The sequence below is a fragment of the Peptostreptococcus equinus genome (genome assembly GCF_027125355.1).
Lineage (GTDB): Bacteria > Bacillota > Clostridia > Peptostreptococcales > Peptostreptococcaceae > Peptostreptococcus > Peptostreptococcus equinus.
Genome location: NZ_CP114052.1, coordinates 634,387 through 1,557,132, shown reverse-complemented (window position 1 = coordinate 1,557,132; position 922,746 = coordinate 634,387). Strand labels below are relative to the sequence as shown.

The window sequence follows — 922,746 nt, the reverse complement described above, 5'->3', positions numbered from 1 at the left end:
GAAGCTCAAGCTTCAAGACATACTAAGATTAATATAATAGCAAAGAAAAATTCAACAGTAGATATATACTATATAGCTAGATGTCTAGAAGAAGAAAAGACACTAACAGATATTATGGCAGATGTTGAGGAAGGTGCTACTGTAAATCTAATACAAGTAGAAGCTGGAGCAAAGAATACAGTAACAAACTATGTTGCAAATCTAAAAGGAAAGCAATCAAAGACAAATGTAGAAGCTGTATATTTTGCAAATGAATCAAAATCATTAGATATTTTCTATCACATTAAACAAATGGGTATAGAAACAGAATCAAATATTTTAGTAAATGGAGCTCTTAAAGATAAAGCAAGAAAAACTTTTAAGGGAACAATAGATTTTAAAAGAGGGTCTATGGGATCAAAAGGTAGCGAAGAAGAATTTGCTACATTACTTGATGACGACGTAAGATCTATTGCTGTACCAGTACTATTATGTGAAGAAGATGATGTAGAGGGAGTACATGCTGCTAGTGCAGGTAAGATAGATCAAGATATACTATTTTATATAATGAGTAGAGGTTTGGATATAGAAGAAGCTAAAAAGATGATTGTTCAAACTAAACTAGCTCCAACTATTGATAAATTACCAACTGAAGAATTAAGAAATTCTGTGTGGGAACATATTGAGTCAAGAATATAATAATTTATTTGTGAGGTGAACCATATGAATAAAGAAACAATAAACAAAATAAGAGAAGAATTCCCTTACTTAGATAAGGAAAAAATGGGCAGAGATATAGTGTATTTTGATAATGGCGCTACTTCTCAAAAACCTAAATGTGTTATTGATGCGTTGGCTAATTACTACAGTTACGAAAATGCAAATCCACATAGAGGGGCACATTATTTAGGAATTTTAGCTACAGAAAAGTATGAAAATGCTAGAAAGATAACTCAAAAGTTTATCAATGCTAAATCAGAAAACGAAATTATATTCGTTAGAAATACTACTGAAGCATTAAATCTTATAGCTTATTCATATGGCCTTAGTAAGCTAAAAGCAGGAGATGAAATACTTATTTCAATAGCTGAACATCATAGCAATTTGGTTACTTGGCAGTTTGTTGCACAAAAAACAGGTGCGGTTCTAAAATACGTATATCTTAATGACAAGAATGAAATAGACATGGATGAGTATAAAAAAGCTATTAATGAAAATACTAAAGTAGTGTCACTTGCAGGAGCATCAAACACAGTAGGTGGTGTAGTAGATATAAAGGAAGTAGTAAAGGCTGCTCATAAAGTAGGAGCTGTAGTATCAATTGACTGTGCACAGTTGTCACCACATTTAAAAATGGATGTTCAAGATTGGGATGTAGACTTTATATCTTTTTCCGGTCACAAGATGTATGGACCTATGGGTATAGGTGTTCTATATGGTAAATTTGAAATATTAGACTCAATGCCACCATTTATGTTTGGTGGAGATATGATAGAGTATGTTTATGAACAAGAAACAACTTTTGCACCCGTACCTGCTAGATTTGAAGCTGGTACTCAGAATGTTGGTGGAGCAGTAGCTTTAGCAGCAGCAATGGAATTTATGGAAAGAGTAGGAATAGAAAATATTCATGAACATGAGTTAGCACTTACTGACTATGCGTATAAGAAGATGAGTGAACTTGATTTTGTTGAAATATATTCTACAAATTCATATTTAAGGTCACCGCTTGTTGACTTTAATATAAAAGATATACATGCTCATGACGTATCAACAGTACTTGATACTTATGATATAGCTATTAGAACAGGACACCACTGCACAATGCCTCTACATACTTATTTAAAGCAAAATTCTACTTGTAGAGTAAGTTTTGCAGTGTATAATACCTTTGAAGAAATTGACTATTTCATAGATAAGTTAAAAGAAGTAAGAAAGGTGATGGGATATGGATCTTAAGAGTTTATATACAGATATGTTGCTTCAAGAAAGTAACAATAAAGCAAATAGAAGAAACCTGGATTCACCAACATTTAGTGAATTAGGTCATAATCCAAGTTGTGGTGATGAAATTACTCTACAACTTGAAATGGATGGAGAAACAATTAAAGATGCTAGTTTTGTTGGAGAAGGGTGTGCTATATCTAGAGCATCTACTTCAATGATGATAGATCTTATAAAAGGAAAGAACATATACGAAGCTAAAGAATTAACAGAAAAATTTATAGGGATGATAAAAAAGGAAGTTCCTGTAGATGAGGATTTAATGGATCAGCTTGGTGATGCAGTAGTTCTTGAAAATGTGTCTAATATGCCAGCTAGAGTAAAATGTGCTGTACTTGCATGGCATACACTATCTAATATAATTGAAAATAATTATGACTTAGATAAGTAATTAGAATATTTATCATTAAATTTAAATTTAATGATAAATAAATATTATAAATGTTAAGAGGACTTGCAATGCAAGTCCTCTTTTAAAGTACTTATATAAATAATAAATATTATTGAGATTTTTATAAAAATTTTAATTCATATTTTAATAAATCATCATTATGATAATATAAATATAAATCAAATATTTTGGAATCCTCAGCAAGTAGATTTAAAAAAATTTTGTCTCCCTCCCAAAGATTTAGTGTAAAGATATTGTCTTTATCAATCCAATGAAGCTCTCCTTCTAGGCATTCTTGCAAGATTCCATGGAAATTATTACATGTATATAAATAAATTAATTCCTCTGAATGATCATTGTAGAAAAAATGTATGAATCCTCTAAAGTCACAAGAAATTGCAGTATATCCAGTTTCCTCTTTTATCTCCCTTATCATACCATCAATTGGTTTTTCATTTTTTTCAATTTTTCCCCCCACACCTATCCATTTACTTTTATTTATGTCGATTTCTTTTTTTGTTCTATGTAGCATAAGAATTTGGTTATCCTTTTGCATATAGCAAAGAGTCATTTTTTTCATATAACACCTCTATTTTTCTATAACAATTTTTATTTATAGTTATTCTTTTATGTGCATATTTTATTATATTAGATGATATATAGCAAGGTAAAATTAATAATTAAAATATAGTCATAATTATAATTATTTTTTTAATTTTTTGAAAACGATAACTTTAAAATAAATAGTTGACTATGCAACTAAAAAATGTTAAACTAAATATAGTTGATTAGTCAACTATTTATTTTACATAAGTACAAGGAGATGTAAGCATGAGGAAGAGTACAGGTGGATTAATATCTGTTTTATATAGAAAGGGATCTATTTATAAAAATATGTGTTTAAAAGAATTAGATATAACAGCATCAGAACAATCATTTTTATGCACATTATATGAAAATAACGGAGTATCTCAAGATTTTTTATCTAAATATTTAAATATTGATAAAGCTTCAACAGCTAGAGTAATAAAATCACTAATAGATAAAAAAATTGTGAAAAAAATAAAGAATGAAAATGATAAGAGAGAGAATAGGATATTTCTAACAGACAAAGCTAAGGATATTAGAGAAGAAATATTTTCTGTACTAGATAGTTGGAGTACAGTTTTGACACAGGGTATGTCAGAACAGGAGAAAGAACAATCATACTATTATTTGCAAAAAATGGTGGAAAATGTGGAAAAGTATGAATACGATAAACATAGTAAAAAAGAAAGGGAATATGATGGAAAATAAAAGCGAATTAAATGATTTGAATATTGTAAATCAAAAGGAGGTAAGTGAAAACCCATTGGCCTATGAAAATATAAATAGGCTTTTATACAAGTTTTCTATTCCAGCAATTATTGGTATGACAGTAAATGCTTTATATAATGTAGTAGATAGAATGTTTATAGGAAATGCGGATTATTTGGGTGCCAAAGGTCTTGCTGCTATTACAATATCTTTTCCAGCTATGATAATAATGATGTCTATAGGTATATTATTTGGAGTTGGGGGAGCTACTTTATTTTCACTTAGTTTGGGAAGAGGACATGTCAATAAAGCGGAAAAAATATTAGGTAATGTTATAAGTTTATCCTTAATAAGTGGATTAATTATTACTATAATTGGTAGTTTATTTTTAGATGATTTGCTCAAACTATTTGGAGCAAGTCAAAGTATACTACCATATGCAAGAGAATATATGAGGATAATATTTTTGGGTACTGTATTTCAAGTAACTGGTATGGGCTTAAATAATTTATTAAGAGCAGATGGAAAACCTAAGTTATCTATGACTACTATGTTTATAGGGGCTGGTACTAATATTATTTTAGATCCAATATTTATATACATATTAAAAATGGGTATGGCAGGTGCAGCTCTTGCAACTATAATATCTCAATTAATATCTGTAATTTGGGCAATACAGCCTTTCTTGTCAAAATCAGCCAAGCATAGATTAAGGTTAATAAATATGAAATTAAATTCTAACCTTGCAAAAGAGATTATAGTATTAGGTATGCCTGGTTTTATACTACAGCTGGCAAATTCATTATTAAATATGTTGCTAAATAACTCATTAGCTTCATATGGAGGAGATATAGCTGTATCGACAATGGGAATAATAAATAGTGTGCTTACTTTATTAATATTACCTATAATAGGTTTAAACCAAGGATTGCAACCTATAGTAAGTTTTAATTTCGGTGCAAGGCAATATAATAGAGTTAAAGAAGCTGTTAAAAAAGCTATAATAGCAGGTGTTGTATTTTCAAGTTTTGGATTTTTAATAGTACAGATTTTTCCGCAAGTATTAGTGGGAATATTTAATAGAGATCCAGAGTTATTGAGATTTGGCTCACATGCTATAAGAATTTGGTTGATGTGCTTACCAGTAGTTGGTTTTCAGATTATTGGAGCAAACTTTTTTCAAGCAATTGGAGAATCGAAAAAAGCTATGTTTTTAACAACTACAAGACAAGTATTATTCTTAATGCCATCTATAATTATTTTCGCAAAAATATGGGGTCTAAATGGTATATTATTTGCAGCTCCGTTTGCAGATGCATTAGCGGCTAGTATAACATTTGCATTTTTCTATAAATTTATCAAAAAATTAAATGAAGGCGAAGTTATTCCTGAAAAAATTGAATATTAATTATATTAAAATGATATAAATTTGAATTTATGTTGGAATATAAAACAAAACTCCCAGTTTAAACTGGGAGTTTTGTTTTTGTAATTTTATAAAATAAAAAATTTTATTAAAAGTTATCTATTTTTAACCTTTTTCTAATTTTATTATAGTAGAATTCAATAAATTGGCTGTAGATAAAATCGTATATGATAAATACAAAATTATATACTATTATGTATAATATTTTCATATCAAACATTATCAATAATTTTGTAGATATGAAATATAATAATATGAATACTAAGTTTGCATATAGTAATTTTAATACATATTGAAATTTTATATTTTTATTTTTCTCAATTATAGCTTTTATACATCCATAAATACCAAAGCTTAGAGCATACACAAAAAAATACATTTTATTTGTAAGTACTATAAAAGCTAATAATATAGAGGCTAAACTAAAAACAATTGATGTTTTTAAACCAAATTCTATTAATACAATTGCTGAACAAAAAGAAGCTAGTGCCAATAATGCTAGTGTGTTAGTTTCAATTATATTTACTAAAAGTAAAATAATAGTATTGATTGCTAATATTAAACCAGAAAATGCAACTTTAAGAGATTGTGATTTACTTTTATTCATATATTAACAACAACTAATTAAATCGCCACCACAACATTCGCACATTGAATCAGCACACCAAAGAGTACAGCATGTATCACAACAGTTACCACCACAACATCCTGGATTACCTAGGTTGGTTCTACTTCTATTGTAGTAATCAGCTCTTTGATTGTAGTCATTTCTTCTATTTATATACTGATCAAATGCACTAGAGTATATTCTATTATTTGGCTCCATAAATTTAGCTCTCTTTATATAATCTTCGCCTTCTTCATAAAAACCAAGATTCATAGCAGTTATACCTCTCAAGTAAAACCATTCGGCATCTCTTTCTGAAAAATTATTTAGAGTATCATATGCTCTTCTATAATTTCCTTGTGACAATAAATTTTTAACGTATGAATAATCAACACCTATAGTCATAAAACTACCTCCATATAAAATAATATTACTAATTCTATTTATATTACTATTTTTACCTTAAAATACACTTATTAATAATCAGATCTCTCTATATTTTCCATATGTAAAACATCAGCTCGTAAATCATATATTACATCTTTTCTTTCTACTACAATTTGAGCTTTTTTACGTAGTATTTCATCATTATAAAGATGTGTAAGTAATTCCCTAGTGGGATTTATGGCAACAGGATATTTTACTCTTGATAGCATGCTTACATCTCCATTTGTATCACCATATGCATATGAGTTTTCCATGTCTATATCATATTTTTCTATAAACTTGTCCATAGCTTTATTCTTACTTTCTGCATCCCACATAGGTATTACGTCACCTGTGATTCTACCGTTGGCAACTATATATGTACTACCAATATTATCACTTACGTTATACTTATCAGCCATTCTTTGAACTAGGTAATCAGGAGAGCCAGAAATAAATATTACTATATGATTTCTATCTTGATGCCATTTTATCCTAGATCTTGTATACTTATAAACTCTATCCGCTTTTAATTTTATTACTTGGTCACAAGAAAAATTAAGATCATTATAACTAAGACCTTTAATAGCTTCCACATATTGATCAGATATCTCATGAAGATAATCGTCATAATTACCTTGTCTTTTTTCCCAGTTTCTATAGGTAGTCTCTAGATGTTCAGACCATTTTCTCTCATTTATTAAATCATACTTTATTAGCTTTTTGAAATGTTCTATAAGTAAAGAATCTCTATATAATGTCCCATCTATATCAAAAAATGCTGCAATTTTTCCCATAATTCACCGCCTACATATATTTTCTATAATTATAACATATATTATATAATATATTGTTAAATTAGTATAAAAGATAAATTTGTAACAGAATTAATGGTTTTAAAGTGTAAAAAATTTGAAATGTATGTAAAATACTCAACTATAATTAAGAAAAAAATGCACTATACTATTAAAAGTTTCTGAAATATGTTATAATTAATAAGTAGTATCAAATTAAATTATTAACACATATTTTAATTTAGTAAAATTAAAAATGTGCAAAATCTAATAAATTATAGTTAGTTTGATTTATATTAAGGGGGATACTAATCTCAGAGTAAATATGTTTGTAGGAGTATAAAATGAAAAAAAAGATTTTTGTTGCCGACGACGAAAAAAATATTAGAGAACTTTTAAAAACATTTTTGGAAGATGAAGGTTATAAAGTATTTTTATTCGAAAACGGAGATGATTTGTTAAGTGAAATGAAAGTTACTAATCCTGATTTAGTAATTTTGGATATTACAATGCCAGGAACAGACGGTCTGAGTGTATGCTCAATCATTAGAAAGAAAAACGATGTACCGATTATATTACTTACTGCGCGCGGATCAGATGCAGATTATATTACAGGCTTTACTCTAGGATGTGATGACTACTTTACAAAACCTTTTTCACCAGTTAAATTGGTTATGAGAGTAAAGGCTATGATGAAAAGACTTTCACCTCAAAAAAATGAAGTAAAAGATGAATTGGAATTTGGAGATATTACAATATATCCAAAGTTAAAAACTTCTTATTGTAAAGATTCAGTTTTAAAATTGACTAATACTGAATTTATGTTGATGTGTCATATGTTTAAAAATACTGATAGAGCAGTATCTAGAGAAGAACTTTTAAATGTTATTTGGGGTTATGAAAGCGATGTTGAGACGAGAGTTACTGATGATACAATTAAAAGGCTAAGAAAGAAGCTTAATAGTTGTAATAGTAATGTTGAAGTTGAAACTATATGGGGGTATGGATTTAAACTAAATATAAAAAATGAAAACGAAGACTAAATATAATAATGTAATTAGCAGAAAATTTGAATATAGAAGAAAGTTAAAATATAATTTATTTAGAATACCAACCTATATTGTGTTGGCAACTCTATTAATAGTAATAGTCTCATTTTATTATTTTTCAAAGGAATATGTAGATAATAATACAATGACATCTATGGAAAAAAAGTTTTCATTATTTGATGAATATTATAATTCACCAAAACATGAAGTTGACTGGAATACAGAGGAAGACATCTATCAAATGGTGCCAGTTAACAGTATATTAATAGATGAAAGTAAAAATATTATTCACCCAAGTACCAATGATGTTACACAAAGAGAATATGATAGAGTGGAGAAGATAGCAAAAAAATATAATGTTTTTAAAATAAGTAGAAAAGATGATAAGCCTTCCAAAATTTCAATTGACAATAATACATATTATACAAAACTAAGGAAATATGAAGGTGTATATGATGAATCTTTTGTAAGAAAGGCTACAATACAGGAACAAAGAGCAGGAAAAGAAAAAGTGTATATTGTAATTTTATATACTAATATCAGCCCTAGCCAAAATTTCATTGAGCTTATGATTAAGATGCTTATATTATTGATGTTAAATTTTGGATTATTTTCAACATTATTTATTTTCTTAGTTGCTAAGGAAGTAGACGGATCATTTAGAAATTTAAAGAGATATATTATTGGTGTAGGGCAGGGAGAAAAAGTAAATAGATTTAGACATTTTGATTATCTTGAATTTGATGATATTGCAAACTCAGTAGATGATATGGCAGATGCTAAAAATAAATCTGAGGAGAGTAAAAAAATATTTTTTCAAAATGCATCACATGAATTGAGAACACCTTTGATGTCCATACAAGGATATGCAGAAGGTATTGAATCTGGTGTATTTAAAGATAGTAAAAGAGCAGCACAAATCATAATTGAGGAAAGTGAAAAGATGGCAAATCTAGTAAATGAAATACTTTTACTATCAAAAATTGAGTCTAACAATATAGTTTCAAAAAAAGAAGTATTAAACTTCAAAGATATTATACATTCATGTGTATGGGATACTGAAAAAATTGCTAAAACTAAGGATATTCTCATTAATACAGAAATTTCTGATGAAGAAATGCTGGTGTATGGTGATGAGGAAATGCTTGAGAGAGTAGTAAATAATATATTATCTAATGCTCTTAGGTATGCAAAGACTAAAATAGTAGTTACGGTAAGAATAGTAGATGGTTTCGTATTATCAAGTATATATAATGATGGAGAATCAATTGATCCAAATGATATGCCACATATATTTGATAGATTTTATAAAGGTAAGAATGGTAATTCTGGTATTGGTTTATCGCTTGCAAAAGATATAATTACTAAGCATGATGGCTATATAGATGTATATTCAAATGACCAGGGTGTGACATTTGTTATAAAATTAAATTTACATAAATAGATATTAAGTTAAAAAATGAATAAAGGCAAAAAATTATTTGAGAAATATTTTTGCCTTTAATTTGCCAAATATTTAGCATAATAAACCACAGAATTACACTTAATTATGATTACTTTATAATTCTATGTGTTATATAATGTTTTTACAGTCGTTATTAGAGATTTAATAGTACTTTACTAATCTCTTTTTCATTTTTTTATTGCCAGTTGCTTATAGTGACTGGCAATTTTTTGTACAAAAAAATTATGTGAAAGTTTTTATAAATATATAAATGTTTATTTTTACACTTAATGAATATATTTTATATATTAGCCACAATTTACATGTTTAGTGGCTATATTATGCTAATTTAACATAAATTTGCCTATTATTTTCGTGTAAAATTATTTAAAAATAACCATATTTTAGGTAAAATTATTTTTGATAATATATTATAATTAAGTTACAGTCGTTATTAGAGATTCAATAGTACTTTACTAATCTCTTTTTCATTTTTTTATTGCCAGTTACTATATAGTAACTGGCAATTTTTTATGTATTTTTGTAGAAATGCTTATTTTGAAGTATAATTTTAATATAGATTTTATGGATAATATAGAATATTATATATGGATATAAATAGATTAATGATAAAATAATTTAAAACACTTATTTTGTGGTATATAAATAAAAATATAGGTTGGAGGAAGTATGAGATTTATTAAATCTTTTTGTACAAATACAAGGCTAATGGGAACGATGATGATGATGATTGAATGGATAAATCATGATCATGAAATAGTTTCACATGTTTTTATGCTTGATGCAGAGGGACTAGGTATATCAGATTTTTATGAATTAAAGTATTTAACATATGAACAGAGAAATCTTTTTTATAAAAAGAAGTATGGTGGTCTAGGTGGAATCAATATCAATTTAGCATTAAATGAGTCTTTATATTTAGTTAAGCAATATTTAAATAAAAATATAAGTTATAATAAAATTTTGCCAGAAAAAATGAATCACGACATAATCAGTTTTTACAGCAGTTTTAACTTTGTTGAAAAATTTAATAAGGTTAATGTATATTATGAAAGGATGTTAAATTATGAGAATGATGAAAAGAATAAGCACAATAAAGAAAGTAATAAAGATAATAAAATTTGTTCTATATGTGATTACAATAGGAAAAAGCTATTCGCAAGTATCTTCAGGCAAGAAGGTTACTGCGAGAGATTTGAGAGCTCTGAAAGACCTGAAGAATTCAAAAGCAATTTTAGAGATGAAAAATTCAAAAGAATTCAGAGATTTGAAGAAGGAATTTCTATAGAAAGTAAGATACTTGAAATAAATCCACGTTCAATATTTGATAAAATATCAAAAAAATTTGAAAGTCCAGTAGAATTTGTTCAATATATGATTATGAGGTTTGTAGCTAGAGATAGAGAAGCATTATATCATTACTCTAATAGGGAAGAATTATCTAAATCACATATTAGTGAAATTAATGGAACTTTATTATATTCGCAAGTATCAAAAATGATGGAATATGTTTATAAGTCTGAATTTGTATTTGAAGATGAAGATGGATATTATGAAGCTAGTGCAATAGTTAAGTTTTTGAATATTGATGATTTAGATATTGAAAAAAATACGATAAATAAAGATTTTGAGTTTTTAAATGAAGATATATATCAAAATTACAAATTGACATCAATAATTGTTATAGATAAGCATAGAATTAGTGAATGGGATGTTCAAGAAATTATGGAAAAAGAAGAATTTGTTGACATATACAAATTTGAAGAAAATATAACAGAAGAACAAATAAAGGAAGAAATATACCAAAAATTTTTGACTATACAAGAAATAGAGTTTAATAGTTGTAATTTATACACTCAATATTTCTCAGACAATACACATGTAGAAGAGTTTATTTATAGCATAAATTCTGACATTATGTTTAATATATTCATAAGAAATAACACTTTATATTTATTTACGTATGATGAAAATTATAGAAGCTTTACTCATGATTTTTTACAAAGCGTATTCAGTAGAAAAATTCAATATGATAAATATGTGAAATTTGATACGAGTATATTGCTAGATTTTATAGATTCTGATAGTATTGACTTAGATGAATATATAGACGATTATTATAATTTGTAAAACTGGGTATTATTGACTTAGGACGAAATACGCCTTGTCGATAATGCCTTTTTTATATATTAATGTATTTTAAGTAAACGTTATTTTGATTAAAATCAAAAGTGTTAAATTTGCAGATTGCAAGAAAGGATAGTATTATGATTAAGAATTTTGAAGAAGTAATAGAAAAAGTAAAAGCATACCCAGATACTAAGCGTTGTGTTGTGTGTATGGCAGATGAAGCAGCTATAGGCGGCGCTATTGAAGCTGAAAAAATTGGTCTAGCTATACCAATTTTTGTTGGACACGAAAGAGAAATACATGAAGTATTAGAAAAAAATGGTAAAAATACAGATGATTATCAGATAATTGTCGTGGATTCACCGGAACTAGCAGCAGAAAAAGTAGTAGAGTTTATAAGAGATGATAAAGCAGATTTTATATTAAAGGGTCATATAGAAACAGCAGTATTGATGAGAGCTGTAGTAGATAAAGAAAAAGGACTGAGAACAGATAAGCAAATGTCACATATGTCTTTTGAACAAGTGCCAACGTATCACAAAATTATCACTATAACAGATGGTGGTATGAATACATATCCAGATGTGGAGGCAAAACAAAAAATTGTAGAAAATGCTGTAGAAGTATACAGAAAATTAGGCTATGATTGTCCGAAAGTAGCGTGTTTAGCAGCAGTTGAAAAAGTAAATCCAAAGATGCAGTGTACAATCGATGCTGATGAATTAAAGCAAAGACAACAAAGAGGAGAAATCAAAAATTGTTTAATAGAAGGTCCTATTTCATTCGACCTTGCTTATAGTAAAAGAGCGGCTGAAATAAAAGAATATCATTCAGAAGTAGCAGGAGATCCAGATATATTATTAGTACCAGATATACAAGCAGGTAATATATTGGATAAAACATTTAACTTTGCAGCTCAGGGTAAAATGGCAGGATTTATTGTGGGCGCAAAATGTCCGATAGTATTGACATCAAGAAGTGCTTCTGCAGAAGAAAAATACTTATCAATAGCTATGGCAGCTTTAGTTCAGCATGCTAAATAGGAGGTAAATATGAAAATATTAGTAATCAATCCAGGCTCAACATCTACGAAAGTAGGATTATTCGAAGATTTAAATGAATTAGTTGTAGAAAATATTGATATACCAGTAGAAGAATTAAAAAAATTTGAAGATTTGTATGATCAAATTGATATGAGATATAATCAAGTTATGGGATTTTTAAATAAGAACGGGCTTGAAGCTAAAGATTTAGATGTTATCGTGTCAAGAGGAGGAATGTTACCACCACTACACGCAGGTGCGTATTATATAGATGACGAACTATGCGAAATAATGAGATACCATCCAGCTCAATTCCATGCTTCAAATTTAGGAGCATTAGTGTCAAGTAAAATATCTAAACTAGCAGATATACCAGCATATATATATGATGCTGTATCTGTGGATGAGTTAGCAGATGTTGCTAGATTATCAGGTGTAAAGGAATATCCAAAGAGCAGCTTTTCACATGCCTTAAATACCAGAGCTGTTGCAATGGAACATTGTAAATTAAATAATATGGATTATAAAAATTCATCATTTATAGTTGCACATTTAGGTGGAGGTATTTCTATGAATTTCCAAAAAAATGGCAGATTAATAGAAGTTATTTCATCAGATGAAGGACCTTTTTCAACTAATAGAGCAGGAGCAATTCCAGTATATAGCTGCATAAAAATAGCGAAAGATCAAGGTTATATGGGCCTTCAAAGATATGAAGACAGTACAGGTGGACTATATTCATATCTAGGAACTACAGATGCAAGAGAAGTAGAATCTATGATAAATTCTGGAGATAAGGATGCAGAAAATGTATATAAAGCTATGGCTTATCAAATATCAAGATACATTGGTTCGCTATCTGTAGTAGATGATGGTAAAATAGATGGAATATTGTTGACAGGTGGGATGTCACATTCAAAAATGTTGATAAATTGGATAAAAGAAAAAACTTCTTTTATAGCTCCTATTAGTATATATCCAGGAGAATTTGAAATGAAAGCCTTGGCTGCAGGTGGTTATAGAGTTCAAAATGCTCAAGAAGAGGCTGACTATTTAAGACTGTATAAGTAAAGTTTTTTAATATAATTATACAAATTTTAAATAACTTGTTGTATAATTAGTATAATAAAACTTTAGGAGAAGGGAGTGCAATAGTTAATCTATTGAATTATTATGGAAATAGGTACATATAAAGGAAAAGTAAATGACTTTGAAAGTTTTGTAGAATATTTGAATGTAATGGCTATTATTATCTCAGAAATGTTCGGGAATAGATGTGAGGTAGTAATTTCAGATATAGATAATCCAGATCAAGCCATTATGTCGATATATAATGGTCATGTTACAGGTAGAAAAATAGGGGATCCACTTGCAACAAAGTCTGAAGAATTAATTGAGAGAAGTATCGGGGGATACAATGTCAACTACAAAAAAACAAATAAGAAACTAAAAAAAGAAATCAAGTCATCTACAATAGTAACAAATGCCTTTGGTAAGAATATTTCTTTTTGTATTAATTACGATTGTGATGAATTTGTGGAATTACAATCTTCATTAAAAAGATTCTTGTCTATGGGTAGCGAAGGATATCAAGAGTTTGAAACTTATGATAATGGTGAGTTAGTAGAACAAAAACTAATGGCCGAAGTTGAAAAAATGGGCAAGTCAATTGTAAGTATGAACAAAAATGATAGAATAAATTTAATTAGAAATTTAAAAAATGTTGGTGTATTTAAGATACAAAAAAGTGTTCCGTATATAGCCGAACAGCTTGGTGTATCTAGATATACTATATATAATTATTTAAATGAGATAGAAAAAGAAGAAAAATAATAATTTTTTGAGAAAATTTTATAATTTTATGTTTTAAAAAAGTATTAGTGGGCAAATATATAATACAAACATAATAAATTAAAATACTCAATCTCCCCAAACGAGAACCATATCCCCCTATGGTTCTCGTTTATTTTTTATATAAATACAAAACTTTAAATTGAGAGATTTATGATTTTAAAAATTATTTTATTTCAAATATTTTATGTATTTTAGATATTTACTATCATGGTGGGTATAAAGATAAGAATGAAAAATATACGGAAATTTAGGAGGTTATTGATATGGAAAATAATAATTACAGAGTAGGGGATTTAGTTACAATTCTTACAACTGGCGAAAAGGCGAAAATAAAGCAGATACAAATGACTTCTACAAGTTATAAGTACTATTTAGAAGGGATGGAAAATCCTTTTAAAGAAGAGGAAATAGCCAAAGAAGAATAATAAAGTTATAAAATTTAAAAGAAATAAAAAAGGCCTTCATAATATGAAGGCTTTTTTATATGAAAAATATTTATATTATAAATATTAACTATCTTCTTTTTTTGTCTACGAATGAAGGACCGAGATATTTTTTTATGTCTTCTACAGGTGAAAAATCATCAATTAGTATTTCTCTTCCTGTATCTTCAAAGACAACCAATATTTCGCAATCTCCTTGAAGAAAAAACTTTTTAACTGTCTCTTCTTTTATTTCTCTAACTTTAGTAATATTCTTTTTTTCTTTTTCGTAGTCCTTTGTGTAATAAGAACCCATCATATTTATAAATTTTGTATATCTATTCATTATAAACTCCTAATTGTCCAAATTAATATTTATATATATTATACACATTAAAGCAATGAATCTCAAGCCATATAAAAGATTAGGTGAATAATACTTTATTTGTAATAAAAGATTGTATCTTATTTTATAGGTATGTTAAACTAGAATAGTAAGACAAACTTTTTAAATACTACAAAAGATATATATTTAGAATTGTGAAGGTAATAAATGGAATTAATGAATATAAGGAATAATACATATTGGATTAGAGGTGGAACAAATACAGGTTTATATGTATTTGAAGACAATACAGCTCTGATGATTGATGTGGGATTAGGCGGAGATAGGCAGGAAAAAATATTAAAAATACTAAAAGATAATAATATAAGTGTTTCTTATATTATTAATACGCATGAACATGAGGATCACATAGGAGGAAATTATCAAATTAAAAAAGAGTTTCCTAATTTAGAGATATATGCTTCAAAAAGAGCAAAGGTATTTATAGAAAATCCAGACATATACCTAGATTATCTAACTGGTGGTAGAAGGAGTGATATATTAGTAAAAGAGGTAGAAAAATATATACAAAAGAGTGTTACTATTGATCATGTAATAAAGCCTGGAGATATATTAGAGTTAAAAGGACATAAGTTCACTATAGTCGAGTGTTCTGGTCATACAGAAGGTGGAATAGGTGTTTTAACAGATGATAAAGTTGTATTCTTGGCTGATTTGATGGTAACAGAAAATTCATTGAAAAAATTTGATTTTCTTTTTATGTCTGATTTTGCTAGTCAAATATGGTCATTGGATAATTTGAGAAATATTGATTTTGATATTGCTATTTTAGGCCATTCCAGTGGGAAATATTCGAAAAAAGAAACACTAGATATTGCTACCAGTAACTATAAGGCTCTATTTAGGATGCTAGAATTTTTATTAAATTCATTGAATAGAGCTAAGACTTTTGATCAATTAATTAAAGATTTTGTGGATAAGAGATACTTGGTAAAGAATTATATAGCATTTTTAGAATATAGAAATTCTTTAAACGCTGCCTTAGCTTATTTACTTGATTCAGATGTTATTACATATACACTAAATAATAATATGCTTAGGTACAAACTAAGAAATATAGATGATATAAAAAATTAATTACTAATTTATGAAATGAGGAGGATATATATGGATTATGAAGCTTGGAAAAATATTATAAGTCCATACTCATATGCAGTGGAAGAATTAAAAATTAAATTTAAAAATATAAGAAAAGAATATTTAGATAAGGGAGAGCATTCACCAATTGAATTTGTGATGGGAAGAACGAAACAAATTTCTTCTATAATGGCAAAGATGAAAAGGTTGGATGCCGAAAAACTTGAAGATATTGAGGATATAGCTGGTATTAGAATTATGTGTCAGTTTGTGGAAGATATTTATTTAATAAAAGACATCATAAAACAAAGAGAAGACATGAGGGTAATATTAGAAAAAGATTATATTAAAAATGTTAAAGACAGTGGTTATAGAAGCTATCATTTAATAATTATGTATCCAGTGCATACAATAGAGGGACAAATAGAAGTGATGTGCGAAATTCAAATACGTACACTTGCCATGAATTTTTGGGCTACTATAGAGCATTCTTTAAAGTATAAATATGACCATTATATACCAGAAGAATTGGCAAAAAGACTTAAAAGGTCGGCAGATGCAGCGTTTAGCCTAGATCAGGAAATGGGTGTAATTAGAGAAGAAATCATAAAGGCACAAGAACTATTTACAGAAAAGGAGAATGCTATATCAGATGTGTACTCTAGAATATACAAATTAAGGGAATTTGGAGATAATGAAAGGTACTTCCAATACAGGAGTATTTTAAATCAAAGAGCAGCACTTAATGATATAAAGGGATTGATAGATTTAAAATATGAATTGGATAAAATATTAAAAACAAAGAAGTTAAAAACTCTAACAACGGAGGATTAGGATGAAATTATTTGCAATAGGAGATTTACATCTATCAACCTCAATTGATAAACCAATGAATATTTTTGGAGAAAACTGGCATAAACATGAAAAAAAAATATTTTCTGATTGGCAAAATAGAGTATCTGAAGAGGATATTGTTCTTGTAGTGGGAGATATTTCTTGGGCATCAAAGTTAGATGATGCAATGCTTGATTTAAATAAAATATACAAGTTAAATGGAAAAAAATATTTTATTAAAGGCAATCATGATTATTGGTGGACTACAGCTAGTGCATTAAATAAAAAATTTGACGATACTATGATATTTATGAATACTTCTTTTCAGGTTATAGGTTCTTATGCCTTATGTGGAACTAGGGGTTGGACTACACCAAATGATATTAGATTTGAAGAAAATGATCAGAAGATATATAAAAGAGAAGCTAACAGACTAAGGATTTCTTTAGAAAGTGCTAAAAAATCTGGATTTGAAAAAATAATTGTGATAATTCATTATCCACCTAGTAATGAAGAAGGAGATAATACTTTATTCAAAGAAATAATTGATGAATACAAAGTAGAACATGTAATATACGGACATCTTCATGGACAAGAAAGCTTTGAATATGGTATAAAGGGATTACATAAGAATACTAAATATCATTTGGTTTCATGTGATTATTTAGATTTTAAATTAAAAGAAATAGAAGAAATAAAATTAGATTAGAGGTGTTTTTATTAATATAAAAAGCAAGAGAAATATTTGTATAGATATAGATGGTACGATAACAGATCCATATTTTTTCGTGCCATATTTGAACGAATTAACTGGTATTGATTTAAAAATAGAAGAATATGTATCTGTAGATTGGAATGATACATATGGTCCTGAATTCTCAGAAATGTATAAGGCTTTTGATACAGAACATACTGATATATATTTAGAGGCAAAATTAGTGGATGATAGTTTATATGTTATAGAAAAACTCTTAGAAAATGAAGATAAGATCTACTTTGTTACAGCAAGACAAAAATCCATTGAACATATAACTTTAAAATGGTTGGACAAAGTTGGTCTAGGAAAGATAAAAGTATATTCTTTAGATGGTAATGAATCAAAAGTACCTATGGCTAAAAAATTAAAGTGTCAGTATTTTATAGAAGATGATCCGAATAATGCAAAAAATCTTATAAAAGCAGGCATTGAAGTCATACTAATGGATACTAATTATAATAAGAGTGTAATAGGTAGTAAACTTCACAGGGTTAAAAATTGGAAAGAAATTCAAAATATATTATTATAATATATTATATAAAAATAGCGAAGAAAAATCTTCGCTATTTTTATTTTCAAAATATATATTATTTATTTGAGTCTTCTGATCCTAAAACATTTTCTATTTTAGTGATTACTACTTCTTTAATAGCATCTCTACCAACACCTAGATATTTTCTTGGATCAAATTCCCTAGGATTTTCAGCTAAGAACTTTCTAATTGAAGCAGTCATAGCTAATCTAAGGTCAGTATCCATATTTATTTTACAAACTGCCATTGAAGATGCTTTTCTTAGCATATCTACTGGAACACCTTTAGCTCCAGCTATGTCTCCACCATACTGGTTACAAACTTCTATCACAGCTGGATCAACTGCAGAAGCACCGTGAAGAACTATTGGGAAACCAGGTAGTTTGTTCTGTATTTCTTCAAGTATATCAAATCTTAATTTAGCTTCACCTTTGAATTTGAATGCTCCGTGTGAAGTACCAATAGCAATTGCTAATGAATCTACTCCAGTTCTATTTACAAAATCAACAGCCTGATCTGGCTCTGTATATTTATGGACGTCTGATGTTACATCATCTTCAGTACCAGCAAGAACACCTAATTCTGCTTCAACAGATACGTTGTTTTTGTGAGCATATTCCACAACTTCTTTAGTCACAGCTATATTTTCTTCGTAATCTAAGTGAGAACCATCAATCATTACAGAAGTAAATCCTGCATCTATACACATCTTAGCAACTTCAAAGTTTGGACCATGATCTAAGTGTAAGGCACAGTCAACACCTGTTTGTTCTGAAATAGTTTTTACCATTTCAACTAAAGTATTTACACCTGCATATGATATAGCAGACTTTGAAGCCTGAATAATTACAGCAGAATTTTTTTCTTTACAAGCTTCCATTACACCCTGAAGCTGTTCCATATCACTGATGTTGAAAGCTCCTATAGAATATCCGCCTTCATAAGCTTTTTTGAACATTTCTTTAGTATTTATTAATGTCATTTTTCTCCTCCTTGAAACTTTTAATACATACCTTATGAGATATTATACCAAAAAAAAATGATTTGAACACTTTTTTATTTTCATTAATTTTTCCCAGTTTAAAGTTTCATATTAAAAAATTTAAGAAAACTTAAGAAAATATTGAGGTAATACTTAAGGATTTATGGATATAATAAATATAAATAATAAGTTATTGTATATATTTGAAAAAAATGTATAATAAATAAGGTATTGAATAAATTTAGCAAGTTTTTTATAGAAATTATATGAAAAATTTATTTTGAAAATATAAAAGGCGGTGAGAAAATGAAAGTTGTAGTTTTAGCTGCAAAATTTGGTATGGGTCATATGGCAGCAGCAGATTCAATCAGCGAAGATATTTTAAAACTAAATAAAGATGCTCAAGTTGAAGTACTAGACTTTTATGATTACTCTATGCCTGTGCTTTCAAAATGCATGTATGAATTTTTTAGATTGCTTTTGAAGAATGCAAGCGGTATATACTCAAAGTTTTATTTAAAGAGTGATAATGACTATGATAGAAGGGATCTTATAGTGAGGAAGTTGGCTTCATCTTTTTATGAATTAATTGAAGATAAAAAACCAGATTTTATTGTATCTACTTTTCCTATAATATCTCAAGCATTTGGTCTTTACAAGGAACAAACAAATTGCAATATTCCATTAATCACTTGTATCACTGATGTTAGTAGTCATTATGAGTGGATAAATAAAAATACTAATGTATATATGGTTGCTTGTGATGAGGTAAAAAAAGATTTAATTAACAGAGGAGTATCTAGTGAAAAAATTGTGGTATATGGTATACCAGTACTTAGCAAATTTAAAGATACTTATAAACTTAGAAATAAACATATAGTAAATAATGAGTCTAAACTTATAGACCTTATAAAATATAAAAATAATAAAGAATTACTTATAATGGGTGGAGGATTAGGTATGTTACCTATGGATGAAGCCTTTTATGATAGATTAAATTCGGTAAAGGGATTACACACTACAATAGTAACCGGTAACAACAAGGCAATATTTAATTTCTTGAATGGAAAGTATGAAAATATAACAGTTTATGGTTTTAGAAACGATATAGATGTCTTGATGAAACATTCGGATTGTGTGCTTACAAAACCAGGTGGTGTAACATTGTTTGAATCTATTTATTCTCAGACACCATTAATAGCATTTGCTAGTGATTTACCAAACGAACAGAAAAATATAGAATTTATTACAAATAATAACTTAGGTTTAGTATTAAAATCTGATCCGGTATCAAGTATTGAACAGATTTTAGCGTTTGTAAATGATTCTAAAAGACTTAAAAGTGTAAAGAATTCTATGGCAGATATAGTGGAAACAATAGATATGCAATATTTTAGTACATATAGGGGTAAGAGCTTAATAAAATAGTTAGATAGGAGAGTTTTAAATGATTAAATATATTGTAATTATAATAACAATATTAGTTTTAATATTTTTAATTCATTCAATCATACCTACATATTACAATAAGATTTTCAATACAAAAGTAAAAAAACAAACACAAAGTCCAGGAACCATAATGTTAACATTTGATGATGGACCAGATAAAAGATATATTTTTTCGCTTTTAGAAGTACTTGATAGGTATGGTATAAAGGCGATTTTCTTTATGGTAGCTGAAAATATGAACAATAATGAAGACGTAGTTAGATTGATATTAGAAAAAGGACACAAGATTGGACTGCATTCTTGGCAACATAAAAATGCAATGCTTTACTCATACTTTTATACAAAAAAAGACTTTGAAAATTCTTATAAAATAATAAGAAAATTTCAAAAGGAAAAAATATTATACAGACCTCCATGGGGTCATTCTAATATATTTACAAATTATTTTGCTAGAAAATATAATATGGATTTGATATTTTGGAATGTAATGGCAGAAGATTGGAGTCAGAACGAAACAGTAGAGACAATATCAAAAAAATTGCTTGATAGAGTAAAGGAGCACAGTATAATATGTTTGCATGATGCAGGTGAAAATTCAGGTGGATCTGTGGGAGCTCCAGAACGAACTATAAATGCACTGGACATTACAATTCCAAAGTTACAGGAATTAGGATATAGCTTTATAATTGATGAGGTGAACTATTGATGGATGGATTACAAAGTAGAAAAAAACAAATATTTGGTATACTTTTTATTATAGTTTTTATTGGTGTAACTATGGCGTATGTTTTAAAAGATGAGTCTATAGATAGCATAATGGCAGCGATAACAAGTATACATCCAAGCTTTATAGTATTGGCAGTTGTATTAATGTTGTTTTATATAGCATGTGAAGGTATAAATATTTGGATTACTATGAGAGCCTTAAAACAAAAAGCTAGCCTATTATCTTGTCTGGGGTATGGTTTTGTAGGATTCTATTTTAGTGGTATCACACCTTCTGCATCAGGAGGTCAGCCAGCTCAAGTATATTTTATGAAAAGACATGGAATTTCAATAACATCATCATCTCTAAGTTTGATGGTTTTACTTTTTGCACATCAACTAATAATAGTAATACTAGGAATATTTGGTATTTTTGTGAAAACAAATTTTGATGTAAATCTGTACACAGGATTAAAGTTGCTATTGGTATATGGATTTATTTCAAATACAGCTATACTTTTGGGAATATTTCTTATGATATTTAACCCTAAAATTGTATACAAATTTATTAATTTATTTGCTCTATTTCTATTTAAGATAAATATTTTGAAAAACAAAGAAAAGTGGACAAAAAAAATGGAAAAATCTTTAAAAGAATATAGTAGGGGAGCTAAGTATATGAAAGAAAACCCATTGGTAATAATAAAGGTATCATTACTTACTTTCGTGCAGGTGGTGTCACAATTTGCAATTCCATTTGTTATTTTTATTGGATTTAAGATGCATGGTCATACACTTACAGAAGTGATATCTACACAGGCTATATTAAACATTGCTGTATCATCTTTACCAATTCCAGGAGCGGTAGGGGCTACTGAATCGGTTTTCTTACAGATGTTCAGTGCTTTATTTGGAAAAAAATTGGTAATACCTGCTATGCTACTCACAAGATTTGCGAATTTTTATCTTCCACTAATTGTTAGTGCCATAATATCATTATTGGTCTTTATGAAATATAAAAAGGTTGAATAAGACTAAAATTTTAAATATAAAGCAATGTAAAATAAATTTGATTTTTGCATTGCTTTTTTTTGTCTAATGACATAAGATAGAAATTGTTATAGTTAATAATAAACAAAAGAATTTAAGTCATGTGAAATAAATATGATATAATATATTAGAATTATAATGAGGGAGGGACTAAATGTCACTATTTAATAAACTTGAGCAAAATCAAAGTCTAAAATTAAATATTTCGAATAAGTTAGTTCAATCTTTAAAAATATTAAATATGGGAAGACAGGAATTAGAAGATGTGATTGAGTCTGAGTCTATGACCAATCCCGTATTAGAAGTTGAGATACAAAATGATGAAATAAATTGGGAGAATTATTTCAAAAAAGAGCAAAATAATTTGAGAATGGATAAAAATGATATTATCTACAGTGACTCAAGTGAATATGATTTTGAGAATATGACACGTGATGAGGATAGCTTATATGATAGCCTTCATGGTCAAATAAATATTATGAAAATATCTGATGAACATAAGTATATTTGTCATTATTTGATAGATTCTTTAGATAAAGATGGTTATTTGAGGGAAGAAGAATATGAGATATCAGAAAAATTGAAGGTTGGCATAGATAATGTAGAAGCTTGCATAAGGATAGTTCAAAGTCTAGAACCTGCAGGTATATGTGCTAGGTCTTTGCAAGAATGTTTAATAATCCAACTCAGAAGCATGGGTATTTATGATAAGGTTCTAGAAGATATTATAAAAGATGACATAAATCTAATAGCAAATTCAAATTTAACAACAATAGCAGCACACTATAAGATAAAAAAAGAAAAAGTTAAGGAATATATTATGCTAATAAAATCTTTGGAGCCAAAACCAGTTGAGCAATATTCAAAGTCAAGTATAGTATATGCTTATCCAGATGTAATTATCGAAAAGGTAGATGGTAAATCAGTAGCTAAACCTTATCATGAAAAGAAAATACATTTAGGTATAGATAATTATTATAAAGAGTTGTTTATGAATACTGATGATGAATCAGTAAAAAATTATATTAGAGAAAAGCTTAATTCAGCGAAGAAATTGATGAATGATATATCTGAAAGAAATTCAACTGTAGTCAACATATCTAATGCTATAATTGAAATGCAAAGTGATTTTTTTGATCATGGAGGTAAATTAAAACCGATGACTCAATATGATATATCAGAAAAAATCGGTTGCCACATATCTACTGTAAGTAGGGGAATTAACGATAAGTATATGCTGACATCAAAAGGATTATTTGAATTAAAGACATTTTTTTCAAATTCATACGAAACTAATGATGGAGAAGTTATTTCTTCAAAGACTGTTAAAGATGAAATAAAATCAATAATAGATAGTGAAGACAAGACAAGACCACTAAGTGATAAAAAAATAGAAGATATATTAAAAGAAAAAGGTTATGATGTAGCAAGAAGAACGATAGCAAAATATAGAGAAGAATTGGGTTTTTTGAGTTCTTCAAAGCGAAAGAAAATTTTATAGTTATGTATAGTACAGGTATAATAATATCTGTACTTTTTTTATTATATAAAAATTTATATAAAAATATATATAAAAAATAATAAGATTTGATTGATTTTTTTATTTAATGTGTATATAATAAGTATGTGGGACACATAATAAACATACGGGACAATATATAACCAATGTCAAGGAGGTAGTAATGGATAATTTGATAGAAATACAAAGAAAAATAATACCTCAGGCTATTGAATTGATGGAAAAAAGATATGCAATTCTTAGACAAATATCAGTAAGCGAGCCTATAGGAAGAAGAATGCTATCCAGTATATTGGACTTAAGCGAGAGAGCTACTAGAACAGAGGTAGATTTCTTAAAAAGCCAAAATTTAGTAGATATTTCAGTTTCTGGAATGACAATAACTGAAGAGGGTAGAGATGTCCTTGAAAAATTAGATTTAATAATGAGTGAGATTCTTGGAATTACAGAATTAGAACAACAATTAAAGCGTATCTTGGGCATTAAAAATGTGGTTATATCAAAAAATATAAATGAAAAAGATGACGAAATTGTCAGGGGAGTAGCAAAATCAGCTTCGGATTATCTATCAAAGAAGATAAAGCCAAATGATAAGATTGCTATAGCGGGTGGAACCACAATGAGACAGATTGCAAAATCAGTACATGTGGAAAAATCTTACTCTAAAGTGACAATTTTACCTACAAGAGGTAGTGTTGGCAAAGATTTAGATATTCAAGCAAATAGTATAGCTGCCTTATTGGCAAAGAATTTAGGTTCACAAGTAGAGTATTTATATATACCGGACCAGCTAGAAGGAAAAGCTAAAGAAGCTTTGATAGAGATACCAGATATAAAAAATACTTTAATAGACTTGAAAAAAGCAGATAAAGTATTTATAAGTTTTGGAAGAGCTGACGTAATGGCAAGGCGTAGAGGAATGAAAGAAGAAGATATCAAAAAACTTATTGATAAGGGTGCTGTTAGTGAAGCATTTGGATATTATTTTGATATTGATGGAAATGTAGTTATGAAGTTAAATACAGTTGGTATTGACTTGGATATTTATAAGACTACAAAAGATGCAGTAGTAGTTTTTTCAGGTAAGGATAAAATAGATGCGTTTATTTCATTTAATAAAGTAAGCAACAATTATTCTTTAATAACAGATGAAGTGAGTGCAAGAGAAATTCTTGAAAGAATAGGTAATAATTAATAAAAATATAGTGATTATACTTGGTAACAACTAAAGTAAACAAAATTTGGAGGTAATCGTATGATTAAAGTAGCAATTAATGGATTTGGTAGAATAGGTAGATTGGCATTAAGAAAAATGGCAGAAAAGCCTGAAGAATTTGACATAGTAGCAATTAATGATTTAACAGATGCTCAAATGTTAGCTCACCTATTAAAATATGATACTTCACAGGGAAGATTTAATGGAGAAGTAAGGGTTGAAGATGGATCTTTCGTAGTAAATGGAAAGAAAATATTAATAATATCTGAAATGAATCCTGAAAATTTACCATGGAAAGAACTAGCTATAGATGTAGTTCTTGAATGTACTGGCTTATTTACAGCTAAGGAAAAGGCAGAAGCTCATATTAAGGCAGGAGCAAAAAAAGTTCTTATTTCTGCACCAGCAACAGGTGATTTAAAGACAGTAGTATACAATGTAAACTCTGACATAATTGATGGTAGTGAAAAAATCGTGTCAGGAGCTTCTTGTACTACTAATTGTTTAGCTCCAATGGCTAAAGTTTTAAATGATGAATTTGGTATAGTTGAAGGTATAATGACAACAATACATGCGTATACAAATGATCAGAATACATTAGATGGTCCTCATCGTAAGGGTGATTTCAGAAGAGCTAGAGCAGCAGCTGAAAATATTATACCAAATACAACAGGAGCAGCTAAGGCAATCGGTCTTGTAATTCCAGAATTAAAGGGTAAATTAGATGGAGCAGCTCAGAGAGTTCCAGTATCTACTGGATCAATAACTGAATTAGTTGCAGTATTAGAAAAAAATACAAGTGTTGAAGAAATAAATACAGCAATGAAAAAAGCTACTAATGAATCATTTGGTTATACTGAAGATGAAATAGTATCAAGTGATATAGTTGGTATGAGCTATGGTTCATTATTTGATTCTACCTTAACTAAGGTAATGGATGTAAATGGAAACCAGTTAGTTAAAGTAGTTGCATGGTATGATAACGAAATGTCTTATACTTCTCAGTTAGTAAGAACACTTGCTTTACTAGGAAGTAAGATTAAGTAGTCAATAGATAATTTTTAATAAAGATTTTAGACCTCCAAGGTCAAGGATCCGAGGTACTAGTATCTCGGATTTTTTTATAAATGATTTTATATTTATATTTTATCCTATATTATTTAATAAATAATCATATATATGATATAATATTAATGGAATAATGGCTAAAAAAGACTGAATTTATATTTTATATTATATTACAATAAGAAAAATTTAACGAATATAGTCTTTTTAATAAAAATATCAAAAATAAATTTAATATATATTTTATAAAGGAGAAAAATGTATGACAATGCTTAATAAAAAATCTATTGAAGACATTAATGTAAAAGGTAAGAAGTGTTTAGTAAGATGCGATTTCAACGTTCCACTAAAAGATGGCAAAATCACAGATGAAAATAGACTAATAGGAGCGCTTCCAACAATTAAGTATTTAGTAGAAAATGAAGCAAAAGTAATATTGTGCTCACACCTTGGTAAGCCAAAGGGAGAAGCAAAGCCTGAACTATCACTAGCACCGGTAGCTAAGAGATTAAGTGAATTACTAGGTAAAGAAGTAGTATTTGCAGCCGATGATAATGTGGTTGGAGAAAATGCAAAAGCTGCAGTAGAAAAAATGAGCAATTCAGATATAGTATTAATAGAAAATACTAGATATAGAATAGAAGAGACTAAAAATGAAGAAAATTTCTCAAAAGAATTGGCTTTATTGGGAGAAATATTCGTAAATGATGCATTTGGTACAGCTCATAGGGCACATTGCTCAACAGTAGGAGCAGGTCAGTTTATGCAGGAAAGAGTGTGCGGATATTTAATTCAAAAAGAACTAGAATTTTTAGGTTCAGCAGTTGAAGATCCAAAGAGACCATTCCTTGCAATACTTGGTGGAGCTAAAGTAAGTGATAAGTTAGGCGTAATCAACAATCTATTAGAAAAAGTTGATACTTTAATAATAGGTGGTGGAATGGCTTATACATTTATAAAAGCTATGGGTTATGAAATAGGAACATCCTTATTAGAAGAAGATAAGATTGACTATGCTAAGAAAATGATGAAAAAGGCAGAAGAAAAGGGAGTTAAATTATTGCTACCTATAGATGTAACTTATGCCGATAAGTTTGCTGAAGAAGCTACACCTCATATTTCAGAAGATAGAGATGTACCAGCAGATTCAATGGGTCTTGATATAGGGCCAAAGACTATAGAACTATTTAAAGAAGCTGTAAAGGAATCAAAGACTATAGTATGGAATGGACCTATGGGTGTGTTTGAATTTGAAAACTTTGCTAAAGGCACAAAGGCAATTGCAGATGCCATGGCATATACTGAAGCTACTACAATAATAGGTGGTGGTGATTCAGCAGCAGCTGTGAATCAAATGGGATTCGGTGAAAAAATGAGCCATATATCAACAGGTGGTGGTGCATCACTAGAATTTTTAGAAGGTAAGGAACTTCCTGGTATAGCAGCGTTAGACAATAAATAAAAGATTAGGAGATAATTATGAGAAAACCTATAATAGCAGGTAACTGGAAAATGAATAAGACTATTAAAGAAGGTCTTGAATTTATAGAAGCAATAAAAGGAAAAACTGAAGGAGATGTTGAAGTATTAATATGTGCTCCTTTCACATTATTGAAAGATTTAAAAGAAGCTACAAATGGAACAAATATAAAAATTGGTGCACAGAATATGCATTATGAAGAATCAGGTGCATTTACTGGTGAAGTCGCACCAGCAAATCTAGTGGAAATAGGAATGGACTACGTAATAATAGGACACTCTGAAAGAAGAGAATACTATAGTGAAACTGATGAGACTTGCAACAAAAAAGTTTTAAAGGCTATTGAAGTAGGAATTAATCCAATACTTTGCTGTGGTGAAACTCTTGAAGAAAGAGAAGCAAACAAAACTATGGAAAAGGTAAAAGTTCAAATTGAAAAGGGATTGTCAGGTGTTTCTAAGGAAAATATTGCTAAGGTAGTAATTGCATATGAACCAATTTGGGCTATAGGAACAGGTAAGACTGCAACTTCTGAACAAGCTAATGAAGTAATAGCATATATAAGAAATGTAGTAAAAGATATGTTTGGTGATATTTCTCAAGAAGTTAGAATCCAATATGGAGGATCAGTGAAGCCAGCTAACGTAGCAGAGATAATGTCAATGTCAGATATAGATGGAGCTCTAGTAGGTGGAGCATCATTAAAGGCAGATGATTACCTAGGATTATTAAAATTTTAATACACTAGATTATATTTTAAGTGATATGTTTAATAGTTGATTATGAAGTGTAATAAATTATTAAAATGTTTTTTAGTAATTTAAAAAGTAAATGAAAAGGAAGTGTATTATGAAAAAGCCAGTAGTTTTAACTATAATGGATGGTTTTGGTTGTACAGATAATATAGTAGGGAATGCTATAGTTAGTGCTGGCACACCTAATCTTGATGCATTGACTGATAAATATCCACACACGCATATATTTGCAAGTGGATTGGATGTTGGTTTACCAGAGGGACAAATGGGAAATTCAGAAGTTGGTCATACAAATATAGGTGCCGGTAGAATAATATACCAAGATTTGACTAGAATTAGTAAAGCGATAGAAGATGGAGAGTTCTTCGAAAATATAGAATTAAAGCATGCGATGAAAAATGCTAGACATAATAAATTACATATAATGGGATTGTTGTCAGATGGGGGAGTTCACTCACATATAAATCACTTAAAAGCCGTACTTGATATGGCAAAAAGAGAGAGTGTAGAACAGGTATTTGTCCATGCATTTACTGATGGAAGAGATACAGATCCACAAAGTGCAATTGACTTTGTCAAAGATATGCAATCATATATGAATAGAATAGGTGTAGGTAAATTTGCCAGTGTATGTGGCAGATACTATGCAATGGATAGAGATAAGAGATGGGATAGAGTTGAACAAGCATACAATGCTCTTGTAAAAGGAGAAGGTAATCATGCTGAATCTGCTCTATCTTGTGTAGAAGAGTCTTACAAGAAGGGTATAAATGATGAATTTATTGAACCTACAGTTATGGTTGAAAATGATGAAGCTATAGGTAAAATAGAAGAAAATGATTCAGTAATATTTTTTAATTTTAGACCAGATAGAGCAAGGGAAATTACAAGATCTATAGTTGATAAGAATTTTGATGGATTTATAAGAACAAATATGGAAAGTGTATTTGTTTGTATGACTACGTATGACGTGACTATTGAAGAAGTTTCTGTTGCCTTTGGTCCACAGGATATTGAAAATACATTAGGTGAATACCTTTCTAATAATGGTAAAAATCAGTTAAGAGCAGCAGAAACTGAAAAATATGCGCATGTTACATTTTTCTTTAATGGTGGTAAAGAAGAACCATATAAAAATGAAGATAGACTATTAATTCCATCTCCAAAGGTTGCAACTTATGATTTACAGCCAGAAATGTCAGCATATGAATTGTTGGAAAAATTATTAAAGGCTATAGATGAAGATAAATATGACTTTATTGCTGTGAATTTTGCTAATCCTGATATGGTAGGTCATACGGGAAATGTAGAAGCAACAGAAAAAGCTATTAGAACTGTAGATGAATGTGTAGGAAAACTATTTGAAAAAATCTTATCTATAGGAGGAAGTGGTATAATTACTGCTGATCATGGTAATGCCGAGTATATGATAGATTATGATAATGGTAGACCAGTCACATCTCATTCTACAAATCCAGTGCCAATCTTAGTAGTAGGTGAAGAATTTGTAGGTAAAGAACTATTAGAAAATGGAAGACTTTGTGACTTAGCTCCTACAGTACTTTCAATGATGAAGATGGAAAAACCAGTCGAAATGGCTGGTCACTCATTAATAGTAGGATAAGATAAATTTTAATTACAATAAACTTGTTATTTTACATAAGATAAATTACACAAATTTAAAGAATAATTAATTTTACTTTTAAGGCTTTGTGTTATAATATTTATAAATTATAAAAAAATATCCCAGTGGGACGATAAATTTTTATGACGAGAGGAGATATATATGTCAGTTATAGAATTAGTATATGCAAGAGAAGTTTTAGATTCAAGAGGTAATCCAACAGTTGAGGTTGAAGTAGCACTAGAAAGTGGAGCAATGGGTAGAGCGATTGTTCCATCAGGAGCTTCTACAGGTGCTTTTGAAGCTGTTGAACTTAGAGACGGAGACAAGGGCAGATACCTTGGAAAGGGAGTACAGAAAGCTGTAGATAATGTAAATGATATAATAGCTCCAGAAGTAGAAGGCTTAGATGCTTTTGATCAACCAGGAATAGATAATCTAATGATAGAATTAGATGGAACTCCTAATAAAGGTAAGTTAGGTGCAAATGCTATCTTAGGTGTTTCTTTGGCAGTAGCTAGAGCAGCAGCTGACGAACTAGGGTTACCATTATTCCAGTATATAGGTGGAGTTAACGCTAAGCAACTACCTGTACCAATGATGAATATATTAAACGGTGGTGAACATGCTGACAACAATGTAGATGTTCAGGAGTTTATGATATTACCAGTTGGAGCTGAATCTTTTGCTGAAGGTCTTAGAATGGGTGCTGAAGTATTTCATTCATTAAAGAAAGTTTTAGCAGAAAAAGGACTAGCTTGTGGTGTAGGCGACGAAGGTGGTTTTGCTCCAAACCTTGACTCAAATAGAGAAGCACTAGAATTAATAGTAGAAGCTATTAAGGGAGCTGGACTAGAGCCAGGTAAGGACATAATGCTAGGAATGGATGTTGCAGCATCTGAAATGTATAAAGACGGAAAGTATGAATTAAAGGGTGAAGGAAAGACTCTTACTTCAAAAGAAATGATAGACTTATTTGAAGGCTGGGTATCAGAGTTTCCAATTATAACTATAGAAGATGGTCTTAATGAAGAAGACTGGGATGGATGGAAGTCACTTACTGAAAGATTAGGTAAGAAAATACAGTTGGTAGGAGATGACTTATTTGTTACAAATACTGAAAGACTTGAAAGAGGCATTGAAGAAGGTATAGCAAATTCAATATTGATTAAAGTTAACCAAATAGGTACTTTAACTGAAACTCTAGATGCTATAGAAATGGCTAAGAGAGCAGGATATACTGCAGTAATATCTCATAGATCAGGTGAAACTGAAGATACTACAATAGCTGATATAGCTGTAGCGGTAAATGCTGGACAAATAAAGACTGGTGCTCCATCAAGAACTGATAGAGTAGCTAAGTATAATCAGTTATTAAGAATAGAAGAAATAGTAGGAGAATCTTCAAAATATGATCAGTTGAAGTCATTCTACAACTTATCTAAATAATAAATATTATTTATAAACAAAGAAGCGAAGGTATTTTACCTTCGCTTCTTTGTTTATATATAATATTTATAAATAATATTATTTATTTTATCCTTTTGTCTTATTAGACTGTATAATTACATAGGACTTTTCATTTTTATCATATACTAAAGAGTTAAAACTTAGACCATCCGTCTTATAACCTATTCCAGCCCTTCTTTTCTCAACGTTTGTATACTTATAAGCCTGACAGGCACGCCTTATCATATCATAATCAGTTTTTGAAGAAGCTGAATATATATTTAAAGTATTAGTACTGGCATCCACATACTTGACTAAAAATGGTTTTAGATAGAATCTAAGATCTTTTATTTGTCCATTTTGCCATAATTTATATAAAGTTTCACCATTGGCTCTATGCATAAAATGATCATCATATTTGTATGAATGAGTGAAGTGAGTTACACTTTTATATTTGTTTTCCATTTCAATAGCAAATTCTTTCTCTAAGTTAAAATCTGTCTTCCAATCATCTCTTTTTTTGTAAATAAATATAATATTTTCTTTTGGTATTCCTAGACTAAGACATGATGAAATAAATTCTCTATTTCTATATTCTGCTTTTTCTATGTCGCTCATACCTTTGAATTGTTCAGTTTTAAACATCTTATGACCAGTACCAGATGACACTAGTGCAATAAATACATGGCTAGCACCTCTTCTGTTAATAGCATCTCTGATCACACTACCTGCCCAAAGAACTTCATCATCTTGATGCTGAGGATAAAATACTACATAATCTTTGAAAGGTTCATTAAGTCCATTATTATTTATATAATCAGGAGTAAGATCAATGTTGTCAATATCCATACCTTTAGGTGGTGCCTGTATTTTTACAGGTTTTAGCCTATTTGGAACTTGAACCATATCACCAATTGTATAGTAATTGTCTTTATTTTTCTTTGAAATTTTTTTTTGTTTTTTTGTGTTTTTTTCAAAAACCTTCTCGGTGATATCTTTTTTATCTTTTTTGTTATCTACAACAACTCCATCTTTAATAGTTTTTTTGTCTTCTAGTGGATGTTGTATTTCTGCATATTCTTTATTATCTGCATCATTGCTAAAATATCCAGTTTTTAGCAATATTAGTTGTAAAGAAACTATAGTCAAAGCAAGTATCGTAAATATTTTAATATTGAAAATTTTCTTTGGTAATTTCATAGTATATTTCCTTATTATCATTGTATTTGAGTATAATAGAAATTATACCATAAGAAAACGACAAAGGTTATAATAATTCCTATAATTAATAAAAGCTTTAGACTTCATAAGATTTTTTTAAGAAACCCAATAAAAAATTAAGGAATAAAGATAAAAATTAAAAGCTACAAAAATTGCATATTAGCAACTTAGCACTCAACAATTGACAGTGATAATAAAAAGTGTTAAAATTATTTATATAAAATAATATTTTATGGAGGATTTAATATATGAGTTTAGAAAAAGGTAAAGTATCAATACATTCCGAAAACATATTTCCAATAATTAAAAAATGGCTTTATTCAGATAAAGATATTTTTGTAAGAGAATTGGTAAGTAATGCTTGTGATGCAATAGCAAAGCATAAAAGATTGGCTTCTATGGGACAGGCAAATCTTGAAGATAAATATAAGGTAATAGTAGCTGTGGATAGAGATAAAAGAACTATATCATTTGAGGATAATGGTATAGGTATGACTGCTGAAGAAATAAAGAAATATATAAATCAAGTAGCATTTTCTGGGGCAGAAGATTTTGTAAATAAATACAAGGATAAAATGGATGAATCAAATGATATAATAGGTCACTTTGGTCTGGGATTTTATTCAGCTTTCATGGTAGCAGAAAAAGTTCAGATTGACTCCCTATCATTTGAAGAAGGTTCTGAGCCAGTGAAATGGGAATCAGAAGATGGTATGGAATTTGAACTATCACAAGGTGATAGAATAGAGCATGGTACAAAAATAACTTTGACTATAGCGGAAGATAGTGATGAATTTTTATATGAATATAAATTAAGAGAGATATTAAATAAATATTGTTATTTCTTACCAGTAGAAATATTCTTAGAAAATGTTCAGGATAATAGCATTGATATGAGTGAATCAGACTCTGAAGTTACTAGTCAAGAAAATAATAATTCAGATAAAGATGAAATAGAAGAAGTTAAAGCTATAAACAATACTCAGCCATTGTGGATGAAATCTCCAAAAGATTGTAGCGATGAAGATTACAAGAATTTTTATAGAGAAGTATTTAAGACTTATGAAGATCCACTATTTTGGATACATTTAAATGTGGATTTTCCATTTAACTTGAAGGGAATCTTATACTTCCCTAAATTAAAAAATGAATATGAACTAGTGGAAGGACAGGTAAAATTATTTAATAATCAGGTATTTGTTGCAGATAATATCAAAGAAGTAATACCAGAATTTTTATTATTATTAAAGGGTGTGATAGATTGTCCTGATTTACCACTAAATGTGTCTAGATCTTTCCTTCAAAATGATAAAGATGTAAGTAAAATCTCTAAGCATATAGTGAAGAAAGTAGCAGATAAGTTAAAATCATTGTTTAAGAATGAAAGAGAAGTCTTCGAGGGATTCTGGGATGATATCCATATGTTTATAAAGTATGGATGCTTGAAGGATGAATCATTCTATGACAAAATTAAAGAAGTAATACTATATAAAGATATTGACTCTAAACATATTACATTATCAGAGTATCTAAAGGATGCAAAAGAAAATAACTATGAAAATACTGTTTATTATACAACAGATATTAATCAGCAAGCACAATATATAAAGCAATTTAAAACTAATGGACTAAATGCTATAGTAATGGATAATACACTTGATACACCGTTTATGGGATTGATAGAATATAAGGAATCTATGTCAAATAATGGTATAGAAAATACAGAAGAAAATAATTTAGAAAATATGTTAAAATTTGCAAGAATAGATTCAGATATTTCTAAGATAATGTCAAGCACAGAAGAAGAAAATTCAGAAATTGACCAAGAAATAGTAGAGATATTTAAAAATGTTTTGGGTGAAAAACTTTCAGATTATAAGGTAGAAAGTTTTAAGGACAAAAATATGACAGCTATGGTCACTGTAGATGAAGATAGTATTAGAATGGCTCAGATGAAAGAACAGTTCCAAGCTATGGGTATGGCTGGTATGGACTTTGAAGAAAAGCAGAGTTTACTTGTTAATAGAAAATCTCCAGTAATAGTAAAATTATTAGATATGAGTAAAGATCCATCTAATAAAGAAAAAGTTGATTTAATTTGTTCTCAGATTGCAGATTTGGCAATTCTATCAAATAGAGAATTGAATCCTGATCAACTAAATGAATATATAAATAGAAGTAATAAAATTATGATGTTAGTGCTTAATCAATAATGAATTCATGTATTAAAGTAAAAACATAATAAAATTAGCTTTAATAGATAAAACAAAAAAATGAAGTCGTTTTCCTAAACGACTTCATTTTTTAAACTTATTTTTCTAAAAACTTTATATTTTTTCAACTATTATTAGTGATTTAATGTTAAAATCAATATAGAGATTCTACTTGTAATAGTGACTATAATATTTTTATTATAGATAGAAGGAAAGTATATTTTAGTTATGTGATTTATGGAGGGTATGTATAATAAATGAGAAAAATAACTATAAACTTCAATAATTTGAATTCAATACAAGCATTTCACGATTATATTAGCAAGGAACTTGAATTTTCAAAAGACTATAATGGAAATTTAGATAGTTTAAAAAATGAAATATCTAAGTTGGATAAGAATAGAATTAAGTTTGAGGTTATAAAAGGCGGAAGTGTTTTGAATGAAATGCAAGAGCTAATAGAAAGTATTTTAATGAAAAAATAATGATAAATATTATGTTTTCAAATGTATTATAAGATTTTCCTAATAATAAAAAAACTATAGTAAATGACTTGTCCATAACTATAGTTTTTTTATTTAATATTGATTTAAAAAAATAAATAGCTTTAAAGATTTAGATTGTTAAACAAATAAATCCTTCTTTTCTGGATGTTTATCTCTCCAAGACTGTGCATAACTACAGCTTGTCTTTGCATTCCAGCCATTTTTTTCTATTATATCTACTGCATTTTCCATTAATTGTCCAGCAACTCCTTTGCCTCTAAGAACAGAAGATACATATGTATGGTTAATATTTACTAGATTTTCTCCTTCTAAGGGAAAATCAATCTCAGCAATCATATTACCATTATCATCATTTAAATATACTCTGTTTTCTTCACGTATAAAATTTTTATTTTCCATTATTTACCTCCTAAGAAATTATTAATTCTTAATGGCTTTTTTAACTCCTGCATATATTATCAAGGCACTTATAATACCAAATGTCGCTTGAATAGCGTTTGGTCCAATGGCAGCCATTGAAGCCTTCATTCCAAACATGAATATTTCACCTATAAAATATCCACTTACCATTATTATACCCCCAGCAAGAGTACCTAAAATATTTCCTTTTGTTCCAGATATTTTTTGTGATATTAAGCCACAAATATATCCTTCTAATCCTTTAGTTATGAAAGTCAAAGGAGCATAAACAGCATATCCAGATATTATATCTGCAAGGGCAGATCCAAGTCCACCAACAGCTGCACCATGCTTTCTGCCAAGATATAGGGCAGTAAACAAAACAACACTATCACCCATATTTACATATCCACTTGATCCGACCACTGGTATTTGAACAACTATTGTCATAACAGTTGTAAGAGCCATCAATACACCACACATAACTAAATCCCTAGTTGTGAATTTATTTTTATTATTATTCGCTTTCATTTTTACCTCCGTATATAAGTAATTATAATAATAATATATTATATAATAAAGACAAATACAATTATAATGATTAATTATAAATATTGTATGGGTACACTATTTCTTTTTGCCTATATTAGCGCCAATAACACCTAATATAATCAAAATACTTCCTATAATATGAAAATAGTAAAAATTTTCATGTAAGAAAATTATACCTGCCAGTATGGTAATCAAAGTAGATAGATTAGAGAACACTGAAACCTGTGAAGCTTTGATTCTAGATAATGAAAAAGTTGTTAAAATAGATGTTAATGATGTGGATAAAATTCCCAAATATAATATTGAAAATAAATAATATTTATTTGTAAAAGGTAAAAAATAGTTTTTAAAATCACCACTTTTAAAAATTTCTACCAAGGCAATTATTGCAAAGCTTAGAAAAGCTGATAGAGCGATTGCAAAAACTATTGAAATTATATCATACTGATTCAGATATTTTTTTAATAAAATATTATAAATGGATAGAGCAATAGTTGCAATAAGCATTAGAAAAATTCCAAATTCTAGACCTGATCCTAGGCTGATACCAGATTTTATAGATATATATATAACACCAATAACTGAAAGGCATATTGAAAATTTTTGAATTATAGTAGATTTTTCTTTTAGGAATATGCTTGCTAGTATCATAGTAAATATAGGGCTAGTAGCAAGTATTATACCACCTAATGAAGAAGTTATATAAATAAGTGAAAATTGCTGGAATGCAAAAAATAACAGTGGATAAAATAAAGAAAGAGGCAGAATTTTTATATAATCTTTTTTTTGTAGATTAATTTTGATTATACCTAATTTATTAATAAGGCATAAAAATAAAAATGACAACAAAAATCTATGAGATAGAAGGTATAATGGATTTCCAAATTTTAGTGCGGTTTTAAGAAATAGGAAAGAAAAACCGATTATTATAGAATAAGAAAAAACGGCATAGTATGCATATCTTAAGTACGTATTATTATTTTGATTCATAAAAAATACCTCCTATTAATTTATATTTTACTTATATCAATTATAACAAAAAAGAACCGACTAGCGGTCCTTTTTAATAATTTAATAATATATGTGTTAAATCACAGTTGGTATAATTATTTTAGTTTTATTAAATAGCAATTAATTTTTTACTATTTTTTTACTATAACTCTTTCGGCTATTGGCATCAATTCCTTGTCATCAGGTTCGCTTCCTATAGCACCAAATGGCATTTGAGCTACTAATTTCCAAGTTTCAGGAATATTGAATTCTTTCTTAACATCTGCGTCAATTACTGGATTATAGTGCTGTAGACTTGCACCTAAATCTAATTCTCTAAGAGCAACCCAAACATTATATTGTGCCATACCATTAGCCTGTTGAGCCCAGATAGGGAAATTATCAGCATATAATTCAAATTGCTTTTGTAGAGCTTCTACTGTTGGCTCATCTATAAAGTATAGAACGGTTCCATATCCTTTTCTAAATGATTCTATTTTTTCAGCTGGAACCATACCATTAAACGAATTTTCAATTACATCCCATAATCTCTTTTGTTCTTTATCCAAAACTATGACAGCTCTAGAACTCTGCATATTGAAAGCATCTGGAGTAAGCTCTACAGCTTTTTCAATTGTCTTTATTATTTTTTCTGCTTCTATACTAACATTATCATTAATATCGTAATATGTTCTTCTCTTCTTCATTGATTCAAATCTATCCATTTTAATTTCTCCTTTTTAAAATAATAATTAACAATATAATTTATTGTATTTAGCTAATCTCTTATTTTTTGAGATTTTTCCTTAATAAAAGTACCATTTCTTAATTCATCAAAAGCTTTATTTAATTCTTGATCAGTATTCATTACTACTGGTCCGCCCCACGCAACTGGTTCATCTAGCCTTGGTGCCGATAAGAATAATATTTCAGTATTGTCTTCATTAACTTCTATGTCTAATTCGTCACCTTTTGATGTTGATACAGCAGTTTTTTCTTCAAACTCCTTACCAGCTATTTTGGCATTACCCTTTAGTAAGAATACAAAAGCGGAATCATTTTCTTTTGTTGGTATAGTGAACTTACTACCATTTTCTAAGTTAATAGCATAGAAAGTGAGCGGAAGATATAAGCCTTGATGCCCTTCAATATCATTATATTTACCTGCGATAACTCTAAGTTCACCGCCTTCAATTTCTACAACGGGTATGCTTTCTTTTGGAATATCATAATAAGAAGGTTGTGTCATTTTATCTTTTTTTGGAAGATTTAACCACAATTGTATACCTTGCATTAAATCACTTTCAAGTGGCATTTCTTCATGTAATAAACCAGAACCCGCTGTCATCCATTGAACGCCACCATCTTTTATTTGTCCTTTATTTCCCATTGTGTCTCTATGTAGCATACCACCTTTTGAAAGATATGTAACAGTTTCAATACCTCTATGTGGATGCATAGGGAAACCTTTTATATAGTCGTGGTAATCAGTGCTATCAAAACTATCCAACATCAAAAATGGATCAAATTCATCAATAGTTTGATTTCCTAAAACTCTAACTAGGCTAACACCTGCACCATCCTGTGTTCTAAATCCTTTTACTGCCTGTCTACTTTGTCTTTTCACTAATATCCCTCCTAAATGATTGTAATATTTCTAATAAATTTAATTTATCTTTTTCTGATAGAGAATTCATTATAGATTTAATTGAGTTTTTATTTTCAGGAAATACTTTGTACATCAATTTTTTTCCAGACTCCGTAATAGTAAGTATATATTTTCTTCTATCACTTTTATCTCTACATCTAGTAAGATATCCTTTTTTTTCTAGATTACTAATTATAACAGGTATATTTCCACCTGTGGTAAGTACTAAATCTTGCACACATCCTATAGTAAGTGGACCTTTATTGTATAGAACTTCTAATACAGCAAACTGTCCTCTAGTCAAATCATATTTGTAAAATATCTTGTCTGATTCTCTATTTATGTAATTGATGGTTCTACTCATTCCTATAAATATACTCAAATCTAAATCTTTCATAAACTAACTCCTTAAACAATATATCTAATTAGTTATATATATATCCCTAACTAGATATATTAAACAAAAAAATGAAATTTTTTGAAAAAATTTTTGAAGTTATATCAAGTGAAAATTCAGGATTTACTTATTAATATAAATATTGAATTTGGCATAGAAATTTTAAAAGTTAAAAAAGTTATATGTAAAATTGCTCACTAGTAAAACCAATCAAAGTTTACATTGGCTTATAGGTGAGATATTATATAGAATATAATGCAAATATAAAGGATTCTAGGAAAAAGTAGTAAGAAAATGATAGATTTATTTCAATAGTGCTTATTCTAAAATAAAAAGGGTTTTTAACCCTTTTTATTTTATTTGTAGCTCTGAAATAGAGTATAGAGTAGCATTTCCACTCATTACGACTTTATCATCATCTAATTTGCAATAAAGAATACCCGTTCTATTTGAGGCTTGAAAAGCTATTAATTCATTTTTTTCTAACTTCTCTGCCCATATGGGTATAATATGACAATGTCCTGAACCGCATACAGGATCTTCAGTTACATTGCATTTGGGTGCAAAAGATCGAGAAATACAATCATACATTTTTGATTTTGATGTAGAGTGCTGTAATAATCCAGGTAATTTTTCAAGTTCCGATTGTATGGGTTCAAAATTAATTACCTTATCTTCATTATCAAAAACACATACTAAATCTCTACCTATGTATGCTTCTATCGGTTTATTACCAAAAGCTTTTTCCATCTGATTTGTAACTTCTATTTTTTTCATTTCATATTTAGGAAATACAAGAGTATACAAATCATTGTTTTTGTTTACTTGAAGATCACCACTAAGAGTTGTAAAAGTAACACTATCAGTGTTCTTCTCATAATAATTTAGTATCACATAAGCGCTTGCTAAAGTGGCATGTCCACATAAATCAATTTCGCCCCCAGGTGTAAACCAACGTAAGTGATATTTTTCTGATTCCTTGACAGCAAATGCTGTTTCCGAAAGATTATTTTCTTTTGTGATATTCATCATTAACTCATCAGAAATCCATTTGTTTAATATACAAACTGCAGCAGGGTTACCTTTAAAAATCTTATCAGTAAATGCATCTACTATATACTGTTTCATTATATTCCTCCTAATATTATATTATTAGATACAGTATAGTGAAGTAATATAGATAAAGCAAGTAAAAGCTTGATAAAATGTTATAAATATTTAAAAAAATAATATATTAAATAATATTAAAGCAGGGTTAAGTTAATTATTAAATTTAACAGTGATTTTCTTGCATATGCTTAGTAGCATTAGTAAAATAAAATAAATGATATATCAAAAATAGAAACCATGCGCATGAAAATATAGTAAACATAGAATTATTAAATGTATAGGCATTAGCCACTTATTTGTAAAGGAGTGTTTATCTTGTATAAAATGCAGATTGTAAAAAAATCTTATGGATATGTTGTTATTAATAAAGACTTAGATACACATGCACATTTGCCGAATTATAGAGGTTGTATAAGTTTGATAAATCTAATAAAGAAAAATGTGATAATAAGGGATAAATATCTTAGGAATGCTAAATATAGACTAATTCCTCCGAGTAGAAAAGTAGGTTGAGGAAATCAAAATTGTATTTTTAAATATACATTCACTAGTCCTAGACATGACGAAAAAATGTCTTTTTTTATTTTTAAATCTTATTTGATATTGTAATTTTTAGTATTGCAATATATATATTAAATAAAAAACTAAATCTATATTATATAATGGTACTCTTTTTTTATAGTTGATTATTTGCTATAATATAGAGTGCTTATTTAATAATATAGTGGGGTGATTGTTATAAGAAAAAATATATTGCTAATTGCTACTGGTGGAACTATTGCTTCAAAACCTACAGAATTTGGTTTGATGCCAAGTATTACAAGCGAAGAAATATTGAGACATGTTCCACAAATTGCAGAATTTTGTGAGGTTACAACCGTACAGTTAATGAATATAGATAGTAGCCATATGAGTCCAAATAGGTGGATACAAATAGTTGAGTGTGTTAGAGAAAATTATGAAAAATATGATGGTTTTGTAATTACTCATGGTACAGATACTTTAGCTTACTCTGCCTCTGCATTATCATATTTAATTCAAAATTCAACTAAACCAATTGTGATGACAGGATCACAAAAATCTATATATCTTCAAGACACAGATGCCAGAAAAAATTTGAAAGATGCTTTTATATATGCCTGTGATGATAAAGCAAATGGTGTAAAGATAGTATTTGATTCAAAGGTTATATTAGGTACTAGGGCTAGAAAGACTAGAACACATAGTTATAACGCTTTTGATAGTGTTGACTATCCTATTATAGCTATAATATTTAACGATAAAGTAGTCTATTATATTGAGGAAGAGATTAATAATAATGTAATCTTTTATGATAAGCTAAATACTGATGTTAATATAATAAAATTAGTACCAGGTATTCATCCAGAAATTTTTGACTTTATTGGTGAAAAATCTGATGTAATAATTATTGAAGGTTTTGGAGTCGGAGGATTACCTGACTATGACGGGAAAAACACACTTGCTAAAAAGGTAAAAAAATTGATAGATAGTGGCAAAATTATTGTATTTTCAACTTCTGTTCCACATGAAGGAAGCAATATAGAAGTATATGAAGTAGGGAATGTAATAAAATCTAACTTTGGAATACTAGAGAATTATAATATGACTATTGAGTCCACAGTGTGCAAATTGATGTGGATTACAGCTCAATACAAGGATATTAAAAAGGTCAAAGAGGTATTTTATACACCTATTTCACATGATATTGTGTTGTAGTGGAGGAATTATGTATGGAAAAAAGAGTTGCTGTAATTAGTGCTATTATAGAAGAGCCTATAAAAAACCAAGCTATATTTAATAAAATAGTCGCAGATTTTCATGAGATTGTAAAGGGGCGTATGGGCCTTCCATTTCATGAAGAAAATATTGCTGTAGTCAGTATTACAGTAGTAGCCAATATGAATCAAATAAATAGTCTAACTGGTAAGCTAGGAAGTATAAAAAATATAACAGTTAAAACCGCCATTTCAAAGAAGGAAGTAAGATAATATGACGGATAATAAAAATAAAATATATGATTTAATAAATAAATTATATATAGAGCATGATTTGCCAGATGAAGACTTGCTTTTTATTTTAGATAATATAAATGAAAAAGAGAAAGAGTATTTATTTAGTAAATCTTATGAAACAAGAAATAGGTACTATGGTAAGAATGTATATCTAAGAGGTTTAATAGAGTTTACAAACTATTGTAAACGAGAATGCAATTATTGTGGGATTAACGCCTTTAACAAAAAAGCTAATAGATATAGATTAGATAAAGAAGAAATTATTGAGACCTGTAAGATGGGTAAAGAACTTGGATTTTCTACTTTTGTATTACAAGGGGGAGAGGATGTATACTTTACCGATGAAATAATGACAGATATTATAAAAACTATAAAAGAAAAAATACCAGGCTGTGCAGTTACTATATCTATAGGTGAAAAAAGCTTTGAAAGTTATAAAAAGCTTAAAAAAAGTGGTGCAGATAGATATTTGCTTAGACATGAGACAGCAAATCCTGATAAGTATAGGGAACTCCATCCATTATCTGAATCAAGAACTAGAGTTGAATGTCTAAATAATTTAAAAAAAATAGGATTTCAAACAGGAGCTGGATTTATGGTTGGACTTCCAAATTATACTAATTCAGATTATGTAAAAGATCTTAGATTTATAAAAAATTTGCAACCAGAAATGGTTGGCATGGGACCTTTTATTCCCCATAAGGACACTAATATGAGAGACTGTAAGCCAGGAGATATAGATACGACGGTATTACTTCTTTCATTAATTAGACTATTATTACCCAAAGTACTTTTACCAGCCACTACAGCTTTAGCAAGTATTGATGAAAATGGAAGAAAAAAGGGACTTGATGTAGGTGCAAATGTTATAATGCCAAATCTTACTCCTGTGAATAAAAGGGGAAGTTATTCATTATATAATAACAAAAAAAGCAGTGGTAGCGAATCGGCTGAAGCACTGAATTCAATTAAAAAAGAACTTGAATCTTATGGTTATATTTGTAATATGTCCAGAGGTGATAGTAAAATGTGTGAGGAGTTTAATTAAAATTAAACATAAATATATTCTGACAAAAAAGAAAATATCTGATTTGAAAGGTGGACTAAAAATGAATAGGAAAAGATTTGAAAAGAATATGAAGATAGACAAACAATATGTACTATCTTTATTAGAAGGTGCAAAAAACACTACAAGAAATGAAATAGACAGGATTTTAGAAAAAGCTGGAGATAAAAAGGGATTAGAACATTCTGAAATAGCAGCTTTACTAGAAATATCTGATCCTGAGCAAACAAAAAGACTGTTTGAAGTTGCAGGAAAAATAAAGCGTGATGTCTATGGTAATAGGGTAGTATTATTTGCACCTTTATATATTAGTGATTACTGTGTAAATAACTGTGTATACTGTGGATATAAATGTGCTAATAGGTTCAACAGACGTAGATTAACTATGGATGAAATCAGAAAAGAAGTAGAAATATTGGAGGCAATGGGACATAAAAGACTAGCACTTGAAGCGGGTGAAGATCCAGAAAATTGTCCGATAGAATATGTGTTAGAAGCAATAAAGACAATCTATGATACCTATGAAAAGAATGGTGTTATCAGGAGAATAAATGTAAATATAGCTGCTACAACTGTGGAAAACTATCAGAAGTTAAAAGAAGCACAAATAGGTACTTATATATTATTTGAAGAAACATATGATGAAGATGTTTATAAAAAAATGCATCCAAACTGTATAAAAGGAGACTATGATTATCATACTACAGCTTTTGATAGAGCTATGGAAGGTGGAATTGATGATGTTGGAGCAGGTGTATTATTTGGACTTGCAAATCCTAAATTTGAAGTGTTAAGTTTGATGCTTCATAATCAGCACCTAGAAGAAAAATATGGGGTTGGTTTTCATACAATTTCAGTACCAAGACTCCGTCCAGCTGAAGGCGTGACATTAGAAAAATTTCCGCATTTAGTAGATGATGATATGTTTAAGAAAATTGTAGCCATTATTCGTATAGCAGTGCCATATACAGGTATGATTTTATCTACAAGAGAAGATGAAAATATGAGAAAAGAATTATTAGAATATGGTATTTCTCAGGTGAGTGCAGGATCATGTACTGGTGTTGGTGGATATCAAGAATCAATGAATGGAGAAAATGTTAGCCAATTCAAGATGGCAGATGAAAGAACACCTCAGCAAGTTATAGAAGACTTAATGAGCAAAGACTATATACCAAGTTATTGTACAGCATGCTACAGAACAGGTAGAACTGGTGAAAAATTTATGAATATAGCCAAATCAGAAAAGATACATCATATGTGCAAACCAAATGCTCTAACTACTTTGATGGAATATGCTGTAGATTATGGCGATGAAGATTTCATTAAAAGAACTGAAGTATTTATAAAGAAACAAGCAGAATCAATAGATAGAGATGATATAAAGAAATTTACTTTAGATAATATAGATAAATTGAAAAATGGCGAAAGAGATTTATATATCTAATTTGCTAATTGGAGGTAAAAGTGATAAATACACCCATTGCAAATAGGAAGTCTATAATATTAGTAGGCAATAGAAACGTTGGAAAATCTAGTATTTTTAATGCCCTAATAGGACAAAATAAATCAATTGTATCAGATACAGCTGGTACTACAACAGATCCAGTATGGGCAGCAGCAGAAATAATTGGTTTTGGACCAGTAAAAATTGTAGATACCGCAGGTGTAGATGATATAGGTGAATTGGGAAAATTGAGGGTTAAAAAGACAAATGAAGAAATTAGAACTTCTGACTTGATAATTCATGTACTCAATTACCAAGAGCACAAAGAGAATATATTTAATCAGCTAGAAAACTTATATAAAAAATATAAGTCAGATAGAAAAGAGTTTTTATTGGTAGTAAATAAAATTAATAAAGATTGTCTAGAAAATTTACGAGAACGAGAAATAATACAAAACAACTTAGAAGCAAAAAACAGTCAAGAATCTAGGGTAAATCAAAATAATGTTATTAATAAAAACTTATTTAAAAAGTTTGAAGAGAGACTAATATTAATTGAAAAAGATAATATTAATAGAGGGAAAATTGAAGAGCTTTTTTTGAAAATATCAAAAACACTTAAAAATCTTGAAGAAGACAGACCTTTGTTGGATGGTATAGCAAAGGAGGGAGATACTGTTGTATTGGTAACTCCTATTGATAGTGAGGCACCAAAGGGAAGATTGATACTTCCTCAGGTTCAAGTTTTAAGAGAGTGTTTAGATATGGGACTAAAATCTTTGGTAGTAAGAGAAAGTGAATTAGAAGAGGGATTAAAAGAATTAAAAAATGTAGATCTTGTAATTACTGACTCGAAAGTATTTGACTATGTAAATCAGATTTTAGAACCTAGTATTAAACTAACTAGCTTTTCTATATTATTCTCTAGACAAAAAGGAGATATAGATAAGTTTGTAGAAGCTTGCAAATATTTAGAGTCATTGAAAGATGGAGATAAAATTCTAATAGCAGAATCTTGTGTACACACTAGTTCACACGAGGATATAGGCACAGTGCTTATTCCCAAACTTATTAGAGAAAAATTGGATAAGGATATAAAATTTGAATTTTCGCATGGTAAAACAATACCTGATGACTTATCTGGATTTTCTATGATAATACAGTGTGGTGGTTGTATGATGTCTAGGTCAAATATGTTGAACAGGATAAATCAAGCTATAGAGAATAATTTACCAATTACAAATTATGGCGTAGTTTTAGCTTATTTGAAAGCAAATTTAAACAGAATGACGTATTAATATCTCAATTGAAAAAAGAATTAAAATTATCTGTAAATTATTAAATAATAGTATTAATAAATGATAAAAGTATGTTATAATATTATGAATTTAATTATCGGAGGATTATTATGAGTACTTTAATTGCATTGGGAATTGGTACAGGCATATGCTGTGGCATTTGGGCAGCAATTTCGGCCATACCAGGTTTAGGTTTAGTTACTTGGATAGGATTTGCTGGATGTACAGCATATTTTGCTTCAGGTAAGCATGGTGTAGAAGGAATGAAAACGGCTGTTTTTTCTACTTTTTCAGGTTTGATATCTGCAATAGTAGCTATGTTTATTTCAGGACTGGCACCAAATGTAGTAGTTTTATCTTTTTTAATGACAGGAATAATTTCTGCAACTATGTGTTTTCAAGCTAAGGCTAAGGCTCTTTGGTTTATACCAGGTGCTTTCATGGGATGTTTTACTAGTTTTGGTGCAGCATCAATGGGTCTAAATTTATTTGGACCAGATATTATTCGTGTAATAACTTCTTTATTATGTGGAGCTGTATTGGCTTTCTCATGTGATAAGCTTGGGGATTTAATCTTTAAGAAATTTGGTAAGCCTGAAATAGTTTAAAAAATATTAAAGTCTAATATTAGTAAGTACCTAACTGGGTATATAACTAATATTAGACTTATTTTATGTTACATATAAATTTATGAGGAGATTATTATGAACGAAACAATTAACAGACAATTAAATCACAGAAGTATTAGAGAATTTAAGGATGCTGATATCAGCGATGAAATAAGAGAGTTATTATTAAATATAGCTAATAGAACGGCTACAAGCAATGGAATGCAAGCATTTTCTATTATCAGAATTACAGATAAAGAAAAAAAAGCAAAGATAGCTGAAATATGTAAGCAAGACTATGTAAATAGAGTTCCAGAATTTTGGATATTTATTACGGATCAATATAGAAATGCAAAAATAGCATTAGAACAAGATTGTTTTGAGGATACTAGAGGGGATATGGATAGATTTTTGCAAGGATATACAGATGCGGCTATATCTGCACAAAATGTAGTAGTAGCAGCTGAATCATTAGGTTTAGGAACTGTATTTTTTGGAAGTATTTTAAATGACTCAGAAGAAATAGTTAATTTATTGAACCTTCCTATATACACTTTCCCAGTAGTAGGTTTGGGAATGGGATATCCAAATCAGGAACCTCAATTAAAGCCTAGAATGGAACTTTCATTAAAGGTATTTGAAAATGAATATAAGGAATTTGATTCATATTTGGATGCGATAAAGGATTATGACAAAGTTTTATCAAATTATTATGATTTAAGAGATACTAGCAGAAGAGTTGATAGTTTTTCTAAGCAAGTAGTGACTAAATTACAAAATCCAATTGAAAAGAGAAGTAAAATATTTGATGTAGTAAGAAAGCAAGGTTATGATATGATGCTTACTTATTTAATGGAAGATGAAATTAAAAAAATGTATAAAAATGCACCTAAAGACATGAAAGAAGATTTAGATTTTCATGAAAGTGTGTCAGGATTAAAATTAGATACTATGGTAGCAGATTTATTTGAAAAATTTCCTTATGTAGAAGACTATTTATTAATGATAAACCCTAAATTCAATAAGTTGAAAACAGTGGTTTCTGCACAGGAATTACGTAAAATGACATTAGAATCATTAGCGAATTTAGCAGAGATGCCAGCTGATTCACTTATTTACATGATAGAATCTAGAATCAGTGAGGAGTAAATATAGTTATATAAAATTATCTTTAAATCTATAGCCAAATATAATTTTATATTATAAAATAACTTTAGATTATATAAAATTATATTTATAGTGAAAGGATGAGGTTATGGAAGTAAAAGATTGCATTAAATCAAGAAGAAGCTACAGAAAATTTTTAGATAAAAAAGTTGATTTTGAAGTTATTGAAGAACTAATTGAGCTTGGAACATATGCCCCAACAGCACAATATAAGCAACCGTGGTCATTTTTGGTAATTCAAGACAAGGAAGAACTTAGAATAATTTCTGAAATTGCAAAAGAGGATATTGTGAATAGAATAGATGAGTTGCCTCATTTTAAATCTTATGAAAAGTGGTTTTCAGATCCAGAATATAATCTTTTTTATGAAGCGGAGAATGTGATAGTAGTATATGGACAAAGTGACTTTTACTGGTTCAAGGAGGATTGTTGTGCAGCAAGTCAAAATATAATTACAGCAGCCTTAGATAAGGGGATAGGTACTACATGGGTAGGATTTGCTGAGTATGTATTTGATATGCCTGTGATAAAAGAAAAATACAATATTCCGGAAAATTGTAAAACTGTAGCTCCTATTATATTAGGTTATATTGATGAAAAATTAAAAGATCCTAAGAGAAAAAAAGCGACTATTTATAGATAAAACTGATATTATTTTAAGATAAATGCACATAGCTTGCATATGGTTTTTATCAATTAAATATAATCATAACAGTATATAAGTGTGGCTATAAGTGATAAAAAACGTGTAAATAAATTTATTTACACGTTTTTTATTATATTATTTAGTTTTCACAAAAATATATTCAATAAAATTATCTTTCTCAGTAGATAAATCTTGTCTAAATTTAAAATTATCTTCTGTGAAGTCCTTTAGTTTTGTAAATTTGTTTATTCTATTTTTTGTTATAAAACATAACATTTTACCTCTAGCTATTTTTGATGCAGTAGACTCCGTTTTTAACTTACCAGACTTCTCTACTTTAAAAGTACATGTTACAAACTTTATTTGTTTTGTATTATCAATTTTTTTATTATAGGTTTTAATATGTTTTATTATTGTTTTAGAATATTCATCTGAAGAGAGATTTAATAGAGTGTTATCCTTGTTTAAATCTTTTAAAAAACATTTGAAAATAGAATCAGACCAAAATTCATATAGGTTTTTATAACCATGCAGTGATAATTTTGTCATCATCTCAAGTCTATAAGGACTAATACAATCCATTGGTCTTAGATATCCATAAAGTCCACTTAATATTCTTAGATGTTTAGTGATAAAATCTATATCTTTATTATCAAAATCATCTATATTTATATTTTTATATTGAAGACCATTATATGCATAAATTGCAGGCAAAGAGTCATGTTCAAAATTGAAAGAGTCAAACCTTTCTTTATTTAAAATAGCTATTTCATCATTAACTTTCATAAGCGTACTAATATCTTCAGAAGAAAGTTTTTTTAAATTTTTCATGATTTCTTTAGAGTAGTCAAGCATTTGGGGCTTTGATTTAGCTTTAATTTTTGTGTTATTAAATCCTTTTGCAGGAGAAATAAAAGTGATCATTTAAAACCTCCTATATAATTGTTAGATTTTAATTATATAATAAAGAATTTATTTTATAAAGAGTAAGTTAACATAAAAAATAATATGAATAAGAAGAATATTTTTATAGAATATAAAAAATAAGGGATTATATAAATAAAACGAACTATTAAATGAATTAGCATATAGATAATTCGTAAAAATAAGCTTTTTTTTAGAAAAAATACAATTAAGTATTGAAAAAATATGTATATTACGATATTATTTTAGTATAAAGTTCGTATAAATAGAAATTATATGAAGTGAAAAATATAAAAATATACAGTTTTTAGACTGTTTTAATAGAAATATGTATTTTAAAAAGGAGAGTTAAGATGAAAATAGCAGTAGTTATGGGTTCTAAGTCAGATTTACCGAAGTTAGAGAGTGGAATTGAGTTGATAAAAAGTTTTGGTGTAGAGGTAATAGTAAGAGTTCTTTCAGCTCATAGAACTCCTTTAGAACTATCAGAATTTTTATCAGAGATTGAAGATAATACGGATGTAATAATAGCTGCAGCAGGAAAGGCAGCTCATCTTCCAGGAGTAATAGCAGCACAAACTTTGATACCAGTAGTAGGACTTCCTATAAAATCTTCAACAATGGATGGATTAGATTCGCTACTATCTATTGTACAGATGCCAGGGGGTATACCAGTAGCAACAGTTACTATAGATTCTGGAATCAATGCAGGTTTAATGGCAGTTCAGATTGCTAGTGTTAAATATCCAGAATTAAGAACAAAGTTATCTTCATATAGAAAAGAAATGGCTGATAAGGTATTAGATGATGATGCTTCAATAAACTAATTTAGAATGAAAAATAAGTATAAAATTATAAAAAGTAAATTTTAAGGAGAATGAGATGCTTACTTACAAAAGTTCAGGTGTAGATATTGATGAAGGGAATAGAGCAGTAGATTTAATAAAAAATAAAATAAAGGGAACTTATGATTCTAATGTTATAGGGGAGTTAGGAAACTTTAGTGGTCTTTATTCTATAAAGGAATTTATGGGAATGGAAGAACCAGTATTACTTGCTTCAACAGATGGAGTTGGAACAAAGTTAAAAATTGCTCAGTTGATGAATAAACATGATACAGTAGGTATAGACCTAGTAGCTATGTGCGTAAACGACTTGATTTGCCAGGGTGCAAAGCCAATGTTCTTTCTTGATTATATAGCTCTTGGAAAATTAGTTCCAGAGCATATAGAAAAGGTAGTAGGTGGTATAGCTGACGGATGTAAAATGAGTGGTTGTGCATTAATAGGGGGGGAGACAGCTGAGATGCCAGGTATGTATGCAAATGATGATTATGATTTGGCAGGTTTCTCAATTGGTATAGCCGATAAAAAGAAGATTGTAAGTGGAACAGATGTAAAAGATGGAGACGTATTAGTAGGAATTTCATCTTCTGGAGTTCACAGCAATGGATTCTCTTTTGTAAGAAAGATTTTTTTAGAAGAATACAAATATGATTTACAAGAAAATATAGAAGAATTAGGTATGTCTCTAGGAGATGCACTGCTTGCACCAACTAAAATATATGTTAAATTAGCATTAGACGCAATAGCAAATAATGATGTAAAAGCAATAGCTCATATAACAGGTGGTGGTTTAATAGAAAACATAGTAAGAGTAATACCTAAGGGACTAGGACTAGATATAAATACCGACTCTTGGGAAAAGCCAGCTATATTTAAGCTAATAGAAGGTTTAAATGCTGTAGAAAAAAGAGAATTACATAAGAGTTTTAATATGGGTGTGGGTCTTGTAATGATTGTAAAAGAAGCTGACGCACAAAAACTTGTCAATTTTATAAATAATAGACCAAATGATAATGCTGATTATGTTGATGATAAATATAAGGAACTAATGCAGGATAAGGCATATATAATTGGTAAGGTTACATCAAAGCATGAAGGCATAGAATTAATCTAATTTAAGGAGATTAAGAATGAAAAATATAGCTGTTTTGGTATCTGGTGGAGGTACTAATCTGCAATCAATTATAGATGCAGTAGAATCGGGATATATAGACGGTAAGATAAATGTAGTTATTTCAAATAGAGAAGATGCATATGGATTATATAGAGCAAAAAAACATAATATAAAAGCTGTATTTGAAAATGATGAAAATAAAATAATAGAAGAAATAAAAAATCATAATACTGATTTGGTTATATTAGCAGGTTTTTTAAAAATTTTGAGTTCCAAATTTACTAGAACTTTTGAAAATAAGATTATAAATATTCACCCATCTTTAATACCTGCCTTTTGTGGTAAAGGTTATTATGGTCTAAAAGTTCATGAAGGAGCAATAGATTACGGAGTAAAGGTAAGTGGTGCTACAGTTCATTTTGTAGATGAAAATGCAGATACAGGCCCTATAATTGCTCAAGAAACAGTTCCAGTACTACCGACTGATACAGCAGAGGAACTACAAAAAAGGGTATTGGTGATTGAACATAAATTATTAAAAGAAGTAGTAAAAAAATACTGTGAAGATAAGATAAGAGTTGAAAAAAGACGTGTTTTTATAGATTAAGCTATGAAAATAAAAATAAAAAATAATTGAAAATAAAAAGTTTAAATATGTAATACAAGAAGTATTTGAGAGGAGAAAATATGAAAAGAGCATTGATAAGTGTAACAGATAAAACAGGTGTTGTTGAGTTTGGTAAGAAACTTAACGAATTAGGATATGAAATAATTTCTACTGGAAATACTTTCAAAAAATTACAGGAAAATGGAGTTAAGGTAATACAAATAGAAGATGTAACACACTTTCCAGAGATGCTAGATGGTAGAGTAAAAACACTAAACCCCTATGTACATGGAGGAATTTTATATAGAAGAGACGTGCAGTCTCATGTAGATACTGTAAAAGAACATAATATTGGTTCAATAGATATGGTAGTAGTAAGCCTTTATGACTTTGAAGGTGCTGTAAGAAGTGGTAAGAGCCATGAAGATATAGTTGAAAATATAGATATTGGCGGTCCATCAATGATAAGGTCTGCTTCAAAAAACTACAAAGATGTAACTGTAGTTGTTGATATATATGATTATCCAATGATAATAGAAAAATTAGAGAATGGTGGTTTGACAGAAGAAGATAGGAGAAATCTAGCTTATAAGGCATTTGCTACAACAGCTAGATATGATACATTAATATCTTCATATTTTGCTAAAGTTGCTGGAGATAAATTTCCAGAAATGCTTACATTGACATTTGAAAAAGATACTGAATTAAGATATGGAGAAAATGGACATCAGAGAGGATTTTTATATTCTCAACCAAATGCAATAAATCCAGTTCTAAACTTTGAACAATTGAATGGAAAGGAATTATCTTTTAATAATATTAATGATCTATATGGTTGTCTAGAATTTATGAGAGAATTTAAAGATAATGAAGAAGTTTGTGCAGTGGCAATCAAGCATGCTAATGCTTGTGGAGTGGGTCTTGGTAAAGATTCAGCAGATGCTTTCACTAAATGTTTTGAAGCTGATAAGGTTTCAATATTTGGAGGTATAGTTGGTATTACCTCAACAGTTGACCTTAAGACAGCTGAATTATTGAAACCTATATTTTTAGAAATAGTAGTTGCATATGATTTTGAACCAGAAGCACTTGAACTATTACAGACTAAGAAAAATCTTAGAGTACTTAAATTAGCAAAAATAGAAGATAGCAAGCAGGGGCTAGATATGAAATATCTTGATGGTAAATTATTAGTTCAGGATAAGGATATAATAAAGGATGAAGCCTTTGAAATAAAGACAAAAGTTCAGCCAACACAAGAACAGGCCAAGGACATGGAATTTGGAATGAAGATTGTAAAGAATCTGAAATCCAATGCCATAGTAATAGTAAAAGACGGTCAGACTTTAGCTATGGGTTGCGGTCAGACTTCGAGAATATGGGCTTTAAGCAATGCATTAGTAAATAATAAAGAAAAAGATTTTAAGGGAGCAGTTCTAGCTTCAGATGCATTCTTCCCATTTGATGACTGTGTAAAATTGGCAGCAGAGTACGGTATAAACGCAATAGTACAGCCTGGTGGATCAGTTAGAGATGAAGATTCAATAAAGGCATGTGATGAATTAGGAATTTCTATGGTATTTACGGGTGTTAGACACTTTAAGCACTAAAAATAAACATAAATAAATCATATATTCTTATTAATGGAGGTTGAGTATGAAAATCTTAGTAGTAGGTGGTGGCGGTAGAGAACATGCTATTTGCTGGAAATTAAAGGGCGAAAAAGATATAGAAAAAATATACTGTGCTCCTGGTAATGCAGGAATATCAAATGTAGCAGAATGTGTAGATATAAAAGATACGGAAATTGAAAAACTAGCAGATTTTGCTGTAGAAAATCAAATAGATTTAACTATAGTAGGTCCTGAAGTTCCGCTTGTAATGGGTATTACAGATATATTAAGTGAAAGAGGTATGAAAGTATTCGGACCAAATAAGTCTTGCTCAAGATTAGAGGGAAGTAAACTTTTTTCTAAAGAATTTATGGTAAGGCATAATATTCCTACTGCTAAGTACAAGGAATATACGGATATAAACCAGGCTAAAGCTGAAATAGATAGTTTTGGTTATCCAGTAGTTATAAAGGCTGATGGATTGGCAGCTGGAAAGGGAGTTGTAATACCAGAAAATAGAGAAGATGCCATAAATACATTAGATATGATAATGGCAGATAAAAAGTTTGGAGACGCTGGTAATCTAGTAGTAGTAGAAGAATTTCTAAGTGGTGTAGAGACATCGATACTGGCTTTTGTAGATAAGAATACTATAGTGCCTATGGAAAGTGCCAAGGATCATAAAAAAGTTTATGAACTTGAAAAAGGACCTAATACAGGAGGTATGGGAACTTTCTCACCAAGTACAATCTACGATAAAGAATTAGAAAAGAAAGTTTACGATGAAGTCTTATTAAAATCTCTTGAAGGCTTCCAAAAAGATGGTCTAGAATTTAGAGGAATATTATTCGTTGGACTTATGATTACAGAAGACGGAGAAAAAGTTTTAGAATATAACTGTAGATTTGGAGATCCAGAAACACAATCAGTTTTAATGAGACTAGAAACAGATTTGCATGAAATAATGATGGCAATAACAGAAGATAAACTATCAGAAATAGAAATAAAATATAGCGATGATGCAGCAACTTGTGTAATATTAGCATCAGGTGGTTATCCAGAAAGCTATGAAAAAGGAAAAATTATCAACGGTTTAGATAATTTGGATCCTGAAATTCAGGTATTCCATAGTGGAACAAAATTCATCGATGGTAAGGTAGCAACAAATGGTGGAAGAGTATTGGGTGTAACAGCTAAAGGTAAAACAGTAGAAGAGGCGGCCAAGAAAGTGTATGCTAATATACCAAAGATTAGTTTTGAAGGAATGCATTATAGAAAGGATATAGGGGTGAATTATGAGCCAAGTAAATAGAGTATTTGTAGAGAAGAAAGAAGGATTTAATCTAGAAGCTCAGGCAATGAAAAATGATATATTGGAAAGTTTACATATATCAGTGGATGAATTAAGGGTACTTAATAGATATGATGTAGAAGGAATAAGTAAAGATTCATATGAGAAAGTTGCTCAGACTATATTATCCGAACCAAATTTAGATAATGTATATTATGAAGAAATACCAAATCTAGGAAATGAGAGAATGTTTGCTATAGAATATCTGCCAGGTCAGTATGACCAAAGAGCTGAATGGGCAAGTATGTGTGCAGAAATAGTAAATGATGGTATTAGGCCTATGATAAATTCATCTAAAGTCATAATAATGGATTTAGAAATGAATGATTTAGATTTTGAAAAAATAAAAAATTATTTAATCAACGCTGTAGACAGTAGAGAAGCATCATTAGAGAAACCAAATACTTTAAAAGTAACATACGAAATACCAGAGACAGTTGAAACAATAGAAGGATTCGTTGATTTTGGCGAAAAACTTTTAAAGGAATTCTTAAATAAAAGAGGCCTTGCTATGACTTTAGACGATTTAAAATATGTACAAGAATATTTTAAATCTGATGCAAAAAGAAATCCAACTATAACTGAAATAAAAGTACTTGATACTTATTGGTCAGATCACTGTAGACACACTACATTTATGACAAGACTTGGAAATGTTGAAATAGAGGGTGGAAGATTTACAGATATAATTAGTCAGACATATGACAGATATTTGCAAGATAGAAAATTTGTATATGGAGATATAGAAAAAGACATTTGCTTGATGGATATGGCAACTGTTGCAATGAAAAAACTTAAAAAAGAAGGAAAGCTACAAGATTTAGATGAGAGTGAAGAAATAAATGCTTGTAGTATAAATATAGATGTTGAAATAGATGGTAAAAAAGAAGAATATCTTTTAATGTTCAAGAATGAAACACATAACCATCCAACAGAAATAGAACCATTTGGCGGGGCAGCAACTTGTTTAGGTGGTGCAATAAGAGATCCATTATCAGGACGTTCTTATGTATATCAGGCAATGAGAGTTACTGGTTCAGCTGATCCTAGAACTTCTTTAGAAGATACATTACCAGGTAAATTAATGCAAAAGAAAATTACGACTGAAGCTGCCAATGGATATAGTTCGTATGGTAATCAAATAGGATTATCAACTGGACAGGTTGCAGAAGTTTACGATGAAAACTTCGTTGCCAAGAGAATGGAAGTTGGAGCTGTAATAGCTGCTACTCCAAAGGAAAATGTAATAAGAAAAAGACCAGAAGCAGGAGATGTAATTATACTTCTTGGCGGAAAAACTGGTAGAGATGGTTGTGGAGGTGCAACTGGATCTTCAAAGGAACACAGTGAAGAGAGTATTTCAACTTGTTCAGCAGAAGTACAGAAGGGTGATGCACCTAACGAAAGAAAAATACAGAGATTCTTCAGAAATGCAGAAGCTGTTAAAATGATAAAAAGATGTAATGACTTTGGTGCAGGTGGGGTATCTGTTGCTATAGGTGAAATTGCAGATTCATTAGATATAAATCTTGATTTAGTTCCAAAGAAATATGATGGACTTGATGGTACAGAACTAGCCATTTCAGAGTCACAGGAAAGAATGGCTGTAGCAATAGAAAAAGAAAATATGGAAAGATTTATAGATCTTGCTAATGAAGAAAATTTATTGGCTACACATGTTGCCACAGTTACTGATACTGGTTTTATGAGAATGTTCTGGAATGGAAAAGATATAGTAAATATAAAAAGATCATTCCTTGATACGAACGGCTGTAAGCAAGATACAAATATAAAAGTGAATGCAATAGATGAAAACTCTAAATATGTAGATCTTACAGAAGAAACGACTAAATATGATAGTATAAATGACAAGTATATGGTTGCTATGAAAGACTTAAATGTTTGTTCTCAAAGAGGTCTTACAGAAAAATTTGATAATACTATAGGTGGGAATACTATAGTAATGCCTCTAGGAGGTAAGTATCAAGCAACACCAGCAAATGGAATGGTAGCTAAAATTCCAGTATTGGGTGGAGAAACTAACACTTCATCTATAATGACATTTGGATATAATCCAAAGATAGGTAAGTGGTCTACATTCCATGGTGCTTTAAATGCTGTTGTTGAATCAGTAGCAAAATTGGTAGCTTTAGGTGGAGATTACAGCGTAGCCAGACTTACATTCCAGGAATATTTTGAAAAACTTGGAACTAATCCAGAAAAATGGGGTAAACCATTTGCCGCATTATTAGGTGCTTATTATGCACAGTCAGAATTTCAAATACCAGCAATAGGTGGTAAAGATTCTATGAGTGGTACATTCAAAGATATTGATGTACCGCCAACATTAGTATCATTTGCTGTAAATACTGAAGATGCAAAAAATATAGTGACTCAGGAATTTAAAAAAGCTGGAAATAAGGTTGTACTAGTATCAGCACCAAGTAAAGACTATGCATTCCCTGATTTTGATGTTATGAAGAAAAATTTTGATATAATTCATAAAGCAATTTTAGAGGGTAAGGTTATTTCATCATATGCACTAGGATATGGTGGTATAGGTGAAGCTGTTGCTAAGATGGGATTTGGTAACAAGATAGGTATAAAATTTGATGAAAATATTTCTAAAAATTTCAAAAAGGATGATTTATTCAAGCAGGCATATGGTTCAATTATACTTGAAATGTCAGCAAGTGAATTAGATAGTCTAGATGGTGCTAAGTATGTGGTAATCGGGAATACAATTGAAGATGCAATAGTTGAAGTATTTGATGAAAAAGTTTCTTTAGATGAACTTTATAAAGTTTCATCCCAAGTATTAGAAAATATATTCCCAACAGATACAAAGAAGAAATTAGACAAAGAAATAAATACAATATCTTATACAGGAAATAAAATACTTACAAAGTCTTCAACAAGCATTGTAAAACCTAAGGTATTTATACCTGCATTTCCAGGAACAAATTGCGAATATGATTCAAAAAGAGCATTTGAAAGGGCTGGTGCAGAAGCTACTATAGGTGTATTTAAAAATATGTCTTATATAGATATAGAATCTTCAATAGATATGATGGTGGAAGAAATCAACAAGAGTCAAATTATTATGATACCAGGTGGATTCTCAGCAGGAGATGAGCCAGATGGATCAGCTAAGTTTATTGCTACTGTATTTAGAAATCCGAAAATAGAAGAAGCTGTAATGAACCTATTAAATAATAGAGATGGTTTGATGATAGGTATCTGTAATGGATTCCAAGCTCTAATCAAGTTGGGACTAGTACCATATGGTCAAATCAAGACACCAAGTAATGATATGCCTACACTAACTTATAATAATATTGGTCGTCACCAAGCTAAGATAGTGCAAACGAGAGTATCTTCAACAAAATCACCATGGTTAGCTGCAACCGAGGTTGGCGATATTCATTCAATAGCTATATCACATGGTGAAGGAAAATTTGTCGCAAGTGATGAAGTGATGAATTCTCTTATAGAAAATGGACAGATAGCTACTCAATATGTTGACTTTGATGGTAAGGCTACATATGATATCGACTTTAATCCTAATGGATCATATAATGCAGTAGAAGGAATAACTTCATTAGATGGAAGAGTGTTAGGAAAAATGGGACACTCGGAAAGAATTGGAGAATATGTAGTTAAAAACATTATAGGAGAAAAAGATCAAAAGTTATTTGAATCAGGTGTAAAATATTTTAAATAGTGATAATAAATTTTTATAAAAAATATTATTATGGCAAAAGGCGTGAGTTTTCTCACGTCTTTTTATGAAATTGTTGATAAATGTGATATTTAATGTTATAATAGGAGATGGATTTTGTAGAGCGATAAATTAAGGAGGAAGTCATGATTAGAACTATATTAATGGCATTACAATTAGTATTGGGCGTTTTACTTACAATAGTTGTATTACCACAAGAGAGCAAAAAAAATCAGACTCAAGTTTTTATAGAAGATAGCTCTTCTCAAGCATACTTTAAGCCAAAGGGAAAAGAAGCTTTTTTGAAGAGAATGACAATTATAGTATCAGTTTTATTTTTCATAAATGCTATTGCTCTAGTAATAGTAATGAAATAAGGCTTGGCTAGAATTTTTAATAATATTGAATTTCGAAGATGTCCATAGTTTTGGACATCTTTTCTAGTATAGAGGCGTTTTTAATATAAAGTCTAATAAATAAGATTAAGTTTATGTAAATTTAGATATATAAATAATTTTTTAGGATATAATAACTAGAAGAATGTAGATTGTAAAAATATTATATATTTAAACTAGAACTAAAAAAAATTAAATTATAAATTTCAAAAGAATAAACAAGATAAATAAGTGCACAAGGAGGTGTATAGATGAATAAAGATAAATTAAGTGATTTAGAAGAAAGAATACTGGGACTGATTAATGATAAAGAATATAAACCTATGGGTATAGGCAAACTTGCCGCAATATTTTCTAATACAGAAGATGATTTTGAAGATTTTCATCAGATAATTAAGCAATTGGAAGGCAGTGGACAGATATTCATAAATAAAAAAGGTAAGGTAGGAAGCTTAGAGCATTATGGCATGAAAAAGGGTATCTACAGAGGAACTAAAAGTGAATTTGGTTTTGTAGAATTTGAAGATAAAGAGATAAAAGACACATTTATTCACGGTGAAGATAGACTAGGAGCCTTTGATGGAGATACAGTATTAGTAAAAATAACAAAAGAAGAAAATGGATTCAAAAAGCCAGAAGGTGTGATAGTAAGAATACTTAGTAGAAACACGACAGAAGTAGTAGGATTATTTGAAGAAAGTAAGAACTTTGCATTTGTAATCGCTGATAATGCTAAATTTGATAAGGATATATTCATAGCAAAAAAGTATTTTTCAGGAGCTAAAAATAACGATAAAGTATTATGCAGAATCACAAAATGGCCAGATGAAGCGAGAAGGCCAGAAGGAAAAATAATACAGATAATTGGCCAAAAAGGTGATAGATATGTGGAGATAGATTCAATTGTTAAATCACATGGTTTATCCGACAAATTTCCAGTAAAAGTGGAAAAAACTTTAAAAGATATACCAGAATGTGTGGATTCTGAAGATATAAAAGATAGGGTAGATTTAAGATCAAATCAAACATATACAATAGATGGAGATGATTCAAAAGATTTTGATGATGCTATAGAAGTTAAAAAAGTTGGACAAGACTACGAATTAGGAGTACATATAGCAGATGTAACTCATTATGTGAGAGAAAATTCAAAATTGGATAAAGAAGCTCTAAGTAGGGCAACATCAGTATATATGGTGGATAAGGTAGTTCCTATGCTTCCACAAAAATTATCTAATGGAATTTGCTCCTTAAATCCTAATGTAGATAGACTAACACTGTCATGTATTATGAAAATTGATGGAAAATCAGGGAAGGTAAAAGATTACAAGATACAAAAAACAGTTATTAATTCAAAGGCTAGAATGACATATAAAGAAATAAATTCTATACTAGAAAAAGATGACGAAAATATGAAAAAGAAATATTCAGATTTTCTAGTTAGTATATATGATGCTAGAGATTTGGCAGAAGTCCTTAGAAAAAGAAGATTCAAAAGAGGAGCAATTGATTTTGATTTTGTAGAATCAAAAATAAAATTAGATGATACAGGGGTACCAATATCTATAGATCCATACGAAAGAGGATTATCAAACAAGATGATAGAAGAATTTATGTTATTGGCCAATGAAACAGTTGCAGAACATTTTTTCTGGATGAAATTACCTTTTGTATACAGAGTTCACGAAGATCCAGATGATGAAAAAATATTGACGCTTAGAAATTTCGTAAATGAACTAGGTTATAAGATGCCAATATCAAGAGATGGGGTAAAACCTTCAGATTTACAAAGATTGTTAGAGTCTTTGGATACAAAAGAAGCACAAAGATCAATAGGGACAATTATGCTAAGGACTCTAAGACAAGCAAGATATTCACCAGAATGTCTAGGGCACTTTGGTTTAGCAGCAAAATTCTATTGCCATTTTACTTCACCAATTAGAAGATATCCAGATTTACAGATTCATAGAATTATAAAAGACCAGATAGATGGAAAAATGGATGAAAAAAGAATAAATCATTACAATATGATTCTAGATGACGTATCAACTCAATCTTCAAAGCAAGAAAGAGAAGCTGTCCTAGCAGAAAGAGAAGTAGATTCATACTATAAGGCTATATATATGTGTAATTTTATAGGAGAAACTTATCACGCATATATTTCAGGTATTACATCTTTTGGTATATTTGCAGAACTTGAAAATGGAGTAGAAGGATTAATAAGATTACAATTATTAGATGATTACTTTGAATATAATCAGTCGAGTATGACATTGGTAGGTAAAGATACAGGAAAAGTATACAAACTGGGTCAAAAGATTAATATTAGGGTAGAAAATGTAAATATAGATGCTAGAGAAATAGATTTTAAAATTGAAGAAGAAATATAATCAACATGCATGTAAATTATTAAGAATAATAAGGAATATAGAAAAATTGACTAGAGATTCGTAGATAATACTATGAATCTCTAAAAAATATAAGTATATAGATTATTGTTTTATAGCAATGAGAGGAAAAATATGCTATAACTTATAGTAGAGAATAAAAATGTGAGGTGGTATTATGTCAGGAGTAAAAGTACTTGCGACAAATAAAAAAGCAAGACATGATTACTTTATAGATGAGGTTTACGAATGTGGTATAGAGCTAAAAGGAACAGAGGTCAAATCTATAAGACAGGGTAGAGTAAACCTAAAAGAAGGCTATGCTTCAGTAGATAATAGTGAAGTATTCTTGAAACAAGTACATATAAGCCCTTATGAACAAGGAAATATATTCAATGTAGATCCACTAAGAACTAGAAAACTTTTATTACATAAGTATGAAATCAGAAAGTTGATTGGAGCAACAACGATTAAGGGATACTCATTAATACCTATGAGAATGTACTTGAAAAATGGTAGAGTGAAGCTAGAGCTAGGACTAGGAAGAGGTAAAAAACTTTACGATAAGAGACAAGATCTTGCTAAAAAGGATGCTCAAAGAAGAATAGAAAGAGAAATTAGGGATAGATAAACTATTTTCAAATGTATGATATAGGGATAACTATATTGATTTAAATGAAAAATTTTAAAATTATTTACAAAAATATTTAGTCTATAAAAGCTAGGAAATTAAGTTCATTAATTTGCATAAATAATAAAAATAAGGTATAATACATATTATATTATCGGTCGATAAATCACCCATACATCATGGGGGTGTACCGGTTTCGACGTGGGTTTTGAACTTGAGACAGCATGTCGTGTTACTCTGGGTCACGTAAAAACTGGGGAAATTTTAAAATAAACGCAAACGAAAATAATTTAATAGCTGCCTAGTTGCAGCTCGTCCCTTTTAATCCTCCTGCCGATTAAAAGCTGACGCCATTTATGCAGGGTACGATTTAGGAGTTGTCTTGATCCTAAATAAGTATAATTGAGACTTAAGCAGCAAAGGAGCCTGTCATTCGGCGCTATTGCGGCTGAACAATTAAAAGAATAGACTAAACATGTAGACGTAGCAGGGAATGGGTTTACGGACAGGGGTTCGACTCCCCTCATCTCCATCATAAAATTTAAATAAATGATGAATATATTGGAAATACTAGATTACGAGATTTGGTATTTCCTTTTTTAATGCCTTTATGCAATAACTGTGCCATAACTGGGAAAAGCAGGTATATTATTGCACTGAAAAAGAGCCTGTTAAAAGCTCAATGGATATGATATCATAATAATGTTGTCTGCCCTATACTGGATAACCAGGAAGGGGGTGTTCATATGTCCATAATCATTTTTATGTTTTCGGTCGTGGCGAGTGTGGTTGCATACTACATTTGCAAGTGGCTAGACCAAAACATTTTTAAAGACAACTAGCCCATGTAAAAACCCCTATGTACTGGGAATACATAGGGGTTTATTTTGTGTTCAAATGAACCATAATCATTTTTATGCTTATATTATACCACACGCCGTGACGATTAACCATATTAAAAATTAAATATATTGTTAAGTGTGTCTACAGCCTTATATTTTTCATCTTCCATTACTTCCGTATAGATGTTTAATGTTGTCTGAATATCTGCATGACCTAATAATACTTGTACGGTCTTAGGTGGTACCCCATTTTCAAATAGCCTTGTAGCATATGTTTTTCTTAAGCCATGGAATTTTATAGGCTCTATATTCAACCTCTTCAAAATGGTCTTTAAATTGTTATTAGGGCGTTTATTGTCTATTGCATTGCCCATTTCATCAGTGAACACATAATTACTAATGTTGTACGATTGGCCATACTTAAGCTTGTTCTCTAATTGACTTTTTCTTTGTTCCTTAAGCTTTGGAATAAGCGAAGAGGGAAGAGGTATAACCCTTATACCATTTTCTGTTTTAGGTGTTTGTTCAACCTCTTCAAGTCTTTTATTTAAGTTTTCATCATACACATATGTTTTTTGTAATGTGATACTAACAGTTATCGTATTATCATTGAAATTAACATATTCCCATTTAAGCCCTATCAATTCGCCTAATCTCATACCTGTGCTAAGTGCTGTTAAGAAGAATAATTCAAGCTTATGGTCTTTAATAGCCTCGCAAAATCTTTGTTGTTCATCAAGTGTTAATACTTCTCTTTTCTTGATAGTAATAGCCTTTGGCAATTCTACTAATGAACATACGTTTTTAAGTATTATTTCCTCTCTCATAGCAGTACTCAAACAAGCTTTAAATTTGGTATTTATTCTATGTATAGTTTTGGCCGTAGCACCATTATTCATAAGATCTTTATAATGCCTTTTTAAGTACAATTGTGATAGTTTCTTAAGCTTTATATTACCTAGTGGAGTATTATTAATATAGAGTCTGTATATGCCTTCATAGTCCTTGAATGAATTAGGCTTGTATGTGCTTTTCCTATCCATTAACCAGGTATAATAATAGTCTTGTACTGTTATATCATCGTAATCAATACTAGAAGAGTTTAACAATAAATCACGCTTATATTTGTCAAGTTTTTCAGATACTTCCTTTTGAGTTTTTCCATAGAAGGTTTTTACTTTTTTCTTTCCGTTTTCATTGTATCCAATCATAATGTTAGCTCCCCATAGGGTACATTTTCCATTGGAATCTACTTTTTTCTTGTATATACAACCTTGACCGTTTCCGTTCTTGCGTGCCATATTACCACCTCACTTTTATTATTTTTTTTCTACTATCGGTAGTATTTTTACGTAACATATTGTTAATATATAACGCATATGTTATACTAAATGTAACAAAGATAACTTGAGAAGGATTAACGCTGGGTCCCATAATGGGGTATGTATTATTAAATAATACAGAGCATTCCTATGTGCCTGGGGTTATCTTTTTTTGTGCTTTTTTAAGGCTCCCATAAAAGTTATTTGGAGTTTTTTTAATTTCTGAAAATACGAACTCAACAAATTTATCAGAATATGTATAATGGGATGTCTTTCCAATTATATGTACATAACAATACTCTTGATTTTGTTTTATATTATAAAAATCAATAAATAATCCTAAAACATGTGAGTTAAAGCCCTTGTTATAATCAATTTTGATGTTTTTCTTATTTAATCTATCCGAAATGACTTCAACAACATTAGAATAGGTGTATTTATGAGTGTTAGAAGGGTCTTTGTACTGTTTTACTATAGAAACTTTATTGTCGGACCCATCTGAAATACTAACAACAAAATCTGAATCGGATTTCTTTTTCGTTATGTATAAGTTCTGTTTAATATTGATCGTAAATTTATCAGAATTGTATTCTTCACTAAGAACATCAATTTCATTACCCTTTTGAATTAATTTTTCTGCAATTTCAGGCGTATATTTTAAGCGTATTTGTTCATTAGTAAGTGGTTCATAATTGGCCGATACCGTTAAAAAATTTTGAGAAATATAGTTTTCAATGTCTACATTATGGAATCGCTTTATTTCGTTCACATAATTTAGTACACATGCCTGAAATAGGGGAGCATATTTTATTTCGTAATCTTCTGTGATATAATGTGTACTTATATTCCTTAAGTCAATTATTTTTTCCAGGTTCAATCGTATTCTTGTATTTTTGTCGGAGTAAATTTTTTCAATCGTGTTACTTACGCTTAAAGTTCTTTCGTGATCGTCCTTATAGTAGATACTTTGATTTCTATTAAGTAATTCAGCTTTTAACATTAATTCCCATGCATTCACGATAAAGAAAGAAAAGCCCTCAATTCTATATTTTATAGTTGGTTTGTTGTACACTTCTAAGCCTAAAATAAATGCTTCAATACTTTTTTCAATCATCTTTTTTAATATTTCGTCATTAGTCATTTTAATAAACACTCCTTTAAAAAAATATTTTCATACATTACAAATCACTTTTTAATACTAGCCGAGCAAAATATATTGCCCGGTACAAAATTGTGCCTGGCGTAATTAGTACATACCCGAGCGAAAAATTTCCCCCCGGATACCTTTATTCCATTTTTGGAAGAAAGTATTAAATTAGTTACAGACATTTTTGGCCATAACTAAAATTTGTATCTTTATCACATATTTGTGAATAACTGTTTAAATCGATTTTAAGCCTCTTCAATATTGAACATGATAAAAGTATCAAGCATTATTAATCAAGCTTAAATACAAGCAAAGTATTGAGTGTGAAGAGGTTATTTATATATGTTAAATATGTACGCGCTTTTTTTTGAGCATGTACCTTTATATTTATTGATAATTATATTCTTGTTACAATTGCAGTAGGAGAGCAATAAATATTGCTTACCTAATACCCCAAGGAAGTTTTTCCGTCAGGTGTATAATCATTTACGCCATACTACATAAACTTTTTTGTGTATATAGCGATTCCAAATTTGGAATTGCTTATTATTTAGATCTACTGTAACTTTAGTCTTTAATACTTTATTACATTTTTATAAATAAATGAACCTTATCTTTTTTAGGTATGTTGCAAGGTTATCATAATAACGTCAAATAAAACTTCTTAGAATCGAATATAGTTTTATTTAATATGTGATTTAAGAATATTTATCATTTTCAACCCACTCTAAATCAATATCAAATTCGTATTTACTTGGAATACCATCAAAAGATTTTTCTATTGTAGATTTAACATCCTGTTCTAGGTCATAGAAAAATACATCTGGAAGGTCAGATATTGTAGATTTTAATTCTTCTAAATTATCTAAAAAAATTGCGCTCTTTATTGATAATACATCATCAATAAAACTTATGTAACAAATGATGTCAGTTTTACATATACTCATAATTCCATTTTTTACTATCTCAAATTCTAAATGACCATCAACTTGATCATTTCTATATAGTTTATCGAAATCTAAAGCATTGTAATTTATTGAACAGCGTAGACATTTTATTTCAACTGGGTGAAATGCTATTAATTCACCAGGATCTATATTTAAATATGTACATATTCTATTTAATGTATCATACTGAATTCCTTTCGTTGTGTTATTTGATAGCTGAGAAAGAGCTGTTCTAGAAATATTTATTTTTTTCGATAAATTAGTTAAAGACATTTTTCTTTTTGCTAATATTACTGATAGATTACATCTAATCATAAAAAATCACCTCATTATTAATTTAATAAGATTATATCATTTATGTTAAGTATACGCAACAAAATATAAAATTATATAACGTTTTGTGGTTGACACTTAATAAAAAAATGTGTTAATATATGTTAAAACGTTAAGTATAGACGTCAAAATATATAAAAATAGGAGGAAGTATGATTAAAAATAATTTATCTAAAATCATGGGAGAAAAGTTAATGAAGGTATCAGATGTATCAGAAAATACCGGAGTATCAAGACAAACAATAGCAAATATATACAACAGAAGATCTAGTGGTATACAGTTTGATACACTAAATTCTCTTTGTACACATTTAGATTGTGGAATATCTGATATATTTGAGTATGTTCCAGATTCTGATGTCGATTAAAAATAAGGAGGTAATGTTATGACAAGTGTGTTAAATCTAGAAGAAATGAAGGCAACAAAAAAGATACTGGAAGAGGTTATAGAAAAGCAAGAGCAAGAAGAATTTGAACAAAAGGGATATAGGATTGTAGAACAACCAACAAGACAAGATTTACAGCTTATGACAGCCAAAGAGGTAGCAAAGGAATACGGCATAGGTGAAAATCGAATTAGAGAGCTCATAAGAGCCGGTAGAGATGTTAGCCTTGGATTTCCAGTAATAAGAATGGGGCGTAGGGCGTTAATACCTAAAGGACTGTTTGAAGAGTGGTTAATTAATGCTTGTAAAGAAGGTTTAAGATTATAAGAGGTGTTTTGTGGATCTAGTAGGAGCAACTAAATACGCTATATTAATAGTTATTGAGTACATATGTATTTATTTAAGAAGGGAGAATTAAGATGCACAATGAAAATAGTAAGGTAGGTATAGGTAATAAAAAAATTAATCACATAAAGCCTATTGAAGATGTAATAAGTATTAATCCAAGACCAGTAAGCTTAATTTGTCTTGATACAAGGTTAGAGAGTGAGGTTGATATTCAAGATATATTAATATCTCAAAGGATGACAAAGAATGTTAATGTTAATGATTTTTATAGAGTAAATAAGATTATTAATTGTTTGGGCATTGATGAAACAAGAGAATTTAGCGAATTAGACGGAAATTATAATATAATGCTTGCGCTTAATGACATATTGAATTATGGCTATTTATTAGGAGTTAGGAACGAAAGAAAGAAAAAGGCAAAGAAAAAAGCTCCTATTGGCGTAGGAGCTAAAAACCATATCTTATAGTGGATATGCTTGAACATATAAATATTATAGCATATCAGCAGATATTGGTAAAGATAGAGGGGTGAAAAATGCTTGAACTTAGATGAGATAGTAAACAACATACCGGATGAACTAAAAATTCATAATATATGGTGTGTTAGAGATAAAGATAAAAGACCTTATAAGACCAACTTAGTAAATGGAAAATTAGTAGGTGCTAAACCAACGGATAGTAATACCTGGGGTTCATTAAATGAAGCTTTAGCGCTTGTTGGAAATACATATAGTAATTGGCAAGGTAATAACACAAAGATAAATGGATTAGGAGTGTTTGTTAGTACCTCATTTGTGGCTATTGATTTAGATCATGTAATAAATGATAAGGGTGAGCTACTTCCTGAAGCCAGAGAAATTATAGAAAGTATTGATAGCTATGCGGAAATATCTCCTAGTGGTACAGGAATACATATTATAACTAAGTCTAATAAACCTCTTCTTAAAGATGGGAGTAAGGGGATTAAATTAGATAATCTAACAGGGTGGATACAAACAGATGAAAAAGGTCCAGAAATAGAGATATATCAAGCTAAAAGATATTTAACTATAACTGGCAATGTGTTTGGTGGCCAATATGAGTTAAAGGAGAGTACAAAAGCTATTCATGATTTATATGATAAATACTTTGGTCATAGAGATATAACAAAATCTGATACCGTATATACCGATTTTGTATCATATGAAGATGGAGACACCGAAATAGAATCAATGGCCGATAAGGTAATATTAGAAATTGCTCTTAACTATAGGCCCAAAGATGATCCAATGAAATTTAATAGGCTATTCAATGATGGAGATATAGAGGGTTATTTATCTGGTAGCGAAGCAGATATGGGCTTAATAGGTATAATTACAGAATTTACCAAAGATACTAGAGTTATTGACTGTATATATAAAAAATCTAATTTCTATCTATCTGGAGAAAGAACAGCTAAATGGGATAGACCAGATTATAAAAGAGACACGATTTTAAAGGCTCTTAATAGTAAGGATAAGGAAAAATCTAGATTAAAGGTTAATGAAAATGGAACAATATTACATATTATTGAAAATGTGAAAGCTATTTTAGATAGTATGGGATACGTAATGGGTTATGATGTGGTCAAAGGTGAGATGACAACTACTAATATGATTTATGAAAAAGGCTTAGATCATTTAATGACACATATATATTCATATTGCCGGGAGATTGGTTTTAATATAAATGATAAGATATTGGGACTATATGTTTTAAATATAGCTTTAGATAATAAGTTTAACCCTTTTAAAGATTATCTAGAAAAGTGTGAGAGTGTGAGATATAAAGGAGAGATAGATAAACTTATAAAAACATTAGAATATGATATTCCTTTTAGTGAAGTACATGATTATAAAAAAATAGAAGAGTTATATAACACAATGATTAAAAAATGGCTCATAAGTGTGGTAGCTATTAATTACAATGATAATCTAATGGATGATAGTAGTAAGGCTGTAGAGGGGACTCTAGTACTTAAAGGAGAACAAGGTATAGGTAAGACTACATGGCTAAGAAATTTAGTTCCTAAAGGGTTCTTTAAAGAGGGGGGAACTCTTACAGATAGTAAGGATAATAAGATGGAAACCTATAAATATATAATTGTGGAGCTTGGAGAGTTAGAAACAACCACAAGAAAACAAGCTTCTGGATTTCTAAAGAATGAATTAACAAGAACATCAATAGAGTATAGGCCACCCTATGGGAAATCTGTTATCAAATTTGCTAGACATACAATTTTCTGCGGGTCAGTTAATGAGGATAGTTTCTTAAAGGATAGTACCGGCAATCGTAGGTTTTGGGTTGTACCAGTAAAGGACATTAATTTAAATAATGATGTTGATATAGATAAACTATGGAGTGAGGTCGTAGGATTATATAAAGCAGGCAATAAGTGGTTTTTAACTAAAGAGGAAAGAGAGTTACTAGATGAATTAAATAATGAGTATATTGGACTATCTCCAATAGGTATGGAAATTAGAAATACATTTGATTTTAATAAGCCAAAGGATAGTTGGAGATACGTAGAGCCTAGTACCGTATATGAAATAATTAGAGGTGGTTTAGGTGGTAATTATATATCTGATAATGTGATAAGTGATCAACTCAAGATACTTGGGTGTAAAAGAACAGATAAACGTTGGGTGCCAAGTTTGAAGAAACAACAAAGGTTATGGTTAGTACCACCATTAAAGAATAATTTGTGGAGTATGAATAGCCCTAGTAAACCAAAAATATGGAAACTAGAAGAGGGCAAAATGGTTGAATGTGACGATTGGGGTAAATAATTATCCCAACGTTCCAACAACATCCCACCTATAGTTGGGACGTATGAACACAAGATATGGCAATAGATTTATATATAACTCCCAACTATAATAACTTTTATATAAATATATATATATATATATTAATAATAGTAGCGTATATACATACATACGTATAGGGGTTGTAGGTGGGGTTACTTGGGACGTTGGGAGGTTAGTACGTACATATTGCTACCACTGTGTTTTATTAATAACCACTACATTATAGTGCGTGGATGTTGCTTGGATAGTAATTTTAAATTTTATTAAAAAGGAGATAAGTATGGAAAAAATAACACCAATTTTATTTGATTGTAGGAATATATATATAGAACCAAAGGCTTTGGATTTTTTAAGACCCCCGGAATATTTTCCGACTAATGAAAAATATTTTAGGCCAACTCGTACAATCATAAAACTTATTGAAGTAGGGCGTGGTGAAGATGGGGGATTAGTTTATACATGTATTTCATCTTTTGGCGAGACACATTATTTTTCGTCAAATCAAATTTTACATATCAGTCACTCACTCGAAGAACATTGTACAATGATAGATGAATTGTTACACCCTAATCGTAGGGAGGAATATTTTAGAAGACTAGGTCAAGAATAATAAAAAAGTTTGGTGGTGTTAGTATTTGATAGATGTTGATGTAATGAAATATAAAGATATGATCTTTAAAATAATACAAAATTATAATTCAAGGTGGTTAGATGAAGATGACATGTTTCAAGAAGGATGTATAGGGGTTATGTATGCATACAATAGCTACAATGCTAAGTCTGATATGTCCTTTGATACATGGGTCTATAATTGCATTAGATGGCAAATATCAAAAGCTATATACGGCGATAGAAAGGCCAAAGACATCAATATAATATCAACTAATACTCCCATTAATAATGAAACCGAAACAGAGTTAATCGATTTAATAGAGGATAGTAACAATAATGATTTTTATGATATAGAAAACAAATTGATGTACGAGTTTTATATTGATGAATTTTATAGAGTATTAGAAGGTGATTGCTTGAAAGTAATGATATATATGTTTGAAAATGATGAATATAATTGGTCAAAGGCTTTAAAATACAATGGTATTAACACTAATATGCGTACCGACATAAAGATTAAAATACAAAGAAATCTTAGAAAAAGTGCTTATATTAGAAATAGACTAGATTGAATTGAAAAGAGAAAGAAAAACTAAATTACTTAGCGAAAGTTATACTAAGCCAGTAAAACATCTAATTATTAATGATGAATTTAATAGACTACCAAAAAATATTGCTAAAAGTCAAAATAATATAAAACTTGAATATAAAAAATAATGAAAGGAGGAGGATTACATGTGACAAAAGATGACATATACGGCTTAACAAAGGCAGAAACAAGATTATTAGAAGTATTGGTAAATCCTGAAAGCGTAGGTAAATCAGTAAAGTATATATGTGAACAAGCTAAGATAAGCAGAAATACATATTATAAGGTGATGAAAAAAGAAAAGTTTAAACATATTGTTAAAGATTCAGTATTAGAGTCTATGAGGGGAAATGTGGCCAGTATTTTAAATGCTACATATATAAATGCCCTATCACCCAAGGGACACCAAGACAGAAAGCTTTTATTAAGCATGTTAGGTATATATTCAGAGAAACAAGATGTTAATGCTATTAATAATACTGTGACTGTAATACATGATGATATTTTGAGTATAGAGGATGTTATGAAGGTAATGACTACAGAACAGTTAAAGGTATTAGCAGGATATGATGAAGATGATGATATTTAGAAAGGTAAGGTAAGAGATTATGGCATATAAGAAAGAATTAGCAAACAAAATGATAGCATTTTTAAAGATTCATTTAAATGCAAGAAATACATTAGCAGAGGTAATAAATAGTGTTGATTATACTGAACTGTATAAAAACAACTTTGCTTATAATTTATGGGAGGAATTTAGGCCGATACATCAAAAGTACTTGGAAGATATTTCAGAGATATTCAAAAAGTACTATGATGAATATAAGAGCTTAGAGTGGAAAGCTTTTGATAATATGGATAATGACACTGGAAGAAAGCTTGAAAGAATATTAGACATAATAAACACAAAGAGAGAAAAGTTATCTGAGGAAGAGGTTATAAAGTTTATAAACTATTTCCCAAATGATCCTGAGACTACTTCATTAATTTGTGAAAAACTAAAAGGCTTAGGAGTTCATAAAACATTAGTATTAAAAGAGATGGAAAACAGTGTATTAGGTAAGAGAGAAATGGAACTTGCTTATGTTAAAGAGATAGAAGAGTATTCTAAGAATATATATGCAGGAAATGGTAAATTAAGCGTACCATATGATGTTAATGTAAATGATGGATTAGGGGGCTTAGGTAAGTGGGCTATGCTAGATGATGATTTTAAATATATTGGTGGAGAATATCAGTATATTTCACCTGAAGATACAGAGTATGGCTACCTATATTCAGGTAAGTAAATAGGTAATATATAGAGGTATAAGTATATGGCGACCGCACTTGTGCCTCTATTATATTGTGTCTATTAGGACGTTGTTACGCACATCATAGATATGTGTATATCATAATAAAAGCTAACATATCTATATTTATATATAACCCAACAAAACTCAGCATTTTAGATGTATAGAAGTCATGTAATATTGAGTATATAGGTAAATATTAAGAAATAATAAAAAAATAGAAGATTCATGCAAATATAAAGAGATGTATGTTATTATGAAAATAAATGTAGTTAAAAATTTTTAATAAGTTTATTTGTTTAAAAAAGGAGATTATTTATGAAAAAATCAATATTATATTTATATATATTATACTTTGCATTAATCATAGTTTTAATGATTATTCCGTTTGATTTAAGCACAAAAACCGAGGTTACACAAAACACAATAATTATTCAAAATGTAATAGAATATTCCAAGATAGTAATATCTATTATAATGACAGGGATAGGAGTATTGTCAGTAATTAACACATTAAAAAATAAAAAATCATAATAATATATTATACTTATAGAGAATTTAAAAAGAGCACAGTTGCAGTTGTGCTCTTTTTAACATCAGAAACGTATAACGTATAATGAAGATAAAAGCGCAAACATAAATGCAAAAACTCTTTTTAAATCGCATATAGCAATATATAGCGTTATATAATTGAGTTTAGCGTAACATTGTTTATTTTCGTGCTATAAAATGGTATAATGAATAAGCAAAGAAGTAATGACGGTGGTTACTCATCCGAAAGAGAGGTGATGCCTATGAATAAGGTATCTGAATCTTTAGAAAGGAGTAACCTTTTTTGACTGAATTGGAAATTGTTCTTAGTGTGCTTGGAATACTGATTGGTATACCTAGTTGTATTAAGGCAATTAAAGATTTACGCACAAAAAAATAACCGTCTAACTTTGGGAAGTAACGGTTATTTCAAATAACTTTATGTACCACCGTCTTTAACGGCTTTGTGTAGGGAAGAGTTACCGCTCTTCCTTTTTTATTTCTTACCTATTTTATACCACAAATAAACAAAAAAATCAACTTATTTAGTGCCATTTAATGTTATTTAGTGTTATATTATGGTGTTTAATGTTATAATATTCTACAGGATTGCATAGAGTTTTATAAAATTATAAAAACTAATAAAATAAAGTAAATAAGGTGTTATTTTTGTTAATAGAACGTATAAATTAATATATAATCATAATTTAGTTTATTAGTATAGATTTTAGTAAACTTTATGTTGTAAAGTCGGAAGAGGTTAAAAAATACACGTAAGTAATTTCAATGGAAGGGGGCAACTATTCCCATAATGTAGTTTTAGGGAATAGTTATTTATTGTATGAATATAGAGGGAGTTTTTGAAAAAGATATATTTAATGATATAAACAATGGAAAAGAAATAAATGACTTTGAAACTTCAGAAGATATAGAAGTTGGAGAGTTAAAAGGCTTATTTTATGTATTGAAATCTAATGAGATAATTAATAAATATCATCAGGCTAGATTGGTAGTAAAGGAATTTTTTAAAGAAAATATTGAATATATTGAAGAATATAACAATAGAGAAGTTGTTAAAGGTATGATATATGAGCATGCGTTGTTTTTGTATAACGCGGTAATTGATTTATTGTTTTGTACGGTTTATCTATGTACGGAACAATATGTATATAAAAATGGAAAAAAAATAACAAATTATGATGACCTTTTTGATAATACTGATATTGAAAAATTTATCAGAGATTTAGAAAGAAACTCTAAAGCTAACACAGATACAATTGAATATTTTGAAAAGATGGATAATAAATATGGCACAATAAAGAATGAACTTATAAAATTGATGGAAGAACTTGATAAGACTAAAATTAGGTCTAATTTTAACTTCATAAAACACAGAGGTATGATTGACTATGGGGAGCTGAAAAATAACAGCAAAGTTATAGAGGAAATTAATAAATTTTGCTTCTTTAGACCTGAATTCAGGCCATATATTGATATTATAAAGCAGGAAAGAGGTTCAATTTATAGATTTCAAAATAAACAAAATTTGGCTAATTGCATAAGTGAACTGATAAAGTTTGATAATGATTTTTTATTTGGCATAGTAAAAGTTATTTTGGAAGAATTATATATAATTTGCCAGCCTACCAAAATACAAAAAAGTAGCATAATGGATATTTAATGTTTGTGCAATAACTGTGCAATAACTACGCAAATGAAGTGTGCAAAATAGTATACAAATAGGTGATATGTGTGGAATTAAAGGTTGAAATTTAGCCATTTATACCTAAACTTATATTGTGCAATAATTGTACTTTACAATCCCCTCATCTCCATCATAAAATTTAAATAAATGGTGAATGTATTGGAAATACTGGATTATGAGATTTGGTATTTCCTTTTTTAATGCCAAAATAACAGAACTGTAACAGAATTAGACTATATACAGGAATTTTATAGGCATAATAATAGCCCTTATGTGATTGAATACATAGGGGCTTATTTTAATACTAAAAATTAAAAATAGTATCTAGTTTATCAATATCTTTATATTTTTCATCTTCCATGACTTCGGTATAAATATTCATAGTTATTTGAATATCCGCATGGCCTAATAATACTTGTACTGTCTTAGGTGGTACACCATTTTCAAATAGCCTTGTAGCATATGTTTTTCTTAGTCCATGGAATTTTATCGGCTCTATGTCTAACCTCTTCAAAATAGTCTTTAAAGTGGTATTAGGACGTTTATTATCAATGGTCTTGCCTATATCATCAGTAAAAACATAATCACTTTTAATATATGATTTCCCAAGCTTTAATTTATTTTCTGATTGGGTTATTTTAAGTTGTTTTAAATGCTTTTCTAATGATGAAGATAGTGGGATAGTCCTTACACCATTTTCAGTCTTTGGATCTTGTTGTACAGTTGTTAAATGAGGTTTCATATTATCGTCAAATACATATGTTTTCTGTAGTGTTTCTTTAACTGTTATACTCTTATTCTCAAAGTCTACATACTTCCATTTTAAAGGATATATAAAATTTGATATTAAAAATAATGAAATTATACTAGAAAAAACAACATCCTATGACAAATTATTTCCTATGTATTTACATCATGCAAAAAGAGGTTTACAAGAATATATAAAAAACAAAGAGGATAAAAAAGAAAAAATAGTAATGTGGTTTTAAAAGTGCCTTGAAAAAATCAAGGTGCTTTTTTAGTGAAAAAATAGGGGAGTAGTGCTATAATATTTCATATAATTTTATAGATTTATATGAGATTTATAAAATTAAGATTATTAAGTAAAACAAGAAATATTATTGTATTTGATTGTAAATAATTAAAATTAAGTGATAAAAGCTTTATTATATGTTGTTTTGTAAAACTTAATGTAATAAAGTTGTTTATAGGCAAAAAATAGGAGTAAGTTTTATCAATGGTTAAGGGTAACTATGCCGTAAATATGTATTTAGGGAATAGTTGAATGTGGAGGTATATTTTTATGGTGGAAAATGGAAATATTAATTATCATGAATATGCTATTGAGTTAGAAAATATTTACCGTATGTATATTAGTTCTGATGGTAATGATTTAAATTCAAGAAGTATAGCCGGAGAAATAGAAGATGATATTTTTTATATTCTTAAAAAAATGAAAGAAAAATATCCTAATAATAATAAAATAGCTGAATTGTATCATGATCATTATAAATTAAATAGAGTTAAGTTAAATAATATGGATGAAAAACAAATAATAGATTATATAAAGGATATAAAAAATAAACTAAATATAGATAACATGAAATAACAGAACTATAACAGAATTGCTCTGTTATTTTTCAAAAAATCAACAAATATTACTCCTATTTTTATATATAAATGGCTATATACCAACGTTTACAAAGACATGAAAACTTATTCAATATTATATCGCCTTATCCCCTCATCTCCACCAATTAAGAATTAGAAGTGGTGAATATATTGGAAATACTAGATTGGAAGATTTGGTATTTCCTTTTTTAATGTCTATAACCCAACTGTGAGAAAGTAAAAAGAAGAGATATAAACCTATTCAAAAACAGTATTTATTTTTAATTGATATGCATAATAAGGTTGATTAGTGTAACAAAGAGTCTTGTAATACATAAGCAAATTATAAAAACTGAGTTTAAAGGAATTTTTTTAAACTTTAGATTAGTTTCTATGCCACTAACTATATATGAATTAGAATTAATAACAGAATTTGAAGATTTAGGAATAAGAAAACTTAACTTATTAAAATAAAATTTGAACTATAAAAGATCTAAGCATGGGGTTGGTATATTAAAACTATTCATACAATAATTTAGGATAATATTATATTTATACATACTATATTTTGTATTAATCATTGGTTTAATAATTACTCCGCTTAATTTAAGCACAAAAATAGAGGTGACACAAAATACAATAATTATTCAAAATGTAGTAGAATATTACAAGATAATAATATCACTTATAATGATATGTATAGGAATATTATCAATAATAAATATATTGAAAAATAAAAAAGTATAATATTATATTATACTTATAGACAATTTGATAAAATCACTTCTAATATAATGCTTTTTAGTGTGTTTTACATTTAAATGTATATTTATATAAATACTTACCTAACTTATAATTTAGGTATTTAATAAAAATAACATTTGGAGAGTAAAAATGGAAAATTTAAATATTAGAAAAAGAAAAGCATGGGAATTAATAAGTAAAGTTTTAATGTTGTTTATAAGTATATTTTTTACTTGCCGAATTTAAAATTTGGGGGGAGGTAAACTCAATAATAAAGGTAATTTTAGCAATAAATTTATTATTATTTTTTGGAAGTATACCCTTTGTAATTAAAAAGCATAAATTATGAATGTAAATAAAAATATAAGTGTTAATAGTACTCTTAAATCATTATAGCAATAGATAGTTTTATATAATTGAGTTTAGTATTATATTGTCTGATTTTATTTGTACTATGCAAAAAAATAACCTTCTAACTTCGTCGAGTAAAGGTTATTTCAAATAACTTCATTAACCACCGTCTTTGACTGATTTGCATGAGGAAGAGATATCGCTCTTCCTTTTTATTTCTATACTATTTTATACCACAAATTGTGTTATTAGTATATAAACATAAATAGGTTTAATAATATAGATTTTAGTAAATTTTATTTTATAAATTTGTAAGAAGTTTAAAAATACATATAAGTAATTGCAAGGTAAAAAGGGAAGCATTCAGTAAAATATACAGGGTATAGTTAAATTTAAATAATATCTATTTTTGAAAGGAGTATAGAATGAAAAAATGTATTTTAATTCTTATTACATTTTGCTTTTTTGTATTTTTAGTAGGATGTTCAAATAATAAAGTTTATGATAAAGAAAATAATATTGTAGTAATTGAAAGTAAACCTGGGGAATCAAAATCATATTTTTATTTATTGGATAATAAACTAAATATAAAAGAACGTATAGAAACAAAGCATAGTGTTATAGGTACGAATACACAATCTTTAAGCATAAGTAATAATAGCGTATATATAACTAAGCAAAATGATAATGATTTAAAGTATAAAAATGATTCAGATAAATTATTAGTATATTCTTTAGATACTTTCAATGAATCAAATATAAAGTTGATGTCTTCAAATCCAGATTCTATATTAGTTGATAAGAATAACATATATACTAGTTTTAATTGGGATAAGGGAGTTTTTTTATATAAGCAAAATAAAGATGGTAAAATGCCTATCAAAAAAATATTAGATAAAGATCATAACGGTAGAGTAGAAAATATAATTGATATGGGAGAAAAAATTTCACTAGTGTATGAGAATATAAAAGAACGTACAACCTATATACACATACTTTCTAAAAGGACATTAGATACAATAGATATAATACCAATAGGTAAGGAAATTTTCCCGTTTTATAATGACTATGCATATAGCAAAGATTCACTTTACTTAGTTGGAAACGATCAAAACAGTCCATATCAATCTATATTAACAGTTGTAGATGTAAATAATAAAAAAGTAATAAATTATAAATATGCATCAGAAGATTTTGTATCTATATTTAATAATAAAAATAAATTAACCATATTTGCCTGTGATGATATGAGGACTTCTTCTTCCAAGTCTAGTGTATATGAATTTGATAAAGAAAATAAAACTTTATCAAAAAAAGGAAGATATGAATTTCCTATAAGTAAATCTATAAAAGTAAATAATGATTATATAACAATAGGTTTTGACAATATTTGTAAATTATCAAAAGAATATAAAATAAAGAAAAAAGTGAATATTAAGAGTACATATACGAATCAAATATTTATGAGATAATATAAAAAATTAACCATAAGGTGGTATCTGTGGAGATAGTCGATAAGATTAAATCAATCCTATTAGATTACAATATTAATAAATTACGTACAATAATTGTGTAATAACTACATTTTACAATACTATCATCTTCATCAATAAAGAAATAAAAGTATTGAATATATTGGAAATACTAAATTTATATTTTTAGTATTTCTTTTTATTAGAACTGTAGATGGTCATAATGCTATACAAACATTAGAAATAAAGAGGATTACCTTTGCTGTATTTAGGATTTTTTATCTTGGTATTCTGGTAATAGAGTGGGGAATTTATTCTATAGTATGTTTTTTAATTTATATAATTTTACTGGCTTTATATTTAACTCATTCAAAATAGATTTCAAATTGTTATTAAGGGGATATTATATATTGTTATTACCTATTTTATCAGTATACACATATTTATTAGTTGTAATATTAAAAAATTATAACTAGTAGAAATTAAAATAAAATAATGTTATTATTAAATTAATAAATTATCTAAATGTTAAGATAAAATATAATATGAGCTTAAGCCAAGATAACATTTATATACTGATAAAAATTTGTTTAACTAAAAGGAGTCTATAAAATGAAAAAAATTATTATCTTATTGTTGGCATTTTTCTTACCACTAGGAGTAGTTGGATGTAAAAAAGAAGAGAAAAAACAAGCGAAAAAATCTATAACCATGGAAGAAAATCTTAAGGAAGATATTGGAAAAAAATCTGCGAAATTGTACAGCCAAGCTTTAGATAAAGCTAGTGAATATAATTATGGGGACAATAATCAGAACGCAGATAAATATGAGTATTCTATTGTAAAAATGGATGGAGATGAGGTATCTCAATTAGTCATTGTAAAGCTGACAGAATATCATGAAAGGTGGGTAAAAATATTCTCTTATGATAAGAAAGATAATAAATTAATAGAGATAGATGAACCCATACAGTATGGTGCATCAGGAAGTTTAAGAGCTAATCTGAAGACAAAAGATGATGGAGATGGATTGATATATTGGCAAACTGTACCAGGAAATATGGATACTATTATAGAAAAAATCAAAATAAAAGATAATAAATTAAGCCGAGAAAAAATTTGGGAGGGTAAATTTGATGATTCTCCAAAAGATGATAATGCCAAAGATATAAATTTTATAAGTATAGATGATAGAAGTCAAATAGATGAATTAGCAGGTAAAAAAATACAAAAAGAAGAAGTAAATAAGAAACTAAATAGTTCTACCCAAGGAAGTGAACAGGAAGATAAATTAGATGTGATAATTGAGAGAGAAAAAAATGCAGGTAGATTTGTTTTATATGGTAAAATTTCAATAATGAGTCCTGAACAATTGATAAAATATCAACGTATAGCAGAACAAGGAATTCCTAAATCAAACTTGGGAATTGATGAATCGGAATATGCAATATTTATACCATCAAGCTCACAGAAGATATCATTACCAACTTCAGATGGCAGACGTAATAATTCTGCTCCTGAAATAATAGCTACATCTGTAGAAGATGTAAGAGCTTATAATGGTAAAAATGTTGTAGTAAGTCTGGGTCCAAATGATGGTGCATGGCCTTCTGATACTAGATTACCTCTAGGTCAGCCATATGCGAAGATTAAGGTTTTGGGCTTAGGAACAGAGTCCGCTTCAAAATCAATTTCTAAAACACAACAAAAAAATAGTGAATTTGAAGAAAATAATATTAAAAAAAGAGAAGCTCAGGAGGCTGAATATGCAAAAGGAAAAGACTTTGTAATACATGCAAAAAATACAAATATGAGAGCTAGGCCAGATATTAACTCAGCTATAATAAAAACACTCTTATCGGGTACAAAGATTCATGTTATTGATACAAGCATTGATCATCCTACTAGAATTTGGTACAAGGTAACATATGATGGTGTTACGGGATGGATTTCAAATAGGACTATAAATGGAGAGTTGAATTAAAAATATTTAATTCAACTGGAAAAAATAATAAAATTATATTGGAGACATTTTGAAATAAACTACTGTTGTTGTTTTATTATAATCATCATGGTATATTATTTAAGTTAGTATAAAATTGTGCTATATTAAAAAACGATAACAGGAGGAAATATGTTAAACAATGATTGTTCATGAAAAGAAAGATATACGCTGGACTGTGAGTGTTTCACTTATAGCAGCTATAATCATACTTTTGGCAAATACACCTTTAGGTATGATTCAACTGCCAATTATTAAGGCAACAACTGTACATATACCAGTAATTATTGGGGCTATACTATTAGGTCCTCTAGCAGGAGCTATCCTAGGATTTACATTTGGATTTTGCTCTTTAGTAAGCAACACCCTATCACCAACTTTATTATCTTTTGCTTTTTCACCATTTTTAAGTACCAGTGGTTTTAGTGGAGTTTTTAGAGCACTTTGGATTTCAATTGGATGTAGGGTGTTTATAGGTATAATTTGCGGATGGCTATGGATTGCTTTTAAAAAAGTAAATATAAATAAATATATATCACTTGCAACTACAGCCTTTATAGGGTCTATGGTAAATACAATTTTTGTAATGGGTAGTATATATATCTTATTTGCTGGTCAGTATGCACAGGCAAAACAAGTAGCTTTATCTTCAGTGTTTGATCTAATAATGGCAACGGTTGCAGTTTCTGGTATTCCAGAAGCAATTGCAGCAATTATTATAGTTATACCTATAACAAAAGCACTTTTTAAAGTTTATAAATAGAAATTACAATTTAATCTAGAATATTGTATTTTTTCAAAGAACAGTATTCTTAATTAGCTTAAATTTTATTACATCAGGAAGAGTTTGTGCTCTTCCTTTTTAATTTCTGTCTTATTTTACATATTTAATTTCTGTTTTATTTTACATAAAAAGCTAGTAAATAAATCAATTTATTAAATAGCATTTAAAGTTATATTTTATATTTTGGTGTAATATTATGATTTAAAATGTTATAATTATAAATATTATCAATAAAAAAAATAAGAAATCTAATAATAATATAGTTAAAAAAATTAAAAGGAAGGGGAACGACTATAGTGGAAATTATTAGCTTATAGTTGTAAATGTTTACTATTATGCCAAAGAAATATAGAAGAAAAATCAATAGTCAAAAAAATACTAAATATGCAATAGACATCATGAAAGTCTTATTAGTAGTATCATTTATACTTTTCTTTGTCTCTATTATATATTCATTAATATTTAACTATATAGAGTATGGATATAGTATTAGCAATTATAATAAGTGGTTTTCCTATTATGGTTCATATATTGGAAGGGTTCTTACTGTAAGTATTGCAGCATTCACTTTTTTTATACAGATGAAATATAACCATAAAAAGGATAATGTAGCTAATAGAATTGAAAAACTAGAAAAATTTCTAGAAAATATTAATGATTTAAAGGTCGCTAAAGATGAATTTTTTTATGAAATATATCAATGTAAGGCTATTATGCATGAAGTTTTGAAGAATGAGAATATTATGCAATTTGAGGCTTATTACTATATACTTGATCCTTCTAACGTAGAGTATTTAGAAAATATTGGGGAAATAAATTCAGAAAAATGGGGAAATATAAAAGGTAAAATACATCAACATTTATTGAAGTCCATAAAAAAAATGCATATTTTAATGAGCAAAATAGAGTATTTTTCATACTATAGACCTATTTTTACAGGGAATTATTCACAAGAATTTTATGTATTGGAAGATCGTATATTTGAAAAAATATATGATAATATGTTTGCAATTTGCAATAATGAGAAGTATATTAAAGAATATATTAATTCAAGTCTATTTTTAGTAAATTCAATTGTAATTGATGATGCAAATAAGGAGCACAAGATATATTCAGAAGAGGACTATAAGAAAAATAAAAATGATATAAATAATTTAATAAAAATATATGAAACTGAATTAGATAAATATATAGAGGGATTTAAGTTTTATTGTGTTAGTTTAATGCAGGAGCTAAATATAGAGCTAATGGACGAAAAGAAGGATGATTTTAGAAAAAGGTTTGATCTTGAAAAAGGAAAGTATGATTACCTAGCTGATGATACTGAATTAAATTCTACTAGAATAGATAAAGTTTTATACACAAAAAAGTAACCGTTTAATTTTATAATTAGCGGTTACTTTTAAATATTTTTAATTTGTAGCACTGATATTTATTTTTCTTCTTCTAATGCTTTTTTTGCATCTGCCAATCTAGCACTCTCTTCTTTGCTAATCTGAGGATATTCTAAATTCATACCTTTTAGTATGTGAAGGAAAATTTCAGATACAAGTAAACGGGCAAACCATTTTTTGTCAGCTGGTATTATATACCAAGGTGCAATTTCACTTGCTGTAGCACTTATTGCATCTTGATAAGCCTTTTGGTACTCATTCCAATAAGCTCTTTCTTTAACATCTGCTATAGAAAATTTCCAATTTTTGCTAGAATCGTTTAGCCTACTCATAAAACGCTCTTTTTGTTCATCCTTAGACACATTTAAAAAAATTTTTACTGGTATAATTCCATTGTCATAAAGATATTTTTCATAATTTTTAATATGTTCATAACGGTTGTACCAAAACTTATCATTAACCTTGTTGTATGGATATTGGTTCACCTCAATCAGATTATGAACCTTGACTACCAATACATCTTCATAATATGAACGATTAAAAATACCAATACGGCCTCTTTCTGGTAGAGACTTGTTATAACGCCAAAGAAAATCATGATCTAACTCTTCAGCTGAAGGTTGTTTGAAACTGAAAACTTGGGTACCTTGTGGATTGAGACCAGTCATGACATGTTTTATCAATCCGTCCTTACCAGCAGCATCCATAGCTTGAATAATAAGAAGCACAGATTTTTGATTTTGAGCATATAACTTGTCCTGTTCAGATTCAATCTTTTCAATATTCTTATTCATATCACTTAGAGCTTCATCTTTGTTTTTATAACCACCTTTATCATTTGTAGCAAAATCATCAAGAGAAAAATCTTTGCCATCGCTTACCTTGTATTTTTCGATTTTCATATTCATCCCTTCTTTCTTAGCTTATTTTTACCCTAAGTTAATTGTTTTATTCAAAAATAAAGATTAGCGAATTTATTTAGAAATATTGTTTTTTATATATAGAAGAAACAAATGCTATGTAAAAATAATAAAAAAGTAGCGTTACTTAAAAGCGTACCTATTTTTTATTATTTTTATAACTCATTACTTTTAAATTTTTTAAAATAAAAGTATATAAAAATACAGCTTAGAGAAATTATTGTTACAGACATAATAGTACCTTCAACTCCAAAAATTTTGTCAAAAGCAAAACTATTTTTTAAGCTATTCTTATTCATCATAAAAATAGAATATTGGGAAAGTAAACCACTATTTGGAAGTCCAAATATTATATTTTGGCTAAAGTTCCAAGTTGTATGACAAGCCATAGCCATCCAAAGACTGTCAAAATAATACACAAATAAACTAAATAAAATTCCTGTTAAAAATAAATCTAAAAAACCAATGGGTGATATACCATCATTACCTAAATGGATTGCTGCAAAAAATAGTGAATTTGAAATAATAGCTAAAATTTTACTATTATATCTTGATTTTATTCTTTGATACAAGAAACCTCTACATATTAATTCCTCCGCAGATGATTGAACAAATACTGCTTCAAATAATATGAATAATTGAATTGGCTGAAATTTGAAAAAGTATAGTTGGAAGTCTCCGTTTAGGTAGGCAACTAATATGCATAATACATTTAATATTAAACCTAATAAAAATCCAAAAAATAAATTTTTTATATTATTACCTGAAGTATTATATTTTAAAGAATTTAATACAGATAAATTTTTTCTTTTAAAAATAATCAAATATATAATCGTGAAAAACCATATACCCCAAAAATTAATGTAAGCGTTAAAAATTTCGTTAAAATCTTTATCAAAAAAGGGAAGTTTTATTGGACCACAAATATCTGAAATAATTTCTCCGCCAATTAAAAGAAAAAAACCTAAAAACCATATCCATAATAAATTATTTCTTAAAATTTCTTTAATGTGTTTCATTTTTTAAATTTTCCTTTCTAATTATTTTATTATAAGCAATTTAATTATCAGGACATTATAACAAATAAGTATAAAGATTGTATTAAAATAAACTAAATATTAAACAAAAATAATCATGGTGCTTTCTTAATTTAAAGGCAACCATGATTATTTAGTATATTATATAATTTGTATTAGTATTAAATTTTAATATTTAAAAGCAAAGTGAAAATTTATACATTAAAGTAAATGTGCATCTTTTAGCAATTCTTCAATAAAAGTCCCTTTAAGTTTCTTTAAACCTATTTTTTCAATTAAGTTTGGAACAGGGAAATCTATTTCAGTAATTTGCTTTTTATCTGTCAAGTAGTATAGAGCATTTAATAATGCACGTATATCATAGACAGAGCCAAATACTTCAGGAATACCACGCTCTATGTTCAATAGCATATAAACGGCTTCCATAGCTGTTCTAATTGAATACTCTGTAGTAAAAACTGTATCACGAGATGGTGATTCAGCAAAATTTCCTATAAATGCTAAATTAACAGATCCTTGTGGTATAACATCAGGACGATCTCCCTTTACACGTGGCATAAAGTAGCTAGTGATATAAGGCATATATACTGGCACAGTATTTACATAATCTTGTCCAGATAGAGTATGAATCTTTGATTCTGGTACTCCTAAGTGATATAGTAATTCTTCTGTTATTTCACGTCCTGTACAATCTTCTATATTTTTCTTTATATAATTACCTTCCACATTTGAATAAAGTCCATAAATCCAAACCATAGTTTCATTCTCTTTTTGCTCTTTAAAATGAGGTTGACGATGTATAGCAAAACTCATCAACCAATTTGAATCCACAATTGTTATGATACCACCAGTATTGACCTTACCATCATGTAGATCACGGTGAGTTAATTTTTCTATATATGGTTCAAGAGCAGGATCTTTTATTGTAGCTGTTGCAGATACAAACCAACTTTTAGAAGGTAAGTCTTTATAAAATACTTTAGGATGACCAAATACTTCAGATTGTGCAGCTAAATTTTCCCATAAAGTCCATGAGCCACCTAACTCTTTATTTGGCTGAGCAACTGAGTCATGACTACCATAATTAGTACTTTCAGTTATTGAACCATTAGTTACAAACACAAAATCATTAGGTGTAATTTCTAATGTTTTTTCTTGTCCATCTTCTTCTAATAAAAGTGATTTAGCTATTTTTTTATGATCTTTAAATTCAACATTTACATTTAATACCTTAGTGTTATATTGTATATCTACATTATGAGAATCTAGATAAGCAAGTATTGGTTTTACCATTGAGTCATATTGATTATACTTGTTGAATTTTAAAGAAGTAAAATCAGGTAGCCCACCTATATGATGTATAAATCTCATAGCATATCGACGCATTTCAGCAGCTGAGTGCCAAGTTTCAAATGCAAACATAGTAGCCCAGTAGTACCAAAAATTACTTGATAAAAATTCTTTTGAGAATACATCCTCAATTGTTTTATTTCCAAGAGATTCTTCAGAAGTCATCACTAAGCTTGCAAGTTCCTTATGGTATTTTCCTAAAGCAAAATCTCCATCATTATCTAATCTATTTCCTCTTTTATGGATCAAACGACAATTAGAAGAATTGGGATCATCTTTATCTAACCAATAAAATTCATCTAAGTATGATGCACCAGGAATTTCAAGTGATGGAATTGAACGATACATATCCCACATGCACTCAAAATGATTTTCCATTTCGCGACCACCACGAGTTACAAAACCAATATCTGGTTTTTTAATACCATCAAGTGATCCGCCAGCAAGAGGTAACTCCTCTAAAATATGAATTCTTTCACCTTCCATTTATCCGTCACGAATCAAAAATACTGCAGCAGCTAATCCAGCTAATCCTGAACCTATAATATATGCTGATTTTTTATCAACATCTTCAGGCTTTCTTGGTCTTGCAAATGCTTCAAAATTTCCATTAGTATAGTACATAAGAAATCCTCCTTTATTTATTTAAGACAGATGCCTTAATTAGCTTCATTATACTCTCGCAATTTTTAGAATTCAAGGTGCCAAAATAAGAGTAAATTGTAAAAATATTATAGAAATTAGATATAGACTAAATCCCAGCTAATATGAATTTTTCATGAAATTTAGTTAGTAATCTAACTTTATTGCATGTAGTATATTAATTTTAACTATAAATAAATGTATTATAGATTAATAATTTCAATAATGAAAACGTTATTTGCAATTGTATGAGTACAATTGCTTTGTTATAATTTAATTAAATCAATAAATATACTAGGAGGTATTAACGTGAAAAAATTTGCTAGAGTTTTTGCTATTTTATGTGCTTTAACACTTACGCTTACTGCATGTTCAAGTGGTTCTAATGGTGACAAAAAAGATGCCACTGAAGCGACTAATAAGAAAATTGGTACAGCTAAAGATGGGGATGAAATGAAGATTGAAAAAGCTTCAATGAAGTTAGTAAATGCTAAAGAAAAAGGAAAATATAAATTAGTTGGAACTGAAGAACTAAAAAAATGGATTGATGCTAAGGAAGATATGGTTATAGTTGATACAATGCCTGCCAAGAGCTTTAAGGCTAATAGAATACCAGGTGCAGTAAATGCTGAATTGCCTATTACAATGGACAAAGTAACTCCAGAACAAAAAGATGCATATATCAAAGCTCTAGGAGATAAGAAAGATAAGAAAGTAGTAGTTTATTGTGGATTCGTAGGATGCGAAAGATCTGACGTTGGTGCTGTAATAGCTCAAGAAGCTGGATTTAAAAATGTATACAGACAGCCAGGTGGAATTATAGCTTGGATGGATGCAGGGTATGATGTAGAAAAAGATAAATAATAATTTATAAAAAAATAATATTTTGTATGGTCATTAACTTTATACAGAATAAAATTTTGTTATTACAATTTATAATTATAATATTAAAACATAAAAGAGATACTAGGTTTTCTAGTATCTCTTTTGTGTTTTAAAGATTGGAGAACAATCATATTTTTAGGTAAGATAAATTTGACTAGCAATATTTATATATTATATAATATTAAGTAGAATAATTTTTAGGAGAAAACAATGACAGCTAAAAAAGATTTAAAAAGAGCAAAATCTAAGAAAAAAGCAAATAAGTCGGCTAGTAAGTATAAGGCAAGTACTAATTCTAAAACTCAAACTTCAAGTAAAATAATGTCTTATGAAAAAGCAGTTAATAGCAATACTAGAATAAATATATATTCAATATTCCAAACAGTGATGGTGATGCTAGTTACAGCACTTACATTCTTTATAAAACCAGGAAGTAAACATAGAGCTAGTATAATATCTCAAAACAATCTGATTAGAGAAAACATATTAACTAATCCTATACTAATTATAATAGGAATAATATTGATTTTATCAACTGCATATATGTTATATATGGCATATAAAGAAAAAGATATTAAAAAATTCCATTTTACAGGCGCAATTATGATGGGAATTGGAGCAGCAGTATGTTTATTAGACAATATGAAGAAGTATGAAATTTATTCATTTTTTGTACTTACTATAATTGCAATAGGATTTCTACAGATAGCAAAAATGGTGGAGCTTAGAAATGTTAGATCAAGATACAAGAATATGGAAGCATAAAAAAGTAAGTAAAATAAATTAACATAAATTTGAGTGAGGTGAAAAATATGGCAGTAGTAGAATTGACAGTGTGTCCTTTGGGTACTGGAACAACTAGTGCAAGTAAATATGTTGCAGGGGCTCAAGAAATTTTGGCTGGTCAAGATGAAGTCAAATACATGCTAAATCCAATGGGGACAGTAATGGAAGGTGATATTGACGAGATTTTCGCTCTTATTAGAAAAATACAGGAAGATGTATTTGATAAGGGGATTGAGAGAGTTTATTCTATCATAAAAGTTGATGATAGAAGAGATAAACAGGCTAGTATGGAGCAAAAGCTAGCATCAGTAAGAAAAAGGTTGGAAAAATAAGCAATTTAAATAATTATGCTCAGCATAAGAGATTGGGTGGCTGAAATAGTTGAACTTGACTAGTCAGCCACTCTTTAACGTTAATTTTAGTATTTTTTTATTTTTTTAATAGGTTTTACTTAAGTTTTTTGTGTTAATATATTTTAAAATGGGGGAAGATGTATGTTAATAGATGAAAAATATATTAAAGAAATTATAGAAACTAAACCAATTAGATTAGTATTTTCAAATAAATCTAGTGTGGAGTATGAGTTTGATAAGGTTAAAATCAACTTAAAAAAATTAAAAGATGCTTATATTTATCAGATAGAAAAATTTACTAAAAAACAGGTCTTTCACGAAAATATTGAAATAGATGATTTGGCTGCAAAAATCCAATTTTTACTAGGTAATTTTAAGCAAATGTCTTCAATATCTGAAGAGTTTAATATCGATATGAGGATATCTAAAAAAGGAAAGATATTTTTTAAAAAGCATGAACAGAAAAATAAAATAAAATTTGTTCAGAATCATAATAAACAAAAAAACTACATATTGAGTGAAGGAATGGTAGTAGAACCTTTGATTGATTTAGGAGTAATTACCAAAGATGGTAAAATAGTAAATTCTAAATACGACAAATTTAAGCAAATAAACAGATTTGTAGAAATAATAGACCATGAAGTTAAAAACATAGCTCAAGACTATATAGGAGAGGATAAAAAAATATTGAATGTCCTTGATTTTGGCTGTGGTAAATCATATCTTACTTTTATTTTATACTATTATTTGACTGAAATTAAAAAAATGAATGTTAATATAATAGGTTTAGATTTAAAAGAAGATGTGATTAATAGTTGCAACCAAACAGCGCAAAAGTATGGTTATGATAATTTGAAATTTGAGTTGGGTGATATCAATGGTTATAAGTACGAAAATAATGTATATATGGTAATAACTTTACATGCATGTGATACTGCTACTGATTATGCCCTTTATAATGCTATAAAATGGAATGCCAAGATGATATTTTCAGTACCTTGTTGCCAGCATGAGATAAATGCTACAATAAAGCCTAGCACTTTGAAAATAGTGTCAAAGTATGGTCTGATACAAGAGCGAATATCGGCTCTATATACAGATGCAATTAGAGCAAATATATTGGAAACACAAGGGTATAAAACGCAAGTTTTAGAATTTATAGATATGTCACACTCACCTAAAAATATATTGATACGAGCGGTAAAAGCCAATATAAGCAATAAGAAAAAAGAGAGTGCATTAGAAGAGATGAGGGCTATAAAAAAAGAATTTAACTTTGAGCAGACCTTATATAATTTATGTAAGGCTGATGGAATTATAAAATAATATGATAATGAGGATATAGACGACGTGAAAAATGTAAAGAAAATAAAATATATACTACTACCAATAGTTATATCAGTTATATTCACTATTGGATTTAATAAATTTTTAGATGTAGCAAACAATAGTCTTTTAAAGAGCAAGGACTTATATCCAATGTTGCATAATCCAGTCTCTTTAATAAAGGATAAGGGAGTATATGCAAATAATAAGCTAGTGAATGAAGAAGATTATATTTTGATGATGGGTTCATCTGAATTTAGTCATTCTACCTTGCAACATCCTGACTATTACTTTGATACCAACAGAACTACACATGGAGCGATTACAGTAGGTAGAGCTTATACACAATCACTACAGCATTCTACAGTATTAGGAAGTTTGGATAATTTGAATAAAGATAAAAAAGTAGTACTTATCCTATCTATGCAGTGGTTTATGGAAAAAAATGGTGTTACAAAGCATCACTTTGAAACTAGGTTTTCACCAGTGCAGTTTTATAAATACTTAGAAAATCCGAGAATAAGCAAAAAGAATAAGATAGAATATACAAATAGAGTAAAAGACCTTTTATGTAAGTCAAAAGATTTTAAGGCAGAACATATATATGCAAGCATATATAATGATAATTCTCCAAAAGCTAAGGCAATAAAAACTTTATTTTCCCCATATTTCTCGCTTAGAGAATATATGGTTGGGCTAAAGGATAAAGGAATTTTATTTGAGCATTTACTATTGCTTCCAGATAAGAAAGATGATAAAAATATTAAAAAGATAGATTGGGAAAAAGAAAAACAAAATGCAATAAGAGAAGCTGTCCAAAGGGTTGGTAAAGATAAAAAAACACTTGGTAACAGTGATCTTTCTATAGATAAGGGATACTACAATGCCTATATAAAACCAAATAAGAAAAAATTGAAAAATTTCTATGCTTATGTTGATTTTCACCAGTCTCAGGAATATAATGATTTAAAATTATTTATGGATACATGTAAAGACTTAGGTGTGAAACCTACAATAGTTTTAGTTCCAGCTATGGATGGATATTATACATATACAGGTATAGATAAAAATGAAAGACAAGTATTCTTTGATAAGACAAAGTCAATTCTTAAAGACTACAATTATACCTTAGTAGATACAAGTGACAAGGGTGAAACCAAATATTACTTAAGAGATGTTATGCATCTAGGAACTCTTGGTTGGGTGGATGTAAGTAAGAAAATATATGATATATATGAGAGGTAGAATATGAGTGAGAATAAAAAATATATAATATTGTCAATTGTAATGACAATAGCGATAATTATTTGTATACTAGCCTTTGCATTTATGCCATTTAAAGAACTACCATTTATATATAATGAATTTTAGAAGGTGATAATATGATAAATATAGTTGATGGAGTAAAAAAATACGCAAAAACGGATAGACTAGCCGTAATAGAAAGAGAAGACATACTTTCTTACAAAGATTTAGACAAGTTTTCAGACATTATAGCTAACTATATAATTAGAAATTCAAAGACAGTTAATCCTGTAGCCATATATGCAAATAAGGATATTATGATACTTCCGGTGATGATAGGAGCCTTAAAATCAGGTAGAGCATATGTTCCAATGGACGTATCATTTCCTCAGCAAAGGGTGGATGATGTAGTTGAAGCTGTATGTCCAGATATGGTATTTGATTTTACAGATGGTGAATATTTCTTCAATAAAGAAAATAGAGAAGATAAAAAGGAAAATTACAAAAATGTACAAATAATATCTAGACAGGACTTATGTGAAATAGTCGAAGAAAATAAAAATACTGAACTGGCCAAGGAAGTTCCAAATGATCAATGGGTAAAAGGAGATGAAAATTCATATATACTATTTACATCTGGCTCTACCGGAAAACCAAAGGGAGTTCAGATTTCAACATATAATTTAAATAGTTTTATAGAATGGATGTCTCCAATACTTGGTATTGATGGAAGTGAAAAAGTAGTTATGGATCAGCCAGCTTATTCATTTGATTTAAGTGTATCACAGCTTTATCCAGGTATAGCTAATGGTGCGACTTTATATTCATTATCTAAAAAGGTAGTAGCAGATTTTAATTTGATGTTTGAAGAAATGAAAAAATCAAATATGGATGTATGGGTATCAACTCCTACATTTATAGGAATGTGTCTATCTGATGATTCATTTACAGAGGAATTACTACCAAATTTAAGAAAATTATTATTTATTGGTGAAGTATTGCCAGTTGAAACAGCTAGAAAATTAAGGGAAAGATTTCCAAAAGCTGAAGTTATAAATGGATACGGACCAACAGAAGCAACAGTGGGAATAAGCCATGTAATCATCAGTGATGAACATATAAACTCCGGACAAAGCTTACCTGTAGGTGTTCCAATGCCAAATTCAAAGATTAAAATAGTAGATGAGCAAGGAAAAGAAGTTCCAAAAGGCGAAAAAGGAGAAATAATAATTATAGGTCCATCAGTATCAAAGGGATATTATAAAAATGAAGCTAAAAACTTAGAAGCATTTTATGTAGAAGAGATAGATCCATGGACTGAAATAGACGCTGAATATAAAAAAGAATTGGACAAGAGATCTGATGAAGATAAGGAATTTGATAATTTAAGATATAGGGCTTATAGAACTGGAGATTTAGGTTCAATACTTGAAGATGGAAATATTAAATATTCAGGTAGAAAAGACTTCCAAATTAAATTAAATGGATACAGAATAGAAATAGAAGATATAGAAAATAACTTAAGAAAAGTTACTAATGTAAAGAATGCTGTAGTGCTTCCAGTATATAAGAATGAAAAGATAGCTTTCTTAAAAGCTATAGTAGAATTGAAAAAATCTAATGACTTGGGTAATTTGAAAAATGGAATCAAAATAAAGAAAGAGTTATCTAACTTTATGCCAGAATATATGATTCCAAGAAGTGTGGCTATAATTGATTCAATGCCTACAAATACCAATGGAAAGATAGATAGAAAAAAACTGAAAGAAGAATATTTGTAGGAGGATTATATGAATTTATCGCAATATGATGGTTACCTATATATGTATATTCTTTTGCTAAGTTTTATACCTGCGATAGGCTTAGGATTATTTGAGAAAAAAATAAAATATTATGCCTTAATTGCAACAGCAGTGATGATATACATCATTATGGGACCTGGTAAGCAGCTAAATACCTTAGCAATATTTATGGTTTGGGAAGTAGCGCTTATATATATTTACTTCTGGATTAGAAGTAAGACAGACAACAAGTGGATATTTAGATTGGCATTATTAATGTCAACACTACCACTTATTATTAATAAAGTAAGCCCATTGACTAAGATGGGAGTAATAGGATTTATTGGTATTTCATATCTGAGTTTTAGAACTATACAGATAGTGATAGAAACCTATGATGGTACAATCAAAAAAATAAATTTGTTTGATATGATTTACTTTATACTATTTTTTCCAACATTGAGCTCAGGACCTATTGATAGATCTAGAAGATTTGAAGAAGAAATAAATAAAAAAATAGATAGAAGCGACTATGTAGATAATTATTTACTAGTTGGTATTAAAAAGATATTTTTGGGAGTCTTATATAAATTTGCTATAGCAGCTCTTATACATGCAACATTTGTAAGTAAGATACATGCAGATGGATCACTACTTAGTCCGTTTTTATACATGTATGCATATACATTATATCTATTCTTTGACTTTGCTGGATATAGCTTGATAGCTGTTGGTACATCGTATATATTTGGAGTGCATGCACCAGACAACTTCAACAAGCCATTTATTAGTAAAGATATAAAGGAATTCTGGACTAGATGGCATATTTCTCTATCTAGATGGTTTGGAGATTATATTTTCTCTAGATTTGTATTAGATTCAATGAGAAAGAAGAGATTTAAGAAAAGAGCACATGCATCTCATGTTGCACAGATGATTACAATGACAACTATGGGATTTTGGCATGGAATAACTTGGTTTTATATATTATATGGTGTATATCATGGAGTTTTATTAATATTGACAGACATATTTACCAAGAGTAAATTCCATAAAAAATATAAGAAGAAAAAAGCATATCAATATTTACAGATATTTATAACATTTAATCTAGTGTGTTTTGGTATGTTAATATTCTCAGGATTTTTGAACAATTATCCTTTTAAATTTTAAGTAATATTTCATTATTTTTAATAGTCTATATTGACACATAGACAATAATTTGAGATTATTATTAATGAGATATTTTTGCAAAGTCTACAGAAATAGAAAATTTTAGTATAAATCAAATAATTATTGGAGGAAGAAATGGATATTAAAGAAAATGTAATAGAAATATTTGAAGAAGTAATGGATACAGATGAAATAAGGGATAATCTTGATTTAGATGTATTTGAAAACGAGATGTTGGATTCAATGGGAATTATTGAAGTTTTACTTGGAATAGAAGAAAAAATGGGATTATCATTACAGCCTACAGATCTTGAGAGAAAAGATATGGCAACAGCAAATAATTTAATTAGCTTCTTAGAAACTAAAATAGGATAGTAAAAATTTTGTTATAGACTTAGAGAAAATAAATAAGAATGAAATGAATTATGAAGAAAATAAAAAGCTTTGGATGCCTTGTATCTTAAGCTTTTTTTATATAAAAAAAGAGTAACAATTTAGTAAAATTTTACCGATTATAGTCATTTATATGTTAAGATATATATGTGTATTTTAGAAAGGAAAGATATATGTCTAGAATTAGTAGAAAAGAAAAGCTAAAGCAGACAAGAAAAGAAAAATCTGTATTTGGCTTTTTTAATAAAAAAAACAAGCATGAAAAAAATGATGAAGAATCAAATTCTACTATTGAAGATAAGAAATTTAAAGATGATGACTATGAGGAAAAGGTAGAGCAAGAATCTTTAAATGACTATGAAGATAGATATAAAAACATCATAGACAATGATTATAAAAAAATCTATCATGATGAAGTTAACGGTTCTATGAAAACAGCTGACAGGATAATTTCTGTAGAGGATGAAAAAGAATACTATCATAGAAAACTTAACAATAAAAATTATCAGCATAGTACTTCAAATTCATTAATGACAGTTCATGATATAATGCCAGCTGATGGCAAAAAATATATAGAATCAAAAAAAAATAGTAGTTCTATTAATATTATTGATGAAGATAAAATAGATGATATTAATAAGATAAAAAAAATAAATATTGCTCAAGCACCATTTGAGGATGAAGTAAAAGTAGCTGAATCCAAAAAGTTAGCTGAGAAAATAAAAAAAAATAGAGATAAATTAGGGGAGGGTACTGTGTCAGAAAGAAAAAATGAAAGTCTTACAAATACGGTTAATAAGAAGGAAACATTAGCTAGTAAACTTGAAAAAGAGTTGCAAGAAAAAGAAAATTCAAACAAGTCTTCAGAAAACAATAAGCCACAAGGTTTAAAAAAAGCAAGTCTATCTAGCGAAAAAACTAGTTTGGATATAGTAGCAAAAGAGGATTTGAATAAAAAGGACAATATATCAAAAAAAGAAACTTTTGCTGAAAAGGACAAATATTCCCTAGAAAAAACGAGAGTAGTTAAAAAAGCCATAGGAGCTTCAGGTGGGGCTACAATAGCTAAAGAAATTGAAAAAAAAGAAGAAAAGCCTAATGAAAACTCTAAGTCAAGTACAGATAGTGATGCTTTAAAGGCAGAAGTAAATGGAACTAAAAAAGAAGAAACAAAAATAGACGGTAAAGAAATAGATGATAAAGAAGAAACAAAAATAGACGATAAAGAAATAAAAAATAAAGAAGTTTCTGATGGTAAAGTCATAGAAGAGAAAAAATATTCAGGTAAATTTAAAAAAGTTCTATTAGCTATATTAGGAATATTAGTATTAATTTATGTTATTGGTTGTATTGTATTTAATTTCTTGTTCTTCCCAAATACTAAAGTAAATGGTATGGAAGCATCATTCAAAACTCCAGACGCAATAAATAAAATGGCAAAGTCTAGAACTAATAATTACAAGATAGATATAAATGCTAGAAATAATGTTAAGGACTCAATAAAGGGATCAGATATAGACATGAAATTTATCGCTGATCAGAGTGCCAAAAATATTAAAAAACAGCAAGGTTTCCTTGGATGGCCGATAGCATTATTTGAGAATGAAAACATAGATGGTAAGTTAAATGTAAAATTTGACCAGAGTAAATTAGATAAGAAAATTGGACAATTAAATGTCTTAAATAAGAATAATTTCAAAGAACCGATTAGTGCACATCCAAAGTATGATGAAAAGAAGAAAAAGCTTGTAGTCGACCCAGGGTTTGATGGTAGTGTGGCACTTCCAGAAAAGGTTAATGCTTTTGTAAAAGAATCAGTAAAAGCACAAAAGCTAAAGACAAGTGTACCAGATAAGGCATACAAACAAAAGAAAAATAAGGCTGATGATCCAAGGATTAAAACTTCTATAAATAAATTAGACAAATACACTGATATGAAGGTTGTATACGACTTTGGTTATGAAAAGTATACAGTAGGTGGTACAGATATACTTTCAATGTTTGATATAGCTATTGAAGATGATTACAAGACTGAATTAAGTAAGGACAAAGTTAGAGAAGTAGTGAGAAAGATAAGCAGAAAATATTCTACTTTTGGAACTACTAGAGAAATAGTTGGTGCTGAAGGAAATAAAATAAAGGTTGAAGGTGGAGACTATGGATGGTTAATCGATAGAGAAGCTGAAACAGATGAATTATATAAAATTATAGAATCTGGTAAATCTGTAGACAATAGAAAACCAATTTATTCAGTAAAGGCATATGTAGAAGGTAAAGATGATATTGGAAAAGAATTTATAGAAATAGACCTAACAAAACAACATATGTGGTATGTAAAGGATGGTAAAGCTATAGTATCTACTCCAATTGTATCTGGAAACCCTAATACAGGAGCTGCAACTCCAACTGGAATATATGCTCTATCATACAAGACTAGAAATGCTGTACTTAGAGGACCGGGTTATGCATCACCAGTATCATATTGGATGCCTTTTAATGGAGATATAGGTATACATGACGCATATTGGCAACCAGTTTATGGAGGAAGCAGATATACATATGCTGGATCACACGGATGTATAAATACACCATTTAATGCAGTGGCTCAAATATACAAGTTATCTACTGAAAAAATGCCAGTAATAGTACATGACTAAAGATTATTATTTAATATAATAAAATAAATAATTAAATAGAAATTATAATATTGACCTATGAAAATGTTTATTCAAATTCATGGGTCATTTTTTATATTTTAATTATATTTCACATAGTATTCAGAAATATTTTACTTTCTACTTTCAAGAAATTAAATACTATATTTAGTATTTTTAAAAAGAAAAATATGGTAAAATATCAGTATATAGATTTCGGTTGAAAGAAAAAATTGAGTATTTTTTAGGTAATAGGGTATAATATGTAGAGTAGAAAATCACTAGATTTTTATTTTTTTTGTGAAAATAGTGATTTTGAAATTATTAGAATGAAACCATAATAAGTAAAAAATAGTAAATAAAAAATAATTAAGGATATAAGTTATTGGGGGAAGTTATGAATAATACAAGGTATATAGAATTAAATAATGAAGTAATAGTTAGAGATCAGCATGGCAGGTATCCCCTGCACAAAGATAAAGAAGCTCTTCAGGCATACCTAGAAGATTCAATTGAGCAAAGAAAATTTAAATTTAATAGTCCAAAGGAAAAAATGGATTATCTTGTTGCTAACGATTATTACGAAAAAACAATCATAGACAAGTACTCTGATAATTTTATTGAAGAATTATATGCCTATATAAAATCTTTTAATTTTCAATTTCAGTCTTATATGAGTGCTAGCAAGTTCTATGAGAATTATGCTCTAAAGACTGATGATGGAAAACATATATTAGAAGATTATGAAGATAAGATATTAATTTGTTCATTGGCAATAGCTAATGGAGATAAAGATACAGCTAAAAAGGTATCCAAAAGACTAATAAAGCAAGAATTTCAACCAGCTACTCCAACATTTTTAAACCTTGGAAGAAAAAGAGCTGGTGAATTAGTATCATGTTTTTTAATAACTGTTGAGGATTCGTGTGAAGGTATTTCATATGCAGTAGCCTCAGCTAACCACTTATCAAAAATAGGTGGTGGTGTTGCCTTAAATCTTACTAGATTAAGAGCTAGAGGAGAGTCAATAAAAGGAATCGAAGGAGCTAGTGGAGGAGTAGTCGGTGTTGCAAAAATGCTAGAACAATCTTTTTCATACTTTAACCAAATGGGTGCAAGACAAGGTGCAGGTGCTGTTTATTTAAATGTCTTACATGCAGACTTTGATTCATTGATGGATACTAAAAAAATAAATGCAGATGAAAGAGTTAGATTAGCAACGCTTTCTATAGGTGCACTAGTGCCAGATATATTTATGAAAAAGGCAGAAAAGAATGAAATAGCTTATGCATTTTATCCACACTCTATATTTAAAAAATACGGTTTGCATTTAGATGATTTAAACATGGAAGAATGGTATGATAGACTAGTGGCTGACCCGGATATAAGAAAAAAAGAAATAAATCCTAGAAGAATGCTTACAAGAATAGCAGCAACTCAAATGGAAAGTGGATACCCATATATTGTTTATATAGACACAGCAAATAGAGAACATACTTTAAAAGATTTAGGAATGGTAAGAATGTCAAATCTATGCTGTGAAATATTCCAGTATCAGACACCATCAGATATAAAAGGTTTTGGATCAGTTGATAGTCAGTGGGGACAGGATATAAGCTGTAATCTTGGCTCATTAAATATAGCCAATATAATGGAAAATAAAGAAATGGACAAAGCTATAGATACAGCTATAAGATTTTTGACAGATGTAAGTGATAACACTAATATAGAGGAAGTACCAACTGTAAAAAATGGTAATGATAGAAGTCATTCGGTCGGATTGGGTGCCATGAATTTGCATGGATATTTAATGAAGAATAATATACTTTATGCATCAGCTGAAGCTGTAGAATTCTGTAATGTATTTTTTGCTATGATGAGATATCATGCAATCAAGGCTTCCATGGATATTGCAATTGAAAGAGGAAAGACTTTTGAAGGCTTTGAAAAGTCAGAATATGCCAAGGGAATAGATAGTGATGTATTAGGAAAGTATTATAAAGTAGATTTCTTACCTAAATCAGACAAGGTAAAAGTCTTATTTGAGGGAATGAAAATTCCTACAAAAGAAGATTGGGCTAAATTATTAGACCAAGTAAAAGTAAATGGAATATATAATGCATATTTAATGGCGATTGCTCCTACACAGAGTATCAGTTATGTACAAAATGCTACATCTTCTGTAATGCCAATTACAGAGCAGATAGAAGTAAGAATATATGGAGATTCGTCAACTATATATCCTATGCCATTTTTGACAAATGAGAATTTGTTATTCTATAAAAGTGCCTATAATACAGATATGTTGAAGGTAATAGACGTTGTGGCAGCAGTACAGTCACATGTTGATCAGGGAATATCTACTACAATGTTTGTAACTGATGAAAAGACTACAAGAGATATAGCAAGATATTATATATATGCATACAAAAAAGGCCTAAAGAGCCTATATTATACTAGAACTAAAATGCTAAGAGAACTGAATAACGAATGTATTTCGTGTTCTGTATAGGGGGGAATATAAATGGAAAATATTAAAGAAAAAGAGGAATTTGTCGATGTCAGTAAGCAAATACACAAGGCGGTAAACTGGGATACTGAAGATGATGAATTTACACAAGCCTTTTGGGATCAAAATGTTAAGCAATTTTGGCTTCCTGAAGAAGTGCCAATATCAAAGGATATACCCAGTTGGACTGCTTTGACAGACAGTGAGAGGATATTATATAAAAGAGTATTAGCAGGACTTACTTTATTGGACACAAAGCAGGGAAATGATGGTATACCTTCAATGATGTCTTTGACTGATAATTTTCAGAGAAAGGCCGTATTATCTTTTATGGGGACTATGGAAGAAATTCATGCCAAATCTTATTCAAGTATATTTACAACACTTTTAAGTAAGCAAGAGATTGACGATTTGTTTGTTTGGATTGAAGAAGAACCACTACTACAAAATAAGGCAAAAATAGTTCTTAGGCAATACAAAAATACTAATACACCTAGAGGATTATTTATGTCAATGGCCACAAGTGTATTCCTAGAAAGTTTTCTTTTCTATAGTGGATTTTTCTATCCTCTGTTTTTAGCAGGACAGGGAAAAATGATATCAAGTGGAGAAATAATTTCTCTTATTCTTAGAGATGAATCATTACATGGAAAGTATATAGGGCTACTTGCACAAGAAAAGTTCATGGAATTTTCCTACGATGATAAAAATGAATTAAAAGACAAGGTGTATAAGTTATTAAATGAGTTGATGGAAAATGAAGAAAAATACACTAGGCTCTTATACGAAGGTTCGGGGTTAGAAGAACAGGTCTTAAATTTCTTAAAATATAATGCAAATACAGCATTGAATAATATGGGCTTTGAAGATTTTTACAAAGTAGAGCCAGTAAATGCTATAGTATTAAATGGATTGAGTACAGAGACAAAGACTCATGATTTCTTTTCAACCAAGGGTAATGGATATCAAAAGGGTATTTATGAATCTTTAGAGGACTCAGATTTTGAGTTTGATAACCTATAAAAATATATAATAGCAATGTATGGAGATAGATCAAAAAATTGACCTATCTCTTTTTTTATATTCTAATTAGTTGGTTCATTATTTGGTTTTTAAAAGTTTTTAAACTTAGTATACTTGACTTGTAGGTAAGAGATCTCAATAACCTAAATAAAAAAATGGAGGTAATTATGGCAAAAATAGCAAGCAACAAAATAAATTTAAAAGTAGTATTTAATGACAAGGATCAACTGACAGGCAAGATAAAAACAAGAAGTATATTGGTCAAAGATATTAATGCCCAAGCGAATGACGATGATATATATTCAATGGCTGATACATTAGCCAAAATGCAAAAGTATGAGCTAAAAGAAATATTAAAGCTAGAGCATTCAGTATTAGAAGTATAAAACACTAGTATTAAAAAAAGTGCAGCTTATGAGGTGAAACAAGAAAGAATAAGCATAAAAACAAAATATATATTTTAATATTAACCCATAAATATTGAATAAAAAAAGAATGATGGAGGTAATTATGGATAAGGCAAAAAATTTAGTGATGAGATTCAAAAAAGAGGATGGAAAGATTTATACACTAAGTGTTAAAAATCCAAAAGATGAATTAACAGAAGAAGAGATTAAGCAAGCAATGAATTTTATAGTAGAGAAAAATTTAATTCTTCCAAAAGGAATAAAGTTAATTTCTGCTAGCAATGCAAAGATAGTAACTACTGAATCAGAAATTTTGGATTTAGTTATATAAGTAAAATTTAGCCTATGGAAGCAAATATAATAAAAATTATAGAAAATGTAGGTTTTCCAATAGCGATCACAATGTATCTATTGATTAGGATGGAAGGTAAAATAGACCAATTAAGTGATTCTATAAAGGGGTTAACTAAAATAATCTCTTCTAAAATATAGAATTAGGCAAAATTGTTGAAAATTAGGCAAAATACAAGTATAATAGTAGCAAATAGTAGGTTTTCGGCATTTATATGCCGAAAACTTATTATTGTGGGGAGAGCTGTTTATAAATTATTTAATTTGGAGGTATTATGAATCAAGTTAGATCAACAATAATATCGATTATGAGTTTTATGTTTGGAATAGACAAGTCTCAAATCTTTAATAATTTACTTTATCATACATTAAATGAGACTGGGGGCAAGTACAAAGGTTTTAGTAAGAGAAGTAGTGAAGTAATAATAAGAGATATACTAAATGCAGAGCTACTTTTGTCAAATAAAGAAGTATGTCGCAATCAGAAAATGTTGAAAAATGCAAAAAAATACTTTGACAATACTACGATTGCACTATTGATGTCTCTAAGGTCTAGTAAAGACCATGATTTGAAGGAAAATATATCATGCGCAAAACAAGTATTAGATATTTATTCAGGGGATAGGATTTACTTAGAAAATACTAATTCACAAGATATACCTATGAAGTCTGCATGTAGCAGGATACTTAGGGATAATTATTCTATGTCATATGATGAAATATCTCAACACATAGGTAAATCAGAAGGACAGATTAAAAGATATTTAAATGAATATGAGGAAGAAAGCGAATCATTTAGTGGACAAATATTTTATAATATTAGGTCAAACACTAAAAATATTCACAAAAAAATTTTGGAATATCAAGAAAATAAAATATTCATGAGAAAATCTATACGCTCCAAAGATTATATAATGATTGATCTAAATGAGAACATAAAGAGCCCGTTTAGAATGAAGATAGTTAGTGAAAAAGATGTAGATAAGATGTTTAAAGGATTTAATTTAGATTTATTAGACTAAATGGATAAGATATATCTAAATTAAAGTGAATATATATAAATGAATAAAAATATAGATACGTAAAAATAAAAATTGTAAAAAAGATTAGTTTTCCTCAGAAAAAAGCCCCAGTAGCTTACTGGGGCTTTGATTATTAGTCTAAAACATTAAATATATATGGGAAATTTCTGTAAGTATCATTGAAGTCAAATCCATAACCTACTACAAATTTATCTTCTATAGTAAATCCACAGTAATCAGCTTCAAATTCTACTTGTCTCCTTGAAGGTTTGTCTAGAAGTACGCAAGTCTGAAGAGATTTAGGATTTTTTGCTTGTATATGCTTAACTACAAAATCCATAGTATAGGCTGTATCTGAAATATCATCAACTATCAATACATCATAGTCTGAAATATCATCTATAGTAATATCAGATTTAACTTCTACATTACCGCTAGATTCACTAGAAGCCCCATAACTAGAAGTAGTCATGAAATTTATTTTTAAATTAGTAAGGTCTATAGCTCTTACAAGGTCAGCACAGAATATAAAACTTCCTTTTAATAAAGCTACAACCAATAAATTCTTATCCCTATAGTCATCTTCTATTTGTTTTCCTAACTCTTTAACTCTTTTAGAAATTGTTTCGGCATCAAACATTATTTCCCAATTTTTTTCCTTTAAATCCATAATTTCCTCCAAAAAATTTTCGTTATCTATCTATTATATCATAAATTTTTGATAAAAATTATTAGATCTATATTTTAAATAAAATACTTGCATATTTTTTAAAAAGTAATATAATAAAGTGGTAGCGTTAATAATAAAGAAGGAGAACAGAAATGAATTCAGAAGATAAAAAAACAATTCTGAGAAAGAAACATGCTAAAATTTGTAGCAGAGATATATTTGTAGCAAAACAAAAGATAGCTATAGAGAAGTTTGGCGAAATTTTCGAAGATGAAATGTTTTTTGCTTTGGAGCTTACACTAAATAGAGATTTAGAAAAAGAGCTTAATAAAGAATATAACAAAAGAACAAATATGAATTAATAAAAGTACAATAGACAAATCGCATAATATAAAAAAACCCTGCTAAATTTAGCGGGGTTTTACTTTACAAAAACTATTAATTATTGGCAGCCTTATCGACATTCATATCTATCAATAAACCTGCTAAGTGAGCTGCTCTATCAGGGTTCATAGTTGATAAAGGTAGTCTGAAATCACCCATATCATAACCTAGCATATTCATAGCTGTCTTAATTGGTACTGGATTTACTTCTAATTCTAGAGCCTCTATTAGCTTCATATAAAGTGTCTGCAAATCTCTTGCTCTTTCAATTTCCACACCATCAATATAGGCTTGGCCAATTGTCCTAGCTTGAGTTGGCAATATAAGAGCTAAATTAGATATGTATGCATCTAGGCCAAGCGACATGGCGGGAAGTAATACCTTGTCATTTGCCGCTATTATCTGGAAGTTATGTGGAAGACTAGCTTTTATCCTAATCATATTTTCTATATTAGACGAAGAATCAATCATAGCTACTATATTAGGTATTTTTGCAAGCTTTTCTAATATATCCAACTTGTATTCATAGTTAGTGTGATCTGGATCGTTGTGTAAGATACATGGAAGACCACTTACAAGTGCAATAGACTTAAAATGCGACTCAAGCCCATTTTCATTTCCCATATTATAAGATGGATTTGCTAATAATAAAGCATCTACACCTAATTCTTTGGCTTTTATAGAAAGGTCAATAGATCTTCTAGTATCAGAAAAACCAGTCTGTGCAATTATTTTTGCTCTTTTTTCAACTTTTTTTACTACAAATTCTATAAGAGTTAATATTTCATTATTATCCATAGTTTGAAATTCTCCACTAGTTCCTCCCAATATTAAAGCATTAGCGCCAGCCTTTAGAGCATGGTCAACTAATCTTTCCATTCTATCATAATCGATTTCGCTTGTATCCGAAAACGGTGTAATTAAATTAATTCCTAATCCCTCAAAAATCATATATAATTCTCCTTTTAATTTATTTTCTATTTTATTTATATCAATAGTCAGATAATATTATTATACCCTTTGAGAAATAAAATTAGCTAATAATTTATATAAATTATATAATAGATTAAAGTAATATATTATAAAAAGTTGATGTAAATATTCATAAAAATGTAAATAAATACTTAAAGTACTATGAAAATACTGTATACAATGATTTGAATATGTTAAATAGTAAATTATTATCAATTTGATAAAAATATAAATCAATATGATAATAAATATATGAAATAAATATTTCTGGTGATATAATTATTTCAGGATGAAAAACGTTTGATTTTTAACTTAAAAAACGGAGGATAATATGGATACACTTAAAGAATTATACAAAATAGGTTGTGGACCATCAAGTTCACACACAATGGGACCACAGAGAGCTGCTAGAAGATATAGTGCTAAGCACCCAGAAGCGGAAAGCTTTAGATGTACATTATATGGTAGTTTAGCTGCTACTGGTAAAGGTCATTTAACTGATTATATAATAATAGATGCAATAAAGCCAAAGACTGTAGAAATAGTTTGGAATGAAGAAGTAATTCCTGAATTCCATCCAAATGGTATGATGTTTGAAGCAATAGACAAAGATGGAAATGCTTCAGATCCTTGGACTGTATTCTCAGTAGGTGGTGGTACACTAGCTGAAGAAGGTGCTAGAAACCAGACTGATGGAAAAGTTTACTATGAACACAGCAAATTAGATGATATTATTGCATACTGTAAAGAACATGACAAAAACTTTGTAGAATATGTATTAGATAGAGAAGATGATGATTTTCTACTATATATGGAATCAATAGCTGATGCTATGTACACAGCTATAGAAAAGGGAATCGAAAGTAGAGAGATAATCCCAGGTAAGTTATTACTAAAGAGAAGAGCTTCAAGATTCTACAAGAAGTATCTTGCAACTAAGGATTATACTACATTAAATTATTCATTCGCATTAGCTGCATCAGAAGAAAATGCATCAGGTGGAACAATAGTAACAGCTCCAACTTGTGGATCTGCAGGTGTTCTTCCAGGAGTATTCTTCTCACTAATGAAACACAATGGATATTCTAAACAGCACATAATCGAAGGATTAATAGTAGCGGGTCTGATAGGTAACCTAATAAAGACTAATGCTTCAATCTCAGGTGCTGAAGTTGGATGTCAGGGTGAAGTTGGTGCTGCATGTTCAATGGCAGCTGCTGGTTCAGCTTACTTATTCGGTGGAACTCTAGAACAAATAGAATACGCTGCTGAAATAGGCCTTGAACATCATCTAGGAATGACTTGTGACCCTGTATATGGATACGTTCAGATACCATGTATAGAAAGAAATGCAATGGCTGCTGAAAGATCAATAGCTGCGGCTAAATATGCTTTAAATACAGATGGTTCACATACAATATCATTTGACCAGGTAACAGTAACTATGCTTGAAACAGGAATAGATTTAATGGATAAGTATAGAGAAACTGCTAAGGGTGGTCTTGCTAAGTGGTTTGATTGCTAAATAGCACTCAAAATTGAATAAGATAAGATTTTATTGTATAATAGATAGGGTATAATTTTATGCCCTATCTTTTTTTATGGGCATGTTACAATAGATTTGTAGATTTACCTACAAAATGTAATAGTTTTAATAAGGAGAGTTAAATGGCTCAATACGGAAATTTTGCCTATATCTATGATCAACTAATGGATGATGTGGATTATGAAAAATGGGTAGATCATATAGAAAATTTAATAAAATTAAATAATATAAAGGTCAAAAATATTTTAGAACTGGCCTGTGGTACAGGAAATATCACAATACCACTGACAAGAAGAGGGTATGATATAGCAGGCATAGATATATCAGAAGAAATGCTAGATGTTGCCTATAATAAATCAATAGAAGAAAATACAACATTAGTATTATTGGAACAAGATATTGTAGAGCTTGACTTTGATATATATGACCTGGATTGTGTATTATGTGCTTGTGATGGTTTTAATTACATTACTTCAATAGAAGACTTAGATAAAGTATTTACAAAAGTACACCAGCAATTAAAAGATGGAGGTATATTTGTATTTGATATCAGCTCACATTTCAAGCTAAAAAATATATTAGGAAACAATTTTATGGGGCAATCAAGAAAAGATTTATCATATATGTGGACCAACTATTACGATGATCAGATACAATTATTGGAAATGGAATTGGATTTCTTTGTAAAGATAGATGCGGATGATGATGAAGAAGACAATCTTTATGAAAAATATTCAGAAGTACATTTACAAAGAGCACATAAGGAAGAAGAGATAATAAAACTACTAGAAAAAGTAGGTTTTGAAGACATAAAATCTTTTGGAGATTTTGAACTTGAAAATGTTAAAGAAGATTCTCAGAGAGTATTCTTCACAGCAATAAAGTAGGATATAATAATAGAAGAAGTGATTTATGGAGGAAAGAATGAAAGATTATTGTATAAGAGCAACAATTGAAAATAAAGAGGTAAGAGCATTTTTTGCAACAACAAAGAATATGGTGGAGGCGGCTAGAGCCTATCATGGAACTACAAAAGTAGCTACAGCAGCTTTGGGGCGTACACTTACAGCTACATCAATCATGGGACTGATGATGAAAAACATGGGAGATAAGCTAACTGTAATAATAAAGGGTGGTGGTCCAATAGGAGCAATAGTAACTACAGCAGATTCAAAGGGTATGGCAAAAGGATATGTAACTAATCCTGAGGCAGATGCTCCAAATTATGAAAATGGAAAATTAAATGTAGCAGGAGTAGTAGGAAATATAGGCACTATTAAGGTAATAAAAGACCTAGGACTAAAAGAACCATACAATGGAGAATATGAAATAGTAAGTGGAGAAATAGCAAAAGATTTTACATACTATTTTACAGTTTCAGAACAAACTCCATCAGCTGTATCTCTAGGTGTATTAACTAAGATAGACGAAGTAGAACAAGCAGGTGGATTTATAGTTCAGATGATGCCAGATGCTACAGAACAAACTATAGCTAGACTAGAGCAGAATTTAAAAGACCTACCTTCAGTAACTACAATGCTTAGCCAAGGAATGAATCCAGAAGATATAATGGAAAAAGTATTAGAGGGACTAAACCCTCAAATACTAGACAAAAATGAAATTGGATTTGAATGTGACTGCTCAAAAGAAAGAGTTGGAAAAGTATTTGTAGCAATTGGTAGAGATCAGTTAAATGAAATAATAGAAGAAGATAAGGGTGCAGAAGTAGGATGTCAGTTCTGCAATTCAAAATACAACTTTACAGAAGAAGAGTTAAAAGAGATTTTGGAGAATATGTAATGAGAATAGATAAATTGCTTGGAAATCTGGGCTATGGAACTAGGTCAGAAATCAAAAAGTTTTGCAAGCAGGGAATGATTCTAGTAAATGGAGCAGAAACGAAAAGATCAGATACCCATGTAGATCCAGAAAAAGATACAATATATTTTAATGGAAAAGAAGTTATTTATAGAGAATTTATATATTTGATGTTAAATAAGCCATCTGGATATGTATCAGCAACATTCGATAATTTTGATGAGACAGTGTTGGATTTAATAGATGAAGAATATTTAGCCTTTGAACCATTTCCAGTAGGTAGACTAGACAAGGATACAGAAGGACTACTAGTGTTAACAAATGATGGTAAGCTAGCTCATAGAGTCCTATCACCTAAAAAGCATATAATGAAAAAATACTATGCTCAAGTAGATATAGATATAAATAAGGAACATATTAGTGCTTTTGAAAAAGGTGTGGATATAGGAGAAGGATACATTACAAAAACTGCCACTTTAGAAGTATTAGGAAAAGAAAAAGACGAAGAGGGCAATGAATTTACTGAGGTATATGTATCAATTAGTGAAGGAAAGTTTCACCAAGTAAAAAGAATGTTTCATGCAATAGGTGGAGAAGTCCTATATCTAAAGAGAGTATCTATGGGAGGGCTAGGATTAGACCCAGACCTAGAATTAGGTCAATATAGAGAACTGAGTAAAGAAGAAATAGAATCAATGGAAGAAAAATAATCATTAGGGCAAGTAAGTTAATTACTTGCTCTAGTCGGATGTATAGAAAAATTAGTGGAGAAAATTAATGAAGAAAAAAGAAATTATAGAATTTGAAGTTGGTAAAATGGAATTTGGTGGAATATCTAGATCTATTTACCAAGACAAGAGAATTAAAATGAAAGGGGGAATAACGGGTCAGAGGGTTAAAGCTTCCGTAAAAAGATCTAGATCAGACAGTGGAGAAGTGAAAATGATGGAGTTACTAGAGACCTCACCAATGGAAACAGGAGAAATCTGCCAGCATTTTAGACAGTGTGGGGGATGTTCTATACTGTCTATACCATATGAAAAACAATTAGAAATCAAAGAAAGACAAGTAAAAGACCTATTTGACGATGCAGGTTTAGAAGACTATGAATGGATAGGTATACAGGGTAGTCCATCGCAATATTCATATAGAAACAAGATGGAATTTACATTCGGAGATGCATTCAAAGATGGTCCTCTAGAACTAGGAATGCACAAGGTAGGTAGATTTATAGATATAATGACAGTAGAAGACTGCAGGATAATAGACCAAGACTTTGTAAAAGTATTAGTAGCAACAAAAGAATATTTTAGAAAAAAAGAGCTACCATATTATAGAACAAATGACCACAAGGGTTATCTAAGACACTTGGTAGTGAGAAAAGGTGAAAATACTAAGGAATTATTGGTAAATATCGTCACATCATCACAGATAGATTTTGATATGACAGAGTACAAAGATATGCTAAAGGGGTTGGAACTAGAAAATGGGCTAGTAGGCATATTACATACAATAAATGATAGAATGGCAGACGTAGTAAACTGCGATGAACTAAGAATATTAGATGGTAGAGATTATTTCTATGAAGAAGTATTAGGACTAAGATTTAAAGTCTCTCCATTCTCATTTTTCCAGACAAATACAAAGGGAGCAGAAGTATTATACCAGATTGCCAGAGACTTTGCAGGAGATAAGGGAGACGGAAAAGTAGTATTTGATCTATATAGTGGAACAGGTACTATAGGTCAGCTAATGGCTAAAACAGCTAGAAAAGTATACGGTATAGAGATAATAGAAGAGGCAGTAAAAGCTGCAAATCAAAATGCACATCTAAATGGATTAGATAACTGTGAATTTATAGCAGGAGATGTGGTAAAGGTAGTGACAGAACTACCAGAAAAACCAGACCTAATAATAGTAGACCCACCAAGAGCCGGAGTAGTTGGAAATGGAGTAAAGGATATAGCTGAGTTTGGAGCTAATGAGATAGTATATGTGAGTTGTAACCCTAAGAGCTTGGTTGAAAACCTGGTGGAGTTTGAACATAGGGGTTATAAGGTGGAGAAGGTTAAGTTGATGGATATGTTCCCTAATACACCACATGTGGAGTGCATAGCGTTGATACAAAGAGTGAAATCGTGAAAATCCTGCATTTTAAGCAGTTCTACAAGCATTATGTCTTTAATGAAGATGGCGACGGAGGACGAAAAAAAGTCCTAAAAAATTATATTGATGTTTATGTTTGTATTGATATGGTGTGTGGAGATACAAGGAATGATTTGGAAAGCGAGGAATAATAAATGATAAGATGGATAATAAAAATAATCTTATTTCCAATCAGTTTGCTGCTTAGTATCCTCACTGCTTTTCTGACATTTATACTTGGCATAGGAACAACTATTCTGTATTTCTTAATGCTGATGTGTATAGTTGCTGCAATAGGCTCATTTATGCAAAAAGATATACCGCTTGGAATTGAGGCATTGGTATTAGCATTTTTGTTAAGTCCTTATGGAATACCGATGATTGGAGCAGCAGTTATAGCGTTCCTTCAGGGAATCAATGAAGCGATAAAATCAATTTAAAAAATTTCATAAAAATGGTTACCAAAGGCGATAGAGAAAAAACTATCGTCTTTTTCTTTGCCAATTTTTAAGGAGGAGGTGAAAATGTGGACTTTGACTATTTCTATAACAGAGAAGCAGAAAGATTTAATTTCTTAAAAGTTCCTGAGATATTAGTTGATGGAGAAGAATTTAAGGGATTATCGGCAGAATCAATTATCCTATACTCTATGCTTCTGAAACGCACAGGAATGTCTTTTAAAAATAACTGGATAGACAAGGAAGGCAGAGTATTTATCTATTTTACCGTCGAAGAGATTATGAAAAGAAGAAATATCTCAAAGCCGACAGCCATAAAAACATTAGATGAACTCGATATGAAAAAAGGAATCGGACTGATTGAAAGAGTAAGGCTTGGACTTGGTAAGCCGAACATCATTTATGTCAAAGATTTTATGAGCGTATTTCAGGTAAAAGAAAATGACTTTCAGAAGTCAAAAAACTTAACTTCAGAAGTAAAAGATTTTAACCTCAGAAGTAAAGAAAATGAACTTCAGGAAGTTCAAAATGTTGACTCTAACTATATAGAGAATAATAAGAGTAAGTATAGTAAGAGAGAATATAGTTTTAGCGAAAACGGACTTGGAACATTTCAAAATGTATTTTTAACGGCAGAAGATATATCCGATTTACAAATCATAATGAACTCACAGCTTGAAAACTACATTGAACGCTTATCCGCATATATCAAGAGTACCGGAAGTCTAATAAATATCTTGAAGAGTTTGATAGGACGGTATTTGAAAGTATAGTAGACAAAATCATAATAGGCGGGACAAATGATAATGGTGAAATTGATCCGGCAATGATTACTATAATATATAAGACAGGGAAAAAAGACTCTCAAGATGGACGATTATTCAAGAGTAGAAGAAAAAATGCAAAGGTTATTGAGGAAAATGACAGCGATAAATTGTATCCTCAGTCAAGCAACGAGGTTAATAAATTGTGTTCATATCCAACAGACACCACATTGTGAGACAGTGGTGCTACTATCAAGTTATAGCAACAATAGTAAGTAATTAAATAAGCTAAAATAGTGTATTTGTCCTCCGTTTGTCCACCAAAGATTTACGCGTGGACAAAGAGTCTATGAAAAAAACTCTGTAAAATAGTAAGTCCTTCTATGGGAGAGTTTGAAATTGAGCTTTTGAAGACAGACGAAATTAATTTAGATTATATACTAGCTTTAATATTAGAGAAATCAAAAGAGCATGATATTATAGAAAGCTTAGTGGTTCTTTTGTCATATGATCTAGTAGAACATAAGCACCAAAAATATGAAAAACTGTATAAAAAATAAAAAATATACGGGTATAAATATACTATATATTATTTTAAGAAGAAAGGTGATTATATGAATATAGGTTTTATTATTATAGGTATATTAGGCATAGTAATGTTAGTATTTGGATTAAGTAATAATCAAACAATAATAGGCATATTAGGTGGTGCTCTTTTAATGATAACTATAGTATTTGGATTTAAGAACAAAAATAATGATTCCTCCAATAAGAATGAAGAAGATTAAACTGTGAAAATTTAATTATACAACAATAAAAAGCTGGTCTTATGACCAGCTTTTTTAATCTAATTTATTCAATTAATAATAAAAATCAATAAAATACTTGTCATATATTATTAATTGATATATAATATCATTACCGACGTTATCGTCGATATAAGAGGAGGTGAATATATGTGTGCTGCAAAAAGATTAACAGAAACAGAAAGAAAAAAAAAAATAATGAATTCTGCCTCAAAAGTTATTATTGAAAAGGGTCTTGAAAAAACAACGATGGAAGATATTATTGCAGGGACTACCTTATCTAAGGGCGGTGTCTATCATTATTACAAAAGTGTTATAGAAATCTTTAAAGATATAATGCTTTATGGAATTGAATACAGGAATGAAATTATAAAAGAACATTTGTATGAATCTAAAGAGATTGTAACAAATGAGTTTATGGCAAAACAAAGGTTTTAGAAAATGTAAGTTTTACTGCAAAGCAAGGTGAGGTTACAGCACTTGTTGGAACATCTGGTTCTGGTAAGACTTCCATTTTAAGATTAATATCAAGACTTTATGACTATGATAATGGAAGTATTTTAATAGATGGAAAAGATATTAAGAGAATATCTACTGATTCACTATTTAAAGATATTTCTATTGTTTTTCAGGATGTAACTTTATTTAATACAAGTATTTTAGAAAATATTCGTTTTGGTAAGGAAGGTGCAAGTGATCAAGAAGTAGAAAGAGCGGCAAGACTCGCAAACTGTATGGACTTTATTGAAAAACTTCCAGATGGTTTTGATACTTTAATTGGTGAAAATGGAGGTGAATTATCAGGTGGAGAAAGACAGAGATTACAGTACCTTACAAGTGTTATGAGAGGTGAACAAACAGAGCAAATACTTAAAAGTATGGGTGCAGAGTTTGGGCAGGCTATAGTTGATATAGATGTTGGTGCTAAAGATAGGCTTAAAGCGGCAGAAATGTTAGGTAAAACTCATAAGCTATTTACAGACAAGATAGAGAATGCAACAGAGGTGTTGGTGATACAAGATGATATCTAACAAAAAGGTTATTAGCCTAAAAGATGTTGTAATACCTCATTTCTATGGGTTTTGGAGAGATAGAAGAAATACAGATATACTCTACTATGTATTAAAAGGTGGTAGAGGGTCTGGTAAGTCATCAGTTCTTGCACAAGGCTTAGTTATGGATGTGGTAGAACAACCTATTACTGTACTATGTGTCCGAAGAGTTGCTAACACTTTAATGGAATCTTGTTATGAACAGCTTAAAGAGGCTATAGAACAGCTAGGGCTTGAAGATAAGTTCGAATACAGGGTAAGCCCAATGAAGATTACCTATAAGCCTAGAGGTAATTCAATAATATTCAGAGGTGCTGATGACCCTAGCAAGATTAAGTCTATCAAAGTAAGTAAGTATCCTATTACAAGGCTATGGGTAGAAGAACTAGCAGAGTTTAAGACGGAAGATGAAGTTAGTATGATAACTAACTCTATTCTTAGAGCAGAGTTGCCTACTGGACTTCAATATAAAATATTCTTTTCGTATAACCCTCCTAAGATGAGGCAATCATGGGTTAATGTGAAGTATGAAAGTGCAATTTTACCTGCAAATACTAGAGTATATCATTCTACTTATTTAGATAATCATTACATATCTAAACAATTTGTTGAAGAAGCAGAACATATTAAAGCTACTAAGCCACTTAAATACGATTGGGAATATTTGGGCAAAGCGATTGGACTTGGTGTCATACCATTTGATAACCTTGAATTTGAAGAGATAACAAATGAGCAAATAGCTAATTTTGACAACATAAAGCAAGGTTGTGACTTTGGCTATGCAACTGACCCGCTAGCTTTTGTTCGTATGCACTATGATAAGACTAGAAGGAAGTTATATATATTTGATGAATTGTATGGTGTAAAAATATCTAATAGAAAATTAGCAGATATGATTAAAACTAAGAAGTATGATACAACCTTAACATTATTTGATAGTGCAGAGCCTAAGTCAATTGATGAGCTTAGAGGGTATGGAATAAAAGGTAAGAAGTATTGTAGTAGGAAAAAGATATCTACATATACAAGATATTACTGACAATATCATGAGAGACGATATAGGCTATTGGCTTAATTATACTTTCAACTTGTCATATGCAGAACAAGTGTACTTTGATGTACACGATAGAGATACTATGGGAAGTGTTGATGTAGCACTTCTTGAAGAAATAAGAGTGGAAAGAGAGGTATAGAATGGGAATACCAGAACTAAAAATTAGCTTTATGGAAGCTAAAAATAGAGATTTAGAAGGGGCTACTACTGGAGTAGTCCTTTTAATTTTGAAGGAAACTACTTTGTCGGGAATTCATGAATATTTGTCTATTGAAGATGTAAAAGAAGAGTACACACCTACTAATCTTCAATACATAAAAGACGCTTTTATAGGAAATGTTCAAGATATAAAAGTAGGAGTAAACAATTTAGAAGCTAGAGCTTATACACCATCTAAAGTGATTGTATGCATTGTAAATGAAACATTTACGCTTGATAAGGCACTTGAAGAGTGCGAAGGTTACGAATTCAATTATATGTGTATGCCAGACGCTACAGACGAGGTAGAGAACCCTAGCGTTGCTGTAGAAGTAAGTAATCAAAAAACATCAGTATCAACTAAAAAAGGCTGGGTACAAGAAAATGGCAAGTGGTATTACTATATCGACGGAAAGAAAAAGGTAGGCTGGCTTAAATCAGGGACAAAGTGGTTCTACATGAAGCCTGACGAGGGCGAAATGGCTGTTGGTTGGTTGCAGTATAACAAACATTGGTTCTACTTCAACAAGAATGGATATATGCTTACTGGCGAACAGACAATCGATGGTAAAAAATATAAATTTAATAGTGAGGGTTATTTGTTGTAATTAAAAGAGGGTAGCTATATGCTACCCTTATTTTTATTGACATACATATTGAGTTATGTTAATATAGTTATACATCAAAAGCCTTATCAGTTAAGGATACGGTGCATAACGGAGGAAAAAGCCTTATTAGTTAAGGATATCCGAGGGGCATATTCAGCAGGATATGCTCAATTTTTTTAGGGAGAAAGAGTATTTATGGGTATAGAAATTTATGGAGTTTATTTAGTTGACTTTAAACAAAATGTTGGAGGTGAAATTTCTGGGAAACATTATGCTTTAGTTTTAAGTAAAATAGCCTCGAAAGATAAAACATTATTAGTTGCACCTATAACAAGTAAAAAAACGGGCACAAAGTATAGAGGTGGACTGACTATAGATTGTACTAAGTATCAAACTAACCCTACCTATAACAAGGCATTTATTAAAGTACGTAAAATAAGAGAAGTAGATAAAAGTAGAGTTATAAAAAAACAGATATATAAATTGGATAGTGATGATATTAAAAGATTTGAAGAATACTTTAAATATTTTTTTAGATTAGAATAAATGTACATATAATATATACTTTCAAAAACGAAGGACTAGGTAAAACTGGTTCTTTATTTTTTGAATTTTTTTAAAAAGCACTTGACTTATGGCGACCAAAAATATATAATATAATTACAGCAAGGGAAACCAAGCGAGTAACGGGGTAAGACGAGAAAGGAGAGCAAAATGGAAGAAGATATGAACATAGGAGAATTACTGAAAGAAGTAGCAGAAGAAAATCAGACGAGAAAGATTTTGGAAATGGTAGAAGAATCAAAAGACTTAGCAGAAGCCATAGAAAAAATAAAAGCTCTACTAAATAAATAGTAGAGCAAACACAAAAATTTGCTTGGTGGACTTACCGCCACCTTGTGAATTGATTATATCATAGCGGTAAGAGAAAGGTCAACAGGTGATATGGATAAACCTAAAAAGAAAATGGGAAGACCTACGGATAATCCTAAACCTTATAGAACGGCTGTGAGAATGGATGAGGATACCAATAATACATTAAATAGGTATTGTGAACAGGAAAAAATAAGTAAAATGGAAGGGATTAGAAGAGGCATACTAGAATTGAATAAATATATTAAATAAAAAAGATAGTCGGCTAAAGCTGACAACTAACCACCGACTATCTAACGAGTAACCACAAAACTATGGTTACTCCTATTATAACACAAAATTAGGAGGAATGTAATATGAGTAATTTAGTAAAAATTAATAATCAAGAAATAACATTAAAAGAGTGGAAAGGTCAAAGGGTAGTTACATTTGCAGATATTGACTATGTACACGGGAGACCAAAAGGGACAGCTAAAAGAAATTTTAGCGAAAATAAGAAACATTTTATCGAAGGTGAAGATTATATACTTGCAACAGTTGAAAATACTAAAAAGTACGAAATTCGTTCCTTTAAAATTCCACCAAGAGGATTAATTTTATTGACAGAAACAGGATATTTAATGTTGGTAAAATCATTTACTGATGATTTAGCTTGGACAGTACAAAGAGCATTGGTTAATAATTACTTTAAATCTGAAAAACAGATAGTACCAACTAGTAAATCAACAGAATATAAACCTACTGTAAAAAGATATGGTGCTGATTTAGTGTTGGTTACTAAAGACTTAGCAGAAATGTTAGAAACATCTGTGGAAAATATATGTAGTATAGTAAAGAAAAATGATATTTGGTGTTACAGGTTAGAAAATGATTCATTAAAGAAGTTTAAGAGGGATAACCCAAGCGTACCTGGTACAATAAATTATATGTTTGCATTCAACAAAGAAATGACAATAGGGTTATTGAAACATATTAGACACTCTAAAGAATCATTAGAGAAGATAGAGACATATTTTAATGTAACTGGTCTTAGTGACTACGATAAGTTAAAGTTAATAGAATTAGCTAAGGATATACAGAATGTATCAAATAATAGGGGATATAATACACCTTATGCCAACATGCTTAACATAGTAGCAAGTAAAATATATGTCGATTGTGGTTTCTTAAGTGATGTTACGGATGATATAAGTATAAATACATCAGTAGGTACTTGCACGTATCAAAAGTTAATTAATTTCAGAGGTAATTTAAAAAGAAAACTCATTTAAATATTGATAAACGTTTTTTATTTATATATTGATCGTACATATACACTCCATAGAATAATATTACCCAATAAAATAGAATGTCTAGTAATTCGGACATTCTATTTTTTTGGGTAATATGAAAAATTCAATAGGTAAAACTATTACATCTTTATTTAATATCACTTTAAAAAAATAGTCAAGGTTTATTTGTTAATTTACCTCAAAAAAGTGTGTGAAAAAGTGTGTTCGAGTGTGTCAAAATCTGTTATTATTTAAATATATTTTTATTAGAATTATAATTTGTAAGCGTTGTTATAGCTATATTTTGTAGTTATTTGAAATTATTTATAGTTATTTAAATATATTCAATTTATAATATAGTGATTTAAATAATTTTAGAGGTGTCTTATGATTTTAAAAAAGTACAATAAAGAATATGCCAATAAAATACTCAAATGGGCTAATGAAAAAGAAGCTTTTTATAAATGGACAGCAGGGATATTGGGAGATTATCCTATTAATGAAGAAAAATTCAATAAAGTTGATAGTATAATTGCACTTACAGCATACGAAGATAAAAATTTAATAGGTTTTTTCACATTTAGATATCCAAATAAGACAATAAATGAGCTAAGAATGGGATTTATTATAGTCGACCCTAAATATAGAGGCAAAGGATATGGAAAGAAGATGATTGTTGAGGGTCTAAACTATGCTAAGAAGGTATTACATGCTAAAAAAGTAAGTTTAGCAGTATTTGAGAATAATATACCTGCATATTACTGTTATAAATCTGCAGGCTTTGTTGATATAAACATTGAGAAAATAGAAAAGTATAAATTAGATGGAAAAGAATTAAGGTGTAGAAATTTAGAAGTTACCTTGTAAGAAATAATTAAAAGAATTGGAGTAAAGATATCTTTATAAAAGGCTCTTAATCAATTTTATTTGAGAAAGAGCCTTTTTCTTTATTTTAATTTAAAATCCAATATTACAGGATTATGATCAGAGTTTTTGAATTTGAGATTTTTAGTTTCTAATTTGTTAATTTCTATATTTTTCGATATTATAAATCCATCTATTGCATAAAATTGGAATTTTTGAGGGTCCAAGCTTGATAATGGTTTATCAAGACTTCTGCAAGTTGGCTCTTTTGCATCCATTAGGAATTCCCAATTGTTGTCAAATTCTTTTTGTTCAAGCAATGGTGGCTGCCAAACATTTTTCAATTTTTTGAAGTGTGATACGTTGACATCTGAAAATGTTTGATTAAAATCTCCACCAGCTATTACATAATTTCCCTTTTTTATTTCTTTATTTAAATATTCTTTTAGCATGGCAGTCTGTGCTTTTTTTCCTTCTCCAGAATCATAAGCTTCTAGATGTAGATTTATAAGTACTAATTCTTTATCACTGGATTTAATAGGTATTCTATTAATACTTATACATCTCTTTAAATTTGCAAGCCTAGTTGGCCAAGTAAAAGGGTTAGGAAGTTTAACTCGTGTTGCATCTTTAATTTTATATTTACTAAGAGTATTTATACCGCTATTAACCTTGCCTAGTGGTGGCATAGGATAAGGTATGTACTTTACTTTGTAATTATATGCAAAAGTGCTATCATAATCCCAAGTATTAGAATTATTTTTTATCTCCTTTAAATTATCTATGCCATAAGATCTTGAGGAGTTTCTATCAACTTCTTGTAAGAGTGCAAAATCTGGATTAATGTTATTTATTTCTTTTGAAATTCCATAAAGATTTGATTTTACAGAATTTTTACTAATAGCTTTTACATTTTTACCGCCATCCATGAAAAAATCAGTATTTTTATCTAATCCGCCATATCCTATATTCCATGTCATAACTTTTAGATTTTTGTTCATTTCTATGGACTGAATATTATACTTTGAATTTATATCAAGTCTCATTTCTTTGTTAGGTTTAAATTCTGTAAAGTGTAAATATCCAATTAATATTGCAAAACTAATAGCAATAATTGCGACAATACCAACTAGCACAATTAGAGACTTTTGCCACAGCCTTAAACCTCTAAAATTTTTTTTTCTTGTACTCATACTTGCTCCTTTTTCAGTTAATTATATTTTAAATATTATAGCATACAGACAGTATTTAATGGTCATAAAAAAGAAATTTTGGATATAATTACTAGGTATTTAAATTTTGGGTTATTAATATGGGTATAATATATCAATGTAGTTATTTAATAGTTAATATAATTAAGCAAGATTTATAAATTATTTGGGGAGAGGTGCAAAATGAAACATATAATAAATATAGATAAAGCAAGTTGTATATCATGCAAACAGTGTATAAAAGACTGTCCAGAATCAAATATTATATTGAATGCCAATAAAAAAGCAGAATTATTAAGCCAAGAATGCATTAAATGTGGACATTGTAGTGCAATATGTCCAGTAGATGCAATAAGTATCAGCGGATTTTATGAGCCAGCTCATATACTGGAAAATCTTCGTAGAGTTAATCCAGATGAACTATTGGAATCTATAATTTCAAGGAGAACAGTTAGACAGTTTAAGGATGATGCAATTGATAAAAATATAATCGAAAAAATAATTGAGGCAGGAAGATGGTCTCCTACCGCTAAAAACATGGATGATGTACGCTACATAGTACTAGACAAAGAAAAAAGGTATATAGAGGATATTTCTCTATCTGTATTTAAAAAATTACAAAAGTTATTAAAAATTTCGGGCAATAAATATGGAAAAATGGAAATAGATGAAAATTTCTTTTTTAAAAAGGCTCCTATAGTTATTTGTATAGTAGCAAAAAACGAAGTTAATGGAGTAATAGCATCTTCAAATATGGCATTAATCGCAGAAGCAATGGACTTAGGTGTATTGTATAGTGGATTTTTTACTTTTGCAACGCGTGTATCTAAGAAATTGAAAAGAGTGTTAAAACTTGGCAAAAATGAAAAGGTAATGGCTACTTTAGTAATAGGATATCCAGATGTAAAATATAAAAAAAGTGTACAAAAGAAAAAAGCAGATATAAATTATATGTAATTTATATCTTAATGTGCATCATTTTGCAGGAAGAGAGTTAATATTATGGGTAAAGATAAGCTACTCAATCTAGAGGAATTTGAAAATAAAGAAGTTAGAAAAAGATGTCAAAAACTTTGGGCAAGTAATAAATATTTAGTTCTAAGTAAATCGCAAAATATTTATAAAGAAATTAGAGAATATCTTAAAAATGATAATTTAGATATAGAATATTTGAATGTACTAACAGAAAAAGCTATAAATATGGATGAGGATAAGGGGCAAGTGATTAACGCATTTGAGCATATATGGGGCTATTTTAAGAAAGATGCTAAGAAATATGAGTTAGAAAAATTCAGAAATTTAATTACAATGTATAGGTCAGGAAAAATTGATAAAGAGTACATAATATCTTATATTAACGAACTTTTATATAAATATCCTAAAAAATATCTGTTAAATTCCAATTTTCTTATTTACTAATTTTTAAAAGGTGATATAATATTACATGGTGTTAAAATAGAAATTTAATTTTTAAAAATCAATGAGGGAAAAGCTTTTTACACCATATGTTACTATCTATGTTTGATGGAGAAAAGAGGTATTTATGAATAAGTATGATATTATAATTGCGGGTGCAGGAGCAGGTGGAGTTTTCTTAGCATATGAGCTAACAAAAGCAAATGCAGATGCCAAAATTTTGATGATTGATAAGGGTGCACAGCTAGAAAAACGCCTATGTCCAATAAAAGTAGGCAAAACACAAACTTGTGTTAAATGTTCGCCTTGTCATATAATGAATGGTTATGGAGGGGCAGGTACTTTATCTGATGGTAAATATAATATAACAACGCAATTTGGTGGTGACTTACATAAATATGTCGGTGAACCAGAAGCTATGGAATTAATGGAATATGTTGATGAAGTTTTATGTTCTATGGGAGGAGCAGATGCGAAATTATATTCAACAGCCAGTTCTGATTTAAAGACAAAGTGTCTACAAAATGACCTAAAATTATTACAGGCAAAGGTTAGGCATCTGGGAACAGATAGGAATGTTAGAATACTTGGAAAGATATTCGATTATATTTCAAATAAGATAGATATGGAATATTATACTACAGTTGAAGATGTTGAAAAATTGGAAGATGGAACATTTAAAGTAATAACAGATAAGGGCGAATATCAGTGTAATGATTTAGTAATGGCAACAGGTCGTTCAGGATCTAAATGGATGTCTACAATATGTGACAAATTTGATATTCTTCAGACTAAAAATAGAGTGGATATTGGTGTGCGTGTTGAACTTCCAGCAGAAGTATTTAAGCATATAACTGATGATGTATACGAAGGCAAGATTGTTTATCAGACAAAGCAGTATAATGATTTAGTTAGAACTTTTTGTATGAATCCATATGGAGAAGTTGTATCAGAAAATACAAATGGTATTGTGACTGTAAATGGTCACAGCTATTCAGATCCAGCCTTGCACACAGAAAATACAAATTTTGCTCTACTAGTATCGAATCAGTTTACTGAGCCATTTAGAGATAGCAATGAATATGGAGAGTCAATTGCTAGGTTATCTAATATGCTAGGTGGTGGTGTATTAATGCAGCGTTTTGGAGATTTAGTCAAGGGTAGAAGAAGTAGTGAAAGAAGAATGGAAAAATGTTTTACACGTCAAACTTTAAATGCCACTGCAGGTGATTTGAGTTTGGTAATACCAAAGAGACAATTAGATTCTATAATTGAAATGATATACGCTTTGGATAAGATTGCACCGGGTACAGCAAACGAAGATACATTGTTGTATGGAGTTGAAGTTAAATTCTATAATTCCAAAGTACAAGTTGACAAAAATTTAGAGACATCTGTTAAAAATCTATATGCAATAGGAGATGGTTCAGGTGTTACTCATTCATTGTCTCAGGCATCTGCTTCAGGTGTATATGTAGGAAGAATATTAGCAGATAAATATAGTAAATAAGTACAAAAATGTAAATATATTAGAAAATACAAGAGTCCCCTAAGATATGTATCCTAGGGGACATTTATATAATAACTATTATATTAAATTACTATTTTCTTCATTTTTAATAGCTTTTAATCTTTCAACTCTTTCAAATTGGTCAGGAGTTAGAGTTAAATTTTTTTCCTTATTTTTTGGTCTTTTCTTTATGGCTTTTGTAATTTGATTTATCATCTGCTTTCTATTTTTTTCTTTTCTTTTCTGTTTTTTTATTTCCTTTTTTTCCTGTTCCTTTCTTATTCTGTTTATACTTTTTTTCAAATTTTTTATCTTTCTTTTCTTTTTCATTAGATTTATCTTTTTCTTTAGCATATTTACCATCCTCTCTATTACTTATATTATCGTCATCTGGGTTAAATTCTGGCTTTTCATTTTTTGGGCCTCTAGGACCAAAGTTAAATTTTGCGACTTCTGGTCCAAATACTTTTAGTGGCTCTGGAGCATCTTCAGGATGAAGGTGAACTTCTATTAATATACCATTACTTATATCTTGTGCAGCTTCTAGAGCTTTTGCTAATTCCCCCTGTGTATGTACGTTGTATGTTTTCATTTTATTTTTTTCAACTAATACATCAGGAAGTTTTGAATATTTCCATCTTGGGAGTACACTATAATCAGCCTTCATGCCCATTATATATCTTTCTATTGTATATCCATCGTTATTTATAATAAAAATTATAGGATTTAGATTATTGTATAATATTCTAGATAGAGATTGAGCTGTTACTTGGAATGAGCCATCACCAATAAACAATAATTGTCTTCTATTTGGTCTTGCTAATAAACTTCCGAATAAAGCTGGCAATAAATATCCTATAGCACCCCATATTTGTGAAGATATAAAAGTAGCATCTTTTGGCATTAACATTGCACCTAGAGCTTTAAGTGAAGAACCAGTTTCACCATAAATTAAATCTCCTTCTTGTAAGAAAGGATGAACTTGTTTCCAAAAACTTTCTTGATTTAATTTTTTAGATTTTTCTACTTTGAACTCTTCAACTTTTCTATCATTTAAATTTTTCTTATCTGGATTTTTTTCTATTTTTTCTAATAAAACATTTATTATGTCTTTAATATAGACTGCCTCATAACATTGATCACGTACAAATGTATGATTAAGGTCAAGTCTTACTAAACTTTCTAGTGGTAGATTTTGACTATATGTACCAGAATTCCATTCTATGAATCTTGGAGAAACTGTAAGTAAAAAATCTGAATGTTCTATAGCTTCTTGGACACCCTCTTCTGATTCATTTCCCTTGTATATACCTATGTAAAGAGGATGGTTCTCATCAAGTATAGCCTTACCTGTTGACATTGCCGCAAATGGTATCTGTGCATTTTCTATTAATTCTAATATTTTATCTTTAATCTCTAATCTATCAATGTCTAAATCTATTAGTACATGAGGTTTTATAGATTTCTTATATAAAGCTATTATTTGATCTGTAAGAGATTTCAGTCTCTCTGAATCACTAACAGGTTCTTTTATTTTCAATGGACCATCTTCAACTTCAATTTCTAAATATGATATGTTGGAAGGTACTTGAATATTTACAGGTCTTTTATGAACCATAGCGAGTCTTATTAATCTATCTATTTCTTCTTCAGCATTATCGGGAGTAATCATTGAAGAATCAATAGTAAATTCTTCATATGTATGTCTCATATTAGTGAAATTACCATCTCCTAAGCTATGGTGTACTCTAAAATTATGCTCAATTGCATAAAGAGGAGGGGCACCGGAAATAACTATTACTGGAACATGCTCTGCATAAGATCCAGCAACACCTAATATACCGCCTAAATCACCTACACCATACGTTAAAGATAGAGCAGAAATACCGTTTACTCTAGCATATCCATCAGCAGCATAGGCTGCATTTAATTCATTAGATGCACCTACAAATTCTATGGATCCATTTTTTCTTATTTGCTCTAAAAATTGTAGGGTATAATCACCAGGGACACCTATTATATGGTTTATACCGATTTCTTCCAATCTTTTAATTATAAAATCTCCTATTGTAATTTTCATAAAATTCCCCTTTCTATAAATTTTATAATTTACTTTATATAGATAATTAATTATTTAATCAAATATTTTTAATATTATACCCTTAGTATTTTGAAATAAACTCATGCGCTTTATAGACTATACATAAGTTTAATATTTTTATAATAAATCTATATAAAATAGTTAGAAAGTATTGTAATATTATATATAGATGATTTGTATAAGTAGAAAGTAGATTTTTTAGTTAAAATATATATATTATATTTGGAGGTTATACATGAAATTGCATACTGGTTCATTATATTGGCCACAAGTTACAAATGTTAAAAAAATAAAAAGTAAAAATATTATTGATGCAAATAAAAATGATGTTTTGATTGTGGGAGGAGGTATATCGGGAGCAATTTCGGCATATAGACTTTCAAAAGCAGGTTTCAAGGTTACATTAATTGAAAAAAATAAGATTGCTATGGGTTCTTCAGCAGCAAGCACTGGGCTAATACAATATATGAGCGATAAGGGTGTAGTATATTATATTGAGACTTTAGGTTATGAACAAGGTAAGAGGTTTTATGATTTGTCTATGAGGGCAATTCAAACTTTACTTGATTTAGATAATGAAATAGATAATTTAGATCAAGATACTTTTCTAGTAAAAGAAAGTTTAATATTGGCTACCGAAAAGAATAAACTAGAACCAGTAAAAAAAGAGAGTGAAAAGCAAGATGAATTAGGATATGGAGCAAAATTTTACGATAGAGAAATGCTTAAAAAACAGGGGATTGATGCCTATGGCGGGCTTTGTGCTTATCCAGATATAGCACTAAATCCATATGGTTTTGTATATAGATTAATAAGCACTGCAATTGAAAAATATGGACTTCATGTAATGGAAAATACAGAATTTATTGATATAAAAGACTATCAAAGTATAAATGAAAATCAAGATGACCTATACCAATTAGTTAGGATAAAAAATCAAGAAAAAATAATAAAATGCAAATTTAAAAAGATACTGTTTGCAACTGGATATAATCCACCAGAAATATTTAATGATAAGCTTAATAATTTGAATATTAATAAAACATATGTTGCTGTGTCAGAAAAAAATATTAATTTAGAGAAGTCAACCGATTATTTGTTATGGGAAGTAAAAGAACCATATACATATTTTAGACATACTTTTGAAGGATCTCTAATGACAGGTGGACTTGATGAAGAAGATAGTAATATAAAAAATGGTGATGAAAAGAAAAATACCAATAAATTAGTAAGATTAACCAAAGAAATGTTAATAGATAAAGATTTACAAGTAAACATTCAATATCAATACGCAGCTCTTTTTGGCGAAAGTAAAGATAATTTACCCTATATGGGAATAGATCCAGACAATAAAAATATAATGGTTATTTGTGGAGCAGGCGGAAATGGAACAGTTTATTCTACAATAGGATCTGATATTTGTCTTGACTGGGTAAAGGGAGAAAATATCGATGAATATAAAATGTTTTCTTTAGCTAGATAATAAAAAATATTATATAAATTTACTATACAACATACAGAAAAGCTTTTTAGAAGAACAAGAAGATACTATTGATGATTTTGATTATTTAAAAATAGATAAAGAATTAGTAGAAGAATACATAAAAAAACTGTAGTAAACTATAATAAAAAAGGTTGACAACGACTCCTTTACTATTTATACTAATTAGTATAAATAGTAAAGGAGTCGTTTTATGAAAAAAAATAAATTATCAGTAAGAGAAATTACATATATAGGTCTTTTTGCAGCAATAATATGTGTATTATCGCCAATAAGCATTCCTATGCCATATGGTGTGCCAATGACCTTACAAACATTTATTATACCACTAGCGGGAGTAATTTTAGGAGCTAAACAAGGCACTATTGCAAACATAATATATTTATTATTAGGTGCAATTGGTCTACCTGTATTTGCGGGTTTCTCGGGAGGTATGAGTGTTATATTGGGACCCACAGGAGGATTTTTGATTTCATTTCAAATAATGGCATTCCTAGCAGGCTTAGGAGTAAAAGGCAAAAAACACAGTAAATTAATTTTGTTTTTATTATTAGGAGCTGTAGTTAATTTCTTGGCAGGCATGATTGTATTTTCGATTGTTACTTCTAATTCAATTAGTGTTGCATTTACAGCTTGTGTATTGCCATTTATACCTACTACAATAATTAAAATATTACTTATAGATATTATAGGATTAAGAATTAAAACAACTATGCCTAAAATGGGTGTACAAGTATAACAATTAAGAAATAAAAGTCTAGAAGAATTTAAATAATTATTTAAATTCTTCTAGACTTTTTATATTAGTAAAAATTTATATTATAATACTATATACTGATAATTAAGTACTAGCAATAATTACTAATATATGCTAGCTTATAGTATATAAATCAGTAAAAAGGGGGTAAATAGATGAGAATAGATAATTTTTATAAGGTAAAAGGCGAGGGATTTCCTTTAGTATTGTTACATGGAAATGGAGAAAATCATAGATATTTTATACATCAAATTAGATATTTTTCTAAATACTATAAGGTTTACGCTATAGATACTAGAGGCCATGGAAAATCGCCTAGAGGTGATGAGCTGTTAAGTATAGATTTGTTTGCCGAAGATCTATATTACTTTTTTGAAAGAAATAATATAGAAAAAGCAAATATATTAGGATTTTCTGATGGCGGAAATATTGCTCTTAGTTTTGCTATAAAATATCCGTATATGGTTAACAAACTTGTATTAAATGGAGCAAATATGTTCGAAAAAGGAATAATATCTAAGGTTCAAAGAAAAATAAGGAAAGCATATATTGTTGAAAAATATACACATACAGAGGAGGGGTATAAAAGGGCAGAGATACTTAATTTAATGATTAATTCACCTAATATATCCATTGAATCAATAAATAAATTGAAAATTGAAACCCTTATAATTTTAGGTACAAGGGATTTAATAAAAAAAGATCATGTTATGTTGATGCATAGAAAGCTGAAAAATTCAGTGCTCGAATATGTTGAAGGTGATCACTTTGTAGCATATAAAAATTTTAAAATATTTAATGAAAAAGTTAGAAAGTTTTTAGTGTAAATATATTTATATTATTAGTTTATTTTAAATAATACAATAAGTATGTAAAAATTTTGTAAAAGGTGTTGAAATAAAAGTATGTAGTAGTATAATGATATAAAAGACATATGTTTTAAAAACATCAAAAAATTTTATTACTGCTTGTTTTAAAATATAAGATAGAAAAGTTTGTAATACGTTTGTTTTAACCTTTTGGTTAATTGGGGGGAATACAATGAATAAGGTTGCTGTTGCGAGTAGAAATGGTAAAGTTGCTCAAAAGTTAGATAAGTATAGCGAATTTACAATTTTTTATATTGATGACTGTATTCCAGTTAGCAACGAGAAAATTTGTAAAAAGAGTAATAATTATATGTTACTAACCGAGTATTTATTGGATATGGATATTAGCACATTGATAGTAGGCTCAATTAGAGAAGATATTAAATCTCACCTTGTAGCTAATGATATTGATGTGTTTGAATGCAAATTGGAGTCAATAAAAAAAGCTCTTGAAATTTATTTGGATTCTATTGATGGAAATAATTTAAATGTTCAGGAAAATTCAACACCCGATGTAATTTACCAATAAAGATTATAATGGGTTATTATAAAAATGAAATTTATATAGTTAAAGTAAAAGCGTAGCACTTAAGTGCTACGCTTCATTTGTATAATGCTTACTTGCATTAAAGTTTTTATAACATAAATATGTGTTTATTTTCTATTTAATAGCCTTTATCTGAGATACAAGATTATCAGATACTGAATTTGGACCACCTACAATAATGACATTTTTAATCTTGTGCTTTGAAATGTAATTTTTAACATATGTACTTAATACATCTTTTTGTGTTAATAAAATTGGAGCTTCATAAAGTCCAACTAAAGAAGAGGCACCTAATCCATCAGGATAATTTTCACCGCTAGTAAGTATTACGGTATCTGGATTAAGATTTAGTTCATTAGTATATTTTTCTGCAATTTTAACAGATGATTCATACCTGTCTGAACCCTTAGTAATTATCATTGAATTAGTCCCATCTCTAACTACCTTTATATCACCAATTGCTTCACCAAAATCTATATTTTTTTCGTATATAGTTGATGGGGCTAAGCTTAAAAATCCAATTCCCTGATCTGAAGTCATTATTCCGTAATATGGTGCACTGTAAAGAGAGTCATGGAAATTATATGCATTTACACAAGCAAATAGAGTCGGATCTGAAATTTTTTCAAAATCTGCTTCATCCATACCAGCAAGTGTAGCTCTTAGAGCATTTATTTCATCTCCAGTTTGAATTCTATCGTTACCATAAATTCTATCAATAGCTATTCCTGTTTGCTTTTTCAATGATGTTAATACAGTATCTGTTATAGTATTTGGGCCACCTAATAAAAATATGTGATCTGGTTGTAGTCTTTTTAATTCTGAAACCAATCCTGCAGGTACACTTGATTTGTATGTTAGAAGAACAGGAGCACTTTCTTGTGCAGCCAAACTTCCACCTATTAAGGCGTCAGGATATGTTTCACCGCTTGCAACTATAGCAAATGTTACTTTACTAGTATCGGCAAAATAAGTGTTACTTAGTTTTATTGCTGTTTCGTATCTTGAGTTACCAGATACTCTTTTTACGCTACTGACTTGTGCAAAGGCGTTTGCAGATGGGAGTGTTAATGGCAAAATACATGATATTATAAGTGCTTTTTTAAAAATTTTTTTCATAAAAATTCTCCTTTTAGATTATTCTCATATAAGAATAACATTTTTAAATTATTATAATAATAGATAATTTATTACAAAAATAATACAATTTGCAATTATTTGAATATAATATGGGAATATATATTAATATAGCAAAATTTGAGATTTTTTAATTGTTAAAATTTAGATATAGAAAGGATTTTTATGGAAATATACTTAATTATAGTAAGTTTAATAATATTATTTTCTATATTCATAGAAAAGATAAGTGCAAAATTTGGTATACCTGTATTATTTTTATTTCTTATGATGGGAGTTGTATCAGGCAATGCTTCAATATTACATCCTTTAATAGTAAATAAGAAAATTATAGAATATATATGTATAGTGGCATTGATTTTTATAATGTTTTATGGAGGATTTGGAACTAATTTACAAAAAGCAAAAAAAGTTATGAAAGATGCCTTCATACTTGCTTCCTTTGGTGTAATAGTAAACATATTTTTGTTAACAATTTTTTTACACTATGTTTTTAAGTTGGGAATTGGTGAAGCAGCATTATTAGCAAGCATTCTTGGGTCTACAGATGCGGCTTCTTTGTTCAATATATTGAGATATAATAATTTATCATTAAAGTATAATCTAGACTCATTATTGGAGATTGAATCTGGAAGTAATGATCCTTTTGCTTATATATGTACATTGATGGCAATATTATTTTTACAGGGAAATTTTGGTATTTCAAACGGAGTAATCTTTCTAATAAAAGAGATAATAATAGGTATTTTAGTGGCTATGATTATAGCTAAATTAATGTCTATTTATATTAACAAGCAAACGAAATATAATGAAAATTTGAACCAAATTGTATTTATTGCAATAGCACTTCTTTCTTATAATTGTGCCAATGTATTAGGTGGTAATGGATTTTTATCTGTTTATATAGTAGGGATGATATTAGGAAGAGAAAATTTTGACGGAAAACAAGAAATGGTACATTTTTTTGATGGTTTAACATCTTTATTTCAATTAGTATTGTTTTTCTTATTGGGATTATTAGTAAAACCAAGTAATTTATTAGAATTATTTCCAGTTAGCTTGTCTATAGTATTATTTATAATACTGGTATCAAGACCTATATCTATATTGCCATTTTTCTATAAATATAAGGATAAAGGATGGCTGATTGTAACATCAATGGCTGGGATAAGAGGTGCAGCGTCTATAGTTTTTGCAATTAGTGCAATTAATAGCGGTATAGAATTGAATACTGATATTTATAATATAGTCGCTTTGGTAGTGTTAATATCACTGGTACTACAAGGAGGATTTTTACCTATAGTAGTCAAAAAGGCGAGTATGCTTAATGAAAAAGGAAATATACTATCAACGTTCAATGATTATGTATCTGACAAAAACATTGGTTTTATAATTAGCAAGGTTGGAAAAGAAAGTCCATGGCTTAATAGAAAGATAAAAGAATTTACTTTTCCAAAAGATATAAGAATAATATTAGTAAATAGAAACAACAAACCAATACTTCCAGATGGAGAACTGGTTTTAAAAGAAGGAGATAGAATAGTTCTTAGTGCAATAGAATATTCTAGTGACAATTCAAGTATAGATGTAAGAAAAATAGTTATAGATGAAGATCATGAATGGTTTGGAAAAAAGATAACAGATATAAACATACTTGATGATAGGAAAATAATAATGATAGAAAGAAATAGTCAGATTATATTGCCAAATGGGGATGTATGCTTTGAAAATCAAGATGAAGTATTTATTAGTAAATTAAAGCAAAAAAATTATTAAAGGGATAAAATGTGTCAAAATATAATTTATTTCATTAAAATTTATAAAAAAAAAAGTGCATTTTTGAGCTTTTGATAGGTAATATACTTGAAAATAACTTAAAGTGTGGTATAATACTATAAGAAAATTACTAAAAAAATGGAGGGAAAAATGCCGAGGCCTATAAAATGGAGAAATGTTTGCTCTCTTCCCAAAATAAGCACATTCGGACCAATCGATCTAAGGATAGGCGATAATAACACTGTAAACTTAACAATAGACGAGTATGAATCAATTAGATTAATTGACTTTGAAGGGTTTAATCAAGAGCGATGCGCTAAACAAATGAAAGTAGCTAGAACAACTGTACAAGGTATATATAATAATGCAAGAAAGAAAATAGCTAAAGCAATCATAGAAGGCAAATTACTTTTTATTGATGGCGGAGAATATAGAATTTGCGACGGAATTCATGAAAGCTGCGATTTGTATTGTGAGAAAAGAGAAGACAAATTATTAATAGAAGAGGAATCAATTTAATTGATTCCTTTTTTATATAAGCTAGTCATCTGTTAATAAGAGTTGAAAAAATATATATATTTTCATAAAAATACGTACGTTTTTATAAAAATATATACATTTTATATGTGATGGTATAGACAAACAATTATATTTAGTATAGAATAGAACTACACTTACTAAATAATAAATTTACTCATTTATGCTCTGGATATGGCAGGGCGTTTCTACCTATAACCGTAAAAAATAGACAATGAGTTAGATCGCGTTTATATATATTTATAAGACTTTCTGACTACTATAGTTTGAGGTCTTTTTTTATTTTGAGAGTTATTATTATAGTAAAAAATTAAATAGTTTTTTAGGAGGAAAGATGAACGAAGAAATTCAATTAACAACAGAAGATTCATTCGATGAATTACAGTATAAGATTGATGATAAGCCACCTTTTGCTATCACATTAATATTGGCTTTTCAGCATATTTTAGCTGCATTTGCAGGTATAATTGCTGTACCACTTGTTGTGTGTGCAGCACTTAAATTAAATGTTGAACAGACATCAATCATGGTAGGGGCTACAATTTTGGCTTCAGGTTTGACTACAATTCTTCAATCAAAGGGTGTAGGTCCAGTAGGTTCACGAGTATCAGGAATGATGGGAACAGATTTTACATTTGTTAATCCTTCAATTAGTGTCGGAGCAAAGTTTGGAATTGCAGGTATAGTTGCTGCTACAATCACAGGCTCACTTGTTGAAATTATTTTAAGTAGATTTATAAAGCCACTAATGAAGTTTTTCCCACCTCTAATTACAGGTACAGTTGTATCATTAATAGGTATCACTTTGCTTCCTGTAAGTATTGATTGGGCAGCTGGAGGATTTGGTTCTCCTGGATATGGTTCACTTAAAAATCTAAGTGTTGCATTTGTAATAATGTTATTTACTCTATTCTTAAACCACTATGGCAAAGGAATCATGAGTACTGCAGCCGTATTTATAGGTATGGTATTTGGATATATAGTATGTATACCTTTAGGTATGGTAGATTTAACATCAGTGGCCAATGCTGACTGGATTGCAATACCAAATATATTACGTTATGGATTTAAGTTTGACTTAGCATCTACACTGTCATTTGTGCCAGCTTATGTAGTTTCTACAATTGGTACAGTAGGTATAATGAAAGCTATTGGTGAAACTTCAAAAATAGAACTTTCAAGTGATAGAGTAGCGTCAGGAGTTTTATGTGATGGTGTGGGATCAATGATATCAGGTTTATTTGGCGCAGGCCCTAATACTTCATTTTCTCAGAATGTTGGACTAATTACTCTTACAAAAGTTGCTAGTAGACATGTTATGATAGTTGCTGGTATAATACTTACTATCTTAGGATTTTTCCCTAAGTTGAGTGCATTAATAGCTGTAATGCCTTCACCAGTATTGGGTGGTGTAGGTGTAATTATGTTTGGTTTAGTTGCAGCTCAAGGTATCAAAACATTATCAAGCGTTAAACTTGGAGATAGAGAACTACTGATAATTTCAGTTTCTTTTGCTCTAGGTATAGGAGTAACAGTCAAGCCAGATATATTAAATGGACTTCCAGAAGCACTTAAGATGATTTTATCATCAGGTATTTCTACTGGTACTCTTGCAGCTTTAATATTAAATATAGTACTAGTTGACAAAAGAAAGGGAGTTAAATAATGGAATTATTAGAAAATAAGATATTAAGTGAAGGCAGAGTCCTTTCAGGAAACATATTAAAAGTAGATAAGTTTTTAAATCACCAAATTGATCCAAACCTATTTATGGAAATGGGTAAAGATTTTTACGAACATTTTAAAGGTATGGGTATTAATAAGATATTAACTCTTGAAGTATCAGGTATAGCAGTTGCTTTTGCTGCTGCAACATATTTAAATGTTCCAGTTCTTTTTGCTAAAAAATCTGATTCACTTACTTTGTCAGATGATGTTTTTTCTAGCAAGGTAATATCATATACAAAGCATAAAGAATATGATATAAGAGTAGATAAGGCATTTTTGAGTAGTGAAGATAATGTCCTAATTATAGATGACTTCCTAGCAAAGGGACAAGCTCTAAACGGTCTAATGGAACTATGTAAGCAAGCTGACGCTGAAGTAATTGGTGTTGGTATAGCTATAGAAAAAGCATTCCAAGAAGGTGGAAAGCATTATAGATCATTGGGTTATGATGTATATAGCCAAGCTGTAATAGAAAAATTTGAAGATGGAAAAGTTGTTTTCAAAAAAGACTAATAAATATGAAAAAGTGTCGCATTAGTGGCACTTTTTTTGTACAATAATAATAGAAAAATTAAAAGGCAAAGTTACGGACCTTTTTAGGATAACGACTTTGATTGTATGAAAGAGGTGTAGAAATGTATTTTATTTTAGATAACTACGACTCCTTTGTGTATAATATTTATGCATATTTTCAAGAAATCGGAGTGGAAGTTCAAATAAAAAGAATTGATGAGGTTGATTTACAATATATTATTGATTTAAATCCAAAGGGAATAATAATATCACCAGGTCCAGGTCATCCAAAAGATGCAACTTTATCCTTGAAAGCAATTGATTATTTTAAAGAAATTAAGCCTATACTCGGTGTGTGTTTAGGGCATCAGGCCATAGGATATTATTTTGGAGCAAAAATTGAAAAAGGTAAGAAGCCAATTCATGGAAAGATATATAAGATAAATCACAGTGAAGAGAATATTTTTAAAGATATAAAAAATAATATAAATGTTACACGTTATCATTCTTTAATTGTAAATAAAGATAGCGTTAAAAATAATTTTAATATTAATGCAATATCCAGTGATGATGTACTTATGGCTATGTCACATAAACAGTATCCTATATATAGTGTACAGTTTCATCCAGAAGCAGCATTGACAGAATATGGTCATAAAATGTTGAAAAACTTTGTGAATATATGCGAAAGGTGGTATGCAAAAAATGACTAAAATAATTGAACTAGATCAATATCCACCTATTGAAAACATATATACTTATTTTAATAAAGACGAAAATTCTGTTTTTTTAGATTCTTCACTGAAAAATGAATTAGGACGATATTCTATTATTGGACTTAATCCATATTTAAAATTAGTTCAAAAGTATGATGGATTTTATGTAAATGATGAATTAAAAAAAAATACATTAATAGATTTTTTAAGTCAGTATTTAAAGGATAATAAAGAAGATAATAAGACAGATATTCCATTAATTTCAGGTGCTATAGCTTATTTTTCTTATGACTATGGTATGGATATCATGGGTATTAAATCTAGGCATAAAGATCAATTGGAAATAGATAAAGCCAGAGTTTATTTTTATGATAATTTTTTAATAGAAGATTTATACAAGAAAAAATTATACATAATATCCAATGGTAAATTAGAGGAAAAAGAAAAATCTTCCAATAAATTGCTACAGATAATTGAAATAGCTAATAGCAAAAAAAATGAGGCTAAAAATAAAGATAAATCCGAAATTATCAAAGAACAAAACGAAAATTATTCTTTAAGTTCCAATTTTTGCAAAAAAGATTATAAGGAAGCTATTGATAAAATGATTCACTATATAATTGAGGGAGATATTTATATAGTGAATATGACTAGACAAATATGTATAGAGTGTGGTATAGATCCATATGAGTTTTTTACAATATTAAGAAAGAACAATCCATCTCCATTTGGGGCTTATATGAATTATGATGGGTTTAAAATTATTTCAGCTTCACCTGAAAGATTTTTATTAAATAAGAATGGAAACCTACTTACTAGACCTATTAAAGGCACTAGAAAAAGGGGTGAAGATCCTTATGAAGATCAACTTTTAAAAGAAGAATTAAAAAATTCTGACAAGGATAAAAGTGAGTTATTAATGATAGTTGATTTAGAGAGAAATGATCTAAATAAAATTTGTACTCCTGGTTCTGTTATAGTAGAAGATTTATTTGATGTAGAGACATATGCTACAGTATTTCATCTAGTAGCTCAAATAAAAGGAAAATTAAAAGATGAATATAATTTTGCAGATATTTTAAAGGCAAGTTTTCCAGGAGGCTCTATTACAGGATCACCTAAATATAGAGCTATGGAATTGAGTGATCAAGTAGAAGCATCAAGAAGAAATATTTATACCGGTTCAATTGGATATATATCCTTAAATGGAGATTGTGATTTAAATATTGTGATTAGGACAGCCCTATATAAAGATAGAAAATATCATATAGGTGTAGGTGGTGGAATAACTTGTGAGTCAAATTTGGAGTTTGAGTACGAAGAGACTGAACAAAAGGCCAAAGCTCTGTTAAATGCTTTAAATTGTGTAAAAAGAGGTGGACAATGTGGATAAATTTATAAAATTAGACGAAGGATATAAGTTTGGCATTGGTCTATTTGAAACTATTCACGTAAAAAATAGAAAAGCAATTTTTTTGGATAAGCATTTAGAAAGATTAAATAGTTCATTGGAATTTTTTTCAATAAATAAGAAGATAAGTAAAGAAGAGGTGCTAAATTATTTAAATGAAAATATTTTTAATAGAAATATAGAAAGTGAAACTAAAAAAAATGAAGTTATCAATATGATAAATTTTGTATTGAAAATTATGGTATCTTCAGAAAATACTGTTTTTGAGTTAAGAAATTATACTTATAACCAAAAAGATTACGATAAAGGATTTGTTTTGGGTATTAGTAAAATATTAAGATCAAATACCTCTCCATTTGTTTATCATAAAACTTTGAATTATGGAGAATGTATATACGAAAAGAGAAAAGCTCTAGAAGATAATAAAAATGATTTTATATTTTTAAATAGCGATAATGAAATTTGTGAATGTACCTCTTCAAATATATTTTTTGTAAAAGACAACAAAATTTTCACTCCAAAAATCGAATGTGGTCTATTAAATGGAACGGTTAGAGACTTTGTAATTGAAAATTTTGAAGTAAGTCAGGTAATAATTGCTGTTGAACAATTAGAGAATTTTGATGAATGTTTTTTAACAAATTCGCTAATGGGGGTAATGCCTGTAAAAAGCGTAGGTAAGATTATATTCAAAAAACATAATACAGCTAACATTGTAAGAGATAAATACAAGGCTTCTTTGTAATATAATAAGCTTACTTATGCTATAATAATATTATGTATATTCAAAGAATATAATGAGAATAAAAAATTTTATAAGTTATATTGAAAATAGAGCAAATAATATAGTTAAGTAGGTGGGTTAATGGTTGATATAGAAAAGACTCAAGAAGCTGTGAGAATGCTTATTGAAGCGATAGGTGAAGATCCCAATAGAGAGGGATTGGTGGAAACTCCGAAGAGAGTTGCAAAAATGTATGAAGAAATTCTAGCTGGATTTGAGGAAAAGCCATCAGATCATTTAAGCAGAGTGTTTAATTCAGAGGATACGGATTTTGTATTGGAAAAAGATATACAATTTTATTCTATGTGTGAACACCATATGATGCCATTTTTTGGAAAGGTACACATTGCCTATATACCAGATGGTAAGGTGGTAGGTATTAGCAAGCTGGGAAGGTTAGTGGATGTATATGCTAAAAGATTACAGATACAAGAGCAGATGACAGTTCAAATTGCTAATGCAATTGTAGAAGAATTAAATCCAAAGGGTGTAATGGTAATAATTGAAGCAGAACACACATGTATGTCTATGAGGGGTATAAAAAAGGTTGGAGCAAAGACTGTGACACATGCTAGTAGAGGTGTATTTAGGACAGACAATAATCTACAGGCTACAATCAGAGAATTGATTAAATAACTACTTATCGGCAAAGCTATATGGCTTTGTCGATTTAATAGGTAAAAATTTTTAAAATTTATATTTACAAATAGATGTTTGATAAATTTTATTAATTAAGTTTATAAAAGGGATAATATGGAAGATTTTGATATTAAAATACTAGAAGATAAATATAATGAGAAAAGTAAAAGGATAAATGCAATACTTTCAAATCCAGATTTTAAATATTATATAAAAGAAATAGATAGATTAGAAGAGAATAGAATTTTTTGTTTACATAACTTAGAGCATTTATTTAATGTTGCTAGAAGTATGCAATTAATTAATATAGAAGAAAATTTAGGATTGGATAGAAATCATATATATGCTTGTGCATTACTGCACGATTTAGGTAGAGTAGAAGAATATAATGGTGGAAAAAAACATGCTATAGCAAGCTCTGAAATATCTGAAAAAATACTAAAACAAGTAGGATTTTCTAGTGATGAAATAGAAAATATTAAAAATGCTATTATAGGCCATAATAATGTAGAAGTAAATCTTTTGGGAAAATTGCTGAAATTTGCCGATAAAAAGAGTAGAAATTGCTACCTATGTCCTGCAAGTAGCAAGTGTAAATGGTCAGAAGAAAAAAAGAATAAGGGGGTTTTACTATGATAATTGGAAATAAAAATTTTGATACTAAAAACAATGTATATATAATGGGGATATTGAATGTAACGCCTGACTCATTCTCTGATGGTGGAAAGTATAATAGTTTAGATTCTGCTTTATTTCAAGCGGAGTCAATGATAAATAATGGTGCATCCATTATAGATATAGGAGGTGAATCTACAAGACCAGGTTATACTAAAATATCTGATGATGAAGAAGTTGAGAGGGTTCTACCAGTAATAGAAAAAATAAGGGCTAATTTTGACACTACAATCTCATTAGATACTTACAAAAGTGGTGTGATAAAGCAAGTAGGTTCAAAAATTGATTTAGTAAATGATATATGGGGCTTGAAATATGATGGGACTATGGCTGATCAAATTGCAAAATTTGATTTGGCTTGCTGTTTGATGCACAATAGAAAAGAAGCGGATTATAGTGACTTTTGGTCAGATTATATGAATGATATGAGAGAGTGCATCCAAATGGCAAAAGATGCTGGTATAGACAAAAATAAAATAATGCTAGATGGCGGGGTAGGTTTTCAAAAAACATATGAACAAAATCTAATGGTAATAAATAGAACAGAAGAATTATGTTCTTTTGGTTATCCTGTTTTGATAGCTACTTCAAAGAAATCTGTAATCGGTGCGGTAACAGACAGGACTGTAGATCAAAGAACAGCGGGAACTATAGCTACTAGTGTAATTGGAATTTTAAAGGGTGGATCTTTTCTAAGGGTACATGATGTAGCAGAAAATCTTGATGCAATAAAGATTTGTAAGTCAGTATTGGAGGAAAAAAAATGGATACAATCAAAGTAAGCGGTATAGAATTTTTTGCTTATCATGGTGTATTTGAAAGTGAAAAACAGATAGGCCAATTATTTTATATAGATTGTCAATATGACTTAAGAGAAATTGTAGATAAGGATAATATAGAAAATACAGTTAGTTATGCTGATGTTACAAATGAGATAGTAGAGTATTGTACAAATAATCAGTTTGATTTATTGGAAAGTCTAGTGAATAACTTGACTTTACATTTATTAACTACATTTGCAATGATTAAATCCATTGAAATAACTGTTCATAAACCAAATGCACCAATATCGACACCTTTTTCTGATGTAAGTGTTACTAGAAAAAGAATGAGAAATATTGCGTATTTGGGTCTAGGATCAAATTTAGGCGATAAAAAAGCATATTTAGATTTTGCTTGTCAAAACCTGATGGAATCATCATATATTAATGAGATAGCTATTTCAAAGTATATTGAAACAAAACCGTATGGTGTTCTTGATCAGCCTAATTTCATGAATGCTGCTGCAAAAATAGAAACCATATATGATCCTTATGAACTATTATACTTTTGTAAAAGTGTAGAAGAGGCATCTGGAAGAGAAAGAAAAAGACACTGGGGGGAAAGAACCTTGGATATAGATATACTATTGTTTAATAATCAAGTAATCTTTGATGAAAAATTAAAGATTCCCCATCCAGAAATGCATATTAGAGATTTCGTACTTGAGCCTTTAAAGGATATAGAGCCATATTTAATACATCCAATCAAGGGTGAAAATGTATCTGAATTACTTTATAAATTAAAGGCAAACTCTAATAAGTAAAAAACAATAAACTTTAATTATTAAAATATATGGGCTATAATTTAATTTATATACAAATATTTTATGAAGGAGAAAAAAATGAATAGATTTAAGAAATTTTTATCATTACTAATAACTTTTGCAATTGTAATAACAACTTTGAGTGCTTGCTCTAAAGAAGACAAAAATAATGTACAAAAGTCCGATTCGAAAAATATTAAGGCTGATCAACTTGTAAAAGTACAAGCATTAAAAGGACCTACAGGAATGGGTATAGTAAAGCTTATAGATGATCAGAAAAATAAAAAGGATAAAAAATATGATATAAAGATTTCAAATTCTATTGATGAGATCAGTCCATTGATAATAAAGGGCAAAGTAGATATGGCAGCTATACCTTCTAATCTAGCGTCTGTATTGTATAATAAGACAAAGGGTAAGGTTCAGGTAATGGCTATAAATACTTTAGGTGTTTTATATATGGTAGATCAAAGTGGGAATATTAAATCAATACCAGATCTTAGAGGTAAGACAATATATCTAAGTGGAAAGGGTGCAACTCCTGAAATAGTGTTAAATAGTGTATTAAAATCATATAATATAGATCCTCAAATAGATGTAAATATAGAATATAAGCAAGAACATACAGAGTGTCTGGCAGCATTAGAAAAGAATAAAAATGCTGTAGCGATGTTACCAGAGCCTTTTGTAAGTGCGGCAAGACTAAAGAATAAAGATATAAATGTATTTGCAGATATGACAAAGGAATGGTATGTTGCCAATCCTGATACAAAGAATTCTATGATTACTGGAGTAATGGTTGTAAGAACAGATTTTGCTGAAAAACATCCAGATCAAGTGAAATTATTTATGGAGGAATATAAAAAATCTATGGAATATACAAATACTGATATAGAAAAATCGGCTAAGCTAATAGGACAAAATAAAATAGTACCAGAGGCTGTAGCAAAGTTGGCTATACCAAAATCTAATATTAAATATATAGATGGTAAAGAAATGAAAGATTCTATGAAAGCTTATTTGGAAATATTAAACAAAGAAAATAAGGATATGATAGGGGGTAAAATGCCAGGTGAAGATTTCTATTACACAAAATGATAGCAAAAAATATTTTATATGGGCTATTCTATTTTGGATAGTAATCTGGCATATTGCTAGCGTATTGGTAAATGAGGAGATGCTTTTGGCATCTCCTATTTCTACTTTGACTAGATTGATAGAATTAATTAAAGAAGTATGTTATTGGCGATCTTTACTTAATTCATTTATAAAAATATCAGGAGGATTTTTACTAGCGCTAATGTTTTCTAGTTTAATTTCATTTATTTCACACAAAAGTAAGGTGTTTTCAATTTTACTTGAGCCTATTGTAGTTATGGCCCATACTGTACCTGTAGTATCATTTATAATACTTTTGTTAATATGGTTATCTAGTCAATATTTATCATTATTTATAAGTTTTTTAATGGTTTTTCCAATTATTTATAAAAATTTATGCTCAGGTATTAATTCAATATCAAAAGATATGATAGATTTGTCTAAGGTTTATAATATATCAATTTATAATAAGATACGATATATTTATTTAAGCCATTTAATACCTTACATAGAGGCGGGATGTAATACATCACTGGGACTATGTTGGAAAGCGGGCATAGCAGCAGAATTAATAGCAAATCCTCAAGTTTCTATTGGAGAAAACTTGTATAATGCAAAAATATACTTTAATACAGCAGATTTATTTGCGTGGACTATTACCATAGTTTTAATAAGTATAGCATTCAGAAAGTTTTTCATGTGTATACTAAATAATATTTTCATATTTTTATTGAATAATTAGTTGTAAGGTAAGTTACTTAGATGGTGGAGGCGTGTAGTATGAATATTAAGTTTAATAGTGTAAGTAAGTACTATGGAGATAAACTGATACTAGATAATCTCAAATTAAATATTGAAAATAAAAGTATTTTTTTTATACAAGGTAAATCAGGTATAGGTAAAACAACAATTTTCAGATTGATTTTGGGGTTAGAACAAGCTGACAAAGGTGAAATTTTGGGAATAGGTAATAGAAAAATTGGGTCAGTGTTTCAAGATGATTTACTGATAGATAATATTTCAGTATTAGCAAATTTGAGATTAGTAAATAAGGATATAAATAGAGATAGTATTGTTAATTATCTAAAAGATATAGATGTAAATGTAGATTTATTTACAAAAATTAGTCAATTAAGCGGTGGAATGAAAAGAAGAATTAGTATTTTGAGGTCTATTTTATATGACTGTGATACCATTATTATGGATGAACCATTTAAAGGTTTAGATAGGGAAACAAAAGAAAAAATAATGAGTTTTGTATTAAGAAATACAATTGATAAAACTCTTATTGTCATAAGCCATGATAATAGGGAGGTTGATTACTTTAAAGATAATTCAAATAAAAAAATACAAGTGTTAAATTTAGGATAAAATAAAAAAAGCTGGCATTATGCCAGCTTTTTTTATACTAGTATATTTTATTTATTTTTCAAAGTGGTCATAGCCATTTTTTATAAAAAGTGCTTTTGCCTTATCTACATCTTCCTGGGTAGCAGGTCTAATATACTTCAACTCATATTCTTTATTCATCTGTTCCCATTTAGAGACACCCATGATATGATAAGGTAAAAATTCAAACCTTACTACATTATGTAGAGTTTTTACAAAATTAACCATTCTAGTAAGATTTTCCTCACTATCTGTTATATCAGGTATTAGTACATGTCTTATATATACAGGTATATTTACATCATCTAAGTATCTAGCAAGTATCTGCGCTTTTTCAGAAGGTGCTCCTGTAAGCCAAATGGAGTTTTCAGGAATCATATGTTTTAAATCTAATAAGACTAAATCAGTATATTCTAATATTGGTTTTATTCTTTCTACATCTAGATAGCCGTTTGTATCAAGACAGGTATGAACTTCGTGTTTTTTAGCTTGTTTGAAGATATCTCTAACAAAGTCAACTTGTAGGGCAGCTTCACCGCCAGACATAGTAATTCCACCATCTTTATAAAATGATTTATATTTTAACATATCTTCTATTATTTCGTCGGAACTGACTAACTTTCCTGCGTTCATTTCCCATGTATCTCTGTTGTGGCAGAACTTACATTTTAGATTACAACCTTGTGCAAATACAACATATCTTATACCAGGCCCATCTACTGTACCAAATGTTTCTACTGAATGTATTCTTCCCATCACTGCCATTATTATCACTTCACTTTCTATTTATTAAAAGGGGGACAAGCCCCCTTAATAATTATATATTCTTAATTCAACCTCATATTACAATCAAACAAATTTGCTTAAGCCATTTTACCGTGGAATGTTCTATTTATAACATCCATCTGTTGTTCTTTTGTAAGTTTGATGAAGTTTACAGCGTATCCAGATACTCTGATTGTAAGCTGTGGATATTCTTCAGGTCTTTCCATAGCATCAAGTAGAGTAGCCTTGTCAAGAACATTTACGTTTAGATGCTGAGCTTTCTGAATAAAGTATCCATCCATCATTGTTGATAGGTTAGATATTCTCTCGTCCTTATTTTTACCTAAAGCACCAGGTACGATTGAGAATGTATTTGAAATACCATCTTGTGCATCTTCAAATGGAAGTTTTGCTACTGAAGATAATGATGCTAGAGCACCATGAGTATCTCTACCATGCATTGGATTAGCTCCTGGAGCAAATGGTTCTCCAGCCTTTCTACCATCTGGTGTATTACCAGTCTTCTTACCATATACAACATTTGAAGTTATTGTAAGAACTGACTGTGTATGTATAGCATCTCTATAAGTCTTATGCTTTCTCACATTGTTCATAAAAGATTTTACTAAATCAACTGCAATTGAGTCAACTCTGTCGTCATTGTTACCATATTTAGGGAAGTCTCCTTCAACCTCAAAGTCAGTAACTATATTATTTTCATTCCTTATTGCCTTTACCTTAGCATATTTTATTGCTGAAAGAGAGTCAGCCGCTACTGAAAGTCCAGCTATACCACAAGCCATTGTTCTCTTGATTTCCATATCATGTAAAGCCATTTCAAGAGATTCATATGAATACTTGTCATGCATATAGTGAATTACATTTAGTGTATTTACATATAATCCCGCTAGCCAAGCTGAATATGAATCAAATCTTTCTTTTACCTTATCATAATCTAATATTTCGTCAGATAATACATCCATCTTTGGTCCGACTTGTGCACCTGATTTTTCGTCAATACCACCATTGATACTGTAAAGAAGTGTCTTAGCTAAGTTAACTCTTGCCCCGAAGAACTGCATTTGCTTACCGATTCTCATTGGAGATACGCAACACGCTATACCATAATCATCGCCGTTGAATCCTTGCATTAAATCATCATTTTCATACTGGATTGAACTAGTATCGATTGAAACTTTTGAGCAGAAGTTCTTGAAGTTTTGAGGTAACTTTGTTGACCAAAGAACAGTTAGGTTTGGTTCTGGTGATGGTCCGATATTATATAATGTATTTAGTATCCTAAATGAATTTTTAGTTACATAAGTTCTACCATCAGCATTCATACCACCGATTGATTCTGTTACCCAAGTTGGATCTCCTGAAAATAAATCGTTATATTCTGGAGTTCTAAGGAACTTAACTAATCTTAATTTCATAACAAAGTGATCCATCAATTCCTGAGCTTCTTTTTCTGTTATTATCCCATTTTCTAAATCTCTCTGAATGTAGATATCTAAGAATGTAGATGTTCTACCAAGAGACATAGCAGCACCATTCTGATCTTTTATTGCTGCTAGATAAGCGAAGTATAGCCACTGAACAGCTTCTTTTGCATTTGTTGCTGGCTTAGATATATCAAAACCATATGATGTAGCCATATTTTTTAATTTGTTTAAGGCTACCAATTGTTCTGATAATTCTTCACGAAGTCTGATAATATCTTCAGTCATTGGCTTATCAGCTAGTGATAATTTTTCTTCTTTCTTTTTTTCTATAAGTAAATCTACACCATATAAAGCCACGCGTCTATAGTCGCCTATTATTCTACCTCTACCATAAGCATCTGGCAAACCAGTTATTACACCAGCTCTTCTTGCAGCTTTCATTTCATCTGTATAGGCATCAAATACACCTTGATTATGTGTCTTTCTATATTTAGTAAAGATTTTTGTTATTTCTGGATTTAACTTGTAACCATAGGCTTCACAAGAATTTTCTACCATTCTTATACCACCATATGGCATTACAGCACGCTTTAGAGGAGCATCAGTTTGAAGACCAACTATCTGTTCTAAAGCTTTGTCTATGTATCCAGGATCATAGGCATCAATACCAGATATAGTATCAGTATCTACGTCTAATGTGCCTCCGTTTTCTATTTCTTCTTTAAACTTATCGCTAACTTCACTCCATAATTTTGTTGTAGCATCGCTAGGACCTTCTAAAAAAGAATCGTCTCCTTCATAAGGCTTATAGTTTAAATTAATAAAATCATGAACGTCTATATTTTCTGTCCAATTTCCTGTTTTAAAGCTATTCCACGCTGTCATAATAGCACCTCCTAAAATTAATAAATGATTATGTGTATCATCTACAATTTGATGATAACATAATAATAATATATATACAAGAACTTTTTGTATACAAAATGCATAAATAAGATATAAATTAATTTAATTTTACTTTTTCTATAATAGTTTGCATATATAGTATTTATATTTAATGTTAACGTGAATATTATACCATATATAGAAACAAATAAAAAAAGAAATTTATAAATGACTCAAATTGATACAATATATTAAAATTACGGTATTTATAATAAAAAATATTTATTAAAAAAAGAAGAGTTAAACTAGAGATTGATAAAAATTATCAAATGATTTTGAACAAATATTATTTTAAGGATTTAACATTATCGTTTTATTTTGTTGCTATTATATATAGTAGTAATAATCTTTTATTTAATTGCATAATTTTAACAATATATATAATACTTACATTATATAGTTAAATTATATAATTAAATTATGTAACTAAATTATACGGTTTAAAATTTATATTATAGTTTTTAAAAAACTCCATCTTAAAACCCAATATATTTGGCTTAGTGAAAAATATATTGGGTTAATCTTTAAGAGTATTAGATATTTTAATACACTAAGTAAAGTGTAAGCATATAGTATAGTAGAGTGTAAGGATTTAAAAGTCTATCTAAAGTCTTATACAATTAATCATAGGACCTAAAAAAATTAAAAAAATAAAAAAGTTTAAAAAAAGTATTGACACTTATATTTTGAGATGATATAGTATTACTTGTCCTTTAAGAAAAGGAAAACATAATAAAAAGGATTAAGTGAGATTTTAATAAATTTCATTAGAAAAAAATTATGACAACATTTCATTTGAAAGCATTTTTAGTGAAAAACTTAAGAAAAGAAAATAAAAAGTTTTTAAAAAAAGTGTTGACAATAAAAATAAAAAATGTTATTATTAATAAGTCGTCACAAACGACTGAAATGAACTTTGAAAATTGAACAGCAGGTTAATTCAATAAGCTTTAAATAGCAAATTGATTAATCGTTTAAACTTGATAAGACAATAGTTTTTCAAGATTTAAACCACAAACAAACCAAGCCAGATATTTTAGAGATAACAATAGTCTGAGCGCAGAACAAATTTTTTATGAGAGTTTGATCCTGGCTCAGGATGAACGCTGGCGGCGTGCCTAACACATGCAAGTCGAGCGCGACTTATTGATGCTTGCATCTTTAAGTTGAGCGGCGGACGGGTGAGTAACGCGTGGGTAACCTGCCCTATACACATGGATAACATACTGAAAAGTTTACTAATACATGATAATGTACATTTATGGCATCGTAGATGTATCAAAGTGTTAGCGGTATAGGATGGACCCGCGTCTGATTAGCTAGTTGGTGAGATAACAGCCCACCAAGGCAACGATCAGTAGCCGACCTGAGAGGGTGATCGGCCACATTGGAACTGAGACACGGTCCAAACTCCTACGGGAGGCAGCAGTGGGGAATATTGCACAATGGGCGAAAGCCTGATGCAGCAACGCCGCGTGAACGATGAAGGTCTTCGGATCGTAAAGTTCTGTTGCAGGGGAAGATAATGACGGTACCCTGTGAGGAAGCCCCGGCTAACTACGTGCCAGCAGCCGCGGTAATACGTAGGGGGCTAGCGTTATCCGGATTTACTGGGCGTAAAGGGTGCGTAGGTGGTCTTTCAAGTCAGTGGTTAAAGCCTACGGCTCAACCGTAGTCAGCCTCTGAAACTGGAAGACTTGAGTGCAGGAGAGGAAAGTGGAATTCCCAGTGTAGCGGTGAAATGCGTAGATATTGGGAGGAACACCAGTAGCGAAGGCGGCTTTCTGGACTGCAACTGACACTGAGGCACGAAAGCGTGGGTAGCAAACAGGATTAGATACCCTGGTAGTCCACGCCGTAAACGATGAGTACTAGGTGTCGGGGGTTACCCCCCTCGGTGCCGCAGCTAACGCATTAAGTACTCCGCCTGGGGAGTACGCACGCAAGTGTGAAACTCAAAGGAATTGACGGGGACCCGCACAAGTAGCGGAGCATGTGGTTTAATTCGAAGCAACGCGAAGAACCTTACCTAAGCTTGACATCCTTTAGACCGGTGTTTAATCACACCTTCCCTTCGGGGCTAAAGTGACAGGTGGTGCATGGTTGTCGTCAGCTCGTGTCGTGAGATGTTGGGTTAAGTCCCGCAACGAGCGCAACCCTTGTCTTTAGTTGCCAGCATTTAGTTGGGCACTCTAGAGAGACTGCCAGGGATAACCTGGAGGAAGGTGGGGATGACGTCAAATCATCATGCCCCTTATGCTTAGGGCTACACACGTGCTACAATGGGTGGTACAGAGGGTTGCCAAACCGTGAGGTGGAGCTAATCCCTTAAAGCCATTCTCAGTTCGGATTGTAGGCTGAAACTCGCCTACATGAAGCTGGAGTTACTAGTAATCGCAGATCAGAATGCTGCGGTGAATGCGTTCCCGGGTCTTGTACACACCGCCCGTCACACCATGGGAGTCGGAAACACCCGAAGCCGATTATCCAACCGTAAGGAGGAAATCGTCGAAGGTGGAGTCGATAACTGGGGTGAAGTCGTAACAAGGTAGCCGTATCGGAAGGTGCGGCTGGATCACCTCCTTTCTAAGGAGAATTACCTGCTGTTCAATTTTGAAGGTTCATTTAACATGAAAACTTCAAATAAAAATACTTTCAATAAGTATCATAAAGCTCGTGAAATATTTTTGATATAATTTAAGAGACGCACTTAAAAAATAGGATGGAACATACAATTAGTATGTGACTGAGTATTTTATAAGGAGTATCTTAAAGAATACAAAAAGATAAACGAGTATTGTACCTTGAAAACTGAATATATTGTGATATACAATGACATCTAATAAAATGATAGTAATCTATCCAAGAGAAAACTTGTAAAAACACCAATTATTCTTAACAAGACGTAAGTCTTAAATTTAGAAAAATCTCAATAATAACTGGTCAAGTTATTAAGGGTGTAGGGCGGATGCCTTGGCACTAGGAGCCGATGAAAGACGTGATAAGCTGCGATAAGCTTTGGGGAGTGGCACATACACTTTGATCCAAAGATTTCTGAATGAGGAAACTCACTTGAAGTAATGTTCAAGTATCCCTAGATGAATACATAGTCTATGGAGGGGAACTCAGGGAACTGAAACATCTAAGTACCTGAAGGAAGAGAAAGAAATTCGATTCCGTAAGTAGCGGCGAGCGAACGCGGAAGAGCCCAAACCAAGTTAGTTTACTAATTTGGGGTTGCGGACATGTCACAAAGGAGAGGTATTGTGAGTAGAACAGTTCTGGAAAGTTCGACCACAGAGGGTAATAGTCCCGTAAACAAAGCAAGAAGACTCCGACATGATCCAGAGTACCACGAGACACGTGAAACCTTGTGGGAAGCAGGTGGGACCATCCACCAAGGCTAAATACTACCTAGTGACCGATAGTGAATAGTACCGTGAGGGAAAGGTGAAAAGAACCCCGGGAGGGGAGTGAAATAGAACCTGAAACCCTACACTTACAATCTGTGGGAGCGCATTATTCGCGTGACCGCGTACTTTTTGTAGAACGGGCCAACGAGTTACGTTATGTGGCAAGGTTAAGCACTTCAGGTGTGTAGCCGTAGCGAAAGCGAGTCTTAACTGGGCGAATTAGTTACATGACGTAGACCCGAAACCGGGCGACCTACCCATGAGCAGGATGAAACGAAAGTAAAATTTCGCGGAGGTCCGAACCCACGTACGTTGAAAAGTGCGGGGATGACTTGTGGGTAGCGGTGAAATTCCAATCGAGCTCGGAGATAGCTGGTTCTCCTCGAAATAGCTTTAGGGCTAGCCTTGAATGTAGAGATGTGGAGGTAGAGCACTGAATGTCCTAGGGGGTATTGCACTTACCGAAGACTATCAAACTCCGAATGCCATAATCTTTTATTCAGGAGTCAGACTGTGGGTGATAAGGTTCATAGTCGAAAGGGAAAGAGCCCAGACCGTCAGCTAAGGTCCCAAAATGTATGTTAAGTGGTAAAGGATGTGGGATTGCATAGACAACCAGGATGTTGGCTTAGAAGCAGCCATTCATTTAAAGAGTGCGTAATAGCTCACTGGTCGAGTGATCCTGCGCCGAAGATTTCCGGGGCTAAAACATACTACCGAAGCTACGGCATCAAATATGATGGGTAGAGGAGCTTCCCATGCAGGATGAAGCAGTACCGTAAGGAGCTGTGGACAGTATGGGAGAGAGAATGTTGGCATGAGTAGCGAGATGAGGGTGAGAATCCCTCAGGCCGTAAACCCAAGGTTTCCAGGGGAAGGTTCGTCCTCCCTGGGTTAGTCGGGACCTAAGCTCAGGCCGAAAGGCGTAGGCGATGGATAACAGGTTGATATTCCTGTACTACCGATAATCGTTTGAGAGATGGGATGACACAGTAGGATAAGCTGAGCACACTGTTGGTTATGTGTGTCTAAGTATTGAGGCAGATCAAATAGGCAAATCCGTTTGATTAATGCTAGGATACGAATGGGAGCGAAACTAAGTAGCGAAGCAGCTGATTTCACACTGTCGAGAAAAGTCTCTATCGAGATTAAAGGTACCCGTACCGCAAACCGACACAGGTGGGTGAGGAGAGTATCCTAAGGCCAGCGAGAGAACTGTTGTTAAGGAACTCGGCAAAATGACCCCGTAACTTAGGGATAAGGGGTGCCCCAGAAATGGGGCCGCAGAGAATTGGCCCAAGCGACTGTTTACCAAAAACATAGGTTTCTGCTAAGTCGCAAGACGATGTATAGGAGCTGACGCCTGCCCGGTGCTGGAAGGTTAAGGGGATCTGTTAGAGCAATCGAAGCAGTGATCTTAAGCCCCAGTAAACGGCGGCCGTAACTATAACGGTCCTAAGGTAGCGAAATTCCTTGTCGGGTAAGTTCCGACCCGCACGAAAGGCGTAACGATTTGGGCACTGTCTCAACAACAGACTCGGTGAAATTGTAATCCCGGTGAAGATGCCGGGTACCTGCGACAGGACGGAAAGACCCCATGGAGCTTTACTGTAGCTTGACATTGGGTTTCGATACTACATGTACAGGATAGGTGGGAGACTATGAAATCAGGGCGTCAGTTTTGATGGAGTCAGCCTTGGGATACCACCCTTGTAGTATTGGGACTCTAACCATAGGCCATGAATCTGGTCTTGGGACACTGTCTGGTGGGCAGTTTGACTGGGGCGGTCGCCTCCCAAAAGGTAACGGAGGCGCTCAAAGGTTCCCTCAGTACGGTCGGAAATCGTACGAAGAGTGTAAAGGCAAAAGGGAGCTTGATTGCAAGACATACAGGTCGAGCAAGGTAGAAATACGGACTTAGTGATCCGGTGGTTCTGAATGGAAGGGCCATCGCTCAACGGATAAAAGCTACCCTGGGGATAACAGGCTTATCTCCCCCAAGAGTCCACATCGACGGGGAGGTTTGGCACCTCGATGTCGGCTCATCACATCCTGGGGCTGTAGTTGGTCCCAAGGGTTGGGCTGTTCGCCCATTAAAGTGGTACGCGAGCTGGGTTCAGAACGTCGTGAGACAGTTCGGTCCCTATCCGTCGCAGGCGTAGGAAATTTGAGAAGATCTGTCCTTAGTACGAGAGGACCGGGATGGACATACCTCTGGTGTACCAGTTGTTCTGCCAAGGGCATAGCTGGGTAGCTATGTATGGAAAGGATAAGCGCTGAAAGCATCTAAGCGCGAAGCCAACTTCAAGATAAGATTTCCCACCGCAAGGTTAAGATCCCAGGAAGACTACCTGGTTGATAGGTCAGAGGTGTAAGTGCAGCAATGTATATAGCTTACTGATACTAATAGATCGAGGACTTGACCAAAAAAGATGACATAATACATAATATATTCAGTTTTGAAGGTACAAACTTTCAATTAAATATGTGGTTATTACAGCAAAGAGGATACACCTGTTTCCATACCGAACACAGAAGTTAAGCTCTTTAGCGCTGAAGGTACTTGGTGGGAAGCTGCCTGGGAGAATAGGACGTAGCCACGTTAAAAAGACTCTAGATTTTATCTAGAGTTTCTTTATTTATTAAAACTTGCACAGATGATATTTGCAAGTATAATAAGCAAGTGCCCTTAAATAAATATTTAAGGGCACTATAATTTGTAGTAAAGAGTAATAATTGTATAATATGGGTATATTAAATTTAGTAAATCAATGCAAATTTTGGGTGTTGTAAATTGCTTAAAAAATAAATAATGAGGTATTAAATGGACTTATCAAATAGAAAAAGAAATATAATCAGAGCCAGTGTAATAGGAATATTATCTAATATTATATTGGCTATAATAAAAGTAATAATAGGAACTTTATCCAGTTCAATTTCTATTGTGCTAACTGCTGTAAATAATTTTACCGATGCTTTATCATCCATAATAACTATTACAGCAACACGTTATGCTGGAAAAAAGCCAGATAAAAGCCATCCATTTGGATATGGTAGGATAGAATATGTTAGCTCGTTAACTATTTCAATAATAATCACATATGTAGGTATTAGTGCAGTTGTAGAATCAGTACAGGAGTTGTTGAACCCATCAAAGCCAAATTACACATTTACAACTCTATTAATTATGGGTATTACAGGTGCAATAAAAATAGTACTTAGTATATATACACATAGAGTTGGAAAAACTAACGATTCAGATTCGTTAGTTGCTTCAGGATTAGAAGCAAGGATGGATGCTTTTGTGTCATTTTCCATAATTTTAGCAGCTATAATATATTTAAAGTGGAAAATACAATTAGATGCATTTTTAGGTTTAATTATAGCTCTGATGTTAGTCAAATCGAGTATAGAAATTATGAAAGAGACTGTGAGTAAAATTTTGGGACAAAGGGTTAAGTTGGAGTTAGTGAAAGAAATAAAAAATAGTATTTGTCAATTGGAAGATGTTGACAATGTATATGATTTGGTTTTAAATAATTACGGTCCTAGTTCATATGTGGGTTCACTTCACATTGAAGTTCCTGATTATTGGACAGCTGATAGAATTGATGCATTGGAAAGAAAAATTGCTGGCAAAGTATATAAGGAATATGGAATAGTGATATCTGCTATTGGAATTTATTCAGTCAATACTAAGGATGAATTTGCTAATAAAGTAAAAGAACAAATAGAAAATATTGTAAAAAAATATGAAGGTGCATTGCAAATGCACGGTTTTTATTTGAATCGAAAAAATATGTCGATGAGCTTTGATGTAGTAATGGACTTTTCTGTAAAAGATAGAGGAGAGGAATTCAAAAGACTCTGTCAAGAAATTAAGGAAAGATACAATCAATATGAAATTACAATTATAATGGATATAGACGCAAGTTAATATGGTATAATTGTAGCTATCATATTAAATTTAATTAACGAGGAGTAATTCATGAAAAATAAAATTGAACTAGACACAGTTACTGGTGATAATAGAGAGGATATTATAATTAGAACTAGTATAGTGGGTATATTAGCCAATTTATTATTAGTATGTGTAAAATTAGGAGTAGGAATATTTTCTAACTCTATTGCAATAATTTTAGATGCTGTAAATAATGCTAGTGATATGCTATCATCTATAATCACAATAGTGGGAGCCAAGCTTGCTAATATGAAAGCAGATAAAAAACACCCGTTAGGACATGGTAGAATAGAATATTTTGGAGCAATTATAATAGCTGTAATAATACTTTATGCTGGTGTAGCTTCTTCAATAGAATCGATAAAGAAAATAATAAATCCAATACGTCCAAGCTATTCGAATATATCATTGATATTAATAGCCTTGGCTGTATTTATTAAAATATTTTTGGGGAATTATGTAAAAAAAGCTGGTGAGAAAATTAATTCAAATTCATTGATAGCATCAGGTATGGATGCAAAATTAGATGCAGTTGTATCGGCGGTAACACTATTTTCTGCCATTTTTTTTATCAGCACAGGACTTAGTTTGGAGGCATATTTAGGATTATTAATTTCCTTTGTGATTATCAAGGCTGGTATAGATATATTAAAAGATACTAGTAGCCAGTTACTCGGTGAGAGGGTAGATTACGAATTGGTTGAAAAAATAAGAAATACCATTAATCAAGTTGATGGTATTGATGGCGTATATGATTTGATTTTAAGTAACTATGGTCCTAATAGATATTTAGGGTCATTGCATATAGAGGTGCCTGAAAATATGACAATTAAAGAATCTGATGTAATACAAAGAGAGATTTCAAGAAGAGTAATGGAAGAGCATGGAGTTATTATAGCTGCGATAGGAATTTATCCAATAAATGTACATGATCCTGAAGTAGAAAAGATAAAAGAGGATATAGCGACCATAGTAAAAAAACATAAATCAGTAATAAATATGCATGGATTTTATTTGCTTAGAGAAGAAAAATTGATTTACTTTGATGTTATAATAGATTATTCAATAGCAAATAGGGAAGAGGATTTTGATAAATTATGTGAAGAAGTAAAAACTAAATATCCTTTGTATAAATTTGAAATCACTATGGATATAGATGCTACATAAATGAAAAAATATAAAATTAAAAGTCCTGAGAAGGGCTTTTTTTCTATGGTATAATAATACTATAAAGAAAAATATTAAATTAGTAGGTGAATTTATGCTTGAAAATATTAATAGTAAAAATGAAAATTTAATAAGCGATTGTAATTTTATTTATGAAAATAATATTCAAGCATTTGTTGAAAATAATAAGTTTGTAAACTCTATAGAGAGCTTTGCATCAAATGTGAGACATATTTCTTATGAAAATTATATAAAGGAGCAAGTTGATTTGTATAGACCTTTACTTGATATAGATGTAGAGTCTTATTTTATATCAAGGCAAAGTTCAATATTTATATTATATAAGATAGTAAGTGAAAGAAGATTATTTGATGGTTTTTTTAAAAATATAAATGCTAAGAATATTAATTTAGCAACAAATATTTATTCTATAATGATAAAATCTGCTAAATCAAATATTCCTGTTGAGGCAATAGCATATAGAATCTATAGATTTAAAAAAGGTAAAAAAATAAAGTCTATTTATGATGATTTAAAGAATGTAATAATAGAATATAGGTCTATTATGCATAAATATAAATTGTATGATCAGCCTATGTTGATAGAAGTGTTTAATAATAAATTGATTAAAGAGAGAATATTTAATAATAATATAAAGAAAAATAGGAATATATTAATCACGGATAATGTTTTTAAAGAGTTTTTACCTGAGTATAAAAATAAAATATTCACTGATATTAGGGATAACAAAGAAATATTAAAAAATAAATTTTCTCTACTATCAATATCGAATATCATACAAGAGGAAAGTGATACATATTTCTCTATGCTTATAAATTTGGAAGAAATACTAAAAAATTTGATATATGAAAAGAATGTTAACTTAGAGAGGATATGCATATTAAGTCCTAAAAATAATTCTATTAGTCAAAGTAAAATAAAGAATATAGAAGATACTCTAAAAATTAAAATCGGGAGTGTAAAAGAGTCAAAAAAACTATATAGAGACTCTACAATTTCAGTTTTGATGAGTGTTCTGTTTTTATATGAAGATATTGAATTTATGTTGAACATAGATGAGAAAGTTCAGCTTTTGTCAGTAATTTATAAGAATAAAAATAGGGCGGAGCTTAGAGTAAATATAGAGATGTACATGAGGCAAGTCAGAGAAGATTTCAAGAATCATGATATTATCCAAGCTTTGAAGATTAGATACAATATTTCTTCAATGGATAAAAATGAGTTGATTCAATACAATATAAAAAATAATTTTAATGAGTTTTTTGATGATTTGGGAATAGAAAATTCATTATTGGACTCATTGGATTTTGAAGACCAATATAATCCTAATGAAAGTAATAATAATGATATATATTTAAAGCAAATTGACGATGGAAAATTAACTTTAGGCAATGATGAAAGTAATATACATAGAAATGTTGAATTAATAAAAGAATTTTATAGAGAATTTTTAGATATCGATAATGAACATACAAAAATGGTTGATGATTTATGTAAGCTGATAAAAGAAATAAACATACTATCTGCAGATTGTAATATGAATATTAATCCAGAAGATAAGTACTCTTTCATAAAATATTTTATCAATACATATAGTGCCAATAAAATAAAAAAAGAGACTTTTGACTTAGGAAAAATATTATTTTTAAATATAGATGATTATATAAATTATAAAATAGATAGAGATGTACTTATATTGTTTGATGCTAGTTCTAATTCATTTGATCTTAGGATAGAAAACGAATTAGATAGTGATATGGCTTATTTTAAAGATGAAATATTGAGTAACATCAATGAAGAAAATTTTGTCCAATATTATAAAGATTTATTAAATGAAAAAAATAATTCAAATATATATAGCATTTTTTCAGGTAAGAATATAGAATATTTATTTATTTTAAGTAGCGATTTAGGAATAAATGGATATGATCAAGATAATAGTTTTAAAAAGGACTTATTAAAGAATACAAAGAGGTGGTAGCTTGTCTATAAGATATAGAAAAGATCAGGAAAAGATAATGAAATATAAGGGTGGAAGTTTGGGAATACAAGCTGTACCAGGAGCAGGTAAAACTTTTATAATAACGAATCTTGTAGCTGATTTAATTGAAAATATGGAAAAAGAAAATGTAGATTCTAAGATATTGGTATTAACTTATATGAATTCAGCTGTTAAAAACTTTAAAAATCGTATAAAAACAATTTTAGAAGAAAGAAATTGTCCCAAAACAAAATTTGAAGTTATGACAATACATTCACTTGCTATGAAAATTATAAGAGAAAATACAGAATACATTTTTATGAGTGAGGAGACTCAAATACTTGACGATTATAAAAAAGAGATTATTATTCAAAGGTCTATAGATGAATTTGAAGAACTTAGTGAAAATTCAAATAAAATATATAGTTTTATAGATAAATCAAAAAGAGGAGACAAAGATATAAGGGAAAAATGGAAAAGAGAATTTACTTCTATTATATTAAATTCTATAAAGCTATTAAAGTATGAGAATATAGATGAAGACAACTTGAAAAAAATAGTAAATGATGTCTCATATAGAGGAATTATGTCTATAATATCACCCATATACTCGAATTATCAAGAAATATTAAGGCAAAGTTCATATATTGATTATGATGATATTTTGTTATTGGCCTACAACTTACTGGTAGATAACCCTGAAATTAGAGAAAAATATCAAAACGACTATGACTATATATTTGAAGATGAATGTCAAGACTCAAATCTTATACAAGGTAAAATTATAGAATTACTGGCAAAAAATAATAAAAAAACAAAATACAAAAGCAATTTAGTTAGGGTTGGAGATGTAAATCAAAGTATAACAGGGACTTTCACAGGATCTAATCCAAAGTTTTTTGTGGATTTTTGTAAAAATGCAGATTTTAATTATAATATGTATATGGCGGGCAGAAGTTCAAAAGATATAATAGGCTTGGCAAATTATTTAGTGAATTATGTAAGGAATTCTGCTGAATACTTTGATCAATCTCTAGAAGAACTATATATAGAAGAGGTAGAAAAGGGTAAAGGATATAAAGAAAATCCAAAACCAGGTAAATATATGCTTTGGTCAAAAAGTTTAGAAAAGCAAGAAGAACAAATAAATACATTAATAAAAATGATTAAGCATAGTCAAAATAATTTTTCGGATTATTCAATAGGTGTTTTGGCATTCTCTAATTATGAAGTAGATAAGTTGTCAGAAATATTTACGGCTAATGATATAGAGCATGAAAAAATATCATCAAATAATGGACAAAAAACCAAAGTTATTGAAGATTTAAAAAGTGTTATAGATTTTATAATTAAACCTAATGATTCAAATATCTTTGCTGATATGTTTGAAGATGTATTTATAAAACGTTTTAAAGATTTTGAAATAGATGATCAGATATATAAGAAGATACATAAAAATTTAAGAAAAATTAATCCAATAGATTATATTTATGATGACGAATATTTTATAAAAGAGAGTAAAAAAATATATTCAATAGTTGATAATCTTATAGAAGGTTCATTTAAAGGATTTTTGATAAATACCAGAGATGTTTTAAAGAAAATTATTGATTATAAAGAGATGGACCCATCTTTATATTTAGAATATATAGGAGAAAATATAAATTTAGATATTAGTGAGCTAGATGTATTAGAGTACATAATTTTTTATATAAATAATATGGCAAATTATGAGAATATCGACTTAAATAGGCTTTCTATAGCTCTTGACAAAAGGTATTCTAGGATTTTTGATTTTGCTATTTCTGCGATTTATGATATAGGTGAAAAACAAGCTCAGCCTGGAAGTATATATATTTCTACACTTCATAAATCAAAGGGGTTGGAGTGGGATACGGTGATTATTATGGATATAAATTCTACAGACTATCCTAGCAAATTAACTGATTATTATAGGGTGGATAGAAGATATTTGAGAAGAGATTACAAATATCCTGAGGCATTTATAAATAGGGAATTGGATTTAATATCAGGTAAAACAGTAAAGAATATGGAAGACTATGAAAAAGATTTAAAAATAAATTTGATGGCAGAGAGAATAAGGCTTTTATATGTTGGTATAACTAGAGCAAAAAGATCTTTGATTCTATTAAATTCAAGACAAAAATACATAGAATCATTAAATAAAAACTTTACAAAAAAGAACTCAAAGTTTTTTGATGTACTAGATGAATTTATTACAGAAAAAAGAAATACAAAATAAAGAAAATTAATTATAAAAATGAAAAAATTATAGGTGATCAAATGGCGAAAATAAATATAAAGGATAATAATATAAGTAAGGAACAAATAAAATATAGGCTAGACAATTTAATATTTTCGCAAAATATGCTCAATACTTGGAAAATTGATAGGAAAGAATTTTTTAATAAATATATAAGGTCAATATTTTGGTCTGACGATAGCATATTAGATCAAAGATATGAAGAAAATATGGCTTTTGGACGTGATTTTCATCTCAATTGCCAGAGGATATTTATGGATATAGAATTAGGTTATAATTTTAACAGAGACCTTTTAAAAATAATTTCAATAAGAGATAAATATAGAAAAAAATATGGTAAAAATGTAGTATTTAAACCAGAATATCAAATTATATTGTCTTCTAAAGTATCTATAATAGCAGATTTAATTGTAGAGATATATGAAGAGGAAGAATTAAAAAATATACATATTTGGGACTGGAAGACAGAGACAAAGGAGATCACAGAGTTATCTGTTAATCAAAGAATGCAGACCAAGATGTATATGTATACAGTCAAAGAAAGTATTGGTAAAGATTTAAATTATGAAGATATAAATATGTATTATATGCAGGTTAAGATAGATAAGACTCAGATTATTAAATATAGCCAGCAGATGCATGAGAAAAATAAAAAAGAAATATTTAATCTTATAAAGCAGATAAAAGAAGAGGGGGTAGATGCATGTCAGTAGGTTTTATAATAGGTACTAATAAAACAGATAGAACAAATGTGATGTTGGACATGTGTTTACAAGAGGCGAAAAATAAGTCTGATAAGCATATTTTTATTCTAGTGCCCGAAAAATATACTTTTGAAATGGAAAAAAGATTGGCTCATAGATTGGAAACTGATATTGATCCATATTTTAGAATAAGAGTAGTTAGTTTTTCTACTCTAAGTAGAATGGTATTCACTAGAACTGAAGGATTAAATATTAGAAAAATAAGTCAAGGAGCAAGACTTATGATTTTATACAAGACTATCTTATCTCTTAAATCTAAATTAAAATTTTTTACAGCATCCACTATAGATTTGGGCTTAGTAGCGAAGATAATGGACGCTGTTATAGAATTTAAACAATCTAATATGGAACAAAAAGATATAGAGAAAATGGCTCATGAAGCTCAAGATAAAACTTTAAAGTTAAAATTAGAGGATTTAAGTATAATATATGAAAAATACGAAAAGGATATTGAAAATAAGATTGATACAGAAGATTATTTAGAATATTTCCATAGAGTATTAAGAAAAAGTAAGATATTATCTGACTCATATATTTTTATTGATGAGTATACTGGTTTTACGCCATTGCAATATAAACTTATAGAAGAGCTGATATTGCAGACTAATACTATGTATATTTCTCTTTTAACTGATCTTAAAAATTTTAGCACTGCAAAAGGAGCTTTTTCTAAGACTAATATTACGTATTCTGCTATTAGTAGTTTTTGTATAAAAAATAAAGTAGATAGATTAAAAGATATTAATTTATATGAGAATAAAGTTTTTGAAAATAAAGAATTAGAATATCTAGAAAAAGAAATAAATTATTTTAATCCTAGAGTATATAAAGATCAACCAGTTAATCATATACACATAAGTTCCTATGAAAATATTCATTGTGAATTGGAGTCAGTAGCTGATAAAATATTAGAACTTATAAAGGGTGGATATAGGTATGGAGATATCACAATTGCAGCAAGAGACTTAGATAAGTATTCATATTTAGTGAAGGCGATTTTCCCAAATTATAATATTGGTTATTTTTTGGATGAAAAAATTGCATCTAAAAATAATCCAATAGTAGCTTTAATATTATCGATTTTTGATATGAAAGTAGATAATTATTCTTATAAATCAATATTTAAATACTTAAAAAGTGGATTACTTAATATAGAAAATGAAGATATTTCTTTACTTGAAAATTATGTTTTGGAGAATGGAATAAAAGGTAAAAAATGGTTTGAAAAAAAGTGGAATATCCCATTAAACCATGGATTTGAAGACCAAGAAATAGATAAAATATACATGGATAAGATAAATTCTATTAAAGACCAAGCATTTGGACCAGTTTCCTTGTTACACGAAAAGTTAAAAGGAAGAAATAAAGTAGGAGAATTATGTAGATATTTATATGATTTTTGTTTGGATATAGGACTAAATAGAACAATAAGCACTCTTATAGAGAATTATAAAAGTAAAGAAAATTTATATAAAGCTAAAGAATATGCTCAAATATGGAATGTGTTTATAGAGATACTGGATGAAATGGTTGAATTTATAGGTCATGAATCAATAGGACTTGATAAGTTTATTAAGATGCTTGAAGCAGAATTTGAGTCTGCCGAGCTTGGAATTATACCACCATCTAGAGATCAAGTATTTGTAACGAGCATAGATAGAATGAAAAATCCAGATACAAAAGTTTTATTTCTACTTGGTGTAAATGAAGGTGTATTTCCTAAAAATGCTAGTGATGAATCACTTATAAATGATAGTGAGAGAATAGATTTATGTACTAAAGGATATAAATTTGATACAGATGCTATGTCAAAAATATACCAAGAGCAATTTTTGATTTATAAATCTATGTCGACTGCAAAAAATCATATATATATATCTTTTCCTTATTCTGATTATGAGGGAAATAATTTGCAAGCATCTAAGTTAATAGCAAAAATTCTAAGAATATTTCCAACTCTAAAAATACAAAATTCTGCTAATTATTGTAAAGATTTAGCATTTAAATTGGCATATTTTAAGGATAAAAAAGATTTATCTTTTGATAATAAGTCAGAATTATTGGATAAGGTACTAGCGGATAAATTATATGGACGAGGAATTTTTAGTATTTCGAGACTAGAAAAATATGTATCATGTCCTTTTTCATATTTTATGACATACGGAATGAAAGCTAAACCAAGACCTATATATGAATTTAATGATATGGATTTGGGCAATTATTATCATAAAGTTTTAGAAGAGTTTTCAAAATATATATCTGTTAATTCAATCAATTGGGATGAGATAGACAAACCATTTATAGATGAGCAAGTAGAAAATCTTGCCTATAGAATAGTTGGAAGTAGAAAAGAATACATATTAAATAGTAGTGAAAAATATAAAAATTTGTATCAAAGATTAAATCATACTTTAAAAAAATCTATATTTAATATGGGTCAGCAGGTTAGACAAAGTAAAATAAAACCAAAATATTTTGAGTTGGAATTTGGGCCAATGGCAGATATTGAACCTATTAAGTATTATTTAGAATCAAAAAAAGAAATTAATTTAATGGGCAAAATTGATAGGATGGATACTTATATAGATAGTAAAAGCAAAGAAGAAAGATTAAGTATAATAGATTATAAATCATCAAGCAGAAATATAGATTTAAGCCAAGTATATGCTGGTTTACAGTTGCAACTATTTGTATATATGAGTGCTATTACAAAGGAGTACAAGGAGTATAATTATTATCTAAATACTAATATGGGCAAAAGAAATACAAAATTAAATCCAGCAGCTTTATTATATTCAAGAATTGAGGCAAAAGATTTAAAGGTCAATTCTTTAAGAGACTATATTGAGTTAGAAAGTCAAAGTCTAAATAAAAAATTGGAAAAAGAAAATAAATTATCAGGTTATGTTATAAAAGATTTGAATATATTAGAAATTTTAGATAAAAATATTAAAGAAAGTGGAGACTCCTCTTTTTTACCTATAAAACTTACGGGTAAAACAAAGGATAGTATAGGAAAGAATACTGCAGGTTTATATGAAGAAGAATATAAAATTGTAAGTGAATATGTAATAAATAAAACTAAGGGTATATGCGAGGATATATATGATGGCAACACCAATATTTATCCTACAAATTATGATAATAGAAAAGCATGTGAATTTTGTTATTATAAGAGTGTTTGTAAGTTTGATATAAGTAACAAAGAAAATTACTATCACAAAATTATAAAGCATAAGAATAAAGAAGATGGAGTTGTAAAATCTAGATATGGTATTTTTTCATCTTCTAATGTAGATATATTAAATCTTATGGAAAAATATAACGAAAAGAATAGGAGGTCTGGAAATGGCGAATAAGTGGACAGAAAATCAACTGAAAGTGATAAATTCTAGAGGATCTAATCTGCTTGTATCAGCTGCTGCCGGATCTGGTAAAACAGCAGTATTAATAGAAAGAATTATAAAGTTAATTTTAGATGAAGATAAACCTATAGATATCGATAGGCTATTAGTAGTTACATTTACAAATTCTGCTGCTAGTGAAATGAGAGAAAGAGTCGCTATAGCAATAGAAAAGGCCCTGGAAAAAGAACCAGACAATCAAAGGTTACAAGAACAAATACTACTTTTAAATAAATCTGATATAACTACTATAGATTCATTTTGTAAAAAAATAATAAAAAATAATTTCCATTCAATAAATATAGATCCAGCAATTAAAATTGGAGATGATGCAGAAGTTGGGATAATACAAAGTGAAGTTATAGAGAAATTATTTGAAGAACTATACAATGCAAAGGACCAAGAGTTTTTATCTCTAGTTGAGGCATATTCTTCAAAAAGAAATGATGATTCACTAATAAATTTAGTTTTTATGATAAATAATTTTCTGGGATCAACACCTTTTCCAGAAAAATGGTTAGAAGAATCAACAGAGTTTTTTAATAGCAAAGATAAAGATAAGATCTTTTATCAGGAACATTATATAAATAAGTTTTTAAAAGATGCAAAAATATCTTTATTGTTGACAAAAGAAGCTATAGGTGAGGAAGTCGACAATCTATCATTTTATAGTGAATTAGATAGATATAGATTTAATAATTTAGAATTAATAGCTAGTATAGATGAAATTTTAAACGCTATAAATAATGAAGATAAAGAAAAAGAAAATAACGAAATTATAGAATGCTTAGATAAATTTCAAACACTACAAAAATCTTTAACATTCCGTATATCGGCAAAAGCAGAGCCTGAAATAAAGGAAGCTTACAATTCTTCTAAGGATAAAATAAATTCTTCATTAAAAGAGTTGAAGAAGAGTTTAGAAAATTTAATTATAGATATTGACATGTTAAAGGCAGAGAGTGATTTGATATATCCATATATGAGAGCACTTTCGAATCTTACTATAAAATTTAGAAGTGCTTATCAAGACAAAAAAAATAGACTAGGAATTATGGATTTTTCAGATATAGAGCATTTTGCTTTAAAGATTTTATCAAAAGAAGATGAAAATGGAAAAATTGTGCCATCTGATATTGCTATATCATATAAAAATTATTATGAAGAAATATTTACCGATGAATATCAGGATAGTAACTTAGTTCAAGAGACTATTTTGTCACTTATAGCTAGAGAAGATAGGCCAAATAGGTTTATGGTAGGTGATGTAAAGCAGAGTATATATAAATTTAGACAATCTATGCCTGAAATTTTTATGGAAAAATATGATAGATATAAATTATATGATAGTGCTAATAGAACTAATGAAGAAAAAATACTTTTATATAATAATTTTAGAAGTAGGGCAGAAGTTTTGGAGGCATGCAACTACATATTTAGTCAAATAATGAGAGTTTCCACAGGAGAGCTTGATTATACTGATGAGGAAAGACTAAATCCTTCTGCTATATTTTCAAGTGATTATTTGGAAGAAGACTTGTTAGGAGGTCCTGTAGAAGTTTATTTAGTAGATAACAAAGCTGACACAAAAAATATAGATAAGGATAAGACAGATGAAACTCTTATAAATAATAATTTAATACCTTCATCAGATTTTGAAGGTTTATCATTTGAAGATGCAGAAAAATTTGAGCTTGAAAGCATGAAGATAAGTCATATAATTGAGAGCTTGGTATCCTCAGATAAACCGTATTTGGTATTTGATAAAGAAATAAATAGATATAGAAAATGCAAATACAAAGACATTGTAGTTTTATTAAGGGCAGCTAATGGAAAAGGACCTATTTTAGAGGAAGTACTAAAAAGATATTCTATACCAGTGTACTCAAACACGGGTCAGGGATTTTATTCAGCTCTTGAAATAGATTTATTGATTAATTTGTTGAAGATAATAGATAATCCTATACAAGATATAGAAATTTTATCAGTCATGAGATCGCCAATATTTAATTTTACTACTAATGATATGGCTATGATTAGGCTATTAGAAAAAAATGCTAGTATATATCAGATACTTAAATATATATATACAGAAGATAATATGTTAGGTGGGAATGAAGATTCAATAGATAAGGAAATACTTGATGAAATTTTGTTAAAGGGTAATTTAACAAATAAGATTAATTATTTTATGGAAAAAATTAGTCTATATAGAAAAAAATCTATTACTTATACAGTAAGCCAGTTAATTTGGTATATATTAAAAGATACAGCCTATTATATTTATGTTGGAAAACAAGAAATGGGTAGTCAGAAACAAAATAATTTACTTTTATTCTTTGAGAAGGCAAGACAATTTGAAAAATCCTCATATAAAGGTTTATTCTCTTTTATTGACTATATAGAAAGGGTAAAATTAAGAGCAAAAGAGCCACAAGAGGCAAAGACTATTTCAGCTGATGAAGATAACGTAAATATTATGAGTATACATAAGAGCAAGGGTTTGGAATTTCCGATTGTAATAGTTGCTGATTTAGGTAAGGAATTTTATATCAAGTCCAATGATTCAAGGCTTAGCCTTCATCAAACTATGGGATACGGACCGAATGTAATAGATATAGACAAAAGAGTATCATTTCCGAGTATGAGAAAAATAATGATTGAATCAAAATATAGAGAGGAATCATTGGCAGAGGAGATGAGACTTTTGTATGTTGCTATGACCAGAGCAAAAGAAAAGTTGATTTTTACAGCTAATATAAATGACTATGATAAGAAAGAAGAAAAGTGGTTATCACCGCCTAGAAATGAAATGGGATTATTAGAAGATTCCGATATATTATCTTCTAAAAGCTATTTAGATTGGATAATGCCAAATATTTTAAGATTGGATAAAAAAGGAATTTTCATTAATTCAATGAAAGAAGAAAAAAACTATCAAGGTTTTGGACAAAATAGATGGTACATACAAGTAGATAAGAGTAAGAAAATATTTGATGATTATAACAAAAATATACTCTTGAATGAAAATAGTTATGATAATAAAGATAGTTTAATCGATTTTGACGAAGAAAGTTCTATAAATAAAAAATTAGACTTTTTATATCCATTTAACACATCTCTAAATAAACCATCTAGCATTTCTGTATCTGAAATAAAGAAATTAGTAGAAGAATCTGAAGAAGATTATATGCATGAAAATTTATATTCAAAGTTTAGGATTTCAGATTTGAAAACTCCTAAGTTTATACATAGTGGAGATATGAAAGTAGAATTTAATTCAGCAGAAAGGGGTACAATCTTTCATTTATTAATGCAGGTTTTGGATTTTTCATCTTTTGAAAAATATCTAAAAAATCAGCAGTTGACCTTTGATTTATTTGTAGATAACAATATGGATAATCAAATTATTGATGAAATAAAAAGGCAAATAGATGGATTTATAGATAAAGATGTTTTAAGTGTTGAAGAAGCTAATACTATAAATATAAACTGGGTTCTAAGATTTATAAAATCATCTATTTTTATAGATATATTAGATGCACAAAATAAGGGTAAATTATATAAAGAAAGAGCCATAAACTATAATTTAAAAATTAATCAAATATATAGAGATCAAGATATTATTGATTCTGAAAAAATGATGATGGTAGGTATTATTGATTTATTTTTTGAAAATGATAATGGAGATTTAATATTACTTGATTATAAAACAGATTTTGTGAATAAGGAAAATAAAAAAATTGTGATAGATAGATATAAAACACAATTAGATTACTATAGAAAAGCTATTGAAGATATTTCGGGTAAAAAAGTAGTTGGAAGTTTTATTTATCTTATGAGCATAGGGGAATTAGTAGAATATAAGGAGAATTAATGAGGATTTTACATACTTCAGATTGGCATTTAGGAAAAAATTTAGAGGGTTTCTCAAGAATTGAAGAACAGATAAAATTTTGTTCGGACTTTGTGCAATTAGTAAGAAAAGAAAATATAGATTTACTCTTGATTGCTGGTGACGTATTTGATACATCCAATCCATCTGCACAGGCGGAAAAATTATTTTATAAAACTTTGAATGAACTGTGTGACAATGGAAAAAGGTGTGTATTTGTGATTGCAGGAAATCATGATAATCCAGATAGATTAGAGGCTATTAGACCACTTGTAGAAGAGTCGGGAGCAATAATATTGGGGTATCCAAAGTCAAAAGCTAATATAGGAAATTATAGTTCCTTTTCTATAATTGAAGCAAAAGAAGGTTTTACTAAATTAAAATTTGGAACTGAAATAGTAAATATAGCTAGTCTACCATATCCTAGTGAAAAAAGATTGAATGATATTTATTATAATTTTGCTGATGATGTAGATATAAAGAAAACATATTCAGAAAAAATAGGAAAAATATTTGAAATTCTTGAAGAAAATTTTGTAGAAAATCAGATTAATATAGCTTTAAGTCATATTTTTGTAATTGGTAGTGAAATTAGTGATTCTGAGAGAAGAATTGAGCTGGGAGGAAGTCTTTTGGTTGATAAAAAAGACTTACCAAAAAAATCTGACTATACAGCTTTAGGTCATATACATAAAGGACAATGTATGTCAAAAACATATAATGCATATTATTCAGGCTCTCCAATCCAGTACAGTAAAAACGAAAGAAACACGGTAAAATTTGTCAATATAATTGATACTATAAAACACGGTAAATTAAAGATTGATCAATTATATTTAAAAAATTATAAACCAATAATGTTATTTAATTGTGAATCTATTGATCAAGCACTGGATATTTGTAAAGAAAAACAAGATGATGATATCTTTGCATATTTTCGGATAAAAACTCAGGATTTAATAGATGCAGAAGATATTAGGAATATGAAAAAGCTAATGAAAAATATAGTTGAGATTAGACCAATAATTCAAAATGAAAGTTTTGATAGTGATAAACAAATTATAGAGATTAATAAGTCGAATATAAGTAAATACTTTATTGATTTTTATAGAAATACAAATGATGGAGCTAATCCAAATGAAGATATAGTTAAATTATTTAATGAGTTATTAGAAGATATAGAAGAGGAGTAAGTATGAAACCAATTAAATTGACAATTGATGGAATAAATTCATATGCAAAAAAACAAGATATTGATTTTCAAGAACTTACTTCTCGTGGATTGTTTGCCATATTTGGTAAGACTGGCAGCGGTAAATCTACTATTTTGGATGCTATGACACTAGCTTTATATGGAAATATTGCTAGAGGTAGCAAAGAATTTATTAATACTAATTGCAATAAAGCCAGTGTAGAATATACATTTGAAATATCAAATGGTATAGAAAAAATAAGATATATTGTATATAGAAGATTTAAAAAAAAGATAAGTTTGGATAAGGTAAGTTCTGTAAGTGATTCGGTAAGACTTACAAAAATAGATAAAGAAGGTAGTAGTATAATAGCTGATAAAGTTTCTGATGTGAATTCTGCAATAAAGGATATAATAGGGCTTGAAGAAGGAGACTTTTTAAAATCAGTTGTATTGCCACAAGGAAAATTCAGTGAATTTTTGGTATTGAGTGGTAAAGATAGAAGAAATATGTTAGAGAGACTTTTTAATCTTGAAGAATATGGTAGCCAGCTTAATAAAAAAATCTTTAATAGAAGAAGCGAATTGCAACGAGAAAGTGAAGTTCTAGAAGCTAGAATATCTGAGTATGGAGATATTAATATTAATATAAAAAAAGAATTGGAAGAGCAAATTCTAGCCTTGGATAAAAAAGAGAAACTACTAAATAAAGAGATAGAAATATCCAGTGCAAGATTTGAAAAAATGAATCTAGTATATAATCTTAATCAAGATAAAAAAAATAATGAAGATAAATTGACTGATTTGTTAAATCAAGCACCTTATATAAGTGAGCTAATCAAAAAAGTTAATGCATATGATTATGTTCAAAATTTAATAGAAAATAAATTAAAATATAAGAACTATAATAAAGAAGAATTAGAGTACAAAGAGAGAATTCTTACAATTGACAAGAAAAGGATAGAGTTAAAGAAAAAGATTGATAAAAGTCACAAACAATATTCTAAAATAGAGGATGAAATAAAAAGGATAACGATCGATAAAGAATTTAGAGATAAGTTGATTTCTATGGAAATAATAGCGAATCAACGTCAAGATTTATATGAAGAGATAGAAATTCATAATGCAGAAAAAGAAAACGACGAAGAAAAGATAAAAGAAATTGATTTAAATATTGAAAAAATAGTACAAAAGAAAATCAAGCTTGAAGGAGAATTACATACTACAAAATCTGACATGGAATTTCTTGAGAAAATGCCAAGTAAGAATCAAGAAGACTTAGATACAATGTATTTTGAATTGAACGAAATAAAAAATAAAAAATTGTATTTAGTAGAATTAGAAGATTCAATTAGAGATATAAATAGTAAGATTCTCTATATACAAAATAAAAATGAAAAGCTAGAGTTTGAGAAAGAAAAACTAATGGATAGGATAGATAAAATTAGTTTTGAATTAAAATCTCTAGAGGAAGAATCTTCAAAAATGGATATAGATATTCTTGCTAATAAGATAAAAGAAATTTTAATAGAAACTAAAAGAACTCATGGCATATGCCCAGTATGTAATAATAAATATATTGATCTTGAGATTGATAAGTCTATTTTAGATGAAAATAAGATTAGTCAAAGATTAGATCATATTAGACAGGGAATTGAAGATGAGAAAAGAAGTAAAGACTCTATAGAAAGTGAGATTAAATACAATCAAAAAGCAATAGAAGAAAAGTTAAATCAAAAAGAAGAAAATATAAATAAAATTAATAAGATTCTTAGTAGATTTATAAATCATAAGATAGTAGATATAACAGAGTTTAGAGAAAATATATTATCAATTTTAGATAAGAATATAATTGAGAGAGAAGCGTTATATAAAGAATATAGAGAATTTAAGCATCAAAGAGAAGAAAAGTTAAAAACATTAGAAAAAATAAAAATATCTGAAGAAAAAAATGTATACGAGTTAAAAAGTTCTATAGAAGTTCAAAAAAATAATAAGGATAATTTTGAAGAAGCAATTCTTAAGACAAAAAAGCTAATATTTTTAAAAAATGAAAAAATAAAGGAGATTGAAGAAAAAATAAATAAATTTTCTGAAAAAAATAAGATAGAAAATTTAAAGGAAGAAATAGAAAGAGTAAAAGAATTTGATAAAATTGTCAAAGAATTAAATATTCAAAAAGAAAGTTTATTTAAAGAGATTAAGGAATTAATAAGTATCAAGGATGATCTCGATATAAGCTATAATGAAATTAATATAGCTATAGAAAAAATTTCTACTAGTAAAATGTATTTAAATGAAACAATGGATCTAAATAAATTGAAAATAGAAAATGTGTATCCAGATTTTGATTTTAATTTAATTGATATATTGATAATAGAATCTGAAAATTCTCATAAAAAAGTATCTTATATAAAAGAAGATGAATATATACAATATAAGAACAAGATACAAATCCATGAAAAGTCATTGATTGAAGTAAAAAATAATATTAAATTATTAAATTCCAAGCTGTATTCTATTGAATTTGAAGAAAAGGATATAGAGAAAAATATAGTAAATCAAGAAAAAAATAAGCTAGATAAGATTAACAAAGAATATGAAGATTTAAAGATAGAAAAATCTACATGTAAATATAGGTTAAATGAATTGATTGATAGATTAAAGCAACTTGAAGCTATAATATCTATTTTTGAAAAAAACAAAAAGGAATTAGATAATATAAATGTCTTGGAAAAACTTATGAGAGGTAATAGGTTTGTCGAATACCTATCTCAGATTTACCTAAAAAATATAGTATTTGATGCATCTGCACGACTTGAAAATATTACTAATGGAAGATTTTCTCTTGAAATAAATTCTGATTATACTTTTATGGTTAGGGATAATTTCAATGGTGGTAATAGAAGATCAGCAGATACTTTATCAGGTGGCGAGACATTCTTGACATCCCTTTCATTAGCATTAGCCCTATCTACACAGATACAGTTGAAGGGAAATGCACCTCTTGAATTTTTCTTTTTAGATGAAGGATTTGGAACTTTGGATAGAGAATTATTGGATACGGTGATAAATTCTTTAGAAAAATTGCATAGTGACACTATGAGTGTGGGTATAATATCTCATGTAGAGGAATTAAAAAATAGAATTCCTATAAAATTAATAGTAGAATTAGATGAAATTATATCATCGTCTATAGTTAATATTGAGTTGAGTTAATAAAAATAAATTGTAATATAATGAAAATAGTAAGATAGAGAATTTAAATTTTATATATGATATTTATTATATATAAAATTTGAGATATAATAATAGTATTAAATAAATTTAGGAGTGTGGTTTTGTTGGGTTCGAGTAGTACTTGGATAGAAATAGCAGTATTAGTTTTGTTATTAGTTTCTTCAGCCTTTTTCTCGGCGTCTGAAACTGCTTTATTATCAGTCAATAAAGTGAAGATTAGACATTTAAAGGAAGAGGGAGTAAAAGGAGCAAATGTGGCTGAAAGTATAATAGATAAGCCAAAGAAAATGTTGAGTACGATTTTAGTTGGTAATAATGTTGCGAATATAGCAGCTACATCAATTTCAACATCGCTTATGATGCGCTTATTTGGGCAGCAAGGTATCGCACTGGCTACTGCTATAATGACAGTATTGATATTAGTATTTTGTGAAGTTACTCCTAAAACTTTGGGAGCCAATAACAAAGAGATGGTATCTTTATCTGTTTCTAAGATAATGAAGGTATTGATTTTTATACTTGCCCCAATAGTATTTATAATAAATTTAATAACAACAATTATTTTCAAGATATTTAGGATAGAAGATGATGATCCCAATTCACTTATTACAGAAGAAGATTTAAAAGTCATGGTTAATGTAAGTCATGAAGAGGGCGTTTTAGAGCATGAAGAAAGAAAAATAATAAATAATGTATTTGAATTTGGTGATATGAAAGCTGAAGATGCCATGGTTCAAAGAAAGGATATGATTACACTTGCCCTAGATTCTACATATGAAGAAGTATTAGAATGTTATAAGGAAGAAAAGATGAGTAGGGTACCTATATATAATGACGGTGTGGATGATATAGTGGGAGTATTGAACCTAAAAGATATAGTATTCTTGAGCGATTATGAGGAAGAGAATTTTTCAGTAGAAAAATATATGAGACCTCCATATTATACATATGAGTTTAAAAAAATATCCCAGTTATTAGAAGATATGAAATTAGCCAAAACACAGATAGCTATAGTACTTGATGAATATGGAGGCACATCTGGACTCCTAACTGTTGAGGATTTGATAGAGGTTCTAGTAGGTGATATTGAAGATGAATATGATGAGGAAACTGATGAAATAGTAAAGGTCAACGAAAGTGAATATCTAATTGAAGGTAGTGCGAAATTAAGCGATGTAAATGATATATTATCAATTCCTTTGGAATCGGATGAATTTGATTCTTTAGGTGGTTACATTATAGGTTTTATTGATAGGCTACCGGATGTTGGTGAGGAGTTTGAATTAAATGAATCGGTGACATGTAGAATAGTCTCTATTGATAAAAATAGAATAGAAATGGTTAGAGCTTTTGTAAAGCAGATAGAAAAAAGTGATGATGAAATCTCTTTCAAAGAATATATTGAAAAAGAACAAAATAAAGATGATTAGTCGTAAATAGAATAAAAAAAGAATCCATATGGATTCTTTTTTTATTCTATTCTATATATTTTTTGTGCGTGGAAAATTATTTGATATTATTTATGAGATTATCCCTATATATAGTTCTCTTTTCTAACTCTTTATAATCAAAAGTTTTTAAAAACTTCATATAAACTCTATCCCAAAACTCATATCCAGATAGTCTGAGTAATTTAATCTTCTTTTCCGCAAGTCTAGTCTTTATTTCTATGATATTTTCATACTTGAGTTCTTCACCATCTATTACAATTATAATGAAATTATCAGATTTGTATTCAGGCATTACTGAAATTTCACTATTGCGGGCTGGTAATATAATACTAGATGTAAAACTTCTAAAAGCATTTGTGCTGATAGGTGAGATTGGCGTAATTTGCATGATTTGTAGCCTATTATCTACAATACTGCCTCCTGCTGAATAATTGTATGCTGTAGAACCAGTTGAAGTAGATATTATCAAACCATCACCGCTAAAAGTCTCCATATAATCTTTATTTACATATAGATTTAAATGAGCTGTTCTTGATTTATTACCTCTTACAACCAATTCATTTATAGCATAATCAGTTTTAAATTTTCCATCGCCTATAACATCTAACTCCAACAAATCTAGTGAGTTTATTTTATAATCTTTTTTTATATATGATTCTATGAAGAAATCTATTTCTGATTCGTTTGGTAAAACTTCTGCAAAAAAACCTAGATGACCAGTGTTTACACATATAAATGGTATATCTGGGAAATCTAATTCATGAGCAGCTTTTAGAAATGAACCATCTCCACCAATAGATATTACTAATTCAGTATTTTCTTGAATATTATCTGTAACTTGAAAATCTATAGCTTCAAATTTTTCTCTTAAAATATTTTTGATTTTAAGGGAAATATCTAAGTTATTTGACCTAATTGTAATATTTCTTTTCATAATTCATCTCCATTAATAAAATTTGTAAAACAATTATAACATATTAATTATCAATAATAAATAGTCTTATGTTATAATAGGTAAGACGACTTTAGCTTAATAAATTATGGAAGAGGAAATAAGTGTGTTTAAAAAAGAAGAACAAAGATGGGACAAATTTGTAATTCATGCAGATAAAAAAATTAAATTAAAGGACTTATTAGTTGATGATTTAGGATTCTCTATTAGGGCTATTTCAAAGATAAAGAGACAAGAAAATCTATATGTAAATTCAGAAAAAGTAAGACCTAGTCACATTGTGGAAGAAAATGATATAGTAGAAATAATTTTAGATGAGAGACAATCAGATTTTATGAGCCAAGATTTAGGTGTTGAAGTATTGTATGATGATTTTGATATTATGGTAATGGACAAACCTCCATTTATGGTAGTTCATCCCACTAAGAGTCATAATTTAGATACGCTTGCAAATGCTGCATCTTTTGTATTAAATCAAAAAAGACAAGAATGCAAAATAAGATTTATAAATAGATTAGATATGAATACATCTGGACTAGTAATGATTGGTAAAAATGCATATGCCCATCACAGATTATCTAGTGATATGGAGAAAGATTTAATAGATAAGAGATATATTGCAATAGTAAAAGGAAGGGTTAAAGAAGACTTTGGAACAATAGATGAACCAATTTATAGGGAGAACGAGGACACTATAAAGAGGATTGTTGATTCAAGAGGACAAAAATCTATTACACATTACAAAGTTATAAAAAGATTTGATGATGCTAGTGTTTTATCAATTAAATTAGAGACTGGTAGAACTCATCAAATAAGAGTTCATCTATCTCATATAGGTCATGGTATAATCGGCGATGAGCTATATGGATATGTAGATGAAAATATGATTAATAGGCAGGCACTTCATGCTTGTCAGTTAGAATTTAATCAACCGAGGACAGGAAAAAGGATAAATATTAAATCCGATTTACCCAATGATATGAAAAGATTAATAGAAATACTGGAGGAAGTAGATGATAATAAATAAGTTTATATTACATGTGTTAGATAAAAATTCTGATATAGCAGTTTTAAATGGAGTAGAAAACTCTATATCACCAGAAACAGATGCTTTTTATCAGAAAGTAATTAGAAGAATTTTAAGAGATGATGATTTGAGAAAAGCTAGTTTTGAAAATTATGAAGAAAATGAAGTAAGAAAATTATGCGATAATATAATTTATGATGAATCATTATTTATTACAAGTTCACAAGGAATAGCTAGTTTGATGTTCGATTCAATTAAAATAAATGCGGAATTAGATTCTTGTGATTTAGCTATAGTATTGTTTACTCACAAGGATCAAAAGTGTGTAGCGATAATAAAACTTGATTATAAAAAACTTTATACACATGAAATAGGCTATGATGAAGAAAATAATATGGTTATGGTAAAGATGGTTACCAATGATATTGGAATACAGGATTCTCAAAAAATCATACATGCTGGTATTATAGGTGTGAGTGGTGTAAATGATGAGTGGCACTTGCAGGTATTGGATAAAGTGGCAGAAAAAGAAGGTTCAGATTCAAGTTTTGTAAGTGAATTTTTAAATGCCAAAAAAGTAAAAGATGAAAAGTATATGACAAAGTCATTTAGAAATACTACAGATAATTGGATTACCAATGCATTTGCTGATGATATAAAATCAGCAGAAGGACTAAGAAGTTTTTTGAATTATACATTGAAAGAAGAAAATGATATAGATATTGATAAGTTCATTGAAGAATCAAAATTGGATGACCATAAAAAAGAAAGTTTTAAAGAATTAATGGAGGAGAAAGATTTAAATGGTGAATTTGTAGTAGATAAAACTTGGGTTGAAAAGAAGTTAAAAAGAAGAGCAATAAAGACTAATACGGGATTTGATATAAAAGGATTATTAGAAGATTTTGAAGATCCATCGAAGTATTCAATTAAACAAAATGAGGATGGAAGTGTAAATATTACAATCAAAAATATAGAATTTTATGAAGAAAAATAGTATATATAATAATTTAAGACTGGCCAATGGCCAGTCTTAAATTATTTATTTGTTGTTTTCAATGTAGTTAATAATATCACCAATAGTTCTAATATCATCAATTTCTTCGTCATCAACTTTAAGGTCAAATTCTTCTTCAATAGCCATAATAATTTCAACGGCATCAAGTGAGTCTGCATCAAGATCCTCTTGTATATCTGTGTCCATATCAATCATTGAATCATCATCTAATGAAAGTTGTTCAACGATTATTTCTTTTATTTTTTCAAACATTATTTTTCCTCCTGAAATCTTAGCACATAGTTTAATATATATTATCTTATTATATATAAGAGTATATTAATATATAATAGAGTATTTTTCAATAAAAAATTAAAAAATCACTATATTTATTTGAAATGTTAGTATATAATAAAATTGATAAGCTATTTTTATTAGGTTTATTAACAAGTAATCAATTATAAAATATTGTTCGGGAAAATGTTTTTAACTAAAATGAAATGTAAAAATAGACTGTAAGATTATAAAGTAGGAAGGGGAAAAATATGGTAACTAAAAAACCAATTACAATCAAAGATGTTGCGAGAGAAGCAGGGGTTTCTATTTCAACAGTTTCCAGAGTAATCAATGACTCGAAACCTGTTACTAATGAAGTTAAGCAACGTGTTTTAGATATAATAAAAGAGACTGGCTATGTACCAAACCCATTGGCAAGAAGCCTAGTTACTAAGAAAAGCCAGTTAATAGGAGTAATAGTACCTGAAGTTACAGATACATTCTCGGCTGAAATATTAAATGGTATAGAAGAAATATCTAAGATGTATGACTATGATATATTATTAGCCAATACATATTCAGAAAAAGAAGCAGAACTTAAAAATATTAATCTTTTAAGAGCGAAACAAGTAGAAGGTATAGTAATGATTTGCTGGGATATAGATCAAGAAGTTGTAAATGTTCTTGAAAATAGCGGTATACCAGCAGTATTTATCAGTAAAACTTCAAGAGATATAGATATATATAACGTATCTACACAAAATTATCCAGCTGCAAAAGAAATGACAAAGTATCTAATAGATAAGGGCCATAAAAAAATAGCTCTAATGCTAACAGGAAATGAAAATGCAGAACTTGCGGATGAGAGATTAGAAGGGTATAAATCAGCACTTAAAGAGAATAAAATAAAATTTGACTCTTCAATAGTAAAAACGATGAGCGGAACAACTTATGAGGCAGGTTATGCAAGCACTAAAGAACTTTTAAGTGAGTCAAAGGAAATACCACATGCTATTTTTGCAAGCTCTGACGAAGTTGCTATTGGAGTAATAAATGCTTGCTTTGACTTAGGATACAAGGTTCCTGAAGATATATCAGTAGCAGGATTTAATGATGTAAAGTTGGCAAAGATTTATAGACCTAAACTTACTACAGTATATCAACCATTATTTGATATAGGAGCCGTTGCGATTAGGATGATAATTAAAATGGTTAAAGGAGAAGAAATAGAGGATAAGAAAGTTACACTACCATTTAAAATAGTTGAAAGAGAAAGTGTGATTGATAGAAAAACAAAGTAAAATTACATATGCATATGTTAATTATATATGAAATAACTTTAAAAATTTGTAAAACTAGTATATAATATAAGTATGCTAGAACATACGTAAGGCTATATATAAATTCAACCTACATATATAATACGGGAGACTTAGTTCATATATAAGTATGACGTGCCCCTAGGGGGATTTCAGAAAATATAAGGCAGGTCACCCACCTGGGTGAATCTCGGGTGTGAATTTAGTTAGTCAACGGTGTTTTGGAATTTCTGGTGTTGCCCTTTGGCAACACCTTTCTTAATATAAAGGGGAACATATGAAAAATTTCGATTTAGAAAAATATAAGTTTGAATTTCAAGAGAATCAAATTAAATATATACAAATTTATAATAAAATAAAAAAAATGATTAATAATGGCATTATAAAAGAAAATGAGGCATTGGCATCTATTAGAAAGCTATCAGATATCTTAAATGTTAATAAAGACACAGTTATTAAAGCTTATAATTTACTGGAGTCAGAATTATATATTTACAGTATTAAAGGTAAGGGTAATTTTGCTAGATCAAATCAGTTGAAGTCAAAAAAAATAGACCTTAAAGATCAAGATTTTTATAGATTAGATACAGGTAATCCAAGTTCTGAAATTTTTCCCTCAAAAAACTTTGCTAAGGCAGTCCATATGGCTTTAGATGAAAGTACAGAGAATATTTTTGCCTATGATGAAGATTTAGGTATAGAAGAGCTAAAGGAAAAGATGAAGGAATATTTATCTATAAGTTCTTCATATAATAATGATGATGAATTAGTTATAGTATCTGGCGCGCAACAGGGTATAGATGTTATAGCAAAGGGACTTATTAATTATAAGGATAATGTAATAATAGAATCACCAACTTATTCTGGAGCTATAGACATACTAAATAATAGGAATGCAAATATTATTTCTGTTCCTATGCTAGATGATGGTATAGATATAGGTGTACTAAAGCAAAAAATTAAAAAAAATAAACCCAAGCTTTTGTATATAATGACAAATTTTCAAAATCCAACTGGAATAAGTTACAGTGATTATAAAAAGAAAAAGCTTTTAGAATTGGCAAGAGAATACGACTTTTATATATTAGAAGATGATTTTATTAGTGATTTTAAATTCGACATGGATTCGATATCTACATTAAAAAGTATGGATGTAGATTCAAGAGTAATATATATTAAGAGTTTTTCTAAAATATTAATGCCCGGAATAAGAATAGGATTAATGTCAATCCCTAAAGATATATATGAAATGAGATTAGTATCAAAATCTTTACATGATATATCAACATCTACTTTAATTCAAAAGTCTCTATTTTATTATTTTGATAGATTTAATTGGAAAGAACATCTAAAATGTATAGATAAACTATATAGCAATAAATATAGACAGGTTAAAAAATATTTGAATGATAAAAATAAGGGATATTTTGAAATAAAAGAGAATCTAGGAGGGATAAACTTTTTACTTAAGATTAAAGAAGGATATTCCTCAAAAGAGTTTGTAGATATTTTAAGAAATAATAATGTATTTGTAAGAGATGGTTCTATTTTTTATGATAAACAGAACAAAGACCAATTTTTTAGAATAAACATTGCACATGAAGATATAGAAAGATTAAGATTGGCAATTGATATAATATTTGATTGTGCAGATAAATTTTATATGGGTGTGGATAAATAAGTAGTTTTATAGTATAATAATTAACTGGAAAGAGAGGTATTACTATGGATATGATAAATGAATTTGATAAAGATAAACTTGCTAGAATAAATGAATTAGCTAAAATATCAAAAGAAAGAGGTCTTACAAATGAGGAAGCGGATGAACGCCATCAACTTCGTCAAGAATTTTTAGATAATTTTAGAGCAGGATTTAGACAACAGTTGAGTAATATAACAGTTGTAAGTCCAGAAGAACAAGAAGCAATAATAGCTAAGGAATCAGAAAAAATAAAAAATAATAACTAATAACTAATAAGAAAAACCTATCTATAAATAGATAGGTTTTTAAATTTAAGTTTATTTTAAATCATCATCTAGTAAGGTTATTCCATAATATTCTTTAAAAAATTCTAAGAATTTATTTTCTGTAGGTGTAAAAATTTTTTTCTTAGAAAATAGAAAGTAGAAATTTCTCACAAATTTTAAGTCTTTTATATAATAATGGTCTATTTCATTTCTATTTATCATATCTTGTACAGATACTTTTGAAACAAAAGAGCAACCTAATCCAGATTTAACCATTTCTATTATTGCTTCATTACTCTCTACAATAGCTCTAGTGTTTAAGCTATAAATATTTATGCCTACAGACTGTAGTGTTTTTAGAATAAGATTTCTAGTTCCTGAACCCTCTTTTCTCATAATATATATTAAGTCTTTTAATTTAGATTTATCTATAAATCCATCAGTATTTTCAATATTTGTTCCTTTAGGGCATATCAATACCAACTCATCATCTATCAAGTCGTAATAATCAACATGGCTATGTTTTGTTTTAGAACCAACAATTCCAAAAGTAGCTCTTTCACTTAGTATTTCTGGTATTACTAAATTTGAGTCACAATGATTTACAGTAAAGTTAATATTTGGATATTTATAACAAAACTTGTTCAAAAAATCAGGAAGTATAAATGCCTCTGGTATTGAACTACAAACCATATGTATAGAACCTTCTATTTTTCCTGAATATTCTTTTATATCATACAAAGCCTTTTTACAATCATTTAAAATTACTATAGCATGATTATATAATAATTTTCCGGAATCAGTTATAGTAATTGTTTTATTACTTCTATTTAATAGCACTGTGTGTAGTTCCATTTCTAAATTTTGTATATGTGAACTCACAGTAGGTTGTGTAAGAAATAATTCTCTCGCAGCTTTTGAAAAACTTTTATGTTTTGCAACTGCTACAAATACCTCAAGTTGTTTAATGTCCATATTATGGCCCCCCAATAATAAATTATTATAGCATTTATATTATACTACATTTATATAGGAAAATAAAATGATAATAATAGAAAATAGCTATAAATAATTTTAAATATAAGTATTTAAATGTAAAATTTTAATGATTTATAATTAATGTTATAGCATTTATAGCAGAATTAATTTTCGTAATTATATAAATTATTTTTAAAAATAAAAAATATAAAAATAATTGTATAATATTAGAAATTTTGTTATAATGTTCATGTGATTATTAAGTAATAATATTATCACATAAAATTCATATATATTTTGTATTTAATTCTAATTATGATGATATTATTTACTTATATAAAAATGACTTTGTTGTTTTTATAAATATAATTACCCTATTACTGATAGCGAAACTCCCTCACATCCTCGAATTCGCTATCAGGCTATTTTTTCCTATAGGCGCTAGAGCGTCTATAGGTTTTTTGCTGTTTATGCGATGATTTTTAAAACAATTAAAGCAGCTCCTACAAATCTAAGATAGAAAATGTAAGGGCTGCTTTAATTGTTTTTATAGCTGAATTTATTTATTGTATTAAGTCGTAGTAGTATGTTTTTACAATAAAAAAAGCCTTAGAATTATCTAAAGCTAAGTGCCGGATGTGGGACTTGAACCCACACGGTATTGCTACCAACGGATTTTGAGTCCGCCCCGTCTGCCAATTCCAGCAATCCGGCATGTATATCCTTTCAATACATTAAATATTGTAACATAGCTTTACAATAAAAACAAGAAAAATTTTAAGATAATTAAATATATATATAAATGTACTTTAGGAAGTTTATTTAATGAATAGACTTGCTTTCCAATGTGTGAAATAGGGTAAATATATGTTACAATATTATATGAATAAGTAAATTTTGAAAGAGAGTGATACAAATGACAAATAAGATAGATAATAATGAAAAACGATTATTGTTAATTGATGGGAATTCTATAATAAATAGAGCATTTTTTGCTCTTCCACCAATGGATAATGGAGAAGGACTTCATACAAATGCAATTTATGGATTCATGACAATGTTATTTAAGATGATAGAAAACTATAATCCTAGTCATATATCAGTAGCTTTTGACATGAAGGCACCTACCTTTAGACATGAATCATATACTGATTACAAAGCTGGTAGAAAATCTATGGTCAGTGAGCTTGCTATGCAATTAAAACCGTTAAAGAAATTGTTGGATTCATTTGGTATTTATAGACAAGAAATACAAGGTTATGAGGCAGATGATATATTAGGAACTGTTTCATTAGAGGGTGAGAAACAAGGATATAAAGTATTTATAGTAACAGGGGATAGAGATGCTATACAGCTTGCATCAGATGTCACTACAGTACTTATTACAAAAAAAGGTATTGGAGAGGTAGAAGAATATAATACTCAGAGTGTAATTGAAAGATATAATTTAACACCTACACAATTTATAGATTTAAAGGGATTAATGGGTGATAAATCTGATAATATACCTGGAATACCTGGTATTGGAGAGAAGACTGGAATAAAATTGTTAACTGAATATAAGACATTAGAAGGCGTGTTAGAAAACTCAGATAAGCTAAAAGGAGCTCAAAAGAAAAAGGTTGAAGAAAATAAAGAAGCGGCTATTATGAGTAAGGAGTTAGCTACTATTATTAGATCTGTTCCAATTACATATAAATTAGATGATATGAAATTTGGAGATTTTGATGAGCAGGTATTAATAAAAAATCTTCAAGATTTAAAATTTACAAGTCTTATATCTAGAATAACAAGTTTTAGTTCAACAAATAAGGACGATCAAATAATAGATATTAAAAAAATAAATTCAAAGAGTGAGCTAGAAACTTTTGTTTCTAGCGCAAAAAATTATAAAAAATTTGCTATAAAAGTTTTTACAAGAAAAGACAATATATTAAATAAAAATATTTTTAAAGTATATTTAGCGATAAATTCAGAAAATATATATGTCATAGAAGAAGATTTAATAGAAGATTTAAAAAATATACTTGAAGATGAAGAAATAGAAAAAATTGGATATGAAATGAAAGAAGATTACGTAGCTTTTAGACCATATGGAATCAAAATTAAAAATATGGCTTTTGATGTCTCAATAGCTGAATATATAATTGATTCTAAAACATCTACATCTTATGATATAGATTCTATATCTAATAAATATCTATATAAAAAGATAAAAACTAAAGAAGAATTGCTAGGAAAAGGGGCTAAATCTATTGCATTTACTGATGTTAAGGATGAGGATTTAGATGATTATGCAAATGGTATTATAAAAACAGTTTTTGGATGCATTGATATAATGAAGAAAAAAATAAAAGATGATGATATGGAAATGCTATATTATGATGTGGAAATGCCACTAGTAGAAGTCCTAGCAGATATGGAATATGTTGGAATATGTGTAGATGAAGAAATTGTTGATAGGCTAGGTAAGGAATTTGATGAATCGATAAAGTCTACAGCAGAAAAAATACATAAATTAGCAGGTGAAGAGTTTAATATAAATTCTCCAAAACAACTGGGTGTAATATTGTTTGAAAAATTAGAGCTACCTGTAATTAAAAAAACTAAGACAGGATATTCTACAAATGCAGAAGTACTAGAAAAGTTAAGAGAAAAGCATGAAATAATAGCTTTAATAACTGAATATAGAAGTGTAGTAAAATTAAAATCTACATATATTGATGGTATAAAACAATTGATAAATAAAAATGATGGAAGAATACATTCATCATTCCAACAAACAATAGCAACCACTGGTAGAATTTCATCAACGGATCCTAATATGCAAAATATACCAGTTAAAACAGAATTAGGAAGACAGATTAGAAAAGTATTTGTTGCAGATAGGGGAATGAAGCTAGTAGATGCAGACTACTCACAAGTTGAGTTAAGAGTACTTGCTCATATGAGTGGAGATGAAGATATGATTGAGGCATTTGAAAGTGGAGAGGATATTCATAGAAAAACAGCTTCTCAAGTGTTTAATGTAGAATTTGATAAAGTTACTCCTGAGCTAAGAAGTGCGGCAAAGGCTGTAAATTTTGGACTAATATATGGAAAGAGTGATTTTGGTCTAGCAAAAGATTTAAATATTTCTCTTAAAAAATCAAAAGAATATATAGAAAATTATTTTGCAAGATTTCCTAAAATAAAAGTATTTATGGATAAGATTGTGGAAGATGCACAAATAAGTGGATATGCTACAACTATATTTAAAAGAAGAAGATATATACCAGAGATATTATCAAAGAACTTCATTGACAAAAATCGTGGTAAGAGGGCAGCTATGAATGCCCCAATTCAAGGAAGTGCAGCAGACATAATAAAAATTGCTATGGTAAATGTATTTAATAGATTAAAAGAAGAAGAACTAAAATCAAATCTAATATTGCAAGTACATGATGAATTAATTATTGAGACGTACGAGGACGAAATAGACAGGGTAAAGGTATTATTAAAAGAAGAAATGGAAAATGCAGTTAATTTAAAAGTTAATTTAGATGTAGATTTAAATGTGGGTGATTCATGGTTCGAAACTAAATAAGGTGGTGTAAACTAGTGTTAAAAGTTGGATTAACTGGAAACATAGCATGTGGCAAATCTAGTATATCAAATATACTTCAATTAAATGATTATTATATAATTGATGCAGATGTAATATCCAGAGAAATATATGAATATGATGATGTAATGGAAAGGATGAGAATTTACTTTCCTCAGGCAATTATAGAGAATCAAATTGATAGAAAAAAATTGTCTGATATAGTATTCGGCGATAATGATAAATTATTAAAATTAAATAGAATAGTACATGATAAGATAAATTCCGTAATAAATATGCGTATAAATTTATATAAGAAAATGTATGGGGAAGATATAATTGTAATAATTGATGCAGCCTTATTATTTGAATCAAATTTTGATAAGAATATGGATAAAATAGTTGTAGTTTTTTGTCCAGAAGATGAACAATTAATCAGACTAATGGATAGAGAAGGTATTACGGTACCACAAGCATTAAGTAGAATAAATAGTCAAATGGATCAATCTGAAAAAGTAAGTAGGGCTGACTATGTAATTGATAACTCTGGAAACTTAGAGGACTTGGAAAAACAGGTAAATAATCTCATGCAACAAATGCAAACATGGAATAATAATTTTAAATAAAAAAGTGATTAGAAATTTTAAAAAACATAAAAGTTACAAAAAAGAAACAGAAAAATAATATGATAATTTGGAAAAAGTTACAAAAAATATAATAATTGTAACTTTTTTTCTTTGGAAACTAGTTTTTTTCAAAAAAAGTCTTTACAAGTCGTAACATTATGTTGTATTATATGGATGTAGCAAAAAAAACGGAAGAAATTTGTTACAAAATTGTATATATAATTACATAAAGTAACGATAGAATTTATACGGGATATAGCAACATATTATGTCTTGATGATGTCACAGAGTGACAAGTATTTTTGAGGGGTGAGAATTAGATGAAAAAAGCAATAACAGTATTAGGGTTGGGAGCTGCTGCTGCAGCCATATCAGTTACAAACGTAAGTGCGTTAGAACAACAAGATGCTAACAAAATGCTAGCTGATGCAAACCTTAATGAACAGTCAAATGCGACTTCAAATAAGGTCTCAGAATTGAATGCAGATAGTAAACTGACTGTAAAAGATGGACAGGTAAGTGTAACTAATAACCAAACTAATACAAGCAACGATACTTTGGCAAATCAAAAGATAGTTAAAAATGAGATTGGTGTTTTAGTTGAAACACAAGATAATACAAAAATTAATACTGAAAATAAAGCTACTGAGAAAGAACAGACTCCAGTAGCAGAAAATACTGCTGTAGAAACTAAGGTTGAAGAAACAAAGGCTCCAGCTAAGGAAGAAGCACCAGTAGCAGAAACTAAGGTTGAAGAAACAAAGGCTCCAGCTAAGGAAGAAGCACCAGTAGCAGAAACTAAGGTTGAAGAAACAAAAGCTCCAGCTAAGGAAGAAGCACCAGTAGCAGAAACTAAGGTTGAAGAAACAAAAGCTCCAACTAAGGAAGAAGCACCAGTAGCAGAAACTAAGGTTGAAGAAACAAAGGCTCCAGCTAAGGAAGAAGCACCAGTAGCAGAAACTAAGGTTGAAGAAACAAAGGCTCCAGCTAAGGAAGAAGCACCAGTAGCAGAAACTAAGCCTTCTGATGATATAGTTGTAGTTTCAAAGGCTAAATTAACTAAGCAAGCAAAAGAAACTGCTCAGACAGTTGAAGGTAAAATAAATAATGCTTACTACTTAAATGTAAGAAGTGGACCAAGTACATCTTTCTCAATAGAAGATGTTCTATCACAAAAAGATGTATTTAAAATATTATCTAGACATGCAACTGGATGGTATGAAGTACTACTACAGAATGGAACAAAAGGCTGGTCATCTGATAAGTATATTACTGTTTTATCTTCTAATGATAAGGCTAATGTTGTGAATTCAGTGAATGCTAAAGTACAAAAGGCTGCTCCAACAACTTCTAATAAAGGACAATTAAAAAATGCATATGCATTAAACATAAGAAAAGGACCATCAGTATTGGAAAAACTATCAGGAGTTGTTTTCAAAGGTGATGTATTTAACGTAGTATCTCAACATTCAAGTGGGTGGTTAGAAATTATGTTAAAGGATGGTACTAGAGGATGGGCATCTGGTAAATATATAAGTGCGAATCTATCAAATGTTAAGCACAATACAAGTGTAGTTAGTCATTCAAATGCTGCTAATAATAATGCAAGTGTTAGACCAACTACAAATGCTAAACCAGTTGCTAACAAGGTTACAACACCAGCAAAAAATAATAAAGTTACTATAAATGTTAATCAGGCTAGAGTAAATAGTTCTGTTAACGTAAGATCAAGTGCAAGTAGATCAGGATCTGTATTAGGTACATTAACTGGTAATTCAATAGTTAACGTATTAGGTATGGAAAATGGATGGTATAAGGTATTATTAAATAGTGGTCAGATTGGATATGTTGGACCAAGTTTCTTATCTATGACAGGTAAGACAGTTGCAGTTAGTGCTACTACTAATAATGTAACAAATAGAGGAAACTCAGGTATGGCGACTCCAATTGCCAATAGAAATAATGGTAATACAGGAACTGCAAAATTAACTGTAAAAGATGGACCGGTGACAAGAAGTGGACAGGCTATAGCAAATTTAGCTCAGTCATTTATAGGTACTCCATATGTATGGGGTGGATCTAGTCCTAAGGGATTTGATTGTTCAGGTTTGGTTCAGTATGTATATAACAAGGTAGGTATAAAGCTACCTAGAACTTCAGCTCAGCAAGGTGTATCAGGACGTGCATCTTCTTTAGCTAATGCTAAGGTAGGAGATATTTTACATATGCCAGGACATGTAGCTATATACATTGGTGGTGGAAGATTTGTTCATGCACCACAGCCAGGACAGAATGTAAAGATAGGAAAAATAAGTGATGGTTGGGCAAGAATAGATGCCGTTAGAACATTTTTCTAATATATAAAAAAGATAATTAAAATAGCTGTAAGAATATATATTCTTACAGCTATTTTTTATGCTTATTTTAAATAAAGTTCTTATAATTATTTGAAAATCTGTTTACATTTTTACTATAGTCGTGTATCATAAACATATGAATAATTATTCATATGTTTGTATATAGGAGGGTTTATGAACAAAAAAATAATATCCAAAGATATAGAAGTATGTCAAGAATATGAAATTCACGAAGACAAATTAAGTAGAGTTGAGGAAAATAAACCGAGCGAAGATATGGTTATGGATCTATCTGAATTATTTAAGGTACTTGGTGACAAGACAAGGATACAAATATTATATGCACTATTAGAATCAGAGATGTGTGTATGTGATATTGCAGAGTATCTTAATATGACTCAATCAGCTATTTCTCATCAGTTAAGGGTACTTAAGTCAACCAGACTAGTGAAATTTAGAAAAGAAGGTAAAACAGTATATTATTCAATTGATGACGAACATGTAAAAATAATATTTGATTGCGGTTTAGCTCATATAAAAGAATTATATTATTAGGCGGTGAAAGTATGAATAAAATAGATTTAAAATTAGGTGGACTAACTTGTGCTAATTGTGCAGGTCTGATAGATGAAAAAGTGAAACGTCTTGATGAAGTTAACGAATCAAATTTAAATTTTATAAGTAGTAAGCTTACTTTTAAAATTAAAGAGGAATATGATATACAAGAAAGTTTGAATAAGGTTGTAAAAATTGTAGATGATACGGAACCAGGTCTAGTTATAGAACTTTTAAATTCTAGTGATCTTAATCTTAAAATAAGAAATAGAAATCAAAAAAATGAATTAAGTAATTTATCTACAGGTAAAGAAGATTGCCATGAAAACAAAAATAACAGCGACTTTGAAGTATCTGATAAGAAGATATTAATGTCAGCGGTTTTTCTTTATGTATTATTATTTTTAGCAAAAAAAGGCGGCTTATCAGAAACAATATTTAATATAGGCATGATAGTAACTTATTTAATTGCAGGCAGGGAAGTGCTAATTAGTGCTTTTAAAAATCTTTTTAATGGAAAAGTAATGGACGAAAATTTTCTTATGACCATTGCGACTTTAGGTGCTATAGCCATTGGTGAATATCCAGAAGCAGTAGGAGTTATGATATTTTATGGAATTGGCGAATTATTAGAAGATAAAGCTGTAGATAAATCTAGAAAAAATATAAGTTCTCTTATGGATATAAAGGCGAAATTTGCAAATGTGTTAATTGGTGATAAGATTGTACAAAAGAATCCAGAAGATGTAGAAGTAGGCCAGGAAATAGTTGTCAAGCCAGGAGAAAAGGTAGCACTTGATTCAACTATTATAAAGGGAAGCAGTTCATTTGATAATTCTGCAATTACTGGAGAATCTAAATTAGTTAAATTAGGAGAAGGTGATTCAGTATTAGCAGGTACAATTAATAAAGACTCGTTAGTACATATGAAAGTGGATAAGATATTTTCGGACTCTACTGTTGCAAGAATTTTAGATATGGTCGAAAATGCTTCAGTCAAAAAAGCAAAAAAAGAAAATTTCATCAGTATCTTTGCAAGATACTATACACCAATTGTGGTTGTGTTAGCTATCTTGATTGTGATTTTACCTACATTTATATTAGGACAAGATTTTACAAAGTGGTTATATAGAGGATTGATATTTTTGGTAGTATCATGCCCTTGTGCATTGGTATTATCAATACCTTTATCATATTTTTCTGGTATAGGTTTGCTATCAAAGAATGGAGTATTGGTTAAAGGTTCAAATTATATAGATGTACTTAGAAGTCTAAAAACTATAGTTTTTGATAAGACTGGTACACTTACAGAAGGAATCTTTAAAGTAAGAGATATAAAACTTGCTAAAGGTGTAGATGAATATCAATTATTGAAATATGCATATATAGCAGAGATGAACTCAACACATCCGATTGCAAAGTCTGTAATAGCATATGTAAAAGCGATAAACAAAGATGATTTTAATATCAATTTACTAGAATCATATGAAGAAATTCCCGCTATGGGCATAATAGCTAAATATGATGGTCATGAAATATTGGCAGGTAATAGTAGATTGATGGAAAAGTATGATATTAACTATGAAAAAATAAAATCTAATTCTTCAAAGGTTTATCTAGCTTGTGATAATTATTACATGGGATGCATAGAAATATATGACGATTTGAAAATTGGAACTGAGTCAGCTATAAATTCGTTAAGAAAAAGAGGTGTAGAAGAATTTATAATATTAACTGGAGATTCTAAAGAAAACGCACGAGCTTTAGCTGAAGAACTATCTATAGATAAAGTATATGCACAATTGTTACCTGACCAAAAAGTAGAAAAAGTAGAAGAGATAATGTCTAAAAGAGTTGAGAAAGAAAGAGGATTGGCATTCGTGGGAGATGGTATAAATGATGCTCCAGTAATAGCAAGAGCTGATTTAGGTATTTCAATGGGACAAATAGGATCAGATGCAGCTATTGAGGCTTCTGATATAGTTTTGATGAAGGATGATTTAAATACTCTAGCCAGGGCTATTGATATATCTAAATATACAAATAAAATAGTAATACAAAATATAGTTATGGCTATTGGTATTAAAGTTTTGATAATGATATTGAGTATGTTTGGACTTGCTAATATGTGGATGGCAATATTTGCAGATGTAGGTGTGGCATTACTTGCTGTACTTAATTCATTGAGGATATTTAGATTTAAATAAAAAAGACATAACAATATAAAATTTAAGCAAGATATTTAAATATATGTAATAAATATAAAAAGTAAATAAATTAATAAAAAGAGGCAGAATAGTGTATAATTTGCCTCTTTTTATATACAAAAATACCTACAAATTTTATAATGTAAGTAAATAATATATTTTAGATAAAAAGATATAATAAAAAATAAAATTGACTATAAGTATTTGCAAATAATTTTAATAATTTTTAATATTTAACAGCCATTAATATTTTATAATTTAGGAGGTATATTTTAGCCGTATGGAAGAAATAAAAAGTGAGATAACGACATTACTAAATTCTTTCAACTCCAATTATAACAAACAGAGCTTTGATGAAAAAAATAAAAATATACAAGATAAACTTGATAGAGTAGACAGAGCGCTCTTGTGGATGGGGAGAAATGGGTGTAATAAAGCTTTAGATCTTTTTATAATAAGCAAATTGAATCAGGTAAAAACAGTAATTTGTTCCGATAATGAACTATCTTCTTATAAAAATAGAGGATTAGAGGATGAAGATTTATTTCAAACTGGTGTACTGGGAGTTATTTATGCTGCAAAAAAATTTGATTTTAGGGAAAATATTTTAGTGAGAACCTATGTTTCAAACAATGTGAAATTTAGTATTAAAAATGCATATAGACAATATGGTAACCTATATGTATCTAGAGAAGCCGGATCAATATATGCTAAATGTAGTAAAGATGCAGATTTATTAGATGATAAATTGAGCACCAAAAAGCTAAAATTTTTATCTAGAAAAAATAACATTGACTGTAAAAAAATATCGGAAAGTATACTAGCTATTAAAAATAGAACTAATATACTTTCAATAAATAACGATGGAGAAATTGAGGCCGACACGGATTTTTTGGAAAGATATAAAAATAGGTTAGTTTGTGAGTATGAGAAAAAATATAATTTAATTTTTGATTATAGATTTGCTCTGAATAAATTTAATATTTTAACGGATAAAGAAAAATATGTGATTGAATCTATATTTATTAAAGATAGGACACAAAAAGATATATCCAAAGAGTTGGAATGTTCAGTTACAGCTATAGGAAAGATTAAGAAAAAGGCTCTCTCTAAATTAGAAAGTGAGTTTCTTTTGTAATGCAAAAATTTGGCCAAGTTTCAATAAAAAATAATTGAGTAAATATAATGATAATATAAGAAAAGAAGTTGATAATATGGATTTTTCATATTATCAACTTCTTTTCTTATAATAAACCAGCTAGCAACGGAACTGTTGCTATACTGATAATAGTTGTTATAAACACACATTTTGATGAAAACTCAATACTAGTATTATACCTTTCAGCCATTATTGTTGTAAAAGCAGGACTTGGTAGTGCTGCTGTAAAGAATAATATTGCTAGAGGTAAATCTAGGTTTGCCTGTATGTTTAGTACTTTAAATAATATTAATATTAATACTGGAGCTAAGACCATTCTAATAACTGTTAATCTATAAACTTCAAAGTCAGTAAACATTTTTTTGTAGTCATATCTAGAAAGCGATAAACCTACCACCATCATTGAAAGCGGCACAGTTAGATTTGAAACATAAGTAATCAATGTAAGTACAGGTTTTGGCACAGGTATCTGTCCCAAAAATAAAATCATACCTATTAATACGGCAAAATTCTGTCTAGTAAATACCACATCTCTAATTCTAACTTTTTCATCCAAATCATAGTTTAGTGTAATCATTTTTATACCTATAGAGAATATAAATATATTTTGAACTATATTACCTATAGCCATCAAGAATAATCCGTTATTCCCATATAGAGCAAACATAAGTGGATATCCTATAAAGGCATTATTTGAAAATGTTAGAGCGAAAATCCAACTTCCTTGCTTCATCTTGTCAACTTTTAGCAATTTTGAAATATAGTAAGCTACTACTGAAATAACAATTAAGTATGCTGCCATTATTAATGAGACTTTAATAATATCATTTAAAAGAGCCTTTGAAAAAGGTCTAATCATAGATACTATAATAGTACACGGGATACTTACATCTATAAGCATATTTGTAATATCATTAATAGATGTATGCTTTACAACTTTCGAAAGTCCCATCCAGTAACCCAAAAATAATAGCAAGAATAATATCAATACGTTTGTAAAAATTACTTGCAAATTACTATCTCCTTATTTTTTTATAATTTATATTTATATAGTATAGCATAAAAAGTATGTATATAGTTATTGAAAAAGAAAAAACTCTATAATATTTAATTAAGTATAATTAATATTAATTTTACTTAATTAAATATTATAGAGAATAAATAATTTTATATAATTTTGGTTGAGCTTTATACTATTGGATTTTATAGTAGTGAAGCGAAAAATGGAACTGTTATAATACTCAAAATTGTAGTTATAAAAACGCATTTTGAAGCAAATTCTACACTTGTATTATATCTCTCTGCCATAATAGAAGTAAATGCTGGGCTAGGCAAAGCTGCTGTAAAGAATAAAATTGCATAAGGCAAATTATTGTTTGCTTCAATTTTAAATAATTTGTATATTATAATCAAAAAAATAGGTAAAAGAATCATACGTATAAAACTTAGTCTATATACTTCTGGGTCTGTAAACATAGTTTTAGGATTGTATTTTGATAAAGATAGTCCTACTACCATCATTGATAGAGGAACCGTCAAATTAGAAACGTATCTAAGTAAGTTAAAAATTGGTGTTGGAACATGTATCTGTAGTACAAATAAAAACATACCTATTATTACTGCGATATTTTGTCTAGTAAATACTATTTTTTTAATATTAATTTTTTCATCATTTGGATAATTAAGTGTTACCATTTTTATACCTATAGAAAATATAAATACATTTTGAATTACATTACCCATAGCCATAATAAATAGTCCATCATTGCCATATAGTGCATACATCAAGGGATAACCAATAAAACCATTATTTGAAAACACGAGGGCAAACATCCAGCTTCCTTGTTTTTTTTCATCTACATTTAATATCTTTGTTATTACATACGAAAATAATGCAACTGACAAATGAAATATAATCATTAAAAACATTACTTTGATTGTAGCATCTAATAATTTCTGATTGAATGGTCGAATTAAAGACACTACAATAGTACATGGTATAGCGAAATCAATAAGGATATTGGATAAATCGTTTATTGATGAATATTTTATTATTTTATTTTTTCCCATTGAATAGCCTATATACATAAGCATGAATAGAATTAAGACATTTGTAAAGACCACTAGCATTTTATCACCTCATAAACAATTATATCATAGTGAAAGTAGGAATAAATAGCCTTAATAAAAGTTATTATAAAAAACAAAAAAACATTGACTTTTATATATTTTTTATATATAATTATATAGGTAATTGCCGCACGGTAAAGGTGGCCGCACGCTCAGGCAGTGATTGGCAAAAAACTCCAATATAATTTGGATACCTCATCCGGCGAGTTTGAGAACAAGGAGGTGTATATATGTACGCTATAGTTAAGACTGGAGGAAAGCAGTATAAAGTTTCTGAAGGTGATGTTCTTTTCGTTGAAAAGCTAGACGCTAACGAAGGTGATGTTGTTACTTTAAATGAAGTATTAGCTGTAAACAATGGTGAACTTAAGATAGGTTCTCCTGTAGTTGAAGGTGCTTCTGTTGAAGCTAAAGTAGTAGAACAAGGTAAAGGTAAGAAAGTTATCGTTTACAAGTACAAGCCAAAAAAGGACTACAGAAGAAAAAATGGTCATCGTCAGCTATATACTAAGATAGTAGTTGAAAAGATCAACGCTTAATTCACAATGATAAAAGTTGATTTTTATTATAATAGTGAGTTTAAGATTAAGGGATTTGAATTAAGAGGTCATGCGAATTATGAAGAATTTGGATACGACATAGTTTGTGCGTCTGTTACTAGCAATTCTATTGCTGTTATTAATTCATTAGAAAACCTACAAAAAGTTAATTTTGAAAAAGTATTGGCTAATGAAGGTCATATTTTGTGTAAGGTAGCAGATGAAGATTTAGAAAAATCTCAGCTTTTACTTGAACATTTAAAATTAGCATTGGTTGAAATAAGTAGAGAATATCCAAAAAATATAAAAATATTTGAAAAGTAGGGGGTGACTCCAGATGTTAAAAATGAATTTGCAACTTCTTGCATCAAAGAAGGGAGTAGGTTCTTCTAAGAATGGTAGAGATTCTATTTCTAAGAGACTTGGTGTTAAGAGATTTGACGGTCAGGCAGTAACTGCTGGTTCTATCATAGTTAGACAGAGAGGAACAAAAATTCATCCTGGTACAAATGTAGGTAAGGGTGGAGATGATACTCTTTTCGCGCTTGTTGATGGAAAAGTTAAGTTTGAAAGATTAGACAAGAAGAGAAAAAAAGTTAGTATATATCCAGTAGAAATCGCTGAATAGTATATGCTTAGAGCTATCATTTCGATAGCTCTATTTTTATACTGTTGAATATAAAGTGTTGTTTCAAAAAATTCCTATACCAATATATAAAATGCTATTAATTTTTTAATAATATTTTATATATTGAGGTATAGAATATATATATAAATATATAGAAAAGGAGGTAAGATATGTTCATAGATAAGGCTAGAATATTTGTGAAATCTGGTAATGGTGGTAATGGTGCTGTATCATTTAGAAGAGAAAAATATGTTCCAGCAGGTGGCCCAGATGGTGGAGATGGAGGAAGAGGTTCATCTATCATTTTAGAGGCTGATAATGGCTTGAGAACGCTGATGGATTTTAAATATAAAAGAAAATATTCTGCACCAAATGGAGAAGATGGATCAAAGAAAAGAAGAGCGGGAAAAAATGGAGAAGATTTAATTCTTAAAGTGCCAGAAGGAACTATAGTGAGAGATGAAAAAACTAATCTTATTATAGCAGACCTAAAAAAACATGGAGAAAGAGCAGTTGTAGCAAAAGGCGGTTTTGGAGGTAAAGGTAACCAACATTTTGCAAATTCTATTAGACAAGCTCCTGCCTTTGCAAAATCAGGTACAGATGGTGAAGAAAAATGGATAATATTAGAACTAAAAATGATAGCAGATGTAGGGTTATTAGGATTTCCTAATGTTGGAAAATCAACATTTTTATCAGTTGTAACTTCTGCAAAACCAAAGATTGCAAATTATCATTTTACTACGATCACACCTAATTTAGGCGTGGTTAAGACTAGACATGGTGAGAGCTTTGTAATTGCAGATATACCTGGAATTATTGAAGGTGCATCTGAAGGTGTTGGATTAGGTCATGATTTTTTAAGGCATGTTGAAAGAACAAAAGTATTGATTCATATAGTAGATATTTCAGGAATAGAGGGCAGAGATCCATACGAGGATTTTGAAAAAATAAATGAAGAGCTAAAACTTTATAATGAAAGATTATCTACAAGGCCACAGTTAGTAGTAGCTAATAAATCAGATTTATTAATGGATGAAAGTGTATATGAAGATTTCAAGAATAAAATACAAGCAAAAGGATATGAGGTATTTAAGACATCTGTGGCAACAAGAGAAGGTGTACAAGCAGTAATAGATAAGGTTACGCAGATGCTAGGTGAGATTGAAGACTTCGAACTTGTAACAGAAGAAGAGATTTATAGACCAGATCTTGATGAAGAAGAAGATGAAGGTCTAAGAGTAGAAGTTGACGAAAATGGTGTATATGTAGTAAAAGGTAAGGAATTACGTAGAATTATGTATTCTGTTAATTTTGACGATATGGAATCGCTTCAATTCTTCCAAAATCAAATGGAGTCTAGAGGAGTTTTTGATATGCTTAGAGAAATGGGTATCGAAGAAGGGGATACAGTTAAAATTTATGAGTTAGAATTTGAGTTCTATGATTAATAATAAGAAAGAAATGGTGATACTATGTTAAACGGAAAAAAAAGATCATACTTAAAATCAATGGCTAATGGATTGAAGGCTACTTCACAAATTGGTAAAGAAGGTATAAGCCAAGAATTCTTGGAACAGTTAGATGATCAGTTAAAGGCTAGAGAATTAGTTAAGGTTAATATATTAGACAACGCTGGTATTGATGCAAAAGAAGCTGCAAATGCTATATGTGAAAGCATAAGAGCTGAATTTGTACAGGCTATAGGGTCAAAATTTACAATTTATAAAAAAAATAATGAAAATCCTAAGATAATTTTCCCAGGTCATGAACAAGCTAAGGCAAAGGTTAAAGAAAATTTGCCAAAGAAGAGACTTTCAAAAAAAGAAGTTAATGAACTTATTGAAAAAGCTAATAAAAAAAAGAAAAAAATAAAAAAATAGAATAAATATATAATTTTCTATTGAATTTTTTACCCTATAGTATTATTATTTACTATAGGGTAATTAAATATCCTAAAATAACGGAGGGTGTTTGTAGAACTCTTCTAATAAAAAGGAGAAAAATTAAAATGGAAAAAGTTACATTACAAGATGTACAGGAAGCGAAAGAGATAATCGCGGGGGTAGCGTTGAAAACTGATTTGTTGGAAAACGTTAGATTATCTGAAAAGACGGGGGCAAAGGTTTACTATAAGTGTGAGAACTTACAGAGAACTGGTTCATTTAAGTTAAGAGGTGCTTGCAATAAGATAGCTCATTTAACAGATGAGGAAAAGGCTTGCGGTGTTATAGCATCAAGTGCAGGTAACCATGCTCAGGGTGTTGCTTTAGGAGCTAGAAATGCAGGAATAAAGGCTACAATTTGTATGCCAGCTAATGCACCTGTATCAAAGGTTGCTGCAACTAAGAGTTATGGAGCAGAAGTTGTATTACACGGAGCAGTATATGACGATGCATATGAAAAAGCTGTTCAGGTTCAAAAGGAAACTGGAGCAACTTTCCTACATCCTTTCAATGACAAGTATGTAATTGCTGGACAGGGAACAATAGGTCTAGAAATATTTGAACAATTAGATGGAAATGTTGATACTGTATTAGTGCCAATCGGTGGTGGAGGAATCATCGCAGGTATAGCTACAGCATTAAAGGGTTTAAATCCAAACATAAAAGTTGTTGGAGTTCAAACTTGTAATGTACCTTCAATGAAGGCTTCATTCGAAAAAGGTCAGGTTACTACAGCATTTAACGATGTTACAATAGCAGATGGTATAGCAGTTAAAACTCCTGGGGATTTAACTTTTGATATCATAAAGGAAAACGTTGATTCAGTCGTAACAGTTACTGAAGAAGAAATAGCACAAGCCATATTATTCATGATGGAAAATCAAAAACTAGTATCTGAAGGAGCAGGAGCAGTTTCTACAGCGGCTATATTGTCAGGAAAATATAAGCCAGCTAAGGGAGAAAATGTTGTTTGTGTAGTATCAGGTGGAAATATAGATATAAATACACTTTATAGAATTATGAGTGTTGCGCTTAATAGACAGGGAAGAAGAGTGAACATAGTTGCTGAATTGCCAGACGTTCCAGGTTCGTTATCAAAGCTAGTTGAGATAGTGGCTAAGTGTGGTGGAAACGTTCTTACAATAACTCAAGATAAATTATCTACAGGAAAGTACTTGAAATTACAGACAGTAGAAGCTACAATAGAAACTATAGACTTTGAACAAATTGAAAAAATGAAATCAGAGTTTATAGAAAATGGAATTAAAGTAGAATTCCTATAAGATTATGGAGGATAAAGTAATGGGAGAAGTAATTTACACTAAGAATGCTCCAGCGGCAGTTGGACCATATTCACAAGCAATCAAGGCAGGGAACATATTATATTGTTCAGGCCAGATACCACTAGTACCAGAAACAGGTGTTATAGTAGATGGAGATATAAAGGCTCAGGCCACTCAGTCATTAGAAAATGTTAAAGCTGTATTAGCAGAAGCTGGTGCAAACTTTACAAATGTAGTAAAGACTACAGTATATATCGTTGATATGGCAGATTTTGGACCAGTTAATGAAGTATATGCAGAGTACTTTGGAGATCACAAACCAGCTAGATCTTGTGTAGCTGTAAAAGAGTTACCAAAGGGTGCTAAGGTTGAAGTAGAAGTATTAGCTGTTTTATAACAATAATATTTAAAAACAAAAGCTAAAAGGAAGGGTATATGCCCTTCCTTTTTTAATTAGAAATTGACAATTTATTCAGAATGTACTATACTAAATCTAGAAGGGGAGTAGCGATGCATAATTTTGCATCTGTTAGTCGTCAGTACAGTGCGTGGCACTCGGTTAATGGACAAGGTTACCTTGACAGCAAGACCTTCAAAATAAGTGCAGGAGTGTATTTATTTTGGAAGTTTTGTTGTTAAGGTTTTTTTATTCTCAAATATGGAGGTTAGCAATGGATAAAAACAAAGAAATTAACTATTACCTTATGGATTCGAATCAGGTAATAGAAGAATTTAATTCGTCACTTTCTGGTTTATCAGTAGAAGAATCAGAAAAAAGATTAAAAGAATATGGCAAAAATGAGTTAAAGGACAAAAAAGGTGATCCTACTTGGAAAATATTTTTAGAAAGTTTCAAAGATCCTATGGTTATAATCTTGATTATAGCTGCTATATTACAGATAGCTACTGGATCCCTGATGGAATCATTAATTATTTTTCTAGTACTAATTTTAAATGCAGTACTTGGTACTGTTCAAACAAAAAAGGCAGAATCATCAATAAATAGCTTAAAACAGATGTCAGTGCCGAATGCAAAAGTTATTAGATCAAATCAAAAGATAACGATTAAATCCACTGACGTAGTACCTGGTGATATAATTTTGCTTGAAGCCGGAGATTTTGTTCCTGCCGATGGAAGATTATTAGAAGCTGAATCGTTAAAGATAGTGGAAGGTATGTTGACAGGTGAGTCTGAGCCAGCTAGCAAATCAGTAGAAAAAATAGACAAAGAAGTATCTGTAGGCGATAGATCTAACATGGTATACTCTACATCAATGGTAGTAAATGGCAGAGCTACATATGTATGTACAGCTACTGGTATGGACACAGAAATTGGTAAAATTGCGGACTTACTTGAAAATACAAAAGCAAAACAGACTCCTTTACAATCAAATATAGAGTCTTTTTCAAAAAAATTAGGAATAGCAATAGTTGCAATATGTATACTAATTTTTGCTATACAGGTATTTAGAGCAAGTACACATCCTAGTGCAGTACCAATGAAGACAGTAATACTAAATTCTTTTATGTTTGCAGTTGCTATTGCAGTTGCAGCTATTCCAGAAGCTCTGTCATCTATAGTAACCATAGTCCTATCTGTTGGTACTAAGACTATGTCAAAGAAAAATTCTATAATTAGAAAATTACCTGCAGTTGAAACATTAGGTTCCACATCAATAATTTGCACAGATAAAACAGGTACACTTACAATGAATAAGATGACTGCAGTTGAATATTTTAAATATAATGGCGTAGATTCTAAATCAATAGAGGTTCAAGAGGAAGCGAAAAAAGATAATTTAGAAATTGGCTATGACTCAGAGCATATGTTAAATATAGCTGCAGCTCTATGTAATGACTCAATAATAAGCGAAGATGGCAAAGAAATAGGAGACCCTACTGAAGTTGCATTTACTGTATTTGCTGATAAAAAGGGCTATGGAACGCAAAGAGTTAGAGAAACATTTGGAAGATTGCAAGAAGTTCCATTTGATTCAGATAGAAAATTAATGTCTACTACACATAAAATAAATGGAAAAAATATTATGTTTACTAAGGGAGCACCAGATATAGTAATATCTAGATCTATAAAAGTTCTTAAAGGTGACAAAGTAGTAGAAATGACTGATGAAGCTAGACATATAATAAAGGAGCAAAATGAAGCATATTCTAATAGGGCTCTTAGAGTACTAGCATTTGGATACAAAGAAATAGATGATGGCGAAAAAATAGGAGTAGAAAGTGAAAATAACTTTATATTTATTGGTTTAATAGCGATGATTGATCCACCTAGAAAAGAAGTGATAGATGCCGTTATAAAAGCGAAGAGTGCTGGAATTAAGCCTATAATGATTACTGGTGATCACAAAACTACTGCTGTTGCAATAGGTAAGGAAATAGGGATATTTGAAGATGGTGATATATCATTTACGGGACAAGAGTTAGATAGCATAGATGATGATGAGTTAGATAAAAAACTGGAAAAATTAAGCGTATATGCTAGAGTGTCACCTCAAAATAAAATTAGAATAGTAGAAGCTTGGCAAAGAAAGAATAAAGTGACTGCAATGACAGGTGATGGTGTTAATGATGCTCCAGCTCTTAAAAATGCAGATATAGGAATAGCCATGGGAAGTGGTACTGAAGTTGCAAAAGATGCATCAGCTATGGTTTTAGTTGATGATAATTTTGCTAGTATAGTAGCTGCTGTTGAAGTGGGTAGAACAGTTTACAGTAATATCAAAAAATCTATAACCTACTTATTCTCTGGAAATCTAGGTGCTATAATATCTATATTATTTGCTGTTTTCTCAGATTGGACAAATCCATATACAGCATTGCAGCTTATATTTATCAATATGGTAAATGACTCATTGCCAGCCATAGCTCTTGGTATGGAAAAACCTGAAAAAGGTATAATGGACTTACCTCCTAGAGATAAAAACGAAGGGCTATTAGGTGGAGGAACTCTTCAAGCAATACTATCAAGAGGTATATTTGTAGGTATAGCAGCTATAGTTGCTCAATATATAGGCATGAAGTCATCTCCTCAGATGGGTGTAGCAATGGCATTTACAACATTATTGCTTGCTAGAACCCTACAGACATTTGCATGTAGATCAGATTTTAGAAATGCATTTTCACTAGGTTTTTTCTCTAATAAGTATGTAATAATAGCAGTATTAATTTGTTTAGCTTTATTAGGAATGGTATTAAGTGCTCCGATTAGAGGTATATTTGCTATACCAAGTCAATTTACCATAAATGATTTAGGAGTATCGGCATTGATAGCTTTAATTTCTGTGCTATGTATGGAATTAGTAAAATTTGTGAGATTTATAATGATAAAAAATAAAATGAAAAAATAAAAATAATTTTAAGGCCTTCAAAGACATAAACTTTGGAGGTTTTTTCTTATGTAAAGTGGGTATTTTATATTACTGAAATTATAAATATATAAAGGAGAAATAAAAAATGTTAGAATTTAGATATGATACTCAGCTTTTGATTGAAGGTAAAAACTTAGATGAGGAAAAAATAAATGATTATTTTAATAAAAATTTAAAAGGGGATTGTTTATTAGCTGTTGGTGATGAAGAACTCATAAAAATACATTTTCATACAAATGAACCTTGGGATGTTTTAGAATATTGTTCAAGCTTAGGGGAAATATATGATATTGTAATTGAAGATATGGATAGGCAGGCTAGAGGATTACAGGGGTAATTTTATTTGAGAATACAAGGATATTTTCATTTGCGAATATAAATTATATTGATTGGAAATTATTGTGTAGATTATTTGAATATAAAGCGCTTAATTCTCATTAATACCCACTATATATTATAAAAAACATAAAAGTATATTTTTAATAATATAAGCTGTAATCAAGTTGTTAAGCTTATATTATTTTTTTTATATTAATTTGGCTATATTATTTAAAGATATTAAGTTAAGTTGCTTAAATATAATACGAAAAACTTGAACAAATTGTCAATTCTATAGATATTATACTTATAAAATTCAGTAGATTTATAATAATAAATGTTGTATACTAGTATTGTAATTAAAAAATTATTTAGTTAAGAACAGGGGGTAACAGAATGAAACTCTTAACTTTTAAGGGAGGAATACATCCTCCATATGGAAAAGAGTACGCTAATAAAAAACCAATTGAGAAAGCAGCGGCTCCTGCTACTGTTTATATCCCTCTTCAGCAACATATAGGTGCACCAGCCAAGTGTATCGTAGAAGTTGGCGAAGAAGTAAAACTGGGACAAAAAATTGGTGAGGCTCAGGGATTTGTATCTTCTAACATACATTCATCAGTGTCTGGTGTAGTAAAGGCCATAGAAGTATGTGGTGTTCCTGGTGGAAGTTCTACTTGCGTGATTATTGAAAATGATTTCAAAGAAGAACTACATCCAAGTATTCAGCCTCATGGCGAAATCGAAAGCTTAAGCAAAGAAGAAATTATTGATATTGTTAAAGAAGCTGGTATCGTTGGTATGGGTGGGGCAACATTCCCTAACCACGTCAAGATAGCTCCACCACCAGATTCAAATGCAGAATTTGTAATCTTAAATGGTGCAGAATGTGAACCTTATCTAACAGCAGATGATAGACTAATGGTTGAACATCCAGAATTAGTAGTTTACGGACTTAGAGCTTTGATGAAAGCACTAGACGTAAAAAAAGGATTTATAGGAATTGAAGTTAATAAGCCAGAAGCCATAGAAAATATGGTAAAGGCAGCTGAAGCTTATCCAGAAATTGAAGTAGTTAGTTTACAGGTTAAGTATCCAGAAGGTGCTGAAAAACAGTTAATCTACGCTTGCACAGGTAGAGAAGTTCCATCAGGAGCTCTTCCAATTGCAGTTGGGGCTGTAGTTGATAACGTTGCCACAGCGGCAGCAATAGCAAAAGCTATAAAATTCGGTATGCCTCTTGTAGAAAGAATAACTACAGTTACAGGTCCTTGTATAAAAGAACCGAAGAACTTGGTGACAAAAGTTGGGACAAAATTCAATGAGATAATAGAACAATGTGGTGGTATAAAAGAAGGCGTTACAGCTAGTAAGTTAATAGCTGGTGGTCCTATGATGGGACTTGCACAGTGTACAGATGATATATCTACTAATAAAGGATCTTCAGGTATTTTGATTTTAGATGATAAAATGGCTAAGGCTCCTCAACCACAGAACTGTATTAAATGTGGTAGATGTACTGATGTATGTCCAGCATTCCTTCAGCCTTTATTCATTAGTGCTTATTCGCTAAAGAATGATTTTGAACAAGCTGAAAAGCATAGAGCTATGGATTGTATTGAGTGTGGTTCATGTTCGTTTATTTGTCCTGCAAGAAGACTTTTACTTCCTTCAATTAGACAAGCTAAGAGAGAGATTGGTGCTAAGAGAAGAAAAGCTGCTGCAGCTCAAAAGAAATAATAGTTAGGGGGAAAAATGATGAATAATAAATGGATAGTTTCTTCATCTCCACACATTAGGACAAATGAAGATACTTCATATATAATGAAGCAGGTTTTAATTGCACTTTTACCTGCTACAATTGCAGGCCTGTATTACTTTAGAGTAAGGGGTGCTATTACGATAATAGCATGTATTTTAGGTGCTGTTTTATCTGAGTTTTTATATTGTAAAATAACTAAGAAAGAATCTACTATAAATGATTTATCAGCTGTTGTAACAGGTTTACTATTAGCTTTTAACGTTCCTGCTGGTTTACCAATATGGATGTGTGTTTTTGGTGCGATTTTTTCTATTATAGTCGTTAAAATGTTGTTTGGTGGTATAGGATTTAACTTCCTAAACCCTGCTTTAGCTGGTAGAGCATTTTTACTTGCATCTTTTCCAGTAGCTATGACTACTTGGGTTAAACCAGGTGCTAATGCGGATGCTATAACAGCAGCTACACCGCTTAGCTATATGAAGTTAGGTGGAAGTGAAGGTGCTGGAAGTGCAGCAAACGCATTAAATCATTTACATCAAGCGAATATTTCTTTAAGTGATATGTTCTTAGGTAATATTGGTGGAACAATTGGTGAAACTTGTACAGTTTTATTATTAATAGGTGGAGTTTACTTGGTATACAAAGGAATAATTTCATATGTAATGCCAGTAACTTACATTGTATTAGCGACTGTATTAACTTTCTTATTTGGTGGAATGAATTTCGAATTTGCTTTATATCAAGCATGTGCTGGTGGTTTATTCCTTGGTGGTATATTCATGTTAACTGATTATACAACTTCACCAATGACAAAAAAAGGACAAATAATATATGCTTCAATAGCGGCTATATTAGCAGTATGCATTAGATTATTTGGTGGATATCCAGAAGGTGTATCTTACTCAATATTGTTTGCCAACTGTTTAGTTCCACTAATTGACAAATATGTTAATAACAGAGTATTTGGGGAGGTGCGTAAATAATGAATAGTATGGCAAAAATAGGCGGAACTTTACTTGCCTTTTCTGCAGTAGCGGCACTATTGCTAGCTGGAACAAATCAGATGACTGCACCTACAATTGAACAAAGAAATCTTGCAGCAAGTAACCAGGCTAGAATGCAGGTTCTTCCTTCAGCAAAAGAATTTAAGAAGATAGATGCTTCAAAGTATAAATCTGCTGGTGTTAGCACAGTTTCTGAGGTATATCAGGGAGATGATGGCGGATTCACTGTTAAGGCTGCTCCTGGTGGATATGGTGGTCCAGTAGAAATTACTATTGGTATAGCTAAAGATGGAAAAATAACAGGTGTAGCAATAGGAAATAATACTGAAACTCCAGGTCTAGGTGCAAAAGCCGCTGATCCAGTGTTTAATGGTCAATATAAAGGTAAAGCTGCTAAAGAAATTAAGGTTATAAAGAGCGGTACACCAAAAGATAATGAAATCAAAGCTATATCAGGTGCTACTATAACTTCAAAGGCTGTTACAAGCGGAGTAAATGAAGCCATAAAAGTATTTGATGTATTAAAATAAAAAGGAGGGTTAGATATGAGTAGTTTAGGAAAAATATTTAAAAACGGTATTATAGACGAAAACCCTACCTTTGTACAGGTAATAGGTATGTGTCCAACACTTGCCGTTACTAGTTCAGCAATAAACGGTATAGGTATGGGTCTTTCAACAGCAGTTGTTCTTGCATGTTCAAATGTTGCAATTTCATTGCTAAGAAAGGTTGTTCCTGATAAGATAAGAATACCATGTTTCGTAGTTGTTATTGCTACATTCGTTACGATAGTTCAGATGTTATTAAAGGCTTACGTGCCAGCACTTGATGCGGCTCTTGGTCTTTATATACCACTTATAGTTGTTAACTGTTTAATACTTGCTAGAGCTGAAAGTTTTGCTTGCAAAAATAAGCCAGGAGCATCTTTTGTTGATGGTTTTGGTCAAGGTCTAGGATTTACTCTTGCGCTGACAATTTTAGGTTCAGTAAGAGAAATACTTGGAGCAGGAAGTATATTTGGATTTGTTTTCTTACCAGAAACATTCAATACATTGCTGTTTATCTTGCCACCAGGTGCATTCTTAACTTTGGGATTCTTAATGGCAATATTTAATAAAGTAACAAAGAAAAAAGCGTAAAGGGGTGTAGAGATTGAAATTAATATTATTGTTCTTATCTATAGTACTTGTAAATAATGTTATTACATCACAGTTCCTTGGTATTTGTCCTTTCCTAGGAGTTTCTAAGAAAACAGATACTGCAATTGGTATGGGTGTTGCTGTTACATTCGTAATCGCTTTAGCATCAGTAATAACTTATTTTATACAAATGATACTAAATAGTTTTAATATAGGATACTTACAGACAATAGCTTTTATATTGGTTATTGCTTCTATAGTTCAGTTTGTTGAGATGGTAATTAAAAAGACATCACCTTCACTTTATCAGGCTTTGGGTGTTTTCTTACCTCTTATCACAACTAACTGTGCGGTTTTAGGTATAGCTATAGTAAATATTAACAAAGGTTATAATATAATAGAAACATTAATAAACGGCTTAGGTGCCGGAATAGGTTTCACACTTGCAATAGTTATATTTGCAGGTATTAGAGAAAGATTAGAATTAGCAGAAGTCCAGGATGCTTTTGAAGGATTCCCTATTACATTAATATCAGCAAGTTTAATGTCAATAGCCTTCTTAGGATTTACAGGATTAATCAAATTATAAGGGGGTACTAAAGAATGCTAATAGCTTATGCGGTAATTGTACTAGGTGTACTTGGTTTAATCTTTGGTATTATCCTAGATTTTGCTTCAAAGAAATTTGCTGTTGAAGTAGATGAAAAAGAAGCGGCTATTTTAGAAGTTTTACCAGGTGCCAATTGTGGTGGTTGTGGATTTCCAGGTTGTGGTGGTCTAGCAGCGGCTATAGCTGGAGGAAATGCACCAGTTAATGGATGTCCAGTAGGTGGAGCTGCAGTAGCAGCAAAAGTTGCTGAAATTATGGGTGTAGAAGCTGGTAGTGGAGATAAAATAGTAGCTAATGTAAGATGTAAAGGTACTTGTGAAGCTACTAAAACAAAATACGAGTATAGTGGAATTCAAGATTGTAGAGCAGCAGCTTCACTAATAGGTGGACCAAAAGCTTGTTCGTATGGTTGTCTAGGTTTGGGTACTTGTGTTCAGGTTTGTAAATTTGATGCCATACATGTAGTAGATGGTGTTGCTGTAGTTGATGATGAAAAATGTGTTAATTGTGGCAAATGTATAGATATTTGTCCTAAGGGATTAATTGAACGTAAACCTGCAAATAAAGAAGTAACAGTATTATGTAAGTCAAATGACTTTGGAAAGACTGTAAAAGAAAACTGTTCAGTAGGATGTATAGGATGTGGAATATGTTTCAAAGAGTGTCCGTTTGATGCTATAATTTTTGAAAATAAGCTTGCACAAATTGATTATTCTAAATGTAAGCAATGTAATAAGTGTGCTATGAAGTGTCCTACAAAAGTTATAAAACCTAAAGAAAGAAAAGTAGCGGCAAAGCCAGTTGTAGAAAATACAACTGAAAATAAATAAGTTGTAACTGAAAAATAGGCTTTTTATAAATCTTAAAAATTTTTAATAAAAACTGCGTAGATTTTTATCTACGCAGTTTTTGTTTTTACAAAATTTATTTTACGTTTATATGTCAATAAATATTATTTTGACTATAAAAATAATATTTATTGACAATATTAATATTAACAGATATAATAGTTTTATAAAATACTTTGATAATCAAAATAAATGAGGTGTTATATTTGAACAATGTTAAAGAACTTGCAAAGATAATTAAAGAAATGAACCTATCTGAATTGGAATATAAAGACGATAACTTTGAGGTGAAATTCAAAAATAATATTAGTTCGTCAGAGTTAGATTTTAACAGTAAAAAAGATACTCTATATAAAGCTAATATAAATAATGAAGAAAAAGAAGAAATACTTTGTCAATCAAACAAAAATATATATATTGAATCAAATTTGATTGGAACATTTTACTCAAAACCTAGTCCAGAAGAAAATGCTTATGTAAATAAAAATGACATAGTTAAAAAAGGTCAAGTGGTATGTATTATAGAATCTATGAAATTAATGAACGAACTTAAAGCTCCTTATGATTGTAAGATAGTAGACATACTAGTAAATGATGGAGATTTAGTTGAATTTGGAGAAAATATTTTTTTAGTTGAGGAGATTTAATATGTCAACACTTATTAAAAAAGTTCTTATTGCAAATAGAGGAGAAATAGCAGTGAGGATAATAAGGACTTTGAAAGACATGAATATAAAAACAGTGGCGATTTATTCTATTGTAGATAAAGAATCACTTCATACAAAACTAGCGGATGAAGCAATATGTATAGGTCCCAAAGATATACGAAAGAGTTATTTAAATAAAATGCAAATTATAAATGCTGCTTTAGTAACATCTTGCGATGCCATACATCCTGGTTTTGGTTTTTTATCTGAAAATGCTTCTTTTGCCAAATTATGTGAAGTGTACAATATAAAATTTATAGGTCCTACTAGTAAAGTAATAGATCTTATGGGCAATAAAAATCTATCAAAAAGTACGATGGAAAAAGCTGGTTTACCTTTAATTCCTGGATCAAAAGGTATATTAGAGTCTTTAGAAAATGCATATGATATAGCAGAAAAGATTACTTATCCAATTATTTTAAAAGCTAGATCTGGTGGCGGCGGAAAAGGAATGAGAGTAGTCCGTTGCAAAGATGATTTAGAAAAGTCATTTAATACTGCAAAAAAAGAGGCTGAAAATTCATTTGGCGATCCAGAAATATATATGGAAAAATATTTAGCCAAGACAAAACATATAGAAGTTCAAATCCTTGCAGATGAGTTTAATAATATAATTCATTTAGGAGCGAGGGACTGCTCTTTACAGATGAATCATCAAAAATTAGTGGAAGAGGCTCCTGCCTATGCAATATGTGATGATTTATTAAATAAATTATATGAGTATACAAAAAAAGCAGTAAAATATATATCCTACACAAATGCGGGTACGATTGAATATTTAGTTGATATAGAAGAACAAGAAGTTTATTTTATGGAAATGAATACTAGAATTCAAGTCGAGCATCCTGTTAGTGAAATGATAAGTGGTATAGATATTGTTAGAGAGCAGGTTAATATTGCTTCACATAAAAAACTTAACTACAAGCAAAATCAAGTTAATCTATCTGGACATGCTATAGAGTTTAGGATTAATGCATATGATTTCGATAATAATTTTTTACCTAGTGCAGGTAAAATAAATGAATTAAATTTACCTGGTGGATATGGTGTAAGAATTGATAGTGGTATATATCAAGGTTATGAAATTTTACCATTTTATGATTCAATGTTGATGAAAGTAATAGCGTATGCTAGTGATAGAAATAAGGCCATATCTACTATGAAAAGAGCTATGTCCGAGTTGATAATTGGAGGAGTGAAAACTAATAAAAAAATGTATGAAGAAATATTAGAGGACGACAATTATTTAAAAGGAAATATTGATACTTCTTATATGGAAAGTAAATATAAAAAGGGAGTTTAATATATGTTATTTAAAAGTAATAAAAAAATCAAATATACTACAGTGTCCATAAACTTAGATTCTGAGACAGTGACAAAATGTCCAGAGTGCAATTCCATACATAATAAAAATGAATTAAAGAACAATATTAAAATTTGCCCTATTTGTGGATATTATTTTAAAATGACAGCCATGGAGAGAATAGAATCCATAATTGACAAAAAAACTTTTGTAGAATATTTTAGAGAATGGAAAATAAGGGACCCATTAAATTTCCCTAATTATAAAAATATACAAAATAAATTCAAAAGTCAGACGGGTCAAGATGAAGCAGTGAGATGTGGTGTTGGAAAAATAAATGGGAAAAAAGCAGTAATAGCAGTAATGGATGCACATTTTATGATGGGCAGTATGGGAAGCACTGTAGGTGAAAAAATTACAAAATCTATAGAATTATCCTTAAAGAAAAAAATACCTTTGATAATATTTAGTGCATCAGGTGGAGCTAGAATGCAAGAAGGAATGTATTCATTAATGCAAATGGCAAAGACAAGCCAAGCACTAGCGAAACTCGATAAAGCAAAGCAGCTATTTATAAGTGTTTTGACCAATCCTACTACAGGAGGAGTAAGTGCAAGTTTTGCTAGTTTAGGAGATATAATTATAGCTGAAAATAAGGCTTTAATTGGATTTGCAGGTCCTAGAGTTATATCACAGCTGACAGCAACCACATTACCAGAAGGTTTTCAAAAGGCTGAATTTTTGTATACACACGGTTTGGTAGATATGGTGTGCAAAAGAAATGAAATGAAAGAAATATTATCTGATATATTAGAAATACACGATAATATATTAGCAAAAAAAGACAATAAAAAATTTCTAATAAATGGAAAATAACAATTAAAAATAATACAAAATTCGCTGGTAAATTTAAATAAGAACTTGGGGAGGTTTTATGAAAGCAATTCAAAAGGTTTATAAAGCGAGGGAGCCAGATAGGAAAAAAGCAAAGGAATATATAGAATATTTTTGTAATCCTTTTGTTGAGTTACATGGCGATAGACTTTTTTCAGAGGATAATACAATAATATGCGGTATAGGAAAAGTAGATCGGTATTCAGTAATGGTAATTTCTCAAGAAAAAAGTAGAAATTATGGAATGGTTAATCCTGAAGGTTATAGAAAAGTATTGCGTATGTTAAGATATGCTGAAAAATTTTCTCTACCTGTAATTACAATAGTGGATACTCCCGGAGCTGCATGTGGTATAGGGGCTGAAGAAAGAGGTCAAGCAAATGCTATAGCAAATTGTATATATGAGTTTTCAAAATTAAAAGTTCCAACTCTTTCAATAGTAATAGGAGAAGGAGGAAGTGGAGGGGCTTTAGCACTTAGTGTGACTGATCAAATTTGGATGCTTGAAAATAGTGTTTATTCTATATTGTCGCCAGAAGGGTTTGCCAGCATTCTTTGGAAGGATTCAAATTTAAAAGAAAAGGCGGCTGACTTAATGAAATTGACAAGCCAAGATATGTTAGATGCTGGCTTTATAGAAAAAATAATAAAAGAGGATGGAGGTGAGGTGTACAATATAAAAAATGAGATTATAAAATTTCTCGAAAAAAGCTATTCTCAATCTATAGAAAAAATCTTGAAAAAAAGATATGATAAGTATAGACGTATTAATGGAGGATAGCAATGGATAGAGATAAAGACAAAAATGATAAGAAGAATATTGAATATTTTAATATCGATGATAATAATGATAGTAATTTAATATATGGTGAAGAAGAAGTAAAAGACAATAAGACTATTTTTTATACAGAAGGTGATGTAGAAGAAAAAAATGACATTTTATATGGACAATCATGCCCGATAGTATACGATGATGAAAGTAAAAATATAGATGATTATCAAAGTAATATAATTTTTGAAAAAAATAAAGAAAAAAATGATTTAAATGAAATAAATAATACTGATAATAGAGACATTACAAAAAAAATACTTAATTCAATAATTGTAGATTTATTCAAGAATGTTTTAACTATAGAAGAGAAATCTATGAAATTAAGAGGTATTAAAGATCTTTCAATGAGCGAAATTCATGTAATAGATGCTATTGAAAGTGGTGATGGTAAAATGATGTCAGAGATAGCCGACATATTAGAAATCACAATGGGAACACTAACTACATCAATAACTAAATTGGAAAAAAAAGGCTATGTCTTAAGGGAAAAAGATATTTACGATAAAAGAGTAGTAATAGCAAAGCTCACTCGCAAAGGAGAGTTAATAGAAAAAATACATAAGAATTTTCATGATGAAATGATTGAACATTTGATAATTGACTTGAAATTAGATGAGGATAAGGCTCTGCTAAAAGCACTGGTAAATATCAACAACTTTTTCGTTAAAGAATATGGAGGAGATAATGTCTATTAAAATTATATCAACAGCTTCTTATACAGATGATCAAGTACTTACGAATGATGATCTAACTAAGATTGTAGATACAAATGATGAATGGATAAGAGAGAGAACTGGTATAGTTCAAAGGAAAATTTCAAAGAATAAGACTACAGAAAAAATAGCATTTCTAGCATGTAAAAAAGCAATAGAAAAGGGAGGCATTGAACCTAATCAAATAGGATTGATTCTTTTTGCATCAGTTACAAACGATACAAAAGTGCCATCATCATCATTTAATGTTCTTGGAAGATTAGGAATAAAAGAAGCTATATGTATGGATATAAATGCAGCATGTAGTGGGTTTATATATTCTCTAACTGTAGCCAAAGCCATGATGAAAATGCAAAATATAAGATATTGCTTGGTTGTAGGTTCTGAACGATTAAGTAAGGTTACAAATTGGGAAGATAGATCTACATGCATTTTATTTGGAGATGGTTCAGGGGCAGTATTATTAGAAAATGATGCTGCAAATGGAGAAATAAAACTAGATAAAAATAATTGCCAGAAGTTCTACAATATTGATTTTGAAATAAAAGATCAATATATAAAAGGAGAATATGATAAAGATTTCAATTTAATCCTAGATATGAAAAATGATATAGATGATATGTCAAATAATTATATTGAGATGAATGGCAGACAAATATATAAATTTGCAACTAAAATAGGACCTAAACTTATAAATGATTTATTAGATAAAAATAATATAAATCAAAGTGATGTGCATGCGATAATTTGCCACCAAGCAAACTTAAGAATTATAGAAAATTTATCAATAAAGACTGATATTGAAATAGATAAATGGTTTGTAAATATTGAAAAATACGGAAATACATCATCTGCAAGTGTACCTATTGCACTGGATGAATATATAACTTCATTAAAGGAAAATAATGCACATATAGAAAAAGGAAAATATGTAGTGCTATTAGCCTTTGGTGGGGGACTTAGTTATGGAGTTATATTATTAAAAGTAATATAAAAATATCAATAAAGTAAAATACAAGTAAACTATAAAAAATAAATTGAAATGGAATGGAGTAATAAAATGATAGAAAAAATAAAAGAAATATTAGCAGAACAATTAGATATAGAAATAGAAAAAATAGGCGATAATACAAATATTCAAGAAGAGTTGGAAGCTGATTCATTAGATGTTATGGATATAATGACAGAAATAGAAGAAGAATACAATATAGAAGTAGAAGATGATGCGATTGAGAAGTTAACAAGTCCTAAATTGATTGCTGATTATATTGAAAACTTAAATAAATAAAATGATTATAAAGTAGGTAGATTATGAAAATAAAAAATAATATTTGCCAGTTGTTAGGAATAAAATACCCAATATTTCAGGGAGGTATGGCATGGGTGTCTGATGCATATTTAGCTGCAGCTGTATCAAATGCAGGTGGGTTAGGTATAATTGCAGGTGGAAATGCCCCAAAAGAATGGATAGTAGAACAAATCAGATTGGCTAAAAAACTAACTGATAAACCTTTTGCTTTAAATATTATGTTGCTTAGCCCATTTATTGAAGATGTCATAGAGGCTGTAATAGAAGAAAAAGTTGAAATAGTTGTGACAGGAGCAGGTAATCCAGGAAAATATTTTAAAATATTAAATGAAGCAGGAGTCAAGATTATTCCAGTAGTTCCATCTGTTGCACAGGCAATAAGAATGGATAGAAATGATTGTGTATTGGCCATGATAGTCGAAGGAGGAGAGGCTGGTGGACATATAGGACCCAATAATACTATGTCATTATTGCCACAGGTAGTTGATAATGTAAATAAGCCGGTAATAGCGGCAGGTGGTATAGCAGATGGAAGAGGTATGGCTGCAGCTTTTTGTCTAGGAGCTAGTGGAGTACAGTTGGGCACTAGATTTATCGTAGCCGATGAGTGTAGGGCTAGCCAAGAGTATAAGGACAAGATTATACAATCTAAAGATACTTCAACAGTTGTGACAGGTCAAACTACAGGGCATCCAATTAGATGTATAAAAAATAAATTTACTAGAAAATTTTCAAAAATGGAAAAAGAATCTGTCAGCATTGACGAACTGGAGAAATTTGGTTCAGGATCTCTAAGAAAAGCCGTATTGGATGGTGACGTTGAATATGGTTCAGTAATGGCAGGGCAGTGTGCTGGTTTAGTAAACAAAAAAGAATCTTGTAAGAAAATAATTGAATCTTTAAATAATGAGTGCAAAAAAGTCTTAGGTGATTTAAATGAGTAAAATATGTATAATGTTTCCTGGTCAAGGGACACAGTATGATGGTATGGGTAAAGAAATTATTTGCTCTAAATCCTGTGAATTTGCTGAAGGAAAAGAAATATATAATAAGGCAAAGAAAATATTGGATGTAGATACGTTGGAAAAAGTATGCCAGGCAAATAATGACAATCTTGCTATGACTCGATATGGTCAAATTGCCATTTTTTTAAATTCTTTATCACTTTACAAAATTTTTGAAGAAAAACTAAAATTATATAGCGTTAACTATATAAAAAATAATGATATTAATAGTATTTATAATATGGATATAAAAGCTATGATAGGACTTAGTTTAGGTGAGTATACTGCTTTATGTGCATCAAAAAAAATGAATGTTGAAGAGTCTATTTCTTTAGTAGAAAAAAGAGGCCAGATAATGGCAGCTGCGATTAGTGAAAAGTCATCTATGATTGCTGTAATGAAAACAAGTGAGGAAAAAATAAAGGATCTAATAAATATTGTTAAAAAACAAGATTCTTATACAGATAAATCTACGCTTAGTATTTGTAATTACAACACTAAAGGACAGATTGTTATAGGTGGTGATATTAAATCATTAAAAAGTTTTGAAGAATTATCAAGACAATATTCAATAAGAAGGATAGTATATCTAGATGTAGAGGGAGCTTTTCACACTAAATTGATGTTTGATGCTTCAGAAAAATTTGAAAAATATTTGAATGAAATTACTTTTAAATCAAGTGAAATTGATGTATATTCAAATACTAATTCATTTAAATATACTGAAAGAGACGATATAGGATATATGCTTAAAAAACATATGTATTCACCAGTATTATTTGAACAAACTATAAATAATTTATTAAGAGATGGATATGATACATTTATAGAGATTGGACCAGGAAAAAGTTTAACTTCTTTTGTAAAAAAAATTGATAAAAATATTAAAGTATTCAATATAGAAAAAATAAAAGATATAGATTATGTTGTAGAAAATATAAGCCATAAATGTGAAAATATATAAATAATAAAAATTGCTTTAAAATAAGGAGGTCTTATGACTATTGAAAAAAAAGTTGCCTTTGTTACAGGAGGTAGTAGGGGAATAGGAAGAGCTATTGTTGAAAAATTTGCAGAGGAAGGATATGTCGTAGGATTTTCATATATAAATTCTAAAGAAGTAGCAAATGAACTCATAAATGAACTTAAAAATAAAAATATGGAAGTTTTTGCACTGAAATTTGATGTAAGCAATTATGTTGATTGTTGTGAGAAATTTGAGTATATATATGAGAAATATGGGAATATTGATGTATTAGTGAATAATGCAGGTATAACAAAAGACAAATTATTTATAAGAATGTCAGAGGAAGATTTTGACAAGGTAACAAATACTAATTTAAAGGGAGTATTTAACTGTATAAAACAAGTAGCAAAAAAAATGACTAAGAAAAGATCAGGTGCGATTATAAATATGTCATCTCTTGCTGGAATAGTTGGTAATGTAGGGCAGGCAAATTACTCAGCTACAAAAGCTGGAGTGATTGGTATGACTAAAACCCTTGCGGCAGAATTAGGACCATATGGAGTAAGAGTAAATGCTATAGCTCCAGGATTTATAAAAACAGATATGACAGATAAAATACCGGAAAACATTAAAGATAAAATAATTTCTAGTATACCATTAAAGATTATTGGTTATCCAAGTGATATAGCAAATCTTGCATATTTTTTGGCCAGTGATCAAGCAAAATATATAAATGGTCAGACAATAAGTGTAGATGGCGGATTATCATCAATATAAAGGAGTTTTTATGAAGAGAAGAGTAGTTGTTACTGGTGTAGGTGTAATTAGCCCACTGGGAAATGATATAAATATTTTTATAGAAAATATAAAAAAGGCTAAAAATGGTATAAAAAAAATTGAATCATTTGATACAACAAATCACAAGGTTAAATTAGCAGCAGAAATATGTGATTTTGACCCAAAAAAATTTTCTATAAATAATGCTAAGAAGAAAGATAAATTTGTTCAATATGCAATTGCAGCGGCAAAACAAGTAAAAGAAAATTCACAATATCGAATTGATGAAAGTAATGAATTTAGGACAGGTGTAATAATTGGAAGTGGAATTGGTGGATTGGAGACAATAAGTGAGGAAACTAAAAAGTACATTGAAAAAGGACCTAAAAAAGTGTCATCACACTTTATACCAAAATCTATTTCTAATATGGCCTCAGGAAGTGTTTCAATAGAACTAGGAACTAAGGGAGTTTGTTTTTCAACAGTCACAGCTTGTGCTACAGGTACTGATTCTATAGGACAAGCTTATAGGTTAATTAAAGATGGCTATCAAGATGCTATTTTTGCTGGAGGGAGTGAAGCATCTATTTGTCAAATGGGTATTGGTGGATTTGAAGCCATGTCAGCATTATCAGTATCAGAAGATGTTCAAAGAGCTTCTATACCATTTGACAAAGAAAGAGCAGGTTTTGTAATGGGAGAGGGTTCAGGAATTCTACTATTAGAATCATTAGAATCTGCAATAAAGAGAAATGCAAATATAATATGTGAGATTGTAGGATACGGTCAAACTAGTGATTCACATCATATAACTGCTCCAGATCCGACGGCTAATTCAGCATATATAGCTATGAAATTAGCCTGTGAAGATGCAGATATCAAAGCTGAAGATTTAAGTTATATAAATGCTCATGGCACGAGCACTAAATTAAATGATAATATAGAGACGCTTGCAATAAAAAAGTTATATAAAAATCAGATTGAAAATATAGCTCCTATATCATCTACAAAAAGTATGACAGGACATATGCTAGGAGCAGCGGGTGCTATAGAAGCTATAGTTTGCGCTTTTTCAGTAAAAGAGGATTTTATTGCGCCTACTATAAATTATAGAGTCAAAGATGAATTATGTGACTTGGATTATGTTACTGATGGAACTAGATATACTAAAGTTGATTATGCTATGTCAAATTCTTTGGGATTTGGAGGTCATAATTCTAGTATTATTATGAAAAAATATATTAAGTAATTTTAGGTGGTAATATGTTGGAGATAGAAGAAATAGAAAAAATAATACCTCACAGGTATCCATTTTTATTAATTGATAAAGTGATTGAAATGGATATAGGTAAGAATATAAAAGCCGTTAAATGTGTAAGTGCAAATGAAGAATTTTTTAATGGACATTTTCCTAAACATAAGGTAATGCCTGGGGTTTTATTAATAGAATCTATTGCACAAGCAGGTGCGGTTTCCATTTTATCAATGGACGAATACAAGGGAAAAATTGCATTTTTTTCAGGTATTAAGCAAGCAAAATTTAGAAGAGAAGTTAGGCCTGGTGATAAGTTAGATATTGAAGTTGAAATAATAAAACTTAGAAAAAATTACGGAATAGGTAAAGGGAAAATTTTTTGCCAAGAAGAAATATGCGTCGAGGCAGAAATAAGTTTTTTTATAAATTAATATCTTAAAGATTCAAAAATGCAATTAAAATATAATATTATAATTATTTAAAAAGAAAATATAATTATAACATAAATACTATTAAAGAGACTGTACAAAGTGAGGTTAAACTTCAATATTTGTACAGTCTTTTCTCTATTTATGCCTATATTTTCTTGGAGGTAATTATGAAAAATATAAAAATAAAAGAACTATGTGATGATCAAAAACCAGTAGAAAAAATGATGAAATTGGGAATAAAAAGTCTATCTAATTCGGAACTTTTAGCCATATTAATTAGAACAGGAAATAAAAACGACAATGCTATATCTCTAGGAACAAAAATTATAAAAAATTGTGATAAAGGCAATTCCATTAGAGATTTGGCAGATGTTAGTATAGAGGAATTATGTAATATAGTTGGTATTGGCAATACTAAGGCGTGCATAATAAAAGCAGCTATTGAGTTAGGTATAAGAGTTGCTTCTTATATACCTGAAAGATATAAAATAACAAATCCATGGGATATTTATGAGTTTTATATGGAAAAAATGCGTTACAATAAAAAAGAAATATTTAAAGTCATATTGCTAAATACTAAAAATGAGATAATAAAGGATGTTGATGTATCAGTGGGTTGTTTAAATTCATCAATAGTACATCCCAGAGAGGTATTCATAGAAGCAATTAAACATAGTGCAAATGCAATTATATTGATGCACAATCATCCATCAGGTAATCCTAATCCCTCCAAGGAAGATATTAACATTACAAAAAGATTATTTGATTCAGGGAGAATAATAGGTATTGAAGTTCTTGATCATATAATAATTGGTGAGGGAACATATGTAAGTTTGAAGGAAGAAAATATATTTTAAATATTTGTAAAAATAATAAAAAAAATATTAATAATCATTGAAATATCATTAAAACTTCTATAATTAAAAGTCTATATATGTTATACTATACTTTAGAATATTAATAATTAATAAGAATCTAAATGTATAAAAATTATTTAGATATGGGAGGTAAAAATGGGCTTTTTTGATAAGTTTTTTAAATCGAATATTAATACTATAATGACAAATGATATGGGTATTGATTTGGGAACAGTCAATACTTTAGTTTATATAAAAGGGCAAGGAATAGTAGTAGAAGAACCATCAGTTGTAGCAGTTAGAGAAGACAATAGCGAAATTTTGGCTGTTGGTCAAGCTGCAAGAGATATGGTAGGTAGAACTCCTGAAAATATTCTAGCCATCAATCCATTAAAGGAGGGTGTAATTACTGATTTTGAAGCTACACAGGCTATGTTGAGCTATTTTATTCAAAAAGGTTCAAAGGGTATAGTTAGCCCTAGAATAGTGATTTGTGTACCTTATGGAATTACAAAAGTAGAAAGAAAAGCTATTGAAGAAGCGGCTATACAAGCTGGAGGAAGAGAAGTATTCATACTTGATGAACCTATGGCTGCTGCTATTGGCGCAGGACTAAATGTAAATGATCCAGAAGGAAACATGATAGTGGATATAGGTGGAGGCACTTCTGAAATAGCAGTAATATCGTTAGGTGGGGTAGTAGTTGCTAATTCTGTAAGAATAGCAGGAGACGAATTTGATGTTTTTTTAGAAAACTATATCAGAAGAGAATATAATTTAATAGTTGGGCATAGAACAGCGCAAAAAGTAAAACATGCAATAGGCTCAGCATTTCCAAGTCAAGAAGAATTGGAAATGACTGTAAGTGGTAAAGATATACTAACTGGCCTACCAAAGACTATTACTTTAGGGTCTACAGAAGTTAGAGAAGCTTTAAAGTTACCGATTGAAGAAATTATAGAGGCTATAAAGACTACTCTAGAGCAAACACCTCCAGAATTAGCATCAGATATAATGGAAAAAGGAATATTACTAACAGGTGGAGGAGCATTGTTAAAAGGTCTAGATTTATTAATATCATCAGAAACTAATCTAAATGTTACATTAGCAGAAAATCCACTTCAAAGTGTAGTATTAGGTGCTGGAAAATCTATAGAAAATGAAGATATTTTCCACAGTATTGTAATGATGAATTCTGAAAGTTAGTTGGTGAGATAAGTGAAGTTAAGCAAAAATAATAAGACAAAGCTAAGTAGAAAATTGCTTGCGTCTATAAGTATAATTGCGCTAACTATTGCTATAACAGCAGTGTCTTTTTCAAATTCAGGAAGATTAGATTTAGTTGAGTCAAATGTTGCATTTCGTCTATTTTATGGATTTGGTAAGCATTTAAATAATGTTGTAATTGGAGTTGGAGATTTTGCAGGTGATATAGTTCATTTTAAGTCAAATGCAGATAAGTTAGATGAATTAAAACTAGAAAATGAAAAATTAAGGCAAGAAGTAATAAACCTGAAAAGTGATAAAAACAAACTAGATAGTTTAGATAATTTGAAAAAATCATTGAACTATGTTCAAGAGGATCAAAAAAATAAATTAGTGTCAACTAATATAATAGGTAAAAATGATGGGGACTGGTATAAATCATTTATTATAGATGCAGGATCCGACAGTGGAATTGAAAAAAATAGCATTGTAATAAATGGCGATGGTGTAGTAGGTATTGTTTATAGCGTAAATAATAAATATTCTAAGGCAATTTCTTTAGTAGATTCTAGAGCATCTGTTGGATTTAAAATTTCTGGTAAAGAAAATACCAAAGGTGTTATTACAACATCTTCTGCTATTGGTAGCTCTGAAATTACAAGTGTAAAGAAATCACTACAGGCATATCTATTTGATGCAAAAGCACCAGTTAAAGAAGGTGATTTGTTGGTAACTTCAGGAATGGGATTATACCCAGAAAATATACCAATAGGAAAAGTTACTGAAGTAATGTATAACAAAAATAAGTCTATGAAAACAATAAAAATTAAACCACAGGTAGATTTTAAAAATCTAGATACTGTAAGTGTTATACCTCCTAGAAGGGTTGAATAGGTGAGAATATGAAAAATATTATATTATTTTTAATAGGCTTATTATTGATCTTTGTAGAAGTTTTTTTTACTAATTTTATTTTTAGTGGGGTCAGCGTAAATTTATTGTTGATATATATAGTATTTATATCTCTATATATAGATATGAATGATTCAATGATATTGGGTTCTTTACTAGGGCTATTAGGGGATTTATTAGCAGGTGGTATAATTGGTATTAACGCCTGCTTATTTGTTGGTACAGCCTATTTAATTGCAAATGTAGAAAAAACAATATTTAAAGACGATAGAAAGATTGTGTGCTTGCTTGTCGTATTGACAAGTGCTATATTTTCAATAATTAATGCATTGGTGGCAGCTATATTTTTTGTATCGCCACCTTTATTAGTTGGCTTTATAAAGGCTGTACTGATAATTCCTATATTGAATGGAGGAGTTGCATATATAGCATACACTTTATTTAGCGATCGTTTAATTAAGTTAAGGAAAGAGTAGTGGTAAATTGAGTAGAAACTTTATTTTGAAGAAAAGATTAAAAAATATCAATAAAATAATTTTGATAATACTAGCTATAGTTTTTGGGAAGATTTTCTATATGACTACCTTTATGCACGAGCACTATTCTACTTTAGCGGATCAAAAAACCTACAAGCAGATTAAAGTGCAAGCTCCCAGAGGTGAGATTAGAGATAGAAATGGAATACTGTTAGCTGGAAATCAGCCAGAATTCACAGCTCAAATTATAGCAGATTCATTTAATAAAAAGGGAGTGGATAAAAATACATATCAAAACAAAGCGTCTTATTCATTAATAAATATATTAGAAAAGAATAAAGAAAAATATGTTGATGAATTTCCTATTGTAATTAATGGAAATTCTTATGTATATACATTTGATAAAAAGATAAGTGATTTTAAGAGAGAAAATAATATACCTCAAACTTATGAAGCTAAGAAAACTTTTTATTTGATTGTTGATGAACTTATTAAAGATGGACAATTGACAATGTCTGACAGAGATAAGGATCCTACAGAATTGCAAAAGAAGCTTAATTCTTTGGGTTATTATCCACCTATAATGGTAAGTGAGTGGATATTTACAGAACAAAAAAATAAAAATGATTGGCTTGAAGGGTATAAGCTGAAATCTGATGTAAGTGCACAAGAGGCATTTAATTTAATTAGATCTAAGTACTATAAGATAGATTCAGCTATGTCTGATTCTGAAGCTAGAAAAATTATGCTGATTAGAGATATGATAAAATCTAAGGTATATACTCAATATAATCCTGTGACAGTGGCCAAAGGATTAAAAAATGAGACAGTAGTAGAGATAGAAGAGAATTCAATGAACTTATCAGGTGTATCTGTAGCAGTTCAACAAAAAAGAGTATATCCGAATGCAGAAGAGGCAGCTCATATTTTAGGTTATGTAGGAAAAATACCTTCAGAGGGAGCTGAGGATTATGTAAAAAAAGGATATTTTGCTGATGATTCAATTGGTCTCGCTGGTATTGAAAAATCTTATGAAAGCAAATTAAAAGGCGAAAATGGATATAAAGAGGTTAAGGTAGATAGTGTAGGTAGAGTTATTGAAGAGATGAAATCTGTAAGTCCTACAAGCGGAGATACTGTTTATTTGACTATAGATAGTAAAGTACAAAAAACTTCCGATGAATCTTTAAAAAAGGCTATAGAATCAGCAAAATCTGGTTCGGCATTTGAAAGCAAGTTTGGAAGTATAAAAGTTGGTATGAGTGCACCAAATGCAAAATCAGGGGCACTGATAGCAGTTGATGTAAATAATGGAGATGTATTGGCTATGTCAAGTTATCCGTCATATGATCCTAATAAATTTGCAGATGGAATAAGTAAGGATGACTATAATGAATATATTCCAAAAAATCAAAATGATATATTAGCTGCTAATCCATTAATAAATCTGGCCACGCAGGGAGTATTCCAACCAGGTTCTGTATTTAAAATGATTACAGGTGTTGCGGCATTAGAATCAGGGCTTAGCACCTCGTACACAATAAATGATCCAGGCTTTATTAAATTTGGTAATAAAATATTTGCGGATTATGTTTGGCACCATGAAAAGAAAAATCACGGAATAGTGGATATTTATAAAGCATTACAAGAATCTTGTAATATTTTCTTTTTTGTAATTGGTAGTGATAGAAATTGGATGACAGGTCAAGATTTGCATCTAGGTATGGGAGCAAAAAAAATACTAGAGTACGCCAAGAAGTTTGGCTTAGACTCACCGACAGGACTTGAAGATGAAATAGAAGCTAGGAATGGTAGAGTACCTAGTGAGCGACAAAAGATTGAAAGTACTAAAATTCAATTAAAGAATAATCTAGATAAATTAATGAGAACACATTTTTATCAAATAGATTATGAGAGTGATAATTCAAAATTTGAAGAAAAAATAATGAGAATTGTGTCATGGGCTGATGAAGATAAAGCAATAGGCAGAGTTGAAGCTATGAATAGACTAAAAAAATTAGGCGTTAAGGACCAATATATAGAAAAAGACGCAGATAATATAGTATATAGCTATCTGAAATTTGCTAAATGGGGCGTAGGTGATACATTTAATTTAGCTATTGGTCAAGGTGAAAATGCTTATACGCCTGCACAGGTAGTAAGATACACTTCAGCATTAGCAAATGGTGGATACTTGGTAGATTTAAATTTAGTTAACAAATCTGTTGATAATAAAGGTAAAGTAATAGAAGAGTCTAAGAGAAAATTAAAAAAAATAGATTTAAAAGATGATTCTAACTTAGAAAAAATTAAAGTTGGAATGGTTAGAGTATCAACTGATGGTCTTGCAAAAACAGCATTTTCTAATTTCCCAATAAAAGTAGCATCAAAAACAGGTACAGCAGAAAAATCGGGAAAAATACCTACAGAAAATGAATTTGAATATCTAAAAAGTCATTTAGACTCATATAACGTAGATAAAAATCAGGTAATGAAGATATATGAAGAACTAAAGAATAAAAGAGAAGGCCAATTAGTTAAGGAAAAAGAGGAGTCTATTAAAGCAAAGATAAAAAATCCAGACACTGATTCTGATATAAGAAAGAAACTGGAAAAAGAATTGAAAGATGGCATTAAAATTAAGATTGATAAATCTGATAAGGAAACTTCTTCATTGCTTAGAAGAGCAATAAAAGAAGTAAATACAAATATTAGTAATGATGAGATTGATAGATTTAAATCTGATTATGGAGCATTTGGTTGGTTTGTAGCCTATGCACCAGCAGATAATCCTAAGATTGCAGTGGCATGTATGATTCCTCAAGGAGAAACTAGTTCTTATGCAGTATTACCAGTTAGAGAGGTAATTGCAGAATACTTTGGTTTAAAGAAAGATGATATCAAGGTGATGACAGAAGAAGAAACAAAGAATGAATCAAAAAGTAATAGTATAAACAAAGAAAAAAACAAGAATTATCAGAATGAAAATAACAATGATGGAGAAACAGAGGGTTCAATAGGTATAGAATAAATTATGGAAGGCAGGAATATATGAAAAGAATAGATTACAATAAAAAATTTAGATTCCTTAAATCCATAGATTGGAAATTAACTTTAATTGTTAGTTCAATATTTATATATGGCCTGATTGTGCTTAGTAGTGCAACGCATGCTAATGTAACAGGTGATTTTACACAGATATATAAACAGTTGACAGCGTTTATTATAGGCATAATTATAATAGCTGTAATCCTTCTTTTTGACTACAATAATATTGGTAAATATCATAGGACATTGTACATAGTCAGTATTTTACTTTTGGCAGTAGTAATGATACCAGGAGTAGGAAATACACAGTTCGGTGCTAAATCGTGGATTAAGATTGGATCATTTAATTTTCAAACATCTGAACTTGTAAAAACAACATTTACATTATGTTTTGCAAGTGTTGTAGACAAAAATAAAAAAACTATTAATGACCCGAAAACACTTTTAAAACTTATAGGTTATATGGCACCTTTTATAATACTTTTACTGTTACAACCAGATCTTGGAACAGCTATAGTATTTATGTTTATAAGCTTTTTCATGATTTACAGTGCTGGATTAGACAATAAAATACTTAGAAAAATATTAATAGCTTTACTAATATTGACTCCTATAATGTTTTTGTTTATGGCTCCCCATCAAAGAGTGAGAATAACTAACTTCTTTAATCCAGAGTCATCTACAAATTATCAGGTATTACAATCAATGATTGCGATTGGATCAGGTGGTTTATTGGGTAAAGGGCTATATAATGGCTCACAAAATCAAGAAAATTTCCTACCAGTAAGAGATAGTGACTTTATTTTTGCTGTAATAGGTGAGGAGTTAGGTCTAATAGGAATGCTAGTAATGCTGATTCTATTTGCATTATTAATAACAAGATTATTGATGATAGCTAAAAAATCTAAAAACTCATATGGAACATATATAGTAATGGGTATCACAGGTATGTTTGTATATCAAGTAATACAAAACATTGGCATGACAGTTGGACTTATGCCAGTCACTGGTGTAACTCTACCATTTGTAAGTTATGGAGGTAGTTCATTACTGACATCTATGGCTAATATAGGCATAGTACTTAATATTTTTTTAAGAAGAAGGAATACAAATTTATTTAAGTTAAAGTAAGTAATTTGGAGGGAAGCAATTGAAGAGAGTTGATTTAAAAAAAATCCTTAAAAGGGTAGAAAAACCATCTAGATATATTGGTAATGAGTTAAATACAACTCATAAAGATACTAGAAGCGTAGATTTAATCAGGTATGCACATTGCTTTCCTGACTTATATGAAATAGGTATGAGTCACCTTGGAAGTCATATTTTATATAACTCTATAAATTTAGATGAAGATATATTTTGCGAAAGAGTATATGCTCCTGCACTAGATATGGAAGAGCAGATGCGAGAGAATAATATAGGCTTATTTGCATTAGAATCAAGAGAAGAAATTAGATATTTTGATTTTGTAGCCTTTACACTTCAGTATGAAATGTGCTATACAAATATATTAAATATGATGGATTTGGCAGGTATACCAAAGCTTAGAACAGATAGAAAAAATGGAGATCCTTTTATAATGGTAGGAGGATCATGTGCTTATAATTCTGAGCCTTTATCTGACTTTGTAGATATTGTTGTGCTTGGTGAAGGAGAGGAATTAAATTTAGAAGTAATTAATGAGTATAAGAAATGGATAAGAGAAAAGCCTTATGAAAATGGAAAAAATAGAGAAGATTTTTATCAAAGAATTGTAGGGATTGATGGAGTATATATACCATCATATTACGAATTTGAATATTATGAAGATGGTATGATTAAAGAGTTTAATAAAATAAATCCTATCGCTCCAGATAAAGTAAGGAAAAGAATAATAAATGACATGGATAGAGTAGAATATCCGGAAAAGTTAATTGTACCTTATATAGAAACAGTCCACGATAGAATAGTATTGGAACTTTTTAGAGGTTGTACTAGGGGGTGTAGATTTTGCCAGGCAGGAATGATATATAGACCTATCAGAGAAAAATCTTTTGAAAGATTAAAAGAGATAGTAAATAACATGATAGATAATACTGGATATGATGAGATTTCTTTATCATCTTTGAGCACTAGTGACTATTCTGCTATAGATGATATAACTGATTATCTAGTGGATAACTTTGCTGATGAAAATATTGGAGTGTCGTTACCTTCGCTTAGATTGGATAATTTCTCTATGGAACTTGCTGAAAAGGTTCAACAAGTAAGAAAAACAGGACTGACATTTGCACCAGAAGCAGGAACTCAGCGTATGAGAAATGTAATAAACAAAGGGGTACATGAAAATGATCTGTACGATGCTCTATCAAAGGCTTTTTCAATGGGATGGCATAGTGTTAAATTGTATTTTATGATTGGTCTACCAACAGAGACATATGAAGATTTGGATGGAATTAGAGAGTTAGCCTATCAGGCTATAGATGTATATAAGGAAATAAATGGTCCAAGATTGGGTGGTAAATTTAATGTGACAGTAAGTACTTCAACATTTGTGCCAAAACCTTTTACTCCTTTCCAATGGCACGGACAAGATACAAACCAAATGGTAAAAGATAAACAAAACTATTTAAAAGATAGATTAAAACACGGATGTATAAAATATGCTTATCATGACTCTCAAACAAGTTTAATGGAAGCTGTATTTGCAAGAGGTGATAGAAGGCTCGGAAAAGTACTGCTTGATGCCTATAATATGGGAGCGAAATTTGATGGTTGGGGTCAGCATTTCAATTTAGAAATCTGGTTAAAAGCTATGGAGAAGAATAATTTAGATCCAAGCTTTTATGCACATAGACAAAGAGAATATGATGAAAAATTTCCTTGGGATCACGTAGATGTAGGAGTAACGAAGGAGTTTCTTATTAGAGAAAATGAGTTAGCAAAGCAGGCAACTGAAACAAAGGATTGTAGAGGCGGGTGTAATGCTTGTGGTGTAAATACTAATGATATAGGAAGGGGGCTTTGTTAATGTCAAAAACTTTTAGAATAAAGTTTATAAAAGTAGGTGATATGATTTATATATCACATTTGGATTTACAAAGGCTACTTCAAAGAGTGTTTAGAAGAGCCAAAATAAAAATAGAATATTCAAATGGTTATAATCCGCATCCTAAAATAAGTTATGGTAATGCATTAGCTTTGGGAATTGAAAGTTATGGTGAGTATTTGGATATTGAGATAGAAGATGAAGATATTAAAGGTGATGAATTATTAGATAGATTAAATTTAGCACTTCCAAATGGAATTGAATTTTTAAAATGTGTAGAACTTGAACAAGGAGAAAAAGCACTTGCAGCAAATATAGAGTTTGGAGACTATATATTTGTAATTGAAAATATTAATAAATATTCAAAAGAACAAGTTGATAAATATATTGGAGAATTACTGCAAAAAGAAGAAATAAATTTAGAAAAGTTAAATAAAAAGAAAAAGTTGGTACAAGTTGATATTAGACCATTAATAAAAAAACTATACTTATTTGATATTAATCAAGATGAAATAAGTATAGGCGCACTTTTGGCTACTGGTTCAAGACAAAATCTAAATACTAATATTTTTATACCTCTTTTATTAAAATACTTAAATATTGATTTGGATCCTTTAGATGTTCATATAATTAGAAAAGATTTATATTTCTATAGTAATGGGCGCTTAGTGAATCCTTTATAGGTTAAAGATATGAGAGAATTTTATATAGAAAGATTCATAAATTCTTCAAAATTAGCCGTGCTTGAGGATGGAAAAATTGAAGAATTAATAATAGATGATAAAGTATCAAATATTAGTGTCAAGGATGTTTATTCCGGAAAAGTAGTTAAATTATTAAAATCTATGGATGCATGCTTTATTGATATTGGTAATTCTCAACTAGCTTATTTAAAATATCCAAAAAATAAAAAAATTTATGAAAATGATAGGTTGCTTGTTCAAGTAATTAAGCTGGCAAAAGGAGATAAAAAACCAAGTCTTAGTCTAGAAATAAGTTTATCTGGAAGATATCTAGTTTATATACCAGATAATTCTAAACTAGTTTTTTCCAATAAAATTGAAAAAAAAGAAGAGATAGACAGATTAAAAAAAATAATGGAGGAAATATCGCCGAGTAATCAATCTTTTTTGTTGAGAACTAATGCCATAAATGCTAGTAAAAAAGAAATAAAAGAAGATTTGACCATATTGTTAGATAGATATCAAAAAATAGAAAAAAAGTTCAATGAAACAAATGACTTAAGTCTTATTTATTCAGATTCAAATTCAGTAGATAAATATATTCAAGAACATTTAAATAGAGACTTAAATAAGATTGTTTACTATGACTGCTATGAAAATAGGCAAATAAGAAATATAGTTAAATCAATTGATAATTCATATCTTGATAAATTAGAAAAGTCAAATTCAATAGATGTATTCAGAGATTATGGAATTGAAAATAAGATTGAAAAATATTTAAAAAAGACAATTCATTTAAAATCTGGATCATGGTTTACTGTCGAATTTACTGAGGCTATGACGATAATTGATGTCAATTCTGGCAAATATATAGGACATAGCAATTATGAAAATACAATTTTTAGAGTTAATAAAGAGTGTGCTAGGGAAATTGCAAATCAAATAATAGTTAGAAATCTATATGGTATAATTTTAGTCGATTTTATAGATATGAAAGATGAAAAACAGAGACAAGAAGTAATTGATATTATGATTAAATATCTTTCTAAATCATCTATAAAATTTAATATACATGGTTTTACTAAGTTAGGAATAATGGAAATATCAAGAAGACGTGAAGGAAATTCTCTACACTCCTATTACTTTGATTGTAATAAATACGTAAAAGAGGCCGTAACTTATTCAATTAACTATATAGTTGACCATTTAGAAAGAAAGATTATACATGATATTGTACATACTAAAAATAATAATTTAATTGAGCTTAATATAAATAAAGAAGAGTATGATTTCATTATTTCAAACAGACCAATGGTATTTGGCGACTTTGAAAATAAATATAATATAAAAGTTGAAATTAATAAAATATAAGTAATAAAAAAGACTAGGGTGTGATTTTATATGATAATATATAAATCAATGACTAGTCTTTTTATATTATTTATATTCAATAAAATTGGAAATGATTAACTAATCTTCGTATGGTATTTCAATAGTTATTCCGTCATAAGCTATAATAGAATTTTTGAATAAAGATTTAGTAAAATCTTCAAATAATTCTGGTTTACTTACTGAAGGCGAAAAATGTGTTAATAGTAATTTTTTAGAATTGGATTTGTTTGCCAGGTTACATGTTTCTCTAAAAGTCATATGTTTATTTTTTACAGCTTTTCCAATATCCATATCGTCTGAATACATAGCCTCACATATAAAAATTGAGCTATCTTTTGCAAATGTTTCAATTTCTTTTATTGGCCTAGTATCGGTAACGTAAGTTAATTTTATACCCTTTCTCTCCTTATCAAGGACCATATCAGGAGTATATGTTTTATTATTGTAGTAAAAAGTTTGACCTTTTTGAAGATTTTTCCAAAGACTTTTTGGAACATTGTTGAATAGAGCTTTTTTAACAGAAAAAGATCTATTTCTCTTAAAATATAAACTATATCCTAGACATTCAACAGAATGCTCTAATTCCAATACATCAATTTCAATTTCGTTGTAAATAGGCATATTAACAGAAAATTTGCCTATTGGATTTTCTATTACATTCAACCCATAAGGTAGTCCTTCCCATAAAATCATCATAGCTTTTATAGCTCTTTTAATACCTTTTGGTCCTACTATTATCAATGGATCCCTTTTTTCGGCATTTCCCAAAGAGGATAATAGGCCAAGTAGTCCGTTGATATGGTCACCATGAAGGTGTGTAATGAGTACCAAATCAATACCTTTAAAACCAGTCCCTAAATTTTTCATAGAAATTTGGGTACCTTCACCACAATCTATCAATATTTTTTTACCTTTATAATTAATCAGTGAACATGAACAAAATCTACTTGGAGATGGTACATTTCCACCGCAACCTAACATAGTAATGTTTACCATTTTATCACCACCTATCTGAAAACATTAATATTAATTTAATATACAGACTATATTATAATATAAAATCTGTATATTTACCATTATTGCCTATGATATAATGTTTAAGAAAGGACGTGAAATAATGCCAAATATAAGTGCTATAGAGTATCAAAAAAGAAATAAAGACAGGATAAATTTATTTGTAGATGGACAGTATTTTATGTCTATGTATGTTCAAATGGTGTACAAATACTCATTAAAGATAGGTGATGAAATCGATAAGGACAAGATGGGTCAAATAATTAAGGCAGATAATTTAGAAAAAGCTAAAAATATAGCTCTAAATTTTATATCTAGATCTGAAAAGTCTGAATCAAAAATTAGAGAAAAATTGGAAGATAAATTTGATGATGAAATAATACAAGAGGTATTAGAATTTCTAAAAAAATATTCTTTTTTAGATGATAAAAGGTTTGCAAAAAGAATAATGAATAATAGCTTAAATTTTAAGAGAGTAGGAAAAAATAGAATAAAACAAGATCTCTACAATAAAGGTATAAAAAGTTCTGATATTGAAAATATAATTGATCAAGTAGATTATAGTCAGGAATTAGATAATGCAATTTATTTAGCTGAAAAAAAATACAATAAGATTAAAGAAACTGACAAATTTAAAGTTAGAAATAAAATATACCAATATTTAGCATATAGGGGTTTTTCTTATGAGATTATTAATAAAGCCGTAAGACATATAGAAAATCAAAATAATATTTTATAAAAAAACAAATTAGACTTAATCTATTTACTATGGTAAAATAATGATATCATGGGTTTTGAGAGGTAAATAAGAATGATTTCGTTGAATGATAGATTACTCTTGTCACATAAAGTAAATGCAGAGAAAATACAAGCATTTAAAGCCAATAAAAAAAAATCTAAAATAGGCATTATGGGAGGTTCATTTAATCCAATACATAACGCACATTTAGCAACAGCAGAATTTATCAGAGATAAATATGATTTGGATAAGGTGATGTTTGTACCGACAGGAGATCCTCCACATAAAAAACAAATATTAGATAAAAAGCATAGATATAATATGGTAATACTTGCAACACTGAAAAATGAAGATTTTTTTGTATCAAATTATGAAGTTAAATTGGACGGAGAAAAGTCATATACTGTAGATACTCTTAGACATATAAAAGATACATATCCAAACGAAGAATTATACTATATTACTGGATCAGATTCATTGAACACTATTGAAACTTGGAAAGAATTCGAAAAAATATTTGAAAATACTAAGTTTATAGCAGCGATGAGACCAGGTATAAACTTATTAGAAACACAGGAAAATATAGAAAGATTTAGAAAAGAATATAATGCAGATATTGAAATGCTTTATGTTCCGTCTCTAGAGATTTCATCTACTTATATTAGAAGTAGATTAAAAAGTTCTAATTCAATAAAGTATTTAGTTCCGAGTAGGGTTGAAGAATATATATATACTAATAAGCTATATGGAGGTGTAAAAAAATAAATGGATAAATCGGAAATGATAGCCAGATTGGACCAATATCTTCCAGAAAAACGAATACGCCATTCATTAAATGTAGCCAAGTCTGCTATTAAATTAGCTAAATTAAATGATTGCAGTCAAGAAAAAGCTGAAATAGCTGGTATATTGCATGATACTGCAAAATATATAAAGCTTGCTGATGTAGAAGGATTTTGCAAAAAATATAATATATATTTAGACGAAATGGAGAAAAATTCTACAGCTCTGTCTCATAGTGCTTTAGGAGCATACATAGCGATGTATGATTTTGGTATTGAAGATCAGGAAATATTGGGAGCAATCAGATATCATACTACTGGCAGGGCAAATATGACTAAGTTGGAAGAAGTAATATTACTTGCTGATTTAATAGAAGATGAAAGGGATTATCCAGGAGTAGATGAATTAAGGGAATTGTCTTATAAGGGAGAAATTGACCAAGCTATAGCTAAGTCTTTTGACAACACAATTAGCTTATTAATAAAGAAAAAATCATTAATACATCTTAGAACTATAGAAGCAAGAAATTTTTATGTAAAAAAGTTAAAAGAAAAAGCAAAATTATCTAGAAGAGAACTAGAAAATAAATAAGTAAAAGGAATAAGGTGAAAAATGCAAACAGTTGAAGAAATATTAGTATCGATTTATGACTCAATAGAGGATAAATTAGGACAAGATACAGTAATACTGAATATAGGAAAAGTATCAAGTTTATGTGATTATTTTGTAATTAGTTCAGGGGGTTCAAGCAGACAGGTGAAAGCTATAGCAGATAGCATTGAAGATGATTTAGCAGAACTTGGAATTGAGCCAAGAGGTAAAGAAGGAAAAGATACTCAGTCTTGGATATTATTAGATTATGGTGATATATTAGTTCATATTTTTGATGAAGAAAATAGAGGATTCTATAATTTAGAAAAATTATGGAAGGATGCACCTTATATAAATATAGAGGAAATGAGAAAAAATATTTAAGTAATAGTAGTAAATGATGGCTCAAAAGATTTAACTAAAAAAATTGTGATAGATATGAAAAACATGATTATAGGGTGAGCTATATAATCAAAATAATATGGGGTATTATTTACCAATTTCGCTGTATGAAATAATTTGCAGTATGTATTCAAGATAAGAATGTTGACACAAGATTTTTGCTGTGATAATATAGGACTATATTTAATGTAGACGAAGTAGTAAATATTTTTAATAGCTTGCAGAGAGCCACATTAGCTGTGAAGTGGTAGCTATATATATTGAACTTGTCGATTGATTAATCTACATACCGTAGTTGGTTTAAAAACTATACCAAAGAGAGCTATTTTTATAGCTAATTAGGGTGGTACCGCGAGCATTTACTCGTCCCTAAACATTATGTTTAGAGACGAGTTTTTTTATATTATAAAACAAATGGAGGTTATTATGGGAGTTTATAATTTTAGAGAGATAGAAAAAAAATGGCAAGATCATTGGAAACAAGTAGGACAATATAAGATGGATACGAAAGATAATTCAAAGCCAAAATATTACTGCCTTGAAATGTTTCCATATCCATCAGGAAAGATACATATGGGTCATGTAAGAAATTATTCAATAGGAGATGTTATAGCAAGATTTAAAAAAATGGAAGGTTATAATGTTTTACATCCAATGGGATGGGACTCTTTTGGTTTGCCAGCTGAAAATGCAGCTATAAAAAATGGAGTACACCCACATAAATGGACTATGTCTAACATTGAAGATATGAAAGAACAATTTGCCCTTTTAGGTCTTAGTTATGACTGGGATAAGGAAGTTGCTACTTCAACTCCTGAATACTACAAATGGACACAAAAAATATTCCTAAAGTTATTAGAGAATGACTTAGCATACAAGAAAAAATCATATGTGAATTGGTGTCCAAATTGTGAAACGGTATTGGCTAATGAACAGGTTGTACAAGGTGAGTGTGAACGTTGTGGAACAGAAGTGATAAAGAAAGAATTAGAACAGTGGTATTTTAGAACTACAGCATTTTCTGAAGAATTGCTTGAAGAAATAGATACTTTAACTGGTTGGCCAGAAAAAGTAAAATTAATGCAGAAAAACTGGATAGGAAAGAGTCATGGTGCCCATGTAGATTTCAAAGTTAAAGATATGGATAAGGATATAAGAGTTTATACAACTAGACCTGACACAATATTTGGATCAACGTTTATGGTTGTAGCTCCAGAAGCTCAATTGGCTAGAGAATTAGTAAACGGAACTGAGTATGAAGAGATACTAGATGAATTTCTTGGAAAAATGCACAAGATGACACAAATAGAAAGAGAAGCATCAGATTTAGAAAAAGATGGAAAATTTATAGGTAAGTATGTAATTAATCCTCTTACTGGAAAAGAAATGCCTATTTGGATAGCAAATTATGTGTTGGCTGACTATGGAACAGGTGCTGTTATGGGTGTTGCTGCCCATGATGAAAGAGATGGAGATTTTGCAAGAAAATTTGGGCTTGAAATAATACCAGTTATTGACGAAGATGATAAGATGATAAACTCAGGCGAATTTGATGGTATGGATAAAAATCAAGCATTTGATTCAATAATAGAAAAACTGGAGAAAGATGGTAAGGGCAAAAAGACTACAAACTATAGACTTAGAGATTGGTTACTTTCTAGGCAGAGATATTGGGGTTGTCCAATACCAGTAGTATATTGTGATGATTGCGGTATAGTGCCAGTAGATGAATCAGAACTACCTGTATTATTACCAACAGATGTAGAGTTTACGGGTAAAGGTGAGTCTCCTCTACTAACTTCAGATACATTTATGAATCATAAGTGTCCTAAGTGTGGCAAGCCAGCTAGAAGAGAAGCTGATACAATGGATACGTTTGTTGATTCTTCATGGTACTACATGAGATATGTTGATAATAAAAATAATGAAGATATTTTCGATAGCAATTTAGTAGATAGATGGCTACCAGTTGATCAATATATTGGCGGAGTGGAACATGCAATCCTTCATTTACTATATTCTAGATGGCTAACAAAAGCTATGAACAAAATGGGTATGACTAAGCATAAAGAACCATTTAGAAATCTTCTTACACAAGGAATGGTATTAATGGATGGAGCAAAAATGTCTAAATCAAAAGGAAATATAGTTTCTCCACTTGAAATAATAGATAAGTATGGGGCAGATACAGCTAGATTATTTATATTATTTGCTGCTCCACCAGAAAGAGATTTGGATTGGAATGAACAGGGAGTAGAGGGTTGTTTTAAGTTTATAAATAGAGTATATAGAATAGTTGATGAGTTAGCTGAGATCTCAAAAAATACAGAACTTAAGTTTGAAAATCTTACTAAAGAAGACAAAGCTATGAGGTCAAAGACTAATTTGACTCTTAAGAAAGTTACAGAAGATTTAAGTCAAAAGTTTGGTTTTAATACAGCGATTGCAGCGTTAATGGAGCTAATCAATGACTTATACAAATACAAGGAGAATGAAAATATAAATAAAGCAGTAATAAAAGAAGCTGTAGAAACTGTAGTTATAATACTTGCACCTTTTGCACCTCATCTTGGCGAAGAATTATGGTCAATGATAGGAAAAGAAGGAAGTGTATTTGATATAAAATGGCCTGAATATAATGAAGATGCTACAAAATCAGATGAAATTGAAATAGTAGTTCAGGTAAATGGAAAATTAAAGAATAAAATAGTTATGCCAGCAGACGTAAATCAAGAGCAAATGAAAGAAATAGCTTTTGCTGATAAAAAAATAATTGATTCTATATCTTATAAAGATATTGTAAAAGTAATTGCTATACCAAAAAAATTAGTAAATATAGTTGTGAAATAGTTAAAAAATCAAATAGACAATAAAAAATATTTTAAACTAAATGTGTTGTATTATCAATAAATATATGGTAATATAAAATCAATGAAAAGAATATTTTAAATATGATTATAAGGGTTATTGCGTATGCGATGCCCTTTTTCATGTTTATTTTTATAAAAGGAGGATGTTTTATGGATGTACAAAAGAAAAAAGAAACAAAAAGTGCTGCTTTATTATCTATAACAGCATTAATTTGGGGTGTTGCATTTATATTTCAAAGAACTGGAATGGAACACATTGGACCATTTGCCTTTAACTTCTTTAGATGTTTAATATGTACTATATTTTTATTTTTAGTGAGTAGGATAACGGATAGAAGATTTATAAAAGCTGGAGCTAAACCTACGAAATTAATGGATAGAACAGTGATAATAGGTGGGGTAATAATTGGAACAGTTTTATTTTTAGCCATGGGTACACAGCAGGTTGGTATGGTTACGACCACTGCAGCAAAATCTGGTTTTATTACAACTATGTATATAGTATTAGTTCCTTTAATGGGAATATTTTATGGAAGAAAGACTACAGTAAAGACATGGGTTTGTGTTGTTGTTGCTTGTATAGGACTTTATTTATTATCAATAAAAAACGGATTTACCATAGAAAAAGGAGACTTTTTTGTATTTTTATCTGCGATTTTCTTCGGTTTACAGATAGTAGTAGTAGATATATTTGCTCCAAAGACTGATCCAATAAAATTATCCTTAGTAGAGTTTATAACATCTGGCATATTAGCTCTAATTGTTATGTTATTTAAGGAGAATATAACATTGGATGCATTGCAAGCAGCAATACCATCTTTGATATTTACTGGATTATTTTCATCAGGTATTGGATTTACATTCCAGATGATTGCACAGAGAAACATACAGCCGTCGATTGCTTCTTTAATAATGAGTTCGGAATCAGTCATATCAATGATAGCTGGTGTAATGATTCTAGGAGAGTCAATGACAGGAAGAGAGTATTTAGGAAGTTTGTTTATGGTTATAGCAATACTATTGGCACAAATAGAGATTCCAGTTAGATATAAGAAAACAGCATAAATTATTTAAAATAGCATTTTTGAGAAAAATGCTATTTTTATTTGATAAAATCAATCATTTAGAATTATTCTAAAAAAATTGGGTATACTATGCATGTAACAGATTTTCTGTATACAATAAGCAATTTTAAAAGCAAAAAATAAGAGGTGAATAGATGAGGGAATTTTTAGAAAGTCAGGAAATAGATAGTAAATTAATTGAAGAGATATATAAATTTAGGGAATATTACAAACTTGACCAAGAGTTAGAAAATAGAATAGCCAATCCAAAGTATAATTATTATGGAAAGGATGTACTAAATAAATCAATAGCTGCGATATTAGCAGGTAAACATATATTATTGACTGGGCCAAAAGCTAGTGGTAAAAACGTATTGGCAGAAAATTTATCTAAAATGTTTTCAAGACCACTGTGGAATATTTCAATGAATATAAATACAGATAGTGCCTCTTTAATAGGTGGAGATACATTTAGAAATAATGAAGTAGTATTTAGTAAGGGACCTATTTTTAGAGCTGCGGAAAGTGGAGGATTTGCTATATTTGATGAAATAAATATGGCAAAAAATGAATCATTATCAGTAGTTTATTCGGCACTTGACCATAGAAGAGAAATAGACGTTCCTGGATATGACAAGATACACTTGCACGAAGCTACGAGGTTTATAGGTACTATGAATTATGGATATATAGGTACTAAAGAATTAAACGAAGCTTTGGTATCAAGATTTATGGTAATAGATATGCCTACCATAAGTAGAGAAAATCTAGAACAAATTTTAATTAATCAATATAGTCTTACACAAGAATATAGGAATTTATTTATACAGTTATTTATGGATTTACAAAAAAAGTCTTTAAATGCAGAGATATCTTCCAAAGCTGTCGATTTAAGAGGAATGTTTTCTAGTATTGATTTAATGAATATGGGGCTAAATCTCAAGGATGCCTTAGAACTTGGAATAATAAATAAAACATTTGATACATTTGAAAAAGAAATTGTATCAGATGTAATCGATACATTATTTGAAGATAAAGTGGAATATAATCAGATTTTTAAGTAGAGGTTATATATGGAGGAAAAAAAATACAGAAAAGAAAATATTGTTTGGACAGTTTCTGAAGACTATTCCAAGTTGCCTGCTACTAATCTATTTGATTTAAAAGGGCAAGATGAACCATATATATATAAGATGACTTTGTTGGGAAGTGTATATAAATATCTTAATGTAGAAGCTTTATTTGATTTCTTATATCAGCATTTACCCAATACTGAACTTAAAAACGAGTTTCTTAAAATAGTTGAAATTTATTTAGATGATTGTCTTAATAAAAAAATGTTGGAAGATAGACCAGGTATAAAATCTATTAGAGAGAAATACTTTAATTCAAAAATAAACTATTATAAAAATAATAGACCTAAAGATGTAGAAGATGAAATAGAATACGCATATTACAGCAGTTTACTAGGACACTATGCACATTCAAGAGAAGCCGTAGAAAAAGTTGTTAGAGACTTACATTTTAATAATATAAAATTTGATACTAAATATATAATTAAAAACTTAAATGCGGTTTTTCTAAAATACTTTTATGTAAACATACAAGAAGATAAAAATATTGAAGAAGGAAAATTTATTACAAAAGACAAAAAAATAAAAGAAAATGATACTAAGGGTATAAAAGATTCTAAACCAAGGATTGATTTTAATATGTTGAAATCATTAGACTCAAAAAAAAGAGAAATGACAGAAGAATTTTCTTTGAACATCGAATCAGCAGAATTTACAAACCAATTATCTGAATCAGATGTTTTATTTGACGATAAAGATTCGAAATCACAAAATAATGTAAAGTATACAAATGATGAAAAAATTAGAGAAATGGTAGAGGATAGATTTGGTATATCAATGATTAGCTCTTATGTCAGTAAATCTATAGAAAATAAGTTTTGCACTGGTATACACAAAGGAATAAATTTTCTTATGACTGAAGGAGTATTTAATGATAGAGTAAATAGTAAATATTTCAAGAATCAGATTTACGAACAGAGAATAAAAAATTTAAACTATTTCAATGAAAATGAATTAGAGTTTAGAAGAACAATTTCAGAGCTTACAACTTTTTTAAAAAAGAAGATAAATCATGACGAATTGGATACTATTTTGAAAATAAAACAAGGTAAACTTATGTCTTCCCAGGTATGGAGAAGTAATTATTTAAACGATAATAATATATTTTATAATAAAAGGATGGATGAAAATGCAACTATATCTGTAGATATACTACTTGATTCGTCTGCTTCACAATTAGGAAGAGAAGAAAGTATTTCTGCTCAAGCCTATATAATTAGTCAAACAATGAGCAATTTAGATATTGCATGTAGAGTTATAGCATATTCAAATTTTTTCAACTATTTGGTTTTTATAAAGTTTAGGGATTACAAAGAACCTAAATCATTTAATAACAAAATATTTGATTTTAAAGGGGCTGGAAGTAATAGAGATGGCCTAGCTATAAAAATATTAAATAAGAGTATTATAGAAAATTCATATGATAGAAAAATTCTCATAATATTGAGTGATGGAAAACCAAATAATGTAATAGACTTGAAATCAAATTCATTTATAAAACTAGATGCTTTGGATTATGAGGGAGAAGACGCAGTAAGAAATACTCAAGAAGAAGTATTCAACGGAAAGCTAAATGATATACATATATTAGGTATTTTCACTGGAGAAGAAGAAGATTTACCCACTGAAAAAAGAATTTATGGTAAGGATTTTGCATATATTAAAAATATCAAAAGGTTTTCTAAAATAATTGGTTTTTATCTAAGCCAAGTGATTAATTATGATATTTAGTGGTATACATTAAAGTAGTAATTTATTTTGAAATGATAATAATAGTTTTAGAAAAGAGGTAAAAATGAAAGGATTATTTAAAGAGTTTAAGGAATTTGCTATGCAAGGTAATGTGCTTGATTTAGCAGTAGGTGTTGTTCTTGGTGCAGCTTTTGGCGCAATAGTGAAGTCATTAGTTGATGATATTATAATGCCATTAGTAGGAATATTGCTAGGTGGAGTTAATATATCACAATTGTCTGTGAAGGTAGGATCGGCAGTACTTAAATATGGTTCTTTCTTACAGGCTATAATCAATTTTATTATTATTGCTTTCTCAATATTTATTTTTGTAAAGGCTATTAATACAGCTGCTAATAAGTTTAGAAGAAAAGAAGAAGAACAAATAGAAGAGGCTGTGGATGAACATTTAATTTTACTAACAGAAATTAGAGATTTACTAGCAAATAAATAATAAATCTCATAGTGTTAATATGGAAGATTTGAATGCCTAACTCAACTTTATTATTGTGTTAGGCATGTCTATTTATGGTATAATATTTCTTATTAATATAGCGAGGTGATTTACTTGTATTCAGAAGATAGAAGGATGAAAATTATTCAAATCTTAAATAAAACAGATAAAGCATTGTCTGCATCTTATTTAGGAGAAATATTAGGCGTAAGTAGACAAATAATTGTTGGAGATATAGCTCTTTTAAGGGCACAAAATAATGAAATTATATCAACGAACAGAGGATATATATTAAAAAAAGATGAAAATAAAAAATATAAAGAGATTTTTTGGGTAAAACATGATGGTAAGAGAACTAAGGAAGAATTAAATATTATTGTAGATGCTGGAGCTAAGATATTAGATGTGATAGTCGAACATAATATTTATGGATGTATCAAGGCGGATTTGAATCTTTCAAGTAGAAGAGAAGTCGAAAATTTTGTAGAGAAATTAAATAAAAACGATAATAGATCATTATCTTCCCTTACAAATATGGAACATTACCATACTGTAGAAGCTGATAGCAAAGAAATTTTAGAGTTCATAGAAGGTGAACTTAAAAAAAATAGTTTCTTAGTAAATAGCTAAATTAATCGTTTTACCAGTGTTTCGGAGGTAAAAGAATGAAAAAAATATACGACTTTCATACACATATAAGTAAAAAAGCGCTAACTTGTAAGTGTAAGTGCAATGATAACGAAATAGTTAGTTATATTGATCAAGGTATTGTACCAATAATAAACATACAAAATTTAGAAGAATTTAAATACTACAAGACTGCGGAATGTATATATGATAGAGAAGTATTAAATAGTAATAAAGAAAATTTTAACTGTAATATATTAATATATCGTATAGAAGATAGTGTTGAAGCTATAGAAAAATTAGCTGAAGAACACGGGATGAGTGATGCATATTTTAGTGTAGGAGTACATCCATTTCATGCTGATCAAGTTAAGGGATCATTTGCCAATTTATCAGCATTTGAAAGTTTAGTAAAGAATGCCGATTTTGTAGGTGAAATAGGTATGGATAATTGTTGGTCAAAGGCTGATATATTAGTGCAAAAAGATGTATTTGAAAAATGTCTGATCTTAGCTGATAAATACAATAAAAAAGTAATACTACATACGAAAAATATGGAAAAAGAAATTTTAGATGTAATAAAAAAGTATGAACTTACCTATATTGTGCACTGGTATGATTGTGAAGATTATATACAAGAATATCTTGATTTGGGTTCATATTTTACAATAGGACCTGCAGTATTTACAAATGAAAAAATTGTAAAACTTGTTGAAAAATGCCCAATTGATAAATTATTGATAGAAACTGATGGCATTGATGCAATAGAGTGGTTAAAAAATGAAAAAATAGAAGTTACAGATATTAGGGGAATTTTAGAATCTGTAATAGAAAAAATAAGTCAAATAAAAAAAATTGATAAGGATAAAGTTTACGATCAAATTAATGATAATTCAGTAAAATTATTAAAGTTATAATTAATAGAAATTAAATAAAAAAGTTATCTATTTTAGTAGGCTTTATAATATTAAATATTTTAGAATGATAATTAATATTGTAAAAGTCTTTAAAATTGTGTATACTTAATACATAAGAAGTTTGATTTATAAGAAAGGGGAAAATATGGAACATAATATTAAATTAATAAAAATAGCTATGCCTTATTTTAAAAGGTATAGAAAAATATTATTTATTGATCTTGTATGTGCAGGTCTTACCACTGCTTCAGAAATGGTTCTGCCATTAATACTGAGATATATGACCAATTTAGGTCTTAGTGACAGATCTTTATTAACTATGGATATTGTAGCTAGACTATCTATAATATTCTTGTTAATTAAGTGCATTGAGTTAGTGGCTGTATATTATATGGCTTCAATAGGTCATATAATGGGTGCAAAAATAGAAACGGATATGAGATCAGATGTATATACACATTTACAAACACTATCTGATAATTTCTATAATAATACGAAGGTAGGACAAATAATGTCTAGAATGACTAATGACTTGTTTGATATTACGGAATTCTCACATCATTGTCCAGAGGAGTATTTTATCGGATTTATTAAAATCTGTGTGGCATTTGTTATTCTAATAAATATAAATGTGCCTATGACATTAATTATATTTGCAATGATACCAGTAATGTTTTTTGCATCTGGAAGCTTTAAAAATAAGATGAGAAATGCACAGAAGGAACAGAGAGTTCATGTGGGCAATCTGAATTCAAGTATAGAAGACAGTCTACTAGGTGTAAAAGTAGTAAAAAGTTTTGCAAATGAAGATGTAGAAAGAGAAAAATTCCAAAAAGAAAATAATAAATTCTTATCAATTAAATCAGTATTTTATAAATCTATGGCAGGATTTAATACTGTAAATAGAGCTATAGATGGAGCAATGTATTTTATTGTTGTAGTATTTGGGGGAATTCAAATTATTAATGGGAATTTAGATCCAGGTGGTATGATAGCATATATTATGTATGTTACTACTTTACTTGCAACTGTAAAGAGGATAATAGAGTTTACTGAACAGTTTCAAAAGGGTATGACTGGTATTGAAAGATTCTCAGAAATAATGTCAATAAAACCTGAAATATACGATAAAGAAGATGCAATGGACTTAAAGAATGTGAAGGGTGATATAGAATTTGATCATGTAAGCTTTAAATATACACAATCACAAGATAATGTATTAGATGATTTTAATTTGAAGATAAATCATGGTCAAAATGTTGCTCTTGTTGGACCATCTGGTGGTGGAAAGACTACACTGTGTGCTTTAATACCGAGATTTTATGATGTGACTGAAGGCAAGATCACAATTGATGGAAAAAATATTAAAGACTTAACTTTAAATTCCCTAAGAAATAATATAGGTATTGTCCAGCAGGATGTTTACTTATTTTCAGGAACTATTAAAGAGAATATATTATATGGAAAGCCAGAAGCTAATGAAGAAGAAGTAATAAAAGCAGCTAAAATGGCGGGGGCATATGATTTTATTATGGAATTAGAAAAAGGATTCTCAACTTACGTAGGAGAGCGTGGAGTTAAGTTATCAGGTGGTCAAAAGCAAAGAATATCCATAGCTAGAGTATTTTTGAAAAATCCACCAGTATTGATACTAGATGAAGCTACTTCTGCATTAGACAACAATAGTGAAGCTATAGTACAGGAATCGCTTGAGGAACTATCTAAGGGAAGAACTACCATCACAATTGCTCATAGATTAACGACAATTCAAAATGCAGATCAGATTATAGTGTTAAATTCTGATGGTATTATTGAAAAAGGCAATCATGAAGAGTTGATGGATAGAAGAGCTTACTATTATAATCTTTACACAAAGTCTGGAAATAATACTTTGAGTGAAGAGTAATTTTATAATAAAAAACAAGGCATGTTGAGGGGATACCTCATTTTGCCTTGTTTTTTATTATATAGAATTATTATGGTCTTTTTGAACCACAATTTTCACAAAAATTGCCATTATTTACACTGCCACAATTACATGTCCAAGTTGGATTAGGCTTTTTAGTACCACATTGCATACAAAAGTTTCCAGTATTTTCAGTGCCACAATTAGGACATTTCCAAATAGTATTAGCCTGTGAGTTTATATTGACCTGCGATTTATACGTATCTTGATTATTATTTTCTTGATCTGACATTTTAAATAATTCGCTTGCATCTAAATTTTGACTTGCTCTAGCCATATTAAGACCTAAATATCCATTTATCGCACCAGCTTCGTTTTTAGCTGCTGACTTCATAGCTTCTGCTTGTGCATCAACAAGAGTAGCAGCTGCCATAGAGGTATTTCTATATACAGCAGTTTTTTGAAGATTTTTGATCATATCTTCATCTTCTTTATTAGCTGTCATAGAATTAATAGAAATTGATACTATTTCAAGTCCTCTTAATTCGCTCCATTTACTGTTTAAAACTTGATTAAGAGCATTTGACAATTCTTCTGTATGAGCAGGTACTGATGAGTAGCGAATACCCATATCAGATATTTTAGCAAATGCTGGTTGCAAAGCATTTAAAAGTTCTGATTTTAGTTGTTTATCTATCTGATCTCTTTTGAAATCTAAACTTACATTGCCACACACATTTTGATAAAATAAGACTGGATTATTAATCTTATATGAGTATATTCCATTACATCTTATACTTATATCGACATCAAGTCCTATGTTATTATCAACCACTCTAAATGGTATTGGATTTGCTGTACCAAATTTATTGCCATAGATTTCTTTTAGATTAAAATAGTATACTCTTTGGTCGTTACCAGCTTTACCTCCAAATTTAAATCTTTCCCAAACATTTGATATAACTTTTCTTAAACTATCATCTAAATTCTCAACAAATACACTAGGTTCACTATCTGAATTAAAAATAAAAATTCCAGGTTCACTACATATATCAAATACCCTTCCTTGTTCGACAATTAGTGCACACTGACCATCAGCAATTGATATAGCACTACCTTGTGATATTATGTTTGAATTACCTGTGCTGTTTTTATTCTTTCCAACTGCTACTAATGTATCCTCATCTAAAGAGTCACAGTAAAAATATTCTTTCCATTGATCTGCTAAAGTACTTTTTATAGAATCTTTAGCTACTTTAATTAAACCCATAGCAACCTCCAAATTTAATATATAAGAATAATATACCACACATATAATAAAATAAAAAATAAAAAAGATTAAATGAATATTAAAATTAATAAATTAAACGAAAATAATTATCAAATACTATTGACATATGTGTAAAAATTGGTAAAATATAATTAGATGATAATTAATATCAATTAAGGGAGGATGAAGTATGAGTTTATTAGTTATAGGTGGACATGAAAGAATGGAAAGAGATTATTATAAATTAGCTAAAAATAGGGGATATAAGACAAAAATTTATACTACAATGTCAAGTCAGGTAAAAAATTCTATAGGAAGTCCCGATGCTATTGTAATATTTACATCGACAGTATCTCATAAGCTTTCAAAAATAGTAGAAGCACAAGCAAAGAAAAAATCAATTCCAATTATAAGACATAAAAACTCTAGTAAAGTAGCATTTTGTGAATGCTTAGAGGAAGTAGAGGTTTGTCTTGGTAATTGTGAAAAATGTTGTAAAAATAAAAAATGTATGTGTAATTAGAATAATAAAAAAGGAGCTAATTTATAATAAAAATAAATGGCTCCTTTTTTATATAGGTGTCTATATTTAATATAGACATTATTTTTTATCTGGTTTCGATTGAGATTTTAAAATCTTACTTTTTTTCTTGATTTTATCTTTTTTAGTCTTTATTTTTTTCTTATCATCAGAACCAATATTATATATATCATCTTGATAATCTAGTTTTCTATCTTTTCTATCTGCTATAGCATCTTTAATAATTAATACAATTAGTATTAATATTAATAGTAAAATTAACAGTGGTAGACCATAAATTATTATTTTAGGTGGAATACCATTTAAATGAGTGCTAAGAAAGTCTTCTAAAAATTTGTAAAAAGATGTATTTTCAAATTTACCTAGTATGTTTTTATCAGATATTCCATCTTTTATAGAATCTCCAATTGCTAGTACACCTGTTACTGATTCGCTAGCACCATTTTTTATTTGGTCTTTGCCCTGTTGTATTCTTTCTTTGGCACTTTTTTTATCTAACTGGTTATTTTTCTCTTGTTTGGATTTATTTTCATTTACATCTTTTTTCTTATCATTATTAACGAAAGGAAGTTTACTCCATAAATATTGCCCAAAAGATTGTGAAGAGCTTGTAGCTATTAAACCTATGCTTGAAACCATCTTACCTTTTTCGTATACGTTCATTCTGCCAATTATATCGCCTTTTTCTACTGGAAGTTCAATGTTATCAAAGTCTAATTTAGTAGAATAGTCTTTTTTATTAATATTTTTAGCCTTAGTAGAAGTTACACTAAAATCACTTGCAAGCATATAATTTATTTTACCAGGCTTAGCGAATGAAAGATTTTTGCTTCCCTTGAAATTCTCTTTTTTGAAAATAATTTGGTTCTTAAAATTATCAAATCCATAATCTAAAACAAATCTTGAATCATGATAAAGTGAACCAGCAGGAGCAAAGAAAACACCTGAAATCATTCTAACTCCATTTTTTTTACCAGTAGCTAGTAAGCAATTACCAGCATCATCAGTAAAACCTGTTTTCATTCCATCAATTGCATCATATTTGAAAGTTACATCTTTCCCCTTATAATTCATAGTTTCAGTAGAATTTAAGAATTTATTACTATTTATTAAATCTCTTTCTACTTTAACATTGTCAGTTTTAGGAAATTTTGCTTTTTTCATAGATACAATTTTTTGTATTGTAGTATCTGAGTAAGCAACCCTAGCTAATAAGGTCATATCATGAGCTGTCGAGTAGTGATTTGTATCTGGTAATCCATGTGGATTGTTAAAATGCGTATTTTTTGCACCATATTTTTTTGCCTCACTATTCATAAAGTCAATAAAATTTTTTGGATTTCCATCACCATAATATTGTGCTAATAAATAAGATACATCATTTGAAGAGTGAACCAACATAGAAGTTAAAAGTTCTCTAACTGTGAACTTTTCGCCTTTTTCAAGATACATACAAGTACCTTCTATTTCTGGCAAATCTTTGACTTCTATAATTTGATCAAGGTTTTTAGCTTTTTCTAATACACAAAATGCAGTCCATACCTTTGTAGTTGAAGCAGGGTACATTTTATGATTGGCATTTTTTTCATATATTATTTGACCTGAATCATAGTCCATTAGAACTATATATTTGGATTTTAGAGCATCCATGTCTTTTTTATCTTCCGCTAAAGAAGTTTGTAAGGTCGCTGATAGTATCCCGATTATCATCGCTAAGGAAGTGATAATAGATAGTACTTTTTTCATATTAATATTAAGATGTAAACCATCTTCCCCCTTTATTAAATTTTACAAATAATTCTAATTATATTAAATGAAATTAGAATTATTTTTTCTTATATAGCATTTATCTCCTATAAATACATAAATTGCTTAATATAATACCAAGTATAAGTATACCATAAATAATAATCATAATAAAAGGGGGATTTAAAAGTTAATTATTTATAAGATGACTATATATATTTAGATAAACTTATAAAAATACTAAAATATGACAATAGGAGAAATTTGACAATGAAAAATAAAATAATTGAGTATTTGAAGTCTTTAGACAAGAAAAAATTATATATTACTTTAATAATATTTTGCATCTTAATATTTAAAGCTATAAACATACTATTTCTAGAATTTACAGATAAAAAAATACCTCTGGAAGATAAAAAAAATATGAATCAAGAATTTATAAAATCTGAAGAAAACGAAAATATAGATTTTGAAAAAAACAACGATAAAGAAAATCATAAGCAAGAAAAAAAATAAAATAACTGTTTATATAAGTGGTGCAGTTTCAAGTCCCGGTGTTATTTCTGTTTATTCAAATATGTGTCTTGATGAAGTGATAAAAAAATTGGGAGGATTCAGTAAAGATGCCGATATTGAGAGAATAAACTTAGCGATGAAACTTGAAGATGGTCAACATTATATAATTCCTAGAAAAGGTGATCCAATACCAAATCAAGATACTAGTTTGAATGTAAATACAAATTCAAATATGATCAATAATCAAGATAAATCATCCAATAATAGAAAAATCAATATAAATACAGCTTCAAAAGAGGAACTGGATTCCATACCAGGAGTTGGACCATCCACTGCTGATAAAATATTAGAATATAGAAAAGAAAAAGGAAGATTTAATAAAATAGAAGATTTAAAAAATATTTCAGGAATAGGCGATAAAAAATTTGAAAAAATGAAAAATAATGTGAGTGTAAATTAGCTTAATTGGAATAGAATATATTTATATGTTATAATATTAGTTATAGTTATAGTTATAGTTATAGTTATAGTTATAGTTATAGTTATAGTTATAGTTATAGTTATAGTTATAGTTATAGTTTTGTTATATAAGTATATTGAAAAGGAGTTAGCTTATGTTATTATTAAATAGAAAAGATATAGAAAGTATTTTTGCAATGACGGATGCGATTGAAGCTGATAAGAAGGCTTTTTCAATGTTTAGTTTAGATAAATGTAAATCGCCAATAAGAACAAATTTTAAATCAGAAAATGCCGATGGTAGTATATTATATATGCCTGGTTATATTAAAGATTTAGGTATTTCTGGATTAAAAATAGTTTCTGTTTTTCCTGAGAACCATAAATATAATTTACCATCTACACCTGGAACTGTTTTGTTAGTAGATGATAAAAATGGATTAGTAAATTGTATATTGGACGGAACTTATGTAACAGAACTTAGAACTGGAGCGGCTTCTGGAGCAGCTATATCTTTATTAGCTAATAAAGGTTCAAAGATAGGAGCTCTAATAGGATGTGGTGGACAAGCAGAATCACAATTAGATGCAATGCTAACTGGATGTGAAACACTAGAAGAAATAAGAATATACAGTAGAAATAAAGATAAAAGGACAGCTTTTGCAAAAAGAATGCAAGAAAAATATAAGTCAGTAAAAATAATAGCTAGTCCTAATTCTGATGAAGCTATAGATAATGCAGATGTTATAATTATGGTAACTACATCCTCAGTACCAGTAATAAATGGAGATAAGGTAAAAAAAGGAGCTTTAGTGAGCGGTGTTGGATCATATATGCCTAATATGCATGAGTTTGATGAAAAAACATTGATTAAGGCAGATAAAATATATTTTGATTCAAAAGATGCCGTGCTATCTGAAGCTGGTTGTATAATTACACCACTTAAAAAAGGAAAAATAAGCGAAAGTGATTTTACAGGTGACTTAGGAGACTTAATAAATGGTAATATACCATCAAGGGAATCTGAAGATGAGATAATAGTATTTAAGACTGTTGGAATCAGTGTTCAAGATTTAGTTACTGCTAAGATGATTTTTGATAAGGCTGTAGAAAACAATATAGGATATGAATGGAAATAAAAAGAGGATATAGTCCTCTTTTTTGACTATACTGGGTATTTATAGTATTAAATAATAATAAGTATATATAAATACTATAGATTGGATAAATAAAGGAGTAGTATTAAATAAATGGCGAAAGAATATAAAAAATTAACAGAGATGACAAAGGCTGGAGGCTGAGCAGCTAAAATAGGGCCAGAGGATCTGGCTGGAGTACTTTCACAACTGCCTAAAAATGATAATGATAAATTGAAAAATTTGCTTGTTGGACTTGATACATCTGATGATGCGGCAATATACAAGATGACGGATGAAATTGCACTTATACAAACCTTGGATTTCTTTACACCAATGGTTGATGATCCATATACATTTGGACAAATTGCCGCAGCGAACGCTTTATCAGATGTATATGCTATGGGAGGCGAACCCACTGTTGCTATGAACATTGTATGTTTTCCATCATGTCACGATATGAATGTTTTAACAGAAATATTAAAAGGTGGATTTGATAAGGTAAAAGAAAGTGGATGTTTATTAGTAGGAGGTCATACAGTTGATGATCAAGAACCCAAATATGGATTATCTGTATCTGGTATAGTTCATCCAGATAAAGTACTGGCAAATTCTGGAGCAAAAATAGGAGATAAATTAATTCTTACTAAGCCTATTGGAGCTGGAATAATGAATACAGCCATGAAAGTTGACTTAGTTGATGATAATGCATATAAACATGTAATTGATGTAATGACACATCTAAATATGTATGCTGCTAGAAGTTTTAAGAAATTTGATATTAATTCAGCTACGGATGTTACTGGATTTGGAATGATAGGTCATTCAATAGAAATGGCGAAAGCATCTGATGTTACACTTAGACTTGATTCAAAAAAAATACCAATGCTTGACCAAGCAAAAGATTTTGCCGCTATGGGAATTGTTCCTGAGGGTGCCTACAAAAATATGTATTATGCAAAAGGTGATATCAAAGTGAATGATGATATTGAGCAGACGATTATGGACGTATTACATGACCCACAAACATCAGGTGGTTTATTAATATCAGTAGATGCAAAATATGCTGATGAGCTTGCAAAGGATATGCTAGATAATGGGGCAATTTGTGCTGAAATAGTTGGCGAAGTAATTGAGAAAAAAGAAAAATGTGTAGAAATATATTAATAAAAATATAATAATTCGGGGGAATATTATGTCAAAGGAAAATCCAAAAAGAAAATTATTTGCTATGTTACCTTCAGTAGATGAGGTACTCAATGATAAGAAAATTATGGAATTGAGTGAGAAATTACCAAGATCTATAATTGTAGAAGCAATTAGAAATACAATTGAATGCACTAGAAATTTAATAGTTGATTTAAAAGATAATCAAATAGATTCTTTTAAATTAGATTATAATAGCCTAATTGATAATTGTGTAGATTTGGCTCATAATAATTATAATCTTTCCTTAAAAAAAGTAATCAATGCTACGGGTATAGTCGTGCATACAAATTTAGGGAGATCGTTGATAAGTGAAAGCATAAAAGGTGAATTATGGCAGGCAGCATCCAGATATTCTAATCTAGAATATGATATTGAAGAAGGAAAGAGAGGATCAAGGTATTCTCATCTTAAGGATATGATTAAAAGATTAACAGGGGCAGAGGATGTATTAGTAGTAAATAATAATGCGGCAGCTGTTTTATTGGTTCTTAGTACACTTGCAAAAGGTGGACAAGCAATAGTTTCTAGAGGTGAATTAGTGGAAGTGGGTGGAGCATTTAGAATACCTAGCATTATGCAACTTAGTGGTGCTGAACTAGTAGAAGTAGGGGCTACAAATAAGACTCATTATAATGATTACGAAGATGCAATTACAGATAATACAAAGGTACTTATGAAGGTACATACAAGTAATTATAGAATTATGGGATTTTCTGAAGCTGTTTCTTTAGAAGAGATGAGAATATTAGGAGACAAATATGATATTCCTGTAATAGAAGATTTAGGCAGTGGTGTATTTGTAAATTTATCAAAATATGGTATGACATATGAACCAACAATATATGATTCAATCAATAAGGGTGTTGATGTCGTAAGTTTTAGTGGTGATAAAATGCTAGGTGGACCACAGGCAGGTATAATAGTTGGTAAGAAGAAATATATTGAAAAAATGAAAAAAAATCAACTTACAAGAGCACTTAGAGTTGATAAAATGACAATAGCTACACTAGAAGCAACACTTAGGTTATATCTAAATGAAGATGAAGCTATGGAGAAAATACCTACGCTAAAAATGCTTACATATACAAAAGAAGAGCTATTTAAAAAGGCAAAGGGTTTACAAAGAGAAATTAATAATTATACAGAAGTTGCAGATAATATAAATATTGAAATTGAGGAGTGTAAAGGTCAAGTTGGCGGTGGTTCAATGCCTACAGAAGAATTAGATTCCTATGCTGTGACTATATCCTCAAATAATATAAGTGTAAGCCAAATAGAAAAAGCGTTACGTCTATCTGATAAACATATAATTGCTAGAGTTTATGAAGATAAATATATTTTAGATGTTAGAACAATATTTGAAGAAGAATTTAGAGATATAGCAATAGAATTAAAAAAAACCTTTGGAGGTAAGTAAGTGAAACATATAGTAGTTGGAACAGCTGGACATATTGACCATGGAAAAACGACCCTTATAAAAGCTCTTACAGGTAGGGAAACAGATACACTAGACGAAGAAAAGAAAAGGGGAATATCAATAAATCTAGGATTTACTTATTTTGATTTACCAAGTGGAAAATCAGTTGGAATAGTGGATGTTCCAGGACATGAGAAATTTATAAAAAATATGTTGGCTGGAGCAGCAGGTCTAGATATTGTATTACTTGTAGTTGCTGCAGATGAAGGTGTAATGCCACAGACAGTAGAGCATTTAGATATACTATCATACTTAAATATAAAAAATGGTTTAATAGTTATGACAAAGTGTGATATGGTTGATGAAGAATTATTAGAATTAGCTGAAGAGGATATTAGAGAAAGCCTAAGAGGAAGTTTTATGGATGATGCTGATATTATTAAAGTAGATTCTATTTCAAGAAGAGGTATTGATGAATTAATAAATAAACTAGATATCTTATGTGAAAAAGTTGAAGAAAAAGATTCAAACCTACCTTTTAGGATGAATATAGACAGAGTATTTTCCGTAAAAGGATTTGGGACTGTAGTTACAGGTACAATACTGGAAGGAAAAATTAAAAATACAGATACGTTAGAAATTTATCCATCAAAAAAAATTGCTCAAATAAGAAATATACAAGTACATAGTCATAATGTAGATTTTGCTTATGCAGGACAAAGAACAGCAATAAATATATCTAATTTGAAATCTTCACAAATTCAAAGAGGAGATATTTTAGCTGCGACAGACTCGATGCTTGAATCAATGATGATAGATACAAAAATTAGACTCTTAAACCATGATGATATAAAGCTTGAAAATTGGGATAGACTGAAAATTTATCATGGAACTAGGGAGATACTATGCAGAGCAGTGCCACTAGAAAATGAAGTGATGACTAAAGGGCAAGAGGGATTTGTTCAATTAAGATTAGAAGAACCTATAATATGTAAAAAGTTAGATGCTTTTGTACTTAGAACATATTCGCCTATGATCACAGTTGGAGGTGGTATTATTATAGATATATCTGACAAAAAACATGGTATTAATAAAAATACCCCAAAAGTAATTGAGGAGTTGAAAATTAAAGAATTAGGTGATCCAAAGAGGGTTTTAGAAATTTATCTAAAGAATTCATCATCTATTTATCCAAGTATAGAAAATATGATGTCATATACAGGGCAGTCAAAAGAAAGCATACTTTCTATGCTAGAAAATTTAATTAAAGATAATAAAATTTATAATTTCTCAAATAAGTATATTCATGAATCATACTTAGAATTTTTACAAGAAAAGTTATTAAAAATACTTACAGAATATCATGAAGAAAATAAACTTAAGATAGGTATGCCCAAAAAAGAAGCTGGTCATAAGTTAGATTCATCATTAAAGCTTAAAGAATTAGATGCTTTATATCAACTATTAGAATATATGGGGCACATAAAAACTTCAACAAATACAGTTTCAAAAAAAGATTTTGATGTAATACTAAGTGATAAGGATTTGAAAATTAAGAGTTCAATTATAAAAGAAATAGAAAAACTAGGATATTCAGATATTTTAGATTTGGAATATTTTGAAGAAAAAGGAAAAGATTATAAATCAATAGTTGACTCTATGATAGGTAATGAATTGATATTACTTGATGGTAAATTTCTTTTTTCTAAAAAATTGTACGATCAAGCAAAGTCCATTGTAGAGAATATAATAAATAAAAATAAAAAAATGACAATAGCGGATTTTAGAGATGAAGTAGGATCAAGTAGAAAAATTAGTATGCTAATACTTGAAAAATTTGACAAGGATAATTTTACCAAGAGAGTAGAAAATTATAGAGTATTATATACTAAGTAAGGCTAATAATATAAGTTAGAATAAATAATGAATGAAAATGCTGAAATAAAAAGAGTGGACTTAAATAAAAGTCCACTCGTATTTTTTATGTTTATTTTTTCTGTCCATCTTTTAGGTATCTAACTTTTTCTATACCCATAGTTTCTAGTATAGTATCTGTCTGATGATAAACTGGCATCTTCATTTTTGGTGCTACACCCATAACTGTATTTGTACAGTCAGTACAATTTGAAATTAAAACAGTTTCAGCCCCTGCTTTCTTAAGTTTCAGCATTTTTTCTGCTTGTCCAGGACAATGTCCAGGATTTTCACATTTAAGGACGCCACCTTTTCCTTCTACAGCTTGCTTACATCTTTCCACACCAACTACCTCTGAATTCATATAGCCAGCAATTTCTCTAAGTCTAGCTTCATTACCACCACAAGCACAAACTAAAAGACCCATTTTTCTAGTATCTTTTTCGTAAGGCTTAGTAACTAATATACCACCAGTTGCTTTTTTGATTGGAGAATCATATGTAGTGCTAAGACCAGTAAAAGGTCCTCCCATTATAATCTCGCCGTATTCCCCATACTTATAAATTCCTCCAGCTCTTTCAATTAAATCTCCAACCTTTGTTCCTATTGGTACATTGTTGAATATTTCAAGTGAATTAGCTGTATTTAAGTATCCAGCAACTGTTATCTGTTTGTCTATTAATGGTTTTAAATCATCTACAGCATCTACAATCGCACCTAGAGTTTCAGAATTTATTACTACTGCATTAACTTCTGAAGGCAGTTTATCTGTATCTAGAACTACACCAAGACATTCTCTAACTACAGCTCTTTCTTCACCCATTGGATAAAGATCAGGCATAGCTTTTACAGTTATTCTTGGATCGTCTATTGTTTTTTCCAAGGCTTGAATTTCCTTTGGATGTATTTCTTTTAGTGCAAATACACCATGTGCTGCATTACATGCTTCCATACATATTTGCATACCTCTTATCAATTTTTTTGGATTTGCTAAAACCTGGTTCATATTATGACTTAAGATAGGCTCGCATTCAGCGGCATTACATAAAATATAACCAGTTCCTCCTAAATCAGTTCCAAGCTTGATATGTGTTGGGAAACCAGCACCTCCAAGGCCTACTATACCTGCATTTTTAACAGTTTCTTGTATAGTTGAACCTTGCTGAATCTTAACATAATCTTCACTCTGAACATCATTAGCTTCTATTACTATTTCGTCATCGTTAATTTCTATTACTTTTCCGTCTACACTTGAATGAAGATAAGCACCAAGGCCTTCATAGTCACCGATTAATTGACCTCTTTTTACTTCATCTCCAACCTTAACTATTGGAGTATTTTTAGCTCCTATATTTTGCTTTAAAAGCAAATGTACAGTATTAGACATATTTAAACCTCCCTAAAAAATTATATAGTAGTATTTAGTATTTTAAGTAGTATTTTATAAGCAGGTAAGTTTTTTTATTTTATATGTGTATTATATCATATAGTTTTGACTTGACAAGTTAAAATTATAAAAGTTATTTTATTAATTTATAAAATAAGAAAATATTTTCCTTTTATTTATAGCTTAGTTTGGAATATAAAAAACAAAATGTGGTATAATCTATTAATAAGAAAAGGCAGGTGAATTAATGTTGAATATGCAAATCGATAGTAGTACAAAAAGGATGAAATATGATGACTTAGTTCGTATGTATCAAACGCAAAAAATTATTATACAAACTATGAATCAAGGGTTATCTGCTATTGATACAGAAGGAAGATTAATCATTTGGAATAAATTTATGGAAGATAGATATAAAATATCAGCTTCAGAAATTTTAGGAAAAAAAATGAGCGATTTTTTAGTTGATACAATATCAGAGAGAGTATTAAATACTAAAGTTAGCATAAGTGATATATATTATAATAAAGACTTTCAAGAGAATAAAAATCAATATGGAGTAGTTCAAGCATATCCCGTTTATCAAGGTAAAACATTTTTAGGTGTAGTTTGTACTGAAGTAGACATAATAGATGCTAGTAAAATATCAAAAGAACTGGAAGCAACCCAAGAAAAAATTAAGTATTTGGAAAATGAAGTAAGAAATTTATCAGGAAGTTATTTTGATAATATATTAGGAAATTCATATCTGTTAGAAAAAGCTAAAAGTATGGCTAAACAAGTTGCTACTACGAATAGCTCCATAATGATACATGGTGAAAGTGGTACAGGCAAAGAAGTCTTTGCTAGAGCAATACATGATTATAGCCAAAGACAAGGTACCTTTATACCAGTAAACTGTAGTGCAATTCCTCAGGAATTATTTGAAAGTGAATTTTTTGGTTATGAGCCCGGAGCTTTTACAGGTGCAACCAGGACAGGAAAAGCTGGAATATTTGAATTAGCAGATGGTGGAACCATTTTTCTTGATGAAATAGGAGAATTACCACATAATATGCAGGCAAAATTATTGAGGGTGCTTCAAGAAAGAGAATTTATGAGAGTTGGTGGAAGTGATATTATTAAGGTCAATGTAAGAGTAATATCAGCTTCTAATAAAAATTTAAAAGAACTTGTTGAAGAAGGCAAATTTAGAGATGATTTGTTTTATAGATTAAATGTTGTAGAAATAAATTTACCGCCATTAAGAGAAAGAAGCGATGATGTAGGTATATTAATATATCATTTCTTAAATGAGCAGAGTGCAGAAAATAATAAATCATACTTAAAAATAAATAAAGATGCTTTTAAAATACTCTGTAGATATAAATGGAAAGGAAATATCAGAGAATTAAAAAATACTATAGAGAATATGGTGGTACTTTCTACTAAAGAAATTTTAGAGGTTGATGATATCCCTGAATATATAGTAGATTCTGTTGATATGCCAAATGAACCTAATATTTACCCCATGGATTTGAATGAGGCTGTTGAAATGTTGGAAAAAAAGAAAATAACAGAAGCTTTAAAAATGTCGAATAACAATAAAACTAAAGCTGCGAAAATATTAAATATTCCTAGGACTACTTTATATTATAAGATTGAACAACTTGATATAGAAGGATAAACAATTCGAAATAAAAAGAAAATTAAAGCAAATGTCTATTTTTAGTCTATATGACTAAAAATAGACATAAGGATTATGTGTGTTTAAAATTAAAAAGAATCTCTAATAATAGCTAGTTAAGTATCAAACAAATAAAAGTATAAATAAAAAACAAATATATGTGACTAAAATTAGACACCAATATATCTTTTAAATATGAACTATAGATTTTAGCTATTATTATATATACACAAAATTGTTATAATATTTTAATAAAATTAGTTGATAAAAAAAATACAAATAAATTATAAAGAAAAACGATTTTGGCATAGTAATTGCTATTATAATGCTAGTATTTTATGTAGTAGGTATTAATTTATTTAACATCATTGTTTTAAAAATATCATAAAGAAGTTTTTCTGATATAAAAAGAGGAGGTTAATTTATGTCAATTACAAATGAAACAGCACAGTCACATGCTAATGATCCAGCAGTATGTTGTTGTAGATTTGAAGCAGGAACAGTAGTAGAAGCAGCAAATTTAGAAGATCCGGCAATTTTTCCAGATCTTGTAGATTCGGGATTGTTAGAAATTCCAGATAATGTTTTAACTATAGGTCAAGTTTTAGGAGCAAAATTAACTCAAACTCTGGATGCATTATCACCGATGACTCCAGACAATGTAGAGGATTTTAAGGATGATTCATCTAAAGAGGCTGATATTGAGGAAGAAAGTGATGATGCTATAGAAGAAAAAACAAATGTGGATTCATCAAATGCAGTAAATACAAGTCAATCAAATTTGGCTTCGGGAGTAATAAAGATTTATATAGCTGAAGGAAAAGATATTAAACTTGAATTTCCAGTTATTTAGGTAATATTACATTTAATGCAGGATCCCTCAAAATAGCCCACAGGGCTTAACAAAATTTGATTACAAATAGCTATTCATTGAATAGATATTTGCAATATATATAATAAAAATATTTTAAGGAGGTTTTTTGCTATGTCAATAACTAACGAAACAGCAAAGGCACATGCTAATGATCCAGCTGTCTGCTGTTGCAGATTTGAAGCAGGAACAGTAGTAGAGGCTGCTAATCTAGAAGATCCAGCTATATTCCCAGATCTAGTTGATTCAGGATTATTGGAAATTCCAGAAAATGTACTAACAATTGGTCAGGTATTAGGAGCTACATTAACTGAAACTCTTGATGCATTATCACCAATGACTACAGACAATGTAAAAGATTATAATTCAGGAAGTGAAGAAGAGGAAGAGGTTGCTGAAGAAAATGAAGAAGTAGCTCAAGAAGTTGCTCCAGCTCAGGCTCAACCTTTTGCGCCAGTAAATGCTTCTGGTGTATTTAAAATCCATATAGGTGAAGGTAAAGATATAAATCTTGAAATACCAGTTGGTGCTTTAGGTGGCGCAAATGTAGGTGGACAGGCTGTTGCTAGTCAGGTTGCTCCAGTTGGAGAAGTTGCTCAGGCAGAAGTTAAAGAAGAGACTAAGATTCTTAGAACATTAGTTAAGAAACACTACAAAATAGATAAAGTTGTATTTGGAGAAAAGACATCTATTGATGGAACAACTCTTACTATAAGAACTCCAGAAGATATATGTAAAGAAGCAGTTGACACTGAAGAACTTGTATATGATCTAAAGCTTGATATAATAACACCAGATAGATACAATGAATATTCAGAAGCTGTATTAGATTTACAACCTGTAGCTACAAAAGAATCAGGTGACTTAGGTGAAGGTGTTACTAGAGTTCTTGATGGTGTAGTAATGGTACTTACAGGTACTGATGCAAACGGTGTTCAAATAGGTGAATTTGGTTCATCTGAAGGAGCTATGGATACTACAATGATGTGGGGTAGACCAGGTGCTGCAGATTTTGGTGAAATATTCATCAAAGGTCAGGTTACAATTAAAGAAGGTACTAATATGGAAAGACCAGGACCGCTAGCTGCTCATAAAGCATTTGACTATGTAACTCAGGAAATAAGAGAAGCTTTAAAGGCTGTTGAGGATGATTCTTTAATAGTAGATACAGAAGAAATTACTCAATATAGAAGAAGTGGAAAGAAGAAAATTGTTGTTGTTAAGGAAATAATGGGTCAGGGTGCAATGCATGACAACCTAATATTACCAGTAGAGCCAGTCGGAACTCTTGGTGCAAGACCAAATGTTGACTTAGGAAATGTTCCAGTAGTATTATCTCCACTTGAAGTATTAGATGGTGGTATACATGCACTTACTTGTATAGGACCAGCTTCAAAAGAAATGTCAAGACATTATTGGAGAGAACCATTAGTAACTATGGCTATGGAAGATGAAGAGTTCGACTTAGTAGGTGTTGTATTTGTTGGTTCACCACAGGCAAATTCAGAAAAATTCTATGTATCTAAGAGATTAGGTATGCTAGTAGAATCTATGGAAGTTGATGGTGCAGTAGTAACTACAGAAGGATTTGGTAACAATCATATAGATTTTGCTTCACATATAGAACAGATAGGTATGAGAGGTATTCCAGTAGTTGGTGTATCTTATTGTGCAGTACAGGGTGCTCTAGTTGTAGGTAACCAGTACATGACTCATATGGTTGATAATAATAAGTCTAGACAAGGTATTGAAAATGAAATACTTGAAAATAATACATTAGCTCCGGAAGAAGCATACAGAATTATAGCTATGTTAAAGAACGCAATCGAAGGTGTTGAAGTTAAGGCTCCAGAAAGAAAATGGAACAATAACGTTAAACTAAATAACATTGATGCTATAGAAAAAGCTCTAGGTATAGAGATTCCACTAGAAAAGAATGAAACATCATTAAATATGACTAGAAAGAGAAGCGCACTATACGAAAAAGATGATATAGCAGCTGGTATAGTAGAAGATACATATACTCCAGTAGAAGGAGAAAGACACTAATTTTATATTTGTCTAAAAAAAGTAGAATGAGAGGTCAGAAATGCAAGAAGATTTAAGATATATGTCATCTGAGAAATATTACGAAGGTGTAATAACAAAAGTTGAGGGTGGCGCTATAACTATAGACCTCAAAGGTAGACTTGGACAATTTAAAATACCAAATAGAATGCTTATAACTGACTATAACCCACAGGTAGGACAAGAAGTCGGGTTTATGCTAAGCAGCCCAGAGGTATTACGTCCTGAACCTAACGAGGAATATCTAAGAAAATTAGAGGGTCAGAAAAAAATTGAAGCTATAAAAAAAGAAGAGAACTTGACAAGAATTGAAAAGCTTATAAAAGAAAAATCTCAAATACTTGAAGATTTACAAGCAAAGATTAAAAATATCGAGTCAGAGCTCTAAAATAAATTGAAGGGAGAAATACAATGAGTCAGAAGTTAACTACAGTACAAGGACTTCAATCTGAGATTTATGTGCCAATCACACCACCTCCAGTTTGGGCTCCTGTAACAAAGCCATTGAATGAAATGGTAATAGCACTAGCAACTGCTGCCGGTGTACATATGAAATCAGATGAAAGATTTAATCTAGCAGGGGATACAGGATATAGAGCAGTACCTGATACAGCAACTCCAGCTGATTTAATGGTATCACATGGTGGATATGATAACTCAGATGTAAACAGAGACGTAAACTGCATGTTCCCAATCGAAAGATTGCATGAACTTGCTAAGGAAGGTTTCATAAAGGGCGTTGCACCAATGCACTATGCTTTTATGGGTGGTGGAGGAAACCAGGAAGTTTTCACTAATGAAACAGGTCCTGCTATAGCTGCCAAACTAAAAGAAGAAGGTGTAGATGGCGTTGTTATGACAGCAGGCTGAGGTACTTGTCATAGAACTGCCGTGATCGTGCAGAGAGCAATAGAAGAAGCTGGTATTCCAACAATAATAATAGCAGCTCTTCCACCAGTAGTTAGACAAAATGGTACTCCAAGAGCAGTTGCTCCACTAGTACCTATGGGTGCTAACGCTGGAGAACCACATAATGTGGAAATGCAGACAGGAATATTAAAGGCTACTTTAGAGCAGTTAATTGCTATTCCATCTGCTGGAAAGATAGTACCACTACCATTTGAATATCATGCATCTATATAATTTTTGATAGATATATATTCAAATAAATCACTTTGTTAATTTGTTTGTTATAAATAAGTATCCACATCCTCATTTGAGGATGTGGCTATACTTTTAAAAAAGGGATGGTAATTATATGGAAGAAAAGATACTAAGAAAACTTGTAATTAAACCTTTTGCCATTAGTGAGGTCAAATTTGAAGATAGATTTGCTATTAAAGGTGAAGTTCTTGAAATTTGTAAAGATAAAATCCAAGAATTAAAAGATGCAAACGATTTAATAACTGATATAAAATTAGAAATAATAAAGCCTGGTGACTATGATAGGGAAATCAATACTATTATGGATATAATACCAATATCGGCAAAAGTTTTAGGTGGTATGGGTGAAGGAATTACGCATACTATTACAGGTACTTATGTTATGTTAACCGGAGTAGATGAGGATGGACGTCAAATGCATGAATTTGGATCATCTGAAGGTAACCTAAAAGAACAATTAGTTCTTGGGAGATGTGGTACACCTGATGTAAATGATATAATAATTCACATGGATATTACTGTTAAAGGCGGTTTACCTTTTGATAGAAGTTTACCTAATGCTTGTTTCGACACATGTGATAAATTCATTCAAGAAGTTAGAAAACTATTAAAGACTATTGATGGAAGACAATCCTATGGTTCATATGAATATTTAGATAAGATATGCCCAGGCAAGAAAAAAGTAGTACTTGTAAAACAGATAGCTGGACAAGGTGCAATGTATGATAACTTGCTTTTCCCTGAAGAACCAAGTGGTTATGAAGGTGGAACTTCAATTATTGATATGTGTAATATGCCTATGATACTATCCCCTAATGAATATAGGGATGGAATCTTAAGAGCAATGGTTTAGGAGGTGTTTATTTATGGGAATAGGTCCTTCTACAAAAGAGACTTCATTACATATGTTTAGGGATCCATTAGTAAAAATACTCGGTGAAGATACTGATATTGACTTTGCTGGAATAATCGTTGTTGGAACGCCTGACGATAATAAATATAAAAATTTAGTAGGCCAGAGAGCTGCAGCATGGTGTGAAGCAATGAGAGCTGATGGTGTAATTCTAAGTGCAGATGGATGGGGTAATTCACATGTTGATTACGCAAATACATTTGAAGAAATTGGAAAAAGAAATATACCAGCTGTAGGTGTTACTTTTAACGGAACACAAGCTAAGTTTGTTGTTACAAACAAGTATATGGACACAATTATTGATATAAATAAGAGCAAGGAAGGTATCGAGACAGAAGTCGTTGGGGAGAACAATGTCAATGAAGTAGATGCAAGAAAGGCTCTGGTATTTTTGAAAATGAAGATGCGTAAAGTTAAATAATGGTAATTTATGAATAATTTTATTGTTTTTTAATGCTAACATATTTGCATTTTTAAAAACATCTAAATATTAAAATAAAAAATTTTAACTATATTAGTTAAAAAAATAATAATATCTTTAAGGAGGTTGTATTATGAAATTTAGTAGAAGTATTCATGCAGTTGATTCTCACACAGCGGGTGAAGCAACAAGAATAGTTGTCGGTGGTATTCCAAATATCATCGGTGCAAATATGCCTGAGAAAAAACAGTGGTTAGAAGATAATCTTGATTATCTTAGAACTGCAATAATGTTAGAACCAAGAGGACATAATGATATGTTTGGTTCAATCATTACGCAACCTACAAATCCAGAAGCTGACTTTGGAATTATTTTCATGGACGGTGGTGGATACCTTAATATGTGTGGACACGGAACAATAGGCGCAATGACTGTTGCTGTTGAAACAGGAATGGTTGAAGTTAAGGAACCTATTACTAAGGTCGTTCAGGAAGCTCCAGCTGGTATAATCAGAGGAGAAGTTCAGGTTGAAGAAGGAAAAGCTAAAAAAGTTTCTTTCAAGAATGTACCTTCATTCCTATACAAAAAAGATCAGGAAGTTGAATTACCAGGATATGGTAAAATCAAATTTGATATATCTTTCGGTGGTAGTTTCTTTGCAATCGTAAAGGTTGACCAGATTGGTGTAGAAATTAAACCTGAAAATGCTGCTATATTAAATTCAGTTGGTATGCAGTTAAGAGATATAATAAACAATGAAATAGAAATTCAGCATCCAGAATTAGCTCATATTAAGACAGTTGACCTAATTGAATGGTGGTCTGAAACTGATACTCCAGGTGCTACGTTAAAGAACTGTGTTGTATTTGGTCAGGGACAGGTTGATAGATCTCCATGTGGAACTGGAACAAGTGCTAAATTAGCTACTTTACACGCTAAGGGTGAATTCAAAGAAGGAGATAAATTCTACTATGAATCAATCTTAGGAACAATATTTGAAGGTGAAATCGTAGGAAAAGCTAAAGTTGGAGAGTTTGACGCTATAATTCCTCAGATTTCAGGATCAGCGTATATTACTGGATTCAATCATTTCGTTATAGATGAGACTGACCCAGTTAAGCACGGTTTTATTTTAAAATAGGACTTATAATAAGTCTTGAAATTTGATAGGTTATCCTAACAGAATATGTATGTTAGGATACTTATCATCTTATTCATTATGTTTGGGAGGATTTAAAATGATTGTAAAGATATTAATGGCAGTATTTTATTTAGCAGCAGCTGGAACTGCTGGCATTATGGGAATAGATATAGTAAAAAATAAAAATAATATCGGTAATACATCAGCTTCAAACTTAGGTAAAACAGGATTTATAGGATTTTTAACTAATTTTTGCGATACTTTAGGAATTGGATCATTTGGACCTATAGTGGCATTATTCAAACTTTTAAAAGTTGATATAGAAGATAAGGATATACCAGGAACATTAAATGTTTCTTGTGCTCTTCCAGTGTTGTTTGAAGCTATTATATTTACAACTGCTGTAAAAGTAGATCCAATAACATTAATTTCATTAGTAGTAGCAGCAGCTATAGGTTCTTATATAGGTGCTGGTATAATATCAAAGATGGATGAAACAAAAATACAATTAGTAATGGGTATTTGTTTGTTTGCAGCAGCTATGATAATGCTTATAACTCATCCTTACTTTGGATTATTTGCGGCTGGTAAAACAGCTACATCATTAACTGGAGTTAAGCTAATAATAGGTATTGTAGTAAACTTTATACTTGGTGCACTTATGACAGCAGGTGTTGGTCTTTATGCTCCATGTATGGCTATGATATTCTTACTAGGTATGGATGTAAAGGCGGCATTCCCTATAATGATGGGATCTTGTGCTTTATTAATGCCTACTTGTTCAATCAAATTTATTAAAGAAGGTACTTATAACAGAATAGCTTCTCTTATGATAACTATATTTGGTATTATAGGTGTTGCTATAGCAGCATTCTTGGTAAAATCAGCAGATGTAGAAAAACTTAAATTTGTAATCGTAGCGGTTATTTTATACACTGCTTATACTATGTTTACAGCTGGATTAAGAGGAAGAAAGAGAAAACAAGTATCAAGTACAATGTAATTATAAAAATGAGATTGATAAATTGATACACATATTTTATTAAATTTAATATTTATCAAAAATAAACTTTAAATATACAAAAAGGAAATCAAAATAATTTTTGATTTCCTTTTTTGATAACTACATACTCTTTAGTATTAATATATATTGTGTTAAAATATTATTATAATCATAGGAGGTGTGTTATGGGGAATTTTAGCGAAAAAGTAAAAGGCATTGTATTTTGTGTGTTGATTGCAATTCCAGCATATTTTTTAGGTAAGATGGTTCCGATAATTGGAGGACCAGTTTTTTCGATTATAATTGGTATGATTTTAGCTAACCTTATTAAGGGAAAAAGAGAAAATTTAAATCAGGGAATTAACTTTACATCAAAAAAAATACTGCAATACGCGGTTATTTTATTGGGATTTGGATTAAACCTTCAAATGATTATTAAAGTAGGGAAAATATCATTGCCAATTATAATGTCAACGATTTTAACATCTTTAATTGTGTCTTATATGATTTCGAAGGCATTTAATATACCAGCAAAGATAGCTACTTTGATAGGAGTAGGTTCATCAATATGTGGTGGTTCAGCAATTGCAGCTACAGCGCCAGTAATTGATGCTGACAATGCCGAAATAGCTCAAGCAATATCAGTAATATTTTTCTTTAACGTAATAGCGGCAATAATATTTCCATCTATGGGAGATATTATTGGTATGACCAATCAGGGATTTGCTTTGTTTGCAGGAACGGCTGTAAATGATACATCTTCAGTTACTGCAGCGGCTTCATCTTGGGATTCCATTCACAGGACAGGTTCTATGGTGCTGGATTCAGCTACAATAGTTAAATTAACTAGAACGCTTGCTATAATACCTATTACATTTTGTTTATCTATATATTATAAGAGAAAAGAAAGTAAAAATTCAGAAAAGAAATTCAGTGCTAGAGGTATGCTGCCATCATTTATTTTATATTTTATATTATGTTCAATTATAACTACTATTTTTGACTATATGATAGGAGTGGGTATAATTGAAGGATTTCTATCATCGTTTATTGCTGGATTTATTGTAACAATGAAGGCAATTAGCAAATTCTTTATTATTATGGCAATGGGAGCTATAGGGCTTAATACGAATATAGTAAAACTTATTAGAACTGGTCAAAAACCACTATTATTAGGAATGTGTTGTTGGATATCTATTATAGTTGTAAGTATATCTATGCAAAAAATATTAGGAATTTTTTAATGAACAAAATTATTGAAAAATACTCAGTCTACATATATAATAATATGAAACTTACTACTGTAGTATAAAAATATAATTACTTAATTATACTGAATAAAAATGGGAGGCATTAATGGAAAAAATAGGAATTATTGGAGCAATGGAAGAAGAAGTTGAAGCTATAAAAGCGATGATAGAAAATAAAGAAGTTAAACATATAGCAGGTTTGGACTTTTATGAAGGTCATTTAAAAGGGAAAAATATTGTTGTAGTTAAATGTGGTATTGCAAAAGTTAACGCAGCGATGTGTACACAAATTTTGATTAGCGAATTCAAAGTTGATGCATTAATTAACACAGGGGTAGCAGGTGCACTATATGAAAAATTAAATATCAATGATGTGGTTATATCTATAGATGCAATGCAACATGATATAGATGCTTCTGCAGCGGGTGATCCAAAGGGAACTTTACCACTTATGGAAACTTCAATATTTAAAGCAGATCAGAGACTAGTTGATATAGCGTATGAAGTATTTGAAAGTAATGACACCCCATATCATGCATACAAAGGACGAATTGCTACTGGCGATATATTTGTAGCTGATCCTTTTTTAAAGGATGAACTTAGGAATCATTTTGGTGGATACTGCTGTGAAATGGAAGGTGGAGCTATAGGACATGTAGCGTATTGCAATAAAGTTCCATTTGTAGTTATAAGAGCAATATCAGATAAAGCAGATGGAAGTGCTGCTAAAACTTTTGATGAGTTTGTAAAGATAGCTGCAGATACTTCAAAAGATATGGTAGTAGGAATGTTAGAAAGATTATAAGATTTCAAATATTGTATAAATTTTATCCCAGTGATATAATAAAAACATACTTATGGCAAAGAAAAAAATAAATTTGTCAAAATAAATCTAAAGGAGACATATATATAATGGGCGATCGTGAAAAAAAGGTAATATTTAGTGGTGTTCAGCCATCTGGTAAGATGACATTAGGTAATTATTTAGGAGCTCTAAAAAGCTGGACTAAATTGCAGGACGATTACGAATGTTATTACAGTATGGTAAATATGCATGCTATTACAGTGCCTCAAGATCCAGAGGTATTAAGGAGACAGACCACTGAACTATTAGCTCAGTTCTTAGCATGCGGTATTGACCCAGATAAGAATACAATATTTGTACAGTCACATGTACATGAACATGCGGAATTGAATTGGGTATTATGTACGATGACATATATGGGCGAATTGAATAGAATGACACAGTACAAGGATAAATCTAGAAAGAGTGAAGCTAATTTAAATGCTGGTCTATTTACATATCCAGTATTAATGGCGGCTGATATTCTTTTATATCAAGCAGATTTAGTACCAGTTGGAGATGATCAAAAACAGCATATGGAATTAGCTAGAGATTTAGCAAACAGATTCAATGCTAGGTTTTCTGATACTTTTGTAGTACCAGAAGGATACTATCCTAAAGAAACTGCTAGAGTAATGAGTTTGCAAGAACCTGAAAAGAAAATGTCTAAATCTGACTCAAATGAAAAGGCATTTATACTTTTAGCTGAGAGTGCAGAAACAACTGCAAAGAAAATTAAAAGTGCTGTAACAGATTCAGTAGGTATAGTTAAATACTCAGATGAACAACCAGGTATAAAAAATCTTATAAATATATATTCAGCTATGACAGATAAGAGCGTAGAAGAAATAGTATCTATGTACGAAGGCAAGGGATATGGAGCATTCAAGGGAGAAATGGCAGAAGCAGTAGTTGAAACTCTTAGACCTATAAGAGAAAAATATAATTATTTATTAGAGAATCCTGATTATCTTGAAAGCATATATGCAAAAGGTGCTGAAAAGGCACAGATAAGAGCTGCTCAAACTTTAGAAAAGGTATATAATCAAATTGGTTTTATACCTAAAAAAAATAAATAAAAAATAAATTTTCTAGAACTTGGAAAGCTAGTCTTTTTGAGTTCTTTTTTTATGTAAAATAAAAATATTTATAAAGTGAAAGTATTATATATGAATTTATTAAATTGAATAACTATAATAAAAAACTAATGTTTTATAAATAGAATTATAGGGCTTGATTATGATATAATTATATAATAGATATTATATAATTAAAATAAGTGTTGAAATTAATTACTTATAGAAAGGGCAAAATATGTACGAAATACTAATTATAATTCTTCTAATAATAGATCAAGCAAGTAAAATAACTGTAAAAAATACATTAGAAAATACACAAGGAATGAGTATAATTGATGGGGTTTTTCATTTGACATATGTAGAAAATAGTGGAGCTGCTTTTGGTATGCTACAAAATATGCAATATGTTTTTATAATTATAGCGCTTATAGTTTTAATTGCAGGTATATATTTTATTCATAAGGAAGAATCTACTAAATTGGCAAAAATTAGTATAGCGATGATAATTTCTGGTGCTATAGGAAACTTAGTTGATAGGCTGAGGTTAGGATATGTAATAGACTTTTTTGATTTTAAAATAATATGGTCATATGTGTTTAATTTTGCAGATATACTGGTTGTATTAGGAACTATATTATTATGCATATGCCTAATCAGAAGTGGAAAGGATGAAGTTTAATGAATCTTGATATAGGTCAAGAGAAAGATGTGATACAAGATAAAGAGATTTTTGACCAAAGTCAAAATGTAGCGGTTTATTCTGTTGAAGAAGATAATATAGGAGATAGGTTGGATTATTTTTTATCTAAGCAGTATAAGGATATATCAAGATCATACATACAAAAATTAATTAAAGAAGATAGAGTTTTAGTTAATGAAAAAATAGAGAAAGCAAGCTACAAGTTATCTTTATATGATCAAATTCAAATTGCTATGCCTGAGCCTGAATTACTAGAAGTGATTCCACAAGATATACCCTTAGATATAGTGTACGAAGATGATGACATTGTAATAGTTAATAAGGTCCAAGGTATGGTTGTACATCCAGCTCCAGGTAATATGGATAATACTATGGTAAATGCACTGATGTATCACTGTAAGGATAGACTATCTAATATTAATGGAATTATAAGGCCTGGAATAGTTCATAGAATAGATAAAGATACATCGGGACTTTTAGTGGTAGCAAAAAATAATTATGCACATCAAAAATTATCGGAACAATTTAAGATACATTCTATAACTAGAGAATATGAGATGATTTGTATCGGAAATGTAGATTGGGATGAAAAAACAATAGAAACAATAATTGGAAGAAATCCAAAAAATAGATTAAAGATGGCTGTTGTAAAGAAAAATGGCAAAAATGCCATTACACATTTAAAATTAATAAATAATTACAAGGGTTTTTCTCATATAAAAGCGAATCTAGAAACTGGTAGAACACATCAAATAAGAGTGCATACAGCTTCAATTAATAGACCTATATTGGGAGATCCTTTGTATGGTTTTAAAAACAAAAGATTTTCAAAGTTAAGTGGGCAAGTATTACATGCTAGAAAACTTGGATTTATGCATCCTACAAGGAATGAATATATTGAATTTGATTCAGAATTACCAAAGTATTTTATAGAAACATTAAAAATTTTGGAGAAGGAGTAATATGGAAAAAGCAAAAATAATGGACCAAAAGGCTATGACGAGAGCTATAACAAGAATAAGCCATGAAATCATAGAAAAGAATAAAGGTGTAGAAAATATGTGTATTATAGGAATCAAAACAAAGGGAATACCACTTGCCAAGATGATTTCTGAAAAGATAGGAGCAATTGAATCTGCACAAATAGAGTGTGAGTTTATAGATATAACACCTTATAGGGACGATATTACGCATGATAAAATCATGGATACAAAAGATGAGAATTTTAACCTTGATATAGAAGGTAAGACTGTAATTCTAGTAGATGATGTACTATATACAGGAAGAACTATTAGAGCAGCACTAGACTATATAATAGATAATGGTAGACCAAGTCTAATACAGTTAGCTGTATTGATTGATAGAGGCCACAGAGAACTTCCAATAAGGGCGGATTTTGTAGGTAAAAATGTGCCTACTTCAAAAAATGAAAAAGTACAAGTTAGATTTACTGAGTATGATGGTGAGGATTCAGTGATAATTTGTGAGTAAGGAGTAAAAAATGTCTTTAGATGCAATAGTTGTAAGTAATTTAGCTAATGAGCTCAATGATAAATTAGTTGCAAGTAAAATAGATAAGGTATACCAACCGGAAAAAGATGAAATATGCCTCAAGATTAGAGCAGGTAAGGATAATTATAAGTTTGTGATCAGTGCTAGTGCTTCAAACCCAAGATTATATATATCAGATCAATATGATAAAAATAATCCTAAAAAAGCACCTGTTTTTTGTATGACGCTTAGAAAACATATACAATCCGGTGTAATAGATCACATTGAACAAATTGGATTTGAAAGAATAATTAAAATTGCTGTAGATTCATATGACGAACTAAAAGAAAAAACTAGAAAGTTTTTATATATTGAAATAATGGGAAAGCATAGCAATATTATTTTAGTCTCTGAAAAAACTGGTAAAATTATAGATTCTATAAAAAGAGTACCAATAAGTGTCAGTAGATTAAGACAAGTTTTACCAGGTAACGATTATGAATTACCGCCAGTACAAGATAAGATAAATCCAAAAGAAAAAATCGAAGGTGAATTATTTAGGGAGATGATAGTTAGTTTTGACGGACCTATATATAAGGCTATATATATGACTGTATTGGGATTATCTCCACTTATTGCAAGGGAAATTTGCTATAGGATTGGTATAGATCAAAATATTGATTCATCTGATTTAACAGACCAAAATATAAAAGCTATTTTAAAAGAAATTAGGTTGATTTTTGCCAATATAGAACTTGGAAAGATTTATCCTAATATGATAGTAGATAAAAAAATTGACAAGATAGTGGAATTTAGTACTATAAAACTAAATCAGTATGAAGATTTGAATGAAGTAAAATATCCAGATGTATCTTCGTTATTAGAAAATTACTATTTTGAAAAAGATAGTAAAGAAAGAATGAAACAAAAGTCTTCTTCTGTAAAGAAGACTATACAATTAAAACTTGAAAGACTAACAAATAAGATAGAAAAACAAAAAAAAGAACTAAAAGAAGCTAAATCGGCTGATAAATACAAGTTAAAGGGTGAATTATTAACTGCATATATTTATCTGATTAAAAAAGGTATGGAAAATATAGAAGTAGAGAATTTTTATGATAATAATAAAAAGGTTAGTATAGAGTTAAATAAAAATTTAAGCCCTTCAGAAAATGCCCAAAAATATTATAAAAAATATAACAAATTAAAAAATGCTAGAGAAGAAATCACGAATATGATGAAGGATAATCTAGAAGAAAAAGACTACTTAGAAAATATAATATTATCTATAGAAAATTGTCAGAATGAAAAAGAGTTAAAAGAAATAAAGGAAGAATTAATGAGAGAAGGCTATATAAAAGCTTGGAAAATGCCAAAGAAGAATAATAAGCCTACAACAAGTTATATGAAATTTATGTCATCTAAGGGTAAGTTAATATTAGTCGGTAAAAACAATAAGCAAAATGATTATCTAACTTTAAGACTAGCAGATAATGAAGATTTATGGTTTCATACAAAAGATATACCAGGATCTCATGTGTTAATAAAATGTGCGGGAAAAACTGTAGATGATAGCGAAATAATTCAGGCCGCTACATTAGCAGCATATTATAGTAAGGCAAGAATGTCTTCAAATGTGCCAGTCGATTACACTTTCAAAAAATATGTAAAAAAACCTTCCGGTGCAAAGCCAGGAATGGTGATTTATGAAACAAATAAGACTGTATATATTACACCTAGCGATGAGGAAAAAGCAAAGATTAAAATCTTTGAAGATTAGGAGAAATTATGTATTTTACAAATAGTAAAGGTTATAAAATATATTACGAAGACACAAATACAGATCAAAGACCTATTATATTTTTACATGCTTGGGGCAGCTCACATCATGACTTTGATTATTGTTTTAAAAATATGCAGGGATATAGAAAAATAATATATGACCATAGAGGTTTTGGTCTATCAGATAAACCTAATGAAAATATGTCACTAAGACATTTAGCAGAGGATTTAAAAGAACTGATTGAATTTCTAAAACTTGATAATCTAACAATAGTTGGATATTCAATGGGAGGAAGTGTATTGTACAAGTATATAGAAATATATGGGACATATAGACTCAATTCTATCGTACTTTGTGATATAACCCCTAAAATAACAAATGATAATGAGTGGAAACTAGGAATTATGAATGGAAAATTTACAAAGGATGATTTATTAGATTCATTAGCATGGCAATTCGATGATATGAAGGAAGCATATTTAAATATGTACTATGACATAGATCCTAGTTTAAAATATAAATCAGAAAAAGCCTTAAAAAGACTGATAGATATGGATTTAGAAGGAAATTCATACTATTCAATCACATCGATGTGGTTTTCAATATGCTATGAAGACTTTAGACCTATACTAAAAAAAATAGATATTCCAACCGTATTATTTTTTGCAAGTCCAGGATCCATGATGACACCTGATACGGTCGAGTATTTAGAGGAAAAAATAGAGAATACAAGAACATATATTTTTGAAAATTCTACTCATTCTTTTGTAGTTAATAAAGGAAGAACTTTTTCAAAAAAATTAGAAGAATATTTATCTAAGCTTTAAATTTTGAAATAAAAATAAAGAAAACTTATATAAAATGTAAAAATCAGGTTAAAATATGTTATAATTAAATTTACTGAATATATTTATTTAGAATTGGAGATAGATTATGGCTAAAAGTATGACCGGTTTTGGAATCGGTGAATATAAAGATGAAAACTATAGTATTAGCGTGGAGTGCAAGACTATTAACCACAAATATCTTGATATAAATCCTAGAATACCGCGAAAAATATCATTTTTAGAAGATAGATTTAGACAATTGGTAAAAGAATATATATCTAGAGGTAGAATGGATGCATATATCAAATTTGATGTAATAGGAACTAGTGGTTTAAAATTAGACTATGACAAAGATTTAGCTAAGCAATATTATAATATTATTAGCGATATTAGCGAGAATGTGATGAATAATAAAGAATCATTAAATACTATTTCTCCTATAGATATAGCTAGATTTCCTGATGTTATAAAGCAAGAAGAAGCTCAAGAAGATGAAGAAAAGTTATGGTATATGTTTGAAAAAGCAAGTAGAAATGCTCTTGAAAAATTATGTAATATGAGAGTAATTGAAGGAGAGAAGCTAAAAGAAGATATTTTACTAAGATCTAATATTTTAGAAAGTTCTATACAAAAGATAGAGAACTTTTCAGATACAGTAGTAGATGATTATAGACTTAGACTAGAGACTAGATTAAGTGAATTACTAGATGTATCTAATAAAGTAGACGAGTCAAGATTAGCGCAAGAAATTGCAATTTTTGCAGATAAATCTAGTATAACAGAAGAAATAGTTAGGTTTAAAAGCCATATAATTCAAATGAGAGATGCTATAAATATAGAAGATTCTATAGGTAGAAAAATGGACTTTTTGATTCAAGAGATGAATAGGGAAGTTAATACTATCGGATCAAAGTCTTCTGATATTAATATAACTAATTTAGTAATTCAAATTAAATCTGAACTAGAAAAAATAAGAGAGCAGATTCAAAATATAGAATAGTTATAGGAGGATGTAATGTTAAAGAAAAGAGGACTATTGCTAGTTGTTTCAGGGCCAAGTGGTGCAGGAAAAGGTACTGTATGCAAAAAAGTAATCGAAAATAACGATAATATTATGCTTTCTGTTTCAGCAACTACTAGACAACCTAGAACTGGAGAAGTTGAAGGTATAAGCTATTACTACAAAACAAAAGAACAATTTGAGCATATGATAGAAAACGGGCAATTGTTGGAATATGCTAGAGTATATGATAATTATTATGGAACGCCAAAACAAGAAATATACGATCAATTAGAAAATGGCACTGACATAATCTTGGAAATAGAAATGCAGGGGGCTATGCAGGTTAAAAAGAAATTTCCGCAAGCAGTATTTATTTTTATTTTACCGCCAAGTCTAAATGAGCTTAAAAATAGGATAGTTGGTAGAGGAACAGAAACTATAGATCAGATTGAAAAAAGAATGTCGTCTGCTTTTGGTGAAATAAAACTGATAAAGGATTATGATTATTTTATTTTTAATGATAGCATAGAGAAATCTGCTGATCAAGTAATGAGTATAGTAAATGCAGAGAGATCAAAAGTAATAAGATATAAAGAAGAAATTATAAGTATTTTTAAAAAGGAGATTTAAATTATGTTAAAACCATCACTTAATGATATAGTAGAAAAGATAGATAATAGATATTATTTAATCGCAACAGTTTCAAAAAGAGCAAGAGAACTTGTAAATAACAATGAACCTTTAATAGAAGCAGACCCTACAGATAAGCCAGTTGTAGTAGCTAGTGAGGAAATAATTGCAGGTAAGGTTGATTACAGATTATTAACAGAAAATGAAATTTTAGAAAAAGAAATTGCTCACAAGATTGAACAAGAAAGAAAATTGTTAGAACAAGAATAATAAAAATTAATATAAAAGAGTTTGATATAAAGTTTTGGCATTAATTTAGGAGTAGATATTATGTATAATGATAAGACAATTGTAGTTGGAGTGACAGGTGGCATTGCGGCTTACAAATCATGTGATATTGTTAGTAAATTAAAGAAACTAGGTTTTAATATACATGTTATTATGACCAAGTCAGCATGTGAATTTGTACAGCCTATGACATTCCAAACCTTAAGTAATAACTTTGTAATTAACCATATGTTTGAAGAACCAAAGACTTGGGAAGTTGAACACATTGAACTAGCTAAAAAGGCAGATATGTTTTTAATAGTGCCAGCTTCTGCAAACTTTATAGGTAAAATGGCTAACGGTATTGCAGATGATATGCTTACGACCACTGTTATGGCAACAAAATCTCAAGTAGTAATTGCACCAGCTATGAATACGAATATGTATGAAAATTCAATAGTACAAGATAATATTAAAAAACTAAAAGAACACTCATGTTTATTCATAGAACCAGACGAAGGATTGCTAGCCTGTGGGGACATAGGTAAAGGAAAATTAGCTCATGTTGATACAATTGTTAATTATGTTGAAAATTACTTTACAAATAAAAATATAAACAAGGATTTAAAAGATATAAAAGTTTTAATCACTGCAGGTCCTACAATTGAGGCAATAGATCCAGTGAGATATATTACAAACAGATCTAGTGGTAAAATGGGTTATGCCATTGCAAAAAGTGCAATAGAGCGCGGTGCTAAAGTCACTTTGGTGTCTGGAAAAACAAATTTAGAAATACCTAAAGGTGTGGATAAGTTTATTTCAATAGAATCTGCTGAAAATTTATATGATGCAATGACAGAGAAATTTAAGGATGCAAATATAGTGATTCAAAGCGCAGCAGTAGCTGACTACAAGCCTAAAACTTATTGTGATAAAAAGATTAAAAAATCAGATGATGACTTAATAATAGAATTGGACAGAAATAAGGATGTTGCAATGGAACTTGGGAAAATAAAAGAGAATCAAGTTTTAATTGGTTTTGCTGCAGAAACGAACGATGTATTGGAAAATGCTAAAAAGAAAATAAAAAAGAAAAATCTTAATTTTATTGTTGCTAATGATTTAACTAAATCGGGTGCAGGCTTTGGCACAGATACTAATATAGTAAAGATAATTGATGTGCATGGAAATATAGAAGAATTTCCAAAGCTTCTAAAAGAAGAAGTAGGAAATATAATACTTGATAAAGCATTAAAAGAGTTGAATAGATAAAAAAATTTAGGGGGATGATAAAACATTCCCCGTTTTTAGGAGGTGGAGAAATGTATTTACAAGTTATATTAAGAAATAAGGGCAGATACTCTGATATGTTATTTACATATTCTCTGCCTCAACATTTGGAAAATGAATTAAGGATAGGACACAGAGTAAGCCTGCCTTTTGGAAAGTCAAACAAACCTATAGAAGGTTTTGTAGTTAGTATTAGTAAATATATAAATAGTAAAGATAAAATAGAGGCTGACAAGGTAAAAGATATTTTTGATATACTTGACAAGGAACCTATGTTTTCAAAAAATCAAATAAGATTAATATTTTGGATGAGAAATAGGTATATGTGTACTTATAACGATGTTATTTCTCTTTTTTATCCTAAGGGATATAAAAATGAGTCGATAAAAGTATTAGAATTAAAGAATTATACTACTGTAGACTTATCAGAAAAGGAAAGTAAGCTCTTAAAAGAAATCAGGAGTGAAAAACAACTATATTATAACTACTGCTTATCTAATTACGGGTATAGCCTTATAAAAAAATTGTTAGACAAAAATTTAATAGCTGCTAAATGGATATATAAAGAAAAAATAAATCAAATAAAATTATTAAATGTATCTCTCAGTATTCCATATGAAGAATTGCTTAAGTATATTGAAGAAGAAAAATTAAGATTAGGTAAGAAACAAGAAAAATTAATTTATTTGTTATCCTTAAATGAATCAATACTATTAAATGATCTTAGAGATATATTTGAAGTAGGCAGTAGTACAGTAAAATCAATGGTGAAAAAAGGAATTGTAAAAATTGATGAAGTACAAGCATATAGATCAGTCAAACAAAATTACTTCCATCCAGATAAACAAATTGAATTAAATAGTAATCAAAAACATATATTTGAAGAAATAACAAAAAGTTATAAGGATGAAAATATAGAAAATAAGCCCTTTTTACTACATGGCGTAACTGGAAGTGGTAAGACAGAAATATATTTAGAATTAATAAAATATATGCTAGATATAGGACTGGATAGCTTATTTTTGGTTCCAGAAATAGCACTTACGCCTCAGATGATTTCAAGAGTAAGAAGTAGATTTGGATCAATTGTTGGAATATATCATAGCCAATTATCAGAAGGTCAAAAACATGATATGTATAAACAAGTAAAAGATGGCAATATAAGAATAGTCATAGGAACTAGATCGTCTATATTTTTACCATATAATTCACTAGGCTTAATAATTATAGATGAAGAACATGATATGTCCTATAAATCAGAAATGACACCTAAATATGACACACTTGAAGTAGCTAGATATAAATCTATAAAAGAAAATATATGTTTAGTAATGGGATCAGCAACACCATCAATTAGTGATTATTTAAAAGCCACTCAAGGTATATATAATTTACTTAAATTGGATAATAGAGCTAACAATATGTCTATGCCTAACATTGAAATTGTGGATATGAGAAAAGAAGTGGAAATAGGTAATAAATCTGATTTAAGCAAAAAATTAACAAGTGAAATTAGAGAAACATTAAAAAAAGGCGAACAGGTTATTTTATACTTGAATAGAAGAGGTTATGCTAATTTTGTATCTTGTAAGAATTGTGGTCATGTATTTAAATGTAAAAACTGCGATATATCTCTTACTTACCATAAGTATAAAAATAAAGGAGTATGCCACTATTGTGGACATGAAGAGGAAATTCCTAATATATGTCCTGTATGTGGCTCAAATAAAATTTCGAGTATAGGATTTGGTACTCAAAAAATAGAGGAAGAAATAAAAAAAATGTTCCCTGATTATAAAGTACTTAGAATTGATAAGGATACCACTTCTAAAAAGGGTCAATTGGAAAAAATATTAAGTGATTTTAATGAAGGAAAAGCTCAGATATTAATAGGGACTCAAATTTTATCAAAAGGACATGATTTTGATAATGTGACATTGGTAGGAATAGTGTCAGCGGATATGATGTTAAACTATCCGGACTACAGATCATTTGAGCATTCCTTTCAGCAAATAACACAGGTAGCTGGTAGAGCGGGAAGAGCTGACAAAAAAGGAAAGGTAATATTACAAACTTATGATACAGATCATTTTGTAATCAACAAAGCTGCTAGTTATGATTATAAAGCCTTTTATGAGTCAGAAATTAAGTTAAGAGAGGCATTTGCTTACGAACCCTTTAACAATATTTTGAGAATAGTATTTTCGGGTAAAAACTATAATCAGGTAAAAGAGGATTCATATAAATTTTATAAAACTTTTAAGTATTTAATCGAATCTAGTTCAAAGTATTCTCAGCCATTGATTTTAGGGCCAAATGAATGTTCAATAAATAAAATAAAAGATAAATATAGGTGGCAAGTTGTAATAAAAGACACACAAGTGGATATCAAGGACTTGAAAGCTATGGTAAAATATATATGTATAGAAAAGTATGAAGAAATTTTTAATAAAAGCGTAAGTATATCATTGGAATTGAATCCAAACACATTTATATAGGAGGAAAATATGGCAATTAGAAATGTATTAAAAATGGGAGATCCAGTATTAAATAAAAAATCAAAGCCAGTTATAGAGTTTAATGAAAGATTGCACTCTATTTTAAATGATATGGCTGATACTATGTATAGTGAAGATGGAGTAGGTCTTGCAGCTCCACAGGTAGGAATACTTAGAAGAGCTGTAGTAGTTGATATAGGAGAAGGATTAATAGAATTAATAAATCCTGAGATACTTGAAGCTAAGGGGGAACAAACAGATGTAGAAGGTTGCCTTAGCGTTGTGGATTATGTTGGCGAAGTTACTAGACCTAGTTATGTAAAGGTAAAGGCTCAAGATAGAGATGGAAATGATATTTTGGTAGAAGGTGAAGGATTTTTGGCTAGAGCATTTTGCCATGAATTGGATCACTTAGAAGGAATACTATTTGTAGAAAAAGTAAAAGAAGGTGAATAGTATGCGTATAGTTTTCATGGGCACACCAGATATTGCAGTACCATCCCTAGAAAAACTAGTAAATAGTGAGCATGAAGTATGTGCTGTAGTTACTCAGCCAGATAGACCTAAAGGTAGGGGCAAGAAATTAGCATATTCTCCAGTAAAAGAGTTTGCTATAGAAAAAAATATTGAAATATTGCAACCTAATAAGACTACTGAAACTGGTTTTATGAAGAGAATGAAAGAAATTAATCCAGATTTAATAGTAGTTATTGCATTTGGCCAAATTCTAAAAAAAGAACTTCTAGAATTGCCAAAGTTTGGATGTATAAATATTCATGTATCTTTACTTCCTAAATATAGGGGTGCAGCACCTATAAATTGGGCTATTATAAATGGTGAAAAGAAAACTGGTGTAACAATAATGTATATGGATGAAGGGCTTGATACAGGAGATATTATATCTACTAAGGAGTTTGAACTAGATAATGAAATAAATGCTGGTCAGTTACATGATATAATGATGGTACAAGGCGCTGAATTGCTAATAGATACTATAAAGGATATTGAAGCCGGTACAAATAAAAGAATAAAACAAGATGATTCATTATCAAACTATGCACCATTAATGGATAAAGATTTAGGTCATTTAGATTTTAATAAAAAAGCTAACGACTTACATAATCTAATAAGAGGGGTAGTTCCATGGCCTGGAGCATGGTCAATATATAATGACCAAAAGATGAAAATATGGAAATCCTCTGTAGAAAATAAAAATTCAGAACAAGAACCAGGTAAAATTTTATCTGTTGATAAAAATGGTATTAGAATTTCATGCAAAGAGGGTATACTTAATATAAGTGAGATTCAAATGCCAAATAAAAAGAGAATGCAAGTATCTGAATATATAAAAGGCAATAAGATAGAGGTAGGGTCAAGCTTAAATTAATTTTAAACTATTAATATTAATAATAATGTTATTAGGAAAGAAATGAGGTGGATTAATGTATTATCCATATGGTTTTTATGACAGTACTATGCTATTGATGATACCAGCTATTTTGATATCTTTATATGCATCTTTTAAAGTAAAATCAGTTACAAACAAATATTTTAAAGTAAGATCACAAAGAGGAATGACTGGATTTGATGTGGCAAGAAGAATTTTAGATAGTAATGGATTAAGTCATATACCTATATATCCAGTTGGTGGTGTATTGAGTGACCATTATGATCCTAGAAATCAGACAGTTTCATTATCTGAAGAAGTTTATCATGGAAATTCAATAACTTCTATATCTGTGGCAGCTCATGAATGTGGACATGCCCTACAGCACAGCAAGGGTTATTTTCCACTTACTTTTAGGACAGCAATTGTACCAGTAGTACATTTCGCATCATCAGCTTCTTGGATAGTAATTATGGCTGGATTTCTAGTTAGTCCTAGGTTTTTGTACATAGGGATTATGTTGTTTGCTGCAACAGTATTGTTCCAAATTGTAACTTTACCAGTTGAATTTAATGCATCTAGTAGAGCTATAAAGCAACTTGAAGCATTAGGTATATCAAGCGATGATGAAAACAGAGAATGTAGAAGAGTTTTAAGTGCAGCGGCACTTACATATGTGGCAGCAGCTCTTTCATCAATACTTCAGTTACTTAGGTTAGTATTGATAGCAAGAATGGGAAGTGATGATTAATATTTATTATTAATTTAAATATACTTATATTAATAATATAAGTATTAATATAAATATTAGCAATAAGTAATTAAGAGTTATTAGAGATATTAGTGATTTATAATATGACTATATGTTGAACATATAGTCATATTATACGTGTGAGGAGATAATATGACAGCAAGAAAGCTAGCATACAGAGTGTTGATGGATATTGAAATTAATAAAAATTATTCTAATATTTCATTAAACTCTTTTTTGAGGGATAGTAAATTAAATGATTCGGATAGAGGGTTTACCACAGAACTTGTATATGGTGTTTTAGAAAATAAAATTTACTTAGATTATATAATAAATCAATATTCTAAGATAAAGGTCAAAAAGATGGCTCATTCTGTAAAAATAGTTTTAAGAATGGGTGTATATCAGTTGATTTTTTTACAGGGAAGTAAAGATTATGCTTCAATTAATGAGTCAGTAAAAATTATAAAGAAAATTGATTATAAGTCTTCAGGTTTTGTAAATGCTGTGCTTAGAAACATAGCACGAGATAAGGAAAAAATAAGAGTACTTAAAGAGGATTCTATAGAAAATATTTCTATAAAATATTCCTTTGAAAGATGGATAGTAGAAAAATTAGTTGAGCAATATGGTTTCAATGAGGCCATAGATATTGTAAAATCCCTATCTTTAAAACCAAGGATTTACTTAAGAATAAATATGTTGAAAAAAAATGAATTTAATTCCTTTGAAGATTTAAAAAAATATATAATATCTGAACTTGAAAAAGAGAAAATAAGTGTAAGAGAAGTAGAAGATGTTAATGAAGCATTAGAAGTTGAGAATATTAAATCAATAGAAGACAATATACTTTTTAGAAATGGATATATTAGCGTACAAGATCTTAGTTCAATGATGGTAGCTAAGGCTTTAAATCCTAATAAAGATGTAAAAGTACTAGATGTATGTGCAGCACCTGGTGGAAAATCAATGCATATATGTGAAATGCTTGAAAATAGTGGACAAGTAATTTCGTGTGATATATATAAACATAAAATAAAACTTATTAAATCCTATGTTAAAAGATTAGGGGTAAAAAATAATATATGTTCGATTTCGGATGCTTTAAAATTAGATCAGAATAAGTTGGATTCTTTTGATTACATACTATGTGATGTACCTTGTTCAGGTATGGGAATAGTAAGACGTAAGCCAGAAATTAAATATAAGAAGGAAGAAGATCTACAAGAATTACCAAAAATACAGTATAATATATTAGAAAATGCCAGTAAATATTTAAAAAAAGGAGGAGTAATAATATACTCCACTTGTACTATATTCAAAGAAGAAAATATAGATATAATAAATAAGTTTTTAGAAAATAATAAAGAATTTGAATTGGATATAATAAACAATCTGGAATTTATAAATAAATATGAGAATGCATATATAAATATATTACCTAATAAGGTAAAAATGGATGGCTTCTTTATTTGTAGAATGAAAAAAATTTAAAAATTAATAGAGGTGTGGTATAATGTATGGAGAAAAGCTTGTTCTGAAGAATTTAACAGAGCTAGAGTTAGTAGATTTTATTGTTTCTTTAGGTTTGCCAAAATTTAGAGGAAAACAGATTTTCTCTTGGATTTATAGAGATATTAAAGATTTTGACCAAATGAATAATATCCCAAAAAATATAAGACGAAAACTAAGAGAAAACTCAATTATTGGAAACATTGAAATAGAAGAAAAATTTGAATCAAAAGTTGATAATACAAAAAAGTATCTTTTTTTATTAAACGATGGTAACATAATAGAAACTGTTGCTATGGAGTATGAAAATAGATTAACCGTATGTGTTTCAAATCAAGTAGGATGTAGAATGGGGTGTAACTTCTGTGCATCTACAGTCGATGGTTTAATTAGAAATTTAGAAGCTTGGGAAATACTTGATCAAATAATGAAAGTTCAAGAAAATTTAGGTAAAAGAGTTTCAAATATAGTAATGATGGGAAGTGGTGAACCACTTGATAACTATGATAATTCAATAAGATTTTTGAAGTTAGTAAACGAAGAAAATGGATTAAATATAGGAAATAGACATATAACACTCTCAACTTGTGGATTAGTTGATAGAATTGAAAAACTTGCAGATTTACAGATACCTATAAATTTAGCAATATCACTTCACTCTCCTTTTGACGATAAAAGAAGAGAAATAATGCCTGTAGCAAACAAATATAAAATTGAAGATATTATGGGAGTGTGTAGGTATTATATTGAGAAAACTAATAGGAGAATAACATTCGAATATTCTCTTATCAAAGATAAAAATGATTCTGACAAAGAAGCAGCAAGATTGGTTGAATTGCTTAGGGGAATGCTTTGTCATGTGAATTTAATCCCTGTAAACCCTATAGAGGAAAGGGATTATGAAAAACCAAAAATTGAGTATATAAATAGATTTAAAAATTATTTGGAAAAGAATAGGATACCAGTTACTATAAGAAATTCTATGGGATCAGATATAGGTGGTGCTTGTGGTCAGCTTAGAAGAAAATTTAAGTAACTTGTGAGGAGGAACTATATGGATTTTGTGTGTACATCCCACATTGGAATGGTTAGAAAGAATAATGAAGACTATTGCAAAGGGGAAATAATTGAAATATGTGAGGGCAAAGAAGTAGGAGTTTTTGCCATTGCAGATGGTATGGGTGGCCACAACAAAGGGGAGGTAGCCAGTCAGCTAGCAGTAGATAATATTATTGAATTTTTTAATAATAATTTTGATAATAATGAAGAAATAAAAACTGAGTATTTGGATGATTTAATAATTCAGGCTTATAATACGGTAAATAATCTTATATATGATAAAGCACAAGATGATGCGACTTATGATGGTATGGGAACTACATTAACAATGGCTATAGTTTATGAAAATAAAGCATATATAGCTAATGTAGGCGATAGTAGATGTTATTTGTATAAGGGAGCTGGGAAGCTTGAAAAAATTACTGTAGATCATTCAATTGTAGAAGAATATGTAAAAGCTAACATAATAACTGAGGAAGAAGCTAGAATTCATCCTGATAGAAATAAAATAACTAGGGCAGTTGGTACTGAGCCAGTGGTAATAGTCGATGTATTTACAGTAGAATTAGAAGAAGGTAATAAACTTTTATTAGCTACAGATGGACTAACCGGAGCCGTTGAAAAATACAGAATCGAAAATGTGTTATCAATGGATAGTGAGTTAAATGATATTGCAGATAATTTAGTCGAACTTGCAAATGAGCAGTCTGGCAAGGACAATGTTACTGTAATAATAGTTTCAATATAGGAGGTGTTATTATGGGAGCAACCGTATTGGGAAATAGATATGAAATTTTAAGAAAAATTGGCGATGGTGGTATGGCATTTGTATACCAAGCTAAGGATAAACTATTAAATAGAGTAGTGGCTGTCAAAGTATTGAGACCTGAATTCGTCGATGATCAAGAATTTCTTGTAAAGTTTAAAAGGGAAGCAGAAGCCGTTGCATCATTATCACATCCAAATATTGTTAATGTGTATGATGTTGGAGAAGATGGTAAAGTTCATTATATTGTAATGGAATATGTAGATGGGCAAAATTTAAAAGAAATTATTCAAGAAGAAGGCTCATTAGAAGAATATACAGCACTTGATATAGCAAAACAAATAGCTCAGGCACTTAGCGCTGCCCATAGAAATGGTATTATTCATAGAGACATCAAACCCCACAACATACTAATTTCTAAAGATGGTAGACAGGTAAAGGTAGCCGATTTTGGTATAGCAAAGGCAGTTAGTAGTTCAACTATGACTAATATGGGTAGTGTGATTGGTTCGGTACACTATATTTCTCCAGAACAGGCAAAGGGTAAGCATTTGACAAGTAATGCTGATTTATATTCTTTAGGTATAGTTCTATATGAAATGATAGTAGGAAGAGTACCATTCAATGGAGATAGTCCAATATCAATTGCATTAAAGCATATTAATGAGAATGTTGGATTTACAGAAGAAGAAGTAGTAAGAATACCTAAGAGTGTAAGAACAATAATAACAAAGCTAACTGACAAAGATCCAGAGAATAGATATCTTAGAGCAGAAGATTTAATAGAAGATATTGAATATGTAGAGAGAAATATTGATCTTTCTTATATGAAAGATTATGACACTTTTGCAAAAGGAAATATGTCAGATCGTGATTTAAGTTATTTTTATGGAAGAAAGCCAGAGATAAATAATGAAGAAGATGATGATTATTACGATGACGATTATTATGACGATTACGAAGATGATGCATATTATGAAGATGAATATGAAGATGATATAAAAACTAAAAAGTCTAAAAAAGACAAGAAGAAAGCTAAAAAAGAATCTCCAAAGGCAAGAAGAAGGCTAAAAATAATAGCTGTGATACTGATATTAATTTTATTGGGCTATGGTGTTGTAGCAGCTAAATATTTTGGATTTAATCCATTTGGAAATCATCAATCTACTGAGGAAGCTATAGTTCCTAATTTGGTAGAGATGAATGTAGATCAAGCACAAAGTGCACTAGATGAGGCTGGTCTAAAATTAGTAGTTCAGTCAAGGGAATCAAGTTCAAAGATACCAGAAGGTCAAATAATTAGTCAATCACCGAGTCCTAAGACACATTTGAAGAAAGGTGATTCTGTAAATGTTGTAGTAAGTAGTGGAGCTAGCAAGGTTCCAGTACCTAATGTAATAGGATTAAGCCTTTCTCAGGCAGAAAAACTTCTTAATGATAATGGATTACTGTTGGGAAATGTTAAGTATGAATATAATAGTGCTCCAGAGGGTACAGTATTAAAACAGAGTTTAGTTGGTGGATCAAATGAAGAAGGTCAAAAAGTATCTTTAATTGTTAGTAAAGGTAGAGAAAAGAAGGTGGAAGAACCTAGTATTATAGATGATTCAGAAAATAATAATACAGATACAAATAATAGCAACACAAATTCAAACACAAAACCTAATACCAACAATAATAATAACAATAATAATAACACTAATCCAGGAGATCAAATTACCCCAGGTACTGGTACCGGTGGTAATTCAGGTACAACATCGGGAAATACTATCGACAACAATTAATAATAGTGTAATAAAAAAAGAGTTATCATTAGGTAACTCTTTTTTTATAATTTAAAGTAGAATGGAGAGATAATATGGACAAAGTTGCTCTGGTAACAGGAGGATCAAGAGGTATTGGCAGACAAATATGTCTAGATCTTGCCAAAGAAGGTTATAGACTGATAATTAACTATAATAAATCTGAAGATAAAGCTAAGGAATTATTAGATGAATTAGTTTATAAAAAGTATGATGCTCATATATATAAGGCTGACGTATCAAAAGTAGATGAAATAGCATCAATGTTTAAATATATAAATGAAAAATATAAAAGGTTAGATTTATTGATAAATAATGCTGGAATATCATATGAAGGTTTAGTTACTGATATGGATGTAGAAAAATGGGATAATATTATGGATACAAATGTAAAGTCTGTTTTTATATGTTCAAAAGAAGCCTTAAAAATAATGATTAGCCAGCATTCAGGAAAAATAATAAATATAAGTTCTATGTGGGGTATATGTGGAGCTTCATGTGAAGTGGCCTATTCTACATCAAAAGCAGCTGTAAATGGTTTTACAAAAGCACTAGCAAAAGAGGTTGGTCCATGTAATATAAATGTAAATGCCATAGCACCAGGTGTAATAATGACAGATATGATGAATGACTATAAGGCAGAAGATATAGAGTCATTAAAGAATCAAACACCACTCATGAAGCTCGGGAGTGCAAAAGATATATCCAATTTAACTATATTTTTAGCATCTAGTAAGGCAGATTTTATAACTGGTCAAGTATTTAGTAGCAATGGGGGCTTTGTTATATAGAATAAATTATTTATAATACTTTATTTGAAAACTCTATTATGTTATCATATTAATATGATTGACTATTTGGAGGTATAATGTTAGAAGGAATTATAATTAAAGGAATAAGTAGTTTTTATTATGTAAAAGTAGCAGATAAAATTTATGAATGTAAGGCAAGAGGTCTTTTTAGAAAAAATAAAATAACACCTTTGGTTGGTGATAAAGTAAAGATTACGGTTTTAGATACAGTAGAATTAAAGGGAGTAATAGATGAGATTTATCCTAGAACATCTGAACTGGTTAGACCACCAATAGCAAATATAGAAAAAGTTATGATTACCTTTGCAATTAAAGCGCCGAAGCCAAATTTGACTTTGCTTGATAAATTTATAATTTTTTCTGAGATGGAAAATTTAGAAATAATAATAGTTTTAACTAAAACAGATTTAGATGATAATGATATTAGAAAAAATATAGAAGAAGAATTTACAAATATTGGATATAAAGTAATATCAGTAAGTGCACAAACAGGAGAAAATATAAATAAATTATTAAATGAGTTAGAAGATAGTATATCAGTATTTGCAGGTCAATCAGGAGTTGGAAAATCTAGTATTTTAAATGCTATAGAACCAAAATTTAACTTGAAAACTGCAGAAATATCTCAAAAATTAGGAAGAGGTAAGCATACAACAAGACATGCACAACTCTATACTATTGGTAAAAATGCAATTGTAGCAGATACTCCTGGATTTAGTTCTTTAGATATAACGGAAGTGGATCCAGATTTATTAAAGGAATATTTTATAGAATTTAGAAATTTTGATAATTGTAGGTTTGGAAATAAATGTATACATAAAAATGAACCTGAATGTGCAGTAAAAGAGGCTGTAAAAGAAGGAAAAATTTCTAAAAGAAGATATGATAGTTATATACAAATACTTGATGAAATTATTAAATCAAAGGAAAGATACAGGAGGAAATAATATGAAATTAGCACCATCTATATTATCAGCAGATTTTTCTAGGTTATTAGAAGACTGCAAGAAAGTTGAAAAAGCAGGTTGCGAGTATCTGCACTTAGATGTTATGGACGGGCATTTTGTACCTAATATTACTTTTGGACCACAAATTATAAAAAGTATAAGAAAAGATATTAATATGGTATTTGATGCACATCTTATGATTGAAAATCCTGATATGTATATAGGCGATTTAGCTGATGCAGGTGTTGATATTATTACTGTACACCAAGAAGCTTGTAAGCATTTACATAGAACAATACAAAATATTAAGTCGCATAATATTAAGGCAGGAGTAGTATTAAATCCGGCAACACCAGTTGAAACAATCAAACATGTTTTAGAAGATATTGATATGGTTCTACTTATGTCAGTAAATCCAGGGTTTGGAGGGCAGAAGTTTATACCAGAAACATTAAATAAGATAAAAGAATTAAAAAAAATGATAAAAGATAGAAAGCTTGATATTGAGATTCAAGTCGATGGTGGGGTAAATAAAGATAATATTAATATGTTAGTTCAAGCTGGAGCGGATATTTTAGTAGCTGGTTCTGCAATTTTTGGTAAAGAAGATATAAACCAAGCGGTAAGAGGGTTAAGAAATTCAGTAAAGGAAGATTAATTTTTATGGACAGATTTTATACTGCGAAAAAAGCATGTCTTGTGCTTAATGGAGTAATAACAGATTATAATAAAGTTTCTACCATCTTGAATGATATGAAATATGATATTATTATTGGGGTAGATGGTGGATGTAATCATTTGGATAAATTAAATATAGTTCCTAATCATATGGTAGGAGATATGGATTCAATTGATAAGGAAGTTCTAGATAAATTTATCAACTTAGGTGTTAATAAAAAAAAATATCCAGAAAAGAAAAATGAGACTGATACTGAACTTGCAGTATTGTTGGCCTGTGAGGAAGGGGCTGTATTAATTGATATATATGGGGCTCTGGGTGGTAGAATAGATCATGAAATAGCCAATGTACTATTATTGAAATATATAGCTAAACAAAATGCTTATTCAAGAATACTTTCTGAGAACGAAGAAATTTATTTACTTGAAAATGATGAATTGACTATTAGAGGGAAAAAAGGAAATATAGTATCAACTATACCAGTAGGTGGAAATGCAAATGGTGTAACCTTATGTGGGCTTGAATATCCATTGAATGAATTTGACATGGAATACTCTAGACCCAGAGGAATATCAAATACTATGCTAGAGGATGTATGTCACATTAATGTAAGAGACGGTTCTTTACTTATAGTCAAATATGATAAAGATGCTTAATAAAAAGATAAAATTTAGTGAGAGCAATAAAAAGTTAATTAGCTCTAGTCTCATCATTAATCATAAAAAAGTATTAAGAATAAAGATAGTAGCATATATTAATGGTAGATTAGCCATTGAAATGACTGAGATATTTAGTTAAAAAATAAAAATAGTTTATACTTTTGTTAATTGGAGGTTATTTATGAATACGTATAATATTTTAGTAGTTGAGGATGAAAAAGAAATAGCTGAAGCTATAGAGATATATCTAAAAAATCAAGGCTACAATATAATCAAGGCTTCAAACGGACAAGAGGGATTGGAACAAATAGAAAAAAATGAAATTCATTTAGCATTGGTAGATATAATGATGCCTATTATGGATGGTACATCTATGATAATAAAATTAAGAGAAAAATATAATTTTCCTGTAATAATACTATCGGCAAAAAATGAAGAAGTAGATAAGATTATGGGTCTTAATGTAGGAGCCGACGACTATGTAAATAAACCATTCAAGCCGTTAGAATTATTGGCAAGGGTAAATTCTCAACTTAGAAGATATACAAAGTATTTAAATTTTAGTGGTGATGCAGATGATAACAAAGAAGATGCCTATGTAATAGGAGGCCTAGAATTAAATGAAAATACTCGTAGTGTTTCAGTAGATGGAGTTAATATTAAAATAACTCCCATAGAATTTAAGATATTGAATTTACTTATGAAAAATCCAGGTAGAGTATTTTCATCTGAAGAGATATATGAAAAAGTATGGAATGAAACTGCTATCAATACAGATACAGTAATGGTACATATTAGAAATATTAGAGAAAAGATAGAATTGGATTCAAAAAATCCAAGGTACCTAAAGGTGGTGTGGGGCGTTGGATATAAAATTGACAAAGCATAGAAAAAAACTAAAAGGCGAATTATTGGAAAATGACCAAGATAGAAAAAAAGATAATGTTGTAACTGCCGTAGTGGCAGTTATAATACTTTTATTGTCTTTTTTTATGATATATAGGTATCATAATGTAGAAATAAAGTTAAAAGAAAATAACACAAATACATTTGAGAATAGAGATTACGCTTCTGATATCTTCTATTCCAATTATTATTTATATTACAAAAAGTATCAATCAGAGAATAATAAACTGCTTAGACCCTCTGAACTTTATCTAACGAAAGATACAATTGATTCTATGATTGCAAATATCGATGTAGACTATTACTCATCCAAACTAGATTATGAAACAGTAAGGAATTCATTTGATAATGTATTTGATGGTATTAGTAATTTTATTTTGAATTCTGATGGTAATATAAAGTACATGTCTATAAATAAAGATACAGGATATAAAATTACAAACTATGATTTTAAATCTACAATTGATAATATAGACAATTTTAGAAAAGCAGATAAGGATAAAGAAAATTATAATCAAATAAAAAATTCATATGAAGAAACTGATGATTATATAAAAAAGAATTTTATTAATTTTTTAGTGATGGATTATGATGCTAAAGGTCAATATAAATTGGTATATAGTCAAGGATTAGATTTTGAGAAGATGAATAATTATTTTTTGAATTTAGAATCTGATAAAAATTTGGGTGAAATATATGCACTTAGTGATATTGAATACTCGGAAAGTTTTTCTGACTTTAAAGTAGAATCTATAAAAAATACAAGGTTTATATATGCAATACCAAAGTCAATTGACAATTCATTTTATAGTAAAAATGATACGATAAGTTCCTATATAAATAGACACGAAAGAAATTCATATGCCACAATAGAAACATTGGGCAGAAATATTATACTAGCAATAGTAGTTATACTTATACTAACACCATCTAAATTAATAAGCGGATTTAGAGGTATTAAATCAATATTTAAATTGCCATTTGAATTGATTTTAATAATATTTTATTTTGTAGAGAGGTCTCTTATGAGTAATGATGTACCTATAAGAATAGTAAGAGAGACTATTACTGGTAATTTATTAAAATCTATAATTTCTAAAGATATAGGAATTAATCTAGCTAAGCAGATAGTAAATTTTTTAAATATATCATATTGGTTTATTATTTTTATGTCTGTGGTAATACTAACATTGTTATTTAAAAAAATTTTGGAATCTGGTGTGGTAAAATATTTCAAGCAGAGAAGTGCTATAATCTTGATATTATCAATAATTTGTAAAAATACTTGTAAGTTTATATTAGGCATAATAAATGCTGACTTTAAAAATAGAATAAATAGGATGTGTTTAATAGGTGTTATAATCGGAATTATAGGTTCCATTGCCTTGGCAATAACAAGTCCGAATAATTTTATTCCATGGATAATAAGTATAGTTATTTATGTAATTGTAGTTGCATTTTATATTAAAATAGTTATGAAAGAACTTAGTGATAGCAACGATGATTATGAAAAATTAGTTGGTCTTACTAGGGATTTAGCAAATGGTAAATTAGACAAAGATATAATAAATGAAGATGTGGGTGTATATGAAGAACTAAAAAGACAACTTATAAGCTTGCAACTTGCCTATAAAATGTCTGTACAAGAAGAAATAAAGAGTCAGAGAATGAAAAGCGAATTAATTTCAAATGTATCTCATGATTTAAAAACACCACTAACATCAATAATTTCTTATGCTGATTTACTTAGAAATTCAAATGTTGGTGAAGAAAACAAAAAATATATTGATACAATTTATAGAAAATCAGAAAGATTGAAATTACTAATTGATGATATATTTGAAATTTCTAAAGCTCAAACGGGCAATATAAAATTAGAAATGGCCCCTTTGGATATAGTAGAATTGACTAAACAGACAATTGGAGAAATATCTGATAGGTTAAATTCGAAGAATGTTGTATTGATAACAAAATATCCACAACAAAAAGTAATAGTGAATATTGATGGAGAAAGAACATATAGAATTTTTGAAAATTTATTAGTAAATATATCTAAATATGCTATGGAAAATAGTAGAGCATATCTAGATATAATAGAACAAGATAATATAGTAGATATAGTATTTAGAAATATATCTGCTACTGAAATAGACTTTGAAGCAGATGAAGTAATGGAAAGATTTAAAAGAGGAGATAAATCAAGAAATACTGAAGGTTCTGGGCTAGGTATTTCAATAGCAAAATCCTATACTGAAATACAAGGAGGAAAATTCAAAATAAAACTTGATGGTGATTTGTTCAAAGTTATTATTTCATTCCCTAAGGCAGAAATTTAATATAATCTAAACTTTATTTGTATAAAAACCTAGGCTATACTTTAGTATAGCCTAGGTTTTTATACAAATAAAGTTACTATATAGTTTTAATTTTAATAAATAGTTAATATAAAAAAAGTTCAATCTATCTATTTATAGATTGAACCCTTAATTTATTATGCTCTTTCAACTTTTCCTGAACGTAAACATCTTGTACAAACAGAAACCTTCTTTGGTGTTCCATTTTCCACTATTCTAACAGTTCTTAAGTTTGCTGACCAAGTTCTCTTGTTATGCTTGTTTGAGTGAGTTACATTGTTTCCTGAAACTCTGCCTTTTCCGCACACGCTACACACTCTTGACATACTTACACCTCCTTAATAATATGATATTAAGCCTAAAAACATATTTAATAATATCATAGTGCTAAAAAAAAATCAAGTAAAAATTGCAATATTAGAAGTTTTTTTGTATAATATAGTGTATGTACTAGAATTGTGCATATATATTATTAGGAGGTAAGATATGAGCTCAGTATTAAATAATGAATTAGGTAAAATTGAAATCGATAAGCATGTTCTTGCTCAACTTACATATAAGGCAGCAGTTGAAAGCTACGGTCTGGTAGGTTTCTCTTCTAAGTCAAAAGGTATTGTAGAGTTACTAAAAGGAGAAAACGCAACAAAAGGTGTTAATATAATAGAAATTAGTGAAAATCAGATAGATATTGAAATATTTGTAATTTTACAATATGGAACAAATATCACGACTGTTGCAAATAACATCATTGAGAGAATTAAATATACTGTTGAAACTTATTCTGCTATTAAGGTAAACCAAGTTACAGTAAATGTACAGGGAATAAGGGTCAAATAACAGGAGGAAAAGAATGAATAATAGGATTGATGGAAGATTATTTAGAAAGATGTTCATTTCAGGGGCAAATAATCTTCAAAATAATAAGGAAATTATAGACGAACTAAACGTATTTCCTGTTCCTGATGGGGATACAGGAACTAATATGTCTATGACTATTTCATCGGCAATAAAGGAACTTAATAAAGTTCAATCAGATGATATAACTGAAATAGGAAAAGCTCTATCAAAAGGATCGTTAATGGGAGCTAGAGGTAACTCTGGAGTTATCCTATCACAGATAATAAGAGGTATAGCAAAATCAGTTGAAGGAAAGAAGACTCTAAGTATAGGAGATCTTGCCAATGCATTTAAAAGCGGATCAGATACTGCTTATAAAGCTGTAATTAAGCCTATAGAAGGGACAATACTAACAGTTGTAAGAGAATCAAGTGAATTTGCAGTAAAAGATTCAAAAAAGAATGATAACCTACTTAAGTTTATGAATCAGTTTGTTGTAGAAGCAAACAAGTCTTTAGAAAAGACACCAGAGTTGTTAAAGAATTTAAAAGATGCTGGTGTAGTCGATTCAGGTGGTAAGGGATTAGTATGTGTATATGAAGGTATGCTATCTACACTTAGAGGAAAAGACATTGAGCTAATAGAAGTAAATACAAACGGAGAGAGTAAAACAGAAACTAATATAGGAGCTAACTCAATAAATAGTGAGGATATAAAATTTGGATACTGTACTGAATTTATATTGGATTCTGATACAGTAAAAGTAGAGACAATTAGAGATATTATGCTTGAATATGGGGATAGCCTTGCAGTAGTGGGTTATGATGGAGTGATAAAAGTACATGTTCATACCAATAATCCTGGATCTGTATTACAGGAAGCTTTAAAGTATGGTCAGCTTTTGACTACTAAGATAGAAAATATGAGAGTTCAGCATGAAAATCTAATACTTAGCGAAGAAGAAAAAACAAAAGATACTGAAGAAGTTGAACAAGTTTCTAATCCTGAAGAAATATCAAAACAACAAGAAAAGAAAAAATATGGTTTCATTACCACAGCTATGGGAAGAGGGTTGTCTGATATATTTGATGAATTAGGAGTAGATATAGTTATAGAAGGCGGACAGACAATGAACCCTTCCACAGAAGATTTTATGAATGCTATAGAGATGATAAATGCAGATAATATATTTATATTACCTAATAATTCTAATGTTATAATGGCAGCTAATCAAGCTCAAGAATTGTCTGAAAAAAATGTATTAGTTGTACCTACAAAGAATATAGCACAGGGAATAGGATCTCTAATTAATTTTAATCCAGATATAGAGCCTAAGGCAAATTTAGATAATTTCATTACAGCATTGGAATCTATTAAATCTGGTGAAGTAACATATGCTGTAAGAGATACAACTATGGACGGTATAGAAGTTAAACAAGGAGATATCATAGCTATTACTGCAAAGAAGCTTGCATCATCAGGTAAAGATATTTCTGAAGTAACTGAAAGAATGATAGATAAAATGATTGATGAAGATTCAGCTATAATAACTCTTTACTATGGTGAAGATGTAGAAGAAGACAATGCTAGAGCATTCGCTGAAAAGATACAAGAAAAGTTTGATGATGTAGATGTTGAGCTTTATTATGGTGGTCAACCACTTTACTATTACTTAATTTCAGTAGAATAAAATTTAGTTTAGATAAGAGCTACATATGTAGCTCTTTTTTATAATTATCTATTAATATGAAATGTAAAATTGTAGGAGGTATATATGTATAGTATTTTAACTGAAGATATACAATACGTAAAAGGCGTTGGACCAAAAAAAGCACAGAAAATGGCTAAATTAGGCATATACACAATTGAAGATGCTATTTTTAATTTTCCTCGACAATTTGAAGATAGAAGTAGAACGAAAAAAATAATTCAGCTAGTGGATTCCGAAAAAATAAGCGTAGTGGGAAAAATTGATAGAATCAGTAATTTTAGACCTAGGAGAATGGATATTACTGAAATTACTATCTCAGATGATACTGGAACATGCAAAATTGTATTTTTTAATAAAGCATATATAAAAAATACTTTTCGAGTGGGAGACAGGATAAAGATATTCGGAAGCGTTAAAATGGTAAATGATAAAATAGAAATGCATAATTGCGAGATTGAATATGATAGGCTGGATAAAAATATAGGTGTGATTATGCCTGTATATAAGCTTACACAAGGTGTAACAAATAAAGATATAATTGGAATAATAAGAAATATTTTTGATAGTTCAGATATAAAAATAAAGGAATATATGCCAAAGTGGCTTAGAGATAAATACGCCCTATGTGATATAAATTTCGCTGTAAAAAATATGCATTTTCCAGATGTAAAGGAGAATGTCAAAATTGCACTTTTTAGGCTTATATTTGAAGAATTATTGTTTTTACAACTAGGTCTTTTTGCTATAAAAGCAGGCAATAAAATTGAAGAGGGCATTCAATTTAAAAGTAGCGATGATTTAAGTAAGTTTGAAGATAGACTACCTTTTAAACTAACTATGAAACAAAGCAAAGTGCTTGATGAAATATTGGAGGATATGTCATCGAAAAAAGTAATGAATAGATTGATACAAGGTGATGTAGGTAGTGGAAAGACAGTAGTTGCACAGTTGGCATTGGCAAATTGCGTTTTAAATGGATACCAGGGAGCGTATATGGCACCTACAGAAATATTAGTTAATCAGCACTATGAAGGTTTTATAGAATTTTTCTATAACTCTGATGTAAAAATAGAGATGCTCACAAGTAGTCTTACAAAAAAGAGAACAAGTGAAATTTTAGAAAAGTTGGAAAATGGAGATATTGACATTATAATAGGAACACATTCTTTGATAGAAGAAAGGGTAAAATTCAAAAAATTGGGGCTGGTAATTACAGATGAGCAACATCGTTTTGGAGTAAGACAAAGATCTAAGCTAAGTGACAAAGGTAAAAATCCTGATATTTTGGTAATGACTGCTACTCCTATTCCAAGGACACTTGCTTTAATATTATACGGAGATTTGGATATATCCATTATAGATGAATTACCACCAGGTAGAAAACCAATAGAAACTTTAGCTATTGAAAAAAGCAAAAGAGAATGGATGTATTTAAATAATGTAAGAGGACAAATTGAAAAAGGTAGGCAGGTATACGTAGTATGTCCTTTAGTTGAAGAAAGTGAAGTTCTAGATGTTTCATCTGCGCAAGAAGTTTATGAAGAACTACAATATGACTATTTTAAGGATTTGAAGGTAGGCTTACTTCATGGAAAGATGAAATCAAGAGAAAAAGAAGAAGTAATGAATGATTTTAAGGAAGGTAGAATTAATATACTAGTAGCTACTACAGTTATTGAAGTAGGTGTAAATGTACCAAATGCTAGTTTGATGATAATAGAAAATGCAGAGAGATTTGGGCTTGCACAGTTGCACCAGCTTAGAGGAAGAGTTGGAAGAGGAAGTGATAAATCTTACTGTAATCTAATTTATGCATCGAAATCTGAAATATGTAAAAAGAGAATGAATATAATGGAATCCTCAAATGATGGATTTATCATTTCAGAAAAGGATCTTGAAATAAGGGGACCGGGAGATTTCTTTGGCACTAGACAGCATGGATTACCAGAACTAAAAGTGGCAAACCTATTTAAACATATCAAAATACTAAGAATGGCACAGAAAGAAGCGCGATTTATATATGCAGATGATCCAACTTTGGATAATATGGATAATAAGGGAATAAAGCAAAAAGTAGAGCAGATGTTTAGTGAAATTGATGGTAATATTTCTTTATAATATATTTTGTAGGCAAAGGAAAAAAACTAGTTAAAAACTAGCATATATGGTATTATATAGATATAAAAATCTAGGAGGCAATTTAATGAGAGTTATATCTGGAAGTGCAAGAGGACTTAAATTGTCCGCTCCAGCCAATGATAAAGTTAGACCTACAACTGACAGGGTTAAGGAGTCCATGTTCAATATAATATCTTTTGATATATGTGACAGCGTGGTCTTAGACTTATTTTCAGGAAGTGGTTCTTTAGGGATAGAATGTATTTCAAGAGGAGCTAGAAAAGCTTATTTTTGTGATAAAGATAAAGAAAGTATAAAATTAATAAAAGAGAATATAAAAAAATCTAGATTTGAGAATAAATCAGAGATGTTTGAGTGCGATTATAAATTGGCTCTTTCCAAATTACAAGCTAAGGGTGAAAAGATAGATATAATATTTGTTGATCCTCCTTATTATGAAGGTTTGTTTGAAGAGGTTTTAAAAAACATAGAAGTAGCTAATATAATAAAGGACTCTACCATAGTTGTAGTAGAGCATGATGCAAAAACTGAAATTGTAGATGGAACATTACTCAAAAAAAATAAGGAAAAAAAGTATGGTTTAACAAAACTTACTTTTTATTCAGTGGGAGAATAAAATGAATAAAGATATAAGGGCTATTTTTGCAGGTAGCTTTGACCCTATAACAAATGGACACTTGGATATAATTGAAAGAGCCTCAAAATTATTCGCTGAATTAAAAATTGGGCTATTGATTAATCCAAATAAATCGACTCTATTCACAGTAGAAGAAAGGGTTAATCTAATAAAAGAGTCTGTGCAACACTTGGATAATGTAGAAGTTATATTCTTTGATGGATTGTTGATAGATTATTGTAGAAATAATGATATATCAGTTCTTGTAAGAGGAGTAAGATCTTCGGCAGATGTTGATTATGAGTTGCAAATGGCTCATATGAATAAAGAGCTTGAAAATGAAATAGAAACAGTGATTTTACCAACAAATACAAAATATTCATTTATAAGCTCATCTTTAATCAAAGAGGTAATTAAATTCAATGCAAGTATAGATAGATTAGTACCTAATTGCGTTGCTAGAGAACTTAAAAATAAAGATTTTAGTAAATAAAAGTATAATGATTAATATAGACTATATTGGAGGTTAATATGAGCGAACAAATAAAGATTATGGAAATATTAAACGATATGGAGCTGGCTCTTAATGAAGCTACAAGCTTTCCACTATCAAAAAGAGTAGGTGTTGATAAAGATGAGTTTTTAAATTTAATAGATGAGTTGAAGGAAGCCCTACCATATGAATTAGAAAAGGCTATAAAGATAATAGGAGAGCAAGATTCTATATTAGAATCAGCTACAAATGATGCTAATTTTTTATTAGAAGAAGCAAAAAGAGAAAGAGATCAGAAAAACAAGGCTTGCAATGATGAGATAATAATTAAAAATAAACAAGTAGATGCGGAAATTGAAAGTATGATGAAAGAGGCTACAATTAGAGCAGAAGAGTTAGTATCTGAGAGTAGAATAATAAAGGAAGCAAAGCAAAGAGCGGATAGACTTATTAGAGAAGCTACAGAATATTCTAGAGATTTGCAATCAGGGGCTAGGAGTTATTCAGTAGAATTACTTGACAGTGTTGAAGCTACACTTGCAGAAATTCTTGCAGAAGTCAGAAATAATAAGTCACAAATATAGTTTTGGAGAACAAAATGAGAATAGGATCCATTATAGCAGAATATAATCCATTTCATAATGGTCATAAATATCAAATTGATCAATATAAGAAGATAGATAAATGTACTCACTTAGTAGCCATAATGAGTGGCAATTTTGTTCAAAGAGGAGGTCCTGCGTTAATTGATAAATTTACTAGAGCTAAAATAGCTATAGAAAACGGAGTGGATTTGGTTATTGAATTACCATCTATGTACGCAACACAAACAGCGGAATTGTTTGCAAGAGGAGCTGTTTGCTCACTAGATTCTCTAAATTGTATAGATTCATTATGCTATGGATCAGAATTAGGACAAATTGATAAAATAAAGGCTATAGCAGATTTATTAGTAAGAGATAAGGATGTATTTGAAGAAAGATTGAATAAAATACTTGAAGAAGAAAAATCATATGCGAAAGCTAGGGAAAAAGCTCTTATTGAAATATTAAATTATGTAAACAATGAATCTATTATGATAGATGAAGATTTTTTAAGAGCTCCCAATAATATTCTAGCGATAGAATATGAAAAAGAATTGATGAGAATACAATCAAAAATTAATAGTATGACAATTATTAGAAAAGATTCTAACCATAATGATGACAGCATAGGAAATAGTATTTCTTCTGCATCTGCGGTTAGAAATTTTCTATGCAAAGATGTATATAGCTCTTTATTAAGTAACAGTCAAAAAATAGATATTCTAAAAAATAATATTAATATAATATCAAAAAATATTTGCAGTGAAACTTATAACGAAATTGTGAAATTATTGGAAAATGATATAATCCCATTAAATGAAAATGAGTTTTTTGATTATATTTGTTTGAATGTAGTGAGAGAGGAAGATAAACTGGATTCATTTTTTGAAGTTAAAGAAGGTCTGGAAAATTCTATTAGAAAAAATATTATTTACAGCAAGAATATGGAGCAATTATTAGATTCATTGGTCAGCAAAAGATACTCTAGGGCTAAAATTAGAAGATCTTTATTTAACATTTTATTAAATCTTCAAAAAGATGAAATGGAAAAAGTGAAACATATAAAAAAAGTGCCTTATATTAGAATTTTAGCATTTAACGATAGAGGAAGAGAAATACTAAAAAAAATTAAGTATAATTCAGATGTTAAAATAATTATGAGCCTAGCCAAGGCAAAAAAAGTTAAATATTATGAAGAAAATATTGTATACAAAATGCTTCTAGACTTTGATTTAAGGTCTTCAAATATTTATTATCAAAAATATTTTGCTTTAAATAGGGATTGTTTTTGTAAGGGAGAACCTGATTATATTAGTTTAATAAAAAAAATATAATATAATCAAAAACAGTGTTTTCAAGCACTATATTTAAATTTCCTATGTACATTTGATTTAAAAAATGATATATTAAATATGAATTAATGATAAAATTAAACGGAGGTATATGTAGATGAAAGTTTTAGTATTAAACTGTGGTAGTTCTTCATTAAAGTACCAATTAATAGATATGGATAATGAAGCAGTACTTTGTAAAGGATTAGTAGAAAGAATTGGAATAGATGGATCAATCTTAAAACATGAAAAAGATGGTATGGATGGTAAACATATAGTTGAAGAAGCTATGAAAGATCATAAGGATGCTATTAAACATGTATTAGATGCTGTTGCAGACCCTAAGGTTGGAGCAGTAAAAGAAATGTCTGAAATAGATGCAGTGGGACACAGAATAGTACATGGTGGTGAAAAATTTGCTTCTTCAGCAGTTTTAACTGATGAAGTAATTAAGGCAATTGAATACTGTACAGAATTAGCACCACTTCACAATCCAGCTAACTTAATGGGTGTTGAAGCTTGCAAGGCTATACTTCCTGATGTACCAATGGTAGGTGTATTCGATACAGCTTTCCATCAGACAATGCCTGAAAAATCATTCTTATATGGTCTACCATATGAATTATATACTAAGCATGGAGTAAGAAGATATGGATTCCATGGAACAAGTCATATGTATGTTTCACAGAAAGCTGCTGAAATGTTAGATAAGAAGCCAGAAGACTTAAAAATTATAACTTGTCACTTAGGAAATGGTGCATCATTAACAGCTGTTGATGGTGGAAAATCAGTAGATACAACAATGGGACTTACTCCATTAGAAGGATTAATAATGGGAACTAGATGTGGTGATATAGATCCAGCTATAATACCTTTTATAATGAAAAAGGAAAACTTAGATATAGCAGGTGTTGATAAGCTAATGAACAAAGAATCAGGAGTTTTAGGTATGACTGGTATATCTTCAGATTTTAGAGATATAGAAGATGCGGCTACTGAAGGAAACGAATTAGCTCAGACAACTTTAGAAGCTTATGCGCAGAAAGTTAAAAAGTATATTGGTGCTTACGCTGCTGAAATGAATGGTGTAGATGCTATAGTATTTACAGCAGGACTTGGTGAAAACGGAATATCCATGAGAGAAATGATATGTAAAAATATGGATTTCATGGGTGTTAAGCTAGATGCAGAAAAGAATAACGTAAGAGGAAAAGATAGAATAATATCAGCTGACGATTCTAAGGTGAAGATATTATTAATACCAACTAATGAAGAATTAATGATAGCTAAGGATACAGTAAAATTATCTAAATAATTATAATATAAGTAATTTATTATTTTATCTATAAGGCTAAAATGCTTGACAAAGTATTTTAGTATAGGTATAATAATTAGGTAATGTTTTTAGAGGTGATAGCATGATGTTAAATATTGAATCTCTTTTTAATAGAGATAAGGAACAAATTGATTTTGATATGAGTGAAAATGTAGGACATATTAGCTTACATCAAGAAAAATATGAACTATTATCACCTATGCATCTTGTGGGAAAGGTCGTAAGAGCAGGAAAAAACTACATAATAAAGGCTGATGTAGACTTTGTCTACAAGACTAATTGTAGCAGATGTCTTTGCGATGTTGAGGTCCCAATAAATTATAGTCTAGATGCATATTTAATGAGAGAAAACTATGACGAGGCAGACTTTGAGGATTCAGATGTATTTTTATTAGATGGTATGCAAGTTAATTTAACTGATATTGTCAATAGTACTTTGAGTTATAATATACCTCTGAGAGTTCTCTGTAATGATGATTGCAAAGGAATATGTTCGGGCTGTGGTGTAGATCTAAACACTCAAATTTGTATGTGTGAAGATTCCATAGAGGTTGATGACATTGATCCAAGATTTGCTAAACTAAAAGAATTGTTAAAATAGAGTAAGGAGGTGTCTTCATGGCAGTACCAAAGCGTAGAACATCTAAATCTAAAAAGAACATGAGAAGAGCGTCTAATTCAAAGATGGTTCCAGCTGGTTTCGTAGAGTGCCCACAGTGCCACGAACCAAAGTTACCACATAGAGTGTGTCCAACTTGTGGATCTTATGATGGAAAAGAAGTCGTTTCTGTTGACTAATTAGATTTATTGAAGAGAAAAACTTTTTTGCGTGAACAAGTATAACTTGTTCACGCTTTTTAGCGTTTAAAAATATTTTATCAATATAATGTATAATAAAATTTAATATCGTTTGTGGTATAATATACTTATTAGTAAAATGGAGGAAATTATATGAAAATAGTATTAGATGGTATGGGTGGAGACAACGCACCAAGATCAATAGTTGAAGGTGCTTTTATGGCCATAAATGAATATAAAGATATAGAAATAATAATTACTGGAGATAAGGAAAAAATTGAAAAAGAGTTAGATGATTTTAAGTGTGATAAATCAAAAATATCTATAGTTCATACCAGTCAAGTTATAGAAAATGAAGATAAACCTGTTACAGCTATTAGAAGTAAGAAAGATTCTTCAATGGTTGTAGCACTGAATTTGGTTAAAAATAAAGAAGCTGATGTAATAATTTCAGCTGGTAGTACAGGTGCCTTGCTTAGTGGAGGTATATTTATCTTAAAGAGAATAAAAGGTATATCTAGGCCTTGTATTTGTACTTGTATGCCTACAATCACTGGTGGAGTAACGCTTTTGTCTGATACAGGTGCAAATGTGGATTGTAGTGTTGAGAATCTCAAGGACTTTGCTGTAATGACAGATATATATGCAAGAAATGTGCTTAAAATAGAAAATCCTAGAGTTGCCCTTGCTAATAATGGCACAGAAGAAGGTAAAGGAAATTCATTAGTGAAGGATACTTATGAAGAATTAAAAAATATGCCTGCTTTAAATTTCATAGGAAATATGGAACCTAGAGAGGTTCTAAATGGAGTATGTGATATTATAATATGTGATGGTTTTGTAGGTAATATGATATTAAAGACTTTAGAAGGTACGGCAATATCTTTATTTAAAGTATTAAAAGAGGCTATGATGTCATCAACTAAGTCAAAAATAGGTGCACTGATGATGAAAAAAGATTTATATAAGGTGAAAAGTTTATTGGACTATAAGGAAGTTGGAGGTTCACCATTCTTGGGAATAGAAGGTGGAATGATAAAGGCTCACGGTAGCTCAGATGCTAGAGCAATAAAAAATGCAATCAGACAAGGAATCGCACTACAAAAAGGACAAGTTGTAGAAAATATAAAAGCTTATATAGAAAATAAATAAGATAAACATAAAATATAATATATAAAGAAAATTATAAAAAATAAGAAAATTAATGATAATAGATATTAAAAGTGTTGATATAATAGGAGGTTTAAAAGACATGGAGAATTACTCGGTTGAGAATATTAATTCTAAAATGAAATATTTAAAACTATTGGCTACACAATATCCAACAATATCAAAAGCTAGCACGGAAATAATCAATTTAGAAGCAATTTTAAATCTTCCAAAGGGTACAGAACATTTCTTATCAGATATACACGGTGAACATGAATCGTTTATACATGTTCTTAAAAATGGTTCTGGAGTTGTTAGAAGAAAAATAGATGAACTTTTCACAAATACTATGAGAGATTCAGAAAAGAAAACATTGGCAACATTGGTATATTATCCGAAAAGCAAAATAGATTTAGTAAAAAATAGTGATGAAAATATAGAAGATTTTTATAGAATCAATATATATAGACTAGTGGAATTATGTAAATATTGTTCTAGTAAATATACCAGATCAAAGGTTAGAAAATTACTTCCTGAAGACTATGCCTATGTGATAGAAGAACTTTTGCATGAACATAGAAAAAGTGAACATAAAGAAGAGTATTATTGTGCCTTAGTAGAAACTATCATAAACATAGGTCAAGCAGAAAACTTTATTTATGCTATTTCCAAAGCTATACAAACTTTGGTAGTTGATAGATTGCATATAGTAGGAGATATATATGATAGAGGACCTAGACCAGATCTTATTATTGAAAGATTGATGAAACATCATTCAGTGGATATGCAGTGGGGTAATCATGATATATTATGGATGGGTGCAGCAGCAGGTGAGCCTACATGTATAGCTAATGCTATTAGAATATCATCTAGATATGCAAATTTAGATATTATAGAAGATATTTATGGAATAAATCTATTACCACTTGCTACATTTGCAGTAAATGTTTATGCAGATGATCCTTGTAAAAAATTCCAACCGAAAGTTGATTCATGTGAAGTGAATACAAAAGAAACTTCTATGATAGCAAAGATGCATAAGGCTATTAGTATCATACAATTTAAATTGGAAGGAGATATTATTTCTAGACACCCAGAATATGATATGAATCATAGATTATTGCTTGATAAAGTAGACTATGATAAGGGGATTATTAGAATAAAGGGTAAAGACTATACTTTATTAGATAACAATTTCCCAACAATAGATAAAAATAATCCTTTCAAGCTCACAGATGAAGAGAAAGACATAGTAAATAAGCTTGTAAATTCTTTTAAAATGAGCGATAAACTTCAAAAACACGTAAATTTTATGTTCAGTAAAGGAAGTATATATTTAAAACATAATGGTAATCTGCTAATTCATGGAGGTGTTCCTTTAAATGAAGATGGAAGCTTTATGGAGATGAAGCTTAAAAATAATAGATATCAAGGTAAAGAGCTTTTAGATAAGATGGAAAAATTTATCCGTGAAGGTTATTTTGAAGAGGATAAGGAAAAAAGACAATATGGATTGGATCTTTTTTGGTATTTATGGACTGGTAAATGCTCTTCACTATTTGGAAAATATGATATGACAACCTATGAGAGATACTTTATTGAAGATAAAGAAACTCATGTAGAAAAAATGAACCCATATTTTACACTTAGAGAAGATGAAAATATACTAAGAAATATATTTAATGAATTTAAAATGGATTATGATGAAGATCATATAATCAATGGCCATGTTCCAGTGAAATATATAAAGGGTGAAAGTCCTGTAAAGGGAAATGGCAGAGTATTTGTAATTGATGGTGGTTTTTCTAGAGCATATCAAAGTAAAACTGGCATGGCTGGATATACTCTAATTTATAATTCTAGAAGTTTGCAACTAGTCGCTCATGAACCGTTCACATCCAAAGAAGATGCTGTTAAAAATGAAAGTGATATAATATCATCATCAGTACTAGTAGAGCATAAAGCCAGTAGAAAAAGGATTAAAGATACAAATGATGGACAATCACTTCAAGAAAAGGTTGAAGACTTGAAACTTCTACTTTCTGCTTATAGAAGTGGTTTGATTAAGGAAAAATAATTTGCAAAATATACTATATTTTGGTATTATTTAATGTATGGTATAATGTGATGCTTTAGATATATGCATTTACATATATTTAAATAATTTGGTGAATAATTTCTGCTAGGCGGAGATGTACGGAGGTGCAAAATGGAAAATTTAGGACAAGTAAGAATATCTAATGATGTAATACAGACAATAGCAGGTTTTGCGGCATTAGAAATTGACGGAATCGATAAATCAACTTCATTTACAGATAAACTTTTTAGAAATAATGGAATAAAAGTAGAAATAGAAAATAATCAAGCAATAATAGATATGGGAATACAAGTAAACTATGGTGAAGTTATACCAGAAGTGTGTAGAAAAGTCCAGGAAAATATAACTAATGCTGTAGAGAATATGGCTGGTTTAAGTGTTTCTCAAGTAAATATACATGTTGAAAGTATGGGAATAAAGAAAGAAAGAGATAAAAAAGATAATGAATAGGGCAGAAAATTTAATTAATCAAAGACGTGTTTCAAGAGAAATATTTATGAAATACATATATCAAAGAGCTATGTTAAATCAAGGCTGGTCTAATATGTATGAAAATTTAACAGATTTTGTAGATCAAATGGAAGATGATATAATTGAGATCCACAAGCATTATGGTGGACGTGACTTAGATCAAATAGATTCGTATAAGGAAATAACATTTGATAGTTCATATTTGATGGATATATGTCAATCATTTGAAGCACATTCAGATGAGATTGACCCGTTAATCAATAAATATGCTAGAAACTGGACAGTTGATACTATGCCATCTGTAGATGTAGCGATATTAAGGCTTGCTACTACAGAGATAAAATATATGATAGCTATACCAGAAAAAGTTACTTGTAATGAAGTAGTTAACATGGCTAAAAGATACTGTGAAGACGATGCATATAAGTATATCAATGGTATACTTGGCTCAATAATAGAAGATAAATAATTATTAAAGACTAGTAGAGTGAATCTGACTAGTCTTTTTTTGCTTATATTTCTATGAAATTTAATATATCTTTATATACAGTTATATTATCTACTTCGTTTAGTATTTCATGCTTCATATCAGCATATGTTTTTGTATGTATATTTTTATATCCTAAGTGATTTAATATTTTTATAGTTGATTTTATTCCTTTTTTACCGCCTGTTATTGGATCTTCTTGACCAGAAAATATTCCTATAGGTAGTTGAGGATTATTTACTTTATATGCAGTGAAATTTTTGAATTCAGAAACTGATTCCCACACAGTAAGTATAGCTCCAATAGTGTATTTGTACTTGCAAAGTGGATCATTTTTATATTTTTCAAGTGCCATAGGGTTTTTAACAACCCACTTGTCGCCATCTATATCACCAATTTTACTTAGAAACTTATTGTAACTATTTAGGCCATTTTTTTTACCTATTATTCTACCAACGCCCAATACTTGATTGACTCCATTGTGATAATATACTGTTCCTGACATTATAAGTTTTGATATATAATCATCGTGATCTTGTAAATATTTTCTGGCTATGCATGTACCAAAAGAATGGCCAAATAAAATAAGATCCTTATTAGGGTAGATATCTTTAATCATCTGGCTAAGCATAAACTGATCATCTGAAATTTCTTTTATATTTTCCATATGTCCTAAGGGATATTTTTTATTAACAGAATGACCATGTCCTCTGTTATCTGAAAGCAATACTACATATCCACTATCATTAAGAAATTTTGCGAAATTCAGATATCTTCTGTAGTGTTCTTTTGCACCATGTATTATTTGTATAATTCCTTTTGGATTATCGTGGTCAAATACACATACACTCAATAGTAAATCATCTTTTGCACTTACTTCAAATTCTCTCATAATATACCTCCTGATATTTTATAACTTATCTGTTAAATATCTTATAATATATGAAGCTATAGCAAGACCTGCACTTGATGGAACAAAAGATGTACTGCCATTTACTCTTTGAGATTTACCATTTTCTTCTACAAGTATTGTATCGCTAGGTTTTTCTTTTGAATATACAACTGTTAGCTTCTTAATATATCTTTTTTTCATTTCTCTACGCATCACTTTTGCTAATGGGCACATTTCCGTTCTATATATATCTGTTATTTCAATCATTGTTGGGTCTAGCTTATTTCCCATACCCATGCATGAAATTAATTTTAATCCTCTTTTATCGCACTCTTGTGCTAATAATATTTTAGATTTTACCATATCTATTGCATCAACGACATAATCATAATTCTCTGAAAAAATTAAATCACTAGTGGACTCATCATATAAAAGTTTATGTTTTTTAATATTGATATATGGATTAATGTCTAGTATTCTTTTTTCCATAACATCTACCTTTGCCTCACCAATCGTAGAATTTAGCGCTATAATTTGTCTATTTATATTTGTAGGGTCAACAGTATCATAATCAACTATCGTGATATTACCTATGCCAGCTCTTACTAGACCTTCTATTGCGAAACCTCCGACTCCACCTACGCCAAATACCAGTACAGATGCTTTATCTAATTTATTTATATTATCTTCACCTATTACAATTTGTGTTCTTAATTTCCAATTATTACTCATTTTTCACCTCTTATACATATTAATTTAATTATAATATTAGGGCTTTTACTTTGTCAAACCAAGAATGACACTAGTTTGTTTGGTAGGTATCTTTTGCATATATATTTTTTCCATCCAAATAGAATGTCAGATCACCATTAATATCAGTCCTATAAATTATTGTGTTAGTATTTTTTAATCTATTTAAGGTTTCTTTGTGTGGGTGAGAATGTCGATTCATATATCCACATGAAATCACAGATATTTTTGGTTTTATAATATCCAAAAATTCTTTTGATGATGAATTTTTAGAACCGTGATGTCCTACTTTTAAAAATGTACATTTAGGAAGTCTATATTTAGTTATTATTTTGGATTCAATATCCTTACTAGCATCACCAGTAAAAAGTAAAAATTGATTTTTATATTTTATTAGAAGTACTAGCGAGTTGTCGTTGGGTTTTTCTTTTATGGATTCTGGTGAAAGGACAAATATTTTAGTGTCATTATCAATTTGTATTTTATCTCCCTTTTTTATACGATTGATTTTTTTATGTTGATTGCTTGCTTCATAAATAAGTTCTAAATAATCTTTATTATCAGCATTTTCTTTTGGCATAAAAATTTTATTGGTGTTTATTTTTTTTAGAATTTTATCTAAGGATCCGTTGTGATCGCTATCACTATGACTAGAAATCATATAATCTATATGATTGAATTTATTCTTTCTAATATTTACAAGAACTTCTCTATAGTTTTTATCTTCACCACCATCTATTAATATTGTTTTTCCGGAAGGAGTTGCAATAAAGGTAGAGTCACCTTGTCCGACATCTATAACATGCACTAATAAATATTTATTGTGATTATTAAATTTTATTATAAATAATATGGAGCACAGTAGAATTAGGCTAATTAAAAAAAATTTTCTCATGAAAAGCTTATCTCCTTTTAAATTGTATCAAAAATGTTTACATATTGGACTAAAGGGTATAAAATAGACAGAGTAAGTAAGACTATTTTAATAATATAGACTAAAAAGAATTATGTTAAGTCATTAATGAAATAATAAACACTTTTGAATTGGTAATTCATATTATTATATCTATATAATTTGTAAAAACTAAAAGTAATTGTATAAATATAATAGTGTTTATTGATACACTAAGGAGATGTATATTAAATGGATTTTAAAGAGATAAATATTAATGCAAAAGAAACGCTAGATAAATATTTTGATTTAGTAGATTATGAAGCTTGTGAATATTGTTTTAATACTTTATTTATGTGGCAGCATGCTTATAAAACACATTATCATATAGGTGATGGATTTGCAGTACTTGTGGGTGAGCATGAGGGAGAAGTTTTCTCAATTCTGCCGCTTGCACCAAAGGATAAGATACCTGAGGCTATAGAATATGTGATTAATTGGTTTGATACAGATAAGAAAAAAATATATTTTAGAGGTATTGATAACAATGTGGTAGAAATGCTACAAAAAATGTACCCGGATAAATTTGATTACATACCTGAAAGAGACTTATTTGACTATGTATATGATGCAGAAAAAATAAGAACTGTGAAGGGAAGAAAATTAAGTGGTAAAAGAAATCATTTAAATCATTTTAGCAGAGAATACGAAGGAAGAGTAGAAAGAAGACTGCTTACAAAAGAAGATTTTCCTGAATGTTTTGCTCTATTAAGATCATGGGGAGAGGCTAAGGATGGAGATCAAGATTTTGAAGATAGCATAGATGATGAATTTATAGGAATGAAGAAGCTATTTGATAATTATGATGTGTTAGGTGATAAATTAAAAATTTACGGAGTATTTATTGATGGTAAACTGCAAGCATTCTCTATGGGTGAAAAAATAAATGATGAGATGGCTTTAATACATATTGAAAAAGCTAATGCAGATATTAGAGGTTTATATCCATATATAAATAAGATGTTTGTAGTAGATGAATTTCCAGATGTAAAATGGGTTAATAGAGAAGAAGATATGGGGATTGAAGGTCTTAGAAAAGCTAAACTTTCATACTATCCAGAAAGATTTGTAGAAAAGTATACTGTAAGAGAAGTCTAAAATTACAATTACTAGGGAGTGTGTATACACTCCCTTATTTATATTGTATAATTATTATAGATTATGAGCTAAATGTATGTTCAAAAATGCTAAGCATTTTATGTTTAAATAATCGATAAATCATATATGTACTGTAAATAATTTTGTATATATTAAGAAAGGATATTTTTATGGATATAAGAATTTGTAAAGATAATGAAATAGATAGTGTTAGAAAAATTTGGGATTATTGCTTTGATGATGGAGTAGATTATAGTAATTTTTATTTTGAAAATAAATTTAGGGCAAAGGATGCTGTAGTTTTGGAGTATAATAAAGAATTAATATCAGCAATCCATCTAAATCAGCATAAAATAATGCTTTTTGATAAAATATATGAAGTTTCTTATGTGGTGGGTGTATCAACCCTTCCTCAAGCTAGGGGCTTGGGTAAGATGGGACAGCTAATGTCATATTCTTTAAATGAAATGTATAAAAGGGGTCAAGAGTTATCAATTTTGATGCCAATAGATTTTAGATTATATAGTAAATTTGGATATGTTAATACTTATGATATGCTCAATTCAAAGCTAGATATTTTTTCCTTATCAAAATTTAAAATTAAGGGCGAATTTTATCAGGCAGATGAATCAAAAATTGAAGATTTAATAGATATTTATGAAGAATCTTTAAAATATAGAAATGCTTATGCTATTAGAAATAAAAAATATTATAAAGAATTAATTGAAGAAATGAAAATTGAGGAAGGATATATATATATAAATTATATAGATTCAAAGCCTCAAGCATATATAGTTTATTCAATTTCACAAGGTCAATTTATAGTCAGGGAAAGCTATTATAAGAATATCGATGCTTATAAATCGATATTAAAATTTATATTTAACCACAATACACAATGTAAAAAGTTGAATATGACAAGTGTAATTGATGATCCATTAAGACATATATTAGATAATCCAAAAGATCATGAATTTGAAATTAAGCCTTTTATGATGTCTAGAATAATAAATTTGGAGAAATTGATAAAAGGTATTAACATAAATACGGATAAAAATATTGTAGTAAAAGTGATTGATCCATATATATTGGATAATAATGGAGTATTTTTAATTGGAAAGAATAAAGATGATAATAAAACTATTAAAAGGCTAGTCTCAGATGCTAGTTATGATATAGAACTTGGAATTGATAAGTTTACCACTATAATTTTTTCATACTATAGTCCACAAGAATTTGCCTTAATAAATTCAGTAGAAATTGAAATGGTTGAAAAATTATATTCAATTTTATCTATAGAGAAGAAAGTGAACCATATAAATGAATACATATAAAAAATAAAATTAAGCTTACTTTAAATTTCTTATGACTATACTATTAAGGGATGATTATGAGAAGATTTGGAGTAATCTTTTTTATATGTGTGATATTATTTAATCTAGAATTTTATTATGATGAGTACAAAAAAGAAAAGTTATATATTGAAAATATGGATAAAAAAATATATCAAGGATCATTTAAAAATGAAAAACGAGCTACAGATCATGTAGAATTAGAGAACATAAAAATTAAGAATATAATTAAAAAAGAAGAATCAATACAATATATAAGCGATAACATAATTATAAATGACTTCAAAAAAAAGGATACATTTAGAATTGGAGATATAATTAGCCTATCGGGGAAAAAACAAGATTTAGATAATTTGCATATAAAAAAATTTAATTACGGAAGATATTTAAAATCTCAAGACTTTACCGAGTCAATTATATTGGAATATGGTCAAAAAGAATCAACTAGTAATTATTTTGAAATGATTGGAAAGTTTAAAAATGAAATTATAGATATCAATAAAATTATGTTCAAACAAAATTCTGCAATATTAAATTCTATGCTATTAGCAGATAAGTCAGGTCTAACACAAGATGAAAAATATATATTTTCAGATACTGGTACTAGTCATATAATGGCAATATCTGGTCTGCATATAGGAATTATTGTTGGTGTTTTAGTTGCTGTTTTTGGATCGATGAATAGATTTAGAAATATATTTATCATATATACAATTCTGTTTATTTATAATCAAGTAATTGGTGGAGGACCATCAACAATGAGGGCTATATTGATGTGTACAGGAGCAAGTATAAGCTATTACTTAAAGAGGGACTTAGATTTGGTAAATCTAATATTTGTATTGGCTGGTTTTTTAATAGCGATGAACAAATATATAATCTATAATATATCCTTTGATTTAAGCTATTTATCAGTCCTATCTATTGTTGTGTTTAAAAAATATATAAAGGAATATGTATACAGCAATTTTTTAGCTATTTCACTCTCTGTATCTATACTGACTATGCCTTTGGTATTGTATGTTTTCAATAGTATATCTTTGATTACTATACTTGCTAATGCTATTGTCGTACCACTATTAGGTGTAATAATAGTTTTGGATATATTTACAATAATAACATATAAAATATCTTTTATAATATCTTCATTATTTTCCCTAACTGATAATCTGTTATTAAACTTTTTGAAGAAAGTTTTGAGTATTTTAGGTGCAGATGGTTTTAATAATTTTAATTTGACTAATGTTGATATAAAATTAATATTAATATATTATTTTTATATTCTTATGATAAGCATATATTTAGAGAGAAAATATATAAAATTAAATATATATGAAAATTCACAGAATTTAAACTTATAGGCCTCTGTATTTAATAAATATTAAATTTGTGCTATAATAGTTTTATTAATTTAAGGGGAAGTTTGATGAATAGAGTAGATTTACTTAATGATATAGAAGAAAATAAAATTGAAAATATATATTTGTTGTACGGAAGAGAGACATATTTATTAGAGGAATTGGAAAATAAATTTATAGATCTAATAAATCCAGATATGAAAGATTTCAATTTATCAATTATAGATGGCAAGGAAACAGATATTGAAAGTATTAGAACTGCTGTTGAAACATTACCATTTATGGATGAGAGAAGATATGTAATAATAAAAGATTTAGATTTGCTATTGGGAAAGAAAAAGAATTTTACAGAGGCTGATGAGCAAAGTCTAATAAAATTATTGGACAATTTTCCTGACACATCTTGTCTGATTTTTATTGTATATGGTCAAATAGATAGTAGAAAATCAATAGTCAAAAAAATTAAAGAAAAATCTAAAACCCTTGAATTAAAGAAGTTAGAGGATATAGAAATATTAAGATGGTGTCAGGATAAGTTTTCAAATACAGATGTAAGCATTCAAAACTCTGATATTGCATATTTTATAGAATTAAGTGGATACAGGGATAGAATTTCAGAAATGACTCTATCTGATATGGAAAATGAAATAAATAAATTAGTAGCTTTCGTAGGAAAGGGAAATACAATAGATAAGAATGCAATTAATCAAATGTTAAAAAGTAAATCAGAAAATGATATTTTCTTATTGATTGATTATATAGCAAATAAAAATTCAAAACGTGCTTATAAGGTACTGGAAGATTTAATGGAAAATGGAGAATCTGTGTTAGGGATATTGGCTAGACTATCAAAGAACTTTAACCAAGTACTTCAAGTTAAAGATTTAAATTCCAAAAGGTTAACAAATAATTTAATGATTAAGACTATGGGAATTCATCCATTTACACTTAATAAGCTAATTAGACAGTCAAAAAATTATGAATATAATTCTATAATAAGTATTTTAAATTCTATAGCAGAGGCCGATTATAAAATAAAAAATGGTTTAATGAATGATAGATTATGTATAGAAATAATAATTGCTAAATATTGTAAGTAAATTTTATAAACAAATAGAAATTTAAAGTATTAACATAAATATAAGTACATAAAATAAAGGACTTTAATCAATATAGTAGATTAAAGTCCTTTATTTTATGTTAAAGATTTGATATATAGTATAGAAAATAGAGCAAATAAAAAACAGCCAAATGGCTGTTTTTTTATGATTCCGATAGTGTCATATGACACACATAATCATATTCTAGTATTTTCAAACGTTTGACACACAAGAATTTATCTATACATTGCGTAGTCACAATTATCAATGATACCCGTCGATATCATGTAGTTTCTAATTATTAAGCGTTCATAGAGTTTAATCTGTTAGCTAACTTTGAAACCTTTCTATCAGCTGCATTCTTATGGATAGTTCCCTTAGATGCTACCTGATATATCTTCTTCTGAGCTGTCTGGAATTTAGCTACTGCTTCTTCTTTGTTTCCTGCAACAACTGCTTCGTCGAATTTCTTTATAGCTGTCTTTATCTGAGATTTTCTAACTCTGTTAAGAGCAGTCTTCTTATCTATAACACTGATTCTCTTTTTTGCAGATTTAATATTTGCCATCTATTTCACCTCCCCATATGTTTATTATTCATAATCAACATACACCATTTTAACAGAATAAAGTATAAAAATCAAGGTTTTGTTAATTATTTTATTATTTTTTTTTCTACAATCATATTTACCAAAGACAGTATTTAAAGTAAAATATATAATGATACTTTATGTAATGAAATAGATGAGGAGGAAGGCAGTTGACAGATAGACAGAGTAGAACGAGAAATTTTAGTATAATTGCTCATATAGATCACGGAAAATCAACTTTAGCAGATAGATTAATTCAAAATACAGGACTAGTAGCAGAAAGAGAAATGAAGTCTCAGCTATTGGATAATATGGATTTGGAAAGAGAAAGAGGAATTACAATCAAGCTACAGAACGTCAGATTACTTTATAAGGCAAAAGATGGAGAGACTTACCATTTAAATCTAATAGATACACCAGGACATGTAGACTTTAACTACGAGGTATCTAGAAGTTTGGCAGCCTGTGAAGGAGCACTTCTAGTAGTGGATGCTGCACAGGGAGTAGAGGCACAAACTTTGGCAAATGTGTATCTAGCTTTAGAACAAGATTTAGAAATTATACCAGTAATTAATAAGATTGATTTACCAAGTGCAAGACCAGATTATGTGAAAAATGAAATAGAAGATTTAATAGGATTAGATTGTAGTGAGGCGCCTTTGGTGTCAGCAAAAAATAATATAAATACAGAAGATGTATTAGAGGCAATTGTAAAATCAGTTCCTGCTCCAAAAGGAGACTCTAATGAACCACTTAAAGCTTTGATATTTGATTCATACTATGATCCATATAAGGGTGTTGTTGCTTATGTAAGAATTTTTGAAGGAACTGTTAAAAAAGGCATGACGATAGAGATGATGAATAGTAAGAAAAAGTTTGAAGTTACAGAAGTTGGTGTGATGGCACCAAATGCTACAGAACTTGAAGACCTGACTGCAGGGGATGTTGGGTATATTGCAGCAAGTATAAAAGATATCAGAAGTTGTCGTGTAGGTGATACTATTACAGATGCACATAATAGAACCAGTGAAGCTTTGCCAGGATATAAAAAGGCTACTCCTATGGTATATTGTGGTATTTATCCAGGCGAAGGTGAAAAATATGAGAATGTAAGAGATGCTTTAGAAAAATTACAGATAAATGATGCAGCTTTAGAGTTTGAATCAGAATCATCAGCAGCCTTAGGTTTTGGGTTTAGGTGCGGTTTTCTGGGACTTTTACATATGGAAATAATACAAGAAAGACTAGAAAGAGAATTTGATTTAAATATAATTACCACTGCACCATCAGTAATATACAAGGTTACAAAGCTAGATGGAGAACAGTTGATGATACAAAATCCTGCAAACTTACCAGAACCTGCTGAAATAAGTGTTATTGAAGAACCAATAGTAAACAGTGATATTATTGTTCCAAAAGAATATGTAGGTGTAGTGATGGAATTGTGCCAAGAGAGAAGAGGTACAATGAAGGATATGGAATATATAGATGATACAAGAGTAATGCTTCACTATGAATTGCCACTAAATGAAGTAATATATGATTTTTTTGATGCCTTAAAATCTAGAACAAGAGGATATGGATCTATTGATTATGAAATGAAGGGTTATGTACCATCTACTCTAGTAAAGATGGATATATTAATAAACAAAGAGCAGGTGGATGCACTAAGCTTTATAATACATGAATCGAGAGCCTTTGTAAGAGGTAAGGCTATGTGCGAAAAACTTAAGGAAGAGATCCCTAGACATCAGTTTCCTGTGCCAATTCAGGCAGCTGTTGGAAACAAGGTAATAGCTAGAGAAACGGTAGCAGCTTATAGAAAAGACGTTCTTGCTAAATGTTATGGTGGAGATATTTCTAGAAAGAGAAAGTTACTTGAAAAGCAGAAAGAAGGTAAGAAGAGAATGCGTCAGATTGGTAACGTAGAGGTACCACAAAAAGCATTTATGTCAGTTCTTAAATTAGATGATTAATTTTAACTTGAAAGAAGGAAAAATTATGGAAAAGGATCTAAGAGTTTTTGATAAGGAGATATTAGAAAAAAAATTAAAGGATAATATAGATATAAAAGCTGTGTCTATAATCGATAGGCTACATAAACACGGATTTGAAGCTTATATTGTTGGTGGTTGCGTAAGAGATATAATAATGGATAAAAAACCCAACGACTGGGATATTACTACAAATGCTCTACCAGAAGATATAATAGTTATATTTGAAAAGACTGTTCCAACAGGAGTGCAACATGGTACAGTAAGCGTATTAATCGATAGTGACCTATTTGAACTGACTACATATAGAATAGATGGCAAATATTTGGATTATCGTAGACCAGAAAATGTAGAGTTTAGTAATTCTTTGAAGGATGATTTATCCAGAAGAGATTTTACTATAAATGCACTTGCCTACAATAATATTAGTGGTTTAATTGATGAGTTTAATGGAATTGAAGATATAAAAAATAAAATAATTTCATGCGTTGGAAATCCGGATAAGAGATTTAATGAAGATGCATTGAGGATAATAAGAGCCATAAGATTTTCTGCAAAACTAGGATTTACAATCGATGATACAACATTTAAATCAATAGAGAAAAATGCTAAAAACATTAAAAACATATCTATAGAAAGAATAAATTTAGAATTGGAGAAAATAATTGAGTTTGACCCTGAAAAAATAAAGTTATTAAATAGGTATTCTATGTCAGAATTTATTTTTTCAGGATATATACCTAATGATGATTCTATAAATCAATCAAAGAAAATACACGAGATTGCTTTATATTTTATGAATAATATTGATATAAAAGAAAATACACAGAGAACAATAGAATCTTTGGGGCTTAAACAGTTTTTTAAATATAATGCAGATTTGAGTAAATTGGATCAAAAAAATTTTATGGCTATGAAAAGAGCATTGATATTCAAAGGTGTAGAATATGAAAAACTACATGAAATACTAAAAAAACTTAGATATTCTAACAAAAATATAGAAAAAACTGAAAAAATATTTTATATACTTAATAATAAAGAAACTGAATTATTATTAAATGATAATCTGGAAAAAGTTAAATATAAAATGATATTAAAAAAAATACTCAACTATATGCAAGACGTGGACTTAGTAAAATGTGCACTATTTGCAAAATTTATTGAAAAATTTGAAAATCCAACATTCTGTTTTCAAGCAATTAATGATATAATATTAAGAGGAGAATGTTTTTCTGTTTCTCAACTTAGTATAAATGGAAGAGATATAATCGAGAATAATATCGCTCAGGGGGCAGAAATAGGCTATATATTAGATAGTATTTTGGATTATGTTATGGAACATCCTGAATCAAATGAGAAGAAAAAGCTATTGAGTTTATCCAGAAAAATACAAAACAACAATATAAATTGGAGGTATGACCATGAATTATAAGTCATTAATAATGGATGGAAAGTCTGTAAGACATTTTAAGGACACACCAGTTGAAACAAACGCGTTACTTGAACTTGAAAAGTTTATATGTGAATGTAAGAAATTAGTTCCAACAATTGAGATTGAACCAAAATTTTTCCCAGGAAACGACAACTATAAGAGATTATATGGAGTAGCTGGCTATCAGGGTGTAATGATAGAAGCGCCAAATTATTTAGTGTTATTATCAGAAGACAAGCCACATCATATAGAGAATGCTGGTTATGTGGGTGAAAGAACCATACTAAAGGCTAGAGATTTAGGTGTAGATTCATGCTGGATTTCATATAAAGATCAAGCTGCTGTAAAAGAAGCTTTAGGACTAGTAACAGATAAAGAAGTAGTAGCTTTAATAGCTTTAGGATATGCAGAAAATCTAAAAAACATAGAAAATTCAGCTAAAACAGGAGATAACTATTCAAAAACTGATATGAACATAAACAAAGATGGTTCAGCTAGAATATCAGTAGAAGAAATGGTGTATATAGATCATTGGGGAAATGCAGCAACAGTTGATGTATTAGAAGAGAGAGCTCTATTTGAAGCATTTTCATATGCTAGAATGGCACCATCATCATTAAATATGCAACCTTGGAGATTTATTGTAGATGGCGGAAAAGTTATTCTAGCCATAGACAATGAAAATTATAAGGGAAGTTACAACAATAAGATAGATGCTGGTATAGTAATGCTTTACTTTGGTGTAATATTAGATGTAACTATGTTTGATTCTAAGTGGGGATTTGGTGAGTTAGAAAAATCATACGGAATACCAAGCAACTATACAGTAGTAGGATATTGTAATATATAACAAAATAAATATAGGTAAAGCTATTGATATATCAATAGCTTTATTTTTTATGAAAATTGTCAATAGATGGTATAATAAGAATATATTTAGAGAACGAAAACTAAAATTAAAATATATTAAATTATACTAATAAGCAAGGAGAAAAAAATGAAAGATAGAGGTTTATATATACATATACCTTTTTGTGCGAAAAAATGCCATTATTGTGATTTTACATCATATGTTGGAATGGAAAGTGAAATAGATTCATATTTAGAAGCATTAAAAAGAGAGATAGATTTATATTTAGTTGAAAAGAAGCTTGTGAGTTCAATATTTATAGGTGGAGGAACACCAAGTATATTATCAGTGAAACAAATAGAAAAACTTTTAAAAATAATAAACAAAAAGTTTATATTTGATATAAATACGGAATTTACGATAGAATGCAATCCAGGAACTCTTACAATAGAAAAATTGAGAGTCATGAAAGAAATGGGCATAAATAGATTAAGTATAGGTTTACAGTCGACACACGACAAACATTTAGAATTTATGGGAAGAATACATAATCTAAAAGAATTTGAGGAGTCATTCAAAAATGCTAGACAAGTCGGATTCGATAATATAAATGTTGATTTAATATTTGCTTTTGAGGGGCAAACTTTTGATGAGTGGAAAGAAACAGTTAATTATATAATCAATCTAAATCCTGAGCATATATCAGCATACTCTTTAATAATAGAAGAGGGGACAAGATTTTTCTATTTATATGAACAAGGTCAGTTGAAAGAGATTGATGAAGAATTGTATGTAAAAATGTATAGGTATGTTATAGATACTTTTGAAAAAAATGGATATGAGCAATATGAGATATCAAACTATGCAAAAAAAGATAGAAGGTGTAAACATAATATTTTATATTGGGAATGTGAAGAATATTATGGATTCGGACTAGGTGCATCAGGATATATAGAGGGAATCAGATATACCAATACTAAAAATATGACTCAATATATGAAAAAAATAGAAAAAAATAATAAGCCTATTGATTATGAAGAAAAATTGTCCAATATAGATATTTATAATGAAAGAATGATGCTGGGACTTAGAATGATTGAGGGAATAGATATGCTTCAATTAATGTCTTTACTTGATGATGAAAACAAAAAAATAATTGAAAGTAAGATAAGAAAATATATAGAGCAAGGGCACATTAAAAAGTATATAATTAATGGAGATGAGTATATTCACTTTTGCCAACAAGGTATAGAAATATCAAATACTATACTTGTAGACTTGATGATATAACTATTAAATTTAGAGATTAATTGTCCAGTATTGTCACCAAATAATGAGAGAATGGAATCAACATGTGAAATGATTGATAAATATAAGGTAGTTTAAAACTAGCGAATTATTAATACTGCAAAAAATAATGAAAATTATTATTTTTTATGTTATAGAAAAGGATTTCTGGGTAAATTAATAGTGGAAGATTAAGATATAGAAATTAGATAATCTTTATATTAATAAAAAAATAATTAACAAACAAAAAAATGGAGGATTAAAATGAGCAAAATCGTAGTAGTCGGAGCAAACCATGCAGGAACTGCAGCAATCAGAACAATTTTAACTAATTACCCAGAAAATGAAGTAGTTGTATATGATAAAAACAACAACATTTCATTTTTAGGTTGTGGTATGGCACTTTGGATAGGTAATCAAATTTCTAAGCCAAATGGATTATTCTATGCTGATAAGGCATCTTTAGAAGAAATGGGTGCAAAAATTAATATGGAAGCTGAAGTTTACAAGGTAGACTATGATAACAAAAAGGTTTTTGTAAGATTTAAAGATGGAAGAGAAGTTGAAGATACATATGATAAATTGATATTAGCAGCTGGATCTGTTCCTATTATTCCAAACATACCTGGTAAGGATTTAGAAAATGTACAGCAGGTTAAATTATATCAGAACGCAGCTGAAGTAATTGAAAAATTAAATGACCCTGAAATAAAGAATATAACAGTTGTAGGTGCTGGATATATTGGTGTTGAATTGGCAGAAGCTTTCCAAAGACATGGTAAGAATGTAACTATGGTCGATATAGCTGATACTTGTTTACCAGCATACTACGATAAGCCATTCACAGATTTAATGAAAGAAAATCTTTCAAAGAATGGTATTAACCTTGAATTTGGACAGGCAGTTCAGGAAATAAAGGGTACAGATGGAAAGGTATCTTCAGTAGTAACTGATAAGAAAGAAATACCAGCTGATATGGTAATACTTTCAATAGGATTTAGACCAAATAATGCTTTAGGTGAAATGAAATTAGAACAATTCAGAAATGGATCTTTCTTAGTAAACAAAAAGCAAGAAACTAGCGTAAAAGATGTTTATGCAATTGGTGACTGCGCTACAGTATACGATAATGCTATAGATAATACAAACTATATAGCGCTTGCAACAAATGCCGTAAGAAGTGGTATTGTTGCTGCTCATAACGCAGGTGGTGGTTCATTAGAATCAATAGGTGTTCAGGGATCTAATGGTATAAGCATATATGACTTAAAGATGGTATCTACTGGTATTACAGTAGGTAAGGCTGAAAAATTAGGAATAGATGTAAATTATACTGATTATGAAGATACTCAAAAGCCAGGATTTATTGAGACTACTAACCCAGATGTTAAAATAAGAATAGTATATGACAGAAAAACTAGAGTAATATTAGGAGCACAGATGGCTTCAGAATATGATATGTCAATGGGTATACATATGTTCTCACTAGCAATACAGGAAAAGGTAACAATAGATAGATTAGCTTTATTAGACATCTTCTTCTTACCACATTTCAATCAGCCATATAACTATATAACAATGGCAGCGTTAAGTGCTAAATAATAATTTTAGATAACCTAAGGTGCTACATTATATATTAATATATAATGTAGCACCTTTATATTTAAATTATTTAATTAATTTTTAAGATTACTAGATATTGATAAATCTAAAACTATAGTAATTATTTTTTAGTGTTATTAATTGATTTTGACAATTGAATTTTCCAAATTTTATTGAGCATTTCTTTGTACTCATTTAGTTCTATATAACCATCTGTATATATATTATTGTAATTTTCCTTAATATTATAAGAGCAGATTGCTTTTTGTAAAGTATTTAGAGCTTCTTTTACAGGAAGGGCATAATCCTTGTCAAATATATTTTCTTTTGAATTTGCGTAAAGTGGACCAGCGCCAATTCCTAATCCCATTACCCAATTTAGATTACTATTATTTGAAAAAAGTTCCATGCTTAAAAGAGACAGTTCATTTTCTTTGCCATGTTTTAAACCATTATTTGCAACGGCATAAATATTCTTTGATTTTAGATAAGAAATCAATTCTTCATTATTTTTTTGTGAACTATTAATATATATACAACTATTAATGAATGCATTGATTCTATTTATATTTTCTAGGAGATTAGATGGCATATTATCAACATATAAACCATAGCAGAATATTATCGATTTATATCCAAGTAATTCAATAATTTCTTCCACGGAAATACATTTATCAAAAGACCAGTTTATCAAATTAGAATTTTTAATTTTATCTTTTAAATATTTGGCATAAAATTTTGACACAGCATTATTTGCTCTTGGACTTGCATTTATAATCAAAGTTTTTTCTTGAATGCATATAGGATCATTATCAAAAGTATTAGCTAAGAAATTACGGCTTATACTTAAATATTCTTTTATATTATTATAATCATTTAAAAAGAAATTATTGTAGATGAAATTAATATAATTCATTTCATCTAATTCTGAGTTTTTATTAACCACAAAATGTTTGTTTACTTGATTTTTAATATTTAAAAATTCAATCTTATAATCCTTAATATAATAATTTTTACACATAGCTTTTACTTGCTCTTTGGCAATTTGCATTTCTTTATCTTTTACTTGGCCATAAAATATTATATCTAATGAAAAAGAGTGTTCGTATCTTTTCTCGTGTCTAATATCATCTCCAACAATATCCATAAACGTACCTAAATATCCAACACATCTGTCTATCAGCCTTTTAATAGGAAAAGAGAAAGTACCAAATTTTAACTCGCTTACAATGGTAACTTTATCGTATTTGGTCAAATTTGAAGCATAGCTATTTGCTTTGTCATTTAATATACATTTACCTGGAGTTCTAAACCAGCAAGATACGCATCCAGTACATGGTAAAATATTTTCGGCATATATTATGGTTTTATTATTTAGATTTGCATTATTGTAATGCTTTGTAGCTTCTATATTTGCATCAAAATCATATTTAGAATCATAAAGAATAGATTCTTTCAATAAGTCGCAATATAGGTGTTTTTTACATTCGTTTTCTAATATTAGTAGCTCCATAAAACCTCGTTTCTGCAATTTATAATAATTTAAAATGAAAGTATTGTTTTAATTATATAATAATTAACATATTAATTATATCAAATAATATAAATTTTAACGAAAAAAATATATATTTAATAAAATTATATAAAAAGTGTTGACACTAAAATTAAAACGTGATATAAATGTATTAAGAAGTTTTTAGCACTCCTAATAAGTGAGTGATAATAATTAAAGATTAAAGAGGTGAGGCTATGGATTTAACTGAAAGACAATTAAATATTTTAAAAGCCATAGTAAAAGACTATGTCGAGACCGCTGAAGCAGTTGGTTCTAGGACTATTTCAAAAAAATATAATCTAGGTGTTTCAGCTGCGACAATAAGAAATGAAATGTCGGACTTAGAAGACATGGGTTATTTAATTCAACCTCATACATCAGCAGGAAGAATACCTACACAAAAAGGTTATATCTTATATGTAGATTCTTTAATGAGTGGAAAGGAATTAGAAGATTATGAAAAAGAAATATTGAATAAATGTATTTCAAATAATTTTCAAAATGTTGACCAGTTAATTGATGAATTATCAAAGATTCTATCGATGTTGACAAATTATACGACAATAGCTGTTTATGATTCACACAGAGATAGCAGAACCATTAAATACATACAGTTGGTTAACTTATCAGATGATAAAATATTATTAATTGTTGTGGCAGACGATGGAGAAATCAAAAGTCAAGAGTTTACTACAAATGTTGATTTACCACAGGCAAAATTAAATGTAATCTCTACTAGTTTGTCAAATAAATTAGCAGGCAAGAGAATAAAAGATCTGGATGATGAAATGATTTCATTTATAAAATATGAAATAGGAGAGTATTCGGACATAGTAGATGATTTAGTTGATATGTTAAATAATGTATCAGCAGTGGATGATTTTAAAATGGCCATGAATGGTACTACAAATATATTCAACTATCCAGAATTTAACGATATGGTTAAAGCAAAGTCATTTTTGAGTATGCTTGAGGAAAAAGATCAAATTACAAAAATAATTGATGCTAAGGGTATACAAAAAGATAATTTAAATATAGTAATAGGAGATTCAGAGGATGACTTAGGAAGAAACTTAAGTATAATTACAGCAACTTATAACGTAGAAAATAATCTCCAAGGAAAGATAAGTTTTATAGGTCCAACGAGAATGGATTATTCAAAAGTATATTCTATTTTAAATTATATGAGTATATTGCTAGATGGCAATTGATAATAAAAAGTGAGGTGTATGCATTGGCTAATGAAAAAGAAGAGTTAAAAGACAAATTAAATGAAAAAACAGGAGCTGATCAAAGTTCAATAATAGAAGATGAAGAAAAAGTGGATAATGTAGATAATTATGAATCTGAATCAAAAAAAGAAATTGACATTGATTTAGAAGCTGAATCTGATAAGAATAAAGAGGAAGTTCAAGAAAATTCTACAGATGAAGAAGAAAATCAGTCAGAACCAGCGTTCAAAATTAAACAATTAGAAAACAAAATTGCAGAACAGGAAGATTCAATAAAAAGAATAAATGCCGAATATGCAAATTATAGAAGAAGGACAGCAGAGGAAAAATCCTCAATTGGTATTTTTGCCAATGAAAAGATAATGAATGAATTAATTCCAGTAATTGATAATATGCAAAGAGCTTTAGATGCTTGTGATGATAAAGAAAGCCAACTATATAAAGGCATAGAATTAGTATATAAACAGCTAGTAGATTCATTAAAAAAAGCTGGATTAGAAGAAATACCTAGCGAAATTGGAACAGAATTCGATCCAAACATGCATATGGCTGTAATGCAAGAAGCTAGTGAAGAATTTGAAGCAGGCAAAATATTACTGTCACTTCAAAAAGGGTATAAATTAGGAAGTAAGGTGCTAAGAGCCAGCATGGTAAAGGTATCTTGTTAGTAAGCAATTATAGTAAAACTATAATTAGATATAAAATTATAATAATATTAGAGAACATAAGAGTTTATGGAGGTTAAAAGATTATGGGAAAAGTAATAGGAATAGATTTAGGTACAACAAATTCATGTGTAGCAGTACTAGAAGGTGGAGAAGCAACAATAATACCAAATAATGAAGGTATGAGAACTACCCCTTCAGTAGTAGCTTTCACTAAAGATGGAGAAAGGATAGTTGGTGAACCAGCAAAGAGACAGGCAGTAACAAATGCAGATAGAACAATAACATCAATCAAGACTCATATGGGTACTGATTATAAAGTGGATATAGATGGAAAATCATACTCACCACAGGAAATTTCAGCAATAATTTTACAGAAATTAAAATCAGATGCTGAAGCATACCTAGGTGAAAGTGTAAGTGAAGCAGTAATCACTGTTCCAGCATACTTTACAGATGCACAGAGACAAGCAACTAAGGATGCTGGTAAGATAGCAGGACTAGATGTAAAGAGAATAATAAATGAGCCAACAGCTGCATCATTAGCATATGGTATGGATAAGTTGGAAGATGAAAAGAAAATATTAGTATTCGACTTAGGTGGAGGTACTTTTGACGTATCTATACTTGAGATTGGGGATGGTACTTTTGAAGTACTTGCGACAGCTGGTAATAATAAGCTAGGTGGAGATGATTTTGATCAGATAGTAGTAGATTACCTAGCAGAAGAATTTAAGAAGGCTGAAGGAGTAGATCTTAGAAATGATAAGATGTCTTTACAGAGATTAAAAGAAGCAGCTGAAAAGGCTAAGAAGGAACTTTCTTCTACAATGAGTACAAATATTAATTTACCATTTATCACAGCGACTGCTGAAGGTCCAAAGCATTTAAATATGGATTTAACAAGAGCTAAATTTAATGAATTGACTGCTGAATTAGTTAAAAAGACTATGGAGCCAACTAAGCAGGCTATACAGGATGCTGGAATATCAGTAAGTGAAATAGATGATGTTTTATTGGTAGGTGGTTCAACAAGAATACCTGCAGTACAGGATGCAGTAAAGAACTTTATTAGCAAGGATCCACATAAGGGTATAAATCCAGATGAATGTGTTGCAGCTGGTGCTTCAGTGCAGGCAGGTGTATTAACAGGTGAGGTTAATGATATACTACTACTTGATGTTACTCCATTGTCACTAGGTATTGAAACATTAGGTAATGTATTTACAAAAATAATTGAAAGAAATACTACTATACCTACAAAGAAATCTCAAGTATTCTCAACAGCAGCAGATAATCAAACAGCAGTTGATATACATGTGTTACAGGGTGAAAGAGCTATGTCTTATGATAATACAACTCTAGGTAGATTCCAGCTTACAAATATACCACCAGCAAAGAGAGGTGTACCTCAGATCGAAGTTACTTTTGATATAGATGCTAATGGTATTGTAAACGTAACGGCTAAGGATTTAGGAACAGGTAAAGAACAGAAAATAACAATAACTTCAAACACTAATATGTCAGAAGAAGAAATAGACAAGAAAATCAAAGAAGCAGAAGCAAATGCAGAAGCTGATAAGAAGAAAAAGGAAAAGATTGAAGCAGTAAATCATGCTGAATCATTAGCATATCAGACAGAACAGACTCTAGCAGAGGCAGGAGATAAGATCAATGCTAACGATAAGAGTGATATAGAAGCATCTATAGCAAAGGTTAGAGAGGTAAAAGATAACCAAGATGCAAGTGTAGAAGAAATAAATGCAGCTGTAGAAGAATTAATGAATAAATTCCAAAAGATTTCTCAGGAATTATATTCACAGGCCCAAGCTCAAGGACAGCCAGAAGCTGACCAAGCTGATCAGTCTCAGAGTCCAAAAGATGACAATGTAGTTGATGCTGACTTTACAGAAGTTGATGACGATAAATAAATCATCGACAATAAAAATAAGTAAAGGAAGGTGTAGTTTTGGCGAATAAAGACTATTATGCTACTCTGGGTATTTCTAGAGATGCAGATGATAAAGAAATTAAAAAAGCATACAGGAAAATGGCTATGAAATATCATCCGGACAAAAATCCGGATGATAAAGAAGCCGAAGAAAAATTTAAAGAAGTGAATGAAGCTTATGAAATTTTATCTGATGCTGAAAAGAAAAATATATACGACCAATATGGTTCAGATGCAGTAAATGGCCAAGGAGGTTTTGGCGGAGCTGGCGGTTTTGGAGCCGGTGGATTTGAAGATATATTTGATATATTTGGTTCTGCATTTGGCGGAGGCTTTGGTGGATTCGGTGGCGGTAGTGCCAGAAGAAGAGGACCAATGCGTGGTGATGATATAAGACAGAGTATAACAATTGACTTTAAAGATGCTGCATTCGGTAAAAAACTTTCTATTAAGATTAATAGAAATGAAGAGTGTAGTAAGTGTCATGGATCAGGTGCAAAGCCAGGTACATCTAAAAAAACATGTTCAACATGTGGAGGAACAGGTACAGTAAGAGATGTAAAGCAAACACCATTTGGTAATATTGCTTCTACAAGAACTTGTCCAACATGTGGAGGAACAGGAGAAATAATAGAAGAGCCATGTGATAAGTGTCATGGTAAAGGCTATACAAGAAAGACTAAGACGATAGATGTTGATATACCAGCAGGTATAGATGATGGACAGATTATTAGATTAGCTGGACAAGGTGAATATGGTGAATTAGGTGGTCCAAGAGGAGACTTGCTGATCATAGTCAATGTTAGAAATGACGATATATTTGAAAGACAGGGATTTGATGTATATGTAGAAATGCCAATATCTTTTGTACAGGCAGCTCTAGGTGATGATGTACTAGTTCCAACAATAGATGGTAATGTAAAATATTCAATACCAGAAGGAACACAAACAGGAACAGTATTTAGATTAAAAGGTAAGGGTATACAGAGATTAAACTCTACTAGTAGGGGCGATCAATATGTGAAGGTAAATGTAGAGGTTCCTACTAAATTATCAGATAAGCAAAAAGATTTATTGAAAGAATTTGCTAAAGAATCTGGTGGAGAAGTATCAGGCAATAAAAAGAAGTTCTCACAAAAGATAGAAGAATTTTTCACAAAATGAAAACAATCTCTGACATTATCAAGTCAGTGAGCATTATAAGAAAAAAGACAAAATATAGGTAATTCCTATATTTTGTTTTTTTTTTTACTTCATTTACATTGATTATTAATAAATGATATAATAAGTAGATAAGTTAATAGGAGGTTATTATGAGTAGTTCATGGATTGAAATAAAGATAAATACGACAACAGAAGCTGTAGAAGCTATTACAAATATACTTTTTGAAAATGGTGCTCAAGGAGCTATGATTGAGGATCCAAAAGACTTTAAATTCCAAAAGACCCATGATTATGACTGGGATTATGTGGATGAAGATATGCTAAAACATGAGGATGACTCAGTTTATATAAAGACTTATATATCAGAAGAAAGAGATATCTTATCTTTTATAGAAAATATCAAGCTTAGAATTAATGAGCTTACAAGTTTTGGTCTTGATATAGGTAAGGGTAGTATTGAAACTGATAAAGTTAAAGAAGATGATTGGGCTCATAATTGGATGAAATACTATAAACCTACTAAAATAGGAAAAAATATTGTTATAAAGCCTGAATGGGAAGATTATGAGGCTGATGAAAATGATATAATATTAGAAATGAATCCAGGAATGGCTTTTGGGACAGGAAATCATGAAACAACAAGTATGTGTATATCTAATTTGGAAAAATATGTTAAAAAAGATTTTACTGTATATGATATAGGTTGCGGTAGTGGAATATTGGGAATAACTGCTGCAAAATTAGGCGTAAAACAAGTATTTGCAATAGATATAGATGCTATGGCGGTAAAAGTGGCAAAAGAAAATATTGAGAAAAACAATGTTGGTGATATAGTTACTGCAATAGTTGGAAATTTGGCTGATGAAATTGATAAAAACAAAAAAGCTGATATAATTGTAGCAAATATTATAGCCGATATAATAGTATTCCTAGCAAAAGATGTTAAAACATATTTAAAAAATGATGGTATTTTTATATCATCTGGAATAATTCATGCTAAGATAGATGAAGTGGTTCAATCGTTAGAAAAAGCAGGGTTTGAAATATTAGAAGTAGAAAAAAAGGGAGAATGGGCTTGTGTTATAGCCAAATAAATTATGGATAGATTTTTTGTCAAAGAAGAAAATATTGATATAGAAAATAAAAAAATGTTTATTGAAGGTGAAGATGTAAAGCATATATCCAAAGTATTGAGGTATAGTATTGGGGACAAACTCGAAATATGTGATGGAAAAAATAAGGAATATATATGTAGCATAGCTGATATAAGCAAAAATATAATAGAGCTTCAGATAGAAGAAAAAGTTGGTATTAATAGAGAATCTAATATACAAGTAGTCATATACCAAGGCTTGCCAAAGAGTCAAAAGATGGAGTATATTCTTCAAAAACTTACAGAAAGCGGCGTATATGAAATTGTATTGGTCGATACAAAAAGGTCAATAGTTAATTTAGACGATAAAAAAATGGATAAAAAGTTTGAACGTTGGGAAAGAATTGTATATGAAGCTGCCAAACAATGCAAAAGAGGAATTGTACCAAAGATAAGAGGTATATTGACCTTTGATCAAGCAATTGAGGATATGAAAAATAATGATTTCAATATTAGCCCATATGAAGAAGAAAAATCTATGGGGATAAAAAAAATCCTTAAAAGTGATGAATGTAGGCAATCTATGAATAAGGAAAAAGCTAAAATAGGTATTTTTATAGGACCAGAAGGCGGATTTGAATGCCAGGAAAATGAAAAAATAAAAAAATCGGGAGCTAAATCTGTAGCTATGGGACCGAGAATATTTAGAACAGAAACAGCTTGTGTGATTGCTACAGCAATTACTTTATACGAGTTAGGTGATATAGGAGGAAATTAATTTTGAAGAAGGTAGCGTTTTATACCTTGGGATGTAAAGTAAATCAATACGAAACAGAAGCTATGTTAGAGCTTTTTGAAAAAGGTGGATATGAGGGTGTAGAAAGTGAAGAATATGCAGATGTATATGTCATCAATACATGTACCGTAACCCATATGTCAGATAGAAAATCAAGGCAGTATATAAGAAGAGTTAAAAAGAAAAACCCAAATGCTATTATTGCTGTAGTCGGATGTTATTCTCAGGTTTCTCCAGAGGAAATATTAGATATAGAAGATGTAAATCTTGTAATGGGAACAAATGATAGGAAGACAATAGTAGAGAAGGTCAATGAAATAAATTCTGAGTCTAAGTTAAGTACAGTAGATGATATTATGAAAGTCAAGGAATTTGAATCAATAGAAATAAAACAGACAAATGGTAAGACTAGAGCATTTATCAAGATTCAAGATGGTTGTGATAGATTCTGTTCATACTGTATAATACCTTACGCTAGAGGGAGAATTAGATCTCGTAAATTAAGTGAAATTTTAGAAGAAATAAATATGTTGGCACAAAATGGATATAAGGAAGTAGTGCTTACAGGTATACATGTAGCTTCTTACGGCAAAGACCTAAGAGATGAAAAGATAGGTTTATTAGATGTTATAAAAGAGGTTGACAAGGTAGAAGGAATTGAGAGGATTAGGCTTAGTTCAGTAGAACCTATATTATTTACAGACGAATTTGTAAATGAAATATGTAGGATTGAGAAATTGGCTCCACACTACCATTTGTCTTTACAAAGTGGATCAACAGACACATTAAAGAGAATGAATAGAAGATATACAGCAGATGAATATAGAAATATAGTGAATGTTCTAAGAGACAGAATAGATGATGTTGCGATTACTACAGATGTAATAGTTGGTTTTCCAGGTGAAAGCGATGAAGAATTTGAAGAAACTTTGGAATTTTTAAAAGAAATAGAATTAATGCATATGCATGTATTTAAATATTCACCTAGAAAGGGTACACCAGCAGCTACCATGAAGGATCAAATAGATCCACAAGTAAAGCAAAAAAGAAGTGATATTATACTAGAACTATCAATAGAAAATTTTAAGAAATTTGTTAACAATCAAATTGATAAAGAGCATAGAGTCCTTTTTGAAGAAAAAGATAGAGATGGTTATTATGAAGGTCTTACAGACAATTATATTAGAATAAAAGTAAAGTCAGAAAAAGATATACGCGGAAAATTACTAAAAATAAAAATCAAAGAAATATGTGATGATTATTGCATTGGTTATTTAGTTTAATCATAAAAATTTAAATATATTACTAGGAGGCTTTAATATGATAATTACAACAACAGGAAATGTGGATGGAAAACAGGTAGACCAATATGTTGGAATAGTATTTGGCGAAGTTGTATCAGGTGTTAATATGTTCAAAGATCTAGGTGCTGGACTAAGAAACATTTTTGGAGGAAGAAGTGGTAGCTATGAAAATGAGCTATTGATGGCAAGAGAAAACGCATTAAAAGAAATGGAAGAAAGAGCAAGAATTTTGGGCGCAGAAGCTGTTATAGGCGTAAAAATGGATTATGAAGTACTAGGCGCTGATAATGGCATGCTTATGGTTACATGTTCAGGAACAGCTGTAACATTTAGATAAGAAATATATTTTAACTAAATAAAATAAAATTAGTAAAAAGGAGATTTTTTATGGATTGTATTTTTTGTAAAATAGCAAGTGGAGAGATTCCAAGTTCTATGGTATATGAAGATGAAAAAGTTGCAGCATTTAGGGATTTATCACCAGTTGCACCCCAGCATATATTAGTGGTGCCTAAAAAGCATTATGATAGCCTTGAGGATATACCTATGGATGAAATGGATATAATATCTGATATTCATAGAGCAATTAGAAAAATAGCAGAACAAGAAGGTTTTAATGAAGATGGATACAGAATAATTAATAACTGTGGTAAGAACGGTGGCCAAGAGGTACCTCATATACACTATCACTTACTAGCAGGAAAAAAGCTTACAAAATTAGTTGTAGACTAAGTAAAATAATAAAAAAAATAAGTGAAAAGCTCTCTACATGATATAAATATTACTGAAAAGTATTGTAATATAATCGTATATAGAGTATAATGTTATGGTGTTAATATAATTACGGTTATTACACAAATCGCTAATTGTAGGGAGGTGAAACAAATGTCAGAAGTAAGAGTAAGAGAAAACGAATCATTGGATAGTGCGCTTAGAAGATTTAAGAGACAGTGTGCTATGTCTGGCATAATGTCAGAAGTTAGAAAAAGAGAACACTATGATAAGCCAAGTGTTAAGCGTAAGAAAAAAGCAGAAGCAGCTAGAAGAAAAAACGCTAAAAGATAGTAATTAAGAAGAGGTGAAGGGGATGTCCCTTAAAGAAAGACTACAAGAAGATTTAAAAACTTCTATGAAAAACAAAGATAAGATCAAAAAATCTGTTATTACTTTAGTTAGAGCAGCTATTAAGCAGCAAGAAGTTGACAATAGAGTTGAACTTAATGATGAAGAAGTAATGACTATAATTTCAAAACAGTTAAAGCAAAGAAAAGACTCTTTAGTCGAATTTGAAAAAGCTGGAAGAGAAGATTTGGTCGAAGAAACAAAATCTGAAATACAAGTTTTGCAAGATTATCTACCTCAACAATTAAGCGAAGAAGAATTAGAAAAAATAGTAATTGAAACTATTTCTGAAGTAGGTGCTACATCTATGAAGGATATGGGAAAAATTATGGCTGCTATTAAGCCAAAGACTGCAGGTCGTGCTGATGGCAGAAAAATAAATGAACTTGTTAAGAAGAATTTGTAAATATTAGTATTAATTATAAAGAAGTCGTATATTTTATACGGCTTCTTTTATATTAGTTAAATATACGTATACCCGAATGTATTTATGTGATATAATATTAAATTGAAGTAAAATAAAATGATATGAGGTGATTTTATTGAAGAATTTCGTATCTAGGATTCCTTTGCCGATTACAGCTTTGGCATTGGGGTGGGTTATTCTAGGTAATGTATTCATGGATATAATACCATTTCTAGGTGATATATCAATGATAATTAGCATAGTACTCTTATGTGGAGTAATAGTAAAGCTTTTTGCCTCTCCAATAGATTTTTATAGAAAAGTAAAATCTCCAGTTGGACTGTCAGTTTTTTCATGTTTTCCATTGAGTTTAATAATGATATCACCTTGGTTAAAAACTGTAGTAGGTGACATTAATACTTATATATGGGAATTTGGTTTAATAATGCATACAGTTATATTGGTTATATTTACAATAAAATATGTTGTAAACTTTAAATTAAAGCATATATTTCCTTCATGGTTGTTAATTTATTATGGATTGGGCTTTGCTGCAATGACAAGTCCTCAATTTGGAATGATAATATTTGGTGGAGCAATTTATTATTCGCTTGAATTTATTTCTTTTATTATAATACCTTTAGTCTTATTTAGGATGGCTCAAAGACAAGGAACTAGTGCTTCACAACCACTATCATCATTATTGTTGATTCCTAGTTCAGTATTGTTATTGACATATTTAAATATAACTGAAAAAGTTGATTTGAGCAAGGTATGGATATTGTTTATAATCACTCAAATTTTGATAGTTATTACACTAGCTTTAATGATAATTAGAATGTTAGATGGATATTATCCAAGTTGGTCAGCATATGTTATAGCTATTTGTTTGGGCAGCTATGCGACAAAGGGATATTTTACATATTTGAAAATTAATAGTGCATCCTACACTTTTATAAAATATTTACTTTTTGCACAGATAATAATAGCTGCTTTAGTTTCATTTTTTATATTGCTTATATATTTTATTAATACACTGGAAAACCCTGTTAAGCATAATCAAAAAATGGCTAAAAATATGGAAAAATCAATTCAGAGAAAGCAAAAGTTTGAAGAAAAGAAATTAGAAATTACTCAGAAGCTAAACTTAAAGCAATTGTCAAAAGCTAATAAAGAGTATAATAAAAATGATGTTGAAGAAATAGTTACTAATAAAACTATAGAAAAAAAAGAAAAAAATAACCCTGGTAAACCTAGTAGAAAACAAAATAGAAATATTGCAAATAAAGATAATAAAACTTCAAAGAGAAGTGATGGTAATCTTCTAATAGATATAGAAGATATAGAAGATTTGTTAGATTAGTTAGAATATTTCATAAATATCCTACCTTATTATCTTAACATAAAAAATATTATTATAAAAGTCTATTTATTTTAGGTTTTTATGGGTAATATATAAGTAAGTTAAAAAGTATCTTTATTAGATACGGTGAAGGGAGTGGTTTTTATGAAAATCATTATATCTGGAAAACAAATAAAATTAACTGAGGGCATCAAATCTTATATTGAAAAGAAATTTGGGAAACTAGAAAAATTTTTAAGTCCTGAATCAGAAATTCGTGTAACAGTTAGTGCTAACAAGAAAGAAAGACAAAAAGTTGAAGTAACTTTGGACAACATCAATGGTCATATAGTTAGAGCAGAAGATGTACAAGATGATTTGTATTCTGCTATTGATATTGTTTGTGACAAGTTAAATAGACAAATTGTTAAATATAAAAATAAATTTAAGACAAGAGTACCAGGAAAAGATACAATTAGGATGGAATACTTTGATGAATTTATTGATGCTTATGAAGATGAAGAACCATTTTTAGATGATAGCGAAATGACATTTGAGAGAAAGAAAAAATTTTATTTAAGACCTATGAGTCCTGATGAAGCTGTATTACAGATGAATTTACTAGGACATGACTTCTTCTTATTTAAAGATCAAGATACATTTGAGGTATGCTTGGTGTATAGAAGAGGCGATGGTGGATATGGTTTAATAGAGCAAGAATAATTTGAAACTCATAGAGGTTCACATATATGAATACTTTAGTATTCGCACGTAAACACTATATGGTGGAGTTTTACTCCACCATATAGTGTTTTTGGTTAATTGTATATTATAAATACTATGAAATTAATTATATATATTTATTTATGGTATAATATCATATATAAGTGATTAAATAAGTTAATATTTATTTAGGAGGAAAATCTTGATAATACAAAAACAGTTTCAAATTTATGAACCTAGATTCGAGAGGGAAATTTTTGGGAATTTTGATGAAAATGCAAAACTAATTGAAAAAAATTTAAATAGTGATATATTGCTTAGAGAAGGTAATATTGTTTTACTTGGTGAAGAAAAAAATGTGGATATGACAATAAAGTTACTAAGTGAATTACATAAAATGGTTGAATCTGGAAAAACTTTGGATAAACAATCTATATTATATTCAATAGACCTTTTATTCGCTGGTAGTGAAGACAGGATAAAAGAGTTAGAGGGAACCATTGTGGTTACTAAAAAAGGGAATCCAGTTCAGGCTAAGACTTTAGGTCAAAAAGAGTATGTTAATTTGATAGAAAATAATGATATTACTTTTGGTATAGGACCAGCTGGTACTGGTAAAACATATTTAGCTGTTGCTATGGCTGTAAAATCTTTCAAGGCTGACGAAGTTTCTAGAATCATATTGACTAGACCAGCAGTTGAGGCAGGTGAGTCTTTAGGTTTTTTGCCAGGTGATATGAAAGACAAGGTTGATCCATATTTAAGACCACTGTATGATGCATTATTTGATATGTTTGGTCCTGATAAGTTTAATAAATTTTTGGATAGAGGCACAATAGAAGTTGCACCTTTAGCATTTATGAGAGGTAGAACCTTAGATAATGCATTCATAATATTAGACGAAGCACAAAATACAACTCCAGAGCAGATGAAGATGTTTTTAACTAGACTTGGATTTGGATCAAAAGCAGTAGTTACAGGAGATATCACTCAAACTGACTTACCGAGAAATAAAAAAAGTGGACTGATACAAGCAACAAAGATATTGGATGGTGTAAAAGGAATCGGATATAAGGAACTAACTGAAAAAGATGTAGTAAGGCATGAATTAGTTCAAAGGATAATAAAGGCTTATACTAAATTTGAGAATAGAGAATCATATAAAAAGAAAAAATAAGATGAGCATATAAAATATTATATAATTGTGAATTGGAGCGTGACATATATGGAAATAATTTTTGATAACAGGCAGGATTTTTTGAAAGTAGATAAAAAATTATTTGAAAAAATTGAATCTGTGATGGAGGCCTGTTTGATGTATGAAGGTTATGAAGATGATTATGACGTAAGTCTATCTTTTGTAAATAATAATGAAATTAGAGAATTGAATAAAAATTTCAGAGGCATAGACAAGGCTACGGATGTACTATCGTTTCCTTTGTTGACAGAAGATGATTCACATGTAGAATTTGAAGAATATTCTCTTGGAGATATAGTTATCTCTACAGAAAAAGCACAGGAGCAGGCAGAAGAATTTGGTCACTCTTTGGAAAGAGAAATTTGTTTTTTAGTATGTCACAGTATGTTTCATTTATTAGGATATGATCATATGGAAGAAGAAGAAGCAATTGAAATGCATGGAAAAGAGAGAGATTTATTAAACAGGCTGGGTATTACAAGGGATATTTAGATGGAAAAATTCAATAAAACAAAAAATAAATATGAGGAAAATAAACAAAAAGAATTTGATAAAATAAAAAAAGACCAAAATAAGAAACAAAGAGATATTGATAAATTTAATGAACTAAAAGATAAAAAGGAAAAAAACTCTAAACAGAGCTTTATTAGGTCTATGAATGCAGCTGTAGATGGAATTATGTATACTTTTAGAAGTGAAAGAAATATGAAATTTCATTATCTCGCTTCTTTAATAGTATTGGTAGCCAGTCTTTTCTTTGATTTTCAAAAAATGGAGTTTATAACTTTACTTGGAGCAATTACCCTAGTAGTAATTTGTGAAATGATAAATACAGCTGTTGAAAAAACTGTAGACATGGTCACTAGTGAATTTAATCCTCTGGCAAAAATAGCTAAGGATGTAGCGGCTGGTGCTGTTTTGGTATCTGCTATATATGCTGTAGGTGTTGCATATTTATTGTTTTACAATAAACTTAATATGCTGACAGGTAATCTAGCATATAGAATAAGAGAGTCCGAATTACATATAACACTAATTTGTATTGCAGTAGTTTTAATAGTAGTTGTAACAGTGAAAGCAATGACTTATACAGGAACACCTTTAAAGGGAGGTATGCCTAGTGGGCATGCTGCACTTGCTTTTGCATTAGCCACTTCAATTACATTAATGACAGAAAGAGTAGAAGCTTCATCTCTTGCATATTTAATAGCTATACTAGTTGCTCAAAGTAGAATAGAAGGAAAAATACATACTTTTTGGGAAACTCTTGCAGGTGGGTTAGTGGGTACATTAGTTGCTATACTTGTATTCCAACTAGGACTATTTTACTAAACTGTTTTTTGTGGTATAATAAAAAGGATGTATAATAATTTAAATAAAATATAGAATATATTTTTGTAAGTTTTAGGAGAAAAAGATGGAATATAAATCGGGTTTCGTGAGTATAGTTGGTAGGCCAAATGTAGGTAAATCAACACTTATGAACAATATTGTCGGAGAGAAAATAGCTATAATGAGCGATAAACCTCAAACAACTAGAAACACTATTCAAGCTGTTTATACAGATGAAGAAGCTCAGATAGTTTTTATGGATACTCCAGGCATACACAAGCCAAAAAATAGATTAGGAGAAATGATGGTAAAATCTGCAGAAGACGCATTTAAAAATGTTGACTGCATTATTTTCGTAGTTGATAACTCGAAATCTATAGGCAAGGGTGATTCTATGATAATAGAAAATCTAAGGAAAGCAAAAACACCTGTCTTTCTGATACTAAATAAAATAGATAAATTAGAAAGCAAAGAAGAGCTTTTTGATTTAATTAAAATGTATGATGATTTGGAAGTTTTTAAAGATATAATTCCAACATCAGCGCTAAACAACTCAAACTTAGACTCAATTTTAAGTGTAATAAAGAAAAATTTAAAGCCAGGTCCAAAATATTTTCCTGACTATATGATTACTGATCAGCCTGAAAGAGTGCTGGTATCAGAACTGATAAGAGAAAAAGTTTTACATTATACAAATGAGGAAGTGCCTCATGGTGTTGCTATAGAGATAGAAAGAATGAAGGTAAGACCAAATAAAAATATTATGGATATTTCTGCTATAATATACTGTGAAAGAGATTCACATAAAGGTATTATTATAGGTAAAAATGGACGTAAACTGAAAGGTATAGGTAAATCGGCCAGAGAAGAAATAGAGTTTTTGCTAGGAACTCAAGTTAATTTACAATTGTGGGTAAAGGTAAAAGAAAACTGGAGAAATCTTCAGAACTATATAAATGATCTTGGGTTAAATGAAAATAAAGAATATTAATTATTGCTTAAAAAAAGGTGGTTGTAATGGATAAAAAACAGGACTCGGCGCGAGAGTTGTATGATCAAGTCAAAGAAATGATGGATAATAACAAGTTTATTGAATTGAGGGAAACATTAGATGAATATCATACTATGGATATTTACGATGTACTTCAAGATTTAGATGAAGTGGATAGATTAAAACTATTTGAGATACTTCCTCTAGAGAGTGCAGCTTCAATTTTGGAAGAATGTGAAAGTGAATTTTTCCAGAATATAGTTGCTAATATTGATAGGGAACATCTTAGAAATATTTTTGAAGAAATGTCTATGGGCGATTTGGCGGATATTCTTCGTGAACTGGATGAAGGTAGCAGGGAAAAAATACTTGATATTGTTAGTAAAGAAGATGAAGAAGAATTAAGAGAATTGCTTGCATATGTAGATGAAACTTCAGGCTCTACAATGAAAAAAGGTTATGTATCCGTAAATAAGAATTTGAATGTTGAACAGGCAATCAAGCATATTAGAGCAGAAGCTCTAGATGCCGACTCAATATACTATATATATGTTGTAGACAATCTTCAAAAATTAGTAGGAGTTTTATCACTGAGAGATTTATTCTTGTCAAGTGATAATTCAAAAATTGAAGATATAATGGTTGAAAATGTAAAATCTGTTGGGGATAATGATGATAGAGAAGAAGCTGTAAAAATGGTTTCAAAGTATAACTTAGTGGCTGTTCCAGTGACAGATGAAGAAGGAGTCTTAAAGGGCATTATAACAGTAGACGATATCTTAGATGTTATGGAAGAAGAAGCTAGTGAAGATATGTACAAGTTTGCAGGTTCAAGTGAGCATGAAAGAGATGTAGCGGAAAATGAGAAATCTACATTGAAAGAGCAAGTATTATCTTGTGTAAGAGGTAGAATTTCATGGCTATTGTTGACGGCTATTTTGTCTTTTGTGACAGCATTTTTCTTTACAAAATTTAAAGTTATAGTTGATGATAGCCATATAGCATTGATATTTTTTGCTCCTTTAGTTCTTGCAATGGGTGGTAGCGTTGGTATACAATCTTCTGCTGTAACAATAATAAACTTGTTGGATAATGAAAAAGATGTTGACTATCAAACATTTATGAAAGAGTTGATTAGTTCACTAATAAATGCATTCGTAATAGTGGTAATCTCATCTATTATTTTATACTTTGTAACTCAAAATGCACAGATAATCACAGCTATATCACTTACTGTATTTATTAACATGGTATTAGGAGCAACATTTGGAACATTGATACCAATTGTAGTAAATAGATTAGAGTCAGATCCATCTGTTATCACATCACCTATTATTTCTGCAATTATGGATATAATAGGAGTAATAGTTTATTATATTATAATATCAATATTTATTTTATAAAAAAGAGCATGTAAAATACATATGTTATTTTACGAGTATTTAAAGAAAATATAATATGAATTTTAATAAAAGTCTCTTAAAATTTTAGGAGGCTTTTTTATTAAAAACATATTGTGATATTTTATAAGAAGGTGTAAAATGATAGTTATAAACACTCAGGGCGTTGTATTACGCACCATGAAATATAAAGAAAATGATATAATTCTTACACTTCTAACTAGGCAATATGGCAAGGTAACAGCTATAGCTAGAGGTGCTCAAAGACAAAAGAGTAAATTCTTAGCGGGTTCTCAACTCTTTTCTTATAATACATATACTTTAAAAAAACAAAAAGATATGTTTGTAGTATATCAGTGTGAGAATATTAAAAGTTTTTACAATATATCTTCTGACTTTGAAGCATTTTCCTATGCCACATTTATAGTCAAGTTAGTAGAAAATAACTCCATAGAAGGACAAACTAACAATAGGTTATTTGAATTATTAGTTCATACTTTGTTTTTATATTCAGAAAAAGCTGATAATAAAATGTTTCTTTTAGATGCATTTATTTTAAAATTTATCGATTTTATTGGGTATAGACCTAATGTGGACAAATGTAGTATTTGCTCAAGAAATTCTTATGAATACGCCCTTTTTTCTATAGGATCTGGGGGTATAGTTTGCAATCACTGCATAGATAAAGATGATAAATATTTTAATATTGATCAGACAATAGTATCGCTTATGCAGTACATATTAGCCACTGAAATAGTGGATTGTAGTAAGGCTCAAGTAGCTAATGTATTAGTGGAACAGTTGTACAGTCTATTGAAGATGTATTTGATACACTACTTTGACAATACAAGTTTCAAATCCATTGATATGTTCAAAGGAATTAAATAAGATAAGGAGTGAAAAATTATGGCACAAATAACAATCGAAATGGTAGACAAAGTTTTAGAAAGACTTCCATATATTACTTATAAGGAAGCAAAGGAAGCTTTAATGGAAACAGATGGTGATGTATTAGAAGCTATAATACTAATAGAGAATAAACCCTCAGAATTTGCTTCAAAATTTGCTGATGGAGCATCTAAAATTACAGATAATATCACTGGCATAGGAAAGGTAAAATTTGATAAATTCGAAGAAAAATTTACAAAAGATACTGAAAAAGTAAGAATACAATTGGTTGATTTATTTAAAGAAGCTACAGTGGTAAGAGTTGTATTAGAAAAAGAAGGAAAAGTTATGCTAAACCTTCCTCTTACAATTGGATTCGCTGGCGTTGCATTTATGCCTATGCTATCTATTTTAGGAATATCAGCAGCTGTTCTTAGCAAGTATTCAGTAAAAATAGTAGATGAAAATACAAATCAAGAAGTAGATCTTGGAGATTTAAATCCTGAAAAACTTGAGATTTTAAAAGATATAATTTTTAATTCAGTATCAAACATCAAAGATACAGTAAGTAAAAAAGATGGTTCATCAAAAAATGACACAGATCATGATATTACAGATGAATTATTTAGAGAAGATACAGGAAGATCAGAACAAGAAGAATATGTTAGAAAAAATGATGAGTATTCTACATTTGATCAAAGAGCGAAAGAGAATAAACATGTAGATGATAACTCAAAGCCAATTCAAGAGCAATATATAAACAAAGATGGTTTTATCAATCAAGAGGAAAAAAAGAATAGAGAAGATAATTAAATTATACTAATATAGGCTATTTAGGGGGAATAAAATGAATTTTCAAGAAATGATTTTAACATTACAAAAATTCTGGGCAGACAATGGATGCATAATGACACAGCCTTATGATGTTGAAAAAGGAGCGGGAACAATGAATCCCAATACTTTTTTAAAGTCGTTAGGACCAGAACCATGGAGTGTATGCTATGTAGAACCATCTAGAAGGCCAGCTGATGGTAGATATGGAGAAAATCCAAATAGATTATATCAACATCATCAATTTCAAGTAATACTAAAACCATCACCAGATAATATTCAAGACTTATACTTGGAATCTCTTAGAAAAATAGGTATAAATCCTGATGAACACGATATTAGGTTTGTGGAAGATAACTGGGAAGCTGCAACAGTAGGTGCATGGGGACTGGGTTGGGAAGTATGGTTAGATGGAATGGAAATTACTCAGTTTACTTACTTCCAACAAGTGGGTAACATAGAGTGTGAGCTTGAAACAGGTGAAATTACATATGGTCTTGAAAGACTTGCTATGTATATTCAAGATGTAGATAGTGTATATGATTTGATGTGGAATGACAAAATTACATATGGTCAGGTATTTAAGAGACAAGAATATGAAAATACAAAGTATGCATTTGAAGATTGCAATGCAGAAATGTTGTTTAATGTATTTGATTTATTTGAATCTGAAGCTGTTAGACTTGCAGAGATTGGCTTAGTAATACCATGCTATGACTATGTATTAAAGTGTTCTCATATTTTTAATACACTAGAAGCTAGAGGAGCTATAGGTGTAAGTCAAAGGGCTGCATTTATAGGAAAAATAAGAGGTCTTGCTAAAATAGTTGCAGAAAGCTATGTAAAGCAAAGAGAAGAGCTTGGATATCCATTAATGAAGGTAGGTGAAATCAATGAATAATTACTTATTATATGAAATAGGTGTTGAAGAAATGCCTTCAAGGTTCGTTGAATCTACATTAGAACAGTTAAAAACAAATTTGAGCAATTCATTGAAAGATAACAGAATAAATTTTGATTCAATTAAAACATATGCAACTCCTAGAAGATTAGTATTATTAGTAGAAGGCCTTGCAGATAAGCAGTTAGACTTTGAAGAAGAAGCAAAAGGTCCTGCAAGAAAGATAGCTGTTGACGGTTACGGAAATCTTACAAAGGCAGCACTAGGATTTATGAGAGGTAAGGGATTATCTGAAGATGATATATACTTCAAAGAAATAGGTGGCAATGAATACTTATTCGCTACAATTAAAGAGAGTGGAAAAGATACTGATGAAATTCTTTTAGAAGAATTACAAACAATTATCAAATCTGTTGTATTTCCTAAATCAATGCGTTGGGGTGGGAAGAATATGAGATTTGTAAGACCTATTAGATGGCTTTTAGCTTTACATAATGATAATATCCTACCAGTCAATTTAGAAGGAATTATAGCTTCAAATAAAACAGTAGGACATAGATTTTTAGGTAAAAAGTCTATAGAAGTATCAAGTGTAGAAGACTACTTATCAAAACTTGAAGAGAATTTTGTTATATTAGATCAGAACAAGAGGAAAGAATTAATACATCATCAAATAGATGAAGTAGCACAATCAATAGGTGGAACAATAGAATTAGATGAAGAACTATTAGATGAAGTAACTTATATAGTAGAATATCCTACAGCATTTTATGGGGAATTTGACAAGGAGTATATAAGTTTACCAAAAGAAGTAGTAAAAACTCCTATGCAAGCTCATCAAAGGTATTTCCCTGTAGTGGATGCTAATAGAAAATTACTTCCTAACTTTGTAGCTGTTCGTAATGGTAATGATTATATGATTGAAAATGTCAAGAAGGGTAACGAAAAAGTTCTTGAAGCTAGATTAGCGGATGCACTATTCTTCTTTAATGAGGATAGAAAACATAATTTAGAGTATTATAGAGAAAAATTGTCTACGGTAGTATTTCAGGAAAAACTTGGAACATTACTTGATAAGTCAAATAGAATTTATAAGATAGCGAATGAATACCAAACCGATTTAAATATCGATAAAGAAAAACTAGTAGAAGCAGCCTATTTATCAAAAGCTGATTTAGTAACTAATATGGTGTTTGAGTTTGATGAACTTCAAGGTTATATGGGCAAGGAATATGCTAAATTAGAAGGTAAAGATACATTAGTTGCCCAAGCTATTTATGAACATTATATGCCAAGATTCAGTGGTGATCAAATTCCAACTAGTTTAGAAGCATCTTTGTTATCTATATATGACAAAATGGATACTATAGCAGGATTTTTTGCAATTGGAATAAAGCCTACAGGTTCAGCAGATCCATTTGCACTTAGAAGACAATCACTAGGTATACTTACAATTCTCTTAGAAAAAAATATAGAATTTGATATAGCAAATCTTGCTAATATAGCACTAGATCAATTTGATATGGTTGAATTTGACAAAGAAAAAGTAGTTGAAGAAATAGTAGATTTCTTCAACGAAAGAACAAAATATATATTCAAGGATATGGGAATTAGATATGATGTCGTAGATGCTGTTCTTGCAAGTGATGAGAAAAACATATATGACTTATATGAGAGGGCAGAATCTATCAATAAATGGATAGATAGAGAAAGTCTTACTGATATGTTGGTAGCATTTAATAGAGTGGCAACTCTAGCAGAAAAAGCAGAAACTAAAAACATTGATGAAAATTTATTTTCAGAACAAGCAGAAAGAGATTTATATGAGAATTTCCAGATAGTAGATAAAAATATTAATCAATATATGCAAGCTAAAGAATACACAAAATCACTTGATGAATTTGCTAGCCTAAAGCCATATATAGATACATTCTTTGATTCAGTTATGGTTATGGATGAAGATATGCTAGTAAGAAATAATAGACTAGCTTTATTAAACAAAATCTATGAATCAATGTTACAAATTTGTGATCTTTCTAAAATAGTATATAAATAAACATATTTAATATACTAAAAACAAACATTAATATATACTAAATAAAAAAATAATCATTATAATATCATGGCAGGACTTAAAAATAGTAAAATATCCTGCCATGTTTCTTTTAAATATAAAAATAATATCTAAAATATTGAAGAAAAATAAACAATATATTTTAACAAAAAGCCAATAAAACTATTGATTAATCATAAATAACATATTATAATATACTATATAGAAATGGTATATCATAAATATGTATTCATATATGAAAGTAGGTGGTTAAAATCCAACTTAATGACAGGCAATTAAAGATAATTGATATAGTAAAGGCTAATGAACCAATCACAGGTGAGAAGATAGCTGAAAGGCTTAATGTTACAAGAGCTACATTAAGATCTGATTTAGTCGTTTTGACAATGACTAACATATTAGATGCTAGACCTAAGGTTGGATATTTTTATGTTGGTGAAGGCGATTTAGATAATAATGCAGTTGCCATGAAACAGGTAAAAGTATCTGATGTGATGGGAGTTCCCCTTACTGCAAAGCAAAGTGACACTGTTTATGATGTGATAGTTAATATATTTATTGAAGATTCAGGAGGCGTCTTTATTACTGATGAAAAAGATTTTCTTTGTGGAGTAGTCTCAAGAAAAGATTTATTAAAAGCAACAATAGGTGGTACGGATATTAGTAAAATTCCAGTTGGGATGATAATGACTAGAATTCCAAATGTTGCAACAGTATATGAAGATGATTTCATCAATTTAGCGGCATTAAAATTGATGAAAAGAGAAGTCGACTCACTACCAGTGGTTAGATTAATAGACAACGATGAAACACAGATGAAAATCGTAGGCAAAGTTTCAAAAACGTTGATAACGAGACTTTTTGTTGAAATCACAGAGTAATTGAGGAGGTAATATGGAAAAGAATTTAATGATATACATTGTTTCAGATTCATTAGGAGAAACTGCTAGATCAATGGCAACAGCTACAATCTATCAGTTCGAAAATCATGATCAGTGGGAAATTAAAAGATTTCCTTTTGTAAATAACAAAGAGTTATTAAACGAAGTTCTTTATAAGGCAAAAGATAATGATGCAATGGTAATGTATAGTATAGTAAATGAAGAGTTAACTCAGCATGCTAAAGAATTTTGTGAGCAAAATGAAATAGTTTATGATGATTTGCTTTCTTCTATTATAAATAAAATGAGCAAAAAAGCTGGTCTAAAGCCACTTAGAGAACCAGGTTTAATCAGAAAAATGGATAAATCTTATTTCAATAGGGTGGAAGCCATTGAATTTGCAGTTAAGTATGATGATGGTAAAGATCCAAGGGGTGTATTAAAAGCAGACCTAGTATTAGTAGGGATTTCTAGAACTTCGAAAACTCCGCTGAGTATGTACCTTGCTAATAGACATTTAAAAGTTGCAAACGTTCCTTTGGTTCCTGAAGTTCCAATACCAAAAGAGTTGTCAGAAGTTGATCCTAAAAGGATTATAGGACTTACAAACTCACCTGAGACACTTAATAGAATAAGAGTAGAAAGATTAAAATCAATGGGTCTATCTGGAGCGGCGAATTATGCAAAACTAGATAGAATATTAGAAGAGCTTGACTATTCAGAAGAGGTAATGAAAAAATTAAAGTGCCCAGTAATAAATGTAGCAAACAAAGCTATAGAAGAAACAGCAGGTATAATACTTGACATTTTAAAAGAGAATGGAATATCTGTATATAATGATTTTTCAGTATAAAGATTTAGTATAAATAGTATAAATGATGTTTAAATTTTAGAATTTTCTAGGAGGAAAAAATGAGTACAAAATTTGTTTACAGTTTTGATGAAGGCAACAAAGAAATGAGAGGCTTACTTGGAGGTAAGGGAGCTAATTTAGCAGAAATGACTAATATAGGTCTTCCAGTACCTCAAGGTTTTACAATTACTACAGAAGCTTGTAATGATTATTATGACAATGACCACAAAATAGTTGATGAAATAATCAAGCAAATTGATGAAAAGTTGGCTCAATTAGAAAAAGAACAGGGAAAAAAATTAGGGTCTGACTCTAATCCACTATTAGTATCAGTAAGATCTGGTGCAGTATTTTCAATGCCAGGTATGATGGATACAATACTTAACCTTGGACTAAATGACACAAGTGTAAAGGGATTAATTGAAGCTACTAAAAATGAAAGATTTTCTTATGATTCATACAGAAGATTTATTCAAATGTTTTCTGACGTTGCTATGGAAGTGCCAAAATATAAATTTGAAAATGTATTGGATGCTTACAAGGAAAAAAATGGATACAAATTTGATACTGAACTTACAGTAGAAGACCTAAAAGGGATAGTAGAAGATTATAAGGCTATATACAAAGAAGCAGTAGGAGAAGATTTTCCTCAAGACCCTAAAAAACAGTTGATGTTATCAATAGAAGCTGTTTTTAGATCTTGGAACAACCCAAGAGCAATAGTTTATAGAAAATTAAATGACATACCAGGAAACTTAGGTACTGCAGTAAATATACAGTCAATGGTATTCGGTAATATGGGACAGACTAGTGGTACAGGTGTTGCTTTCACAAGAAACCCTTCTACTGGAGAAAACAGACTATTCGGTGAATATCTAATAAATGCACAGGGCGAAGATGTTGTTGCAGGTATTAGAACTCCACAGACAATAGATACATTAAAGAATGAAATGCCTGAAATATATGATGAATTTGTAAAAATAACTCATATATTAGAAGGTCACTATAAAGATATGCAGGATATTGAATTTACTATAGAAAATGGTAGATTATTTATTTTACAGACAAGAAATGGTAAGAGAACAGCTCAGGCTGCTATTAATGTTGTGGTTGATTTGGTAAATGATGGCGTAATAGATAAGGAAGAAGCTGTAATGAGAATAGAGCCAAATCAGTTGGATCAATTATTGCATCCAACATTTGATCCAAAAGCTTTGAAAGGTGCAGATAAGTTAGCTAAAGGATTACCTGCATCGCCAGGTGCCGCTACAGGTAGAGTATACTTCTATGCAGATGATGCAGTTCAACATGCAAATGCAGGAGAAAAAGTATTACTAGTAAGACAAGAAACTTCTCCAGAAGATATAGAAGGTATGGTAAGTGCTGAAGGTATATTGACTGCTAGAGGTGGTATGACATCACATGCAGCAGTTGTCGCAAGAGGAATGGGCAAGTGTTGTGTAGCTGGATGTGGAGAATTAAGAGTAGATGAATCTTCTAGAGAAATAAGAGTGGGCGACCTTGTAATCAAGGAAGGCGAATTTATGTCTATAGATGGTTCTAGTGGATGTGTATACCTTGGACAGATACCTATGACAAGTGTTGAACTAAGTGGTAGCTTTGGAACATTTATGTCTTGGGTGGATGAAATAAGAGATATGATGGTTAGAACAAATGCAGATAATCCTAGAGATGCGAAAAAGGCTATAGAATTTGGAGCAGAGGGTATTGGACTTTGTAGAACTGAGCATATGTTCTTTGAAGAAGATAGAATACCAGCAGTTAGAAAGATGATACTTTCTGAAACTGTAGAAGATAGAGTAAAAGCATTAGAATCTTTATTACCATTCCAAAGAGAAGATTTCCATGGAATCTTCATGGCTATGGAAGGTAGACCATGCAACATAAGATTATTAGACCCACCTCTACATGAATTCTTACCTCATGATGATGCATCAATAGAAGCTTTAGCATCTCAGATGGGGATTAGACCTAGCGAATTAAAGAAAAGAGTAATGGATTTAGATGAATTCAATCCAATGCTAGGACATAGAGGATGTAGATTAGCAGTAACTTATCCAGAAATATGTGAAATGCAGTCTAGAGCAATAGCACAAGGTGCTATTCAGGCAATCAAAGATGGTGTTGATGTTCACCCTGAAATAATGGTTCCTTTAATTGGTACAGTAAATGAATTAAAGATGCTAAGACCGATAATTGAAAGATGCATTAATGAGGAAATAGAAAAATCTGGTGTGAAGTTTGATTATACTGTAGGTACTATGATAGAAATACCTAGAGCTTGCGTTACAGCTGATGAAATTGCTGAAGTAGCAGATTTCTTTAGTTTTGGTACTAATGACCTTACTCAGATGGGATTCGGTTATTCAAGGGATGATGCTGGTAAATTCTTAGGAGAATATGTTGATAAGGGCATACTTGAAAAAGATCCATTCCAAGTCCTAGATCAAAGAGGTATAGGTAGATTAGTTGAAATGGCTGTAAAATTAGGTAGAGGTCAAAAACCTGAACTAAAATTAGGAATATGTGGAGAACATGGTGGAGAGCCTTCTTCAGTAGAATTCTGTTACAAGCAAGGACTAAATTATGTATCTTGCTCACCATTTAGAGTTCCAATTGCTAGGCTTGCAGCAGCACAAGCTACAGTAAAGAAATCAAAAGGAAATCAACATAGAGATAAATAAATATTAATATATTAGGACGGGTATATCTATAAAATGCCACAGATAAAGAAATTTATCTGTGGCATTTTTATGTGTGTAAAAAGTCATTTGAATAATATAGTTGATGAATAATAACTAAAAATATTATAAAATATTAAATTAGTTTGAAACTTTACAATATTAACTATAAAATGCATTAAGTTAAATTAAAATAGTTAGAAATAGAATTAATAGGCATAAAATTTAAAATAATTGAAAAAATAGCTGTTTTTATTTATTTATTTATAGTATAATATTTATGGGTTAAAAAAGAATAATTTGCATATGGAGGTAATTATGAAGAATAAAAAGATTAAAGTTGTGGCTACATCCCTATTAGTAGCCAATATTTTACAGCCCGTAAATTTAATTAATGCTGAGGATGCAGTTAATCGTGAAACTAGCAATCCACCTGCAAAAATTACAGAATCTGTCAAGAAAACAGAATTAGAAAGAGCAATAGAAACGGCTGAGAGAACGTATAATAGGTATAAGGATAATAATAAGTCAGTATCTGATAAATTCTTATCTGAAATTAATCTTGCTAAAAGTAAACTAAATGATAATGAAGAAGCGCAAAAAAATGCAGCTAAAAATTTAGCTAGTAACCAAAAAATTTTTTTCGCGGATTCAAAAGCAGCAATAAAAAATGCAATATCAGATGCAGAAAATAAAGAAGATATATTAAAGATAATAGAAAAAGCTAAGATAGACAACAGAAGAAAAATAGAAAAAGATCAAGAAGAGCTAATCAAGAAGCTAAACGAAATGGATAAGCTAAAGAAGTCATCAATTGATTACATAGAAAGTTTAGAAGGTTTAAGTCCTAAGTCTAAAGAAATAGCTAAAAATCATATAGGTGGTTCTGAAAGTAAAGAAGATATTTTAGATGTTATAGAAAGAGCTACAATAATTAACAGAAGAAAAAAAGAACAAAGTTCTAGTGAAAGTGAACCTAAAAAAGAAGAATTAAATCAAAGTGAACCAAATAAAGAAGAACCAAAACAAGATGAATCTAATAAAGAAGAACCAAAACAAGATGAATCTAATAAAGAAGAATTAAATCAAAATGGGTCTTCAAAAAAAGAACAAGAACACAATGGATCTATAGAGAAAGAATCTGATAATTCTGAATCTAAAAAGAATGGATCAAATAAAAACAATACAAAAATTGAAAACGCAAAAAATAGAAGTAAAGTATTGAATAATTCAGTTAATAAAAAACAGAATGAAAAAAAGAAAGTTTTACCTAATACAGGTGATGGTTTAAATTCAATGATTATAGCAATTATTGGTATTTTTACTAGTATGGTACTAATATTATTAGGCTTAAAATCTAAAAAAATTTCAATAAAAAATAAATAAAAAATTAAAACAGCGAGATAGACGCATTGATGCGTTTGTTCGCTGTTTTTTACTATTATAGCAAAAACATTATAAATATTACTTAAATAAGTTAAATTGTTTATATTCTTATTATTAATATTAAAAAATATTTTTTTAGAGTTAAAAATAAGTAAATTGGGTAAAAATATGGAATTTAATTGTTTTTTCTGATAAAATAAAAGGTAAAGCTAAAATTAAAAAAAAATAAAGATATTATTAAGAAATTTTTAGAAGGGGATAATAATGAAGAATAAGAATAGAACAAAAAAAGAAATAAGCTTTATAGGAATTATATTATTTTTACTTAGCTTAGCTGGTATAGGTTACTTGTTATATGTTGTATTTTCTAATAGCCTATTGGATATAAACTATAGACTTATTTTACTAGGACTTTCAGTAGTTTTTGAGATATTTGTAGGATGGTACCTAATATATAAGAGAAAAAATAAAGCTTTAAAAATATTATTATCAGTTTTAGTATTGATAGTAAGTGCAACAGCGGCTGGCGCTAGTAACTATGTAGATCAAAGTATGAAATCTTTAGATATAATAAGTGGAAAACAAGAAACATACCAATTTTCATTAGTCGTTCCTATTGATAGTAAGATTGAAAGTATATCAGACATAGAAAACAAGGAAGTTTTATCAGCTTTAAAAATTGATGAAGCAAATGTAAATACTTTTAAAACAAAAATGATATATAAAGAAAATAAATCACTTAATTACGTAGATGGCGGTGATTATTTCTCTATGTCGAAGAAAGTAAGCGAAAAAGAGGCGGATGTAATATTATTGAATGAATCGTATAGATCTGCAATTGTGGACCAAATACCTGATTTTGAGAAAAAAACAAAGGTGATTTACTCTACAGATTTCAAGGGAAAGAATAAACTAGCTCACAAAGAAATTAAGAAAAATCAGCCTTTCAATGTATATATAAGCGGAATTGATACATTTGGTAAAATTTCCAACGTATCTAGAAGTGATGTAAATTTACTGGTGACTGTAAACCCTAAAAATAATAAGATATTAATTACTACTGTTCCAAGAGATACATATACAAAGATAGCGGGCGGTGGCAATGATGAATATGACAAGTTTACACATTCAGGTATATACGGAATTAATAGTTCAGTAAAAACAATGGAAAATCTTTTAGATACTGATGTTAATTACTATGTAAGAGTCAATTTCTCTACACTAATTAAGATTGTAGATGTTCTAGGTGGTGTAGATGTTGATAATAAGCAGGCTTTTTCTGTAGGATCATATTATTTTGACGCTGGGAAGATTCATTTAAATGGAAAAGAAGCTCTTGTATACGCTAGAGATAGATATCATCAGGAAAATGGAGATATGGATAGAGGTCGTAATCACGAAAAAATACTTGCAGCTATAATTGATAAAGCTACAAAAGCAAATTCAATGGCAGATTATCAAGAAATGTTGAATGTAGCAACTGAATCTTCAGAAACAAATATGCCTAAAACAAAAATAATAGAACTAATTAATAGACAAATCAATATGAATAAAAATTGGGATTATCAAATGCAAGACTTAAAGGGTCAAGGAACAATGGGCAAACCATCATATGCTATGCCTGGAAGCAGATTATATATGTTTGTACCATATGATGAAAGTATAAGGCTAATTAAAAGTGAAATAGATAAAAACTTACAATAATAAAGTATAAAAATTACTTTGAAAATAACAACACATATATAATTTGGAGGTTAATATGGAACAAGAAATCGATCTGTTGGAAATATGGCAGGCAATTAGAAAGAGAATAATATTTATACTTCTTTCTATGATTATAGTAGGAGGGCTGACTTTTGCTGTTAATAAACTAATTATACCAGCAAAGTATGAAGCAAAAACTACTATGATAATAGGTAAACCAAATGATACATCAGCTAATCAGAATAATATAGAATTTAATGATGTAATGGTAAACCAAAAGTTGGTTACAACTTATAGTGAAATAATAAAATCAAGATCAATAGCTGATCAAGTAATCAAGATACTTGACCTTAAGAATTTTGATATGGCTAGATATCATGGAATGATAAGTGTGAATGCGATTAAAGATACAGAAGTACTATCAGTATCTGTAGTAGATACTATTCCAGCTAGAGCGATGGATATGGCTAATACAACAGCGCAAATATTCCAAAAGGAAGTAAAAGGAATAATGAATATTGACAATGTTAAAATATTGGATGAGGCGACTTTGCCAAAGAAGCCAGTATCACCCAATGTATTAAGAAATACAATTATTGGAGCATTAATAGCAGGAATTACGGCATCTTTTATAGCTGTATTTAGAGAATTAAACAAAGATACTTACTCATCTACTCAGCAATTACAAAATGAATTCGGTATTTCTGTAATTGGTGTTATACCAAATGTCAAGAGAGGTGAAAATTAATGAATAAAAAATTGAAAAATTATTATAGTAATACATCAATGTTAGGAGAAGCTATACGTACTCTTAGAACTAACCTTTCTTTTTCATCTATAGACGGAAATATGAAAGCAATCTTGATTACTTCAGCTGAACCAGCGGATGGTAAATCAACTGTATCTGTAAACTTGGCTAGATCAATGGCAGAAAATGGTTCAAAGGTGTTGCTAATAGATTGTGATTTAAGAAATCCTAGTATAGCCAAAGTATCAGGCAATACCAACCCAAGAGGAATTACAAATTATCTAGTTAGAGAATCTAGATTAGAAGATATTATTATGCATGACAAAAAAATACCTAGCCTTGAATTAATATTATCAGGTACAAAACCACCTAATCCAGCAGAGTTGCTTTCGACAAATAGAATGAAAGATTTCATTGAAGTAGCTAAAAGGAACTATGATATGGTAATATTGGATACACCTCCAGTAGGAATACTTACTGATGCTGCTGTACTATCAAGAATAGTAGATGGAGTGGTAATGGTTGTCAGTCATGAAAAGACTAAAAAATCAAGTATTAATGATGCTATTAAAAATCTCAAAAATGTAGGTGCAAATATTGTTGGTATGGTATTTAATAGAGTTCCAGTAGCTAAAAATAATAAATATGGATACGGGAACGACGGTAAGTAATATTTGAAAGGAGTAAGGAATGAATAAAAAAGTACTTTTTTCTTTTATAGTAGCGAGTTTATTATTTACTGGTTGTGCAAAGGAAGAAAAATATATTTCTCTAGAAGAGAGAGGTATGAAAACAAGCGCAAAAGAAGCAAACAGTAAGGAAGGCAGTATATCAACTTCTAATAAAAGTGAAAATAAGGATAAGAAAGATAGTAATAGCGAGGAAAAACAAAAAAATGCAGTGATATCAGTTGAAACTGCAAATTTTAGAAAAGAAGCGTCAAAAGATGGTGAATTAATTTCATCTCTAAACAAAGATCAAAAAGTAAAATTACTTTCTACTGAAACTGTAGAAGGTACGAAATGGGCTAAAATAGATGTGGATGGACAAGAGGGCTATACACTATATAGTTTTTTGAACATTGAGGAATAAAATATATGGATAGGGAATACAGAGGAATAATCGACACGCACTGTCACTTGTTGCCAGGCGTGGACGATGGTTCTGAGAGCATTGAAGAATCATTAGAAATGATTGATATGTACATCAGTCAAGGATATTGTGGAGCAATACTAACATCACATTATTATGAAAAAAAATATGAAGTATGCGGACAAATATATGATAAATCATTTGATTTACTCCAAAAAGCAATAAAACTAAGAAATATTGATTTTAAACTTTATAGGGGTAATGAAATATTTGTAGATTGTGATGTAATGAAACTCTTAAATAATAAGAAGATTAATACACTTGCAAATAGCGACTATGTATTACTCGAATTACCATTCTTGGGTAGATTTAGAGGCGTCCAAGAACTAGTATATGATTTAAAAAGAAATGGATATATACCAATTATCGCTCACGCAGAAAGATATGTTTACGCACAAGAGGACATAAATTACCTGTATGATTTGCTATCTTATGGTGCATTGATACAGATTAATTTGTCCAGTCTTTCTAAAGATAAAAATAGTGGAGTGCATAGAACAGTAATAAAACTCATTAAATCTAAGATGGTTTCTTTTGTAGGTACAGACGCACATACATCAACTTGGAGAAAACCTATAGTAAGTAAAGAGTTTGAAAAATTAAAGACTTTGTTATCTGAAGAAGATTTTAATGAAATAGTATATATAAACCCAATGAAAATTTTAAATAATGAAAATATCGAGTTTGATATAGATTTAGTTAAAATAAATAATGAAGAAGAAAAAATGAAAAGTAAGAAATCTATTTTTTCAATATTTAGAAAGAGATAGATGAATTGAATAAGGGGAGCCGTTATGAATAAAAATAAGGAATATAATAAAGGGATTGGTAAGGGCGCTTTAATCAATAATAAGGAATCAAATAAAAAAATAAAACATTGGAAAATAATTAGCTTATATTTATTAATATATGACATTCTGGCAATATTGATGTCTTTTTTTCTAGCACTATGGATTAGGTTCGATTGTGAATTTGCAAGAATACCTAGTGGATATATAACTATGTATTTAAAATTCATTCCAATATATATAATATTTTCAATAGTAGTTTTTTATTTATTTAAGCTATACAATAGTGTATGGCAATTTGCTAGCTTTAGTGAACTTAATAGAGTATCACTATCGTCAATTATAACATTTATATTTAATATATTATTTGGTATTATATTTTTTACATACTTAAGTGAATCTAGTTTTAACAGAATGCCTGTATCATATTATATATTTGGATCTATGTTACAGTTTTTCTTTGTGATAGGTGTAAGGTTCTCATATAGATTTATTTTGCTTGAAAAAAGCAGATGGATAAAAAACGATGATAATATTGTAATTAAGTCTATGTTAATAGGAGCAGGAACAGCAGGACAAATGATTCTTAGAGATTTAAACTCCCATAATAATTTAAATGAAAAAATAGTTTGTATTATTGATGATAACTCAAATAAGTGGAATAGATTAATAGATGGGATACCAATAGTTGGGGGAAGAAATTCAATAATTGAGTCAGCCAAGCACTATAATATAAAAAAAATATATTATGCCATACCTAGTTCTAGTGTTGAGACTAAAAGAAATATTTTGAACATATGCAAAGAAACAGGTTGCGAACTTAAGAATTTACCAGGAATGTATCAACTTATGAAAGGTGAAGTAAGTATAAATGCAATGAAAGAAGTTTCAATTGAAGATTTACTTGAAAGGGAAGCGATACTAATAGATAATAAGGGAATTTCTGATTTCATATCAAATAAAACTGTACTTGTGACAGGTGGGGGTGGATCTATAGGTAGTGAGTTGTGTAGACAGGTAGCAACTAATAATCCAAAAACACTTGTTATTTTTGATATTTATGAGAATAATGCATATGAAATTGAACAAGAATTAAAAAGAAAATATGCATATATAAATATAAAGGTTGTGATTGGCTCTGTGAGAGACGGAAACAGACTTTTATCAATATTTAAAAAATATAGACCTAATATAGTTTATCATGCAGCGGCCCATAAACATGTACCGTTAATGGAAGATAGTCCATTAGAAGCAATTAAAAATAATGTATTAGGTACATATAAAACTGCTTTTGCAGCAATGCTTTATGGATGTGAAAAATTTGTATTAATAAGTACTGATAAAGCTGTTAATCCAACAAACATAATGGGAGCAAGTAAGCGAATGTGTGAAATGATTATTCAAACATTTGATAATTATATTAAAAATTATAAGTTAAATGAGTTACCTAATCCTTTTAATTGTGAGATTAGTGAGTTATTGAATAGGAATATAAAAACAAATTTTGTTGCAGTAAGATTTGGGAATGTATTAGGGAGTAATGGATCTGTTATACCTGTATTTAAAAAGCAAATAAAAGAAGGTGGACCAGTAACAGTTACGCATCCAGAAATTATTAGATACTTTATGACCATTCCAGAAGCTGTATCATTGGTTCTTCAAGCAGGAATATATGCAAAAAACGGCGAAATATTTGTATTGGATATGGGAGAACCTGTAAAAATAGATACATTAGCGAGAAATTTAATAAAGTTATCTGGCTACAAACCTGATGTAGACATAAATGTAGTATATACAGGACTAAGACCAGGTGAAAAGCTGTTTGAAGAAAAATTGATGGCAGAAGAAGGCTTGAGAAAAACACCAAATAAATTAATTCATATAGCTTCTCCGATAAAAATAAATACGACTGAATTTATAAATAATGTAAAAGAGTTAATGGATTTAGACGGTGGAATATTAATAGATGACACAAATTTTGATACTTTATACAACAAGCAATTTAAAGTATTAATGAAAGAAATGGTAAATACATACAATGCATAAAAGATAATAAAGGAGACTAGTTAGATGATAAAAAAATGTAGTGAAAAAGAAATAAGAAATATACCCTTTAGTCCTCCTGACATTTCTGACTCAGAAATAGAAGAAGTTATTCAAACTTTAAAATCTGGCTGGATTACAACTGGTCCAAAGACAAAGGAACTCGAAAAAATATTGGCAAATTTTTGTAATACGTCTAAGACTGTTTGCTTAAATTCGGCTACTGCATGTGAAGAATTAAATTTAAAAATATGTGGTATAGGTCCTGGTGACGAAGTAATAGTTCCAGCGTATACTTATACTGCTACTGCCTCAGCTGTTATACATTGTGGTGCAAGAATTATATTTGTTGATAATAAAAAAGATAGTACTGAAATGGACTATAGCAAGTTGGAAGAAGTAATAACGAAAAATACTAAGGCTATAGTAGCGGTTGATATAGGCGGTGTAATTGCTGATTATGATAAAATATATTCAATTGTAGAAAAGAAAAAACATTTGTTCAAAGCTAAAGAAGGCAATAGTTTAGGTGCTAGAATTCAACAGAAACTAAACAGAATATTAGTATTTGCTGATGCGGCACATTCACTTGGAGCTATAAAGGAAGGCAAAAAATCTGGTTCGATTGCAGATTTCACAAGTTTTTCATTTCATGCAGTTAAAAATTTCACTACTGCCGAGGGTGGAGCTTCTACTTGGAAGGATATTGAAGGTATTGACAATGAAGAACTATATAATCAATATCAATTGTATAGTTTACATGGACAATCAAAAGATGCATTAACAAAGACACAAATTGGTGCATGGGAATATGATATAATTGGTGCTTGGTATAAATGTAATATGACAGACATAATGGCATCTCTGGGTATAAGACAGTTTGATAGGTATTCGGAATTATTAGAAAAAAGAAATAACATAATTTCAAAATATGATAATATGTGTGATGAGTTAGGAGTAACGTATTTAAAACACTATACATGTAATAGTCAATCTTCTGGACATTTATATTTAACTCGCATACCAAATATAAATGAAAAACAGAGAAACGAAATTATTATTAAACTTGCTGAAAAAGGTATATCTACTAATGTACATTATAAACCATTACCTATGATGAGTGCATATAAAAATATGGGATGGGATATTAAAAATTTTCCGAATGCTTTTGACTATTATAAGAACTTAGTTAGTTTGCCATTGCACACTAAACTAAGTGATAAAGATATAGAATATGTTATACTTAACTTTAGTGAAATAGTAAAAGAATATCTGTAGTCATGGAGGATAGAATGTATAAATTTTTTTTAAAGAGAGTGATAGATATTTTAATTTCTATTTTAGCTATTCCGTTTATATTTATTACAATAATACTTGTAGGACCAATTATATATATGAATGATAAAGGTCCCATATTTTATAATTCAGAAAGAATAGGTAAAAATGGTAAAACATTTAAGATGTTTAAATTAAGGTCAATGAAAGTTAATGCTCCTGATATAAGAAATAATGATGGATCAACTTTTAATGCTGAAACAGATGAGAGAGTTACAAATGTGGGAAAATTTATTAGAAAAACATCTTTAGACGAATTACCACAGTTTATTAATGTTTTATTGGGAGATATGAGCGTTATAGGACCGAGACCAAACTTGCCTACAGTAAAATATGACAAACTTAGTGAATTAGAAAAAAGAAGGCTAGATGTTAAGCCTGGGATAACAGGATATAATCAGGCTTATTATAGGAATTCAGTTGACACTATAGAAAAATATATTAATGATATTTATTATTTAGAAAATTTAACTTTTTTTATGGACATTAAAATTTTTTTAAAAACTATTTGCTCAGTAGTTAGAAGAAATAATATTAATATTAGTTAGTAGGTGAAATATGGAAAATTTAATTTTTAAAAAGATATCACTAGACTATAAAGGTATAATTTATAATTGGATAAAGGATCCATATCTTAGAAAAATGATAGGAACTAGAAGTTTTCCTAGTCTAGAAGAGCATAGAATTTGGATAGAAAATAAAATAAAGGACACAAAAAACTTATTATTTGTAATTGAAGTTAATAATAAACCCGTAGGAATTATTGGTACAAATACGTTAGATTTGTATAATAAGAATGCAGAAATATATATATATATTGGAGATAGTAAAAAAAAAAATAATGGCATAGGTACACGTTCATTACAGAAATTTATTAAATATTTGAATGAAAAATACGAGTTAAATAAAGTAAACGCTAGAATTTTTTCGTATAACATCCCCTCAATAAAATTATTTGAAAAAAATGGTTTTATACTAGAGGCTAGATTAAAAAAACAAATTTATTTGAGTGATGATGGATTATTTTATGATCTTCTTTGGTATTCTTATTTCTTAAAATGAGGAGTATAAATGAAAAAGAAATTAATGATTTTAGGAGCAAGCATCTTGCAATTGCCAGCAATAATAAATGCTATTGAATTAGGTTTAGATACGATAGTAGTAGATATGAATCCACAAGCAATTGGATTTAAAATTGAGGGTATAAAAAAAGAAATTATAAGTACAAATGATATTCCGGCAATTTTAATGGCTGCTAAAAAACATAAAATAGATGGAATAATGACATTGGCAACAGACTTACCTATGAGATCTGTTGCAAAAGTAACTAAGGAATTAAATTTAATAGGAATTGATGAGAATACAGCCTTAAAAGCTACCAATAAGTATGAAATGAGAAACGCATTAAAAAAACATGGTGTACCTATTCCAATTTTTTATAAAGTATCTACTGAGCAAGAGTATATAGATGTGGTTAAGAATATGACCTTGCCATTTATTGTTAAACCAGTAGATAGCTCCGGAAGTAGGGGTATTTTTAAAATAAGCTCATTTGAAAATATTGATGAACTAAAATATGCATATGAATATAGTAAAAAGTACTCACATGTAGGTGATGTAATGGTTGAAGAATATATGGAAGGATTTGAAGTAAGTGTAGAAACGTTATCTGTGGATGGTGTATGTAATGTTATACAAATAACTGATAAACTTACAACAGGTGCTCCTCACTTTGTTGAGATAGGACACAGCCAACCCACTAAACTTAGTAAAAAAATTGCACAAGATATTGCTAATGTGGCAATTAAAGCTAATAAAGCAATAGGCATAAAAAATGGACCTTCTCATACAGAAATAATTGTCACAGAAGATGGACCCAAAATTGTAGAACTAGGCGCAAGGCTGGGTGGAGATAATATTGCAACTCACCTAGTACCACTATCTACAGGTATAAATATCGTTGAATCCTGTATCAAGATTGCAATTGGAGAAAAACCTGATATAACTTCAAAATTTTATAAGGCATCAGCGATTAGATATTTTAATCAAAAGGCAGGTAAAATTAAAAATATAGAAGGAATTGAGACAGCTAAAAATATAGCTGGGATTAAGCAAATTAATCTAGTATATAATATTGGAGAAGAAATCACTGAAATCAATAGTAGTTCTTCTAGGATGGGATTTGTAATTTCGCAAAATGAAAATATTGATATGGCAATAAATAATTGCATTGAAGCCATAGATAAAATAAAAATAACAATTGAATAAAATGCATAAAAATAGAATAAAAGGTGATAAATATGGCAGGATATGTGTTTATATCAAATAGCACAAAACCAACTGAATTTGAACAAAATAATAGAGAAAGAGTATTGCTTAGTAATGTAAGTAGACCCTGTATTAAAGCAGCTACTGAAATGGGCTATGATGTAATATTCGGCACAAATAGAGCAGAACCTGATAAATTAGAGTGTGAAATGTCAATAGCTATGTATGATTCACATACTTACAGGAATATATTTGCTATTAAGGATAATTTAATTGCTTACAAAAATTTAAAGCAAGTTTTGAAAAATAACAATGTTGAGGTAATTCATTGTAACACTCCTGTTGGAGGAATGATTGGAAGATTAGCAGGGAAAAGATATAAAATAAACAAAGTTATTTATACGGCTCATGGTTTCCATTTTTTTAAAGGAGCACCTATTTTTAATAGAACGATATTAAAATGGGCAGAGCAATTAATGGCTCACTGGACAGACGCTATTATAACGATGAACGAAGAAGATTATAAGAATGCAAAAAAATTCAAATTGAAAAAAGATGGAAAAGTATATAAAGTGCATGGAGTAGGCATAACTCTTGACGATTTTAAAGATATAAAGGTAGATGAAATTTTACTAAGAAAACAATTAGGATTATCGATTGATGATATAATTTGTATTTCTGCAGGTGATCTTGTAAAGGGTAAGAATTATAGAACAGCAATTGATGCAATTTCAAAAACTCAGAATAAGGATATTCACTATTTAATTTGCGGTGTTGGTCCCGAGCGAGAGGAATTAGAAAATTTTGCGCTAAAAAAAAATGTACAAAGTAGAGTTCATTTCTTAGGATTTAGGACTGATGTTAAAGAGTTAATGAAAATATCAAATATTTTTATATTCACAACTATGAGAGAAGGTATGCCACGTTCTTTGATGGAAGCGATGGCAGCTGGATTGCCTTGCATTGTTTCAAAAGTAAGAGGAAATGTTGATTTACTAGAAAATAATATGGGTGGATATTTAATTGACGCTTGTGATACTAATAATCTAGCTATACTAATAGATAAATTGTCTGCAAATCTAGATTTAAGAGTCAAAATGGGAGATTATAACCTTGAATCAATTAAGGAATATGATATTAGAGTAGTTAATAATGAAATAAAAGAAATATATAATGAAGTATTGGGGATGGAAGATGAAAAAGAAAAAAATTATGCATATATTACAAAGCGATAGGTTTTCAGGAGCTGAAAATGTAGTATGCCAAATAATAGACATCTTTAATGATGAATTTGATATGATATATTCTAGTAGAGATGGACAAATAAGGGAGACTCTTGCTGAAAGAAATATTAAATTTTTACCTTTGAAAGAAATTAATAAAAAAGAGATTGAAAAAGCTATAGAAGAAGTAAAACCAGACATCATACATGCACACGACAGGAGTGCAAGTTATTACTCGTCTCTAGCTACAAAAAATATACCAATTGTAGTACATATGCATGTAAATAATAATAATGGTATAAAAACTTATATTAAAAATATGCTATGGACAAGAAAAAGTACGAGATTCTCACATATATTCTGGGTTTCAAAGTCATCATTTGACGGTTTTCAATTTAATAGTAAATTAAAATCAAAAAGCTCAATTTTATATAATGTATTGGATAAAGAATCTATTAATAACAGAATGAATTTAGATATAAATACATATAGTTATGATATAGTATATTGTGGTCGTTTGACAGAACAAAAAAATCCTAAAAGATTGATTGAAGTTTTAAAAATAATATGTGAAGAAGTAGAGAATGTAAAAGTAGCGATTTGTGGTACGGGAGAATATGAAACATACGTTAAAGATTTTGTTGTGGAACATAATCTTAATAATAATATAGATTGCTTAGGATATGTAATGAATCCATTAAAAATCTTAAAAACTTCAAAAGTAATGTTGATGACTTCGAACTTTGAAGGAACTCCTATGGTTGCAATTGAGGCACAAATTTTGGGACTTCCAGTTGTTTCAACACCTGTAGACGGAATGTTAGATGTAATAGTAAATGGCCAAAATGGATATTTAAAGGATACTAATACAGAATTAGCTAATTCTTGTATAAAGTTAGTAAAAGAGGAAAATATGCAAAAAAAATTTTCTCAGAATTCTAAAAAAATGATTAATAAATTTACAGATATAAATAAATATAAAAATGAATTACTAGATGTATATAATGGGAGTTTATAATGAAAAATATAGCTATTATAATTACCAAACTAAACGGTGGTGGAGCTGAAAGATGCGCTTCAAACTTATCGATAGAATTATCAAAATATTATAATGTTTTTATTATGCCTTTTGACAATAATAACATCACATATCCATATGAAGGTGAATTGCTTGATATTAATATTCTACCTGCTAATGGTAGTTTTGCAAAATTATTCAATATTGCTAAAAGAGTTAGAAAAATTTCATATTACAAGAAAAAATATAAAATAGACTGTACTATTAGCCTTTTAGATGGACCAAATATAGTTAATGTACTATCTAAGTCTAATGATAAAACTATAATATCTATAAGAAACTATATTTCAAAAGAGCCAATGTCTAAAATGCGTAGATTTTTTATAGAATATTGCAATAAACATGCTGATTATATAATTGCTTTATCTAATATGGTAAAAAAAGATTTGATTGAAAATTATAAGGCACCAGTTACTAATATTGATACTATATATAATCACTGTGATGCTCATTTATTATCAAATGAAGCTAAGTCAGCTATAAATCCACTAGAGAAAAATAATAAATTTAAATTTGTAACAATGGGAAGACTTAGCAATCAAAAAGGACAATGGCATTTGCTTAGATCGTTCAAGAAAGTAGCGAACAATTGTTCTGATGCTGAATTAATAATATTAGGTGAAGGTGAGCTAGAGAATGAATTAAAAGCTTTGGCTAAAAATTTAGATATAGAAAATAAAGTTAAATTTTTAGGATTTTTAAAAAATCCTCATAATGTAGTTAAATCATGCCAAGTATTTGTATTTCCATCTTTATATGAAGGTTTAGGAAATGTTTTGTTAGAAAGTTTAGCAATGGAGATGCCTATAATATCTTCCGATTGTATAGCTGGACCAAAAGAAGTGCTAGGACCCAATCTTGATTTAAATGAAGTAATTAAAAATAAGAAGTTAGCTCAATATGGTATATTAGTACCGGTATGTGATGGTGAACATTTTAATAGTGAAGATGACTTAACTCATGAAGAAAATGAACTAGCAGATTCAATGATATTAATGTATAATGATGAAGAGCTTAGAAATAAATATATAAATAAGTCTAGGATTAGGATACTTGACTTTGATAAAGACAAAATAATAAGCGAATGGAAAGAAAAAATAGATTTTATGATTAATTAGTTATTAGCTAGTAGGAGAAATAATGTTAAAATTAGTATTTAATAAGTTAAAAGTAATTATGATGAAAAAAGATGATTTTATATGCTTTTTAAGAAAACAAGGTGTAGAAATTGGATATGGATGCGATATTGCTAAAAATTTTGTTATTGGAGATGAGCCATGGCTAGTCAAAATAGGAAACAATGTTAGAATAACGCAAAATGTAAAATTTATTACACATGATGGAAGTATATGGACATTAAGAAAAATGAATTTAATGGATGATAAAAGTGTAAAATATGGTAATATTTCTGTTGGTGATAATACTAATATTGGATGGAATGTCATTGTAATGCCAAATATAAAAATTGGAAAAAATTGTATTATTGCTGCAGGTGCTATTGTAACCAAAGATATACCTGATGGTGAAATTTGGGGTGGTGTGCCTGCAAAGAGAATTAAAAGTGTTTATGAGTTTTATAAAAAAAATAAAGAAGATGTAGTACCTACATTTGGTATGGGAAATAATGAAAAGAGAGAATATTTATTGAAAAATAGATCAGATTTATTTGAGTTTTAATGAGTATATTGTGTAATTAATGAAAAGGATAGTATTTAATGAATAGATTAAAAAAGTTGAAATTAAATTTAATAACTTCTATAATAAATCAATTTGTAAATATAATAAGCGGATTTATATTGCCAGTTCTTTTTTTAAGATATTACGGATCTGAGGTAAATGGTTTAGTAGCTTCTATAAGCCAATTTTTAGCGGTTATAACTTTATGTGAGTGTGGAGTTGGGGCAGTTGTACAAGCAGCTTTATACAAGCCACTGGCAGAAAATAATGTTAAAGACTTGAGTATAATTTATGTAGCTTCTAATAAATTTTTTAAAAAAATATCGTATGCTTTATGTTTATATACATTAGTATTAATTTTTGCTTTTCCAACTATAATTAATGATTCTTTTTCTGTGCTTTTTACTTCCATTATACTAATTGCAATTGCAATTAGTATAATGGCTCAGTATTATTTCGCATTAACTTATAAACTAATATTGAGTTCTGCACAAATGTCATATATACAAATGATTATAGGGACTATTACAGTTATTTTGAACGTATTTATATCAGTTATATTAATTAAATTAGGATTTGGGATTCATATAGTAAAGTTATTTGCTTCTATAGTTTTTTTAATCCAACCATTTATATACAAAAAAATTGTAGATACATATTTTAAAATAGATTACAATATAAAATATAATTTAGATCCATTGAAACAAAAATGGAGTGGATTTTCACAACACATTGCTACAGTAATACTTGAGAATACCGATGTTATTGTTTTAACTATATTTTCAACTTTAACTAATGTATCTATATATGCGATATATCATTTAGTGACAAATGGAATAAAAATATTATTTACAAATTTTATTAACATTTTTAAATCAGTGTTGGGTGATATGTATGCTAGAAATGAAATGAAATTATTAGATGTAACATTTTCATACTTCGAATGGATAGTACATAATTTAGTTGTAATTGTATTCACCATGACAGGAATTTTGATAGTGCCTTTTGTAAGTATTTACACAAAAGGTGTAAATGATGTTAGTTATAATTTGCCTATATTCGGTATACTGATGTCAATTTCTATGGGGATTTATACAATAAGACTACCTTATAGTCACATGATAATGGCCGCAGGTCATTTTAGACAAACACAATTTAGTGCAATGATAGAAGCATTTTTAAATGTTATCTTATCTATAATATTAGTTTCGAAGTTTGGATTGATTGGAGTTGCTATTGGAACAATTATAGCAATAACGTATCGAGCAATTTATTTCATTAGATACCTTTCAAATAATATTCTTCAAAGAAGTATATTATTATTCTTTAAACAGTTTACAATCGATTGTATGCTTGTTATAGTGATGTATTATACAACAAAATTTATTGAACTAGAAAGTATAAATTATGTTGGATTTGTTATAATGGCCTTAAAGGTGGGAATAATCTCTTTGGTTGAAGCTATTATAATAAATTTTATTTTTTTTAAGTCATATCTAATTAAAACATATAACTCGGTATTGAAAAAAAAGTATAGCAGCGATAGTATTTATTAAATTTTATTTTATGTTATAAATATATGAGTATAATGAGAAAATAGTTATTTTCGGATAGGTGGATAAATGGATTTATTGAGTTTTTTATATTGGTCAACAGGAATTATTTTAATTTTTTATGTAGTAAAATCAATTTTATTACATAAAATTAAAACACTATATATTGTAGATTTATTTTATATTTTGGTTTATTATTTTGTGCCAGCCTCTATTTGTAGTTTTATTGCATTAGGTAATAATCCTACTGAAGATTTGGCAATGATAGATTTCAGTAGGTTGGGCATTGAGCAAATTGGAATAATGTACCTATTTGTAACAACAGGTTTTATATTAGTTAATATTGGTTATAACATAAAAATTATAAAAAAAAGAAATAAAAATGTAATACTAAATCAAAATAAAATATTAACTATTTTTGCTGAAAATCCAAATAAAATTAGGTATTCTTCAATATTACTGATGTTATTTGGATGGATATCTCTTATATTATGGACAAGTGCGTATGGTGGTCCTATAGGTATATTACCATATGCAAATTTACTTAGATCTGGATATGACATTGGAATATATAATAAATTTTCGTTTTTTATGAGACTATGTCCTTTTGTACAATTTTCTATGTATTTATTCTTTTCTTTATTTTTATCAAAAAAAAGAGTATTTGATTTAGTATGTTTTATAATATCTAGCATAGGAACGTTATTGTATATTTTAGCAAATAGCAGTAGAATGCATGCAATATTAGTTTTTGTTGTTTTATTTTTCATATATAGATCATATAAAGATATAAAGAAAAAAGATTATTTAATAATGGCTATAATATGTTTGCTATCCCTAATTTTTATGCATTCGGCAGAAGTAATTATGAGTAAATTTCAAATAGCTAGCAAAGAAAAAATAGAATTAAGTTTTGATATATTTTCTATATTGAGAGCAGAATTTGGATATGTTATCTTAAGTTTTCAGACTGCTTTTTCTAAAGTTTATTTATATGGAGAAGTAAAACCCGCTTTCTTTATGGATATAGTTTCTGGGATATTTGCTTGGTTGCCAGCAAGGTTTAAGCCAAATGGTATAATGTCAATTGAAGTATTAAATACAAATTTAATTTATGGTAGCATGATATATGGTGGAGTACCTGCAGATTTCGTTTCTAAATGTATATATGATTTTAATATTTTCGGAATAATAATATTACCCGTTGTATATGGAATGTTTATAAAAGCATTTGATACAGCAGTTAGACCATTGATTTCATGTTATTATTATAAGGTAATTTATATTTTGGGGTCTTTTTATTTTATGAAAGCTGTTGCATATGGAGATTTTTCAAACATAATGAGCAATATAGTTACATTAGTTTTAAGTCATTTATTTATAACTAAAATATGCTTACGTATAAAAAGTTAATAAATCATACACCCAATATAAAAGCGTATTCATATGAATACGCTTTTATATTGGGTGTATGATTTTTAGCGTTGATGGTAATAAAAAATCTATAATCGTCGGAATACGAAAATGTAAAATATTAATATAATCGCTATTATTTGTTAAATAATTGAAAACATGTCAAATCCGTTGTAATATTAAATCGCCAAACAAAATACACAAGGGGATAAGGCATATTTTCAAGTTATAGTATATCAAAGCTTTTAGAAATAGACGACAAAAATTTAAAATTTACAGGTGAAATTTCTTCTAAAACAATTAAAAACGTTAATTATAAAGTTTTCTCTATTCTTCATCAATGTTATTTGACAAAGAGCCTAGATTTTAAAAGTATTAATCTCTATAAAATAAATCTCTAGTATAAACCTTTTTTAATACATCTTCTAAAATAGGATCATATCTATTTGCAATTATACAATCACACATATTTTTAAATTTTTCGAGGTTATTGACAACCTTACTCATAAAGAAAGTTGAATTATCTTCTAAAGTTGGTTCGTATATAACAACAGTGGCTCCTTTTGCTTTTATTCTCTTCATTACTCCTTGTATAGATGATTGTCTAAAATTATCTGAATTAGTTTTCATTGTAAGTCTATAAATTCCAATCACTATTTCTTTTTCTAATTCTAAATTCCATTCAGAATTAGAGTTATATGCTCCAGCTAATTTCAAAACTTTATCAGCAATAAAATCTTTTCTAGTTCTATTTGATTCTACAATTGCAGAAATCATATTTTGAGGTACATCTTCGAAATTTGCTAATAATTGTTTTGTGTCTTTTGGTAGGCAATATCCACCATATCCAAATGAAGGGTTATTGTAATGAGATCCAATTCTAGGGTCTAAACATACTCCATTAATTATTTCTTTTGTATCTAATCCTTTTGATTCAGCATAAGTGTCTAATTCATTGAAATATGACACTCTAAGTGCTAAGTAAGTATTAGCAAATAGTTTTACAGCTTCAGCTTCAGTAAATCCCATAAAAAGAGTTTCTACATCATCTTTTAGTGCGGATTCTTTCAATAATTCAGCAAATATTTTGGCTTTAGATTTAGTAGTTTCGTCACATGATACAATAATTCTTGAAGGATATAGATTGTCGTATAATGCTTTGGATTCTCTCAAAAACTCAGGACTAAAAATAATGTTATTTGACTTATATTTTTTTCTAATTGATTGAGTATAGCCTACAGGAATTGTTGATTTGATAATAATGGTAGCGTTTGGATTTGTGCTTATTGCTTCGGCTATAACAGAGTCTACTGCAGTGCAATCAAAAAAATTATTGTTGCTATCATAATTGGTTGGAGTAGCAACTATAATAAAGTCAGCATTTTTATAAGCTAGTTCAGAATTAATGGTAGCCATCAGCTTAAGTTTTTTTTCTTTAAAGTATTTTTCTATAAATTCATCTTTTATTGGTGAGATTCTATTATTGATAGATTTTACTTTTTGTTCATCTATATCCAAAGCAGTAACTTTGTTATTTTGAGAAAGAAGAGTAGCTATCGATAGCCCTACATATCCTGTTCCTACAATGGTTATGTTAAATTTATTTTGATAATATTTTACTTTTACTTTTTCTTCAACAAAAAGTATACTAATATCAAATTCTAAAACTTCTGCAAGTTTTTCTAACTGTTCTATTGAGGGTGTATAATTGTTATTCTCCAACTTACCAATCATTGATCTATTTATACCAGTAAATTCAGATAATCGCTGTTGAGTAAGAGCATTTTCTTTTCTTAGAGTTAAAATTGTATGTGATAATTTTTCTAAAGACAATTTTTTCATTTTGTTAATCCAATCTATAATTTATTTTATACATATATATGATAACAAAAATAGCATCAAATGTCAAAAAATAGAAGTGTAAATATAGAATAGAATTATTATGCTATAAATAATAACATATAATCTTTTTAGAAATTATAAATAACTTTCAAAAAGAAAAGAAAGCCAATAGTCAGACTTTCTTTTCTTTTTTATTCAGTATTATACTATTTTCTACTGTAAACCATAAATCTATATTTTGGTGCACCATCTTCTTTTACATAAGCAGATGCACTTTCTACTTCCCATATTTCTGGATCAACTTCTGGAAAATATGAATCGGCAATTACAGGTTCTTCTTCATCAATTTCTGTGATATATAGTTTTGACACTACATCCATGAATTGTTTATATACGTTATCACCACCACATATAAATACTTTTTCATCTGGATTATTCTTGGCATATTCTAGTACTTCATCTTTTGAGTGTAGTGTAAATGCACCTTCATAAGAATCAAAACTTCTAGTCAAAATTATATTTTTTCTACCAGGTAATGGTCTTTTGGGAAAAGAAAAGTATGTTTTTCTTCCGCATATTATCGCATGATCCATTGTAGTTTCTTTAAAATATTTTAAATCATCTTTTAGATGGTATAGCATATGTCCATCTATGCCAATTGAATTTGTTTTTTTAGTCATTGCAACTATTGCATATATATTATTCAAATTATAGTCTCCTTTATATTGCTAATTCAAATTTTAGATTAGGTTTTACTGGATTGTAATTTTCCATAGTAAAATCGTCTATTGTAAAATCATAGAAATTAGTTTTTTCTGGATTAAGCACTAATCGTACTTTATCTCCATCAATTTGTTCCTCTCTAGATAATAACTCTTTAATCTGGTCTATATGTCTATCATATATGTGTGCGTTATTGACATAATGACAGAATACTCCAGGTTCTAATCCTACATGTCGTGCTACCATCATTAATAAGGCTACATATTGTATTTTATTTATTGCGTTTGCAACAGGTACATCTGAAGATCTTTGTATCAACGTCATGTCTAAAAATCCATCTCTAACTGACCACTGAGTTTCCATTGCACATGGGTAAAGTCCTTTAGTTTCGTTAAGGTCAGATTCTTGATATAGATTTATTATATGTCTTCTACCATATGGTTGTTCTTTAAGATTTCTTAAAAGATTATCTATTAACTTGTGTCTTTTTACAGTAGCTCCATATCTCTGTCCTATTGTTCTATCTCCAATATCCCATTCATCCCACCAAGTAATTCCATGCTTGTTTTTTAAAAGATCTAGATTGTTACTTTGATCTTGATAAATCCATAAAATCTCTTTTATACCGGATTTCCAAGCGACTTGTCTAAGAGTTAGTATTGGTAATTCACCTTTTGATAAATCATATCTTTCAAATACTTGATTTATAAAATATGTATGTGATGGAGTTCCATCTGCATATTTTGGTCTCACTTTTTCGCCTAGTGTTGAATTATTACTTTCTAATATATCCTTACATAAACTTTTAAAGTTTTTATCTGCTATAGTCATATTTTCCTCCTAAAAAATCTTTTAAGTTACAAATAGTAATTATTTTTTTGATTTAATCAACTTTTTGTAATAACATACATATATTTTACCACATTTTTGTTACTTTCACTCAAAGTATTATTACAATATATTTCAGTAATGGAAAACGTATTGTATAGTTTTAAAAATATAGTATTATAATAAATATAGGAATTATATTAAGAAAAAAATTATTATTAATTGATTGAGGAGATAAGATATGAAAAAACTTACTAAAAAGAGTTTAGCAGTTGCTCTTTCATTATCGATGATTTTGCCTTTTACTAGTGTAATGGCAGAAAGTGTAAATATAAGTAACATTAGTGGCACAGATAGATTTGCTACGGCGATTTCTATATCCCAAAGTGGTTGGAAGGACAAAGCAGATAATGTAATTCTTGTGAATTCACATGCAATAGCAGATTCGCTTTCTATATCGCCACTTGCTAGTAAACTAAACGCACCAGTACTTCTAACAAGTGCAAATACTATTCATGCAGATACTTTCAATGAAATTAAGAGACTAAATCCAAAGCATATTATAATAGTAGGTGGTCAAGGATCTGTATCTACGCAAGTTGAAGATTTTATCAAAAATAATTCATTTGAGGTCAGTAGAATAGAAGGTAAGGATAGAATACAGACATCTATAAATATAGCTAAAGAGTTAAGAAAATTAGAAAGTACGGATTTTAAAGAAGGTTTTTTAGTTAATGGATTTACTGGTCTAGCAGATGCAGCTGGAATAGGATCTGTGGCTGCAAATAAGCATGCACCTATAATTTTTTCTAATAGTGTATCATTTGATTTGTTACAATCAGAGATTAAAGAAATGAACATAGAGAAAACTTTCTTAATTGGTGGAGAAAAGAGTATATCAAAAGACTATGAATCTATTACAAGTCAAAGTGAAAGAATTTCAGGAGCTAATAGACAGGAAACTAATATCAATATGATAGAAAAATTCTATCCTAACTTTGATACTGTATATATAGCTGATGATGGTAGTGCAAATAAGTCTAAGTTGATAGACTCAGTACTAATAAATGCAAGTATTATATCAAGTAATAAAACTAATGACAATGAAACAAAGCCAGTAGATGAAACAAAGCCAGTAGATGAAACAAAGCCAGTAGATGAAACAAAGCCAGTAGATGAAACAAAGCCAGTAGATGAAACAAAGTCAGTAGATGAAACAAAACCAGCGGGTGAAACAAATTCATCAGATGAAGCTCAAGTTATAACATCAACTAATACAAACGGTCAATTGTCTGAGAATAGTTCAAATAATGAATCTAGTGATTTAATAGCAAATGAGGATTCAATTTCAAGTGAAAGTACTGTCAATTTAAATAATAAGGCGATTTTACAACCGGTAAAGAAAGCTGAAAACACATCTACAGATCAAGTGTTTGCAGAAGGTCCAGTTATGCTGGTATCAGAAAATGGTATGACATATAGTCAATTAAGAATCTTAAATGATTCTAGAAGACCTATACATTCTTTAATTCAAGTAAGTGGTGGAAGAAATCATAGTAAAAATATAAACTTTGTTGCTGATTTTATCAAACATAGGGGCGAGACTAAAGCAGATCAAGCTTTTTCTAAAATTTTATCTTATGAAAATGTGTCAATAGAGTACAAAGCTAATGCAAGTACATCAAATTTAAATGGTATAAGAATTTTAAGAATGATAAATTCTGGAGAATTTAATGACTTTAATGTTGAATTTGATCAAGAAAAAGTAAAAGCATTCGTTAACACAATTGACCCAGAAGGTTATAAAGTAGGTTCTAATGAAGCCTATGCATATTGGAAGCGTGGAGATGTAATAATAGCTAAATCAGGATATTCTATGAATGTTGATAAATCTGCTGAAGTAAATAGACTAAATGATATGTTGGGACAAGCTAAATCATTTTATGGAGTAAATCCAAAATATATAAAGTCAGGACAAGTTAATATTCCAAGTGGAGCTACAAAATTAGGAACTAAGTATGTAGAGATAGATTTAGGTTCACAGGACATGCGCTTAATCAATAATGGTAAGACTCAATTATATACACCAGTAGTTACAGGAAACCCAAATAAAGGTATGGCAACACCTCCTGGTATATTTAAAATAAATAAAATGATGAGAAACGTAACTCTAAGAGGCCCAGGATATGCATCACCAGTACAATATTGGATGCCTTTTAATGGAAGCATAGGTATACATGATTCTTACTGGCAAGCTGCATATGGTGGCACTAGATATTTATATTTTGGTTCACATGGTTGTGTAAATACACCATTAAAAAATGTTGCATATTTATATAAAAATATAAGTGTAGGGACACCAGTAATAGTCCATAAATAATAAATTTATAGATTTAATATTAAAAATATACAAAGAGTAGGCGTTATTTGTTTTATAATTGTCTACTCTTTCTTTTTTATAAAGTGCTTATTATCTATCGAGTTTGTGTTATAATAAAGTTATAAAATTATTGTTAAATCTTATTAATGTATAAGCTTTAAAGCATGTATTTATGGGCATTAATTTTTATATAATAAAAATTAGGAGGTTATTATTATGAAATTAACTTATATATATCACAGTTGTTTTTTACTAGAATTTGAAGATAGATATCTTTTGTTTGATTATTACAAAAAAGATTTACCTAAGATGAACCTAAAGAAAAAATTATATGTCTTTAGTTCTCATGTTCATAAAGATCATTTTAATAAGAATATATTTAATATTTTTAATAAGCATATGGATGTAGAGTATATATTATCAGATGATATACAATATAGGGACTATCCTAAATATAAGCGAGTTCATTATGTAAGTCCAAATTCTAAATATAAGATTGGAGATATGGATATGCAAACTCTTACTAGTACTGATGAAGGAGTGGCCTTTTTAATAAATGTAAATGGCAAGAGTATTTATTATGCAGGTGATTTAAATTGGTGGACATGGGATGGATTTGAAAGTGAAAAAGAATATGAGGACATGACAAATAGGTTCAAACATGAAATTGATAAAATAAAAGGTTTAGAATTTGATTTGGCTATGGTTCCCCTAGACCCTAGACAAGGAGATAGATATGATTGGGGTATGAAATACTTTTTGGAAAATACAAAGACAAAGAATATAGCTCCAATGCATTGCTGGGATAAATATGAAGTAATTGATAGGTTTAGAGAAGATAACTCAGAAATAAGTAAAGACATAAATATAATTGATACGAATTTAATAAAAGACGGAATTGATTTATAATATATAAATAATTAAATAATTATTAGAAAAATGGTGAGATAAAAATTAATAGTAATAAATTAAAACATATATTTGAAATCAAATATATGTTTTAAAATTTTTGGATTATAATAGTTTATTAGATCAAAAGATAATAATATATTTAAAATTAAGTAGAAAGGAGGAAGTATGAAAAAATTTGTAGATTTTTTACAATATGAAGAAAATGTAAAATCTTCTTTAACTAATGGTTTTGAAGAGTTAGAAGTTGAAAATATAATACTTGATAAAGAAGCCAATATTTGTAAAATAGATGTAATATCCAAAACTATTGTGTTAAATGAGAGATTTGATAAATTGGTGCTAAGAGTAAAACAAGCAATCTGTCCTCCTTTAAAAGATATAAAAGTGAATTTGAGAATTGTTGGGCTAGAAAAGAAAAAGCCTAAAGATATTATTAAAAAGTACTGGCCTAATATTTTTTATATGATTAAAATGCAATCCCCATTATTATTAGCATATGGTAATGATTTGGAGCATTTATTTATAGACAATAAATTGAAAATAAAAACTCCAGATAATCTTGTATATAATATGTTTTTAGAAAAAGAGATAATAAATAAAGTAAAGGAATTAGTAAAAAAAGAGTTATCCTTAGATATAGAGGTTGAATTAGAAGTAGCTAGAAATGCAGATCATAAAGATTTAGAAATAGAGAAACTAATAGAAAAGAGAACAGGTGATATTCGCAACTTAGTATCAAAAATATATTTTTCAAATTTGGAAGAGGAAGAGTTTGGTGATAAAGAAGAAAAATATGTAGTTAATATTGAAAAAACAATTGATCCTGATATTATTTATGGAGTGACGGTAGAAGCTTTTAACAAAGATATGAAAGACGTTGACGAGTTTTCAAGAACAGTTGCAGTTACAGGTCAGGTCATAAATGTTGACTCTAGAGCTAATAAATATGGAAAAATTAATCATAATTTTCAGATGTCAGATAGGACAGGTGCAATTTCATGCAGAGTAATATTGAATGACTTAAATGCAGAAAAAGTCATAAAAGAAACTAGCGTAGGTAAATATATATGTGTGAGAGGTGATGTGATTCGCAGCAAATATACAGGTGACATTGAACTAAATGTAACGGGGATAAAGATTGCCAAGCCACATATGAGAATGGATTTGTCTGATGAAAAAAGAGTGGAACTACATGCTCATACACAGATGTCATCAATGGATGCAATAATACCAGTAAAAGAATTGATAAAAAGAGCCGAAACTTGGGGTCATAAAGCTATAGCTATTACAGATCATGGTGTGGTTCAGGGATTTCCTGATGCTATGAATGCCTCTAAAGGAAAAGATATAAAGGTAATTTATGGTGTGGAAGCTTATTTAGTTGATGATGATCAAGATCTAATATTGAATGCCAATAAGAAAGACTTAAATCAAAGATTTGTGGTATTTGACCTTGAAACTACTGGATTTTCTCCTACCAATGATAATATTACTGAAATAGGGGCAGTATTGATAGAAAATGGAAAAATAATTGAGGAATTTTCAAGTTTTGTAGATCCTCAAATGGATATATCTTACAAGATACAAGATCTGACTGGTATTACTAATGATATGGTCAAAGATGCCCCTAAAATTGATGAAATACTTCCTAAATTTATGGAATTTTCAAAGGATGCAGTATTCGTGGCTCATAATGCCGACTTTGACACTGGTTTTATATCACAAAAATGCAAGGAAATAGGGCTAGAATATAAGAAAGATAAGGTGGATACCCTATCTTTATCCAGGATACTACTTTCACACATGAAAAAATTTACTCTAGATAAAATATGCAAAGAATTGGGTGTTAGTTTGAGTGGTCATCATAGAGCTGTAAATGATGCTCGTGCTACAGCAGAAGTATATATAAAATTTTTGGATATGTTTAAAAAAAATGGTATCGAAACTTTGGCGCAAATAAATGATTACTATGGTAAAGTAGATTATACCAAGCTGAGACCGACCCATGCAACAATTTATGCTAAAAATTATCAAGGTTTGAAAAACTTGTATAGATTAATTTCTGATTCACATATAGAACATTTTTATAGAAGTCCTAGGATTTTAAAAAGTAAGCTTAAAGAACTAAGAGAGGGATTGATAGTAGGTAGTGCTTGTTCTAGTGGCGAGTTGTATAATGCAGTTCAGAGAAATAAGAGTGATGAAGAAATCAGAGATATATTGGACTTATATGATTTTATAGAAGTGATGCCTTTATCAAATAATTCTTATTTGGTCGATAATGGGGAAGTAAAAGACTATGAAGAATTGATAAATATAAATAAAAAATTAATAGAATTAGGGGATAGATATGAAAAATTGGTAGTGGCTACAGGTGATGTTCATATATTAGAACCAGAAGATGAAATATATAGGAGAATTTTGAAATATTCTCAAGGTTTTTCTAAAGCAGATAAAAAAGAAGAATTATATTTTAGAACAACTGAAGAGATGATGGATGAGTTTTATTATTTAGACCCTATAAAAGCGTATGAGATAGTAATTAAAAATGCCAATAAAATTGCAGATATGATAGATGATATAGTTCCTATACCAAAAGACACGTACCCTCCAGTAATTGAGGGTTCAGAAGAAGAGCTAAGAAGTATGTGTTATACAAAAGCAAAATCCATTTATGGAGATCCACTCCCAGAAGTTGTGCAAAAAAGACTCGATAGAGAATTAAACTCTATTATTGGAAATGGATATGCAGTTATGTATATTATAGCTCACAAACTAGTTGCAAAATCTCTATCAGATGGTTATTTGGTTGGTTCAAGAGGTTCGGTAGGATCTTCTCTTGCCGCGACAATGAGTGATATAACAGAAGTAAATCCACTTCCAGCACATTATGTGTGTCCTAACCCAGAATGTAGACATAGTGAGTTTTTTGAAATTGGTGAAAAGGGCTCTGGTGTTGACCTACCTGACAAAAATTGTCCTAAATGTGGAGAGAAAATGATAAAGGATGGTCATGATATACCTTTTGAAGTTTTCTTGGGATTTGATGGTGATAAGGAACCTGATATTGACCTTAACTTTTCAGGAGTTTATCAGCCAGTAATACATAAATATACTGAAGAATTATTTGGTGAAGGATATACATTTAGAGCAGGTACAATAGGTACTGTAAAGGATAAGACAGCTTATGGATATGTAAAAAAATTCTCTGAAGAAAAGTATATGGATTTGTCTGCTGCCGAAAAAACGAAATTAACACTGGGATGCACGGGTGTTAAAAGAACTTCTGGTCAGCATCCAGGCGGTGTAATGGTTATTCCTAATTATAAGGATGTGCATGATTTTACTCCAATTCAATATCCTGCAAATGATAAAGAGTGTGGGGTTATTACAACTCATTTTGATTACCATTCTATCAGTGGTAGAATTTTAAAATTAGATATACTGGGACATGATGGTCCGACTATCATCAGGATGTTGGAGGACATGACTGGAATAAAAATTACAGATATACCTCTTGATGATCCAGAAACTATGTCTTTGTTTACTTCCACAAAAGCACTTGGAGTAACTGAAGAACAAATTGGAACCCCTGTTGGTAGTCTTGCTATACCAGAATTTGGTACTAAATTCACTAGGCAAATGCTAATAGACACTCAACCTACAACCTTTGCAGAACTTGGAAGAATCTCAGGTCTTTCTCATGGAACAGATGTGTGGGTAAATAACGCCCAAGATTTGGTAAGAGCCAATGTAGTAGGGTTAAAAGAAGTTATTTCTACACGTGATGACATAATGAACTATTTGATATTTTCAGGTCTAGAACCTAAAATGGCATTTACTATAATGGAAAGTGTTAGAAAAGGTAAGGGCTTAAAACCTGAACATGTAGCAGCTATGACTGCAAACAACGTTCCAGAGTGGTATATAAATTCTTGTAAAAAGATTAAATATATGTTCCCCAAAGCACATGCGGTTGCTTATGTTATGACTTCATTTAGAATAGCTTATTGTAAAGTAAATTATCCAGAGGCTTTTTATGCTACATATTTCACTACCAAGGTTGATGATTTCGATGTTGAGTTAGTTACACAAGGTTTGGAGGCTGTAAAGTCAAAGATGAATAGGATTTATGAATTGGGAATGGACGCGACTACAAAAGAACAATCACAATTGACAGTATTAGAGGTGGTAGTTGAAATGCTTTGTAGAGGAATTGAAATCTTAAAGGTAGATATATATAAATCTCACGCTACTGAGTTTAAGTTGGCTGGTGAAAAAAAGATACTACCGCCTATGACTTCTCTCCAAGGTATGGGTGAAAATGCTGCAAAGAACATTGTAAGAGAACGAAAAAATGGAAGATTTTTATCTAAGGAAGATTTAATAAGAAGGACTAAGGTTTCAAAAACTGTAGTAGAAAAATTATCTGAACACGGTAGTTTAGATGGTATGAGTGAGAAAAATCAATTGTCATTTTTATAATTAGGAGGTATAAATGATGAATAATAAAGTGAAAATTAATCTACTGTGTTTTACAACTGTATTGGGTTGGGCTATCGCTTTTCCTTTTTCTAAAGTAGCAATGCAACAATTTTCGCCATTTGCACTAGGTTTTTTAAGAGTGACAATAGCTTCATTGACCTTAATATTAATAGGTATATTCACAGGAAGTAGACTGCCAAAGAAAAAAGACTTGCCAATTTTCTTTTTGGCAGGTGCTTGTGGTTTTGGATTATATCTTTTTGCCTTTAATAAAGGTATAAAGAGTATTTCATCTGCGTCATCAAGTATTATAATAGCTTTGACGCCTGTTATGACTGCTGTTGCAGCTAATAAAATATATAAAGAGAGAATTAATATAGTGGGTTGGATTACGCTTATAACAGCATTTATCGGGGTAATGATAATGATGCTTTGGGATGGAGTGCTATCTTTCAACTTTGGTATGTTATGGACTTTGGGAGCAGCTACATTATTCTGCGGATATAATTTGTTGAATAGAAAACTTTCTATGATGGGTTACAAATCTATAGAAATAGTAACTTACTCAATGATATCAGCTGTGATTATATTATCTCCATTTGCAATGGACGGATTTAATCAGATTCAAATTGCGGATGCATACCATATAGGTGTAGTGGTTGTATTGGGAGTAATAAGTAGTGCTGGATCATATTTTTTATGGAGTGTGGCTATGTCTCTTACAACTAACACGAGCGAAGTTGCAAATTTTAGTTTTCTAACACCTTTTTTCGCTACATTATTGGCATCTTTTGTATTAAAAGAGATTCCAAATATGGGAACAATAATTGGAGGAATAATAATTATTGTAAGTATAATTATTTTTAGCAAGAAAGGCAAAATTTAGCAAAATATAGACAATTCAAGGTCTAAGTGATATAATTAATTGGATAAACATTTTTTTGAAATTTGGAGGAGATAGAATATGGTAACAGCTAGTGATTTTAGAAAGGGTGTAACTTTTGAAAAAGATGGACAGCCTTGTTTAGTTGTAGATTTTCAGCACGTAAAGCCAGGTAAGGGAGCCGCTTTCGTAAGAACTAAATATAAAAACTTGATAACAGGAGCAATCAGAGAAGAAGCTTTCAATCCAAGTGATAAATTCCCTAAGGCTAATATAGAAACAAAGCAGATGCAATACCTATATAACGATGGTGAATTATACTACTTTATGGATGAAGAAACTTATGATCAGATACCTCTTAACTATGAACAAGTTGAAGATGCTATCAAATTCTTAAAGGAAAATGAAGTTGCAACAATTAGATTCTATCAGGGATCTCCATTCCAAGTAGAAGGACCTAACTTTGTTGAACTTGAAATTGTTGATACTGAACCAGGAATCAAGGGTGATACTGCAAGTAACGTTACTAAGGCGGCTACAGTTGAAACAGGAGCAGTGGTACAGGTTCCACTATTTATAAATGTTGGAGACAGAGTAAAGATAGACACAAGAACAAGTGAATATCTATCAAGAGTTAATTAGGACTTTTAGATAAAATACCTGTATCTTACAGGTATTTTTTTCTAATATAAATTTTTTATAATAAGAGGAGAGGATGCATATGCCATCAGTAAAAACTTTAGTTAGAGAAAATGTAGAGATATTTGAAAATCAAATAGGATATACATTTAAAGACAAAGAATACATACAAATAGCGCTTACTCACTCATCTTTTGCCAATGAGCATAAAGAATATAAATACAACGAGAGGTTAGAGTTTTTAGGAGACTCTGTATTAGGCCTCGTAATAAGTGACTATTTATTCAATGAAAGAAAAGATTTACCAGAGGGTAAACTTACAAAATTAAGAGCGAATGTAGTTTGTGAAGAGTCTCTTAGCGTAGTAGCTAGAAAATTAGATTTAGGTAAATTTCTATTCTTAGGTAAGGGAGAAAAGTCTTCTGGAGGAAGAGATAGGGATTCAATTTTAGCTGATGCTACGGAAGCTGTTATAGCCGCTATATACTTAGACGGTGGTTTCGAAAATGCTAAGAAGTTTATATTGCATAATCTAAGAGACGTGATTATCAAAACAGTTGATGGAAATATCTTCAGAGACTATAAGACAATTTTACAGGAAATTATACAAAGTAAAAATGGTAAACTATGCTATAAATTGATAGAAGAAAAAGGACCAGATCACAATAAGGAGTTTGAGATGCAGGTTAAATGTGGAAATAAAGTACTCGGTACTGGTAAGGGGAAAAATAAGAAAGATGCAGAAAAAGATGCAGCTAGAAATGCCTTGGAACAGATGGGTGAATTATAATGAACAAGAAAATCATACCTATATTTGTGCCTCATCAGGGATGTCCGCATGACTGTATATTCTGTAATCAAACCAGGATTACAGGTTTGTCTACAGATATGACTGGCCAAAAAGCTAGGATCATTGTAGAAGAGGCTCTGAAAACTATAGATGATGTAATGGTAGAAATCGCATTTTTTGGAGGTAGTTTTACTGCTATTGATCCTGTATTTCAAGAGGACCTATTAAGTTTAGCCAAGGAATATAAGGATAGGGGCTTGGTACGAGATATTAGATTATCCACTAGACCAGATTGTATAGATGCAGAAAAATTAGATAGGTTAAAAAAATACGGAGTTACAATAATTGAACTGGGAGTTCAATCAATGGATGAAGAGGTATTAGAGAAGAGTATCAGGGGTCATAAAAAGGATGTAGTTTATGAATCTTCAAAGCTCATAAAAGATTATGGTTTTACACTTGGACTTCAAATGATGTTGGGCTTACCAGGTGATTCTAAGGAAAAATGTATATATACAGCCAAAGAGTTTATAAAGATTGGACCATCTTTTGTAAGGATTTATCCTACACTAGTAATTAGAGAAACAGGTCTAGAAATAGAGTATAAAGCAGGTACTTATAAGCCTTTTTCTATAAAAGAAGCCATTGATATTACAAAGAAATTAATGGTATTATATTGGATAAATAATGTGGGCGTAATTAGGGTTGGTTTACAGGCAACTGAAGATATTCAAAATGGAGTAGATGTAATAGCTGGACCTAATCATCCAGCCTTTAGAGAACTTGCCAAAGCTGAAATGATCAAGGATTACCTAATAAGTATTATACCTGAAGAATTTCGTACAATTTGTATTGAAACAGCAAATATAAATATATCTTTTGTAGTTGGGAACAAAAGATCAAACAGAATTTTTATAAATGAAAAATATAAGGCAAGATTTAAAGTATTGGTAAATAATTCTTTAAAAGATTCATTTAAAGTAATAATTGACGATAAGGAAATAAAACATATAAAATTTGAACAAATGTATTTTGAACTAGCTAAGATTTACGATTTATTGTAGTTAGTTTGATGAAAGGAGATAGAATGTATTTAAAAAAGCTGGAATTACGTGGATTTAAGTCATTTCCAACTAAAACTGATATATTCTTTGAAGAAGGGGTTACAGCAGTTGTAGGTCCTAATGGTAGTGGTAAGAGTAATATCTCTGATGCTATTAGATGGGTAATGGGAGAGCAGAGTATAAAAAGTTTAAGAGGGGAAAAGATGGAAGATGTCATTTTCTCTGGAACTGATACAAAAAATCCAATGAATTTTTGTGAAGCATCAATTTGCCTAGATAATGCGCTTGGAGAAATAGATATTGATTCAGATGAATTGATTATAAAGAGAAAAGCCTATAGGAGTGGTGAGTCTGAATTCTCTATAAATGGCAAAATTTGCAGACTAAAAGACATCAAAGAAATTCTAATGGATACAGGTATAGGAAAAGATGGATATTCTATTATTGAACAGGGGAAGGTAGAAGATATTCTGAGTTCAAATCCTGCAAACAGGAGAAAAATATTTGACGAAGCTTGTGGCATAGCTAAATTTAGGTATAAGAAAAATGAATCAGAGAAAAATCTAAAAAAATCTAGTGAAAATCTTGAGAGAATTAATGATATTTATGACGAAATAGAAAAACAAATTAAGCCTTTGGAAAGACAACAGGAAAAGGCAAGGAAATTTATAAAGTATAGAGATGAGCTCAAAATATTGGAAGTAAATGATTTATTGGAGCAAAATGATCATGCCGAAAGACTGATAAAGGACTTTGAATATCAATTAGAAGAAAACAGAAAAGAGATTCAGTTAGATGAAGACGAAAAGAACAATCTAGAAATAGAAATCTCAAAATTGAGAGAAGAAGAAAATAACTTAGAATCACTGATAGAAGAGACAAATGAAGCTATCAATTTGCTAAGTGAAAAATTAAATGAAAACAAGGGTGATTTTAATATTTCTAAGGAAAAAATAAAGTCACAAGAGGCAGAATTACAAAGAAAGAGAAATGAACTAAAGATTTTAGATAAAAAAATAGAAATAGATAATACAGAGCTTGATAAAATCAATAAGGTGGCAGATGATAACTCATTTATTATAGAAAAAATAGAAAATGAGTTAGCCGATATTTTTGAAGAAAAAATTAGTCTTGAAAATAAGCTTGAAAGTATAGAAAAATCTATAGAAGATAATAAGAATAAATCTTTAGATTTACTTCAAAAGAAAGAAAACTTATCAAAAGAATCCATATCTATAAAGATAAAGCTTGAAAATTTAAAAATTAAAGAGCTTGAATTTGCAGATTCTATGAGTGAAAAGATAGCTAATATTGATCAATTAAAATTAGACATTGAAGATAAAAAGAATAATTTAAATGATTTAGAAACAAGTATTAAAGACTTTGAAGTAAATATAGGCAATAAAGCTTTACAGATAAAAAATATAGATGAGCAAATTTCAAAAAATAATAAGGAATATCAAGATTTAAATTATAAGACTGCATCACTAAAATCTAGACAAAAAACTTATATAGAAATGGAAAACCAACACGAAGGTTTTAATAGAGGAGTAAAGGAAGTACTAAATAACAAGGCGATTTCTGGTATTCATGGAGCACTTGGTGAATTGATCAAAGTGCCTATGAAATTTGAAAAAGCTGTTGAAGCCTCTCTAGGAGCAGGGATTCAAAATGTAGTTGTTGATAATGAAAATTCAGCCAAGCAGGCAATAAATTATATAAAATCAAACAACTATGGCAGAGTTACTTTTTTACCGATTAATACTGTTAGGGCTAATAAGATTGAAATTAGGGCTAATGTATCTATAAAACCAATAGGCATAATGTCTGACTTACTAGAATTTGATTCAAAATATAAGGGTGTAGTAGATTACCTTATGGGTAGGGTTGTAGTTATAGATACTATTGATAATGCCATTAAATTTGCAAAAGAGACTTCTCACAAATATAAAATTGTTACGCTAGAAGGAGAAATATTAAATCCAGGTGGAGCTATGACGGGTGGTAGCTTAAAGACTAACTCAAATATTTTATCTAGAAAGAGAATAATAGATGAATTATCAGAACAAATTGGCACAAATGAAAACAATCTTATGGCTATATCAGATAAATCACAAGCCTTAGTTAGCCATAAAGAAGTATTGCTAGATGAACTGAAAGATATGAAAAACTCTAAGTCAGAATTTGATAATCAAATAATATCTATTAATACTCAGATAAAAATGATGGCTAGAGATCTTCAGGTTAAAAATAAAGATATAGATAATAATAAGGCTGAATTGGAAAGTATTAAGGTTCAAATACAAGAAAATAGCAAGGCTTATAGTGAATTTACAATGAATTTAGAATCTTTATCTACACTTACATTTGATAATTCATCTTCTATAAATGTGCTAGCTTTAGAACAAGAATCTTTAAAAGAAAAATTGGAAAGCATAGTTAAAATTTATAATGAGAAGAATCTTGAGCTAGTAAAAATTAAACAGATTTTTGAGTCAAATATTAGTGAAATTGAAAGAATTGAAAAGAATATTCTTGATTCTAATATAGAAATAGATAATATAAAATCTTCAATGGAAGAAAATAATGAATTATTAAATGAATTAGATACTAAAGTTTTTGAACTTACAAAATTAATAGATGATTTGGAAAAAGAATTCAAAGATAAATCAAGTTCACTTATTGAGATTAAGTTATATAGAGATGAACATAAGCAAAAACTAGATGAGATAAGTCAAGAATTTAGAGCAAAAGATAGAAAATTAATGGAATATAAAGAAGAGATATTTAAGCTTGAGTCTAAATTAGAACGCCAGATAGATAAACGTGATAATATTTTAATTTCATTATTTGAAAAATATGAATTGACAGTAGTTCAGGCACTTGAACTTATAGATAAAAGTATAAATATAGATGTTAAGAGAATTGAAAAACTTAGGAAAGCTATTAAAAATCTTGGAAATGTAAACTTAGATTCTATAGAAGAGTACGAAGAGCTAAGTGAGAGATATACTTTCTATAAAGAACAAAAAATAGATCTAGAAAAATCAATCGAATCATTAAAATTTATAATAAGTGATCTAGAAGAAAGAATGGTTGATGAATTTGTAAAGAACTTTAATATAATAAATGAAGAGTTTGTTAAGGTATATAAGATACTATTTGGTGGCGGTAATGCTAATTTAGCTATTTCTGATATGGAAAATATACTATCATGCGATATAGAAATAACGGCTCAACCACCTGGCAAAAAGATGAAAAATTTATCATTGTTATCTGGCGGTGAAAAGGCTCTGACAGCTATTTGTATACTTTTCGCTATACTTGTATCAAAACCTACGCCATTCTGTATATTAGACGAAATAGAAGCACCACTTGATGATGTAAACGTATATAGATTTGGAGAATTTTTGAAAGACTTGAGCAGAGATACTCAGTTTATTGCTGTTACTCATAGAAGAGGTACTATGGAAGTTGCTGATTATATATATGGTGTCACAATGCAAGAAAAAGGTGTATCATCAGTAATAAGCATAAAGTTTGATGAAGCAGAAAAGATGATTGAATCTTAGGAGGTAAGATGTTTAAATTTTGGAAGAAAAAAGACAATGAAGAAAATATAGAAGAAATAATAGAAAAAGATATAAATGAATCAACTCAAAGTACTGAATCTAAGGTTGATGAAATAGTAAGAGATGATAAAAAGTTAGTTGAAGCTGATAAAGAAAATCAAAAAGAAAAAGAAGGCGACAAAGAAGAAAAAAAAGATGAAAAAACCAATGTATTTTCTAGATTAATGCAAGGTATTTCAAAAACTAAGGATAATATAACTGGCAGGGTAGATTCAATATTAAATTCATATACCAAAATAGATGAAGAATTGATGGAAGAATTAGAAGAAATACTAATTACTGCAGATGTTGGACTTAATACTACTATGGAAATTATAGATAGATTAAGAACTATGATAAAAGAAAGAGGAGTAAAAGAGCCACTAAAAGTTAGAGATCTATTAAAAGAAATAATAGGAGATATCCTATCAAAAGATAATAGCAAGATTGAAATAAAAGAACCAGCAACTATAATAGTAATGGTTGGAGTAAATGGTGTAGGAAAGACTACTACTATTGGTAAACTTGCTCAAAGATTCAAAGATGATAAGAAAAAAGTAATGCTAGCAGCTGCAGATACATTTAGAGCGGCTGCGACTGAACAGTTAGATATATGGGCCAATAGAGTGGATGTGGATATAATCAAACATCATGAAGGAGCTGATCCAGGTGCCGTAGTATTTGATGCTATAAAGGCTTGTCAGTCAAGAAAGGCAGATGTATTGATTGTCGATACAGCCGGTAGATTACACAACAAAGTCAATTTAATGAATGAGCTTGGAAAGATATTTAAGATAATTGATAGAGAATATCCTGAGGCACATAGAGAAGTATTGTTGGTTGTAGATGCCACCACAGGGCAAAATGCTGTCAGTCAGGCAAAAACTTTCAAAGAAGTTGCGGATATAACAGGTATTGCACTTACAAAACTAGATGGTACAGCAAAGGGTGGAGTAGTTCTAGCTGTTAAATCAGAAGTTGATGTACCTGTTAAATTAATAGGTGTTGGTGAAAAGGCAGAAGATCTACAAGATTTTGATGCAAAATCTTTCACAAATGCTTTATTTGGTGATATGTAATTAAATATAATAATTTTAAATAAGTGTAAAGTAAAAAAACTTTACACTTATTTAAAAAGTGCTTGACTTATTTATTACTATAGTATAAAATATTCTAGTGTAAGGTTAAAGACCTTTACAAGGAGGTCTAAAATGGATATTGAAAAAATGATTGAAGTTGAGATACTTCTAGCATATTATTCTCAATTATTGACTGAGAAGCAAAGAGAAATTATTTCTATGTATTATGAAGAGGATTATTCTCTTGGAGAAATAAGTTCTATATTAAAGATTTCAAGACAGTCGGTATTTGATAGTTTAAAGAGATCAGAAAAATCTTTAAAAGAATATGAAAATAAATTGAGAATGGTAGAAAAATCAAAAAAAATAAATAAGCAAGTAGACAAACTAGCAAAGCAGATTGAAAGTTTATCTAATATAGATAAGAAAGATCAAAATCAGCTACGTATTTTAATAGAAGAAGTTAGGGAGTTGATATAATGTTATTTGAAGGTTTATCAGATAAGCTACAAAATGCATTCGGTAAGTTAAAATCTAAAGGTAAACTAACAGAAGCCGATGTAAAAGCAGCAATGAGAGAAGTCAAGATGGCTTTGTTGGAAGCCGATGTAAATTATAAAGTAGTAAAAGATTTTGTAAAGGTTGTTCAAGACAGATGCATTGGTGAAGATGTTATGAAAAGTCTAACTCCTGGACAAATGGTAATCAAGATAGTAAATGAAGAGTTGACCAATTTGATGGGAAGTGTAAAATCAGAGATTACTTTCTCACAAAAGCCACCAACAGTAATTATGATGGTTGGTTTGCAAGGTGCTGGTAAGACTACTACTTCTGGTAAGCTGGCAGGTTTGCTAAAGAAAAAAGGCAAAAAGCCATTATTAGTTGCAGGTGACGTATATAGACCAGCTGCTATAAAGCAATTACAGGTTGTAGGTGAAAAGTTAGATATTGAAGTATTTACTATGGGAGATAAAGTTTCTCCAGTAGATATCTCAAAGGCTGCTTTGGAACATGCAAAAAATAATTTAAATGATGTAGTAATTATAGATACAGCAGGTAGACTTCATGTAGATGAAGTACTGATGCAAGAGCTTAAAGATATTAAATCAAATGTAAATCCTCAGGAAATACTTTTGGTAGTAGATTCTATGACAGGTCAGGATGCAGTAAATGTATCAGAGTCATTTAATGAGGCTCTTGGCATAGATGGAGTAGTTCTTACAAAATTAGATGGCGATACAAGAGGTGGTGCAGCACTTTCTATTAGAGCTGTAACAAATAAGCCAATCAAGTTTGTAGGTATGGGAGAAAAGTTAGATAATCTAGAAGTTTTCCATCCAGATAGAATGGCTTCAAGAATTTTAGGTATGGGTGATGTACTTTCTTTAATAGAAAAAGCCCAAGACTCATTGGATATGGAAAAAGTCAAAGAGTTAGAACAAAAAATGAGAAAAAATGAGATGGATTTTGAAGATTTTCTATCTCAGCTAGAACAAATTCAAAACCTAGGTCCACTAGATAAGTTGCTGGATATGGTACCTGGCATGGGTTCTATAAAAGGTCAGATGGGTAATTTTGATGCTAACGGTAAAGAAGTAAACAAAACTAAGGCTATCATTCAATCTATGACTCTATATGAAAGACGTAATCCCGCTGTTCTAAATGCTTCTAGAAAGAAAAGAATAGCAAGGGGTAGTGGCACATCTGTGCAAGATGTAAACAGATTAATAAAGCAATTTAATGAGATGAAGAAAATGATGAAAATGTTCCAATCAGGAAATATGATGGGCAAAATGAAAAAAGGTGGTTTTCCTAAAATGCCTAAATTACCATTTTAACAATTTCAATTAAATTTGATTTACATAAGTAGTTAAATATGATATAATTCATTAGTATTTGCAACAGTGAATATATCTTTTATAAATAATATAATTAATAATGATACATGGAGGTATTTTACAATGGCAGTAAAAATTAGATTAAGAAGAATGGGTACACATAAGAGACCTTTTTACAGAGTAATAGTAGCAGATGCTAGATCACCAAGAAATGGTAGATTTATAGAAGAAATAGGATACTACAACCCACTAACTGAACCAAAGCAGGTTAAAATAGACGAAGAAAAGGCAATCAAGTGGTTAGCAACTGGTGCTCAGCCAACAGAAGTTGTTAAGAAACTTTTCACTACTAACGGTATAACTGAAAAGTTCGAAGCATCTAAAGCATCTAAGTAATCCTTTTTGGAGATGATGATATGAAAGAGCTAATAGAAGGAATAGCAAAGGCTCTTGTTGATAATCCAGACAAAGTAGAAGTAGAAGAAATTGTTGATGGTAGAAATGTCCTTTTAAAGCTTAAAGTAGATGACTCAGAAATGGGTAAGGTTATTGGTAAAAAAGGAAGAATTGCAAAATCAATGAGAACTGTACTTAAGTCGGTTTCAAACAAGAAGAATGTAAATGCAACTTTAGAAATCGTAGAGGATTAGGTATAACCTAATCCTTTTTTCTATAATTTATGTTGAGAGAGGAAGATATGGAAAAAATTCAGTATTTTAGAATAGGTAAAATAGTGTCTACAAGAGGTCTAAAAGGTGAAGTGAAGATTTACTCATACACTGATAATATTGACAGATTTAAAGAATTAAATTTCGTTTATCTGGATAAAAAAGAAGATGAAATATTGGAAATTCAAAAAATGAGTCCAGTATCATCCAATATGGTTGTTTTAAAGTTTGTGGGTTATGATAGTATAGAGTCAGTTCAAAAGTTAATTAATAAGAGTATATATGTGGATAGAGAAAATACATATGAATTAGATGAAGATGAAATTTTAATTAGCGATATGATTGGAATGATAGTAGAAACTGTAGATGGTAAAATAATTGGTAAGCTATCAGATGTATTACAGTATTCTGCAAATGATGTATATGTAGTAAAATCCGAGGATTCAAAAGAGTATCTAATACCAGCAGTATATGAAATTGTACCTGAAATAAATGAAGAAGAAAATAAAATAATAATTAATCCAATTTCAGGTTTATTGGACTAATGAATATATCAGTAATGACTCTTTTTCCTCATATGATTGAATCCTATATGAGTGAGAGTATAATGAAAAGAGCAATAGAAAAAGATATTATTTCAGTAAAAATTTATAATATTAGAGATTTCTCGGAAAATAAGCATAAAAAAGTAGATGACTATCCATTCGGTGGTGGAGCGGGTATGGTAATGACTCCTCAGCCTATTTATTCTACATTTGATAAGGTAATTGAAGATATGGGATTGGATATGTCTACAAAGCCAAAATTGATTTATTTGTCTCCTAAAGGAAGAACATTTGACCAAGAATACGCAAAAGAATTATCCAAAGAAGAAAATCTAGTATTCTTATGTGGACATTATGAGGGTATAGATCAAAGAATAATAGATTCTATTGTAAGTGATGAATTTTCAATAGGTGATTATGTACTAACAGGTGGAGAATTGCCAGCAATGGTTATGATTGACTCTATTTCTAGATTGATACCGGGTGTGCTTGGTACAAATGAGTCATTTGAAGATGAGTCATTTGAGAATGATTTGCTTGAATATCCTCACTATACTAGACCTAGAACATTTAATGGTATGGATGTACCTGATGTAATTATTTCAGGTAACCATAAAAAAATTGATGAGTGGAGATTGAATGAATCAAAGAAAATAACACAAGAAAGGCGCCCTGATTTGTGGAAAAAATATAAAAATAGAGAAAAGTAAAAATTAAAAATTAAAAATGATAAAGGAAGTCCTTTATCATTTTTTTTTATTTATACTATAAGTTTTATCTATAGATTATATAGTGAATTTAAATTGAAAAGAATATGAATTAGATTTAGCTTAAAAGTTAAAACTTAATCAATAAAAGTATTTTTTTGATATTATACTAAAAAAAACTGGTAATTTGAAAGAATTTATTCAATTTACTAGGTTTTTTAATGATTTTAGACAATTATTATGTGATAAATAATCAGTTACTTGCAAAATTTAGATAATTGTTATATAATTAATAATAAGCAGTGATAAAATAGTTATAGATATAACCTATATTGAAAGGATGGTAAACAATATGAATGAACGGAAGAAAGTAAAAGCCATTGGCATAGAGACATTCGTCTTCCTAGTAATATTTATCGGAGGTTTTGCTTGGGTTGGAAGTATCATGGGCGCTGGTAACATGTTCAAGACTATGATGGCTACAGCTCATGACTTACTATTAAACACAGTATTATTGATTATGGCAATGGCAGTTCTAGCTGGAGCGATTAGTGGTCTATTGTCAGAATTTGGAGTAATATCATTGGTTAATAAAATATTTGCACCAATAATGAAACCAATTTGGAATCTACCTGGAGCAAGTATTACAGGAATAGTTGCAACTTATCTTTCAGATAATCCTGCTATTATACCTTTTGCGAAGGATAAAACTTTTACTCAGTATTTCAAGAAGTATCAAGTTCCTGCACTATGTAATATAGGTACAGCTTTCGGAATGGGTCTAATAGTTACAACTTTTATGATAGCTCAAGGGTCAAAATATATTGTACCTGCTTTGATAGGTAATCTAGGGGCTATAATTGGTTCTATAGTAAGTGTTAGAATAATGCTTATGCAAACAAAAAAATATTATGGTGAACATGCTAATGATCCATATGATGAAACGATGTCATCTGATGATTTAGATTCGCCTATAGATCACAGATATGTTAGAGATACTAATATGTTCCAAAGAGTTCTTGATACATTATTAGAAGGCGGAAAAAATGGTGTTGAAATGGGTGTAGCTATAATACCTGGAGTATTGATAGTTTGTACATTCGTTATGATGATTACATTTGGTCCATCAAAAAATGGATCATATACTGGAGCAGCTTATGAAGGAATAAAACTATTACCTTATCTAGGAAGTAAAATACAGGTTGTATTAGAACCATTGTTTGGATTCCATTCTCCAGAAACTATTGCATTCCCAATAACTTCACTAGGTGCTGTAGGAGCAGCAATATCTCTAGTTCCAGAATTTATTAAAAATGGAGTGGCTGGTCCAAATGAAATAGCTGTATTTACTGCTATGGGTATGTGCTGGTCAGGATACTTAAGTACTCATGTTGGTATGATGGATGCACTTGGAACAAGAGAGTTAGCTGGTAAGGCAATATTAGCTCATACATTTGGTGGTTTAGCTGCAGGTATTTCAGCTCACTGGATACTTATGGCTGTTCAAATGTTTTAATGTTAAGTAGAGTTAATAAATTTTTATAATAAGATTATAAATTAATTTAATTGAATAATAGGTATAACTTATAACTATAAAAAAAGATGAGGCTTAGCCTCATCTTTTTTTATATATGCAGAGGCTTATAATGGAAAAATTTATCTTACTCGTGTATATTATTAAAAAAATCACATAATTTACTAATTAAATAAAATTTAACACAAAAATAATACAAAAATAATACAATATTAACTTAAAAACTCTAAAACTATTTAGTTAGAAAAGCTGTTGATATATATCAACAATAATTTTAAAGATTAACGTTGTTAAATAATAATTTTAGCTTGAATGCACATTTAATTGAGAATACAATAATACAAAGATACAAACAGTTTGTTTAAATAGTAAGGTTTTTTATTACATTTTCCAAAGTAAGTTAAATAAAAGGGAATTTTTATGAATATTATCTCGAATGAAAACAAAGTAAAAAATTATATATTTATTACATTATTGTGCTTTATAATGATAAATTTTTTTGTTGGATGTGCAAGTGCTAATGAATTAACAAATAGAAATTATTATGTATTTCCTAATAGTCAAGGATTAGGTTTACTAAATTATATGCCACTTACAAGTCCGCAACTTCAGTTTAGAACCACTGGAGGATACTATAATAGTGCTAGTATTGATTCAAAGGGAGATGGTATATTGATACCATCTGGTAAAATAAACTGCTCAGCCTTTATAACATCTGATGTGAAGTTTGATATAGCGCACAATGATTTTAAAATAGGTTATATTGTTGATTCTACTGGGGGAAGTACTGCCGCACCTAATTATGGAACAGCATTTATAATGCATAATCATCCATTTAATGACTATCAGCCTAATAAAAATAATGATCGTGCACATTTAGCTATATATAAAAATGAATACAGCACACAAATATCAAATTTTATAAATAATGCTATAGCGGTAGAATTGGATAATAGTATGAACCATACTCTTGCATATCAATATTTGGAAGGGAAAGCTGATGGTAGTGTAGAAGATTCAGATACATATGCTCATTTTGCTATTACTAGACCCGATTTCGCTACTTCTACAAATTGTATTCGACATCTTGAGAGAAAAACTATTCCACAGATGGGTGGAGGTACAAGCTGGCAATGGTCTGAGAAAACTAGAATTGTAGTGGAATGGAAACTCACAGACCCAGGAAGTACAGACCAACTTGAAGACAACATATATACAATGACGGTTAGAACATATATGTTAGATTCTAATATGAATCAACTCTATAATAACGGTGTGAGAGTAGAGGGTATGATATCTCATAAATTTACATATGCAGATTTGATATATTACTTTGCATCTAATGAAGTTTATTTGGGTTTTTCTGCATCGTCGGAAGCTTTAAGTGTACCTAGAAAAATAAGCTTAGATTCTGGGACTCCTTATTATTTAAAGCATGAATATATTGATAATACACAAGATTATAAATATATACCAACAAAGGAATATGAAGAAGAAAGATATTATTATGAGGATGAATATTTAAACATTGAACCATATATAGAAAAGTTTGGAGACTATTTGTATAGATGGACATTAGCATTCAAATCATCTGATGGTACGCAAACAAGAGTTGCAGATATTAAGAGATTTCAGGTTGGAGGAGGAAATATACTTCCATATTTGGGAGCAATATATGAATTTAAGCGAATTAGATATGATTGGCAGGTAAAAGAAATAAATCTAGGCAAATCAATACAGGGAAGAAATGACGATCCTGGAATTGAAATAAGATATAGAAATGACTCTGATGGCAAGAATGTAATAGATAGAATTATTTATAAATACGCTATAGGGAGTTCGGATGTTCCTATTAAATCAGATGACATTTTAAAATTATTAAAAGCTCAATCAAATTATCCTATATATTCAAACGATTTAAATGGCATTGAAAAAGAAAAATCATTATTAAACATAGATGGATATAGTTTTGACTCTACTAATAGTTCATACTTTTTCACTAGTTCGATTGGATTAAAACATAGTAATTGCATAATGGATATAGTAGATAAAAATAACTCATATTTAGGAGAAAATACCATATATTTTGCAAATTATCCTAGTGGCGTAAGTAATTTGAATGGTCAATATGATATGACTGGTACAATGAAGGCAAGTGATGGAGATGGGTTAGTCGATTATTCTAAATTTTGCAATATAAATATTAATCCACTAAGCCCAATAGCAGAAAATGATATCAGCCAAGGTCCTGTGATTGATAAAATGGTTGACGGAACACAAGTAAACTGGGAATTATATGCAAGGAGTAAAACTGTAAATAAAATAAGTCTTGATGGAAACCATAATGCGGATTCATTAAAGAATATGATAGGTATTACAGTTGTAGGAGTAGATGTTACAAAACCTACAATTAATTCTACTTTAACTAGAACACAGATGGGAATAAATAATCCTGATTTGATAGATGTCTCAAGAGATGATTTTATTAAATCAATTGACTTAGACGATAAAATAGTTGGTTTTGATAATCACACAAAGTCAAATGAACTTGTGAACAAAAAACTTATTTATAAGGTAGATGGTTTAAATGTTAGCAAGTCTGATTTGAAAGCTAAAATGTGGGATGGAGCATTGCATACATATAGTATTTATGGCTCAATAAGCGATAAAGCTGGGAATATATCAGATGAAACTAAATTGATGACCTATACACCTAAAATTATAGAAAATCCAGATCAGAGTATTATAGAAAATCCAGATTTTGTCACTGTAACATTTGATGCAAACGACTATAATAACGGAAAAGCAGATGAGTTTACAATAGCAAGATTAACGAGCAATATGTCAGGTAGTTCTTTGAAAGATCAAGAAACAATTTCATATGCTATTTCTAAAAATATGACTTGGAAAGACTTTATTTCATATATCAGACCACCTAGTGTTGAAATGAAAAACAATAAATGGGTTCTGCTTTATTCTGATCAACAAGCTTATACAGAAAATCAGTGGAATACTAATAGAGAAAATACTGGCTATAAAATACCTTCTGCTGACGATACTAGAACATTGGAGAACATGGCATCAACTACAAATAATAAATTGTCCTACTATGCTCAATATGAAGTACCACTTCCACTTGGTAAAAAGCTAGAAGAAAAATCTTCTACTATGATATTAATAATTGGTCTTTTAGGAATAATTACAATGATAGTTTATAATTTTATGAATTTAAGAAGGTGAAAATGAATAAAAAAATTAAAATGATTATTGATACAAATAAAGATGAACGTATAGTAGGAAAAGATAAGGAAAATCTATTAGAAACTGATAAGAAAACTATGGAAACAAAAAATATTAAACAAGCTATTATAAAGTTACTAATAAAGATTTTTATAGTTGTATTTTTAGTAGTAGGTATGTTTACTTTTATATTTGGTTTATATAGAGTGAACGACATAGATATGGAGCCAGCTGTTATTCCAGGTGATTTAGCATTATTTTATAGATTAGATAAAAACTGCATTCCAACAGATGTTGTAGTAATTGAATATAAGGGTGCCAAGACATGCTCTAGAGTAGTAGCTGTTGAAGGTGATTATGTAGATATAAACGAGAAAGGCTTATATATTAACGGGAATAAGGTTTACGAGCCCAAAATATACTCAGAAACACTTGCTGTAAAAAAAGGAATTAAATATCCTTTAAGAGTAGGTGAAAATGAAATATTTATATTAGGAGACAACAGAAAGAATTCAGTAGATAGTAGGTTATATGGTCCAGTAGAAAAATCAACCATATATGGTAAGTTGATTAGTCTCTTTAGAAGAAGAGATATTTAAAAAATTAATATTTGAAAAGAAAAGTTTTTTTGGAGGAGTAGAAATGAATAAGAGGTTTAATAAAAAAAGTAAGGCTATAATATTAGTGGCAAGTATGTTTTTTTCAATAGGAACGACCAATTTAAGTTCACATGCAGCAAATAATTATTCAAAAAGTTTATCCGTTAAAGATGTCGTAACTGTTGCTGACACAGGTGTAACTGGACCCAATGAAACTTTTACTTATACGGCTCTAGCACACAGCTATAATGCTGACACTAGCTTGGTTTCTAAATGTCCTAGTTTGTCATCGGCTACCGTAAATGGTCTTGAGACAATAAATACAGATATGGATTCAACTAACTCAGGTAAGCAATTAATAAAAGAAACTAGTGATTTATTAGATAATGTTACTTTTCCTGATGCGGGTCAATACTCCTACACTATAAAACAAAATTCAGGAACAACATCAGGTATGACCTATTCAAAAGCTGAATATCTATTGTCTATAATGGTGGCAAAAGCAAATGATGGAACATTAAGTATAGAAAGCATTCAAATTAAGAAAACTGTTAATGATGATGGATCTACAGCTAATGGAAATAAAACTGAGTATACTCCAGGAACAGGTAGTAATAATGGATTTGAATTTAAAAATGAATATATTAAAAGTGGTGGTGATACTACACCTATTGACAATACTGATACTTTAAACAAAGTTGGTCTAGTGGTTACTAAGGCCGTATCTGGAACTTCTACAAGTAATGATCTAAACTTTGATTTTTCAATTAATTTGACTAAACCAAGTGGAGTAACAGGATCAATATCTGACGCAAAAGCTCAGATAGTAGATGCAAAGGGCTCAATATCTGGAAGTGAAATAAATGTACCTTATGGTTCTGATGTAACTTTTAAATTAAAAGCAGGAGAAAAATTAGTATTTACAAACCTTGCATATGGTTCAACAGTAAAAGTAAAGGAAACAGATAGTAAAGGTTTCATACCTTCAGCAACATATAATAGTGGTAGTGATATAAATGCTATCAGCAACACTGGTGTATTGGTTTCAGATACAGATGGTAATCAGGTAGATTATATCAATACAAAGCAAACGCCAATAGGTATAATAATGAATATATTGCCTTTCCTAATTCTAATAATTGCTTCAATAATAGGTTTTGTTGTATATAAGAGAAATCGTATCAAAGCTCAATATAATTAATATAAGGAGCAATATGTGTGAAAAATAAGAAAATATTAAGAGTTATAAAAAATATTTCTACTACTGTAGATTACTTTATATTATTGATCTCTATTTTAATGTTTGTTATAGGATCATATGCTATATGGGACACATATCAAGTATATAAACTAGCGGATAAAGGAACTTTTGAGCAGTATAAACCTAGCCCAGATAATAAACTATCCTATAGTGAATTTATGAATGAAAATCCAGATGTAATTGGGTGGATCAACATCTATGGTACAGGCATAGATTATCCAATAGTGCAGTCTACTAGCAACGAAAAATATGTAAATACTAGTCCAGATGGTAAATTTTCAACAGCTGGAAGTATATTTTTGGATTATAGAAATAAGAGAGATTTTACTGATTTTAATAGTATTATATATGGTCATCATATGGATAGGGGATTGATGTTTGGTAATATTGATAAATTTGTTTCTAAAAGTTTTTTTGATAGTCATAAGTATGGTCTACTTTATAGTAAAAATCATAGGAGTGGATTAGAGATATATGCTCTTGTTAAGACGACATCTAGTGATTCTATGATATTTACTCCGTCATTTAAAGATGAGAAATCAAAAGAAGATTTTATTAAATATATAAATAGAAGTTCATTAAGAAAGAAAGATTTTAATATTAGTAAAAATGATAGATTGGTCTTATTAAATACATGTACATATACTGGTACGAGTGGTAGATATTCACTGGTGGCTAGAATTACAGACAAGGTAGAAGTTAATAAGTTTAAAAAACTTGAAAGTAATAATTTAGTAGATAAACTAGTAAAGTCTAAAGAATCTAAATTACTATTTTGGATATTATTATTAATAATTTTACTTTTATATTATTTATATAGAAAAAATAAGGATAAAAATAAATAAAAAAGAAATCTCTAATTTTAGAGATTTCTTTTTTATTTATTTTATTTAATTATTGCCTTGTGGAAAGTTTTTTTACCTTTTCTGATAATTACACCTTCCTTTAATTCCTCTTCAGTTATTTGATGGTTAAATTCTCCAATCCTTACATCGTTTACAAATAAACCGCCTTGCTGCACTAATCTTCTAACTTCGCTCTTTGAAGGTAGTAGACCACATGCAAGAACTAAATCTGCAATTAAGATAGAACCATCTGATAGGGTAGAAGGGTCTATAATAGTTGTTGGTATATTTTCATCATTACTTCCACCTGCGAATAAAGCTTTAGAAGCTTCTTCAGCCTTTAGAGCGTCTTCCTCACTATGAACAAGTGCAGTCAATTCATGAGCTAATATTTCCTTGGCCTTATTTAGTTCAGCTCCTTGCCAACTTTCCATTTTTTCAACTTCTTCAAGAGGAAGGAAAGTAAGCTTTTTAATAAAGTTAATTACATCTGCATCATCTACATTTCTCCAGTATTGATAAAATTCAAATGGCGAAGTTTTATTTGGGTCTAGCCAAATAGCTCCGTTTGCACTTTTACCCATTTTCTTTCCATCAGACTTTACAAGAAGAGGTATAGTCATAGCAAATGCATTTTCTCCTAATTTTCTTCTGATAAGTTCAGTACCACCTAGTAGGTTAGACCACTGATCATCACCGCCAAATTGCATATTGCATCCATATTCTTTATATAAATAATAGAAGTCATATGATTGCATAATCATATAGTTAAATTCTAAAAATGATAGCCCTTTTTCTAATCTTTGTTTGTAACATTCAGCTCTTAGCATATTATTAACTGAAAAATGAGGACCGACTTCTCTTAGCATATCCACATAATTTAGTTTCAATAACCAATCGGCATTATTTACCATAATACCTTTATCCTCACCGAACTCAATAAATTTTGAAATTTGTTTTTTAAAACAATCACAGTTGTGTTGAATAACTTCAGGAGTCATCATTTGACGCATGTCAGTTCTTCCTGATGGGTCACCTATATAACCAGTACCGCCTCCAACTAAAACAACAGGTGTGTTGCCAGCCATTTGTAATCTCTTCATTATACTAAGAGTTAGGAAGTGACCTACATGAAGAGAATCTGCTGTTGGATCAAAGCCTATATAGAATTTAGCTTTACCTGCATTAACTAATTTTTTGATATCTTCTTCATCTGTAACCTGTGCAATTAGTCCACGTGCTACTAGTTCTTCGTAAATTCCCATTATTTACACCTCTTTCCTAAAAATTTTCCTTACTTTAATATCTTATCATATATCAAAAAAATATATAAAGCATAAAATAATAAATGCCCTATATATAAGAATCAATACATAATGAAGTATTAAACTATTGATACTCTAAATTATACACTAATTGAAATAAAAGTAAATAAGCATAAATAAAAAAAAGAAAAATAGGCAATTATAGGATGAAATTTGTTGACATTAGATATATTAAAATGTATAATATAATAGTTATTGAAAACGGGCATACCTCTTTTACAAAGGTCAAGTATTTATGTATGTCTATGATTAGGAGGAAAGAAATGAACGAATTAATTAAGGCTATTGAAGCTGAAAACTTGAAAAGTGAAGTTCCTGCATTTGGACCTGGGGACACAGTAAAGGTACACGTTAAGATTATCGAAGGAAAAAGAGAAAGAGTTCAGGTATTCGAAGGTGTTGTACTTAAGAGACAAGGCGGAGGAGTTAGAGAAACTTTCACTGTAAGAAAGATATCTTTCGGTGTAGGAGTTGAAAGAACTTTCCCAATTCATTCACCAAAAATTGAAAAGATTGAAGTTACAAGATTTGGTAAGGTAAGAAGAGCTAAGATAACATACCTAAGAGGTAGAGTTGGAAAAGCTGCTAAGATTAAAGAAGCTAAGGGCAGAAGATAATCTAGCAAATAATAGTGAATTAGGATGTCTTTTGACATCCTTTTTTTGTACAAGCATTGCTTGGAAAGGAAAATATAATGGCATATAATGAAGAATATTTAAAAGATGATAACTTGAATATAAACTGGTATCCTGGCCATATGAAAAAGACTAAAGAGTTAGTTCAAAATAATTTAAAACTAGTAGATTTAGTAATAGAATTAATAGATGCTAGAATACCACTTAGTAGTAGAAATCCAGATATAGATAGATTGGTTGGAGATAAAAGTAGAATACTTTTATTAAACAAGTCTGACTTAGTGAAAAAAAAAGATATAGATTTTTGGATTGAATATTATAAGTCTCAGGGATTGAAGGTAATACCGATAAATTCGATGACAGGTGAGGGGATAAACAAAGTAGTAAACGAATGCAAGGCTCAAACAAAAGATTTGATGGACTCGTATATAGAAAAAGGAAGAATAGCTAGAGCTATTAGACTGATGATAGTAGGAGTTCCAAATGTAGGTAAATCTTCTATAATAAATAAATTATCAGGTAGAAAAAGTACACAGACAGGTGATAGACCAGGTGTCACAAAAGGTAAGCAATGGGTAAAAATAAGAGGAGATATGGAATTATTAGATACTCCAGGTATATTATGGCCGAAGTTTGAAGATCAAGAAGTTGCTTTGAATCTTGCTTTTACTAGGGCAATTAAAGATGAAATTTTAGATGTTGAAACTCTTGGTCTTAGACTGATAGAGAGATTGATAGAAATAGCACCAGAAGATTTGATGGATAGATACAAATTAAATCATTTGAGTGATAATCCACTAGATGTAATGGAAGAAATTGGCAGAAAAAGAGGATTTATATTAAGTGGAAGAGAATTAGACTATACTAGAATAGCTCAAACAGTTTTAAATGAATTTAGAGAAGGTAAAATTGGAAAAATTTGTCTAGAGAAAGTTAAATAGTCAAAAGCTTTCATACAGAAAATATTCTTTATAATTGTAAATATTGTTGAAATATACGAAGTTTTCTTTAAATAAATAAGAGTATATAGGATTTAATTAAGTAAAATCCATTGACATAGTATAAATTATTAAATATAATTTATTTAATAATTTGTTTATATTTTCTGAAAAAGAAAGCGAAGGTGGTACTATGGAGGAAAAATCTTTAGGAAGTACATGGGTAGAGATAGACTTAGATAATATTAAACACAATTTTGAAGGCATAAAAGAAAAAGTAAGTGATAATGTAAAAATGTGCATGGTTTTAAAAGCTGATGCATATGGTCATGGTTCTGTAGAACTGGGTAAATTTTATGAAGAGTTGGGTGCAGATTTTTTTGCAGTTGCTAGAACTTCAGAAGGATTTCAACTGAGAAATAATGGTATAAGATTACCTATATTGAATCTTGGAGTTACAGATCCAGATGATTATAGAGAAGCTATAAGAGAAAATATATCAATGACTATATTTTCTTATGAAACGGCTTATTTTTTAGATAAAATAGCCAAAGAAGAAAATCTAAGTGCTAAAATACATATAAAGTTGGATACTGGTATGTCAAGACTAGGTTTTGTAGTGAAAGATGATAATCTAGATTCTATTATTTCTGAAATAAAAAAGATAAGTCAACTAGAAAATGTGATTATGGAAGGTATGTTTACCCACTTTGCTACAGCTGATATAAAAAATAAAGAATTCAAAGATTTACAGATGTTTAGATTTAATTCAATAGTTAGAGAATTAGAAAATTTAAATATTAGGCCTCAAATAGTTCATTGTTCAAATAGTGCTGAGATTTTGGAATCTATAGAAAGATACGATATGGTTAGACCAGGGATAGTACAATATGGTGTATATCCATCAGACGAGGTAGATCATACAGTAGATGTAAAGCCTGTTATGTCATTTAAGACTAAAGTGACTAATATAAAGAATTTAGAACCAGGTGTATCAATTGGATATGGAAGAACTTATTTTACAACGGTTGATGAAAGAATAGCAACAATAGCAGTAGGGTATGCTGATGGATTTTTAAGAGGAAGAAGACATCCACATGTATACATTAACGGAAATAAATGTCCAGTAGTTGGCAGAATCTGTATGGATCAAACTATGGTCAGAATTCCTATGGATAAAGATATAAAAATAGGTGATGAAGTTCTAATATTTGGAGATCAATATATAAGTGTTGTCCAAGTAGCAAAGGAGTGTGAAACTATAGAACATGAAGTATTATGTGCTGTAGATAAGAGAGTTAAAAGAGCTTATAAATTAAATAATGAGATAGTTAAGATAGTAGATTATTTGAATGGAGAAAAGAATGCTTAAAAGTATAAGTAAAGAAGAAATATCAAAATTCAAAACATATCAAATTAAGGAACTAGCAGATAAAATAAGTCCAGATAAATATCTGGACTTTATCAATTTATTCGGTGCAGATGAGAGAAAATCAGTATTAAGTATCTGTAATAGCCTTAATAAGAGACTTGAAAAAATAAAATTGGAAGAAGAAAGATTAATAAGAATAAATGAATTTGAAGAAATAGCATACGATAAAGGCTATATTTATATAGGAGGAGTGGATGAAGCCGGTAGAGGACCTTTAGCTGGGCCTGTGGTAGCCGCTGTAGTAGTTTTTGATAGAATGACTAAAATACCAGGTGTAGACGATTCTAAAAAAATTAAAGAGTCAAAGAGAGAAGAGCTTTTTGAATATATAATTAAAAATGCTAAAGATTATGGTATTGGTATTGCAGATAATGTAGAAATAGATGAAATCAATATATTAAACGCAACATATCTAGCCATGAAAAGAGCTATAGATATGCTTAAAGAAAAACCAGATTGTTTATTAAATGATGCCGTTACAATACCAGATCTCAATATAGCACAAGTGCCTATAATAAAAGGAGATTCAAAATCTATATCTATAGCAGCAGCTAGTATATTAGCAAAGGTTACAAGAGATAGAATAATGTATGATATGGATAAAAAATATCCTCATTATGGATTTTCTTCTAATAAGGGATATGGAACAAAAGACCATTATAGTGGTATAATGAATTATGGCATTACGCCTATACATAGAAAGAGTTTTTTAAAAAATATCAATTATTAAAGGGGTGTTTTCATGAATTTTCAAGAAGTGGAGAATGAAGCTAGAAAGAAGTTTAAAGGAACATGTAGAGTGTGTAAAGTTTGCGATGGTGTAGCTTGTCGTGGCGAAGTGCCAGGTATGGGTGGCAAAGGTACAGGTAGTGCATTTATGGAAAATATAAAAGCCTTAGAAAAAATAAAACTCAACATGAGGGTCATACATGATGTGAGTGAAGTTGATACAAGTATTGAATTATTTGGGAAAAAGCTTGCATTACCTATAATGGCAGCTCCTATTACAGGTACAACTCTTAATATGGGCGGACAAGTTACTGAAAGAGAATATATAGAACCAGTAGTTGTCGGTTGCAAAAATAAAGATATCTATGCAATGGTAGGAGATACAGCAGTACCACAGTTTTTGATTGAAAATCTTGAAGTGATAAAAGAAAATAATGGTCATGGTATAGTTTTTATAAAACCATGGGAAAATGAAGAAATTATAAGTAAAATTAGAGATGCAGAAAAAGCAGGTGCTATAGCTGTAGGTATAGATATAGATGCATGTGGCTTAATAACACTAAAGTTACACGGAACACCTGTATTTGCAAAAAAAATAGATCAGATAAAAGAGTTGGTTGATTCTACTGAACTTCCATTTATATTAAAGGGTATAATGACACCAGATGAAGCTAAAATGGCTGCAGATGCTGGTGTATATGCTATAGTTGTATCAAATCATGGAGGAAGGGTTCAGGACTATGCTCCTGGTTCAGCAGATGTACTTCCTGAAATAGTAAAAGCAGTCGATGGGAAATGTAAGATACTAGTAGATGGTGGTATAAGAACAGGTGTAGATGTATTAAAAATGCTTGCATTAGGAGCTGATGCCTGTCTAATAGGAAGACCATTTGTAACAGCATCGTTTGGTGGACAGACTGAAGGGGTAGAATTATATATAGATAGACTAAGAGGAGATTTAGAATCTGCTATGGTCTTGACTGGATGTGCAGATTTGAAATCTATAACAGACAGAATAATATATAAGGATGTGAAGTAGAATGAGATTTGAACATTTCAATTTTAATGTATTAGACTTAGAAAAAAGTTTGAAATTTTATGATGATGCTTTGGGATTAAAGCCAGTAAGAGAAAAAAATGCAGAAGACGGATCTTTTAAATTAGTTTATTTAGGAGATGGGCAAACAGACTTTCAGTTAGAATTAACATGGTTAAGAGATAGAAAAGAGCCATATAACCTAGGAGAATGTGAATTCCATTTAGCATTAAATACTGACGATTATGAAGCTACTTATAAAAAGCATAAAGAAATGGGTATAGTAATATTTGAAAATCACTCAATGGGAATTTACTTTATTATAGATCCAGACGGTTATTGGATAGAGATATTACCAAGAGATAGACATACTAAAAAATAATAAATACTATTTTAATGCTGGTCTTATGATCAGCATTTTTTATGTTAATAATTTTATATTACTATATGACAGTATTTGATTTTTTAAACAATAAAAAATATAGGAATATATTGATTGTCAATTATAAAAAAAATATATCTACATGCGTCATTTTATAGAAAAATACAATAGATACATATACGTATATTGATTGTATTAATAGAATTAGAATGCTATATTTATCTATGGTAGATTAAATATTTTATTAAATTATTATGAAGGAAAATTTATGAAAAAAAGAATTTTATTTTTGTTTATGTCATTTATCTTTATTTTTACAACCTGTTTTGTAAACTATTCATGGGCATCAGAAGCTGATGATACTAGCAAGGTAGTATTTGGAGATGAAAATATAAAGAAAGAAGTTGTAAATTGCTTGAAAGATCCAAATAATCTTTTTGACACTAGCAAGGCAATTGATAAGACTTTGGCAACAAGCTATGAACCAACTGTTGGAGATATGAAAAATTTAAAAAAACTAACAGTAGGTCCTTTATTTGATTCTTCATACAATCCTATTAGTGCAAAGAGCATAAAAGGGTTAGAAGAAGCTGTAAATGTTGTAGACCTGCACCTATCGAGTCTACATGCACCTGATATAAATTTGATTTCCAGTTTGACAAATGTAGAAAAGTTATACTTAAAGAGTAATGATTTAAACGATTTAAGTATTATAAGTAATATGCACAATTTAGTAGATTTGAATATAAGTTCAAATAACATAACTAATTTTTCAGGTATTGAGAACTCAATAAAAATAGAAAAACTAACAGCTACAGAAAACAAGATAAGTGACTTGTCAGCTATTAAAAATTTGACAGGTTTAAAGGAATTATATTTAGATAATAATAAAATATCAGAAATTAGTCCTATTGAAAATTTGAAAAACTTAGTAGTTTTAAGATTGAGCGGAAATGTAATTAAATCAATTGATAAGATAGGTTCTAAACCTCAACTAAAAGAGTTACAGATTAATGGTACATATACAGGGCCTTTTGATCCACCTGACCAAAGTGGAAATGTAATTTCAGACATATCAAAGTTATCTATGATGACAAATTTAGAAACTCTTTATATACAAGATACAGTTTTGGTTAAAGATTTAAGCCCACTTAGCAATTTGACAAAATTAAAAACATTAATACTTAGAGGTAATAGTATTACGGACATAAAACCCTTGGCTAATTTAACAAATCTAAGTACTTTATATTTATATAAGAACCATGTAAAGGACATTAGTCCTTTATCAAATATGGTAAATATGAAAGAATTCAATTTTGCTGTAAACAATGTTGAAGACATAAGTGTGCTTAAAAATATGAAAAACTTATCAGATGTTAAGGGATATTTAAACAACATTAGCGAATTTGACTCTCTAAAGACTGTCAACGCAGAAGTAATAAACTTCACACACAATCATTTAATAGACTTGTCCTTCCTAAAGGAAACAGGTAAAAAAGGCACACAAGGTTTTTATGTACTAGATAGACAAGACAAATCTATGAAGGCCGAAATTGTATCTGAAAAATATCAAGATAATAATATTGAATTTATTATTAAAAATCCAGTTCGTCTTGCAGATGGATCTGTTTTACCAATTGATGCTAGCCAAAAACTCGACCAGTCCCTAAAAGATGATTTTGAAATAGGAGATGCAGTAGAAATAAATAATAAAGTAGTAGATTTAAATAATGCTGCAAATATTAAGATAGTTTCTGAGGGTGAAAATTTAAAGATTAGTATACCTAAAACAAGTTATAAAAATGGTATGAAAATAGATGTACCTTTTTCAAAGTTTGGAACTTTGGTGTCAGATGATATGCCGTTTGAACTATATGGAACTTTTAGTGGTGTTGTTCATTTTACTATGCCTGCTGAGTCAATTAATCCAGATAAACCTAAACCTGATAGCAATATTGAAAGAATACCAGGCAAAAAGCCGATTCAAATTGCAACTGAAATAAGTAAGAAATCATATGATAAATCTAACTATGCAATATTGGTAAGCAAGAATAATTATACAGATGCAATACTAGCATCACCATTAGCTAGTATTTATAATGCTCCTATATTAGTTACTGAAGCTGATAGAATAAGTTCAGAAGCAAAAAATGAATTACATAGGTTAGGAGTAAAAAATATAATAATAGTCGGCGGTGAATCGTCTGTATCAAAAAATATATATAATGGCTTAGAAAAAGATAAGTATAAACTTGAAAGAATTCAAGGAGCTAATAGATATTCGACATCAGTAGCTGTGTATAATAAAATAAAAAGTATAAATAAATTTAAAGCTGAAATTATATTGACATCTGGTGAAAATTTTACTGATGGAATACTAGCAAGCTCAATTGCAATAAAAAATCAGAACCCAATACTTTTAACAAGTAAAGAAAAATTGCCTTGGACGGTTAAATTCGCAATAAGGGGTGACATTAAAAATGTTATTGTAATTGGTGGTAACTCGTCAGTGCCAAACAATCAAGTTAAAAATAACTTTAGAAATAAGAACATTAAGAGAATATCAGGAGAAAATAGGTATTCAACTTCAATAGAAGTAGCTAAATATCTATATCCCTCAAGTAAGACATTTGTTGTAAGTTCTGGAGAAGATTTTAGAGATAGTTTGACATCATCTTGCCTGTATTTCAAATACGCTAGTCCAATTATGTTTACCAAGTCAAAAGAATTACCAAAAATAATTAGCGATTATGTAAATTCTTACAGAAAAATTTATGTTGTTGGAAGTGAAAATATAATATCTACTAACGTCATTGAGAAAATACGAAATTTACATAAGAAATAGAAACGGATTATTATTATATATAATGAAAATATAGAGATTTTTATATTGTATTGCCCCAAAAGACCAGCTATATATAGCTGGTCTTTTGTCGTGTATAAAACTATATTATTTAAATTATGTCTATAGAAAAGTAGGAGGTGTGGCAATGAATAGATATGAACTTGGTAAATTAGGTGAAGAGGCTGTTGCGATCTATTTAGAAAAAAGAGGATATCATACATTGAATAGAAATTTTAGAATACGAAATGGTGAAATAGACATTATTTTCACTGAGTCTAATACATTAATTTTTGGTGAGGTAAAAACAAGAACTAATGAAAAATTCGGATTACCATGTCAAGCTGTAGATATAAAAAAAATGAATAAGATAATAAATGTAGCTAGATATTTTATAGCTTGTAACAATATAAAAGATATGAATATAAGATTCGATATATTTGAAGTTTATTATAAGGAAAGAAAAATTAGACATATAAAAAATGCATATGAATTGAGGTAATTATGATATATTTTACAAAATCAGGTATTATTACAGGAATAGGTGGAAATTTTATTCAAGTAGAGGTGGATATAAGTAAGGGTATGCCATATTTTTCAATAGTAGGTCTAGCAGGTGCTCAAGTAAGGGAATCAAAAGAAAGAGTAAAATCAGCTATAATTAACAGTGGTTATGTTTTTCCTTTACATAGGATTGTAGTAAATTTATCCCCTGCAAATATAAAAAAAGATGGATCATATTTGGATTTGGCAATTTGTATAGCAGTATTAAATAGCACAATATCATTTGATAAAGGGATATTAGAAAATTCTATTTTTCTTGGGGAATTATCGCTTAATGGAAGCATAAAAAGAATGGATGGAATATTATCTATAGTATTAGATATAGTCAGTGAAGACGACCAATATTTTTTTATACCAGAAGAAAATTATATAGAATGTATGTCAATAAAAAAAGATAATATAGTACCAGTATCTCATATAAAAGAGTGTATTAAAGTATTAAAAATGGATAATCAGGATAGAGAAAAATACATTAAAGAAAAAATTGAAAAATTAAATCAGCAAATCCTATCAAATAGACTTTTGGATATGGATGACAATATTATAGTAGATTTTGAAAGTATAAAAGGGAATGAACTAGCAAAAAGATGTGCAATAATCTCAGTTGCTGGTGGTCATAATATGTTATTAATCGGACCACCTGGTACTGGCAAAACCATGCTGGCAAAAGCTATGGCATCAATACAAGCAGAGTTGGATAAAGAGCAAAGTATACTTCTAACTAGAATTTATAGTGCGGCAGGTAAGCTTGGTGATAATCTTCCAATTGTGAAATATCCTCCGTTTAGACAACCACATCATACTTCAACAAAAATAGCTATAATAGGTGGAGGACAGAATGCAAAATTAGGTGAAATAACTTTGGCGCACAAGGGAATTCTATTTTTAGATGAGTTTCCAGAATTTAAAAGAGATACAATAGAATCGCTAAGACAGCCTATGGAGGATGGTCTTATAAATATATCTAGGGTTAATGATAGCCATAGATTTCCTGCTGATTTCTTGATGCTAGCCACTATGAACAACGCCACACGCAAATGGATACAATGATATTTTAGGGTGCTTATGTGAAATAGCTGTATTTCAAAGGCTTTGAGTAAGTTTAAGAGACATAAAATAGTTAAGAATCCTGAAACAAAAATAATTACATATAAATTGCATCACCAGAAATTTTTTAGTGGGTGCATAATTTAACGATAGTATTTTAGAAAAGGAGTTGATTATGGAGAAAAATAATCGGACATTGAAAGTATATGGAATGAGCAATAATCGATATAATGATACACCTACCATCATGATGAAAGGGAAATGGTTAGAAAAATTTGGATTTAAGGTAGGGCAGAGATATCATGTTGATTGTCAAAACGGAAAACTGATTATTACTATAAAAAATTGATAAAAACAAAAGGCTCCGTGAATTTTAAAGCGGAGCCTTTATACTACTCATCATCAGATGCATCATCTTCCTGTGGTTCATACTCTATCAAATCATCAGCTTTATTTTTCCTAGTTGGTTTTTTAGCATATAGCTTATCCCAAGTGAGATGAACCTTGGAGCGTTTGTTATAAAAAATGAGGATAGCCTCAGCATAGCCAAGAGAGCCAACACGTCTGTCTTTGGCGGTTTGACTTAGAGTTTTGATGGATACTCTGCCAAGTCTTTCTTTAAAAACGGTATCCTTTATTTGGTCTCCATAGGCTGCTACAAGCCTTGCGACACCATTTAGCATATTTGCACTAAGGGAATTAGGTTCACCCTCCCAAGTGCCAATTAGGAGCCTTAGGACATGGTCTAAGACATGAAAGCCATGTTTATCATATATAGTTTCTAAAGTGGAAATAGCGCAGATGCCACCGGGTATTTTAGCGGATGATAGAGTGAGGTTATAGGATTCAACTAAATCCTGAATGATGAGATGCTTATCACTTCCTGCCTCTATACTTGCCATAAAAGTTTCATAGGGCAGCAGGGGCTTTACATATTTCATTTGATTTGCAAAGATATCAGCTTCTTCGGTATACTCCAGTTCATCATAAATCATGCACCATACAGGTGTTTCTCTAGAGCCTGAAACAAGGGCAATAATCTCAATGGTATGCTGACCATTAAAAACATAGTTTATTCCATCTCTACGGCTTACTTTTACAGGATTTACTTGATATAAGTCGAAGTTAGCAGCTGCTCGTTGAACGTGCCTAGTGGATAAATTCCTTTGATAATTTTGGTTAGAAACCAGGTTCTTTATTGGTATCTGTTCGAAGTGAACATTCGGCACATAATTCAGTAGGTCTTCCATTTGTAGTATCCTCCTTTATAATATCTTCTAATTCCTTTATCGACAATTTAAGTAGTCTAAGCTGGTATAATACTTTTTCTTTAGTATTTTTAGATGCCTTTGAAAAATCTGTATCTATTCTTGCTCGGTCGATAATGCTTCTCCATGAAGGGGAAGTGAAAACAAGACTGGATAGACTTGAGTCTGGATCATATTTAGGCATCTTTTTTATGGCAGCAAGTTTTGAAGGTTCCTGTTTTCTTCTGCGAGTTTCAGATTTTTCCGTATAGGTATATTTCCACTGAAGTGACTGCCTTATTACAGCATAATTTATATGTGCAATACTATTTTCCGTGATGTATTGATTTAGACTTTTTACTTCATGAGCAGGAAGTCTATTAAGTTCTACCATATTTTCATGAGAAACTCGTATTTTACCAGATAGTATATTTTCCGCTAGGTTAAGGTCTTTGTCTCTTAGACTGTTTATTATTTTGGTATAGGTTTCATATTTAAAGACTGTACCAGGTGCTATATGAAATGTATTTCCAATCTTATGAGAGATTTCTTGTTTGTTATAGGCTTTAGGAGGAATAAAGGGATGACTTTTGCTGTCTTTCATTTCATTAGAACGCACATATAAATTGGCGTTCTTTTCAACCTCAGCTTGATAGGCTCTTCCTATGAGATATTTACGCATTTCTCTTGTGAGGTCTTCCCGTTTTAGCTGTTCAGAACATATCTGATAATATACTTCTGCTTTTGTATATACCTGTAATTGTTTTAAGTTAAAGGGTATACCCCATATTTTGCAAATATCATATCTTTTGTGACCGTCGACTATGATTCCATTCCATATAGTGATTGGAGATAGGCAGCCATCATCAACGATACTTTCCTCAAGTTTTGTATAAGCAGATTCTGAGCAAGGCTGTATGAGAAACATGAATTCTTCATCTTTTTCCAGTTTTGGTAAATTCCATTCTACATTATTCATAGGATTATATTTCCTCCGTTGGTATGGAATCTTTTATAGAGAACTGTGCCAAGCATTCTCCTTTGTTATATTTTCCATATATTCTATAAGAGGAGTTTATTTGCCATGAATTATCTATATCCTTTAGAAGTAAAATAAGGTCTCTACATCCGAATTCCACACAGTTTCCATCATCTAATTGGTTACTTCTTATCCGAAGCGCTGATTTGTCTTTAGCAGAGGATTTTTTTATAGCGATAAGTTTCTCTTTAGGATTTACTAAAAGATTTATAAAAGAAGGATCGCCAATCATATGAAGAGTGGTTTTGTGAATTCTGATCCTGTTTTTCTTCAGATCTATACATACAATAGGCTTTTGATTTTCATAAGCATTCATGTTATACCTCGCTTCCTGATGGTGCTTCATTGCTATTTTCTAAAATTCCAAATACAGCAACCCCATCAAATATATTTACTTGTAGATTCTTTTTATGTTCTTCAAATGTAACACCGAATTGATTTTGCCAGCTTGAAGGGTAGGAGGGTGTTCTTGATATAACAGATTTACCATCGTTTCTTGCCTTTGGCTTATATATTTCAGGGTTATTCAAATCAAAGATAAAAAGGTACTCATCATTTGATTTCATTAGTTTTCCAAGTAGCTTATATCTGTTGTCAGGATTCCAACCCATCAGCTCTATAACTTTGGCATAGAAGATTCTGCAGGTTATTTGTTTGGGATTTTTCTTTTCTCCGGAAGAGCACCATTTCACAGAGTCTTTTTCTTCTTCAAGACATGGCCTTACAGCCAGTTTCTTTTCTGCAGAATTAACAAGAATCTGAACATACTCTATATCGGGTAATTTGCGGATGCATGCTTTATTTACAGAAACCTTGCTTTTATTTAGGGTAAATGACGGTTCAAAGACATGAGAAAAAAATTCTCCACGTACTACCTGAAATCCATCATAGTTGAAAGACTCAGTCTCGGTTACTTCTATTTCCGGAAGCTTCTTTTTATTGTCGATATTTTCCGAAAATTTTTGTTCAAGCATCAGTATTAACCTCCATTTCGCTCATGATATTTTTGATTTCTTTATCTAAGGTATTTCTGTCCGTTACCTTTAGTTCCGGTTCTTTATATGGCAAACCTTCTGTAGTAACATCCCATTCTGATAAAGCGTCTTCTTCGATTTCCTTTTCCTTTGCATGGCTATAGTATTTTTTGCCGAAACCTTCGCTCCAGTCTGCAGGATAGGCAAGTACCTTTTGCCCTGTACCGGAAGTAAAAGGTTTCATGGAGGTTTCTTTTGATGGTGTTACGAAAGAACTGGGCATTATTATCTCCGTGTCTTTTAGGTCAAATAGGAGAACTTTCTCATTCTCCTTTTCATGAAGGATACCAAGCATTTTATATTTACATTTTGTTTTCCAGTTTAACAGTCTAAATATGGTAGGGAGAAATGCTTTGCCACGAATAATCTTTGGTAGTGTTTTCCCATTTTTCTTTTTTGACCATATAACAGCTTGATTATTGGCTGGGGTAGAAGCCCTTACAGCAAGTATCATTTTTTCAGGATGTATTAGAAGTTCTACATGAGAAATATCTCCAAATTTTCTTACAGTTTCTGCAGAAAAGCTAATCTCACTTGAAGAAATGTTGATTGCTGCTCGACCACTTGAATTGAAGAACTGGCCATGTGCTATTTCATATCCTCTGAGGTCGAAATCGCCCTCTAGAGCAGTTATCTTGTTATTTTGGATATATTCATCATCTAATCCTTCATAAGCAGATAAACAGGCTTCAGTGTATTCTTCGGGTTTAAATCCTGCCCATCTGGGATTGATAGATACAAATCCGAGAAGTGATCCTTCTTTTACCACATGAAGAGAGGGGAGAATACCCTTGTTTCCATATTTGGAGTTGTTTATGAGATGCTGAACAGCTATGAAGTCATCTCTTGATACGATACTTTCATGATGACCTATCTGCCTATATTGATTTCTGTTCTTTTTATTTTTCTTTGATTTATGGTCTAAGAAGTTTGGTGTATAGGTTTTTCTTGCAAGAACATCACCACAGTGTCTTTCATTTTGAAGAATTTGTAATATACTACCGGAAGACCAACTTGTATTTCCTTTCTTAGTTTTACAGCCGTACTGCGTTAGTGTTTCTGCTATGACTTGACAACTATATCCATATAGGTACATAAAGAAAATGAGACGAACAACTTTAGCTTCATCTTCATTTATAACTAGGTTTCCATCCTCATTATGGTCATAACCAAGCAGTGGGGGAGTTAGGAAAATGCCTCTTTTAAAACGCATTTCTATGGATGAGTTCATGACTTCACTTTTAGTATGACTTTCTTCTTGGGCTATGGTGGCCATGAAGGCAAGGGTCATTTCACTATGAGAGTCCAAAGTATGAAGATTTTCTGACTCAAAGAATATACTTATAGGCGGATTCATATTCTTAAGTTTTCTCACATAATCAATACAATCAACTATATTTCTTGCAAATCTGGATACACTTTTTGTTACGATAAGGTCTATTTTTCCATTATTACAATCATCCATCATTCGCATAAAAGAATCTCGATGCTGAAGAGAAGTACCTGAGATTCCTTCATCAGCATAAATATCTACAAGACTCCAATTTGGATATCTTTTTATCATATCGGTGTAATGATTTTTCTGTAATTCATAGGATGAAGTCTGGTTTGGATCATCTGTAGATACCCTTGCATAAACTGCGACACGCTTAGTTGTAGTTCCGCTGAAGATGTTTTCTACAGGAACAGCAGGGATTACATCAAGTTTATCTGAGTCGATTCCTTTATACCTTTCTCTTATTTTTTGTTTTTTGTCTTCGGTAGTCTTAAGCCTTACTTCATTTTCATTCATTAGCACGATTCCTTTCCTATGAAATTTATATTTATCATATTATTTTCATAATGGAAAAACCATAAACCAAAGGTTAGGGTATTATCCTCCAGTTTATGGTTTCTTGATAAATCGGCTTATCTTTTACTTATATACCACTGATTTTTACGAATGATATGTTTTGTGAATTTTAGGATTTCGTAAAACAAACGCTTTTCATATTTGTCGCAGTCATACATAAGTGCATCGATATCCGTCTGATAATCAGATGGGTGAGATAGTAGATTTCCGGTTAACAGCTCGTCTACTGTAATACCAAGGGCATTCGCTATTTTTACTACAGATTCTAGACTCGGCTTTTTCTTGTTGTTTTCAATGTTTGATATATACACCGGTGATAAATCCGATAGTTCTGCAAGCATCTCCTGTGTGAACTTAGCACTTAACCTTATCTCACGAACCCTCATACCAATGAGTAAGTAATCAATTATCATATGTTTTTACCTCCATTTTTATATTTAGAGTAAAAAATACTCTCTATTATATTTTGGGAGGAAATATGATGATTTTGTAAGAAAATTTTAATTAGGGATTTGTAAATCTTGAAAAAACAATGCCCTTATGGTATAATAACAACAATAAGCGGAGGTGGTTGAATGCACGGTGGAATACGAGAAGGTTCAGGAAGAAAAGTCCTTGAAAATAAAAAGAAAGCAGTAACTATTTATTTAAATGAAAAAGATATAGAAATGGTTGAAAAAGCACCATTACCTGCAAGTACAGCATTTTCCCAAAAATGTAGAGATTTGATAGATTTAGGTCTTATCTATCTCAGAGAAGATTTAAAGGCAGATTCTGATGAAATTAAATATATTGATTTATTCTGTGGTCTTGGAGGAATAAGAATAGGCTTTGAACAGGCTTTAAAAGAAATGGGATTGAAAGGTAAATGTGTATTTTCAAGCGATATAAAGCCAGCAGCAATTACTTCATATAAGAACTATTTTGGTGAAGATGCAAAATGTGATATAACAAAAATAAAACCATCAAGTTTACCAAATTTTGAGTTCTTACTGGCAGGTTTTCCCTGCCAAGCTTTTTCTCAAGCTGGGCTTGGGTTAGGATTTCAGGATACTAGAGGAACTCTTTTCTTTGATATAGCAAAAATTCTTATGGAAAAGAAACCTAAAGGATTTGTCCTTGAAAATGTAGAGGGATTGGTATCTCATGATAAAGGGAAAACCTTCAAAGTAATAAAAAATACATTGAAGGAGTTAGGATACAGCGTTGAAACCAAGGTTTTAAATGGTAAAGATTTTGGATTAGCACAGTCGAGAAATAGAATTTATTTTATAGGTTATAGGGATGGAAAAGTAAAGCCCCTTGATAATTTTAAAGAAATGCATGTGCAATTACGAGATATTATAGACGAAGGAGTACCTCCAGTAGATACAGATTTCACGAGAAAACTTTTATCTCATTATTCAGTTGAAGATTTATATGGAAAGGCAATAAAAGATAAAAGAGGTGGTGAGAACAATGTACATAGTTGGGACATTGGTATTAAAGGAGAAGTTAGTATTGAGCAGAAGGAATTATTAGACATTTTATTAAAACAACGTAGGAATAAAAAATGGGCGGATTTAATAGGTATAGAGTGGATGGATGGAATGCCATTAACGGAAGAAATGATTCACACATTTTACCCCCACCCCAATTTGCATGAAATGCTAGTAGATTTGGTAGAAAAAGGTTATATTGCATATGAATATCCTAAGCAGTTAATTGGTAATAAAAGAGTTCCAGATTCAACATTGGAAAAAGGATATAATATAGTAACTGGTAAGTTATCATTTGAGTTTACTAAGGTTTTATCGCCAGATGAAGTTACCCCTACACTTGTAGCTACAGATGTACAGAAATTAGCTGTACCGGTTGGAAACGGAATACGCTCTTTAACAGTCAAAGAAGGACTAAAGTTATTTGGTTTCCCAGATGATTATTCTCTTGATAAATTGAAGAAAAATGAAGCTTTTGATTTGTTAGGGAATACAGTTTGTATTCCTGTAATAAAAGCTGTTTCATTAAAACTGCTCGAATCATGTGAATAGATAAGATGAAAGAGGTATCGACTAACAATCAATACCTCTTTTAGATTACTTTAATATCTTGAAACTTTATCAAACCATTTATCTGGAGTGAATGGGAGTGCAGGATTTGGGAACATTTCGAATGCTTCCTTAACTGCTTTTATAAAGTCGATTTTTGTTGCAAATGATCCATCTGGATTACGATTAAAATTGTAAGGTCTCATTGCATAAGGCATATTTCTTTTAACTTGAAGCCCTATAGGATATTTTGCAGTTGAAGATGTGATTTCCCATATGTGCTTAAGAAATACTTTTTGAACTGTAAATCCTTGGGAAAATCCATCATCTTCCGGTTTATATCCTAGAATAAAATATTGAGCATTTAATTTTCCAGGAGAGTTATAGGTTGTTTCTACAAAACTCTGGAAATTAGCTAAGTCAAAAGCTGGAGCATTATTTATATTCCAAGCTTTGACTTCCATATCATAGGTTTGTGTTCCAAACTGAGCAACAAAATCAGGAAATACTTGTGTACCTTCTCCAGATTTAATATCAACACCTAAAAATCTAAACCAGTCTGGAAGCCATTCTTGCAGGCAATTTCCGATAACATCATTACCAGTATATACATGGCTTCTGTTGGCAAAAGTTATTGTTATAGTACCATGTTGCCCTTCTAATTTTTCTTTTGAGATTTCAAACAATTCTTGTAATGAGTTAATTTGCATTTTATTTTTCCTCCTTAAAAGTTTCAAATAAGTCTTCAACTTTGCAATCCAAAGCTTCCGCTATTTTCATTAGAACATCCATTCTAACGGGTTCATTTTTTCCAAGTTTTGCTATAGAATTAGCACTTATGCCTGTGACTCTTCTTAGGTCAACCCTTTTCATATTTTTATCAATTAGTAACTTCCAAAGTTTATTATATTGAATTTTCATTATTTGCATCCTTTCGTCCCCATTGACGTCCATACAAAGCTTTTTCTCCGGCATCAAGTTTTAGTACCATGTGTTTTCTTAATAGATTGTTAGTTTCTGTGCCATAATTTTCTTCATGGTCGAAGGCAATAAATATTTGCTTTTCCTTTTCAGCAGCATAAAGCTGTAATAATTTACATATATGTTCATCTGAGATAAACGGAAATAGTAATGAGTCATGTGCCATAGCAGGAAGAGGAGTAAGCCTTAAAATGCTTAAATCATAATAAAGCATTCCCTTATAGTTTGTTCCAGTTCCAGTATCATGTGGTGTTTCAAAATTATAGCTGTTATATTCTTTTATTGCTAAATCCGGGGGATTATCCAATCCGTTTGAAACATATCTACTAATTTCGATTAGTAAAGTATTTATACTGTGCTGAATTTCATGAAGAATAATTCGGGTATGTTCTTTTAAACGTTCACTAGCTTGAGCTTTTTCTCTATCTAAACGACTTTTAGTTGCAAAAGCTTCATTTTCATCTTCTAATTTATGAATTCTTCTGTCTATTTGTGTGTATGCAGATAAAAATTCCTGACTAAAGGCCATAGAAGGTTTGATTACTTCTATTTGTTTCTGAATAGATTCCACTAATTCTTGTAATGGTTTAATTTCTTCTTCAGCTTTAGATTTGGCTTCGGATAATTCATCTTTAAGTATAGTTTGAATTTTGTTATGAAATTTTTCTATATCCATTAGCTTCTTTAGATTTACATCAGGAAAGAATTCGGAAAGACTTTTTAAGTCAGCTTCAGTAGGGTATATGCCTTGACTGATGTTTAAATCAATAAGATGCAAGTCATTTTCCTTTTGTCTAAGAGCTCTGCGAGCATCAGAGAGCATAACCCTTAAAGAATTTGCTTGATTTGCCTTATCTATTTCTTCTTTATTAACTTCTTCATTGTGGGATAGCTCTAAAGAAGCTCTATCTCTCTGAAGAACTGCGATTTCATCAATGTTGGCTTGATATTTCTTCATACCGTCTACAGAAGACGGCACAAATTCAAATTTTCGCGCTGCTCTATAGGCAGATATTTTTTCTTCTGCAAGTTTTTCTTGCTCCTTAAAAGCACGGATTTCTTCATGTTTGTTAAAGAGAGAAATTAGAACATCTAATGCATCCTTCTGTGATTCAGTTCCGCTACGAGTCTGAAGTGGTCTTGTTTCTGAATAATTGGACTTACCATATATTCTAAAAAAACGACTAATGGTATTTCTAAATTTAAGACCCGGAAGATCCATGCCATAGTTACCTGCTAACCATGAAATAAAATTGTCTTTGCTATCTACTTTTAGAATGTTTTTATCTTTATCTAACCAAGCTATATCTCCGGGAATTTCAGTTGATCTAGCAAATCTATAATCGTTGCCATTAAAAGAAAAAGTAAAATATATAGTATGATTTCCTAACTCCTTTACAGCATTACTTCCAGTATAAGTATTACCACCAAATGCAAAATCTATAAGAAGAAGGGTAGTTGATTTACCAATAGAAGTAGTGCCGACTTTGCTTCCTAGAACTACATTAAGTCCTGTATGAAATTTTATAATTCCGTCTGGACGATTTTTTGTTATTAATTGGTCACTGTATATTTCTTTTAGCATATATATAACCTCCCTTCCGTAGTAATATCTATCTTTCCCAAAGCATATAAACAGTCCAAAGCTTCCATAAATTCAATTGGTGTTATAGTAGCATTAATTTCATAGTAAAGCTGTTTTGGAGAAAGTGGGGTAGATAAGTTATTTAATATGACTGGTAGCTTTGAAAGTATGCTGTCGTTATATGAAAATAGTTTATTTGGTAATAGCATGAAACACCTTACAAGATTGTACAAAATATGAAACTACAATATAACAATATCTGATGTCTTGTTTTGTTATACGCTGAATTCCATTGGCTAATTCCTGATATATTTGCTCTTGTACTAGATTTTTACTCTCTAACTTTTTGTAGGATTCTTTTATTTGAGCTCTAACAAAATCATCACTGTATGTATTGTTTTTAGAAAGTGTTTTCATAGTGTTATCAATAAAAGGGTAATAGCGTATCACATTTTGCATTACTTCAGTCATGAGAAAATAGTTTGTATTTTCATCTATTTTTTCAGGGACATTTACAGGATCATAATTAAGTGGAAGAAAATCTTTAGGTTTGGCTTTTGTTAAATTCTCTATCACTAAGGCAATCCCCTTATTTATAGATATTTCATCTAGGGTGTTTCTGGAAATCCTAGAGTCAGACTGTAGTTTCTTAACAGATTTTAGTGCTTTACATTCTTTGGTTGTATGTTTAAGTGTGTATGCCTGAAAACAGTCATGACATACAGCAATCAAATTTTCATATTTAGAGTTTGATTTTTCATCAATTTTTATAATTTCGTAGTTGTTGACACTTTGGTTGAGACCATTTATAGTCTGCAGATACTTTCCGCATAAAGGCATAGAACAAGTGCATTTACAATCGTCAAGAAGACCACTACCGAATGTACCTTTTAGAGAGGCAGATAAAGATGTAGCACTTGCTATTTTTCTATCATTTTCTAGTTCTGGATTTACAACAAACTGCAGTGATTTATGAAATAAATCAAATAGGACTTCGCCAACATTAGATTCATTGACATCATTGTCTGGGCAGAAAGGGGAAATATCACTTGCTAATCCACTAAGAACAATATCGCTTCTGTTAGGGTCATGGATAGAATCAATAAAATTATCCTCTGTAAGTCTTCCTAACATTGCCTTAGCAAGTTTTTTTGATATGCCTCTATTATGATATTTTCTTAAAGACTCATCTCTGTAACTTTTATCAGATGATGGGTCTTTTTTTGTGTACCAATCTTCTTCTGGAATATCACAAAGCATTTGAATGATATTTCTAGTAAAAGAAGGTACATCAGCATCCTTTATTAAATGAGGATGAATTGAATGCATTAGTTCTGTAAATAACATTTTCTGCTCTCCTCAATTTTGTCCTATTTGTCCCAGCTTGTTCCAAAGTGTCCAATTTGAAGAATATCAATTTTATATACTAGATATATATTGCAGGACATACACATATTATATCAGTTTCTGTAAGTTTTTACAATCAAACATTGGCAAACGCCAATTTTTACATTAAAAGATGAATGTTAGACTTGCATTGATTTTATCTTAATGTTCTGTGTATATGTACTTTTATTTTAAACCTAAGGAGGAATCACAATGGACAAATTATGAATGAGAAATGAGGAGGTATATTACTTCGCTATTAGAAGAAAAAAGAGCAAAAGGTAAGCTCTAAAAAAATAACCTTATATATAACTAAGTAGTGACTGATTTACAGTAATCGGCCTACAAACAATTAAATCACAGAGCCTGATTAGCTATAGGGCGACTGGGATACATCATAGAGCACTCATGGATTTTACTGTGAGGTGCTATGTGAAGTACCTCTATTTTCCTATGGCTATTTTTAGGTATATCAAGGTCGGTACTTCATATAGTATCGGCCTATTTTGTATTCCGCCCTATCTGCTAACAGCAGAAAGGACAGGAAATTTTATGACTAGAAAATTTAAAACAGCGGAGAAGAATCGTGTTAACTATGTGTATTACACAGCAGATGGGAAAAAAATTGTAATAAATCCAGGGGAAAATGATGTAACGGAAGAAATGATTACACTCCTTCATACTTATGATGATGAGGAAGTGGATGCAGATCGTAGAGAGGATTACCATGTACCTGTTCGTTTTGAGGGGTATTCAGATGATGAGGGTTCAGAGCTTGAAAGCAGAAACTCATATCTTGCTGACACATCAGCAGATCCGCTTGAAAAACTGATGGATGCTATTAAAGAGGAAGAACTGGAAATAAAGATCAGTAATCTTAAGTCAGCTTTATATACACTTACAGAAAAACAGCAAGAAACAATATATAAAAAATTTTTCAAAAATATGACCAATACTGCTATTGCCATTGAAGATGGAGTATCAGAAGCAGCCATTAGAAATAGGCTGGAAAAAATATATAAAAATCTGCAAAAAAAGATTTAAGAAGAAGGGGTTCGAATCCCTTTCTTTTTTTGCATATACACAGAGGGAGAGAAAAAATCCTTCGGAAAGGAGAAAGCAATATGAAGCATAAGGTATGTATCAAAGTTGCAAAATCAGATGGTATGGCAGAGCCCGTGGTTAGAAGTAAGAGTCTTAGTATTAGAAGAAAAATTTTAGATTTTTTCTTTGGACCTAAGGTAAATGTACTTGTTTTATCCAGTGGCGATTCTGTTCAGACCGTTGAGATTAGAGAACTTAAAAATGGAGGTGAGTAAGATGGACAAAAAATTAATACTTGATGTCGCAGAGCAAATGCGAAAACTTGCAGATTCGATTGAGGCTTTAGCAAATGAAGAAAATATTAAACCGATTGAAAGTGAAGAAAAAGCTATATCACTTGAAGATGTAAGGGCAGTGCTTGCAAAAATCAGTCAACATGGTTTAGCGGGCGAAGTTAAAAAGCTGATTGAAAAATATGATGGCACGAAACTATCAGATGTAGACCCTAAAAATTACCAAAATTTATTAGAAGATGCAAAGGAGATAAAAGTTGAGTAAAGTACATTCTATTTTATCCCCATCGGCTTCACACAGGTGGTTAAACTGTACTCCAAGTGCAATGCTCGAGCAAGAATTTGAAAATAAGACATCCGAGGCAGCAGAAGAAGGAACAGCAGCACACGCTTTTTGTGAACACAAACTTCGTAAATCCTTAAAACTTAGAAGTAAAAGACCTATATCTGATTACGATAGTGATGAAATGCAGGAATGCACCGATGCTTATGTGGATTTTGTAAATGAACAGCTGGAAATTGCAAAACAGCATTGTAAGGATCCTCTTATCCTCGTAGAAGAAAGAGTTGACTTTTCCAGATATGTACCGGACGGTTTTGGAACAGCAGATTGCTTGATAATTTCAGATGATGAACTTCACATAGTTGATTTCAAATACGGACAAGGCATTTTAGTAGATGCATTTGATAATCCTCAGATGAAATGCTATGCACTTGGAGCACTTGAAACTTATGGTAACCTTTATGACATTACAAATGTATGCATGAGCATTTTTCAGCCAAGAAGAGAGAATGTTTCAACATGGAAAACTACAGTAAAGGAACTAAGAGACTGGGCTGAGAATGTATTAAAACCTAAAGCTGAATTAGCTCTTAAAGGGGAAGGTGAATACAGGTGTGGAGAATGGTGCAGATTTTGCAGGGCAGCAGTTCGTTGCAGAGTAAGAGCAGAAGAAAAGCTAAGGCTCGCAGAAGATGAATTTAAGTTGCCACCACTCATAAGTGATGCAGAAATTGAAGAAATCCTAAAGGTGATACCGGATTTAACTAAATGGGCAGCAGACATTCAAAATTATGCTCTCGATATGTCAGTAAATCATGGCAAAGAGTGGTCTGGATTTAAGGTTGTAGAGGGTAGATCGGTTAGAAAGTATAAGGATGAAAATGCTGTTATAGAGAAAGCAAAAGAAAATGGCTATACAGATATTTTCAAATCCAGTCTCATTACTCTAACGGAAATGCAGAAACTGATGGGGAAGAAGAAATTTGAAGAACTTTTGGGTGATTTAATTATAAAGCCAAAAGGAAAGCCGACACTTGTACCTATAGCAGATAAGAGACCGGCTATTAAGCTAGAAGATGTTAAAAATGAATTTAATGAAATAACGGAGGAAAACTAAAATGACAATGAACAAAACAAAGGTAATTACAGGTAAAGATACAAGACTTTCATACTTTAATGGTTGGGAGCCTAAATCAATAAATGGAGGTCCTGAAAGATATAGTGTGTCTGTATTAATTCCAAAGGACGATACAGAAACTTTAGAGCAGATTGAAAAGGCAATTGATGCTGCAATCGAAGAAGGTATTGGTAAATTTGGAGGTAAAAAGCCAAATAAAAAAGCAATTAAGCTTCCACTTAGAGATGGTGATACCGAGCGTGATGATGAGGCATATAAAGGGCATTATTTCATCAATGCTAACAGTGTGACACCACCACAGATTGTTGACAAGGCTGTAAAACCTATTTTGGATCGTAATGAAGTATATTCAGGTTGTTATGCTAGGGTGTCTCTGAACTTTTATGCCTTTAATTCTAATGGAAATAAAGGAGTTGCTTGTGGACTTGGTAACATCCAAAAAATCAGAGATGGTGAGATGCTTGGTGGAAGAACAAATGCAACGGATGATTTTACAAGTCTTGAAGATGATGATTTCTTAGCTTAGGAGGTGCCAGATGACGAAAATAGAAAGTTTAATGCTTGCCATATCTTTTGGAGCGGTTATGGGACAACTCATAGCTAACATAGGTATCTTAATAAAATACTGGAGAGAGGATCGCAAGTTAAAGAAAAAGCTGGAGGATAAGAATTATGAATCTAATTGATTGGTTTGTTGCTATTTTTATCGGTACATGGCTTTTTGATTTTGTAGTAAAGACACTTGTGAGCCTGTATCTAGATATTAGAAATAAGATAAAAAGATAGATAGAAGGAAGGGTGGCACTAATCTGCCACCCATATTTTGTTGGAGGTGAAAAAATTGAAATCTATTAGTATGGATATAGAAACATTTAGCAGTGTGGATTTAAGAAAAGCAGGCGTATATAAATATGCTGAGTCAGATGATTTTGAAATTCTACTGTTTGCTTACAGTGTGGATGGAAACGACATCAAAGTTATAGATTTGGCGAAAGGTGAGAATATACCTAAGGAAATTTTAGCTGCACTCACAGATGATAGCATCACAAAATGGGCATTTAACGCACAATTTGAAAGGATATGTTTATCAAGATATTTAAGATATAAGAGAATAAAACTGGATAATTTTTATGATAATCGTGAATCTAATGACATGTTCTTAAATCCTGTTTCTTGGAAATGTACGATGATTTGGTCTGCCACACTTGGACTTCCACTATCTCTTGAAGGTGTAGGAGCTGTACTTGGGCTTGATAAGCAAAAGTTAAGTGAAGGTAAAAACCTCATCAATTACTTTTGTAAGCCATGCAGTCCGACAAAGACTAACGGCAAAAGAACTAGAAACAGATATTTTCATGATAAAGAAAAGTGGGAAATGTTCAAATCATACAATAAGCGGGATGTTGAAGTAGAGGTGGGAATTCAAGCAAAACTTTCAAAGTTTCCTGTATCAAATGAAGTATGGGACGAGTTTTATCTCGACCAAGAAATCAACGATAGGGGGATAGCTATTGATCCTATGCTTGTCGATTCCGCAATTCAGCTAGACACACAGGTTAAAGAAAATCTTATGGAAAGACTATCTGATATAACTGGACTTGAAAATCCAAACTCTGTACTTCAAATGAAAGGCTGGTTATCTAAAAACGGACTTGAAATGGAATCTCTAGGTAAAAAGGAGGTGGCAAAAGAGATAAAGACAGCACCGGATGAATTAGTCGAGGTTTTACGTTTAAGGCAGCAACTATCTAAGTCATCAGTAAAAAAGTATACAGCTATGAAAAATTCTGCGTGTAATGACAAAAGAGAAAGAGGTATGTTTCGTTTCTATGGGGCAAACCGAACAGGTAGGTTTGCAGGAAGGCTGGTTCAGCTTCAAAATCTGCCACAAAACCATCTACCTGATTTAGCGGAGGCTAGGAGTTTAGTAAAGCAGAAAAATGTTCAGGCTCTTGAAATGCTGTATGAAGATATCCCAGATACTTTATCCCAGCTTATAAGGACAGCCTTTGTTCCACAGGATAATCATAAATTTATAGTAGCAGATTTTTCAGCGATTGAAGCAAGAGTTCTTGCATGGCTTGCAGGTGAAAAATGGAGAATGAAAGTCTTTGAAGATGGGAAAGACATCTATTGCTCATCAGCCAGTCAGATGTTTGGAGTTCCGGTTGAAAAGCATGGGATAAACGGACAGTTAAGGCAGAAAGGGAAAATTGCAGAATTAGCACTTGGATACGGGGGATCAGTTGGAGCATTAAAAGCTATGGGAGCTCTTGAGATGGGGCTAGAAGAAGATGAACTTCAGCCACTTATAGATGCTTGGAGAAACTCTAATCCCATGGTAACTAGCCTTTGGTGGGAGGTAGACAAGGCAGTAAAAAACTGTATTAAAGAAAGGATTACTACTGAAACTAGAGGCATAAAATTTAGTTATAAAAGCGGATTTCTTTTTATTACACTTCCTTCCGGAAGAAAACTTGCCTATGTAAAACCAAGAATAGGTGAGAATATGTTCGGAGGAGAGTCTGTTACCTATGAAGGAGTGGGAAGCACAAAAAAGTGGGAAAGGCTAGAAAGCTATGGTCCAAAGTTTGTGGAAAATATAATTCAAGCTATTTCAAGAGATATATTGGTTTATGCTATGAAAAATTTGAGAACTTACAGGATTGTTGCCCATGTACACGATGAAATTATTATAGAGGCGGGTAAAGATGTAAGCCTTGATTCTATCTGTGAAATTATGGGAAGAACTCCGCCTTGGGCAAAAGGGTTACTTTTAAGGGCGGATGGATACGAATGTGAATTTTATAAAAAAGATTAAAAAAAGGGGTTCGAATTAAGACGAATCTTCGCTTATAGACAGAAGGACATTTTCCTTCTGTCTATATTTTTTTAATTTTTAAAGGAGGATTCGCTATGGACGAATTAATCAGAATCAATTATGACAGAAAAACCCCAACAGTAAACGGACGTGATTTGCACGATGCTTTAAAAATAGGAACACCATATGACAAATGGTTTCCAAGAATGTGTGATTACGGATTTGTTGAGGGCAAAGACTTTTCGACATTTTTGTCGGAAAGTACAGGTGGCAGACCTGCAACCAATCATCAGCTTACTATAGATATGGCAAAACAGCTATGCATGATTCAGCGTACTGATATTGGTAGGAAGTTCCGTCAGTATTTTATTAAGGTGGAGGAAGCATGGAACTCACCGGAAGCTGTGATGGCAAGAGCCTTGCAGTTTGCAAACCATCAGCTAGAAGTTCTAAAACAGCAAAACCTAGAACTCATAGATACGGTTGCTGTACAAAATCAGCAGATTTTGGAGATGAAGCCAAAGGCAAGTTACTATGATGTGGTTCTTAATTGTAAAGATTTGCTTTCTATGAGAGCAATTGCAAAAGACTATGGGAAGTCAGCTCAGTGGATGAACAATTTACTGCATGAGCTTGGAATTCAGTTTAAGCAATCGGACATTTGGCTTTTGTACCAAAGGTATGCAGATAAGGGATATACCAGTACAAAAACACATAACTATCTGGGAAATGATGGAGAGTATCACTCAAGAGTTCATACTTACTGGACACAAAAAGGGAGACTTTTCATTTATGAACTTATGAAACAAAACGGAGTGTATCCACTTATTGAACAGGAGGATTGTAATGGGGAAATCTAATGCAAGAGTGCTAACAGAAAAGGATAAAGCCTTTAAACCACTAGTATATATCTGTGCTCCATTTAGTGGTGATAAAGAAAAAAATATAAAGGCTGCAGTAGGATATGCCAAGTATGCCTATGAAAATAATGCCATTCCTCTTACGCCTCATTTCCTATTTCCATTTATGGATGATGGGGATTTAAAAGAGAGAGAAGACGCACTTTTTATGGATAGTATTCTTCTCGGTAAATGCCAAGAGGTCTGGGTCTTCGGTGACAAGATAACAGATGGAATGGCAACAGAACTTGGAATCGCAAAAAGAAGAAGACAAAAGATTAGGTACTTTAGCGGGGAGGTGAAAGAAAATGCGTAAATTTCATATAAGCACCGCAAACTGCATAGGGGACAGTAGTAACTGTATTTATCCTAATAATACTGAGGTCGCTAACAGGGATAGCTTTATAAAGGCTATCTCTTTTGACCATGTTTGCGGAATTTTTAAAGGGAGTTACAGGAGTAAAGATAATTTCATCTTGTCAGACTGTATCCCAATGGACTGTGATAATGACCATTCCGATGATGAAAAAGATTGGGTAACTCCATTTGATGTAGCTATGGCTTTTCCTAATGTCTGCTTTTATGCTTCGTATAGTAGAAACCATATGAAGGGCAAAGCTGGTAAGTCAGCAAGGCCAAGATTTCATGTGTACTTTCCAATAGAAGAGGTCATGTATGCAGATGAATATGCTGATTACAAGGTGCAAATCCAATCTGAATTTCCATACTTTGATGATAACGCTTTGGATGCTGCAAGGTTTCTTTACGGAACATCAAATCCGGAAGTGGATCTTTATGAAGGAAAGTTTTCTATTATTGACTTTCTACAAGAAGATGCATTTGCAAAACTAGACGATAAGGTCATAGAGAGTGGTAGTAGAAATAATACCATGAGTCATATTGCTGGAAAGCTTATAAAAAGGTTTGGTGCAACCGATGAATCTTATAAAAAGTTTATGGAGCAAGCAGATAGGTGTGATCCACCACTATCAGATGGTGAACTTTCTACGATTTGGAATAGTGCTAAAAAATTTGGGGATAAGGTATCAAATCAAGAAGGCTATATTCCACCAGACAAATATAACCTTGTACTAAGTCTTATGCCGGAAGATTTATCCGACGTAGGTCAGGCAACAGTACTTGCTAGGGAATATGAAGATAAACTTCGCTATTCACCAGCTACTGATTTTCTTGTGTATAACGGTAGTTTTTGGGAGGAGTCTCAACCGAATGCGCAAGCAGTAGCACAGGAGTTAACATCAAGACAACTAGAAGAGGCAGAGATTGAAATTCAGAAAACAATCGTTGAGATGAACAGTAACGGTGCATGGGCATTAATTGTTGCAATGGGTCCAAAGAAAGCAAGTTCTCAGTTTAATAATGAGCAGGCTAGGTCTTTTGAAAAATATGAGCTGGCAGAAATGTATCGTAAGTATGCTATCAAAAGACGTGACACAAAATATATCTCCGCAGCACTTAAGGAAGTTAGACCAATGGTGCAAGTGGAGCAGTCCATGCTTGATGCAAATGAATTCATGTTAAATACGCCAAATGAAACGATAAATCTTGTAACAGGAGAACAATTAGAACATAAGGCAGAAGACTATATTACGAAACAAACAACTGTATCTCCATGTGAAGAAGGCAAGGATATATGGCTTGATGCCCTTAATACATTTTTTGTTGATGATATCGAGCTTATTTCTTATGTTCAAAAGATAGTAGGGCTTGCATCGATCGGAAAAGTCTATGTAGAGGCACTTATTATAGCCTATGGAGAAGGACGAAATGGCAAGTCTACCTTTTGGAATGTAGTATCTAAGGTTCTTGGAACATATAGCGGTAATATGTCTGCAGATATGCTTACAGTTGGTTGTAGGAGAAATGTAAAACCAGAGCTAGCTGAGGCAAAAGGCAAAAGACTTTTAATTGCAGCAGAACTTGAAGAGGGAATGCGTATGAATACATCTAATGTAAAACAGCTTTGTTCCACTGATGAGATTTTTGCTGAAAAGAAGTTCAAGTCCCCTTTTAGCTATGTACCAAGCCATACCCTTGTCTTATATACAAATCATCTACCAAGGGTAGGTGCTGTTGATAAAGGAACCTGGCGTAGGCTCATTGTTATTCCATTTGATGCCAAAATTGAAGGTCAAAATGATATTAAAAATTATACGGAGTACCTATTTGAAAATGCAGGTGGAGCTATTCTTTCTTGGATTATTGAAGGGGCAAAACAGGTAATCAATGATGAGTATCATATTGATCCGCCAAAGAGGGTTCAAGATGCCATTTTAGCCTATAAGGAAAATAACGACTGGATGAAACATTTTCTAGATGATTGCTGTGAAATTGATGCTACCTTTACGGAAAAAAGTGGGGAGCTTTATACGGCTTATCGTGCCTATTGTCTTCGTACGGGCGAGTTTACCAGAAGTGCCGGTGATTTTTATTCTGTTTTAGAAATTGAAAATTTTCAAAAGAAAAAGACTAAAAAAGGCATTATAGTCCATGGATTGCGCCTAAAATCGGAGTTTGAGGATTAAAGGTGCAGGGATATGCAGGGTATTTACCTATATTAATATATATACTTATTTTTTTAGTCCTATAGGCAATAATAGTAAATACCCTTCACCTACCTGCACCTCTTATGAATGGAGGTTGAAATTATGCTAGAAAAAGAAGTAGAAAAGGCTTTAGTTAAAAGGGTTAAAGGACTTGGTGGTATTTGTCTTAAACTAGTAAGCCCAAGTATGGATGGACTTCCAGATAGAATGGTATTTTTACCTGAAAGTCACTTTGCTTTTGTAGAACTTAAAGCAAAAGGTAAAAAGCCAAGACCACTTCAGCTAAAAAGAATGGCTGATTTTAAGAGGTTAGGGTTTAGGTCATTTGTGATTGATGATAAAGAGCAAATTGGAGGTGTTATTGATGAAATACTCTCCACATGATTACCAAAAATATGCTACTAAGTTTATAATGGAACACCCGGTATCTGCAGTTCTGCTTGAAATGGGACTTGGAAAAAGTGTTATCACGCTTACAGCAATTTATGAACTTATGCTAGATTATTTTGATGTTTCAAGGACACTTGTTATTGCACCACTTAGAGTAGCTAACACTACTTGGCCAGAGGAAATAGATAAGTGGGAGCACCTAAAGTACCTTACCTATTCTGTTGTAACAGGAAGTGAGAGAGAAAGACTTGATGCTTTAGGAAAACCTGCTCACATTTATGTGATAAATAGAGAGAATGTAGACTGGCTCATTACAAAAAGTGGAGTGCCTTGGATGTTTGATATGCTGGTTGTTGATGAGCTATCTTCTTTTAAGTCCTATCAAGCTAAAAGGTTTAAGTCTTTAATGAAAGTGAGACCTAAGGTAAAAAGAATTGTAGGGCTTACAGGAACACCATCAAGTAATGGTCTTATGGATTTGTGGGCAGAATTTAGACTTCTTGATATGGGTGAAAGGCTAGGAAGATACATCACGCACTATAGGCAGAATTTCTTTGTACCGGATAAAAGAAATCAGCACATGATATTTTCATATAAGCCGAGACCGGGTGCAGAAGATGCCATATATAGGCTGATATCAGATATTACGATTTCTATGAAGGCAAGAGATTTTCTGAAAATGCCTAAATGCATCATGAATGAAGTTGTGGTTTCTTTGTCGGAAAAAGAACAAAAACTATATAATTCATTGGAAAAAGATATGGTGTTATCCATTGGAGATGATGAGATTGATGCAATAACTGCGGCTACACTTTCAAATAAGCTACTTCAAATGGCAAATGGTGCTGTATATAACAATGAGAAAAAAAGTATTGTCATTCATGATAGAAAGCTAGATGCCCTAGAGGATTTAATAGAAGGTGCTAATGGAAAACCTGTTATTGTAGCTTACTGGTTTAAACATGATTTGGAAAGAATAAAAGCTAGGTTTGATGTTAGAGAAATAAAAACAGTTAAGGATATAGCTGACTGGAATGAAAGAAAGATACCCACTGCAGTTCTCCATCCTGCAAGTGCAGGTCATGGACTGAATCTTCAGGCAGGTGGATCTACCATAATATGGTTTGGTCTTACTTGGAGTTTGGAGCTTTATCAGCAAACTAATGCAAGGTTGTATAGACAAGGGCAAGAGAACACTGTAGTCATTCATCATATTATTACAAAAGGAACGCATGATGAAGATGTTACAAAAGCACTTACCCTAAAAGAAAAAATACAGGATGCACTGATAAATTCAGTGAAAGCAAGATTAAAATAACGAGGAAAAGAGGTTCTATGGAGAACTTACCTCAGATGGAGGTAAGAATGGAGATAAAAGAATATTTAAGTCAAAGCTATAGGTTGAACCAACGGATAGAATCTAACCTACTTGAAATTGAAAGGCTAAAAGAGATGTCTTTAAGTGTTTCAGCCATATGCTATGACAGAGAAGTAGTTCAGACTACAAGAAATACAGAAGCATATTTTGTAAAATGTCTAGCCAAGATTGATGAACTAAGACTTGAGATAGATGAGGAAGTAAAACTTATGGTAGAGCTGAAGAAACAAATTAGAGATACTATAATGGACGTTGGAAATATAGATGAAAAAATGGTTTTAATATATAGATATATCCAAAACCATACATGGGAACAAATCGGGGAAAAGCTAAATGCAGATGCAAGAACTATCAGAAGATGGCATGGTAAAGCTATTAAAAAAGTAGTTTTACCAGAAAAGCCGATAAAAATATAAAAACGCCCGAAATGTCCTAGAATGTCCACCTATACTTTGTGTTATTATATAATCAGCAAAAAGTATAAAGAGTTAAGCCTTGGAGGAAAACCTTCAGGGCTTTTCTTATGCAAAAAAGGAGGTGGAATGGTTGCCAAGAAAACCAAAGCGTCCATGTTCTTATCCGGGATGTCCTAACCTAACTGATGGCAGGTTCTGTGAAAAGCACCAAAGGGAAGAAAATAAACGCTACGAGAAGTATGACAGAGACCCTGCTATACGCCGTAGGTATGGACGAGCATGGAAAAGAGTTAGAGATGCCTATGTTAGAGAGCATCCGTTTTGTGAGCAGTGTTTTAGGAAAGGAATCATTGTACCTGTAGAAGAAGTACATCATATCAAGCCACTAGCAGAAGGTGGAACACATGATAAAAGTAATTTGATATCTTTATGTAAATCCTGTCATGCGAGAATTCATGCAGAAAGAGGAGACCGTTGGAATAAAAAATAATGGGGAGGGGCGGTCAAAATCTCTACTAATCTATCCCTTGGGGAACGGGCGTGGGGTCTCACGCACAAAAAGGGAGGTTCAAACAGGGTATTAAAGAATGAAGTATTTTAAGGAGTGATATTTTGGCTAAAGATGGAACATATAGAGGAGGAAGAAGAGTCAGAGCTGGAGATAAGTCAAAGCCTGTGGCTGAAAAAATACAAGCTGGTGAAATGGTAAAGATACTAGCAAATGATATACCGGACGAATATTACGCAGAACTGGAATCAGTTGATTTGCCTGAGGGTGTAAAACTGGAAGGCGTAGATATGCCAAAGCCAAGCGAGTATCTATCTTCTAAACAAAAGAGTGGAATCCCGCTTGGAGCAGACCGTATATATAAAGAAACATGGCAGTGGCTAAAGGAAAGAAAGTGCGAAAAATTTGTAAATAAGAGACTGATTGAATCCTATTCACAGGCTTTTGCAAGATACATCCAGTGTGAGGAAGCTATCAGTAGATATGGAATGCTTGGAAAACATCCAACAACAGGAGGGGTAATTGCATCTCCATTTATACAGATGTCATCACAGTTTCAAAAGACAGCCAATCTGATTTGGTATGAGATTTATGACATCGTAAAACAAAACTGCACAGAAATTTTCGAAGAAGATAGTGATGATCCTATGGAACGCTTATTAAGAGGAGGAAGATAGAAGATGATAGAAAAAGTAAATCCGAGCCATCCGGATAAAATAGCAGATAGGATAGCAGGTGCTATTGTAGATTTAGCATATAGACTGCATGAGAATCCTAAGATTGCCGTTGAAGTTTTGATAGGACATGAGTATGGACACATTATCATAGAAACAAATGTGGATTTTGATAAAGAAGATATCGCTATGATTTTTGAAAGAATAGCAGGTGGGAAGAAGGAAACCAGATGTGATATTAGAATTTATCCTCAAGATACGCACCTTGCTAAAAATCAGTCAAAGGAATTTAGGTGTGGAGATAATGGTATCTTCAAAGGGATGCCTTTAACAGATGAACAGAAGGAACTATCAAAAATAGCAAGGGAAATTTATAATAAATATCCTTTTGATGGGAAGTATATTTTAGATGAAACAAGGCTGATTATCTGTCAGAGTAATGCAGATACCAAGATACTCAAACAGGAATATCCTTATGCGGAAGTAAATCCACTTGGTGATTGGACTGGTGGAACTGATGTTGATACAGGAGCCACCAACAGAAAACTTGGATCAGATATGGCAGACTCCGTAACTGGTGGAGGACTTCATGGTAAAGATTTATCCAAGGCAGATGTATCTGTAAATATTTATGCTTTCCTAAAAGCACAGGAAACAGGAAAAGAAATTAAACTTTGCTGTGCGATTGGAGATAGAGAAATTGATGGTAAGCCTTATGATGAGATTGTAAGGATAGCTAAAGAATATATTGACTCTGTTGGTGGATTTGAAAAGTTTGCCGAATGGGGTCTTTTTTAGTGGGGGGGTGAGCTTATGGAAAAAGAAATGCAGTATTACCTAGCAAATGTAAGTGACCTCATTCCATATATCAGAAATGCTCGTACACATTCAGAGAGCCAAGTAGCACAGATTGCGGCAAGTATAAAGGAGTTCGGCTTTTTATCTCCTATACTTATAGCTGAAGATAATACAATTTTAGCAGGGCATGGTAGACTTGCGGCTGCTCAAAAACTGGGGCTAAAGCAAGTGCCATGTGTTAAGGAAAGTCATCTAACCGAAACTCAAAGACGGGCATATATCATTGCAGATAATAAACTGTCACTTAATGCAGGCTGGGATGAAGATATGCTTGCTATTGAACTTTCTGAACTTCAAGGAGCAGATTTTGATTTAGACTTACTTGGTTTTGACGAGAGTGAGCTTGCCGGTATCTTTGAAGAAGATAAGGAAGTTAAAGACGATGATTTTGATGTAGAAAAAGAACTGGAAAAGCCGACCTTTTCTAAAACAGGTGATATATGGACACTTGGAAGACATAGGCTCATTTGCGGGGATTCCACAAAAGAGGAAACATATAGGATTTTGATGGAAGGAAAGAAAGCTAATCTTGTAGTAACCGATCCACCTTACAACGTCAACTATGAAGGCAGTGCAGGAAAGATTAAAAATGATAACATGGCTAACGATAAGTTCTATAACTTCCTGTTTGATGCCTTTTCTAATATGGAAAAAGTGATGGCAGATGATGCTTCTATTTATGTTTTTCATGCAGATACGGAAGGACTAAATTTTAGAAAAGCCTTTAATGATGCAGGTTTTTATCTATCCGGATGCTGTATATGGAAAAAGCCATCTCTTGTACTTGGAAGAAGTCCATATCAGTGGCAGCATGAACCTTGTCTATATGGGTGGAAGAAGAAAGGGAAACATCAGTGGTATTCAGGAAGAAAAGAAACAACCATATGGGAGTTTGAAAAAACTAAGAAAAATACTGAACATCCAACTATGAAACCAATTCCCTTACTCGCCTATCCGATTACCAACTCAAGTATGAGTAATACCCTTATACTTGATCCATTTGGAGGAAGTGGAAGTACCCTTATTGCTTGTGAACAAACAGACCGTTCTTGTTACACCATAGAACTTGATGAAAAATTCTGTGATGTTATTGTAAAAAGGTATATTGAACAGGTGGGTTCTGATAAAGAAGTGTATGTTTTAAGGGACGGAAAAGAATATATGTATAGTGAGGTGACTGCCGATGAGTAACAAATTAACTCTTGGCAGTCTTTTTGATGGGAGTGGAGGATTTCCACTTGGCGCAAAGCTAGTAGGCATTAAGCCTATTTGGAGTTCAGAAATTGAACCGTTTCCCATTAGAGTGACCACAAAAAGAATGCCGGAAGTAAAGCACCTAGGTGATGTAACAAGAATTAAAGGGAATGAGATAGAGCCGGTGGACATCATAACTTTTGGAAGTCCATGTCAGGATATGTCCATTGCGGGGAAAAGAGCGGGACTTAACGGTTCACGCTCTAATTTATTTTATGAAGCAATCAGAATTATTAAAGAAATGAGGGAGAAAACAAATGGAACAAAACCAAGATACATTGTCTGGGAAAATGTCCCGGGGGCATTCTCCTCCAACAAAGGGGAGGATTTCTTCTCGGTCCTTAAAGAAATCTGCCAAATTAAAGGATATAAAATTGATGAGGCTGGACCTTATAGATGGCAAAACGCAGGACTTATCATGGCAGATGATTTCAGTCTCGCATGGAGGGTATTTGATGCTCAGTACTGGGGAGTCCCCCAGAGGAGAAGACGCATCTACCTTGTCGCAGATTTTAATGGAAAAAGTGCCGGAAAAATACTATTTGAGTCCGAGGGCTTGTCAGGGGATATTATCAAGAGCCAAAAGTCGTGGAAAGAAATTGCCAGATATATTAGAACAAGCACTTCTGATGCAGTCTGCTTTGGTGTAGATGGATATAATTCAGCTATCAGCGATATAGAATCAACCCTTGGACAAAACTGCGGACAGTCCACAGGAAGAAATGGAGTCATGGTTTTACAAGACCAAGGCGGCCAGAGAATGGATGTTCATGAAGATAGATGTGGAACAATTACTGCAAGTGTAGGAAACCATCCTCCGCTGGTCTTTGAAAATCATGGGCAGGATAGCAGGTTCAGTGGTCCACTTGATGTAAGTAATACACTAGGAGCAAGTCTTGGAAGAGGAGGAAATAATCAGCCGTTTGTGGTAGAGGAAACAAGATGTTTTGATGTAAGGATTACATCAGAAAATACGAAAAATCATAGGGCAAATGTCTATGAAACTGATGTTGCAAGAACTATCAATACCGGGCAAAATTCTCCTGATGCCAATCAAGGCGGACTTGCAGTTGTGTACTCTACCAGTAAGAATTCTCATCATACTGAGGCTTTAAAAGATAAGGCTAATACCTTAGTTGCCAGTGACTATAAGGATCCTCCGGTTGTAAATGATATGGATGGGAAAAGATATATTGTAAGAAGGCTCACTCCAAAAGAATGCGGGAGACTGCAGGGATTTCCTGATTGCTGGTGCGATAATCTTGAAACTGAAAATCCAACAGAAGAAGATATGAAGTTTTGGACAGATGTATTTGAAACATATAGAGAAACTGTAACCAAAGCTACAAAGCCAAGAAGTGAAAAGCAGATAAGAAAGTGGCTTAAAAATCCTCATACAGATTCAGCTGAATACAAGATGTGGGGAAATGGAGTGGCACTTCCTAATGTATGTTTTGTACTTGCAGGAATTTTATATTTTTCATCAAAAAACTTACAGAAATGACTTGCTATTTACAGCCTTTAGAGTGATATATGTACATACCAAAATAAAGGAGGTAAAGAGCATGGAAGTAAAGTTTAATGTAGTAGGCAAAGAAAGAAAAGAACTGGTCAAGGCGATTGAATCGATAGCCGGAGAAAAATCAAAATATCTTGGAATGCCAAGTGCAGCTTATAAAATTGGGAATTTCATGGTGGACAAAGAAGGGACTGTGAAATGCGATGATGATTTTGCCCTTGAAAGACTTATTCATAACCTTATAGCAGATGGGTTTATCCCCAAAGAAGAAGATATAGGCGAACGTGAGACAACACAGGGGCTTACAGTGGCACTCCCAAAGGACAAGGTAGACACCTATAAGCTAGGAAAAATTCTTGAAAATAAGGGGGATTTAATCAAAAAAGCTCTTGGCATTATAAGCCTTGAGATAGAAGAAGGCGAAGAAAAAGTCAGCTTTCCTTGGTTTGATGAGATTGATGAAAACCACGCTATGACATACACAAAATTCATTGCATCCCTTTGCAAAATGAGTATAGATGCGAAACGCATCAATGGTTCCTCAAAAGAGGTGGCAAATGAAAAGTATGCTTTTAGATGTTTTCTTTTAAGACTCGGATTTATTGGAGAAGAATATAAGGCGGATAGAAAAATTCTTCTGGAAAAGCTATCCGGTTCTTCCGCTTTTAGAAATGGAGGTCACAGAGATGAGATTTCCAAGTAGAGAGATTGTTGAAGCAATAAGAAAAAGCTATCCGATTGGAACGAGAGTGGAACTTGTCTTTATGGATGATGTGCAGGCACCTCCTATCGGTACAAAAGGAACGGTAAGAGGAGTTGATGATATAGGCTCTATTATGGTTTCTTGGGATAACGGAAGTAGTCTAAGCCTAGCCTATGGAGTAGATACCTTTAGGAGGTGTGATGATGAATCGTAAGATTAAAGAGCAGATACTAGCAATTAGAAAAACAGGTCTAACAAATATGTTTGATGTAAGAACTGTTCAGAGGATTGCCTATGAAAGGGACTTCTATGAGCTAGTTGATTTTTTGGAAGAAAATCAAAAAGCCTATGTTCATTTTATTATGCATGGAGATGAAGAATAACCCCACTATGAAATTTACATTATTTATGTAATTTCCATAAGTAAAAGGTGAAGTAAAGTACTGAAAAAATACTACACTTTTCTTTAAAAATGACTTGCTATTATATGCTTTTAGAGTGATATATAGTACTACCAAAAGCAAAGGAGAAACGAACATGACAAAACAAGAAATTTTTAAGGAATCAATGGCAAAGCTAAAGAATAAGCAGGATGAACTTTATAAAAGAGAACCGGAAAGAAAACTTTACGATGAAGGCAAAATCACATGGACAGAATACCTTAAAAGAGCAAAGAAAAGAGAAGAAGAACTAAGAAAAAAACACGCAGGAAATGAAGCCTTTGAACTTTACGATGCAGGACTTATTACCCTTGATGAATTCTTAAGCTTGGAGGGAAAGTAAAATGACAAGTTTTGAAAAAGATTACCAAGATGCCAAAGAAGGAAATGGAATAGAGGTTTTAAAGAAAAGAAAAAAGGAACTTCAGGAACTGAATGAAAAACTAGGATCTTGCAGGAATGGATTTAGAGCAAAATGCATTGTACAGGAGATAGAAAGAAAGCAAAAAGAGTACCGAAAAATAGACGATTTATTCTAAAAAAGTTACATTAGAGTTTCAGAGCTTAGGCTCTGTTTCTCGTAGTTTGCTGGACGCATGGTAGCGTCTTTTTTTATTGGAAGGAGGGATGGTGTTGGCAAAGTATAAGACTACAAAATTTAAAGCAAAAGATTCTAAATATAGCAAAGACCATGCAGATTATGCAGTAAACTTCATTGAATGTCTATCCCATACCAAAGGCACATGGGCAGGTAAGCCTTTTAAGTTACTTCCTTGGCAGGAACAAATCATAAGGGATTTATTTGGTGTAATTAAGCCAAACGGATATAGGCAGTTTAATACAGCATATATTGAAATTCCAAAGAAAATGGGGAAATCAGAGCTTGCTGCAGCAGTAGCTCTTCTTCTTTGCTGCGGGGATAATGAAGAAAGGGCTGAAGTATATGGTTGTGCTGCTGATAGACAGCAGGCAACGATTGTATTTGATGTTGCAGCAGATATGGTTCGTATGTGTCCGGCATTAAATAGAAGAGTTAAGATACTGGCATCACAAAAGAGAATCGTATTTCAGCCAACCAATAGTTTTTATCAAGTTCTATCTGCAGAAGCCTATTCTAAACATGGCTTTAATATACATGGCGTAGTCTTTGATGAATTACATACTCAGCCAAATAGAAAACTATTTGATGTAATGACAAAAGGTTCAGGGGACGCCAGAACCCAGCCTTTATATTTTCTTATCACTACAGCAGGTACAGACACTCATTCTATCTGCTATGAAACCCATCAAAAGGCTAAGGATATTTTGGAAGGGAGAAAAATAGACCCTACTTTTTATCCAGTCATCTACGGGGCAGATGAAAGTGATGACTGGACAGATCCTAAAGTTTGGAAAAAGGCGAATCCGTCACTTGGAGTAACTGTAGGAATTGATAAAGTAAAGGCTGCCTGCGAATCCGCAAAACAAAATCCGGGTGAGGAGAATTCCTTTAGACAGCTTAGACTTAATCAGTGGGTGAAGCAAGCAGTAAGATGGATGCCGATGGATAAGTGGGATGCTTGCTCCTTTACAGTATCTGAAGATGACCTAGAAGGGAGAGTTTGCTATGGAGGTCTTGACCTTTCAAGTACCACAGATATTACTGCTTTTGTACTTGTATTTCCACCAATAGATGAAGAAGATAAGTTTGTGGTCCTGCCATACTTTTGGCTACCGGAGGACACTTTGGATTTAAGGGTTAAACGTGACCATGTGCCTTATGATATTTGGGAAAAGCAAGGCTTTATTCAAACGACTGAAGGAAATGTTGTTCACTACGGATATATAGAAAGTTTTATAGAAAAACTTGGAGAAAAGTATAACATCAGAGAAATTGCCTTTGATAGGTGGGGTGCTGTTCAAATGGTTCAAAATTTAGAGAACATGGGCTTTACCGTAGTTCCCTTTGGACAGGGCTTTAAGGATATGAGTCCACCAACTAAGGAACTTATGAAGCTTACTCTTGAGCAAAAACTAGCTCATGGTGGACATCCTGTACTTAGATGGAATATGGATAACATATTTATTAGGACAGACCCTGCAGGAAACATTAAAGCAGATAAGGAAAAGTCCACAGAAAAGATTGACGGGGCTATTGCAACCATTATGGCACTTGATAGGGCGATTAGGTGTGGTAATCAAAATACAGAGAGTGTATATGACAGCAGAGGTATTTTGTTTATGTGAAATTTATCATTCCGTTATAGCAGATAATATTATTCCATATATAAGGTATCGTTCCATAAAGCAGTATTATTCTGATAAATGGTATATGTTGTTCCTATTTCGTTGATATTATTCCGATAAGATGGTATAATATGAAAGAATGGAGGGATGATTTATGTACATTACAGTGAAACAAGCAGCTGAAAAATGGGGCATATCCGACAGAAGAGTAAGAATTTTATGTGCTGAAGGTAAAATACCTGGAGCGTATCAAGAAGGAAGAGCTTGGAAAATACCTTATGATGCAACAAAGCCGACTGATGGAAGATATAAAATTAAGGAATCACTCATTCCAATTATAGAAGATAAATTAGAAGTTCTTAAAAGAAGAAGACCTTTAACAGAAGGAGAACTGGAAAGATTAAATGAGGAATTTCTAACAGAATATACCTATAATTCAAATGCAATCGAAGGCAATACCTTAACTTTGCGAGAGACAGATATGGTTCTTAGAGGGCTTACTATTGATAGGAAATCATTAAAAGAGCATTTGGAGGTCATTGGACATAAAGAAGCCTTTGATTATGTCAGGCAACTTGTTAGTGAAAATGCCCTAATATCTGAAAAAGTAATAAAGGATATTCACTATCTGGTCTTGGCTGATAAGAAAGAAGATAGAGGCATATATAGAAGGGTTCCGGTTAGGATTATGGGAGCTGCACATGAACCTGTACAGCCATATTTGATTATTCCCAAGATGGAAGAACTACTGGAACAATATGAAAACAGCAAAGAAGATATTGTGACTAAGCTTGCCCGTTTTCATATCGAATTTGAAGGCATACATCCTTTTATCGATGGAAACGGAAGAACCGGAAGATTACTGGTTAACTTAGAACTAATGAAAGCGGGGTATCCACCGATAGATATAAAGTTTACCGATCGCTTGAAATACTATGAAGCCTTTGATGAATATCATGTAAAACATAATATATCTGCAATGGCAGATATGTTTGCAAGATATTTAAATCAGAGACTGGATTTGTATTTGTCTATTTTGGATATGTAAGAATAGCAAGTAGTTAAATAAATTAGAATTTGTGAAGGAGATTCAAGAACATGATTCTTTATTTTTCAGCCACAGGCAATTGCAAGTATGTAGCAGAGAGAATTGCCGCAGCATTTGACGATACTGCCGTATCCATCGAGAAGGCGGATACTCATATTTCACTTTCTGAAAATGAGATGCTTGGATTTGTTACACCAGTCAACTGGTGGGAACTTCCGGTTCTTACACGAGAGTTTATGCAGAATTTAACGATAAATGATGCAAATGTGCCGTATTCTTATATCGTGACGACTTATGGAACAACACCGGGATGCACCTTTGCCGATGCAAAGAAGATTCTCAAAGGCAAAGGTATTGAACTGGATGCGGGGTACAGTATCAAGATGCCGGATAACTGGACTCCTATTTTCGACCTGAGTGACACGGAAAAGGTTAGACAGCAGAACGAAGAAGCAGAGCACTATATTGACGAAGTACTTAAACATATCCGTGAGAGAAGCAAGGGAAATCTGATGCAGCACAAAAAGCCTCTTGCAGTAAAGCTGTTGACCGATCCGTTTCTTAATGCTGAGCGAAAAACGAAAAACTTTTATGTTGAAGATAACTGTATTGGCTGTGGTCTTTGTGCAAAAAGGTGTCCTGTTCAAGCAATTGAAATCAGAGACAAAAAACCGGTATGGGTAAAGGAACGCTGTGCGCTTTGCCTGCGATGTCTGCATCACTGTCCGAAGTTTGCAATACAATACGGAAACGGGAAAACAAAACAGCACGGGCAATATCGTAACCCTCATACCAAGGTATAAATTCCAATTTGTAGAACAAAATAGAAATTTAAGTTTAAAGCATCTACTTCAGCAGTAGGTGCTTTTTCTATGTGAAAAATTAGGAGGAACATATGGGAATATTAAGTGGTTTATTTAAAAGTAGAGATAAGCCTACTAACAGAACAAACGGAAGTGCATACAGCTTTTTGATGGGTGGTTCTTCTTCCGGAAGAAGAGTAAATGAACGCTCGGCTATGCAGATGACAGCTGTATATAGCTGTGTCCGAATACTCTCTGAAGCAGTCGCAAGCCTTCCACTTCACGTCTATTTACGGACAGATACAGGAACTGAAAAAGCAATAGACCATCCGCTATATAAGGTGCTTCATGATGAACCAAATCCGGAGATGACAAGTTTCATTTTTAGAGAAACTATGATGACGCACTTACTTTTATGGGGTAATGCCTATGCACAGGTTATCAGAAATGGGAAAGGTGAGGTATTAGGTCTTTATCCTCTTATGCCTGACAGAATGAAGGTGGATAGAGATGATAAAGGTCAAATTTATTATGAATATATGGTAAGTGATTCTGATGCAAGCCTTGGCAAACAGGGAAGTGTGAAACTTACAGCATCAGATATCCTTCATATTCCGGGACTTGGCTTTGATGGACTTGTTGGATATAGTCCAATTGCTATGGCTAAAAATGCTATAGGTATGGCAATTGCCACAGAAGAATACGGAGCAAGTTTCTTTGCTAATGGAGCAACACCTAGTGGGATATTAGAGTATCCGGGAACGGTAAAAGACCCACAGGCAATGAGAGATAGCTGGTCTAAAGGCTTTTCAGGAAGTAACTCACATAAGGTGGCGATACTGGAAGAAGGGATGAAGTATACACCGATTTCCATATCTCCAAATGAAGCACAGTTTTTAGAAACGAGAAAATTTCAAATCAATGAGATATCTAGAATTTTTAGAGTCCCGCCTCATATGGTAGGAGACCTTGAAAAGTCTAGCTTTTCAAATATAGAGCAGCAGTCACTTGAGTTTGTAAAATATACTCTAGATCCTTGGGTAGCAAGGTGGGAGCAGTCTATTGTTCGAAGGCTTTTTACTGAGGAAGAAAAGAAAAAGTACTATGTGAAATTCAATGTAGATGGACTTCTTCGTGGAGATTATCAAAGCCGTATGAATGGATATGCTATCGGCAGACAAAACGGATGGATGTCTGCCAATGATATTAGGAAATTAGAAAACCTTGACCGTATTCCAAGTGAAGATGGCGGTGATTTATATCTCATAAATGGAAATATGCTCCCGCTTTATCGTGCCGGAGCATTTGCAAATGATGATGGAAAGGAGGAAACAGAAAATGAAGAAGTTTTGGAAGTGGAAGAATCAGGTGATAAACCAAAGCGAAGAGGAAGTGACAGAACGCATCCTATTCCTTAATGGAACGATAGCAGAAGAATCGTGGTTTGATGATGATGTAACTCCACAGCTTTTTAAGGATGAGTTAAATGAAGGAAGTGGAAACATTACTGTTTGGATTAACTCTCCGGGAGGTGACTGCGTAGCGGCGGCACAAATATATAACATGCTGATGGAATATAAAGGGGATGTTACAGTAAAAATTGATGGAATAGCAGCAAGTGCAGCATCCGTTATCGCTATGGCAGGAACAAAGGTACTGATGAGTCCGGTATCCATGCTTATGATCCATAATCCTATGACCATAGCTTTTGGAAATAAGGGTGAGATGGAAAAAGCAATCTCAATGCTAGATGAAGTGAAAGAGTCGATTATTAATGCTTATGAAATTAAGACTGGGATGTCTAGAGCAAAGTTATCACACCTTATGGATGCAGAAACATGGATGGACGCAAATAAAGCCGTTGAACTTGGCTTTGCAGATGACATACTAAAAAGAAGTGAAACTACCAATATGGAAGTTCCACAGGTGAGTATGATGTATTCAAAAGCACAGGTGGTTAATTCCTTGATGGATAAGTTAGCTACTAAATGCAAGATAGAAAACAAAGAAACAAATACAGGTGTTAAGGCGGACGATTTACTGAACCGTCTTTTTTTAATGAAAAATTGGAGGTAAAACACTATGAGTAAGATTTTAGAAATGATTGAAAAACGTAATAAGGCTTGGGAAGGTGCTAAGGCTTTTCTTGAAAGTAAAAGAGATAAAGACGGTCTTATTTCTGAAGAAGATGCAAAAGTCTATGATGAAATGGAGAAGAAAGTCCATAATTTCAGCTTGGAAATTGAACGTCTTCAGAAGATGGAAGAAATTGATAAAGAACTATCAAAACCAATGTCTGATGCTATTGTAAGTAGACCAATGAAGGTTGAAGATAAACCAGAGAAGAAAGGTAGAGCAAGAGATGAATACAAGGAATCTATGCTTACTGCACTTAGAACTAATTTCAAGAAAGTAAGCGATATTTTGCAGGAAGGTGTAGATGCTGATGGTGGTTTTCTTGTTCCGGAGGAGTATGATAGCAGACTGATTAAAACACTTGAAGAAGAAAATATCATGCGTGGATTAGCCACAAAAATAACTACAAGTGGTCAGCATAAGATTAATGTAGCTATGTCAGACCCTGCTGCAGCTTGGATTGAAGAAGGTGGTGCGTTAAACTTTGGCGATTCTAAGTTTGCACAGGTACTTCTTGATGCACATAAACTTCATGTTGCAGTAAAGGTAACAGAGGAATTGTTATATGATAATGCCTTTAAGTTAGAGGATCATATTTTAGGTGCCTTTGGTAAGGCTCTTGCAAATGCAGAAGAAGATGCCTTCCTTAATGGTGATGGAAATGGGAAACCGACCGGTATCTTTAACAAGAAAGATGGAGGTACTTTCCTAAAAGAAATTACAGCTATTAAGACCGATGATTTAATCGACCTTGTTCATTCCTTGAAACGTCCATACCGTAAAAAGGCAGCTTTCATTATGAACGATAAGACAATTGCACAGGTGAGAAAGCTTAAGGATAACAATGGTGCATACATTTGGCAGCCTTCTTATCAAGAAGATGAGCCTGATAGAATTCTTGGTTATCCAGTTAAGACTTCAGCATTTGCACCGGAAAATGCCATCGCATTTGGTGACTTTAGCTATTACAACATTGGCGATAGAGGGGCTCGTTCTTTCAAGGAACTTACTGAACTATTTGCCGGTAATGGAATGATTGGTTTTGTGGCAAAAGAAAGAGTTGATGGAAAGCTCGTATTAAAAGAGGCTGTTCAGATCCTTCCAGTTAAGGCTACAGCGTAATTAACATAAAGGGGGTGCTGATTATGGTTGTAAGTCTCGACGAAATGAAAAACTATCTAAGGGTGGATACAAGTGAAGATGATGATTTAATCAGCACCCTTATAAAGTCTTCTGAGAAGATGTGCCTTGCTATAGCAAGAAAAGAGGAAGATGAAATCATAAAAGATAGTTTTGAAGAATATAAGGTGGCAGTTCTATATGGGACGGCCTATCTTTATGAGCATAGGGAAGAAGCTGACCACCATGAACTGACAATTACTCTTAGGTCCATGCTGTTTGGAGTAAGAAAGGCAGGATTCTAATGAAAATAGCCTTACTAAATGAACGCATTACCATAGAAAAAAGCATGGTGGAAGTAGATAAAATCGGAAATCATAAAAATGTATGGAGTAAATATTATTCTTGTTATGCAACCATCAGCAGTGAAAGTCCACAGGAAGAGACTAGTAGTGGTGCTGTTTGGGATGAAAGTAAAATTGATTTTACCATAAGGTATAGCAAAGAGGTATCGGTACTATCTTCTGTAGGATATAGGGTCATTTTTCATAATTCTATATATGAAATTGAGGGTATTGACCATATGAATTACAAGAAGAAAAGCATGAAACTGCACTGCAGGAGAGTAGAAAGATGAGTAAGGTAAAAATAGATAGCCTTTCATCTGAAGTGATGAAAGAACTAGAAAAATATGCTGATGTTACAACTGAAAATGTAAAAAAGGCAGTTCAAAATGCAGGAAAGACAGTGCGTGATGAAATAAAGTCTAGTGCCCCAAGTGATACAGGTAAGTATTCTAAAAGCTGGACTGTAAAAACGATTAGAGAAACATCTAACAGTTTAGAACTTGTCGTTCATTCTAGAAATAGATATCAGCTTGCCCACCTTCTTGAGTTTGGCCATGCAAAGCGTGGTGGAGGTAGAGTATCTGCAAGACCACATATTGCATCTGCTGAGGAAAAAGCTATAAAGACATTTGAAGAGGAGATAAAGGAGGCAATTTCTAATGGATAAGTTACTAGAGATTATAGAAAAAATTGGACTTCCAAGTGCTTATCATCATTTTGCAGAAGGGGAATCACCGAATCCACCTTTTTTAATTTACCTACTGTCAGCAAGTGATAATTTTTCAGCAGATGGAAGAGTATATTTTAAAGCAAATGAAGTTCATATTGAAGTCTATACGGATTACAAGAGTCCGGATATAGAAGAAAAGATAGAAGCTGTGCTCGATGAGCATGGCATTTTTTATAACAAAACAGAGGTTTATATAGAGTCTGAAAAGCTCTATGAAGTTTTATATATTTTTGAAATGGAGGTAAAGACAAATGGGAAATAAGGTAAAGTATAACCTTAAAAATGTTCATGCTGCAAAGCTGAAAAAAGATACAAGTGGTGCATTTACTTATGAAAATCCTAAAGCAATACCGGGGGCTGTAAGTATCAGCCTTGATGCTGAAGGCGAATCTAGTCCTTTTTACGCTGATGGGATTGTCTATTTTAGGTCTACCGCAAATAACGGATATAGTGGTGACCTTGAAATCGCACTGATTCCTGAATGGTTTAGAACAGAAATTCTAAAGGAAGAACTGGATAAAAATGGAGTGCTTGTAGAAAAGGCGAATGTATCTGAAACAGAAAAGTTTGCACTATTATTTGAGTTTGACGGTGATATCAATGCAATTAGGCACGTTCTATATAACTGCTCTGCATCTCGTCCGTCCATTGAATCTGAAACAAAGGAAGATACGATTGAACCTGGAACTGAAACACTATCCCTTACAGCAGATCCAAGAGAAGATGGACTTGTGAAATCAAGAACAGGGGATACCACATCTGCTGATACTTATGCTAATTGGTATAAGGGCGTTTATGTTCCGCAGGCTAAAACGGAAGTAAAACCTAAGTAGGAGGAATAACTATGCTAGAAAAAACAGTAAGAGTAGGAGAAGTTGATGTAAAGTTTCGTTCATCTGCTACTATTCCAAGGCTATATAGAATTAAATTTAAGAGAGATATTTTTAAAGACCTGTCAAAGCTAGAGAAAACATTCAAGGCAAATGAGGGGTCTTTTGAAATAGATGACCTTGAGATATTTGAAAATGTGGCATATATTATGGCATACCATGCGGATAGAAGTATTCCGGACAATATTGATGATTGGCTTGACCAGTTTGAGATGTTTTCTATTTATGAGATTTTGCCTGAAATCCTTGAACTTTGGGGAGCAAATCTTGAGACGGAAGTTCAGTCTAAAAAAAACTTCCGAAAAGTAGCAGGGAGATGACAACTGCCCTATTTCTACTAAGATGCGTGGAAATAGGGATAAGCATTTCTGAACTTGATTTACTTACAATCGGTATGGTTTTAGATATTTGGACTGAAAAATCAAATGATGGAGCAAAATACAGTAAGGTGGCAGGACAAGCTGAATTTGACAGGTTCTAATTTATCGTGAAATATGATATAATAATTAGTTGGATAAATTAGAATTTAGCGAGGTGATCATTTGAACAAGAACAATCTTATGATAGGCAGCCTTTGTGCTTTAGGTTGTGAAGTGCTATATGGAATGAGCTATATATTTACAAAGCAGGCTACTCAGAGTGCAAGTGCATTGTCGCTGCTTGGATGGCGTTTTTTACTTGCATTCATTGTAATGAACGTATTGGCACTCATGGGGATCATTAAAATACGTTTAAAAGGAAAAAATCTGAAGCCGCTTCTTCTGGTGGCGTTGTTCAGCCCAGTGATTTATTTTATCGGTGAGACATTCGGTATTAGCAGTACCACTGCATCAGAAAGCGGTGTATTCCTTGCATGTATTCCCGTCGCTTCGTTGATAACCTCTACTTTGATATTGAAGAAAAAGCCTTCAAAATTGCAGGTGGCAGGAATTCTTATAACACTTGCAGGAGTAATTCTGACTGTCCTTGCTGTAGGTGCTGCTTCCAGTCTTTCTATAACAGGATATACTTTTTTGATGATGGCTGTTATATCCTATGCACTTTACTGTGCGTTTGTAGATAGGGCAGAACAGTATACCGGCGCGGAAATAACATATATGATGCTCGTGGCAGGAGCCATAGTATTTGTGATATTGGCAGTTGCAGAAGGCTTGGTAAAAGGAAATCTAGACCAGGTTGCTGTATTGCCGTTTTATAATACCGGATTTTTGATCGCCGTTTTGTATCAGGGAATCGGCTGCTCTGTGTTGGCGTTTTTCCTGTCGAATGTTGCAATTGCGAAGATAGGTGTTAATCGTACTTCATCCTTTATCGGAGTGGCAACGGTGGTATCCATTATTGCCGGTGCACTTTTGCTAAAGGAGTCCTTTACGCTATGGCAGATTGTGGGTGCGGTGGTCATAATCATTGGGGTCTATGCTGCGAATGCAAAAATGGTATCCGTATAACAAATCCTAGTTTCGTCTAACTGAATATTAAACTGTTTTAAGACACTTACTTAATGGTAGGTGTCTTTTTTATGCCCATTTTTAGGAAAGGAGGGGTTAAAGTGGCAAATAGAATAAAGGGAATTACCGTTGAGATTGGTGGAGATACAACAGGTCTTGATAAAGCCTTAAAAGGAGTAAATTCTACAATAAAAACAACGCAGTCACAGCTTCGTGATGTAAATCGGCTATTAAAACTTGATCCTTCCAATGCTAAACTACTTGCTCAGAAACAACAGCTACTGCAAAAGGAAATTTCTGAAACTAAAAGCAAACTGGATGCTTTAAAAGAAGCAGATAAGCAGGCAAAAGTACAGCTTGAAAATGGGGAGCTTGGTCAAGATAAATATGATGCTCTGCAAAGAGAAATCATTGAAACAGAAAACAACCTAAAGGCTCTTGAGGAAGAAGCAAAAAAAGTACCATCAGCACTATCTGTTTCCATGAAAGAGGCAGGAGATAAAATTAAAGCAGTTGGAGATAAGACTACTGAAGTTGGTAAAGGCCTATCCACTCATGTAACAGCACCTATTGTAGCAATGGGTGCTGCTTCACTTGCTGCCTTTAATGAAGTCGATAAGGGAATGGATATCATCACGCAAAAGACAGGTGCATCCGGCAAAGCCTTAAAGGAAATGCAAGATAGCATGAAAAACCTTGCCACTTCCATTCCTACTGACTTTGAAACAGCAGGGGCAGCTATCGGAGAAGTAAATACCAGATTTGGGTTTACAGGTCAAAAGTTAGAGGAATTATCTGGAAAGTTTATTAAATTTGCTCAGCTTAATAATACGGATGTATCTACTGCTATTGATAATACACAGAAGGTCATATCAGCCTTTGGACTAAAAGCAGAAGATGCAGGAGCCTTACTTGATACCATGAATGCTGTTGGTCAAAGAACCGGCATCAGCATGGACACTCTTGCAAAGAGCATGGTAACTAACAGTGCATCACTTCAGCAACTAGGATTTTCTGCATCGGATGCAGCAAACTTTCTAGGCAATGTTGAAATGTCAGGAGCAGATACCTCACAAGTTATGACAGGTTTATCTAAGGCACTTTCTAATGCAACAGCAAACGGAAAGCCTATGAAAGAAGCATTAAAAGACATCCAAGACAGCATGGTGAATGCAAAATCAGATACAGAGGGACTTGAAGTAGCAATCGGTCTATTTGGTAAAAAAGCAGGTCCTGCAATCTATCAGGCTTGTAAAAATGGTTCGCTTTCCTTTGAAGAACTGGGAACATCCCTAAAAGATAACCTTGGAAATGTAGATAGCACTTTTAATGAAACATTGGATCCAATCGATAAATTTAAGACCTCGATGAACAGTCTAAAGATTGTGGGTGCGGATGTTGGAAATTCTCTAATGACAGTTCTTCAGCCAATGCTTGAGAAATTTGCTAAAAGCATGAAGTCTTTAAGTGAAAAGTGGAATAGACTATCTCCCGGTATGCAGCAGGCTATTGTAAAAATAGCACTTATTGCAGCAACAGTTGGACCGGTACTAGTTGTAATAGGAAAAGTCATCACTGCGGTTGGAACTATTACATCAGCACTTGGAAGTTTAATTGGACTACTTGGTGGAACAGCTACCGCAACTACAGCGGTAGGTGTAGCAGGAGGAGCAAGTGCAGCGGGAACAGCAGCTGCCGGTACTGCAGCAGGAGGGGCGGCAGTCGGTTTTGGTGCTCTTAATGTTTCCTTACTTCCTATTATCGGTATTATTGCAGCTATTATCGCAGCGGTTGTGGCTATCATTGCCATTATTAAAAACTGGGGAGCTATCACTGAGTGGTTTAAGGGTTTATGGGAAACAGTATCGACTGCCATCATGAGTATTTGGCGGAGTATATCAGATTTCTTTAAGGGAATATGGGAAGGCTTGGTTAATATATTTACTACAGTTTGGGAAACTATCAAGAATGTACTAACTGTAGCACTGATGTTTATTGTAGAGCTTATAAAAGGATACTTTGAACTTATCACACTTCCTTTTAGGTTTATTTGGGAAAACTGCAAAGAAACCATTATGACGGTGTGGGAGGGAATTAAGTCTGTAGTAAGCACTGTGATGAATACAATTTCACAGGTTATTACAAGTATAATGAATGCCATAAAAACTGTGATTACCACTGTTTGGAATGCAATAAAAGCCGTAATCACTACGGTAATAAATGCTATTTTATCTGTGATTACTACAATTTTTAATACTATCAAAAATATAGTAACTACGGTATGGAATGCAATCAAATCGGTTATTTCTACTGTGGTTGATGGAATAAAGAGTAAAGTAAGTTCAGTCTTTAATGCAGTATCAAGCACAGTAAGCTCAGTGTTTAATGGAATAAAGAGTGCAGCCACATCTATTTGGAATGGAATCAAAAATGCCATTATAACACCGATTGAAGCTGCTAAAAACAAGGTGAAGTCAGTAGTTGATGCGATTAAAGGATTCTTTGCAGGTATCAAACTTAAATTGCCACATATAAAGTTACCTCACTTTAGTATCAAAGGGAAACTTTCACTTATGCCGCCATCTGTTCCACACTTATCGATTGATTGGTACAAGGAAGGTGGAATCATGAAAAGACCTACCGTATTTGGTATGAATGGTAGTTCTTTGATGGCAGGAGGAGAAGCAGGAGCCGAGGTAATCTTACCACTTAGAGGTTTTTATACTCAGCTTGAAAAGATGCTTGATGAAAAATTAAACACATCTGCTATGGAAAAATACCTATCTATCATAGCTGATAACAGTACGAAAGGAATTTATTTAGAGGATGGAACTTTAGTAGGGCATTTACTTCCTGAAATTGATAAAGGCCTTGGGAAAATGGTACTTAGGAGGGAAAGAGGATGATTAGTATAATTGTTGATGGAATAAATATCTGTGCAAAATATAAAGTTACTCTTGAAAGTTTTGAGATTGGAATGCCAGAACCAAAGCTCGTAACGGTTGAGATACCTGGTCGTGATGGTGAACTTGATATGAGTGAAGCCCTAAGTGGTTATATAAACTACGGAAATAGACAAGTTAATCTGAGTATAGGTATTACAGGGGATGATAAGGTAAGTGAAAGTAAAAAACAACAGGTGCTAGTAGCTGTACTTGGGAAAAGGATAAAACTACAGCTGTCACATCTTGACGGATATTTTTTAGGAAGGTGTATATTTTCTTCCATATCAAGGGAAATGGCACACCATACGCTGAACTTAACATTTAGCTGTGATCCGTATCGGTATTTTATATCAGAAACAGTTCAGACAATTACCTTAACATCTACTGCTAAAGATATTATCTTTTCAAACGCAACAATGCCTGTTTCACCGGTTCTTGAAACAAGTGCTGATGCAACGGTTAAATTTAAGGAAAAAACATATAACTTAAAAAAGGGGACGCATAGACTTGGCTTTGTGTTTATGCCGGGGAATAATGTTTTGAATGTATCCGGCATAGGAACGTTGAAAGTAAGATACAGGAAGGGGGTAATGTAGTGTATAGAATATATAGTGATAATGAGCTTATCTATGATCCACTTCTTCATGAATATATGATTACGGAAGGAAGTTTGAAATTAGAATTAAACACTTCTGGAATACTTACCTTTACCATTCCAAAAGATAATCCTAGTTATGGAAGAATAAAACTAATGAAGTCTATCATCACTTTATATGACGATGATAGACTTCTTTTTAGAGGAAGGGCCTACGCACCAACAATCGATTTGTTTTGTAATGATGAAATTGAGTGTGAAGGAGAACTTGCTTTTTTTAATGATAGCATCCAGCCTCCTTTTAATTATGAAGTTGGTGATGTAAAAACCCTATTTCAAAATGTAATTAAGATTCATAACGCTGAAGTTTCTGAAGATAAAAGATTTATAGTAGGGGATGTGACTGTCACAAATGATACTGCTACAGGAAATATTGTTCGTTCGTCAACTCAGTATTTATCAACTTGGGAAATATTAAGAGAGAAATTTATAAAACTTTTAGGTGGATATTTTAGGCTAAGGCATGAGGGTGGTAAAACATATATTGACTATCTAAAGGATTTGAATTTTATAGGTAATCAAGAAATAACACAGTGTATTAACCTTATTGATGCAAAGAAAGAAGTAAGTTCTGATAACCTTGCTACAGTAATTATTCCACTTGGAGCAAGAGTTAAAAATGAGGATGGTGAAGATACGGATGAGTATCTGACACTAAAAAAGTTAACCGGAAATATAAGGATTGAAGATAAAAATGGGATAGAAACGTACGGTAGGATTACAAAGGTTGTTCATCATGACCATATTACAGATGCAAGTAATCTGCTGAAAGCAGGTCAAAGAGATTTAGCCGATGCTCTTGGAGTCACTACCACTATTACTTTATCAGCAGCAGATTTATCAAAGGCGGGATATAAGGTCTCGCCTTTTTCTTTAGGCACATATATACCTGTAAAAGTATCAAACCTTGGAATCGATAAAAAGATGCTTATTAAATCACTTTCCATAGATTTATTAAATCTAGGCAGTAACAGCATCACTATCGGAAGTTCAGATAGGTCGTTTGCACAAGAGCAGATAAATACAAAAGAAACCTTAAAGACTGTAAACAGTAACTTGCAGGAAAGCATTAAGACTTCAAGTAGCATTGCAACAGTAAGGGCAGTTAGAGAAGCCAATTCAAATATTAACCATTCTGCAGAACAAATAAGAAGCGAAGTATCAGAAGGCTATTACAACAAGGAAAAAGCAGATGAATTACTTGAGTCTATAAGGACTATTATTACCCAGACAGCAAGTGGAATAGAGCTTACCTTTAATCAATATAAGTCAGAGCAGGCAAAGATAAACGGAGATACATCTAATAGGTTTGCAGAAATTACAAAATATATAAGGTTTGTTGACGGAGATATCTTGCTAGGTGAAGAAGGGAATCCTCTTACACTTAGGATAGAAAATGACCGTATCAATTTTATGGAAAATGGAGCAAGTAGTGCTTACTGGCAAAATAGAAAATTTTATGCAGTAGATGGTGAGTTTATTAATAGCTTAAGGCTAGGTAAATTTGCCTTTATTCCAAGAACAACAGGAAACTTAAGCTTTACAAAGGTGGTGGATTAGGATGGCAAGTAGCGGTTCTTTTAGCACAAGCAAATATGAAGTTAGATATCTAACATTTAACTGGAGTGTATCAAGCCAGTCCGTGGATAGCAATAAGACTGTTATTAGCTGGAGCTTAAAAGGGGCTGGGGGAAGTACTACTTCTTGGTATATGGCAGGTAATTTTAAGGTAGTGATTAACGGTTCTACAGTTTACAGTTCATCTACTAGAATAAAACTTTTTAATGGTACGACTGTAGCAAGTGGCTCATTTACAATCAGCCATAATTCAGATGGTTCTAAAAGCTTTAGCGCAAGTGCTGAGGCAGGTATCTATACCTATGCAGTTAATTGTTCAGGTAGTGGTTCTTGGTCACTTCCGACAATCGCAAGGGCAACACAGCCATCTGTAAATAAGACAAGTGTAACATATGGTGATAATGTGGTAATCAGTTTGCCAAGGGCATCAAGCAGCTTTACGCACACTATTCAGGCAGGAGTTGATGGCAAGCTTTCCTTTATGAATATTGCAACAGGAGTAGGAACATCATATACATGGAAAGTTCCAAAAGATTGGGCTAAATATCTTCCTACAAAATCACATAAGATTAGGATACGTGCAATTACCTATTCAGGAAGTACACAGATTGGAACGAAAGAAGCAAGCTCTGTAAGTGTATCTCCGACTTCTGATATGAAGCCTGTAGTCTCAATTACGATTTCTGATGATATGAAATTTAAGGATAAGTATGGAGGATTTGTAAAAGGACAATCAAAAATTAGAGCAAAGGTTACGGAAACACTCTATGCCGGAACATCCGTAAGCTCAAGAACACTATCTCTTAACGGGGTTAACTACCAAACAGCAGAGCAGGTATCAGAAGTGATTGTAAGTACATCACAGACGGTAAGTGCGAGCGTTACCGATGCTAGAGGATTAACAGGTTCTGCAAGCATTAGTCCTACTGTATATGATTGGTTTACTCCCAAAATAGGAACATTTTATGCCGAGAGATGTGATGCAAATGGGAAAACAGATGAAGTAGGAAATTATATTAGGCTTGATTATAGTGTTGAGGTTGCATCTGTAAATAACAAGAACACAAAGACTCTTAAATATGGATATAAAAGGCAGTCTGACTCATCATGGACTACCAAGGAGATATCATTTAGCGGATATTCTAAAACGGGTAATGTAGTGATACCTGCAAGCGGGGAGTATTCATGGAATGTATATATTGAACTTAAGGATGACTTTACAAAAGCAACTCTTTCGCTACAGGTTGGAACGGCCTATGTCCTTATGGATTTTCATAAATCAGGAAGGGGGCTTGCTATAGGAAAGGTTGCAGAAAAAGCAAAAGTAGTAGAAATAGAAAAGGGGTGGTCTGTTCAATATAAGGGAGTTATAGTTGGTGATTTTGTAGAATCGCAAGGGACAACGGGTATCTGGACTTGGAGAAAGTGGCACAGTGGAATCGCTGAATGTTGGGGAGCTACAACACTTCCAACCGTAAATCAAGACCAATATAGAACCAGTAAAGTTAACCTTCCTTTTACGTTTAAGGATGCTAATTATAAAGTGATGGCAACACCTACTCAAACAGGAAATTATGCAGAATATGCCTATGTTGGACATAAAGGAGCCAATGATAAAACAACCACTTCATTCTCAGTTAATATTTGGTGTGCTGAGAAAACAAATTTAACCTTCGGGATGGATTTAATCGTTATTGGCAGATGGAAATAGTTTATAGCAGCTAGAGATAGCTGTTTTTTTATTACAAATTTTAAGGAGGAAATTAATATGAAAGAATTTTGGAGTATGATTCAGATTGCTTTTACAGCAGTTGGAGGATGGCTTGGATATTTTTTAGGAGGGTGTGATGGTCTTATTATCGCTCTTCTTTTATTTGTAGTCATCGATTACATCACAGGAGTGATGTGTGCGGTAGCAGATAAAAAGTTATCTAGCGAGGTAGGCTTTAAGGGGATTTGCAGAAAAGTGCTTATCTTTATGATGGTAGGCATTGCAAATATCCTTGATACAAAGATTATAGGGGGTGGCAGTGTTCTAAGGAGTGCTGTCATTTTCTTTTATCTATCTAATGAAGGCATTAGCCTTTTAGAAAATTCAGGACACTTAGGACTGCCAATTCCTGAAAAGCTAAAAGTAGTTTTAGAGCAGTTACATGATAAGGAAAGAGGAGGAAAAGAAAATGAGTAACAGCAGTTTAGTAAATTATGTAAGACTTAGTCCAAACCATAGCGGAAGGAGAAATCACAAGATTGATACCATTACAATTCACCATATGGCAGGTAATTTGTCTGTAGAAACTTGTGGTTCTGTCTTTGCAGCAAGTTCAAGGGGTGCAAGCTCTAATTATGGTGTAGACTCAAATGGTAGAGTGGGAATGTATGTAGAAGAGTGTAATCGCTCTTGGTGTTCTTCAAGTTCAGCAAATGATAATAGAGCCGTTACTATCGAAGTTGCCAATGACCAGATTGGTGGAAACTGGCATGTCAGTGATAGGGCACTTGCTAAAACCATTGAACTTTGTGTAGATATCTGCAAAAGAAATGGAATCAAAAGATTTAACTATACAGGAGATACCAGAGGAAATCTAACAAAGCACTGTTGGTTTGCAGCTACAAATTGCCCGGGTCCATATCTGGGGAGTAAATTTCCATATATCGCTAGTGAGGTGAATAAACGACTTTCAGGAAGCGGTTCATCTTCCAGCGGAACAAACCCTTCTTATTTATATAGGGTCAGAAAATCATGGGGTGATGCTAAGAGCCAAAAGGGTGCATTTAGAAATTTAGATAATGCAAAGAAGTGTGCCAATGCAAATCCAGGATACTCTGTTTATGATGCAAATGGTAGATCTGTTTATCCGGTGGCAAGTACGCCATCAAAGAGCATTGATGCCTTGGCAAGAGAAGTGATTGCAGGCAACTGGGGAAATGGACAGTATAGAGTAAACCGTCTTAGATCTGCAGGCTATGATTATGACGCTGTTCAAAACAGAGTCAATGAAATCTTATCCGGTAAAAGTAGCAGCCAATCAGGCGGAAAATCCATTGATACCTTGGCAAGAGAAGTCATCAGAGGTGACTGGGGTAATGGTCAGGACAGAAAAAACAGCCTTGAAAGAGCTGGCTATGATTATAACGCTGTGCAAAGAAGAGTAAATGAACTTTTATAACTGAATATCTAAATGTGAGCCTACTGGGGAGAAATCCTTGGTAGGCTTTATTTTTTTGCTTTTTAAGGGTTCGAATCCATCAAATTTCTCGCTTATAGATAGCAAGGAAAATTCCTTGCTGGAAAGGAGCGTAGGAATGAATGAACAGCAAAAATATGAAATATGTAAACTGCGTAATGAAGGACTTGGTTACACTAAAATTGCTAAAGAAGTTGGAATTTCAGTAAACACAGTAAAATCATTCTTTCATAGAAATAGAAATAAGGAACCTATGATTAAAGATAAAGATATAGTAGGCTATTGTGAAAATTGTGGTAAGGCAGTTGTTCAGGTAAAGGGCAGAAAAAAGAAACGATTTTGCTCGGATAAATGTAGAAATGAATGGTGGAATAACCATAAAGACATGGTAAATCATCAGGCTATATATGATTTTACCTGCAAGTATTGTGGGAAGAAATTTTCAGCATATGGAAACTCCAATAGAAAGTTCTGTAGTCATAGTTGCTATATCAAAGATAGGTTTGGTGGCGATGATTATGAATAAGGACTTGGATTTACGAGAAATCACCTACCAAATTATCATGTCAAACGCAAAGAAAATGCTAATAAAGGATCTTATCTCTAGAGATGAATATATGGAATTTGATAGCAAAATGAAGGAGAAATATAAGCCTAAAATAGGACCTATTTATAGCGAAATAGACTTGATATAGTGCGGAAGTTACGGGAATATGTGACTGGGAAAGGAGATGATTTTATGCCTAGAATTACTAGAATTGATGGCAAAAAAACAATAGAAAAATCAAAGAAAAAAGTTGCTGCATATGCCCGTGTGTCTATGGAAACGGATATGCTTCATCACTCACTATCTGCACAAATAAACTATTACAGCACCTTGATTCAAAATAATCCTGATTGGGAATATGCCGGAGTTTATGCTGACGAAGGAATTACTGGAAGAAATACCAAACACAGAGATGAATTTAATAGGCTCATAGAAGACTCTAAAAATGGAAAGATTGATATGATACTTGTGAAAAGTATCAGTAGATTTGCAAGAAATACAGTGGACCTTTTAAATACGGTAAGAGAATTAAAAGCAATTGGTATCAATGTATATTTTGAACGAGAAAACATTAATTCTATTTCAAACGAAGGGGAACTTCTATTAACCTTGCTGGCATCATTTGCACAGGAAGAAAGTAGAAGTACTTCAGAAAATGTAAAGTGGGGAATTAGAAAAAACTTTGAAAAGGGAATAGCAAACTCCACTAAAGCACCTTATGGATATAGGTGGGACGGAGAAAAATTTAGGATTATTAAGGATCAAGCTGAGATAGTAAAAGAGATTTTTAGAAGATATCTTGATGGCGAATCAGCATATTCTATAGCAAAGAACTTAGCTGAACATGGGGTAAGAGGACAGACCGGAAATCCTATAGAACAAACCTCGGTCAAGCTTATTTTAGCCAATCTATCATACACAGGTACAAGATTACTACAAAAATATTATATATCGGAAAATCAAACGAGGAAAAGAAACAAAGGTGAGCTTCCGATGTATCTGGTGGATGATATGTATGAACCCATTATTTCAGAAGAAGTTCATGAAAAGGCACTTGAAATTATGAAAAAACGTGCTGAAAGTATGCCTAATAAAAATCCTAAATTAACTCCAATTTCAGGACTTGTTAAATGTGGAATTTGTGGAGGTGGCATAAGCAGGCGAAAGTCATCAGGAAGATGGATTTGTAATACGAGAGAGCGTAAGGGAAAGACATCATGTGCAAGTAGACCAATACTAGAAAAAGAACTAAAAGAAGCTACTATAAAAATTATGAGAAAATCGAAATTTTCCAGAATAGATTTTACGAAAAAAGTAGAAAAAATTTTAGTATATGGAGATAGAATTGATTTCATATTACTTAGCGGAAAAGTTTCTTCTATTAAAAGAGAGTATTCCGGAGAAAGAGGAAGCAATCCATTTTTCTGCAAAATATACTGTGGTTATTGCGGTGATATTTTTCATAGGACAAATTGGAAAAAACAAGGAAAGGTATGGATTTGTAGTAAGAGAAACGGTAGTTGCAAGGTAAAGAAAATGAGAGAAGATGAGATTATAGAAGCTTCAAAAAGTTTTCTTGGCGAAGATTACGGAGGAAAGGTTGTAGAATATATCGATAAAATTTATATCAAAGATGATTCTGTAACCTTTACCTTTAAAGATGGGACGGTGAAAATATGGCAAAGAAAGTGAGGACGATACCAGCAACCATAAACCGATTTAGCCTTGAACCCATAGTTAGTACAAAGAAAAGAAAAACAGCAGGTTATGCCAGAGTATCAACGGATAGCGAAGAACAAGCTACAAGTTATGAATCACAGATGGCTTATTACAAAAATTATATAGAAAGCAGAAGTGATTGGGAATTTGTAGGTATGTATTCGGATGAAGGCATCAGTGCTACAAACACAAAGCGTAGAGATGGGTTTAAACAGATGATTTCAGATGCTCTTGATGGAAAGGTCGATTTAATTGTTACAAAATCAGTCAGTAGGTTTGCGAGAAATACAGTAGATTCTCTTCAGACCGTAAGAAAACTAAAGGAAAACGGAATAGAGGTTTATTTTGAAAAAGAAAATATCTGGACACTTGATGCAAAGGGGGAGCTTCTTATAACTATAATGAGCTCATTAGCCCAAGAGGAAAGCAGGAGTATATCAGAAAACACCACATGGGGCAAAAGAAAACAATTTGCCGATGGTAAGGGTAGTTTGGGATTTAAGCATTTTCTTGGGTATGATAAAGGTTTTGTTATAAATACGGAAGAAGCAAAGACCGTAAAATTAATTTATAAGCTGTATGCCAGCGGACTTTCCTTTTATGCAGTAGCTAAAGAACTTACAAACAGAGGTATTAAAACACCTTTTGGCAAGAATAAGTGGCACGTAAGCACAGTAAAATCTATACTCACAAATGAAAAATATAAAGGTGATGCCCTATGGCAAAAAGGTTATATATCAGACTTTTTACAGAAAACTAGAAAAGAAAATAAAGGGGAAATACCACAATATTATGTTGAAGAACATCATGAGGCTATCATTCAGCCGGAGCAGTTTGACTTTATTCAAGCAGAAATTGCAAGAAGAGGAAATGATGGCAGGGGTAGTGGGCTTACTATATTTTCAAACAAAATAAAATGTGGTAAATGCGGTGCTTGGTATGGACTCAAAACTTGGCATTCTAATGATGAATATAGAAGAGAAATTTACAGGTGTAATGATAAATATAAGACTAAGGGAAAGCCTTGCAAGTCACCACATCTTACAGAGGATGAGATAAAGGACATATTCATCAAAGCTGTAAATAAGTTTGTGAAAGTAAGAAAAACAGTAGTAAAAGAAATATCTAGTTTTATAGATACTATATGTGTAACTACTGATTTAGAAATAGAAACTACTAAGCTAAAAAAAGACATGGAAAATATAATATCCGAAATGGAGAGTATCATAAGAGAAAATGCTAAAACCATTCAAAATCAGGAAGAATATTTGCAAAGAGAAAATAAAATAAGGCTAAGATACTCAGATTTGAATTCCAAGTTAGCTGAGGTAGAGAATGAAATAAAAATCAAACAAAACAGAAAAACTATGCTTGAAAATTTCATAAAAACATTAGATGGGATAAGTGGAGAAATTACTGAATTTGATGAGGACTTATGGTCAGGATTACTTGACCATATTTTGATAAAGGAAAAAGGGCACTATACGGTAGTCTTCAAAAATGGTACAGAGGTGGATATATAATATGGAAGAAACTGGGAGGATTATTTTTCCCAGTTTTATTATATGGGTGACTATTGTAATCTCTCAACTGTTATGCTATAATAATAACAGTTAAAACATAAAGAACAGCAGGTGGCGAAAAATGAATATACAGATAAATAATTCTAGTGATGATCCAATATATTTGCAAATAAAAAATCAAATTAAAGCACAAATTATTTCTGGAAATTTGAAAGTAGGGGAACAGCTACCCTCTATAAGATTCTTGGCGAAAGAACTAAGGGTAAGTATGCTAACTGCCAAAAGAGCTTTTGATGAATTGGAGTTGGATGGTTTCATAAATTCAGTTCAAGGAAAAGGCAATTTTGTTGCAGCACAGAATAAAGAATTAATCCGTGAAGAATACTTAAAGCGAATTGAATCTAAGTTACAAGAAATAGTTGAACTTTCAGAAATCATAGATATATCCAGTGATGAATTAGTAGAGATGTTAAAGAGTTATGTGGAGGGTGAATATGAGTAAATACGCTATTGAAATTAAAGATTTAGTAAAAACATTTGACAGTTTCAAACTAGGACCGGTAAGTCTCAGTATCCCTAAAGGAACAATAGTTGGTTATATTGGACAGAATGGAGCTGGCAAAAGCACAACCATAAAACTGCTACTAGGTCTTTTAAGAAAAGATTCTGGCGAAATTAGAATCTTAGATGAGGAAAATCCTAACAACGTTGAGATAAAAGATAAATTAGGGGTGGTATTTGATGATTTATTAGTGTCGGAAGAAATGACATTAATCGATGTCGAAAAGTTTTGCTCAAGAGTTTATTCGCAATGGGATAAGAATTTGTTTTATAAATTAATTGAAAAATTTAATTTGCCACAGAAAAAAATTATCAAAAATTATTCTCGTGGTATGAAAATGAAACTTTCAATGGGGATTGCTTTATCTCATAATGCAGAACTACTTATTTTAGATGAGGCAACAAGCGGACTTGATCCTATCGTAAGAGAGGAAATCTTGGATTTGCTATTGGATTTCATGCAAGATGAAAATCATACAATTCTCATGTCTTCTCATATTTTGTCGGATTTAGAGAAAGTTGCAGATTATATTGCATTTATTCACAATGGTAAGATTCTATTTATAGAAACAAAAGATGAGTTAAAGGAAAATTATGGCATCTGTACTTTATCAAATGAGGAAGTAAACAATATCGATGAAGAAGCGATTATAGGGAGAAGAGTACATTTTTTTGGACAAGAATTGCTTGTTAAAAAGAATCTTATACCTGATGGAATCGAGTTACAAAAACCGTCTATTGAGGATATTATGATTTATTTTGTGAAAGGAGCGAGACGATAATGATAGCATTAATTTTGAAAGATATAGCTACTTTAAAAAAGACATTATTATTAACAGTTGCAATCAGTATTGCACTTGCTGTGTATGGAATTTATACAAATGAAATATTTATGGTGCCATTAATATGTGCAATGATTCCACTTATATTGACTGCAATTGCTTTTGGATATGATAACAAATCAAGTTTTGAACAATTTGCATTTTCAATGCCTATAAAAAAGAGTAGTTATGTATTAAGTAAACTTTTCTTTGCATTTAGTTTTGGAATGGTCGGGACAATTTGTATTTTTGTACTATTGATGACAAAAAATCAAATGTCATTGAATAATATCGTCTTTATTTCTTTAATTACACTAATGGCTAGTATACTTATGTCTGCTATTCAATTGCCATTTATTCTTAAATATGGTGCTGAGAAGGGCAGACTTATAATGGTAATTACTTACTTTTTAATATTTGCTTTATCTACATTACTAAAAGAGAAGTCCGATTTTCTTGCGAAATTAATGGAGATGCTTAGTAAAAATTCAATGTCTATGATTTGCTTAGGAATTATAGTCATAAGTGTAATAATCATAGGGATTACAATAAAATTATCAATTATGATTATGGATAAAAAAGAATATTAAGTATAAGTTATTGATTTGTAGTTAGGGGATTGATATGGAAAAACAATTTATTTATATAGCTGCTATTATATTTTTAATATTAGGTTTAGTGGACTTAAGTAGGAGCCTCCTGTTAAAAAGTAATACAGAATATGTAAAAGCAGAGGTAATATCCATATGGCAACCAAATCCTGAAGCTGTGAAAAAAGGAAATTCTAAATGGGCGAATTTCATTTACTCTGTTGATGGTAAACAGTATACATCTAGCAACAGAATACAAGTTTCTATGAGTACAAAAGTCGGAGACATAAAGCAAATAAAATATGATAAAAGAAATCCTGAAAAAATTTATGGCTTTTCAATAAAAAGAGCATGCATTCTTTTTATGGTTGCAATTGTATTTTTTGTAATTGCTAAATTTAAATTGTTTTAGAGGAGGTAATAGATATGCCTAAAATTCCATCACTTGTAGTGTTTTGCATGGTGTGTATTCCAATAATAAGGTTAATTTATTTAGCTATAAAAAAGAAGAAGTGAAAAATATTTGTTGCAGGTGGATAAATTCCACCTTTTTTTGTATGTGAAACTGGAACTTTTAGAGAAGTAAAAAATATGTTAAAATTATATATTGTATCACTTTTGATATGGAAGGAGGGAAATGTATGGAAATTAGATATATAAATGCATCTGATGATAATATGAAAATCAGTGGGATATACGAAGAAAGCTGGAAGTATGCATATAAAAATATAATTCCACAAGAATTTCTCAATTCCATTGAAAGAGGGCGATGGGTATCGGTATTAGATTTACCTAGCTGGAATACTGTTGTATGTATTGAAAATGGTGAGTATATTGGAACTAGCAGTTTCTCTAAATCTCGTTTTCGAGAATATCCGTCTCATGGTGAAATTATTTCTATTTATATGCGTCCAGAATATATGGGTAAGGGATATGGCACTAAATTACTAGAGTATGTCATTAAAGAATTATCCAAACATGGATATAGTAAAGTATTACTCTGGGTTTTAGATGACAATCATTTGGCAAAAGAGTTTTATAAAAGAAATGGATTTATAGAAACGGATAACTATATGAATGATAATATTGGGGGAAAACAACTCCGAGAGGTAATGTTCATATATAACTGCAATTGAATTATAAATATGTTGAGGAGTTTATTAAATTGTTCTGGGAAGAAAAATATGAATTGGAAGGAGGTAATAATAGTGAATGAATTTAACGAACTTGTTAGTGAAGTTTTTTCCAAAGCAGGTGATATTGCCATAAGATCCATGATGGGCGGATATCTTGTATATCTCAATGGTAAACTAATAGGCGATATTTGTAATAATGAACTGTTTCTGAAGAGAACGCCAACAACTGACAAACTTCTTGCAGACTCAGAATTGCGTTACCCCTATGAAGGTTCAAAGACATTGATGCACGTATTCGATAGATTTGAGGATACGGATTTGATTACTGAACTACTGGAAGGTATGTATGCGGAACTGCCCGAAAAGAAGCCCAAGAAAGCTAAATGAGACAGATAAGCTTCAGTTTATAGGGATTGGTAAATTTGAAGTTAGTAATCTATAAATCCCAGTTTGTTGATAAACTTGAAGTTGTGGAGATAAATGATGTTGAGATTAAGACCTTATAATATAAATGATGCAGATATAATTCTCTCCTGGAGTAAAGATGAAATAACTTTTTACAAATGGTCAGCTGGTGTTTTGGGTGAATATCCAATAACAAAAGAAAGGTTTGATTTTGTTAATAAGCTAATGGCTTTTACAGCCATTGAAGATAATGATGTGATAGGTTTCTTTACAATGCGAAGACCTTCGGAAAACTTTGAAGAATTGCGGTTTGGATTCATAGTTATTGATCCCTCAAAGCGTGGCAAAGGGTATGGCAAGCTAATGCTTCAGTTAGGTTTGAAGTTCGCATTTGAAATTTATGGGGCAAAAAAGGTTTCATTAAGTGTTTTTGAAAACAATGAACCGGCATATTTCTGTTATAAATCAGTAGGTTTTGATGATGTAATTCTTGACAAGACAGAAATATATTATGTTTTGGGAGAAGAATGGAAATGTAAAGAATTGATGATTGAAAATCGATAAATGACAGTTTGTTGAATTTAGCAAGTTATAAGTTTCTATGAGATAAAACCTATAAAACTTGTACGAATATTGTAGGGTAGGAAAAAAAATTTTCCTCTATACTAAAATAAACCGAAAGAAAGGGGGAATTGAAGTGAATATTATCAAGTCGTTTAACAATACGATTGATTATCTTGAAACAGTTCTTGATGATGAAATTGATGAAAAGAAAGTAACTCAGTTATCAGGATACTCTTATTCAATGTTCAGTCGCTTGTTTTCTATTCTGACCGAAATAACGCTCTCAGAATATTTAAGAAGCAGAAGATTAACAGAAGCTGCCGTTATTTTAAGAGATACGGATGAAAAGATTATTGATGTTGCTTTCAAATTCGGATATGAGTCATCGGATTCATTTGGAACAGCTTTTAAGAATTTTCATGGATTTACTCCTTCTGAGGTAAGAAATGGGAAACCGTTCAAATTAGTATCACGAGTGCAATTAGCACTCAGTGTAAGAGGAGGAAGAAGCATGAACATTACAATTCAAAAGAAAAAAGCCTTTACAGTTGCAGGGGTAAATGAACAAAGCATCAATTCATCATTATGTCCAAGTGTCTGGGATAAGCTGTATGAAAAATACAGTCATGATGAACTTGCAAGTTTGGGAAGTGGTCAAAGTATGGGCGTTTGCCATGATGTGGAAAATCCAAGTACAATAAACTATATGGCGGGCTATATTGTTAATGATGTAGACGAAGCAAGAAGTATGGGCTTAGATGTTTTGGAAGTTGAAGAAGCAGAGTATGCCATTGTAGAGTTAAAAGGAAGTGTTCCGGATTGCATTCATAACGGATGGAAATATGCGATGGAGGTATTCTTTCCTGAGCATGGCTATGTTCATTCTGGAAAACCTGACTTTGAATATTACTATGAAGGTGATATGAGTAGTCCTGATTATAGAATGGAGTTATGGATTCCAATAGTTAAGGCGTAGCTTAATATCGAACTTGAGGGGGATGGATTAATTCCATCTCTTTTTTATATAATAAGGGTGGGTGCATTTGAAATTTCTATCGTGTAATTGTATCCATTTCATAGTCGCAATGAATCCTTGCCCGTGCGGGTATTATAATACAGATAAAAAATGCATTTGTACTCAAAATGAGATAGATAGATATAGGCATAGGATATCTGGGCCTATATTAGATAGGTTTGATATATTTTGTGAAGTTAATGAGGTTTCATTCAGTATTGAAGATAATAAGTTAAATAATATTGAAGATAATAAGTTAAATAATACATTGATAAAAACAGTGAATATCAGAGAAAAAATCAATAAAGTGAGAAAAATTCAAAGTGATAGATTTAAAAAAGAAAAAATAGAATTAAATAGTAAAATGTCGTACAAGCAGGTGATAGAGTACTGTAAATTTGATGTTGGCGCTGAAGTAGTTTTAAATAAAATATACAATAAGTATAGGTTGAGCAATAGATCTTATCTGAACATTGTAAAGTTATCTAGAACAATAGCAGATCTAGAAGAAAAAGAATTGATCAGCTCAGATAATATATTAGAGGCATTTTCTTTTAGAAGAGCGTTTTATAAATATTTTATGAGTTAGTCCATAAATATATTTACGATATACTTATCAAATTTTTATATTAAAATTATCATTTATGTAAAAATGATATACTTTTAAAAAGTAATTACACTTGGAGGGATCAGTTTGAATAAATTTTACTTATGGGCTTACTATGTATGTAAATTATCTTCTATAGAAATGAAAAATATAAGAAAGACTTCTGCATATGAAAATTTTTTTAATCACTATGTTAATGTTGATATTTTTGATGATATAAATAATAGTGATAATATTATAAATATAAATAGACTAATTAGAGACATAGTTATAGACGAAAATATAAATTGTAAAATAAAAGAGAAAATAAAAGTTAATACATATAATGACAAATTCATCAACCAAATTATTTTTGACCTTAAAAAAAAGAATATATCATATATTTGTATAGAGGATGCTCAATATTCAGATGATCTTAGAGAAATATATGATCCACCATACATACTATTTTATAAGGGAAATATAGAATTAATGAATAAAGATATTTTTGCTGTGGTGGGATCTAGAAAAGCTAGTCAGTATGGAACTAGTGTATGCAAAGTGATTGTTCCAGAGTTAGCAAAAAAATTTGTAATAGTAAGTGGAATGGCTAAAGGTATAGATTCACACGCGCACAGATATGCTATTTTTGAGTCTTCTAATACTATTGCTGTAATGGGGACAGCAATAGATAATATATATCCAAAGTCGAATTTAGCTTTATACAAGGAAATAATAGCTAAATCAGGGCTTGTTATATCTGAGCATGGACCGGGTATGCTTACAAAACCATATCATTTTGCAAGAAGAAATAGGATTATTGCTGGTCTATCAAAAGGTGTTTTAGTGGTTGAAGCGGAAGAGAAGAGTGGTGCACTTACAACAGCATATGCTGCACTAAATGAAAATAGAAATGTATATTCTATACCAGGACAAGTTTTTTCTAGTCTAAGTAGGGGTACTAATAAAATTATTAAAGAAGGTGCAAAATTAGTTGAAAATGCAGATGATATAACTGAGGATTATTTAGATTATTTTGTTGCAAAAAACTTGAATTATGAAAAAAATGATAAGAATTTTAACGAAAATACTAGTCTTAGTGGGGTGTCTTGTGTTAATATAATGCAAGGTGAGTCAAAAGATATTCAATTAACAATATATGAAAATAAAGTGTTAGATATTTTAAGCTCACATGGTGCTCTATCGATTGATGAAATTTGTTATAGAACCTCTTTGGATATTAGCAATATTTTATCAGCGTTAAATAAATTATGTATTTTCGATTTAGTTGTAGAATTAGATCAGAATAAATATGCACCTAAATAAACGTTAATGGAGGTGTAGCTTGTGCCAAAGGCTTTAGTAATTGTTGAGTCTCCTGCAAAAGCAAAAACAATAGAGAAATTTTTAGGTAAGAGTCACTATGTTGTAAAGGCATCAGTGGGTCATATTAGAGACTTGCCTAAGAGTAGATTAGCTGTAGATATAGAGAATGACTTTGAACCTGAGTATATAAATATTAGGGGTAAGGGTGATGTAATTAAAGATATAAAAAAGGAAGCCAAAAAAGCTACTAAAATATACCTTGCAACCGACCCTGATAGAGAAGGAGAAGCTATATCATGGCATCTAACTCACATACTGGATTTAGATCCCGAGTCTGAGTGCAGAATAGAATTTAATGAAATTACAAAGGACACAATAAAAAAATCAATAAAGACACCTAGAAAAATTAATCTAGATTTAGTAGATGCCCAGCAAGCAAGAAGAGTAATTGATAGGCTCTTGGGATACCAGATTAGTCCTATACTATGGCAAAAGGTTAGAAGAGGACTTAGTGCTGGTAGAGTTCAGTCAGTAGCTACTAAAATAGTACTTGACCGTGAAAGAGAAATAGAAGAATTTATACCAGTAGAATATTGGACATTAGATTTAACCTCAAAGATTAAGTCAAAAGAAATAGAATTTTCTTTCTATGGAAAAGATAAAAAGATTGATATTAATGATGAAGAACATGTGAATAAAATAATTGAATCTATAAAAAATAAAGAACTAGAAGTAATTAATATAGATTCGAAAACAAGAAGAAGAAGTCCTGTAAAGCCATTCACTACTTCTATGTTACAGCAAGAGGCTGTGAATAGACTTGGATTTACTACTAAAAAAGCTATGAAAATAGCTCAAGAACTATATGAAGGTGTAGATGTTGGTAAAGAAGGAACTTTGGGATTAATTTCCTATATTAGAACAGATTCACAAAGAATATCTGATGAGGCCAAGAGTGCTGCTAAAAACTTTATAGTCGATAGATTTGGAGAAAATTATTATCAAGAAGGTAAAGTAAAGGACGTAGTAAAGAAGAAAGGGTCACAAGATGCTCATGAGGCAATCAGACCAACTTCTGTATTTAGGACTCCAGATTCTATAGCTCAAAATCTTACAAAAGACCAATATAAGCTTTATAATCTTATTTGGAAGAGATTTGTAGCCAGTCAAATGCAAGATGCTGTATACGAATCTATTTCTATAGAAGCAAAAATTGGAGATTATATATTTAAAGCTACGGGATCAAAACAAATATTTGATGGATATACAAGAGTATATGATTATTTTGATAGAGAAGATAAGATACTTCCAAGTATAAAAGTAGGTGAAAAATTAAAGGTAGAGCAAATTTTACCAGAACAACATTTTACAAAACCACCTGCAAGATACACAGAAGCCAGCTTGGTAAAAACTCTTGAAGAATTAGGTATAGGTAGACCATCTACATATGCACCTACAATTGGAACTATAGTGGCTAGAGGCTATGTTGAAAAAGAAGGTGCCAGCATAAAACCAACGGAACTTGGAAAAATAGTAACTGAAATTCTTGAAGAAAATTTTGAGATGCTTACAGATATAGACTATACTGCTCAATTAGAGGCTAAACTTGATGAGGTAGCTGATGGAGAGATAACATGGAAAAAAGTTATAAAAGATGCTTATACTCCTTTAGAGTCATCTATAAAAGAAGCTATTGAAAATATAGAAAAGATCAATATGGATGAAGAAACAGATGAAATATGTGAATTATGTGGTGATCACATGGTAATAAAACATGGTCGATTTGGTAAATTCATGGCTTGTAAAAACTATCCTGAATGCAAAAATACAAAGCCTATTGTAGAAAAAATAGGTGTAAAATGTCCTAAATGCCATGAAGGTGATATAATTCTTAGAAAATCTAAAAGGGGAAGAGTTTTCTATGGATGTAGTAATTATCCTGAATGTGACTTTGTAGAATGGAATAAACCAACTGATAAGATATGTAATGAGTGTGGATCATATATGATCGAGAAAGCAAGCAAAAAAGAAACAAAATTGATTTGTTCTAACAAAGATTGCATTACAAATACAAAAACTACAATAAAAAATAAAAAGGAAAAAGAATAATAATTATTAAGAAAATATTATAAAATTTATTTTCATATTAAGAGACTTTTCTTTATCTAATAAAAAACAGAATTATAGATAGTATCTATAATTCTATTTTTATTTATAGAAATAACAAATAAAAAATTTCTTTTAGAAAATGTTATAATTATTAGTGAAATTCTAAAAAATTGGAGGTAAGTATGAAGATTAAAAGTAAAGCAAGTATTGTTATGAGTGCACTTATGATTATGTCATCATTAACAGCTTGTACAACAAAACAAGAAACAAAAGATCAATCATCTTCTAATGTTAAAATAGAAGTTGCGAAGACTGTAGATGTAGAAAATGCATTAAAGGATAAAAATTCAATTGTACTAGATGCAAGATCTAATGATGCATACAATGGCTGGAAAGAAGATGGGGTAAAAATAGGTGGACATATAAAAGGAGCTAAGGATTTTTCTGCTAGATGGCTTAAGGCAGACTATGATGAAAAAGAAAATCTAGAAAAATACTCTAGAGATAAAGTACTAAGCGATGCAATAAAGAATAAAGAATTAAGTAAAGATAAATCTATAATCGTTTACGATACAAATGGTAAGGATGCCAAAGAAGTTGCCAATTTCCTAGCTAAAAAGGGTATGGATAAAATAAAAACTTATGATGCTAATGAATGGGTAAACTCAAATAAGCCTATGGAATCATATAAAAATTATGCTTTATTAGTTTCTCCCAATATTGTAAAATCAATAGTTGATGGTAAAACTCCAGAAAGTTTTACAGATATAAAAAATGTTAAAATTGTAGATGTAAGATGGGGAGACAATAAAGAATCTGGATACTTAGATGGTCATATACCTACAGCAATACACATTAATACTGATTCATTTGAACCTCCAAAGAAAAATAAAGATGGCGATGATGAGTGGAAATTAGCAGATGATAAGACTCTAGAAAAACTATTAGTAGATAATGGTATTACAGCAAATGATACCATTATTGCCACTAGTCCAGAACCAATGGCAGCTTCAAGATTTGCTGTTATATGTAAATATATGGGAGTAAAAGATGTTAGAGTAATGAATGGTGGTATAGTAGGATGGACTTCACAAGGTTACAAATTAGATAAGAAAGAAGAAAAAGCGAAAAAGGCTGATTCTTTTAGAATAACTGTACCAGCTAATCCTGATGTAATTGATACATTATCAGAAATAAAATCAATAATGGATAATAAGGTACAACATCCTGATTTCCAGCTAATAGATAATCGTACTATAGGAGAATTTAATGGAGAAGTTACTGGATATTCTTATCATAAGAAAAAGGGTAGAATCCCAGGGGCAATATTTGGGCATGCTGGTATCAAAAATTCAAGTTCAATGTATTATTATAGGAATATAGATAAGACAATGAGAAATCAAGAAGAAATAGAAGCATTATGGAAAAAAGATGGAATAGACTCTAACAAGCATATGTCATTCTTCTGTGGTAGTGGATGGAGAGCTGCTGAAATTTTATGGTATGCTAACGTTATGGGCCATGAAAATGCATCATTATTTAGTGATGGATGGATTGGTTGGTCAAATGCAGGATATAAGATTGAAACTGGAGCACCAAAGAAGTAGAAAGAAAGTGTGGTTAAATAATGCTTGATAAAGCAAAAAAGATATTTTTCTTTATAATATTTATAATTCAGTTATTTATATATGCAGGAGTATTTTACTTAGAAAAATTAACACATTCAAGTGCTGGAGTAAATCACCATTTGTATTATCAAAAAACACAATACATGAATGGAATATTCAAAGATATGAATTTAATGATCTTGTCAGTATTTATTTTAATAATAATAGTCTTACTTATAATACAGATTATTAAAATCAAAAAAGGCAAAAATAAGTACTTGTTAATTTCATCAATAATAGCTTTGTTGTGGTCGGTAAATCTAGAGATAATATTTTTTTCAAAAACAGCTAAAGAAGCTTTAAATTATCCGTATTTGCTGATGGTTTTAATAATAATAGTATTTTTATCAATTATAAACATTATAAATACTAGAACTATAAAAAATATAAAAAATATAAATAATAATATATAAAAATATAATAAAATAAAAAATAAAAAATTTAAAAAATTTAAAGAAATAAAATGTAATCTAAGGCCTAACAGTTTTTAAGTTGTTAGGCTTTTTTATATTATTTTACAAGTATTTTTTAAAATTAAACAATATTTGCAAAAAAAATAAAAATTAAACAAATCATTGCAATTTTTTTGAATTAGTAGTAATATGGATAAGGTTATAAAATATATTGTATACTTGTCAGTAAAATTGTGAAAATTTTAAAAATGGTTAAAAATTGTTGAATTTTTTAAAATAATATGATAATATTTATTATGAAATATTATTTGAATAGAAAATAAATTGTAAAAATTCAAAATATACAGTTAAATTAAGGAGGAAAAAATGACTAGTGAATTACTAAAAAATACTAGACGAATTAATAAAACTCTTCAGTCAACTACGGGCACATCAGTGTCATTTGACCAGCTATCTAGTGTGCTAGGAGAAGTTCTTAACTCTAATGTATACGTTGTAAGAGTGAAGGGGAAAGTATTAGGTTACCATTTAGTAAAACCAGAAGATAGTTCTATAGAAGTAGATGAAGAAAATAAATCAATGAGATTTCCAAAGGAATATACAGAAAATGTATTAATGATTTATGAAACTAAAGAAAATTTAACATCAGATGAAATATTGAAATATTTTCCAAGTGAAAACGAAAGAGCAGATAAATTTACTACTGTAGTTCCAATTTTGGGTAGTGGAGAGAGATTAGGTACACTAGTACTATCAAGATATGACCATGCATTTACTGATGAAGACTTAGTAGTTGCCGAGTATTCTGCTACAGTAATAGGGCTTGAAATTTTAAGAGCTATCAGTGAAGAAATGGAAGAAGAAATGAGAAAAAAAGCTGTAGTACAGATGGCTATAGGAACTCTTTCATATTCAGAATTAGAAGCAATAGAGCATATATTCAATGAACTAGACGGTACCGAAGGTCTATTAGTTGCTAGTAAAATAGCGGATAAGGTTGGAATTACTCGTTCTGTAATTGTAAATGCACTAAGAAAATTTGAAAGTGCAGGTGTAATAGAATCTAGATCCCTAGGTATGAAAGGTACTCATATCAAGATATTAAACGACAAATTGTTAGAAGAGCTAGATAAACAATAATAATTGAGTAATTTTAAGGACTGCTATGCAGTCCTTATTTTTTGAGAGGAGCAGATATGCCATTAGCTGATAAATACAGACCAAAAACAATTGATGATATAGTGGGACAGAGACACTTGATTGGCCAAAATAAAGTATTATCTAATATGATAAATAAAAATTTTTTACCTAATCTTATTTTTTTTGGACCTCCAGGTTTAGGAAAAACAACAGTTGCAGAAATTCTATCAAAGGAATCTAATAAGACTTTTTTTAAAATAAATGCGTCTAATTCATCTACAGAAGAAATTAAAAAAGTGATAAAGCAAATAGGAAAATTAGGAAATGAAAATGGTATATTACTGTATATAGATGAAATTCAGTCTTTTAATAAAAAGCAGCAGCAATCTATACTTGAGTTTATTGAAACTGGAGAAATAACTTTAATAGCAAGTACCACAGAAAATCCATATCATTATATATACAAGGCCATACTAAGTCGTTCTATTGTAATGGAATTTAAACTACTTAGTAAAGATGATATTAAATCAGGTCTAGAAAATATAATAAGGAAATATAATATAGAATCTCTTTCAAAAGTTGTATGTAAGGAAAATGCACTTGATAAGATTTCATTTTCTTCAGGAGGGGATATGAGATCAGCTATAAATACGCTAGAGCTTGCTATAAATTCTTCAAACCTAGATGAAGATGGAAGATTAATAATTGATGATGAACTAATATTAAATTTAAATATATCGACTGCATATAATTTTGATACAGACGGAGATGTACATTATAATTTACTCAGTGCACTTCAGAAATCTATTAGAGGTTCTGATCCTGATGCAGCTGTATATTATTTGGCTATGCTAATAAAAGGAGGAGATTTGATTTCCATTTGTAGGAGGTTATTGATTATAGCTAGCGAAGATATTGGAATGGCGTACCCAAATGCTATTGTAGTGGTAAAGGCATGTGTTGATTCTGCTATGCAAGTTGGTTTTCCTGAAGCTAGAATACCTTTAGCACAAGCTGCTATATTACTTGCGACTTCCCCAAAATCTAATTCATCTTATATGGCTATAGGGTCAGCGCTTAGTGACATAGATAATGACATGGCTGATGATATTCCAGATATATTAAAAGACTCACACTATTCAGGTGCTAAAAAACTTTCACATGGTTTAGGATATCTATATCCACATAACTATGAAAATCATTATATAAAACAGACTTATCTGCCTGAAAATATGAAAAATAAAATATACTATGAACCACAGGACAACAAATTTGAAAGGCAAGTTAAAGAATATTTTAAAAAAATTGGTGCCTATAAAAAATAATATTGACTTTTTTACTAGGATATAATATTATATTTTTAAGGGTTAAATCATAGTATTTTACTAGGAATTAACTTTTTATAGTGAGGTGATTAAATGAAACTATCGACAAAAGGTAAATATGGTCTGAAAGCTATGTTTGAATTGGCTATTAGCTCAGAAAATAAGCCAGTTTCATTAAAACACATAGCAAAACAACAGAATATTTCAGATCAGTATCTAGAACAGATTTTTTCCATGTTGAAAAAAGCCAAGCTTGTAAAAAGTATTAGAGGTGCACAAGGTGGCTATCTTTTAGCAAAAGAAGCATCTAAAATTACTGTAGCTGACATATTGAAAGTATTAGAAGGTAATATGGCCTTTACCGAATGTTTGCTAGATGAAGATTTATGTGAAAATTCTAATGTTTGTTCTACGAAATATGTATGGGCAAGAATAAAAAATGCAATAGAAGAAGTTACAATGTCCATATCATTACAGGATATGGTAGACGATTACGAGTCAAATTTTGAATATAGGGAAGATGACATAAGTAAATTAATGAATAAGGTAAAATAGTTCTCAATTAAATATATATTATCATTACAGGGGAGAGCGAAGAGCTCTTTTTTGTTTTAATAGGAAATATAATGGTTGTTTTAAAAGAAAGTGAAGGTAAAAATGAAAATAGAAAATAATAGAGTGTTATTAGGTATGAGTGGTGGAGTAGATAGTTCAGTAGCTGCGTATCTGTTAAAAAAGCAAGGTTATGATGTAGTTGGTGTACATATGAAACTTTGGGATTCGGGTGACAATAAGCATATTAATGATGCAAAGAAAGTCTGTGATAGTTTAGGAATAGAATTTCATGTAGTTGATTTGCAAAATGAATTTAAGAACAAGGTAATAAAAAATTTTGTTAGAGAGTATGAAATGGGGAGGACTCCAAATCCATGTGTATTCTGCAATAAAAATATTAAATTTGGAGACTTGTTTAAAAAAGCAGATGAATTAAATTGTAAATACATATCAACTGGCCACTATGCTCTATGTCTAAAAAATGAAGAAACAGGTAGATATGAAATTCATAGAGCAGATAATGATCACAAGGATCAAACTTATGTATTATATAATTTGACACAGGATAAATTAGCCAGAACTTTATTTCCAATAGGGCACTATGATAAGCCTAGAATTAGGGAGATTGCCAAAGAAATAGGCCTGGAAGTTCATAATAAGCCAGATAGTCAGGATATTTGTTTTATACCAGATCAAGATTATGAAAGATTTCTAAGAGAGAAAACCAATATAAAATCTGATAAAGGACATTTTGTTGATAGTGAAGGTAATGACTTAGGCGAGCACAAGGGAATAATTTCTTATACCATCGGTCAAAGAAAGGGCTTAGGGGTTACTTTTGGAAAGCCAAAGTATGTAATAGACATAAATGGCAAAGATAATACAATAGTGCTTGGAGATAATGAGGATTTATTCAAAAATGAATTAGAAGCTTCTAATGTAAATTTTATACCTTTTTCAATAGATGAAGTAAAAGATAAAATAGTTTATGATGCAAAAATTAGATATTCTGCAAAACCAGCAAGAGTTACGATTACAAATCTTGGAGATGATAAAATAAATGTAGTATTTGACGAACCGCAAAGAGCTATTACAAAGGGACAGAGTATAGTATTTTATGATGGAGATATACTTGTAGGAGGTGGAATAATAGAGTAATTCTAAATATTTCACTATATTAAGCTTAGTAGAGTCTAAAATATGGTAAAATTAACTTGTATTATTTTTATTATTAATGTAAAATTGTATTATATTTAATAATTATATAAATGTTATGAAGGGAAATAGTAATATGCCAAGGTTGTAAAGAGAGAGATTGATGGTGTGAATATCTCCAATACAGTATATGAAGCAGTCCTGGAACAGCTTTGCTGAAATAAATAGTAGGCTTAGACGTGAATCTGCGTTAAAGACAAATGAGATATGTGATATAAATCATATAATCAGGGTGGTACCGCGAATATTTTGCTCGCCCCTGTATTTTTACAGGAGCGAGTTTTTTTATTACAAAAATGGAGGAATTATATATGGAAAAAATGGGTTTAAATGAAATTAGAAGCAATTTCACTGAATTTTTCAAGTCAAAGGAACATTATATTGCAAAGTCGCACTCACTTGTGCCAAGTAATGATAAGTCACTTTTATTGATAAATTCAGGTATGGCACCTTTAAAAAATTATTTTTCAGGGGTTGAAACACCTCCTAAAAATAGAATGTCAACTGTTCAAAAATGTATTAGAACAGGTGATATAGAAAATGTAGGCGTTACAGCAAGACATGCTACTTTTTTTGAAATGATGGGAAATTTTTCATTTGGAGATTATTTTAAAAAAGAAGCTATAAGTTGGGCGTGGGAATTTATAACTGAATGGTTAAAAATACCTGAAGATAAATTGTGGGTTACTGTATATGAAACTGATGACGAAGCATTCGATTTATGGAAAAATCATATAGGTTTTGATGAAAATAAAATAGTAAGATTAGGAAAAGATGATAATTTCTGGGAAATTGGACTTGGACCTTGTGGACCCTGTTCAGAAATATACTTTGATAAAGGCGAAAAGTATGGTTGCGGATGTGAAGATTGCAAGCCAGGTTGTGATTGTGATAGATTCTTAGAATTTTGGAATCTAGTATTTACTCAATTTGATAAAAAAGAAGATGGATCCTATGGAGATCTTGAAAATAAAAATATAGATACTGGAATGGGTCTTGAACGTATTGCATGTATTATGCAGGATGTTGACACTATATTTGAAGTTGATACTATACATTCAATACTAGAAAAGATAAGCTCAATAGCGGGTAAAACTTATGGACAAAACTCAAAAGATGATAAGTCAATTAGAATAATCACAGACCATATTAGATCAGTAAGTTTTATGGTTGCGGATGGTATATTACCTTCAAATGAAGGTAGAGGATATGTTCTTAGAAGGCTTCTAAGAAGAGCTGCTAGACATGGAAAATTACTTGGTATAAAAGGTGAATTCTTAAATTCTTTAGTAGATGTGGTATTAACAACTAGTGGAGATGCTTACCCTGAACTAAAAGAAAAAGAATCCTATATTAAGAAAGTTATAGGTATAGAAGAAGAAAAATTCTTTGAAACTTTAGAACAAGGGCTTGAAATCTTAAAATCTTATACAAAAGAATTAGAAGGTACTGGAAATAAGACAATAAGTGGAGAACAAGCCTTTAAACTTTATGACACTTATGGTTTCCCTCTAGATTTGACTAAAGAAATACTTGAAGATGAGAATTTAAGTCTTGATGAAGAAGGTTTTGAAAAAGAAATGGAAGCTCAAAAAGAAAGAGCACGATCTGCTAGAGGCAATATGGAAGATGAAGCTTGGAAAGAAGATCCTCTAACATCATTGGAGGATGCAAAGTCTGAATTTGATGGTTATGAAGAACTTTCTAAAAGAGCAAAGATAAAGGCTATAATTTCTGAAGGCCAAATAGTGATGTCAATAGCTGAAGGAAAAGAAGCTGAAATAGTAATGGATAATACTACATTTTATCCAAATGGCGGAGGTCAAGTAGGTGATAAGGGGCAAATAAAATCATTAACAGGTCTATTTAATGTAACAGATACCCTTAAGGGTGCAGGTGGTAGTATCAAGCATAAAGGTATAGTTGTTAGAGGTTCTTTGGCTGTTGGGGAAGATGTGAAAACAAATGTAAATGAAGAACTTAGAATGAGTGCAGCAAGGAATCATTCAGCTACTCACTTACTACATAAAGCTCTAAAAACTGTTTTAGGTGAACATGTAAATCAAGCGGGTTCTTTAGTAGATCCTGACAGGCTAAGATTTGATTTTACACATTTTGAAGCTATTACAAAAGAAGAATTAGCTCAAATAGAATTTTTAGTTAACTCATATGTATTCAAAGCTATGCCTATTACAGCAAGTGTAATGTCAATAAAAGATGCTAAAGAAATGGGTGCTATGGCTCTATTTGGTGAAAAGTATGGAGATCAAGTTAGGGTAATAAAAATGGGAGATACATCTATAGAACTTTGTGGTGGTACTCATCTTACTAATACTTCTCAAGTAGGTTTATTCAAGATAATATCTGAAGGTGGAATAGCTGCAGGTGTACGTAGAATAGAAGCTATAACTGGTATTGCTACATATAAGTATATACTAGATAAAGATAAATTAGTTGAAAATATAGCAGTAGCATTGAAGACAAGAGAAGTTAATCTTGAAAACAGAATTAATACATTGTTGGAAGATACGAAGGCTATAGAAAAAGAGCTACATAATATAAAGACTCAATTATCATTGCAAAATGCTGATTCAGTACTTGATTCTGCAATACAAGTAAAAGGATTAAATCTAATTACAAATAAATACGAAGGTATGGATCTGGATACCCTTAGAGAAACAGCTGATAAGTTAAGAGATAAAAAAGAAAATTCAGTAATAGTGTTGGCAAATGTGATAGATGGAAAGATAAACATAGTAGTAACAGCAAGTAAAGAAGCTATTGATATGGGTGCTCATGCAGGTAATATAGTAAGAGAAGTTGCTAAGATTGCTGGTGGAAAGGGCGGAGGTAGACCAAATATGGCTCAAGCAGGTGCAAGCGATGTTGATAAGTTAGATGATGCATTAAACGAAGCTTCTAAAATATTAGAATCCCAAATAAAATAAGTAAATAAAATTAAGTATATTAAGGGCTCATATGAGCCCTTAACTTTTTTCTAAAAACTTGCGATTTTTGCCTAATTAGGGTAAAATCAATATTAATAGCATATAATTAATATGCTTAATTTTATGCTATTATATTTTATATTTTAATTTATTAATTTAAGGAGGTTTCTTATGAGTAATAAAATGGATAGTACTGTACAATTTGAAGGTATAAATGATGATAAATTGACTGTAGCAGAAACAATATTACATGTTTATTCTGCTATGGAAGAAAAAGGATATAATCCAATAAATCAGTTGATAGGATATTTATTATCTGGGGACTCAAGTTATGTTACAAGTCATAAAAACGCAAGGTCATTAATAAAGAGATTTGAAAGAGATGAAATCTTAGAAGAAGTGATGACAAAATATTTAGATATCAAGGAGTAAGAATGAATGTATAAGAAGTTTACATCAATTTTTATATCATTAATCATGGTATTGACTTTTTCAAGTTCTATTTTTGCACAATCAAAGTCAAAATCTGACTTTACTTATTCAACAGAAATGAACTTGTCCAAAGGTGAAATTGATAAAGAGGCAAAAAATAATACAGCTAGTAATAATGGTAAGATAATCATTATAGATATTAATAGAGTAAATCTAGATAATATGAGGACTATTAACGCTATAAAAAAACGTATGAATAAAGCTTCTATAGCACTTATGAATATTAGAGGTGATAAAGGATACGATGATAGAAGAAATTATGCTAGCATGGGTTCTACTGGTAGAGTTAATATAGATCAGGAAAAACAATTAATAATATCAAATTCAAGTCAAAAAGAAAAAAATATGTACAAACATGCTACTGGTTTAAGAGCTGAAAGTATTAACCTATTAAATATTAATGATATAGATGCTTATAATCAAACAAAGGGAGAATATAAGTCGAAAATAGGAATTTTAGGTGACACATTAAAATCTGCTAATAAGAAAATTTCGGTACTTGGCAATAGTGATTATATAAACGAAGAGGGGCAATTTGTAAAAAATAGAGATTTTGCCCTATCTCTTATGGATAGTAAGGGAAGAATTGAAAATGGCGTATTGGATGATTTAAATATTGAAGATTCTAGATATCCCTACGGCTTTAGGACTGATTATGATAAATTGTTGGAAGGAACAAAAAAATATTATAATAGTTCTGATGTCTTGATGGTAAACTTGGGAGACACATTTAGATATGATGAATATAAAGTTAATTTAAATGAAAAGACAAAACTTAACATGAAACGAATGGTCTACAGCGATGTAAATAAATATTTAGAACAAGTATTTAATATGGCGGGATCAAACGATACAATATATGTAATAGGGTCATTTCCAAGTAAGGTAGATTTTAAAAATAATAAAAGACTAGGCAGTGTAATAAGATTTGATATGTCTGAAAAAACTGCAGGACTTTTAACTTCATCAACTACTAGAAGAAAAGGTCTTATTACTAACACTGACATTGGTGCCGATATTCTAAATAGAATGGGCATAAAAAATTCTGAAATGAACGGTAGGGTAATTAAATCTGTTCCAAAACATAATCATTTTGAATTTTTGAAAAAAGATTACGAAAAAATAGTATCTATTGCTACCATGAGAATGGATATTATAAATATATACGTTGTTATTATTGTCATATCATGGGTATTAGGTGCTTTGGCACTATGGCAAAGACATAAGTTGCCAATAAAGCATAAAAAAACAATAATCATAATCTTAAAGGAAATGATAAAACTTGGATTAATAATGCCTTTAGCCTTCCAAACTGCACCTATATTCAATGCTAGTTCAAAACTTGGAGTATCTATGGCGATTTTATTTGTATCTCTAGTATACTATGTAATTGCGACTATGGCATTTAAAGGAAAAGACATGAGACAACTTGGATTTTATGCTCTGATTATGATAGGTATAATAGTGGTTGATTCTATTTTATCTACACCTTTAATGTCAAGTAATGTAATGAGCTATGATCCGATAATGGGTGCAAGGTATTATGGTATAGGCAATGAATATGAAGGGGTAACTGTTGGTAGTGCTATATTAGGTATCGCTATTCTCCTTGAATATAAAAAAATACCAAAACTATTGTTGATACCTATCATGATATTTATACTATTTACTTCAGCATATCCAGCTATGGGAGCAAATGTTGGTGGTGCAATTTCGGAAACCATAGCATATTTGGTATTTGTGTTACTCGTATTCAATATCAAGATAGATTTTAAGAAAACAATGATGATAGGTATTTCTACATTTGCACTAGTAGCGGTGTTTGCAGTAGCAGATATAGCTTTGGGAATGGGTTCACACCTAGGAAATTTTGTGAAGCAAATAATGAATAATGGTCCAATGGAAATTATATATGTTTTTGCTAGAAAAATTGATATGAATATTCAGTTAGCACAGACTACTGTTTGGGTAAATATATTATTAGTTGGTTTAGCTTTCTTAGCTTTAACTATATTTAGACCAAATAAAGAGTTTGTTGCTATTAAAAAAGAGTATCCAATTATATATAAAGGATTTCTATCAATTATGGTTGGATGTATAATAACATTATTGGTTAATGACTCGGGTATTATAGCAGCAGCAACAGATTCAATTTATCTGTTAATACCGATAATAATCATTTTAATGAATAAAAAGTTAAAATTGGAGGATACTAATGTTATCAGGTAGGATAATGGGATTAGATATAGGTAACAATACCATTGGTGTAGCAGTAAGTGATTTAATGGGTATGACTGCTCAAGGTGTTACTACTATAAAAAGAAAAAGTAAAAAAGAAGATATAGAAGAGCTAAAAAAGATAATCTCGGAAAAGCAGGTAAATTTGATAGTATCAGGTTTACCAAAAAATATGAATGGTAGTGTTGGTCCCCAAGCAGAAAAAGTAATTAAACTTTGTGATTATATAAAAGAGGAAACAGGTTTAGAAATAGAATTTTGGGATGAAAGACTAACAACTGTTTCAGCAGAAAAGATGCTAATAAGTGGAGATGTCAGTAGAAAAAATAGAAAGAAAGTTATCGATAAATTAGCTGCAGTATTAATATTACAAAATTATTTAGACTTCAAAAAGTTCTAATTGCTATACTGAGCTTTATCAAATGAATTTCTAGGTCGGCTTAGCCTATTGACATATTGAGATTTATGATTTATATTATTAATAATATTATTATTATCAATTGAAAAAAGCGAGGGTATAGTATGGAAAATACAATGAAACTATTAAAGGAAAAACTTAAAGCTACTGGCTTTAAAATAACACCTCAGAGAAGAGCTATTATTGAAGTTCTTATCGAAAATGAAAATTCTCATTTAAGTAGTGAAGAAATTTATGATAAAGTTCGTGTTAACTGTCCAGAAATTGGCTTAGCTACTGTTTATAGAACTATGCAGCTACTTGATGATATTAATGGAATTTCTAAATTGAATTTGGATGATGGATGTATTAGATATGAAATAAATGTCGAAGGAGAAGATACACATCACCACCATCACTTGATATGTAAAGAGTGTGGTAAAATAATTGAAGTAAAAGAAGATTTGCTAGATGATATAGAAAGAACAATAGAAAAATCTTACAATTTCAAAATTAAGAATCATGATTTAAAGTTCTATGGAATCTGTGGTGACTGCTTAGACGCAGGTAAAAAATAAAAAATAAAAACATGTATGATTAATCGTACATGTTTTTTTGTGCATTTATATTAAAAAACTTAAAGTAAGTAATACAATTAATATTAATATAAAAATAATTATATTTTCTACACTATTGCATAAAAATGTTCCAACCCTTAATTTACTGATATTGTAATTTTTTTTTGATATTGGGAAAAATAATGGTATTCCCATTTTCGTCATAGAATCACATATCAAATGACTTATATATGCACTCGTGGCCATAATTGATAATCCATATATAGAAAAAGTAATCTCCACATATTTAAGAGCTAAAAATAGCAAAATAACTATAAACAATGAGTGCGAAAGAGTTCTATGGCTAAATAGTGGTAGCAAGGAAAAAACTAGTACCAATAAGGAAATTGGTAAATTTTTTGATATTAAATATATAGAAATTGATAAAATAAAAAGAAATATAAACATCAAAAATGATCTTAAAAAATTGGCTGTAAACTTTTTATTTATAATTCCTACTATAAAAATAGAAAATCCTATACCTATATAAAGTGAATTATCAGTCTTAGAATATAAATAAAAAATTAATATTAATAGAATATATGTTATAATTTTGTGTAAATTTTTTACTTTAGCTTTGTTGACAATTTTATTTAGGACGTTGGAATTTGCCTCATCTATATCTGGAAATGTTGAGAAAAAAATGGCTGAACCTAAACAAATAGCAGTAGAAGTATTGAGTTGTATTTTTGGACTAAGCAATAAATATATTTCTAAAGAGCTTAGTGTTCCTATTATTAGGTGTGATTTTCCTCTCATAATAAAACCTTTCTATCAAAATTTAGTATTAATTAAAACATATTATTTATAATTAAATTAAATTTTAAAAAAACTACTATATTTTAAATTATACTTAATGAAATTACTAAAAATATAATATAAATAAAATGAAGAAAAGTCAATAAAACTTTTAGATTAAATAAAAAAGTTTTAAAATGACTATAATTGTGGTATTATATTAGTAATGTATTTGTGTTCGTGATAGATAAAAGGAGAAAGATTTTGACGAAAAATAATAATGATAAAATAAAAATAATACCACTAGGCGGTCTGAATGAAATTGGTAAAAATATGACTGTTATAGAGTATAGGGACGAAATAATAGTTATAGACGCTGGACTTAGCTTTCCAGAAGATGAGCTATTAGGGATTGATATAGTAATACCAGATGTTACTTATCTACAAAAAAACATTGACAAGGTAAAGGGCATATTTATTACGCACGGTCATGAGGACCATATAGGCGCAATGCCATATATCTTAAAAAAATTAAATGTTCCTGTGTACGGATCTGCTTTAAGTATTGAGTTAATAAGAGTTAAATTGAAGGAACATAGAATTAATAATGCAAAACTTAATATAATCAGTCCAAGAAAACAGATAAAATTAAAGAATATGTCTGTTGAATTCATTAAGGTAACACATTCGATACCTGATGCTTACTCTATAGCTGTTCATACTGATCAAGGTGTAATATATCATACTGGAGATTTTAAGATTGATTTAACACCTATTGATGGACAGATGATGGATATACACAGAATATGTCAAATTAGTGATGAAGAAGGTATATTAGTAATGATGGCAGATAGTACTAATGCAGATAAAGAAGGCAGTACTATGTCTGAAAAAAGAGTAGGTGCTGGACTAGATATGTTATTTAAAAAAGCATCTGATAGTAGGATAATTGTGGCTACATTTGCATCTAATATACATAGATTACAACAGATTACTGAGGTTGCAAAAACTTATGGACGTAAGGTAGCTGTATCTGGAAGATCTATGGTAAATATAGTTGGTGTTGCAAAAGAATTAGGATATATAACTGATGACGAAAATATAATTGATTTAAATGATATACACAAATACAAAGACAATGAATTGGTAATTATCACGACTGGATCACAAGGAGAACCGATGTCAGCTCTTGCAAGGATGGCAAATGCTGAACATAAAAAGGTTGAAATTAAAAAGGGTGACCTAGTAATAATATCAGCACATCCAATACCAGGAAATGAAAAGACAGTTTCTAAGGTGATAAATTTCTTACTTGAAAAGGGAGCCGATGTTGTGTCAAGTGACATTGCAGATATACATGTATCTGGTCATGCGAGAAGGGATGAATTGAAATTAATGCAGGCGTTTGCAAAACCAAAATATTTCTTACCTGTACACGGTGAGTATAAAATGTTAAAAAGACATGCTGAGCTTGCCAAAGAAACAGGTACAAAAGAAGAAAATATATTTATAATATCTAACGGAGAGACATTTGAAGTCAATGCTAATTCTGCTAGAAGGGGTCAAAGAGTTACATCAGGTAGAATATTAGTAGATGGACTTGGTGTAGGAGATGTAGGTAATATAGTTCTAAGAGATAGAAAACATTTATCAGAAGATGGATTGATGACTATTGTTGTAACACTATCTAAAGAAGATGGTAGAATATTAGCAGGTCCAGATATTATTTCTAGAGGATTCGTATATGTCAGAGAGTCTGAAGGATTAATGGATGGAGCTAAAGATATAATCACTAATATATTTGAACGTTGTGAAGATAAAAATATAAAGGAATGGGCTTATATCAAAAATACTATAAAAGAAGAGTTAAGGGATTATTTATATATTAAGACAAAGAGGAACCCTATGATACTACCTATATTAATGGAAGTATAATAAAAGTATATTTGAGTGAGAATTCAAAAATAGAATTCTCACTTTTTTATTAGTAAAAAAGTGAGAAAATAGTGTATAATATAGATTGTTAGTTAAGAAAGGAGCGAGGATGAATTTATCATTTTTAAATAGTATATCTAGTTTTTTAGTGACATTATTGGCTATATTATTTTCATTATCAATACATGAATTTGGTCACGCATTTGTGGCAAATTTAAACGGAGATCCAACTGCTAAAAATTTAGGAAGAATGACTATAAACCCAATAAAACATATTGATGCTATAGGGATGTTAATGATGTTTATAATTAGATTTGGATGGGCTAAACCTGTGCCAGTAAACACATATAATTTTAAAAATTATAAGATTGGTAATATTACAGTTTCTTTGGCTGGTATATTTATGAATTTATTATCTGCAGTGATTTTTGCCAATATTTTGCAACATATAGATAGTCAACTTGCAAATGATATACTAATGAATTTAGTTATATATAATATAGCTTTTGCGAGTTTTAATATACTTCCTTTACCGCCACTTGACGGTTGGAATTTGATAGCAACATTTTTGCCAGCTAGGACAATAGATTTATTAAATCAGTATTCTAGATATGTGTTTATTGTATTTGTAATAATGATGTTTACAAATACATTTTCTCTAATATTAAATCCAATTTATTTCACATTTACCAGACTAGTTGAGTCTTTGATTATTTTTTAGTGTTTGAGGTGTAATTTATGGATTATAGTTTGCAATTGAATAAGTATGAAGGACCTATGGACTTACTATTTGATCTTATAAATAAGAATCAAATAGATATTAAGGATATTTCAATGGTCGAAATAACAGATCAGTATGTAGAGTATGTAAATACCATGAAAAATTTTGATTTGAATTTTGCGAGTGATTTTATAGCTATGGCCTCTAAACTTCTAGAAATTAAGTCTAGGTACATACTTTATATGAAGAATAGGGACTCTGAAAATCAAGTTGAGGATCCACGTCTTGAGCTTGTTCAGAAAATAGAAGAGTATAAAAAATATAGGATGCTTAGTGATTTATTGGAAGAAAAATTATCCTATATGGACCATAGATTCTATAGAGAACAAGAAATAACTTATTTAGAAGATGAAGACAAGGATTTGGATTATGATTTAAGTAAAGTTAATATTGAGGAAATAGAAAATATTTTACCTTACATTTTAAAATCTATGGAAAAGAGTATAAACCAACATTCTAATGTTAAAATTGAGAAAAAACTTGAGGAAATAGTAAAAAATAAAATTATTCCGGTAGAAGGTAAAATTGAAGAAATAAGAAAAAAACTTGCAAAAAATTCTTCATTTACTTTTGATAAATTTGTGAAAAACTCTAGTAAAAATGAAATTATAGCTGAATTTTTAGCCCTGTTAGAATTAATAAAACTTAAAGAAATAATTATTAATCAAGATAAATTTTGTGATGAAATAATAGTTAAAAGAAAGGCGGGATCTATACATGAGGAGAAGTGATATCAAAAATATAATTGAAGCTATTATGTTTTCTTATGCTGAACCAGTATCTATAGAAGAACTTAACTTAGCTATAAATGAAGAGTTATCACCAAAAGAAATTGAATATATGCTAAATCTCTTAATAGAGGAATATAAAGAAAATAATAGAGGGATACAAATTATAAAACTAAACAATAGATATCAAATGACTTCTAATTCTATATATAGTGATTATATTAGAAGAATTGTAAGACCAAATAAGAAGAGACCTCTTAACCAAGCTACTTTTGAATCTTTGGTTATAATAGCTTATAAGCAACCCATTACAAAAAATGACTTGGAAGAAATTAGGGGTGTAAAATGCGATAAAGTACTTAAAACTTTATTAGACAATAATCTTATATTTGAAGCAGGAAGATTAGAAAAAACCGGTAAACCAATAATATATAAAACAACTGATGAATTCTTAAAAATATTAAATATAGAGAGTATTCATCAATTACCAGATTATAAATTGTAAAAAAATATTAAAAATAACTATATTTTTTAAGTAAAATATGATATATTTAATATCTAAGTATTTTGTGTTGGTTTTTTGTTTTTGTAATAGTATAGTGCTGTCTTTTGCTAAGAAATTAAGGAGGCCATTGATGGAGGATAAGGAATTAGCACTTCTTTTACTTGAAAATTTTAACCTATTTGATAATTTAATTAAGAATGTTACTGGATCTGGTATGAAAAAAATACAGAAGCTAACATCTAAGCAATTTTTCACTTTAGAACAGATAAAGAAATATGAAAAGATTGAACTTAAGAATTTAAGTAAAGAACTTTATGTTTCAACATCAAGTCTATGCATATTGCTGAACAAGTTAGTTGATATGGGATTTGTATTTAGAGAAGAAGATCCTAAGGATAGAAGAAATACATTCTATGGAATTACAAAAGAAGGTAATGAAATTCTAGAGGAAGAAGAAGATAGGATATCAGGTATATTAGTATCAAAAATGAACAGCTTTGACGATAAGTTCAAAAAGAATCTTGAAAAGAGTCTTAGTGTACTATTTAAAGCTGCAGAGAAACTTTATTAACATTTGGTTAATAAAAAAAGTGTGTCAATTATAGGGGACACACTTTTTTTATGCAATTTTTGCAAAATAAGATTTATGAAAGATTTTAAAATATATCAACTATACTTTTATGGCAAGTATGTGGAAAAAAAGTTTACAATTTTGTAATCTTTTGTTATAATTTAAATATTATCATGGAAGGATGTGCAAAAATTGAACGCTAAAATATTTTTATCATCTTTAGCTATACTGCCAGCTCTTGGAGCAAGTGCTTTAGCGAGTACACAATATGCAGTTGTTAATTTTGAATATGTAAATGTAAGGACAAATCCCGATATAAATAAAGGTGTAAGTTTTATACTTAAAAAGGGAGATAAAGTCAGAATCCTAGCAGAAAATGAAGGATGGACAAATATTGAATATAATAATAAAAATGGTTGGGTGCAGACTAATACTTTAGTCATAAAGCAAACATCTGATACAAAAACAAACTATACTTTAAATGACAATATAAAAATTGCTTACTATGAAAATGTGAGTTTTAGAAGTGAGCCAGATACTAAATCAAGAGTATTAATCGAACTAAAAAAGGGTCAAAAATTAAGAGTTCTTGAAGAAACAAGTGATTGGACAAAATGCGAATATGAAGGTCAAGTAGGTTATGTATCTTCAAAAATGTTAATTGCTGACAAACAATTAAAAAATAATGAGGAAGTTGCTTTAGAGGATAGCCAAATGGTTAATGGTATTAGCAGAAGTGCTGATATAAATTTGGAAACTTATAAAAAGACAGTGGATTCTTATAATTCTACAGGTATAGAAGAGTATCAGGCTTATTTAGAAAGTGAAGCAAAACAAAATACAATGAACTCTAATTCTTCCCTATCTTTTGAAAATAAGGCACTTGATTTAAAAACTGCTAATGGAACAACTACTAATATTTTAACAGTTAAATCTGATAGATTATATTTAAGGTCAAATCCTACATCATTGAGTAAGTCACTGATTACTCTAAAAAAAGGAGATAAGGTACAATATATTTCTAATACAAATGGATGGTATAAAATAAAATTTAATGGTTTGGAAGGATATGCTTCTTCACATTATCTTGAAGGTAAAATTAATGATTCAAAGAATACTCCAGATGGTAGTGTAAAATATATATCTATGGGTATGTCATTAGATCAGTTTGTGAATATGCAGATGACTAATAGAAGAAGAAATATTAATACAGCAATTAGCTTTCAAACCTATGCAACTAAGGATGATTTAATGAAAATTATGAATCCAAGAAATTTTACTGACTATGCTGGTATGATGCAGTTTGCAAAATTAGATCAGTACACTAATTGTATTACAGCTACAGAGTTAAACAGGTATCTAAGTAGATATTGTCCTCCAGGAAATGTATTCTATAATAAAGGACAAGCTTTTATTGATGCAGCTAGAAATAATAACATAAATGTTTTATATTTAGTTGCACACTCTATGGTGGAAACTGGATATGGTAAGTCAAATTTATCTAGAGGAATAGATTATAAGGGAGTGAAAGTATATAATCTATTTGGTATTGGGGCTGTAGATGGCAATGCTAGACTAGGTGGGGCTGCTACAGCATACAAATATGGATGGACAACAATAGATAAAGGTATTGGTGGAGCTGCTCAATGGATTGCTAATGGATATATCCATAATCAAACTTACAAGCAAAATACACTATATGAAATGAAATGGTGTAAAGATTATATTTGGCATCAATATGCTACAGGTATTGCTTGGCCCTCAATGATTGGGAAGAACATGGCAACAATAGGAACATATTCTAGCTCAATAAAATTGATGAGCTATGAGGTGCCACAATTTAGATAATTACTATAATATTATAAATAAAACCCATAATAATTTATTGTGGGTTTTATTTTAGTTAACTGATAAAAATTTTTGTGCCACTAGCTTACAAGTGATATAATAGCAAGTGTATGTTATGGAGGCGATATGAAAATAAAGATGGATAGCATAGAGCAAGAATACTTTCTTTTCTCTAAAAATATAGAAAATGCAAAAAAACGTTATAAAGATTTTAAATTTTATATAATGAAACTTAAAATAGAAAAAATAAATGATGATAATATACTAATTAAGGCTAGAACAGCAATCGATAATATAGATAATATTACAAGTTTATATGTGAATACAAGAGGTGATTATATTAGTGGTACTTGTACATGCTCACAACACAATCATATGGAGCCATGTTGGCATGTTTGGATGTTGGCAAGGTACATAAAGGATGGTGACTTTGATTATCCATATGAATTTAATGCTATAAGTAGCGAAAATATAGTTGAATTTAATAGGCATATTAAAGAAATAGAAAATTTAAATGAAAATATTTCTAACACAGAAATTTGGTTAGAAAATTTAATAAAGGAAGAAACCACTAAAGTAATTTTAGAAGAAAAAAATTTAAAAGTTAATATTAAAGCCAAATTATCAGTCTATAAGACTCAGACAAATACTAATTCCTATCTAAAGTTTACAATTGGAAATGACAGAGACTATATGATTAAGGATATAATTTCATTTATAAATTCTTATAAAAACAAGCGCATAATAAAGTTTGGAAAAAATCTAAGTGTTTATATGACAGAAGAAAGTTTTGATAAAAAAAGTATAGATTTGATAAAAATTATAGCTAATAATCCTTACAATATTGAAAATGATAGGTTTTATATTGATCATAATAATATTGAAGAACTAAAAAGTGTATTTTCAAAAAATGAATCTAATAATAGTGAAAATTTTTTTATTAAGTCGGGTATTTCACTTAGTTTAAAGCTAGAAAAGATAAATGAAAATTATAAAATAAAATTGGAAGCATCTTTAAGAGATAGGTTAAATAAATATGTATTGTTAAAAGATAATCTTATTATATCAGATCAAAGTATTTATTATATATCTAAAGAAGATAATAGGATAATATATGATAATTTGTCTAATTTCGATGCAAAAATTTCTAGAGATATAATATATAATGAACGTGTTTTTTCTAAGGAGAATTTGGTTGATTTTTCAAATTATATAGATAGGAAATTAAAAAACATAATTGTGCCAAATAGTTTTATATCTCTTAATACTAATAACAACAGTAATATAGAGTTATATTGTGATTTAGCAGATGATGATAGTGTACTTTTACAATTTAAGTCAAATAAATTTTCAAAAAACAAACTAATTTCTATAATTAATGTTTTTCAGGTACTAAACATTGATGGGTATGAAAATTTAAATAAATATTTAGACAAAAATATAAATGTAAATAGAATTAATGAATCTATACTAATAAGTAAAGAAAAAGAAATAGATAAATTTATGGAAGAAGCATTAGCAGTTTTAAGTAATTTCTCTGATATATATCTTAGCGAGAGTATGAAAAATTTTAATAACCCTAAAAAATTAAAGTTTGCTTTTGGTGTGAGACGAAAAAATAATTTCTTGGAATTGGATATTGATGCAGAAAATATAGATAAAGATGAAATATACGGAATTCTAAGTCAATATAGAAAAAAGAAGAAATTTTTTAAGTTAAAAAATGGACAAAGAATTTTGATTGATAAAGATGAGTTAGCAAAATTAGATAATATATTAAGTGACTTTTATATAAAGGATAAAGATTTAAAAAAAGATATAATAAAATTAGATAATTATAGAATTTTTCAAATTGATAATTTAAAGAAAAAATTTGATGTAAATATAGATAAAAATATAGAAGATAAGATTAATGCTAATATTAAATATAAAATAAACCCTAAATTTAAAAATATTTTAAGAAATTATCAAGTCGATGGAGTAAAGTGGCTACTAAAACTTAGATATATGGAATTAAATGGAATACTTGCTGATGATATGGGGCTGGGAAAGAGTTTACAAACCATTGCATATTTGGGATCAGTAAAAAGAACGAAGCCATCTATAATAGTTTGTCCGGCTTCTCTAATATTCAACTGGAAAAATGAATTTGAAAAATTTAACAAAGAAGAAATAATTCTTCCTATTCATGGTTCTAAGGAAGAGAGGGATATAGAAATATCTAGTATTGACAGTCAAATAGTAATAACTTCATATGACTATTTAAAAAGGGATATTGATTTATATGAGAAAATTGAATTTGATACCATTATAATAGATGAAGCTCAATATATAAAAAATCATAATACAAAGGCTTCTCATTCAATTAAAAGATTAAAATCTAAATATAAAATTGCTCTTACAGGAACGCCAATAGAAAATTCATTGTCAGAGTTATGGTCAATTTTTGATTTTATAATGAGAGGTTATCTATTTAAATATGATTATTTCACAAAAAGGTATGAAAGGCCAATAGTATTGGATAAAAATGAAGATTTAAGTAGTAGATTAAAATATATGGTTGAGCCATTTATATTGAGAAGATTAAAATGTCAGGTTTTAAATGAGCTTCCTGAAAAAATTGAAAATAATTTGTATATAGATATGAGTCAAAAAGAAAGAGATTTGTATAAGGCAAATTTATTTCAATTGAGTACGCAAATTGCCAGTAATACCGATAGCAAAGGAAATAAATTGCAGATTTTGAGTATGCTTACAAGATTAAGACAAATTTGTATTGATCCTAGGCTTTTGTATTCAAATATTAATAAGAATTCATCAAAAATACAAGCTTGTATGGAACTGGTTAAACAATGTATAGAAAATAACAAAAAAATAATATTATTTTCAACTTTCACTAGTGTATTAGATCTAATAATAGATGAATGCGAAAAGAAAAATATTGATTATCTACTTTTGACAGGTTCTACTAATAAATCGGATAGAAAGAAAAATGTAGATTTGTTCCAAGAAGGTAATATCCCATTATTTTTAATATCTTTAAAAGCAGGAGGAACTGGATTAAATCTTACAGAGGCTAGTGTAGTAATACATATTGATCCTTGGTGGAATGTATCAGCACAAAATCAAGCAACTGACAGAGCTTATAGAATAGGTCAAAGAAATAAAGTTCAAGTGTATAATTTAATCACAAAAAACACAATAGAAGAAAAAATATTAAAAATGCAAGCGAATAAAAAAGAAATTAGTGATAATTTTATTGAGTCATCTTTTGGAAGTTTTTATAAGATGAATACTGACGAATTGATGGATTTATTTACAATGGAATAAGCTGGATATAGCTAAATAACTATGATATAATATAATATTGTATAGAAATTAAAAATAGTATATAAAAATATAATTATATAAAAACTAATAAATAAGGAGACACTATGAGTAAAGAACTTGCGGAATTATTATTTCCACATATCGATAAAACTTTAGACTACTATGAAGAATTATACCCACAAAGAGAATTGGGAAAAAAATCTAAGGTTACAAGGTTAGGACCTAGTCCTACTGGTTTTATTCACCTAGGAAACCTATATGGCGCCCTAGTAGATGAAAGATTGGCACATTTATCAGATGGAACTATGCTTTTGAGAATTGAAGATACTGATGATAAGCGTAAGGTAGAAGGATCTGAGGAATTAATAATAAATTCTTTGAAATTTTTCGGTATTGAATTTGATGAAGGGGTTACACTTGATGGAGAAGTAGGTAACTACGGACCTTATAGACAAAGTCATAGAAAAGAGATTTATCAAACATCAGCAAAATTTTTAACTGAGAAGGGATATGCTTATCCTTCATTCATCAGTGAAGAAGAAATGGCAGCTCTAAGAGAAAGACAAGAAAAAGAAGGTGTAAATACTGGTTATTATGGTAAGTGGGCTGAAGATAGGAATCTTACTATAGATCAGATAAAAGAAAATTTAGATAAAGATATGCCTTGGACACTTAGATTAAAATCAACTGGTGACCCTGAGATTGCTATGAAGTTTATAGATGGAATTAGAGGGGAAATTACGGTTAGACAAAATAACTTAGATATAGTTATTCTAAAGGCTAATGGTATACCTACTTATCATTTTGCTCATGTTGTAGATGATCATTTTATGAGAATTACAGATGTAGTAAGAGGAGAAGAATGGCTATCGACTCTTCCGATTCATCTAGAACTTTTCTTTTTAATGGGTTGGAGAAGACCAAACTACAATCATACAGCACATCTTATGAAGACTGAAGATGGAAGAAAGAGAAAATTATCTAAGAGAAAAGATCCAGAACTTTCTCTAGAATATTATATGAGAGATGGATATTTCCAACAAGCTGTAACTGAATATTTATTGACTCTTATGAATTCAAATTACGAAGAGTGGAGAATGAAAAATCCAGACACAGATTATAATGAATTTAACTTTAAAACAAAAAATATGAGTTCATCAGGAGCTTTATTTGATTTAAATAAATTAAACGATATTTCAAAAGACGTTTTAGTAAAAATGAGTGAAGAAGAAATATTGAGATTTATGTTAGAATGGTCAGATAAATTTGATAAAGAAGTGAATTCTTTAATTAATAAATATTACAATGAACTATTAAAATTGCTTGCTATAGGAAGAACTGGAAAAAAACCTAGAAAAGATTTAATAAATTGTAAACAAATAATGGAATTTATTGGATATTATTTCGAAGAGTCGTTTGAACATAGGGATAGCTTACCTGAAAGAGTGTCAAAAGAAGATGCTATTATTATTTTAGAACAGTATTTAAATACATACAATCAAGATGATACAAATGAAATATGGTTCGAAAAAGTTAAAGAAATTACTGATTCAAATGGTTTTACGTCAAACAACAAGGAATTTAAAAAGAATCCAGATGATTTTAAGGGAAATATAACAGATGTAAGTACAGCAATAAGAGTCGCTGTGGTAGGTAGACAACAGTCTCCTGATCTATGGTCCATACAACAAATCATGGGTTCAGAAAGGGTAGTAAATAGAGTAAATAAGTACCTTAATAAAATTAAATAATTAAAAACATTGCACAATTTATTTTTGTTAAGCAAAAAAACACGAACTAAAATATAGGTAAATAAGGCATATAATTCGTTATATTCTATTATTTGCCTATTTTTTTATAAAAAAAATAAAAAAAGTACGTAAATTCTATTGCAAAAAAATAAAAATACGAATAAAATATAAACATAGGCAATAAATGTACGAATTATTATTTGGGAAAGAGGTAATATTTTGAAACAAATGGAACAGATGTATGAAGGAAAAGCAAAGAAAGTATATAGAACTGAGGATAAAGATTATGTTATAGTATCATATAAGGACGATGCTACAGCATTTAATGGATTAAAAAAGGGAACAATATTAGGAAAAGGTGAAATAAACAATTTAATGTCAAATCATCTATTCCAATATTTAGAAAAAAACGGAATTAAAACACATTTTGAAAAAGAAATAAATTCAAGAAATACTCTTGTAAAGGCAGTTGAAATAGTTCCTCTTGAAGTAATAGTAAGAAATATTGCGGCAGGAAGTTTTTCAAAGAGGCTAGGTGTTGAAGAAGGAACTGTATTTGAAAACCCTACAGTAGAATTTTCATATAAAAACGATAATCTTGGTGATCCACTAATAAACGATGACTTTGCTTTAGCACTTAAGCTGGCAACAAGAGAAGAAATTAAAGAAATTAAATCAATGGCATTAAAAATAAATGAACTTTTAAAGGCTTATTTTATCGAGTGTAATATCAAACTAGTTGACTTTAAACTAGAATTCGGACGATTCCACAATCAAATTATACTAGCTGATGAAATATCACCAGATACATGCAGATTATGGGATAAATATACGAATGAAAAGTTAGACAAGGACAGATTTAGAAGAGATATGGGCAATGTAGAAGGTGCCTATGCAGAAGTTAGAAAACGTCTTGGATTCTAAATCTTATATTATTAGGGAGAAAATTTTATGACTAAGGAAATATTGACAGGTTTAGGCGAAGAGTGCGGAGTATTTGGAGCTTATGATTTTGACGGAGATGATGTAGCATCATATATATATTATGGACTTTTTGCTTTACAGCATAGAGGACAAGAGAGTGCAGGTATTTCAGTAACTGATACAGATGGAGAAAGCAAAAATGTTATGTATCATAAAGATACTGGACTTGTTAATGAGGTTTTTAATAAAAATACATTAAACTCACTAAAGGGTAATTTAGGTGTTGGGCATGTTAGATATTCTACAGCTGGTGGAGTAGGAAGAGAGAATGCACAACCATTTGTAATACACTACCAAAAAGGTATATTATCAATGGCACATAATGGAAATCTAACTAATGCTAGTCAATTAAAAGAAGAATTATCTCAAACAGGTGCTATATTTCAGACCAACACAGATTCAGAGGTTATAGCATATTTAATTGCAAAAGAAAGACTTACATCAGAAACTGTTGAAGAAGCTGTAAAATCTGCTACGCAAAAACTGGCAGGTGCATTTTCATTGGTTGTTGGAAGTCCTTCAAAATTAATCGGAGCAAGAGATCCATTAGGTTTTAGACCCTTATGCATTGGAAGAAAAGATAATACACTATTCCTAAGTTCAGAATCCGCAGCACTTGATACCATTGGAGCTGAATTTATAAGAGATGTAAAACCTGGAGAGATTGTAACAATAGTTGACAATGAAATATATAGTGACAGAATATGCCCTCCTGTTGCTGAAGCAAGATGTATATTTGAATATATATATTTTGCTAGAACAGATAGTTGTATAGACGGACAAAGCGTATATGTTTCAAGAACAAAGGCTGGAGCTATATTAGCAAAAAATGCACCAGTTGAAGCTGATTTAGTTGTTGGAGTGCCAGAATCGGGTCTAGCAGCTGCTATTGGATATTCAGAAGAGTCAGGTATTCCTTATGGCATGGCTTTTTATAAAAACTCCTACGTAGGAAGAACATTTATTAAACCAAAACAAAATGAAAGAACATCAAGTGTTCAAGCTAAGCTAAATGTAATTAGAGAAGTTGTCAAGGGTAAAAGAATTGTAATGGTTGATGACTCTATAGTTAGAGGTACAACTATAAAAAATATAGTAAAAATGCTTAAAAATGCTGGTGCCTTAGAAGTACATGTTAGAGTCAGTTCACCGCCATTTAAATTCCCTTGTTATTATGGTACAGATGTACCTACTAGCGAAAATTTAGTAGCATGTAATAATTCTATTGAAGAAATAAGACAAGGAATTAATGCTGATTCACTATCATTCTTGGGTCTAGAAGATTTACAAGAATTATGTCCAGGTCTTGAATTTTGTGATGCTTGTTTTACTGGTAATCACAGAGGTGGAGTACCAAAAGAAGAAGTAGATATGAAGGCATGCTCATCGGAAAAGATAGTATTTTAATTTTAAAAATATTGAATATAAAAATATAATGAATATAGTGATAGAAAACCCAGAAATTAAATTTCTGGGTTTTCTTTTATTAATATATAATAAAAGCATATTATAAACTAATGTATGTATTAATATTTTTAATGGCTTAATTTGACTATATTAATGTAAATAGGTTATAATAAAGTTTGATTAATTTATTGAAATGAGGTATAACTATGATTTTAGTCTTAGCTGAAAAACCATCTGTTGCAAAAACCATAGCAACATTTTTAAAAGCTAACAATAGACGCGATGGATATTTTGAAGGTGATAAATATATAATTACATATGCAGTAGGTCATCTAATCTCTCTTTATGATATGAAAGATTATGATAAAGAAAAATATTCAGGATCATGGAAAATGGATAACTATCCATTTATACCAGAGAATAAATTTAAGTTCAAAGTAGATAAAGATAAGCAAAAACAATTTAAAATAGTTGAATCTCTTATTAATAGAGAAGATATAGAATATATTATAAATGCTACAGATAATGATAGAGAAGGAGAATTAATTTCTTTTCTCATTCTTATGATGGCAAAAAATACAAAGAGAGTAAAAAGAATTCTTGTAAATGAGTGGACACCTGAGGATATAACTAGAGGCCTAGAAAACCTTAAAGATGATGAGGAAATGAGAAACCTTCAAGCTGCAGGTTATACTAGACTTTTGACTGATTGGTTAGTAGGGATTAATTTTACATGTGCAGCAACACTAAAATATGGCAACGGTAAATTATTGAATATAGGTAGAGTTATTCTTCCTACTGTAAAATTGATTTATGATAGAGATATGCAGATAAAAAATTTTGTTCCAGAAAAGTATTATGAAATTGAAGGTAAGTTTTTAGCTGAAAATGGAGAGTATACTGGTAAGTATAAGGCAAAAAAAGACAATAAATTCGACAAAGAAGAAGATGCAAAGGCAGTTATAGATGATATTAAGTCAAATATAGCTATAATTAAAGACAAAAAGGTAACACGTTCGAAAGAATATGCTCCTAAACTTTTTTCTCTTACTTCTTTGCAGGGATATATTACATCTAAATACGCTTCATTCACTTCAGATAAGGTTTTAAGCGTATGCCAGTCATTGTATGAAGGAAAAGGTAAAGGTGGATATATTACATATCCTAGAACGGATTCCATTTATTTAGAAGAATCCTTAGTTGATAAGGTAAAGAAAACATTAGATGTGCAAAAAAATGGACATCCTAATGAATCATTGATTAAATTTTCCAAATCAAAAAGAGTTTTCGATTCTTCAAAGGTGGAAAGCCATAGTGCTATAATACCTACCTACATACTTGCACCTGATTCACTAACATCAGATGAAAAGATTGTATATAATGCAATTAAAAATAGGTTTTTAGCGAACTTTATGCCACCAGCTGAATATGAAAATACAGAAATAATAACAAGTGTTGATAAACATGATTTTATTACAAAAGGCAAAGTTTTGGTGTCAAAGGGATATCTAAATTTGTTCGCAAAAGAGAGTAAAAATAATTTACTACCCATAGTGAATAAAGGTGAAGAGGTTAAAGTAATTAGTATTTTACCAGTAGAAAAACTTACTAGTCCACCAAAGCCGTATACAGAAGATACTCTTTTAAAGGCAATGAAAAATTGTGGTAAAAATGTATCTGAAGATGATACAAGTGTTTTATCTGGATATTCTATTGGTACATCTGCAACTAGGGCTGAAGTACTGAAAAAAATTAAGCAGGTTGGATATGTAAATAAAAAAGGAAAAAACTATTATATTACACAATTAGGTATAAATTTGGTGGAGATATTTCCAGTTAAAAATCTTTTTGATGTTGATTTTACAGGAAAATTAGAGAAAAGCCTTTTAGATATTCAAAAAGGGCAATTTAATCGAAAAGAATACTTGAATATGGTATGCAAATTTGTTTATGAAAATGTAAATAAAATAAAAACTGACAGATTTAGACCGATAAACCCTGAAAAGATTGTATATAATCCTAAAACAAAGAAATTTGTAAAAGAATCAAATTTAGGTAAGGAAACTAAATCTGAAAAAAAATCATCTAATAAAGCTGGTGCTGATAAATCAGTTAATAATAAAACTAGAAAAGAAAAAGATATAGACAAAGAAACAGGATTAGAAATAATAGCTCTATGCCCAGAGTGTGGAGGTTCTGTATTAGAGTCAGATAAAGCATGGGCATGTAAAAATTATAAAAAATGTGGATTTACCTTATGGAAAAATGATGATGTACTTAATAAGTATAATAAAAAAGCAAATAAAACATTAGCGAAATCGCTGTGCAAAAACAAGAAAGCTACAATGAGTGGTCTTATAGATGATAAGAATGAAAAATTTAAGGCCAACATAACTTATGATATTGTAGATAATAAGACTATACTAAGAATTTCTAAACGGTAATTAAGGAAAAGAAATCAAATAAAATAAATAGGAAAAAATTTATATTTTTTACATAGATATAATGGAGGCAATAGTGGCAGATAATGGTATTGCGGGTAACGGATGTGAGATATTAGTTCCCGATGAAGATAAAAAGACTTTAAAAGAGATAGAAAAGTCAATTACAAAAAGGTATAGAAAAAAACTGTGGTCTAAATTTATAAAGGCTATAAAGACATATGAATTGGTAGAAGAAGGTGACAAGATAGCAGTAGCTATTTCAGGTGGTAAAGATAGTATATTGATGGCAAAAATGTTTCAAGAGCTAAAAAGGCATTCTCAAGTAAACTTTGAAGTGGTATACTTGGCTATGGATCCAGGCTATCATGATAGCATTAGAAAGTTATTAGAGGATAATATGGAGTATTTAGATGTACCGCTTAACATATTTGATGCAAATATATTTGATGTTGCTGATAAGATAGCTAGTGATTATCCTTGCTATATGTGTGCAAGAATGAGAAGAGGAGCTCTTTATGGCAAAGCTGAAGAATTGGGTTGCAACAAACTTGCGCTAGGACATCATTTTGATGATGTAATAGAAACAACAATGCTAAACGTGTTATGTTCTGGTAACTTCAAAACTATGTTACCAAAGTTAAAATCTACAAATTTCAAAGGATTAGAGTTAATAAGACCTTTATATTATATTAGAGAAGACGATATAATTAAATGGATTAACTATATTGGTATATGGCCACTTAACTGTGCATGTATGGTTGCAGCAAAAAAAACTGGAAACAAGAGATATGAAATAAAGGATTTAATAAGAAACTTATCTAAAAATTTCACTAATGTTGAAAAATCTATTTTTAAGGCTGCAGAAAATGTAAATATAGACTCTGTATTGGGATGGCAGATAGATGGGCACAGACATACGTTTTTAGAAAAGTTTGAAGAGGAGGAGTAATATGGAAAATTACTTTTTGGATGAATATATAGTAGTTGATCTTGAAACCACTGGTTTAAATCCGCAAAACGGTGATGAAATTATAGAAATTGGAGTTACAGAAATTAAAGGTGATGATATTAAGCTTAACTACTCAAGATTAGTAAAACCTAATTCAATTATTACAACATTTATCAGTAATCTAACCAATATCACAAATGAGATGGTAGAGAATGAAAAGAAAATTGAAGAGATACTTCCAAAATTTAGAGAATATATAGGAGATAGAACTGTAATTGCACATAATGCAAAATTCGATGTAGGTTTTTTAAATCATTATTTGAGCATTATGGGTTTAGAGACTATAGAAAACTATATATGTACGGTAGAGATGCTTAAAACAACTAAGAATTACAATGGAAAAAATAAAAAATTAGAAACAGCTTGTAATTTTTATGGTATAGAAAATTCAAATGCACATAGAGCTTATTCAGATACACATGCTACTGCTAAATTATTTTTAAAGATTAGAGAAGATAGACTTTAATCGCGGGGGTAAATATGTCAGATAACAACGAAATTAACAAAATTAGAAGAAAAAAAGTTTCGTCAAAATCCAAAAATAATGCTCCCATAGACCTATCACAAAAGCGTAGGGAAAAATTTAGCTACGAAGATACAAGTCTTTCCAGTAGGATAGAGAGAAGAAATGAAGAATTGAGACGAAATCGTGAAAGAGAGTTTACTAGTAGTAATAGAATAGATGGCTCTAAATACAAGTATAACAAATATCCTATAGATGATAATAGATTACCTAGTGATAGACATATCGATTATAACGAAATCAAAAGGAAAAGATATAAAGATAATTTTGATAAAAATTCTAACAAAATTAGGATAAAAAAAACTCAATCAAGTGGATCTGAATTTAAAAATGAATCTGATTTAAAAAATAATGAAATCAATTATAGGCGAAGTAGATATAAAGACGAAGAAGATATTGTAAGTAGAAAATTTTCTATTAGTAATGTTTTTCGAAATAGATTTATAAGAAATAATAAAGAAGAATATGATTATGATGATTTATATGAAGAATATAGTCATGAGAACGATACAAAAAGAGCAATGGTTTTTAGGATTTTAAAAAGACTTATAATATCATTTTTAATTATATTTATACTTATTAGTTCTGCAGGATTTTTATATTTTAGAAGTGTAGTTGCAGATATGCCAGAACTTACTAAAAGAACAGTAAGAGAATCATATATTAATAAGGATCCAGTCTCTATAAAGAGAATACCTAAAGAATTACAGAATGCTGTTATTTCTATTGAAGATGAAAGATTTTATAAACATGGTGGAGTAGACTATAAATCAATGATGAGATCTCTATTTGTAAATATAAAATATGGTCCTAGTCAAGGTGGAAGTACTATAGATATGCAGGTATCAAAAAATTTACTCACAAGTAATGAGAAATCTTTAAAAAGAAAAGTACAAGATATGTATAATGCATATAGATTAAATAAGATAATGACTAAAGATGAAATATTGGAAGCATATCTAAATAATATATATTTGGGTAAATCATCTTATGGTGTACAAGCAGGATCCCAATTGTACTTTGGGAAGAATGTGTGGGAGTTGACATTTGGTCAGTCAACGATGTTGGCTGGCATTACAAATAATCCAGCATTATATCAAAATTATGAACAAGCAAAGAAGAGACAAGCCTTAGTACTTAAGAAAATGTATAATTTAGGATATATAAAAGAAAATGTATATAAGGCACAACTTTATAGAGACACACCTTTTAAATCAGAAATAGATAGATAAAAAATACCGGATTTTAATCCGGTATTTTTTCATTTTTATTCTTTAAAGAGTATAGCAGCTTATAAATCTAATTTATAATCCCCATACTTGATCAAACCTTTTTTTCTCATTATTTTTACTACAGTTAATGAAATAATAGCCGGTAAAATGAAGTGTAAAATAAGTATTTCTATAAGTAAAATAAGAGAAGATCTTGAACCTGACATTGTTTGCCATGTCATTAATTGACCTACTAAACCAGATGTACCCATACCACCACCAGCAGCATTGTTCTCCATTTTAAATACAATTGTAGAAATTGGTCCCAAAATAGCACTAGAAATAATTGGTGGTAGCCATATAATTGGTTTTCTCATAATGTTAGGCACTTGTAGCATTGAAGTTCCTAAACCTTGTGCCAAAAGCCCATTTATACCGTTCTCTTTATAAGAAATTACTGCAAAACCTATCATTTGTGCTGAACAACCTATAGTTGCAGCACCTGATGCAATACCACCTAAACCTAAAATAATGGATAGTGCAGCTGAACTTATTGGAAGTGTCAATACTATACCCATAACTACTGACACTATTATACCCATAATAAACGGTTGTAGTTCAGTAGAAACTTTAATAAATTGACCTAAGGCTGTCATACCAGCTATTAGATAAGGTCCTATAAAATAAGCAATTATAGAACCTACTAAAATAGTTATAAAGGGTGTTACAATTATATCTACTTTTGTTTTTCCGCTAACTAATCTGCCTATTTCAGCCCCGATTACTACAGCGATAAAGGCTCCTAATGGATCTCCAGAACCAGATACAATAATTTTACCAGCGCTGCTTACTAATTGACCAGAATGTAAGGCAGAACCAAAGGCACCTATAAAACCTGTTACTCCTGAAGCTAAAATTACTAATTTAGGAGATTCAAGAGCATGTGCAACTCCTATACCTATTACTGGTCCAGTTAATGACATAGCAACACTTGCAATAGCGATTAAAAATATGGAAAATGGTCCACTAAAACTTGATCCTATTTGCTTTATAATAAGTCCAATTATCAAAGTACAAAAAAGTCCTAAGGCCATTCCGTTCAGTCCTACTATAAAGTATCGATGAAAGAATGCTTTTAATTTATTGTTTTTCATTTCAAACCCCCTAAAAATATATGTCAAGACATATGTATATTATAATGTTTGTAACTGCAAATATCAAGGTTTATAGTTTTGTAAAATAATATAAAATAAATATGTTATTAAATATACAATAAAATAATACCATATTCATATTAGTTCTTTTATTCTATATCCCATTTAATTATCTTATGGTATTCTATATATGTGAACAATAAAAGAAAGGTAATTAATATGGATTTCAATAAAATAATTTATACTAGACCCGATTATGATACATATAAAGAAAACATTACTCTTTATATAAGTGAATTAAAAAATACTAGAACTTTTGAAGAATTTGATAATTTGTTTAATAAAATAAATAAACTTAGAGATAAAGTACAAACAATGAAAGTATATAGTGAAATACGTTATTCCATAAACACAAAAGACAGTTTTTATGAAAAAGAAAATGTTTATTGGGATGAAAAATCTCCGCTTTATGATTCACTTGATAATATATTCTATAGAGCGGTACTCGGATCAACATATAAGATCAATATAATAGAAAAATACGGACAGCAATATTACAGACTGCTAAATTGTAGATTAAAGAGTTTTTCTGATAAGATAATTTATTTATTACAAAAAGAAAATATATTAATGTCTCAATACACAAGGCTACTTGCATCAGCAAAAATACTTTTTGATAATAAAATATGTAATTTATCAGATTTATCCATTTATATGTCATCTAATGATGAAAAAATTAGAAGAAGTTCAATAAAAGCACATACTAGTTTTTTTGAAGAGAATGAAGATAAATTTGATAGTATTTTTGATCAACTTGTAAAAATTAGACATGAAATGGCAAAAAGAATGGGTTATGAAAACTTTATAGAACTTGCTTATTATAGAATGGACAGAACTGATTATAATCCTAAAATGGTAGATCAACTTAGAAAAAATGTTAGAGAAACATACATTTCGCAAGTAAATAAAATATATAAAAATCAGGCTAAAAGAATAGGTGTTGATAAAATATCATATTACGATGAAAAACTAGATTTTTTAGAAGGTAATGCAAAATTAGTAGGTGATGGCAATTATATTATAGAACAAGGCAAAATTATGTATAGTCAAATGTCAAATGAAAGTAAAGAATTCTATGATTTTCTTACAAATAATAACCTATTTGATGTTGAAGCTAGAGAGTCAAAAGCTATGGGCGGATACTGTACGTTTTTAAATTCATATAGAGAACCTTTTATTTTTGGTAACTTTAATGGAAGTGTGGATGATATTGATGTACTAACCCATGAAGCAGGTCATGCACTACAGATGTATTTATCTAGAGAAATTAAAGTTCCTGAATTATTATTTCCAACCTTGGATACTTGCGAGATACACTCAATGAGTATGGAATTTTTCACATATCCGTGGATGAAATTATTCTTTGGTGAAGATGAGGAAAAATACAAGACTTATCATTATGAATCTGCAATAAAATTTTTACCATATGGGTGTTTGGTCGACCATTTTCAACATGAAATCTATAAAAATCCAAATATGAGCCCAGTTCAAAGAAAAAATAAGTGGAGAGAATTGGAAAAAATATATATGCCAAACAGAGATTATCAAGATTTAGATTTACTTGATAGGGGAGGTTATTGGTTTAGGCAAGGACATATATACAAAGATCCTTTTTACTACATAGATTATGTATTAGCTCAATTATGTGCACTTGAATTATATGAATTGATGCAAGTAGATTATAAAAAAGCTTGGAGTATTTATATAAAAATGTGCAAGGTTGGGGGAGAGTATTCATTTATAGAACTTGTAGAAAACTCAGGGCTTAAAAATCCTTTTAAAGAAATTTAAAATAAACCCATCACATTAATAATTATTGTGATGGGTTTATTTTCATAATACTATTTTAAATTAATTTTTATAGGTTTCTATTATCTTTTAACAATACATCGTGAGCGCCACCTTCGACTATTGAAGTAGAAGATACAACTGTTAATTTTGCTTTTTCTTGTAATTCAGGTATTGTAAGAGCTCCACAATTACACATTGTTGATCTTACCTTAGCTAAAGTCATATTGACATTGTCTTTTAATGAACCTGCATATGGAACATATGAATCAACACCTTCTTCAAAAGATAGCTTTTTATCTCCACCAAGGTCGTATCTCTGCCAGTTTCTTGCTCTTGCAGAACCTTCTCCCCAGTATTCTTTCATGTATGATCCGTTTATATTTACTTTATTAGTTGGAGATTCGTCAAATCTTGAGAAATATCTACCAAGCATTACAAAATCTGAACCCATTGCAAGTGCTAATGTAATATGATGATCATATACTATACCACCGTCTGAACATATTGGAATATATACACCAGTTTCTTCAAAGTATTCATCTCTAGCCTTTGCAACATCGATTACAGATGTGGCTTGACCACGCCCTATACCTTTTTGTTCTCTTGTGATACAAATAGATCCACCACCGATACCTATTTTTATAAAGTCAGCACCAGCTTGTGCAAGGAATCTAAACCCTTCTCTATCTACGACATTACCAGCTCCTATTTTAACTGTTTCGCCATAAGTATCACGAACCCACTTAATTGTTTTGGCTTGCCATTCAGAATATCCTTCAGATGAATCAATACATAATACATCTACTCCAGCTTCAATTAAAGCTGGTATTCTTTCTTCATAGTCTCTTGTATTAATACCAGCACCAACTACATATCTTTTTAGTTTATCATGCAATTCCAAAGGATTTTGTTTATGTGAATCATAGTCTTTTCTAAATACCATGTGCACTAAATTTCCTTTCTCATCTAATACTGGTAAAGAGTTCAATTTATTATCCCATATTATATTATTTGCTTCTTTAAGGGTTACATCCTTAGGAGCAGATACAATTTTCTCTATTGGAGTCATAAAAGTTTTAACTTTTTCACTGCCATCCATTCTTGATACTCTATAATCTCTACTTGCAACAATACCTAATAGTTTACCTGTAGCAGTTCCGTTATCTGTAATAGCAACAGTAGAATGACCAGTTTTTTCTTTTAAATCTAATATATCATTTAAAGTATGTTCTGGTGTAAGATTTGAATCACTTACTACAAAACCAGCCTTGTGTGCTTTTACTCTTGCAACCATAGCTGCTTGATTTTCTATTGTCTGAGAACCAAATATAAAAGAAACACCACCTTCTTTTGATAATGCTACAGCCATTTTATCATCAGAAACGGCCTGCATAACAGCGGAAACTAGTGGTATGTTCATTTTCAATTCAGGTTCTTCACCTTTTTTAAATTTTACAAGTGGTGTTTCTAGGCTTACATTTGCAGGTATACAGTCTGCAGAAGAATAGCCTGGAACTAGTAAATACTCACTGAAAGTTCTAGATGGAGTATCGAAATAGTATGCCATTGATTTTTTCATCTCCTTTTTAATAATTAATTTATTTTTTCCTCATATAACTAAATATTTAAACAATTATTAATTATTTAATAAATAGTATAATAGCAAATTCTATCACTTATTCAATAATTTGTCTAGATTTAATTGATAAATTGTAGAAAAAAGAAAAAGTATAATATATAATAGTTATTATACTACATTATTAAGAAAGGAAAAATCACATGGAAGTATTAAAAAATAGAATTTTGATTGATGGTACAGTAAATCAGAATAATATTTTAAAGGTAGATAATTTTTTAAATCATCAAATTGATGTTGGGCTACTAAATCAAATTGGACTAGAGTTTAAAAAGAGATTTTCTGATATTAATGTAGATAAAATTATCACGATAGAATCATCAGGAATTGCTATAGCAACTATAACTGCTCAATATTTTGATAATATTCCAGTAATTTTCGCAAAAAAGACTAAATCAAGAAATTTGGATGAAGCTTTATATCATACTAAAGTTTATTCTTCTTCAAAAAATCAAGATTATGATTTAATGATATCAAAAAGATATCTTAAAAAGGGTGATAAGGTTATAATTATAGATGATTTTTTAGCCAAAGGCTCAAGTGTTATGGGTTTGATGAATATAATCAAAGAAGCACAGGTAGAACTAATTGGTGTGGGTATAGTAATAGAGAAGTCATACGAATATGCTAGTATGAAATTAAAAGAACAAGATATAAGGGTTGAATCACTTGCTTGTATTGAATCCTTAGAAAATAAAACTATAAGATTTAAATAATGGAGGAAAAGGATGAAATTTTTTATCGACACAGCTAATATTGAAGAAATCAAAGAAGCTAATGAATTAGGAGTTATATGTGGTGTTACTACAAACCCTTCACTAATAGCAAAGGAAGGAAGAGATTTTTCAGAGGTTGTACAAGAGATAACTTCAATAGTAGATGGTCCTATCAGCGCCGAAGTATTAAGTTTAGATAGTAAATCTATGATAAAAGAAGGTAAAAAACTAGCACAGATACATGAAAATATAGTTATTAAAATACCTATGTGTGCTGAGGGTTTAAAGGCAGTAAAAGCTTTGACAGAAGAAGGGATTAGAACTAATGTGACTCTAATATTTTCAGCTAGTCAAGCATTGCTAGCTGCTAGAGCAGGAGCTACGTATGTTAGTCCATTTGTAGGTAGATTAGATGATATATCATTTGATGGACTTCATTTAATAAGTGAAATTACACAGATATTTGAAGTAAACTATATAGCAACAGAGGTAATAGTAGCAAGTGTTAGAAATCCTCTTCATGTAATTGAAGCGGCTAAATTAGGTGCAGATATAGCTACTGTTCCATATAAAGTTATAAATCAAATGATTAAACATCCGCTAACAGATAAGGGAATAGAAGGATTTATTAAGGATGCAGAAAAAGCATCGTTGACAATATAATTATAAGAAGGTGACTATATGAAAGAATTATACTCTCTACAAAATGGTACCGATATTAGAGGAGTAGCATATAAAGACAAAAATAGTGATTTAGAGATTAACTTATCTGAGATTGAGGTATGTATGATTGCGAAATCATTTGCTAAATGGCTTAAGAATAAGAATAAAACAAGTTATATATCAATTGCCTTGGGGATGGATTCAAGAGTTACTGGACCAAAATTTAGAAATATATGTGCACAGGAACTTGTAAAAGTTGGAGTAAATGTGATAGATTGTGGCCTTGCTACTACACCTTCTATGTTTATGTCAACGATATTAGAGGACTATAAAGCTACTGGTGCAATCATGTTTACAGCGAGCCACATGCCATATATATATAATGGTATGAAGATGTTTACTAGAGAAGGTTGCCTAAATAAAGAGGATTTAAAAGAAGTTTTAGATATATGTGTAGAGGCAAATTTAGATGATAAAATAGACGATATAAAGTCCAACATAACTGAAAGAAATTTAATTGATGACTATTCAAACGAATTAAAAGAAATTATAAAAAAGGGTGTGGACTCTAAAGATAACTACAATAAACCATTTGCAGGTATGAAGATTGTAGTAGATGCAGGTAATGGTGCTGGTGGCTTTTTTGCCAATAAAGTACTTGAAGATTTGGGCGCAAATACTAAAGGAAGTCAATTTTTAGAACCTGATGGTCATTTTCCAAATCATATACCAAATCCTGAAAATAAAGAAGCCATGAAAGCTATATCAAAGGCTACGTTAAATGCCAATGCAGATTTAGGTATAATATTTGATACAGATGTTGATAGAGCAGCTGTAGTATCCAAATATGGTAAAGAGATAAATAAGAATGCATTAATAGCTTTGATTTCTTCTATAGTATTAGAAGAAAATCCAGGTTCAACAATAGTAACTGATTCTGTAACTTCTGATGGACTAGGGGAATATATAAAATTATTAGGTGGTGTCCATTATAGATTCAAAAGAGGTTATAAAAATGTAATAAACGAATCTATTAGGCTAAACAATGAGTGTATAAACTCACCTTTGGCTATTGAAACATCTGGTCATGCAGCTATGAAAGAAAATTATTTTTTAGATGATGGCGCTTATTTAGTAGCTAAAATATTAATAAAAGCAGCAAAAATGTTCAAAGAAAATAAAGATGTTTCTGAACTCATCTCTGAATTAAGAGAAGCAAAAGAATCTTTAGAGTGTAGAATTAAAATAAAAAATAATAATTATAAAGAATATGCGGGTTCTATTATAGAAAGTGTAAAAGAAAAAGCCCTAGAAATTGAAGATTGGGAAATAGTAGAGCCAAATTATGAGGGAGTAAGAGTAAAATCAAATAAAAATAATCAACAAGGATGGTTTTTATTAAGATCATCACTTCATGAGCCATTATTGGTGCTAAACATAGAATCGGATGTGGAAAATGGTTCAAAAGCTTTATTTGATAATATTAGTTCTATATTAAAGTCATTTGATTTAGAATTTCCAAAATAAAAATTAGATATTATATAATGTAATAGACCTAGTTATAACTAGGCCTATTTTTTTGTTACAATTTGTAATAATAGTGACAAGATTGTAATGTCAAATAACGATGCTGTAATGAATATTTTTGATTAGTTGTGGTATTATATAAATATAGAAAACATAGTAAATTACATCCAAGAAATTGGATAAAAATATAAATTAAAAGGAGTGGTAGCTATGAAAAAGAAATTATTTGCAACAGGAATATTATTGGCAGGTGTATTAACATTAAGTCCAATAAGTATGGCAATAAGCAATTTAAGCCAAGATAAAAGTAATCAAGATGTAATGTATGCGAGTGTAGAACCAAAGAAAAATACCACTCAAAAAAATATTGCTAGAGAAGAACTACAGAGTGAATATAACTATGATGAAAGTGCAATAGACGATAAAGTCATAAATAAAGATGATACAATAGTTGAAAAGCAAGTAACTTCAAAAAATGTTTATAAACAGGAAAATAAGGATCAAATAGTAGATAATAATCAAATAAGAAATAAAAATAGCAATGTTGTTAAAAATAACAACGCTATAGCTAATAAAAAGCAAGTTGTTGTAAACAATGGGCTAACAAAAGAAGAAGCTGAAAAATTATTAAAAAATAGATATGGTAAGAATACTACTTATGATTATCTAGGAACTGAATCTGATTTTGGCGCAATAAAAGTAAAAGGACATGAAGGATATATGTATTTCCCTAACAAACCAACTGATTATGCGTATTTTGTAGATAAACACACTAACGAAGTATACTACTATCACCCATCTGGTTATTTTGATATAGCTGAATAGTAGATTATAAATATTATAAAATATAAATAACGTTGAAAATATTAATCACATTTTCAACGTTATTTTTTTATTGTTTGTTGAAGTGATTAGTTCATTCTAGTATAATGTAATTAGTCAAAATATAGATTTTTATTATGATTGGAGAATTTTGTGGAAAAAATTGATAGAAAACAATTTAGGAATTCACTCTTATTTGCGCTTGGTGCATGTGGTGTCGACTTATTTATTAAAACAAATAACGGTACTTTTAACAGTCAATTTAACAATAATATTGTAAAATGTATAATATACTATGTACTACTATTTGTAATAGTATTTGTATTATCGAATTTAGCTTACAAAAAATTAAAAAAATATAATGGTTTTAGCTAAATTTAATATTATTTTTGTAAAATATACTTATTGTAAAATATAATTAGGATAATGGAAGGATGTAATAATTTATGTGTGGATTTATAGGTTTCTTTGATAAAAGAGAAAATAAAGAAGAAATAGTTGAAAAGATGATGGACAGAATAGTTCATAGAGGACCGGATATGGGTGGAAAATACATAGATGATTCTTGTGCCTTAGGTTTTAGAAGATTATCTATATTAGATTTATCAGAAGCGGGTGCACAGCCACTATATAGTGAAGATGGAAATAAAATTTTGGTTTTTAATGGTGAAATATACAATTATATGGAAATTAAAGAAGACCTGATTAAAAAAGGATACAAGTTTAAAAGTAATACAGATAGCGAGGTATTAATTCACGGATATATGGAATATGGTGAAGATCTAGTTAACAAATTAAGAGGTATGTTTGCTTTTTGTATATGGGATAAAGTAGAAAAAAAGGCATTTGGTGCTAGAGATAATTTTGGTATAAAGCCATATTATTACTACGAATATGAATACGAGGGACAAAAATCAATGATGATTGCATCTGAAATTAAATCATTTTTAGAGCATCCATCTTTTGTAAAAGAAGTAAATGAGAAGGCACTAAAACCTTATCTTACTTTCCAATATTCATCACAGCCAGATGAAACTTTCTTCAAGGGTGTAAAAAGACTAAGACCAGGTCATTATTTTACATATCAAGATGGTAAAATGGATATAAAGAAATATTGGGAAGTCGATTTTAATGATAAACATAAATCATTAGAAGAAAACATTGAAGATATCAGAGCTATAGTTGAAGACTCTGTTAGAATACATAAGCATTCTGATGTTCCAGTAGGCTCATTTTTATCTGGTGGGATAGATTCCAGTTATATCACTGCCACTTTGATGCCTGATAAGACTTTTTCAATAGGATTCGAGCAAGATAATTTTGATGAATCGACTTTAGCAGCAGATTTATCAAAAATACTTAATATAGAAAATATAAGAAAGACTATTAACGCTGATGACTGTCTAGGAATGCTTTCAACCATTCAATACCACATGGATGAACCTCAGTCAAATCCATCAACTTTACCACTTTATTTTTTATCTAAATTAGTAAAAGATAATGGTGTAACAGTTGTACTTTCAGGTGAGGGTGCAGACGAAATATTTGGTGGCTATGAATGGTATGATATAGATACTGGACAGAAAAAATTAAAAAAATTACCAGGATTTATTTTGAAGCCTGCAGCAGCTATTGCAAAATCTATGCCTAATTTTCATGGAAAAACCACATTATTAAGAGCAGGAAGACCTGTGGAAGAAACATTTATTGGTGAAGCTTTGATATTTGAAGAAGATGAAGCAAAGGATATATTAAATTCTAATTTCCATAATTCTAGATCAGTAAAAGATATTACAAATGAAGTATATGCTCTTGTAAAAGGTAAGGATGATGTTACTAAAAAGCAGTTTTTAGATATTAAACTATTTATGGAAGGTGACATACTACAAAAGGCAGATAAAATGAGCATGGCCCATTCATTAGAGCTTAGAGTACCTTTCCTTGACAAGGAAGTAATGAAGGTTGGAGAGCAAATTGGAAGTGAACAAAAGATTACTAAGGGTACTACTAAATATGTATTAAGAAAAGCTGCAGAAAAGTCTTTACCTGAAGAATGGTTCAAGAGAAAGAAGAAAGGATTCCCAGTTCCAATTAGACTTTGGTTCCAGGAAGAAAAATATTATAATTTTGTCAAGGAATATTTCCAAGCTGATTATGTAGACCAGTTTTTTGATAAAGAAAAGATTAATAAATTATTAGACGATCATTATAATGGAGTTACTAATAATGCAAGAAAAATATATACAATATTAGTCTTTCTTGTATGGTATAAGAGATATTTTATTGATGAAATAGCATAGCTAAAAATATTAGGGGGTTAATATGTCAAATAAGAAATTTATTTCATTACTTACTACACCAGTAGTATTAATAGTTTTATTTTTCGGTTTAAGATTTGGATATATTAACCCCATGATTAAAGCTATTGATATACATATTAATGGCGGAAATTTTATAACAAATACTAACAAATATGTTGTGAAAGTGGGAGATAAGCTCCCAATGTCATTAGGAAATTATGTAGTAGTTCCAGGATTTTCAAAAAAGCCAGATTTATCAATTGTTACATTAAACAATAATGGTGTAGTAAGTATAAAAGATAATGTTTTGATAGCCAATAAAGAAGGCTTGGCAACACTTGGAATATTAAATAAAAACAGAGTTCTTAGAAAAGTAAATATAATGGTTGTAAATCCTAAAATTACAAATATGGAGATAAAATTGAGTAACCAGATAAAATATGTTGGTGATAAGGCTAGTATAAAAAGTTTTGTAGATATAGAAGACTATAAAAAATTATCTGATGGATACAAATTACAATATTCTTCTACTAACCCAGAAATATTAAAAGTTGAAAACAACACTATACAAGCAACTGGTGTTGGAGAGTGTAAATTAATTTCCAAATATGCTAGAAGAGAAATACAGACTTCATTTCTTATTTATCCCAAAGTAGTCTCCTTAAGTGCAAAAGATTCCTACAATTTGGAAGCTGGTCAAGAGACTAATATTGATGTGCAAATAAAGACTTTTCCTATAAATAAAAAAAGTAAAGTAACATATACAGTCGAAGATAAAATAGATGAAAATATTTATGATAAAAATATAGTAAAAAGATATACTGATAGTGGTCTTAGAACTATAAGGGGTGTTGATGTTACGAGTGACGGTAAAATAAAAGCTTATAGACCTGGGAGATATAAACTAAATATCAAGTCTGGTGATAGGAGTTACAATACATCAATATACGTTAATAAACCATCTTTTGAAAATTTAAAAATAGAAAATCTACAATATTTTACTACTAAAAAAGATAATAAAATTTCAATAGAATTAGGATGGGATTATAATGAAAGGGTAGATAATTATAAAGTATACATGAAAAATACTGATGATGATAAATTTAATTTTTATTCAAATATAAACACAAGCTCAGAAAAGTTGCCAAAAGGAAATAGATTATCACAACATATCACTTTAGAAAATAGAGATAAAAAATCTTCTAAATATGAGTTTTATGTTATAGGATATAACAATGAATTAACTACTAAAAAGAGTGATATATTGACAATCGATATGAATGATAAAAATCAATATCAGAAATTAAAAGTAAGTAATGTAAAATATAAAATAAGTCCTGATAATCAAAATATACAACTAAGTTGGGACAAATTGAATAAAGATACATACTCATATAGAGTATATTATGCTAATCATGATTTTAAAGATAAATCATATATAATGTTAGCTAAAAATATAAAAAATAATAAAGTAACTATAAAGAAGCCTGTTTATTTTGATAGCAATGATTTAAATTATGATTTTTATATTGTAGGTATAAGTAAAAAAGGACAAATTTCAGACTTTAGTAATCCACTTGCTTATAAGCGTTAACCATAATGAAATTTTAGAAAGTAGGTGTTAGCTTGAATGAAAATAAAGATTCAAAAATAAGAGTCAAAAAGAATAAGCGTGATAAAAAATTTGATACATTAAGTATTACAAGAGAATTAGAAAAATCTCTTAGTATTGATAAAGAGGTAGAAAAAGAGAGAAATCGTAAAAAAAATGAAAGAAGAAGAAAATTATATAAAAATACCGCAATAGCTTTTTTAATATTTATCATTGTTATTCTTATAGCTTTTATTTATAATATTAATCAAACCTACAAGATTAGCGGCGATATTAGACAATATATGCAATCTAATAATCAAGTTAAAGTTGAAAATGATAAAAAAGATAATTTAATATTTACACCAGCATACTTATCTAAAAAAGATGGAATAGTAATTGTTCCTAGTGAAAAAGTCGAGCCTAAATCATATGCCTACATTGCTAATAAACTTGCAAGAGAAGGCTATAAAGTAGTAGTTGTAAAATTAAATATGAATTATCCTGCATTTTCAAAATCTTCAATAGAAAATATTATTGAAACAAATTTGGATGTGAAAAATTGGTACTGCATTGGCCATTCTCAATCTGGGGATTTAGTTATGTCAGAATCAGCTAAATATGAAAATATTCAGGGAGTTATATTCTTGGGAACATATCCAAAGGGAGATGATTTAAAGTTAATTAATAAACCTACACTTTTTATTTCAGGTACTAAAGATGGCCTAATTAACTATGATAATTATAAAAATACTAAAAGTGGTGAATCAAAGAATACATATTTCTATCAAATAGAAGGAGCAAATAATACAAATTTTGCTAATATAGAGCTTATAAATAATGATAATAAAGCATTAATCACAGAAAAGAAACAAAAGACTAAGACCATAGAAAAAATTATAAATTTTATTGATAATAATTCATCATATATTAATGATTAAATGAATATAAGTATACGGGTATAATAATGAACTTATACTTGTATACTTATTTAAATATTATTTATATTATTCTAAATAAAAGTTAAGGGGGTAGAATAATGACTGATAATAAACATTATGAAAAGGCAGAAAAATATTGGTCAAATCTTTTAAAAGATTATATTACTCTCGCTAGATTTCCTAATGATTTTATAAAGGATGATTCATGTAATTTTTCTATAATACAAAAAACAATAAAAAAAACTAACTATGATAAAATACTAGAATACTGTGATAAAAATCAACTAGATATAGAATCTTTACTAATATCCGTATACGGAATTGTATTGCAGAGGTTTACATACGAAGATGATGTAGTTTTTGCTAAAAACCTTATGATGCTTCCTATAAGAATACATGTTAAGAATCAGAATATCAAGTTTGTGGACTTAGTGAAAAGCGTTATGGATCAAAGTAATGAATCAGATGAATTTGACTATTATATGTACTCATCAAATGCATATAAAAGTAGTATGAATGATAAATTAATAAATACAATGTTTAATTTAGATATATTAAATTCAAATTCTTTTATTGATGAAAAAAATTTAAAAGTGGACTTATTTATGAAAGCTAATATAAAAGATGGAATAAGACTAAAGTTAGTATATAAGTCATGTTTTTATGATAAGAGAACCGCTAGAAGTATAATTTATCTATACAAATATATATTAAATCAAGTTATAAATAATAATGAAATTAGACTAAATAGCATTCAGAATATGAAAGAGGAACATGAAGAAATGTTCACTAATATACTGGATGGAAATAAATTTGATTTTGATCCAAGTATATCATATTTAGATAAATTAAAAAATCAAATAAAAAAAACACCTAATAATATTGCAATATCTGATTCAAGTGAAGATATAACTTATAGAGATATGGATATAATAACTGATAAAATTGCAAGTAAGCTTTTAGAAATGGGTGTAGAAAAAGGAGATACAATTGCTGTAATTCAAGGTAGAAATAAAAATGTTGTATTAGCAGCAATATCAATTATAAAAATAGGAGCTGTTTTTTTTCCTATAGATAGAACAAATCCAAATGAAAGAATAAACTATTTATTAGAAGATGGAAGAGCAAAATTAATACTTACGGCTCAGTATTTTACAGATAGAATTGAAAAAGGATTTCCTGAATATAAATATTTGTGTATAGATAACTTAGGATATTTAGAAAGTATCAAAGAAATTTATACAAAGATTAATCCCAAGGATGAAGCTTATAGAATATCTACATCAGGAACTAGTGGTAGACCAAAATGTATAAGTATAAGGCATGAAAGCCTTATGAATATGTCATATTTTAGCATAGATTATATTAATGCTAATGAAAAAGATATATGTGGTGTATATTTAAGTTTTAGTTTTGATGCCATAATGAAACAAATATTTCCGTATCTTCTAATAGGTGCAAGGGTAGACATATTACCTGAAGCAGCTAGGGAGAATGAATATACTGTCGAAGATTATTGCATAAAAAAGAATGTAACAATTTTGGCACTTCCATCTATATTGGGTAAGTTATTTATGATGAACTGTCCTTGTCCAAACTTACGTATTTTACAAGTTGGAGGAGATAAATTTAAGGGATATATAAAAAGAAATTATGATATTTACAATGAATATGGTCCAGCTGAATTCACGGTATTGTGTACAAAATTTCATGTAGATAAGTATTATGATTTAGTTCCAGTCGGTAGGCCTATTTACAATACAGAAGCATATATTATAGATAAAAATAATAATGTATGTGCAATTGGAGTTCCTGGTGAACTTTGTTTATCTGGAATACAAATTGCAAATGGTTACCTTAATAATGAGGAACAAAATAAAAGATCATTTGTAGATAATCCATTTGCACATGATGAATACACTAAAAAAATGTATAGAACTGGAGATTTAGCAAAGTGGATTGATATTGATGGAACAATAGCAATAATAGGTCGTATGGACTCTCAGATAAAAATCAATGGTATAAGAATAGAAATTTTTGAAATAGAGAATATGATTACTATGATACCAGAAATTAAAAACTGTGTTGTAGTTAAAAAAGAAGATGAGAATGGAGAAAAATATTTGGATGCATTTTATGTACCATATGAGGATTATTATCCAACTGAAAAAGTAAGAGAATTCCTGGAAAATAACTTACCACCTCATATGATTCCAAAAAATATTTCTAGATTATGCGTATTACCTGTAACACCAATAGGTAAGGTTGATAAGAAAGCACTTCCAAATTTATAAAATATTTAAATATTAAAAATGGTTTCAGGTATATATTTATATACCTGAAACCATTTATTTTTTAGAGATTATTAGTTTGCTAGATGATAGTTCTTTTTAGTAATTTTTAGTATATTTTTTATATTCTTAGTAACATAGACTTTTTTGTCCTTTGTAATAAATATTGCATCTACACCATCTAATGAATTAATAAAATTCATACCTTTTTCTAATCCAAGCCCATATGTAGAAGTAGAAAGCGAGTCTCCATCTACTGAATTATCTGAAATTATAGTAACACTACTCAAGTTATTTTCAAATGGATATCCAGTTTTTGGGTCAAGCATATGATGATATATTTTTCCATCTTTCTCTATATATCTTTCATATATACCAGAAGTTACCACAGATTTATTAGTAAGTGTAACTTGACCCATAACTTCTTGATTTGAAGCTGATGGATCCTGTATTCCAACAGTGAAGTTTTTATCCTTTTGATTTTTACCATATACATATATGTTTCCACCGAGATTTATAATAGCATTTTTTACACCTTTGCTTTTTAATTGTCTGGCTAGTTTATCAGCACAGTATCCCTTGGCTATACCACCTAAATCAATTTTCATAGATTTTTTCTTTAAAAAAATTGTATGCTCTTTTTCGTTTAGGACAATATCATTATAATTTAGTAAAGGAAGTACTTTATCGATTTCTTCCTTTGTAGGTACTTTAGGTGATTCTCCTCCGATACCCCACAATAATGTCAATGGTCCTACAGCAGTAGAAAAAGTTCCATCAGTTAGTTTTGAATATTTTATTGATTTATCTATTATATTGTATATATCGTTTGAGACTTTTACTGGCTCTATCCCAGCCTTGTCATTTAACTTATTAATATTGCTTGATGATTGCTGAAGACTCATTTCGTTATGTATATCTCTAATTGTATTATCTACATCAGATAATATTTTAGCTTGATCTTTTTCTTTAACATCTATGATTGTAACCGTATTAACTGTATCTAAATAGTAATTAGTTTTACTAAATGTACCTTTTTTTGTAAATGGATCTTCCTTAATTATATAAAGTCCTGCAAAAAATAACAAAAGTAAAGCTAAAATAATCGTTAATTTTTTTTTCATTTTTCCTCCCTTTTTTATGTTATAATTAAAATTGAATGAACATAATTATTATATCATAAATTTAGGAGAAGTAATGAAAAAGAGAGATATTATTTTAATACTGATAGTAGCAATTTTAATTGGACAATTTATAATTATAAATAAATTTATAAATAAAGATAAAGGTGATAGAGTAGAAATATATTTGAAAAATAAATTATACGGAACTTATTCTTTAGATAAAGAAAAAAAGATATATATTAGTGATGCTGGTAATAAAAACGTTTTAAAAATACATGATAATGGAATAGAGATGATTGAAACAAATTGTCCTGATAAAGTCTGTGTTAAAACAGGATTTATAAGTAAACCAGGTCAAAGTATAGTATGTTTACCGCATAAGCTAAATGTAAAGATAGTAAGTGATGATGAAAGTAAAAAAGAAAATGATGTAATAGCTCAATAAATGATTAAAGGTGGTGTAGAAATGGTTAATTTAGGTAATGACTGGGATGAAATACTAAAGGAAGAATTTAAAAAAGAATATTATTTGAAACTAAGAGAGTTTTTAAAATATGAATATAAGAATTATGAAATTTTTCCAGATATGTTTTCAATTTTTAACGCATTAAAATCTACATCATATTCTAACACCAAAGTTTTGATACTAGGTCAAGATCCATATCATGATATAGGCCAAGCACATGGTCTTGCTTTCTCAGTACAAAAGGGTATAAAGATTCCACCTTCATTATTAAATATGTATAAGGAGATAAAAGAAGAATTTGGATATGAAATTCCAAACAATGGATATTTAGCAAAATGGGCAGATCAAGGAGTCTTGCTCTTAAATACCGCACTAACTGTGAGAGCACATCAAGCAAATTCTCATAAAGGTAAGGGATGGGAATTGTTTACTGACTCTGTAATTAAATATTTGAGTCAAAGAAATGATCCAGTGATTTTTATATTATGGGGAGCAAATGCAAGGAGTAAAAAGTCAATAATTGATACAAGTAAGCATTATATATTGGAAGCTCCACATCCAAGTCCATTGTCAGCACATAGAGGTTTTTTCGGATGTAATCATTTTAAAAAGACTAATGAAATATTAGAAAATATTGGTAAAGATCCTATAGATTGGAAAATTGATAATATATAATTATAGAAAAGTCTTTTGTTTGTTATATGTTTTTTCTATAACGTTATACTATATTATAGTTGAACATTATAGGTAACTATGATAAGATGGTTAAGTACACGGGGGTGAATGGGTGCTGGTGTGCCCTCTAGTCTTCAAAACTAGTATGAGGGGTTAGTAGCCTCTTGGGTGAGTTCGATTCTCACGCATTCCCGCCAATTTTATTGTTTACCAATTCGAGTCATTTATCTACTATGATATAATTAATTCATAGTAGATTTTTTATATTCATTACAGGAGGGTTTTATGGAATTTGTAGCTTCTTTTAGTGGGGGTAAAGATTCAATATTGGCAATAAAAAAATTTATTGAACAGGGAAATAGATTAATAGGGCTAATTGTATCTTCAAAAGAAAATGGAATGTCTTGGTCTCATAATGTAGATAAAGAGTACTATGATAATGTAGCTCAAATATTAAGGTGTGATATATTTTTTACTTATACAGATATAGATACATATGAGAATAATTTTGAAAAAGCTTTAATATATTTTAAAAATATAGGTGCAAAAGCTTGTGTGTTTGGTGATTTCAATATAAATAAACATATAAAATGGAACAATAGTAGATGTATTAATGCTGGCATAGAGGCTATACATCCTATGAAATTTATGGATTCTATAGATGTAATTAATGAATTTTTAAAAACAGATATGCAAGCTAGAATAATAAAAATAAACGAGGATTATTTGCCTAATTTATATATAGGAAAAGTTATAGATAAAAATTTATTAGATGAAATTATATTGCAAAATCCTAACACTGATCCTTGTGGTGAAAATGGAGAATATCATACTTTAGTTGATATAGAGTCTATAAAGAAAGCCTTTGTAAGTGATATATACTTAGATAATGCATCTACATCTTATCCAAAAGCTCCAGGCATTTCTACTAGAATATCTGATTTTATTAATAACGAATCTTTTTCAATAAATAGAGGAACATATATGAAGTCATATAATTTGTCATCCAAAATTATTGATATTAGAGAGAGAATACTTAAATTTGTAGATGCACCTGATTCTTCAGAATGTATTTTTACTGGATCTGCTACTGAATCCTTAAACATAATAATGAATGGTTTATTAGATAAAAGGAATACCATAGTAATAGATGATAGAAACCATAATTCTGTATGGAGGATCGCAAATAATATAAAAAAACAAAATTCAAATAAAGTGATAATATGGAAAGCCAATAATGAAGGAAAATATGAAGTTGAAGAACTTATAAATCAAATAGATAAGAATACAAGATATATTTTACTAAATATTGTAGATAATGTTGGTGGAAGAAATTTGATAGAGTCTACTGATAATTTTAAAACATTAATTGACTATTGTAATAGCAATAATATTTTCTTAATTGGGGATTTTAGTCAAGCAATGTGTGAGTATAAATTTTCTATGAAAGAATTAGGGTTTGATGCCATTATATTTTCAGCTCATATAGGATTGATGGGCTCTGAAGGATTAGGTTTGTTGATTTTGAATTCTTCAATAAAAAATAATGTGAAGCCTCTATTATTTGGAGGTACTGGAAGTAAATCAGCAGATTTTAATATGCCAAATACATTACCTGATAGACTAGAAGCGGGGACATTAAATCATCCTGCAATATTTGGTCTGGATGCTGCATTAGAATACATATCACTGATTGGAATAGACAAAATAATAGACAAAAAGAATAAGCTTTGTAATTTAGCTAAAGATGGCCTTAAAGATATTGACTCAATAAAAGTATGGGGAGAGGGATCATTTTTATGCTTATCAAGTAAAATAATAGACGATTCAGATTTGGCCTTCAATTTAGACTTACAAGATGGGATAATGAATAGAGTAGGAATTCAGTGTTCTAAAATGTCCCATCAAGCAATTGATAATTTTCCAAAGGGATGCATAAGATTTACTTTTGGATACTTTAACAATATCTATGATGTTGAAGATTTGATTAAAGCAATAAAGAAATATCATTAATAATTAAAATTCTAAAAGTATAGAATGTAACAATAAATGTATTGCTAGTATATTGTTATATTCTATACTTTCTTTTTACACTATAATATTTAATTATTATATGATAATATGAACTTGTATTATTTATTTTTTATTATTTGGAGGGTTGAAAATGGCTGATTACAAAGAAATGTGGAAAGACCTAGGTATGGATTTAGAGACACATGATCAATTATGTGAAGTATTACCGCAAGCGTTTACAGACGTATATTTATCACAAGAAAATAGACCTGAAAACATGGCTTACTATGATTTTGTTGTATCTGAAATACATGGTGTAAGACCTGCTGAACTTATTGAAGCACAGAAAAAAGGGAAAAAGGTTTTTGGTTCTTTTTGCATATTTGTACCAGATGAAATAGTATTTGGTGCAGATGCTATAGCAACTGGTTTATGTGGTGGATCACAATTTTGGGTTCCTGGTGGAGAAAAAGTACTTCCTACAAATACATGTCCATTGATTAAAGCTTCGGTTGGAGCAAGATTAGATAAGACATGTCCATTCTTTAGAATAGCTGATATGTATATTGGTGAAACAACATGTGATGGTAAGAAAAAAGCATGGGAAATACTTGGTGAAGATGTTCCTATGTATGTAATGGATTTGCCACAAATGAAGAGAAGAAAAGATTACAAAGCTTGGGCAGAAGAAATAACTGACTTTAAAAATACAGTAGAAGAATTTACGGGAAATAAAGTAACAGCCGATTCTTTAAAAAATTCTATAAAATTAATAAATGATAAAAGAAGAGCTTTACAGAGATTAAGTAATTTTAGAAAAAATATAAATATACCAATTTCAGGTAAGGATGTTCTTTTAATTTCTCAAATAGCTTTTTATGATGATCCTACTAGATTTACTCAAATGACAAATGCACTTTGTGATGAATTAGATAAAAGAGTTGAAGAAGGTGTAAGTGTATTCCCTAAGGGAACAAAGAGAATATTACTTGCAGGAACTCCACTTGCTATACCAAACTGGAAAATTCACAATATTATTGAGACTTCTGGCGGTGCAGTAGTATGTGAAGAGATGTGTACAGGTACTAGGTATTTTGAAAACTTGGTTGATGAATCTAAAGATGGTTTAGAAGATCAAATAGATGTTCTAGCTCAAAGATATATGGGAATAAATTGTGCATGTTTTACACCAAACAATGATAGAATAGAAGATATTAAAAGGTTATGTAAAGAATATAAAATTGATGGTGTAATAGATTTGAACTTAAAGTTCTGTAATCTATATGATACAGAAGGCTTCTTGGTAGAAAGAGAACTTAAAAAAGATGGTATACCAGTTCTCGGCATAGAAACAGACTATACAGATTCAGATGTACAGCAATTAAGAACTAGAATTGGTGCATTCATTGAAATGTTGGACTAATAATTAAATAAAAAATTAGCCTGATTATTTCAGGCTATTTTTTATAAATATTATTGCAATTAATATGGTTGATATAATGAAATTAAGAGGTTTAAAATGAAAAAAAATTTTTATATACTTTTTGATAACCATCAAAATGGATTAAAACTGTATAAACTACTTAGGGATAATAGTTTAAAAGCTACAATTTCTCCAACACCGAGGTCTCTATCTAAATGTTGTGGTATATCATTAATAGTAGCTGAAGAAGAATTAAATCAAGTAGAGAAAGTAATAATAGAAAATGAAATAGATATTATAGGTATTGAATCAATAATAAAGGATATTAATCCTAATAGAGATAGATACTGTTAGGGGGAAAGTATGATATACGTTGGAATTGATATTGGATCAACGGCATCAAAAGTTATAGTCATTGGAGAAATAGAAGGTAAATTTGTTATGCCAACTGGTTGGAGTAGTAAGGAAACTACAAAACTAGTCAAAAATAAGTTAAAGGAAAATGGGATTGATTTATGTGCTGATAATGTTATAGTAGGATCTACTGGATACGGAAGACAAGCTGTAGATTTTTCAAATTATGTAATAACTGAAATTACTTGTCATGGAAAAGGTGGATATTATTTAGCTTCAAGAAATTGCACGGTGATAGATATTGGTGGTCAAGATACAAAAATTATAAAGATAGAAAATGGGTCAGTAAGCGACTTTTTGATGAACGATAAATGCTCTGCAGGAACAGGAAAATTTATAGAAATAATGGCTAATAGATTAGGGGTTGATATTGATGAATTATTTGAACTAGCAGAATTAGGAAAAATACTTCCAATTAGCTCTCTCTGTACAGTATTTGCTGAATCTGAAATTATAAATTATATAGGTGAAGGTAAAAATAGAGAAGATATAGCTGCGGGCGTAATAGACTCTGTAGCTGGTAAAGTAGCTCAATTATTCGCAAAATTTGCTAATTCAGATTATGTGCTATTGACTGGAGGCTTAAGTCATAATGAATTTTTTGCAAATAGTCTTTCTAAAAAAATAAAAACACCAGTTAATACTTGTCAAGATGGTAGATTTGCAGGTGCTCTAGGTGCTGCATTGATTGCTAAGCAAAAATACAAAAAAAATAAATAAAATACTTATAGAAGGAAATCAAAAGATTTTATTTAGCGTATTTTTATGTTGACATAAATTTATTTAGTTGATATAATTCATTTATTGAATAATATAACGTTGAAGAGAAGAGTAGTTACATATCACTTATTAAGCGAATTGGTTATGGTGTGAGTCCAATATAATATATGTAGTGAAGAACATCTCGGAGTTCCTGACCGAACTAATAGTAGGCTCAGGCGGTTTGATACCGTTATAATCAACTAAGATATCTAATATATAATATTTTTAGATAATTAGGGTGGTACCGCGATTATATACACGTCGTCCCTTTGTGGGATTGACGTGTTTTTTATTTAAATTAAAAATCTGGAGGAAATTATGCAAAAAGAATTTATTGAAGTAAAATCGCTTTATAGAGATAGTGAATCTTATATAGGCAAAAGTGTAAGTGTAGCTGGTTGGATTAGAACAACTAGAATATCTAAGAGTTTTGGATTTATTGAGCTAAATGATGGTTCATTTTTCAAAAACTTACAGATAGTTGTAGATGAAAAAGAAGTAGAAAATTTTAAGGAAATAGCTAAGTTATCTATATCTTCTGCAATTTTAGTAGAAGGTGAGTTAGTCAAAGTAGATAATGCAAAAAATCCTATTGAAATACATGCGAAGAAAATAATAGTAGAGGGTGATTCAGATTCATCTTATCCACTACAGAAGAAAAAACATACATTCGAGTATTTAAGAACTATTGCTCATCTTAGACCAAGATCTAATACTTTTTCAGCTGTTTATAGAGTAAGATCAGTAGTTGCATTTGCTCTACATAAGTTCTTTAATGAAAGAAACTTTGTTTATGCTCATACTCCATTAATTACAGGAAGTGATACTGAAGGCGCTGGAGAAATGTTCCAAGTAACGACTTTAGATATGAAAAATCCACCACTTAATGAAGATGGTAGCATAGATTATTCACAGGACTTTTTTGGAAAAGAAACAAACCTTACAGTATCTGGTCAGTTAAATGGTGAAATAATGGCTTTAGCTTTTAGAAATATTTATACATTTGGACCAACATTTAGAGCTGAAAATTCTTATACAGGTAGACATGCATCCGAATTCTGGATGATAGAGCCTGAAATCGTATTTGCTGATTTAGAAGATTTAATGGAATTAGCAGAAGATATGATTAAATATGTTATTGAATATGTTATGGAAAATTGTCCTGAAGAGATGGCATTTTTCAATAGTTTTATCGATAAGGGATTATTTGAAAGATTAAATAAGATAGTAAGTTCAGATTTTGTAAGAATAACTTATACAGAAGCCGTAGATATACTTCTTAAGTCAGGACAAGAATTTGAATATCCAGTTGAATGGGGATGTGATTTACAGACTGAACATGAAAGGTATATTACAGAACAAGTTTACAATGCACCAGTATTTGTAACGGATTATCCAAAGGATATCAAGGCATTTTATATGAGAATGAATGATGATGGTGAAACTGTTAGAGCGATGGACTTATTAGTACCTGGTGTTGGTGAGATAATTGGCGGTTCACAAAGAGAAGAAAGATATGATGTATTATTAAATAAAATACATGAAATGGGATTAAATGAAGAAGAATATTGGTGGTATCTGGAACTTAGAAAGTTTGGTACAGCTACACATTCAGGTTTTGGACTAGGATTTGAAAGAATTATTATGTATCTAACTGGTATGACAAATATTAGAGACGTAATACCATTTCCAAGAACTCCAAAGAATGCAGAATTCTAAATTTAAATATTGTATAATAAAAAGCGCCTTTTTAGGCGCTTTTTATTATACAATATTGGAGACTTTTACTATAAAATAAATAAAGATTCTTCATAAAAATTAATTTATAAAGAATCTTTTGATATGTATAGATTTTTAAATTTTATTTACCTGACTCAATTAGTTTGTCTAATAATTGAGAGTATGATATACCTCTTGCAGCTGCACTCTTAGGGATTAAACTAGTCTCTGTCATACCTGGTAGAGTGTTGATTTCTAATAAATATATATCCTTATCTTCTGTAATGATATAGTCAACTCTTACGTATCCTTTGCAGTTGAAAGCCTTCCAGCAAGTTTCTGAATTAAATTTTAACTTATCAGACATATTTTTTTCAAGTTCAACAACAATTTCTTTTGCACCATTTGTAGTAGAATATTTAGCTTCAAAATCAAAAAATTCTTGATCTGAAGATATTTTTATTGTAGGGAAAACTTCGCCATCCAAGATAAATGATGTGTATTCTTCGCCCTTTACATATTTTTCAATCATTACAATTTCATCATATTTTAACCCGTCTACTACAGCAGCTTCCACATCTTCTTTTTTCTTTATCATATATGTAGCAACGCTTGAGCCACCAGAATTTGGTTTTATAAATACAGGATAGCCCATTTCTTCTATTAAATCATAATCTATATCTTCAACAGACTTAACTATAGTCCAATCAGCTGTTAGTATTCCATTTTGTCTGGCTATGGTTTTAGTAAAATTTTTGTCCATTAATATGCCACTTGTAATTGGATCACATCCACAGTAATCTATTCCCATTGATTCCAATATAGACTGCACACGTCCATCTTCACCAAATTTTCCATGTAGACCTATCAAAGCTTTATCTATACTTCTGTCTATATTAAAAGCATCAGTCATTTTGTCTATTCTACATTCTATAATTTCATACTTACTTCTATCAAGATTTGAAATCATAGCTTTACCGCTTTTTAATGAAACTTCTCTTTCTGAAGATACGCCTCCATATATAACTCCTATTTTTTTCATAAATTTATTATACTAATTTTAATAGTATTCTCCTTTCCGATTGCACATACAAAATAATTAATTCTTAATATATATATTATATACTTATATTATTTATTTTTGCAAGTAAATCGACCAAATTTCCCCTTTTATAACTTAATAAAAAAATGTTAATTAGATTTTGTTTTTATTGATAATTTTTTATTTAATTAAGAAATTGCAATTGCTCTTACTTGTCTAATAGTACTATTTTTGCTATTATTATTGTATATATATTAAGCGATAAAATAGATTCTTATTTTACTTAATTTATTTTTAAGTAAATTTTATTTTATAGGAGGTTATTATGAATATTGAATTAATTTCTGTTGGAACTGAACTATTACTAGGTGATATAGTGAATACAAATGCTCAATATATCTCAAAAGAACTTGCCTTATTAGGCATAAATGTACATAAACAGGTAACAGTTGGCGATAATATGGATAGATTACTTGATTGTTTTTCAAAGGCTTTTGAAAAGTCAGATATAGTGCTTACTACTGGAGGTCTAGGACCAACTGGTGATGATATAACAAAAGAAGCTGCGGCAAAGTTTTTTGACCAGAAAATGCTATTGGATGAAAAGTCATGGGAAAAAATCAAAGAAAGAGTATTAAAATTCACAGGAGATATAAATAAAATACCTAAAAATAATATTAAGCAAGCTATGTTTCCTAAAGAGGCGATGATTATTCCTAATAACAATGGCACTGCTCCTGGTGCTATATTTGAAAAAGATGGAAAAAGAATAATAGTAATGCCTGGACCACCTAAGGAAATGATGGCTATGTTTAATGAAGGTGTACTTCCTTATCTAAAGAAAGAAACAGATTCAGTTTTTGCATCAAAGTATATTAGACTATATGGTATAGGTGAATCTGCACTTGAAATTAAACTATTGGATATTCTAGATAAACAAGATAATCCAACAGTTGCTCTTTATGCAAAAGAAGGAGAAGTTCTAATAAGAGTAACTGCTAAGGCACCAGATAAAGAAGAATGCTTAAAATTAGTTCAAGAGAAAATAAAAGAAATAGAGGAAATATGCGGTGAATATATATATTTAATAGGTGATGAATCTATATCTTCTAGCCAAACAGAATTAGATAATGTTGTTGCAAAATTATTAATTGAAAATAAAAAGACTATAGCGGTTGCAGAATCTTGCACAGGGGGTATGATAGCAGCAAATCTAATCAATTATCCTGGCATTTCAGAGTGTCTATTAGAAGGCTGCGTCACATATTCAAATAATGCTAAAATGAACAGACTGGGTGTAAAAAAGGACACTTTAGATGAACTTGGAGCAGTGAGCTCTCAAACAGCAATAGAAATGGCAATAGGAATTGCAAAAACATCTGGTGCTGATATAGGATTGTCTACTACTGGAGTAGCAGGACCTGATGGAGGAAGTGAAGAAAAGCCAGTAGGACTTGTTTATATTGGTTTATATGTTGATGGACAAGAATTTGTATATAAAAATATTTTTTCAGGAAATAGATTAAAAATAAGAGAAAGAGCTACAAGACAGGCCTTAGATTATGTTAGACAAAAATTAGTATAATTTTAAAATCAATAAAAATAATATGCATATTATTTTTTATTGATTAAAGCTATTATTATTAATTGTGTTTTACAATAAGAATAAATAAAAAGTGAGGAGAGATATAATGATTAAACATATTTTTTGCGATTTAGATGGAACTCTTTTTATCGACAAAATTACTGACGTCGATAAAAATGCCATATTATTAGCAAAAGACTTTGGAATCACATTTAATATAGCAACTGGTAGAGTGCTGGATCATTCAAAGTCAATACTTGAGGAGTGCAACATTGAAGGCTATTTAATAACTGAAAATGGTTCATATGTATATGATAAAAATTTAAACTTGGTATTTAGTCAAGCGATGACTGATGCACAAATAAAAAAAATAATTTCTATTTATAATAGCTTTGATTATATAGATAAAGATCAAGATGTTATATATTTTAAATATGATGGCAGAGTAGTGATGCCAGTTGATGGCTCAAAAGCTGAATACCTTACAAGAGGTTTTGAGATTGACGAAAAAATATGTGAGTATGACGCATATATGTCAAAAGTAGGTAATATTGGAGTATTAACTACCGATAGTAAAAAACTTTCTAAAATGATAGAGTCATTTAAAGAGGAACTATCTAGTGAATTAGATGTTTATGCTTCTAGTAGAACTACAATAAATATAGTACTAAAAGGCGTATCAAAACTTGAGGGTATTAAATGTGTATGCAAAAAAGAGTCTATAAGTTTAAATGAAGTGGCAGCAATTGGTGATTCACCTAATGATATGAGTATGCTTAAAAATATTAATATGAGTTTTGCTATGAGTGATGCATTTGATAGCATAAAAAATGTATCAAAATATGAAACGCCTACTGTTGCAGATGCTATAAAGATGATAATAGACTATAATAGTGAAGCAGATAATTAAATAGGAGGATAGTATATGTTTTTAAACTTTAATATAAATAGCTTGTTTACAAAAAAAAATTCTACAAAGCTAATAATACTAGGAGTAATACTACTTGCTATTGGATCATACTGCACTACTAAAAGAATAGTTGCCATAAATATTTTTTCTTGGGGTATGGCTTTAGCATTTTTATTTGCAGCATTTTTAGCTTTAAAGGAATATAATTCACTAAGGCCATATGCATCAAAGAAAGAAGTAAATAAGTTTAGGAATTTGACTATAACTTTAGTGATTATAGCTTTGATGTTAATTATATTTCCTAAATATATGAATATGTTTATGTCAATGCTAATAGGATCATATATAATTGTAAACCAGTCCATAAAATATTTTAAACAAAGCAAGTATTATAGAAGAATTACTTTAGCCTTTCTGCTAAAAATATTATTGGGTGTACTTTTGATAATATCACCACTATTTTTAGCTAACTTCTTAGTTAGTATTTTATCTACTATATCAATAATATTTGGTGTATATTTTATTGTAACTGGTATAAATATTGCTAATGAAAGGAAATTTTAATGGGTGAATTTAAATATAAAATTGAAAATAAGAACTATCATACTTGGAATTATCATCTTAGACAAAGGTTCAATTCCAAGGTATTCAAGGTTTCTTTAAATGGAGGATTCACCTGCCCCAATTTAGATGGGAAAATTAGTAGAGGCGGATGTACTTATTGTAGCAACAAGGGTTCAGGAGATTTTGCTGGACAAGTGGATGATTCAATCAGTAAACAGTTTGAAAATATTAAAAATATTATGGAAAAAAAGTGGCATAATGCCAAGTATATTGCATATTTTCAGGCTTATACAAATACATATGCTCCAGTTGACTATTTAAAAGATAAGTATGAAGAGGCTTTGAGACAAGAAAATGTAATAGGACTGGCAATTTCTACTAGACCAGATTGTATATCTGAGGAAGTATTAGATTATTTAGATGACATAAACAAAAGAACAAACCTTTGGGTAGAGCTAGGACTTCAAACTATACATGATACTACATCTAAAAAAATTAATAGAGGTCATAATTATCAAGTTTTTTTAGATACTCTAGAAAAATTAAGAGAAAGAAATATTGATGTTGTAGTTCATATAATAAATGGACTTCCTGGAGAAACATATGAAATGATGATGGATACAGTAAAAGAAATCTCTAAACTGGATATACAAGGAATAAAAATTCATCTCTTACATGTTTTGAAAGGTACAGTAATGGAAAAACAATTAATAAGAGGAGATTTTCAATTATTAGATAAAGACTTTTATACAAATCTTATATGTGATCAGTTAGAAATTCTACCTCAGGATTTAATTATTCATAGGCTTACTGGAGATGGTAAAAAAGATGACTTGATAGGTCCTATATGGAGTTTAAAAAAATGGGAGGTATTAAACGCTATTGATGAAGAATTGAAAAGAAGAAATAGCTGGCAAGGAAAATATTATGAAGGTTAATAGTAAGAGAGGTGATATATATGATGATGAAATCACATATCATTATTTCTAAATCCTTACTAGAAAATACAGACAAAAATAAAAAATTCTTTTTGGATGAGAAAAATTTTATTTACGGTAATATTAAACCAGATATAGTATCAAAATATAAATTAAAAAAACATTATATGTTTGAATCTTATGATATGGTGGTGGAAAAGATAAAATTTTTATCTAGTCTTGATTTGGATACACTTGAAAAATACTATACAAAAGCAACTTTTTCTCAAGAGATTGGTGTAATTTGCCATTTCCTTACAGATTTTTTCTGTGTGGCTCATAGTCTTAGATGGGAATTTAAACATAGTATGAAAATACATGTGCAATATGAGAGTAACTTAACTAAAGTAGCTGAAAATTATTCAATAATAAATGATAGAATACAGTATTTAGACAATTTTGATGATTTTTTTCAAAAATTGTATAATGAGTATAGGTCTAATGGAAACTATGAAGAAAATGACCTTAAATATTCTACATATATGTGTAATACAGTCACAAACTATATATTAGATAATATATTAAATAATACAGTAATATCTCATACAGTATCTTAAAGAGGCTATTAACTTAGCCTCTTTTTTGCTATAATAAATGGACAAATTGATAAAAAGGTTATAAAATATAAAAAACAATTTGTTTAAGGATGGAGATGTAAAAAATGCAAATGTTAGTAAATCAACTATTAAATATAATGCATCAAATTATGATATTTGCCCAAGATAATGTACTATTATCCGCACTTGCTGGCTTTTTTTTAGCTTTTATGGAGAGTTTTATACCAATACTTCCACTGATGGCAATTGTTGCAGCTAATGGGGCTTTAAATGGTTTTTGGATAGGATTTATAGTATCGCTATTAGGATCTGCCTGCGGTACGTTTATTGTTTTTTACTTATTTAAACACATATTTAAAAATAAAAAATTCAATAAAAACAACAATCAAAAAGTACAGGCAATTATGGAAAAAATAAATAAAGCAGAATTTACAGTTATTTTTTTATTTTACGCTATATCTATCTTACCAGCCTCTTTGACTACGATAGCTGCTGCATATTGTAAATTTGATTATAAGGATTTTCTCCCACCTATGTTTTTTGGTAAATTATTGATGATGTCAATGTATGCATATGTAGGAAGTGATTATAAAGATTTCTTTACAAATCCATATAAGTTAGTAATTGGTACTTTGATTACTATTGTAATTTATTTTATTGGATCTAAAGTAAATAAATCTATAGATAAAAAAATCAAATAATTATATTAATAAAAGTAGGTATAAAGGCCTACTTTTTATCTGCAACTTATATACAATATCACTGGGATATTTATAACTAGAAAATATATAGTACAGATGTTATTATAGATTATATAATTGATTAAAAGATAATAGGAGAAAATATGAAGAAAAATAAATTTTATGCTGTAAGAAATGGAAAAGTAAATGGAATATATCTCAGTTGGAATGATTGTAAAGAAATGATTAGTGGTTTTTCTAACGCATCATACAAATCATTTGAAGATCCATATGAAGCAATAGATTATTTGTTGGCTAGAGGAAAATATGAAGATATTAAAATAAATTATAAAGAAGATAATAAAATTTTAAATAATTTAACAGAAGGAAATAAAGTTTCTATTGACAAAAGTATGATATATGAAACTAAAACACTACATATAGATGATGGTGCGGATGATAATGACACTTATGAAGCATATGTAGATGGTAGTTTTGAAACGAGTAAAAAAGTTTATGGTTCTGGTGTCGTAATTCTAAAAAACGGAAAAATTATTGAAACTATGTCAAAAAAGGGATCTAATATAAATAATTTATCAATGAGGAATGTGGCTGGAGAGATTGAAGCAGCTATAATCGCTATTGATTACGCAATAAAAAATAATATAGGAACACTTAATATTCACTTTGATTATAATGGTATTGAAAAGTGGTGTACAGGAGAATGGAAGGCTAATAAAGACGGTACAAAATATTATAAGCAATTCTGTGATGAAGCTAAGAAAAAGATAAAGATAAACTTTATAAAAGTAAAGGCTCATACAGGTGTAGAATTTAATGAATTAGCAGATAAACTAGCAAAAGAATCTATATTATAAAATTATCTTCAAAAAAACTTCAAAAACTTTGAAAATACAATTGATAAAAGTGTCATAATTTGTTATTATATTACTAGGATGAATATAATTTATGAAATTTGACATGTATTTTTGGCATTTATAAAAATGATAAACAATAATACTAATCGAAAATCAATGGAAGGGAAGTAGTAATATGAAGGATTTTGCTATAAAAATTAATAGTTTCTTTAGTCGTATAGCAAGATATTTGGTATTTTCCGCATTTGTTGTTGGAGCGATTAGTATTGCATTAATAATTATTAATTTATTTGCTGGTGTCTTTGTTTCGTTAAGCTTTTATATGTTATTTTATGTAGTTGCTACTTTAGCCTTAACTACTTTAATAGCTTTATATAATAGTCATAAATTATTTGCACCAATTAATAAACCATTAATTATGAGATTAGAAAGAGAAAGAATCGAAAGAGCGAGACTTAACAATAGAAATAAAAGAAACAATAAAAAAGTATCATAAAATAAACACAGATTACTGTGTTTATTTTTTTTATAATATATTACTTAATATACTTGAATAAAGTAAGCTATAAAAATATTTTTATAGCTAATTTAACTTTGCCTAAGCATTATAATGAAACGCTATACATTATAACCTTGCCTATTAAAGATAAATTTTGACAATTATCATAATAGTATATAATATCTTCAAAGCATGTATCATATGAATCTGGTCTAAAAATATATCTACGATTCTTTTTATCATTTATAAACCTTTTGACACTATAGTTATATTCATCAGAAAATACAACAATCTCTTCATTGGATATGGAATTAATACTTACATTGGTGGATACAGCTATAAATGAATTGTGTGGTATTACTTTATTCATAGAATCACCATTAACTCTCATTAATATTATATCTTTATGTCCGGAATATTTACCTAAAAGTAAATCGGATAATTCTATTTTATTATTATCTTGTTGACCTTCAATTATATCTGGAATACCAGCAGAAATACCGATATCGAAAAAACTATATAGGGAAGAATTTTCTTCGTTAGGATGAATATTGTTTTTATCGATATCAATATTATCAGATTCACACATTAACCACAGTGGATTAATATTTAAAGCCTTAGCTATTATGTATATCTTATCCTGCTTAGGAAGGTATTTACCTGAAATATAAGAACTTAAAGAACCTTTATTAATTTGAGTCAATCTAGATAATTCATTTTGACTAATTTTAGATTTTTTAAGTACATACTTTAATCTCTCTTTAAATTCTATTTTATCCATATAAAACCTCCTTATATACATATTATACCATGTTGTTCAGAAAACGCAACCCCTTTTAGAAAATATTTATATTAGATAATTTTTTATTTTCTTGTGCTTATTGATAAATATATTCAACATATGATATAATTTTTTTAAATTAAACTAAATCATAGATATTTAAGATTAATTTAATGTGTTTTAGAAATTATAAACGTATTGTTTTTATAATAGCGTATTTGTATAAGGAGAAAGAAATGAGTTTTCTTAGAAAAAATAAAAAAGCAGTAATATCAATTTCTGTTGTGGCAATATTATTAATTGGACTTATAAGTGTACCGAGTATTCAAATGAGTTCAAATAAAATTGCAAATAATGTAATGGTGTCAGATATCAATATTGGTGGTCTGACGAAAAATCAAGCAATTAAAAAATTAGAAAATAATAATAAATTTTCCAACATAAAATTAAAATTTGAAAATAAAAAATGGACAATAAACAAAGATAAATTAGCTTTAAATTATAATATAAAAGAAACTGTAAATCAGGCGTACTTATACAATAGAAAAGGAGGATTTTTCTCTAACATATTTAATACATTAAAATCTGACTTTGGTAGTAAAAATAAGATTGAATTAGTTAAATCTTATGATGTAAATATGTTGAAAGCTGAAATACAAAGTATAAAAAAAGGCTTAGATTCACCGGTAAAAAATGCTACAATGTCATTTGAAAATGACAAGGCTGTGGTGAATGATTCCATACCAGGTAGAGAAGTCAATTTAGACAAATCATTAAAAATGGCGCAAGAATCTATTAAAAATGATACTTTTACTTCAACTTTAGAGGTGAAACTTGAAAAAGCAAAATTTAATAAAGAAGATTTAAAGGGAATAGATGCGAGACTATCAACTTATAAAACAAGATTTGGCGGTATGGAAGGTAGAGATTATAACATAAAAAAATCTACTATAGAGTCTGGTGAGATATTACTAAAACCAGGTGAAGAATATTCATTTAACAAAATAACTGGGGAAAAGACTCTTGAAAGAGGTTATAGAACAGCTCCAGTAATTGAAAGTGGACAACTAGTTCCTGGAATAGGTGGTGGTGTCTGTCAGACAACTTCTACTATTTTTAATACTGCTTTATTATCAGGTATGCAGATTACAGATAGAAGAAGCCATACTATACCTTCAGATTATGTTGACATGGGTAGAGATTCAACTGTATTTGATGGTGATCCAGGTCAAGATTTGAAGTTTAAGAATCCATTTAAACATCCAGTGTATATAAAGAACTTTATTCAAGGTAATTATATAGTTTCAGAAATATATGGTTCAAAAGAAGATATACAAACGATAGATATTGTAACTGAAATGTTAGGTTCATATGGTGGAGGTAATAAAACAATAAAGGACCCATCTTTACCTGCTGGAGCTAAAGTAGTAGAAAAATATTCAAGGCCAGGATACAATATGATGACCTACAGGATATATAAAGATAAAAATGGAAATACAATAAGGACAGAAAAAATTGGACCTAGTCACTATCCAGCACAAACAGGTGTAATTAGAGTAGGAGCTGGAACTACAAAGTCGCCTTCTAAACAAAATCCAGCAGATAAAAGTTCTAATAAAAAGCCAAGTACAAATAGTACACAGATTCAATCACAAAATCAAGTAATGCCAAATAATTAATAATTGCAATCATATAAGTATAAATAATAGAAAACCATTACAACAAAAATTGTGATGGTTTTCTATTATTTAATTCTAAAATTTTAATTTTCTAAAAAAAGAATAAAAAATTCATAAAAATTCTATTTTGCAATTTTTTATAGGATGTAATTTTTTTATTAAAAATCTGTTATAATGTAGTGGATATAAGAATGGAGGAAAATATGAGTCAAGTTAGAGATAGATTTCAAGAACATCCAGGTTTAAGAATGTCTACTGTTATAGTAGGATTGTTTATAATGTCAGTCGGAATTAATGGCTTTTTAAGGCCAGCTCATTTATTGAGTGGTGGAATAGCAGGTCTTGGTACAGCGATAAACTTTCTTACGGGTATCAATGTAGGTATTATTACTTTATTTCTAAATATTCCTATTTTTATTTTGGGTTTTATATATTTAAAAAGAGATTTTTGTATAATTAGTTTGATTAATATGTTTATATTTTCCTTTATGCTTGGTATTACTCAGGATATAGGATCATATGTGCATTTGGGTAATGATATTTTTATACATACTATTTATGGAGGATTCTTAAATGGTTTAGGACTTGGAATAGTTTTTAGAGCAAAAGCCTCTACAGGGGGAACAGATATACTTTGCACTATTATAAAAATAAAAAGCAATATAGAAATTAAAAATTCTAACTTTGCATTTAATGTTGGTGTAGTGTTAGTAGGTATGACATTATTTGGTTTAAAATTAGGTCTATATACATTGATTGGTTTTTATATTAGTTCATTAGCACTTGGATTTATTAAGGATGCTATGAATTATCAAAAATCACTTATAATAATCTCAGATAAACCTGAAGAAATTGCACAAGATATAATGAGAAATCTAGTTAGGGGTGTAACTTTATTACAGGCCGAAGGTGCATATACTAAAAAAGAAAAGAAAATAATATATACAATTGTATCTTCTTCAGAAATACCAAAGATAAAAGATATAAGCTTTAAACACGATCCAAAAGCATTTATTACTATTAATGACATTACTGAAGTAAAGGGCAGAGGCTTTAAAGCAAAAGATATATAAAAAATCATTTAATAGGATTTTGATTGCAAATATAAAATTAATTAAATATTGTATAAGATTTAAAATAGATTATAATTTATAATTTACCCAAATAATATTTATGGATTATTTATAAATTTATAATCTATTTTTTGTTTTAAAAAAAACAAAAGTATTATATAATATATATTAGATTATTATGTTGTAAATATGAATGGAGGAAAATATTTTGACTTTATCAAAGAATTACGTTGAACTCTATAGTAATTATTTTAATGAAATAGATGAAATAAAAAAAAGCTTAAAGATGTTTAAAATAAAAAAGAATAATGCTTTAAAGAAAGGTATCTTTGCACCAGAGAATGAAGTTTTAGAATTAGAGTCTCAGCTAAAAGGTGTAGATATTAATTTAAAGCAATCTGATCAATTAGAAAAAGAAGATCAAGAATATGTTGAATTACAAAAAGAAGAGTTGTCAAAAGATGAAAATTTAGGTGATGTACTTAATTTCTTAGATGATAACGAAGACGATAGAATTCAAGATGCAAAAGATAATGATATGGTTCAAATATATAGATTTACTAATGGAGATATTTATATTGGTAGACTATTAGATGGTAAGATGACGGGTATAGGATCATATATTTTTTCTAATGATGATGAAGATAGAAATATTAATACAGAGTATATAGGTAACTTCATAAACGGAATTAGAGAAGGTAAGGGCTCTTTTACTTTTTCAAATGGCAATGAATATGTTGGTAACTTTAAAAATAACAAAAGTAATGGTATAGGAAGAATGATTTATGCTAATGGTGATGAATATATAGGTAACTGGCTAGATGGAAAAAAAGACGGTTTAGGTATTTACACTTGGAAAAATGGATATATTTATATAGGAGACTTTGTTGATAGTAAAATGGACGGAAATGGTTCATGCTTTAATTCAAAAGGTGAGTTAGTATTTGATGGAGAATGGAAACTAGGTCAGATACATGGTAAGGGAAAATATGTATGGAACAAAAATAAATGGTATGAAGGTAAATTTTTTAATGGTATGAAACATGGAAAAGGAATATTCTATTTGAATAATGAACCCGTTTATAATGGAACGTGGAAAGAGGACAAGCCTTCAATTTTTAATAAATCTATGGATGATATATTAGCAGCCATGATACAGGGATAGATTAATTTGAACTCAGACTTTTAAGATAGCTAAAATAGCTATCTTAAATTTTTTGAAAAAAAATTAAAAATAAAAAGGGTTTTTAAGGTTCAATGTAGAATAATACTAAGCAGGGTATTGACATTGAATTGTTTTTAGGTATAAAATATAACGTTGGAAATAATAAGAAGGTGTAAAAATGGATGACTTTAAAGACATAATTGAAGAAATTAAAGCTAGAAATGATATTTCAGATATTATATCTAGCTATATTCAGCTAAAACCTTCAGGCCGTAATTATAAAGGTCTGTGTCCATTCCATGGAGAAAAAACTCCTTCATTTCACGTAAATACTTCAAAACAAATATATAAGTGTTTTGGTTGTGGCGCTGGTGGAGATGTTATTTCATTTATAATGGACATCGAAAATCTAGATTTTATGGATGCTCTAAAATTTTTAGCTGAAAAATCAGGTATTAGCATAAATCAAAATATTGATGAAAAAACTAGAAAAAAATTGGAAAAAATTAAAAAATTTCAAGAAATAAATATTGAAGCAGCTAGATTTTTTTACTCACAATTGATGAAAAGGGATAATGATGCTTTCAAATACCTGATAAAAAGAGGTTTAGACGAAAAAATAATAAAGAATTTTGGATTGGGCTATGCCCCTGATGCATGGGATCAATTAAAAAATCATCTGTTAAGTAAAAAATATACTATAGAGGAAATATTTGAATGTGGTTTAGTTAGTCAAAATAAAAATCAAACAAATTATTATGATAAATTCAGAAATAGAGTTATGTTTCCTATATTCGATTATAAAGGGAATGTAATAGGATTTGGTGGAAGGGTTATGGATGATTCTTTACCTAAGTACCTAAATTCGCCTGACTCTGAACTCTTCAACAAGAGAATGAACCTCTATGGATTAAATTTTGCAAGAAAGCATATAGGTAACGATGATAAATTAATTTTGGTAGAAGGTTATATGGATTTAATTTCCTTATATCAATTTGGAATTAAAAATGTAGTAGCGACACTTGGTACTGCGCTTACAGAGGATCAAGCAAAATTAATAAAGAGATACGCTAATAATTTAATATTATCATATGATTCGGATCAAGCAGGCATTAACGCTAGCCTAAGAGCTATTGAAATACTTGAAAATGCAGGTTTGAATGCAAGGATATTAAACTTAGGAGAGTATAAAGACCCTGATGAATATATCAGATCCAAAGGAGTAGGAAATGCACTTTCAGCAATAGATAGTGCGGTAGATTCACTGCAATTTAAAATAGATGTATTGTCAAAGAACTATGATTTAGATGATAGAAAAGAGAGTATGAAATTTTTGCAAGAAGCTGTAAAAATAATTAGAGAAATAAAAAGTCCAGTGGAACTTAATTATTACATCGAATACTTGTCGAAAATTACCTATACTAATCCAGATATCATCATGTCGGAATTTGATAAAAAAACAAACTCAAAAATAAATTATAACAATAAAAAAGTAAATACTTTTAAAGAGAAAGAAGTTATAAATATAAAAAAAGTTTCATTAGCTCAAGATGCACAATTATACAGGGAAATAAATTTAATAAAATTTATTATGCTTAGTAGCAAAGCTAGAGCTATTGTACCGTTAAAGATAAGAGAAGAAGACTTTATTTATGAAACGAGTCGCATTATATATAAGACCGTTTTAAATACAGATATTAAGGGAATTATAGATATTAATAAAATTTATAATGAAAAAATGGATAAAGACTATCTAAAAAAACTAGATACAATATCTTTTTCTATAGACTGCAATGATATAAATGAAATTGAGAATATAGTTAATCAATTTCAAAAGTATACTAGCAAATCTAAAATAGAAAAGCTATTAGAAAAACAAAAAAGATTAGAAGATAGAAGAAAAACTATTAAAGAAAAAACTGAAGAAGCGAAAGAGGTAGACTTGGAAATTATGAAAATTGCATTAGATATTATATCAGAAAACAAGAAGTTAAAATCATTATAAGGGAGGAGGTTAATCATGGCAAAAGAAAATAAAAAATTAGTAATAAATAAAGAAGCTCAAAAAAAACTTTTTGAAAAAGGTAAAAAAGAAGGCGCAGTATCACTTATGGATATTATGGAGGCTTTTCAAGACAGCGAAATGAACAAAGAAGTAGCTGAGAATTTATATGAAACCTTAGGTAATTTAGGTATAGAAGTGGTAAATGACAAAGAACTAAAAGCCAGCATAGATTTAACTGAACCCGATGATTTAGATATTAAGTCTATTGATAAAGATATTGATGAGAAAAAAGAAAAAGAAAGTGAGCCAGCGGAAATAAGTGTACCTAAAGGTGTATCAATTGATGATCCAGTGAGAATGTACTTAAAAGAAATAGGTAAGATACCTCTTCTTAAACCACATGAAGAAGTAGATTATGCTAAAAGAATGTCTGAAGGTGATCAATTTGCTAAGCAAAAGTTGGTAGAAGCGAATTTAAGACTTGTTGTAAGTATAGCAAAAAGGTATGTTGGTAGAGGTATGTTGTTCTTAGACTTAATTCAGGAAGGTAATCTTGGTTTAATAAAAGCTGTAGAAAAATTCGACTATAAAAAGGGTTATAAATTTTCAACATATGCTACTTGGTGGATTAGACAGGCTATAACTAGAGCTATAGCTGATCAGGCACGTACAATCAGAATACCTGTTCATATGGTAGAAACTATCAATAAACTTATTAGAGTATCTAGACAGCTATTGCAGGAATTAGGAAGAGATCCTAAACCAGAAGAAATAGCTAAGGAAATGAATATGACTGAAGATAAAGTAAGAGAAATAATGAAAATTGCTCAGGACCCTGTTTCACTTGAAACTCCGATTGGAGAAGAAGAAGATAGTCACTTAGGAGATTTTATACCTGATGAAGATGCTCCTGCACCAGCAGAAGCTGCTGCATATTCTCTTTTAAAGGAACAAATAGAAGAAGTTTTATGTACCTTAAATGAAAGAGAGCAAAAGGTGTTAAAATTAAGATTTGGACTTGAAGATGGTAGAGCGAGAACCCTAGAAGAGGTTGGAAAAGAATTTGATGTTACTAGAGAAAGAATACGTCAAATAGAAGCTAAAGCTCTTAGAAAACTAAGACATCCAAGTAGGTCAAAAAAGCTTAGAGATTATTTAGATTAATATAATTAATGGGGATATACTATGGTGTATATCCCCTAATATATGGAGGTATGTTTTGAGGCTAACACCTAGATTAGAAAAAATAGCATCCTTGGTTGATAATAAAGTAAAACTAGCAGATATAGGAACTGATCATGGTTACATACCTGTGTCATTACTATTAAAAAATACTATTGAATATGCAATTTTATCGGATATAAATAAGGGACCACTTGAAAATGCACGAAAAGAAGTTACTTCACTAAATTTAGATGCTAAAGTCGATTTAAGATTAGGTAGTGGTTTAGAAATCTTAGAGGATGGCGAAGTAGATCAAATAATAATTGCAGGTATGGGCGGAATATTGATATCTGAATTGATTGAAAATAAAAAGGAATTGTGCAAGAAATTAAGTAAAATGATATTACAACCAATGCAAGCACAAGATGAATTAAGGAAATATCTAGAAGAAAATAAATTTAGAATTATTGATGAACATATGGTTTCAGAAGATTTTAGGATATATGAAATATTAGAGGTTGTATATGATCCTGAATATGAGTATCAAAAATTAGATTCAATATATTATGAAGTATCAAAAATTTTATTAGATAAGAAAGAACCTCTTCTTATAAAGTTAATTGAAAAAAAAATATATGAATGTAATTCTATAATAGAAAAACTTACAAATAATGAAAATATCGACTTAGAAAAGATTTCGAATAGATTAGATTTTATTAAAATTAGAAAAAACAAATTAGATAAATTAAAAAAGTTAGTAGCTAATGAATGATTATTTTAATATATCTTCAAATTAGGTTATCTATTATAAGAAAATTTTTAGTTCTAAAAATTAAGGAGGAACTATGAAATTAAAAAATGTTGTAGAAAAAATAGAAAAGACATATCCAGAATTTTTACAATATGATTGGGATAATTCTGGTTTAAACATTGGAGATCCAAATTCAGAAATTAAAAAAGTGTTGGTATGTTTAGATATAAATGAAAACTTGGTGAATGAGGCAATAGAAAAAGAGATTGATCTAATAATATCCCATCATCCATTTTTATTTTCTAAGATTAATTCCATTGTTTTTAATAACAAAAAAACAAAGTCTATACAAAAATTAATAAAAAATGATATATCTGTTTACTGTATGCATACAAATTTTGATGTTGCCAAGAATGGTTTAAATGACTATTTAATTGAATTGTTTGAAAAACAATTACATATCTATTATATAGATATAAATATAAAATCTATATCTATACTAGAAAGCTTGGGATCTAATCCTAATTATTTAAATGGTGAGAATTATGGACTTGGTAGAATTGTAAATTTAGATAAAGAAATGAAAATTGAAGAAATATTAGAGCTCGTTTCAAAAGCACTTGATATTAAATCTTTTAGGCTTATAGGTAATAAAGATTCAAAAGTAGGGTCTTTTTCAGTATTAACTGGATCAGGTGCTGATTATTTTCAAATGTCAAAATCTATGGGTGCTGACTTGATTATTACAGGCGATTCAAAGTACCATATAGCTATGGATTCTTTAGATATAGATATGAATATAGGAGATTTTGGTCACTATGGTACAGAAATCATATTTTCAGACTTAATGAAGAAATTTATCGAAAATAATTTTAGTGGAGACTTAATATGTTTTAAGGCGAAATCTTTAGAAGATCCTTTTACATATTTTAATTTTTAATGTTGACATATAAAATATAATATAGTATTATTGTAATAACTTAATTTTTAGTCCAAAGAAGAGAAATAGTAGTTTTAATATTTTATTTTCAGAGAGCTGGGTTTGGTGTGATTCCAGTAATAAAAGTTTTAATGAATGGGTCTTGGAGGAGTGAATCGAATTTTGATAGTAGACTTCACCGTGTGCTGCACGTTATAGCGGATAGGGAATCATGTGTTCCTGAAAATGAGATATACAAGTTTTTGTTTGTATAATTTAGGTGGCAACGCGAATTGATACTTCGCCCTATATATAGGGCGAAGTTTTTTTATTATATAAAAGGGGGTTAGGAAATGTGAACTTCAAATTGGAAAAATAAATATATATATAATAGAACAATATTAAAAAGGAATAATAATATAATTTAGGTACAGATAGAATTTTCTTTAGTTCTATCTGTATATGGAGGTAAAGAAAATGAGAAAAAGTAATACTAAAAAAATGATAATAAATGCAATACTTTTAGGTGTAGGCCTAATTTTAAATCAAATATTTCCACCAATTGGTGGGGGAATTACACCAGATATAACATTGGTAATGTTATTTTGTATAATGTTGCTTAACAGAGATGATTACAAGACTTGTCTAATTGCTGGAATTGCAACAGGTGTTTTTTCAGCATTAACAACAAAATTTCCAATGGGTCAAGTTCCAAATCTTATAGATAAGGTTGTGACAGTTAATGTTGTATTTTTAATAATGAGAGCAATATATATTAGCCCATTTATGAAAAATTATTCAAAGATAAAGAGTCAAGTTGCTATTGGCATAATGACAGTTATAGGGACATTGATTAGTGGATTCATTTTCTTATTTACTGCCTCTATGTTGGTAGGTTTACCAGGTGGTTTAATGGAAATGCTATTAATTGTAGTAGTTCCGTCAACTTTAATAAACTTAGTCGCATCACTTGTATTATATAACATAATCAGCGTATCATTGGCTAGAGGAAGATTTCAAATTAGCATATAATTAAAGATATTTAAAAAGTCAGTACATTTATGTACTGACTTTTTAGTTGATGTATTTTTTTGATACTCTTTTATCATTTATTAATGTATTAAAAAAGAATTCATTAATTTGTTTGTTATCGGTGAATTTATCTTCATTAATTTCCCTTTAAATATCATTGAAAAAATTACAGGTATGATTGCAAAGATTATAAGCGCAATGTAATCTTTTATAAGATTAGGCATATATACGCCACCAATTGCTTCTCTACATGCATTAATACCATATGTAAAGGGAATAAATTTATTAATAGTTCTAAAAAATGTAGGTGTCATCTGAACAGGGAAAGTACCACCTGATCCTCCTATCTGTATTACTAGTAAAAATACTGCTATACCCTTACCAATTGTTCCAAACAGTATTGCAAGAGAGAATATTAGCAAACAAAATACTATACTGCAAAATACCAGTGTAAAAATAAATAACATCACATGTTTTGCTGTGACACCAAGCAATACTATATCACCTATACCAATTATCAAGGCTTGTCCAACTGCCAAAGTGAGAAATAATGATAACCTACCAAAATATTTGTCAATAGGAGAGTAGACATGACCTCTTGCCTTTGTATTTAACACTGCACAGAGTATTAAAGCTCCTACCCAACAAGATAAAACGCTATAAAAAGGTGCCATTGCAGATCCATAATTTTTAATAGGATAAAGCTTTGTTTCTTTAACATTAACAGGATTTTTCAAAAAATCTACTCTATCATATATGTTTGACTTGATTACCTTATTAAATTGCTTTAAATCTTGGTTATTTTGTATTCTATAAATTAGAGAAATAGAGTTATCTATTTGTAGCTTTATATTAGCTAATATATTTGAATTTATCTTTAATGTAGATGCCATAGTATTATTTATATTTTGTGCATTATCTAGCATATTCTCAATATTAGGGTTAATATTATTCACCGAATCCACTAAAGAACCAACATTAGTATTGGCTGTCTTTGCTGTAGTAGATAAACTATCTAATGGCTGTTTTATCATTGAGTCATAGGAATTTGATATATTACTCGTTAAATTAATTACATCTTGATTCATAGCAGACAAATCGTTTATTAAATTCGAATTTAATTTGCCATCATTTGCTAGCGTGTTACTTGCTTTATCTAGTTTTTTACTATATTCTATCAACTTATTATCTATTTCTTTTAATCTGGAAATAGGCTGATTTAGAGCTGTGCTATCAACTGATGCATTTTGTAAAACTGCAATTATTTGTTCGATATTTGTTCTACTAGTAGAAATAGAAGTTTGCATATTTGAAATAGCATCTTGTAACTGGGTATTTGAATCTGTATTAATATCACCAATATTTGAAAGTACATTGTTGGCACTATTTAAACCATCACTAGCATTATTTAGCATAATCTTTAATTGACCTGAATTACTTTTGGCGTTATTTGCAGCCGAATTAATTGAGCTATTTATACTATTATTAATATCTTTGGCTTGTTGATTCAATTTACTTATATTTTCTAATGTCTTCTTTGAATTAGCTATGCTCTTATTTCCATTTTTTATCAACTCTCCATTAGAGGAATTTAATTTATCTGCATTATCGATTTCCTTTTTCAACTGGGTTAGTGTTTCTTTCATCTTATCTAACTCAGGATTTATTTTTTCAATACCTGTAGATACTCCACCTAGTGCAGTAATTGATGCCTTGCTTACTGTCTCAACTAACATCTTACTTATATTTTCTTTAATCTTATTTGCGCCTTGATCTGTTATTTTAGGTGCTATTGCATTTGTTTTTTCATTTATTTTATAATCTATTTCTGCTTTTTTTACATTTTCTTGTGTTAAAGATAATAAGTTTTTTGTAAAGTCAGGTGGTATAGTAATAATTGCATAATATTCACCAGATTTCAATTTTTTTTCTGCATATTTCTCCGCCACAAATTCCCATTTAAGATTTTCATTTTCTTTTAAATTGTCTACTATTCTATTTCCTAACTGGAAATTTTGATCTCTAAAATTTTCGCCTTTATCTTTGTTGACAATGGCAACTTTTAAATTTTTTGTATTTCCATACGGATCCCAAAATGCTTCAATATTAAACCATGCATATAAAGAGGGGATAAGCGTTAGACCTATAACTATAATTATCAAAATCTTATTAGATATAATTTCTTTCCAGTCATTTCTATATATCTCAGCCACATACTTTCTATTTGGCAAAAAGTCAATATTGAATGTGTTTTTAAACTTTCTTCTCAAAAAATCACTCTCTCTTTCAAATTCTATAATAGTTAGATTTTAAACTACCTATAAGAGTATAATACAATAATAAGCTTAAGTAAATAAAAACTTTATATTTGAAGTTAATAAAAAGCTTGCTTAAGTAAACAAATTACTGTATTATTAAATTAAATAATGACAAATATATTTGTCATTATTTAATTTAGGTATATTTAAAAAAATCTGATATAAGCTAATAAAATTTTTAGGGAAATAGAGAGGAGAAAATATTTGATTAGTGCATTTAATTTAGTGAAAACATTTTATAAGTATGAAGCAGTTAAAAATACTTCAAATCAGAAGTTTAAAATCAAAAATAAAACTATAAAAAAAGAATTCAATGCCGTGGATGGCATTAGTTTTAAAGTGAATAAAGGAGAAATACTTGGAATTTTAGGACCTAATGGAGCAGGAAAAACAACTTTATTAAGAATGTTAGGAGGTATACTTACTCCAACTAATGGGAATATAGAAATAAATGGTATAAAATCCAATAATAATATTAATGAATTTAAATCTCAAATAGGATATTTATCTGGGAATACAAAACTATATGGAAAACTAACACCAAGAGAGTTGTTAAGAATATTTGGTAAGTTATACACTATGAATGAAGTGGAGCTAGAAAAATCAATAGAGAATATTTGCAAACTTTTGGATATGGATACTTTTATAGATCAAAGGATAGCAAATCTTTCTACTGGACAAACTCAAAGAGTGTCTATTGCTAGATGTTTGATACATTCACCACAAATATATATATTCGATGAACCTACTCTTGGACTAGATGTTATCAGTAGCCGCGATATAATTTCTTTTATGAAAAAAGAAAAGGATAATGGCAAAACAGTTCTTTATTCTACACATTATTTAGAAGAAGCTGAAACTTTATGTGACAGGATAATTTTTATACATAATGGAAAAATTATAGCTCAGGGGAGTCCAAAAGAATTAAAAGATAATACATATACAGATAATCTCAGAGACGCTTTTATAAAAATAGCAGATATAGGAGGTGATGTCTTTGAACTTTAGTATAGTAAGGCAAATTGTAAAAAAAGAATTGCTTGAACTTATCAGAGATAAAAAAAATCTATTTATGATGTTGATACTACCCATTTTAATATATCCAATTTTAATGATTGGTATGTCACAAGTTATGATGCTTACAATGAATGATCTGTCTAGTCAAGATATAAATCTAGCAGTTAGTGAAAATGTGCCAGAAGATTTCATTAATTATGTAAAAGCATCTGATATATCAAAAGGTACAGACGAGAATGGGAAAATAGTAATCACAAATGTATCAAGTAAAAATGAAAAGAATCATTTATCAGATGTTAAAAATGAAAAACTTGATGCATATATTAATCTAGAAAATAAAAATTACAAGATATATTTGGATACTACGGAAGATAAAGCATCAGTTACTTCGAAAGCTCTAGAAAAAATATTGGATAGTTATAAGGAGAAATTAGTAGAAAATACTCTAAAAAAGGCAAATCTCAATACTAAATCAACTCTAAATCCTATTACATTCCAAACTAAAACCGTTGCAGAAAAGCAGGAAGAAGCAGGATCAATAATAGGTAGACTGTTGCCTGTAATATTAATAACCAGCATACTAACAGGAGCTATCTATCCTGCTGTTGATATAATAGCAGGTGAGAAGGAAAGAGGTACTTTAGAAACACTTTTTACTCTTCCTATTAAAAATATAGAACTTATTTCTGGGAAATATATAGCGGTTGCAACCACAGCTATCATAACAGCACTTATGAATATAATTTCATTAGGTCTTACTATGCTTTATTCTGTTAAGATGACTTCAGAAATGTCATCCAAAATGATAGATTTTAATCTAGAAAAAATGCTAGTACCTCTTTTACTAACAATGCTAGCAATCATTTTATTCGTTATGGTAGTTACAGCTTTAAGTATGTGTATTTGTTCTTTTTCAAAATCATACAAAGAAGCTCAAAATTCACTTACACCTTTAATGTTAGTAATTATGATACCTTCATATGCTAGTATTATTCCTACCTTGAAATTAAATACAATAAGTGCAATGATACCAGTGGTTAACATTTCCTTATTGATTAAAAGTGTATTTTCTATGGAATCTACATTTAAACTAATATTTATAGTATTGATTAGCACACTTGTATTTATAGGACTTGCTCTTGTAATATTGGGGAAAATATTTAATTCAGAATCGATATTATTCGGTGACGATAAGGGACTATCAATTTTAAATATTAGATCAAATATAAAAAAAGGCAATATGCCTACAAAAGCAGATGGAGTACTAATATTTCTCTTGGAATTAGTAGCACTAGTAATCATTGGTTCATACTTGCAATTAAAATTTGGACATCTAGGTATTGCCCTTAGCCAAATAATATTATTACTAATAGTAATGCTTTATGCATGGTATATAAAGATAGATTATAAGAATGTATTTAAATTAAATAAGTTTAGCTTAAGCGATCTTTTAATTGCATTATTAATCTGGTCTATTTCTTTTGTACTTGTAATAGCTTTGACACAACTTATGATGTATATATTACCAAATTCTCAACAATCAGCTAAAGAGCTAAGTAAATTTATAATAAATAAAGAAATTTGGGTAAACATTTTAGTAGTAGCTTTAATGCCAGCTATATGTGAAGAATTATTATTTAGGGGTTTTATCCTATCTTCATTTTCAAAAGATGGAGAAATTACAAATTCTGCAATAATAATAACAGGTTTATTATTTGGTATATTACACTTATATCTTTTTAAGATTTTGCCAATAGCTGTATTAGGAATGGCTCTATCCTTAATAGTTAAAAAGACTAAATCGATAATTCCATCTATGTCTATGCACTTTTTAAATAATTTAATTTCTGTGTTGGCTTCTATGTTTATTAGTGGTATGTTATTACTATAAAAATAATTAAGATAGCTGTTAATAAGGAGGAATAATATGTATAATTTTACATTTGATGTATCAACAAAAATTTTCTTTGGTAAAGGCCAAATAAAAAATTTATCTGGAGAAATTATAAAATATTCAAACAGAATACTACTGGTATATGGTGGTGGTAGCATAAAGAAAAACGGTATATACAATGCGGTTGTAAGTAATTTAAAAGAAAATAATATAGAATTTATAGAGTTATCAGGAGTTGAACCAAATCCTAGGATAGAATCGGTTAGAAAAGGTGTGGAGCTTTGTAGAGTGAATAATCTAGATGGTGTACTAGCTATTGGAGGTGGAAGTTCAATAGATTGTGCTAAAGTTATAGCTGCTGGAGTAAAATATAATGGAGATGCTTGGGATCTAGTTAAAAATAGAAAATTTATTAAAGATGCTCTTCCTATATTTTCAGTGCTCACAATAGCTGCTACAGGATCTGAAATGGATGTAAATGCAGTAATATCAGATATCTCTAGAAATGAAAAATTAGGAACAGGTGCTCCAAGTACATTGCCAAAAGTATCTATATTAGATCCAGAATATACTTATAGTGTTCCTAAAAAACATACAGCTGCTGGAACTGCAGATATAATGAGCCATACATTTGAAAATTACTTTAATGTTAATAATGATGCGTATTTACAATCTAGAATGGCAGAAGCAATCTTAAAAACTTGTATACACTATGGTCCAATTGCTTGTCAGAATCCAGAAAATTACGAAGCAAGAGCAAATTTAATGTGGTCTTCTTCATGGGCTATCAATGGTCTGTTGGCTAAAGGTGCAACTCAAGATTGGTCAGTACATCCTATAGAGCACGAATTAAGTGCATTCTATGACATAACTCATGGCGATGGGCTAGCTATATTAACACCTCATTGGATGAGATACATTTTATCAGAAGATACAGTAGATAAATTTGTAGAATATGGCGTAAACGTATGGAATATAGATAAGAATTTAGACAAATTTACAATAGCAAATAAAGCAATTGATTTGACTCAAGATTTCTTTACTAACTCCCTTAATATACCTAAAAATCTTAGAGAGTTAGATATAGATGAAGAGTATTTTGACCAAATGTCAGTTAAAGCCACAAAGGGAAATGGTAGAATAAATGGATATGTAACATTAAATCCAGATGATATAAAGAAAATATTAATTAATGCATTATAATAAGTATATAAAATTAGAATTAATAGTAATAAGTTTAATATATTTTTAAAATAAAATTAAATTATTGCTTGAATTAATATTAAAGATGGTATATACTATTATGTAATGATAAAGAAGATAGAGGTGCAGTAACTATCAGTAGCTGAAAAAATGTTTAAAGCGACTACAGTGAAAGGATTTATTGCCGAAGTGTGAAATCAGCTTTAGGGTTTCATTGCTGGGTGTATGCAGAATATGTATGCAACTGTCACAATTTATTTTGTGGTGGGCTATCATTTGAGATAAAGCATATTTATGCCTCGGATGATATTCCGAGGCATTTTTTTTAGCCCCATTTCTTTACTAAAATTTTAGGAGGTTAATATGAACAGAACAAAATTCAGAACTTTAATGATCTCTTTAGCGTTGGTATTTATGACCGTAGTACCAACATTTGCTCAAGATATTGACGCAATTGCTAAAGCAAACGCAAACAAATACGGTATTATAACTATTATTCCACCACTATTAGCAATTATATTAGCATTTATAACAAAAAATGTGGTCGTGTCACTTTTCTTAGGTGTATTTTCAGGATGCTTTATTTTACAGGTAGGGTCAGGTAATAATATCTTACTAAATATAGTATTTTCGTTCCTTGATTTTATAAATAGAGCCCTTACATCACTTGCTGATCCATGGAATGCTGGTATATTACTGCAGGTAATGTGTATAGGTGGTGTTATCAATTTAGTTGGTAAAATGGGTGGAGCAAAAGCTATAGCAGAAGCACTTGCAGACAAAGCAAAGACTTCTAAAAGTGCTCAGCTGATATCATGTCTAATGGGTCTATTAGTATTTTTTGATGACTATGCAAATTCATTGATAGTCGGTCCTATAATGAGACCTGTATTCGATAAAATGAACATTTCTAGACAAAAGTTAGCATTTGTAATAGATGCTACAGCGGCTCCAGTAGCTGGACTTGCAATTATTTCTACATGGATAGGTCTTGAAGTAGGTCTTATACATGATTCATTTAAAAGTATAAACGTTGATGTAGACGCATTTGGTGTATTTCTACAGACTATACCTTATAGATTCTACAATATATTAATAATATTATTTATAGTTGCAAGTGCTATATTAGCTAGAGAATTTGGGCCAATGAGAAAAGCTGAATATATTTCAAGTAGAAAACACTTAATATCATCAGATTATGATGAAAACTTAGAAGAACTTGATGATATGGCACCAAAAGAAGGTGTAGTACTAAATGTTTGGAATGCAATAATTCCTATAGGAGTTTTAATATTGAGTGCTTTGGTAGCTTTCTATTATAGTGGATATTCTGCTATAATGGCTGGCGATGATAAAGAGTTGATAAGATCAGTAAATGCTTCAATGTTTTCATTAATCAGTATTAAAGATTGTTTCTCTGCAGCTGATGCTTCTGTCGCTTTATTCCAGTCAGCTTTATTCGCTTCTATTGTAGCAATGCTTATGGCAAAGATAAAGAAAATTTATACAATATCAGAATCTATTGAAGTTTGGATAGATGGTATGAAGACTTTAATGATTACAGGTGTTATATTGATACTTGCATGGTCGCTAAGTTCAGTAATTAAAGAAGTTGGTACTGCAAAATATATGATTCATTATCTATCAGGATCATTACCGCCATTTTTACTACCTTCAATAATATTTATACTTGGTGCTATTATTTCTTTCTCAACAGGAACTGCATACGGAACTATGGGTATATTAATGCCACTAGCTATACCACTTTCACATTCTATAAATCCTGATATGGCTTATGTAATAGTTGCTACTTCTGCAGTATTAACAGGTGCTATATTTGGTGATCACTGCTCACCAATTTCAGATACAACAATTCTTTCATCAATGGGAGCAGGTTGTAACCACATAGAGCATGTTAACACTCAGATGCCATATTCAATATTTACTGCTGCATTAACGATAGTATTTGGATATATACCAGCAGGTCTAGGAGTTAAATTCTATATCGTATTACCTATAGCAATAGTTGCTTTATTCGTTGGCATTAGATTAATCGGTAAGCGTACTGATGTTGATGATCCAGAATTTGAAGCTAAATTAGCAAAAGAAGGTATTACGTTCTAATTTAAAATAACATATACTTATATATCAACTTATGATATATAAGTATAAAATAATATATAAAAAATTATATAAATACACAAAAATAGCTAGATTATTATAATCTGGCTATTTTTGTGTATTACTCTTATGTTTTGAAAATAGATTGGGCTAAAGCCCGCGATGTTGGGAGACCGCTAATATTTTCTTAAACTATATTGAATTTTTTAGCTTGGGTAGTGCTAAACAATATAGTTTATAATAATCTTACAAAAATATATTTGTTGAAAATACAACAATATTTTTGTAAGATTATTATAACACAAGAATTTAATATTAAAAATATATAATAAAATACACAAAAAATTCAGATAATTTAAAAATGTAAAATTGTCAAATTTAAGTTAAGATAATTGTGTTATAATATTTATAACTTTATTTTGTATAAATGAAATAATAAGTATTACTATATTTCAGTAAAAAATTATTAAAAATACTTATTTAGAATGGAGGATATATGAAAATATTAATAATAGAAGATAATAAAACATTACAAGAGGATATAAACAAGGAACTATCTAAGCATTTTGATACTGAAACCTGTGCTGATGGTGAAGAGGGATTATATTTGATTTCTCAAGGAATTTACGATTTAGTAATACTAGACTTAATGTTGCCAAATATGGATGGTATTACAATATTGAAAGAAGCAAGAAAAAATGGCATTGATACACCTATATTAATTCTTACAGCGAAAGAATCTCTAGATGATAAAATGGAAGCTTTTACTTTAGGAGCAAATGACTATCTAACAAAACCATTTTATATGGATGAGTTGGTCGCTAGAACATTTGCAATTTTAAGAACTAATGGTAGAATAAAAGATAATAAATTTCTAGAATTTAAAGATCTTCAAATAGATTCAGAAAAATCTTGCGTTTATATTAATGGAGAAGAGTTAGAATTACAAAATAAGCAATTTAAATTACTTGAATATTTTGTATTAAATAAAGGTTCTATACTATTAAAAGAGCAAATATACGATAGAATATGGGGAATAGATTCTGATGCTACTATAGAAATAGTAGAAGTATATGTAAGTAATCTTAGAAAAAAATTATCTAAATTTGACTATGATAAATATATAAAGACAAAGAGGAAGGTTGGATACATATTAGATGATAAATAATAATGTATTTGCTAAGACACAAAAAAAGATAATTATAAATATCATGTTTTTGGTTGAATTATTTATGATTATTATGAGTATTTTTATATATTCATATTTTAAAAGTAGCATATTATCTACAATTGATAATTCTCTATTAGATGAATATAGGTTTGTACATTCAGTTTTTACACAAAATTCTATTAGAGATCCCATTGTTCTTCAAGATCCAAAGGACATTGTCTATATTTATGAAGATGATCAAATCAGATATTACACACAGAATAGATATTTTGATCAATCAATACCCAAAAATATACAACCTACAAAAGAAAATTTAGAAACTCTAAATTATAATGGATATAGCTTTAGAACATATACTTTAAAAGAGGGAAAATATACATTCAAGATTATGAGAAATATAGATTCGGAGATGGAAAGCTTAAGCCATCTAATTGTATTGTTGATAATTTCTGATATTATATCATTACTACTAGTATATGTAATTGCTAAATACCTTGCATCAAAAACTTTAAAACCTATAGAACAGTCTTGGAACAAGCAAATAAAATTTGTACAAGATGCTTCACACGAACTGAGAACACCAGTTACAATAATTCAATCAAAACTAGAGAGTTTGCTAAAATCACCTGAGTCCACAGTTGAAGATGAAGCAGAGACCATTGCAACTGCAATGAGAGAAGCTAGACAACTTAAAAAAATGATCAGTGAATTATTATCGCTTTCAAAGGAAGAGTCTATAGTAAAGGTAAATAATGAAAAAATAAATATTAAAGAATTATTTTCCGATATTTTTGAATCTTATAGTGAAATTGCAGAATATCAAAACAAAGGATTTTCCTACTCTGTAAATATGAAAAATAATATAATCGTTAGTGATAGGACTAAACTAACTCAACTACTAAGGATTTTGGTAGATAATGCTTTTAAATATACTGAACCAGGCGATAGTATTACTATACTCGCAAATGAAAAGACAAGAGATAGAATTACTTTAGAAGTTAAAGATACAGGAGTAGGAATAAGTCTAAAAGATCAAAAACATATTTTTGACAGATTTTTCAGAAGTGATGCTGTAAGAGCAAAAGATATAGAAGGTTCTGGAATTGGGCTTTCTATTGCTAAATTGACTGCTGGAATGTTAAAAGCCAATATAAAAGTAAAATCTACGATAAATCAAGGAACCAGCTTTTTTATAGAGATTCCTAGGGGAAGGATTATGAGAAAAAAATAAGATAATTTACCTAATTGTGTTTTAATTTACTCTAATTAGGTATTATATAAATATATTATTAATGAAAATTATAGGAGGTAAAAATCATGGCACAAGTTATAAATGCACAGGATTTTAATTCAAATGTTAAGAATAAAGAAGGAGTAGCTGTAATAGACTTCTTTGCTACATGGTGTGGTCCATGTAATATGTTAGGTCCAGTATTTGCTGACTTAGCAGAAGAAAGAAAGGATGATGCTTATTTTGCTAAAGTTGATATAGATCAATCAATGGAATTAGCCCAAGAATACAAAGTAAGTACAGTACCTACTGTAATCTTCTTTAAGGACGGAAAAGAAGTACATAGAGAAATTGGTTTCATGCCAAAGGAAAAAATTTCATCAAATCTTGATAGTATAAAATAAATAAAGTCAATATAACTTGAATAGAAAACAAAAAAGAGTATGCATTAGCATACTCTTTTTTGTTGAAAATAAAAGTGTACAAAAATTTTATTCAATTTGTATAAAAAAAAGACAAATGGATTATATGCTTTTTAAATTGCAAAATTATTGCCTTTTTTTATTTGATAAGGTATAATATACCTAGAAACGAATAATTTTTATTTTTTGTTGCATTTTTTATTTATAGGAGGGGAAAAATGGAATTTTTCAGTACTTTATATAATGTCGCTATGTCGGTAAGTGACATTCTTTGGTCAAAAATACTGATAGTATTATTAATCGGTGCCGGTTTATACTTTACTATAAGAACTAAATTTGTTCAAATTTCTTATTTTAAAGAACAATTTAGAATACTTTTTGATAAAGAAAATATTGCAGGAGCAAAAGAAAGAGGGGCAATATCTTCTTTTGGTGCATTCTGTATAAGTACCGCTTCAAGAGTTGGTACAGGTAATATAGCAGGTGTTGCTATAGCCGTTGTAGGTGGTGGACCAGGAGCTTTATTCTGGATGTGGTTAATAGCAATTATAGGATCTGCTTCAGCATTCGTGGAAGCTACATTGGCACAGATATTTAAAGTTCCTAATGGAACAGCTTCTAAAGGTGGACCAGCTTATTATATGGAACAAGCACTAGGAGCTAGATGGTTAGGAATTATATTTTCTATCTTAATCACAGTAACTTATGCATTTGTATTTAATGCAGTACAAGCAAATACAATGTCAATAGCATTAAATAATTCATTTGGTGTTGATAGAACTGTGTTTGCAGTTGTAATAGCCATTATTTCTGCTATTGTTATCTTCGGTGGAGTACAGAGAGTATCTAAGGTTGCAGAAGTAATAGTACCTATTCTTGCAGTTCTATACATAGTGATAGCATTATTTATAATTTTTATTAATATTAATAAAATGCCAGGATTATTTAGAGATATATTTGTAGGAGCATTTGAACCTAGACAATTTGTTTCGGGTACAAGCGCAGGTTTATTATCAACATTATTAATGGGTGCTAAAAGAGGTTTATTCTCTAACGAAGCTGGTATGGGTTCCGCACCGAATGCATCCGCAACTGCTGATGTTGAGCATCCAGTAATGCAAGGTCTTATCCAGTCACTAGGTGTATTTACTGATACAATTATAATATGTTCTGCTACAGGATTTATAGTCTTATTATTCTCAGGTTACGCTTCTACTGGCGATCAAGGTATATTAGTTGCACAGGCAGCTTTACATCACCATTTAGGATATTTTGGTAGTATATTCTTGGCTATATCTATATTCTTATTTGCTTATTCTTCAATAATAGGTAACTACTATTATGGAGAATCAAATATACAGTTTATATTTGACAAGACTAAAATTGGTTCTAAAATACCACTTAATATCATAAGAGTTCTAGTATGTGTATTTGTTCTATACGGTTCAATGGTTGAAATGCAAGTTGTATGGAATTTAGCAGATTTATTTATGGCTCTTATGGCACTTTTAAACTTGGTAGTAATTTTAATATTAGGTAAATATGCATATGCTGCTTTAGCTGATTATAGAAAACAGAGAAAAGAAGGAATATTAAAACCAATATTCTATAAAAATACTATTCCTGAATTAAAAGATAAACTTCAAATGTGGAAAAATAAAGAAGATTAAACTTTATATAAATTGAGTATTTATTCAATTGTAAATATACATAAAAAAGGGACATCAAAGGATGTCCTTTTTTATGTATATTTTAGTATTTTCATATTTAAAGTAATATCTTACTATATAAATTATGCTTATTTAGAAATTTACTTCTGTGTCGTAATAACAACATTTTAATAACTCAACCATTTCATCTACTGAAGGTTGTCTAGGATTTGAACCTGTACAAGCATCATCTATGGCATTTACAGCTATGTCATGAACTCTTTCAAGAAATACATCTTCTGGTACAAAGCCTTGTTCTGTTGGGAAAGAATCTGCACCATAATTTTTTATGCAATGTGGTATATTTAATTGATCATTCATGTCACGTAAATATTCAATAAGACTCTTGATCTTATCATCATCAGAATTTCCTTCTAATCCCATAAAATTAGCTATTTCAACATAACGCTTAGCTGTTTCCTTATCTTTTGCATTAAAAGCTATTACCTTAGGTAGATACATTGCATTTGCTGCACCATGTATAATATGTGCACCATCACCAAAATCTTGGAATATAGCTCCTGTTTTATGAGCCATTGAGTGTACAATTCCAAGTAAAGCATTTGAGAAAGCCATACCAGCAAGGCACTGTGCATTATGCATTATATCTCTACTAGCCATGTCTTCATTGTATGATTTTACTAGGTGTTCTTGTATCAATTTTATCGCATGAAGTGCTAATGGATCAGTAAAATCACAGTTAGCTGTTGATACATAAGCTTCTATAGCATGAGTAATTGCATCCATACCAGTATGAGCTACTAATTTTTTTGGCATTGTATGAGCTAAGTCTGGATCTACTATAGCAACATCAGGAGTTATTTCAAAATCAGCTATAGGATATTTTATACCTTTTTCATAATCTGTTATTATTGAGAATGCAGTTACTTCAGTTGCTGTACCTGATGTAGAAGAAATTGCGCAAAAATGTGCTTTATTACGTAATTTAGGTAATCCAAATACCTTACACATATCTTCAAAACCTACTTCAGGGTATTCGTATTTAATCCACATAGCTTTTGCAGCATCTATTGGAGAACCGCCACCAACTGCTACAATCCAATCTGGTTCAAATGCTAACATTTCTTTAGCGCCTCTCATGACAGTGTCAATAGATGGATCTGGCTCAATTCCTTCAAAAATTTTTACTTGCATACCAGCTTCTTCAAGATAAGCCACTATCTTATCCAAGAAACCAAATCTCTTCATTGAACCACCACCAACGCATACTATTGCTTTTTTACCTGGAAACGTTTTTAAAGCTTCTATGGCTCCTTTTCCATGATATAAATCTCTTGGTAAAGTAAATCTTGCCATTGTTCTTACCTCCTAAAAATATATGATTACTGTTATTTTAATACTTTGTAAATTTTTTGTCAATATAATCAATTTCTAACTGAAAAGTTTACTATATCTTTTATTTAAAGTTACATTTCATTTACATATTTCTAATTTAAGTATAAAATAATATATATAATAAAGAGTAAGGAGACTGTTATGAACTACAAAAAAGCATATAATCAATGGTTAGAATCTGATTATTATGATAAAGAAACAAAGGATGAATTATTAAGTATTAAAGATGATGAAAAAGAAATAGAAGATAGATTTTATAAAGATCTTGAATTTGGTACCGCGGGTCTAAGAGGAGTAATAGAGGCTGGTAGAAATAGAATGAATAAATATACGATAAGAAAGACATCGTTTGGACTAGCAAATTATTTTATAAATAATTTTTCTGATGCCAAAGAGCGTGGTATAGTAATAGCTCATGACAATAGAAATATGTCTAGAGAATTTTGTATTGAAGCTGCAAGAACTATAGCTTCAACAGGCATGAAAGTATATTATTTTGAAGATTTAAGAACCACACCTATGCTATCATTTTCAGTAAGAGAATTGAAATGTATTGGTGGTATCGTAATCACTGCAAGCCATAATCCACCTGAATATAATGGTTATAAGGTATATGGCGAAAATGGTTCACAGATAATGCCAGAAATAGCAAAGAGCATTTTGATGGAAGTCGATAAAATAAAAGATATGTATACCATACCAGAATTCAAAAAAGAATTTGAATCCAATATGATATTACTTGATAAAGATATGGATGAGAAATTTATCAAAGCTGTGGAAAAAAATAGCATAAGAAAAGATATGCTAGAAAAGCATGCTAAAGATCTAAATATTGTATATTCACCTCTTTGTGGTACAGGTAGAATACCAGTATCGAGAGTATTAAAAGATATAGGAGTAGGTAAATTAATTATTGTAAAAGAAGAAGAAATGCCAGATCCAAATTTTGCTGGCATAAATAAACCGAATCCAGAAGAAGCAACTGCTCTAAATAGAGGTATAAAGGTTTTAATAGAAAAAGAAGCTGATTTGCTAGTTGCAACTGATCCAGATTGTGATAGAGTAGGGGTGGCTATTAGAGACAAAAATAACCAAATTATACTACTTACTGGAAATCAAATCGGTGGACTATTAACTGAGTATATAATAAAGTCACTTGTAGATTGCAATAAATTGCCAGAAAATCCGCTATTAATAAAAACTATTGTTACATCTGAATTCGGTGCTGATATAGCAAAATCTATGAATGTCGATGTAGAAAACATACTTACTGGTTTTAAATTCCTTGGAGAAAAAGTAACCAATTACGAAAAAAATGGAAAGAAAAATTTTATATTTGGATATGAAGAGAGCTATGGATATCTCTTGGGAAGTCAATGTAAAGACAAAGATGCTGTTGTATCTACAATGATGATAGCGGAGATGGCAACTTACTATAAATCTCAATCAATGGATTTAAATGATGCCTTAGAATCTTTATATAAGAAATATGGATATTATAGAGAAAAAACTACTTCTATATTCTTAGAAGGTAAAGATGGTAGCCAAAAAATCAATAGAATCATGGATATTATTAGAAATAATCCTATAACAAATATTGGGGAGTATAGTGTAGAAGAAATATTAGACTTCCAAAACGGTATTGATGGTTTCCCAAAATCTAATGTGTTGAAATATATTTTAGATGATAATTCTTGGCTGGCACTTAGGCCTTCTGGTACAGAACCAAAGATAAAAATCTATATAGGTACTCATAACCAAGAAGATAGAGTTGCACTTGATAAATTGGATTTAATAGATAACTTTATAAGTGAATTAATAAATAAAATAGACTAGTATGTAACTAATATTACTATTAGGATGGAGGTAATACATGGATAAGGCGATTATTAATTATGAACACAGCCTGGAATTTCCAAAAGAATATGTGGCACTTGACATCGAGGCCACATCTAATGCCAACTATAATTTTTTAATTGAAATAAGTGCCTATAAAGTTAAAAATGGAGATATAATTGATTCACTAAATACTATTGTAAAACCACCAATTCATAGGAGGCTAAAGTATAAAAGATCAAAGGTTTCATCTCATATTCTCCATAATGGAGAAAAAATATATTATGTAGATGCCTTTATTGAAAAACTAACAGGCATAGATAATAATATGATTTATAATGGTTTAGAAGAAAAAAAGGCAATAAAGAAATTAGAGAAATTTATAGGTAATCTAACCATAATAGGTCATGGTGTGAATAACGATCTTGCTATTTTAGACCAAGCATACTTACGAGTACTAAAATATCCCTTGAAAAATAATTTTATAGATACATTTACCTTAGCTCTTTTTTTAGATAATATAGAATATTCTTTAAGTAGGTTATGTGATAAATATTCTATTGTGAATGAAAATGTACATAGAGCTTATTCAGACTCTCTATGTACATATAAATGCTATGAAGAATTAATAAAAGAAATAAACTATAAGTTTCATAATCATAAAGAAAGCCTATTTGCAGAATGGATGCAAGATAGAAAATTAAAATCCATTAAAATTCTTAAGAATAAAACTATGAAAAATATTAACTCAAAAAACTGGAGTAATTTATTGGACTCCTTTTTAGATAAAAGTTTTAAAGAAGATAATTTTTTGAATAAAAATATATACTTTGATATAGAACTAGAACAAAAAAAATTTAAAGATATAAAAAATATATTAAAAAAATACAATTGCACTATTAATAGAAAATTAAATATATCAACAAATTTTTTAATATGCGATTTAGATAGTAAATCATTTTTAGACGATTCAATACAGCAAGTTATAAAAATGAATAAAAGTGGTAAAAATATAAAAATACTTGATATAAGATTACTTAAAAACATATTATTCAATATATTTAATCTGGATACAGATAATTCAAATGAAAGTATAATAAATAATAAAATTCAAATATCTAACCTTAATAATGATAATTACACTTTTACTGAAGATAAAACCAATAATTCAGCCAGTAATAACCAACTTGATAAATTCAATCAAGATGATTTCTTTACAAAAAAAAGAATATATTTTTATAATAAGTTACAAGATGTCTGTACAAAAGAATATATAGAAAAACTAAAAGACTTGGATGCTATCATCTGCAATGAGTTTGATAGACATATTGATTATATTATAGTTGGTGAAAGTAAGGAAAAAAATATATTTATAGAATCTGAAATATGTGACCATTTAATATTTTATTTAAGCTTGGGCTATAATATAAAATTAATAAATGAACAAAATTTCTTAAAGCATTTTATATAAATAATTAAATATTAGAGGCAATATCTAGTTAAAATTATTATGTAAACTTTAAAAAATTAATTAATAAATTTGACATTAATAAATATTACTTGTATATTAATTATATAAGAACTATAAACAAAGTTTTGTTTATATACAAATCGGAGGAAGTTATGTTATTTGAAACATTTGGAGATAAAGATAAACCAGTTGCTTTATTGATACACGGTATCTTTTATCCAGGTAGCACTAGCTACAAAACTTTAATTCCTTTATTAGAAAAGGATTATTATGTTCTAGTTCCGCATCTTGAGGGTATAAACTATCCTGTAAGTAAGTTTATATCGTCAATGGAACAATCAAATGAAATAGTTAAATGGTTGAAAGAAAATAATATTAATAAAATAAGCTTTTTACTTGGTTCATCTTTTGGCACATCAGTGGCATTCGAGCTAATGAAAGAATTATGGTTGCAAATTGATATTGTAGCATTTGATGGTCCTACCTTAAAAAATAGTAAATATAGAGGAACTCTATTCTATATGGAGCTTAATAAATTAGTAGGTGATATCAAAAAGTATGGCATGAAAGCATTTGATAAATGGCCAAGATACAATCATATATCAACAGAGGATAAAATTTATATAAAAAATGTGTTTGAAAATATATCTTCTGAAACTATAAAAAAAATAGCATTTTCGTGTTATCACTATAAATTGCCATCTCAGCTATTTAGGGAGAACACAAAAATTACTTTCTTGATAGGAGATAGGGATAGATCAAAGAAAAATTTACCAGAACTAAAGATTTTGGCAGCAGGCGATATTAAAATAATTAAGGACATGAGTCATTTAGAATTCATGTTCAAAAATCCATTAAAATTCCTAGAAGAATGTGGATTATATTTGGACAATAAATAAGGAGGATACTATGAAAAAATTTTTATTAGGATCAGTTTTTGGTGCTGCAGTAGGAGTTGTTGGACACAAGTTATATAAGGAATATGAATTAGAAATTGACGAGTTCATAGATGAACATATTAGAACTAACAGAATAAAAGAGTTAGAAGATATGGAATTAGATAACTTAGAAGAATTAAGAGAAGAATTAGAAGATTTATTGTTCGAAATCGATGATATAATTGATACAAAAGTTGAAGACTACTTTGAAATGTATGACAACGATGATTATTCATATGAAGAAGAAGATTATGATGATGATGTCTACATTATTCCAAATGAATTAAATGAATAATTAATTTTAAATTATCAAAATAAACTATAAAACACGAGAGATCGTGTTTTATTTTTATACTTATTTTATTTTAAAACTTTATTTTGATATCTAGTATTAGTTTAGGGTTATGTTTAGCAATACTAAATAAAATAAAAATATTAAAAAACTTCGGTATTCTTTTATTAAATAAAAAATTTATATAAATGAACTTTTATTCTATCAAAATCGATTCTACAGTACTTATATACTAGTTTTGAATATTACACTTTAATTTCTGATTTTTTTAATCTAAACTGATATTAAAAACTTAACGAAAATTTGTTTGATTTCATATTCTGAAAATGCTATTGAATAAGAGGAATTTATTGTATATAATAGGTTTAGTTAAGTGATTTATATATGCGCATATACATTATATAAAGTATAAAAGAAAGAAGGTTTAATTATGTACAACCGGTACATGCTAAAAAAAATTACAATAGTAGAGTTAGGAACATTTATAATGGCTTTTGGTATTTACAATTTTTATTATCAGAATGGTATTACTGAAGGCGGAGTTTTAGGTATATTCTTAATACTTAAAAATGTATTTGATATAGAGATATCATTAGCTAATATTATAATAGATGGTTTATTACTATTATTAGGATTTAAATTTTATGGTAAAAAATTCCTGGGATTAACACTTTTATCTACAAGTACTTTTTCAATCTTTACAGCTATATTCGAAAAGATTGGATTTGTTATGACTATAAATAACAATATAATCGCTGCTATTTTAGGTGGTTTATGTGTAGGTATTGGATGCGGTTTAATAATAAATACAGGAGCTGCAGGTGGGGGAGACGATATAGTCGCGTTAATAGTATCTAAATTTTCTAAATTTAGAATATCAACTGTATATCTTATAACAGATATTAGTATACTTTTTTTATCTTTAACTTATTTGCCTATAAATAAAATGATTTACTCCATATTAGCAGTTATAGTAAGTGGACAAATAGTTGGATTTTTATACAAGTTTAACCATTCAGAAACTTCAATTGATTACGATATTAAAAATGAAGAATTGGCAAAAATTGCCGCTTAAAAGTGCTTTTGCACTTTTTTTTTGCATAAAACGTATATAAATATATATTTATATACGTTTTATGATATATCATAAATAGATTATATTGTTAATAATAAGCAAATATCAAAAGATATTTTAGCAAATACTGGGAAAAAGACTTGCATATATTATATAAATAGTATACAATAAATATGAAAGTTACAAATATGTAATACACTATTGCATATTTTACCATATATAATATATAAACTTGGAGGACATGATGAAAATTAAAGTAGGACTTAACGGATTTGGTAGAATAGGAAGATCGGTATTAAGAATATCTGAAAATAATGATGTAAATTATGAAGTAGTTGCAATAAATGCTAGAGCAAACGCTGAAACACTTGCTCATTTATTCCAGTACGATTCAAGCTTTGGTATTTTTGATGGTGATGTTGAAGTTAAAGATAATGATACAATAATAGTAAACGGAAGAGAAATAAAGATAACAAGAATGGCTACTCCTGAAGAAATTCCTTGGAAGGATTTAGGAGTTGATATAGTAGTAGAAAATACAGGCAAATTTAAGGATAGAGAAACTACTATGGGACATATAAATGCAGGTGCAAAAAAAGTTGTAATAACTTGTCCAGCAAAAGGCGAAGATCTTACTATAGTTCTTGGAGTAAATGATGAAAAATATGATAATGAAGTACATAATATAGTTTCTAATGCTTCTTGTACTACAAATTGCTTGGCACCAGTTGCTAAAGTCTTACACGAAAAGTTCACTATAGAAAATGGTATGATGACTACTGTACATGCTTATACAAACGATCAGCAAGTATTAGATAAAACTCATAAAGATTTAAGAAGATCTAGAGCATGTGGTGCTTCAATAATACCTACTACTACAGGTGCTGCTAAAGCCGTTGCTTTAGTTTTACCAGAATTAAAGGGTAAATTAAATGGTTTCTCTTTAAGAGTTCCTACTCAGACCGTTTCAATAGTGGATTTGGTAGTAAATGTTGCAAAGAAAGATGTAACTGTAGAAGAAATTAATCAAGCTTTATTAGAAGCTTCTAAAAACGAAATGAAAGGTATCTTAGGATTCTCAGATAAACCACTAGTATCTATTGACTATAAGGGAGATAAAAGATCTTCTATTGTTGATGGGCTATCAACTATGATTATGGAAGATGGACTAGTGAAAGTACTTTCATGGTATGATAATGAATGGGGTTATGCTAGCAGAACTTCTGACTTAGTTGAATTAATAGCTAGTAAACTAAAATAATAGAGTCCAATTTAAGCTTTAAAATCAAATATATAAAAGAGTTGTAACTTATGTTATGACTCTTTTTATATTCTGACAATATAAAAATATTTTAAAATTAAAATAATAATAAAAAGCTAATAGAATTTCTATTAGCTTTTTATTATTTAAATATGTTATTTATTTTATAAAATATGCGACACCTATACATCCTGGTCCTATATGTGTACCAACTGTACAACCTATAGGTGATACTTGTATATCATTTACATCTTTATCAAAAAACTTAGAGTAATTTGATTTGTATTGATCAAGTAATGAACTATCCTTACCAGTAAAAGCAAAAGAATATGGCATAGAATTATCTATTGGTCCATTTTCTTCAATTATATCAACAAGCATCTGGCATGCTTTTTTATATCCTCTAGCTTTTGCAACTCTTGTTACGAGGCCATCTTTTATAGTCAATATTGGCTTTACAGACAATAAGTTACCTGCCATAGCCTCTAATTTAGACAATCTACCACCTTTATATAAATATTCCAATGTTTCCATTACAAAGAACATTCTTATTTTATTTTTCTTTTCTTCTAGCTTTGTATATATTTCCTTTGCGGATAATCCTTGCTCTACCAAACTTATAGCATATTCTATTAATATTCTAACAGATACAGTAGCATTTAGGCTGTCTACAATAAATATCCTATTTTCATCAAATTCACCTGCAGCTATTACCGCAGAAGAGTATGTACCTGATAATTTAGATGATAGGGTAATGGCTACTACATCATGACCTTCATCAATTAAATTTTTAAATTTTTCTCCAAATTCATATGGAGTAACTTGACTCGTTTTTGGTAAATCATCGTTTTGTTCTAGCAATTCATAAAATTTTTCTGAGCTTAAATCTATACTATCTAAATATTTATCTTCGCCAAAGAATACAGACAAAGGTAAAAATATTAATCCCAATTTATCAGCTTCTTTTTTACTTATATCCGATGCAGAATCAATTACTAACTTTACTGACATATATTTTCCTCCTAAGCAATAAATCAACTATATAATTGCTTTGTAATTTAGTTGATTAAAATCTTCTTTATATATTATACCATGAATAAAACAATAGTAATAGAATAACTTAATAATGTAATGATAGTATTAGATGATTTAATACATAAAAAAGGATTAAATTTAAAATAAGCACTAATAATTAATTAGATTTCTAATTTAATGTGTTTTGACTAATCATATAAGTTATTTAACTACACAACTATTCCCTAAATATACATTTAAGGAATAGTTGTGTATGCTACTCTAGATATTAATAATGTTATAATTGAAAAAAGCAAACCCACAGTCAAAAGTGATACTATTGATATTAAAATACGAAATAATATAATTTGGTACTTCATACCTAGAAACATAAATATTAAATTGATTATATATAATAATATAAAAAAGCTTAATAATCCTGACTTACTATTAGTTAAATCTTCCTTGCTTAAATCCATATGAGTTGTTATAGAATACATAATATAAATGTACATTATATATAAAACATAATTATTCTGTGTAAATGGATTTAAATTAGCAATTATAGCAATTACTATACTAACATATATATTAAAAGAATCTTCAAATCTATTTATATGGTTCATATATTCCATATTTCTATAAAATACTTCTAAAATATTATCATATTTATCTGGTAATAAAATGCTCATAAAAATTATCAATGCACTTATTCCTACAATTACTGGTGCTATTCCAATAAAGAAATTTCCAATCATCTGATACTTGCTGTTTGTGTTGCATTTATGATTCACATATCCCATTACACCGTCATATCGGCTTTTAAATGGCCTTATTAGATTGAATTCTGTAATCTTGTGCCTAAATATTAAACAAAATATAATATGGCTAAATTCATGAACAATTGTACCAACCATGCCAGTGAACAAAATACCATTGAAACCAAATGTATTATATATATAGTAGGTATTTTTCTTTTCCACGTAGGAAAAAATCATTCCAAAAAATCCAATTATAAATAAAAAGCCCAAGGAATATATTAATGATACTAATAGCTTATCACTCAAAAGACTTGCAACCATCTAATTACTCCTCATAACCAATATATGTAGCTTCTAACCTATATATTGGCATACCTAAATCCATAAATTTTTCTTCGTATTCTGTTCTAATATTATCTATAAAATCGCTATTAGCAAGGTCTAAAGATATATTTTTAAGTTTCCAGCTAGAATCTGAAAATTCATTTAGGGAAAACTCGAATAATGATTTATTATCCGTCTTAAAATGTATTTCACCTTTATTATTCATTTTCTTTTTGTATAAGTTCAAAAAAAATTGACTAGTGAGTCTTCTTTTAGCATTTCTTTTCTTTGGCCATGGATCACAGAAATTGATAAATATTCTCGATAATTCCTTATTAGCAAAGTAAAAGTCTAAAAATTCAACATTACCCCATAAAAATGTAACATTATCTAGTTCAAGTTCATCTGCTTTTTGAGCCCCCCTAAGTAATACTTCTTCCTTAACTTCCAGTGCGATATAGTTGATGTTTGGATTAGTTTTTGCTGATTCAATTATAAATTTACATCTTCCAGAACCAACTTCCAAATATATAGGATTATTGTTTTCGAAATATTTTGACCAATTACCCCTATACTCTATCATTTCTCTATATTTTTCATCGTGAACAGGTACTCTGAAATTTCTATCTTGATTTGCAAATGAATAAATGGAGATTTCTCCACTATCCAAAGTATTTTCTGTGGTTTGTTGCGACTTAAGTTTTTCAAGCAATCGAGTATTTGGCTTCATATTAAATAGTCCATTAATTACATACTCTTTATATGAAAGTAGCTTATCCTCTGCTCCACTTCTTCTTCTCCTTCTCATTTAAACCTCCTTTTTACTTTATTCATATATAATATTATACTATGTTTTTCTTAAATAAAAAACTAAAAAGACCAGTCAAATAAGACTAGCCTTTTTCTAGACGTGCATATTTATTGTATAAAAAACAAATTACTATAGCCATTATTATTCCTGCCAGTACATCTATTATACTATGCTGTTTTACTAACATTGTAGATATGCATATTGATATATTTAAAATCCTAACCCCAATTCTTGATAATCTTTTAGAATCATCTTGCATATTGATGCTTTTAGAAAACTGGTAATCAATAATCATAGATGTAGATACATGTATACTAGGACAAACATTATTGGGTGCATCTATAGCTTCTATCTGTTTTAGTAAATATGTGAAGACATCATTTCCACTTAAGTACTCAGGTCTAATTTCTAGAGCTGTAGGACAAAAAATATAGATTATAAGTGAGATAAACATAGCTGAAAACATAGGAACAGCTATGTTCCATAAATCATTATAGGCTTTCTTTTTAAGCAAAAAAATAAATGGTAAGACAAGCATCAAAAACCATGAACAATATATTAATATAGCTGGTTTGTAGAGAGGTATTATATCGTCAATTTTTGAATGTATAATATAATAATCTCGATTTGGCCATTTATCTATCAAAAAGAAAGATACTAAATATATTATATAGACTACAAATAAGAATCTAAACGGTTTTTTATTGTAAGTACTATATAATTTTTTGAAATTATTAACTATCAATTTAAATTCCCCTTTGTACATATTCAATACTTATTATACTAGATAATCTACATCCTATCTATGATAATTTCATAATTAATTTTGTAAAATAATGCAATGAACATAAAAAGAACTGCACAAAAGTACAGCTCTAATAGTATTAATATATTTAATTATTAGTGGCATCCACCTGAGCAACCGCTACAACCACTTTGCATATCTTTCATGCTATCAGGTATTACTCTAAATCCTCCACCGATATCTTGAATTACCATATCTCCGAATTGAGCACTCTCCTGAGCATCCATTATAAATTCTATACCACTTACTTCATAAGACACATCACTTTCTTTCTTATCATCTAATGCAAGTCCGAAAGATGGTCCTGAACAAGCTGCACCAGCAAAATACATTCTAACTGATGTCGGCTGGTCTGATTGTTCTTCCACTATTTCTTTTAGTACATCTATTGCTGTCTGAGCTGCTTCTACTTTCATTATATATTTCTCCTTTTAATTATTATTAATATTAGTGTGATACTTTATCACCTTATTAGTATTATATCACAAGCAAGCATTGTGTAAACATTTTATTGATATTATTAATCAATTAAATATTATACAATCTCTTCATAAAATATAGGCTCTCTAGCTTCTATAGATTTTTTTACATCTAAAACTCTTTGATTTTCTGAACCTCTATATTTTAATTTAATATTTCTTTTAGATATATCAAATGTACCATCTATCAAAACATCTGTATAAGACAATAATTCCAATTTCTTCTTATCATTTAATATATCTTCCAGTATATCTCCAGACCAAATCCATATATCTTTATTTGGATATAATTCTTTAGATTTCTTCAATAAATCTAATAAGCTATTATCCATAGTCTGTTCAAGAGGCTCTCCCCCTAGTAAGTTCATTCCAACTACCACTTCATTTGATAAATAACTTAAAATTTCTTCTTTACTTTCATCAGTCCATAAATCCCCTGATGAAAAATTCTGTAGATCCTTATTAAAACAACCTTCACAATTATGTGTACATCCTGTAACAAATAATGTAACCCTAACACCTGGTCCATTAGCTACATCATATTTTCTTATTTTACTATATCTCATAAAAATCCTCCGATATAATAATATTATCATATAAAAGAGTTTGTTGTCCATCTAGTTAATTGATTAATATTACTTATTCTGCTATATTGTAGATAATAGAGAATTTATTAATATTTATTTAAATAAATATTAAATGATACCAATATATTATTTCATTATAAAGGATGTAAAAATCATGATTAAAAAAATATATTTTCCCATTTTATTTCAAGGAAATTTAAATAAAAAAAATTATTTCGAAGGCTGGTACTATAAGCTAGTAAATAAAGATAAGACAATAAGTCTAAGTTTTATACCCGGAATAAACTTAAATAGTAGCGACTCACATTGCTTTATCCAATATATATTGGTTGAAAAAGAAGCTATTAAGTCAAATACGACTACAGGCTATTGTAAATATGATCTTGGTGACTTTAATACAAATTATGAACCATTTTCAGTAACTGTAAAAAATTCTACGTTTACAGAACATAGTATAGATATAGACTTCCAAGATAATAGTTTATCTCTTAGAGGAAATATTAAATTAAAAAATATTACACCTATCAGCAGCTCTTTTATTATGCCTAATATTATGGGCATTTTTGCCTATATTCCTAATATGGAATGTAATCACGGTGTAATAAGTATGAATCATAATCTTTTGGGAAATATACACATAAATGATAGAAAAATCGACTTTTCTGGCGGCAAAGGCTACCTTGAAAAGGATTGGGGAAGTTCTTTTCCTAAACATTATATTTGGCTACAATGTAATCACTTTGATGACGAATCAATATCTTTATTTTTTTCCATAGCCCATATCCCATTACATAGGCTTGAGTTTGAAGGATTTATTTGTAATATTATTATTAATAATAAAGAATATAGATTTGCTAGTTATAATTTAAGTAAATGTAAAGTCATTGATATATCTCTTAATCACTGTAAAATTATTTTGGAAAATAAAGTATCAAAATTAGAAATCTTTGGAAATATTACTGACCAGGGTAATTTGATCGCTCCTATAAAAGGAAAAATGAATAAAAGCATAAAAGAAGGAATTAGCGGAAGGATTATAATCAATTTCACGGATAAATTATCAAAAAAATCTTACACACATTTTGGAGAAAATGCTGGTATAGAAATTGTAGATTATTAATATATGATACTATATACTAATTAATCTACAATTATTTAGAAGTCATATACCAATTTATGCTCATATACTGCAAAAGAGCATAGATAAATTACTCTATGCTCTTTATTTATTTTTTATTTTTTCCAATATATTCATTTTTTATTTTTTAAGTTTTAATGACTATATTGTTCATTTTTTTCGTTTTTTCGTGAAAAATTTTTTTGTTTTGAAAAAATTTATTATTTTTTACAAATGAAGTACTCTATCGCCTATTTCTTGTGTACGCCCCTTATTCCAGAAGTTAGTACCAATATATCCACAAGTACGTCTCATAACTTGCATTTCATCTCTATCTCTATTACCGCATGATGGGCAATACCATTCCAAATCTTCATCCATAAGCATTTCACCTGTATAACCACAAGCATAGCACACATCTGGTTTAGTATTTATTTCAGCATATTGTATGTTATGATAGATAAAGTTTATAATTTGCTCTACTGCTTCTAAATTCTTTGACATATCTGGTACTTCCACATATGATATACATCCACCTGTAGAAATTTCATGGAATTTAGATTCAAACTGTAGTTTTTCAAATGCATCTATTTCCTCACATACATTTACATGATATGAATTTGTGTAATACATTTTATCTGTTACACCTTTTATCTCACCAAATCTTATTTTATCAATTCTACAGAATCTATATACTAGCGATTCTGCTGGAGTACCATATAGACTGAATCCTAACCCTGTCTCGTTTCTCCATCTATCGCAAGCATCTTTTAAATGATTCATTACATCCAGCGCAAATTTTTCACCTTCAGTCGTAGTATGACTGACTCCCAACATAGCATATACCATCTCATATATACCAACATAACCAAGTGATAATGTAGAATATCCGTCTTCCAATAATTTATCAATCTTTTCTCCCTTGGCTAATCTAGCTATTGCTCCATGTTGCCAGTGTATTGGTGATACATCTGATAAAGTACCTTTTAACATTTTGTGTCTACACAATAATGCATCCTTACAAAGGTCTAGTCTCTGGTCTAATATATTCCAGAACTGTCCCATCTTACCATTAGATATTATTGCAATTTGAGGTAAATTAAGTGATACCACGCCCTGATTAAATCTTCCATACCATTTATATTCTCCATTTTCATCTTTCCAAGGAGATAAGTGAGATCTACACCCCATTGGTGGGAATGTACATCCCTGATAATTTTTCTTCATCATCTTTGCACTCTGATAGTCTGGTACTAATCTCTTTGCTGTACATTCAGCAGCAAGTTTAGTGATATAGTCATACTTTCCGCCTTCCATACAATTATTTTCATCTAGTAAGTATACTAATTTAGGGAATGCCTCTCCTATACTCTGTCCTTTGTAATTCTTCATACCTTCTAATCTCTGTTGTATCATTTCTTCACAAATCAAAGCCATTTCCTTTTCGTACTCATGACCGACTTCTATTTCAAGATATATTGTTGCAAAAGGCGCTTGACCATTTGTTGTCATCAAAGTAGATAATTGATATCTGATTGTCTGAACTCCATCCTTAAGATCTTTAAGCATCATATCATCAGCTATATCACTAGCCATTTCTTCTCCGTATTTATTTATATACATATTATAGAACTTGTCTCTAGAACGTCTTAAATATGGCGCTAAATGCTTTATAGATATAGACTGACCACCATATTGGTTACTTGCTACTTGGGCCATTATCTGAGTAGTAACAGTACATGCAGTTGAAAATGATTTTGGTGATTCTACCATCTTTTCATTTATAACAGTACCATTATCTAGCATATCTTGTATATTTACTAAACAACAATTAAATATAGGTTGTAAAGTATAGTCCATATCATGCCAGTGTATAGCTCCTTCATCATGAGCCTGAACTATATGTGGTGGTATTAGCTTCCTTCTAGCTATATCTTTTGATACTTCTCCAGCTATTAAATCTCTTTGTGTCGAGCAAATTACAGCGTTTTTATTAGAGTTTTCCATCATTACATCTTCATTTGATTTTTTCATCAATTTCAGTATTGAATCGTCTGTAGTATTTATCTGTCTCTTAAATTGTTGTACAGCTCTATAACCTTCATATGCTCTTGCAGTTTCACTGTGATTATAATGTATCAATCTATCATATACAAATCCTTCAATCTTATATATTGTAGGAGTTTCATCTGACTTTTCAAAATGCCTTTCACAATCTCTTGCAACTGCTTCAGCTATATCTGGGTGGTAAAGACCACTTCCATTTTTCATGGCTTTTTCTACAGCAATTCTAATTTTAGACCTATCAAAATCAACTGTGCTTCCATCTCTTTTAATTACATTCATTAAAATTCACTCACTTTCTTATCTTTTAAAATAGAACAAAAAAATAATAGCTAATAAAAATTATTAACTTGCTACATAGCTATTTTTAATAAGTATTAGTTCTATGCTTTTTAGTAATACTTAAAAATTCCAAATAAAATTTATGTGTTTATTATAATTCCATCTAACAACATATTGATGTATATAAAAGTTTTTTTTAATTCACAACACAATATATTGAACTTCTTCTTGTATTAGTATACTTTATAGTAATAGATAAAACAAGTATTTTTTTTATCTAAAAAGGCTTGAAATATTTTAAAACTTTATTATATTTTGTGTATAGCGGTATCATAATAATCAGAATATATATTATTAAGGTTTTAAAACTATATTAAACTTATAATAAATAATAAAAATGACATAAAAAATTATTAACTTATTACTTTATATCTTATACCCACAATATACAGTAATAATTTTAAATTAATAAGTATTTTTATACTATATACAGATTTGTTATTATTTAAGTTTAACCATTAAAATATAAGTAGGAAAATGTATTTTCTATTGCTTAGAGGTCTTTATATTGATATAATTAAATAAAATTAATTGTAGGGGGTTTTTATGGAAATGCTAGATATTGAACAAAAGGTATATGACAAATTAGATGAACTAGGTATAGAATATTCAGTAATAGAACATGAACCACTTTTTACAGCTGATGATTTGAATTCTATAAAAGATAAGACTGAAGGTATTCACTGCAAAAATTTGTTCTTGAGAAACGCAAAGGGTAATAAATACTACCTATATACTTGTAAAGATGATGCACAAGTAGATGTCAAAGGTTTAAAAGATAAATTTGCTTCAACTAGATTATCTTTTGCCTCAGAAGATAGGCTAATGAAAGTACTTGGACTCAAAACTGGATCTGTAAATCCATTTGCTTTAGCAAATGACCAAGAAAAAGTAGTTGAATTCTTTATAGCAAAAGATGTATTAAACGGAGAAAAATTGAATTTTCATCCCAATATTAATACTAAAACTGTTACTATTGGAGAAGAAGATTTTAAGAAGTATTTAGATTCAATCGGAGTAACTATGAATATTGTAACTCCATAATAGACTTGTAATTTGAAAAAGGCTGGATAATCCAGCCTTTTTCTATTTAAATAATAAAATTTTTATTAGCATTTTATTATAGTATTTGCATACTCTCTAATGCTTTTAGGGTTCCCATTTTAGAAGCATCATATGTCAGTCCACCTTGGAAATATACATTATATGGTGGTCTTATTGGACCGTCTGCACTTAGTTCAATAGATGAGCCCTGTACAAAGGCTCCTGCAGCCATAATCACATCATCATCATAGCCAGGCATAGCCCATGGTATAGGACTTACAAAAGAATCTACTGGTGAAGCAGCTTGCACGCCTTGACAGAATTTAATTAATTGTTCTGCATCTTTTAGCTGCACTATTTGTATAATATCACTTCTGTTTTCTTTATATGTAGGCTTTACTTTAAATCCAAGTCTCTCGAATATTCTAGCACAAAATATTGCTCCCTTTACAGCTTGAGATACTACATAAGGAGCCATAAATAATCCTTGTAGTATATTTCTAGTCATACCAAAAGTCAGGCCGCACTCCTTTCCTATACCAGGTGCAGTAAGTCTATAAGAAATCATTTCAATTAAATCTTTTTTACCAACTATATATCCGCCAGCTAAAGCTAGACCGCCACCTGGATTTTTTATTAAAGAACCGGCCATTACATCAACACCTACATCTGTAGGTTCAAGTATATCTAAAAATTCTCCATAACAATTATCTATCATTATTATAACATCTTTTTTAACTGATCTAACAGCCTCAACAGCTTCCTTGATATCAGTAATTGTAAGAGATTTTCTCCAAGCATATCCTTTCGATCTTTGCATAACAACCATCTTGGTTTTATCAGAAATAGCAGTTTTTGCTCCTTCAATATCGATATCTCCATTATCTAAAAATTCGACTTGCTTATAGCTTACTCCAAACTCTCTTAGAGATCCTTTTTCATCTCTAATACCAATTACACCCTGTAGTGTATCATATGGCGATGAAGTAATTGATACTATTTCATCTCCTGGTCTTACAATACCTTGAACAGTAAGTGACAAAGCATGTGTTCCATTTACTATTTGAGGTCTTACTAGTGCATCTTCAGCATGAAATACTTTGGCAAATATTTCTTCTGTCTTTTCCCTGCCTATATCATTATATCCATATCCAGTAGTCCAATTGAAATGACTATCACTAAGACCAGCTTCCTGCATAGCATTTAATACCTTTAATTGATTGTATTCTCTTATTTCATCAATTCTAAAAAACTCTTCCTGGATTTCTTCGTCTACTTCCTCTGATAATTTTACTATCTTTTCATCTATAGAATATTTCTTTAATAATAACTCTTCAGTTTCCTTTAACATTAAACTACCCCATTTATCTTCATTATTTCTGATTTTCTTAAGTATATTTTTAATTTAATAAATATATATTTAAAAAACTATAAATTTAATTTTTCTTCAATAATATTAATTTGCTCATCAATATCCCTTATCTTATCTAAATCTATCCAAGTTGCATTTTCATATCTTTTAAACCATGTTATTTGTCTTTTTGCATATCTTCTAGTGCCCTGCTTAATTTTATCAATTGCTTGTTCCAGAGTAGATTTTCCATCTAAATAGTCGATGACTTCTTTATATCCTATACCTTTCATAGAAGTTAGTTCCTTACCATAACCCATTTCATAAAGTTTCTCTACTTCTTTTATCAGACCTTTTTCCATCATAATATCTACTCTCATATTAATTCTTTCATATAAAACTTGTCGATCTCTATTCAATACTACTATTTTGCAATCAAATTTGTCATTTAATTTCAAGTCAGTAGAAAAATCTCCTATGTGACCGCCTAATTTACAAATTTCTATAGCCCTTATAACTCTTACAACATTATTAGGATGTATTTTGTCAGCAGCTTTTTCTGACATTGATCTAAGCATATTGTGCATATATTCTTTTCCATATTTATTGTATAGTTCTTCTAATTCTTTTCTGATCTTTGAATCAGAATTGACATTGGCAAATCCCATATCATAAATAATTGAATTTAAATATAGACCGGTTCCACCAGTAATTAACGGAAGTTTGCCTCTAGAATATATATCTTCAATTGCTCTCTCAGCACAATCCTTAAATTCTGATACAGAATATTCTTCACTCGGATCTACGAAATCTATCACATGGTGAACCACTCCATCCATCTCTTCTTTTGTAATCTTTGCACTACCTATATCCATGTATTTATATATCTGCATTGAATCTGAGGATATTATCTCTGCATTTAATTTTTTTGCTAACTTAATTGATAGGTCTGTTTTTCCAACAGCTGTTGGGCCCGTCAATATAAGTACTGGAATTTTATTCATTTTATTACCTATAACTTTCTCTTAAACATTTTTTCAACATCATATTTGGTCATTTTTACCATAGTCGGCCTACCATGAGGACAAGTGTATGGATTATCGCATCCTTCTAATTCATATATTAATTCTCTTGCCTCTATTATATTCAACTTATCATTACTTTTTACAGCAGATTTACAAGCTATTTCTGCAATTTCATCATATTTTGTGTCATAAATATTATCTATTTTATCTAGATTATCTAATATTTCATATATAAATCTCTGACTTTCAGGGTTTCCAAATGTATTTGGAACTCCTCTTATACTGATATTTTTATGACCATATTCTTCTATTAGAAATCCATATGTCTCGAAAATATCAGCATTTTTTCTATAGCTTTCCATATCATTAGGATATAATTCCATAATTATTGGATCTATTAACATCTGTATAGAAACATTATTTGCTTTAAATTTTTTCATATACATTTCAAATTTTACTCTTTCATGGGCTGCGTGCTGATCTACTAAGATTACATCCTCTTTTCTAGAAAACATTATATAGGTATCAAAAATTATACCCACAAAATTTAATCCTATGAAATCTTGATTCCTACTAGATTCTTCAAATATATCAAATTTATTTTCTTTAACACTTATCAATTTATTATATGAATTAGAGCTTTCCCTATTTTCAAATTCTTCATAGGTTGATAGTCTAGAAAATCGACCTTTACTATCACCTGTATCTGTATTAAAATTATGCAAATCTTTTTCAACTTCATCTGATTGAATATTATTCAAATCTTTAAGTTTCGAAAATTTATTTCCTGTGTTTTCATTATCTATTATTTCATCATCATCAAATTTAGGTAAATGAGTGTAAAATTTAGTCTGCGTCTCATCTAGTTCCTTTTCTTTTTTAGAAAACTTATTTTTTAGCTTTGACCATTGATCACCAAAAACATCATCTGTATCTAGTTCTTTAGTTTTCATTTCTATATTTGGTTTATATATATTATCAGAATCTAAATTATCTTTTTTAGGATAGTTGCTATCTGGCTTTGTATATGTAAAGCTATCGTAAGTTCCCATAGAATTTGATGAAGATTTATACTTTCCTAATAAACTAGATTTCATCAATTTACCTCTAATAAAATCTCCTATTTCCATCAAAATTTGATCCTCTTTATCAAATTTCACATCCAACTTATTGGGATGTATATTTACATCTACAGTAGCTGGATCCATATCTATATTTATTATATAAATTGGAAATTTATTTATAGGAATTATTGCTTTATAAGAATCATTAATTATATCCATAATATTTTTTGACTTAACATACCTGCCATTTACATATATATGTTGCATATTTCTATTAGAACGATATATATTATTGTTTGATATATATCCTTTAATCTTAAATAAATTAGATTCTGAATTAATTTCTATTAGATTTTCACTTATATCTTTTCCATATATCATTCTAATTACGTGAGATATATTTCCATCACCTAGTGTCTCATATATTCTTTTTTTATTATTTATATACTTGATTCTAACATTTGGATTACCTATAGCTATTTTATTTACCAAATCATTTATGACTTGTGATTCAGAATGGATAGACTTTAAAAACTTTAACCTTGCTGGTGTATTATAAAATAAAGATTTTACGGATATTTGAGTACCTTTGTTAGCACTAGTTGCTTGTTTTGATAAAAACTTTCCTCCATTTACATTGACCTTAGTGCCTACTATATCTTCAGAGGTCTTTGTAATCATTTCTAGCTTTGATACAGCTGCAATTGAAGCAAGGGCCTCACCTCTAAAACCTAATGTATTTAAGTGTGATAGATCTTCTACGGCACTAATTTTACTCGTAGCATGTCTCATAAAGGCTTTATTTACGTCATCATATTCAATACCGCAGCCATTATCCACTACCTTTATTAAATCTTTTCCACCATTTTCTATTTCTATTAAAATAGAACTGGCTCCTGAATCTATTGAGTTTTCAACCAATTCTTTTATAATAGAAGATGGTCTCTCAATTACTTCGCCAGCCGCTATCTTATTGATAGTAGCATCATCTAAAATATTTATTCTTGGCATATTAGCTCCTTTGCTTTTTTCTGTAATTCAAACATTTTATTCATTATATCCATAGGGGTAGAATTCATAAAATCAATATTAGCAACTTCATTCAAAAATTCTTTTTCCTTATCATCATTTTTATGATTTATCATATCAAAAGTCAACTGATTTTCCTGTATGCTGTTTCTATTATTGTCTGCAATAACTTTTTTAATAGAACTTTGGTTTTCTATGTGTTTTTTCTCAAGTTCGGATAAGATTTCATCTGCCCTATTCAGTACATTATCTGGAAGTTGCGCCAACTTGGCTACATAAATACCATAACTTCTATCTGCTGCACATGGCACAATTTTTCTTAAAAATAGAATTTCTTCTTTTTCTTCCTTTACCTCTACAGAATAATTTTTTATACCATCAAATTGATTTTCTAAGTCTGTAAGTTCATGATAATGCGTTGCAAATAAAGTCTTTGCACCTATATTTTTTTGTATGTATTCAACTATTGACCAAGCAAGAGATATTCCATCATATGTACTAGTACCTCTTCCAATTTCATCCAATATTATCAAACTATTTTTACTAGCATTTTTTAAAATTTGGCTAACTTCACTCATCTCAACCATAAAAGTTGACTGACCTTGGGATAAGTCATCACTCGCCCCTACTCTTGTAAATATTCTATCTAAGAGAGGTATATTTGCATATGACGCTGGCACAAAAGAACCTAGATGAGCCATTAAAGCTATTAAAGCTGTCTGTCTCATATACGTAGACTTACCTGACATATTAGGTCCTGTTATGATGCTAATAGTGTTATCTCTATTTATATTAGTATCATTTGAAATAAAGCTTTCTCTTCCCATTATTTGCTCTATAACTGGATGTCTACCATCTTTTACAAGCATTATAGATTCTGTATTTATTTGTGGCTTAACATAAGAATTTTTATCTGCTACTATTGCATTTGATACATAAACATCTAGCTCAGCTATTAAATTAGCCACCCTTTGTATTCTCTCTATATTTTTAAATATGTTATTTCTAATTTCTTTGTATAGTCTATACTCCAGATCCTTAATTTTATCTTCGGCATTTATTATCTTATCTTCAATTTCCTTTAATTCTGGCGTTATAAACCTCTCTGCGTTTACTAAGGTTTGCTTACGTATATATTTATCAGATAAATTGGCTTGCAATAAAGCTACTTTTGTAATCTCTATATAATAACCAAAAACTTTATTGTATCCAATTTTTAAAGTTTTTGCACCAGTATTTTCTTTTTCATTTTTTTCGATTTGAGCTATCATATTAGCCCCATTGTTTGAAATATCTCTCAAATCATACAGCTCATTTGAGTATTGTGACTTAATAATATTTCCATCTTTTATAGTATTAGATGGTGTTTCTAAAATTGACTTATCTATTAAATTAAATAAATCATCTAGTGGATCTATATTGTCTCTAAACTCAGATAATATATTTGCTCTAGATATGTTTAAAGCTTCTATTATTGGTCCTAAAGCACTTATACTATTTTTTAAATTCAATAAATCTTTAGGCATAACTCTATCATATGCAACTTTAGCACATATTCTCTCCAAATCAAAAATGTTAGATAAAGCGCTTTTTAATTCATCTCTTAATATATAATTCGAATATATTTCTTCTGTGATATCTAATCTCCTCTGAATTTTCTCTTTATCAACTAGAGGTTGTTCAATAAACTTTCTAAGCATACGTGAACCCATAGGTGTAGATGTACAATCAAGTACATTTAATAAAGATCCTTTTTTATTTGATCCACGCATCGTCTTTACAAGTTCTAAATTTACCTTTGTAAATAAATCTAAAGTCATAAAATTATCTGGATTATATATATTAATTTTGCTGATATTATTAGATGACTGCATCTGAGTATTTCTAATATAATTCATAACTATTGCTAGGCAAGAGATAATATCCTTATCATCATTAATCTGTAAGTCTTTTAAATATTCTTCTTTAAAAGTCTCTTTTAATATGCTTTCTTCTAACAAATCTTCATTAAAACCAATATTTAAGTAAATATTGGCCATATTAGCCAACGATCTTATATCTTCTATAAAATCTTCATTGTTAGAAATAATTTCACTTGGAGAAACCCTAGCTACCTCTTCTTTAGCCTTATTTGATTTTATTTTTGTTATGTTTAATTCTCCTGTAGATATATCTACATAAGATATAGTAGCATTCTTACCCTGAAAATATACTACCATCAAATAATTATTTTTTGCTTTTTCCAAAGAATCATCTTCTAAAAGAGTTCCTGGTGTAACAACTTTTACTACTTCTCTTTTTACAAGACCTTTTGCTGTAGCTGGATCCTCTACTTGTTCACCTATAGCAACTTTATATCCTGCTTCAATCATCCTTGTAAGGTATTGAGATACACTATGATAAGGTACACCACACATTGGAGCTCTTTCTTCAAGACCACATGCCTTACCTGTAAGAGTTATATCCAATACTTTTGACGCTAATAAAGCATCATCAAAAAACATTTCATAAAAATCACCTAATCTATAAAATAGAATACAATCTGGATATTCTTCTTTAGTTTCTAAATATTTTCTCATCATTGGAGAAAGTTTTTCTTTATCTATATTCATAAACACCTCCGTGTATAAAGTTCATAATTCTTCAATATAATATTATATCACAATAAGTAGTATTATTAATTGAATATGAACTAAAAAAATAGAATATATAGTATTAGTAGAGTTTAAGTAAATAATTTCAAAAATAAAAAAAGAGATGAATTTATTTTTTTCATCACAAAACATCTCCTTTTATTATATATTTTTTATTTTTCATATTCTAAAATATCGCCAGGTTGGCAATTGAGAACTTCACAAATTTTATCTAAAGTAGAAAATCTAACCCCTTTTACTTTTCCAGTTTTTAGATTGGATAGATTTACATTAGAAATACCTACCAGTTCTGATAATTCATTAAGTGACATTTTTCTATCTGCCATAACCCTATCTAGTCTAAGTATAATAGACATAAAAACCTCCAATCTATTATAGTGTTCCATCATTATTTTTTAAAGATTTATAACCAACTTTTAATATTATAGCAAATGTTAAATATAAAAGTCCAGAAATAAATAACCATACATCTAAGTTAAAATTAGGTTTAAGCTGTATTAATTCAAATCCAATTATTGGATAATCTAATGATAAACCACTTATGGGAGAGAGTATAATATTAATTATAGCTAATATATATAGTAAATAGTATATGCTTTGTATAAAGTTACTTTTTAAACTTTTTATAATCAATAGCGTAATTATAAGGCCTGCTATTGTAATATTAAATATTATTTCATGAACTACTTTATAACATCTATGAATATAAAATCCTTGGTTGATTTTATAAATCAAATTTGGTAACGATAGGCTAAGAACCATAATTAACAATAATATTGTCAAAGATACTATTAATTCCTCTATTATATTAAATTTTTTATTATTATCAGTCTCATTATTGTTTTTCTTAGTAAAAATTCTATGGCTATTCAACGCATCCACCTCTAAATGATTTCATCAAATTCTTTCTTTATTATATATGCTTCTTTTAAAATAATAGACAAACAAACACAAAGAACACCAAAAATCATATACTCCCATACAAAACTAATTGGCCCCATTATAAAACAAAATAAAGGTATGTCTAAAGTTGTAGAAATTACAAATGAGGCTATAATGTTAACGATTCCTATTAATCTAATAGATTTGTATATTATACTATCTAATATATTATTACTTAATAAAACTTTCAACAATCCATAAATTATAATAACAAAATTAATCAGAGTATTACCTTCTCTAATTAACATTCCCATCTTAGGTTTTTCATCAAAATTCACTATATTATAAAATTTTATATTTAACATTAACAATATTCTAGCTAAAATCATAAGCAGTATGATAAACATCAGAAATATTATAATGTTTTTGCCTTTTCTTGAAATAGTACTTGTATTTTTTGTACAGTATGGATGTGTATCTATATTTTTAATCCTATTATTGCTATTTAATTCTTCTATTTTATCTTTATCGGATGTATTCTGCATATAATTAATTTCCTTTCAATTTTAATATAAATAACTATTAATACTTTTAAAACAATAATTGTCTAAATTATACTCTTACTATCTTCATTCAAATTAATTGCAACTTCAATTAGATACGGTATAATATTAAAAATTACATAATTATAAACAAAAAAATAAAAAAGCGGACTTTGATTTAATATATCATTTACTGCTCCATCCTTTAACGCTCCATACATAAAGAAGTCATTTATAATACCAAAAATAAAAATTTTAGCTATTTTATCACATATATCTGTATTTGAATTTAAAAAGCTCTTATTCTCTAAGCTAATAATAAATTTCTTAAAATACAGTGCGGCTAAACACATTACTAATATAGCTATTGTAATTCTAATATTTTGAAAAGTTGCATAAAAACCCATACCATTTAATATATCTCTAAATAATTTTGCTATATAGAGAACTAATGTTATGCATAAAAAAATAAATGCAAAAGTAAAAAAAATTTTAATATTCTTAAACCTTTTATTCCAGTATTTTACACTTCTCATATAGTGCACCTCCCTTTTGATATTATTATATCATATTTTTCATAATTTACAATAATTATTTAATGCAATACATTAAATAATTATTGTTTTATTTATATATAATTTAATATTCACTAAGATCATTGAATTATTTATTTCATAAAACTGATTAAATAAAAAGTATCCTCTTTATAAATTTATAAAGAGGATACTTTTTATTTTCTATTATTTTATTATTATATTAGTTTACATAACATATTATATAATTTCTTCTAGTATTTCAACTGCACTAATAACACATCCTGGACAGACTTTTTCTATTGTTCCATCTCCAAATGCTTTTACCAAATTCTCATCACTTTTTATATTTATTCCTAATAAATTTTCACATTTTGTGCTTGATTGCTTTGCTTCAAATTTGTCTATAAACTCAAGCACTTTTTCCTTTAATAATGTTCTTGACTCATTTGTTCCGTTTGAATATTTAAGTCCCAATACCATATAAGCTCCTGAAACAGCTCCACATGTGTCTCCAACAAACATCCCACTCTCAAAGCAAGATGATATTTTTTGAGCCATCAACTCATCCATTCCAAATCTATCTGCAAAACATAACAAAACTGTCTGTGAACAGTTATTACCCTTTTCCATTAATTCAAAAATATTTTCATTATTCATCTAAAGAACCTCCACAACTTGAACCTGCACCTGCAGTACATCCATAGCAAAAATCTGCAAATACTATTTCTCTATTTAAATTATCCAATTCTAATATTTGATCAACATTATTGTAAGAATTACATTCTAATTCTTCCATCTGATTGAAATCGCAATCATAGATTTTACCGTCAAACGATATAGATAATTGGTATCTACACATCAAATTATCTACTGTTGCTTCATTAAAATTTTCTTCTAATAATACTCTATAATCTTCTAATTCCCCAGTATTTTCTAGTTGGTTTTTAAAGCATCCAATAGGTATATTAGTTATAGTTAGTAAGTTTGAAAATTCTAAACCTAATTTTTCTAACTCATTTTTGTAATCTACTTCTAAATCTGATTGAGCAGGAGGTAAAAAAGCCCCTAATGGATTATATACTAAATCAAGTTTTAATTCTTTGCCATATCCGTATTTATTCAATACTTTTATACTAGCTACAATTCTATTGAATGTACCTTCTCCCCTCATAGCATCGACATTTTCCTCAGTGTAACAAGGCATAGATGCTACTATATTCACTTTATTATCTGCTAAAATTTTTATAAAATCTTCTCTATTGTCTAGTCCTACTAGATTTGATCTAAGAATTACATTTTTTGATCTTTGACAGGCTTCCTTTATAAAATATTCTATATCTTTATGCATAGTGGGCTCTCCACCAGTAATATCTATAGTGTCCATAGAAAATTTATCATATATTTTCATACACTTATCAAATATATTTTTACTCATCATTTCATCTCTTTTGGGTCCAGCCATTACATGACAATGTGTACACGATAAATTACATTTTTTACCAATATTTAGCTGTAAAATGTGTATATTTTTAGTTGCATTATCCTTTACTTTTTCATTAAATTTCATTTTATTTTCTCCCCTTAAACTTATATTTTAAAACATTTATAGCATATGAATTAGAAGGTTCTTCATGCACTTCCAATATTTCCGATAGTATATTCATTATGTTTTGTAGGCCATATTTTCTAAAAATTCCTGAACATGATGCACAATATGTATATATAGCTCCATCCCATAGTTCATGCATCCTTTTTTTCTTATCTTCTATTAAATCCATCTCATTTTTCATAGCACCGCCACCTAAACCGCAACAATTTACTTTATCAAACGGACTAGTAAATGATTCTATATAATACGATATATATTTAAACATTTCTCTGTATATTCGATCTGAGCATGGAAAAAATATGGGTATTTGTCCTTCTATTTTTTTTCCTAAATTATGAATGTGTAGAAATTCATAAACACTTATAACATTTATAGACAAGTTTTCTTTTAGTAAATAATAACAATTGGGGCATGTGCATATCAAAGTGTCCGTATTTTTTTCTTTAAATAGATTTTCTAAATATGCAAAATCTGCATTTGCACCTTGCTCTTGAACTGGCTTTTTGCAACAATCAACAGAATAGTCTATTCCCATTTTAGTACATATATCTATCAACTTTTGACAAGTCTTTGGATATGTTCCAGGATAATTACAACCCAAGAATAATAAATAGTTACTCTCTTTTTTTGAGTTATTTCTAAATTTGTATCTATTTTTCATAAATTCTACTTTTTTAGTATTTGATGGGTATTCTTTTCTAAGTTCAATTGCAATATCCTTTCCAGATAAATCTACTGGACATAGCTCATAACACTTATCACATAAAAAACAGCTCAATCTCAAATCTTCCCTACTTGTAAAATCCTTTAGATTAATATTGTACTTTGACAAAAAATCACAATTGTGTGTACATATATTACATTCGATACATTTTTTTCTCGTTTTATCTATCATATTAATATTTGAATCTTTCTTTTTCATTTGAGATCCTTTCTACAACTTATTTATTGTAATCAGAATGAATTTTATATATATCATCCCCTCTTCTAAATCTATATTGTAAAATCTGCATTTTTATCATAGTTTTATAAATACCTTTGTCTAAAAATCTCCTAGCAGAAGTTATTATAGGTAAATTAATCTGTCTTATTTTAATTCCCATTTCGCTTACCCTTATAGATAAGTCATAATCTTCCATTAAAGGAATAGGTTTATAACCATGTAACTGACTAAATATTTCTTTTTTAATAAAGATACCTTGGTCACCAAAGGCAATATTTCTTTTTCTAACTCTTTTGTTAGAATTATATGCTATTATTTTTAGCATAAGTTTTTCACAGTCAAATTTTAGTTTAAAACATCCTATATCAGCTTCAGAAGATTCTATAGCTAATACACTGTTTTCATGTACAATACAATCAGCATGTACAAACCAAATATAGTCTCCTTTAGCATAGTTGTATGCCATATTCATTTGATTGGACCTATAGCTTGTCTCTCTTATTTTTTTTCTAAATTGACCTATTTTGATTAAGTCAAATGTTTTATCTGTACTAAAACCATCTGAAAAAATTACTTCAAAATCACCATTTAATTTATCAATATTTTTCTGTAGTTTTAAAATATTTTCTTCTTCATTATATGTTGGAACTATTATTGTTACCATTGTTCTCTTTTCTCAAATATATTTTTAGTATTATTAGAGATACTAGCGTAAGTATCACCAATAACAATATTGCTATTGCAAATCCTGGGCTTTTTACATTTAGTGACTTATCTCCTGCATTTAAAAATACTACCAAACCCGGTAAAATACCTATCACTGTAGTCATTAAATATCTGTCTAGTCTAATTTTTGTAAAACCAGCCACATAATTTATTAGATTATATGAAACTAGCGGAACTAATCTTAATATAAAAAATACAGATGTTAAAGTCTTTTGATTGTCAGATTGCAATTTTTCTCTGATGTTTCTACTTACTTTTTTATCTAAAAAGTTATTCACAAAATCCCTGCCCAAAAATCTTCCCAAGTAGTACATTAACAATGCATTAAAAAATGATCCTATAAGTGTATAAAATGTACCATATTCTAAGCCAAAAGCTATACCAGCTGCTAAAACTAATATAGGCACTGGAAAGAAAAATATTGGAAGAACTATAAAAAGTAATATATAAATTAAAGGTCCAAGCGAACCATGAGAATTTATTATATCTCTTATATCTGTCAAAGAATATTCTCTGATAAACAAAACTGATATCAGTAATATTGCTATTATTAAAATAATTTTACTTATCTTTTTCCCTTTTTCATTCATTTATCCTACATCAACCCCAGCCTTATTATTTTTTATCAAAAAATTTATAGAAACCTTCATATAGATAATCTAAAAAATCTTTTGATAGAAATTTATTTATCTTTACTAATGTTTCATCATTTTTTAAAGCCCTACTTTCATCTGAATATTCTACCTTTGCCATAGAGCACCAAGTAACACCTCTTAATGTATTAAACATTAAATATTTATTTAATTTCACTGTATCAAAATATCTAAATTTTGAGTATTCGTTTAAAAAGTTCTCTATTTCATCTTTGTCTAGTATTTTTTCTGTCTTCCAATTTGTAGTGGTTGGAACTAAAAAGTGAGCTAAATCTTGTTCACATTCACCAATAATTGGTTTTTCCCAATCAATTATATATGATTTTTCTCCAATTATAAAGTTTCTGTTGTTTAATTCAGTATTAATAATACATTGATTTTCTATATCAGCATCAAGACCTGATTCTTTAGCTATTTGCAAGAATTTTTCTATAGTTTTCTCAACTTTTGTATCTTTCTTATCCCATTGTTGATAATGTGAAAACATGCTAGTAAATTCATTAAACATTGATTTAAATGGTTTATCTGCATGTATGAAAGTATCATTTACTACTTTATGATTGTGTATTTTAGATAATAAATATGCTGCTATATTCATATCTTTATCATAATCAAGAGGTCTTCCTTCAAGATATTGCATTTTTAAACTTCCATATGGCATATATTTTGATTTTAAGCTATATGAACAAACTTTTGGTACAACTTTGGTACCTTCAAGCTCTTTCAATGCTTTATATTCATATTCAATCTGCTTAATTCCCAAGTCCATTTGACTTTTCATATTTATTCTATATACCAAAGGATTCTTATCTTTATCTAAATATTTATAATTTAAATTATACTCGCCAAAACCTAACATCTCAAATTTGTCTGTACCTAATTCTTCTCTAACAATATCTTCTCTAACATCAATATCTCTAAGAATACCTATTGTTTTACAAGTATAACCACTTCTTAAAGCTATATTAATTGTATTTTCTAGAACAAATTCATTGCTATAAGTAATACCTGAAAATACATCTATAGGTTCTTTCATAGCTATAATACCATATCCTCCATCTTCGGTAGGTGATACTACCAAATCATATATATCCAATAACTCGAAGCATTCAGTTATCAATTCCTTACTTAAATTAGTCAAATCTGAACCTACTAATACTACCTTATTTGCTTCTTCTAGCTCTTTACATATCGATGAATACATTTTAGCACCTAGATTTTTGCCAATTTGTTTCTTCATAGGGCAATCAAAAATACCATCAATATCCGCTTGAGTCTCATCTAGATTATCCGCTTGATTATAATAAACGCATATATTATATTTACATTCTTTTAATATTTTATAGTTATTTAATATTAAATTTTTATTTAACTCATACCTCTGTTCTTCGTTTAAAAAATTTTTAAGTCTATTTTTACCATATCCTCTACTTGGTATTCTAGTAAAATATATTATTGTTTCTTTCATTTACACCTCGAAAAAAAGTCACTTGAGAGATTTCTCTCTCAAATGACTATGTGATTTTAATTTTGTTTAAAATATATTATTTCACTAACTCAAACTGAGTGTATTCTTTAGTACCATCTAAAGATGAAGTAGCCTTGTAACCTGCGTCAGATAATTTCTGTGCTATTGCCATAGACTTGTTTCCAGAATAGCAATATACAGCTACTGGCTTATCTTTTGCTATGCTTGACATCTTAGCATCAATATTTTCAACTTCTATATTCATAGCGCCTTTTAAATGACCCATTTTAAAATCTTCAGCTTTTCTAGCATCTATTATAGTGTACTTACCTTCGTTAGCAATTTTCTGCATTTCTGCACCTCTAACATTTGTAACCATAGTCATAGTTTTATATTTGAAGTCCTTTACACCTTGTGCGTTGTATACGTTCATAAATCCTTTTTTAACAAGCATATCAGCAGCTTTTGCACTCTTCTTACCAGTATTGCAAATTGTTACAACATTTTTGTCTTTTTGATCTTCTATATTTTTAATCATAGACTCAAACTGGTCTATAGGCATATTTATAGCATATTTAACATGCCCCTTATCATATTCTTCTTGGCTTCTTACATCTATCACAAGATATTTTTCTTTTTCTTTCTGATCTTCCATTATCTTGTTTAGTTCATCACCCTTCATTTCTTTTACAGCAGCATCTTTTTTCTGTTCTGTCTGAGTAGAAGCTTTCTTTTCTTCTTTCTTTTGATCAGCACACCCAGTTAATCCTGTTACCATAAATCCTGAAGCTAATAATATAGCTATAACCTTATTACATTTCATGTAATACCCTCCTTTAGATGATTTTTCGTTATTATATATTCGCACTATAAATTTAAAGTATATGATAGAATATATCTTTTGATAACGTTTTATCTACATTATACATTATAAGTTGAATTAATGTAATCATTATTTTAATTAGTTTAATAGATTTAATTAATAAATACAGAACATGATGATAGTTAAAAACTATTATCATGTTCTGTCAATTGAAAATTATTTTACTACTGGATTAATTTTTACCCAGTTGTAATATGAACCCTCATAATTTTTTACATAAGAATATCCTGACATTTCTAACCTTAATTGCATAAAAGCAGATCTAATTCCACCTGTACAGTATGTAGCTACTTGATGATCTTTTGTAAGTTTATCATTTTAAATTATTTAATATTTGTTCTTTTAATTTTGAGCAATACTCAATAGAACTTTTATCAAAATTTGTATTCTTTAAATCAAACTCTTTTTTTATTTTAGCTGGCTTTTGTGACAAAACGTAAATCCTATCAGAAAGTTTTATGGCTTCATCAATATCATGGCTAATAAGCAATATACTAGTATTTATATTTTTTCTAACATCTAAAAACCATTCATGTAATTCACTTTTTGTAATATAGTCAAGTGACCCAAAAGGTTCATCTAGTAACATTAATTCATTTGAACATAGAAATGTCCTCAAAAAATTAGCCCTCTGTCTCATACCACCTGATAAATCTTTGGGATACATTTTTTCATATCCTCTTAAACCAAATATAGGAATGTATTCCTCTGCAATTTTATAGGCATTCTTTTTATTCATATTTTTTATTATAAGCGGTAATGTCACATTATCCATTATTGTCTTATATGTTAGCAATAAATCTTTTTGATGCATGTAACTTATCTCAGATTTTATCTCAACTTCTCCTGAATCCACAGATGTTAAATTTGATATTATATTAAATATTGTAGATTTACCGCAGCCACTTGGCCCTATTAATGTTACAAGTTCACCCTCATATAAATCTATACTTATATCATCTAATACCTTATTTTTTCCAAATGCTTTATTTATGTTTTTTAGTCTTACTTTTATTTCCTTATTTTCCATATTGTTTTTATTGTAAGAATTCATTTGTAAAGGCATCATCTACATTTAAATCTTTACTTATTAGCTTATTAGACTTCATAAATTTAGCATAATTTTCCCATACATTCTTATCCATTACACCCCATTTTTTTGCATCCGCTTTATACTGCTTAGATAAAAACTCTTGACTAGCGTATACTAACTTTTTATCAAGTTCAGGAGCACCCTTTAATAACATATCTGCTGATTCTTTAGGATTATCAATTGCATAATTGTATCCATCTGAAGTAGCTTTCATAAATTTCTTTACCATTTCCTTATCATTCTTTATGTTATCATTATTTGTAGCTATTACTGGTGTATAATAATCAAGCGCTGGATCTATATCTTTAATTGGTAAATAGTTTAATTTTTCATTAACAAGTTTTGCGTTTACTACATCCCAACCTTCAAATACCCATGCAAAGTCAATTCTCTTCTTTGTAGCTGTTAAAAAATCATCTTGACCTATATCAACTCTTTTAAGTTTAGAAAAATCTGCTCCATTTTTCTCCATTGCCAATTTAATTATAGCCTCTTCTGATGGTGATCCCCACCCACCATAAATTTTACCTTCAAAATCTTTTGGTGATTTAATATTCTTAGCTATTGGAGAAGCAAAACCAGAAGTATTGTGCTGATTTATTGTAGCTATTGCCTTTATTGGAAGAGGATCTTTTTCCTTTGTAAGTGCATAAGTTACATTTTCCTGATATGATATTGAAAAATCTGCCTTTCCTGTTGCTAGCAAAGTATCAGCATCTCCATCTGAAGGTTGAACAATTTCAACATCCAAACCTTGATTCTTATAAAACCCCTTTTCCTTTGCTACATATATCCCAGTATGATTAGTATTAGGTGTATAATCTAATACTAATTTTACTTTCTGTAATTTATCACTTCCTACATTTTTTTTATCTTCTGTTGAACAACCTGCTAAAGATGATAAAGTTAAAGCAGATACAAGTCCTAAACTCAAAACTTTTTTAAATTTCATAATTACCTCCAAAATATATTTGTCTATTTTATTTGTCTTACCTTGATTTTTACTTTTTCAAATCTTATTTGATTATAATTTTTTTTATAACTGTAAATAAACCTACAAAAAATAAGGAAAATACTATTATCAATAATGTACTAGCAAATACCTTATCTAAGGCATAGGCACTCTTTGCCCTAACCATGTATACTCCTAGACCTGCTGTCCCGCCCAACCATTCTGATACTGTGGCTGCAATAAAAGCATATGTACTAGACATTTTAATCCCACTTAAAAACTTATCCATAGACATTGGAAACTTTAAATGTATAAATGTCTTTAATTTACTTGATTTCATTATTCTAAATAAATTTAAATAATCATTATCAATATTTTCCATGCCATCCATAAAAGTTACTAGTATTGGAAAAAAACATGTAAGTATTACACATAGAACTTTAGAATGTATTCCAAAACCAAACCATATTAACAATAATGGTGCTATTGTAATCGTTGGTATCATCTGAGTCATATACAAAAGCGGATAAAAACATTTTCTTACTATTGGGAAAAAATCCATAATAAAACCTGAAAACATGGCAAAAATCAATGAAATTATTAACCCCAAACCAGCTTCGATTAAAGTAACCTTACTATGCATAAATAAAAGATCCCTATCTTCTATCAATTTTTCAATTATATCTACTGGACTAGGTAGTACATAACCAGGGACCTTAATTTTTACAACTATCACTTGCCATAAAGCAAATAGAGTCAATAAAGTAATGGTTGGATATATATAGTGTTTGTAAAGTTCTTTTTTATTTTCTCTTAATTCGCCGAAATATTTGTCATTAGTTATTTTTTTCTTATCTGTTGTTATTTTTTTCTTATCTGTGGTTTCTAAGTTTTTCATCTATAGATATACCACCCTTTTTCTGGTCAATTCTTACAATTGTTATAACTCTTTCGCATTCTAATTCAAAGGGAAGTAGGTGCATTTTTTTTGTCAATTCCATCACATCGTCTAAATCACCTTCTATAGAAGTGCTATTTGCACCAACCTCAAATTTTAATCCACTATTTTGAGCAAGTTCTATACAAGCATCAACTACCTTATACATTTGTTCTTCGTTAGCATATGGTCTAAGTGGCATTATCGCTACATCTGCTATTACCATAAAATCATCTCCTTATTTTTTATAAAAAAATCCCCACCTTGAGTGAGGGCTTTGTTTTCATTTCTAGCATTACCTAGAATGTCAAAGGGTCGAATTAAATCCTCTCAGCAAGTTGCTCCCCATATTATGTTTTTAAATTAAATATGTATTTATTCAATTAATTTTTCTATAAAATTTCGAATAATATTAGCTGTAAGACCCCATATTACCTTATCTTCGTATATCCAATAAATTACTGGATATTCCTTATAACCCCAATTATATGTCTGATCTATCTTTAAGACATCTAGAGGTAATTCTCCATCCATCTCCATATATACTCTGTTGGTATATTCAATATATTGATTATCTATAAAAAACTGTATAGGAACTAAAAATAGTTCTTCTACTTCATCATTTTTTATGCTCAAATCAATTGAGCTATTAACTTGACCCAAATAACAATCTATTAACCCCATAAGTGGTGCAAAATATGAATCTAACTTACAAATAATCTCTATTTTACTGGAATCAGTTTCCAATTCTTCACAAAATTCCCTAAGAGCGGCATCTTTAGATAGTTCATTTTTGTCAATCCTACCACCAGGTAAAGAGACTTCACCTGGTTGCCTCTTTAATTGTGAAGATCTCAATTCTAAAAGAAAACAGTCCATACCCTCATTATTCTTAATGATTGGCAAAACAACAGAAGAATAAGAAAGCCCTTTTGGTCCTATAATACCTGGTATATAATCCTTAAATTTTTCCTTTAAATTTAACATATAATCCTCCACAAAAAAGAGATGATAATAATAAATTATCTCAATATTTAATATACCATAAATTTATAAAATATACAAAAAAAGAACCGTTAATAACGGTTCAAAATTTATAAATTATAAAATTCCTTTACCAGCATCTTTTTTTGCTCTGATCAATGTACTTTTTGAAATACCTGTAATTTCTTCTACTTTTTTATATGACAGAGTTGATAACATATCTAAGGCTTCTTGTATTTGTTCGTCTGTATATTTTTTAGGCCTTCCTTCTCTAAATCCTTCAGTTTTCTTTGCTTTATTTTTACCAGATTGTATTCTCTCAACCAATAAGGCTTTTTCAAATTGATTAATCGCTGATATTGTATCAAAAAGTATATTACCCAATACTGAATTATCAAATAAACCTATGTTTAAAATATGAACAAATACTCCTTTATTCCTAAGTTCATTAATGGTGTCAAATGCATCAGATATAGATTTTGAGAATCTATCTAAACTAGTAACAACAAATATATCTTCTGACTTTATCTTACTGATTAATTTATTAAATTCTGGCTTAATATTTATATCCAAAGACTCTTCTTTGAAAATATAGCTATTGTAATATCTATCAGTTATAGCAGATTCTTGCTCCTCAAGATATCCACTTTCGATTTGCTTTGATGTTGTAGCTCTACAATATCCGTAAATCAAATGACTCCACCTCCATTCGTGCCCATAACATTTATCTAAAAACAAGTAATTATCAATTTTAGAATTACATATCATACTTTAATCAAAACTATATCATAATCTATTTTTAAAACTATTTCATATCGTATTATTTATTATAACACATGAATATATAAAAAAACAATAACTAATATTCAAAAAAGAAAAAATATTATTGGTTATTATATATGATGTTATATATATATATATATATGAATAAAAATTATGACTTTTGATACTCTCGCATTTTTATCAAAATTTTATATCAAATATAGGTGTCATAAATATATATTTATTTATGAACATAAAAAAGGAATAACTAATAGTTATTCCTTTTTATATTATTTTATAATCTAAATATTCATTTAGTTCTGCACTATTTTCTTCAATAAGTCTTTTATTTCATCACTCTCTATAAATTCATCAAAGTCCATCTTTCTATCTAATATTCCATTTTCTCCTATAAATATTATTCTATTTGCAATTGATGATATAAATTGATGGTCATGTGATGTAAATAATAATACGCCTTTAAAATCTTCTAAACCTTTATTTACTGAAGTAATAGATTCAAGATCTAAATGGTTGGTAGGATCATCAACTATCAATACATTTGAATTAGATAACATCAACTTAGATAATAAACATCTAACCTTTTCTCCTCCACTAAGAACCTTAGCTTGTTTTAGAGCTTCATCTCCACTAAATAACATTCTACCTAAGAAACCTCTTATATAACTCTCACTTTTTTCTTCCGAAAATTGTCTTAACCAATCCACTAATGAATATTCACAACCATCGAAAAATTCATTGTGATTTTTAGGCATATAGTCTTGAGTTGTTGTCACACCCCACTTATATTCACCTTCAAAATCTTCATCCTTACCACTTATTATGTTAAATAAAGCTGTAGCAGCCATATCATTACCCATAAATACTACTTTATCATCTTTATCTAATCTAAATGATATATTATCTAATATTTTTTCACCGTCTATAGTTTTAGATATGTTTTTAACTTCTAATACTTCATTTCCAATTTCTCTTTCAGGTTTGAATGCAACATACGGATATTTTCTTCTTGAGGGCTGTATTTCTTCAACATTTAACTTATCTAGTTGCTTCTTTCTTGAAGTAGCCTGCTTAGCTTTTGAAGCATTTGAACTAAACCTAGCAATAAACTCTTTCAACTGAGCAATTTTTTCTTCATTTTTCTTATTTTGGTCTTTCATTAACTGTAATGCTAATTGAGATGATTCATACCAGAAATCATAGTTACCAGTAAATAACTGTATTTTTCCAAAGTCGACATCTACTATATGAGTACATATAGTATTTAAAAAATGCCTATCATGAGATACAACTATTACTATAGTATCATCAAGTTCCATTATAAAGTCATTCAACCATTTAATTGATGCATAATCTAAGTGGTTAGTGGGTTCATCCAGTAATAATATTTCAGGGTTTCCAAATAATGCCTGGGCAAGTAATACCTTGACCTTTTCTCCACCACTTAATTCGTTCATTAAAGAGTAATGAATTTCTTTGTCTATACCAAGGCCCATTAGTATTTTTTCAGCGTTAGTTTCTGCATCCCATCCGTCTAATTCAGCAAATTCTCCCTCTAATTCAGCAGCTTTGATACCATCTTCGTCACTAAAGTCTTCTTTCATATATAGGGCATCTTTTTCCTTCATTATATTCCATAATCTTTGATGACCCATAATTACAGTATCTAATACACTACACTCATCATATTTAAAGTGATCCTGCTGTAACACTGACATTCTTTCTTTTTCTGTAATTGACACTGAACCAGTATTAGGTTCTATTTCTCCTGATAATATCTTTAGAAATGTAGACTTACCTGCACCATTGGCTCCTATAATACCATAGCAATTTCCCTTTGTGAATTTTAAGTTTACATCTTTGTATAATTCCTTATCTCCAAATCTTAATCCTACATCAGTAACTTGTAACATTATTTATTCCCTTTCTTATATATTAATTTATTATTTTTAGCACACATAAATTTATTATAACATATTCTATACTTTTTTTGTCAGCTATAACTTATAATTATTATTTTTACAATATAAAAGAGACCTTATGGCCTCTTTTAATAATAACCTATTTTATAATAATAAAAGCTTAGCTAAGAACAATATTGCAAGTATAACCATAACCCACGATACGTGTTCTCTTTCTTCTTTCTTTGCAAATATGTTGTAAATTACATTTACTATAACATAAGATAATATTCCAAGTGTCAAACCATCACCTATTGATGCTGTCAATACCATTGATATCATTGTTATAAATGCTGGTAAACCCTCTGTTACATTATGTATATCAATACTATGTATAGAACTAATCATCAAATAACCTACATAAATGAGAGCTGGTGCAGTAGCACACGCTGGTATAGCTACAAATATTGGTGAGAAGAACATTGATATTAGGAATAATATACCAACTGTTATCGCTGTATATCCAGTCTTTCCACCTGCTAATACACCAGTTGATGATTCTACATATGTAGTAACTGTAGAAACACCTAATAATGCGCCAAATGTAGTCGCCAGTGCATCTGCCATTAAAGCTCTGCCAACATTTGGAACATTCCCATCCTCATCAAGCATATTAGCTTGTGAGCAAACTCCGACTAATGTACCCACTGTATCAAAAAAGTCTACGAATAATAATGTACATACTACTACAAAAAAGTTACCAATATTGTTTGGATGAAAAATATAATTAAAATCTACTTTACCTGCTATTGGTGCTATTGATTCATACTTAAATACTCCATTTGGTAAAAATATTCCTAATTTTGCTGCTAACTCTGGATTAAAAGCAGCATATATCCAAGCTAATATAGATGAAATTGCTATACCCGCTAGAATTGATCCTTTTAAACCTTTTTTTTCAAAAATAGCTATTACTATTATACCTACTGTTGCAAATACTACTGTTGGTGAAATATGTCCAAGACTAACCAATGTAGCTTCATTTGCTACAATAAGTCCTGTAGATTTTAGTCCTAAAAAAGCTATAAACATTCCTATACCTGCTGTCACTGCATGCTTCATATTAAGTGGTATTGAATTAACAACAGCTTCACGTACCTTGAATAAAGTTAGAAAAATAAAAATAATACCTTCTACAAATACAGCTGATAATGCTACTTCCCAAGGAACTCCACCCTTTAATACTATTGTGTAGGCAAAAAATGCATTTAGGCCCATGCCTGATGCTAAACCAAAAGGTAAGTTTGCTAAAAGTCCCATTAATAAACAACCTAAAGCTGCAGCTAGACAAGTAGCTGTTACTAGAGCTCCTGCATTCATACCTGTAGCTGATAAAGTAATCGGATTAACAGCTATTATGTATGCCATTGTTAAAAATGTTGTAAGACCTGCAAGTGCCTCCCTCTTAAGGTTTACATCTTTGTTTGAAAGAATAGGAAATAACCTATCTATTGCTTTCATTTCTGAATTCATGAATATCCTCCTCTTTTTATTAATTATAAATGGGATACTATATGTATCCCATTTATATATCATATATTCAATATATTGATATTATACCATAAATTTTTCATTTTTTCTCATTAAATACGATTATTTTTTTATTTTTTTTATTTTTTGTACGTATTTATTTTATAGCAAAAAAGAAGACACTTGAGTCTTCTTTTTTGTATAATAATATTCTAGATACTTAATTAATAATTGATATTTTATAAAAACATAAGTTTTAACAAGAAAAGTATAGCAAGTATTATCATAACCCATGATATATGCTCTCTATCTTCTTTTTTGGCAAATACATTATATACTAAATTTACTATTACATATGCCAATATACCTAATGTTAAACCATCACCTATTGATGCTGTAAGTACCATTGATATCATTGTTATAAACGCTGGTAAACCTTCTGTTACATTGTGTATATCAATTTTATGAATAGAACTTACCATCAAATATCCAACATAGATTAGTGCTGGTGCAGTAGCGCATCCTGGTATAGCTACAAATATCGGTGAAAAGAACATTGCAATCAAAAATAATATACCAACAGTAATTGTAGTATATCCTGTTCTACCACCTGCTAACACGCCCGTTGATGATTCTACATATGCTGTTATAGTCGATACTCCAAAAACACCAGCAAAAGTAGTAGCTATGGCATCTGACATAAGAGCTCTACCTACATTAGGCACATTTCCATCTTCATCAAGCATGTTTGCCTGTGAACAAACTCCTACTAATGTTCCTACTGTATCAAAAAAATCAACGAATAAAAGTGTACATACTACTACGAAGAAATTACCCCAGTTGGCTGAGTTCATCATATAGTTAAAATCAATTTTTCCTGCTATTGGTGCTATTGATTCGAATTTATATATACCATCAGGTAGAAAGATACCCATATTAGTTGCTGCTTGTGGATCATGCAAAGCATATCCCCAAGCAAGTATAGAGGCCATTGCTATACCTGCAAGTATTGAACCCTTTAATTTCTTTTTTTCAAATAACACTATCACTATCAACCCAACTGTTGCAAATAGCACAGTTGGAGACACATGTCCAAGACTTACAAGAGTTGCTTTATTTGCTACGATAAGTCCAGTTGATTGAAGGCCTAAAAATGCTATAAACATTCCTATACCTGCTGTTACAGCATGTTTCATATTCAGCGGTATTGAGTTAACAACAGCCTCACGAACTTTAAACATAGTTAAAAATATAAATATTATACCTTCCATAAATACTGCTGAAAGTGCAACCTGCCAAGAAACTCCGCCTTTTAATACTATTGTATAAGCAAAAAATGCATTTAGACCCATGCCTGATGCTAGTGCAATAGGAGAATTAGCCAAAAATGCCATTAAAAAGCAACCTAAAGCTGCTGCTAGACATGTTCCTGTTACTAATGCTCCTGCATTCATACCTGTAGCTGATAATATACTTGGATTTACTGCTATTATGTATGCCATTGTTAAGAATGTTGTAATACCAGCAATTATTTCAGTTTTGACATCCACATTCTTGTTAGTGAAAAATGGAAATAATTTTTGTATTCCACTTAGTTCTAAATTTGTATTCATTTTTCTCTCCCTTACTTATTATATGCCTCAAAATCTACACTAAATATTGTAGAATTTTCGCCACAGTACATTTTATATTTAAAATTGTACTTAGTCAATATATTACTTACAAAATATAAACCTATACCGGATCCACCAGTCTTTCTATTTCTTGATGTTTCAACTCTATATAGAGGATCAAAAATTTTTAATAATTGTTCTTTTGTAAGCACTACCCCGGTATTCTCTATAGTAAGTTTTATCATATGACCTGTTAGGGTTTTTTTATATTCATATAGATTAATAAAAATATTTTCATATCTAGGAGAATATTTTATTGCATTGCTAATCACATTGCTAAGTACAGTAATTATATCTTGTTTATTTGCATAAATAGTTGAAGAATTTTTTATATGTATTTTTACTTTTTGCTCTTTTCTTTCATATAAAAATCTATGCTTAGCTATTACTTTCTCTACCAACTCATTAATATTTAATTCACTAAGATCTGAATTATCTTCAAAAAGTTCTTTTTTTGATATTTCAAGCATTTGTTCTACTAAGTAACTAAGATCCTGCGCGTCATCATAGCACTTTTTAATATAATAATCTCTATTCTTAAATTTACCTACTCCATACATCATGCCTTCTAACTGACCACTGATGACTGTAATTGGCGTTTTTAGTTCATGAGATATAGCTCCAATAAACTCTTTTTTTCTAGACAATTGGTGTTTCTCTTTCTCAATAATAGCTACTAAAGGTCTAGTAATTAATTCCGAATATATATAAGATCCTATAAAAGATAAAGCAATAACAATAGCTAATATTATAGGAAATAATCCTCTTATAGCATCTGATGTATCTCTGAGTGGATAGTATACAGATGTTATATATAGAGTATATTCTTTGGCATCATTTAAATATAATTTTTTAGTTTTGGACAAATTTTCCTTTGATAAGTTGACCTCTTCATAATTATGCATATTTATAAGGAATTTATTTCTTTCATATACAATATTACCATCATCTGCAACAAGCTTAGCGTACATAATATTATTACTAGTTAGAGACTCTAATCTCACCTTAGCCTCAACCAGTGATCTTCCGTTTAAATCATATGATAATGATGTGACGACACTATCTAAGTTTGTAATTCTTTCTCTTGCATAAAGAGTCGGTAAAAGTATATATACAACAGAAAATATTACTATAGCTAAACTTATTGCTAATATAGATGTAGTAGTAAATAATTTGAACTTTAAATTTAAGTTATTCCATTTTGTTATTAACCTTTTCAAGTGTATAACCTATTCCCTTTACTGTTCTAATGTAAGGTTGCTCAATTTTTTTTCTAATGTTTTTTATATGAGCATCCACGATTCTAGTATCTCCATAATAATCATAACCCCAAATACTATCAAGTAAATTTTCTCTAGTTATTACTTGAGGATATTTTTCTATTAATTCCTTTAAAATATTAAATTCCTTAAGCGTAAGTTCTATATTTCTACCATTTATTACTATTGAATATGTATTTAAATCCAATACCATATCTTCAAACTCAAGTTTACTAACATTTGAAGACTTGTTAGTTCTTTTCAATAAAGCTTCTACTCTTTTTACTAATAAATTAAATGAAAAAGGTTTAGTTATATAATCGTCACATCCCATTTCAAATCCCTTTAACTGATCATTTTCATCAGTCAAAGCAGTTAAAAATATTATCGGCACAGTTGAAGTCTGTCTAATCATCTTACAAGTAGTAAAACCATCCAGATTAGGCATCATAATATCAAGTATAATTAAATCATACTTCTTTTCTTTAAATCTTTTGATTCCATCCACACCATTTGATACAGCATCAACTTTGTAATTTTTAGCAATTAAAAATTCAACCATTAGTTCTTGTATATCTTTGTCATCTTCAATGACTAGAATACTGAATTGGTTCATAATAACTCTCCTTCGTATTATATAATAATATTATACTAAAATTAAAATTTATATATATCTTATGTTTTAAACATATGACATATTATATCATATAAATTTTTGCCTTTCAATTTTGCAAAATATCTATATACCTACACTAAATATAGAACAAAGAAAAAATATATTCAATACGTTTTTAAATATTTTATATTTTTTTAAAAAAATATATGATGAATATAATTTTTTATATATAAGTATAGAAAATTAATATATAATATAAGTAAACTATTAAGAAATTAGGAGGTATCATATGAAACATATTGTATTATTTAAATTCGATCAAAAAATAGATAATGTTGTAGTTGGAAAATTATTTGAGGATACATACAATAATCTAAAAAATACTCATAAGGTAATCAATGATTATTCTTTTAAATTCAATTGCCTTGATAATGAAAATAATATGGATTTAATACTTTTCGTAAGTATTGAAAATCACCAAGGATTGGGTGCTTACTTGATGCATGAAGATCATCAGGATTTATTAAAAAAGGTGAAAAATTTGGGATTAATTGATAAATCAGTAATAGATATAGATAATAGATAATATAGTAAATATAATATTGTAATATAAACAAAAAGGCCAAATTTTCTATATATACATTTAGTAAAAATTAGAAAGTTTGACCTTTATTATTTATTACAATATAATGCTATTTAAATCTATTAAGTCTTAATGCGTTTAAAACGACACTAACAGATGACAATGACATAGCAGCAGCACTAATCATAGGATTTAATAATTGGCCACCAAAAGCATATATAATTCCTGCAGCAAAAGGTATACCTATTATATTATAAATAAATGCCCAAGCTAAATTTTCTTTTATATTTTTTATTGTAGACTTACTAAGTCTTATTGCTTTTGAAACATCATTTATATCATTTTTGATTAGTATTATATCAGCAGATTCAATCGCAACATCTGTACCATTACCTATTGCTATTCCTAAATCTGAAGTAGCAAGTGCTGGTGCATCATTTATACCATCACCCACCATAGCCACTTTTTTACCACTACTTTTTAGTCCTTCAACAATAGAAGCTTTATCAGCAGGTAATATATTAGCATAGTACTTATCAATACCTACTTTTTGAGCGATTGATGAAGCTATCAAATCATTATCACCTGTTATCATTACTACTTCTATGCCTAAATCTTTAAGCTTTCTTACGGCACTAATACTGCTTTTTCTTATTACATCTGCTACAAATATCATAGCTACGCACTTGCCATCAATAGCTATATAAATATAAGATTTACCATCATCTATCCTATCTTTATATTTATTAAATACTTGTTCTACATTTGATACGGAATTTTTATACATCAATTTACTATTTCCTATTAGTATCTCAGTATTATCCAAGCTTGACTTTATACCCATACCTTCAATGTTGATAAATTGGTCTATATCTAAAAATTCTATCCCAAATTTATTTGCATAATCCACAATAGCATCTGCTAGTGGATGCTCAGATTTTTTTTCAATCGATGCTATTAATCCAAGTAAATAATTTTCGCTATAACTTTCATCTTCTACCATAAAGTCAGTTAGCCTTGGATTTCCCTCAGTGATGGTACCGGTTTTGTCAAAGGCTACTGTTTTTATATCCTTTGCTATCTCAAGTGAGTCACCACCCTTTATAAGTATCCCATTTTCAGCACCTTTGCCTGTTCCTACCATTATTGCAGTTGGTGTAGCCAATCCTAATGCACATGGACAAGCTATCACCAGTACAGATACAAATATAGTCAGTGCAAATTCAAAAGTAGATTTCCCTACAAAATACCAAATAAAAGCAGAAATTGTTGCTATTGACATAACTATAGGAACAAAGTATGAAGACACTAAATCTGCCAGATTTGCTATTGGAGCCTTTCTGTTTTGGGCATCTTCTACCAACTTTATAATTTGTGATAATGTCGTATCGTCTCCTACTTTTTGGGCAATCATCCTAATATTACCATTTTTATTTATACTAGCTCCTACTAACTTATCGCCTATACTTTTTTCTATAGCAATTGCTTCTCCAGTAAGCATAGATTCATCAACTGATGTACTACCGTAAATTACTTCACCATCTACAGGTATTTTTTGGCCTGGCTTTATTATCAAAATATCACCAGTCTTTACATTATCTATTTCAACTTCTTTTTCTACACCGTCAATATATAAAATTGCTTTTTTAGCTTTTAAATTTATAAGTGATTTTATGGATTTTGAAGTTTTAGATTTACTCCTTGACTCCAAATGTTTACCTAACATTATCAGTGCAATTATTACGCCACAACTTTCAAAGTATAGGGGTAAATGTGTGTGTGAGTCCATTAACTGTTTTAAATAATCTGGATAAATATACATTTTCACTGTATTATAAAATGAAAATAAAAATGCTGCTGTAGTAGATATAGCTACTAGTGTATCCATATTAGGACTTAGTTTCAATAAGCTTTTATAACCGTTGGTGTAAAATTTATTTCCTGCCATCATAATTGGTATTACTAAAACAATTTGTATAATTGCATAATTTATAGGATTATGATGTGGAGATATTATATTTGGCAAAGTAATACCAATCATAGGACCCATTGATATTATAAATAGCATTGTAGCTAGTATAATGGATACAAGAAACCTATTAAATAAATTATCACCTGTCGAAAAATTTTTACCATCTTCACTTACAAGCTTAAATCCTGCAGATTTTATTGCACTTTTAAAATCTTTTAGACCAGTAATACTAGAATCATACTCTACATAAGCTTTCTCAGTAGCTATATTAACATTAGCTAATGATACACCTTCTGTTTTATTTAGTGCTCTTTCCGCAGCCCTAGCACATGCTGAACAAGACATTCCATCTATCTTAAATGATATTTTACTTGTATTTATTTCTTTATTTGTATTTATTGTAATCTCATTATCATTATATAAATCATCATTAATACTTTGTGTCATTTACCTTACCTCCTTATCTTTTTATTATACCCTTATAGGGTATAATAATTCAAGAAAAAAAGTTTATAATAAAAATAAATAGATATATTTTATATATTTTTTAGTAATTATAATATTTAATATCATATAATCTATATTAAAAAAAGCAGACATAATCTGCTCTTAAATTCTTATTTTAATCTTTTATCCTTTGGCATATAGTTATCATCATTTTCATAAGATTTTACCGCATAAGTAAGTGCCATACCACTAATTAAACCTCCAACTATAAAAGTCGCCGGTACATCAGCCTTGAAGAAAAGCTTTGTAATTAAACCACCAGTGGCTGATATTATTGAGAATAAAGCTATAAATAGTAATATATTTCTAGTCGATTTTTTCATAGTAAATTTCGTATAAACGAACTCCCCTCTAAAGTGTTTTATTCTATACTAATATTTTACCATTTGCCCTTATTTTCATCAATATGCTAATCAAATTTGTGTGACGTACATTTACGAGTTCAATATTTAAATATTAAAAATAAAACTCTTATCTGTATATAATCAATGATAGATTCATTTTATTGTATACAATAGTATTATAATTTGATATAATAGTAGAGTTGGATTATATTAAATCCATTTTTTGTATTTTAAAAAGGAGCGATTTTAGTGAGTAATAAAGATAAAATAATTAATATAGCAGTAATTGCACATGTTGATGCTGGTAAATCTACCCTAGTTGATGCATTTTTAAATCAGAGTGGTGTATTTAGGGAAAATGAAACAGTTAGAGATTGTGTAATGGATAGCAATGATATAGAACAGGAAAGAGGAATAACAATCTATTCAAAGAACTGTTCAATCAGACATGGTGACTACAAAATAAACATAGTGGATACACCTGGACATAGTGACTTCTCTTCTGAAGTTGAAAGAGTTCTAAAGACTGTTGACACAGTCATACTATTAGTTGACGCAACTGAAGGGCCAATGCCTCAAACAAGATTTGTGCTTCAAAAGTCACTTGAACAGGGCCATAGACCTATTTTATTTATAAATAAAATAGATAAGAAAGATCAAAGAGCCGAAGAGGTTGTCAATGAAGTATTCGACTTATTTGTTGAATTAGATGCAAATGATGAACAATGTGACTTCCCTATTATATACGGTATAGCTAAACAAGGTGTAGCATTAAAAGAGTTAGATGATGAGCAAAAAGATTTATCTCCTTTATTTGATACAATAATAAATCATGTAGATGCATATCCTAACTATGATGATGAAGCATTACAGCTACAAATTTCTGCACTAGCTTACGATGATTATATTGGTAGACTAGGTATTGGTAGAGTATTCAAGGGTACTGTAAATTCAAATGAACAAATTTCTATTTGTTCTGAAGGTAATGAGCCTAGAAGAGGTAAAATATCTAAGATGTCAGTATATGAAGGATTAAAACAAGTAGAAACTACACAAGCTATGAGTGGTGAAATGGTTGTTATAGCTGGTATTCCTGATATATCAATCGGTGAAACAATATGTGCTGTTGACAATCCACTACCTATGGGTGAAATATTAATAGAGGAGCCTACTCTATCAATGAATTTTATGGTAAATGATTCACCATTTGTAGGTAGAAGTGGTAAATTCGTTACAACAAGACATATAAGAGATAGATTAGAAAAAGAATTAGAAGTTAATGTTGGTTTAAAAGTTGAACCTTTAGATACAACAGATGGATATAGAGTTAGCGGACGTGGAGAACTTCACCTCTCAATACTAATAGAAAATATGAGACGTGAAGGTTATGAATTAGGAGTTTCAAAACCACAAGTATTAATGCATAAAGATGAAAATAATAATATAGTAGAACCAATAGAAAGAGTTATTGTATCTTGTCCCGACACTTATTCAGGTACAATAATCAATGATCTAAATCTTAGAAAAGGTATGATGGAATCTATGGAAGTTGATGATTCTGGATATGTAAAAATTGAATATATGGTTCCAACAAGAGGATTATTAGGTTACAGAAGTGAATTCATAAATGTAACTAGAGGTGAAGGTACTCTTCTTTCTTCATTCGAAAGATTTGAAGAATACAAAGGCGAAATACCAACTAGATTAAATGGTGTTTTGATTTCACAAACACCTGGTAAGACTATGGGATATGCTCTTAATGCACTCGCTTCAAGAGGTACATTATTTGTTGATCCTGCTGTAGATGTATACGAAGGTATGATTATAGGAATGAATTCTAGAAAAGAAGATATGGTTGTAAACCCTTGTAAAAATAAGAAAATGAGTAATGTCAGAGCTTCTGGATCAGATGATGCAATCAAACTAGCTCCACCAAAAGTATTCTCTCTTGAAGAATCTTTAGAATTTATTGAAGATGATGAACTTGTAGAAGTAACTCCAGATTCAATTAGATTGAGAAAGAAAATTTTAAACGAACAAGATAGAATTAAATATAATAGATCACTACAAAATAAAACAGTATAGTATTATAAGCCCTCTCCGATACATTTGATTGGAGAGGGTCTATAATACAAAAGAGTCTACACATATACATGTAGACTCTATTTTTTATTCTCTTTAAACCTATCAATTCTATAATAACAAGTTTTATCACAGCTAAATTCTATAATGAACTTATCTTCCAAACTTGCTATAGTATCATCCATTCTATATATTGAAATCTTATCTCTTATATTTTTACTACAATCAACATCAATATCTATTAAATGATTAAAAGTAGTCTTTATATCCAAATAATCTAGATACTCTTGACACGGATAATACATCACAATATCAATGGGTCTAGGATGTTCTTCATATGATTTAATTATATTATTTACAACTTTAATAAATATAGATTTAGAAAAAGGATTAAAAAAGAAAAATTTATTTTCAAACTTAGAAACCTCATACTTTTCTGCATAGGTGTTAACAAAAAATAAATTTTGAGCCTTTAAATAATTTTTTGACCTATATTTGTTTAAATTATCAATAGATTTTTTATAAAAATCCTCTATTAATTCTACCCCTGTGCAAGTAGCACCTGTATAATAATTAATAAAAAAAGAAAATCTACCTTTTCCGGAACCGAAATCTACAAAGTGGTCTTCTCTTTTAATTTCATATTTTTTCAATAGTAAATCCAACGCTTGATATGGCGTAGGTTCATATCTATTATAATATTTTATATTATCTTGTCTAGTTTCTATTCTAGATGTTTCAATATTAAGTTTCTTTTCATAAAACGATTCTTTCATAATTACTCCACTATAAATATAAGAAAAAGGCTAATATACATTCTTATCCTATAAAAGCCTTTTTTTAATTAAATATAAAGTTGCTACCAAACAAATTCCACCTGTAATTATTAGGGTCCACCAAAAACCAAATGAATTAGTTGCAAATGGTACTCCTCCTACATTCATTCCCATAAAACCTGATATAATAGTTGGTATTGCCATTATTATGGTTACAATTGTAAGATATGTCATTACATTGTTCTGATTATTACTAATAATAGCACTAAATGCATCCATAATTCGGCTTAGTATATCGCCATAAATATTGGCCATTTGTAATGCCTGCTTGTTTTCAATTATTACATCTTCAAGCAATTCTTCATCTTCTTCATAATGTTTTATAATATTTTGTTTTAATATTCTATCAAGCGTTGCTTCATTAGCTGTTAATGAAGTTGAAAAATATACTAAAGATTTTTCTAATTGCAATAACTGTAGCAATTCCTTATTTCTCATGGATTTATATATCTCTTCCTCTATCATGTTTGTTCTTTTATTAATTCTTCTTAGATATAATAAATAATAGGAAGCATTTCTATATAATATCTGGAGTATAAATCTAGTCCTCATAAAAGTATAAAAATCTTTAACATGACCTACTATAAAATCATTTACAATCCTAGACTGTTTAGAACATATAGTTATTATACTATCCTTTGCTATTACAATCCCTAATGGTACAGTTGTATAATTGGCCGCTTGAATATCTGACATATCAAAAGGTACATCTATAACTACCAACGTATAATCTTCATCATATTCGATTCTTGAACTTTCCTCGTCATCCAATGCAGCTGTTAAAACATCTTTATCAATTTTAAGCATTTCTACCATCTCATCTATTTCATTAGAAGTAGGCTCTGATAGATTTATCCAACAACCAGATTCATAATCATCTAATTGCTCTAGTTTTAAGTCGATTGTTTTATAGTATCTAATCATGGCCTCACTCCTTTCTTATATGTGTATTATTAATTAGTAAAAATATTTAACCTCTTCTATTCAAATATAAATAATTATTAAATCTATATATCAAAATTTTCTACCTTACCTTGATCAACAGCCATTCTAGTTTCTTTTTGATTTAGTAGTGGTGTAATATCTTCTTTTATATTTAAAATATAAAGTGGTTCTACATCTTCTTTCATTATTTCAAATTTAAATGGACTAATATCAAAGTCTGCAACTATTAAATTATCATATATAAAATCCATATATTTATTATCTTTCATTAAATCAGAAGAGTTTTCATAGCTTAGTTTTGCTAGTGATTTAAACATTCTCATTGATTTTTTATAATAAAATGCTGCCAAGAAATATTCGCATCTCTTATTCCCTTTGGATGCACCTAATTTCAAATATTCTTCTGCTTTTTCATACTCGAAAGACCTATAATAAAGTTGTGATAGATTATACATAGCTTCTGTACAACCTAGGGATGATGCTTTATCATAATATTCAATTGCCTTTTTTGTATCTTTAAAAAAGTTATCATATATAATTCCTAATGCATTTAGTGAATATATGTTATTTTGAGATGCTGGACTTTCCAGATATATTTTTGCCTCTTCATAATTTGCTTCCATAAAGAAAAATCTTCCTAAATACAACTTAGCCAATTCATGACCATGTTCTGAAGCAATTTTATAATATCTTATTGCGTTTCTTTTTTCATTTATTTTTTCGTATATTGTAGCCAGCTTAAAGCATGATTCAATATCGCCGCTATCTGCAGCTTTTTTATACCAATCTAACATGTTATCTATGTCATTTTTCTTTTCATACATATTTGCTAGCTTGATCTGACAAGATGGATATGTAGGTAAAAGCTTATAATAACTAATAGCCATATCATAATCCTTTAAAACTCTGCATAAATCGCCCATATTTTCTGAAGAATTATAACATCCTTCTTTGATAGCTTCTTTATAATATTTACCCGCTTCTTTAAAATTCTTATCTTCAAATAATATTCCTGCTAAATTATTTTTTGCTTCGCTTATACCATCTTCAGATGCCATCTTATAATATATTCTAGCGTTGTCTGTATCATTATTTCTATTGTAAAGATTTGCTAATCTGTATTTAGCCATTGTATGATTTTGACTTATAGCTAACTCATAATAATGAATGGCATCAGAATCTTTGTTTCTTCCATCCAATATATAAGCTAACCTATACTGTGCATCTACATTTCCTTCTTCAGCTGCTACTTGGTATGCTTTTTCTGCATCAGTGATATTATCTCCTAATTCACTCAGTACCCCTAAATTTATGCATGCATTGATGTGTTTCTTTTTTACTAGTTTTTTATATAATTCTATTGCTTTTGGATAATTTTCTCTCTCCATCTCAATTACAGCCATATTATATGTAGAGTCATCATCATTTAAAGCTACTCCTCTTTCATACATAGCTTCGGATACTATATTGTTATCTAATTCGTGATTTAATAGACCTAAGTTAAAATATGCCTTAGCAAAACCTTCATTAGCAACATTTTCTAAAATTTTATTTGAATTTTCATAATCTTCTAATATATAGTAAATTACCCCTAAATTGTTTTTTGCTTCTAAGATACCTTTTTCTGCAGCCTTTTCATACCAATACAAAGCTGTATCATAAAGTTCGTTATTATAATACATATTACCTAGGTTAAAAGCTGCATAATCTACTCCATTACCAAAGGCTAATTTATACCAATGCTCAGCCTGTTCAATCTCATTGACGCTGTCATATAATTGACCTAATATCAACTGAGCTCTGTCGTATCCAGCATTTGCTGCTTCTATAAACTTTTCAACTGCAAGTTCAGACTTACCTATTTTTTCATAAAAATTTCCTTTTAGGTAATCAACTTTTGGATTTTGCGACATAAATTACTCTCCTTTAGTTAAAATAAACATAATTTCTCTAATATAATTATATCTGATTTAAAATATAAAGTAAATAACCACTGGAAATATTTTACTATAGGCTATTCTTGTGTTATATTTATTATTAGTAATATAAATATAATTGGGGTGATTTTTTTGGATAATAAAATAAATTTAATCAATTTGTTTAAGATTTTATTTAAAATAAATGCTGTTACTTTTGGCGGTGGTTATACAATACTACCTATAATAAAAGATGAATTCAGCAATAAATTAAATTTGATTGATGAAGACGAGATGTTAGATATAATTGCAATTTCTCAATCTGGACCTGGGCCCATGGCCATTAATACTTCCTTACTTTTAGGTTTTAAATTAAGGGGAATTAAAGGTGCTATTACTTGTTTGATTGCATCTGTACTTCCTTGTTTAATTACTATTAGCTTAGTTTTTTATATATATAAATACCTTATAAACAATTCACTTGCAAAGGCTGTACTAGATACAATGAGTGGCTCTGTAACTGCTATATTATTTATTACAGTATATAGCATGGCAAAAAAAGCACTTTCAAAAAATAAAGGCTACGGTATTATTGTTTTTATAATTTCACTTTTACTTAGTCTCTTTATAAAAGTAAATACAATATATATTATTCTATCAAGTGCAATATCTGGACTCTTATATTTTTCAATCATAGATTTAGGATGTGATAAATATGAATAGTCTATTAGTTTTCGTTACTTTTGTCAAAATAGGTGCTTTTTCATTTGGAGGTGGATATGCTGTACTTCCTCTTATACAAAAGTATATAGTAGAAGTAAATGGTTGGATGAGCATTGATCAAATGACTGATTTAATTTCCTTATCTCAACTAACACCTGGACCAATAGCTATAAATGCCGCAACTTTTGTTGGTACAAAATTAGGTGGTCTACCAGGGGCTATTATAGCTACTTTTGGTGAAGTATTACCTTCATGTATATTGATGCTCTTGTTAGGAAATCTCTTATTTAGAGGTAAAAAAATTAAATTTATGGATTATATACTTAGTGGACTAAAACCAGCTGTAGCAGGTTTAATATTAGTAGCTGCTATATCTATGTTTACATCATCTATTTTGAATGTAGAACTTAAAAATATTACAATTATAATATCTACAAAAGAAATATTCTCTTCTATAAATTATTTAGGATTAATCGGATTCTTTTTTGCAATAATTATGCAAAAGTATAGAAAAAACTCTGTTATAAAGACACTATTACTGTCAGCTTTTTTAGGTTTAATTTTATATTTTATGATATGATTTGCCTATTAAATAAATAAAAAAATAACTGGTAATACCAGTTATTTTTTTATTTATTTCTACTTGTATGAAAACAATGAATAATATATAGATAAAATATCTATAGTCTGAATACTTAAGTCTGTTGACCTTAAATCTCCATTTATTCTTTTATAATATACACATATTTGATCTTTTATAAATTTTCCTTGTCCATACTGTAATTTATATCTCTTTATTTCATTGAGATCTTTTTTTGTATTATCATCAATTTTTGATAACATTTCATTATATGTTACTCTATCTTTTATCTTAGTAGATTCAACAAGTAAATTTAGCATTGACAAATACCCTGAATACTGAACTTCTACATTAGTAGAGTTTGAAGTAGCCAAGAAAGCTGTAAACAAGGCTTCATCCTCTCTAGCAACCCCTCTTTGATATGCCATATACTTAGCCATAATATATGGTTTATAAATTCTAGGAATATTATCATTTATCGATACTTCATTAGTATATATATGATATATCGCATCTAATCCAAAGTTATTAAAAACAGATGAGTAAAGTGACTTTTTAGGACTAGAATATTCCCCTTCTAAATTAGGAAATATATCAGATATTGCATTGTAGCCTACATTCAATTCTTTTGAAAATCCATTTATATCTTTATCTACAAATTTATTTGATTCACTAGAAATTAATTTTTTATTTTCTTTTATTTTATCATTTAAAAAATAAAAAATTTCCATCTTCTTGTCTTTAGTTACATCAATTTTAACGTTAGTTGAATATTTACGATTATATTTATCAACTATTATACTCTGCATTGGTCTAGTATGATAATTTAGAGCATATAGGGCAACAAATAAAAACAAGAATATTGCACTAATATTAATAATTAAAAAAATTGTCTTTGCTATATTTGAAAATATTTTTTTAGGAGAAAAAATTGAAAGTACAAGTCTTACTAGCAATACTATTGTTAGTATAATTAATAATAGCATTAGAATGTCACCTATTGGTATAGAAGTATGACCAAATAGTAGGCTTAATTTTTCTCTAAAAAATTTATTTACTACATTGGTATAAACTAGTTCAATTGCTACATCATACTTCAAAGATAAACTGATGAAAAATATAGATACTAAAATCAAAATAAAAGATCTTAACTTAAATTTTTGCATATTTTCACCTCCACAGTGCGATATATTATATCACATTTTAGTCAACTATTTCTTAATTTTTATTGAAGGCATGATATTTGAATTATAAGAATCAAATAATCCATCTCTTTCAATACTTCCCCTTAATTCACCTGAATAAATTAGTTTTTTATCATTCATAGAATATACCTGAATTAAAATATATTTCTTATCAAATAATTTCTTATTTCCATCTTTCATATTAAAGTACATATTTATACTATCAATTATCACAAGCTTATCCTTTACATTGTATAGACTCGTTTCTTTATATATATATGGATAAAGCTTATTTTTATTCTCTGTTTTGTTATTGAATGACTTTTCAAAACTATTTTTATTATTACTTTGAATAACAAACTCTGAATCATACTCTAAATCATCATCTTTTACCTTATATAAAGCAATATGCTTTAACTTATCCTTATTATTTGTATAGGCAACTGCTAAAGTATTATTTTCTATATTGTAAAACTGATTTTTTATATCATATTCTATATTATCTTGACTTAAGTATTTAAAATTTTGATATTTCTGTTCATAGATGCTATATGAATTTTTATTAGTAATAGCTTTAGAATCTTTACTTGTAATAAATGTATTTATTTTTCCATTTAATGTATAGACAACCATTATTTTATCATTTAAATCATATATACTTGTTCCAAGGTCTGAAGAGGTTAAATTTTTTGTACCTTCAGATTCTACATCAAATGAATTTAATATATCACTTTTTTTATTAACTGTATTAAAATGTAAGATAGACATCTTTGCTCTATACGGACCTTTATGCTTGCTATCACTATTTGAACTCACTACAAGTGCATATTTATCTTCTCCATAACCAATTAAATATGATATATATATATATTAGAAATTTCATCGGTACTTTTATAAGAATCATACAGTATTTTTGAAGGGTCCTTTATAAAATAACTTCCAATATATGTTCTATTTGTATCTGTTTTGATAAAATCAATTTTATTGAGGTTTACATAATCAATATTTGCATTATAGTTACTTTTTTTATCAAGTAATTGGTATTTAGATCCCATAAAATCATAAATCATGCTTCCCTTAACTTGGCTACATTTTATATTATTAGTCTTATCACTTTTAAAAAGCAATAATTTATCACCACTAATCAATATATTTTTTCTTATTTCGTCAAATGATTTACTTGTCCCCTTATTATCATATACCAAGTTTATTTCATCAAGTATTTTTTTATCACCACTAATGGTCTTTATATAAGACTTTTCTCCATTTATTTCTTGAAAAATTGAGAACAAGAGAACAAATCCTATCATCGATAAAAATATTATAATACCTTTTATATAAGCTTTATTCACTATAAACCTCCTCTAATTCTTCTATTGGTTAATTTACAGTCTAAAGTAAATGTTAATAATCCTAATGTTATTATAAGAAAATTCAAGACAGTAAATATATCAAAATTAAATATTGAATACATAACTTTGTAATCATCCAAATAAAAGGCCACTATTATCAATAATATTAAAAACATATACAAAAGTACTGCAATAAAACACATCACTTTTTTTAAATAGTTACCATTTTCTCTACCATTATAGAATATACTCACAAATGATTGTAAAAATATTACACTGGCCAAAATAGTAATAAAAATGAAATGCATATTTGCGCCAAAAGAATCAAAATTAAGAGGGAGTCCAATTGAAATCATATTTGAAAGTGAGGCGTCATAATATTCATTTAAAAAAAGCTTATAAAGAAAATTCAACATAATATAAGAAATTTGCATAATAATCATAGTGAAAAGATAAATAGAAAAGCCTGTAAGTATTTTCGATATTTTATATTTATAAGTCGCTATTGGCAAATTTGCGTATACAAACATACTTTTATTTTTTCTAGAGAAATCATCTACTACTATAAAAATAGATGCAAATATGCTATAAATATAGATAGTTCCAACTACTAAAAGTGATTGGGAATAAATAAAGTCATCAAAGCTATAGTAACTTATATTTTTATTAATTATTATATTTGATATATATGGAGCTATATTGTTTTGTTGACTAAAATCTTTTAATACTTCTTTGATATATGATGGATTAAAGTTTAGAATCATATAAAAGTTTAAAGAAAAATTTATGACTATATAAATTACTGTCAGCAGAGTAAGTATTTTAAAAATATTTTTATTTTCTTTAATGTCATAACAATATAATCTAAATATATCTTTCAAAATATCACCCCTCTTAAATCTCGTATTTGTTATTTAATAAATATGAATTGTACAAAAAAAGTATTATAAGACATATTAAACCTACAAAAATCATCTTAAAACTCATAGAATTATAAAATATATAGTAAAAAACAGTATCCAATAAAAATTCACCTGTAATATTTGATATTACAAGTATTAATAGCAAAATTATCCCATAAAAAATCAAAGTTTTATTTTTATATATCTTATATATAATTACTTGCATAGTACACAAACATATAAATATAGGCCATATAATTAATATTTCAAATAAAAATTTATCCCATCTAGTAGAAAATAACATCACTTTATTTTGAAAGGCCTTATATATTTCATTTGGTGGTATAAAATTTGTCAAAATATTTGTATTTATTACCATTAGTTTCCTGCATATATATTCTTGTAAATATACATTTATATATAAAAATATATTTAATATGAAAATTATACTAATTATTAATAGCATAGATTCAATGTAAAGAGAAAATCTGTGTACTATTTTATTAACTGGTAGTTGATTCATTACGTATGTAGATGCAAAATCATCATAGAGCCTGTGATAAGATATATACATCACAAATAATCCTATACATATTACAATTAACAAAAATGATATTTTAGTGGTTACTTCATACGACGATGATATAAGATCTCTGTAATATATATTAGGGTCACCATTATTTCCTGAATACCTCATCAACCTATTTCTGAAAAATAACAGGTAAATTGCTGACATTAATGAAACAAGAAAAGTTATTGACATTATTATTGCCATACTAAAGCTGAAATTTTGTTTTATATTGTGCCTTAATATCTTTATTAAATCATTCATAAATAGAAACCTCTCTCATTTTATCTACTATTGATTTTCCCTCATTAGTCCTTAAATCTTCAGCAGTAAAATTAGCCATTAATCTTCCATCATTTAATATAAGTACATCATCTACTAAATGTTCTATTTCGCTCAACTCATGAGTAGTAATAATTATAGTTTGATCTTCTTTCATATATTTGCTCATCATACTGACAAACTCTTCCCTTTTAAATATATCAATTCCGTTAAAAGGTTCATCTAAAAGTATATATTTTGTATCTAATGCAAAAGACATAACTAGCTTTATCTTTGCAATATTTCCTTTAGAGAGATAATCTACTACTTCATTTTTATCAATATTGAAAAACTCAAGCATATAATCTGCTTTTCTATCATTCCACTTTGGATAAAAATCTTTATAAAAATTAATCATATCATTTACAGTATAGTTCCTAAAATGAGTGTCAAAATCTGGTACAAAAATTAAATCTTTATAAGTCTTTATAGAAACCCTCTTACCATCTATCAATATAATACCATCATCAAGCCTTACAAAACCTGCTATAGCCTTTAGTAAAGTAGTTTTTCCAGAACCATTTATACCTATTATAGCTATAATTTTGCCATCTTCAATTTTTGCACTTACATTATCAAGGGCAAATTGCATGTATTTTTTTCTTGTATAGGTCCTTTTTTTATATTTTTTAGTAACATTTTTAATTTCTATCATCTGACCCTCCGTACTCTTTTTCATCTTTATCGTAATATATATCAATCAAAGCAAGTATTCTATTCTTGTCTATATTCATTAATTTCATTTGATCTATAAAATTTCTAATAGGTTCCTCCAAAAAATAAGCCTTTAATTTATCAATTTTTTGTTCATCTTCTGTAATAATGCTGAACTTATTTTTTTTAGTCAATATTAATCCTATTTCCTCCATATAAGAATACGATTTTTGTACCGTATTTAAATTTACTCTAAAGCTAGTAGCAATCTCTCTTCTAGAAGGTATAATTTCTCCTGGAGTTAAATTACCTATGAAAACTTGCAGTTGAAAATATTCTGCTATTTGAATATAAATAGGTTTTTTGCTATTTAATTTAATTGCATCCAAAGAATCAACTCCTTTATAAAGAAATATTTTCACTATGTATTATACTACTAGTACACTTTATTTTCAATAAAAAAAGGTCATAAGACCTTTTTTTATTGATATTTTATTGTTACAATCTGATTATATCTAAAATGTCTACACATGAGTTGATTAATAAACTATCATCTCCATAAATCAATTTTTCTTTTTGATTTTTTGATAATTTTTTTATGTAATATTCTAATTTCATAGCAGAGCTTTTTGTGTCAGTTTTAATATACATTTCCAATCTCAAAACACCTTTTGCTCTTGTATACTTTGCTCCTATTTTACTAGCATGTTCTTTGAATCTTCTATCTATATCGCTTGTATAACCACAATAAAGAGACATATCCTTGCATCTAATTATATAAGTATACATTATCTTTCAACAAATTCCTTTAATACTAGCCATGCCTTAACGTCAATATTTTCATCAGACCTTAATAATTCAATAGCTTTTTCTTTATCAACATATATAGCCTGTATATCTTCGCTCTCCTCAAGGTATTCATCTGATATCTTACCATCCACTGTTGCATATACTATTGATAAAGACTCATCTGACATGCCCACAGATGCATAAGAATATTGGCAAGATTTTTCTTTATCAATTTGAACAACATTAAGACCTGTTTCTTCTTTCATTTCTCTTATTGCTGTTTCATATATATCTTCATCATTATCTACTAAACCAGCGGGTAATGAATATATATAATCATTAATAGGTGCTCTAAACTCTTTTATTAATACTATACCTTGCTCATCAATATTTTCACCCACTATAACAACAGCGTCAACTTTTCTACACTCTTCTTTGTTTATAAGTTTCTTATAATCATCTATTTTTTTACGGGAAGCTAATACCCATTTCTTTTCATTTTTAAACTTATCTAGATAAATAACTTCATAAACATTTAAAAAACGTGACGAAAACTTTTGAATTACATCATTTATTCTATTTTCTTTAAGAATTTTTTTCATATTTTTTCATTTCCCCTTTACATTTTTTTCATTTTATATTATAATAATAGCAAGACAAGAAGTTTAATTTTAAACAATTTTAAAGGAAGGTGATTCATATGTTAAATAAAAACAATAAATCTTTTAAGGATTTTGTATCTACTCATCATAATGCATATGTTGAATTAGATTCTTACATTAGCCAAAGAAAGTTATATGGTATAATTTCAGACTATGATGATGATTCTCTAACTATAACACATAATGTAGCTTGTGATACAGATTCTAGATTAGTAAAAGGTGAATCATTCTTCATCCCTATGAGTTCAATAAAATCAATAAGAACAATTTAAATTCACATACTCTTTTATATTAAAAAGGTAGCCTATAGGCTACCTTTTTTTATTATTATACTTCAAAATTTTCAACTTCTCTAGCGATACCATCAAGTATAGACTCTAAATCTTCGCTTAATTCAGTTAATCCATCTTCCGAAATAGAAATTACTTCTTTTGACATAGGTAACTCACCTAATAAGTTAAGCTTATGTTTTGCAAGGAAATCTCCTAGTGATTTATCTGAAAACATTCTTATTTTTTCAGAGCAACTAGGACACTCAATATAAGACATATTTTCTACTATACCTATTACAGGAACATTTAATTGTTCTGCCATATTTACTGCTTTTGATACTATCATGGATACTAGATTTTGCGGTATAGAAACCATAACAATACCCGTAATTGGTATAGATTGCATTACTGTAAGAGCTACATCTCCTGTTCCTGGAGGCATATCAATTAATAAATAATCTAATTCACCCCATAAAACATCAGAATACAACTGTTGCACTACTCCACCAACCATTGGACCCCTCCAAATTACTGGTGCAGTCTCAGAGTCTAATAATAGGTTTAATGATATAACTTTTATACCATCTTCTGTAATAACAGGTAAAATACAATTACCATCGTGATATGCCTGTATACCGTCTAATCTCATAAGTCTAGGTATACTTGGTCCAGTCACATCAGCATCTAATATACCGACATTATATCCTTTCTTGGTAAGTCGCTTTGCGAGTAAAGTGGTTACTGTTGATTTACCAACTCCACCTTTACCACTCATTACTCCTATTATTTTCTTTATATTGTTATTTGGATTATTCTTTACTCCACATGTATCAGCATTTGATGAACATGAATTTTTTGATGGGCAAGATTCACAATTTCCCATAGCCTAACCTCCTTGGTTTATTATTAATAATTTCCCTTCAATCTATTAACTTCATCAACAATATTCTTTGAATGATCAGAAACTCTTTCTAGATTTGAAATTATATCAAGGAAGTATATTCCAGCCTCTACAGAACATTTACCATCATGTAATCTATCCATATGAGATTTTCTAAATTCTTTTTCCAAACCATTAAGTTCTTTTTCTCTTATTGCTACCTTATTTGCAAGATCTAAGTCATTCAATTTAATTGCTGTGATTGAATCATAGAAATTTTTTGAGGCAATGTCAAATAAATTATCCAATTCTCTTATGGCTTCTTCTGAGAATTTAATATTCTTTTCGCTTACAAAATCTGAAATTTCAGCTATATTTTCTGCATGATCTCCTACTCTTTCTATATCATTTACTATATGGAATAGAACATCTGATTTAATTCTCTCATTTTCACTTAAATTCCTAGTAGTTAGTTTAATCAAGAAATTAGTAATATCAAACTGTAATTTATTAATTATCTTTTCGTAGTCAAATGCTTTTTTTCTATTAATTTCACCATCATTCTTCAATGACTCATAAGCATAATTCAGAGATCTAGTAGAACGACTAGCCATTCTAATTATTTCATCGACCGTATTAGAAAGTGCTATAGATGGAGTTTCAAGCATTCTCTCATCCAAGAACTTTGTAGTAGAAGATGTATCATCTTCATCAGCTACAACTGGAACTAGTTTATAGGCTAATTTTACTAAATAACCACTGAAAGGCAATAGTATACATACATTAACCACATTAAATAATGTATGAGCATTGGCAATCTGTCTCGGTACATTTGTTGGGTCAAGATTTTGAACAATCATTATAATCGGTTTGCTCAATATTGTAATAAATAATATTGTACCAATTATATTAAAACACAAATGCATAATTGCAGCTCTTCTAGAATTTCTATTAGCACCTATTGTAGATATTAGTGAAGTAACACAAGTTCCTATATTATCACCATATAATATTGGCAATGCAGCAGTAATAGGTAATAGACCTTGTGAAGCAAGAACTATTAATATACCTATAGATGCCGATGAACTTTGAATTGTACCAGTAATTAAAAACCCTGCTAAAATACCTAAAACTGGATTCTTACTTAAAAACAACATTGCATCATGAACTGACTGCATCTCAGAAACTGGTGCTGCAGCAGCCTTCATAAAGTTCATACCCACAAACAATATACCAAAACCAATTAGTATCTCACTAGTATTTTTTACTGTTCTATTTTTTGAGAATAGCCAAAATACCATACCTACTCCTATTGTAATAGGAGCATACTTTTCTATACTAAATGAAACTAGCTGCGCGGTTACTGTAGTACCAATATTAGCACCCATTATTATACCAACAGCCTGACTTAAATTCATAATTCCAGCGTTAACAAAACCTATAGTCATTACAGTAGTAGCACTTGAACTTTGTATTATTGCAGTTACTAATGTACCGACAAATACGCCCATAATTCTATTTGTTGTAAGAAGCTCGATTATCTTTTTTAGCTTATCACCTGCAGCCTTTTGTAATCCGTCACCCATTACATTCATTCCATAAAGGAACATACCTAATCCTCCGATTAGATAGATTGCGATTTCCATATTTTCACCTCAATTTAGTTATTAACAAACTCATTTATAATCTATTTTTTAAAAGTCCGCATTAATATAATATCATAAGTTGAAATAAATGTAAAAAAAATATTAACTATATTTGAATTTAATATATAGTTAATATTTTAATAGTATAATATAAAACTTTTATATTTAATAATTAATTATCGGTTTATCTTTTGTTATTTCATGTATAATAGCATCCATTTTTTTATCATTATCTAATATTGATTTAATAAAGTATTCATTTTCTTGCAATTGTCCAATATTCATATAACCTCTATTACTTACATTTATTCTTCTTATGTCTTCTTTATATTCTCTATTAGATGAAGTAATAATTCCTATTCTTCCTATTGCACCTTCGACTTTAAAATAGTCGGATATACTTAATTTGTCATTCTCTATTTCATATATACCTTCTGTATTTTTTATTAATTCTTTTAAGTCTATATGTCCCCTATCATATACCTTGCTGTCTATACCATAAGGCAAAAGTTCAATTAATCTTACATCAATTTGCTTGTCCATTGAAAGTTTTATAAAGTCAAAAACTTCATCATCATTAAAATCTTTTATTACTAGAAAATTAATTTTTGTATCTATCTTAGCAGCCATACAAGCATCAATACCTAAAAAAACTTCTTTTAAATTTCCACCGCCTGTTAATGCTTGGTATTTATATTCTTTTAGGGAATCTAATGAAATATTTACATTAGTAAGTCCTAATTTTTGCAATTTTAATACCTTTGTTCCTAGACCAATTCCGTTTGTAGTCAGACCAATTTCTTTTATACCTAATTTTCTTGAGTATTCTATTAATTCTTCTAGACCCTTATATAAAAGAGGATTTCCACCTACAAATCTTATCTTTTTTAGTCCTCTATCTGAAAAATATTTAATTAACTTTTCAAAATCCTCTAGTTTCATAGCCTGCTTATCTTGATCAATAAGGTCAGATTCAAAAGGCGCTTTTGAATACATAGGTATAAATTCACTTTCTTCAGTTAACATTACTCTTAGATATGACAATCGTTCACTCATATCAATCACCCCCAAATTTTTATCAAGCTATCAGTCATTGTCTTGCATATAATTTTTCTTTGCTCCATATAATCATAGTATGTATCGAATTCATAGCATACGTATTCTAAACCTTCTGAAGCTAATTTATTTATTTTGTTCACATTGCTTTCATAAAATATATCTACCTTACCTATATGTAAAATCATTTTATATATACAGTCGTACATATCATTAATTATTACATTACTGTATTCTCCAAATCTATCCACAATATTATAAATGCTCTCCAATGAAAGAATTGATTTTTTATAGAACTTTAAGAAATTCAGAAAATCTTCAGATTCACTATCCGGTTCAAGTTCGAATAGTATTCTAAAAAACAAATTCCAAGGTACTTCAGTATTCATTTTTTCTTGAAATAGAATACTTAATTTATTAATAAAATCATCTTGTAAATTAATTGTGTCTTCAAATATAAATGGTCTATTGAATTCCAAATCTTTTTTTAAAAAGTCACTTATCTTTTTATATTGATCATTCATATATTCATTGGAATTTTTATCGGCTTCTTTAAATTTATGCATCGAAAAATTCAATATTGCCTCACAAGGCTTTTTAAAATCAATTACAAAGGACAATTTATCTTCCATTTGTCTTGTAACTGAATCATATACAAATTTTGCAAATAATTTCCTTAAATCATCCAATCTGCTATCAGTATCAGATTTATTAGATGGCTTAAAATTATTATATATACTTAGTAACTGATCATCAATCATTGTAAGATTATTTTTAATAGATGTCATCATATCTCTTAAAAATTTATCCTCTAATAAAAATGCTGTATTTTTATAAATAATCTTATGCTCTATTTCACTCCAAAAAACGTTAACTAGAGATTTAATCTGTAATTCAAATTTTATTTTTTTATCTAAAAAAATATACTCTCCGTCTACTTTGTATATCTCAAATCCATTTTTTTGCTTGAGAGGTTGTTTTTCAAATAAATATAACCTAATATTTTTGTTAGACCTATTATAAAAAAACTTCCTATTATCAGTTCTGTTAAAAAATTTTTTAATTTGTAAAAATATATCCTCTTCTTCTTTAATAAATTTACATTCTATTCTAAGACCTATCAAGTCTGGTAAATCAGAAATTAAATCATATGGATCATCATAATCTGCTAAATACCTATTTCTAATTATTTTCTCTTTCAAACTACTTTCCGATTTTATTCTAGATGTAACTGACATAAGTTCATTATCTTTAAGTGGCATTTCAGTAAAAAATTTAACCAATTCATTCTCAATGACCTGTAATGCTGGTTTCTTTTCTGTCAAAATAGAAACAGCTAAATCAATAAATTCATATTCTTTGAGACTCATTTGACCCTCCAATACTAATCAAATAAAAGTACGATATTTTGTTCAATATATATTATATCATATTTGGCAAGACAAAATAAAAAAGAATGATAAAAACAATACTGTAATTACCATTCTTTTATATTTTATTCATTTTTATATTTTATTCATTTTTATTTTCTAAATAATTTTCTAAATAAGTTATTTGTTTCTTTCTTATTAATAATATTGTCAGCTTGAGACATTCTCTTTCTATTGGCAAGGCTCATAAAATAATCCTGAGAAGCTACTGAATTATGAATATTAGTTACTAATTCATATTCACCTTTTGAGTTCATTTTTCTGCCCTTTACGCCATCATTTAGTTGCTGCTTAATATAATCTTCTATTCTTTTCTTTATATCTAAATCAAAAATTGGACAAGCTATTTCAACTCTTTGTTCAGTATTTCTAGTCATCAAATCAGCAGAACCTATATATAAATCAGCTTGTTCACCTCTTCCAAATTGAAATACCCTTGCATGTTCTAAAAATCTACCTACTATAGATCTTACTTCTACATTTTCTGTTTTACCTTCTACTCCAGGTAATAAACAGCATATACCTCTTATGATTAATATAACTTGTACATTATTTTGTGATGCTTCAGATAATTTTTTTATAAAGTCCTTATCTGTAAATGAATTCATTTTAAAAAATAAATATCCATCCGAACCCTTTTGTATCTCTCTATCTATTAATTTTAAAAATTTATCTTTTAAAGATGATGGTGATTGAACTAAATATTCATATTTTCCATTTAAATTTCCAACTGACATATAATTAAAAAAATCTGTAGCATCTAGACCTATTTCTCTATTAGCTGTAATTAATGAAAAATCCGAATATATTTTTGAAGTAGATTCGTTATAATTACCTGTACCGATCTGAGTAATATATTTATATTCTCCTCTTCTCCCCCTATAAGTTATTTGACATAATTTTGAATGGACCTTATATTTTTCAAAACCATAAAGTATTTTACAACCTGATTGATATAATAAGTTAGAATAATCAATATTATTTTCTTCATCAAACCTTGCCTTTAACTCTAAAAGTACTGTTACATTTTTTCCATTTTCAGCCGCCCTTATTAGATTTTTAGCAATTTTTGAATTTTTAGCTAGTCTATATATTGTGATTTTAATTGATACTACCCTATCATCATCTGCAGCTTCACTCAACAAATCAATGAATGTTTGCATATCATCATATGGGTAAGAAAGTAGCATATCTTTTTTTTCGATTGCATCAATTAATAACGTCTTTTTTTCATTATTATAATAATATGGTGTAAATTCTGGATATAGTATTTTTTCTTTTTTTGCACTAGGTATTACACTTAATAAATCAAATACAAATTTCATCTTCATAGGAGATGTAGTATAAAAATATGCTTGCTCATTTAATTCAAGTTTACTAAGCAAAAACTTTTTCATATTGTCATTTAATCTTTGATTAGATTCCAATCTTACAACGGCCTGCCTTTTCCTCTTCTTAAGAATCATCTTCATTTTGTCTTTATAGTCATCAAATTCATCCGCAAGCTCGCTATCTGCATCTAAATCGAAATTTCTTGTGACACATATTACGCTCTTATTTATTATTTCAAAATCATTAAATATTTCTTCTACCTTATTGTACACTATTTCCTCAATAAGTATATAATCTATTGCTTCGCCAGGTAATAATATAAAGTCTGGTGCAGAATTGGGTATTTCTACTAGTCCAAAAAAAGTTTTTCCATCTTTTTGAAGTTCTATATATACATATAAGATCAAATTATTTAAAAATGGGAATGGATGTCTTATGTCTACAATCTGAGGCGATAATATTGGCTTTATATTTTCTTCATAATAACTATTTATGTATTTTTCCTGATTTTTGCTTAAATCTATATATTTTAAATCAAATATATTATATTCCTTTTGTTCCTCAACAATTTTGTCATACAATGTATCTTTCCTATTATACATATCTGGCAACATCTTTAATATAGCACTTATTTGCTCCTTAGGTGTCATACCAGTCTTTGAATCTAAAGCTATCTTTTTCATATAAGACATATCATGCAAGCTACCAACTCTAACCATAAAAAACTCATCTAAATTACTAGTAAATATACTTACAAATTTAAATTTTTCATATGTGGCAACATCAGCCTGATCCGCTTCCGATAATACTCTTTCATTAAATCTCAACCAAGAAATTTCCCTATTTTGCATATATAATGAATTTTCTTTAACCTGCACAATAATCCCCCCTACTTATTTGATTTTATCTATTAAATAGCCTTCTCTAATACCAAAATTAGAAACATTTATATCTTTTATCTTAAATGTTTCACATATTTTTTTAAATATCATCAATCCAGTTAAAATGGTATGTATTCTGTCAGGAGAAACTTTTAAAATTGATTTATAAGTTTCTTGATCATTTTTATTAAGCAAGCTAATTAAGTAATATACATCATATACTTTAAAAGCATTTTTATTGTTAGTTACATTTAATTCTTTCAAAATTTTTCCAGTACTTCTTATAGTTCCACCTATACCTACTAACCTATCTATATCTTTAGGTATATCAGAGAATTCTATAAATTTATCATCTATATATTCTGATATTAAATCTAATTCTTCTTTTGTAGGAACTATACCTTTTACAAATTTCTTATGAAGAGATAGACATCCATCATCTAAATTAAATACATCTTCAATTTTTTCATCTTTAAAGTATACTATTTCTGTTGATCCACCACCAATATCTACTGTTATACCAGATTCTAAGTTTTTAACACTTGTAGATATACCTAAAAAACCTAGATTAGCTTCCTGTTTTCCATTTAATAAATCTATTTTTATATCTAATTCTTCTTTAACTTTTTTTATCACTTCTTTTGAATTCCCTACATTTCTAAGTGAAGCCGTAGCAAATATATAATCTTTTTCAGTTCTATAGTAACTTAGTATCTTCTGATACTTTCCCAATACCTTTATTAAGGTATCAATACCAGCTTGGCTCAATTCACCATCTATATTATAATTTGCCAGTCCTGCTGTTTGATTTTTGTTAAATAGTAAAATCGGTTTTTCTTTCTCTATAGCAAAAATACTTAATCTAATTGTATTTGCACCTATATCAATAACGGCATAACTCATAATAATACCCTACGATACTTTCAATCGCCCTTTCTAATTACACTTATTTACTTTTTATTTCTTAAATATTATTATATATTATTTTATACACCAATACTGTTAAAGATATTTAATAAACTTAATATTATTTTAACTTTTTAATAATTTAAATAAATATATGTAAAGTATTATTTTTTCTTATCATAATAAAAATAGCGACTATGATTTTAATCATAATCGCTGTTTTTTATTACTTATTTAGTTTAAAAGAACTTTTTAGTGGAACTATTCTATTGAACACTAATTTATCATCACTACTATATTTATTATCTACACAGTAAAATCCATTTCTAATAAACTGTAATTTATCATTTTTATTAAGATTTTCTGTAGCAGTTTTTTCAACAAAACCATTCTTAATTATTAATGAATTTTCATTTATTTGTTCTAAGAAATGTTTGCCCTTATTTTCCGGATCATTGTCTAAAATTAATGGCTCATATAGTCTAAATTCAGCAGGTCTACAATTATTTGCATCTACCCAATGTATAGTTGCCTTTACCTTACGACCCACAAAACCAGAACCACTTCTAGTCTCTGGATCATATGTACAATTAATCTGTATTACATTTCCATTTTTATCCTTTATTACTTCATTACATTTAACGAAATATCCACCCTTTAGTCTAACTTCATTTCCAGGGAATAATCTAAAATATTTTTTAGCAGGAACTTCCATAAAATCATCTCTTTCAACATATAATTCTCTAGAGAATGAAACCATTCTTGTTCCCATTTCTTCATTTTTTGCATTATTTTCTATTTCTATTTCTTCAGATTCATCCTCTGGATAATTTGTAATTACCAATTTTAAAGGATCAATTACTGCCATAGCAAGTGGAGCTTTTGGCTGCAAATCTTCTCTTAGGAAGAAATCTAACATCTGACTATCTATTGTAGAATCTGCCTTTGATACTCCAATTTCTGAGCAGAAATTTCTTATTGACTCTGGGGTATAACCTCTTCTTCTCAAACCTGATATGGTTGGCATTCTAGGATCATCCCATCCATCAGTTACATTTTCATCAACTAACTGCTTTAGTTTTCTCTTTGACATAACCGTATTTGTCATATTTAATCTTGCAAATTCTATCTGTCTTGGAACTGAATCCATTTCAGTCTCTCTCACTACCCAATCATAAAAAGGTCTTTGATCTTCAAATTCTAGTGTACAAATTGAATGAGTAATGTGTTCAATTGCATCTTCTAGAGGATGAGCGAATGCATACATAGGATATATACACCATTTATTACCTGTATTGTGATGCTCACTATGAGATATTCTATATATTACTGGATCTCTAAAGTTTATATTAGGCGAAGCCATATCAATTTTTGCTCTAAGTACTTTTTCGCCATCAGCGAATTCACCATTTTTCATTCTTTCAAATAAATCTAAATTTTCTTTTACAGATCTATTTCTATATGGGCTTTCTTTACCTGGTTCTGTAAGTGTGCCTCTATACTCTCGTATTTGATCAGCATTTAAATCATCTACATAAGCAAGACCTTTATTTATTAATAATACAGCCCTTTTATGCATTTCTTCAAAGTAATCTGACGCAAAATGAAGTTCATTCCAATCAAAACCTAACCATGATACATCTTCTTTAATTGAATCCACATATTCTACATCTTCTTTTACAGGGTTAGTATCATCAAATCTAAGGTTTACCCTTCCTTCAAACTCCTTTGCTAAACCAAAGTTTAGACATATACTTTTGGCATGTCCTATATGTAAATATCCATTTGGCTCAGGTGGGAATCTTGTAATAATTGAATCATGTTTACCAGTTTTTAAATCATCAATAACTATATTTCTAATAAAGTTAGAATTTTCTCTTTCTCCTGACATTATTTTCCTCCTAATTTTAATCATATTTATATTTTAATCCAATTGTATACAAAAATAAACTACCTTTTTATATTGTTGTCATAAATTCTAATAATTTCCTTTTGGCTTTCCTTCAACTTATTTTGATCACTTTGATCAAAGGTTCCATCTTTTCCTAATTCTAGACCAGATTTTACTAGATTTAATATTTTTTCCATTTGATTTATATTATTTGCAATATTTTTTTTATCCTCTTTTATCCTATTTTTGTAAACTGTATCTTCCTCATTATTTTTTAGATTATGTTTTGCATCTAAGTCAATGGATTTTTTAATATAGTCCTTATTTAGATTTTTGAGCTCATCTAGTTTTGCATCTACTATTTGAATTTGTGCATCTAATTTTGCCTTATCTACCATATAATTATTTACCCTTGATGATTCTACAAAATCTATTATGTATTCAGAGTACCAAGTAAATTGGCTGTCTATCACATCTTTATTATATATTTGATATTCAAGTTTCACCTTTTTTACATCAGCATCTTTAAATTTTTGGTTTTCACGCACCTTTGATCCACAAGCACTTGTAAAAATAGCACTTGTACACAATAATAAGGCAACTATTTTTTTCATTATCTAATCACCTCAACTAATTTTCCATTTAAGGAAAATGATTTTGGATCATCAATTCTTACATTTATTATCTTACCAACCAATGACTCATCTCCACCAGTAAAATTAACAGTCTTATTTTGTCTATTTTTACCAGTCATTATATTTTCATTCTTTTTACTCTTACCCTCAACCAAAACTTCAGTAATCTTACCCATAAACTCTTGGTTTTTTTCACCAGAAATTCTATTTACCACTTCTAATACTCTATTAAATCTTTGATGCTTTAATTCTTCTGGTATCTGATTTTCCATCTTGGCAGCTGGTGTACCTCTTCTTTTAGAATAGATAAAGGTAAATGCTGAATCATATCTTACTTTTTCACAAACATCTATAGTATCATCTACATCCGCTTCAGTTTCACCAGGAAAACCAATCATAATATCTGAAGAGAAAGCGATATTTGGAACTTCCACCTTAGCTTTTTCAATAATTCTTAGATAGTCTTCCTTAGTATAATGTCTATTCATTTTCTTCAATAAAGAAGTACTTCCTGCTTGAAATGGTAAATGTAGGAATTCACAAACCTTATCACAATCTCTAATTGCATATATCACTTCGTCAGAAATATCTTTTGGGTGAGATGACATAAATCTAATTCTTTCTAAGCCTTCGATTTTATTGACTTCTCTCAATAGTTCCGCAAAAGTAATTCTATCTTTTTCATCTAAAGTTTTACCATAGGAATTTACATTTTGTCCTAACAATGTTACCTCTTTGACACCATTAGCCACCAAATCTTTTATTTCATCAATTATTTCAATAGGTCTTCTACTTCTTTCTCTACCTCTAGTATATGGAACTATACAATAAGTACAAAAATTATTACATCCATACATTATATTTACAAAAGACTTAATTTCAAATTTTCTATTACTTCTAAGTCCTTCTACAACTTCTCCATCTACATCCCATACGTCTACTAACATTTTATCCTTGTCAAAAGTACTAAGTAAAAGTTCTGGGAACTTATATAAATTATGTGTACCAAAAATTAAATCGACATGTCTATGTTTTTTCTGTATTTCTTCAACAACATGAGCCTGTTGCATCATACATCCACAAACTACAATTTTCATATCTGGTCTTTGTTTTTTGATATTTTTTAAGTGACCTAGATTACCATATACCTTTAGTTCTGCATTTTCTCTAACCGCACACGTATTATATATTACTATATCTGCATTATCTTCACTTAGAGCTCTAGAATATCCCATAGCTTCTAACATTGACATAAGCATTTCAGAGTCATGCTCATTCATCTGACATCCGAACGTAGAGCAAATACATGATTTTCTTTTTCCTGTTCTATTAAATAAGTCCTCATTCATTCTATGGATTTGTTCTATATATTTTTCTTGCTCCATTATTTTATCTTTTGATATTTCTACTTGCTTTCTTTCTGACACTTTTGTTTCTCCTTAATCACTCTATTTTATTTATTAAAAAAGCACTGTTTATGCAGTGCTTTTAATGTTCACTTATTCTATTTTATCATATTTTCCCTAATAACAAAATTTAAAATTGGACTTAGTTTAAATAAATATGTTGAAACAAAAAATATACTCTTAATATTAAATTTATAAAAAAGTCTGTGGTGAATAATACTTACACTAAGTGATTTATTTTTTTAGATTTCTTAAGATATCTTTTTACTTTTCTTAATTTACAATTGATAATATTTATTATATAATCTTTTTAAATCTTAAAGTTAAAGGAATGCATTGTTAAAAAAATAATAATATATATTTTTTTTATTGAAAAATTAAAAAGGAGAAACTTTATGAAAACTAAACACAAAATTTTAACTTTAGCTTTTGCTAGTTCTATCATATTCTTGTCATGCATAGATATTTTTGCACAAGATAACAATTATTCATTACCTGAATCATATACAGTAAACTATTATTTAGGTAAAATTGTAAGAAAAGACTTTGAAGACAATAATTCTTCAAGAATAACACCAAAAAGTCTTAGATCAGCGAAAACCCTTGATGAAACAACTATTTCTAAAAAAGAATTTGACAATAAGTATGATAAAGTTAATGAAGCCTTAACATCTTTTTATGAATCAAATGCCCAATTCAATTCTCTTTCAGAGAATGATAAGCTTAGAGATATGGAGTCTTTTATAGAATATCAGTTTAATTCTAAGACTACTTTCGAACCAAACTCTTATGATATTAAAATTGCATATAATGCATATAAAACTAATACATTTTTAAAAGAAAACACAGGAAAAAATATACAAGATCCTATAACTAATGTAGATATTGATTTTCTTATCAATAATTATGATAAATTTAGAGAATATATGAATTATTTAAATGACTACGATTTTTGCGATTTACTTTACTCAATTACAACTACATTAAATAATTATGATGAAAAAAGTGATAATACTTGGAAGGATAGATTAATTAAAAAAAATAATATATTTAAATCATTTTTCCCTAATCAAGATGATGTTTTAATAACACCAAGATCTGTCTCATCTTATAATGCAAAAGGTGCTGTTAATTATGCAAAAAAATATTTAAAATCTACAGGACCTGGATATTATAATTTTGAAAATCCAAGTTACAAAGGTTGCTATGATTGTGCAAATTTTGTCTCACAGTGCTTACATGAAGGTGGAGGTATGAGACAAATTAAAATTAATAATGATAAGTGGAACAATTCAAACTGGTACTATAGAGGTTCTGGGCATAATTTCCCTACATCTTACTCTGGATCTTGGACACAGGCAAGTAATTTTAAACATCACTGGGCAAAGAGAGTAGGAATTTCTGTTCATGATATTGCTAGAAATAACAATAATATATATTTTAAAACTGCATATGGAACACCTATATCCATTATAAACAAATCAACTGGCCAAGCTAGACATACCATTATTGTTGGTGGTAAAAAAGGTAGCAATGATTGGTGGTATTACGATCATTCAGGTGGCAATTTTGGAAACTCACTAGTAGCTAGAACAAGAGGAGAGAAAATAGTTCAATTCCCACTAGCATTCTAACATTAATTAATATAACAAGACAAAAAAAGGTAGCTAAGTGCTACTTTTTTTGTTTACTTGTTTTTTTGATAAATTTATCTAATATCTTATAACGAAATATAAAGTCAATTATAACATATCACCAAGACTGTTAGATAGTAAAAGTCAGAGGTAAAAATGCTTGGAAAGATCCGAAAACTGGGTATACAAAGGAAAAAGATACTGCTGGTCATGGTGGTAAAAAATGGAAAATAAAAGATAAGTCTGGTAAAAGGAAAGCTTCTACCGATGGAAACGGAAAAATATTATCTAAATAAAGAGGTTTATTATTTATGAAAAAGGCTAGATATGCAAAAAGACTTTGGGAAAAAATACTAGAATTCGTACAAAATATGACTTTTGATTTATATGAGAATGAAATATTCGTTCCATTTTCATTTGAAGATTGGAATCTCAGAAAAACAGATTTAAACAAGATATACATTTTAAACTTACTACTAAGTTCATTAAACTATAGAAAAAATAATGATTCTAGACTTTCAATAAGCTGGATAAATTTAAACAGAATATCCGATTCATCTATTTTTACATTTGATAATAAAGATGAATATAATACTTTTTTTCTGACAAGTTTAAAGCGAATCATAGAATAGATAATGATGGTTGGTATTTTTACCTTGAAGAAATTATATTTGAAGATTTACCTGGCAATATAAAAAAGGTAATAACTAATAGTAATATTTATGAATATAACTTATCAAATAAGTATTATGTATCGACATCTGGCTATGATGATTCGATAGACAATAGAGAATTCTTTTTAATCACTGAATAAGATTAATTTAATAAATTAAAAATAAGGGTACAGTCAGTAAAGACTTGTACCCTTATTTTATACTTGAGGCTGAATAATTTAATTCACCTAATATCTATTCAATTATATATAGTCTATATTAAAAAATATTAAACCTTTATTTATAATTTTTTATAAAATTTTCTACTAAATCTCTAGTTACTTCTCTATTAGCTCCTTGCAATAATAAAGAATACTTACTTGGTTGTCCACCACCTACATGAATTACACTCTTGTATTGATCTTTTACTTTTTCATAATTTGCTACAGACATTGATGGAATACCACAATCTGTTTGTATCATATTAGCTGCTTGCTCATCTACTTCATTAGAATAAGTAACTAAATCATATTTTACAGGCTCTGCTGGTTTAACAGGTCCCGTTGTTTTTGGTGATGGTTCTGTAGGTTTAGGCTGTTCTCTTGGTATTACCCCTCCAACTAAGCCTGTTGCTATTGCTTCACCTATCTTTTGATAGCCTACATTTTGAGCTATTGAACAGTCACTTCTATTGTCACAGAAAAAAGATTCTATGAGAACTGCTGTTGGATTAGTCTCATTTACCATATATAACTGTGCATTTTTAACACCTCTATTGGTAAATCCAAGACGTTCAAAGTTTTCACATATTCTAGTAACAATACTTTTAGCTCTATTGATTCCATCAATAATCTTATTAACAAATCCCATAAACTTTTGTAATAAACCATTAATATAACCAACTACAGCTGCTTTCATTTGAGCCCAAGCTTGTGGAAAGGATGCTATTATTGATTTACCTTTTTCTACACAGAACCTTATAACTTCTGCAAATATTGCTAATACTTGCATTACAACATTGATAACTTGGATGATAGCAGATATTGTTCCACTAATAACAAAGCCTAATCCTTGGAATATTACAGCTGCAACTGGTGCTAGTACCTGAATGTTTGTAATAAATGATGTAAAACTTTCTTTAAGAGGTCCGATAGCTTCTGTTATCATACCAACTTGGAATCCTTGAGCAATGTTATCAAAAACCCATTTAATACCATTACCTAAAGTTGTTGCAATTCCAAGTATTCCATTGAATACATTCCCTACAGTTTGACCAAATTGCACGAATTTATTCTGTGCTTCCTCATTTCCTAGTAGTTTTTCAATTTTACCGCCTATTTTATCTATTGTAGGTTCGATACCTTTTAAAAAACCTGTACCTATACTTGATTGTGCTGTTTCTAGATTACCTGTTATTGTAGACCATTTACCTGCGGCAGTCTGTGATTGTTTTTGTGCAAGTCCACCAAATGTATCATTAACTGTCTTGCCATCTGTTCCCTTCATTTTGAAGAAATCTCCGCCAGCTTTATCTAAGTCCTCTTTAGTGCCTTTAAAACCGAATTCTTTTACATTATGTTACTAGGTTAAGTCATTTCTGCTTAACTCACTATGTCACCATAGTGTTCGGACTATATCTTCACCTGTTCTAGGTGTCCGTCGTACTATATAAAATCACTTTTATATAGCGGGTTTTATCACCATATCTCTTTAATAAAAAAGAGACTTAGGTTTCCCCTAGTCTCTACACGTTCTACTTATTTATAAGTAGCTTCGCTCGGTATTATCTTTTTTTGTTAATTTCATAAACTTTCGAAGCTATTGAATCAACACTTCTATTAATTTTATTACTCATTTCTTTATATGTCATTTTTCCTTTATTTTCTAATATGAAATCAATCTCTTCTTGAGTATATTTATTTATTCCAATTTTTCTCTTAACTCTTTCTTGAGGTTTAACACCTTGTAGTAAGTGTTGGTATTTTTTGGGTACACTTAACCAGTGATGGCTTTTTTGCTTTGCATGGCAATTATGACATAATGTTATTAGATTGTTTAAATCATTCGCCTTAATATAATCGTTCATAAAAAATCTATATGGTACAATATGATGTACTATCATTTGTTTATGATGATTTTTAAGTTTCTTGCCACATTCTTGACATGTGTTATTATCTCTTTCTCTTGCTAACTTTCGTTGATGATACCAATTAGCACCTTTATATAGATCATATCCACCCTTCCAAAAATTACAATTTTCTCCTTGATGTATACCTTTTTTATGCTCATATTCATATTTACACTTTTTTGAGCATGTCTTTTTGATATTAATTTCATATGGATAAACATAGAATTTCGTATTACAAACAGGACATTTTTTCCATATCCCTTTCCAATTATTTTTATTCTGCTTACCTGTTCTATTTTTTATTTCACATTCTCTTGAACAAAATTTTCTATCTTTACCACCTGTAGTTTTGTAACCTTTGAATTCGTTACCACATTCTTGACATATAAATTTTAACATTTAAAACAAAACTCCTTTTATACTATATACACATATTATAGTATTATAAAGAATCTTGTTCAAGACTTCCACCGAATTTAACGGATTTATTTTCCGGTATATCCCTATACCGTGAAGCTAAAATTAACCTCTCAAATTCGCCCATTTTCAAAATTGTTAACCTATAAGCTTTTTATCTTATAGTTCTATAGGTTGTTGTTCCCTATAGTTCAGCATATCTTTTCACATATGTGTCCCTGCCTCGTGGGTAGATTATATTCTATACTTTTTTGCAATAAAAAATCATAGGTTCACTACCTATGCGTTGCGGCTGTATTTACTTTTAAATATATACTTCACCTCTGATTAGCATTTCAGCTTTCCAGTTTTTTTCAGGGATTTTTTTCTTCTACTTAATAAATTAAATAGTTTCAGACGCCAATATGGGCTTTTGTTCAGCGTCTGCTAATGCCTCGACTGCATCATTTATTGTCTTGTTTGGATCCGCCGCGGCCATATCTTCTGCAAGCGTTAGTAATTTCTTTGCTTGTCCTACATCACCCTGTGCAATTGTGAGAGCTCTTGTACCTGCTCCCATAACCTCATTTGTTGAGTAAGGTGTTGCATTAGCATTCTTTTTAAGGAAACCTACATAGTTACCAGTCATACTTTTAATTTCTTTTTTGGACTTTCCTTGGTTACCAACCCCCATAAAATGTTCCATAGATACATTTTGTTGTTGTAATGTAGCTGCTTTTTCAACTGCACCTTTCATAACAACACCAAAAGCTGTACCTGCTGCTATCAACGCAGTAAGCAACCCTTTTAACCCTTTTAATGGATTGGTTAAGAAATCTTTAATACCAATTTTAGCTGTCCAACTCTTAGCTACACTTTTTAACTTACTACCAACATTGCCTACAGTAGCAGAAGCTTTATCTTTTACATTTAAAGCAAAAGCTTTGAACTTTAAAAGTGACATTTTGCCTTTAATTTTTTGAATAGTCTGCGATGCATTATCCTTAGCTTTTACATCTATAACATTTTTTAAACCTTTCATTTTTCTTAATTTAGCAGTTATTCTATTAATATCTTTACTAGCTTGATCTTTTGCTTCAATTATTGGTTTGACTTTTTCTATATCTTGTTTAGCTTTTTTTGCTTTATTAGCAATATTTTGCATTTTATCACTATATCTATCTTTAAGTTCAAGTATAGCTTCTAATCGGTAAGAATCTTCCATAGTACCCCCTTTCTCTTATTTTTATAAGATTATTCATTATTAACGAGAGAACCCATGAAAGGGCAACCTAAAGAGTTTAATCTATTCTCTTGATCATACTCAAAGAATGCCCTTATAAGTTTGTATTCACCAGCATTATTCCTTTTTATATTATAAAAATAAGACGGCATACATAAACCTTTTTTGTAGCAATCATACATAATTGCAATGTCTATGTCCGTCTTTATTAGTTTTTTATATCTTTAACTGAAGTACTAATGTGCCCAGATAATTCTTTATATCTAGCATACAATTTTTTTCTTTCTCCTGGTAATAACATTTTCTTTACTAGATCTTCATTTGATTGAACATTAAATTTCTTTCTAAGTGATTGCTTTTTGAATAACTGTTCACCTTCAAGTGTATATACAGCTTCTACTAAAGTTAAAGCTATTTGTTTTTCTGAATTAATATCTATTTTAGGATTACCATCCTCATCTAAGTCTAATATATTAGACTTCTTGTCTATATTTTCTTCTGTAGTGTTATTAAGTAATCTTATCTCTACAACAAAAGGTCCACCTAAAGCTTTGGATATTCTAGGTATTTCTGCTTTCTTAGATGGAGTTTTAAACTCTGATAAATCAACTGCAAGAAGAGCATCAATAGCATTAGCAACCGGTTTATCATCTTCTTTTACTATTTCCTCTTCTATTACTTCTTCATCTATATTCTTGTCTATTATTTCATCATTAAATTCTACTGACATTATTTATTCCTCCTAATTATATTAAATCTATTGGTTCATATCTACCAAACACGAACGGACACTCAACTTCTCCTGTTTTCCCTCTTTCCCACTCTGCTATAGTTAAATCAGTGAAATACACATCATCTGGTACATTCCTTGTACCTTGTTCATATGCCTGTATTGAATTAATACTAATGTTCAAGTATTCACTTGCTCTTTCTTGGGTAAGTCCTGAACCCTCTCTTGCTAACTGGTATATATTTTTATTTTTCATTTGCCACCACCTTTATTTGAATATATTTTTAAGTTATAATTGACCTATAATAAAGATTATGGAGGTCAATATGAAGAATACTCTTTTATCCCAACAATATTTAATATCATTAATAATAGGAATTTGTTCATCACTAGCAACTACATATTTTAAAGACTGGCTCGACAGAAAACACTACAAACTCAATAGACTTGAGGAAAGATATTTTGGTTTTTATTTACCATTTATAAATCTTTTCAATGAACACTTTTTTAAAGCTAATGCTTTTTATTATTTAGAGCCAGAAATTCAAAAAGCTTTTTATGATTTAATTGTTAAATGCGAATACAGATTCAAAGATAAAAAAACTCCTAACTTAATATATGAATTTAAATGTGCATATTATATAAAAGATTCTCCTGATTTTCTTCAAATATCTTCTGAAGAACAATACGCAAAAGATCTCAATGAAACATTTATAAATTTATCTGATTATATATTTTCAGCTGCAGATAAAGCACATAGAAAACTTAGTATTTAAATTCATTATTTTTTGTTCTATCATTTTTTTTGTTGTAAAAATAATAATCTTGTAATTCCTCTATACTTTCGAATGTAGGGGAATTTTCTTCTTCCCTCTTATCTTTAATAAGTTGTATTAAAAACCAAACTAGATTAAATAAAACACAACCAATCATTCCATATATAAATTGAATCATTTGCCACCACCTTCTTTTGTAGGATAAATTATGTATATTAGCTGTTTTTTGTGTCTGTTAATTATTCCTTACATCTTTTATAATTAACCTATAAGTTAATTATTACGTAAGTGTAAGAAGTCATCCAAAAAAATTATAGATACGTCCTCTAGTGATAATTCTAAATACTTTGCTAACAATGAGATTTCTCTTCTAGTAAACTCACTAATACCTGTTTCTTTTAAGCTATACTGTTTATTTGATATTCCTAACATTTCTGCTAGCTCTTTTTGGTATATCAATTTTGAAAGCCTAGCTTTTTTTAATTCGTCTGAATTAATTGAACTTCGCATATTATTCCTCCCTTCTCTTTATCTTACGTAAAGTATATCATTTTATTGTGTATCTGTAAATACTTTTGCGTAACTTTTTTGTACTTTTTCGTAATCAATTAGAATTGTTGCGTAAATTATTATATAATGTTGCTATTAGGGGGTGTTATATTGAGCAACTTAGTAAAAAGACTAAATGAGTGTATAGAGGATTATGGAATATCAAGAACTGAATTAAGTAAAAGAACCGGACTAACACAAGCAACAATATCTAGGTATTTGTCAAACAAGATGACACCTACTGGCGAAAATTTAGCTTTATTAGCGGATGTGTTTGATGTTTCTGTTGATTATCTATTGGGCAGAACTGATATAAAAGAGATTAATAGAGGTGATAAAATCGAAACTATAGCTGCTAATAGAGATGGCGGTGTCCTTGATGAAATAACAAACATGGACGATCTAAAAAAGCTTATATTAGAGACTGTAAAAGAAGATAAAAATAAGTAGGTGATTATATGGGATTTCTAAGTAAAATTTTTGCTAAGAAAGAAAGTCAAAATAATTTAGAAAAAAATAATAAATATTCTGCTGTATATTGGAATGATAATATTAATATTCCAAATGAAATTGTCGATTTAATGTGGTTTTATGATGGACCTAGAAAAAATTTATCGTCAAATGAAGAAGTATATAAGAATGAAAATATTTCGTTAATTTTTAGTATCCACGAGCCTTCAGCAATTTCTATCACTCTTCCAATTGGAAATAAAATAAAAGCTTCAAAGCTAGGATACTTCCCTTCTTATGAAAAATTGAATCCAGATGAGCGATACACATATTTAAAGTGGTTAGAAGATATTTCACAACCAATTGATATAGGATATGTATTTATTTTCTATTATGGTCTTGAAAGAAATATTCTAAATAATAGAAATGTTAAAGAATCTGAGGATATGATAATTAAACTTAGAAAATATCATAATAACAGTTCTTTCCAATTCTATTCTAATGATGCATTAATTTTATCATCTGTAATAAGAAAAGATTTTGATTTACTTAATTTTACTATAAATCAAAATAGTGATTTTGCAACGAAATTATCTTTTAAGGCATTTAAAAATAAATTTCTTTCAGCCTATGATATTTACGACATTGGAAAATCTTCTACTAAATATGTAAATAGAAGATATATAAATTCCAATCCTAATGAATTTATATTAGTGATAAAAAATGTTTTAATAAAACTATTCAATGAAGATATTTATGATATTAGTCACATAAATGTAAATGATGTCCCATTAGATATAGATATTGTTATAGCCAACTACTCTATTGAATCAGAGTTGAGAAGCATAAAAATGCCTAATATTTTAGGGAATACTATAATTGATGGTACTATAAAACAAATTTTAGAAAATAGTAATGAAATTGTAAAAATACTTCTAAAAGAATCAAAAAAAATCTCTAATAATGAAGATGTTTTTAACGATAATCATATACGCTCAATTATAGACCTACAAAATATTCAATTAAAACAAATAGAATATAAAATTTCAAATATTTATGTTGGAAGCAAATCAAAGGAAAATCCAAAATTTAGTAGAACAGAAAAAGAAGATAAACTTTCTCATGAATTTTCTTTAAAATATAGTTCTCAAATTTCAAATCAAGAGGATAAAATATATAAGGCTAGTTGGAAGGTTGCAGATTTAGATACCAGGGATAAAAAAATAAATCAGTATAAAAAGTGTCTTGACTTATATGAAAATTTTAAAGATTTTTGTTATAGTAAAGGCGATGGTGGAAAAATATATTTTGATGATATGTGGGAGCATTGTCATAACTCCTCCGACCCGTGTTTTAGTTTTGGTGATAGAGAACGTGATAGGATGAACGAGTTAATAAAAGAAAGAGATATATATTTACCAGGTATTTTAGATACAATAAATAAAAATGATGGAGTTATACAAAAAGATATATATACTCTACTTCCTGACATTCCAAAAAGCACTATACAAAAGCTTATAAGAGAATTAGAATCTGAAGATAAAATAATTAGAATTAAAAAAAGTGGTAGTTATGAATTAAGAGTTAATAAATAAATATTACAACCTTCTTTATTTGGTTTTATCCAATTTATATACAATTATTATTATATTTAGGGGAATTTTTAAAAAATGAAAAAACGTTGTTTATATTTTATTATGTCAATTTTATTAATATTGCCTTTGCTTACTGCATGTTCCAGTCAATCTAAAACAGAAAAGCAATATGCAGATAATGATTATATTAAGGCAATGCAGACAGGACTAGAAGAAAGGCAAAAAATAGTTTCAACAGATAAATATGATTCAGGTTCTACTTCTGAAAGAGATCTAATATTATCTGATGGAATAAAAAAAGAGCAGGAAATTTTAAAACCTTTTAAAGAAAAAGAATTTCAAAGTCCAGAACTAAAAAAAATACGTGACGATTATAATAATGCTTTGCAGGAACAGTTAGATAGTTTACCTAGTGGTGGTGATTTTAATAAAATAGAAGCTTTTGATAAAGCTTATGATAAAAGAAGTCAACTAATTAATATATTAATTGATAAATTTGGACTTAAGTTAAATAGTGAACTTGAAAAAGAATTTAAGCTAAATGCTAATTCAGTAAATAAAAAAGAAGATACAAATAAGAAATTACTTGAAACTTTAAAAAATGCTAAATTTGAAGAAATAGATACTTTCCATTATGGTGCTAAAATTACAAATAATACTGGTAACACTATTAAGGATACTACTCTAATATGTATGAAGAGTTAAAAAAATACCAGGTCACATTCGTATCTAAAAATGAACAGTTTGATACATCTTCGGCCATGGGTGAAGCCATGCTAAAGATAATATTAGTATTCGCTGAATTAGAGCGTAAATTAACATCTGAACGTGTATCTGCTACTATGATGTCAAGGGCTGTAAAAGGCTTATGGAATGGTTCTAATGTTCCTCTAGGTTATGAATGGAATGAGGAAAAGAAATATCCGATACCTAATGAATCTGAAAAGATAACTGTAAAACTTATTTATGATAAATATTTAAAAATAAAATCATGTAATAAACTAGCAAAATATCTTAACGACAATCATATAGCTACAAAACGTGGTGGTGAATGGACATCCAAGACAGTTAATGACATTCTTAGAAATCCATTTTATAAAGGTACATATAGATATAATTATAGAGAATCAGGTAATGGTAAAAAGAAACAAGAAAATGAATGGATAATTATAGAAAATAATCATGAATTTATAATTGACGAATCTATTTGGAAAGCATGTAATGATATTTTAGATATAAATGCAGGCACAAACAATTCCAAGTTTAGATCTAAAATACATACACATATTTTTTCTAAAAAACTTATATGTTTAAAATGCGGTAATACATATATGGCTAGTAAAGATAGAGCTAGATCAGATGGTTTTAGACCATCAACATATAGGTGTTCTGGTAATGTTAGAAAACATATTTGCAAGCTGTTTCATAATTGAATTTATTTTTTTAGTTGTTCAATCTTCAAATTAATCATTTTACTTAATATATCATCTAACATATACCACTCTTTATTAGTCTCTTCAAAGAAAATATTTGCTATATTTTTTCGAATATCTTCTATTTTTAAATTATCTATATTTTTAAAATTTGATAAGAGGAACTTATTGATTGCTTGTTCTTCTTCTGGCTGTATTCTATATCTAATAAGAGCCATTTCATAAGTTTCAACTTCAAGTTTTGAACTTATATAATCAATTGCACTCATAATCCATGATAGCTCTACTAATACTTCTTCTTTAAATTTTTCATTAATTAAACCAGCCATAAATATTTTCCTTTTCATTTTTTATTATCTCTAACTTCATTCATTCTGTGTATTTGCTCTATATATTCTTTTTGTTCTAATATTTTATCTGGTGATCTTTCTACTAACCCTCTGTTCTCTTCTATATTGGCTCCTGGTAATAGCAGTAAATATCTGCACGACTTAACTAAACCAACATTGAATACATTCTTGCATTGGTTACTTTCTCATAATTTGATAGCATACTTGGTATATTGAAATCAACTTTAATGATGTTAGATTCTGTTCACCCAACAACTATTTATTATTTACATTGTCTTCTTTATTATTAAAATCTCTTTTTGCTTTATTTATCTCATTTTTAGCCTTATCACCAATTTCTTCAGCTTTTTTTTGAGCATCATTTAAAGCTTCTTTAGTCTTTCCTTTAGCCTTATCTACAGCACCTTCAACTTTTAAGCTATTATCATTTGTTATTTCACCTGCTACAGTTTTTGCACTTCCTTTTGCCTGATCTAATTTCCCTGAATAATCGTTCATAACATTGCCTCCTTAAAATTTTTATATTACCCTTTATCTACTATAAATAAGCTTTTAAAATAAAAATATAATATACACTGTTGTTTAGTTAATTACTAGAAGTGTGATTAAGTTCGAAGAATCTAATAAATAGAATGTATTTTACCAAGAATTTATTTTATAATAATTTTTATTGGTGAACATTTACCACTATTACACTTACTCTCAGAAACACTACAAGCTGCTATCCCTAATGTAATATCCATAAATGCCTCTAATACTATCTTATCACCTGATTTTGAAAGCGGTTATTCGACAGATATAGTTCCATCTGAATTTATTTTAGTATACATAAATAAATTTACAGGTGTAATGATTGATTTGGTAGATTGAGCGAAAAAATCAACTACTTGGCCTCCTTCAATGTCAATTACAGTTATTTTCTGTCCTTTTTTAACATCAATACTTTTACCAGAACATGCTGGTATAATATATTCATTCATATTAATTACTCCTTATTTAATCTTCTTTAAATTATATTATTATATTTTAAAGAAGTCCACTACATAAACCAGTGGACTTCTATTTGTAATATAAATTTAGTTCTTACCTATATACAGGTTTTTCATAAGACAACTTAGGTGCCTTATTTGTATATCTAGTCATTCCCTGCATTTTATCTCCTATCATTTTTGACCATCTAATATCTGATGCATATTGGTGATATGGGTGTTTATTATCCCACCTCATCTTATATAATGTATCTTGTCTATATGTAGGATTATGTATATAATTTCTTGCTATCCAATTTGCAGATCCATTTAGACCTTTATCGATTGATGTCCATCCGTTTCTATAGGCAGTCTGTTTTCCTCCCATGTATGCATTTCCATCATATGCTCCGATTCCATAGAAATTATAAACTTTCTTACCATTGTAATAACTTCCCTTTGCCAAATTAGAATAACCATATCCTGTTTCAATCATCGAATGTGATACAAAATACAATAGATTGATGTTGTTAGCTTTGGCTGCATTTATAAATGCTTGGCCTTTATTATAAAATACATTATTACTATTAATATAATTATTTAAGTATCTATTTACTTGGTAAGCACTCATATCTGCTGTATATCTATTTAGTTTAGCAAACTGATATTGAGAATTTCTATTTTGCGCACTGTTTGGGTTAGCATATGCTTTTATCTCATTCTTTGTTGCTTTTCTCCATCCACGACCATCAGAAATTGTATTTAATTTCATAGATTGTCTATCAACAAAAGCATTTAAACTAGTAGATTGCTTAGTATATCCTGTAGTTGAAGTGGTATTGTTTGTACTTGTGCTATTTGTAGTATTTGATACATTGGATAGATATTGAGAAGCTACATAACCAATTTTACCATTTATAGAAATCTTCGTCCAAGCACCACTAGTACCAAGAACTTGTATTTTTTGATTTTGACTTAAAGATCCTATTACTCTTGAAGAAATAGAACCATTAGATCTAACATTTAATCTTGGGGCACGCACACTCATATAATTATTTGAAGTCTGAGCTGGTGCTGGTTTTGTAGGTTTTGGTTTACTAATATTTGAATTATTAGAAGATGGTGATTTTGAATTTGATAAGTACTGTGATGCTACATATCCTATTCTTCCATTTACACTTATTTTTGTCCATCCTCCGACTTGACCTATTACTCTAACATTTTGCTTATAACCTAGTCTCCCTAAACTAGGTTTCGATGTAGAAGGGCCTGTCCTAAAATTTAATGAACCTGTATTTACATATGCACCATAATTTTTTGGTGCTACATTAACATTTGTATTTTTACTTATCGAATTATTGCCTTGTTTTCCATTTGAGTTCGTAGAAGTATTTGTTATTTTTTTGAAGCTAACAGCATTTGCTGTCATCCAACCTTTACGTCCATTTATAGAAACTTGATACCATCCATTTTTATATGATAGTATTGCAAGTTTAGTACCCTTGGTAGCTCCGAATTTCACATAACCCTTTGTACTTGGTGTACTTCTAACATTCACATATTGATAAGATACCTGCGCTTGATTGGCTGCCTGTGAAGGAACCGCAAAAAGTGACACAGCCGCCACCGATGTTGCTAATACTTTTAAGTTCATAATCTACTCCTTTACCTATATTTTTAAAATCATCCTAACGATTTTATAAACTCATTTACCCATATTTATGGTAGTATATTAATAATATTGTATCATATATCTTAAACAATAACAACATATACTTTTGACACCGAATTATTATTTTATTGAAGGCTAAAATTTTTTACTATACTGATAAGCTATTCTAGGACTTCCATCATTCACATAAATTATTCCACATTTTTTAAAATCATTATTTATAATTAACTTTTTCATAATCATATTATCCTCATGTGTGTCTATTCTAATATTATCAAATCTTTCTTTAGTAAAATTAACAATTGTATTAAATATTCCTTTTTCTTCACCTGTACTTGCTATTCTATGTATAGTAACATAGGGATTTTCATTAATCCACTCTCCCTCAATACATTCATAAGTAGGATCATCACCTTCGACTAATACAAAATATGCTATAATTCTACCTTCATTACTTATAATTAAATATGCATTATCCATGTTTATATCATTTTTTATTTGTTCTTTACTGGGATATTCTTTAGACCATTGATTCGGATTTCCGTTTTTATTCATAAAGTCTCTTGCTAAAGTAAATATCTCTAATATAATTTCAACATCTTTTATCTCACTTTTTCTTATAATCATTAATTCTCTCGCTCCTATCTATTATACTATAAATTAAATTAATAGTATAATTTTTGACACCCATTATATATTAATTTTATTTAAAATTTATTTATAAATATTATCTTGAACTTCCTTATATTCTACCTTTTCAAATCTATATTCTTGCTCTACATCAGGATATTTATTTCTATCTACTTTAGATACAAACATATCAAACGGTCTTGCAGATATGGTATTATTTCCGTATAAAGCTTGATAAATAACCAACTTTTCATTTGACTCTGTATGTTTAGCAATGCATATTATTTTATAATATTTCTTCTTAAAATGTCTATAATACTGTCCTTTAATAATTTCTCTCATTTTATTTCCTTTCTTTTTTTGAACATGCCACTTATTATTTTATTTCACCAAAATATACAAAAATACGCATTAGTTTTAAAAAAAGACCTACAGTTACTAGATTACAAATCTAGCTTTTGAGGTCAGTGAATTTATATTTCGTTTATAAAAGTATATATTTCTTCATCAAAAAGAATTTTATCATCATCAGTCAATAAGCAGGGTTATTTATAAATTCTTTTTTATCTTTTTTGATTTGTAAACTTTTGATAATTCTAAACTTATTATCAAGCAAATACCAACTAAGAAAAATGAAATACTAAAATTTTCTAAAGATAAAGCTTCTCTAGGAATTTCCATAGTTGTAGGTCCATTCATAATTGCATATACTGACCCTGCAGTCAAACCTATAATAAAATGTAACATTTGTTTTCTATACTTAATAAAAGCTAGTCGTATGATTTTTGTGGAAAATATTAAGCCAAAAAATACACCAATAGAAAAAATTACGATTCCATACAGATATTCAAAATTACCATTCATTATGTTATTTAATGCACTCATTATAGGTAAATATACTCCAAATACCAACAATAAAGTCGATCCAGATACACCTGGCAATACCATTGCTGAAATTGCAATCATTCCTGAAATAAACAAGTATAAATAATCTGATAGTATTAAATTAGTGAAATCTATTACATTACTTTGTATAAATTGACTTCTAATCATTGTAAGGAAAATTACTATACAAAGTCCTACTAGCATATAAGCTAAAAAAGATATTTCATCCTTGTAACTACTTGACAAACTTCCAGCTCTTATTTCACTTCTTATAATATATACTACAGAAGCTATTGTTAATCCTATAAATAAAGAACTCAATTGGTATATATTAGTCTGAAACATCTGATTCAGTAATTTGACTGATATAATCATTCCAATTGTCCACCCCAGAAATAGTTTCACTAAAAAAGTGGCTGATTTTCTTATTTCAATTCTTCTAGATAAATTATTTATAGAATCTAAAAGTGTTTCATAAAATCCAAGTATGAAGGCTACAGTTCCCCCTGATACTCCAGGTACACTGTCAGCCATAGCCATACAAAAACCTCTCAACATATTAATTATCATTAAAATACTTTCTCCTATTTTTATAATCTCTTGCTTTTTTGTTTATCAACTAATTTAAATCTATTTGAAAAAAAATAATGTATAAGAACTGCTAAAAAACCGAAAACTACACCAAATATTAATCCAAAGAATACATCACTTGGATAATGAACATATAGGTACAATCTTGAATAAGATATTAATGCCGCTAAAATCATAGCTATATGTCTTAATTTATCTTTAAATATATACATTACTGTTACTACAGCAAACGAAGATGCCGTATGACCTGATGGAAAAGAAAAATCTTGGGGTGGTTTAATCAATAATCTTACCTGAGTATTTTCCATAAATGGCCTCGGTCTTGCTATACTTGGTTTTATAATCAAAAGACAAATTATTAAAACCAACAAAAGTGATATAATCATAGAAATTGCTTCCTTTTTATCTTTTATAATAAAAAATTTGTATAAGGCAAACAATATCCATACAATACCAGCACTGCCCATATATGTAATTATTGGAAAAATAAAATCTCCAAACTGCGTTCTTAGATTTTCCTGAATAAAATTTAATATAGCCATTGTTTTCTCCTAAAAATCATCAATTTGTTTGAGTGACTTAATATTAATTGTTATATAAATGAAAGCAACCAAACCAGATATAATATCACTTAAGGCATTGGACCAATACACACCCATCACTCCTAAAAATCTAGGTAAGATAAATAATAATGGTATCAATAAACCGCCATATCTTAATATATATAAAATAGATGACTGTTTTGGTTGTTTAGTTGCTTGCAAGAAAGTAGTTGCAATTGAATGTAAAGCAATAAATGGTAATCCCAATAAATATATCTTAATTATATTTGATGTAAGCTTTAACAAATTTTTTTCCTGTGTAAATATACTAATAAATAATTGTGGAAAAACTTCCATAAATATTAGAAATATTAATGAAATTATAAATATAAAAATACTTGTTAATTTTAATGTTTCTATACTTCTTTCAAATTTTTTTGCTCCAAAATTATATCCAATTATAGGTTGCGCGCCTTGTGATATACCATATATTATCATTGTAAAAAATAGAGTTATTGAAGTTATTATTGTAACTGAAGCTAAGTGGTAATCACCACCTAATTCTATTATAAACCTATTTAGTACTATACTTACTATAGTTCCGAAAATCTGCATATAAAAATTCGGAAGTCCATTTAAAAATATTTCCTTTATTGAATTTGATTTTAATTTAACTTTATTTAAGTGAAGTCTAATAGGTACACTATTGTTCTTTAAGAAAAATCTCAATACCTCAATAGTAACGTAAGTCTGAGAAATAACTGTAGCTATTGCTGCACCCTTTACGCCATAATTTAATATAATAACAAATATATAATCAAGCACAATATTTAATAGTGAACTTATCACTACAATATTCATAGATGTCTTAGAACGACCAATACTTCTAACCGTGTTATTAAGGCAATATCCTGTTAAACCTGGTACACCACCTATCAAAATTATAAGTATATAATCTTTTGCTAGTTGATTAACTGACTGGCTTACACCCAATAGTGAAAATATTGGATCAATAAATATTAGACATACAATTGTAAGTATAGTCTCAGTGATTATAATTAATAATAAAGAGTTTGCCAAAAGATTTTCGGCAGACTCAATATCATTTTCTCCATATTTAATGGAAATTAATGTAGCACTTCCCACACCAATTAATAATAAAAATGCCATTTGCAATACTTGTATAGGCATTGTAATACCAATTGCCGTAAGACCAAGAGGGCTTACTCTTCCCACAAAGGCTCTATCAACCATATTGTAAATCGCTGCTACAAGCATACTCGCTATAGCTGGCAAACTTAATTCAAATAATAATTTGGGAATACTATCTCGTCCCAAGTCTTTATTCATATATCCTCCTTTTGAAGATCTTATTTTCTAGAGTCATTCCTTACACTAAAAGTAATGTCAGTTCCTACATTTTTTTTACTGTTTATCTTCATTGAACCTCCATGTAACTTTACAATTTCATCACTAATAGCCAGACCTAGACCACTTCCAGATTTGTGAAAATCTTCTTGAAAAAATTTCTTAGATACATTAGATAGATTTTTTTCTTCAATACCAACACCAGTATCTTTTACTGAAAATTTAGTAGAAAAATCGTCTTGGTCTACCTTAACTACAATTATACCTTGTTCAGGTGTAAATTTAATTGAATTTTGTATTAAATTTATTAGAACTTGTCTGAGTCTATTTTTATCTGCATAGATTATTTTCATATTTTGATTTAAAAATTCAAAACTCAGTCTAATATTTTTATCAACAGCCATAGATCTTAATTGATTTACTACACTTACAACCAAATTTTCTACATTAAGTTCTTCAATATTTAATTTAATTCTATCTGAAGATAATCTAGAAAAATCTAATAATTCTTCTACCAGCTTTATAAGCCTTTGAGCTTCTTCTTGAATTATATTAAGTCCAAGATCTTGCTCCTCTTTTGATATACCATCTAATCTAAGTGTTTCACTCCATCCATTGATAGATGTAAGTGGAGTTCTAAGTTCATGTGAAATTGAAGATATAAATTCATCTTTTAATTTTTCACTTTTCTTAATCTCTTGAGCCATATTTTCAAACGTACGAGCTAAATCTCCTATTTCATCATCAGATATTCTTTCTTTGTTCATCTTGATATTATAGTTACCCTTTGAAAGCATATTGGAAAATATTTTTAATTCAGTAAGCGGACCTATAATACTATCAGCAAATTTCAGACTCAAACCAATACTAGATAACAATATTAATATACCCACCAAAATTAAGTATGCAACCATTTGGAATATTTCCTTGTCGATATATTCCAAAGAAACACTAAATCTAGCAGCTCCCTCCACTATGCCGTTTACCTTTATAGGAACTGCTATACTCATTACTTTTTCATCTGTTACATCTTCTGCGTATGTAAAAGGAATAATTTCACTTGAGTTTTGTAAAGCTTTTTGAACATCTATATAATGCATTGCTTGCTTGATTTTAAAGCCATATTGATCTATTACCGTATTCTTATTTCTATCTATAATATTTATTGCTATTTTAGAATTTTGACTTAAATTTTGGTTTTCTACTATGCTTTGAGCCTTAATGTTGAAATTCACATTCTCATTTGTCTGTGAATTATAAATAGCATTAATATATTGACCTTGGGATATTAGTAATTGTTGTATAGATGTATAATAATATCTTGTAACAAATATACTAAGTAATAATTCAAATGAAATTACCACAAGAGTTATAATGAATATAAAATTTTTTAAAACTTTTTTTCTTAATCCACCAAAGTGTAATTTCATTATACCTCTCTCCTAAATGAGTAACCATAACCCCATACAGTCTGTATAAATTTAGGCTTTGAAGGGTCATCTTCTATTTTATTTCTAATTCTCCTTATATTTACATCAACGATTTTATAATCATATAATTCTGTAGATCCCCACACTTCATCTAGAATCTGATCCCTACTTAGGCTTTGATTGTCATTTACCATCAAATATTTTACAATTGAGAATTCTGTAGGTGTTAAATCAACTTCTACATTATTTTTGAATAATTTTCTCTTATTAGGATCCAATAAAAATGGTGGTGAATCAATTGAATTATTTTTCTTGGTATCATTATCTTTATTTACTCTTCTTATCAAGGCTGCTACTCTAACCAACAATTCCTTAATGCTAAAAGGTTTTATAATATAATCATCAGCACCTGATATAAATCCTTCAATTTTATCCTCTTCCTGAGATTTTGCTGTAAGCATAATTACACCCATATTGTCGTATTTTTCTCTAATAAACTTACATACATCAATACCACTCATATCTGGTAGCATTATATCTAAAAGAGCTAAGGATATGTTTTTTTCAGTTTGAAGTTTTTCTATAGCTTCTGATCCAGTGCCTGCTTCTATTACCTCATAACCTTCTTTTCTCAAGTTAATATTTACAAAACTTCTAATTCCTACTTCATCCTCTAATATTAGTATTTTATCCACTAAAACCACTCCATTCCCTTATTTATTTATCATATCAAAAGAATTTCTAACTCTATTTATATTAATTTTATCATTCACTTTTGAACCATTATCTTTATATACATATATGTAATCTTGATTTTCTGACAGTGTATTTTTTAACTCTTCTTCATGTTTACTTGTGCCAAACTCTTGATTTCTTTTATCAATAATTTCTATTGAAAATAATGGTTTTTTATCAATCTCTCCATTATCTTCAAAGAATGAAACTAATCTTATATTTGACTTATCAATATTATGTACTTTTATTTTTTTGTCATGTAGTTTACTTAAATTAATTTTAAAATTATGTGTGTAGTTATAATAAATAGTTCTTGAAGGAATTAGTTTAGCATCGTTAGCTAATTTTCCATTCCACTTATTCCATGTAATTATACTAGCCTCTTTTACACCACGATTTACTTCTTCGAATTCAATTTTTGGTATTTCTAAAATATTATCCCTATCTATATCATATGATTTATGACTATAAGTGTTCTTTGTTAACTGACTGTTGTCTGGTAATATCTTGGTAAACATACCATTTTCATAAGTCACTAATTGAGAATATGTATATCCATCATCATTTTTATATAATATTACACTTCCCTTATTATTTTTATTTAAATAACCATTTATAATATCTAATCTATCAAATGAATTAACACCATCAATCTTATCCTTACTATTAAATATAATTTTTCTATCTGCATATGACATATTAGCTATTATCATTTGATAAGTATCAATATTATATAATAAAGCAAGACATATTTCCTTGTTATCTCTACCATATTTAAAGTAATTTAACCTTATGGAATATAAGGAGCTATTATACTCTGCCAACTTCTTTATAGAATTTCCATCCTTTTTATAGATATAAATATTCTCTAAACCTCTATTTTGAACCTGCATGACAATTTCTTTCTTTCCATCTGAATCCACATCCACAAAGGTTGCATACTTAATTGCATCACCAGGTATTTTAATTAATTTACTCTTGTCTTCTGATATTGTGTTATTTTCAAAAGGAAATAAGTAAACGTATACAATGCTATCTGCCTGAGAATCTGTCTCTTTTTTCTTAAAAGCTATTATATCTTTTTTTCCGTCTGAATCAAGATCCAATATATTTATTTTTCCGACTTTATCACTACTTTGTGGCATTGTAAAAGTTGTATCCATAGAAGTATAATTTCTGATTTTGTCGTAAATTAGTTTATTATCTTTATCCATAACTGGAACTTCTACTAACTTTTCAGGTGATTTTAAAGAACTTGTTTTACATCCTACCAATAAAAATGAACACATAAATATTAAAGTCAAAGCAAGTATTATTCTTTTTATTTTTAACAAGTTAACATCTCCTTACTTATCTATTCTAGGTGGTCTAGGTCCTAGATATTGGTAATAGTTAGTTTTTAACATTCCATTATATAATTTTCTTTTTCTAGGTGCATCTTGACCAAACTCATACTCGAAATTCTCATATGAAGTAATTAAAAAATAAGACCAATTTTTAAGTTTTCTAAATGTATAGCCTAATTCTTTATACAATATTTTTATTGATTCTTCATCCTCTAAACGTTCTCCATAAGGTGGGTTTGTTATAATTATTCCATATTCTTCATCAGAGTGAAAATCTCTAGCATCTCCAACTTCAAATTTTATGTAGCTTTCAACTCCTGCTATTTCGGCATTTTCTCTAGCTATTTCGACTGCTTGTGGATCTATATCGTATCCATAAATAATAAAATCTTCCTTATCATTTAATAAATCAAATGCCTCTCTTCTTATGTCCCACCATATTTTTTTATCAATAGTTCTCCATTTTTCAGATATAAATTCCCTATTTATTCCAGGTGCCATGTTCACTCCTATCATCGCTGCTTCAATTAATATAGTTCCTGAGCCGCACATAGGATCAACTAACAATCTACCCGGTTTCCATGGTGTAAGGTGCACAAGACCTGCAGCTATAGTTTCTCTAATAGGTGCTTTTACTGAATGCTCTTTATATCCTCTCTTATATAGAGATATACCTGATGTGTCGATTGATACAACTACCTTATCCTTGTGTATAAACACATATATAGGATATTTTTCTTTATCTTCTTTTAGCATTCCACTTTCCATATACTTTTCTTTTAGAGAATCTACAATAGCCTTTTTAACTATAGATTGTATATCGGGTGTAGAAAACAATTTTGATTTTATTGAAGAAGCTTTTGCCACTGGAAATTTCGCTCCATAAGGTATATATATTGACCAGTCAATTCTTCTAACATTATCATACAATTCTTCAAAAGAGCTTGCCTTAAATTCTGCGACTTTTAAGTTTACTCTTTCTGCACATCTAAGCCACATATTAGCTCTTGCTATACCATATTCATCAGTCCTGTATGTAATCCTGCCATCTTCTGTTTTTTCTATTTCAAAACCTAAATTTTTAATTTCATTAGCCAACATTTTTTCCAATCCGAAAAAACAAGGCGATATTAAAGTGTACTTTTTATTCATCAAATCTCCCCATATTTTTATTATCTTTTATCTGTTGCAATTTGCAACATTTTATTTTTTAACTCATCTTCTAAACGTTTAATTTCCATTTCTGCGTCTTTTCTCTTTTGACTGCCTTCTGACTGTATTTTCATCACTTCATCTAGACTTGTGATTAAAGTCTGATTTGTATGTCTAATTGTTTCTATATCTACAATACCTCTTTCGGATTCTTTTGCTGCTTCGATTGAAGCCATTTTTAATGTATCTGCATTAGATTTTAATAATTCATTTGTTATATTAGATACTGCTTGTTGAGTCTTGATTGCTTCATTAGATCTTTGAACTCCTAGTGCTAGCACCATTTGATTTTTCCATAGCGGTATAGTATTTACAATAGTAGATTGTATTTTTTCAATCATTTCTGTATTATTGTTCTGAACCATTCTAATTTGGGGTGCTGTTTGAATAGATATCATCTTTGAAAGTTCAAGATCATGCAATTTCTTTTCAAATCTATTTATCTGAGTGTTTAAGTCATTAAGATTCTGTACATCTTCTGGAGAGTTACTCATATTAGCTTTTGTAGCCAACTGAGGTAAATCATTAGACTTTATTTGCTGTAATTTTTGCTTACCAGCTAAAATATACATAGATATTTCCTTATAATAATTTTTATTCATATCATACATTTGATCAAGCATAGCAACATCTTTCATGAGATTTACCTGTTGTTTTTCAAGAGATCGAACTATATTATTGACATTTGTTTCTGCCTTATCATAGTTAGCCTTTAACATCTGTGCTTTTTTAGGAGCCTTATTTAAAAAAGAAAAAATTCCTTTTTTATCCCCAGTAATACTAAAATCTTTTAATTCAACTACTAAAGAAGAGATTAATGATCCTATTTCTCCCATATCCTTAGTTTTTATAGTTGAAAGTGTCTGATCAGAAAAATTAGACATCTTCTTTTGTACACCAGATCCATACTCTAGTATTTGCTGTGAATTTCTTATATCTATTTGCTGAGAAAAATTATCTACCATTTGTTTTTCTTCTGTTGTTAATGCTACTTGCTCAATCTTTTCTTCTATAAATGGCTGTGCTTGTAAATCATTGATATTTACATCATTAGTTGGATTTGTATCTAAAGTCAATTTTATCTTATTTTCGTCCATATTTTCCGGAAAAACCTTTTAGATTTTTCTTCCTCCTTTATTTTAATAATTTTATTTAATGTATGTTTATAACTATTTTATAACTTTTTCAAACTCTTTATTAGTTTTTAATCCATCCTGAGTTAACATTGTATTTAAAACTGATATATCAGCATTTATATCCATATTATTTATTGAAGTAATTTGTTCAAATAAGTTTTTATATGCTAAGTTTAAAGCTATGAAAGCTGAATGTATATTTTCCTTTGATTCCTTATCTGCTTGTGTCTCTACACCATTATTATCTAACTCATCATATGAAGCCAAAAGTTTTGTAGTAGTTGGCAAATAATAATTTACAAATCTATCTACATACTTAAGAGATTCAGGTTTTAACTTCAAATATTCTTTAATTTTAATAGTATTTTCAGAAAGCATATCCACTTCATTATTTACTTCAACTCTGTCAAACTTTCCTTTGTATTTATTAATATCATTTATTTGCTTTTCACAAGTAGAGATTACATCATATAAATCCCTATTGCTTTTAATCTTTTCTTCCTCTTCCATATTTTTATATTTCAAAGTTTGTGCATGAAGATATTGTTCATATGTATTATTATCTGTAATTAATATTGTGTCATCTTCTACTAAATGTCCTTCAATTAAATTACCATCATTAATCATCTTTTTTAAATCTTTCATCATAACTTTCATATCAATATTAGATTTTCTTCTTAATTCTTTTATTTCAGTAAAACCACTCATATTTAGCTTTGAAATGTACTTATCAAATCTAGATATGTATGCCATTTTTTTTGAAAAATAGATACCTACTAAAAATAGAATAGAAGCTATTGTGATAGATATAATTAAGTTGATACCACTACTTATTCCGACCAATCCAAAAACTAATGATACAAGCATTATTAGAGCTCCTAATGAAAAAGAAGCTATAGTTCCTACTAGAAATTTAACAAATCCACTAGGTCTAATTACATATTTTTCCAATAAAGATTGATTATTCTTTAGTCTTTGATTTTTAAACATAGCTTTAGTCGTAAAATCTTTATACGACATTTTCCAATCTGTATTTTTAGCTTTTTCATATCCATTCCTGACTATATCATTTCTTGTTTTTACAAAATCACTTGCATTCAACATATTTAATATTTTTGAACGCTCTGCCTCTTTGAAAGCAAAATCTATTGTTTTTTGTATTGTCTCATTTAAATCTTTCTGCATTTTATCACCTCGTCTTATTAAACATAATACGCCTATATTAATATTATTATAACATACAATACTTACTGAAATCTAAAAAAATAAGAATGTCATGCTATTATAATCTATGTAAATTCTATTGGCAATTCACTTTATTATGTTTTAAATGTTTTAATTTTTTTAATGCTATTAAAAAACTGAGGTGTATAAAAATCTTTATGAAAGTCCTTTATATGCCTCAGTTTTTATTATTGTTTATAAAATTATATATGCTATATAAAATTTTATTTTATGCATTTTTTTAAAATAGTTAACAAAATTATCTATATCATTATTATCTATATTCATTTAAAAATTCTAAAGCTTGATCAAATTTATATCTATAATGTCCTTTTACATGTGCATCTGAACCCAGAGTATATAAATTGCCACCTAATTCTTTATAAATTGGTAAAATAAATTTATAAACATCTAAATTCCCATAATCAAACATAGATCTAGTATTTAACTCCAAGGCAATATTAGATTTTATTATATTTCTTAGTACCTTTTCAAACTTATCTTTAAATTCCTCCAATAAAAAACTATCATATTCTATAACTCTAAACCCATAATCTATATGTGCTAAAATATCTACATTAGTGAATTTTTCTGTAGCATCTACTAAACATTCCATATACTCATTTACAACATCTCTTGGCTTTTTTTCTTTCATTGATTGATTCATAAAGCAATATCTACCATTTTGATGAACAGATAAAAGTTTATAGTCAAACTTTTTATCTTCTAAATATTTATTAATTTGATTCAAACTTTGTCTGGTATAGCCTATTTCTATACCTTTTAATAATCTACCATCGTTTAATTTATTCAATTCATCCCATTTATTTGTATAAGTATAGTAATCTAGAACATCATCTGCTTTTGAATCATAAAAATCTAAATGTTCGGTAGTAACAACATATCCATCTGTAAGTCTTAAATATTCCTCAACTTTTTCTTTACTATCTGGAGAAAACTCAGTATGACAATGTGTATCTACTAAACCTGGTTCCATTAATTTCATTATTTTTCACCTCTTTGTGTAATTATACCCAAAATTAGTTAAAAGTTATATAAAAATTAGAGGGTGAACCTCACCCTCTAATAAATCTTACTTAACATCTTCTGATACTATTATACCATCTTGTATATTTATTATTTTATCTGCCACTTCCTTTGAAAATGTATAATCGTGAGTTATTATTAATATGGCTAATCCTCTTTGTTTTAGCTTTTTAATTATTGATTGTACATTTTCAATATTGTCTTTATCAAGAGCTGATGTTGGCTCATCAAAACAAAGTACTTTCGGCATTAGAGCACAAGATCTTGCTATTGCTACTCTTTGCTGCTGACCACCTGAAAGTTGATATGGATAATAATTTTTTTTATCCAACATATCAACTGTTTCTAACAAATCAAGTGCAATTTTTTCAGCCTCATCTTTTGTTTTTCCAAATATATTTATCGGTGAAATAGTAATATTCTCCATAACTGTAAGATGTGGAAATAGATTAAAATTTTGGAACACCATACCTATTTGACCTCTATAGTCATTTATACTTGCTCCACTTCTAATCTCTTTTTCATCTATTATTATTTCTCCACTATCAAATTTTTCTAATCCATTTAAACATCTAATTAGTGTAGTCTTACCAGCCCCTGATTTTCCCAGTACTACCCCTATTTGCCCTGACTTAACTTCAAAAGAAATCCCTTTTAAAACCTCTACGCCATTAAAACTTTTTCTTAAATCTACTACTTTTAACATATTAGCCCCCTATCTATAGTATGAATACTTCTTCTCTAAATAAGAGAACAACTGAGTCAATATTGCTGTCATTGCTAAGTAAATAATAGCCGCATATACAAATGGCATTAAACTAGCTTCTCTATTACTAGCTGCTGTAGCAAGTCTCAATAAATCATTCAATCCTAATATATAAACAAGAGAACTATCTTTAACAAGATTAATAAATTCATTTGATATTGGAGGTAATACTCTTTTAATTACCTGAGGTAGTATGATTTTCTTATACATCCTACTTTTATCAAAACCCAATACTTTGGCTGCTTCAAATTGTCCTTTATCAATTGATTCAAGGCCGGATCTGAATATTTCTGCATAATATGCTGCATAGTTTATAGAGAATGCAATAATAGCTATTGGCATCTGTGCAAAAACTAATTTATCGCTTATAAGTGGTAGACCATAATATAAAAACATCATCTGAAGAAGTAAAGGACTCCCCCTCATAATCCATATATATAGGCTTGTTGCGTTTCTAGCTATTTTATTTTTTGATATTCTCAATAAAGCAACTCCCAAGCCTAAGGGTATTGAAAATATTGTTGTTAGAAAAAATATTTCTAATACTATTTTTACTCCTTCAATCATCGTATCCTCCCTATAAGTGATTATTTAAACCACTTCTCTTCTATCTTCTTGAATGTACCATCATCTTTCATTTCTTTTAAAGTCTTATTTAACTTATCCCTTAATTCCTTATCTTCTTTTCTGAAGCCTACGCCATATTGCTCACTTCCAAGATCACCTTCAAGTATTTTATATTTATCTTCTCCTCTTTGCTTTATATAATATTTTAATAATACTTCATCGCCAACTATAGCCTTTACTCTTCCTATTTCTAAATCCCTAAGAGCCTTATCATATGTATCATATGTTGTGGCTTTTTTATCTTTTATCATATCTGTAAAAGCCTTATCAGCTTCAATAGCTTCGAGTCCTGACGAAGCAGCTTGTGTTCCGACTATCTGTCCCTTTAAATCGTCTTTTTTATTAAAAGATTCCTTACTCATAGTAATTATTATCTGCTTATTATCTAAATATGGATCTGTGAAATTAACTTGCTTTTTTCTTTCTTCAGTTATTGAATATCCATTCCATAACACATCAACATTTTTATTTTTTAATGATTGTTCTTTCATTGACCAATCAATATTCTCAAACTTAGGTGTCATGCCCATTCTCTTAAAAGCTTCCTTTGCAAGATCAATATCAAAACCTACTATTTGATTTTTATCGTCTAAAAATCCCATTGGAACAAAAGTATTATCAAATCCAACTACAATTACTTTTCCATTTTTAGAATCTGATTTGTTATCATTTTTTTCAGAACATGCACTTACACCAGCTGCCACTATTAAAGCTACTATCATAAAACTTAATTTTTTTAAAATTCCTTTTTTCATAATTAACCTCCGTCTTAAGTAAAATAAATTTAAATTTTTTAACCTGCTACAAAAATATTTCACGTGAATCTAAGAATAGGTTGATCAGACCTATTTGGTCTAGAGGATAAAAATAAAAAAACTCCCATCCTCTGACACTGTCAGAGGACGAGAGTAAAATAATCTACTTCGTGTTCCCACCTCTATTCATCAATACCTCACGATATTGACCTCATCAGGTACAATTTCTATACCCTAGCACTGTAACGGGTGCACCCGTGGTAGCCTACTTACTTTCGGTACCCAACTCTAAGATGTGTTCAACATTTTCATTATATCAATTTTCACCAAACATCGACTCTCTGAATAAATTCAATGCTTACTATTTCTTTTCTTTGTTTTTATTTATTGCGTTAAAGTTATTTTAAACTAGCACGTCTGCCTTGTCAATAGCTTTTTATAATTTTCTGAACTTTTGTCCATAATTTTTAATGATTTTAATATTATATATATTCACTATTAATTTAAATTAATATATTCAGATAATTATTTATTCTATTTACTCTTTGGATTTATTTTGCTATTCCAAGGTACTAAAGACACATCACCAAAGAAATATGATTCAAATCTGTTAGAATATTCTCCTTTATAGTTAATCATATATAGTAAAATCAATTCTATAAAATTTATACCTATAAGAGTTATATTCCACATATCTTCAAATTCAAATTCCAAATTTCTTTTAGATTTACTAGGATGTACTACAGTATTTCTGAAATATGTAATTAAATCGACTGAATCCTTGTATTTATTTGTAATTGACTTATTTAAATTTAAAACACCTGGAATACTATAATCAATTTTACAAATTTCTAATAACTTCCTTATATTTTGATTAGAAGGGTGCAAATCATACTCTAAATCGCTATAAATGTTTTCATTTTCTACTAATACTATATATGACAACATCTCAAGGGCCGTTTGTATTGTTATAATATTATTTCTTATGTTTAATCCATTTACAGCTTCAATATACCAATCCAATATGCTTGCCACTATATCAAAATAGTATACTTCTTCCAATTTTTTACACATAAGCGTTAGATATTTTTCAAAATTATAGAAATTTGATATTGTACTAGTCCAATTGAATACAAATTTATATTCACTAGTGTCCATAATATACCAAGATCTATATATTTCTTTTTCATTTTCATATCCATACGCATTGGATATTGATACATATCTACCTGCAGCAAATGTAAGAGCAAGAGATGTCCTTTCAAGTATAGAGTCAATCTTTTTAGTTTTAAAAGGCTTATTATCTATTCTGTTTATAATACCTGTATGTGTAATAGCACTAGCAGAATGTCTAATTAATTCCTCTTTTAAATATTTATTAAAATTGTAATTTTTATCTATAGTTATTTTATAATCATTTAATTCAAACTCAATTCTGCCAGCATATAATCCGTTTTTTCCATCCACTAATCTTGCAGGTATTTTATCCATATTCACAATATCAAATTTTATATAATCGACTTGTGTATCCTTTGATTTTATTATCCTATCATTTACATATCCATAAATGATATTATTTCTAATAGACACAATTTGTGCATCTATCATTTTATATCCGACAATTTCTAGTTCCACATTATCATAAAATAGCCCTTCTAATTGTTCAATATTTTGTTCAGCCTCTATTTGACCTGTAAAATAAATGGACATAGGATCTGTTATTTTTTGCATAATAGACCCTGTGCATTTTATTATTGAGTTGGTATAAAGGCAAAACTTACCTTTATATATCAATAAATCTTCATTTATTTTGTAATTATCGTTATTTGATACGATATTCTCCATTTAACTTTCTCCTATAAACCACTTGATTTTGCATTTAAATCTATTGGTTTAAATCTGTCTTGACCAGTAGGACCTATATTAGAATTATTCATTTCAGAAAAAGCTGTTGCCAACATTAGCTTAATTCTATTTAGCTGATTTACAGACGTTGCAGATGCATCATAGTCAATAGGTATAATATTCGCCTTTGGGTATTCTCTTTTAATACCTTTTATTGCTCCTTTACCTATTATATGATTTGGTAAACATCCAAATGGTTGCATACATACTATGTTGTTACATCCAGTTTGGATAAGCTCTAACATTTCTCCTGGTAGTAACCAACCTTCACCTGTTTGATTTCCTAGAGACACAAATCTTTTTGTATATTCTGCTACATCTGAAATCTTATGTGGGACTTCAAATCGTTTACTTTTTCTAAGAGCATCATAATATGACTTTTGATAAGTTTCTACAATCTTTACTATAAATTTACTACTTATTTTAGCCTTTAATCCACCTTCTAATTTTTCATGCTTATAAAGATTATTATAAGCACAGCATAAGAAAAAGTTCATTAGATCTGGTACTACAGCCTCTGCTCCCTCTCTTTCAAGAGTTGAAATTAAATCATTATTAGCTATAGGGCTAAACTTAACAAGTATCTCACCAACCAATCCAACCCTTGGTTTAACTTTATCAGTAATTTCTAGGCTATCGAACTCTTTTACTATTCCATAAATATTTCTATTAAAAGTTCTTATATTGCCACTATTAAGTGACTCTTTACATTCGTTTGTCCATTTCTCATATAACTTATTAGCACTTCCAGGAATCTTTTCATAAGGTCTAACCCTTAAAAGCACTTTCATCAATAAATCTCCATAAATCAGACCCATCATCAATTTATTTAATATCTTTAAGTTTATATGATCAAGGAAGCCATTATCTTCGACACCTTGAGCACTAACTGATACTACTGGAACATTTGAAAAACCTGCTGCCTTTAAAGCTTTTCTTAAAAATGCTATATAATTTGTAGCTCTACATCCTCCACCGGTTTGACTCATTAAGACAGTTGTTTTATCTAAATCATATTCACCAGATTTTAATGCGTATATTATTTGTCCAATAACTATTATAGCAGGATAACATGCATCATTGTTAACATATCTTAAACCTTCATCAATTATTTCAGAAGATTTATTGTTAAGTACTACTGCCCTAAGTCCAGAATCTCTTAATGATTTCTCAATAAATTGAAACTGTACGGGAGCCATTTGTGGTATAAGTAAAGTGTGTGTATCATTTAATCTAGTATTCTTTTCATATTTTATTATTTTATCTTCATGTCTACTTAAATTTTCCGAGTATTGAGCTCTTTCATTAATAGCAGCTTTTAGGGATCTAAGTCTAATTTTAGCTGCACCCAAATTATTTCCCTCATCTATTTTAATTACAGTATGTATCTTTGATTTTTCATTTAATATTTCTTCAACTTGCTCTGTTGTAACAGCATCAAGTCCACATCCAAATGAATTAAGTTGTACCATTTCAAAATTCTGTCTATTCCTACAAAATTCTGCAGCCTTATATAGCCTAGAATGATATACCCACTGATCAACTACTCTTAGAGGATTAACTCTTTGAGCTAAGTGACATACTGAATCCTCTGTTAATACAGCCATGCCTAAGGAATTGATTAATTCAGGTATACCATGATTAATTTCAGGATCTAGATGATAAGGTCTACCTGATAAAATTATTGCTTTTAAATTTTCTTTTTCAACCCTTTTTACTGATTCTTCACCTTTTTTTCTAATTTCCTCTTTAAATAAATTATATTCTTTTGTTGCCAAATCTACAGCTTCATTTACTTCATGTTGCGTTAAATCTTCAAAAAAATATTTCATTGCTGAATATACTCTCTTCTTTAATTTTTCTTTGTTATTCATAGAAATAAAGAAGTTAATATATTTTATATTATTTTCTTCCAAAGAATCCATATTGGATTTTATTACTTCTGGATAGGACGTGACTACTGGACAATTAAAGTGGTTATCTGCATTTTTATCTTCTTTAAATTCATGTGTTATAGATGGATAAAATATTGTATTTATACCCATCTCTATAAGAGATTCAATATGACCATGAACCAACTTTGCTGGATAACATACTGTATCTGAAGCTATAGAACTAATTCCCTTTTCAAAAACCTTTTTGCTAGATTTTCCTGATAATATTACTGAAAATCCTAAATGCGTCAAGAATGGATGCCAGAATGGATAATTTTCATACATATTAAGAACTCTTGGTACTCCAATTACACCTCTTTTAGCATCTTTAGGTTCTAAAGATTTATATTTAAATAACCTTTCATATTTATATTTATATAAATTTATTTTATCATTATCTTTTATTATTTCTTTTTTGGTGTAAATCGCTTCTCCTACCTCACATCTGTTACCGGACACGAATATTTCTGATTCAGAAAATTTATTAATTGTAAGCAAACATTTGTTGGAACATCCCTTGCACCTTGCTACACTAGACTCCACTTTTATATCATTTAATTGTTCTAAAGATATTGTATTTGTTTTAATACCTTTGTATTTTTCTTTTGATATAAGAGCACAACCAAAGGCTCCCATTAAACCTGCTATATCGGGTCTAGTAACTTCCTTATCCGCAAGTATTTCAAATGCTCTAAGTACTAACTCATTATAAAAAGTACCTCCCTGAACTACTACATGCTCTCCCAATTCACTAATATCTCTAAGCTTTACAACCTTGAATAAAGCATTTTTTACTACTGAGAAAGCTAAACCTGCAGAAATATCAGCTACTGTTGCGCCTTCTTTTTGTGCTTGTTTTACTCTAGAATTCATAAAAACGGTACATCTAGAACCTAAGTCTACAGGGTTTTCTGAATCTATGCCTACTTTTGCAAAATCCTTTATATCCATGTGTAATGATTTGGCAAAAGATTCTATAAATGAACCACATCCTGAAGAACATGCCTCATTTAATATAATTTGGTCAATTACTCCATTCTTTATTTTTAGACACTTCATATCCTGACCGCCAATATCCAGTATGAAATCTACTTTTGGATCAAAATATTTAGCAGCTTTATAATGGGCTATCGTTTCAATTTCTCCGTTGTCTATTCTTAAAGCCTTTTTAATTAAATCTTCTCCATATCCAGTAACTGTAGAATTTGCTATATAACAACCCTCTGGCATTATAGCATATATATTTTTCAATATTTTTATAGACATATCAAGGGGACTACCTTCATTACTTCCATAGTGAGTAAATAGTATATCTCCATCTTCACTAATAAGTACAGCTTTTGTAGTAGTAGAACCCGCATCAAGACCTAAAAAGCACTTTCCTATATATGTACTTATATCTCTTTTTTTTACACTATCCTTTGAATGTCTATTTACAAAATTTTTATAATCATCATTTGTTTGAAATAATGGACTTATTTTCTCATCATTTGCATCTTCAAGACTATCTATATCATTTATTTTAACTATTAACTTAGATATTTCCATCATCTGTTCATCTTCAGCAAGCATCGCTGCCCCTAGAGCAACATATAATTGTGCATTTTCTGGAAAAATAACATCTTCTTCTTTTAAATTAAGTACATTCTTAAACTGTTTTCTTAATTCAGATAAGAAAAATAAAGGACCACCTAAAAAACCTACCTTACCTTCAATCTTTCTACCACAAGAAAGTACACTGACAGTCTGTACAACAACAGCATTAAAAATACTCATAGCTATATCTTCTTTTCTTGCTCCATCATTTATTAATGGTTGAATATCTGTCTTTGCAAAAACACCACATCTAGAAGCTATCGGATATATAACTTTATAATCTTTTGCAAGTTCATTAAGACCAGCGGCATCTGTCTTTAATAATGAGGCCATCTGATCAATAAAAGCTCCTGTACCACCTGCACAAATACCATTCATTCTTTGATCGATACCACCACTTAAAAAAGTCACTTTAGCATCTTCACCACCTAGCTCAATTACAACATCAGTGTCAGGATTATATGTATTTATTGCTTTTGTACTAGAAATTACTTCCTGTTCAAATTTAACATTGATTTTTCTTGATAAACCTATTCCCCCTGAACCTGTTATTACAGTCTTCAATTTAATATCTCCAAGTTTTTTATAAACATCTTTTAACTGATTACAAACGGCCTTTTTTACATCAGAAAAGTGTCTTTTGTATTCCTTATATATCAATTCATTTTCATCGGATAGAAGAGCTAATTTTACAGTCGTAGATCCAACATCTATTCCTAATTTATAGACTCCTTTCATAATGTTACCTCCTAAATAATAATCACACTAGCAACGTACAGCATAGTGTACGTACTTATATTATATACCAAAATATACGATTATCTAAGCTGTAATAAAGCTATAGTAATAAAAATCAAGTATAGTTCAAATTAGTTCATATTAAATTCATATATATTAAAATTTAATAAAATTTACATATAAAATAAGAACAGATCAATCGATAAGCTGTTCTTATAATTTCATGCTTTATTTCAAAATTTTTGCTATAACTTTACTCAATCCCATTGGATTGTCCCATGCCATATTATGTCCTGCACCACTCACTACATACATATTTATCCCATGATTTTTTAAGGTAATATAATTGTCATTAGGCAGAGAATATTCGCCATATAAATAAGATTTTTTAATCGGTAAATCATAAAACATTTGTCTCCAAGACATATAGCTTCCCAACTTAGCATTTTGTGATATTCTATATATTGCCTCAGGTAGACATTTGGAAAGTGTAGTTGACCACATAGTATTTCCCTTTTCAAAACTCCTATTAACCATATAATCAAAACCATATTCTACAAAATCTTCCTCTTCATAAGAAGCAACTTTATAACTTGTCATATCTTTAGTGCTTGGGTCTAAATTCCCTTCAGCCAAAATTAACTGGCTTACATTGTTGGTACACATATTCGCAAGTTCAATTGCTACAGCACCTCCAAGACTATGACCAAATATTACAAAATCCTTTAGTTTCAGGTGTTTTACAAAATCTGAAAGATATTTGGCATGTGGTTTCACTTTAAAGTTAAAATGAAGAGGTCCATCGCTATAACCAGCTCCCAATAAATCTACAAATATCAGCCTATAATTTTTCAAATCATTTTCTAATACCATTTGAGGAAAATCAAAAGAACCAGCACATCCAAGACCATGAATAAAAATAATTGCTTTATCTCCTTTTAATGAATCGTGGTATCTCATATGTGCATCTAAGTATTTTATATAATATTCAAACATAGTGACCTCCTAATATCTTCTTTATTAAATATTATACACATTTATTAAAGAATAATTCAAAATTTTCAACTTTTTGTATTTTGTAATATTTTTGTTATTATTTTCAAATAATAAAAGCCTAAAACTAAGTATATACTTAATTTTAGGCTTTGCATGTGCTTTACTTACATATTAGAAATTATATCTAATAATTTTTTTACATTTTCTTTTTCAGTTCCCCATGAAGTACAAAATCTAACTGCATCTGAGTTTTCATCTACCTTTTCCTCAAAATTAAATCCTACATCATTTTTCTTAAAATGTTCTTGCTGTTTTTTATTTAAAATTGGGAACTGTTGGTTTGTATATGAATTTGCTATGAATTTAATACCCTTATCTATGAACGCCTGTCTAATTTGGTGTGCATATTTTACAGCATCTTTTGACTTTTCTATATAATTATTATCTGTAAATAAGTAATCAAATTGTAAACCCAATAATCTACCTTTTGCTAGAACTGCTCCTTGGCGCTTACAAGCAATATTAAATCCTTTATTGTATTTATAATTTGTAAATGCTACTGCTTCTCCGAACATTGAACCACACTTTGTTCCACCAATATAGAATACATCCGTATATTTTGCTAAATCTTCTAATGTAATATCATTTTCATCACATGCTAGTGCATAAGATAGTCTAGCACCATCTACATATAATGGAATATCATACTTTTCACATATTGATTTAATCTTTATTAATTCATCCTTAGTATATAAGGCTCCTCTTTCTGTAGGATGTGATATATATACTCCACCTGGTTGTGCTCTATGCCAGTCACCTAAAGCAAAAAATTCTTCTAAATACTTTTCTATTACGTCTGGGTATATTTTCGCTTCATCATCCTTAATTTTATCATTGTTAGATAATGTTATAACCTTATGTCCTGCACCCTCAATAGCACCAGCTTCATGAACATTTAAATGACCCAATATAGGACAAATTATTCCTTGATATGGTTTAAGTATAGTGTCTATAACTACCATATTTGTCTGTGTACCACCTACCAAGTAATGAACATCTAAGTAATCTACATTGCAAGCTTTTTTTATCTTTTCATTAGCCTGTTCACAATATGGATCTATTCTATATCCACTTGTTTCTTCCATATTTGTATTACCCATTAAATCCAAAATCTCAGGTAAGCACCCCTTTAAATAATCATTTTCAAATCTTAACATACTTTACCTCCGTCTAAATATATAATTATATTAACATAATATTCTTAAAAAATACACCTTTTTTATTAAAAGTTTTTTTATTGTGTTTTATATGCATTTTATATATTTGATTTTCTTATTTTTATTAAAATTAACTATCAATTACATTAACAATTTATTAATACCCCAATTTTGTATTTTTCTTCATAATTTGATATACTTATTAATATATTTTGGAGGTAATTATGGCAATTAAAATAAATAATAAATCATCTAAACCTGATAATATTGTAGTTAAGGAAAATGATACTATTGAAAAATGTATGCAATTAGAAAAAGAATTACCCAATTTTATGAGAGATTATTTTATATATCTTCGAGGTGCTGTGGCAACTTCTTCAAGATATGCATATTTAAATGACATAAAATTTTTTTGTAGCTATTTAATAGAATCAGATTTATATACTCGTGCAGAAAATATCAAAGATATCAGTTTAGAAGAATTTGAAGGAATCAGTTCAAGGGATATAAATTTATTTATCGGAGACTATTGTAATAGATATTACAAACTGAAGGCAAACGACAAAGTTTTATACGAAAATAACAATAAATCACTTTCCAGAAAAAAATCTTCATTATCTACTCTTTTCAAGTTTCTTTTTCGAAATGGACAGATAGAAAATGATATAACTGGAGGATTTAATCCAATAAAACTACCAAAACCTCAACCGGATGCTATTAAAAGACTAGAAATTGACGAAGTTTCTATAATGTTAGAGGCTGTTGAAAATGGAACCGGACTTACAGACAAAGAAAAAGATTACTGGTTAAAGACAAAACTTAGAGATAGAGCCATTTTAATCTTATTTGTGACTTATGGTTTGAGACTCAATGAACTTAGAGAGCTTAATATATCATCTTTTAATTTTTCTAGAGGTGAATTTATGATCTATAGAAAAAGAGGCAAAGAAGTATTGATGCCTATAAATGAAGCCTGCGAAAAAGTTATAAAAGAATATCTTGAATTTGAAAGACCAAAAAAAGATAAAATACAAGAGGAACATCAAGATGCCTTATTCTTATCACTTCAAAAGAAAAGAATGACAGCAAGATCAATTAGAGAATTAGTAAAAAAATATACTTCTATAGGTATGAATACTCCTCGTTCAAAAGGATATAGTCCCCATAAGCTAAGAGCGACTGCTGCTACTTCCCTAATAGAAACAGGTTTTTCTATATATGATGTTCAAAACCTAATGGATCACGATAACGTAACCACTACTCAATTATATGCTGCACACAGAAAAAATTTAAAACGTGATATAGTAGAAAATTTTGATTGGTTAGATGATGATAAGATTTTAGGCAAAAAATAAACATTGTAAGCTAACATTAAAATTAAATTCCTAGCACTTATTGAACGTGTGTTCTGTATATGTTATAATAAGAATAAGAATTTTTTTTGGAGGTAGGAAATGTACGAAGATTTAAAACCAAAGCAATTAGCAGTACTACAATTTTTAAAGGAACACTCAGGAAGATTTGGATATCCACCTTCCGTTAGAGAAATATGTTCACATTTAGATATTAAGTCCACTTCTACTGTTTTTGCTATATTAAATCATTTAGAGAAAAAAACTTATATCAGGAGAGATCCTACAAAGCCAAGGGCGATTGAAATATTGGATCCAAGCTTTTCCAACTCTTCAAACCTTAACTACAATCCAGAAATTATTCAACTTCCTTTAGTGGGTAGAATTGCTGCTGGACAACCAATTCTAGCTGAAGAAAATATAGAAGAATATATGTCACTTCCGTCATCTCATATAAAAGGTAAAGACTGTTTTATGTTAAGAGTTAGTGGTGATAGTATGGTAAATGCAGGTATATTTGATAAGGATTATATAATCGTAGATTCTTCTGTGAAGAATCCATCGAATGGTGATATAGTAGCAGCTTTAGTAGATGAAAACGGAGCAACTGTTAAGACATTCAGAAAAAATAAGAATGATAAAAATAAAATACAACTAATACCAGAAAACGATAATTATGAAATAATGCAATTCCATGCAAGCCAAGTATCAATACTAGGTAGAGTAACTGGAGTATTTAGATTATTATAATGAGAATATTTACATATAAAAAGATAAACTAAGCATAGCTTAGTTTATCTTTTTATATGTAAATATATATTAATTGTAAAAGTTTCTACCATAAATTCAATATATGTTGCATTATTAAAGATACACTACTTATTCCCAACCAACAACAAAATCCCATAAAGAGTGGTTTACCACCAGTTTTTATTAATTTTATAATATTAGTGTTGAAACCTATAGAAAACATAGCCATTACTATAAAAAATTTAGAGAGTTCTTTTAAAGGCATAAACACTTCCATTCCCACTCCAAATTTTAATGATATTGTTGTGATAATACTAGCTAAAATAAAGTACAAAATAAAAGTAGGAAACACACTTCTTATTGATACTTTTTCAATATTATCAATAGTATTTTTTTTAGTTCTAAAATAAGCAATAATTAATATAATTGGAATTATTGCTAATGTTCTTGTCAACTTTACCGTTACGGCCTTATTTAAAGTTTGAGTCCCCAAATTGTAGAGACCATCCCAAGTTGAAGCCGCGGCAGTAACTGAAGATGTATCATTAATTGCTGTTCCTGCAAAAATTCCAAATGCATTTCCAGATGTGGTAGAAAAACCAAGCATATATCCTATAGTTGGAAAAATTAATGCAGCTAACACATTAAAAAAGAAAATTACTGATATGGCTTGTGATACTTCACCTTCACTAGCATCAACTACTGGTGCTGTTGCTGCAATTGCTGATCCGCCACAAATAGAAGAGCCCACTCCTACTAAAATAGATATTTTCTCTGAAATACCAAACTTTTTATATAATATATAGGATATTAACAAAGATGTAGATATTGTCAATATTATTATGGGTAATGACTCTTTCCCTGTTTGCATTACTATATTCAAATCCATACCAAATCCCAATAGAATTACAGCATATTGCAAAATTTTTTTTGATGTAAATTTTATTCCCAACTCGTATGTCTTTTTATCTTTTATAATTACTCCTACTATCATTCCAAGCAATATACCAAGCACTGCACCGCCGATTATTGGAAATATTTTACCCAGAAAATAACATGGTAAAGACATAATAAAACATAGAAAAATACCCTTTAAATTTTTATATATATAATTCATAATAAAGCACCTCATATCCTACAAGCAATTTTACTTGTAATATTTTTAATATTATAGATCACGATATCGTATGTAATTATTATAACACTAATTTATTATAAGTTATTATTATATATATTGATATATGCATAATAATAGCTTATAATAGATTTATTGAAAATTATAAAGGAGTCAAATATGCTAGATTATCGTATACTTACTTTTTTAAAAGTATGTGAACACATGAGTTTTTCCAAAGCTGCTAATGAATTACATCTGTCTCAACCTGCTGTTTCCCAGCATATAAAATATTTAGAAAACGAATATACTTGTGATCTTTTTGTTAGACATAATAAGTCCGTAATATTGACTAAAAGTGGTCAAATGCTATACCAAAATTTACAGACTATGAAAAATGATGAAGAAAAATTGAAGAAGCAATTAAAAACAATAGATAATACCAATAATATTATTAATTTTGGTGTCACACTCACTATTGGTGAATATGCTCTAGTTTCCAAATTAATTTCTTATATAAAATGTGAATCAAAAACTAATTTTAATATCTATTATAAAAATACTAACTTATTATTAAGTTACTTGAAGAATGGAAAAATAGATTTTGCAATAATTGAGGGAAAACTTGATTCAGATTTATATAATACGAGAAAAATTCAAACTGAAAAATATATAGCGGTTTGCTCAAGCACTCATGTTTTTACAAGAAAAGTTAATAGTATATATGATTTACTGGATGAAAAACTAATAGTACGTGAGAATGGCTCTGGTACTTTAGCAATTTTTGAAAGTATACTGTCTATTCAAAACCTATCACTTGATAGTTTCAGTAATAGGATTATGGTGGATAACATGCATATGATTGTAGAATTATTGAAAAATGATTGTGGTATATCATTTTTGTACAAGTCAGCAGTTAAAGAAGAATTAGAAAATGGAGTTCTGAGAGAAATTACTTTGGATAATTTTGAACTTAGCCATGAATTTTCATTTGTATGGAACAAAGGCAGTATATTTAGTGATGATTATCTGAAAATTTATGATAAACTAATAAAATAAAACAATAAAATAGGTGCAAAAAATATTAAAATATTTTCACACCTATTTTTATTATCCTTTAATTAAAATTAAACTAAATCCATACCTACTCTTAGAGCCTTTTTATTTAATTCTACAAATTTTTCTTTTACATTTTCTTCAATTATCTTATCCCAGTTTATATCTTCTAACTTCATACTTTTTATTATTGTACCTAGCAAGATAATATTCATTACTTTCAAATTACCTAATTTTTCAGCTTCTTCACTGGCATTAAATGCATACAATTTTCCTGATCTTTTCTTTATCATTTCAACTGTGTTTTCAGGATATTTGTCTTTTCCGCTCAGCACACCAATAGGATTAAATCTTACTGTATTTAAGACTACTACACCATCTTGTTTTAGATAATCTATATTTCTTAATACTTCCAATTCTTCAAATCCCATTATTATGTCAGCTTCACCTTTTGGTACTACAGGTGAAAAAACTTTATCTCCATATCTTAAATGCGTTAATACTTGACCCTCTCTTTGACTCATACCATGTACTTCACTCATTTTAACATCATAACCTGCACTCATTAGACCAATTGTCAATAGTTTACTAGCAGTTATTGTTCCTTGGCCACCTATTCCAGTTAATAAAACATTTTTAGTCATATTATTTTACCACCTTTCCTATTGCACCTACAGGACATACCTGTGCACATACACTACAACCAACACACTTATTAGGATCTATTGAAGATTTTTTAATTTCTGTCTTAAATGAAATCGCAGGACATCCAGTTTTTGTGCATTTTCTGCAGCCAATACACTTGTCTTCATCTACTTGGAATTTATCCTTGAATGATCCTGGGAAATTCTTTTTATCTTCCTCTGATTGTTTCTTAAGTGCACATGGCCACCAAGTTATTATTACTGAAGGTTCATCTAGTGCCAATGCCCAATCAAATGCTTCATTTACTTCATCTAAATTATTTGGATTTATTCTTCTTACATTTTTTACACCTATTGCTCTTACTAATGCTTCAATATCTACTTCTGTAGATATTTCTCCCTGTGCTGTAAATCCAGTTCCAGGATTTTGTTGTTGTCCTGTCATACCAGTGATTCTGTTGTCTAATATACAAGTTACCGCACTTGAGTTATTATAAACTACATCTATTAAAGATGTTATTCCTGAATGGAAGAATGTTGAATCTCCAAGTACTGATACAACTTTCATATCCTGTTCACATTCATCCATTGAAAATACCTGGGCAGCGCCATGTCCCATACTTACACTTGCACCCATGCAAAGTGTCATATCCATTGCCTTATATGGATCACCAGCAGAAAGTGTATAACATCCAATATCACCAGAAATCATAATATTTTTTCTCTTACCTAAGGTATAGAAAAATCCTCTATGCGGACATCCTGCACAGAAAGTCGGAGCACGATTTATCATAATTTCTTTTACTTCTTCATCAGGTTCAATTTTTTTACCATATACAGCTTCCCTAATTACTTCTGGTATCATTTCACCATATGAAGGGAATATATCTTTGCCGTGACATTCAATACCTAGTGCTTTTATATGTTGCTCCATAATAGGATCATTTTCTTCTATTACATAAATCTTATCAACTTTCTCCGCAAATTCTTTAAATAGTTTATCTGGAAGTGGATTTGAAAAACCTACTTTTAGATATGATGCTTCTTTACCAAACACTTCTTGCGCATATAGGTAACAGTCACCAGATGCTATTACACCTATTTTTGTATCATTATATTCAATAAAGTTCCATTTACAGTTATTTGAGTACTCTTTTAACTCCTCAAATCTCTTAAATATCAGTTGTTTTCTCACCTTTGCATTTGCAGGTACCATTACATATTTTTGTGGGTTCTTTTCCCATTTTTTAATACCTACTTCTTTTCTTTCTCCAATTTCAACTAATCCTTTTGAATGACACACACGTGTAGTCATTCTTATAAGAATTGGTGCATCATATTTTTCACTTAATTCATATGCTTCTTTTACCATTACTCTACAATCTTCACTATCTGATGGCTCAAACATTGGTACAAAAGCTGCTTTTGCCATATTTCTATTATCCTGTTCATTCTGTGAAGAAAATTGTCCTGGCTCATCAGCTGATACTATAACCAATCCACCATTGACACCTGAATAAGCTGCTGTAAAAAATGGATCAGCCGCTACATTTAATCCAACATGTTTCATAGATGCAAAGGATCTTGCTCCAGCAACACTTGCACCTATAGCTGATTCAAGAGCAACCTTTTCATTTGGAGCCCACTCTGCAAATAGATATTTTCTATCTATTTCTAGCAAATTTTCTAAAATTTCAGTACTTGGTGTACCAGGATATGCTGCTGCAAATTTAACTCCAGCCTCAAATACGCCTCTAGCAATTGCTTCATCGCCTGTCATTAATTTTTTCATAACACTACCTCCCTAGTAAAGTTTCTTATTAAACATAAATTTTTTCCAATTATAAAACGTTTGCATGCTTGTTTCAAGTGATTGGTATTTGATAATCATATTATAATTTATTTATAACACCAAGATATTTACATGTCAACATATTGTTTATTTTGTATACATTTTGCACAATTTATCAATTTATTTGTTTTTGTTTTTTTAAATTATTTTTATCTTGTATACAAGTATGTAAGTTAATTTATTTTAGCCTTTTTATTAAAAAAATTATTTTAAAAAAATTCTGATAATTTTGTAACTTTTCTACTATATTTTTTAAATTAGCTTATTATTGTTAATTTTAACTCCAAAATAATATTTTTTATGATATGAAAATTTTACAAAAAAAGATCTATTATATACTTACTAATAGACCTTTTAACTATACTAGTTTTAAAATCAAATTTTATAACTAGGTATTTAATTATTATATCTTTTATCTTTCCAACTTTCCTTCTTTATAGTGTTTTCTACATAATGCTATATATTTATCATTTGCTCCAAGTTCTATTTGTTCACCCTGCCTTACAATACCATTTTCATTATATCTTGCATTACATGTAGCCTTTGCTCCACACCAACAGACAGTTTTTACTTCATGTATTTCATCTGCCAAAGTTATCAATCTCTCTGAACCTTCAAACAGAATATTTCTAAAGTCTGCTCTCAATCCATAACATAAGACTGGTATGGAAAGATTGTCAACTATATCGGATAAAAAATCAATTTCTTCTTTACTAGCAAATTGTATTTCATCCACTATTATACAATCGAAATCTTTTATTCTATCCTTGTCATAATTTATAAAACTTGATAATAGTTCACATTCATGTTCTAACCCTATTCTTGACTTTATACAACTAATACCATCTCTAGTATCCAGATCAGTCTTTACAAGCAAAGCTTTCTTACCTCTTTCATGGTAGTTATAATGTACCATAAGTGCATTTGCAGTTTTAGAACTTCCCATTACTCCATAGTAAAAATATAATTTTGCCATTTAATACTCCTTTTTTATTATGATAGTGCTAACAAAGTCATCAAAACAGTAACTATTACCCAGCATATCGTAATATGCATATCTACGCCAGCCTTATCATTTATAAATTTATGTCTATATTTTACTTCAATATTATTTCCTTGCTTGACTAATTTATCTAAATTTTTGAAATATATACAATTTCCAAAATATCCAAAGTATAAATTAATACCTAATGATAAAACGAATATTCCTATCCACATTGGAGTCATGAATATTTTTGCAAGCATAAGTAATATTAGCTGTATGCCGATTATACCTGCACCAGTCCATATCATTTTTCTATAGATACACCAAAAAGGTGTAAGTATTAAAGCATATAAATTTAGAGATGGATATTTTCCAATTTCTTTATATTTTTTATACTTTTCATAGTAATAATCAGTATTTTTTTCGAATAAATCTTTAATCTCAATCTCTTTTCTGTAACTTTCTAACTTCATAATCGGTCCCCATCCTAAAAATTAGTCTAATTTCATAATTTTAACTATCTTATTCCCTCAAAAAAGCAATCTTTGTTTATTATATTTTCAATATCAGTTTTTGTATATTCGGATATAGTTATTTCATTAATTTTTTCATTATAATAAGATTGTTCCGTTCTTTTTTCTGTTATTTCATATTTGTTATCCAAAATATCCATAAACTCCTCCCCAGTGATTGTCTCATTTTTTAATAAATATTGAGATATCTCGTGAAGTTTTATCTCATTGTCTATTAATATTTTTCTAGCCTTATCGTAAGATGAATTAATCATATCAATTACAGCTTTATCGATTTTTGTAGATGTATCTGGAGAGCATGCAAGAGATGTGTCTCCTCCTAAATATGCATTGTTGACTGTTTCAAGGGCAACCATTCCAAATTCATCATCCATACCATATCTAGTAATCATAGCCCTAGCAAACTTTGTTGCCATCTCTATATCATTTGCTGCACCTGAAGTTTTTGTATTAAATATTAACTCTTCAGCTGCTCTACCACCTGTATATGTCATAATCTTATCAAGTGCTTCATCTTTTGACATTAGTACTTTTTCAACTTCATCAATTTGCATTGTATAACCTAAAGCACCTGAAGTTCTAGGAATGATAGTAATTTTATGGACCGGTGCAGAGTGCTTACCTGCTGCAGCTACTAATGCATGACCTACTTCATGATATGCTATAATTTGTTTTTCTTTTTCACTAATCACAGCACCTTTTCTTTGGTAACCTGCGATTACTGTTTCTACAGACTCTTCTAAATCTTCTTGAGATACCAAATTCCTTCCGTTTCTAACAGCCCTAAGTGCAGCTTCATTTATAATATTAGCAAGCTCAGCACCAGAAGCACCAGAAGTTGCCCTTGCAACCTGATTATAATCTATTTTTCCTTCCATTTTTACATCTTTTGAATGTACCTGTAATATAGATTCTCTACCTTTTAAATCTGGTAACTCTACCGGTATACGTCTATCAAATCTACCAGGTCTTAATAAAGCTTTATCAAGTGATTCCGGCCTATTTGTAGCTGCTAAAACCACTATACCAACATCACTTACAAATCCATCCATTTCACTTAGTAACTGATTAAGAGTTTGTTCTCTTTCATCGTTACCACCTATATTACCATCTCTTTTTTTACCTATAGCATCTATTTCATCAATAAATATTATACAAGGAGCTTTTTCTTTTGCTTGCTTGAATAAATCTCTTACCCTAGATGCACCCATACCTACAAACATCTCTACAAATTCTGAACCAGAAATTGAGAAAAATGGTACACCTGCTTCTCCTGCTACAGCTTTTGCAAGTAATGTTTTACCTGTACCTGGAGGACCCACTAATAATGCTCCTTTTGGCATCTTTGCACCAATAGCTGTATATTTAGTAGGTAAATGTAAAAAGTCTACTATCTCACTCAAGGCTTCTTTGGCTTCATCCTGTCCTGCAACGTCATCAAATCCAATTCCAGTCGATGATACATATAGCTTTGCATTACTTTTTCCTAGAGACATCATGCCTCCGCCCATTTTAGATCCTAGCCCTTTCATTAAGAATCTGCCCAATAAAAGAAATATTGCAAATGGTAACACCCAACTTAAAACAAAGTACATAATTGGAGCAGACTCTGATGGAACTTCCTTGGAATAGTTTGCACCAGACTTTTGTAATTTATTTACTAATTCAGGATCTTCTATCTTACCAGTTACATAAATCTTTTGATCTTTTTTATTCTGGCCTTTTTGAAGCTTATCTGTAAATGTTATCTTATTATCTTTTATTGATACCTCATCTACTTGCTTATTTTCTAACTTCTCAATAAAAGTACCATATCCAACTTCTTTAGATTTATTCATTCCAAGATTAGGAATAAATACTTCATTCAAAGTAAGAGTAATAATCAACAGCGCTACATAAAACCATATATAATTTTTATCTGGTTTTTTATTATCGTTCATTTTTTTCTCCTATAAATTATTCAAATAATCAAGAACCTTTTCTATAATCCAATCCGGGGTAGATGCACCAGCCGTAACCCCTATTGTATCATAATTAGAAAAGTCAAAGTTCTTTAATTCATCAGCAGTTTCGATAGAAAATGTTTCTACTGTTTCCCTACATATAAATACTAATTTTTGAGTGTTAGAACTATGCTTTCCCCCAATAACAACCATTAAATCCACTTTTTTAGCTAAATCTCTAGCTGATTGCTGTCTCACTCTAGTTGCGGAACATATAGTGTTTTCAATCTGTACATTCATATGAGTACCATTTATATGAGAAATTATCTGCTTAAACTCTTCCTCATTCATTGTTGTTTGAGATACAACAAAATATTCTTTTGATAAATCAAAATTGTAGTTCATAAATTCATCAAATGTTTTTATTACTATTGCATCGTCGTTACACCATCCTTTTATACCTTGAACTTCTGGATGTTTTTCATCTCCAAGTATTACTATTGTTTTATCTTCGTCATAACTATTATTTACTAGAAAATGTATTTTTTTGACGAATGGACAGGTAGTATCTACTATTTCTAAGCCTTTTTCCTTTGAATCATCATATATTTTTTTTGAAACTCCATGTGATCTAATAATGACCTTATTATCCTTACCATTTTCTACTTGATCTAATTTATCTACTGAAATTAGTCCCTTTTTTTCATATTTTTCAACGGCTTGCTTATTGTGAATCAACGGACCAAGCGCAAAAATCTTTCCATTTTTATTTCCTTCTAGCTCATCCCATGCTATATTCATTGCTCTTTTCACACCAAAACAAAATCCTGCATCATCAGCTATCATTATTTTCTTCATATTTATTTCTCCTATACTTAAATACTCTCGTAGGTAAATTTTTTATTTTAAAGCTAAATTTTATTTTATTATACCAGATTTGTTTTTTTCATAATTTTTAATTACATGATTCATTAAATCTTGCGCTATACTATCGTATTCAGTTTTTGGCACTTTATTTATATGGTAGTGTTTCAAATTTACAGTCTCCCCAATTACTACTTTAACCTTAGAAAAAGGTTTATATGTTGTAATTATGCTCATTGGCACAACGTTTGACTTGGACTTAATTGCAAACATTGCCACACCAGGTTTTGCTGGCATAAACACCTGCATATTGCTCCTTGTTCCTTCTGGAAATATACCTAATACTCTACCAGATTTTATTTGCCTAAGAATTTCCTTTACTGTGGAAATCCCAGGTTTCTCTCTATCGATAGGAATTACTTCAATTTTTCTCATTAAATACCCCAATACTGGTATTTTAAATAACTCTTTTTTTGCCACTGGTATAATTCTTCTATTTTTAATAGCTACTAACATAAATACTGGGTCTAAAAAAGATTTATGATTAGCTATCAATATAATATTACCTTCATTTGGCAAATTTTCTTGTCCTTGTACTTCAAATCTAAATATAATAGATATTAAAAAGCTAAGTATTGAGCATATAAAATTATAAAATTTCATTTATTTCACCATCAATTCTTTTATTTTTTCTTCCAGGCAATCAACTACCTCTTCAATAGTCATAAAACTTGAGTCTATCTCTATGGCATCTTCTGCCTTAACAAGTGGAGCGAAATCTCGAGAAGAATCTATCAAATCTCTTTTTATAATATCATTAGTAATTTGATACAAATCGACATTCTCTCCTTTATATTTTAACTCCAAAAACCTTCTTTTTCCTCTTTCCTCTGGGCTTGCGTTCAGATAGAATTTATATTTTGTATTTGGAAAAATGTAAGTTCCAACATCTCTTCCATCTAGTATTACACTCTTGTCCTCAGATATAAATCTTTGTTTTTCAACCATAGATAGTCTAACATCCACAATTTTAGCAACATTGGATACATTCTGATTTACTTCTTTGCTAGTAATCAAATGACCTACATTTTCTCCATCTAAATATATTATATTGTTCCTAAAGTCTATATCTGTAATCTTACATAAATCTGCCACAGCTTTTTCATCATTAATATCTATATTATTTCTAAGACATTTTAATGTTAGAGCTCTATACATAGCCCCTGTATTTATATAATTAATATTTAACCTATCAGCTAAAAGTTTTGATATAGTGCTTTTTCCAGCTCCAGCTGGACCATCTATAGCAATTTGCATATTATTCATATTCCTATCTCCTTTCAGCAATTGCAATAAAAATTGCATTGCTATATACATTCTACCACAATCTATCATATATTATAAGAAAGTTATTAATATATCATACTATCACTCTAGCTCTATATTTTATCAATAGCTTGAGCAGCAGACAAGCCAGCCAAATAACCAGTAGAGAATGCTATCTGAAGATTAAAACCACCAGTAATTGCATCAATATCTAATATTTCCCCACATATATAAATATCTTTATCAATTTTAGAATTCATTGTAGATGATTCTATTTGTCTAACATCTACTCCGCCTTGACTAATAGTAGCATACTCTATGGGTGCAAAACCTATATCCTCTATTTCAAATTTTTTTAGATATTTATAAATGATATCAAAATCTTTTTTTGAAAGATTTGCTACTTGTCCATTTTCAAAATCAAATTTGCTTGACTCTATTTTACTTTTTTTGTTAGCTATTTTTATTATAGATTTAGAAAACTTTGCTGGTAAAATATTTTTCATATTATTATATATATTTGACTTTAATCTTTCCTTTACTAATTTATATAATTCATCTTTATCTACATCTGGTAAAAAGTCAATTTCAATAGACTTTTTATTGTATTTTTGTAAATACGAAGAAGCTTTTAATATTGCAGGCCCACCTAAACCTCTATGAGTAAAAATTAAGCCACCACTTAAAATATTATTTTCTATTTCTATATTTACATTATCTATGCTAGTACCTACTATCTCTTTAAATTCATCTATATTGGTATCTATCCTACATAAAGCTGGCTTAAAGTTTTTTATTTCATAGTTTTGCTTATTCAATATATTCAAAATACTTCCATCAGAGCCAGTATTTGGATATGACATTCCTCCACTGGCTATTATTAATTTTTTATATTTGTATGTATTACTTTTCGTATATACAATATTATTTTCCCTATCTATGGAATTAACTTTATTATTGAAATATATTTGTATCCGTAAATCAATAATTTCTTTTCTTAATCGATTGATTAATTCCATAGAATTTCCGCTTTTTAAATATACTTTTTCTTCATTTTTTGATTCTACTATATAATCAATCCCTAATGATTTCACAAATTTCTTCATATCTTCATTTGTAAATGTGTAAAGCGCTGAATATAAAAATTTTTCATTGCTAACTATTTTATCAAAAAAACTGTTTATATCCGCATTATTTGTGAAATTGCACCTAGAGCCACCACATATCCTTAACTTTTTACCAATATCATCCATTGATTCTAATATACAAATTGATGCATTTTCATTTGTTTTTCTAGCTGTAAGAGAAGCCATAATACCACTGGCTCCTCCCCCTATAATAATAATATCAAATTTTTTCATAATCATTCGCTATTCTAAAGCACTTCCAGCTTTGTTATCACCAGAAATATTCTTTGACTCTAAATGAGAAGTATCATTCATTTTAATCACTACTGGTCCATAATCTCTATATTCCACTATATTTAGAGCAGTATTATCTTGTTTAATTCTATACAAGTTCTTTAATGATGATTCTAAAAAGCTAAGTAACATCACTCTAACTGTTACTGAATGAGATACTAATAGTATGTGCTTACCATCATACTCTGTATTAAGTTTTTCAATCAATGCATCTTGTCTATTCTTAATATCTATTAATTTTTCTCCTCCTGGAACTTCTAATATATCTGGTTTATTTCTCCATATTGAGAACATATCAGCATATTCTTTTTCAATTATCTTTAACTTCATACCTTCCCAAATTCCAAATCCCATTTCTCTAAGATTTGCTGTAAGTGTATAATCTATACCTAATTTATTAGCTATTATTTCAGCCGTTTGAACAGCTCTCCCTAAATCGCTGCAGTAAACCGTATCAATGGGATATTTTTTTAATACTTCTGCTAAATTTTCTGCTTGTTTAATTCCAAGCTCTGTAAGATCAGAATTTCCATGACCTTGTGTTCTTCCCTCTGTATTCCAATGTGTTTGTCCATGTCTAACTAAATAGTATGTGTTCATAATCCCTCCAAAAATATAGCTCAATATGTAAACATATCGAGCTAAGTTAATTATTCATATATCTCAAATTTTTCCCAAATATTTTCCAATTCATTAAAATACTCTTTTATATCATTTCTTTCCCTACTTGCTACACCAATCACTAAGGCATTAGCTACACTAAATGCAGGAACTAAGGAATCTATAAAAGATATCATATTGTTTTTAACTGTAAGTATTACATCTGATACCTTCGCAATAGGGGCATTAATACTATCAGTAATTGCTATAACTTTAGCTCCTCTATCCTTGGCAAATTCTACACTAGATAATGTTTTCTTTGAATATCTTGGAAAAGACACTGATATCAATACATCTTCAGATGTCATCTTTATCATCTGTTCTACAGGCTCGCCCATATCCATTCTTAAAATCACTACATTATCCAATATATAATTTAAATAATATCCCAAATATTTTGCGACATATATGGAGCTTCTCATACCCATTATATATACTTTTCTGGCTGATATTATAGTATCTATAGCATTATCATATGATGATTCATACATATAATCCATAGTTTCTTTAATATTTTCTATATCTTCTTTTAATACTTTTTCTAGTATGTTAGCATCCTTATTATAATCACTATTTGACATTTCAACTCTCTGTACAGTAGTCAATTTTGTTTTTATTAATTCCTGTAATGCATCTTGAAATTTTGGGTATCCACTATATCCTAACGCATTAGCAAATCTAACTACAGTAGATTCACTTACACCTACTGTTTCTCCTAATTTAGATGCTGTCATAAATGCAACTTTTTGGTAATTGTTTAAGGTGTATTGTGCAAGCAATTTTTGTCCCTTACTCATACTTTTATATTTGGTTTTTATAATGTCCATCAAGCCATTAGATTTATTATCATCTCTATCTAAGTACATACAATTACCCCTTACTTAATTTAATATTTTTAACACGTCTATTATACATTATGTTTATTATTTTTTCAATTAAATATAGTACGTTTATTCACTTTTATTTTATGTTTTTTAGATATCTCACTTCTTCTTCTGTTAAATATCTATATTGTCCTACTTCCAATTGATTCAAAGATAAACTCCCCATGCTTATTCTTTTCAAATTCATTACAGGATGTCCAATCTTTTCTAACATTTTTCTTACTTGTCTATTATGACCTTCATGTATTGTTACTTTGCAAACTGAATAATTTTTCTTTACATCAGATTTTACTACAGTAATTTTTGCCTTGGCAGATATATAATGATCAATTTCCAGACCATTTCTAAATGACCTTAATTCATCATCAGTAGGTATTCCTCTTACAGATGCTATATATGTTTTGTCTACTTCGTGCTTTGGATGAGTAAGTTTATAAGTTAAATCTCCATCATTTGTAAGTAATAATAGACCACTAGTCTCATAATCTAATCTACCTACTGGATAAATCCTCTTATCTATCTTTACTATATCAAGAACACTTTTTCTATCAAATTGATCTTTTACACTAGCAATATAGCCCTCTGGCTTATTCAATAAAATATATATTTTTTCATCATTTTCTATTTTAATTTCTTTACCATCAAAGAAAACTTTGTCATTTATAGGATCAACATCTATTGATAAATCAAAAATCACTTTATCATTAACCGATATCCTTCCTTCTTTTATTAGATTTTCTGCTTTTCTTCTTGAAGCAACACCACATGATGCTATAAATTTGTTAATTCTCATTTTCTCTCCAATCATTTAAAAAGCTATTCCAAAATTGAAATAGCTTTAAATTACTAAAATGTGTATTATATCGAAATATCATATAAGAATACCTACTCGTCATTTGATGTTGATAATGGTGAATTAGAGGTATACTTACTTTTGTTTTCTTCTGCATTCTTTTTAGCATTCTCTTTTCTTGTAATTATTGCTTTCTTTTGCTTATTTGAGTTTTCTTTAGCTTTATCCAACATTTCTTCAGCTTTACTTCTCACCTTAGCTGAACCACCATCTTCATTAAGCAAATCCTGCAATTCTTTTATTTCAGCATCATAATCTTTCCTATATTCTGCTCTACTTGCTTTTTTTAGCTTTAGTGCTTGATAGTACATACCCCTTGCTTCGGCATTAGCCTCATCTTCATCAATTACTTTGGCTAAGTTACCCATAGCTTTATCATAGTTACCTTCTTCAATAAATTTTCGTGCATCACTCATTAATGAACCTGTTTCATTAATTCCACAACCTGTAATAGATATTGATGCAAGAAGAAAAATAATTGCAATTAATTTTCTATTCATATTAAACCTCCTAAAAGAGACAATTCCATATTAACTATTATAACATAATACTTTAATATATGTCTACTTTTTAGCTTTAAAACGATGTTGAGGGCATTTAGCTAAATATTTATAATTATTATTTTACACATAGTGTTTTATTCTTTACATAAAAAAGCACTACATATTATGCAGTGCTTTAATAGTTTTTTATATTATAATTTTATAAGTATACTTTTAAAGATATTTTTCTCTTAAATACTTATCCATAGCTTCTGCAGCTTTTCTACCCGCACCCATTGCAGATATTACTGTAGCTGCTCCTGTTACTGTATCTCCACCAGCATAAATCCCCTCTATTGATGTTAAACCATCTTCATCCGCGACTATACATCTTCTTTTATTTACTTCTAGTCCTGGAGTAGTTGAAGAAATTAATGGATTTGGTTTTGTACCTAATGACATAATTACCATATCAACATCTATTACAAATTCTGAACCTTCTACTTCTACTGGTCTTCTTCTTCCAGACTCATCAGGTTCACCTAATTCCATTTTGATACATTTCATTCCACATACATCACCATTTTCATCTACAAGTATCTCTTTTGGATTAGTAAGTAGATTAAATATTATTCCTTCTTCTTTGGCATGATGTACTTCTTCTACTCTAGCAGGTAGTTCAGATTCACTTCTTCTATATACTATATGAGAATCAGCACCTAGGCGTAATGCTGTTCTTGCAGCGTCCATAGCAACATTACCACCACCTACAACTGCTACTTTTTTACCAACTCTAATTGGTGTATCATACTCATCAATATAGGCTTTCATAAGGTTAACTCTTGTTAAAAATTCATTGGCTGATAAAACACCATTGGCATTTTCTCCTGGTATTCCCATAAATGAAGGTAAACCAGCACCTGAACCTATAAACACAGCCTTAAAACCTTCTTCTTCAAACATTTCTTCTATAGTAATTGTTCTACCTACTACTACATTGTTTTCAATTTTAACACCTAATTTTTTTATTGAATTAACTTCATAATTAACTACCTTTGACTTTGGTAATCTGAATTCTGGTATACCGTAAGTTAATACTCCACCTGCTTCATGAAAAGCTTCAAAAATTGTAACGTCATATCCTAATTTAGCTAAGTCACCTGCACAAGCAAGGCCAGATGGCCCTGATCCTACAACGGCTACCTTTATTCCATTATTTTCAATATTTCCACTTAAATCTATTTCATTTTCTCTTGACCAATCAGCTACAAATCTTTCTAACTTACCTATAGATACTGGTTCATTTTTAATACCAACTACACACTGCCCTTCACACTGTGATTCCTGCGGACAAACTCTACCACAAACAGCTGGTAAAGAACTTGATTTTGCAATTACTTTCGCTGCATCTTCAAAGTTTCCTGCTTTTACTTCTTGTATAAATGCTGGTATATTAATAGAAACTGGACATCCTTCAACGCATTTTGGTCTCTTACAATTAAGACATCTCAAAGATTCTTCCATAGCCTCTTCTTCATTATATCCATAACAAACTTCCTCAAAGTTAGCTGCTCTAACCTTAGGTTCTTGCTCTCTTACTGGTACTTTTGTCTTCGCTGGCATTAGTGTACACCTCCAATTTTACAATTTGGGCTAGAATGAGTAGCTCCATCAGAGTTTCTAAGAGCTTTTCTACCTTCTTCACTCTTAAACATCTGCTGTCTCTTCATAGCTTCATCAAAATTAACTTTCCAACCATCAAATTCAGGGCCATCAACACAAGCAAACTTGATTTCATCACCTATTCTAACACGACATGCTCCACACATTCCTGTACCATCTACCATAATAGTATTTAAGCTCACTATTGTAGGTATATTTAATTTCTTAGTTGCCATACAGGCAAACTTCATCATTATCATAGGTCCGATCACTACAGCCTCATCATATGATTTTCCTTGCTTAGTTACAAGTTCATCTAACATATTTGTAACATTACCATGGAATCCATATGTACCATCATCTGTACAAATATATAAGTTCTTTGCTACAGATTTCATTTTTTCTTCATATATTAGAATGTCTTTTGATCTAGCACCTATAATTACATCTACATCTACTCCATGTTCGTGTAACCATTTAACTTGCGGATATACAGGAGCTGCTCCTACACCACCTGCTATAAATATCATTTTTTTCTTCTTCAATTCTTCAATATCTTCGTGAATAAATTCACTAGGCTGACCTAGTGGACCTACAAAATCTCTTATTGAATCACCAATATTCAAGTTTCCTAATTTTTTACTTGAATCACCAACAGTTTGGAAAACAATTGTAACTGTTCCCTTTTCCTTATCGTAGTCAGCAATAGTCAAAGGCATTCTCTCGCCTTTTTCATCAATGATTACTATTATAAACTGACCTGGCTTAGCAGATCTAGCAACTCTTGGAGCTTCTATATCCATTAAATAAACAACTTCATTAAGCTGTTGTTTGTCAACTATCTTATAGCTCATCTTGGTTCCCCCTTAAATTCATTTAATTTATGATAGCAATTAGTGCGAATAATTACCACCATATTGTAAACAATTCTTAATTATAAAAAATAATAGCTCATGAACTCATTATACACTATAAAAACATTTATTTGTATATTAGAAACGTTTTTTTAATAATTAATTTAATAAAATGTTATTATAATAAAAGAAAAATTTAATTACTATTCTCATACAAGTGAATTATGCTATAATAAAATTAAATTATCAGATAATTAAGGAGGTAATTATTTTGAATAGACTAATTAATGTTGACGAGTTCTTTAAACTTGTAAAAAGTAATCAAAAAGTTGTAATCTTGGATTGTAGATTTGATTTGATGAACAAAAGTTACGGAGTTGATTCATATGCCAAGGGACACATAGAAGGTGCTTATCTTTTTGATTTAGAAACAGCTCTTGTAGACCCTATATCTGAACATGGCGGAAGGCACCCTTTCAGAAATCATGATGATTTAATAAAGGAATTTAAAAAATATGGAATAGATGATGATACTATAGTAGTCGCTTACGATGATGGAGATATGCAGGGTGCAGGTAGACTAGTATTTCAGTTAAATAATTTAGGACATTATAAATCGTACGCACTAGATGGTGGATTTACAAGTTATAAAAAATATGGTGGAAAAATACAAATTGAAAAAAATATTCCTAATGCATCTGAAAAATCTATATCAACTAAGGCTGATTGGTCTTTTATCGTAGATATGGATTATGTAAAGTCTAAACTTTATGATAAGGATACAACTTTAATAGATTCTCGTTCTAATCCTAGATATTTGGGACTTGAAGAACCTGTAGACAAAGTAGCTGGTCATATACCTAGTGCAGTTAATTACTTTTTTATGGATACAATGGATTTAGAAAACATCGATAAGTCTTCTTTTAAAAGCAAGGAGGAATTACAAAAACATTTCCAAAATCTAGATCCTAAAAAGGAAATTATAGTATATTGTGGTTCAGGCATTTCATTAATGGTAAATGCTTTAGCTCTAGATATTGCAGAAATCCCTTACAAAATTTATCCTGGTAGCTTTTCTGATTGGATAAGTTATAATGATAATCAAATTGCAACAGGCGATGAAAATAACTAAAAATAGTTTCATATATTATAATCATTAATATTTTAGTTTCATATATTATAGTCTCAGAACATCTTTATTTCAAGTGTTTACAAGCAATTGAATTATAAAGATGTTTTTTGTTTTTTTCGCAAATATTTATTATTTATCTTCTATATAAACTTGTATTTTGCTTTTTATTAATATAAAATAAGTATAGATAAAAAATGAGATTGGATTATATTGTAATGATTGTTAATCCTTTTAGATGCGGAGGTTGAAATGTCTTTTAAAGATAAATGTAGACTGTTCATTGACAAAGTAAAAACTGATAGAAAAACTCAAGTAATAATTGGTTGTTTGATAATATCACTTTTTTTAGTTGTTGGAGGTCTAGTTGTATATAATAATTTAAATCAAAAACCGGAGCAAAGTGTACAGACCTACACTGTTCCTGAAAATGAAAAAGTATTTATAAATGGTATTGTAGTGCCTAGAGAAAGTAAATCTATACCTGCACCATCAAATGGTGTAACTCCTGATATTAGAGTTAGCCAAGGTCAGACTGTAAAGAAAGATGATGTATTATATATAGTTAAGGATGAAACTGCTATATCTGAAATAGCAAATGTTAAAAGTCAGATAGATAGCCTAAACAGACAAAGAAATACGCTGAAGAGTGATGATCCAGGACTGATTAGTATTAATGGTCAAATAGCTTCACTCAATAACACTCTTTCTGCTTTAAATGCTAAAGCATATACTAAAATAAAATCCCCAATGGACGGTAAGGTTTATTTAAACAATAACAAAAATACAAGTTCTTTAGGAGAAAAATCAAATTTAATGGCAATACAGACAGTAGACTATGTAATGAATGGAACTTTAGCAGAACAGGATCTATCGAAAATCAAACTTGATATGACAGCGAATGTCACTTTATTATCAACAGGTGAAGTTGTAAAAGGAAGAGTTTCTTATATTTCTGAAAGGCCTACTAGTTCACCAAGCTCTGCAATAGCTGATGCAAGCCAAGCTACAGGTCAAGCTTCTCCTTCGGTATCTTTTTATGATGTAGTTCTATCTTTTGATACTCAAGAAGGAATAGTAGATGGTTATCATACACAAGCTACTATAGAAATAAATACTGATAAACATAAAGTTCCATCTAGTTCAATTATAAAAGATAACAACGAAATATATGTATTTACTGATGTTGATGGTATATTAACTAAAGTGAACATAGAAATAGTAACTGAAGATGAAAATTATGCGACTGTTACAGGAAAGTTAAATCAAAATGACATAGTGATTAAGAACCCTACTAAAAATATGAAAGATGGAGATACGGTCCCAAAAATTCAAAACAATTCTAAAGATGATAAAAAATCAGAATAATAGGTGTTATAATGACTAATATACAAATAGAATTAAAAGATGTACAGAAGTATTATAAAGTAGGGAAAGAAAAACTTCATGTATTAAAAAATATTAATTTAGAAATTCAGTCTGGAGAATTCTTAATGATTATGGGTAAATCTGGTAGCGGTAAGACTACCCTACTAAATATTTTAGGTTTTTTAGACAAGCTTGACGAAGGAAAGTTTATATTTGAATCACAAGATGTAAGCAATCTTAGTGAGAATAAACGTTCTGAATTAAGGGCACATAAAATCGGATATGTATTTCAGCAATTTAATTTAATCGAAACTTTAAATGTCTGGCAAAATATTGAAGTTCCACTTCTTTATAGTGGACATAAAAATAAAAATGAAAGAAAAAAATTAATAGAATCAAGATTATATGATGTTGGCTTGCTGGAAAAAGCTAATAGTTTCCCTAATCACCTATCAGGTGGTCAAAAACAAAGAGTTGCAATCGCAAGAGCTTTGGTAAACAATCCAAGCATTATCTTTGCAGATGAACCAACTGGTGCACTCGATAGTGAAACTGGTGAAGATATCATGAATCTTCTAAGTAAACTAAACAAATCTGGTACAACTATTATTATGGTCACGCATGACCATGATATGACTAAATATGCAAGTAAAGTTGTCACACTTAAAGATGGTGTATTTAATAAAGGAGGTCTTTAATTATGATATTTACATTACTAAAGAACTCCATCTCAAATTTAAAAGGCCATAAGCTGAGACTAATCATCGCCTTTATTTGGCTAATAATTGGTATTACTTCTGTAGTTTTTGTCAGTTCTGTAGGTAATGCAATGAGCAAACTATTTAAAAACACTTTTCAAAATATAGCTCCAAGAACAGCAGTAATTTATTATCAAGAAAAAACAAATGATGGTTACATACAAGAAGATTTAGATTCTAAGCTAGTTCAACCTTTTAATCCTAGTGATTTGCAAGTTTTATCAAATGTAAAGGGTGTAAAAAAAATCACACCTTCAGCTAAGCCTATTCAATTGTTTGCTGGTTTTGATGAAAATATGTACCAAGCTAAGATATCATTTTTTGATAAAGCATCTGCAACTGGTGTTATAGCTCATAACGCTGAAAAAAAATACAAAATTATAGAAGGTAAGTCTATAACTAAGGAAGATGAAAATAGGAATGTTATAGTTATTAATAATAAAGTTAAAAAAGACTTATTCAAAGATAAGTCTCCCCTTGGTAAAGGTGTAAACATTAATAATTTAGTTTATGAAGTGATTGGTGTGTATGATTTAGATATTGTATACGATCGAGCTGAAAAAGAATTTAGAAAAAAAACCAGCTTTGACGCTATTCAACCATCTTGTATAATTCCCAAAAAACCTTATGATATTTTAACAGGTGCTATTTATCAAAAAGGCGAAATAAATAATTTAAAAATTGATGTTGAAGATGATGCAGACGTTGATAAAGTATCTAAAGAAGTATTAAAGCAAGTAAATGCCCTTCATCCTAAAGTTAGTGGAAATTATAATATCCAAAGTCAAAGCACTATACAAGAATCAACTGAAGCTATAACAAAAGGTATAGATAAATTCGTTATGATTATTACTATAGTATCAATGGTAGTCGGTGGTGTTGGTATAATGAATATAATGTATGTTTCTGTAATGGAAAGAAATATAGAAATAGGTATTAGAAGAGCTCTAGGTGCCAAACCTAGAACCATCCTATTCCAATTTTTAATAGAATCAGTATTCATTACTGCTTGTGGAGGTATCTTAGGTTTATTTGTAGGATATGCTGTAACAATACACTCTAGAAATATACTTCCATTTAAGCCCATACCAAGCTTTAATAGTTTCTTATACGCGTTTTTAGCTATCGCACTAACAGGTATAATATTCGGATTAGTGCCTGCTTATAAAGCTTCCAAGTTGGATCCTATCAAAGTTATATATAAATAATATTTAGAGATTGATCTAATAGATCAATCTCTTTTTTAAAAATAAGCAAATAAAAGGAGATCTTTATGAGAAAATTACTAATAAAAAATGGTTTAATTATAAACCCAGCAAATTCATTTGAAGAGATAGCAGATTTACTTATTGAAAATGGTATAGTTTCGTCAATTGCAAAAGAAATAAATGATCCTCATGCACAGATTATAAATGCAAAGGGATATATAGTTTGTCCTGGATTAATTGATATACATGCACATTTTAGAGAACCTGGTCAAACACATAAAGAAGATATAATCTCAGGCTCAAAGGCTGCTGCCGCTGGTGGTTTTACATCTGTTCTTTTGATGGCAAATACTAACCCTAAAACCGATTCTGTTCAGAGATTAAAAAATATTCAAAAAAAAGCAGAGTTAGCTTGTATAAATATATATCAAGAATCAGCACTTACATACGATTTTAAAGATATGCTAGTAGACATGGAGGCTCTTAGTAAAAATGGTGCTATCGGCTTCACAAATGATGGGGTTCCTGTGATGAATACATCTTTACTTAGAAAAGCAATGATTAAAGCCAAGGAACTCGATACTATAATTGCACTTCATGAAGAAGATAATAGTTTAATATCCAACCATGGAATAAACGAATCTGATGTGGCTAAATCTTTATCTCTAATAGGAGCTCCCAGAGTGGCCGAAGATGTTATGGTAGCAAGGGATTGCATGTTAGCTTTGGATACTGGTGCAAAAATAGATATTCAGCATATTTCATCTGGTGTATCAGTAGATTTTGTTAGATACATTAAATCATTGGGAGCAAATGTTATAGCAGAGGCTACTCCTCATCATTTTACACTTACCGAGGATGATGTAAAAAAATATTCAACTCTTGCAAAAATGAATCCCCCTCTTAGAACTCATGAAGATAGAGAAAAAATTATTCAAGGTTTGATAGACGATACTATAGAAATAATAGCTACAGACCATGCCCCACATACAAAAGAAGAAAAAGAAACAGAATTTTCTAAGGCTCCTAGTGGTATAATAGGTTTAGAGACTGCCCTATCACTTTCAGTTGATCAGCTTGTAAATACAGGTAGATTATCTATGTCACATATGCTTTCTAAACTTACTATAAATCCATCAAAACATTATAAACTTGATAGAGGAGATATTAGTCATGGAAAAGTAGCTGATATTTGTATATTCAATCCTAATGAAGAATATGTTGTTACTGACAAATTTTACTCTAAATCATCCAATTCACCTTTTATAAATTGGAAATTACCTGCTAAGATTAAGTACACTATATGCTCAGGTAAAATTGTCTACTCAGATTCAGATTTAAATAAATAAATATGTATACTATATAATAATAAATAGAAAAAGTCCAACGATAAGATTATATCTCAAGGTTAGACTTTTTCTATTTATTCAGCTAAAATATTATTTCATTATATTACTTAATATTTCAGCTTCATTATCATTTCCATCTTCTATTAGCAAATTTATAATTTCTTGATTTTTTAAATTAATTTTATTTAACTGGTTTTTTAACTCTTCCATATTAGCTTCACTATTAAATTCTAAAAATTCACCTAAAAACATAACGAAAACTGAAGATTGTCTAGTAAGTTTTGCCGATATATCCCTAAATTCTTGAGCCATATCGTTTTTACCTTCATTTAAGGCTTGATTATACATAGACCAGACTACAGATGATAGTCTACTTACACTGTCGAGTTGCTTTCTCATCTTCTTCAAGAGTTCTGGATTTGGTGAATCAATCATTTCAAAATACTCATTTTCTTTCTTTATATTCTCCTCATCCATCAAGAAAAAAACTTCAGAATCGTATGCGCATACAGGACATACATCTGGAGCACTATCACCTATATGTATATAACCGCATTCTTTACATTTGTATCTTCTCATACTCACACCTCACAACTTACAAATAAATATTCCCAAATTTTACCATAATAGTATTATACAACAAAATAACTTAATTTAAACAAAAATTAAGATTATCTTTAATATTTTTTACTGTTTTATTTATTTAAATTGTGTATAATAATAGTATAAAGAACGCGAATAATTTTCATAGTATTTTTGCAACAAATAAGGAGGTCAAAAAAAAATGGATAATGATGATAGAATTGTCACACAAGAAGACATTAATAATAGTAAAAATAAAAAAGTAGATTCAGAGGATATTGAACTCACAAGAGAATTTGAACCTTTAGACAATAATGCTATTACAGAAGAATCAATTTCAGATGATGAAATAGTATTAGACCAAGCTAAAGAATCTAATATAATTGATGAAGATATGAACTCTATAAGAAATACCGATATATATGCAAAGCATAACAGAATACAAAAACTTAAAGATAAAAAGAAAAATAAAACTAAAAAAACAATTCTTTTTATAATTATATTATTATCTATTCTTCTATGTGTCGGCATATTTGTAGCATATAAATTAAATCCTAGTTCAGCAGATATTAATGCTGACAATAAGACTAATCTAGAATTTGAAAAAATGTTAGATGAAAAAAATAATAAAAATAAAGCTGTAATTGGTCAGAAAGAAGACGCAAAAAAAATATATGGTGTAGATGCTGCTAAAGTATGGAATTCATTAAATACTTACGATATTGATAATAATGGCAAAAAAGAAGTTTTTTTGACATTTGATGATGGACCTTCAACAACAAATACCCCTAAAGTTTTGAAAATATTGAATGACAACAATGTAAAGGGAACTTTCTTTGTAACTGGTAAAGCACAAACTATTGATGGCGCTCCTCAGATCCTTAGACAGTTGTATGATAATGGTATGGCTATAGGCAATCATTCCTATTCACATGATTACACTTTCTTATATCCGAAGAGAATATACAATGAAAAGAATTTTTTAAGCGATATAAAGAAAAATGAAAAAAAGATTCAAGAATCTCTAGGAATGCCTAATTTTACAACAAGAGTTATAAGATGTCCTGGTGGGCAGATGTCATGGCAAAAAACAGAACCTTTAAATAATTACTTCATTGCAAATGATATGGTATCAATGGATTGGAATAGTTTAAATGGCGATGCAGAACCACCAAAGAAAGATGCTAAAGCATTATATGACTTCGCAGTTAAAGAATCTAAAGGTAAAAATTTAATAGTTCTTTTAATGCATGATACTTATGGAAAAGAAGAAACAGTCAAATACTTAGACAATATTATAAAATACTATAAATCTCAAGGATATGAATTTAAGACTTTAGTGTAATTACAAAAATTAGAATTTAAAATGATTATAATGACAAATAATAAAAAGCTGTAAACAATTGTTTACAGCTTTTTATATGAAATACAATAATTTATCGTATAATACTAATTTATATAATAATTATCTAAATTAGTATTATATTTTTTAGTTCTCGTGATGATTATCATGGTCGTGGTCATGTTCTTCTAGATAATCTGGATGTTCAGCCACATAATCTTTATATTCTTTTTCAGTTGCTTTATACTCTTCTATCATCTTATCATATGTAGGAAGAGCTTCTTCATCCTCTAATTCAGTTCCATTCCAATCTGCATACATCATTTGATCACCGTTTGTAAGAATCATTCTACCAACATGAGTAGTTTCATCAATCAGTTCTAAAAAGTCCATTTGACCCTCTACAACCTGTTCGTCTAAGTCAATATCATCATCTAAACAATGAATTACCATTAAAGGTAATAAACAATCATCTTCATCAAGTGCTACTACTGTGATGTCAAGTGTACCTTCTACACCTTCCTCATATTCTGATAATGGTGTATCTATTTCAATCATATCTTCAGGTACATTAAGCTCTTTAATCAAATATTCTACAACTCTTTCTTTTACTAATTCTTTTGACATATTAATTCTCCTTATCCAATTTATTAAAATTAATCTCTTGCTTAAATTATGCACGAATCAATCATTAAGTTCATTATATCATCTGGGTTTAAATTAGTCCATATCAATATATTAAAGGTATAATTAAGTCTATTAGACTATATTATTTATAGTCGATTAGTTCGATTAAATATATTTTATGGAGGATAAGATAATGAAAATATTAAAAAAACTGTCTTATATCGCCCTTTCAGCCTTGATGACTTTTTCAATAAGTACAGCTTCATTTGCAGACTCAACAAGTTCATCAAAAAATGAAGTGATTACTATTGGTGCAAATCTTAACCAAAAACAAAAAGCAAGTATATTAAATTATTTTGGTGTTGATCAAAATAATCCTAATATAATATATGTAAACAATGCTCAAGAAAGAAAATATCTTGCAGGTATCGCCCCAGAAAAACAGCTAGGACATGTAACTATGTCTTCAGCATATGTAGTACCTACAAATGATGGCGGTATCAATGTCAAAACTTCAAACATTACTTGGGTTACTAGTTCTATGATAGCCACTACCCTATCCACTGCAGGTGTAGAAAATGCAAATGTAGTAGCGGCTGCACCTTTCCCTGTTAGTGGTACAGGAGCCTTAACTGGTATAATCATAGGTTTTGAAAAATCTACTGGTGATAAACTTACAGAAAATAAAAAGAAATTAGCTAATAAAGAGCTAGTCACAACTGGTAAACTTGCTAACCAAGTAGGTCAAGACAAAGCTACTGGTATAGTAAATGATGCAAAAACAAAAGTTATAAAAGATGATATTAAGGATAAAGAAAAAATAGAAAAAATTGTAAAAGACACAGCAAATAATTATAATGTAAATCTTACAACTGGAGACATAAATATTATAGTGAACTTACTAAGCAATATTTCAAATCAAAATTATAACTACAAGGACATGAAAGATACTCTAGCTAATGTAAGTACAAACGTCAGATCAAATCTTAAAGATAAGGGCGAAAATATTGATGTAAATGGCATTATAGGAAAGGCATCAGATTGGTTAAATAACAATAAAGAGGCAAACTCATTCTTTAAACAATTCGATGATAGCAAGCTTTCAAAAGATGCTGTTGTAAATACTACTTCTGATGGATTAACTAATGCTAAGCAAATAGCAGGAGATGTTGCCAATCAAGCAAAAGAAAGTGGTTTAATAGATAAGATAATTAACTTCTTTAAGTCGTTATTTAACTAAATTAGATATTTATAATTACAAAGTAAAAGATGTGGTATATACCACATCTTTTTATTTATATATTTTATTGCTTACAATATACGTATTACTTAAAATGAAGGAATTATAGCTCCCTTATATGTATCATTAATAAATGTTTTAACTTCTGGTGATTGTATTGCCTTTATCAAGGCCTTTGTCTTTTCACTATCTTTATTTTTTGAACTAACAGCTATTATATTTGCATATGGAGAATCTTTTGATTCTGTAGCTATAGCATCTTTTTGAGGATTTAATTTAGCTTCTAAAGCATAATTTGAATTTATTACAGCCAAATCAACATCCTTTAAAACAGTTGGTAGCTGTTCTGCAGCTAATTCTTTTATCTCTATGTTTTTCTTATTTTCTTTGATATCATTCTTATTCAATAGCTCTTTGTCAGCCAGTTTTATTAGACCTTCTTTTTCAAGAATTTTAAGTGCTCTAGTCTCATTAGTTGGATCATTTGGCACAGCAATTACCGCCTTATCTTTAACTCCTGAAATCGACTTCACTTTTTGTGAATATACTCCCATAGGCTCTAAATGAACCTTAGCTACTGATTTAATCTCTGTTTTATTTTTTGTATTATATTCGTTTAAATATGGTTCATGCTGGAAGAAGTTCGCATCTAATGAACCTTCGTCTAAAGCTTTGTTTGGAAGTATGTAGTCATTAAATACCTTCACTTCTAACTTATATCCGTCTTTTTCTAAAAGTGGCTTTACAGCTTTATTTAATATATCAGCATGCGGATTTGCACTTGCCCCTATTACAATTTTTTTATCATCTTTAGCAGATTCTTTTTTATTTGAACCACAAGCTACTAATGATAGAGAAAGTCCTGCTGCTAATGCCAATGTTGCTATCTTTTTAATTTTCATAATATATCCTCCTCTTATTTCAACTTTTTATAAATATTTATTAATTATCCTTAGTTTTCTTACTATTTATCGACGATTTTTATTATTTTAGAAATATTGTTTTTTATTAATTACGAATTTTTATCGCTAATATTTATTAGTTTTTATATTTACTATTTAGCTTATTGTTTATTATTTTTACTTATACATGTATATTTTTATTATTTATTATTAAAACCAAGATTGAGCTCAAATTATCTTAGTTTCTTATATAAAGTATCTCCAATAAATTGGATTAATTGAACTATTATTATTAATGCAATTACTGTAAACAACATCACATTTACATCAAATTGCTGATATCCATACATTAACGCCACATTACCAAGTCCTCCAGCTCCTACTGCTCCAGCCATCGCTGTATAACCTAATATAGATATCATCGATAGACATATGGCTTGAATCATTGATGGAACTGATTCTTTTACCATAACCTTAAAAATTATCTGAGAGTTAGTTGCTCCAAAAGACTTAGCAGCTTCTATTAACCCTGGATCAACTTCATTTAATGAGTTTTCAAGTAACCTTGCTATAAATGGAGCAGCTCCTATTGTAATTGGAACCAAGGCCGCTGTCTCTCCAATACTTGTTCCTACTACCAGTCTTGTAAATGGAATTATTGCAACTATTAATATCATAAAAGGAAAACTTCTAAATATATTTACAATAAGTGATAGTATGCTATTTATTTTTCGATTTGGTTTTAGCCCATCTTTTTTTGTAATCACCAATATAACTGCCATTATAAATCCAAGTATTGTAGCAATTATAGTTGGTACAATAGTCATGTACATAGTCTGCACAAATGCCTGCGGAAATAAATTTTGTATATAATCACTAAAACTCATTGTCTACCTCCTGCCACAACATATTTTTATTATCCAAATATTTTTCTACCTTTTCTAAATAACCATCAGGTATATTAATAATAAGAGAACCTAATACATCTTCTCTAAATTTTTCTAGTTTCCCATATATTATAGATACATCTACATCTAATTCTCTTGCCATAGATGTAATTATTGCTTCGTTCGATCTATCATTTGTAAATAATAGTTTCAAATTATTTCCACTTGGAAGTATTATTTTATCCTCACCCAATAATTTTCTAAGTGCTGGTGGACTATTTAAAAATATTTCTTCAGTATCTCCTAATTCTACTACTTCACCAGCATCCATAATAGCTGTACGAGAACATATTTGCTTTATAACTTCCATTTGATGTGTGACCATTATTATTGTTATTCCAAGTTTCTTGTTTATATCTTGTAGTAAAGATAGAATAGACTTTGTAGTATTTGGGTCGAGTGCTGAGGTTGCCTCATCACATAATAAAACAGATGGTTCCATAGCAAGTGCCCTAGCTATAGCTACTCTTTGTTTTTGACCACCACTCAAATTCCTTGGTCTTTCATATTTTTTATCTGCTATACCTACTAAATCTAATAGCTCATCTACTCTTTTATTTATTTGTTCTTTGCTATATGAAAAACATTCCATAGGCAATGAAATATTATCAAATACTGTCTTTCTTTCTAATAAAGAAAAATGCTGAAATATCATACCTAGATCTTTTCTCAATTCTCTTAAATTCTTATCATTTAGCTTAGATATATCATTATTATTTATTAATATCTCACCATAATCGTAACTTTCAAGTCTGTTAATACATCTTAATAAAGTAGATTTACCTGCACCACTATGTCCTATAATTCCAAAAATTTCACCTTCATTTATATCTAAATTTATGTCTTTTAATACTTGTATATCATCAAAATATTTATTGACACCATTTATACGTATCATTATAGTCTCCTCTCATTTTTCCTATCTATAAAATCATAAAAAATAGCCTAAGTAAAATATATACCTAGACTCGGACCTATTTTACTCATCTTTCAGCTATAGCTGCTGGAATTAGCACCTTAAAATAATTCAGGTTGCCGGGCTTCAAAGGGCCAGTCCCTCCACCACTCTCGATAAGAGATATTAAATTATTAAATATATAATAATATTTATCATATAATTTGTCAACACATTTTTCTAAATATTTTATTATTTTGAAAAATATAAAAAAATACCTTTGAAGGTTATGCTTCAAAGGCCCATAATTACTTATATAACTAACTACAAATTCTAAAAATAAAAATTATGCTATGTTCTATATATAATGCTTTATAATCAAAAATATGTTAAATATAATTATTAGAACAATAATTGCTGTAATAGTATAATCTATATAATTACCAGTTTTAGTCTGTCTGATTTTCTCATTTGGATTTTTGAGAGATTTAATCATTGCATATAACATTACACCTAATCCTAAAATAGCCACCAATTTTTGTGATATAAATATTGCTAAATAATTTGAATAAAATAATATTAAAAAACCAATACTCATTACAAATAATCTGTTTTTAGATAAATCTGATGTTTCTTTTGTATTTTTCGCTTCGATTATTTTTTTATCGTAATAAGCTTTCTCCCTTTTTTTTGAATTTTTCTTAGCCATAAGCTCCCCCCATAGTTTTAATAATTAAATTATATTATAAGTCAAAGTAAAAAACAACATTTTCAAACATTATATAATATGTTATTAAAATGTATTAATTATATTTTAAAAAAATAAAGGCAAGCTATAAGCTTGCCTTTATTTGATTTAATTATTATGCAACATGATTTTTCTTGCTTGGTATAAACTTACCTATTAAGATAAATATTGCAACAGGTACTATCCAATAGAAACCAATTTTAGCTCCTGGCAATGCCGCAAACACACCATTAATTGAATTAGCCCATGATGCTCCTTCAAACATTTTTAATCCTGCAATAGAACTTATTATTCCTATTACTAACGCTGACCACACGCCAAATACGAATAAATTATCATTATGAATTTTATTATTAAATAAACCTAAGATAATATAAACAATTACAGCTGGATATATAGCAAGTAATATTGGGAAAGCAATATTAATAATCTGGTCAACACCAAAGTTAGAGATTATAGCAGAGAATATACATACAACTATAACAACATGTGCATACTTAAGTTTTCCTTTTGAAATTTCTTCGAAATAGTTACCGCAAGCTGAAGATAAACCTATAGCTGTTGTTAAACAAGCAAGTGCAACTATTATTGCTAAGATTATTTTTCCAGGTCCGCCAAGTATTTGTTCTGTAATAGAAACTATAAGCTTTGTTCTTTCAGCATCTAATCCAAACTGAGTGTTAACTGTTGCTCCTAAGTAAGCAAGACCACCATAAACAAAAGCAAGTCCTACTACTGCAACAAATCCAGCATAGATAGTTGCTTTAATCATACTAGCATCCTTATAACCCTTTGCTTTTATAGAGTTAATAACAATACCAGCAAATATACATGCTGCCATTGCATCCATAGTTTGATATCCTTCAGATATACCTCTAGCAGCTACCCCCTCAATTAATACTTTGTCTTGAATTTGTCCTAGAGGTTGTACAACACCCTTTACTATTAATATAGCAAGACAAACTAGTAATGTTGGAGTAAGAACAGCTCCTACTATGTCTATAACCTTTGAAGGTTTTATAGTCAATACTAGTACTATAACAAAGAATATTATAGAGAATAGAATAGGGTTAAAACCACTACCTACTGTAGGTAAAATACCTATTTCATAAGTAGTAGCCGCTGTTCTTGGTATAGCAACAAATGGTCCTATACAAAGAATCATTGCTATGCCTATTGCCACACCGATTGTTTTTCCTGCTCTAGAGAATAAAGCGTCCATATTACCATCAACTTTCGTAAGGGCTATAACACCTAAAAGTGCTAAACCACCATCGGCAAAAAGGAATGTTATAAATGCTATAAACCACTGAGGTCCTGATAATACTCCCAAGTAAGGTGGGAATATTAGGTTTCCTGCTCCGAAGAACATCGCAAATAGCGCGAAACCAACAACAATAATATCTTTAAACTTGATATTCATTTGAACTCCTCCTTTAATAAAATATATTAGTTCAAATATAGTATAACCATTTTTTTTTATATTGTCAAACAATTCTTTATATTCGTTATATTCATTTAGATATTAATGTATCATTACTATTTAAATCAACATTTATTCATTCTAGTCCCAAATTTATAAACAATAATTAAATATTTAGTCAATTTAACTTATTAAATTAAATTAACGTTTTCCAGTTATATAAAAATGTTTTTATATCAGGTATTTTTTTTATTTTGTAATAAAAGACTAATAATACACTTTCAATAAAAAGTTTGCTTTTTTGCTTTTTATAACTTTAAATAAACAGAAATTTAGCTAATTTTTTTATTTTTCATAAAAAAACTCCAAGGCATACTTGGAGTTTTAGGGGAATTCAAATATTATAAATCTTATTAAACTATTTTTTATGAACTAATATATTTAATATATACACAAATTATTAAAATTTAAACATTTTATCTATATTTTTATTTAATTATTATGATTATTTTATACAAATATATTTTCATACTATTTAATGATTATATTGCCATCTTCTAAATCTATCTTTATAGTAGATTTTTCTTCAATTAATCCAGCAATTATAGCCTTGGCAATTTTAGTCTCTATTTCATTATTGATATATCTCTTTAATGGTCTTGCACCATATACAGAATCATAACCAGTATCAGCTATAAAATCTTTCGCTAAATCTGTAAGCTCTAGATTAATATCTCTTTCTTTCAATTTATTTCTCAAAGACTCCATAAATATGTCTATTATTTTCTTTATTTCTTCTTTGGCAAGTGGTTTGAACATGATTATGTCATCTACTCTATTAAGGAATTCTGGCTTAAATCTAAGTTTCATTATATCCATTACTCTTTGATTTATAGCTTCATCAATTTCTCCCTTACTTTCTAATAAAACCTCACTACCAATATTTGAAGTCATTATTATTATAGTATTTTTGAAATCTACTGTTTTACCCTTATTGTCAGTTAATCTACCATCATCTAATATCTGTAAAAACATGTTAAATACATCCTCATGTGCTTTTTCTATTTCATCAAATAATACTACAGAATATGGCTTTCTTCTAACTGCTTCAGTAAGTTGACCTCCTTCTTCGTAACCAACATAACCTGGAGGTGGTCCTACTAATCTAGAAACACTATGCTTCTCCATATATTCAGACATATCTAATCTAATAATATTTTCTTCACTATCAAATAGATTTCTAGCAAGTGTCTTGGCAAGCTCTGTCTTACCTACACCTGTTGGACCAAGGAAAATGAATGAACCTATTGGTTTATTAGGATCACTAAGCCCCGCTCTAGATCTAATTATTGCATCAGATACAGCTTGTACCGCTTCATCCTGTCCGATTACTCTTCTATGTAAATGTTCTTCTAATTTAAGTAATTTTTCTCTTTGACTTTCTACTAATTTTGTAATTGGTATGCCAGTCCAGTTTGAGATAATATGTGCAATTTCATCCTCAGTTACCTCTTGTTTTAATAATGTATTTGCTTCGTTATTATCCTCATTTTCTTCATATTCTTTAATTTGGCTTTCTAACTTTGGTATCTGACCATATTTTACCTCAGCCGCCTTATTAAAGTCATACTCGCGTTCATATTTTTCTACCAAGGATTTAGCATTATCTAATTCCTCCTTTAGATGTTTAACACCCATTATCTTAGTTTTTTCTAACTCATATTTACTAGTTAATTCATCATTTTCTTCTTTTAAATCTGCTAATTCTTTCTCCAACTCTTCAAGTCTTAACTTAGACTTGTCATCTTCTTCTTTTTTTAGCGCTTCTCTTTCAGTTTCTAGCATAAACAACCTTCTTCTTACTGCATCTAACTCTGTTGGTAGAGAATCAATTTCGGTTCTAATCATAGACCCAGCTTCATCTATTAAGTCAATTGCCTTATCTGGTAAAAATCTATCTTGTATATATTTATCAGATAATTTAGCTGCTGCTACTATAGCATTATCATGTATCCTAATTCCATGGTGTATCTCAAATCTTTCCTTTAAACCTCTAAGTATAGATATTGTATCATCTACTGTAGGCTCTTCAACATATACAGGTTGGAATCTTCTTTCCAATGCTTTATCTTTTTCTATATATTTTCTATATTCATCATAGGTAGTAGCACCTATACAGTTCAATTCTCCTCTAGCAAGCATTGGTTTTATTAAATTACCTGCATCCATTGATCCTTCAGTTTTTCCAGCTCCTACTATAGTATGTATCTCATCTATAAATAATATAATTTTACCATCAGAACTTGAAACTTCTTTTAATACAGCTTTTAATCTCTCTTCAAATTCTCCTCTATATTTTGCTCCGGCTATTAACGCACCCATATCAAGCGAATAAACCACTTTATCCTTCAATCCTTCTGGCACATCTCCCTTTACTATCCTCTGAGCTAAACCTTCGATTATAGCCGTTTTACCAACACCAGGCTCACCTATTAATACTGGATTATTTTTTGTTCTTCTAGATAGAATTCTAATCGCTCTTCTAATCTCTTCATCTCTACCTATCACTGGATCAAGTTTATTTTCCATAGCTAACTTTACAAGATTTGTACTATACTTAGCCAATGAATCATACGTACCTTCAGGATCCTGTGTATCTACTCTTTGATTGCCTCTTACCTCATTTAAAGCGTTTAGGAATTTATCTTTGTTTATTCCAAATGCCTTGAATGATGTTTCAATTTTATTATTTTTTTCTATCTCTAATATTGCAAGCATGACGTGTTCAACACTAATATATGAATCCATAAAATCTTTAGATATAGATTCTGCCTTTACTAAAATTTCACTTATCTTTCTAGTTGCTGTCACACCTTGTGAGCTTGCTCCTTGACCTGTAACACTCGGCAAAGATTTAGCTATATCATTGATAGTCGATAAAAAGTTATTTACATTAACTTCCATTTTTTCCAATATATTAGGTATTAGTCCATCTTCTTGTTGAACAAGCGCAATCAATAGATGGATTGAATCAACTTGCTGATTATTATTTTTAACTGCTTCACTAAAAGCATCGTTTAGTGCATTTTGCACTCTTAATGTCATTTTTTCTGCGTCCATAAAATTATTCCTTTCTTTTTCTATTTTTAAAAAGTTCATGTTCAATACTTATATTAATAAGTGAATATACTTTTCTAAATTATATTATAAGATATTAGAATTTTATCAAAGTATTATTATCACAGACTTACGTAAATCTAATAAAGAATCTAACATATCTTCATTTTTATTAGTATCATAATTAAGTATCAAATTAAAAGTATTATCGATATTAACTATGGAAATTTTTTCTTCATTCCAAATTTTTATCATTAAATCTTCATTTAGAAATCTAATTTCTCCTACTTTCATACCAGAGCACTTATCCATAAATTCTTTACTATAGCTCATTACATAAGTGTTTTTATCTTCATTATATCTATATTCCACCACTTCATTATATACATCTTTTATTTTGCTATTTATAAAATCATAAATCTCATCATCGCTATACATAGAAATTTCTTCTATAATATATTCTTTAAAAAATGTATTTACATTTTTCTCTATCTTTAAAACTTTACTTTCTGGTACTGTAAACTCAATTTGCCAATATTTACCATTATTTTTTTCCAATATAAATTTTCTGCTTCTATCAAGCAATCTACTATTTCTTTCAGTTTTACAAAAGAAGTTATCTATTGAAATACTTTCAATGGCTTCTTGAAAAAAACTATCAAACCACTTCATTATTTCTCTATCAAATCTTAGATCCATTTACAGTCCCCTCCTTTCGTCTACCTTTATTATAGCTAGCTAATAATTTATCTCTCTCATATTTAGATCCCTTATAAAATACCAAAGGATTAATCATATATACACCATTTCTAATCTTTATCATAAAATCATACTTTTTATATTCACCAAATAATACTGATAAACCAGTTTTTGGATAAGATAATATTTCTGAAAGTTCATCTAATGTATGATTTATTTTGTTATCTTTATCCATTATATTCACTAGTTGTAATGGTATCATAGATTTTTTACTACTTATATTCTCCATAGATTTTAGGAAGTTCTTAGGTGACACATTCAAAAATTTATTGTTTGTTTTATCACGTACTATATTCCTACTTTCCGTTGAGCTTATATCATCATATTTTTCATTTATATCATTAAATACAAACACGAAACACCCTCCCTTCATCAAACACGTATAACTATTAACTTAATTTAAAAACATCTTCTTTATTTATTGATACCATATTATAATAATTTTTAAGCCAAGTCAAACATATTTGTTTTATTATTTATCATTTAAATAAATTTAATATTATTTAAATGATAAATTTTAGTCATTTTATTTTAAAATAATGAGCATTATATATACTATTTTTTTAGCATTTTTATAAACTTTGTAATAAAATTAATTTATCTGTAGTAAAAAAAATAAATTTTTTTATTCAGTTAATATCTATAACCACAAAAGTAATATAAGATTATTATATAATAATCTTATATTACTTTTGAATTACATAATCAAATTTTACCTATCACAGCTAGTAAACTTAGAAATTCTTTAGTTTTATATGGTATAATTTATATAAATAATTTAAAAACTAAGAGGTGAAATATGAGTTTAAATAAATTAAAAACTATTTCTATATTAGGTTCCACTGGTTCAATAGGTACACAAACTCTTGATGTGGTAAGAAATCATCCAGATATGTTTAAGGTTGAATCTTTATCAGTAAACACTAATATTGATATATTAATAGAACAAATTAAGGAATTTAATCCAAAAACTGTAGTTGTATATAATGAAAAATCTTTTGAACAATTAACTAAGTTAAAAAAACAAGAAAATATCACTTGTCTAAAATCAATAGAAATATTAAAAGGTATGGATGGTTTAATAAAAATATCCTCTTCTAAAACTATTGATATACTAGTGACTGCTGTAGTTGGTATGATAGGTCTTTTGCCAACTATGGAAGCTATAAAAAATTCCACTACTATAGCTCTTGCCAATAAAGAGACATTGGTAACTGCAGGAAAATTAGTAATGGAAGCTGCAATAAAATATAATGCCAAAATTCTTCCAGTAGATAGTGAACACAGCGCAATATTCCAGTGTTTAAATGGAGAAAATTATAAAGAAATTGATAAAATATTATTAACCGCTTCAGGAGGACCATTTAGGGGTAAATCTAAAGGGGATTTACTAAATGCAACAAAAGATTCTGCCCTAAAACATCCTAAGTGGAATATGGGTAAAAAAATATCTATAGACTCTTCCACTTTGATGAATAAGGGACTAGAAGTTATAGAAGCTAAATGGTTATTTGGAGTTGAGGCTGATGATATTATAGTTCATGTACATCCAGAAAGCTTAATCCATTCTATGGTACAGTTTAAAGACTCATCTATAATTGCACAAATAGGATGCCCAGATATGAGAGTTCCTATACAGTATGCCATGACTTACCCTAATAGAATAGAAAGCAATTTTAAGAGATTAGACTTGTTCGAAATTTCAAGCTTGCACTTTGAAAAACCAGATTTAGAGGTTTTCCCTTGCTTAAAACTTGCTTATAAGGCTTTAAAACACGGAGGAACAGATTGTGCTGTGCTTAATGCTGCAAATGAAGTATTAGTAGAAAAATTTTTAGAAGATAGGATAGGTTTTTACGATATACCTAAATTTATAGAATATGCATTAAATGAACATACATTCATAGAAAATCCAAACTTGCAAGAAATTTTAGAGGTAGATTCTTGGACAAGAGATTATATAGAAAAAATAGTTAAGTAGGTGAAAAATGAAAATAATATTAGCTTTAATCGCTTTTGGTTTTATCATATTTATACACGAGTTAGGACATTTTTACTTTGCTAAAAGAGCTGGAGTAACTATACATGAATTCTCTATAGGTATGGGACCAAAGTTATATCAAAAAACAAAAAACGGAACACTTTATGCTTTGAGACTCTTCCCTATAGGTGGATATGTCGCTATGGAAGGTGAAGACGAAGAATCAAATGATCCAAATTCATTTGGCAAGAAAACAATAGGTCAAAGATTATTGAGTATAATAGCAGGACCACTTGCAAATATAATTTTATGTATACTTTTGCTAATACCAGTACATATGCTACTTGGTGTACAGACTACAACTTTTGAGCAAGTATTACCAAATTCTGCTGCTCAATCTGCCGGTTTAAAAAGAAATGATAAAATCCTGGCTATAAATGGAAAAAACATTAATTCTTTTGATCAACTTAGTCAAACAACTACCTTAAATAAGGGAAAGGAAATGACTATAAAGTATCAAAGAAATAGTGAAATTAAAACGACTAAATTAAAACCTAAAATGTTAAATGGTAAATATATGATAGGTATAAAGCCAAAAATGGAAAAATCATATATAAAAGCACCAATAAAAGCAATTGAATCAACTTATAATACTTCAAAAGCTATGTTAGAATTTTTGTGGAAGTTGATAACAGGTCAGATGTCAAAAAGTATAGTCAACAATTTAGCAGGTCCAGTAGGTGTAGTAGGAATGTTTTCTAAAGCCGCTAGTGATGGAATAATATACTTTATGTACCTAACAGCTATAATATCTTTAAATATAGGTATATTTAACCTATTGCCTATACCTGCCCTAGATGGTTGGAGAATACTAATTTTACTAATAGAAGCTATCAGAGGTGGAAAAAAACTACCAGCAAAAATTGAAGGTGCTATAAATGGCGGCGGATTAATGGTGCTACTTGCACTTATGATATTTATAACATATAAGGATATTTTAAGATTATTTAAATAATAAATCAAAAAGTATTTTATTGAAAGGGAAAAAAATGACTTATCAAAGAAAAAAAACTAAGGTGGTTTATGTAGGTAATGTTGCAATAGGTGGTGATAATCCAATACCTGTACAATCAATGACTACTTCAGATACAAGAGATGCACAAGCCACGATTAGACAAATAAATGACTTGGCTCACGTGGGATGTGATATCGTGAGAATTGCTGTACCAGATATGGTAGCAGCCAAAAATATAGAAAAGATAAAAAAAGCTACAAACATACCTATTATAGCAGATATACACTTTGATTATAGGTTAGCGCTAGAATCGGTAAAACAGGGTATAGATGCTATTAGAATTAATCCTGGAAATATTGGGAATGAAGAAAAAACAAGAGCTGTTGTTCAAGCATGCAAAGAAAAAAATATACCAATTAGGATTGGAGTGAATAGTGGCTCACTAAATAGAAAATTGATAGAAAAATATGGAGGGCCAACTCCCGAAGCAATGGTCGAATCTGCTCTTGAACATATTAAAATATTAGAGGATTTAGATTTTTACGACATAGCTATTTCTCTTAAAAATACAAATATTTTAAAAACTGTTGAAGCATATACTCTAATGTCAGAAAAAGTAGACTACCCTCTTCATCTTGGAATTACAGAAGCTGGTGGTATTAAAAAAGGAACTATAAAATCTTCAATAGGTATAGGAAGCTTATTAGTAGCTGGTATTGGTGATACGCTGAGGATATCATTAACTGGAGACCCTAGAGAAGAAGTTAGAGTCGGTAAAGAAATACTTAGAAGTCTTGGACTTTTAAATGATAAAATCAAAATAATATCATGCCCAACTTGTGGTAGATGTAGTATAGATCTCATTAAATTCGCTAATGAAATAGAAGAAAGAATTGAGGATATAGAAAAGGACATTACTGTTGCTATAATGGGATGTGCAGTTAATGGTCCAGGAGAAGCTCGTGAAGCAGATATAGGAGTTGCTGGTGGAAATGGTGTTGGCTTGATCTTTAAAAAGGGAGAAATATTACAGAAAATCCCTCAGGATCAAATTGTAGAAAGATTGATTGATGAAATAAATAAAATGTAAATAAATAATAAAGGTGTAGGATTATCCTACACCTTTATTATTTATTTACATTATAATTTTAATAATAACAAACTATATACCAAATATATATATGGAGCCACTAATAACACACTATCAAATCTATCCAAAATACCACCATGACCTGGTATCAATTTGCCAAAATCTTTTATTCCTACATATCTTTTAATAGATGATGCAGATAAATCTCCCAATTGTGCAACTATACTACCAGTTAGTGAAACAAAAATAGCAATCGGAATAGAAAGTTCGAATAAAATTGCAAATAAGACACAAAATACTATACTTCCCATTATACCACCTATACTGCCCTCTACAGTCTTTTTAGGACTTACTAAGGGTAATAACTTATGCCTGCCAAAGTTTTTACCTGCTAAATAAGCAAATATATCTGTAGCAAAGGAAATAATAAATATAATCCATAATATTTTACCACCCATAGGTATATCTTTTACTGTTAATATTATACAATTAAAAGATATGCAAACATATAGTATTCCAGAAAATGTAATACACACATCTATTACATTATTTTTTTGCATAAGTACATAAATTATCGATACTAGAAAACATAAAAATATAGCGTATATATATGTATCTATACCAAAATTGAAGACATTTGTTATAAATAAATATATTGCAAAAACATAACCTATTATTTCAATAGGTCTGTATTCTATATTATTAAAGGCTCTATAAAATTCTTTTAAACCGATTATCATAATAATTAATCCAGCTAAGTAAAGTGGTATACCTTTAATAAATAAAACCGCTAATAGAGGCAATATCACTAAAGATGACATTAATCTCTCACTCATTAAAATCCCTCCAACACGCCTAACAAAGTAGACTAATATTTTTTTCTATTTTATAGCACCAAATCTTCTATCTCTATTTTGATAGCTGTATATAGCCTTTTGTAACTCTTTTTCATCAAATTCTGGCCAATGAGCATCTGTGAAATAAAACTCAGAATATGCGACTTCCCATAATAAGAAATTACTCAATCTCTGTTCTCCACTAGTTCTAATTACTAAATCTGGATCAACTGATTCATTTGTTGTTAGATACTTTGAAATCATTTCTTCATTTATGTCTTCTATTAAAATTTGTTCATCTTTAACATTTTTGGCAATTAATTTTACAGTATTTAATATGTCTGCTCTACCACCATAATTAAGTGCAAGAGACAAGGTTAAATCTTTATTGTCCTTAGTTTTTTCCTTTGATTTTTCAAGTTCATTTATACATACTTTTGGTAGTGCTGAAATATCTCCTATCGTTAATATTCTTACCCCATTTTTATCTAGTTCAGCTAATTCTTTTTTTAAATAAGAAACCAATAAATTCATCAACGCATCTACTTCTTCTTTCGGTCTTTTCCAATTCTCAGTAGAAAATGCATAAAGAGTGAGATATTTCACACCTAATCTCTTTGATTCTTCTACTATCTTTCTTATTGTTTCTACACCTTTCTTATGACCATAAGTCCTAGGCATCATTTTTGATTTTGCCCATCTACCATTCCCATCCATTATTATCGCTAAATGTTGTGGTACTTTTTCTAAATCTATATCATAATATAATCTTTCCATATTTATTCGCTAAGTTAATAGCTCTCCTTCCTTAAATAAAATCTATTTTGTATAGTATCATATACTATATTATAGCATAGATTTATTGCATAATAAAACCCAATTTAGATAAGACTAAATTGGGTTGATAATCAATTATACTGACATTATATCTGCTTCTTTTTCACTAGTCAAAGCTTCTATAGTCTTGATATATTTATCTGTCATTTTTTGAACTTCATCAGTTGCTTTTTTTGCATCATCTTCTGCAAGTTCTCCTGCTTTTTCCATTTTCTTTATTTTTTCATTAGCATCTCTTCTTTCGTTTCTAATTCTTACTTTAAAACTTTCAGAAGCCTTTGATGCCTTTTTTGCCAATTCTTTTCTTCTTTCTTCTGTTAACTGTGGTACAGTCAGTCTAATCACAGAACCGTCGTTTGTAGGAGCTATTCCAATGTCCGATTCAGATATTGCTTTTTCAATAGCATGTATCACAGACTTGTCCCAAGGAGTGATAGTTAGTATTCTACCCTCTGAAACTGCAACTGCTGCCATCTGATTAACAGGTGTTGGAGTACCATAATAGTCTACTCTCACCTTATCTAACATAGATGCATTAGCTCTACCTGCTCTAATCGTACCAAATTCAAATTTTAACGCTTCTATAGTTTTTTCCATTTGTTCTTCTAATTCAATGTGAAGATCTAATTGCATAATTACCTCCGAATTTTATTTTATTATTTAATACTATTCTACTATAGTTCCTATATTTTCGCCATATACAACTTTAATAATATTTTCAGTAGATAATTCAAATACTTTTATAGTTATCTTATTATCCATGCATAGTGATGTAGCTGTTGAATCCATTACTTTTAATTCTTTATTTATTACTTCCATATAAGATAATTTTTCAAATTTCTTTGCATCTGAACAAGATTTTGGATCCTTGTCATATACCGCATCTACATTTTTAGCTAGAAGAATTACTTCGGCTTCCATTTCAGCTGCTCTTAATGCCGCTGCAGTATCTGTAGAGAAATATGGATTACCTGTTCCTGCACCAAATATTACTACTCTTCCTTTTTCTAAATGTCTTACAGCTCTTCTTCTTATATATGGTTCAGCAACCTTGTTCATTTCAATGCCTGTTTGAACCCTAGTTGGAACCTCTATAGCTTCTAAAGAATCCTGCAAAGCCATTGCATTCATTACAGTTGCAAGCATACCTATATAATCTGCAGTAGTTCTGTCCATCTGTTGATTAGTTCTTCCTCTCCAGAAATTTCCACCACCAACTACTACTGCTACTTCTACACCTACATCATTTAATTCTTTTATTCCTAAAGATATATCATTTAACACTTCATTATTAATACCAAAACCAGTTCCACCTGATAAGGCTTCTCCGCTTATTTTTAATAAAACTCTCTTATATTTAGGCTGATTCATAAACTACCTCTTTCCAATTCAATTACAAAATCAAAAATTTATTTTGCTATAAATTTATAATTTACTTTAAAAAAAGAGAACACAAAAGTGTTCTCTTAAATTATTACTTCATTTGCTTAGCTACTTCTTCTGCAAAGTTTTCTTCTTTCTTTTCTATACCCTCACCAACTTCATATCTAACCATTTTCTTAACAGCGATATCTTGGTTTACTTCTTTAGATACATTAGCTATTAATTTTGATATAGTCAATTCAGAATCTTTAACAAATACTTGATCTAATAGGCAAACTTCTTTTAATTCTTTCTTTAATCTACCTACAACCATCTTTTCAACAATATTAGCTGGCTTTCCTTCGTTTAAAGCTTGCTGAGTTAAAACTTCCTTTTCGTGCGCTAAATATTCCTGATCAACATCAGCTTCAGAAATATATTTTGGATTCATAGCCGCTACTTGCATTGCTATATCTCTTCCTAAATCAATAACTTTCTGATCCTTAGATGTTGTTTCTAATTCAACTAACACACCGATTTTACCGCCACCGTGTATATAACCAGCTATAACACCATTTTCTGTTACAAGTCTTTCAAATCTTCTAACATCAAGTTTTTCACCTATTGTAGCTATTCTATCATTTAATACATCCTGAAGTGATTTGCCTTCGTCATGTTGTAAAGCCAATAATTCAGGTACATTATGAACATCATTTTCTCTAGCCATTACAGCTACATCATTAACAAATTTCTTAAAGTCTTCATTCTTAGCGACAAAATCAGTTTCAGAGTTAACTTCAACTATTGATGCTAAAGCATTATCTGGTCCTATTTCTATATTTACAAGACCTTCTGCAGCTATTCTATCAGCTTTTTTAGCAGCCTTTGAAAGTCCTTTTTCTCTTAGTATATCAACAGCCTTATCCTTATCGCCATCAGCTTCTGTAAGAGCTTTCTTGCAATCCATCATTCCTGCGCCTGTTGCTTCTCTTAATTCTTTTACCATCTGTGCAGTTATTGCCATTTGTAAAATCCTCCTAAATAATTTTATTATAGTTCTTATTTAACAAAATGGTAAGGGCTTTGCCCTTACCATAAGCTTTTTTACGAATGTTTAATTAATTTTCTTCTGTAGTTTCTTCAACAACTTCTTCAGTCTGTGCTTCTTCTACAGCTACATCATCAACACCCTGTCTTGCTTCGATAACAGCATTTGCCATAGCACCAGTTATTAACTTGATAGCTCTGATAGCATCATCATTTGCTGGTATTGGATAATCAATTTCATCTGGATCACAGTTAGTATCAACTGTTCCTATTACAGGTATACCTAGTCTATGAGCTTCCTGAATAGCTATATTTTCTTTTCTTGGATCTATTACGAACATAGCTGCTGGTAGTTCAGGCATATCCTTAATACCACCTAAAAACTTTTCTAGTTTTTCTTGTTCAGCTCTAAGTTTGATAACTTCTTTCTTTGGTAGTACATCAAATGTACCATCAGTTTCCATAGCTTCTAGTTCTCTAAGCTTCTTAATTCTAGTCTTGATTGTCTTATGGTTAGTAAGCATTCCTCCTAGCCATCTTTCGTTTACATAGTACATACCACATCTAAGAGCTTCATCCTTGATAGCTTCTTGAGCCTGTTTCTTAGTACCAACAAATAGTATTGGCTTTCCAGTTTCAGCTATTTCTAGCATAAACTTATAAGCTTCATCAACTTTCTTTACTGTCTTCTGTAAGTCTATGATATATATTCCATTTCTTTCTGTGAATATAAATCTAGCCATTTTAGGGTTCCATCTTCTTGTCTGATGTCCAAAATGTACACCAGCTTCTAACAATTGTTTCATTGAAATTACTGACATTTAATTTTCTCCTCCTGGTTTTTACCTCCAGCACGCTCATCTTCCTAAGAAACCTAAAGGCACCTCTTAAGAATCCCGTTGCTGTGTTTATTTAGTATTATTTTTAAAATAACCTCTATTATTCTAACATTTGTATATGTTTGTGTCAAGCGTTATAGCAAGTTTTTAATAATAATTTAGTATTTTTACTACTATTACAGCTATTACTAAAAATAAAGCTATTATGCCTAGTATCATCATAAATTTTTTAGTATTTTTCTTTCTTGCTTTTTTCTTTTCTATTTTTTTTGGATTTATATTTTCATTGTTGTGTTTTTCCATTGCAAGTTCAATATCTTTTAAGAATATCTGATTAGTCTTATAAAAATCATCTGGATTGACTCTACCAGTTCTGTGTAAGACTGATTCAAGCTCTGGTTTGAGTGCTTCGTTGATATCATTGATTGTAATCTTCTGCGTCTTATACATAAAATGACTAAGTGCTAATATAAGCTGGTTATAATTTTTATAGCATAAATTATCATTTCTCTCCAATAGCTTTTTAATAATATCTATAAAATCTTGATTTTGATCGCTTGTATTAACTCTTGACCATATTACGCCCTTATCAATTGCCTTCATCAACTGTTTTTCTGTACTAGCTTCACTAAATGGAAATTTTTTGAATACAGCTTCATAAAGCATTACTCCTAAGCAATACAAATCTGTCTTAATATCAGTAAAGTCTATAGCTAATTGAGAAGGTGATAGATATTTTAAGTTTCCTGAACATCTTATATTAGTTCCTTTATTAGCCTCTGTTAGACCAAAATCTGCAATTTTTATGATATATTTATCATTAACTAAAATATCATCTGCCTTTAATGAACCATGGCACTTACCAATACTCTGATATGCTTGTAGAGCTTTGGCAATTTGTGTTGAGATTCTAATAAGTGCATCCATATGCAAATATGCACCTTTTGTAAGAGTAGAAAGTGAGACACCATTAAAATCCTCATATACAATATAATAAAGTAAGCTATCCACGGTTCTATGTACACCAACATCGACTATATGCAAAATATAAGGAGTATCTAATTCATTTATTACCATGCTTTCATCTATTAAATTGGGTATAAAATCTGTACTTATATATCTATTATTTTCTATTATTTTTATCTTTACTTTGATATTTTTCTCAGAGTCGTATGCATTGTAAAGCTTATTCTCTTCGATGTAAACAGGTTTATCGGTTATTTCATATCTATTTCCAATAAAAATCATACATAAACTCCTTTTCTAAAAAATTTGCATAAAAATGCTATTACACTATATTTTAACATAATTCAATAATATTTTCTATCAAATTATAGCATTATTTTTCCCAATAAGTCTACTATTTACAGTACTTTAAAAATAAAATGATATATTCAATAATTATATATAACACTTTATTTTTATATATATTTTTCATATTCATATAGTAATTTTATTTTTTTCTTTTTTAACAAATTTAAAATATTGATATATATTAGTTAAATTTAATATTCATCTTTGATATTATAAGCTCATATACATTGACATTTCAACGATTTTTTACTATAATAGTTTTATCATATAGAATGGAGGATTGCTAATGGCCGATAACAAAAATAAAACTATCAACTTTGCTGAAAGAAAAAAAGCTATTAATTCCAAACAGGCTAAAGCAAAAACTCCTGTTCAGGATAATAGAATTATTCAGTACGATATAAATAGAATGCGAGAACAAATAAATCAGCAAACAAAATCTAAAATTAAAAAGAAAGAACAAAGTCATAATTTTAGACTATGGGTAAAAATTGTATACGGTCTTTTGATACTTGCAATAGGTATTCTTTTATCCTTCAAAATTTTTAATTTTAATAGCCTAATAAAGCCAAAGGGATTACCTGATAAATTTGTAGAAATGCCTACAAAACTCAGTACTGAAGATACTATAAAATATGAAGAATTAGCTGAAGATAAGATAAATGAAGTTATAAATGTAAGTGGTAACATAGATGTAATAACTACATCTATACATAAAAATAATAATATAATTTTCTCTAATGGATATTTCACTTACCCTGATGAATCGCAAAAAATATTTTTTGATGCTAAATTTAAAGATGAAAAAATCACTTCATTAATAGTAAACGGATACGAATTACTAAAATAAAATAATAAAAAAGAACCCTTAAAAGAGCCCTTTTATTTATCTAAAATTTAGTTGATATATGACATATATATAGATATTGTCGCAACTATAATGCCAACAATATATATTACCCTCATTTTGCTGTACTTGCTTTTAACATCCCTCTTTGCGATTACAATGCAAGATATAACAGCTAATATAGAAAAAATTCCTAAATATAGACTCTCGGCTATTCCGTATGATGACTTCATAATCGCTAATAAAGAAATAATAAATATATATGTTCCTATAAAGTTCCTTATTATATAATTTTTTACCCCTCTTCCACCTTTAGCAAGTAAACTATATATTGCCAAACCTGAGAAAATTAGTAATATTATTAATCCTAAAATTGACATAACTCCTCCTATTTCCAATATTTATAATAAATATAATTATTAATATTGTCAATGTTTTTTTCATTTTCAAGTATAAATTCAATTTTAAAGCTAGAACCTCCACCCTTTAATTCATATTTATCTTTCATATATTGAAAATCATCTTTAAGTTTTATTTTGTACTTTTGACTAGTATATTTTTCTGTAACTATTAGATAATTGTAAATCTTATTTATCTTGTTAGAAATAATTATCAAAATATCTTCATTCTTTTGAAGTTTGTTTGCTATAGTATAAATAGTATTTTTATCTTCATTCACTAAATTTATCTTCAGTATTTTCAAACCCGATTGAGATTTTTCTATTTCTTTTTCAAATTTATTAATTAATAAATTTGTATATTTATCATTTATATTTTTAAATGATTCTTCTATTCTTTCTTTTTTTTGAACAGTATTAGTTAATGTTTGAATAATTGTATCTTCTCCCGATTTAAATTGATCAAGTATAACTTTTAATTTTCTGTCTCTATTTAATAAGTAGCTTATTACTCTATTCCCTGCTAAATATTCTATTCTTGTATTACTTTTATGTTTATAAAATTTTACGATTTTTATCATAGCAATTTCATTAGTATTTTCTAAATGAACACCACAACATGCATTAATATCCAAATTTTCAATTTCAAGTATTCTTATATCATCTTCGGTTTCTGGTAGTGGTCTTCTTGTAGTAAATGTTGATTTTTGTTCTCTATCAAGCTTATAGTTTTTAATCTCCCTAGATTCTTTTATTATTTCATTTGCCATGTCTTCTATTTCATATATCATTTCTTGAGTAAATTCTCCCTCAATATCTAATTGGCTTATATCGTTACCTATATGAAGTGATTTTGTATTTCTCGAAAATTTTTCATAAAAACATCCTGACAACAAATGTTGACCACTATGTTGCTGCATACCGTCTAATCTATGAGTCCAATCTAAAACTTGTTTAGCTTTTTCTCCTTCACAAAATATTTCTGATTGATTAGTATCAATTACATTTACAGTCTCTCCTTCATTATTGGTATATATATCTATCAATTCATATTTATAAGATTGATTATAATCCTTTATTACATATAATTTGCCTTTGTCTGCATCCTGTCCCCCACCACCAGGAAAAAATATATTTTCTTTCAATATTATACCTGTTCGACCATCTTCTAAATTTTCTATTTTCATTATTTGTGTATCATTTATCTTTTGATATCTATTTAAATAATATTTTTCCATTTTAACACCTCACTTAAAATCATGTTTATTATTATTCTACCACATTGAAAATATTGTACAAATTTTTATATATATTTTTCATTATATTATGTTTAAATAACAACGCTTGCTATTTATGTCATATGCCACAAATTTCTTACACTCAATACAACGCTTATATTTCAACGTTTTATTAAAAAGTATATGATTAATATTATATATTAATTATACAATGTGTTTATTTTAAAATTATATCGGGTAGCTAATTATTAAGATTTAAAATTTTTAAATATTTAATATATTCACATAATATTAAATATTATTTTTTAAATGACATAAATGTTTGTAATAAGTCGCAAATAAATTATATTACTTGTATGAGTGAAAGGAATATGCATTATGAAAAATTTCGAAACTTACAGAACAGAAGCAGAATTATTAAGAAGAGTTGACCAGTTAAAGGCAATGGGTGTTAAAGGAAGTGATATTGAAGTAATATCTAAAAATAAGGTAAACGGTACCAATAGATTAGCATATGGAGATATAGACGCCAAGACAAGTGAAGCTTCTCTGGGAGATAAAATAGCAGCATTTTTTTCAGGTGAAGATGCACAGGTAAAAGCTTTAGACAAATATAATTTTAGTCCTGATACACGTAATCAGGCAATGACAGCGGTAAATAATGGATATTATCTACTACATTTAAAATCTAAAGATATATATAATAAACCAAGCTATTACAACGATAGATTTGATTATTTAGATGAAGATTTAAAATCTAGTGATAATCTTACTCCAGAAGATAAAATACGTATACACGAAGAACGTCTACGCATAGATAAAGATCGAGTTGAGTCAGGATCTATAGAAATAAATAAAGAAGTAGTTAGTGAACGTCAAGAAGTTAAAGTACCAGTTGAAAAAGAAAGAGTTATAGTTGAAAGGCATAAAGTAGATGAAAAATCTTCACACGACTTTGACGAGTTAGGTAAAAATAAAGATACTATAAGAGTACCTATACATGAAGAAAAAATTAATGTATCAAAAGAAAATGTAGTTACTGAAGAATTGGTAATAAAAAAGGAAAAAGTTGTAGAAGACGAAATAGTTTCAGCTGAAATTAGAAAAGAAAAAGTTGATGTTGACGAAAACAACGCAAAAAGAATTAAATAATTCAAAGTAATAAAAATAGACCTTTTAAGGTCTATTTTTATTACTTTGAGTTTAATATATATTTTTTAATCTAAATATTTTTTATATTCTCCATAACCTTCTTCATCCATTTTATCATATGGTATAAACTTCAATGATGCAGAATTTATACAATATCTATTACCACCCAATTCCTTAGGACCATGATTAAACAAATGCCCTAGATGACTATTAGCTTGAGCGCTTCTAACTTCAGTCCTCTCCATTCCGAATGAATAATCGCCTCTATACAAAATATTAGTATCTTTAATTGGCTTTGAAAAAGATGGCCATCCACAAGAGGATTGAAACTTATCATTTGATGAAAAAAGTGGTTCTCCGCTCACTATATCTACATAAATTCCCTTTTCAAACTTATCAAAATATTCATTTTCAAACGGTATCTCTGTCATATCATTTTGTGTTACTTCAAATTGTAAATCAGTTAACTTGTCTTTTAAGATTTCTCTATTCGCATTATTTCTATCCCAATGAGATTTAACATAATTATATCTACCTGAGTTTTTATAATATATATTATAATGTTTACTTGATTTTTTATAATAATCTTGATGGTATTCTTCTGCCTTATAAAATATTTCAATAGGTCTGATTTGAGTGTAAACAGCTTTTCCATTCTTCTCTTCTATGGTTTTTTTGCTTTTTTCAGCTAATTTTTTTTGTTCATCATCATGATAAAATATAGCTGTTAAATACTGACTACCAACATCTGCAAACTGACCAATTGGATCATATGGATTTATCTGTTTCCAATAAATATTCAGTAGTTCATTATATGATATTTTATCATCATCAAAATATATTTGTATAACTTCTAAATGTTTTGTATCACCAGTAGATACTTCTTCATAAGTAGGATTTTCTTTTGTTCCCCCCATATAACCACTTTCTACTTTTATTACTCCCTCATACATAGTATATGGCTTTACCATACACCAAAAACACCCTCCTGCAAAAGTCGCTATCTTATCCATTTCCCCTCCTATAAACCATCTATAATATTTTATTTATAATATACTCTTTACTATAATTTAATAAAAATACCTAATATTTGCATATATTCCCCAAAAATATATTTTAAAACATATTTTTATTATTAATTATGTAATTAATAATAAAAATTTAATAATATACATACTATATTCATGATATAATTTAATCTATAGGAGAGTGATTAATATAATTAAAAAATATATAAAAGATATAATTCAAAACGATATTTTCAAAAAATTTACTGAAGAAGAATTGTATAATTTCTTAAAAAATATTGAAAGCAGCGATATAAAATTAAGCAAAAATGAAATTTTATTTTCTCAAGGGCAAATCTATAGCAACATGTGTATACTTTTAGAGGGAGAGGTTCAGCTTACAAATACAGATGAAAATGGAAACAGAAATGTAATAGATGTTATAAAGCCAGGTAATATATTTGCCGAAGTTTTTTCATTTACTTCAAATAAAATTTCTCCTGTATCAGCTGTTGCCAATAAAAACTCTTTGATTTTTACTATAAATACAGAAAAATTACTAGAAGTAGATTTTGATGTCACATTTAATAAAGATTCTAAAGATTTTTTAATCAAAAAATACTCTATTATATCAAATTTAATGAGTACTTTTGCTGATAAAAATCTTATATTGCTATCTAAAATAGAGGTTTTATCAAGAAGAAATATTAGAGATAAAATTATGTATTATCTTGAAATACAAAATGCTAAAAGTAATAGTAAAATATTTGAAATACCTTTATCTAGAAAAGATATGGCTGATTTTTTAGGTGTAGATAGAAGTGCCTTGTCCAGAGAATTAGGTAATCTACGTGACGAAGGTATTATTGATTTTGAAAAGAATTCTTTTAAGTTATTATATAATTGTTTAAAGTATTGTAAAACATAAAAACCTTAATGTTTATTTTATGAAATCTATCCTTATGAGTTCAGTAAATACCAACATCCTGTGTGTGTTAGTTGGATATGGATGGCAAGACATTAATATCAACTTTGCCTTATCTGGCTCCTTGTTGAATTTAGTCCAATCAGTTGGCTCAATAATTGTTCTGCCAGTTACTTTATATCTATATACATTTTTTCTATCGGTAACTTTTACAATATCTCCATTCTTCAACTGGTCAATTTTTAGAAAAGTATCTTTTCCATTATATCCACCTCTATGACCTGCTAAAACTGATACTGTGTTTAATTGATTTGTTGGCTGTCCTGTTGTCTCAACAATACCTACGCCATCTCTAAGTTCCTTATCACTAGTAGATTTATATATGGGTAGTAATAGTTTTATTTTTTCTATTTCTACAAAACCTAATACACCATTAAAATCTTCATCTTTAAACTTTGAATGTCCTTCATTAGATTGCTTTACCTTTTTAACAAAGTCTTCTTTTTTATGCTGTATTTCATTTGCTCTTTTAATCATTCTTATATGGGTAAAACCCATAAAAGCCAATGATGAAATTAAAATTATTACACCAATTGAAATCAGCAACTTTCCTTTATTTTTCATCTTATCCTCTTTTTCTATTTTTAATTAAATACTTCTATAAATCTTCAAAATTTATACTCTTACAATTACATTTTAAGCTGATCAAACTTATCTAATTCTTTTTCTATATCTTTTATTACTTGTTCAGCATCATTATTTAGAGCCGTATTTCCCTTTAATCTGTACATTAATTCTTTTCCATTTTTGTCTACAAAGAGTAAAGTAGGAGTTGAATCTATACTCTTATTTTTATTCAAAAACTTTTCAGTTAAAAAGTAGTTCTTAAAATTAATATCTAATCTTTTAAGTTTATTAGTAACATCATCGTTATTATCACCAAGACCAATACCTATAAAATTAATATTTTTGTATTTAGATCTAAGCTTTTCTATAGCTTTTAACTCTGGTTCACAAGGACCACACTTGGTCTGCCATATTACCACAGCATTTTTATTCATTATTAGCATCTCTTCTTTACCTACATTTTCATCCGTTTCCAATTCTCTAGCAACAAAATAAATTTCTTCCTTTACTTTTTTATTAGTATCAACAGTTTTATCAGAATTTGAAGATTCCATATTATTTTTAAATAAAAATGCTAAAGCTACAAGAGCAATTATAGATATGATTATTGCTATTTTTTTATTATTATTACTCATAAAATTTTCTCCTTTTAACAATCATTGTTATTATAATATTCTTTTGATACTGGAAGTCCTTTTTTCTTTAATTTATTATTTAAACTATCTGCTACTATAGTATATATTATCGAAAATACAGGCACTCCTATTATCATACCAACGATTCCAAAAAACTTTCCTGCTATCAACAAAGAGAATAAAATCCAAAACGATGATATACCTATTGAATCACCCAGTATTTTAGGTCCAATAACATTACCATCCAACTGTTGTATCAAAAAAATAATAAGAGTAAGCCATAATGCCTTTATAGGATCTATAAATAGTACCAATAAAATTGAAGGAACAGCTCCTATAAATGGACCAAAGAACGGAATTATATTGGTTACACCTATTATAAATGTAAGCAATATTGGATAAGGCATCCCAGTTAATTTCAGTATAATAAAAGTTATAAAAGCAATGATACATGAATCTATAATTTTACCAACTAAAAATTTACCGAATATATCATTGCTTAAATCAGTCACATATAGTATTCTTTGCCCTTTCTCTTGTGAAAAAACTGCTGCAATAAATTTTTTGCAAAGTGCCGAGAAACCTTCTTTGTCAGCTAAAATATATATGGATACTATTATCCCAAGTAATAAATTCCATACTCCTAATACTAAACCTACAAAAGCATTTCCAAAATAAGGCACTAAATTTGTAGCAAAATCCATTGCATCTTTGCCTAACTCTGTTACTTTTTTATTAATAATTTGCTTGTTTGTATGTGATAAATCTATATTAGATATCAATGCATCAGTGTAATCATATATTCTTTCAACAATTCTTGGAAAATCAGATGCAATTCCAACTATACTTTGTGTTACTTGTGGTAATACAAATTTCATAAATAAAGTAATTGTAAGCCCCACACTAACATAAGTCAATAGCATTGATATTGCTCTTTTTAATTTAAAAGGCATCTTTTTTTTAATGAGCTTATCAAATAATTTACGCTCAATAAAAGTAAGTATAAAATTCAATAAGTATGCTAGAGAAAATCCAATAATAAATGGTTTTATTATTGTGATAAATGTAGAAAGCATATTATTTACATTACTAAAATTGCTTATACCTAAATAAAATAACATCGCTGCTAATAATACTAAAAAGGCATAAAAAGATATTGTCGCATATTTTTTATTCCATTCGAATCTCAATTAATTCCCTCCATAAAATAAACTAATTTACTTCCTCTATTTCTTCATATTGTGAATCATATAATTTTTTATAGAATCCATCTTTATTTAGAAGTTCTTCATGACTTCCTTGTTCTATTATATCACCATTATCCATTACTAGTATAGTATCTGCATTTTTTATTGTTGATAGTCTGTGAGCAATTATAAAGCTAGTTCTATCCTTTATTAGATTATCCATAGCCTTTTGTATTAGTTCCTCTGTTCTAGTGTCCACAGAACTTGTAGCTTCATCTAATATAAGTATTTTAGGATCTGATAATATTGCTCTCGCAATTGTTAATAGCTGCTTTTGACCTTGTGATATATTCCTTGAATCTTGATTTAATTCCGTATTATATCCATTTGGTTGGGTCATGATAAACCTATCTGCATACGCTAGTCTTGCAGCTTTAAAAACTTCCTCATCGCTAGCATCCAACTTACCATATCTTAAATTTTCCATTATGGTACCTGTAAATAACCATGTATCCTGTAAAACCATTGCAAAAATATTTCTATAACTTTCGTAATCTATATTATCTATATCTAATCCATCCAATAAAATTTTACCTGAATTTGGCTTATAAAATCTCATTAATAATTTTACGAGCGTAGTTTTACCAGCTCCAGTAGGGCCTACAATAGCTATCTTTTGTCCTGTCTTTACATCAAGATTAAAATCATTAATAATAATTTTATCTTTATCATAGCCAAAGTTTACATGTTTAAATTCTAAATGACCGTCAAACTCTTCTTCTGCTAACACTTTTTTATCAGCCACATCAATCTCTTCTTCATCTAGAAATGAAAATATTCTTTCAGAAGCAGCAACTGTAGATTGAAGTAAATTTAGCATTTGTGCCAGCTGGTTCAATGGTTGAGTAAAAGATCTCATATACTGTACAAAAGCTTGTATATCACCTACTGCTATTTTTCCCTGCATAGTTAAATATCCACCCAGTATAGCAACTACGACATATCCCAGATTACCTACAAACATCATTATCGGCATCATTATACTTGAAAAGAATTGAGATTTCCATCCAGTGTTATATAACTTGTTATTTATTTTTTCAAATTCGGATATTTCATATTTTTCTCCGTTATTTGCTCTAATAACATTTTGTCCAGAAAAAGATTCTTCTATTTTACTGTTTATTTTGCCTAGATAATCCTGCTGTCTATTAAAGTACTTCTGTGATTTTTTAATTACAAATCCCAATAATATCATTGTAAGTGGCAACAAAGTCAAGGCCACTAAGCTCATTACTAAGTTTATAGAAATCATCATTATTAATACACCTATTACAGTTATTACAGATGTAATTGCCTGCATTAGAGATTGATTTAATGTCTGACTCAATGTATCAACATCATTTGTAACTCTAGAAATTATATCCCCTCTTTGATTTTTATCAAAATAAGAGATAGGAAGTTTATTAAACTTTTCAGATATTTCTTTTCTCAAATTATATGAAATTCTTTGAGATATACCACTCATTATATATGCTTGTAAATATGTAAACACAGAACTTAGGGCATACATTATTGCTAATATATATACTATTTTAAATATTTTAGCAAAATTTATTCCTTCTTGAGGATTTCTAATCTTTGCAATAATTCCATTAAATATTTCTGTAGTTGCATTACCCATTATTTTTGGACCTACTATTAGAAATAAAGTTGAAAGTATAGCAAATATAAATACAACAATTAGCTTATATTTGTCTGGCCCCATCATAGATAAAATTCTTTTAATATTTCTATTAAACATTTTCTTGTCTATTTTATTCTTATCTTTATTAGAATTTTTAGCCCTCATATTTTTATTTGGTCCAGAGGATTTTTTTCTTACTTTTTTATCTGACATTTGATAATTCCTCCTCCGTCAATTGTGATTTTGCAATTTCATAATAAACTTGGCAAGTCTTTAATAAATCACTATGTTTACCTTTACCAACCAATTTACCATTATCTAATACCAAAATTTCATCAGCAGAAATTATAGTATTTATTCTTTGTGCTACAATAATTATTGCTTTATCTTGTAAATTTTTCTTTATTTCATTCCTTAATTTTCTATCCGTTGTCGCGTCCAAAGCTGAAAAACTATCATCAAATATAATTATTTCAGAATCTTTAGCTACAGCTCTAGCTATAGCTAATCTTTGCTTTTGCCCTCCCGATAGGTTTGATCCAGATTGTTCTATCTTACTTGAAAAACCATCTTCTTTTCCTTCTACAAAATCCATAGCTTGTGCGATTTCAGCAGCTCTTTTAAGTTCAGATCTACTATAAGCACATTTACCATATTCAATATTAGACTCTATAGTTCCAGAAAAAATAACAGCTTTTTGTGGTACCAGTGCAATCTTATCTCTTAAAACTTTAAATGGTATTTCTTTTATATCTACACCATCTAATGTAATTCTTCCCTTAGTACTTTCTAAAAATCTTGGTATTAAATTTACAATTGTAGACTTTCCTGAACCTGTTGCTCCAATTATGGCTGTAGTCTTACCTTTTTGTGTTTTAAATGAAATATCTTCTATTATATTGTATGAAGCTCCATCGTATTTAAAAGATACATTTTCAAATTCCACTACTCCAGATTTAGTAAAATCTTTAATTCTTCCTTCATCTTTTATTCTAATAGGACTATCTAACACTTCTCCAATTCTATTAGCACTAATCATAGCTCTAGGAACTATTACAGACATCATAGATATAAATAGAAAGGCCATAATTATCATCATAGCATATTGTATGAAAGCCATCATATCTCCTACGAATAGCTGTCCCTTATCAATATTTTTAGCCCCAAACCATACTATTAAAAGAGTTGCTCCATTCATTATAAGCATCATTATTGGCATCATAAACGACATTATCTTGCTTACAAATAAGTTTATTGCTGTCAATTCTGAGTTTACTAGATCAAATCTTTCTTCTTCATGCTTTGACGCATTAAATACTCTATTTACTTCAATACCCGTTATAAATTCAATACTTACTAGATTTAGCTTATCTATCATTGTTTGTATTAGTTTAAATCTAGGCAATGCCAAACTCATTATTATTGCTATTGATACCAAAGTAGCAAAAATTGCTAATATAATTATCCAAATCATAGACATGTTAAGTTTTGATATCTGAATAAATGCACATATAGCCATAATAGGACCATAAAAAACAAATTTTAAAGCTAGTACAGAAGATTGTTGAATTTGTTGTATATCGTTAGTTGTTCTAGAAATCAATGATGCACTAGTGAATTTATTCATTTCGTAATCTGAAAACCTAAGGACCTTATTATATGAATCAGATCTAAGTTTAGTGCATACCTTTGTTGAAATTCTAGAAGCTATATATGATACAGTTACAGATAAAATACCTATTGATAAGGCTATAAGTAGCATCAGAGCTCCTACTTTCCATAGGTAATCTTTCTGCATTTTATCAGTATTTATTCCATTAGATTTATATATTGACTCAGTCGTCTTTATCGCTATCTGTCTTTTCATAAAATCAGGTAGTTTGCTTTGATCTATGTTTGCAAGCATTCTTGATGAGCTTGCCCCTTGTAAGTTCATAGTATATGCAGCAAAAGCAGATAATGATCTTGAAAAAACTTTATCTAATTTATTTAATTTATCTTTTTTAAGATCATTTTTTAATACATAATAATTTTTATTATAATGATTTTTTGATATTAAATTAGTGTTCTCGTTTCTATCTTTTATTTCTTTGTTTTTAAGATTATTATTCTGTGGTGACCAATATTCATATGATTCAGCTATATTTGCTCTGTCTTTATCAGATGACATTGACAATATCATTCCATATTTACTTTCATCTATTATTTGTGGTATAGTCATCTCAATACCACCTTGTTGAATACCTACATTTACAATGTTAGATGTATATTGTGGTAGTCTAAGTTCAAGCCAAACTTGACCTGATAAGATGGCTACCAATAAGATAATATATGGAAGATGACTATTAAAATATCGTAGAACTCTCTTCATTTTTTCTTCCTTTCCAGTTACATTAAAGTAATACCTTTAACTATAAATTATACCATTTTTTAATACCCAAATAAATACAATTCAACTATAAAACTTTTAGACTTAATTTATTTTTATACCAAAAAATACAAGTACTTAAGTACTTGTATTTTTTGGTATAAAAATTATTCACCTTTGTTTATCACTAATATATCTTTATACTTTTCAGTTAATTCATTTAATTTAGACATAAATGCTTCATTCTGCTTATTATAAGAAAGTGCATCGTTTATATCTTTTTGAACTTCATCATAATTTAGCTGACTAGCTTTAGAATGGTTTTCTACCTTTATTAAGTGGTAACCAAATTGTGTCTTAACTGGTTCAGAAACTTCTCCAACCTTTTGTTCAAATGCTGCTTTTTCAAATTCTGGTACCATTTGTCCCTTAGAAAATTCTCCAAGATCTCCACCATTCATGTTTGATGGGCAACTTGAATATTTTTTCGCTGCATCTTCAAATGATATTTCATTATTATTTATTTTTTCAGCAATTTCTTTTGCCTTAGATTCATCATCAACTAGTATATGTTTTGCATGTACTGTTTCTTCTTTCTTAAATTGATCCTGATTTTCTTCATAGTATTTCTTCTTTTCATCTTCTGTAATAGTTATTCCAGCTAGTACCTTATTGATTGCATACTGCTTAATCATATTGATTTTTACTAATTCCATTTCTTTCTTAAAATTTTCTTCTTCATCTAATTTATTTTCTTTAGCATCAAGATAGAATAATTCCTGATTTATTAAGTCATCTAGTATTCTCTTTCTACCTTCTTCGTTTGCAAATTGTTGCTTCTGGTATGGATCCAAACTATTTATTGCAAACTCTACATCCTGAGCTGTGATTTCCTTATCTCCTATTTTTGCTAAATAATTCATTTCTGTCATATTTATTCCTCCGAAAATTTATTTATTACACTGTTATAATAACATTCTTTATTTAAATTATCAAGTTTTGCTATATTAATAAAAATATGTAAAAGTAAGTATAAGAGCTGAAGTAAATATACCTACTATTCCTATATCATTCTTCTCTATTTTCTTTAATTTTATAGAAATATGCATAAGTAAAATACATGTAATAATTTTTGCATATAACAAACTTATCTCTGCAGGGTATATCATAAAATTATACAAAGAGACTATGTAGGTTGCTACCGATATTAATTTAAATAGGAAAAAGTATTTCTTATTTGATTTATATATTATCATATCTATAAAAAGTAAGAAAATAAAAGGACAAGCCAATGAAAAATATATATCAAATAGAATTTGATTATAATTTGCTGTAGTAATCAAAGTCCATTTATACCAGTATAAAGGCCAAAAAAGAACTGTTATTATCCTAAAGTAAAACTCTAATATTTTATTTTTTTCTACTCTAAACATAAAATATACCCACTCAATCCTAAAATTTTAATTTTTTATAGTATTATTATAACATATGATTATTATTTATTAAGTATAATATAGTATTTCTGACTTTTATTTTCACAATATTTGTGATAAAATAGTAAGGTATTTTAATAGTAAAAGAATGGAGGCATTATAATGAGCTTAAGAGATAAATTTGCTAGTCAATATGCAAGACAAAAAACAATGACTGGACCTGAAAAAAAAGCTAATGAACTTATTTCAAAGTTATTGCTTAAAAAAGCATTAATTTTTATCGTCGCAATGATAGTATTATTAATAGTAGGTATTTTCTTTAGATTCCCTTGGTGGGCAACATTTATTGCTGATATAGTAATAGCAATAGCTGCTTACTTCTTCTTGAGAAATGAAGGAAAGAAATTACAAAATTTCCAACCATATGTTGGAACACTTATAAGTGTTGATAAGAAATCTAATAATGAATATCAAGCCTTGATTAAACAAGGTAAGAAACCACTTAAGTTAGATATTAAATATGGTGGTGAAGACTTGTTGAGAGTTAAGAAAAATGCATTAGTTCAGATTTCATATAATCCAGAAGCTAAAATCGCTGTATTAATTAAAAGATAACTTAGATACTTGAAGATATATACATTCTTCCTTAGAAGAACGTATTATAATGAATTTAATACAAATAAATAAAAAGCTGTAGTTTTTATTAAAAACTACAGCTTTTTTCTATAAATTTTCTTCTTTTAATTCTTTACTTATTATATTATAAGCATATTGAAGCGCATCACGTCTTTTAATTATACCTATAAAAATATTGGAATCATCAATCACTGGAACAAAATTTTGATGAATCAATACATTGAATAATTCTTCTACATTTGTGTCAATTTTCGCTGTTTCATTCCTGTAACGCATTGGTACCTGCATAATGTTAGTATTATTTAAAAGGTTATTATCTACATGTCTTGCCTCCAAGAACCACAATAGATCTCCTTCTTTTATTGTACCAACATAATTACCATCATCATTGATAATTGGCACAGAAGTATATTTATGTTTTTTTAATATCTTTAAAACCTGCATTACACTATCTGTATCCTTGACGCTTACTACATCAGATTTTGGTGTAATAAAAAATAATATATTCATATCTTTCCCCTTTATTCAAATACTTTTCCACTTATACATATTATATCACATAATAGCCTTCTTTAAACACAGTTTTGTTAAATAATAGGCAAATGCATTTAAATATCTTTTCTAAAGTCATTTATTAAAAATAGTTTTCATAATATATCTATAATTATATTTTACATTTAGTTTTTATTACAAATTTTTAGGGTATACTTATACTCTGTGAGGGTATTCTCATAAGATTTTTTAAGGGGGTATTATATGATAAGCAATCAATTCTTTACAGGATTCTTGAAAATGAGTCATGTAGCAACATTTGTATCAATTATTTTATTAATTATTGCAATTTTAGCAATGTATTGGACTGGTAGGAAGAAAGTGAACTTCTCTAGTAGAATGCTAATTAGTTTGTTTTTAGGTTTGTCAATTGGTATATTCGTTGAACTTATTTTTGCTAAGAGCGCTAATTATATTAATATTGGTAGAGAAGAAATAAGCCTTTGGTATTCTCTTCTTGGATCAACATTTGTCAGTTTAATTCAGATGATGGCTATACCTGTAGTGTTTTTTTCTATATTTTTTGTAATAGTTGATTTTAAGGGAAATAAATTAGGTGCTTTTACTAGAAAAACATTATTTTTACTTTTAGGTACCACTTCTATTGCTGCTATGGTGGGTATAATAATCACTAACTTATTTGGTCTAAGTCACTCTAGTTTTGCTGGTATTATAGAAAAGGAAACTTCAGATAAAATTCAGGGCTTAACAACTCAAAATTTTCCTACTTTTGCTTTAAACTTAATTCCAAACAATATAACTCTTACTTTTTCTTCAAATAGTGCCATAATTTCTACTGTAATCATAGCTATTTTATTTGCAATAGCTACAAGATTTTTAATTACTCAAAAAAATGAGGGTGTGATAAAATTAGTTGAAATTCTTCATTCAATTAAAGATGTTATAAATACAACCCTACTTTTTATAATTGATTTTATGCCTTATGCAGTAATAGCACTTGTATCTAAAACTATAATTTCAAATGGTTTGGAATCTATAATATCTATGGCTACTTTTATAGGTGCTCTGTATACAGCCGTAATAGTAATGCTTGTAATATATATACCAATTTTATTATTGGCTGGCGTTAATCCGTTTATATTTTACAAAAAAGCATATCCTACTATGGTATTTGCTTTTTCATCTAGATCTAGTGTGGGAACAATGCCTTTTACTATAGAAACTCTAGAGTCGAAAATGGGTGTATCATCAAAAACAGCTAACTTTGTAGCTTCGGTAGGTACTTCTGTTGGAATGAATGGATGTGCAGGAGTATTCCCATCAATGCTTGCAGTAATCGTTGCAGGTGCAGCTGGTGTAAACTTGAATATATCTTTTTATTTCTTGGTTGTAATAGTAGTAACACTAGGTTCAATTGGCATAGCAGGCGTACCCGGAACAGCTACAGTTGCTGCAACAGTCACTCTTAATGGGGTTGGATTAGGCAAATACTTTGATAAAGTTGCCTTGGTATTTGGTATTGATCCGTTGATTGATATGGGAAGAACTATGCTGAATGTAACAGGGTCTATGGTATCAGCCGTAGTTGTTGATAGATTAGAATCCACTATGAATATGGATAAATTCAATAACAAAATAAGTTAATTAAACTTAATATATAAAAAAGCAAGGAGCTTAAACTCCTTGCTTTTACTATTTCCACTAAGTTGTGAAACACTGTAAACATTGAAACAACTACATTTATATTAAATGATAATTATATTCTTGTTACATTTGCAGCCTGAGGTCCTTTTGAACCATCAACGATTTCAAATTCTACCTGCTGACCTTCTTCAAGAGATTTATATCCGTCTCCCTGGATAGCTGAAAAATGCACAAATATATCATTTTCGCCTTCTACTGAAATAAATCCAAATCCCTTTTCATTGTTAAACCACTTTACTACTCCGACTTTCATCAAAAATCCTCCTAAAATTACAAACAAGCCAATATATTTTTTTGCGACCTGTCACTTTCTTAATACTAACATAATTTTTTCTAATAGTCAATTAAATTATAAAATAATAAAAAATTTTGTGTAAATTTTGCTTAAATGCATTAACTGTGTTATAGTATATATGATTCTTAAAGAAATAGATTTCCTGGAGGTTATAATGCAAAAAAAAATTGCTTGTATAAATGATATATCAGGTATAGGTAAATGTTCATTAACTGTTGCCTTGCCAATAATTTCGGCTTTAAAATGTCAATGTTGCCCTCTACCAACATCTGTATTGTCTAGTCAGACTGGATATCCAAAATTCTCGTTTGTAGATTTAACTGATCAAATACCTGAATATATTAGTGTATGGAAGGAATTAGGACAAAATTTCGATGTTATTTATAGTGGATTTTTAGGTTCTACAAAGCAAATAAAAATAGTAGAATCATTCATTAATAATAATCCTAACTCTTTTGTAATAGTCGATCCAGTTCTTGGTGATAATGGAATACTTTTCCCTATATTTGATAATGATGATGTATATGAAATGAAAAAATTAATTTCAATGGCTGATTTAATAACACCAAATATTACAGAAGCAAATTTACTATTAGGTAGAAAAATAGATGATTTTTCCTACGACGATTCTGAGCTGATAAAATTATGTAAAGAATTATCAATATTAGGCCCAAAATATATAATAATCACTGGATATGTAGAAAATGATACTATTAATAATATTTGCTATGATTCATCAAATGGAAATTTTTTAAAAATAGGTAGTGAATTTAACGAAGTTTCCTTTAGTGGCACTGGTGATATTTTTACATCTATAGTTACAGCATTAATTGCTAGAAATTTTAAATTAGATGAAAGTGTCAAAATAGCTACTGATTTTATATATGAAAGTGTTAAATATACATCTTCTATGAATAATTATGATAGGAATGATGGTATATTATTTGAATATTTCTTAAATAAATTAACAAAAATATAAGAGGTTCCGTATGGAACCTCTTATTAAATTAGTAAAGTAATTCTAACCTATTATAATATTAACTCGTTAATTACAAGCAATCTTAGAATATATTTTTTCTATAGTTTACATAAAGTTGCTGGATTTCTTCCATTTTTTTCTTAGCTTCTAGCTGAAGTCTTGAAGCTTCCTCATAATTGCCAACTTCAAATGCATCCTTAATTTTACCATACAAAGATGCTCTCTTTAGAGTATTTTTCATCAAATCATTTTTTAATTTTTCTATTGCATCCCATAGCACTTCATCTATAGCATCCATTTCTTCTGTAGTATGAAGCTTTTTAAATGATCTCAACAACCTAATATTTCTATCTATTATTCTTGTACTTAATTTTTTTTGCCATCTATCCAATGAACCAATTTTAAACGATTCTATTATAGCTTCAGTAAATACATTCCCTTGAGTAAGGACCGATCTTTTATCAACACATTTTTCTAAGTTTTGCATAGTTTCATATACAGTTTCTGGTGGCTTACCAAACAATCTGTTTCTTTCTTCTAAAGTGTAATAATCAAAAACATTATTTTCATCTCTGTAAGCTCTACCCTCTTCTAAATAAAAACCTTTATCTTCAGGTTTTTTAGACAATTCTTTTTCTAAAGCCTTTGTGTCAAATACTTTACTCTGTGCAACAGCTTTAATTCCATCAAGCATAGTTTGATAACAACCCGCTATAGTCAAATACTTATTTGACTGTGGATTTGGAGATCTCAATTCAAATCTTAATGCCTTTGGATTGTGAACATCTCTTATTAAACCTACAAGGACTGATCTGTTTCTTGATGGCAACAAATAATCATGTCCTAATGATGTCACAGTACAAACAGGAGCTTCAAAACCTGGCACTAATCTATTAAATGCATCATTAGTATTTGCTGCTAAAGGTCCTAATACTTCATAATTTTTAAGCAATCCCATTAAAGCACCATATCCAATCGGACTCAGATAATCTTTTTGTAAGTCTTTAGGTGCAAACAAGTTAACCATCTTTCCATTTTTAAGTATAGCTCCTATACCTACATGCACATGCGCTCCACTTCCAGCAACTCCATGTATTGGTTTGGCTTTAAAACTAACTTCTAAACCATGATTTTCAAATATATCTTCTACTAAGTCCCTTACCATCAATTCATTATCCGCTGCCTGTAAAGGAGTACTGAATTTCCAAGAAATTTCCAATTGTTCCATGGCATGATTCGTAGCTCCTTCACTGCTAATTGAACTATGAATTCCACCTACCTCTTTGTGGGCCATTTCAGGCTCAATACCAAATTTTTCAAGTTCTATCAAGCATTTTTCAAGACAAGTTCTAATTATACCTCTTGTTCTCTTCCAATACTGCTCTTTTAAACTCTGTGAAACATATAATTTTTCAAGATCCGCCTTATCCTCTGGTGTATTTACCCAGAATTCTAATTCAGTGGCAGCTGTCAAAGATATACTTTTTATACTATCTGGACTATCTATGTTCGTATTTTCTAATAAACCAGGATTTTCCTTTATAATTTTCATTATTGTTTTCTTGAAGTACTCTTCTGATCTAAGTAATGTCCCTCTTGAGCAAACTATTTTGTCGTCATGAACTAAAAAGGCTGGTATTAAAACTGTACCAACAGGCTTATTAGTTTCTTCATCTATAAAATTTTGATTATAGTCTACATACCAAACTCTTTCAACATCAGGCTTTAGATCAACTTTAGCATTGTTTAAAGTTGCTATATTATATAGCTCAACTGAAGATCCATCAGTTTGTACTGATCCTTCTAAAAATGAATCTATATCATCTAGAAATAAACTAACTGGAATTTTTTCGTCGGTTGCATTTCCTCCAAGGTCTACACCCATCAAAGAAACAAATTTTATATTTTTGTTTTCTTCTAATATTGCTTTTAGACTCTCACTTGAATGTTCGTCTTTTTTTATATTATATAATAGTTTTGACATTTTGCCCCCTTGTTTAGTGAATCATTATTTAAAATAACAAATTATCATTCGTTTTTTAATGTATATATTATATCTCATTAGATTTTATTTTACAAGAAAAATCACCTTAATTTTTTGTATTTTTTTGTATTTTCATATATAATTTTCCTTAATAAATTAATTAATCTATTACTTAAATCTTAATTCATACGCTAAATCCTCTGGATCAATACTGCAAACATACAAATCAGTAGAAAGTTCAAAGCCTCCAAAGTTAAATTTTCTTGGAATTATATGTATATGAGTCCTATAATATTCTAGACTTTCATCGTTGACTGGATTAGTATGTACTATTACATTAAAAGGTATTTTTCCTTGACTTTCTTCCCATTTTTCAAAAAATTTATCATATATATAAGAAAGCTCCTCTATTTGTTCTTCTTTCCAATCTTCAAATCTCACATCATTTTTTGGTATAATTCTAGTTTCGCCACTATATCTGCTTGCGAATGGTATATACATCAAAAAATATTTACCATTATATACTAATCTATGTTCATAGGATACTTCTGAAAAGATTATACTATCATAAAGATTTTCACCAGTATTATCGTAATGTTTTATAGCAACATTTAGTTCTTTTTGTACTTCACTAGGTATTATATTAAAGGAAATTATTTGCGAATGAGTATGATCAAGTGAAGCTCCTGCACTAGAACCAGAATTCTTAAAAATATTTACATACTTAATTCCCTTTTCTTTAGATAAGTCTTTGTACCTTTTTATATACATATATATAATATTTTTAAAATCACACTTTCTCATATTATAATAGTTTGCATCATGATATGGAGATTCTATAATTACTTCATGAACTCCATACAAATTTTTTTGTGTATTATCTATTATAGGAAATTTGTTATCTACAGATCTAAGATGCCATTCACCTTTGCTTTCTATTCTATCTTTTTCGTTATTTTGCCCCTCATTACCCATGCAAAATGGACAATCTTTATCATAAATTCCTTTAAATAGGGAATCTTCTTTTTCTTCCTTTATTTTTTTTTCTTTATCTTTGTCATGAGGTCTATGCTTTCTGGAACTAGAATAAATTACAAGTCCTCCTGTGATTGTATCGCGTCTAATATCTTTCATAAAATACCTCTATTCAACATTTTGAATATACCTTTCTCCCGAACAGACGAGTTTTTCTTTCTACTTTATATTATATACATAATATACCAGTTTTCAATATTTATATTCAATAGTAAGTCTTTTAGATCACACTTTAGTCCTATACTAAATATTTATTTTAAATAGACATATTGCATTTATTTTATTAACCCAGTTTGAATTTTATGTTAATTTTTTAATTTAAGGTATATTTCTTTAATTATGCTCATTTGTTAATTTTTTATATAGTAATTTTAAATTTACAAAATTTTATTTTAAGAAAAACGTTTATTTTTTTTGTAATCTATGGTATATTCTATCTTATAGAGAAATAAGTTTTTCTATCATTTTTCTTTATAAAAAATAAAAATATTTTTTAGTTAAACTAGGAGGTAATTTATGATATTTTCTAACAGAGTAAGTGCAATGCAAGCTTCACCAGTAAGAAAGCTTGTACCTTATGCTACTGCAGCAAAAAAAGATGGTGTTAAGGTTTATCACTTAAACATCGGACAACCAGACATCAAAACTCCAGAAGGCTTTATGAAAGCTGTAAGAGAATTTGACGAAGATGTACTAGCATACGCAGATTCAGTGGGATCAGATGAATTAATAGATGCCATGATCGACTACTACAAAACTTATGACATGGAATTTTCAAAAGATCAATTATTAATCACTAATGGTGGATCAGAAGCATTATTATTCACATTGATGGCTCTTTGTAGTGCTGGTGACAATGTCCTTATACCTGAACCATTCTATACAAATTATAATGGTTTCGCTACTTGTGTAGATGTAAAAATCAATCCAGTTACTACAACTGCAGAAAACGGATTCCATCTTCCATCTAAAGAAGAAATCCTAAAATGCATTGATGACAAGACTAGAGCAATACTTATTTCTAACCCAGGAAATCCAACTGGTGCTATCTATACACTTGAAGAAATGCAAATGTTAGCTGAAATAGCAATTGAAAAAGATTTATGGATAGTTGCAGACGAAGTTTATAGAGAATTTGTATACGATGGTTTAAAATATACAAGCTTCGGTAACTTAAAAAATGTAGAAGATAGAGTTATAATAGTTGATTCTGTATCTAAGAGATACTCAGCTTGCGGAGCTAGAATTGGTTCTTTAGCTTGCAAGAATGAAGAATTTATAGCTCAAGTTTTAAAACTATGCCAGGGAAGACTTTGTGTCCCAACTCTAGAAATGGTAGGAGCAGCTGAACTTTATAAAACTCCAAAATCATATCTTGAAGAAGTAAACAAAGAATACTGTAAGAGAAGAGATACATTATACGAAGAAATAATGAAAATTCCTGGTGTTGTTTGCGAAAAGCCTACAGGCGCTTTTTATGTAGTTGTTAAGCTTCCAGTTGAAAATGCTGAAGATTTTGTAATATTTATGTTAAAAGAATTTAGACATAATGGAGCTACTACTATGGCTACTCCAGCTGAAAACTTCTATGGAACTCCAGGTTTAGGTAAAGACGAAGTTAGACTTGCTTATATACTAAACTGTGACGACTTAAAGGCTGCTGCACAATGCATGAAATTAGGTCTTGAAGCTTACAAAGCTGCTGGTCATAAATAAATATATTTAAATAAAAAGCTGGTTAAATGATTTTATCACCTAACCAGCTTTATTTTTTAGACTATTTAATTTAAATTTTTTCTACTTCTTTAATAATATTTTCCATTGCTAAAATTAAATTACTTTTTCTTTCTTCAGAAATACCATCTATTTTGGATTTTAGATTTTCCTTAAGATTATACATAAAATCTTTAGCAATATTGCCACCTTTATCAGTCAGCTTTATTATATACTTTCTTCTATCATTGATATCTTTTATTCTTGTAACATATCCGTCTTTTTCCAAGTTGTCAATTGTTGTAGTTAGACTTCCTTTTTCTATATTAAGCATATTACATAATAATGTCATACTAACATCTCCGTAATTATACACAAATGTTAAAGCTCTTAACTGAGTCTTATTTATTTCTTTAGTCTTTGCATATTCTTTTACATATTCTAAGTAATATTCATTATATAACTTTGGTATAGTCTTTACAAAAAATGAAATAGTCGTTTCAGCATTCTTATACATATCTAACCTCCTATTATTATTTATAGTATAAATAATTCAGCTGGAAAATTCAATATTTTTATTGATTTCGTAAACTTTTGTATCTTTTTGTAAAACTTACATTAAAAATATATTAAGATTTATATTTTATTGATTTTAACTATAATTTATGATACTATAGATTGGTACTTAATGAGAAAATTATATAGTTAAATTAAGGAGGTAATTTCTTTGGAAATTTTAAAAGCGATAATTCTCGGAATTGTCCAAGGTATAACTGAATGGCTACCTATTAGTAGTACTGGCCATATGATACTCTTTGATCAATTCCTTCATCTTGCAGGTTCAAAAAAGTTTGTAGATACATTTTTAGTTGTAATACAATTTGGTTCAATATTAGCAGTATTAATCCTATACTTTAATAAACTTAATCCATTTTCTAAATCAAAAAGCCCTAGACAAAAAAAAGCGACTTGGGACTTATGGTTTAAGGTTTTAATTGCTGTTTTACCATCAGGTATAATTGGTATATTATTTGAAAAGAAAATTGATGAGATATTTTTTAAACCAGTAGTCGTTGCTATGGCACTTGTTGTTTACGGTATAATAATGATATGGCTTGAAAGTAGAGATAAAGAACCTAAAATCAAAAAATTTAGTGATCTATCTTATAAAACAGCCTTTATGATTGGTATGTTTCAAGTATTAGCCTTAGTACCAGGTACTTCAAGATCAGGCTCCACTATTATAGGTGCTACTTTGATAGGTACATCAAGATTTATTGCCGCAGAATTTTCATTTTTCCTTGCTATACCTACTATGTTTGGAGCTAGTGCCCTAAAGCTATTAAAAGCCGGATTTGCTTTTACAGGTTTTGAATGGTTTATTATGTTAATCGGTTCACTTACTGCATTTGTAGTTTCTATAGTTGTAATTAAGTTCCTTATGGCATATATTAAGAAACATGATTTTAAAGCTTTTGGTATATATAGAATAATTTTAGGTATAATAGTTTTTGCATATTTTACTCTACTTGCATAAATTTAAATATAAAAAAGCATGGTAATAAATACCATGCTTTTTTATATTATCTATAGTATTTAATTATTATATTTACTTTGTATATTTTTCATTTATGATTGTTTACTTGACTCTATTATATTGATAATATCACTCTTTTCACGATCATATGACAATACTATACTTAAATGTTCATACGCCCTAGTCAATGCTGTGTATACCTTATTTAAATCGCCTACAAAATCATTTACTAAGTAATCTTGATCATTTTTTTCAACTTTATGGTTATAAAGCATTTCCAATTCACATACGATTACAGCCTTAAATGAAAGTGATTTTGCTGTGTATATATTTGATATAGTAATACCAATTTTAGGTGTGAGATTAGTAACAGTATCTTCTGCGAATATATATTGTATATTATGATCCTCTAGCGTCTTTCTAAGCATGTACTGAAAATATATTATTTTACCATTTTTTAATTTTTTCTTATTATATGGATAAATTATAGCTATTTCATTATACTTATAACCTAAATCATTCACTAAATGTTCCACTTCCCAAATTGCTGCATTTATCTGGTCATCTATATCTTCAACTCTAATAATATTTACATCATCATTAGTTTTAAAAAGAGCATTTGTATGCGCAAAAACTTGGCTAGAAAGATTTGTTCTCATAGTGGCTATATAAGAATTTGCCTTGTCACAAAATGAATTTGTAAATTCAACAATCTCCTGACTTTGTCTATAATTAGTATTTAAAAATGTCTCATCTTCGTATTCAATTGCTCTTGCTCTACATTTATATATATTTAGGTTATTATTTATATTATAAGCTTTGCATAATGACACATTAAATATATTTTTTGTGCTATACAAAAATTCATGTATCAATACTAGTTCTGACTCATTGAAATTCTCTGCCTCACTAATAAATATTCCCTTGAACATTCTTTTATTTTTTACAGAATTATCTACTTGTTTCATCAAATTATCAAATGATTTATCATAATTATTTTTTAACTTTTGATAATCAATAACTAAATTATTGATTTTAGCAAGCTTAAATATAAATGAACTAAAAGTTAATAATTCAATATTATCAATATCTATATCCATCAAATCTAGTAAATCTTTACAGTAATTGGCTTGCTGTTTCGTATATGTTAAATATAAAAACTTGTGATGGGGATAAATTTTTGCTAATTTTATCATCCTACCTAGCATTAATGTAGTCTTACCAGTATTAGCCCCTCCTATTATGGCATGATTGCCATAATTAGTAGAACATATATCTACTATCTGATTTTCATCCATCATAGATAATTTGTATTCCATATCATCTTTATAATAGTTTATTTTCTTTAAATTTTTATTCGTATTAATTTTCTCGGTAATAGTAAAGTATTCAGAACATATTTTTTGCAAAAATATTGTTCTTATTATCTCATCTACCTGATCTTTCAAATAGTCTTCTAATATATCTGTAGATTTTAAAATAGAATTTGCTTTATCTCCAATAATTACATGCTTATCAATAAAATCATCCATTCCATATTTGTATTCTATTTCTTCAATAAATGGCATCACAAAGACATAGTTATAGGATATTTCCGGAAAATTTTTTTTCATTTTATCAAATAATAAGTCATGCTCTTCTTTCATAATTTCTAATAATTCTTCATCTAAAAGAGTAAATAGTTCTTCTGTCGTATCCATATATTTTATGAACAGAATCCTTCCATCCTTTATATATAGCATGTCCGTATTAATCCCTTTAAATGGTATTACTTTTGGAATTACAAATTCATTATCTTTTTTGTGTGAGTATATTCTTTCTTCAAATTTTTTAGGCTTTAATGCGTCTAAATTTGATTGAATATCAAGGAATTTTTTCAATAGCCATCCCTCCTGTCTAGCACTATTATACCATAAAAAGAAAAATTAATCATTTCTGAATATTTTATATAAAATGATAGTTTATCTAACTAATTTATCCCGTCTGTAAATATACTATATTAAAATGTTATTTTTTATAAAAAAAAAGAGGTATATAAATATACCTCTTTTTAATCTTATTTTGCATAATCTGTGGCTCTAGTTTCTCTGATTATACTTACCTTTATCTGCCCTGGATAATCAAGATCTTCTTCTATTCTCTTTGTCATATCTCTAGCCATTAGGTGCATTTCTTCATCAGTTACCTTTTCAGGTTTAACCATAATTCTTACTTCTCTACCTGCTTGAATTGCAAATGATTTCTCAACACCATCATATGAGTTAGTTATCTCTTCCAACTTCTCAAGTCGTCTAATATATGACTCTAAAGTTTCTCTTCTAGCACCTGGCCTAGCTGCTGATACAGCATCTGCTGCAGTTACTAAAACAGCTTCTACAGTTTGTGGTTCGTAATCTCCATGATGTGTACTCATTGCGTGAATAACATCCTTTGATTCCTTATATTTCTTTAGTAAATCCATACCTATTTCTATATGTGTACCTTCAATTTCATGGTCAACAGCCTTACCTATATCATGAACTAAACCAGCTCTTTTAGCTAGCTTTGGATCTGCACCTAGTTCTTCCGCCATTATACCTGCTAATGTAGATACTTCAATTGAATGCTTTAGTACATTCTGTCCATAACTTGTTCTGTATTTTAATCTACCAAGTAACTTAACTAATTCTGGATGTAGACCGTGAACTCCTGTTTCAAACATAGCCTCCTCACCAGCTTCTTTGATGATATTTTGAACTTCTTTTTTAGCTTTTTCTACCATCTCTTCAATTCTAGCTGGATGAATTCTACCATCGCTAATCAAGTTCTCAAGAGCTATTCTTGCAACTTCTCTTCTAATTGGATCAAATCCAGATAGAATTACTGCTTCTGGTGTGTCATCTATTATTAAGTCTATACCAGTAAGAGTTTCAAGCGTCCTGATATTTCTACCCTCACGACCTATTATTCTACCCTTCATTTCATCATTAGGAAGGTTTACAACAGATACTGTTGTCTCTGCAACATGGTCAGCTGAACATTTCTGTATAGCATAACCTATTATTTCTCTCGCTCTTTTGTCCGCTTCTTCCTTGGCCTTATGCTCTTTTTCTTTAATCATAAGGGACATTTCTCTTCTTACATCTCTTTCTGCGTTGGAAAGTATTATCTCTTTAGCTTCTTCACTGGTTACACCTGATAAGCTTTCAAGTTTTTGATGCTGTTGTTCAATAATTTGTTCAACTTCAACTTCTTTCTTGTTAACATTCTCAAGTTTTTTAGTTAGGTTGCTTTCTTTTTGTTCCAAAGATTGCATTTTTCTATCTATGCTTTCTTCTTTTTGTAATACTCTCTTTTCATATTTCTGTACTTCGTTTCTTCTTTCTTTGTTTTCTTTTTCGCCTTCAGTACGTAATCTATGAATCTCTTCTTTTGCTTCAAGAAGTTTTTCTTTTTTTACAGTTTCAGAATCTCTGTTTGCTTTTTCTACAATCTCTTTAGCAAGAACTTCTGCCTGACCAACCTTAGCTTCAGAAATATTTTTTCTGACAAGATAGCCAATTAACAGTCCAACTAAAGCAGCAATTACGGCAATAATTATATACTGTACTATAATTACGTCCACCTCCTTTAAATATTTTGTTTTCAAGGTTCAATTTTCTATATATAATCTAAAATTTGAATAAGTTTAAATATTGAATTTAAAAATATGTAAATCCACTAGATTTGTAACCTATCTATATTTTATATTTTTTTATATATAATGTCAATATTAGATATAGATTGGTACTTAAGCTTTATACATAAATAGGCTCTTAGATAATGTCTAAGAGCCTAAAATAGCTTGTATAAATATTTATTTTTAAAACGATCCGATAAATTAGTCTATATCTAATTTAATTTCTTCTTTATTATCAGCTTTGATTGGAGCTTCGCTAAATGGAAGACCATAATATTCTCTTACTTTTGATTCAATTTCATGTGCTATATCAGGATTTTCTTCTAAAAAATTCTTAGAATTTTCTCTACCTTGTCCCATTTTTTCGTCATTATAAGAGTACCAAGCTCCAGCTTTCTTTATTACATCTATTCCAACTGCTGCATCTAACAAATCTCCATATCTTGATATTCCAGTTCCATACATTATATCAAACTCAATTTGCTTGAATGGAGGAGCAACCTTGTTCTTTACAACTTTTACTCTAGTTCTAGAACCAAGCATTTTATCTCCTTGCTTTATTGTATCAATTTTTCTTACATCAAGTCTCATACTTGCAAAGAATTTAAGAGCTCTACCTCCTGTAGTTGTCTCAGGATTACCAAACATAACACCAATCTTTTCTCTCAGCTGGTTTATAAAGATGACAACACAGTTTGATTTTTTAATTGAACCTGTTAATTTTCTAAGTGCCTGTGACATAAGCCTAGCCTGAAGACCCATATGAGAATCCCCCATATCTCCTTCAATTTCAGCCTTTGGCACTAGAGCCGCTACAGAGTCAACTACTAATATATCAATAGCACCAGATCTAATTAAAGATTCAGCTATATCCAATGCCTGTTCCCCTGTATCCGGCTGAGAAATTATTAAATTATCTGTGTCTACTCCAAGTGCTCTTGCATATACTGGATCCAAGGCATGTTCAGCATCTATAAATGCTGCTATTCCATTGGCTTTTTGTGCTTCAGCAACGCAATGTAAAGCAACTGTAGTCTTACCTGAAGACTCTGGTCCATATATTTCAATTATTCTTCCTCTTGGCAATCCGCCTACACCAGCCGCTATATCAAGTCCAATTACACCTGTTGATATAGCATCAACTTCTAGTGCACTAGAATCCCCCAACTTCATTACTGAACCCTTACCATAATCTTTCTCTATTTTACTTAGTGCTGCATTTAATGCATCCATTTTATTCTTATCAACTGCCATCTTAAATTCCCTTTCTTGTAAACATACGTTCTTTTTATAAGTATATTATATAATTATTTTTATAAAGTGTCAAGAACAAATGTTCTTATTCATTTTCTTTGCTATTTTATTTCCTCAAAATAATATAGGCAATATCAGATAATAAACACCCTCTAAATAAGAGGATAAGAATATACATACAAAATATCTATATATTCTTATCCCTTATTAATATGATTAAAAAATTATTCTATATATTTATTATTATATAATTTACATATCTGAAAATACACTTTTGTTAGCCCAAAGGTATTCATATCCTGAATATATTGTTAAGACAACAGATATATAGAATAATATACTACCTATCATCAGAACTATATAATGATCCACATATGCACCTAATAATAGGAATATTATTGCAAACATCTGTGTTATTGTCTTTAATTTTCCACTTTTTCCGGCTGCAATAACTGTTCCATTGCTTGCTGCAATAGCTCTTAGTATGCTTACAGCCAATTCTCTAGCTATTATAATAGTTACTCCCCAACCAGGAACTAACCCAGCTTCAATCAAGCAGATTAATGTAGCTATCACCAGTATTTTATCTGCCAAAGGATCCATAAACTTACCAAAATCTGTTACTAAATTACGACTTCTTGCTAAATGACCATCTAGAAAATCTGTTACAGATGCCAATATAAATAAAATTAACGCAACTAAATATTTTTCTGGAAAATCAATATAGGTAATCAATACTAAAATAGGCACTAAGCATATTCTAAATAATGTTAGTTTATTAGGTAAATTCATACTATACTACACTTCCTTTCAAGTCATACTCGTAAGTTTTTTCTATTTTTATGTTTACAAAGTCACCTTCATAATAGTCATCATCTGACTCAAAGTATATTACACTATCTATGTCCTCCGCATCATTTTGACTTCTACCTACATAAAGCGTGTCATCTATTTTATCCTCTACTAAAACCTCAATAACCTTATCAATCTTATCTAGGTTCAAATCTTCAGATATAGATTGTTGAACCATCATAATTCTTTCTAATCTATCTCTTTTGACTTCTTCGTCTAAATGATTATGAAGTTTGTCTGCAGGAGTATCTTCTTCCCTAGAATAGGTAAATGCTCCCATCTTATCAAATTTAATTTCTTCTACAAACTCTAATAGCTCATTAAAATCTGTATCAGTTTCTCCTGGAAAACCTACTATAAATGTCGTTCTTATAGTGGCATTTGGCACACTTTCTCTTATCATATTTACTTTTTCTTTTAATTCTAACTTTGAAGTCTTTCTATTCATAAGTTTTAATATCTTATCACTTGCATGTTGCATAGGTATATCAAAGTATGAGCAAATATTATCATATTTAGCTATAACATCTAATAACTCTTTTGTAATTCCCTCAGGATATAGATATAAAACTCTAATCCATTTAAAATCTAGTTTTGCTAATCTTTCAAGTAGCTCTGCAAGCATAGGTTTATTATATATATCATTTCCATATACGCTCGTGTCCTGAGCTATGACTACTAATTCCTTAACTCCTCTTTCTTTAAGTGACTTAGCCTCTTCTATTAGGATATCCATCTTCCTACTTCTATATTTACCCCTTAATTTAGGGATAATGCAATAAGTACAATTATTGTCACAACCTTCTCCAATTTTTAAATAAGCTAAATGATTTGGTGTAGATATATATCTTGGTAAATCCTCATTAAAAATGAAATTTATGTCAGATATATCTTTTATCCCCTTTTCTTCTTGAAGTTTATCTACTATTTCATTTATATTTTGATATGATCCAGTGCCAACAATCGCATCTATTTCAGGTATTTCACTAGTTAATTCATCTGGATATCTCTGCGCCAAACATCCTGAAACCAGCAAATATTTAAGTTGACCCTCCTTTTTCATATCGGCAAATGTAACTATTGAATCTATAGATTCCTGCTTTGCAGATTCTATAAATCCACATGTATTTACTATTACCATATCTGCATCTTCAGCATCACCAACTAACTGGTGTCCTTGCTTGTTTAATATACCAAGCATTATTTCTGCATCAACTAGATTTTTTGAGCAACCTAGTGATTCTAAAGCTATTTTCAAATTTAATCCTCCATTTTTGCTAAATCTTCTTTTGATATTAATACTTTTCTAGGTTTACTTCCTTCGCTAGCTCCGATAATACCTCTTTCGTACATGTCATCTATTAATCTAGCAGCTCGGTTAAATCCTATTTTATACTTTCTCTGTAACATTGATGCTGAAGCCTGTTCATTTTCTACTACAAATCTAATTGCATCATATAAAAATTCATCTGCATCATCATCTTTTATTGTATTTATATTAGAAATTGATTCTTCTACTTCATCTGAATAGCTAATATCTCCTACTTCTTTCTTTAAGTAATCTATTATCCTATCTGATTCTGCCTCAGATATAAATGCTCCTTGAACTCTCATCGGCTTTGCGGCACCAAGAGGATAAAAAAGCATATCTCCCTTACCTAGTAACTTTTCTGCGCCACCCATATCTATTATCGTTCTTGAATCAGTCTGTGAAGATACTGCAAAAGCAATTCTTGATGGGATATTTGCCTTTATTACACCGGTAATTACGTCAACTGATGGTCTTTGTGTTGCAACTATGAGATGCATTCCCGCAGCTCTTGCCATCTGAGCTAATCTATGTATGCAATCTTCAACATCATTTGCTGATACCATCATAAGGTCTGCAAGCTCATCTATTATTATCACTATTCTTGCTAAAGCATCTCCGGTTTTTTCATTATAACTATTTATATCTTTAACCTGTGCCTCAGCAAATAATTTATATCTTCTATTCATTTCTGTTACTGCCCAAGTAAGAGCATTTGCTGCTTTTTTAGGATCAGTAACAACTGGTATCATCAAATGTGGTATTCCATTATAGTTGGAAAGTTCAACAACTTTTGGATCTATTAATATTAATTTTACTTCATCAGGTTTAGCCTTGTAAATTATCGAAGTAATAAGTGTATTAACGCATACTGACTTACCAGAACCAGTAGAACCAGCTATCAGTAGATGAGGCATTTTTGCTATGTCACCTATTATTATTCTACCCGCAACATCTTTACCTAGACCCATAGCTAATTTTGATGGATAATTATTAAATTCGTTACTTTCCATTACTTCTTTTATACTTACCATCTGAGATTCATCATTTGGAACTTCAATACCTATTGCATTTTTACCTGGTATAGGAGCTTCCATTCTGATACTCTTTGCTGCTAGACTTAGTGCTATATCATCTGTTAAATTAACGATTTTACTAACCTTTACACCTGGTCTAGGTTGTATTTCATATCTTGTAATTGTCGGACCTACAGTTACTTGATTAATAGACGCATCCACACCAAAATCTCTTAGTGTCTGCTCTAACTGTTTGGCATTATCTAATACCTTTCGCTTTGAATTTTTATCGGATTTATTAGTTATTGAGTTTAATAAACTAATAGGTGGCATCTTGTAATTCATGTATTTCATATGCTCATTTTGATCCTCACCCGTTTCTTTATCTATTACTAAGGTATCATCTGAATCCATAGTTTTCATAAATGGAACTGGCTGACGTTTCATATCTTCAATTATTCCACTTCCTACTTGAGATGTTCCTTCTCCTACTAATAAATCTTGGGTATCGCCAAGTTGTAATAATTTATTTCTATCTTGATTTGAAAGCGAGTTATTATCAACCATTCCAGTTACAAAAGGGTGAGAATTAACCTTACCTTCTTCTTGCATTTTTTGAAGTATCTCTAAATCTGATAGTGATTGGGTACCTTCTAATATTTCCAAATAATCATCTTCAGCCTTATTAAAACCTACAATCTTTATAGTCTGATCTATATCATCCACAGACTCTTGCTTTTCATTTGAAAATTTATCTCTTATTTTGCTAAAGAAACTTGTCTTTGATAACATTGTAGTCTTATCATCAACCTCAGAGGTATTATTATATTTTTTCTTCCAAAATTTAAGTTTCGAAGGTATTGAACTTTTATTAATGTCTTTGTTCTTTATTGCTTCTTTCATATCATTTATCGAAATGTTAAATATATGCATTACAGCAATAAATGTAAGGAATAGAGTCAATAGCCATGCTCCCACTAATCCTAATACATGTGTGTAAAAATAAGTAATTATTGAAGGAATAAGTCCTATACCCTCTCTTGTTACGCCCATTTTTATTATATCTTGCATTTCATCTAATTTGAACGGATTTGAACTTGGACTTTGACCATAATTTATTAATCCATAATATACAATTATAAATAGTATAATCACATACATCATTTTTGTTTTTCTAATCTTATCTATTTTTTCATTTCCGTCTACAAAACCTAATATACCTACTGTAATTAATATTATAGGAACTAATATTGCCAAACCGCCAAACATACCCTTGAAAATTAACTGTATGACCTTAGGTACAATTGCTCCTGAACTTGAAGCTAAACCATAAGCTACAAACATACCTAAAAATATTATTATAATATTATGATATTCACTATTTATAGCCATTCCTTTTTTTACTGGTTGTTTTCTACCTCTAGGCGGTGGATTTTTTCTTTTTTTACCATTATATCCTCGTCCTTGATTTCTCGGAGCCAATTATATCACCTCTCTATCCAAACTTCTCATTGCACTTACTGCACTACTCCCCGTTATACCGACAGCCATAGGAGATTTAAATATTCTATCTATGACATCTTTTATATAATCCATATCTATTGAGTCAACTATTTCTACGATTTCTTCCATAGTTTTTACTCTTTTATTATCTATTTCATATTCTCCAATCAGTAACATCCTATCAGATGTATCTTCAGCACTCATTATTACACTTCCCTTATACTGTTCTTTAGAGAAAACTAACTCATCTTCACTTATATAATCCCTACTTATATTAGCAATTTCCTCTAATATAAGATTATATACTTCTAGTATATTTTCATTGGCAACACTAGCATATATACCAAATTCGGCATGATCTGTATAATAGTTGTCTGAAGAATATACGCTATAAGCTAGACCTTTTTCCTCTCTAATATGTTGGAAAAGTCTAGAACTTGGAGATGTTCCTAAAATATTACCAATAAGTTTTACTGAGTAATAGTCCTTATCTACACTATCATCCGGGGACTGAAAAATAAAAGCTAAATTTGCTTGTTCATCATCCCTATCTTCAATAAAAGTCACTGGAGAAAATTTCTCTTTCTGTCTATTAAAAGAAAAATCATATCTATTCCAATTTTTAAAAGCATCTTCTATTTTTTTTATTATCAAATCTGTATCCACATTACCACTTACAACTATTACGGAATTATTAGGTACATAAAAATTATTGAAAAAATTTATAATCTTATCTCTATTAATATTATTAACTGTTTCAATTGAACCTAAAACATTTTTTCCTATTCCCTTATTTTCATAAATTTTATTTAATAATCTCTCATATACATAATCCTCTGATGAGTCTTCATACATCTTAATTTCTTCAATGATAACAGCTTTTTCCTTTTCTATTTCATCTTTTGAAAAAATAGAGTTCAGCATTATATCTGATAGTACTTCAATACCTCTATCTATATGATTGTACGGCATTTTTACATGATAACAAGTATGATCATGTGTCGTAAATGCATTTATATCTCCACCATAATAAAAAATATCTTGAGATATTTTTTTTGATGATCTATTTTTTGTTCCTTTAAAAAGCATATGTTCAATAAAATGTGCTAGGCCTGAATCATTTTCTTTTTCCAGTCTAGAACCTACGTTTATCCAAACTCCTAAAGAAACAGATCTCACATAAGGAACTTCTTCTATCACAAGCCTTAAGCCATTTTTTAAAGTTTTATATATTATAGTTTTCACCCCATTATTCATAAATTCAATACCTTTTATTATATCATATTTTAATATAAGATGCTTGATTTTACTTTAATAAGTGTATTATATGAAAAAAAACTATAATAAAATTTTTAGTATATGATAAAAATAAAATAAGGACTTAAAATAAGCCCCTATTTATATAAAAATCTAATTGTTCATTGCCTTTATAGAAAGGTTTATTCTTCCTTTGTCATCAATTTCAGTTACAAGAACTTCTACCTTGTCACCTATCTTTAATACATCTTCTACCTTTTCTACTCTCTTATTTGATATCTGAGAAATATGTAGTAATCCCTGCTTACCTGGAAGTATTTCAACAAAAGCACCGAATTTTTCAATTCTAGTTACTTCACCTGTATACTTTTTACCTGGTTCTGCTTCTGCCACTATTTCTTCTATCATTGACTTAGCCTTTTCTATCATTTCTGGCTCTACGCCAACTATAAATACTTCACCAGTCTGTTCTATATCAATCTTTATTCCAGTTTCATCGATAATCTTGTTAATCATCTTTCCACCAGGCCCTATTACATCTCTGATCTTATCTGGATTAATTGTCATTCTTTCAATCTTTGGTGCATACTTAGAAAGCTCTGGTCTTGGCTGAGTTATTTCTTTTCTCATTTCCCCAAGTATATGAAGTCTACCTTCCTTAGCTTGTTTTAAAGCTTGTCTAAGAACTGATTCATCTATACCTGCAATCTTTATATCCATTTGTATAGCTGTTATACCATGTTCCGTACCTGCTACTTTGAAGTCCATATCTCCTAAATGATCTTCCATTCCCTGTATATCTGATAATACAGCTACTTTGTCATGATGCTTAATTAATCCCATAGCTATACCAGCAACCATATCTCTAATTGGAACACCAGCATCTAATAATGAAAGTGTAGAAGCACAAACAGATGCCTGTGAAGTTGATCCATTTGAACTAAGAACTTCAGATACTAGTCTTATTGCGTACGGAAAATCTTCTTCTGAAGGAATAACTGGCACTAATGCTCTTTCTGCAAGTGCTCCATGTCCTATTTCTCTTCTTCCAGGTCCTCTTGATGGTCTTGTTTCACCAACTGAATAAGCTGGGAAATTATAGTGATGCATATATCTCTTATTCTCTTCTTCATCTAATCCATCTAATTTCTGAACTTCACCAAGTGCACCTAAAGTAGTTACATTCAATACCTGTGTCTGTCCTCTAGTAAATATAGCTGAACCATGAGTTCTAGGAATCAAACCTGTTTCACACCATATTGGTCTTATTTCATCTAATTTTCTATTGTCTGGTCTTACATTTTCATCGACTATTAAACTTCTAACTTCGTCTTTGATTATATCATGTAATATGTCTTCTATATCACCAGCAAACTCTTCGAAATCTTCATATTTTTCTTCAAAATATGCAAGGGTCTGGGCGCTGACAGCATCCATTTTTTCTGTTCTTTCCATTTTTTCAACAGTCTTAACAGCTTCACTCATTTTTTCTCTTGCAAATTCATCAACCATAGATCTTAGTTCTTCACTTGGTAGATGTAATTTAACTTCACACTTTTCCTTACCAACTTCTTCTACAATTTCTTCTATAAATGTTACTAACTTTTTAATTTCTTCATGAGCAAATAAAATTGCATTTAATACTATTTCATCTTCTACTTCTTCAGCACCAGCTTCAACCATCATTATTGCATCTTTTGTTCCAGATACCACAAGATGTAGACTACTTTTATCTCTTTGTTCTTGATTTGGATTTACTATGAACTCTCCATCAATTAACCCAATTAATACTGATGCAGTTGGTCCATTAAAAGGTATATCAGAAATTGATAATGCTATAGAAGAACCAAGCATAGCGACTATATCTGGTGTACAGTCTTGATCTACTGATAATACAGTTGCCACTACTTGTACATCGTTTCTAAATCCTTCAGGGAATAAAGGCCTTATAGGTCTATCTATTAATCTAGATGTCAATATAGCCTTTTCTGAAGCTTTTCCTTCTCTTTTTAAGAAACCACCAGGTATTTTACCTACTGAATATAGTTTTTCTTCAAAATCTACACTTAAAGGGAAAAAATCAATCCCATCTCTTGGCTGTGCTGATTTCGTTGCATTAACCATTACCATTGTATCACCATAACTAATAATACAATTACCATTTGTCATTTCGCATATTTTTCCAACTTCAACAGAAAGCTTTCTTCCAGCAACTTCTGTCTCAAAAATTCTGTGTTCGAACATTTTTCCTCCTAAATTTTATATAGGGCCTTAGTTTGCACTTTGAAAAGTAAGTCCTATATTACTTACATTTTATTTTAATCTTACTTAGAAAATCCAATAGCTACTATATCTGGACCTGTATGAGCACATATACATGCTCCTCCTTTAAAGAACATAATCCTTTTTACCTTATCCTTTAATTTGGCTTCCACTTCTTCTTTTAACTTTATAAAATCCTCTCTATTACCTGCTTCACCTATTGTTATAGTTAGCTCCGATAATTCCTCTGGATATTTTGAAATTAATGTATCAACTAATTTTGAAAAAGCTTTTTTAGCACCTCTTACCTTTGCTTCTAATTGAATTTCACCGGAATGCATTGAGAAAATAGGTCTGATATTTAGCATATTTCCTATTATAGCTGTCGTAAGTGGAACTCTTCCACTCTTTTTTAAAAAATCAAAGCTTGCTGGTGTAAACAAAATAAATGAAGATTCTCTCACTTCCTTTATTTTTGAAACTACTTCATCAGTAGATAAACCTTCTTCTATAAAGTCACAAGCTCTAATAACTAACTGACCTGATCCTATTGAAAGATTCTCTGAATCTATTATTTCTATCCTGCCTTCAGTGTCATTTTTTGCCAACATAGCACTTTGGTATGTACCACTCTTATTTGATGCACCTGTAATACAAATTACATCCTTGCCATCTGCCAAAGCGCTGTCAAAAGCTTCCTTAAACTGTACATAAGTAGCCTGTGATGTCTTTGGTATATCTTTAGCTTCAAGCATAAATTTATAGAATTCATCCTTAGTCATATCTTCATTATCTACAAATTCTTTACCATCTACTATTAACGTAAGAGGAATTATTTCTAGATATTCTTTTTTTTCTATTTCCTCTGGTATGTCACACATACTATCGCATATCAATTTTATATTCAAGGTAAGCCTCCTCTATCATTATTTATCTAATATAGCTATTTTACCATATATTAGTAATTAAAAATAGTTTTATTTATTATATAAAAAATAGCAGGTATGACTTGAATCATACCTGCCAAATAAAATTATTTTCTTAATCCTAATTTTGCTATCAATGCTCTGTATCCTTCAAGATCATTCTTCTTTAAATAAGCTAAAAGATTTCTTCTTCTACCAACCATCTTTAAAAGACCTCTTCTAGAATGGTGATCCTTCTTGTGTTCTTTTAGATGCTCATTTAAGTAATTAATTCTTGCTGTTAATAAAGCAATCTGTACTTCTGGAGAACCTGTATCTCCTTCTTTTCTACCGTATTCTTTGATTATTTGTTCCTTGTTTATCATATTTCTTCCTCCTAAAATTTTAAAAATCGCCTTTGGCTAAGCATTGAATGGAGTCTCAAAAGCTGAGCTAAGGTTTAACCTTGTATATTGTAACACATAGAAGATAATATTACAAGTTTATTAAGTTATTATTTTTATTTATGCAGACTTTTCTTAAGTGTATTTATATAGTTCTTTCTGACATATTCCTTATCTAAAAAAAGTTGTTCTATTAATTCTTCTTTTGTATCAAATTTTATCTCATCTCTCATTAACTCTAAAAATTCAACTGTCAAATATTCATCATATATATCTCCATCAAAATTTAATATATATGTTTCAATAGTTATAGAGGATCCATTTACTGTTGGATTTGTACCCACACTAGTTGCTCCACAGTATATATTTCCACTTACCTTGGCTAGAGTGGCATATACACCAATTTTTGGTATTATAAGTTTTTTATCATAGTCTATATTTGCAGTTGGAAATCCTAATGTTCTACCAATTTGCCTAGCTCTTATAACGTTTCCACCTATAGAATAATTCCTACCCAATAGTTTTTCAGCTTCTTTCATTTTACCTTCAGATATTAACTGTCTTATATCTGTTGAACTTACCCTTTTTCCATCTACAAGAACTGGAGTAACTATTTCTACACCAAAGTTAAATTTTTCACCTGCTTTTACAAGTGTTTGTGTAGTACCTTCCTTTTTTCTTGCAAAAGAAAAATCATGACCTACAATAATATTTTTAGCTTTTAACTTTCCTAAAAGTATATTTTCTATATATTCCTGAGCAGAAACACTAGTCATATTTTCATCAAATTTTATACCAATATATATGTCAACTCCCAAAGATTCTATCACTCTTTGTTTATCTCGTTCAGACATAATATTTTTTACGTAACCTGGCATAAAATAATTTACTGGATGATTAGTGAATGTAAAAACCACACTCAACAAATTATTTTTTTTAGCATATTCTACTGTTTTGTTTATAAGTCTTTGATGACCTTTATGTACACCATCAAAATTTCCAATGGTAACACAACTTCCCCTATCTATGTCTATATCTTCAATTCTGTTATAAACTATCATAATCTCGTCACCTTTTATATATTAAATAATTTTTCACTTTTTACACTGACAATTTCACCTTGATTAGTCAATAGACCCGTGCCTATAAACTCCTCTTTAGAATATACCCTAACACGTTTAGATTTATCATCATAATTTTTATCTTGGAACCTATGAGATTCTATAGTTCCTCCATTTGAATAATATTTTACTGCATTATCCTTTAATAAAATATATGGTAATTCTTTTAAAACCTCTTCAACACTATAACTATGTTTAATAAGCTCATTTTGATTCTTATAAAATTCTAGTTCGTCTAGTGTAATTGAATTTTCTAATGTAAATATGCCTGTCTTAGTCCTTGTAAGCGCTGACATATGAGCTCCTACACCTAAAATTTCTCCAACATCATGACAAATACTTCTTACATAAGTCCCTTTACTACAAAACACTTCAAATACCACCCTTGGTATATTTATTTCTTTGATTTCAATATCATTTATAGTAATTCTTCTAGATTTCAATTCTATTTGATCTTCTTTTCCACTTCTTACCAAATCGCACATTTTTTTACCATTTACCTTTAGTGCTGAATATTTTGGAGGTAATTGGTCAATTTCACCAACTTGATTTTTTAAAGCTTCAATAATATCTTCTTCGCTAATATGACTATAATCTTTTTCAAATATAGTTTTACCAGAAGAATCATAAGTATCCGTTTCTTTACCTATTGTCATTTCACATAAATATGTCTTATCCTTATTAAGTATCAAATCACTTAATTTTGTAGCTCTACCTACACATATAGGCAAAACTCCTGTAGCATCTGGATCGAGTGTTCCTGTATGCCCTACTTTTTTTATAGAAAGTATTCGCCTAACCTTGTATACCACGTCATGTGATGTCATCCCACTCGGCTTAATTATACTAAAAACTCTATCCATATTTTCTCCTATTTATCTATTACATTCTTGGCAAGATTTTATTTATATAAATTTTCTCGCTTCTTTTATAACCAATTCTTTTACTTGTTCTACTGTTTTATCTAGTACAGTAGCACCAGCAGCTCTTATATGTCCACCTCCACCGAAGACTCTTGAAAGTTGAGTACAATCTACATAGGATTTTGACCTAAAACTTAATTTAACTACTCCTGGTTCTTTTTCTTTTACAAATATTCCTAATTCAACTCCATCAATATCTCTAGTGTAGGGTGTAATGGAATCTATGTCATCATATTTAATATCATAATCTTCTAAATCTTTATTATATACTGTTCCCACAGCAATCTTGTTATCTACTAATTCCATATTATTTAAAACATGTCCTAAAATCCTATAGTATGATATTGAATTTTTTTGGAATACATTTTCAATTATTTCTTCTTTTTTTGCACCTCTATCCAATAAATTAGATGCCATTATAAGAGATGATGCATCTGCATTTGAATACTGAAAATTACCAGTATCTGTCACTAGTCCAGTATAAAGCGGTGTGGCTATTTTTTCACATATAATATCTTCACCAAATCTTTCATCAAACCTTGTAAGTATATTAAAGACCATTTGACAGGTAGATGATTCATTCACATCTACATATGCTAGATCTGCATATTCTGAATTAGTATGATGATGATCTATACAAATTATCTTATTCGCATTTTTTAATATGTTTTCATCTACACATATTCTATTGTAATCTCCTGAATCCAATGCAATCAGTGTATAATTTTTAATCTCTGATTTATTTGATACCAACTTAGAATCATCTCTCAAAAACTCCAAAGAACTTGGATATTCATCATCTAAAACGTATTCCACATTTTTATCAATTTTTTGTAAAAACCTATACATAGCCAAAGATGATCCAATATTGTCACCATCAGGATTTACGTGTGAACTAACCATAAAATTATCTTCCTTAACCAAGTAATCTAAAATTTCGTCTATAACCTCAATAAAAAATTTCATAAATTCACATCCTTTTCACATTTATTTACCATATTAATTATACATTAAATAAAAATATTTGTGAATATAAAAGGCAATGTAAACATTAAAGAATGTTTACATTGCCAATATAATTATTTTTCTTTGTTTACACTTTTGATAAGTTCATCCATATACATACCTCTGTCCAAAGAATCATCAATTTTAAATACTATTTCCGGCACATATCTAAGCTTTGTAGCCTTACCTACTTCTCTTCTTATATACCCCTTTGCACTATTTAAACCTTCTAAAGATTCATCTTTATTACCACCAAGTATACTTATATATACAAATGCATATCTAAGATCATTAGTAACTTCTACATCAGTTACACTTATCATGGAATTGATTCTTGGATCCTTTATACCACTAATCAACATCATGCTTATAGTTTTTTTTACTTCTTCACTTATTCTTTTTATTCTATTTGATGCCATACTTACCTCATTTCTCTGAGTAGTTAGTCTATAGTTCTTTCAACTTCTTTTGTAATATATGCTTCTACAATATCTCCCACTTTTATGTCATTGTAATTTTCAAAGCTTAGACCACATTCGTATCCTTGAGCAACTTCCTTAACATCATCTTTAAATCTTCTTAATGTTGAAAGGTTACCTTCAAAGATTATTATTCCATCTCTTACAATTCTAACCTTTGAATTTCTCAATATCTTACCTGTTAATACGTATGCACCTGCTACAGTACCAACTCCAGAAATCTTATATATTTCTCTTATTTCTACCTTACCTGTATCCTCATCAACATATTCAGGATCTAACATGCCTGACATTGCTGCCTTCATATCTTCTATTGCCTTATATATTATTGTATATGTTCTAATATCAACAGCTTCTTTCTCAGCTACTTGTTCAGAACCAGATACTGGTCTTACATTAAATCCTATTATTATAGCATTTGACGCTGATGCTAATAATACATCAGATTCAGTTATAGCTCCGACACCACCGTGTATAACATTTATTTGAACTTCATCATTAGATAATTTTTCTAAACTCTGTTTAACAGCTTGTACAGACCCCTGTACATCTGCTTTAATTATAATATTAAGATCTTTTACAGTTCCTTCACTCATCTGTTCAAATAATGCGTCAAGAGATATTTTAGATGATGCTTTAAGCATTTCTTCTCTTTGCATTGACTGTCTTTTTTCAGCTATTAATCTTGCTGTTTTGTCGTTCGGTACAACAACAAATTGATCTCCACCCATAGGTACATCAGAAAGACCTAAAATTTCGACTGCTGTAGATGGTCCTGCTTCTTTAACTCTTTTTCCTTTATAATTAATCATCGCTCTAACCTTACCACTTGCAGTACCCGCTACTATTGGGTCACCTACTCTAAGAGTTCCTGCTTGAACAAGTACAGATGCTACTGAACCTCTTCCTTTATCCAATTTAGCTTCTATTACTGTACCAATGGCTCTCTTATTAGGATTAGCTTTTAATTCTTCTACCTCTGCTACTAATAATACCATTTCAAGTAGAGTTTCAATGTTTAGTCTCTTCTTTGCAGAAAGTTCAACAGAAATTACATCTCCACCCCAATCTTCTACCAATAGTCCATGTTCAGAAAGTTCCTGTTTAACCTTATCTGGATTAGCTCCTGGTTTATCTATCTTATTTATAGCTACAATAAGAGGAACACCTGCTGCTTTAGCATGATTTATAGCTTCCACAGTCTGAGGCATTATACCATCATCGGCAGCTACAACTAATATAGCTATGTCTGTAACTTGAGCACCTCTGGCTCTCATTGAAGTAAAAGCTTCATGTCCTGGAGTATCTAAAAATACTATCTTTTCTCCATTGATCTTAACTTCTGATGCACCTATATGCTGAGTAATACCACCTGCTTCACCAGCGATTACATCTGTATCCCTTATAGCATCTAATAATGATGTTTTACCATGATCGACATGTCCCATTACAGTTACAACTGGTGGTCTATGTACCAAATCTTTTTCATCATCTTCTTCTATTTCCATCAATTCTTCTATTTCAAGTTCTTCATTTTCTGAATTATCTTTCTTGACTAATTCGTAACCAAATTCATTACATACCAATGAAGCAATATCAAAACTAATCTCCTGGTTAATTGTTGCCATCGTACCCATTTTCATTAACTTCATGATTACTTCTGAAGAAGATTTGCCCATTTCTTCGGCTATATGCTGTACAGTAATACTTCCTTCTACTTCTACAACCTTCCCCTTCTTTTCTCTTATTTCTTCCTTAATCATTTCGTCTAATAATGCTACATCTTCTTCAGCTAGAGTATTCCCATCTGCTATTTCAATACCAAAGTCATTAATTTTTTTTATAAGTTCTTCTTCACTCATATTATAGTCTTCGGCTATATGTTTTATGTTGTTATTTGACATAAATACACCTCCTTAAATTAGTCCGACAATGCCCCTAATAATTTTTTAATTTGCAAGGCCATATTTTTATCCTTTATACCCAATACAGCTCTCGGACTTTTACCTATTGCACCACCTATTTCAACCTTATTGCCAAAATGGTAGCAATCAATATTTCTAAAACTGCATTTATCTTCGAATAATTTTTTCGTGTTATCTGATGCATCTTCTGCTAAAATAACCAAGTATAAATTCTTTTTCTTAACTTCTTTTATTGTTGTATCATCACCTGATACTAAAAAACCAGCTCTTCTCGCAAGCCCAAACCATGAATATATTTTCTTTATATTTATATCTTCAATATTTTGCATATATTCATCCTCTACTTAATTTCTTCTTTATTTATTTTTCTCAATTCATCAATTAAATGATTGTATATTTCATCTTCAACATTCATTTTAAATGCTCTATTAAGTGCTTTACTTTTTATGGCTTTATTCAAGCATTCTTCGGTAGCGCATACATATGCACCTCTTCCATTAGCTCTACCGCTTGGATCTAAAAATATTTCATTCTCCTTAGTCTTGACTATTCTGACCAAAGATTTTTTATCTCCTCTTTGTTGACATGCTATACATTTTCTTTGAGGTACTTTTTTTACTTTATTCATAACGACACCTCTATGCTTTCTAAACTTCTTCAGTTTCCTCAGCTACAAGATTTTCTTCAGTTTTATTTTCTAATTCTTGACTTGAAGTTTCTGAATCGATATCTTCTTTAACTTCTTTTGTAGAGATTGTTTCTTTTATTTTCTTATTAGTGTTTTCTATAGTTTCTAATAATTCTCTTTCATCTTCTTCTGTAAATGAAGATTCTGGTTTTATGTCAATCTTCCAATTTGTAAGTCTAGCTGCAAGTCTAGCATTTTGACCTTCCTTACCTATAGCTAGAGATAATTGATAATCTGGTACAATTACTACTGCAGATTTTTCAGCTTCATTTATAAATACCTTAGAAACTTTTGATGGGCTAAGTGAAGCTTCTACAAATTCACTTATATCATCACTATACTTAACTATATCAATTTTTTCATCACCAAGTTCATCTACTATGTTTCTAACTCTAATTCCCTGAGTACCTACACATGCACCGATTGGATCTATCTTATCATCTATAGATTTTACAGCCATCTTTGTTCTTGACCCAGCTTCTCTTGAAATTGATTTTATCTGAACTATACCTTGCTGTATTTCAGGTACTTCCATCTCGAATAATCTCTTTACTAAACCAGTATGACTTCTAGAAACCAATATCTGCGGATTTTTACTAGTTTTATTTACATCTACTACATAGAACTTCATAGTATGTCCTATTGTATATTCTTCTCCCTTTATCTGCTCACTCTGTAAAAGTATACCTTCACCCTTACCTATTTGAACAAATACTATCTGTTTACCATCTCTTATAGAAGTTCTTGAGATTTCTCCTGTTATTAATTCATCTTGTTTTTCAACAAACTCATTATAAGTTCTTTCTCTTTCAGCTTCTCTTATTTTTTGAACTACTATTTGTTTTGCTGTCTGAGCAGCTATTCTTCCAAAATCCTTTGGAGTGACTTCATGCTCAATTATATCACCTAATTCATAGTTAGGACTGATCTCTCTTGCATCTGATAGTTCAATTTCAAGAAATGTATCATATAAATCAGATTCATCTACAACTACTCTTTGTGAATAAACTTTGATATCACCAGTTTGTCTGTTTAAATCAACTCTTACATTTTGTGCCGACCCAAAGTTCTTCTTATAAGCTGAAGTCAGTGCCTGTTCTATTGTTTCAAGCAGTACTTCTCTATCGATTCCTCTGTCTCTTACAAGCTCATCTAATGCTTGCATAAATTCATTATTCATATTATTCCTCCAAAATTAAAACTTAACAGCTAATCTAATTTGAGCTATGTCTTTTCTATCAAATATTATTTTCTTATCATTATATTCAAGCTCTACATTTCCTTTTTCATCTAATCCCACTAATGTAGCTTCAAAATGCTTAGTTTTTAATTCTTCATCATTTTTATATAGCTTAACTTCAACTTCTTTTCCTGAATACTTAGAAAATTCCTTTTCTCTTTTTAGTACTCTATCAATTCCTGGCGAGCACACTTCTAGAAAATAATTTTCTACAATAAAGTCATTTTCGTCTAGTATTGGGTTTATTACTCTACTTAGATTTTCACATTCATCTAGTCCAATACCATCTGGACTATCTATTATTACCCTAAGATAGTATACTCCAGCTTCTTTTACATATTCGACATCAACTAATTCGTAAGCTAGCTCATCAACACTTGGCTTGATTAGTTCTTCAACTCTTTGTGCGGTATTTTTTTTCATTTCACACCTCCATATTCAATTGTAATTGTAAAGAGTTATTCATAACTTTTTACATAAAAAATTGTGAGCCAAATTCGCCTCACAATCCACGTTTTATATTGCAATTATTATTATAACATAAATAATTGAACTTTACAAGATTCTATCACTATAAGCAATAAATGAAACTAATGGCTTATATATTCTATTTATATACTCTAAATTTATGTATATATTTTGTATTTTCTAATATCATTACTAGTTTTATATCTAAATATTTATATTCAATATCATCTTCTTTACTCACTATAACTAACATTTTATCTATAAAATTAGCAAGTTGATATTTACCATTGTTTTCTATGTATATATTATTTGATTCACTTTTAATTTCACTATAAACTATACTCTCTCTTTTATTTACAATATGACCAGTATAAACTATAGACTTGCAAGGCCTATAATCTTCTTTATCTTTTTGGCCATAACAAATACATTCTTTTATAGTATCAGCTTTTTGTAATTCATATCTAATCTTATTTTCGCATGATATAGCAATTTCTTGTAATTCAATAGTATTATAGTTTTCTTTAGCAGTTTGCATTGATAAAACTAATAATAGATATATAAATGATATTACAAATATTGCTATACTTAAATATATTATTGTTTGACCTAAAATATATGCATTTTTCTTTATGATATCATCTCCTAATTAATTTTTAAGCAAGAATTTAAGTATAGTATTTCATTTTTATTTTTTTTATAATCAACATCATATGACCTGACTCTACCGCTTCCCAGCATGATTGTTATTTTACTTGCTAATTTATTTTTTTCGTCATAAATATATATGCTTTGTCCATTTTTAGGAGTACCTTTTCTATTGTAATCCCTAAAATCTATATTATTTTTTATACTGGCAAATTTCAACCCCTGTCTAAGCTCATATCTCTTAATTACAATACCTGATTCCACTATTTTATATGAGTTAGAATATATTCTTACATACCTCGTACCACCCATATTTTGACTAATTATTTGATTTTCTCGTATAATAGATTCAAACATTTTAATTTCACTCTGAATCATATATTTTTCTATATGTATTTTGGGATAAGATATTAATAGAAATATTCCAAGAATACTAATGCTAATTACAAGTTCTATAGCAGTAAAGGCACTTTTCATCTATACCTCCAATATCTTTATCAAAGTTTTTATCTTATTACTATCCATATTATTTGTAAATTCTATTTTATATTGATCGTATATACTCTGTTTACTAGTTGTACCTTCTTGACTAATTTCATATGGGTTTATTACTCTTATCACAAATGATTTATTTCTTATATATTTTCCCTCTTTTAAAAAAGAATCCATATAAATATCTATATAATTTTTTTCTTTAATAATTCTATATAGTCCGTCTTCAGTTCTACTAATACCGTAAATAATATTATCATGGTTATAAAATTTTTTATTTATTATTGAATTTATAAATTCACCATTTTTATCTGAACATTCTTTTATAAAATATATTGAATCCTTATTTTCTTTTAATATTTGCTCTAGTGCATAAAATGCATTTATTTGAGCTACTTTTATTATTAGTTTAGATTTATAATCAACATATATAAGCTTTTCTTCTTCCTTATAAAAAGAAAAATTTTGGGCATATATAGATGTGCTAACCATTATAATGCTAATAATGAAAAGCATTATAATTAAACAATTAATTGATAAATTTGCTTTTTCACTTGTGTAAAATAGATTATTAATATTGTGTATTTTATTTTTTTCATCTATATAATTATCTTTTCTATTTCCATAAAACTTATAAATATATTTTTTTATCATATAAAATAATACCTCATATTCTGTACACTTAGAATATTAAACTTTAATTCAATGAATTTCCAACTATTGCATATGATTTAATAGTTTTATTCATTATATATTTGTTTTTTTCGCTACTTTTTATTATTTCTTCAATTTCTACTAATCCGAATTTTTCATCAAGTATTTTTAATCTTCTCCTTATGAAATATTTATCTTCTGATTTTATATTTTTATAATTTGCATCAGTAATAGTGATATTAAATGACTCAATATCTATATGTTTACTGTGTTCAATTAAATTTATGTCTTCCTCTATATGATTTTGTAGAATATAATTCATATCCATGCTAGTATGTAGCCTTGATTTCCATAAATTTATATTAGATATAAATAAAGAAAAAACAAGCAATATTATAGAAAATAAAATTATAGATAAGGTTAAATCCATAGTTAAATACGCTTTTTTGGTTTCCATAAATCATTCCTCCGAAATATTATAGTCAACAAATAAAAAAATACCTCTAAAATTAGTTAGTTTACTAATCTAGAGGTATTTTTTATATTTTATACGTTAGCTTTTTGTTTTTTCTCTTGCTTGTCATTATATATTTTCTTTGCTATACCTATCATTATAGAAAGTGCAAATAAAGTTAACAACCCTACAAACAATTTTTGAGCACCACCTGTAAGTGTTCCACCTACATAGGAATAAACTATTGTAGCTGGTAATTGACCTATACCTGTAGCCACAAAAAATGACCAAAAACTCATACTAGTAAGACCTGCTCCATAGCTCACGAAATCAAATGAAACAAATGGAAGTAATCTACATATTAATATTGTATATTTTCCATATTTTTCAAAAAATACATCAACGCTTTCCATAGCTCCTTTGCTAGTCAATTTCTCTACTACATCCCTACCCAGTGCTCTGGCTATAAAGAAACATAAAGCTGCTCCTGCCATTGCCGATGACCAGGATAGTATTGCTCCTTTTACCCAACCAAATATTGCTGCATTTGATAATGTTATCAAAAATGCTGGTATAGGTGCTGCAATTGATTGTAATACCATAAGTATAAATGATACCACTGCAGCCATTGGTCCATATGACCTTAAATAGGCTATCACTATTTTTGTATCAAGTTTTGATATAGTTGAAAATGCCTCATTTATATTTTTATTTATTGACGGTATTAAATAATATGCTCCTAACAACATAGCTATAAATACAAGTGCTATTATTCTCTGAATTTTTCTTTGTTTTTTTATTTTTGCTATTTCTTCTGGAGTTTTTTCTTCCCTAAGATCCTTTATTTTTACTTCTTTTTCTTTTCTTTCTTTCTTTTCAGCTTTTGTATAATAAGTTTGATATTTTTTCTGAGTTAAAGCAATATAAAGATTTACTATATTAACGAATACTATTATAGCTATCGTAGGTATCAAAATATTAGAAATAGGACCCTGATAATCTATAGTTTCTTTAATTACATAGAATAAGCTTGTTAATTTACCTGTAATTAAACCTAAGGCTATTGTCATTCCCTCTAATATAAAAAATATATATCGGTTTGGTATAGTAGAATAAGCCACTCCTAAAATCAATCCAAAACCTGTAAATATATACATTACTAAAGGATGCCCTACCATCATTTCATAGTTTACATTAAAGAACAAGAGTAAACAGATTAAAAATCCTAATGCTATACCCGTAGTTAAATGATAAAAAAATGCTCTTAATCTCTTCAATTAATCCCCCTTATTCAGCAATACTATATGTTATAGCAACATATGTTCCATCTTCTGGCAAAATATCTTGATTTCCATTAAATTTTACTTCTCCTCTCTTTTCTACAGCACCCATAGTGTATGTAGTATTAGAGATTATACCTACTGGACAAGAATCTAAGCATGCTAGACATCCAGTTTTCTTTGTCTTGGCTCTTTCTAGATTACCACCAAATCTAAAATCGATTTTCTTTCCGTTACTATCTTTTATTACTTCGTTTATATCATAATCTTTTTGTGAACCATTCCATTTAACAGTAGCCTTAATTTTACTTCCTTCTACGTGTGTTTTCATTGCATTATCAGGAGTCATATTATTTCCTGGTTTGCCACCTATTGCTATTAATCCATTATAGAAATCTTCTGGAGTAGCATATGCAGTAAATACTGATTTTGTACCATTACTACCATCTTTTTGTACTGATGCATGTCTTGTATTTTCAGTAAAATATTTTCCATTAACTGAAGATAATACTGTAACAGTCTTGGCTTGCTTATCAACCTTAATTGGATTCTTTAGAGAAACACCACCAACTTCATCAACTGCTTTGTTATCAACTTTTTGTTCAGTTTTCTTTTCATCCTTATTTGATGAGTCTTTTTTATCACTAGCACCGCATGCAGTTAATCCACCAGCTAATGATAAACATAAAATACTAGCTAAAAACTTATTAGATAATTTCATTTTTTTTGCCCCCTATTTTTTAATTTTAATTACTATTTCATTATAACATGTTAAAAGTTATTTATTTCTTAGGATATAAATTTTATTCTAAATATATATTGTATTTTTCTATTTAATATATTTATATTTATTTATTTTTTCTATTATTGTTTTATTATTTAAACACAAAAAGCTTTAAAACACCTTTTCATATGCGTTTTAAAGCTTTTTCGTTTAACATTTAAATATTTATTATTCTTCTATATTCTTACTTTCAATTTCTTTTCTAAGCATAAAGTTTACTCCCACATTATCTGGTAATTTAATCTTTACGATTTGTCTTGGATGAGGAGCTGCCTCAATAGGATTTCCTTCTTCATCCAGCATTTCTTTAATAGTAGCACTCATAGTATCAGTGAATGGTCCGATTATTTCTATATTATCTCCTACTACCATCTTATTTCTCTGCTCTACACTAAAGAATCCATTCTCATCTTTATCTCCAACTACAAGTCCGACAAAATCATAGTTTCTAACATAAGAAGCAGAAGCATAATTTTGGTCATCTTCATCTGGTTTTTCATTGAAAAATCCTGTAGTGAAGTGTCTGTGACTTCCCTTTTTTAATTCTTCCAACCACATTGGATTAAACTTCCAACTCTGTGGATTCTTATAATACTCATCCAATGCCATTCTATATGCTCTTACTACTGTAGCTACATAATAAGCAGTTTTCATTCTACCTTCTATCTTCAAACTAGTAATACCTGCATCAATTATCTGAGGTATGTATTCTATCATACATAAATCTTTTGAATTAAAGAAGAATGTGCCTCTTTCATCTTCATAAACTGGAAAATACTCTCCAGGTCTTTTCTCTTCTACAAGATTATATTTCCATCTACAAGACTGGGCACAAGACCCTCTATTTGCATCTCTACCTGTCATGTAGTTACTAATTAAACATCTACCTGAATAAGATATACACATTGCACCATGCACAAATGCTTCAATATCTGTACCTTCTGGTGCATGCTCTCTAATTTCTTTAACCTCATCAAATGATAGTTCTCTAGCAACTACTACTCTTTTTGCTCCAAGCCTATACCAGAAATTAGCTGTTTGATAATTAGTTGTATTAGCCTGTGTACTTATATGAAGCTCCATGTTTGGCAATGTATCTCTAATTATCTGTATTACTCCTGGATCAGATGCAATAAGTGCATCAACACCAGCCTCATCTAATTCTTTAATGTAATCTTCAAAACCTTCAAAATCATCACTATGAGGTATAATATTTACAGTAACAAATATTCTCTTTCCTCTTTCATGAGCAAACTCTGCACCCTCTTTTATATCCTCTATAGTAAAATTTTTGGCAGCTGTTCTCATACCAAAATTTTCTCCACCTAAATATACCGCATCTGCACCATATTCAAAAGCTATTTTTAGCCTTTCCAAATCTCCAGCAGGTGCTAGTAATTCTACTTTTTCCATTTAATACTCCCTTCTATCTTTCATTTATACCATAACTATATACCCATAAAATTTTTTAATACTATTTTTTTATTGTAATAGCTAGTCCATCACCTATTGGTATAATTGATGTGTCAAACCTATCATCATTAGAAATATAATCTAAATAAGTTCTCATCCTTTTAACTATAGTCTTTTTTCTTCTAACTACTAAAGCATCACTTGCAATCATACCTTTATACAGTATATTATCAGAAATTATAAGACCACCCTTTTCTAATTTATCTATTACCATATCGAAAAATAATTTATATTGACCCTTTGCTGCATCAATAAAAATCATGTCAAATTTTCCTTCTATATCCGCAAGTGTTTCTTCAGCGTTTCCTACCAATATCTTTATCTTATCTTCATAACCAGCTTTTTTAATATTTTCTTCTGCTTTTTCAAGCATAAGAGGATTTCTTTCTGTTGTTATTATATCTACTTGTCCATCAAGTGTATCTTCAAAAAAGATTGATGAATATCCAATTGCACAGCCTATTTCTAATATTCTTTTTGGTTTATGCATTTTGAGTAGTACATAAAGTAATTGAGATACTTCTTTATGTATTATCGGTACTGAATTTTCTTTGGCATATTCCTCCATTTCAGCTATCAAACCATGTCTTTTTTTCATTGTATTTCTTATATATTCTTCTACGGAATCATTTACTATATTGCTCATATCTTCCTCTCTAAAAAGCAGGGGATCTAAGTCCCCCGCCACAAAATTAATTTTCTTTTGACTTTGCTTTGTCCTGATCACCATACATTTCTTGTCTGTATTTATCAGCACTTTGCTTGTGTTCTTTAAAAGTCTTGCTATATGAATTAGTACCATCTTTATTTGTTACAAAATATAGGTAATCTGTTTTCTTTGGATTAGCTGCTGCCTTTAAAGACTTTATTCCTGGACTTGCTACCGGAGTTGGTGGCAAACCATTGTTAAGGTAAAGATTATATGGTGATTTAACTTTTAAATCCTTGAATAATACTCTTCCTTTTCTTTCAGGTAAGCCGTATTGAAGTACTGCATCTGATTGCAATCTCATATTCTTATCTAACCTATTATAGAAAATTCCAGCTATTATATCTCTATCTGAATCATTTACAGCTTCCTTTTCAACAATTGATGCCATTATAACTGTGTCATAAAAATCATACTTATTTTTTTGTGCATCATCTCTTGCATATTTATTGTAATTCTTTTCAAACTCACTAATCATATTTGTAAAGATTTCTTTTTCACTAGCACCCTTTTTTATATAATATGTTTCAGGATACAAAAATCCTTCTAATGTTGTTATCTTAGAATTTTTCAGGAATTTAAATTTAGATGAAAATTCATCAGGACTTTTAAATAATTTTGTGAATTTATCTCTATCTCCTAAATTGTTTTTTACTAATATATCTACTATCTCGCTTGATAAACTTCCTTCTGGTATAGTCACCTTTTTCCCATCTTGATAAATTTTCCCATTTACAAGCTTATCCGCTATAGTTTTATTATCCATGTTCTGAGATAATTTATATTTACCTGCTAATATTTTTTCTGCCTTGCCAGTGTTCTCTACTTGATTTACAAAAACTCTCTTATTTCTAATTAAATTTTTATCCTTTAATATTTTTGCTATTGATTTGGCTGAAGATCCATCTGGTATTTCTACTATTATATCTTGTTTTGAATTAGGATTAACAGCTCTTACTGCCATATTATTATAAAGCTTGCCTGCACCTGCAATTAAAGCAATTATTACAACTAAAACAATTAACACTCTACCAATTCTTAGCCTTACTCTTTTTTTTCTTTTCGGTCTTGGATTTTTATATTGTCTCATCATTCGCATCACCATCCTATATTAAAATTCTTATATTTTGAGTACTATTTCTTCAACTAATTTTGATAAATTATTTTTTACTCTATTAGTAGTTTCTATTACTTCTTTATGATTCAATACCATATCAGATATACCTGCAGCTAAATTACTAATACATGATATAGCTATTACATCCATATCGCAGTAATTTGCTACTATAGCTTCAGGAACAGTAGACATTCCTACTGCATCTGCCCCCATTAAACTAGCCATTCGTATTTCTGCTGGAGTTTCATAACTTGGTCCAGAAAAATACATATATACGCCTTCTTTAACTTCTATATTATTTTCAACAGCACATTTTTTAACTAGTTCTCTATATTTCTTTTTATAAATATTTGACATATCTGGAAATCTAGGTCCTAAATCATCATCATTGGGTCCTATCAGTGGATTTTTTCCACTAAAATTTATGTGATCATTTATTATCATTATATCTCCTGCTGAAAATGAATGGTTACACCCACCAGCAGCATTGGTCAATAATATTTTTTCTATTCCCAATTTCTTAAATATCTTTATTGGATAAGTAATCTCTTCTTGAGTAAAACCTTCATAATAGTGTATTCTACCTTGCATAGCTAGAACTTTTTTACCAAATAAATCACCTATAATAAGCCTATTTCGATGAGATTGTACGCTTGATATTTTAAAATGAGGTATATCTGAATAATTTATGATTATAGGATTTTCAATTTTATCTCCTATAAAACCCAAGCCTGATCCTAAAATCATCCCAATTTCTACTCTTCCAGAATAGATTTCTTGAATATAGGATAAAGTCTCATTTATTTTTTCCTTCATAAGACCTCCATTATTTACTTATAAAATATGCAACTACTGAAGCAGCCTCAAAAAATTCTTGATCTTCTTCAAATTTTCTTCCCATAGTACTTACTTTTAGACTATACTTGTCTAAATCATTTTTTGTATCTACATATTCTTCAAAATAAATTTCATGTTTTTTATCTATAAAATTAATTTTTATCTGATTCTTTATTATATCTAATTTTTCCTTTTCATACAAGGAATTAAATACAATCTTAGTTTTTCTATTGGCTATTTGCCCTAATATTGTAAGACTGTGATGTGAAATCCCCTGATGTCTTTGTCTAGCATCAGCAAAACTAATTCTTGGTATAAAAAAAGATTGTCCACCTAAAATATCTACTGCATCAATTATTGTAGCTTGGTCTATACCGCTAAATCCATATTTTGTACCCGTTCCAGCTATACCAGGTCCCATGGCAACAAGTACACAGTCTGCCTTACATATTTCCTTTGCAGTTATCAATGCCGTATATATATTTATGCATTCATAATCTCCTCCAAAGGCACTACCATAAGTTATTGTATTATCTATAAGTCCTATTTTTTTGAGATTTTCAACATTTTTACTAAATGAAATTGGAAGTGCCGCACTATCAGTCATTATGTATACTAATTTTTTATCGGGATTAATTTTTTTATAAGTGGCTGAAAAAGGTTGAAGTATGCTGTGTAGTGCTCCAATTGCTACCGGCATACCATCAAGTGTTTCAAATTTATTTATGATATCATGATAAGGACTACCTTGTTCCTCTACAGCATCAACTTTTATCTGAATTGGAGTATACCTCATTTTCATAATGTGACCACCATCGTGATATTTTGAGGTTTTGTTATCTTCATTCAGAATCACAAAATGTGATCCACCTGTTCCAAGACTTAGTTCTACAGCAGTAGTATTTAAAATTAAGTTATCCCCTATCTTAGCTAGGCCGGTTAAGCCAATATAGTTATAAGCACGGTATTCTTTTCCTTCTACTTCAACTATGAGATCTTGAATTTGATCATTTTCACTTTTTATCCTAATAACCTTACCTGGTTTTTTACTTAGCATAACTAATTCCTTCCTAATTTATCTATAAAATTTAAAAACTTATTACTTTCTATTATTTTAGTTAGAGAATATTTTTCTGTTAGTATATGCAATGCAACTAATATTATTAAATACATTAATTGTATTTTAAAATCATATGAAATTAATATCAATACACCTAAAAAAACTCCCAGTACATTTGAACCAGTATCCCCCATCATAGCAAGCGCTCTTAAATCAAAATAAAAATAAGCAACAACAGCTGGTATTAAAATCATTGAAAGCGCTCTATTAAATCCACTATTAAAAATCAATAATAACAAAGATATAAATAAAAAAACTTTTATTGCTCTTCCTGGCCTCAAATCTAATAAATTCATTAAATTCGTAGATAATGCGACTAAGACAGCGCCTAATAAAATTTCAGGTATTGACTTTGTTAATGCTACAGACACTAAAATTCCTACAAACCCACCTGTAAGTGCTTTAAACCCACCAGTAGTAAGTTTTCCTTTAAATAAAGATATAAAATGTCCTTTTAGTCCACTTATATCTCTATTACCTAGACAATCATCCAATAATCCAGTCAAACACATTGTAATCATTGCTGAAATAAGAATAAATGCCAATAAAATTTGTGGCTTTGTTGGAGATAAAAAAGCTAATATAGCTCCATTTATTATTATATTAGGTATAAAACATAAACCCATACCCACTGGTATATTTATCCTTTTATAATTTGGCCTAATTAAACCAGAATCAATTAACATATTTTTTACTAGGTAAATAGATAGACTGGAAACTATAATTCCAAAAATAAATAAAGCTAATGCTAAAATATTATTGCTCATTATTTATTCCCCCACTCTTTTTCTTTAGCCTTTGCGATTTTTCTAATATGTAAGTATTGCTTACCTCTATGTATAAAACCACTTAAATCTCTTCCTGTTTCATTATGAGTCATATCTACTATTACTTCTTTAATTCTATAACCCCATTTTAATATATCAATTGTCATTCCAACTTCTACACCGTATCCATCTGGTATTGATTCAAACTTTTCAATTACTTGTCTTTTAAATGCCCTTTGACCTGAAATAGTAGCATTTAATATAACTCCCGTTTGTTTATAAACAGAATCTCTAGCAAGCCTTTTTACAAATCCCATTCCACCTTTTTTACTAGCTGGTCTGAATTGAGCTATACATACATCGCACTCACCATTTATCACTGGTTCAATTATCTTTATGACTTCTACAGATGTTGAACCTAAATCGCCATCTAAGAATACTACTATTTCCGCTCTACTATCCAACATTTTTAGACCTATCTCAAGAGCTCTCCCCTTGCCTTTATTTAGATTCTGTATATGAAATTTTAATTTCTCGCAATTATAGCTTTCTAATACTTTTTTTGTATTATCACTAGATCCATCATCAACTACTATAATTTCATCGATTTTTTCAATATCTTTTATACCATCCAAAGTAGACTTTATTCTTGACTCTTCATTGTAGGCTGGTATTATTACACTTGTGAACATACTACCTCCTATTTAACTTTCGGTACTAGTATTGTATCCTTATTTATATTACCAAAAGCTCCATTTTCATCTTCATTTAGTAATATTTGAACTAAAGCAACTCTTCCACTAGATTCATCTATATTATTTACAGTTGCTACTTTTAACTTATTAAATTTCTGTATATTTTCAATGCTTGATGCACTAGTCTGTACAACAACCATTCTTTTTTCATCTCTTAAATTATTTACAATTGGTTTTTCAATATTATCAAATTTATTTTTAACTTTTGCATTCGAATTAGTAAATAATACTATATTATTAATAGCATTAAAGTCACCTGTAGATTTATCTATCTTTACATATTCTAATTCTTCTAATTTTTTTAGCGTACCTATCTTACTAGGATTTCTTATTGCATCAGCTATAAAGTTAATAAGTTCATTATTATTTTTTAAATTAGTTCCTAATTTTTGGTTAACTTTTGTTAAAGTATCCTTTCCTAATAAAGCATCTTTTAAAGTGATATTCATAGATACTTCTGCACCTGATTCTACAAGTGATTTCTGTATAGTATCTACACTTTCTTTTTCATTTAAAGAAATCAGTGCTATTCTTTTATCCTTTAAGCGTCCGGAATTTAATGTTGATTCATTTTGATCAATATATGACTTTAGATTATCAATACTTGTATTATATGCTTTATTTTCAGCAACAATAGCCTCATTTTGCTCTTTTTGTGAGCTTATCTGTTTATCTATATCTTTTATGATGGATTCATTTTGTTTTTGTATATTTTCATTCGATCCTAGATTAGATCCAACAAAAATACCTATACCCAAAGCTAAAAATATAGCACTTATAGATACTATAAAATATTTAAAATTAATATGCATTTTATTTACCTTCCTTTATATATTTAGTAGTAACTTTAATTTCAATTGTAATAATTGCATAAATGTTTGAGCCTTTGGAGAAAGGCTAGCAATTATCAACACTGGGAAAAGTGCTGTCAATATTAAAGCTATTATGTATTTGAATTTTAATCTACTCTTGTAAAGTGTAGATACTCCCTTTGCATCAACTAATTTAGCACCTATTTTTAATCTTACCAAGAAAGTTGAAGCCATACCTTTTCTTCCCTTTTCAAGAAAGTCAATCATATTTGAATGTGTTCCAAGAGCAACTATTAATTTTGCATTATATTCATATGCAATAAGCATAGCAATATCCTCACTAGTACCTGGTGATGGCATTACTACTGATTTTAGTCCAAGATTTTCTACGCGTCCAAGACCTGGTGCTCTTCCGTCCACATAAGCATGAACTACTATCTCTTTTGCAGCTTTTAGAGCTTCATCACTCACGCTATCCATATCTCCTACCACTACATCAGGCGTATATCCAAATTCCATTAGAGCATCTGCACCACCATCAACTCCTACCAATATTGGCTTTACCTCTTCAATATAAGATAGCATCATCTGTAAATCTGATTTATAATTATGTCCTCTTACAACGACTAATACATGTCTCTCATCATAGACTGTAGACATTTTAGGTATTGGCACATCTCCTAATATCAAACCTTTTTCTTTTTTTGCATATTCAATTGTATTGTCTATAAATCTATCTAATTCCTCACCTATATTGTCGTAAGCATCTTTTATTTTTTGAACAACGACTTCCTTATCCATTAAAAGACCACTAGCTACTTGCAATCCATTTTTAAAGATTTTTCCATCTTCTACTAAAATAGTATCGTTCTCTTCCAAAAGATCAAAAGCTTCCTTACCAATATTATCAATAATTAATATGCCATTATCTACTAAAATTTCTGGTCCTGCATTTGGATATCTCCCACTTATACTTTCATCTGCATTTATAACTAACCTAACTTTGGCTTCTACTAAAGATCTAGCTGCCACTTCATCAAGGTCAATATGATTTATTACTGCTATTTGACCAGCTTCTATTCTTTTAGCGAGTTTTTTTGTCTTTCTATCTTTTCTCATTTTTGCTTCTACTCGCATTTATTTACCCCCAAACTTTTTTATTTCATTTGCTAGTTTTATCATTTCATCAGCATGTTCTAGTGTTTTTTTACTAATAATCTTTCCTGAAATAAGTCTAGCAATTTCTTGTTTTCTATCTTCAATTACACTAACATTTGTGTATGTTCTTTTATTCTCCACATTTTTTTCTATATAATAGTGCTGGTCTGCAAATGATGCAATTTGTGGCAGATGAGTTATACATATTATCTGTTTTTCTCTCGCTATTGCTGATAATTTCTCACCAACAATCTGTGCTGCCCTTCCACTAATACCAATATCAATTTCATCAAATACCATTGTCTCAATTTTATCGACATCAGATAATATTTTCTTAAAAGCCAATACAAATCGAGACATTTCACCACCTGATGCCACCTTATTAAGTGGATTTAAATTCTCTCCAATATTGAATGATACGAAAAACTCCACATCATCTTGACCTTGATCATTATATACTATTTTATTAAACATTACCTTAAATCTGGTATTTTTCATATTTAAACTTATTAATTCTTCTTTTAAAGAGTTTTCCAATAAAACAGCCATTTCTTGTCTTTTGACAGTCAATTGATCCGCCACTTTTGAAAGTCTTTTTTCTTGTTCTATTAATTCTTTGTTTAATTTTTCATTTTTTTCTGTTCTATTTTCTATATCACTTAATCTATTTTTAATTTTATCTAAGTATTTAAAAATTTCTTCAATTGTATCACCGTATTTTCTTCTCAGGTTATTTACAACATCCAATGATTCCTGTATTTCTTCTAACATATATGGTTCAAAATTTAAAGATTCCATATAATTCCTAATTTGGTATGATAATTCCTGAGAATCTATCATTACTCTTTCGCTTAATTCATATATTTGCCCTAAGTTATCATCAAAGTTAGCAACTCTCTGTGTTGAGTTGCTAACCGTACCTAACAAATCTATTGCATTAGATTCTTTTTCGTGTAGAATTTCAAAGCAATATGCCAGTTCCTTATAAATCTTCTCACTATTTTCAAATATATCTTTTTTCTTTAATAAATCTTGGTAATTATCCTCATTCAAATTTGCAGCTTCTATTTCCTCAATTTGAAATTTTAATAAATCAATCTCTCTCTGAAGCTCTTGTTCTGACTTATTATCATTTAAACTTTTAATTTGTCCTTTTATATCAAGATACCTATCATATTCTTTTGAATATTTTTCAATAGAAACTTTTATTTTATCCTTTGAAAATAAATCTAAAAATTCGATATGCTTTTCTTTATTATATAGCACCTGATTTTGATTTTGACCATGCATATCTACAATATGAGACATTAAATTTTTTAAATCATTTATTCTTATATTTTTTCCATTAACTTTGGCTACTGTCTTACCATCCTCATATAGTTTTCTATTTACTATAACCTGCCCACTCTCATCAATATCAATATTTAAATCTGATAGTGCTTTAATAAAGGACTTATTTTTTGTAAATAGCATTAGCTCTACTTGGCCTTCACTACATGATTTTCTTATAAATGACCTATCATACTTGCCACCCAAACACAAATTCAAAGCCCCAAGCACTATCGACTTACCAGATCCAGTCTCACCAGTGAGTATATTAAGTTTATTCTCAAAGTTTACTCTCGCTTCTTCAATAAGTGCACAATTTTTGATATACAATTCGTAAATCATTTTTCCTCCTACTTATCAAGTGTATGTGATCGCTCTACTAATGATATAATTACTTTCTTTAAAGTATCTATATTTGATTCATATTTTTTAAGCATTGATTTATCTTCTATATATTCCTGTAATCTTTCTTCTTGATTAGCATCTAGTATTGAATCTACTTTTTCTAAATATATTAGATATTCTATATTTCCTTCTGGGCCCTTTATAGGTGAATAATCCAAATCCAGTATATCAAATCCAAGCATACATGCTTGATTACAAACTCTTTCTATTACTTCTATATGAGTTTTTGGATCTCTTACGACGCCTTTTTTCCCAACTTTATCCTTACCAGCTTCAAACTGTGGTTTTATTAAAGCTACTATTCTACCGGAATCTGTCAATATTTCCCACGCCTTTGGTAATACAAGCTTAAGTGATATAAAAGAAACATCTATAGATGCAAAATTGGGCCTAGGGTCTATAGTTTCAATATCCAAATGTCTAATATTTTGTCTTTCCATACAAATTACTCTTGAATCTTGCCTTAATTTCCATGCCAATTGTCCATATCCTACGTCAACAGAATATACCTTTACAGCACCATTTTGAAGCATACAGTCAGTAAAACCTCCTGTAGACGCTCCTATATCCATACATACAGCACCATGTAAATCCAGATCAAAATTATTTAAAGCTTTTTCTAACTTTAATCCTCCTCTACTTACATATGGCATTTTCTTGCCTTTTATTTCAATTTTGGCATCTTCATTTATATTTGTTCCTGCCTTATCAACCCTTTGGCTGTCTACAAAAACATCTCCTGCCATTATAGTCCTTCTAGCCTGTTCCCTACTTTCAAAAATTTTTTTCTCAACTAGAAGAACATCTAATCTCTTCTTCATAAATCATCGTCCCATCTCAATATCTTAGATATTGCTTTTAATTCCACTAATAGCTTTTTCTATTGCCCTTGAAGATAAACCTATTTCTTCTTTTAACTCATCCACAGATCCATGTGCAACAAAAGCATCCGGTATTGCTATTTTAATTAATTCTTTATATACATTGTTTTCTGACATTATTTTTTCAATATTACTTGAAAAACCACCAGTTTTGACATTATCTTCAACACTAATTACAATATCAGCATCTTGAATAGCATTTATATAAATCTCTTCATCCATAGGTTTTAGATATCTTGCATTATATATTTTAAATGAATAATCATCACTTGTTTTCAATATATTAGCTACTGCTTGACAGACATCATCCAACATATTTCCTATAGAAAATATACATACTCTCTTTGTAGAATCGATGAATACGTCATAGATTTTCTCTGGTTTACCTATTGTATAATAACTTAATTCCTCTGATTCATACTCGTCAATAAATTCATACTTGCTGGCTTCAAATTTATATTCGTTGCCTCTTGGATACCTAATAGCTACAGTTGAATCTATTCTCTCAGATAACTTTATCATATTTATCAATTCTTCAGTATCTTTAGGTGCCATTACAGTAATATTAGGTATTGGATTTAGATATGATAAGTCAAATTGACCATGATGAGTCTCTCCATCATTACCTACCAAACCAGCCCTATCTATCAAAAAAGTTACTGGTCTTGAGTTAATAGATACATCATGTATTAGCTGATCATAAGCTCTTTGTAAAAATGTTGAATAAACAGCAAAATAAGGCTTCATTCCCATTTTAGATAGCCCCGCAGCAAAAGTTACCGCATGTTGTTCTGCTATTCCTACATCAAAATATCTATTAGGATGTCTTTCTTCAAAATAATTTAATCCTGTGCCTGATGGCATAGCAGCAGTAATGGCTACTATTTTATCATTATAGCCTGCCATCTGGCTTAAAGTTTGACCAACTACCGCAGATATAGATCTTTTAGAAGATGATTCTACACCTACCTTGTAATCAAATTTGCCAACACCATGATATTTCTCTGGTGTTAGTTCTGCATATTTATATCCCTTACCCTTTACAGTCTTTATATGAACGAATTTTGGACCATCTATATATTTTAGACACTCAAAAGTTTCTATTAACTCACTCAAATCATGTCCATCAATAGGTCCTATATACCTAATTCCCATAGCATCTATCAAACCACACTCCTGCGGTGATATTGAAGATATTAATGTCTCTGTAAGTTTATTTGCCTTTTGAGATATTTTACCACCTACCTGCGTCATGTTCATTATCTTATCAATTCTATCTTTAAAAGACAAGGTATCAGTATTGTGTATTATTTTAGACATATATGCGGAAAAAGCACCTGTATTTTTATCTATAGACATTTCATTGTCATTAAATACAACTACCATATTTTTTTTCAAAAATCCCAAATTATTCATAGCTTCCATGGCCATTCCGCCAGTAAAAGCTCCATCGCCTATAATAGAAATAACATCATAGTCTTCATTTTTAATATCTCTTGCAACAGCCATTCCTAAGCCTGCAGATACAGATGTTGAGCTATGACCAGTATCAAACATATCATACTCACTTTCACATTCTTTTGGAAATCCTGATAGTCCTTTATACTGTCTAAGTGTTGAAAAGTTTCTTTTTCTCCCAGTAATAATTTTGTGTACATATGTTTGATGACCAACATCCCACACAAACTTATCTTTTGGACACTCAAAAACCTTATGTAAAGCCAAAGTCAACTCAACTACTCCTAAATTTGAAGCTAAATGCCCCCCTGTATTAGATACATTCTTTACTAAAAATTTTCTAATATCCTTTGCCAGTATTTCTAATTCTTTAATATTAAGTTTTTTTATATCATTAGGCGAATTAACGCCATCTAAAAAATTATACATAAAATCACCTTTTTAAAATATAAGGCCAATTGCAATTCCTAAAATTGCCCCCGCAAAAACTTGCTTTTGCGTATGACCTATTAATTCTTTTAATTTCTCATGCTCGATTGGTTTTTTTTGTTGCCAATCTTCAACCAGTCTATTTATTATAGCTGCCTGTTTACCAACCGCCTGTCTAACACCTGAGGCATCATACATTATAATACATGAAAATACAGCTGATATAGCAAATATATCCGATGCAAATCCATATTTCATACCAACCATGGTAGACATACAAGTAACCAAAGAACTATGTGAGCTAGGCATACCTCCTGATATTACTATCCTACCTACATCTACTTTCCTTACACCACCTGTAAACATCTTTAAAAATTGAGCCATAAAACATGAAAATATGCTGACCCAAAGAATTCTATTAGTAAATATATCTACTAAATTTTCCATTGTTACCCCCGTATTATTTATCTCTTGCTATTATATAATCTGCTAGATTAGTCAAGAACTCTGCATTTTCACCAAATATTTCAAGTTCTGACTTAGCATTTTCAATAAGTTTTTTAGCAATTTTTTTAGACTCTTCCATTCCAATTATTGAAGGGTAAGTAGATTTTTCATTGTCTATATCACTACCTATATGCTTACCTAATATTTTTTCATCTCCCTCTATATCCAAAATATCATCTATAATCTGAAATGCTAATCCTATATTATTTGCATAGTTACTTAATGCCTCTAGTTTCTCTTCACTGCTATCTGCTAAAATTGCTCCTGATCTTATTGATCCTACAATCATAGCAGCAGTCTTATTTAAATGGATAAAATCTAATTTATCCTTGTCAATTTTTTTGTTTTCACTTTCAACATCTACAACCTGTCCACCAATCATTCCATAGATACCAGCACCCTTTGATATTTCATAAGCAGCCCTTAAAGAGTTTTCTGGCTTATCATATTTTAAGCTTCCTTCCAGCATTATTTGAAATGCATGATTTAATAATGCATCTCCAGCCAGTATTGCCATAGCTTCTCCATATACCTTATGATTAGTTGGCTTTCCCCTTCTTAAATCATCATTATCTAGTGCTGGCAAATCATCATGCACTAACGAATAAGTATGAATCATTTCTATAGCTATTGAATATGGTAAAAATCTATCGTCTTTACCACCACATAATCTATATGTTTCCATAATTAATATTGGTCTTAATCTTTTCCCACCTGCCATCAAACTATAATTCATTGCTTCTATAACTGATTTTTGATAACCTTCTTCTTTTGGTGCAAAAATTCTTATTTTTTCCTCTATATATTTACTCTTTTCGCTTAAACTAGCTTTAAAATCCATATTACACCTCTACTTCTTCTTGCATTTCATTAAATTTACTTATCTTAAGCTCTGCCTGATTAAGCATTTTTGTACAGTGTTTGTATAGATGTATTCCCTCTTCATATAGCGATAAGGATTCATCTAACTTTATATTTCCATCTTCTAATTTTTTTAGAATTTCTTCCATTTTATTGTACGCCTCTTCATATGATAAATTTTCAATTTCCATATTAGCTCCTCTTTATCTTATCTATAACCTTACAATTTAAGTTGCCGTCTTTTAAGACTATATCAATTAAATCATTTTTTTCTACATCACTTATCGTTTGTATTGTTCTACCATTTTTTTCTGCTACTGAGTACCCCCTATCCATTACAGAGAATGGATTCAAATTTCCTAGACCCATAGCTATTAAATTAATTTTTTCCTTATTCAACTTAATAAACATATCTATGTTATTAGTTAATTTCTCCTTTATCTTATCTAGATCTATATTTCTTTCATAAATTTCATATCTTTCTATATGATTTGATATATTTTTTATATTTGTCTTTAGAAGTTGCCTTTCAAAAATAATATTTTTTTCTATTTTTGAAGAAATAGAATTGATACTTGATTTTAGTAACTGCCTTTCATATTTTGCTTTTTGACTTACATTATTAGATATTCTCTGCATTAAAATATTTTGTTTATTTATCAATGTTTTAATATCTGGTGTAGCAATCTCTGCTGCTGCTGAAGGTGTAGGAGCTCTCATATCAGACACAAAATCACATATAGTGAAATCAGTTTCATGTCCTACTGCTGAAATTACTGGTTTATTACATTCAAATATCTTTCTAGCAAGCTCTTCATCATTAAATGACCACAACTCTTCTAAGGAGCCTCCACCTCTTCCTATTATAATAGTATCAATTTCTTCTCTTTTGTCCATAAATTCTAGGGCTTCAATTAATGATTTTGCAGAATTTTGCCCCTGAACTAATACTGGATATAACTTTATATTTACCTTAGGATATCTTCTAGTTATAACATTTATTATATCTCTGATTACAGCACCTGTTGGAGATGTAATCACACCTATATTTTGTGGAAATTTAGGTATTTGTTTCTTATGGCTATGACTGAACAGACCTTCTTTTTCAAGTTTAGCTTTTAGTTTAAGAAACTCAATGTATAAATTTCCCATTCCCTCTACTTCTATCTTATTAATATATAATTGATAGGCACCATCTCTTTCATATACATTTATACTGCCACTTGCAATTATCTTTTGTCCATTTTCAAGTTTTATATCTTTATCATAATATCTTTTAAGTATAACGCAATTTACCTTAGTTTTTTCATCTTTTAAAGACAAATATACATTTCCAGAGGAATGAACTTTTAAATTTGATATTTCTCCAGAAACTTTGACATTAGATAAAATAGGATCATCATTTAAAAGTTTTTTCATGTAATTGTTTAATTCCCATACTTCTAATGGCCTAATTTTCATACTTCACCTCAAATTTACATAAAACTTCTAACTTATATTATAACATATAAGTTTTATTTTATCTCATTTTTGAATATCAAGATTTTCTAAATTTTAATTTATTTAAATTGTAAATTTAATGATATTCTAGTAATATAAGAATTAATAATTTAAATTTGACCTTTATAATATCATTTACTATAATTATATAAATAATTATTAGGAGGTTTGTATGTATAAAATACTTTTTGTTTGCCATGGAAATATTTGTAGATCACCAATGGCAGAAGCCCTATTTAAGGATATAATAAAGAAAAACAAAATAGAAAATGACTTTTACGTTGATTCTGCAGCTACTTCTTATGAAGCAATTGGAGAATCCGTTCATCATGGAACTAGAGATAAGCTTGCTGACTATGGCATTTCAGTAGATGGAATGTACTCAAGAAAATTAAAGAAAATCGATTTTGATGACTTCGATTATATTTTGACTATGGATAAAAATAATATGAATAATATAAAAAGAGAATTTGGTTCATATGATAAGACAAAGGTTATTCAATTTTTATCATTTGCAGGCAATAATAGAGATATAGCTGATCCTTGGTATACTGGCAATTTTAATCAAACCTATGATGATATTTTAGAATCTTGTTTAAGTTTTTTAAAATACCTAGGTTATAATATTAAATACTAATTTATACAAAAAAAGTCCCACACATATGTGTGGGACTTTTTTTGTATAAGCTACTCAAAAGTTTCTATTTTAATTATACTTTTAAATAGAAATTTACAAAATTAAACTCTTACAACTTTTATTCCAGTTTCATGGTCATTTAATTTTTGCTTTTCTAAATCATCTTCTACTTTTTCAATCTTTACAGCAAGTGTTTCTGACTTGATATATTCTTCAAAAGTATTTATTGCTTCACCTACTTCTTGATCTCCATTATAGTAGATATTGATATTATCTAGCACTTCAAATTCACTTGATTTTCTAAGTTGCTGAATCTTAGATATAAATTCTCTAGCTAGACCTTCCTTTACTAACTCATCACTTAATGTAGTATCTAGGATTACAAACATGTTATTTTCCATTGCTACATTAAATCCTTCCTTAGAATTTATTTGAACAATAACATGTTCCTTGTTAAAAGTAAAGTCTTGACCGGCTACTTCTACTGTAATTTCCTGACCTGATTCAAGTGCATTTACAGTTTCATGAGCTTCTAGCCCTGCCAATACCTTACCAAATGCATTTACATTTTTACCAAGTACAGGTCCCAATACCTTAAAGTTTGGCTTTAATGTGAAGTTCATATACTGACCTAAATCTTTAACAAAGTGAACATTTTTTACATTTAGTTCTTCTTTGATTAGACCAACAAGGTCACCCATTGTAGATTCAAACTTACCATCTATCAATACTTCAGCTATTGGCTGTCTTACTTTTATCTTTGAATTTTCTCTAGCAGCTCTTCCAAGAGTTACAAGATTCTTTGTAAGATCCATCTTAGTTTCTAGCTCTTCATCTATCAATTCAGAATTACATTTTGGATAATCAGCACAATGAACTGAATATTCACCAGTCAAGTTTCTATATATTTCTTCAGATAGATACGGTGCAAATGGTGCTATCATTTTTGAGAAATCAACTAGTATTTCGTAAGTTGTATTGTATACTGATTTCTTGTCTTGATCTAATTCAGTTCCCCAGAATCTTCTTCTAGATCTTCTGATATACCAATTTGATAAATCATCATTTAAGAATTCAGTTATTCTTCTAATAGTCTTATTTATTTCGAATATTTCAAGATTCTCTTCTACTTCTTTTTTCAAGTTGTTGAATTTTGAAAGTATCCATCTATCTAATTCTGGTCTATCCTTGTACTCAACAAAGAAGTCATTTGGATGTATACCATCTGTGTTTGCATATAAAGTGAAGAATGTGTAAGTATTTTTATATGTTCCTACAAACTTAGACATAATTTCCTTTAAACCATCTTCATCAAATCTAATCGGAGTCCATGGTGGAGATACATATAATAGATACCACCTTAGAGCATCTACACCATATTTATCAAACATTTCAAATGGATTAATAGTATTACCCTTTGACTTAGACATTTTCTTACCATCTTTATCAAGTACCAAATCAGTTACAAGAACATTTTTGTAAGGAGCTTTTCCTGTTATATATGATGATACAGCTAATAATGAATAAAACCATCCTCTTGTCTGATCTATACCTTCGCATATATAATCTGCTGGGAATAGTTTATAAAAATCTTCCTTGTGTTCAAATGGGAAGTGCCATTGTGCGAAAGGCATTGATCCAGAATCAAACCAGCAATCTGCAACTTCAGGTATTCTTGTCATTGAGCCACCACATTTTTCACATCTTAGATGTACATTATCTATATGAGGTCTATGAAGCTCTATAGTCTTTGGATCAACCTCTTCTATTGCTAAATCTGCTAATTCTTGTCTTGAGCCTACAGATACCTGATGATCACACTCTTCATTATCACATTTCCATACTGGAAGTGGAGTTCCCCAATATCTAGTTCTAGATATTGCCCAATCCTTTAATTCTTCTAACCAATTTCCAAATCTTCCTTCACCAACAAATTCTGGATACCAATTAACTGTCTTATTATTTGCTATTAATTTATCCTTTAACTTTGTCATTTCTATATACCAACCTGGATTAGCATAGTAAATTAATGGAGTTCCGCATCTCCAACAATGTGGATAATTATGTTCCATTTTTATTTTTGAGAATAATTTATTTTCAGAAGCTAGATATTTTATTATTTCAACATCTAAGCCTTCTTCCATTACAAATCTACCTTTCCATGGCGTAGCAGTGAATTTTCCTTCTGAATCAACTGGCTTTACAAATGGCATACCATATTTCCTACCTGTATTGTAGTCATCTTCACCAAATGCTGGTGCAGAGTGAACTATTCCAGTACCATCTGAAGTTGTAACATAGTCTGCACAGTTTACGAAAAATGCCTTTTTGTCTACCTCTACAAATGGCATTAACTGTTCGTATTCCATGTATTCAAGGTCTTTTCCCTTTAGGGTTTCAAGTATTTCATATTCACCTTCGCCTAAATGTTTGTCAGCTAATTCTTTAGCTATATAGTATATTTCATCATCTTTTTTAGCTCTTATATAATCAACTTCTGGATTAACTGTAAGAGCAACATTTGATGGTAGTGTCCAAGGAGTTGTCGTCCAAGCTAGGAAATATTCATTTTCTGTCCCTTTTTTCTTGAATTTTGCTACAAGTGTATTAGTCTTAACTTCCTTGTAACCTTGAGCTACTTCGTGTGAAGCAAGCCCTGTTCCACACCTTGGACAATATGGTAAAATTTTATGCCCTTCATATAATAAACCATCTTTATTAAATTTATCTAATATCCACCATAGTGTTTCTATATAATCATTGTCTAGAGTGATATATGGATTATCTAAATCAACAGCATATGCCATTCTTTCAGTCATATCTCTCCACTGCTTTTCATATGTGAACACAGAATCTCTACATCTGTCGCAAAATTCTTCAATACCGTAGTTTTCTATTTCTTTTTTATCCGACAGACCTAATTCTTTTTCAACTTGCAATTCAACTGGTAAACCATGTGTATCCCACCCTGCTTTTCTTGGTACTCTATAACCATTCATAGTTTTGTATCTACATACCCAGTCTTTTAATGTTCTAGATATTACGTGGTGTATACCAGGATTTCCATTTGCTGTTGGAGGACCTTCAAAGAATACATATGTAGGATCATTTTTTCCTTTTTCTAATACTCTTTCAAGAATATTATCTTCCTTCCATCTCTTTAATGTTTTTTCTTCTGACTGTGCTATACCACTGTCATCTAATTTTCTGAAGACTTCTTTATTTTCCATATAATTCTCCTTCCTATTCTTTTCTTAAATAATAATTTGTATAATTTCTAATATATTTTTATATAAAAAAACTCGTCACCTTGCATGCAAGGGACGAGAGAAATCGCGTTACCACCCTAGTTCCTGAAAATTTTCAGACACTTGATAGTCTATATCGGGACCAACCGGTCAGCTTAATAAAATTCAGCTTTCTGCTCAGAAGTGATTTTCACATATAACATCATATATCGGCTCACACCATACCCGATTCGCTTGATACTATTTATAAGTTACTGTCTTCATCAATGCTTTAATTTATATAATTATATCTTGTTACTGATTATATTTCATTTAAATAGATTCGTCAAGCATTTTTATAATTAATTAATATTTTTTACTCCAGCTTAATCTTTTTAACATAAAAAATAACTTATTTAATATTAAATATATCTTCTGGAGATCCTACTTCATTGTCATCTGGTTCACTTATTTCATTGAAATCTTCTTCTATGTCTAAGTTCATTGATTTTTCTTCTTCATCTTGAACTTCTTCTAAAGCTTGCATTCTCATTGTTCCACCAGCTTCTAACTGTGCAGATATATCAGCTTTTTCAAAATCTTTTTCTGCATCAACATCTCTAAATATATCATCTATATTCTGTAGCTCATCTTCTAACAATGATTTAAATTTAATTCTAAATACCTTGAACTCTTTCATTAAAGATTCATATTCATTTCTTATTTCAACTACTCTATTATTAGCTTTATCTACAATCTGTCTAGCTTGTAATTCGGCTTCTTGAACTATTATTCTAGCTTTCTTATTTGCAGCATTAGTAGTATCTTCAGCAGCACTTTGTGCTGTTATTAATGTTTCCTTTAATGTTTCTTCAATAGAAGAGTACTTACTTACTTGATCCTTATACATAGCAAGCTTTTCTTTTAATGACTCATTTTCTTTGAAGATTGCTTCATAATCTACACTTAACTCCGCTAGAAAAATGTCTACCTCAGATTCACTATATCCTCTAAAACCCTTTTTAAAATCTTTTGCTGCCACTACATCTGGTGTTATCATTTTAAATCACTTCCTATCTATAAATTTTATACATTAGCGAATTTATTTAAATATCTTAATTCTAACTCTTATCTTACCTTTTTTACTAAGTCCATCACCTATATTATCTATAATAAATTTGCCTTTTTTTCTAACAGAAATAAGGGAACTTTCTGAAATAATTTTAGACGGACTATCAATTTTCTCATAGTCAACAAACACATACTCCGATGTAATATATTTTAATGCATCTGACCTAGATAAGTCAAATGCACCTGCAATTATATTATCTATTCGTAATGAGCTAACTGAAAACTGTTTATCAATGTATTCTTGTTTTGGAATAAGTATGTCATTTTCTCTAATCTTACTCAATTTTATTCTATTATGTGAGACTCTGTCAAAATTGTATATCAAAAAATCTTCTATATCAGAATCAACTATCATTTGACAAAAATCACTATGAACTAGTAAATCACCAATTTTTTCTCTTTTTATTCCTAAAGACATCAAAGATCCTAAATATGACCTGTGACTAAGCGTTGAAAATTTAAAATTACCATCTGCTCTTAAAAATGATAGTGGCAATTTCTGATCTTCTGGTTCTAAATAGTATGGATATACATATATAATTGCTCTTTGAGCATTCTCATATCCGCCTAATATCTTGTAGGACAAATCTCTATCTGAATTTACTATGGCTATAGCATTTTTTATTTCAAATGGATTTAAAAACTCACTGTGTTTTGGTATATGAGTTTTTAAAACGTTGTTACATATATCAACGATTTTGTACATTTTTATTTTTAATTCATCATCTCTTATATGTCTTGTTAATATATCTTTTCGCATAGTATTCCTATAAAAATCTAGCTATTAAGTTGCTGATAATCACGAGTACAAATATTGCTATCATAGGCGAAAAATCAAGAGGTCCACTTGAATATTTACCCATTATACGCCTTATTGGCGTCTCTATAGGACTAGTAAACTCATCTAATATTTCATACGCCTTTGAGTACATTGCACCTGGAAACCATGACATCAAAGATTTAATTATAATTGCCCAAATAATAATCTGTATTAAATAGTGCAATGCTACTTTTATTACATACATTTGTCTACCTCATTATTTACTGTTCTGCCAAGGAAAAATCGCTTTACTTTCTAATTCCTTTTTTATATTTGCATCTATATCAACATTTTTAGGAGCTAAAATAAATATTGATTTTGAAACTCTCTGTATATCTCCATCCAATACATATACAGCACCATTCATAAAGTCAAATATAGATTTCTTTGTGTTTTGCTGTGTCATGCTTTCTAAATTAACTATTACAGTTTTTCTAAGTCTAAGATGATCTGCTATAGTAGCTGCATCATCATATACCTTAGGCTCAACTATAACTACTTTCATCTGATTATGACTTTGGTATTCTGGTACTCTGTTAGAAGAAATACCTGAATATGCTAAGTTATTTAAATCATCATCAAACTCATCGTAATCATTTTCATAATCTTCTACTTCATCATATTCATCATACGCTTCGTATTCTTCTTCTGAATGGTCCTCATCAATTACCATCCAATTCTTTATTTTTCCCATTTTTTCCTTAATACCTGCCATATTATACCTCCTAAATACCATGCTTTTATATTAGACATTGTAATTTCTTTTTCCAAATAGTGATGTACCTATTCTAACAATAGTTGCACCCTCTTCAATGGCAATTTTATAATCGCCACTCATACCCATTGATAACTCAGTCATATCAATATTGTGTATTTTCTCATTTTCTATTTTTATAGATAGATTTTTTAATCCTCTAAATATTTTTCTGATTTCATCTTCCTCAACATCATAAGGTGCCATAGTCATTAGGCCCTTTATTTTAATGTTTTTATAATTTTTAGAACACTTTTTAATAAATTCTACGGCTTCATCAGGATCTAGACCATGCTTTGATTCTTCACCTGAAATATTTACTTGAACCAAACAATTTATGGTTCTGCCAATATTTTTAGCCCTTGCATCAATTTCTTCAGCTAAGGATACCCTATCTAAAGAATGTATAAGTTCAACTTTATCAATAATATACTTGACCTTATTTGACTGTAGGCTTCCTATTTGATGCCACTTTACTTTATCTCCAAGTATTTCATATTTTCTTTTTAACTCTTGTGGCTTATTCTCGCCAACTTGTGTAATACCATAGTTAATAGCATCTTCTATAATATCTACATCCACCGTTTTAGTAACAGCTAAAAGCATGACATCATCAGGATTTCTTCCTGACTTTTGACAGACTTCTACTATAGATTTTCTTATATTTTCAATGCTTTCTTTGATATTAGTCATTTATACACCTACTCTCATTGTAGACTGAGCACAATTTTACATAATAATATTATAACATAGTATCTAGTTTTTTGTACAGAATTCCTTATTTAATTAATAAATAATTATTATAATACTAATTTATTTTCATTTTCATGTTTTTTTGCTCTACCCATCAATTCCTTTATAGATTCATTCGGATCTAGTCCCATATGTATCGTTTTATATATTGCATTTGTAATTGGCATATCTATATTTAAATCTTGGGCCATATTATATACCGCCTCTGTTGCAGTTATTCCCTCTACAACCATTTTTATTTCTTTTTTAGTTTCTTCAAGGGATTTTCCCTTTCCAATTAATATTCCAGCTCTTCTATTTCTTGAATGCATACTAGTACATGTGACTACTAAATCGCCAACTCCAGTAAGTCCTAAAAAAGTACTTACATCAGCTCCCATTTCCTTACCGAATCTACATATTTCATTTATACCCCTCGTAATTAGAGCGGCCTTTGAGTTATCTCCATAACCCATTCCATCTAAAATACCTGCACCAAAAGCAATTATATTTTTTGTAGCACCGCCCAATTCAACTCCTATTAAATCAGTATTAGTGTATACTCTCAAGTATTCATTCATAAAATAATCCTGTACTATTCTTGATATTACAATATCTTTTGAAGCTGATACTAGTGCTGTTGGCATATTAACAGATACTTCTTCCGCGTGAGATGGACCAGAAAGCATACAGTACGGATTATTTGGCAATTCTTCTTCACAAATTTGTGATATTCTTTTGCCTGTATCGTATTCTATACCTTTTGCTACATTTATAAGTATTTGTTTTTCATTTACTATATCTTTTATCTCTTTGCATAGGAATCTTATTTTTTGTGATGGTAAAGCCAAAACAATTAGTTCAGAATCAACAACGGCTTTTTTTATATCACATGTTGCCTTTATCTTACCCGAAAGTTTTATTTTTGGTAAATAACTTTCATTAGTGTGCTCATTATTTATCTCATCTGCCTGTTCTTGTCTTCTTGTCCAAATAAAAACATCATTATTATTTGAAGCCAATACCATAGCTAAAGCACTTCCCCAGCTTCCAGCTCCCAATACACAAACTTTATTCATAATTTCCTCCTATTTATTTTTTTTCAGACTAAATCTACTTTCATTTCCATTAATCAACCTTTTTATATTCTGTCTATGCTTATATAATACGGACAATGTAAGAAGTGTACATACCCACACACCACCGTAATCTCCCCTTATGGCCATAAGAATAACAAATAAAGTCACCCCTAACATAGACCCTAAAGATACATATTTTGTAACTGCAACTACAACTATAAAAAATATCATGCTTGTAACAGTTACAAGTGGCGATATAGCCATAAGTGCACCATATGTAGTAGCAACACCCTTCCCACCTTTAAAATTTAAAGTGAACGGCCAGTTATGCCCACATACCACAGCCAAAGCTGATATATACTTTGCCATATAAATATCTCCATTTAAAGTCTTAGCTATAAAAATTGATACCAATACAGCAACTGTTCCTTTAAAAAAATCTCCTAAAAAAGCTATTAATCCAGCTTTTAACCCAAGTGTTCTAAGAGTATTAGTAGCACCAGGATTTTTAGATCCCTTTGTTCTTATATCTATACCAAAATATTTGCCTACTAATACCGAACTTGGTATATTACCGAATAAATAAGAAATTATAAGTATCAATAAAAATATTAACATATACTAACTCCCTGTATAAAAAATTATCTTCTTTTCTCTTTATAATCAATTCTAATAGATGTACCTTCAAACCCAAAATTTTCTCTAAATCTATTTTCCATATATCTAGTATATGAGAAATGTGTAAGCTCTTTATCATTTATAAACAATGTAAATGTTGGAGGCTTTACACCTGTCTGAGTTCCATAGTAAATCTTCAATCTCTTGCCTTTATCAGAAGGTGGTTGATTTAGCATTACAGCTTCACCAATCACTTGATTTAATTGAGATGTAGATATTCTCTTGTTTTGCTCATTAGATACCATAAGAACTGTATCCAAAATTTTATTAATTCTCTGATTTGTAACAGCAGATACAAACTCTATTGGAGCATATGCCATAAATGGAAACTTTTGACGAATGTCCATCTTATAATTGCCCATTGTCTTATTATCTTTTTCTATCAAATCCCATTTATTTACTACAAATATACATGCCTTACCTTCATCATGTGCTATACCTGCTATTTTTGTATCCTGCTCTGTAACACCTTCGGTAGCATCAATTACAATAAGAACTACATCTGCTCTATCCACGGCACTCATAGATCTTATAACTGAAAATCTTTCAACATTTTCATATACTTTACTTTTCCTTCTAATACCTGCAGTATCAATTAAAAGAAATTTATTTTCACCCTTTTCAAAGTATGTATCTATTGCATCTCTAGTAGTGCCTGCTATTGGTGATACAATTACTCTTTCTTCTCCAAGTATATTATTAAGAATAGAACTCTTACCCGCATTTGGTTTACCCGTTATAGCAACTCTAATTACATCTTCATCATACTCTGTATTAAGCCCTCCAGGCATCTGCTCTAATATTTCATCTAGTAAATCACCTAATCCAATGCCATTCGCTCCTGAGATTGGCATTGGATTTCCAATTCCTAATTCATAAAAATCATATAAATTATTCATCTGGCTTTTTGAATCTATTTTATTTACTACTAAAATAACTGGTTTTTTTGTTCTTCTCAATATATCAGCTACTTCCTTATCTGCTGCTGTAAGTCCACCTTTGCCATCTACTACAAATAATATAACATGTGCCATATCCACAGCTAGCATAGCCTGATTTCTCATCTGAGATATAATGATATCATCAGATTCAGGTTCTAATCCACCTGTATCAATTATCGTAAAGTAGTTATTCAACCACTCTACCTCTCCAAATATTCTATCCCTAGTAACCCCAGGAGTGTCCTCCACTATAGATATTTTTGTTCCTGTTAATTTGTTAAATATAGTAGACTTACCTACATTTGGTCGTCCTACAACTGCCACTATTGGTCTATTATCTTTACTCAAAATATCACTTCCATTCTTCCTAAATTTCTAAGCTATAAATTTATCCACAATTATTGTTATCGCTTTTATATAATTTTTCAATAACCTATATTATAACATAAATCGTACTTTAAATGTACTATAATCACTATTTCCTAGCTATTATCACTTTTATAAACCTTTGGTAGTTTAACCGTGAATTTTGAACCTTCTCCTAATTTTGATTCTACTTCTATTTTTCCATTTAGCGATATTATAATATGCTTTATTATTGCAAGCCCCAATCCTGTACCCTCTATTTCTTTATTTCTGGATTTGCTGACTCTATAAAATCTTTCAAATATCCTATGCATATCTTCTTCAGCTATACCTATGCCATTATCTTCTACACTAATATAAAGAAAACTTCTATCATCATAATACGTTACTTTTACATAACCGCCTGGCTTATTATATTTAATTCCATTACTTATTAAATTAATAAGAAGTTCTTTAAAATACTGAGAATAGGTATAAAACATTTCATTTTCATTCAGATATTCAACAAATAGTTTAATTTCATTTTCATTTTTCTTACATTTTAACAAGGCAAAAATCTCTTCATTAATATCTTCAATATTAATCCACTCTTTTTTAATATCTTTGCCACCTTCGATCGAAGAAAGTAGCAATATATCATTAATCAAAATTTTTAACCTGCTAGACTCACTATCGATAATATTTAAAAATCTTTTTCTCATTTCCGGGCTGATATTATCATCATTTTCCTTTAAGGTTTCAATAAAACCTTGTATTGAAGTTAATGGTGTCTTTAATTCATGACTTACATTTGCAGCAAAATCTTTTCTCATGCTTTCAAGTTTCATTTTTTCTGTTATATCTTCAATATTTATAACAGATGATACTGTGACTTCATTTTTACTATTATTTTTTATTGGATCTATCTTTATTTTAAGTATTTTGCCATCACGCATTCTTAGGTCTCTAGATACACTTTCTTTAGAGTCTGAATTAAATTCTATAAAATCTAATATTTCTTTATTTTTTATTATATTGGAAAATACTTTTCCCTCTACTTTTTGATCAAATGGTATATCTAGTATTTTCTTAGCTGGTTTATTTATTATAAAAATTCTGTTACTAATATCAACCACTAATATACCATTAGTCACAGATCTTATTATGGTATTTAATTGCCTATTTTTATCTTCGACTTGTTCAAATGTCCTATCTAACATATCAATCATTTCGTTATAATTTTCAGCAAATCTATTATTATCAATATTTTGAGTCATAGCCATTCTAGTATCAAAGTTCATACTTTTAACCTTAGTTGATACATTCATCAAGTCTCTCACAAATATATTTAGTTCTTTTTTTTGCTTGTATAACATCAATGAAATAATCCAAGATAAAATCATAAAAACCATTATTAAATAAAGCGTCATATTCATAACTCCTCCACTAAAAATAAGGGATAATAAGCAATGCTTAGTATCCCTATGAATTTATTTCATTTTATATCCTACACCTCTAATTGTTTCAATAATTTTTTCATTTAATCCATTTTCTTCTAATTTTTTTCTTAAATATCTTATATGGACATCTACAGTTCTTGTTTCTCCAAAATATTCATAACCCCAAATTTTGTCTAATAAGTAATCTCTAGTTAATACTTTTCCTCTATTTTTCATAAGCAATTTAAGCAGTTCAAATTCTTTTAAAGTTAATTCTATTTTATTATCACCAACACATACTTCATACTTTTCGAGATTAAGACTAATATCTCCTACTTTTAATATTGAATCATCAATATTCGACCTATATCTTCTAAGTACTGTTTTTATTCTTGCCATTAATTCCTTGACGCTAAATGGTTTTGTAATATAATCATCAGCACCTATATTTAGACCTTCGATCTTATCTTCTTCCATATTTTTTGCTGTAAGCATTATTACAGGAATTTCAGATAAATCTTTATCGGATCTTATTTTTTTCAACAAATCAATACCACTAACGTTTGGTAACATCCAATCTAAAAGTATAAGATTTGGCTTTTCATTTTTTGCCATCATAAAGGCTTCAAAGCCATCCATAGAAGACAATACTTCATATCCCTCAACCTCTAAGTTAAATCTCAATAGCTCAATAATGTGCTGTTCATCATCTATAACTAAAATTCTTTCCACTTAAATTCCTCCTCAGTTAAAATATCTGAACTATGCTTCCTATTCTCTTATCTGTCTTATCATCTACCCTATATGAATAAAATGTATCATTTAAACAAGATGTACATAGGTCATAATTAAAAATATTATCTCTCTTAACTCCAATACTCTCAAGTAAATATATGTTAATAATATTTAAATTTAGGTAAATTTTTTCATTTCTAATTTCATATATATTACTTATTTTTTCTTCTTTAATATTATTTTTTTTGAGCATAGCAGTAAATTTATATACCAAGTCCTCTTTTACTTCATAACAGCATTTTCCAATAGCTGGGCCAATATATACTTTTACATCTTCAAATTTTGTACCATAAGACTTTTTCATCAATTCTAATGTTTTTATTGAGATTAAACCATATGTACCTTTCCACCCGGCATGAGCGTTTCCTATAGCTTTATTTTCTTCATCAAGAAAAATTATTGGAAGACAATCTGCAGTAAATATCAATAGTGGTACATCTTTTAAGTTACTTACAAGAGCATCAGCCTCTTGCATGGTTCCAATATTATTCTTATCTATTTTTCTAACTACGGCAGAATGTATCTGAATATTGGATGTAATATTGTTATATGCAAATTTTTTTGTTTTTAAAAACTCTATCATTTGCTCTTTATTTTTGCTATCAATATTTCTAAATGTATTAATAATACCAAAACTATCATCTATTATTTCAATACAGTCATTATTCTTTACTTGGTTAAGTAGAAATTCTTTATTTATTTTCAATTTCATCATCTTTATTTTCTCCTTTTTCATGAATTATACTTTCTAACTCATTTACAAAGGTATTCAAGTCTTTGAATTGCCTATAAACGGAAGCGAATCTCACATAAGCAACCTCATCAACTTCCTTTAGCTTATCCATAAGCATAAGACCAATTTTACTTGTTTCTATTTCATCGACAAACATTTTATTTATTTCACTTTCAACAGAATCTACTATTTCATCTATTTTAGCTACTGATATAGGTCTTTTCTCACAAGATCTAACTAGCCCAAACTTAATTTTATCTCTATCAAATGATTCTCTACGGCCATCTTTTTTAATCACCATTACCGGTATCATTTCAATCTTTTCATATGTTGTAAATCTTTTTTTACAACGTTCGCATTCTCTTCTTCTTCTAATTGAAGATGAATCAATATGTCTTGAGTCCAAGACTTTAGATTCCTTATATTCACAATAAGGGCAAAGCATTTATTTTCACCTCACTTCATTTATAATAAATATGGCTCAAGCATATGCTGAGCCATATTATTGCAGAAATGCAACAAGTTGCTATCTACACATATCTTATTATTTTTTTCTTCTCAAGAATGTTGGTATTACCATGTCGTCATCACTAGCTGTGCTACTTTCTTCAAAATTGCTAGTAAAGTTCTGTTTTTCTTGTACCGGAGCTGGCTCTGGCTTTACTTCCTGTTCTGTAGCTCTGGGAATTTCGTTATATTTAACTTGACTCTGTGATACAGTTGATCTCCTTAACTGTGGAGTATTGAATATATCTTCGCTTCCATCCTGTAACCCTGTTGCTACTACAGTTATTACTATTTCATCACCGAAATCTTCTCTTGTGGCTGCACCAAATATAATCATTGCGTCTGGATCACACTTCTGTCTTATTATTTCTGTTGCTTCACTAACTTCTAATAAACCAAGATCTGTACCACCAGTTACATTTATAAGTACACCCTTAGCTCCATCGATAGTTGTTTCTAGTAACGGAGATTCTATAGCCTGCTTTGCAGCAGCAATGGCTCTATCTTCACCAGAAGCAGTACCCATACCCATATGAGCTAGTCCTTGATCCTTCATTACCGCTTCAACATCAGCAAAATCCAAGTTGATTAATGCAGCTTCTGAGATTAATCCAGAAATTGATTGTATACCTTGCTTTAATATATCATCTGCCTTTGATAAGGCATCTGTAATGCTTGTTCTCTTTTCAATTATTTGAAGAATCTTATCATTAGGAATAGTTATTAACGTATCAACATTTTTTCTAAGTTCTGTGATACCTTCATCTGCCTTATTCATTCTCACTCTACCTTCAAAAGAAAAAGGTTTAGTTACAACTGCAACTGTAAGTGCACCTGCATCTTTTGCAATCTGAGCAACTACTGGTGCTGCACCTGTACCTGTTCCACCGCCCATACCAGCAGTGATAAATACCATATCTGCACCTTCAATAGCCTTTGCTATTTCATCAGCTGATTCTTCAGCTGCTTTTTTACCTTTGTCAGGATTAGCTCCTGCACCTAGTCCTTTTGTAAGTTTTTCACCTATTTGTAATATATGTTCTGCCTTAGAAGATTCTAAAGCCTGTTTATCAGTATTTAAAGCTAGGTATTCAACACCCTTAACGCCTGAACTAATCATCACGTTAATAGCATTATTACCACCACCGCCGACACCAATAACTTTTATCTTAGCAGAGCCAGCCTGCTCTTCCACAAAGTTTAACATTTATAAACCCCCATTCATTCAAAGTATTCTATCGATTAATAAACTCTTGTCATATTCATAATCAAAATTATTGATATTTCATCTATTATATAATATATTAAAAAGCACTCAAATTGCAAGGCTTTTTTAATATTTTTTCACATTATACAGACATTTCCTTACTTATTTTATCACAAATTTTTTCTATTGCGTCCGGCTTACCAAACTTTAAACTTGACTCTGACATTTTCTTTAGTTTAGTGGAGTTATTTATCAAATCAAAAATTACATTCTCCATTTTTTGTTCACAAAGTTCTCTTTCAAGTAAGCATATGGAACCACCTGCACTCTCAAGAGATTTAGCATTATACTCTTGATGATTTTCTGCTGTATAAGCCTTTGGAACTAAGATTGACGGTAGACCTATCGCTGTTATTTCAGCCATAGATATTGCCCCTGCACTGCCTATATAAAGATCTGCTGCTGCCAAATTATTTGCCATATCTTCTAAGTAAGGAACAATTCTTTGATATTCTTTTAATTCCTTACCATCTACTAATTTTATAAATTTCTCATAGTAAATTTTACCTGTAGCAATAGTAAATGCCATGTTTTCTTCTATCATTCTGTAAAGTGAAGACTTAAAAACATCATTTATCTCTTCAGATCCTCCGCTACCACCGGCTAATAATATCATTTTTTTGTCCATTGGTATATTTAGTATCTCTCTTGCTTGGCTCTTAGTCGTATTTAATATATCGTCTCTTACTGGGTTTCCTGTAAGATATAATTTATTTTGACAGGCTTGTGAAAATCTTTTGTGAGAATCTTCAAAACTAGTCATTACAAAATCAACATTTTTGGCTAACATCTTATTTGTTATTCCTGGAAATGAGTTTTGTTCATGTATACATGTTTTTATACCCATTTTGCTGGCTTTTAGAACTACTGATCCACTGACATATCCGCCTGTACCTATTACAAGATCTGGTTTAAATTTCTTTATAATCTTTTTTGAGTCACTCAAAGATTTAACAAATAGGGCCAATCTTTTGACATTATCAAAATTAATCTTTCGTCTAAATCCCTTCACTTCTATAAATTCTATATTATATCCATTATTTGGTACTATTTCTGATTCTATACCAGCCTTTGTACCTACAAATAAAATTTGAGAATCTGGATATTTTTCTTTTATTTTGTTAGCTATGGCAATGGCTGGATATACATGACCGCCAGTACCGCCTCCTGATAAAATTACTCTCATATTGTTTCCTTCTTCTTTTTTTGACACTTAGTCTTTTTTCTATTTATTATTAGATTTTAAAGAATTTACACATTCTTTAAAATCATTTCCTCTTTCTTCATAGTTATTATACATCCCCCAACTAGCACATGCAGGAGAAAGTAGTACTATATCTCCTTCATTTGCAATCTCACTTGACTTTTCTACTGCTTGTTTAATACTATCTACCTCTATTATTTCATCTATACCATGGCATTTTGCGGTTTTTCCTATTAATTCAGATGTTTGACCCAATGTAATTATAGTTCTTACATTCTTATTTGCTATTTCAAATAATTCATTGAAATCACTTCCCTTATCATAACCACCTGCTATTAGTATAATTGGCTCTTTATAAGATTGTACAGCCTTTATAGTTGAATCTGGATTAGTGCCTTTTGAATCATTTACATATTTTACATTGTTTACGTTTTTAACAAATTCTAGTCTATGTTCAACAGCTTTAAAATTCTTTAATACATCTACTATTATTTCTTTGTCGATTTCTAAAGCAATAGACATTGCAATAGCCGCCATACAATTTTCTAAATTATGACCGCCCGGGAGCGAAAGTTCATCTACTTTCATTATTGTTTCTATTTCCCCATTGCTATCAACAACTATTGAATCATTATCTAAAAAAATTCCATTCTCAGGTTTTTCTAGTCTAGAGAAAAATATTGTCTTTGCTTTAGAAGCAGCAGCCATATTTCTAGTATATTCATCATCATAATTTAATACACAAGTGTCATTTTCATCTTGATTTTCAAATATTCTAGCTTTTGCCTTAGCATAATTTTCCATAGTATGATGTCTATTCATATGATCTTCAGTTAGATTAAGTACAGAAGACACATATGGCTTAAATCCTAAGACACTTTCTAGTTGAAAGCTTGATAATTCTGTTACAAAAACAGACCCTAGACCTGCTTTTTCTACTTGTTCAATAGCTGGATAACCAATATTTCCAACTATATAGGTTTCTAGTTCTGCAGCTTTACATATTTCTCCCATTATACTTGTAGTTGTAGTCTTTCCATTTGTTCCCGTTATGCCAACAAATTTTATCTGCTTCTCTCTACTTGCTTCATAAGCTAATTCTATTTCACTTATTACTGGTTTAGATAATTTTTTCAATTCTATTACATATTCCAAATCAAGTGGCACACCAGGAGATAAAACAGCAAAGTCAACACCAACTATCTCTTCTTTGTTTGGATTTCTTCCTAATATCTTCTTTACTTTTCCATATTGCTCTATATCACTTATTATTTCTCTTAATTCTTCTTCAGTTTTAGAATCATTAATTATTAAACTAGCTCCGTTCTTTAATAGAAATTTAGCTGAACTTATTCCTGAACGAGCCATTCCTACTACTAGTACTTTGTTTCCTTCAAACAAAAATTTCACCTCTATTCAGCCCAAGTAGGCATTTTAATCTTTACTCTTAATTATAACATATATATGCAAGCTATTAAAAGTTGTATGATTTTTAAATAATTTTTAAAAGCAAATAATAATTTGATTAAAAGAATACTAATAAATTACCCTCTTTACTACCTAGGTAGTAAAGAGGGTAATAATTCCTTGTATATTTTATTTATTAAAACAGAGTATAGTAATTAAATTTTATTTCACTTTTTAAATTCTCAAATTAGAACATCGCTATTAATCCAAGTAGAGTTAGTATTAGTGTCACTATCCAGAATATAAATACTACTTTAGTTTCTGGCCAACCACATTGTTCATAATGATGATGAAGTGGTGCCATTTTAAATATTCTTTCCTTTGTCCTCTTATAATGTCCAACCTGGATAATTACTGAAAGAGCTTCGGCCAAATATATTCCTCCTACAATCGGTATAATTAATACTGAATTAGTGAATACAGCAAAAGCTACTACAGCGCCACCTAGAGCCATAGAACCAGTATCTCCCATAAAAACTTTAGCTGGATTAATATTAAACCACAAAAATCCAATGCATGCACCAAATGTAGCCGCTGCCATATGAGTTACTAACACATTATTTAACATAACAAAAGCAAATACAGCAAAGAATGCTGATACTATTGCAGTTATACCACTTGCTAATCCATCCAAACCATCGGTTAGATTGACAGCATTAACAGTACCTATAATTACCATCATCATAAATGGTATATATATCCAACCAATATTTAACTGACCATGTGTAAATGGAATAATAAACTGTGCTCCATCACCTATCATCTTAAATTTATAAAATGATATACCAAATGCCAAAACGACCTGTAAAATTATCTTCTGAATTGGAGTCAATCCCAAAGATCTTGTCATTTTAATTTTAACTATATCATCTGCAAAACCGACAAACCCAAATCCTATCATACATATCAAGGCTACGAAAGTATCTGAATTCAAATTAGTTCTAAAAAGTGTTGTAAGCAATATTGCTATTACCAACATAATGCCACCCATTGTAGGTGTTCCATTTTTTGCTAAATGTGATTGAGGACCGTCGTCCCTCACTGTTTGTCCAAATTTCATATTATGAAGTACTGGAATAAGAAATGGCCCCATGACCATTACCATTACCATAGCTATTAACGAAGTAATGGCTAAGTATCTAAAACCTAACATTATTTACCTCCTTCTAGGTAAGTTACTATTTTTTCAAAATGCATACCCCTAGATGCCTTCACTAGAATAACATCATCTTTTTTTAAAATACTGGGTAAATCATTTATAAGCTCTTCTTTTGTGTCGAAGTGATAAATATTACTTAAGTCAAATCCATGTTCTTGCGCTTCTATACCTATATACTTCGAAGCTTCACCAGCAGTAATTATTAAATCCGCCTTTTTTATTGACTGAATCCCTACTTTTCTATGACCTTCTTCTGCATAATCCCCCATCTCTAGGCAATCGCCTAATATAGCTATCTTTCTTTTTTCCTTATACATTGATAAAACTTTTAATGAAGCTATCATAGAATCCGGGCTAGCATTATATACATCATTTATAATAATATATTTATCAGTACTTATTATATCTTGTCTATTTTCTGTAGCTTGAAAATTTAGCAGACCATCTTGTATTTGACTAATTGTCATATCCAACGACAACCCAACTATTATAGCTGCCATTGCATTATATATATTGTGTTCACCAATTGTTGGAATAGTAAATTTATAATCTTCTGATTTAATTGACACAATAAAATCTGTAAATTTATTTTCCATACTTTGATTTGATTTTAATACTAAATCATTATATAAGTTCTTTCCAAAGCTATAAAGCTTATACTCTATTTCATCTGCTTCTTTTTTCTTTAATATTGTAGATAATAATTGATCATCTCCATTTATTATAAGTCTAGAATTTTTATCGAAATCACTTGTTATTTCCATTTTTGCCTTAAATATGCCTTCTTGCGACCCAAGAAGTTCTATATGAGACATTCCAATATTGGAAATTACACCAATGTCTGGTTTAACAATATCGACTAAATATTTAATTTCTCCAAATCCACACATACCCATTTCAATTACAGCACACTCATACGATTCGTCTAAATTAAATAATGTCAATGGAACACCAAATTGATTATTAAAATTCTTTTCATTTTTTAAAGTCTTATATTTTTCAGATATAACAGCATAAACCATATCTCTCGTAGTTGTTTTCCCCACACTACCAGTTATTCCTACTACTTTTAAATCAAATTTATTCCTGTAGTATTTGGCTATCATACCCATAGCTATCTCCGTATTTTCTACTAAAATTATATTAGCATCATTTATATTAGAAATATCTATTTTTTCGTCAGACAAAAGAAAATTTCTACATCCATTTTCATAAGCAAGCCCTATATAATTATGACCGTCATTATTTTCTCCGATAATGGCAATAAATAGTGACTTGTCATCAGCTTGTCTATTATCAATTACTATTTTTGATATTTGAGCATCACTTTCACCAGAAACCAGTTTGCCCGTTGTTGATTTTATTATTTCTTCAACTCTTAAACTGTTCATTTTTACCTCCTATAAAGCATAACCATATACTATAATATCAGTTTTACTTTTTTTCCGCTACCCTTAATTTTGCACTTCTAGATCTAGGATTGGCCTCAATCTCTATTTGGCTAGGGATTATAGGCTTTCTAGTGATAATTTTTACCTGACTTTTTTTGCCGCACTGACAGAAAGGTAATTCAGGTGGACAAATACAATCTAAACTTAGGTATTTGTATTCATTTTTTACAATTCTATCTTCTAAAGAATGGAATGTTATTATACAAATTCTGCCCTCTTTATTCATCATCGATATAGAATCGTCAATCATCTTTTTTATTACGCCAAGCTCATTATTTACTTCTATTCTGATAGCTTGAAACGTTCTTTTTGCAGGATGTGGTCCATTTATCCTAGCTTTTTTAGGTATAGCTTTTTTTATTACTTCCACTAGTTCAAAAGTAGTATCTATAGTTTTATCTATTCTTTCTTTAACAATAAATTCAGCTATCCTCTTTGACCAGTTATCTTCCCCGTATTCTTTTATTATTCTATAAAGTTCTTCTTCTGGGTAGTTATTTACTACATCCCATGCTGAAATGGAATTTCTGTTGTCCATTCTCATATCAAGTTTGGCATCATTCATATAAGAAAATCCTCTATATGATTCATCAAGTTGGTGTGAAGATACACCTAAATCTGCCAATACTCCATCAATCGCTTTAATATCGTGAGCTAATAACTGCTCTTTAATGTTTTCAAAATTATCTCTGATCAAAATTACTCTATCACCAAATTCAGTTAATCTTTCCTTTGCTGTATTAATAGCATTAATATCTTGATCAAAACAAATTAATTTCCCATCTTTTCCTAATTTTTTTGCAATTTCTTTACTATGTCCTGCTCCACCCATCGTACAATCTACATACACTCCATTTGGCTTTATATTTAGATTGTCTATGCATTCGTGAAGTAAAACTGATACATGATTAAATTCCATTATTTTTCCTCTTCAATAATATGATGTGTATAATAATTCCCAAACATATACCCAGTATACTTATAAATTGTGCCATTTTTATAGGTCCAAACATTAAAGAATCTGTCCTAAGAGCTTCTACAAAAAATCTCACAATTGAATATAGCACCATATATACAACCATCAATTGACCATCATATTTTTTATTCTTACTTAATTTAAATAATAATATAAAAATCAACACATTAGATATTGATTCATATAAAAAGGTTGGATGAACTTTTTGACCATCTACCATTATTCCCCAAGGAAGATTGGTTGGTCCACCATGAGCTTCTCCATTTATAAAATTCCCCCATCTTCCTATTGACTGTGCAAGAGGCAAGCCTAGTACCACCACATCCGTCAATTTAAAAAAATCTATTTTTTTTATTTTTGAATATATAAATATAGTTAGGAGCCCGAATAATATACCACCGTGAATGGCTAGACCCCCTCCTCTAATATTTATCATTTCCATTATATTGCCAGAATATGCACTCCAATTAAAAATAACATAATATACTCTTGCACCAATTACACCAATAGGTATTAACGCTATGCACAAGTCTATTACAAGATTTTCATCATATCCTAATTTTTTTGCATATTTTGATGATATCAAAACAGCTAAAATCATACCAATCGCTATTAATATACCATACCACATGACATCTATACCAAATATTGTAAATGCTATTCTATCCACGCTACCTCCTTATTTTTTTGGACTAACAATAGATATTACGCTTTTTTCTTTTAAAAAGAAATTATCTAGCCTATCTTCTATATCACTTAGCTCAATATTCTTTAATACTTGAAGATAATCCAGGAAGTTAATTCCTCTAAACATATATCTAAGGAAGTTATTTGCAATAAAGCTAATTGAATCAAAAGATTTTAAAAATCCACCGATCTTCTTTTTCTTATTAATCTCAAAATCACTCTTTTTTATTCCATTTCTTCTAAGTTCATCTATGTATTGATCTATTTTTTCTTTTACCAAATCTGGTTGATTTGAACTACCCGATGCCAAAGCATATGAATAATCTTTTTGTGATAAATAGCCTCCATAAATGCTACCGGTTATAAGACCTGAATCGTACAACTGGCTATGCAAATCTCCACTTTCAGAAAATATTATATCAAATAATATATCTGTTGATATTTCTTTTTTTAACCTATCAAGTGTTTTTTCACTATCTTTAGGATTATCTTTATAACCTATATAAAATAGTGGCATAGATACAGCAAATTTTTCCTCTATTCTATAAGTGTTTATTCCATCTTGTTCAGATGGCATAAATCTTTTTATTTCTTTTTCAAAATCTCTTTCCAAATTATTATTTTCTCTTACGCAATTAAATAATTCATCCTCATCTAAATCTCCAACCACAAACAACTTCATGTTTGCTGGATTATAAAATGTATTATAGCACTTGTATAATTCCTCTGGAGTAATTTTATTTATTGACTCTACACTACCAGCTATATCAATACTCGTATGATGTGAAGCATACATAGCTTTTAGACAATTCATATACACATTCCATTCAGGGTCATCTCTATACATATTAATTTCTTGGGCAATTATGCCTTTTTCTTTATTTACATTCTCTTCTGTATAATATGGTGTCTGCACATAGTTTATCAAATGTCTTAAAGACGGATAAAAATTTTCTGTCGCTGAAAATAAATATGCTGTCATGGTAAAAGAAGTGAATGCATTAGCACTCGCTCCAAATTTTGAAAATTCATCAAATGCATTACTTTCATCTGGTTGTTCAAACATTTTATGTTCCAAAAAGTGAGCAATCCCATCACTTACCCTTATTTTTTCTTTTTCATTAATAGGTATAAACTCTAAATCATTAGAACCAAAATCAACACCCAGTACAGCATACTTACTTTCAAAACCTCTTTTTGGCATAAAGTATAACTCTAGTCCATTTTCAAATGTATCATAGTACAAAATCTCATTTATTGTTTCATTAAATATTTTTTTCATGATTCACCTCCCAGTATTATTTTAAGAAATAAACTGTATCCTCTTCTAATTTTTTGACAGAATCTACAATGCTTTCTTTGTCTACTGATTCTATGAATCCTAAAATTTCGTCTAGACTTAAATTAGTCCCGCTAATATACTGATTAAATACAAATTCTGATTCACCAGATACAGAATCATATGAAGATTTTAAGGCATTTATAATGCTACTTTTTGCATTGTCTATTTCAATTTCTGATATATTACCTGTCTTTAAATCATCTACTTCTTTTCTAATAAGCTCTAATGCTCTATCATAGCTATCTATTTCTATACCAGAATTTATTAAAAGTATTCCCTTACACTTTTCAAGACTTGTAGAAGCATAATAGCACATACTTTCTTTTTCTCTTACATTATTAAAAAGCTTAGAGTGAGGTCCTCCTCCTAAAATACTGTTGGCTACTAATAAACTATAATATCTACAATAATCTTCATATGCTACATTATTTCTATAGCCTATTACTAATTTACCTTGTATATTTCCCATATCTTCTTTTATATACTTAATTTTTTCAATTTCCTTCTTATATTCTTCTCTCTTTATCTCTACAATATTACCTCTTTGGAATACAAATCTATCTTTGCATATTTGCTCAACTCTATTGCTATCAAAATCACCTTCAATAAAGATAAATATCTTTGACGTCTTTATAAATTCCAAATAAAATTCATACATTTCTTCTGAGCTAATATACTCTAAATCTTCAATATATCCTAAATGGTTCACTGAGTAATTTTCATTTTCACACATATTGTTTACACACTGAATATTAGCATAAGATCTCTTATCATTTATTAAAGATTCAATCTCAACTTTCAAATTTTCTTTTTCTAAATCTAGCTTCTTAGGATTTAACCCATTGTCTACAATCAATGGATTGCCAATCAAATCATAAATAAAGTCTATGCTATCCTCAAATACATTGCTATCCACATATTTATCTGCAATTGATAAAAACTTAAAATACATAAGTGACTTTTCACCATGTTTTGAAACACCAACATTCATAGTCATTCCATACAAATCATCCAATTTAATTGAAATATCCTTCATACTTGGATATTTTTCTGAACCTATAGATAGTAGATTTGATAAAAGAGATATTTTAGTCGCCTCTTCTTTTTTTATATTTCTTTCAAAGTAAATAGAAATTAAATTCGATTTAAACTTTTTGTTTTTAATCAATCCCAACATTACACCTTTGTCTAGATTAATCAAATTTATTTTCGTCATAATTAACCATCCTAACCTTATTTTTTTACAAATCTAATGTGACGTAATGGTAATTTGAATTCAATATTATTTCCCTTAATATTTATACTATCAATGTTAGCTATATCGTTTAAAGCTCTTACATCTTCAATATTATTATATGCTATATTTAATGACTCTAATCTTCTAAGAGGCTCTAATGGCCAAATATTAGAGACATTATTTTTATGAAAATCTAAGATTTCCAGCTTAGTACATTGACTTAGCGGCTCTAAATTTTCTATTTCATTATTTCCCATATATAAAAGTCTAAGATTTTTCGCATGCTCTATACCGTCTATAGACTTTATACCATAGCCATCCATATCTAATAAGTCAAATTTCTCCATCATTTCAGTATCAACTTCATCATAAGTAAAATTTTTATCAATTTTACTTACATAATTATCAATTATAGCTTTTTTGAAATTCTCACATTTAAATTCTATAAACATATTAATAACCCTCTCCAAATTTAGTAAATACTTTCAATTATTTTAAACTCTTATCTCTTATTATACCATAATTGACCTTAATAAAAAAATAAAAAGACATGGCAACTCTGATACACCTTTCAAAGTTAAAATTTTTTAGATAGGTACATTCAAAGCGAAATGTCTTTTAGTTTTTATTCTTGCTCAATTAATATTAATTTTTTATTATTAAACGTTGAATTTAAATAGGATAACATCTCCATCTTTAACAACGTATTCTTTACCTTCTAATCTTACAAGTCCTTTTTCTTTTGCTGCAGACATAGTTCTATGTTCTACTAAATCTTCATATGCTATTGTTTCAGCCTTAATAAATCCTCTTTCTATATCTGAATGTATCTTACCGCCTGCTTGAGGTGCCTTTGAACCTTTTTTTACTGTCCAAGCTCTAACTTCCTGAGGACCCGCCGTTAAGAAAGATATTAACCCTAACAAATGATATGATGATCTTATCAACTTATCCAAACCTGATTCAGATAGGCCAAGAGTCTCAAGAAATTCTATCTTCTCTTCATCAGTTTCAAGCTCAGAAATTTCTGCTTCTATTTGTGCACATATTACAACTACTTCTGAGTTTTCAGTTGCCGCAAATTCTCTTACAGCCTTAACCAGCTCATTATCAGATCCATCATTGGCTAAATCATCTTCACAAACATTAGCAACATATATAACTGGTTTAGAAGTTAAAAGATCAAGTGTATTTACAAATGCCCACTCCTCTTCATTTAAATCCATTGTTCTAATAGATTTTCCATCTTCCAATGTTTCCATCAACTTATTTAATATGTCTAATTCAGATTGCAGCTTTTTATCAGCTTTTAATGCCTTTATAGTTTTTGCTATTCTTCTTCCTAAAATATCCATATCAGAGAAAATTAATTCTAAGTTTATAGTTTCTATATCTCTTAGTGAGTTTATACTTCCATCAACATGTACAACATTTGAATCTTCAAAACATCTTACAACATGTACAATTGCATCCACTTCTCTTATATTTGAAAGGAATTTATTTCCTAAACCTTCTCCTTTTGATGCACCCTTTACTAATCCTGCAATATCGACAAACTCTATAGCTGTTTGAACAATTTTTTTAGATTCATATAATTCTTTTAAAACATCTAATCTCTTATCTGGTACGGATACCACACCTACATTTGGATCTATTGTACAGAATGGGTAATTTGCTGATTCAGCACCAGCCTGTGTTATTGCATTAAAAAGTGTACTTTTACCAACATTTGGTAATCCCACTATTCCTAATTTCATATTATTCCTCCGATTATTTATTTCTTTCTTCTAATACTTTCTTCGCAGCGTTGATAACTTCTGCTTTTTCATCATAAAAAACTCTTTGACCATTTATATATTGGTATTTTTCATGACCTTTTCCAGCAATAACTATCATGTCACCTTTTTGAGCCATTTTTAATGCCTCATATATAGCATTACCTCTATCTTCTATCTTCATTACTTTACACTTTGAATCGATAAATGATTCTGCTATATCATTTATTATCTGCATCGGATCTTCATCATCCGGATTATCTGTAGTTAATATAGAAACATCGCATAATTTAGCAGCGACATCGCCTAATTCTCTTCTCCTGATGGCAGTTCTACCACCAACAGATCCAAAAAGACAAATCATTCTATTAGGCTTATATTTTAATAATGTTTGCAATACATTTTCAAGGCTCATACCATTGTGAGCGTAGTCAACTACTACCGTTGCATATGGCAATACAGGTAATACTTCCACCCTTCCATCCACCTTAGCTTTACTTAAAGCTTCAAGCATAGCTTTTTTGTCTATATCAAAATACTTGCAAGTCGCTATTACAGCAAGTGCATTATAAATGCTAAATCTGCCTGGAGAACATATGTGAGTATTAGTAGCTTTTTTTCCTTTTTCTATAAAATCAAAATTTACGCCTAAGCTATCTTCGCCTCTTGTAAGAACAATATTTTCTGCTTTGAAGTCACTTTCTTTATCTATAGAAAAAGTCGAAATATCACAACTTGCATTTTCAATAATATATTGTGCATTCTCATCATCTATATTAATAATTCCATGCTTACATAATTTAAATAATTTAGCTTTTGAATCTCTATAATGTTCAAAACTTGGATGTTCCTTTGGCCCTATATGATCTGGTGATAAGTTTGTATATACGCCTATATCAAAACTAATATCATCAACTCTTTGCATCATTAACCCACCTGAACTAACTTCCATAGCTACACATTTCACACCAGCATCAACCATCTTCCTGATACTTTTTTCTATTTCATAGCTTTCAGGTGTAGTATTAACTGTTTTTTCTACTATATCATTATAAAAAACACCATTAGTTCCTATTACACCTGTATTTAATCCACATTCAGTGAGAACTGTCTTTATATAGTTTGTAATTGTTGTTTTTCCCTTTGTACCTGTTACACCTATTACCTTGATCTGACTAGTTGGATCAAGGAAGAAATTTTTTGACATCTTTGACAAAGTAGCTCTAGAATCTTCTACAATAAACTGTATACATTCTTTATCTAATTCTAAAGTCTTATTTAATACAAAAGCCCTACATCCATTTTCATAGGCATTTCTTACATAATCATGCCCATCCACTGTCTCACCTTTCACAGCCACAAATATAGTATTTTTTTTTGCTTTTCTAGAATCATAAACTATATCTTCTATTTCTATTATATCCAAATCATTATTAGTGACACCAACTCTATATTCTATGCCATCCATAATATTTGAGAGCTTCATTTTTCCACCTTCTTTATTTTATTTTCGCACCAGATTTTTCAATTGTAAGTTCTGCCAATACTTTTGAGGAATCTACATAAAAATCATCTGGCAGATTTTTATCTTTCTTGATTATTGATAATTCAGTGCAACCCAATATCACGCAATCGCATCCCTTTTTTAATAGACTATCTACTATTTTGTTGAATTTATACATATTGGCTGGTTTTCCTGCCTTTACATCTTCATAAATTATCTTCATCAATTCTTTTTGATTTTCTTCATCTGGTATAGAAAAATCTATACCTTTTTTCTTGCACATATTTTGATATAAAGAAGTTTTGATATTACCACTTGTGGCCATAATACCAATTTTCTCATGTCCATCGTTTATTGCTCTTTGTACCGTTTCTTCAATCATATTATATAAGTGAATATCTACACTATCATTTATCTTTTCGTAAAAATAGTGGGCAGTATTGCAAGTCAACACAAGAAAATCACAACCTGCTTTTTCCAATCTTTGAGCATCTTTTATTATAAATTCTAATGGATTATCATTTGAATCACCTAAAATATACGCCGTTCTATCAGGTGTACTAGCTCTATTAACTATTATCATATCTACATGTTCTTGGTCAGTTTTTGCCTCAGTCATCTCCACAACCATGTCATAAAAATATACTGTAGCCATGGGTCCTAAACCACCTAAAACACCTACTGTCTTATTTTCTTTCATAAATGCACCACTCTTTAATATTTTTTACAATATCTCTTAAATTTCTTCTTTTGATTTAGTCCAAATAAAAATATGTAAAGACTTCTTTTAAAATTTCCTTTCAAATCATAAGAATAACCATATCCTGATCCACTCTTACCATTAGCAACTAGTTCCTTACATCTCTTTACCAATTCTTTGTCTTTTACATAGTCATATACAACAGAATTAGGTATAACATGCCAGTAAAAATTGTCTTTTTGTATTTTTAAATCCATTTCCTTATTTAAAACTCTATCTTCTACTACATATTTTGCTATGTTATTTCCGGATGCTGTAACATAGTTATTACTTCTTCCCTGTCTTAGGTTGATTTCAAATACCTTAAATTTTCCATCTCTATCATCGTACTTAATATCAAAATTAGAAAAACCTACATAATTAATTTCTTCTAAAAAAGTTTTATACTTGTACATCAACTCCTCTTCGTATTCAGTTATTATTGCAGCATGATTCCCTATACCTTTTGGCGTATGCTCTTCTAGTAAAACATGTCCTAGACACATCATTTTAACCTTAGCATTCATATCTGAATAGCAAGTTAATACTCTCATATGATCATCTTCGCCAGGTATTAAATCCTGTATAATCATTGACTTTTCATATCCATGAGAATAAACATCTGTAATTATTTTATTAAATTCTTCTTCTGAATGAGCTATATAAGCCTTATTCATTCCTTCAAAAGGGTTCTGAAAGAAAGAGATACTATCTGACGCCTTTACGATAATTGGATAGTTAAAACCAAAATCTCTACATTCATCTCCTTTATTGTAGATATAAGTTTTTGGATAATCTAATCCATACTTTTCACAAACTTCATAAAATGATTCTTTTTCTACCAACTTATTTTTTAATTCTGAATCAATATATGGAGTAATAAACTTTTGGCTTAAAATTTCTCTATTATCTATAATTAATTCAGCATACTCATCTGTACATCCCATTAATATTAATTTGACATCTTCTGGATGTTTACTAGCTTCTTCCATTAAAATGTCTACAAATTTTGATTCATCTGTTATATGCTCATTTACTCTAAAATCAATAAATTTAGAATTTTTGGTAGCTCCAAGATAATATCTACCAAAGGCTATCGAAGTTACTCCATACTCTTCATGAAAAGCTCTAGCCACACTATAACAGTTTAAGTCTCCTCCACATAAAATAGGTTGTATTTTCATATTTTCCATATATCCACCTCTTATATCTTATTAAGAAACCATTATATCTATTATACTTTTAATAAAATATTCAAAAATAGACATAATTAGTCATTATATTTATTCCATAGTATCTATGATACAGTAAATTACCCATATTTGCAACTATAGGTCTCTTTTTTTATTCAACTCCCAGATAGCCTTTACATATTTCCTTTCTTTTAAATTAGGAAAAGCCCTAAGACTGAATATATCAACATAGGACACTTCAACTATCCAACCTATCAAAAAATATATTAGAAAATATGCTATGTATTTTACTATTTCTTGATTAATGTTCATTCCCATTATCTCCTCTTCTAGTGTTCCTTATACTATTATATAGCATAAAAAATCTTATATACACCACATAAAAAGACATCCACAATGTGGATGCCTTTATTTCAAAATATAAAGTTTATTTTGTAGGCCTATTTTTCTGCCAATTTTTTATATCCTTCATATCTTTCTTTTGCATTCTGTTCAGCCATAGCAAATAATTCTTCACTCTGTTCTGGGAACATCTTAGCAATTGAAGCGTATCTATTCTGTCCTAAGATAAACTCTCTGAATGATTCAGTTGGTTCCTTAGAATCTAATGAGAATGGATTCTTTCCTTCTGCCTTTAATTCTGGGTTATATCTGTATAAATGCCAGTATCCAGCCTTAACTGCATCTGCTTCATTTTCAACTGATTTACCCATACCCTTTTTAATTCCGTGGTTGATACATGGAGCATAAGCTATGATTAATGATGGTCCATTGTGCTTTTCAGCTTCAAGAACAGCCTTTAAGAAATGATTCTTATCAGCACCAATAGCTACCTGAGCAACATATACGTTTCCGTAAGTAGCAGCTATCATACCAAGATCTTTCTTCTTAGATCTCTTACCTGATGCAGCAAACTTAGCCATTGCAGCAGCAGGAGTAGCCTTAGAAGACTGACCACCTGTATTTGAATAAACTTCTGTATCAAATACCAATACATTTACATCTTCACCTGATGCAAGAACATGGTCTAATCCACCAAATCCGATATCATATGCCCAACCGTCTCCACCAAGAATCCAGTTTGATCTCTTGACGAAGTAGTCTTTTAAGTCAACTAACTGAGGAACTACATCTATAAACTTAGATTCAGAAGCATATTTATCAACTAACTTTGTAAAAGCTTCGCTTGTTTCAATAGTCTTATCTCCATTAAACATATTATCTAAGTAATTGTTTATAACTTCTTTATCAGCTTCTGGAGCTACTGCTAGTAATTCCTTAGCTAAATCTTTTACTCTATCTCTTAACTGAGATACAGCTAGATACATACCATATCCGTATTCAGCATTATCTTCGAATAATGAATTTGCCCAAGATGGACCCTTACCTTCATGGTTAACTGTGTAAGGAGTTGCTGGCGCAGATGCTCCCCAAATTGATGAACAACCTGTAGCATTAGCAACCATCATTCTTGGTCCAAATAACTGAGTAACCATCTTCATGTATGCAGTTTCACCACATCCAGCACAAGCACCTGAGAATTCAAGTAATGGCTGTCTGAACTGTGATCCCTTAATAGTTGTAGCTGGCATAGCATTTGGCTTAGCAGATACCTTAGAGAAGTCAGTTGCAAAGTACCAGTTTTCTTCCTGTACTTCTAACTGTTCTTCCATTGGCTTCATAACAAGAGCCTTAGTCTTAGCTGGACAAACATCAGCACAGTTACCACAACCTGTACAATCCATAGCTGAAACCTGAATTCTATACTGTAATCCTTCTAATCCCTTACCTACGGCAGACTTAGTATTGAAGTTTTCTGGAGCATTCTTAGCTTCTTCTTCTGTTAATAAGAATGGTCTTATAGCAGCATGAGGACATACTAGAGAACACTGGTTACACTGTATACAGTTTTCTATTTGCCATTCAGGAACATCAACAGCTATACATCTCTTTTCGTAAGCAGCAGTTCCTTGTGGGAAATGTCCATCTTCACGACCATTAAATGCAGATACTGGTAATGAGTTACCTTCAACAGCGTTCATTGGTCTCAATATATCTCTAATGAATGCTGGTTCTTTACTTTCAACTGTTTTTTCATCAGCAGCATCAGCCCAAGAAGCTGGTACATCTATCTTAACTAAAGCATCTATACCCTTTTCAACTGCTTCATAGTTCATATTAACTATCTTGTCACCCTTCTTACCGTATGACTTCTTAATTGAGTCCTTTAAGTATTTAACAGCATCTTCTACTGGTATTATATCAGCTAGTTTGAAGAATGCAGACTGACAAATCATATTTATTCTATTTCCTAATCCTATTTCCTTTGCTATATTAACTGCATCTAAAGTATAGAATTGAATATCATTTCTTGCTATATATCTCTTTAATTTAGCTGGTAAGTTAGCATCTAATTCTTCAGGAGTCCAAATAGTGTTAAGTACGAATACTCCACCCTTTCTTAATCCCTTGATTACATCATACTGATATACATATGATTGCTTGTGACATGCAATGTAATCAGCTTCATCTAATAAGTAGCTAGATTTGATTCTGTTATCACCAAATCTTAAGTGTGACATTGTAACACCACCAGACTTCTTAGAGTCATAGTCAAAATATGCCTGAACATACTTGTCAGTATTGTCACCTATAATCTTTATAGCCTGCTTATTAGCACCAACAGTACCATCTGATCCTAATCCCCAGAACTTACATCTTACTGTTCCTGGAGTAGCTATTCTTATTTCTTCTGGTATTTCTAATGAATGGTTAGTTACATCATCAACTATACCAACTACAAATCTATCTTTTGGCTTATCAGATACTAAGTTAGCAAATACTGCGTTTAAGTCAGTTGGTGTAACATCCTTTGATCCTAATCCATATCTACCACCAATTATAACTGGAGCATTTTCAGTTCCATAGAACATATCTTTAACTTCTAGATATAGTGGTTCTCCAGTTGCTCCTGGTTCCTTAGTTCTATCCATAACAACAATTCTTTCGACAGTCTTAGGCATTTTATCCATAAAATGCTTAACTGAGAAAGGTCTGTATAGATGTATATTGATAAGACCGTATTTTCCACCCTTAGCATTTAACATATCTACTACTTCTTCAGCAGCTTCTGTAACTGATCCCATAGCTACCATTACATATTTAGCATCTTCTGCTCCATAGTAATCAAATAGTTCATGCTTTCTGCCTGTTAATTCAGACATTTTATTCATATATTTTTCTACAATTCCTATCATATTATCATAGAATTTATTTGAAGCTTCTCTAGCCTGGAAGTATATATCAGGATTCTGAGCTGTACCTCTAGTTACAGGATGATTTGGAGATAACGAAGCATCTCTAAATGCCTGAACAGCTTCAAAGTTTAATAACTTAGCGTAGTCTTCATTTTCCATTAACTCAACCTTCTGAATTTCATGAGAAGTTCTGAATCCGTCAAAGAAATGGATGAATGGTAATCTACCTTCGATTGCTGCTAAATGAGCTACTGGAGCAATATCTGCAACTTCCTGAACTGAACCAGATGCTAATAAACAACATCCAGACATTCTAGCTGCCATAACGTCCTGATGATCACCAAATATTGAAAGTGCCTGAGATGCAAGAGCACGTGCTGAAACGTGGAATACACCTGGTAATAATTCACCAGCACACTTATACATATTAGGTAACATTAGTAATAGACCCTGAGATGCAGTGTATGTAGAAGTTAATGCACCACCTGCTAATGAACCGTGGAATGCACCTGCTGCACCACCTTCAGATTGCATTTCTACTACTTTAACAACCTGTCCAAATATATTCTTTCTTCCTTGAGAAGCCCATTCATCAACTACTTCTGCCATTGTTGATGAAGGAGTGATTGGATATATTGCTGCTACATCTGTAAACGCATATGATACGTGGGCAGCGGCAGTATTACCATCGACAGTTTTCAAAAATTTTGCCATTTATTAATTCCTCCTTAAGATAATAAAATCAAGTATTGTTTCTTGTATACAATATTAAATAAACTAAAAAACACAAAATTTTTTGCATATATAAAATATACTTGCAAAAATTTAGTAAATTAGTTTAATGTAAATAAGAAAATATCGGTTGAATCCCTCACTTTTAGTATTAATATCAACCGTATATTCCAATTATACTAAAGATAAATTAAAAATGCAATGTAATTGATAAATAAATTTTATTTATTATTTAACGTTTTTAACTAAATAAAAATGTATTAAATTTACACTCATTTTAATTCAATTTGTTCTTACGCTTTATTTTTAGATACAATAGTATTTTTAAATTTATAAAGTTTTTACAATAAAAAAAATGTATATTTGAATTTCTCTATTAAAACACAAATATACATTTTAATTTTATTTTTTAATTTTTATTTTATTTAATGTTATTTTATGAAAGTTACCAATATATCATCTCTACTTTCTACATCTTGACTAAACATATCAATTTCTTTTTTTATATTATTTATTATCTGATCTTTATCAAGATTGACATTTTCTTTTAAGAAATTTTTTAATCTCTCTGAACCATACTCCTCGTCTTTTTCATTCTTTAATTCTATTATTCCATCAGTAAATATACACATCATAGACATATCTGCCAAATTTAATTCATATTCAGTATATACTGTATCTTCCATTATTCCTACAGGTATTTCTCTATTGTCAAAATCGAACTCTACAATATTTTTATCTTTATCAAGTATTATAGGATAATAATGACCTGCATTTGCCATTTCTAGCTTCATATTCTTTTTATCTATAAATCCAACCAATACAGTAGCGAACGCTCCCATATGATCAAATTCCTCAAATAATCTACAATTAAGTTTTGTCAACAACTCTTGGGCTGAAAAAGTCTTATGAGTTAGTATATCAAATGCACCTTTTATCAACGCAACCATATAATTGGCAACTATACCATGTCCCATTACATCTGCAACTATAAATACAATTTTTTCACCTACATCTTTTGAATGATAAAAATCTCCACCTACATCATTTGATGGTGACACATGATAGAAAATCTCCTTGTCATTAAATCTTTTTATAGTTACATTCTCCATTATAAGCTGTTGCTGTCTTTTTAGCATTGTAAGCCCATTTTCAATTCCCTTATGTTTTTCAACATTTGATTCATTTTCAAAATTCTGCAAACTATTAGCCATTTGTTTAGCCATTATAGATATAGTGCTTTTATCATCATAATTGTAGACCTTGTTGCCTACACAAAGTATAATCATCATCGTGTCAGAATCAATAAATTGTTTATAATAAATACAATTATTTATTTTTTCTCCATTTATAAATTCAATATTTAAGTTATTCATAAATTCAGACATCTTGTGAGATGCGATTATAGGCTTCATCATTGAATTTAAATCATCTAATCTACTATATTTTTGGCATATGCTTAACTTTTGTCCAACAATATCTCCATTCTCAGATATTTTATATATATTTATCATAGAATATAAACTATCTGTGGTTTCTGAAAGAACTGCCGACATCTTCTTAAGATAGTAAAACATATCCTTTGAAGAATACAATCTTCTTGATGCTTTATTTATATTAGTTATTGAATTTCTAAGTTTTGTTATTAAGTCTTGTATACCCTTATTTTTATTAGTTATAGAAATTGAAAGTGCCATTAGAGATGCAACTTGTGATATAAAGTCTATAGAGTCACTATCTAATACATCATCTTGCATCAGATAACAAGTCATAAAGCCTACACACTTATCATTAATCACAAATGGGAATACAGCTCTTCCTACATATCCTTCATTTTCAGCCAATGACAATTCTACTACTGCTCTAGGATCTTTTCTTACATCCTCTACAATTATATTTTCTTTCTTTCTTACTGCCTCATGAATATACTCTGGGTACAAATCAAAATCTATCTTAGTTCCAAACTCCTCATTTTTAGGAAATATCTTAGGTATATAGAATAAGGTAGACGAACAGACTAAATGGGCATAATTGAATTTAGCATCATAAAACAAATTCACACATGCTTTTGTAGGTTGTACAGCTTCAAGCATATTACTTACTATTATGTCTTTTATTTCAAAAAAGTTATCAGATTCAGTCACAATTTTTGTGATTTCTACCAAGCTTTTCATTCTTTTAACATAACTCATACTCTACCTCTTTTCACACAACTTTACCTTAAAATTCCGATCTCATATTCTATGAAATCCCCCCTATTCTAATAATACTACATTTATTTTTCAATGTACACAATTTTTGTATAAATTAAGAAAATAAGTAACATATGTTTTAATTTATGTAAATATATGTTTTATGTATAGCAATTATCAAAGAAATGTTGTAGAATGAAATTAGAGGTGATCGGATGGAAATATTGCAATTAGATTTGAACACCCGTTATACAATATACGCTCAAACAAAAAAAGTTTTGAGAAAATATCAAAAAGGAATAGTATCAGGTAAACTAACTTCAGAACAATTTGTTATTAGCATGTTAAAAGATAAGACTATGATTTCTATATTAGATAATTTAAATATCGATAATAGCGAATTTAGAGAAACTTACAAATCGTATGTGGACACTTTAATAAGTATGCAAAATGACAGCTTATTAAAAAGTAAAGAAAATACTAATGCCTATATGAGAAAGGCTGAGTGCTCAAGCATTTTTAAATTAAATAAATTATTAAAATTAAGCGGATTCAATCTTACTATTCCTGATAAGTATTTAACTCAAAAAGATATCGAATGTATTGAGAAATATGTAAAAACAGGTGATATCGACTTGGGAAACGAAAAGATTTTTAATTATGTCACTAAGCAATTTTAGTGTACGTGGGAACTTACCAAAACTAGTACTTTGTAGAATAAAAGAAAGTTAATCAAAAGATTAACTTTCTTTTATTCTTCACTCGCATTTGTTCCTGCTAGATAAGCTGTAGAATATGCTATTTGAAGATTAAAACCACCTGTATATGCATGTACATCTATTATTTCACCTGCGAAATATAAATTGTTTACTTTTTTTGATTCCATTGTATGTGGATCAATGTCTTTTACATCTATTCCCCCTGAGGTTACGATAGCTTCATCAATTTTTCTGAAATCATCTATATTATATGTAAATGAACTTATAGCTTCAATTAATTTCTTTCTTTCCATTTTATTTATTTGGCTTATTGGCTTTTCTGAATTTATTCCTGTTCTCTCAACAATTGTATTTATCATTGATCTATGTAATAAACCTTTTAACCCTTCTTTAAAATTAGATTTTGAATATTTTTCAAAATCTCTTTGTATCCTCTTGTCCAATTTTTCTTTACTAAGAGCTGGTTTTAAATTTACTATTATCTTACAATTTTTTGGATTTTTAATATGACATGATGCCGATTTTATAGTGGGACCATCTATTCCATACTCCCTATATTCTAGTTCTCCAAAATCCGAATAGACTTTTCTATCATTTTCATATAAATCAATACTTATATTTTTCAAAATTAAACCAATCTGATTTTTTTCTATTTTTTCCTTTGTTTCAAGTCCTATCAAAGCTGGCTTTGGTTTAATAATACTATGACCAAGCTTTTTTGCAATTTCATATCCATCTCCTGTTGAACCAGTTTTAGGGTATGATCTTCCACCTGTTGCTAGTATTAATGAATCACATTGGATAGTAGATTTATCTTTTAATTTAATAGCTTTTATATTTTTATCACTATCTATTATTATTTCCTTTACACTTGAGTTGAATTTTATTTTAACCTTAAAGTCTTTTAACATATCTTCTAATACTTTTATAAAATCAATTGCTTTATCAGATCTTGGAAAAATTCTTTTACCTCTTTCCTCTTTATAATCCAATCCATATTTTTTAAATAATTCTAATGCATTATCATTTGTAAATGAATAAAATGAACTATACATAAAAGAATTATTTACACACATGTTATTAATAAAATCTTCTATATCACATGCATTAGTGATATTACACCTTCCTTTACCAGTAATTCTTAATTTTTTACCCAATCTATCATTTTTTTCTAATAAAATTACTTCATTGCCCTCTTTAGAAGCAAAATAAGCCGCCAATATTCCAGCAGGACCGCCTCCTACTACTATTATTCTTTTCATAACTTCTCCTATATCCACCCAAAATGTTTACATGCATACTCGATCCCATCATCATCAGCATCTTTAGTAACAAAATCTGCTATTTCTTTTAGTTTTGGGTGAGCGTTACCCATTGCTATACTAGTCCACTCTGGCCTGAACATTTTTATATCATTTGTATTATCACCAAATACAACTACATCCTCATCTTTAATATTTAATTTTTCCATTATCTTTCTTATGCCTTTTGACTTATCATCAGGCTCTATTATAATATAATCTGCTCCATATCTAGTATAAGGCGAATTTTTCAATGCATTTATTTTGTATTCTTCTGATTCAGGCAAATAAGCAAAAGCTTTATAAATTTTATCACTATCATTAATATTTAAGTTATCAACTATTTTAGTTTCCATATAGCCTTTTAATTTAATTATTTTGTTCATTGCATTTGGGAATCTTTCGTCCTTTGTATGCCAAAGCCTTTCATTTGCTAAGGATATTGCCCAAGGTATATCTTTTTCTTCAAACTCGTTAATAAGTTTCTTTACCATATCTTGTTCCAATGGAAGTATTTCAACCTTTCCATCTAATACTATACCATTACCTCCATCTGTAACTAAGTTTTCTATTCCTAGTTCTTCACAGAATTCAGTAGTCATAATGTGCATTCTGCCAGTAGCTAAACTTACAAAATGACCATTTTCTTTCAATTTTTTTAAGGTTTTAGCAGTTGATTCTGGTATTATACGAGGTACACCAACTGCTATCGTTCCATCTATATCAAAGAAAAAATATTTTTTCTTACCCATTTTCAATCCTCCTTTTATAAAAAAGAGCTGTTAGTTTAAATAACAGCCCCCTAAATTTAATATTATAATAGGTGAATACTAGCTTTTTTGCATTCTTCTATCATTCTTTTTGGCCAGATTCCAACTTGTACTTCTCCTATATGTGCTTTCCTTAAGAAAAACATACATATTCTAGATTGACCTATACCTCCACCTATTGTATATGGTAGATTGCCATCTAATAATTCTCTATGATAATCCAATGCCTTTCTATCTTCAGCTCCAGCAAGAATTAACTGTTCTTCCAATACATCTTCATCGACTCTAATACCCATTGATGAAAGTTCTATCACATCATCAAGTACTGGATTATAAAATAAAAAATCTCCATTTAAATTCCAATCGTCATAGTCTGGTGAACGACCGTCATGTTTTTCTCCAGATTCTAGAGATTTACCAATACCAGTTAAAAATACAGCTTTATGTCTTTTAACTATTTCTCTTTCTCTTTGCTTTGGAGTAAGATTTGGCCATTCATCTTCTAGTTCCTGACTAGTTATAAATACTATTTCTTCTGGTAGTAAAGGCTTTAAATTAGGATATTTTTCAACTACAAAATCATCTGTTTTCTTAAACACTTTATAAATCTTCTTTACAATCCACTCTAATTTTTCATTACTTCTATCAGATTTATTTATTCTATACTCCCAGTCCCACTGATCTACATAAAGTGAATGAACATTATCCAATTCTTCATCTTTTCTAATAGCATTCATATCGGCATATATACCTTGCCCAACTTCTATTCCATATTTTTTGATAGCTACTCTTTTCCATTTTGCTAAAGACTGGACTATTTCAGCCTTCTTATTTAAAAATGGGACATCAAATGAAACTGGTTTTTCTATGCCATTTAAATTGTCATTAGTTCCCGATTCTGGAAGTACAAATAAAGGTGAAGATACTCTAATTAAATTAAGTTCTTCACTTAGTGACGTTTGAAAAAAGTCTTTAAGCTCCTTTATAGCCTTTTGAGTCTCTAAAACTCCAAGTTCACATTTATAATCTTTTGGAATTATCATTACCATTTTAAAATCTCCTTTTATTTTTATTTGTTAATACCCCTTAATATACTATATTATCAAATTTAATTATATAATTATTTTTATATTTGTCATTTACTCTATCAATAGCTAATGAAAGGTTTGATCTTACATTTGCCACCTCTTCTAGATATTCTCTATTATAAGCAACCCTTAAAGGTTTTTGTTTTGTACTCATAGCTATGGAAAGCTCACTTGGATATCTTACTAAACAATACTCATTACTTGTCGGTCTTGCATAAACTTTAGAGTTTGTTTCATTATCCTTGTAAAAATTGCTAATTTTAGCATTTAAAATATTATAAGAATTAGTATGAATACTTAAATTCCTTATACCATATAAATCTACGGCTTCCTTTGTAATATTATAATTTGAAAAACCTGCTATGAAAAATTTTTCGTTTGTAACCATACTAAGCAATACTTCATTCATATTAGAATCACTAGGATATATTGCAATATTATTTGAATACTTATCTAGTAAATAATTGATTTTATATACAAGATTTGCCTGCATATCAACTTTATCATTAGCTGTGTCAATCTTAATATCTTCAAAAGGAAGTTCTATTTTTTTACAGTTTTCTTCTATCGCTTTTTTTATTGAACCATCATTATTACTATCTGAGGATAAATATATAAATCTATCAATTCCATAACTTTTTATGGTTTGAACACCATTTTTAAAATAATTATCATATGATACATTAAAATTTAAATCAAATGTTTTAGATAATACTTCTTCTTTATCTTCAATTCCGCTTGAAATAGTAAGTATATCTCTTCTCTTTTCCTTTATAGATCTTGCAATTTCTTTTACATCATATTTATTGTCTACAAATATTACTGACTTAATTTTATTATCATTTATTATCTTATTGAAGTTTTCCTTACCTATAGTATTGGAATCTATAATAATATTTTCAATATCGAATTTAATATCCTTATTCTCTTCCTTATATTTTTTTATTTCTTTTTCATAATCCTTAATATTATCATTTATATTTATATCATTCTTATCACTTATTAATACGATTTTAGAATAAATATCTGCTTTCGAATTTGCTACGCTCTCCTCTTTATCCTTGTCTTTTTTAGAGCAAGCACTCAATCCTAGGGAACATATAAGGACAAGTGAACAAAGTTTTTTAATTATTTTATTATGCAACTTATACCTCCTTAATATATTCTAGGCAATATTTTTATTGTCTTATTTATTGTTATAGAAGGATTAATTTTATAAATTTTAGACATATATCCATATTCTTCTTGAAGTCTATTTGATAAATTTATATTTGAAAAAGATTCTTCTAATTCAAATCTATTCTTATACATATATTGATGAGACTTAATTACTAATCCAATCAATATATTGCTTTTTCCTTCAGGTATCAACCCTAGTCTATCTTTTAGTCCCATAGATTCAATCTTTTTTTGTAAATCATTTGAATATGATTTTGAATTATTTAATTCATATGATTTTTCCAAATTAAATTTTTTAGACAAAAGTAGCCCATCATTATTAGAGTTTAAATTAGGCACTATATACTTATATCTAATAGCATTATCGAATACAAGTTCAGATAATTCAGGACTTGCAGGAAATACAGCTAATTCTTTTCCTTTAGAAAAAATATTATTTATATTTTCATTAATTTTTCCATTCATAGCATTAGATTCAATTTTAGCATTTGTAAATTTCATACCATTTAATTTACAAAAATTTTCTACTTCTTCAATATCTTCATATTCAAATGGTCGAGGTGAATTATTAAGAGAAAGATACAAAAACTCCTTCGCCCCCATAGATTTTGCGAACTTTGCCGCATTAAGACCACCTGTATTTTCTTGTGATGATAGTGATATTTCAACACTTTTATTTTTTTTAGATGATAAATTTTTATTATTATCTAATTCTGGAAGGTCAATTGCTACTGTAACTAATCCAGGAATTTTTTCTTTTATTTTTTCAAATGCCTTTAAGAGTCCCGGTGAATTTGAACTAATTATCAATACTCTTACATTTTTATCCACATTGTTAACAATCTTATCTACATCATCATTTCCATATTTATCTTTTTTTTCTAGATAATTTATAGCGACTTCTTTATCCTTAATAATTCTATTATCCAATATACTATCCTTTGGCATATATACTGTGTATTTTGCTTTTTTGCTTATTTGAGTATTCTTATTATCTTTATTACTAAATTTAGAACATGCCGTATTTGTAAAACACATAATAAATACTAGAAATAAATACAGCAATTTTTTATACATAAATTTATTCCTTTCGTTCTACTATATATTATATATTATACCCATTAGGATTTTTACTTTGCCAATTCCAAGAATCTCTACACATATCATCCAAACTGTATTCAACCTGCCAATTTAATATATCTTTAGCCTTACTAGGATCTGCATAAATAATGGCTGCATCCCCTGGTCTTCTATCTACTATTTTATATTCTATTTGCTTGCCATACGCTCTTGAAAAGGCGTGAATCAATTCTAATACACTAAAGCCTTTGCCAGCACCTAAATTAAAATACTCTATTCCTATCCTATTATTCAATAATCTTTCAAGGGCCTTTACATGACCCTTTGCAAGGTCAACTACATGTATATAATCCCTTACACCTGTACCATCTATAGTATCATAATCATTACCAAATATATTTAAATATGGCAATTCTCCTATAGCAACTTTTGTAATATATGGCATTACATTTGCAGGAATACCTATAGCCTCTTCTCCAATTTTTCCTGACTCATGAGCACCTATTGGATTAAAATATCTGAGTACTATACAGTTAAAATCTGGATCTGATATTGAACAATCTTGTAGAATTTGTTCTCCCATTAACTTAGTGCTCCCATATGGATTAGTAGTAGAAGTTGGATGATTTTCATTTATTGGAAGTTCATCTGCTTTTACCTCTCCATAAACTGTTGCAGATGATGAAAATACAAAGTTATTTACTGAGTATTTTTTCATTAGTAACAACATATTCATTTGTGATATCAAATTATTATTGTAATATTTCAATGGATTTTTTACTGAATCTCCAACAGCTTTATATGCAGCCAAATCTATTACAGCATCAATTTTATTTTCTTTAAACACCTTTTCAAGCTCGTTAGATCTAGTGTCAATTTCATAAAACTTTACATCTTTACCAGTTATATCCTTTATCCTATCTAATACTTTGGGATTAGAATTTGAAAAATTATCCACAACTATTACCTTATATTTATTATCTCTATTCAATAATTCAACACATATATGACTTCCTATATATCCAGCACCTCCTGCTAAAAGTATGCTTTTAGTGTCTCTCATAATATTCTCCTTAATTCTCTTCTATTTCATTTTCCTCTAATAACATATCTAAGTCAACTTCTTTATAAATAACGCTTTTCGGTCTTTCTTCAAAATCACAAAATTTATAATCTTTATTTAATATATCATTTACTAACATATTTGCCTACTTTCTATAACCACCTGAAAAATAATATTCACTTTCTAATTTCATATTAGAGAATTTCATCAATGAATATAAATCATCAATAATTTTTTTTCTTATTATGCTATCTTTTGTCTCAGTAGAAAATTGCTTGTATACATAGTTTATTCTCAATCTCTCTAGCAACTCTTTTTTAAGTTCTAAACCATCTATATCGGAATAATTTTTATATAAGTCTCTATAGCTTATAAATACTTGTCTTAAAATTCTTCCTATATAATGAGGTAGCATATCATAATAAAAATGCTCTAATTTATTTGCAATTGTATCTATTTCATCAAATATTATCTTTTCATTATCATCTTCATATGTTTTTAATAAACCTTGATTGGCAGTAAACACACCTATAAAGTTTCTTGAATTTGCTATAATATTTACCATCTGTGTTAAATCAAGACCTATATCATTCCTAATATCAAAAAAAGTTCTTTCTAACTCATTTATCAAATTAAGATCCGGATCCTTACCTATTGATTTAAAATAATTTATCTCATTTTTTCTCAAAACCTCTGATAAATAAATAGTTGTCTTATCCAACTCAACTAATTCATTATTTACTCTCTTATATATTGAATTTAATAATTCAACCTTTTTATGATCGTCAAAGACCCGAAAATCTGTTCCTATAATATTGGACATCATTAGATATATATCTGAGAAATAATTAAAAATAACCATATCGGCTACTGACTTAGTCCAATTTTCATATATATCTTCCAAACTTGCATCATTTAATATCGTATTATGATAATGCTCAAACGATTGAATCAATATTGTTTCAGCAAAAGCTTTTTTCACATAGAATTTAACTAATTTATCTGAATATATAACTTCTATCAAAAAATAATCTAAATGACATAATAGTTTAGAATGATAAATTTTAATATCAGAAATAGTATTTTTATCTATAGAAAGTAATTTAACGCCATCTATACTTGAAATATTTAACTCTTCGTCTTTTGATTCAATAAATATTGGATTTTGCTTAAGAGTAAAAGCCAACTTTTTCTCATTTATGTTTTTAAGTAAACTAAATTTCAAATTGTCTGCTTGATCGGAATCAATATTAAGGCTAATAAAATTTTTACCATCAAATATAAGGTATTTTTTTTCATTTAACATAATTTTAGACAAGCTATTTTTATTCATTTCCCAAATACTAGATTTACTTTCTTTATCAAAAATCAGATATTTATCACCCTTTAAGAATATATATACTTTTTTAGATTTATATCTTTTAGATTCAATTTTAGCGTCTATTTCAGTATATACAAGTACATCATAATATAATTCATTTAAAATTTTCTTATTGTTATTAGTTTTACTAGCTATTTGTCTCTTAAAATCTGAATCAAAAGCTCCTATAACATCTATCTTTTTAACTATATTTTTATTATTTTTAAAGCAGAAAAATCCTCCTAATTTCATTAAATTTCTATTGAAATTAAAATCGCTTATCTCTGTATATTCCACTTCAAATTTATTATCATCATTAAATAAATTTAATATTCTATCCTTTAATTCTATATAACCTACATAGTAATCTTCACCATCTAAAATAAAAAGACTCTTACCTTCGTTAAATATAAAAATAAATTCATCTATATTGTCTTTTATTTGAATAAATTCCTCAATATCCAAAACAATAATCAAATTAAGATTTATATTAAAAACTCTACCGTTATCATGTATTTCAAATGGCATATTTGAACTCACTACATTGACATTATTTTCATCTAATTCAGAATATAATTTTTTTCTATGTTCTTCATAATTGTACATAATAAAGTATGAAACTTCATCTAAAGAATCAACCTTGGAAACATAAATGTTTCCAAGGTTTGTAAATTGTAAGCACATATTTTCTAAATTGAATTGTTCTAATCCAATCAAATTATATCCAGACTCCATTTCGAAAATTATCTTTTCATTTTCTTTCAACAAGGTAATACCCCCTCTATTGTTTTTCTTTTAAAGCTTTTTCGTAAATCTCATCTAAATTCTTAACATATCCTGCATTTTTACCTGTAGATAATAATTGATTTTTTATATCGTCATAATCAGTTTTTAACTGTTCAGCACTTAAAGTTGGTATCCTTGTTTCAAATGCCTGAATTTTCAAGTCGTAATACTTATCCATTGCAACCACATAATTTTGAATACCTTTATTTGTTAATTTCACAGAGTCAGCATTAGCTTTATTATAATCCAAATAGTCACCGCTCTTTAGCATATAATATCCACTATTCCTAATTATTTTTGCATTTATACCCTTATTTGCAAAATTATTTTGTTCACTTTCTGCCGAATCTTTATTATTCGTAGCACCAATAAAGACTACATAATACTTACCTTTTCCATTTTTATATTGCTCTGCTTTTCTATCAAGCGAAGATGCTTTTTTCTCAGCAGAATTATTTTCTTTTTCTGAAGTAGTTTTTTCAGAAATTTTTGATGGATTTTCTATTTGTGAGTCAGTATTTTTGCCAATTGTTTTTGAATGTTTAACTTTATTATTAGTCTCCTCTACGCTTGGTAAATTAAAACTACTAATTATTTTTATATAAGCAAAGAATATTAGCACTAATATAAGCAATATTATTATTAAGTCTCTAGCAAGCTTTTTCTTTGATAAATTGCTATCTTTCAAATATCCTTCTTCTTTTTTTATTCTAGTTCTTAAACTTTTATTTCTATTCATTAGTGGAAGTGACTTTTTAGACTTGTTTAATTTTAATTTTTTATCTTTAGGTTTATAAGAGTTATCCACTTTTGTCATTTTCGACAATAACTCATTAGCCTTAGAATTCTCAGCATAATCTACATCTGTTTTATATTTAATTTCTTTATCATTTAAATAATCTTCATCATTTTCTTCAACTTCATTAAATGCATGAGAGTCATCTCCATTTGAAAGTGATTCGTTTACTTCTTCTCTATCAACAAAAAAACTAAATAACTTATTTTTCAATCCTGATTTATTATTTGTTTCTTTATACTCTTCATTATCAATATCTAAGTTATCAATAAATTGATCATTATCAATTTTTTTATCTTCTAAGTATGATTTAGAAAACTCATAATCAGTCTTTTTTGAGTTGAGTTCTTCAATCATTGCCTTATCCACAACCATTGTTTTTGTAGTTGATAACTTGACATCATCAATTTTTGTAGTCATATCCTTTTCGATTTTAGCAATATCAGCAACTGGAGGTGTAATATTATATACATCATTCGCTTTCATAGATTTCAATAATTCTAATTCTTCAAAAGAATTTTCCTTCAGATACTTATCCTGTTCCTCTGAATCAGATATTTTTTCTTCCTCACTTGTTTTATGTGATTGATTCTTATCTAATACTCGCTCATTTTTATTTCTAGTATTAGACTCTAAATCAATATCATTATTTATCTCTTTATTATTATAATTTTCCTTATTAGAACTATCTTCTAATTCCACTTTATAATCTACTGAATTTTGTGGTGTAATTATTGGAGTTACCCCTGTTTCACCATCTATTTTAAAATCAGAACGTATATTGATACTATCAGTATTGTCAATATTATTTTTTTTGTCATCTTTGTTAATATGATCATCTAGAGGATTTTGCACTATACTTTTGTTGTCATTCTCGTAATTTATGCGGATATTATCAGTTGATGAATTATTCTTTTTATTTTTTAAACCGTGATTTTTAATAGCCTCTAAATTTAACCTTTGAGTTCTACCTAATATAGGTTTAAACATATCATTTTCGCTATCAATTTGGTCCATTTCATTTTCTATTTTTTCTATGTCAGTAATTTTATTTTCTTCACCTATATATGAATCAACTGGACTTTCTAGATTTTCCAATTCAAATATTGAAATTTGTCCCTCAATTGTATCATCAAATAAATCGCTCTCTCTTTGAGACATACTTGAGCGTTTAACATAAGCATAGTCTTCTTCACTATATTCTAATTCTGGATTATCCTTAAAAGCTGACATACCATGTTTAGATATTTTTTCAGCTAGAGCACGCTCTTTTTTCAAAGAACTAATTTCACGCCTAAGATTTTCAATTTCCTGCTTTCTACTCTGTTCTCTGAGCTTTAGTATCGCAATAGCATTCTCATCTTGAATAGCATTATCACCAGTTTTTATATTTTTAATTAAAGTATTTTCAAATTCTTTATACGAATCAAATTTTTCGTCATCATCATATTCTTCAAATTCATCATAGTCATCATCTTCATAATCATCTTTATCTTTATTTAACTTGAAAAATCCACTCAATTTACTGGCCACTCCTGACTTTCTGCTATCATAGTCATAATCATCATCTTCATAATCGTTATTTTCATAACTTTCATAAGACTCATCATCAGGTGTTCTAAACTTATCAGTGAAACCAGTAAATTTACTTAATACGCTTTTTCCAAATTTATGATTTTCTTGATTATCTATATCTCTTTCTTTATTTTTTTCAAATAAAGACTTAATTGGGCTATCGCTTTCATTCGTTTCTACAATATTCAAACTCTGAGTTACATTCAAATCCTCAGTACTATCTTCTAAATATCTTTGCCCAAAAAACTTGCTATTCTCCATATTAAAAGCTGCATTTACTACTCTTTGAGAATTAACCCAAGTTGATTTATCTATAAATGTATGATTTCTAATTAACCTTTCAATTAAAGCCTCAAATTGATTTGGACTTATCAATCCTACAACATACATTCTAAATGCATTCATAAACATCTTTTTCTTACTAGGAGTAATGTAATCCATTAGCAAAGCAACGCAAGAAATATATTCCTTTCTCGGTTCTGGAAATTTATATGCAGCATCTTCTTCTATTTCTTCTATTTTTGTACAATCTCTAAAAACATCATTTATTTTTACTGAAATTTCTGGTGCAGAAATCATTGCCACATATTTTAAAAAGCTATTGCATTTTTCTTCATCAACCAAGCTATCAAGTTGCATATTTTCATCATCAACCAAAGCCTGATCCTTAAATTCAACTGTTGGAGATTCTGTAGTAAATAAAATCTCATTTATTTTTTTAAATATCTCATTCATAACATCTATTTTAGCTGATTCTGTACTCATTTCCAAAATCGGACTAAATTTCAGTACATCAGATGATATAACGCTGATAACCATGGCCAATATGTCTTTATAAAGATTTAATATTTTATAATCATTTTCAATCTTTTCAATTCTTTTTAAACCGCTAGTCCTATCATAAGACAAAAATATTTTTTTATCTTTATCATTCAAATACTCATTGCCATTTTTCATAGCCTTATTAACATACTCTCTTGATGAGTTTGTTATATTATTTATATTCTTTTCTATAGACTCAGTATTAAAAATAACATCATTTTGAATCCACAAATCCAAAATTGACTCTAATTTCTTGATAATTGATTTATAAAAAATTATATTGTATCTTAATATTTCAATATACTTTTCCTCATCTTTACCTACTCTTTCATATTTAACCTTTAAACCCTTATTTAATTCTGAATTTATTTCGTATTTTCTATTTATATATTTTTCATCCGCTTCACTTACAGCAAGTGAAATTAATTCTCTACCAATTTTATTGTTCAAATCTTTCACTCCTTTAATCGAGTTTTAATTTTCTTCAGAAAATCATTATTTTATCACATTTTATTATATCATATATTATACTTTTAATACCATTATTTACAAATAAACTTACTTATTAATTTATAAAATAATAGATCAATTTATTTACTCAATAAAAAAGTCAACTCGATTTTTCAAGTTGACTAAATTTCCAAATGGGAGCATAGCTATAAGCGGAGTTCTGTATTAGATAATCATCTTTCTAGATTTATTGTCACCAATAAATTCAAGCGGCCTACCTACCGGGAAGTGCGAGCAACACTCCTTATTCCTACTTTGGCCTTGCTCCAGGTGGGGTTTACATAGCCACATAGTCACCTATGTGCTGGTGAGCTCTTACCTCGCCTTTCCATCCTTACCAAAATGGCGGTTTATTTCTGTTGCACTATCCTTAAGATCGCTCTCACTAGGCGTTACCTAGCACCCTGCTCTATGGAGCTCCGACTTTCCTCACGTATTTCTACCTGCGATTATCTGCTATACTCTTTTATTATTCTATCATATTTCTTCTTATTTTAATATAAAAATTTATCTATCAAAAAAACTTCTACCTACTACTTTTTTATCAATTTCATATAGTTTATATTTCTCTATTGCATCTATCAATTTTTCTGCATATATTTTTTCACCTTTTACATTCTTAGTCGTAGCATATCCACCATCTTCTAAAGCTTGAGCCTGCACTTTATAATCCTTACTTTTAAAAATACCCGCATTTTTATATCTTTTATTGTTCAACAAGAAATTAGTATGATCTTCAATGCTTTCTTCCCATGAATTATACTTTCTAAATTTTGCATTAATTACATCATTATAATTCTCTCCTGTGCTAAATATTACATAGCCACCTCTCCAATTATTTGAATATTTAATACCAAAAAGATTATTTGCTTTTTGGGTTAATTTTGACTGTCCCCAGTTAGACTCAATTATTGCCTGTGAAATAGTAATTGAAGGTAATATTCCACTTCTCCTATATTCTGAAATAGAAATTTCTTCTATATTTTTTATAAATTCTTCTTTTGTCATATTCTTTTGATTTATTTGATTACTTTCTTTATATTCATTGTCAATATTTCTGAATACAGAAAATACAATCAATAAAATTACTGATAGGAATATAATGAAAAAAAGTATTTTTGCTTTACTAGTTTTTTTCCTATATTTTTTCTTCTTATATTTAGTTTTTTTTATTTTATTGTCATTATAAGTATAAGAATTTCTTTTCTTATTTTTGACTGAATTACTAGTTTTTGTATTATATTGCCGACCATAGGTCTTTTTAATATTTTTCTTTACGATAACATTCACCACTCTTACTTTTTAAATTATTATAAAACACCAACCTTAATTTATTTTAAGTATAATTTTACATATATTAAAGAAATTCCCCTATACATTTCCAAGTATTTGATGTATTATGTTCTTATCCAATTCAAGCATTCATAAATCTATTATGTTTTACATAATAAATATATGAATTCTTTTTTTGCAATAAATAAAATGGAGGTAATAATTTTGAATGTCAACAGATTAGATGACAAAGATTACAAGATTCAAACGCTAAAATTAGCACTTTTTCTTGGCGAACTCTTAATTAAAAATGGAGCTGAAACTTATAGAGTTGAAGATAGTGTACTTAGAATTTGTAAATCAAGAGGATATACACACATAAACTGTTTTACAACACCAACTGTTATTATTCTTTCTGATGATAAGTTTGATGGTTTATGTTTTATGAAAACTATAGATATCAGGGGTATTAATCTAGCTAAATTATCACTTTTAAATAGTTTTTCTAGAGATTTCGTAAACAAAGTGGATCCAGATATGAACGAAGAAATTGAGGAATTGCATAGAATAGATAAATTAAAGGGCTATTCTTCAAAAGTAATTTACATTTCGACTGGATTAGCTTCAGCACTTTTTGCCGCTATGATTGGTGGGAATGAAATAAATATATTTATTCTTACAATATTCACGTCTATGTTGAGTGCATATATATATGATCAGATTATGAAGTATAGCAATATTATAATTTTCTCTCATTTAATAGCTTCAATCGTAATTACTTCATCTGGTTTTATACTTCATAATTTAGAACTAATTCATTCTCCAACTACATTGATAGTTGGTTCAATAATGCCTTTACTGCCAGGAGTTGCTTTTGTTAAATCCCTACGTGATTTAATTTCTGGTAATTTGGTATCTGGTACTGCTAGATTTTTTGAAGTTATTATGATATTGATTGCCATAGCTTCTGGCGTGGCTCTAGTACTCGGAATAGGAGGTGTATAAAATGACAACTATGCCATTATGGCAACATTTCGTATTTGCAGCTTTAGCGACAGCTGGATTTTCGATTTTTTTCAATACTCCTAAAAAGTTACTTAAATATGTTGCAGCTGTAGGAGGTCTAAGCTGGATGGTATATTTATTCGGCGTTAAATATATAGAAAATCCTGCTCTTTATTCATTTTTATCAGCTTGCGTAGTAAGTATATGTTCCGAGGTCTTAGCAAGAAAATTAAAGCAACCGGCAATAATAATAATAATACCTGGCATACTACCATTAATACCTGGTATAGGTCTATATAAAATGGTCTATAACATTATGATTAAGGATTATTCTACCGCCGCTACAGTTGGTTCAATCGCATTTGTTAATGCTATTGGTATAACTTTGGCTATTGTTTTTATTACTTCTATGGCCAAAGTATTTAATCTATATAAATTAAAGAAAGCCTTCACAGAAAATGATGCTCTAAAGTATGTAAATTGGGTAAATTTAGGTAAAAATAGAACTAATACAAGATATGTATTAAATAGAAAAGAATTAAATGATAATCTTAATTCACTAAACATTGATGTTGAAAAGAAATATGTTAATGAAGATGACATCAATAGAATGGAAAGATCTATAACTGAAGATTATGTAGAGGATTATGACAGCGAAAAAAATTTTAGATAATATAAAAGCCATAAATGTAAATTACATTTATGGCTTTTATTAATCAATAATTAATTATGTAAACTTTGACAAGCAGTAATTATACTTAATTTGTATACATCTTCTTCACTGCAACCTCTCGATAAATCAGTGATTGGCTTATTCAAGCCTTGAAGTATTGGACCTAAAGCTTCAAATCCACCTAATCTCTGAGCAATCTTGTATCCTATATTACCAGCTTCTAATGATGGGAATACAAATACATTTGCATGTCCAGCAACTTCTGAACCTGGAGCTTTTTGCTGACCAACTGATTCAACTATAGCTGCATCAAATTGGATTTCACCTTCTATAGGAAGGCTTGGGTCTAATTCTTTAGCCATCTTTGTAGCCTCTTCAACCTTTGTAGCTAAATCGTGCTTAGCTGATCCTTTAGTAGAAAATGATAGCATAGCAACCTTAGGATCCACTCCAAACATTTTCGCAGTCTTTGCACTTTCCACAGCAACTCCTGCCAAACCTTCTGCATCTAATTCAATGTTAATTGCACAATCAGAGAATATATATCTAATATCACCCTTAATCATTACAAATGCACCACTCGTTCTGCTTACACCTGGCTTAGTCTTTACTATCTGTAAAGCTGGTCTAACTGTATCACCTGTAGAATGTACAGCTCCACTGACCATACCATCAACCAATCCCATATAAGTCAACATAGTACCAAAATAATTTTCATCTTGAAGTAATTTTCTTGCATCTTCTTGACTAACTTTTCCTTTTCTTCTTTCAACAAATGATTCTACCATCTTGTCAAAGTCGGTATATTCCTTAGGATCTATCACTTCAATTCCCTCAATTTCAAAAGCTTTTTCTTTTGCTATTCTAGCAATTTCACCTTTGTTACCAATTAATACTGGTACTAAAATTCCCTCTTTGTGTAATTTAGTCGCTGCTCCTATTATTCTAGGTTCAGTTCCTTCTGGCAAAACTATTCTAATATTTTTACCATTAATTTGTGACTTCAATCCTTCGATTAATTCCATTTTTACCTCCAATTTGCTATTATTTTATAGCATTTAAATCTATTAAAATTCTTGATACTACTGGCATATACCTTCTACTCTCTCTAAATTTAGAATCTTTAGATTTAATAATTATATACGATATAATTGTGAGAATTATACCTATAGCAAAGCTAAGAATTTCTAAAATATTTTTTTCTAGCTGGTTTTTTAACAAAAAGTACGAACCAACTGTACCAATTATAAGAGAAAAAAGTGGTATACCATATACTATCCCTATTGCACCTAATACATTCATATCGTCCATATTGACTTCTACTGTATCTCCTACTTTAGCTCCTATATTGTTCACTACTTCTACCATTATCTCTTGACTCTCACTAGTTGTAGAACCTATACATTTACCACAACTAGCACATGCAGATAATCTCTCCATTTTAAATAATGCCGTATCTTTATCAATTATTTCTACTATATGTCCTTTTTGATCCATTTTTCTCCTCCTTTTATCTGGAGTACTTGTTCAACATATCAATTAACTCTTTTATCATTTTATCTTTATCAGCTTCATTATTTTCTATTGCATCAGAAACGCAACCGCTAATATGATTAGATAATATAATATTACCAACTGAGCTCATGGCAGATTTAACTGCAGATATTTGATTTAAAATATCAATGCAATATCTTTCTTCTTCTACCATATTTTGAATGCCTTTTATCTGACCTTCTATTTTTTTTAATCTTCTTATCAGTGCCCGTCTATCATTATTTGGGTTTAATTTTCTTACTATTAACTCTTCTTTCAAATCTTCACCCATGATCTCACCCCTCAATATAAAAAGTAAACTTAATCTTTCTGTATATCAACCTTGATACTTAATTCTTTTAGCTGAGCATCTTCTGCTATTGAGGGTGCGTTAGTCATAGGACAAACTGCATTTTGATTTTTAGGAAATGCTATTACTTCTCTAATATTATCTGCTCCAGCAAGTAGCATAACTAATCTATCCATACCAAATGCTATACCACCATGAGGAGGTGTACCAAACTTAAATGCATCAATTAAGAACCCAAATTTATTATACGCTTCTTCATCAGAAAAACCTAGTGCCTTGAACATTTTTTTCTGTACTTCTGCATCTGAAATTCTAATAGAACCACCACCTATTTCATAACCATTTAATACAATATCATAAGCCTTGGCTCTTAGGGATAATTTATCCTCTCCATTTATTTTGTCCAAATCTTCATCCATCGGTGAAGTAAACGGATGGTGTTTTGCTACAAATCTACCATTTTCTTCATCTTCCTCAAATATCGGAAATTCAGTCACCCATAACAAATTAAATTTATTTGCATCAGCAAGTCCAAGTTTTTCTGCAACAGCTATTCTCACTTGACCTAATGAATCAAATACCACAGAGTCCTTATCGGCAACAAATAATAGTAAGTCTCCTGGTTTTGCATTCATTTCTTTAACTATTGAGTTTAATTCATCCTCACTAAAGAATTTTGCTATAGGTGAAGTTACTCCCTCTTCAGAAATCTTCATCCAAGCCAATCCCTTTGCTTTATAAGTTTTCGCATGATCTTCTAAATGACTTATAGCTTTTCTAGTAAAAGCTTCTGCTCCATCAACTACATTTATACCTCTTACTGAGTAGCCTGGCTTTGTAGCATCGGAAAATACTTTAAATCCACAATTTGCTACCAATCTACTAATATTTACAAATTCTAAACCATATCTAGTATCTGGTTTATCTGATCCATATTTATTCATAGCGTCTGCATAAGTCATTCTAGGAAGTGGCAAATCAATGTCTTTATCTAAAGTTTCCTTAAAGACTTTTTTAATTAGACCTTCCATAATAGACATTACATCATCTTCTTCAACAAATGACATTTCACAGTCTATCTGAGTAAATTCAGGTTGTCTATCAGCTCTTAAATCTTCATCTCTAAAACATTTAACTATTTGGAAATATCTATCCATACCACTAACCATCAACAGCTGTTTGTATAGCTGTGGTGACTGTGGTAAAGCATAAAAACGACCTTCATTTACCCTTGAAGGTACAAGATAATCTCTAGCTCCTTCCGGTGTAGGTTTAACCAAAAATGGAGTTTCTATTTCACAAAAATTATTTTCTGATAAATAGTTTCTAACTATACTTGCAACCTTATGTCTCATCATAAGATTTTTCTGCATTTTTGGTTTTCTAAGATCTAAATATCTATATTTCAATCTTAAGGCTTCACTTACTTCATCATCGTCTTTTATATATATCGGTGGTGTCTGTGAAGAGTTCAATACTCTTAACTCTTCGACGAATACTTCAACATCACCAGTAGACATATTAGGATTTTTTGATTGTCTTTCAAAAACCTTACCCTTTATGGCTATTACATATTCACTACCTAATTTTTCAGCTTTTTCAAAAGCTTCCTTGTTGACATCAGCATCAAATACTATTTGAGCCATTCCTTCTCTATCTCTTAAATCAACGAACACTAGGCCACCAAGATTTCTCTTTTTCTGAACCCAACCCATTAATATTACTTCTTCTCCTATATGAGAATCTTTTAAGTCACCTGCATAGCAAGTTCTTTTAAAACCTTTTAAATTATCCAAGTTTATACCCCCTATAGTAAAGACTTTAATTCATCAACAAGTTGGCTTAATTTTATAGTCTTTTGTTGAGAGTCTTCCATATTTTTTAAATTTACTTCATCGTTATTTATTTCATCATCACCAATCACTACAGTATATTTTGATTTTATCTTATTAGCATACTTAAATTGAGCTTTCAGACTTCTATCCAAGTGGTCCTTATCAGCTGAAATATGATTTTCCCTAAGTTCTTTTAATATAGAAAATGACTTAGTTTTAGCTAATTCTCCTATAGTAACAACATATATATCTATTTTATTGTCATTTTCTATTTCTATGTCATTAGCTTCAAGTGTTAACAGAAGTCTTTCAGCTCCTATTGCAAAACCTACGCCACTATACCCCTTAGGCCCACCTATCTGTTCGACAAGTCCATCATATCTTCCACCACCACAAACTGTTGACTGTGCACCCAAGTCATTTGATATTATCTCAAAAGCCGTTCTTTTGTAATAATCTAGACCTCTAACTATTTTTTTATCTACAGTATATTTTATTTCCATTTCATCAAGATATTTCTTTAAATTATCAAAATGTTCCTGACAATCTGGACATAAGTGATCTGCAATTAGAGGTATATCTTTTATGTTTTCCTGGCATGTTTCAACCTTACAATCTATAACTCTCATAGGATTTTTTTCACGTCTTTCATTACATAAATCACACAATAAGTCAGATTTTGATTCAAGATATTCTTTTAGCAATTTATTGTATGGTTCTCTACATACTGGACAACCTACCGAATTTATAGATACCGACAAATCTTTTAGACCAAGTTCATTTAAAAACTGCATTGCCAATGAAATTGCTTCTGCGTCTAAAGAAGGACTATCACTTCCTATTGCTTCCACTCCAAATTGATGAAATTGTCTTTGTCTGCCTGACTGAGGTCTTTCATATCTAAAACAAGGTGTAATATAAAATAACTTTGTAGGCTGAGCATCTGCGAACATTTTATGTTCTATAAAAGCTCTTACTACACCTGCTGTGCCCTCAGGCTTCAGAGTTAGATTTCTTTCACCTCTATCAGTAAAAGTATACATTTCCTTTTGTACTATATCAGTAGTATCGCCTACACCCCTTTGAAATAATTCAGTATTTTCAAATATAGGAGTTCTTATCTCTTCATAACCATATAATTTGCATAATTCCTTAAATTTATTTTCAACATAATTCCATTTATAAGAATCAGAAGAAGTTATGTCCTTTGTTCCTCTAGGAGCATTAATCGCCATTCTTCCTTACCTCCCTAATTTTTTTATTTATCATATCATCTACTCTTTCTAGATAAATTTCTAAGTTCTTTACATCATCTACTCTTTCTAATCTGTCTTCATCCAAATATACAAATTTTGATACAGCTCCTGCACCAAATGCCATATTTGTCTGTCTTTCTTCCATAATCTGCATATTATACAGACATTCAAAGCCTTTTTTAGAATAACCAATATTTTCTAAATTACCTAGCATATGTTTCTGCCTATACATATAATATGGATTATATCCATTTTTTGACAGCTCTTCTTTACATATAGAAATCATATCTACCATATTATTGTAGTCAGTAAATCCCTCTCTATACTTTTCTATATTCATAGAAATTTCTGATGTTCTTTTTAAAGCTAGAGTATGAACTGTAATATTTTCCGGATTTAACTCTAATATTTCTTTTATAGTGTTTTTAACCATATTTGGATCTTCACCAGGAAGTCCAAGTATCAAATCCATATTTATATTATCGAATCCCATTTTTCTAGCCAATTTAAATACGCTTTTTATATCATCAACACTGTGTTTTCTTCCTATTTTGAGCAATGTATCTTCATTCATAGATTGAGGATTAATGCTGATTCTAGATACCTTATGATTTTTTAAAACTAAAAGTTTTTCTTCATCAATTGTATCAGGTCTACCAGCTTCTACTGTAAATTCTTTTATATTAGTAAAATCTAATATATTCTTTAATCCAGACATTAATCTATCCAATTGCTTGGCTTCAAGTGATGTAGGAGTTCCTCCACCAATATAAAGAGTCTCTATTTCTTTCTTACCTTCCATTATCTGCCTGTGAGTTCCTTCAATTTCCCACAATAGTTTTTCTATATACTTATCCCTTACATCTCCAAATTCACTTAGGGTATTTGATGGAAATGAACAATATACACACCTACTTGGACAAAATGGTATACTCACATACATTGAAATTTTATTTTCTGATAATGGATAAATAAATTTCCTTTCTCTTTTTGCTATATTTAATATAAGCTCCAATTTTTCCTCACTTATAAGATATTTATCAATCATAAATTTGCCAATTTCTTCATAATCCATACCTTCATCTAGCAATGAATGAATTTTTTTAACAGGTCTAATCCCTGTCAGTATTCCCCACGGTAAATCAATTTTATATTTATCTACAAAATATGGGTACATAGATTTTTGAATTACTCTTTTAGACATAGTCTTAACTATATTATCTATTTTTTTATTGTTTTTTGCAAATTTTTTTTCTTCTAATAAATATTCTTCTTCTATAGAATTATTAAATAATATCTCTCCATCTGAAATCACTTGACTAGTTGCACTTACTCTTATCTTTTGGTCTGTCTTTCCAATATAAAGCTGACTCATTAAAATATCAACTTGGTTTATAACGTCAAAATCTTCTGAGCCATCTATAAAAGAAAACTCAGAAGTAAAAAGTTTCAAGAACTCAGCAATTTCATATTTATAATCATGTCCTTGTAATAAAATTTTTATCATTATACCACCAATTTCATATAATAATTTGATTTCTTTTCTTCACCTAGTGTAGAAGATGGTCCATGACCTGGATGTATTCTAATTTGATCTTCCATCCTACTAAGTTTTTTAAGAGACTTAAGCATCTGATTATAGTCTCCTCCATATAAGTCTGTTCTACCTATTGATCCATTAAATAATGTATCACCTGTAAACATATCATTTTCACATCTTATACACATACCGCCTGGAGTATGTCCTGGTGTAAAGAAAAATGAAAAAGTATGTTCACCCATTTTCAATTTATCTCTATCATTTACATATTCGTCTGCATCAAATTCTATTTTTTCCTGATAAAATTCAGTACTTAAATTCTTGCTTGCATCATTTAATAATTCTTTTTCATTTATAGATGCCACTATCTTTGCACCTGTGATTTTCTTTAATTCTAGAACGTCACCTATATGATCTGCATGTCCATGAGTCAGCAAAATATAATTAACTTTTAAATTGTTTTTATTAATACATTCTAACTCTTCTTTTATATTTAAAGATGGATCAATTACAGCTGCCTCTTTAGTTTGTTCATCATATATTATAAAAGTATTCTGCTGCATCATTCTATCAGCAATAGCTTGTATTTTCATATAATACCTCCTAAAAATTTTTATTTGAATCTATTAGTAAAGTTACTGGTCCATCATTTATTAGTTCAACCATCATATGAGTTCTAAATTTTCCAGTCTCAACGTGTATACCATTATTTCTTGCTTTTTCCACAAATTTCATATATAAATCATCAGCCATTTCTGGTCTAGCAGCATCAGAAAACCCTGGTCTTCTTCCTTTTCTACAATCTCCAAATAAAGTAAATTGACTAACCACCAATAATTGTCCACTTACATCCTTTAATGATAGATTCATCTTGTCATTTTCATCTTCAAAAATTCTTAGATTTATAATCTTGTCAACCATATAATCTACGTCTTTTATTGTATCTTCTTGGCCAACTCCTAATAATACCATTATTCCTTTTTTTATTTGCCCAGTCAATTGACCATCTACTTTAACATTTGATGATACTACTCTTTGAACAACTGCTCTCATAATTCACTCCTATTTTTATTTTCCATGAACTCTATATGCATCTTCAATACCAGGAACATTCATCATCTTTCTAATCAAAGTATTCAACTGTTCAATACCATTTACTTCTACTATTAAATCAATAATTATTCCTATACTTTGTCCCCTTCTTGCATATATACCTACCAAAGCCACCTTTTCATTTGAAATAACATGTGTAACTTCGTTTACAATACCTCTTCTATCATTTGCTTTTAATTGTATTTCAGCTTCAAATCTAGAATCATTATCCTCTATCCATGAAACATTTATCATTTTATCTTTATTCTTTTCTTTATCTCTTAATATATTTTCACAATCTGACCTATGAACTGTCACACCTCTACCCCTAGTAATATATCCGACTATTTCGTCTCCAGGAAGTGGATTACAACATTTAGCAAATCTAACATAAATTCCTTCCAGACCATCCACCTGTACACCAGTATGTCTTTTTTCTGTCTTTTTATGTTTATTTTTATTTTTTTCTACCTTAGTATGTGCTTCAACATTTTCTTCTTGGCTTGCTTTTTGCTCTTTTTCAAGTCTTCTTGCATCTTTCAAAAGCATGTCTTTTACTTTATTGGCTACCTGGGTACCAATGATACCACCGTAACCTATTGTTGCAATAAAATCTTCATAGTTTGGCTGATTAAATTTAACACCTACTTCTTTTAATGCATTTATAACATCTTGATCATTTTTGTCTAATTTATTTCTCTTTAGCTCTCTATCTAAAATTGCCAAGCCTCTTTCATAGTTCTCTTCTTTTCTTTCCTTTTTAAAGAATTGTCTAATTTTATTTCTCGCATTTGAAGTTTTTACAAGTCCTATCCAGTCTCTACTTGGACCTGGAGAATTAGCTGATGTCAATATCTCTACTATAGTACCATTTTGTAATTTTGAATCCAAAGGGACTATTCTTCCATTAACTTTTGCTCCTACACATTTATTACCTACCTTGGAGTGTATTCTATATGCAAAGTCAATTGGAGTAGATCCATTAGGTAATTCAATTACCTCACCCTGTGGCGTAAATACATACACTTGATAATTTAATACATCATCTTTCAATGCATCTAAGAACTCATGTGGATCTGTTACATCTTTTTCCCATTCCATCATTAATCTTAGCCACTGCAATCTTTCATCTATACTAGAAGGATCTTTACCTGTTATACCTTCCTTGTACTTCCAGTGAGCAGCTATACCATATTCAGCTATATTATGCATTTCATGGGTTCTAATTTGTATTTCTACTGGCTCTCCATCTGGACCAATAACTGTCGTATGAAGAGACTGATACATATTAGGTTTTGGCATAGCTATATAATCCTTAAATCTTCCTGGCATCGGCTTCCATAAAGTATGTACTACACCAAGAACAGAATAACAATCCTTTACAGAATCTACTATTACTCTTACAGCTGTCAAATCATATATTTCATCAAAACTCTTACCTTTATTCTTCATTTTTCTATAAATAGAATAAAAATGCTTTGGCCTTCCATAAACTTCACATGGAATTTCCAGTTCTTTAAAAGTCTTTTTAATAATTTCTACTATAGATTCAATGTATGCAAGTCTTTGTTCTCTTTTCATGTTCACTTTGTGAACTAAATCATAATAACCATCTGGATCTAAAAATCTTAAAGACAAGTCCTCTAACTCCCATTTGATTTTAGATATACCTAGCCTATGAGCTATACCTGCATAAATGTCTAGGGTCTCTTGTGCCTTATATTTTGCTTTTGAAGAATCCATGTACTCTAATGTTCTCATATTGTGTAATCTATCAGATAGTTTTATTAGTATTACTCTCATATCTTTAGCCATTGCTAAAAACATTTTTCTAAGATTTTCTGATTGAGATTCTTCTTTAGTCATATAATGAATCTTACCTAATTTTGTAACACCATCAACTAAAACAGCTACATCTTTACCAAACCATTCTTCTACCTGTTCTAATGTATAATCCGTATCCTCTACTACATCGTGCAATATGCCAGCACATATTGTATCTATGTCAAGTTGCATATCTGCTAAAATATTAGCTACTGCAATTGGATGAATAATATAAGGCTCACCTGATTTTCTATACTGTTCTTCATGTGCTTTTTTGGCAAGATCGTAAACTCTAGCTACCTTTTCGATATCAGCATTAGGCGCATAACTTTTAATTTTATCTATTAATTTTTGTAAATCTGTATCATACATAATGTCACCTCTTCTCTTATCAAAATAGCTAATAATTGATTCTTATTCAGCAGAATATGAAACTAATGAATTTACATTATATTGCTGTAATTTTTCTCTACCATTTAAAAATTCTAATTCTATAACAAACTCAAGTATTACCACTTCTCCACCTAATTTTTCAATTAGCTCAGTTGCAGCTTTTGTAGTTCCACCTGTAGCAAGTAAATCATCGACTATGGCTACTTTCATTCCTGGTTTTATTGCATCTTTATGAATTTCTAATATATCAGTACCGTATTCTAAATCATACTCATATGATTCCACTTCTGAAGGAAGCTTTCCTGGCTTTCTAATTGGCACAAAACCTACTCCTAATCCATACGCAACTGGCGTACCAAAAATAAAACCTCTTGCCTCTGGTCCAACTACAATATCAACATCATAAGCTTTAATATCATTAACCATTTTGTCTATAGTATATTTAAAAGCTTCTCCATCGCCAATCAGTGTAGTAATATCCTTAAAACCTATACCTGGCTTTGGAAAATCCTGTATATTTCTTATTTTTTTTTCTAAATTCATAAATTCCTCCATTTAGTTACCATATGTAACATTGTATTTTTTTATAATGTTTTTTAATTTAATTACGACTGAATTTTCTTCTAAGGATAATTTCTTAGCAGGTTTTGGCAAAAAATTAAAACAAAGTATATCATTCTCGTAGTTAATTTTATAATTTAATATTTGGGCATTTTTAAAGGTTTCCAATATTATCATAATCTTCAGCGGACTAAATTTTTGAGATTTAATAAATTTAGAATATGTAATTTTATCTTCATTAATACCCATAAGATGCTTGTAAATAACTACAAATTCATCCCTATCAAACTCCATATTTCTTATACTTTTATTCAGATATATAAAATCTTGATTCCCAAAATTCATTATAACTTCCGTATCCTTATTTTTTTTGCAATAAATAAATAAAAGTTCGTCTAAATCATAAAAATAGTCATAAATAATAATTTTATTATATACTTTAATATCATATTTATCAATATTAGATAAATAAGCTAATTCAACATTTTCAAACTCCAATAAAGATGAATCTGACTTCGACCTACAATATCCCTCTATAGTATTATATAAAACCAAGGTGTTTTCTTGATATTGACTTAATATATTTTCTTCTCTTTTGATTTTTCTAGATAATATCTCTTTTTTTTGATCAAAAAACTTATTTTCTTTAATTTCATTACACATATCCATATTTTTAATCAAATATTCATCATTTTTTTCACTGTTTATTTTGTTCAATAGCATATAATAAATTTTTTCATTTAAATATATGTTATTTTTCATGTTACAAGGCTTATTAAGTTTAATATCCTTTATCATAAGTTGTAGCTTTGTGTTACCCATATATGTATTTTTATTAATTGTAAATACTATATCTATTAAATCTCCAACTTCAAAATCATTCAATAAATGAGCTAGTCCAAATCCTACACAGTCAAATTCTTTTCCATTTTCAATTATAAGTTTTATATGTTTTTTATCTTTGCCCATATAATAAACGGCTTTTACAAGACATTCCTGCATCATAAAATATGGTGTTGGATTTCTAATACCAAATGGCTCTAATATATGCAGTTCTTCCTCGAGGTCCAACGTTAAATCGTCAGCTTTTATCATGTATTCAATACCAATATTTTCTATCAGATCTTGTTCTTCTAATCTATAATCTGCTATTTCATTAATGATTTTTCTAAGTTCTTCAACTTTTGTCTCTTCCATTGTCATACCTGCAGCTTGCTCATGACCACCAAATTTCATCATTAAATCAGAACACTTACACAATGCTGAAAAAATATCGAATCCTTTTATTGACCTGGCAGAACCAACAGCTATACCATCTTCATCAGAACATAATAATATTGTGGGTTTATAATACTTTTCAGTTATTTTTGATGCTACAATACCTATTATACCATGATGCCATCCTCTTCCAGATAGAACCAATACTTTATCTTTTGAGTAAGATTTATCAGATCTAATCCGATCTTCTACTTGATTGTATATATAAGATTCTATATCTTGCCTTTCTTGATTCTTCAAATTCATTAGTTCTGCAATTTCAAAAGCTTTATCAGAATCATTCTCTATAAATAATTCAACTCCTAACCTAGAAAAGCCCAATCTACCTGAAGCATTTATTCTTGGACCTATAGCAAACCCAAGATGCGAACTTCTCAGCTTTTCTTTATCTATTGCACATACTTTTATAAGAGCTTCCATACCCTTGTTAGCTCCCTTGCCCATTATTTCCATACCATTTTTAACTATAATTCTATTCTCATCTAAAACTGGCATGACATCACAAATAGTAGCAAGCGCAACTATTTCTAAATATAAATTTATATTGGCAAAAAAATCTTCATCTCCACTCAATGCATGTATAAGTTTAAATGCTACACCACACCCACAAATTCCTTTAAATGGATATTTACAATCTTCTCTTTTAGGGTCGATTACTGCAACAGCTCTTGGTAATTCTTCTTGTGGCTCATGATGGTCGCTAATTATTACATCTATAGATTTTTCTTTTGCATATTCTACTTCTTCAACAGATGTAATACCACAATCAACAGTTATAATTAAATTAGCTCCCATTTCTTTTATATGGTCAATAGCCTCAATATTTAGCCCATAACCCTCTTCTAATCTATTTGGTATATAAAAATCTACAGGATAGTTAACATGATTGAAATATATAAGCAAAATTGATGTAGATGAAACTCCATCTACATCATAATCTCCATAAATTACAATTTTTTCTTTTCTGCTTATTGCATCTTTTATTCTGGATACCGCCTTATCCATATCTTTTAACAAAAATGGATTCCTTAAACTTTCAATTTTAGGATTAATATACATATCCAGTTTTTCTTTTTCATCAATGTTTCTATTTATTAAAATTTGCCCTATAGAATCACTTATTTTCATTTCTTTTATCAAATCATTTGATTGTGGACTTGATAAAGTTTTTAGATTCCATTTTTTCAAATATATTCCTCTTTTCTACTATTTAAAAATATCGTTTCAAATATATTTATTATTCAATACTATTTTTTACCTCTATAATTATTTTTTAATATCATAAATACCAATGTAATACCAATTATAAAAGATAGTATGAATCCACTTATGCCCATATATTTTATGAGTCTATATTTTTGTATATTATTAGAAGACAATATCAATGACGATCCTACTATACAAGCCGCAAGCATTATACTCATTGAAACTTGAGTAGTAAATTTCTTAATGTTATCTTCTAGCTTGGGAGATCTCATTTCTCCAATATCTAATTTCAAGTTATTTTTTTCTAATATAGTTAATATACTCTTTAGCTGATTTGGAACGGATATTAATTCAAAATAATATTCATCAATATTAGACTTAGCTTTTGCAAAGTTCTTTCTAATGTCTAATTTCTCTTCTTTATAATATTTCAAATATGCACTTGCTATTTCTTCTACACTAAAATTCTTGTATAGTCCCCTAGATGTACCTTCTAATGTTATGACTGTTTTACCTAAAGTGACTAACTGTCTAGGTAACTTTACCTTATGTGTTCTCATAAATCTAAATACTTCATTAATTATTTCAGATATGCTTAATTCTTCAAAAGGCAAGTCATAATAATAATGCATCAAGTATAAAATATCTCTTTTTAGAGCCTCCTTATTCACTTCTGTGCCAATGGCATCCATTTCAACTAGTATCCTTACTATTTTATCTATATTTTTATCTGTTGAAGCTATAATAAGTTGATTCAAAATCGTTAGAGTTTTTGAATCAATTATACCTATCATACCAAAATCTATAAATGCTAGTTTGAGTCCATTTTCTCTTACTATAAACAAATTCCCTGGATGTGGATCAGCATGAAAAAAGCCACAAGTCATAACCTGCTTAAAAAATGCTTGTACACCGATATCAACTATTGTTTTTTTATCGGATTCATCAACAAAAGTATTATCAATATCTGATAAACATATACCCTCTATCTTTTCCATTACAATTATTTTTTTACTAGTATATTGATCATATATGTAAGGTATTATAACATTTTTTTCATTTTTAAATATATTTTTAAGTTTGTTACCATTTACACTTTCAAATTTGAAATCTAGTTCTCTTAATAACTGTACTTCTATTTCAGAAATCAAATCTTCAGCATTAATATTGAGCTCATCATTAAAATTTGCAAGTCCGCTGGCAAGCCTTTTTAATATGGTAATATCTGCTTTTATAATATTTTCTATACCGGGTCTTTGTATTTTAATTACTACTTTTTTACCATCTAATAGCTCTGCTTCATATACTTGAGCTATTGATGCAGCAGCTATTGGATTCGGACTTATATATTTAAATATATCTTCTTTTGGGCATTCTAATTCATTTTCCAAAATATTCATAGCGACTTCATTGGGAAATCTCTCCACATTGTCTCTTAATTTAGAGAGTTCAATAATCATATCATCGTCCAATATATCTTTTCGAGTGCTTAGAATCTGACCTATTTTTATATATGTAGGGCCTAATTCCTCAAATGCCATTCTAAGCCTTTGAGCAGATGATAATTTTTTTATATCATTTTTAGGACTATGAGTCATCATCTTAGTCGCTACAGAATCTTTATTAAATTTTTCAACTATGTATCCAAATCCATAAGACATCATTACTGATGCTATTTCTTTGTACCTGCCAAGATATTTATAACTAATCCTCATTTTATCACCTTTAGTAGTTTACAATTATTGTCCTTGAGTCATTAATTTTGCCTGTATCATTATTGCACATTCTGTTCTTTTTTTCTGCATCTGGCATCCAAGGTCATATGGTTGTTTGATATCTCCATTAAAGTTTATTGCATTAGCATGGCATCCTCCAGAACAGTAGAATTTATTCCAACATTTCTGACAAGCTTCTTTGTTATATACATGAGCTTCTCTAAACATTGATTTTATTTCTTCAGGAATCTCAATTTCTTCATCATTCAAGTTTCCTAATATATATTCATCCTTGCCAACAAATTGATGACATGGATATATATCTCCATTTGGTGTAATTGACACATATTCATTTCCTGCACCACAACCTGTAATTCTCTTTATTACACATGGACCTTGATTTAAATCTATTGTAAAGTGGAAAAACTTATTTTTTTCTCCCTTTAATTGTCTTTCAGCTAATTCAATAGCATAATCCTCATATTCTTTAAAAATCATTGGTAAATCCGAATCTCTAAGAGCAAAGGGGTTTGATTCATCGTCAACTACTGGCTCTATAGAAGTAAGTTCAAATCCTAAGTCATAAAAATGATTTACATCCTTCGAAAAATCAAGATTATCTCTTGTAAATGTACCTCTTACATAATAATATTTGTCCTTAGGTCTTTGAGACACTAATTTTCGAAACTTCGGTACTACTATATCATAGCTTCCCTTATCATTTACTGTTGGCCTCATTCCATCGTGTACATCTTTTCTACCATCTAAAGATAATACAGCATTATGCATATTTTCATTTATAAAGTTTATCTTTTCATCATCTAAAAGAACCCCATTTGTAGTGATTGTAAATCTAATGTTTTTTCCAGCAGGTTTTTCTTTTTCCCTACCATACTTCACTAATTCTTTTACAACTTCCCAATTCATAAGCGGTTCACCACCAAAAAAGTCTACTTCAAGATTTCTTCTATTCCCACTTCTTTCTATTAGAAAATCAATGGCTTTCTTACCTATATCAAGTGGCATTAGTTCTGCTCTTCCACCGAAATCTCCCTGCTTTGCAAAACAATACTTACATTTCAAATTACAGTCATGTGCCACATTTAGACATAAAGCTTTTACAACTGGCTGTCTATTCACAAAACTTGGATGGTCTTTATACTCATCTATGCTGAAAAGTAATCCTTCATTTTCAAGTTCCTTTAATTCATTATAAGCATCTATAACTTTATCCTTTTCATATTCATTAGCTAATAGCTCAATTATCTTAGTTAAAGTTTTTTCTTCATAAAAATCTAATATTCTATATGATATATCATCAACAAGATGAACAGCTCCACCATTTACATCCATTACTATGTTAAAACCATTCATTTGATATTTATGTATTAATTTCATATATTACCCTCCAAGTCTATTGCATTTTTTATAAATAAAATTATACCATTCTATATTATATCATACTCCTGTCAAGTATAATAAATAAAGTTTATATTTTTATTTTTTTACATTTGTGTTATAATGTGCATATATATTAACATGGAGGTGAAGATATTGAATATATTGAAAAAATCAATGTTAGGTATCTTAGCAACTAGTTTAGCACTATCTACAGCTGCTTGTACTAGCCAAAAAAAAGATACTACTAACAACACTACAACTACAAGTAAAACTGAGTATATAACTGATATTAATAAGGATAATGTGGACAAAATTATTGTTGAATACAAACAGACTTTATCATACTATAATGATTTAAAATCTAACTTAAAGACTATTTCAGATGTAAATAAAAACTCAAATCTTGAAAGTGATTTAGCAAGTGCTAAAGAATCAATTACTACTAATGCAGGATTGGTAAAAGATGCAAAGGTAACATACAAACCACTTGCAGATGCGAAACAAAATCTTAGCGACATGTATGATTTATCATCAAAGATGGCTGATACAGTTATAAAGGATAAAAATTCATACGAAAAGAACGTAAGCGAATATAACGTTAAATTTAAAGAGTTCAAAAAACAGATGGATCAAATTAGACAGGATATAGAAAAGGTAAGAGGTAAAAACTCTACCGATACTGAAGATACAACAAAAGAAGACAAAAACAATGAGTCAAACAACAAAAATGACTCTAGTAACAAATCAAATTCAGATAAGGAATCTTCTACTAGCAAAAAAGAAAGATCTACTGATATCGAATCAAAGAAAAACCAAGCTACTGCTAAGGAAAGTGGCAGTACAGTCATACCTTTTGTAAGTAGTCTAAATACCAGCTTAAAAAATGATATAGCTAGTGCTGGAGCTAGAGAAGGTGAACAATTTAAAAATGCAGGTGGATCAAAAGCAGAAGCTAGAGCTAAAGCTTCAGAACTATTTGACGGATTTGAAAATGACTCACCAATACAATCAAGTGAAAGAAGTGAGGCAAAACAAATATTTATAGAAGCCTTTATGAATGCATATAGTAAATAATAAATTTAAGCTACGGATAAATTCCGTAGCTTTTTACTCTTTACTTATTTTTTGATTTAATTTTAATAAATCTATTCTTTTACTAATATACATTAAATTAAAATGTAATATAAAATAAAAATAAGCAGGTTTTACCCTGCTTATTTTTATAGTGATTATGGTAGTGTTTTGTAAACAAAACGTAAAAGCTAACTTACAAGAGCCAACTTTAGCTCTTCATTTCTTGATTTTATATCCGTGTTATCAGTAGCATCCATTACTAAGGAATATCTTTGTCCTTCTACGTAAAATACTATTATCTTCTGATTATTATAATTGTATTCTCTATATTTATCCATTTTCTTTAAATATACATCCATATCAGTTGCTAACGATGAAGCTTGCATATTTAATTTATATTTTGGTTCTGATTTTAATAAAAGATTTACAACATTTCTAATCTCTCCATCAGTATATTCCTTATACTTATCCAGTATCTTTGTAAGCTGATCAGAATTAACATATAAGTCAATATAATCTTGATTTATATTACCATATTCATCTTGAGCCTTTAATGAGCTTATTTCATCCTTATTTACAAGCATGACCTTATCAAAACGAACATATTGATCTAATTCTTTAAAACCTTCATTTCTTATTTCAACAAATCCTTCAATCTTACCTAAGCAAAATGATTCTATGGAGTCTTTGCAAAAAGTATTGGTAATCGGCAATATTTTTACTTGACCATCTTCTTCATTTACATCAATAACAACTGCATGATCCAAAGAATAAGTTTCTTTATCTACATTTTCTATCGCAAAAAAATTATATCTAACAACATTACCTAACATAACTATTACCTCCATATTTTTGGGAAATCAATTTCCTTAAATATATATTAGCACAATTAATTATATAAGTCTAGACTTTCAAGTATATTTTTTATTTGTAATATACTATTTCTTTTTATTATGCTATACTAATCCTTTTTAAATATCTAAATTCATTGAAATATTAAAAATATGATAATGTGAAATAATAAAAGGACCGTAAAACGGCCCCTTAATATATTATATATGCTTATATTATTTTCTACTAGCAATGAAATCATCCATATATTTTTCTACTTCTTCAGCACTTTCTAAATCCAGCACTTCTTCTGCCAATTCTATCATATCTTCTTCGTTTAAAGACTTTATTAATCTTCTAGCTCTTAAAATTGATATTGGAGACATTGAGAATTCATCAAGACCAAACCCTAATAAAATTGGTATCATTTTCTCATCTCCAGCTGATTCTCCACACATACCTACCCACTTTCCCTCTTGGTGTGCATTATTAATTACTAGATTTATAAGTCTTAATACAGCAGGATTAAATTGGTTGTATAAATAAGAAATTTTTTGGTTCATTCTATCAACTGCACATGTGTATTGTACTAAATCATTTGTTCCTATTGAAAAGAAATCTACATGCTTTGCAAGTATATCAGATATAATTGCTGCAGATGGAACTTCTATCATCATACCAATTTCAACATCTTTAGAATATAAAATAGATTCTGAACTCAATTCTTCCTTTACTTCTTCACAAATATCCTTAGCTTTTAATAATTCCTCTAAAGAAGATATCATCGGGAACATTATTCTCAACTTTCCATGCACAGAAGCCCTAAATAAAGCTCTTAGTTGAGTCTTGAAAATTTCAGTTTTGTCTAAGCAAAGTCTAATAGCTCTATATCCTAAAAACGGATTCATTTCTTCATCCATATGAAAATAGCTTAGCTTTTTATCTCCACCTATATCAAGTGTTCTAATTACTACTGGCTTATCCTTCATTCCTTCTAAAACTTTTTTATATGCCTGATATTGTGTTTCTTCATCAGGGAATTTATCACTATCCATGTATAAAAATTCAGTTCTATAAAGACCTACACCTTCTGCATCATTATTAATAAGACCTTCTAAGTCATTCGGTGTTCCAATATTTCCAGCCAACTCAACTTTTCTACCATCAGCTGTAAGTGATTCTTGGCCTATTAATTTTTCCAACTCAAGCTTATCTGCTTCAAAAACTTTTTTCTTTTCTTTGTATTCATTGATAATAGATTTTTCAGGATTCACTATTAGCACTCCATTATCTCCATCAAATACTAGTATATCTCCATCCTTAATACTAGTAGTAGCATTATCTATACCTACTATTGCTGGTATTTCTAAGGTTCTAGACATTATAGCTGTATGAGATGTTCTTCCACCAATATCAGTTAAAAAACCTTGCACTTTTTCTTTATCCATTGAAGCCGTATCAGATGGTGTTAAATCATGGGCTACCAAAATCACCTCTTCATCTAATGAAGATAAATCAACCACTTTTATACCTAATATATGTCTTATGACTCTATTAGTTACATCCTTAATATCTGTTGCTCTTTCTCTCATATATTCATTATCCATTGATTCGAATATACTAACAAACATTTCTTTTGTTTCATTTAGAGCAAAATCAGCATTTACAGTTTCGTTTTTTATCTTATTTTCAGTCTCACCTATTAACTCAGGATCTTCTAATACTAAAAGATGTGCTCCAAATATTTCAGCTTCTTCTTCACCTACTTCATGAGCCACTTTATTTTTTATCTGTTCTAATTCTCTTTTAGATAATACAATTGCATCTCTAAGCTTTTTTATCTCTGCCTGAATATCTACATTTGTTTTCTTATCAATTTTTATTTCTTCATTTTTTATTACTAAAGCCTTACCTATAGCAATACCAGGTGAAGCTCCTATTCCCTTTAATTCCATATGAATTCCTCCACAGTCCGATAAAAATCATAAATAATATATACAAAAAAAGTTAAGAGGATAAGCCTCCTAACTTTTTGATAGCTATTTTTCGCCAAATCCACTCTCAACTAATTCTACTATAGAATTAAGTGCTAGCTCTTCATCTTCACCATGTGTTTCTATAGTTACCTCAGTTCCCTTCGCTAAACCTAATTTCATTATACCCATGATAGATTTCGCATTTACTTTTTCTCCATTATGAATAAGTTCTACAGAAGACTTAAATTTATTTGCCTGCTGTACAAACATACTAGCTGGTCTAGCATGTAGCCCTGTTTCATTGATTATTGTTACTTTCTTTTCCATAATTTTCCTCCATATACAATCATAAAAGAGTTTTTGTCCCTATATGGTCTATTAAGGTCCCTCTTTCATTACAATTTATATTATATTTACTATTTTACTCTATTTTCCAAAAAATAACCATATTTTTTGAAGTTTTTTGAAATTTTTTTCATTTTCAAATTATTATAATATTCTTTGTTACCTATAGTTTATTCTATCCTTAAATATTTCACCTCTATAATTATCTATAAATAAAAGAGTTCCCTCACTTATACCATTTGCTATATCACTTCTATGCTTATTATTTTCAAGTTTTTCAGCATCAGCTTTGTTAGAAATAAATCCACAGTGCATAACAATCGCAGGCATTTTTACATAAGATAATATATCTATATCATTCTTAACCACACCTCTATCTTTCATATCTATAAAAGACAATGTAGTCGTTTGAACTGAACTTGCCAAATATTTAGATAGCGGTTTTCTATCATCTTTATTTTTTGTGCTATCACCATCATATTCACTATCTGCCTTAGAATCTGAATCTTGTTTATTGCTGTTTTTTAAGTCTTTATTTGTATTCTTAGCCTCTACATTTGATATGTTACTATTTTTTTTAACTTCTGATTTCACATTTTCAGAATTATAATACGTATCTATTCCACTAGCTTCATCACTTGAACTTTGTCCATTTAACCTAACTGATATTAAAATATCTGTTTTATTTTCATTAATTATCTTTTTTCTGTCTTCTAGAGAAAGATCGTCATCGTATGCTCTAGTCAACTTGACATTTACATCTGAATGCTTTTCTAAATTGTTTTTTATCAATTTTGCTATTTCAAGATTAATATCCTTCTCATACATACCGCCATCTTTAGTGGCTAACCCCTTATTCTTTCCACCTTTGGCTGGATCAATTGTAATATTGATTTTTCTTTCTTCTTCATTCTCTATTTCTTGAGCTGTTTTTACCTTTTCTTTAGTTTGATTATTATCAGGCTTTATTAAAGAAAAGGCAAAAGTAAAGATCTTAAATATTAATGCCAATATAATAGCAAATACTATTATCACTAAAAATAATTTTTTCTTATTTAATTTTCTTCTTTTCTTCTTTTTTAGCAAATAATCACCTACTTGATATTAAATTCCTTTTTTAGAACTTGTATTACACCAAAATCATTATTTGATGGTGCGATAAAATTAGCTTTTTCTTTTATGGCTTCTACAGCATTCTCCATTGCATAACTATATTTTGCATTTTCTATCATCTCTATATCATTCATTTGATCGCCAAATGCCATTGTTTCTTCTGTGCTAACATTTAATTTTTTTTGTATTAATTTAAGTGCATTACCTTTGCTTGCATCTTTCCTAATAATATCAATCCATTCAAATCCAGAAGCACATAATTTTACTCTATCAGAAAAAATCTTTTCTATTTCTGCACAGTCCTCATCATATCCATTTCTTGAATAAATTGATATTTTTACAGGATCATCTTCCACTTGTTCAAAATTGTCAACTACTGTATGTACTGGGAAGTAAGTTTGAGCATTTTTTTTTGACTCTTCATCATAATCATCAATATAAGACATATCTTTTGTACAGTATACTAATTTCTTATCACTATAATCTTTTTTTAGCTTTTTTATAATTTCATGTCTTACTTTATTGTCTATAGGCTGATGCAAAATTATCTCATTATCAAACTCTACTACAGAACCATTTTCTGCAATGAAAATCACATAATCTTCTATACCTTTAAATTCTCTTTTTATACTACCCATTTGTCTGCCACTGGCAACACAAAATTGTACTCCTTTTTTACTTAATTCTTTTATCACTTTTACGTATTCAGGACTTTTTTGTTTCTTATCATCTAAAAAAGTTCCATCCATATCTACTACCACTAACTTAATCATCAATACCTCCTTTTTATATCTTATATATTATAACATAATGTGTAATTTTTATATAAGTGTTGTGTTAACTTTTTTATTAATTACTTCAATTTTACTATTTACTATTTATTACAAATTTTATATAATATAAGAGCTATGTAATTTTATAATAAAATAAAGAAGGTGATAATTTGTCCAAGTTAAAGAAACTTGTGATTTTTTTATTGGTTTTAGTAATTGCATTCCCTACTATATTCGCTGGGGTTATATATACTAAATTAAAAACTATGCACAACACTGATGAATTTGATATGCTAAAAACAAATAAATATAAATTTGACAACAGTATTACAAATATACTACTCTTGGGTAGTGATGCTAGACCAGGTGAAGAAGTATCAAGATCTGATTCAATGATGATTCTCACAGTTGATACAAAGCACAAAAAACTAAAAATAACTTCCTTAGGTAGAGATACTTATGTAAAAATACCTGGACATGGTTATGAAAAATTAACCCATGCATATGCATATGGTAAAGAAAAACTTACAATCCAGACAATTGAGGATAACTTTAAATTAGATCTTCAATATTATGCAAAAGTTGACTTTTTCTCATTTATAGATACCATAGATGCTTTAGGTGGTGTGGAAGTAGATGTTAAAGAAGGCGAAATTAATGAGTTGAATAAATTTGTTGAAGAATGTTACGATTGGGATAAGAAAGATAATAAACCCCCATTTGAAAAGTTCACAAAAACTGGAGTTCAAAATTTAAAAGGATATCAAGCTTTGGCATTTTCTAGAATTAGAAAAAATGATGGTACAATGCAAAGAGACGATAGACAAAGACAAGTAATAGAAGCCATAGTCAAAAAACTAGAAAAAACATCTTTTACAAAATATCCTAAGATTTTAAACGCTGTAAAGCCTTATGTAAAAACTAATATGTCTCCTGGTGAAATGATGGCATTAGGTATGGATGTAATGGATATGGACAATCTACATATTACTACACAGCAGTTTCCACTTCATCCAGAGAATGAAATAAGACTTCCTCACGCAGGATATGTAATACCATTTGAACAATATGAAGTTGATTTACTTCATAAATTTATATTTGATGATAAAAAACCTACTGAAGAAGACATCAAAAAAGCCACACTAGAATGGCAAGAATCAGGTAAAATATCTCAATATTCAAGAGATCCAGAATATAGAAATTCCGGCTTACCAATAGGTGGTAATTCTTCAGATAGTGATGAATTTTCTAATGAGCAAAATAATAATCAATCTAAATTTGATTCATCTAGTAATGAATTTAATTCTGACTCAAATAATGAAAATTTCTAAAAATAAATAAATTTTTATAAAAAAGCAGTAAAACTGCTTTTTTATTTTGTATAGTTATGGATAATTTAATATAATAAGTGTAAAATTACTTTGAAAGGCGGTGCTAAAATGTCCAAATTAAAAAGATTTGTTGTGTTTTTATTTGTATTAGTAATAGTAATACCATTAGCCTCTTTAGCAATGACATCATTGTTGTTTGGGGATATGCACGATAAAAATATTGATACAAGTGAACTAGAAGACTATTCACATACTCACAAAGATGGTATAAAGAATATTTTAATAATGGGTACAGATGCTAGACCAGGAGAAAAAGTTTCAAGATCTGACTCTATGATGATGCTAACAATAGATACTATACATAATGATATAAAGATAACATCATTTGCTAGAGATTCTTTTGTGAAGATACCTGGATATGGAATGTCTAAATTAACTCATGCTTACGCATATGGTAAAGAAGGATTACTTATTAAGACTATTGAAAATAATTTTGATATTGATATAGATGACTTTGTATTGATAAACTTTGATTCTTTTATAGCAATAATAGACTCACTTGATGGCGTTACTGTAAATGTAAACAAAGGTGAAATGAAAGAGATGAATAAATTTATACCTGAAACTTATGAATGGAGTAAAAATCAAGATAAAGGTCCTATGAAACTTGTGGAAAACACTGGAGAACAAAAATTAAATGGATATCAAGCACTTGCTTTTGCTAGAATAAGACATAATGACAGTGCATTTGGTAGAGATAATAGACAAAGAATGATTGTATCAAGCATTATGAAGGAAGTAAAAAATTCATCTAAGTTAAAATACCCTGCTCTTTTGAAAGCTGCCACACCTTATATAAAAACAAATATGTCTTCAAAAGATATTCTAGGATACGGACTAAATGTAATGGGATTGGATACTTCAGAGGTTAAGCAACTTGAATTTCCTTTAGTTGACAATCCGAAATATGCACAAGGTGGCATATATGGAAACCATGGATGGGTCGTAAGATTTGAAAAATCATCTATAAAAATACTTCACGATTTTGTATTTGATGATATAAGTTATAAGGAATAAAAAATACCTCAATTTGATATGTACCCTTACTGGACAAACCATAAGGGATTCTATGAAAAAACTCTGTAAAATAGTAAGTCCTTCTATGGTAAAATTAAATTATCATAGAAGGACTTTTATTATGGGAGGAAGAAAAAGAGAGCTTATAAAGAAAAGACAAAAAAAATTCGCTTCAGATCTTAAATCAATCTATTTATCAGGTAGTGAACAACAAGCTATGCAAAATTTGGATGGTGTGTATTCTCTCGAAAAAGCGTTGTTTCTCTCTGTTGAGAAAATAAGTAAAAAATGGACTTATCCTATTAGAAACTGGGGTTCTATTTTTCGAGAGCTATCAGTTATGTTCGAAGAATGCATAAACTATTAGATTGAAAACTGACTATTCTTCAGTTTTTATTGACGTATAAAAAATTAACTATATTATAAAAATAGGAGAGTTGGATTTTCTCCAAACTCTCCATAATCAATTATCTAATTTTAAATATTGCCTAATCGGCAGATTAGCCATAGAAGGCTAATTTACAGAAAAAATTCTATAGACTCATTTTTATCTATTTCACTTCTTTAAATCCATCTTTTTTCATTTGTTCATCTGTTTTTTCTAAACTAATACTTTTTGTATCATCTGCTCCATCTATTTTAGTTATTTCATTAGAATTTAATTCTTTAATATCAGCTTTAGTGTAATCTATATCAGCAGTTAATGTTATACCATCGTTATTGCTTTCTAAATTAGCTTTTACACCTTTAAATTTATTAATCTTTTCAATATCTTTATTCATCTCATTTTTTACGGCATCTTTTTGTTCCTGATCCTGTGCACCAATATCAGCATATTTGATGCTTACTTTTTCTACTGACTTAGTTATATTATCTCCCTTAGCAGTATACATTGCTTCTATTTTTATCTTGTCTTTTGTTCCTTCATATTTCTTAGTTACTACTTTTTCTTCACATCCAATAAGCGAAAATGCTATAAATGACGCCATTACTAAACTTAAAATTTTTTCATAATAATTCTCCTAAATTAATATTTTATTTTAATAGTTTAACAATTTTACTATATCTAATCAATATAATAGTAAGAAAATTTATTATTTTAATTTAAATTTTCTTTTTTTTTATTTTTTCTTTATTAATACTTAATTTTTATCTCTATATATTATGAGTATATTGCAAATTAAAAGATCTTGATAATATCAAGATCTTTTAATTTATATTATTTTTTTACTTCTTTTAAACCACTATTCTTCTGTGCTTCCGCTGTTTTACTCATACTCAATCCCTTTGAAAGATCACCATCTGCTTGTATAACTTTCTTTTCCTTTAATTCTTTTAAATCAGCTTTAGTATAATCTATTTCTATATTTTCTACTAATTCAGTATCACTAATCTTTAATTCGTCCTTTACACCCTTAAGCTTGTTATTTTCATCAATTTTTTGCTTAATCATTGCATTAATTTTTTCTTTATCTTCCTTTTTTGTAATATTCAAATCAGCATATTTAATTACATTTTTTGATACCTGCTTAATAATTTTGTCGTCTTTAGCTGTATAAGTATTTTCTATCTTTATACCATTTACAGTCCCTTCAAATTTCTTTGTTTCCTCTTTAGAACCACAAGCAACCAAAGATAATCCCAAAGCAGTTGCCATAATTAAATTTAAAATCTTTTTCATACGATTTCTCCTATCATAAAATTATTATTATATATAGTCTATCAATGAATTTAGGATAATGTCAAGATAAAAAATTAGACTAGCCACTAAAAATCTTAATTGTTTAAATTATATATCTATTAACAGATTATTAGTAAAAACACAGATTATTCTGTTTTTTCAAACATCCATCTACTGGCAGCACATTTAGGACATGTCCAATCTTCCGGTAAATCTTCAAAGTTTATACCTGGATTAATACCATATTCCGGCACACCGACTTGTGGATCATATACATATCCACACGGTCTACACTTGTACTTTACAACTTTTTCGCTCATTTTATACACTCCTTATCAAAATAAAATTACTCTAATATACTAAACTAGCACTTATCTCAAATTCTTTCATTTACAAGATGCTCGGTTTATTTTAAAATTTAATCTAGTAAAAATTTCTTTATTTTTATTTTTATCTCTACTAGCAAAAATATATTTTTTCTTATCCTTGGTTTGAACTAATATATGAGGTCCAACATTTGGATCTAAGCAAACTTCTACTTCACCCTCTTTTGAATCTCTAAATGTGCCGCTATAAACATTATCATCACCATATCCAACTATTTTTGACATTTTTTCATTATCTATGTCCTTTATAAGTTTTATTTTTTCTATATCTTTCAATTTTAAATTATATGAATCATGATACCTATTTACTGTTAACTCATTTTTTGTCACATTTATTTCTATTGGAGATTTTGAATCAATTGCTGTTTCTATACCTATTATAGGCATAGAAAGTATAATTATTAAAGTAATAAAACTTATAATCTTTCCAGCTGGTTTTGCCATATTTATGGATGAATTTATACCTACTCTATTATTTACTATTAATTTTGAATCATTTTTATTATAATAAAATAAACCGCCTATCCAATAATCATCCTCATCTATATAAAAATTATCTGCTATTCCTCTTGTCAATATCTCCTGCATTTGCCTTACCTTAAATTCTATAATAACACATGAAATTAGTATTACTATAATAGTTAATATAAATATCAATATTCCTACATTTATATTTTTTGTAAATAAATACGTTGAAAATGCAAGTAAAATATTTGCATAGGCATTTATTACCCATATTTTTGCCCAATTATATTTTCTGATTTGTGTAAGTACAAAAGTTAATTTCGTATTATCATTTACCATCTCAGCCTTATTTCTATACAGATACTTGTAAGACAAAGCATATATAAATGATAATACTCCAAATGTCAGATATCCAATCATAAAATCTTTATCTAAAAATAAGAATATAAAAGGTAATATAATTGCTGGTAAAAAAACATACATAGATAGGTAATTATAATCTTGAATAGACTTTATATCCCTTATAATTATATCTTTTTTATTGAATTTCCACCCATTTTTTATTTTTATTGATTTTAACTTAATGTTGTATTTATAGTAAAATATATATGGTATTATAATCAAAAGTAAAATCCAAATCATAAAATACAAAATTAAATATGCAGAATCGATTACCAAAATTCCAAATATTGTAATAGTGAAAAATATTGCCAAGAATATAATTATTGATTTAAATGAGTTTAATAAAGCTACAACTTCTTTATTTTCATGCTCAGAACTTGGTATTGTTACACCTATTGCTATATTTTTCTTAAATTTAGTTTCATTAAACAAAAAATAAAAAATCATAGGTATCATTATTATTGCTGATATTAACATTATAAAATTTCCCATGATTAAACCTCCTCATAAATCTTTTTCAATAAATCTATTAATTCCTCATAACTTACTCCAGATATTTTTAACTCAGCTATTTTGAGCTTTAAGTCTTCTAATGTCTCTTTGCTGTATTTAGTATTTTCTTTTTTATAACTAACGCTTGCACCACTTCTCCTATCAGTTATTATATATCCCTCACTTTTTAAAAGTTGGTAAGCCTTACTTACAGTCATCATATTTATACCTATCTCATCAGCAAGGGATCTAATAGTAGGCAATTTTTCTCCATTTTCTAATTCTCCATTTGCTATTGCTAGTACGATTTTATTTCTAATTTGCATATATATTGGTATAGAAGAAGAAAAGTCTAAATCCAAAAGCATAAAATAACCCCCTTTATATTATTATTTATTTAAAAATATATATTGCATTCTTTGTATTATTTATTATAATGCAAAGAATGCAATAATGCAATCAAAATTTATATATCACACTGAGTTTATTATAATATTAAATATAAATAAAGGCTATCAAATAAGATAGCCTTTATTTATTATTCATAATAATCTTCTTTTTCTATATGTGTAAAGTACACTTCACACTCACTATAACCAAATTCTTTTACATTCTCTTGTATCTTGCTTGCCATTTGGCTTTCAACTTCCTGCCCCCTATCAAACTGAATAACTTCTATCAGTGGATACATATCAAAAATTTCTCCTCCAAAGAAATATTCAGTATCTGGTCTTTCAATTGTAAAATAGTCAACTGGCGTATCAGATATTTTACCTAATTCTTTTGGCAAATTTTTGCTTATTTTTTTTACTTCATCTCTTTTTACACCTTTAAAAATAATCTGTGGCATAGACCCTCCTAATTGTTTTTTGTTTATTATATCATATGATTTATGACAAAGGCTAATTCAAAAATAGTCTTTTGATTATTTCTTTTAACTAATATTTTTATATTATGTTTGTCTGCAATTTCTTTCGCTATTGCAAGACCAAGACCAAATCCCTTTTTATCTGTCTTTTTATCTCTATAAAATGGTTCGAATATATGATCTATATCACTTTTTTCAATAGATTGCCCTATATTATCAACAGATATGACAGCAATATTTGAATTAATTGTTTCTTTAATATTAATGTTAGATCCTTCATTAGAATACTTAATGGCATTATTGATTATAGTGATAAATAATTGCCTGATCCTAGTATAGTCACCATTAAACATCAATATAGAATCTTTATACTCTTTTTCTATTACAATATTTTTTTCTCTTGCCAATAATGACTGACTTCTGATTGAATCATTTAAAACTTCTAATATATTTATTTCCTCTTTATTCATTTGAAATTTATTATTTTTAAGTATATTCAGCTCCATCAAATCATTAATTAATTTTTCCAAAAATCCTATTTCATTAAACAATATATGGTGATATTCATCAACTTGACCAGGATCACTTATTATACCAGAATTTAGGGCTTCCAAGGAAGCCTTTAGAACAGTCACTGGCGTCTTTAGTTCATGTGACATACTTGAAATAAAATCATCTTTCATCTGCGATATAGATTCAGACTGTATTCTAGCCTCTTCTAATCTTTGTGCTAAATTATCCAGTTTAGAGGCAAGATTACCTATTTCATCATCTTGATCTATATTACTAGTAACCTTATAATTTCCTTTGATTAACTCATCTGTAGTCTTATCAAGTTTTTTAAGTGGACTGATAAATCTATTAGCAAATATTATAGCTAATAGTGCTACTAAAATAGCACCTACAATGCTTGCCATAACAAAAATTTTACTTGCTGTCTCTAAAAATTCATGTGTTAATGAGTTTTTTTCATCTATTAGTATTACGCTAATTATTTTCCCATTATTTCTTACAGGTGCTGCTAATGTTAAATCTATTGAATTATCCCAGATAGAAGATTTATTTACATGCGATATTTTACCTTCAAATGCATTATTTACTATTTTTTTATCATCTTTATTTAAAGATTCATAATAAATTGCTTTTTTTCCAGTAGCTACCTCTATTGACTTGTCTGACTTACTAACTATTTTAATATCAGTTTCCAATAATTCATTAACCCATTTTAAATATTTATTTCCCAATGATTTTCTAGGTCTATATTCTCTATTATTGCCATTTGATGATTTTGATTTATTCTGATTTAATCTATTGCTCTCTTCTATCGAATTTTCTTCCATTATATTTGAAATAAATAAAGCTATTCTTTTTCCTCTGTCCTCCAAGTATTTTGTAGAAGATTCTTCGATGCTCTTTTTCCCTAATAGAAAAAATAATACTCCACTAACTAAGGAAAATAATAATAATATAGTCAAAAAATATAGGACTAATTTTCTTGTAATTTTGCTATTCATATTATACCTCAAACTTATATCCTACTCCTCTAACAGTAGAAATGCGCCACTTATTTTTCTCAGAGTTCAACTTTGCCCTTAGTCTTTTTATATGTGTATCTACTGTTCTTGTATCTCCAAAATACTCCATTCCCCATAGACTATCTAAAATATTATCTCTTATAAAGACTTTATCCTTATTTTCTGCCAACATCCACAATATTTCAAATTCTCTTTTTGTCAATTGTATTTCTTTATTATCTAACTTACATGAATATTCATCTAGATTAAGATAAAGATTATCCACTTTGACTACTTTTATAGAATTAGTGTCTATGTCTATTCTTCTAAGGATAGCTCTTATTCTAGCCATAACCTCTGCTACTGAAAATGGTTTTACTATATAATCATCAGCCCCATAATCTAAACCCATAATCCTCTCGTAATCCTCTCCTTTTGCAGTTATTAAAATTACTGGTACCATAGATATTTTTCTAATTTTTTTTAGGAGTTCATAGCCATCCATTTTTGGCATCATAATATCAAGCAATAAAATATCATACTTATTATCTTGAAACTTATTCCATGCTTCTTCACCATCATAAGCTAAATCTACTTGTATTCCTTCTTTGAGCGCAAAACTCTTTAAAACTTCCGTTATTTGTTTATTATCATCAACTATCAAAGCTTTTATCATAATACACCTCTTTGACAAATTATAAAAAGTACAAGCATAACTTATACTTGTACTTTAATTTTATAAAATATAAAGTTTTTATGCAAGAATTAATCAAATCTATATAAATAAATTTAACTAATTTATTTAAAAATTGTCATTTATTAATACTCTAATAAGTATTTTTTCCATAGTTTTATCTAACTTAAGAAACCTGCTTTAAAGATAATTTATCTTGACCATTTTTCATAGAATATTTCAATATTATTGGCGTTATTACTGTTGTAACAATAATCATAATTACAATAGGTGAGAACATATCCTTATCTACTATATTTAAATTAAATCCTTTTTGAGCTATTATTAGGGCAACCTCTCCTCTTGACACCATACCCACTCCTATATTTAAAGCTTCAGCGTTTGTATATTTACAAAGTTTTGCTCCTAGTCCCGCACCAAACATTTTAGTGAATATAGCTACTAAAGTAAGAAGAATAGTAAATACTAACATATGCCTATCAAAAGATTCTATATTTGTTTTTAAACCTATACTGGCAAAGAATATAGGTGAAAAGAATAAAAATGATAATGTGCTCATCCTATCCACCAACTCATTTCTAATACTATAACGACAAAAAACTATACCAGTTAAATAAGCACCTGTAATATCGGCAATCCCTGCATATTCTTCTGTCAAATAAGATACTATTAATACTAGAGCAAATACATATATCGCTCTTAACTTTTCCTCTACTCTAATATCTATTTTGCTAGCTATTATCGCTACTAAAATTCCAAATACACTTATTATCACAAAATAAAGTCCTATTTTTATGAGTACAGAACTTATACTAATATGTGAATCTTTAAAACTTGTAACAATAGTAAGTATTACAATTCCTATAATATCATCCAAAATTGCTGCCCCTAATATTGAATTTCCTATCTTACCTTTTAGAGTTCCCAATTCTCTGAGAGCTTCTACTGTTATAGATACAGATGTAGCAGTTAGTATAACTCCTACAAATAATGCTTTTAAAAGTTCTTGACTTGAACTCAAATTAACTCCGAAATATAGGAAATATGTTATAAATCCTCCTATCAAAGGTATTAATACACCAAAAATAGCAATTATTAAATAGGATACTCCTCTTCTTTTTAATTGATTAATATCTGTATCCAGACCAGCCATAAACATTAAAATTATTACACCAATCTCTGCTACTTGATTGATAAAGCTCGTATCGTCTACTATCCCTAAAAATGATGGGCCTATTAATACACCTGCAACTAGTGCTCCTACTACCTGTGGAAGTCTTATTTTTTCTGTTATGCCTCCCAAAATTTTTGTAGATAATAAAATAATTGAAATACTAATTAAATAATTGTAACCCATAATACCATAAACACCTCTTCATATTTTTTTCATTTACAGTTCACTATAACTTCTATTATATGCTTATTATTATACCCCAAATCCACATAAATTTGGGGTATTTTTAACATATTTTATGGTATTAATCTATTTTATATGATTTATATTTTTCATTTCAAATTCATATAAATTTTATATTAAATAAATATTTTTACAATAAAATTTTCTATTTATTTTCTTTATTTTCTATATGTCCATTATTTTGTTTTTCTTTATCCATATGCTTATTTTCATTTGTTTTTCCATGTTTTTCTTTATGATCCTTCATGTTTGAATTTTCGTGTTCTTTTTTATGATTATGATTTTTTTTATTTTCACCATTACCGCAGTTTTTGTTTTCCTTATTATCTTTACCATGTTTTTTTTGCCCATGATGTCCTTTATTATTTTTTGCACCATTTGAATTTGCGCTTGTATTGCCATCCACTTTTTCATCACAATTTTTAACTTCGCAGTTAGATTTCTGTATTGTAGTTGTTTTGCTTGAAACCTGACTTATATTATTTTCTGAAGCAAATGCACTTGTTCCCATCATTAATGCTACTGACATCATCACAGCACCACTTAATTTTAATTTCATATTTCTCTTCATTTTATCTCTCCTTTTTAAAATACATCAGTTAATTTATTTTAACTGTAAACATAGTATATAATCATTTAATGTACTTAAATCAACAAAAATATGTCTTTTTGATGAAGTTCTTATTTTTTAAATTCATAATTTTTTCTATTTTATATCTAATTAAATTATATGAATATTCCTACTTATGTTATATAATTATATTAATTAATTAAAATGGAGGGTTTAATATGTATACAGCGGAATATAGGCAAGTTAGTAACGAAGAATTAAATAAACTAATACATAGCGAAGATAAATTAGAATTTTTAGAAACAATTGATTTAAACGACCTTAATAGTGAAAATATTGAAACGCTTTGGGATGGATTGCATTTTTTATTTACTAAAAAACCTGCCAATAGTATTATAAAGAACAATCCTTTAAGTGTTGCAATTTTGGGACAGAATATAATTGGAGATGAATACATTAGCTATATTGATAATTACAGTGTTAGTTTAATATACAAAAACTTAAAGCACTATGATATAGAGAATGCTTTGAAAAACGTAGATTTTGAAGATTTTATAGTAAATGAAATATATCCAAATACATGGACTCAAGATAGAGAAAAAATGGCTGAGGACATCAAATATTATTTTTATAAATTAAAAGATTTTTATAAATCATCTTATGAGAAAAACAACAATGTGGTTGTATCTATTATATAATTATTAATTTTAGATAAAATTTATTTATACAAATAACGTCTTATAAATAATATATTGACCAATAATTTACAATTTATTGGTCAATTTCTATTTATAATTATTTCATTTTAACATATCCTTTATAACATTCTCTATTATAATTTCAGATTGGGCACCAGCTAAAATCACATCTCCATTTATTATAAGAGTTGGCACTACGTTTATATTGTATTTGTCAGATAATTCCATATCTTTTAGTACATCCCTTTCAGTGCTAGGAGACTTATAGAATTTTATCCATTTATCTTTATCAATACCAGCATTTATTATTGCTTCTTCAAGAACTTTATCTGATTCAATATTTTTACTTTCTACAAATAATTTATTTTGTATCGAATCAAAAGCATTCCAATAAGCTATTTCTCCACCTACTTTTCTAGCTGATTCGCAAGCTATAAGTGCCGACCTAGACAATGGAAAATTAAAATCGGCATCTTTCATTTGTTCTATATTCATTCTATGCTCATCATCGTTTTCATTAGCCAAGTGCCAATGACTTACTACTTTATCTTTTACTGCCTCTCTAGAGCCAAATTGCCTTATATAATCTTCATCTTTCCAAGCAAGCGCAAATGATCTATGTATAATTTCAATATTTTCATATCTTTCAGCTATTTTTCTCATTCTAGCAGACATAGGAAAACAATAACTACATATCACATCGTGAAAAAATTCTATTTTCATAACTACTTCTCCTTTCTTTATCCATATTATAACTATACCCTATCATATATATCTAAAAAATTAGAGGTCAAATATTGACCCCTAATTTTTTAATATTATGTATTCCAAAATTGTTTTTATTTTTAAATCTAATAAAATTTATTAATTATAATAAATATTTTAAAATTTTATTCTATATTTTTTAAATAAATAAAATATTTTTTAAGCAAATAAAACATTTTTATTTTTTTGCTCAAAATAATTTAAATATTTTATTTTATCTAAATTAAAAACTTATCTAAATAAGAATATCTAATTTTTTTATATACCACTACTATTATCATTCCTACTACTGAATTTATTACTATTGCTCCTCCTGGTTTTAAATCAAAATGATAAGATATAACAATACCCATCATAGTGTATAAAACTCCTAATATTATTGATAATAACATAGTCTGTTTATAACTTCTAGCTATTATTAAACTCGTAGCAACTGGCAATACTATTAGAGATGCTACAAGCAAAGCTCCGACAATTTTACAAGCCATAGCCACAGTAATTGCAGCTAAAAAAGTAATCATAGAATTTATTCTTTTTACCTTTACTCCTGCAATTCTTGCCAAATTAACATCAATAGATATATCAAGTAATGCACCATAATATACTAGAGAAATAAAAAATACTAGTAATGCTACTATAGATACATTTATTAAATCTTGATTTGTAACAGATGATATACTACCAAAAAGATAAGATTCAAAATTATTACCACCTGGTGCAAAATCTGATAAAATTGCTGCCAAACCTAAACCCGTACTCATTATAACAGCTGTTGCCATATCACCATATTGTGGAAACTTCTTTCTAATAGCCTCAATAGCAAAGGCAGATACTATACATATTATTATTGCACCCATTACTGGATCAAATCCTAATATTAGTCCCATACCAACTCCTGCAAGTGATGTATGCGATAAAGCATCTCCTAGCATAGATGTTTTTCTATTTACTAAAACCACTCCTATTAATGGAATCATTATAGAAAGTAAAAAACCTGCCACTAAAGCTCTTCTCATAAAATCAAATTGTAGCATCGATTAATTTACCCCCTTCCATTTTATAACAATTGTCAATCCTCAAATGCTCTTTCAATAAAGTCAGTTCATGACTAACAATAAGAATAGTAGTATTATTTTTTTCATTAATTTGCTCTATTAACTTCAAAAATTCAATCTTACTTTTTTGATCAACACCTGAAGTAGGTTCGTCCAATATTAATAGCTTAGGATCTTGCATTAAAGCTCTTGCAATCATAGTTCTTTGTTTTAATCCACCAGACAATTCATTATAAGGTGTATGAATATATTTTTCTAATCCTAATTTTTTTAATACTTCTATAGCCTTATTCTTGTGACTTTTTGATGCTATTTTAATGAATCCAAAATCTCTATAAAGGTTTAATACCACTATCTCCAATACTGTGATGGGAAATGATATTTGATTGAAATTTTGAAGCTGTGGTACATATGCTATATCCTCATATGTTGCTAAATCCTGTATATTTATATTTTCAAATATTATTTTTCCACTCTCAGCTTTTAATTCACCCAATATTAGTTTCAGCAAAGTAGATTTTCCTGATCCATTTTCTCCTACTATGGTAGCTATTTTACCTTTTCTCAAAGAAAAATTTAAATTATCTATTATCTTTTCATATGTATATCCAAAAGTAAGATCTACTACTTCAATTTGATTCATCATTCCTCCTTTAATGATTTATATAAAACTTCTAAATTATACTTCATTATATCTTGATAATGTCCATTATTTTTATTCATCTGATCAGTTTCATACTCCATAGATGTAAGTCCAATCGCCTGTCCATGAATTTCTTCAGCCAAAGATACTGCACTTTTGGGATCATCTCCATACTCATAAAAAACAGTATTTATCTTTTTATAATTTGCAAAGTCTATGGCTTTTTTAATTGTTTTTAAACTAGGTGCCTCAGTTGAAACCAAACCTTGAAGTGGAAATTGTCTAAGTGAAAAATCTCTAGCTAAATATTCATAAGCATAATGAGTTACTACAAAATCTTTTCTATCCAATCTTGAAAATTTATCCTTGTATTCTAATTCTAAATCTGTTAGCTTGTCTACTAATCTGACCTTATTTTTATTGTACTGCCTTGAATTATCAGGATATAAATGTGATAATGTGTTCTTTATAGAATTCAAATATGATTTTGCATTTACTAGAGACAACCAAGAGTGTGGATCATATGTTATTTTATCCGCTCCAGAAGTAGAATTTTCTAATAACTTTTGAACTTTTAAATCTTCGTTTTTTTCTCTATCTTGCAAAGTATACGGTAATAATGGTTCTGAAATTCTATCAGATATAAATACCCAATTCCCACTCTTTGGTAGTTGATAGTATACTTCACCATGCTCATGCCCCATTTCTATTGCATATACTGTTCCATCTTTTACATCTATATTGTGTTTTTGATGGACAATTTCCCCCTTTCTATCCATCATTTTTTTACCTTTTTTAATTAATTCTTCTCTTGACATATTTTTAGAATTATCAATAAAGCCAACCCTTAAAATATCTTCATGAGTATGTCCAAAGTCTATCTTATATTTCTTATCTTTATCTGCTATTTGTTGGGCCATGTACTGAAAATCACCCATAACAGCGGCTCCTTTATATGAAATGAGTTTGATAGAATCAGATAATCTTACAATTTTTAAATCTGGCAAATTCTTATGAACTTGGTCCACCCAATGCTCCATATTAGCACCATTCACAAAAAGTGCATCCGCATCTTTTAACCTTTGTAAATCTTTTGGCGTTGGTTCCCAAAGATGTGGATTCTTATCTAAAGGCATGAAATTTCTTACCTCGATTGTATCTCCAGCTACTTGACTGACCAAGTCATGTATTGGGTAAAAGGAAGTATAAACAACTGGTTTATTTATCTTATTATCACTACTGTTACTACAAGCACTTACAAATGATATAGATATTATTAATAGTACTAATGAAAATATCAATCTCAACTTTTTTTTCATTTTCTATCTTACTCTTTTATTTCATCTATCAATTGCTGGCTTGTAGTCGATGGCTTAACATATGTTGGGAACCATTTATCCTGTTTCAATAGTTCATCTATATTTTTGCCATATCTCATATGGAAATGAGTTAAACTTTCTTCACCATGGATTGGCATCATTATTATAATTGGATATTTTGCATTTTTATCTGTAGCTTCAAATTGATCCCATTCTAAAGTTTCGTTTCCATGTTTAGTTTCAAATGATTTTATAAATTTATATTCTGAGGAAAATACCTCTTTTCCACCCTTATCTTTAAATTTGTCTAAGAAAGTAACCTTATTTCCTTGAATAACTATTCCTCCAAATTCATTTTTTCGTCTATTTTTTAATTCCCTCTTTACTTCTTCTGGCTTTTTATTATCTCTTTTTGCTACTTCAGCATATGCACTTTGTAAATCTTGGTTATCTAAATAAGCACTCATATCGTTCCATGTACCCTGCCAATCAGATATAGAAACGTCTTGATTTTTTTTTGATTTATCCGTATCTTTCTTTCCATTATTTGAATCAACCTTTTGCTCCATTTTTGTATTATTTTTTGAGTCCTTACTGTCTTTTACATTATTGTTTGCTCCACAAGCTGTAAGTGTAAGTAAACTTGCTGCAAACAGCATTGCTATTCTCTTATTCATAAAATCCTCCTAATTATTCAGTCGTTGTTATCGATAACTTTAATTGAATATTATCACTACTGATAATCATTGTCAATAGCATTTTGCAAAAATTATATATTCTTTAGAAATTAAATTTAAATATACAACAACACCCAAGAAAACTTGGGTGTTGTTAAGCAATTATTTAGTTATGTTATAAAATCGAAAATCCTAAAGCTTCAATTTATTTTCAATAACTTAATTGAGTAAATTATTTACATCATAGGAGCAAATAATTTTAATACTCTTCCTGATAACCTATAAATAAAATTCAATTCTCTATATTTTTCTATAGTCATTTGATTACATTTTTCTTGAGTATTTAAGAAATCTTCCTTTAATTTCAGTGCAAAATCTTCATCGTATACTAATACAGCATTTTCATAGTGTAGATGTAATGACCTAAAATCAAGATTTATTGTACCTGCTACTGAAGTCATATCATCAGATACAAAAGATTTTGCGTGTAAAAATCCTGGACTATATTCGTATATTTTTACACCATTTTTAATTAAATGCTCATAATACGATCTACCCATATTATAAGCGATTTTCTTATCAGGTATACCTGGCATCATAATTCTAACATCCACACATCTTTTAGCAGCAAACTTTATTGCATTTATAACTTTATCACTTAAAATCAAATAAGGTGTCATGATATATACATAATCCTTTGCCTGATTCAATACATCTACATACACGTTTTCACCCACTGTTTCTTGATCATTTGGAGCGTCATCAAATGGTTGTACATATGCTTGAGATTGTGTGAGTAATTCATGGCTTAAATATCTATTTAAGTTATATTCATTACCGCTAGATAAGTCCCATAGATTAAAGAACATCACAGTGAAATTCTTTACGGCTTGACCTTCCAATCTAATTCCATTATCTTTCCAATGACCAAATTTTTCAACAGCGTTTATATATTCATCAGATAAATTCACTCCACCTGTATATGCTATTTCATTATCTATTACCACTATTTTTCTATGATTACGATTGTTGTGATAAGTAGATAAAATAGGTTTTACAGCACCAAATACAAGTGTATCTATTCCCAAACTTTCTAAATAATTCTTGTAGCTACTTGGCAGATGGTATGCATTCATTCCGTCATACATAAACTTGACATCTACACCCTCTTTTACCTTGTCAGACAAAATATCTACTATAGTATCTAACATGATACCTGGTTTTATAATAAAAAATTCCATCAATATAAAATCTTTTGCATTTCTTAAGTCTACAATTAATTTTTCAAAATATTCTTCACCCTGTGTATAATATTGTAAATCAGTATTTTTATGCATTGGATAATCAATAATATTATCCAAATATCTATCTAAACCATAATCTACTCTTGGGTCATGTTCCATCTCAGAAGGTATATTTTTATTTGCTGTAAGAAGTTTCGTGTTTTTAATTTTTATTTTTTCCAAACGCCTACTTAGCATTCTAGGTCCAGGCAATATTTCCAAAAACAAATACAGCATTATACCAAATACAGGCAAAGAAGCTATTGGTATAATCCAAGCGACTCTATAATCAATTGGCTTATCCAAATTTATAATATGAATTATTAAAATAAACCTTATAACAATCCAAATCCAATTTATCCAATGAACCTTTTGAATAAAGATAGTATAGATGAATATAAATAAAAAAATTTGTAATAAAATCAATATAGTAACTAAAAATATGGGTTTTACTAAATGTTTCTTCTCTTTTAATTCTCTTTTTTCTTCATTAAATTTATCTTTTATCTTATGCTTATCCATAAAACTCCCCTTAAAAATGTTATTATTTCATTCTAACATATGTAATCACTATTTACAATTTAACTAATTCTAATACAAAAAAACTGACATTTATATAATAAAGTCAGTTTTGATTTTAGTTTTATTATATTTTATCCATTAAAATATCCATAACAAAATCACATATAAATAATTAAATAGAAAAGTCTACTTTGCCCGTTTCAATATCGTACACTCCACCCACAATTTCCAATCTATCTGTCAAATATAGTTTTTCTCTCAATTTATTTATACTGTGCTCTACATTCTTAAAAGATGCTTTTTTATCGTCGGTTTCATCATCTATTCCTTCTTTTATCTCATCCAATACATATGCTAGATGTCCACAACTTTCACCATTTATAGCGGAATTTACTGCACCACAATGTGTATGACCCATTACCATTAAAAGCTTTGTTCCCAAGACATTAGCCGCGTATTCGATAGAAGCTATTTCACTAGGACCTACTATATTGCCAGCTACACGTATTACAAACAAATCTCCTAATCCTGCTGAAAATATAGCCTCTGATGTAATTCTTGAATCAGAACAAGTTAATATTATCGCGTATGGATTTTGTCCATTTTTAAGCTCTTTTCTTTTATCTAGAGATATATCGCCAATAAATTTATTAGTTTCTAGAAACATAGAGTTTCCTATCATTAATCTACTTATTAATCCTTCACTATTCATCTTTTTCACCTCTTACTTAATCTTATAAATATATTATTACCCAATAATATATTTGTGAAAATTCTATATTTGACTAATAAGAGTATTAATTGTATAATATTGCAAAATATATATTAGATTTTATAGGAGGTAAATATGCCATTTAAAATATTAAAAACTGATATAACTAAATTAAAAGTTGATGCGATTGTAAATGCAGCCAATTCTTCTCTACTAGGTGGTGGTGGTGTAGATGGTGCAATTCACAGAGTTGCTGGACCAAAACTATTAGAAGAATGTAAATCTCTAAATGGTTGTCAAACAGGACATGCTAAAATAACTAAAGCTTATAATCTCCCAGCAAAATTTGTAATTCACACAGTTGGCCCAGTATATAAAGATGGTAATCATGGAGAAAAAAATTTATTAGAATCCGCCTATGAAAATTCATTGAAACTTGCTAAGGAGAATAATTTAAAATCCGTAGCATTCCCACTAATATCTTCCGGAGTCTATGGATATCCCCAAGATAAAGCCATTGAAGTAGCAATAAATCAGATAAAAAAATTCTTACTCAATAATGATATGAATGTTATGCTAATATTGTTTAGCGAAGAGTTGTTTAAAATGAGTAATGAGATTTGTAAAAATATAGAGTATTAGCCATGCATATTGCATGGCTATAAATTTATCCAGAAAAATCCTATACTTTCTACTTAATAATTTTTATTCTTTTCTTATTTATTATAACAGTGATTTTCTATTATAATCTGTGATATCACTACCCAGCCTTATATACAAATCCTTTACATTACAATAATCATTTAATGATGTCAATTCATCATCTGTCACTCCTACTAACTCTAGAAATTCTACTTTTCCATAATCTGTATCTAGTGTTCTTATACTAGAATCTGGTACACATATAAATCCAGTAATCTTTGATTGATGTTTTGCATCTACTCCTTGATTTTTTGAATATTCAATAAATTCATATGGCTTATATACTTCATCATTTAGAAATACTTGTCTTGCAATATTTTGCATTATACCACATATATTTCTTATCTCGTATTCTTCATCTACATAATCATCTTTTTTCAATTTAAACGTTAGTTCATATCCATATCCACTATTTTCTAAATTCTGCGACTCCTTTTCATATAACTCAGTCATACCATAAGATACAAAGTGCCAGAAATCCCCACCATCATATATACTTATTCCGTCTAGTGGGTTATTTCCTCCAAACATCCATTTTACAAATGTCCCAAAATGTTTAGGATTATCCTGCCCTGGATATATTCTATCAAATTCTTGCGTAATTGCATCCCATCCAGGAGCTTCTAAATCATTTACTTCATCAGAAAGATCCAATCTTAGAGTCTTTTCAAACTCTTTATTTGATGCACTTTTTGATTCTTTTTCTATCCCATTTTTATTATCTTTATTCTTTTTAAAAATATCAAAAATTCCCAAAAAAGCTCCCTCCTTTTTCTAAAAAAAAGATAATGCTTTCGCATCATCTTTTACTATTTTATCATATGTTCTGCTATTAGACAAATTTACAAATTATTACTTTTCTTACCAGCCAATTTCAGATAGCCTAATTCCTTTTTTATAATTATTTATTGCTATTTTATTGTGTTCTCCCAACAATTCTGGAAGTTTATCTAAATCAAACCATTTAAGTTCTTCTATTTTATTTTCTTCATTAACTCTTATGTGATAATCTTTATTTTCTTCAATTTCCATTACAAAATAAAAGAAATAATATAAGTCATTATACATAGATGTATGTATAACTGTAAATAATTCTATGTCTTCCTTTGTAATATCTAAATTGCATTCCTCTTTTGCCTCTCTAATCATTGCATCAGTTATTGATTCATATTCTTCAATATGACCACTCACTGTCAAATCATAATATCCATCGTAAAAACCTGTATTCATTCTTTTTTGCATCAAAATTTTATCATTCATTTTTAACAATAAAAATACAGCACTTTTAGTCTTAAATCTTTCTTTCACTGTTTTCACCTCGCTAATTTGCTATCGATTTACTATTTAAATTAATTTTCATAAAAATAAGCACGATACAATCGTGCTCATTTAGCTTGTTCTCTAATTGTAAATTCAAATTTATTTTTTTATAATACAAATGGATCTTTCATTGGTTCAATAAAAGATTTTGGATCATAGTCTGTCTTTATTTCTTTCCAATCTTTTGCTCCCATATCTTTACTTGGTACATTTAATTCTGGATGGGCATTATTTGCATCATAATTACCTTTTCTTGAATCTCTATTCGGTAAATTAAGATCTACATCTTCAATATTGATTTCAAGTGCTTTAGCTACTCCTTTACCATAATCTGGATCTGCCTGATAACAATTGTTTATATGTCTGTGTTTAATTTGAAGTGTAGAATCTCCTAGATTTCTAGCTGTATTGGCAAACAACACTTCTTTTTGATCTTCAGTCAAAGCTCTAAACAGCATACCTGGCTGAGTATAGTAATCGTCATCGTCTAATCTATAATCATATCTATCTACCTGGCCACCATCTTGACTTGGCATATATCCTCTAGGATTTTCTTGCCAGTTTCCATATGAATTTGGTTCATAGTGATTTTCTGAGCCCATGTTGCCATCTATTCTCATCTGTCCATCTCTATGCCATGGATGATAATCTCCATCTTTCATTCCTCTTGGTCTATTCACTGGAATTTGGTGATTGTTGACACCTAATCTGTATCTCTGAGCATCACCATACATCATAATTCTTGCTTGTAACATTTTATCTGGTGAGAATCCAATTCCTGGTACATTATGTGCCGGATTAAATGCAGCCTGCTCTACATCTTGAAAATAATTTTCTGGATTTCTATTTAATTCAAATTCTCCTACCTCTATAAATGGAAAGTCTTTCTTTAGCCACATTTTAGTCAGATCAAATGGATTATTCTTCATATTTCTAGCTTGTTCTTCTGTCATTACCTGAATATACATTTTCCATTTTGGATACATTCCCTTCTCGATTGATGTATATAGATCTCTTTGACTAGCTTCTCTATCTTTTGCCACTACCATCTCAGCCTCTTGGTCTGTAAAGTTTTGTATCCCCTGCTGAGATCTAAAATGGAATTTTACCCACACTCTTTCATTATCAGCATTTATTAATGAATATGTATGTGATCCAAATCCATGCATATATCTAAATGAAGATGGAATACCTCTATCTGTCATTATTATTGTTACTTGTAAAAGTGATTCCGGAAGCGATGACCAAAAATCCCAGTTATTATTAGGACTCCTCATATTAGTTCTAGGATCTCTTTTCACAGCATGATTAAGATCAATAAATTTCATAGGATCCCTAAAAAAGAATACTGGAGTATTATTACCAACCAAATCCCAGTTACCTTCTTCTGTATAAAACTTTAAAGCAAATCCACGAATATCTCTTTCTGTATCAGCAGCACCTCTTTCACCTGCAACAGTAGAAAATCTCGCAAACATCTCAGTTTCTTTTCCTACTTCAGAGAAAATCTTAGCTTTTGTATACTTTGTGATATCATTTGTTACTTTAAAAGTTCCAAATGCTCCTGAACCTTTGGCATGCATTCTCCTTTCAGGTATTACCTCTCTATTAAAGTGTGCATGTTTTTCAAATAACCAAGTATCTTCCATTACACCAGGTCCTCTGATACCTGCTGTCATCATATCTTGGTTATTTTCTACTGGACTTCCTTGAGCTCTAGATATATAAGGATTATCTCCTTTTACATCATTCTTACTTGACAAAGGGTCGCCTAAACCATTTTTATCCATTGGATTTATACTCTTTTTTTCTTTATTATCTGCCATGTTATCCTCCTTTAATCTTTAAAAAAACTAATACTGTATTTTAAAATTATTAATTGTATAACTTAATTAAATTGATACCCATAAGAGATAATAAAAAACTTTTGTCATCAATAGCAATTAGAATATTTTCTACATGTTTATTATATCTAATACTTGTTTTAAATTATTAATTGTATAACTTATTTTAATGTCATCTGCAATTTTAGTGTTATAAGGATTGTACCAACAAGTCTGAATCCCTGCATTAATTCCACCTTGAATATCACTCGTTAATGAATCTCCTATTATTAAATATTTGTCGCAGTTTCTGTCATTTGTATATTCAAATATCTTGTCAAAAAAACCTATAAAAGGCTTTGCATAACCTATCTTTTCTGAAATAAATACAAAATCTAAAATTTTATCTAGACCAGAATTTTTTAACTTGGCTATTTGTGCTGTTGCAGTTCCATTTGTAACTGCAAATTGTTTATATTTTCCTTTTAAGTATCTTACTACTTCCAATGCATTTTCATTGAATATTGGAGTAAGTCCTAGGCATTCTTGATAGTATGAATTAAATTTTTTTACTATTGATTTGTCTATATTATATAAAGAAAAAAATTCTTCAAAACGTCCATATAAGACTCCCTCTTTGCTAATTTTACCTTGTTCTAAAAGATCCCAATATTTTTTATTTATGATTTTATATTCATCTAATTGTTTATCACTACAATTCCCTAAGTTAAACTTTTCAAATGCCATTTTTAGAGATTTATCTTCTGATAAATCGAAATTCAATAGGGTTCTATCTATATCCCATAAAATATATCTAAACATATTTAAACCACTTTTTTCCTTTTCATATTTTTATATTACTTTAATGATAAGTATCATAATGTATAGATTTATATAATTTTTAATTATTGTCTACTGCATTACACCATACAATAGCTCATATATTTTGTTATAAGTATAAGTATTTATTCCTCCTCCCACTTTATATAATAGGCTTACACTTCTAGGATAAAGAACATCATTTTGAAGACTATTTATACTTTTACCCGCTAGTATAGTTGGTGAGTCTGTTCTTTGTGCAAAAACACTTATAGTAACAGCATCAATAAGTGCATCTGCTCTTGTTACAAATGCTTCTTTTGTAAAAAGTTTTGTATAAAATTTTCTCACTACTAATGAATTTGTATCAATTCTGTTGGCACCTGCTATTCTACTATTAGTTAAGTCTTTTGATAGCACATTAGATATTTGTTTTATTATATTATTAGAAATAATCATATCTCCACCTACAAAATAAACATTTTCAGGGTTATTATTTTTTATGTAATTTGTTACAATAATAGGGTTTCTTTCATATGATGCTTTGGATGCTATAGAAATAGCGTCTGCTAATCCATTTTCTCCTACTACATATACATTATTAACAGGCTTATTCTGGCTGATATTCTCTGCTATTTTATTTGATACCTCATATATGTCTTTTCCATATATTTTTTCATAACTTAATCCACTTATAGCTGTATTTAATTTATCTAATTGAGATTTATCTATAGAATTTTCATCACCTATTAATATTATTTTTTTTGCACCCAATCTTTTTATTTCGTTTATAGTAGGTTCGCTTATATATGATTTACTTGATAACAAGATTGGTGCATTTCTTAATGATGCTAGTGGTGAAGAAATTACTCCCACGTATGGTTCATACCCATTCACTAATACCACAGTTCCTGTTCCATTTGGCCAAGATTTTTTGCTTATTTCTACAGCTGTATCAGACCTATTGGCGCCCATCATGGAATTTTGGTAAGGATATCTTGCTAAGTAAAGTGATTTTAAATCATTTGTTACTTGAGATGAATTTACTATATCACTAGCAGAAAAATACATACTACCCTTGATATTAGGGTATTTCCTATTTAATAATATTTGATTTTTTATCTCAATGGCTACATTTTCACCATACACATCATCTTGACCATGCTTGTATATACCTTGACCAATATATAGCTTTACATTTGAACCCACCATCTGGTCTGACCACCACTTTATTAAAGTTGCATAGTCAGCTCTTGTATTCCCAATTTTCCAATACACTTGAGGAACCACATAATCTATTAAATTATTTTTTATCCAATATCTTGTATCCGCATATTGTACGGCGTATGATTCGCTACCACTTGTGTTTGAACCGTTTGAATCACTTGAAGAATTTCTCCAAATCCCTGAAGGACTTACACCAAATACAAGACCTGGTTTTATTGACTTAATTCCTGTATTTACTTTTTTTAACATATTATTTATGTTATTTCTTCTCCAGTCATCAATATTTCCTGACCCATATTTTTTATATGTATTATAATCTGGAAAATTAGAATCCGGATAAAAATAATCATCAAAGTGTATGCCATCTATATTATAATTTCTAACAACTTCATTAACTGTATTTACTATATAATTTGTAACCTCAGGCTTACCTGGATCATAAAACCATTTATTATTATATTTTATGACCCAATCCGGATGTAAGTTCATCGGATTTGTAGGTGTTGAACCTGATTTATCTGGATTCATCCAAGCTCTATATGGATTAAACCAAGCATGTACTTTGATACCTCTTTTGTGACTTTCATCAATTACAAACTGCAAAGGATCATAACCTGGATATTTACCTTGAGTTCCTGTCAAAAACCTAGACCAAGGATTAATATTAGATTTATATAGAGCATCTGATTCTGGCCTAACTTGAAATATCACTGTATTTATACCTGTGCTTTTCAAATGATCTAATAATTTAATATATTCAGCTTTCTGAGCGCTTGGATTATAATATGATGTCTTTGGCCAATCCATATTATAAACACTGGCAACCCAAGCCCCTCTCATTTCTTCTTCAGCGTTTACATCTTCAATATTGTAAATAGCAAATATTCCACTTAAAAATAGTATAAACAAACTAATAACAAATTTTTTATTTCTCATTCTTTCACCTCATAAATAATCAAAGCATTCGATTTATTTTAAAATTAAATAAATACGATTTTTGTTTATAAAAAAATAAAACGAGTTAACCTCGTTTTATTTAATATTATTATTTTAATACTCTTCTAGCAGTTGTATATTCACCTAATTTTGCTTTTTCTACAGATGTTCCTGGATATGGTGCGTGTATATATTCTCCATTACCAACATATAAACCAACATGATGTACTGGTTCACCCCAGAATACCATATCTCCAGGTTTAAGATCTGATCTAGATACATATGATCCTACTTTTGCTTGATCAGCTGACACTCTAGGCAAACTAACTCCCGCAGACGAAAATGCATATTGCATAAGGCCAGAACAATCAAAAGAACTAGGACCTGTAGCTCCCCATACATACGGACTACCTATTTTAGACTGAGCTGATGAAATTACTTTCGATGCAGACTTTGAATCTATATTATTTGAGTTTTTATTTGTTTCAGTTTTATTAGTTTCATTTTTATTTGATTCGGTCTTCTTATCTCTTTTCACATCATTTTTTTGATTTTTATCAGCATTAGCATTTCCTAAATTATTAATATTTACATTTGCATCAGTAGATTTCTTTGCATAGCCATTAGAGATTACCGTATTATATGTAATGCCTCTATCATACTTATCTTTAGCTGCATCCAATATATCTTCACCTAAATTATAAAGCCTTTCTTGTTCTGATGTTACTCTAAAATCAGTCTTTCTATCTGGCTTTATAGAACGGCCATTTGAATCGAATTGATAAATCTCGCCGCCAAGTTTAACCTTTTGATTTTTTACCATAATACCATTTCTATCAAAATAGTAATAATATCCATCTATTTTTTCAAAAGTGCTTTGTGGCAAACTATAATCATCTCTTATATAATAATTTACTCCCTTATAAGTTATCCAACCATTTTTTTGCATACCATTTTCCAAGTATATCCATCTATTTCCCATCTTATAAAAACCTGTAGCATACAGAGATACAGATGATTTCATAGAAATATTTTTACTTTCTCTTCTGTAGTTAGTTGAACTTTTTACTGAATCACCAACTACTTCCATTTGACTAGCAGTATCTGCATCTGAAAGTAATCCTCCACCTATTGCAGAAAACATGCATGCAATTAATGCTGTTGCAATAACTTTTTTACTTGTCTTTTCTAAATATCGCATTACTGCCTCCTTACTTATATTAACCCATATAATAATATAATTTTATCATAGAACACTATCTCATGCAAGAATTATATATTACAATCTGTTACTTTTATAATGCTCTACATAAAAATTTTAAATATATGAATTGCAGTTCTAATTGCATAATTAATTTATATAAATTATTTTTTTATTAATTTTATTTTTGAATCAAAACCAGTTTTAAACAAATTCAATAACATATTATATTCATCTACTTTCATAAAATACATCACTACACCATACATTGCCATACCAAATAAAATTGATATACCCAAAGTTATAACTTTCATTATTAAATTTGCAAACAATATAGGTTTTAAGAAATTAAATACTAACAATACCACTACAGACATTAATACAGATGCTATTAGTGATTTTACAAAAACTTCTATATTATCTCGTACAGAAAATTTATTTACTTTCTTTTTCAAACTTATAAAAAATAAAAATAAACCTATATATGATGATATTGCAGTTGCAAGAGCTAAACCTCTATAGCCAAGTGGTTTAATAAATAGTAAATTCAATCCTATATTAAATACTATAGCTATAATACTATTTATCATAGGAGTTTTACTATCTTCCATTGAATAAAATCCTCTAGATATTACATCTCTTAAAGAAAATGCTAGTATGCCTGTTACATATATAATTAATATATTTGCTGTCATTATAGTATCTTTTGACGTAAATGCATTTCTTTGGAATAATATTTCTACAATTGGTCCGGCAAGCACCCCACATCCAATAATAACAGGTACTAATACAACTATTATAATATTCATTGTTTTCTTCAAACTATCAACAAATATATTTATTTGCTTAGATACAGCTAAACTTGCAAGTTTAGGATATATTACCGATAAAATTGAAGTAATAAGTAATGCTTGCACAAATTCATATAGTCTAACAGCATAATTAAACGAAGCAACTACATTTGTTCCAAGCAAAGATGCCAACGATTTATCTACAATAGAGTTAATTTGATTTGCACCTACACCAATCACTACTGGTATAATCAACACCATCATATCTTTCATTACTGGATCCTTTAAATCCAATTTATATGAATATTTATATCCTTCTTTATATACAAAAGGCATTTGAAATATTGCTTTTGACATTATTGCTATAAATGTACCAATCACTAAAATAATCGGGTCTGTATGAGCACTTATCAAAATTGATATTATAACTATTATACTATAAGGCATACCAATAAATCCTGGTACTACATATCTCTTCTTTATCTGTAAGTATGCAGTATAAATATTAGCTAATGCAACAAAAATTATACTCGGTAGCAAAATCCTAGTATATTGTACACATAATTGAAATATATCACCTTTGTAACCTGGTGCAAATATTTTTACTATTGGTCCCGCAAATATTATTCCTACTATAGATAATACTATACACACTAATATTACTATATTTATTACTGTATTTAAAAATCCTAGAGCTCTTTGCTCTGAATCTTCTACTCTAAGTTTATTATAAAGTGGTATTAGACTAGTTGCTAGTGCTGAACCAATCACAGCAAAAAGCACAATTGGTATATTATTTGCTGTGGAATAAACAGCAGCATATTTTCCAGTTCCATATGCTGATGCAAGTACACTATCTCTAGCTAAACCAATAAATTTAGAAAAAATTGTAACTATCATCAACAAGATGGTAGCTTTAGCTGCTTTTGACATTTTTAACTCCTAACTATCCTACTTTTCTATTTTTCATTTTTAACCCTTCTTTTAAAAGCATTGAATGCATAAAAAATAAATACATATATTGCTTTTAAAAGTGGAAGTTTTTCTATATTTCTATATGTGTACCACGTTCTCCTTAATGCCTGAGATTTATTGCTTGAAAGGGAACCATTTGCAACTCTATAGTATACTAAATCATCGTATATTCCATATGCGTAGGGAACTTGTCTAAGTAATTTTAACCAAGTAGCTGTGTCTTGACCTTTTCTCACTTCAGGCATCTTGAAATCTCCAATAATTTCTCTATCTATCATCACACTTGAACATCCTATCAAAGTATTTTTAAGTAAACCTTCATAATCTATTTTTTCTGGTGCTCTTGCCACTTTTGAAGTTATATTATCTGCATCATAAAAATATCTATATGAAGTAAAACAAAAAGCTACATTATTTTCATCTAAAAGTTCTATCTGTTTTTTGAGTTTATTTTCTTTCCATAGATCATCACTATCTAAAAAGGCTACATATCTACCCTTTGCTTTTGATAATCCAATATTTCTGGCAACAGCAGCCCCTGAATTTTGTTTCAATTTAATATATTTAATCCTATTATCTTTTTCTATTAATCTACCAATTATTTCAGAAGACTTATCAGTAGAGCAATCATCTATCAACAATAACTCAAAATTTGTATATGTTTGTTTTAATACTGAAGCAACTGTCTCTTCTATATGTTTATCAGCATTATATATTGGTGTTATTATCGATATTAACCCATCTATCATAAAATCCTCCTGAAGTTAATTTCTATTTTTTGCTTTTAATCTTGAAATGCTTAAATTACTATAATTTAATATATCAAGATTTTGAACCATAAGTATTAATCCTATATTTGTAGATATATCTAATAATATGCTTTCTGCAAAACAGTATACCAATATACTTACAAGTAGAAGTAACTCTGATTTTTTATTTTTTTTGCATAGTGAGTACATTGAAATTGCTATCCCTATCACTAAAGCTGAGAATGCCATAATTCCCTGACTATATAAGCCCCACATATAGCCACTATCCATAGGCGTTCTTGTAGTAAATAAATATTCCCTTATATTGGCTGCATAACCAAATAGATTTAAACCAAAAGTTGGATGCATAATATATGCATTCCAATAAAGTGGTCTACTAGATAAAATACTATTTATAAAGTAATTATCATAAACAAATACAGCTAGTATTATACTTGTTAATGCACCTATAATCGGAATAATAGAAATTAATGTGGCTATTTTTTTATTACTTATATCAACTTTTTTCAATATAAAATAGAATATTATTGTAGCAATAGCTGCAAGTAATCCCGTTCTAGTTTCAGTTTGAACATAAGTTACGAATATAAGCAAAAATAATAAAATATAGTCTAACTTTTTACCTTTTTCATTTATTATATAGAAAAATGATGACCAAATTAAAAACATACAAATAAATGCTGAATTTGGGTTTCCAAAGCCAAAATCATTGCGACCTTCTAGATATTGTGTTGGATAAATTCCAACTAAATTCAATAAAAGATATATGGCAAATAGTATGCAATTTGCAACAATAAATACTTTAGCAATCATTTTAAAGTCTATATCAATAAATGCCATACATAAATAAATTGTATAAAACATAGTTATATTTTTTGCAATTAAAAATTGTGCTAAAGAAATAAGTATAATACTCATATGTAAAATATTATACGATTTTCTACTATCCAATATCAATAAACTTGCAAGCCCTAGAGATATCAACATAATAATTTTAGAAAATGATTCAAAGGCAAAAAAAACACTATAAAACTTAAGTATAGCTAGAATTAATATTAAAATTGCAAATATATTCTTAATTTTAGTCTTATTCATATATAACCTGCCTTTATTTTTTTAACTCAAGTATTTTTTCATAAATTCTTTGACAGTTATTTGTGTCCCTAATATCAAAACACTTATCAACCCTCTCTAAATATTTATCTTCCATCTTGAATTCATTTTTTATATTCTTTTCTACTTGGCTAACTACAGTATTCTCATCAAAAATCTGAGGACCAAATCCATCTTTACTATAGTCAAAATAACCCTCTATATATTTATCATCTTTTATCTTTTGATAATATATTAATGGTTTTTTCATATACGCAAAATCAAATGCTACAGAAGAATAATCTGTAATCATCATCATTGAAGATTTGAGTAATTCTTGTACACTATACTCATCCTTGTCAGCCATAATTATATTATTCGAATTTATCTTAAAATTCCCCTTATATGGTTGCATTTCAAAATGCGGATAGAATATTAGTTCAATATCATTTTCTTCTAATAATTCTATAAATCTTTTATTATTTATTAATGAATTGAGTGTCTTAAAATATGCCGACTCAACAAATAAACTTTGATCATCGTTACCTACTTTTGTGTAAGAAGGATTGATAATGTTCTTTCTCCATGTTGGCATTAATAGTATTTGTCTTTTCAAATTGAAATCGCTTAAATTATCATATCTTGCCAGCCCTGTCCTTGCTACTACACCATCTTTAAATCCATAATTCTCTTGTATCAAAGATTTATATTCTCTTTTTGTAGTAGTAATAAAAAGATCTATGTACATTTTTCCATTAACATACTCACTAAGATCACTTAAAATTATACCATGTTGTAAAAACACAAAAAATTTCTCATTTTTTCTATCTATCAACAATTTATAAAGTTTATAACTCCAAGGTTCAAGGTAACCAGAATGACTCGATATTGCATATTTACACAATAAAAATGCAATTTTATGTTCTAGACTCCCATATTCTATTATATTTCCCAAAACCTTAACTCTTTTGTAATCCTCAACACACGAAGAATCAATCACATAATGAGCATTGATTTCCGGATGATTTTCTCTTAAGTATTTAAAAAAAGCATAACCATTGTCTTTTGCTTCTACGCCTCGTTCTGATATAAGCCACATATCCTTATATTTATCAAGGTTTTTATACTTATGAGATTTTCTATTATAAATAAGCATATCAACAGCTTGCTTTGATAGTCTATTAAATTTTTCTAACTTATTCATAGCTACTCCATATCTATAACTTAAATTTTATGTGCTCTTTTAATGCCTTTATAAATATACTTAAAAATTTCCCATTATTATTTTCTTTAAGTTCTTTTCTTTTTTTGAAAGAAAAAAGAATAAAGATAAAAAAACCCGCAAACGGACCAAATAATCGTTTGAATAGAGGCCCTTTACCTAAAAATGATTTCTCATCTATATAATTGACCGCCTTGTATGGATGATATGCTGTAATAACGGGAAAATAGTAAATTCTTTTACATCCTAAATTATAGGCATCCATAATAAAAATATTTTCTTCTCCAGAATTATATTGAGTTCCTATTCCAAACCTCTCATCAAATTTATTTTTATGTGGATCAATTGACTTAGAATTAAACCACATATCTAATGTAGCTTGTTTTAATAATTTTCTCTTGCCAATACCCAAAATAGGATTATCTGGATAATTAATCGTTGATTTTTTTAATTTTGGATCGTAATGCTGAAAACTTGCTATATCTGGATCATATTTATCAAAATATGACTTTACAATTTCAAGAGTATCATCTTTATACCAACAATCATCATCAGTAAAGGTATATACATCACCACTAGCTAAATCCATGGTTGCATTTCTGCTATTTGAGCACCCTATTCCGCCAGCATGTACGTGTTTGTATGAAAAACTATGTTTCTTTAATAAATTCTCTATTTTATCAAAATTAGTCTGTGAACCTACTATTAATTCAAATTTCTTATATGTTTGTCTATCTAAACTTGCAAACAAAAAATCAAGATCGTCTAATCTTGATCCATAAGTTCCAAGTAATAAGCTAAATTTCATATTACACCTTACCTATCTTTTTATGAAATGCTTGATTACATTTACAGAAGCGTAAACAGTAAAATAAGCACTGGCTCTTACAATATTTAAATGCTCCACATTTCTTAATATATTCCAAGTCCATTTAGCAGCCTTCAATTTATTTCCAGATAGAGAATCGCCACTACTTCTGTAAAGAGCTAAATCTTCATCTAAACCATAAGCATTTGTGCCATCTCTCATAATATTTAACCAAGTGGCATAATCTTCATGCCTTATTTTAGGCATATTGATTTTATCCACCTTATATCTATCTATGACTACAGTTAAACATGATATTCTGTTATGTACTAACATTTGTTTATAACTAACTTCCTTTTTTGCTTTAACTTTTTTATTTAATATTTTACTATTTTCATTTATAAAGCTATATGTAGTGAAAGTAAATGCATAATCATTTTCTTTCATAAAATTTATTTGTTTTTCTATTTTTTCTTCTTTCCATTTATCGTCACTGTCTAAAAATGCTATATATCTTCCATTTGCGTTCTCTATTCCCACATTTCTAGCAGTAGCAACTCCGGAATTTTCCTCTAGATGTATAGGTATTATATTTTTATATTTACTAGATAAGCTATCTATCAATTTTCCTGAATTATCAGTTGATTTATCATCTATGCAAATAATTTCTATTTCATTATATGTTTGCTTTAGTACGGAATCAACGGTTTCTTCTAAAAACTTTTCTGAATTATATACAGGTATAATTACAGATACCAATCCATCTATATAGTTTTTTTCATTAAAAGCTACCATACTATCTTGCGCCCTCTCCTGTAAATATGACTCCTACAGTCATAAATACAATTTTTATATCCATCCATATACTTCTATTTCTTATATAATAAATATCATGCTCTAATTTTTCTTTTGGATCCATTTCATATCCGCCATTTACTTGAGCCCAACCAGTAAGGCCTGGCTTTATGGCCAATCTATTTACAAATCCATCATACTTCTCTTCAAATTCTTTTACAAAAATTGGTCTTTCTGGTCTAGGTCCAATAATCCCCATATCGCCTATAAAAATATTCCACAATTGTGGTATTTCATCTATTCTAGTATTTCTTATGAATTTTCCTATTTTCGTAACTCTAGGATCATCTTTTTCAGCCCATTGTGCACCAAACTTTTCTGCATCAGTTTTCATAGATCTAAGTTTATATACGAAAAACTCACGCCCATTTTTTCCTAATCTTTCCTGTTTATAAAAAACAGGACCTCCATCCTCAATTTTAATCAGTAAAGCAAAAATTGCTAGTATTGGCAGTGATGGTATTAAGGCAATTAGTGATAGTACTATATCAAATACCCTTTGATATGCATCAAAAATTTTGCCTTTATTTATTTGGGAATAATTTATTTTATCGATATAAGATCTCAAAATATTGTCATTCCCCTTATATTTATTCAAGGACATATATTCCTCCTCATATTATATTTCTTTATATTTAACTACAATATTATACTAAATAATACATATATTTACAAGTTATGGTCTTTTTTAGAAAGTGTTCTATATATTACAAACATTGAAATTATGACCAATAATATAGTAGTTGGCTTTGCAAAACGCTCAATGTCAAATATTTTTCTTCTTTTTATTTTAAAACCCATTTCATTTATAGTCTTATACTTACCCCTACTAATTATATTAATTTCATCTTTATTGGGAATTTCTTTTTCTAAAAATAAAATCGGAGAATTAGATTCTGCTGCCAATGGCAATGCACTCATGGCATTTGTTAGTTGTCCATAGTCCAAATATCTCCTATGCATAATCTTACCAGCTTGCGATACATATATCTGTTCAGATTTATTTGCATAAAATTTATTAATTATATTTTTATTTACTTCAAATCTATCTTTTCCATTAATAATAACACCCTTACCTAAACTAGAGATTAAATTTTCATTAATACCTTTGTTATTTGATATATAATAAATATTTTCTATTTTATTTTCTTCTATTATTTTCTTTATATTAATAATATCTTCTAATGTTTGATCAGTCGTAACTATAGCTATATTTTTATTCAATGCATATGGAGCAAATGATATAGCATTTGGTAAATCAAAATTAGATCTACTTACAATTGCTATTCCATTTATCCTTTTATATTTATTTGTGAGTTCAAATGCCTTTTTAGACATTTCTACCCCTGATTTATAAATTATTCTTTCCGTTTTTATATCATTAATATTTAAGTTTCTTTCCACTGAGTTTGATATACTTGAGTCACTGCCAATAATAGTAATCTTTTTCACACCTAGTTTCTTGATAATTTTTTCTGTTTTTTCGTCTAATTCCGTTTTATCTGAATAGATTATTGGTATATTTTTTTGATAGGCATAGTTAGAAAAACTTACAGCATCATCTATATATGAAACATTAATCAGCAAAGCTTCATCACTTTTCTTATATTTTTTTAAAATGGTGCTATATAATGTGTCATATCTAGTATCTCCTGTATATTGAACACGATTATAATTTTTTAGATACATTTTATTTAATATCATTCCACTTCCTTTATATATAATTACCAATGCTAAAAACATTAATATATATTTAAATATTTTCTTCATTTTTAACTCCTAATTTTTAATCATTACTATTTATTATACCAAATATACTTATAAAATTAAATTAATTTATCAGATTTTAAATAATAAAAATAGAGGGACATTAATGTCCCTCTATTTTTATTATTTAAAATGATTACTTATTAACTTATCTAAAAGTTTCTATTATACCCTTTGCAATCTGAATTCCCATCGTTTTTTGGGCACTTTCATATTTTAGTATGTCTACATCATGTCTATTTGACATAAATCCCCCTTCAACTAAAATAGCAGGTGCAGTTGTATTGTTTATTACATAATAACCTGGGTTTTCCTTGACTCCTTCTGCCCTTTGAGATAAATCAAATGCCCCTAGTATGTTATTTAAAACATTTGTTGCAGCTCTTGATGCTAAATTACCTTCACCCTTATATACTTCTACTCCATTTGCATAAGATGATTCTGCAGAATTATAATGTATAGAACAGAATAATACTGTCGGATTTGTATTACTTATATCTGCTCTTTCTTGAAGACTTGGATAATAATCATTTGTTCTAGTCAGTACTACATCAGCACCTGCATCACGTAAATACTGCGCACATGATAATGCTGTTACTAAATTCCAATCTTTTTCTTCTTGACCATCCAAACCAGATGCACCCGAATCTTTACCTCCATGTCCTGGATCTATAACTATTACTTTTCCATCTACAGGGCTCTTATAGTTCAATATTGAAAGCCTGTTTACTATTGTCTCAATAATTGAAGCACTGATTCCACCACCTATTTGGTAAACAATATTTGCAGTTCTGACATTTATTAAGTCTTTAGTATATTTACTGATATAACTAGAATTTGTTATTAATATAGGTGCTTTGATCAAAGATGCATATGGTCCTGCAGATACTGTATCAATTAAACCAGCATTATCTGATCTTGTAACAACTACTTTATCCATCTTAACATTAGGATAAAATTTATCTATTACCTTAACATTTGTAGCATGTCTATCTACACCGAATATACGATTTAATCTAGAACCATTATTTACATATGGAGAAATTTTATCTATTATTGAGTTTGACATAGAACTTTCTCCACCAATATAATAAACATTTTGCATGCTTCTAGCAAATTGCAATGCCTTATCACTTATAAAAATATTATCAGTTATTAATATAGGATTTTTTGTTTCACCAGCTTTTGATGCTATAGATAAAGCATCAGCCATGCCATTATATTCACTCACTACATAAGATGTACTTACACTATGATTTTTTCTTATAATTTCAGCAACTGTAGCTGATAATTCACTTGACCCACCAGCAGATATCCTATTTATGCTTGCACCAGTAATAGATTTTATTGAATCTGCTACTGTTTGAGGTATACTAGATATATTACCAATCAAATATATCTTACTTGGTTTTAATCTTTTTAATTCTGTCATTGTATACGAACTAATACCATTATTGTTACTCAATAATATAGGTGAATTGAAAGTTGATGCCAAAGGTGTTGCTAATAGACCATTTATTGTATTATTTCCATTTACTATTACAACTGTTGATGAGCCATTTGGCCAACCTTGCTTACTCACCTTTGCAGCAGTTTCATATCTATCCATCCCATATATTTTTTGAGATAAATATGCTGTCTTTTGACTATAATTACTCGTCATATCATTTACTTTAAGATTGCTAGTTTTTATATCATTTACGCTATTTAAGTTATTATCTTGGTTATTTAAATCAATATTTGATTTATCTATAACTAAATCTTTTGAATTCTGTGTATTTGAACTAGTATTTACTTTACCTACACCAAGCTCTACATTCACTTGACCAGAGTTATCATTTATCACTAAGTTTTCCACTTGTTTTGCATCTATTGTAACATCATTAACAGCTTTATTGTCTTGTGCAAAAGATGTAGATAACATACTAGTAGAAATCAATAAAGAAATAATTAAACTTTTTAATTTTATGTTGCATTTTTTCATTTTTAACCTACCTTTCTTTACCTGTATAATTATATCATATTTAGTTACAATTTGTAATAAATTTATTGTATATAAAATTTTATTTGTAACTATTTTTTTACTTTTTATTAAGATACTCTCTTATAAATTATAGTCATATAAAAAAGACGATAAACCAATTTATGTTTATCATCTTTTTTATTTTACTTTATTTAAATTTATTATATAAACTATATCTAATTTATTCCTTCAATTTCTTGTATGTTGGCATTATTATTTGCTGTATCATTAGATGGGGTTGTATTTTTTTTATTATCTACCTCTTTCATTATATTACCTTCTTTATCCCTATTAATTTTTTGTGTTGGTAAGAAATCTGTATATACACCTCTAATAAATGGATATTTGAAATTAGATATTTCTTGTTCATTGTTATAGTTGAACATATATATTCCCATTCCTGTATTATTAATCTTATCTTGTAAATCTTTAGAAATATTAGCATTATTTATTGATAGAATCTTTATACCATGTTCAAAAGAAAAATCTATAGCTTTGCTTATTTCTTTTTCATTTTTATCATAAATAGTATAAATCATTGATTTAAAGTTATAAATATTCATTATAGGTTTATACATATGAGAATTATTTATTTGTGGTATAATTCTTTTCAAAATTTCAGTATCAACATTTTTTCCCACTCTTAATAATTCTTTATAACTTTTATTGACATTTGATGTAGAATTATCCTTTAAATCTACTACAAAATATACATCTTTATGTTCTTTCATATAATTAGCTATATCTTCAAAACTCAATGTAGTATACTTACCTTTTATTTTTTCAGATAAGAATTTTTTCTGTGTAGGCTTTTCACTAGACCAATTCTCAGGAAGCTTATATGCTTTTAAATATTCTTTAGAAAATGAATGACATAGTACTAGCTTACCATCAGATGTCATTGTCAAATCTCCCTCTAAGACTCTTATTCCCTTGTTATATGAACTTTCCATCGCCTCTTTTGTATTAGTGTATTTAAATCCATCTACACCACCAAGAGCATGAGCAATAAATTTATTTTGTTTTATCCAATCATAGTTAAACTTATACGGATAGTTATTCATATACACAGTACCATTGCTAGCTTTTTCTACATTGACATCTAATACTTTATATATAAAATCTATTGGCATATATAAGGTATCTTCCATATAAACTACTGGTCCATCAATTGTAACTTTATTAGCTCTATTAGAATATTCTACAATATTTGATCCTCTCTTTAGATGATATATACTTTTTTTGTATTTTAAATCTATTCCACCATATGGCTTAAAAGTATATGACGTATCTGCTCCGAAATTCTCACATAATTCTATAATTGGAACATAAACAGTCTCTCCCTTTATCTTATAAGGTTTATTCAATTTTACTTTTTTATTATTAATTACTAGGTTCTCTCTAATATGCGTATTCTTAAACTGCGATATTAAATTCTTTTGGCTATTATGATATAAGAATAATTTAAATAGGGATATCATTATTAAAAATGCTATAAAAATTATTAGGCTTTTATTTAAAAGCGAACCAAGTCTTTTTTTATCAAATTTTTCCATAATTCCCCCTATAGATTTATTTTTATGTCCTTATAAATAAGGATCCATGAGATGCCTACACAAACTAAAGTCGCAATTATCGAATATAAAAATGATGCATTATATAAACCTGATATAGGCACTATAAAATCCGTACATATCCAATTATTAAGAGGTAGCCATGTATCCGTATAAATAGATTTTATATGGATTAAATTAATCAACTTGTATAATATTATAGATAATACAGTCACAAGAATAGAGTTCATTCCTATTCTTCTAATTAATCTACCTATTCTTCTATATTTTGCTATATCAAATAAAGCATATAATACCATCATAATAAAATACATATATGAACCTATTCTTGTAATGAAACTTATAGAAAATACATTTCTATTTACAGGAATCCATATAGAAATAATGTTTGAAAATAACAAAAATAAAATTGTTAATATAAGCAAATCAACAAGTTTTTTTACCTGATCATTTATCCTATAATAGTTACTTAAAATTGCCTTTATTGATCTTGGATTTAACCAACTTTTAATATCGTGCCATAGGCTACTTCTATTAAATCCATTTCTTTTTATACTTGAATTTCTAATATATTTTATATATTTTTTGTCACTTACATGTTTTTTGTTGAATATACAACCAATAGATACACCTAACATAGATAAGGAAAGAGAAGAAAAAGAAGCTAATATACCTTCTGGATTTATTCCGCTCGTTGTCATAAACATTGACAATAATCTTCTGTCAACTGTTACAAATGTGTTATTGCTAATATTAAAACCATTTATATAAGCTATTATTGTAAATATCATAGACCATATTAATGCCATAAATACCATGAGTAAGCCTAAATTATTATTTTTAATTTTTAACCTTACAAGTCCCAAATAAATAAATGTAATTATTACATAGTTGATGGCTATTAATTGTAGAGGTCCTGTTATTCTAATACCTTGATTAAAATAATATATTAGATTAATAAAAATACCTATTATAAATAAAAATAGGAATTTAATGAATATTTTCTCCATAATAATAGAAAAGGAATCATATATTCTCAAATATTTTTTAATAAAAAATGGAACTGACATCCCCATTGTAATCAGCAACATAGGAACTATTAAATCAGCAAAAGTAATTCCATTCCATTGTGAAATTTTAAAAGTATTTGAAATATTATTTTCAAGTCCTTGGTTTATTATAATTAATGAAAATATCACCAATATACCTCTTATAAAGTCAATAGAAGCAATCCTAGTGTTAGAAAACTCCTTATCTAGTGCTCTCTTCTCTCTATATCTAAATATATATTCTTTATAAATTTCATAAATTTTATCTTTATTCGCCATTATTTTATCCTTAAATTTATTTATTTGATTAATAATTATATTAATCTTGTTCCTTCTTCATCTTGAACAATTAATTTATTTTTCATCATAGTGCCAAGTGTTCTTTTAAAATTTTTTTTACTTGTATTAAATACTATCCTCAATTCTTCAGGATCTGATTTGTCATTAAACCTCATAAAACCATCATTTCCTTCTAAATAAGAAATTATTCTCTTTTCTAGGTTATCTATTTCATATCTTCTCTCAGATCTAGTAGTTAGCCCAACTCTTCCATCTTCGTATATTTTTATAACCCTTAGATTTTCTAACTTGTCTCCTTCTTTTATCCTTGTGTAATATTCCTCTTTTAAAATTATACCTAAGTAAGCACCCTCAATACAAATAAGAGCTGTTCCATTTGTTTGGAAGCCTATTACATATCCACTACAAATATCACCTTGTTGCAGATTACTATCTAATGATAAATGTGGCTCCACATCTGTAGTAGCAGCCAGTCTACCCGTTTTATCTATATATACATAAAATGGATAATATTGGTCTATAAAAACTGGATATTTCTTTTCTCTAAATGGTACTAGTACATCTCTTTCCAGACCAATATCAATAAAACACCCTATATCTGTATTATCACACACTCTTAAAATAGCGACCTCATCTTCACACGCTAATGGCATTTTCTCACTAGCAACTAATCTTTTTTGTGAATCTCTATATACAAATACCTCTATTTCATCTCCAATTTTAATATCCTTACTAATAATATTTTTTTTATGCAAAAATATATCATCATTTGTATTTCCTGTTTGTCCATCTAAAAATAGACCATATTCTTTTTCTCTAAGAACTTTTAATTTATTTGCTCTACCAAAATTAACCAATTTACACCTCTACCACCTACATACATTTGTATCTTTTGCTGCTTTTTTGACTGCTTCTGCTACTGCTTTTGAAATACCTTCTTCAAAAGCTAGAGGAAGAATATATTCTCGGTTTAACTTTGCATTATCTACAAAATTTGCTATTGCATACGCCGCTGCCAATTTCATCTCCTCGTTAATCTGTCTTGCACCACACTCTAATGCACCTTTAAATATACCAGGAAAAGCCAACACATTGTTTACTTGGTTAGGAAAATCACTTCTTCCTGTACCTACTATAAATGCTCCTGCTTCTCTAGCTTCTTCAGGTAAAATTTCAGGGTCTGGATTAGCCATAGCAAAAATAATAGATTTATCTGCCATTGTCTTTACCATTTCTCCCGTCAACATTTTAGGTTTTGATACACCTATAAATACATCCTTCCCCTTTAGTGCATCTGCTAGTGTTCCACTTTCATTATTCTTATTAGTATATTTAAGCATTTCTTTTTGAACTTTATTTAAATTTTCACTTTTAAGATTTAATATACCTTTTCTATCACATAGTAATATATTCTTTACATTTAAACTTAAAAGCATTTTACATATTGCTATACCAGCGGAACCTGGTCCATTTATTACTATTTCGAGATCTTCTAGCTTCTTTTCTGCAAGCTTTGCAGCATTTATTATACCTGCACTAACTATAATGGCTGTTCCGTGTTGATCATCATGAAATACTGGTATATCTAATTCTTCTTTCAATTTTTCTTCTATTTCAAAGCACCTTGGCGCTGATATATCTTCAAGATTTATACCTCCAAATACCGGTTCAATCATTTTTACAGAATTTATTATCTCATTTACATCTTGAGTTGCTAGGCAAATTGGAAAAGCGTCAACTCCTGCAAATTCTTTGAATAATATGGCCTTACCTTCCATTACTGGTAGTGCAGCCTCTGGACCTATGTTTCCTAATCCTAATACTGCAGATCCATCACTCACTACTGCAACCATATTGCCCTTGCATGTATATTTATATACATCATCTTTTCTCTTATTTATTTGTAGACAAGGCTCAGCTACACCTGGTGTGTAAGCAATAGATAAATCTTCTTTATTTGTAACCTCTACCTTGCTTTTTATACTTACTTTCCCCTTATTTTGCTCATGCATTTTTAGGGATTTTTCTCCATAATTCATTATTATCACCACTTTCATAAATTACTTTATATTTAATAATTTTATCTTATATTAGATAAATTTTCCATCCCTAGAGTCTAAAATTTATTTATTTGCATGAAATATCATATAAATTATTGCCATTAGAATCTATACAAACTGTCAAAATCATATTTTCCACTTCTAGCTTTCTTACAGCTTCAGCGCCCAATTCATCATATGCAATTATCTGACATTTTTTAATTGAGTTTGAAATATAAGCCCCTGCTCCGCCTATAGCAACTAAATAGGCAGATCCATACTCTTTCATTGCATCAATAACCTTTTGTCCCCTTTTACCTTTTCCTATCATAATCCTCAATCCTCTTTTCAAAAGAGGTATAGTCAAATCATCCATTCTATAACTTGTAGTCGGTCCAGCCGATCCTATAACTGAGTTTGGTTTTGTAGGTGATGGACCAACATAATATATAGCCTTCCCATCTAGATCAAATGGTAATTCCTTTTTATCTACAATAGCCTGACACATTTTTTTATGTGCTGCATCTCTTGCTGTATAAAGAGTACCGCTAATACTTACTATATCTCCTGCTTTTAATTTTCTTACTTCTTCTTCGCTTAATGGTAATCTTAAGTTTATCATTATAATCCCCTTATAATATTACTTTTTTATGCCTTGATGAATGACAATTTATATTGACTACTACAGGTAGACCTGCTATATGAGTCGGAAAAGTTTCAATATTTACAGCTAATGCAGTAGTCTTGCCACCTAGACCCTGTGGACCTATCCCTATCTCATTGACCTTCTCCAACATTTCAATTTCCAAATCTTTTATAAACTGATTTTCATTATGCTCCCCTATTTCTCTGAATAAGGATTTTTTTGATATTTGTGCACATTTGTCCACAGTTCCTCCGATTCCTACGCCTACAATAATAGGTGGACACGGATTAGGTCCAGCTTCTTTTACAACTTTTAGAATAAATTCTTTTATCCCTTCTATTCCATCAGATGGTTTTAACATCTTCATCTGACTCATATTTTCACTCCCAAATCCTTTGGCTGCATATTCTATTTCTAGTTTATTGCCTTTTACCATTTCATAGTGAATAATGGCTGGTGTATTATCTTTTGTATTTATTCTTTGTATAGGACTTACTACTGATTTTCTTAGATAACCATCCACATATGCCCTTGATACACCCTTATTTATTGCATCAGTGATTGTATCTCCTTCTATATGAATGTCCTGACCCATTTTTACAAAAAATACAGCCATACCAGTATCTTGGCATAGTGGGATTTGATTTTCTTTTGCTATTTTTGCATTATCTATTAAAACACCTAAAATGTTTTTTGCAACTTCACTTTCTTCTTTATCTCTATTCTCCTTGAATGAATTAATTACGCTTTCATCCAAATTAATACATCCATCAATACACATTTTTTTCACCTGTTCTTCTATTTCTAAAGAATTAATTATTCTCATAAAACCTCCATCTATATTGTTAATTCTTCAAAAGATGCGTCCAAAATTTTAATAAGTTTTTCAGCTGATAGCTCTATTTGGTATCCAATTTTTCCAGCGCTAACAATTATCTTATCCTGATCTTTGGCACTTTTGTCTATAAAAGTTTTATAAACTTTCTTCATAGCTAATGGAGAACAACCTCCTCTAATATATCCTGTAACTTTAGTTATATCTTTTACATGAATCATCTCAACCTTTTTTTCTTTACTTACTTTTGCAGCTTTTTTTAGGTCAAGATTTTCTCCAACAGGAATTACGAATACATAATATTCTTTACTATTTGCCTGAGTTACTAAAGTCTTAAATACGCTTTTAGGATCTTTACCGATTGCTTTAGCTGCTGTTACACCATCCACATGTTCTTTCTCCACACTATATGTATAAAAATTATAATCTATATTTTCACTTTCCAATAATCTCATTGCGTTTGTTTTTATATTTTTCTTTGACATAATATCACCTCATTTATATTAATATATATGAATTTTATCTTAGAACTATTGAGTTTACTCTATAGTATTTTGATAGTGCAACATTTAAGTAATATTTTGGATTTGCACTACAATCATTCATCTCATAGGCTGCATTATATTCATTAGCCGTATAAATAGGTGGTATTTGTACATTATTAATATTTCCACTATTTTTGCTATCTCTAATCAATATCTCTCTCGCATTATATTTTTGATAATAAGATTTAGAATCTTTTATAGCCAATGTGTATGTATCTAGATTATAATATGCAGTTGACAAAAACATAATTATTACTAAAACATAAGCTATAATCTCTTTTTTATCTTTAATTCTATATATTGAAATAGACATAGATAATAATAAAATAATAATAGGAAATAAGATGGCTTTTATATTAATATCTTTGTTAATACCTAGGCTATATGCACATAATATTGATGATATATAGTATATTTCTGCTTCCCAGGATTTATTTTTACTTAAAAATCTTGATAATACAATCAAAAGTAATCCAACTAACAATAGTATCTTTAGGTATTCATCTATTACTAAATTTAATTTACTGACATTTGAAATTAAATTATTAATAGTACTTATGTATATATTATCCATCCCCTTTGAATTTGACGGTGCTGTAATCAACACTATAAACCCAATCAACTGATTGAAAAACATAAAGATGATATATATGATTTCTTTTCTCTTATCAATATACATAAGTGCAAAATAATAAAATGTCAATATCAACATGATAAATACAATATATCCATTGGTCAAGCCCATAAAAAATGAAAAAAATACATACAAGAATTTTTTTCTAATTGATATCTTACCATCCATTGAATACGAAAGCTTTCTTAAATAATTTAAATACAATACAAATAAAAAAGAAATCCACAAATATTGAGCTGTACCACTCAACCAAAGAAATACATGTCCAAAATAAGGTACAAAATACCAAATATAAAAATATATACTTAAAATATATATTATAGAAAATGTATTAAAAAACACTCTCGCTTGTTTTTTTTCTATATATTCAAGCCCTACATCACTTACTATTAACTCTTTTTCTACATTTTTAGCCAAAAAATTAAAAATATTATATACCAATAGCATAAATACTATTCCATTAATAAAGCCACTTAAATCCTTGTCTATATTTAATAATATCTGACCTATAAAATTTGTTAAAAATGAACCATTTATATTGTTATACAATATCTTTTGAACTTCAAAAAAAGATTCTATACTGTCAATTTTTTTAGTGGATAGTACATACATATTTGTAAAATCATTTGCTACAAAAGGAGTGTATAAATTAAGTATCAACATGAATATAAACACTAAAAATAGAGCAGTAATAATTGCAAAATCAATTCTAAGTCTTTCTTGACCCAGTAAATATTCTACTTTTTCTATTAATAAATTAAAACTATAATATATTTTTTTAGGTATATAATTTATGTATTTATTTTCTTTGACTTTTTCAAAAAGTTGCTCATAGTATTCTCTATTTGTGAGATTTTCACTTATATGAGCTGGAATTTTTTCTTTTAAATACGATTTAATATCTTTCATCATCCATTCACCTTTAGTTTAATGATATTATTGAAATAAAAAGAGGGGATATAATCCCCCCTCCAATATCCTATATTAAATAGTCTTATAATTCTATTTTATCTTTTAATGCTTCACCAATTGTTCCAAGAGTTTCTTCTCCAGTTGACATAAACTGACTAAGGTCTTCTTCTGGCTCTCTTGATAATTCCTTTATAGAAAGCATCATTCTCTTGTTAGCTGGATTAAATTTAATTACAACAGCCTTTATTTCGTCTCCAACATTTATTACATCTTCAACCTTGTTTACTCTACCTTCACTTAATTCACCTATTGGTAAATAAGCTTCAATACCAGACTTAACTTCTACAAATGCACCCTTATCAATTATTCTAAGAACTTTTGCTTTTACTACAGAACCAACTGATACTTCATCAGCGATTAATTTCCATGGGTCCTGATCTGGATCTTTTAATGCTAGCGAAATTCTTTTAGTTTCTGGATCAACACTTTCAACGAACACAGTTACTTCATCACCAACTGAAACTACTGATTCTACTGACTCTACTCTTGTCCATGAAAGATTATTAATATGAGCAAGACCTTCAATTCCACCTAAGTCGATAAATGCACCATAAGGCATAATATTTGTAACCTTACCAGTTCTCTTTTCACCTTCTACAAGTGACTCAAATATCTCTTCTCTCTTTTTCTTAGCTTCTTCTCTTTCAGCCTTTATTCTAGCTCTTTCAGCTTCTCTTTCGGCTTTTATCTTTTCTTTCTTTTCTTTTCTTTCTACATCAAGAACTTCCTGAGCAACTTCTCTATGAGATACTATTATTCTATTTTTTCTTGGATTTACTTCCTTAACATAACATTCTAAATCAAGTCCTACATATTCATTTGTATCCTTTACAAACTTAGTATCTATCTGAGATATAGGCATAAACATGTTATGTGATTTATATCTAGCATACAAACCTCTCTCTAAAGCTTTAGTTGTATGTACTGTTATTGTCTTATGTTCTTCCATAGCGTCTATTAATTCTTTTAAATCCGCTTGTTGTTCTAACTTTAATCTAGAGATTTTTATAGTTGCATCCTTATAACTAATATTAGTTATAATACCAGTAATTTCCTGTCCAACTTCATAAACATCTTCTAAAGACTTACCCTTAGATAGGTTCAATTCATTAGCTGGTATTACACCATCAAAACCAACTTCTAAACTTAAAATAAGCTCATCATGGTTAATTTGTGCAACCTTACCTGTAATTTCCTCTCCTACATTTATCTTACTTAGCTCCTGCTCTTGCATGTCAAGTAGCTCTTGCATTGTCATATTGTTTTCCATTATAATAACTTCCTTTCGTCGCATAATATCCTTAATTATTATTATATCATATAGTAACTAATATTAAACAGTATTATTTTAATATTTTTACAATATATGTAAATATTTTTCAGAATATAATTAATCTTTATCCTTCGTAAAGATTTGTTGACTGAAATTCCGGATCACAAGTGACATCAATTCCTAGTTTTCTAAATATTTGTTCATCTACATTTGATAAAATTACTGTTGAATGGGCTTGTGACCCTTTCAATAGAGGTAACTTATCCATAGCATACTTCGCAATTGGGTTTGTAACTGCACTAATGCTCAAAGCCATTAGAACCTCTTCTGAGTTTAGTGATATATTTCTACTCTTTAAAGTATTTTTCTTTAAATTAATAATTGGTTCTAATACTATTTGTGGTATTAAATGTATTTCATCTGATATTTCAGCTAAATGTTTTACTGAATTTAATATAACAGCTGCAGGTCCGTTTAATAAATCCGAAAACTTTCCTACTAATACATCGCCTTCATCTAATTCTAATGCTACAGATTGGCATACATGGCCATCATCTATACAGCAATGCTTCTCATTATATTCTCTTGCTATGTTTACAACTTTTCTATCTTCGCCCTTTAAACCAACCGATTCCATAATCATCTTCATTCTTGATACAGCATCCTTATCTAAAGAACCCTTTTTATATTCACATAACGTTTTAAAGTATCTTCTTATTATTTCTTGTCTTGAAGCTTCACTCACAATCTCATCATCAAAAATTCCAAAAGCTACCTGATTAACTCCCATATCAGTAGGTGATTGAAATACACTTTCTTTGCCTGTTATTTTTTCAATTATCTTTTTCAATACAGGAAATAGTTCTATATCTCTATTGTAATTTACTGTCGTTTCACCATATTTTTCTAAATGGAATGAATCAATCATATTTACATCATTTAAATCTACTGTTGCAGCCTCATAAGCAATATTTACAGGATGCTTTAATGGCAAGTTCCATACTGGAAAAGTTTCATATTTTGAATATCCTGCTGACTTACCTCTTTTATTTTCATGATATAACTGACTTAAGCACGTACCTAATTTACCGCTATTTGGACCAGGTGCAGTCACTACAACTATCGGCTTTGTAGTTTCAATATATGGATTAGCTCCAAAACCTTCTTCACTAACTATAGTATCCACATCGGTTGGGTATCCTTTAGTATTTCCATGTCTATAAACCTTTATTCCTCTACGTTCTAATTTATTAATTAAAATAGTAGCTGCAGGCTGACCTTCATATCTAGTAATTACCACTGAATTCACATCCAAATTATAACCTCTTAGATCGTCAATCAATCTCATAACTTCCATATCATAAGTGATTCCTAAATCACCTCTGACTTTATTTCTTTCAATATCGCCCGCATATACACAGATAATAATTTCTACCTTATCTTTCATATGACTTAATACTTTAATTTTTGCGTTTTCATCAAAACCTGGTAATACTCTTTTTGCATGTAAGTCACCTATAAGTTTTCCACCAAACTCAATATAAAGCTTATCATAATTATTTACTCTTTCTAGTATGTATTTAGTCTGTTCTTCTAAATACTTATTGTGGTCAAAACCAATTTTCATATATTTCTCCTCTAAATTATAAATATTTTCCAAGAAAACTATTGACACCTTATCAATAATGTAATAAAATAGAGTTCCATCACAAATTCAATAATATTACAAATTGCACATAGCCCAACTATGTGTTTTTTTCTTGAAATAAACTAAGTACTTATTATATCATTATTTTCATAAACTAATCAAGTATAAATTTTATTTTTTCTTAGCAAATAATTTATATTACAATATCTCCTAATATTTCCTTTACATCTTCAATTCCAGAAAATATCTCTTCTCTAGTGAAATTCATCTTTTCTAACTCATCTTCAGGCATCTCTAATAACATAGTATAAAATTCCCCAGCTATATAAACAGAATTAGGGCTTTTTATTTTTGATATATTCTCAAATAAAGTATCTTCAGCATGATTAATCTTACCTTCCATCACCAATCTTTTTATAGTTATTAATAATATTTCTTCCATCGGATTATATACAAAATCCAAATCACTTAAAGAACTGTATTTTCTTCCCAAAAGCTCTTTAAATACTTTTTCTCTCTTTTCACTTTGTAATCTATCTACTAAAGCCATATTTCCTCCTAAATTATATAGTCCCCAGAAAACTGGGGACTTTGAATAAAATATAGTATTTGAACTAATGTAATCTTATTAGTATTTTATAACTCTTTATGTGATATTTTATAAAATAATTTATAATTATCATAAATAACTTATATTTATTGTTTATCAGTGTTTTCTAACTTGATTTCTTCAGGTTTTTCAAGTAATTTCTTGTCTATAGCGTTTATATCTATATCTATATTTGTATCGTTCTTTTTCTTATCATCTGACATTACTTCTTTTATACCTTTAAAAGTTCCTAAGAAATTTACTGCATCTGATGGTAATACTAACTTAGATGATTCACTCTGTCCTAATTTCTCAAGAGCTTCCATAGATTTAAGCGCTAATATATTGTCATCAATATCAGCTTCTTTCATTGCACTAAATACCATTCTAATACCATCTGCCTCTGCCTTTTTAGTCTCACGAATTACTGCTGCTTCACCTTCTGCCCTAGCTGTATATGTATTTCTAATAGCCTCTGCTTCACCTTCTGCTTCAAGTATCTTTAACTGTCTCTCACCTTCTGCTTCTCTAATCATAGCTTCTTTTCTAGCTTCTGCCTTAAGGATTGCAGACTGTTTTTCACCTTCTGCTATTAGTATTTTAGACTGCTTTCCACCTTCTGCCTGTAGTATAGCTTCTCTTCTTTCTCTCTCTGCACGCATCTGTTTTTCCATTGCGTTTTGTATATCTTTTGGAGGTAAAATATTCTTAAGTTCTACTCTGTTTACCTTGATGCCCCAAATATCCGTTGCTTCATCTAATATAGTTCTCATCTTGACATTGATTATATCTCTTGAAGTAAGAGTTTCATCCAAATCCAAATCACCTATAATATTTCTAAGCGTAGTCGCTGTAAGATTTTCTATAGCAGAAATCGGATTAGCTATTTCAAATACATAGCTTTTTGGGTCAGTAACCTTATAGTAAACTACCGTATCTATTTGCATAGTTACATTATCTTTAGTGATAACTGGCTGTGGTGGAAAATCTACAACCATTTCTCTAAGATCTATCATATATGCCATTCTATCCAAAAATGGTACTAAAAAATGAATACCTGTTTTTGCTTCTGCATGAAATTTACCCAATCTTGTTATTATACCAACTCTAGCTTGCTTTACAATTCTTATGCATCTAAAAGCTAGTATTATTAATAGTACAACTATGATAATTAAAAAAATTAAACCCATATTTTTCCTCCTAAACTATACTTTCTCTACAATAAGTTTTACACCTTGTATTCCTCTAACTATAATTTCTTGATCACTTTCAATTGTTTGCTCTTGGTCAAGTGATACTGCTGTCCATTCTTCACCCTTTACTTTTACAATACCGAACTCTTTTGGAGATATAGTTTTAACTACATAACCTTTTTTCCCAATAAAGGCATCAGCATTTGTATCAATGCCTGCCCAATGTGTATTGTTTTTATCTCTATCGATCTTGATGAGCTTTTTTGTTGCAAAATACAAAAAAACACCTGATACAATAGCAAAAACAAATAGTTGAATTAAAATATTATCAGTAAAGTATGAAGTTATTATTGCTGCTACAGCTCCAATACTAAACCAAATCATTGTAAGGCTTAATGTAGCTGCTTCAATTATTCCAAAAGCAATAGCAATTATTATCCATATAATCCTCATGCTTAGTCCGAACAAAGTATATCCTCCTTTTATATTTTTATTTCTTGACATCATTATATATCATTTTCATGATTTTGGGTATAACTTTATTCAAATCATTAGCATTGACTGTAAAATTATCTTCGTAAATATAATCACCGCACAATCCATGTAAATATACTCCAAAAATTGCAGCTTTAAAAATATCATAGCCTTGTCCACAAAGAGAAGTAATCATACCTGTTAGTGTATCTCCCATTCCTCCATTAGCCATACCTGGATTTCCTGTTGTATTGATATATACATCTTCACCATTAGTTATAATAGTATTTTTACCTTTTAATACTATTATACATGAAGCTTTTTTTGCAAATTCTTTTGAGTATTTAACTCTATTGGATTTTATTTCTTCTACACCTACACCTATTAATCTAGAAAATTCGCCTAAATGAGGCGTCAATATTGTTCTTTTATTTATATCTATAAAATTTCTATCTAATACATTTATTCCATCTGCATCTATTACTAAGGGACCCTTATATTTATTTAATAAGTTTTCTAATTTGTTCTTTGTTGCTGGAGTATTTCCCATTCCTGGTCCAAAAGCAACTGCATCAGCATTTCTTAATAATTTATTTACTCTAACACTTTCCTCTATGCTACAAGTCATTTCCTCAATTAACCTTATAGCATTTACCTTTTGGACATCATGATCACATATTAGACTTACAAGTCCAGAACCAGTTCTTGTAGCAGCTCGTGTTGTTAGATATGCTGCTCCATAATATCCTCTTGAACCAGCATAAACCAAAACCTTTCCACAGTCAGATTTATTACAATCGTCTTTTCTAATCTTGAATATTTCTAATATGTATTTTCTATCAACATACTTTTCCATAATATGCCTCCTCTACTAGAATACTTAATTGATTTATAGTTTGATTAATTTTTCTTTAAAATTTAATCAATTTCCTTATATAAATGTCCACTATTATAGATTTTATTATACTTAGTCGTAAGTTTTTTTAGCTGAATATCAATATTTAATTTATTATACTTATCATTATTTATTACCTTTTTGCTATTTTTCAATTCATCATCTATAAAATTTTTATACAAAGCTAATATATCATATGATTCATTATAGCTTTCAAAGGAAAGAGATATTTCATAATTAGATATTCCCATATTATTTAAATATTTTATATCCTCAATAAGATTTACACATTCTTGGGCGTATATTGTTGTTCTACAATTCTCATCTTGTTTTAATCTAAATTTTTGACCATCTTCAGATTCAAGTGAATAAATACTTTTATTACATTTAGAATCTCTCTTATCCTTTTTACACAACTTTGTTAATACTCCCATTGGACAATATTCACTTATCATCATTTCAGTATTACCGTATACAATGTACTCTAGCTTATCTTTATCTTTTAGCATAGAAATCTGATTAGCTGAAGCTTCTTGAGATATACAAATATTTTTTGCTCCTAATTCCTTATAAAAGGCAATAGATTCACTATTGAGAATATTAAGCCATGAGCTAATATATAAATTCTTTCCTCTAAAATTATCCTTAAAATATTTAATTTGCCCGTAGTTAGAAACTCTAAATCCATCAATTAAATCCATATACTCGTATCTTAAGTTATCCAACAAACTATATACATATGTATTTTCATTTCTAACTATTCTTGGTAAATATATTATAAATTTACTGTGAATTTTGTTTTTCTCTTTGTATACTTTAAATAAATTCAAAGCCTGTATTAATAAAGAAGGTTCTCTAAAATATATATTATCTAGATCTAAATCAAGACTTGCTTTTAACTGGTCGATTGTCCAACAGGATACAGATAATATATTTTCTTTATTATCTTCCTTGCAAATTACTATATTTTTATTATCTATAAGTTCTCTATTTAAATCATTTTTGTATTCAATGAACTTATCATATACATGCTTTCTTTTAATTTTTATTTTTTCTTTATAAAGTTCTTCAATAGCTACCCTTCTCATCTCATTTATTTGACTAATTGGCATAGAAACCCCCTTGTCTAATTCAATATTGATATTATCAATTTCAAAAGGAGTATTTCCTAACTTACTTATTTGACTAAGTAATTTTTCTGAACTAAGCTCTACCTTTATAGCTTTTTCTACTACAGATTTACTAATTGCTTGTCCAATATTTTCATTATCCCTAAATATAAGCTTTGCTTTTTTATTTAAGTTTACATCTATTTTTGCATCTAAAGGTATTTTTATCAGCTCTTTACCTTCCTGATAGGTTTTTCTAGCTTCATTTAATAACTCGCTATCATTAGTCTTATAGATATCCGTTCCAGATTTTATATATCTTGGAAAATCTATTTCTATAGTTTGACCAGCTCTAGCACTTGTCTTTATATTTTTACCATCAATAATCCTTCCTACATCACCACCGCCTATATTCAATCCATCACCTTTATTCAGATCTTTTTCAAGTTTAATCTTTAATCTTTTTCTTTTATTATCGTAAATCAAAGCCTTACCAATATATAAGCCTCTATTATTAGGCTTATCTGCATTCATTATATCAGCTCCACATTTATTGAATAAATAACCTTGAGTAAATTTTCTGTTAAATATAGAAAATAAGTCATCTATATCTTTTTGTACAATAGGATAATTTGAATTATTTATACTTGAATCCATTGCCTTTCTATATCTATTGACTACAGTAGCTACATATTCTGGTTTTTTCATTCTACCTTCTATTTTAAATGAGTATATTCCAGATTTAATCAGTTCCTCTACATTTTCAATAGAGTTTAAATCCCTTGGACTGAGCAAATATTCACCCTTGGTATTAATATATTCTTTCTCTTCTGAATCATATAGTTTATATTTTTTTCTACATGGTTGTGCACATCTTCCCCTGTTACCTGATCTAGTACCTATACTAGTACTCATAAGGCATTGTCCAGAATATCCTACACATAATGCACCGTGCACAAACACTTCTATATCAACATTTGTATTTTTAACTATATATGATATTTCTTCTATATTTAATTCTCTTGCTAGCACTACCCTAGAAAACCCCATATCCTCTAAAAATTTAGCATCCTTTAGTGAATGAGCAACCATTTGCGTACTAGCATGTATTTCAAAATTTGGCCATCTCTCTCTTATGGACTTAGCCATACCTATATCTTGTAAAATAAGTGCATCTACATTCGCTTCATATAAAAACTTTATATACTCTACAAATTCTTCTTTTTCACTCTCTTTTATCAAAGTGTTAACAGTAACAAAAACTTTGCAATTTCTTATATGGGAGTACTTAACCGCTTCTATAAGATTTTCTTTATCAAAATTTGCAGCACTTGCTCTAGCACTAAAAATTGTACCTCCTAAATATACAGCATTTGCACCATTTTGTACTGCAGCCTTCAATGATTCAAAACTACCCACAGGAGCCAACAATTCCACCTTTTTTTTCATATTTCCTCCAACTTCTAAAAAAGACTACCTGCATATGCTTGTAGTCTTTTGATAAAACTTTTATAAATCTATATTTAATACTTATTTATTAATAGAGTTTTTTAAGGCTTCATAATTTAATTGAATATTATATGCCTTATTTTGAAATTCACTAGCCATAGCCTCCGCTACAGCAACTTTACTTTCCATTTCTTTAATTTTGTTTTCTAGATTTGATATTTTCTTTCTGCTATTTTCTTCCAGTCCTTGACCATCTGTGGACTCTTCAGCCAACATATGATCTTTTTCAATTAGTTGTTTTCTTAAATCAAGAATCTCTTGGTTTAGCTTGTTGTTTGAAGCATCAGACTCTGCTAATTTAGCTAATACTTTATCAAACTCTTTTTCTATACTTTCATCCTTATTCGTGCTTGTATTTTTCATTTCTTCAATTTTATTATTTAGTTCTTCGATCTTTTCTTTGGCATCAAAAAGCTGATCTGCTATATTAACTGAAGTTAAAATAGCTGCATTAATCTTACTAAGTGAAGGTGCAGCTTTATTTATCTTAATCAATTCACCATCTATAAATTTTGCTACCTTTACTATTTCAGCCTCGTTTTTTTCGCCTGCAACCGTATATTCAACACCATCTATCTTAACCGTTACTTTATTCATGATTTCACCTCATCTTATGCATAGTAATTTTCCTATATACTATATATTATACAGCAATCTCCCTTTTAAAGCTATATATAAATAAAAAGTAAGGTAGTTATATTAACTAATCCTTACTTTTTATTAAAAACAACTTTTATATATCTTAAAAATTCAATTTTTAATTATTAATCTCTAAGTTTTGCATCTAGTTTTTCTTCTAAGGCTTTTAAAATAGATGAATGTACTTGTGCAATATCATCATCAGTTAAAGTCTTTTCCAATGATCTATATACTATAGAATACGCTACGGATTTTTTACCTTCTTCTATTTGAGCACCCTTATATACATCAAATAAATTACATGCTTCTACTAATTCATTTGCTTTTTCCATAATCACTTCTTCTATTTGACCTACTTGGATTTTTTCGTCTAGTAATAGAGCTATATCTCTAGTAATTGATGGATATTTAGGTAACTGACTAAATACTATGCTTAAATCAGAAAGTTCAAACATAATATCTACATTTACTTCTGACAGATATACTCTCTTAGAAATATTATAATTATCACAAACCTGAGGGTGAGCTTCACCTAATGTAGCTATGTGCCTTCCATCTACAAATACATCCGCACATCTACCTGGATGATATGAAGTATTTTCCTTTTGAGCTACAAACTTAGGATTTTTAATTCCATTTCTCTGGAATATTTTTTCTAATACACCCTTTAGCGTATAGAAATCTACATTATCTCCATACATGCCTAAACACAATCTTGTTTCTTCCACTCCAGCCATATCATCTGGAGTAAATATGTGGCCACATTCAAAAATATTAGCTTTTTCCACATTATGTGAGTTATTTGTTGACAATACATCCATCATATTTGCAAGCATAGTGCTTCTCATAATAGAAGTATCTTCACCTAGTGGATTGATCAATTTGACTACATCTCTCAATTTTGAATCTTCTGGAATCTTTACTCTATCTAATCCCTTTGGACTGACAAATGAATATGTAATCGTTTCATATAAGCCGCAAGCAATTGCTGTATTCTTAATGTTATCCACATATTTTTGCTTATCTGTCTTTACACCAGCTGTAGAATTTCCTTGAAGTTGAACAGATGGTATGTTTTCAAATCCATATATTCTTGCTATTTCCTCGAAAATATCTGCTTCTTCTACAATATCTAATCTAAAATATGGCACTTCTAATTCTAATTCATTGCTAGTTTTAAGGTTACATTTAAATTCTAATGATTCTAATATAGAACAGAATTTATCCATAGGAATATCTATACCTATTCTCTTATTTATTCTGATTGGATCTATAGTAAGCTTTTGTACTTGTTTAGGATTTGGATAAGTATCTACTAACCCTTTTACAACCTTACCAGCTCCCAATAATTCAACTAGTTGGGCTGCTCTTTCTATTGCAAGCTTTGCATTTTCTTCAGACACACCTTTTTCAAATCTTGAAGATGCTTCAGTCCTAAGACCTAATCTCTTAGACGATTTTCTGATATTTTCTTTGTTGAAAACAGCTGATTCAAATAAGATTTCTTTTGTATCTTCTTTCACTTCAGAGTCAAGTCCACCCATTATACCTGCTAATCCTAAATTTTTATCAGCATCACATATCATAAGTGTATCTTCATCAATCTGTCTTTCCTGCCCATCCAATGTAGTAAATATTTCTTCCTTATCAGGTGTTTTTACTACAATTTTATCTCCATTTATTTGTCTCATATCAAAGGCATGCATAGGTTGCCCCATTTCAATCATTACAAAATTTGTAATGTCCACTATATTATTTATAGGTCTAATACCTGATTCAATAAGTCTTCTTTGCATCCAGTACGGAGATCTCTCTATTTTGATGTCTGTAACTTTTCTAGCCAAATATCTTGTACATAAATCATTATCTTTTATCTCAACACTTATATTCATATCTTTGTCAGATTCTTCTTTTACTATTATGTTAGGAAATTTCAATTTATTATCAAGCGTTACAGCAGCTTCTCTAGCTATACCTATCATTGATTTACAATCTGGCCTATTTGATGTAAGTTCAAAATCAATTATAGCATCATCTAAACCCAATACATCCTTTATATCCTTACCTAATTTATAAGAATCTTCCATGTCTAAAATAAATATTCCATTCTTTTTGTAGTCTTCAACAAATTTTTCATCTATTCCTAATTCTTTTGCTGAACACATCATCCCATTAGATTCTATTCCTCTTAGCTTTGATTTTTTTATTTTTATACCACCAGGTAAATTTGAACCATGAGTTGCAAGAGGTATAATGTCTCCAACTTTTATATTTTTAGCTCCAGTAACAATTTGAATATTCTCTTTTTTTCCGATATCTACTTGTGTCACTACAAGTTTTTCAGCATCTGGATGTGGTTGTATATCCACTATTTTTGCTACTACTACTCCTGATATTTCATCACCAAGATTTTCTATTGTCTCAGTTTTTGTACCAGTCATAGTCATTTTATCACCGAATGTTTTCGGATCCACGTCTATATCAACATAATCTCTTAACCATTTTAATGAAACTAACATATTAACCTCCTTAGAACTGATCTAAGAATCTAATGTCATTTTCGAACATTAGTCTTATATCATCAATACCATACTTTAACATACCCAGTCTTTCAACTCCCATACCTGCAGCAAAACCACTGTATTCATTTGGGTCTATTCCACAATTTCTAAGTACATTTGGATGAACCATACCAGCTCCTAATATTTCAATCCAACCTTCGCCCTTGCATACTGGACACCCTTTGCCACCACATTTAAAACAAGTTACATCTATTTCTGCACTTGGCTCTGTAAATGGGAAATTATGGGGTCTAAATTTTGTCTTTGTATCAGGTCCGAAAAGCTTTTGTACAAATCTTTCCATAGTTCCCTTGAATTCAGTAAATGTAATATCTTTTCCTACCACTAATACTTCTATTTGATGGAACATTGGTGAATGTGTAGCATCAGGACTATCACTTCTAAAGCATCTACCTGGAACAATAATTTTTAGAGGGAGATCATTATTATTTACAGCTTCTTTCATTGTTCTAATCTGCACTGGAGAAGTCTGCGTTCTAAGAAGTATATCCTCTGTAATATAGAAAGTATCTGACATATCCCTTGATGGGTGATCTTTAGGTGCATTTAATGAGTCAAAGTTATTCTCTACAGTTTCAATTTCTGGACCATCTGCTATAGAAAATCCCATCCCCATAAATATTTCTGTTACTTCATCTATCATTTTACTAATTATATGTTTTTTTCCTATTTCAAATGATTTACCTGGCATAGTTATATCAATTGTTTCAGACTTAATTTTTTCTTCTTGCATTTTTTCTTGAATCGATATTTTCTTTTCGTTTATTTTTTCAGTTATAGCTTCTCTAACTTCATTTCCAAGCTTTCCTATTACTGGTCTCTCTTCATTGGATAGTTTTCCCATTCCTTTTAGTATTACAGTCAAATCTCCTTTTTTACCTAGTAGGTTGACTCTTAATTTTTCGATTTCGTCAAAAGTTTCTGCTTTTTCAATAAATCCTAGCGCTTCTTCTCTAAGCTTCGTAAGTTTCTCTTTCATAACAATATCCTTTCACTATAAATTTTTATACATAAAAAGACCTTTCATCCATAGGGACGAAAGGTCTATAATCGCGGTACCACCCTAATAGTTGTAATATCATTTTTAAATGACAAACAACCACCTCAAAAATTTAACGCATTTAACGTCTTTATCTACTATATATTTCAACAAAGCTGCTCCAGAGTGAACTTCCAAATAGCTCATATATAATCTTACACCCACCGATTACTCTCTATAATACTGGCCAAAAGTACTTTTCTCTTTCAAAGCATTTATATTATTCATATTATGTGCTTTATTCTACCAAATAAATTATAAAAAATCAACTAGTAATTAATTAAATTTATTTATTAGCATTAATAACATACATTAATATAGCGGATGATATTGCTACATTTAAAGATTCTGCTTTTCCGTACATAGGTATCTTTACCAATACATCTGATCTTTCTTTCCAAAATTCACTAATTCCATTAGCCTCATTTCCTACAACTAATGCAACTTTTTCTTTAAAATTTATTTTATCATAATAATTTTCTGTATCTAGCGAAGAGGATACTATTTGCATATTATCTTCTTTTAGCAGTTTTTCAATTTGAATATCCTCTAAAAATGCCATATCCATATAAAACATAGAACCCATAGCAGATCTTACTACTTTGGGATTATAAACATCTACACATCCCTTGTTAAAAATCAATAAATCAAAACCTGCAGCATCAGCTGTTCTAACTATTGTTCCTACATTTCCAGGATCTTGTACTCTATCTAAAACAAGAATTTTTTTTAAATCTCTTTCTTTTATTTCATCAATACTAAGACTATTCATCCTCATAACAGATAAAACTCCTTGAGTATTTTCTGTTGTTGATAAACTTTGAAATAAATCATTCGCCAAAATATATAAATCCGCATATTTATCAAACTTACTTATATTTTTTTTATTTAAGTCATTTTTTGCAAAGTTTTGGCTAATAAAAATAAATTCAATATCTGCCTTATATTGTATAGCTAATTCAACAGTTCTTAGTCCTTCTGCTAAATATTTTTTTTCTTTATTTCTATTTTTTGTTTTTAATAATGATTTAGCAAGTTTAAATTTACTATTATCCTTGCTATTAATATATATCACTATCTCTTCCACTCCTCTTCAGACACTAATAAGGCAATTTCTTCAATAACCTTAGACTTTCCAGCTATTACTATTATATCTCCATCTGTGAATTTTCTATTAGGATCAGCTGGTACTTCAAATTTACCTAATTCATCACATCCAGATTTAACTCCTACTATATTTATATTATATTTCTTACGTGCACTCAAATCTATTAGATTTTTACCTATCCAATCTGTCGGTACAGTAACTTCAAATATTGAATGTTCTTCATCAAGCTTCATGTAATCCACTACATTATCAAACATCAAAGATTTAGCAATTTTTTCTCCCATATCTACTTCAGGAAATACAACTTTATCTGCCCCGATTCGTTTTAATACTTCTGCCTGCAATTTATCTTTTGCCTTACTGACAACAAGAGGTACACCTAGTTCCTTAGCTATCAAAGTTGCCATAATTGATGCTCTTAAATCAGTGCCAATAGCCACTATAGCAACATCAAAGTTACCTAGCCCTACGTTCTTTAATGCATGTTCGTCAGTTACATCAACTATTGCTACATTTTCTATGTCTTCTGATATTTGTTGTATTACATCCTCATTTCCATCTATAAGCATTACTTCCTGCCCCATATTAATAAGGGTTTCAGCTACTGATTTTCCAAATCTACCAGCACCAATAATCATATATTGCTTCATTTAAATTTCCTCCAAATATACTAACCTACTATTACCTTATCTTCTGCATACCTAATCTTTTTCTTACTATCAGCTCTTACAAATAACGAAACTAAAGTAAGAGACCCTACTCTACCTGCAAACATCAATATAATTATTAATATTTTTCCAAATAAATTTAGATTGAAACTTCCTGCTAATGACAAACCAACTGTAGCGAAAGCAGATGATACTTCAAATGCACTTGAAAGCAAACTAAATTTATTTGATTGGGTTACATTTAATAAATAAGTTGAAGTAACAACTACTGTCAAAGCAACTATTAATACACCCATGGCTTTTCTAAATGTGTAAACATTTATTCTCCTTCTATAAGCAGTTATTTCGTTTTCATTTTTTAAAAAGGCTCTAAGTCCCATAAATATAACTGCTAAAGTAGTAGTCTTTATACCACCACCCGTAGATGCAGGAGAAGCACCAATAAACATTAATATTATCATGATAAACAAGGTACTCTCTTTAAATTTAGTAAGATCTGCAGTTGCAAAGCCTGCTGTTCTAGTAGTTACAGATTGAAAATATGATAATTGAAATTTATCCCATAAACTTAAATTTCCCATTGATGCTTTATTATTAAATTCTCCAAACATAATAAGCACTGTACCAGCTATTATTAAAATCAAAGTAGTAGTCAATACTAATTTTGTAGTAAGAGTAATTCTGCAAACTCTCTTTCTTTGAAATATATTGGCCATTACTAAAAATCCCAAACCACCCAATATAATAAGACTTGTAATTGTAAATACTATTATAGGATTATTATAGTAGGATACAATAGATGAATATTGACCTGTTAGAGGACCCATCAAATCAAATCCAGCGTTGCAAAAAGCTGATATAGAGTGGAATACACTAAAACCTGCCCCCTTTAATAACCCAAACTGAGGTATAAATACTGTTGATAAAATTAAGGCTCCTAAAGTTTCCGTAATAAATGTAAATTTAAGAACATTTATTACTAGCTTTATGGCTCCTGATATTTCATTTTGATTTAAAGATTCTTTAATTAATATTCTTTGTTTTAAATTAACTTTTCTTCCTAAAACTAATACTATTGATGTACTGATTGACATGAATCCTATACCACCAATTTGTATCAACATTATTATTATTATCTTACCAAATATACTCCAATGTATTCCAGTATCAACAACTACTAAGCCTGTAACACAAACAGCAGATGTAGCTGTAAATAAACAATCTATAAAACTTGTTATGTCACCAGACTTAGATGCTAATGGTGTCATAAGAAGTAATGCTCCAATAAATATAACTGTAGCAAAACCTAAAACCATCATCGCAGCTGGACTAATTTTATGCAAAAAAGACGGATATTTTAATGATCTATTTTTCATAATATAATTTGTTAAACTAGCATTAACTTCCTTTCACTTAAATTTCCTTGCAAAGTGTATAATAGTACAAAAAAATCTATTTTGCAATAAAAATTATGTGAAGTTTATGTGATTTACCTGAAATTCACATATTTAGAATTAGTTTTGTACATAATATTACCATCACTATCTTTTTGTGCTAAGTATATTTTCACTTTTTTATTTTCTATCTCTCCGTCTATTTTCAAGTTATTTTTATCTAGATATATAGTTTTTACTTCCTTGTCATCAATAAATACATTAGTGTACTGATTAAAAGATGTTCCGCTCACTATATATGACTTATTAACGGTTTTTATATCGTCAAAAGTTAATTTTCCATCACCTAATTTCATATTAGATTTTTTTTCTATTTTTTTCTGATTGAAATAATAGTTTTTACCAAACAATAAATCATACTCCAAAAGCTTTAAATTTTCTTGATAGTTTTTATCATTTGATGAATAATTATGAATCATGTTTATTGGTCCATATTTTATACCAGCTATTTTTTCTACATATCCAGATAGTTGATATGAATCAATTAGCTTAGGTACATCTACTTTATTCTCTCTAAAGTTGTTTGCAATTATATATTTTGTTTTATAAAGATTATCAACAGACTTATTTTTATAAAACAACTTTAAATTAGGCATGTGATCACCATAAAATACCAATATAGTAGGTTCCTTGCTTTCATTTATTTTCTGTATTAATTCTCCTACCATCTGATCAGTTTCTTTTAGCCTATTTACATAATATAAAATTTGATTTTTATCATTATCACTTACTTTTGATTCAACACTGACCTTAATTTTTTGTCCACTATTTAAATAATAATTAGGATAATTATTATACCCTTTCAGACTCGCCGCAAATATAAAATCATTAGATTCATGTGTTTTATTAACTTCTTGCATTATATACTCACTTAACATCTTATCTTTGTAAAATCCATTTTCATCTTTCTCAATATTTGTCATAGTTTCTATAGGTATATATCTATCAAATCCCATATTTTGATAAACTATACTTCTATTATGAAAATTTCTATCAAAATTATTGATAGCAGTGCTCACATATGCTTGCTCAGATAAATCTCTCAACATTGATAAAGAGGATTTCTTGGATAAAAAAGTCTTATACGCAATCTCACCCTGTCCAGTATAATTGCTATTGAATCCTGTCAACACTTCAAATTCAGTACTTAACGTTGAATCTCCTGTGACTGGAACCTTTAAGTCACCAGAAGTGTACTTATACATCAACTTTCTCATGTTTGGAATAGGATCCTCACTATATTTGACATAAGGTATTTGTGAGGGATCTATAAATCCTTCTATTTGTACCATGATTATATTTGCTTTTAATGACTTATCTTTATTAATATTTCTATTTTCTTTTTTATTATAATAGCTCTTTAATTTATCAATTTCATCAGCATTATAATTATCAGGTTTTTGACCATTAAATTTAAATACTTCATCTATAAAGGAGTATATAAATCCATTTTTTTTATAGTTAAGATAAATATCTGAACCTTTTTTGTCCATGAATCCAGCTTTTTTTATTAAAGGTATTTGCATTATAAATAAAAACATCATCAATAAAATAAATATTATTTTGCTAATTTTAATATTAGCTTTACTTTTATCTTTTAATATAAAAATTATAGCTATACTTATAAATACAATTAACGATATAGATAAAATTAATATATTATATTTGTTTATATAATTTCCCATTATGTAAATGACATCTTTGAAACTAATTATATCAAATGGAGATAAAGGCATACCTCTATTTTCATAGACAAATCTAGAAATAAAAGCCAAAACAAAAAATAAATATTCAATGATTAAATAATATAAATTTTTTTTTATTAAAAAAAATCCAATAGATAAAAATATCAATTGTATACCATAGTTAACAAAAAATTCTAATGGCGATGAAATTATAAAGCTCAAAGCATCCATTATGTTAAACCTTGATATAGACTCTACAATAAATGTTCCCAACAAAGCTAAAATAGATACAGTCGCTATTTCAAATATAGAACTACTCCTAAAAAAGGAAGTAGTTCTATATTTATCAGTCTCTTTTATATTAAATTTTTGTTTTTTGTATTTACTATTTAATTTATTAACTTTAATATTCATAGACTTTTCTTTCATTATTAATTAGTAGCTTTTGCTACAGAGTTTAATATCCCTTGGTCAACATTTCCAAAACTAGTTATATTTTTTGCAACTTTAAATATTGATTTATTGCTATTTTGTGAAACAAATACTATTGGCCTAGAATTCTTCCCTGCTAATGGACCTCCTGTAAGAGAGTCTACTAATTTGTATGCATCGCTTATATAAAATCCTGTCTGATTAGGATAAAATTTCTTTACAACATTAGCGTTTGTAGAAAATCTATCATTACCACTAACTCTCTCTGCTTTTATCTTATTCATAAGCGTATTTTCAACTATATTAGTACCACCTATAACATATCTTTTTCCTATTGTAGAAATCACTTTATTAGAATCTTTATCCAAAACCTTACCATTTGTCAAAATTATAGGCTCTCCATTTTTAGCGGCAAGTGGTGATATACTCAAAGCATCAATCTGTCCAGTGTATCCATTTGCTATATAAACTCTATTTATATTTGGTTTAAAAGTTTTTATTTCATTTGCTATTTTAACACTTGTATCAAATCTATTAATACCACCTAATCTTTTTACCTGAAATTCTCCAACATTTCTTAACTGTGTTTCTAAGTTCTTGCTTATTGTACCTTCATTTCCTATAAGATATATTTTTTTAGCAACATCTAATCTCAATTGTGTTTCATTAGGTATAGTATCCTTATGAGTAAGCAGTATAGGAGACTTTGTAACTCCAGCTAATCCACTTGCACTTAATCCATCTGCAAAATTATTATTATCTGCATTTACTAAAATTACTGTATCATAATTACCATATTCGCCAGCTATTTCAGACGCTGTAGAATATCTATTATCACCATATAATTTCTTGATATTTGAAACTGTAAGAGCATTTGTAGCACCTACATTAGAAAGCATAATAGCTGTAGTCATTATTAAAGTCAGTATTTTTTTTGATTTGCTCATAAATCCCTCCAATTATTTTTCGTTAAAATAAAAACAGCCATGATAGGCTGCTTTTCCGGTACTATCTTTCGCACTCCTGATTAGCTACAGTACAAGATGTTTTACAAGCTGACTGGCAAGAAGTCTGACATTCACCACATCCACCTTTTGCTGCACTTTGCTTTAGAGTTGCACTAGAAAGAGTTTTTACATGTTTCTTTTCCATGAGTATACCCTCCATTCATATTATTTTACACCTTATTATAGCATAAATATATTCAAAAAAATAGTATTTATCTATTTGTAAAAAGATAAAGTTAGTCCATTTTTTCTTCTACTTCAATTATTTCTTTTGTTTGAGTTTTTTCTATTATTCTACCTATAGCCCATCTTTCAAACGGAACTTTAGTTCTATTTGGTCCAAGCTCTAATATAACTTTTTCTTCTTCAACTTTTGAAACTTTTGCAATTATTCCCCCAACTGTAACTACTGTATCCCCTTTTTCTAGAGAATTTCTCATTTCAGTCAATTTTTTTTCTTTCTTTTTTTGTGGTCTTACAAGCAGTAGATAAAATATAACGAATATTAATACCCACATACCTAGAGCCATTATCATCTGGTTATTTTGCATATTTTCCTCCTAAATATTATTCATATTTTAATATTATATCATAATCTTTTAATCATTATAATGCTTATATATAATTTTTATTTCTTGCCATAGTATTTTTCAAAAAATTCATTTCTAAAGTCCATAAGCCTATCATCCATTATTGCCTGTCTAACATCTTTCATTAGTTTTAACAAGAAACGTAAATTATGATTTGTAATTAGTCTAGCACCTAATATTTCATTAGTTTTTACTAAATGTCTTATATATGCCTTTGTATAATTTTGACATGTATAACAATCACATTCTGGATCAAGTTTAGTAAAATCTTCAGCATATGATGCATTTCTAACTACTATCTTGCCTTGACTAGTCATAGCAGTACCATTTCTAGCTATTCTAGTAGGCAGGACACAATCAAACATATCTATACCTCTTAATACACCTTCTATCAAGTCATCCGGTGAACCTACACCCATTAAATATCTAGGTTTATCTTCTGGTAATAGAGGTACCGTATAATCTAGGACTTCATACATCATCTCTTTTGGTTCACCAACACTAAGTCCACCAATGGCATAACCCGGTAAATCTATATTTGTTATTTCCTTTGCTGATTGTTCCCTCAAATCCCTATACATTCCACCTTGTACTATACCAAATAGCGCCTGCTTTTCTGTATTTTTATGTGCTTCTTTACAACGCTCTAACCATCTAGTCGTTCTTTCAAGAGAATCTTTTACATATTTTCTATCTGCTGGATATGGAGCACATTCATCAAATGCCATCATAATATCTGAACCTAAGGAATTCTGTATTTCCATCGCTTTTTCAGGGCTTAAAAAGTGTTTTGAGCCATCATGATGTGATCTAAATTCTACACCTTCTTCTGTAATTTTTCTTAGTGGACCTAAACTAAATACTTGAAATCCACCGCTATCTGTCAAAATTGGTCTGTCCCAATGCATAAATTCATGTAAACCACCTGCTTTTTTTATCAGCTCATGCCCCGGTCTAAGATATAGGTGATATGTGTTGCTCAAAATAATTTGAGAACCTATTTCCTTCAACTCTTCAGGTGTCATTGATTTTACTGTAGCCTGAGTGCCAACTGGCATAAATATAGGAGTATCTATTACGCCATGTGGAGTATGTAATTTACCTAACCTAGCACCTGTTTGTTTACAAGTTTTTATTAATTCATATTTTACTGCGTACATTAATTACCTCTCTAAAATTTATTTTATAAACATTGCATCTCCAAAACTAAAAAATCTATATCTATTTTTAACAGCTTCTTCATATGCATTAAGTATATTTTTTCTATTTGATAGTGAACTCACTAACATTATAAGTGTTGATTCTGGCAGGTGAAAATTTGTAATTAAATTATCCACTACCTTAAACTTATATCCTGGATAAATAAAAATATCTGTCCATCCATTTTTTTCAGCTATATGACCATTTTCATCAGCTACAGATTCTAAAGTTCTACAGCTAGTTGTCCCTACACAAATAACCCTTTTATTATTTATTTTAGCTTTATTTATTTTCTCAGCTGCTTTTTTACTTACGCTGTAATACTCAGAATGCATCTTATGATTATCGACATCATCCACTTTTACAGGTCTAAACGTTCCAAGACCAACATGCAATGTTACAAAAGCTAAATTAATGCCCTTGTTTTTAATTTGTTGCAAAAGTTCTTTTGTAAAATGCAAACCAGCTGTAGGGGCTGCGGCTGAACCT

858 protein-coding genes, 2 tRNA genes, 3 rRNA genes, 3 other RNA genes, 7 pseudogenes, 3 riboswitches and 7 other annotated features (2 of these 883 cut by a window edge) are annotated in these 922,746 nt (G+C 29.4%); of the genes and pseudogenes, 512 read left to right on the top strand and 361 right to left on the bottom strand.

Annotation, left to right across the window (positions count from 1 at the left end; translation table 11 throughout):
- The 3 genes in view from O0R46_RS07700 to sufU are tightly spaced (at most 24 nt apart) and all read left to right on the top strand, a layout consistent with a single transcriptional unit that may run on beyond the window.
- Positions 1 to 678 carry the 3' portion of a SufB/SufD family protein gene (locus O0R46_RS07700; RefSeq protein ID WP_269311158.1) on the top strand. The gene continues 156 nt to the left of window position 1, outside the view, so only the last 678 of its 834 coding nucleotides appear in the window; its start codon lies beyond the left edge, outside the window; the stop codon is at positions 676 to 678.
- Positions 679 to 702: 24 nt separating this feature from the next.
- The gene (locus O0R46_RS07695; RefSeq protein ID WP_269311156.1) at positions 703 to 1,938 is read left to right on the top strand and encodes an aminotransferase class V-fold PLP-dependent enzyme; all 1,236 of its coding nucleotides are present in this window, start codon (positions 703 to 705) and stop codon (positions 1,936 to 1,938) included.
- Entirely contained in the window at positions 1,928 to 2,374 is a 447-nt protein-coding gene (gene sufU / locus O0R46_RS07690) for a Fe-S cluster assembly sulfur transfer protein SufU (protein WP_269311155.1), read from the top strand. Before O0R46_RS07695 ends, sufU begins: the two co-directional genes overlap by 11 nt.
- A gap of 121 nt (positions 2,375 to 2,495) precedes the next feature.
- Here sufU and O0R46_RS07685 read toward each other — a convergent pair whose 3' ends face one another.
- Positions 2,496 to 2,954, bottom strand: a complete 459-nt coding sequence (locus O0R46_RS07685) for an NUDIX hydrolase (protein WP_269311153.1) — start codon at positions 2,952 to 2,954, stop codon at positions 2,496 to 2,498.
- Between the two features lie 251 nt (positions 2,955 to 3,205).
- On the opposite strand from O0R46_RS07685, the gene O0R46_RS07680 reads away from it, so the two are divergent.
- Positions 3,206 to 3,670, top strand: a complete 465-nt coding sequence (locus O0R46_RS07680) for a MarR family winged helix-turn-helix transcriptional regulator (protein ID WP_269311152.1) — start codon at positions 3,206 to 3,208, stop codon at positions 3,668 to 3,670.
- Positions 3,621 to 5,078 carry an MATE family efflux transporter gene (locus tag O0R46_RS07675; RefSeq protein ID WP_269311151.1) on the top strand — a complete coding sequence of 486 codons (1,458 nt, stop codon included), beginning with the start codon at positions 3,621 to 3,623 and terminating at the stop codon, positions 5,076 to 5,078. Before O0R46_RS07680 ends, O0R46_RS07675 begins: the two co-directional genes overlap by 50 nt.
- A 106-nt stretch (positions 5,079 to 5,184) precedes the next feature.
- Here O0R46_RS07675 and O0R46_RS07670 read toward each other — a convergent pair whose 3' ends face one another.
- From O0R46_RS07670 to O0R46_RS07660, 3 genes are all read right to left on the bottom strand, one after another.
- Positions 5,185 to 5,703, bottom strand: a complete 519-nt coding sequence (locus O0R46_RS07670; protein ID WP_269311150.1) for a hypothetical protein — start codon at positions 5,701 to 5,703, stop codon at positions 5,185 to 5,187.
- Positions 5,704 to 5,706: 3 nt separating this feature from the next.
- Positions 5,707 to 6,108: a tetratricopeptide repeat protein gene (locus tag O0R46_RS07665; RefSeq protein ID WP_269311149.1), complete on the bottom strand. Its 402-nt coding sequence runs from the start codon at positions 6,106 to 6,108 to the stop codon at positions 5,707 to 5,709.
- Positions 6,109 to 6,179: 71 nt separating this feature from the next.
- Positions 6,180 to 6,926: an HAD family hydrolase gene (locus O0R46_RS07660; protein ID WP_269311148.1), complete on the bottom strand. Its 747-nt coding sequence runs from the start codon at positions 6,924 to 6,926 to the stop codon at positions 6,180 to 6,182.
- Between the two features lie 341 nt (positions 6,927 to 7,267).
- Here O0R46_RS07660 and O0R46_RS07655 point away from each other — a divergent pair, with 341 nt between their 5' ends.
- The 7 genes from O0R46_RS07655 (at position 7,268) to O0R46_RS07625 (ending at position 14,889) form a co-directional block, all read left to right on the top strand.
- A complete protein-coding gene (locus tag O0R46_RS07655; protein WP_269311147.1) occupies positions 7,268 to 7,966 on the top strand; it encodes a response regulator transcription factor in 699 nt (232 codons plus the stop codon).
- Positions 7,950 to 9,416, top strand: a complete 1,467-nt coding sequence (locus O0R46_RS07650) for a sensor histidine kinase (protein WP_269311146.1) — start codon at positions 7,950 to 7,952, stop codon at positions 9,414 to 9,416. The genes O0R46_RS07655 and O0R46_RS07650 overlap by 17 nt, the downstream gene beginning before the upstream one ends.
- A gap of 690 nt (positions 9,417 to 10,106) precedes the next feature.
- Positions 10,107 to 11,567: a hypothetical protein gene (locus O0R46_RS07645; RefSeq protein ID WP_269311145.1), complete on the top strand. Its 1,461-nt coding sequence runs from the start codon at positions 10,107 to 10,109 to the stop codon at positions 11,565 to 11,567.
- A 137-nt stretch (positions 11,568 to 11,704) separates the two neighbouring features.
- Entirely contained in the window at positions 11,705 to 12,610 is a 906-nt protein-coding gene (locus O0R46_RS07640; protein ID WP_269311144.1) for a bifunctional enoyl-CoA hydratase/phosphate acetyltransferase, read from the top strand.
- 9 nt (positions 12,611 to 12,619) lie between these two features.
- Positions 12,620 to 13,681 (top strand): butyrate kinase, encoded by a 1,062-nt coding sequence (gene buk / locus O0R46_RS07635; RefSeq protein ID WP_269311143.1) that lies wholly within the window; start codon positions 12,620 to 12,622, stop codon positions 13,679 to 13,681.
- Between the two features lie 102 nt (positions 13,682 to 13,783).
- On the top strand, positions 13,784 to 14,443 hold the full coding sequence (locus O0R46_RS07630) for a helix-turn-helix transcriptional regulator (protein ID WP_269311142.1): 660 nt from the start codon (positions 13,784 to 13,786) through the stop codon (positions 14,441 to 14,443).
- 284 nt (positions 14,444 to 14,727) lie between these two features.
- On the top strand, positions 14,728 to 14,889 hold the full coding sequence (locus tag O0R46_RS07625; protein ID WP_269311141.1) for a hypothetical protein: 162 nt from the start codon (positions 14,728 to 14,730) through the stop codon (positions 14,887 to 14,889).
- 88 nt (positions 14,890 to 14,977) lie between these two features.
- Here O0R46_RS07625 and O0R46_RS07620 read toward each other — a convergent pair whose 3' ends face one another.
- On the bottom strand, positions 14,978 to 15,232 hold the full coding sequence (locus tag O0R46_RS07620; RefSeq protein WP_269311140.1) for a hypothetical protein: 255 nt from the start codon (positions 15,230 to 15,232) through the stop codon (positions 14,978 to 14,980).
- A 207-nt stretch (positions 15,233 to 15,439) separates the two neighbouring features.
- On the opposite strand from O0R46_RS07620, the gene O0R46_RS07615 reads away from it, so the two are divergent.
- The 4 genes from O0R46_RS07615 (at position 15,440) to O0R46_RS07600 (ending at position 18,489) form a co-directional block, all read left to right on the top strand.
- Entirely contained in the window at positions 15,440 to 16,369 is a 930-nt protein-coding gene (locus O0R46_RS07615) for an MBL fold metallo-hydrolase (RefSeq protein ID WP_269311139.1), read from the top strand.
- 30 nt (positions 16,370 to 16,399) lie between these two features.
- Positions 16,400 to 17,203, top strand: coding sequence for a GTP pyrophosphokinase (locus O0R46_RS07610; RefSeq protein ID WP_269311138.1), 804 nt, complete (start codon positions 16,400 to 16,402; stop codon positions 17,201 to 17,203).
- Between the two features lies 1 nt (position 17,204).
- Entirely contained in the window at positions 17,205 to 17,912 is a 708-nt protein-coding gene (locus tag O0R46_RS07605; protein ID WP_269311137.1) for a metallophosphoesterase, read from the top strand.
- A gap of 79 nt (positions 17,913 to 17,991) precedes the next feature.
- Entirely contained in the window at positions 17,992 to 18,489 is a 498-nt protein-coding gene (locus O0R46_RS07600) for a 5' nucleotidase, NT5C type (RefSeq protein ID WP_269311136.1), read from the top strand.
- Between the two features lie 58 nt (positions 18,490 to 18,547).
- Here O0R46_RS07600 and fba read toward each other — a convergent pair whose 3' ends face one another.
- A complete protein-coding gene (gene fba / locus O0R46_RS07595; protein ID WP_269311135.1) occupies positions 18,548 to 19,474 on the bottom strand; it encodes a class II fructose-1,6-bisphosphate aldolase in 927 nt (308 codons plus the stop codon).
- Between the two features lie 306 nt (positions 19,475 to 19,780).
- Between fba and O0R46_RS07590 the strand changes: the two genes are divergently transcribed.
- From O0R46_RS07590 to eno, 10 genes are all read left to right on the top strand, one after another.
- On the top strand, positions 19,781 to 20,902 hold the full coding sequence (locus O0R46_RS07590) for an MGDG synthase family glycosyltransferase (protein ID WP_269311134.1): 1,122 nt from the start codon (positions 19,781 to 19,783) through the stop codon (positions 20,900 to 20,902).
- 19 nt (positions 20,903 to 20,921) lie between these two features.
- A complete protein-coding gene (locus tag O0R46_RS07585) occupies positions 20,922 to 21,629 on the top strand; it encodes a polysaccharide deacetylase family protein (RefSeq protein WP_269311133.1) in 708 nt (235 codons plus the stop codon).
- Positions 21,629 to 22,660, top strand: a complete 1,032-nt coding sequence (locus O0R46_RS07580) for a lysylphosphatidylglycerol synthase transmembrane domain-containing protein (RefSeq protein WP_269311132.1) — start codon at positions 21,629 to 21,631, stop codon at positions 22,658 to 22,660. Before O0R46_RS07585 ends, O0R46_RS07580 begins: the two co-directional genes overlap by 1 nt.
- 172 nt (positions 22,661 to 22,832) lie before the next feature.
- On the top strand, positions 22,833 to 24,179 hold the full coding sequence (gene rpoN / locus O0R46_RS07575) for an RNA polymerase factor sigma-54 (RefSeq protein ID WP_269311131.1): 1,347 nt from the start codon (positions 22,833 to 22,835) through the stop codon (positions 24,177 to 24,179).
- A gap of 181 nt (positions 24,180 to 24,360) precedes the next feature.
- Entirely contained in the window at positions 24,361 to 25,392 is a 1,032-nt protein-coding gene (locus O0R46_RS07570; RefSeq protein WP_269311130.1) for a sugar-binding transcriptional regulator, read from the top strand.
- 60 nt (positions 25,393 to 25,452) lie between these two features.
- Positions 25,453 to 26,460, top strand: a complete 1,008-nt coding sequence (gene gap / locus O0R46_RS07565; protein WP_269311128.1) for a type I glyceraldehyde-3-phosphate dehydrogenase — start codon at positions 25,453 to 25,455, stop codon at positions 26,458 to 26,460.
- Positions 26,461 to 26,740: 280 nt separating this feature from the next.
- The gene (locus O0R46_RS07560; protein WP_269311127.1) at positions 26,741 to 27,940 is read left to right on the top strand and encodes a phosphoglycerate kinase; all 1,200 of its coding nucleotides are present in this window, start codon (positions 26,741 to 26,743) and stop codon (positions 27,938 to 27,940) included.
- 17 nt (positions 27,941 to 27,957) lie between these two features.
- Positions 27,958 to 28,698 (top strand): triose-phosphate isomerase, encoded by a 741-nt coding sequence (gene tpiA / locus O0R46_RS07555; protein WP_269311126.1) that lies wholly within the window; start codon positions 27,958 to 27,960, stop codon positions 28,696 to 28,698.
- 109 nt (positions 28,699 to 28,807) lie between these two features.
- Positions 28,808 to 30,337, top strand: coding sequence for a 2,3-bisphosphoglycerate-independent phosphoglycerate mutase (gene gpmI, locus O0R46_RS07550; protein ID WP_331275581.1), 1,530 nt, complete (start codon positions 28,808 to 28,810; stop codon positions 30,335 to 30,337).
- A 162-nt stretch (positions 30,338 to 30,499) separates the two neighbouring features.
- Positions 30,500 to 31,786 (top strand): phosphopyruvate hydratase, encoded by a 1,287-nt coding sequence (eno, locus tag O0R46_RS07545; RefSeq protein WP_269311124.1) that lies wholly within the window; start codon positions 30,500 to 30,502, stop codon positions 31,784 to 31,786.
- 87 nt (positions 31,787 to 31,873) lie between these two features.
- Here eno and O0R46_RS07540 read toward each other — a convergent pair whose 3' ends face one another.
- Positions 31,874 to 32,986, bottom strand: a complete 1,113-nt coding sequence (locus tag O0R46_RS07540; RefSeq protein WP_269311123.1) for a PIG-L family deacetylase — start codon at positions 32,984 to 32,986, stop codon at positions 31,874 to 31,876.
- Between the two features lie 269 nt (positions 32,987 to 33,255).
- Between O0R46_RS07540 and htpG the strand changes: the two genes are divergently transcribed.
- Positions 33,256 to 35,220, top strand: a complete 1,965-nt coding sequence (htpG, locus tag O0R46_RS07535) for a molecular chaperone HtpG (RefSeq protein ID WP_269311122.1) — start codon at positions 33,256 to 33,258, stop codon at positions 35,218 to 35,220.
- A gap of 257 nt (positions 35,221 to 35,477) precedes the next feature.
- The gene (locus tag O0R46_RS07530) at positions 35,478 to 35,705 is read left to right on the top strand and encodes a barstar family protein (protein ID WP_269311121.1); all 228 of its coding nucleotides are present in this window, start codon (positions 35,478 to 35,480) and stop codon (positions 35,703 to 35,705) included.
- Positions 35,706 to 35,843: 138 nt separating this feature from the next.
- On the opposite strand, the gene O0R46_RS07525 is transcribed toward O0R46_RS07530, so the two are convergent.
- From O0R46_RS07525 to O0R46_RS07495, 7 genes are all read right to left on the bottom strand, one after another.
- Positions 35,844 to 36,125 (bottom strand): GNAT family N-acetyltransferase, encoded by a 282-nt coding sequence (locus O0R46_RS07525; protein WP_269311120.1) that lies wholly within the window; start codon positions 36,123 to 36,125, stop codon positions 35,844 to 35,846.
- A gap of 21 nt (positions 36,126 to 36,146) precedes the next feature.
- Positions 36,147 to 36,656 carry an ECF transporter S component gene (locus O0R46_RS07520; protein ID WP_269311119.1) on the bottom strand — a complete coding sequence of 170 codons (510 nt, stop codon included), beginning with the start codon at positions 36,654 to 36,656 and terminating at the stop codon, positions 36,147 to 36,149.
- A gap of 96 nt (positions 36,657 to 36,752) precedes the next feature.
- Positions 36,753 to 37,667, bottom strand: a complete 915-nt coding sequence (locus O0R46_RS07515) for a DMT family transporter (protein ID WP_269311118.1) — start codon at positions 37,665 to 37,667, stop codon at positions 36,753 to 36,755.
- 152 nt (positions 37,668 to 37,819) lie between these two features.
- Positions 37,820 to 38,392 (bottom strand): nitroreductase family protein, encoded by a 573-nt coding sequence (locus tag O0R46_RS07510; RefSeq protein WP_269311117.1) that lies wholly within the window; start codon positions 38,390 to 38,392, stop codon positions 37,820 to 37,822.
- 53 nt (positions 38,393 to 38,445) lie between these two features.
- Complete coding sequence (locus tag O0R46_RS07505) at positions 38,446 to 39,294, bottom strand: pirin family protein (protein WP_269311116.1); 849 nt, start codon at positions 39,292 to 39,294, stop codon at positions 38,446 to 38,448.
- The gene (locus O0R46_RS07500) at positions 39,278 to 39,712 is read right to left on the bottom strand and encodes a MarR family winged helix-turn-helix transcriptional regulator (protein WP_269311115.1); all 435 of its coding nucleotides are present in this window, start codon (positions 39,710 to 39,712) and stop codon (positions 39,278 to 39,280) included. Before O0R46_RS07500 ends, O0R46_RS07505 begins: the two co-directional genes overlap by 17 nt.
- A gap of 351 nt (positions 39,713 to 40,063) precedes the next feature.
- Positions 40,064 to 40,840 carry a PhzF family phenazine biosynthesis protein gene (locus O0R46_RS07495; RefSeq protein WP_269311114.1) on the bottom strand — a complete coding sequence of 259 codons (777 nt, stop codon included), beginning with the start codon at positions 40,838 to 40,840 and terminating at the stop codon, positions 40,064 to 40,066.
- 297 nt (positions 40,841 to 41,137) lie between these two features.
- On the opposite strand from O0R46_RS07495, the gene O0R46_RS07490 reads away from it, so the two are divergent.
- From O0R46_RS07490 to O0R46_RS07450, 9 genes are all read left to right on the top strand, one after another.
- Positions 41,138 to 41,335 carry a hypothetical protein gene (locus O0R46_RS07490; protein ID WP_269311113.1) on the top strand — a complete coding sequence of 66 codons (198 nt, stop codon included), beginning with the start codon at positions 41,138 to 41,140 and terminating at the stop codon, positions 41,333 to 41,335.
- Between the two features lie 216 nt (positions 41,336 to 41,551).
- A complete protein-coding gene (locus tag O0R46_RS07485; protein WP_269311112.1) occupies positions 41,552 to 42,559 on the top strand; it encodes an asparaginase in 1,008 nt (335 codons plus the stop codon).
- Between the two features lie 14 nt (positions 42,560 to 42,573).
- Positions 42,574 to 42,831: a TM1266 family iron-only hydrogenase system putative regulator gene (locus tag O0R46_RS07480; protein WP_269311111.1), complete on the top strand. Its 258-nt coding sequence runs from the start codon at positions 42,574 to 42,576 to the stop codon at positions 42,829 to 42,831.
- A gap of 1 nt (position 42,832) precedes the next feature.
- On the top strand, positions 42,833 to 43,903 hold the full coding sequence (gene hydE, locus O0R46_RS07475) for a [FeFe] hydrogenase H-cluster radical SAM maturase HydE (protein WP_331275580.1): 1,071 nt from the start codon (positions 42,833 to 42,835) through the stop codon (positions 43,901 to 43,903).
- Between the two features lie 61 nt (positions 43,904 to 43,964).
- Positions 43,965 to 45,368, top strand: a complete 1,404-nt coding sequence (gene hydG, locus O0R46_RS07470) for a [FeFe] hydrogenase H-cluster radical SAM maturase HydG (protein ID WP_331275579.1) — start codon at positions 43,965 to 43,967, stop codon at positions 45,366 to 45,368.
- Positions 45,369 to 45,388: 20 nt separating this feature from the next.
- Entirely contained in the window at positions 45,389 to 46,666 is a 1,278-nt protein-coding gene (locus O0R46_RS07465) for a GTPase (RefSeq protein WP_269311110.1), read from the top strand.
- A 110-nt stretch (positions 46,667 to 46,776) separates the two neighbouring features.
- Complete coding sequence (locus O0R46_RS07460; protein ID WP_269311109.1) at positions 46,777 to 47,274, top strand: DUF1097 domain-containing protein; 498 nt, start codon at positions 46,777 to 46,779, stop codon at positions 47,272 to 47,274.
- Positions 47,275 to 47,370: 96 nt separating this feature from the next.
- Positions 47,371 to 48,423, top strand: a complete 1,053-nt coding sequence (locus O0R46_RS07455) for an NADPH-dependent oxidoreductase (RefSeq protein ID WP_269311107.1) — start codon at positions 47,371 to 47,373, stop codon at positions 48,421 to 48,423.
- 106 nt (positions 48,424 to 48,529) lie between these two features.
- Positions 48,530 to 49,084 carry a nitroreductase family protein gene (locus tag O0R46_RS07450; RefSeq protein ID WP_269311106.1) on the top strand — a complete coding sequence of 185 codons (555 nt, stop codon included), beginning with the start codon at positions 48,530 to 48,532 and terminating at the stop codon, positions 49,082 to 49,084.
- A gap of 138 nt (positions 49,085 to 49,222) precedes the next feature.
- On the opposite strand, the gene yaaA is transcribed toward O0R46_RS07450, so the two are convergent.
- The gene (gene yaaA / locus O0R46_RS07445; RefSeq protein ID WP_269311105.1) at positions 49,223 to 50,011 is read right to left on the bottom strand and encodes a peroxide stress protein YaaA; all 789 of its coding nucleotides are present in this window, start codon (positions 50,009 to 50,011) and stop codon (positions 49,223 to 49,225) included.
- 353 nt (positions 50,012 to 50,364) lie between these two features.
- On the opposite strand from yaaA, the gene purE reads away from it, so the two are divergent.
- The 10 genes from purE (at position 50,365) to ssrA (ending at position 63,210) form a co-directional block, all read left to right on the top strand.
- Positions 50,365 to 50,838 (top strand): 5-(carboxyamino)imidazole ribonucleotide mutase, encoded by a 474-nt coding sequence (gene purE / locus O0R46_RS07440; RefSeq protein ID WP_269311104.1) that lies wholly within the window; start codon positions 50,365 to 50,367, stop codon positions 50,836 to 50,838.
- A gap of 55 nt (positions 50,839 to 50,893) precedes the next feature.
- Positions 50,894 to 51,970 carry a phosphoribosylformylglycinamidine cyclo-ligase gene (purM, locus tag O0R46_RS07435; protein WP_269311103.1) on the top strand — a complete coding sequence of 359 codons (1,077 nt, stop codon included), beginning with the start codon at positions 50,894 to 50,896 and terminating at the stop codon, positions 51,968 to 51,970.
- Positions 51,971 to 51,986: 16 nt separating this feature from the next.
- Positions 51,987 to 52,577, top strand: a complete 591-nt coding sequence (gene purN, locus O0R46_RS07430) for a phosphoribosylglycinamide formyltransferase (RefSeq protein ID WP_269311101.1) — start codon at positions 51,987 to 51,989, stop codon at positions 52,575 to 52,577.
- A gap of 80 nt (positions 52,578 to 52,657) precedes the next feature.
- Positions 52,658 to 54,187, top strand: a complete 1,530-nt coding sequence (purH, locus tag O0R46_RS07425; RefSeq protein ID WP_269311100.1) for a bifunctional phosphoribosylaminoimidazolecarboxamide formyltransferase/IMP cyclohydrolase — start codon at positions 52,658 to 52,660, stop codon at positions 54,185 to 54,187.
- Positions 54,188 to 54,233: 46 nt separating this feature from the next.
- Complete coding sequence (gene purD, locus O0R46_RS07420) at positions 54,234 to 55,502, top strand: phosphoribosylamine--glycine ligase (protein ID WP_269311099.1); 1,269 nt, start codon at positions 54,234 to 54,236, stop codon at positions 55,500 to 55,502.
- Positions 55,486 to 59,265 carry a phosphoribosylformylglycinamidine synthase gene (locus tag O0R46_RS07415; RefSeq protein ID WP_269311098.1) on the top strand — a complete coding sequence of 1,260 codons (3,780 nt, stop codon included), beginning with the start codon at positions 55,486 to 55,488 and terminating at the stop codon, positions 59,263 to 59,265. Before purD ends, O0R46_RS07415 begins: the two co-directional genes overlap by 17 nt.
- A gap of 143 nt (positions 59,266 to 59,408) precedes the next feature.
- Complete coding sequence (gene secG / locus O0R46_RS07410; RefSeq protein WP_269311097.1) at positions 59,409 to 59,639, top strand: preprotein translocase subunit SecG; 231 nt, start codon at positions 59,409 to 59,411, stop codon at positions 59,637 to 59,639.
- Positions 59,640 to 59,908: 269 nt separating this feature from the next.
- A complete protein-coding gene (gene rnr, locus O0R46_RS07405) occupies positions 59,909 to 62,047 on the top strand; it encodes a ribonuclease R (RefSeq protein WP_269311096.1) in 2,139 nt (712 codons plus the stop codon).
- 175 nt (positions 62,048 to 62,222) lie between these two features.
- On the top strand, positions 62,223 to 62,675 hold the full coding sequence (gene smpB / locus O0R46_RS07400; protein ID WP_269311095.1) for an SsrA-binding protein SmpB: 453 nt from the start codon (positions 62,223 to 62,225) through the stop codon (positions 62,673 to 62,675).
- 181 nt (positions 62,676 to 62,856) lie between these two features.
- Positions 62,857 to 63,210: a transfer-messenger RNA gene (ssrA, locus tag O0R46_RS07395) on the top strand.
- Between the two features lie 420 nt (positions 63,211 to 63,630).
- Here the strand turns inward: ssrA and O0R46_RS07390 are convergent.
- The 3 genes from O0R46_RS07390 to O0R46_RS07380 all read right to left on the bottom strand — a co-directional run bounded on the left by O0R46_RS07390 (position 63,631) and on the right by O0R46_RS07380 (position 67,248).
- Positions 63,631 to 64,818: a tyrosine-type recombinase/integrase gene (locus O0R46_RS07390; protein ID WP_269311094.1), complete on the bottom strand. Its 1,188-nt coding sequence runs from the start codon at positions 64,816 to 64,818 to the stop codon at positions 63,631 to 63,633.
- Between the two features lie 169 nt (positions 64,819 to 64,987).
- Positions 64,988 to 65,980, bottom strand: a complete 993-nt coding sequence (locus tag O0R46_RS07385; RefSeq protein ID WP_269311093.1) for a DUF3644 domain-containing protein — start codon at positions 65,978 to 65,980, stop codon at positions 64,988 to 64,990.
- Positions 65,981 to 66,684: 704 nt separating this feature from the next.
- Positions 66,685 to 67,248, bottom strand: coding sequence for a helix-turn-helix domain-containing protein (locus O0R46_RS07380; RefSeq protein ID WP_269311092.1), 564 nt, complete (start codon positions 67,246 to 67,248; stop codon positions 66,685 to 66,687).
- Between the two features lie 170 nt (positions 67,249 to 67,418).
- On the opposite strand from O0R46_RS07380, the gene O0R46_RS07375 reads away from it, so the two are divergent.
- From O0R46_RS07375 to O0R46_RS07325, 11 genes are all read left to right on the top strand, one after another.
- Positions 67,419 to 67,634 (top strand): helix-turn-helix domain-containing protein, encoded by a 216-nt coding sequence (locus O0R46_RS07375; protein WP_269311091.1) that lies wholly within the window; start codon positions 67,419 to 67,421, stop codon positions 67,632 to 67,634.
- Positions 67,635 to 67,652: 18 nt separating this feature from the next.
- A complete protein-coding gene (locus tag O0R46_RS07370; protein ID WP_269311090.1) occupies positions 67,653 to 67,979 on the top strand; it encodes a helix-turn-helix domain-containing protein in 327 nt (108 codons plus the stop codon).
- A 92-nt stretch (positions 67,980 to 68,071) separates the two neighbouring features.
- Complete coding sequence (locus O0R46_RS07365; protein ID WP_269311089.1) at positions 68,072 to 68,467, top strand: hypothetical protein; 396 nt, start codon at positions 68,072 to 68,074, stop codon at positions 68,465 to 68,467.
- 72 nt (positions 68,468 to 68,539) lie between these two features.
- Positions 68,540 to 70,807 carry a VapE domain-containing protein gene (locus O0R46_RS07360; protein ID WP_269311088.1) on the top strand — a complete coding sequence of 756 codons (2,268 nt, stop codon included), beginning with the start codon at positions 68,540 to 68,542 and terminating at the stop codon, positions 70,805 to 70,807.
- A gap of 301 nt (positions 70,808 to 71,108) precedes the next feature.
- A complete protein-coding gene (locus O0R46_RS07355) occupies positions 71,109 to 71,438 on the top strand; it encodes a hypothetical protein (protein WP_269311087.1) in 330 nt (109 codons plus the stop codon).
- 25 nt (positions 71,439 to 71,463) lie between these two features.
- A complete protein-coding gene (locus O0R46_RS07350; protein ID WP_269311086.1) occupies positions 71,464 to 72,012 on the top strand; it encodes a sigma factor in 549 nt (182 codons plus the stop codon).
- A gap of 1 nt (position 72,013) precedes the next feature.
- A complete protein-coding gene (locus O0R46_RS07345; protein ID WP_269311085.1) occupies positions 72,014 to 72,157 on the top strand; it encodes a hypothetical protein in 144 nt (47 codons plus the stop codon).
- A gap of 20 nt (positions 72,158 to 72,177) precedes the next feature.
- Positions 72,178 to 72,618 (top strand): phBC6A51 family helix-turn-helix protein, encoded by a 441-nt coding sequence (locus tag O0R46_RS07340; RefSeq protein WP_269311084.1) that lies wholly within the window; start codon positions 72,178 to 72,180, stop codon positions 72,616 to 72,618.
- Positions 72,619 to 72,637: 19 nt separating this feature from the next.
- On the top strand, positions 72,638 to 73,318 hold the full coding sequence (locus O0R46_RS07335) for a hypothetical protein (RefSeq protein ID WP_269311083.1): 681 nt from the start codon (positions 72,638 to 72,640) through the stop codon (positions 73,316 to 73,318).
- A gap of 321 nt (positions 73,319 to 73,639) precedes the next feature.
- A complete protein-coding gene (locus O0R46_RS07330) occupies positions 73,640 to 73,855 on the top strand; it encodes a hypothetical protein (protein WP_269311082.1) in 216 nt (71 codons plus the stop codon).
- An 838-nt stretch (positions 73,856 to 74,693) separates the two neighbouring features.
- Positions 74,694 to 75,533 (top strand): hypothetical protein, encoded by an 840-nt coding sequence (locus O0R46_RS07325; RefSeq protein ID WP_269311081.1) that lies wholly within the window; start codon positions 74,694 to 74,696, stop codon positions 75,531 to 75,533.
- A gap of 328 nt (positions 75,534 to 75,861) precedes the next feature.
- Here O0R46_RS07325 and O0R46_RS07320 read toward each other — a convergent pair whose 3' ends face one another.
- A complete protein-coding gene (locus O0R46_RS07320) occupies positions 75,862 to 76,347 on the bottom strand; it encodes a tyrosine-type recombinase/integrase (protein ID WP_269312546.1) in 486 nt (161 codons plus the stop codon).
- A 513-nt stretch (positions 76,348 to 76,860) separates the two neighbouring features.
- Here O0R46_RS07320 and O0R46_RS07315 point away from each other — a divergent pair.
- The 6 genes from O0R46_RS07315 (at position 76,861) to O0R46_RS07295 (ending at position 83,893) form a co-directional block, all read left to right on the top strand.
- Entirely contained in the window at positions 76,861 to 77,166 is a 306-nt protein-coding gene (locus tag O0R46_RS07315; RefSeq protein WP_269311080.1) for a hypothetical protein, read from the top strand.
- Between the two features lie 1,522 nt (positions 77,167 to 78,688).
- On the top strand, positions 78,689 to 79,735 hold the full coding sequence (locus O0R46_RS07310; RefSeq protein WP_269311079.1) for a hypothetical protein: 1,047 nt from the start codon (positions 78,689 to 78,691) through the stop codon (positions 79,733 to 79,735).
- Between the two features lie 153 nt (positions 79,736 to 79,888).
- Positions 79,889 to 80,113, top strand: coding sequence for a DUF3923 family protein (locus O0R46_RS10225; RefSeq protein WP_422763630.1), 225 nt, complete (start codon positions 79,889 to 79,891; stop codon positions 80,111 to 80,113).
- A 234-nt stretch (positions 80,114 to 80,347) separates the two neighbouring features.
- The gene (locus tag O0R46_RS07305; protein ID WP_269311078.1) at positions 80,348 to 81,718 is read left to right on the top strand and encodes an SH3 domain-containing protein; all 1,371 of its coding nucleotides are present in this window, start codon (positions 80,348 to 80,350) and stop codon (positions 81,716 to 81,718) included.
- A 160-nt stretch (positions 81,719 to 81,878) separates the two neighbouring features.
- Positions 81,879 to 82,499 carry an ECF transporter S component gene (locus tag O0R46_RS07300; RefSeq protein WP_331275578.1) on the top strand — a complete coding sequence of 207 codons (621 nt, stop codon included), beginning with the start codon at positions 81,879 to 81,881 and terminating at the stop codon, positions 82,497 to 82,499.
- Between the two features lie 356 nt (positions 82,500 to 82,855).
- Positions 82,856 to 83,893 carry a hypothetical protein gene (locus O0R46_RS07295; RefSeq protein WP_269311077.1) on the top strand — a complete coding sequence of 346 codons (1,038 nt, stop codon included), beginning with the start codon at positions 82,856 to 82,858 and terminating at the stop codon, positions 83,891 to 83,893.
- Positions 83,894 to 83,952: 59 nt separating this feature from the next.
- Here the strand turns inward: O0R46_RS07295 and O0R46_RS07290 are convergent, their stop codons facing one another.
- The 3 genes and pseudogenes from O0R46_RS07290 to O0R46_RS07280 all read right to left on the bottom strand — a co-directional run bounded on the left by O0R46_RS07290 (position 83,953) and on the right by O0R46_RS07280 (position 87,845).
- A complete protein-coding gene (locus O0R46_RS07290) occupies positions 83,953 to 84,816 on the bottom strand; it encodes a polyphosphate kinase 2 family protein (RefSeq protein ID WP_269311076.1) in 864 nt (287 codons plus the stop codon).
- Positions 84,817 to 84,989: 173 nt separating this feature from the next.
- On the bottom strand, positions 84,990 to 85,853 hold the full coding sequence (locus O0R46_RS07285; protein ID WP_269311075.1) for a CPBP family intramembrane glutamic endopeptidase: 864 nt from the start codon (positions 85,851 to 85,853) through the stop codon (positions 84,990 to 84,992).
- A 219-nt stretch (positions 85,854 to 86,072) separates the two neighbouring features.
- Positions 86,073 to 87,845: pseudogene (locus O0R46_RS07280) on the bottom strand (oleate hydratase).
- Positions 87,846 to 88,172: 327 nt separating this feature from the next.
- Here O0R46_RS07280 and O0R46_RS07275 point away from each other — a divergent pair.
- From O0R46_RS07275 to O0R46_RS07200, 16 genes are all read left to right on the top strand, one after another.
- On the top strand, positions 88,173 to 88,727 hold the full coding sequence (locus O0R46_RS07275; protein ID WP_269311074.1) for a rhodanese-like domain-containing protein: 555 nt from the start codon (positions 88,173 to 88,175) through the stop codon (positions 88,725 to 88,727).
- 231 nt (positions 88,728 to 88,958) lie between these two features.
- The gene (locus tag O0R46_RS07270) at positions 88,959 to 89,513 is read left to right on the top strand and encodes a hypothetical protein (protein WP_269311073.1); all 555 of its coding nucleotides are present in this window, start codon (positions 88,959 to 88,961) and stop codon (positions 89,511 to 89,513) included.
- Positions 89,514 to 89,560: 47 nt separating this feature from the next.
- Entirely contained in the window at positions 89,561 to 89,866 is a 306-nt protein-coding gene (locus O0R46_RS07265; protein WP_269311072.1) for an MTH1187 family thiamine-binding protein, read from the top strand.
- 162 nt (positions 89,867 to 90,028) lie between these two features.
- Positions 90,029 to 91,213: a class I SAM-dependent methyltransferase gene (locus O0R46_RS07260; protein WP_269311071.1), complete on the top strand. Its 1,185-nt coding sequence runs from the start codon at positions 90,029 to 90,031 to the stop codon at positions 91,211 to 91,213.
- A 24-nt stretch (positions 91,214 to 91,237) separates the two neighbouring features.
- A complete protein-coding gene (gene dltD, locus O0R46_RS07255) occupies positions 91,238 to 92,458 on the top strand; it encodes a D-alanyl-lipoteichoic acid biosynthesis protein DltD (protein ID WP_269311070.1) in 1,221 nt (406 codons plus the stop codon).
- Between the two features lie 3 nt (positions 92,459 to 92,461).
- The gene (locus tag O0R46_RS07250) at positions 92,462 to 92,584 is read left to right on the top strand and encodes a hypothetical protein (RefSeq protein ID WP_269311069.1); all 123 of its coding nucleotides are present in this window, start codon (positions 92,462 to 92,464) and stop codon (positions 92,582 to 92,584) included.
- A gap of 11 nt (positions 92,585 to 92,595) precedes the next feature.
- Entirely contained in the window at positions 92,596 to 94,239 is a 1,644-nt protein-coding gene (gene dltA / locus O0R46_RS07245) for a D-alanine--poly(phosphoribitol) ligase subunit DltA (protein WP_331275577.1), read from the top strand.
- Positions 94,240 to 94,248: 9 nt separating this feature from the next.
- A complete protein-coding gene (dltB, locus tag O0R46_RS07240; RefSeq protein WP_269311068.1) occupies positions 94,249 to 95,412 on the top strand; it encodes a D-alanyl-lipoteichoic acid biosynthesis protein DltB in 1,164 nt (387 codons plus the stop codon).
- Positions 95,413 to 95,547: 135 nt separating this feature from the next.
- Positions 95,548 to 95,787 carry a D-alanine--poly(phosphoribitol) ligase subunit DltC gene (gene dltC, locus O0R46_RS07235; RefSeq protein ID WP_331275576.1) on the top strand — a complete coding sequence of 80 codons (240 nt, stop codon included), beginning with the start codon at positions 95,548 to 95,550 and terminating at the stop codon, positions 95,785 to 95,787.
- 191 nt (positions 95,788 to 95,978) lie between these two features.
- A complete protein-coding gene (locus tag O0R46_RS07230) occupies positions 95,979 to 98,462 on the top strand; it encodes a L,D-transpeptidase (RefSeq protein ID WP_269311067.1) in 2,484 nt (827 codons plus the stop codon).
- Positions 98,463 to 98,856: 394 nt separating this feature from the next.
- Entirely contained in the window at positions 98,857 to 100,971 is a 2,115-nt protein-coding gene (gene nrdE, locus O0R46_RS07225; RefSeq protein WP_269311066.1) for a class 1b ribonucleoside-diphosphate reductase subunit alpha, read from the top strand.
- A 12-nt stretch (positions 100,972 to 100,983) separates the two neighbouring features.
- A complete protein-coding gene (nrdF, locus tag O0R46_RS07220; protein WP_269311064.1) occupies positions 100,984 to 101,991 on the top strand; it encodes a class 1b ribonucleoside-diphosphate reductase subunit beta in 1,008 nt (335 codons plus the stop codon).
- Positions 101,992 to 102,158: 167 nt separating this feature from the next.
- Entirely contained in the window at positions 102,159 to 102,377 is a 219-nt protein-coding gene (locus O0R46_RS07215) for a DUF1659 domain-containing protein (RefSeq protein WP_269311063.1), read from the top strand.
- Between the two features lie 124 nt (positions 102,378 to 102,501).
- Complete coding sequence (locus tag O0R46_RS07210) at positions 102,502 to 102,729, top strand: DUF2922 domain-containing protein (RefSeq protein WP_269311062.1); 228 nt, start codon at positions 102,502 to 102,504, stop codon at positions 102,727 to 102,729.
- A 14-nt stretch (positions 102,730 to 102,743) separates the two neighbouring features.
- Positions 102,744 to 102,890, top strand: coding sequence for a YvrJ family protein (locus O0R46_RS07205; protein WP_269311061.1), 147 nt, complete (start codon positions 102,744 to 102,746; stop codon positions 102,888 to 102,890).
- A 134-nt stretch (positions 102,891 to 103,024) separates the two neighbouring features.
- Positions 103,025 to 103,771 carry a hypothetical protein gene (locus tag O0R46_RS07200; RefSeq protein WP_269311059.1) on the top strand — a complete coding sequence of 249 codons (747 nt, stop codon included), beginning with the start codon at positions 103,025 to 103,027 and terminating at the stop codon, positions 103,769 to 103,771.
- A gap of 133 nt (positions 103,772 to 103,904) precedes the next feature.
- Here O0R46_RS07200 and hpt read toward each other — a convergent pair whose 3' ends face one another.
- Entirely contained in the window at positions 103,905 to 104,441 is a 537-nt protein-coding gene (gene hpt, locus O0R46_RS07195; protein ID WP_269311057.1) for a hypoxanthine phosphoribosyltransferase, read from the bottom strand.
- A 152-nt stretch (positions 104,442 to 104,593) separates the two neighbouring features.
- Here hpt and O0R46_RS07190 point away from each other — a divergent pair, with 152 nt between their 5' ends.
- Entirely contained in the window at positions 104,594 to 104,803 is a 210-nt protein-coding gene (locus O0R46_RS07190; protein WP_269311055.1) for a hypothetical protein, read from the top strand.
- A 76-nt stretch (positions 104,804 to 104,879) separates the two neighbouring features.
- Here O0R46_RS07190 and dapA read toward each other — a convergent pair whose 3' ends face one another.
- Positions 104,880 to 105,776 (bottom strand): 4-hydroxy-tetrahydrodipicolinate synthase, encoded by an 897-nt coding sequence (gene dapA, locus O0R46_RS07185; protein ID WP_269311054.1) that lies wholly within the window; start codon positions 105,774 to 105,776, stop codon positions 104,880 to 104,882.
- 352 nt (positions 105,777 to 106,128) lie between these two features.
- Here dapA and O0R46_RS07180 point away from each other — a divergent pair, with 352 nt between their 5' ends.
- From O0R46_RS07180 to O0R46_RS07080, 21 genes and pseudogenes are all read left to right on the top strand, one after another.
- Positions 106,129 to 107,322 carry an L-serine ammonia-lyase, iron-sulfur-dependent, subunit alpha gene (locus tag O0R46_RS07180; RefSeq protein ID WP_269311053.1) on the top strand — a complete coding sequence of 398 codons (1,194 nt, stop codon included), beginning with the start codon at positions 106,129 to 106,131 and terminating at the stop codon, positions 107,320 to 107,322.
- Between the two features lie 143 nt (positions 107,323 to 107,465).
- On the top strand, positions 107,466 to 108,230 hold the full coding sequence (locus O0R46_RS07175) for a class I SAM-dependent DNA methyltransferase (protein ID WP_269311052.1): 765 nt from the start codon (positions 107,466 to 107,468) through the stop codon (positions 108,228 to 108,230).
- A gap of 37 nt (positions 108,231 to 108,267) precedes the next feature.
- The gene (gene hslO / locus O0R46_RS07170) at positions 108,268 to 109,143 is read left to right on the top strand and encodes an Hsp33 family molecular chaperone HslO (RefSeq protein ID WP_269311051.1); all 876 of its coding nucleotides are present in this window, start codon (positions 108,268 to 108,270) and stop codon (positions 109,141 to 109,143) included.
- Positions 109,143 to 109,871, top strand: coding sequence for a pseudouridine synthase (locus tag O0R46_RS07165; protein ID WP_269311050.1), 729 nt, complete (start codon positions 109,143 to 109,145; stop codon positions 109,869 to 109,871). The genes hslO and O0R46_RS07165 overlap by 1 nt, the downstream gene beginning before the upstream one ends.
- A 67-nt stretch (positions 109,872 to 109,938) precedes the next feature.
- Positions 109,939 to 111,303, top strand: coding sequence for a 23S rRNA (uracil(1939)-C(5))-methyltransferase RlmD (rlmD, locus tag O0R46_RS07160; RefSeq protein ID WP_269311049.1), 1,365 nt, complete (start codon positions 109,939 to 109,941; stop codon positions 111,301 to 111,303).
- Positions 111,300 to 111,458, top strand: a complete 159-nt coding sequence (locus O0R46_RS07155; protein ID WP_269311048.1) for a hypothetical protein — start codon at positions 111,300 to 111,302, stop codon at positions 111,456 to 111,458. The genes rlmD and O0R46_RS07155 overlap by 4 nt, the downstream gene beginning before the upstream one ends.
- 6 nt (positions 111,459 to 111,464) lie before the next feature.
- Positions 111,465 to 111,746 (top strand): CD1845 family protein, encoded by a 282-nt coding sequence (locus tag O0R46_RS07150; RefSeq protein ID WP_269312542.1) that lies wholly within the window; start codon positions 111,465 to 111,467, stop codon positions 111,744 to 111,746.
- 86 nt (positions 111,747 to 111,832) lie between these two features.
- Positions 111,833 to 112,516 (top strand): annotated as a pseudogene (locus O0R46_RS07145) (replication initiator protein A); the annotation flags it as partial.
- Positions 112,486 to 112,764, top strand: a pseudogene (locus O0R46_RS10185) (recombinase family protein); the annotation flags it as partial. The pseudogenes O0R46_RS07145 and O0R46_RS10185, both read left to right, overlap by 31 nt.
- A 147-nt stretch (positions 112,765 to 112,911) precedes the next feature.
- On the top strand, positions 112,912 to 113,088 hold the full coding sequence (locus tag O0R46_RS07135; RefSeq protein ID WP_269311046.1) for a type I restriction endonuclease subunit R, EcoR124 family: 177 nt from the start codon (positions 112,912 to 112,914) through the stop codon (positions 113,086 to 113,088).
- Between the two features lie 54 nt (positions 113,089 to 113,142).
- On the top strand, positions 113,143 to 113,316 hold the full coding sequence (locus tag O0R46_RS07130; RefSeq protein WP_269311045.1) for a hypothetical protein: 174 nt from the start codon (positions 113,143 to 113,145) through the stop codon (positions 113,314 to 113,316).
- A gap of 168 nt (positions 113,317 to 113,484) precedes the next feature.
- Positions 113,485 to 113,772: a TetR/AcrR family transcriptional regulator gene (locus tag O0R46_RS07125; protein ID WP_269311044.1), complete on the top strand. Its 288-nt coding sequence runs from the start codon at positions 113,485 to 113,487 to the stop codon at positions 113,770 to 113,772.
- 56 nt (positions 113,773 to 113,828) lie between these two features.
- Positions 113,829 to 114,365 (top strand): annotated as a pseudogene (locus O0R46_RS10255) (ATP-binding cassette domain-containing protein); the annotation flags it as partial.
- Positions 114,355 to 115,425: a PBSX family phage terminase large subunit gene (locus O0R46_RS07115; RefSeq protein WP_269311043.1), complete on the top strand. Its 1,071-nt coding sequence runs from the start codon at positions 114,355 to 114,357 to the stop codon at positions 115,423 to 115,425. The pseudogene O0R46_RS10255 and the gene O0R46_RS07115, both read left to right, overlap by 11 nt.
- 7 nt (positions 115,426 to 115,432) lie before the next feature.
- Positions 115,433 to 115,579, top strand: coding sequence for a hypothetical protein (locus tag O0R46_RS07110; protein ID WP_269311042.1), 147 nt, complete (start codon positions 115,433 to 115,435; stop codon positions 115,577 to 115,579).
- A gap of 1 nt (position 115,580) precedes the next feature.
- Positions 115,581 to 116,246, top strand: coding sequence for a hypothetical protein (locus tag O0R46_RS07105; RefSeq protein ID WP_269311041.1), 666 nt, complete (start codon positions 115,581 to 115,583; stop codon positions 116,244 to 116,246).
- A 195-nt stretch (positions 116,247 to 116,441) separates the two neighbouring features.
- Positions 116,442 to 116,792, top strand: a complete 351-nt coding sequence (locus O0R46_RS07100) for a type II toxin-antitoxin system PemK/MazF family toxin (RefSeq protein ID WP_269311040.1) — start codon at positions 116,442 to 116,444, stop codon at positions 116,790 to 116,792.
- A 168-nt stretch (positions 116,793 to 116,960) separates the two neighbouring features.
- The gene (locus O0R46_RS07095; protein ID WP_269311039.1) at positions 116,961 to 117,101 is read left to right on the top strand and encodes a protein phosphatase; all 141 of its coding nucleotides are present in this window, start codon (positions 116,961 to 116,963) and stop codon (positions 117,099 to 117,101) included.
- A 90-nt stretch (positions 117,102 to 117,191) separates the two neighbouring features.
- A complete protein-coding gene (locus tag O0R46_RS07090) occupies positions 117,192 to 117,371 on the top strand; it encodes a hypothetical protein (protein ID WP_269311038.1) in 180 nt (59 codons plus the stop codon).
- 104 nt (positions 117,372 to 117,475) lie between these two features.
- Positions 117,476 to 118,390: an ORF6N domain-containing protein gene (locus O0R46_RS07085; protein ID WP_269311037.1), complete on the top strand. Its 915-nt coding sequence runs from the start codon at positions 117,476 to 117,478 to the stop codon at positions 118,388 to 118,390.
- A 387-nt stretch (positions 118,391 to 118,777) separates the two neighbouring features.
- Positions 118,778 to 119,257 (top strand): GNAT family N-acetyltransferase, encoded by a 480-nt coding sequence (locus O0R46_RS07080; protein WP_269311036.1) that lies wholly within the window; start codon positions 118,778 to 118,780, stop codon positions 119,255 to 119,257.
- Between the two features lie 80 nt (positions 119,258 to 119,337).
- On the opposite strand, the gene O0R46_RS07075 is transcribed toward O0R46_RS07080, so the two are convergent.
- The gene (locus O0R46_RS07075) at positions 119,338 to 120,447 is read right to left on the bottom strand and encodes an endonuclease/exonuclease/phosphatase family protein (protein WP_269311035.1); all 1,110 of its coding nucleotides are present in this window, start codon (positions 120,445 to 120,447) and stop codon (positions 119,338 to 119,340) included.
- Between the two features lie 201 nt (positions 120,448 to 120,648).
- On the opposite strand from O0R46_RS07075, the gene O0R46_RS07070 reads away from it, so the two are divergent.
- From O0R46_RS07070 to O0R46_RS07060, 3 genes are all read left to right on the top strand, one after another.
- Positions 120,649 to 121,422 carry a nitroreductase family protein gene (locus tag O0R46_RS07070; protein ID WP_269311034.1) on the top strand — a complete coding sequence of 258 codons (774 nt, stop codon included), beginning with the start codon at positions 120,649 to 120,651 and terminating at the stop codon, positions 121,420 to 121,422.
- A 45-nt stretch (positions 121,423 to 121,467) separates the two neighbouring features.
- Entirely contained in the window at positions 121,468 to 121,884 is a 417-nt protein-coding gene (locus O0R46_RS07065) for a YbgA family protein (protein WP_269311032.1), read from the top strand.
- Positions 121,885 to 122,008: 124 nt separating this feature from the next.
- A complete protein-coding gene (locus tag O0R46_RS07060; protein WP_269311031.1) occupies positions 122,009 to 123,391 on the top strand; it encodes an NAD(P)/FAD-dependent oxidoreductase in 1,383 nt (460 codons plus the stop codon).
- A 78-nt stretch (positions 123,392 to 123,469) separates the two neighbouring features.
- On the opposite strand, the gene O0R46_RS07055 is transcribed toward O0R46_RS07060, so the two are convergent.
- Positions 123,470 to 123,607: a hypothetical protein gene (locus tag O0R46_RS07055; RefSeq protein WP_269311030.1), complete on the bottom strand. Its 138-nt coding sequence runs from the start codon at positions 123,605 to 123,607 to the stop codon at positions 123,470 to 123,472.
- A gap of 7 nt (positions 123,608 to 123,614) precedes the next feature.
- Positions 123,615 to 125,471 (bottom strand): alpha-keto acid decarboxylase family protein, encoded by a 1,857-nt coding sequence (locus tag O0R46_RS07050; RefSeq protein WP_269311029.1) that lies wholly within the window; start codon positions 125,469 to 125,471, stop codon positions 123,615 to 123,617.
- Positions 125,472 to 125,727: 256 nt separating this feature from the next.
- Here O0R46_RS07050 and O0R46_RS07045 point away from each other — a divergent pair, with 256 nt between their 5' ends.
- The 4 genes from O0R46_RS07045 to O0R46_RS07030 all read left to right on the top strand — a co-directional run bounded on the left by O0R46_RS07045 (position 125,728) and on the right by O0R46_RS07030 (position 129,148).
- The gene (locus O0R46_RS07045) at positions 125,728 to 126,975 is read left to right on the top strand and encodes an NAD(P)/FAD-dependent oxidoreductase (RefSeq protein WP_269311028.1); all 1,248 of its coding nucleotides are present in this window, start codon (positions 125,728 to 125,730) and stop codon (positions 126,973 to 126,975) included.
- A 211-nt stretch (positions 126,976 to 127,186) separates the two neighbouring features.
- The gene (locus O0R46_RS07040) at positions 127,187 to 127,732 is read left to right on the top strand and encodes a biotin transporter BioY (RefSeq protein ID WP_269311027.1); all 546 of its coding nucleotides are present in this window, start codon (positions 127,187 to 127,189) and stop codon (positions 127,730 to 127,732) included.
- Between the two features lie 173 nt (positions 127,733 to 127,905).
- Positions 127,906 to 128,577 carry an alpha/beta fold hydrolase gene (locus O0R46_RS07035; protein WP_269311026.1) on the top strand — a complete coding sequence of 224 codons (672 nt, stop codon included), beginning with the start codon at positions 127,906 to 127,908 and terminating at the stop codon, positions 128,575 to 128,577.
- 214 nt (positions 128,578 to 128,791) lie between these two features.
- Positions 128,792 to 129,148: a NifB/NifX family molybdenum-iron cluster-binding protein gene (locus O0R46_RS07030; protein WP_269311025.1), complete on the top strand. Its 357-nt coding sequence runs from the start codon at positions 128,792 to 128,794 to the stop codon at positions 129,146 to 129,148.
- A 132-nt stretch (positions 129,149 to 129,280) separates the two neighbouring features.
- On the opposite strand, the gene O0R46_RS07025 is transcribed toward O0R46_RS07030, so the two are convergent.
- Entirely contained in the window at positions 129,281 to 130,285 is a 1,005-nt protein-coding gene (locus O0R46_RS07025) for a cell wall-binding repeat-containing protein (protein WP_269311023.1), read from the bottom strand.
- Between the two features lie 183 nt (positions 130,286 to 130,468).
- On the opposite strand from O0R46_RS07025, the gene O0R46_RS07020 reads away from it, so the two are divergent.
- The 14 genes from O0R46_RS07020 to O0R46_RS06955 all read left to right on the top strand — a co-directional run bounded on the left by O0R46_RS07020 (position 130,469) and on the right by O0R46_RS06955 (position 143,136).
- A complete protein-coding gene (locus O0R46_RS07020; RefSeq protein WP_269311022.1) occupies positions 130,469 to 132,079 on the top strand; it encodes a potassium/proton antiporter in 1,611 nt (536 codons plus the stop codon).
- A gap of 150 nt (positions 132,080 to 132,229) precedes the next feature.
- A complete protein-coding gene (locus tag O0R46_RS07015; RefSeq protein ID WP_331275574.1) occupies positions 132,230 to 132,598 on the top strand; it encodes a DUF134 domain-containing protein in 369 nt (122 codons plus the stop codon).
- 155 nt (positions 132,599 to 132,753) lie between these two features.
- A riboswitch (purine riboswitch) is annotated at positions 132,754 to 132,851 on the top strand.
- Positions 132,852 to 132,950: 99 nt separating this feature from the next.
- Positions 132,951 to 134,282 (top strand): uracil-xanthine permease family protein, encoded by a 1,332-nt coding sequence (locus tag O0R46_RS07010; protein WP_269311021.1) that lies wholly within the window; start codon positions 132,951 to 132,953, stop codon positions 134,280 to 134,282.
- On the top strand, positions 134,282 to 134,857 hold the full coding sequence (locus tag O0R46_RS07005) for a xanthine phosphoribosyltransferase (protein ID WP_269311020.1): 576 nt from the start codon (positions 134,282 to 134,284) through the stop codon (positions 134,855 to 134,857). Before O0R46_RS07010 ends, O0R46_RS07005 begins: the two co-directional genes overlap by 1 nt.
- Positions 134,858 to 134,979: 122 nt before the next feature.
- Complete coding sequence (locus tag O0R46_RS07000) at positions 134,980 to 135,570, top strand: anthranilate synthase component II (RefSeq protein WP_269311019.1); 591 nt, start codon at positions 134,980 to 134,982, stop codon at positions 135,568 to 135,570.
- Positions 135,563 to 136,966 carry an aminodeoxychorismate synthase component I gene (gene pabB / locus O0R46_RS06995; protein ID WP_331275573.1) on the top strand — a complete coding sequence of 468 codons (1,404 nt, stop codon included), beginning with the start codon at positions 135,563 to 135,565 and terminating at the stop codon, positions 136,964 to 136,966. The genes O0R46_RS07000 and pabB overlap by 8 nt, the downstream gene beginning before the upstream one ends.
- Positions 136,959 to 137,729, top strand: coding sequence for an aminotransferase class IV (locus tag O0R46_RS06990; RefSeq protein WP_269311017.1), 771 nt, complete (start codon positions 136,959 to 136,961; stop codon positions 137,727 to 137,729). Before pabB ends, O0R46_RS06990 begins: the two co-directional genes overlap by 8 nt.
- A gap of 120 nt (positions 137,730 to 137,849) precedes the next feature.
- Entirely contained in the window at positions 137,850 to 138,404 is a 555-nt protein-coding gene (gene folE, locus O0R46_RS06985) for a GTP cyclohydrolase I FolE (protein WP_269311016.1), read from the top strand.
- A gap of 117 nt (positions 138,405 to 138,521) precedes the next feature.
- A complete protein-coding gene (locus O0R46_RS06980; protein WP_269311015.1) occupies positions 138,522 to 139,043 on the top strand; it encodes an HD domain-containing protein in 522 nt (173 codons plus the stop codon).
- Complete coding sequence (gene folP, locus O0R46_RS06975) at positions 139,040 to 139,864, top strand: dihydropteroate synthase (protein ID WP_269311014.1); 825 nt, start codon at positions 139,040 to 139,042, stop codon at positions 139,862 to 139,864. The genes O0R46_RS06980 and folP overlap by 4 nt, the downstream gene beginning before the upstream one ends.
- A complete protein-coding gene (gene folK / locus O0R46_RS06970) occupies positions 139,846 to 140,667 on the top strand; it encodes a 2-amino-4-hydroxy-6-hydroxymethyldihydropteridine diphosphokinase (RefSeq protein ID WP_269311013.1) in 822 nt (273 codons plus the stop codon). The genes folP and folK overlap by 19 nt, the downstream gene beginning before the upstream one ends.
- A 78-nt stretch (positions 140,668 to 140,745) precedes the next feature.
- Positions 140,746 to 141,765 carry an ABC transporter substrate-binding protein gene (locus O0R46_RS06965; protein ID WP_269311012.1) on the top strand — a complete coding sequence of 340 codons (1,020 nt, stop codon included), beginning with the start codon at positions 140,746 to 140,748 and terminating at the stop codon, positions 141,763 to 141,765.
- Complete coding sequence (locus tag O0R46_RS06960; protein ID WP_269311011.1) at positions 141,740 to 142,507, top strand: ABC transporter permease; 768 nt, start codon at positions 141,740 to 141,742, stop codon at positions 142,505 to 142,507. The genes O0R46_RS06965 and O0R46_RS06960 overlap by 26 nt, the downstream gene beginning before the upstream one ends.
- A 38-nt stretch (positions 142,508 to 142,545) precedes the next feature.
- Positions 142,546 to 143,136, top strand: coding sequence for an ATP-binding cassette domain-containing protein (locus O0R46_RS06955; protein ID WP_269311010.1), 591 nt, complete (start codon positions 142,546 to 142,548; stop codon positions 143,134 to 143,136).
- Positions 143,137 to 143,187: 51 nt separating this feature from the next.
- Here the strand turns inward: O0R46_RS06955 and pflA are convergent, their stop codons facing one another.
- Positions 143,188 to 143,919: a pyruvate formate-lyase-activating protein gene (gene pflA, locus O0R46_RS06950; RefSeq protein WP_269311009.1), complete on the bottom strand. Its 732-nt coding sequence runs from the start codon at positions 143,917 to 143,919 to the stop codon at positions 143,188 to 143,190.
- A gap of 98 nt (positions 143,920 to 144,017) precedes the next feature.
- Positions 144,018 to 146,249, bottom strand: coding sequence for a formate C-acetyltransferase (pflB, locus tag O0R46_RS06945; protein WP_269311008.1), 2,232 nt, complete (start codon positions 146,247 to 146,249; stop codon positions 144,018 to 144,020).
- Between the two features lie 1,131 nt (positions 146,250 to 147,380).
- On the opposite strand from pflB, the gene O0R46_RS06940 reads away from it, so the two are divergent.
- The 13 genes from O0R46_RS06940 to O0R46_RS06880 all read left to right on the top strand — a co-directional run bounded on the left by O0R46_RS06940 (position 147,381) and on the right by O0R46_RS06880 (position 173,061).
- Positions 147,381 to 148,895 (top strand): 16S ribosomal RNA (locus O0R46_RS06940).
- A 355-nt stretch (positions 148,896 to 149,250) separates the two neighbouring features.
- A 23S ribosomal RNA gene (locus O0R46_RS06935) occupies positions 149,251 to 152,149 on the top strand.
- 59 nt (positions 152,150 to 152,208) lie between these two features.
- Positions 152,209 to 152,325 (top strand): 5S ribosomal RNA (gene rrf / locus O0R46_RS06930).
- The 16S, 23S and 5S rRNA genes sit together here, the layout of an rRNA operon.
- Positions 152,326 to 152,546: 221 nt before the next feature.
- Complete coding sequence (locus tag O0R46_RS06925; RefSeq protein WP_269311007.1) at positions 152,547 to 153,659, top strand: cation diffusion facilitator family transporter; 1,113 nt, start codon at positions 152,547 to 152,549, stop codon at positions 153,657 to 153,659.
- A gap of 51 nt (positions 153,660 to 153,710) precedes the next feature.
- The gene (locus O0R46_RS06920; protein ID WP_269311006.1) at positions 153,711 to 154,850 is read left to right on the top strand and encodes a cation diffusion facilitator family transporter; all 1,140 of its coding nucleotides are present in this window, start codon (positions 153,711 to 153,713) and stop codon (positions 154,848 to 154,850) included.
- A gap of 94 nt (positions 154,851 to 154,944) precedes the next feature.
- Entirely contained in the window at positions 154,945 to 156,852 is a 1,908-nt protein-coding gene (locus O0R46_RS06915; RefSeq protein WP_269311005.1) for a hypothetical protein, read from the top strand.
- A 1-nt stretch (position 156,853) separates the two neighbouring features.
- Positions 156,854 to 159,115 (top strand): ATP-dependent helicase, encoded by a 2,262-nt coding sequence (locus tag O0R46_RS06910; RefSeq protein ID WP_269311004.1) that lies wholly within the window; start codon positions 156,854 to 156,856, stop codon positions 159,113 to 159,115.
- A 41-nt stretch (positions 159,116 to 159,156) separates the two neighbouring features.
- Positions 159,157 to 159,849 carry a PD-(D/E)XK nuclease family protein gene (locus tag O0R46_RS06905; RefSeq protein WP_269311003.1) on the top strand — a complete coding sequence of 231 codons (693 nt, stop codon included), beginning with the start codon at positions 159,157 to 159,159 and terminating at the stop codon, positions 159,847 to 159,849.
- Positions 159,840 to 163,259 carry a PD-(D/E)XK nuclease family protein gene (locus O0R46_RS06900; RefSeq protein WP_269311002.1) on the top strand — a complete coding sequence of 1,140 codons (3,420 nt, stop codon included), beginning with the start codon at positions 159,840 to 159,842 and terminating at the stop codon, positions 163,257 to 163,259. Before O0R46_RS06905 ends, O0R46_RS06900 begins: the two co-directional genes overlap by 10 nt.
- Entirely contained in the window at positions 163,249 to 167,181 is a 3,933-nt protein-coding gene (gene addA, locus O0R46_RS06895) for a helicase-exonuclease AddAB subunit AddA (RefSeq protein ID WP_269311001.1), read from the top strand. Before O0R46_RS06900 ends, addA begins: the two co-directional genes overlap by 11 nt.
- On the top strand, positions 167,181 to 168,392 hold the full coding sequence (locus O0R46_RS06890; RefSeq protein WP_269311000.1) for a metallophosphoesterase family protein: 1,212 nt from the start codon (positions 167,181 to 167,183) through the stop codon (positions 168,390 to 168,392). Before addA ends, O0R46_RS06890 begins: the two co-directional genes overlap by 1 nt.
- Before the next feature lie 2 nt (positions 168,393 to 168,394).
- Positions 168,395 to 171,610 (top strand): AAA family ATPase, encoded by a 3,216-nt coding sequence (locus O0R46_RS06885; RefSeq protein WP_269310999.1) that lies wholly within the window; start codon positions 168,395 to 168,397, stop codon positions 171,608 to 171,610.
- A gap of 116 nt (positions 171,611 to 171,726) precedes the next feature.
- Entirely contained in the window at positions 171,727 to 173,061 is a 1,335-nt protein-coding gene (locus tag O0R46_RS06880; protein WP_479691741.1) for an HlyC/CorC family transporter, read from the top strand.
- Between the two features lie 76 nt (positions 173,062 to 173,137).
- On the opposite strand, the gene O0R46_RS06875 is transcribed toward O0R46_RS06880, so the two are convergent.
- Entirely contained in the window at positions 173,138 to 174,016 is an 879-nt protein-coding gene (locus O0R46_RS06875; RefSeq protein ID WP_269310998.1) for an NAD(+)/NADH kinase, read from the bottom strand.
- A 106-nt stretch (positions 174,017 to 174,122) separates the two neighbouring features.
- Between O0R46_RS06875 and O0R46_RS06870 the strand changes: the two genes are divergently transcribed.
- Together O0R46_RS06870 and O0R46_RS06865 are read left to right on the top strand one after the other, a co-directional pair.
- Positions 174,123 to 175,061 carry an RluA family pseudouridine synthase gene (locus O0R46_RS06870; protein ID WP_331275571.1) on the top strand — a complete coding sequence of 313 codons (939 nt, stop codon included), beginning with the start codon at positions 174,123 to 174,125 and terminating at the stop codon, positions 175,059 to 175,061.
- A complete protein-coding gene (locus O0R46_RS06865; RefSeq protein ID WP_269310996.1) occupies positions 175,048 to 176,058 on the top strand; it encodes a nucleoid-associated protein in 1,011 nt (336 codons plus the stop codon). The genes O0R46_RS06870 and O0R46_RS06865 overlap by 14 nt, the downstream gene beginning before the upstream one ends.
- 45 nt (positions 176,059 to 176,103) lie before the next feature.
- Here the strand turns inward: O0R46_RS06865 and acpP are convergent, their stop codons facing one another.
- A complete protein-coding gene (acpP, locus tag O0R46_RS06860; protein WP_269310995.1) occupies positions 176,104 to 176,331 on the bottom strand; it encodes an acyl carrier protein in 228 nt (75 codons plus the stop codon).
- A gap of 272 nt (positions 176,332 to 176,603) precedes the next feature.
- Here acpP and O0R46_RS06855 point away from each other — a divergent pair, with 272 nt between their 5' ends.
- The 4 genes from O0R46_RS06855 to O0R46_RS06840 all read left to right on the top strand — a co-directional run bounded on the left by O0R46_RS06855 (position 176,604) and on the right by O0R46_RS06840 (position 179,621).
- A complete protein-coding gene (locus O0R46_RS06855) occupies positions 176,604 to 177,635 on the top strand; it encodes a LacI family DNA-binding transcriptional regulator (RefSeq protein ID WP_269310994.1) in 1,032 nt (343 codons plus the stop codon).
- A gap of 69 nt (positions 177,636 to 177,704) precedes the next feature.
- A non-coding RNA gene (ssrS, locus tag O0R46_RS06850) (6S RNA) lies at positions 177,705 to 177,885 on the top strand.
- A 45-nt stretch (positions 177,886 to 177,930) separates the two neighbouring features.
- On the top strand, positions 177,931 to 179,334 hold the full coding sequence (gene pdxR / locus O0R46_RS06845) for a MocR-like pyridoxine biosynthesis transcription factor PdxR (protein WP_269310993.1): 1,404 nt from the start codon (positions 177,931 to 177,933) through the stop codon (positions 179,332 to 179,334).
- A 44-nt stretch (positions 179,335 to 179,378) separates the two neighbouring features.
- On the top strand, positions 179,379 to 179,621 hold the full coding sequence (locus O0R46_RS06840) for a DUF896 domain-containing protein (protein ID WP_269310992.1): 243 nt from the start codon (positions 179,379 to 179,381) through the stop codon (positions 179,619 to 179,621).
- A 51-nt stretch (positions 179,622 to 179,672) separates the two neighbouring features.
- On the opposite strand, the gene O0R46_RS06835 is transcribed toward O0R46_RS06840, so the two are convergent.
- Together O0R46_RS06835 and O0R46_RS06830 are read right to left on the bottom strand one after the other, a co-directional pair.
- The gene (locus O0R46_RS06835; protein WP_269310991.1) at positions 179,673 to 180,596 is read right to left on the bottom strand and encodes a selenium metabolism-associated LysR family transcriptional regulator; all 924 of its coding nucleotides are present in this window, start codon (positions 180,594 to 180,596) and stop codon (positions 179,673 to 179,675) included.
- Positions 180,597 to 181,229: 633 nt separating this feature from the next.
- A tRNA-Leu gene (locus O0R46_RS06830) sits at positions 181,230 to 181,313 on the bottom strand.
- 202 nt (positions 181,314 to 181,515) lie between these two features.
- Between O0R46_RS06830 and polA the strand changes: the two genes are divergently transcribed.
- From polA to O0R46_RS06800, 6 genes are all read left to right on the top strand, one after another.
- Positions 181,516 to 184,185, top strand: coding sequence for a DNA polymerase I (polA, locus tag O0R46_RS06825; RefSeq protein ID WP_269310990.1), 2,670 nt, complete (start codon positions 181,516 to 181,518; stop codon positions 184,183 to 184,185).
- Positions 184,186 to 184,199: 14 nt separating this feature from the next.
- Positions 184,200 to 184,808, top strand: a complete 609-nt coding sequence (coaE, locus tag O0R46_RS06820; RefSeq protein ID WP_269310989.1) for a dephospho-CoA kinase — start codon at positions 184,200 to 184,202, stop codon at positions 184,806 to 184,808.
- A gap of 320 nt (positions 184,809 to 185,128) precedes the next feature.
- Entirely contained in the window at positions 185,129 to 187,165 is a 2,037-nt protein-coding gene (locus tag O0R46_RS06815; RefSeq protein WP_269310988.1) for a C40 family peptidase, read from the top strand.
- 174 nt (positions 187,166 to 187,339) lie between these two features.
- The gene (locus tag O0R46_RS06810; protein WP_269310987.1) at positions 187,340 to 187,720 is read left to right on the top strand and encodes an ArsR/SmtB family transcription factor; all 381 of its coding nucleotides are present in this window, start codon (positions 187,340 to 187,342) and stop codon (positions 187,718 to 187,720) included.
- An 11-nt stretch (positions 187,721 to 187,731) separates the two neighbouring features.
- On the top strand, positions 187,732 to 189,927 hold the full coding sequence (locus tag O0R46_RS06805) for a heavy metal translocating P-type ATPase (RefSeq protein ID WP_269310986.1): 2,196 nt from the start codon (positions 187,732 to 187,734) through the stop codon (positions 189,925 to 189,927).
- A 280-nt stretch (positions 189,928 to 190,207) separates the two neighbouring features.
- The gene (locus O0R46_RS06800; protein WP_269310984.1) at positions 190,208 to 191,065 is read left to right on the top strand and encodes a sigma-70 family RNA polymerase sigma factor; all 858 of its coding nucleotides are present in this window, start codon (positions 190,208 to 190,210) and stop codon (positions 191,063 to 191,065) included.
- A 106-nt stretch (positions 191,066 to 191,171) separates the two neighbouring features.
- Here O0R46_RS06800 and O0R46_RS06795 read toward each other — a convergent pair whose 3' ends face one another.
- Both O0R46_RS06795 and O0R46_RS06790 read right to left on the bottom strand, forming a co-directional pair.
- On the bottom strand, positions 191,172 to 192,098 hold the full coding sequence (locus O0R46_RS06795) for an AEC family transporter (RefSeq protein WP_269310983.1): 927 nt from the start codon (positions 192,096 to 192,098) through the stop codon (positions 191,172 to 191,174).
- Between the two features lie 191 nt (positions 192,099 to 192,289).
- Positions 192,290 to 193,216 (bottom strand): AEC family transporter, encoded by a 927-nt coding sequence (locus O0R46_RS06790; protein WP_269310982.1) that lies wholly within the window; start codon positions 193,214 to 193,216, stop codon positions 192,290 to 192,292.
- A 230-nt stretch (positions 193,217 to 193,446) separates the two neighbouring features.
- Between O0R46_RS06790 and rplU the strand changes: the two genes are divergently transcribed.
- From rplU to O0R46_RS06610, 36 genes are all read left to right on the top strand, one after another.
- Positions 193,447 to 193,755 carry a 50S ribosomal protein L21 gene (rplU, locus tag O0R46_RS06785; protein WP_269310981.1) on the top strand — a complete coding sequence of 103 codons (309 nt, stop codon included), beginning with the start codon at positions 193,447 to 193,449 and terminating at the stop codon, positions 193,753 to 193,755.
- Between the two features lie 6 nt (positions 193,756 to 193,761).
- Complete coding sequence (locus O0R46_RS06780) at positions 193,762 to 194,079, top strand: ribosomal-processing cysteine protease Prp (RefSeq protein WP_269310980.1); 318 nt, start codon at positions 193,762 to 193,764, stop codon at positions 194,077 to 194,079.
- A gap of 13 nt (positions 194,080 to 194,092) precedes the next feature.
- On the top strand, positions 194,093 to 194,383 hold the full coding sequence (gene rpmA / locus O0R46_RS06775; RefSeq protein WP_269310979.1) for a 50S ribosomal protein L27: 291 nt from the start codon (positions 194,093 to 194,095) through the stop codon (positions 194,381 to 194,383).
- 170 nt (positions 194,384 to 194,553) lie between these two features.
- On the top strand, positions 194,554 to 195,834 hold the full coding sequence (gene obgE, locus O0R46_RS06770) for a GTPase ObgE (RefSeq protein ID WP_269310978.1): 1,281 nt from the start codon (positions 194,554 to 194,556) through the stop codon (positions 195,832 to 195,834).
- A 24-nt stretch (positions 195,835 to 195,858) separates the two neighbouring features.
- On the top strand, positions 195,859 to 196,266 hold the full coding sequence (locus tag O0R46_RS06765; RefSeq protein WP_269310977.1) for a YhbY family RNA-binding protein: 408 nt from the start codon (positions 195,859 to 195,861) through the stop codon (positions 196,264 to 196,266).
- A 128-nt stretch (positions 196,267 to 196,394) separates the two neighbouring features.
- Complete coding sequence (gene ilvA / locus O0R46_RS06760; RefSeq protein ID WP_269310976.1) at positions 196,395 to 197,612, top strand: threonine ammonia-lyase; 1,218 nt, start codon at positions 196,395 to 196,397, stop codon at positions 197,610 to 197,612.
- A 19-nt stretch (positions 197,613 to 197,631) separates the two neighbouring features.
- Positions 197,632 to 198,009, top strand: coding sequence for a RidA family protein (locus O0R46_RS06755; RefSeq protein ID WP_269310975.1), 378 nt, complete (start codon positions 197,632 to 197,634; stop codon positions 198,007 to 198,009).
- Positions 198,010 to 198,316: 307 nt separating this feature from the next.
- The gene (locus O0R46_RS06750) at positions 198,317 to 200,980 is read left to right on the top strand and encodes a cation-translocating P-type ATPase (RefSeq protein WP_422763629.1); all 2,664 of its coding nucleotides are present in this window, start codon (positions 198,317 to 198,319) and stop codon (positions 200,978 to 200,980) included.
- Between the two features lie 106 nt (positions 200,981 to 201,086).
- Positions 201,087 to 201,338 carry a kinase to dihydroxyacetone kinase gene (locus O0R46_RS06745; protein WP_269310971.1) on the top strand — a complete coding sequence of 84 codons (252 nt, stop codon included), beginning with the start codon at positions 201,087 to 201,089 and terminating at the stop codon, positions 201,336 to 201,338.
- 377 nt (positions 201,339 to 201,715) lie between these two features.
- A complete protein-coding gene (rsxC, locus tag O0R46_RS06740) occupies positions 201,716 to 203,059 on the top strand; it encodes an electron transport complex subunit RsxC (protein WP_269310970.1) in 1,344 nt (447 codons plus the stop codon).
- 18 nt (positions 203,060 to 203,077) lie between these two features.
- Complete coding sequence (locus O0R46_RS06735) at positions 203,078 to 204,064, top strand: RnfABCDGE type electron transport complex subunit D (RefSeq protein WP_269310969.1); 987 nt, start codon at positions 203,078 to 203,080, stop codon at positions 204,062 to 204,064.
- Entirely contained in the window at positions 204,064 to 204,615 is a 552-nt protein-coding gene (locus tag O0R46_RS06730; RefSeq protein WP_269310968.1) for an RnfABCDGE type electron transport complex subunit G, read from the top strand. The genes O0R46_RS06735 and O0R46_RS06730 overlap by 1 nt, the downstream gene beginning before the upstream one ends.
- Before the next feature lie 15 nt (positions 204,616 to 204,630).
- Entirely contained in the window at positions 204,631 to 205,224 is a 594-nt protein-coding gene (rsxE, locus tag O0R46_RS06725) for an electron transport complex subunit RsxE (protein ID WP_269310967.1), read from the top strand.
- 13 nt (positions 205,225 to 205,237) lie between these two features.
- A complete protein-coding gene (gene rsxA / locus O0R46_RS06720) occupies positions 205,238 to 205,813 on the top strand; it encodes an electron transport complex subunit RsxA (protein ID WP_269310966.1) in 576 nt (191 codons plus the stop codon).
- Between the two features lie 14 nt (positions 205,814 to 205,827).
- The gene (gene rnfB, locus O0R46_RS06715; RefSeq protein WP_269310965.1) at positions 205,828 to 206,664 is read left to right on the top strand and encodes an RnfABCDGE type electron transport complex subunit B; all 837 of its coding nucleotides are present in this window, start codon (positions 205,828 to 205,830) and stop codon (positions 206,662 to 206,664) included.
- Between the two features lie 224 nt (positions 206,665 to 206,888).
- On the top strand, positions 206,889 to 207,329 hold the full coding sequence (locus tag O0R46_RS06710; RefSeq protein ID WP_269310964.1) for an acetyl-CoA carboxylase biotin carboxyl carrier protein: 441 nt from the start codon (positions 206,889 to 206,891) through the stop codon (positions 207,327 to 207,329).
- A 1-nt stretch (position 207,330) separates the two neighbouring features.
- Positions 207,331 to 208,692 (top strand): acetyl-CoA carboxylase biotin carboxylase subunit, encoded by a 1,362-nt coding sequence (locus tag O0R46_RS06705; RefSeq protein WP_269310963.1) that lies wholly within the window; start codon positions 207,331 to 207,333, stop codon positions 208,690 to 208,692.
- A gap of 3 nt (positions 208,693 to 208,695) precedes the next feature.
- Positions 208,696 to 209,568 carry an acetyl-CoA carboxylase, carboxyltransferase subunit beta gene (accD, locus tag O0R46_RS06700; protein WP_269310962.1) on the top strand — a complete coding sequence of 291 codons (873 nt, stop codon included), beginning with the start codon at positions 208,696 to 208,698 and terminating at the stop codon, positions 209,566 to 209,568.
- 58 nt (positions 209,569 to 209,626) lie between these two features.
- A complete protein-coding gene (locus tag O0R46_RS06695; protein WP_269310961.1) occupies positions 209,627 to 210,367 on the top strand; it encodes a carboxyl transferase domain-containing protein in 741 nt (246 codons plus the stop codon).
- A gap of 2 nt (positions 210,368 to 210,369) precedes the next feature.
- Complete coding sequence (locus O0R46_RS06690) at positions 210,370 to 211,113, top strand: MarR family winged helix-turn-helix transcriptional regulator (protein WP_269310960.1); 744 nt, start codon at positions 210,370 to 210,372, stop codon at positions 211,111 to 211,113.
- The gene (locus O0R46_RS06685) at positions 211,103 to 212,125 is read left to right on the top strand and encodes a beta-ketoacyl-ACP synthase 3 (protein WP_269310959.1); all 1,023 of its coding nucleotides are present in this window, start codon (positions 211,103 to 211,105) and stop codon (positions 212,123 to 212,125) included. The genes O0R46_RS06690 and O0R46_RS06685 overlap by 11 nt, the downstream gene beginning before the upstream one ends.
- A gap of 66 nt (positions 212,126 to 212,191) precedes the next feature.
- Positions 212,192 to 212,419, top strand: coding sequence for an acyl carrier protein (locus O0R46_RS06680; RefSeq protein WP_269310958.1), 228 nt, complete (start codon positions 212,192 to 212,194; stop codon positions 212,417 to 212,419).
- Positions 212,420 to 212,442: 23 nt separating this feature from the next.
- On the top strand, positions 212,443 to 213,384 hold the full coding sequence (gene fabK / locus O0R46_RS06675; RefSeq protein ID WP_269310957.1) for an enoyl-[acyl-carrier-protein] reductase FabK: 942 nt from the start codon (positions 212,443 to 212,445) through the stop codon (positions 213,382 to 213,384).
- Positions 213,377 to 214,408 (top strand): ACP S-malonyltransferase, encoded by a 1,032-nt coding sequence (locus O0R46_RS06670; protein ID WP_269310956.1) that lies wholly within the window; start codon positions 213,377 to 213,379, stop codon positions 214,406 to 214,408. Before fabK ends, O0R46_RS06670 begins: the two co-directional genes overlap by 8 nt.
- 33 nt (positions 214,409 to 214,441) lie before the next feature.
- Entirely contained in the window at positions 214,442 to 215,188 is a 747-nt protein-coding gene (fabG, locus tag O0R46_RS06665) for a 3-oxoacyl-[acyl-carrier-protein] reductase (protein ID WP_269310955.1), read from the top strand.
- A 10-nt stretch (positions 215,189 to 215,198) separates the two neighbouring features.
- Positions 215,199 to 216,437, top strand: coding sequence for a beta-ketoacyl-ACP synthase II (fabF, locus tag O0R46_RS06660; protein ID WP_269310954.1), 1,239 nt, complete (start codon positions 215,199 to 215,201; stop codon positions 216,435 to 216,437).
- A gap of 14 nt (positions 216,438 to 216,451) precedes the next feature.
- Complete coding sequence (fabZ, locus tag O0R46_RS06655; protein ID WP_269310953.1) at positions 216,452 to 216,874, top strand: 3-hydroxyacyl-ACP dehydratase FabZ; 423 nt, start codon at positions 216,452 to 216,454, stop codon at positions 216,872 to 216,874.
- Between the two features lie 167 nt (positions 216,875 to 217,041).
- Positions 217,042 to 217,731 carry a RadC family protein gene (gene radC / locus O0R46_RS06650; protein WP_269310952.1) on the top strand — a complete coding sequence of 230 codons (690 nt, stop codon included), beginning with the start codon at positions 217,042 to 217,044 and terminating at the stop codon, positions 217,729 to 217,731.
- Positions 217,732 to 217,887: 156 nt separating this feature from the next.
- Positions 217,888 to 218,937, top strand: coding sequence for a rod shape-determining protein (gene mreB / locus O0R46_RS06645; RefSeq protein ID WP_269310951.1), 1,050 nt, complete (start codon positions 217,888 to 217,890; stop codon positions 218,935 to 218,937).
- A gap of 12 nt (positions 218,938 to 218,949) precedes the next feature.
- A complete protein-coding gene (gene mreC / locus O0R46_RS06640; RefSeq protein WP_269310950.1) occupies positions 218,950 to 219,831 on the top strand; it encodes a rod shape-determining protein MreC in 882 nt (293 codons plus the stop codon).
- 8 nt (positions 219,832 to 219,839) lie between these two features.
- Positions 219,840 to 220,325, top strand: a complete 486-nt coding sequence (gene mreD, locus O0R46_RS06635; protein WP_269310948.1) for a rod shape-determining protein MreD — start codon at positions 219,840 to 219,842, stop codon at positions 220,323 to 220,325.
- Positions 220,326 to 220,350: 25 nt separating this feature from the next.
- Positions 220,351 to 223,356, top strand: a complete 3,006-nt coding sequence (locus tag O0R46_RS06630) for a penicillin-binding transpeptidase domain-containing protein (RefSeq protein WP_269310946.1) — start codon at positions 220,351 to 220,353, stop codon at positions 223,354 to 223,356.
- Between the two features lie 20 nt (positions 223,357 to 223,376).
- Positions 223,377 to 224,504 carry a rod shape-determining protein RodA gene (rodA, locus tag O0R46_RS06625; protein ID WP_269310945.1) on the top strand — a complete coding sequence of 376 codons (1,128 nt, stop codon included), beginning with the start codon at positions 223,377 to 223,379 and terminating at the stop codon, positions 224,502 to 224,504.
- A gap of 19 nt (positions 224,505 to 224,523) precedes the next feature.
- The gene (locus tag O0R46_RS06620) at positions 224,524 to 226,383 is read left to right on the top strand and encodes a TIGR03960 family B12-binding radical SAM protein (protein WP_269310944.1); all 1,860 of its coding nucleotides are present in this window, start codon (positions 224,524 to 224,526) and stop codon (positions 226,381 to 226,383) included.
- On the top strand, positions 226,383 to 227,084 hold the full coding sequence (locus tag O0R46_RS06615; RefSeq protein ID WP_269310943.1) for a TIGR03936 family radical SAM-associated protein: 702 nt from the start codon (positions 226,383 to 226,385) through the stop codon (positions 227,082 to 227,084). Before O0R46_RS06620 ends, O0R46_RS06615 begins: the two co-directional genes overlap by 1 nt.
- 9 nt (positions 227,085 to 227,093) lie before the next feature.
- Positions 227,094 to 228,455 carry a ribonuclease E/G gene (locus tag O0R46_RS06610; RefSeq protein ID WP_269310942.1) on the top strand — a complete coding sequence of 454 codons (1,362 nt, stop codon included), beginning with the start codon at positions 227,094 to 227,096 and terminating at the stop codon, positions 228,453 to 228,455.
- Between the two features lie 99 nt (positions 228,456 to 228,554).
- Here O0R46_RS06610 and O0R46_RS06605 read toward each other — a convergent pair whose 3' ends face one another.
- On the bottom strand, positions 228,555 to 229,472 hold the full coding sequence (locus tag O0R46_RS06605; protein ID WP_269310941.1) for a ribonuclease Z: 918 nt from the start codon (positions 229,470 to 229,472) through the stop codon (positions 228,555 to 228,557).
- A 121-nt stretch (positions 229,473 to 229,593) separates the two neighbouring features.
- Here O0R46_RS06605 and recX point away from each other — a divergent pair, with 121 nt between their 5' ends.
- From recX to O0R46_RS06545, 12 genes are all read left to right on the top strand, one after another.
- Positions 229,594 to 230,229, top strand: a complete 636-nt coding sequence (gene recX / locus O0R46_RS06600; RefSeq protein WP_269310940.1) for a recombination regulator RecX — start codon at positions 229,594 to 229,596, stop codon at positions 230,227 to 230,229.
- Between the two features lie 72 nt (positions 230,230 to 230,301).
- On the top strand, positions 230,302 to 230,994 hold the full coding sequence (gene nadD / locus O0R46_RS06595; RefSeq protein ID WP_269310939.1) for a nicotinate-nucleotide adenylyltransferase: 693 nt from the start codon (positions 230,302 to 230,304) through the stop codon (positions 230,992 to 230,994).
- Positions 230,995 to 231,603 carry a bis(5'-nucleosyl)-tetraphosphatase (symmetrical) YqeK gene (gene yqeK / locus O0R46_RS06590; RefSeq protein WP_269310937.1) on the top strand — a complete coding sequence of 203 codons (609 nt, stop codon included), beginning with the start codon at positions 230,995 to 230,997 and terminating at the stop codon, positions 231,601 to 231,603.
- A 21-nt stretch (positions 231,604 to 231,624) separates the two neighbouring features.
- The gene (gene rsfS, locus O0R46_RS06585; protein ID WP_269310936.1) at positions 231,625 to 231,987 is read left to right on the top strand and encodes a ribosome silencing factor; all 363 of its coding nucleotides are present in this window, start codon (positions 231,625 to 231,627) and stop codon (positions 231,985 to 231,987) included.
- 197 nt (positions 231,988 to 232,184) lie between these two features.
- Positions 232,185 to 232,379 (top strand) — a binding site (T-box leader).
- Positions 232,380 to 232,431: 52 nt separating this feature from the next.
- The gene (leuS, locus tag O0R46_RS06580; RefSeq protein WP_269310935.1) at positions 232,432 to 234,855 is read left to right on the top strand and encodes a leucine--tRNA ligase; all 2,424 of its coding nucleotides are present in this window, start codon (positions 232,432 to 232,434) and stop codon (positions 234,853 to 234,855) included.
- Between the two features lie 170 nt (positions 234,856 to 235,025).
- Positions 235,026 to 235,940, top strand: coding sequence for a DMT family transporter (locus O0R46_RS06575; protein WP_269310934.1), 915 nt, complete (start codon positions 235,026 to 235,028; stop codon positions 235,938 to 235,940).
- A gap of 154 nt (positions 235,941 to 236,094) precedes the next feature.
- Positions 236,095 to 237,003 carry an AAA family ATPase gene (locus O0R46_RS06570; protein WP_269310933.1) on the top strand — a complete coding sequence of 303 codons (909 nt, stop codon included), beginning with the start codon at positions 236,095 to 236,097 and terminating at the stop codon, positions 237,001 to 237,003.
- Between the two features lie 9 nt (positions 237,004 to 237,012).
- The gene (locus tag O0R46_RS06565) at positions 237,013 to 238,803 is read left to right on the top strand and encodes a vWA domain-containing protein (RefSeq protein WP_269310932.1); all 1,791 of its coding nucleotides are present in this window, start codon (positions 237,013 to 237,015) and stop codon (positions 238,801 to 238,803) included.
- Between the two features lie 64 nt (positions 238,804 to 238,867).
- A complete protein-coding gene (gene mscL, locus O0R46_RS06560; RefSeq protein WP_269310931.1) occupies positions 238,868 to 239,257 on the top strand; it encodes a large conductance mechanosensitive channel protein MscL in 390 nt (129 codons plus the stop codon).
- A gap of 114 nt (positions 239,258 to 239,371) precedes the next feature.
- Complete coding sequence (locus O0R46_RS06555) at positions 239,372 to 239,887, top strand: transcription repressor NadR (protein ID WP_269310930.1); 516 nt, start codon at positions 239,372 to 239,374, stop codon at positions 239,885 to 239,887.
- Between the two features lie 35 nt (positions 239,888 to 239,922).
- Positions 239,923 to 240,801, top strand: a complete 879-nt coding sequence (locus tag O0R46_RS06550; protein ID WP_269310929.1) for a TatD family hydrolase — start codon at positions 239,923 to 239,925, stop codon at positions 240,799 to 240,801.
- Between the two features lie 145 nt (positions 240,802 to 240,946).
- A complete protein-coding gene (locus O0R46_RS06545) occupies positions 240,947 to 242,707 on the top strand; it encodes an ABC transporter ATP-binding protein (RefSeq protein ID WP_269310928.1) in 1,761 nt (586 codons plus the stop codon).
- Positions 242,708 to 242,777: 70 nt separating this feature from the next.
- Here O0R46_RS06545 and O0R46_RS06540 read toward each other — a convergent pair whose 3' ends face one another.
- The gene (locus tag O0R46_RS06540; RefSeq protein ID WP_269310927.1) at positions 242,778 to 243,977 is read right to left on the bottom strand and encodes an SPFH domain-containing protein; all 1,200 of its coding nucleotides are present in this window, start codon (positions 243,975 to 243,977) and stop codon (positions 242,778 to 242,780) included.
- 190 nt (positions 243,978 to 244,167) lie between these two features.
- On the opposite strand from O0R46_RS06540, the gene O0R46_RS06535 reads away from it, so the two are divergent.
- The gene (locus tag O0R46_RS06535; RefSeq protein ID WP_269310926.1) at positions 244,168 to 244,500 is read left to right on the top strand and encodes a DUF2325 domain-containing protein; all 333 of its coding nucleotides are present in this window, start codon (positions 244,168 to 244,170) and stop codon (positions 244,498 to 244,500) included.
- A gap of 78 nt (positions 244,501 to 244,578) precedes the next feature.
- On the opposite strand, the gene O0R46_RS06530 is transcribed toward O0R46_RS06535, so the two are convergent.
- Positions 244,579 to 246,264, bottom strand: a complete 1,686-nt coding sequence (locus O0R46_RS06530; RefSeq protein ID WP_269310925.1) for a D-alanyl-D-alanine carboxypeptidase family protein — start codon at positions 246,262 to 246,264, stop codon at positions 244,579 to 244,581.
- A gap of 270 nt (positions 246,265 to 246,534) precedes the next feature.
- On the opposite strand from O0R46_RS06530, the gene O0R46_RS06525 reads away from it, so the two are divergent.
- From O0R46_RS06525 to selB, 6 genes are all read left to right on the top strand, one after another.
- A complete protein-coding gene (locus tag O0R46_RS06525; RefSeq protein WP_269310924.1) occupies positions 246,535 to 246,780 on the top strand; it encodes a hypothetical protein in 246 nt (81 codons plus the stop codon).
- A complete protein-coding gene (locus O0R46_RS06520; protein WP_269310923.1) occupies positions 246,734 to 247,240 on the top strand; it encodes a helix-hairpin-helix domain-containing protein in 507 nt (168 codons plus the stop codon). Before O0R46_RS06525 ends, O0R46_RS06520 begins: the two co-directional genes overlap by 47 nt.
- A 154-nt stretch (positions 247,241 to 247,394) precedes the next feature.
- Positions 247,395 to 248,378: an NAD(P)-binding domain-containing protein gene (locus tag O0R46_RS06515; protein WP_269310922.1), complete on the top strand. Its 984-nt coding sequence runs from the start codon at positions 247,395 to 247,397 to the stop codon at positions 248,376 to 248,378.
- Between the two features lie 111 nt (positions 248,379 to 248,489).
- Positions 248,490 to 249,542: a selenide, water dikinase SelD gene (selD, locus tag O0R46_RS06510; protein WP_269310921.1), complete on the top strand. Its 1,053-nt coding sequence runs from the start codon at positions 248,490 to 248,492 to the stop codon at positions 249,540 to 249,542.
- A gap of 28 nt (positions 249,543 to 249,570) precedes the next feature.
- On the top strand, positions 249,571 to 251,001 hold the full coding sequence (gene selA, locus O0R46_RS06505) for an L-seryl-tRNA(Sec) selenium transferase (protein ID WP_269310920.1): 1,431 nt from the start codon (positions 249,571 to 249,573) through the stop codon (positions 250,999 to 251,001).
- Positions 251,002 to 252,897: a selenocysteine-specific translation elongation factor gene (selB, locus tag O0R46_RS06500; protein WP_269310919.1), complete on the top strand. Its 1,896-nt coding sequence runs from the start codon at positions 251,002 to 251,004 to the stop codon at positions 252,895 to 252,897.
- Between the two features lie 91 nt (positions 252,898 to 252,988).
- Here the strand turns inward: selB and prdC are convergent, their stop codons facing one another.
- Positions 252,989 to 254,302, bottom strand: coding sequence for a proline reductase-associated electron transfer protein PrdC (gene prdC / locus O0R46_RS06495; protein WP_269310918.1), 1,314 nt, complete (start codon positions 254,300 to 254,302; stop codon positions 252,989 to 252,991).
- Between the two features lie 247 nt (positions 254,303 to 254,549).
- Between prdC and O0R46_RS06490 the strand changes: the two genes are divergently transcribed.
- From O0R46_RS06490 to O0R46_RS06320, 35 genes are all read left to right on the top strand, one after another.
- A complete protein-coding gene (locus O0R46_RS06490) occupies positions 254,550 to 255,968 on the top strand; it encodes a sigma 54-interacting transcriptional regulator (protein WP_269310917.1) in 1,419 nt (472 codons plus the stop codon).
- A 424-nt stretch (positions 255,969 to 256,392) separates the two neighbouring features.
- Positions 256,393 to 256,821, top strand: coding sequence for a sugar transporter (locus tag O0R46_RS06485; protein WP_269310916.1), 429 nt, complete (start codon positions 256,393 to 256,395; stop codon positions 256,819 to 256,821).
- Between the two features lie 132 nt (positions 256,822 to 256,953).
- Complete coding sequence (prdA, locus tag O0R46_RS06480; protein WP_269310915.1) at positions 256,954 to 258,888, top strand: D-proline reductase (dithiol) proprotein PrdA; 1,935 nt, start codon at positions 256,954 to 256,956, stop codon at positions 258,886 to 258,888.
- A 40-nt stretch (positions 258,889 to 258,928) separates the two neighbouring features.
- The gene (locus O0R46_RS06475; RefSeq protein ID WP_269310914.1) at positions 258,929 to 259,294 is read left to right on the top strand and encodes a CBO2463/CBO2479 domain-containing protein; all 366 of its coding nucleotides are present in this window, start codon (positions 258,929 to 258,931) and stop codon (positions 259,292 to 259,294) included.
- A 23-nt stretch (positions 259,295 to 259,317) separates the two neighbouring features.
- On the top strand, positions 259,318 to 260,049 hold the full coding sequence (gene prdB, locus O0R46_RS06470; RefSeq protein WP_269310913.1) for a D-proline reductase (dithiol) protein PrdB: 732 nt from the start codon (positions 259,318 to 259,320) through the stop codon (positions 260,047 to 260,049).
- A 115-nt stretch (positions 260,050 to 260,164) separates the two neighbouring features.
- Positions 260,165 to 260,923 (top strand): proline reductase cluster protein PrdD, encoded by a 759-nt coding sequence (prdD, locus tag O0R46_RS06465; protein ID WP_269310912.1) that lies wholly within the window; start codon positions 260,165 to 260,167, stop codon positions 260,921 to 260,923.
- Positions 260,924 to 260,936: 13 nt separating this feature from the next.
- Entirely contained in the window at positions 260,937 to 261,404 is a 468-nt protein-coding gene (locus O0R46_RS06460; RefSeq protein WP_269310911.1) for a glycine/sarcosine/betaine reductase component B subunit, read from the top strand.
- Between the two features lie 133 nt (positions 261,405 to 261,537).
- Complete coding sequence (locus O0R46_RS06455) at positions 261,538 to 262,545, top strand: proline racemase (RefSeq protein ID WP_269310910.1); 1,008 nt, start codon at positions 261,538 to 261,540, stop codon at positions 262,543 to 262,545.
- A gap of 97 nt (positions 262,546 to 262,642) precedes the next feature.
- Positions 262,643 to 263,548 (top strand): sulfite exporter TauE/SafE family protein, encoded by a 906-nt coding sequence (locus O0R46_RS06450; RefSeq protein WP_269310909.1) that lies wholly within the window; start codon positions 262,643 to 262,645, stop codon positions 263,546 to 263,548.
- A 185-nt stretch (positions 263,549 to 263,733) separates the two neighbouring features.
- Entirely contained in the window at positions 263,734 to 264,792 is a 1,059-nt protein-coding gene (locus O0R46_RS06445) for a YeiH family protein (protein WP_269310908.1), read from the top strand.
- Positions 264,793 to 264,904: 112 nt separating this feature from the next.
- Entirely contained in the window at positions 264,905 to 265,603 is a 699-nt protein-coding gene (locus O0R46_RS06440; protein ID WP_269310907.1) for a 5'-methylthioadenosine/adenosylhomocysteine nucleosidase, read from the top strand.
- A 107-nt stretch (positions 265,604 to 265,710) separates the two neighbouring features.
- On the top strand, positions 265,711 to 266,721 hold the full coding sequence (gene trpS, locus O0R46_RS06435) for a tryptophan--tRNA ligase (protein WP_269310906.1): 1,011 nt from the start codon (positions 265,711 to 265,713) through the stop codon (positions 266,719 to 266,721).
- Positions 266,722 to 266,956: 235 nt separating this feature from the next.
- Positions 266,957 to 267,400 carry a signal peptidase II gene (gene lspA / locus O0R46_RS06430; RefSeq protein ID WP_269310905.1) on the top strand — a complete coding sequence of 148 codons (444 nt, stop codon included), beginning with the start codon at positions 266,957 to 266,959 and terminating at the stop codon, positions 267,398 to 267,400.
- Positions 267,400 to 268,383: an RluA family pseudouridine synthase gene (locus O0R46_RS06425; protein ID WP_269310904.1), complete on the top strand. Its 984-nt coding sequence runs from the start codon at positions 267,400 to 267,402 to the stop codon at positions 268,381 to 268,383. The genes lspA and O0R46_RS06425 overlap by 1 nt, the downstream gene beginning before the upstream one ends.
- Before the next feature lies 1 nt (position 268,384).
- Positions 268,385 to 268,912, top strand: a complete 528-nt coding sequence (gene pyrR, locus O0R46_RS06420) for a bifunctional pyr operon transcriptional regulator/uracil phosphoribosyltransferase PyrR (RefSeq protein ID WP_269310903.1) — start codon at positions 268,385 to 268,387, stop codon at positions 268,910 to 268,912.
- Between the two features lie 10 nt (positions 268,913 to 268,922).
- On the top strand, positions 268,923 to 270,692 hold the full coding sequence (locus O0R46_RS06415) for an Rqc2 family fibronectin-binding protein (protein WP_269310902.1): 1,770 nt from the start codon (positions 268,923 to 268,925) through the stop codon (positions 270,690 to 270,692).
- An 8-nt stretch (positions 270,693 to 270,700) separates the two neighbouring features.
- Positions 270,701 to 271,522, top strand: coding sequence for an alpha/beta fold hydrolase (locus O0R46_RS06410; protein ID WP_269310901.1), 822 nt, complete (start codon positions 270,701 to 270,703; stop codon positions 271,520 to 271,522).
- Positions 271,523 to 271,628: 106 nt separating this feature from the next.
- Positions 271,629 to 272,522, top strand: coding sequence for a YicC/YloC family endoribonuclease (locus O0R46_RS06405; RefSeq protein WP_269310900.1), 894 nt, complete (start codon positions 271,629 to 271,631; stop codon positions 272,520 to 272,522).
- Between the two features lie 15 nt (positions 272,523 to 272,537).
- Complete coding sequence (gene gmk, locus O0R46_RS06400) at positions 272,538 to 273,155, top strand: guanylate kinase (protein ID WP_269310899.1); 618 nt, start codon at positions 272,538 to 272,540, stop codon at positions 273,153 to 273,155.
- A gap of 3 nt (positions 273,156 to 273,158) precedes the next feature.
- The gene (gene rpoZ, locus O0R46_RS06395; RefSeq protein ID WP_269310898.1) at positions 273,159 to 273,425 is read left to right on the top strand and encodes a DNA-directed RNA polymerase subunit omega; all 267 of its coding nucleotides are present in this window, start codon (positions 273,159 to 273,161) and stop codon (positions 273,423 to 273,425) included.
- A gap of 60 nt (positions 273,426 to 273,485) precedes the next feature.
- A complete protein-coding gene (gene coaBC, locus O0R46_RS06390) occupies positions 273,486 to 274,694 on the top strand; it encodes a bifunctional phosphopantothenoylcysteine decarboxylase/phosphopantothenate--cysteine ligase CoaBC (RefSeq protein WP_269310897.1) in 1,209 nt (402 codons plus the stop codon).
- Positions 274,695 to 274,744: 50 nt separating this feature from the next.
- Complete coding sequence (gene priA, locus O0R46_RS06385) at positions 274,745 to 277,210, top strand: primosomal protein N' (protein ID WP_269310896.1); 2,466 nt, start codon at positions 274,745 to 274,747, stop codon at positions 277,208 to 277,210.
- A gap of 9 nt (positions 277,211 to 277,219) precedes the next feature.
- Positions 277,220 to 277,666, top strand: a complete 447-nt coding sequence (gene def / locus O0R46_RS06380; RefSeq protein WP_269310895.1) for a peptide deformylase — start codon at positions 277,220 to 277,222, stop codon at positions 277,664 to 277,666.
- Position 277,667: 1 nt separating this feature from the next.
- Complete coding sequence (gene fmt, locus O0R46_RS06375; protein ID WP_269310894.1) at positions 277,668 to 278,597, top strand: methionyl-tRNA formyltransferase; 930 nt, start codon at positions 277,668 to 277,670, stop codon at positions 278,595 to 278,597.
- A 55-nt stretch (positions 278,598 to 278,652) separates the two neighbouring features.
- Positions 278,653 to 279,348: a zinc metallopeptidase gene (locus tag O0R46_RS06370; protein WP_269310893.1), complete on the top strand. Its 696-nt coding sequence runs from the start codon at positions 278,653 to 278,655 to the stop codon at positions 279,346 to 279,348.
- A 153-nt stretch (positions 279,349 to 279,501) separates the two neighbouring features.
- A complete protein-coding gene (rsmB, locus tag O0R46_RS06365) occupies positions 279,502 to 280,842 on the top strand; it encodes a 16S rRNA (cytosine(967)-C(5))-methyltransferase RsmB (protein WP_269310892.1) in 1,341 nt (446 codons plus the stop codon).
- 22 nt (positions 280,843 to 280,864) lie between these two features.
- Positions 280,865 to 281,896: a dual-specificity RNA methyltransferase RlmN gene (rlmN, locus tag O0R46_RS06360; protein ID WP_269310891.1), complete on the top strand. Its 1,032-nt coding sequence runs from the start codon at positions 280,865 to 280,867 to the stop codon at positions 281,894 to 281,896.
- Positions 281,897 to 281,914: 18 nt separating this feature from the next.
- Positions 281,915 to 282,667, top strand: coding sequence for a Stp1/IreP family PP2C-type Ser/Thr phosphatase (locus O0R46_RS06355; protein ID WP_269310890.1), 753 nt, complete (start codon positions 281,915 to 281,917; stop codon positions 282,665 to 282,667).
- Positions 282,668 to 282,678: 11 nt separating this feature from the next.
- Positions 282,679 to 284,469, top strand: coding sequence for a Stk1 family PASTA domain-containing Ser/Thr kinase (pknB, locus tag O0R46_RS06350; protein WP_269310889.1), 1,791 nt, complete (start codon positions 282,679 to 282,681; stop codon positions 284,467 to 284,469).
- Positions 284,470 to 284,543: 74 nt separating this feature from the next.
- A complete protein-coding gene (gene ymfI / locus O0R46_RS06345) occupies positions 284,544 to 285,278 on the top strand; it encodes an elongation factor P 5-aminopentanone reductase (protein WP_269310888.1) in 735 nt (244 codons plus the stop codon).
- Positions 285,279 to 285,355: 77 nt separating this feature from the next.
- Positions 285,356 to 286,246: a ribosome small subunit-dependent GTPase A gene (gene rsgA, locus O0R46_RS06340; protein WP_269310887.1), complete on the top strand. Its 891-nt coding sequence runs from the start codon at positions 285,356 to 285,358 to the stop codon at positions 286,244 to 286,246.
- 1 nt (position 286,247) lies between these two features.
- The gene (rpe, locus tag O0R46_RS06335; RefSeq protein ID WP_269310886.1) at positions 286,248 to 286,904 is read left to right on the top strand and encodes a ribulose-phosphate 3-epimerase; all 657 of its coding nucleotides are present in this window, start codon (positions 286,248 to 286,250) and stop codon (positions 286,902 to 286,904) included.
- A 5-nt stretch (positions 286,905 to 286,909) separates the two neighbouring features.
- The gene (locus O0R46_RS06330) at positions 286,910 to 287,581 is read left to right on the top strand and encodes a thiamine diphosphokinase (protein ID WP_269310885.1); all 672 of its coding nucleotides are present in this window, start codon (positions 286,910 to 286,912) and stop codon (positions 287,579 to 287,581) included.
- A gap of 184 nt (positions 287,582 to 287,765) precedes the next feature.
- Entirely contained in the window at positions 287,766 to 288,473 is a 708-nt protein-coding gene (locus O0R46_RS06325) for a response regulator transcription factor (RefSeq protein WP_269310884.1), read from the top strand.
- Entirely contained in the window at positions 288,448 to 290,826 is a 2,379-nt protein-coding gene (locus O0R46_RS06320; protein ID WP_269310883.1) for a sensor histidine kinase, read from the top strand. The genes O0R46_RS06325 and O0R46_RS06320 overlap by 26 nt, the downstream gene beginning before the upstream one ends.
- A 155-nt stretch (positions 290,827 to 290,981) precedes the next feature.
- Here O0R46_RS06320 and rpmB read toward each other — a convergent pair whose 3' ends face one another.
- On the bottom strand, positions 290,982 to 291,170 hold the full coding sequence (gene rpmB / locus O0R46_RS06315) for a 50S ribosomal protein L28 (RefSeq protein ID WP_269310882.1): 189 nt from the start codon (positions 291,168 to 291,170) through the stop codon (positions 290,982 to 290,984).
- A gap of 160 nt (positions 291,171 to 291,330) precedes the next feature.
- Between rpmB and O0R46_RS06310 the strand changes: the two genes are divergently transcribed.
- The 14 genes from O0R46_RS06310 (at position 291,331) to nusB (ending at position 304,876) form a co-directional block, all read left to right on the top strand.
- Positions 291,331 to 291,681, top strand: coding sequence for an Asp23/Gls24 family envelope stress response protein (locus O0R46_RS06310; RefSeq protein ID WP_269310881.1), 351 nt, complete (start codon positions 291,331 to 291,333; stop codon positions 291,679 to 291,681).
- A gap of 13 nt (positions 291,682 to 291,694) precedes the next feature.
- The gene (locus O0R46_RS06305) at positions 291,695 to 293,371 is read left to right on the top strand and encodes a DAK2 domain-containing protein (protein WP_269310880.1); all 1,677 of its coding nucleotides are present in this window, start codon (positions 291,695 to 291,697) and stop codon (positions 293,369 to 293,371) included.
- Between the two features lie 84 nt (positions 293,372 to 293,455).
- Positions 293,456 to 295,510, top strand: a complete 2,055-nt coding sequence (recG, locus tag O0R46_RS06300) for an ATP-dependent DNA helicase RecG (RefSeq protein WP_269310879.1) — start codon at positions 293,456 to 293,458, stop codon at positions 295,508 to 295,510.
- Between the two features lie 85 nt (positions 295,511 to 295,595).
- The gene (gene rsmD, locus O0R46_RS06295) at positions 295,596 to 296,147 is read left to right on the top strand and encodes a 16S rRNA (guanine(966)-N(2))-methyltransferase RsmD (RefSeq protein WP_269310878.1); all 552 of its coding nucleotides are present in this window, start codon (positions 295,596 to 295,598) and stop codon (positions 296,145 to 296,147) included.
- 1 nt (position 296,148) lies between these two features.
- A complete protein-coding gene (gene coaD / locus O0R46_RS06290) occupies positions 296,149 to 296,640 on the top strand; it encodes a pantetheine-phosphate adenylyltransferase (protein ID WP_269310877.1) in 492 nt (163 codons plus the stop codon).
- 38 nt (positions 296,641 to 296,678) lie between these two features.
- A complete protein-coding gene (locus O0R46_RS06285; protein WP_269310876.1) occupies positions 296,679 to 297,224 on the top strand; it encodes a permease in 546 nt (181 codons plus the stop codon).
- Between the two features lie 14 nt (positions 297,225 to 297,238).
- Positions 297,239 to 298,558, top strand: coding sequence for a nucleotidyltransferase (locus O0R46_RS06280; protein ID WP_269310875.1), 1,320 nt, complete (start codon positions 297,239 to 297,241; stop codon positions 298,556 to 298,558).
- A gap of 115 nt (positions 298,559 to 298,673) precedes the next feature.
- A complete protein-coding gene (locus O0R46_RS06275) occupies positions 298,674 to 299,870 on the top strand; it encodes an acetate/propionate family kinase (RefSeq protein WP_269310874.1) in 1,197 nt (398 codons plus the stop codon).
- A gap of 106 nt (positions 299,871 to 299,976) precedes the next feature.
- On the top strand, positions 299,977 to 300,492 hold the full coding sequence (locus O0R46_RS06270) for a YceD family protein (RefSeq protein WP_269310873.1): 516 nt from the start codon (positions 299,977 to 299,979) through the stop codon (positions 300,490 to 300,492).
- Positions 300,493 to 300,509: 17 nt separating this feature from the next.
- Positions 300,510 to 300,689 (top strand): 50S ribosomal protein L32, encoded by a 180-nt coding sequence (rpmF, locus tag O0R46_RS06265; protein WP_002842672.1) that lies wholly within the window; start codon positions 300,510 to 300,512, stop codon positions 300,687 to 300,689.
- A 153-nt stretch (positions 300,690 to 300,842) separates the two neighbouring features.
- Positions 300,843 to 301,841: a phosphate acyltransferase PlsX gene (gene plsX, locus O0R46_RS06260; RefSeq protein ID WP_269310872.1), complete on the top strand. Its 999-nt coding sequence runs from the start codon at positions 300,843 to 300,845 to the stop codon at positions 301,839 to 301,841.
- Positions 301,842 to 301,941: 100 nt separating this feature from the next.
- Entirely contained in the window at positions 301,942 to 303,915 is a 1,974-nt protein-coding gene (locus O0R46_RS06255; protein ID WP_269310871.1) for a fructose-1,6-bisphosphatase, read from the top strand.
- Between the two features lie 132 nt (positions 303,916 to 304,047).
- Complete coding sequence (locus O0R46_RS06250; protein ID WP_269310870.1) at positions 304,048 to 304,386, top strand: Asp23/Gls24 family envelope stress response protein; 339 nt, start codon at positions 304,048 to 304,050, stop codon at positions 304,384 to 304,386.
- Positions 304,379 to 304,876, top strand: a complete 498-nt coding sequence (gene nusB, locus O0R46_RS06245) for a transcription antitermination factor NusB (protein WP_269310869.1) — start codon at positions 304,379 to 304,381, stop codon at positions 304,874 to 304,876. The genes O0R46_RS06250 and nusB overlap by 8 nt, the downstream gene beginning before the upstream one ends.
- Before the next feature lie 43 nt (positions 304,877 to 304,919).
- Here nusB and O0R46_RS06240 read toward each other — a convergent pair whose 3' ends face one another.
- The 3 genes from O0R46_RS06240 to O0R46_RS06230 all read right to left on the bottom strand — a co-directional run bounded on the left by O0R46_RS06240 (position 304,920) and on the right by O0R46_RS06230 (position 307,431).
- Positions 304,920 to 305,786, bottom strand: coding sequence for an alpha/beta fold hydrolase (locus tag O0R46_RS06240; protein WP_269310868.1), 867 nt, complete (start codon positions 305,784 to 305,786; stop codon positions 304,920 to 304,922).
- Positions 305,787 to 305,804: 18 nt separating this feature from the next.
- The gene (locus O0R46_RS06235) at positions 305,805 to 306,518 is read right to left on the bottom strand and encodes a tRNA threonylcarbamoyladenosine dehydratase (RefSeq protein WP_269310867.1); all 714 of its coding nucleotides are present in this window, start codon (positions 306,516 to 306,518) and stop codon (positions 305,805 to 305,807) included.
- A gap of 70 nt (positions 306,519 to 306,588) precedes the next feature.
- Positions 306,589 to 307,431, bottom strand: coding sequence for a ComEC/Rec2 family competence protein (locus O0R46_RS06230; RefSeq protein WP_269310866.1), 843 nt, complete (start codon positions 307,429 to 307,431; stop codon positions 306,589 to 306,591).
- A gap of 249 nt (positions 307,432 to 307,680) precedes the next feature.
- Between O0R46_RS06230 and O0R46_RS06225 the strand changes: the two genes are divergently transcribed.
- The 4 genes from O0R46_RS06225 to holA all read left to right on the top strand — a co-directional run bounded on the left by O0R46_RS06225 (position 307,681) and on the right by holA (position 312,396).
- The gene (locus O0R46_RS06225) at positions 307,681 to 308,586 is read left to right on the top strand and encodes a DUF2156 domain-containing protein (protein WP_269310865.1); all 906 of its coding nucleotides are present in this window, start codon (positions 307,681 to 307,683) and stop codon (positions 308,584 to 308,586) included.
- Positions 308,587 to 308,756: 170 nt separating this feature from the next.
- Positions 308,757 to 309,920: a GNAT family N-acetyltransferase gene (locus tag O0R46_RS06220; protein ID WP_269310864.1), complete on the top strand. Its 1,164-nt coding sequence runs from the start codon at positions 308,757 to 308,759 to the stop codon at positions 309,918 to 309,920.
- A 56-nt stretch (positions 309,921 to 309,976) separates the two neighbouring features.
- Positions 309,977 to 311,299, top strand: a complete 1,323-nt coding sequence (locus O0R46_RS06215; protein ID WP_269310863.1) for a ComEC/Rec2 family competence protein — start codon at positions 309,977 to 309,979, stop codon at positions 311,297 to 311,299.
- Between the two features lie 65 nt (positions 311,300 to 311,364).
- Positions 311,365 to 312,396, top strand: coding sequence for a DNA polymerase III subunit delta (gene holA, locus O0R46_RS06210; protein ID WP_269310862.1), 1,032 nt, complete (start codon positions 311,365 to 311,367; stop codon positions 312,394 to 312,396).
- A gap of 301 nt (positions 312,397 to 312,697) precedes the next feature.
- Here the strand turns inward: holA and rpsT are convergent, their stop codons facing one another.
- Positions 312,698 to 312,964 (bottom strand): 30S ribosomal protein S20, encoded by a 267-nt coding sequence (rpsT, locus tag O0R46_RS06205; RefSeq protein WP_269310861.1) that lies wholly within the window; start codon positions 312,962 to 312,964, stop codon positions 312,698 to 312,700.
- A gap of 191 nt (positions 312,965 to 313,155) precedes the next feature.
- On the opposite strand from rpsT, the gene lepA reads away from it, so the two are divergent.
- The 5 genes from lepA to nox all read left to right on the top strand — a co-directional run bounded on the left by lepA (position 313,156) and on the right by nox (position 320,150).
- On the top strand, positions 313,156 to 314,961 hold the full coding sequence (gene lepA / locus O0R46_RS06200) for a translation elongation factor 4 (RefSeq protein ID WP_269310860.1): 1,806 nt from the start codon (positions 313,156 to 313,158) through the stop codon (positions 314,959 to 314,961).
- 25 nt (positions 314,962 to 314,986) lie between these two features.
- A complete protein-coding gene (locus O0R46_RS06195; RefSeq protein ID WP_269310859.1) occupies positions 314,987 to 316,411 on the top strand; it encodes a CCA tRNA nucleotidyltransferase in 1,425 nt (474 codons plus the stop codon).
- Entirely contained in the window at positions 316,401 to 317,261 is an 861-nt protein-coding gene (locus O0R46_RS06190) for a nitroreductase family protein (protein WP_269310858.1), read from the top strand. The genes O0R46_RS06195 and O0R46_RS06190 overlap by 11 nt, the downstream gene beginning before the upstream one ends.
- A 147-nt stretch (positions 317,262 to 317,408) precedes the next feature.
- Positions 317,409 to 318,551 carry a radical SAM family heme chaperone HemW gene (hemW, locus tag O0R46_RS06185; protein WP_269310857.1) on the top strand — a complete coding sequence of 381 codons (1,143 nt, stop codon included), beginning with the start codon at positions 317,409 to 317,411 and terminating at the stop codon, positions 318,549 to 318,551.
- Between the two features lie 261 nt (positions 318,552 to 318,812).
- Complete coding sequence (nox, locus tag O0R46_RS06180) at positions 318,813 to 320,150, top strand: H2O-forming NADH oxidase (protein WP_269310856.1); 1,338 nt, start codon at positions 318,813 to 318,815, stop codon at positions 320,148 to 320,150.
- Positions 320,151 to 320,271: 121 nt separating this feature from the next.
- On the opposite strand, the gene O0R46_RS06175 is transcribed toward nox, so the two are convergent.
- A complete protein-coding gene (locus O0R46_RS06175) occupies positions 320,272 to 321,663 on the bottom strand; it encodes a hypothetical protein (RefSeq protein WP_269310855.1) in 1,392 nt (463 codons plus the stop codon).
- 236 nt (positions 321,664 to 321,899) lie between these two features.
- On the opposite strand from O0R46_RS06175, the gene hrcA reads away from it, so the two are divergent.
- From hrcA to O0R46_RS05965, 42 genes are all read left to right on the top strand, one after another.
- The gene (gene hrcA / locus O0R46_RS06170) at positions 321,900 to 322,916 is read left to right on the top strand and encodes a heat-inducible transcriptional repressor HrcA (protein ID WP_269310854.1); all 1,017 of its coding nucleotides are present in this window, start codon (positions 321,900 to 321,902) and stop codon (positions 322,914 to 322,916) included.
- A gap of 23 nt (positions 322,917 to 322,939) precedes the next feature.
- Positions 322,940 to 323,605: a nucleotide exchange factor GrpE gene (grpE, locus tag O0R46_RS06165; protein ID WP_269310853.1), complete on the top strand. Its 666-nt coding sequence runs from the start codon at positions 322,940 to 322,942 to the stop codon at positions 323,603 to 323,605.
- 83 nt (positions 323,606 to 323,688) lie between these two features.
- Positions 323,689 to 325,533: a molecular chaperone DnaK gene (gene dnaK, locus O0R46_RS06160; protein ID WP_269310852.1), complete on the top strand. Its 1,845-nt coding sequence runs from the start codon at positions 323,689 to 323,691 to the stop codon at positions 325,531 to 325,533.
- 38 nt (positions 325,534 to 325,571) lie between these two features.
- The gene (gene dnaJ / locus O0R46_RS06155; protein WP_269310851.1) at positions 325,572 to 326,717 is read left to right on the top strand and encodes a molecular chaperone DnaJ; all 1,146 of its coding nucleotides are present in this window, start codon (positions 325,572 to 325,574) and stop codon (positions 326,715 to 326,717) included.
- Between the two features lie 149 nt (positions 326,718 to 326,866).
- The gene (gene prmA, locus O0R46_RS06150) at positions 326,867 to 327,811 is read left to right on the top strand and encodes a 50S ribosomal protein L11 methyltransferase (protein WP_269310850.1); all 945 of its coding nucleotides are present in this window, start codon (positions 326,867 to 326,869) and stop codon (positions 327,809 to 327,811) included.
- 3 nt (positions 327,812 to 327,814) lie between these two features.
- Positions 327,815 to 328,588 (top strand): 16S rRNA (uracil(1498)-N(3))-methyltransferase, encoded by a 774-nt coding sequence (locus tag O0R46_RS06145; protein ID WP_269310849.1) that lies wholly within the window; start codon positions 327,815 to 327,817, stop codon positions 328,586 to 328,588.
- A gap of 2 nt (positions 328,589 to 328,590) precedes the next feature.
- Complete coding sequence (gene mtaB / locus O0R46_RS06140) at positions 328,591 to 329,889, top strand: tRNA (N(6)-L-threonylcarbamoyladenosine(37)-C(2))-methylthiotransferase MtaB (RefSeq protein WP_269310848.1); 1,299 nt, start codon at positions 328,591 to 328,593, stop codon at positions 329,887 to 329,889.
- Between the two features lie 37 nt (positions 329,890 to 329,926).
- Entirely contained in the window at positions 329,927 to 330,247 is a 321-nt protein-coding gene (locus O0R46_RS06135) for a putative heavy metal-binding protein (protein WP_269310847.1), read from the top strand.
- Positions 330,248 to 330,297: 50 nt separating this feature from the next.
- The gene (locus O0R46_RS06130) at positions 330,298 to 330,642 is read left to right on the top strand and encodes a histidine triad nucleotide-binding protein (RefSeq protein ID WP_269310846.1); all 345 of its coding nucleotides are present in this window, start codon (positions 330,298 to 330,300) and stop codon (positions 330,640 to 330,642) included.
- 153 nt (positions 330,643 to 330,795) lie between these two features.
- A complete protein-coding gene (rpsU, locus tag O0R46_RS06125; protein ID WP_002844447.1) occupies positions 330,796 to 330,975 on the top strand; it encodes a 30S ribosomal protein S21 in 180 nt (59 codons plus the stop codon).
- A gap of 22 nt (positions 330,976 to 330,997) precedes the next feature.
- Complete coding sequence (locus tag O0R46_RS06120) at positions 330,998 to 331,438, top strand: GatB/YqeY domain-containing protein (protein ID WP_269310845.1); 441 nt, start codon at positions 330,998 to 331,000, stop codon at positions 331,436 to 331,438.
- Positions 331,439 to 331,574: 136 nt separating this feature from the next.
- Positions 331,575 to 332,801, top strand: a complete 1,227-nt coding sequence (locus O0R46_RS06115) for a TDT family transporter (protein ID WP_269310844.1) — start codon at positions 331,575 to 331,577, stop codon at positions 332,799 to 332,801.
- A gap of 144 nt (positions 332,802 to 332,945) precedes the next feature.
- Positions 332,946 to 333,503 carry a ribosome hibernation-promoting factor, HPF/YfiA family gene (gene hpf / locus O0R46_RS06110; RefSeq protein WP_269310843.1) on the top strand — a complete coding sequence of 186 codons (558 nt, stop codon included), beginning with the start codon at positions 332,946 to 332,948 and terminating at the stop codon, positions 333,501 to 333,503.
- 202 nt (positions 333,504 to 333,705) lie between these two features.
- A complete protein-coding gene (locus O0R46_RS06105; RefSeq protein ID WP_269310842.1) occupies positions 333,706 to 334,680 on the top strand; it encodes a PhoH family protein in 975 nt (324 codons plus the stop codon).
- A 48-nt stretch (positions 334,681 to 334,728) separates the two neighbouring features.
- Positions 334,729 to 335,193: an rRNA maturation RNase YbeY gene (gene ybeY, locus O0R46_RS06100; RefSeq protein WP_269310841.1), complete on the top strand. Its 465-nt coding sequence runs from the start codon at positions 334,729 to 334,731 to the stop codon at positions 335,191 to 335,193.
- 162 nt (positions 335,194 to 335,355) lie between these two features.
- Positions 335,356 to 336,033, top strand: coding sequence for a diacylglycerol kinase (locus tag O0R46_RS06095; protein WP_334307490.1), 678 nt, complete (start codon positions 335,356 to 335,358; stop codon positions 336,031 to 336,033).
- 85 nt (positions 336,034 to 336,118) lie between these two features.
- Positions 336,119 to 337,024, top strand: a complete 906-nt coding sequence (era, locus tag O0R46_RS06090; RefSeq protein ID WP_269310839.1) for a GTPase Era — start codon at positions 336,119 to 336,121, stop codon at positions 337,022 to 337,024.
- Positions 337,025 to 337,050: 26 nt separating this feature from the next.
- Complete coding sequence (gene mgtE, locus O0R46_RS06085; RefSeq protein WP_269310838.1) at positions 337,051 to 338,427, top strand: magnesium transporter; 1,377 nt, start codon at positions 337,051 to 337,053, stop codon at positions 338,425 to 338,427.
- A gap of 138 nt (positions 338,428 to 338,565) precedes the next feature.
- Positions 338,566 to 339,312, top strand: coding sequence for a DNA repair protein RecO (gene recO / locus O0R46_RS06080; RefSeq protein WP_269310837.1), 747 nt, complete (start codon positions 338,566 to 338,568; stop codon positions 339,310 to 339,312).
- An 18-nt stretch (positions 339,313 to 339,330) separates the two neighbouring features.
- Positions 339,331 to 340,125 (top strand): DUF4342 domain-containing protein, encoded by a 795-nt coding sequence (locus tag O0R46_RS06075; protein ID WP_269310836.1) that lies wholly within the window; start codon positions 339,331 to 339,333, stop codon positions 340,123 to 340,125.
- 34 nt (positions 340,126 to 340,159) lie between these two features.
- Complete coding sequence (gene glyQ, locus O0R46_RS06070) at positions 340,160 to 341,044, top strand: glycine--tRNA ligase subunit alpha (protein WP_269310835.1); 885 nt, start codon at positions 340,160 to 340,162, stop codon at positions 341,042 to 341,044.
- Positions 341,037 to 343,100 carry a glycine--tRNA ligase subunit beta gene (gene glyS, locus O0R46_RS06065; RefSeq protein ID WP_269310834.1) on the top strand — a complete coding sequence of 688 codons (2,064 nt, stop codon included), beginning with the start codon at positions 341,037 to 341,039 and terminating at the stop codon, positions 343,098 to 343,100. The genes glyQ and glyS overlap by 8 nt, the downstream gene beginning before the upstream one ends.
- Before the next feature lie 263 nt (positions 343,101 to 343,363).
- Positions 343,364 to 343,999, top strand: a complete 636-nt coding sequence (gene ccpN / locus O0R46_RS06060; protein WP_269310833.1) for a transcriptional regulator CcpN — start codon at positions 343,364 to 343,366, stop codon at positions 343,997 to 343,999.
- Positions 344,000 to 344,012: 13 nt separating this feature from the next.
- Positions 344,013 to 344,852: a pyruvate, water dikinase regulatory protein gene (locus O0R46_RS06055; protein WP_269310832.1), complete on the top strand. Its 840-nt coding sequence runs from the start codon at positions 344,013 to 344,015 to the stop codon at positions 344,850 to 344,852.
- 59 nt (positions 344,853 to 344,911) lie between these two features.
- A complete protein-coding gene (ppdK, locus tag O0R46_RS06050; protein ID WP_269310831.1) occupies positions 344,912 to 347,557 on the top strand; it encodes a pyruvate, phosphate dikinase in 2,646 nt (881 codons plus the stop codon).
- Positions 347,558 to 347,872: 315 nt separating this feature from the next.
- Positions 347,873 to 348,940 carry an LPXTG cell wall anchor domain-containing protein gene (locus O0R46_RS06045; protein ID WP_269310830.1) on the top strand — a complete coding sequence of 356 codons (1,068 nt, stop codon included), beginning with the start codon at positions 347,873 to 347,875 and terminating at the stop codon, positions 348,938 to 348,940.
- A gap of 264 nt (positions 348,941 to 349,204) precedes the next feature.
- Positions 349,205 to 350,644, top strand: a complete 1,440-nt coding sequence (locus O0R46_RS06040) for an LCP family glycopolymer transferase (protein WP_269310829.1) — start codon at positions 349,205 to 349,207, stop codon at positions 350,642 to 350,644.
- A gap of 55 nt (positions 350,645 to 350,699) precedes the next feature.
- Positions 350,700 to 351,392 carry a YveK family protein gene (locus O0R46_RS06035; RefSeq protein WP_269310828.1) on the top strand — a complete coding sequence of 231 codons (693 nt, stop codon included), beginning with the start codon at positions 350,700 to 350,702 and terminating at the stop codon, positions 351,390 to 351,392.
- Positions 351,392 to 352,063, top strand: coding sequence for a CpsD/CapB family tyrosine-protein kinase (locus tag O0R46_RS06030; protein WP_269310827.1), 672 nt, complete (start codon positions 351,392 to 351,394; stop codon positions 352,061 to 352,063). The genes O0R46_RS06035 and O0R46_RS06030 overlap by 1 nt, the downstream gene beginning before the upstream one ends.
- Positions 352,064 to 352,082: 19 nt before the next feature.
- Positions 352,083 to 352,484 carry an SH3 domain-containing protein gene (locus tag O0R46_RS06025; protein WP_269310826.1) on the top strand — a complete coding sequence of 134 codons (402 nt, stop codon included), beginning with the start codon at positions 352,083 to 352,085 and terminating at the stop codon, positions 352,482 to 352,484.
- Positions 352,485 to 352,489: 5 nt separating this feature from the next.
- Positions 352,490 to 353,314, top strand: coding sequence for a tyrosine-protein phosphatase (locus tag O0R46_RS06020; RefSeq protein ID WP_269310825.1), 825 nt, complete (start codon positions 352,490 to 352,492; stop codon positions 353,312 to 353,314).
- Between the two features lie 24 nt (positions 353,315 to 353,338).
- Entirely contained in the window at positions 353,339 to 355,378 is a 2,040-nt protein-coding gene (locus O0R46_RS06015; protein ID WP_269310824.1) for a nucleoside-diphosphate sugar epimerase/dehydratase, read from the top strand.
- Between the two features lie 24 nt (positions 355,379 to 355,402).
- Positions 355,403 to 356,653, top strand: coding sequence for a DegT/DnrJ/EryC1/StrS family aminotransferase (locus O0R46_RS06010; protein ID WP_269310823.1), 1,251 nt, complete (start codon positions 355,403 to 355,405; stop codon positions 356,651 to 356,653).
- A gap of 14 nt (positions 356,654 to 356,667) precedes the next feature.
- Positions 356,668 to 357,258, top strand: coding sequence for a sugar transferase (locus O0R46_RS06005; RefSeq protein WP_269310822.1), 591 nt, complete (start codon positions 356,668 to 356,670; stop codon positions 357,256 to 357,258).
- Between the two features lie 10 nt (positions 357,259 to 357,268).
- Positions 357,269 to 357,772 carry a GNAT family N-acetyltransferase gene (locus O0R46_RS06000; protein WP_269310821.1) on the top strand — a complete coding sequence of 168 codons (504 nt, stop codon included), beginning with the start codon at positions 357,269 to 357,271 and terminating at the stop codon, positions 357,770 to 357,772.
- Positions 357,773 to 357,781: 9 nt separating this feature from the next.
- Positions 357,782 to 358,978: an ATP-grasp domain-containing protein gene (locus O0R46_RS05995; RefSeq protein WP_269310820.1), complete on the top strand. Its 1,197-nt coding sequence runs from the start codon at positions 357,782 to 357,784 to the stop codon at positions 358,976 to 358,978.
- 32 nt (positions 358,979 to 359,010) lie between these two features.
- Positions 359,011 to 360,213 carry a glycosyltransferase gene (locus tag O0R46_RS05990; protein WP_269310819.1) on the top strand — a complete coding sequence of 401 codons (1,203 nt, stop codon included), beginning with the start codon at positions 359,011 to 359,013 and terminating at the stop codon, positions 360,211 to 360,213.
- Complete coding sequence (locus tag O0R46_RS05985) at positions 360,173 to 361,219, top strand: glycosyltransferase (protein ID WP_269310818.1); 1,047 nt, start codon at positions 360,173 to 360,175, stop codon at positions 361,217 to 361,219. The genes O0R46_RS05990 and O0R46_RS05985 overlap by 41 nt, the downstream gene beginning before the upstream one ends.
- Positions 361,219 to 362,397, top strand: coding sequence for a glycosyltransferase (locus tag O0R46_RS05980; RefSeq protein WP_269310817.1), 1,179 nt, complete (start codon positions 361,219 to 361,221; stop codon positions 362,395 to 362,397). Before O0R46_RS05985 ends, O0R46_RS05980 begins: the two co-directional genes overlap by 1 nt.
- A gap of 22 nt (positions 362,398 to 362,419) precedes the next feature.
- Positions 362,420 to 362,956, top strand: coding sequence for an acyltransferase (locus O0R46_RS05975; protein ID WP_269310816.1), 537 nt, complete (start codon positions 362,420 to 362,422; stop codon positions 362,954 to 362,956).
- Between the two features lie 38 nt (positions 362,957 to 362,994).
- On the top strand, positions 362,995 to 364,512 hold the full coding sequence (locus tag O0R46_RS05970) for a lipopolysaccharide biosynthesis protein (RefSeq protein WP_269310815.1): 1,518 nt from the start codon (positions 362,995 to 362,997) through the stop codon (positions 364,510 to 364,512).
- Between the two features lie 66 nt (positions 364,513 to 364,578).
- Positions 364,579 to 365,922 carry an O-antigen polymerase gene (locus O0R46_RS05965; RefSeq protein ID WP_269310814.1) on the top strand — a complete coding sequence of 448 codons (1,344 nt, stop codon included), beginning with the start codon at positions 364,579 to 364,581 and terminating at the stop codon, positions 365,920 to 365,922.
- Positions 365,923 to 366,297: 375 nt separating this feature from the next.
- On the opposite strand, the gene O0R46_RS05960 is transcribed toward O0R46_RS05965, so the two are convergent.
- From O0R46_RS05960 to O0R46_RS05950, 3 genes are all read right to left on the bottom strand, one after another.
- Positions 366,298 to 367,764, bottom strand: coding sequence for a nucleotide sugar dehydrogenase (locus O0R46_RS05960; RefSeq protein WP_269310813.1), 1,467 nt, complete (start codon positions 367,762 to 367,764; stop codon positions 366,298 to 366,300).
- A gap of 206 nt (positions 367,765 to 367,970) precedes the next feature.
- A complete protein-coding gene (locus O0R46_RS05955; protein ID WP_269310812.1) occupies positions 367,971 to 368,471 on the bottom strand; it encodes a dihydrofolate reductase in 501 nt (166 codons plus the stop codon).
- Positions 368,472 to 368,484: 13 nt separating this feature from the next.
- Positions 368,485 to 369,318 carry a thymidylate synthase gene (locus tag O0R46_RS05950; protein ID WP_269310811.1) on the bottom strand — a complete coding sequence of 278 codons (834 nt, stop codon included), beginning with the start codon at positions 369,316 to 369,318 and terminating at the stop codon, positions 368,485 to 368,487.
- A gap of 238 nt (positions 369,319 to 369,556) precedes the next feature.
- Here O0R46_RS05950 and O0R46_RS05945 point away from each other — a divergent pair, with 238 nt between their 5' ends.
- From O0R46_RS05945 to srtB, 20 genes are all read left to right on the top strand, one after another.
- The gene (locus O0R46_RS05945; RefSeq protein WP_269310810.1) at positions 369,557 to 371,695 is read left to right on the top strand and encodes a cell wall-binding repeat-containing protein; all 2,139 of its coding nucleotides are present in this window, start codon (positions 369,557 to 369,559) and stop codon (positions 371,693 to 371,695) included.
- Between the two features lie 216 nt (positions 371,696 to 371,911).
- Positions 371,912 to 372,604, top strand: coding sequence for an MBL fold metallo-hydrolase (locus tag O0R46_RS05940; RefSeq protein WP_269310809.1), 693 nt, complete (start codon positions 371,912 to 371,914; stop codon positions 372,602 to 372,604).
- A 168-nt stretch (positions 372,605 to 372,772) separates the two neighbouring features.
- Complete coding sequence (locus O0R46_RS05935) at positions 372,773 to 377,092, top strand: PolC-type DNA polymerase III (protein ID WP_269310808.1); 4,320 nt, start codon at positions 372,773 to 372,775, stop codon at positions 377,090 to 377,092.
- Between the two features lie 16 nt (positions 377,093 to 377,108).
- Positions 377,109 to 377,978 carry a DMT family transporter gene (locus O0R46_RS05930; RefSeq protein ID WP_269310807.1) on the top strand — a complete coding sequence of 290 codons (870 nt, stop codon included), beginning with the start codon at positions 377,109 to 377,111 and terminating at the stop codon, positions 377,976 to 377,978.
- 78 nt (positions 377,979 to 378,056) lie between these two features.
- Positions 378,057 to 378,617: an elongation factor P gene (gene efp / locus O0R46_RS05925; protein ID WP_269310806.1), complete on the top strand. Its 561-nt coding sequence runs from the start codon at positions 378,057 to 378,059 to the stop codon at positions 378,615 to 378,617.
- A 79-nt stretch (positions 378,618 to 378,696) separates the two neighbouring features.
- A complete protein-coding gene (gene rnc, locus O0R46_RS05920) occupies positions 378,697 to 379,404 on the top strand; it encodes a ribonuclease III (RefSeq protein ID WP_269310805.1) in 708 nt (235 codons plus the stop codon).
- The gene (locus tag O0R46_RS05915; protein ID WP_269310804.1) at positions 379,404 to 380,468 is read left to right on the top strand and encodes an elongator complex protein 3; all 1,065 of its coding nucleotides are present in this window, start codon (positions 379,404 to 379,406) and stop codon (positions 380,466 to 380,468) included. The genes rnc and O0R46_RS05915 overlap by 1 nt, the downstream gene beginning before the upstream one ends.
- A 23-nt stretch (positions 380,469 to 380,491) precedes the next feature.
- Positions 380,492 to 384,040 (top strand): chromosome segregation protein SMC, encoded by a 3,549-nt coding sequence (smc, locus tag O0R46_RS05910; protein ID WP_269310803.1) that lies wholly within the window; start codon positions 380,492 to 380,494, stop codon positions 384,038 to 384,040.
- Positions 384,041 to 384,048: 8 nt separating this feature from the next.
- A complete protein-coding gene (gene ftsY, locus O0R46_RS05905; RefSeq protein ID WP_269310802.1) occupies positions 384,049 to 385,158 on the top strand; it encodes a signal recognition particle-docking protein FtsY in 1,110 nt (369 codons plus the stop codon).
- 132 nt (positions 385,159 to 385,290) lie between these two features.
- Positions 385,291 to 385,638: a YlxM family DNA-binding protein gene (gene ylxM / locus O0R46_RS05900; RefSeq protein WP_269310801.1), complete on the top strand. Its 348-nt coding sequence runs from the start codon at positions 385,291 to 385,293 to the stop codon at positions 385,636 to 385,638.
- Positions 385,638 to 386,996, top strand: a complete 1,359-nt coding sequence (gene ffh / locus O0R46_RS05895) for a signal recognition particle protein (RefSeq protein WP_269310800.1) — start codon at positions 385,638 to 385,640, stop codon at positions 386,994 to 386,996. The genes ylxM and ffh overlap by 1 nt, the downstream gene beginning before the upstream one ends.
- A gap of 123 nt (positions 386,997 to 387,119) precedes the next feature.
- Entirely contained in the window at positions 387,120 to 387,392 is a 273-nt protein-coding gene (gene rpsP, locus O0R46_RS05890) for a 30S ribosomal protein S16 (RefSeq protein WP_269310799.1), read from the top strand.
- A 20-nt stretch (positions 387,393 to 387,412) separates the two neighbouring features.
- The gene (locus O0R46_RS05885; protein WP_269310798.1) at positions 387,413 to 387,646 is read left to right on the top strand and encodes a KH domain-containing protein; all 234 of its coding nucleotides are present in this window, start codon (positions 387,413 to 387,415) and stop codon (positions 387,644 to 387,646) included.
- Positions 387,647 to 387,675: 29 nt separating this feature from the next.
- Positions 387,676 to 388,209: a ribosome maturation factor RimM gene (rimM, locus tag O0R46_RS05880; protein ID WP_269310797.1), complete on the top strand. Its 534-nt coding sequence runs from the start codon at positions 387,676 to 387,678 to the stop codon at positions 388,207 to 388,209.
- The gene (gene trmD / locus O0R46_RS05875; RefSeq protein ID WP_269310796.1) at positions 388,209 to 388,919 is read left to right on the top strand and encodes a tRNA (guanosine(37)-N1)-methyltransferase TrmD; all 711 of its coding nucleotides are present in this window, start codon (positions 388,209 to 388,211) and stop codon (positions 388,917 to 388,919) included. Before rimM ends, trmD begins: the two co-directional genes overlap by 1 nt.
- 349 nt (positions 388,920 to 389,268) lie before the next feature.
- Positions 389,269 to 390,432 carry a CD0519/CD1768 family membrane protein gene (locus tag O0R46_RS05870; protein WP_269310795.1) on the top strand — a complete coding sequence of 388 codons (1,164 nt, stop codon included), beginning with the start codon at positions 389,269 to 389,271 and terminating at the stop codon, positions 390,430 to 390,432.
- Between the two features lie 504 nt (positions 390,433 to 390,936).
- Complete coding sequence (locus tag O0R46_RS05865) at positions 390,937 to 393,690, top strand: hypothetical protein (RefSeq protein ID WP_269310794.1); 2,754 nt, start codon at positions 390,937 to 390,939, stop codon at positions 393,688 to 393,690.
- A 2-nt stretch (positions 393,691 to 393,692) separates the two neighbouring features.
- On the top strand, positions 393,693 to 394,289 hold the full coding sequence (gene lepB / locus O0R46_RS05860) for a signal peptidase I (protein WP_269310793.1): 597 nt from the start codon (positions 393,693 to 393,695) through the stop codon (positions 394,287 to 394,289).
- Between the two features lie 43 nt (positions 394,290 to 394,332).
- Positions 394,333 to 395,490, top strand: a complete 1,158-nt coding sequence (locus O0R46_RS05855; RefSeq protein ID WP_269310791.1) for a DUF7601 domain-containing protein — start codon at positions 394,333 to 394,335, stop codon at positions 395,488 to 395,490.
- 17 nt (positions 395,491 to 395,507) lie between these two features.
- A complete protein-coding gene (srtB, locus tag O0R46_RS05850) occupies positions 395,508 to 396,395 on the top strand; it encodes a class B sortase (protein WP_269310790.1) in 888 nt (295 codons plus the stop codon).
- A gap of 41 nt (positions 396,396 to 396,436) precedes the next feature.
- On the opposite strand, the gene tyrS is transcribed toward srtB, so the two are convergent.
- Positions 396,437 to 397,660: a tyrosine--tRNA ligase gene (gene tyrS, locus O0R46_RS05845; RefSeq protein WP_269310789.1), complete on the bottom strand. Its 1,224-nt coding sequence runs from the start codon at positions 397,658 to 397,660 to the stop codon at positions 396,437 to 396,439.
- 323 nt (positions 397,661 to 397,983) lie between these two features.
- On the opposite strand from tyrS, the gene rplS reads away from it, so the two are divergent.
- The 10 genes from rplS (at position 397,984) to O0R46_RS05795 (ending at position 407,674) form a co-directional block, all read left to right on the top strand.
- The gene (gene rplS, locus O0R46_RS05840; RefSeq protein WP_269310788.1) at positions 397,984 to 398,337 is read left to right on the top strand and encodes a 50S ribosomal protein L19; all 354 of its coding nucleotides are present in this window, start codon (positions 397,984 to 397,986) and stop codon (positions 398,335 to 398,337) included.
- Between the two features lie 77 nt (positions 398,338 to 398,414).
- Positions 398,415 to 399,296 carry a ribosome biogenesis GTPase YlqF gene (gene ylqF / locus O0R46_RS05835; RefSeq protein ID WP_269310787.1) on the top strand — a complete coding sequence of 294 codons (882 nt, stop codon included), beginning with the start codon at positions 398,415 to 398,417 and terminating at the stop codon, positions 399,294 to 399,296.
- 190 nt (positions 399,297 to 399,486) lie between these two features.
- Positions 399,487 to 400,665 carry an alanine racemase gene (gene alr, locus O0R46_RS05830; protein WP_269310786.1) on the top strand — a complete coding sequence of 393 codons (1,179 nt, stop codon included), beginning with the start codon at positions 399,487 to 399,489 and terminating at the stop codon, positions 400,663 to 400,665.
- A complete protein-coding gene (locus tag O0R46_RS05825) occupies positions 400,658 to 401,455 on the top strand; it encodes a ribonuclease HII (RefSeq protein WP_269310785.1) in 798 nt (265 codons plus the stop codon). The genes alr and O0R46_RS05825 overlap by 8 nt, the downstream gene beginning before the upstream one ends.
- 12 nt (positions 401,456 to 401,467) lie before the next feature.
- On the top strand, positions 401,468 to 402,493 hold the full coding sequence (locus tag O0R46_RS05820; protein ID WP_269310784.1) for an alpha-hydroxy-acid oxidizing protein: 1,026 nt from the start codon (positions 401,468 to 401,470) through the stop codon (positions 402,491 to 402,493).
- A 1-nt stretch (position 402,494) separates the two neighbouring features.
- Positions 402,495 to 402,872, top strand: coding sequence for a VOC family protein (locus O0R46_RS05815; RefSeq protein ID WP_269310783.1), 378 nt, complete (start codon positions 402,495 to 402,497; stop codon positions 402,870 to 402,872).
- A 268-nt stretch (positions 402,873 to 403,140) separates the two neighbouring features.
- Positions 403,141 to 405,717 (top strand): cell wall-binding repeat-containing protein, encoded by a 2,577-nt coding sequence (locus O0R46_RS05810; protein WP_269310782.1) that lies wholly within the window; start codon positions 403,141 to 403,143, stop codon positions 405,715 to 405,717.
- A 145-nt stretch (positions 405,718 to 405,862) separates the two neighbouring features.
- Entirely contained in the window at positions 405,863 to 406,216 is a 354-nt protein-coding gene (locus O0R46_RS05805; protein ID WP_269310781.1) for a YraN family protein, read from the top strand.
- Positions 406,217 to 406,218: 2 nt separating this feature from the next.
- Positions 406,219 to 407,328, top strand: a complete 1,110-nt coding sequence (locus tag O0R46_RS05800) for a YifB family Mg chelatase-like AAA ATPase (RefSeq protein ID WP_269310780.1) — start codon at positions 406,219 to 406,221, stop codon at positions 407,326 to 407,328.
- Between the two features lie 208 nt (positions 407,329 to 407,536).
- A complete protein-coding gene (locus tag O0R46_RS05795) occupies positions 407,537 to 407,674 on the top strand; it encodes a SymE family type I addiction module toxin (RefSeq protein WP_269310779.1) in 138 nt (45 codons plus the stop codon).
- Between the two features lie 43 nt (positions 407,675 to 407,717).
- On the opposite strand, the gene O0R46_RS05790 is transcribed toward O0R46_RS05795, so the two are convergent.
- The 6 genes from O0R46_RS05790 to O0R46_RS05765 all read right to left on the bottom strand — a co-directional run bounded on the left by O0R46_RS05790 (position 407,718) and on the right by O0R46_RS05765 (position 412,910).
- A complete protein-coding gene (locus O0R46_RS05790; RefSeq protein WP_269310778.1) occupies positions 407,718 to 408,575 on the bottom strand; it encodes a DUF6551 family protein in 858 nt (285 codons plus the stop codon).
- Complete coding sequence (locus tag O0R46_RS05785) at positions 408,505 to 409,551, bottom strand: ParB N-terminal domain-containing protein (protein WP_269310777.1); 1,047 nt, start codon at positions 409,549 to 409,551, stop codon at positions 408,505 to 408,507. The genes O0R46_RS05790 and O0R46_RS05785 overlap by 71 nt, the downstream gene beginning before the upstream one ends.
- Positions 409,552 to 409,555: 4 nt before the next feature.
- Positions 409,556 to 409,927, bottom strand: a complete 372-nt coding sequence (locus O0R46_RS05780) for a hypothetical protein (RefSeq protein ID WP_269310776.1) — start codon at positions 409,925 to 409,927, stop codon at positions 409,556 to 409,558.
- A 1-nt stretch (position 409,928) separates the two neighbouring features.
- Positions 409,929 to 410,585: an integrase gene (locus O0R46_RS05775; protein ID WP_269310775.1), complete on the bottom strand. Its 657-nt coding sequence runs from the start codon at positions 410,583 to 410,585 to the stop codon at positions 409,929 to 409,931.
- Positions 410,578 to 412,437 carry a recombinase family protein gene (locus tag O0R46_RS05770; RefSeq protein ID WP_269310774.1) on the bottom strand — a complete coding sequence of 620 codons (1,860 nt, stop codon included), beginning with the start codon at positions 412,435 to 412,437 and terminating at the stop codon, positions 410,578 to 410,580. Before O0R46_RS05770 ends, O0R46_RS05775 begins: the two co-directional genes overlap by 8 nt.
- 116 nt (positions 412,438 to 412,553) lie before the next feature.
- On the bottom strand, positions 412,554 to 412,910 hold the full coding sequence (locus O0R46_RS05765) for a helix-turn-helix domain-containing protein (protein WP_269310773.1): 357 nt from the start codon (positions 412,908 to 412,910) through the stop codon (positions 412,554 to 412,556).
- Between the two features lie 162 nt (positions 412,911 to 413,072).
- On the opposite strand from O0R46_RS05765, the gene dcm reads away from it, so the two are divergent.
- Positions 413,073 to 414,527, top strand: a complete 1,455-nt coding sequence (dcm, locus tag O0R46_RS05760; RefSeq protein WP_269310772.1) for a DNA (cytosine-5-)-methyltransferase — start codon at positions 413,073 to 413,075, stop codon at positions 414,525 to 414,527.
- 50 nt (positions 414,528 to 414,577) lie between these two features.
- On the opposite strand, the gene O0R46_RS05755 is transcribed toward dcm, so the two are convergent.
- Genes O0R46_RS05755 through O0R46_RS05735 form a run of 5 tightly spaced genes read right to left on the bottom strand, consistent with a single transcriptional unit; the run spans position 414,578 to position 418,437 of the window.
- Positions 414,578 to 415,234 (bottom strand): NgoBV family restriction endonuclease, encoded by a 657-nt coding sequence (locus O0R46_RS05755; protein WP_269310771.1) that lies wholly within the window; start codon positions 415,232 to 415,234, stop codon positions 414,578 to 414,580.
- Between the two features lies 1 nt (position 415,235).
- Positions 415,236 to 415,445, bottom strand: a complete 210-nt coding sequence (locus O0R46_RS05750; RefSeq protein WP_269310770.1) for a helix-turn-helix domain-containing protein — start codon at positions 415,443 to 415,445, stop codon at positions 415,236 to 415,238.
- On the bottom strand, positions 415,429 to 417,090 hold the full coding sequence (locus O0R46_RS05745) for a DUF2326 domain-containing protein (RefSeq protein WP_269310769.1): 1,662 nt from the start codon (positions 417,088 to 417,090) through the stop codon (positions 415,429 to 415,431). The genes O0R46_RS05750 and O0R46_RS05745 overlap by 17 nt, the downstream gene beginning before the upstream one ends.
- Positions 417,084 to 417,299, bottom strand: coding sequence for an ABC-three component system middle component 7 (locus tag O0R46_RS05740; RefSeq protein WP_269310768.1), 216 nt, complete (start codon positions 417,297 to 417,299; stop codon positions 417,084 to 417,086). The genes O0R46_RS05745 and O0R46_RS05740 overlap by 7 nt, the downstream gene beginning before the upstream one ends.
- On the bottom strand, positions 417,283 to 418,437 hold the full coding sequence (locus tag O0R46_RS05735; protein WP_269310767.1) for an ABC-three component system protein: 1,155 nt from the start codon (positions 418,435 to 418,437) through the stop codon (positions 417,283 to 417,285). Before O0R46_RS05735 ends, O0R46_RS05740 begins: the two co-directional genes overlap by 17 nt.
- 591 nt (positions 418,438 to 419,028) lie before the next feature.
- On the opposite strand from O0R46_RS05735, the gene O0R46_RS05730 reads away from it, so the two are divergent.
- From O0R46_RS05730 to O0R46_RS05390, 70 genes and pseudogenes are all read left to right on the top strand, one after another.
- Positions 419,029 to 419,520: a sigma-70 RNA polymerase sigma factor region 4 domain-containing protein gene (locus tag O0R46_RS05730; RefSeq protein ID WP_269310766.1), complete on the top strand. Its 492-nt coding sequence runs from the start codon at positions 419,029 to 419,031 to the stop codon at positions 419,518 to 419,520.
- Between the two features lie 80 nt (positions 419,521 to 419,600).
- Complete coding sequence (locus O0R46_RS05725) at positions 419,601 to 419,795, top strand: hypothetical protein (RefSeq protein WP_269310765.1); 195 nt, start codon at positions 419,601 to 419,603, stop codon at positions 419,793 to 419,795.
- 1 nt (position 419,796) lies between these two features.
- Positions 419,797 to 420,078: an rRNA biogenesis protein rrp5 gene (locus O0R46_RS05720; protein WP_269310764.1), complete on the top strand. Its 282-nt coding sequence runs from the start codon at positions 419,797 to 419,799 to the stop codon at positions 420,076 to 420,078.
- Positions 420,079 to 420,139: 61 nt separating this feature from the next.
- Complete coding sequence (locus O0R46_RS05715) at positions 420,140 to 421,213, top strand: DUF2800 domain-containing protein (protein ID WP_269310763.1); 1,074 nt, start codon at positions 420,140 to 420,142, stop codon at positions 421,211 to 421,213.
- A 1-nt stretch (position 421,214) separates the two neighbouring features.
- Positions 421,215 to 421,760 (top strand): DUF2815 family protein, encoded by a 546-nt coding sequence (locus tag O0R46_RS05710; protein ID WP_269310762.1) that lies wholly within the window; start codon positions 421,215 to 421,217, stop codon positions 421,758 to 421,760.
- Positions 421,761 to 421,770: 10 nt separating this feature from the next.
- The gene (locus O0R46_RS05705) at positions 421,771 to 421,920 is read left to right on the top strand and encodes a hypothetical protein (protein WP_269310761.1); all 150 of its coding nucleotides are present in this window, start codon (positions 421,771 to 421,773) and stop codon (positions 421,918 to 421,920) included.
- Positions 421,921 to 422,066: 146 nt separating this feature from the next.
- Entirely contained in the window at positions 422,067 to 424,055 is a 1,989-nt protein-coding gene (locus O0R46_RS05700) for a DNA polymerase (RefSeq protein WP_334307489.1), read from the top strand.
- A 95-nt stretch (positions 424,056 to 424,150) separates the two neighbouring features.
- Positions 424,151 to 424,915, top strand: a complete 765-nt coding sequence (locus O0R46_RS05695) for a phage antirepressor KilAC domain-containing protein (RefSeq protein ID WP_269310759.1) — start codon at positions 424,151 to 424,153, stop codon at positions 424,913 to 424,915.
- A complete protein-coding gene (locus O0R46_RS05690; RefSeq protein ID WP_269310758.1) occupies positions 424,902 to 425,270 on the top strand; it encodes a DUF7768 domain-containing protein in 369 nt (122 codons plus the stop codon). Before O0R46_RS05695 ends, O0R46_RS05690 begins: the two co-directional genes overlap by 14 nt.
- Positions 425,263 to 427,500: a phage/plasmid primase, P4 family gene (locus O0R46_RS05685; protein WP_269310757.1), complete on the top strand. Its 2,238-nt coding sequence runs from the start codon at positions 425,263 to 425,265 to the stop codon at positions 427,498 to 427,500. The genes O0R46_RS05690 and O0R46_RS05685 overlap by 8 nt, the downstream gene beginning before the upstream one ends.
- A gap of 123 nt (positions 427,501 to 427,623) precedes the next feature.
- Positions 427,624 to 427,905: a VRR-NUC domain-containing protein gene (locus O0R46_RS05680; protein WP_269310756.1), complete on the top strand. Its 282-nt coding sequence runs from the start codon at positions 427,624 to 427,626 to the stop codon at positions 427,903 to 427,905.
- Entirely contained in the window at positions 427,886 to 429,229 is a 1,344-nt protein-coding gene (locus O0R46_RS05675; protein WP_269310755.1) for a DEAD/DEAH box helicase, read from the top strand. The genes O0R46_RS05680 and O0R46_RS05675 overlap by 20 nt, the downstream gene beginning before the upstream one ends.
- A 17-nt stretch (positions 429,230 to 429,246) precedes the next feature.
- Positions 429,247 to 429,705, top strand: coding sequence for a sigma factor-like helix-turn-helix DNA-binding protein (locus O0R46_RS05670; RefSeq protein WP_269310754.1), 459 nt, complete (start codon positions 429,247 to 429,249; stop codon positions 429,703 to 429,705).
- Between the two features lie 130 nt (positions 429,706 to 429,835).
- Positions 429,836 to 430,195: an HNH endonuclease gene (locus tag O0R46_RS05665; protein WP_269310753.1), complete on the top strand. Its 360-nt coding sequence runs from the start codon at positions 429,836 to 429,838 to the stop codon at positions 430,193 to 430,195.
- A 122-nt stretch (positions 430,196 to 430,317) separates the two neighbouring features.
- On the top strand, positions 430,318 to 430,890 hold the full coding sequence (locus O0R46_RS05660; RefSeq protein ID WP_269310752.1) for a P27 family phage terminase small subunit: 573 nt from the start codon (positions 430,318 to 430,320) through the stop codon (positions 430,888 to 430,890).
- A gap of 3 nt (positions 430,891 to 430,893) precedes the next feature.
- The gene (locus O0R46_RS05655) at positions 430,894 to 431,685 is read left to right on the top strand and encodes an S-adenosylmethionine synthetase N-terminal domain-containing protein (RefSeq protein ID WP_269310751.1); all 792 of its coding nucleotides are present in this window, start codon (positions 430,894 to 430,896) and stop codon (positions 431,683 to 431,685) included.
- A gap of 15 nt (positions 431,686 to 431,700) precedes the next feature.
- Positions 431,701 to 432,936 (top strand): site-specific DNA-methyltransferase, encoded by a 1,236-nt coding sequence (locus tag O0R46_RS05650; RefSeq protein WP_269310750.1) that lies wholly within the window; start codon positions 431,701 to 431,703, stop codon positions 432,934 to 432,936.
- Positions 432,929 to 433,462, top strand: a pseudogene (locus O0R46_RS10140) (DNA cytosine methyltransferase); the annotation flags it as partial. The gene O0R46_RS05650 and the pseudogene O0R46_RS10140, both read left to right, overlap by 8 nt.
- Before the next feature lie 93 nt (positions 433,463 to 433,555).
- Complete coding sequence (locus O0R46_RS10135) at positions 433,556 to 434,503, top strand: DNA cytosine methyltransferase (protein ID WP_331275633.1); 948 nt, start codon at positions 433,556 to 433,558, stop codon at positions 434,501 to 434,503.
- A gap of 61 nt (positions 434,504 to 434,564) precedes the next feature.
- Positions 434,565 to 435,221, top strand: coding sequence for a virulence protein (locus tag O0R46_RS05640; protein WP_269310748.1), 657 nt, complete (start codon positions 434,565 to 434,567; stop codon positions 435,219 to 435,221).
- A complete protein-coding gene (locus tag O0R46_RS05635) occupies positions 435,190 to 435,435 on the top strand; it encodes a DUF4314 domain-containing protein (RefSeq protein ID WP_479691740.1) in 246 nt (81 codons plus the stop codon). Before O0R46_RS05640 ends, O0R46_RS05635 begins: the two co-directional genes overlap by 32 nt.
- Positions 435,425 to 435,604: a DUF5049 domain-containing protein gene (locus tag O0R46_RS05630; RefSeq protein ID WP_269310747.1), complete on the top strand. Its 180-nt coding sequence runs from the start codon at positions 435,425 to 435,427 to the stop codon at positions 435,602 to 435,604. Before O0R46_RS05635 ends, O0R46_RS05630 begins: the two co-directional genes overlap by 11 nt.
- A 154-nt stretch (positions 435,605 to 435,758) precedes the next feature.
- Positions 435,759 to 436,004, top strand: a complete 246-nt coding sequence (locus tag O0R46_RS05625) for a hypothetical protein (RefSeq protein ID WP_269310746.1) — start codon at positions 435,759 to 435,761, stop codon at positions 436,002 to 436,004.
- Between the two features lies 1 nt (position 436,005).
- Positions 436,006 to 436,200, top strand: coding sequence for a hypothetical protein (locus tag O0R46_RS05620; protein WP_269310745.1), 195 nt, complete (start codon positions 436,006 to 436,008; stop codon positions 436,198 to 436,200).
- Positions 436,201 to 436,294: 94 nt separating this feature from the next.
- A complete protein-coding gene (locus O0R46_RS05615) occupies positions 436,295 to 437,887 on the top strand; it encodes a terminase large subunit (RefSeq protein ID WP_422763471.1) in 1,593 nt (530 codons plus the stop codon).
- Between the two features lie 154 nt (positions 437,888 to 438,041).
- Positions 438,042 to 438,935, top strand: a complete 894-nt coding sequence (locus tag O0R46_RS10220; RefSeq protein ID WP_269310743.1) for a Fic family protein — start codon at positions 438,042 to 438,044, stop codon at positions 438,933 to 438,935.
- 50 nt (positions 438,936 to 438,985) lie between these two features.
- Positions 438,986 to 439,738 carry an EFR1 family ferrodoxin gene (locus O0R46_RS05605; RefSeq protein WP_269310742.1) on the top strand — a complete coding sequence of 251 codons (753 nt, stop codon included), beginning with the start codon at positions 438,986 to 438,988 and terminating at the stop codon, positions 439,736 to 439,738.
- A gap of 92 nt (positions 439,739 to 439,830) precedes the next feature.
- Complete coding sequence (locus O0R46_RS05600) at positions 439,831 to 441,156, top strand: phage portal protein (protein ID WP_269310741.1); 1,326 nt, start codon at positions 439,831 to 439,833, stop codon at positions 441,154 to 441,156.
- Positions 441,131 to 441,814, top strand: a complete 684-nt coding sequence (locus O0R46_RS05595; protein WP_479691739.1) for a head maturation protease, ClpP-related — start codon at positions 441,131 to 441,133, stop codon at positions 441,812 to 441,814. The genes O0R46_RS05600 and O0R46_RS05595 overlap by 26 nt, the downstream gene beginning before the upstream one ends.
- Before the next feature lie 6 nt (positions 441,815 to 441,820).
- Complete coding sequence (locus O0R46_RS05590) at positions 441,821 to 442,996, top strand: phage major capsid protein (RefSeq protein WP_269310739.1); 1,176 nt, start codon at positions 441,821 to 441,823, stop codon at positions 442,994 to 442,996.
- 23 nt (positions 442,997 to 443,019) lie between these two features.
- Positions 443,020 to 443,298, top strand: a complete 279-nt coding sequence (locus O0R46_RS05585) for a head-tail connector protein (RefSeq protein ID WP_156667736.1) — start codon at positions 443,020 to 443,022, stop codon at positions 443,296 to 443,298.
- Entirely contained in the window at positions 443,298 to 443,630 is a 333-nt protein-coding gene (locus O0R46_RS05580; RefSeq protein WP_269310738.1) for a phage head closure protein, read from the top strand. Before O0R46_RS05585 ends, O0R46_RS05580 begins: the two co-directional genes overlap by 1 nt.
- Positions 443,627 to 444,007, top strand: coding sequence for an HK97-gp10 family putative phage morphogenesis protein (locus O0R46_RS05575; protein WP_269310737.1), 381 nt, complete (start codon positions 443,627 to 443,629; stop codon positions 444,005 to 444,007). Before O0R46_RS05580 ends, O0R46_RS05575 begins: the two co-directional genes overlap by 4 nt.
- On the top strand, positions 444,000 to 444,332 hold the full coding sequence (locus O0R46_RS05570; protein WP_269310736.1) for a hypothetical protein: 333 nt from the start codon (positions 444,000 to 444,002) through the stop codon (positions 444,330 to 444,332). The genes O0R46_RS05575 and O0R46_RS05570 overlap by 8 nt, the downstream gene beginning before the upstream one ends.
- Complete coding sequence (locus O0R46_RS05565) at positions 444,322 to 444,903, top strand: major tail protein (protein ID WP_269310735.1); 582 nt, start codon at positions 444,322 to 444,324, stop codon at positions 444,901 to 444,903. Before O0R46_RS05570 ends, O0R46_RS05565 begins: the two co-directional genes overlap by 11 nt.
- A gap of 11 nt (positions 444,904 to 444,914) precedes the next feature.
- On the top strand, positions 444,915 to 445,280 hold the full coding sequence (locus O0R46_RS05560; RefSeq protein ID WP_269310734.1) for a hypothetical protein: 366 nt from the start codon (positions 444,915 to 444,917) through the stop codon (positions 445,278 to 445,280).
- A 26-nt stretch (positions 445,281 to 445,306) separates the two neighbouring features.
- Positions 445,307 to 445,441 carry a hypothetical protein gene (locus O0R46_RS05555; protein WP_269312563.1) on the top strand — a complete coding sequence of 45 codons (135 nt, stop codon included), beginning with the start codon at positions 445,307 to 445,309 and terminating at the stop codon, positions 445,439 to 445,441.
- Positions 445,442 to 445,502: 61 nt separating this feature from the next.
- Positions 445,503 to 446,408: a DMT family transporter gene (locus tag O0R46_RS05550; RefSeq protein ID WP_269310733.1), complete on the top strand. Its 906-nt coding sequence runs from the start codon at positions 445,503 to 445,505 to the stop codon at positions 446,406 to 446,408.
- Positions 446,409 to 446,509: 101 nt separating this feature from the next.
- Positions 446,510 to 449,314, top strand: a complete 2,805-nt coding sequence (locus O0R46_RS05545; RefSeq protein ID WP_269310732.1) for a phage tail tape measure protein — start codon at positions 446,510 to 446,512, stop codon at positions 449,312 to 449,314.
- Positions 449,311 to 449,949 (top strand): hypothetical protein, encoded by a 639-nt coding sequence (locus O0R46_RS05540; protein ID WP_269310731.1) that lies wholly within the window; start codon positions 449,311 to 449,313, stop codon positions 449,947 to 449,949. The genes O0R46_RS05545 and O0R46_RS05540 overlap by 4 nt, the downstream gene beginning before the upstream one ends.
- On the top strand, positions 449,949 to 451,568 hold the full coding sequence (locus O0R46_RS05535) for a phage tail protein (protein WP_269310730.1): 1,620 nt from the start codon (positions 449,949 to 449,951) through the stop codon (positions 451,566 to 451,568). The genes O0R46_RS05540 and O0R46_RS05535 overlap by 1 nt, the downstream gene beginning before the upstream one ends.
- A gap of 1 nt (position 451,569) precedes the next feature.
- Positions 451,570 to 453,297, top strand: coding sequence for a DUF859 family phage minor structural protein (locus O0R46_RS05530; protein WP_269310729.1), 1,728 nt, complete (start codon positions 451,570 to 451,572; stop codon positions 453,295 to 453,297).
- A 57-nt stretch (positions 453,298 to 453,354) separates the two neighbouring features.
- Complete coding sequence (locus O0R46_RS05525; protein ID WP_269310728.1) at positions 453,355 to 453,774, top strand: phage holin family protein; 420 nt, start codon at positions 453,355 to 453,357, stop codon at positions 453,772 to 453,774.
- The gene (locus O0R46_RS05520) at positions 453,767 to 454,756 is read left to right on the top strand and encodes an N-acetylmuramoyl-L-alanine amidase (protein WP_269310727.1); all 990 of its coding nucleotides are present in this window, start codon (positions 453,767 to 453,769) and stop codon (positions 454,754 to 454,756) included. The genes O0R46_RS05525 and O0R46_RS05520 overlap by 8 nt, the downstream gene beginning before the upstream one ends.
- A gap of 55 nt (positions 454,757 to 454,811) precedes the next feature.
- Complete coding sequence (locus tag O0R46_RS05515; RefSeq protein ID WP_331275566.1) at positions 454,812 to 455,300, top strand: DUF2116 family Zn-ribbon domain-containing protein; 489 nt, start codon at positions 454,812 to 454,814, stop codon at positions 455,298 to 455,300.
- The gene (locus tag O0R46_RS05510; RefSeq protein WP_269310726.1) at positions 455,293 to 455,469 is read left to right on the top strand and encodes an SHOCT domain-containing protein; all 177 of its coding nucleotides are present in this window, start codon (positions 455,293 to 455,295) and stop codon (positions 455,467 to 455,469) included. Before O0R46_RS05515 ends, O0R46_RS05510 begins: the two co-directional genes overlap by 8 nt.
- Positions 455,470 to 455,513: 44 nt before the next feature.
- Positions 455,514 to 457,013: a recombinase family protein gene (locus tag O0R46_RS05505; RefSeq protein WP_269310725.1), complete on the top strand. Its 1,500-nt coding sequence runs from the start codon at positions 455,514 to 455,516 to the stop codon at positions 457,011 to 457,013.
- On the top strand, positions 456,998 to 458,563 hold the full coding sequence (locus O0R46_RS05500) for a recombinase family protein (protein ID WP_269310724.1): 1,566 nt from the start codon (positions 456,998 to 457,000) through the stop codon (positions 458,561 to 458,563). The genes O0R46_RS05505 and O0R46_RS05500 overlap by 16 nt, the downstream gene beginning before the upstream one ends.
- A gap of 121 nt (positions 458,564 to 458,684) precedes the next feature.
- Entirely contained in the window at positions 458,685 to 459,065 is a 381-nt protein-coding gene (locus tag O0R46_RS05495) for a GntR family transcriptional regulator (protein ID WP_269310723.1), read from the top strand.
- Entirely contained in the window at positions 459,058 to 459,906 is an 849-nt protein-coding gene (locus tag O0R46_RS05490) for an ABC transporter ATP-binding protein (RefSeq protein ID WP_269310722.1), read from the top strand. The genes O0R46_RS05495 and O0R46_RS05490 overlap by 8 nt, the downstream gene beginning before the upstream one ends.
- On the top strand, positions 459,906 to 460,535 hold the full coding sequence (locus tag O0R46_RS05485) for an ABC-2 transporter permease (RefSeq protein ID WP_269310721.1): 630 nt from the start codon (positions 459,906 to 459,908) through the stop codon (positions 460,533 to 460,535). Before O0R46_RS05490 ends, O0R46_RS05485 begins: the two co-directional genes overlap by 1 nt.
- Positions 460,536 to 460,569: 34 nt before the next feature.
- Positions 460,570 to 460,947 carry a hypothetical protein gene (locus O0R46_RS05480; protein WP_269310720.1) on the top strand — a complete coding sequence of 126 codons (378 nt, stop codon included), beginning with the start codon at positions 460,570 to 460,572 and terminating at the stop codon, positions 460,945 to 460,947.
- Between the two features lie 229 nt (positions 460,948 to 461,176).
- Positions 461,177 to 461,671, top strand: coding sequence for a GNAT family N-acetyltransferase (locus O0R46_RS05475; RefSeq protein ID WP_269310719.1), 495 nt, complete (start codon positions 461,177 to 461,179; stop codon positions 461,669 to 461,671).
- 72 nt (positions 461,672 to 461,743) lie between these two features.
- Positions 461,744 to 462,058 carry a TfoX/Sxy family protein gene (locus tag O0R46_RS05470; RefSeq protein WP_269310718.1) on the top strand — a complete coding sequence of 105 codons (315 nt, stop codon included), beginning with the start codon at positions 461,744 to 461,746 and terminating at the stop codon, positions 462,056 to 462,058.
- Positions 462,059 to 462,154: 96 nt separating this feature from the next.
- Entirely contained in the window at positions 462,155 to 462,640 is a 486-nt protein-coding gene (locus tag O0R46_RS05465; RefSeq protein ID WP_269310717.1) for a GNAT family N-acetyltransferase, read from the top strand.
- Positions 462,641 to 462,773: 133 nt separating this feature from the next.
- Positions 462,774 to 463,616 carry an AraC family transcriptional regulator gene (locus O0R46_RS10175; RefSeq protein ID WP_269310716.1) on the top strand — a complete coding sequence of 281 codons (843 nt, stop codon included), beginning with the start codon at positions 462,774 to 462,776 and terminating at the stop codon, positions 463,614 to 463,616.
- Between the two features lie 67 nt (positions 463,617 to 463,683).
- Entirely contained in the window at positions 463,684 to 464,244 is a 561-nt protein-coding gene (locus O0R46_RS05455) for a magnesium chelatase subunit ChlI family protein (RefSeq protein ID WP_269310715.1), read from the top strand.
- A gap of 105 nt (positions 464,245 to 464,349) precedes the next feature.
- On the top strand, positions 464,350 to 465,567 hold the full coding sequence (dprA, locus tag O0R46_RS05450; RefSeq protein ID WP_269310714.1) for a DNA-processing protein DprA: 1,218 nt from the start codon (positions 464,350 to 464,352) through the stop codon (positions 465,565 to 465,567).
- Positions 465,568 to 465,588: 21 nt separating this feature from the next.
- Complete coding sequence (gene topA, locus O0R46_RS05445; protein ID WP_269310713.1) at positions 465,589 to 467,676, top strand: type I DNA topoisomerase; 2,088 nt, start codon at positions 465,589 to 465,591, stop codon at positions 467,674 to 467,676.
- Between the two features lie 182 nt (positions 467,677 to 467,858).
- A complete protein-coding gene (locus tag O0R46_RS05440; protein WP_269310712.1) occupies positions 467,859 to 469,283 on the top strand; it encodes a sulfurtransferase in 1,425 nt (474 codons plus the stop codon).
- 20 nt (positions 469,284 to 469,303) lie between these two features.
- Entirely contained in the window at positions 469,304 to 469,756 is a 453-nt protein-coding gene (locus O0R46_RS05435) for a hypothetical protein (RefSeq protein ID WP_269310711.1), read from the top strand.
- A 366-nt stretch (positions 469,757 to 470,122) separates the two neighbouring features.
- The gene (gene codY, locus O0R46_RS05430) at positions 470,123 to 470,896 is read left to right on the top strand and encodes a GTP-sensing pleiotropic transcriptional regulator CodY (protein WP_269310710.1); all 774 of its coding nucleotides are present in this window, start codon (positions 470,123 to 470,125) and stop codon (positions 470,894 to 470,896) included.
- A 56-nt stretch (positions 470,897 to 470,952) separates the two neighbouring features.
- Positions 470,953 to 472,221: a replication-associated recombination protein A gene (locus O0R46_RS05425; protein ID WP_269310709.1), complete on the top strand. Its 1,269-nt coding sequence runs from the start codon at positions 470,953 to 470,955 to the stop codon at positions 472,219 to 472,221.
- Positions 472,222 to 472,314: 93 nt separating this feature from the next.
- On the top strand, positions 472,315 to 472,776 hold the full coding sequence (locus O0R46_RS05420) for an RrF2 family transcriptional regulator (protein ID WP_269310708.1): 462 nt from the start codon (positions 472,315 to 472,317) through the stop codon (positions 472,774 to 472,776).
- Positions 472,777 to 472,878: 102 nt separating this feature from the next.
- Complete coding sequence (mnmA, locus tag O0R46_RS05415) at positions 472,879 to 473,934, top strand: tRNA 2-thiouridine(34) synthase MnmA (RefSeq protein WP_269310707.1); 1,056 nt, start codon at positions 472,879 to 472,881, stop codon at positions 473,932 to 473,934.
- A gap of 106 nt (positions 473,935 to 474,040) precedes the next feature.
- Positions 474,041 to 474,255: a binding site (T-box leader), on the top strand.
- Between the two features lie 47 nt (positions 474,256 to 474,302).
- Entirely contained in the window at positions 474,303 to 476,939 is a 2,637-nt protein-coding gene (alaS, locus tag O0R46_RS05410) for an alanine--tRNA ligase (protein ID WP_269310706.1), read from the top strand.
- Between the two features lie 171 nt (positions 476,940 to 477,110).
- Positions 477,111 to 477,371: an IreB family regulatory phosphoprotein gene (locus O0R46_RS05405; protein WP_269310705.1), complete on the top strand. Its 261-nt coding sequence runs from the start codon at positions 477,111 to 477,113 to the stop codon at positions 477,369 to 477,371.
- A 6-nt stretch (positions 477,372 to 477,377) separates the two neighbouring features.
- Positions 477,378 to 479,660 carry a hypothetical protein gene (locus O0R46_RS05400; RefSeq protein WP_269310704.1) on the top strand — a complete coding sequence of 761 codons (2,283 nt, stop codon included), beginning with the start codon at positions 477,378 to 477,380 and terminating at the stop codon, positions 479,658 to 479,660.
- Positions 479,647 to 480,069 carry a Holliday junction resolvase RuvX gene (gene ruvX, locus O0R46_RS05395; RefSeq protein WP_269310703.1) on the top strand — a complete coding sequence of 141 codons (423 nt, stop codon included), beginning with the start codon at positions 479,647 to 479,649 and terminating at the stop codon, positions 480,067 to 480,069. Before O0R46_RS05400 ends, ruvX begins: the two co-directional genes overlap by 14 nt.
- 122 nt (positions 480,070 to 480,191) lie before the next feature.
- Positions 480,192 to 480,644, top strand: a complete 453-nt coding sequence (locus tag O0R46_RS05390) for a Fur family transcriptional regulator (protein WP_269310702.1) — start codon at positions 480,192 to 480,194, stop codon at positions 480,642 to 480,644.
- Positions 480,645 to 480,689: 45 nt separating this feature from the next.
- Here O0R46_RS05390 and O0R46_RS10215 read toward each other — a convergent pair whose 3' ends face one another.
- Complete coding sequence (locus O0R46_RS10215) at positions 480,690 to 481,442, bottom strand: metal-dependent hydrolase (RefSeq protein WP_422763453.1); 753 nt, start codon at positions 481,440 to 481,442, stop codon at positions 480,690 to 480,692.
- A 243-nt stretch (positions 481,443 to 481,685) separates the two neighbouring features.
- Here O0R46_RS10215 and O0R46_RS05380 point away from each other — a divergent pair, with 243 nt between their 5' ends.
- The 14 genes from O0R46_RS05380 to O0R46_RS05315 all read left to right on the top strand — a co-directional run bounded on the left by O0R46_RS05380 (position 481,686) and on the right by O0R46_RS05315 (position 500,469).
- Positions 481,686 to 483,356 carry a ribonuclease J gene (locus tag O0R46_RS05380; RefSeq protein ID WP_269310700.1) on the top strand — a complete coding sequence of 557 codons (1,671 nt, stop codon included), beginning with the start codon at positions 481,686 to 481,688 and terminating at the stop codon, positions 483,354 to 483,356.
- A gap of 109 nt (positions 483,357 to 483,465) precedes the next feature.
- Positions 483,466 to 484,077 (top strand): site-2 protease family protein, encoded by a 612-nt coding sequence (locus O0R46_RS05375; RefSeq protein WP_269310699.1) that lies wholly within the window; start codon positions 483,466 to 483,468, stop codon positions 484,075 to 484,077.
- 17 nt (positions 484,078 to 484,094) lie between these two features.
- Positions 484,095 to 484,868 (top strand): segregation and condensation protein A, encoded by a 774-nt coding sequence (locus tag O0R46_RS05370; protein WP_269310698.1) that lies wholly within the window; start codon positions 484,095 to 484,097, stop codon positions 484,866 to 484,868.
- Positions 484,855 to 485,370 (top strand): SMC-Scp complex subunit ScpB, encoded by a 516-nt coding sequence (gene scpB, locus O0R46_RS05365; RefSeq protein ID WP_269310697.1) that lies wholly within the window; start codon positions 484,855 to 484,857, stop codon positions 485,368 to 485,370. Before O0R46_RS05370 ends, scpB begins: the two co-directional genes overlap by 14 nt.
- Before the next feature lie 130 nt (positions 485,371 to 485,500).
- Entirely contained in the window at positions 485,501 to 485,941 is a 441-nt protein-coding gene (locus tag O0R46_RS05360; protein WP_269310696.1) for a MarR family winged helix-turn-helix transcriptional regulator, read from the top strand.
- Between the two features lie 192 nt (positions 485,942 to 486,133).
- Complete coding sequence (locus tag O0R46_RS05355; protein ID WP_269310695.1) at positions 486,134 to 487,789, top strand: SH3 domain-containing protein; 1,656 nt, start codon at positions 486,134 to 486,136, stop codon at positions 487,787 to 487,789.
- A 126-nt stretch (positions 487,790 to 487,915) separates the two neighbouring features.
- Positions 487,916 to 491,119, top strand: coding sequence for a DEAD/DEAH box helicase (locus O0R46_RS05350; protein ID WP_269310694.1), 3,204 nt, complete (start codon positions 487,916 to 487,918; stop codon positions 491,117 to 491,119).
- Between the two features lie 104 nt (positions 491,120 to 491,223).
- Positions 491,224 to 492,870 (top strand): glutamate--tRNA ligase, encoded by a 1,647-nt coding sequence (gene gltX / locus O0R46_RS05345; RefSeq protein ID WP_269310693.1) that lies wholly within the window; start codon positions 491,224 to 491,226, stop codon positions 492,868 to 492,870.
- Positions 492,871 to 493,098: 228 nt separating this feature from the next.
- A complete protein-coding gene (gene purC, locus O0R46_RS05340) occupies positions 493,099 to 493,794 on the top strand; it encodes a phosphoribosylaminoimidazolesuccinocarboxamide synthase (RefSeq protein ID WP_331275630.1) in 696 nt (231 codons plus the stop codon).
- A 27-nt stretch (positions 493,795 to 493,821) separates the two neighbouring features.
- Complete coding sequence (gene purF / locus O0R46_RS05335) at positions 493,822 to 495,261, top strand: amidophosphoribosyltransferase (RefSeq protein WP_269310691.1); 1,440 nt, start codon at positions 493,822 to 493,824, stop codon at positions 495,259 to 495,261.
- A gap of 206 nt (positions 495,262 to 495,467) precedes the next feature.
- Entirely contained in the window at positions 495,468 to 497,705 is a 2,238-nt protein-coding gene (locus tag O0R46_RS05330) for a type IA DNA topoisomerase (RefSeq protein WP_269310690.1), read from the top strand.
- 61 nt (positions 497,706 to 497,766) lie between these two features.
- Positions 497,767 to 498,654, top strand: a complete 888-nt coding sequence (locus O0R46_RS05325; protein WP_269310689.1) for a tRNA 2-thiocytidine biosynthesis TtcA family protein — start codon at positions 497,767 to 497,769, stop codon at positions 498,652 to 498,654.
- Between the two features lies 1 nt (position 498,655).
- Positions 498,656 to 499,180, top strand: a complete 525-nt coding sequence (locus O0R46_RS05320; protein ID WP_269310688.1) for a 3'-5' exonuclease — start codon at positions 498,656 to 498,658, stop codon at positions 499,178 to 499,180.
- Between the two features lie 14 nt (positions 499,181 to 499,194).
- Entirely contained in the window at positions 499,195 to 500,469 is a 1,275-nt protein-coding gene (locus O0R46_RS05315; RefSeq protein WP_269310687.1) for a biosynthetic peptidoglycan transglycosylase, read from the top strand.
- A 59-nt stretch (positions 500,470 to 500,528) separates the two neighbouring features.
- On the opposite strand, the gene O0R46_RS05310 is transcribed toward O0R46_RS05315, so the two are convergent.
- The gene (locus O0R46_RS05310) at positions 500,529 to 501,602 is read right to left on the bottom strand and encodes a PTS sugar transporter subunit IIC (RefSeq protein WP_269310686.1); all 1,074 of its coding nucleotides are present in this window, start codon (positions 501,600 to 501,602) and stop codon (positions 500,529 to 500,531) included.
- Between the two features lie 219 nt (positions 501,603 to 501,821).
- Here O0R46_RS05310 and O0R46_RS05305 point away from each other — a divergent pair, with 219 nt between their 5' ends.
- On the top strand, positions 501,822 to 503,453 hold the full coding sequence (locus O0R46_RS05305; RefSeq protein ID WP_269310685.1) for a M3 family oligoendopeptidase: 1,632 nt from the start codon (positions 501,822 to 501,824) through the stop codon (positions 503,451 to 503,453).
- A gap of 67 nt (positions 503,454 to 503,520) precedes the next feature.
- Here the strand turns inward: O0R46_RS05305 and O0R46_RS05300 are convergent, their stop codons facing one another.
- Positions 503,521 to 505,020, bottom strand: coding sequence for an IMP dehydrogenase (locus tag O0R46_RS05300; protein WP_269312537.1), 1,500 nt, complete (start codon positions 505,018 to 505,020; stop codon positions 503,521 to 503,523).
- Between the two features lie 212 nt (positions 505,021 to 505,232).
- Between O0R46_RS05300 and O0R46_RS05295 the strand changes: the two genes are divergently transcribed.
- The 9 genes from O0R46_RS05295 (at position 505,233) to O0R46_RS05255 (ending at position 515,943) form a co-directional block, all read left to right on the top strand.
- Positions 505,233 to 505,805, top strand: coding sequence for a xanthine phosphoribosyltransferase (locus tag O0R46_RS05295; protein ID WP_269310684.1), 573 nt, complete (start codon positions 505,233 to 505,235; stop codon positions 505,803 to 505,805).
- A 12-nt stretch (positions 505,806 to 505,817) separates the two neighbouring features.
- The gene (fsa, locus tag O0R46_RS05290; protein ID WP_269310683.1) at positions 505,818 to 506,468 is read left to right on the top strand and encodes a fructose-6-phosphate aldolase; all 651 of its coding nucleotides are present in this window, start codon (positions 505,818 to 505,820) and stop codon (positions 506,466 to 506,468) included.
- 18 nt (positions 506,469 to 506,486) lie between these two features.
- Positions 506,487 to 507,995: a phosphohexomutase domain-containing protein gene (locus tag O0R46_RS05285; RefSeq protein ID WP_269310682.1), complete on the top strand. Its 1,509-nt coding sequence runs from the start codon at positions 506,487 to 506,489 to the stop codon at positions 507,993 to 507,995.
- A gap of 210 nt (positions 507,996 to 508,205) precedes the next feature.
- Positions 508,206 to 508,820 (top strand): hypothetical protein, encoded by a 615-nt coding sequence (locus O0R46_RS05280; RefSeq protein ID WP_269310681.1) that lies wholly within the window; start codon positions 508,206 to 508,208, stop codon positions 508,818 to 508,820.
- A 150-nt stretch (positions 508,821 to 508,970) separates the two neighbouring features.
- On the top strand, positions 508,971 to 509,192 hold the full coding sequence (locus O0R46_RS05275) for a hypothetical protein (RefSeq protein ID WP_269310680.1): 222 nt from the start codon (positions 508,971 to 508,973) through the stop codon (positions 509,190 to 509,192).
- Positions 509,193 to 509,263: 71 nt separating this feature from the next.
- On the top strand, positions 509,264 to 511,117 hold the full coding sequence (asnB, locus tag O0R46_RS05270; RefSeq protein ID WP_269310679.1) for an asparagine synthase (glutamine-hydrolyzing): 1,854 nt from the start codon (positions 509,264 to 509,266) through the stop codon (positions 511,115 to 511,117).
- Positions 511,118 to 511,139: 22 nt separating this feature from the next.
- Positions 511,140 to 512,711 (top strand): fibronectin type III domain-containing protein, encoded by a 1,572-nt coding sequence (locus O0R46_RS05265; protein WP_269310678.1) that lies wholly within the window; start codon positions 511,140 to 511,142, stop codon positions 512,709 to 512,711.
- Positions 512,712 to 512,743: 32 nt separating this feature from the next.
- The gene (locus tag O0R46_RS05260; protein ID WP_269310677.1) at positions 512,744 to 513,649 is read left to right on the top strand and encodes an alpha/beta hydrolase; all 906 of its coding nucleotides are present in this window, start codon (positions 512,744 to 512,746) and stop codon (positions 513,647 to 513,649) included.
- 98 nt (positions 513,650 to 513,747) lie between these two features.
- Positions 513,748 to 515,943, top strand: coding sequence for an AMP-binding protein (locus O0R46_RS05255; RefSeq protein WP_269310676.1), 2,196 nt, complete (start codon positions 513,748 to 513,750; stop codon positions 515,941 to 515,943).
- Between the two features lie 71 nt (positions 515,944 to 516,014).
- Here the strand turns inward: O0R46_RS05255 and O0R46_RS05250 are convergent, their stop codons facing one another.
- Positions 516,015 to 517,064, bottom strand: a complete 1,050-nt coding sequence (locus O0R46_RS05250) for an FAD:protein FMN transferase (protein ID WP_269310675.1) — start codon at positions 517,062 to 517,064, stop codon at positions 516,015 to 516,017.
- Positions 517,065 to 517,137: 73 nt separating this feature from the next.
- On the opposite strand from O0R46_RS05250, the gene O0R46_RS05245 reads away from it, so the two are divergent.
- The 8 genes from O0R46_RS05245 (at position 517,138) to asnS (ending at position 524,536) form a co-directional block, all read left to right on the top strand.
- Complete coding sequence (locus O0R46_RS05245; protein ID WP_269310674.1) at positions 517,138 to 517,509, top strand: NusG domain II-containing protein; 372 nt, start codon at positions 517,138 to 517,140, stop codon at positions 517,507 to 517,509.
- A 21-nt stretch (positions 517,510 to 517,530) separates the two neighbouring features.
- Positions 517,531 to 518,205: a uracil-DNA glycosylase gene (locus O0R46_RS05240; protein WP_269310673.1), complete on the top strand. Its 675-nt coding sequence runs from the start codon at positions 517,531 to 517,533 to the stop codon at positions 518,203 to 518,205.
- A 100-nt stretch (positions 518,206 to 518,305) separates the two neighbouring features.
- Positions 518,306 to 518,402, top strand: a tRNA-Sec gene (locus tag O0R46_RS05235).
- An 88-nt stretch (positions 518,403 to 518,490) separates the two neighbouring features.
- Entirely contained in the window at positions 518,491 to 520,218 is a 1,728-nt protein-coding gene (locus tag O0R46_RS05230; protein WP_269310672.1) for an aminotransferase class V-fold PLP-dependent enzyme, read from the top strand.
- Positions 520,219 to 520,369: 151 nt separating this feature from the next.
- On the top strand, positions 520,370 to 521,641 hold the full coding sequence (locus O0R46_RS05225; protein WP_269310671.1) for a double-cubane-cluster-containing anaerobic reductase: 1,272 nt from the start codon (positions 520,370 to 520,372) through the stop codon (positions 521,639 to 521,641).
- A gap of 96 nt (positions 521,642 to 521,737) precedes the next feature.
- The gene (locus O0R46_RS05220) at positions 521,738 to 521,995 is read left to right on the top strand and encodes a putative Se/S carrier protein (RefSeq protein ID WP_269310670.1); all 258 of its coding nucleotides are present in this window, start codon (positions 521,738 to 521,740) and stop codon (positions 521,993 to 521,995) included.
- Between the two features lie 9 nt (positions 521,996 to 522,004).
- Positions 522,005 to 522,775: an acyl-CoA dehydratase activase gene (locus O0R46_RS05215; RefSeq protein WP_269310669.1), complete on the top strand. Its 771-nt coding sequence runs from the start codon at positions 522,005 to 522,007 to the stop codon at positions 522,773 to 522,775.
- A 90-nt stretch (positions 522,776 to 522,865) separates the two neighbouring features.
- Positions 522,866 to 523,089 (top strand) — a binding site (T-box leader).
- Positions 523,090 to 523,135: 46 nt separating this feature from the next.
- Positions 523,136 to 524,536, top strand: a complete 1,401-nt coding sequence (asnS, locus tag O0R46_RS05210) for an asparagine--tRNA ligase (protein ID WP_269310668.1) — start codon at positions 523,136 to 523,138, stop codon at positions 524,534 to 524,536.
- Between the two features lie 142 nt (positions 524,537 to 524,678).
- Here asnS and O0R46_RS05205 read toward each other — a convergent pair whose 3' ends face one another.
- Positions 524,679 to 525,578 (bottom strand): D-alanine--D-alanine ligase, encoded by a 900-nt coding sequence (locus tag O0R46_RS05205; RefSeq protein WP_269310667.1) that lies wholly within the window; start codon positions 525,576 to 525,578, stop codon positions 524,679 to 524,681.
- A gap of 325 nt (positions 525,579 to 525,903) precedes the next feature.
- Here O0R46_RS05205 and O0R46_RS05200 point away from each other — a divergent pair, with 325 nt between their 5' ends.
- From O0R46_RS05200 to O0R46_RS05165, 8 genes and pseudogenes are all read left to right on the top strand, one after another.
- The gene (locus O0R46_RS05200; protein ID WP_269310666.1) at positions 525,904 to 527,163 is read left to right on the top strand and encodes a competence/damage-inducible protein A; all 1,260 of its coding nucleotides are present in this window, start codon (positions 525,904 to 525,906) and stop codon (positions 527,161 to 527,163) included.
- 106 nt (positions 527,164 to 527,269) lie between these two features.
- On the top strand, positions 527,270 to 528,073 hold the full coding sequence (locus O0R46_RS05195) for an HAD-IIB family hydrolase (protein ID WP_269310665.1): 804 nt from the start codon (positions 527,270 to 527,272) through the stop codon (positions 528,071 to 528,073).
- 15 nt (positions 528,074 to 528,088) lie between these two features.
- Positions 528,089 to 528,637 carry a DUF308 domain-containing protein gene (locus tag O0R46_RS05190; protein ID WP_269310664.1) on the top strand — a complete coding sequence of 183 codons (549 nt, stop codon included), beginning with the start codon at positions 528,089 to 528,091 and terminating at the stop codon, positions 528,635 to 528,637.
- Positions 528,637 to 529,627 (top strand): annotated as a pseudogene (gene mnmL / locus O0R46_RS05185) (tRNA modification radical SAM protein MnmL/YtqA). Before O0R46_RS05190 ends, mnmL begins: the two are co-directional and overlap by 1 nt.
- A complete protein-coding gene (locus tag O0R46_RS05180; protein ID WP_269310662.1) occupies positions 529,596 to 530,171 on the top strand; it encodes a zinc dependent phospholipase C family protein in 576 nt (191 codons plus the stop codon). The pseudogene mnmL and the gene O0R46_RS05180 overlap by 32 nt, the downstream one beginning before the upstream one ends.
- Positions 530,172 to 530,275: 104 nt before the next feature.
- Positions 530,276 to 530,872, top strand: a complete 597-nt coding sequence (locus O0R46_RS05175; RefSeq protein ID WP_269310661.1) for a TVP38/TMEM64 family protein — start codon at positions 530,276 to 530,278, stop codon at positions 530,870 to 530,872.
- A gap of 143 nt (positions 530,873 to 531,015) precedes the next feature.
- Positions 531,016 to 531,729: a ribonuclease H family protein gene (locus O0R46_RS05170; RefSeq protein ID WP_269310660.1), complete on the top strand. Its 714-nt coding sequence runs from the start codon at positions 531,016 to 531,018 to the stop codon at positions 531,727 to 531,729.
- Between the two features lie 175 nt (positions 531,730 to 531,904).
- Complete coding sequence (locus O0R46_RS05165) at positions 531,905 to 532,225, top strand: hypothetical protein (RefSeq protein WP_269310659.1); 321 nt, start codon at positions 531,905 to 531,907, stop codon at positions 532,223 to 532,225.
- Positions 532,226 to 532,334: 109 nt separating this feature from the next.
- Here O0R46_RS05165 and O0R46_RS05160 read toward each other — a convergent pair whose 3' ends face one another.
- Complete coding sequence (locus tag O0R46_RS05160; protein WP_269310658.1) at positions 532,335 to 533,009, bottom strand: LexA family transcriptional regulator; 675 nt, start codon at positions 533,007 to 533,009, stop codon at positions 532,335 to 532,337.
- 236 nt (positions 533,010 to 533,245) lie between these two features.
- On the opposite strand from O0R46_RS05160, the gene O0R46_RS05155 reads away from it, so the two are divergent.
- The 8 genes from O0R46_RS05155 to O0R46_RS05120 all read left to right on the top strand — a co-directional run bounded on the left by O0R46_RS05155 (position 533,246) and on the right by O0R46_RS05120 (position 542,797).
- Positions 533,246 to 534,688 (top strand): VanW family protein, encoded by a 1,443-nt coding sequence (locus tag O0R46_RS05155; protein WP_269310657.1) that lies wholly within the window; start codon positions 533,246 to 533,248, stop codon positions 534,686 to 534,688.
- Positions 534,689 to 534,891: 203 nt separating this feature from the next.
- Complete coding sequence (locus tag O0R46_RS05150; RefSeq protein WP_269310656.1) at positions 534,892 to 535,761, top strand: YitT family protein; 870 nt, start codon at positions 534,892 to 534,894, stop codon at positions 535,759 to 535,761.
- Between the two features lie 208 nt (positions 535,762 to 535,969).
- The gene (locus tag O0R46_RS05145; RefSeq protein WP_269310655.1) at positions 535,970 to 536,926 is read left to right on the top strand and encodes an MORN repeat-containing protein; all 957 of its coding nucleotides are present in this window, start codon (positions 535,970 to 535,972) and stop codon (positions 536,924 to 536,926) included.
- A gap of 178 nt (positions 536,927 to 537,104) precedes the next feature.
- Positions 537,105 to 538,931, top strand: a complete 1,827-nt coding sequence (gene dnaG / locus O0R46_RS05140; RefSeq protein ID WP_269310654.1) for a DNA primase — start codon at positions 537,105 to 537,107, stop codon at positions 538,929 to 538,931.
- Positions 538,932 to 538,946: 15 nt separating this feature from the next.
- Positions 538,947 to 540,095: an RNA polymerase sigma factor RpoD gene (gene rpoD / locus O0R46_RS05135; RefSeq protein ID WP_269310653.1), complete on the top strand. Its 1,149-nt coding sequence runs from the start codon at positions 538,947 to 538,949 to the stop codon at positions 540,093 to 540,095.
- A 55-nt stretch (positions 540,096 to 540,150) separates the two neighbouring features.
- A complete protein-coding gene (locus O0R46_RS05130; protein ID WP_269310652.1) occupies positions 540,151 to 540,867 on the top strand; it encodes a tRNA (adenine(22)-N(1))-methyltransferase in 717 nt (238 codons plus the stop codon).
- 73 nt (positions 540,868 to 540,940) lie between these two features.
- Entirely contained in the window at positions 540,941 to 541,786 is an 846-nt protein-coding gene (locus O0R46_RS05125; protein ID WP_269310651.1) for a Nif3-like dinuclear metal center hexameric protein, read from the top strand.
- Positions 541,787 to 541,832: 46 nt separating this feature from the next.
- Positions 541,833 to 542,077: a binding site (T-box leader), on the top strand.
- 165 nt (positions 542,078 to 542,242) lie between these two features.
- Positions 542,243 to 542,797, top strand: a complete 555-nt coding sequence (locus O0R46_RS05120) for a tryptophan transporter (protein ID WP_269310650.1) — start codon at positions 542,243 to 542,245, stop codon at positions 542,795 to 542,797.
- Between the two features lie 80 nt (positions 542,798 to 542,877).
- Here O0R46_RS05120 and O0R46_RS05115 read toward each other — a convergent pair whose 3' ends face one another.
- Positions 542,878 to 545,067: a YhgE/Pip domain-containing protein gene (locus tag O0R46_RS05115; RefSeq protein ID WP_269310649.1), complete on the bottom strand. Its 2,190-nt coding sequence runs from the start codon at positions 545,065 to 545,067 to the stop codon at positions 542,878 to 542,880.
- Between the two features lie 252 nt (positions 545,068 to 545,319).
- Here O0R46_RS05115 and O0R46_RS05110 point away from each other — a divergent pair, with 252 nt between their 5' ends.
- From O0R46_RS05110 to O0R46_RS05075, 8 genes are all read left to right on the top strand, one after another.
- Complete coding sequence (locus O0R46_RS05110) at positions 545,320 to 546,123, top strand: ABC transporter ATP-binding protein (RefSeq protein WP_331275562.1); 804 nt, start codon at positions 545,320 to 545,322, stop codon at positions 546,121 to 546,123.
- Positions 546,113 to 548,023, top strand: coding sequence for an ABC transporter permease subunit/CPBP intramembrane protease (locus O0R46_RS05105; RefSeq protein WP_269310648.1), 1,911 nt, complete (start codon positions 546,113 to 546,115; stop codon positions 548,021 to 548,023). The genes O0R46_RS05110 and O0R46_RS05105 overlap by 11 nt, the downstream gene beginning before the upstream one ends.
- A gap of 36 nt (positions 548,024 to 548,059) precedes the next feature.
- Positions 548,060 to 549,229 carry an iron-containing alcohol dehydrogenase gene (locus O0R46_RS05100; RefSeq protein ID WP_269310647.1) on the top strand — a complete coding sequence of 390 codons (1,170 nt, stop codon included), beginning with the start codon at positions 548,060 to 548,062 and terminating at the stop codon, positions 549,227 to 549,229.
- A gap of 110 nt (positions 549,230 to 549,339) precedes the next feature.
- A riboswitch (Lysine riboswitch) is annotated at positions 549,340 to 549,509 on the top strand.
- 83 nt (positions 549,510 to 549,592) lie between these two features.
- Positions 549,593 to 551,353, top strand: coding sequence for a Na+/H+ antiporter NhaC family protein (locus O0R46_RS05095; RefSeq protein ID WP_269310646.1), 1,761 nt, complete (start codon positions 549,593 to 549,595; stop codon positions 551,351 to 551,353).
- A 493-nt stretch (positions 551,354 to 551,846) separates the two neighbouring features.
- Positions 551,847 to 552,518: a response regulator transcription factor gene (locus O0R46_RS05090; protein ID WP_269310645.1), complete on the top strand. Its 672-nt coding sequence runs from the start codon at positions 551,847 to 551,849 to the stop codon at positions 552,516 to 552,518.
- The gene (locus O0R46_RS05085; RefSeq protein WP_269310644.1) at positions 552,508 to 553,752 is read left to right on the top strand and encodes a sensor histidine kinase; all 1,245 of its coding nucleotides are present in this window, start codon (positions 552,508 to 552,510) and stop codon (positions 553,750 to 553,752) included. Before O0R46_RS05090 ends, O0R46_RS05085 begins: the two co-directional genes overlap by 11 nt.
- A gap of 86 nt (positions 553,753 to 553,838) precedes the next feature.
- Positions 553,839 to 554,156 carry a thioredoxin gene (gene trxA, locus O0R46_RS05080; RefSeq protein ID WP_269310643.1) on the top strand — a complete coding sequence of 106 codons (318 nt, stop codon included), beginning with the start codon at positions 553,839 to 553,841 and terminating at the stop codon, positions 554,154 to 554,156.
- Positions 554,157 to 554,392: 236 nt separating this feature from the next.
- Positions 554,393 to 555,844, top strand: coding sequence for an alanine/glycine:cation symporter family protein (locus O0R46_RS05075; RefSeq protein WP_269310642.1), 1,452 nt, complete (start codon positions 554,393 to 554,395; stop codon positions 555,842 to 555,844).
- 132 nt (positions 555,845 to 555,976) lie between these two features.
- On the opposite strand, the gene O0R46_RS05070 is transcribed toward O0R46_RS05075, so the two are convergent.
- Positions 555,977 to 557,200, bottom strand: a complete 1,224-nt coding sequence (locus tag O0R46_RS05070) for an iron-containing alcohol dehydrogenase (RefSeq protein ID WP_269310641.1) — start codon at positions 557,198 to 557,200, stop codon at positions 555,977 to 555,979.
- A gap of 180 nt (positions 557,201 to 557,380) precedes the next feature.
- On the opposite strand from O0R46_RS05070, the gene O0R46_RS05065 reads away from it, so the two are divergent.
- The 6 genes from O0R46_RS05065 (at position 557,381) to gap (O0R46_RS05040) (ending at position 564,112) form a co-directional block, all read left to right on the top strand.
- Positions 557,381 to 559,075, top strand: coding sequence for a phospho-sugar mutase (locus tag O0R46_RS05065; RefSeq protein ID WP_269310640.1), 1,695 nt, complete (start codon positions 557,381 to 557,383; stop codon positions 559,073 to 559,075).
- Between the two features lie 37 nt (positions 559,076 to 559,112).
- Positions 559,113 to 560,546 (top strand): 3'-5' exonuclease, encoded by a 1,434-nt coding sequence (locus O0R46_RS05060; protein WP_269312507.1) that lies wholly within the window; start codon positions 559,113 to 559,115, stop codon positions 560,544 to 560,546.
- A gap of 152 nt (positions 560,547 to 560,698) precedes the next feature.
- Positions 560,699 to 561,445 carry an alpha/beta fold hydrolase gene (locus tag O0R46_RS05055; RefSeq protein ID WP_269312506.1) on the top strand — a complete coding sequence of 249 codons (747 nt, stop codon included), beginning with the start codon at positions 560,699 to 560,701 and terminating at the stop codon, positions 561,443 to 561,445.
- A gap of 10 nt (positions 561,446 to 561,455) precedes the next feature.
- Positions 561,456 to 561,779, top strand: coding sequence for a hypothetical protein (locus O0R46_RS05050; protein WP_269312505.1), 324 nt, complete (start codon positions 561,456 to 561,458; stop codon positions 561,777 to 561,779).
- A 442-nt stretch (positions 561,780 to 562,221) separates the two neighbouring features.
- Positions 562,222 to 562,851, top strand: a complete 630-nt coding sequence (locus tag O0R46_RS05045; RefSeq protein WP_269312504.1) for a YitT family protein — start codon at positions 562,222 to 562,224, stop codon at positions 562,849 to 562,851.
- A gap of 244 nt (positions 562,852 to 563,095) precedes the next feature.
- Complete coding sequence (gene gap / locus O0R46_RS05040; RefSeq protein ID WP_269312503.1) at positions 563,096 to 564,112, top strand: type I glyceraldehyde-3-phosphate dehydrogenase; 1,017 nt, start codon at positions 563,096 to 563,098, stop codon at positions 564,110 to 564,112.
- Between the two features lie 159 nt (positions 564,113 to 564,271).
- Here gap (O0R46_RS05040) and O0R46_RS05035 read toward each other — a convergent pair whose 3' ends face one another.
- The 6 genes from O0R46_RS05035 to nrdG all read right to left on the bottom strand — a co-directional run bounded on the left by O0R46_RS05035 (position 564,272) and on the right by nrdG (position 568,872).
- A complete protein-coding gene (locus O0R46_RS05035; RefSeq protein WP_269312502.1) occupies positions 564,272 to 565,123 on the bottom strand; it encodes a DegV family protein in 852 nt (283 codons plus the stop codon).
- Between the two features lie 260 nt (positions 565,124 to 565,383).
- Positions 565,384 to 566,208: a hypothetical protein gene (locus O0R46_RS05030; protein ID WP_269312501.1), complete on the bottom strand. Its 825-nt coding sequence runs from the start codon at positions 566,206 to 566,208 to the stop codon at positions 565,384 to 565,386.
- 4 nt (positions 566,209 to 566,212) lie between these two features.
- Positions 566,213 to 567,019 carry a tRNA (guanosine(46)-N7)-methyltransferase TrmB gene (gene trmB / locus O0R46_RS05025; RefSeq protein ID WP_269312500.1) on the bottom strand — a complete coding sequence of 269 codons (807 nt, stop codon included), beginning with the start codon at positions 567,017 to 567,019 and terminating at the stop codon, positions 566,213 to 566,215.
- Between the two features lie 85 nt (positions 567,020 to 567,104).
- Positions 567,105 to 567,767 (bottom strand): phosphatase PAP2 family protein, encoded by a 663-nt coding sequence (locus O0R46_RS05020; protein ID WP_269312499.1) that lies wholly within the window; start codon positions 567,765 to 567,767, stop codon positions 567,105 to 567,107.
- A gap of 155 nt (positions 567,768 to 567,922) precedes the next feature.
- Positions 567,923 to 568,243, bottom strand: a complete 321-nt coding sequence (locus O0R46_RS05015) for a Fe-S cluster assembly protein HesB (protein ID WP_269312498.1) — start codon at positions 568,241 to 568,243, stop codon at positions 567,923 to 567,925.
- A gap of 119 nt (positions 568,244 to 568,362) precedes the next feature.
- Positions 568,363 to 568,872, bottom strand: coding sequence for an anaerobic ribonucleoside-triphosphate reductase activating protein (gene nrdG, locus O0R46_RS05010; protein WP_269312497.1), 510 nt, complete (start codon positions 568,870 to 568,872; stop codon positions 568,363 to 568,365).
- A 175-nt stretch (positions 568,873 to 569,047) separates the two neighbouring features.
- Between nrdG and O0R46_RS05005 the strand changes: the two genes are divergently transcribed.
- Entirely contained in the window at positions 569,048 to 570,013 is a 966-nt protein-coding gene (locus O0R46_RS05005; protein WP_269312496.1) for a tocopherol cyclase family protein, read from the top strand.
- Between the two features lie 225 nt (positions 570,014 to 570,238).
- Here O0R46_RS05005 and nrdD read toward each other — a convergent pair whose 3' ends face one another.
- Complete coding sequence (gene nrdD / locus O0R46_RS05000; protein WP_269312495.1) at positions 570,239 to 572,356, bottom strand: anaerobic ribonucleoside-triphosphate reductase; 2,118 nt, start codon at positions 572,354 to 572,356, stop codon at positions 570,239 to 570,241.
- A gap of 606 nt (positions 572,357 to 572,962) precedes the next feature.
- Here nrdD and O0R46_RS04995 point away from each other — a divergent pair.
- Positions 572,963 to 573,460 (top strand): prolyl-tRNA synthetase associated domain-containing protein, encoded by a 498-nt coding sequence (locus O0R46_RS04995; protein ID WP_269312494.1) that lies wholly within the window; start codon positions 572,963 to 572,965, stop codon positions 573,458 to 573,460.
- A gap of 76 nt (positions 573,461 to 573,536) precedes the next feature.
- On the opposite strand, the gene O0R46_RS04990 is transcribed toward O0R46_RS04995, so the two are convergent.
- From O0R46_RS04990 to O0R46_RS04865, 27 genes are all read right to left on the bottom strand, one after another.
- Entirely contained in the window at positions 573,537 to 574,811 is a 1,275-nt protein-coding gene (locus tag O0R46_RS04990) for a methionine gamma-lyase family protein (protein ID WP_269312493.1), read from the bottom strand.
- A gap of 77 nt (positions 574,812 to 574,888) precedes the next feature.
- Positions 574,889 to 575,815 (bottom strand): tRNA (adenosine(37)-N6)-dimethylallyltransferase MiaA, encoded by a 927-nt coding sequence (gene miaA / locus O0R46_RS04985; RefSeq protein ID WP_269312492.1) that lies wholly within the window; start codon positions 575,813 to 575,815, stop codon positions 574,889 to 574,891.
- Between the two features lie 8 nt (positions 575,816 to 575,823).
- Positions 575,824 to 577,911 carry a DNA mismatch repair endonuclease MutL gene (mutL, locus tag O0R46_RS04980; protein ID WP_269312491.1) on the bottom strand — a complete coding sequence of 696 codons (2,088 nt, stop codon included), beginning with the start codon at positions 577,909 to 577,911 and terminating at the stop codon, positions 575,824 to 575,826.
- Positions 577,899 to 580,541, bottom strand: a complete 2,643-nt coding sequence (gene mutS, locus O0R46_RS04975; RefSeq protein ID WP_269312490.1) for a DNA mismatch repair protein MutS — start codon at positions 580,539 to 580,541, stop codon at positions 577,899 to 577,901. The genes mutL and mutS overlap by 13 nt, the downstream gene beginning before the upstream one ends.
- 194 nt (positions 580,542 to 580,735) lie before the next feature.
- On the bottom strand, positions 580,736 to 580,939 hold the full coding sequence (locus tag O0R46_RS04970) for a helix-turn-helix domain-containing protein (RefSeq protein ID WP_269312489.1): 204 nt from the start codon (positions 580,937 to 580,939) through the stop codon (positions 580,736 to 580,738).
- A gap of 16 nt (positions 580,940 to 580,955) precedes the next feature.
- Positions 580,956 to 581,456, bottom strand: coding sequence for a hypothetical protein (locus O0R46_RS04965; RefSeq protein WP_269312488.1), 501 nt, complete (start codon positions 581,454 to 581,456; stop codon positions 580,956 to 580,958).
- Positions 581,457 to 581,467: 11 nt separating this feature from the next.
- Positions 581,468 to 582,010 carry a hypothetical protein gene (locus O0R46_RS04960; protein WP_269312487.1) on the bottom strand — a complete coding sequence of 181 codons (543 nt, stop codon included), beginning with the start codon at positions 582,008 to 582,010 and terminating at the stop codon, positions 581,468 to 581,470.
- Between the two features lie 62 nt (positions 582,011 to 582,072).
- On the bottom strand, positions 582,073 to 582,543 hold the full coding sequence (locus tag O0R46_RS04955; RefSeq protein WP_269312486.1) for a hypothetical protein: 471 nt from the start codon (positions 582,541 to 582,543) through the stop codon (positions 582,073 to 582,075).
- A 237-nt stretch (positions 582,544 to 582,780) separates the two neighbouring features.
- Positions 582,781 to 583,200 (bottom strand): C-GCAxxG-C-C family protein, encoded by a 420-nt coding sequence (locus O0R46_RS04950; protein ID WP_269312485.1) that lies wholly within the window; start codon positions 583,198 to 583,200, stop codon positions 582,781 to 582,783.
- On the bottom strand, positions 583,193 to 584,110 hold the full coding sequence (arsS, locus tag O0R46_RS04945) for an arsenosugar biosynthesis radical SAM (seleno)protein ArsS (RefSeq protein WP_269312484.1): 918 nt from the start codon (positions 584,108 to 584,110) through the stop codon (positions 583,193 to 583,195). Before arsS ends, O0R46_RS04950 begins: the two co-directional genes overlap by 8 nt.
- A gap of 1 nt (position 584,111) precedes the next feature.
- Positions 584,112 to 585,074 carry a (Fe-S)-binding protein gene (locus O0R46_RS04940; protein WP_269312483.1) on the bottom strand — a complete coding sequence of 321 codons (963 nt, stop codon included), beginning with the start codon at positions 585,072 to 585,074 and terminating at the stop codon, positions 584,112 to 584,114.
- Positions 585,075 to 585,093: 19 nt separating this feature from the next.
- A complete protein-coding gene (locus tag O0R46_RS04935; RefSeq protein ID WP_269312482.1) occupies positions 585,094 to 585,759 on the bottom strand; it encodes a TIGR04283 family arsenosugar biosynthesis glycosyltransferase in 666 nt (221 codons plus the stop codon).
- Entirely contained in the window at positions 585,731 to 586,411 is a 681-nt protein-coding gene (locus O0R46_RS04930) for a TVP38/TMEM64 family protein (protein ID WP_269312481.1), read from the bottom strand. The genes O0R46_RS04935 and O0R46_RS04930 overlap by 29 nt, the downstream gene beginning before the upstream one ends.
- Before the next feature lie 25 nt (positions 586,412 to 586,436).
- Entirely contained in the window at positions 586,437 to 587,942 is a 1,506-nt protein-coding gene (locus tag O0R46_RS04925; protein ID WP_269312480.1) for a DUF2064 domain-containing protein, read from the bottom strand.
- Positions 587,943 to 588,018: 76 nt separating this feature from the next.
- Positions 588,019 to 588,765 (bottom strand): rhodanese-like domain-containing protein, encoded by a 747-nt coding sequence (locus tag O0R46_RS04920; protein WP_269312479.1) that lies wholly within the window; start codon positions 588,763 to 588,765, stop codon positions 588,019 to 588,021.
- A gap of 216 nt (positions 588,766 to 588,981) precedes the next feature.
- A complete protein-coding gene (locus tag O0R46_RS10110) occupies positions 588,982 to 589,077 on the bottom strand; it encodes a hypothetical protein (protein ID WP_331275625.1) in 96 nt (31 codons plus the stop codon).
- Positions 589,078 to 589,138: 61 nt separating this feature from the next.
- Entirely contained in the window at positions 589,139 to 589,879 is a 741-nt protein-coding gene (locus tag O0R46_RS04915) for an ABC transporter ATP-binding protein (RefSeq protein WP_269312478.1), read from the bottom strand.
- Complete coding sequence (locus O0R46_RS04910) at positions 589,863 to 590,870, bottom strand: ABC transporter substrate-binding protein (protein ID WP_269312477.1); 1,008 nt, start codon at positions 590,868 to 590,870, stop codon at positions 589,863 to 589,865. The genes O0R46_RS04915 and O0R46_RS04910 overlap by 17 nt, the downstream gene beginning before the upstream one ends.
- Before the next feature lie 64 nt (positions 590,871 to 590,934).
- Entirely contained in the window at positions 590,935 to 591,768 is an 834-nt protein-coding gene (locus O0R46_RS04905; protein WP_269312476.1) for an ABC transporter permease, read from the bottom strand.
- Positions 591,743 to 592,033, bottom strand: a complete 291-nt coding sequence (locus O0R46_RS04900) for a thiamine-binding protein (protein WP_269312475.1) — start codon at positions 592,031 to 592,033, stop codon at positions 591,743 to 591,745. Before O0R46_RS04900 ends, O0R46_RS04905 begins: the two co-directional genes overlap by 26 nt.
- A 149-nt stretch (positions 592,034 to 592,182) precedes the next feature.
- Positions 592,183 to 592,794, bottom strand: coding sequence for an NUDIX hydrolase (locus tag O0R46_RS04895; protein ID WP_269312474.1), 612 nt, complete (start codon positions 592,792 to 592,794; stop codon positions 592,183 to 592,185).
- A gap of 114 nt (positions 592,795 to 592,908) precedes the next feature.
- A complete protein-coding gene (locus O0R46_RS04890; RefSeq protein ID WP_269312473.1) occupies positions 592,909 to 593,484 on the bottom strand; it encodes a recombinase family protein in 576 nt (191 codons plus the stop codon).
- A gap of 383 nt (positions 593,485 to 593,867) precedes the next feature.
- Complete coding sequence (locus O0R46_RS04885; RefSeq protein ID WP_269312472.1) at positions 593,868 to 595,487, bottom strand: ABC-F family ATP-binding cassette domain-containing protein; 1,620 nt, start codon at positions 595,485 to 595,487, stop codon at positions 593,868 to 593,870.
- A 153-nt stretch (positions 595,488 to 595,640) separates the two neighbouring features.
- On the bottom strand, positions 595,641 to 597,008 hold the full coding sequence (locus tag O0R46_RS04880) for an NCS2 family permease (protein WP_269312471.1): 1,368 nt from the start codon (positions 597,006 to 597,008) through the stop codon (positions 595,641 to 595,643).
- Positions 597,009 to 597,244: 236 nt separating this feature from the next.
- On the bottom strand, positions 597,245 to 598,618 hold the full coding sequence (locus tag O0R46_RS04875; RefSeq protein ID WP_269312470.1) for an NCS2 family permease: 1,374 nt from the start codon (positions 598,616 to 598,618) through the stop codon (positions 597,245 to 597,247).
- 11 nt (positions 598,619 to 598,629) lie between these two features.
- Complete coding sequence (locus O0R46_RS04870; RefSeq protein ID WP_269312469.1) at positions 598,630 to 599,898, bottom strand: sensor histidine kinase; 1,269 nt, start codon at positions 599,896 to 599,898, stop codon at positions 598,630 to 598,632.
- Complete coding sequence (locus O0R46_RS04865; RefSeq protein WP_269312468.1) at positions 599,870 to 600,553, bottom strand: response regulator transcription factor; 684 nt, start codon at positions 600,551 to 600,553, stop codon at positions 599,870 to 599,872. The genes O0R46_RS04870 and O0R46_RS04865 overlap by 29 nt, the downstream gene beginning before the upstream one ends.
- Before the next feature lie 289 nt (positions 600,554 to 600,842).
- Between O0R46_RS04865 and O0R46_RS04860 the strand changes: the two genes are divergently transcribed.
- Positions 600,843 to 601,139: a Dabb family protein gene (locus tag O0R46_RS04860; protein WP_269312467.1), complete on the top strand. Its 297-nt coding sequence runs from the start codon at positions 600,843 to 600,845 to the stop codon at positions 601,137 to 601,139.
- 106 nt (positions 601,140 to 601,245) lie between these two features.
- Here the strand turns inward: O0R46_RS04860 and O0R46_RS04855 are convergent, their stop codons facing one another.
- On the bottom strand, positions 601,246 to 603,555 hold the full coding sequence (locus O0R46_RS04855; RefSeq protein WP_269312466.1) for a heavy metal translocating P-type ATPase: 2,310 nt from the start codon (positions 603,553 to 603,555) through the stop codon (positions 601,246 to 601,248).
- 170 nt (positions 603,556 to 603,725) lie between these two features.
- Complete coding sequence (locus O0R46_RS04850) at positions 603,726 to 603,938, bottom strand: hypothetical protein (RefSeq protein WP_269312465.1); 213 nt, start codon at positions 603,936 to 603,938, stop codon at positions 603,726 to 603,728.
- Between the two features lie 270 nt (positions 603,939 to 604,208).
- Here O0R46_RS04850 and typA point away from each other — a divergent pair, with 270 nt between their 5' ends.
- Positions 604,209 to 606,044 carry a translational GTPase TypA gene (typA, locus tag O0R46_RS04845; RefSeq protein ID WP_269312464.1) on the top strand — a complete coding sequence of 612 codons (1,836 nt, stop codon included), beginning with the start codon at positions 604,209 to 604,211 and terminating at the stop codon, positions 606,042 to 606,044.
- A 77-nt stretch (positions 606,045 to 606,121) separates the two neighbouring features.
- On the opposite strand, the gene O0R46_RS04840 is transcribed toward typA, so the two are convergent.
- The 3 genes from O0R46_RS04840 to O0R46_RS04830 all read right to left on the bottom strand — a co-directional run bounded on the left by O0R46_RS04840 (position 606,122) and on the right by O0R46_RS04830 (position 609,735).
- A complete protein-coding gene (locus O0R46_RS04840; RefSeq protein ID WP_269312463.1) occupies positions 606,122 to 606,817 on the bottom strand; it encodes a class I SAM-dependent methyltransferase in 696 nt (231 codons plus the stop codon).
- A gap of 48 nt (positions 606,818 to 606,865) precedes the next feature.
- On the bottom strand, positions 606,866 to 607,801 hold the full coding sequence (locus tag O0R46_RS04835; RefSeq protein WP_269312461.1) for a magnesium transporter CorA family protein: 936 nt from the start codon (positions 607,799 to 607,801) through the stop codon (positions 606,866 to 606,868).
- A gap of 83 nt (positions 607,802 to 607,884) precedes the next feature.
- Positions 607,885 to 609,735 carry a tetratricopeptide repeat protein gene (locus O0R46_RS04830; RefSeq protein WP_269312460.1) on the bottom strand — a complete coding sequence of 617 codons (1,851 nt, stop codon included), beginning with the start codon at positions 609,733 to 609,735 and terminating at the stop codon, positions 607,885 to 607,887.
- A 156-nt stretch (positions 609,736 to 609,891) separates the two neighbouring features.
- Between O0R46_RS04830 and O0R46_RS04825 the strand changes: the two genes are divergently transcribed.
- Complete coding sequence (locus O0R46_RS04825) at positions 609,892 to 610,461, top strand: chromate transporter (protein WP_269312459.1); 570 nt, start codon at positions 609,892 to 609,894, stop codon at positions 610,459 to 610,461.
- Positions 610,454 to 611,041, top strand: coding sequence for a chromate transporter (locus O0R46_RS04820; protein WP_269312458.1), 588 nt, complete (start codon positions 610,454 to 610,456; stop codon positions 611,039 to 611,041). Before O0R46_RS04825 ends, O0R46_RS04820 begins: the two co-directional genes overlap by 8 nt.
- 59 nt (positions 611,042 to 611,100) lie before the next feature.
- Here the strand turns inward: O0R46_RS04820 and O0R46_RS04815 are convergent, their stop codons facing one another.
- The 8 genes from O0R46_RS04815 to O0R46_RS04780 form a co-directional block, all read right to left on the bottom strand.
- Positions 611,101 to 612,207: a DUF3810 family protein gene (locus O0R46_RS04815; protein ID WP_269312457.1), complete on the bottom strand. Its 1,107-nt coding sequence runs from the start codon at positions 612,205 to 612,207 to the stop codon at positions 611,101 to 611,103.
- Positions 612,208 to 612,252: 45 nt separating this feature from the next.
- Entirely contained in the window at positions 612,253 to 613,041 is a 789-nt protein-coding gene (locus O0R46_RS04810; protein WP_269312456.1) for a hypothetical protein, read from the bottom strand.
- A 32-nt stretch (positions 613,042 to 613,073) separates the two neighbouring features.
- Complete coding sequence (locus O0R46_RS04805; RefSeq protein WP_269312455.1) at positions 613,074 to 613,577, bottom strand: hypothetical protein; 504 nt, start codon at positions 613,575 to 613,577, stop codon at positions 613,074 to 613,076.
- Complete coding sequence (locus O0R46_RS04800) at positions 613,577 to 614,458, bottom strand: hypothetical protein (RefSeq protein ID WP_269312454.1); 882 nt, start codon at positions 614,456 to 614,458, stop codon at positions 613,577 to 613,579. The genes O0R46_RS04805 and O0R46_RS04800 overlap by 1 nt, the downstream gene beginning before the upstream one ends.
- Before the next feature lie 845 nt (positions 614,459 to 615,303).
- Complete coding sequence (locus tag O0R46_RS04795) at positions 615,304 to 616,023, bottom strand: ABC transporter ATP-binding protein (RefSeq protein ID WP_269312453.1); 720 nt, start codon at positions 616,021 to 616,023, stop codon at positions 615,304 to 615,306.
- Entirely contained in the window at positions 616,010 to 616,411 is a 402-nt protein-coding gene (locus O0R46_RS04790; RefSeq protein ID WP_269312452.1) for a GntR family transcriptional regulator, read from the bottom strand. Before O0R46_RS04790 ends, O0R46_RS04795 begins: the two co-directional genes overlap by 14 nt.
- A 109-nt stretch (positions 616,412 to 616,520) precedes the next feature.
- Positions 616,521 to 616,811, bottom strand: coding sequence for a GIY-YIG nuclease family protein (locus O0R46_RS04785; protein ID WP_331275624.1), 291 nt, complete (start codon positions 616,809 to 616,811; stop codon positions 616,521 to 616,523).
- Positions 616,811 to 617,413 (bottom strand): NUDIX hydrolase, encoded by a 603-nt coding sequence (locus O0R46_RS04780; RefSeq protein WP_269312451.1) that lies wholly within the window; start codon positions 617,411 to 617,413, stop codon positions 616,811 to 616,813. The genes O0R46_RS04785 and O0R46_RS04780 overlap by 1 nt, the downstream gene beginning before the upstream one ends.
- A 98-nt stretch (positions 617,414 to 617,511) precedes the next feature.
- On the opposite strand from O0R46_RS04780, the gene O0R46_RS04775 reads away from it, so the two are divergent.
- Positions 617,512 to 617,745, top strand: coding sequence for an LSm family protein (locus tag O0R46_RS04775; RefSeq protein WP_269312450.1), 234 nt, complete (start codon positions 617,512 to 617,514; stop codon positions 617,743 to 617,745).
- 55 nt (positions 617,746 to 617,800) lie between these two features.
- Here O0R46_RS04775 and O0R46_RS04770 read toward each other — a convergent pair whose 3' ends face one another.
- The 9 genes from O0R46_RS04770 to miaB form a co-directional block, all read right to left on the bottom strand.
- A complete protein-coding gene (locus O0R46_RS04770; RefSeq protein ID WP_269312449.1) occupies positions 617,801 to 618,628 on the bottom strand; it encodes an Mrp/NBP35 family ATP-binding protein in 828 nt (275 codons plus the stop codon).
- 23 nt (positions 618,629 to 618,651) lie between these two features.
- Complete coding sequence (locus O0R46_RS04765) at positions 618,652 to 620,271, bottom strand: Na/Pi cotransporter family protein (RefSeq protein ID WP_269312448.1); 1,620 nt, start codon at positions 620,269 to 620,271, stop codon at positions 618,652 to 618,654.
- A 165-nt stretch (positions 620,272 to 620,436) separates the two neighbouring features.
- Positions 620,437 to 621,327, bottom strand: coding sequence for a radical SAM protein (locus O0R46_RS04760; RefSeq protein ID WP_269312447.1), 891 nt, complete (start codon positions 621,325 to 621,327; stop codon positions 620,437 to 620,439).
- A 5-nt stretch (positions 621,328 to 621,332) separates the two neighbouring features.
- Entirely contained in the window at positions 621,333 to 622,697 is a 1,365-nt protein-coding gene (locus tag O0R46_RS04755) for a GTP pyrophosphokinase (protein ID WP_269312446.1), read from the bottom strand.
- Between the two features lie 152 nt (positions 622,698 to 622,849).
- On the bottom strand, positions 622,850 to 624,967 hold the full coding sequence (gene ppk1, locus O0R46_RS04750; protein ID WP_269312445.1) for a polyphosphate kinase 1: 2,118 nt from the start codon (positions 624,965 to 624,967) through the stop codon (positions 622,850 to 622,852).
- A 15-nt stretch (positions 624,968 to 624,982) separates the two neighbouring features.
- Positions 624,983 to 625,873, bottom strand: a complete 891-nt coding sequence (locus tag O0R46_RS04745; RefSeq protein ID WP_269312444.1) for a Ppx/GppA phosphatase family protein — start codon at positions 625,871 to 625,873, stop codon at positions 624,983 to 624,985.
- A gap of 229 nt (positions 625,874 to 626,102) precedes the next feature.
- Complete coding sequence (locus O0R46_RS04740; protein WP_269312443.1) at positions 626,103 to 627,767, bottom strand: glutamine--tRNA ligase/YqeY domain fusion protein; 1,665 nt, start codon at positions 627,765 to 627,767, stop codon at positions 626,103 to 626,105.
- Between the two features lie 59 nt (positions 627,768 to 627,826).
- Entirely contained in the window at positions 627,827 to 628,381 is a 555-nt protein-coding gene (locus O0R46_RS04735; protein WP_269312442.1) for a hypothetical protein, read from the bottom strand.
- Entirely contained in the window at positions 628,381 to 629,829 is a 1,449-nt protein-coding gene (gene miaB, locus O0R46_RS04730; RefSeq protein ID WP_269312440.1) for a tRNA (N6-isopentenyl adenosine(37)-C2)-methylthiotransferase MiaB, read from the bottom strand. Before miaB ends, O0R46_RS04735 begins: the two co-directional genes overlap by 1 nt.
- A gap of 374 nt (positions 629,830 to 630,203) precedes the next feature.
- Between miaB and O0R46_RS04725 the strand changes: the two genes are divergently transcribed.
- Positions 630,204 to 631,442 carry an amidase domain-containing protein gene (locus O0R46_RS04725; RefSeq protein WP_269312439.1) on the top strand — a complete coding sequence of 413 codons (1,239 nt, stop codon included), beginning with the start codon at positions 630,204 to 630,206 and terminating at the stop codon, positions 631,440 to 631,442.
- Between the two features lie 311 nt (positions 631,443 to 631,753).
- Positions 631,754 to 632,074, top strand: a complete 321-nt coding sequence (locus O0R46_RS04720) for a hypothetical protein (protein WP_269312438.1) — start codon at positions 631,754 to 631,756, stop codon at positions 632,072 to 632,074.
- A gap of 318 nt (positions 632,075 to 632,392) precedes the next feature.
- Here the strand turns inward: O0R46_RS04720 and O0R46_RS04715 are convergent, their stop codons facing one another.
- The 5 genes from O0R46_RS04715 to O0R46_RS04695 form a co-directional block, all read right to left on the bottom strand.
- A complete protein-coding gene (locus O0R46_RS04715; protein ID WP_269312437.1) occupies positions 632,393 to 633,601 on the bottom strand; it encodes an N-acetylmuramoyl-L-alanine amidase in 1,209 nt (402 codons plus the stop codon).
- Positions 633,602 to 633,878: 277 nt separating this feature from the next.
- On the bottom strand, positions 633,879 to 634,622 hold the full coding sequence (locus O0R46_RS04710; RefSeq protein ID WP_269312436.1) for an HNH endonuclease: 744 nt from the start codon (positions 634,620 to 634,622) through the stop codon (positions 633,879 to 633,881).
- A 400-nt stretch (positions 634,623 to 635,022) separates the two neighbouring features.
- Positions 635,023 to 635,844, bottom strand: coding sequence for a hypothetical protein (locus tag O0R46_RS04705; protein ID WP_269312435.1), 822 nt, complete (start codon positions 635,842 to 635,844; stop codon positions 635,023 to 635,025).
- 226 nt (positions 635,845 to 636,070) lie between these two features.
- Positions 636,071 to 636,592: a phage tail assembly chaperone gene (locus O0R46_RS04700; protein WP_269312434.1), complete on the bottom strand. Its 522-nt coding sequence runs from the start codon at positions 636,590 to 636,592 to the stop codon at positions 636,071 to 636,073.
- A 16-nt stretch (positions 636,593 to 636,608) separates the two neighbouring features.
- Positions 636,609 to 636,848, bottom strand: coding sequence for a helix-turn-helix domain-containing protein (locus tag O0R46_RS04695; protein WP_269312433.1), 240 nt, complete (start codon positions 636,846 to 636,848; stop codon positions 636,609 to 636,611).
- A 70-nt stretch (positions 636,849 to 636,918) separates the two neighbouring features.
- On the opposite strand from O0R46_RS04695, the gene O0R46_RS04690 reads away from it, so the two are divergent.
- On the top strand, positions 636,919 to 637,368 hold the full coding sequence (locus tag O0R46_RS04690; protein ID WP_269312432.1) for a hypothetical protein: 450 nt from the start codon (positions 636,919 to 636,921) through the stop codon (positions 637,366 to 637,368).
- Here the strand turns inward: O0R46_RS04690 and O0R46_RS04685 are convergent.
- Together O0R46_RS04685 and O0R46_RS04680 are read right to left on the bottom strand one after the other, a co-directional pair.
- A complete protein-coding gene (locus O0R46_RS04685; RefSeq protein WP_269312431.1) occupies positions 637,358 to 637,546 on the bottom strand; it encodes a hypothetical protein in 189 nt (62 codons plus the stop codon). The two genes, O0R46_RS04690 and O0R46_RS04685, sit on opposite strands and share 11 nt — an antisense overlap.
- Positions 637,547 to 637,641: 95 nt before the next feature.
- Complete coding sequence (locus O0R46_RS04680) at positions 637,642 to 637,878, bottom strand: helix-turn-helix transcriptional regulator (RefSeq protein ID WP_269312430.1); 237 nt, start codon at positions 637,876 to 637,878, stop codon at positions 637,642 to 637,644.
- 150 nt (positions 637,879 to 638,028) lie between these two features.
- Here O0R46_RS04680 and O0R46_RS04675 point away from each other — a divergent pair, with 150 nt between their 5' ends.
- The 4 genes from O0R46_RS04675 (at position 638,029) to O0R46_RS04660 (ending at position 641,395) form a co-directional block, all read left to right on the top strand.
- Positions 638,029 to 638,367 (top strand): helix-turn-helix domain-containing protein, encoded by a 339-nt coding sequence (locus O0R46_RS04675; protein ID WP_269312429.1) that lies wholly within the window; start codon positions 638,029 to 638,031, stop codon positions 638,365 to 638,367.
- 8 nt (positions 638,368 to 638,375) lie between these two features.
- On the top strand, positions 638,376 to 639,962 hold the full coding sequence (locus O0R46_RS04670; protein WP_269312428.1) for a TerB N-terminal domain-containing protein: 1,587 nt from the start codon (positions 638,376 to 638,378) through the stop codon (positions 639,960 to 639,962).
- Positions 639,963 to 640,064: 102 nt separating this feature from the next.
- Entirely contained in the window at positions 640,065 to 640,667 is a 603-nt protein-coding gene (locus O0R46_RS04665) for a hypothetical protein (protein ID WP_269312427.1), read from the top strand.
- Positions 640,652 to 641,395, top strand: coding sequence for a recombinase family protein (locus O0R46_RS04660; RefSeq protein WP_269312426.1), 744 nt, complete (start codon positions 640,652 to 640,654; stop codon positions 641,393 to 641,395). The genes O0R46_RS04665 and O0R46_RS04660 overlap by 16 nt, the downstream gene beginning before the upstream one ends.
- A 2-nt stretch (positions 641,396 to 641,397) precedes the next feature.
- Here the strand turns inward: O0R46_RS04660 and O0R46_RS04655 are convergent, their stop codons facing one another.
- The 23 genes from O0R46_RS04655 to O0R46_RS04545 form a co-directional block, all read right to left on the bottom strand.
- The gene (locus O0R46_RS04655; protein WP_269312425.1) at positions 641,398 to 641,742 is read right to left on the bottom strand and encodes a hypothetical protein; all 345 of its coding nucleotides are present in this window, start codon (positions 641,740 to 641,742) and stop codon (positions 641,398 to 641,400) included.
- Between the two features lie 258 nt (positions 641,743 to 642,000).
- On the bottom strand, positions 642,001 to 642,243 hold the full coding sequence (locus tag O0R46_RS04650; protein ID WP_269312424.1) for a CsbD family protein: 243 nt from the start codon (positions 642,241 to 642,243) through the stop codon (positions 642,001 to 642,003).
- Between the two features lie 287 nt (positions 642,244 to 642,530).
- On the bottom strand, positions 642,531 to 642,725 hold the full coding sequence (locus O0R46_RS10105) for a DUF1989 domain-containing protein (protein ID WP_331275623.1): 195 nt from the start codon (positions 642,723 to 642,725) through the stop codon (positions 642,531 to 642,533).
- 103 nt (positions 642,726 to 642,828) lie between these two features.
- Entirely contained in the window at positions 642,829 to 644,367 is a 1,539-nt protein-coding gene (locus O0R46_RS04640; RefSeq protein ID WP_269312423.1) for an SH3 domain-containing protein, read from the bottom strand.
- Between the two features lie 153 nt (positions 644,368 to 644,520).
- A complete protein-coding gene (locus O0R46_RS04635) occupies positions 644,521 to 645,012 on the bottom strand; it encodes an N-acetyltransferase (RefSeq protein ID WP_269312422.1) in 492 nt (163 codons plus the stop codon).
- A gap of 87 nt (positions 645,013 to 645,099) precedes the next feature.
- The gene (locus tag O0R46_RS04630; protein WP_269312421.1) at positions 645,100 to 645,357 is read right to left on the bottom strand and encodes a DUF1653 domain-containing protein; all 258 of its coding nucleotides are present in this window, start codon (positions 645,355 to 645,357) and stop codon (positions 645,100 to 645,102) included.
- Positions 645,358 to 645,564: 207 nt separating this feature from the next.
- A complete protein-coding gene (locus tag O0R46_RS04625; protein ID WP_269312420.1) occupies positions 645,565 to 646,458 on the bottom strand; it encodes a DUF368 domain-containing protein in 894 nt (297 codons plus the stop codon).
- Positions 646,459 to 646,490: 32 nt separating this feature from the next.
- Positions 646,491 to 647,033 (bottom strand): phosphatase PAP2 family protein, encoded by a 543-nt coding sequence (locus tag O0R46_RS04620; protein ID WP_269312419.1) that lies wholly within the window; start codon positions 647,031 to 647,033, stop codon positions 646,491 to 646,493.
- A 9-nt stretch (positions 647,034 to 647,042) separates the two neighbouring features.
- Positions 647,043 to 648,383 carry an MATE family efflux transporter gene (locus tag O0R46_RS04615; RefSeq protein WP_269312418.1) on the bottom strand — a complete coding sequence of 447 codons (1,341 nt, stop codon included), beginning with the start codon at positions 648,381 to 648,383 and terminating at the stop codon, positions 647,043 to 647,045.
- Positions 648,384 to 648,403: 20 nt separating this feature from the next.
- The gene (locus tag O0R46_RS04610; protein WP_269312417.1) at positions 648,404 to 649,831 is read right to left on the bottom strand and encodes a sensor histidine kinase; all 1,428 of its coding nucleotides are present in this window, start codon (positions 649,829 to 649,831) and stop codon (positions 648,404 to 648,406) included.
- A complete protein-coding gene (gene walR, locus O0R46_RS04605; RefSeq protein ID WP_269312416.1) occupies positions 649,831 to 650,526 on the bottom strand; it encodes a cell wall metabolism DNA-binding response regulator WalR in 696 nt (231 codons plus the stop codon). Before walR ends, O0R46_RS04610 begins: the two co-directional genes overlap by 1 nt.
- An 18-nt stretch (positions 650,527 to 650,544) precedes the next feature.
- The gene (locus O0R46_RS04600; protein WP_269312415.1) at positions 650,545 to 651,900 is read right to left on the bottom strand and encodes a hypothetical protein; all 1,356 of its coding nucleotides are present in this window, start codon (positions 651,898 to 651,900) and stop codon (positions 650,545 to 650,547) included.
- Between the two features lie 12 nt (positions 651,901 to 651,912).
- Entirely contained in the window at positions 651,913 to 653,064 is a 1,152-nt protein-coding gene (locus O0R46_RS04595) for a THUMP domain-containing class I SAM-dependent RNA methyltransferase (protein WP_269312414.1), read from the bottom strand.
- Positions 653,065 to 653,084: 20 nt separating this feature from the next.
- Positions 653,085 to 654,221: a toxic anion resistance protein gene (locus O0R46_RS04590; RefSeq protein ID WP_269312413.1), complete on the bottom strand. Its 1,137-nt coding sequence runs from the start codon at positions 654,219 to 654,221 to the stop codon at positions 653,085 to 653,087.
- A gap of 72 nt (positions 654,222 to 654,293) precedes the next feature.
- Positions 654,294 to 655,445: a 5-bromo-4-chloroindolyl phosphate hydrolysis family protein gene (locus O0R46_RS04585; protein ID WP_269312412.1), complete on the bottom strand. Its 1,152-nt coding sequence runs from the start codon at positions 655,443 to 655,445 to the stop codon at positions 654,294 to 654,296.
- A 313-nt stretch (positions 655,446 to 655,758) separates the two neighbouring features.
- Complete coding sequence (locus tag O0R46_RS04580) at positions 655,759 to 656,490, bottom strand: PHP domain-containing protein (RefSeq protein ID WP_269312411.1); 732 nt, start codon at positions 656,488 to 656,490, stop codon at positions 655,759 to 655,761.
- Positions 656,491 to 656,577: 87 nt separating this feature from the next.
- Positions 656,578 to 657,237, bottom strand: a complete 660-nt coding sequence (locus tag O0R46_RS04575) for an amino acid ABC transporter ATP-binding protein (RefSeq protein ID WP_269312410.1) — start codon at positions 657,235 to 657,237, stop codon at positions 656,578 to 656,580.
- Between the two features lie 9 nt (positions 657,238 to 657,246).
- On the bottom strand, positions 657,247 to 657,864 hold the full coding sequence (locus O0R46_RS04570; protein WP_269312409.1) for an amino acid ABC transporter permease: 618 nt from the start codon (positions 657,862 to 657,864) through the stop codon (positions 657,247 to 657,249).
- Between the two features lie 20 nt (positions 657,865 to 657,884).
- Positions 657,885 to 658,679: an amino acid ABC transporter substrate-binding protein gene (locus O0R46_RS04565; RefSeq protein ID WP_269312408.1), complete on the bottom strand. Its 795-nt coding sequence runs from the start codon at positions 658,677 to 658,679 to the stop codon at positions 657,885 to 657,887.
- Between the two features lie 140 nt (positions 658,680 to 658,819).
- Positions 658,820 to 659,063, bottom strand: a binding site (T-box leader).
- A 150-nt stretch (positions 659,064 to 659,213) separates the two neighbouring features.
- Entirely contained in the window at positions 659,214 to 660,524 is a 1,311-nt protein-coding gene (locus O0R46_RS04560) for a YopA family protein (RefSeq protein WP_269312406.1), read from the bottom strand.
- An 11-nt stretch (positions 660,525 to 660,535) separates the two neighbouring features.
- Positions 660,536 to 664,852 (bottom strand): 2-hydroxyacyl-CoA dehydratase, encoded by a 4,317-nt coding sequence (locus O0R46_RS04555; RefSeq protein WP_269312405.1) that lies wholly within the window; start codon positions 664,850 to 664,852, stop codon positions 660,536 to 660,538.
- 228 nt (positions 664,853 to 665,080) lie between these two features.
- Positions 665,081 to 665,848, bottom strand: coding sequence for an alpha/beta hydrolase (locus O0R46_RS04550; protein ID WP_269312404.1), 768 nt, complete (start codon positions 665,846 to 665,848; stop codon positions 665,081 to 665,083).
- Positions 665,849 to 666,012: 164 nt separating this feature from the next.
- Positions 666,013 to 667,065: a threonine aldolase family protein gene (locus O0R46_RS04545; RefSeq protein ID WP_269312403.1), complete on the bottom strand. Its 1,053-nt coding sequence runs from the start codon at positions 667,063 to 667,065 to the stop codon at positions 666,013 to 666,015.
- A gap of 224 nt (positions 667,066 to 667,289) precedes the next feature.
- Between O0R46_RS04545 and O0R46_RS04540 the strand changes: the two genes are divergently transcribed.
- Positions 667,290 to 668,420, top strand: coding sequence for a tyrosine-type recombinase/integrase (locus O0R46_RS04540; RefSeq protein ID WP_269312402.1), 1,131 nt, complete (start codon positions 667,290 to 667,292; stop codon positions 668,418 to 668,420).
- A gap of 99 nt (positions 668,421 to 668,519) precedes the next feature.
- On the top strand, positions 668,520 to 669,167 hold the full coding sequence (lexA, locus tag O0R46_RS04535; protein ID WP_269312401.1) for a transcriptional repressor LexA: 648 nt from the start codon (positions 668,520 to 668,522) through the stop codon (positions 669,165 to 669,167).
- An 85-nt stretch (positions 669,168 to 669,252) separates the two neighbouring features.
- Here the strand turns inward: lexA and O0R46_RS04530 are convergent, their stop codons facing one another.
- Positions 669,253 to 670,284 (bottom strand): YeiH family protein, encoded by a 1,032-nt coding sequence (locus tag O0R46_RS04530; protein ID WP_269312400.1) that lies wholly within the window; start codon positions 670,282 to 670,284, stop codon positions 669,253 to 669,255.
- Positions 670,285 to 670,461: 177 nt separating this feature from the next.
- Between O0R46_RS04530 and O0R46_RS04525 the strand changes: the two genes are divergently transcribed.
- Positions 670,462 to 671,340 carry a LysR family transcriptional regulator gene (locus O0R46_RS04525; RefSeq protein ID WP_269312399.1) on the top strand — a complete coding sequence of 293 codons (879 nt, stop codon included), beginning with the start codon at positions 670,462 to 670,464 and terminating at the stop codon, positions 671,338 to 671,340.
- Between the two features lie 68 nt (positions 671,341 to 671,408).
- Here O0R46_RS04525 and O0R46_RS04520 read toward each other — a convergent pair whose 3' ends face one another.
- From O0R46_RS04520 to O0R46_RS04450, 15 genes are all read right to left on the bottom strand, one after another.
- Positions 671,409 to 671,981, bottom strand: coding sequence for an indolepyruvate oxidoreductase subunit beta (locus tag O0R46_RS04520; protein ID WP_269312398.1), 573 nt, complete (start codon positions 671,979 to 671,981; stop codon positions 671,409 to 671,411).
- 1 nt (position 671,982) lies between these two features.
- A complete protein-coding gene (iorA, locus tag O0R46_RS04515; protein ID WP_269312397.1) occupies positions 671,983 to 673,773 on the bottom strand; it encodes an indolepyruvate ferredoxin oxidoreductase subunit alpha in 1,791 nt (596 codons plus the stop codon).
- 472 nt (positions 673,774 to 674,245) lie between these two features.
- A complete protein-coding gene (locus tag O0R46_RS04510; RefSeq protein WP_269312396.1) occupies positions 674,246 to 674,809 on the bottom strand; it encodes a thymidine kinase in 564 nt (187 codons plus the stop codon).
- Positions 674,810 to 674,826: 17 nt separating this feature from the next.
- Entirely contained in the window at positions 674,827 to 675,291 is a 465-nt protein-coding gene (locus O0R46_RS04505) for a DUF2628 domain-containing protein (protein ID WP_269312395.1), read from the bottom strand.
- A gap of 44 nt (positions 675,292 to 675,335) precedes the next feature.
- Positions 675,336 to 677,291 carry an ATP-dependent zinc metalloprotease FtsH gene (gene ftsH, locus O0R46_RS04500; protein WP_269312394.1) on the bottom strand — a complete coding sequence of 652 codons (1,956 nt, stop codon included), beginning with the start codon at positions 677,289 to 677,291 and terminating at the stop codon, positions 675,336 to 675,338.
- Between the two features lie 9 nt (positions 677,292 to 677,300).
- Complete coding sequence (locus tag O0R46_RS04495) at positions 677,301 to 678,152, bottom strand: 4-hydroxy-3-methylbut-2-enyl diphosphate reductase (protein WP_269312393.1); 852 nt, start codon at positions 678,150 to 678,152, stop codon at positions 677,301 to 677,303.
- Between the two features lie 60 nt (positions 678,153 to 678,212).
- Positions 678,213 to 678,821, bottom strand: coding sequence for a lysophospholipid acyltransferase family protein (locus O0R46_RS04490; RefSeq protein ID WP_269312392.1), 609 nt, complete (start codon positions 678,819 to 678,821; stop codon positions 678,213 to 678,215).
- Positions 678,822 to 679,484: a (d)CMP kinase gene (cmk, locus tag O0R46_RS04485; RefSeq protein WP_269312391.1), complete on the bottom strand. Its 663-nt coding sequence runs from the start codon at positions 679,482 to 679,484 to the stop codon at positions 678,822 to 678,824.
- Positions 679,485 to 679,597: 113 nt separating this feature from the next.
- Positions 679,598 to 680,845: a BaiN/RdsA family NAD(P)/FAD-dependent oxidoreductase gene (locus O0R46_RS04480; protein ID WP_269312390.1), complete on the bottom strand. Its 1,248-nt coding sequence runs from the start codon at positions 680,843 to 680,845 to the stop codon at positions 679,598 to 679,600.
- 9 nt (positions 680,846 to 680,854) lie between these two features.
- Positions 680,855 to 681,505: a histidine phosphatase family protein gene (locus tag O0R46_RS04475; RefSeq protein ID WP_269312389.1), complete on the bottom strand. Its 651-nt coding sequence runs from the start codon at positions 681,503 to 681,505 to the stop codon at positions 680,855 to 680,857.
- Positions 681,506 to 681,555: 50 nt separating this feature from the next.
- Positions 681,556 to 682,431 (bottom strand): MurR/RpiR family transcriptional regulator, encoded by an 876-nt coding sequence (locus O0R46_RS04470; protein ID WP_269312388.1) that lies wholly within the window; start codon positions 682,429 to 682,431, stop codon positions 681,556 to 681,558.
- A gap of 94 nt (positions 682,432 to 682,525) precedes the next feature.
- Positions 682,526 to 683,242 carry a pseudouridine synthase gene (locus tag O0R46_RS04465; protein WP_269312387.1) on the bottom strand — a complete coding sequence of 239 codons (717 nt, stop codon included), beginning with the start codon at positions 683,240 to 683,242 and terminating at the stop codon, positions 682,526 to 682,528.
- 92 nt (positions 683,243 to 683,334) lie between these two features.
- The gene (locus tag O0R46_RS04460; protein WP_269312386.1) at positions 683,335 to 683,802 is read right to left on the bottom strand and encodes a hypothetical protein; all 468 of its coding nucleotides are present in this window, start codon (positions 683,800 to 683,802) and stop codon (positions 683,335 to 683,337) included.
- 216 nt (positions 683,803 to 684,018) lie between these two features.
- On the bottom strand, positions 684,019 to 685,407 hold the full coding sequence (gene gltA, locus O0R46_RS04455; protein WP_269312385.1) for an NADPH-dependent glutamate synthase: 1,389 nt from the start codon (positions 685,405 to 685,407) through the stop codon (positions 684,019 to 684,021).
- The gene (locus O0R46_RS04450; RefSeq protein ID WP_269312384.1) at positions 685,407 to 686,300 is read right to left on the bottom strand and encodes a sulfide/dihydroorotate dehydrogenase-like FAD/NAD-binding protein; all 894 of its coding nucleotides are present in this window, start codon (positions 686,298 to 686,300) and stop codon (positions 685,407 to 685,409) included. The genes gltA and O0R46_RS04450 overlap by 1 nt, the downstream gene beginning before the upstream one ends.
- Positions 686,301 to 686,571: 271 nt before the next feature.
- Here O0R46_RS04450 and O0R46_RS04445 point away from each other — a divergent pair, with 271 nt between their 5' ends.
- The 5 genes from O0R46_RS04445 (at position 686,572) to O0R46_RS04425 (ending at position 692,112) form a co-directional block, all read left to right on the top strand.
- Positions 686,572 to 687,432 (top strand): sulfurtransferase, encoded by an 861-nt coding sequence (locus O0R46_RS04445; protein ID WP_269312383.1) that lies wholly within the window; start codon positions 686,572 to 686,574, stop codon positions 687,430 to 687,432.
- Between the two features lie 249 nt (positions 687,433 to 687,681).
- A complete protein-coding gene (locus O0R46_RS04440; RefSeq protein ID WP_269312382.1) occupies positions 687,682 to 688,797 on the top strand; it encodes an efflux RND transporter periplasmic adaptor subunit in 1,116 nt (371 codons plus the stop codon).
- Between the two features lie 20 nt (positions 688,798 to 688,817).
- Positions 688,818 to 689,495 (top strand): ABC transporter ATP-binding protein, encoded by a 678-nt coding sequence (locus O0R46_RS04435; protein ID WP_334307488.1) that lies wholly within the window; start codon positions 688,818 to 688,820, stop codon positions 689,493 to 689,495.
- 2 nt (positions 689,496 to 689,497) lie between these two features.
- Positions 689,498 to 690,763, top strand: a complete 1,266-nt coding sequence (locus O0R46_RS04430) for an ABC transporter permease (RefSeq protein ID WP_269312380.1) — start codon at positions 689,498 to 689,500, stop codon at positions 690,761 to 690,763.
- A 65-nt stretch (positions 690,764 to 690,828) separates the two neighbouring features.
- Positions 690,829 to 692,112, top strand: coding sequence for a dihydroorotase (locus O0R46_RS04425; protein ID WP_269312379.1), 1,284 nt, complete (start codon positions 690,829 to 690,831; stop codon positions 692,110 to 692,112).
- 90 nt (positions 692,113 to 692,202) lie between these two features.
- On the opposite strand, the gene O0R46_RS04420 is transcribed toward O0R46_RS04425, so the two are convergent.
- Positions 692,203 to 692,691, bottom strand: coding sequence for a rubredoxin-like domain-containing protein (locus tag O0R46_RS04420; protein ID WP_269312378.1), 489 nt, complete (start codon positions 692,689 to 692,691; stop codon positions 692,203 to 692,205).
- A 205-nt stretch (positions 692,692 to 692,896) separates the two neighbouring features.
- On the opposite strand from O0R46_RS04420, the gene O0R46_RS04415 reads away from it, so the two are divergent.
- Positions 692,897 to 694,039 carry a polysaccharide deacetylase family protein gene (locus O0R46_RS04415; protein ID WP_269312377.1) on the top strand — a complete coding sequence of 381 codons (1,143 nt, stop codon included), beginning with the start codon at positions 692,897 to 692,899 and terminating at the stop codon, positions 694,037 to 694,039.
- A 144-nt stretch (positions 694,040 to 694,183) separates the two neighbouring features.
- On the opposite strand, the gene O0R46_RS04410 is transcribed toward O0R46_RS04415, so the two are convergent.
- On the bottom strand, positions 694,184 to 694,663 hold the full coding sequence (locus O0R46_RS04410; protein WP_269312376.1) for a type I restriction enzyme HsdR N-terminal domain-containing protein: 480 nt from the start codon (positions 694,661 to 694,663) through the stop codon (positions 694,184 to 694,186).
- A gap of 193 nt (positions 694,664 to 694,856) precedes the next feature.
- Between O0R46_RS04410 and O0R46_RS04405 the strand changes: the two genes are divergently transcribed.
- Positions 694,857 to 695,903, top strand: a complete 1,047-nt coding sequence (locus O0R46_RS04405) for a DUF1002 domain-containing protein (RefSeq protein WP_269312375.1) — start codon at positions 694,857 to 694,859, stop codon at positions 695,901 to 695,903.
- 89 nt (positions 695,904 to 695,992) lie between these two features.
- Here O0R46_RS04405 and O0R46_RS04400 read toward each other — a convergent pair whose 3' ends face one another.
- The 8 genes from O0R46_RS04400 to O0R46_RS04365 all read right to left on the bottom strand — a co-directional run bounded on the left by O0R46_RS04400 (position 695,993) and on the right by O0R46_RS04365 (position 705,049).
- Positions 695,993 to 696,805, bottom strand: coding sequence for a MetQ/NlpA family ABC transporter substrate-binding protein (locus O0R46_RS04400; protein WP_269312374.1), 813 nt, complete (start codon positions 696,803 to 696,805; stop codon positions 695,993 to 695,995).
- A 233-nt stretch (positions 696,806 to 697,038) separates the two neighbouring features.
- Entirely contained in the window at positions 697,039 to 697,692 is a 654-nt protein-coding gene (locus O0R46_RS04395; protein ID WP_269312373.1) for a methionine ABC transporter permease, read from the bottom strand.
- A complete protein-coding gene (locus O0R46_RS04390; RefSeq protein WP_269312372.1) occupies positions 697,682 to 698,650 on the bottom strand; it encodes a methionine ABC transporter ATP-binding protein in 969 nt (322 codons plus the stop codon). Before O0R46_RS04390 ends, O0R46_RS04395 begins: the two co-directional genes overlap by 11 nt.
- Positions 698,651 to 698,732: 82 nt before the next feature.
- Positions 698,733 to 698,830: riboswitch (SAM riboswitch) on the bottom strand.
- Positions 698,831 to 699,005: 175 nt separating this feature from the next.
- Entirely contained in the window at positions 699,006 to 699,356 is a 351-nt protein-coding gene (locus O0R46_RS04385) for a hypothetical protein (RefSeq protein ID WP_269312371.1), read from the bottom strand.
- Positions 699,357 to 699,510: 154 nt separating this feature from the next.
- Entirely contained in the window at positions 699,511 to 700,818 is a 1,308-nt protein-coding gene (gene brnQ / locus O0R46_RS04380; RefSeq protein WP_269312370.1) for a branched-chain amino acid transport system II carrier protein, read from the bottom strand.
- Between the two features lie 531 nt (positions 700,819 to 701,349).
- A complete protein-coding gene (gene clpB / locus O0R46_RS04375; RefSeq protein WP_269312369.1) occupies positions 701,350 to 703,938 on the bottom strand; it encodes an ATP-dependent chaperone ClpB in 2,589 nt (862 codons plus the stop codon).
- Positions 703,939 to 704,043: 105 nt separating this feature from the next.
- Positions 704,044 to 704,634, bottom strand: coding sequence for a hypothetical protein (locus O0R46_RS04370; protein ID WP_269312368.1), 591 nt, complete (start codon positions 704,632 to 704,634; stop codon positions 704,044 to 704,046).
- A complete protein-coding gene (locus tag O0R46_RS04365) occupies positions 704,618 to 705,049 on the bottom strand; it encodes a replication/maintenance protein RepL (protein WP_269312367.1) in 432 nt (143 codons plus the stop codon). Before O0R46_RS04365 ends, O0R46_RS04370 begins: the two co-directional genes overlap by 17 nt.
- 444 nt (positions 705,050 to 705,493) lie before the next feature.
- Between O0R46_RS04365 and O0R46_RS04360 the strand changes: the two genes are divergently transcribed.
- The 3 genes from O0R46_RS04360 to ispG are packed head-to-tail and all read left to right on the top strand — an operon-like array spanning position 705,494 to position 708,780.
- Complete coding sequence (locus tag O0R46_RS04360; protein ID WP_269312366.1) at positions 705,494 to 706,675, top strand: 1-deoxy-D-xylulose-5-phosphate reductoisomerase; 1,182 nt, start codon at positions 705,494 to 705,496, stop codon at positions 706,673 to 706,675.
- Positions 706,676 to 706,682: 7 nt separating this feature from the next.
- Complete coding sequence (gene rseP / locus O0R46_RS04355; RefSeq protein ID WP_269312364.1) at positions 706,683 to 707,690, top strand: RIP metalloprotease RseP; 1,008 nt, start codon at positions 706,683 to 706,685, stop codon at positions 707,688 to 707,690.
- A 34-nt stretch (positions 707,691 to 707,724) separates the two neighbouring features.
- The gene (gene ispG, locus O0R46_RS04350) at positions 707,725 to 708,780 is read left to right on the top strand and encodes a flavodoxin-dependent (E)-4-hydroxy-3-methylbut-2-enyl-diphosphate synthase (protein ID WP_269312363.1); all 1,056 of its coding nucleotides are present in this window, start codon (positions 707,725 to 707,727) and stop codon (positions 708,778 to 708,780) included.
- A gap of 50 nt (positions 708,781 to 708,830) precedes the next feature.
- Here ispG and O0R46_RS04345 read toward each other — a convergent pair whose 3' ends face one another.
- From O0R46_RS04345 to O0R46_RS04315, 7 genes are all read right to left on the bottom strand, one after another.
- Positions 708,831 to 709,616: a phosphatidate cytidylyltransferase gene (locus O0R46_RS04345; protein ID WP_269312362.1), complete on the bottom strand. Its 786-nt coding sequence runs from the start codon at positions 709,614 to 709,616 to the stop codon at positions 708,831 to 708,833.
- Between the two features lie 45 nt (positions 709,617 to 709,661).
- Complete coding sequence (locus O0R46_RS04340; RefSeq protein WP_269312361.1) at positions 709,662 to 710,393, bottom strand: isoprenyl transferase; 732 nt, start codon at positions 710,391 to 710,393, stop codon at positions 709,662 to 709,664.
- 135 nt (positions 710,394 to 710,528) lie between these two features.
- The gene (gene frr, locus O0R46_RS04335) at positions 710,529 to 711,086 is read right to left on the bottom strand and encodes a ribosome recycling factor (protein WP_269312360.1); all 558 of its coding nucleotides are present in this window, start codon (positions 711,084 to 711,086) and stop codon (positions 710,529 to 710,531) included.
- A gap of 33 nt (positions 711,087 to 711,119) precedes the next feature.
- Positions 711,120 to 711,824 carry a UMP kinase gene (pyrH, locus tag O0R46_RS04330; protein ID WP_269312359.1) on the bottom strand — a complete coding sequence of 235 codons (705 nt, stop codon included), beginning with the start codon at positions 711,822 to 711,824 and terminating at the stop codon, positions 711,120 to 711,122.
- 103 nt (positions 711,825 to 711,927) lie between these two features.
- Complete coding sequence (gene tsf / locus O0R46_RS04325) at positions 711,928 to 712,839, bottom strand: translation elongation factor Ts (protein WP_269312358.1); 912 nt, start codon at positions 712,837 to 712,839, stop codon at positions 711,928 to 711,930.
- A gap of 94 nt (positions 712,840 to 712,933) precedes the next feature.
- Positions 712,934 to 713,683, bottom strand: a complete 750-nt coding sequence (rpsB, locus tag O0R46_RS04320) for a 30S ribosomal protein S2 (RefSeq protein WP_269312357.1) — start codon at positions 713,681 to 713,683, stop codon at positions 712,934 to 712,936.
- A gap of 165 nt (positions 713,684 to 713,848) precedes the next feature.
- Complete coding sequence (locus O0R46_RS04315; protein ID WP_269312356.1) at positions 713,849 to 714,949, bottom strand: protein kinase domain-containing protein; 1,101 nt, start codon at positions 714,947 to 714,949, stop codon at positions 713,849 to 713,851.
- Positions 714,950 to 715,301: 352 nt separating this feature from the next.
- On the opposite strand from O0R46_RS04315, the gene O0R46_RS04310 reads away from it, so the two are divergent.
- The gene (locus tag O0R46_RS04310) at positions 715,302 to 715,865 is read left to right on the top strand and encodes a hypothetical protein (RefSeq protein WP_269312355.1); all 564 of its coding nucleotides are present in this window, start codon (positions 715,302 to 715,304) and stop codon (positions 715,863 to 715,865) included.
- Positions 715,866 to 715,912: 47 nt separating this feature from the next.
- Here the strand turns inward: O0R46_RS04310 and O0R46_RS04305 are convergent, their stop codons facing one another.
- Both O0R46_RS04305 and O0R46_RS04300 read right to left on the bottom strand, forming a co-directional pair.
- The gene (locus tag O0R46_RS04305) at positions 715,913 to 716,242 is read right to left on the bottom strand and encodes a hypothetical protein (RefSeq protein ID WP_269312354.1); all 330 of its coding nucleotides are present in this window, start codon (positions 716,240 to 716,242) and stop codon (positions 715,913 to 715,915) included.
- A gap of 8 nt (positions 716,243 to 716,250) precedes the next feature.
- Positions 716,251 to 717,498: an alanyl-tRNA editing protein gene (locus O0R46_RS04300; protein ID WP_269312353.1), complete on the bottom strand. Its 1,248-nt coding sequence runs from the start codon at positions 717,496 to 717,498 to the stop codon at positions 716,251 to 716,253.
- A 378-nt stretch (positions 717,499 to 717,876) separates the two neighbouring features.
- On the opposite strand from O0R46_RS04300, the gene O0R46_RS04295 reads away from it, so the two are divergent.
- Positions 717,877 to 718,650 (top strand): DUF2382 domain-containing protein, encoded by a 774-nt coding sequence (locus tag O0R46_RS04295; protein ID WP_269312352.1) that lies wholly within the window; start codon positions 717,877 to 717,879, stop codon positions 718,648 to 718,650.
- Positions 718,651 to 718,715: 65 nt separating this feature from the next.
- Here O0R46_RS04295 and msrB read toward each other — a convergent pair whose 3' ends face one another.
- Complete coding sequence (msrB, locus tag O0R46_RS04290; protein WP_269312351.1) at positions 718,716 to 719,663, bottom strand: peptide-methionine (R)-S-oxide reductase MsrB; 948 nt, start codon at positions 719,661 to 719,663, stop codon at positions 718,716 to 718,718.
- A 196-nt stretch (positions 719,664 to 719,859) separates the two neighbouring features.
- Between msrB and O0R46_RS04285 the strand changes: the two genes are divergently transcribed.
- Positions 719,860 to 720,585 carry a Crp/Fnr family transcriptional regulator gene (locus O0R46_RS04285; RefSeq protein WP_269312350.1) on the top strand — a complete coding sequence of 242 codons (726 nt, stop codon included), beginning with the start codon at positions 719,860 to 719,862 and terminating at the stop codon, positions 720,583 to 720,585.
- 12 nt (positions 720,586 to 720,597) lie between these two features.
- Here O0R46_RS04285 and O0R46_RS04280 read toward each other — a convergent pair whose 3' ends face one another.
- From O0R46_RS04280 to O0R46_RS04250, 7 genes are all read right to left on the bottom strand, one after another.
- Entirely contained in the window at positions 720,598 to 721,206 is a 609-nt protein-coding gene (locus O0R46_RS04280) for a class C sortase (protein ID WP_269312349.1), read from the bottom strand.
- Between the two features lie 65 nt (positions 721,207 to 721,271).
- Entirely contained in the window at positions 721,272 to 721,844 is a 573-nt protein-coding gene (locus O0R46_RS04275; RefSeq protein ID WP_269312348.1) for a TlpA family protein disulfide reductase, read from the bottom strand.
- 14 nt (positions 721,845 to 721,858) lie between these two features.
- On the bottom strand, positions 721,859 to 723,034 hold the full coding sequence (locus O0R46_RS04270) for an AI-2E family transporter (RefSeq protein ID WP_269312347.1): 1,176 nt from the start codon (positions 723,032 to 723,034) through the stop codon (positions 721,859 to 721,861).
- 22 nt (positions 723,035 to 723,056) lie between these two features.
- Positions 723,057 to 724,928 (bottom strand): ABC transporter ATP-binding protein, encoded by a 1,872-nt coding sequence (locus O0R46_RS04265; RefSeq protein ID WP_269312346.1) that lies wholly within the window; start codon positions 724,926 to 724,928, stop codon positions 723,057 to 723,059.
- A complete protein-coding gene (locus O0R46_RS04260) occupies positions 724,918 to 727,086 on the bottom strand; it encodes an ABC transporter ATP-binding protein (protein ID WP_269312345.1) in 2,169 nt (722 codons plus the stop codon). Before O0R46_RS04260 ends, O0R46_RS04265 begins: the two co-directional genes overlap by 11 nt.
- A gap of 164 nt (positions 727,087 to 727,250) precedes the next feature.
- Positions 727,251 to 728,015 carry a peptidylprolyl isomerase gene (locus tag O0R46_RS04255; protein WP_269312344.1) on the bottom strand — a complete coding sequence of 255 codons (765 nt, stop codon included), beginning with the start codon at positions 728,013 to 728,015 and terminating at the stop codon, positions 727,251 to 727,253.
- Between the two features lie 75 nt (positions 728,016 to 728,090).
- Complete coding sequence (locus tag O0R46_RS04250) at positions 728,091 to 728,516, bottom strand: hypothetical protein (protein ID WP_269312343.1); 426 nt, start codon at positions 728,514 to 728,516, stop codon at positions 728,091 to 728,093.
- 162 nt (positions 728,517 to 728,678) lie between these two features.
- Between O0R46_RS04250 and O0R46_RS04245 the strand changes: the two genes are divergently transcribed.
- Positions 728,679 to 729,131 (top strand): hypothetical protein, encoded by a 453-nt coding sequence (locus O0R46_RS04245; RefSeq protein WP_269312342.1) that lies wholly within the window; start codon positions 728,679 to 728,681, stop codon positions 729,129 to 729,131.
- Positions 729,132 to 729,239: 108 nt separating this feature from the next.
- Here O0R46_RS04245 and O0R46_RS04240 read toward each other — a convergent pair whose 3' ends face one another.
- Complete coding sequence (locus O0R46_RS04240; RefSeq protein ID WP_269312341.1) at positions 729,240 to 729,662, bottom strand: CBS domain-containing protein; 423 nt, start codon at positions 729,660 to 729,662, stop codon at positions 729,240 to 729,242.
- 246 nt (positions 729,663 to 729,908) lie between these two features.
- Between O0R46_RS04240 and O0R46_RS04235 the strand changes: the two genes are divergently transcribed.
- A complete protein-coding gene (locus tag O0R46_RS04235) occupies positions 729,909 to 731,309 on the top strand; it encodes a cation:dicarboxylate symporter family transporter (RefSeq protein ID WP_269312340.1) in 1,401 nt (466 codons plus the stop codon).
- Positions 731,310 to 731,421: 112 nt separating this feature from the next.
- Here O0R46_RS04235 and O0R46_RS04230 read toward each other — a convergent pair whose 3' ends face one another.
- Positions 731,422 to 731,622 carry a cold-shock protein gene (locus tag O0R46_RS04230; RefSeq protein WP_269312339.1) on the bottom strand — a complete coding sequence of 67 codons (201 nt, stop codon included), beginning with the start codon at positions 731,620 to 731,622 and terminating at the stop codon, positions 731,422 to 731,424.
- A 196-nt stretch (positions 731,623 to 731,818) separates the two neighbouring features.
- On the opposite strand from O0R46_RS04230, the gene O0R46_RS04225 reads away from it, so the two are divergent.
- Positions 731,819 to 732,643: a pyridoxamine kinase gene (locus O0R46_RS04225; RefSeq protein WP_269312338.1), complete on the top strand. Its 825-nt coding sequence runs from the start codon at positions 731,819 to 731,821 to the stop codon at positions 732,641 to 732,643.
- 82 nt (positions 732,644 to 732,725) lie between these two features.
- Here O0R46_RS04225 and O0R46_RS04220 read toward each other — a convergent pair whose 3' ends face one another.
- Positions 732,726 to 734,627, bottom strand: coding sequence for a type I glutamate--ammonia ligase (locus O0R46_RS04220; RefSeq protein ID WP_269312337.1), 1,902 nt, complete (start codon positions 734,625 to 734,627; stop codon positions 732,726 to 732,728).
- Between the two features lie 168 nt (positions 734,628 to 734,795).
- Positions 734,796 to 735,761, bottom strand: coding sequence for a galactose-1-phosphate uridylyltransferase (locus O0R46_RS04215; protein WP_269312336.1), 966 nt, complete (start codon positions 735,759 to 735,761; stop codon positions 734,796 to 734,798).
- Between the two features lie 417 nt (positions 735,762 to 736,178).
- On the opposite strand from O0R46_RS04215, the gene O0R46_RS04210 reads away from it, so the two are divergent.
- On the top strand, positions 736,179 to 737,378 hold the full coding sequence (locus O0R46_RS04210; RefSeq protein WP_269312335.1) for a pyridoxal phosphate-dependent aminotransferase: 1,200 nt from the start codon (positions 736,179 to 736,181) through the stop codon (positions 737,376 to 737,378).
- Between the two features lie 70 nt (positions 737,379 to 737,448).
- On the opposite strand, the gene O0R46_RS04205 is transcribed toward O0R46_RS04210, so the two are convergent.
- Complete coding sequence (locus O0R46_RS04205) at positions 737,449 to 737,892, bottom strand: MarR family winged helix-turn-helix transcriptional regulator (RefSeq protein WP_269312334.1); 444 nt, start codon at positions 737,890 to 737,892, stop codon at positions 737,449 to 737,451.
- Between the two features lie 210 nt (positions 737,893 to 738,102).
- Between O0R46_RS04205 and O0R46_RS04200 the strand changes: the two genes are divergently transcribed.
- Complete coding sequence (locus tag O0R46_RS04200) at positions 738,103 to 738,912, top strand: undecaprenyl-diphosphate phosphatase (RefSeq protein WP_269312333.1); 810 nt, start codon at positions 738,103 to 738,105, stop codon at positions 738,910 to 738,912.
- A 92-nt stretch (positions 738,913 to 739,004) separates the two neighbouring features.
- On the opposite strand, the gene O0R46_RS04195 is transcribed toward O0R46_RS04200, so the two are convergent.
- The 41 genes from O0R46_RS04195 to xseA form a co-directional block, all read right to left on the bottom strand.
- On the bottom strand, positions 739,005 to 740,792 hold the full coding sequence (locus tag O0R46_RS04195; RefSeq protein ID WP_269312332.1) for a DEAD/DEAH box helicase: 1,788 nt from the start codon (positions 740,790 to 740,792) through the stop codon (positions 739,005 to 739,007).
- A gap of 176 nt (positions 740,793 to 740,968) precedes the next feature.
- Positions 740,969 to 742,516 carry a ribonuclease Y gene (gene rny, locus O0R46_RS04190; protein WP_269312331.1) on the bottom strand — a complete coding sequence of 516 codons (1,548 nt, stop codon included), beginning with the start codon at positions 742,514 to 742,516 and terminating at the stop codon, positions 740,969 to 740,971.
- A gap of 255 nt (positions 742,517 to 742,771) precedes the next feature.
- Entirely contained in the window at positions 742,772 to 743,824 is a 1,053-nt protein-coding gene (gene recA / locus O0R46_RS04185; protein WP_269312330.1) for a recombinase RecA, read from the bottom strand.
- A gap of 252 nt (positions 743,825 to 744,076) precedes the next feature.
- Entirely contained in the window at positions 744,077 to 744,616 is a 540-nt protein-coding gene (gene pgsA, locus O0R46_RS04180; protein WP_269312329.1) for a CDP-diacylglycerol--glycerol-3-phosphate 3-phosphatidyltransferase, read from the bottom strand.
- 1 nt (position 744,617) lies between these two features.
- A complete protein-coding gene (rimO, locus tag O0R46_RS04175) occupies positions 744,618 to 745,934 on the bottom strand; it encodes a 30S ribosomal protein S12 methylthiotransferase RimO (RefSeq protein WP_269312328.1) in 1,317 nt (438 codons plus the stop codon).
- Between the two features lie 2 nt (positions 745,935 to 745,936).
- Positions 745,937 to 748,393 carry a DNA translocase FtsK gene (locus O0R46_RS04170; protein WP_269312533.1) on the bottom strand — a complete coding sequence of 819 codons (2,457 nt, stop codon included), beginning with the start codon at positions 748,391 to 748,393 and terminating at the stop codon, positions 745,937 to 745,939.
- A gap of 90 nt (positions 748,394 to 748,483) precedes the next feature.
- Complete coding sequence (locus O0R46_RS04165; RefSeq protein WP_269312327.1) at positions 748,484 to 749,761, bottom strand: M16 family metallopeptidase; 1,278 nt, start codon at positions 749,759 to 749,761, stop codon at positions 748,484 to 748,486.
- Between the two features lie 153 nt (positions 749,762 to 749,914).
- A complete protein-coding gene (gene pnp / locus O0R46_RS04160) occupies positions 749,915 to 752,005 on the bottom strand; it encodes a polyribonucleotide nucleotidyltransferase (RefSeq protein ID WP_269312326.1) in 2,091 nt (696 codons plus the stop codon).
- Between the two features lie 80 nt (positions 752,006 to 752,085).
- Positions 752,086 to 752,931, bottom strand: a complete 846-nt coding sequence (locus O0R46_RS04155; protein WP_269312325.1) for a DegV family protein — start codon at positions 752,929 to 752,931, stop codon at positions 752,086 to 752,088.
- A gap of 125 nt (positions 752,932 to 753,056) precedes the next feature.
- Positions 753,057 to 753,314 (bottom strand): 30S ribosomal protein S15, encoded by a 258-nt coding sequence (gene rpsO / locus O0R46_RS04150; protein ID WP_269312324.1) that lies wholly within the window; start codon positions 753,312 to 753,314, stop codon positions 753,057 to 753,059.
- A gap of 134 nt (positions 753,315 to 753,448) precedes the next feature.
- Positions 753,449 to 754,393 carry a bifunctional riboflavin kinase/FAD synthetase gene (locus O0R46_RS04145; RefSeq protein WP_269312323.1) on the bottom strand — a complete coding sequence of 315 codons (945 nt, stop codon included), beginning with the start codon at positions 754,391 to 754,393 and terminating at the stop codon, positions 753,449 to 753,451.
- A gap of 14 nt (positions 754,394 to 754,407) precedes the next feature.
- Entirely contained in the window at positions 754,408 to 755,316 is a 909-nt protein-coding gene (gene truB, locus O0R46_RS04140; protein WP_269312322.1) for a tRNA pseudouridine(55) synthase TruB, read from the bottom strand.
- A gap of 42 nt (positions 755,317 to 755,358) precedes the next feature.
- Positions 755,359 to 756,342 (bottom strand): DHH family phosphoesterase, encoded by a 984-nt coding sequence (locus tag O0R46_RS04135; RefSeq protein WP_269312320.1) that lies wholly within the window; start codon positions 756,340 to 756,342, stop codon positions 755,359 to 755,361.
- A gap of 113 nt (positions 756,343 to 756,455) precedes the next feature.
- Positions 756,456 to 756,800 (bottom strand): 30S ribosome-binding factor RbfA, encoded by a 345-nt coding sequence (gene rbfA, locus O0R46_RS04130; RefSeq protein ID WP_269312319.1) that lies wholly within the window; start codon positions 756,798 to 756,800, stop codon positions 756,456 to 756,458.
- Between the two features lie 23 nt (positions 756,801 to 756,823).
- Positions 756,824 to 758,764, bottom strand: a complete 1,941-nt coding sequence (infB, locus tag O0R46_RS04125) for a translation initiation factor IF-2 (protein ID WP_269312318.1) — start codon at positions 758,762 to 758,764, stop codon at positions 756,824 to 756,826.
- Positions 758,765 to 758,781: 17 nt separating this feature from the next.
- Complete coding sequence (locus O0R46_RS04120) at positions 758,782 to 759,114, bottom strand: L7Ae/L30e/S12e/Gadd45 family ribosomal protein (RefSeq protein WP_269312317.1); 333 nt, start codon at positions 759,112 to 759,114, stop codon at positions 758,782 to 758,784.
- An 11-nt stretch (positions 759,115 to 759,125) separates the two neighbouring features.
- Entirely contained in the window at positions 759,126 to 759,413 is a 288-nt protein-coding gene (gene rnpM / locus O0R46_RS04115; RefSeq protein ID WP_269312316.1) for an RNase P modulator RnpM, read from the bottom strand.
- Between the two features lie 19 nt (positions 759,414 to 759,432).
- Positions 759,433 to 760,653, bottom strand: a complete 1,221-nt coding sequence (gene nusA / locus O0R46_RS04110) for a transcription termination factor NusA (protein WP_269312315.1) — start codon at positions 760,651 to 760,653, stop codon at positions 759,433 to 759,435.
- A gap of 15 nt (positions 760,654 to 760,668) precedes the next feature.
- Complete coding sequence (locus O0R46_RS04105) at positions 760,669 to 761,136, bottom strand: ribosome maturation factor RimP (RefSeq protein WP_269312314.1); 468 nt, start codon at positions 761,134 to 761,136, stop codon at positions 760,669 to 760,671.
- A 184-nt stretch (positions 761,137 to 761,320) separates the two neighbouring features.
- Entirely contained in the window at positions 761,321 to 761,719 is a 399-nt protein-coding gene (locus O0R46_RS04100) for a hypothetical protein (RefSeq protein WP_269312313.1), read from the bottom strand.
- Between the two features lie 107 nt (positions 761,720 to 761,826).
- A complete protein-coding gene (locus tag O0R46_RS04095; RefSeq protein WP_269312312.1) occupies positions 761,827 to 762,306 on the bottom strand; it encodes a prepilin-type N-terminal cleavage/methylation domain-containing protein in 480 nt (159 codons plus the stop codon).
- Positions 762,307 to 762,975 (bottom strand): hypothetical protein, encoded by a 669-nt coding sequence (locus O0R46_RS04090; protein ID WP_269312311.1) that lies wholly within the window; start codon positions 762,973 to 762,975, stop codon positions 762,307 to 762,309. It abuts the gene before it with no gap.
- Positions 762,976 to 763,018: 43 nt separating this feature from the next.
- The gene (locus O0R46_RS04085) at positions 763,019 to 763,432 is read right to left on the bottom strand and encodes a hypothetical protein (protein ID WP_269312310.1); all 414 of its coding nucleotides are present in this window, start codon (positions 763,430 to 763,432) and stop codon (positions 763,019 to 763,021) included.
- 89 nt (positions 763,433 to 763,521) lie between these two features.
- Complete coding sequence (locus O0R46_RS10100; protein ID WP_331275621.1) at positions 763,522 to 764,706, bottom strand: TVP38/TMEM64 family protein; 1,185 nt, start codon at positions 764,704 to 764,706, stop codon at positions 763,522 to 763,524.
- A 10-nt stretch (positions 764,707 to 764,716) separates the two neighbouring features.
- Positions 764,717 to 765,430 (bottom strand): YdjY domain-containing protein, encoded by a 714-nt coding sequence (locus O0R46_RS04075; RefSeq protein WP_269312309.1) that lies wholly within the window; start codon positions 765,428 to 765,430, stop codon positions 764,717 to 764,719.
- A gap of 231 nt (positions 765,431 to 765,661) precedes the next feature.
- Complete coding sequence (locus tag O0R46_RS04070; protein ID WP_269312308.1) at positions 765,662 to 766,906, bottom strand: peptidase U32 family protein; 1,245 nt, start codon at positions 766,904 to 766,906, stop codon at positions 765,662 to 765,664.
- 61 nt (positions 766,907 to 766,967) lie between these two features.
- On the bottom strand, positions 766,968 to 767,612 hold the full coding sequence (locus O0R46_RS04065; RefSeq protein WP_269312307.1) for an O-methyltransferase: 645 nt from the start codon (positions 767,610 to 767,612) through the stop codon (positions 766,968 to 766,970).
- Between the two features lie 46 nt (positions 767,613 to 767,658).
- On the bottom strand, positions 767,659 to 768,765 hold the full coding sequence (mltG, locus tag O0R46_RS04060; RefSeq protein ID WP_269312306.1) for an endolytic transglycosylase MltG: 1,107 nt from the start codon (positions 768,763 to 768,765) through the stop codon (positions 767,659 to 767,661).
- A 30-nt stretch (positions 768,766 to 768,795) separates the two neighbouring features.
- The gene (locus O0R46_RS04055) at positions 768,796 to 769,608 is read right to left on the bottom strand and encodes a purine-nucleoside phosphorylase (RefSeq protein WP_269312304.1); all 813 of its coding nucleotides are present in this window, start codon (positions 769,606 to 769,608) and stop codon (positions 768,796 to 768,798) included.
- A 10-nt stretch (positions 769,609 to 769,618) separates the two neighbouring features.
- Positions 769,619 to 770,686 carry a DUF3866 family protein gene (locus O0R46_RS04050; protein WP_269312303.1) on the bottom strand — a complete coding sequence of 356 codons (1,068 nt, stop codon included), beginning with the start codon at positions 770,684 to 770,686 and terminating at the stop codon, positions 769,619 to 769,621.
- 2 nt (positions 770,687 to 770,688) lie between these two features.
- On the bottom strand, positions 770,689 to 771,516 hold the full coding sequence (locus tag O0R46_RS04045) for a glycosyl transferase (protein ID WP_269312302.1): 828 nt from the start codon (positions 771,514 to 771,516) through the stop codon (positions 770,689 to 770,691).
- Positions 771,516 to 772,208 carry a glycosyltransferase family 2 protein gene (locus O0R46_RS04040; RefSeq protein WP_269312301.1) on the bottom strand — a complete coding sequence of 231 codons (693 nt, stop codon included), beginning with the start codon at positions 772,206 to 772,208 and terminating at the stop codon, positions 771,516 to 771,518. Before O0R46_RS04040 ends, O0R46_RS04045 begins: the two co-directional genes overlap by 1 nt.
- Positions 772,209 to 772,216: 8 nt before the next feature.
- On the bottom strand, positions 772,217 to 773,083 hold the full coding sequence (locus O0R46_RS04035; RefSeq protein ID WP_269312300.1) for a copper transporter: 867 nt from the start codon (positions 773,081 to 773,083) through the stop codon (positions 772,217 to 772,219).
- A 15-nt stretch (positions 773,084 to 773,098) separates the two neighbouring features.
- Positions 773,099 to 774,220, bottom strand: a complete 1,122-nt coding sequence (gene steA, locus O0R46_RS04030) for a putative cytokinetic ring protein SteA (RefSeq protein ID WP_269312299.1) — start codon at positions 774,218 to 774,220, stop codon at positions 773,099 to 773,101.
- Positions 774,221 to 775,912 carry a DNA repair protein RecN gene (gene recN, locus O0R46_RS04025; RefSeq protein WP_269312298.1) on the bottom strand — a complete coding sequence of 564 codons (1,692 nt, stop codon included), beginning with the start codon at positions 775,910 to 775,912 and terminating at the stop codon, positions 774,221 to 774,223.
- An 8-nt stretch (positions 775,913 to 775,920) separates the two neighbouring features.
- Complete coding sequence (locus tag O0R46_RS04020) at positions 775,921 to 776,796, bottom strand: TlyA family RNA methyltransferase (RefSeq protein WP_269312297.1); 876 nt, start codon at positions 776,794 to 776,796, stop codon at positions 775,921 to 775,923.
- Positions 776,797 to 776,820: 24 nt separating this feature from the next.
- Positions 776,821 to 778,743: a 1-deoxy-D-xylulose-5-phosphate synthase gene (gene dxs, locus O0R46_RS04015; RefSeq protein ID WP_269312296.1), complete on the bottom strand. Its 1,923-nt coding sequence runs from the start codon at positions 778,741 to 778,743 to the stop codon at positions 776,821 to 776,823.
- A gap of 12 nt (positions 778,744 to 778,755) precedes the next feature.
- Positions 778,756 to 779,190: a divergent PAP2 family protein gene (locus O0R46_RS04010; protein WP_269312295.1), complete on the bottom strand. Its 435-nt coding sequence runs from the start codon at positions 779,188 to 779,190 to the stop codon at positions 778,756 to 778,758.
- Positions 779,191 to 779,203: 13 nt separating this feature from the next.
- Complete coding sequence (locus O0R46_RS04005; protein WP_269312294.1) at positions 779,204 to 780,091, bottom strand: polyprenyl synthetase family protein; 888 nt, start codon at positions 780,089 to 780,091, stop codon at positions 779,204 to 779,206.
- A 1-nt stretch (position 780,092) separates the two neighbouring features.
- Entirely contained in the window at positions 780,093 to 780,302 is a 210-nt protein-coding gene (gene xseB / locus O0R46_RS04000) for an exodeoxyribonuclease VII small subunit (protein ID WP_269312293.1), read from the bottom strand.
- Between the two features lies 1 nt (position 780,303).
- Positions 780,304 to 781,572, bottom strand: a complete 1,269-nt coding sequence (gene xseA, locus O0R46_RS03995) for an exodeoxyribonuclease VII large subunit (protein WP_269312292.1) — start codon at positions 781,570 to 781,572, stop codon at positions 780,304 to 780,306.
- Between the two features lie 211 nt (positions 781,573 to 781,783).
- Here xseA and O0R46_RS03990 point away from each other — a divergent pair, with 211 nt between their 5' ends.
- Positions 781,784 to 782,248, top strand: a complete 465-nt coding sequence (locus tag O0R46_RS03990; protein WP_269312291.1) for a low molecular weight protein-tyrosine-phosphatase — start codon at positions 781,784 to 781,786, stop codon at positions 782,246 to 782,248.
- A gap of 101 nt (positions 782,249 to 782,349) precedes the next feature.
- On the opposite strand, the gene ileS is transcribed toward O0R46_RS03990, so the two are convergent.
- The 27 genes from ileS to O0R46_RS03855 all read right to left on the bottom strand — a co-directional run bounded on the left by ileS (position 782,350) and on the right by O0R46_RS03855 (position 811,430).
- The gene (gene ileS, locus O0R46_RS03985) at positions 782,350 to 785,478 is read right to left on the bottom strand and encodes an isoleucine--tRNA ligase (protein WP_269312290.1); all 3,129 of its coding nucleotides are present in this window, start codon (positions 785,476 to 785,478) and stop codon (positions 782,350 to 782,352) included.
- A gap of 86 nt (positions 785,479 to 785,564) precedes the next feature.
- Positions 785,565 to 785,772, bottom strand: a binding site (T-box leader).
- Positions 785,773 to 785,887: 115 nt separating this feature from the next.
- Positions 785,888 to 786,535 carry a DivIVA domain-containing protein gene (locus O0R46_RS03980; protein WP_269312289.1) on the bottom strand — a complete coding sequence of 216 codons (648 nt, stop codon included), beginning with the start codon at positions 786,533 to 786,535 and terminating at the stop codon, positions 785,888 to 785,890.
- Between the two features lie 42 nt (positions 786,536 to 786,577).
- Complete coding sequence (locus tag O0R46_RS03975; RefSeq protein WP_269312288.1) at positions 786,578 to 787,366, bottom strand: YlmH family RNA-binding protein; 789 nt, start codon at positions 787,364 to 787,366, stop codon at positions 786,578 to 786,580.
- 7 nt (positions 787,367 to 787,373) lie between these two features.
- Complete coding sequence (locus tag O0R46_RS03970) at positions 787,374 to 787,631, bottom strand: YggT family protein (RefSeq protein WP_269312287.1); 258 nt, start codon at positions 787,629 to 787,631, stop codon at positions 787,374 to 787,376.
- A gap of 12 nt (positions 787,632 to 787,643) precedes the next feature.
- The gene (locus tag O0R46_RS03965; RefSeq protein WP_269312286.1) at positions 787,644 to 788,141 is read right to left on the bottom strand and encodes a cell division protein SepF; all 498 of its coding nucleotides are present in this window, start codon (positions 788,139 to 788,141) and stop codon (positions 787,644 to 787,646) included.
- 30 nt (positions 788,142 to 788,171) lie between these two features.
- Complete coding sequence (locus O0R46_RS03960) at positions 788,172 to 788,873, bottom strand: YggS family pyridoxal phosphate-dependent enzyme (RefSeq protein WP_269312285.1); 702 nt, start codon at positions 788,871 to 788,873, stop codon at positions 788,172 to 788,174.
- Between the two features lie 107 nt (positions 788,874 to 788,980).
- Positions 788,981 to 789,991 carry an NAD(P)H-dependent glycerol-3-phosphate dehydrogenase gene (locus O0R46_RS03955; RefSeq protein ID WP_269312284.1) on the bottom strand — a complete coding sequence of 337 codons (1,011 nt, stop codon included), beginning with the start codon at positions 789,989 to 789,991 and terminating at the stop codon, positions 788,981 to 788,983.
- 9 nt (positions 789,992 to 790,000) lie between these two features.
- Entirely contained in the window at positions 790,001 to 790,609 is a 609-nt protein-coding gene (gene plsY / locus O0R46_RS03950) for a glycerol-3-phosphate 1-O-acyltransferase PlsY (protein ID WP_269312283.1), read from the bottom strand.
- Positions 790,610 to 790,632: 23 nt separating this feature from the next.
- Positions 790,633 to 791,958 carry a ribosome biogenesis GTPase Der gene (gene der, locus O0R46_RS03945; protein ID WP_269312282.1) on the bottom strand — a complete coding sequence of 442 codons (1,326 nt, stop codon included), beginning with the start codon at positions 791,956 to 791,958 and terminating at the stop codon, positions 790,633 to 790,635.
- 134 nt (positions 791,959 to 792,092) lie between these two features.
- Positions 792,093 to 793,391, bottom strand: coding sequence for a sensor histidine kinase (locus O0R46_RS03940; protein ID WP_269312281.1), 1,299 nt, complete (start codon positions 793,389 to 793,391; stop codon positions 792,093 to 792,095).
- A gap of 54 nt (positions 793,392 to 793,445) precedes the next feature.
- Positions 793,446 to 794,126 (bottom strand): response regulator, encoded by a 681-nt coding sequence (locus O0R46_RS03935; RefSeq protein WP_269312280.1) that lies wholly within the window; start codon positions 794,124 to 794,126, stop codon positions 793,446 to 793,448.
- A gap of 16 nt (positions 794,127 to 794,142) precedes the next feature.
- A complete protein-coding gene (gene pgeF, locus O0R46_RS03930) occupies positions 794,143 to 794,904 on the bottom strand; it encodes a peptidoglycan editing factor PgeF (RefSeq protein WP_269312279.1) in 762 nt (253 codons plus the stop codon).
- Positions 794,882 to 795,367, bottom strand: a complete 486-nt coding sequence (nrdR, locus tag O0R46_RS03925) for a transcriptional regulator NrdR (RefSeq protein ID WP_269312278.1) — start codon at positions 795,365 to 795,367, stop codon at positions 794,882 to 794,884. Before nrdR ends, pgeF begins: the two co-directional genes overlap by 23 nt.
- Before the next feature lie 99 nt (positions 795,368 to 795,466).
- Complete coding sequence (ftsZ, locus tag O0R46_RS03920; RefSeq protein WP_269312277.1) at positions 795,467 to 796,636, bottom strand: cell division protein FtsZ; 1,170 nt, start codon at positions 796,634 to 796,636, stop codon at positions 795,467 to 795,469.
- 142 nt (positions 796,637 to 796,778) lie between these two features.
- Positions 796,779 to 797,909, bottom strand: coding sequence for an undecaprenyldiphospho-muramoylpentapeptide beta-N-acetylglucosaminyltransferase (gene murG, locus O0R46_RS03915; protein ID WP_269312276.1), 1,131 nt, complete (start codon positions 797,907 to 797,909; stop codon positions 796,779 to 796,781).
- A gap of 12 nt (positions 797,910 to 797,921) precedes the next feature.
- Positions 797,922 to 799,301 (bottom strand): UDP-N-acetylmuramoyl-L-alanine--D-glutamate ligase, encoded by a 1,380-nt coding sequence (gene murD / locus O0R46_RS03910; protein ID WP_269312275.1) that lies wholly within the window; start codon positions 799,299 to 799,301, stop codon positions 797,922 to 797,924.
- Positions 799,302 to 799,554: 253 nt separating this feature from the next.
- Positions 799,555 to 800,520, bottom strand: coding sequence for a phospho-N-acetylmuramoyl-pentapeptide-transferase (mraY, locus tag O0R46_RS03905; protein WP_269312274.1), 966 nt, complete (start codon positions 800,518 to 800,520; stop codon positions 799,555 to 799,557).
- A complete protein-coding gene (locus O0R46_RS03900) occupies positions 800,520 to 801,917 on the bottom strand; it encodes a UDP-N-acetylmuramoyl-tripeptide--D-alanyl-D-alanine ligase (protein WP_269312273.1) in 1,398 nt (465 codons plus the stop codon). Before O0R46_RS03900 ends, mraY begins: the two co-directional genes overlap by 1 nt.
- A 43-nt stretch (positions 801,918 to 801,960) precedes the next feature.
- The gene (rsmH, locus tag O0R46_RS03895) at positions 801,961 to 802,896 is read right to left on the bottom strand and encodes a 16S rRNA (cytosine(1402)-N(4))-methyltransferase RsmH (protein WP_269312272.1); all 936 of its coding nucleotides are present in this window, start codon (positions 802,894 to 802,896) and stop codon (positions 801,961 to 801,963) included.
- Entirely contained in the window at positions 802,886 to 803,623 is a 738-nt protein-coding gene (gene lgt / locus O0R46_RS03890; RefSeq protein ID WP_269312271.1) for a prolipoprotein diacylglyceryl transferase, read from the bottom strand. The genes rsmH and lgt overlap by 11 nt, the downstream gene beginning before the upstream one ends.
- A 9-nt stretch (positions 803,624 to 803,632) precedes the next feature.
- Complete coding sequence (gene yfmH / locus O0R46_RS03885) at positions 803,633 to 804,922, bottom strand: EF-P 5-aminopentanol modification-associated protein YfmH (RefSeq protein ID WP_269312270.1); 1,290 nt, start codon at positions 804,920 to 804,922, stop codon at positions 803,633 to 803,635.
- A 16-nt stretch (positions 804,923 to 804,938) separates the two neighbouring features.
- The gene (gene yfmF / locus O0R46_RS03880) at positions 804,939 to 806,198 is read right to left on the bottom strand and encodes an EF-P 5-aminopentanol modification-associated protein YfmF (protein ID WP_269312269.1); all 1,260 of its coding nucleotides are present in this window, start codon (positions 806,196 to 806,198) and stop codon (positions 804,939 to 804,941) included.
- A gap of 17 nt (positions 806,199 to 806,215) precedes the next feature.
- Positions 806,216 to 806,671, bottom strand: coding sequence for a leucine-rich repeat domain-containing protein (locus O0R46_RS03875; RefSeq protein WP_269312268.1), 456 nt, complete (start codon positions 806,669 to 806,671; stop codon positions 806,216 to 806,218).
- 207 nt (positions 806,672 to 806,878) lie between these two features.
- The gene (gene ychF, locus O0R46_RS03870; protein ID WP_269312267.1) at positions 806,879 to 807,976 is read right to left on the bottom strand and encodes a redox-regulated ATPase YchF; all 1,098 of its coding nucleotides are present in this window, start codon (positions 807,974 to 807,976) and stop codon (positions 806,879 to 806,881) included.
- A gap of 13 nt (positions 807,977 to 807,989) precedes the next feature.
- Positions 807,990 to 809,480 carry a UDP-N-acetylmuramoyl-L-alanyl-D-glutamate--2,6-diaminopimelate ligase gene (locus O0R46_RS03865; RefSeq protein ID WP_269312266.1) on the bottom strand — a complete coding sequence of 497 codons (1,491 nt, stop codon included), beginning with the start codon at positions 809,478 to 809,480 and terminating at the stop codon, positions 807,990 to 807,992.
- Between the two features lie 13 nt (positions 809,481 to 809,493).
- Positions 809,494 to 810,198, bottom strand: a complete 705-nt coding sequence (gene cuyB, locus O0R46_RS03860; protein WP_269312264.1) for a cysteate racemase — start codon at positions 810,196 to 810,198, stop codon at positions 809,494 to 809,496.
- Between the two features lie 14 nt (positions 810,199 to 810,212).
- Positions 810,213 to 811,430, bottom strand: coding sequence for a carboxylate--amine ligase (locus O0R46_RS03855; RefSeq protein ID WP_269312263.1), 1,218 nt, complete (start codon positions 811,428 to 811,430; stop codon positions 810,213 to 810,215).
- Positions 811,431 to 811,555: 125 nt separating this feature from the next.
- Here O0R46_RS03855 and O0R46_RS10250 point away from each other — a divergent pair, with 125 nt between their 5' ends.
- Complete coding sequence (locus O0R46_RS10250; protein WP_479691742.1) at positions 811,556 to 811,600, top strand: hypothetical protein; 45 nt, start codon at positions 811,556 to 811,558, stop codon at positions 811,598 to 811,600.
- 270 nt (positions 811,601 to 811,870) lie between these two features.
- On the opposite strand, the gene nifJ is transcribed toward O0R46_RS10250, so the two are convergent.
- The gene (gene nifJ / locus O0R46_RS03845) at positions 811,871 to 815,401 is read right to left on the bottom strand and encodes a pyruvate:ferredoxin (flavodoxin) oxidoreductase (RefSeq protein ID WP_269312261.1); all 3,531 of its coding nucleotides are present in this window, start codon (positions 815,399 to 815,401) and stop codon (positions 811,871 to 811,873) included.
- Between the two features lie 449 nt (positions 815,402 to 815,850).
- The gene (locus O0R46_RS03840) at positions 815,851 to 817,611 is read right to left on the bottom strand and encodes a GAF domain-containing SpoIIE family protein phosphatase (protein ID WP_269312260.1); all 1,761 of its coding nucleotides are present in this window, start codon (positions 817,609 to 817,611) and stop codon (positions 815,851 to 815,853) included.
- Positions 817,612 to 817,826: 215 nt separating this feature from the next.
- Here O0R46_RS03840 and O0R46_RS03835 point away from each other — a divergent pair, with 215 nt between their 5' ends.
- Positions 817,827 to 818,291, top strand: a complete 465-nt coding sequence (locus O0R46_RS03835; RefSeq protein WP_269312259.1) for a hypothetical protein — start codon at positions 817,827 to 817,829, stop codon at positions 818,289 to 818,291.
- A 71-nt stretch (positions 818,292 to 818,362) separates the two neighbouring features.
- Here the strand turns inward: O0R46_RS03835 and O0R46_RS03830 are convergent, their stop codons facing one another.
- The 11 genes from O0R46_RS03830 to O0R46_RS03780 all read right to left on the bottom strand — a co-directional run bounded on the left by O0R46_RS03830 (position 818,363) and on the right by O0R46_RS03780 (position 831,953).
- A complete protein-coding gene (locus O0R46_RS03830) occupies positions 818,363 to 819,592 on the bottom strand; it encodes a BaiN/RdsA family NAD(P)/FAD-dependent oxidoreductase (RefSeq protein WP_269312258.1) in 1,230 nt (409 codons plus the stop codon).
- Between the two features lie 8 nt (positions 819,593 to 819,600).
- Complete coding sequence (locus O0R46_RS03825) at positions 819,601 to 820,383, bottom strand: HAD-IIB family hydrolase (protein ID WP_269312257.1); 783 nt, start codon at positions 820,381 to 820,383, stop codon at positions 819,601 to 819,603.
- Positions 820,384 to 820,445: 62 nt separating this feature from the next.
- Positions 820,446 to 821,450 (bottom strand): aspartate--ammonia ligase, encoded by a 1,005-nt coding sequence (gene asnA, locus O0R46_RS03820; protein ID WP_269312256.1) that lies wholly within the window; start codon positions 821,448 to 821,450, stop codon positions 820,446 to 820,448.
- Positions 821,451 to 821,487: 37 nt separating this feature from the next.
- The gene (locus O0R46_RS03815) at positions 821,488 to 822,633 is read right to left on the bottom strand and encodes a DUF3798 domain-containing protein (RefSeq protein ID WP_269312255.1); all 1,146 of its coding nucleotides are present in this window, start codon (positions 822,631 to 822,633) and stop codon (positions 821,488 to 821,490) included.
- 11 nt (positions 822,634 to 822,644) lie between these two features.
- Positions 822,645 to 823,706 (bottom strand): DUF3798 domain-containing protein, encoded by a 1,062-nt coding sequence (locus O0R46_RS03810; RefSeq protein WP_269312254.1) that lies wholly within the window; start codon positions 823,704 to 823,706, stop codon positions 822,645 to 822,647.
- Positions 823,707 to 823,773: 67 nt separating this feature from the next.
- Positions 823,774 to 824,811: a UDP-glucose 4-epimerase GalE gene (gene galE, locus O0R46_RS03805; RefSeq protein ID WP_269312253.1), complete on the bottom strand. Its 1,038-nt coding sequence runs from the start codon at positions 824,809 to 824,811 to the stop codon at positions 823,774 to 823,776.
- 10 nt (positions 824,812 to 824,821) lie between these two features.
- Entirely contained in the window at positions 824,822 to 824,950 is a 129-nt protein-coding gene (locus O0R46_RS03800) for a hypothetical protein (protein ID WP_269312252.1), read from the bottom strand.
- Between the two features lie 6 nt (positions 824,951 to 824,956).
- Entirely contained in the window at positions 824,957 to 826,936 is a 1,980-nt protein-coding gene (locus O0R46_RS03795; RefSeq protein WP_269312251.1) for a hypothetical protein, read from the bottom strand.
- 16 nt (positions 826,937 to 826,952) lie between these two features.
- Complete coding sequence (locus tag O0R46_RS03790) at positions 826,953 to 830,600, bottom strand: SPOR domain-containing protein (protein WP_269312250.1); 3,648 nt, start codon at positions 830,598 to 830,600, stop codon at positions 826,953 to 826,955.
- Between the two features lie 193 nt (positions 830,601 to 830,793).
- Positions 830,794 to 831,125, bottom strand: an RNA gene (rnpB, locus tag O0R46_RS03785) — RNase P RNA component class A.
- Between the two features lie 42 nt (positions 831,126 to 831,167).
- Positions 831,168 to 831,953: a glycoside hydrolase family 73 protein gene (locus tag O0R46_RS03780; RefSeq protein WP_269312249.1), complete on the bottom strand. Its 786-nt coding sequence runs from the start codon at positions 831,951 to 831,953 to the stop codon at positions 831,168 to 831,170.
- A gap of 204 nt (positions 831,954 to 832,157) precedes the next feature.
- Here O0R46_RS03780 and O0R46_RS03775 point away from each other — a divergent pair, with 204 nt between their 5' ends.
- Both O0R46_RS03775 and O0R46_RS03770 read left to right on the top strand, forming a co-directional pair.
- Positions 832,158 to 832,937, top strand: a complete 780-nt coding sequence (locus O0R46_RS03775) for a threonine/serine exporter family protein (RefSeq protein WP_269312248.1) — start codon at positions 832,158 to 832,160, stop codon at positions 832,935 to 832,937.
- A 1-nt stretch (position 832,938) separates the two neighbouring features.
- On the top strand, positions 832,939 to 833,610 hold the full coding sequence (locus O0R46_RS03770; RefSeq protein WP_269312247.1) for a threonine/serine exporter family protein: 672 nt from the start codon (positions 832,939 to 832,941) through the stop codon (positions 833,608 to 833,610).
- Between the two features lie 50 nt (positions 833,611 to 833,660).
- Here O0R46_RS03770 and pta read toward each other — a convergent pair whose 3' ends face one another.
- Genes pta through scfB form a run of 13 tightly spaced genes read right to left on the bottom strand, consistent with a single transcriptional unit; the run spans position 833,661 to position 849,551 of the window.
- A complete protein-coding gene (gene pta / locus O0R46_RS03765; RefSeq protein ID WP_269312246.1) occupies positions 833,661 to 834,635 on the bottom strand; it encodes a phosphate acetyltransferase in 975 nt (324 codons plus the stop codon).
- 19 nt (positions 834,636 to 834,654) lie between these two features.
- Positions 834,655 to 835,107, bottom strand: coding sequence for a SoxR reducing system RseC family protein (locus O0R46_RS03760; protein ID WP_269312245.1), 453 nt, complete (start codon positions 835,105 to 835,107; stop codon positions 834,655 to 834,657).
- Between the two features lie 13 nt (positions 835,108 to 835,120).
- Entirely contained in the window at positions 835,121 to 835,435 is a 315-nt protein-coding gene (locus O0R46_RS03755) for a metal-sensitive transcriptional regulator (protein ID WP_269312244.1), read from the bottom strand.
- A 29-nt stretch (positions 835,436 to 835,464) separates the two neighbouring features.
- Positions 835,465 to 837,249 carry an aspartate--tRNA ligase gene (gene aspS / locus O0R46_RS03750; protein WP_269312243.1) on the bottom strand — a complete coding sequence of 595 codons (1,785 nt, stop codon included), beginning with the start codon at positions 837,247 to 837,249 and terminating at the stop codon, positions 835,465 to 835,467.
- Between the two features lie 11 nt (positions 837,250 to 837,260).
- Positions 837,261 to 838,523, bottom strand: coding sequence for a histidine--tRNA ligase (hisS, locus tag O0R46_RS03745; protein ID WP_269312242.1), 1,263 nt, complete (start codon positions 838,521 to 838,523; stop codon positions 837,261 to 837,263).
- Positions 838,513 to 840,051 carry a coproporphyrinogen dehydrogenase HemZ gene (hemZ, locus tag O0R46_RS03740; RefSeq protein WP_269312241.1) on the bottom strand — a complete coding sequence of 513 codons (1,539 nt, stop codon included), beginning with the start codon at positions 840,049 to 840,051 and terminating at the stop codon, positions 838,513 to 838,515. The genes hisS and hemZ overlap by 11 nt, the downstream gene beginning before the upstream one ends.
- The gene (locus tag O0R46_RS03735; protein WP_269312240.1) at positions 840,051 to 840,677 is read right to left on the bottom strand and encodes an MBL fold metallo-hydrolase; all 627 of its coding nucleotides are present in this window, start codon (positions 840,675 to 840,677) and stop codon (positions 840,051 to 840,053) included. The genes hemZ and O0R46_RS03735 overlap by 1 nt, the downstream gene beginning before the upstream one ends.
- Before the next feature lie 10 nt (positions 840,678 to 840,687).
- Positions 840,688 to 841,137 carry a D-aminoacyl-tRNA deacylase gene (gene dtd / locus O0R46_RS03730; protein ID WP_269312239.1) on the bottom strand — a complete coding sequence of 150 codons (450 nt, stop codon included), beginning with the start codon at positions 841,135 to 841,137 and terminating at the stop codon, positions 840,688 to 840,690.
- A 15-nt stretch (positions 841,138 to 841,152) separates the two neighbouring features.
- Positions 841,153 to 843,372 (bottom strand): RelA/SpoT family protein, encoded by a 2,220-nt coding sequence (locus tag O0R46_RS03725; RefSeq protein ID WP_269312238.1) that lies wholly within the window; start codon positions 843,370 to 843,372, stop codon positions 841,153 to 841,155.
- Positions 843,373 to 843,414: 42 nt separating this feature from the next.
- On the bottom strand, positions 843,415 to 843,936 hold the full coding sequence (locus O0R46_RS03720) for an adenine phosphoribosyltransferase (RefSeq protein ID WP_269312237.1): 522 nt from the start codon (positions 843,934 to 843,936) through the stop codon (positions 843,415 to 843,417).
- 12 nt (positions 843,937 to 843,948) lie between these two features.
- The gene (gene recJ / locus O0R46_RS03715) at positions 843,949 to 846,420 is read right to left on the bottom strand and encodes a single-stranded-DNA-specific exonuclease RecJ (RefSeq protein ID WP_269312236.1); all 2,472 of its coding nucleotides are present in this window, start codon (positions 846,418 to 846,420) and stop codon (positions 843,949 to 843,951) included.
- A 59-nt stretch (positions 846,421 to 846,479) separates the two neighbouring features.
- Positions 846,480 to 848,153 carry an ABC1 kinase family protein gene (locus O0R46_RS03710; protein WP_269312235.1) on the bottom strand — a complete coding sequence of 558 codons (1,674 nt, stop codon included), beginning with the start codon at positions 848,151 to 848,153 and terminating at the stop codon, positions 846,480 to 846,482.
- 24 nt (positions 848,154 to 848,177) lie between these two features.
- A complete protein-coding gene (gene scfB, locus O0R46_RS03705) occupies positions 848,178 to 849,551 on the bottom strand; it encodes a thioether cross-link-forming SCIFF peptide maturase (RefSeq protein ID WP_269312234.1) in 1,374 nt (457 codons plus the stop codon).
- Between the two features lie 156 nt (positions 849,552 to 849,707).
- Here scfB and O0R46_RS03700 point away from each other — a divergent pair, with 156 nt between their 5' ends.
- Entirely contained in the window at positions 849,708 to 850,628 is a 921-nt protein-coding gene (locus O0R46_RS03700) for a hypothetical protein (RefSeq protein WP_269312233.1), read from the top strand.
- A gap of 188 nt (positions 850,629 to 850,816) precedes the next feature.
- Here the strand turns inward: O0R46_RS03700 and O0R46_RS03695 are convergent, their stop codons facing one another.
- From O0R46_RS03695 to O0R46_RS03675, 5 genes are all read right to left on the bottom strand, one after another.
- Entirely contained in the window at positions 850,817 to 851,461 is a 645-nt protein-coding gene (locus O0R46_RS03695) for a hypothetical protein (RefSeq protein ID WP_269312232.1), read from the bottom strand.
- Positions 851,462 to 851,695: 234 nt separating this feature from the next.
- Complete coding sequence (gene ptsP, locus O0R46_RS03690) at positions 851,696 to 853,414, bottom strand: phosphoenolpyruvate--protein phosphotransferase (protein WP_269312231.1); 1,719 nt, start codon at positions 853,412 to 853,414, stop codon at positions 851,696 to 851,698.
- Positions 853,415 to 853,498: 84 nt separating this feature from the next.
- On the bottom strand, positions 853,499 to 853,762 hold the full coding sequence (locus O0R46_RS03685) for an HPr family phosphocarrier protein (protein WP_269312230.1): 264 nt from the start codon (positions 853,760 to 853,762) through the stop codon (positions 853,499 to 853,501).
- 177 nt (positions 853,763 to 853,939) lie between these two features.
- Positions 853,940 to 854,866 carry an N-acetylmuramoyl-L-alanine amidase family protein gene (locus tag O0R46_RS03680; RefSeq protein WP_269312229.1) on the bottom strand — a complete coding sequence of 309 codons (927 nt, stop codon included), beginning with the start codon at positions 854,864 to 854,866 and terminating at the stop codon, positions 853,940 to 853,942.
- Between the two features lie 8 nt (positions 854,867 to 854,874).
- Entirely contained in the window at positions 854,875 to 855,666 is a 792-nt protein-coding gene (locus tag O0R46_RS03675) for an HAD family hydrolase (RefSeq protein ID WP_269312228.1), read from the bottom strand.
- Positions 855,667 to 855,857: 191 nt separating this feature from the next.
- Here O0R46_RS03675 and O0R46_RS03670 point away from each other — a divergent pair, with 191 nt between their 5' ends.
- The 3 genes and pseudogenes from O0R46_RS03670 to O0R46_RS03660 all read left to right on the top strand — a co-directional run.
- Entirely contained in the window at positions 855,858 to 856,997 is a 1,140-nt protein-coding gene (locus tag O0R46_RS03670; RefSeq protein WP_269312227.1) for an LCP family protein, read from the top strand.
- Positions 856,998 to 857,105: 108 nt separating this feature from the next.
- Positions 857,106 to 858,074, top strand: a complete 969-nt coding sequence (locus tag O0R46_RS03665; RefSeq protein WP_269312226.1) for an LCP family protein — start codon at positions 857,106 to 857,108, stop codon at positions 858,072 to 858,074.
- 151 nt (positions 858,075 to 858,225) lie between these two features.
- A pseudogene (locus O0R46_RS03660) lies at positions 858,226 to 858,441 on the top strand (hypothetical protein); the annotation flags it as partial.
- 184 nt (positions 858,442 to 858,625) lie between these two features.
- Here O0R46_RS03660 and O0R46_RS03655 read toward each other — a convergent pair.
- The 10 genes from O0R46_RS03655 to O0R46_RS03610 form a co-directional block, all read right to left on the bottom strand.
- A complete protein-coding gene (locus O0R46_RS03655) occupies positions 858,626 to 859,063 on the bottom strand; it encodes a DUF1307 domain-containing protein (RefSeq protein WP_269312224.1) in 438 nt (145 codons plus the stop codon).
- A 230-nt stretch (positions 859,064 to 859,293) separates the two neighbouring features.
- Positions 859,294 to 859,755: a DUF1307 domain-containing protein gene (locus tag O0R46_RS03650; protein ID WP_269312223.1), complete on the bottom strand. Its 462-nt coding sequence runs from the start codon at positions 859,753 to 859,755 to the stop codon at positions 859,294 to 859,296.
- A 146-nt stretch (positions 859,756 to 859,901) separates the two neighbouring features.
- Positions 859,902 to 860,075, bottom strand: coding sequence for a rubredoxin (locus tag O0R46_RS03645; RefSeq protein ID WP_269312222.1), 174 nt, complete (start codon positions 860,073 to 860,075; stop codon positions 859,902 to 859,904).
- A 66-nt stretch (positions 860,076 to 860,141) separates the two neighbouring features.
- Positions 860,142 to 861,500, bottom strand: a complete 1,359-nt coding sequence (locus O0R46_RS03640; RefSeq protein WP_269312221.1) for a hypothetical protein — start codon at positions 861,498 to 861,500, stop codon at positions 860,142 to 860,144.
- A 2-nt stretch (positions 861,501 to 861,502) separates the two neighbouring features.
- Positions 861,503 to 861,868: a GntR family transcriptional regulator gene (locus O0R46_RS03635; RefSeq protein WP_269312220.1), complete on the bottom strand. Its 366-nt coding sequence runs from the start codon at positions 861,866 to 861,868 to the stop codon at positions 861,503 to 861,505.
- 170 nt (positions 861,869 to 862,038) lie between these two features.
- Positions 862,039 to 862,350, bottom strand: a complete 312-nt coding sequence (locus O0R46_RS03630) for a DUF1904 family protein (RefSeq protein ID WP_269312219.1) — start codon at positions 862,348 to 862,350, stop codon at positions 862,039 to 862,041.
- 26 nt (positions 862,351 to 862,376) lie between these two features.
- Positions 862,377 to 863,882, bottom strand: coding sequence for a sensor histidine kinase (locus O0R46_RS03625; protein ID WP_269312217.1), 1,506 nt, complete (start codon positions 863,880 to 863,882; stop codon positions 862,377 to 862,379).
- Between the two features lies 1 nt (position 863,883).
- Positions 863,884 to 864,558 (bottom strand): response regulator transcription factor, encoded by a 675-nt coding sequence (locus tag O0R46_RS03620; RefSeq protein WP_269312216.1) that lies wholly within the window; start codon positions 864,556 to 864,558, stop codon positions 863,884 to 863,886.
- Between the two features lie 184 nt (positions 864,559 to 864,742).
- The gene (locus tag O0R46_RS03615) at positions 864,743 to 865,933 is read right to left on the bottom strand and encodes a cation:proton antiporter (protein ID WP_269312215.1); all 1,191 of its coding nucleotides are present in this window, start codon (positions 865,931 to 865,933) and stop codon (positions 864,743 to 864,745) included.
- A gap of 205 nt (positions 865,934 to 866,138) precedes the next feature.
- Positions 866,139 to 866,564 (bottom strand): hypothetical protein, encoded by a 426-nt coding sequence (locus O0R46_RS03610; protein ID WP_269312214.1) that lies wholly within the window; start codon positions 866,562 to 866,564, stop codon positions 866,139 to 866,141.
- Between the two features lie 218 nt (positions 866,565 to 866,782).
- Between O0R46_RS03610 and O0R46_RS03605 the strand changes: the two genes are divergently transcribed.
- Positions 866,783 to 867,262 carry a DUF1877 family protein gene (locus tag O0R46_RS03605; protein WP_269312213.1) on the top strand — a complete coding sequence of 160 codons (480 nt, stop codon included), beginning with the start codon at positions 866,783 to 866,785 and terminating at the stop codon, positions 867,260 to 867,262.
- A 102-nt stretch (positions 867,263 to 867,364) separates the two neighbouring features.
- Here the strand turns inward: O0R46_RS03605 and O0R46_RS03600 are convergent, their stop codons facing one another.
- From O0R46_RS03600 to O0R46_RS03570, 7 genes are all read right to left on the bottom strand, one after another.
- The gene (locus tag O0R46_RS03600) at positions 867,365 to 867,985 is read right to left on the bottom strand and encodes a DsbA family oxidoreductase (RefSeq protein ID WP_269312212.1); all 621 of its coding nucleotides are present in this window, start codon (positions 867,983 to 867,985) and stop codon (positions 867,365 to 867,367) included.
- 260 nt (positions 867,986 to 868,245) lie between these two features.
- Positions 868,246 to 869,061: a metal ABC transporter permease gene (locus O0R46_RS03595; protein WP_269312211.1), complete on the bottom strand. Its 816-nt coding sequence runs from the start codon at positions 869,059 to 869,061 to the stop codon at positions 868,246 to 868,248.
- Entirely contained in the window at positions 869,048 to 869,725 is a 678-nt protein-coding gene (locus tag O0R46_RS03590) for a metal ABC transporter ATP-binding protein (RefSeq protein WP_269312210.1), read from the bottom strand. The genes O0R46_RS03595 and O0R46_RS03590 overlap by 14 nt, the downstream gene beginning before the upstream one ends.
- On the bottom strand, positions 869,725 to 871,044 hold the full coding sequence (locus O0R46_RS03585; protein WP_269312209.1) for a metal ABC transporter substrate-binding protein: 1,320 nt from the start codon (positions 871,042 to 871,044) through the stop codon (positions 869,725 to 869,727). The genes O0R46_RS03590 and O0R46_RS03585 overlap by 1 nt, the downstream gene beginning before the upstream one ends.
- 8 nt (positions 871,045 to 871,052) lie before the next feature.
- Positions 871,053 to 871,721: a ZinT/AdcA family metal-binding protein gene (locus O0R46_RS03580; RefSeq protein ID WP_269312208.1), complete on the bottom strand. Its 669-nt coding sequence runs from the start codon at positions 871,719 to 871,721 to the stop codon at positions 871,053 to 871,055.
- Between the two features lie 236 nt (positions 871,722 to 871,957).
- Positions 871,958 to 873,526, bottom strand: a complete 1,569-nt coding sequence (gene cls / locus O0R46_RS03575) for a cardiolipin synthase (RefSeq protein ID WP_269312207.1) — start codon at positions 873,524 to 873,526, stop codon at positions 871,958 to 871,960.
- 172 nt (positions 873,527 to 873,698) lie between these two features.
- On the bottom strand, positions 873,699 to 874,238 hold the full coding sequence (locus O0R46_RS03570) for a carbonic anhydrase (RefSeq protein WP_269312206.1): 540 nt from the start codon (positions 874,236 to 874,238) through the stop codon (positions 873,699 to 873,701).
- Between the two features lie 135 nt (positions 874,239 to 874,373).
- Between O0R46_RS03570 and O0R46_RS03565 the strand changes: the two genes are divergently transcribed.
- Positions 874,374 to 874,880, top strand: a complete 507-nt coding sequence (locus O0R46_RS03565; protein ID WP_331275620.1) for an O-acetyl-ADP-ribose deacetylase — start codon at positions 874,374 to 874,376, stop codon at positions 874,878 to 874,880.
- 81 nt (positions 874,881 to 874,961) lie between these two features.
- Here the strand turns inward: O0R46_RS03565 and O0R46_RS03560 are convergent, their stop codons facing one another.
- The 42 genes from O0R46_RS03560 to queA form a co-directional block, all read right to left on the bottom strand.
- Complete coding sequence (locus O0R46_RS03560) at positions 874,962 to 875,696, bottom strand: suppressor of fused domain protein (RefSeq protein ID WP_269312205.1); 735 nt, start codon at positions 875,694 to 875,696, stop codon at positions 874,962 to 874,964.
- Between the two features lie 105 nt (positions 875,697 to 875,801).
- On the bottom strand, positions 875,802 to 876,248 hold the full coding sequence (locus tag O0R46_RS03555; RefSeq protein WP_269312204.1) for an NUDIX domain-containing protein: 447 nt from the start codon (positions 876,246 to 876,248) through the stop codon (positions 875,802 to 875,804).
- Between the two features lie 119 nt (positions 876,249 to 876,367).
- Positions 876,368 to 878,086 (bottom strand): catalase, encoded by a 1,719-nt coding sequence (locus O0R46_RS03550; RefSeq protein ID WP_331275619.1) that lies wholly within the window; start codon positions 878,084 to 878,086, stop codon positions 876,368 to 876,370.
- Positions 878,087 to 878,215: 129 nt separating this feature from the next.
- Positions 878,216 to 878,905 (bottom strand): YjjG family noncanonical pyrimidine nucleotidase, encoded by a 690-nt coding sequence (locus tag O0R46_RS03545; RefSeq protein ID WP_269312203.1) that lies wholly within the window; start codon positions 878,903 to 878,905, stop codon positions 878,216 to 878,218.
- A 90-nt stretch (positions 878,906 to 878,995) separates the two neighbouring features.
- Positions 878,996 to 881,065 (bottom strand): family 10 glycosylhydrolase, encoded by a 2,070-nt coding sequence (locus tag O0R46_RS03540; RefSeq protein ID WP_269312202.1) that lies wholly within the window; start codon positions 881,063 to 881,065, stop codon positions 878,996 to 878,998.
- 109 nt (positions 881,066 to 881,174) lie between these two features.
- Positions 881,175 to 882,266, bottom strand: coding sequence for a C40 family peptidase (locus O0R46_RS03535; RefSeq protein WP_269312201.1), 1,092 nt, complete (start codon positions 882,264 to 882,266; stop codon positions 881,175 to 881,177).
- Between the two features lie 164 nt (positions 882,267 to 882,430).
- Positions 882,431 to 883,990 carry a murein biosynthesis integral membrane protein MurJ gene (murJ, locus tag O0R46_RS03530; RefSeq protein WP_269312200.1) on the bottom strand — a complete coding sequence of 520 codons (1,560 nt, stop codon included), beginning with the start codon at positions 883,988 to 883,990 and terminating at the stop codon, positions 882,431 to 882,433.
- A 26-nt stretch (positions 883,991 to 884,016) separates the two neighbouring features.
- Positions 884,017 to 884,781, bottom strand: a complete 765-nt coding sequence (locus tag O0R46_RS03525) for a glycosyltransferase family 2 protein (RefSeq protein WP_269312199.1) — start codon at positions 884,779 to 884,781, stop codon at positions 884,017 to 884,019.
- 15 nt (positions 884,782 to 884,796) lie between these two features.
- Complete coding sequence (locus tag O0R46_RS03520) at positions 884,797 to 885,897, bottom strand: O-antigen polymerase (RefSeq protein ID WP_269312198.1); 1,101 nt, start codon at positions 885,895 to 885,897, stop codon at positions 884,797 to 884,799.
- A 13-nt stretch (positions 885,898 to 885,910) separates the two neighbouring features.
- Positions 885,911 to 887,098: a CDP-glycerol glycerophosphotransferase family protein gene (locus tag O0R46_RS03515; RefSeq protein ID WP_269312197.1), complete on the bottom strand. Its 1,188-nt coding sequence runs from the start codon at positions 887,096 to 887,098 to the stop codon at positions 885,911 to 885,913.
- Between the two features lie 13 nt (positions 887,099 to 887,111).
- Positions 887,112 to 887,924: a glycosyltransferase family A protein gene (locus O0R46_RS03510; protein ID WP_269312196.1), complete on the bottom strand. Its 813-nt coding sequence runs from the start codon at positions 887,922 to 887,924 to the stop codon at positions 887,112 to 887,114.
- A 12-nt stretch (positions 887,925 to 887,936) separates the two neighbouring features.
- Entirely contained in the window at positions 887,937 to 888,719 is a 783-nt protein-coding gene (locus tag O0R46_RS03505; protein WP_269312195.1) for a glycosyltransferase family 2 protein, read from the bottom strand.
- 1 nt (position 888,720) lies between these two features.
- Positions 888,721 to 889,383, bottom strand: a complete 663-nt coding sequence (locus O0R46_RS03500) for a sugar transferase (RefSeq protein ID WP_269312194.1) — start codon at positions 889,381 to 889,383, stop codon at positions 888,721 to 888,723.
- A 65-nt stretch (positions 889,384 to 889,448) separates the two neighbouring features.
- Entirely contained in the window at positions 889,449 to 890,549 is a 1,101-nt protein-coding gene (locus tag O0R46_RS03495) for a cell wall-binding repeat-containing protein (RefSeq protein WP_269312193.1), read from the bottom strand.
- Positions 890,550 to 890,694: 145 nt separating this feature from the next.
- Entirely contained in the window at positions 890,695 to 892,530 is a 1,836-nt protein-coding gene (locus O0R46_RS03490) for an N-acetylmuramoyl-L-alanine amidase (RefSeq protein ID WP_269312192.1), read from the bottom strand.
- A 215-nt stretch (positions 892,531 to 892,745) separates the two neighbouring features.
- Complete coding sequence (locus tag O0R46_RS03485) at positions 892,746 to 894,125, bottom strand: stalk domain-containing protein (RefSeq protein WP_269312191.1); 1,380 nt, start codon at positions 894,123 to 894,125, stop codon at positions 892,746 to 892,748.
- An 8-nt stretch (positions 894,126 to 894,133) separates the two neighbouring features.
- Entirely contained in the window at positions 894,134 to 895,471 is a 1,338-nt protein-coding gene (locus O0R46_RS03480; protein ID WP_269312190.1) for a hypothetical protein, read from the bottom strand.
- Positions 895,472 to 895,506: 35 nt separating this feature from the next.
- The gene (locus O0R46_RS03475) at positions 895,507 to 896,349 is read right to left on the bottom strand and encodes a CvfB family protein (RefSeq protein WP_269312189.1); all 843 of its coding nucleotides are present in this window, start codon (positions 896,347 to 896,349) and stop codon (positions 895,507 to 895,509) included.
- A 9-nt stretch (positions 896,350 to 896,358) separates the two neighbouring features.
- Complete coding sequence (locus O0R46_RS03470; protein WP_269312529.1) at positions 896,359 to 897,531, bottom strand: NAD(P)-dependent malic enzyme; 1,173 nt, start codon at positions 897,529 to 897,531, stop codon at positions 896,359 to 896,361.
- 88 nt (positions 897,532 to 897,619) lie between these two features.
- Positions 897,620 to 898,153, bottom strand: coding sequence for a Fe-S-containing hydro-lyase (locus tag O0R46_RS03465; RefSeq protein WP_269312188.1), 534 nt, complete (start codon positions 898,151 to 898,153; stop codon positions 897,620 to 897,622).
- A gap of 10 nt (positions 898,154 to 898,163) precedes the next feature.
- A complete protein-coding gene (locus tag O0R46_RS03460; RefSeq protein WP_269312187.1) occupies positions 898,164 to 899,003 on the bottom strand; it encodes a fumarate hydratase in 840 nt (279 codons plus the stop codon).
- A gap of 11 nt (positions 899,004 to 899,014) precedes the next feature.
- Positions 899,015 to 899,497, bottom strand: a complete 483-nt coding sequence (ybaK, locus tag O0R46_RS03455; protein ID WP_269312185.1) for a Cys-tRNA(Pro) deacylase — start codon at positions 899,495 to 899,497, stop codon at positions 899,015 to 899,017.
- Between the two features lie 34 nt (positions 899,498 to 899,531).
- On the bottom strand, positions 899,532 to 901,100 hold the full coding sequence (locus tag O0R46_RS03450) for a DUF6056 family protein (protein WP_269312184.1): 1,569 nt from the start codon (positions 901,098 to 901,100) through the stop codon (positions 899,532 to 899,534).
- 85 nt (positions 901,101 to 901,185) lie between these two features.
- Positions 901,186 to 902,433 (bottom strand): 30S ribosomal protein S1, encoded by a 1,248-nt coding sequence (locus O0R46_RS03445; RefSeq protein ID WP_269312182.1) that lies wholly within the window; start codon positions 902,431 to 902,433, stop codon positions 901,186 to 901,188.
- Positions 902,434 to 902,560: 127 nt separating this feature from the next.
- A complete protein-coding gene (locus O0R46_RS03440; RefSeq protein ID WP_269312181.1) occupies positions 902,561 to 904,063 on the bottom strand; it encodes a DUF1846 domain-containing protein in 1,503 nt (500 codons plus the stop codon).
- 214 nt (positions 904,064 to 904,277) lie between these two features.
- On the bottom strand, positions 904,278 to 904,634 hold the full coding sequence (locus O0R46_RS03435) for a DUF6483 family protein (protein WP_269312180.1): 357 nt from the start codon (positions 904,632 to 904,634) through the stop codon (positions 904,278 to 904,280).
- Positions 904,635 to 904,780: 146 nt separating this feature from the next.
- The gene (locus tag O0R46_RS03430; protein ID WP_269312179.1) at positions 904,781 to 905,863 is read right to left on the bottom strand and encodes an SPFH domain-containing protein; all 1,083 of its coding nucleotides are present in this window, start codon (positions 905,861 to 905,863) and stop codon (positions 904,781 to 904,783) included.
- A 15-nt stretch (positions 905,864 to 905,878) separates the two neighbouring features.
- Positions 905,879 to 906,334: an NfeD family protein gene (locus O0R46_RS03425; protein ID WP_269312178.1), complete on the bottom strand. Its 456-nt coding sequence runs from the start codon at positions 906,332 to 906,334 to the stop codon at positions 905,879 to 905,881.
- A 22-nt stretch (positions 906,335 to 906,356) separates the two neighbouring features.
- Positions 906,357 to 907,196, bottom strand: coding sequence for an NAD(P)H-hydrate dehydratase (locus O0R46_RS03420; RefSeq protein WP_269312177.1), 840 nt, complete (start codon positions 907,194 to 907,196; stop codon positions 906,357 to 906,359).
- A gap of 62 nt (positions 907,197 to 907,258) precedes the next feature.
- A complete protein-coding gene (locus tag O0R46_RS03415; RefSeq protein ID WP_269312176.1) occupies positions 907,259 to 909,793 on the bottom strand; it encodes a U32 family peptidase in 2,535 nt (844 codons plus the stop codon).
- Between the two features lie 81 nt (positions 909,794 to 909,874).
- Complete coding sequence (locus tag O0R46_RS03410) at positions 909,875 to 910,450, bottom strand: cell division protein ZapA (RefSeq protein ID WP_269312175.1); 576 nt, start codon at positions 910,448 to 910,450, stop codon at positions 909,875 to 909,877.
- A gap of 167 nt (positions 910,451 to 910,617) precedes the next feature.
- Complete coding sequence (gene pheT, locus O0R46_RS03405; protein WP_269312174.1) at positions 910,618 to 913,011, bottom strand: phenylalanine--tRNA ligase subunit beta; 2,394 nt, start codon at positions 913,009 to 913,011, stop codon at positions 910,618 to 910,620.
- Between the two features lie 10 nt (positions 913,012 to 913,021).
- The gene (pheS, locus tag O0R46_RS03400; protein WP_269312173.1) at positions 913,022 to 914,053 is read right to left on the bottom strand and encodes a phenylalanine--tRNA ligase subunit alpha; all 1,032 of its coding nucleotides are present in this window, start codon (positions 914,051 to 914,053) and stop codon (positions 913,022 to 913,024) included.
- Positions 914,054 to 914,102: 49 nt separating this feature from the next.
- Positions 914,103 to 914,332: a binding site (T-box leader), on the bottom strand.
- Between the two features lie 67 nt (positions 914,333 to 914,399).
- A complete protein-coding gene (locus O0R46_RS03395) occupies positions 914,400 to 915,200 on the bottom strand; it encodes a TrmH family RNA methyltransferase (protein WP_331275617.1) in 801 nt (266 codons plus the stop codon).
- Entirely contained in the window at positions 915,188 to 915,871 is a 684-nt protein-coding gene (locus tag O0R46_RS03390; RefSeq protein ID WP_269312172.1) for a potassium channel family protein, read from the bottom strand. Before O0R46_RS03390 ends, O0R46_RS03395 begins: the two co-directional genes overlap by 13 nt.
- A gap of 20 nt (positions 915,872 to 915,891) precedes the next feature.
- Positions 915,892 to 917,265: a TrkH family potassium uptake protein gene (locus tag O0R46_RS03385; protein ID WP_269312171.1), complete on the bottom strand. Its 1,374-nt coding sequence runs from the start codon at positions 917,263 to 917,265 to the stop codon at positions 915,892 to 915,894.
- A 113-nt stretch (positions 917,266 to 917,378) separates the two neighbouring features.
- Complete coding sequence (locus O0R46_RS03380) at positions 917,379 to 919,442, bottom strand: LTA synthase family protein (RefSeq protein ID WP_269312170.1); 2,064 nt, start codon at positions 919,440 to 919,442, stop codon at positions 917,379 to 917,381.
- 17 nt (positions 919,443 to 919,459) lie between these two features.
- Positions 919,460 to 920,407: a cell wall-binding repeat-containing protein gene (locus O0R46_RS03375; protein WP_269312169.1), complete on the bottom strand. Its 948-nt coding sequence runs from the start codon at positions 920,405 to 920,407 to the stop codon at positions 919,460 to 919,462.
- Between the two features lie 61 nt (positions 920,408 to 920,468).
- A complete protein-coding gene (gene scfA, locus O0R46_RS03370) occupies positions 920,469 to 920,612 on the bottom strand; it encodes a six-cysteine ranthipeptide SCIFF (protein WP_269312168.1) in 144 nt (47 codons plus the stop codon).
- Between the two features lie 91 nt (positions 920,613 to 920,703).
- Complete coding sequence (yajC, locus tag O0R46_RS03365) at positions 920,704 to 921,018, bottom strand: preprotein translocase subunit YajC (protein ID WP_269312167.1); 315 nt, start codon at positions 921,016 to 921,018, stop codon at positions 920,704 to 920,706.
- Positions 921,019 to 921,095: 77 nt separating this feature from the next.
- A complete protein-coding gene (gene tgt, locus O0R46_RS03360) occupies positions 921,096 to 922,217 on the bottom strand; it encodes a tRNA guanosine(34) transglycosylase Tgt (RefSeq protein WP_269312166.1) in 1,122 nt (373 codons plus the stop codon).
- A gap of 18 nt (positions 922,218 to 922,235) precedes the next feature.
- Positions 922,236 to 922,746: the final stretch of a tRNA preQ1(34) S-adenosylmethionine ribosyltransferase-isomerase QueA gene (queA, locus tag O0R46_RS03355; protein WP_269312165.1), read on the bottom strand. It continues 515 nt past the right edge of the window; only the last 511 of its 1,026 coding nucleotides appear in the window; its start codon lies off the right edge, out of view — the gene reads right to left on this strand; it ends in the stop codon at positions 922,236 to 922,238.

Bases quoted from the DNA above. Each gene is read 5' to 3' on its own strand.
- O0R46_RS07655 (WP_269311147.1), top strand. From the start codon at position 7,268: ATGAAAAAAAAGATTTTTGTTGCCGACGACGAAAAAAATATTAGAGAA.
- O0R46_RS03770 (WP_269312247.1), top strand. From the start codon at position 832,939: ATGACAACTATGCCATTATGGCAACATTTCGTATTTGCAGCTTTAGCG.
- O0R46_RS06615 (WP_269310943.1), top strand. From the start codon at position 226,383: ATGTCAAAAACTTTTAGAATAAAGTTTATAAAAGTAGGTGATATGATT.
- O0R46_RS06685 (WP_269310959.1), top strand. From the start codon at position 211,103: ATGTCTATTAAAATTATATCAACAGCTTCTTATACAGATGATCAAGTA.
- O0R46_RS07680 (WP_269311152.1), top strand. From the start codon at position 3,206: ATGAGGAAGAGTACAGGTGGATTAATATCTGTTTTATATAGAAAGGGA.
- era (WP_269310839.1), top strand. From the start codon at position 336,119: ATGGAATATAAATCGGGTTTCGTGAGTATAGTTGGTAGGCCAAATGTA.
- O0R46_RS06230 (WP_269310866.1), bottom strand. From the start codon at position 307,431: ATGAGAAAATTTTTTTTAATTAGCCTAATTCTACTGTGCTCCATATTA.
- O0R46_RS07610 (WP_269311138.1), top strand. From the start codon at position 16,400: ATGGATTATGAAGCTTGGAAAAATATTATAAGTCCATACTCATATGCA.
- O0R46_RS04400 (WP_269312374.1), bottom strand. From the start codon at position 696,805: ATGAAAATTAAAAAGATAGCAACATTGGCATTAGCAGCAGGACTTTCT.
- O0R46_RS03650 (WP_269312223.1), bottom strand. From the start codon at position 859,755: ATGAAAAAGATTTTAAATTTAATTATGGCAACTGCTTTGGGATTATCT.
- O0R46_RS05215 (WP_269310669.1), top strand. From the start codon at position 522,005: ATGATATACGTTGGAATTGATATTGGATCAACGGCATCAAAAGTTATA.
- O0R46_RS05180 (WP_269310662.1), top strand. From the start codon at position 529,596: ATGATGATGAAATCACATATCATTATTTCTAAATCCTTACTAGAAAAT.
- O0R46_RS05855 (WP_269310791.1), top strand. From the start codon at position 394,333: ATGAATAAGAGGTTTAATAAAAAAAGTAAGGCTATAATATTAGTGGCA.
- O0R46_RS04960 (WP_269312487.1), bottom strand. From the start codon at position 582,010: ATGCAGAATACATCCGATAAAGATAAAATAGAAGAATTAAATAGCAAT.
- O0R46_RS04785 (WP_331275624.1), bottom strand. From the start codon at position 616,811: ATGTATACTTATATAATTAGATGCAAGGATATGTCTCTTTATTGTGGT.
- O0R46_RS04450 (WP_269312384.1), bottom strand. From the start codon at position 686,300: ATGAGCTATAAGATAGTTGACAAACAACAGCTTAATGAAGTTGTTTAT.
- O0R46_RS05755 (WP_269310771.1), bottom strand. From the start codon at position 415,234: ATGCAAATTAACTCATTACAAGAATTGTTTGAAATCTCAAAAGAAAAA.
- O0R46_RS05815 (WP_269310783.1), top strand. From the start codon at position 402,495: ATGAGATTTGAACATTTCAATTTTAATGTATTAGACTTAGAAAAAAGT.
- pgeF (WP_269312279.1), bottom strand. From the start codon at position 794,904: ATGATGAAATTGAAAATAAATAAAGAATTTCTACTTAACCAAGTAAAG.
- recA (WP_269312330.1), bottom strand. From the start codon at position 743,824: ATGGCAGTTGATAAGAATAAAATGGATGCATTAAATGCAGCACTAAGT.
- O0R46_RS04930 (WP_269312481.1), bottom strand. From the start codon at position 586,411: ATGAATGAAAAAGGGAAAAAGATAAGTAAAATTATTTTAATAATAGCA.
- O0R46_RS05575 (WP_269310737.1), top strand. From the start codon at position 443,627: ATGAGTAAGGTAAAAATAGATAGCCTTTCATCTGAAGTGATGAAAGAA.
- rpmF (WP_002842672.1), top strand. From the start codon at position 300,510: ATGGCAGTACCAAAGCGTAGAACATCTAAATCTAAAAAGAACATGAGA.
- mreB (WP_269310951.1), top strand. From the start codon at position 217,888: ATGGGCTTTTTTGATAAGTTTTTTAAATCGAATATTAATACTATAATG.
- selA (WP_269310920.1), top strand. From the start codon at position 249,571: ATGTCAAAGGAAAATCCAAAAAGAAAATTATTTGCTATGTTACCTTCA.
- O0R46_RS04540 (WP_269312402.1), top strand. From the start codon at position 667,290: ATGGCAATTAAAATAAATAATAAATCATCTAAACCTGATAATATTGTA.
- O0R46_RS07625 (WP_269311141.1), top strand. From the start codon at position 14,728: ATGGAAAATAATAATTACAGAGTAGGGGATTTAGTTACAATTCTTACA.
- O0R46_RS03430 (WP_269312179.1), bottom strand. From the start codon at position 905,863: ATGGGTTTAATTTTTTTAATTATCATAGTTGTACTATTAATAATACTA.
- O0R46_RS06575 (WP_269310934.1), top strand. From the start codon at position 235,026: ATGGATGTACAAAAGAAAAAAGAAACAAAAAGTGCTGCTTTATTATCT.
- O0R46_RS03970 (WP_269312287.1), bottom strand. From the start codon at position 787,631: ATGTATGTAATAAAAGTAGCATTGCACTATTTAATACAGATTATTATT.
- O0R46_RS06570 (WP_269310933.1), top strand. From the start codon at position 236,095: ATGAGGGAATTTTTAGAAAGTCAGGAAATAGATAGTAAATTAATTGAA.
- O0R46_RS03550 (WP_331275619.1), bottom strand. From the start codon at position 878,086: ATGGCAGATAATAAAGAAAAAAAGAGTATAAATCCAATGGATAAAAAT.
- O0R46_RS03440 (WP_269312181.1), bottom strand. From the start codon at position 904,063: ATGAAAATTGGTTTTGACCACAATAAGTATTTAGAAGAACAGACTAAA.
- O0R46_RS03960 (WP_269312285.1), bottom strand. From the start codon at position 788,873: ATGACTAATATCAAAGAAAGCATTGAAAATATAAGAAAATCTATAGTA.
- O0R46_RS04565 (WP_269312408.1), bottom strand. From the start codon at position 658,679: ATGAAAAAAGGAATTTTAAAAAAATTAAGTTTTATGATAGTAGCTTTA.
- O0R46_RS06275 (WP_269310874.1), top strand. From the start codon at position 298,674: ATGAAAGTTTTAGTATTAAACTGTGGTAGTTCTTCATTAAAGTACCAA.
- O0R46_RS05165 (WP_269310659.1), top strand. From the start codon at position 531,905: ATGAAGGATTTTGCTATAAAAATTAATAGTTTCTTTAGTCGTATAGCA.
- O0R46_RS06735 (WP_269310969.1), top strand. From the start codon at position 203,078: ATGAATAATAAATGGATAGTTTCTTCATCTCCACACATTAGGACAAAT.
- O0R46_RS07605 (WP_269311137.1), top strand. From the start codon at position 17,205: ATGAAATTATTTGCAATAGGAGATTTACATCTATCAACCTCAATTGAT.
- O0R46_RS03390 (WP_269312172.1), bottom strand. From the start codon at position 915,871: ATGAAGCAATATATGATTATTGGTGCTGGTAGATTTGGAAAATCAGTA.
- alaS (WP_269310706.1), top strand. From the start codon at position 474,303: ATGGAAAAAATGGGTTTAAATGAAATTAGAAGCAATTTCACTGAATTT.
- O0R46_RS05250 (WP_269310675.1), bottom strand. From the start codon at position 517,064: ATGAAAAAAAAATTAACGATTATTTTAGCTTTACTTTTGTTATTTTTT.
- O0R46_RS06805 (WP_269310986.1), top strand. From the start codon at position 187,732: ATGAATAAAATAGATTTAAAATTAGGTGGACTAACTTGTGCTAATTGT.
- O0R46_RS05540 (WP_269310731.1), top strand. From the start codon at position 449,311: ATGATTAGTATAATTGTTGATGGAATAAATATCTGTGCAAAATATAAA.
- addA (WP_269311001.1), top strand. From the start codon at position 163,249: ATGGCGAATAAGTGGACAGAAAATCAACTGAAAGTGATAAATTCTAGA.
- O0R46_RS04345 (WP_269312362.1), bottom strand. From the start codon at position 709,616: ATGAGTGAGAGATTAATGTCATCTTTAGTGATATTGCCTCTATTAGCG.
- hpt (WP_269311057.1), bottom strand. From the start codon at position 104,441: ATGGATTTAAAGGAAAAAAATTGGGAAATAATGTTTGATGCCGAAACA.
- O0R46_RS05745 (WP_269310769.1), bottom strand. From the start codon at position 417,090: ATGCTAAAAGAAATATACAGTGACCAATTAATAACAAAAAATCGTCCA.
- dltA (WP_331275577.1), top strand. From the start codon at position 92,596: ATGATAAATATAGTTGATGGAGTAAAAAAATACGCAAAAACGGATAGA.
- O0R46_RS03470 (WP_269312529.1), bottom strand. From the start codon at position 897,531: ATGAATTATGGAGAAAAATCCCTAAAAATGCATGAGCAAAATAAGGGG.
- ftsZ (WP_269312277.1), bottom strand. From the start codon at position 796,636: ATGTTAAACTTTGTGGAAGAGCAGGCTGGCTCTGCTAAGATAAAAGTT.
- O0R46_RS04255 (WP_269312344.1), bottom strand. From the start codon at position 728,015: ATGACAGAAATGAATTATTTAGCAAAAATAGGAGATAAGGAAATCACA.
- O0R46_RS05360 (WP_269310696.1), top strand. From the start codon at position 485,501: ATGGAGGATAAGGAATTAGCACTTCTTTTACTTGAAAATTTTAACCTA.
- O0R46_RS04310 (WP_269312355.1), top strand. From the start codon at position 715,302: ATGGCCGATAACAAAAATAAAACTATCAACTTTGCTGAAAGAAAAAAA.
- O0R46_RS04585 (WP_269312412.1), bottom strand. From the start codon at position 655,445: ATGCAGAAAGATTTAAATGAGACAATACAAAAAACAATAGATTTTGCT.
- O0R46_RS05005 (WP_269312496.1), top strand. From the start codon at position 569,048: ATGATTAAAAAAATATATTTTCCCATTTTATTTCAAGGAAATTTAAAT.
- O0R46_RS04725 (WP_269312439.1), top strand. From the start codon at position 630,204: ATGAAAACTAAACACAAAATTTTAACTTTAGCTTTTGCTAGTTCTATC.
- recN (WP_269312298.1), bottom strand. From the start codon at position 775,912: ATGATTTACGAATTGTATATCAAAAATTGTGCACTTATTGAAGAAGCG.
- O0R46_RS07515 (WP_269311118.1), bottom strand. From the start codon at position 37,667: ATGAATCAAAATAATAATACGTACTTAAGATATGCATACTATGCCGTT.
- O0R46_RS07675 (WP_269311151.1), top strand. From the start codon at position 3,621: ATGAATACGATAAACATAGTAAAAAAGAAAGGGAATATGATGGAAAAT.
- O0R46_RS03675 (WP_269312228.1), bottom strand. From the start codon at position 855,666: ATGATTAAGTTAGTGGTAGTAGATATGGATGGAACTTTTTTAGATGAT.
- O0R46_RS03825 (WP_269312257.1), bottom strand. From the start codon at position 820,383: ATGGGTAAGAAAAAATATTTTTTCTTTGATATAGATGGAACGATAGCA.
- O0R46_RS04120 (WP_269312317.1), bottom strand. From the start codon at position 759,114: ATGCAAAATATTGAAGATATAAATATAAAGAAAATATATTCATGGTTT.
- O0R46_RS04875 (WP_269312470.1), bottom strand. From the start codon at position 598,618: ATGAATACAAATTTAGAACTAAGTGGAATACAAAAATTATTTCCATTT.
- dapA (WP_269311054.1), bottom strand. From the start codon at position 105,776: ATGATTTTTGAGGGATTAGGAATTAATTTAATTACACCGTTTTCGGAT.
- O0R46_RS05750 (WP_269310770.1), bottom strand. From the start codon at position 415,445: ATGAAAATTCAATATAATAAACTTTGGAAGTTACTAATTGATAAAAAT.
- ftsY (WP_269310802.1), top strand. From the start codon at position 384,049: ATGTTTAAATTTTGGAAGAAAAAAGACAATGAAGAAAATATAGAAGAA.
- O0R46_RS05150 (WP_269310656.1), top strand. From the start codon at position 534,892: ATGAGTCAAGTTAGAGATAGATTTCAAGAACATCCAGGTTTAAGAATG.
- O0R46_RS04715 (WP_269312437.1), bottom strand. From the start codon at position 633,601: ATGAAGGGAACAGATGGCAAGACAGTTAATGATACATTTGGTGGACTT.
- ileS (WP_269312290.1), bottom strand. From the start codon at position 785,478: ATGGAAAATAAAGAAGTCTTCAGAAAATTAGATGACAGTGGTATAGCA.
- O0R46_RS05420 (WP_269310708.1), top strand. From the start codon at position 472,315: ATGAAACTATCGACAAAAGGTAAATATGGTCTGAAAGCTATGTTTGAA.
- O0R46_RS07500 (WP_269311115.1), bottom strand. From the start codon at position 39,712: ATGAAAGATTTAGATTTGAGTATATTTATAGGAATGAGTAGAACCATC.
- O0R46_RS07125 (WP_269311044.1), top strand. From the start codon at position 113,485: ATGTGTGCTGCAAAAAGATTAACAGAAACAGAAAGAAAAAAAAAAATA.
- O0R46_RS06730 (WP_269310968.1), top strand. From the start codon at position 204,064: ATGAATAGTATGGCAAAAATAGGCGGAACTTTACTTGCCTTTTCTGCA.
- O0R46_RS06490 (WP_269310917.1), top strand. From the start codon at position 254,550: ATGTTGAATATGCAAATCGATAGTAGTACAAAAAGGATGAAATATGAT.
- ylqF (WP_269310787.1), top strand. From the start codon at position 398,415: ATGGCATATAATGAAGAATATTTAAAAGATGATAACTTGAATATAAAC.
- msrB (WP_269312351.1), bottom strand. From the start codon at position 719,663: ATGGATAAGATAGCGACTTTTGCAGGAGGGTGTTTTTGGTGTATGGTA.
- O0R46_RS04490 (WP_269312392.1), bottom strand. From the start codon at position 678,821: ATGAAATTTTATAATTTTATATGCTCAATACTTAGCTTTTTAATATCT.
- O0R46_RS05315 (WP_269310687.1), top strand. From the start codon at position 499,195: ATGTCAGATAACAACGAAATTAACAAAATTAGAAGAAAAAAAGTTTCG.
- O0R46_RS06000 (WP_269310821.1), top strand. From the start codon at position 357,269: ATGGAAAATTTAATTTTTAAAAAGATATCACTAGACTATAAAGGTATA.
- O0R46_RS04835 (WP_269312461.1), bottom strand. From the start codon at position 607,801: ATGATTAGATACTATAAAACAATCGACTTAAAACTAGAGCAATTAGAT.
- O0R46_RS06215 (WP_269310863.1), top strand. From the start codon at position 309,977: ATGAGAAGATTTGGAGTAATCTTTTTTATATGTGTGATATTATTTAAT.
- O0R46_RS05350 (WP_269310694.1), top strand. From the start codon at position 487,916: ATGAAAATAAAGATGGATAGCATAGAGCAAGAATACTTTCTTTTCTCT.
- ybeY (WP_269310841.1), top strand. From the start codon at position 334,729: ATGGAAATAATTTTTGATAACAGGCAGGATTTTTTGAAAGTAGATAAA.
- O0R46_RS03460 (WP_269312187.1), bottom strand. From the start codon at position 899,003: ATGAGAATAATTAATTCTTTAGAAATAGAAGAACAGGTGAAAAAAATG.
- O0R46_RS03565 (WP_331275620.1), top strand. From the start codon at position 874,374: ATGCCATTTAAAATATTAAAAACTGATATAACTAAATTAAAAGTTGAT.
- O0R46_RS05820 (WP_269310784.1), top strand. From the start codon at position 401,468: ATGAATTTTCAAGAAGTGGAGAATGAAGCTAGAAAGAAGTTTAAAGGA.
- O0R46_RS07270 (WP_269311073.1), top strand. From the start codon at position 88,959: ATGACAGCTAAAAAAGATTTAAAAAGAGCAAAATCTAAGAAAAAAGCA.
- O0R46_RS04850 (WP_269312465.1), bottom strand. From the start codon at position 603,938: ATGAAAAAATCGACTAGAAATATATTACTATTTATAGCTTTATTCTCA.
- O0R46_RS03630 (WP_269312219.1), bottom strand. From the start codon at position 862,350: ATGCCACAGATTATTTTTAAAGGTGTAAAAAGAGATGAAGTAAAAAAA.
- purN (WP_269311101.1), top strand. From the start codon at position 51,987: ATGAAAAATATAGCTGTTTTGGTATCTGGTGGAGGTACTAATCTGCAA.
- O0R46_RS07375 (WP_269311091.1), top strand. From the start codon at position 67,419: ATGATTAAAAATAATTTATCTAAAATCATGGGAGAAAAGTTAATGAAG.
- O0R46_RS04910 (WP_269312477.1), bottom strand. From the start codon at position 590,870: ATGAAATTTAAAAAAGTTTTGAGTTTAGGACTTGTATCTGCTTTAACT.
- O0R46_RS06005 (WP_269310822.1), top strand. From the start codon at position 356,668: ATGTATAAATTTTTTTTAAAGAGAGTGATAGATATTTTAATTTCTATT.
- O0R46_RS05300 (WP_269312537.1), bottom strand. From the start codon at position 505,020: ATGGCATACTATTTCGATACTCCATCTAGAACTTTCAGTGAGTATTTA.
- pabB (WP_331275573.1), top strand. From the start codon at position 135,563: ATGACTAAAATAATTGAACTAGATCAATATCCACCTATTGAAAACATA.
- O0R46_RS07590 (WP_269311134.1), top strand. From the start codon at position 19,781: ATGAAAGTTGTAGTTTTAGCTGCAAAATTTGGTATGGGTCATATGGCA.
- O0R46_RS04745 (WP_269312444.1), bottom strand. From the start codon at position 625,873: ATGAGTTATGCCGTTATTGATATAGGTGCAAATACAATTAGATTAAGT.
- O0R46_RS06035 (WP_269310828.1), top strand. From the start codon at position 350,700: ATGGAACAAGAAATCGATCTGTTGGAAATATGGCAGGCAATTAGAAAG.
- O0R46_RS04610 (WP_269312417.1), bottom strand. From the start codon at position 649,831: ATGAAATTACACTTTGGTGGATTAAGAAAAAAAGTTTTAAAAAATTTT.
- O0R46_RS06540 (WP_269310927.1), bottom strand. From the start codon at position 243,977: ATGGGTTTAATTAAAGTAGCTAAAGATTCTATAAAAAGTACTTTAGCA.
- O0R46_RS03640 (WP_269312221.1), bottom strand. From the start codon at position 861,500: ATGGGAAATTTTATAATGTTAATATCAGCAATAATAATGATACCTATG.
- O0R46_RS04020 (WP_269312297.1), bottom strand. From the start codon at position 776,796: ATGAAGAAGAGATTAGATGTTCTTCTAGTTGAGAAAAAAATTTTTGAA.
- O0R46_RS04420 (WP_269312378.1), bottom strand. From the start codon at position 692,691: ATGAGAAGATACAAATGTAAAGAATGCGGTTATATACATATAGGTGAT.
- O0R46_RS04135 (WP_269312320.1), bottom strand. From the start codon at position 756,342: ATGAAATTTTTTATTGAGGTTATAGACGAAATTTTAGATTACTTGGTT.
- mraY (WP_269312274.1), bottom strand. From the start codon at position 800,520: ATGTTAGGTTTTAGATACTTAGCCATTACTTCGTTAATAGCTATGGTA.
- fabZ (WP_269310953.1), top strand. From the start codon at position 216,452: ATGTTGGAGATAGAAGAAATAGAAAAAATAATACCTCACAGGTATCCA.
- O0R46_RS04460 (WP_269312386.1), bottom strand. From the start codon at position 683,802: ATGAATAGAAAATTAATTGCAATTATTTTTCTTCTTGCATCAATATCT.
- rpmB (WP_269310882.1), bottom strand. From the start codon at position 291,170: ATGTCAAGAGTGTGTAGCGTGTGCGGAAAAGGCAGAGTTTCAGGAAAC.
- frr (WP_269312360.1), bottom strand. From the start codon at position 711,086: ATGCAATTAGATCTTCACATTGAATTAGAAGAACAAATGGAAAAAACT.
- O0R46_RS06840 (WP_269310992.1), top strand. From the start codon at position 179,379: ATGGATATGATAAATGAATTTGATAAAGATAAACTTGCTAGAATAAAT.
- purM (WP_269311103.1), top strand. From the start codon at position 50,894: ATGCTTACTTACAAAAGTTCAGGTGTAGATATTGATGAAGGGAATAGA.
- O0R46_RS05640 (WP_269310748.1), top strand. From the start codon at position 434,565: ATGGAAGTAAAGTTTAATGTAGTAGGCAAAGAAAGAAAAGAACTGGTC.
- O0R46_RS05930 (WP_269310807.1), top strand. From the start codon at position 377,109: ATGAATAATAAAGTGAAAATTAATCTACTGTGTTTTACAACTGTATTG.
- O0R46_RS03655 (WP_269312224.1), bottom strand. From the start codon at position 859,063: ATGGCGTCATTTATAGCATTTTCGCTTATTGGATGTGAAGAAAAAGTA.
- O0R46_RS07085 (WP_269311037.1), top strand. From the start codon at position 117,476: ATGAGTAATTTAGTAAAAATTAATAATCAAGAAATAACATTAAAAGAG.
- rbfA (WP_269312319.1), bottom strand. From the start codon at position 756,800: ATGGCATCAAATAGAATAAAAAGAATAAGTGAAGAAGTAAAAAAAACT.
- pgsA (WP_269312329.1), bottom strand. From the start codon at position 744,616: ATGAATTTACCTAATAAACTAACATTATTTAGAATATGCTTAGTGCCT.
- O0R46_RS04550 (WP_269312404.1), bottom strand. From the start codon at position 665,848: ATGTTTGAATATTATATAAAATACTTAGATGCACATATGAGATACCAC.
- O0R46_RS07325 (WP_269311081.1), top strand. From the start codon at position 74,694: ATGAATATAGAGGGAGTTTTTGAAAAAGATATATTTAATGATATAAAC.
- O0R46_RS07060 (WP_269311031.1), top strand. From the start codon at position 122,009: ATGAATAAGTATGATATTATAATTGCGGGTGCAGGAGCAGGTGGAGTT.
- O0R46_RS07570 (WP_269311130.1), top strand. From the start codon at position 24,361: ATGGATAATTTGATAGAAATACAAAGAAAAATAATACCTCAGGCTATT.
- O0R46_RS07175 (WP_269311052.1), top strand. From the start codon at position 107,466: ATGGCTCAATACGGAAATTTTGCCTATATCTATGATCAACTAATGGAT.
- O0R46_RS06250 (WP_269310870.1), top strand. From the start codon at position 304,048: ATGGAAAATTTAGGACAAGTAAGAATATCTAATGATGTAATACAGACA.
- O0R46_RS07000 (WP_269311019.1), top strand. From the start codon at position 134,980: ATGTATTTTATTTTAGATAACTACGACTCCTTTGTGTATAATATTTAT.
- O0R46_RS04035 (WP_269312300.1), bottom strand. From the start codon at position 773,083: ATGCATATTAATTTTAAATATTTTATAGTATCTATAAGTGCTATATTT.
- O0R46_RS03420 (WP_269312177.1), bottom strand. From the start codon at position 907,196: ATGGAAAAGTATGTTGATAGAAAATACATATTAGAAATATTCAAGATT.
- miaA (WP_269312492.1), bottom strand. From the start codon at position 575,815: ATGAATAAAATTCCAGTACTTATATTGACGGGCCCAACAGCTGTTGGA.
- O0R46_RS03435 (WP_269312180.1), bottom strand. From the start codon at position 904,634: ATGGCTTTAGTAGATAGATTACAAAGTGAAAAGAGAGAAAAAGTATTT.
- O0R46_RS05480 (WP_269310720.1), top strand. From the start codon at position 460,570: ATGGAAAAACAATTTATTTATATAGCTGCTATTATATTTTTAATATTA.
- O0R46_RS04770 (WP_269312449.1), bottom strand. From the start codon at position 618,628: ATGGGAAATTGTGAATCTTGCCCATCAAAAAATTCATGTTCATCAAAT.
- dxs (WP_269312296.1), bottom strand. From the start codon at position 778,743: ATGTATAATTTTTTAGATGGCGTTAATTCGCCTAATGATATAAAAAAA.
- O0R46_RS03755 (WP_269312244.1), bottom strand. From the start codon at position 835,435: ATGGGTGAAGATTTGAAAGAAGAGTTAATAGTAAGAAAATTAAACCCA.
- O0R46_RS05650 (WP_269310750.1), top strand. From the start codon at position 431,701: ATGGAAAAAGAAATGCAGTATTACCTAGCAAATGTAAGTGACCTCATT.
- O0R46_RS06415 (WP_269310902.1), top strand. From the start codon at position 268,923: ATGTCTTTAGATGCAATAGTTGTAAGTAATTTAGCTAATGAGCTCAAT.
- O0R46_RS05865 (WP_269310794.1), top strand. From the start codon at position 390,937: ATGATAAATTTTTTTGTTGGATGTGCAAGTGCTAATGAATTAACAAAT.
- buk (WP_269311143.1), top strand. From the start codon at position 12,620: ATGAAAATATTAGTAATCAATCCAGGCTCAACATCTACGAAAGTAGGA.
- hpf (WP_269310843.1), top strand. From the start codon at position 332,946: ATGAAAATCATTATATCTGGAAAACAAATAAAATTAACTGAGGGCATC.
- ptsP (WP_269312231.1), bottom strand. From the start codon at position 853,414: ATGGAATTAAAGGGAATAGGAGCTTCACCTGGTATTGCTATAGGTAAG.
- nrdG (WP_269312497.1), bottom strand. From the start codon at position 568,872: ATGAGATATAGTAAAATAAGAAAATATGATGTAGCTAATGGACCAGGT.
- O0R46_RS05975 (WP_269310816.1), top strand. From the start codon at position 362,420: ATGTTAAAATTAGTATTTAATAAGTTAAAAGTAATTATGATGAAAAAA.
- O0R46_RS07165 (WP_269311050.1), top strand. From the start codon at position 109,143: ATGAGAATAGATAAATTGCTTGGAAATCTGGGCTATGGAACTAGGTCA.
- O0R46_RS03520 (WP_269312198.1), bottom strand. From the start codon at position 885,897: ATGAATAAGACTAAAATTAAGAATATATTTGCAATTTTAATATTAATT.
- cmk (WP_269312391.1), bottom strand. From the start codon at position 679,484: ATGAATAATATGCAAATTGCTATAGATGGTCCAGCTGGAGCTGGAAAA.
- rnpM (WP_269312316.1), bottom strand. From the start codon at position 759,413: ATGAATAAAGTAAAAAAAGTACCTCAAAGAAAATGTATAGCATGTCAA.
- O0R46_RS06765 (WP_269310977.1), top strand. From the start codon at position 195,859: ATGTTAAACGGAAAAAAAAGATCATACTTAAAATCAATGGCTAATGGA.
- O0R46_RS06195 (WP_269310859.1), top strand. From the start codon at position 314,987: ATGGAAAAGGATCTAAGAGTTTTTGATAAGGAGATATTAGAAAAAAAA.
- O0R46_RS04720 (WP_269312438.1), top strand. From the start codon at position 631,754: ATGAAAAAGGCTAGATATGCAAAAAGACTTTGGGAAAAAATACTAGAA.
- rsgA (WP_269310887.1), top strand. From the start codon at position 285,356: ATGTTAGAAGGAATTATAATTAAAGGAATAAGTAGTTTTTATTATGTA.
- rpsO (WP_269312324.1), bottom strand. From the start codon at position 753,314: ATGATAAACAAGGAACAAATAATCAAAGAATACGGTAGAAAAGAAGGA.
- O0R46_RS04425 (WP_269312379.1), top strand. From the start codon at position 690,829: ATGAGAAAATTACTAATAAAAAATGGTTTAATTATAAACCCAGCAAAT.
- O0R46_RS03955 (WP_269312284.1), bottom strand. From the start codon at position 789,991: ATGAATAAAGTTTGTGTATTGGGAGCTGGAAGCTGGGGAAGTGCTTTA.
- cuyB (WP_269312264.1), bottom strand. From the start codon at position 810,198: ATGAAAGAAAATAAGACAGTAGGTGTTTTAGGTGGTTTAGGACCCATG.
- O0R46_RS06610 (WP_269310942.1), top strand. From the start codon at position 227,094: ATGAGAGAATTTTATATAGAAAGATTCATAAATTCTTCAAAATTAGCC.
- O0R46_RS03615 (WP_269312215.1), bottom strand. From the start codon at position 865,933: ATGGGTTACAATTATTTAATTAGTATTTCAATTATTTTATTATCTACA.
- O0R46_RS03635 (WP_269312220.1), bottom strand. From the start codon at position 861,868: ATGCTTTTGGATTTAGACTTTTCTTCTTCTATACCAATATATATGCAA.
- O0R46_RS06270 (WP_269310873.1), top strand. From the start codon at position 299,977: ATGTTAAATATTGAATCTCTTTTTAATAGAGATAAGGAACAAATTGAT.
- O0R46_RS07130 (WP_269311045.1), top strand. From the start codon at position 113,143: ATGAATATAGGTTTTATTATTATAGGTATATTAGGCATAGTAATGTTA.
- O0R46_RS04265 (WP_269312346.1), bottom strand. From the start codon at position 724,928: ATGTCAGATAAAAAAGTAAGAAAAAAATCCTCTGGACCAAATAAAAAT.
- rsxE (WP_269310967.1), top strand. From the start codon at position 204,631: ATGAGTAGTTTAGGAAAAATATTTAAAAACGGTATTATAGACGAAAAC.
- mltG (WP_269312306.1), bottom strand. From the start codon at position 768,765: ATGAGACAATATAAAAATCCAAGACCGAAAAGAAAAAAAAGAGTAAGG.
- O0R46_RS04935 (WP_269312482.1), bottom strand. From the start codon at position 585,759: ATGGTAACAATAATAGTTCCAACATATAATGAAGAAGAAAATATTTTA.
- O0R46_RS05775 (WP_269310775.1), bottom strand. From the start codon at position 410,585: ATGCTTGAACAAAAATTTTCGGAAAATATCGACAATAAAAAGAAGCTT.
- gap (WP_269312503.1), top strand. From the start codon at position 563,096: ATGAAAATTAAAGTAGGACTTAACGGATTTGGTAGAATAGGAAGATCG.
- rpoN (WP_269311131.1), top strand. From the start codon at position 22,833: ATGTCACTATTTAATAAACTTGAGCAAAATCAAAGTCTAAAATTAAAT.
- rlmD (WP_269311049.1), top strand. From the start codon at position 109,939: ATGAAGAAAAAAGAAATTATAGAATTTGAAGTTGGTAAAATGGAATTT.
- gpmI (WP_331275581.1), top strand. From the start codon at position 28,808: ATGAAAAAGCCAGTAGTTTTAACTATAATGGATGGTTTTGGTTGTACA.
- O0R46_RS07080 (WP_269311036.1), top strand. From the start codon at position 118,778: ATGATTTTAAAAAAGTACAATAAAGAATATGCCAATAAAATACTCAAA.
- O0R46_RS07045 (WP_269311028.1), top strand. From the start codon at position 125,728: ATGAAATTGCATACTGGTTCATTATATTGGCCACAAGTTACAAATGTT.
- O0R46_RS03875 (WP_269312268.1), bottom strand. From the start codon at position 806,671: ATGTTTATAGAATTTAAATGTGAGAATTTCAAAAAAGCTATAATTGAT.
- O0R46_RS04855 (WP_269312466.1), bottom strand. From the start codon at position 603,555: ATGACACAAAGTATTAATGATGATTTATATAATGATAATGAGATTACA.
- O0R46_RS04990 (WP_269312493.1), bottom strand. From the start codon at position 574,811: ATGTTAAAGGAAACTGAAGAGTTATTATTAAAGAAATATTCTATAGAT.
- O0R46_RS07460 (WP_269311109.1), top strand. From the start codon at position 46,777: ATGAGTACTTTAATTGCATTGGGAATTGGTACAGGCATATGCTGTGGC.
- O0R46_RS04640 (WP_269312423.1), bottom strand. From the start codon at position 644,367: ATGAACTTAAAAGTATTAGCAACATCGGTGGCGGCTGTGTCACTTTTT.
- O0R46_RS07560 (WP_269311127.1), top strand. From the start codon at position 26,741: ATGACAATGCTTAATAAAAAATCTATTGAAGACATTAATGTAAAAGGT.
- O0R46_RS04955 (WP_269312486.1), bottom strand. From the start codon at position 582,543: ATGAGAAGTGTAAAATACTGGAATAAAAGGTTTAAGAATATTAAAATT.
- sufU (WP_269311155.1), top strand. From the start codon at position 1,928: ATGGATCTTAAGAGTTTATATACAGATATGTTGCTTCAAGAAAGTAAC.
- O0R46_RS07365 (WP_269311089.1), top strand. From the start codon at position 68,072: ATGCACAATGAAAATAGTAAGGTAGGTATAGGTAATAAAAAAATTAAT.
- O0R46_RS03965 (WP_269312286.1), bottom strand. From the start codon at position 788,141: ATGGCAGGTATTAAGGAAAAAATGGGAAAAATAAAGAATTGGATGGTA.
- O0R46_RS03610 (WP_269312214.1), bottom strand. From the start codon at position 866,564: ATGAAGAGAAATATGAAATTAAAATTAAGTGGTGCTGTGATGATGTCA.
- O0R46_RS05625 (WP_269310746.1), top strand. From the start codon at position 435,759: ATGACAAAACAAGAAATTTTTAAGGAATCAATGGCAAAGCTAAAGAAT.
- O0R46_RS04085 (WP_269312310.1), bottom strand. From the start codon at position 763,432: ATGGAAACCAAAAAAGCGTATTTAACTATGGATTTAACCTTATCTATA.
- folE (WP_269311016.1), top strand. From the start codon at position 137,850: ATGGTTGATATAGAAAAGACTCAAGAAGCTGTGAGAATGCTTATTGAA.
- pknB (WP_269310889.1), top strand. From the start codon at position 282,679: ATGGGAGCAACCGTATTGGGAAATAGATATGAAATTTTAAGAAAAATT.
- O0R46_RS05190 (WP_269310664.1), top strand. From the start codon at position 528,089: ATGTTTTTAAACTTTAATATAAATAGCTTGTTTACAAAAAAAAATTCT.
- O0R46_RS05465 (WP_269310717.1), top strand. From the start codon at position 462,155: ATGTTGAGATTAAGACCTTATAATATAAATGATGCAGATATAATTCTC.
- O0R46_RS06605 (WP_269310941.1), bottom strand. From the start codon at position 229,472: ATGGTAAACATTACTATGTTAGGTTGCGGTGGAAATGTACCATCTCCA.
- purC (WP_331275630.1), top strand. From the start codon at position 493,099: ATGGAACAGATGTATGAAGGAAAAGCAAAGAAAGTATATAGAACTGAG.
- O0R46_RS07180 (WP_269311053.1), top strand. From the start codon at position 106,129: ATGGATACACTTAAAGAATTATACAAAATAGGTTGTGGACCATCAAGT.
- O0R46_RS07095 (WP_269311039.1), top strand. From the start codon at position 116,961: ATGGAAGAAGATATGAACATAGGAGAATTACTGAAAGAAGTAGCAGAA.
- O0R46_RS04530 (WP_269312400.1), bottom strand. From the start codon at position 670,284: ATGAATTATATATATAAAAATTTAAAGGGTATTTTTCTATGTTTTATT.
- O0R46_RS05605 (WP_269310742.1), top strand. From the start codon at position 438,986: ATGATTCTTTATTTTTCAGCCACAGGCAATTGCAAGTATGTAGCAGAG.
- O0R46_RS06835 (WP_269310991.1), bottom strand. From the start codon at position 180,596: ATGGACATTAAACAACTTGAGGTATTTGTAGCAGTTGCAAAACATAAA.
- O0R46_RS03380 (WP_269312170.1), bottom strand. From the start codon at position 919,442: ATGAATATTAAAGTTAATAAATTAAATAGTAAATACAAAAAACAAAAA.
- O0R46_RS06305 (WP_269310880.1), top strand. From the start codon at position 291,695: ATGAATAATAGGATTGATGGAAGATTATTTAGAAAGATGTTCATTTCA.
- O0R46_RS05045 (WP_269312504.1), top strand. From the start codon at position 562,222: ATGCTAAAAAAAATTACAATAGTAGAGTTAGGAACATTTATAATGGCT.
- O0R46_RS07455 (WP_269311107.1), top strand. From the start codon at position 47,371: ATGAACGAAACAATTAACAGACAATTAAATCACAGAAGTATTAGAGAA.
- rlmN (WP_269310891.1), top strand. From the start codon at position 280,865: ATGTATGGAGAAAAGCTTGTTCTGAAGAATTTAACAGAGCTAGAGTTA.
- O0R46_RS04405 (WP_269312375.1), top strand. From the start codon at position 694,857: ATGAAAATATTAAAAAAACTGTCTTATATCGCCCTTTCAGCCTTGATG.
- gmk (WP_269310899.1), top strand. From the start codon at position 272,538: ATGTTAAAGAAAAGAGGACTATTGCTAGTTGTTTCAGGGCCAAGTGGT.
- O0R46_RS04580 (WP_269312411.1), bottom strand. From the start codon at position 656,490: ATGAAATTAATGGAACCAGGTTTAGTAGATACACATTGTCATACTGAG.
- O0R46_RS05565 (WP_269310735.1), top strand. From the start codon at position 444,322: ATGGGAAATAAGGTAAAGTATAACCTTAAAAATGTTCATGCTGCAAAG.
- rplU (WP_269310981.1), top strand. From the start codon at position 193,447: ATGTACGCTATAGTTAAGACTGGAGGAAAGCAGTATAAAGTTTCTGAA.
- O0R46_RS07190 (WP_269311055.1), top strand. From the start codon at position 104,594: ATGAATTCAGAAGATAAAAAAACAATTCTGAGAAAGAAACATGCTAAA.
- O0R46_RS04370 (WP_269312368.1), bottom strand. From the start codon at position 704,634: ATGGATCTAAGATTTGATAGAGAAATAATGAAGTGGTTTGATAGTTTT.
- O0R46_RS07310 (WP_269311079.1), top strand. From the start codon at position 78,689: ATGAAAAAATGTATTTTAATTCTTATTACATTTTGCTTTTTTGTATTT.
- O0R46_RS06780 (WP_269310980.1), top strand. From the start codon at position 193,762: ATGATAAAAGTTGATTTTTATTATAATAGTGAGTTTAAGATTAAGGGA.
- scfB (WP_269312234.1), bottom strand. From the start codon at position 849,551: ATGAAATTAATACATAAATATCAAATGAATGGTTTTAACATAGTAATG.
- O0R46_RS07640 (WP_269311144.1), top strand. From the start codon at position 11,705: ATGATTAAGAATTTTGAAGAAGTAATAGAAAAAGTAAAAGCATACCCA.
- O0R46_RS05195 (WP_269310665.1), top strand. From the start codon at position 527,270: ATGATTAAACATATTTTTTGCGATTTAGATGGAACTCTTTTTATCGAC.
- priA (WP_269310896.1), top strand. From the start codon at position 274,745: ATGTATTTACAAGTTATATTAAGAAATAAGGGCAGATACTCTGATATG.
- dcm (WP_269310772.1), top strand. From the start codon at position 413,073: ATGCACGGTGGAATACGAGAAGGTTCAGGAAGAAAAGTCCTTGAAAAT.
- rsmH (WP_269312272.1), bottom strand. From the start codon at position 802,896: ATGGAATTTAATCATGTATCAGTTTTACTTCACGAATGCATAGACAAT.
- O0R46_RS07290 (WP_269311076.1), bottom strand. From the start codon at position 84,816: ATGAAAATCGAAAAATACAAGGTAAGCGATGGCAAAGATTTTTCTCTT.
- O0R46_RS03495 (WP_269312193.1), bottom strand. From the start codon at position 890,549: ATGAAGAAAATATTTAAATATATATTAATGTTTTTAGCATTGGTAATT.
- O0R46_RS06865 (WP_269310996.1), top strand. From the start codon at position 175,048: ATGATAATAAATAAGTTTATATTACATGTGTTAGATAAAAATTCTGAT.
- galE (WP_269312253.1), bottom strand. From the start codon at position 824,811: ATGAGAGACACTAAAAGCATACTTTTAGCAGGAGGTGCTGGATATATA.
- O0R46_RS03545 (WP_269312203.1), bottom strand. From the start codon at position 878,905: ATGTTTAGATATATTTTATGGGATATAGATAGAACCCTATTGAATTTC.
- O0R46_RS04525 (WP_269312399.1), top strand. From the start codon at position 670,462: ATGCTAGATTATCGTATACTTACTTTTTTAAAAGTATGTGAACACATG.
- O0R46_RS07230 (WP_269311067.1), top strand. From the start codon at position 95,979: ATGTCTAGAATTAGTAGAAAAGAAAAGCTAAAGCAGACAAGAAAAGAA.
- O0R46_RS04340 (WP_269312361.1), bottom strand. From the start codon at position 710,393: ATGGAAAGATTATATTATGATATAGATTTAGAAAAAGTACCACAACAT.
- rimM (WP_269310797.1), top strand. From the start codon at position 387,676: ATGTTGAGAGAGGAAGATATGGAAAAAATTCAGTATTTTAGAATAGGT.
- O0R46_RS06815 (WP_269310988.1), top strand. From the start codon at position 185,129: ATGAAAAAAGCAATAACAGTATTAGGGTTGGGAGCTGCTGCTGCAGCC.
- O0R46_RS06405 (WP_269310900.1), top strand. From the start codon at position 271,629: ATGGCTAAAAGTATGACCGGTTTTGGAATCGGTGAATATAAAGATGAA.
- O0R46_RS05770 (WP_269310774.1), bottom strand. From the start codon at position 412,437: ATGAATGAAAATGAAGTAAGGCTTAAGACTACCGAAGACAAAAAACAA.
- O0R46_RS06915 (WP_269311005.1), top strand. From the start codon at position 154,945: ATGCTTGAAAATATTAATAGTAAAAATGAAAATTTAATAAGCGATTGT.
- O0R46_RS03515 (WP_269312197.1), bottom strand. From the start codon at position 887,098: ATGAATAAGTTAGAAAAATTTAATAGACTATCAAAGCAAGCTGTTGAT.
- O0R46_RS07520 (WP_269311119.1), bottom strand. From the start codon at position 36,656: ATGAAAGCGAATAATAATAAAAATAAATTCACAACTAGGGATTTAGTT.
- O0R46_RS05580 (WP_269310738.1), top strand. From the start codon at position 443,298: ATGAAAATAGCCTTACTAAATGAACGCATTACCATAGAAAAAAGCATG.
- xseB (WP_269312293.1), bottom strand. From the start codon at position 780,302: ATGGAAATTGAAAATTTATCATATGAAGAGGCGTACAATAAAATGGAA.
- O0R46_RS03840 (WP_269312260.1), bottom strand. From the start codon at position 817,611: ATGAGTTATGTTAAAAGAATGAAAAGCTTGGTAGAAATCACAAAAATT.
- O0R46_RS04665 (WP_269312427.1), top strand. From the start codon at position 640,065: ATGTCAATTTTATTAATATTGCCTTTGCTTACTGCATGTTCCAGTCAA.
- O0R46_RS05585 (WP_156667736.1), top strand. From the start codon at position 443,020: ATGGTTGTAAGTCTCGACGAAATGAAAAACTATCTAAGGGTGGATACA.
- recG (WP_269310879.1), top strand. From the start codon at position 293,456: ATGTATAGTATTTTAACTGAAGATATACAATACGTAAAAGGCGTTGGA.
- O0R46_RS03855 (WP_269312263.1), bottom strand. From the start codon at position 811,430: ATGGAAAATATGAAAATACAACCTATTTTATGTGGAGGAGACTTAAAC.
- O0R46_RS04570 (WP_269312409.1), bottom strand. From the start codon at position 657,864: ATGATTGAAGGAGTAAAAATAGTATTAGAAATATTTTTTCTAACAACA.
- O0R46_RS05035 (WP_269312502.1), bottom strand. From the start codon at position 565,123: ATGTCAGTAAAGTTAGTAATTGATTCTGCATCGGATATAAGTAAAAAA.
- folP (WP_269311014.1), top strand. From the start codon at position 139,040: ATGATAATTGGAAATAAAAATTTTGATACTAAAAACAATGTATATATA.
- O0R46_RS03720 (WP_269312237.1), bottom strand. From the start codon at position 843,936: ATGAATTTAGAAAAAAAAATAAGAAATATACAGGATTTTCCAAAGCCA.
- O0R46_RS05175 (WP_269310661.1), top strand. From the start codon at position 530,276: ATGCAAATGTTAGTAAATCAACTATTAAATATAATGCATCAAATTATG.
- O0R46_RS05485 (WP_269310721.1), top strand. From the start codon at position 459,906: ATGATAGCATTAATTTTGAAAGATATAGCTACTTTAAAAAAGACATTA.
- O0R46_RS04670 (WP_269312428.1), top strand. From the start codon at position 638,376: ATGGGATTTCTAAGTAAAATTTTTGCTAAGAAAGAAAGTCAAAATAAT.
- pflB (WP_269311008.1), bottom strand. From the start codon at position 146,249: ATGACAGCGTGGAATAGCTTTAAAACAGGAAATTGGACAGAAAATATA.
- O0R46_RS05790 (WP_269310778.1), bottom strand. From the start codon at position 408,575: ATGGAAGACCTACTGAATTATGTGCCGAATGTTCACTTCGAACAGATA.
- rnfB (WP_269310965.1), top strand. From the start codon at position 205,828: ATGCTAATAGCTTATGCGGTAATTGTACTAGGTGTACTTGGTTTAATC.
- arsS (WP_269312484.1), bottom strand. From the start codon at position 584,110: ATGAAATTTAATGAAAAAGTAAAGGATAATGCAACTAAAAATATACAC.
- O0R46_RS06705 (WP_269310963.1), top strand. From the start codon at position 207,331: ATGTCAACACTTATTAAAAAAGTTCTTATTGCAAATAGAGGAGAAATA.
- O0R46_RS06445 (WP_269310908.1), top strand. From the start codon at position 263,734: ATGGGGAATTTTAGCGAAAAAGTAAAAGGCATTGTATTTTGTGTGTTG.
- O0R46_RS04055 (WP_269312304.1), bottom strand. From the start codon at position 769,608: ATGAAGGAAAAAATAAATGAGACTTTATCCTATATTCAAGAAATCTAT.
- hemZ (WP_269312241.1), bottom strand. From the start codon at position 840,051: ATGATAAAAATTTTATTACAAGGACATGATTATAAATATGAAATTGCT.
- O0R46_RS07530 (WP_269311121.1), top strand. From the start codon at position 35,478: ATGAGAAAAATAACTATAAACTTCAATAATTTGAATTCAATACAAGCA.
- O0R46_RS07650 (WP_269311146.1), top strand. From the start codon at position 7,950: ATGAAAACGAAGACTAAATATAATAATGTAATTAGCAGAAAATTTGAA.
- O0R46_RS04660 (WP_269312426.1), top strand. From the start codon at position 640,652: ATGTATGAAGAGTTAAAAAAATACCAGGTCACATTCGTATCTAAAAAT.
- O0R46_RS05675 (WP_269310755.1), top strand. From the start codon at position 427,886: ATGAAATACTCTCCACATGATTACCAAAAATATGCTACTAAGTTTATA.
- gap (WP_269311128.1), top strand. From the start codon at position 25,453: ATGATTAAAGTAGCAATTAATGGATTTGGTAGAATAGGTAGATTGGCA.
- def (WP_269310895.1), top strand. From the start codon at position 277,220: ATGGCAATTAGAAATGTATTAAAAATGGGAGATCCAGTATTAAATAAA.
- O0R46_RS05240 (WP_269310673.1), top strand. From the start codon at position 517,531: ATGGTTAATTTAGGTAATGACTGGGATGAAATACTAAAGGAAGAATTT.
- O0R46_RS05075 (WP_269310642.1), top strand. From the start codon at position 554,393: ATGGAATTTTTCAGTACTTTATATAATGTCGCTATGTCGGTAAGTGAC.
- O0R46_RS06690 (WP_269310960.1), top strand. From the start codon at position 210,370: ATGGATAGAGATAAAGACAAAAATGATAAGAAGAATATTGAATATTTT.
- nadD (WP_269310939.1), top strand. From the start codon at position 230,302: ATGATTTCGTTGAATGATAGATTACTCTTGTCACATAAAGTAAATGCA.
- O0R46_RS07355 (WP_269311087.1), top strand. From the start codon at position 71,109: ATGGAAAAAATAACACCAATTTTATTTGATTGTAGGAATATATATATA.
- O0R46_RS05810 (WP_269310782.1), top strand. From the start codon at position 403,141: ATGAAAAAAAGAATTTTATTTTTGTTTATGTCATTTATCTTTATTTTT.
- mutS (WP_269312490.1), bottom strand. From the start codon at position 580,541: ATGAATATAGATAAAGAAAAACTTTCTCCAATGATGAGAAAATATTTA.
- folK (WP_269311013.1), top strand. From the start codon at position 139,846: ATGGATACAATCAAAGTAAGCGGTATAGAATTTTTTGCTTATCATGGT.
- O0R46_RS04165 (WP_269312327.1), bottom strand. From the start codon at position 749,761: ATGAATAATGGGGTGAAAACTATAATATATAAAACTTTAAAAAATGGC.
- O0R46_RS04430 (WP_269312380.1), top strand. From the start codon at position 689,498: ATGATATTTACATTACTAAAGAACTCCATCTCAAATTTAAAAGGCCAT.
- O0R46_RS06450 (WP_269310909.1), top strand. From the start codon at position 262,643: ATGATTGTAAAGATATTAATGGCAGTATTTTATTTAGCAGCAGCTGGA.
- pheS (WP_269312173.1), bottom strand. From the start codon at position 914,053: ATGAAAGAGAAACTTACGAAGCTTAGAGAAGAAGCGCTAGGATTTATT.
- ffh (WP_269310800.1), top strand. From the start codon at position 385,638: ATGTTATTTGAAGGTTTATCAGATAAGCTACAAAATGCATTCGGTAAG.
- O0R46_RS06120 (WP_269310845.1), top strand. From the start codon at position 330,998: ATGTCCCTTAAAGAAAGACTACAAGAAGATTTAAAAACTTCTATGAAA.
- O0R46_RS06325 (WP_269310884.1), top strand. From the start codon at position 287,766: ATGAATACGTATAATATTTTAGTAGTTGAGGATGAAAAAGAAATAGCT.
- O0R46_RS05285 (WP_269310682.1), top strand. From the start codon at position 506,487: ATGAAAGAATTATACTCTCTACAAAATGGTACCGATATTAGAGGAGTA.
- O0R46_RS03580 (WP_269312208.1), bottom strand. From the start codon at position 871,721: ATGAATAAGAGAATAGCAATGCTGTTTGCAGCAAGTTTACTTACACTT.
- O0R46_RS03410 (WP_269312175.1), bottom strand. From the start codon at position 910,450: ATGAATAAAGTAACGGTTAAGATAGATGGTGTTGAATATACGGTTGCA.
- O0R46_RS06310 (WP_269310881.1), top strand. From the start codon at position 291,331: ATGAGCTCAGTATTAAATAATGAATTAGGTAAAATTGAAATCGATAAG.
- O0R46_RS07115 (WP_269311043.1), top strand. From the start codon at position 114,355: ATGATATCTAACAAAAAGGTTATTAGCCTAAAAGATGTTGTAATACCT.
- O0R46_RS04300 (WP_269312353.1), bottom strand. From the start codon at position 717,498: ATGGAAAAATATTATTTAAATAGATATCAAAAGATAAATGATACACAA.
- O0R46_RS07380 (WP_269311092.1), bottom strand. From the start codon at position 67,248: ATGATTAGATGTAATCTATCAGTAATATTAGCAAAAAGAAAAATGTCT.
- O0R46_RS05440 (WP_269310712.1), top strand. From the start codon at position 467,859: ATGAAGATTAAAAGTAAAGCAAGTATTGTTATGAGTGCACTTATGATT.
- O0R46_RS06455 (WP_269310910.1), top strand. From the start codon at position 261,538: ATGAAATTTAGTAGAAGTATTCATGCAGTTGATTCTCACACAGCGGGT.
- recX (WP_269310940.1), top strand. From the start codon at position 229,594: ATGCCAAATATAAGTGCTATAGAGTATCAAAAAAGAAATAAAGACAGG.
- O0R46_RS04735 (WP_269312442.1), bottom strand. From the start codon at position 628,381: ATGAAAAAAATAGTTGCCTTATTATTGTGTACAAGTGCTATTTTTACA.
- alr (WP_269310786.1), top strand. From the start codon at position 399,487: ATGGAGGAAAAATCTTTAGGAAGTACATGGGTAGAGATAGACTTAGAT.
- accD (WP_269310962.1), top strand. From the start codon at position 208,696: ATGTTATTTAAAAGTAATAAAAAAATCAAATATACTACAGTGTCCATA.
- O0R46_RS04440 (WP_269312382.1), top strand. From the start codon at position 687,682: ATGTCTTTTAAAGATAAATGTAGACTGTTCATTGACAAAGTAAAAACT.
- O0R46_RS07585 (WP_269311133.1), top strand. From the start codon at position 20,922: ATGATTAAATATATTGTAATTATAATAACAATATTAGTTTTAATATTT.
- pheT (WP_269312174.1), bottom strand. From the start codon at position 913,011: ATGTTAGTTTCATTAAAATGGTTAAGAGATTATGTTGATATAGACGTG.
- tsf (WP_269312358.1), bottom strand. From the start codon at position 712,839: ATGGCAATAACTGCACAGATGGTAAAAGAATTAAGAGAAGCAACAGGC.
- fabF (WP_269310954.1), top strand. From the start codon at position 215,199: ATGAAGAGAAGAGTAGTTGTTACTGGTGTAGGTGTAATTAGCCCACTG.
- glyQ (WP_269310835.1), top strand. From the start codon at position 340,160: ATGAATTTTCAAGAAATGATTTTAACATTACAAAAATTCTGGGCAGAC.
- O0R46_RS06475 (WP_269310914.1), top strand. From the start codon at position 258,929: ATGCAAGAAGATTTAAGATATATGTCATCTGAGAAATATTACGAAGGT.
- O0R46_RS04205 (WP_269312334.1), bottom strand. From the start codon at position 737,892: ATGTATAAGAATGCTGAAACGACTATTTCATTTTTTGTAAAGACTATA.
- O0R46_RS05530 (WP_269310729.1), top strand. From the start codon at position 451,570: ATGGCAAGTAGCGGTTCTTTTAGCACAAGCAAATATGAAGTTAGATAT.
- secG (WP_269311097.1), top strand. From the start codon at position 59,409: ATGATTAGAACTATATTAATGGCATTACAATTAGTATTGGGCGTTTTA.
- O0R46_RS06790 (WP_269310982.1), bottom strand. From the start codon at position 193,216: ATGCTAGTGGTCTTTACAAATGTCTTAATTCTATTCATGCTTATGTAT.
- O0R46_RS04280 (WP_269312349.1), bottom strand. From the start codon at position 721,206: ATGAAAAATAAAGGAAAGTTGCTGATTTCAATTGGTGTAATAATTTTA.
- O0R46_RS05630 (WP_269310747.1), top strand. From the start codon at position 435,425: ATGAATCGTAAGATTAAAGAGCAGATACTAGCAATTAGAAAAACAGGT.
- purF (WP_269310691.1), top strand. From the start codon at position 493,822: ATGACTAAGGAAATATTGACAGGTTTAGGCGAAGAGTGCGGAGTATTT.
- O0R46_RS05435 (WP_269310711.1), top strand. From the start codon at position 469,304: ATGCTTGATAAAGCAAAAAAGATATTTTTCTTTATAATATTTATAATT.
- tpiA (WP_269311126.1), top strand. From the start codon at position 27,958: ATGAGAAAACCTATAATAGCAGGTAACTGGAAAATGAATAAGACTATT.
- O0R46_RS06025 (WP_269310826.1), top strand. From the start codon at position 352,083: ATGAATAAAAAAGTACTTTTTTCTTTTATAGTAGCGAGTTTATTATTT.
- O0R46_RS07305 (WP_269311078.1), top strand. From the start codon at position 80,348: ATGAAAAAAATTATTATCTTATTGTTGGCATTTTTCTTACCACTAGGA.
- O0R46_RS06075 (WP_269310836.1), top strand. From the start codon at position 339,331: ATGGCACAAATAACAATCGAAATGGTAGACAAAGTTTTAGAAAGACTT.
- O0R46_RS04865 (WP_269312468.1), bottom strand. From the start codon at position 600,553: ATGAACCAATTCAGTATTCTAGTCATTGAAGATGACAAAGATATACAA.
- plsY (WP_269312283.1), bottom strand. From the start codon at position 790,609: ATGTTAATATTTTTATTGATACTTATAATTTCTTATTTATTCGGTAAT.
- rpsT (WP_269310861.1), bottom strand. From the start codon at position 312,964: ATGGCAAATATTAAATCTGCAAAAAAGAGAATCAGTGTTATAGATAAG.
- pta (WP_269312246.1), bottom strand. From the start codon at position 834,635: ATGGAATTAATCGAAGGATTGAAGTCACAAATTAATGGTAAAAATATT.
- O0R46_RS05245 (WP_269310674.1), top strand. From the start codon at position 517,138: ATGAAAAAGAGAGATATTATTTTAATACTGATAGTAGCAATTTTAATT.
- O0R46_RS07695 (WP_269311156.1), top strand. From the start codon at position 703: ATGAATAAAGAAACAATAAACAAAATAAGAGAAGAATTCCCTTACTTA.
- O0R46_RS05885 (WP_269310798.1), top strand. From the start codon at position 387,413: ATGAAAGAGCTAATAGAAGGAATAGCAAAGGCTCTTGTTGATAATCCA.
- rpoD (WP_269310653.1), top strand. From the start codon at position 538,947: ATGGCAAAAGAAAATAAAAAATTAGTAATAAATAAAGAAGCTCAAAAA.
- yfmH (WP_269312270.1), bottom strand. From the start codon at position 804,922: ATGAAAAAAATATTTAATGAAACAATAAATGAGATTTTGTACTATGAT.
- O0R46_RS04705 (WP_269312435.1), bottom strand. From the start codon at position 635,844: ATGGAAGATTCTTACCGATTAGAAGCTATACTTGAACTTAAAGATAGA.
- O0R46_RS03725 (WP_269312238.1), bottom strand. From the start codon at position 843,372: ATGTATGATACAGATTTACAAAAATTAATAGATAAAATTAAAAGTTAT.
- O0R46_RS04740 (WP_269312443.1), bottom strand. From the start codon at position 627,767: ATGTCAGGAGAAAGAGAAAATTCTAACTTTATTAGAAATATAGTTATT.
- nrdD (WP_269312495.1), bottom strand. From the start codon at position 572,356: ATGAATGTAATTAAAAGAGATGGAAGCACAGTTGATTTTGATAGGTCT.
- htpG (WP_269311122.1), top strand. From the start codon at position 33,256: ATGAGTTTAGAAAAAGGTAAAGTATCAATACATTCCGAAAACATATTT.
- O0R46_RS03810 (WP_269312254.1), bottom strand. From the start codon at position 823,706: ATGTGTTTTACAAATACGGCATGTTCTAAATTTAGTAATAAAGATAAT.
- O0R46_RS03800 (WP_269312252.1), bottom strand. From the start codon at position 824,950: ATGTTAGTAAATGATATATTAAATAAAGATTATAAATTTTGTGATTTT.
- hrcA (WP_269310854.1), top strand. From the start codon at position 321,900: ATGGATTTAACTGAAAGACAATTAAATATTTTAAAAGCCATAGTAAAA.
- O0R46_RS05670 (WP_269310754.1), top strand. From the start codon at position 429,247: ATGGAGAACTTACCTCAGATGGAGGTAAGAATGGAGATAAAAGAATAT.
- ychF (WP_269312267.1), bottom strand. From the start codon at position 807,976: ATGAAATTAGGAATAGTGGGATTACCAAATGTTGGTAAAAGTACACTT.
- O0R46_RS05475 (WP_269310719.1), top strand. From the start codon at position 461,177: ATGGAAATTAGATATATAAATGCATCTGATGATAATATGAAAATCAGT.
- O0R46_RS06370 (WP_269310893.1), top strand. From the start codon at position 278,653: ATGTATTATCCATATGGTTTTTATGACAGTACTATGCTATTGATGATA.
- O0R46_RS04760 (WP_269312447.1), bottom strand. From the start codon at position 621,327: ATGAGTGAACGATTGTCATATCTAAGAGTAATGTTAACTGAAGAAAGT.
- O0R46_RS05205 (WP_269310667.1), bottom strand. From the start codon at position 525,578: ATGAAAAAAATAGGAGTTATATATGGAGGCGTATCTTCAGAAAGAGAA.
- O0R46_RS06800 (WP_269310984.1), top strand. From the start codon at position 190,208: ATGGAAGAAATAAAAAGTGAGATAACGACATTACTAAATTCTTTCAAC.
- codY (WP_269310710.1), top strand. From the start codon at position 470,123: ATGACTAGTGAATTACTAAAAAATACTAGACGAATTAATAAAACTCTT.
- O0R46_RS05695 (WP_269310759.1), top strand. From the start codon at position 424,151: ATGGACGAATTAATCAGAATCAATTATGACAGAAAAACCCCAACAGTA.
- O0R46_RS05015 (WP_269312498.1), bottom strand. From the start codon at position 568,243: ATGAAAGTAGAAGCAGCTCAGACAGCAATAGATGTACTAAAAGAAATA.
- O0R46_RS06255 (WP_269310871.1), top strand. From the start codon at position 301,942: ATGGAGAATTACTCGGTTGAGAATATTAATTCTAAAATGAAATATTTA.
- O0R46_RS06055 (WP_269310832.1), top strand. From the start codon at position 344,013: ATGGAAAAGAATTTAATGATATACATTGTTTCAGATTCATTAGGAGAA.
- nifJ (WP_269312261.1), bottom strand. From the start codon at position 815,401: ATGGCAAAATTTTTGAAAACTGTCGATGGTAATACTGCCGCTGCCCAC.
- O0R46_RS04625 (WP_269312420.1), bottom strand. From the start codon at position 646,458: ATGTTGAGAGGTTTTTGTATGGCTATGGCTGACAGTGTACCTGGAGTA.
- O0R46_RS06280 (WP_269310875.1), top strand. From the start codon at position 297,239: ATGAGAATAGGATCCATTATAGCAGAATATAATCCATTTCATAATGGT.
- O0R46_RS04595 (WP_269312414.1), bottom strand. From the start codon at position 653,064: ATGAATAAAAAGTACACTTTAATATCGCCTTGTTTTTTCGGATTGGAA.
- O0R46_RS05765 (WP_269310773.1), bottom strand. From the start codon at position 412,910: ATGATAATTGATTACTTACTCATTGGTATGAGGGTTCGTGAGATAAGG.
- O0R46_RS04395 (WP_269312373.1), bottom strand. From the start codon at position 697,692: ATGAGTTTTAGTGATTATATACAAAATTTATTTCCGCAGGCATTTGTG.
- rplS (WP_269310788.1), top strand. From the start codon at position 397,984: ATGAACGAATTAATTAAGGCTATTGAAGCTGAAAACTTGAAAAGTGAA.
- O0R46_RS05525 (WP_269310728.1), top strand. From the start codon at position 453,355: ATGAAAGAATTTTGGAGTATGATTCAGATTGCTTTTACAGCAGTTGGA.
- O0R46_RS05120 (WP_269310650.1), top strand. From the start codon at position 542,243: ATGAGAAAAAGTAATACTAAAAAAATGATAATAAATGCAATACTTTTA.
- ppdK (WP_269310831.1), top strand. From the start codon at position 344,912: ATGAGTACAAAATTTGTTTACAGTTTTGATGAAGGCAACAAAGAAATG.
- O0R46_RS05735 (WP_269310767.1), bottom strand. From the start codon at position 418,437: ATGTTATTTACAGAACTAATGCATTCAATTCATCCTCATTTAATAAAG.
- O0R46_RS06745 (WP_269310971.1), top strand. From the start codon at position 201,087: ATGTTAGAATTTAGATATGATACTCAGCTTTTGATTGAAGGTAAAAAC.
- O0R46_RS06810 (WP_269310987.1), top strand. From the start codon at position 187,340: ATGAACAAAAAAATAATATCCAAAGATATAGAAGTATGTCAAGAATAT.
- O0R46_RS04970 (WP_269312489.1), bottom strand. From the start codon at position 580,939: ATGTCTATTATACTTAGACTAGATAGGGTTATGGCAGATAGAAAAATG.
- O0R46_RS05985 (WP_269310818.1), top strand. From the start codon at position 360,173: ATGAAAAAGAAAAAAATTATGCATATATTACAAAGCGATAGGTTTTCA.
- O0R46_RS03760 (WP_269312245.1), bottom strand. From the start codon at position 835,107: ATGGATCAAAAAGGACATATAGTAGAAATAATTGATAAAGATACGGCA.
- O0R46_RS06015 (WP_269310824.1), top strand. From the start codon at position 353,339: ATGAATAAAAATAAGGAATATAATAAAGGGATTGGTAAGGGCGCTTTA.
- O0R46_RS07010 (WP_269311021.1), top strand. From the start codon at position 132,951: ATGAACGAAGAAATTCAATTAACAACAGAAGATTCATTCGATGAATTA.
- fba (WP_269311135.1), bottom strand. From the start codon at position 19,474: ATGACATTAATAAATACTAAAGAAATGTTCAAAAAAGCTTATGAAGGC.
- eno (WP_269311124.1), top strand. From the start codon at position 30,500: ATGTCAGTTATAGAATTAGTATATGCAAGAGAAGTTTTAGATTCAAGA.
- O0R46_RS05160 (WP_269310658.1), bottom strand. From the start codon at position 533,009: ATGGATAAAATAGAATTTAAAGAGAGATTAAAGTATGTACTTAAAAAA.
- O0R46_RS06515 (WP_269310922.1), top strand. From the start codon at position 247,395: ATGTTATTATTAAATAGAAAAGATATAGAAAGTATTTTTGCAATGACG.
- lepB (WP_269310793.1), top strand. From the start codon at position 393,693: ATGAATAAAAAAATTAAAATGATTATTGATACAAATAAAGATGAACGT.
- O0R46_RS10110 (WP_331275625.1), bottom strand. From the start codon at position 589,077: ATGCAATTAAGGTTAGAAATGTCAGGATATTCTTATGTAAAAAATTAT.
- O0R46_RS04145 (WP_269312323.1), bottom strand. From the start codon at position 754,393: ATGATAGTTTATAACAGAATTGAAGATATAGACATAGATAGGGGAAGT.
- O0R46_RS07670 (WP_269311150.1), bottom strand. From the start codon at position 5,703: ATGAATAAAAGTAAATCACAATCTCTTAAAGTTGCATTTTCTGGTTTA.
- O0R46_RS04315 (WP_269312356.1), bottom strand. From the start codon at position 714,949: ATGATTTTTATTGGAAATAGATATGAAATAACCGATAAACCTGTTTAC.
- O0R46_RS06885 (WP_269310999.1), top strand. From the start codon at position 168,395: ATGAAACCAATTAAATTGACAATTGATGGAATAAATTCATATGCAAAA.
- O0R46_RS03665 (WP_269312226.1), top strand. From the start codon at position 857,106: ATGTCCAAATTAAAAAGATTTGTTGTGTTTTTATTTGTATTAGTAATA.
- ymfI (WP_269310888.1), top strand. From the start codon at position 284,544: ATGGACAAAGTTGCTCTGGTAACAGGAGGATCAAGAGGTATTGGCAGA.
- O0R46_RS06855 (WP_269310994.1), top strand. From the start codon at position 176,604: ATGGTAACTAAAAAACCAATTACAATCAAAGATGTTGCGAGAGAAGCA.
- ylxM (WP_269310801.1), top strand. From the start codon at position 385,291: ATGGATATTGAAAAAATGATTGAAGTTGAGATACTTCTAGCATATTAT.
- O0R46_RS04560 (WP_269312406.1), bottom strand. From the start codon at position 660,524: ATGGAGAATATCGTATCAAATAACGATAATTACAAAATAAATGAAGAT.
- O0R46_RS05510 (WP_269310726.1), top strand. From the start codon at position 455,293: ATGAATAAGGACTTGGATTTACGAGAAATCACCTACCAAATTATCATG.
- O0R46_RS04050 (WP_269312303.1), bottom strand. From the start codon at position 770,686: ATGCTAAGTAAAAAACCAGGTAAGGTTATTAGGATAAAAAGTGAAAAT.
- O0R46_RS04940 (WP_269312483.1), bottom strand. From the start codon at position 585,074: ATGAAAAAGAAAGATTCAAATATTAATATGATAGATAAAACGAGAAAA.
- O0R46_RS06925 (WP_269311007.1), top strand. From the start codon at position 152,547: ATGGACTTATCAAATAGAAAAAGAAATATAATCAGAGCCAGTGTAATA.
- O0R46_RS05965 (WP_269310814.1), top strand. From the start codon at position 364,579: ATGGATTTATTGAGTTTTTTATATTGGTCAACAGGAATTATTTTAATT.
- O0R46_RS03830 (WP_269312258.1), bottom strand. From the start codon at position 819,592: ATGAAAAGAATAATAGTAGTAGGAGGCGGTCCTGCTGGAATATTGGCG.
- O0R46_RS05870 (WP_269310795.1), top strand. From the start codon at position 389,269: ATGAATGAACGGAAGAAAGTAAAAGCCATTGGCATAGAGACATTCGTC.
- O0R46_RS04635 (WP_269312422.1), bottom strand. From the start codon at position 645,012: ATGATTATAAGAAAAAGTGAGATAAAAGATGTTGAAATTATATTAGAG.
- O0R46_RS05060 (WP_269312507.1), top strand. From the start codon at position 559,113: ATGGATAAGGCGATTATTAATTATGAACACAGCCTGGAATTTCCAAAA.
- clpB (WP_269312369.1), bottom strand. From the start codon at position 703,938: ATGGACGCAGAAAAAATGACATTAAGAGTGCAAAATGCACTAAACGAT.
- pnp (WP_269312326.1), bottom strand. From the start codon at position 752,005: ATGTTCGAACACAGAATTTTTGAGACAGAAGTTGCTGGAAGAAAGCTT.
- hisS (WP_269312242.1), bottom strand. From the start codon at position 838,523: ATGGCGATTAATGCTCCTAGAGGAACAAAGGACATAACTTCTTCTGAT.
- O0R46_RS05590 (WP_269310739.1), top strand. From the start codon at position 441,821: ATGAGTAAGATTTTAGAAATGATTGAAAAACGTAATAAGGCTTGGGAA.
- pyrH (WP_269312359.1), bottom strand. From the start codon at position 711,824: ATGAATCAGCCTAAATATAAGAGAGTTTTATTAAAAATAAGCGGAGAA.
- O0R46_RS06240 (WP_269310868.1), bottom strand. From the start codon at position 305,786: ATGAGAGAATTTGAAGTAAGTGCAAAAGATGATTTACTATTGAGTGTA.
- O0R46_RS04075 (WP_269312309.1), bottom strand. From the start codon at position 765,430: ATGAAATTATCTAATAAGTTTTTAGCTAGTATTTTATGTTTATCATTA.
- O0R46_RS03605 (WP_269312213.1), top strand. From the start codon at position 866,783: ATGTATACAGCGGAATATAGGCAAGTTAGTAACGAAGAATTAAATAAA.
- smc (WP_269310803.1), top strand. From the start codon at position 380,492: ATGTATTTAAAAAAGCTGGAATTACGTGGATTTAAGTCATTTCCAACT.
- plsX (WP_269310872.1), top strand. From the start codon at position 300,843: ATGAAAATAGTATTAGATGGTATGGGTGGAGACAACGCACCAAGATCA.
- O0R46_RS10105 (WP_331275623.1), bottom strand. From the start codon at position 642,725: ATGAATGAATATATTATACCAGCATGTTCTGGTAAAAGTATTGATGTT.
- O0R46_RS07090 (WP_269311038.1), top strand. From the start codon at position 117,192: ATGGATAAACCTAAAAAGAAAATGGGAAGACCTACGGATAATCCTAAA.
- rpmA (WP_269310979.1), top strand. From the start codon at position 194,093: ATGTTAAAAATGAATTTGCAACTTCTTGCATCAAAGAAGGGAGTAGGT.
- rsfS (WP_269310936.1), top strand. From the start codon at position 231,625: ATGCAAACAGTTGAAGAAATATTAGTATCGATTTATGACTCAATAGAG.
- O0R46_RS07620 (WP_269311140.1), bottom strand. From the start codon at position 15,232: ATGAATAGATATACAAAATTTATAAATATGATGGGTTCTTATTACACA.
- O0R46_RS05200 (WP_269310666.1), top strand. From the start codon at position 525,904: ATGAATATTGAATTAATTTCTGTTGGAACTGAACTATTACTAGGTGAT.
- O0R46_RS04575 (WP_269312410.1), bottom strand. From the start codon at position 657,237: ATGTTAAAAGTAGTAGATTTAAGAAAAAGTTTTAATGGCGTAGAGGTT.
- O0R46_RS07215 (WP_269311063.1), top strand. From the start codon at position 102,159: ATGGCAAAAATAGCAAGCAACAAAATAAATTTAAAAGTAGTATTTAAT.
- O0R46_RS05720 (WP_269310764.1), top strand. From the start codon at position 419,797: ATGGACAAAAAATTAATACTTGATGTCGCAGAGCAAATGCGAAAACTT.
- O0R46_RS07265 (WP_269311072.1), top strand. From the start codon at position 89,561: ATGGCAGTAGTAGAATTGACAGTGTGTCCTTTGGGTACTGGAACAACT.
- O0R46_RS04250 (WP_269312343.1), bottom strand. From the start codon at position 728,516: ATGTTTAGAGTAGAAAAAAATAAAATATTAGAGTTTTACTTTAGGATA.
- O0R46_RS03940 (WP_269312281.1), bottom strand. From the start codon at position 793,391: ATGAATATGACGCTTTATTTAATAATGGTTTTTATGATTTTATCTTGG.
- O0R46_RS06145 (WP_269310849.1), top strand. From the start codon at position 327,815: ATGGATAGATTTTTTGTCAAAGAAGAAAATATTGATATAGAAAATAAA.
- O0R46_RS05825 (WP_269310785.1), top strand. From the start codon at position 400,658: ATGCTTAAAAGTATAAGTAAAGAAGAAATATCAAAATTCAAAACATAT.
- O0R46_RS05715 (WP_269310763.1), top strand. From the start codon at position 420,140: ATGCTCGAGCAAGAATTTGAAAATAAGACATCCGAGGCAGCAGAAGAA.
- O0R46_RS05725 (WP_269310765.1), top strand. From the start codon at position 419,601: ATGAAGCATAAGGTATGTATCAAAGTTGCAAAATCAGATGGTATGGCA.
- acpP (WP_269310995.1), bottom strand. From the start codon at position 176,331: ATGTTTGAAAAAATAAAAGAAATAATCGTTGAACAACTTTCATTAGAT.
- gltX (WP_269310693.1), top strand. From the start codon at position 491,224: ATGAGTAAAGAACTTGCGGAATTATTATTTCCACATATCGATAAAACT.
- O0R46_RS05155 (WP_269310657.1), top strand. From the start codon at position 533,246: ATGAGTTTTCTTAGAAAAAATAAAAAAGCAGTAATATCAATTTCTGTT.
- fabK (WP_269310957.1), top strand. From the start codon at position 212,443: ATGAAAATAAAAAATAATATTTGCCAGTTGTTAGGAATAAAATACCCA.
- O0R46_RS07495 (WP_269311114.1), bottom strand. From the start codon at position 40,840: ATGAAACAGTATATAGTAGATGCATTTACTGATAAGATTTTTAAAGGT.
- O0R46_RS06440 (WP_269310907.1), top strand. From the start codon at position 264,905: ATGGAAAAAATAGGAATTATTGGAGCAATGGAAGAAGAAGTTGAAGCT.
- O0R46_RS03990 (WP_269312291.1), top strand. From the start codon at position 781,784: ATGTATAAAATACTTTTTGTTTGCCATGGAAATATTTGTAGATCACCA.
- cls (WP_269312207.1), bottom strand. From the start codon at position 873,526: ATGGATAAGCATAAGATAAAAGATAAATTTAATGAAGAAAAAAGAGAA.
- O0R46_RS03490 (WP_269312192.1), bottom strand. From the start codon at position 892,530: ATGAAAAAATGCAACATAAAATTAAAAAGTTTAATTATTTCTTTATTG.
- O0R46_RS06285 (WP_269310876.1), top strand. From the start codon at position 296,679: ATGAGCGAACAAATAAAGATTATGGAAATATTAAACGATATGGAGCTG.
- O0R46_RS04470 (WP_269312388.1), bottom strand. From the start codon at position 682,431: ATGTACTTAGATAGAGATGATAATAAATCTAATGGCTTGATGGACATT.
- O0R46_RS06905 (WP_269311003.1), top strand. From the start codon at position 159,157: ATGGCGAAAATAAATATAAAGGATAATAATATAAGTAAGGAACAAATA.
- O0R46_RS03590 (WP_269312210.1), bottom strand. From the start codon at position 869,725: ATGAATCAAATTGAAGTAGTAGATCTTACTTTTGGATATACATATGAA.
- O0R46_RS06695 (WP_269310961.1), top strand. From the start codon at position 209,627: ATGAAAGCAATTCAAAAGGTTTATAAAGCGAGGGAGCCAGATAGGAAA.
- O0R46_RS04390 (WP_269312372.1), bottom strand. From the start codon at position 698,650: ATGATACGTATAAATGGTGTCAATAAATATTTTGATGATATACAAGTA.
- O0R46_RS03570 (WP_269312206.1), bottom strand. From the start codon at position 874,238: ATGAATAGTGAAGGATTAATAAGTAGATTAATGATAGGAAACTCTATG.
- O0R46_RS04045 (WP_269312302.1), bottom strand. From the start codon at position 771,516: ATGAGCAATAATATTTTAGCATTAGCTTTATTTATTTTTGGAATTATA.
- O0R46_RS07110 (WP_269311042.1), top strand. From the start codon at position 115,433: ATGAGAGACGATATAGGCTATTGGCTTAATTATACTTTCAACTTGTCA.
- murJ (WP_269312200.1), bottom strand. From the start codon at position 883,990: ATGTCAAAAGCAGCTAAAGCTACCATCTTGTTGATGATAGTTACAATT.
- O0R46_RS04305 (WP_269312354.1), bottom strand. From the start codon at position 716,242: ATGTCAATTTTAGGATTAATAATATTACTAATTTTCTCAGGTTTGGCA.
- O0R46_RS06965 (WP_269311012.1), top strand. From the start codon at position 140,746: ATGAATAGATTTAAGAAATTTTTATCATTACTAATAACTTTTGCAATT.
- O0R46_RS05320 (WP_269310688.1), top strand. From the start codon at position 498,656: ATGGAAAATTACTTTTTGGATGAATATATAGTAGTTGATCTTGAAACC.
- O0R46_RS03505 (WP_269312195.1), bottom strand. From the start codon at position 888,719: ATGGTAGCTTTTAATGAAAAAAACTATATAGATGGATTGGTATCTGTA.
- dnaK (WP_269310852.1), top strand. From the start codon at position 323,689: ATGGGAAAAGTAATAGGAATAGATTTAGGTACAACAAATTCATGTGTA.
- gltA (WP_269312385.1), bottom strand. From the start codon at position 685,407: ATGCCAGCGAAGACAAAAGTACCAGTAAGAGAGCAAGAACCTAAGGTT.
- O0R46_RS07300 (WP_331275578.1), top strand. From the start codon at position 81,879: ATGATTGTTCATGAAAAGAAAGATATACGCTGGACTGTGAGTGTTTCA.
- O0R46_RS05085 (WP_269310644.1), top strand. From the start codon at position 552,508: ATGATAAATAATAATGTATTTGCTAAGACACAAAAAAAGATAATTATA.
- O0R46_RS03685 (WP_269312230.1), bottom strand. From the start codon at position 853,762: ATGGAAAAGAAAGTAACAATAATCAATGAAACAGGGCTACATGCTAGA.
- O0R46_RS04275 (WP_269312348.1), bottom strand. From the start codon at position 721,844: ATGAGTAATAATAATAAAAAAATAGCAATAATCATATCTATAATTGCT.
- O0R46_RS03585 (WP_269312209.1), bottom strand. From the start codon at position 871,044: ATGAAAAAAAAGTTGAGATTGATATTTTCATTAGTACTATTAATAATA.
- O0R46_RS06530 (WP_269310925.1), bottom strand. From the start codon at position 246,264: ATGAAAAAAGTACTATCTATTATCACTTCCTTAGCGATGATAATCGGG.
- O0R46_RS05505 (WP_269310725.1), top strand. From the start codon at position 455,514: ATGCCTAGAATTACTAGAATTGATGGCAAAAAAACAATAGAAAAATCA.
- O0R46_RS04650 (WP_269312424.1), bottom strand. From the start codon at position 642,243: ATGAACGATTATTCAGGGAAATTAGATCAGGCAAAAGGAAGTGCAAAA.
- O0R46_RS04260 (WP_269312345.1), bottom strand. From the start codon at position 727,086: ATGAAGAGAGTTCTACGATATTTTAATAGTCATCTTCCATATATTATC.
- tyrS (WP_269310789.1), bottom strand. From the start codon at position 397,660: ATGGGAATTTACGAAGAACTAGTAGCACGTGGACTAATTGCACAGGTT.
- O0R46_RS04295 (WP_269312352.1), top strand. From the start codon at position 717,877: ATGAAAAATTTCGAAACTTACAGAACAGAAGCAGAATTATTAAGAAGA.
- O0R46_RS05050 (WP_269312505.1), top strand. From the start codon at position 561,456: ATGAAAAAATTTTTATTAGGATCAGTTTTTGGTGCTGCAGTAGGAGTT.
- O0R46_RS03625 (WP_269312217.1), bottom strand. From the start codon at position 863,882: ATGAATAGCAAAATTACAAGAAAATTAGTCCTATATTTTTTGACTATA.
- O0R46_RS05710 (WP_269310762.1), top strand. From the start codon at position 421,215: ATGACAATGAACAAAACAAAGGTAATTACAGGTAAAGATACAAGACTT.
- rpsP (WP_269310799.1), top strand. From the start codon at position 387,120: ATGGCAGTAAAAATTAGATTAAGAAGAATGGGTACACATAAGAGACCT.
- O0R46_RS03535 (WP_269312201.1), bottom strand. From the start codon at position 882,266: ATGCGATATTTAGAAAAGACAAGTAAAAAAGTTATTGCAACAGCATTA.
- O0R46_RS05600 (WP_269310741.1), top strand. From the start codon at position 439,831: ATGGGAATATTAAGTGGTTTATTTAAAAGTAGAGATAAGCCTACTAAC.
- yaaA (WP_269311105.1), bottom strand. From the start codon at position 50,011: ATGATCACTTTTATTTCTCCTGCAAAAGGATTTAATAACACAAAAATT.
- tgt (WP_269312166.1), bottom strand. From the start codon at position 922,217: ATGTACGCAGTAAAATATGAATTAATAAAAACTTGTAAACAAACAGGT.
- O0R46_RS04410 (WP_269312376.1), bottom strand. From the start codon at position 694,663: ATGTCAAAAGAATTAGTAAAAGAAAGAGTTGTAGAATATTTGATTAAA.
- rsxC (WP_269310970.1), top strand. From the start codon at position 201,716: ATGAAACTCTTAACTTTTAAGGGAGGAATACATCCTCCATATGGAAAA.
- O0R46_RS04795 (WP_269312453.1), bottom strand. From the start codon at position 616,023: ATGATAGAAATTAAAAATGTTACTAAAAAATATAAAAAAAGGACCTAT.
- O0R46_RS05950 (WP_269310811.1), bottom strand. From the start codon at position 369,318: ATGACTATAGCAGATAAAAACTTTAAAAGTTTATGTAAGGATATATTA.
- O0R46_RS05655 (WP_269310751.1), top strand. From the start codon at position 430,894: ATGATAGAAAAAGTAAATCCGAGCCATCCGGATAAAATAGCAGATAGG.
- O0R46_RS07105 (WP_269311041.1), top strand. From the start codon at position 115,581: ATGGGAATACCAGAACTAAAAATTAGCTTTATGGAAGCTAAAAATAGA.
- O0R46_RS05095 (WP_269310646.1), top strand. From the start codon at position 549,593: ATGAACAGAACAAAATTCAGAACTTTAATGATCTCTTTAGCGTTGGTA.
- O0R46_RS05495 (WP_269310723.1), top strand. From the start codon at position 458,685: ATGAATATACAGATAAATAATTCTAGTGATGATCCAATATATTTGCAA.
- O0R46_RS05570 (WP_269310736.1), top strand. From the start codon at position 444,000: ATGGATAAGTTACTAGAGATTATAGAAAAAATTGGACTTCCAAGTGCT.
- O0R46_RS03510 (WP_269312196.1), bottom strand. From the start codon at position 887,924: ATGAAATTTAGCTTATTACTTGGAACTTATGGATCAAGATTAGACGAT.
- O0R46_RS05265 (WP_269310678.1), top strand. From the start codon at position 511,140: ATGTCAAATAAGAAATTTATTTCATTACTTACTACACCAGTAGTATTA.
- O0R46_RS07330 (WP_269311082.1), top strand. From the start codon at position 73,640: ATGAAAAAATCAATATTATATTTATATATATTATACTTTGCATTAATC.
- O0R46_RS04065 (WP_269312307.1), bottom strand. From the start codon at position 767,612: ATGAGCAATATAGTAAATGATTCCGTAGAAGAATATATAAGAAATACA.
- O0R46_RS05970 (WP_269310815.1), top strand. From the start codon at position 362,995: ATGAATAGATTAAAAAAGTTGAAATTAAATTTAATAACTTCTATAATA.
- O0R46_RS04950 (WP_269312485.1), bottom strand. From the start codon at position 583,200: ATGAATAATGAAAATATTTTTGAATTAATGGAAAAGGGTAATAACTGT.
- O0R46_RS04235 (WP_269312340.1), top strand. From the start codon at position 729,909: ATGATAAGCAATCAATTCTTTACAGGATTCTTGAAAATGAGTCATGTA.
- O0R46_RS03540 (WP_269312202.1), bottom strand. From the start codon at position 881,065: ATGAGAAATAAAAAATTTGTTATTAGTTTGTTTATACTATTTTTAAGT.
- O0R46_RS05995 (WP_269310820.1), top strand. From the start codon at position 357,782: ATGAAAAAGAAATTAATGATTTTAGGAGCAAGCATCTTGCAATTGCCA.
- O0R46_RS03450 (WP_269312184.1), bottom strand. From the start codon at position 901,100: ATGAAAGATATTAAATCGTATTTAAAAGAAAAAATTCCAGCTCATATA.
- O0R46_RS06235 (WP_269310867.1), bottom strand. From the start codon at position 306,518: ATGAGTAATAATTGGAAATTAAGAACACAAATTGTAATAGGTGAAGAT.
- O0R46_RS05330 (WP_269310690.1), top strand. From the start codon at position 495,468: ATGATTTTAGTCTTAGCTGAAAAACCATCTGTTGCAAAAACCATAGCA.
- rpsU (WP_002844447.1), top strand. From the start codon at position 330,796: ATGTCAGAAGTAAGAGTAAGAGAAAACGAATCATTGGATAGTGCGCTT.
- infB (WP_269312318.1), bottom strand. From the start codon at position 758,764: ATGTCAAATAACAACATAAAACATATAGCCGAAGACTATAATATGAGT.
- O0R46_RS06525 (WP_269310924.1), top strand. From the start codon at position 246,535: ATGAAAAATAAAATAATTGAGTATTTGAAGTCTTTAGACAAGAAAAAA.
- O0R46_RS03500 (WP_269312194.1), bottom strand. From the start codon at position 889,383: ATGTCCTTGAATAAATATAAGGGGAATGACAATATTTTGAGATCTTAT.
- hslO (WP_269311051.1), top strand. From the start codon at position 108,268: ATGAAAGATTATTGTATAAGAGCAACAATTGAAAATAAAGAGGTAAGA.
- O0R46_RS07630 (WP_269311142.1), top strand. From the start codon at position 13,784: ATGGAAATAGGTACATATAAAGGAAAAGTAAATGACTTTGAAAGTTTT.
- O0R46_RS04690 (WP_269312432.1), top strand. From the start codon at position 636,919: ATGAAGAATACTCTTTTATCCCAACAATATTTAATATCATTAATAATA.
- ispG (WP_269312363.1), top strand. From the start codon at position 707,725: ATGACTTATCAAAGAAAAAAAACTAAGGTGGTTTATGTAGGTAATGTT.
- nusB (WP_269310869.1), top strand. From the start codon at position 304,379: ATGAATAGGGCAGAAAATTTAATTAATCAAAGACGTGTTTCAAGAGAA.
- rpe (WP_269310886.1), top strand. From the start codon at position 286,248: ATGAAATTAGCACCATCTATATTATCAGCAGATTTTTCTAGGTTATTA.
- smpB (WP_269311095.1), top strand. From the start codon at position 62,223: ATGTCAGGAGTAAAAGTACTTGCGACAAATAAAAAAGCAAGACATGAT.
- purH (WP_269311100.1), top strand. From the start codon at position 52,658: ATGAAAAGAGCATTGATAAGTGTAACAGATAAAACAGGTGTTGTTGAG.
- O0R46_RS04880 (WP_269312471.1), bottom strand. From the start codon at position 597,008: ATGAATTCAGAAATGAAAGCAATAGATAGGTTATTTCCTATTCTTTCA.
- O0R46_RS05800 (WP_269310780.1), top strand. From the start codon at position 406,219: ATGATATATTTTACAAAATCAGGTATTATTACAGGAATAGGTGGAAAT.
- O0R46_RS04860 (WP_269312467.1), top strand. From the start codon at position 600,843: ATGAAACATATTGTATTATTTAAATTCGATCAAAAAATAGATAATGTT.
- truB (WP_269312322.1), bottom strand. From the start codon at position 755,316: ATGGATAGAGTTTTTAGTATAATTAAGCCGAGTGGGATGACATCACAT.
- O0R46_RS04775 (WP_269312450.1), top strand. From the start codon at position 617,512: ATGTTAAATAAAAACAATAAATCTTTTAAGGATTTTGTATCTACTCAT.
- O0R46_RS05780 (WP_269310776.1), bottom strand. From the start codon at position 409,927: ATGAATGCTTATGAAAATCAAAAGCCTATTGTATGTATAGATCTGAAG.
- O0R46_RS03445 (WP_269312182.1), bottom strand. From the start codon at position 902,433: ATGGAAAACAATATGACAATGCAAGAGCTACTTGACATGCAAGAGCAG.
- O0R46_RS05425 (WP_269310709.1), top strand. From the start codon at position 470,953: ATGCCATTAGCTGATAAATACAGACCAAAAACAATTGATGATATAGTG.
- O0R46_RS04920 (WP_269312479.1), bottom strand. From the start codon at position 588,765: ATGAAATGTAATAAGGTTATAGCTATATTATTAGCTTCAGGATTTATG.
- O0R46_RS07415 (WP_269311098.1), top strand. From the start codon at position 55,486: ATGAGCCAAGTAAATAGAGTATTTGTAGAGAAGAAAGAAGGATTTAAT.
- O0R46_RS05680 (WP_269310756.1), top strand. From the start codon at position 427,624: ATGCTAGAAAAAGAAGTAGAAAAGGCTTTAGTTAAAAGGGTTAAAGGA.
- O0R46_RS04105 (WP_269312314.1), bottom strand. From the start codon at position 761,136: ATGAAAAAAAATACCGCACAAAGAGTTGAAGAACTAATCAAGCCAAGT.
- O0R46_RS04830 (WP_269312460.1), bottom strand. From the start codon at position 609,735: ATGTCGCAAAATCCAAAAGTTGATTACCTAAAAGGAAATTTTTATGAA.
- fmt (WP_269310894.1), top strand. From the start codon at position 277,668: ATGCGTATAGTTTTCATGGGCACACCAGATATTGCAGTACCATCCCTA.
- O0R46_RS07050 (WP_269311029.1), bottom strand. From the start codon at position 125,471: ATGAAAATTACAATAGGAGATTTTATAATTAAAAGATTGGAAGAAATC.
- O0R46_RS07065 (WP_269311032.1), top strand. From the start codon at position 121,468: ATGGGTAAAGATAAGCTACTCAATCTAGAGGAATTTGAAAATAAAGAA.
- O0R46_RS05490 (WP_269310722.1), top strand. From the start codon at position 459,058: ATGAGTAAATACGCTATTGAAATTAAAGATTTAGTAAAAACATTTGAC.
- O0R46_RS04680 (WP_269312430.1), bottom strand. From the start codon at position 637,878: ATGCGAAGTTCAATTAATTCAGACGAATTAAAAAAAGCTAGGCTTTCA.
- O0R46_RS06750 (WP_422763629.1), top strand. From the start codon at position 198,317: ATGGATTCGAATCAGGTAATAGAAGAATTTAATTCGTCACTTTCTGGT.
- O0R46_RS04210 (WP_269312335.1), top strand. From the start codon at position 736,179: ATGATATTTTCTAACAGAGTAAGTGCAATGCAAGCTTCACCAGTAAGA.
- trpS (WP_269310906.1), top strand. From the start codon at position 265,711: ATGGGCGATCGTGAAAAAAAGGTAATATTTAGTGGTGTTCAGCCATCT.
- O0R46_RS04780 (WP_269312451.1), bottom strand. From the start codon at position 617,413: ATGAAAAAAATTCTTAAAGAAAATAGAATAAATGATGTAATTCAAAAG.
- O0R46_RS03980 (WP_269312289.1), bottom strand. From the start codon at position 786,535: ATGATAACACCAGATGTAGTGGCAGCAAAAGATTTTAAAAAGGGTTTT.
- O0R46_RS04895 (WP_269312474.1), bottom strand. From the start codon at position 592,794: ATGTTAAATTTAAAGGAAAAATTTAAGGATTATATACCAGGTATTATA.
- O0R46_RS05520 (WP_269310727.1), top strand. From the start codon at position 453,767: ATGAGTAACAGCAGTTTAGTAAATTATGTAAGACTTAGTCCAAACCAT.
- O0R46_RS04090 (WP_269312311.1), bottom strand. From the start codon at position 762,975: ATGATAAAAAAATATATTTATAAGTTTTATGGAAATAGAAAAGATAAT.
- O0R46_RS07480 (WP_269311111.1), top strand. From the start codon at position 42,574: ATGGAAAAAAGAGTTGCTGTAATTAGTGCTATTATAGAAGAGCCTATA.
- O0R46_RS07580 (WP_269311132.1), top strand. From the start codon at position 21,629: ATGGATGGATTACAAAGTAGAAAAAAACAAATATTTGGTATACTTTTT.
- prdA (WP_269310915.1), top strand. From the start codon at position 256,954: ATGTCAATAACTAACGAAACAGCAAAGGCACATGCTAATGATCCAGCT.
- fabG (WP_269310955.1), top strand. From the start codon at position 214,442: ATGACTATTGAAAAAAAAGTTGCCTTTGTTACAGGAGGTAGTAGGGGA.
- yfmF (WP_269312269.1), bottom strand. From the start codon at position 806,198: ATGACGAAAATAAATTTGATTAATCTAGACAAAGGTGTAATGTTGGGA.
- O0R46_RS05125 (WP_269310651.1), top strand. From the start codon at position 540,941: ATGAAATTAAAAAATGTTGTAGAAAAAATAGAAAAGACATATCCAGAA.
- rodA (WP_269310945.1), top strand. From the start codon at position 223,377: ATGAAAAGAATAGATTACAATAAAAAATTTAGATTCCTTAAATCCATA.
- O0R46_RS04545 (WP_269312403.1), bottom strand. From the start codon at position 667,065: ATGTTAAGATTTGAAAATGATTATTTAAAGGGGTGCTTACCTGAGATT.
- O0R46_RS06040 (WP_269310829.1), top strand. From the start codon at position 349,205: ATGAAGAATAAGAATAGAACAAAAAAAGAAATAAGCTTTATAGGAATT.
- O0R46_RS06565 (WP_269310932.1), top strand. From the start codon at position 237,013: ATGGAGGAAAAAAAATACAGAAAAGAAAATATTGTTTGGACAGTTTCT.
- O0R46_RS04215 (WP_269312336.1), bottom strand. From the start codon at position 735,761: ATGAAAGATATTAGACGCGATACAATCACAGGAGGACTTGTAATTTAT.
- rnc (WP_269310805.1), top strand. From the start codon at position 378,697: ATGCCATCAGTAAAAACTTTAGTTAGAGAAAATGTAGAGATATTTGAA.
- iorA (WP_269312397.1), bottom strand. From the start codon at position 673,773: ATGAAAAAATTAATGACAGGCGATGAAGCAATTGCTAGAGGCGTATTT.
- O0R46_RS04820 (WP_269312458.1), top strand. From the start codon at position 610,454: ATGAATAGTCTATTAGTTTTCGTTACTTTTGTCAAAATAGGTGCTTTT.
- O0R46_RS04360 (WP_269312366.1), top strand. From the start codon at position 705,494: ATGAGTTTAAATAAATTAAAAACTATTTCTATATTAGGTTCCACTGGT.
- O0R46_RS04505 (WP_269312395.1), bottom strand. From the start codon at position 675,291: ATGAAGTTAGAAAGTTACAGAAAAGAGATTGAGATTAAAGATTTATTC.
- O0R46_RS05705 (WP_269310761.1), top strand. From the start codon at position 421,771: ATGACGAAAATAGAAAGTTTAATGCTTGCCATATCTTTTGGAGCGGTT.
- O0R46_RS05945 (WP_269310810.1), top strand. From the start codon at position 369,557: ATGAAAAAACTTACTAAAAAGAGTTTAGCAGTTGCTCTTTCATTATCG.
- O0R46_RS06485 (WP_269310916.1), top strand. From the start codon at position 256,393: ATGTCAATTACAAATGAAACAGCACAGTCACATGCTAATGATCCAGCA.
- O0R46_RS07510 (WP_269311117.1), bottom strand. From the start codon at position 38,392: ATGGATAGATTTGAATCAATGAAGAAGAGAAGAACATATTACGATATT.
- O0R46_RS03415 (WP_269312176.1), bottom strand. From the start codon at position 909,793: ATGAAAAAAAAGGTGGAATTGTTGGCTCCTGTGGGTAGTTTTGAATCA.
- mreD (WP_269310948.1), top strand. From the start codon at position 219,840: ATGAAAAATATTATATTATTTTTAATAGGCTTATTATTGATCTTTGTA.
- coaD (WP_269310877.1), top strand. From the start codon at position 296,149: ATGAATAAAGATATAAGGGCTATTTTTGCAGGTAGCTTTGACCCTATA.
- trmB (WP_269312500.1), bottom strand. From the start codon at position 567,019: ATGAGAAGGAGAAGAAGAAGTGGAGCAGAGGATAAGCTACTTTCATAT.
- nox (WP_269310856.1), top strand. From the start codon at position 318,813: ATGAGCAAAATCGTAGTAGTCGGAGCAAACCATGCAGGAACTGCAGCA.
- O0R46_RS05225 (WP_269310671.1), top strand. From the start codon at position 520,370: ATGGCTGATTACAAAGAAATGTGGAAAGACCTAGGTATGGATTTAGAG.
- O0R46_RS05375 (WP_269310699.1), top strand. From the start codon at position 483,466: ATGAATTTATCATTTTTAAATAGTATATCTAGTTTTTTAGTGACATTA.
- O0R46_RS05980 (WP_269310817.1), top strand. From the start codon at position 361,219: ATGAAAAATATAGCTATTATAATTACCAAACTAAACGGTGGTGGAGCT.
- O0R46_RS03695 (WP_269312232.1), bottom strand. From the start codon at position 851,461: ATGTTAGGTAATGTTGTTAGATATAATTTTTTTGCGATAGAAAATGTA.
- nrdE (WP_269311066.1), top strand. From the start codon at position 98,857: ATGAATAATACAAGGTATATAGAATTAAATAATGAAGTAATAGTTAGA.
- O0R46_RS05230 (WP_269310672.1), top strand. From the start codon at position 518,491: ATGGAATTTGTAGCTTCTTTTAGTGGGGGTAAAGATTCAATATTGGCA.
- O0R46_RS06045 (WP_269310830.1), top strand. From the start codon at position 347,873: ATGAAGAATAAAAAGATTAAAGTTGTGGCTACATCCCTATTAGTAGCC.
- radC (WP_269310952.1), top strand. From the start codon at position 217,042: ATGAAAAATATAAAAATAAAAGAACTATGTGATGATCAAAAACCAGTA.
- O0R46_RS03375 (WP_269312169.1), bottom strand. From the start codon at position 920,407: ATGAGCAAATCAAAAAAAATACTGACTTTAATAATGACTACAGCTATT.
- mscL (WP_269310931.1), top strand. From the start codon at position 238,868: ATGAAAGGATTATTTAAAGAGTTTAAGGAATTTGCTATGCAAGGTAAT.
- prdC (WP_269310918.1), bottom strand. From the start codon at position 254,302: ATGTCTAATACTGTACATTTGCTTTTAAAGCAAAATATAGGAGCTAAA.
- O0R46_RS05635 (WP_479691740.1), top strand. From the start codon at position 435,190: ATGGAGGTCACAGAGATGAGATTTCCAAGTAGAGAGATTGTTGAAGCA.
- O0R46_RS07015 (WP_331275574.1), top strand. From the start codon at position 132,230: ATGCCGAGGCCTATAAAATGGAGAAATGTTTGCTCTCTTCCCAAAATA.
- O0R46_RS07040 (WP_269311027.1), top strand. From the start codon at position 127,187: ATGAAAAAAAATAAATTATCAGTAAGAGAAATTACATATATAGGTCTT.
- O0R46_RS06980 (WP_269311015.1), top strand. From the start codon at position 138,522: ATGGAAGATTTTGATATTAAAATACTAGAAGATAAATATAATGAGAAA.
- O0R46_RS04710 (WP_269312436.1), bottom strand. From the start codon at position 634,622: ATGTTAAAATTTATATGTCAAGAATGTGGTAACGAATTCAAAGGTTAC.
- pflA (WP_269311009.1), bottom strand. From the start codon at position 143,919: ATGGCAGTGATGGGAAGAATACATTCAGTAGAAACATTTGGTACAGTA.
- coaBC (WP_269310897.1), top strand. From the start codon at position 273,486: ATGTATAATGATAAGACAATTGTAGTTGGAGTGACAGGTGGCATTGCG.
- prmA (WP_269310850.1), top strand. From the start codon at position 326,867: ATGAGTAGTTCATGGATTGAAATAAAGATAAATACGACAACAGAAGCT.
- O0R46_RS04385 (WP_269312371.1), bottom strand. From the start codon at position 699,356: ATGGCTAAGAAAAATTCAAAAAAAAGGGAGAAAGCTTATTACGATAAA.
- O0R46_RS03480 (WP_269312190.1), bottom strand. From the start codon at position 895,471: ATGGCGAATAAAGATAAAATTTATGAAATTTATAAAGAATATATATTT.
- O0R46_RS07335 (WP_269311083.1), top strand. From the start codon at position 72,638: ATGGCATATAAGAAAGAATTAGCAAACAAAATGATAGCATTTTTAAAG.
- O0R46_RS07025 (WP_269311023.1), bottom strand. From the start codon at position 130,285: ATGAAAAAAATTTTTAAAAAAGCACTTATAATATCATGTATTTTGCCA.
- nusA (WP_269312315.1), bottom strand. From the start codon at position 760,653: ATGAATAATGAATTTATGCAAGCATTAGATGAGCTTGTAAGAGACAGA.
- O0R46_RS07685 (WP_269311153.1), bottom strand. From the start codon at position 2,954: ATGAAAAAAATGACTCTTTGCTATATGCAAAAGGATAACCAAATTCTT.
- O0R46_RS05170 (WP_269310660.1), top strand. From the start codon at position 531,016: ATGAAGAAAAATAAATTTTATGCTGTAAGAAATGGAAAAGTAAATGGA.
- O0R46_RS04070 (WP_269312308.1), bottom strand. From the start codon at position 766,906: ATGGAAAAAGTAGAATTACTAGCACCTGCTGGAGATTTGGAAAGGCTA.
- O0R46_RS04005 (WP_269312294.1), bottom strand. From the start codon at position 780,091: ATGGATTTTAAAGCTAGTTTAAGCGAAAAGAGTAAATATATAGAGGAA.
- O0R46_RS07210 (WP_269311062.1), top strand. From the start codon at position 102,502: ATGGATAAGGCAAAAAATTTAGTGATGAGATTCAAAAAAGAGGATGGA.
- O0R46_RS05370 (WP_269310698.1), top strand. From the start codon at position 484,095: ATGGATTATAGTTTGCAATTGAATAAGTATGAAGGACCTATGGACTTA.
- O0R46_RS06330 (WP_269310885.1), top strand. From the start codon at position 286,910: ATGGACAGATTTTATACTGCGAAAAAAGCATGTCTTGTGCTTAATGGA.
- O0R46_RS06010 (WP_269310823.1), top strand. From the start codon at position 355,403: ATGATAAAAAAATGTAGTGAAAAAGAAATAAGAAATATACCCTTTAGT.
- O0R46_RS10220 (WP_269310743.1), top strand. From the start codon at position 438,042: ATGTACATTACAGTGAAACAAGCAGCTGAAAAATGGGGCATATCCGAC.
- O0R46_RS04220 (WP_269312337.1), bottom strand. From the start codon at position 734,627: ATGTCAAAACTATTATATAATATAAAAAAAGACGAACATTCAAGTGAG.
- O0R46_RS07055 (WP_269311030.1), bottom strand. From the start codon at position 123,607: ATGATAAATCAAATTACAAAAGCCATAAAGAAAAGACCAAAAAATAAG.
- O0R46_RS06135 (WP_269310847.1), top strand. From the start codon at position 329,927: ATGATAATTACAACAACAGGAAATGTGGATGGAAAACAGGTAGACCAA.
- O0R46_RS05400 (WP_269310704.1), top strand. From the start codon at position 477,378: ATGTATAAGAAGTTTACATCAATTTTTATATCATTAATCATGGTATTG.
- O0R46_RS03620 (WP_269312216.1), bottom strand. From the start codon at position 864,558: ATGATAAAAGCTTTGATAGTTGATGATAATAAACAAATAACGGAAGTT.
- O0R46_RS04245 (WP_269312342.1), top strand. From the start codon at position 728,679: ATGAGCTTAAGAGATAAATTTGCTAGTCAATATGCAAGACAAAAAACA.
- pyrR (WP_269310903.1), top strand. From the start codon at position 268,385: ATGGAAAAAGCAAAAATAATGGACCAAAAGGCTATGACGAGAGCTATA.
- O0R46_RS04040 (WP_269312301.1), bottom strand. From the start codon at position 772,208: ATGTTCACAAGTGTAATAATACCAGCCTACAATGAAGAGTCAAGAATA.
- dtd (WP_269312239.1), bottom strand. From the start codon at position 841,137: ATGAGAGCAGTTGTTCAAAGAGTAGTATCATCAAATGTTAAAGTAGAT.
- O0R46_RS06020 (WP_269310825.1), top strand. From the start codon at position 352,490: ATGGATAGGGAATACAGAGGAATAATCGACACGCACTGTCACTTGTTG.
- O0R46_RS06900 (WP_269311002.1), top strand. From the start codon at position 159,840: ATGTCAGTAGGTTTTATAATAGGTACTAATAAAACAGATAGAACAAAT.
- O0R46_RS06355 (WP_269310890.1), top strand. From the start codon at position 281,915: ATGGATTTTGTGTGTACATCCCACATTGGAATGGTTAGAAAGAATAAT.
- O0R46_RS04655 (WP_269312425.1), bottom strand. From the start codon at position 641,742: ATGAAAAGGAAAATATTTATGGCTGGTTTAATTAATGAAAAATTTAAA.
- O0R46_RS05685 (WP_269310757.1), top strand. From the start codon at position 425,263: ATGCGTAAATTTCATATAAGCACCGCAAACTGCATAGGGGACAGTAGT.
- asnA (WP_269312256.1), bottom strand. From the start codon at position 821,450: ATGGTAATGATAATTCCAAAAGATTATAAATGTGAACTTGGAGTTTTA.
- O0R46_RS06545 (WP_269310928.1), top strand. From the start codon at position 240,947: ATGGAACATAATATTAAATTAATAAAAATAGCTATGCCTTATTTTAAA.
- O0R46_RS05915 (WP_269310804.1), top strand. From the start codon at position 379,404: ATGAACAAGAAAATCATACCTATATTTGTGCCTCATCAGGGATGTCCG.
- O0R46_RS04225 (WP_269312338.1), top strand. From the start codon at position 731,819: ATGCAAAAAAAAATTGCTTGTATAAATGATATATCAGGTATAGGTAAA.
- O0R46_RS04230 (WP_269312339.1), bottom strand. From the start codon at position 731,622: ATGAAAGTCGGAGTAGTAAAGTGGTTTAACAATGAAAAGGGATTTGGA.
- xseA (WP_269312292.1), bottom strand. From the start codon at position 781,572: ATGAAAATTAGGCCATTAGAAGTATGGGAATTAAACAATTACATGAAA.
- mgtE (WP_269310838.1), top strand. From the start codon at position 337,051: ATGGATAAAAAACAGGACTCGGCGCGAGAGTTGTATGATCAAGTCAAA.
- O0R46_RS05620 (WP_269310745.1), top strand. From the start codon at position 436,006: ATGACAAGTTTTGAAAAAGATTACCAAGATGCCAAAGAAGGAAATGGA.
- O0R46_RS03385 (WP_269312171.1), bottom strand. From the start codon at position 917,265: ATGAAAAATAGATCATTAAAATATCCGTCTTTTTTGCATAAAATTAGT.
- O0R46_RS05295 (WP_269310684.1), top strand. From the start codon at position 505,233: ATGGAAGTATTAAAAAATAGAATTTTGATTGATGGTACAGTAAATCAG.
- O0R46_RS05090 (WP_269310645.1), top strand. From the start codon at position 551,847: ATGAAAATATTAATAATAGAAGATAATAAAACATTACAAGAGGATATA.
- lspA (WP_269310905.1), top strand. From the start codon at position 266,957: ATGTACGAAATACTAATTATAATTCTTCTAATAATAGATCAAGCAAGT.
- O0R46_RS07260 (WP_269311071.1), top strand. From the start codon at position 90,029: ATGTTAATAGATGAAAAATATATTAAAGAAATTATAGAAACTAAACCA.
- scpB (WP_269310697.1), top strand. From the start codon at position 484,855: ATGAGGAGAAGTGATATCAAAAATATAATTGAAGCTATTATGTTTTCT.
- O0R46_RS03835 (WP_269312259.1), top strand. From the start codon at position 817,827: ATGGAAATATTGCAATTAGATTTGAACACCCGTTATACAATATACGCT.
- nrdF (WP_269311064.1), top strand. From the start codon at position 100,984: ATGGAAAATATTAAAGAAAAAGAGGAATTTGTCGATGTCAGTAAGCAA.
- efp (WP_269310806.1), top strand. From the start codon at position 378,057: ATGGTAACAGCTAGTGATTTTAGAAAGGGTGTAACTTTTGAAAAAGAT.
- O0R46_RS03465 (WP_269312188.1), bottom strand. From the start codon at position 898,153: ATGATAAACTTAAGATTACCATTAAGCGAAGAAGAAGTAAGAAAATTA.
- O0R46_RS05280 (WP_269310681.1), top strand. From the start codon at position 508,206: ATGAAAAAGAAATTATTTGCAACAGGAATATTATTGGCAGGTGTATTA.
- O0R46_RS07615 (WP_269311139.1), top strand. From the start codon at position 15,440: ATGGAATTAATGAATATAAGGAATAATACATATTGGATTAGAGGTGGA.
- mutL (WP_269312491.1), bottom strand. From the start codon at position 577,911: ATGCCAAGAATAAATATTTTAGATGATGCTACTATCAATAAGATAGCG.
- O0R46_RS06875 (WP_269310998.1), bottom strand. From the start codon at position 174,016: ATGAAAAGAAATATTACAATTAGGTCAAATAACTTAGATATTTCCCTT.
- brnQ (WP_269312370.1), bottom strand. From the start codon at position 700,818: ATGAATATCAAGTTTAAAGATATTATTGTTGTTGGTTTCGCGCTATTT.
- O0R46_RS04755 (WP_269312446.1), bottom strand. From the start codon at position 622,697: ATGAGTCTCAAAGAATATGAATTTATTGATTTAGCTGTTTCTATTTTG.
- O0R46_RS06535 (WP_269310926.1), top strand. From the start codon at position 244,168: ATGAGTTTATTAGTTATAGGTGGACATGAAAGAATGGAAAGAGATTAT.
- O0R46_RS07135 (WP_269311046.1), top strand. From the start codon at position 112,912: ATGGGAGAGTTTGAAATTGAGCTTTTGAAGACAGACGAAATTAATTTA.
- O0R46_RS05070 (WP_269310641.1), bottom strand. From the start codon at position 557,200: ATGGCAAGATTTACTTTACCAAGAGATTTATATCATGGAAAAGGAGCC.
- obgE (WP_269310978.1), top strand. From the start codon at position 194,554: ATGTTCATAGATAAGGCTAGAATATTTGTGAAATCTGGTAATGGTGGT.
- holA (WP_269310862.1), top strand. From the start codon at position 311,365: ATGAATAGAGTAGATTTACTTAATGATATAGAAGAAAATAAAATTGAA.
- O0R46_RS05960 (WP_269310813.1), bottom strand. From the start codon at position 367,764: ATGAAAAAATTGTCTTTAGAAAAATTATCACATACAATTTTAACTCTA.
- O0R46_RS07525 (WP_269311120.1), bottom strand. From the start codon at position 36,125: ATGGAAAATAAAAATTTTATACGTGAAGAAAACAGAGTATATTTAAAT.
- O0R46_RS06920 (WP_269311006.1), top strand. From the start codon at position 153,711: ATGAAAAATAAAATTGAACTAGACACAGTTACTGGTGATAATAGAGAG.
- O0R46_RS04480 (WP_269312390.1), bottom strand. From the start codon at position 680,845: ATGAAAAAATTTGATATTATTATTATAGGGGGAGGAGCCAGTGGTATT.
- rnr (WP_269311096.1), top strand. From the start codon at position 59,909: ATGAATAAAGATAAATTAAGTGATTTAGAAGAAAGAATACTGGGACTG.
- O0R46_RS03735 (WP_269312240.1), bottom strand. From the start codon at position 840,677: ATGAAAATACAAGCTATTGCTGATAGAATGATGCAGCAGAATACTTTT.
- O0R46_RS04495 (WP_269312393.1), bottom strand. From the start codon at position 678,152: ATGAAGAAAATAATGATAGCTGATGATGCAGGATTTTGTTTTGGTGTG.
- O0R46_RS07200 (WP_269311059.1), top strand. From the start codon at position 103,025: ATGAATCAAGTTAGATCAACAATAATATCGATTATGAGTTTTATGTTT.
- O0R46_RS05220 (WP_269310670.1), top strand. From the start codon at position 521,738: ATGAAAAAAAATTTTTATATACTTTTTGATAACCATCAAAATGGATTA.
- O0R46_RS04510 (WP_269312396.1), bottom strand. From the start codon at position 674,809: ATGGCAAAATTATATTTTTACTATGGAGTAATGGGAAGTTCTAAAACT.
- O0R46_RS06460 (WP_269310911.1), top strand. From the start codon at position 260,937: ATGGGAATAGGTCCTTCTACAAAAGAGACTTCATTACATATGTTTAGG.
- leuS (WP_269310935.1), top strand. From the start codon at position 232,432: ATGGGAGTTTATAATTTTAGAGAGATAGAAAAAAAATGGCAAGATCAT.
- O0R46_RS03645 (WP_269312222.1), bottom strand. From the start codon at position 860,075: ATGAGCGAAAAAGTTGTAAAGTACAAGTGTAGACCGTGTGGATATGTA.
- O0R46_RS04995 (WP_269312494.1), top strand. From the start codon at position 572,963: ATGGAAATGCTAGATATTGAACAAAAGGTATATGACAAATTAGATGAA.
- O0R46_RS04590 (WP_269312413.1), bottom strand. From the start codon at position 654,221: ATGGACGAAAATAAGATAAAATTGACTTTAGATACAAATCCAACTAAT.
- O0R46_RS04615 (WP_269312418.1), bottom strand. From the start codon at position 648,383: ATGAATAAAGACTTGGGACGAGATAGTATTCCCAAATTATTATTTGAA.
- O0R46_RS07020 (WP_269311022.1), top strand. From the start codon at position 130,469: ATGGAAATATACTTAATTATAGTAAGTTTAATAATATTATTTTCTATA.
- O0R46_RS04240 (WP_269312341.1), bottom strand. From the start codon at position 729,662: ATGAATATATTATTTTTTATTACACCAAAATCTGATGTAGTAAGCGTC.
- O0R46_RS04465 (WP_269312387.1), bottom strand. From the start codon at position 683,242: ATGAGAATTAACAAATTTATAGCATCATGTGGTGTTGCTTCAAGAAGA.
- O0R46_RS04100 (WP_269312313.1), bottom strand. From the start codon at position 761,719: ATGCAAACTGCTAAAGAAAACTATAATACTATTGAATTACAAGAAATT.
- O0R46_RS06130 (WP_269310846.1), top strand. From the start codon at position 330,298: ATGGATTGTATTTTTTGTAAAATAGCAAGTGGAGAGATTCCAAGTTCT.
- O0R46_RS04475 (WP_269312389.1), bottom strand. From the start codon at position 681,505: ATGAACACATACTATTTAGTTAGACATGGACAAACACATTGGAATACA.
- mnmA (WP_269310707.1), top strand. From the start codon at position 472,879: ATGAAAATAGAAAATAATAGAGTGTTATTAGGTATGAGTGGTGGAGTA.
- dnaG (WP_269310654.1), top strand. From the start codon at position 537,105: ATGGATGACTTTAAAGACATAATTGAAGAAATTAAAGCTAGAAATGAT.
- O0R46_RS07205 (WP_269311061.1), top strand. From the start codon at position 102,744: ATGGAAGCAAATATAATAAAAATTATAGAAAATGTAGGTTTTCCAATA.
- trxA (WP_269310643.1), top strand. From the start codon at position 553,839: ATGGCACAAGTTATAAATGCACAGGATTTTAATTCAAATGTTAAGAAT.
- ruvX (WP_269310703.1), top strand. From the start codon at position 479,647: ATGTTATCAGGTAGGATAATGGGATTAGATATAGGTAACAATACCATT.
- ftsH (WP_269312394.1), bottom strand. From the start codon at position 677,291: ATGAACGATAATAAAAAACCAGATAAAAATTATATATGGTTTTATGTA.
- O0R46_RS07385 (WP_269311093.1), bottom strand. From the start codon at position 65,980: ATGACTAATGACGAAATATTAAAAAAGATGATTGAAAAAAGTATTGAA.
- O0R46_RS04925 (WP_269312480.1), bottom strand. From the start codon at position 587,942: ATGAAAGAAACAATAATATATTTTACTAGAATACCAAGTAGAGGATAT.
- purD (WP_269311099.1), top strand. From the start codon at position 54,234: ATGAAAATCTTAGTAGTAGGTGGTGGCGGTAGAGAACATGCTATTTGC.
- O0R46_RS04900 (WP_269312475.1), bottom strand. From the start codon at position 592,033: ATGGTAATAGCAGATGTAGCGATAATGCCACTTAGACCATATGCTAAC.
- prdD (WP_269310912.1), top strand. From the start codon at position 260,165: ATGGAAGAAAAGATACTAAGAAAACTTGTAATTAAACCTTTTGCCATT.
- O0R46_RS07370 (WP_269311090.1), top strand. From the start codon at position 67,653: ATGACAAGTGTGTTAAATCTAGAAGAAATGAAGGCAACAAAAAAGATA.
- rpsB (WP_269312357.1), bottom strand. From the start codon at position 713,683: ATGTCAGTAATTTCAATGAAACAATTGTTAGAAGCTGGTGTACATTTT.
- recO (WP_269310837.1), top strand. From the start codon at position 338,566: ATGATAGTTATAAACACTCAGGGCGTTGTATTACGCACCATGAAATAT.
- O0R46_RS06410 (WP_269310901.1), top strand. From the start codon at position 270,701: ATGTATTTTACAAATAGTAAAGGTTATAAAATATATTACGAAGACACA.
- O0R46_RS07315 (WP_269311080.1), top strand. From the start codon at position 76,861: ATGGTGGAAAATGGAAATATTAATTATCATGAATATGCTATTGAGTTA.
- O0R46_RS06220 (WP_269310864.1), top strand. From the start codon at position 308,757: ATGGATATAAGAATTTGTAAAGATAATGAAATAGATAGTGTTAGAAAA.
- O0R46_RS05795 (WP_269310779.1), top strand. From the start codon at position 407,537: ATGAGCAATAATCGATATAATGATACACCTACCATCATGATGAAAGGG.
- O0R46_RS05390 (WP_269310702.1), top strand. From the start codon at position 480,192: ATGGAAAATACAATGAAACTATTAAAGGAAAAACTTAAAGCTACTGGC.
- O0R46_RS07100 (WP_269311040.1), top strand. From the start codon at position 116,442: ATGGGTATAGAAATTTATGGAGTTTATTTAGTTGACTTTAAACAAAAT.
- O0R46_RS03710 (WP_269312235.1), bottom strand. From the start codon at position 848,153: ATGAGGATTAGTTATAAATATCTTGGCAGGTACAAAGAAATAGCATCA.
- O0R46_RS05805 (WP_269310781.1), top strand. From the start codon at position 405,863: ATGAATAGATATGAACTTGGTAAATTAGGTGAAGAGGCTGTTGCGATC.
- O0R46_RS07030 (WP_269311025.1), top strand. From the start codon at position 128,792: ATGAATAAGGTTGCTGTTGCGAGTAGAAATGGTAAAGTTGCTCAAAAG.
- O0R46_RS05740 (WP_269310768.1), bottom strand. From the start codon at position 417,299: ATGCTATTACCAAATAAACTATTTTCATATAACGACAGCATACTTTCA.
- O0R46_RS05935 (WP_269310808.1), top strand. From the start codon at position 372,773: ATGAAAAAATTTGTAGATTTTTTACAATATGAAGAAAATGTAAAATCT.
- O0R46_RS04555 (WP_269312405.1), bottom strand. From the start codon at position 664,852: ATGAAAGGAGTCTATAAATTAGGAATAGATGTTGGATCTACGACTGTA.
- O0R46_RS04095 (WP_269312312.1), bottom strand. From the start codon at position 762,306: ATGAAAAGTGCCTTTACTGCTATAGAACTTGTAATTAGCATTAGTATT.
- dltC (WP_331275576.1), top strand. From the start codon at position 95,548: ATGGATATTAAAGAAAATGTAATAGAAATATTTGAAGAAGTAATGGAT.
- O0R46_RS04685 (WP_269312431.1), bottom strand. From the start codon at position 637,546: ATGATTCAATTTATATATGGAATGATTGGTTGTGTTTTATTTAATCTA.
- O0R46_RS05055 (WP_269312506.1), top strand. From the start codon at position 560,699: ATGTTATTTGAAACATTTGGAGATAAAGATAAACCAGTTGCTTTATTG.
- polA (WP_269310990.1), top strand. From the start codon at position 181,516: ATGACAAATAAGATAGATAATAATGAAAAACGATTATTGTTAATTGAT.
- O0R46_RS04700 (WP_269312434.1), bottom strand. From the start codon at position 636,592: ATGTCAGTAGAATTTAATGATGAAATAATAGACAAGAATATAGATGAA.
- O0R46_RS03600 (WP_269312212.1), bottom strand. From the start codon at position 867,985: ATGAAAATAGAATTTTTTCACGATGTGATATGTAGTTATTGTTTTCCT.
- O0R46_RS07005 (WP_269311020.1), top strand. From the start codon at position 134,282: ATGGAATTATTAGAAAATAAGATATTAAGTGAAGGCAGAGTCCTTTCA.
- O0R46_RS07645 (WP_269311145.1), top strand. From the start codon at position 10,107: ATGAGATTTATTAAATCTTTTTGTACAAATACAAGGCTAATGGGAACG.
- O0R46_RS06175 (WP_269310855.1), bottom strand. From the start codon at position 321,663: ATGGAGCTACTAATATTAGAAAACGAATGTAAAAAACACCTATATTGC.
- ybaK (WP_269312185.1), bottom strand. From the start codon at position 899,497: ATGTCAAAGAAAAATATAAAAACAAACGCAATGAGATTATTGGAAAGT.
- rseP (WP_269312364.1), top strand. From the start codon at position 706,683: ATGAAAATAATATTAGCTTTAATCGCTTTTGGTTTTATCATATTTATA.
- O0R46_RS10215 (WP_422763453.1), bottom strand. From the start codon at position 481,442: ATGAGAGGAAAATCACACCTAATAATAGGAACACTAAGCTCTTTAGAA.
- O0R46_RS06870 (WP_331275571.1), top strand. From the start codon at position 174,123: ATGGAAGAGGAAATAAGTGTGTTTAAAAAAGAAGAACAAAGATGGGAC.
- glyS (WP_269310834.1), top strand. From the start codon at position 341,037: ATGAATAATTACTTATTATATGAAATAGGTGTTGAAGAAATGCCTTCA.
- O0R46_RS04695 (WP_269312433.1), bottom strand. From the start codon at position 636,848: ATGAAAAATAAAAATATATACCAGTTAGCAAGAGAGGGTTCAGGACTT.
- O0R46_RS07390 (WP_269311094.1), bottom strand. From the start codon at position 64,818: ATGGCACGCAAGAACGGAAACGGTCAAGGTTGTATATACAAGAAAAAA.
- O0R46_RS05030 (WP_269312501.1), bottom strand. From the start codon at position 566,208: ATGGTTGCAAGTCTTTTGAGTGATAAGCTATTAGTATCATTAATATAT.
- ilvA (WP_269310976.1), top strand. From the start codon at position 196,395: ATGGAAAAAGTTACATTACAAGATGTACAGGAAGCGAAAGAGATAATC.
- O0R46_RS04915 (WP_269312478.1), bottom strand. From the start codon at position 589,879: ATGAATTCTTACAATAAAAACAATATGGAAAATAAGGAAATAAAAGTA.
- O0R46_RS04765 (WP_269312448.1), bottom strand. From the start codon at position 620,271: ATGGAAATCGCAATCTATCTAATCGGAGGATTAGGTATGTTCCTTTAT.
- O0R46_RS04415 (WP_269312377.1), top strand. From the start codon at position 692,897: ATGGATAATGATGATAGAATTGTCACACAAGAAGACATTAATAATAGT.
- O0R46_RS07540 (WP_269311123.1), bottom strand. From the start codon at position 32,986: ATGAAATTACCAAAGAAAATTTTCAATATTAAAATATTTACGATACTT.
- hydE (WP_331275580.1), top strand. From the start codon at position 42,833: ATGACGGATAATAAAAATAAAATATATGATTTAATAAATAAATTATAT.
- O0R46_RS03900 (WP_269312273.1), bottom strand. From the start codon at position 801,917: ATGAACAGTTTAAGAGTTGAAGAAATAATAAAATCAACAACGGGCAAA.
- O0R46_RS06755 (WP_269310975.1), top strand. From the start codon at position 197,632: ATGGGAGAAGTAATTTACACTAAGAATGCTCCAGCGGCAGTTGGACCA.
- O0R46_RS04905 (WP_269312476.1), bottom strand. From the start codon at position 591,768: ATGAAAAACTTAGAAACCACAGATAAGAAAAAAATAACAACAGATAAG.
- O0R46_RS05560 (WP_269310734.1), top strand. From the start codon at position 444,915: ATGCTAGAAAAAACAGTAAGAGTAGGAGAAGTTGATGTAAAGTTTCGT.
- O0R46_RS07665 (WP_269311149.1), bottom strand. From the start codon at position 6,108: ATGACTATAGGTGTTGATTATTCATACGTTAAAAATTTATTGTCACAA.
- O0R46_RS03975 (WP_269312288.1), bottom strand. From the start codon at position 787,366: ATGCGAAAAGATATATTAACAAGACATATAAGAGATGATGAATTAAAA.
- O0R46_RS06425 (WP_269310904.1), top strand. From the start codon at position 267,400: ATGAATCTTGATATAGGTCAAGAGAAAGATGTGATACAAGATAAAGAG.
- O0R46_RS03485 (WP_269312191.1), bottom strand. From the start codon at position 894,125: ATGGAAAAATTTGATAAAAAAAGACTTGGTTCGCTTTTAAATAAAAGC.
- pdxR (WP_269310993.1), top strand. From the start codon at position 177,931: ATGAAAAATTTCGATTTAGAAAAATATAAGTTTGAATTTCAAGAGAAT.
- rsmD (WP_269310878.1), top strand. From the start codon at position 295,596: ATGAGAGTTATATCTGGAAGTGCAAGAGGACTTAAATTGTCCGCTCCA.
- O0R46_RS07285 (WP_269311075.1), bottom strand. From the start codon at position 85,853: ATGAAACACATTAAAGAAATTTTAAGAAATAATTTATTATGGATATGG.
- O0R46_RS04840 (WP_269312463.1), bottom strand. From the start codon at position 606,817: ATGAAAGAATCGTTTTATGAAAAGAAACTTAATATTGAAACATCTAGA.
- O0R46_RS05255 (WP_269310676.1), top strand. From the start codon at position 513,748: ATGACTGATAATAAACATTATGAAAAGGCAGAAAAATATTGGTCAAAT.
- O0R46_RS05785 (WP_269310777.1), bottom strand. From the start codon at position 409,551: ATGAATAATGTAGAATGGAATTTACCAAAACTGGAAAAAGATGAAGAA.
- O0R46_RS07295 (WP_269311077.1), top strand. From the start codon at position 82,856: ATGCCAAAGAAATATAGAAGAAAAATCAATAGTCAAAAAAATACTAAA.
- O0R46_RS04620 (WP_269312419.1), bottom strand. From the start codon at position 647,033: ATGGCTATATTAAATTTTATTCAGGAAAATCTAAGAACGCAGTTTGGA.
- O0R46_RS04010 (WP_269312295.1), bottom strand. From the start codon at position 779,190: ATGGAAAATTTAGTAGATATATTTACTAATAGAATTCTTTGGGTCAGC.
- nrdR (WP_269312278.1), bottom strand. From the start codon at position 795,367: ATGCTTTGCCCTTATTGTGAATATAAGGAATCTAAAGTCTTGGACTCA.
- O0R46_RS06890 (WP_269311000.1), top strand. From the start codon at position 167,181: ATGAGGATTTTACATACTTCAGATTGGCATTTAGGAAAAAATTTAGAG.
- O0R46_RS06225 (WP_269310865.1), top strand. From the start codon at position 307,681: ATGGATTTTAAAGAGATAAATATTAATGCAAAAGAAACGCTAGATAAA.
- steA (WP_269312299.1), bottom strand. From the start codon at position 774,220: ATGCGAGTAGAAGCAAAAATGAGAAAAGATAGAAAGACAAAAAAACTC.
- O0R46_RS05990 (WP_269310819.1), top strand. From the start codon at position 359,011: ATGGCAGGATATGTGTTTATATCAAATAGCACAAAACCAACTGAATTT.
- O0R46_RS03525 (WP_269312199.1), bottom strand. From the start codon at position 884,781: ATGATAGATGGGTTAATATCGATAATAACACCAATATATAATGCTGAT.
- O0R46_RS04170 (WP_269312533.1), bottom strand. From the start codon at position 748,393: ATGGCTATAAATAGTGAATATCATAATATTATAATAATATTTTTAGGT.
- O0R46_RS06955 (WP_269311010.1), top strand. From the start codon at position 142,546: ATGAATATTAAGTTTAATAGTGTAAGTAAGTACTATGGAGATAAACTG.
- O0R46_RS07250 (WP_269311069.1), top strand. From the start codon at position 92,462: ATGAGTGAGAATAAAAAATATATAATATTGTCAATTGTAATGACAATA.
- O0R46_RS04815 (WP_269312457.1), bottom strand. From the start codon at position 612,207: ATGCAAAAATTTAAGTTAAGATCTTTTATTTTGATTTTAGTATCTATA.
- O0R46_RS06680 (WP_269310958.1), top strand. From the start codon at position 212,192: ATGATAGAAAAAATAAAAGAAATATTAGCAGAACAATTAGATATAGAA.
- O0R46_RS03595 (WP_269312211.1), bottom strand. From the start codon at position 869,061: ATGCTACAATTTGATTTTATGAGAAGAGCTTTAGTGGCAGGTTTTTTA.
- purE (WP_269311104.1), top strand. From the start codon at position 50,365: ATGAAAATAGCAGTAGTTATGGGTTCTAAGTCAGATTTACCGAAGTTA.
- O0R46_RS05405 (WP_269310705.1), top strand. From the start codon at position 477,111: ATGAGTAATAAAATGGATAGTACTGTACAATTTGAAGGTATAAATGAT.
- O0R46_RS05305 (WP_269310685.1), top strand. From the start codon at position 501,822: ATGGATTTCAATAAAATAATTTATACTAGACCCGATTATGATACATAT.
- O0R46_RS05730 (WP_269310766.1), top strand. From the start codon at position 419,029: ATGACTAGAAAATTTAAAACAGCGGAGAAGAATCGTGTTAACTATGTG.
- hemW (WP_269310857.1), top strand. From the start codon at position 317,409: ATGAAAGATAGAGGTTTATATATACATATACCTTTTTGTGCGAAAAAA.
- O0R46_RS07450 (WP_269311106.1), top strand. From the start codon at position 48,530: ATGGAAGTAAAAGATTGCATTAAATCAAGAAGAAGCTACAGAAAATTT.
- O0R46_RS07070 (WP_269311034.1), top strand. From the start codon at position 120,649: ATGAAACATATAATAAATATAGATAAAGCAAGTTGTATATCATGCAAA.
- O0R46_RS04520 (WP_269312398.1), bottom strand. From the start codon at position 671,981: ATGACTAAAAATGTTTTATTAACTGGAATAGGTGGCCAAGGAACAATA.
- O0R46_RS05100 (WP_269310647.1), top strand. From the start codon at position 548,060: ATGTATAATTTTACATTTGATGTATCAACAAAAATTTTCTTTGGTAAA.
- O0R46_RS05690 (WP_269310758.1), top strand. From the start codon at position 424,902: ATGGGGAAATCTAATGCAAGAGTGCTAACAGAAAAGGATAAAGCCTTT.
- O0R46_RS06030 (WP_269310827.1), top strand. From the start codon at position 351,392: ATGAATAAAAAATTGAAAAATTATTATAGTAATACATCAATGTTAGGA.
- yajC (WP_269312167.1), bottom strand. From the start codon at position 921,018: ATGCAAAATAACCAGATGATAATGGCTCTAGGTATGTGGGTATTAATA.
- O0R46_RS07075 (WP_269311035.1), bottom strand. From the start codon at position 120,447: ATGAGTACAAGAAAAAAAAATTTTAGAGGTTTAAGGCTGTGGCAAAAG.
- asnS (WP_269310668.1), top strand. From the start codon at position 523,136: ATGCAAAAAGAATTTATTGAAGTAAAATCGCTTTATAGAGATAGTGAA.
- trmD (WP_269310796.1), top strand. From the start codon at position 388,209: ATGAATATATCAGTAATGACTCTTTTTCCTCATATGATTGAATCCTAT.
- O0R46_RS06670 (WP_269310956.1), top strand. From the start codon at position 213,377: ATGAGTAAAATATGTATAATGTTTCCTGGTCAAGGGACACAGTATGAT.
- yqeK (WP_269310937.1), top strand. From the start codon at position 230,995: ATGGATAAATCGGAAATGATAGCCAGATTGGACCAATATCTTCCAGAA.
- dltB (WP_269311068.1), top strand. From the start codon at position 94,249: ATGAATTTATCGCAATATGATGGTTACCTATATATGTATATTCTTTTG.
- O0R46_RS04885 (WP_269312472.1), bottom strand. From the start codon at position 595,487: ATGTTACAAGTTACTGATGTAGGATTAAGATTTGGAGATAAGGAATTA.
- rsmB (WP_269310892.1), top strand. From the start codon at position 279,502: ATGACAGCAAGAAAGCTAGCATACAGAGTGTTGATGGATATTGAAATT.
- asnB (WP_269310679.1), top strand. From the start codon at position 509,264: ATGTGTGGATTTATAGGTTTCTTTGATAAAAGAGAAAATAAAGAAGAA.
- scfA (WP_269312168.1), bottom strand. From the start codon at position 920,612: ATGGAAAAGAAACATGTAAAAACTCTTTCTAGTGCAACTCTAAAGCAA.
- O0R46_RS05310 (WP_269310686.1), bottom strand. From the start codon at position 501,602: ATGAAAAACAATAAATTAAAAGCATTCTTTCATCGATACTTTATAGTA.
- O0R46_RS06550 (WP_269310929.1), top strand. From the start codon at position 239,923: ATGAAAAAAATATACGACTTTCATACACATATAAGTAAAAAAGCGCTA.
- O0R46_RS07660 (WP_269311148.1), bottom strand. From the start codon at position 6,926: ATGGGAAAAATTGCAGCATTTTTTGATATAGATGGGACATTATATAGA.
- O0R46_RS07035 (WP_269311026.1), top strand. From the start codon at position 127,906: ATGAGAATAGATAATTTTTATAAGGTAAAAGGCGAGGGATTTCCTTTA.
- O0R46_RS05065 (WP_269310640.1), top strand. From the start codon at position 557,381: ATGAACTACAAAAAAGCATATAATCAATGGTTAGAATCTGATTATTAT.
- O0R46_RS05325 (WP_269310689.1), top strand. From the start codon at position 497,767: ATGGAGGCAATAGTGGCAGATAATGGTATTGCGGGTAACGGATGTGAG.
- lexA (WP_269312401.1), top strand. From the start codon at position 668,520: ATGTACGAAGATTTAAAACCAAAGCAATTAGCAGTACTACAATTTTTA.
- O0R46_RS06095 (WP_334307490.1), top strand. From the start codon at position 335,356: ATGAATGCAGCTGTAGATGGAATTATGTATACTTTTAGAAGTGAAAGA.
- O0R46_RS05500 (WP_269310724.1), top strand. From the start codon at position 456,998: ATGGCAAAGAAAGTGAGGACGATACCAGCAACCATAAACCGATTTAGC.
- O0R46_RS06190 (WP_269310858.1), top strand. From the start codon at position 316,401: ATGAATTATAAGTCATTAATAATGGATGGAAAGTCTGTAAGACATTTT.
- O0R46_RS05940 (WP_269310809.1), top strand. From the start codon at position 371,912: ATGAAATTAACTTATATATATCACAGTTGTTTTTTACTAGAATTTGAA.
- fsa (WP_269310683.1), top strand. From the start codon at position 505,818: ATGAAATTTTTTATCGACACAGCTAATATTGAAGAAATCAAAGAAGCT.
- rpoZ (WP_269310898.1), top strand. From the start codon at position 273,159: ATGTTAAAACCATCACTTAATGATATAGTAGAAAAGATAGATAATAGA.
- hydG (WP_331275579.1), top strand. From the start codon at position 43,965: ATGAATAGGAAAAGATTTGAAAAGAATATGAAGATAGACAAACAATAT.
- O0R46_RS04630 (WP_269312421.1), bottom strand. From the start codon at position 645,357: ATGAGAGAAATTATTAAAGGACAGTATTATAGACATTTTAAGAAGAAA.
- O0R46_RS03865 (WP_269312266.1), bottom strand. From the start codon at position 809,480: ATGAAGCTCTCAAATATTATGGATGGCATAGAATATAGAGTTGGTGTC.